This is a genomic window from Streptomyces sp. Tek67B01, assembly GCF_055231995.1.
Genome location: NZ_JBUYUY010000001.1, coordinates 6,194,424 through 7,091,339 on the forward strand (window position 1 = coordinate 6,194,424; position 896,916 = coordinate 7,091,339).

Below are 896,916 nucleotides of genomic sequence, written 5' to 3' on the forward strand. Positions count from 1 at the left end.
AGGCAGGGACGGCGGTCCTCGTCGACGACAGGGGCGTACCGCGGGTGCGCTGCGCCTGCGGGAACCCGCTGGCGCCCCCGGTGGCCCTGCGGGGCGGCGAGCCGAAGCGGACCGGGCAGCCGTGGCCCTCGTACCGGCCCTCCCAGGTGGTGGTCATCGCGCCGTCGGTGACCGTCGTGCACAAGTTCGTGATCTACGACCACCACCACGGGCGCTGGGTCGAGCGCGACCGGAACGACCACGAGGGCAAGCACGACAAGACCGTGCCGCCGCCGGTGGTCGAGAAGCCGCCGCCCTCGTCGCGGCCGCCCACCATCTCCCCGCCGCAATCCCCGCCGGCGTCGCCGCCACGGTCCCCGGCGCTTCCCCCCGAGTCGCCTCTCTCGCCCCCCGAATCCCCGCCCTCCTCGCCCCCCGAATCCCCGCCCTCCTCGCCCCCCGAATCCCCGCCCTCCTCCCCTCCGGAATCCCCCGACACCTCTTCCGCGTCCCCGCCCGAACCGGATCACCCCGGGTCGCACACCTCTCACCCGGCCCTCGTCGGGCCGCACACCTCGCCCCCCAAGCCGAGCACCGAGTCCACCGGCACGGCCACGACGGGCACCGGGTCCCCGAGCGCGGCCACGTCGAGCACGGCCTCCCCCAGCCACGCGGCCCCGGCGGAGCCCGCCAACCCGGGCCCGTCCGTCTCGTCCGCCGACTACGAGCCGACCGGTCCCGGCACGCTCTCGCCCGCCGCCTACCACCCGCCCACCGGCGACGTCCGGTAACCCATGAGAGGCTGACTGTATGGACCAGCGGGGAGAGACGGCCCCCGAAGTCGGCTGGCCCGCGCGGCCGGACACCAGCCTCGCGCTGAACCGCATGGGCACTTTCGACTGGGACCTCGACAGCGGACTGATGCACCTCGACCCGACCGCCCTCGAGGTGCTCGACCTGCGCCCCGACGAGTTCAGCGGTACCCCCGACGGACTGCGCGCCCGCCTGGTGTCCGGCGAGGAAGCGCGCATCGACGCGCGCGTCGCGCAGGCCCTCAAGGAGGGCCGCAGCCACTACGGCGCCTACTTCCGCAGCCGACGACGCGACGGCAGCGCGGGCTGGACCCACATCCAGGGGCACATCCTGCGCGACCCGCAGGGCCGCCCGTACCGGATCATCGGCATCCTGCGGGACGCCGCCCACGACCCCGGCGAGCCCGGGGCGGACGGCGCGCACGACGAAGGCCGGCGCCGGATGACCGGCGTCGTCGAACGGACCACCGCGATCCTCGCGCACGCCCGCACCGTCAACGACGTCACGGACGTCCTCAAGGACCCGGAGGCGCTCGGGCACCTCGGGGCGGTCAGCGTGATGCTCGGCGTCGTCGACGGCGGCCGTATCCACCTGGTCGCGGAGGGCCGGCTGGGCTCGTACGTCCCCGAGATCGAGTACACCCGCATCGACGCGCGGTTCCCGATGAGCGAGGCCGTACGGAACCTCAGCCCGGTCTTCATCGCCTCGCGGAGCGACTTCCGGGAGCGCTACCCGTTGCTGTGGCCCTACATCGAGCCGCTCGACGTGTCCAGCGGCGTCTACCTGCCCCTCATCGCCCAGGGCCGTGCCATCGGCGCACTCGGCCTGCTCTACACCCGAGCGGGGGACTTCACCGCCGAGGAACGCAACGTGCTGATGGCGTTGGGCAGCGGCATCGCCCAGAGCCTCCAACGGGCCATGCTCTTCGAACAGGAGCACGATCTCGCCGAAGGCCTCCAGCGGGCCATGCTCCCGCGCCGCATACCGGAGGTCGCCGGCGTCCGGATCGCCGTCCGCTACCGGTCCGCCAGGGTCGGCCGGGACATCGGCGGCGACTGGTACGACGTCATCCCGCTCGGCGACGGCCGGGTCGGTGTGATGATCGGCGACGTGGAGGGGCACGACACCGGCGCGGCGGCCGTCATGGGTCAGCTGCGCATCGCCCTGCGCGCCTACGTCGCCGAGGGGCACACGCCCGGCACCGCGATGGCGCGGGCCTCGACCTTCCTGCGGGAGCTGGAGACGGAACGCTTCGCCACCTGCACCTACGCCGAGGTGGACCTGAACACCGGGACGTTGCGCATGGTCCGCGCAGGCCACCTCGACCCGGTCCTGCGGCGCGGCGACGGCAGCGCCCACCGCGTCCAGGCGGCGGGCGGCCTCCCGCTCGGGCTGCGCCCGCCCGGCGGCGCCGACACGCCGCCCGGGTCCGGCACCGGCTATCCCGTCACCGCCTTGGACCTGCACCCCGGCGACACCTTGGTGCTGTGCACGGACGGCCTGATCGAGCGCCCCGGGGGCGACTCCGAGACGGGCATGCGCGAGCTGATGGACGCGGTCCGCGACGGCCCCACGGATGTCGAGGAGCTCGCCGACGTGCTGTGCGACCTCATCGGTGACGCGGGCGGCGGCGACGATATGGCGCTGCTCCTGCTGCGCCGCAGGGGCACGCCCGCCCCGCGTGGCGGCGGCCCGTTGCACCACCGGCTGGACCCGGATGACCCGGCGTCCCCGGGGCACGCCCGGCACCTGATTCGCGCGGCGTCGCAGGCGTGGGGGGCCCGCGACCGCTCGGACGAGATCGTGCTCGCCGCCGACGAGCTGATGACCAACGCCCTGGTCCACACCGATGGCGGTGGTCGAGTCAACATGCGCCAGACCGCGCAGGGGCGGGTGAGGATCGAGGTGGAGGACTCCAGCAGCGCCCTGCCGCACCGCCGTGAGGCGGGGGAGTGGGCGATGTCGGGACGCGGTCTGCTGCTGGTGGACGAGCTGGCGGACGCCTGGGGAGTGGAACCCAGGGGCGGCGGGAAGTGTGTGTGGTGCGAGTTCGACGTGTCCCCGCCGCCGGGCTGAACGGTCCGGCCCGGGGCTGGCCGCACGACTGAACCCGAATGGCTGAACCGGCGGGCGCGGCACGGCGAACACGCTCTCGTCGCGCGGCTTTCCGTTCGATGCTGCCCGGGTGTCGAACCGACGTCCCCTGCCGCCCGCTTCCCGTCCCCTCCCCGGTTCCCGTACCGCCCCGCTCGTCCCCCTGCTCGCCGCGCTGGTCTGCGCCGCCCTCGTCGTGGCGCCCCCGGCGCGGGCCGCCGACGACGAGGGCATCGAGACCGCCCGCACCTCCCGGCAGATCGCCCCCGGGGTGCGCCTGGAGTCCTACGACCGCCTCCAGGCCGACCGGTGGCTGCGGATCGACGAACTCGTCGCCGACCTCGGCGGACCCGACGGCGTACGGGCCGAGTACCTCGGCGGCCCCGGACCGGACCCGGCGCACCCCGCCACCCTCGCCGAAGCCGCCGCCCGGCACCCGGCCGGTCCCGGGCGACGCGTCGTCGGCGCCGTCAACGGGGACTTCTTCGACATCCGGGCCACCCGGGCCCCCCTCGGTCCCGGGCTGCGCGCCGGGCGGCTCCTGCACTCCCCCTCCCCGGGCCCCGGCGCGGGCATGGCGGTCGGCTTCGGCCCCGACGGCGCCGGTCGCCTCCTTCGGTTGGGCCTCTCGGGGACGGTGACGCTGCCGGGCGGCGCCGTCCGGCCCCTGGCCGGCTACAACGCCGCCCGGCCGCCCGACGGCTTCACGCTCTACACCGACGACTGGCCCGGCATCCGCATGCCCGCCGCCGCGACACGGGCCGTGGAACTGCGCGACGGCCGGGTGACCGGCCCCGCCCGACAGCCGGTCGGCCGCCCCGCCGCAGGCGCCACCCTGCTCGCAGCCACCGGGGCCGCCGCGACCGAACTCGCCGCCCTGCGTCCCGGAGACCCGGTCGCGGTGACGGCCCGCCCGGTCGCCGCCTCCGGAGGACCGGCCCCCGAGACGGCTCTCGGCGGGCGCGAGCCGCTGGTCCTGGCCGGAACCGCGCAGAACCACGACCGTGAACCCAACAACGCCGCCGCCCCGCGCACCGCGGTCGGCCTCTCGAAGGACGGGCGACGGCTGCGCCTGATCACCGTCGACGGCCGCCAACACGACAGCGGCGGCCTCACCCTGACCGGACTCGGCCGGATGATGCGCCGGCTCGGCGCCTTCGACGCCCTCAACCTGGACGGCGGCGGTTCCTCGACCCTGCTCGCCGGCCGCAGCGGGGCCCCCGCCCTGACCGTGGAGAACTCCCCGTCGGACGGCTCGCTCCGCCCGGTCCCCAACGGACTCGTCCTCACCGTCCCCGCCGGCGCCGGCCGGCTCACCGGGTACCGCGTCGAGCCCGTGGCCGGTCCGGCCCGCGCCTTCCCCGGCCTGACCCGCACGCTCGACGCCACCGGCCACGACTCCGCGCTCGGCCCCGCCCCCGGCGCCCCGCGCTGGTCCGCCGCGGGCGGCGGCCGGATCGACCCGGACGGGGTCTTCCACGCGCTGCGGCCGGGCCCCGCGACCGTAACGGCCCGACGCGGCCCGGCCACCGGCTCGCTGCGCGTGGACGTCCTCGGCCCGCTGACCCGGCTCCGGCCCACCAACGACCGGATCGGCCTCCCCGGGCCCGCCGCGCACGCCGGGTTCGCGCTGACCGGCTACGACGCCCAAGGCGCCGCCGCGCCGGTCGAACCCCGGGACGTGACGCTCCGGTTCGACCGCTCCCGCTGGCGCGTCGCCGACGACGGCAAGGGCGCCTTCACCGTGACCGCCCGGGTCCCGCACGCCACCGGACGGCTCGGCGTCACCGTCCGGGCCACCGGCGCCACCGCCGAGCTCGCGCTCGGCGTCGGCCTGGACGAGCTGCCCCTCGCCGGCCCCGAGGACCCCGCCCGTTGGACCGGCCCGGGCGCCTCCCCGGCCGCCGGCGCGCTGGCCCTGGCCCCGGCCCTTACCAGGACGGCGTACGCCACACCGCCGGGCCCGGTCCCGGTGCCGGAGCTCGCCCGTTCGGTGTCCCTGTGGGTGACGGGGGACGGGTCCGGAGCCCGCCCCACGGTGCACCTGACCGACGCTGACGGGGCCGCCGTCGCCCTGCGCGGACCGACCGTGACCTGGTCCGGGCGGCGCCGGATCACCCTGCCGCTGCCTGGCGGGGCGCAGCCGCCGCTGACCGTGACCCGGCTCTCGGCGGCGCCCGGGACCCGGCCCGGCCGGCTGCTGCTGGACACCCTGACCGCCGCGACCCCGCCGACCGGGCCGGCTCCCGCCGTGCGCGCGGCCACCGACCCCGTGGTGGGCACCACCGCCGCCTTGGCGGCGCGGCCTTGGCGGTTCGCGGTGCTCCCGGCCGGCCAAGCGCCGCCGCCGGGTGTCGACTTCGTCCTCGGCGGCGGCCGGCCCGGCCCCGCGTCCGTACACCGCGGCGTACGGTTCGTGACGCTCGACAGCGGCCGGCGGACGCTGGACGGGGGCGCCGGGCTGGACCGGATGCGGGCGGTGCGCGATGCGTTGGCGGCCGCGACCCGGGAACCGGGTACGGGCGCGGTGGCTGTCGTGGAACGCCACGCCCCGCGGAGCGTCGACCGCAAAGAGGCCGCCCTGATGGAAGGACTGCTCGCCGACTTCCGCCGCACCACCGGGAAACGCGCCGCCTTGCTCACCCTGGAGGCGCCCCGCTTCGCGGCCGGCCGCTCCGAAGGCGTCCTTGCCGTCTCGGCGGCCCGCGCGGAACGCACCCTGATCGGTGTCGACGCCTTCGCCGCCGGGGACTGGCTCTCCGTACGGCCCGGCGCCTGACACCCGGTCAGAGCCGTACGAGGGTCACCTCGGTGGCCTTGACGCTGGTCCACACCTCGACGCCGTCGACGATCCCCAGCTCGGCCGCCGCCTCGGGGGTGATCTCCGCGACGAGGTCCGGGGCCTCGGTGGACCCGACCAGCACGCGCAGCCGGCTTCCCACCGAGGTGACCTCCCGTACGGTGCCGGGCCACACGTTGCGGGGACTGCCGACCGGCCGCACCCGGTGCACGGACACCGCCTCCGGGGCGATGATCGCCAGCGCCGGGCATCCGTCGTCCAGCGCCTCGGGTACCACCAAACGGCCTCCTCCGGCCAGCTTGAGCCCCTCCGCGGTGGCGGTGCCCGGCCAGGCGTTGCGGCCCAGCATCCGGGCCACCCAGGGGGAGCGCGGATGCCGGGTGACCTCGGCGGGTGGTGCGTCCTGGAGGGTCCGCCCGTCGGCGAGCACGAGGACCCGGTCGGCCAAGGACACCGCCTCGACGGGATCGTGCGTGACGATCAGGCAGACGCCGCCGAAGCCGGCCAGGTGGGTGCGCAGGGTGTGCCGCACGCGCGCCCGCGTCGTCTGGTCGAGGGCGGCGAGCGGCTCGTCGAGGAGCAGCAGCCGGGGCCGCGCCGCGAGCGCCCGGGCCAACGCGACGCGCTGGGCCTGGCCGCCGGACAGCTGCGCGGGCTTGCGCCCCGCCAGGTGACCGACGCCGAGCCGGTCCAGCCACGCCTGTGCCTCCGCGCGGGCCGTCGCGCGTGGCACCCGGCGGGCGCGCAGCCCGTACGCGGTGTTGGCGAGCGCGCTGAGGTGCGGGAACAGCGCGCCGTCCTGCGGGACCCAGGCCACCTGGCGCCGGTGCGGGGGAAGGGCGGTGACGTCGGTGTCGCCGAGCCGCAAGGTGGCGTGGGCGCGCGGGGTCAGGCCGAGCAGGGCCCGCAACAGGGTGGTCTTTCCGGCGCCGTTCTCGCCGACGACGGCGATCGTGGTGCCGGGCCCGGCGTCCAGGGTCAGCCGGTTGAAGCCGGTGACCTCGGCGTGCAGCGGCCACCGGCCCTCGTCCCGGCGTGCGACGGCCGGTTCGACCGGGGCGAGGGGCTCGGGGGCTTCCCCGGCCACGGCGGTGGCCGCCTTGGCGGAGGTGCTCGCGCCCGGGGTGCCGGTCCAACGACCGCGCAGCGCGATCAGCACGCCCATCGCGATCGCGAGCAGCAGCAGCGATACGGAGGTCGCCGCCTCCGGGCTGTCCTGGAGCAGCAGGTACACCTGGAGCGGCAACGTCTGGGTGGTGCCGGGCAGGTTGCCGGCGAAGGTGATGGTGGCCCCGAACTCGCCGAGCGCGCGGGCCCAGGTGAGTGCCGCCCCCGCGATCAGGCCGGGCGCCACCATGGGCAGGGTCACGGTGAAGAAGACCCGCACCGGCGAGGCCCCGAGGGAGGCGGCGGTCTCCTCGTAACTGCGCTTCAGGCCGCCGAGCGCGCCCTCCAGGCTGATGACGAGGAACGGCATCGCGACGAAGGTGGCGGCGACGACCGCGCCCGAGGTGTGGAACGGCAAAGTGATGCCGAAGGTCCCCTCCAACCACGGCCCGAGCAGCCCCCGACGGCCGAAGCCGAGCAGCAGGGCCACACCGCCGACGGTGGGCGGCAGCACCATCGGGAGCAGCACCAGGGACCGTACGAACGCCTTGCCCTTGAAGTCGATGCGGGCCAGCAGCCAGGCGAGCGGCACACCGAGGAGGAGCGAGAGCCCCAGCGCCCAGAGGGAGACGAGGAGCGACAGCTTGAGCGCCGCTTCCACACCGGGGCTGCCCAGGTGGGTGCCGAGCTCGCTCCACTGGGTGCGGGTCAGGATGCCGAGGAGCGGCAGCAGCAGGAACGCCACGGCGAGGAGCGCGGGCAGCGCCAGGGCCGCGGGCGGCCGGACGCGGGTACGGAGTCTGCTCATGAGGCGGTTCCTGGCTGGGGTTCCCGGCGGGGCCGGGTCGCGGGTTTGCCGGGCGGCGTTCCGGAAGGGAACAGTAGGTCTCGCGCGGGCGCCGCGCGAGGGAACCGCTGCCGGCCCCGCAGGGCGGGCGGGTCAACGGGCGGGAGGGACTGCCTGTCCCCCCGGATCAGGCAGTCCCTCCGCGTGTTCGGGCCGTGAGCGCCGTTACGGCTTCTGGAAGCCCGCGTCCTGAAGGATCTTCTGCGCCTCCGGGGTGCTCAGCCAAGCCACGAAGGCGGCGGCGGCTTCGCCGTTCTTGGACTGCTTGAGCGTGGCGGCGGGGTAGGAGGCGACCGCGTTCTGGTCGTCCGGGATGTCCACGGTGACGACCTTGTCACCCGACTTGGCGGAGTCCGTCTTGTAGACCAGACCCGCGTCGGCCTCGCCCAGTTCGACCTTGCTCAGCACGGCGCGGACGTTGGCCTCCTGGGAGACCGGCTTGACCTCGATCTTCTGCGCGTCGAGGATCTGCTTGCTGTAGCGGCCGACCGGTACCTCGGGCGCGGCGAGCACGACCTTGATCTTGGAGTCCGCGAGGTCCTTCAGCTCGTCGATCTTGAACGGGTTGTCCTTGCCGGCGGCGATGACCAGGCGGTTCTTCGCGATGACCGTCGCGTCGTTGGTCTCGGCCTTGAGGCCGTCCATCGTCTTGGTGTCGGCGGTCACCAGCGCGTCGGCCGGGGCCCCCTGCTTGACCTGGGCGGCGAGCTCCTGCGAACCGGCGAAGGAGAAGGTCACCTTCGCACCCGGGTGGGCCTTCTCGTACGCGGCGCCCGCCGTCTTGAAGACGTCGGTGAGGGAGGACGCGGCGAGGACGGTGAGGTTCGCAGCCTTGGGCGCGGCGGAGCCGGAGGAGGAGGCGCTCGGCGAGGCCGCCGCGTCGCTCTTCTTGTCGGCGCCGCACGCGGCGAGGGCCGGCACGAGGAGGGCGGCGGTCAGGGCGGCGGCCGCGGCGCGGCGGCGGTTCAGGGTCGGGGACATGAGCGGTGCTCCTCGGTCGGGTCGGCGGTCGGCTCGGATGCCGGGACCGCGCGGTGGTGACCCGCGCCGGGGACGGGCGGAGCGGGTGGGGACGTTCGGTGGGTCGAGCGGTGGTGCCGGGCGGTGGCCGCGACCGCGGTCAGGTGCGGTCCACGTGCACGCTGGTGGACTTCACGCGGGCGGTGGCCTGCATGCCGACCTCCAGACCGAGCTCTTCGACGGCCTCACGGGTGAGCAGCGACACCAGGCGGTGGGGTCCGGCCTGGATCTCGACCTGGGCGGCCACGTCGCCGAGCGTGACGGCCGTGACGATGCCCGGGAAGGCGTTGCGCGCCGAGGTGTACGGCTCCTCCTCGTCGCTGTGGGCGCCTTGACCCACCTCGACGGAGAAGGCGGCCAGGGCGCGGCCGTCGATCAGCCGGCGCCCGCCCTCGTCGCGATGGGTGGCGACCCGGCCGGCGTCGGCCCAGCGGCGCGCCGTGTCCGGGCTGACGCCCAGCAGACGCGCGGCCTGTCCGATGGTGTAGGACTGCATGTGCGACAAGGTAGGTGCACCCTTGGCGCATTTGCAATTCCCTCGGGTGGTTGTACATGGCAGTTGCCAGGGGTGTTGTGGTATCCGCCGAAAGTGTTCCGCTTCGGGCCGCCGGTCTCGGTAAGGTCGGAACATGGCTGATGAGGTATCGGGAACGGTCCGGGTGGACGCGTGGATCTGGTCGGTGCGCCTGACCAAGACCCGCTCGACCGCGGCGACGGCCTGCCGCGCGGGTCACGTGAAGGTCAACGGCGAACGCGCCAAGCCGGCCCAGGCCGTGCGCGAGGGCGACGAGATCCGGCTCTTCCACGCGGGCCGCGAGCGGATCGTGGTGGTCCGCAGGCCGGTGGCCAAGCGGGTCGGCGCGCCGGTGGCCGTCGAGTGCTACATCGACAAGAGCCCGCCGCCGCCCACCCCCGTCGAGGCGGCCGTGGTCGGCATCCGCGACCGCGGCGCGGGCCGCCCGACGAAGCGCGAACGCCGCGAGATCGAAACCCTGCGCGGCCGGTAGCCCCTGACGCGAGCGGGCCCGCCCCGCCGGTCGGCTCTCGCGGTACGGGCCCGCCCCGCCCGGTTGTCTCTCGCGGTACGGGGCGCCCCGCCGGTCGGCTCTCGCGGTCCGCGTACGTGTCCGCCCGGTCAGTTCTTGCGGTACGCGTACGCCTCGCCGGCCGCGGCCTCCACCGCGTCCAGCGGGGCGCCGGCGGAGGCGGACACCACCGCCGCCACCGCTCCCTCCAGGAACGGGGCGTCGACCAGCCGGCAGCCGTCCGGCAGCTCGCCGTCCACCAGCAGCGACTTGACCGTGAGCACCGAACTGCCCAGGTCCGCCAGGATCGCGACGCCCGCTCCCTGGTCCACCTCCCGCACGCCGGCCAGGACCAACTCCGAGCTGGTGCCGAGCCCACCGTCCCCGGTGCCGCCCGCTACGGCGACGCGGACGGTCGGCGCGCCCCCGGCCAGGCCCCGGGCGAGGTCGGCCACCGAGCGCGCGACCTCGGCGCTGTGCGAGACCAGCACGATGCCGACACCGGGCCGCGGCGCGCTCACGCCCGGTCCTCCGCGACCTCGGCAAGGGCGTTCAGGAGCAGGGCCGACGAGGTCGCGCCCGGGTCCTGGTGCCCGATGCTGCGCTCGCCCAGGTAGCTGGCCCGACCCTTGCGCGCCTGCAGCGGCACCGTCGCCCGGGCACCCTCCTCCGCCGCGTCGGCGGCCGCCCGGTACGAGGTGCCGAGCGCGGCCACCCCCGGCACCAGCGCGTCCAGCATCGTCTTGTCGCCCGGCGCGGCCCCGCCGAGCTGCGCGACGGCGCCCACCCCGGCGTACAGGGCCTGGCGCAGCGCGTCGTCGGAGACTTCGGCGGCGTCGCCGAGTTCCTTGCCCGCACGGCGCAGCAGCGTCCCGTACAGCGGTCCCGACGCCCCTCCCACGGTGGAGATCAGGGTGCGGCCTGCGAGCTGGAGCACCTCGCCCGGGGAGGCCACGGCCGGTTCGCCGGAGGCGAGGGCCGCCCGTACGGCCATGAAGCCGCGCAGCAGGTTGCTGCCGTGGTCGGCGTCCCCGATGGGGGAGTCGAGTTCCGTCAGCCGGTCCGCCTCGCGTTCGACCGCCGCCGTGGCGGCGTCCATCCAGCGCCGGAAGAAGTCTGTGTCACGCACCGGATCTCCTCGCCTCACGTCCGCCCGACCGGGCCGGCACCGCCACCATACGATCCGCGGGCGCGCGGACGGGGCTTTGACGAGGAGTCCTTCGCGTGCCCCTCGCCGGGGAGCGGGGACCCGCCGACCCGACGGCCGCTCACCGCCCCCACCGCAGGGCGGCGGTCTGGACCGGGGCGTCCCACAGGCGCAGCAGTTCCTCGTCGGCCCGGCACAGGGACACCGAACACCCCGCCATGTCCAGGGAGGTGACGTAGTTCCCGACCAGGGTCCGGGCGACCGGCACCCCGCGCTCGGACAGCACCCGGGCCACCTCCGCGTGGAACCCGTACAGCTCCAGCAGCGGGGTCCCGCCCATCCCGTTGACCAGCGCGATCACCGGCCCGTCGGCGGGACCCACCTGCGCCAGGTCGTCCAGTACGGCGCCCACCGCCACGTCCGCGATCTCCCGCGCCGTCATCATCGCCCGCCGCTCCCGGCCGGGCTCGCCGTGGATCCCGATGCCCAGTTCGAGCTCGCCGACGGGAAGGTCGAAGGTGGGACTGCCCTTCGCCGGCGTGGTGACGGCGCTCAGCGCGACGCCGAAGCTCCGCGAGGACTCGTTGACCCGACGGGCGAGCGCCGCGACCTGTTCCAGGGGCGCGCCCTCCTCGGCGGCCGCACCGGCGATCTTCTCCACGAACAGCGTCGCACCGGTGCCGCGGCGCCCGGCGGTGTAGAGGCTGTCGGTGACGGCGACGTCGTCGTTGACCAGCACCTGCTCGATCCGTACGCCGTCCTCGCCCGCCAAGTCGGCGGCCATCTCGAAGTTCAGCACGTCGCCGGTGTAGTTCTTGACGACGAACAGCACGCCCTGCCCGGAGTCGACCGCCGTGGCGGCCCGCACCATCTGGTCGGGCACCGGCGACGTGAAGACCTCGCCGGGGCACGCGGCCGACAACATGCCCGGGCCCACGAAACCGGCGTGCAGCGGCTCGTGGCCCGAACCGCCCCCGGAGACCAGTCCGACCCGTCCGCCCGTCTTCGCGTCCCGCCGAACGACGACCCGGCGCTCGACGTCTACGTCCAGGTCGGGGTGCGCGGCGGCCAGCCCGCGCAGCGCGTCGGCGACGACGGTCTCGGCACTGTTGATCAGCATCTTCACGAGAATCTCCCGGTGCGGCTGGTGTGGTGCGCTGTCTGTCCATGCTGACGGTAGGCGGCCCCAAGCCGGCGACGACACCCCACAGGGCGGCGTCGGACCGGACGGCGAGCCTGGCTCCCGGGGCGGGGACAGCCACTTCCAGCGTCCCACCTCGGCGTGCGGGACGCCCCGCGGGCGGACGTGGGACGGGCCTCGGTCGCCCTCCGGGGTGAAGGGGCAATCCGAGCGCCCGACGGCGCCGAAGACCCGTCGTGAGGATCGACCGAGCCACCGTCGCCCGCCGCGCCCCCGCGGCGCTGAACGGCCTGCTGCCCGGCCTCCTCGCCCCGCGCCCCCCGACGCTCGGGTTCCACGCCGACGGCGGAGCCGACGCAGGCCCGCACCGACCGGGCCACGCACCTCTACCGGACCCGGCGGGCGACCGGCCGGCATTCGGCCGTCGTCAGCGTCGGTCGACCACCACACCCCCATCCGGACGGCCGCCACACGGGCCGTCACCAGCAAGGAGAGCGACCCTCATGAACAGCCTTCGATTCCGCCGTACGGCTCTCGTCCTCGCCGCCGCGACCGCCCTCCCCTTCGCCCTCGCCGCCTGTTCCTCCGAATCCGGCCAGGCGTCCGGCGCGGGCAGCGCCGCCTCCGCGCCGGCCGATCCCGCGGCCGGCGCCGCCTCGCCCGCCGCGGCGGTGGACGCGCCGTTCGGTCCGGCCTGCGCCGGGGTGCCCGAGCAGGGCGCCGGCAGTTTCGTCGGAATGGCCAAGGACCCGGTGGCCACCGCCGCCTCGAACAACCCCGCGCTGTCCACCCTCGTCGCGGCCGTGAAGAAGGCCGGGCTCGTGGACACGCTCAACAACGCCAAGGACATCACCGTCTTCGCACCGACCAACGACGCCTTCGCGAAGATCCCGAAGGCCGACCTGGACAAGGTGCTCGCCGACAAGGCCACCCTGACGAAGATCCTCACGTACCACGTGGTCGGCAGGACGCTGACGCCGCGGCAGCTGGAGTCCGGCTCCTTCGAGACCCTGGAGAAGGGCACGCTCACCACGTCCGGCTCCGGGGAGTCCTACAAGGTCAACGGGAGCGCCGACGTGGTCTGCGGGAACGTCACGACGGCCAATGCCAAGGTGTACATCGTCGACACCGTCCTGATGCCCAAGTAGCGACGCCGGCCGGGGCGCCGGTGCCCCGCCCGGCGGCGGCGTCTCAGGCGCCCTGTTCCCTGAGCCGGCGGCCGACCTCTCCGAGGCCGGCCGCCAGGGCGTCGAGCTGTTCGGGGGTCAGGACGTCGACGAGGATCTCGCGGACGGTCGCCACGTGCCCCGGCGCCGCCTCCTCCAGACGGGCGAGCCCGGCCTCCGTGAGGACGGCGAAGACGCCGCGCACGTCCGAGGGGCAGCTGCGGCGGCGGACCAGGCCGGCCTTCTCCATCTGGGTGATCTGGTAGGTCAGCCCGCTCTTGGAGTTGATCAGCCCGTTGGCCAGCTCGGTCATCCGCAGTTCGCGGTCGGGCGCGGCGGCGAGCCGGACGAGGATCTCGTACTGGGGGTGCGAGAGCCCGGCGTCCTCCTTGAGCTGCTGGTCGAGGCGGCGGTTGACCAGGGCGGAGGCGGCGAGGAAGCCGTTCCAGGCGCGCATCTCGCGATCGTTCAACCATCTCGTCCCAGCCATGGCGTCAGCCTACACGTGTTGTTCCAATTTGAATCAATGGCTTAGGGTCGTGAACCGACGGTTCGAATTTGAACAACCACGCGAACCGCCGCCGACCGGAAGGATTCCCCCCATGACCAGCGCCTCCGCCACCGCGACGAAGGCTCCGGCCGCCGCACCGGCCGCTCCCGCCCCCGCGTCCACCGGCTCCGTCCACGACGCCGGCCTGCTGCTCCTGCGCCTGGTCCTCGGCCTCACCATGGCCGCCCACGGCACCCAGAAGCTGTTCGGCTGGTTCGACGGAGGCGGCATCAGCGGCACCGGCCGCTTCTTCACCGCGAGCGGCTACCCGGCCGGCGACGCCATGGCCGCACTCGCCGGTCTCACCGAGACCCTCGGCGGTCTCGGCCTCGCCGCCGGGCTGCTCACCCCGCTCGCCGGTGCCGCCGTCGTCGGCACCATGATCAACGCGATCGCCGTGCACGGCGCCGGATCGTTCTTCGCACCCAAGGGCATCGAGTACGAACTGCTGCTGACCGTCGGCGCCGCCGTCCTCGCCCTCACCGGCCCCGGCCGGTACGCCGCCGACCGGCTGCTCCCCGTCCCGGCGCTGCGGACGCCCCGCCCCGCCCACGCCGTCCTCGCCGTCGCCCTCGGCGTGGTCATCGGGGCCGCACTGCTCCTCGTACGGAACTGACGCCGCGGTCCCGCGCCCCACGAGCCACGAAGGACGCGAGCGGGGCACGGACCTGATTGGCCCCCCGGGTTCGGGGGAAGGTCGCACAAATGACACAACCCATCGAGGACTACGCACTCATCGGCGACCTGATGACCAGTGCGCTGGTCGGCCGGGACGGGTCCATCGACTGGCTGTGCCTGCCGCGCTTCGATTCGGCCGCGTGCTTCGCCTCCCTCCTGGGTGACGAGGAGAACGGTCACTGGCGCATCGCCCCGGCGGGCGCCGCCGACGGCGAAGGGTGCACCCGCCGCGCCTACGTCGACGACTCGCTCATCCTGGAGTCGGTCTGGGAGACCGAGGAAGGCACGGTCAAAGTCACCGACTTCATGCCGCAACGCGACGTCATGCCCGACGTCATGCGGATCGTCGAAGGGGTGTCCGGCGAGGTCACCGTACGCAGCACCCTGCGCCTGCGGTTCGACTACGGCGGCATCATCCCCTGGGTCCGGCGACGCGACGGCGACCGCGTCGCCATCGCCGGACCCGATTCCGCCTGGTTCCGCAGCCTGCCGCCCGTACGCACCTGGGGCGAGCACAACAGCACCCGCTCCGAGTTCACCGTCGGCCCCGGCGAACAGGTCGCCTTCGTGCTGACCTGGCACCCCTCGCACGAGCCGCGACCCACGCCCCTCGACCCCTACGAGGCCCTCGAACAGAGCCGCGCCGACTGGCACGACTGGGCTTCCCGATGCGCTTACGTGGGCCCGTACCGGGAAGCCGTCGTCCGCTCCCTGATCACCCTCAAGGCCCTGACCTACGCGCCGACCGGCGGCATCGTCGCCGCCGCGACCACCTCCCTCCCCGAGGAGATCGGGGGCGTGCGCAACTGGGACTACCGCTACTGCTGGCTCCGCGACGCCACCCTCACCCTGGGCTCCCTGCTCGCCACCGGCTTCCACGACGAGGCCCGGGACTGGCGGGCCTGGCTGCTGCGCGCCGTGGCCGGTGACCCCGCCGACCTGCAGATCATGTACGGGATCGCGGGTGAACGCAGGATTCCGGAGAGCGACCTCACCTGGCTGCGCGGCTACGCCGGCTCCACCCCGGTCCGCCTGGGCAACGCGGCCGTGAACCAGCTCCAGCTGGACGTGTACGGGGAAGTCCTGGACGCCCTCTACCTGGCGCGGGTCGGCGGGCTCCCCACCGAACGGCACGCCTGGAGCATCCAGCTCGCGCTCCTCGACTTCCTGGAGCGCCACTGGCGCATGCCCGACGAAGGAATCTGGGAGGTCCGCGGTCCGCGCCGCCACTTCACCCACTCCAAGGTGATGGCCTGGGTCGCCGCCGACCGCGCCGTCAGGACCCTGGAGCACGACCCCTCGATGCCGGGCGACGTGGAGCGCTGGCGGGCCATGAGGGACGAGGTCCACGCCGACGTCTGCGCGAACGCGTACGACAGCGAGCGCAACACCTTCACCCAGTACTACGGCTCGCGCGAACTGGACGCCGCGACCCTGCTCATCCCCAGGGTCGGGTTCCTGCCCCCCGACGACCCGCGCGTGATCGGCACCGTCGACGCGGTGCGCGACGAACTCGGCGCGAGCGGGTTCGTCCGCCGCTACAGCACCGAGGGGCCCTCCGTCGACGGACTGCCCGGCGACGAAGGCGTCTTCCTCGCCTGCTCCTTCTGGCTGGCCGACGCCCTGCACCTGACGGACCGGAGCAAGGAGGCGCGCGAGCTGTTCGAGCGGCTGCTGGACGTCTGTAACGACGTGGGCCTGCTCGCCGAGGAGTACGACCCCGTCGCCGGTCGCCAGCTCGGCAACTTCCCACAGGCGTTCAGCCACATCGGGCTGGTGAGCACCGCGCTCCTGCTCGGCTGGGGGCCGCCCCGGAACTGATACGAAGGCGCCGGTGCCGGGAAACCCCGGCACCGGCACCGTCGATCGGTCACTGCGCCACGGCCCGCACCCCGCGGGCCGGGCAGCCCCGCCGCGAGCGGACGCTACGCGGCCGTCACCGCGGCCTCCGCCTCGTCCTCGGCGTCCTCCGGGATACTCACCAGCCAGCGGCTGTCCTGGCGCGGCCGCAGGTACAGGGCCCAGTACAGGGTCGCCACGGCGGTGATCCCGCCCGTCCACAGCAGGTAGCGCGTCTCCTGCTGCGTGAGGATGTACGCGAACACCGCGATCAGCACCACCGGCACGGCCGGCCACAGCGGCATCCGCCAGGCGGCCTTCTCGCGGTGCGCCCCACGGCGGCAGAACAGCGCGGCCACGGCTACCAGCAGGTACATGCCGGTCACCGAGACGCCGGTGACCCCGTACAGCGTGTCCAGGTTGACGAAGCACATCGCGGCGCCCGGGAGGCCGACCAGCAGCGTCGCCACCCACGGCGAGCCGAAGCGACCGAGCTTGGCCAGGGCGTTGTTGACCGGCTCCGGCCAGGCCTTGTCACGGGCCGAGGCGAACAGCACGCGGGAGTTCTGGATGACCATGACGATGCCCGCGTTGATGATGGCGAGGGCGACGCACAGGCTCACGAAGGTGCCGACGGCCGAGTTCGACCAGGCCGTGACCATCCCGCCGAGGTCCCCGGCGCTCAGCGCGTCCAGGTCCGGGGCGCCCACGGTGATGGCGATGACCGGGACCAGGATCACGGCGGTGGAGATGGCGAGGGTGGCGAGCACCGTCCGAGGAACGTTGCGGCGCGGCTTCTCCAGCTCCTCCGACAGGTAGACGGCCGTCGAGAACCCCTGGGTGACGAACAGGGCGATCGCGAGACCGGAGACGACCATCATCGCCGTCACGGTCGACGTGCCGCCGCCCTCGGCGGCCACCGAGCCGTGCACCAGCGCGTCGGCGCCCCGCTCGCTGTGGGCGAAGCCGAGTACGGCGACCAGCGCGGCGGCCACGACCTCCAGCACCAGGAAGATGCCGGTGATCCAGGCGTTGGCCCTCAGGTCCAGCAGGCCGGCGAGGGTGGCGAGCAGCATCACGGCGCCACCGGCGACCGGGGCGGGTATGTGGACGACCGGGGCCAGGTAGTCGGCCGTGCCCATGGCGATCACGGGTGGCACGATCATCACGACCAGCAACGAGAGCACGAAGACCAGCCAGCCCGCGAGCTTGCCCGCCATGGTCGACACCATCGCGTACTCACCACCGGCGCTGGGGATGAGCGTGCCCAGCTCCGAGTAGCAGAACGCCACGCCGATACAGAGCAGCGAGCCGATGGCGATGGTGAGGGCGGTCCAGGTACCGAGGCCGGCGAACAGGTCGGGAACGACCACGAAGAGCGTCGAGGCCGGCGTCACGCACGAGAGCGTGAGCAGGGTTCCGCCGACCACGCCGATGGAACGCTTCAGTTTTTGGGGGACGGGCGCGGTCGCCGGAGCGAGGGCTTGCGGGGCGCTGATCGTGTCAGTCATCGGTGCGGGGTTCCGATCGGCAGGTGCGGGGGAGTGAGCACGGGAGCGGTATCGCCTCCGGGGCGGTGGTGAGCAAGGTGTTTCAGTGGCTCCCGGGCCGTCATGCAATCTCCGCGAGATCCGCAGGTCAAGAGCTGTTCATGTGCGGATTCCCTTGTCCGCGGACCGCCGGTAACCCGTTTTCGGCGTCAAGGTGGCGTAAATACTGCCCGCGCGGGGGTACGGGAACCGCACCTAGATCAGCGCGAATTTTCCTCCGCTTTGCCGAGCGGGCCCCCTATCGTGACCACCGCGGGCCCCTCAGTCGGTCGGTCCGGTGCGCCACGCCAGCAGCAGGGCGATGTCGTCGGGCCGGTCACCGGTGGTTCCGGCCCCGCCCGCCAGCCGGTCGGCCGTCTCGGTCAGCGGGACGGGGCGGGCGGCGGCCAGCGCGGTCCGCAGCCGTTCCACCCCGGCGTCGATGTCGGTACCCGGCTCCTCCACCAGTCCGTCCGTGTACAGGGCCAGCAGCGCGCCCGGCTCCAGGACGAACTCGGTCACCGGGTACGAGGCGGTCGCGTCGACCCCGAGCACCACCCCGCCCCGAAGGTTCAGCACCTCCGTCCGGCCGCCGGGATGGCGCATCAGCGGCTGGGGGTGGCCCGCGCGGACGGCACGCGCGCGTCCCGAGGTGCGGTCGAGTTCGACGTAGCAGCAACTGGCGAACTGGCCGGGGTCCAGGTCGATCAGCAGCCGATTGGTGCCGCGCACCACCTGCTCCGGCGCGTTGCCGCCCAGCGCGAAGGCCCGTACCGCGCTGCGCAGCTGCCCCATCGTGGCCGCCGCGGCCACCCCGTGGCCCTGGACGTCGCCGATGACCAGGGCCAGGGTGTCCGGGCCGGTCTCCGTGACGTCGTACCAGTCGCCGCCGACGTCCATGCCGACCGTCCCGGGCAGGTACCGGCCCACGGTGACCACGTGGTCGCGCACCGGCAGCCGGTGCGGCAGCAGCGCCGACTGGAGCCCGCGGGCCAGCGCCGCCTCGCTGTCGTAGCGCCGGGCCCGCTCCAGGGCCTGCGCGATCAATCCGGCGAGCGCGGTGAGGACCGTGCGCTCCTCGGCGCCGAATCCGCGCGGCGTGTCGAAGCCGAGGATGCAGGAGCCCACCGGTCGGCCCGAGGCGATCAGCGGCAGGAAGGCGCGGGCCCCCACATGGGTGTCGAGCGGAATCCCCGGGTAGGCCGCGGCCAGGTGCTCCATCGACTCGAAGAACAGCGGACGGCCCGACGTCAGTGTCTCCACGCCGGGCAGCCGCACGTCCAGGCCCACTCCGTCGAAGCGGTCGAGGAATCCCCGGGGGAACCCGGTCTCCCACGCCAGGTGCAGATGGCGCTCGTCCAGGAGGTAGATCGCCAGCTGGCGACCGCCGAAGGCCGGCAGCAGTTCCTCGGTCACCACCGCCGACACCTGGCGGGCGGTCACCGCCTCGGTCAGCGCGATCGCCAGCGCCACCGGCCGGTACAGGGCCGAGGCGGACCCCTCGGCGGGGGAGCCGGAGCCCTCCGCCCCCGAGGCGTACCGGTCCGACCCGGTGGAGCCCATCGTCACCGTGACCCCGTCCGGCCCCGGGTGCAGCCCCACCGACAGCCACGTCCCGGACGGAGGGTGGTCCCGCCGCGCCACGAAGTGCACCGGCTCGGGGGCCATGAAGGCGGCGCGGAAGTGGTCCTCGTACGCCGGATTGCCGAGCCAGGGCAGGGCCTCCCACAGCACCTCCCCGAGCAGCGGCCGCCCCTCGGCGGCGCAGAGGGCCGCGGCGGCGGTGTTCGCGTAGCGGATCCTGCCCTGCCGGTCCATCGACAGCACGGCCTGCGCGAGGCGGTCCACGGCCGTCTCCGCGCCGCCCCGGGGGACGGGTGGCGGGGGAGAGAACGGATCGCCGTCCCACAGCACCGGCTCGCCGCCCGCGGTGAGCGCCGCCAGCTCGGCCGCCAGCCGCGCCGCGAGGTTGCGCATCCGTTCCCGGTCCTCGGGTCCGACCGGGACGCCGGGCGTCGCCGGTCGCAGCACCATCAGCACCCCGAACCGCTCGTCCCCGGCAGTGACGGGCTCGTACAGCGAGCCGAACGTGAACGGCAGTCCGGCCGTCAGCTGGGGGAAGCGCCGCATCGCCGACTCGGCGTCGGGCAGGTGCACCGCCTGCCCCGAGCGGTACGCCTCCGCGACGGGATACGGACGGTTCGCGTGCATCCGCCACCAGGGCCGGAACAGCCGGCCCGGGAGTCCCTCCAGCGCGGCCAACCGCAACAGCCCGTCCGTGCGCGTGCGCAGGTAGACCCCGCCCGCGTAGCCGCCGACGGCCTCCACGGTGGCCATGGCGGCCCGTGCGAGCACCCGGAGCAAGGCGTCGGTGGCCGGGCTGCCGCTGTCGGGTCTCGCCGTCACACAGACAGGATGCGCCCGGCACGACGGACCCGCACCGCCGCACGGCCCCCGTACGCCGCACCGACTGACCCGAACGCCTCCCCCGTGCGGGGGACGGTGCGCCCCGGGCGGCTGTCCGCCGGGCCGAGGCCGGGGAGGCTCTCCGACATGCGACAGCAGTACGACACGTCGAAGCCCCCGCCCGCCTTCTCGGAAGCCGACGCCCTCACCCTGCGCACCGCGCTGGACGCGCTCGGCGGGGTCCGCGGGCTCGACGCCCTCGACCTCCCCTGCGGGCACGGCGCCACAGCGCGGCTGCTGGCGAGCGGCGGCGCCCGGCGGACCGTGGGCGTGGACGACTGCCCCGACCGCATCAGCCGGGCCCGCGAGGCCCACCAAGGCGAACGGATCGAGTACGTCGTCGCCGACGCGGCCGGGATGCCGCAGTTGGGCCCCTTCGACCTGGCCACCGCCGTCTACCTCTTCAACCAGGCCCCCGACCGGGAGGCGCTGTACGCCCTGTTCCGGTCCGTACGGGCCAACCTGCGGCCCGGGGGCCGCCTGCTGGCCATCGTGCCGAACCCGGGGGCGTTCCCGTGCCCGGACTGGTCCCCGTACGGTGTCCGCGTCCTGGACCGCGAACCGCACGACGAGGCCCCGCTGGTGCGGGCGCAGTTCGTCGCCCACCCCGACGCCCACTTCGAGTTCCGGGCCTGGACACACGCCGACTTCTGCGAGGCGGCGGTCGAAGCCGGTTTCGCCACGGCCGGCTGGCAGCCCGTACGCACCCCGCCGCCCGACGCGGAACGCGACGAGGCCTTCTGGGCGGCCTACCGGGCCCGGCCCGTCAGCTCGCTGATGACCTGCCTGGCCTGAGCGTGGGGCCGGTGACGCGGCGCCGCCCGTACGGGCCGCCGCGCCGTCCCCGGGTCACACCGGTGGCATCGCGTCGCCGCTCACAGCTCCGCGGCGGCCCTGACCAGGTCCACGATCCGGTCACGGGCCGCCCGCCCCTCCGGGACGGGCAGCAACGGGTAGCCGTGCGGCAACCCCGCCGCCTCGTGGAACTCCACGTCCACCCCGCCCTCCCGCGCCCGTCGCACCAGCTCCCGGCTGTCCGTGGTCAGCACGTCCCGGGTCCCCGTGAACACCGTCAGCGGCGCCAGCCCCGTGAAGGACCCGTGCAGCGGGCTCACCCGGGGGTCGTCGGCCGCGAGGGTGCCCGCGTACAACCGCCCCGCCTCAACCAGCCCCGACCGGGCCAGCAACGGGTCGGCCCGCTCGATGTCCGCCTGCGCGGGATGGCTCATCGTCACGTCCAGCCACGGCGAGATCAGCACGATCCGGGACGGCTGCGCCCCCGTGCGGTCCCGCAACCGCTGGGCGGCGGCCAACGCCAGACCGGCCCCGGCCGAGTCCCCGATCAGGACCGTCCCGCCCGCGCCACCGCCCTCGATGAGACCGCTCAGCAGGTCCGCGGCGACCGGGACGTTGCGGTCGGCGGTGCCGCGCGGCGCCAGGATGTAGGCGGGCACGACGACGCGGGCACGGGCGCGTTCGATCAGGGTGCGGATCATCGACCAGTGCGGCCGGACCAACTCGTTGATGTACGCGCCGCCGTGCACGTACAGCACCTGCGCCACCGCCTCGACGCCGCGCGGCGAGATGTCGTACACCGGCCACGCCCCGACGAAGGCCCGGGAGACCTCGGCGATCCGGCCCAGCGAGCGGGGCGGCAGATGCGACGCCGGTCGTCGGGCGGTCTGCGCCACCCTGGCGCGCACCGCCTCGGCGCTCGCGAACCGTCTTCGCCGCCCCGTCGCGATCAGCGCGACCGACAGCGCCCTGCTGCGCAGACTCGGCACGCCCCCCACCTCCCCGTTCCCCTGCTCCCGGCCCGATCCCGGCCGGCCCTGCCCCGTCACCTGAGGAGCATAGGCGTGAAGCTGCGCTGTCGACCCGCTTAAGAAAGTCTCGATGGACCGATCACCGGGCCGCTCGGCAGATTGGTCCCGTCACACACCGAACACCGCGCGGGCCCGCACGCTCGCGACGGCACCCCTCGCATGCCTGGAGCCACCCCATGAAGGCACTCGTCAAGCACAAGGCCGAACCCGGGCTGTGGCTCATGGACGTCCCCGAGCCCGAGTACGGTCCCGGCGACGTGCTGATCAAGGTGCTGCGGACCGGTATCTGCGGGACCGACCTGCACATCCGGGCCTGGGACGGCTGGGCGCAGGGCGCCGTCAAGACGCCCCTCGTCCTGGGCCACGAGTTCGTGGGCGAGGTCGCCGCACTCGGCGCGGACGTCCGGGACATCGAGATCGGCGCACTGGTCAGCGGCGAGGGCCACCTGGTCTGCGGCAAGTGCCGCAACTGCCTCGCCGGGCGCCGGCACCTGTGCCGCAGCACCGTCGGCCTCGGCGTCGGCCGGGACGGCGCGTTCGCCGAGTACGTGGTGCTGCCCGCGCAAAACGTCTGGGTGCACCGGGCCGCCGTGGACCTGGACGTGGCGGCCATCTTCGACCCGTTCGGCAACGCCGTGCACACCGCGCTGTCCTTCCCGCTGGTGGGTGAGGACGTCCTGATCACCGGCGCCGGCCCGATCGGCATCATGGCGGCCGCCGTGGCCCGGCACGCCGGCGCGCGCAACGTCGTCATCACCGACGTCAGTCCCGAGCGCCTCGACATCGCCCGCAAGGCGGGCGCGACGCTCGCCCTGGACGTGCGGGAGGCGACGATCGCCGACGCGCAGGCCCAGCTGGGGCTGCGCGAGGGATTCGACGTCGGCCTGGAGATGTCCGGCCGCCCCGAGGCGATGCGCGACATGATCGACAACATGACGCACGGCGGCCGCATCGCCATGCTGGGCCTGCCCGCGCAGGAGTTCCCCGTCGACTGGGCCAAGGTCGTCACCTCGATGATCACCATCAAGGGCATCTACGGCCGCGAGATGTTCGAGACCTGGTACGCGATGACCGTGCTGCTGGAGGGCGGCCTGGACCTCAGCCCCGTCATCACCGGCCGCTACTCCCACACCGACTTCCAGGCCGCCTTCGACGAGGCGTCGACCGCGCGCAGCGGCAAGATCATCCTGGACTGGACGGCCTGACCGCCGCCGGGGGACTCGGCGCGGCCCCACCACCGCCCGATCCCCCCGGGAACCCCGCCCGGCGCCGTACCCCGTGCGTCCCCTTCCCGCCGGGCCCCGCACCCGCCCCTCCCGGCGGGGCCCGGCCCCCTCCCTCCGCCGACCAGGAGAAAGAGAGCACCGCCCCATGTTCGAGACCGTCCGCGCCGACCTGCGCACCACCCTCGACGAGATCCGGTCCGCCGGCCTGCACAAGCCCGAGCGCGTCATCGGCACCCCGCAGAGCGCGTCCGTCGCGGTCACCTCCGGCGGCTTGGCCGGAGAGGTCCTGAACTTCTGCGCCAACAACTACCTCGGACTCGCCGACCACCCCGAGGTGGTCGCCGCCGCCAAGGACGCGCTGGACCGCTGGGGCTACGGCATGGCCTCCGTCCGCTTCATCTGCGGCACCCAGGAGGTGCACAAGGAGCTGGAGGCCCGCCTGTCGGCGTTCCTCGGCCAGGAGGACACGATCCTCTACTCCTCCTGCTTCGACGCCAACGGCGGCGTCTTCGAGACCCTGCTCGGCGCCGAGGACGCGGTGATCTCCGACGCCCTCAACCACGCCTCGATCATCGACGGCATCCGCCTCTCCAAGGCCCGCCGCCACCGCTACGCGAACCGCGACCTCGCGGAGCTGGAGACCCGGCTCAAGGACACCCAGGACGCCCGCCGCCGCCTGATCGTCACCGACGGCGTGTTCTCGATGGACGGCTACGTCGCCCCCCTCGCCGAGATCTGCGACCTCGCCGAGCGCTACGACGCCATGGTCATGGTGGACGACTCGCACGCCGTCGGCTTCGTCGGCCCCGGTGGCCGCGGCACCCCCGAGCTGCACGGGGTCATGGACCGCGTCGACATCATCACCGGCACCCTCGGCAAGGCCCTCGGCGGTGCCTCCGGCGGCTACGTCGCGGCCCGGGCCGAGATCGTCGAGCTGCTGCGCCAGCGCTCGCGCCCGTACCTCTTCTCCAACTCCCTCGCCCCGGTCATCGCGGCCGCCTCCCTCAAGGTCCTGGACCTGCTGGAATCCGCGGGCGACCTGCGCGACCGGCTCGCCGCCAACACCGAGCTGTTCCGTACGAAGATGAGCGCGGCCGGATTCGAGATCCTGCCCGGGGACCACGCCATCGCCCCCGTGATGATCGGTGACGCGTCGGAGGCGGCCCGCATGGCGGAACTCCTCCTGGAGCGCGGCGTGTACGTGATCGGCTTCTCCTACCCGGTGGTGCCGATGGGCGCGGCCCGAATCCGCGTCCAGTTGTCGGCCGCCCACTCCACGGCCGACGTCGAGCGCGCGGTGGCGGCCTTCGTCGACGCCCGCGCGGCCCTCGCGACGGCCGGGGTCTGAGCCGGCCGGGTCCCGAGGCGCCCGGACCCGGGCCCGCCGGGGCTCGTACCGCCGGGGCTCGGGACCGGCGGGGTCCGGCACCGCCGGGGCTCGCGACCGCCCGGGCCTGCGACAATGGCGGGGTGATCGACCCCCGCCGGCTGCGTGTCCTACGGGCCGTGGCGGACCACCGTACGGTGACCGCCGCGGCCGCGGCCCTGTACCTGACCCCCTCCGCGGTCTCGCAGCAGCTCGCGGCGCTGGAGCAGGAGACCGGGCACGCCCTGCTGACCCGCAGCGGCCGGGGCGTGCGCCTCACCGCCGCCGGGGAGATCCTGCTCGGGCACACCCACCAGGTGCTGGCCCAGCTGGAGCGCGCGGAAGCCGAACTCGCCGCCTACGCGGGCGGTTCGGCGGGCGAGGTCACCGTGGCCGCCTTCGCCACCGGGATCGCCGAGGTCCTCGCGCCGGCGATCGTCCGGCTGGCCGTGGACCACCCGGGCATCCGACTGCGGGTGCGCGACGCGGAGGGCGACCAGAGCCTGCCGCTCTTGTTGGACGGCGAGGCTGACCTGGCACTGGCCGTGGAGTACCGCGGCGCCCCCGGCGCGGACGACGGCCGGCTGTCCGTCCTGCCGCTGTACGCGGAACCCTTCGACGCGGTCCTGCCGGTGGGGCACCCACTCGCCGGCCTGCCCTCGGTCTCGCTCGCGGAACTGTCCGACTCTGACTGGGTGGGCCAGTACCCGGGAAACCCCTGCCACGACGTGACGCTGCTCGCCTGCGAACTGGCCGGGTTCCAGCCCCGCCTCGCGCACTGCTCCGACGACTTCCGTGCCGTGACGGCCCTGGTGGGCGCCGGCGCCGGCGTCGCCCTGGTCCCGCGCTCCGCGCTGCGCGGCATGGACCTCAAGGAGGTGCGGGTCCGCCCCGTCTCCGGACCGGCCGCCACCCGCCGCGTCTTCGCGGCGACCCGCCGGGGCGCGGAAACCCACCCGCTGATCGCCCCGGTCCTGGCCGCCTTGGCCCGAGAGGCGGAACGCGTACCGGCGCACTGAGCGTCCGTGGACCAGACCCGGCGCCGGCGTCTCACACCCTGCGCACCTCGACCCCCGCAGCCGCGAAGGACCGCGCGACCGCCTCCGGCAGCCCCGTGTCCGTCACCAGGACGTCCACGGCCTCGGTCGCGCAGATGCGGGCGAAGGCGCGCACGCCCAACTTGCTGGAATCGGCCGCGACCACCACCCGGCGGGCGCGCTCGCACAGCAGGCGGTTCATCGCGGCCTCGTCCTCGTGCCGGGTCGCCGCGCCGTCCGCCGGGTCGAAGGCGTCGACCCCGACGACGGCGGTGTCCATGCTGAGCTGACCCAGGACCTGCTGCGCCAAAGGGCCGGTCAGTTCGTACGACTGGGGCCGGGCCACTCCGCCGGTGAGCACGATCTTGAACTGGGGACGGATCACCAGCTCGCCCGCGATGTTGAGGGCATTGGTGACCACGGTCAGGGCGGGCGAGCCGGTCGCGAGGTCCGGGCGGGCGGCCAGGGCCCGGGCGACCTCGGTGGTCGTCGTCCCGCCGGTCAGGCCGATCACCTCGCCGGGGGCGATCAGGGCCGCCACCGCCTCGCTGATCCTGCCCTTCTCGGCGGCGCGGCGTGAGGTGCGGTAGCGCAAGGGGAGTTCGTAGGAGACGCCGTGCGGGACGGCGCCACCGCGCGTACGGACCAGCATCTGCTGCTCGGCCAGCTGGTCGAGGTCGCGCCGGATGGTCGCGGCGGAGACGCCGAGGAGCTCGGCGGCCGGCTCCACCTCCAGCCCGCCCCGCTCGACCAGCAGATCCAGCAGTCTCTGCCAGCGTTCCTTGCGGGTCATGACCCCACTCACTCTCCCGGCCCGCCCGTCGGCCCTCTGCTTGAGATTAACCCAGACGATCAGGCGATGGATGCTTGAAGTTGCGCGAAACAGCCCGATACCGTGCAGGAAAACGCACCAGTCGCCCCACTGCTCCAGGGAGCCCGTATGAGTCACGTCGCGCACGAGCTGGCCACGCAACCCGCATGCTGGGAGCGGGCCGCCGAATTGGCCCCGGCGCGACGGGCGGTGCTGCCGCAGCCGGGGGAGCGGACCGCGATCGTCGGATGCGGGACCTCCTACTACATGGCGCAGGCGGCCGCCGCCCTGCGCGAGGAAGCCGGACAGGGCGAGACCGACGCCTTCCCCGCCTCGGAGTTCCCCCGCCACCGGCGCTACGACCGGGTGGTGGCGCTGACCCGGTCCGGGACGACCACCGAGGTGCTCGACCTGCTGGCCGGGCTGCGGGACGCCGGGGTGGCGACGACCGCGGTCATCGGCGACCCGGCCACCCCGGTGATGGCCCTCGCGGACGAACTCGTCGTACTGGACTTCGCCGATGAACGATCGGTCGTCCAGACCCGCTTCGCCACCACGGCCCTGACGCTGCTGCGCGCGCACCTCGGCGCGCACGGCCCCGCCGTCGTGGAAGACGCCCTCGCCGCCCTCGCCGCACCACTGCCCGAAGGGCTCGAGACCGTGGGGCAGTTCACCTTCCTCGGGCGCGGTTGGACCGTCGGCCTGGCGAACGAGGCCGCGCTCAAGATGCGCGAGGCCTCGCTCTCCTGGGCCGAGTCCTACCCGGCGATGGAATACCGGCACGGACCGATCAGCGTCAGTGGACCCGGAACCGTCACGTGGTCCCTGGGCGAGACGCCCGAGGGGCTCGCCGAACAGGTCCTGGCGACCGGCGCCGCCTGGGTGGCCGGACGCCTCGACCCGCTCGCCGAACTGGTCCGGGTCCACCGGCTGGCCCTCGCCGTCGCCGCCCACCGCGATCTCGACCCGGACGCGCCAAGGCACTTGACCCGCTCCGTGATCCTGACGGCGGGCGAGGAGGCGGTCCGATGAGCCTCGTACCGGCGGGCGCGCTCGTGACGGAAGCGGCGGCCGCCGGACGCGCCGTCGCCGCCTTCAACATCATCACGCTGGAGCACGCCGAGGCGGTCATCGAGGGCGCCGAGCGGGTCGGCCTGCCGGTCATCTTGCAACTGAGCGAGAATGCCGTGAAGTTCAGGTCCGGCCGGCTGCTGCCCATCGCCCGGGCGGCCTCCGCGTGTGCCGAGGCCGCGGGGGTGCCTGTGGGACTGCACCTCGACCACGTGAAGAGCTCCGAGCTGTTGCGTCAGGCCGTCGACGCGGGCTTCGGGTCGGTCATGTACGACGCCGCGCACCTGCCGTACGCCGAGAACCTGGAGGCCACCCGCTCCGCCGCCGACTGGGCCCACGCCAACGGGCTGTGGATCGAGGCGGAGCTCGGGGAGGTCGGCGGCAAGGACGGCGCGGCGCCGCCGGACCCGCACGCGCCGGGAGCCCGTACCGACCCGGACGAGGCGAGGCGGTTCGTCGCCGACTCGGGGGTGGACGCGCTGGCCGTCGCCATCGGCAGCAGCCACGCCATGACCAGCCGGACGGCCTCCCTGGATCACGGGCTCCTGGCCCGCCTGGCCAAGACGGTGGAGGTCCCGCTCGTCCTCCACGGCTCCTCGGGGCTCCCCGACGCCGAACTCGCGGCGGCCGTCGCGGGAGGCATCCGCAAGGTCAACATCGGCACCGCGTTGAACGTGGCCATGACCGGAGCGATCCGCGCCCACCTCACCCCGGCCGACCCCCGCCCGTACCTGACGGCCGCCCGCACCGCGATGGCCGCGACGGCCGCGGCCATGATCGCCGCGCTCGACTGAAGGCCCCGGGCCACTGCCCGTGGGGCGCGGTCACCGCTCCGGGACGGTGACCGCGGCCGACAGGGCGCGGGCGAACCGGGTGAGCTCCAGGGGATCGGCCGGGTCGAGGTGGCCGAGGAAGAGGTGGGCGCCGCCGAAGCGGTTGGAGTACAACGGCTCGCCCGTGGCGGATGTGCCCACCCGGTCCCGAGCGGGATCGAAGCAGGCTTCGACGCACAGGTAGAGCTCGGGCCCGTACCCGACGGTGGCCACGACCTCCGTGTACCCGTCGTCCCAGAGGTGGAAGTCCGGCTCCCCGCCGCCTTGCGCGAGCACGTCCAGGATTCCCCGCGCGAAGGCCCGTACGTCCGCTTCGCGAGCCACGCCGACAAGCGGCTCGGGCGCGGCGGCGGTGCCCGCCTCGAACAGCAGGGCCCCGTCCGCCCGCCGCCTCAGCCCGAGCCGTACCGGCGTCTGTCGGTAGTAGTCCTTCAACCCGTGGCATTCGGCCACGATCTCGCCGGTCGCGGCGGGGGCCGGCTTTCGCGTCTCCATGGCGAAAGCCTAGTCGGCCGCCCTTCCGGATTCTTGTAACAGGTTCTACTCTGCCCCCGCCGACGGACGGACCGCGAGAGACCCGGAGGGGCCGTGCACCTCGAATACACGCCTGAGCAGGAGCGGTTGCGCAGCGAGCTGCGTGCCTACTTCGCCGAGTTGGTCCCGCAGGACGTCCACGCCCGCTACGAGGACCCCGCCGCGCAGAAGCGCTTCTACCGCCGGACCATCCGACGCCTGGGGGCCGACGGCTGGCTCGGGGTCGGGTGGCCCGAGGAGTACGGCGGGCGCGGGATGTCGCCCATGGACCAGTTCATCTTCTTCGACGAGGCGGCGCAGGCCGTCGTGCCGTTGCCGCTGATGGCGCTGAACACCGTCGGGCCGACCCTCATGCGGTTCGGCACGGACGAACAGAAGGCGTACTTCCTGCCCCGCATCCTCTCCGGCGAGATCGACTTCGCCATCGGCTACAGCGAGCCCGACGCCGGCACCGACCTCGCCGCGCTCAAGTGCAAGGCGGTACGGGAGGGCGACGAGGAGACCGGCACCTACGTCGTCAACGGCCAGAAGATCTGGACCACCAACGGCGACACGGCCGACTGGGTCTGGCTCGCGGTCCGCACCGACCCCGACGCCCCCGCCCACAAGGGCATCAGCATGCTCCTGGTGCCGACCTCCGACCCCGGGTACTCCTACACCCTCATCAACACCCTCGCCTCGCACGACACCACGGCCAGTTACTACGAGAACGTCCGGGTGCCCGCGAGCCGACGCGTCGGCCGGGAGAACGGGGGCTGGCGCCTGATCACCAACCAGCTCAACCACGAGCGCGTCACCCTCGCCGCCCACGGCACCATGGCCATCCGCGCCCTGCACGACGTCCAGCGCTGGGCGGCGGAAACCGAACTCGCCGACGGCCGCAGGGTCATCGACCTCTCCTGGGTGCGGGGTCGTCTCGCCCGCACCCATGCTCGGCTCGACGCGATGAAGCTCCTCAACTGGCAGATGGTCGGCGCCGTCCAGTCCGGCACCCTCACCCCCCAGGACGCCTCCGCCGTCAAGGTCTACGGCTCGGAGGCCCGCCGGGACGCCTACGCCTGGCTGATGGAGGTGGTGGGCGCGGCGGGCTCCCTCAAGGACGGTTCCGCGGGCGCGGTCCTGCACGGCGAACTCGAACGGGGCTACCGCAGCGCCGTGATATTCACCTTCGGCGGCGGCAACAACGAGATCCAGCGCGAGATCATCTCCTGGATCGGCCTCGGCATGCCCCGCGTCCGCCGCTAGGACCCGCGAGACCGGCTGTACCCCCCTGGTTGCTCTCGGCCGCAGCCCCGCGGTGCGTACGCACGTCGACGAGCAGCCGTTCTTCGACGACAAGCCCTCGCTCACCGCCGACCCGATCCGCGAGGGCACCGCCTACCAGGTCTGGAACCGCCTCGACAACGACCCGCCCGGCCCGGCTCCCTCGACGGTCCGGGCTACATCTCCCTCACCCGCGACGGCGGCCGTACCTGGAGCCGGGCCCGACGGTTCGTCGACACCGCCGCCGTGCCCAACACCCAGACCCTCGGCCATCTGATCGTCGTCGACCGGCACACCGGCACCCTGCACGACTTCTTCGACCGGATCACCTCCTCCGACGACCTGAGCACCGTCGTCCGAGCCCGCTATGAGACGGTCACCTCGACCGACGCCGGAGAGACATGGAGCGCCCCGGTCACCGTGGCCAAGGACACCTCCGTACCGGAGGTCGACCCGAACGACCCCGCCAAGCCGCTGCGCGCCGCGTCCACCTTGCCCAGCCCGGCCGTCGACCCGAAGACGGGCACGCTCTACATGGCTTACGAGGGGTCACTCCGGGGCACCACGCAACCGTACGGACATTTACACCAACGGTTTCCGCACCCGCTGACCGACGCGGACGCCGCCGGGCGGCCCGACCGCCGGGAGCGCCATGGCCGGGCGCCGGACCCGTTCCGTCGCCGGGACCGGCGACGTGCGTGGGTGCCGGGGCCCGGCGGGGGCGGTCAGGTGACGCGGAGCAGGGGGGTGTGCGTGTCCAGGGCGTCCCGGAGGGCCGGGATGTCCCGCCAGGTGAGGCCCAGGGTGCGGGCGGCATGGCGGAAGGTGACGTGGTCGGCTCCGTCGGCCGCCTCGCGCACGAGCTTCATGGCCTCGTCGTAACGGGGCATGGCGGGCCTGCCGATGGGCGGTTGCCGCCGGGGGGCCCGGGTGCTTTCGGGTGCCAGCCCGTGGATGCCGGTGATCCGGTGGGAGAGGTCGGCTGCCGCGTCCAGGGTTGCCGGACGTTCGTCGAGGAGGGCTCGTGCGACCGGGTTGTGGCCGATGGCCCGTTCGAGGGGCAGGTGGTAGAGCCGGGGGGAGACCTCGGTGAGGTCGATGGTGTGGCTGACGGCGCGGACGGCGCCGCGGGCGCCTTGGACGGCGGCGGCCCACAGGGCGGAGGCCTCCGAGGGGTGCCAGGCCAGCGCGGGGGCGGCCGCCGAGGCCGCGTCCCGGCCGGGGGTGAGGGGGTGAGTCCCGGCGAGGCGTTCGAGGAGGATCCCTTCCTCGATCTCCCCGTCGATACCGGGGCCCGCGACGTACACGGTGGTGGGGATGCCCGTCAGCCGGCAGGCGGCGAGGGTGAGGGCGTCCCCGAACGGGCTGCGCAGGGTGGGTTCGTCGCCGTGGGTGAGGATGTCACCGCCGATGTCGACCACGCGGACGCCGCCGCCCGCGGCTTCGGCCATGGACGCGATCTGTCGGGCCAGGGAGTTGAGCCCCTGGGCGGGGTCGAGCAGGAGCAGCCGGGCGGGCAGATCCCCGGCGAGGCCGGGCATCGTCGATCCGGCCGGAAGGCGGGCGCGCGTGGCGGGCGTGAACGCCACGCCGCCCGCTTCGTGGGCGAGCCCGGCGAAGTCCCGTTCCGTCAGGGGCCGGTGGGTGGGGTCGACCTCGGGGCGTTCCCACGCGTAGGTGGCGATCAGCGGAGGGTCGGGGTCGACGGTGATGGTGCGGGCGGCGATGAGCGTGCCTATGGGGTCTCCTCCTCCGCCCGCCGCGACGTACAGGTCGGTCATGCGGCTCCGCCGCGCAGGTCGACGCCGGTGATGCGCACGGGGGTCGCCCCCATGTTCCGCCGGGCGCGCTCGTTCGCCGCGTGCAGGTTCTCGTAGTACTCGCGGTCGAGGCGCTTGACGGGCTCGGAGTAGAACATCCAGGACAGGACGTCGCGGTACTTGAAGCCCTTGGGGGTGAGCTGGACACGGCGGCCGATGCGGTGGAGGAGCCCGTTGGACTCGGCCGCGTCGAGGACGGCCTCGCACTCGGCGGCGTGCTTCTGGTATCCGAAGCGGTCGAGTTCCGTGAGGTCGAGGTCGAAGGAGTCGAGGACGAGGCGCTTGCGGACGATTTCCTCGCCGGTCAGTTCGATGCCGGTGACGGGCACGATCTCGTGGTTCTTGGCCTTCCTGATGTAATCGGCGACCTCGGCCGTCGAGGGCTTCACGCTGCCGGTCATGTAGTCCAGCACGCTGGTGTAGGAGCGGGCGCCGACGCCGAGGCCGAGCAGGGGCACACCGTGGAAGGTGAGCACCTTCTGGGCGTAGCCGCCGCGACCGGGCTTCTTGTAGCGGACGGAGCCCTCTTGGACGTAGCCGTGGTCGAGGAAGACGCTTCGGGCGTAGTCGTAGCGGTCGTACAGCTCGGCCTGCCACATGTACTGGTAGGCGCCGGTCTTGGAGAACCAGGCGTCCGGCCGCACGGTGAGGAAGTAGGTGCTGATGGTGGTGGGCCGGAGCTTGGCCAGCTCGTTCACGCTGTGGCGCCAGGTTTCGGGGGTCTGCCCCGCGAATCCCATGATCAGGTCGGTGGACAGGTCGGGCAGGCCGAGTTCGTGCGCGGTGTGGATGGCGCGGCGGATGACGCCCTCGTCCTCGCCGCCGCGGCCGGCTTCGCGGATCTCGCGGGGGACGAGGGACTGGATGCCGACGTTGGCGCGGGTGAGGCCCATGTCGATGAGGGCCTTGAACTCGTCGGGTGCGTCGGCGATGGAGGACGGGGTGGCCTCGACCGCGACCTCCTCGACGGTGGAGCGCCAGTTGGGGTAGATGCCGCCGATGGTGGCGAAGATCTGCTCGAAGTGGCGGGGCTTGAGCAGGGCCGGGGTGCCGCCGCCGATGTAGATGGTGCGCAGCCGCCGGGCCTGGATGATCTCGGCGTGATCCCGGATCTGGGTACACAAGGCGTCGGTGTAGGCGTCGAAGACGTCCTCGTCCGTACTGATGATGGTGTAGAGGTTGCAGAAGCCGCATTTGCGGTCGCAGAAGGGGACGTGCAGGTAGAGGTTGAGTTCGGGGACCTGGTAGTTGGCCCGGTCCATGGCCCACACCTCGGGGATGGTCCACTTGCCCTCCGGGAGGGGGCGGTAGGTGGAGCGGGGCGGGTAGGAGTACTGGTAGGGCGGGATGACGCCTTGGTCGATGTGGTCGGCGAGCTGCCGGCTGAGGCTGGTCACGGTGCTCGGTCCCCGTTCGGTCGCGGGTGAGGTGTACCTGGCGTGACGATCCGACCACGGGACGCTTGTGCGATTCCATGGGGTGTGCGCACCAAATGTCGTGGGCCTACTGACCAGTTGATTGGCGTTTGCTCCAAATCCCGCCGCTCTGAGGCGAGTTGTTTTCGTCTGTCAGGCCCATAGCCGCTACCCTCACCCCCCGGCTTTGCTGGGCCAATGACAATCGGAGTGGGCCCGCGCGGGCCCGGAGTGCTGGTGATCGAGCCGATGGGGAACGCGGGACGGTTCCTCGTCGAGGCCGCCGACCGGCTGGGCTTGCGCCTGTACGCGGCCACGCACAAGGACATCCACGACGGCTATCCGGACCGGCTGCGCTCCGCCCTCGCCGGGGTGTGCGCGACGGATCTCGCGGACGCCCCGAGGGCCCTGGCGGACATGGACGCCTTCTGCCGGCGGCACGCCATCGCGGGTGTCGCCGCCTGCTTCGAGCTGTTCACCCCGCTCGCGGCGCTGCTCGCCCGACGGGTGGGCCTGCCCGGCAACGATCCCCTGCTCGCACGGGCGGCCAGGAACAAGATCCTCATGGGTGAGGCGTTCGCCGCGGCCGGGATTCCCGCCCCCCGCTGGAGGGTCGTCAGCGAACCGGCCGAGGCGCAACGGGTGGGGCGGTCGGGCGAGTTGGGTTGGCCGCTGGTGGTGAAGCCCGCGGAGCAGGGCGGCTCGTGGGGCGTGTCCGTGGTGGACGGCCCGGCTCGGCTCGCCTCCGCGGTGGCCGCGGCCCGGCAGTACACGCACGCCCACCCGCACGGCCTCGAACTCGACTCGCGCGCTCTGCTTCAGGAGTACATCCCCGGGGCGGAGTACTCCTGCGAAACGGTGGTCGCGGACGGCGTGGCCTACCCCCTGCCGGTCGTCGCGAAGGACACCACCGAGGGCCGGTACCGGATCGAGACCGGACACACCTGCCCCTCCGGTCTGTCGGCGCCGCTCGCCAGGAAGGTGCAGCACGTCGCGGCGCGGGCGGCCCTCGCCGTCGGTGTGCGCAACGGGATCGCGCACACCGAGCTGAAGATCCCCCCGGGCACGGACACGCCGTACGTGCTCGAGACCGGTGCCCGGCTGCCGGGGGACAACCTGTGCGAGATCGTGGAGGCCGCGACGGGCGTGAGCGAAGCCGTCGCCTACCTCCAGGCCGTGCTCGGCCGGGTCCCCGACACCGTCCCCTCCGCCACCGACGCGGCGACGATCCGTTTCCTGCTGCCCGAGCACGGTGGCGTGCTGCGGCAGGTGTTCATCCCGGACGTGCCCGGAACCCACAGCGAGTCACATCTGCGGCCCGGGGACACCGTGCCGGAACCGGCGGACTCGGCCTGCCGGATCGGGCACGTGGTGGCCCGCGCGCGAACGGTGGGGCAGGTACGCGATCTGGCAGATCGGGTGATCGCCCGATCCCGAGTGGAAGTGGGCTGAGACAGGTGCGGAAGATGGCGTTCTTGCGGTCCGTCTGCATCCGGCGCGCCGACCCGTACGTCCAGCGGGCCGTACGCGCCCTGGCCGCCGACGGGATCGAGGCCGGACTGTTCCACACCAGTGGCAGCGCCGATGACGACGATTTCCCCGGGTACCGGCAGCGGCTCGATCGGGGGGTGACGCCGCGGGAGCTCGCGGACGCGGTCCTCGCCTGGGGGGCGGACGCCGCGGTATCGATCTCGCTGCCGTGCGAGAACGCGCTGCGTGACGCCGCGGCCAAGGCGTTCCTCGACGCCGCGGGCATCCCGACGGTCATGACACCGCTCGCGGCGACGACGCTGCTGGTGGACAAGTGGGAGACCAAGCAGCTGTGTCGGCAGGCCGGGCTGAAGGTACCGGACGGGTTCCGTGCCGACTCGGACCTGCTGGCGGGCCGGGGCCTGTCGGTGCCCGGCTACCCGGACGCGCTGCGCGTGCGAGCCGCGGAGATCGGCTATCCGCTGATGGCGAAGCCCGTATGGGACTCGACCAGCATGGGCATCCGCCCCTTGCGCTCACCCGCCGATCTGGACGCCTACCTCGCCACACCGCCGGAGGTGTCGACGGTGGTCGAAGAGGTCGTCGAAGGCGAGCTGTGCAGCGTGGACATCGTGGGACGGCCCGGCTCCTACCGGGTCCTGCCCTTGTGTTGGACCGGGCGCGCCGGGGCGGAGCCGGTGTTCACCTTCGCCGACCTGCGCTGGTGCGGGCCCCGTGCGGAGGCGGACGCCGCGTTCGCCGACGTGGCCCGCACCCTGGTCACCCTGTGCGGCCGACTGGGGGTCAGCGGGTCGGTCAACGTCGACATGGTCCACACCGGCGGCCGGTTCGTGATCCTGGAGATCAACCCGCGCATCGGCGGCGCCACCACCCTCTCCTGCGCCGCGTCGGGCACGAACACCTTCACGACCCTCGCCCGCATGGCCCGAGGCCTGCCCGTCACCGGCAGCGCGGTGCCACGGGCCGGGTGGGCGATCGAATTCCTCGCCGCGGGCCGCATCCCACCGGTGGTGTTGGCCGGGCTCCGCGAACGCGTCACGGTGGTCACCGCGCACGAACTGCTCATCGACGGTGCCTCCCACGGCGACATCGTCGTGCTCACCCTCGCGGAGGGCGAGAAGGACAAGACCGTGAAGGCCCTGACCGAACTGCACGAGGCGACCGGCTTCCCCACGGCCGATGTCATGCGCAAGATCAGTTCTCTGCTGACCCCGTGAGCGCCACCACGGACGCGCGCCGTCGGCCCGGCACCGCCCACCGCCTCGGCGTGCCCGGGCTGCGGGGGCGCGGCCTGTTCATCACCGGCAACGTGATCGATTCCGTCGGCAACGGCATGCTCCTGCCGCTGGGCCTGCTGTACTTCACCGACGTGCGAGGTCTGCCACCGGCTCAGGTGGGCGTGGCGATGACGGCGGGACAGGCCGTCGCGCTGCCGGTGACCTTCCTCGCCGGACGCCTGTTGGACCGTCTGGGCCCGAAACCGGTCGTGGTGTGGGCCAACGTCCTCTCCGCCGCCGGGTTCGCCCTGTTCCTGATCGCGGGCGGTCTGTGGCAGGTCGCCGGCGTGTACGTGCTGGTGCAGGCCGGGATCAACATGTACTTCACCGCGCAGCGCACCCTGATCACGCACGTCACCGAACCCGAGGAGCGCCGGTCCTGGTTCGCGTTCACCGGCTCGTTGCGCAACGTCGGCCTCGCCGTGGGGGCCGCCGCCGCGGCGGGCGCCCTGACGGTGTTCGGGAAGGACTCGCTGGGGTGGATGATCGCGGTGGACGCCGTGACCTATCTGCTGGCCGCCGCCTGCTTCGCCGCCCTCACCACCACCCCCGCGTCCACGCAGGACGCGCCGCCGAGCGCGCTGGTGACCCGGGCGGACAACGCGCGCCGCTACCTGCTGCTCGTAGCCGTGAACATCCCCTACGTCCTCGCCCAGGCCATGCTGGCCGTGCTCGTCGCCCTCTACACCACCCACGCCCTGAAACTCCCCGCGTCGGCGGCGAGTGCGCTGTTCCTCGTCAACACCGCCATCGTCTCGGGGTGTTCGACGATCGTGACCGCTCACCTGGCGCCCAAGGAGGCCCGCCGCGCCGTGACGGCGGGATACCTGATCATGGCTGTGGGGATGGGGGCGTTCGCGCTGCCCGCGCTGCCCTCCCTCGCCTTCACCGCCTGGAGCGCCCTCGTGGTCGCGATCGCGTTGTTCAGCGTGGCGGAGATCCTCCTCGGCCCGGCGTTGAGCGAACTGTCCGTGAGCCTCACCCCCGAGGCGGCCGGAGGCTTCACGCAGGGCCTGTACCAGTTCTCCTGGGCCATCGGCATGGTCGTCGCTCCCGCGCTGTTCACCATGCTGCTGGAAGCCGGACCGCTCCTGCCGTGGGGTGTCGAAGCCGCCGCCTGCCTGATGGCCATGTGCGCCGCGCCCGCCCTCAAGGCCCCCAACCGCCACCGCCGAAGGAAACCCCGTTGATCACGAGCGTCGTCGAATCCATTTACGCCGTCCCCGCCGCCGAGTGGGAACACCTCGCGCGACCGGCCGGCCTCTACCTCTCCCACCAGTGGCTCGCCGGCCAGGAGGAAGACCCCACCGCCACCCGCGCTTACGCGCTCGTACGGGACCGCGGAGGCGATCTGCTCGCCGCGGCGCCGCTCCACCTGGTGCGCGACGAACCGAACGACTCCTACCGGCCCGCCACCGTACTGCCCCCGCACCTGCGGCCCCGGGTGATCGCCGGCGCACGCCGCGGCTACCACAACACCCCGCTCACCGCCCCCGCCCTCGACGCCGCGGACCGGGACGCCTGCCTCGTCCTCCTACGGGACGCCGCCCGCGACTTCGCCACCAGGCACCACACCACCCACTGGTGGCCCTACCTCACCAGCGCTGCCGCGACCGGGCTCGCCCCCCTCTACCACGACCGCCCCCTCCACCTGGAGGACGACGCCCTCATCCCGCTCCCCGGCGCCGGGATCGAGGACTACATCGCCTCCTTGCCCTCGCAACGCCGCGTCGGCGTACGCCGCGAACGCCGTGCCTTCGCCGCCGCCGGTCTCGATGTGCGCCACCAGGTGCTCGCGGACTGCTCCGAGGAGGCCGGGGTCTTGCTCGCCGGACACCAGCAGGACCACGGGCACGACCGGGACGGCATCGAAGCGATGACCGCGCTGTTGAAGGGGCAGGCGGCGGCGATGGGCACCGAAGCGCGGGTGGTGGCCGCCTACGACGGTCGGCGGATGATCGGGTTCTGCCTGTACTACCACTACGGTGCCACCACTTGGATACGTGCGGTCGCCGTCGACCGCCAACACCCCGCGCCCCACCTGTACTTCAACCTCATGTACTACCTGCCCGTCGAGGACGCCTACGCCCACGGCATGACCGCTCTGCACGCGGGCATGACCACGATCGAGGCCAAGCGGCGGCGCGGCGCCGTGGTGTGCGGCCTGTACGCGCTGGTCGACCGGGAGCTCAGGGGCAGGACCGTTTGACGTCCGATTCGGTGGTGAGGCGCGCGGCGGACGCGAGGTCGGCCAAGCGACCGGCGAGCGCCTCCATCACGTCGGGGCGCAGGCGGTAGTAGGTGAACCGTCCGCACGGCTCCGTCTCCACGACCCCGGCCTCGCGCAACACCTTCAGGTGGTTGGAGAGGTTCGTCTGGCGGGCGCCGGTCTCCTCGACCAAGTGCGTGGTGCAGAGCGTTTCCCCGGCGAGCAGGGTGACGATCCGAAGCCTGAGCGGGTCGGCCAGGACCCGGAGCAGATCAGTGTCGGCTGACGTCATCATGGGCTGATATTGTCACATCATCCACGGCTGGTGTCCTCATGAAGGAAGACTCGATGTCCTCCACCCCGCTCGCGTCCGTGCTGTTCGTCTGCGTCCACAACGCGGGCCGCTCCCAGATGGCCGCCGGCTTCCTGCGCCACCTCGCGGGCGACCGGATCGAGGTCCGCTCCGCCGGCTCCGCGCCCGGGGAGCGCGTCAACCCCTCCGCCGTCGCCGCGATGGCCGAGCTGGGCATCGACATCCGCGACCAGAAGCCGAAGGCCCTCACCCCCGAGGCCGCGCAGGCGTCCGACTACATCATCACCATGGGCTGCGGCGACGCCTGTCCGTACTTCCCCGGCAAGACCTACCTCGACTGGCGGACGGCGGACCCCGCCGGCTTGGGCGTGGAGGCCGTCCGCCCCATCCGCGACGAGATCAAGGGGCTCGTCGAGGGCCTGGTCGCCGAGATCGACGCCACGAAGCAGGGCTGAGCCCGTGGCGCGGGTGACCGACGGGCCCCCGGCCGCCCGCGTGGCGATCACCGATGGGTGACGGGAGAATGGGTCTGCCGGGAAGCGCGCGCCCGGCCGACCGACTGATTCCCGTCTCCCCGCCGCCGTCCCGCGGTGCCGCGGGGAGGGACACAGGTGATCGCCCATGTGTAGATGGCTCGCGTACTCGGGAACGCCGGTGTTGCTCGACACCGTGCTGTACAAACCGGCACACTCGCTGATCGACCAGAGCCTGCACTCACGCCTGGGCGTGGAGACGACGAACGGTGACGGGTTCGGAGTCGGTTGGTACACGGGGGAGGACACCACTCCCGCAGTGCTCCGGGACATCGGTCCCGCATGGAACAACCGCACCCTGCGGGAGATCGCGGACCACGTCCGTTCCCCGCTGTTCTTCGCCCACATCCGCGCGTCGACCGGCACCGCGGTGCAACAGTCCAACTGCCACCCCTTCCGGCACGGTCGCTGGATGTGGATGCACAACGGCGCCATCGCCGATTTCCACCTGCTGCGTCGGGACCTGTGCCTCCTGGTTGACCCGGCCCTGTTCACCGACATCGAGGGCACCACCGACTCCGAGGTCATGTTCTACCTCGCGGTCACCCTCGGCCTGGACCAGGATCCGCCCGGCGCCGTGGCCCGGATGGTGGGGGTCGTGGAACGCAGCGGCCACCAACACGGCGTGGAGTTCCCGATGCAGATGACGGTCGCCGTGACCGACGGGGAAAGCGTGTGGGCCTTCCGGTACTCCAGCCAGGGAGCCTCCCGGTCGCTCTTCTACAGCAGCCGGGTGGAAACGCTGCGCAAGCTGCACCCGGACGCGGCCTTCCTGCGGGACGTGTCGGACGAGACCCGCCTCATCGTCTCCGAGCCCCTGTCCGACCTGCCCGGCGCCTGGCAGGAGGTCCCGGAGAGCAGTTACGGCGTCGTGCGGCCAGGGGCGGACGAGTTGTGTCGCTTCACCCCGGAACCGGCCTAGAGCCGGCCGCATGACGCGCCCGTACCCGCCGATCGCCGAACACGGCCTGATCGGTGACCTGCAAACCTGCGCCCTCGTGTCCTGCGAGGGGGTACTGGACTGGTTCCGCTCCCCCCGCTTCGACTCTCCCAGCGTCTTCGCCGCGCTCCTCGACCACGACCGCGGCGGGTACTTCTCCATCACCGCCCAGGCCCAGGCCCAGGCCCAGGCCCAGACCCAAGCACAGGCCCAAGCCCCGGCCCAGGACCGGCCCCGGGCGGCGCGGGCGGCGCGCGGCGCGAGCACGTCGGAAACCGATGCGGGCGTCGTCACCCGCCAGCTGTACCTCGCCGACACCGCCGTCCTGATCCCCCGCTTCCTGACCCCCGAAGGAGTCGGTGAGGTGGTCGACTTCATGCCCGTCCGCGAGGAGCGGACCCCCACCGACCGGCACCGGGTGGTGCGGGTCATGCGGGTGGTCCGCGGATCGATGCGCTTCGCCCTGGAGTGCCGTCCGCGCTTCGATTACGGCCGCGCCCGGCACACACTGGCCCTGCACGACGGCGCGGCGCGCTTCGACGGGCCGGGCATCACCGCCCACCTCCAGACGGCCGGTCCCGTGCCGCTCGAAGCCGACGGCGACGACGTACGCGCGACGGTCGCGCTGTCGTCCGGCGAGCGCGCCGCCGTCGTCCTGACGGTGTGTGACGTCGGCCGGGCGGGCCCACCGACGCCGGACGCCGAGGACATGGCACGGGAGTTCACCGACCTGAGCCGCTTCTGGCACCGCTGGATCGGGCGTTGCCGCTACCGCGGCCGCTGGCAGCAGATCGTCAATCGCTCCGCCATCACCCTCAAACTGCTGACGTACGCGCCCACGGGTGCGCCGATCGCCGCCGCGACCACGGGCCTGCCCGAACAGGAGGGCGGGGAGCGCAACTGGGACTACCGCTACACCTGGGTCCGGGACGCCTCCCTCGCCGTCCGGGTCATGCGCGACCCGGGGTTCACCGAGGAGGCGAACGCCTTCCGCGGCTGGCTCGCCGACCGGTTCCGGGACGGGGGAGCGCCCGGCGGAGAGCCGCTCCAGATCATGTACCGCGTCGACGGGGACCCGCACCTGCCCGAAGAGGTCCTCGGCCATCTGTCGGGGTGGCGGGGCTCCGCCCCCGTACGGGCGGGCAACGACGCCGCCGGCCAACTGCAGCTCGACATCTACGGCGAGGCGGTCTACGCACTCGCCCAGGCGGGCCAGACCCCCGACGTGGTCGGCTACGAGGACTGGCGGCGCTCGGCGGCCCTGCCGGACTGGCTCTGCGATCACTGGGACCGCCCCGACGACGGCATCTGGGAAACCCGCGGCGGCAGCAAGGACTTCACCTACAGCCGCCTCATGTGCTGGGTCGCCTTCGACCGGGGCATCCGTCAGGCCGTGGCCACCGCCCGCCCGGCGGACCTGACGCGCTGGACGGCCGTACGTGACGAGCTGCTGGACCAGATCATGATCCGGGGGTGGAGCCGGGAGCGCCAGGCGTTCGTCCAGCAGTACGACAGCTCCGTGCTGGACGCCTCGCTGCCGATGATGCCGCTGGTCGGCTTCGTCCCGCCGAAGGACCCGCGCCGGCTGTCCACCCTGGACGCCATGGACCGCGAACTCGTCTCCGACAGTCTCGTCTACCGCTACGACCCCAAGGCCTCCCCGGACGGTCTCAGGGGCTCCGAGGGGACGTTCTCCCTGTGTTCCTTCCTCTACGTGTACGCCCTCGCCAGGGCCGGACGGGTCGAACAGGCCCGCTACGCCTTCGACAAGATGCTCACCTACGCCAATCACGTCGGCCTGTTCGCCGAGGAGATCGGACCCACCGGCGAGCAACTGGGCAACTTTCGCAGGCCTTCACCCACCTCGCGCTGGTCACCGCGGCCCTCGCGCTCGACGCCGAACTGGACGAGGAACCATGACGGAACCGACGGAACCGACGGAACCCACGGAACCCACGCGGCCGGCGGGGCCGGTCCCACCGGGGGCACCCGACGGGCCGGGGCAACCCGAGCCCCGGCCGGACGCCGCCGCCGGCGGCGCCCCGCCCGGCGAGCCGGACCTCCTGCGCTCCATCCTGCGTGCCCCCGGCTACCTCCGGGCCTTGGCCTTCTCGGCCTTCGTCGGCATTCCCGTGTCCCTGGTCGCCTTCTGGTTCCTCGCCGGACTGCAGGCGCTGGAACGGGCCGTCTGGGTGTCGCTCCCGCACGCCATGGGCCGGGACGCGCCCCCGTGGTGGTGGCCCCTGCCCCTGCTGCTCGTCGCCGGGGTCGTCGTCGGTCTGGTCGTCAGACACCTCCCCGGCGCCGGCGGGCACATCCCGGCGGGCGGGCTCGCCACCGGCGGCACCAGTCCGATCGCACTGCCGGGCGTATTGATCGCGGCGGCGGCGAGCCTGCCGCTGGGCGCGGTCCTGGGACCGGAAGCACCCCTGATCGCACTGGGCGGTGGCTTGGCCCTGCTCCTGCAAGACCTCACGAGGGCCCCGACGACACCCATGTCCACCGCGTTGCTGGGCGCGGCCGGAGCGGGGGCCGCCATCGCGGCGATCTTCGGCAACCCGCTCGTCGCCGCCGTACTGCTGATCGAGGTGGCGGGCGTGGGCGGACCGCGACTGTTCGCGGTCATGCTCCCCGCCCTGCTCTCCAGCGGCATCGGCTCCCTGGTCTTCACCGGCTTCGGGCGGTGGACCGGTCTGGGCACGGGCAATCTCGGCCTCAAAGTGTCCGGCCCAGGGCCGCGCCTGGACGCGCCGGACGTGCTCTGGGCGGTGGTCATCGCCCTCGGCTGCGCCCTGTTCATGCGGCCGGTGCAGCTCGTGGGGCGCCGGCTCGCGGTGTTCGTCTCGGGTGGCGTCCGGCGGCGTACGGTCCTGTGCGCGCTGGGCGCCGGCGCCTGCGCCGCCCTCTACGCCCTGATCACCGGCCGCTCCCCGGCGGAGGTCGCCCTGTCCGGTCAGTCCACGATGGCGCAATTGGCCGCCGATCCGCACGCCTGGGGAATCGGCGCGCTGATCGCGGTCCTGCTGTTCAAGGCCATCGCGTTCTCGCTGTGCCTGGGCAGCCTGCGCGGCGGCCCCATCTTCCCCACGCTCTTCCTGGGGGCGGCGGCCGGCGTCCTCCTGTCGCCCCTGCCGGGCCTGGGCGTCGTACCGGCGATGGCGGCAGGCATGGCCGCCACCACCGTTGCCGCCCTGCGGCTGCCGGTCAGCAGCGTGGTGCTCGTGGTCCTGCTGCTGGGCAGTCCCGTCATGATGCCGGTGGCGATCCTCGCGGCCGTGATCTCGTTCGTCACCACGGGCCTGCTGCCCGCGCTGCCCGCCCTGCCACCGGCCGGCCCCGAGCCGCCGGCCCGGCCGGGCGCGACCGTGGGCGCGAAAGCGGCCGGGACGCCTTGACGGTGGTCGCCCCGCCCGTCCAGCCCGCGCCCGCCCCTCGTTCATGGCCGAAATCCGCTGTGGCGCCCGCTCGTCGCCCTCGCGTACCGTTCCCACCCCGACCGGGCGCACCGGCCGTACGGCCGGCCCGCACCCGCCCCACCGACAACCACCCGCCGCCCGCGCCCCACCGGACGCCTGCTGCGCACCATCCCCGCAGGTCTGCGCCGGCGGCCGCCGCCAGGTCACATCTTGAAAGCGATGCGCCGTATGGGCCCCGCCAGTCGCCCCTCGGCGTACACACCGCGTACATCAGCGGCCATACTGGACCGTCCGGGGAGGGCGTAGCACAAGACACGGGGGCGGCTTCAAGACATGGCGGAGTCCAGACTGATCCAGGGCCGGTACCGGTCGCTCGATCTGATCGGGCGCGGCGGCATGGGCGAGGTATGGCGGGCCCGGGACGAGTCGCTGGGCCGCCAGGTCGCCGTGAAGTGCCTCAAGCCCCTCGGGCCCGAGCAGGACAACCACTTCACCCAGGTGCTGCGCGAACGCTTCCGCCGCGAGGCGCGCGTGGCCGCCGCGCTCCAGCACCGCGGCGTCACCGTGGTCCACGACTTCGGCGACGACAGCGCGGCCGGCGGCCCCCTCTACCTCGTCATGGAACTCCTGGACGGCCGCAACCTCAGCCAGCTCCTGGAGGACAACGAGTCGCGTCCGCTCCCGGTGGACGTCGTCGTCGACATCGCCGAGCAGATGGCCGCTGCGCTCGGCTACACCCACGACCAGGGCGTCGTGCACCGCGACCTCAAGCCCGCCAACATCATGCGGCTCACCGACGGCACCGTGAAGATCTGTGACTTCGGCATCGCCCGTCTCGCCCACGACATCGGATTCACCGCGAAGCTCACCGGCGGCGGCATGGCCATGGGCACCCCGCACTACATGTCGCCGGAACAGATCGCGGGCGGCGAGGTCGACCACCGCAGCGACCTCTACTCCCTCGGCTGCGTCCTGTACGAGATCGCCACCGGGGCCCCGCCCTTCGACCTCGGCGACTCCTGGTCCGTGCTGGTCGGCCACCGCGACACCGCGCCCGTACCGCCCCGCGAGCACCGCCCCGAACTGCCGGAGTACTTCGACGCTCTGGTCCTCGAACTGCTCGCCAAGCGGCCCGAGGACCGCCCAGGCGACGCCCGCCACCTGCACCGGCGGCTCGTCGAGTACCGGCTCGGCGCCGGCGGGCCGCCCGGCGCCGAGGCCCTGCTGCCCGAGTGGGCCCGGGGGATGAGCGCCGGACGCAAGGCCGGGATCGACGCCCGCCCCGCCAGTGGGGAATGGGCCGTGCTCACCGGTTCCTGGACCACCGCCCGGCCCGGCGTGACCCGGCCGATCGAACGGCCCGACGCCGACGCCGACCCCCGGCTCACGCTCGCCGTCGGGATCGCCCGTCCCGCCGCCCCGGGCGACCCGGCCCACCCCGACACGCTCGCAGCCGCGCACGCCCGCGCGTACGCCCTCAGCCGCGCCGGTCGGCCCGAGGAGGCGCTGGCCGCGTACGCAGCCGTGGCCCGGGGGCGGGCCGGGGTGTTGGGGCCCGACCATCCCGACACCCTCGCGGCCCGTCAGGAGGAGGCGTACGAACTGGGTCGTCTCGGACGGCACCGCGAGGCCTGCGAGATCTACGGCGCGGTGGTCGCCGCCCGTACCCGCACCGCGGGTCCGCGCCACCCCGACACACTGAGCTGCCGCCACAACCTCGCCTGCGCGCTGGGCGCCCTCGGCCGCCACGAGGAAGCCCACCGCGCCGCCGCCGAGGTCGCGGCGGACCGCGCCGCCGTGCTCGGCGCCGAACACGCGGACACGCTGCTGACCCGGTACGAGGTCGCGTACGCGCTCGGCCGCCTCGGCCGCTGGGACGAGGCGCTGGCCGGCTTCCGGCAGGTCGCCGCCGTCCGCGAACGGATCCTGGGCCGCGACCACCCGGACGCCCTCGCCGCCCGCTACGAGACCGGGATCGCGCTGGGACGCACCGGGCGCGCCGCCGAAGCCCTCGACCTGTTCCGCGCCCTGGTGCGCGACCGCACCCGCGCCTACGGGGCCACCGACCCCGAGACCCTGCGCGCCCGCCACGTCCTGGGCGTGAACCTGGGCCGGCTGGACCGCTGGGAGGAGGCGGTCGCCGAGGCCCGCCAGGTGGAGCGGGCGCGCGCCGAAGTGCTGGGCGCGGAGCACCCGGACACGCTGGTCAGCCGCCGCGAACTCGCCGTCGGGCTCGGCAGGCTGGGCCGCTGGCACGAAGCGCTGCCGCTGTACCGGGAACTCTCCGGCATCCGCGAACGATCCCTCGGCGAAGGGCATCCCGACACGGTGCTCGCCCACGCCGACGAGGCCTACTGTCTGGAGCGGCTCGGCCAGGTGTGCTACCAAGAGCCATGACGACGACCTCGGCGCCCTTCCGGCAGGCGGCCTACGACGCGGTGATCGTGGGCGGCGGGCACAACGGCCTGGTGGCCGCCGCCTACCTGGCCCGGGCGGGCAAGTCCGTACTGGTCCTCGAACGGCTCGGCCACACCGGCGGCGCCGCCGTCTCCACCCGGCCCTTCGCGGGCGTGGACGCCAGACTCTCGCGCTACTCCTACCTCGTCTCCCTCCTCCCCGCCAAGATCGTGCGCGATCTCGGCCTGCAGTTCGCGGTACGCGGGCGCACGGTGTCCTCGTACACCCCCGTCGAGCGCGACGGCCGCGCGGGCGGGCTGCTCATCGGCGGTTCCGAGGCCCGCACGCGGGAGTCCTTCGCCCGGCTGACCGGCTCCGGCCGCGAGTACGAGAGTTGGCGAGCCTTCTACGCGACGACGGGCCGGCTCGCCCGCAAGGTGTTCCCGACCCTCACCGAGCCGCTGCCGAGCCGCGCGGAACTGCGGGCCCGCGTCGACGACGAGGCCGCCTGGCGGATGCTGTTCGAGGAGCCGCTCGGCCGGGCCGTGGAGCGGCACTTCGCCGACGACCTGGTGCGGGGCGTGGTGCTGACGGACGGTCTGATCGGTACCTTCGCCGACGCCCACGACCCGTCCCTCGCGCAGAACCGATGCTTCCTCTACCACGTCATCGGCGGCGGCACGGGCGACTGGAACGTTCCCGTCGGAGGCATGGGGGCGCTGACCGACGCCCTCGCGCGGGCCGCGCGGGCGGCCGGAGCCGAGATCCTCACCGGGCACGAGGCCCTGCGCATCGACACGGACGGTACGGGCGCGCCCGCGGAGGTGACGTTCCGCACGGCGACCGGGGAGGGCGCCGTCGCGGGCCGCACGGTTCTGGTGAACGCCTCGCCGCGGGCGCTGGCGGAGCTGCTGGGCGAAGCCCCGGCCGCCCCGGCGGAGGGCGCCCAGCTCAAGGTCAACATGCTGCTGCGGCGGCTGCCCCGGCTGCGGGACACCTCGGTGGACCCGCGCGAGGCGTTCGGCGGCACCTTCCACATCGCCGAGGGCTACGAGCAACTGGCGCGGGCCCACGCCGAGGCGGCGACCGGGGAACTGCCTTCCGTGCCGCCGTCGGAGATCTACTGCCACTCGCTGACGGACCCGTCGATCCTCGGGCCCGAACTGGTCGCGCGGGGTTACCAGACCCTGACCCTCTTCGGCCTGCACACCCCGGCCCGGCTGTTCGAGAAGGACAACCGGGGAGTGCGGGAAGTGCTGTTGGCCGGCACCCTCGCCCAGCTCGACGCGCACCTGGCCGAACCGCTCACCGAATGCCTGGCCCTCGACGCGGACGGCCGGCCCTGCATCGAGGCCAAGACCCCGCTGGACCTGGACCGCGAACTGCGCCTGCCCGGAGGGCACATCTTCCACCGCGACCTGTCGTGGCCGTACGCGGACGGCCGGGACACGGGCCGGTGGGGCGTCGAGACCCGGCATCCGAACGTGCTGCTGTGCGGGGCGGGAGCGGTGCGCGGCGGCGGTGTGAGCGGGGTTCCCGGTCACAACGCCGCCATGGCGGTCCTGGGACGCTGAACCCTCAACCGACCTGGTCGGTGGGCTCGATGACCACGACCGGGATCTCGCGGTCCGTCTTGGCCTGGTACTCGTCGTAGGCGGGCCAGTGTCCGACCATCAGGGGCCAGTACGCGGCGCGCTCCTCGGGGGTCGCGGTGCGCGCGGTGCCCTGGAGGACCTTCGGGCCGACCTGGACGCGCACCTCGGGGTGCTCGATCAGGTTCCTGTACCAGAGCGGGTCCTCGGGGTGGCCGCCCTTGGACGCGACGACGAAGTACCGGCCGTCGGCCTCCCCGTAGATGAGGGGGGTGCGCACGGGCTTGCCGGAGACCCGGCCGAGAGTGGTGAGGAGCAGGGTCTGGGTCCCGTTCCAGAACTGGCCCTCGGCTCCGTTCGAGCCGACGTACAGCTTGACGTGGTCCAGCGTCCAGCCGGGCTTGGGGTCGATGGGGTGGTCCCAGTCGATGTCGTTCATGTTCCGCCTGCCTTCGCGTGTCGTTCGCGTGTTGAAAGGTCAACGAACCTCGGCATTGAACCGCAACGCGGGCGGGGATACGGGCATTCCGCACGCGGGCGCCGCTCAGTCGGCCGAGCGGGTCCAGCCCGTGGCCTCCAGGCGGGCGGCGTCGGCCGGGCGGTCCTCGGCGAAGAGGAGCCGGGCCGGCTCGGCGACGCGGATGACGTCGACGTAGACGCCGCGCCCCACATAGCGGCCGGTGGCGGTGTGGCGCAGGCGCAGCCGGACCTCGCGGCCCGCCCAGGGTGCGAGGGGGGCTTCGAGCCGGTGCCAGATGCGGCCCGACCAGCCGTCGGCTCGGCCTTGGGGCCAGGCTTCGGGCGCGCCGCCGGTGGAGCGCACGGTGGTGAAGGGCAAGGGCTCCCAGGTCCGCCCGTCGGCGGAGGCCTCCAGGTGGAAGGCGCCTTCGCCCGGCACGGTGTCCCACCACAGGGCGCAGCGCAGCCGGGCGGAGGCGGTGGCGGGGGTGAGCGCGGGGAGGGTGAGGGTGCCCGAGCCGCCCGGGGTGATGCCGGAGAACCAGGCGGGGCCGCCGTGCCCGGTGCGGACGGGGACGGCGCGGGCGAACCGGTTGCCGGTGGCGACCCGGGGCGCGCTGCCCGCCCGCCAGGCCCGCACGGGGTGGACGGAGTTGCCGAGCAGGATCAGGAAGGAGTCGGTGGAGGGGTCCAGGACCAGGGAGGTGCCGGTGAAGCCGGTGTGGCCCGCGGAGTGCGGGGTGGCCATGGCGCCCATGTACCAGTGCTGGTAGAGCTCGAAGCCCAGGCCGTGGTCGTCGCCGGGGAAGGCGGTGTTGAAGTCGGTGAAGAGCAACTCGACGGAGGCGGGGCGCAGGATGCGCTTGCCGGCGTAGACCCCGCCGTCGAGCAGGGCGCGGGCGAGGACGGCCAGGTCCCAGGCGGTGCCGAAGACGCCCGCGTGGCCGGCGACGCCGCCGAGGGCGTACGCGTTCTCGTCGTGGACCTCGCCCCACACCAGACCGCGGTCCAGGCCGGACCAGGGCGGACGTTGCACCTCGGTGGCGGCGATGCTCCGGCGCCAGGAGAGCGGTGGTCGGTAACGAGTGCGGTGCATGCCGAGCGGAGCGGTGATCTCTTCGCGGAGCAGGGTGTCCAGAGTGCGAGCGGTGATCCGTTCCAGGAGCAGTTGGAGCGCGATGAGGTTCAGGTCGGAATAGCGGTAGACGGTCCCGGGAGTGTCCTGCGGTCGCACCGACCAGAGCAGTTCCAGTTGCCCCTCGCGCGTGGACTGCTGGTAGAAGGGCGCCCACGAACGCAACCCCGAGGTGTGGGTGAGCAGGTGCCGCACCGTGACCAGTTCCTTGCCGCCGCCCGTGAACTCGGGCAGGTACCGGTCCACCGGAGCCTCCAGCTCCAGCCGCCCCCGCTCCATCTGCTGCACGGCCAGCAGCGAGGTGAACAGCTTCGAGAGCGAGGCCAGGTCGAAGACGGTGTCCTCGGCCATCGCGATGCGTTCCGCGGCGGGGAACTCCCGGACCCGGTCGGTGCGCCCGTCGTAGTCCGCGTACCGCACCGCGTCGCCCATGGCCCGGTGGAGGGCCACCGTACGTCCGCGCCCGGCGAGGACGACCGCCCCGGCGTAGTACGGGTGTTCGGGGGAGGGGCCGAGGAAGCGCCGGGCCTCTTCCGCCACTCCTTCGAGGTGTCTCTCCAGCAGGCCGGCCTGCCGTGCGGAGCCGTAGCGCAGCTTCAGCCCCTGGAGGGCGCGCCGCTCGGCCGGGTTCCCGCGGGCGCCCGCCGCCCCCGGGAGGGCGGCTTGGAGGACGAGCACACCCCCGAGGGCGAGCAGCCGCGCGCCCAGCCGCCTGCGGCTCAGCCCGTCGGACGCGGTCCCGGTTGTGTCACCGATTGGGTCACCGGTTGCCGCCCGCTGCCGACCTCCCGCGTCCGCCGCTTCGCCCGCCCGCGTCGCCCGGGCGGCCACCGGCCGTGCCGGCTCCACCCCGCCGGTCTCGGCGGGCGGGCCGGCCGGGCCGGGGCCCGCCTCGCCCACCCGGGCCCCGGCGCCCCGGTCCGCACCCGACGCGCGCGACCCATCCGCCGCATCCGCCGCATCCGCGTGCACCGTTCTCCCGTCGTCGCCCCCGACCGCCCCCGTGAACTCGTGCATGACCGGTCCTCCCGTCCGCCGTCGCGCCCTCTCGCAGTATCTGCCCGCGCGGCCCCCGGCTCCCGCACCGACCGACCGGCAAAGAATCTGACGCTGCATCAGAAAAACCCTTCCCTCGACCGGCGCGCTGCGGCATCCTCACGCCCATGGAGACGGAGCTGAGCAAGAAACTGGGAGTCGAGCACGCCATCTTCGGCTTCACGCCCTTCCCGGCGGTCGCCGCCGCCATCACCCGCGCGGGCGGATTCGGCGTGTTGGGAGCCGTCCGCTACACCGCGCCCGACGACCTCAAACGCGACCTCGACTGGATGCAGGGGCACACCGACGGCAAGCCCTACGGCCTCGATGTCGTCATGCCCGCCAAGAAGGCCGTCGACGGCGTCAGCGAAGCCGACATCGAGGCGATGATCCCCGCGGGACACCGCGCCTTCGTCCGCGACACCCTCGCCAAGCACCACGTACCCGAACTCGCGGAGGGCGAGGCATCCGGTTGGCGGATCACCGGCTGGATGGAACAGGTCGCCCGCGACCAGCTCGACGTCGCCTTCGACTACCCGATCAAACTCCTCGCGAACGCCCTCGGTTCCCCGCCCGCCGACGTCATCCGTCGCGCCCACGACCACGGCGTCCTGGTCGCCGCCCTCGCGGGCAGCGCCAAACACGCCCGCCGGCACGCCGAGGCCGGTATCGACGTCGTCGTCGCCCAGGGCTACGAGGCCGGCGGCCACACCGGCGACATCGCCACGATGGTGCTGGTCCCCGAGATCACCGAGGCCGTCGCCCCCCTCCCCGTCCTCGCAGCCGGCGGCATCGGGAGCGGCGAACAGATCGCCGCGGGCCTCGCCCTCGGAGCCCAGGGCGTCTGGCTCGGCTCCCTCTGGCTCACCACCACCGAAGCCGACCTGCACTCCCGCGCCCTCACCGCCAAGCTCCTCGCAGCCGGCTCCGGCGACACCGTCCGCTCCCGCGCCCTCACCGGCAAGCCCGCACGCCAACTGCGCACCGAGTGGACCGACGCCTGGGACGACCCGGACGGCCCCGGAGCCCTCCCCATGCCGCTCCAAGGGCTGCTCGTGGCCGAGGCCGTGTCACGCATCCAGAAGTACGAGGTCCAAGCGCTGCTCGGGACCCCCGTCGGCCAGATCGTCGGCCGGATGAACAGCGAACGCAGCGTCCAAGCCGTCTTCGACGAACTGACCGGCGACTTCGAGAAAGCCATCGACCGCGTGAACCGCATGGCCGGCCGCCGGACCCGAGAGGTGTGAGCGGCGTGACCGACACCAACGGCTTCTGGGCCCAGGCCATCGCCGACCCCGACCGCACCGTACTGACCACCCCCGAAGGCGAACAGTGGAGCGCGGGTCGGCTGCACGCCGACGTCAACCGGCTCGTCCACGGGCTGCGCCGCGCCGGGATGCGCAAGGGCGACTCCTTCGCCGTCGTCCTGCCCAACGGCGTCGCGTTCCTCACCGCCTACCTCGCCGCCTCGCAGGCCGGTTTCTACCTCGTCCCGGTCAACCACCACCTCGTCGGCCCCGAGATCGCATGGATCGTCGCCGACTCCGGGGCCAAGGTGCTCATCGCGCACGAGCGCTTCGCCGAGGCCGCCACCGCGGCGGCCGACGAGGCCGGCCTGCCCGCGAGCCACCGCTACGCCGTCGGAACGCCGGCCGGATTCCGCCCGTACGAGGACCTCCTCGCCGGACACCCCACGACGCCCCCCGCCGACCGCACCCTCGGCTGGGTGATGAACTACACCTCCGGCACCACCGGCCGGCCGCGCGGCATCCGCCGCCCGCTGCCCGGCAAGCCGCCCGAGGAGACGTACCTCGGCGGGTTCCTCGGGATCTTCGGCATCAGGCCCTTCGACGGCAACGTCCACCTCGTCTGCTCGCCGCTCTACCACACCGCCGTCCTCCAGTTCGCGGGCGCCGCCCTGCACATCGGGCACCCGCTGGTCCTCATGGACGGGTGGACCCCCACGGAGATGCTGCGCCTGATCGACCGGCACGCCTGCACCCACACCCACATGGTGCCGACCCAGTTCCACCGCCTCCTCGCGCTCCCTCAGGAGACCAAGGACGCCTATGACGTCGGCTCCATGCGGCACGCCATCCACGGCGCCGCGCCCTGCCCCGACCACGTCAAGCGGGCGATGATCGACTGGTGGGGCCGCTGCGTGGAGGAGTACTACGCCGCCAGCGAGGGCGGCGGTGCCTTCGCCACCGCCGAGGACTGGCTGAAGAAGCCGGGAACGGTCGGCAAGGCCTGGCCGATCAGCGAACTGGCCATCTTCGACGACGACGGCAACCGGCTGCCGCCGGGCGAACTCGGCACCGTGTACATCAAGATGAACACCGGCGGTTTCAGTTACCACAAGGACGAGGGCAAGACCCGCAAGAACCGCATCGGCGACTTCTTCACCGTCGGCGACCTGGGTCTGATGGACGACGAGGGCTACCTCTTCCTCCGCGACCGCAAGATCGACATGATCATCTCCGGCGGGGTCAACATCTACCCGGCCGAGGTCGAGTCCGCCCTCCTCACCCACCCGGCGGTGGCGGACGCCGCAGCCTTCGGCATCCCGCACGACGACTGGGGCGAGGAGGTCAAGGCCGTCATCGAGCCCGCCGAGGGCTTCGTGGCGGGCGCCGCGCTCGCCGCCGAGATCCTGCACCACTGCGAGCGCCGGCTGGCCGCCTACAAGCGCCCGAAGACGGTCGACTTCATCGAGACGATGCCGCGCGACCCCAACGGCAAGCTGTACAAGCGACGGCTGCGCGACCCGTACTGGGAGGGGCGTGAGCGCGCCGTGTGACGCTCGGGGGTGACGGTTCTGGCAAGTTGGCCGACATGAGTACGGCAACGCACAGAACGTCCCTGTTCGACTGGACCGTCGTGGTCCCCGTGGTGGCCCTCGTCGCGCTGGTCCTGAGCTGGGGACGCGAACTGCCGGCCTTCGCGGTGGCGCTGGTCTCCCTCTGCCTGGCGGGCGCGGTCCTGGCGGCCGTCCACCACGCGGAGGTGGTGGCCCTCCGGGTCGGCGAACCCTTCGGCTCCCTCGTCCTGGCCGTCGCCGTCACCATCATCGAGGTGGCCCTGATCGTCACCCTGATGGTCGGCGGCGGCGACAAGACGTCCTCGCTGGCCCGGGACACCGTCTTCGCCGCCGTCATGATCACCTGCAACGGCGTCGTCGGCGTATCCCTCCTGGTCGGCGCCCTGCGCAACCGGGTCGCCGTCTTCAACGCCGAGGGCTCTGGCGCGGCGCTGGCCACCGTCGCGACGCTCGCCGTACTGAGCCTGGTGCTGCCGACGTTCACCACCAGCAAGCCCGGGCCCGAGTTCTCCAGCGCCCAGCTGACCTTCGCCGCATGCGCCTCCCTGGCGCTCTACGGTCTGTTCGTCGCCGTACAGACGGTCCGTCACCGCGACTACTTCCTGCCGGTGGACACTCGGGGGAGCGGGGCGCGGGAGACCGGGGACGCGGCGGGGGAGGACGCCCACGCCGTGGCGCCGAGCTTCCGCGCCGCCCTGGTCAGCCTCGGTCTGCTGCTGGTCGCGCTCGTCGCGGTGGTCGGCGACGCCAAGGCCGTCTCACCGACCATCGAGCGGGGCGTCGCCGACGCCGGACTGCCGCACGCCGTCGTCGGTGTGATCATCGCGCTGCTGGTGCTGGCCCCCGAGACCCTGGCCGCCGTCCGCGCCGCCCGCCGCGACCGGATGCAGACCAGCCTGAACCTGGCCTACGGCTCCGCCATCGCCAGCATCGGCCTGACCATCCCGTCGATCGCGCTGGCCTCGGTGTGGCTCTCGGGACCGCTGCTGCTCGGTCTCGGCCCGGTCCACATGGTGCTCCTGGCGTTGACCGTCGTGGTCAGCGCACTGACGATCGTGCCGGGGCGGGCGACGTTGCTCCAAGGCGGCGTGCACCTCGTGCTCATGGCCGCGTACCTGTTCCTTGCCGTGAGCCCGTGAGCCCGTGAGCCCGTGAGCCCGTGAGGCGGCTCGTACGCCCCCGGTGGCACGGGCCGGGGGCGTACGTTCTCGCGCCGGGCGGGGTCAGGCGTTGTCGAAGTCCGTGCCCCGGCTGACGGGCTCCCAGGCCTCGGCCTCGGCGCGGACCGCGTCCTCGCGGGCGCGGATGAAGTCGACGGCGTCATTGCCCAGCACGAGCCGCAACGGGGTCCGCGGGGCGTCCAGGGCTGAGAGGATCGCGGCGACCGCCTTGACCGGGTCCCCGGGTTGGTGGCCGTCGCTCGCCGGGAGGCCGGCCCGGACGGGGCCGACGATGTCCTCGTAGGCCGGCAGAGGGGTAGTGGACCGCAGCGCGCCACCGCCCGCGAAGCCCGTACGGAACGAGCCGGGTTCCACGATCAGCACTTTGATCCCGAAGGGGGCCACCTCGGCCGCGAGCGCCTCGGTCAGTCCCTCCAGGGCGAACTTCGTGGCGCAGTAGGCCCCGACGCCGGGAAAGGCCAGCCGTCCGCCCATGCTGCTCATCTGCACGATGGCGCCGGACTTCCGCGACCGCATGTGGGGGAGCGCGGCGCGCTGGAGCGCCGCCGGGCCGAAGAAGTGCAGGTCCATCAGTTCGCGGAGTTCGGCGTCGCTCGCCTCCTCCACGGCGCCGACCAGGCCTCGGCCGGCGTTGTTGACCAGGACGTCGATACGGCCGAAGCGTTCCACGACCCCGCCCACGGCCTCCTCCGCGCGGGCCGTGTCCGTCACGTCCAGGACCAGCGGGACGAGCCGGCCCGGGTGCTCGGCCGCCAGGGCGTCGAGGGTGCCGGTGCGGCGGGCGGCCGCCACGACCGTGTCACCGGCGGCGAGCGCCGCCTCGGCCAGGATCAGGCCGAACCCGGAGGACGCCCCGGTGATCAGCCAGACCCGGCCTCCGGGTGCGTCCGTCGGATCTTGCGTAGTCATGAATCCCCCTGTGAGCGACCGGTATCGGTGATCACCGCTGATCCTCGCACCGGCGGGCGCCGACGTCAGTCGGTTTGCGAACCATGGTCGTCAAGCCCCTCGTCGGGGACCGCTCCCGATTTGCGCAGCCGGCGCAGGGTGAGGCGTTCGTGGACCAGGCGGCCGACGAGGGAGCCGCCGTAGACGACGAAGCCGACACCGACCAGCCAGGACTGGACGACGAGGAGCGTGCCGAACGGACCGTAGGTGACGGCGCTGGACGCGATCAGCGGCGAGAACACCAGTTGGGAGAAGAGGCGAAGGCCGAGCAGGCCGAGGCTGGTGGCGACCGCCCCGGGGAGCAGGGCCCGCCAGCGGACGCGGCCGCCCAGGAGGAGGCGTTGGGAGGTCCAGAAGAAGAGGACAGTGCCGGCGAGGTCGCTCACGGTGCCGACGGCGCTGCCGAACACGTTCTGTGAGGGGGCGGGGATCTCGACGAGGATGGCGAGGTAGCAGACGAGCAGGGCGAGCCACACGACGTGCCGCCACATGGTGTGCCAGCGGGCGGTCTGGAGGTCCCAGACCTTCTCGTAGCCGGTCTGGACCGCCGAGCCGAAGGTCAGGCCGAAGACGGCGAGGGCGGCCAGACCGAAGGCGGTGGTGCGCTCCAGCGCCAGGTCGGCGGCGCTGAACAGCATCTCGACGCGGGCCCGCGAGGACTGCGTCACCCCGAGGGCCTGCCCCAGCCAGCGGCCGAAGCCGGAGCCGCTGCCGGGTGCGGCGGCCGCGACGACCACGAGCAGCGGCACGAGGGTCAGGAACCCGAGGGCAGCGAAACCCATCGCCCGGTGCATCAGCTCCATCTGGCGCCCCCGGCTCCAGGCCAGCCCGACGAGGGAGGCCCGGAGCCGGTCGTGCGGCGGCCGGGGCTTCGAGGTCACACCCTTGACCTACCCGGCCGCACCTCGATTGCCTCGGAGGCGCCGGTGAAAACGGCCCGAAGGGGTGGTTTTCCGGCCTCCGCGCGGCTGACCCCTGATCTTGGCGGCGACCCCGCCGGATCAGGTGCGGCCTCGGCCGTCAGGCCGTCGGATACCTCAGGGGCGTCTCGACGTCTCCTCCCGCAGGTCTCGAATGCGCTTGATCTTGCCCACCGAGCGTTCCAGCGTCTCCGGGTCCACCACCTCGACCCGCACGGACACCCCGACGCCCTCCTTCACGGCCCTGACCACAGCGGCAGCCGCCGCCTCCCGCTGTGCGGGGTCCGCCTCGCGCCGGGCCTCGACCCGGACGGTCAGCGCGTCCATCCGACCCTCCCGGGTCAGTCGGAGCTGGAAGTGCGGGGCGAGGGCCGGGACGCGGAGCAGGATCTCCTCGATCTGCGTGGGGTAGAGGTTCACCCCCCGCAGGATGATCATGTCGTCACTGCGGCCCGTGATCTTCTCCATCCGGCGGAAGGCCGGCCGGGCGGTGCCGGGCAGCAGCCGCGTCAGGTCCCTGGTGCGGTACCGGACGACGGGCATGGCCTCCTTGGTGAGCGAGGTGAACACCAGCTCCCCGGGCTCGCCGTCCGGCAACACCGCCCCGGTGATCGGGTCGACCACCTCGGGATAGAAGTGGTCCTCCCAGATGTGGAGGCCGTCCTTCGTCGAGGCGCATTCCTGCGCCACCCCGGGCCCCATCACCTCGGACAGCCCGTAGATGTCCACGGCGTCGATGCCGAGCCGGTCCTCGATCTCCCGGCGCATCCCCTCCGTCCAGGGCTCCGCGCCGAATATGCCCGTACGCAGCGAGGTCGAGCGGGGGTCGATCCCCTGGCGCTCCATCTCGTCCAGCAGGGTCAGCATGTAGGAGGGGGTCACCATGATGACCTCCGGTCTGAAGTCCTGGATCAGTCGGACCTGGCGGTCCGTCATGCCGCCTGAAGCGGGCACGACCGTACATCCGAGCCGTTCGGCGCCGTAGTGCGCGCCGAGGCCGCCCGTGAACAGGCCGTACCCGTAGGCGATGTGTACGATCTGCCCCGGCCGGCCGCCCGCCGCGCGGATGGACCGGGCGACGACGTCCGCCCAGGTGGACAGGTCCCCGTCGGTGTACCCCACCACCGTCGGCCGGCCGGTGGTGCCGCTGGAGGCGTGGATGCGGCGGACGTCCGAACGGGGGACGGCGAACATTCCGAAGGGGTACTGGTCGCGCAGGTCGGCCTTGGTGGTGAAGGGGAAGAGGGAGAGGTCGGCGAGGGAACGGCAGTCGTCGGGGTGCACGCCGGCCTTCTCGAATGCCTGCCGGTAGAAGGGCACCCGTTCGTACACCCGGTGCAAGGTGGCGCGCAACCGGCTCAGCTGGAGGGCCGCCAGCTCGTCACCGCTCAGCGATTCGCCCGCATCCGGTCCGGGGCCATGGCCCGGCAGCCCGCCCCGATCCCGCTCCTCGCCTGCGAAGTCCGTCATGTCCTCACCCCATCGTGAACGCACCGACCGATCATTCGGTAGCCTGCCGGACACGGCAGACTAAAGCAATGACTCGAACGAGTGATCGGTGATCTCGGCGTCGTCCGGGCCCGCCGGGCGCGGGCCCCCCACCGTCGGTCGCCCCTGTGGTCCGGCGGTGGTTGACTTGCCGCATGCCGCTCGCCGACTACGGGGTGCTGTGCGGAACACTGCACCGCCACTTCCGCGACGAACCCGACAGCCAGGGCCGCTGGTTCCACGTCAACCTGGAGGTCGACGCACCCGACGGCCGCTACCGGTGCGCCGTCGACGTCGACAGCGAGCACTCCACCGTCGGCGTCCAGTGGAAGGTCCTCACCCTCGCCGCCTCGGTGCTCGAACCCGCCTCCACCCTCGCGCCGGGCTTCCACGACCTCGCCCGCACCTCGGGATCGGGCGCCCTCGACTTCCAACGCCACCCCGCGCTCGCCAACCGGTCAGGCCGGGTGGTCGCCTGGCTGCGCGCGCTCCTCGACCGACCCTGCCCGTCGCACCCCTGGATCTCGGGCACCTGCCTCGAAGCCTCCCGGGCACTGGAGCCCATCCTCGTACCGGGTCGCCCCGTCATGGTCTTCGGAGAGCCCTTCGACCGCGGCGGTCCCGGTGTGCACGACATCCACCAGAACCAGGGCGACCCGTACGACAGCCGGTGGTGGGCGGAGAACGGGATCTGGCAGGACGGTGCGGCGATGACCAGGAGGGACGACGGCTGGTACGACGTGTTCCTCTCCAAGTTCTCCACCCAGGCCGACCGGACCGGTCCGGACGGCCGACCCTTGTGAGCCCGCGCCCACACCGCTTCCTCAGCGGGCGGCGTCCGCCTCCGTGGCCACCGCCTTCGCCCAGCGGTAGTCCGCCTTCCCGCTCGGGGAGCGCTGGATCGCCGGCGCGACGACGAGCTGGCGCGGGATCTTGTACCCCGCGAGCCTCGTCCGACAATGGGCCTGGATCTCCTCCAGCGTCGGCTCCGGCGCCCCGGCGCGCACCTGGACCACCGCGGCGACATGGCTGCCCCAGCTCGGGTCCGCCACCCCCGCGACCAGGGCGTCGTACACGTCCGGGTGCGACTTCAACGCCTGCTCGACCTCCTCCGGGTAGACCTTCTCGCCCCCCGTGTTGATGCACTGCGAGCCGCGCCCCAACACGGTGACGATCCCGCACTCGTCCACCGTCGCCATGTCGCCGAGCAGCACCCAACGCTCCTCGCCCTTGCGGAAGAAGGTCTCGGCCGTCTTCGCGGGGTCGTTGTAGTAGCCCAGCGGCACGTGGCCGCGCTGGGCGAGGCGCCCCGGCCGGCCCACCGGCACCGGCTCGTGCGTCACCGGGTCCACCACCTGGGTGCGCTCGTTGACCTCCAGCCGAAAACCCTTCTCGGGCCCCGAGTCGTTCGCCGCCTTGCCGTTGGACCCGGACTCCGAGGAGCCGAAGTTGTTGAGCAGCATCACGTGCGGCACCAATCGCTGGAACTCGGCCCGGACCGTCTCCGACATGATCGCCCCGGACGAGGAGACGCTGAACAGCGAGGACAGGTCCGTCCTCCCCAGCGGGCCGTTCAGCGCGTCGATGAGCGGCCTCAACATCGCGTCGCCCACCAGGGACACACTGGAGACCTTCTCCTTCTCGATCGTGCGCAGCACTTCCTCGGGCGCGTACTTGCGGTGGATGACCACCCGCTGGCCGTAGTTGAAGGCGATGAACGAGGTCAGGGTCGACGTGCCGTGCATGAGCGGCGGCGCGGGGAAGAACGTGAGCCCCGCGCCGCGCGCGGCCACCCGTTCGGCCAGTTCCTCCGGCCGCTTCACCGGCTCGCCCGACGGTTCGCCGCCGAACAGCCCCGCGAAGAAGAGGTCTTCGGCCCGCCACATGACGCCCTTGGGCATCCCGGTGGTGCCACCGGTGTAGATGATGAACAGGTCGTCGGGGGAGCGGGGCGGGAAGCCGCGCTCCGGGGAGCCCGCCGCCTCCGCGTCCGCGTACGCGATGGGCGCGACCGCGGGCTCCGGGGCGTCCTCGGGGGTTTCGCCGACCCGGATCAGGTGTCGCAACCGGGTGGTCCGCGGGAGCGCCGCGGCCACCCGCTCCGTGAACTCGCCCTCGAAGACGAGGGCGGCGAGATCGGCGTCGTTGTAGAGGTAGACCAGTTCCTCTTCGACGTAACGGTAGTTGACGTTCACCGGAACCAGGCGGGCCTTGAGGCAGGCCAGCACCGTCTGGAGGTACTCGACCCCGTTGTAGAGGTGCAGCCCCAGGTGCTCGCCGGCCGTCAGTCCGCTGTCGAGGAGGTGGTGCGCGAGGCGGTTCGCCGCCGCGTCGAGCTCCGCGTACGTCAGGCGGCGTTCGGCGCCGGTGCCCGGGTGGTCCACGTAGACGAGGGCCTCCCGGTCGGGAACCACGTCGACGACCGACTCGAACAGGTCGGCAAGGTTGTACTCCACCGTTCCTCCTGACCCGAAAGTGTCATGGCTGACCCCACGGCCTGCCCGGCTCGGCGGTCATTAGAGCGCCGGGACGGTCAACTGGGAAGGCGACCGGACAAGAAAACTGACTGTGTGTCAGAAAGCTATTGAACTGCCTCCTCCCCTCCTGCAACCTGTTCTAGGTCTTCAGACGGGAGGACGGCAATGGGTGGGACGGAACACCTGACCGTGGAACGCCACGGCGCCACGCTGGTGCTCACCATGAACAGGCCGGAGGCGAAGAACGCGCTCTCGCTGCCACTGCTGGTGGGGCTGTACGACGGCTGGCTGGAAGCCGACGCGGACGACGCCGTCCGCTCGGTGATCCTGACGGGCGCCGGCGGGGACTTCTGCGCCGGAATGGACCTCAAGGCGCTCGCCGGGCGGGGAATGGCGGGCGACCAGTACCGCGACCGACTCAAGGCCGACCCCGACCTGCACTGGAAGGCGATGCTCCGCCACCACCGGCCCCGCAAACCGGTGATCGCGGCGGTGGAGGGGTACTGCGTGGCGGGCGGCACCGAGATCCTCCAGGGGACCGACATCCGGGTCGCCGGCGAAGGGGCCACCTTCGGGCTGTTCGAGGTCAAACGGGGCCTGTTCCCGATCGGCGGCTCGACGGTACGACTGCCACGGCAGATCCCGCGCACGCACGCGCTGGAGATGCTGCTCACCGGTCGGCCGTACACGGCGGCGGAAGCGGCGGGGATCGGCCTGATCGGGCGGGTGGTGCCGGACGGCACCGCGCTGGAGCGGGCCCTGGAGATCGCCGAGCAGGTCAACGCGTGCGGGCCGCTGGCGGTGGAGGCGGTGAAGGCCTCGGTGTACGAGGGCGCGGAGTCGACCGAGGCGGAGGGGCTCGCCGCCGAGCTGAGGCGGGGGTGGCCGATCTTCGAGACGGCGGACGCCAAGGAGGGAGCCCGCGCGTTCGCGGAGAAACGCCCGCCGCGCTACCGCCGGGCCTGAGCGCCGGCCACGGTGAGGGTGTGGGCGCCGGGCCCCGGATACCGGGGTGCCGGTATCCGGAACCCCCGTAACCCCGGTGTCGGGCCGGATGCTCCGGCAAGCCCGATCGTCGGCGCCGCGGTGCGCTGTCGACCACCGCCGATCAGCGGTGGAGGTCCCGGTCAGAGGTCTGGCCCCGCCGGTGGACCGGTCGATCCCGGCAGCCGGCGGCGCGGACCGGCGTGCACCGGGAGTGACCCCCGGCCGACCGATCGCCTCCGACACCGGCCGGCGCGTCCGACCCGGCGGGCCCGGCCGACCGAAAGGCCGGACGGACCCGGCGCCCCGGCCACCCGGCCCCGGCCCACTCGGGTGGACGGACCCACGGCGGACCGCCCGAGCCGGCCGATCCGAATGCCGACCGAGGACGGTGGTCGGACGGACCCGACGGCTGAGCAGCACGAGCCGGCCGACCCGGCCCGGCCGACTCGGCGGTCGGACCGGGTCGGCGCCGGCCGAGTCGTTCGGCCCCACGGATGCCGGTCGGACGTCCGCCCGGCCTCCCGTCCAGACCCGACCGCCCCCAGACCCACCACCCCAGACCCGGCCGGCCCGGGTCGGGGCCGGGCCCGGGGCACAACCCGTCGTGCCTTCAGACAGGAGCCCAGCCCATGACCGCAGCCCCAGAAGCCGCCGCGCCGCCGCCCGAGGTGTTGCGTGCGCCCCTCGTCGTCGAGTTCCCGTTCACCCGGTCCCTCGGGCCCGTGCAGAGCGCCTTCCTCACCGGCCTGCGCGAGCGCGTCGTACTCGGCGTCCGCACCACCGCCGGACAGGTGATGGTGCCGCCCGCCGAGTACGACCCCGTCACCGCCGAGGAGATCCGCGAGCTCGTCCAGGTCGCCACCACCGGCACCGTCACCACCTGGGCCTGGAACGGGCAGCCGCGCCCGAACCAGCCCCTGGACCGGCCCTTCGCCTGGGTCCTCGTCACGCTGGACGGCGCCGACACCGCCCTTCTCCACGCCCTCGACGCACCCGACCCCGAAGCCGTACACACCGGCCTGCGGGTGCGCGTCCGCTGGGCCCGAGAACGAATCGGCGCGATCACCGACATCGCCTGTTTCGAGCCGTACGAGGACGCCGCCGAGGGCGCGGAAGCGGCCGAACCCTCCCCGCACGACGGCACGTTCGCCGACCCCGTCACCGGCATCGTCGCCCAGGCGCGCCTCGACTACACCTACAGCCCCGGCCGCGCGCAGACCGCGTACATCAACGCCCTCTCCGGACGGCGGACGGTCGGCGAGCGCTGCCCCTCCTGCCACAAGGTGTACGTGCCCCCGCGCGGCGCCTGCCCCACCTGCGGCGTCGCCACCACCGACCGGGTCGAGGTCGGCCCGGCCGGCACCGTCACCACGTACTGCGTCGTGAACATCAAGGCCCGCAACCTCGACATCGAAGTCCCGTACGTCTACGCCCACATCGCCCTCGACGGCGCCGACCTCGCCCTCCACGGCCGGATCGGCGGCATCCCCTACGACCAGGTCCGCATGGGCCTGCGCGTCGAACCGGTGTGGACCGAAGGCGGTCGGCACCCCGACCACTACCGCCCCACCGGCGAGCCGGACGCGGACTACGACGCGTACAAGGAGCTCATCTGATGGTCACGACGAACAGGTACGCCCGAGAGGTCGCGGTCGTCGCCTTCGCGCAGAGCGACCACCGGCGCCGCACCGACGAACTCAGCGAAGTCGAGATGGTCATGCCGGTCCTCCACCAGGTGCTGGCCCGCACTGGCCTCAAGACCGGCGAGATCGGCTTCACCTGCTCCGGCTCCAGCGACTACCTGGCGGGCAGGGCCTTCTCCTTCACCCTGACCCTCGACGGCGTCGGCGCCTGGCCGCCCATCTCCGAGTCCCACGTCGAGATGGACGGCGCCTGGGCCCTCTACGAGGCCTGGGTCAAGATCCAGACCGGGGAGGCCGACACCGCGCTCGTCTACGCGTACGGCAAGTCCTCCCCCGGGCCGGTACGAGATGTCCTCACCCGCCAGCTCGACCCCTATTACCTCGCCCCCCTGTGGCCCGACTCCGTCGCCCTGGCCGCCCTCCAGGCCCAGGCACTGATCGACGCGGGCGAGACCGACGAGGCCGCCCTGGCGGCCATCGGCGCCCGCAGCCGGGCATCCGCCGAGGCCGGAAACCCGCACGCCCAGCTCACCGGCGCCGTCCCACAGGGCGACTACCAGGTGCGGCCACTGCGCACCGGCGACTGCCCGCCCATCGGCGACGGCGCGGCAGCCGTCATCCTGGCCGCGGGTGACACCGCCCGCCGGCTGTGCGAGCGGCCCGCCTGGATCACCGGTATCGACCACCGGATCGAGGCGCACGGCCTGGGACTGCGCGAGCTCACCGACTCGGTCTCCACCCGCCTCGCCGCCGAACGCGCGGGTCTCTTCGAAGCCCCCGTGGACACGGCGGAACTCCACGCGCCGTTCTCCTCCCAAGAGGTGGTGCTCCGCAAGGCGCTCGGGCTCGACGAGGGCGTGAGCGTCAACCCGTCCGGCGGGGCCCTCGCCGCCAACCCGATCATGGCCGCGGGACTGATCCGCATAGGCGAGGCCGCCGCCCGCATCCACCGCGGCGCGTCCTACCGCGCCGTCGCGCACGCCACCTCCGGCCCCTGCCTCCAGCAGAACCTGGTCGCCGTCATGGAAGGGGACCGAGCATGAGCAAGGCAGCCACATCGAAGGAGCCCGTGGCCGTCGTCGGCATCGGCCAGACCAGGCACGTCGCCGCCCGGCACGACGTCTCCATCGCCGGGTTGGTCCGCGAAGCCGCCGTGCGCGCCCTCGCGGACGCCGAGTTGACCTGGGCGGACATCGACGCCGTCGTGATCGGCAAGGCTCCCGACTTCTTCGAGGGGGTGATGATGCCGGAGCTGTACCTGGCGGACGCCCTGGGCGCGGTCGGCAAGCCGATGCTCCGGGTCCACACCGCCGGTTCCGTCGGGGGCTCCACCGCGCTCGTTGCCGCCAACCTGGTGGCGGCCCGCGTCCACCGCACCGTCTTGACCCTGGCCTTCGAGAAGCAGTCCGAATCCAACGCCATGTGGGGCCTCTCGCTGCCCGTGCCCTTCCAGCAGCCCCTGCTGGCGGGCGCGGGGGGGTTCTTCGCACCGCACGTGCGCGCGTACATGCGGCGCACCGGCGCGCCCGACACCGTCGGCTCGCTCGTCGCGTACAAGGACCGGCGCAACGCGCTGAAGAACCCGTACGCGCACCTGCACGAGCACGACATCACCCTGGAGAAGGTCCAGGCCTCACCGATGCTGTGGGACCCGATCCGGTACTCGGAGACCTGCCCGTCCTCCGACGGGGCGTGCGCGATGGTCCTCACCGACCGGGCGGGCGCCGCCCGTTCGCCCCGGCCCCCGGCCTGGGTGCACGGCGGGGCGATGCGCAGCGAGCCGACGCTCTTCGCCGGCAAGGACTTCGTGTCCCCGCAGGCGGGCAAGGACTGCGCGGCCGACGTGTACCGGCAGGCGGGGATCACCGACCCGCGCCGCGAGATCGACGCGGTGGAGATGTACGTACCGTTCTCCTGGTACGAGCCGATGTGGCTGGAGAACCTCGGCTTCGCCGAGGAGGGCGAGGGCTGGAAGCTCACCGAGGCCGGCGTCACCGAACTCGACGGCGACCTGCCCGTCAACCCGTCGGGCGGTGTGCTGTCGACCAACCCCATCGGGGCCTCCGGGATGATCCGCTTCGCCGAGGCGGCCCTGCAAGTGCGCGGCCTGGCGGGGGAACACCAGATCGCGGGTGCCCGCCGGGCACTCGGGCACGCGTACGGCGGCGGGGCGCAGTTCTTCGCGATGTGGCTGGTGGGAGCCGAACCGCCCGCGTCCTGAGGGGCCTTGGGACAGGAGGCTCGGACGCCATTCGAACGGGCCGGCCGGGGCGGCGGGGCCTGTGCGGCGCCCGCCCGCGTGGTTAACCTGGCCCTCGGACGACGTACCGGGAGGAGCACGCACGTGGCCGAGAGCATGACTTCGCAGGCCCCCGCCGGCTGGGGCAAGCCGGAACTGGATCTCAGTGGGGCCGACTGGAGGTCGAGCAGCCGGGGATCGGGGGATGTCCAGATCGCCTTCGTGGAAGGGTTCATCGCGATGCGCAACAGCGAGCGGCCCGACAGCCCCTCGCTGATCTTCGCGCCCGACGAGTGGCGCAAGTTCGTCCTGGACGCGCGGGGCGGGGAGTTCGACCTGACCTGACGAGGCGCGGTCCGCCGCCGGCGCCGGGCCTGGAGCCGCTGCCCGGTGCCCGGCGGGGTCGACCAGTCCTGCCGACCCGTTGTGCCATCATGGCCGCCATGACGATCGACCGCCGAAAGGGCGATGCCGCGTAAGCGCCCCGGCGCGCTGCGCGCCCGACCAGGGCCGTTCGACGGCCGCCGACCGCCCGCATGGACGCGTGAACTACCGCCCCTGGACCGGCTGTCACCCGCCGCGAGCGCGCTGATCCACCACGTGCTGGGCGGTCGCGCCCCCGACCTCGCCGTCCGGCTCGCGCTGTACCGCGCCTTTCTGGACCGTCCCGGCGGCCGGCTGCTCCTCCTGCCCTCGACCTGCCCCGCTTGCCCCGGCTGCGCGCTCGACGACATCGCCGCGGTCCGCGACGAACTGGCCGACCTGTACCGAGGGCTGCCGTCCGACGAACGGTCCGCCCTGGGACGCGTACTGCGCACCCTCGACGCCGAGTTCCGCCGGCGCACCCTCCCCGATCCCGCACCCGTACCCGTGGGACGCGACCGGTTCGGACGCCCGCTCCCGTGGTGGCGCCGGCGACTGTACGAGGGCACCTGAAGGCGCCCGCCGGGAGCACCGGAGGCACCCCGCCCGCAGCCGTTCGTCCCACGCCGCTGCCGTTCGCCCGCAGCCGAAGACGTTCGCCCGGAGCCCAACGGGGCCTGATCGGCCACCGACGGGGGCACAGTGGCCGCATGGACGAGATCACCCGGCTCAATCTGTTCCGCTCGCAGGCGCATGCCTTCGAGAAGGCGGCCCGGCGGGCGCTCGACGCCGGCGGACGGCCACCCCTGGTCCCGTCCTGTCCGGGCTGGTCGGTGTCCGACCTGGTCGGCCACCTGGGCTCGGTGCACCGTTTCCTCGCCCACATCCTGCGGGAGCGGCTCACCGAGGCCCCCGACCCCACCGACCTCTCCCTCTACGGCCTCCCTGCGGACCCGGCGGCGCGGGCCGCGTGGCCCCGACCGGACCGGACGCCCACCCTGGGCCCGGCCCCCGCGGCGCTGATCGACTGGTTCGCCGAGGGCGCCGGAGCGCTGGAGGACCTGCTGCGCGCCCTCGGGCCGGACGTGCCGGTGTGGACCTGGTCGTCGACGAGGACCAGCGGCTTCTGGCAGCGGATGCAGCTGATCGAGCTCGCCCTGCACCGCTGGGACGCGGAGGCCGCGACGGGAACTCCGAAGCCCGTCGACCCCCGGATCGCGGCGGACGCCGTCCCCCACACCTTCGAGGTGATGGCCCCGGCCCGGCGCGGCTGGAAGCCCGCGCCGCCGGGGACCGGGGAGCGGTACCGCTTCCGGCGGACCGACGCCGCCGGCTCCTGGACGGTCACCTTCACCGGTGAGGAGGTGCTCCTGGAACCGGGGGACACCCGCCCGGTGGACGTCGAAGCCGCCGGGACGGCCGAGGAGCTGATGCTGTTCCTCTGGCGGCGGCTCCCCGCCTCCGCGCTGACGGTCACCGGCGACGCCGGCCGCCTCGACCACTACTTCACGCTGGTCCCGCCCGTATAGAGGGGACAACAGCCGGCCGGCGCCCCGCCGAGAGCCCCGCCCGGGCCGCGCCCCGGCCCCGGCGCGACCCCGGGCGGAAGCGAGGCCCGGGACCGGAAAACCCGCCCGGCCACGTACCATGGCGGCATGTCCTTCCTCCGCCGCCACCGCGCCGCCACCCCCGCCGGCCCGGACTTCGACGTCCTCGCCATGGACCCGGGGGACTGGCCGGGCAACCTCGGGGCCGGGCTGCTCCCCGCCCCCGACGGCAGCTGCCAGGGTGTCTTCCTCCGCTACGACCTCTTCGGCGGCCGCGGCCCTGCGATGATCATCGGCAACCTCCCCGAGGGCTCGCCGGCCCGGGAGCTCGCCGACAAGCAGGTCCCCTTCGAGGTGGCACAGCTCCTCGACGCCCTGGAGAACGACGAGGAGGTCGAGGTCACCGCGGTCGAGGACTGCCCCGTCATGCAGGGCGACAACCTCCTCATCGTGCGCAAGGTCAAGCTCTCGGAGTCCCGCATCTCCTGCGTCCAGTTCGACCGCAGCGACAACGTGTTGGTCACCATCGCCAGCTGGGACCGTCCGATCACCGACGACCTCTACGCCCTCCTCAAGCCCCTTCCCGCCGAGCTCTTCCAGCAGGGATAGGGCCTCGCGGAACAGCGCCGTGCGACGCTACGCGTCCGCGATGTCGTTCGCGGCCACGTAGCCGAAGGTCATCGCGGGGCCGATCGTCGATCCGGCCCCCGCGTAGCTGTGGCCCATCACCGCCGCACTGGCGTTGCCGGCCGCCCACAAGCCCCGGATCACCGATCCGTCCGCGCGCAGCGCCCGAGCCCGCGCGTCCGTCACGATGCCCCCCTTGGTCCCCAGGTCTCCCGGCACGATCTTGAAGGCGTGGAACGGCGGCGCCCAGATCGGCGCCAGGCACGAGTTCGGCTGGACGTTCGGGTCGGCGTAGTAGTGGTCGTACGCCGTGTCCCCGCGGTGGAAGTCGGGGTCCGACCCGCTCCACGCCTGCGCGTTGAAGCGGTTCAGGGTCGCCCGCAGCGCCGCGGCCGGTACCCCGATCTGCCCGGCGAGCGCGTCCCACGTCCACGCCTTCCGCGCGGCTCCCGCCTCGTACCACGCGTCCGGGAAGGGCAGCGTCGGGAGGATGTCCTTGAAGAGGTACCTGTTGCGGTAGTTCTGGTCCACGATCAGCCAGGCCGGAATGTGGGAGCCGGTCGTGCCCCGGTCCTTCTCGTACATCACGTGCACCACGTCGCTGTACGGGGCCGCCTCGTTGACGAACCGGGTGCCGTTCGCGTTCACCATCAGACCGCCCGGAAGGGTCCGCTCCGCGAGGCAGAAGTAGGGTTCGCCGGGCAGCGGGATCGACGGCCCCCACCAGGCGTCCTCCATCAGCGCCAGCGCCGCCCCCGCCCGCTGCCCGGCACGGATGCCGTCGCCCGTGTTCTCTTTCGCCCCGACGGACCACTCGGTGCCGATGGGCTGCTGCTGGTACTGCGCCCGCATCGCCGCGTTGTGCTCGAAGCCGCCGGAGCCCATGATCACGCCCTTGCGGGCCCGTACGACGCCCCGGACGCCCTCCTTCTCCACCACCACCCCGGTGACCGCCCCGCCCTCCTGCACCAGATCGACCAGCGGGCTGTTCAGCCACACCGGCACCCCCGCCCGCATCAGACCCGCGCGGAGCCCCGCGGCCAGCGCCTGGCCCATGGTCAGCGGCTTCTCGCCGCGCAGCGCCGCCTTCGCGCCCCGCGCCAGGCACTCGGTGGACACCGCGAGCCCCCTCGCGGTGACCGCCGCGAGATTGAGCCACTTGTAGTCCTGGCTGAACACCACCATCCCGGCGGGCACCGCCATGTACGCCGGATTGAGCCGCGCCAGCTCGGCCCCGAGCACGTTCCCGTCGATCTGGTCGGGCTCGACGGAGCGCCCGTTCGACAGGCCGCCGGGCAGGTTCGGGTAGTAGTCGCTGTAGCCGTCCATGAAGCGGAACCTCAACGGACTGTTCGCCATGACGAAGTCCAGCATGCGGGGCCCGTTGGCGAGGAACGCCCGCTGTCGGTCGGCGGGTACATCGGGACCCACCACGGCAGCGAGGTACGCCGAGGCCTTCTCCGGGGTGTCCGGCACACCGGCTCCGAGGAGCACCGAGTTGTTCGGCAGCCAGATCCCGGCGCCGGAGCGGGCCGCCGAGCCGCCGAAGGTGGGGGCCTTCTCGACCACCAGCACGCTCAGCCCGCGCCCGGCGGCGGTGAGCGCGGCAGTCATCCCCGACGCCCCCGACCCGACCACGACGACGTCGTACTCACCGAGCGGAACCCCGTCGAGGGCCGGGTCGGCCGAGGCCCGCGCGGCGGCGGCCGGCAACACGGTGGCGGCGAGGACCCCGGCGCCCGTACCGGCGAGGACCGTCCGGCGGGCGGGGAACGGAGCGCGTGCGTGATCGGACCGTGCGGACATGGGCGGGCTCCGGGGGAGGAGGAGGGGAGGTGGCTCCAGCATGTCTGATGCTGAGTCAGAAACCTGTTCGGAGGATCATGGGATGTCAAGGCATCCGACTCCGCCACCCCGCCACCCCGAGCCCGCACCCCGCCACCCGGTCCGCACAAGGGCGAGGCCCCGCGGCGGTGGGAGCCGCGGGGCCTCGCGTACGGGGGCGGTGCGTCAGCGGGTGCCGACCACCGCGCGGACCGCCCTGCGGGCCATCCCGCAGTCGTCGTGCAACCGGCGCAGCAGCAGCCGCTGCTCCTCGCCCGAGGACAAGGCGCCCGCGGGCGGCGACTGCACCGGGGCGGTCGCCTGCATCGAGCGCTGCACCGCCGTCTCGGACATCCGGATCTCCCGGGTCAGGATCAGCATCAGGTTCACCAGGAACGCGTCCCGGACCGCCGGTCCCTGCTGCTGCGCGAGCCGGCTGATCTGGCCGCGCGCCGCCGGCGCGTCGCCCAGGACCGTCCACAGCGTGGCCAGGTCGTAGCCGGGCAGGTACCAGCCGGCGTGCTCCCAGTCGAGCATCACGGGTCCGGCCGGGGAGAGCAGCAGGTTCGACAGCAGGGCGTCACCGTGGTTGAACTGCCACGGGGTTCCGGACAGCTTGAGGCCGTGCAGCAGCTTCTGGAGGTCACCGAAATCGCGGTCGGTCAGCAGACCCAGCTGGTGGTCACGCGCGATCCGGCGCGTGTAGTCCAGTGGGTGCCCGAAGAGTTCGGCCGGCGGGCGCCACTGGTTCACCCGGCACACCGCCCCCAGCGCGGCCCGTACGTCGGCCCGCGGCGGAGCCTCCACCGGGTGCCGTTGCAGGGCCGCGACCCGGCCCGCCATGCGCTCGACGACCAGGACGCAGTTCTCCGGGTCGGCGGCGATCAGCCGCGGTACCCGGACCGGCGGACGGTGCCGGACGAACGCCCGGTACGCAGCTATTTCGTGTCGGTACCGCTCGCGCCACTCCGGCGAGTGGTCCAGTAAGACCTTCGCGACGGCGGTCATCCGCCCGGTCGTCCCCACCAGGAGGACCGACCGGCCGCTGCGCCGCAGCACCTGGACGGGCGCGAACTCGGGACAGATCCGCTGCACCGAGGCGAGCGCCGTGCGCAGTTGGGCGCCCTGCGGCCCCGAGAGGTCGATTCTTCCGCTGAGCGGCTGGGCCCCGGTCCCCGGGACCCGCGGGGCCCGTACGGCGGCCTGCGCCTGGGCGGCCGGCCGGCCGGGTTCGAGGTAAGGGCCGCCGCCCGCCTGGAGCGTGCGGTGCGGCCGGACCGGGGCGGACACGGAGGACGTTGCTGCGTACATGGCGTTTACGGTTCCCTTCGTGCGCCGACGAGTTGCGTACGCCGCCCCGCCGGAACCCGTGCTTCACCCTGGGGAGTTCCACCGGGGGCCGGGGCGGGGAGGCGCATTCCTACATGACACCCCGCCGTGGGTGGCACACCATCTGGCGGACCCTGGCGAACCCTGGCGAATAGTCGCTCGGCACCTGACGGCGGGCTACTGTCAACTCAGCCGAGAACCTGGGGGCTTGACGTGAGCAAAGGTCCAAACACCCGTCTGAACGACCTGTTCGGCCTGGCCGGCTGGTCCAAGGGCGAACTGGCGAGGATGGTCAACCGGCAGGCGGCCGCCATGGGCCACCACCAGCTGGCCACCGACACCTCGCGGGTGCGGCGCTGGATCGACATGGGGGAGACCCCGCGCGAACCGGTGCCCACGGTACTGGCAGCACTGTTCACCGAGCGGCTCGGTCGTGTCGTGACCATCGAGGACCTCGGGTTCGTACGGCAGCGGCGCACCGCGAAGCGGCAACCGGACGGGGCGCAGGACAACCCCGACGGAGTGCCCTGGGCGCCCGAACGCACAGCCGCGGTCCTCACCGAATTCACGGGAATGGACCTCATGCTCAACCGTCGCGGTCTGATGGGCGCCGGAGTCGCGCTCACCGCCGGCTCAGCCCTCAGCAACGCCATGTACGACTGGCTGCACACCGACCCCGCCACCGCCAAGGAAGCCGACCGCTTCGGCGGGGGCGTCCACCAGGCCGACCCCGTCGGCTACGACCGCTACGAGGCGGCCCCGATCGGCTCGCAGGAGATCGATGCCCTGGAGCGCTCCGTCGAGGTCTTCCGCGCCTGGGACGCCTCCAGGGGCGGCGGACTCCAGCGCAAGGCCGTCGTGGGCCAACTCAACGAGGTGGGAGGGATGCTGGCCTACCACCACCCCGACCACCTCCAGCGCCGACTGTGGGGAGTGGCCGCCAACCTGGCGGTCCTCGCCGGCTGGATGTCCCACGACGTCGGCCTCGAACCCACCGCGCAGAAGTACTTCGTGATCGCGGCGCACGCGGCCCGCGAGGGCGGGGACCGGCCGAGGGCCGGCGAGGCCCTGTCCCGCGCGGCCCGCCAGATGGTGCACCTGGGCAAGCCCAACGAGGCCTTGGACCTGATGAAGCTGGCGAAGTCCGGCTCCGGCGAGGAGACCCTGCCGCGCACCCGCGCCATGCTCCAGACCATCGAGGCCTGGGCGCAGGCCGCCATGGGCAAGGGCCAGGCCATGCGCCGCACCCTGGGAGAGGCCGAGGACCTGTTCGTCTCCGACAAGGGCGACGTTCCGCCGCCCTCCTGGATGCAGCACTTCGACGAGGCGGACCTGCACGGAATGCAGGCCCTGGCCTTCCGGACGCTGGCAGACCACGACCCCACGGCCGCGCCGATCGCCCAGCGCCACGCGAAGGAGGCGCTGCGGCTGCGGGCCCAAGGCCACCAGCGTTCGCAGATCTTCGACTACATCTCCATGGCCTCGGCCTGCTTCATCGCCGACGACCCGGAGCAGGCCGACCGGTACGCCCGGCTCGCCCTGGTGTCGATGAACGAGACCTCCTCGCACCGGACATGGGACCGGCTGCGCGAGATGTACCGGCTCACCGGCCAGTACTCCGGCTACGGGCGCATCGAGGACCTGCGCGAGGAGATCGAGCTGGCCCTCCCGGACACTCCGGCGGTGGCGAGCACCGTCTGAGAGCCCACGGCCCCATGCGCCTCCCACGGAACCCGCACGCGACCTCGTACGCCGCCACGGGATACGACACGGCGTATGACACGGCGTATGACACGAGAAAGGCCGCGCCCGGCGGCGCGGCCCTGAAGTCCGGTTCTCGCTCCTTGGTGGTGCTCGGTGGTCGGTGCTCGGTGGTCAGAGGCCGATCCGGGCCACGAGCACGCAGGCGTCGTCCTCGCGCTCGTTGTCGCCGAACTCCTCCAGCACGATCCGTACGCAGTCCTGCGCCGACCGCGCCGCCGAGAACCGCGGCGCGAGCGCCAGCAGCCGCCCGGTCCCGTCCGCCCGGCTGAACTCGATGCCGCGCGGGGTCAGTCCGTCCGTGTGGAGGACCACCACGTCACCCGCTTCCAGCCGTTCCTCGGCCTGGCCGTACACCGCCCCGGAGGTCGCCCCCAGCAGTACGCCCTCCGGCGGCTGGAGCGAACGGCCCTGGCCGCCGCGGAACAGCAACGGCGCGGGGTGGCCGGCCTGCGCCCAGGACAGCACGCGGAGGTCGGGATCGTAACGACAGCAGACCGCCGAGCCGAGCGCCGGCTGGACGGAGGTCTCCAGCAGTTGGTTGAGCCAGCCCATCAACGGGCCGGGCTCGATGCCGGCCATGGCCATCCCGCGCAGGGCGCCGAGCATCATCGCCATCCCGGACGTGGCGGTCACCCCGTGGCCGGTGAGGTCACCGACCGTCAGCAGCGAGCGCCCGTCGTTCAGTTCGAGCGCGTCGTACCAGTCGCCGCCGATCAGGGCGCTGCTGGCGGAGGGCATGTAGTGCGCCGCCACGTCCAAGGCGCCGGTGCTGTCATGCGGGAACCGCAGGGAGCCGCGCCACGGGGGGAGCACGGCTTCCTGCAGTTCGACCGCCAGCCGGTGCTCGGTCTGCGCGATCTCCCGGCGGCGTTGCAGCGAGTCACGGGACTCGCGCACCGCGCGCTGGCTGCGGCGCAGTTCGCTCACGTCGCGCAGCACGGCCCACATGGACGCCGTGCAGCCGTCGGAGTCGAGCACCGGCTCGCCCCTCATGTGCAGCGTCCGGACCCGCCCGTCGGCCCGGACGATGCGGAACTCGCCGTCTATGGGCTTGCCGTCGACCAGACAGTCGGTGACCATCGCCGTGAGCAGCGGCTGGTCCTCGGAGAACAGGGTGGACCCCAGCTCGTCCAAGGGCAGCGCTCCCGCCTCCGGGGACCGGCCGAAGATCTGGAAGAGTTCCTCGGACCAGGTCACCTCGTCCGTCAACAGGTTCCACTCGGCGCTGCCGACCCGGGTCTGCCGGTCCTCGACCGTGGTCTCGGGCGCGGCCCGCGGCGGCTCGACGGACTGCTCGGGCGCGGGCGGCAGGCCCTCCTTGAGCTGGCCGAGGTGCTGCCCCAAGTCGTCGAGGTGGTGGACGGCCAGGTCGCACAGCGCGCGCTGCCAGCGGCCCTGGGCGTCGTCGTCGTCCACGACGGTGTCGCGGCGCACGGCGTCCACTTCGCCCCGCAGGCGTCGGGTCTGCGAGATCAGTGCGTCCACCGACCCGGGCTCGGGCGGCTGCGCGTGACGGTCCGCGAACAGATGGGACGGCATGAGAACTCCGATACAGGCGCGGCACGGCCATGAAGGAAGGACCGGTAACGACTGTTGCACAGGCCGGGACGGCCTGTAAGGCGTTTGGCAACATCCGCCACGTGGTTGCTCAAGGCATATGCCGTAGGCCTTCGGGGCCTCCTTCGTGTGTGCGAATGTTTCAGGTCACGACCCCGCGCGGGGCCTACACCTCCAGCGGCACCGGGTGTACCTCGTGCGCCGGGTGCCCGCTCCGCTCGTGGATGCGCTTGACCGCCTCGGCGTTCGGCGCCTCGGACAGGCAATACACCGTGCCCGACTCGGGGTCCGCCCAGGCCTGCTTGAAGTGCACGCCTTCCTGCGCCTCGATCGCCAGGTCCGCCCGGTGCGCCTCCGCCAGTTGCTCGGCGGTGATGCCCTTCATACCGGTGTGGACGTCCATGAACATGGCCATCGCTCCACACCTCCTCGCTGTCGCGGTCGAGTCCGGTTCCTGCATCTCCCATCGTCCACCCACGGCCGGAAAAACGCTGTCCGGCCGGGCGGAATCGAGCGCACGCGCGAGGGCCGTGAGCCCTGCGGGCGCTCCGAGTGCTCCCGGGCGCCGGTCGTCACCCCGCTGCGGGACCCCTCGAACGGAGGACCCCGTCCCGCGGGGTCGCGTTCACCCGTCCGGTGAGGCGGCGCTACGCACCGGTAACGGATCGGCGGCGCGGAGGTCGGACAGGCCCGGCGAATGAAGCGGGCGGTCCGGTCCCGGGGCCGGGACGAAGAAGACGCGAGCGGACCGGCCCCGGCACCTCCCCCGTGGTATCCCGTCGGCGCCGGAGCCCGTCCGCTCCGGAACAACGTAGGCGCCGCGCGGCGGGACCGCAGGATCCGCCCCGCACAGTGAGCGGCCGAGACGGGTATCACAGCGCACAGTGTGCGGTGCCTGGTTGAATGCGGCGGCGCGACGACCGCGCCGAAGGGAACCCCCATGCCGTCAGATTCCGCCACGCCGGCCCCCCTCGGCCCTTCCAGGTCCGACGACATCCGCACGCTGCACCGGCTCGCCCATGTCGGCGGCTCGACCACGCTGTTGCGATGGCTGACGACGCGACTGGGCGGCTGGACCGGGGTGGTGGACATCGCTGGAGGGGGTGGCGCGCGGGATTCCGATGTGCCGGAAGTCGCCGTTCGGGCAGCCGCCGAGATGGCCGCCCGGAGCGCCGGCTCCGCCGTGCTGCACGAAGAAGGCTCGGCCGCGCTGCTGTTCGCGCTGGACGAGCGGCGCGCGCTGGCCGCCGTACTCGACCTGCCGCACCACCCGGGCGCACCGGCCCTGCTCGCGGACGCCGCGATCCCGTTGGCCCTGGTCCTGGCGGCCGAGGAGGCCCGGGTGCGCGAGGAGCGTGCACGGCTCGCCGAGTCGCGGGCCCGTGAGGCCGTGCTGCACCTCCTGATGAACGGCCGGATCTCCACCGCCCGCCAGGTCGCGGCGACCTTGAGTCCCGACCTGCCCGAGCCGGTGCGGATCTACGTCGTCGAGTGCCGGCCCGGGGAGCGGCCCGCCGCGGCCTCGGTGTGCGAGCGGCTCACCGGCGGCCGGGCCTGGACCGTCCACTGTCCGGTGTACGTACGGCACCTCATCGTGCTCGTCCCCGCGGACCTCGCCGCCGATCCGGGCGCGAGCGACCACCTGGCCGGGACGCTGGTGGAACTGGCGCGGGACTGCGTGGTCGGGGTGAGCGCGCAGGCGCACCTCCGGCAGCTGCCCGCCGCCTACGGGCAGGCCTTCCACGCCTTGGCCGTAGCCCGGGGGCGCGCCGCCCGCCACGCCCGCTTCGGCCCCGGCCCCGAACTGGAACTGGCCGCCCACGACGCGGCGGCCGCCTGGGCCGAAGCCCTGCTCGCGCCCCTGCACGGCCACGCGCCCCGACGCCCCCAGGACCCCGGGCCGCAGGAACTGCGGGCCACCGCCCACGCCTGGCTCGACTTCGCCTCGTACGCCACCCGGCTACTGAAGATCCACCGGAACACCCTGGCCACCCGGATCCGGCTCGTGGAGTCCGTGCTCGGCATGGACCTCGCCCGCCTGGCCGACCAGGCGGCCCTCTCGCTGGCCCTGCGCCTGATCCCGGCCGGCGGGCGTCGGCCCGGCCTTCCCGCCGTCGAGGGCCCCACCGACCTGGACGGCGTCCTGCGCCACCCGGACCTGGTGGCCTGGTCCCGCGCCCATCTCGGGCCGCTGACCGGGCACGGCGCTCCGGCCGGCGCGCGGGAGACCGTCCGTACCTGGTTGCGGCACGACGCGCGGCTGGCCCCGGCGGCCGAGGCCCTCGGACTCTCGCTGCCCGGTACCCGCAAACGCCTGACCCGGGTCGAGGAGCTGATGGGGCGCTCGCTGCTGCGCTCGCCGAGCGCCCGCTACGACCTGTGGCTGGCCCACCGGGCCGAGGAACTGGACCGCGAGTCCGACCGGGGACACAGCGCCGATGGGAGAAGGAATGCGCGGAATATGGATGATCATGCCTGAATGAGGCGTATCAATGCGAAACGCGTGCTGGTCGGTGAGCCGCTCGACACCGCGCGACTGGGCGAGACGCTGCTGCCGAAGCGGCTCGCCCTGCCGATCTTCTGCAGCGACCCGCTCTCCTCGGTGGCCTACGCCACCGAGGAGATCCTGCTGACCCTCGCCCTCGGCGGCGTCGCCCTCCTCCACCTCGCGTGGTACGCGGCCGCCGCCATCGTCTTCCTGCTGGTCGTGGTCGTCGCCTCCTACCGCCAGACCTGCCACGCCTACCCCGGCGGCGGAGGCGCGTACGTCGTCAGCTCGCAGAACCTCGGCCAGACCGCGGCCCTGACCGCGGCCAGCGCGCTGCTGGTCGACTACGTGCTGACCGTCGCCGTCTCCGTCGTCTCCGGCGTCGCCGCCATCACCTCGGCGATCCCCTCGCTCGCCGACCACCAAGTCGCCCTCTCGGTCGCCTTCGTGGTGCTGCTCACCTTGATGAACCTGCGCGGCCTACGGGAGTCCGGGCGAGTCTTCGCCGTCCCGACGTACGGCTTCGTCCTCGTCATCTACCTCATGTTCGCGGTCGCCGCGTTCCGGATGGGGACCGGCGACACCATCCGGGCCGAGTCCGCCAACCTCCCGATCTCGGCCGAAGGGACGTACACCGGGCTCGCCCTGGTATTCCTCGCGATGCGTGCGTTCGCCTCCGGCTGTACGGCACTGACCGGGGTCGAGGCCATCAGCAACGGCGTGCCCGCCTTCCGCGAACCCAAGAGCCGCAACGCCGCCACCACGCTGGCCGCGATGGGAGTGCTGGCGGTGACCATGTTCATGGGCATCACCGTCCTCGCGATGGTCTACGAGGTGCACGTCGCCGCCGACCCCACCGAGCTCGGCCTGCCCCCGGGAACACCCACGTCCACCGCCCTCGCCCAGATCGGCCGCGCCACCTTCGGTGACTGGCACGTCCTCTTCTACCTGCTCCAGGCGGTCACCGCCGGCGTACTCGTCCTCGCCGCCAACACGGCCTTCAACGGGTTCCCGATGCTCGCCTCCATCCTCGCCCGGGACCGGTACGCGCCGCGCCAGCTGTACAACCGGGGTGACCGGCTCGTCTACTCGAACGGCATCGTGCTGCTCGCGGTCGCCGCGATCGCCCTGATCGTCGCCTTCGACGCCCAACTGACCCGCCTCATCCAGCTGTACATCATCGGCGTCTTCGTCTCCTTCACCCTTTCCCAGGCCGGAATGGTCCGGCACTGGAGGCGCGATCTGGCCTCGTCGGCCACCGTGAGCGGGGAACGCGTCCACATCCACCGCCGGCTCGCCATCAACGCGATCGGCGCCACCCTGACCGCACTGGTCCTGGTCATCGTCCTCGTCACCAAGTTCACCCACGGCGCCTGGCTCGTCTGCATCGCCATGCCCGTGCTGTTCCTCGGCATGAAGGGGGTCCGCCGGCACTACGACGCCGTGACGGCGCAAGTCGCCGTCCGGGCCGGGGCCCACCCCCGCATGCCCGCCCGTCATCACGTCCTGGTGCTGGTGTCCTCCGTACACGCCCCGACGCTCAAGGCGCTCGGCTACGCGCAGGCCCTGCGTCCCGACACCCTGACGGCGGTCTCCGTGGCCGCGGACGAGGACGACATGAGGCGGCTGCGGGAGTCCTGGGCGGACCACGCCCCCGGGATCGGCCTCAAGGTGCTGCACTCGCCGTACCGCGAGGTGGTGGGTCCCGTGATGTCCCACATCCAGGAGTTGGCGGCCTCCGAGGGCTCGGACGTGCTGTCGGTCGTCATCCCGGAGTACGTGGTGGGCCGCTGGTGGGAGCAGCCCCTGCACAACCAGAACGCGCTGCGGCTCAAGGCGAGGCTGCTGTTCACCCCGGGCGTCGCGGTGATCGACGTGCCGTACCTGCTGGAGTCGGCCAAGCCGCAGCGCGCCGACGGGGCGGGGCCGGAACGGACCGACGGCGCCGGGACGGGGCGGTAGCTCAGCCGGTGGCGTGCTGGAGCACCGCCGCGTGCGCCAGCGCCAGTTCCACCACCTGCGCCGGATCGGAGAGCGACCGACCGGTGAGCCGCTCCAGCCGGCGCAGCCGGTTCGAGACGGTGTTGCGGTGGCAGTACAGGCGCTGCGCGGCGTAGGTGGTCGACCCCTGGCAGGCCAGCCAGGTCCCCAGGGTCGCCAGCAGCACCCGGCGGTCCTCCGGCGCCAGCGCCAGCACGGGGCCCAACACCACATGGCGCAGCCGGCCCGCGAGTTCCGCGTCCCCGGCGACCAAGGCCGCCGGGAGCCGTTCGTCCAGCAGGGCGGCGCCGGCAGCCGCGCCGGCGGCCGGGAGGGTGCTCAGGGCCAGCTCCGCCAACCTGAGGGCGCCGGCCAGTTCGCCGGGGGACCCCACCACCGGGCTGACCCCGGCCCGCGCGCCGGGCGGCGCGAGCAGGTCCCGTACGGACTCCAGCGGATGGTGGCCCAACTCCACCAGACCCCTCTCGCCATCGGCCCGCACCCGCCACCACGCGCGCGGCCCGTCGCCCGGGGCCCGCGCGGGGGCGGCCGGAGCCCCGCCGGGCCCGAACGCGATCACGGCGAACCGGCCCCGCTCCGGGAGACCCAGCCGGGCGGCGGCGTCCGCGGCCCCCGAGGCCGTCCCCGTACCGTCGAGCAGCGCGTCGAGCAGGGCCGCCCCGCGCTCCCGGTCGCGGTCGCCGCGCGCGGCTTCGACCCGCCGGTAAGCCTCGGAGGCCGCGTCCGACATCCGGTCCACCGCCTCCCACAACGCGGTCGCCCCCGGCAGGAGTCGCGGCAGCGAAGCCCGGTCGTGCGCGGCCACCGCTTCGGTCAGCACCTGCCACAGCAGCCGCCCGGCCTGCCGGTACCCGTGCAACAGCGAGTCCAGCGGAAGGCCCCGCTCCGCCGCGGCCGCCCCCTCGGCCCCGGCCGCGCTGACGTCGTCCGGGTCCGATGGCAGACCCCGCGACACCCGCAGAAAGGACGCGACCGTCCGCTCCAGCACACGGTGGTGCCGCTCGCGCAGCTCCGCCCGCCCGAACAGCGCGGCGTACTCGGAATCCTCGGCCGGCGTCCGATCGGTGAGCCGGTCGGCCGCCACGGCGATCCGGCGGCCCAAGTCCTCGCGTATCTCCTCGATGATCCGCTCCATGACGGGCAGCGTGACACGGGCGAGGGGGCGCTGGGGAGGCCCGGGAGCCGCCCGCCTGCGTCGAAGTGCCCGGCCCCCCGGCGCGACAGTGTGCGGGTTCGGGGCCGCCCCGCCCCACACCCGGCGGCATCCGTCCCGAAGTAAAGGATGTGCAATTTACCTTTTGGGCGGATAATTCACCTACGGGCCCGGCCCCGGTCGAGGCCGAAGTGCTCCCTCAGGACCGCGCTGCACAGTGGCATGGAAGGTCATGGAAGGTGACGAGGATGGCGGCAGGCAAGAAGGTCAAGAACGTGGGCAAGAAGACCAAGGGCAAGATGAAGGAGGCCACCGGTCGGGCCGTCGGAAACGAGAGCCTGGAGGCCAAGGGGTCTCGCGAGCAGATGGCGGGCGACGCGAAGCAGACCGCCCAGAAGGCCAAGGACACCTTGAAGCACTGACGGGCAGCGCCCGGGCCCGCGACGGGCCACCCGGAAGGGCCGGCGTTCGCCGGCCCTTCCGTCATGCCGCCGGGCTAACGACGCGCATGGCGGCGCGGACGGCGCACCGGCTCGTCCTCCTCCTCGGGCTCCTCTTCTTCGGGCTCCTCGCCCTCCGCCTCCTCTTCCTCGGGCTCCTCGTCCTCCTCGTACTCGTCCTCCCCGTCCTCCTCGTACTCGTCGGCGGCCTCGCCGCCGTCGTCCTCCTCCTCTTCGTTCTCCTCTTCCTCGCCCTCGTCGGGCTCGTCGTCCTCCCCGCCTGCCTCGTATCCGTCTTCCTCCTCGCCTTCCTCGCCCTCCTCCTCGCCTTCCTGTTCCTCTTCCTCCAGTGCCTCTTCGTGGGTGCGGACCACTTCGCCGTCGCGGATCTCGCCCCGCCAGCCCTCCGGCTCGTCCGTGGTGAGCGAGACGTGACGCAGGAAGTGCTTGAGGTCCAACCGCAGGCGGCGGCCTTGGGCGCGCCAGATGTTGCCGGTCTTCTCGAAAAGTCCCGAGGGGTAGTACTCGACCACCACGACGATCCGGGTCAGCGACGGCGCGAGTTCGTGGAAGCTCACACAGCCGCGGGTGGTTCCCTTGGCGCCTTCGGAGGTCCACACGATCCGCTCGTCGGGCACCTGTTCCTGGACGGTCGCCTTGTAGGCACGGGTGGAGGGGCCGACCTTCACCTTCCAGTCGCTGGTGGTGTCGTCGTTGCGGGAGACGTCGCGTACACCCTTGGCGAAGCCGCTGAAGTCCTCGTACTGCGTCCAGTGGTCGTACACGGTGCGCAGGGGCAGGCCCACGTCGAGGAACTCGACGATGTTGATGACTTTGCCGCCGCCCTTGCGGCCCTTCTTGCCCTTGCCGCCGAAGAGCCCGGTCACCTTGTCCTTGAGGTCTCCCAGGCCCTGCCCCGCCATGGCCTTCAGGGGCGAGTCCCCCTGGAGCATCCGTCCCCCGATGCCGGCGACGTCGGACAACTTCCCACTGCCGTCGGCCACGTCCTGGAGCTGGTCGGTCACGTCCCCCAACTTGTCGGACGCCTTGTCCGCCAGCTGCTGGGCCTGCGCGCCCAGAAACGAGGGCAGCGCCTCCAAGAGCTGGTCCATTCCTGATTTCGGTTCCTGCGTGTCGGCGCGGTCTGACTGTGCCATGGCCTACCTCCGCGTGGACGGCTTGCGCCCTGCCGACTTCTTGGCCGCGGTCTTCTTCGCGGCAGTCTTGCGGGCCGGTGTGCGCGCTGCCGTCTTCTTCGCGGCAGTCTTGCGGGCCGGTGCGGGCGCCGCGGCCTTCTTGGCCGCGGCCTTGCGGGCGGGCGGACGCGCCGAGCTCTTCTTGGCCGGTGCCGTCTTGGCCGTCTTGGCCGTCTTGGCCGTCTTCTTGGCGGCGGTCTTGGAGGGAGCGCTCTTCTTGGCGGTCGAGGGACGAGCCGCGCTCTTCTTGGCGGCGGTCTTCTTCGCCGGAGTCGCCGGCTGCGGACCACGCGCCGACTGCGAAGCACGTCGGGAGGTCTTTCGGGCGGGGGCTTCGGGAGTGCTCGCGGTGCGGGTCCGTGTCGGAGGGCGGCCGCGCCTACGGGGCGGAGGTGCCTCCTCGGGTTCTTCCTCCTCCTCTTCCTCCTCCTCGTCCTCCTCTTCGGGCTCGTAGCCCTCCTCTGCCTCGTCCTCGGCCCCCTTCGGCTCCTCCTCGTCCTGTTCCTCCTCCTCGTCCTCCTCGCCTTCCTCGTCCTCTTCCTCGCCCTCCTCGTCTTCGTCTTCCGGCTCCGCGTAGCCCTCCTCGTCGTCCTCGTACTCGTCCTCGTAGGGCTCCTCTTCCTCCTCGTCCTCCTGCGCCTTGTTGAGTTCGAGGGTGCGCTGTTGCAGCGAATCGGCCAGGTCGGCGAGCTTGCGGTTGGCCGCGGCTCCCAGGGCCTTCTTGCCCGCTTCCAGGGCCTCCCCGCGCAGCTGGTCGCCGAGCTCGGCGAACTGCGGCATCTCCTTGAGCTTCGTGAGGCCCTGGGTCATGAGCTGGCCCGGTTCGAGACCGAAGCGGCGGCCGGCGAGATAGGTCGCCGCCGTGAACGCGAGGCGGCCCTTTTTGGCGCGTCCCAGTACATAGCCCCCGGCCACGGCGGCCGCGAGGGCGATTTTGGTCGTGTCCTCCATGAGCTGCTGTCCCTTCACCAGGGCGCTCGGCGGTCGTCATGCCGCTCGGGAAACGGTCCGAACCGCGGAGGCGCGGCTTTCGTGCGCGGTGCCGGCCGATGGGCCACTCCGCACGGACTGCCTCCGTGCCGCCTCTACCCCAAATAGGGTGATCTGTGCCTATATGATGACATTGTAGTTTCGGCAAGCACGGTTCCCCCACCGGAGTGACCTATGGCCGCCGCAGAACCGGCACGTCCGCGTCGAGTCCGGCCCCGCCCCGTCGAGGACGGCGAGGAGGAGCAGGAACGACCGCCGCCGCGCCGCCGTCCTCCCGCGGGGCGCCGGCCCGGCGTTCCGGACGCGGCGACGGCGATGCGGTCGGCAGCCGGGCAACTGGCCCAACTGATCGGCAGGACACCGGACTCCGTCTCCTCCCTCAAACCGACCGAAGACGGCTGGCAGGCACAGGTCGAGGTGATGGAACTGGAGCGCGTCCCCGACACGACCAGCGTGATGGCCAGCTACGCGGTCGCCCTGGACAGCGACGGCCGGCTGGTCTCCTACGAACGGACCCGCCGTTACACCCGAGGCATGATCGACCGGCCGACCTGAGGGCAGGCCGCCCGGGAAAGGAGGCGCCATGACCATGGTGCCGCAGAGCGGTGGCAGCGTGAACAGGGGCGGAGGCGGCTCTGGCAACCTCTACGACGTCCTGGAGCTGATCCTCGACCGAGGCCTGGTCATCGATGTCTTCATCCGCGTCTCGTTGGTGGGCATCGAACTCATCAAGATCGACGCGCGGATCGTGGTAGCCAGCGTCGACACGTACCTGCGCTTCGCCGAGGCCTGCAACCGGCTCGACCTCGAAGCGGGCCGCAAGGCACCCGCCCAGCTGCCCGAGGTCGTGGGGACCATGATGGAAGGCGGTGCCCGCGGCAAGTCCAAGGGCGCGCTGAGCGGGGCCGTCGAAGCCGTCACCGACTCCCTGGGCGGCCGCTCCGGCAAGGCGGAGGAACCGGAGGAGGAAGCCGAGGAAGAAGAGGCCGTGCCCAGGCGACGGCGTCCCGCCCGGCGGCCGGTGCGCCGGGAGAAGGAGTGACCGATGACGCTCTACGTGTACGCGATCACCGGCGAGGACCACCCGCACCGGCTCGACGGGCTGACCGGCGTCGGCTCCCACCCCGCACCCGTGCGCACCCTGACCACCGGGCCCCTGTCCGCGGTGGTCAGCGACGTCTCCGAAGACATCAGACCCAAACGCAGGGACCTGCGTACCCACCAGGAGGTCCAGGAGCGGCTCATGGCCGACGCGGTGGTCCTGCCCTTGCAATTCGGTTACGTCGCCCCCGACGACCAGGCCGTCCGACAGGCCCTCGAAGAGAATGCCGACGCGTACCTGGCCGCTCTCGGGCGACTAGACGGCTGCGCCGAATACCACGTGAGGGCGACCCGGCAGGACGAGGACGGGCTGCTGCGCCGGATCCTGCACGACTCGCCCGAAGCGAGGACGCTGAACGAGCGGATGCGCGCGGGCGAGAACGACCCACAGCTGCCCCTCGCACTGGGCGAACTGGTCGCCCGGGAGGTGCGGGAACGCGAAGAGGCACTGGCCGCGGAACTGGCCGGGGAACTGCTTCCGCACGCCCGTGAGCGCGTCACCCGTCCACCGTCCAGCCCCGACTTCCTCAACCTTTCGGTGCTGGTCGACGACGAGCACCGGGACGACTTCCTGGCGGCCCACGCCGGGCTCGTCCGAAAACTCGAAGAGGGAGTCGAACTCCGCCTCAACGGCCCCCTGCCCCCCTACAGCTTCGTGGGATGACCGGGCGGCCCGAGGAAACCCTCCGGAGGGAGGCTGCGAGACATGGGACTGCTGACCTACCTGTTCACCCTCCCCACCGCGCCGGTGCGCGCCGTCGTCTGGGCCGCTCAGCGCGTCCTGGACGAGGCGGAGGAGGAGTACTACGACCCGGCCCCGGTGTGGCGGGAGCTCGCCGACCTCGAGCGGCGCCTGCTGAGCGGTGAGATCGACCAGGACGCCTTCGACCGCCGGGAGGACGAACTGCTCGACCGGCTCGACGAGATCGCGGAATTCCGGGCGCGACCGTGATGGGGAAGCGAGGCCGTCATCGTGTCTGAGCCACTACCCGGCCGACTCGGCTCCGTCCCGTCCCGCGCCGCCCCCATGCCGTACGGGCAGAGCACTTCCAGCCTCGCCGACATCCTGGAGAGAGTGCTCGACAAGGGCATCGTCATCGCCGGCGACATCCGCATCAACCTCCTGGACATCGAGCTGCTGACCATCAAGCTCAGGATTCTGGTGGCTTCCGTGGACAAGGCCAAGGAGATGGGCATCGACTGGTGGGAACACGACCCCTCCCTCTCCTCCCGGCACACCGGCAGCCCACTGGAGCAGGAGAACCGCCGCCTGCGCGCCGAAATCGAAGCCTTGCGGCGCGAACGGCCCGACGGCCGTCGGATTCCACCCCGCACCACCGGTGAGGAACCCGGAAGCGACGAGGGCGGCGCCACCACGCGGGGGCGGCGGTGATGAACACGGGCGAGGAAACCCTGACCTACGTCTACGCCGTGGCGCCCGTCACGGAACACCTCGAAGAGGCTCTGGCCGGCCTGAGGGGCATCTACGGCTCACCCGTCCGCTTCCTCACCGCGCCGCCCCCCGCCGGCCCCGGCGACCCACCGTCGCCCCTGGCGTTCGCCTCCGGCCACGTCCCACGACGAGATTTCGACGAAAGCGCGTTGAAGAACCATTTCGAGGACCTGGAGTGGCTGGAGGGCGTCGCCCGCGCGCACCACGACGTCGTGCAGGCATTGTCCGCCCACACCACCGTCCTGCCCCTGCGGATGGCCACCGTCTACCAGGACGACGAGCGCGCCCGCCAAGCCCTGTCCGAGCAGTACCGGACGTTCACCGAACGGCTGGAGCGGCTCACCGGCCACACCGAATTCGGGGTGAAGCTCTACCTCGCCCCCGCCCCGGACGCGGCCGGTGCCGAAGCCGAGGCCGAGCCCGAGGCCGGTGCCGCCACCAGCCCGGGCAAGGCCTATCTACGGCGCCGCAGGGCCCAGCACAACGCGGTGGAGGTCATGTACGGACAGGCCCAGACGGCCGCCGCCCTGGTCGAAGCCGCGGCCTTCGACTACGCCTCGCAGCGCGTTCGTCACCCGACCCAGAGCGGAGAGCTGGCCGGGTCGGCGCAGAACGTCCTGAACGACGCCTACCTCGTCCCCGACGCGTACGCGGGGCAGTTCAAGACCGCCGTCGAGGACGCCGCCGGCACCTTCGGCGGTGTCCGCGTCGAAGTGACCGGGCCGTGGGCGCCCTATTCCTTCGCCATGCCACCCGTCGAGCGACAGGACCCGCCTCCCGCCGAGGGCGACGAGGGCGAGGGCGACGACGCCGACGGCGAGCGCGAGGGTGATGCCGAGGGCGGGGAGCACGGTCGATGAGCCTCGCGCAACACGACGAAGCCCTGCCCGGGCGCCAGGTGGCACTGGTGGACCTCCTCGACCGGCTGCTCAGCGGCGGGGTGGTCATCACCGGCGACATCGTCCTGTCCATCGCCGACATCGACCTCGTCCGCATCTCCCTGCGCGCCCTCATCGTGTCCGTCAGCTCGGAGACGACGCCTGCTCTCGGTCAGGCCCGGGAGAGCCGCCGCGATGAGTGAGGAACGCCCCGGACGGCGCCCGGACCGTTCCCGGCCACCCGAGCCCTCGCGGTCACCCGAGCCCGATCTACAGGACGTCGGTGACACGATGTCTCACGCGTTCCGGCTCCTCCAGGCACCCCCCGCACCCCAGGAGGGGCCCCCGAGGGCCGCCCACCGCGTGTACACCGACCGCGACAGCGTCGAGGAGGACCTCCTCAAGCTCGTCCTCACCCTGGTGGAACTCCTGCGGCAGCTCATCGAACGCCAGGCGTTGCGCCGTGTGGACGCGGGAGACCTCACGGACGAGCAGGAGGAGGAACTGGGGGCCACGCTCCTCGCCCTCCACGACCGCCTCTCCGACCTGTGCGCCCAGCACGGCTACGCCCTCGAAGACCTCAACCTCGACCTCGGCCCGCTCGGCCCCCTCCTCCCACCCCGCACCTGAACGGAGGTCGGGAGCGAGCCGATCGACCTGGTCCGGCCCGGCGGCGGGCGGTGGTTGATCTTATGCTCAGGTTTACGCGGGTCGGCTGGTTTTGCGGCCGGTGAGGCACTTTGATGGGTTTGCCAGACTCGTAACCGAGCAGGGGGACTCAGTATGGGCACCGACCACATCCACAAGGACAGCGCACCCACTCTGATCGGTTCGGTGCAGCGGGCGCTGCGCCTCGTGGAGGCGATGCACGCGGAGGGCGGCGCGACGGCCAAGCGGCTCTCGCGGATCACCGGGATCCCGCTGCCGACCGTCTACCACCTGCTGCGCACCCTCAGCCACGAGGGCTATGTCCGGCGCGAGGGCGGGGCGTTCCGGCTCGCGGAGCACTTGCCGCTGGCTTCTTGACGAGAGCGACTCGACGGGATCGACTCGACAAGAGCGTCTCGATCGGCCGCTGTTGATCAGGTCGCGTTCGACAAGACTGCGTTCGACCTGATTGTGGCCGACCGGATTGTGTCTGACCGGATTGTGTCTGACCGGACTGTGGCCGATCAGACTGTGTCCGATCAGGCTGGGTTTGATCAGAAGCAGACGCGATCCGGCCAAGCCGGCACGTCGGACCGTGCATGTTCCAGCGGAAAATGCCAGAACGCCTTTTCGCTCTGTGGAAGTTGAGTAAGTTCCCTCCTGTCGCGCCGAACGACCGTGCACCCAGCACGTCCAGCCGGGAGGGGAGCCCGCGTGCCCGGGATCGACGAATGTCTGCTCGAAGCCATGGCCCTGCCCGGTGCGCGGGGCGCCGCGCTGGTGGACTGGAGCAGCGGACTGGCCCTCGGCACCGCGGGGGACTCACCGGTCGGCGACCACGAGACCACCGCCGCCGAGACGGCCGAACTGGCCCGCGCGGCCGCCGAATACGAGTCCTTCGCCCCGGCGGAACCGGCAGCGGGGGCACAAGCGGGACCAGGGGCCGCCGCCGGACCGCCCGTGGAGGATCTGATCGTCACCACCCGCACCGGGTACCACGTCCTGCGCTTCGTCGAGACCAGCTTCGACAGCAGCGTCTTCCTCCATCTCTGGCTCGATCGCGCCGACGGCAACCTGGCCCTCGCCCGACACAGGCTCCGCGCCCTCGCCGAGGGGCTGGTGCTCAGATGAACGCCACGACCGCCGCGCCGGCGACCGCGGGGACCGCCGTCTCCCCCCTGCTCACCCGCCTCGCCGCCGAGCGCGCCACCGGCGCCCTCCTGCGCGACCGGGGCACCCTCTTCCTGGAGCACGGCCGGATCGTGCACGCCGAGAGCCCTTCGACGCCCGGTCTCGGCGTCCTCCTCACCACCGGCGGCGGCCTCGCCCCCGAACGCTGGAACGAGGCCGTCAACCAGGCCGGCGCCCGCCGTCAGGTCGCGCGGTTCCTTGTGGACAGCGGTGGCATGGCGGGCGGAGAACTGGAGATCTGCCACCTCGCCGCCATCTTCGACGCCGCCTTCTTCGCCCTCTCGCCGGGCAGCGGGCCTTCCCGGTTCCGGCGCGGGGCCACCCACTGGATCGGCTCGGTCCGGTCGGTCCCCGCGGCCGCCGTCGAGCGGGAGACCTGCCGGCGCCGGGAACTGCTGGACGCGGTGTGGCCCTACCCCCGACTGGACACCGCCCCCGTCGTGCCCCGCCCGGCCGCCCCCGGCCAGACGGTCACCGCCCGCCAGCGCCTCCTGCTCCGGCAGGCGGACGGCGTGCGCACCCCCGCCGACCTCGCTTGGGTGCTGGGCCGCCCGGCCTTCCACACGCTGCTCGACGTCCGCAGGCTGGCGGCCGCCGGACTGGTCGAGACCCCGCACGAGCCCGCCCCGGCACCGGTCGCCGAGGCACCCCTGCCCGACTGGATGACCCAGACCCAATCCCCGGACGTGGCGCTGCTCCGCCGGTTACGCGACGCACTGGAGGCAAGCCTGTGAGGCTCCCGCTGCGACCGGTCCTGCGCGCCGACCGCTCCGAGCGCAGGCAGCCCGAAAGGAGGCCGGCCGACATGAACACGGTCATGGTGACCGCCGAGACCGAAGCCGAGATACGCGCGGAGCTCCGGCGGCTGCGCGCCCGCGTTCCCCAGCTCACCGGAGCGCTCGCCGCGAGCGCGGACGGTCTGGTGCTCGCCCACGACAGCGCCGCCGCCGAAGCGGAATCCGTCGCCGCCCTGACCGCGGCGGCTCTCGGTGTGGCCCAGCGGCTCAGCGACTGCACCGGCCAGGGCGCCTTCCGGGAACTGCTGGTCCGCGGCGAGCACGGCTACGTCGCCACCTACGCGGCGGGGGAGACGGCCGTCCTCACCCTGATCGCCGAGCCGCGGGTCAACGTGGGCCGGCTCCATCTGGAGGCCCGCCGCTCAACCCTGCGCATCACCGAACTCGTCGAGTACGCCCTGGGTCGGCGCGGAGGCCCGGTGGCCCCGCCCATGCCGACCGAGGCGCCCTCGTCCTGAGTTCCGTACGACCACCCCGAATCGACGTCCCGGCACAGCCACCCAGTCACCCCCACAGGGAAAGCAGAAAGAGGAACCATTCATGGCCAACGTGGAGACAGCCCTCAAGGAAGCCACCACCACGATCGACGGCGCGCTCGGCGCCGCGCTGGTCGACTACGGCAGCGGCATGGCGCTCGGTACCGTGGGCGGGGGCAAGGACCTCGACCTCGCGATCGCCGCGGCCGGCAACACGGACGTGGTGCGGGCCAAGGTGCGGACGATGGAGATGCTCGGCCTCAACGACGAGATCGAGGACATCCTGATCACCCTGGGCAGCCAGTATCACCTGATCCGGCTGATGAAGGCGCGGAGCGGCGGCGGTTTCTTCCTCTACCTCGCACTCGACCGGGGACGGGCCAACCTCGCGATGGCGCGGCACCAGCTCAAGAAGATCGAGAACGAGCTGGAGATCTGAGGAGGACCCGCGAGGGTCGCGACGGCGCGGTGGCGGGCGGTTGAATTCTTTGCCGTCCGCCCGGCGACCAGGGATGATATGTCCGAGATGGGCGGAATTTATCATCCCGTTACCGAGTAAGATGCTCTAATCGGTTGATCATCAACAAAGCAAAAAGCTGGAGAACCTGCCACCCATGCCCCCGCGCCTGAGCATCGTCGTACCGGTCTACAACGTCGAGCTCTACCTCGACGAGTGCCTGGAGTCCATCGCCGCCCAGACCTTCGATGACTTCGAGGTCGTCCTCGTGGACGACGGTTCCACCGACGCCAGCGCCGCGATAGGCGAGGCCTTCGCCGCGCGGGACGGCAGGTTCCGGCTGGTCCGGCAGAAGAACGCCGGACTGGGCGCCGCCCGGAACGCCGGCGCCCGTCACATATCCGAGGGCAGCGAGTACCTCGCCTTCGTCGACAGTGACGACACCATGCCGACGAACGCCTACCAGCTGCTGATCGACGCCCTCGACGAGACGGGCTCCGACTTCGCCGGCGGCAACGTCAAGCGCTTCCGCTCCGTCGGCATGCAGCAGTCCTGGGGACACCGCGCCCCCTTCGCCACGACGCGGCTGAAGACCCACATCTCCAAGTTCGCGCCGCTGGTCACCGACCGCACCGCGTGGAACAAGGTCTACCGGCGCACCTTCTGGGACGAGCACGGCTTCCAGTACCCGGAAGGCATCCTCTACGAGGACGCGCCCGTCAGCATCCCGGCCCACTACTTCGCCACCAGCGTCGACGTGATCAGCGACTGCGTCTACCACTGGCGGGTGCGCGAGACCGGCGAGCGTTCCATCACCCAGCGCTCCACCGACCCGGTCTCGGTGATCGACCGCGTCACCTCCATCCGTCTGGTGCGCGACGCGCTCAAGGCCAAGCAGGGCGAGAAGTACGCCCGCTACCTGCGCGAGTACGACCACAACGTGCTCAGCGAAGAGCTGCCGCTCATCTACAAGTACGTCGGGGAGGGCGGCGCCGACTTCCGGGCGGCCTTCGTCAAGGAGGTCGGCGGCCTCGTCCGGGAGATCGGCCCCGGGCCCTGGTCCGACCTCACCGTCGCCGACCGGCTCAAGGCGTACCTCGCCCGGGAAGGTCGCGTCGAGGAGTTCATCGCCCTCAACAAGCACCAGAGCGACTACTCCTACAGCGTGCCGGTCAAGGGTCTCGCCCGCCCGCAGGCCGACTACCCCTTCCTCACCGCCCCCGTTCCCCCCAAGCTGCTCACCCTCGGCACGCGCGAACGCCGCGTGGTCAGCCGGCTGGAACAGGCCGCCTGGAGCGACGGCAAGCTGCTCCTGCGCGGTTACGCGCTGCCCGGCCACCTGGGCGCCGAGAGCCGGCTGGGCTCCCGCAAGATGCTGGTCTTCCGCGAGCAGGGCAAGCGCCGCCGCAGCGTCGTCACGGCCCGTACCGTCGCCTCGCCGATGGCCACCGTCCACGAGCCGCACCTCGCGCTGAGGCACGCGGACTGGGCCGGGTTCACCGCCGTCGTCGACCCCACGGTCTTCCAGACCGGCGGTACGTGGAGCGACGGTACGTGGACCACCTCCATCGCCGTCACCGGCGCCGGCGGCCTGCACCGCGCCCGCCTCAGGGGCGGCGACCACGACAGCGGCCACAACCCGCCGTCCTACTGGGCGACCCCCGACGTCCGGATCGTCCCGACCGTCGCCGGCTCCCTGACGATCAAGGTCGAGGTCGTTCGCGCCCGGGCCCTGGACGTAGTCCCCGCCGCGGACGGCGCCGTCGAGGTGTCCGGTGAGCTGTCCGCCGAGATCGGCCGGGGCGCCTCGCTGCGGGCGACGCACGTCGGCAGCGACAACACCCTGACCGTCCCGCTGGACACGGCCGAAGCCGCCGTGAACGGCCGCGTTCCGTTCACCGCCGTCCTGCGCCTGGCCGAGCTGGCGGACGTACCGCTGCCCGGACCCGGCGAGTGGGGCCCCCAGGCCTGGAACCTGGCCGTCGTCCGCGCCGACGGCACCGAGCACCCCCTGGTCCTCGACGAGCGGGGCGGTTTCACGGGACTGGTCGTGCCGGTGCCCGACGACGCCACCGGCCGCGCCGTCTTCGCCAAGCGCGGGACGTCGGGCCACCTGGTCCTGTCGGTCCAGGCCTCGCCGCCCCTCGTGGACACCGTCACGTCCAAGAACGGCACCCTCACCCTCGCCGGCAGCTTCCACGCCCCCGGGGACGCCGCCGACGAGCCGTACGAGCTGGTCCTGCACAACCACCACGGCACGGAGTTCAGCTACCCCGTCACCCGTGACGGTGATCGCTTCGAGGCCTCCTTCGAACCGGTCCTGCCCGAGGCGTACGCGGGGCGCGCCACCCTCCCGCACGGCCGTTGGTGGCCCACCCTGCGCCCGGTGAGCCAGGGCGGCACCACCGCGAGCCTGCTCGGCGTGGACCGCGGCGCACCGCTCCAGCTCCTGCCGCCGGTCCTGTTCTCCGGACCCCACCACGTCACCACCGACGGCCGCCGCATGCGCGTCGAGGCCCGTCTGTACGACCGGCTGGTGCTCGTCAGCGACCCGCTGATCAGCCCGCACGACCGCTCGCGGTACGCCCAGCGCGTGGCCCGCGACATCACGTACCCGGCCCAGTCGGCCCTGCCCGTCAAGGACATGGTCGTGTACGAGACCTTCCAGGGGAACGGCGCCGGCGACTCGCCGCGCGCCATCCACGAGGAACTGGTGCGGCGCGGCGAGAAGCTGGACCACGTCTGGCTGGTCCGCGACGGTCGCGCGGAGGTCCCCTCGACCGCCCGCGCCGTCCAGTACGACAGCCTGGAGGCCTGGGACGTCCTGGCCCGGGCCCGGTACTACGTCGTCAACGACAGCGTCCCGAACCACTTCCGCCGCCGCCCGGGCCAGACCGTCGTCCAGACGTGGCACGGAACGCCGTTGAAGCAGATCGGCCACGACTACCTGCACGACTACTACACGAGCCCCGAGGCGCTCGACGCGCTGCGGCACGACGCCGCCCAGTGGTCGTTGCTCGCCTCCCCGAGCTCGTACGCCACCTCGGTCCTCAAGCGCGCCCTCGGCTACGACGGCGAGATCGTCGAGTCCGGCAGCCCGCGCACCGACGCACTCGTCCGCCCGGACGAGCAGCGCGTCGCCGAGGTCCGCAGGCGGCTCGGCCTGCCCGAGGGCAAGAAGGTCGTCCTCTACATGCCGACCTGGCGTGAGAACCGCGAGGGCTGGTCGAACGGCTACAAGCTGGACCTGCAGATCGACCTCGACGCTGCCCGCAGCGCGCTCGGCGAGGACCACGTCCTGCTGATCCGGGGCCACCACAAGGTGAACGAGCAGGTCCGCGAGGGAGCCCGGGACGGCTTCGTGGTCGACGTTTCGCGCTGGCCCGACACCACGGACCTGCTGCTCGTCGCCGACGTCCTGATCTCGGACTACTCGTCCGCGATCTTCGACTTCGCCCTGACCGACCGGCCGATCCTGCTCTTCACGTACGACCTGGAGCACTACCGCGACACCCTGCGTGGCTTCACCTTCGACCTGGAGAAGAAGGCCCCCGGGCCGCTCATCGCCGACTCCGCGAGCCTGATCGAGGCCGTGCGGAACGCGGACGCGATCGCCGCCGAGCACGCCGGGGCGCGAGCGGCGTTCCGCGCCGAGTTCTGCGACCTGGACGACGGCCACGCGGCCGAGCGCGTCGTCGAGCGGATGCTCGCCATGTAGCGCGGACGAGTGAAACGAACAGGGGACACAGACCGGTCCCCGGCCCACCGATGAATTGTGGGCCGGGGACCGGTCTGTATGTGTAGGACGGCATCCGGACCTCGGGTCCGTCCCGCGCACCCACTCTGGAGGCAGCGATGAGCAGCAGCACCGGCTTCACCACGTGTCTGTGGTTCGACGGCGACGCGGAGGCCGCCGCCGACTACTACCTGTCCGTCTTCAAGGACGGCAAGCGCGGACGCACCGCCTACTACAACGAGGCGGGCCCCGGCCCGGTCGGTGAGGTGCTGATCGCCGAGTTCGAGATCAACGGGCAGAAGTTCGTCGGCCTCAACGGCGGCCCGCAGTTCCCCTTCACCGAGGCCGTCTCCTTCCAGATCCACTGCGCCGACGAGGCGGAGGCGGACTACTACTACGACGCCCTGACGAAGGACGGCGGTGAGGAATCGGCCTGCGGCTGGGTCAAGGACAAGTTCGGGGTGTCCTGGCAGGTGGTCCCGCCGGGCGCCATCGACCTCATCGCCGACCCGGACCCGGGACGGGCCGCCCGCGCGACCGCCGCCATGATGACGATGAAGAAGCTGGACGTGGCTCGGATGCGCCGGGCCGCCGACGCCGCCGACACCACGGGCTGACCGGGGCCCCGGGGCCGGCCGGGAGACGTCGGGAGCCGTCCGTAGCCCTCGGGAGCCACTCGGACACGCGTCGGGCGCCGGGCCGGTCCCCGCCTCAGGCGCCGATCCGGGCCAGCAGCGCGGGCAGCGCCGTCCCGATCGGCTCGCGGATCACCTCGTCCGCCAGGGGATCGTACGGGGTCTCCTCGGCGTTCACGATGACGAGACGGGCCCCCGCCTCGGCCGCCATGCCGGCGAGCGAGGCGGCGGGCTGCACCTGCAAGGTCGACCCGACGGCGACGAACACCTGACACCCCTTGGCCACCGCCATGGCCCGCCCCAGCACCTCGGGGTCCAGCCGCTCGCCGAACATCACCGTCGCCGCCTTGAGGATCCCGCCGCAGGTGAGGCACGCCGGGTCCGGCTCCCCGGCGGCGACCCGGGCCAGCGCCTCGTCCATCCCCGACCGGGCGTGGCACGCGGTGCACACCACCGACCGGGCCGAGCCGTGCAGCTCGAACACCTTGCGCGCGGGCATTCCGGCGAGCTGCTGCAGACCGTCCACGTTCTGCGTGATCACCCGCACCGGGGTCCCGCCGCGCTCCAGTTCCGCCACCGCGAGGTGGGCGGCGTTGGGCCGGGCCCCGAGGGCGCCGATCTCGGCCCGCATCAGCCAGGAGCGGCGCCGGATCTCCGGATCGGCCATGTAGGAGGAGTAGGTGACGAGCTTCTCGGCATCGGGCTCGCGCCGCCACAACCCCTGCGGCCCCCGATAGTCCGGAATCCCGGAATCGGTGGACATCCCGGCCCCACTGAACACTGCGACGAGCGGTTTCCCCATGGGCCGACCCTACGCAGACGGCCCCGAGGACCGCGAGCGTGTTTCGCACGGGCCCGCGTCCGGCGCACCCCGGCCGGGCAGGGTGCGGACCCGGGGCCCACAGTGGTGAATCCCGCCCCCACTGGGGTGAGGCCCCCGCCGCGTCCCGCCCGGCCGGGCCGCGCGGACGGCTACAAACCGCACATGAAGCTCACCCCTCAACTGCCCGGCGCCCTGCTGCTCGCCCTGACCGCCCTGCTGCTCCCCGCGGCGACGGCGGCCCCGGCCCTGGCCGACGCGCCTCCGTTCGGCGAGCTCGCCGCCCGCGCCCACCGGCACACCGCCGCCCAGATCAGCGGTTTCCTGATCGGTTTCTACGGGCACCACGGTCCCTCCGCGCACGACCGCCGTCACCGGGTCTCTTCCCAGCTCAAGGAGAAGCAGAAGAACTACCCGGACACCGACGTACTGCTCTGCGCCCGGAGCGAGCCCAACCGGATCACTGTCGGGCCGGCCACCGTCGCCCAGAACGCGGGCGTCGGCTGGGCCACCGTCACCACCCACTGGGACGGCGGGGCCACCGACACCTTCACCGCGTACGTACGGCTCGACAGCAGGCCGATCCGGTTGGACGACGTGATCTGCGCCGGCTGAGACCGCTCGACGCCGTGCCGAGACGTGCCGCACACCGGCCGGGTAGAGCTCCGTGCCGGCCCGGAAGACCTCCATGCGGGCCGGCGCCGGGGAGAGCCGGGAGGGCCGGGGAGGGCCGGGGAGGGCCGGGGGGCCAGCGGGTGAGGCCGGGGAGGGCCGGGGGACCAGCGGGTCAGGCCGGGGAAAACCGGTGCGCCGGGCGGGGAGGCGGTCCGTAGGGTGGGCGGTATGCCGACGACCGCCGTCCTCTACTGCTCCGACCCGCTGGACGGGCGCCGGGCCGACACCCACTTCGCGGGGGAGGCCCGGCAACTGCGCGTCGCCGGCGGGAAAGTGTTGCTCCTCGACCACGACGCCCTCCTCGCCGGGGACGCCGGGAGGGCGGTGTCCCGCGTTCCCATCGGCGCCGGAGCCGTCTGGTACCGGGGCTGGATGATCCCGGCCGCGCGGTACGCCGCGCTCGACGCCGCCCTGCGCGAGCGCGGGGCGCACCTCGCCGTCGATCCGGAGCGCTACCGGCGCGCGCACGAACTGCCCGGCTGGTACGCGACCTTCGCCGACCTCACCCCGTACAGCGCCTGGCTGCCGACGGCGCCGGGGGAGGTACCCGCCCCGTCCGCGCTCTCGGCGCTCGCCGCCCGGCTCCCGTCCCGCGCCGCAGTCGTCAAGGACTACGTCAAGTCCCGCAAGCACGAGTGGGCGCAGGCCTGCCACGTCCCCGACACCCGGCGACCGGAAGCACTGCACCGGGTGGTGAGCCGCTTCGTGGAACTCCAGGGCGACGATCTGGCCGGCGGTGTGGTGCTACGGGCATTCGAGGACTTCGTGGCGCCCGACGGGGGGCCCGCGGAGATCCGGGTCTGGTGGCTGGACGGGACGCCCCGGCTGGTCACCGCCCATCCGGACTGCGTGTCCGGCGAGGTCGAGGCGCCCGACCTGGGCCCGGTACGGCCGGCCGTGGAGGCGCTGGACTGTCGCTTCGTGACCACCGACCTCGCACTGCGCGCGGATGGCGTCCTGCGGGTCGTGGAGGTGGGGGACGGGCAGGTCAGCGACATCCATCGGGACGCCGACCCGGCCGACCTCGTCGGCCTCCTGACGGGGGGCCGGGCCGAGGCGGCGGGGCTGCGCGGCCGCGGCGGCGTCTGGTAGAACACCGGCATGACCGGCTTCGAGATCACCGGCGCGAGCGCCCGCGACATGGAACTCATCCGCTCCTGGGCCGAGGAGGAGGGCTGGAACCCGGGCGTCGGCGATCGTTTCGCCTTCGCCGTCGCCGACCCCGGCGGGTTCCTCGTCGGGCGGCTCGACGGGGAGCCGGTGGCCTGCATCTCGGCGGTCCGCTACGGCGCCGGCTTCGGGTTCGTCGGCTTCTACATCGCCCGGCCCGCCGTGCGCGGCCAGGGCTACGGAATACGGCTGTGGAACGCCGGGATGGCGCGGCTCGACGGGCGCCTCATCGGCTTGGACGGGGTGGTGGAGCAGCAGGACAACTACCGTGCGTCCGGGTTCCGGCATACCTGGAACAACGCCCGCTACGAGGGGGTTCCGGAGGCCGGGGACGACAGCGGGGTGTCGGTGGTGGACGCCGCCTCCCTGCCCTTCGCGGAACTCGCCGCCTACGACCGGCAGTTCTTCCCGGAGCCCCGGGACTCGTTCCTCGCCGCGTGGACCGGGCTGCCCGGGCGGACGGCCCTCGCCGCCGTCCGGGACGGACGGGTCGAGGGCCTCGGCGTGGTCCGCCCGGGCAGCGGTGCCGCCCGGATCGGCCCGCTGTACGCGGCCGGCCCGGAGGTCGCGGGTGCCCTGTTGCGCGGCCTGTCGCGGCACGCTCCCGGCGGTCGGGTCGCCGTGGACGTGCCCGACGCCAACCCGACCGCCACCGCTCTACTGGCCGGGCTGGGGCTGGTGCCCACCTTCGAGACCGCCCGCATGTACACCGGCCCGGCGCCGGCGCTCGACCTGTCCGGCCTGTACGGGGTCACGAGCCTCGAACTGGGGTGACGCGGGCCGGACGGCGGTCGCACGGCGCCGCCCGGCGGGAACCTGTCGCCCCGGACGCCCTAGACGTGGAACAGGACGCCCTCGCTGGTGCGCAGCTCGCACGGGTTGGCGAAGGTGTGCGCGTAGTTCATCCGGACGCCCTGCCACACTCCGTCGACCGTCACCGTCACCGGGTTCCACTCCCTCGTACACCGCACGTTCGCGCGCGGGGCGGTCAGCGCGTCCGGCGAGCCGCCGTTCACGCGCAACTCGGCGCACGCGGCGGCCGGGTCCGGGTGCGTCCCCGCCGGCCGCGGAGCGCACACCAGCGTGGCCGCGCGCATCACCGTGGCCTGGGCGGGGTCCTCTCCGGAGGCGACGGCGACCACGAGCGCCGACGGGGCGTAGAGGGTTTCCGCTCCGGTCGGCGCCGCGTCGGCGGCGCCGGACCCGGCCAGTGCGGTGAGAGCGGTGAGCGCCATGGCTCCGGAAGCCAGTCCCAGACTCCTGCTGATGGACCGCATTTCGAACACTCCTCGGGGTTGTCGTGCCGGATAACGGACGCGAGTCTCGCCCATGCGGCGCCCAAACGCTCGTTCGGGCCGCGAAATCGCGTCACCGTTCGTGAGCGAATGAGTGCACTCCGCAGCGGTGTCGGGCCGTTGACCTGTGCGGACGGGGGCCGGTGAAACGGCCGAAGACACCCGCTTCAGGGGCCGCCGGGGCGGCGGGGGCTGGGTCCTGGGCTGCGGGAATCAGCGGGTCGCGGCGATCCGCGGGGCGTACAGGTCGAGCAGCCGGGTGCGCGTCTGCTGGAGCCGCGTCGCCAGCACGCGGCCGACCCAGTGCCCGATCGCGGAGCCGAAGGTGGGGTCGGCGTCCATCAGCATCCGTACCGTGGGCGCGTCGAACTGGTACGCCCGGACCAGGGTCATCGCCTCGGCGCTGAGCTGCCAGGTGTACGGCGGGAAGAGCCAGGACCAGCCGACCAGTTCGCCCGGGCCGAGGCTCTCGATGGGGGTGGCGCGGCGGCCGGGGACGGGGAGCTGTAGCGTGACGGTTCCGGAGCGCACGATCCAGAAGGACTCGGCCCGGCTGCCCTCGTCGAAGATCCGGGTACCCTCGCGGAAATTGACCTCGAGGGCCAGGGCCATGAGCCGCTCGCGGTGCTCGGCGGACAGCACGGCGGCGAGCTTGATGGGTGAAGGTGTGCTCACGACGGCCTCCGATCACGACCCCCCACGACGGTGCTGCTCACCTCAGTGTCGCCGAATCCGGCGCGAGGGGTCGTGCGAGGCCGCGATCCGGCCCGCGTGCCGTGCCGCCACGGGCCGTGACGGCCGGTTCAGTCCTCGGCGCCGGCCTCCAGACAGGCCAGCTCCATGGCGTCGAGGACCGCCTCGTGGCTGCGCCGGCTCAGTTCGGCGACGTTCTCGATCTGGGCCGTCGCCCAGGCGGCGAGGGTCATCACCAGGACCCGGAGGCCGTCGGTGCCGTGTTCGGCGAGGATCGCGTCGGCCACGATCATGGCCTCCTCGGGGACCTGCTCCGGCGGTTCCATCCCGGCCAGACCGCGCAGCATCGCGAGGGTCCGGCGGGAGATCTCCGGCGTCATCCGCGCCAGCCGCATGTCTTCTTCGTCGTCCATCCGCCCACCTCCGGTGCCGGGCCGAACGCGCCCTCAGGGCACGGTAGAGCGGCCTGCCCCTCCCCGGGGCGGTTTTCGCCCGGCTCCCCCCACCGGAACGACCCGGCCGCCCCGGGCCCAGGGCCGCCCCCGGCGGTGTCCGCATGACGCGGGCGGTCCCCTCGGACGCCGGGCGGTCGGGCTTTCCGGCACCGACCGGCCCGCGCCGCCGCTCCCACCGGAGCGGACCGTACCCGGCCCGCCCGCCGCCGGTCGTGGGGTGCCCACGTGGCGCGGGCAGGGCGGACACTGGGTCGGCCAGAGGGCGCTTGTGCCTGGCAGCAGCGGGCTGGACGACCCGGTGCCCTGGCGGTGGTGCGGCCCCGGCTGGGTCGCCCTGGGCCGGGGCCCGACTGAGGGCGTGGTCGGGCCGGCTGACGCCCGTATGACGCGCGGGTGGGTAACCGACTCGGCCGAGGCGACTGGGTCTCCCGGCGCCGCCGCGGCCGTGGCGTGGCCCCGCCGGGGCGGCGGCCCACTGCGCGGCTGCCGCAGTCGGCGCACCCCGGCCCGCCGGAACGCGTCTGCGGCAGGAACGGTTCTGGCCGGAGCTGACCGCCCCAGGCGTGGGCGTTCGGCGGGGCCGCCCGGCCGTAGCCCGTCGTCCGCGCCGGACTCGGCGGACTTGCTCGTCGTAGCGGAACGGCCGGCGCGGGAGTCGCCCCCGCCGCCCACGGTGTCGGCGTGACGCGGCCCGGCTGTAGCCGGCCGTCTTGGCGGCGGTGGCATGACCGCATGCGGAGTCCCCCGGCGGCCCGTGCCCGTCGGGAGTCGGGCCCCTGCGGGCTTCGGTCCGGCGGCGTCCGCGCCCGTGTCCTCAGCCGCGCCGCCGCCCCCACCGCCAGCGCGGACGCGTCGGCCACCACCCGGGAGGCCATCCGTCGCCCCGGGCCCGGTTCGGCATCCGATAGGTCAAGTCCCGCGCCCGGCAGGGCGATCCGCCCTAGGGTGCGCCCGTACGCACGACCGTCGGCCCGGTTCCCGGGCCGGTTGGTCGTGCGGCCCTGTCCGCGCGGCGCACGCGCGGTGGAACGCACACCGAACTGGGGGGTTCATGCGTAGATCCAGAGGGCTTGCCACCGCTCTCGCACTCTCCGTGGCGGGTACCGGCACCGTCATCGGCCTCGGACTCGTCCCGCAGGCGGCGGCCGTCACCCCGCCCGTGGCCTTCACCGCCGACGCGTTGCCCACCTGGCAGGCCAACGGCGTCGTCTGGGCCCTCGCCGAGACCGGCGGCACGGTCTTCGTCGGCGGCACCTTCTCGGCCGTCCGCCCCCCGACGGGCGCCGGCGGCAGCGAGCGGTCCGCGGTGAACTTCGCGGCGCTCGACGCCGCGACCGGCGCCCCGACCTCCTGCTCCCTGTCCTTCACCGTCGGCGGGGGCACCGCCACCGTCCGCGCGCTCACGCTCTCACCCGACAAGAAGACCCTCTACGCAGGCGGCTACTTCGGGGCCGTCAACGGCACGCCCGTCTCCAGCGTCGCCGCCATCGACGTGGCGAGCTGCACCGTGAAGACCTCCTTCCGGCCGGCCTTCGCGGCCACCGTGCGGGCCCTCGCCGTCACCGACGACACCGTCTACGCGGGCGGCGACTTCCAGACCGTCTCCGGCCAACCCCGCAGGCGTTTCGCGGCGGTCGACGCGAGCGACGGCGCCCTCAAGCCCTTCACCGCCGACGCCGACGAGCCGGGCCGCGCCGTCGAGGTCACACCCGACGGCGCCAACGTCGTACTCGGCGGCGACTTCTTCACCGTCAACGGTACGAACACCCACGCCCTGGCCGTCGTCGACGCGACGAGCGGCGCGCTCACCAAGGCCTACCCCGGCTTCATCGAGACCAACTCCGTGGTCAAGGACATCGCCACCGACGCGACCGGCTTCTACACCGGCAACGAGGGCACGGGCGGCGGGGTCTTCGACGGCCGCATCGCCCTCGACCTCAGCGACTTCAACCAGCGTTGGCGCGACACCTGCCTCGGCGCCACCCAGGCCGTGCTGCCCTACCAGAACGTGCTGTACAGCGCCTCGCACGCGCACGACTGCTCCAGCGTCGGCGAGTACCCGGACGGTCAGCGCCACCACCTCCTGGCCGAGCCGACCACCTCCGTCGGCAAGTTGGGCTGGGCGCCCGACACCAACGACGGCATCGGCGAGGGCATCGGCCCGCGCGTGATGACGGTGGGGTCCAAGGCCGGGGTCCAGTACCTGTGGGTCGGCGGCGAATTCACCACCGTCAACGGGGCCGGGCAACAGAGCCTGACCCGCTTCGCCTCGACGGGCGACACCGGTGCGCCCACCGTCCCCGTCGCGAGCGCCGTCAGCTTCGCACCGGGCGAAGTCCAGGTGCGCTGGCGCACCAGCCTCGACCTCGACGACAGCGCCCTCACCTATCGGATCTACCGCAACGGCTCGGTGACCCCGATCGGCACGGTCACGGCCGACTCGCTGTTCTTCAGGCGACCGCAGGCCTCCTGGACGGACACCACCGCCGCGGCGGGGCAGTCCTACACCTACCGGGTGACGGCGACCGACGCGGCCGGCAACACCAGCGCGCTGTCCGCGACCGCGTCCGTCACCGTCCCGACCTCCGTCGCCGCGTACCCCCACGCGGTCCGGGACGACGGCGCCCAGCAGTACTGGCGCTACGACGAGTCGGCCCTGCCGTTCGTCGCCGACTCCTCGGCCGCGGGCAACCAGAGCGGCGTCCACCTGAACGGACCGGCGCTGCGCCAGTCACCCGGAGCGCTCACCGACCAGAGCACGGCGATCGGCTTCAACGGCGCCAACACCCAGGTGTACGGAGACAAACGGCAGACCGTCGGCAGCAACTACTCCATCGAGACCTGGTTCAAGACGAACACCACCCGGGGCGGCAAGCTCGTCGGCTTCGGCAACAACCAGGACCGGAACAGCAGCCAGTACGACAAGCACATCTACATGACCAATGACGGCCGGCTGGTCTACGGCGTCTACACCGGAGCCACGCGCACCATCACCACCGGGGGCACCGACCGGTACAACGACGACAAGTGGCACCACGTCGTCGCCACCCAGGGCCCCGGCGGAATGACCCTGTACGTGGACGGCGCCCAGAAGGGCACCCTCAACGTCACCACGCACGAGAACTTCGCCGGCTACTGGCACGCGGGCGGCGACAACCTGAACGCCTGGCCCGACCGCCCGACGAGCGACTACTGGGCCGGTCTGCTCGACGAGACGGCCGTGTACCCGAGCGTGCTGAGCGCGGCGCAGGTGCACAACCACTACGCCCTGGCCTCCGCGCCCGCCGACTCGGTCGTGCAGCTCACGGCGACCGAGGACACCTACGCCAACGCGGGCGCGCCCGACACCAACTACGGGACCTCGGGCTCCCTCGCCGTCCGCGGGACCTCGCTGTACACGAGCTACCTGCGCTTCGACCTGCCCGCCGCACCGGCGGGCACGGTCTTGAAGTCCGCGACGCTCAGCGTGAAGACCAGCACCATGAGCGGCGCGGGCACGACGGACACCGTCTCCGTCGTCCCGGTCACCGGCGCGTGGACCGAGGGCGCGACGACGTACGACAACCGTCCTGGCCTGGGCGCCCCGGCCCTCGGCGCCTTCCCGGGCGTCCCGGACGGCTCGGCCGTCCACACCGCCGGACTGGACACGGCCACCGTCGCGTCCGCCCTGGGCGCCCCCTACGGTCTGGCGCTGACCAGTACCGGAACGGACGCCCTGTGGCTGTGGTCCTCGGAAGCCGCGGCCGGCGAAGGCACCCCCCGCCTGACGCTGACCTTCGGCGCGCCGTGATCCGCCCCTGAGGTCGAGGCGGTACGGGCTCCTCCCGGGCCCGTACCGCCTGACCCGGGACGAACGAGCGGGGCTCACCGGGGCGGTTCGACCTCCAGGAAGCGACGGCGGCGGGGGCCTCGGTACAGCAGGCATTCCCATCCGTGCCGCTCCAGCACCCGCCCGCAGTCCGTCAGCCGCTCCTGCTCCTCCTCCGCCGCGCCCCCGCCCGGCGGGCCGAGCCAGGACACCCGCACCCTGCCGGGCTCCGGCGCGGCCGCCACCCGGTATCCGGTGCGCGTGCGCCGCCCGTCGGGGTCCACCTCGGACGGCGCGATGCCCGCCGCCTCCAGTACGAGGGCCACGGCGCGCGGCGCCTGACGCAACTCCCACGGCGCGGGAACCGCCGCGCCCGGTGGACCGTTCACCAGACGGCGGATCTGCATCAGCCCTTCGTACGCCGTCCGGACCTCGGCCGCCCTCCCGGGGCCCGCCGGTGGCGCCGGGCCGTCCCCGGTAGCCGCCTCGAAGCCCTGCCCGCCCGGTCCGTCCGTCACGCACACCACCCATCCCGTCTGAGTACCTCACGTCCAACGGCCTGAGTACGCGCACCGATTCCCCGCCCCCCTCGCGCTGATCGAATGGGGCCATGACGTACGAAGCCGCGCGCCCCACGCAGCGCCCGCACCGCCCGCACCTGCGGCAGCTGACCATCGCCGGTTCGGCGCTGGCCGTGGCGTTGGCCCCGTTGGTGGTCGGGGTCCTGATCGCCAAGGGGATGGCAGCCGACCCGCACGCCCCGGTCAACGCCCTGATCACCGGCGGCGGACAACGCGCGGGGCTGCCCCGCGCCGAGTGGCGGCGACGCGGACACACCGCCATGCGCCGCCTGCGGACCGCCCGCGAAGGCACGGCCCGCTCGGCCCGCCGGTGCGCCACCGCCTGCGCGCGTCGCGCGTAGGCCCCCTGCGCGGGACCACAAGACGAGGCGACCGTACTCGTGGCGGCCGTCAACGAGTGGTCCCGCGGCGGTTTCGTGGCTAGTCGGCGCGGCCGCTGACGGCGACGGCAGCGCCCAACCCGATCATGGCCAGTCCTCCGCTGCCGCCCATCAGTGACATCCGCTTGGGCGACCGGCCGAACCAGGTGCGCGCGGCGGAGGCCGTCAACCCCCACAAGCCGTCGGAAACCAGAGCCAACAGCGCGCCGGCCAACCCGAGGAGCAGCATCTGGACGCTGACGTGGCCGGCCTCCCGGTCGACGAACTGCGGCAGCACCGCCGAGAGGAAGACGACGCTCTTCGGATTCGTCACCCCGACCGTGAAACCGGCCCGTACCGAGCCCCTACCAGGGGACGGCGCCGACGCGAAACTCACCGCCTCCGTCCGGCTCTTCCAATTCGCCCGTAGCGCCTTGACACCGAGGAAGACCAGGTAAGCGGCTCCGGCCAGCTTGATCGCGTTGAACACCACGACCGACCTCTCGACCACCGAGCCGACTCCCAGGGCAACGGCGATGACCAAGGCGTAGCCGCCGAGTGCGTTGCCCAACACCGAAGCCGGCGCCGTCCTTCGCCCGTGGGCGAGGGCCCTCCCGACGACGAACAACACGCTCGGGCCCGGGACGGCGGACAAGAGCAAGGACATGGTGCAAAAGGCGATGAGCCGCTGGGGATCGACCATGCGCGTGATCTTCTCTCGCGCATGCCCATGGGCACCAGAGCGACTTTGGACCTACGCCGCGACCTAGGTCCGCTCACGCCGTCAGGGTCCACTTCCGGAAGCCGTTCAGGGCGTCGCGACCAAAGGCTCCTGGAGTTCGGTGACCCACTGGTCGCGGTCCTGCGGGCACGAGAGGTTCAGCTCGCGTGCGAACCCCGTCGAGCGATGGCCGTGGGCGTCGATCCACCGGGCCAACGCCTGGGCGGTCGGCAGCACGTCGTCCATCGACCCGCGGTGCACCACCGTCGCAGCCCGCTCGACCGCGGGCAGCTCCACGATCCTCACCCCACCCCCGAGCTCCTCGGCCCGGACGGCCGCCGCTACGGGGAGCCCGGCATGCACCAGGACGTGTCCGGGCTCGGCGTCCGGAGCGTCCTCGTAGTAGGCCAGACCCGGACCCGTCGGAACGACTCCCGCGGCCTCGACACGGCTGCACAGTTCCTCGTACAAAGGGCCGATGACCGGCCCGATCTCCTGCGGCGCGTATCCGGCGGCGACGCCGGTCAGCTCCGCCAGACGGACGGCCGGCAAGCTCTTCACGACGATCTCGTCGGTGGGCATGGTGCCCTCCCTCTCGATGGTCCGGAGCCTCGTCTCGACCTCCGCCAGCCGCGCCGCGGCGGCGGCCACGGCGCTCTCCAGGTCCGCCCTCCGAAGCCGCAGCATGCCGCGCAGCTCCGTCACGTCCGGCCGCTCGTTCAGGATCGCCCCCACTTCCCCGAGGCTGAAACCGAGTTCTTTGAGCGCGATGACACGGTTGAGACGGGAGAGCTGTTCGGCCTCGTAGAAGCGGTAGCCGCTGGCGGGGTCGACACGGGCCGGGCGCAGCAGTCCGAGGGCGTCGTAGTGACGCAGCATGCGGACCGACACCCGGCCGTGCTTGGCGAAGTCTCCGATGGTGAACATGACGCCTTCCAGTGCAGGCCCTGACACGGTGTGAGGGTCAAGCCCCGCGGGCCCGGACCGTCATTCTCGCCGGTCAGCGGCCTTCAATGGCCGTACTGGCGCACGCACAGGTCGACGACGGACGGCGGTACGACGCCCTCCGCCACCGCGCACGGCTCCTCTCCGGGCGGTCTGCGCGGACCCGCCCCGCGCGGTGCGGCGGGCGGGCGGACCCGCCGGGGGGCGGCGGGCTTCGTGGCGCGTTCGCCGCCCCGGCGGGGCGGGCGCGCGCCCGGCGCCCCCCTCGGCGCCCGGTCCGTTCCCGGACCGGCGTCGGCGTCGGACACCGGCGCGGGGCCGGTGTCGGGAAGATCGCCCAGCGGCAGGGACGGGGGCAGCGGCAGGGGCCGGTGCGGGGGTGCGGCGGGGAGGGCGTCCGGCGCGCCCACCGGTGGCCGGGAACCCCGCGCGGGGCCCGCGGCAGGCTGCCCCGGGCCGACCGACGCACAACCCGCGCCCGCCAAGAGCGCGAGGAGGGAAAGGGGCAGGGCGGCGCGGCGTAACTGCATACCGCCACCATGCCGTACCCCCGGACGGTCCGGCCGCGCCCCTCACGCGTCCGGGTGACGCCGATTCAGGTCGGATCCCGACCGGAGGGAACGGGCGGATCGGACACCGGGCTTGACCGGAGCCGTCCCGGAAGGCAAGAGTGCGCCCGATCGAGAACCACGGCGCGACCCGCACTTCGAAAGACGCATCCATGCCCCTGCCCGCCCGCGCGGCGGTTCCCCGTGTCACCTGCCGGAAGCGGGCCCATGCCTGACGACGGCCTGTTGGTGCGCCCCTACGTCGCCGCCGGAGACCAGCCGTCCCCGGCGACGGCTGCTCCGACCTGGCCCGGGGCCGGGGCGCCTCCGGTCCGGGGCCTGCTCCCGGTGCCCGCGTCCCCTTCCCACCCCGGGCCGGTGCCCCGCGCGCCCGGCGTGCGCCGACGCGGCAGGCGACGGAAGCCACCCGTCCTCGCTCTCCTCGCCGTCCTCGCGCTCGCGGGCGCCGGCGGGCTGGTGTCCCTGCTGAGCGGCCCCGACCCGGAACGCACCCGGGCCACCGCGCCGTCCGGCCTGACCGTGCCCGTGCTCCCGGCGCGCGGCCCCGACTCCGAACCGGTCCCGTCGTCCGCCGCGCCGACCCGGCCCAAGGCCTCCGCCCAGACCCCGGGTACCGCTTCGGCGTCGGCGTCGGCGTCGGCGCCGACGGCGAGCCCGAGCACCCGTCCCGGGAGCGCCGGGCCGTCCGCCGCCCCGCCGGCCCCGGCGGGGGAGTCCGACACCCTGCGCCAGGGAGACAAGGGGCCCGAGGTGCGCGAGCTTCAGCAGCGTCTTCGCGGGCAGGGGTTCACGTACGTCGCCGTCACAGGCGTCTACGACGGGCGCACCCGGCGCGGTGTCGCGCAGCTCCAGAGCGACCGCGACATCAAGGGCGACCCGCCCGGCGTCTACGGCCCGGCCACGCGAGCCGCCTTCGGTTGAGACGACCGGCGGCGGCGCGGCTTGCCGGAGCCGCTCCGGGCGCCCGTGATGGGATGGCGACACGCAGGCGATCGCACCGACACACGGAGAGGCCGGTACATGTCCGAGGAAACGATGCGGGCCATGGCATACGAGACGTACGGCGGTACGGAGGTACTCGCCGAGACCAGGCTGCCCGTCCCCAAGGTCGCCCCTGGCGAGGTGCTCGTCCGCGTCAAGTACGCCGGGGTCAACCCCGTCGACTGGAAGATCATGGCAGGCGGACTCGACGCGCTGATGGACGTCGTGTACCCGGTGGTACCGGGCTGGGACGTCGCCGGCACCGTCGAGCGGGTCGGCATCGACGTCCCCGAGTACGCGGTCGGGGACGAGGTCATCGCGTACGCCAGGAAGGACTACGTGCACGGCGGCACCTTCGCGGAGTTCGTCAGCGTGCCCGTACGGGCGCTGGCGGCCAAGCCCGCGTCGCTCGACTGGAAGCAGGCGGCCGGGTTGCCGCTGGCAGGCCTCACCGCGTACCAGCTCCTCACCCGCCTCGGCACCGGCAAGGACGACACCGTCCTCGTGCACGGCGCGTCGGGCGGGGTGGGCTCCCTCGGCGTGCAGATCGCCCGCGCGCTCGGTGCCCGCGTCATCGGCACCGCCTCGCCCCGCAACCACGACCGGTTGCGCGAGCTGGGCTGTGAGCCCGTGGCGTACGGGGACGGCCTCGCCGACCGGGTCCGCGAGCTGGCGCCCGAAGGGGTGGACGTCGTCGCGGACTTCGTCGGAGGGGTGCTGGACGTGACCCGGGCGGTCCTCGCGCCCGGCGGGCGGCACGCCTCGATCGCCGACCACACGGTGCTCGGCGCGGGCGGTCAGTGGATGTGGGTCAGGCCGGTCGCGAGCGACCTCACCGAACTGGGTCGACTCGCCGACAGCGGGCTGCTGACAGTGCCCGTGGCCGAGACCTTCCCGCTGGCCGAGCTGGCGGCCGCCTTCGAGCTGAGTCAGACCGGGCACACGGCCGGCAAGATCGTCATCGAGGTCTGAGCGCCGCCCGGCCCCGTAGGTCAGGCGAGCGAGGGGACCGCCCCGCACTCCGCCCAGGTGACGTCGACGCCCGGCAGCCCCCGGGACCAGGGGGCGGCGACGCGAGCGAGCCGGGCCGCGTCCGGCGGGCGGGTTCCGAGGCCGATCGCGTACCGGGCCAGGGCGTCGCCGCGTTCGAAGGGGCGGGGCCAGGCATGGGCGTCGGGCAGACCGGCGTCCGCGAGGTCGCCGAGCAGGGCGCGCAGACGACCCCGCGTCCGGCCCAGGTTCTCCTCGAACTCCGTCGGCCCCGCGCCCCGTACGGTCACGACCGCCCACGCCGCGTGCCGCCGGTGCGGCGGGGCGGGCGGGGCGGGCGCGAGGCGGCAGGGGTCGTCCTCCAGACACTCCCAGGTGGCGTACAGCTCCCGCACCAGCAGGTCCCGCAGGCCGGGGCCCACCTGGGCCGTGCAACGGCGGACGGGGTGGGAGGGCGTGAGCACGCTGACGGCCGCGTCGGCATCCTCACCGATCTCCTCTCGCTGCGGGCGGGTGCCGGCGCCGGTGCCGGCGCCGGCCCGCGGGTGTGGGGCCGCGGCCACGTCCACGGCCGCGTCCGCGCCGCTCGGCGCGCTCAGGGCGACCGGGACGCGCCAGTCCCATGCCGCCCAGGTGGCGAAGAACTCCCGCAGCAGGGCGGCGGGGGCCAGGTCGCCGGCGTCCGCCACGGTGCGCGCCGCCAGGACCGCCCAGGCGAGCCCCGGCAGGCCGCCGAACGGCGCGGAGTCCAGACCGCGGGCCCGGGCCCAGGACTTCACCTCGCGCGCCAGCCACGCGAACGCCTCGGACCGCGGACCCACGAAGTCCCGTACCGCGTCGGCGTCACTCACCGCGCCGAGCGCCATCGCCGCCGCCTCGCCCAGCCCGGCCCGCCGGGGCACCGCCTCCGCCGGGGCCGTTCCCCCCGTGAACACGGCCACCAGGTCCACGTCGAGCCGGTCCACCCGGAACCGCAGGCCCGGCACCCGCGCTCCGGTGACCGACCGGACGCGGGCCTCCGGCAGCGCGGCGGCGATCCTCTCCCGCAACCGCTCTGCGGACTCCTCGCCCGGCAGGGCCGCCACCAGGTCCAGGTCCGCCCCCGGCAGCTCGCAACCCATGCGCCGCGAACCGGCCAGGTGCACCGTGCCCCCGGGAAGCGCCGCCGCGATCCGTGCGGCGACCGCCTCGGCGGTGTCAGGCCCGGCGGCGGGCGTTACCGCGGTGTCAGGCCCGGCGGAGGGCGTCCCGGCGGAGGGCGTCCCGGCGGCGACCGGACCGGCGGTGTTCGGTCCGGAGGTGTTCGGCCCGGCGGTCGCCGCGTACCGAGGTGACGGCGCCTCCTCGGGAAGCCACCGCACCGACCCCGTCCCCAGATCCACGGTCGCCCGTACCCGCATCGGCTCGTCCCCGCGCCGCGACAGCACCGCCAGCGATCCGACCCGCGCCGCCGAACCCCCGTCCGTCAGCCGGGCCTCGAACTCGCGGACCGCCCGCTGTGGATCGCGGCTGCGCCCCAGCGTCAGGTGCGGGGTGAAGCCCCGTACGTCCGTCTCCCGCCCGCGACACCCGGGGAAGCGCTCCACCAGCGCCCGCCGCAACTCCTGCCAGGCCGCGTCACCGTCGGCCGCCGGGTCCAGCCACAAGGTGGCGTCCTCGCGGTGCCCGAAGCTGTGCACCCCGGCGAGCCGGGCGGTGAACGGGACGGTCCGCGCGGCCACTTCGGCAACCAGTGGCAGCGCCTCCTCGAAGGAGGACTCCGGCACGAAGCCGAACAGCAGGTTCACGTGCGGCGGCCACCGGTCGGCGCCCGGGTCGTGCTCCCGCCGCAGCGCGTCCACGAGGGGATCGGGCGGTGGCAACCAGGCCACCGCCGTCCGCGCGGTCGCCGGTACGTCGAGGGAGCCGCCCGAGCCGTCCGCCCCGAACTCGACCGTGGCCTCCACCCCGTAGTGGTCGGAGACGAACAGTCCCTCGGCGGTGGGGGAGTCGCCCCGCAGCGCGGCCTCACGCACCCGCGCGCCCGCCGACCGCAGCAGGACGCGGTCCAGCCGGGCCGCCCGCCCCGACAGTGAACCCACCGCCGCCAGCGGATTGGCCACCGGATCGAAGGTCGGGGTGTCGTCCGCCGGGCCGTGTACGTCGCTCCACGCGTCCCGCAGGCCGAGCGCGACGGCCGGTCCCTCCGCCCCGGACCGGCCGTCGTTGAAGTCGCCGAGCAGAGCCAAGGAGGCCTCGACACCGCCCAGCCCCTCGGCCAGCCGCGCGAGTTCGGCCGCGCGCCGCTCCGCGCCGCGCTCGGTGTGGTCGCTGGTCAGGTGGGTCGCGGCCACCACCAGGGGGCCGGCCGCCGTGTCGACGGTGACGGCGGTGACCGCCTTGTGCGGGCCCAGCGCGTGCAGCGCCGCCTCGCGCACCGGCAGCCGGCTCAGCAGCAGCAACCCGCTGTCGGCGACATCGGCGCACCCCGGGTCGGTGCCCAGGGTGTAGCGGTCCCGCACCCACGGCTGCGCCAACAGCAGTCCGAGCAGGGCGGGTTCGACCTCCTGGAGCGCGATCACGTCCGCGTCCGCGGCGGCCAGGTCGGCCAGCAACAGGGGCCTGCGCCGGGCGGTCGCGATGCGCGGGGCGTCGTAGCGGTCCCACAGCGTGTTCCAGGTGAGCAGCCGCACCCGCGCCGGGCCGGCCGATCTCCCGGCGCCGGGCCCGTCCGACGGCCGCCAGGCCCCGCCGTCCGCCGGGTCCCAGGCGTACGGGGTGCGGGCGGTGAAGAACGGCGCCCGCAGCAACCGGGGATCGCGCACCCGCCCGGCCCGCGACACGTCGATCCGGTCCACACCGGTGGCCCGGTCCCACACCAGCTCGCCATCCGCCTCCACGAACAGCACCCGGTGCCAGGGGATGTCGCCGCCCGGCACGAAGGACGGCAGCGGAACCCGCTTGGGGGCGGCACCGCGCTGGAGCAGCCCCAGCGTGAACCGCGCCGGGTCGAAGCGGGGGTCCCAGCGGACCTGGTGGTAGAGCTCCTCGCTGGTACGCATCAGCCGACCCCGTCCGCTACGGCGGCGTCCGCCGCGGTTCGTCCCGTCTCCGCCGGGGCGGTCCCGGCATCCGTCGGGCCGATGGACCCGGCCGTGTCGCCGACCGTCCCGTCGGCTCCGACGTACCACGTCAGGTGCGCCTCGCCCGGGTACGGCGGCGTGAACCGGCGCAGCTGCGACGCCAGCACGCCCTCCGGTACGCGATGCGCCCGCGACGCGTTGCGCCGCAACAACTCCTCCTCCTCGACCCACACCACGGCGTGCGTGACCAGCGCGTCCCGGCGGCGCGCGACCGCCCCGGCCAGGCCCCGCTGCTGCCGGGTGAGGGAAGTGGCGTCCCACACCACCGTTCCGCCGGTGTGCGCGGCGGCCGCCAGAGCGGTGTCCAGCCGGCCCAGGCCCTCGCGCAGGACGTCGGCGTTGGCCCGTTGGTCGGAGCGCGAACCCCGGGCGGTGCGCAGATCGTCGAGACTGACGTACGCCTCCACACCGGCCAGGCTCCCGGCGAAGGTGCTCTTCCCGCTGCCCGAGGGCCCGCACAACTGCACGAGGTGCGGGAAGGCGCCGTCGCGCCGGCGCCAGGTCGCGGCGACCGCCTCCTCGGCGGTGCTCAGCCGGCCCTGCCCGAACGCCTCCCGCGCCTGCGCCCAGCAGCGGTCGGCGGCGCGCTGCCCGAGCCCGACGAGGGCCTCCCGAAGCCCCCGGCGCAACGGCCCCAGCGGGTCGGGCCCCAGCAGCCCGGCGTCCTCCGCGTACAGCGCCGACCACTCCACGCACTCCCGCCCCGCGGTGTCCCCGGACTGCCCCAGCGCCCCGGCGAGCGCGTGCAGCACGCCCAGGTCGGCGGCCTCGGCCAACCGGACCAGCCCGGCCCGCCGCTCGGTGTCCGGGAACGGCCGGCGCAGCACCGGGTACAGGCCCACCAGGTCGGCCACCCGCCGGGCCGTCGGCATCCCGAGCGGTCCGGCGGCCAGTCTCGGACCCAGCCGGGCCCGTGGCAGGCCGTGCAGCGCGGCGGCGAGCACCCCGGTCAGCCGGCTCTCCCCGGTGCGCCCCAGCCCGTCCAACCGGACGGCCACCTCGGCCACGGCCTCGGTCACGGCCTCGGTCACCATCTCCGTGACGGAGGCCGACCCGCAGGACGCGGCTTCCGGCGCCGGCCCGGACTCCACCCCGAGCGCGCCGATCAGGGCCGCCGTATCCGGCTCGGACCCGGACCGGACCGCCCAGAGCGCGGCGGTCGGCCCGAGCCCGTTGGGCACGACCGGCGCGTACATCCAGTGCGTGTCGGTCCGCACGTGCCCGCCGCGCACCCACTTGGCCACGCGGCGCCCGAAGTCGGCGCGCGTGAAGCCGTCGACGGTCCGTACGACGTACCCCTCCTGGCGTGTGGTGTCGATCCGCAGCCGGCGCAGCGCCCGTTCGTCGTAGACGCCCCGCCACAGCACGCGCGGGGTCGGGACGCCCAGTCGCCGAAGGAAGCCCACGGTCCGGTCCCAGTCCAGGCAGTGGTCGCCGTCCCACACCGAGAACCCGTAGAACCAGCTCTCCAGATCCTCGTACGGGAGGGAGTGCCGGGCGTACAGGTTCTCCCCGCACACCCGCCGGCCCGCCGGTATCCCCGGGCCGATGCGGCCCTGGAGGCCCTTGACCCAGGCGCGGGAGGGGTGGTGCCCCGAATCGAGGGAGCGGGCGTGCAGTCCGTCCCGGTAGAGGGTGGTGTTCTCCCCGTCGAGCTTCTCGGTGACGACGACCTCCCGCCCGGCCAGTGCGACCGGACCGGACACCCGCACGTCATCCGGGGTGGCCCCGGGGGACCAGGGCAGGTGCGCCGTACGTGGGTAATGCGTGCGCATGGTCCGCTCCTGCCCGACGACGTCCTCCACCGTCACTCTAGGTAGGGGGCGCCGGCGGATCCACCCGATATCGCGGCCGACCGGACTTTGCCGACAGGACCTACGGTCGCCGCCCGGCCCACGCCACCAGCCGGTCGATCGCGGGAGCGTCCTCGGGCACCGGGACGACCTCCCCGAAGGGTACCGGCCCACCCCGCGTGCCGGCCGGCAGGGAGCGGCGTACGACCTCCAGCACCCGCTCCGCCAGAGCGGGGTCCCATGCGGGGTGCTGCCCGGTCGCCCGCGCCAGGTCCCAGGTGTGCACGGTGAGTTCGTTGGTGTAGATCAGCGCGCCCACAGCCCCGGGCTTCGGCCCGACCGGCAGCCGCAGCTCCCGGCCGAGAATGCCCTCGTCCGCCCACACGGCCTCCGCCTCCGCGGCGGCCGGTCCCCAGGCCTGCGCCCAAGCGCCGTCGGGCAGTTCGTCCGCGAAGGACGGCACGCTGAACGGGTCCTCGCCCCGCCCGATCACGGCGATGCGTCGCAGGACGGCCACGAGGTGGCTCGACAGCCGCCGTACGTCGAAGTCGTCGCAGGGGGTGGGGGAGTCGTACTGGTCGGGGCGGACGGAGGCGAGGGTGCGCCCGGCGAGCGCGATGGCCGCCGAGAGGTCCCGGCGGGGGTCGAAGGCAAGGGCGGACGGGGTCAGCGGGGCAGCGAGCTGCGCGGTGTTCTCGTTCATGCGCTCATCCTGACGGCTAAAGTGGCCACCTTCCGGCCAGTTTTACGGGCCGTTCTCGCGGGGTGACTTCGGCCGGAGGCAGTGAACTGTGAACGAGGGCGCATGAGGGCCGACCGCCTGGTGGCGACCTTGCTGTTCCTCCAGGAGCGCGGCCGGGTCACGGTGGCGGAGGTCGCCGCCGAGCTGGAGGTGTCCGAGCGCACCGCCCGCCGCGACCTGGAGGCCTTGGCCGCTTCGGGCATCCCCGTCTACTCCCGACGCGGCCGGGGCGGCGGCTGGTCCCTGGTCGGCGGGGCGCGCACCAACCTGACCGGCCTGACCGCCACCGAGATCCGGGCGCTGTTCCTGCTCACCGGTCCGCTCGCCGCGACCCCGGAACTACGCACCACCTTGCGCAAGTTGGTACGCGCCCTGCCACCGCGACTGCGCTCGGACGCCGAGGCCGCCGCCCGCGCCGGCATCACCGACGACACGGACTGGTCCCGCAATGCCGCCACGGCGCAGGGGGACCACCGCGCGCTGCTCCAGAGCGCCGTGGTGGAGGGGGAGCGGGTCCGGCTCGGGTACACGGGGGTGGACAAGCCGCCGGGGGTGCGGTTGGTCGATCCCCTCGGGCTCGTCACCAAGGCGGGGGTCGACTACCTCGTCGCGGGCACGGAGGCGGGTCTGCGAACCTTCCGGCTCAGCCGGGTCACCTCGGTGGAACCCACCGGCGAACCGGTGGTGCGCCCGCCGGACTTCGACCTGGCATCGGTGTGGCGCGAGCGGGCGGAAGTCATCGAGAGCGGCATGTTCGCGGTCACGGCACGGGCCCGGGTCGCCCCCGGGGCGCTGGCCCGCCTGGAGCGCCTTCTGAGAGGCCGGGTCACGGTCGGGGAAACGCCGGCCGACGGCTGGACGGAGGTCCGCATCGACGGACCGGCCCACCGCGCACTGGCCGCCCAACTCGCCGGGTTCGGCGCGTGGGTCGAGGTCCTGGAACCGCCCGAACTGCGTCGGACACTGGCCGCGATAGGAGCCGAACTGTCCGCGCTGTACGCGCCCGACCCCCCGCCCTGACGACCGGCGGCCCGCCAGGGCCTCGCCGCCCCCCCGCTGCCGGCGGCTGGCGCTCGGCCACACCGACCGCCGGGTCAACTTCGGCCGGCCGTGAACCGTTCGACAGCTCCGAGCACATGGTCGCGGGTCGTCGTACCGCCCAGGTGGCCCGCGTCCTCGACGACGACCAGCTCCGCGTCGGGCCAGACGCGGGAGAGCTCCCATGCGGTGTTCAGGGGTCCGGCCATGTCGAGTCGGCCGTGGACGAGGACGCCGGGGATGCCGGCCAGGCGGCCCGCGTCGCGAAGCAGCGCCCCTTCCTCCAGCCAGGCCCCGTGGGAGAAGTAGTGGGCGCAGATACGCGCCAGCGCCAGCCGGGCGGCCGGGGGCCGATCGCCGTACGGGCGGTAAGCGCCCTTCGTCTCGCCCGACAGCACCGCGTCCTCCCAGGCGCACCAGTCGGCTGTCGCCCTGTTCCGGACGGCCTCGTCGGGGTGCTCCATCAAGCGGGCATAGGCCCCGACGATGTCACCGTCGGGAGGTGTGCCCGGCACGCCGGCGAGGAACCGCTCCCACTGCTCGGGGAAGAACCGGCCGACGCCCCGGTAGAGCCAGTCGATCTCCGAGCGTCGGGTTGTGGTGACGCTTGAGACGACGATCTCCGTCACCCGCCCCGGGTGTTGTTCGGCGTAGGCCAGGAGGAGCGTCGATCCCCACGAGCCGCCGTACAACAGCCAGCGGTCGATGCCCAGGTGTCGCCGGAGCCGCTCCATGTCGGCGATCAGGTGCCCCGTGGTGTTGTGCCGCATCTCCGTCGTGGGGTCGCTCGCGTGGGGCGTACTGCGGCCGCAGTTCCGTTGGTCGAACAGCACCACGCGGTACCTCCGCGGATCGAAGTACCGGCGCGCGTCCGGGCCGCATCCCGATCCCGGGCCGCCGTGCACGACGAGCGCCGGCTTCCCCGCCGGGTTGCCGCAGGTCTCCCAGTACACGAGGTTGCCGTCACCGACGTCGAGCATCCCCTGGTCGTAGGGCTCGATCGGCGGATGGAGCTCAGTCAAGGCCGAACTCCCTCCAGGTCGGCGACCGATGACGCTTAGCGGAGGCGGCCCGCGCCGTCCGCCGACGGCCGTCCCGCCGTCGGCGTGTACCTGCACCGGCTGCGCCCCCAGCGGCCGGTCACGTGGTCGGACGGGCGGTTTTCAGGCCGCCTGTCCGCATCAGGGAAGCTAGCAAGATCGACATAATCAGGCAATAAGGAGGTATCGGAGCGGCAAAGTGGTGCAGTGGGTTCCGCATCAGGGTGGACGGGTGGGCGCCGTAACCGGAGGGCGGCGCGCGCTGTTGCACAACCGGCGGGTCCCCCCACGGCGAAACGGAGTCCCCATGCCCGAGCTGACCGATGACACCGGGCACGTCACCGGGCACGCCGCCGGGCACGGTGCCGAGGGCGCCGCCGGGCAGGCCGGCACCTGGATGACCCCGGCCGCGTACGGGGCCTCGCGCGCCGCGCTCTGGACGGGAGCGGTCGTCCTCGTCACCGACCCCGACGGCCGGGTGCTCGTCCAGACGGTCGACTACCGCCCTGACCGTCTGTTGCCCGGCGGCGCCGTGGACGCGGGCGAGTCGCCGTCCGCCGCTGCCGCCCGCGAGATGCGCGAAGAGCTCGGGATCGACGGCCACTACCCGCGCGGGCTCGCCGTCGACTGGATCCCCGCCGACACCCCCGGGTTCCCGCCCGAGATGGGCTTCCCCGGGGAGATCCTGTACGTCTACGACGGCGGCACCTGGACCCCCGACCGGATCGGGGCGGTCCGCCTCCCGACCCAGGAGATCACCGGCATCGGCTTCGTCGAGCCCGCCGACCTGCCGGCCCTGATGGACGCGGGCGACGCCCGACGGGCCCTGGCCGCCCTGCGCGCCCGGATCGCCGGCGCCGGCGCCGTGCTGCTGGAGGACGGCCGGCCGATCACCCCCCACGCCCTCGACCGGCTCGGCGTGCTGCGGACCCGACGCACCCCCGGGCGCGGCGCCTGGCACCCCGGCCCCGTACCCGCCGGGCTGCCCGTACGGGACCGCTCCGGGTGGCTGTTCGCCCCCGACGGCCGGGTCCTGCTGCTGATCGCCCGCGCGACCGGCGCCGCCCACCTGCCGCCCCCGTACGCCGAGCCCACGACCGGGGCCGCCCCACTCGGCTACCGGTACGCCGACCAGGGCGCCCACGCCCGCACCGTCGCCCGCCTCACGGCGGTGTCCGCGCACCGCGACCCCGCGTACGCACGGCTGCTGGCCACCCCCGAACAGGTCCGCGAGCTCAGCGACTGGGGCGCCGCCGGCCGTGCCGAACTGGCGGCCGTCCACGCGGCCCGCGCACAACTCTCGCTCCCCGCCCCACCCCGTGTCCCGCCCACCGAGCTGCCCCGCGAGGGCGCGCGCTGGTGACGGCCCCGGGTGGCGGCGCGTTCCCAATCCTGGTGCCGCGGGCCGCGGTCCCGCAGCATGGAGGCCATGAGCGACAGCGCGATCAACTACACCTTGTACGTCCAGGCCGACCCCGCCCGCGTGTGGCAGGCGCTGACGGAGCCCGCCCTCACGCGCCGCTACTGGGGCATGAGCTTCGAGACCGACTGGGCGGTGGGCTCGCGCATGGACTGGATCGAACGCGGAGCGCGCACCGGTGACCCGGCCCAGGTGGTGCTCGAATGCGTCCCGAACCGCAGGCTCTCCTACACCTGGCACACCTTCACCCCGCAGTGGGCCGCCGCGGTGGGCGTCGGCGAGGAGCTGCGGGCCGAGCTGGCCCGCGAGCGGCGCACGAAGGTCACGTACGAGATCGAGCCGGTCGGTGACACCCTCGCCCGACTGACCATCGTGCACGAGGGGTTCGAGCCCGGAGGCACCCTCATCGGCATGTGCGCGCGGGCCTGGCCGCTCCTGGCCTCCAGCCTCAAGACCCTGCTGGAAACCGGCGCCCCGCTGCCCGAACCCGGCCACGAGGGCGAGCAGGGCCACGGTGGCCACGAGGCCTACGAGCGCTGACCCGACCGTTTCCCGTCGGCGCGCGCGGCGTTCCCGGGCCCGGAACGCCCCCCGCCTCCCGCGTGCCCCCTGGGCGACGCCCGTTCCCGGCGGTCGTGTGGAATGGGGTGCATGGGGAGCAGCAGACACGAGACGCGCCGGGCGGGGAGCGGGCCTGAGGAGCCACCGGAGCGGTGGCGCTACGCCACGCACCTCGCGGCGCTCGCGGCCGCCTCCGGCGAGGCGGCCGAGGCGGAGGCGGTCGCAGTGGTCCTGCGCGACCCGGACCCGGTGATGGCCGAGAGCGCCGTCGTCACGCACCTGGACCGGCGGGCGGTACGCCTGCTCGCGGACGCGCGGTTCACCGGCTGGGCCAAGGCCATGGAGACGGCGCTCCACGGCCGCCGCTTCCCGTCCCGGCGGCTGCGCGAGTGGACCCTGCTCAAAACCATCGGCGCGGGCGAGTCCTGGTCCGCGCAGGACCTCACCGCCGCCTCCGACTGGTGCCAGCGCACGGCCGCCCAGACGGTGACCTCGTACGAGGCGCTGGGGGTGCTGGCCGCCTCGGCCCGCACGCACCGGGTGCGCGACGCCGCCGCCCGGCGGCTGCGCAGACGTGGAACCGTCTGACCGGGGGTGTCCGGGCAGCGGTGGAGCGAACCCGGCAGATCGTTATAAAGGCGGCTTATCGACCCGCCCGGAGCACGGATTGCGGACGCTCTCTCACCGAAGCCTCGTCACACGCGCGTTCGGGGGCATATGGTCGGCTCACCTGGCCGGGTATCAGCGTTGGACCATGCCATTCCGCTGGAGGATGACTCTCCGTGTCGCACCTTTCACAGGCTCCCGTCAGCACCCCGGAGGCCGAGCCCACTCCCCCCACCCCCCGCGCCTTCAGCGAGGTCAAGGGGTGGTTCTCAGCCTACGATCAGGTGCTCTTCGACTGGTTCCTGACCCGGCAGAACAGTGACGCCGCCTCCTCGGGCGATCTCCTGGAACTCGGCGCGTTCATGGGGAAGAGTGCGATCTTCCTGGCCGGATATCTGCGGGACGGTGAGGAGTTCACCGTCTGCGACCTCTTCGACTCGCCCCCGCCGGACGACGAGAACCTCAGCGAGGTGCGCGACTCGTACCCCACCCTCACCCGGCGCGGCTTCGAGACGAACTACCTGGCTTTCCACGAGAAGCTGCCCACTCTCATCCAGGCCCCGACCTCCGTGGTCGCCGACCGGGTGCGCGCCAAGAGCTGCCGCTTCATCCACATCGACGCCTCCCACCTCTACGAGCACGTCGTGCAGGACGTCGCGTCCTCCCGGCTGGTGGCCGCCCCGGACGCGGTGGTCGTCTTCGACGACTACCGCTCCGCCCACTGCCCCGGCGTCGCCGCGGCGGTGTGGGCCGCCGTCGTCACGGAGGGCCTGCGGGTGATCGCCGTCTCGGCGTCGAAGCTCTACGCCACCTGGGGCGACCCGGAGCCCCACCAGGCGGCGCTGCTGAGCTGGCTGGAGGGCCGCTCCGACCTGTGGCACGGCGTCGACATCGTCGCCGGCCGGCCGCTCGTGCGGATCGGCGACGAAGGGGTGATCCCGCTCGCACCGCCGAAGCCCTTGCACCCGGCCGAGGAGCCGCCCGCCTCGCCGCCCGCCACCACCGCCCCCGCCGCTGTCCGCAGGCCGCCGGCCCGCTGGCGCAAGCTGGCCAAGGACCTGCTCCCGCCGCTGGTCACCCGGGCGATCGTGGCCGCGCGCAGCCGCCGCCGCTGAACCCGGGCGCCGCGCGCGGCGGCGTCAGACGCCCTTGCGCACCCGCGCCGCGCGGCGCGCCTCGGCGGCCTGCCTGGCCTCGATGGTCTTACGGGACTCCTTGCCCTTGCCGGGCCGGCCGGGGCGGGTCCCGATGCCCCGGAAGCCGAGGTCCGAGCCGCTCGGCCGGCCCTTGGCGTCCGTCGGCGCCGAACCCGACAGGGGGACGCCGGACGGGGCCTTGGCGCCGGTGATCCGGCTGAGCGCCGCCTCGCCGGAGCGGACCTGCGTGATGGTCGGCCGGATCTTGGCGTCGGCCATCAGCCGGACGATGTCGCGGCGCTGGTTCGGGGTGATGAGCGTGACGACCTTGCCGGACTCGCCGGCCCGGGCCGTGCGGCCGCCGCGGTGCAGGTAGTCCTTGCTGTCGGCCGGCGGGTCCACGTTGACGACGAGGTCGAGGTCGTCGATGTGGATGCCGCGGGCCGCGACGTTCGTCGCGACCAGGACGTTGACCAGCCCGTCCTTGAACTGGCCGAGGGTCCGGGTGCGCTGGGGCTGCGACTTCCCGCTGTGCAGGCCCTCCGCGCGCACGCCCATCGCCCGCAGGTGCTTCACGAACTGGTCGACGCCGTGCTTGGTGTCCAGGAACATCAGCACCCGGCCCTCGCGCGCGGCGATCTCCGTCGCGGCGGAGATCTTGTCCGCCGCGTGGATGTGCAGGACGTGGTGGTCCATCGTCCCCACCGAGGCGGACTGCGGGTCGACCGAGTGCGAGACCGGGTCCTTCAGGTAGCGCCGCACCAACTGGTCCACATTGCGGTCCAGGGTCGCGGAGAACAGCATCCGCTGACCGGCGTGGTGCACCTGGTCCAAGATCTCCGTGACCTGAGGCATGAACCCCATGTCGCACATCTGGTCCGCCTCGTCGAGGACCGTGATCCGTACCCGCTCCAAGTGGACGTCACGCCGCCCGACGAGGTCGCTGAGGCGCCCCGGGGTGGCCACGACGACCTCCACGCCCGTGCGCAGCGCGCCGGACTGCCGGCCGATCGACAGACCGCCGACGACGGTCGCCATCCGCAGCTTCAGGGCCCTCGCGTAGGGGTCCAGCGCCTCCGTCACCTGCTGCGCCAGTTCCCGGGTCGGTACGAGGACCAGGGCGAGCGGCCGCTTCGGGTCCGCCTGCTGTCCCGCCGTCCGGGCCAGCAGGGCCAGCCCGAAGGCGAGGGTCTTGCCGGAGCCGGTGCGGCCTCGGCCCAGGATGTCCCGGCCGGCGAGGGAGTTGGGCAGCGTGGCGGCCTGGATCGGGAAGGGCTCGCGCACCCCCTGGTCGTCCATCGTCTTCACCAGCTCGACGGGCAGACCGAGCTCCGCGAACGACGCCACCGGCGCCAGCGCGGGCGAGACGGTCTTGGGCATGGCGAACTCGCCCTGCGGTCCCAGGGTCCGAGGGGCCTTGCCGGAGCCCTTGGCGCCCGGCTTGCCGCCTGCCTTGGCTCCTGCCTTGACGCCGAAACGCCCGTGAGCTGACGGGTTCTTCATGCAGAACCTTCCGTGAGGAGAGCGAGCGCGGCGCGGCGGCGCCCTGGGACGGCAACGAGCCGGGGCCCGTACCCCTCGGTACGGGCCCCGGCTCGTCGTACACGTCCGCACCGGGCGAGAGCGGCCCGCGCATCAAGTTTCCCGCCCATTTTACCAGTCGTGGGGCCCGGGCCCCGGCCGATGGGGGCCGCGCGGAGAACCGGTGGCCCGCCGCCGGGGAAGGGGGCCCTCACTCCTTTCACGGACAAGGCGGCCAGAAGTTCGAACGACCCCGGTTGGCCGCGCCTGGGGTGTGGCGCGCGGGGCGGTTGGGCACTATCGAGACGGCCGCGTATGTGGCCCGAGAGGCACGTTGAGAAGGATCAGTACCCATGGCAACTGGCACCGTGAAGTGGTTCAACTCGGAGAAGGGGTTCGGGTTCATCCAGCAGGACGACGGCGGTCCTGACGTGTTCGTGCACTTCTCCGCGATCCAGACCACCGGCTTCAAGGAGCTGGCGGAGGGCGCGAAGGTCGAGTACGACGTGACCCAGGGCCCCAAGGGTCCGCAGGCGGAGCAGGTGGTCCCCCTCCACTGACTCCGCTTCACGAGCCGAGCTGTTCGTGAGCCCCGCCGGAAGCGTTTCCGGCGGGGCTCACGCCGCTCACGGCCGGCCCGCCGCGTGCAGGGCGAGCAGCAGCCGCCAGAGCCGGTCCGCCAGCTCCGCGGCGGTGGCCGGGACGCGGGCGTGCAGCCAGTCCGCGAGGACGCCGGTGAAGGCGGCGGCCACGGCGGAGGCGACCAGGTCGGGGTGCGGCGCCCCGACGGCCACGCGCTCGGCGCGGGCGCGGGCGCGCAGCTCCCGGGACAAGCGCTCGCCCAGGGGACCGTGGCCGCCGGGCAGGAGCAGCCCCCGGTACAGCGGCCCCCGCTCCGCCGCGTCGGAGAGGAATCCGGCCAGCGCGGCCGGCGGGGCCGCCGGGGGGAGCGCCGCCTGATCCGTCTGCCAGGCGTGCAGGGCGTCCACCGCCGCGTGCACGACATCCGCGCACGCGTCCACGGCGAGCGCGGTGAGGTCCTCGTAGTGCAGGTAGAAGGTGGCACGGCCGACCCCGGCGCGGCGCACCACGGCCGAGACGCTCACCTCTGGCAGCGACCGGTCCGCGCACTCGACGAGCAGTGCCTCGCGCAGTCTGGCCTTCGTGCGCGCCGTGCGCGGGTCCTCGCCGCTCACGACGCGAGCAGCGCCGCGCCCAGGGCGAGGGCTCCGGGCAGGGCTTGGGCGATCAGGATGCGACGGTTGGCGGTCGCCGCCCCGTACACCCCCGCGACGATCACGCAGACCAGGAAGAACACCTGGGTGGCGAGCGAGTCGATGACCAGCCCCCAGACCAGCCCGGCGGCGAGGAAGCCGTTGTAGAGCCCCTGGTTCGCGGCCAAGGGCGCGGTCAGCCTCGCGGTGGCCGCGTCGAAGCCGGACAACGCGCGCCCGGGGGCCCGCTCCCACAGGAACATCTCCAGCACCAGGAAGTACGCGTGCAGCGCGGCGACGACGCCGATCAGGATGTGAGCGACGGTGTGCACGGCTACCTCCGAGGCAGGACGGGAAATTTCCTGGACAACTGTACAGGAAGTCGGCTGATCGGGGTCCGGCGCGCGACTACGCTGAGCGCATGACTGTGCTCTTGTACGAAGAATTCGGGACCGGACGCCACCGCGAGAGCTCCCTGATCCGCCACGCGCTGGGAAACTCCCACGACGAGGCGCTGGTCGCGGGGCTCGCGGGCGGTATCGGCTTCATGTACTTCGTGTTCGAGTACCCGGGCCGCCCGCCGGTCGCCACGATCGTCGCCCAGGCGCACCCCGAGCCGTGGGTTCAGGTCGCCCTCGGCCGGCTGCACGTCCCCTACGACGCCACCCGCAGCACCAACCCCCGGTGGGGCCGGGTCCGCGCCGCGCTCGACGGGGGGCAGCCCGTGTTCTGCGTCGTCGACCGCGCCTCACTGCCCTGGCACGAGGCGGTCGCCCCGACGCCGGGCGCCGACGCGTACACCGTGGTCATCGCCGGGTACGAGGGCGACGACCTCTTCGTCGAGGACGGCGCCGCGGCGCCGTACCGGATCGACCGGGAGGAGTTCGGCGCGGCCTGGACCGCTCATCCCACGGGCCGCCACCAACTGGTCGTGCCCACCGGACCGCCCGAGGGGGAACCGGACCTCGACGGGGCCGTCGCCGCCACCGTCGGCCGCCTGAACGGGCCGGTGCTGGGCAACCGGTTCGACGTGAACTTCGGCTTCTCCGGCATGGACAGGCTCTCCGCGGACCTGCGCGACACCGCCACGGCCGCGGGCTGGGAGCAGCGGTTCGGCGGCTCGCCGGAGGCCTTCCGCGCCGCCACCCGGCGACTGCACGCCTGCCTGGAGGAGGAGTGGACCGCGCCCGGCGCAACCCGGCCGCTCTACGCCGACTTCCTCGACCTCGCCGGCCGGCCCGAGGCGGCGGGACTCTTCCGGGAGTCGGGTCTGCACTGGTCGCGACTGGCCGGCCTCGCCCGGGCGGCCGCGCCCGAAGCCGACGCGGAGGAGCGCCGCGCCCTGTTCGGCGCGTGCGCCGCTCTGGTCGACCGTTGCTCCGAGCTCGAACGCGAGGCCGTCGCGACGCTCGCCGGGTAGGACCGCCACACGGGGGACCGCGCGAGGCCGCGCCCGGGCGCCGTCCGGGCACGGTCTCGCGCGGGCGCCGTCAGGTTCAGGTCTCCTCCACGGAGATGGCCGCGACGGGGCAGGCCCGGGCGGCCTCGCGCACCAGCGGGCTGCCGTGGCCGTCCTCGCGGCCCGGCAGCAGCTCGCTGAAGCCGTCGTCGTCCTGGGTGAACACCTCTGGCGCGGTCAGCGCGCACTGTCCGGCGCCGATGCATACGCCTTGGTCGATGGAGATCCGCATGTCGCTCACCATGCCACGGGAAGTTCGAGCATGCCCTGAATGGTGTCGCCCGGCTTGAACGGGATCCGTTCCGGTTCGGCCGCCAGCCGCAGGTCGGGCAGCCGGGTGAAGAGCGAGCCGAGCGCGATCTCCATCTCGGCGCGGGCCAGGTTCTGGCCCAGGCACTGGTGGATGCCGAAACCGAACGCCAAGTGGTGGCGGGTCGGACGGTGCCAGTCCAGGGAATCGGGATCCTCGAAGACCGATTCGTCGCGGTTGATGACGGAAGTGGAGAAGACGACGCCGTCGTCGGCGCCGATCGTGACGCCGCCGATCTCGATGTCCTCGGTCGCCACCCTCAGCATGCCGTCGGCGATCGACAGGAACCGCATCAGCTCCTCCACGGCCTCCGACATCAGCGACGGGTCCGCGCGCAGCTCGGCCAGTTGCCCCGGGTGGCTCAGCAGGGTGAAGGTGCCGAGCGAGATCATGTTCGCCGTGGTCTCGTGCCCCGCGATGAGCAGGATCACGGCCAGGGCGACCAGTTCCTCGACATCGGTCCGGCCGGTCTCCAGGTGCTGCGCGATCAGGTCGTCCAGCAGCCCGTCGCCGGGTTCGGTGCGCTTGCGGGCGATCAGCTCCGCCAAGTAGGCGTCGAGGTTGTGACGGGCCTCCTCCACGTCCGAGAGCTCCGGCCCGCGCAACAGCCGCCTCGACTGCGCCTCGAAGAACTCGTGGTCCTCGTACGGGACCCCCAGCAGGGCGCAGATCACCATGGACGGCACGGGCAGGGCGAAGGCGCCGACCAGCTCCGCCGGTGACCCGTTGGCGATCATCTCGTCGAGCAGCCGGTCCACGGTCCGCTGGATCCGCGGCCGCAGGGCGGCGGTCCGCTTGAGGGAGAAACTCGGGATCAACATCCGGCGCTGCGCGTTGTGTTCGGGATCGTCGACCCCCAGCAGGGCCGTCCGGCGGGCCGTCAACCCCTTGAAGCGCTTGGTCGTGGCGGGGAAGGCGGCGTTCTGGCGGTCGGAGGAGAGCCGCCCGTCGGAGAGCAGGGCGCGCGCCTGCGCGTGCCCGGTGACCACCCACACCGAGCGGCCGTCGAAGAGGGTGACGCGGGAGAGCGGCCTGGTTTCCCGCAGGGGCGCGTAGGCCGCCGGAGGGTGGTAGGGACAGGTTCGGTCCTGGGGAAAGGCAACGGTTTCTGTCATGCAGCACCTCGCGAGCGATGGTCCGTCTTGCCGGCTCCATTACATGCCCTAGGCACCTATCTCACCATGGGAGTTTCGGCCAGACCCGGCGCAAGTCGCCCGAAGGGCCCAGCGGCCCGTCGGCCGGGTCAGAGGTGGGCTTCGAGGAACGCCCGGAACTCCTCGCGGGTCATCGGACCGTCCTGGGTCGCGACGGCCCCGCCGTCCCGGACGAGGACCACCGTGGGTGCGCCCGTCACGCCATAGCGCCTGGTCGTGCCGGGGCAGCGGGTGATGTCGGTCCGTACGGCGGTCAGTCGAGTCCCGTACTCCTGCGCCACCTCGCCGACGAGCACGTCCATGGCCCGGCAGGCCTCCACGGCCTTGGGCCAAGTGCCGGTGAAGTAGGCGAGAACCGGCCCCGGGGACATTCCCAGGATGAAATCGAACTCCTGGTCCTCCAGTGGCTGGTGTACCCGACGTGCCATGGGTGCTGCTCCTCGTGCGTCTCGGCGGGGCCCCGGCGTGATCGGTCCGGCCGGGCACCCCATCATCCCCGTGACGGCGGGGGTCCGTTGTCAGTGGTGGCCGGCAGCCTGGACGCATGGACGACAGGATGCTGCGGCGCCGGGTCTACGGCGCCGACCACGACGACCCCGACCCGGGACCGCGCCCCGGCCATGTCTACGGCGAGCTCGTGGGCGGGCCGCTCGACGGCCTCCTGCTCGACGTCACCGGCTGGAGCGGACCCCGGCTGGCCGAAGAGGCCCGCCTCCCCACCGAGATAGGCCGCTACGGGGCGGGCGGCCGCGCCCACTACCGCCGCCGCGCCACGGACCCGCGACGCTGGGATTGGTCGGGGGACAGCCCCTGAGCGAGGCGGGAGGGGGCCGGAGCGGGGGCGTTGGCCGCGCGGCGAGCCCCCGGTCCACCGACGCCTGACCGGGGGCTCTGCGTTCACTTCCGTCGGGGCCGGCATCGGATGCGCCGGATGTCAGGCGGCCGTGGCGCTCCGGCCCACCTTGCGCGCCCAGAGCACCAGCGGTACCTGGAGCGGCAGCCGGACCAGGGTCGCGGCCTGCCGGGCGGGGGCGCCGCGTCGGGCGTCGACCGCCATCTTCACGTTGGCCGGGAAGACGCCGACGAAGAACGCCGCCGTGGCGAGCGCCGCCACCCGACGGGTGCGCGGATGGGCGATCCCGGCCGCGAGGGCGAGTTCCGCCGCGCCGCTCGCGTACGTCCACTGGCGGGGGGTGCCGGGCAAGGAGCGCGGGACGATCGCGTCGAACTGCTTGGGCGCGACCGCGTGCGCCACCGCCGCGGTCGCCAGCAGGCCGGCGAGCAGCAGGGGTGAGGAGGGGGTGCGCGGCATGGGGTTCCTCTCGGAGGCGGGACGGACGGGCCGGGGACGGACGGGCCGGGACGGAGAGGCCGGCGGCCACGGCGAGGACGGCCCCGCGATCCTACTCGCCGGTAGTAAAAGGCCGCCATGGCGAAGCGGTCGGCGGTCCGGAAAAGAATCCGTAGAACTTCCCGAAGAACTTTCCGGGAGCTGTCGATCCCGGCGTCTCCCGTTCGACACAGGAGTGAAAGGCGGGAACAGTCCCGCCCCACCGACCGAGGAGTCACCATGCCGCGCTTCCTTTCCCTGATCCGCATCGACGAGCAGAGTCTTCCCACGGACACCCCCTTCCCGCCCGACTTCGAACAGCGGATGGGAGCCCTGCTGGAGGAGATCACCAAGGCCGGGGTGATGCTGGACACCGCCGGACTGCTCCCCACCTCCGAAGGAACCCGCGTGACGTGGTCCGGGGGCAAGCTCAGCTACACGGACGGCCCCTTCACCGAGACCAAGGAGGTCGTCGGCGGCTACGCCATCCTCCAGGCCAAGGACAAGGCCGAGGCACTGGAGTGGACCAAGCGATTCCTGGAGGTCCACCCCGAGCACTGGACGGTGGGCGCCGAACTCCGGCAGATCGCGGAGGGCTGAGCCCCGCCGCGGGCGAGCCCCGTTTGCCCCGCATCGTCACGGCTGCTCTGATGGGTGGCCGTGACGGCAGTGACCCCGGCCCAAGCGGTCGAAACGGTGTTCAGGATCGAGTCCCCGCGGATCATCGCCGGCGTCGCGCGGATCGTGCGCGACGTCGGCATCGCCGAGGAGATCGCCCAGGACGCCCTGGTCGCAGCACTCGAACAGTGGCCGCGGGACGGTGTCCCCGACAAGCCGGGTGCCTGGCTCATGGCCACCGCCCGGCACCGCGCGGTCGACCTCGTCCGCCGCAAGGAGACCTACGCGCGCAAGCTCGCGGAGGTCGGCCGCACCCTGGAAGACGTACCGCCCCCGCCCGAACCGGCCGCCCAGGACGACATCGACGACGACCTGCTCCGACTGGTCTTCACCGCCTGCCACCCCGTCCTGACCGCGGAAGGCCGGATCGCACTCACCCTGCGCCTGGTCGGCGGCCTGACCACGCAGGAGATCGCCCGCGCCTTCCTCACCTCCGAACCCACCGTCGCCCAGCGCATCGTCCGGGCCAAACGCGCGCTGGCCAAGGCCCGCGTCCCCTTCGAGGTCCCGTACGGAGCCGACCGGGAACAGCGGCTCGCCTCCGTCCTGGAAGTGATCTACCTCGTCTTCAACGAGGGCTACTCGGCCACCGCCGGGGACGACCTGGTCCGCCCCGCCCTCTGCGAGGACGCCCTGCGGCTCGCCCGCGTGCTGGCCGCGTTGATGCCCGGGGAACCAGAAGTCCACGGCCTGGCGGCGTTGCTGGAGTTCCAGGCCTCCCGGATCGCGACCCGCACCGATCCCGACGGCGGGCCGGTCCTGCTCGCCGACCAGAACCGGGCCAAGTGGAACCGCATGCTCATCCGGCGTGGTTTCGAGGCCGTGAGCCGCGCCGGCTTCGGCCCCTACTCCCTCCAGGCGGCCATCGCCGGCTGCCACGCCCGGGCCGTCCGCTACGAGGACACCGACTGGAAGACGATCGCCGCCCTCTACGGACGCCTGGTCCGGCTGATCCCCTCACCGGTGGTCGAGCTGAACCGGGCGGTCGCCGTCTCCATGGCCGAGGGCCCCGAGGCGGCCCTGCCGCTGGTCGACGCCCTCGCGGAGGAACCCGCGCTGCGCGGCTACCACCTGCTGCCGAGCGTACGGGGCGACCTGCTGGAGCGGCTCGGCCGTCGGGCGGAAGCCCGCGCGGAGTTCGAACGGGCCGCCTCCCTCACGCGCAACGCGCGCGAGCGGGACCTGTTGCTGGGGCGGGCACGCACCGGCGGCGCACCGTGACCGGGCCGCGCGACCGGCGCCCCAGCCGGTCGCGTTCCGGACCGTACGCGTGATCAGACCCGCACGGGCGCGTCCGACGGGCGCCGGGGCGCCGTCAGCGCGATGGGACGCCGGAAACCGCCGGAGCGGGCGATGTCCCGTACCGTCTCGCGCAGCGCCTCCTGGAAGGCGCCCATGGTGTGGCGGGCGGCCGGGGTGTCGACGTAGATCGAGTTCATGTGCAGCCCGTCCGCGTCGCGTTGGTACCAGGAACAGGCCCCGTTGGCGCGCGCCGACCACACGTGCGACGCGGGCCGCCAGTCCTCGTGCCGCTCGGCCCCCCGGCACTTGCGCATGTCGATGTACGAGAAGAAGTTCACCGGGTAGGGCCAGGAACGGGCCGCGAACTCCTCGGGCGCCAGCAACTCCCACGCCCTCACGAACGGTACGTCGATGTGGCGGAGCAACTCCCCGAACCCCGAGCGGATTCCGGCCATCACCTCTGCGAAGTCCCGCCCGGGCGAGGCGTCGAACTCGATGGGCATGGTGTTCACGAACCAGCCGACCGAATCGGACCAGCCCTCGCGGCCGCGCTCGCTGACCGGCATGAACCCCCGGTAGACGCCGGGGCCGCCGGCCTCCCGCAGCGACAGCGCGACGGCGGCCAGCACCCCCATGAACGGCTTGCCGTCCACGGCCACACAGGACTTGTCGAACACCTCCGCCTCACCGGCGTCCAGCAGCGGCGAGGCCTCGTTGACGATGGGGTACATCCGGTCCGGTTCCACGCCGAGGTCCAGCGGGAACCTGGGGAAGAACTCGCCGTTGCGCGCGATGAAGGACTTCCAGTACCCGAGCCGTTCGTCGCCCGCGTCGATGGAGAGGTAGCGCCGTCGCTGCTCCTCGGCGAAGTCGAGGTAACTGGGAGCGGTGGCCGGCAGGGCGGACCGCTCGCCCCGGCACAGGGCCTCGTAGGCGGTCAGCACCTCGTTCACCACGATGGGCATCGACATCCCGTCGCAAACGATGTGGTCGAAGGCGAGGTAGACGGTGGCGCAGTCCTCGCGCAGCACGGCGCCCATCGTGAACAGCGGCCACGACAGCGTGTCGATGCTCCGCCGGAACCGTTCCACGAGGAAGGCGCGCAGTAGTTCGGTGGTCGCGAAGTCACCCACCGGCACGGTGTCCAGCGCGAGTTCGTCCGCGGCGAGCGGCTCACACGCCAACTCCCCGGCCAGGCGCCGGAACTCGCACCGCAGCACCTCGTGGCGCCTGACGAAGGCCAGCAGGGCCTCGGCGAGGGCCTGTTCGTCGAGCGGCCCGCGCACCTCGAACGTCACGGCGAGCCAGGACGCCACAGGGTCGTCGGCCCCACGGCTCTCCTCGGCCACCGTGAAGTGCTTGTCCTGGTTGAAGGACGCCCTCCTGCCCGCCGGGCCGCCCGGACCGGAGGCCTGGGCGGCCGTGGACCGCACCCGCCACTCGACCACCCGCCCGGGCGCCAAGGTGTGCATCTCCAGAGGAAACTGCCGCATTCCGTCATCCCTTCGCCCCCCGAGTCAACCCCGTGCCCCTAACGACACCCGGCCCGTGGAGGTGACGCCCGCACGCGGCGCGCGGGGGGGCGGGGTCCGTCGTACCCGGGCGGTGATGACCGACAGTGGTCGGCGTGGAAGCTTTTGACGAGGTCGAGCAGGTCATCGACGCCCTGTACGTGTCGCCGCCCGCCGGGTTCACCGCGGCGCGGGACGCGGCCGCGGCCCGACTGAAGGCGGCGGGGGACAAGGCCGCCGCGAAAAGGGTGGCGGCGCTCCGGCGGCCGACGCTGGCCGCCTGGGCGTCGAACACGCTGGTGCGGGCCAAGCCGGAGGAGGCGGAGCAGTTCCTGCAACTCGGCCGGGCGCTGCGGGAGGCGCACCGGGCCCTGGACGGTGAGCAGCTACGGAACCTCTCGCACGAGCAGCACGTGGTGATCGGGGCGCTCGCGCGGGAGGCGGTACGGCTGGCCGAGGAGGCGGGGACACCGGTGTCGGAGGCGGTGGAGCGGGAGGTGGAGCAGATCCTGCGCGCCGTCCTCGCCGACCCGGGGGCGGCCGAGGGCTGGGCGTCGGGGCGGCTGGCGAAGGTGCCGGCGGCGGTGACGGAGTTCCCGGTGGCGGCCCCGGACGCCGTGGCGCGGGCCGCGAGGACGCGCCCCGAGGCCGGCCCCGAAGCCGAGCCGGCGCCGGACCGGGACTCCGATCGCCGCGAGGCGGAACGGGCCGCCGCCCGGGAGGAGGAGCTGCGCGCGGCCGAGGAGGCCCGGGAGCGGGCGCTGGAGCGGGTCGCCGCGGCGGACACGGAGGTGGAGCGGCTGGAACGGGACGCCGCCCACGCCCGTGCGACGAGGGACCATGCCCACGCGGACCTCGCCGCAGCCGAAAAACGCCGCCGCGCCGCCCAGCGCCACTGAGCGCCCCGCGCCCGGCCCCCGGGGCCCGCGGGCCTCGACGCCGCCCCCCGCAACCCGCAACCCGGCCGGGGTAGGCGGCCGTGCGCCGGCTGCCAGGTCGCTTTGACCGGCGTACCCGTCGTCCTGCGGGCCGGGCCGGTGGCACGCCCGGTCCGGGTGCGTGGCCCTGAGCCTTCGCCGCGCCGGCTCCGGGGGGCCGCGCCCATCGAAGTGCGGGCCGGGAGAGGGCCCACCGCGCAACCCGGCCCGGTTAGGCAGCTCCGCGCCGGCTTGCCCGGCGTCGTGCGGGGCGCGCACCGGCCGCCGGCGAGCGCGCGATGCGGCGGGGGCCGGTCTTCGCCGCCGGCCGTACATCGGGGGTGCCGGTTCGGGGCAGGGTGCGGGGCCTGGGCGGCGGTGGGTTGCCCCGCCGTCCCGCACCCGGCGTCCGTCGCGGGGCCGCCGGGGCTGACGGGGGTTCAGCCCTCGCCCGTGCGGCGGGCCAAGGGGGTCGTTACCGCCGAGTTGCTCACGCTGAAGGTGACGCTGCCCGCCCGGTAGCGGTCGTCGGACCACTCGATGGGCCGGCCGGTCCGGGTGGCCGAGACGTGCCGCTGGCGCAGCAGCGGGCTGCCCCGCCGCAACTCCAGCAGCCGCGCGTCCTCGCTTCCCGCCGGGAGCGCGTCGATGAGGTGCTCGCCGTAGTGGGCGACCACCCCGGAGGCACGGGCCAGGCCGTCCATCACCGAGCGGCAGTCCTCGGGCATCGCCTCGACCGCCGCAGCCACCCAGTCGGCGTAGGCGGTCCGTTCCACCATCACCGGCTCCCCGTCGAGCCGGCGCAGCCGCAGCACGGCGAGGACCTCCGTACCGGGGGCCACGGCCAGCCGGTCCGCCTCCTCGGCCGTGGCCGGCCGCCGCACCCGGGACAGGAAGCGGCTCGACACCTCGTGGCCGATGCCCTCCGCCCACTGCGCGAAGCTGTTCAGCTCACCGAAGCTGTGCTTGCGCTCCTGACGCAGCACGATCCGGCGCGCGCCCTGCCGGGAGCCGATCACCCCCTCCGCCGCCAGCGTGGCCACCGCCTGACGGACCGTCCCCCGCGACGCCGACCAGCGGGCGGCCAGGTCGCTCTCCGACGGCAGCCGGGCCCCGACCGGGTACTCGCCGCCCAGGATGGCCGCGCGCAGAGCCTCCGCGATCTCCACGTATCTGATGCCGCCCACGCGACTGCCACGCTCCCTCGTCGAACCGACCGGTATGCCACTCGTGATCATTGAACCCCGCGCTGTCACGCCTTCTTCCGGCCAATCTCCGGTCTTCCTCAAGCCGTGCTCCGCAGGACGGGTCCCGTTCACCGTCCGTACAGCGGGCCCGGGCGAACTGGAGCCGACTTGTTCAGACAAGTAAACCCCTGTCAGGTTCTTCTCTGGGAGAGACCGTGCTCAGTTCCTCCGCCCGTCGCGGCGCGGCCGTCCTGCTCGGCGCCGCCGTCCTCACCACGCTCAGCGCGTGTGGTGCCGCCCCCGACCAGCAGCCCGCCGGGGCCACCGGCGACGCCAAGGGCACGGCCCGGCCGGGCACGGCCGTCTCGGTCGCCGACTTCGGCGGCATGGAGGGCCTCGTCGCCGCCGCCGAGAAGGAGGGCCGGCTCAATGTGATCGCGCTGCCCGCCGACTGGGCGAACTACGGCGAGATGCTCAAGGCCTTCCAGGCCAAGTACCCCAAGATCAAGGTCGGCAGCGAGAACCCCGACGCCTCCAGCGCCGACGAGATCGCCGCCGTCAAGTCCCGCAAGGGTCAAAAGCGCGCCCCCGACGTGCTGGACCTCGGCATCGCCTTCGCCCGTAGCGGCGCGGCCGAGAACCTCTTCGCCCCGTACAAGGTCACCGCCTGGGACAAGATCCCCGCGTCCCAGAAGGACGCCGACGGCCGCTGGTACAACGACTACGGCGGCTACGTCTCGATCGGCTGCGACGCCGCCAAGATCCCCACCTGCCCGCAGACCTTCGCCGACCTGCTCAAGCCCGAGTACAAGGGCAAGGTCGCACTCAACGGCAACCCGACCAAGTCCGGTTCGGCCTTCGGCGGCGTCTACGCGGCCGCCCTCGCCGACAAGGGTTCCTTCGCCGACATCCAGCCCGGCATCGACTTCTTCGGGCAGCTCCGCAAGAGCGGGAACTTCATCCCGGTCGAGTCCACCCCGGCCACCGTCGAAAAGGGCGAGACGCCCATCTCCATCGACTGGGACTACCTGAACGCCGGCTACGCCGAGCAGTTCAAGGGCAAGGGCGTCGACTGGAAGGTCGCCGTACCCACCGACGGCGTCTACGCCCAGTACTACTCCCAGGCCGTCAACAAGGACGCCCCGAACCCGGCGGCCGCCCGCCTGTGGATGGAGTTCCTCTACAGCGCCCAGGGCCAGAACCTGTGGCTCAAGGGGCACGCCCGCCCCGTGCTGCTGCCGGCCATGACCCAGGACGGCACCGTCGACAAGGACGCCGTCGCCAAGCTGCCGCAGGTCCAGGGAACCCCGACCTTCCCCGAGTCCACCGAACTCGACAAGGCGAAGGCCACCCTCGCCGAGAAGTGGGACAAGGCCCTCTCCTGATGTCCGCCCCCACCTCCACCCGATCGACCGGGACCGCCGGCGGCGACCGCCGCCGGCGGCGCGGCCCGCGCACCTGGCTCGCCGCCCTCCCGCTCCTCGCCTTCACCGGGCTCTGCTTCGGCATCCCGCTGGGCGCCATCGCCTTCGGCGCGGTCACCCGAACCGACGCCACGACCGGCGCCACCCGGCTGACCGGCGAGCACCTCGCCCGCTCCCTCCAGGGCCCCTACCTCGCCTCGCTGGTCGGCAGTGTCCAGCTCTCCTCCCTCACCGCGGTGACCGGCGGCGTGCTCGGCGTCCTGATCGCCCAGGCCGTGGTCACCTCCCGGTCCGCCGCCCTGCGCGGTGCCGTGCTGACGGCCTCGGGAGTGCTCGCCAACTTCGGTGGCGTCCCGCTCGCGTTCGCGTTCATCGCCACCGTCGGCATCTCCGGGGTCGTCACCCGGCTCGCCGACCTCACGGACCTCGGCTGGGACCTGTACTCCTTCACCGGCCTGACCGTGGTCTACCTGTACTTCCTGATCCCGCTGATGGTGCTCGTCATCGCCCCGGCGCTGGACGGATTGCGCCCGCAGTGGCGCGAAGCCGCCCAGAACAACGGCGCAACCGGGTGGCAGTTCTGGCGCCACGTCGGCCTGCCGGTGCTCACGCCCTCGCTGCTGGGCGGGTTCGTCCTGCTCTTCGGCACCGCCTTCGCCGCGCACGCCACGGCCGCCGCGCTCGTCGGCGGCTCCGTACCGCTGGTCACCTTGAAGATCGCCGTTGCCCTGTCGGGCAACGTCCTCACCGGCCAGGAGAACGTGGCGCTCGCCCTCGGCCTCGACATGATCCTGATCGCCGGTCTGGTCATGGCGGTCTACCTGCCCCTCCAGCGACGGAGCGCCCGATGGCTGCGATGACCCCGACCCTGCCCGAGACGGACATGCCGGAAGCGCTCCCGGCGCCCCGGGAAGCATCCCGCGCCGCCCGCCGCCGGCGCCCCCGCGTCGGGCGCGCGGCCGTCCTCGCGCTGGCGGGCGCGTACTTCCTCGTCCCCCTCGTCGCCTCCTTCGTCTTCACCGTGTACGTGCCCGGCCGGGGCATCGACTTCGAGGCGTACACCGAGCTGCTCGGCGCCGACGGGTTCACCGAGAGCCTGCTGCTCTCCCTGAGCCTGGCCGCCGCCACCATCGCGCTTTCGCTGCTCCTCGCGGTGCCCGCCCTGGTCGCCGTACGGATCGGCTCGCCGAAGCTGCGCCCGGTGGTGGAGGTGACGTGCATGCTGCCGCTGGTCGTGCCGCCCATCGCCCTGGTCACCGGCATCACCACCGTGCTGCGCTGGGGGCCCGACCACCTCTCGCGCACCCCGCTCTACCAGACCTTCATCGCCGTCCAGGACGAGCGGTTCCCCGTCGTCCTGGTCCTGGCGTACACGGTGCTGGCGCTGCCCTTCGTCTACCGCTCCCTCGACGCGGGTCTGCGCGCGATCGACGTGCCCACCCTCGTGGAGGCCGCCCGCAGTTGCGGCGCGAGCTGGCCGTACGTCGTCCTGCGCGTCCTGCTGCCGAACCTGCGGGGCTCGCTCGCCGGGGCCGCGTTCCTCACCCTGGCGCTCGTGCTGGGCGAGTTCACCATCGCCTCGTTGCTGGGCTTTCGCCCCTTCGCGGTGTGGATCGTCTCCATCTCCGGAGCTCAGGCCCGCATGTCGGTGGCCGTCTCCATCCTGAGCCTGCTGATCACCTGGCTGCTGCTGCTCGTCCTCTCGCGCGCCGGGACCGGCCCCGCCACGGCGGCGTCCGCACCCGCCACCACCTCCCGCAAGGAGTCCTGACCCTCATGTCCACCACCCTTCCCGCGGCCCGGAAGCCGGCGGGCACGACGGCCGCGGCCGCCCCGGCGGGCGCGCGCCTCGAATTCCGCGGCCTGCGCCGCACGTTCGGCTCCACCACCGCCCTCGACGGGCTGGACCTGACGATCGAACCCGGCGAACTCATCGCCCTGCTCGGCCCCTCCGGCTGCGGCAAGACCACCGCGCTGCGCGTCGTCGCCGGCTTCGAGCAGCCCGACGCGGGCGAGGTCCTGGTCGACGGCCAGGACATCACCTCGGTACCGGCCAACCGCCGGGACGCCGGGATGGTCTTCCAGTCGTACAGCCTCTTCCCCAACCTCAGCGCGCGCGACAACGTCGCCTTCGGCCTGCGCGTGCGCAAGGTGGACGCGGCCCGGCGTCGCGAGCGTGCCGCCGAACTCCTCGCCCTCGTCGGCCTCCCCGATCACGGGGACCGCTACCCGCACCAGATGTCGGGAGGCCAGCAACAACGCGTCGCGCTCGCCCGCGCCCTGGCCCTGCGACCGCGCGTACTGCTCCTGGACGAGCCGCTGTCCGCCCTGGACGCCAAGGTACGGACGAACCTGCGCGAGGAGATCCGCCGCCTCCAGCTGTCGCTCGGCCTCACCACCGTGTTCGTCACCCACGACCAGGAGGAGGCCCTGTCGATGGCCGACCGCGTCGCCGTGCTGAACGCCGGGAAACTGGAGCAGTGCGCCGCCCCCGCCGAGCTCTACGAGCGGCCCGCGACCGCCTTCGTCGCCGAGTTCGTCGGCACCATGAACCGGCTGCCGGGCCGGCTCACCGGCTCCGGGACGGTGGAAGTGCTGGGCGTCCGGCTGCCCGTGGACGGCCCCGTACCGGCCGGACCGGAGGTGGAGGTGCTCGTACGGCCCGAGAACGTCACCGCGACCGCCGATGCGGACGGCGCGGCCACGGTCGTCTCCGCCTCCTTCTTCGGCGCCGTCACCCGCTTCCGCCTCGACCTGCCCGGGACCGGGTCGGTCCAAGTGGACGTGCCCTCGCGCGCGGCGGGGGGCCTGGCGCCCGGGGCCCGTGCGACCGTCACCCCGGCCGAGCGGCCCGTCCTCGTGGTGGAGAGCGCCGGATGAGCGGGCTCGGCGCGGTCCTGTTCGACATGGACGGCACCCTCGTCGACACCGAGGTGCTGTGGTGGGAGACCACCGAGGAGGTCGCCGGCGGCCTCGGTCACCGGCTCGGCGACGCCGACGCGCCCGAGGTCGTCGGCCGGGCGGTCCAGGACACCGCCTCGCACCTCGTACGGGTCTCGGGCGCGGGCGACCACGCGGAGGTGGGCGCCGCGCTCACCGAGGCGTTCCTGCGCCGGGTGCGGGCCGGAGCGCCGCTTCGCCCCGGCGCGCGGCGGCTGCTGGCCGCCCTGGAGGCCGGCGGAGTCCCCTTCGCGCTGGTCAGCGCCTCGCCCCGGCTGGTCATGGACGCGGTGCTGGACGGCCCGCTGGCCGGCGTGCCCTTCGCCCTCACCGTCTCGGCCGACGACACCGCACGGACGAAGCCGCACCCGGAGCCGTACCGGGCGGCCGCCGAGCGGCTCGGCCTGGCCCCGGGCGACTGCGTCGCCGTGGAGGACTCCCCGGACGGCGCGGCCTCGGGGGACGCGGCCGGGTGCGCGGTCCTGGTGGTGCCGTCACTGCTGCCGGTGCCGAAGTCCCCCGCGCGCACCTTCGCGGACACCCTGGAGGGCGTCACCGTCGACGTCCTACGGCAGTGCCTGGTCCGGCGGCCTACGACGGGGGTCGGTGCGGGCGCGTAGGCGCGGGGGAACACCGCGGGGGTGATCGCGCGCCCGGACCGGGCGCGCCGGGCCCGACGAGCGCTACGGACGGGGCGGCACCGGTGAGCCGCACTCACGGCGCCAAGGAGCCGACCCGGGCTTTCGAAGGGGCGGCTGCTCGGCGCAGGAGGCCAAGGGGTCACCGTACGGGCGGTCTGAGCGCGCTACGCGCAGAGGTCGAGGATCTCCACCACGCCCTTCGCGTACGCGCCCGTCACCGAGCCGGGTCCCGCCGCGGCCTCCCGGCGCAGGGCGGGGAGCGCCGTACGGACGAAAGCGGCGCACTGTCCATACAGGCCGGCCTCGTGGGATCCCCCGTCGTCCTCCGTTCCCAGCAGGGCGAGCAGCGTCCAGAGCAGGGCTTCGCGGGTGGTCTCCCGGGGCGGGCCCGCCGCCCAGACGGCCATCAGCACCCCGCACGCGGCGGGCGCGGGCGGCTGGAGCCTGGTCTCGGTGAAGACGTGACCCGCCAGGGCGTGGAACGCGGCCGGATGTCCCTCCGCCGCGTCCCACAGCATCTCCTCCAGATGACCGGCCGAGCGCCCGCATCCGCACAGCATCGATTCCCAGTCGTGCCGCCCGATCGCGGCTTCCACCGCCTCCGGTACCAGGGGGCTGCGCAGCGGCTTGTCCGTCCGTCTCATGGCGCAATTATGAGATCCCGGCGCGGGGCCGTACCAGAGGGCGAGGAACCGCATCCGGTGGCCGTTCGTCCCAGAGGCCGTGTGGAAAGCAACGATAAGACGAAGAGTCCTGACCTTGGTGTTCGCCCTGCTCGCGACGCAGCTGGGGTCCCTCGTCGGCCCGGCGTACGCCTGCGGCTGCGGAGCGATGATCCCCGACGGCTTCTCCCGGATCGGGGTCGCGCGGGAGACCTCGGTCCTGCGCTGGGACGGCCGGATCGAGCAGATCGTGATGCGGTTCAGGGTCGAAGGGGACGCCAAGAAGGCCGCCTGGATCATGCCGGTGCCCAGCCGTGCCACGGTCGAGCTGGGCAAGGCGGAGCTGTTCACCGACCTCGGCCGGCTCACCGTGCCCGAGCGCAAGACGCGCGGCTACTTCTGGCCGCGCGAGGACGACTGGCCGTTCTCCTCGGGTTCCCGCGACGGGGTGGGCGCCGCGATGCCCGGCGCGGGCGCCCCGCCCGTCGGAGTCGTCGGGCGCGAACAGCTCGGCGACTTCGACGTCGCGCGACTGACGGCCACCGACCCCGACGCCCTACGGCGGTGGCTGGAGACCAACGGCTTCAAGATGCCGGACCGCCTGTCCACCGAACTGAAACCGTACGTCGACCAGAAGTGGGAGTACGTCGCCGTCCGCCTCGCCCCCCGGGACCGGACCAAGGCCCTGGGCGGAGACCTCGACCCGCTGCGCATCCGCTTCGACAGCGACCGGCTCGTCTACCCGATGCGGCTCTCCCGCATGGCCAAGACCCCTCAGTCGCTCGGGCTCTACGTCCTCGCGGAGCACCGGATGGAGCCCGTCTCCCCGATCGGCGGGGCCCCGCCGAAGGTGGCCTTCGCGGGGACCGTCACCCCGCGGGACTCCGTGGCGGAACTGACCGGCGGTACCGGGCCGGTGTTCCTCACGGCGATCGAGCAGGAGTTCCCGGAACCGGCCCGCATCGACGGGGACCACGAACTGCGGGCCACCGCCAAGGACACTCCGTACCGGCGGGCCGTCTACCACGACGAACTCATGACCGTCGGCGGTGTCCCCGCCTGGCTCCTCACCGTGGCGGGAGCGACGGTCGCGACCATCGCCCTGGCCCTCGGGCTCCTCGGGGCCAAGCGCCGGAAGGCGAGGACCGGCCGACGTCTGTCCGGGGCGTAGCGGAGCCCCGGAAGCCCCCGGCGGTGGCCCGGGAGGCCCGATGTTCGGCGGGATGCCCTATGTCCGGCCGGACATCAGGTGTCCGCGCGGTGGCCTGGGCGTCACCCGGCCCGGCGTAGGGCCAGGGCCGCCAGGGCCTCCTGGGCGCCGGGCCGGCCGCGCATGCCCGGGAACGCGTTGACGTCCACGATCAACGGGGTGCCGTCGCCCGTGTCGATGATGTCCACCCCGTAGACGTCCAGGGCGAAGACCTCTCCCACCCGGAGCGTCAACTCCGCCCACTGCGCGGGAGGAGCGGTCCGGGAGCAGGTCGCCTCCGAGCCCTCCGGGGCCATCTCCGAGCGCCGCAGGCCCGCGAAGACCCGGTCGCCGATCGCGTACAGCTTGTGGTCCCAGCCGTCGTTGGGGGCGAATCCCTGTACCACCACCGGCTCCTCGCCCCACCCGGCCGTCAGCTCCCGCAGTCGCGCCGCGTCGTCGACCCGGGCCACCAGGTCGCCCTTGCGGCTGCGCCGGCTCTTGACCACCACGGGCCACCGCAGCCCCGACGGCCCAGGCGGTCCCGGCAGTCCCGACCCGTCACCGGCCTGCCGGGCCAGGCGGTCCAGGGACGGGAAGGCCGTGGTCGCCGCGAAGGGCAGTCCGGCCCGCCGGGCCAGGTCCGCCATATCGGTACGGTCCTGACAGCGCTCCGTGGCCGCCGCGGTGTTCACCACCGGCGCGCCCCGCCGTTCCAGCGCCCGCGCCAGCTCCAGTGCCCGGGGATCGCGGGCCTTGAGGAGGTACACGTCGGCCCGTGCGCCGGCCGCCACCGCCTCCGCGTCCGAGCCCCGCGGGTCCAGCACCACCACCTCGTGCTCCGGGCCGAGCGCGGCGGCCGCCCCCGCCAGCAGGGGATGCCCGGCGTCCACGGTGATCAGACCGACCCTCACGCTCCGTCACCCGCCCGGGCCGGGACCTGCGCCGGGATCGACACGTGGAACGCGGTGGGGCGCGACGGCGGACACGGCCCGACGCCACCGCCGCGGGCCAGGTCGAGCACGGCCCGGGCCACGCGGGCGGCCGCCTCGGGCACCTGACGGAAGCTCGGGAAGTCGTTCACGTCCACCACCACGGGCCCCTCGGGGCCCAGCAGCACGTCCAGGCCGTACAGGTCCAGCCCGTACACCACGCCCACCTGCGCGGCGATCGCCGCCACCTCGGCGGGGAGCGGCACCCGGCGCTCGCGCACGGAGCGGTCCGGGTGCAGGGGGGAGCGGCGTTCGGTGGCGAACAGTTCCCCGCCGACGCAGTACACCTTGATGTCGGTGCCCGAATTGGGCACGTACGGCTGGGCGATGAGCATGCCCTCCCCGGCCAGCCGCGGCAGCAGCGCCGCCAGCCGGTCGGGGGAGGCCACCAGGTGCACCGCCCGGCCGGAGCTGCCGTCCGAGGGCTTGACCACGAGGGGGTACTCGGACGCCGGGATCTCCGCGAGCAGTTCGGGCCGTGCCACGGCGTACGTCGGCGGCAGCGGGAGGCCCCGGGCGCGCCCGAGGGCGGCGGCCAGTGCCTTGTCCCGTACGCCGCGGATCGACCGGGCGTCGTTGACGGTGGTCATGCCGGTCGCCGCGGCCGCTTCGAGCAGCGTCAGCCCGGGGCCGCCGGACACCGTCTTGAGCACCCAGGCGTCGTGCGCCCCGGTCCGAACCAGGTCCGTCATGCGCAGCAGCGAGCCGCCCGGCCGCAGCACGTCCACTTGGTGGCCCCACGCCGTCAGCTGCCGGATCACCTCGTTCGGCATGCCGTCGTGGCGGTAGTGCTCCTCCACCAGGAAGCAGAGCCTCATGGACCTTCCCCATATTTTCCGGACGTCCGCCGATCCCGCCCGGCGAGTTGTGACGTCACAGGATGCCATGGCCGCAATGTGATGATCGTCCGGTGGCGGCCGGGGATTCCGCAGAAAGCGCATGAGAACTGCCTTAAGTGGCCATTACTCAGCGTCACAGTTACCAAGAACTTTCCAAACTGATCAACAATTCTCTTATAGTGAGGGCTTGTTGCCACAGGAACCCTCTCTTCCATTTACGCCCCGGTTTGAGGCTTTGATTGATGACGGCGTCGCCCTCCCCCCTTCGCCCTTCCGCGCTCGCCCTGCTCGTCACGGCGGTGGCGGCCGGAGTGCTCTGCACGGCGGCGGTGGCCGCGGCCCCGTCGGCCGTCCGCGTCCCCCTCGGCTGGTTCTCCGTCTTCGGGGTCCTGCTGCTCTCGGTCGCCGCCTTCGCCGTCACCTGGCTGACGCGCACCAGCCGCCTGCTGCGCCGCCGGATCGCCGGGCTGAGCGCCGACATCGCCACACGTGACGGCCACCTCGCCCGGCTCACCGCCGACGCCGCCCGTGACGCGGCCGCGCGCACCGCCGAGAGCGCGCGCCTCACCCGAGAGCACGCCGCGGAGATCAAACGCCTGAAGGACGCCCACGCCGTCGAACTCGACCTCGTGACCACCGCCGGGCTCGCCGACCGCGAGCGGCTCGGCGAGGAGCTGCGGCGCGCAGAGTCCGGACGGGCCGCAGCCATGGCCGCCGCCGCCAACGCGGCCGGACGGATGCAGGCACTCGCCACCGGGATGCTGGCCGACCTGCGCGAGATGGAACACCGTCACGCCGACGAGGACGTGCTCGGCGACCTGCTCCACCTCGACCACCGCACCGCCCAGGCGGGCCGCCTCGCGGACTCCATCGCCATCCTCACCGGAGCCCGCTCGGGCCGCCGCTGGGCGAAGCCGATCGTCATGGAATCGATCCTGCGCGGCGCCATGGGCCGGATCGGCGGCTACCAGCGGGTCCGGCTGCATTCCACCAGCGACGCCGCCGTGGCGGGGCACGCCGCCGAGGGCGTCATGCACGCCCTCGCCGAACTCCTCGACAACGCGGCCAACTTCTCCCCGCCGAACGCCGAGGTCCACGTGTACGTGGAGGAGGTGCCGGCCGGGGTCTGCGTCACCGTCGAGGACAGCGGCCTGGTCATGAGCGAGGTCCAGCTGCGCCGCGCCGAACAGGCCGTGGCGGGCGGGTCCCTGGACCTGGCCGGGCTCTCCGGAACCCGCCTCGGGCTCGCGGTCGTCGGCCGTCTCGCCCGCAAGCACGGGCTGACCGTGTCGTTCCGGCCCTCCGCGCGGGGTGGGACCGGCGCGCTGTTGATGCTGCCGCAGGAACTGATCAGCCGTGCCCCGGCCGAAGCCGGGCCGACGCCCGCCCTCGTGGCCGCGCCGGCCGTAGCCGCCGGGGAGCGGACCGGGGAACCGCCGGCGCACCGCGGCTCCCGCCCGCACGGTGACGGCGCCGACGCCGGTGGCGCCGGGCGCGCGAAGGACCGTACCCGCTCCGCGGACGGGGACGACCCCGACGCCGCGCCCACGGCCCCCGCCGTAGGCCCGGCCACCGCCGACGCGGAGCCCCGGCCCGGTGACACGGCACTGCCCCGGCGACGGCGCGGCCGCACCCTGGCCGCCGCCCACCCCGAAGGACCCGAAGCCGCCGCCCGCGCGGCCGTTACCCAGGCCGCCCCGACCGGCGCCTCCCAGTCCGCCGCCCGCTTCGGCAGCTTCCGGCAGGCCGTGCGCGGCGCGTCGGCGCAGCAGCCCCCGAACACCCCGCACCCGGAAGGCAACACGCGATGACCGGCTCCACGACCGACGAGACGCTCAACTGGCTCCTGGAAGGACTCCTGGAACGCACCCCCGGCGCCCGCCACGCGCTCGTGCTCTCCCGGGACGGCCTCAAGCTGTGCCGCACCCCCGAGCTCTCCGTCGACCAGGCCGACCAGCTCGCCGCGATCGCCGCCGGCATCCAGAGCCTCTCCCACGGCGCGTCCATCGAGTTCGGTGACGGCACCGGGGGAGTCCGCTCGGCGATGGCCGAGTTCTACGGCGGCATCCTGTTCATCGTGGAGGCCGGGGAGGGCGCGCACCTGGCGCTCGTCGCCGCCGAGGACGCCGACGCGGGCCTGGTCGGCCACAACATGTCCGAACTGGTGGAGCAGCTGAGCGAGCATTTGATCGCGAGGCCCCGGGGTTGAGCCGGACCAGGCCGGGCCGGGACGATTCCCCGGACCGGCTCTACACCCTCACCGGCGGCCGCAGCAGCTCCGGTTCGGACGCCTTCGACCTCGTCACGCTGATCGTCGCGGAGTGCGATCCGGTACCGGGCATGCAGTCGGAACACGCGGCGATCCTGCGGATGTGCCACTACCCGACGGCGGTCGTCGAGATCGCCGCCGAGCTGGGCCTGCCCGTGTCGATCGTACGGATCCTCCTGGCCGACCTGCTCGGCACCGGCCGGATCAGCGCCCGGCACCCGCGCGCGGCGTACCGCCTTCCCGACCCCGACATCCTGGAGCAGGTGCTCGTTGGACTCCGCAACCTCTGACCGGCGTGAAACCCGGCAGGCCCTCAGCAGCACCGCCGACAACGGCTTGAAGATCGTCATAGTGGGCGGTTTCGGCGTGGGCAAGACCACCATGGTCCGCTCGGTCAGCGAGATCCGGCCGCTGAACACCGAAGAGACCATGACCAAGGCGGGCGAGGGGGTTGACGACACCGACGGCGTCGCCGGGAAGAGCGCCACCACGGTCGCCTTCGACTTCGGCCGGATCACCCTCGACGCGCACAATGTGCTCTACCTCTTCGGCGCCCCCGGGCAGGAACGTTTCTGGTTCCTGTGGGACCGGCTGTTCTCCGGCACCCTCGGCGCGGTCGTCCTCGTCGACACGCGCCGCCTCGCCGACTCCTGGTACGCCATCGACCGCCTCGAACACCACGGCACGCCCTTCGTGGTGGCATGCAACGACTTCGGCGGCCCCGGCCACACCGCCGAACAGATCCGCGAGGCGCTCGACCTGCCGACCGAGGTGCCGCTCGTCTTCTGCGACGCCCGCTCGCGCGAGTCCAGCAAGGACGTCCTGATCTCCCTCGTCCACCACCTCCAGACGGCCGCCCTGTCCCACACCCCGGAGCCCACCCCGTGACCACCCCCGCCGACCGCGAACCGCAGCCCGTCTACCTCGGCGGCCCGCGGTTCCAGACCGACCCCCTCGCGCTGTACCGGGAGATGCGGCGCGACCACGGCGCCGTCGCCCCGGTCGTGCTCGACGGCGACGTCCCGGCCTGGCTGGTCCTCGGCTACCGCGAACTGCACCAGGTCACCAGCGACCCGCAGCTCTTCTCCCGGGACTCCGACCTGTGGAACCAGTGGGACCGCATTCCCGCCGACTGGCCGCTCCTGCCGATGATCGGCCGCAAGCAGCCGTCCATCCTCTACACCGTCGGCGAACGCCACCGCGAGCGCGCGGCGGTCATCACCGGAGCGCTGGAGGCCGTCGACCCGTTCGAACTGAAGGGGCACGCCGAACGGTTCGCGGACGAGCTGATCGACCGGCTGTGCGGCAAGGGCGAGTGCGACATCGTCGGCCAGTACGCGATGCTGCTGCCGCTGCGCGTCCTCGCCCGGATCTACGGCTTCTCCGACGAACAGGGCCCCGGCCTCGTCACCGCCATGAACGACATGATCAACGGACGGGAGGGCGCCCTCGACGGCCAGCGCCACCTCGCCGAATCCATGTTCGCGCTGATCGCGGACAAGATGGTGCGCCCCGACCACGATGTCGTCTCCCGGATGCTCGCCCGGCGGGGCGACTTCACCGTCGAGGAGATCGCGCAGGACCTGATGGTGATGCTGGCCGCCGGCCACCAACCCACCGCCGACTGGATCGGCAACACGCTGCGGCTCATGCTCACCGACGACCGCTTCGCCGCCTCCCTCGCCGGCGGCCGGCACAGCGTCGGCGAGGCGATGAACGAGGTCCTGTGGGAGGACACGCCCACCCAGAACGTGGCCGGCCGCTGGACCTCCCGCGACACCCGCCTCGGCGGACAGCGCATCAACCGCGGCGACCTCGTGCTGCTCGGTCTGGCCGCCGCCAACGCCGACCCGCACGTGCGCACGGACGCGGGGGCCCTGACCGGCGGCAACAACGCCTTCTTCTCCTTCGGGCACGGCGAACACCGCTGCCCCTTCCCCGCCCAGGAGATCGCCGAGGCCATCGCCCGGACCGGCATCGAGGTCCTCCTCGACCGACTCCCGGACGTCGACCTCGCCGTGCCCGCCGCCGACCTCGCACGGCGGCCCTCGCCTTGGCTGCGCGGCCTGACCGCGCTGCCCGTGACCTTCACCCCGACCCCCGCCCTTGGAGCCTCCGGATGACGTGCCCGATCGACCACACGGGACCCGCCGCCATCACCCTGGACCCCTTCGTCGCCGACCTCGACGCCGAGAGCGCCGCGCTGCGCGCCGCCGGACCGCTCGCCCGGGTCGTCCTGCCCGGCGGCGTCGGCGTCTACGCCGTCACGCGCCACGCCGAGGCCCGGGCGCTGCTCACCGACCCCCGCCTCGTGAAGGACATCAACGCCTGGGGCGCCTGGCAGCGCGGCGAGATACCGCTGGACTGGCCGCTGATCGGCCTCGCCAACCCCGGCCGCTCCATGCTCACCGTCGACGGCGACGAGCACCGGCGCCTGCGGACCCTCGTCGCGCAGGCCCTGACCGTCCGCCGGGTGGAGAAGCTGCGCGCGGGCATCGAGGCCCTGACGAACGGGATGCTCGACCGGCTGGCCGAACTGCCGGCCGGCGCGACCGTGGACCTCAAGGCGGAGTTCGCCTACCCGCTGCCGATGAACGTCATCAGCGAGCTCATGGGTGTCGACACCGCGGAACACCCCCGTCTGAAGGCGCTGTTCGAGAAGTTCTTCTCGACGCAAACGCCGCCGCAGGAGGTGCCGCAGATGATGGCCGACCTGGCCGCGCTGTTCTCCCGCATCGTGGAGTCCAAGAGCGAGAACCCGGGCGACGACCTGACCAGCGCCCTGCTCGCGGCCTCGGAGAACGGCGACCACCTCACCACCGAGGAGATCACCAATACCCTCCAGCTGATGGTCGCGGCCGGCCACGAGACCACCATCAGCCTGATCGTCAACGCCGTGGTCGCGCTCGAGACCCACCCCGAGCAGCGCGCACGCGTCCTGAAGGGCGAGGTGCCGTGGGAGAACGTCATCGAGGAGACCCTGCGCTGGTCCACCCCGACCTCACACGTCCTCATCCGCTTCGCCGCGCAGGACATCGAGGTGGGTGACCGCGTCCTGCCGAAGGGCGAGGGCCTGATCGTCTCCTTCGGAGCCATCGGCCGGGACGAGACCCAGCACGGCGAGGACGCGGGCGAGTTCGACGTCACCCGCACCCCCAACCGGCACATCTCCTTCGGACACGGCCCGCACGTCTGCCCCGGCGCGGCGCTCTCCCGCCTGGAGGCGCTCGTCGCGCTCCCCGCGCTCTACGCCCGCTTCCCCGACCTCGCGCTCGCCGTCCCGCGCGAGGAGTTGCGCAACAAGCCGATCCTGACCCAGAACGACCTGTTCGACCTTCCGGTCCGCCTGCGCTGAGCGTCGTGCGCCGACCGACGGCGAGCGGGATCGAACGGCGAAAAAATACGAACGCCCGTACGAGGAGCCCTGCTAGGTTGATCACGTGCCGAAGCTGAATCAGATCATCGCCGTCGAAAAGGGCGTCAAGTCCAAGTCGCTCCAAGAGCTGACCCAGGCCCACCAGGACGTCCAGAAGCCCGCCCTGCTCGCGGGCATCTCCCGGACGTACCAGCCCAAGGACGAGGAGGGCGAACAACTGCCGCCCGAGTCCACCCGGGTGCAGATCAAGGCCGAGGACGTGCTGCGCGCCACCGCCGGGACCCTCACCCGGCTCTTCGACGTGACGGCCACGAAGGACTGGGCCAACCGCACCGCCGCCGCCGACGTGGTCGTCGACGGACAGGTGCTGCTGGCCCAAGTCCCCGTCCCGTACCTGCTCTTCCTGGAGAAGCAGCTCACCGACCTGCACACCTTCGTACGGAAGCTACCGGTGCTGGACGCCTCGGAGTCCTGGAACCTGGACCCCTCGACGGACTCGTGGAAGACCGACCCGGTCCGCACGATCCGGACGAAGAAGGTCCCGCGCAACCACGTGAAGGCCGAGGCGACCGACAAGCACCCGGCTCAGGTCGAGGTGTACTACGAGGACGTACCGGTCGGCTACTGGACGACGGTGAAGTTCTCCGGGGCGCTGCCCGCGCGCCGGGTGAACGAACTCCTCGACCGGGTCGAGAAGATCCAGCAGGCCGTGAAGTTCGCCCGCGAAGAGGCCAACAACGTCGACGTCACCGACCAGAGGATCGGCGACGCCGTGTTCGGCTACCTGTTCAGGTAGCCCCGAGATCGCCCCCCGTGCGAGCGGGGGGTGGCGCGAAGAGCGCAAGCTGAAACTGATGTTGAAGCTGACACGGGGCGTCAGTCGGGGGTTCGAATCCCTCCCCCCGCACCACACGCGGGGGTGGCCCAAGCCTGGCAGAGGCGGCCCCTGAATCTCAGATTCTCGCTCCAGTCTCAGTATTCGCCGCCGAACACCGGATCGACCGAGCGCGGACGATCATCGATGGATAGGGGTTCAAGTCCCTTCTGTGCCTCTCTCACGGCGCGGTAGTTCAAAGGTAGAACACGTCGATTTAAGACTGATCCGCGGCTCTTAAACGCCGCCGGTGTGCGCAATTGGGTGGCACAACAGGAGCCCGGGAGCTGGATACGCTCCCGGGCTCCGTCACGCCCGGCTATGCCCGTACCGGCACCGACACGAAGGTCTTCCCCGCCTCGTTCTCGACCAGGACCTCCTTGATGTCGGCCGCCGCGACCGCCGCCGAACCGTCCAGCGAGGCACCGTTGCCCTCGCCGCGCTCAGTCGTGCCCACGACCCAACCGCCCGCCGTGCTGCGCGTCCCGTCCCGGGAGACCACCACCAGCCGGCAGCGCTCGCCCGGGGGCACACCGGTCACCGCCGCGTGCACCCGCACCCACGCCGCAGCCGGCACCACCTGCACCGTCATCCGCGCACCGCTGCCGGCGTCCGTCGCGGACGCCACCCGGGTCCCGGGCACCGCCGAAGGCGCGGGCGACGCGGTCGGGGACGGCGGCGGGGGCTGCGCGACGTTCTCGGTGCCGCCCGTGCCCAGTTGCGTACCGGCCCAGAACACCGCGGCCAGCGCGGCGGCCGCCGCCAGTCCCGCCAGACCGTAGCGTCGGCGCTCCCGCGCCGCCCGCTCACCGCGGACCTGCCGCAGCGTGCGTCGGAGCAGCAGGTCACCCCCCTGCGGGGGGCCGTCGAGGAACGCCTCCGGGGGTACCTCGCCCAAGGCCGTCTCCATCTCGCGCAACGCGGCCACCTCCTCCAGGCACTGCACGCACTCGCCGACGTGCTCCTCGACGCGCCGTACGTCCGCCTCGTCGAGGACTCCGAGCACGTACGGGCCGAGCAGTTCCTCCTCGTGCCGCTGCCGGCTCATGCCACCACCTCCCGCAGTCCACCGGGCTGCTGGGGCGGCCTGCCCGATCGTTTGCTGCTGTTGCCTTCCCTGGCGCCCTCCGTGAAGACCTCGCGCAGGGCCTTGAGCGCGTAGTGCGCGCGCGATTTGACCGTGCCCGCCGGGATGCCGAGCCGATCGGCGGTCTCGGCGACGCTGCGCTCGCGGTAGTACAACTCGGTCAGCACGTCCCGGTGTTCCGGGGTCAACCGGTCCAGCGCGCCGAGCACCGCCATGGTGTCGACGACGGAGTCCGCGTGGTCCGACTCCACCGGGGGAGCGGCCGCCGCGCCCGAGACCTCCGGCGGCCGGGCAGCCTTGGCCCGGTACCGGTCGGTGATGATGTTGCGGGCCACCGTGAGCAGCCAGCCGCGCACCGAGCCCTTCCCGTTGACCAGGACCTCGCAGTGGCGCCAGGCCCGCAGGAGCGTCTCCTGGACCACGTCCTCGGCGGCGGCCCGGTCCCCGGTGAGCCGGGTGGCGTACGCGAGCAGGGCGTGGCCGTGCTCCTCGTACACCGACGTGATCAGTGCCTCATCGGTCGAGCCCCGCCGAGTGCGGGGCCACAGTGGTCCGGCCATCTCACCCTCTCCGTCTTCCTCGCTTGCGTGGTGCGGTCCGAACACGGGCCCCGGCCGGGCCGGGTTCATGTGACCCGCGTCACGCGTCTGGCGCCGGGGCTCAGATCCGGCAGGCGCGGCCCTCGTTGAGGCAGTCGACGACGGCCCGCATCCGCTCGTCGGTCATCACGTTCACGAACATCGCGTGGTCCGTCTTGGGGCTGTGCAGCTGCTCGGGGAAGGAGTCCAGGGCGAAGGGCGCACCCGACGGCACGTCATACGCGAGAAAGACGCGCAGTCGCGGGACCGGGAAGGTGTCCCGGGGGCAGACGCCGCTCGCGGTGGGGAACAGCAGGTGCGAGCGGTGGGTGGGGCTGTCGGTGTCCAGCCCGTTCCAGCAGCTCGGGAAGACCAGCGTCCGGGTGACGCGCTGCCCGGCGGGACAGCGCGGATAGAGCGGGGAGGCGAGCCCCGGGGAGCCGGAACAGCCCCAGCGGGCGCGGACATCCGCGTCACCGCCCGCCGTGTACGCGACCGCGTCCCCGGTCATCGCGCGCAGGAACCGGGGCATCGGCACCACCTTGCCGACCGGGCTGCCGCGGAACTCCACCGTCACCGCAACCTCGGGCAGGATCTCGCCCGCGTTGCCGTGCCCCGCCGCGTTCTCGTGCGGGTCCCGGCCCGCGCGGTCCGTGCGGCGCAGGACCGGCCAGTAGTACGTCGACCGGTCGCCGCCCGTACAACTGGTGGGGGCGCCCGCGAGGGAGGCGTCCGTGGACAGGGCGTCGGTGGAGAGATTCCCCACGTAGGAGTGGGTGTGATGGGCGCCCGCCCGCAGCCCGGGCGAGACCACCAGGTTGTCCTGGTTGTAGTGGCCTTCGCCGTTGCGACCGCAATCCACGGTCACCGTGCCGGTCGAGGCGTCGGGCCCTGCGGGGAGCAGTCCGGGCTCGGGGCGCATCTCGCGCGGGTCGGCGAACTCGGCCGCGACGGGGCCCGCGAGCGGCCCGGCGGCCCGTGACGCCCCGAGCACTGCGGCCGTCAGCCCGCCGCCCAGGACCAGGCAGACCAGCAGCGCGAGCAGTCGGTGTTCGTTCCCCATGGCGGTCACGGTCGCCGGTGGCCGCACCCGAGTCAACCGGGCATCCGCGGAGCGGACGTGCCGCGCCCTCGCGCGCCTCGACGCCCCGGGCGCTGCCTTGCCGTTCGCCGCGCGAGACCGGCCCGCCGGGGCCGCCCGTCGGGGTGGCCCGCGCCGGTCCGGTGGGGTCGCCCGTGCCGGCCCGCCGGCGTCGCCCGTCGGGGTGGCCCGCGCAGGTTGCCGCAGCCGGCCGCCCCGAGGGCCGCCGTGTCGTCGCAAACGCGCCGCCCCGGAGGCCGGTTGGCCGTCGCGCTCCTTGCCCGGGCGGCCGGCGACCGCGCAGAGTACCCGGTATGACTCCCGCGGAACGTTTCCAGGCCTTCGCCCGCACCCGCGCCTCGCTCGACGGCGCCGAGGTGACCTTCTGGTGGACCGGCGACGTCCACTCCTGGGCGCCCGGCGAGCCCTACCGGCACCTCTTCGGCTTCGAGGGCCTCAACGTGGCCCGCCTGGTCGCCGGCGAGGGCGAGGAGGAGGGGACGTACCGGCTGCTCACCAGGGAAGCCGCCTTCTACCTCGACCCGGGGACCCGCGAAATCCTGGAGACCTGGGAGGACAAACCGGTCGTCCACGTCTGGAACGACCCGGCGAACCAACGGTGGCGCCCCTTCCCCGTGCCCGTGACGGAACTCGGCGACCAGGTGTGTTTCAGCCTGGAGATCCCCCTCGCCTACCCCTCGCCGCTGCCCGTCGCCCAGTACCCGCTGAACTCGGCGGACGACACCTACCGGGCCCTGGAGCTGTTCCAGTTCTTCGCCCCCGCCACCGCTTTCACCACCGACGCGCCCAGCGTCCCCGCCACCATGTCCTGGACCCGCATGTCCCCCTGGCTGCCCTGGATGGAGCAGGGAGCGCGCCCAGGCGGTCTCACGTTCCACTGTCGCGGTCGCAAACTCGCCTCCTACGAAGACGCGCCCGAGCGCACCCGCGCGTACATCGCCGCGCACCACCCGCAGTTCGCGCACGCCCCCGACAAGTGGACCGAGCCCAACGAGACCAGCTGGACGTATTTCCGCGCGCTCCACCCGCCCCGGTAGCCTCTCCTCCCAGGTGAGGGGCCGGACAAGGGTTTTCCCCGTATCGAGTTCATCCTGGTGTTGCCTACTGTCTGCCCACCGGCGGTCTTCCCCCGCCACGAACTGCCCCCGCACCAACCCCACATGGTGTGAAGCCTTGCGAGGCCGGGCGGGATCGCCGGTACCGCCGTTGCCCTGCCCCGCCGTCGCGGTCGGGCGACGCGGCGCGCGGTGGTGTCCGGAGCGGGTCTGACCAGCCCGCTCCCGGCCCGCCCGGCCGCCGGTTCACCTCCCACACAGCTCGAACCGGCCGCTCCGGCCTGCCCGGAACCGGCCCGCGAAAGGGAACACGTGCACGCATCCAGACGCCGGCTCATATCCGTGGTGGCCATGTCCGTCACCCTGCTGGCAGGCTCCGCCACCGCCGCCGTGGCCGTCGCCGCATCGGACCCCGCCACCACCCTTCCGGCCGCGGCGGCCCCCACCGCCCCCGGGGTCGCGCCCGTGCAGAACCTGATCGTCGGCTACAAGTCCTCGGCCGCCGAGGCCGGCTCCAACACCGCGGCCGCCGCCGACGCCGCGGCCAAGGGCAAGAAGGCCGGCAAGAAGGCGAAGTTCGACCGCCGTCTGGGCACCGGCGCCGCACTCGTCAACCTGGGTGGTGCGACCGCCCCCGCCGACGCGGCCGACGTGATGGCCCAGTTCCGCGCCGACCCCGACGTCGCCTACGTCGAGCCGGACGCCCGCGCCTACGCCATGGCCACCCCGAACGACACCGAGTACGCCAAGCAGTGGGACCTCTTCGAGCCCACCGCCGGCATGGACGTGCCCGCCGCCTGGGACAAGACGACCGGCTCCGGCGTCACCGTCGCCGTGATCGACACCGGCTACGTGGCCCACTCGGACGTCGCCCCCAACATCGTCGCCGGCTACGACTTCATCAGCGACTCCACCGCCGCCCGCGACGGCAACGGCCGCGACAACAACCCCGCCGACCAGGGCGACTGGAGCGCGGCCGGCGAGTGCGGCACCGGCTCCCCGGCAAGCGGCTCCTCCTGGCACGGCACCCACGTCGCCGGCACCATCGCCGCGGCCACCAACAACGCCAAGGGCGTCGCCGGCATCGCGTACAACGCGAAGATCCAGCCGGTCCGCGTCCTCGGCAAGTGCGGCGGCGCGACCTCGGACATCGTCGACGCCATCACCTGGGCGTCCGGCGGCTCCGTCCCCGGCGTCCCGGCGAACCCCACCCCCGCCAAGGTCATCAACATGAGCCTCGGCGGCTCGGGCGCCTGCGGCACCAGCTACCAGAACGCGATCAACGCGGCCACCGCCCGGGGCACCACCGTCGTGGTCGCCGCCGGCAACAGCAACGCCGACGCGTCGGGCTTCTCGCCCGCGAGCTGCAGCAACGTGATCACCGTGGCCGCCTCCAACCGCACCGGCGACCGCTCGTTCTACTCCAACTTCGGTACCCGCGTCGACATCACCGCCCCCGGCGGCGAGACCCGTCGCGCCACCGACACCCCCGGCACCGTCACCACCCCCGAGAACGGCATCCTCTCCTCGCTGAACGCGGGCGCCACCACCCCCGGCGCGGAGATCTACAAGCCGTACCAGGGCACCAGCATGGCCTCCCCGCACGTCGCGGGTCTCGCCGCGCTCCTGCTGGCCGCCAAGCCGTCCCTCACCCCGGCGCAGGTCAAGGCGGCCATCAAGGCCAACGCCCGCCCGCTCGCCGGCACCTGCACCGGCGGCTGCGGCGCCGGCCTCGCCGACGCGGCGGCCACCGTCAACGCCGTGGTCTCCGCCCCGGTCACCCCGGTGTTCACCAACAACACGGACGTCGCGATCCCGGACAACGGCGGCGCCGTCTCCTCCTCGATCACCGTCTCGGGCATCACCGGCAACGCCCCGGCCGCCCTCAAGGTCGACGTCGACATCAAGCACACCTACCGCGGTGACCTCGTCATCGACCTGGTCGCGCCCAACGGCACCGTCAAGCGCCTCCAGAACTCCTCCGGCGACAGCGCGGACAACATCTCGACCACCTACACGGTGGACGCCTCCGCCCTGCCCGCCAACGGCACCTGGCAGCTGCGGGTCCAGGACACCGCAGCCGCCGACACCGGTTACCTCGACTCCTGGGGCCTGGGCTTCTGAGCGCGGCCCCCACCCCGGTCCGTCAGGCCGCCGGAGCCCCCCAACCCCGGCCCTGACGGATCCGCTGGTACGGACCAACACCAGCCCCCGGACCTGCCGGTACCTCCCGTACCGGCAGGTCCTTCGGGCATTCCGGCCGGCCGACTGATTTCTGCGTCACAAAGAGGGTCCGCTCCCCGGCCGACCTCGTATTGTCGCGTCTCACAGGAAAGGCACAGGGCAGGGGCGGAAAGGCTGGTGGCTGTGCGTGGCGGCGACGGGGAACGCTGACGCGGGCGTCGGACACGGTGAACTCATCGCGGCGGTGGACCGCGCGCTGACCGGCCACGGCCGGGCGATCCTCACCGGACCGGCCGGCGCCGGCAAGACCGAGGTGGTGCGCGCCGTTGCTGCCGCCGCCGAAGCCCGCCGCGAGACCGTTCTCCACCTCGCCCCGGAAGCCGCCGACCAGTGGATACCCGAGGCCTCGGCCGCCGCCCTGCTCTCCTCCGTCCCCTACTCCGCCCTGGAACGGCTCGCCGGACCCCAGCGCACCGCGATCGCCCTGCTGCGCCGCGAGACCGACACCCCGGGCGCCGGCCGCGACCACGTCGCGCTGCGCCTCGCCGTCGTCGAGGTACTGCGCACCCTCGCCGCCCGCGATCCCGTCCTGCTCGTCATCGACAACGCCCAGTGGCTCGACGCCGAAAGCACCGGCCTCCTGCGCTTCGCCCTGCGCCTCACCCCGCCCCGCGTCCGGGTCCTCGTAGCCGAACGCGTCCAAGGCGGTACCCCCGTCGCCGGACCGCTCTGCGGGCCCGCCACCCCCTCCGTGCGGGTGCCCCCGCTGGGCGCGGAGGAAGTCGCCGAACTGCTCGTGCGCCACGGGCTGCCCGCCCGTCTCGCCGGCCGCATCCACCAGGCCAGCGGCGGGAACCCGCGCCTGGCGCTCGCCCTCGGCCACTCCCTCACCGAAGCCGCAGGGTCCCGCGACGGCGGCGCAGGCGCCCACCACGCCGACACCCTGCCCGTCTCCGGGCAGGCACGCGAGGTCGCCCGACGGCTGCTCTCCGAAGCCCCCGCACGGGCCCGGCGCACCCTGCTCCTCGCCGCCCTCGCCTCCCGCCCGACGACCGCCCTGCTGCGCAGGGCCGGCAGCCCCGACGCCGAAGCGGAACTGGCCGAGGCGGAACGGGCCGCACTGGTCACCGTGGGGGAGGACGGCGCCGTCCGCTTCACCGCCGGCGCGCTGCCCACGGCTCTGGCCGCCGACGCGGGCTGGCCCGAGCGGGCCGCCGGGCACGCGGCGCTCGCCGCCGCCGTCGACGACCCCGTCCAGGCGGTACGGCACCGGGCGCTGGCCGTGGACACCCCCGACGCCGGGCTCGCAGCCGAGATCACCGAGGCCGCCGCGGCCTGCCGGCGCCGGGGCCGGCGGGCGCTGGCCGCCGAACTCGGGCTGCTCGCCGCCGAACGCACCCCCTGCGACCGGCCGGAGGAGGAACTGGCCCGGCTCGTCACGGCCGCCGAGGACGCCGGCTGGGCCGGACGCGCCGACCTCGCCCGCCGCGCCACCCGCGCCGTCCTCGCCCGCGACGCCTCGCCCGCCGACCGGGTGCGCGCCCGCCTCGCCGTGATCGACGCCGCCGGGCAGGCGCTGGCCGACCTCGACGAGACCTTCGCCCACGCGATCGACGACGCGGCCGGGGACCCGGCCCTGCTCGCCGCCGTCCGGCTGCGGGTCGCCTGGAAGCACAACCTCAGCGACGGCGACCCCGTGCGCTCGCGCGACGCCGCCGCCGAGGCCGGAGCCCTGGCCGCGCTCGGCGGCGACCAGGCCGCCGAGGCCATGGCCCTGACCGTACGGGCCCGTATGGGCCGCATCCTCGGCGATCCGGGGGCCGAGGCCATCCTCGCGGAGGCATTGGCCCTGCCCGTCCCCGAAGTGCCGCTCGGCATGCGCAACGCACCCCAGTACCTCGCCGTCCGCCACGCCCTCTTCGACGACCGCCTGGAGGACGCCCACCGGCAATTGCTCGTCCTGCTGCCCGTCGTACGGCGCACCGGCTCGTCCGAGGACGTCTTCGAGGTGTTGCGCAGCCTCACCGAGGTCGAACTGCGGCGCGGCAGGTGCGCGGCGGGGGCCGCGCACGCCCGAAGCGCCCTGGAACTGACCATCGAGGCGGGCCTCTCGCCCGGCCCCGCCTGGTACGTCGCCGCGATGGCCGAGTCCACCGGCGGAAGCTTCGCCCGCGCCGCCGGCTACGCCCGCCGCGGCATCCAGGCCTCCGAGGAGGAGCACGACCAGGTTTTTCTCTCCCGCGCCCTGTACGCCCTGGGCCTGGTCGAACTGGCCACGGGAGAGGCCGCGAAGGCGGTGGCCACGCTGCGCCGGGTCGCCCGCCTGGAAGAGGCCCAGAAGGTGGTCGACCCCTCGATCCTGCGCTGGCACGGTGAGCTCGCCGAGGCCCTGGTCGCGGCCGACGCACCCGGCGAAGCCGCCGAACTGCTGGGCTCCGTTCGTACGGTGGCCCGTGCGCTGGGGCGCTCCAGTGTGCTGGCGGCCCTCGACCGGGCCCAGGGTCTGTGCCTGTCCGCGCAGGGTGAGGCGGAGGCGGCGGTGGCTCTCCTGGAGACCACGGCCCGACGCTTCCAGGTACTCGGCCTGCCCCTCGAACGCGGCCGTACGCTCTTGGCCCTGGCCCGCGTCGAACGCCGCCGCCGGCGCCGCGCCCCCGCCCGTACCGCCCTGCGGGAGGCGGCCGAGGTGTTCGACGGGGCCGGCGCGAAACCCTGGCTGGACCTGGCCCGCGAGGGCGCCCCCGAGACCGCCGCCCTGCATCCGGGGGTGGCGGCCCTGACCGAGGCGGAGACCCGCCTCGCGCTGCTCGTCAGCCAGGGCGCCAGCAACCAGGAGGCCGCCGCGAAGCTGTTCCTCAGCGTGAAGACGGTGGAGTCCCGGCTGACCCGCATCTACCAGAAGCTCGACGTCCGTTCCCGGGCGCAGTTGGCGACGGCGCTGCGCACGCGTTGAGACTCGGTCGCGCACGGGCCGCGTACCGGATGCTTCCGGGCGGCCTCAGCAGGTGAGGTGGTCGCCCGGGGTGACGCCCAGCACCTGGGTGAAGTTCTGGTAGGCGTTCACCCGGCTCTGCACCTGCGCCGGGTTGCCGCCGTTGCACTCCAGGGAGCCGTTGATGGAGCGGATGGTCTCGCCGAAGCCGGCGCCGTTCACCATCGCCGCGTGGGCGGTCATGGTGCCCGGGCCGTTCTGGGTGTTCCAGTACCAGAGCGCCGTCTTCATCGCCACGGCCGGGTCCTGCTCGACGAGGTAGGGGTTGGCGAGGAGGTTGATGCCGAGCGCGTCCCCCGCCGCCTTGTAGTTGAAGTTCCAGCTCAGCTGGATGGGGCCGCGCCCGTAGTAGGCGGCCTGGCCCGCGGGGCAGCCGTAGGGCTGGGACGCGTCGCAGTAGTGCGGGTAGTTGGCGGTGTTCTGTTCGACTATGTAGACCAGCCCGCCGGTCTCGTGGGAGACGTTGGCGAGGAAGGCGGCGGCCTCGCGCCGTTTGACGGTGTCGTCCCCGGTGTGCGCGAAGGCGGGGTACGCGGAGAGCGCCGCCACCAGCCCGTTGTAGGTGTAGAACGGGTTCCGGTTCGGGAACATCCGGTTGAACTGGGCCTCGCTGACGACGAAACCGGAGGGGTCGCCGGTGCCCGGGTCCTGGCCACCGCCACCGCAGGCGCCTTGGTCCGACCAGACCCCCCACTGTCCGGTACTGCCCGGGGTCTCGCCCTGGGTCCACCACTTGGCCTGCCAGTTGTGCCCGGCGTACGAGGCGCTCATGCCGTTCGTGTAGACGGCGGAGGCGGCCCAGGAGCCTGCGCAGGCTGGGGCCGCGGCAGCGGGGGAGGCGGGCAGGGTGACGGCGAGGCCGAGGGTCACGGCGGCGGCCGCGGCCATGGAAAGGGCGCGGCGACGTAGCGCACGGATCACGGAAGTGCTCCTTCAGTGGGGGGAGTTGTCGTGGGGGCGACTACGGCCACTGAAGCGAAAATGGTCTGAACCTGTCAAGGTCTAGACCAAAGCTGTTGCTTTTGGTGTGTTCGGCTTGCGCAAACGCCGGACCGGAGTGACGACGGATGTCGTCACTCCGGTCCGGGGGTGAGAACTGATCAGCTGCCGGCGGAAAGGTTCCCGGACAGGACCGGGATGTTGTCCACGATGTGCGAGAGGGACTCGTCACCCTTCGCCTGGGTGGAGTTCTCGGTGCACTGCTGGTTCTGCGGGTTGGACAGGACGTTGATGTCCTGGACGCCGATGTTCAGCGCGGCGATGAGCGACTGGGCGTTGACCTTGGCGGGCAGGCCGACGCAGAGCTTGTTCAGCGAACCCTGGACCAGGCTCAGCTGCGGGCTCATGGCGCCCTCGGTCTTCTGGTTGCCGTAGATCTGCGCGGCGCCGTTGCCGTTGACGGTGTTCACGCCGTTGTCGTTGCCGATCGCCATGGCCGGGGAGGCGGCGATGGCACCTGCGCCGACTACGGAAGCGGTGACCGCGGCGGTGGCCATGAACTTCTTGAGCATGGTGAGGAATCCTTCTGTCGCATGAGCTGTCCCCGGCGGGTACGTCCAGATCAACTACCGACCTGCCCCGGGGTTATCGCCCGTCACCCATGCGGCCCAACGATCCGGGAACCGCGCGACGGCGCCCGCTGGGCGGCGCACCACCGCGCGGGGGCCCGGACCGCCGGGCGGGACGCGTCAGCCGGTCTTGCGGCGCACCTTCTTGTTCTTGCCGCCGGGGCCGCTGCTGGCGCCCTGCACCTTCGCCCGGCTCTGGTGGGCCTGCTGCGAATGCGCGTTCGCCGCGTTGCGCTCCAGGGCCTCGCGGAACTTGCGCTTGGCCTCCTCGGCGGGGGATTCGTCCTGCGGGGTACCGGTCTCGTCGGCCATGGGTCCTCCTGGGAGTGATGGAGCAACCCCAGTCTGTCAGCCGGCAGCCACGCTGACCAGCGCGTTCCCCCGGCGTGCGGCGGACCGGTCAGGTCCCGGGGTGCGGCGCCCCGGCGCCGCCGCCCGCGCGGACGGCCCGCAGGGCCGCCAAGTGGAGGGCGTGCGCGTCGCCGTGGGCCACGGGGCTGCCCGTGAGGGTGTACCACTCGTCGGCGTCGAGGTACTGGATCTCGAATCGGACCTTGCCGTCCGGTCCCGCGACGGTACGCAACGTGAGGTCGCCGGTGATCACGCCGACCTCGTCGGTCATGGCGCCGCCGGGTCCGGCCAGGACGTGGTCCTGCCACTGCCGGGGCGCGGTCATGAGGCGCAGGTGTCGATCATCGTGGTGAGCATGGTCTTCTCCGGGGGCGTGACGGTCAGCTTGTAGTAGGACTTGACGGTGATCCAGGCGCGCCCGTACTGGCACCAGCTCGACTTGTCCGGCGGCTGCCACAGGTCGGGACTCTGGTCGCCCTTCGATCGGTTGGAGGCCGCCGAGACGGCCAGCAGTTGGGGGCGCGTCAGGTCGTTGGCGAAGGCCTTGCGCTTGGTGGCGTCCCAGCCGGCCGCACCGGAGCGCCAACCCTCGGCGAGCGGGACCATGTGATCGATGTCCAGCTTCGCCGGGTCGCTGACGTCGGCGCCGTCGTACAGGCTCTTCCAGGTGCCGGACACGGCCCGGCACTGCGCGTCCTGGGTGACGTTCCTGCCGTCGCGCTTGAGGACGACCTCACGGGTGTCGCACTTGTCGCCCTGCTCGGCCCAGTGTGTGAACTTGTCACGGCTGTACCCGGCCATCGTGCCCGGCTTGCCGACCACCAAGGCCGCCAGTCGGGTCCGGGCCTCGGCCGCGCCGACCAGGCCGGGCAGTACGTCGCCGCGCGCGGGTTTCGCGGCGCCGCCGGCCGGGGGCTTGCCACCCGACCCGTCCTGCTTGCCGTCCGAGCCCCCGCTCCCGCCGGTCCGGCCGCACCCGGCCAGTCCGAGCAGCAGCGCCACGGCCACCGCCACGCCCCGCAGCCCCGCCTGACGACTCATGAACCCACCCCGCCCCGAACTCCGCGCGCTGTCCCGGGGAAGCCTACCCAGCGGAGCCCGTCCCATCGCGGCCGCCACGGTGTTGCCGACGGGCCCTGGGAGGCCGGCCCGCTCGGGAACCGGGACGCGAACCGCCCCCGGGCCTGGGCCCTGTCGTCAAAGTCCCGCCTGGCCCGGGGTGTCCGGTACCGCACCTCGCCGCGTTGTCGGAGCGCCCGAGTACGTCCAGTACACGGGCGCCCCTCCGCCTTGCGATGCACGGCACCGGACACCCCGAGCCTCAACGGCGCTACTTTGACGACAGGGCCTAGAGGACCGGGGGCGGTTCGGGTTCGCGCGGGGGATCAGACGGCGGCGGCCGTCTCCGCCACCTTCGGGGCCGGGGCCTCGCCGGAGGCGACGGGCTCCGTCACGCGGGGGCCGTTGCCCTTGCGCAGTCCGATCCAGCTGATCAGGGCGACCAGGGCGAAGGCCGCCGCGCCGATGCCGAACGTCAGGGTGAAACCGGACTCGGCGGGCAGGGCGGGAACGCCCGGCGGGAGGTGCCCGATCGTCTTGGAGGCCAGGATCGTGGTGACGATCGCGCTGCCGATCGCGCTGCCGGTCGAGCGGGAGATCGAGTTGATGCCGTTCGCGATGCCGCTCTGGTGGTGCGGGACGCTCGCCATGATGACGGCGGGCATGGCCGCGTAGCCGAAGCTGACGGCCGCGCCGACGACGACGCCGGCGCCGATCACCGAGAAGGTGTGGCCGTGGTCGAGGGCCAGCCAGCCGAAGCCGACGGCGCCGAGCCCGGCGGCCAGGGCGAGCGCGACGCGCGGGCCGCGGTGGCGGACCAACTGGCCGCCGATGGGCGACGCGAGGAGCGAGACGATCGCACCGGGCAGCAGGAACTGGACGGAGGCGCGCAGGATCGAGGCGTCGAAGCCGTACCCGGTCAGGGCCTTCGGCATCTGGACGAGGTAGGAGACGCCCAGGAAGTTCGCGAACATGCCGAAGCCGACGAGAATGCCGGCGAGGTTGGCCATCAGCACCGGGCGGTGGACGAACATCCGCATGTCGACCAGAGGCTCGCGCACCTTGCGCTCGACCATGACCCACACGGCCGCCATCACGGCGGCGCCGGCGAAGCTGCCGAGCGTGCGGCCGGAGGTCCAGCCCCAGTCGTGGCCCTGCGAGATCGGCAGCAGGAGCAGCAACAGGGCGATGCCCAGGGTCAGCGCGCCCAGGAAGTCGGTACGGCCGCCGGTCTTGTGGCGAGTGGCCGGGACCAGGAAGACGACCGCCAGGAGGGCGAGCGCGGCGAAGCCGGTCGCCATCCAGAAGGCGTTGCGGTAGTCGGCGCCGTCACCGGAGGTCAGCAGGCCGGTGGCGACCAGCGCCAAGCCACTGCCGAACGCGAGCGTGCCGCTGACCAGCGCCATGGCGCCCGGCAACTTCTGCGGTCGGACCTCTTCGCGCAGGACGGAGAGGGCCAGCGGGAAGATCGCGGTGGCCGCGCCCTGGAGCACCCGGCCCAGGATCAGCAGCGGCAGCGAGCTCGCGAGAGCGGCGACGACGGAACCCGCCACCATGACGGCGAGTACGGCCACCAGGGTCGGCTTCTTGCCGTGCTGGTCGCCGAAGCGGCCCAGCAACGGGGTGAAGACGGCGGCGGAGAGCAGGGTGGCGGTGGTCACCCAGCTGACGCCGGCGGTCGTGGTGTCGAGATCGTTGCGGATCAGACCCAGGATCGGGACGGGCAGGGTCTGCATCATCGACACGACCATGGCGGCGAGGCTGAGGGCGAAGACGATGACCGTCTCGTTCCCGGGCCTGGCGGCGGAGGGGGCGGATGCGGCGGTGCTCATGATTGGCAGGACCTTCTTAACGCTTCAGACGCAGATGTTTTATCTCATGAAGTACTTGGATGAAGGTAGACGGCAATAGTTAAGGAGGTCAAGTAAACAATTGATAATGCCAACCTTCTTGCGTACGCTCGGCGGCATGAGTGCCACCACCGGACCGGCCGTCCCCCACCGCCCCACCAAGCTCGAACTCCTGGAGCTGCTCGCCGCCATCGGTACCGCCCAGTGGCGCGATTTCGCGGCCGCCGCCGCCCGGTACGGCCTCACGTCCACCCAGGCCAGGGTTCTCGCCCAGCTGGAGGGGCCGGTGCCGATGCGGGGTCTCGCCACCCTGCTGGTGTGTGACGCGTCCAACGTCACGGGCATCGTGGACCGGCTGGAGGCGCGCGAGCTGGTGCGGCGCCAGCCGTCCCCGGTCGACCGCCGCGTGAAGCACGTCATCGCCACGGACGAGGGTCGCGACGTCATCCGTCGGGTGCGCGAGGAGATGCAGGCGACGCACGGCGCGCTCGACACCCTCGGCGAGGCTGAGAGCGCGACGCTCTACGCCCTGCTGGAGCGGCTGCGACCCGCGATGGAGAAGGACGCCTGACCGGCGGATCGACCGCCTGGTCGGCCGCCCGGCCTGCCGGCTAGAGCTCCTCGTCCAGTGCGGCGGCGTCGAGCGCTGCCGTGAGGCGGTTCAGGCGGCCCTGGAGGTCGCGGATCTCCTCCAACTCGAAGCCCGTCGCCATCGCGATGCGGCGGGGGACCTCGACGGCGCGGGCCCGCAGCGCCGCGCCCGCCTCGGTCGGTACGGCGTGGACCGAGCGCTCGTCCTCCGCACTGCGCTCGCGCCGGACCAGGCCGGCCCCTTCCAGCCGCTTGAGCAGCGGTGACAGCGTGCCCGAGTCGAGCCGCAGGTGCTGCCCGAGCTCCTTGACGGGCGTCGATCCGTGCTCCCACAACACCAGCATCACCAGGTATTGGGGGTAGGTGAGGCCGAGATCTTTCAGGACGACCCGGTAGAGGCCGCCGAAGGCGCGGCTCGCGGCGTTGAGCGCGAAGCAGATCTGCCCGTCCAGGCGGAGGAAGTCCTGGTCGCGCAGGGGGGCGGCGGGCTGCTGGGTCATGTGGGCCAGTGTACCGGTGGTGACTTGCGAGCCATTGAGTTGTGCACAACTGAATTGTGTGCTCTATTGGTGGAGGCGATCGGTCCACCGGTCGCCGAGGTTCACCCCGGACCGTCTTGCACCTCCCGAGAGGAACTCCGATGGACGCGCTGTACACCGCTGTCGCCACCGCCAACGGCCGTGAGGGCCGCGCAGTCAGCTCCGACGGCCAGATCGACCTCGCGCTGGCCATGCCGCCGGCGCTCGGCGGCAACGGTCAGGGCACCAACCCCGAGCAGCTCTTCGCGGCCGGCTACGCCGCCTGCTTCGCCAGCGCGCTCGGCCTGGTCGGCCGACAGGCCAAGGTCGACACCGGTGACATCTCCGTCACCGCCGAGACCTCCATCGGCCAGGACGGCTCCGGCTTCGGGCTGGCCGTCACCCTGCGCATCGAGCTCCCCGAGTCCCTCGCGGGCGAGACCGGCGCCCTGCTGGTCAAGCAGGCGCACGAGGTCTGCCCGTACTCCAAGGCGACCCGCGGCAACATCCCCGTCGAGCTCGTCATCGAGTAGTCCACCCCGGGCCCACGTGGCCCGGCGGCGCCGCACCCGCCGCGACCACACCTTTGGCGCCCCCGTACACGGGGGCGCCGGAGGTGTGTGCGACACCGGTCAACTCCGGTTGTACGCACACCCGTTGGGGGATGCCGGAAGTACGACGGATCGGCTGCAGACGGCAGTGTGCCACCACTACCGTGACGGCATGAGCGCCGATGAACTCGACCCCCGGGACGTGTGGCCGCTGCCGCCGGCCTGGATGTTCGACTGCACCGACTGTTTCCGCCTCTACCGGTCCATGAAGCGCATCGAGCGGGTCACGGAGGAGATGTGGCTGACGGGACGGCGGGGGATCGACTGGGATCCCGTGGACAACGGGCCCGGCTCGCGCATCCGGCTCGCCCGTCACCTGGCCACCAGACATGAGAGCCTCCTGCCCGACTGGGCGCCCGAATGCCGGCGCTGCGGCGACCACGAACGCAGACTCGCGCGGTCCGAGGACCCGGAGTTCGGCCTCGCGGCCGCCATGGTGGCCGCCGAACACCGGGCCGCGCACCTCTTCGTCCCCCCGCGCGGACTGGGCCTCGTCTGACGGGTGGCCTCGTCTGACCGGTGGGCCACGATGGCCCGGGTCGGGGCGGGCATGACGGCCGGGCCGGACCGGCGTCAGGCCGAGGCCCGCCGCACCAGCACCGTCGGCGTGATCACCGCCCGGGGCGTCCGGGGAGAGCCCAGCGTGCCGAGCAGCAGCCGGGCCATCATGCGACCCATTCCCTCCACGTCCTGGCGGACCGTCGTCAACGGCGGCTCCGCCGCCTCGGCCACCCGTTCGGTGTCGTCGAAGCCGACCACCGCCACGTCCCCGGGCACGTCGAGGCCCCGCTCGCGGAGCACGGCGAGCGCGCCCGTCGCCATCAGGTCGTTCGCGGCGAACACCGCGTCGAGGTCCGGCCGTCGCTCCAACAGCTCCCGCATCGCGCGGGCCCCGCCGGTCGGGGTGAAGTCCCCCACCGCGACCAGCGCGGGATCGCCCCCGACCAAGACGTCCCGGTAACCGTCGAGCCGGTCCGTCGCCGACGTCTGGTCGAGCGGACCTGCGATGTGCGCCACGCTCCGCCGGCCCCGGGCGAGCAGATGGCGTACCGCCTCCCGCGCGCCGCCCCGGTTGTCGGCGTCGACGTAGGCGGTGCCCGGATCGTCCGGGCCGGTCGTCCAGCCCGGACGGCCGCCGTAGACGGTGGGCATGCCGATCCGGTGGGTGATCTCGGGGAGCGGATCGTCGGTGTGCAGGGAGAAGGCGAGCGCCCCGTCGACATGGCCGCCCGCCAGGTAGCGCTCGATCCGTTCGTAGTCCTCCCGGTCCTCCACCATGAGCAGCACCAACTGGGTGTCCTGCTCGGTGAGTTCCCGGCTGATGCCGCGTATCTGGCACGAGAAGAACGGGTCGGAGAAGATCCGTATCTCCGGTTCGGGGATGATCACGGCCACCGCCCCGGTGCGGCGGGTGACCAGGGTGCGGGCCGCGTGGTTCGGTACGTAGCCGAGCTCGCGCACCGCCTCGCGCACCTTGTCCACCAGGTGCGCGCGGACCCCGTCACCGCCGTTGACGACGCGCGAGACCGTGGCCCGGGACACCCCGGCCAGTGCCGCCACGGCCTCCAAGGTGGGGCGGTCCCCGGGATCACGAAGCTGTTCGGGCACGGGCGCTCCTCATGCGTGGCCGTCGGCGGTTGCCTGCCGCGCAGCAGATTAACCCGTACCGCCGGGCGCGCCCGGCGGTACGGCCCCGTCAATGGCCGAAGTCGAACCAGTTCAGGTTCACGAAGTCGGCCGGCTGGCCGCTGGTGAAGGTCAGGTAGACGTCGTGGGTGCCGGTGACGGCGCTGATGTTGGCCGGGACGGTACGCCAGCTTTGTCCGCCACCGGTCCCGGCGACGGAGAAGCTGCCGACCGGCGGGCTCGTCCGGCTGTCGAGGCGGACTTCCACGAGGCCGCTGACCCCGCCCGTCGCACCGCTCGCGACCCGCCCGTAGAACTGCCGGGCCGCGCTCGCACCGAAGTCGACGCCCTTGTACACGGCCCAGTCGCCGTTGGCCAGCGAGGTGAGGTCCTGGCCGCCGCCGGTGTCCGACGTGGTCTCCGTGACCGTGCCCGCCTGGCCGTCGTACGACTCCGCCTGGATGGCGGCGTAGGCGTTCCGTCCCCCCGTGGGCGGGGTGGTGGGCGGCGCCGTCGGCGTGGTGGTGGCGCCCCCGGTCTTCTCCAGGACGGACACGTAGTCGACCACCATGGGGTGGCCGGGCTCGGTGCCGGCGTCCGGACCGCCGCCGTAGGCGTCGGGGAAGCCGCCGCCCATGGCCACGTTCAGGATGATGAAGTAGCCGTGATCGGTGGCGTTCGCCCAGGTGGTGGCGTCGACCTGGTTCGCCTTCACCGTGTGGAAGTTGACGCCGTCCAGGTAGAAGCGCATCTCCTCCACGGCGGTGGACCGGTCCCATTCCACCGCGTAGGTGTGGAAGCCGCCCTGGCAGGTGGTGCCGGCGCAGGCGCGTTGGCCGCCGATCCCGGAGGTCTCGTTGCACGGGCCGCCCGGGCTGGTGCCGCAGTGCATGGTGGCCCACTCGTTGTTGAGGCCTTGGACGTTCTCCATGATGTCCAACTCGCCGATGCCCGGCCAGTTCCACCAGTTGCCCCGGTACGGGGCCCCGAGCATCCAGAACGCCGGCCAGTATCCCTTCGCCGCCGCGCCGGTCACGTTCGGCATCTGGATGCGGGCCTCGGTGCGCAGGGTTCCGCCGGCGGGGGGGCGGAAGTCGGAACGCCGGCTCTCCACCCGGGCCGAGGTCCAGTTGCCGGCCGCGTCCCGGCGGGGGGTGATCCGCAGGTTGCCGGCGCCGTCGAGCGAGACGTTGGCCGGGTCGGCGGTCATCGTCTCGATCTCGCCGGTCCCGAAGCCGGTGGGGCCGCCGGGGTAGCCCCGCCCGGTCGTGTACTGCCAGTCGGCGGTGTTCACGCCGGAGCCGGCGGAGCCGTTGAAGTCGTCCAGGAAGACTTGGGACCAGCCGGTCGGGGCCGGGGGAGCGGCGGCGTCGGCGGGCGGGGTGACGGCCACGGCGGTGGCGGCCGCCACCGCCATCGCCATCGTGCTCAAGGCGGCCACGACGGAACGCCGGATGGGTGGACGCCGCCTTCTGCCGGATGTCTCGCGCATGGGTGGGGGCCCTCTCTGCGTGCGCCTCGGGGGCGCGGTGGGGGGAGGTGCGGACTGCGGCCCCACTTTGAGAGCGCTCTCAGAGCGAAGCCGCCCGCCACTGTGCTCCCCGGCGCGAGGGCCGTCAAGAGATGCAACCGGCAAAGCCGTTCGACAGTTGGGGAGTTCATTGGTCGAAGGGAGCGGCGTGGGGGGTGCGCGGCCCCGGGTCGGGTCAGTCGGCCGTCCGGCGCAGGATCAGGGTGACGAAGCCCCAGGTGTCCCGGTAGACGCGCAGCCACTCGGAGCGCCGGGCGTTCGCCGTTTCGAGGGCTTGGGGGGCTTCGGGATCGGCGGGACGGTCAAGGGCCCATGAGGCCAACGACCCCCAGCAGGACCACTCGTAGTCGTCCAGTTCACGGCGGGTGCTGACGTGTCCGTCGACGGGTGTCCATCCGTCCGCCACGACGCGGTCCACGGTCGTTGCCAGGTCGACGAAGTCCCCGAGCATCTCGACGGCCTCAGGGGAGGGTTCGCGCTCCCAGAACCCGTCTCCGATCAGGACGCGGCCGCCGGGGGCCAGGTGCTCGCGTGCCGCGGCGAGGGTGGGGAGCAGGCCGCCGAAGGCGTGTGCGGCCCCGACGCTGAGCACGAGGTCGAACGGCTGCGCCGAGGTGAAGTCCGCGGCCGACTGTTGGTGGAGGACGAGGCGTTCGCGGACGCCGAGGCGGCTCGCGGCCCGGTCTGCCTGCGCCAGCGACTGCTCGCAGATGTCGACGCCTTCGGCGCGCAGGCGCGGGTGCGTCTCCAAGGCGCGCAGCAGCCATTCGGCGGTGCCGCAGCCCAGGTCGAGCGCCCGGCTGTCGTCACGGGGTATGCCGCGCTCCAGGAGCCGGCGCACGGACCCGTCGTCGAGGGGGGCCTTGATGGGATGGTCGGTATGGGCGATGCGGGAGATCAGTTCACGGTCCACCGGCGCAGCCTGCCGGCGGGCGCGGCCCGAGCGCACCTCGTTTTCCGGCGAGCCGGCGCGCCGGCGCGTGCCCTGTCAGGTGGTGTGTTCGCGCGCCGCGGCCCGGCGTTGGCGCTTGCTCAGCGGTGCGAGCGACATGTCCTGCGCCTGGACCTCGAGGCGCTTGTAGCCGTATCCGTGCTCCGTGAGCCAACTCTCCGCCGTCAGTTCGGCCCGCGCGCCGGCGTCCACGATGTCCGCCTCGGTCTACGTTCCGCGTGACCATCCGAGGGGCCTTCGACCGGCTCACCGCCGCCCAGCGCGCCGAGTAGGAGGCCGCAGCGCCCGAGCACGACCTGATGCGCGCGAGCTTCACCGCCGAACGCGACCTGAGCTACGACCTGACGCGTGACAGCTTCACCTTCCGGTTCCTCGACTCCGGCGCTGCGGCGGCCGTCGGCACCGATCCAGCCTGGCGGCATGAGTCCCCGTCCGGGTTTTCCGGCGGGGGAGTACGCGCCGCGCCGACCACCGCGACCGCCCTGCCCGACACCCTCGTCCGGCATCCGCGACGCCCCGCGTCCACGGGCTGAGACGTCGCACGGGATCGAGCCGAGTCCCGGACGCGATCGCGCCAATCGCCCGGCGCGGGCGGTCGTACGCCGGCCTGCCGGGATACCTTCCGGCGATGGATTCGAACACATTAGCGCCGTCTGAGCGTACGTCCGTGCCCGTGACGCGTGCACCCGGTCGCCGGACCATCCTGCGCACCGCCGTCGCGGGAACGGCTGCCGCCGGCTCGGTGCTCGGCCTCGGTGCGGCCTTCCCGGCCTCCGCCGCGCCCGCCGGACCCCCGGCGGGACAGCGCCCGAGCACCCCCGACCAGGTGCTGCGCGAGCTCGCGGCGGGCAACCGGCGCTGGCGGACGTACCGGCAGGAACACCCGCACGAGTCCCCGTCCGTGCGCGCGCAGCTCTCGCGGGCCCAGCACCCGTTCGCGATCGTGCTGGGTTGCGTCGACTCCCGTGTCCCCCCGGAGCTCGTCTTCGACCAGGGGCTCGGAGACCTGCTCATCGTACGGTCGGCCGGCGAGGTCCTGGACGAGGCCGTGCGCGGCAGCATCGCCTACGGCGTCCTGGAACTGGCCATCCCCCTCGTGCTGGTCCTGGGCCACCAGTCCTGCGGGGCCGTGGGGGCAGCCGTCCACGCCGAGGAGACCGGCGAGCCGCTGCCGGCGCACATCCAGTACCTGGCCGACCAGATACGCCCCTCGATCGACCACACACAGCACGGTGACGCCCGTGTCGACGTCACCATCGACGCCCACGCCCGTCGCACCCGTGACCTGCTCACCGCCGACCCCGACATCGCCAGGCGAGTGGCGACCGGCAAGCTCGCGGTCGTCGCCGCCCGCTACCAACTCACCGACCAGCGGGTGAACACCCTGCGCTAACGCGCGATCCGGAAGCCGGGCCGGTCACGCCGTCCCCTGTGCCCGGTCGCGGTAGCGGCCCGGGGTGGTGCCGAACTCCCTGTTGAAGGCGTGGGAGAAGGCGTACGGGGTGCCGTACCCGACCCGGCGGGCGATCGCGGCCAGCGGGTCCGGGGTGTCTCGCAGCAGCGTCGCCGCGAAGGTCAGTCGCCACCAGGTCAGGTACGCCATCGGCGGCCGACCCACCAGGGCGGTGAACCGACGGGCCAACGTGGGGCGCGAGACGCCCGCTTCGGCGGCCAGACGGTCGTTGGTCCAGGGGGCGGCCGGATCGGAGTGCAGTGCCCGCAGAGCGGCGGCGGCCACGGCGTCGCCCAGGACGGCGGGCCAGGCCCCCGTCGCGGCGTCCGCCATCCAGGAGCGGACCATGTAGACCAGCAGGAGGTCGAGCAGGCCGGGGACGGCGATGCACGCCCCGGGCCGCTGCTCGCTCAGCTCGCGCCCCAACAGGTCGATCGCGGAGCGGAGTTCCGGGTGCGCGCCCACCCGGTTCGGCAGGTGGACGACGGTCGGCAGTTCCCCCATGAGCGGGTGCATCCGGCTGCGGTCCAGCCGGTACTTCCCGCACAGCAGCTCCACCGCGCTGTCGCCGCCGGGGTCGACGGCTGCCCGTGTCGGGTACTTCCCGGCGGCCCATCCCTCGAACGGTACCGCCCGCGCCCGATCCGTCTCGTCGGCGCGGGCGTCGGCGAGGACGTGCCCCGCCCCGTGCGGCAGCAACACCGCGTCACCCGCGCCGAGGAGCACGGGTGCGCCGTCGTCGGGCAGCAGTCGGCAGCTGCCCTCCAGGACGACATGGAAGCCGGCGCCGTCGTATCGCGCGAGGCGCGTGCACCAACGACCGCTCACCCGGACCCGGTTGGAGGAAGGTCGTCCGATGCGCACGGTCGCTATCGCGTCACTCACCACGTCCATGGCACAAGGGTAGCCCCCCTATCACGAGCGAGAGCCTCGCGTATCGCCATGAGTCACGGGCGTATTGAGAGACTCAGGAGTCGTTCCTAGAGTCGGACGCATGGACAACGAGAACGAGCAGACCATCGTGTTGGGCGACGTCGAGATCACCCGCGTCATAGAGCGGCAGGGGCCCATGGTCCCCGCCTCCGAGATCGTCCCGGGCGCCGGCGCCGAGGTGTGGCGGGACAACGCGGACTGGTTGGCCCCGGACCACTGGGACCCGCGGGACGACCGCGCGGTGGTGGCGGTGCAGACCTGGGTGCTGCGCAGCGCCGGACGGACCGTACTCGTCGACACCGGGGTCGGCGACATGCGCGAGCGTCCCGGCTCCCCGAGGTTCCACCACTGGCAGGGCGACCTGCTCGGCCGGCTGGCACGGGCCGGGGTGCGTCCCGAGGAGGTGGACGTCGTCGTCAACACCCATGTGCACGGCGACCACGTCGGCGGGAACACCGTCGGCGCGGCGGGCGAGTGGACACCGGCCTTCCCGAACGCGCGCTACCTGATCCCGGCGGCCGACGACTTCCACTACGGACCCGGCAACGCGTACGCGCGGGGCGCGAGGGTGGACGACCGGCTCATGTACGAGGACAGCATCGCGCCCGTGCACCGTGCCGGGCAGGCGGTTCTCTGGGACGGCAGCCACCGCATCGACGAGCACCTCGTGCTGGAGTCCGCCCCCGGTCACACTCCCGGCTCCGCCGTGCTGCGGCTCGACTCCGGCGGGGAGCGGGCGGTGTTCGTCGGCGATCTGCTGCACAGTCCGGTGCAGATCCTGGGGCCCGAGCACAACAGTTGCTTCTGCCTGGACCCGGTACGGGCCGCGGCCACCCGCCGTAGTGTCCTCGAACGGGCTGCGGACCGCCGCGAGTTGGTCGTACCGGCACACTTCGGTGGAGCCGGCGCCGTGGAAGTCCGCCGCCGGGGCGACGGCTTCGCCCTCGGGCCGTGGGCCGCCTTCGGGACCTGTGCGCGATCTCGGCGGTGAGTAGACCGTGGTGCCTGGCCGGAAACAGCGCGTTCAGACAGGCCCCACCCCCGTAGTGTGGAGAAATGCCTGCAGTAGACATCGGTTCCGGTGCCGAGAACTTCAACGCCGATCCCTACACCTTTTACGCCACATTGCGCGACAGCGGCCCGGTCCACCAAGTCGTGATGAACGACCGGCTGGCGGAGCCCACCTGGTTGGTCGTCGGACACGTCGAGGCACGCAAGGCCCTCAACCACCCCGCCCTGCTCAAGGACTGGCGCGACACCGACCTGTTCCCCGATGTCGCCGTGACGGCGGCCAACGCGAACATGCTGGAATCCGATCCGCCGCACCACACCCGGCTGCGCCGGCTGGTCGCGCGCGAGTTCACCGCCCGCCGCATGGAATCGATGCGGCCCCGGGTCCAAGCGATCACCGACGAACTGCTGGACGCCATGGCGGCCCGGCCGGAGCGCGGCGCCGATCTGATCAAGACACTCGCGTTCCCGCTGCCCATGACCGTGATCTGCGAGCTGCTGGGCGTGCCCGACCTGGATCGCGAGCGCTTCCGGCACTGGTCCAACGAGGTGGTGGCCCCGACCGAGGGCAGTCCGCCCGGCGCCGCGCACGAGCAGCTCAGCGCCTATCTCGCCGAGCTCGTCGAGGCCAAGGCCAAGTCCCCCGGAGAGGACCTGCTCAGCGCGCTGATCCGCACCCGTGACGAGGACGGCGACTCCCTCTCCGCGGAGGAGCTGATCGGAATGGCCTTCCTGCTCCTCGTCGCCGGACACGAGACGACGGTCAACCTCATCTCCAACGGAGTCCGGGCCCTGCTCGCCCACCCCGAGCAACTGTCCGAACTGCGGGCCGACTTCGACGGGCTCCTGCCCGGCGCGATCGAGGAGATGCTCCGCTACGACGGCCCCGTGCAGAACGCCACCTACCGCTACGCGGGCGAGGACGTGGAGATCGGCGGCGTCGTCATCCCGGCGGGGGCCACCGTCCTCGTCTCGCTGGCCGGCGCCGACCGCGACCCCGCCCGGTTCGAGGAACCCGACACCTTCGACATCCACCGCGCCCCCCAGGGGCACCTCGCCTTCGGCCACGGGCTGCACTTCTGCCTGGGTGCCCCACTGGCGCGGATGGAGGGCCGCATCGCGATCCGGAGCCTGCTGGAGCGCTTCCCGGAGCTGGCCGAGGACCCGGCCGGCGGGCCCCCGGCCTGGCTGGCGGGCAGTCTGATGAGGGGCGTCACCCGGCTGCCCGTGCGCTGGTAGCGCCAGGTGGCGCCGTAGGACCGGGTCGCCGTCCGAAGCCGGCGGCCCGGCTCGTCGGCCCCGAACCACCCCGCCCCGCGGGCCGGTGCGCCGCCGCCTGGCATAGGGTTTTGCCATGACCATGACCCTGCCCCGAGTCGCCCTGGCCACCTCCGGTCGTGGGATGGCCTACGACCCGGACCTGCCGCTGATGCTCCGGGCGCTCGACGCGCGGGGGATCGACGCCGTGGCGGTGGCCTGGGACGACAGCGGATTCGACTGGGGCCGGTGCGCGGCCGTGGTGATCAGGTCGACCTGGGACTACGTCGAGCGGTGGCCGCGGTTCCTGGAGTGGGTCGACGCGGTCGCCGCCGTCACCCGGATCGACAACCCGGCCGGCGCGGTGCGCTGGAACACCGACAAGCGCTATCTGGGCGACCTCGCCGCGCAGGGTGTCGCGGTGGTCCCGACGCGGTTCGTCGCCCCGGGTGAGGAAGCCTCCCTGCCCGAGGGCGGCCACTTCGTCGTCAAGCCGGCCGTATCGGCCGGGGCCCGGGACAGCGCCCGCTACACCCCCGCCCAGCACGAGCTGGCGGCGCGGCACATCGCCGCGCTGCACCGCGCCGGTTCGACCGCGATGGTGCAGCCGTACCTGACCCGGATCGACGAAGGGGAGAGGGCGCTGGTCTTCCTCGGCGGAGTCTTCAGCCACGCGCTGCGCAAGGGGCCGGTCCTGGGCGAGGCCGGGGTCATCGACAACGCGCGCGAGGCGCACCCCGACCTGGCGCCCCATCAGCCGTCGGCCGCCGAGCTCGCCCTCGCGCGTGCCGCGCTCGCCGCCGTCCCCGGGCGGGACCCCCTCCTCTACGCGCGGGTGGACATGGCGCCGGGCGACGACGGGACGCCGGTGGTGATGGAGCTGGAGCTGGTGGAGCCCAACCTCTTCACGGCGCACAGCCGGTCCGGGCTGGAGCGCTTCGCCGACGTCGTCCGCGACCGGGCCACCGCGGGCTGACCGGGCGCCGCGCTGACCGGGACAGGGTGGGCTGACGGGAACAGGTCGGGCGGCCCGGGCGGCGGATCGGACACGCGGTCGCACCGTCCGGGCCCCTTCGTCGGAGGCCGTTCGGGGAACAGTGCCGGTCCCCGGCCGGGTCGCACCCGGACATATGCCCGGATTCTCCTACCATGGGCGCTTTGTCGGTGGCCGCTGCGAGGAGTCCCATGTCCCAAGCCCCCGTATCCGCCGATCGGTCCACCCCGAGCGGGCGGCCCGTTCCGTACCTGCGTCTGCTCGCGACGGCCCTGCTGGCCACCGGCGTCCTCGCCACCGCCGCGCCCGCCCTCGCCTCGCCCCCCGCCCACGACGACACCCGTCACGAGGCCGGCGCCGGGCCCCGGCCGGGCGGGACAGCCGTAGGGGAGAGCGCCGTACCGGGCGAGCCCTCACCCCTCGGTGGGCCCAACCCCCTCGGTGGGCCCGCCCTGCTCGGCGCCCCGGCCCCACAGGGGGAGGCCGCCGTCCTCGGCGAGGACCACGCCCGCGCCCACGCCGGCCGCAGACGGGCCGCCGACGCCGTGCGCGAGTACCCGCAGTCGAGGCGCACCGCCGGCCTCGAATCGCTGCGCGCCTCGCAGCAGCGGCTCAACACCCGCTTCGCCGCGCCGATCTTCGGCCGCTTCACCGAGTACTTCCCCTCGCCCGACTTCGGTGTGCACGTCGCCCAGCTGCCCACCGGGAAAGTGCTGCTCTTCTCCTTCGAACGGGTAGAGGTCAACCCCACCAAGGAGACGGGCCCCACCGACCGGATCGGCCGCACCAACGCCGGCCGGGCCTACCTCTGGGACCCCGCCAAGGGCACCGGCGGATCGGCGTTCAAGAACGTGCCGCCGCCGACCGTGCTGATGCCCGACGGTACGTTCGCCCCGCGCCCCGCCCCCTTCTTCTGTGCCGGTCACTCCTACCTGCCCAACGGCATGGTCGGCGTCTTCGGCGGCAACGGCGGCGGGAAGGGCGGTACGGGGGCCAGGCTCTCCTTCGTCTTCGACCCGTGGACCGAGACCTGGTTCCGCAACCGCGACATGGCCGTGGGCCGCTGGTACCCCTCCGTGGTCACCGGCGCAGACGGCCGGCAGCTGATCATGTCCGGGCAGGACGAGCGCGGCACCGGGCACCCCACCCCGGTGGTGGAGCGTTTCCCGGCGCGCGGACACCGGGTGCCCTGGCGCCCGTACGACATCCCGGTGGGCGTCCCCGCGGAGCGGTTCGCCGCGGACGCCCCGTTCCGCAACGACTACCCGCACCTGTTCTCGCTGCGGGACGGCATGATCTACGGTCTCGGCCGCGACGCCGACCAGCAGTGGGTGTTCGACCCGGTGAAGGAGACCCGTAGGGACCTGCCCCGGCGGCCGGCCGACTTCCGCGGCTACGGCTCGGCCGTGCCCCTGCCCGCGGGCCTGCGCGGCCCGGACTCCGTACTGGTACTGGGCGGCGACCCGCACGACCCCTCCACCTACCGGCTGTCCGGCGGAGCCTGGAGCACCGACACCCCGCGGGCGTTCGGCCGCACCCAGGACGACACCCTGATCCTGCCGGACGGCACCCTCATGACGGTCAACGGGGCGCTCGACACCAGGAACTACGGATTCGGGCCGTTCAACCCGAAGGCCGACCTCAAATACCGGCAGGTCGAGCTGCGCGACGCGCGCGGCCACTGGAGCCTGGGACCGGCCCAGCGGCTGCCCCGGGGCTACCACTCCAACGCCCTCGTCATGCCCGACGGACGGGTGATGATCACCGGGGACGAGCTCCAGCAGATCGCCAACGACCCCGACATCACGGACGGGATGGACGGCAGCGTCGAGCTCTACGAGCCGTCCTACCTGCACCGCGGCCCTCGCCCCGCCCTCGACCGGGCGCCGCGCGGCGAACTCGCCTACGACGCGGAGTTCCGCGTCCACACCTCCACCCCCGCGGACGTGACGCGCGCCGTCCTGCTGGCTCCCACGACCGTCACCCACGCCGTGAACACCAGTCAGCGCCACCTGGAGCTGCGGCTGACCGGGACCCGCGGCGACACCCTCACCCTGCGCACCCCGCCCACCGCCGCCGACGCCCCGCCCGGGTACTACATGCTGTTCGTGCTCAATGCCAAAGGCGTCCCGAGCACGGCCCAGTGGATCAAGCTGGGCCCCAAGCCGGGGCGCCACTGAGGGGGCCCCTCCGGGCGGGTCCGCGCGGAGCGGGCCGCCCGGACCCGCCCGCGCGCGGTGGGTTACTCGAAGCGGGCCGTGTCGCCGGCGCCGTAGCGGACGATCTCCGCCTCGCCGCCCGAGAAGTCGATGACGGTGGTCGGCTTCGTCCCGCAGTCGCCCGAGTCGACGACGATGTCCACGACGTGGTCGAGCCGTTCCTTGATCTCCCAGCCCTGCGTCAGCGGCTCGGGCTCGTCGGGCAGGAGCAGGCTGCTGGACAGCAGCGGTTCGCCGATCTCCGCGAGCAGGGCCTGCACGAGGGTGTGGTCCGGGATGCGGACGCCGACCGTCTTCTTCTTCGGGTGCAGCAGCTGGCGCGGCACTTCCTTGGTGGCGGGGAGGATGAAGGTGTAGCTGCCCGGCGTGGCCGCCTTGATCGCGCGGAACACGTCGTTGTCGATCTGCACGAACTGCCCCAGCTGCGCGAAGTTCTGGCAGACGAGGGTGAAGTGGTGCCGGTCGTCGAGGTGGCGGATGGAGCGGATCCGGTCGAGACCGTCACGGTTGCCGAGCTGGCAGCCCAGCGCGTACAGGGAATCGGTCGGATACGCGACGAGCGCGCCGGAGCGGATGCTGTCGGCCACGTTGCCGATCGTGCGCGCTTGCGGGTTCTCGGGGTGCACATCGAAGTACTTGGCCATCCGCCGAGCCTACGGGATCGCCCCGCCCCGCCGATCCACGCGTCCGCGCGCCTCCTCCGTCGGGGCCCCGCCGACCGGCCGCGCTGGTCCGTCCGGACGGCATCGTGGCGTGGCGCACGGGGGAGGGGACCGGGCCGGGGGCACCGCTCGCCCACTGTCGAAGCAGACACCCGCCCGCCAGTACGAGTGGAATCCACGGAGTGCCACCATGTCCACAGAACCCACCGGTCCAGGGACCGGCACCACCGCCGACGCGCCGGGCGCCGAACCGCGGCCCGAACCACGCCGCTGGTTGATCCTCGCGGTGGTCGGCCTCGCCCAGCTCATGGTCGTCCTGGACGCCACCATCGTGAACATCGCCCTGCCCTCCGCCCAGGCCGACATCGGGTTCTCCGACAGCCGCCGGCAGTGGGTGGTGACCGCGTACGCCATGGCCTTCGGCAGTCTGCTGCTGCTCGGCGGAAGACTCGCCGACCTGTTCGGGCGCCGGCGCGCCTTCCTCATCGGCCAGACCGGCTTCGCGGTGTCCTCCGCCGTGGGCGGTTCCGCGGCCTCCTTCGGTCTGCTGGTGGGCGCCCGCGCCTGCCAGGGCGTGTTCGCGGCCCTGCTGGCGCCCGCGGCGCTCTCCCTGCTCACCACGACCTTCACCACCCCCGCGGAACGCGGCAAGGCCTTCGGCGTGTTCGGGGCCCTGGCCGCCTCCGGCGGGGCGGTGGGCCTGCTGCTGGGCGGCGTACTCACCGAACACCTCAGCTGGCGCTCCACCCTGTACGTGAACGTGCTCTTCGCGGTCGTCGCCGTGATCGGAGCCCTCCTGCTGCTCCCGCCGCAGCCGCCCGGCCCCCGGACCCGGCTGGACCTGCCCGGTACGGCCCTGGCCTCCACGGGACTGATCTGCGTCGTCTACGGGCTCGCCGGGGCCGGGTCCCACGGCTGGCTCGCCCCGCGCGCCGGCGGCTTCATCTGCGCCGGCGTCCTGCTGCTCGCCGCGTTCGGCGTGTGGCAGGGCCGCTCGCCGTATCCGCTGCTGCCCCTGCGGATCGTGCTCGACCGGGTCCGGGGGGCGGCCCTGCTGGCCGTGTTCATCACCGGCGTGGGGACCTTCGGGGTGTTCCTGTTCCTGACGTTCTACCTCCAGCACACCCGCGGCTACGGCCCGGCCATGACCGGTCTGGCCTTCCTGCCGATGTCCGGCTCCATCATGATCAGCGCGATGGGCAGCGGGAGCCGCCTGCTGCGCCGGGTCGGCGGGCGGGGGCGCGTCGCCGGCGGCATGCTGCTCGCCGCGGGCGGGATGGCCTGGCTGACCCGCCTCTCCGCGGACGGGTCCTACGCCGTCCAGGTGATGCCGGCCCAGATCGCCACCGGCCTCGGCGCGGGACTGGTGACGGCGGCGGCCATGAACCTCGCCACGGCGGGCATCGCGCCCGGGGAGGCGGGTGTCGGCTCCGCCGCCGTCAACTCGATGCGTCAGATCGGCGGCTCGGTCGGCACGGCCCTGATGAGCACCCTCGCGGCCGCCGCGACCGCCGGTTACCTGGCGACGCACCGGCGGCCCGGGCCGTACTTCTCGGCCCGGGCCGCCGTGGAGGGCTGTCACGCAGCCTTCACGGCTTCGGCGGCGGTCTTCGCCGCCGGAGCCGTCCTGACGTGGTTCATGCTGCCCGAGGGACTCTCCGTGGAACGGGGCCACGGCCGCCCCGGACAGCGCCGGGGATCAGGCGCAGTTCGCGATTGAGCTGCGGATCCGGTCGCCGGTCGAGAAGTGCTTCACCTTGCAGTGGTTGGTGCCGAGGCCGCCGTCGACCTGGCCGTAGCCGGGGCCGATGGTCAGGACGGCGTCGTTCTGGCCGCGGACCTGGTCGTCGCCGGGGCCGCCCAGGATGACGCCGGCGGATTCCGCGCCCACCGACTTGGGCTCGATGATGTCGTCGTTGGCGCCGCCGAGGACCCGACCGCCGAGGTCCACGTTGCCCACGCGGATCACGTCGTTGCCGTCGTTGCCGAAGACCTGGCCGCCGCCGCGCTCGTACTCGCCGGGCGCGCCCATCACACTGCCGGTGGTGATCTTGTCGTCGCCGTGGTCGCCGTAGACGCTGGCTCCGTGGGCCGCCGTGCCGACGACGAGGGCGGTGATGATCGTGTCGTTGCCCAGGCCGCCGCGCACCGTCGAATTGCCGTTGCGCGGGAAGAGGTTGTTGACCTGGAGCGTGTCGTCGCCCTCGCCGCCGAGCACCTGGGAGTCGATGAGCATGCCCTTGACCCGGATGTTGTCGTTGCCGCCCTTGCCGTCGATGATCGCGTTCTCGACGTCGTTCTCGCACACGATCGTGTCGGGGCCGTTCGTGCCCTCCACGATCGGTCCGGGCCGGGCCTCCTTGCCGTTGACGTAGCACCAGTGGGACGGCAGGGGTTCGGCGGCCGTGGCCGGCCCCGCGGCGAGCGAGGCGGTGGTGGCCACCGTGGCGGCCAGTGCATACGTCGCGGTGCGAAGCGTGTGGCGAGTGCGCAGCATGGAGTCTCCCGAGCGTGGTGATGGGGTTGGAGAGGGTGAGACGGTGTCCGGGCCGTGGCCGGTCGGCCGGTCGGTTCCCGGGCCCGTAGGCCCGCCGGTGGTCGGTCGGCCGGTCGGTCAGGACAGGCTGTGGCGCAGCGGTGTCAGCTGCTCGATGTCGTAGCGCGCCCGCAGGTCCCGGATCGCCGAGGCGTCCGGTGAGGCGTTGCCGTCGAGCAGTTCGAGGAGTTCCTCGAAGTACCGTTCGTGGTCGGGCGGGGGCGAGGCCTGGAAGAACATCCGGGCCGGTTCCCCCGTGGGGTTGGCGAAGGCGTGCGGACAGCCGGGCGGTACGACGATGACCGTCCCCGGGGTCGCCCGGACGACCTGGCGGCCGTCGAGCGACTCCCAGCGTCGCCAGTCGTCGCCGGAACGGACGCGAGGCTCGAACGCCATCACGTCGAGTTCACCCTCCAGGACGTAGAACAGTTCTTCGCTGCGGGTGTGGAGGTGTGCCCCGACGTCGAATCCGGGCGGTACGACGACCTCGAAACTGGAGGCGACCCGCGAGTCCTCGCCGGTCACCTTGAAGGTGACCTGCTGGGCGGCGGTGTGCAGGGTGCGCCCGTGTCCGGGCGGCACCAGCAGTCCGTCCCGGGCCAGGTGCGCGGTCATGACCAGGTCACCGGCAGCGCCTCGGGTCCGCGGATGAGCGCCCCCGGCCGCCATCCCAGCTCCTCCACCGGCACCGCGAACCGAGGGTCGGGGAAACGGTCCAGCAGCGCGTTCACGAGCAGCTCGGACTCCAGGCGGGCCAGCATGTTGCCGGGGCAGAAGTGCGGCCCGTAGCCGAAGGAGACGTGCGCGTTCGGCGTGCGGTCCGGCCGGATCTCGTCCGGCTCGGGGAAGACCTCCGGGTCCCGGTTCGCGGCGAGGTAGGAGACGTACACCGCCTCGCCGGCGCGGATGACCTGGCCGGCGACCTCGACGTCCTCCAGGGCGATCCGGGAGAGCCCGACCGAGTTGCGGTGGGGGATGTAGCGCAGGAGCTCGTTGAGCGCCGAGGGCCGCAGGTCCGGCGCGCCGCGCAGCTCGTCCATCAGCTCGGGCCGGGTGAGCAGGATGTACACCATGTTGCCGACGTTGTTGGTGACGGCCTCGCCGCCGATCTGCACGAGCAGGGCCACACCGACGGCCTCCTCCTCGGTGACCTCCCCGGCCTCCACCGCCCGGGCGAGCAGGCCGATGACATCACCGACCTCGTCGTCGCCGTCACCTTCCCCCGTGGCGCCGCGGCCGGCCCGCAGTCGCTCGCCCAGGTACGCGCACATCCGCGTCTTCGCCTGCTCGCTGCGCTCGGCGCCCTGCGCGGAGGACAGGATCATGGTGGTCCATTCGTGGACCTCGGGGCGGTCCGCGGCCGGAATCCCCATCAGTTCGCAGACGACCGCGAGCGGGAACGGCGCCAGCAGACGTTCCGTGAGGTCCGCCGGCGGGCCGTCGCGCAGGATCGCGTCGACGAGTTCGTCGAGCATCCGCTGCGCCTTGGTCCGCAGGCGCTCCACTCCGGCGGTGGTGAAGGCGGCGGCGATGGTGCGGCGCAGCCGCGTGTGGTCGGGCGGGTCCTCGAAACTGACCGCGCCCGGAGCCGGGATGAAGTGGGGGGCCAGGCGGGTGACGTCGTGTTCCATGACGAGCTTGCGGCTGAACCGGGGGTCGTTGGCGACCATCCGCACGTCGTCGTACCGGCACACGAGCCAGGCCCACCCACTTCCGTTGGGGAGTTTGATGCGGGTGATCGGCCCCGCCCGCATCAGCTCGGCGAGTACGGGGTCGAAGTCGACCCCGTCCAGGTCCAAGGCGGGCCAGTGCGTGACGGGTGGCCTTGAGGTGGCGGGGCCGTCCTTCAGCATCGTTCGGATTCCTCCCTCACGGGGACGCCGGCTCCGAAACCCAGCTCCCGAGTGAGATCTCGGCGGTGATGCCGGGTCCGAACCCCGCGAGCATGCCCTTCGCGGTATCGACGGTGCCGTTCTCGTCGAAGAGTCGGCGCAGGGCGTCCAGGACCACGGCGCTTGCGATGTTGCCGTATTCCGTCAGTGTGGCCCGACTGAAGCGGAATGCCTCGGCAGGCACACCGAGGTACTTGCTGAGGTCGTCCAGGATGCGTGGGCCACCTGCGTGGATGATGTAGAAATCCAGTGCGGCGGCGTCCCACCCGTGCGCCTTGGCGAGGCGTTTGAGTGACGGGGCGAGCGGCTCCATCGTGCCCGGGACGCGCCGGTCGAGCTTGAAGTGGAACCCGGTGGCCTTGACGTCGTACATGATCCAGTCCTCCGTGTCCGGGATGATGTACGACCCGTTGCGGTGGAGGTCCATGCCCGTTCCGCCCCGGCCCCGGACCACGGCGGCGCCGACGCCGTCGCCGAAGAGACCGTTGGAGAGCAGGTTGCCGACCTCCAGGTCGCTCGGCTGGTAGCACAGCGAGCAGAACTCGCAGGAGACGATCAGCGCGTTCGCCTCCGGGTACGCGGTGCAGAAGTCGTGCGCCCGGTTCACCGCCGCGCCGCCCGCCGCACAGCCCAACTGGGCGATGGGGAGCTGTCTCGTATCGGTGCGGAAGCCCATCGAATTGATCATCCACGCGGTCAGCGACGGCATCAGGAAGCCGGTGCACGACACGAAGATGATCAGATCGATGTCCTGCGGACGCAGCTGGGCGTCTTCGAGGGCCGCCCGCACCACCGCCGGTACCCGTGCCTTGGCCTCGGCCTCGTACACGGCGTTGCGCTGTTCGAGGCCGGGGTGCTTCAGGGTCTCCTCGATGGGACGCACGATGTGCCGCTTCGCGACGCCGGTGTTCCGGATCAGTCGCAGGGCCAGGTCGAGCTGCGGGTGATCGGCGTGAACGGACCGGGCCAGATCCAGGGTCTGCTCCATGGTGATCACGTGCTCGGGCACGCTCACCGTTGGCCTACACAGAGTCGCCACAGTCGGCTCTCCTTTCATTTCCCGACAAAGCCTCATGGACCCGAGCCGGTTCCGCGCGTCGGACTGAGCCGCTGGTGACGTGGGCCAATCCGGTGACAGTAGTGGGCGCAGGCAGCGGAGTCGGCCGGCTCCGGGAAGGGATCGTCAGCCGGATTCCCGGCGTATTCGCCTACCGGGAGTGACATCAAGGCTGGGAGAGAACCATGACGACGGACCCCGACACGGCCCTCGGGTCGCGTACGGAGCCGGCTGCGGACGAGCCGGTGCACTGCTGGAACCTGGACGACCTCGAAGCCCTGGAATTCGACCCGTTCCTCCACGCGCGGCTCCAAGAGGGCAGGGCCACCCGGGTGCAATTGCCGTTCGGTGAGGGCAGCGCCTGGCTGATGGCGCGCTACGCCGACGTCAAGGCGGCCACGACCGACCCGCGCTTCAGCAGGCAGGAACTGGTCGGGCGTACCATCACCAGCTCCTCGCCGCACGCGATCGCCTCGCAGAAGGCGTCCTTGAACTACGCCGATCCGCCACGCCTGAACGACATGCGCCGTGTGGTGGCGCGCGCCTTCACCGGCAAGAGCATGCAGCGGCTGCGGCCCTCCGCGCAGGCCACCGCCGACCGCCTCCTGGACGAGATGGAACGCCAGGGCTCGCCCGCCGACCTCGTCGAGCACCTGCACGGCCCCTTCCCGCTCGCGGCCGTCGCGGACCTCCTCGGGATGCCGCAGGACATGCGCGAGGGGATGACCTCCTGGGCCAACGTGATCATGACGCCCGGTCCGGCACCGGAGCGCAGCGCCGACGCGATGAAGACCGTCCGCGAGAGCGTCGTCGCCCTCCTCGCACTGCGCCGCGCGGAGCCGACCGACGAGCCGGGCGAGGACCTCGCGGCCGTCTTGGCCGCGGCCGCCGACGCCGGGGAGATCACCGAGGCGGAGGCCGTCTCGCTGGCCACCGCGATCCTGGTGAGCGGCGCCCACGCGGTGCGCAACAACAGCGCCAACATGATCTACGCCCTGCTCACCCATCCGGAGCACCTCGCCCGCCTGCGCGCCGAGCCGGATATGGTCCCGCAGGCCGTCGACGAACTGCTGCGCTACATCCCGCACCGCAGCGGTGTCGGCATCCCCAGGGTCGCCACCAGGGACGTCGAGATCGGCGGGGTCCTGATCCGCCAGGGCGAGGTCGTCTACTCCTCGTACCTCGCGGCCAACCGGGACCCGGCCGCGTTCCCGGACCCCGACGTCCTGGACTTCGACCGCGGCCCCATCGCGCACATGGCCTTCGGCAACGGACCGCACCACTGCGTCGGCTCGATGCTGGCCCGGATGGAGTCCGAGATCATCGTCGCCACCCTGCTCGACCGCTTCCCCAAGCTCGCGCTGGCGGTGCCGCCGGAGCAGATCGAATGGCAGTCGGGCGCCCTCATCCGCGGGCCCAAGACCTTGCCGGTGACCTGGTGATACGCCGGATCAAGGTGGTCCGCGGCCGCCCGGACCACATAGAACTGGCGGCCCTCACGGCCGCCCTGGTCATCCTGGCGCGCAGCGCCCCCGCGGGCCCCGAACACCACCACGGTCACCGCCACCACCGCCACCGCGCCCACTGGGACCGCCACTGGCCCCTCGTCCACCCCGCGCACTCCTGGCGCGCCCGGCCCTCGCTGCACCGGGCCGGGCGGGACACGACGTGACGATGCGTGTCTGGCGCGTGTCTCGGGGGCGGGGGCACGGGGAGGGCTCGGGGTCGTCTCGGGGTCGGGCCGGGGCCGTCCCCGAGGCGGGGCCGGGCACCGCCCCAAGATGATCAGTACATGACCGACATCAAGTGGCCGGGGGCCGCATTCGCCGTAGGACCGCTCTGCATGACCGGCTACGGCCTCATCCGACTCATCGACGACGTACACGGTCCCGGCCTCGTCTGGTCCGCGAGCCACCTCGCACTCCTCGTGGGCGTCCTCGCCTTCGTCCCCGTCTTCCTGGAACTGCGCCGGACGGTCGCCCGCGGGCGCGGCGCGGCCGGCCGCCGGGTCGCCGGCGCCGGGGCGGCGCTCGGGCTGCTCGGCGTCGCGGCGGTGACGGCGCAGGCGGTGATCGACCTCGTCGTCGGGTTCCTGTGCGAGGACCGGGGCGCCATGAACGACCTCTTCGACAGCGTGCGGAGCCACCCGGGGGTCACGCCCGCCGTGTACAGCGTGTGCCCGCTGTTCTTCTACGTCGCCCTCGTGCTGCTGGTGACCTGGCTGGCGGCGTCGCGGCGGACCGACGTCTGGCGCCCGGTGGTGATCGTGGCGGGCATCGCGGTCATGGCCGTCAGCCTGGACCTGCTGCCGCTGGGCGGCCTGCTCTTCCTGCTCGCGCTGGCTCCCCTGGGCGGGTCCTCCCGCACCGCGCCGGCCGGCTGACGCCCGTACGGCGCGCGGGCGCGTGGACTCAGGCGGCCGGCGGGTGCACGACCAGGGAGTGCGGGGCTCGCGCCGGGGTCGCGGGCAGGCACAGGGTGCGGCGGCCCGGGGTGATGGAACCCAGGACGCGCGGGCCGGCGGCCCCCGTGCAAGCGGGCGCGTTGGCCGCCAGCCCGTGCACCGTGAGGTATCCCAGCACCGCGAACGCGTACGCCTCCTTGGCGGCGGCGGGCAGGCCGAGCTCCTCCGAGGTGCGCAACGCGGTGGCACCCAACTCGGCGCGCAGCATCGCCGTCAGGGTTCGGTTGCGTACGCCCCCGCCCGAGGCGAACACCTCCGTGGCCCCCAGTGGGCGCAGCGCGGCGGCGACGGTGGTGGCGGTGAGGCGCGTCAGGGTGGCGATGAGGTCCTCGGGCGCGAGCCCGGCGGCGACCGTGTGGCCCCGCAGGTAGCCGGGGTGGAACAGCTCCTTGCCGGTCGTCTTCGGCCAGGGCGTCCGGTAGTACGGCTCCTTCAACAGCAGCTCCAACAAGGGCTGGTGCACGCGCCCGGCCGCGCCGAGGGCTCCGTCCTCGTCGTACGCCAGCCGGCCGCCGGTCGCCTCGCGCACCGCCGCGTCGATCAGCGCGTTGCCCGGGCCGGTGTCGAAGGCCACGGGTTGGCCGCCCGGCCGGACGACGGTCACGTTGGCGATCCCCCCGATGTTCAACGCGGCCGGGACGCCGGACCGCCCGCGCAGCAGCATCAGGTCGACCAGGCTCACCAGGGGCGCGCCCTGGCCGCCCGCGGCCACGTCACGCGTGCGGAAACCGGAGACGACGGGGCAGCCGCTGCTCTCCGCGATCCAGGCGGGCTCGCCGAGCTGGAGGGTGCCGAGGACGCGGCCGTCCCGCGCCCAGTGGTACACGGTCTGGCCGTGCGAGGCGATCAAGTCGGCCCGGTTCCCGCACAGTTCGCGGTCGGCCCGGACGGCGAGCCGGGCGAAGGCCTGCCCGATGCGGGTGTCCAGCCGGCACACGTCGGCCATCGTGGTCGCCGCGGGCGGCAGCGCGGCCGCCAAGGCCGCCCGCAGCTCATCGGCGTACGGTTCGCCGACCATGCCCAGCGGCGTCAGGTGCAGCGTCCCGCGCCCGTCGCCGTCCCCTTCCGCGTCCTCGTCCCCCGCGCGCAGGTCGGCGGCCGCCGCGTCGACGGCGTCGTACGAGGTTCCCGACATCAGGCCGATCACCCTCATCGCAGCGGCTCCTCGTGGGCGTTGTCTCGGAGGGTGGCCAGGGCGGGCGCGCTGATGACGCATGCCCCGGCGGCGTACCAGGCCGGTACCGAGGCGTCCCCCGTCGCCGCGATCAGCGCGGTGACGACGAGGCCGGCGCAGCCCGAGAACACCGCGTTGGCGAGGGAGTAGGCCACCCCCAGCCCGGTGCACCGCACGCCGCGCGGGAACATCTCCGCGAGCATGGCCGGTCCGGGTCCCGCCATGAGTGCGACGAGTCCGCCCGCCACCAGGAGGGAGCCGGCGCGCACGCCGGGGGAGAGGGAGGGGTCCCGCAGCAGGCGCAGGAGCGGGAAGGCCAGCAGTACGACGCCCAGGGCGCCGGCGAGCATGACCGGTCGCCGGCCGATCCGGTCGCTGAGCAGCCCGGCGGGCAGCACGCAGGCCGCGAAGCCGACGTTGGCGAGAGCGGTGGCGGTCAGGGCCTCACTCAGGGAGGAGCCCGGGGCGGACCGGAGGTAGGAGGGCAGGACCACGAGGAACGTGTACCCGGCCGCCGACCAGCCCATGACCCGGGCGACGGCGAGGGCCACGGCGCGCGCCGGCCGCTCCGGGCGCGGAACCGCCCCGGTCCCGATGGTCCGGGTCCCGGCCGGCGCGTGCGCCGGTGGCTCCTCCAGGGCCGTACGCAGCCACAGTGCGACCCCGCCGAGCGGCAACGCCAACAGGAACGGAATCCGCCACCCCCACGCGTCCAGGGCGGCGCCGGGAAGGACGCGGGCCACCGTGGCGGCCGTCGCCGCGCCGGCGAGCAGGCCGAGGGCGACGGTGAAGGACTGCCACGCCCCGTAGAGCCCACGCCGGCCCGGCGGGGCGGATTCCGTCAGCAGCGACACCGCGCCGCCGAACTCCCCGCCCGCGGAAAGCCCTTGCAGGACGCGCAGCAGGGTGAGGAGCCAGGGGGCGGCGGGACCGATGGCGGCCCGGGTGGGCAGCAGCCCGATCAAAGCGGTGGCCAGCGTCATGAGGCCCACCACCAGGACCAGGACGGGCCGCCGGCCCAGACGGTCACCGAGCCGCCCGAACAGCACCGCTCCCACAGGGCGGAAGAAGAACGCGAGGGCGAAGGAGGCGTAGGTCGCGACCAGCGCCGAGGCTCCGCCCGCCGATCCCGCCCGCGGGGTGAAGAACTGGGACGCGATCACCGTCGCGAAGCAGCCGTACACGCCGAACTCGTACCACTCGACGAGGTTGCCCGCCGAGCCGGCGAGCAGCGCGCGGCGGGCCGACGTGCGGTGCGGGGGCGCCGGTCGCAGGGCGAGAGGGGTCACGCGTGCTGCGTGCCCGCCGGGTGGGGCCGTGACGCCGCGCAACGGGCCGGTTCAGCAGAAAGCAGCACCCGGCTCAAAGTGATCCTTATGAATTAAGTCTTGTTACTCTGCTTGCCTTATGTATCCCGCGGTGAGGTCCGGAGTGCGCTGATGAAGACGATCGGATTGCTCGGCGGCATGAGCTGGGAGTCCACCGCCGAGTACTACAGGCTCCTGAACGAGCTCACCCGCGACCGGCTCGGCGGCCTCCACTCGGCGCGCTGCGTCGTGTACTCCGTGGACTTCGCGGAGGTCGAGGAGCTCCAGGCACAGGCCCGCTGGGCCGAGGCGGGCGAACTCCTCGCGGACGCCGCCCGGTCCCTGGAGGCGGCCGGCGCGGACCTGGTGCTCCTGTGCACGAACACCATGCACAAGGTCGCCGACCGGATACAGCAGGCGCTCACGGTGCCCCTGCTCCACCTGGCGGACGCCACCGCGGACGCCGTTCGGGCGAAGGGACCGCGCAGCGTCGGGCTGCTGGGCACCGCCTTCACCATGGAGCAGGACTTCTACCGCGGCCGGCTCGAAGCGGGCGGGCTCCGGGTCCTCGTCCCCGACGCGCCGGCGCGTGACCTGGTCCACCGGGTCATCTACGAGGAGCTGTGCCGGGGAGTCGTGCGCGAGGAGTCACGCACGGCGTACCGGAACGTGATCGCGGAGCTCGTGGCCGCCGGCGCCGACGGGATCGTGCTGGGCTGTACCGAGATCGAGCTGCTCATCGGGGAACGGGACAGCCCCGTTCCTGTCTTCCCGACCGCGCGCATCCACGTCGAGGCGGCGGTGCGCGCGGCACTGGCCTGACCGCCGTGAGCCGGGTCGCCGGCACGGTGAGACGGTGGGAGGGTTTGGAGGAACGAGGCCGGTGGTCTGGGCCGGCACAGGGTGCGCCAGGAAGTGAGCGGAAAGGGTTCGGGCCATGAGCACGTCCGACGCGTTCCGGGCCGAGATCCACAGTACGGAGGCGGATCCGGCGGCAACCGGCGGCCTGCTCGACGTGCTGAGCCTGGCCGCGGTGGTGCTGGACGAACGCGGACGCATCGTGTTCTGGAGCCCCCAGGCCGAGGACCTCTTCGGCTACTCCGCGCGGGAGGCGCTCGGGACCCCCGCGGCGGCGCTGCTGGTGTCGGCGCAGGACCGCGCCCTGGTGGTCGAACTGTTCAGCCGGGTGATGAAGAGCGGCCGGCGCTGGGCCGGAAGCTTTCCCATCCGGCACAAGGACGGCACCACCCGGCTGGTGGAGTTCCGCAACATGCGCCTCCAGGACGACCTGGGGGACTTCTACGCCCTGGGCATCGCCACCGACCATCCCACCCTTCGGCGTGTCGAACGCGACCTCGCGCTGTCCCTGCGGCTGGTCTCCCAGTCCCCGATCGGCCTCGGCGTCACCGACGCCGAGCTGCGCTACGTGCTGGTCAACCCGGCGCTGGAGCAGATCAACGGCCTGCCCGCCTCCGAACACCTCGGCCGGACGATCCGCGAGGCGCTGCCGTTCCTGGACGTGGAGACCATCGAATCCTCCATGCGGGAGGTGCTCGCCACGGGCGTGCCGCTGCTGGACCAGTTCGTGGTCGGTCGCACCCCGGCGGACCCCGAGGACCGGGCGTGGTCGGTGTCCTACTACCGGCTCGACGATCCGGCCGGGCACGTCCTCGGCGTGGCCGTCTCCGTGGTCGACGTGACCGACCAGCACCGGGCCGCCGCCGACGCCGCACGTGCCCGCCGGCGCCTCGCGGTGGTGGCGGACGCCTCCGTGCGCATCGGGACCACCCTCGACCTGGAGCAGACCGCCCGGGAACTGGCCGAGGTGTGCGTGCCGCAGTTGGCCGACGTCACCACGGTGGACGTCCTCGACAGCGTCCTGCACGACCGCCGCACCACCGGCGAACCGGTCGGACCGGCCCGGTTCCGGGCCCTGGCGGTCGTCGCCGCCTATCCCACGGGAGCGGCGGAGGCCACCGACCAGGCCGGCGAACTCGCCCAGTACGACACCGACCGCGTCGTCACCCACTGCGTGAACACCGGTCGCCCCGTCCTGGTTGCCACCGTGACCGGCCAGGACCTGCGCCGGATCGCCCGGGACGACAACGCCGCCGCCCTGCTGGCCGCGGCCGGGGTGCACTCCTACCTGGCGGTCCCGTTGGTGGCACGAGGCGAGGTCATCGGCGCCGTCGGCCTGATGCGCGCCCGCACGCCCGCGCCGTTCGACGAGGACGACGTCACCCTCGCGGTCGAACTGGCCGCGCGCGCGGCCGTCTGCGTGGACAACGCCCGGCTGTTCCAGAACCAGCGGCACGCCGCCCTCACCCTCCAGCGCAACCTGCTGCCACACCAGCCGGCCCACCGGTTGGGCCTGGAGATCGCCCACCGCTACCAGCCGTCCGGGGCCACCAGCGAGATCGGCGGCGACTGGTTCGACGTCATCCCGCTGGCCGACGACAAGACCGCCCTCGTCATCGGCGACGTCATGGGCAGCGGCATCGCGGCCGCCGCCACGATGGGACAGCTGCGCACCGCCACCAGGACCCTGACCCAGCTCGATCTGGACCCCTCGCAGGTCCTGCAGTACCTCGACCAGGCCGCCGCCGGCATGGAACACACGATCACCACCTGTGCTTACGCCGTCTACGACCCGTGGCGCGCCGAGTGCCACATCTCCCTGGCCGGCCACCTGCCACCGGTCCTGATGCGTCCCGGACGCCTGCCTGAACTGCTCGACCTGCCCACCGGCGCCCCGCTCGGGGTCGGCGGCGTCCCCTTCCACACCACCCGGATCGCCCTCGCCCCCGGCGACCGGCTCGCCCTGTACACCGACGGCCTCGTGGAGACCCGCGACCAGTCCCTCGACGAGCGCCTCGACCTGCTGCTCAGCCTCCTCGCGGGCCCCCACCGCCCCCTGGAGGACACCTGCGACCTGCTGCTGCGGGCCCTGCGCCGTCCCGGGGACCACGACGACGTGGCCCTGCTGATGGCCCGGATGCTCCCGGTGGAGCCGGACCCGGGCCGGGCGGCTACGGGGCGGTCGTGAGCGGCAGTTCCCTGAGGGCGTGGAAGCGGAACGTGGTGGTCCAGGGAAGTTCGTCGGCGGGGCGGGCCGTGCGGACACCCGGGAACCGGTCGAACAGGGTGCGCAGGGCGAGGGTGATCTACAAGCCGGGCGAGCGGTGCGCCGAGGCAGTAGTGCATGCCCTGCCCGAGAGCGAGGTGGGCCGTGTCCGCGCGGTGGATGTCGAAGCGGTCGGGATCCGGGGTGAAGCCGTGGGACACGAGGCGGCGCAGGCGCCGGTGATCGTCAGGATCGATGTTCAGCAGGTTGCGGTCGAGCGCCGAGGGCAGTGAGAACCCGCTGTAACCGGTGGTGGAATGACGTTTGTTGACGGACAGTCGCGGATCGGCGAGGGCTTCGCGTACGTCCGCCTCGTGCGTGACCAGCCACACCGGGGAGCCGTCGGGCAGCGAGACGCGGTGGACCGATCCCTTCTCGCGCAGCCGCCGGTGCACGGCGTGGGGGTCCCGCGCGAAGGCCTGGTCGAAGGGCCGGGGCAGGGGCGCACCGTCCGTCGGCGGGCCGTCGTGAGTGTGCCGCGTCATGCGTACTCCTCGGGTGCCCCCCGCGTGGCGGGATCGGGTCCTCGTACCGTCGATCTTGGCAGCCCGTACCGCGAACTCCCCGCCGGGGCCGGTTCTTCGGCTGGTATCCGCCCTACTGCGACGGGGACCGGCTCCCTACTATTCCGATGCGATCCGGAACCCGCTCCGCCGCGCGACCGGACGCCCCCCACATCAGGCAAGGCCACCGACAACCGATCGGAGCATCATGCCCGGTGTCTTACTCGTGAGCGGTGCGACCGCCGCGCTCCTCGCCGGCTCAGCGCTGGTCCCGGCCGCTCCCACCCCCTTCACCCCGCCGCCCGACAAGATCGTCATCGATGTCGCGTCCGTCAACGGCTCCGGATGTCCGCTCGGCACCGCCGCGGTCGCCCTCGCCCCCGACCACACCGCCTTCACCGTCACCTACAGCCAGTACCTGGCGCAGGTGGGCCTCGGCTCGCAGCCCACCGACTTCCGCAAGAACTGCCAGATCAACCTGATCGTCCACGTCCCGCAGGGCTACTCCTACGCCGTCGCGAGCGCCGACTACCGCGGCTACGCACACCTGGAGCGCGGCGCGCGGGCGACGCAGAAGGCCTCCTACTACTTCCAGGGATCGCCGGACACGGCGAGCAGGACACACACGTTCAACGGCGCGTTGGACAACGACTGGCAGGTCACGGACTCCACCGACTGGGACCAGCTGGTGTGGGCGCCGTGCGGTGTACAGCGCAACTTCAACATCAACACCGAACTGCGCGTCAGCGCGGGCACCTCGGACCCGGCGAAGACCAACAGCTTCGTGGCCATGGACTCGGCGGACGGTGACATCAGGACCGTCTACCACTTCGCTTGGAAGACCTGCCCGGCGCGCTGATCCTCGCCGACCGCGCGCGGAGGCCGGGTACGACCGGGTGACGACCCGGGCGTACCCGGCAGCACCGGCACCTGTCCTCTTCGGCCCCCACCCCGCCCCCGTCCTCGTCCCACAGCGCGTGGCCGAATCCGACATAGGGGATTTCGAACGCTCCCTACGCGGTGGTAACTTCCGCGGGTCGACCGTGCCGTCAGCCGTCGTAGCGGTGACGGCGGTCCCTCGTTCACGGCTCTTGCCCAAGGAACCCCATTGCCCCGCACTTCACTTCGCCGTCCTTCCGCCCTGCTCACCCGGGCCGCCGCCGCGGCCGTGCTGCTCGCCCTGCTGCCCGCCGGCGCGGCAGTGGCCGACGCCGTACCACCGACGCCGCACCTCGACGCGGTCGAGGGGACGCTCCGCCAGGTGTCCCCGGGACTCGAACACCAGGTCTGGGAACGTACCTCCGGCAACACCCTCGACGCCTCCTCCTCAGGCGACGACGACTGGTTGCTGCAGACGCCCGGTTGCTGGGGCGACGACACCTGCGCCGACCGGCCCGGCACCCGGCGCGTCCTGGCCAAGATCACCGAGAACGTCTCCCGGGCCACGGGCACGGTGGACGTCTCCACCCTCGCGCCGTTCCCCGACGGAGCGTTCCAGGACGCCCTCGTGGCCGGTCTCAAGGCATCGGCGGCGCGCGGCAACAAGCTCAAGGTGCGCGTCCTGGTGGGGGCCGCGCCGCTCTACCACCTGAACGTGCTGCCGTCGAAGTACCGTGACGAGCTCGTCACCAGGCTCGGCGCCGACGCCCCCTCCGTCGACCTCGACATCGCGTCGATGACGACCTCGAAGACCGCGTTCTCCTGGAACCACTCCAAGATCCTCGTGGTCGACGGCCGGTCGGTGATCAGCGGCGGCGTCAACAGTTGGAAGGGCGACTATCTGGAGACCGCCCACCCGGTGGCAGACGTGGACATCGCCCTCCAAGGGCCCGCGGCCGCGTCCGCGAGCCGGTACCTGGACGAGCTGTGGTCCTGGACCTGCCGGAACAAGGGCAGTCTCGGTAGCGTCTGGTTCGCCTCCTCCAACGGAGCCGCCTGTACGTCCTCACTGGCGGCGGACTCGCCGCCGCCGTCCCCGCCGGTGACCGCGGGCACCGTACCGGTCATCGCCGTCGGCGGACTGGGCGTGGGGATCAAGCGCGACGACCCCGCCTCCGCCTTCCGGCCGGCGCTGCCCACGGCCGCCGACACCAAGTGCGCGGTCGGCCTCCACGACAACACCAACGCAGACCGGGACTACGACACCGTCAACCCGGAGGAGAGCGGCCTGCGGACCCTGATCTCCAGTGCCGACCGGCACATCGAGATATCGCAGCAGGACCTGAACGCGACCTGCCCGCCGCTGCCCCGCTACGACATCCGCGTCTACGACGCCCTCGCCGCCAAGATGGCCGCCGGGGTCAAGGTCCGCATCGTGGTGAGCGATCCGGCCAACCGGGGGGCCGTGGGCTCCGGAGGGTACTCGCAGATCAAGTCCCTCTCCGAGATCAGCGACGTACTGCGCGACCGGCTCGCGCTCCTCACCGGGGACCGGCACACCGCGAGGAGCACGATGTGCTCGACGCTGCAACTGGCCACCTTCCGCGCCGCGCAGAGCCCGACCTGGGCGGACGGTCACCCCTACGCCCAACACCACAAGCTGGTCTCGGTGGACGGTTCCGCCTTCTACATCGGGTCGAAGAACCTCTACCCGGCCTGGCTACAGGATTTCGGCTACCTCGTGGAGAGCCCCACCGCGGCCCGGCAGCTCGACGTGCGGCTGTTGGCCCCGCAGTGGCAGTACTCCAAGACGACCGCCACCTTCGACTACGAACGCGGGGTGTGCCAGGGCTGATCCCGCCCAAGGCAGGTTAACGCCTCCGGCGACGCCGCAGCCAAAGACCGACGGCGGTCCCGGCGAGGGCGGTCACCGCCACGCCGGCCGTCGTCCACCACCAGCCGGTCCCCTCGCCCGAGGCGTCGGCCGCGGTCGCGGTCGCGGTCGACGCGGCGGTCGGGGCGGAGACAGGGCCGGCGTGTGACGGGGTAGGGGACTGCTCCCCGGAGGGCGCGGTGCCGGCGGGCGACGGCCGAGGGTCGACCACGGGTACGGCGACCTCCCGCTCGCCGTGCCCCAGGGCCGGGAAGCCCACGTCGACGGAGACCTTCCAGGTCCCGGGCGGCAGGATCTCGGCGGTGCTCCATCCCGCGCCACCGCCGGAATCGCGGACCAGCCGCCAGGGCCCCGCCGTACGGGAGCCGTCGATGCTCGTCGCGTTGACCGTGGCGGCGACCGCCTCGTCCACGGCGTCCCCGTCGTTCTCCCAGGTGACATCGGTGGTGAGGTGGCCGTCCCGCTGGCCCGTGATCACGACCTTGACGGTGTCGCCGTGGGCCTGGGCGGCGGTGGGGGCCGCGAGCGCGGAAGCCAGGGCCAGGACAAGGAAACCGGCGGTGGTCAGGGCCCGGGAGGAGTGTGGTCTGCGTCGCATCGTCGTGGTGCTCCCATTGCGGTGGGGTGGAGAAGAGGGGTGGGAAGGGGGGAGGGGGAGCGGGGACGTCGGCCGTCCCCGCTCCCCCGTCCGGGGCGTGCGGCGGTCAGCCGGCCTTCTGGACCGTCCACACCTGCGTGGCGCGTCCGTCCGCACGCTGGAGGTCGAGCAGCCAGTCACCGTAGTAGGGCCGGTTGCTCACGGTCAGGGCGTAACCCCCGGACGGGTCGGCGACGGTCACCGCGCCCGCCCGCGTCGAAACCCGCCAGTTCTGCGCGGAGTTGTTGCCGCACGGCTGCTGCGCGACCCACACGCCGGCGGCCGGGGCGCTGCCGGCCTGGAGGCACTTGCCGGAGGCCGCCGAGCGGATGCGTACGAGCCCGCCGCCCGCGTCGTCGAAGTACCACTGCTGCGGCGCGTAGCCGTTGGCACGCGCCCCGACGAGTACCGTGCCGTCGGCGGTACGGCCACCCCACAGCTCGGCGGCCATGCCGGTGCTGCCGTTGCCGAGCGTGAATCGGCTGCCGGGGGTGGTGATGCCGCCGCCGGCGCCCACCGTACGGAAGGACGTGGTGCGGCCGGGGCCGCTGTCACGGCCGGAGCCGTCGCGGACGGAGACCGCGACCTTGTACTCCGTGCCGGGCTGGAGGTTGTAGATGCGCAGGACCTGGGACTGCGTCCAGGTCAGGTGCTTGCCGTTCAGCAGCACCTGGTACCAGAGCGCGCCGTCCACCTTGGGCCAGCTGACGACGACCGAGTCGGCCTTGAGCTGACCCGCCGTGACCGTGGGCCCGCCGGTCGGGTTCTTGGTCGGCTTGGGGGTGGGCGTGGGTGTCGGCTTCGGGTTCGGGTCGGTGCCGTCCCCGCCGCCCGAGCGCATCAGGAACTGGTTGTTCGCGATGTTCCAGTGCGTGGCGAGGTAGCTGCCCGGCTTGGGGTTGGTGTGGAAGTAGTCGTCGTGGTTGCAGTCCAGGATGTTCTCGGCCGCCTGGTTGGAGCACACGTAGCGCATCTGCGGGTAGTACGGGGTGTCCGAGTAGCACATGACGTCGTACTCGTCCGTGCAGTGCGCGCCCCGGCTGGTGTTCGGGGCGCTGTTGTTGACCGCGCCCAGGTTGTGGCCCAGTTCGTGCGCGGCGGTGTGACCGCCCCAGCACCCGGAGTCCGTACGGCCGTAGGACGGGCCGAAGTTGCTGAGGTTGTCCTGCCCGGCGCGCTCGTCACCGTTGAAGGTGCCGATGCCGCAGTAGACCTGGGTGTCCGCGAAGATCATGTACTTGCGGTCGCGGCGGTCGAGGCCCTTGCCGGCCAGCGCGTTGTTGGTCGCGCTGAACTCCGAGAGGGCGGACGCCGGGAGCTCGATGTTCAGCACCGTCGGGGTGCAGTCGGCGGCCGTCACGTAACGGATGTGCCGGATGCCGCCGGTCTCCTGGGCGCTCGTCGAGTAGATCAGGTCGGCGTCGGCCGCCCACTTGCGGAACGAGGCCACGTACTCGGAGTACCGGTCGCGGTCGGGGCCGTGTACGTAGACCACCTGGACGCGGTTGCCGGTGCTGCCGTCACCGTCGCACTGGACGGTCTGGCCCGCGGGACCGGCGGCGACGGCCTGGCCCCCGGACGAGGTGGCGGGCGCCGGTGCGGCGGCGGCCTTGGCGGTGCGCGCGTCGGCGGCGGGCGCGTCCTGAGGACGCCCGTCGCCTTCGGTGCTCGCGGGGGAGGCCGCCTCGGGGTGGGCCGGATCGGCCGCGGCCGCCTTCGTCTTGACGGCCGGCGGTATCTCGGCCTTGATGTCGACGCCCTTGGGGGGCGCGTCGGGGCCGTGGGTGCACAGTCCCGCGTCCGTGCGGTAGACGCCGACGCAACGGTCGCCCTTGGCCGCGGCCTTGAGGCCGTCGTAGATCATGCCGCGCGTGTCCTCGTTGGCCGGCGCGCCCGAGAGGGGCGCGGGCTCCTGATCCCTGGCCGGTGCGGCGGCCGGTGCGGGCGTCTGGGAGCCGAGTGCCTCGGCCTGTATGGGCTGCGCCGCCTGGGCGCCGTCGCCGAGCCCGGAGTAAGCGAGTCCCCCCGAGATCGCCGCCGCCGCGGCAGCGGCAGCGGCGATGAGTATGAACCGCCGGGGTTTGCGCCGGTGTTCACGTCTTCTATGTCTGGTCATGCGCACCTCAACTCGTGGTCGGAAGAGTGGGTGCGCGGAAGCCTGCCAGACAGGATGCTCGGAAAATTCGGACAAACGGGAAAGGGGTCCGGGATATCTGACCGTTACCTACCCAGACGTATTTGATGAACCATCACATCCCTTGATTTACAAGGGATTTACGCGCGTCAACCGGCATTGGTCCAGGCCTTTTATGAGTATCTCGTTATTCAATCGAGATATAAGGCGGAACCTTGTTGACGGTAATTCAGTCAGTCATTCATCTATTTACTACCAGCCGAATTCCCACCGTCACGAACGGTGAGTCCGCCGGCCCGTCAGGCGAAGGGCCGCAGGCGCGAGGCGGCGTGGATCGACGCCGCGGGTTCCGAAGGCGCCTGGCGGGCCGCCAGCGCGCTGCCGGCCCGCCAGGCCCGCCAGTCCAGGTTCCAGTCGCCGAAGCCGTTGCCGAACGGCGCCATCTTCTCGCCGCCGCTGTTCACCACCTCCACGACGTCACCCTCCCGCACCGTCGCGAAGAACCAGGCGGCGTCCGCGGTGCTCATGCCGGTACAGCCGTGGCTGACGTTCTCCTCGCCCTGCGCCTCGACCGACCACGGCGCCGCGTGCACGTACTCGCCGCTCCACGTCACCCGCGTCGCGTAGCGCACCGGCATGTCGTAGAACTCGCTCGTACCGCGCTTGATGCCGACGGAGTCGCCCCGCATGCGGACCTCCAACTCCTTGCCCAACACCACCTTGACACCGGTGCGGGTGCGGAACCCGGCCTTGCCGGTCGTGACGGGGATCGTCCGGATGACCCGCCCGTTGCGGCGTACGGTCATCTCGTGCGCGGCGGAGTCGGTGACCGCCTGGATGCGGTCCCCGATGGTGAGGTCCAGGCCGTCCGAGGAACCGCCGTACGCGTGATCACCGAGCTCGACCCCGTCCAAGCCGCTGCGGACGCGCACCACGGCGTGGGCCGGCCACAAGACGCGCGGCCGGTAGTGCAGCGTCGAGTCGTCGACCCAGTGCCAGGCGCCCTCCACCGCCGGCTCCGAGGTCACCTGGAGCGCCTGCTCCACCCGGGCCCGGGACAGGCGGTCGTCCGCCGGGACGGGACGGCTGAGCGCGGCCGTCACGATCTGACCCGCGCCGTACGTCCCGTCCTTCGGCCCGAACTCCACCGTGAGCCGGCCGTCGTCCTTGGGCGGCGCCGTGCGGAACGCCATCGTCACACCCACCGGTGTCCCCGCCGCGTCCTGGGCGCCGACGCGCACGGTGTACTCCTCACCGGCCCGCAGCGGTTCGGTGTTGGTCCAGCGGCGGCCGAGAGGGTCGGACCCGCCGCCCACGTAGCGCCCGTGACGGTCGTGGACGGTGACGTCGGTGAGTCGCCCCGGGTCGGCGAGCGCGATCTCCAAGGGCCCGTCGGCGTCCGTGGGCAACGCGACCGTGGGCGCCGACCCGCCCAGGACCGACCCGGCGCCCCAGGCCGTCGCCAACACCCGCTGCTGCCGCCAGCCGTCGCAGAGCCCGGCCTGGAAGGCCTCCTCCACCGCGCACCGTACGGCGGCGCCGTCCCGACCCTCGTCCAAGGCCCTGTTGACCAGCAGCGTGACGGCCGCCTCCGCGCCCTCGGACGCGAGCCGCGAGGCGTCGGAGCCCACCGGCCGGCCCGGCGCCGCGGCCACCACGAGGGCGGCTCCGGCAACCGCGGCGAGCGCTCCCCACAACCTGCTTCGTCCTGCCCCGTGTGCCGACGTCATCGCCACGCCGCCTTCCCGGATCGCCAACGGCCCGATGACACCAGCAAAACGATGGAACGCCTTGATGATGATCATCCGCTCGGGCGGTACCGCCGAACGAGCACACAAGACAACCCGCACGGACCAAGACGGCCCGGAGCGGTGGTAGCTTCCGGCCATGGAACAGCGCATCAGCCTGATCACCCTGGGCGTCGCGGACCTGGCCCGCTCCCGGACCTTCTACGAAAGCCTCGGCTGGCGGGGACAGGAGACCGAGGAGACCGTCTTCTTCCAGGCGGGCGGCCTGGCCCTGGTCCTGTGGAGCCGCGCCAAGTTGGCGCTCGACTCCGGGATCGAGGACACCGGCCCGGCGGGTTTCGGCGGGATCGTCCTCGCGCACAACGTGCGCGACCGCGAGGAGGTCGACGCGCTGGTGGCGGCGGCGCGAAACGCCGGAGCCACCGTCACCGGCCCGCCGGCGACGACGTTCTACGGCGGCTACGCGGGCACCTTCACCGACCCCGACGGCCACCCCTGGGAGATCGCCCACAACCCCGGATTCACCCTCGCCGCCGACGGCACCCTCACCCTCCCCGACTTCGGCGCGGCGTAGGAGCGCCGGTCGGCGGTCGGCGGTCGCCGTCCGGTGGTCGAGTCGGTCCTCAGCACCTCAGCAGGTTCCCGGCGGTCCTCAGCGGTCTTCGGCGGCGGCCGGGTGCCAGGGAGTGGTCCAGTCGTCCAGTCCGTCGTCCTCGGGGACGATCGGGCCGGCACAGGCGCCGGTGAGACCGGCGGCCTCGGTCAGGCGGTCCCAGGTGCCGTCGGCGCACCAGATGCGAAAGCGCTCCGCCACCGTGTGCCAAGGTCCGTAGTGCGCCGGCAGGTCCGTCCAGGACGCCTGGGTCGACACCTTCCACAGCATCGCCTCGACGAGGCGTCGCGGCGCGTGTCCGAAGCGGACGGAAGGGGGGAGCAGCACCTCGACCGCCGCCCACGCCTCCTCCGTCAGGCGCTGCCGCCGGCGCGCCACCGTCGCGCCGCCGGTGCGCATGCGTCCGGCGGCGATGAGCACCTCACCCGCCCGCAGGGCCTCGTGCGGGGTCCGGTGGTCCATGAGCAGGCACAAGGCGTCGGCCGTTTCCTCCAACTGGCCGCGCAGCACGGGGTCCGCGGGCGCCTCCAGCGTGCGGCGGCGCAAGGCGCGCAGCCGGGCGAGGTGTTCCCGGACGAGACGTGGATCGGGTCGCGGCGCGATCGGGCGGCCCCGCGCCGGCGGGGCGGTCGTGGTGCGGGCGCCGCGGATGGCGGTGCGCAGGGCCTGTCGGAGGCCGGCCGGCAGATCCCGTCCGCTGATCAGCGCGACGACGGCCTCGGCCGTCTGCCGGGGGTCGCTGCCCGTGGCCCGGCCGGTATCGGCCAGGAGCAGGCCGGCCGTCCGGGAGTCGCAGGGGACGAGGGCCATGAGCACGCCGGTCGCGCGGTCGACCAGGGTCTTCACCGCGAGCGCCTCGGAGGCCGCGCCCGGCACGTTCCGGGAGCCCGCCGTCGATTCGTTCATCCGCCCCGTTCCTCCGGCCCGACCGCCACGCCCGGTGGCATGGTCTGCCTGTCTAGCACCGGCGGACCGTGCCACCGGGCGTGGCACGCCGAGGCGGCCGCGGCGCCCGGCCGATTCCCGCCCCCGGGGGCCCCAGGCCGTGGGACGTTCGCCTTCGAGCGGGAAGGCGTCACTGGATTCCGTGACCGCGGGAGCGACCCGGTGCGAGGGCCCGATCGAGGCCGTGGGAGGGCCGGTCAGTCTCGGGGCCTGGCCACGGCCGTGAGCCCGTAGTCCAGTTCGGCGCCGTCGACGAGCAGGGCCTCCACGGTGCCGCTGGCGGGATCGATGTCCGCCTCCATGCCGTCGCCCGCGTACCGCGGATAGCCCGAGGCGCCCGTCTCGCCCGTCGGTTCGACGACGGCGGAGCGCACCGGCTCACCGGCCGGGGAGGCTTCCCCGGGGTTCTCGGCGTGGGTGGGGATCAGCTGGATCTCGAAGGGCTGTGGCGACGTGTTCATGGGACGACGTTATCCATGCCGGACGGCTCAGCGGGGGAGCACCGCCGCCGCGAGGCCGGACGTGTGGAGGGCGCGGCGCATCGCAGGGAGGTCCCGGGCGGGGTCGGCGGCGACGAGGGCGTCCAGGGCCTCGGGAGGCAGGCGGTAGGCCTCCGCGGCGGCGAGGAGGTCCGACGCCGTGACGCCGTCCACCGGCAGGTCGGCGTCGGCCAGTAGGTCGAGGACCTCCCCACGGTCCACGAAACGGCTCATGCCGCAGTCCAGGCCGTCGTCGGAGAGGCCCTTCGGGTACGGCGCGCGGGCCCAGGTGCCGCTCTCGTACCAGTAGACGCAACCGAGTTCCCGGCCTTCGAGCAGGTCGCGCAGCTTCTCGTACGGGAGCCAGTCCGGGGCTCCCGCGAGCATGTCCACGGCGGGCTCGTGCCACTTGACGTCGCTCGACTCGTCCTCGCCGTAGAGCACGTAGCGGCCCTCGCCCCGGCGGGACAGGGTCCACCACGTGCAGCCGGCGTCGTCGAGGTGCAGAGCGGTGCCGCTGACCCAGTGGCCCGTGCGGTGCACCCCCCGGCCCTCCGCCTCGGAGGCCGCCTCCAGGACGGCGACCAACCCCCAACGCGCCCACAGCAGTTCCGGCGGGGGCAGGTCACCGGGCTGTCCCGGTCGGTGGACCGTCATGATGTCCCTGGATCTCCTCTGACGTGGACGTGCGGGTGTACACGCCGGATCGTATCTCCCGGCGCGGACACGCCCGCCGCCCCTCAAGTCGCCTTCGGCGCCGCCGCGTGCTCCAGGACCGCCCGGACCTCGGAGGTGATCGCCCGCTCGTTGCGTTCGAACTCCGGCCCGGTCACCTGCTGCGGATCGTCCGGCAGGCCGGTCAGGACCGGGGTGTGCAGGTGGCCGCCGGGCAGCGCCGGGGCGAGCTCCCCGCGCAGCCTGTTGGAACGGTAGGCCACCTCGTTGGAAAGGTAGCCGCCCCCGCCGCCCGCCACCGCGCGGGAGCCGGGGGTGGGGCCGTCGGCCCGGTCCACCGGCGCGGTGCCGCCCGCCGGGATCTCGGTGACCTCCGTGTTGAGGAAGACGGGATAGGGGGCCTGGACGGCGCCGGTCACCGCGTCGGCGGGCAGCGTGGTGGCGATGAACTCGGCGCCAGGCCCGAGGCCGGGGGCCGTCACCGGGTGTTCCCGGGTGCCGCCCGAGAGGGCGCCGGTGTTGTCGGGGTACGGGTCCGCCGACCGGGCCCGGCCGGCCCACGCCTCAAGGGTGAAGATGCCGGGGTAGCCCTGGCTGACGGTGGTGATGACGTCCGCCGCGGCGGGGCCCGGGGTCAACCTCGGGGCGAAGGCCCGCTCCACCATGCCGGCGTCGAAGTCCCCGTAACGCACGGGCAGGACGACGGCGCGGACCTCGGCGGGACTCCCGTCGGCGAGGGTGACGCGCCGGCCGTTCAACTGGAGGGCGGCCGAGCCGGAGGGGTTCGCCCGGCGCGGCTCGGTGTCGAGCCCGAAGGGGTCGAAGCCGCTGATGAACACGCGCCGTACGCCGTGGCCGGCCCGGAACGCGTTGTCCGTCAGGCCGCGCGAGGCGTCCTCGAAGCGGCTGCGCAGCGCGGCGCGGTCGACGGTGAACGCCGGATTCCACCGGGCCAGTTGCCCGGTCATCGCCAACCGGGTCCAGTACAGCGGCCGGTCGTCCCCGGCCGGCAGCCCCCCGGTGGGCCGCTGCCCTTGGGCGCTGCGCACGGCGGACTGCCAGAGCGCCTCGCCCCAGCCGTCGACCAGCCGGTCGGCTTCGGCCGGCCCGCGCACACCGCACAGCGCGGCGGGGAAGCGCCGGACGAAGTCCCCGAGGCCGCCGAGCTCGACGAGCACAGTGGTGCGGGCGTCCGCGAGCCGGGCCTGCTCGGGGTCGGGAGCGGCGGGGAGGGGGGTACCGCAGGGGGCGGCGTCGACCGCCCGCGCGGGAGCGGCGACGGCGATCGGGAGGAGGGCGCAGAGAAGGGACGCGGCAGCCGCCGCGCGGCGTAAGAGCATCATGCGATGTGACATTACACAGCACGGGTCGGAGCCGACCAGAGTGTCACCGGACAGCCTCACGGGCGCCGCGTGAACGCCGCCGCGACCCGCCGGCGCAGCGCCTCGCGCGCGTACGGCAGGTACGCGATCGCGTCACCGGCCGGAAACGGGCCGACCAGCCACGGCGCGAGATGAGCGCCGTATGACACCACGCCGCCGGGCCGTCCGCCCGTCAGCGCACCGTCGTCCGGCCGCCCTCCCGCTGGTGCGGGAGCAGGGGACCCGCCGGGGCGGGGGAGTCGGGCGCGTCCTCCCGCTGGAGCGCGACCGTACGCGTCGGCGCGGGGATCGAGATGCCCTCCTCCCGGAACCGCTGGTGCAGGCGCTTGATGAACTCGTGCTTGATCCGGTATTGGTCGCTGAACTCGCCGACGCCGAGGATCGCCGTGAAATTGATCCGGGAGTCCGCGAACGTGTGGAAGCGGACGGCGCCCTCGTGGTCGGGGACGGCGCCGTTGATGTCGGCCATCACCGTGTCGACCACTTCGAGGGTCACACGCTCCACGTGCTCCAGGTCGCTCTCGTACCCGACGCCCACCTGCACCAGCAGCGACAACTGCTGCTCGGGCTGCGTGTAGTTGGTCATGTTCGTCCGGGCGAGTCGCCCGTTGGGGATGATGACCAGGTTGTTCGACAGGTTGCGGACCACGGTGTTGCGCCAGTTGATGTCGACGACGTACCCCTCCTCACCACTGCTGAGGCGGATGTAGTCACCGGGCTGCACCGTCTTCGAAGCCAGGATGTGGACGCCCGCGAAGAGGTTGGCCAGCGTGTCCTGGAGGGCGAGGGCCACCGCCAGACCGCCCACCCCGAGCGCGGTGAGCAGCGGGGCGATGGAGACGCCCATGGTTTCGAGCGCGACGAGCACACCCATGGTGAGCACCACGATGCGCGTGATGTTCACGAAAATGGTCGCCGAGCCGGCCACCCCTGTCCGTGACTGCGCCACGGACTGGACCAGGCCCGCGATGACACGGGCCGCGCTGAACGTGGCGAAGAGGATCAACAGGGCGGTCAGGGACTGGTTCACGAATCCGGCGATCCGGGCCGTGAGGGGCAGTGTCCCGGCGGCCACCGCGGCGCCGGCGATGACGGCCGCTCCCGGCGCGAGCGTGCGCAGGGCGTCGACGATGATGTCGTCCCCGCTCCACCGGGTCCGCAGGGCGTGCTTGGCAAGCCAGCGCAGCAGCCCGCGCAGCAGCAGCGCGGCCATGCCTCCGGCGGCCAGCGCGATACCGGCCACCAGCCAGTCGTGCAGGACCAGACCCCGGTTCAACGCGGTCCCTCCGCCCCGAGCCGGACCGGGGGAGCGGCGACGGCCGCCGCGGGCCGTCGTATGGGGTGTGTCGTCACCTTGTCACCTGTCAGTTCGTCGTGCGGAGGCCCCCGTTCGGGCGGAGGGGCGCCTCGGGAACGGGAGTTCCATCCTGCCCCATGGAGCCGGGTGGCCCGGCGGCCGGGGCGGGTACCTCCCTCCGGGCGAAAGGAGTGGGACCGCCGCTTGGGGGGTCCGTCCTCGGGTAGGCGCCGGTGGAGCACCGAAGATCGGCGGAGGTGGGCCATGGAAGCCTCGGTGGACCGGATCGCCGCCCCCTGGGGCGGCCGTACGCCCTACGCGCGAGGAGCGGCCTGGCCCGTACGGACCGACACGCACCTCGCCGCCGGGACCGACGTGGACGAGGTCGACCACTGGGTCCGGGCGGCGTCGCTCCTGCACTCCGACGGGGACGCCATGGACATCGCGGTCCGCGACGGGCGGATCGTGGGCGTCCGCGGGCGCGCCGCGGACCGGGTCAACCGGGGTCGGCTCGGCCCGAAGGACCTGTTCGGCTGGCAGGCCAACGCCTCCGCGGACCGGCTGACCACCCCCCTCGTGCGCGACGGCGGCCGACTGGTGGCATGTGACTGGGACACCGCGATGGGGCGGATCGTGGCCCGATCGAAGGAACTCCTGGACCGGCGCGGTCCGGGGTCCATCGGCTTCTACACCAGCGGCCAGCTGTACCTGGAGGAGTACTACACCTTCGCGGTCCTGGCCCGCGCCGGCATCGGGACCAACCACCTCGACGGCAACACCCGCCTGTGCACCGCCACCGCGGCGGAGGCCCTGAAGGAATCCTTCGGCTGTGACGGCCAGCCCGGCTCGTACACGGACGTGGACCACGCGGACACCCTCGCGCTCTTCGGCCACAACATGGCCGAGACCCAGCCCGTCCTGTGGATGCGCGTACTGGACCGCCTCGACGGAGCCGATCCGCCCCGCCTGATCTGCGTGGACCCCCGCCCCACCCCCGTCGCACGCAGGGCCGACGTGCACCTCGCGCCGCGCCCCGGGACGAACGTCGCCCTGCTCAACGCCCTGCTGCACGAGATCATCCGCACCGACCGCGTCGACCAGGAGTACGTCGAGGCGCACACCGTCGGTTTCGAGGAACTCCGGGAGCGAGTCTCCTCCTGCACCCCGCGATGGGCCTCCGCCATCTGCGACGTACCCGCCACGGCCGTCACCGAGGCCGCCGAGCTCCTCGGCGAAGCCGAGCGGCTGCTGTCCACCGTCCTCCAGGGCGTCTACCAGTCCCACCAGGCCACGGCCGCCGCCGTACAGGTCAACAACCTGCACCTCGTCCGGGGCATGCTCGGCCGGCCCGGCGCGGGAGTCCTCCAGATGAACGGGCAGCCGACGGCGCAGAACACCCGTGAATGCGGGGCCAACGGCGACCTGCCAGGGTTCCGGAACTGGCAGAACGACCAGCACGTCACGGACCTTGCCCGGGTGTGGAACGTCGAACCGTCGGCCATCCCGCACTACGCGCCCCCCACTCACGCCATGCAGATGTTCCGCTACGCCGAACAGGGATCGATCCGCATGCTGTGGATCAGCGGCACCAACCCGGCGGTATCGCTGCCCGAACTCGGCCGGATCCGCTCCGTCCTCGCCCAGGAGCGGTTGTTCACCGTGGTGCAGGACCTGTACCTCACCGAGACCGCGCAACTCGCGGACGTCGTATTGCCCGCCGCGACCTGGGGGGAGAAGACCGGCACCTTCACCAACGCGGACCGCACGGTCCACCTCAGCGAGAAGGCCGTGGAGCCCCCCGGTCAGGCCCGCCCCGACCTCGCGATCTTCCTGGACTACGCCCGCCGCATGGACTTCCGCGACAAGGACGGCGACCCGCTGGTGTCCTGGGACGGGCCGGAGGAGGCGTTCGAGGCGTGGAAGCGGTGCAGCGCCGGACGGCCCTGCGACTACACCGGCCTCACCTACGACAAGCTGCGCGGCGCGAGCGGCATCCAGTGGCCGTGCGACGAGGACCACCCCGAGGGGACCGAGCGCCTCTACACGGACGGCGTCACCTGGGCGCACCCCGACGTCTGCGAGAGCTACGGCAAGGACCTCGTCACCGGGGCGTCCGTGGAAGTGGTGGAGTACCGCTCCCTCAACCCGGACGGCAAGGCCGTCATCAAGGCGGCCGAGTACCAGCCCGCCCACGAGGAACCCTCGCGGGAGTACCCGTTCCGGCTCACCACGGGGCGGACCCTCTACCACTTCCACACCCGCACCAAGACGGGTCGTGTCCCGCAGCTGAACGCGGCGGCGCCCGAGGTGTGGGTGGAACTGTCCGCCGCGGACGCGGCCGTCCGGGGGCTCGCGGAAGGAGACCTCGTGGACGTCACGACGCCCCGCGGCTCCCTGCGCGGCACGCTGCGGATCACCGCGATCCGAGAGGGCCTGCTCTTCGTCCCGTTCCACTACGGCTACTGGGACACCGCCGAGGGCTACGGGCCCTCGGGGGAGGGGCCGGGCAGAGCGGCGAACGAGACCACCGTCACCGACTGGGACCCCGTGTCCAAGCAGCCGCTCTTCAAGACCGCCGCGGCCCGCCTCACCCTGGTCCGGCGGGGCGACGGGGTTCCGGCGCCCGCTCCCACCACCACCGCGTCCGCCCCGGCCGACCCGCACGGGATCAGCCCCACCCGGGGCGGCCCCGAGGCCCACGCCACCCAGAGCACGCAGGGCCCCCCATCCGATGTCACACCGAGCGAGGCGGCCCGACCATGAACGGCGTCACCCTGACCCTGCGCACGCTGCACCACGGTGAACGGCACCTGGAGAAGGAGCTGCTGGCGGCGGCCGAACGCCACCGCACCGAGCACGAGGTCCACCACGTCGCCCTCGACCTCGCCCGGTGGTCCCACGAGCACGCGGGCCGCCTGGCGGAGACGGGCCGGCACTACTCCCTGGACCTCGACGGGCCGCCCGACCACCCGGACGGCGCCGGCCCGCTCGCCACGCTGCGGGAGAAGGCGGCGGAAGCCCTGGGCAGGCGCCCCGAACCCGGCCTGCTCCTGCTGCACGACCTCAAGGACCTGTACCTGGCCGCGGCCGAGAACTCGCTGCACTGGGAGATGCTGGCGCAGACGGCCCAGGCGACCCGGGACTCCCGCCTCCTGGAGCTCACGTCCGCCTGCCATCCCCGCACGCTCCGACAAGTCCGGTGGGCCAATACGATGATCAAAACCCTGTCGCCGCAGATCCTCACCGGCCTGTGACGGCCGTTGGGGCGGCCTGATCTGTTCCCCCGGCCGCGAGCAGCGCCCCACCCGCTTCGGGCCGGGGCGCGGGCCCGTGGGCTCATTCGCCCTCGTTCGCCCGGCGTACCCGCTCGTCATCGGCCTTCGGCTGCGAACCCGTCCCCGTCCTCGACGGAGCGCCCGGCGCGCGACCGTGATCGTCCACCGTGCCGCCCTCGTGCTGGAGCGGAGGCCGGTGCGGGGCCAGTTCGGCGGGCCCTTGGTCCGCCTGTCCCACGTCGGCGTCCGGCGGGTCGGCGGGACGCAGGGAGCGCAGCGTCCGGGCCGTCTTCTCCGCGTCGGGAACGGTGACCGCGAGGCGGCGGAAGGCCACGTCACCGGAGAGGTCCAAGCTGAGTACGGAGCCGTCGGCCCGTACGGACACGAAGTCCTCGCCCTCCGGGGAACGCCTGATCCCCACACAGCGCCCGGGGCGCCACAGCCCCCTGCCCGGCACGCCCCGCAGCACGCGCCACCAGCTGGACTCCACCGCCACCTCGCGCACCGCCGCCAGCGGGACGCGGATGTCCCGCCGCCGACGCACGGCCAGCCGCTCGCGCAAGGACAGGCGGACGACGACTTCCGTGCCTTCCACCGACAGCCGGGCCATGACGTGCCTCCTTCGGCCTCGCGCGCGACTCCCCGACGGTGCGCCTACCCGGGAGAGCCGTCCGCATGGCCCGGCCGGCCGGCCTTCCCGCCCGCGTGGCCCGTTTCCGGGGCCGGGCCCGGGCCCGGAAACGGCGAACTCCGGCCGGTGGTCAGCCACCGGCCGGAGTCCTGTGCGTGAGACCGTGGGGTCAGCGGCCCTCGCGGGGCATCTCCATGTCGTCCTCGCCGCGCATGTCGTCATCGATCGCGCGGTCGTGCGACACCTCACCCGGCTTGCGCTGGCGGCCACCCGGCCGCATCGACCCGGGGTCCTGACCGGGACGCTGCCGGCGCTCCTGCTCCTGCTCCTCGCGGCCCTTGCCCGGCTGCTGGTTCTTGTCCCGCATACCGCCCATGACGGTTCACGCTCCTTGATCTCGTCGGGAGGACCTCTTTGGCCTCCGCTCACACGACGCTGCCACGGTCCGCTACGGATCGCACCTTTTCGGTGACCGAGAGTGTGGTTTGGGGGAGGCCTCACGGCCCTCTCGAAGGAGGCATGCGGCCCGGTAGAGACCGCCGGGGCCGGGCACGTGCGCCCGTATGGAAACGACACAGAACGCCGGCACCGTCCCCGCCACGACCCCGCTGCGCGCCGTTGCGCTGGTCTGCAGCCTGACTCCCTCGCCGGAGCGCTCGAGCTCGCACTTGTTGGCCGAGCAGACGATGGAAGCCCTCGGCGGCCACGGAGTGACCGGGGAAGTGATCCGCGTCGTCGACCACGACGTCAAGCCGGGCGTGCGCACCGACATGGGGGACGGGGACGCCTGGCCCGAGATCCGCCGGACGATCCTCGACAGCGACGTCCTCGTCATCTCCACGCCGATCTGGATGGGCCACCCCGCCAGCGTCACCCAGCGCGTCCTGGAGCGCCTGAACGCCGAACTGTCCGAGGCGGACGACGAGGGTCGCCCGCTGACCTACGGCAAGGTCGCGGCCGTGTGCGTCGTCGGCAACGAGGACGGCGCCCACAAGGTCAGTGCCGACCTCTTCCAGGGCCTGAACGACGTCGGGTTCAGCCTGGCTCCCGGCGCCGTCACCTACTGGGTCGGCGAAGCGATGCAGGACACCGACTACCAGGACTTCGACAAGACGCCCGAGGCGACGGCCGGCGCCACCGCGACCCTCGCCGCGAACACGGCGCACCTGGCCCGCTGCCTCAAGGCGGCCGCGTACCCGCCGAGCTGACCCGGCCGGGGCGCGCGCCCACGGGTGACACGAGTGGGGCCCACTCCCGATCGGGAGCGGGCCCCACCGCGCTGACCGGATCAGGCGCGGCTCAGCACTGGCGCAGTCCGTAAGCCGGGTCCTGGCCCGTGTTGACGTCGACGGCGGGGACGTTGCCCCAGGCGCCGTTGTCGAGCTGCGTCCAGTACCAGATGTCGTTCTGCCCCTGGTGCGGGTCGCCGTGGCCCCAACACACGAACCAGTTGTACCCGGTGGTGAGCGTGCCGCGGGTCGCGGAGCGGTACGAGCGGTCGGCGTACCCCTTGGCCCCGACCTTGTTGCCGCAGTAGAGCCGGCCGTCCGAGTGGACGCCGCAGTCGGCGGCGGGCTTGGCGGGGGCGGCGCTCGCCGCGGGCATGGTGGTGGCGGTCAGGGCGGCCGTCAGGGCGGCCGCGCCGGTCAGCAGGGCGAGCTTCTTGCGTGCGTTCACGGTGTGCTCCTCGGATCTACTCGACGTGTCGGTGTGTCGGTGTCTGATGGCGCGTGATGGTGAGTCAGGGGCAGGCGGGGACGCCGTCCAGCCAGGCGGGGCCCCGGATGTAGATGTTGGTGATCCAGGCCTGGTAGTCCGGCAGGTAGGACCAGGCGTCGTTGTGGTAGCCCTCGGCGTCCACCGGCTGGGCGTGCTTCTGGCAGCCGATCCGCACCTGTGTCGGGCCATCGAACTTGTGTACTCGCGAGCTGGTCGTGGAGGGTTCGGAGTGCGTCCACACGTCCGTGCCCCAGGTGGAGAAGGTGCCGCCCTGCCCGGGGTCGGCGCCGATGCGCACGGCCCCGTTGTAGTCCCCGCCGAGCCGGACGTCGCTGACCATCACGTGGGTGCCGGACTGCCGGGCCTCGACCATCTTTCCGGCACCCAGGTATACGGCGATGTGATGGATGCTGTTGTCCCCGCCCCAGGCCAGCAGGTCGCCCGGCAGCAGTGGCCCGGTGCCCTGTGACGCGCCGAAGCGCGCCGTGACCCGGGACGAGTGGTACTGGGCGTTCGCGGTTCCGGCCAGGACGTCCTGACCCGTGGCCTGGGCGTAGGCGTACCGGACGAGGCCCGAGCAGTCGAACCCGCGTCGCTCCGGGTCGTGCTGACTGGCCGGATCGGACGGGTCGACCTGCCCGTAAGTGGCGCCCGGCTGAGGCCCGTGCCCGCCTCCCCACGTGTACCAGACGCCGATCTGCGAGCAGGCGGCCCGCACCGCCGCCTGCGCGGCGGCGGACCCGCCCGGCGCGAGGACGTCACAACTCCCCTCCGCGGCGGCCGCGCCCACCGCCGGGCCGGCCCGCTCGGCCCGCGATGTCGGAGCGGCGCCCGCGAGTTGAGCCGTCGCCCCCACGGCGCAGAGCGCCAGCAGACCGACCGCCGCGACGGACCGCCTCGTTCTGTCAAGGATGGTGCGCATGCCTGGTTCCCCCGTTCCCCATGGTGGTTCCCGCTAGGTCGTCCGGCGGCGTGGGTTGGTCGAACACGGCCACCGGCTGCGGTGGTTCGAGACTCGTACGCGCCGGGCACCGCTGTCGAGAGGCCACGCGTCGCCCGTACCGTCGGGAAACGGGAAACCCCCCGGGAAACAGGCGGTTTCCCCAGCTCAGTCGGCAGCCGCCGGACACACGCGCCGGTAGGGCAGACCGGGCAGCAGTTCGGTCCAGCGGGCGGGGCCGGTGTCCCCCAAGAGGCGGCACAACGCGGCGGTGCGCTCCGACACGTCCGTGTTCCACAGCCGCACGGTCCCGTCGTTGCTGCTGCTGGCCAGGGTGCCCGGCCGCGTCGGGTCGAAGGTGACGCCCCACACGGCTCCGGTGTGGCCGCCCAGCGTGGCGATCTGCTCGCCGCGCCGCGGGTCCCACAGCTTCACGCTCTGGTCGCTGCCGCTGCTGGCCAGCACCCTGCCGTCGGGGCTGAACGCCACCGCCCGCACCGACCCGCTGTGTCCGGCGAGGGTACCGGCCAAGGCCGGTCGGGCGGTGTCCCACAACCGGACCGTTCCGTCGTTTCCGCCGCTGGCGAGGGTCCGCCCGTCAGGAGAGAACGCCACGCCGCGGACCGAGCCGGTGTGGGCGCGCAGTACGGCCCGCGGCGCCCGTCCGGCGGTCCGTACGTCCGTCACGTCCCACAGCCGTACGGTCAGGTCATCGCTTCCCGAGGCGAGCGTCCGGCCGTCGGGGCTGAACGCCACGGCGTTGACGAAGTCCTGGTGGGCGTCGAGGGTGGCCTCCCGCCGGCCGGTGCCCACGTCCCACAGCACCACGGTGCGGTCCGCGCCGGCCGAGGCGAGCGTCCTGCCGTCCGGGGAGAACGCCACCGCGAAGACCGAGCCGCCGTGACCGGTGAGCACCGCCGCGGGTCTGCCGTCCGCCGCCTGCCAGGTCCGGACCGTACGGTCGGCACCCGCGGCGGCGATCAGACGCCCGTCCGGGGAGAACGCGACGGCGAACACCGAACCCCCCGAACCGGTCAGGGTGGTGACCAGTCGGCGCCGGCCGGGCTCCCACACCCGCACGGTGTGATCCGCCTGCGCCGACGCCAGCAGACGCCCGTCCGGGGAGAACGCCGACTGCCACGCCTCGCTGAACGGCCGGGTGGCCAGAGCGGCCCGGCCGGTGTCCCACAGCACCACGGACTGGTCGAACCCGCCGGTGGCGAGCTGCTCCCCGGGCCCGGCGGCGACGGCGAGGACGTAGTCGGTATGCCCCGACAGGGTGCTGATCAGCTTGCGGGTGTCCGGGTCCCACGACTTGACCGTGCCGTCTCCGCCGGCACTGAACACGGTGTCGCCCGTACGGCTGAACGCGACCGCGTTCACGTCGTCACCGTGTCCGGTGAGCACCGCCCGCGCCGTGCCGTCCGGCAGGTCCCACAGCCGCACCGTCCGGTCGGCGCCGCCCGAGGCCAGCGTCCTGCCGTCCGGCGCGAAGGCGACCCCGAGCACCTGGTCGGTGTGACCGGACAGCACCAGCGGCCGTTCCGGGTCCGCCGTTTCCCACAGCCGCACGCTCCGGTCCACACCGCCTGAGGCCACACGGGAGCCGTCCGGGCTGAACGCGACCGCCATCACCGCGTCGTCGTGCCCGCGCAGGACCGCCCGCGCCGTGCCGTCCGGCAGGTCCCACAGCCGCACGGTGTGATCGATGCCGCCGGAGGCCAGGGCGCGGCCGTCCGGGCTGAACGCCACGGCACGGACCGGTCCCCGATGCCCCGTCAGGGTGGCGGTGAGCCGTCGCGCGCCCACGTCCCACAGGCGCACCGTCCCGTCCGCCCCCGCCGTCGCCAGCCGGCTGCCGTCGGGCGCGAACGCCACCGACGCCACAGCCCCCGTGTGCCCGGTGAACGTGCCGACCGGCCGGTGCCCGTCCGCGTCCCACAGGCGGATCGAGGAATCCGAACTCGCCGAGGCCAGCAGTTTCCCGTCCGGGCTGTACGCCACGGAGTTGACCGCCCCCGTGTGCCCGCGCAACCGCCCGGCGAAGTACTGGGCCTGGCTGCTCAGGAGCGCCCCCCGGGCCTCGGCGGTGGGAGCGGTCCGATAGGCGGCGGCCGCGAGCAGCGCGGAAGCCTCCGGCTGCCCCGCCGCCAGGGACCCCGACCGTACCGCCATGGCCTGCGATTGCGCCGTACGCCGCTGGTCCAAGGCCTGCGCACGCTGCTGGAAGGCCAGCACCCCGGCCGCCAGCGCCACCACGAGCAGCCCCGCCAAGGTGATCACCAGGGCCCGGCGGATCCGGCTCTGGCGCCGCACCGCCCTGCCGCGCCGCTCCTCCTCGGCCTCGCACGCGGCGATGAACTCCTTCTCCTCGGGGCCGAGCTGGGCGGGGTCCTGCCGCTCGACCCATTCCCGGACCCCGGCGAGCCGCGTGCCGCGGAACAGCAGGCTCGCGTCCCGACCGCCCCGCACCCACTCGGCGCCCGCGTCGGAAACCCGTTGGCGCACCACGAGCGCCGCCCGGTCGGACTCGATCCACTCGCGCAGCCGCGGCCACGCGTGCAGCAGCGCCTCGTGGGTGATCTCCACCGACCCCCCGTCGGCGGTCACGAGCCGGGACTCGATGAACGCGTCCAGCACCCGTCCGCCCGCCCCGGCGTCCGCCACCTGCCGCAGCAGCCGGTCGCGCTCGACGGGCCTGCGGGTCTGGGCACCCGCGCCGTCCGCGATGTGCACGAGCCGGATCAGCAGTTGGCGCGCGATGCGCCGCTCGGCGGCCTCCAGCCGGGCGAACACGGACTCGGCGGTGCGCGCGACCGCCCCGCGAATCCCACCCGTCATCTCGTAGCCGGCCACCGTGAGCGTTCTGCCGGTGCGTTGCTGCCAGGTGCCGAGCAGCGCGTGGGCGAGGAGCGGGAGGGAGCCCGCGTGCGCCGCCGAGCGGTCCCCGAGATCGCGCAACAGCAGCTCGACCAGGCCGACCTCCAGGGAAAGCCCCGCCCGCCCCGCGGGCTCGCAGATGGCTTGGCGCAACTGCGCGGCGGACATCGGACCCAGGGCGAACAGGCCGTGCGTGAAGACCTCCACCAGCTCCGGGTGGTCGAGGCAGTGTCCGCAGAAGTCGGCCCGCATCCCGATGACGACGGCGATGGTGGCGGAGGCCGCCAGCGAGTGCAGCACGCGGACGAAGGCCCCGCGCTCCCGGTCGTCCTCGCAGAGCGTGAAGACCTCCTCGAACTGGTCGACGACGAGGACCAGTCCGGGACGGCCGACAGCGCCCGCCACCGCTTCCGGCAGCCGGTCCGGGCGGTCCACCAGTTCCTCGGGCGTGATCCCCGCCGCCGGGGCCCCCAGCACGTCCGCCGCACAGCGCAGCAGCTCTTTGAGGGGGTGCGCCCCCGGCGCGCACACCACCACCGGCCAGTCCCGTGACCCCGCGACGGGCAGCGCCCCGCGGCGCAGCGCCGGCAGCAGCCCGGCGCGCAGCAGCGAGGACTTCCCGGCGCCGGACGGGGCCACCACCGCCACCGCGCCGCGCCCGATCCGCTCGGCGAGCCGCCCGGTCAGCTCGGCGGTGGCGCTCTCGCGGCCGAAGAACCACTCGGCGTCCTGCGGCCCGTAGGCGGCCAGCCCCCGGTAGGGGCAGGGCGCGCCGGAGCCCTCGGGGGCGGCCCGATCCTCCCCGGTGCGGGCCGGGGGCACGGACGTCACCGGGGGGACGGGCGCCACCAGGGGGACCAGGCGCACCAGTTCACCGCCCGCGCCGAGGGCCTCGTCACATCTGCGGGCGACATCGGGGGTGGGCGGCTTCCGCCCGTTCTCGATCTTGCTGAGATAGCCCTTGCTGTAGTGGATCGAGCGGGCCAGGTCCGAGAGCGACACATTGCGCCGCCGGCGCAGGCGTCGTAGCTCGGCCGCGAATCCATCGATGGTCTCGTCGTCCGTCGGCACGGGGCGTACCTTCCCTCGCGGACGGAACGTACGCCTGATGGGGAACGGGTTCGTCCGCTCCGGTGGCCGATCCGGCCGGCCGTCCGTCAGCCGGGCGCCGGGCGGGCCCCGTCAGCGCGAGGGGGCGTGGGCGCGCGGGTCGCGAGGGCGCCCGCCGATGGCATACGCCGCGCCCCCGGCCCGGACGCCACCATGCGGGAAAGGGCCCGTTTTTGCGTAGGCTTCGCCCATCGCTTCGTCCCCCCGCACCGAGTTGAGGAACCACGTGTCCCTGACCGTAAACCGTCGCCTGGCCGTCAGCGCGGTCGTGATCGCGGTGGTGACCGGGCTCGCGCCCGCCACCGCGTACGCCGCCCCGTCCGCGCCGACGCTTCCGAACACGACGGCAGCGCCCGACATGGAAGCCCTGTCGCAGGCCTTGCGGAACACCACCGCCGCCGGCGCCCCCGGCGCCATGGTCCGCCTCACCGGCCCCTCGGGCGTGCGCACCCGGGCCGTCGGTGTCCAGGACCGGAGCACCGGTGCCCCCATGGACGTCAACGCCCGCTTCCGGATCGGCAGCGTCACCAAGACGTTCTCGACCGTGGTTCTGCTCCAGATGGTGAACGAAGGCAAGATCGGTCTGGACGTCCCCGTCAATCACTACCTGCCGGGCCTGCTGCCCGACGACCGGATCACGGTCCGTCACCTGCTCACCCACCGCAGCGGACTCGCCGACTACACGAACGCGATGTTCGACCGGACCGTCCCCGGCTTCGAAGCGGTCCGCAACAAGGTGTTCGGCTACCGCGAACTGGTGGGCCTCTCACTGCGCGAGCCGCGCACCGCCGAACCGGGCGCGGCCTACCAGTACTCCAACACGAACTTCGTCGTCATCGGCATGCTCATCGAGAAGGCCGGCGGCAACCCGGTCGCCGTGGAGTACGAGCGGCGCATCATCAAGCCACTGAAGCTCAAGAACACCTCCTACGTGCATCCCCGGACCGAGATCAAGGGCCCGCACGCGCACGGCTACCTGCACCCCGACGAGGCGGGGGCGCCGCTGGTCGACTCCACCGAACAGACCGTCTCCTGGGCCCAGTCCGCCGGCGCGATGATCTCCAACGCCGCCGACCTCAACGCTTTCGTCGCCGCGCTGCTGAGCGGCAGGCTGCTGCCGGCCCGCACGCTGGACGACATGCTCACGATGACGCCCACCGACGCGACGAACACCCGCTTCTACGGTCTGGGCCTGCGCCGCTACGACCTGTCCTGCGGCACGTCGGTGTACGGCCACACGGGAACGGTCCAGGGCTTCTACACCTACGCCTTCGCCACCCGCGACGGCGGACGCACCCTCGCCGCCGTGGCGAACACCTCCAACCGGGGTCAGGCCAACACGGCGCTCGGCGGCACCCTCGAAGCGGCGTTCTGCGGCAAACCGTCCGCCACCGCCAAGGGCGCCCCCCGCCGCGGTTTCGCCGCCCTCCCCGCCGACGCGGACCTGCCCGAACACGGCCAGGGGAACTGATCGAGCCCGGCCCGGGTGCCCTGCGGCGCGTCCTCACGGCTCCGGTGCCGCCGGGACGGTACCTCTTGTGGGGGGCAGCCGCCACGGCGCCCCGGCATCGGGCGAGGGACGGAGCGCGGCTGTGCGGGATTCGACGGGTGATGCCCTGGGCGCGCCGTGCTGGGTGAGTCTGGCGACGCGGGACCTGGAGGCGGCCCAGCGCTTCTACGGGGCGGTGCTCGGCTGGTCGTTCCGGCCGGGCGGGCTCGGCGAGGGACTGGCCGTCGCCGAGGTCGAGGGCGCGCCGGTCGCGGGGATCGGGGCCCTGGCCGGGGAGCTGGAGGTGCCCGCCGCCTGGACGGCCTACTTCGCGGTCCAAAGCGCCGATGAGACGGTGTCCCGCATCCGCGAGCGCGGCGGGACGGTGGGTGTCGGGCCCGTCTCCTTCGAGACCGGCGGACGCGGCGCCCTGTGCACCGACCGCGACGGCGCCGTCTTCGGGATCTGGGAGGGCATCGTCTTCTCCGGCTGGCGCGTGGGCTCCGGCCACGCCCCCGCCTGGCTGGAACTGCTCACCCTGAACGCCTTCGACGCGGCCCTCTTCTACGGCGAGGTCCTCCGATGGACCGACGGGCCCTGCGAGATCTCCTACGAGGACGACCAGGTCGTCCTGCGCCACCTCGGCGAGCCCGTCGCCCGGCTCAACAGCGGCCCGGTGGAGACGGCCGCGCTCCAGCCGCAGGTCCGGCCCCGCTGGAGGGTGCACTTCCGGGTTCCCGCGCTGGAACCCGCCATGGAGGCGGCCGCCGCGCTGGGCGGACGCGTCATGTCGGACATCGAGCAGAACGCGTCCGAACGCTGGGCCGCCCTCCGCGACCCCGACGGCGCGCTGTTCACGGTCACGGCGTCCCTTTCGGACACCGCCTAGGGTCCTGTCGTCGAGCCGGCGCCGGGCCGGGCCGCGCCCACCCCGGCGCCCGCGACCGTTGCCCACGGCGCGGGGACGTCACTCCGCGCGGCGCTTGTCCTCTTCGCTCCACTCGCGGGTGTCGCGCGGTTCGACGTACGGCTCCCGGTCCGGCGGGAACCCGCCCGCGATCGCCCGCGCCCGGCTCATCTCCGCGTCGAACTCCAGACCGAGGAGGATGGCCAGGTTGGTGATCCACAGCCAGATCAGGAAGACGATGACACCGGCGAGGGTGCCGTACGTCTTGTTGTACGAGCCGAAGTTCGCGACGTACAGCGCGAAGCCGGCGGACGCGACTATCCAGATCAGCAGCGCCAGGAAGCTGCCGGGGGTGACCCAGCGGAACCCGCGGCCCTTCGCGTTGGGCGCGGCCCAGTACAGCAGCGCGATCATGATCGTGACGAGGATGATCAGTACGGGCCATTTCGCGATCGACCACACCGTGACGGCGGTCTGCCCCAGACCCAGCGCGTCCCCCGCCCGCCGGGCGAGGCTCCCCGTGAACACCACGATCAGCCCGCTCGCGCACGCCATGACCAGCAGCCCCACCGTCAGGGCGAACCGCAACGGCAGCACCTTCCACACCGGCCGCCCCTCGGGCACGTCGTAGACGGCGTTGGACGCGCGGATGAACCCGGCGACGTACCCTGACGCCGACCACAACGCCGCGATCAGGCCGACGACGGCGATGACCGATCCCAGCCCCGCGCCGCCCTGGAGCTGACGGACCGCGTTGGAGATGATGTCCCGCGCGGAGCCGGGCGTCAGCTTCTGGAGGTTGTCCAGCACCGATTGGGTGGCCGACTTCCCGGCCACGCCCAGTAGCGACACCAGCACCAACAGCGCCGGGAACAGGGACAGGACCGCGTAGTAGGTCAGGGCCGCGGCCCGGTCGGTGAGCTCGTCCTTCTGAAACTCCCGGACGGTCCGTTTCAGTACGGTCACCCACGACTTGCCGGGCAGATCCGTCGGCTCGTCCGGCGCCCTGCGCTCCACCTCGGGGCCGGGGCCGGGGCCGTCACCACGGCCGCGGCCGTGACCGTCGTCGGGACCGCGGCCGGGGGCGGGCTCCGCGGGCCGGACCCGGCCGTCGCGGTCGCCGCTGTCGCGCGGAGCTGGAGTGTCGTTCATGCCAGGCGGATGTCCACTGGCGGGCGGGCGAAACCTCATGTGTGTCCGGGCCGGCCGGCCGCGTCGTCCCCTCGTTCGCGGGCATACGCGGATACACGGCGACGGCAGAACGCCGAGCCCGGCGGAAGGCGGCGCAGATGTGGACGACGACGGCCGGTGAGCACGTTCCGGCAGGACCGGTGTGGCTCCACCTGGCGCTGATGGCCGTGGCGATGCTCATCCTGGTCTACAACCTCAGGCGGAGCAGCCGCTGACCCGGGGGGCGGGCGGGTGCCCGCTCCCCGCACACAGGACCCGTACAAGACCCATCAGCACCCATCAGGACCCACAGGAGACAGACATGGAATCGACTGTTCCCGTCCCGTCGCCACTCCTCGAGGAAGCCAGGACCGCGCTGCGCGACGTCGCCGACCCGGCGGCCCGCGCCCTGGTCCTCGCCGTACTCGCCGCGGCGCGGGAACTACAGGACCTGGCCGGGAGCGCCGAGCGCCTCGACGCCCGCCTGGAGTCCCTCAACCAGTACCTCGGGGCCATCGCCAACAAGCCGTAGCCCCGCACCCGGACCCCGTGGGCCACGCATGGGAGCCACGACGCGGGGCAGCCGCCCACCATCGGTACGAAGCGAGGAACGGAAGTGGTGCGGGTGCGTCTGCGCAGCGTCGGGGTGGAGGAGGAACTCCTCCTGGTCGGATCGGAGAGCGGCGAGCCGCTCTCCGTGTCCGGCGCGGTTCTGGCCGAGGCGGAACGGCATGGTGTGGGTGAGCGGGAAGGCACCTTCGAGACGGAGCTGATGCGCGAGCAGCTGGAGTTCTCCACCAAGCCGGTGACGGAGATGGGGGAGCTGGCCGAGGAGATCGTCAGATGGCGTTCCGAGGCCGCCCGGCACGCGGCGAAGGCCGGCGCCGAGGTGGCCGCCCTCGCCACCTCACCACTGCCCGTACTGCCCTCGACCAGCCCGGGGGAACGCTACCGGTGGGTCGCGGAGCGGTTCGGCCTCACGGCGCAGGAACAGCTGACATCCGGCTGTCACGTGCACGTCGGCGTCGACTCCGACGAGGAGGGGGTGGCCGTGATCGACCGCATCAGGCCGTGGCTGCCCGTCCTCACCGCCATCAGCGGAAACTCCCCCTTCTGGCAGGGCCAGGACAGCGGGTACGGCAGCTACCGCAGCCGGGTGTGGAACCGGTGGCCCTCCGCCGGGCCGACCGAGATCTTCGGCAGCGCCGACCGGTACCACGAACAGGTGTCCGCCATGGTCGCCACCGGGGTGCTCCGCGACAAGGGCATGATCTACTTCGACGCCCGGCTCGCGGTGAACTACCCCACCGTGGAGATCCGCGTCGCCGACGTCTGTCTGGAGCCCTCCACCACGGTCCTGCTGGCGAGCCTCGTCCGGGGACTCGTCGAGACGGCGGCGCGTTCCTGGGAGGCCGGGGAGCCCCCGGCGCGCATCGGGGTGGGCCTGCTGCGGCTGGCGTCGTGGCGGGCGGCCCGTTCGGGCATCGACGGGCCCCTGGTCCATCCGGCGACGATGCTGGAGGAGCCGGCCCGCGAGGTGGTGGACGCGCTCTTCGAGCACGTCCGCGAAGCCCTGGAGGACCACGGGGACGCCACGGCGGTCCGGCGGGGCATCGAGGAACTCTTCGCCCGCGGCAACGGAGCACGCGTCCAGCGTGAACTCCTGCGCGCCACCGGGGATCTGGGCGCCGTGGTACGGGAATGCGCCCGTATCACCACGTCCTGCGCCCCCACCACCGCGTAGCACCGCCTCCACGACCCGCGAACCGGCGCCCTGCCCCTCTCGTCGAGGGGCAGGGCGCCGGTTCGCGGGGGAGTCGGACGTCAACCGGCCAGGACCGAGTCGTCGAGGGTGCGGGCGCCGGGGAGTCGGTAACGGGCGGCCGTCAGCGCCGCGTCCACACTGGAGGTGCCCGTCGCGACGCACAGGGCGTGCACGACGTCGTCCATACGGCCGCGGATCTCAGGGGTGTCGTCGTGGGCACACAGGACCGCCAGCGCCCAGTAGCGCTCGACGAGACCGGAAAGCACGGCCGGGTGGGCCATCAGCATGGGCGGAGTCCTTTCGGGAAACCGGACGATCTTGGCCCTCGGGTGCCCCCGTTGTCCGGCGCTACACCTGCCCCGAGCACCCGAACCCCGACGCCGGTCACCGGGGATGCCCCGGTTCGCGCGGGGTACCCGCGTCGGCAGGAGACGACACCCCGACGAACGAAAGGACACGGTGAGGATGATGGCGATGAGGGCAGTGGGGTGGGCCCGCTCCTTTCCGGTGTCGAACGGCGTCCGGGCGGCCAGGCAGTGGACCGCGGAGCACCTCTCGTCGCTGGACTGGGCCGCCCACGCCCCGGACACCGTCCACTCGATCCTGCTCAGCGTGTCCGAACTGGTCGCGAACGCCCATGTGCACGCCGCCGAGACCGCGCACCTCGTCCTGACGTGGGACGGTCAGTGCCTGCACGTGAGCGTGGCCGACGGCGATCCGCGGCTGCCCAGGCCCCGGGAGGCGGACGCGACCGCCACTTCGGGCCGGGGGCTGGGCATCGTCGACGCCCTCGCCGACACGCTGGACGTCCACGCCTTCCACGGCGGCAAGGCCATCAGCGCCTGCTTCCACCCGCCGGAAGTCCCCGACCCCCATGGCGAGCCCGTCCGCGAGTGAACACGAGCCGGCCGGCCGGCCCGTCGCCCCGGGGCCGGACCGGCCGGCCCGGTTCGCGGGGAGCGGTCCTCAGCGCGGTGGTCCTCAGCGCACCTGGATGCCGATGAGGCAGGTGTCGTCGTCGGTGTCCGACCGGCTGTGCGTCAGCAGCCGGTCGAGCCGCTTGTCCAGGGTGTCCGCCTCCGGCCCCGCGAGGGAGAGGAGCTGGGACAGGGAGTCCGTCACGGAGACGTCCCGGCGCTCGACGAGCCCGTCGGTGTACATCAGCAACGTGTCCTCGGGCTCCAACCGCACCTCCTCCTCCTCGAAAACGGCCTCCGGCAGCGCGCCGAGCAGTATGCCCTGGGCCATCGGGAAGGCCTGCGCGTCCGTGCCCCGCACGAGGACCGGCGGCAGGTGCCCGGCGCGCGCCCAGCGCAGGACCCGCGTCCGCGGATCGTAGACGCCGCACACGGCGGTGGCGGTCAAATTGCCGGTCAGGTGGTGGGCGACGGTGTTGAGCCAGGACAGGAGCTGTGCGGGACCGGCCCCGGTCACCGCCAGGCCCCGCAGCGCGTTGCGCAGGATCACCATGCCGGTGGCCGCCTCGATGCCGTGCCCGGCGACGTCCCCCACGGACAGCAGCACCTTGTCGTTGGGCAGGACGACCGAGTCGTACCAGTCGCCACCCACCATCGCCTCCGACTCGGCGGGCCGGTAACGCACCGCGATACGGATGCCGGGAACCTCCAGGGGGGCGGGCGCGGGAGGCATGATGGCGTGCTGGAGCTGGAGCGCGAGCCGGCTGCGTTCGGCCGCCTCCGCCTCGGTGTAGGCGAGTTGGTCCCGGGTGGCGGCGAGGGCCACCTCGGTCCAGTGCTGGGCGGAGATGTCCTGGTAGGCGCCGCGCACCGCGTGGAGGCTGCCCCGGTCGTCGAGGACGGGTTCCGCGACGAGACGGATGTGCCGGGTGATGCCGTCGGGGCGCTGGAGCCGGAAGTCCACCGAGGATTCGCGCTGGTGGTGCAGGAGCGTGCGCAGGAAGCGGTTGATGGAGACCGCGTCGTCGGGGTGGGCGTGGCCGCGCAGCTCCTCCAGGGGTACGGGGGAGGAGGTCAGGGGCCGCCCGTAGAGAGTGAACAGTTGCCCGTTCCAGGTGATCTCACCCGTCGTGATGTTCTCCTCGAAGCCTCCGACGCGGCCGAGGCGCTGGGCGTGCTGGAGGAGGCTGGCCAGCCGCGCCGTCTCGTCCTCTATCCGCCAGATGAGCAGCAGGGCCGCGCCGTGGCGGCTGATGCTGGCGTCCGCGATCGCCGTGAGGGGTACGTCGTCCACGAACGCGGTGAGCGCCATCCGCTGGGTCCGGCAGGGCTCGCCCGTCGCGTAGACCCGTTCCAGCTTGTCGAAGAGCCCGTGGTCCTCGGCGGCCGCGGGGTAGGCCTCCAGGAACGACGAGCCGCACACGGAGGTGCGGGGCCGTCCGGCGGGGTCGATGAAGCGGTCGTTGGCGTGGTGAACGCGGAAGTCCACCAGCCGGCCGCCCAGGTCCAGACAGGGCGTCAGTACCAGTGCGGGGTCGTACAGGTTGTCGGCGAGGTTGACCATCTCGGCCACCCCGGCGCAGCCGTGCTCCGGCTCCTCGGGCTCGGCGGACGGGGTCACGTCCTGGTCGCCCAAGGTGTGCGCGCACAGCTCGGCCAACGCCTCCAACTGACGCAGGACGTGCGGGGACTGCGGTTCGAGGGGCTCGGGCCAGCACACCTCCAGCACGCCGTGGATACGGCCGCCGGTGCCGGCGGGCACGACGATGCGGCCGCCCCCCGGGTGCTGGCGCCGGCCGATGGAGGGGATACCGGAGTCGCTCAGCCGCGGTACGACGGTCAACTCGCGGTTGTCCAGAGCCAAATGGGCGCAGGTCGCGACCTCCGGCGGGACGTAGCGCCACCGGCTCGCCTCCTCCTCCGGAAAGCCCGCGTGTCCCACGAGCGTCAGGGAGGAATCCGAGCCCGCCACCCAGATCGCGACACCGTGCGCCCCGAGCGCGGTCAGGGCGTTCTCCAGCAGGGCCGCGGCCACGGCCTGGGAGTCGGCGGCGGCCAGCAGCCCGCTCTCGGCGGCGCGAAGCCGCACGGCCGGTGTGCTCGCGCCGGCGACGGGGGCCGGCTGGGCGGTGTTCTCCAGGAACTCCCGCGCGACCTCGCTCACGTGGTCGCGCGCGGCCTGGTTGACCACGTCGACGGCCAGCGCGAGCAGGGTCGTCCCCGACTGCTCGGCCAGCTTGGCCAGTTGTCGCGCCGCCTCGGCCGGACCGCACCCGAGGCGGCCGACGAGCACGCCCTTGGCCATCTCGACCAGCGCCCGGCCGTCCGCGGCGGCCTGGGCCTCCCGCACCTCCTGGCGCAGCCGCTCGACGGTGGCGGCCAGCCGACCGGCGTCGGTCAGCGCCGGGGACGCGTCGGTCCGGACCGGCGGGAAGCCGGGACCGGGGCCGTCGCCGCCCTGGCGCGGGCGGAGCTCGGGCACGGGCCGGACGTCACCGGGTTCGTCTCCTGCATACGTGGGGCTGTTCACCGTGGACCGGCTTTCTCGGCGGGGGAGGGGAGTCGTACGTCAGGCACCGGCGACACTCTCGGCCCCTTGGGTGGACTCCTGCGGGAGCAGCCAGCGGCGGACCCGGGACATCAGGTCGTTCGCGTCGACCGGCTTGGTCACGTAGTCGTTGGCGCCGGACGCGAAGCTCTTCTCCCGGTCGCCGGGCATCGCCTTCGCGGTGACCGCGATGATCGGCAGCTCCGCGTAGGCGGGCATCCGCCGGATCTCGGCGGTCGCCGCGTACCCGTCCATCTCCGGCATCATCACGTCCATCAGGATCAGGTCGATCCCCGGGTTCGCGGCCAGGGCCTCGATGCCCTTGCGGCCGTTCTCGGCGTGCAGGACCTCGATCCCGTGGAGTTCCAGGATGCCGCTGATCGCGTACAGGTTGCGTGCGTCGTCGTCGACCACCAGGACCGACCGGCCCGCCAGACGGTCGTCGACCTGCGCCGCGGGGCCGGAGGCCGGCGAGGGCGCGCCGGTCCGCACCAGCGGGGGTACTGCTCCGGGCCACTCCGCGGAGAGGTGGAGCGCTATCCGTTCGCGCAACTCGTCCAGGCTGGAGAGGATTTCCAGCGGCTGGTGGGAGGCGTGCCGGGCCAGTTCCGTCCGCTGCGCCGTCGTCAGCCGGCGGCCGTCGTGGGCGAGCACCGGCAGGGACGCCAGGGCCGAGTCGCCCGCCATGGCGTCCAGGAAGCGCAGGGCCTCCCCGTCGCTGCCCAGGTCGAGGACGACACAGTGGAAGGAGGCCTGCGCGAGGACGGTGGCCGCCTCCACGGCGGTGACCGCGGTCGCCACCTCCACCTGCTCCTCGGTACCCGATGCGGCCCGTCCCGTGGCAAGGTCACGCGCCGCGCTCTCCGCGACGAGACTGAGCAGGCCGTTGCTGCGCTCCTCGATCACCAGGAGCCGCCGGGGATGGCGCGCGTCCTCTCCGGCGGCGGGGAGCGCGGCCACCGCACCGGAGGGGCCCTCGATCGCCTCGGCGTCGCCCTCCGGGGCCGCCTCCAGGGCCTGCCCCTCCAGGACGAGGTCGTGGAAGTCGTCGTAGGAGACGGGCAGGTACAGCGTGAAGATCGAGCCCTCGCCGGGCACGCTGCGCGCCGTGACCACACCGCCGAGGAGGCGTGCGATCTCCCTCGTGATCGACAGTCCGAGCCCGGTGCCCCCGTATCTGCGGCTCGTGGTCCCGTCGGCCTGCTGGAACGCGGCGAAGATCGACTCCAGGTGCTGTTCGGCGATTCCGATGCCCGTGTCGACGACCCGGAAGGCCACCACCGATCCCGCCCGGTCCAGGTGGCCGGGCAGTTCCTCGGAGACCGCCGGTTCGATCCGCAGCTCCACCCGGCCGTGCTCGGTGAACTTGACCGCGTTGGACAGCAGGTTGCGCAGGATCTGACGCAGCCGCGAGTCGTCGGTCAGCAGGTCGACCGGCACCCCCGGCGAGGTCACGATCTCGAATTCGAGGCTCTTTTGCGTGGTCAGCGGCCGGAAGGTGGCTTCCACATAGCCCAGGAGCTGCTTGAGGGAGACCCGTTCGGGGTTGATGTCCATCTTCCCCGCCTCGACCTTGGACAGGTCGAGGATGTCGTTGATCAGCTGGAGCAGGTCGGAGCCCGCGGAGTGGATGATCCCGGCGTACTCGACCTGCTTGGCCGTGAGGTTGCGGGTGGGGTTCTGCGCCAGGAGCTGGGCGAGGATGAGCAGGCTGTTGAGCGGCGTGCGCAGCTCGTGGCTCATGTTCGCCAGGAACTCGGACTTGTACTTCGACGCCAGCGACAACTGCTGTGCGCGGTCCTCCAGTTCCTGCCGGGCCTGCTCGATCTCCAGGTTCTTCGTCTCGATGTCCCGGTTCTGGGTGGCGAGGAGCGCGGCCTTCTCCTCCAGCTCCGCGTTGGAGCGCTGGAGTTCGTCCTGCTGGACCTGGAGCTGCTCCGAACGCGCCTGCAACTCCACCGTCAACCGCTGCGACTCGCCCAGGAGTTCGTCGGTGCGGGCGTTGGCGACGATCGTGCTGACATTGACGCCGACGGTCTCCATCAGCCGGCCCAGGAAGTCCCGGTGCACCGGGGTGAAGGTCTTGAAGGTGGCCAGCTCGATGACGCCGAGCACCTGCTCCTCCACCACGATGGGCAACACGATCAGCCCCGCCGGGGCCGAGCGGCCCAGCCCGGAGGAGACCACGTAGCCCGGCGGAACCTCGTCGGCCACGATGATCCGTCGGCTGCGTGCGGCCTGGCCCACGAGGGTCTCGCCGCGCCGAAGGCGCACGGAGGCGGGGCTCCCGGCGGGCCGGCCGTAGGAACCGATGAGGGTCAACCAGGTCTCGCCGTCGGACTCCTCGGCGAGGTAGAAGGCGCCGTAGCTGGCGTCGACGAGCGGCGTCAGCTCGTCCATGACGAGTTCCGCGACGGCGGACAGGTCACGGTGGCCCTGCATCAGTCCGGAGATGCGCGCGAGGTTCGACTTGAGCCAGTCCTGCTCCTGGTTGGCGCGGGTGGTCTCGCGCAGGGAGCCGACCATCGAGTTGATGTTGTCCTTGAGTTCGGCGACCTCGCCGGAGGCGTCGACGGTGATGGAGCGCGTCAGGTCGCCCTCGGCCACCGCGCTCGCGACCTCGGCGATGGCGCGCACCTGGCGGGTGAGGTTCCCGGCCAGCTCGTTCACGTTCTCCGTGAGCCGCTTCCAGGTGCCCTCGACGCCTTCGACCTCGGCCTGTCCGCCGAGCCGGCCCTCGCTGCCCACCTCGCGCGCCACGCGCGTCACCTCGGCCGCGAAGGAGGACAACTGGTCCACCATCGTGTTGATCGTGGTCTTGAGCTCCAGGATCTCGCCCCGGGCGTCGACGTCGATCTTCTTCGACAGGTCGCCGTTGGCGACGGCGGTGGTGACCAGCGCGATGTTGCGGACCTGGCCGGTGAGATTGTTCGCCATGGAGTTGACGTTGTCGGTGAGGTCCTTCCAGGTGCCCGCCACGTTGGGGACGCGGGCCTGGCCGCCGAGCCGGCCCTCGGTGCCCACCTCGCGGGCGACGCGGGTGACCTCGTCGGCGAAGGCGGACAACGTGTCGACCATCGTGTTGATGACCCCGGCGAGCGCGGCCACCTCGCCCTTCGCCTCGACCGTGATCTTCTGCGAGAGGTCGCCCTTGGCGACGGCCGTCGCGACCTGGGCGATGGAGCGCACCTGCCCGGTCAGGTTCGACGCCATGACGTTGACGTTGTCGGTGAGGTCCTTCCAGGTGCCCGACACGCCGCGCACCGTGGCCTGACCACCCAGGTTGCCCTCCGTGCCGACCTCGCGGGCGACTCGGGTGACCTCGTCGGCGAAGGCGGAGAGCTGGTCGACCATCGTGTTGATGGTGTCCTTCAGCTCCAGGATCTCGCCCCGGGCGTCGACCCGGATCTTCTGCGAGAGGTCGCCCTTGGCGACGGCCGTCGCGACCTGGGCGATGGAGCGCACCTGGGCGGTGAGATTTCCGGCCATGAAGTTGACCGAATCGGTGAGGTCGCGCCAGGTGCCGGAGACGCCCTTGACATCGGCCTGACCGCCGAGGATGCCGTCCGTGCCCACTTCCCGCGCCATGCGGGTGACCTCGTCGGCGAAGGCGGAGAGCTGGTCGACCATCGTGTTGACGGTGTCCTTCAGCTCCAGGATCTCCCCGCGGGCGTCCACCGCGATCTTCTGTGACAGGTCGCCCCGTGCGACCGCCGTGGCGACCTGCGCGATGTCGCGGACCTGCGTGGTGAGGTTGCCCGCCATCGCGTTCACGGAGTCCGTCAGGTCCGCCCAGCTGCCGGAGACGCCCGGGACCTCGGCCTGACCACCGAGGGTGCCCTCGGTGCCGACCTCGCGAGCCACGCGGGTGACTTCCGAGGTGAACAGGGACAACTGGTCGATCATCCCGTTGAAGACGGTGGCGATCTCCCCGAGGAGGCCGTCGGCCCCGTCGGGCAGCCGGGTGCCGAAGTCGCCGTCACGCACCGCCGTCAGACCGGCGAGCAGTTGCCGCAGCTCCGGCTCGCCCACCGCGCCCGGCGCGTCCGGGTCCGGACCATGCGTGACCGTAGCGTTCGTCATGTTCTTCCCCACCATCTCCCGAGACCTCGTCACGGACGGGACACGGTCTTTCCGTCTCGCGCCGGGACGTAGTCCACCACATCCCGGGCGACCGGAGGTCCCCCGTGGGCCCGTGAGCACCGTCTCCGAAAAAAATCGCATCAACCCCGTGTGGAGTCGAATTCTCGGGGCAAGCGCGCCACGTCAGCCGTCCGTCTTCGGGAGGAAGGTCCCCCATGCCCCGCTCCGCCGCAGTTGTTGAACCTGTCCACGAGACAGATGCGAAGGCCGCACCGGCCGCCGGCCGTACGACCGAAGAGGCGGAGAGCCGACTTCCCAGGATCGCCGATGCCCGGGAGGTGGCCCCCGCCGACGCCCGGCAGCTTTCGCGGATCTTCCTGCTGCGGCTGCGATCCCTTGAGGAAGGCACCCGCGAGTACCAGTACGCGCGCAACACGCTGATCGAGATGAACATCTCATTGGTGCACTTCGCCGCCCGCCGTTTCCGCGCCCGGTCCGCCGGCGGCGGCGTGGACATGGACGACATCCTCCAGGTCGGCACGATCGGCCTGATCAAGGCGATCGACCGCTTCGACCCCGAGCGGGAAGTGGAGTTCGCCACACTGGCGCTCCCCTTCATCACCGGAGAGATCAAGCGGTACTTCCGGGACACCACCTGGGCGGTCCACGTCCCGCGCCGCCTCCAGGAGCTGCGCACGGAACTCGCCAAGAGCCGGGAAGCGCTCACCGACCTCCTGGGCCGGGCCCCGACCGTCAGGGAGCTCGCCCAGGACCTCGAACTCAGCGAGGACGAGGTCGTGGAGGGACTGGTCGCCGCCAACGGCTACACCAGCGACTCCCTCGACGCCTCCTCCGGTTCGGAGGAGGACGCCGCGTCGGGCCGCAGGACGCGGTCGCTGGCCGACACCCTCGGCGAAGCCGACTACGGGATGGAACTCTTCGAGGAGTTCCACACCCTCGCGCCGCTGCTGGCCGAACTCGACGAGCGCGACCGCCGCATCCTGCAGATGCGCTTCGGCGACGAGAAGACCCAGGCGGAGATCGGCGCCGAGCTGGGCATCTCCCAGATGCAGGTGTCCCGCCTCCTGTCCCGTACCCTGGCGCGTCTGCGCACCGGGATGCTCGCTTCCTGAAGCACACACTCCCGCCGAGGCGGCGGGCGGGCCGGTGCCGGCCGTGGACCGGCGGTAGCCTTGTCAGTCCACCGGCCAACCGCCCGCCCCCCCCGGAGGGAAGAACGTGACTTCGCCGCCTCAGCACCGTCGGCCTCCGGCCGCCCGTGGTGAGCACTCCTTCTTCGCCTACGACGACGACCTGGCGTGGGCGGACACCGTGGTCCGCTTCGTGAGCAACGGCCTGGAGCGCGGACAGCGCGTGTGGTACAGCGCCGACAGCACCGAGCCGGGCGTCGTCATCGACGTACTGCGCCGCGGTGCCATCGACGTCGACACGGCCCGCCGGGACGCCCGGCTGAGCGTCACCGGGACGGACCTGTCCTACCTGCGTCGCGTCCCCTTCGACCCTGACTACGTCATCTCCATGTTCCGCGAGGCCTGCACCGAGGCCCTCGCGGACGGCTGTACGGGGCTGAGCGTCCTCGGGGAGATGTCGTGGTCCGCGCGTGGGGTGGCGGACGTCGACCGCGTCCTGGAATCGGAACTGCGCCTGGACCGCGAGGTCTACGCGGACCTCCCGCTGACCGGGCTCTGCCTGTTCGACCGCCGGCTGATCCCCGCGTCGACCGCCGACCTGCTGACCCGCGCCCACACCACCTGCGCCGAACTGCCCCACCCGGCCTCCGCCGGGGCGGGGCCGCTGCCCGCCGCCCTGGCCGCGGTCCCGATGCGGGACCGCTCCGGCATCCGGCTGAGCGGCAGCGGCGACATCGACACCCGCCACATCCTGCGCTCGGCGCTCGCCGCCCTCGCGCGGATGCCGGGCCCCATCGTCCACCTCGACCTGTCGGCGGTGACCTACCTCGACCCGGGCGCGGTCGCCGTGCTCGTGGACGTCTCGAACTCACTGACCGGGAAGGGCCGGAGCCTCCTTCTCCACAAGCCCCCGTACTCGCTGCGCAAAGTGGCCGAGTTGTTTCCGGAGGAATGTGCCGCGCTGGAGGTCGCAGCATGATGGTCACACCTGTTCCGGCGAACGCGGAGCCCGCGGAATTCGTCCACCCCGCCCTCTTCTACCGGGACCTGGAGGAGTACACGGCCGGCATCGGCGACTTCGTGCGCGGGGCCCTGGAGGCGCGGGAGCCGGTCCTCCTGGCCGTCCCCGGGCCACAGCTGGACGCCCTGCGCCAGAGCCTGGGCAGCGACGCCGACGGAATCGACTGCGTCGACATGCGGGAGCTGGGTCGCAACCCCGGCCGTATCCTGGCCGCCCTCCAGGGTTTCGCGGACCGCGAGCCCGGCCGGGCCGCCCGCATCGTGGGCGAGCCGATCTGGGCGGGCCGCTCCGAAGGCGAGATCCTGGAGGCCACCCGCCACGAGGCGCTCATCAACACCGCCTTTGCCGGACGGCCCGCCACGATCCTCTGTCCGTACGACCTCTCCGCCCTGCCGGCGAACGTGGTGGCCGACGCCCGGCGCACCCACCCCACCGTGATCGAGGACGGTCTGGACGGCGTCAGCCCCTTCTACACCGACGCCGCCGTGGTCTGCGCCGACTGTGATCTTCCCCTCCCCGAGCCCGCCCGGGACCTCGTCCTGGTGGAATACGCCCGCGGCGAACTCGCCCAGGTGCGCGAACAGGCCGAGAACTGGGTCCGCGGGACGGGCCTCGACACGGCCCGGAGGGGCGACTTCGTGCTCGCCGTCAGCGAGGCGGCCGCCAACTCCGTCGCGCACGGCGGCGGCAAGGGCACCCTGCGGCTGTGGAACACGCCCGGAGGGGGCGTCGTGGCGGAGATCCAGGACAGCGGGCGCCTCTCCAACGCCCTCGCGGGCCGTCGGCGCCCCTCCCTGACGTCGGGTAACGGCGGCCGCGGCCTGTGGATGATCCACCAGCTCTGCGACCTCGTCGAGGTGCGCGCCCTGGACACCGGCCTCACGCTGCGCCTCCACGTCAGCGGCTCCTGACCGCGCCGACGGCGCCGCCCCCGGGGGCCTCCCCCCGGCGCCATCCGCGCCTGTAATGTTGCGGCAGCACGGAACACGGGCGATGGAGAGGCTGACGTGGGAACTGGCAACCCGGGAGACGGCGAAGTGACCCCGCAGGGGGGCACGGCCACAGACGGACCGCAGGGCACGGGACCCCGTGGCAGCGGGACGGAGGCCGTGGTGTGCGCGATCACCGGAGACCTGGACCTGGACGGCCTCGGCGCCGTCCGTCCGCTGCTGGAGCGGGCGCTCCGGTCGGGCGCGAACCGGCTGGTGATCGACCTGACCGGATTGGGCTTCTGCGACTCCTCGGGCCTGAACCTGCTGCTCGGGGTGCGTCTGGACGCGGAGAAGGCCGGTCTCACGGTGCGGCTGGCCGCCCCCACACAGCAGCTCCTGCGCCTTTTGGAGATCACCGGCGCGGACAGTGTCTTCACCATCGACGCCACCGTCGACGCCGCGCTCAGCGCGCCCTGAGCCCGCTCGTGCCCGCCACACGCCCTGTCCGCATACGCCGGGGGCAGGGGGAATGCGCCGATCGGGGTATCCACGTGTCCGGGTGGTCAGACCGGGCATACGCAAAATCTGAGGCCCCGAGGGCGACGACGCCCGGTGGCCCGCGTACTCCGGCAGCTCGCGATACACGACGAACAGCGTCAACGACGGGGGTGAGACCACAGTGAAGACCATCGGATCGGACACCAGCGATCCACTGCCCACAGGACCGCCGGTCATGGGTCAGCGCCGTCGGCTCACCCTCGGCGGTACCCGGGGCCAGGTGGCCAAGTGCCGCGAATTCGCGCACCGGGTCCTGAGCGACTGGGGCTGGGACGGGAGTGAGACCGCCGATGACGCCCTCCTCATCGTCTCGGAGCTGGTGACCAACGCCAACGTCCACGCGGGCGGCTGTGACCAGCTGCTGCTGGTCGCGGGCGAATGCTTGCGGATCGAGGTGTTCGACGGGGACCCCGAGCCTCCCCGTCCCGCCCCCAAACACCAGCGCGGGGCCCCCGGGAGTCAGGGCCTGTACATCGTGCAGCGTCTCTCCGACCGCTGGGGTTGGGTCCGCCACGAGAACGGCAAGTCCGTCTGGGTGGAGATCGAAGCGGACCGGCTGGTGACGGGCCGGCCCGCCCCCAAGCCCGCGTCGCCGGAGCCTTCCCTCAACTGAGGACGCCCGAGCACCGGTTGACGCCGGACGACAACCTCGGATCACAGGACGACCCCGGATCACCCCGCTCGACCGGGAACGGCCCGGCCGCAGCGCGGCCGGGCCGTCGCACATACCGCCATCCCGCAGCGCGGCCGGCCCGTCACGATCCGCCGCCCTCGTACACACGCCGCCCTCCTGCATACGCCGCCGGGGCCGCCCGCTCCTCTCGGGAACGGGCGGCCCCGGCGTGTACCCCCTGGGTCGGGGAGCGGAAGCGCGGTCAGGCAGTGCGGCGCGCGTCCCGGAGGGCCTGGTCGGCGGCCTCGTCCAGGGTGTGGGCGCCGGCGGTGCTCAGACGCCCTCCGCTGCTCTCCAGGTGTGCGCGGACGAACCACTGGAAGAGCTCCAGCTGCGCGAGCTGGCCGATGAGCATGTCCTGGGTCACCGGGTCGAGCTCATCGGTGATCTTCATGGCGGCCCGGTGGTCCTCGATGATCCCCGCGTAGACCAGGTCCAGCGCCCCGAGGTGGGCGACCGCGTCGGCCCGACCGACGTCGTAGTCGTCCCAGGTCCGCTCGGCGACCAGTGCGCCGGGGGTGCCGGCGGGAACGCCGCCGAGGGTGGAGATCCGTTCCGCGGTGGTGTCGATCATCTCCCGCACCGCTTCCACCTGGGGGTCCAGCATCTCGTGGACGGCGATGAAGTGGGGTCCCACCACGTTCCAGTGGACGTGCTTGAGCGTCAGCGCCAGGTCGTTGAGCGAGTGCAGCCGCATGCGCAGTACCTCGACGACGCGGCCGGCGTCCTCCTTCGACATCCCCGGCACGGTGTAGTGCGGCGCGGTGGTGTGCTCAGCCATGACGAAACTCCGAATCTGTACTGATGGGCGATATTCACCGTCTGCCTCGTTCATCCCTGTTCATGCATGGGGTCATTCACGCATGGGGTTCCGGGCCCGTGAAGGCGCCGCGCGGCGGCGGCCACGGTGAAGACGCGACCGGCGTACTCGCCGGGCGCTACGCGGCGGGACGCATCTCCTGCCGGGTCGTCGGCAGTTCGCGTTCGGCCATGATCGTGGCCGCGGCCAGGGCGTCCTCGATCGTGGTCGTCGCGGTCGTGACGCAGAGGGTGTACGAGACCTGCTCCAGCTCCTGCCGTGCGGCGGCGCAGTCCTGACCGGCCAGGGACGCGTACCGGGTGAGGAGGGAGCGGACGACGATCGGGGACGGCATCAACATGGAAGGTCCTTTCGGGCCGGTTCACGGGACTGATCAGCGAACTGCCCTCGAAAGCCGAAAAGATGCACGCCTTCCGCGCGCACCGTGCGGTACTCCATTCCGGTCCCTTCCCGGCCGACCGGCATGTCGGCCCGGTAACCGGGCAGGCGGGCAGACAGGTGCCCCGCGGCGCGCGGGGCCGGTCGTGACGAACCCGGGGAGGCGGGGTACGTATGACGACTCGATCCACCGACCGAGGTGGCGAAGAGATGGTCGGGACCCGCCGCCGGGCCGACATCGAACGGGAATACGGGAGACTGGAGCGGACCACCCCCTTCTCCCGGGGCGCCGCGAGCGGGTACCAGTGGGCCCTCGGCCAAGAGGGCGAAGGGCCCGTCACCGGGGTCCACGCCGAAGGGCCGCCCGGCATGGACCTGCTGGTCGCGGAAGTGGACGCCGCCGTCGTACGGCTTGAGGAGCAGCCGCCGCGCTCGGTGCCGCACGACCACATCCAGGGGGTGCACGACGCCCTCGCCTGGGTGTGCGGGCAGAGCGAGGACCGCCCGTCCTGAGGACGGAAGGTCGCCAACGCCGCTCCGGTGAGGGCGAGTTCAACGCCGCCGCCGGGGTACAAGGGCCCGCATGACAACGAGGCCCATGTGGTGGCGTACGAGGAAGCACGACGAGCCGACCGCCCGGGACGCACCGCGAGCCCGCACCGGGGCCGTGCCGCGCGGCCGGCCCCGGCCCCCGACCTCGCCCGTGGTCCGGGCGGTGGCCATGGTGGGAGCCTTCGCGGCGACCGTGGGGTTCAGCGTGGTGCTGGCCCGCCTGACTCTGGAGCCCTCCGCCGCGTCCGTGGCGCTCGTCCACAGCAACGTGCATCCCGGCCGCTCCATCAACGCCTACCTGCACGGGCCGTCGGTGCGCGAGGCCGCGCGTCAGCTCGGCGGCAACGTCCTGCTCGGCGTGCCGCTCGGTGTGCTGCTGCCGGTGCTCGTCCCGCCGGCCCGCGGCCTGCTGCGGGTGGCCGTCGTGACGGCGGCCCTGATGACACTGGTGGAGCTGATCCAGGGTGCCCTGGTGAGCGGACGAGCCTTCGACGTCGACGACGTCATCTTGAACACGACCGGCGCGCTCCTGGGGTACTTGCTGATCGGACGGCGCCTCGGGCGCGCCGTCCATCCCCGCCGCAGGCACTGGTGGCACCGCTGGTCCCGCCCGGCCGAAGCCGGTATGGCGGGGGAGTGAAGCCGGCCGAGGGGCGCACCGGCACCCTCACCCGAGCGGGCGGGCCTCCAAGGCCGTGACCGGGTCCTGGTGGCCGCCCGACGGGAGCATGCGTACCTCCCCGCGGTCGCTGATCTCCGCCCGTACGATGCCGGTCGGGTCCTCGTACACGGGGTGGCCGCCCGGCCCCGACTGCTGGGTCCGGGACACGACCACGATGTCGGGGCCCGCACCGGGCTCGCCGGGAAGCACCAGTTCGTAGCGCTCGGCGCTCACCTGGGGCCTCCTTCCGTCGGGCCCGTCCAGGGCTCTCCTCCTTCCATCATGGGTGAAGGGGGCGGGCGATGCGCGAGGACGGCGCCGCCCCGTGCGGGACGGGCCCGTTCAGCCCTCTCGGCCGTACCGGACGTCGGAGGTCCAGATCCGTTCGAGACGTACCCGGCCGCCCGGACGCGGGGCGTGCCAGATCTTGTCGCCCCCGGCGTAGATGCCGACGTGTTGCATGGTGGCGCCCCGGGGGAAGAAGACGAGGTCGCCGGGGGCGCGCCGGCCGGGCGGGATGTGGCGGGTGTGTCGCCACTGCTGTTCCGCGGTGCGTGGCAATCGGCCTCCGGCCTTGCGGAACGCGTAGAAGGTCAGCCCCGAGCAGTCGAATCGTTTGGGCCCCGCGGCGCCGTAGGCGTACGGGGCCCCCCGTTTGGAGGCGGCCACCGCGACGGCTCTTGCGCCATGCGATACGGCGGCGTGGGCCGATGTGGCGCTGCCGGTCACCGTCGAAGCGGCGAGGAACAGGCCGAGGAAGGACAGGGCGAGGACGCGGGGCGAGGGGGCCGAGGGTCTTGGTTCTCCGGGTGAATGCGCGTATTCCGTTCCGTAGGGGGCCATCGTGATACCTCCGCATTGGGTTGCAGGAACAGCCCCGATCGCGGGGCTGGTCTTGATTGACATGCGCTTGGCTTTCGACGGCCGACCAGTCTTCCTCCCGGTCGGGAGGATTCCGGTGATTGGGCGCCCCATGCGGTGTATCGGTTACGTAAAGAGACGGATCGATTGCATACTGTTACGAGAGGTTCGGGGTTTCTTCCCCCGGCGCGGCCGGCCGGGGGCGCCGTCCCTCAGGTCTCCCGGCGCTGCGTGTCGCTGTCTCGGCGAAGCCGGTGCGTGTGGCGGGTCATCTCGTCGATGCGCTCGGCGAGCTCGGAGTGCTCGGGGCGCAGGTGGCGCCGGGTGTCGGTGAGCGGGCCGACGAGATGGGCCGCGTCGTCGAGGGCGAGGGCCTGGTTCAGCTCCCCGAGCTGCCCGTCCGCGCTGGCGGGGAGGTCGGTCAGGGCGGTGACCTGCCCGGCCAGTCGGCGCAGGCCCGCCGCGTTGTCCCGGGCCCACGCGGTGACGGTGCGGTCCGCGGCCCGCCGGTCGCGCACCGCCTGCACCCGCTGCTCTCCGGTGACCCCCGCCTCGCCGGGACGCTGACGCAGGTAGCGCCGCTCGGCGGCCTGGCGGCTGGCGACGCCGAGGGGCCCGGCAAGGTCCGCCCAACTGGCGCCGGCCTCGCGGGCGGTCTCGATCAGCCCGGCCTCCCAGCCGGCGAGCTGCTCGCGGACGTGGCGCAGCAGCAGGAGGCTGGCCAGGGCCGGATGCGGGCCTTCCGCGGCGGGGGCTTCGCCGCGGTGCGCGACGTCCGTGTCGTCGTCGGTCTGGGCCTCCCGGACGGCCCGGTCGATGGTCTCCAGGGCGGCCGCCGCGGCGAGGAAGGAGGCGGGGCCGGTGTCCGCGGGGGGAGCGGGCTGCGCGGGTGGGGTCATGGGGTCTCTCCGTCGATCGAACTCGTCATCCTGATCCGGTCAACCTGATCTGGTCATCCTCTCGATGACGCCTCACTTGTCATCGTCTGGATGACATGTTACAACGGAAGCACGTTGAAGCGCATTGGCAGTTCCTGCCGTGACCGACTGGAGGTGTTTCGCGATGTTGATGCGCACCGACCCGTTCCGCGAGCTCGACCGGCTCACCCAGCAGCTGATGGGGACCACCGGTACCTGGTCGAAGCCATCCGTGATGCCGATGGACGCCTATCGGGAAGGCGACGACTATGTGATCGCCTTCGACCTCCCGGGTGTCTCCGCGGACGCGATCGACATCGACGTCGAACGGAACATGCTGACCGTCAAGGCCGAGCGCCGGCCGACGGCCAAGGGCGAGGACGTGCAGATGGAACTCTCCGAGCGTCCCCTCGGCGTGTTCTCCCGGCAGGTCATGCTCGCCGACACCCTGGACACCGAGCACATCAAGGCCGACTACGACGCGGGTGTCCTGACCCTGCGCATCCCGATCGCCGAACGCGCGAAGCCGCGCAAGGTCACCATCAGCGCCACCGGCAGTGGCCGCAAGGAGATCTCCGGCTGACCGGCCCCCGGCCGCTCGCCCTGTCCGGGCCCTGACCGACCGCGGGCCCGCAGCCCGATACGGCAGTCACCCGGACAGGGCCCGAGGCGCGGAGGACGGGGTGCTCACTCCCCCCGGCAGTCCCGTCCCCCGGCACGAGTGCACGGTCCGCGGGTCCCCCGGCCCCCGGGTCCGTGCCGGCGAGCACACGCACCGAGGAGGACAGGCCCATGGCCTTGCGTTGGGAGGCGTTCCTCGACCAGGTCCGGGAACGCGGTGAATACGACACCCCTGAGGAAGCCGATCGGGCCGCCCGCGTCGTCCTGGCCCTGCTCGGCGCCCACATCGTCGGCACCGAGCGCGCCGAACTGGCGGCCCGCCTGCCCGAGACGTACGCCCTGATCCTCCTCAACCCCTTGCAGGCGGTGGAGCCGCTGTCGCCGGAGCGCTTCGTTCGCGCCACCGCGGCCTGGATCGAGGGCGCCTCGCAGGCGACGGCGGCCTGGGACGTCGGCGCCGTGCTCAGCGTCGTCGCCGACGCGGCCGGCGAGGACCTCACCCGCCGGCTCCTGCTCCAGCTGCCACCCGGCTACGACCTCCTCTTCGGGAGCCCGCAGCCGACCTGAAACCTCTTCCGCCACCCCCGACCCGTCGACGAGAAAGGCGCACAGCCTCCATGTTCCCCCGGCCCGAACAGCGCCGGCAGGCGCCGGACATGACCTACGACCAGATGGTGGAGAAGGTGCGGTACGAAGGCGCGTACCCCACCCGGGAGCGGGCCGAGGGCGCGGTCCGCCACGTCATGTCCGCCCTCGGCCGCCAGATCACGGGCGACGAGCGGGTGGGCCTGGCCGCCCGCCTGCCCGTGGAAGCCGCCCTCGCCTTCACCGGCCAGGTCCCCGACCCCAAAGCGCTGACCGGCTGGGCCTTCGTCAAGGACCTCGCGGCGCGGACCGGCGGTACGCCCGCCACTGCCCGTTGGGAAGCCGGCGCGGTCCTCACCGTCGTCGCGGCCCTCGCCGGGCCCGATCTCCTCGCCCGTATCCTCTCCGGCCTGCCGGAGGGTTGGGCCCTCCTGTTCGGCCGGCCCCAACTCCTCACCCCGCAGCCCGCCCGCAGCGCCGCCTGACCACTCCGGCTGACGCGCGGGACCGGGGCGGCCGCCGCCCCCGGGGGCACTGCGCGATGATCAGGGGTATGTCCGTCGAGTTCGTCTCCGTGATCGCCCTGGTCGTCGTCCTGGTGTGCGCGGTCGTCCGCCCCTTCGGCCGGTCGGAGGCGGTCTTCGCGGTACCGGCCGCAGGGGTGGTCGTCGCCGTCGGCGGGATCACACTGGGCCACGTACGCGAGGAGGCGGAGCGGCTCGGGCCGGTGATCGGCTTCCTCGCCGCGGTCCTCGTCCTCGCGAAACTCTGCGACGACGACGGGCTCTTCCACGCCTGTGGGAGCTGGATGGGGCGCTGGGCGGCAGGGCGCCCCCGCAGGCTGCTCGGCGCCGTCTTCGCCCTCGCCTCGCTGATCACCGCGGCGCTCAGCCTGGACGCCACCGTGGTCCTGCTGACCCCGGTGGTGTTCGCGACGGCCGCCCGCATGGGCGCACGACCCGCGCCCCACGTCTACGCGGCCGCCCACCTGTCCAATTCGGCCTCGCTGCTCCTGCCGGTGTCGAACCTGACCAACCTGCTGGCCTACACCGCCAGCGGTCTGACCTTCACCCGCTTCGCGCTGCTGATGACGCTGCCGTGGTTGGTCGCGATCGGCGTCGAGTACCTGGTCTTCCGCCGCTTCTTCGCCACGGACCTGAACGCCCCAGCGCAGCGGGCCGAGGCCGCGGAACAGCCCGAAACGCCACTGTTCGCGCTCGTGACCGTCGCCGCCACCCTCGTCGGGTTCGCGGTCGCCTCCGCCCTCGGTGTCGACCCCGCATGGGCCGCGGCCGCCGGGGCGCTGGTGATGCTCGTACGGGCGTTCGCGCGCCGCCGCACCACGGTGGGCACGGTCCTGCGCTCCGCCGCCCCTTCCTTCCTCGCCTTCGTGCTCGCGCTCGGCATCGTGGTCCGGGCGGTCGTCGACCACGGCCTCGGCGACGCCCTGGGCCATGTCCTGCCCGGCGGTACGGGGCTGGTCGCCCTGCTCGGCACCGCGGCGCTCGCCGCGCTGCTGGCCAACCTGATCAACAACCTGCCCGCCGTTTTGGCCCTGGTCCCGGCGGCCGCGGTCGCCGGCCCCGGAGCCGTGTTGGCCGTACTCATCGGGGTCAACATCGGTCCCAACCTCACCTATGCCGGGTCATTGGCCACCCTGCTGTGGCGGCGCATCGCCCACGGGCACGACCACCCGGTCAGCCTGGGGAAGTTCACCCGGCTCGGCCTCCTCACCGTCCCCGCCGCGCTCGCCGCCTCCACGCTCGCCCTGTGGGTTTCGCTGCGGATCCTCGGCACCTGACGCGCTGGTGCCGACCCGCGGCCGTCGCAACTCCCGCACGCGAATGGCGTTGTGGACGCGGTCGCCGGCGTCGCCGACGGGCAGGCTCATCTCACGCGTTGTGTTTACCGCCAGGATTTTCGGTTACAGGATGTAGTGAAAGACAGTCAGAACCGTCAGTACCCGACGGAAGGCAGGAACATGAACCTCGTTGCCGGGCTCATCCTCGTCGCGGTCCTCGCCGTCATCGCCCTGTTGGTCGTGGCCCCTTCGGCCCCCACGCGGGGCAACCCCTCTCCCGGCCGCCGACGTTCCGGCGCGCACCGGCTGAAGACCGTTCCCCAGCAGCGCGGTGCGGGCCGCTTCCACACGCCGCAGTGACCCGCACCCGGGCACCCTACTCCCCCGACCCCCTCGTGGGGGAGGGGGATTTTTTGTGAACCGGACGATGCCGACCCGTCTCGCCCAGACATCTTGACGCGGTCGAGGAGCCCTCACATACTGGCGGCCAAATCGATTTGGCTTTGTCGCCGCGACCCCCGTCCCGGGCCGTGGGGCAGACATATCCGGAACGAGCCGAACGGAGCTCGAACGTGCCCAGTTTCCGTACCGTGAACCGCCGCACCACAGCGTCGCAGTCCCCCTCGGAGGACCGGCCAGACCCCGACTGCCCCGGAGACCGGCCCCACCCCGGGGACGAGCCCCACCCCGTCGACCAGACGCGCCCGCTGGGGCGGATCCTTCTCTTCGGCATCCAGCACGTCCTGGTGATGGCCGCGACCCCCATCTCGGCGATCTTCCTGATGAGCGCCACCCTGGGGCTCGACTCCCGGCTCACGGTCAAACTCCTTTCCGCCGCCTTCGTCCTGTCCGGGATCGGCTCGCTGATCCAGTCCCTCGGACCCTGGAAGATCGGTCCCCGGCTCCCGTTCGTCATGCTCCCCGGGGGCGCACCGCTCATCCTGTTCCTCGCGATCGCGCAGCAGCACGGCCTGCGCACCGCCACCGGCGCCGTGCTCCTGACGGCCGCCTTCTACTTCGTGGTCCTGCCGGTCTTCTCCCGGCTCCTGGCCTTCTTCCCCGCGCTCGTCATCGGCACGATGATCGTCATCGTCGGCGTGAACCTCGTGAAGGTCGGCGCGGTCCTGGTCACCGGCCGACCCGGCGAGCCCGGCTTCGCCGATCCCACCCACCTCGTGCTGGGCCTGGCCACCATCGGGTTCACCGTCGCCTTCTACCGGCTGTTCACCGGCGTCCTGCGCCAGCTCGCCGTCATGCTCGGCCTGATCGCCGGTACCCTCCTCGCCTTCGCCCTCGGCGCCGTCCACTTCGCGGGGGCCCTCCACGGCCCGCTGCTCGGTGCGCCCGAACTCCTGCCCTTCGGCTCACCCCAGTTCAACCTGGTCGCCGCGCTCCCGCTGATGCTCTACAGCCTCGCCTCCATGGCGGAGGCCACCGGCCAGACCGTCATCAACGCGGAGGCGGTCGGCAAGCCCATCGACCGGCGAGTCGACGTACCCAAGACCATCCGCGGCGACGCGGTCGTCTCCTTCCTCGGCGGATTCTTCGGACTGCCGCTGATGGTGACCAGCGGCGAGAACATCGGCATCGTCCGCGTCACCGGCGTCCGGAGCCGTTTCGTCACCGCCGCGGCCGGCGTCGTACTCATCTGCGTCGGGTTCCTCGCCCCCGTGACGCGCGCGATCAGCTTCGTGCCCGCGGCGGTCGTCGGTGGCACCGCCATGGTGGTCTTCGCCGTGATCACGGTGCTCGGCATCCAGATGCTGGGACGCGCCGAACTCGACCGGCACACCAACACCTTCATCTGCGCCGTGTCCCTCGCCCTCGGACTGCTGCCGATCCTGATCCCGGGCGTCTACGGGAGCCTGCCGTCCGGGCCGCGCATCCTCCTCGAAAGCGGCGTCGCGGTCGGGGCGTTCACCGCCGCCCTCCTCAACGTCCTCTTCCACCACCCCAGGCTGCGCCGCGCCCACCCGGCCGAAGCGCCCGGGGCCGCGCCGCACCCCGAGCCGGAGGCGCAACCCCTCCACGAGGCCGCACCGCGCGCCTGAACTCCCTTCACCGGAAAGAGAACCATGAACGACGTGTCCCCCGACCACCTCGCCGGCACCGGCCCCCGGCTGCTCGTGCCCGACGTGGTGATCACCCCCGACGGTCCGCTCGACGCGCACGCGGTCGTCGTGGCCGACGGCTCCTTCGGCGCAGTCGGCCCCGCCGCCGAACTGGAGCGCCTGCACCCCCGGTTGACTCCCGTACGGCTGCCCGGGCACGCGCTGATGCCCGGCTTCGTCGACACCCACCACCACCTCACACAGAGCTTCGGCGCAGCCCTCGCGTTCGGTGAGCCCTCCGAGATCTTCCGCCGCGTATGGGCGCCCCTGGAAGGCGCACTGGACGAGGAGTCCGCCTACGTGGCGGCGAAGCTGGCCGCGCTGGAGTCCCTGCGCGGCGGGTTCACCACCGTCGCCGAGGCGGGCACCCGGGCCGCCGTCGAGGCCGACGTCGTCGCGGCGGCCGCGCGGGACGCCGGGATCCGCTGCGTACTGGGGCTCCTGTGCAACGACGCCCCGGGCGCCGACTCCCCGGACGTCATGGCCCAGGCGCACAAACACCTGGTCCGCTACGACACCGACGACCTGATCCACCCGTCCCTCGCCGTATCCATCCCCGAGGCGGCGACCGCCCGCACCCTGCGGGAGACCGCCCGCCTGGCGGCCGAGGCGGGAGCCGTCGTACAGATCCACGTCAACGAGCACCTCGTCGCCGTCGAACGCTCCCTGGTCCGCCACGGTCTGCGCCCCCTGGAACACCTGCACCACGTGGGCGCCCTCGGACCGCAGTTGGTGGCCGCCCACGCCACCCTCCTCACCCCCGCGGAACTCACCCTGCTCGCCGACAGCGGAGCCGCCGTCAGCTACAACCCGGTGGCCAGCGCCTGGAAGGGGAACGCCGTCGCCCCCGCGGCCCTGATGGCGGAGCGCGGCATCCGTTTCGGACTCGGTACCGACGGCACCCGGGGCGACGCCTTCCGGCTCGCCGACGCCGCGGAGTCCGCCCAGCGCCTCGCCTACGGACTCGCCTCCGGCGACTCATCCTGCGGAGCGGGTTGGACCTGGCTGGAGCACGGCACGCGCGGCGGCGCCGACGCGCTGGGCCTCGGCTCCTTCACCGGAACCGTCACCGAGGGGGCCGCCGCCGACTTCCTGCTCATCGACATATCGACTCCCGAGATGCGGCTCTCCTGGGACCTGCCCTGGGAGCTGGTGCGGCGCGGCAACCGCGACCAGATCAGCGCTGTCTTCGTCGGCGGCCGGCTACGGCTGTGGCACGGCTGGCCCACCGACTGGGACGGCCCGGCGCTGGTGCGGCAGGCGGTCGAACTCTCCCGCTCCGTGCTGAGGCGCGCAGCCGTCACCCGGACCCACCCCACCTCCATGGCCGCCCGCGCCGACCGCCACCACGAGCGGAGCGTGGCACGGTGAGTACGCAGACCCTGGCCCTGCTGGCGGCGACGGTGGCGCTCGCCGCGTTCGTGCAGGGAACCAGCGGGCTCGGGTTCGCTCTGATCGTCGCCCCGGTGGTCGGCCTGCTGGACCCGTCGCTGTTGCCCGTGTTCGTGCTCGCGTCGATGATCCCCCTCAACGCGTACGTCGCCTGGCGCGAGCGGGACAGCGTGGACCTGCGCGGGGCCGGCTGGATCACCGGGGCGCGGCTGGCGGCGACCCCGCTCGGCCTGGTACTCCTGTGGGCCATTCCCGACGGCCGGCTCGGGCTCTTCGTCGGGGCGGCGACGGTCCTGGCGGCGCTGGTCAGCCTGGCCGCGCCCGCCTTCACCCCCGGCCGGGGCGCGTACCTGGGCGCCGGCCTGGTCACCGGGCTCACGGAAACCGCGACGGGGGTGGGCGGTCCGCCGCTCGCGCTGGTCTACCAGCACCGGCCGCCGGCCGAGCTGAGGGCCACGATCGCCGTCTGCTTCCTGGTCGGTGAGGTGGCCTCGCTCGCCCTGCTGTTCGCGACCGGCCAGGGCCATCCGGGACAGCTCGGCCGGGCGTTGTCGCTGCTGCCCGCCCTGGCCGCGGGGGCCTGGCTGAGCCGCCTGGTGCACCACCGCCTGGACGCCCGCCGGATGCGGCTGTTCGTGCTCGGCTTCGCCCTGGTCTCCGGGGTGGTGCTGATGCTCGGCTAACCGGTCTTCGACGGACCCGCGCGCAGCGAGGACACGCGCAGCGAGGACGCGCGGGCGATCAGGCGGGGTTCGGGCGCCGTGGCCACGGCCGGGGCGTCCTCCCCCCGCAACCGGCCGAGCAACAGCTCCACCGCTTCGAACGCGGCGTGGTCCAGGTGCAGGTCCACCGCCGTCAGCGGCGGTTCGCAGGTGCGCGCCCGCAGCCCGTCGTAGCGGGTGACGACCATGACGTCCTGCGGAATCCGCCGGCCGGCGTCCTTCAGGGCCCGGACCGCGCCGACGGCGAAGGTGTCCACCAGGGCGCAGACGGCGTCGATGTCGGGGTGGGCGGCGAGCAGCGCCGCGCAGGCGTCGTACCCCGCCTGTTCCCCGCCCTCCTCGGGAGCGGTCGCCACCAGCGGCTGCCCGCCGTGCCGTGCCGCGGCCCGCTCGAACACCACCCGGGCGTCGACGCCGGAGTGCCGCGCGCCGTCCCCGACGATCAACGCGGGCCGCCGTGCCCCTTGCTCCCGCAGGTGCCCGAGCAACAGTTCCGCGACCGGGGTGCCGCGCAGGTCGACGTAGGGGGCGGCGTCGGCGGGGGAGACCGGCCGGCCCAGCGCCACGTACGGCAGCCCCCGCTCGCGCAACTGCGCCACCGCGACGTCGTCCGTGTCGGGCTCCACGACGATGGCCCCGTCGATGTCCACCGAGTACAGCGGGGAACCGCCGCGGACCGGCGGGACGAGGACGAGCGCGTAACCGTGGACGAGCGCCCGCTCCGCGGCCGCCGCGGCGACCTCCATGTAGAAGCCGAGCCGCGACGGGCCGCCCGCCACGGCGAACGGCATCGACGACGCCAGCGCGATGGCCTTCGCCTCGCCGCGGCGCAGGCGCTGCGCGCGCAGATTCGGCCGGTACCCGAGCTCGGCGGCGATCGCCTTGATGCGTTCGCGGGTCCGGGGATCGACCTTGCCGATCCCGTTCAGGGCATGCGAGACGGTCGTCCGCGACACCGAGGCGGCCCGGGCCACATCGGCGATCGTCGGCGGCCGGGCACCGGTACCGGAAGGCGACATCTGGGGTAACGCTCCTCGCGCTGAGCAGGGGTGACCTCCGCATCTTCGCCGACCGGGGCCCCCGCCGGAAGACGCGGCCCCGCGCGGTTCAGGTCCGCGCGAGGACCGCGACCGCGTTGTGGCCGCCGAAGCCGAAGGAGTTGCTCACCGCGACCTCGAAGGCGTGCGCGCGGGCCGCGCCCGCGACGACGTCGATCTCCGCCGAGGCGTCGGGCTCGCCGAGCCCGGCCGTGGGCGGGACCACGCCCTCGGTCAGGGCGAGCACGGTCAGCGCCGCCTCGATGGCTCCCGCGGCGCCCAGCGTGTGTCCCAGGGCCCCTTTGGACGAGGTGACCGGCGGCCGGTGGGGGAACACGCGCCGCACCACGCCCGCCTCGATCTCGTCGTTCTGCCGCGTCGCGGTGCCGTGGGCATTGACGTGGCCGACGTCCGCGGGCGCCGCGCCGGCGTCGGCGAGGGCGGCGCGGACGGCCTGCTCGGCGCCCCGTCCCGCCGGGTGCGGGGCCACCAGGTGGTGGGCGTCCGTGGAGGCCGCGTACCCGATGAGCCGCGCCAGTGGCCGCGCCGTCCGCGCCGCCGCGTGCTCGGAGCGCTCCAGCACCAGGGCGCCCGCGCCCTCGGCGATGACGAAGCCGTCCCGGGTGGCGTCGAACGGCCGCGAGCCCGTCCCAGACAGGGCGCCGATCTGGGTGAAGCCCGCCACCATCAGCCGGGTGATGGCCGCTTCGGCGCCGCAGACGAGCGCGATGTCGCACCGCCCCGTCGAGATCAGGTCCCGGGCCAGACCGAGCGCGGTGGTGCCCGAGGCGCAGGCCGTGGAGGTGGAGAGGGTGGGACCGGTCGCCCCGAAGCGCAGGGCGATGTTGGCGCAAGCCATGTTGATGAGATAGCCGGTGAGGAAGTAGGGCGAGACGAATTCCGGCCCCCGTTCGGCCAACCGGGCGAGCGCCGTCTCCTGCGTCAGCAGGCCCCCCATGCCGCCGCCGGTGACGACGGCGACCCGGCTGCCGTCCCACTGCGCGGGGTCGAGCGCGGCCTGGTCGAGCGCCTGGGCGACCGCCGCCAGGGCGAAGCGGTCGACCCTGTCGAGACGGCCCGATCCGCGGTGGCGCAGCACGGGATGGTCCAGTTCCGGAACGCGACAGCTGAGGGAGACCGGCAGACCGTCCAGCGCGGGGTCGGGGGCGCAGGTGGGGCGGCCGGCGAGCACCGCCGACCAGGTGGTGTCCCGGTCGCAGCCGGCGGCGGTGACCAGGCCGACTCCCGTGACGACGGCCGCGGGGCGTCGGCTCAACGGCCCGTGCGTCGTGCGCGGACGGCCTCGGCGAACTCCGCGAGCGTCGAGGCGCGCAGTTCCTCCTCCTCGACCTTGACGCCCAACGTCTCGTGTACGGCGATGGCCATCTCGACCACCATGAGCGAGTCGGTCAGCAGCTCGCGCATCGGCGCGTCCGCCCGCACCTCGTCGGCGGGGACCTCGAACTTCTCGATGAGCAGTTCGCTGATCGCCTGGAGGACGGATTCCTGCGCGGAAATGGTCACGGCATCTCTCATTTGCGGTTTCGCGGCCTCGTGCAGCATGGTGACGCAGGGCCGGCGGTCGAAGGTGAACGGAAAAGCGATTTTCCCGGGCCGTGGAGCGGGGCTCGTGCCCACATAAGTACCACGGCCGCCTAATTACTCAAAACGCGTCCGCGACCGGCCTTTTGATGACGCCTGCTGGGAGAGTGAGGATCATTCATGTCGGAAATCCTGACCGATTCGACCGTCGATCCGGTCGACCCGATCGTCGATCCGGTCGCCGTGGCCGATGTGCTCGACGTGGCCGGCGTGGAGCTCCGCAACCTCGGGCGCCTGTTGGGCGAGGCCGGGGAGACCGCCTGGGAACGGCTCCTCGCGTGGCTCGTCGACGAGTACTTCCGGCTGGAGGTGACGGGGTGGGAGAACATCCCGGCCGAAGGGCCCGCGGTCCTCGTCGCCAACCATTCGGGTGCCTGGGGGCTCGACGCATTCGTCCTCCAGAACGTGCTCGACCGCGGACTCGACCGTCCGCTGCACGTACCCGCCGCCCCCGTGGTTTTCCGATTGCCGGTCGTCGGTTCGTACGCGCGCAGGAAGGGCGCTATTCCGCTCGATCCGACCCTGGGATGGGAACACCTGAACGCCGGGAAACTCGTGGGAGTGTTTCCCGAGGGAATGGCCGGACTGGAAAAGCCATTCGACGAGCGTTACCGGCTGCGTCCGTTCAGCCCCGGATTCGCCGTCACCGCCGTCCGGGCCGGCGCGCCCGTCGTCCCCGTCTCCGTCATCGGGGCCGAGGAGGCGTGCCCCAGGCTCGGCGACGTGCCGGCCCTGGCCCGCCTCCTCGACGTGCCCTTCTTCCCGATCACACCGCTCTTCCCGCTGCCGTCCAAGTGGTTGATCACCATCGGCGAGCCGATTCCCGCGCCCCCGCGGGCCGACTCCCTCGCCGGGCGCTCGGCCGCCGCCCGCCGGCTCTGCGCCGAGGCACAGGCCGCCGTCCAGGAACTCGTGGACCGCGAGCGCGGCCGGCGGGAGACGCCCTTCTGGTGACCCGGTCCGGCGGCCGGGGGACGGCTCACCCGTCGTCGGTCACCGCCCGCACGTCGGGCCAGACCAGGGTCGTCGACCCCCAGGCCAGCCCCGCGCCGTAGGCCGTCAACGCCACTCGCATCCCCGACCGGAGCGTTCCCGCGGCGGCCGCCTGGGCCAGCAGGACGGGCACCGAGGCCGCCGCCGTGTTGCCGTACCCCTCGATGTGCGACAGCATCCGCCCCGGCGCCAGGCCCAGTTCGGCGGCGAGGCCGTCCAGGATGCGCTGGTTGGCCTGGTGGGCCGCGACCGCGTCCAGGTCGCCGAGCACCCACCCGGCGCGGTGCGTGGCCTTCGTCACCGAATCGCACATGCCGACGATCGCCTGCTTGCGCACCACCGGACCGTCCATCCGGAAGTACGCGGAGACCGGCTCCTCCGCCGTCCCCGCACCGCGCTTGCGCGCCCGCGCCCCGCCCCCGGGAATCTCCAGCAGGTCGGCGCCCGCGCCGTCGCTGCCCAGGTCGAAGGGCCCCAGCGCCCCCGGCTCGTCGACCGTGCCCGCGCGCAGGACCACGGCGCCCGCGCCGTCGCCGAAGATGGCCGCCATCAGCCAGTCGTCCGGATCGACGAACGCGCTGAACACGTCCGAGGCCACCAGCAGAGCGCTGTCGAACGCCCCCGAGACGATCATCGACGCGGCGACGCCAAGGCCGTACAGGAACCCGCTGCACCCCGACGCCAGATCGAACGCCGGAACCGTCCCGCACCCCAGCCGCGCGGCCACCTCCGGAGCTCCGGCCGGCAGGAGCCGGTCCGGCGAGATGGTGGCCAGGACCACCGCGTCGGCCCGCGCGAGCCCCGCCGCCTCCAGCGCGCCGCGTCCCGCGCGTACGGCGAGGTCGACCGTGGCCTCCCCGTCGGCGACGCGACGGCTCCCCACGCCGATGCGGGCGCGGATCCACTCGTCGCCGACGGGCCGGTTCCCGCACAACTCGGCGTTGGTGACGACGCGCGGCGGTACGTAGGAACCCAGTCCCGCGACCACCGCGCCGCGGCGGCCGTCCGGTACCCGAGCCGCCATCAGCCGGCCAGCCGCTTCGCTGCCCGCCGCACGTCGTCGGCGGCCCGGGCACACCGCTCGGCGTGGCCGAGGAGGGTCATGCGGAACCCCTCTCCCGCCTCGTCGACGTCCCAACCGCCGTTCCCGGCGCATGCCGCGAGGCTCTCCGCGTGGCACTCCAGCCGGTCCGCGCTCGTGTGGGCGAGGGCGCCGTACGCCGCCGGCGCGAACCCGTGCGCCGAGAGCGGCACCGCCGCCGGCAGGCCGACCGTCACGCGCCCGTCCCCGGGCAGCCCCTCGTCCTCGCGGAACGCCACGAGCAGCGTGCGCGGGTCCAACGCCTCCGGCAGCCGGTCCGCGCCGAACCGGGGCGAGATGACCACCGGGTGCACCGCCTCCGTGACCCGGCCCACGACCTCCCGGGCGACGTGCTCCGCGAAGCGCGCCGTCGCGCACCCGGACGGGGCCCCGCACAGCGGCGACGGCCCGGCGCCCGAGCGGTCCTCGTCGCGCGCCCAGCCGGGCGCCCACAGGATCTCCGTCCCGGGCTCGACCGCAAGGTCCTCCCACACGAACGCGCCGCTCACCGGGTACACGGCGGCGGGGACGGCCGGGTAGCGGCGCAGGGCCTCGCCCACCGCCTCGCCCGCTCCGGCCACCGCCCCGACGGCGAGCAGGGCCAACGCCTGGAACGTGGCCCCGGCGGCGGCGACACCGACCACCGCGAGCGCGTGCGCGAGCGCAGGGGCCGCGGTCTCGGGCCCGGCTCCGTCCGCCACCAGCCACCCGGCCAGGGAGTCGGGGTCGGCATCGGCCAGGTACGGGGCCAGCCGCCGCCCCAGAGCCTCGGTCCGGGCCCCGTGGGAGCGGCGCCCGGACTCCGCCGAGGCCCGCGCGACGATCTCGCTCAGCAGCGTGTCCTCGGCCGCGGCCGTGCCCACCACGACCCGCCGGGCGACCCGCGCCATGCCGCGCCGCCATTCCTCCCAGTCGAGCGTGCCGTCACCGCGTCGGGCCGCGATCAGCCCGTCGACGTCCTCGGCCGCCGGCGCGGCCCATTGTCCCCGCGCCACCGGGACCTCCCGTCCCAACGGCACGTGTGGCGAGAGCCCGTACCGGAGGCCGCCCGGGGTCAGGCCGCACGGCGTGCCGAGCACGCCCGCTTCCTCGGCCCGGGCGAGGAGCCCCGCCGCGTCGACACGGGACGGCGGTACGAGGAAGGTCCCGAAGGCGGTGCGCAGCCGTACCGGCCGCCCGGACCGGGTACGCCGCAGGTGCGCCAGCAGCCCGCTCGTCACCCCCCCGCGGGTGAGCGCGTCCAGCCCCAGCGCGCGGGCCGGGGCGTCCGTCCACGGCAGCCGGTGCGCGAGCATGGCCGCGCCGAACACGGCGTTCTCCAGGGCCCGGGCGGTGGCCGGCCCGCGGGCCGTGGTTGCCGGGCTCTCGGCAATGGTCATCGGTCGCTCTCCCTCGTGGTCGCCGTGGTCACTTGTCACGGAGCATGTACGGCTGGTTGCCCACGACTTCGCCGTCGTAGGTCGTGATCAGCTTGTTGACCTGGTCCCGGTACGGGGACAACTCCCCGCGCAGGGTGTCCGAGTACGCCTGCGGGGCGTGCGACAGCGGGTAGTCGTACGACTCGTCGAGCCACGCCAGCTCGACCCAGCTGTCGGGGATGTCGTTCGGCGAGGCCGGCCCGCGCCCGTCCAACATGGGGATCACGTCGTGCTTGTTCACGAGGCTGATCACCTGAGTGGTGTGGTCGGCGGGCCTCTTGCCGTCGATCGGGGAGCCCACCGTGATCACATGGGTGATGCGGTACGTCGACGCCAGGTCCACGTCCATCGCGAGGTTCATCGCGGTCAGCCCGCCCAGACTGTGCCCGACGATCATGAGGTCCGATCCGGCGGGCAGTCCGGAACGCAGGAGCAACCGCTTCACGGCGCGCGTGTACGTCGTGTCGGTGCGCAGCAACCCGTCGAACGCGCCGACGAGGTCCTGTGGGGTGCTGTTGCTCAGCAGGCCGAAGCTGGTCCCCGGCAGCAGGAGGACGTGCCGCTGCTCCCCGTCGGCGCACGCCACGCGGCGCAGCAGGACCAGCCCGTGGTTGCCCAGCGCCCCGATGTCGTTGACGTAGCTGACGATGTCGTTGTGGGACGTGTCCAGCACGCGCGCCAGGATCGGGTCCGGATCGGCCCGCTCCGCCCGTCCGGGCCCGGGGTTGAGGCGGCCCAACAGGGAACTGGGCAGTCCCAGGAAGGGATCGGTGGTGGGGACGCCGCCGGCGAGGGTCACCCACGAGAAGTCGTCGTTGACGGGGTTCTCGTCGAGCAGCCCCGACAAGGCCAGCAGTTCCATGATGACGGGGGAGACCGTGGTCAGGGCGCGGGTCACACCGAACCGCTCGACCAGCGCGTACATCGCCCGCAGCGCCTCGATCCGGTCCCCGCGGACCATCGCGTCCGTCAGGCGCCTGGCCAGGGGCGAGTCCAGGTTCGGGTGCTCGACCGCGACGGCGCGGATGCGCATCGCGAACGCGTCCACCGCCATGGCCACCTTCGCGGGGCGGCGGTACGTCACGCTCCCCGCCATCCGCGCCAGTTCGCCGAGGAGGCCGCCGTTCGCCCCGAAGCCGAGCCCCGCCGGGCTGGTGAGCGCCTTCACGCAGGAGACCGCCGTGCCCAGCGCCCAGCCGGGGCGGCGCAGCGCCTCCAGTACGAACCGGGGGCTGGAGAGCGCTCCGGTCAGCTCCGCGCCCGCCTGCTTCGCGGTGAGCGCGGCGTCCGCCAGCAGGATCGACGCCGCGATGAGCAGTTCCGCGTCGGTCCGGTCCGGGGCGCTCCTCCCGACGTCCTGCGGCCCCTGCTGCGCGGGGACATGCCGAGTCGTTCCGTCGACCACCTGACTCACGGGTGTGCTCCCTCTCGTCCCTGTGCGACGGCCGCGCCGCCGTATCCGCTGTTCGCGCAGGCATGGTGGCACCGAATGTGATCGCCGGGACGCGGCCCGAGAGCCGGTCGGGCGAGCCCGGTCCCGGGCGCGCCCCGCGCACCCCGGCCCCAGGCGGGCGCGGAGCCCGCTCCGGGCGAGGGAACCGGCCGAGCCCGCGGGGATGAACGGGGCGCCGTCGTGTTGACAGTCGACCACCGGGCGACGACCACCCGGCGACAGCGGGGCCGGGGACGAGGACGACCGGGGCCGTCCACACCGGAAACCGGGCCCCGTCGGCACCGGGCCCCGTCGCCACCGGACACCGGCCCCGACCGGCCCGACTCCGGCCCGGTCGACATCCCGTAGGGCCGGAGAGAGGATGGGAAGGGCGGAGCCCGCCGGACGGCGGGGCGCCGCCGGTGAGGTGCGGTGGCCCGGTTGCCCGGGGTTCCCCGACGCGCCGACGACGCTGTGCGCGCGTGACCGCTCCCTCCGTTCCCGCATCGTCTCTTCCCGAAAGGGGAGCACCACCATGCACCGACACACACGACGCACCCTGATCACCGGACTGCTCGCGTCCTCCTTCGCCCTGTCCGGCGTGGTGGCCCTGGCCCCCTCGGCCGGCGCCGCCGTACCCACCGCGAGCTGTACGGTCACCCCGAACGCGAGCGGCACCTCGGTCACCATCAAGGGCGAGGGATTCACGGCACCGCGCAAGCTCAACGACGGCGAGAGCACCGAGCCGCTGAACGTCGACGCGAACGGCAACTTCCAGCTCACGCGCTTCCAGAAGAACGTCAGCTACACCGTCCTCGCAGTCAACGAGGACCAGAACTTCACCTTCGTCAACTGCAAGGTCGTCAAGTCGAACGACTCGACCGGCACCAACAACCCGACCAACAACCCGACCAACAACCCGAGCAACAACATGAAGGACAAGGGACGCGGTTACGGCGACGGCTACCGCGCCGGACGCTCCGCGGCGCAGAAGAGCTGCGACAACCGACCCGCCCCGAACAAGAACCAGCAGCACTCCGATGCCTACTGGAAGGCCTGGCAGCAGGGCGCGGACTCGGCCTTCAACAAGGCGTGCGGCTCCGGGAAGTCCGGCTGACGGTCGGCTGACGGCCCTACGGCAGGAGTCACCCGTTCCTCGACCCCGTCTCCGGCGCGCCCCGAGTCGCCGCTGCGATCGTCAAGGCATCAGCGAGCAACGGAGGGCGCCCGATGAAGACACAGTCGACGCCGGGGGCCGGTCAGGCCGCCGACGGGTCCCTCGCCCTGGTCACCGGGGCGACCAGCGGTATCGGCCTGGCCATCGCGCGTGACCTGGGCGCCCGCGGGCACCGGGTGTTCATCTGCGCCCGCACGGAGACGGACGTCAAACAGACGGTGGAAGACCTGCGCGCCGAAGGGCTGGAGGTCGAGGGAACGGCCGCCGACGTCCGCAACCGGGCCGAGGTGAAGGGACTCGTCGCGGCAGCCGTGGCCACCTTCGACAGACCCGTGAGGATCCTGGTCAACAACGCGGGGCGCAGCGGCGGCGGCCCCACCGCCGACCTCACCGACGAACTGTGGGACGAGGTCATCGACACCAACCTGAACAGTGTCTTCCTGGTCACCCGGGAGGCGCTCACCAACGGCGGCCTCGCGTCCGCGGGCCGCGGCCGGATCGTCAACATCGCCTCCACGGCGGGCAAACAGGGGGTGTTGCTCGGCGCCCCCTATTCGGCGTCCAAGCATGCGGTGGTCGGCCTGACCAAGGCCCTCGGCAAGGAACTCGCGCCCTTGGGCATCACCGTCAACGCGGTGTGCCCCGGGTACGTGGAGACCCCGATGGCTGCCCGGGTACGGGCCGGTTACGCGCGCGTGTGGGACACGACCGAGCAGTACGTGCAGCAGCAGTTCGAAGCCCAGATACCCTTGGGCCGCTTCTCCACCGCCGAGGAAGTCGCGGGCCTCGTAGGCTACTTGACCACCGACACGGCGGCATCCATCACCGCTCAGGCCCTGAACGTCTGCGGAGGCCTCGGCCGCTTCTGACACCCGGCCGCGCCGCCGACACGGCGGCGCGGGCGCCATGACCGCATCACGCGACCCCAGCACCCGACACGACCGCGCGTAGACGCACGCATATGGAACTGAGCTTCGCGGCCATGTCCCGTCTCGCGTCCAGGGACTTGACTGTACTCATGACTCGGACCACGCAGAACATCCAGACCACACTCGTCATCGGCGGCACCGGCAAGACCGGCCGACGCGTCGCCGAGAAGCTCTCCGCCCGGGGCCTCCCGGTCCGGGTCGGCTCCCGCTCGGGAGAACCCGCCTTCGACTGGAACGAGCCCGACAGTTGGGCGCCGGCGCTGGAGGGCGTCGACCGGGTTTACGTCACCTACTACCCCGACCTCGCCTTCCCGGGCGCCGCCGAGCAGGTCGGCGCGTTCGCCAAGGTGGCCGTCGACAGCGGGGCCCGCCGCCTGGTCCTGCTGTCGGGCCGCGGCGAGGAGGCCGCCCGGATCAGCGAGGACAACCTCAAGGCCTCCGGCGCCGACTGGACGATCGTCCGTTCCAGCTGGTTCAACCAGAACTTCAACGAGAGCTTCTTCCTGGAGCCGGTCCTGGCCGGGGAGATCGCCCTGCCGACCGCCGACGCCGTGGAGGCCTTCGTCGACGCCGACGACATCGCCGACGTGGTCGTGGCCGCCCTCACCGACGACAAGCACATCGGCAAGACCTACGAACTGTCCGGTCCGCGCCTGCTCAGCTACAGCGACGTGGCCGCCGAACTGTCGAAGGCGACCGGCCGGCAGATCACGTACGTGTCCGTCACCAACGAGGAGTACCGCGCGGTCCTGCGCGAGAACGACCTCCCCGAGGAGTTCGCCGACTTGTTCACCATGATCCTGGACGGCCGCAACGCGCACCTCGTGCACGGAGTCGAAGAGGCCCTGGGACGCAAGCCCAAGGACTTCGCCGACTTCGCCCGCGAGGCCGCGGCGAGCGGGGTCTGGGACGTCTGACCGCGCGGGGGCACGCGTCGGCGCGGTGCGGCCGCCTTCCCGGGCGGCCGCCCCGCCGACGCCGCGCCCCGACGCGGAGCACGTACGCACGTCGCACCGACCGGCAGGAGGCACCGATGCCCACGCACCAGCCGCCCCACTCCAGCGAACACGGACTGGACGCGCTCGCACCGCACTTCCACGGGTTCGCCCTGATGCACCGGGCGATGCGCCGCGACGCCGCCCGCCTGCGCGAGGCCGCGCCGACCTGGCGCGGCGGCGGCGCCGAGTGGTGGCAGCGTCTGCGCGAGGTCATCGAGTGGCACCACACCAGCGAGGACGACGTGCTGTGGCCCGGGCTGCGCCGCCACGACGCGGAGTTCGACGCCCAGGCCCGCGAACTGCACGACGACCACCAGGAACTGGACACGGCGATGGCCGCGGTCACCACCGCCGTCGCCCGCAGCGGCGAGGGGCTGACGCGGGCCGCGCGGGACTTCCAGGACATCCTGCACGACCACCTGCGCGACGAGGAACGCGTCGTGTTCCCCGTCTTCGAGCGGATGGGGGAGCGGACCTACCTGGCGGAGGAACGCAAGCTGGTGGCCGGCGCGCCGCCCCGCGTGCTGCTGTACCTCCAGCCCTGGATGTTCGACGGCGCGAGCCCCGCGTCCGTCGCGCACGTGTCCGCCACCATCCCGCCGCCGGTCCGCCTTCTCGGCGCGACCCTGCTCCGCAAGCGGTACCAGAACACCTTGAAGGGACTGAGGAAGTGACGCGAGCGACCACGGCGACGACGGCCCCGACGGGCACGAAGGCCCAGTCGGTGACCTTGGTGGCGGCGACGGTGGGCACCGGGCTGATGGCCGGTCTCTACTTCGCCTTCGACATCTCGGTGATCCCGGGCCTGGGACGGGGTGACGACGAGACCTACGTGACGGCCATGCGGAACATCAACGACGCCATCGACAACGGCCTGTTCGGGCTGCTCTTCGTCGGCGCGTTCCTCGCCACCGGGGTGGCCGCCGCACAGCAGCAGCGCGGCGGACGCCCGCACACGGCGCGCTGGGCCTGGACCGCCTTCGCGCTCTACACCCTCTCGCTGGTCGTGACGGCCCTGGTCAACCTGCCGCTCAACGCCCAACTCGCTCGCGCCGGGGCCGACTTCACCGCGGCCCGCGCCGGGTTCGGGCCCCGTTGGCGGGCCGGCAACGTCGTCCGCACCTTGGCCTGCGCGACCGCCCTGGCCGCCCTGGGCCGGGCCCTCACCCTGCACGGCCGCCCGCCGGCCGCGTAGCGCTCCGGACCGTCCGGCGCCTTGGGCGCCCCCGTGAACGGCGCCCGCCCTCCCCACCGTCCCCCGCGGGAGAGCGGGCGCCTCGCGCGTACCCGCCCGGCGGGAAACGAGAGAGGATATCCGCATGGACACGCTGACCGGTCTGCTGGAAGGACCGAAGGCGCGCGGCGCCTTCCTCCTCAAGTCCGTCTTCAACCCGCCCTGGTCGCTCCGCGTCGAGGACCGCGCGCCGCTGTCGGTCATCACCATGGTCCACGGCGACGCCTGGCTGGTGCCGGACCACGGCACCGCCGTCCGGATCAGGCCCGGCGACGTCGCCGTCGTGCACGGACCCGAGCCGTACACGGTCGCCGACTCCCCGGACACGCCGGTCCAGATCACCGTCGGACCGGAGCAGCGGTGCAGTACCGAGAGCGGCGAGGACGTCACCGAGACCATGGCCCTGGGCGTGCGCACCTGGGGCGACCCGCTCCAGGACGCCGGCTCGGCGGTGATGCTCAGCGGCACCTACCAGGCGCCCAGCGAGATCGGCCGGCGGCTGCTGAGCGTGCTGCCGACGATCCTGGTACGGCCGGCGGAGTCCGCGGACCACGCGCTGATCACCTTGCTGGCGGCGGAGATCTCCCGGGACGAGCCGGGCCAGGAGATCGTCTTGGACCGGCTCCTGGACCTCCTCCTGATCGGGGTCCTGCGCGCCTGGCTCGCGGCCCCGGGCAGCGGCGCGCCCACCTGGTACCGGGCCCAGAGCGACCCCGTGGTCGGCCCGGCGCTGCGCCTGCTGCACGAGAACCCGGCCCACGGCTGGACCGTCGAGGAACTCGCGCGCAAGGTCGGTGTCTCCCGCGCGGCCCTGGCCCGCCGTTTCACGGACATCGTCGGGGAGCCCCCGGTCGCCTACCTCACCGGTTGGCGCATCGCCCTGGCCGCCGACTACCTGCGAGAACCGGACGCCACGGTGGCGACGGTGGCCCGCCGGGTCGGCTACAGCGGGGCGTTCGCGCTGTCGGCGGCCTTCAAGCGGGTCCGCGGCGTCAGCCCGAAGGAGTTCCGCGCGGGCGTGAGCGCGCCCAGGCCCGGCGAGGGCCCCCGCTCGCCCCGTACGGTCGTGTTGGACGGGGCGGGCGCGCGCTGATCCTCAGCCCCGCCGCGCCACCACCGCCAGGACCAGGTCCGGGCCGGCCGACCAGCGGCCGTGGTAGACCGGGTCGACGAGCGCGGTGAGCGCGGCCGGCACGTCGAGCGCGCAGGAGAAGGTGCCCCCGGGGGAGAGGGCCGCGGTGGCGTCGCGGAAGCCGCGCCACACGCCGGTCGCCGGGTACCACGCCTTGTACACCGCCTCCTTGGCGCAGAACAAGAGGCGGTCCCACGGGATGTCGGGGTGGGCCGCGGCGAGTTCGCGCAGGTGGGCGCGCTCGGCCGGGGAGGTGATGAGCCCCAGTACGCCCGCGGGGAGCGGGCCCGAGGGCTCCGCGTCGATGCCGAGGGCCGACGTGCGGTCGGACAGGTCCGCCACCGCCGCGCGGTAGCCGTCGCAGTGGGTGATGCTGCCGACCACGCCCGCCGGCCACGCGGGAGCGCCCCCCGGTCCGGGCAGCAGGGGCGCGGGGGAGTGGCCGAGGGCGGCCAGGCAGCGACGGGCGCAGGCGCGGGCCGTCGCGAACTGGCGGCGGCGGCGGGCGAGGCGGCCCTCCATGAGGGCCGCCTCGGCGGGGAAGAGCGGCGCGGGCGCCTCGTCGTCGAAGGCTTCCGACGACGTGACGCCCGGCGGCAGGAGTGCCTCGATCATCGTCCGGCGGTCACCGGGACGCGAGTGCGGTCACGGCGGAGACGATCGGCAGCGGCCGCTCCAGCGGCAGCATGTGGCCCGCGCCCGGCACCGTTTCGAACCGGGCCGCCGGCAGGGTGTCGGCGAGGGTCCGCGCGAGGGCGGGGTCGATGACCTTGTCCGCGTCACCGTGCAGGACCACCGCCGGCACGGTGACGGCGGCGAGCTCCGCGCGCAGGTCCCAGCCGCGCGTGCAGCGGAAGAAATCCGCCCGGACCCGGGGGTCCGCCGCCGCGAACAGTTGTCGGTTCACGTCCAGCAGGGCCGGATCGACGCCCTTGGCCATGGTGGACGACAGCAGTTTGCGGCCGAGCGGAGGCCGGCGCAGCGCCCACGAGAAGAGGGCGCTCCCCATCATCTTGACCTCCCCGTCGGGCGTGTCCTGGCCGTGTGCCGCCGTGCCCGCCAGCACCAGACCGCGCAACCGCCCCGCCTCCGCCCCGCGCGCCGCGTAGGACAGGGCCGCGAACCCGCCGCCCGAGTGCCCCACGACGACGGCCGAGCGCGCGTCCGTCGCGTCCAGCACCGCCGCGAGATCGGAGCCGAGTCGCCCCACCGAGACGGGGGTGCGGCCGAGGGTGGAGGCGCCGTGGCCCCGCTGGTCGTACAGCACCACGCGGTGACCGGCCCGGATGAGCCGGTCGGCGATCGCACCCCAGGCGCGGCGCGAGTGCGCCCAGCCGTGCACCAGGACGACGTCCGCCCCGGGGCGGGTGCCGGTCAGGGGAGCCAGTACGGTGCCGGCCAACTCCGCGCCGTCGTCGGTCCGTACGGTCAGCTCCCGGGTGAGGTCCGCCGCCGTCGTCATCGCCCGGCCCCCACCGGTGAGGACGACAGCAGGCGGCCCAGGGACTCGAAGGCCGCCAAGGTGGCCTTCGAGTGCTCCGCGCCCAGGTCGACGGCCTTGGCCAGGACACCGAGCCAACCGTGCGGCCGGCCCGCGAAGCGCATCGACAGCCGGGTGCGGCCGTCCGGCAGGGGTTCGAGGCGGAAGGCCGCCGGCCCGCGGAACGCCCCGTCCACGTACTCCACGTCGAGCCGGCGGCCGGGCTCCACGGCGACCGTGCGCGCCGTGAAGCGGAGCTTGAGACCGCCGTTGCCGACGCCCTTGGTGTGGACGGTGACCCCGACCTCGCCGCCGACCCGGTCGGGAGAGCCGGAGACCGGGGCGAAGGTGTTGGCCGGGACCCACCATTGGGCGGCGCCGCGGAACTCCGAGAGGAGCGCGTCCCACACGGCGGTCGCCGGGGCGTCGATCACCGCCTCGTCGATCAGGTCGTAGGTTGTCATGTCGAGCCTCCTCAGGTGCACGGTCGCGCGGGGTGGCGCGGTCGGGACGGGGGACAGGGGACGGGGGGGGCAAGGAGCGATGTACGGGGGAGGGGTGCGCGGTCAGGCGAAGAAGCCCTGGCCGGGCGTGAGGACGTTGGCCGGATCGAACTTCTTCTTGGCGTTGACGAACCCGCTCCAGCGGTTGCCGAAGTGGGCTTGCCAGTCGGCCCGCGTCATGTTCGGGACGGCGCCCACCAGGTACCGCTTGGCCCCCATCGACACCGCCAGGTCGTACAGGCGCCGGTTCTGGTCCAGCATCGCCTGGATATCGGGGTCGCCCGGGTTGGGGAAGCGCAGCAGGTCGAAGAGGTACGCCACGGACTCGCCCGGCATCACTGCCAGCGGCCGCTTGACCTGCGAGGTGAGGAACGGGGAGAAGAGCAGGAACCCGCCCCCGAGGGAGTCGGCGGTCAGCTCCTGTTCGACCCGCTTCATGAACGTCTTGGTCTTGGAGGCCGGGAGGAACATGCTCAGCCACGGCTTGGGCGCGTACCAGTGACCGGACTCCTTGAGGTAGGCCTCGTAGGCGTCGAGCCGGAACATGTACTCCCGGTACGTCACGTCCTCGATCACGGCGTCGGCCCGCACGTCCTGCAAGCCGCTCAACAGCTTCGCCCGGTCCGGCGGCGTCGTGTCGTAGGTGGCCCCGGCCTCCATCTTGTAGCGCCAGCCCGAGCCGTCCGGCTTCTGGAGCATCTCGCCGGCCTGGACCTGGAACCGGCCGTCGGCCAGCACCTTCTCGGCGTCCTGGAGGTACGTCTCCACGTCCGCGTAGTACAGGGTGAAGATGACCGATCGCTTCGGCGCCGGGACCAGGGCGACTTCGGCCCGGACGATGATGCCGACCTGGCCGCCGCCCGAGAGCGCCGCGTTGAACAGGTCCGGGCGGATCGTGGCCGTCGCGGTGACCAGCTTGCCCTCACCGGTGACGATGTCGATGGAACGCACGGTGTCGCACAGCAGCCCGTACTTCGCGACGGTGCCGCCGATCCCGCCGATGCTGATGGTGCCGCCGACCGACAGGTAGAGGTAGTCGGGCAGCGCGGGCGGGGTCTTGCCCACCTTCAGGCACGCGTCGGTCAGCTGGGCCCAGGTGACGCCCGCCTCGACCACCGCGCAGTTCGCACCGATGGAGACGATCTTCGACATGCTGCGGGCGTCGATGGATATCCCGCCGGGGACCCGGGCCTGCCCGTACACCGAATGCGATTCGATGTCCGTACCGGAGCCGCCCTGTCCGTTGACCGCGACCTTGATGCCGTTGGCCCGGGCATAGTTCACGATCTTGACGATGTCGTCGGCGTTGCCCGGCCTCAGCACGGCCCACGGCTTGTTGCCCGCGCCGTCCCACAGGTGACCGAAGTCCTTGCCGAACGCCTCGACCGCGGAGGGCGCCGTCTCCAGCGTCCCGGTCAGCGCCGGCACGGGAACCACGGCCTGAGCGGGGGCCTCGGCGGCCGTCGCCCAGCTCTGGTCGACGGTGTTCCAGCCCACGACGGCCACGGCGGTCGCCGCCATCCCGCCGAGGACCCTGCGCCGCGACGGTGCGGCGGCCGTGCCCGCGGTCGCTCTCGGGGTACTGCTCATCTGCGTACGTCTCCCGTTTCTCATGACCTGCCGGAGTCTTACTGGTGCGTCGCCGGGGCGGTGGTGCGCACCCGCGAGGCGAGCTGGTACTCGCCGAGGTCGAAGCGCTTGGTCTGGCGGCGGAAGCGCCAGGTGTACGTCGGCCAGATCGACGGGTTGCGTCCGTTCTCGTCGAGGTACCAGCTCTTGCAGTTGCCCGCGTTCCACACCGAGCCGTCGAGCTTCGCGTCGAGCGCCCGGTTGTAGGCCCGCTGGGCCTCCTCGCGGACCTCGACGCTGGACAGCCCGCGCTTCTCGGCCTGTTCGAGCGCGTCCACCACGTAATTGATCTGCGCCTCGATCATCACCACCTGGGAGGAGTGCCCCAGCGTCGTGTTCGGACCGAGCAGCATGAACAGGTTCGGGAATCCGGCGATGGTGGTGCCGCGGTGGGCCGACATGCCGTCCCGCTGCCACGCGTCGCGGAGCCGCACACCGTCCCGCCCGAAGATCCGGCGCGCGACCGGGCGGTCGGTGGCCTGGAACCCGGTGCCCAAGATGATGGTGTCGACCTCGCGCTCCACCCCGTCCCGGCCCACGATCGACTTGGCGCGGACCTCGGCGATCCCCTCGGTGACCAGGTCCACGTTGGGCTGCTGGATCGCCGGGTACCAGGTGTTGGAGAACAGCAGCCGCTTGCAGGCCATCACGTAGTCGGGCGTCAGCTTGGCGCGCAGCGCCTCGTCGGGGACCGACTTCCTCAGATGGTCGCTCGCCATCTTCTGCATCTTCCCGGCGACCTTCGGGCGGGCCATGACGAAGGCCAGGATCTCGCGGCCCCACATGTTGAAGTTCCGCCGGAAGTTCTGGTAACCGGGCACCGAGCGCAGCAGCTTGGCCTGGAGCGCCGTGGTCGCCTTGTCGTTCTTCGGGCCGACCCACGGGGGCGTGCGCTGGTAGAGGTCGAGGCGCTCCACGTCGGGCTGGATCCGCGGCACGAACTGGATCGCCGAGGCACCCGTACCGATGACGGCGACGCGCCGGCCGGTGAGGTCGTGGTCGTGGTCCCACCGCGAGGAGTGGAAGACCTTGCCCTCGAAGTCCGCGAGGCCCTTGATGTCGGGGACGGCCGGCTCGCTCAGGTAGCCGGTTCCGGTGACCAGGAACTGGGCGGTGTAGTCGCCCTGCGAGGTCTCGATCCGCCAGTGCCGCTCGCCCTCGTCCCAACGGGCGGAGAGCAGTTCGTGGGAGAAGCGGATGTGGGGGCGGACCCCGAAGCGGTCGGCCGTGTCGCGCAGGTACGCGTACAGCTCGTCCCGCTTGCCGAAGGTGGACTTCCAGTTCGGGTTCTGGGCGAACGAGAAGGAGTAGAGGTGCGACATGACGTCACACGCACAGCCCGGATAGCTGTTGTCGCGCCACGTGCCGCCGACCTCGTCGGCCCGCTCGAACACGAGGAAGTCGTCGATTCCGGACCGCAGCAACCGGATGGCGGTGCCCAGGCCCGAGAACCCGGTACCGATGACCGCGACCCTAAGGTGCCGGGTCGGTCCGCGGCCCCCGGCGCGGGCCTGGGCCGTCGGATGGGCCCCGCCGTCCTTGGCCGGTTCGAGAATGCTCGTCACGTCGGCCTCCTAGCGGCGCGTGAGGGTCACGCGGAAGTTGTTGAAGAACTTGTCCTCGAGCGTGTACGCGAAGATGTCGAGGTAGCGCTCGAACCGGGCGACGACCTCTTCGCCCTCCATCGCCACGGCCTCGTCCCGGCGCTCGGCGAGCAGCACCAGCCAGGCCCGGCAGGCCATCGCGAACGACTCGCGCTCGTTGACGACCTCGTCGACCTCGAAGAGGCCCTCGGCGCCGGCCGTCAGCTCGTGCAGGTGCGGGATGTGGCACCCGGCGAACTCGGAGCGCTGGAGGAACTTCAGGTCGTCGAGGAGCGCGCGGTTCATCGGCAGCGCCTCGGCGGTCATGGTGTGCAGGACGAACTTCGCACCGGAGTCGAGGGTGTTCGCGACCTGCTGGAAGAAGTAGCGGTAGCGCTTGGTGCGCTCCTTGGGCGGCAGGTTCGAGGAGACGAAGTGCTCCAGCGCGTTGATGCAGAACGCCGCGCCGTACTTCTCGCTGTCGTCGGCGACCGCGTAGTCCGCCCAGCTCTTGACCAGCGTGGTGATCCGCGGGTTGCCCAGCCCGTCGATGAAGGCTTCCTGGGTGCGCGACAGGGTCAGGCCGACCGCTTCCTCCGCGCCGTGCACGGTGGTGAGGCGGTTGAGCATGGTGCCCCAGCCGCAGCCGATGTCCAGTACGCGCTTGACGCCGCCGGCGCGGACGTTCGCGAGGTCCGCGAACGTGTCGAGCTTGCGCTCCTGGGCCTGGTCGAGGGCGGCGACGAGGTCCTCACCCTCGTTCCAGTAGCCGCCGGAGTACATCATCGTCGGGCCGAGCAGCAGCCGGTAGAAGTCGTTGCTCACCTCGTAGTGGTGCCTGATCGCATCGACCTCTGGGTCCACCGTCCTGGGGGCGACCGTTGTCATTTCGATCCTCATTCCTGCGGGCGGGAAGGGCGGCCGTGGCCGTCCGTGCCGAATTACGTCAGAGGAAAACCGATCCCCCGCAAGGCGTACGCAACACGGGTCCGGTCCGTACCAAAAGAGACGTGAAAGGGAGGGAAAAGGCCGGGAAAAGGGAGCGGTCGGCCGACGCCCCGGACATCTTGCGTCTTCCTTGCGGCCGCGGGGCTTTCATCGCTCTCGAAAAGAACGACGCGGCCCCCGGGTCGCACCGTCGAGAGAGGACCGACCCCATGTCGCTGCCCACCATCGAAGAGCTCGCGAGCCAGCTGGAGGCCGTTTCCGGCGCCGCGGAGGTCAGCCCCGACGCCCCGCTCCAGCACATCGCGGACGTCGACTCCCTGGACCTCATGGAGTGGCTGTACGGCTTCCAGACCAATTACCCCCACATCCCGGCCGACGAGACGCTCTTCGCGGACCTCGACGACACGACGACGCTGCGCGACGTCTACGCGAAGATCGTCGACCTCGTCCCGGCCCAGGCATAGCGAGGAATCACGTGACCGGCTTCGACATCACCGGGTGGGGCATGTCCGTACCCGAGCGCATCGTCACCAGCGCGGAACTCGCCGAGCGCTTCGGCGTGGACGAGCACTGGGTCGTCAGCCGCTGCGGCATCCGTGAGCGGCGGGCCGTTGACCCGGGGCAGACCACCGTCTCCCTGGCCGTCGAGGCCGGCCGGCGCGCTCTGGACAAGGCGGGCCTGACCGGCGCCGACATCGCCCACCTGATCGTCGCCACGGCGACCCCCGAGCAGCCGTCGCCGGCGACGTCCGCGTTCGTCCACCACGAACTCGGCATCGCCGGCAGCGCCCACGACGTGAACTCCGAGTGCGCGGGCTTCGTCTACGGGCTCGTCTCCGCCATGGCGCTCATCGCGATCGACCCCCGGCCGATCCTGCTGATCGGCTCCGACACGCACACCCTGACCGCGAACCCCGCCGACCGGGACCTGTCCATCCTCGTCGGCGACGGCGCGGGGGCCGTCGTCCTCCAGCCCGGTCCCGAGAACCGGGTCAAGGCCTGGAACCTGGGCGCCGACGGCTCCTGCACCGGCTCCCTGAAGGTGCTCGCGGGCGGCAGCCGCATGCCCGCCACGGCGGAGACCGTGGCGGCGGGCCTGCACTACGCGCAGATCAACGGGAACGAGATCTATCTGAACGCCGTGCGCTACACCGTCCGCACGGTGCGCGAGACGTTGGAGAGCGCGAAGGTCGACGCGGCCGACGTGGACCACGTCGTACCGCACCAGGCCAACATCCGCATCATCAACTCCATCATGTCCCACACCGGGCTCAGGCCCGAAGCGCTGATCACCAACCTGGAGAAGTACGGCAACACGGCGTCGGGTTCGATCCCGATCGCGCTGACCGAGGCCTTGGACGCCGGACGCGTCAAGGCCGGGGACAAGGTCCTGCTGGCCGGGTTCGGCGCCGGCATGACATGGGGCTCGATCCTGATGGAATGGGGCGGAACCGCGGCATGAGCAACAAGAGCACGGGCGTACGGCCCGAGGCACCGGTCGCGCTCGTCACCGGCGCCTCGGGCGGCCTCGGCCAGGCCCTGGCCCTGGAACTGGACGCCCTGGGCTGTCGGGTCGCCGTCCACTACAACAGTTCGCGGGACGCGGCGCTGGCGGTGCAGGAGAAACTGACCAACCCGTCCGTCCTGGTCACCGGCGACGTCGGTTCGTGGGAGACGGTGCAGGGCATCTACGCCGACATCACCGCGGCGCTGGGACCGGTGGACGTCCTCGTCAACAACGGGGCCATCCGCAAGGACAGCCTGATGGCGATGCAGAACCCCGCGGACTGGGCGCAGGTCATCCAGACCAACCTGATCGGGTCCTTCCACACGGCCCGGGCCGCGGTCCCGGCCATGCTGCGCGGGCGTTGGGGCCGGGTCGTCAACATCGTCTCGCCGTCGGGCATCATCGCCACCGCCGGCCAGACGGCGTACTCGGCGTCCAAGGCGGGACTGATCGGGCTCACCCGCACCCTCGCGGCCGAGTGCGGGCGCCGGGGCGTGACCGTCAACGCGCTGTCCCCGGGTTTCATGATCACCGGCATGACGAAGGACCTGCCCGAGCGGGTCGTCGAGGGAATGGAGGGCAAGGCGCCCATCCCGCGCTTCGTCACCGTCGAGGAGGTCGCCCGCAGCATCGGCCTCTTCCTGGACCAGGACTGCATGACCGGCCAGGTCGTCAGCATCGACAGCGGAGTCTCGATCACCTGACGGGATGTCCGGCGGCCGCCCGGGGCGTCCCCGACACCTGAACCGGGGCGTCCGCGACCACCCCGCCGAGACCGGGCCCGCGCCCGGCACCGCCACCAGCCCCGGCCCCCGCCCTCAGGGAGCCGGGGCCGCTCGGGTTGCCCGTACCGTCCGCGGGCGTGCCGCGACGCCGTACCGCCGCCGGGGGCGGCCGTACGGCGTCGCGGTCGGGCCGGCTACGCGGCGGGGGAGGCGGCCGAAGGGGCCGCCGATGACTGGGCCGCGCCGTGGGCGCGGTGCGTGGCGCAGTTGCGCCCGAGGGTGCACGGCCGGGGTGCCGAAGCGGTCCGCCCGACCTCGAACACCCCCATCAGGAACGGGTCCAGGGTGGCGGCCAGGCGCTGCGGCGTGCGCGGTTGCGGCGTGCGCAGGATCTCCAGGTACGCGGCCTCCGTCTCCGGGGCGGGGTCCGTGCCCAGTTCCTCCGCCAGCACCCGGCGCAGCTGATGGTAACTGCGCAGCGCCTCGGCCCGGTTTCCCGCGCGCTCGTGGGCCGTCATCCGGCAGCGGTACGCGCTCTCCCGGAACGGCGCCCGGCGCACCGCCTCCTCCGCGTAGCGCAGTGCGTGGTGCTCGTCGCCGAGCGCCGAGGAGGAAAGGCTAGCGATCTCCAGCGCCGTCAGGCGCAGTTCCTCCAACTGCTCGCGCATCGCGTTGACCCACTCGCCCTCGTGCGAGGGCAGGAACGAACCGCGCAGGTTCGACACCGCGCCGGACGCCAACTGTTGCGCCACCGCGAACGCGCCGTCCGCGAAGGCGCCCGTCGCCTCCGTCACCGCCAGGTCGGCGCACTCCACGTCCACCGCGGCGTCCTTCGGCACCCGCAACACGTACCGTCCGCCCTGGGCCACCAACGCGGCCTCGCCGGGCGCCGCCTGAGGTGTGGTCACGAACGTCCGCACCCGGCTGACGACACTGCGCAGCGCGGAGGCCCACGTGTCGGGCAACCCCTCCGGCCATACCGTTTCCGCCAGCTGGTCCCGCTCCGTACCACCGTCCCGCTCGACGACCAACCGAGCGAACGCCACCTGTGCCTGTGCGCCGGAGAGGTGCCGCACGGGCGCCCCGGACGGCTCGATCGTGACAAGTCCGACAAGTCTGATCAGCACTGTGTACCCTCCGAAACTGCCGGGATACCGGCCGTGTCCCCCTGGTCTTGTGCGCAGCGAACATACACGCGCCTCTTCTCCGCATGTCAACAACAATCGGGGAATGCCCGGCTCGGGATTCGCTTTCGCCCTTTTCGCGTCCCGCTGTTGCGTCGCTCTTGCGCCCCGCGGTCCTTAATCGAATTCCACTAGAGCTCGTCCGGAACGACGGCAGGGCGCCGATGGAGTTCCGTGTCCGCCGGGCGATCACGACGAGGAGATGAACGTGAACGCAACCGAAGCCTGGGCCCGTCTTGAGCCGAAGCTGGCCTACTTCCGCGACCGCGTCCGGTCCTTGGAGTACGAACCCGTCCGCAAGAACAGCTTCGTGGCCTACACCGTCGAGCGCGATTCCGCGTACGCCGACCAGGACGGCCAGCGCCTGCTGATGATGTCCGGCTACAGCTACCTGGGCCTCGCCGGGGACGAACGCGTCGTAGCGGCCGCCAAGGCCGCCCTCGACCTCTACGGCACCGGCAACCACGGAGTGCGCGCCCTGGCCGGGTCCACCCCGCTGCACGAGGACCTGGAAGCGGAGGTCGCCCGGTTCGCGGGCCGCGAGCGGGCCCTGGTCTTCGGCTCGGGCTACGCGGCGAACGTGGGCACGGTCGGCGCCCTCGTGGGACCGGGGGACACCGTCTTCATCGACAAGTACGACCACGCCAGCATCGTCGACGGCTGCAAGCTCTCCGGTGCCACGGTCACCCGCTTCCGGCACAATGACCCCGGCCATCTGGAGCGCCGCCTCGCCGCCGCCCCCGACACCGGGGTGCGCCTGGTCATCGTCGACAGCGTCTACTCCATGGACGGCGACATCGCCCCCCTCGTCGACCTGCGCAAGGTCTGCGACGCCCACAACGCGCTGCTGATGGTCGACGAGGCCCACGCCCTCGGTGTCATCGGCGCCACCGGCAAGGGCATCGAGGAGCACTTCGACTACGAGGTGAAGGTCGACGTCAAACTCGGCACCCTCTCCAAGGCCATCCCCTCCATGGGCGGCTGGGTCGCCGGCTCCGCCGACCTGATCCACCACCTGAAGTACGCGGCCCGGCCCTTCCTCTTCTCCGCGGCCCTCGGCCCCGCCCAGGCCGCCGCCGCCCTGGAGGCCCTGCGCATCCTCCAACGCGAGCCGGAGCGCGTGGAGTTCGTGCAGCGCGAGGCCGAACGCTTCCGCGGCCTCCTCAACGCGGCGGGCATGAGCACGGTCGACAGCGAGACCGCCGTCGTCCCGATCATCGCCGGCTCAGACACCGCCGCGTACGACTACGCCACCGCCTGCCGCAAGAACGGTGTCATCGGCCTGCCCGTCGTCACGCCGGCCGTCCCCAACGACCTGGCCCGGCTGCGGATCGCCATCACCGCCGCCCACACCACGGCCGACATCGACTTCGCCGCCGACGCGTTCATCACCTCCGCCCGCGAGTGCCGGATCATCTGAGCCCGCCTCCCGCGCCACCTCGACCACCCACCACACTCCAGGGGGAGCACAGATGCCCGGAACGTCCAAGGGCAGTTCGGCACGACCGCAGGTCGCCATCACCGGCATGGGCGTGGTCACCCCCGGCGGATGCGCCCCGGACGACCTGTGGGCCACGCTGCGGGCGGGCCGTTCGACCGCGACCGAGCTGACGCACCTCGACCTCGGCCGGCACCGCGTACGGATCGGCTGCCGCGTCCGGGGCCTCGACGACCTCGCGGACCTGGTCCCGGCGAAGGACGCCCGTCGGATGGACCCCTTCGCCCACTACGGCACCCTCGCGGCGCTCGCCGCCCACCGCGACGCCGGAGCGCCCACCGCCGAGGCCGGTCGGACCGCCATCGTCGTCGGCAACGCCGTCGGCGGACGCGCCACCAGCGACCTGGAGTCCGCGCACTACGAGGCGAGCGGCCCCGCCGGGGTCAACCCGCTGATGCCGCTGATGACGATGCCCAACGCCGCCGCCGCGCAGATCGCCATGCGGCTCGGCTGGACGGGCCCCGCCCTCACCCTGGCCACCACCTGCGCCAGCGGCGCCGACGCCGTCGGCCACGCCTTGCTGCTGCTCCAGACCGGCCGCGCCGACCTCGTGATCGCCGGCGGCTGCGAACACACCCTCACCCCGGTCACCCTCGCCGGCTTCGGCAACCTCAACGCCGTCTCGCTGCGCAACGACCGGCCCGAGTTGGCTTGTCGCCCCTTCGACAAGGACCGCGACGGGTTCGTGATGGGGGAGGGCGCCGGCTTCGTCGTGATGGAGCGGCTCGACGACGCCGAGGCGCGCGGCGCGAAGACGTACGCGATCGTCGCCGGGTACGCGGCGACCGCCGACGCCCACCACCTCGCGATGCCGCTACCCGACGGGGCGGGCGCCGCGGCGGCCATGGCCTCGGCGATCGCCGACGCGGACCTCGACCCCGGGGACATCGTGCACGTCAACGCGCACGGCACCTCCACGCCCCACAACGACCGCTCCGAGGCCGCCGCCCTCACCAAGGTGTTCGGAACCGCCCAACCGCCGGTCACCGCCCCCAAATCCGTCATCGGCCACCTCATCGGCGCCGCCGGGGCCGTCGAACTGATCGCCACCGTACAAGCCATGCGGCGCTGCGAGGTGCCGCCCACCGCCAACCACGAGGAGCTGGAGCCGGGCATGAACATCGATGTGGTCCACGGCGCACCGCGCGCGGTGCGGTCGGGACCCGCCCTCAGCAACTCCTTCGGGTTCGGCGGCCACAACTCCTCGGTCGTGGTGATGCCGGTATGACCACCACACCCCTGTCCGTGACCCCGCCCGCGCCCGTTGGCACCCTGACGGTCGGCGAGGCCGAGATCACCGCGTACCGCGGCGTCGTCCGGCGGGGCCTCGCGGCGGCGCGCCCCGGCCAGGCCTCGCCCGTCCACGCCTTCGTGCTCGCCCACACCCTCGCGGAGCAGACCGTCGCCGCCCTGACGGCCGGCGAAGCGGGCCCGGTCCGGGTCGTCCACCTCGGCCAGGACATCCGTACGCTGCGGCCGGTCCGCCCCGGCGAACAGGTCACCGTACGGCTCGACGTGCTCGGCGTACGCAAGGAGCCGCGCGGCGCCCGCGTCGCGCTGCGTGCCCGCCTGTACGGGCAGGACGGCCCCGAGCCCTTCGCGGAACTGGTCGTCTCCGCGCTGCTGGTCGGCGCCGCCGCCCTCGAACCCTTCGGCGAGATCACGGGCGGGGCCGCCGTGCCCACCTCGCGCGGCGCGGGCGAGCCGCAGACCGCGACCCATGAGCCGACCGCGGAGTGGATCGCCGCGTACGCCCACGCGTCAGGCGACCTCAACCCCATCCACCTGGACGCCGGGGCGGCCCGCGAAGCCGGCTTCGAGACCGTCATCGCCCACGGCATGAGCGTCGTCGCGCTCGCCGTCGAGGAAGCCGTCGACCGCTTCGCCGACGGTGAGCCGGCGCGGGTCCGAGGCCTCGGCTGCCGATTCTCGGCGCCCGTGGCCCCCGGCGTCCCCCTCGATGTCGTCCTCCAGCCCGACGCGCGTGCCCACGTCGTCCGCTTCACCTGCAAGACGCCGGCGGGCGTCGCCGTCAAGGGCGGCTGGATCGAGTTCGCCGAAGGGAGCCCCGATGCCTGACACCGGACCCACCGACACCGATGCCCTACACACGGACGTCCTCACCCACGCCGGGCGCGCCGACGTCCACACCGGCGCCGAAGTCCACACCGGCACCGACACCCACATCGGCACCGACACCGGCACCGCCCCGGGGCTGGTCGAGGGCTTCCTCACGCAGGTGCGCGAGCGACCCGACGCCACCGCCCTGATCTTCAACGGCGAGGCGACCGGCTACCGCGAGTTGTACGAACGCGCCCGACGCGAACAGGAGCGGCTGGCCGGGCTGCGCCTGGTGCCGGGGGAGCCGGTCGGCGTCCTCGCCGACAAGTCCCCCGCGGCGGTGGCCCTCGTACTGGCCTGCCTGCTGAGCCGCAGGCCCGTACTGCTGCCCTCCCCGGCGCTCGCCGACAGCCTGCTCGCGGACCTCTTCGCCCAGGCCGGCTGCGCCCACGTACTCGCCCCGGACGGGCAGCCGGCCCGCGTCGCACCCGACCCGCGCACCGAGGCCAGACCCCTGCCCCCCGAGGAGGCGGCGGAGGTGGCGCTGATGCTCACCACCTCCGGCTCCACCAGCCTGCCCAAGATCGTGCCGCTCGACCGGGAGGCGCTGGACCGCTTCGGCGCCTGGGCCGGCCCCGCCTTCGGCATCGGCCCCGGCCGGACCGTCCTCAACTACGCGCCCCTCAACTTCGACCTGTGCCTGCTGGACGTGTGGACCACACTCGCCCGCGGCGGCCGGGTCGTCCTCGTGGACCCCGCCCGGGCCACCCACGGCGGGCACCTGCTCGACCTGATCGTCCGCCACGACGTACGGGTGGTCCAGGCCGTCCCGATGGCCCTCGGCCTGTTCCAGGACGCGGCCGCCAAGCAGGGTGCCACCTTTCCCGGCGTCGACCACGTGATGTTCACCGGCGACGCCCTGCCCGACCGCACCTACACCGCCCTGCCCGCCCTCTTCCCCCGGGCACGCGTGTACAACGTCTACGGCTGCACGGAGACCAACGACAGCTTCGTCCACGAGGTAGACCCGGCCGCGCCGCCCCCGGCGCCGATCGGCCGCCCGCTGCCCGGTGTACACGCCCTCCTCGTCGACCCGGACACGAACACCGTCGTCGAAGGACCGGGCACCGGGGAACTGTACGTCCACACGCCCTTCCAGACGCGGGGCTACCTCGACCGCTCCCGGCACGCCGACAAGTTCACCGGTCACCCGCTGGGCCTGGACGGGCGCCGCTGGTTCCGCAGCGGCGACCTCGTACGTCGCGACGCCCACGGCACCCTCCACCTGACCGGGCGCACCGACTTCCAGGTCAAGGTGCGCGGCGTCGCCGTCAACACCGCCGAGGTCGAACGGGTGCTCCAAGAGCACCCCGGCGTCCTGGAGGCGGCCGTCGAGGCCCGCCCCGACCCCATCGCGGGCAGGAAACTCGTCGCCGCCGCCCGACGGGCCCCCGGCTCCACGCTGACCGTCCTGGAACTGCGCGGGCACTGCGCCCGCAACCTCCCCAGGGGCGCCGTACCCACCCAGCTCACGCTCACCGACGAGCCGCTGCCCAAGACGGCCACCGGAAAGGTCGACCGCAAGGCGCTGGACCGGATCACCCCGATCACCCCGATCACCGCCCTCACCACCACGCCTCTTGCCGAAGGAACCAGATCATGAGCAACGTCGACACCATCAAGAACTTCCTCATCAGCGAATTCCTCCCCGGCACCGCCCCCGCCGAACTCGCCGTCGACCACGACCTGCTCAACGACGGGGTCATCGACAGCCTGGGCGTCCTCAAGCTCATCGCCTGGGTCGAGGACCGCTTCGAACTCGCCGTCGGGGACGCCGACCTCGACCCCGAGAACTTCCGCAGCGTCGAGGCCATCGACCACTTCATCACCCACGCCCGCGCCGCGGCCTGACCCGCGCACCGCCACCAACGGCACCCCTCACGCGCAAGGAAGGAGGAACCGTGCACGAGGCACTCGTCGGCCTCCTCGAACGCAAGGCCCCGATCGGCCGCGAGACCTGGCGGTCCTGGTGGGACGAGCTGGGCGCGGGCGGTCTCGACCGGGCCCAGGCCGTCGGCCTGCTGTCCTCACTGACCAGCCGGCTCCCCGACCACGACACCCTGCGGCACCTGCTCGACTCCCTCGCGGAGCGCCGGCCGCCGGCCACGGCGGGCGGTGACCCCTGGCAGGGCACGGTGAACGTGGTCGGCACCGGTGGCGGTCCCCCTACCTTCAACGTCTCCACCGCCGCCGCGTTCGTCGCCGCGGCGGCCGGGGTGAAGGTGGTCAAGACCGGCTCCCGCGCCTACACCAGCGCCCTCGGCTCCGTCGACCTGCTGGAGCGGCTCGGGGTCCGGCCGACCTCCTCCTACGCCCAGACGGAGGACGTGCTCGCCACCTACGGGATCGCCTTCGCGGGTCCCTTCGTCTACCCGGCGCAACTGACCCGACTGGCACGGACCGTGGCGCCGCTCGGCATGAAGCCCTTCGGCGGTTTCCTGAACGCGCTCGGGCCGTTCCTCGCCGACCTGCCCGTGACGGCCCAGGTCACCGGCGTCAGCGCGGCCGCCCCCCTCACCACCCTGCGCGAACTCGCGGCCACGACCACCACGCGACGGATCTGGCTCACCGCCAACGACACCGGCGCCGACGAGCTGCTCCCCTTCGCCGTCAACACCGTCCACGGGGACCAACGCGCCACCCGCGTCATCCGACCCGGCGAACTCACCCCGGGGGAGGGCTCCTTCGCGGACCTGCGCCCCGTCACCGACCCGGCCGGGGCCGTCCCGCACTTCCTGTCCGTACTCGACGGCGCCGCCGGCCCGGTGGCCCGCCATACGGTCGCCCTCGGCGCGGCCGCCCTGATCGTGGCGGCGGGCCCCGGCGGCGACTGGCCCTCGGCGGTGGCCCTCGCCGACGAGGCGATCGGCTCCGGCGCCGCCGCCGACCTGGCGCGGCGCCTCGCGGCCGCACGCCCGCGACCGGCGGTGGCCCGTGTCTGACGCCCCGACGCCCACCGCGGCGCCCTTCTTCCCCGGCCGGCGCGCTCCGGGCAGCGCTCCGGGACTCGCCCTGTTCCTGAACGCGGGAGACCCCCCGCTACCCGTCCTGCGCGACCTCGTCCTGATGCTGGACGAGGAGGGCGTGGACTGTCTCGAACTGGCCGTGCCCTTCCCGGACTCGGTCACCGACGGCCCCGTCATCCGGCGCTCCGCCCGCCGGGCACTGGAGCGGGGCGGGGCCGCGTTGGACGACGTCCTCGCCTTCGTCGCCGACGTACGCCCCCACCTGAGGCACACGCGGATCGCCCTGCTCACCGACTGGAGGTACTCCCTGGGGCACCGTGACCTGAAGGCCGCCACCCGTGACATCGCCGCGTCGGGGGCGGACGCCCTGCTCATCCACGCACTGCCGCCCAGGCTCCGCGCGACCCACCTGGAATCGGCCGCGGCGGCCGCACTCCCGGTCGTCACCACCTGCTACGCCTCCAGCCCGGACGCGACCCGCGCCCGAGCCGCCGCCGACGCCACCGCGTACCTCTACCTCGTCGCCCACTACGGGCGCAGTGGTACCGCGCCCGCCGCCGGCCACGGCGCGCTCGCGCGGACGGTGGCCGACCTGCGGGGGCACACCGCGGCCCCGATCGCCGTCGGGTTCGGGGTCAGCACCCGCCGGGACGTCGAGGCCGTCGGGGCCGGCGGCGCGGACGCCGCCATCATCGGCTCGGCCGCCGTGGCCGCCGTGGAGCGGGCACAGCAGAGCGGACGGGACCTGCCCGAGGCGTTCCGGGAGTTCGTCCGCTCGGTCCGACCCGCGTAGGGCCGCCCACAGACCCTGCTCTCCGGCCGCGGCCCCGGTCCGGGCCACCGCCGGAGCCGCAGAGCCCCACCCCTCATCCGGTTCCTCCGCACACCATTCACAGATCAGGAGACAGCCATGATCGTCCGCGACATCGAGTCCGTGAAGACCGTCGAGTGGGGCAACGGCCTGAGCCGCCGCTTCCTCCTCGCCGACGACGGCCTCGGCTACACGCTCACCGACACCGTCGTACTGGCCGGCACCAAGTCCCGCCTGGAATACGTCAATCACCTGGAGGCGTGCTACTGCATCGCCGGCTCCGGCGAGGTCATCGAGCTGGACGGCACCACGCACGAGATAGTCCCGGGCCGGATGTACGCACTCGACCGGCACGACGCCCACTATCTCGTCGCCGGCCCCCACGAGGACCTGCGCCTGGTCTGCGTCTTCTCGCCGGCCCTGCGCGGCGACGAGGTCCACCAACTCGACGCGCACAACTCCTCCGCCTACTGAGGCACCCGCCACCACGACGTCCGAGCCGTCCACCGACTCAGAGAGGGGTCCGCCGTGATCCGCTGGAACACCGATCAGACCGATCTGCGCGAGGGCCTGGAGCGGTGGGGAGAGGCGCTCGGCGCCGACCACATCGCACTCGACGAGCAGGGCCGCTTCCCGCACGACAAGTGGAAACTCGTCCGGGAGACCGGAATCCTGTCGCTGCCCTTCGAGGAGGAGTACGGCGGCCTCGGACAGTCACTGCTCACCACCATGTACGCGCTGGAGGGGCTCGGCGAGTACAACCGGGATTCCGGCTTGAGCTTCTCGGCCACCACGTCGATCTGCTCGACCGGAATCCCGGTACAACACTTCGGCACCGACGACCAGAAGCGGCGCTACCTGCCGCTGATCGCCTCGGGCGAGGCGATCGGCGCCCACGCCATCACCGAGGCCGAGGGCGGCTCCGACGCGATGGCGATGACCACCCGGGCGGTGCGCGACGGCGACACGTTCGTGCTGAACGGCGCCAAGGCGTTCGTCAGCAACGGCCCGATCGCGGACGTGATCGTGGTCTACGCCCGCACGCACCCGCGCGGCGGCCCCCTCGGCACCACCGCGTTCCTCGTGGACCGGGACACCCCGGGCCTCACCACGGGCAAGCCGAGCAAGAAGATGGGACTGCGCACCTCGCCCTTGTGCGAGCTGTACCTGGACGACGTACGCGTTCCCAGGAGCGCGGTGCTCGGCCGCGTCGGCGGCGGCCTCATGGTCCTGGACCACGTGATGAAGCGGGAGATCCTCTTCTCCTTCGTCGTCAACGCGGGCGAGATGCGCCACCGCCTCGACCGGTGCGTCGCCTACGCCAAGACGCGACAGTCCTTCGGCCGCGCGATCGGCTCGTACCAGTCGATCGCCAACAAGATCGTGGACATGAAGATCCACCTGGAGAGCGCCCGCAAATGGCTCTACGACACGGGCGAGAAACTGGAGGCCGGCGAGGACGTCACCGTGGACCTCGCGATCGCCAAGCTCGTCACCAGCCAGAGCAACCTCGCCACGAGCCTCGCGGCGGTACAGATCTTCGGCGGCCACGGCTACATGTCGGAGTACGGGCTGGAGCAGGACGTGCGCAACGCCGTGGGCGGCACGGTCTACTCCGGAACCAACGAGATCCAGTACAACCGCATCGCCTCGATGCTCGGCCTCGGGTCCGGCCGATGAGCGGCCCCCCGCCCCGTCCGCTGTTCAAGGTCTGCGGGGCCACGGACCGGGCTGACATCGAAGCCGCGGCCACCGCCGGGGCGGACTGCGTCGGGCTCTGGCACGGCGTCCCCGGCGGCCCCCGGGAACTGGACCCCGGAACACTCAACGACCTCACATCGGCGGCCCGTTCGGCGGGCCTGCTGCCGGTCCTGGTCACCTTCCTCTCCGACGCACGCGCACTGACGGAGCTCGCCCGCCGCACGGGGGTCGGCTGGATCCAGCTCCACGCGTACCAGTCACCCGCCGCCGTACGGGCCCTGCGCGAGGCCCTCCCGCCTGACGTCCGGGTCGTCAAGGTCCTGCACGTGGCGCCGGGCGGCGGGGGATGCGTCGAGCGTCCCCTCATCGGTGCCTACGAGCGCGCCGGCGCCGACCTCTTCCTCATCGACGTCGCCACCGGCGACGGCCGGGTCGGCAGCACCGGACACGCCCTCGACCCGGCCGACGTACTCGCGCTCCTGCCCCGTATGACCCGCCCGTTCCTGCTGGCCGGAGGCCTGGAGCCGGCGAACCGGCCCCGATACGAGGACATCGTGGCCGCCCCTGGTTTCCACGGGATCGACGTCGACACCGCGGCCCGCTCCCCACTGACCGGCGGCTTCGGCGTCCCCGAGATCACCGCCCTCACCCGCGCCTGGGGCGGAGCACCCTCCGCCGGCCCCGCCCCGCGCCGTCCGCCCGCCGACCTGGAGCCGTCGCGATGACCACGCACGACCGGACCGAATTCCCCTTCCTGCGCGCCCTCCTGGCGTCCCCCACACCTGTCGTGACGGAGGTGAAACGGCGCGATGCCCACGGCCACGACCTGCTCGGCGGCCGCACCACCGCCGAGGTCGTCGGCGCCTACGAGAGCGCGGGCGCGCCCTGCGTCTCCGTGGTGACGGGCCGCTGGTTCGGAGGTTCGAACACACTGCTGCGCGAAGTGGCCGCGCTCACCGAACTGCCGCTGCTCCAAAAGGACTTCATCACCCGGACGGAACAGATAAGCACCGCACGGGACATGGGCGCTTCCGCGGTGCTCCTGACGGCCGCCCTGCTTCCGGCGTCGAGCCTGGCGAAGCTGGTGGCCCAAGCCTTGAGGACCGGTCTCACCCCATTCGTCGAGATCACCACGGAAGCCGAACTGGAGGTGGTACCGCACGCCTCGGAGTGCGTGATCGCCGTGAACAACAAGGACATCACGACGCGCGAGCGCGATACGGGAGACCTGGGCCGCAGCGTCGAGCTCCTGCCGGCCGTCCGCGCCACCGGCACCCCCTGCCCGGTCAGCGCGAGCGGCATAGACGGCCCCGAGACGGCCGCCCGTCTGCTGGACGCGGGCTTCGGCGGCCTCCTGGTCGGCACCTCCCTGCTCCGCACCGAATCGCCGACGCGGTGGCTGGACGCCGTGAGCGGCGCACGCAGAGGACTGGCGGTCCGTTGAACACACCCGTGTACACGGCCGGCGCCCCCCGCCCCTGCACGATCGACGCGGCGGGCATCGCCGTCTCCGGACTGCTCGCCCTGCCCGAGGGCGGAGCTCCCCGTTCCACGATCCTGGCGATCCACGGCCGCGGCATGCGCGCCCGGTACTGGGATTCCTTCGTCCGGCCGGCCACCGCCCTCGGCCACGCCGTCCTCGCCGTGGACCGTCCCGGCTACGGCGCCTCCGCGGCCTCGCTGCCCGAGGGCCAGTCCCTGCCCGACCAGGCGAGGACACTGCTCCGGGCCCTGGCGCAGTACGCCCGCGGCCGGCAACTCGGCGCGGGCGTCTTCCTCCTCGGCCACTCCGACGGCGGCAAGGTCGCCCTGCACGCGGCGGCCCTCGCCCCGACCGTCCCCCTGCTCGGCCTGGACGCCTCCGGCGTGGGTTACGCGTACCACCCCGACGCCCTGCACTTCCCCTCGACCCTCGGCGCCGGTGCCATCCGGCTCAACTGGGGCCCCCTGAACCTCTATCCGCCGGGCACCTTCCAGGCCGGCCGCGCCCTGCTCTCGCCCGTCCCGCCCCGCGAATCGGCGGACACCCCCTGGTGGCCCCGGCAGTACGAGGCCCTGGCCCCCGGCGTCCGCGTCCCGGTCCGCCTGACCTTCGCGGAACACGAGGGGTGGTGGCGGCTCGACCCCGACACCCTGAAGGCGATGACCGACCGTCTCACGGCGTCCCCGTCGGTGGTCGTCGAGCACATGCCCGACTCGGGCCACAACCTCAGCCTCGGCCACACCGCGACGGCCTACCACCTGCGCGTACTGGCCTTCCTGGAGGAGTGCCTCCTCGCGGCCCGCCGGTCCGCCGGCCCGGACGGCGCGGCGCCGACCGACCAGCATGCGTCACCGACCCTCAAGGAACGCTCGAGAGACGGTCGGAACCCGATGGCCGAGGGCCCCGGGGGATGCCACGATGCGATGTCCGTGCCGATGCGAGCAGCAACCCAAGCACACAGAAGAGGACGCAGCCAATGACCACACATCCGGCCGGTAACCCCCAGGCCTACCCGCCCCAACCCGGCGTCCCCAACCCGTACGCCCAGCAAGCCCAGCAGCCCCCACACCGGCACCAGCCCCTGCCCCCGCAGTCGGCGCCGGTCTCGTCCGCGGCGGAACGCGGCAAGGGCGCGACGGTCCTGCTCCTCGTCTCGACCGTGCTGCTCGGTCTGATGGCCGGTCTCTTCTTCGCCTTCGACGTCTCGGTGATGCCGGGCCTCGCCAAGGCGGACGAGCGGACCTACGTCACCGCGATGCAGAACTTCAACGCGGCCATCGACGGCAATCCCCTCTTCGGCATGGCCTTCATGGTCGCGCTGATCCTCCCGGTCGTGTCGTCGATCCTCGAATACCGCAAGGGCCGCCGCAACGTGGCCGTGTGGGTCACGGTGGCCGCCGTCCTCTATTTCATCGTCCTCATGATCACCTTCACCGTGAACATCCCGCTGAACAACGAACTCGCGGACGCGGGCAACGCGGCGAAGATGACCGACTTCGCGATCGTGGACAAGTTCAAGTCCACCTGGGTCACCACCAACATCCTGCGCACGCTCCTGTGCACCGTGGCCCTCACCGCCCTGTCCCGCGCCCTGGTGCTGTACGGCCGGGCCACGCGCTGACCTGCCCCGCCGGGGAGCGGGCGGCGTGGGAACGTGCCACGCTGGAAGATGGGGGAAAGGGGACGTTCCGGACACACCATGGGAGAACGGCCATGAAATGTGCAGGACGAAGGAGCGCGACCGTCACCGCCTGCTGCTCGCTCGTGCTGGGCGCCGTCCTGTCCGGTGCGGCGCTGACCGGCGCCCAGTCGGCAGCGGCGGCCCCGGCGCCCGCCTGCAAGGGCAGTCAGCTCTCCGCGAGCGCTGCGGGTTCCACCCAGGTCACGGTCACCGTGACCAACAAGGGCCCGAAACCCTGCGTACTCAAGGGCTACCCCACCGTCGCCCTCGCCGGCCAGGGCTCCCCGGACAAGAACAGGCCCCTGACCGTCCAACGGCAGGGCAGTGAGCGGACGGTTCGACTCGCCGTCGGCGGACGGGCCTTGAGCCGTCTGACGTTCACTCCGGTGCTCGGGGAGGCGGACGGATACTGCGCCTCCGGCGCGCACCCGATCGTCGCCCCATCGCTCGTGGTCGGCTTCGCGGGGATCAAGGAGCAGCTGGGTTCCTCCGACGCCAACGGGTTCGCCCTGTGCGGCAACACGGTCCGGGCCACGGCCTTCCGACCCGCCGGGACTTGAGCCCGGCGGGCGTGTCGCCCCCTTCCGCCATCCGTCGCCCGCAGGTCACTCCTCGCGGATGGCCCCCCGCCACACGGTGACGTCGACGGTGATGTACTGGCTGGGGTCGGACGGGGCGGAAGCGCCCCCGTACACGACGAGGGCGATGTTGCCGGCCTTGGTGCGCACGCAGAGTTCGGTGCCCTTCGACAGCGACGCGACGTCGACGCGGCCGGTGTAGCGGGTCGCGGCCCGGCACGTGGCCAACGATCCCTTCTCGCTGCTGTCGAGGACGACCAGCTTGGACCCGTAGGCGCCGAGGGCGCAGTCTCTCGACGACGATCCGCACGAGAAGTAGAGGTCGTCGTAGTTCGAGTCCCGGGGCTGCAAGGGGTCGTCCCCGAACTCCAGGTGGTAGCCGGCGGGGAACTGGAAGCCCTTGTACACCGCCGGTTTGGGGTCGGTCCGAGGCTGCTGCGTCCCGCCGGACCGTGACGGGCCGGGGGTCGCTGCGCTGCCGCCGCTCCCGCGGGCCGTGTCTCCCTTGCCGCCGTCGCCCAGCATGTTGACGACGGCCCCACAGCCGGCCAGCAGGAGCAGCGCCCCGAAGATGGAGGCGACGATGATGCCCGCGCGGCGACCGGCGGAGGACGCGGTCGGCTGTGGGTGCGGCTGCGGCTGCGGATGGGGCTGCGGGTACCCGTAGGGGCCGCCGTACGGCCCTGCGTAGGGACCGGCGGGTGCCGCGGTCATCGGGCCCGTCGCCGGACCCGTCACCGGGCCCGGACTCGGAGCGGGCCGGTACGCGGGCTGCGTGGGCGGCGCGGCCGGGTGGGCGGCGACCGTCGGCTGGTAGGCGGGCGGCGCGACCGGATGGGCGGGAGCGGTCACCGGGTGCGTGCCGGCGGCGGCCTCCGCGACCGGCGCGGGGACCGCGGGCCGCTGCGCCAGCCCCGCCGCGACGTTCTGCGGCAGCCAGTCCTCCGGGCGGCGCAGCTGGGTCTGGTCAGCGGCGCTGCGGCACAGCCCGAGGATCTCCGTCAACGAGGCCCGCTGCGCCGGGTCCTTGGCGAGGCAGCGCGTGACGAGCGGCCGCAACTCTTCGGACAACCCGGCGAGTTCCGGCTCCTCGTGGACGATGCGGTAGAGGACCGCGTGCGAGGGCCCGTCGCCGTAGACGGAGGTGCCGAGTGCCGCGAAGGCGGCGATCAACCCGAGCGCGAAGATGTCGGTCGCCGTGCCGACGTCCCGGCCGGAGGCCTGTTCGGGGGACATGAACGACGGAGTGCCGACGGAGACGCCGCTCGCGGTGAGGGAGGTGGTGTCGGCGGCCCGCGCGATGCCGAAGTCGATGACCCGGGGCCCGTCGGAAGCGAGCAGTACGTTCGAGGGTTTCAGGTCCCGGTGCACGATGCCCGCGCCGTGGATCACCTGGAGGGCCTCCGCGATGCCCGCGATCAGCATGAGCACGGTGCGCGGGGGCAGGGCCCCGTTCTCGGCGACGGCCGCGGCGAGGGTGGGGCCCGGCACATAAGCGGTGGCCAACCAGGGCGTCGGACCGTCGGTGTCGCTGTCGATGACGGGGGCGGTGTAGAGGCCCTGGACGCGCTGGGCGGAGTGGACCTCCTGCCGGAAGCGCCTGCGGAACTCCGGGTCCTCGGCGAACTCGGGTCGGATGACCTTGATCGCCACGGGCCGCCCGCCGGGTGTGTGCGACAAGTACACCTTGCCCATGCCCCCGGCCCCGAGCCGGGCCGCGAGGCGGTAACCGGCGACCGTGGCGGGGTCTTCGGGGCCAAGTTGCTGGAACACCGGGCCGGTTGCGGGCTCGCTCATTGTCTTGTTGTCCCCCGTCGGTACGCGATTCGCGTGGTCACCTTACCGGGAGGCGAGCGGTCGCGGGACGGTGCGGCCCGCCCGGCCGGTCAGCTGTGGCTCGGCGCGGGCGAGACGGACGCGCCGGCCGCCGGGGCGGCCTGCGCGGCGGGCGTGGCCGAGGCGGACGGGGACGCCGGCGGGGAGGCCGAGGCGGACGGCGTCGGGGTCGGCGAGGGGTCCGGGAGGCACGTGACCTCGTCGCGCGGGGTGTAGTGGGTGCGGAACGTCTCACGTCCCATCTCCCGGCCACCCTTGACGAAGATCCGGTCGACGGAGACGTCGAACCCCTCCAGCGGGGTCTGCTCCTCGCAGGTGTCACCGGTGGCCGTGCGCTTTGCAGGCGGGGTGACGTGGGTCCGGGCGCTCTTGATGGCGCGTATCGCGTCGTACTTCCTCGTGCCGAGGAGGGTGATGGTCACCGACGTGTCGGAGGAGGCGGCCCGGATGCGGACGGGGTGGCCCGAGTCGTTCTTCCACCGGAGGTCGAGGGTGCCCCAGGCGACCGTGGCCTCGCGGCCCTCGGGGTAGCGCTCGATGTAGAAGGAGTGGGCGCCGTGTTCCACGGGCTTGAGGCCGGCGAAGAACATGGCGTTGTACATCGTCGTCGCGACCGCGGAGATGCCGCCGCCGGGAGCCTTCACGTACCGACCGTCGTTGATCATGATGCCGTCGACGAAGCCGTTCTCCGGCGTGCGCTCTCCGACCGTCTTGTTGAAGCTCCAGGTCGCGCCGGGGCGGACCACGGAGCCGTTGATCAGCTCCACGGCGCGCGCGATGTTGTGGGTGCGGTAGGGAGCGGAGGGGAACCCGACCGTGAACGTGGACATCTGCTGCTCGGCCGGAGCGGCCGGAGCGGCCGGAGCGGCTGCGGCCCGGGGCGCCGGGGCGCCGCCGGGCCGGTCCCCGGCGGCCGTCGCGGAGCCCGCGGCGAGGACGCCCAAGCCCAGTGCGACGGCCGTGACGGCCGAGGTCAGGGCCGCTCGCCTGGTGTCGTTCCGACGGTGTGTGGATCGCATGTCACTCCCGGTAGCGGATGTCGCGGTAGTGGCCGGCGCCCACGCGGAACGAGGCGGAGGCCACAGGTAATCCTCAGCCAAATCGGACGAAACGGGGTAAAAATGTGCCCGGTCTCACGCCCCGGCACCCGGGTGCCTCCCGGGTGCGATGGTCCGGCGGGGGAATTCGGTGGGGCATGATCGGGGGATGTCTGAACGCATCATTGCCGCCTGCGACGGGGCGGCGAAGGGGAATCCCGGGCCTGCCGGATGGGCGTGGGTCATCGGCGACGCGCAAGGTCGTCCCGAGCGCTGGGAAGCCGGCGCGCTGGGTCGGGCCACGAACAACGTGGGCGAGCTCACGGCGCTGGAGAAGCTGCTGGAGGCCGTCGCCCCGGGCACGGCCGTCGAGGTGCGGATGGACTCCCAGTACGCCATGAAGGCGGTGACGCAGTGGCTGCCGGGGTGGAAGCGCAACGGCTGGAAGACCGCGGCCGGCAAGCCGGTCGCCAACCGTGAACTCGTCGAACGCATCGACGCGCTGCTCGCCGAGCGGGACGTCGAGTTCCGCTACGTCCCCGCCCACCGCGAGGACGGTGACCATCTGAACGCGATCGCCGACCAGGCCGCCAGTGACGCCGCGACCACGCAGCAGCCCGCGGGCACCGCGTTGGGCGACCACACCATCCCCGTACCGGCCCCCGCCCGCACGGCCCCCGCCCGCCGCAAGCCGGCCGCCGCCGCGGAGCGCGCGACCGGCTCGGGCGCATCGGGCCGCGGCGTGCGCACCATCACGGCGAAGTTCAAGGGAACGTGTCCCTGCGGAACGGCCTACGCGGCCGGAGCCAAGATCGCCAAGCACGGCTCCGGCTGGGGCCACCCCGACTGCGCCGCCACCGCGTAGGACACCGGCCCGGGCGGCCGACGGCGGGGGAGGGGCCCGGGAGCGGTTCACCCGATCGGCCTCCAGCGGGGGCGCACGGCGGTGGGGGCGGCCACAGTGTGGGGTGCGTGCTGCTGCGTCGCGCAGCGGACGTCACGTTCCAGATGCGCGGAGGGTCCGGCGGGGCACGTCTCGCCCGCCACGGCCGAAGGAGGAGCTGAACATGGTGCGCAACACGATCCGGAACGACTCCACCCGGGCGACCGATCAGCCCGAGGAGCGTGCGAGACCGCGCCGCCAGGCGGCGGAGAGCGTCCGCGGGAGTTCCGAGCCGATCCGGGAAACGGGCACCACCGAGGACCACATCATCCTCGGCGAGGACTGAACCACCGCTGCGGACCCAGGTCCCCGGGAGCGTGAGCCGCTCCCGGGGACCTCGTCGTGCCACCGCGCGCGCGGCCGGTCAACAGCCGCCGCAGTTGTAGTAGGTGACGTCCCAGTGGCTGCCCTCGTCCGCGTAGACGTTTCCGGAGCCGGACTTCCACTGGAGCGCTCCGTCGCCGCGTGGACCGATGTAGGCGAACGTGTTCTTGATGTAGGCGCCCAGGCACGTGTACTTGGCGAAGTCGAGCTTGTAGCCGTTCCAGTGTGAGTACGTCCCGGCGGCGTGGCCGCTCTCGGTGCCGCCGGTGATGTCGAGCGCGCAGCCACTGGCGCTCTTGAGCGTCTGGGCGCCCTGGGCGGTGGCCAGGTTGAGCTGCTCGAAGGACGTGCAGGTCGGGTTGTTGCGGTCCGAGCAGCCACCTGAAGAGGACCAGGTGATCCCGGAGGCGCGGAACATCGAGGTGGCGGTGGCGTGGCTGATCTTGGTGGCCGCGTAGGCCTCGGTGGCACCGGTCAACACCCCGACACCGGGCGCGGCCAGTGTGGCGAGGGTGAGGGTGAGGGCGGCGAGGATCGGGCGGAGCCTCATCGGCGTGTGCCTCCTGCGGGTGGCCGTGCACGGTGGGTTGGCGGTGCAGGTGGAGCCGGACCGTCTCGTTCGGAAGACCGGCGAGCGGCAAGGAGATGGTGCCCGAGAGCCGCGCAGGTCCGCCAGGGGGCGTAGGGGGTGCGGGGGCGGGTGAGGGGGCCGGTTCGGGAACGGGGACGGTTTTACTCGCGCCTGATGGCATGCTCCCGACAAATCTGCCAGGCTTCCGCCTGTCGTCGCCCTGACCCCAGGACGCCGCAAGGAATCTCACCCCAGCGATCGCGCAAGCGATGCGCGCAGCCCGCGGCCGCCGTCCGGCACACCCAGCCGGGCGAGCTGTCACCGAGCAGGCCGGAATCCCGGCCGCCGCAAAGGAGTTCCGTGTGAGATCGACCCCCCACAAGGCCTTCGCCACGACCGTGCTCACGGTCGCCGCGCTGGCCGCCGCCTCGCTCGGCACCACCCCGGCAGCGGCACAGCCGTCCGCGGCCCCCCGCGCCGCGGCCTGTACCCCGGCCCAGGTCGTCGCCAACGGCGGTTTCGAAAGCGGCACCTCGCCCTGGAGCCAGTCGTCCACCAGCGTGATCACCGGCCGCGCGGGCCAGAGCGCCCACGCGGGCACGACCTTCGCGTGGCTGAACGGCGTCGGAAGCACGCACACCGACACGCTCTCCCAGAGCGTCACCGTCCCGGCCGGATGCAGCTCCGCCACCCTCACCTTCTGGTTGCACATCGACACCGCCGAGACGACCACCTCCACCAAGTACGACAAGCTGACGGCGAAGATCGGCAGTACGACGCTCGCGACCTACTCGAACCTCGACAAGAACACCGGGTACGTCCAGAAGTCCTTCGACGTGTCGGCGTTCGCCGGACAGACGGTGAGCCTCGCCTTCACCGGCACGGAGGACTCCAGCCTCCAGACGAGCTTCGTCATCGACGACGTCGCCCTCGACACCTCCGGCGGCACGACCCCGCCCGGCGACCCCACCCGTACACCGGCCGCACCCTCCTACACCGTCAGCCTCAGCAGCGACACGAGCGGTGCCGTTTGGAACGGCCACGAGAGCGCGACCTTCACCAACGCCTCGGCCACGGCGCTGAACGAGGTGTACCTGAGGCTCTGGGACAACTACCACGGCACCTGCTCCGCCATGCCCATCACCGTCACCAACGTCACCGGTGGCACCGCCGGCGCGCTCTCGGTCGGCTGCACGGCCCTCCAGATCACCCTCCCCACACCGCTCGCGCAGGGCCAGAGCGCCACGATCGGCTTCGACCTGGGCATCACCGTCCCCAGCGGCGCCGACCGCTTCGGCCATGACGGGGCGTTCAACTTCATCGGCAACGCCCTTCCCGTGCTCGCGGTCAAGGACGCGGCCGGCTGGCACCTGGACCCCTACACCAACAACGGCGAGTCGTTCTACTCCCTCGCCTCCGACTTCCGCGTGACCCTCGACCACCCGACTGCCCTGCTGGTCCCGGCCACCGGCACCTCGGTGGACACCGCCGGCTCCGGCGGCCGTACGGTCACCACCGCCACCGCCTCCAAGGTCCGCGACTTCGCCTGGGCCGCAGGCCCCTTCGCCAAGATCTCCGGCACCTCGCCCGGCGGCACCCCGATCAACGTCTACTCCGTGTCGGGCATCAGCTCCGCCGACTCGCAGTCGATGCTCACCACCGCCAAGTCCGCCGTGGACACCCATGCCGCCAGGTTCGGCGCCTACCCGTACGGCGAGCTGGACGCGGTGATCGACAACAACTACTGGTTCGGCGGAATGGAATACCCCGGCTTCGTCCTCGACCTGGTGAGCACCACGGCGCTCACCCACGAGATCGGCCACCAGTGGTTCTACGGCATCGTCGGCGACGACGAGTACACCAGCCCCTGGCTCGACGAGGCCTTCACCGACTACGCCACCGACCTGGCGCTCGGCAAGACGGGCACCAACTGCTGGAGCAGCGTCTCCTGGGCGTCGACCGCGGAGAAGATCACCAATCCCATGGCCTACTGGGACGCCCACTCGTCCCGGTACTCCACCGTCGTCTACGGCTACGGCAAGTGCGCCCTGCACGACCTGCGGCGCGTCCTCGGTGACAGCGTCATGGCCAAGCTGCTCAAGGACTACGCCACCTCGCACTGGTACGGCGTCTCCACCACCGCGGAGTTCAAGGCGGCCGCCCAGGCCGCCACGACCACGGACCTGACCTCCTTCTGGACCCAGCACCGCATCGAGGGCTGACCGCGCGGAACCTTCCGCCGCGCCGGGTCACACGCCGAACCGGCGTGCGACCCGGAGGCGGTGGCACAGTGGGCGCCGTCCGGCGCCCACTGTGCCACGAGGGCGTTCGACCGGAACGGGCCCCCGAGGAAGGAAGTCCCATGCGGACCGTCACCCTGAACAACGGCGTCGAGATGCCGATCCTCGGCTTCGGCGTCTACCAGATCCCGCCGGAGCGGACCGAACGAGCCGTGACCGATGCGCTCGCCGTCGGGTACCGACTGCTCGACACCGCGGCCGCGTACCAGAACGAGGAGGCCGTCGGCCGGGCGATCGCGAGCAGTGGAATCCCGCGCGAAGAGCTGTTCGTCACCACCAAGCTCTGGGTCCAGGACGCCGGCGAGGAGAACGCCCGCCGCGCCTTCGACACCTCGCTGCGCAAGCTCGGCCTCGACCACCTCGACCTGTACCTGATCCATCAGCCCTTCGGCGACGTGTACGGCTCCTGGCGCGCCATGCAGCGGCTGTACCGCGAGGGCCGGGTCAAGGCGATCGGGGTCTCCAACTTCCACGCGGACCGGCTCGTCGACCTCATCGAACACAACGAAGTGACTCCCGCGGTGAACCAGGTGGAGACCCACCCCTTCTTCCAGCGCACGGCCGACCAGGAACTCATGCGCGAGCGCGGAGTGCGGATCGAGTCGTGGGGTCCCTTCGCGGAGGGTCGCAACAACCTCTTCTCCGACCCCGTCCTCGGTGACATCGCGGAGGGCCACGGCAAGTCCGTGCCGCAGGTGGTGCTCCGCTGGCTCGTCCAGCGGGAGGTCGTCGTGATCCCGAAATCCGTCCGCGCCGACCGGATGGCCGAGAACTTCGACGTGTTCGACTTCGCCCTCACCGAGGGGGAGATGGCGCGCATCGCCGCCATGGACACCGGAAGCTCCCTCTTCTTCGACCACCGCGACCCCGCCATGGTCAGCCGGATCGGCACCGCCCGCGTGCACGACTGACCCGCACGGCGGGGCGGGGGCCGCCGCCCCGCGCGCCGGCCAGGGCCTCAGCCCAGGAACGAGAGCCGCACGGTCCGCCGCGGGTTGTCGCGGTTGGTGTCCACGAGGACCACCGATTGCCAGGTGCCGAGCGCCAGCTCGCCGCCCACCACGGGCAGCGTGGCGTGCGGCGGCACGAGGGCGGGCAGCACGTGGTCACGGCCGTGACCGGGCGAGCCGTGCCGGTGCCGCCAGCGGTCGTCGGCGGGCAGCAGCGTACGCAGCGCCTCCAAGAGGTCGTCGTCGCTGCCGGCGCCCGTCTCGATCACGGCCAGGCCGGCGGTGGCGTGCGGGGTGAACACGTTGAGCAGCCCGTCCCGGCCCCGTGCGGTCTCCCGCAGGAACCGAGCGCAGGCGTCGGTCAGGTCGTGGACCGTCTCGGTGGAACCGGTCGTGAGGTCCAGGGTGTGCGTGGTGAAGGTGTCTGCCATGAGGACCATCCTCGCGCGCGGGCGCCGGACCGCGCCGCCCCGGGCCGGAGCGCTCGGCCACGGCCCGGGCCGCACCGGAGGATGATTAACTCATACAGGTGAACCGTAAAATCTACGCTGGCTGCGATAGACATCGGGGCGCGGGGCGGTTAACGTTTCATTCGTAGACGAAGGTCAAGCATTGCTCGACCGGGTGGGCGACAGCCCCCCGGCCGCCGCTGGAGACCCGAGGGGAAGGTGGTTCCCGGTAACGCATCCGAGATTCCGCAGCCCGGCCTTCCCGGGAGTCTGCGGACATGAGGAGCCGGCAGCGGTAGAGCCCGGCTGATGGTGTTGAATTTCCTTCGGGGCCCTGGTGCCGTACGGCACCAGGGCCCCTCGACGCATTCCCGTATGCATGAGGTGAAAGTGACAGCAGAGAACTCACTCGGGCGTCTCGACGACGACGACTACCCCGCCTACACCATGGGCAGGGCCGCCGAGATGCTCGGTACCACCCCCGGCTTCCTCCGGGCGATCGGCGAGGCCCGCCTGATCACCCCGTTGCGTTCGCAGGGTGGCCACCGCCGCTACTCCCGTTACCAGCTGCGGATCGCCGCCCGCGCCCGTGAACTCGTGGACGCGGGCACCCCGATCGAGGCCGCCTGCCGGATCGTCATCCTCGAGGACCAGCTCGCCGAGGCCCAACGCATCAACGCCGAGTTCCGTCGTACGGAAGCCGGAGGCACCACGGGCGCCGAACAGGCCGCGCCGACGCACCGGCCGGCGTGACACCGCCCCTTGCTCAACCCTCCGCCGCGTGTCGGGCGCGACGCGGGCGCCGGCCGGGTGTGCCCCCGGCCGCATGCGATCCGGCGGCCGGGGCAGGCGGGCAGCCGACGGACCGTTCGACGAGCAAGGAGCAGTGGTCACATGTGGGCTTTCCGTGAGACGGCCGGACACCTGGAGGAAACGGACCTGACGGGCTTCAAGGTCGAGGCGACCGAAGGCACCATCGGCAAGGTCGACAAGCATTCGTACGAGGTCGGCTCCGCCTACCTGGTCGTCGACACCGGTGTGTGGATCTTCGGCAAGGAAGTGCTGATCCCGGCGGGCGCCGTCACGCGCATCGACCCGGACGAGAAGCGCGTCCTGGTGGACCTCACCAAGGAGCAGATCAAGAACGCGCCGGAGTTCCACCGGGACCGACACCTGGACGACGCGGGGTACCACGCGGAACTCGGCACGTACTACGGCACCGGGGCCCCCTTCGGCGGCCGGCCTGCCTGACCCGTCCCGTGAGGGGGCCTGCCCGGCCGGTCGGCGGCGGCCCGAACGGGTCGCGGCGTGGGTCCCCCGTGTGACATCCGGTGCGGCGGCACGTGATGTCGCCGCCGCCGGCCGGACACCAGGCCGTCGGCAGGGATACTTGTCCCGACGCGGGCGGACGCGGGACAACCGCGCCCGGGTGAACCCGTTGCCGGGGGCGTCTGCCCGGGGCACCGCACCCGCTCAAGGGAAGTGACCGCCACGATGGACCGCGCCGGACCGTCCGAAGTGCCTCCGGACGACGCGTCCCGTGAGGTCGCCGAAATCGCCGAGGCGCTGGTGGAACGCTGGAGCCGAGCGGGCCGCGACATCCCGCCCGGCCTCTCGGCCCTGCAAGTGCGGGCGCTGATCGCCGTGCGGCGCTGCCCGGGCGTCAATCTGTCGCGGCTCGCCGAGCACGTGGGGGCCTCCGTTCCCGCCGCGAGCAGGCTGTGTGACCGGCTGGAGGCCGCCGGCCTGCTGCGCCGGTTCCGCGCCTTCGCCGACCGCCGCGAGGTCGGACTGAGCCTCACGGCCCGCGGCGACGAGGCGCTCACGTCCCTGTCGGATCGGCGCGCCGCGGACCTGCGCGAGATCCTGTCGTGGATGGCGGCCGAAGACCGCCGGAGCCTGGTGACCGGCCTGCTGGCCTTCACCCGGGCCGTGGAAGCCGGGCCGCCCGGCCGCTGCCGCCCCGGCGGCGTCGACTGAGCCGGCGCACCCGATCCCTCCGACCATCCGGCGATCCCCCGACCATCCGGCCGACCTGGTCAACGGCCGGTCAGGCGATGTCGCTGACGTGCACCTCACCGGATTCGCGGGTCGAGCGGCCCGCGCGGTCGGGGCGCGTATCGCCGGCGGCTTCGCGGAAGGCGGCCAGACCGTCGAACAGCGCCCGTCGCTCGTCACCGCTGAGGCGCGTCAGTACCGTTTCGAGTTCCTTGGCCCGGGCCGCGCGAACGGACGCCAGGACGCCGAGGCCGCTGCGGCTCAGCCGCACCTCCACTTCCCGGCGGTTCGCCGTGGCCCGGGAGCGCCGGACGAGACCGGCCGCTTCCAGCCGGTCGCAGAGCCGGCTCACCGAGGGCGGCGTGGAGCCGAGCGCTTCGCCCAGGTCCCGGAGGTTGACGCGTTCCCGCTCGTCGATCACGGTCAGGGCGCGCAGCTGGGACGGGGGTACGGGGGCGGGGACGGCTTCCTGCCCGCGACCCCAGAGGACGTCCAGCAGCTCCAGGAGAGCGGATGCCTCGGTAGCCACCTGCCCGGGGTGCCGGGATGGCAAGGGGAAGCTGTGCGGCATCGCACCACTCTCTCATCCGATTGACCGTTTGTCAGCCCGCCTGGTTTGCGGCGGCAGGCGGCGAACGCCCCTCGTCCGGGCTGCGGTCACCGGGACCCGCGCGGTGATCCGCATGGCGAGGGCGAGCGTGTCGTCGGCGTGCAGGACGACGGTGTGCATCTCGCCGGCCACGGCGTCGGGGATCTCCGCTATTGCGCGGTGGGCGTGCTGCTCGACGGCCTTCACGAGCCGGGATTCCCCCTCGATCAGGTCCCTGCGGCTCTCGGTGAGGCCGTCGGTGTACAGCAGGAGCAGGTCACCCGGCTCCATGCGGTCGCGCAGGACCGCGTCGCTGCCGGGGGAGGGGAAGCCGATGCCCCGGCCGGTCGCTTCAAGGAACTCCGGTGCCCTGCCCTCCCGTGCGAGCAGTGGGGGAGGGTGACTGCCGCTGGCCACTTGGAGCTCCCCGGTGGCGGGGTCGAGCCGGACCAGGAGCACCGTGGCCATCAGGTCCGCGTTGAAGGGCATGAGGAGGTGGTGGGTGCGGGCGAGGAGGGAGTGCAGGGGGTGCCCCTCCAGGGCCAGGGTGCGGACCGCGTGGGTGACGGTGACCGCGCCGCGGGTGCTTCGTACGCCGTGGCCCAGCGCGTCGACCACGGTGACGTGCACCGTCCCGTCCGGGAGGGTGAACCAGTCGTAGAGGTCCCCGCCGGTCGGGGCGGCCGGGTCGGCGGGTGCGTAGTGCACGGCCAGCTCCAGGCCGTCGACCTTCGGCGGCGGGGGACGTAGTGCGTCCTCCAGCTCCCGCAGCACCCGGCCGTGCGCCTTCCGCAACTGCTCGTCGCGCTCGTCCAGTTGCACGTAGAGGGCGAGGACGCCCGCGTTGGTCTCCGCCAGTTCGTGTTTGAGCAGGCGGTGGTCGGCGGTGAGGGAGTCCGCCCGGGCGAGGGCGGCGCGGAGTTCCTCGTCGGCCTCGCGCACCCGGAGCGGCAGGGACGCCGACGACCGCGCCGGCGCGAGGGCCTCCTCGCGCCGTCCGGTGTCCCGGTCGGTCAGGGCGATGTGCCAGGTGACCGAGTTCGCCGACGTGACGTGCGCGGTCAGCGGGATGTCGGCGCCGCGCAGCGGCCCGGCCGCGCGCGGAGCGGTCAGCGTGACGTTCAGCTGGGGTGCCCCTTGCGTGCCGTCGCACACGGTGGTCAGCGTGACGGGGTGCCCGGCCTCCAACTCGGGGGAGGCCAGGTCCGTCACGGACAGCACCAGCCGGCCCCGCACGTCCGCGGGCAGCCCGTAACGGTGGGCGAGGTCGCGCACCTCCTCGCGGAGCACCATCAGGTCGCGAAAGAGCCGGCTCATGACGGACGGTCGGGAGCTCTGGCCACCAGCACGGTGGCGTCGTCGCGGGTGAGGTGGTAGCCGTGCGCGACCGTCGCGGCGAGCAGCGGGGCGGGCAGACGCAGCAGGTGATCGGGCGGGGTGTGCGCCCATCGCAGATCGATGCCGTCGGTGTGCAGCGCGGTGGTGGTCGCCCCGGTCAGGGGGACGCGGTGCGCGCGCGGGGCCGGCATCCGCCAGCCGACCACGCCCGGCTGACCGGTGAGCCGATGGTGCGCCCCGTCGGGGGAGAGGGCCACCAGGCGGACGTTGCCGATCCCGCAGTACTCGGCCTCCCCGGCGCGCAGCCGAAGGAGCGCCACCGCGGCTCCGCGAGTGTGCCGCAGCGCCCGGTGCAGGACCGTCATGACCTCCGGGAGGGCGCCCTCGGCGGCGCCGCGGAAGGAACGCACGGCTGCCTGGGCGGCCTCCGCCGCCTCCTGGCCGTGCCCGAGACCGTCGACGACGAGCGCGGTGCGCACGTCGTCGACGTCGTGCACGGCGGCGGCGTCCCCGCATTCCTCCTGGTTGGCGGCCGGCAGACAGACCAGCCCCACCGGCTGCCGGGCCGCCTCGCGCTGCCGGGGCAGGGCCAGTCGGGCACAGACCACCGTGCCGGTGTCGGCCCGCGAACTGATGGCGAGCTCCGTCGCGATGCGTCCGACCGCGCCCAGCCCGGCGCCGAGCGTCCCCGTGGTGGTGTAGCCGTCGGCCAGGCAGCGCGCGACCTCCGCCATGCCCGGGCCCCGGTCCGCGGCCAGGACTTCCACTCCGCCGCCCAGCGGCAACGGCTGGATGTAGAGCACTCCGTCGCGGGCGTGCTTGTCGATGTTGCCTGCCAGCTCCGACGCGACCACGGCCGCCTGGTCGGGCAGCGCGCCGGGCAGCGCGCACTCCTTCGCCACCGCGCGCGCGGTCTCGGCCGCGAGGTGCACCGCGCTGTAGTGGTCGATCCGGACCTGACGCGTCGGCGCCACGGGGGCCGGGAGCATCAGCGCCGCCAACGGGTGGTGATGACCGTCGTGCCCTCGCCCGGTGTGCTGCGGACCTCGAAGTCGTCCATCAGCCGGCGCGCGCCGCCCAGGCCGTGGCCGAGGCCGACGCCGGTGCTGTAGCCGTCGGCCAGCGCGGCTTCCACGTCGGGGATGCCCGGTCCGCGGTCACGGATGGTCAGGCGGAGCCCCGTACGGCCCTCCGCTTGGGCGGTATCGACCAGGAGGTCTCCGCCGCCGCCGTGGATGTAGGCGTTGCGCGCCAGTTCGCTGGCCGCGGTGATCACCCGCGTCTGGTCGATGATGGAGAAGCCGGCGGCCACGGCGGCGAACCGTACGGCGTGGCGGACCGCCAGCAGGTCGTCTTCCGTGGCCAGGGAGAGCCGGACGGGTTCGTTGTCGCGGACGGCCACCCGCGCCGTGTCGGGATCACCCACCGTACGGTTGCCGTCAGCCAGCGGCGTCATGCGGCGCCCCTTCCGGCTGAGGGGCCCGGACCCAGCCCAGCGCTGCCATGCCCTGCTCGGCGTGCAGCGCGGTTTCGACGCCGGTCAGCTCCAGCCCCAGCTCCACGAGGGTGATGGCCACCGGAGGACGCATGCCGGCCACGATGACGCGGGCGCCCAACAACCGGGCCATCCCGGTGAGTTCCATCAGGTTGCGGGCAACGAACGAGTCGATGATCTCCAGGCGGGAGATGTCGATGAGGACACCGCGCGCCCGGTCGGCGGAGATCCGCTCGGTGAGTTCCCGCGCGAAGGCCACGGCCGACTTGTCGTCCAGCTCGTTGAGCAGCCCGGTGACCAGTACGTCCCCCAGGCGCAGGATCGGGACGGCGGAGGAGGGGGCGCTCATCGGGCGACCGGGGCGCGGGGCGCCGGCGCGGAACCGCCGGTGATCTTCATCGCCTCGGACAGGGCCTCGGCGAGGGTCGCCCGGGTCAGGATGTCGGACAAGTCGATGCCCAGTTGCGCGATGGTCTGCGCGATCGTCGGGCGGATACCGCTGATGACGCAGTCCGCGCCCATCAACCGCACCGCCCGTACCGTCTGCATGAGGTGCTGGGCGACCGCGGTGTCCACCGTCGGCACACCGGTGATGTCTATGATCGCCACCTGCGCGTCCTCGTCCTGGATGGCCTGGAGCAGGTTCTCCATCACCACCTGGGTGCGCGCGGTGTCCAGGGTGCCGATCAAAGGTACGGCCACCACCTGCCGCCACAGGCGCACGACGGGCGTGGAGACCTCCAGCAACTGACGGCTCTGTCGCCGGATGATGTCCTCCCGCCCCTCGACGTACGTTGCGAAGGACAACGCGCCGGCCGCGTCGAGCAGCCGGTCGATCAGCACGGCCGCCGCGAAGAGCCGGCCGACGTCGTCCACGGTCTCCCGGAGCATCTCCAGCAGGACGTCCTTCAGGGCCAGCACCGACATCGCGGTGGCGGTCGGAGCCGCCCCGGCCCGCGCCCTGCGCATGGACAATTCCCGTACGGCCTCCCGTAGTTCGCGGTGCTGGTTGACCAGCTGGTCGAGCGGCAGAGTGGTGTCGAGACCGGTCAGCAGCGCGGAGGACAGCGTGTCGGCCTCGTAGCGCAGCTCGCGCTCGCTGTTGGCCGGTTCCATCGGGGCGCGCTGCATCTGGAGCAGAACCCAGCGATCAGCTATGTCGTCCGCCCGTCCCTTCAGCGACTCCACCACGAGTTGGCGGACATCGGCGGCACCGGCCGAACTGCTGATCACGCGGGTCTCCCTTCACTGTGCCCGACGCCGAGACTTAACGCATGGCAATGGTTGTCCGATGACAAATATACGCACCGGGGCGGCGCCGCGTCCCGCCGCGCCGCACGACGGGCCGGTCAGCGGGGGTGGGGCGGGCGGGAGGCGTGGCCGCACACGGCGGAGACGGTGCTCACCACGCCTATCCACGCGGTCACCGCCGCCCACGCCATGGCGGTCGAACCGCTGACGGCGCCCGCCACCAGAAGCACCAGGCACGCGCCCAGGAGCACGGCGGCCAGGGCGCGGTTCAGCGGCGGCCGGCCGGGTGCTGCGGCCGGCCGATCCGTGTGCGGCCGCGGTTCGGGTCGGGCGCGCCACGCCCCGAACTCGTGCGTGGACAGTTTCCCCCGTGCTGACATGAGCGCCTCCAGATGGCGGGTGTCGCCCCAGAGGGGCGTAGGTGCGGTGGTCCGGGTGCCCGGCCTTCGGGTGGGTGCCTCAGAGGCGGCCGCCGGTCAGGCGGGAGAGCGGGCCTCGGCGCCGCAGTCCCGCCCGGCGACCGGCCGCGTAGCAGGCGGCGGCGAGGACCGCCGTGCCGCCGGCGGCGCCGGCCGTGACGCCCTTGCGGGCGCGCAGGGTCGTCCGGAGCCATCCGGTGTGCCCGACGGTGCCCCGCAGCGCGCGCGCCGCCGCGCGCGTCTTCTCCGCGAGGGGCGCGGGCAGCAGGGTCGGCGCGTCCGTCCCCGCGCTCGAGCCCGAATCCGTACCCGCGCCGGCGGCCCGCTGCTTGGCCGGGGCCGTCCCGTTGACGTGGGAACCGCGCGATGCGGTCTTGGGATCGGGGGTTTCCTCGTGTGCGCTCATGCACCGCGTGTGACCCCATCCGCGCGACTTAAGCCGACGGATTTCGGCCGACTGCCGCGTCATGGCCGACTTCGCGTCGAGGGCGCACCGGCCGCCACTGCGCGCCGGTCGCCGAGCGCCGGCGCTCGCCTCCATGCGGCGCGCGGGCCCCGTGCCGGTGATCGCCCCGGGTGGCCGGCGCCGGGTGGCGACAAGGGTGAAGACGTATCCATCATGACAGGTCAGAGGGCGTTTTCGTAGGACCGAGCGCACATCCGATTGCCCTTGTTCGACCACCTGTGCGGCATTCAGAATCGCCGTCATGAGCGAATCGGTGAACATCAATCACGACGCGGTACTGCGAGCACGAGTGGCCCTCCTCGGGTCGAAAAAGCCTTCCGTCGCACAGCGGGTCGCCGCCTACCGAGTGCTCGTCCGAGTGAGCCCCTTGGCCTATCTGCCCCTTCTGGCGGTCGCGTTGGGGAAGTACGGCCGCCGCGACTTCACCGACCGGCCGGACACCGCCCTGGCCCTTCTGGCGGAATCCGTATCGGCGGCCCGCCGCATGTACGAGCTGGAACCCGCCCGATCCGACCTGCTCGTCGACGCGTTGCTCGGCTACCGCCGACAACTGGCGTTCATGGGGCGCCAGTCGGAGTTGCCGGCGGTGGACGAGCAGATCGACCTCGTCCGTCGGGGGGCGGGCGGCGCCGGGTGACCGGCGCGGGCCGGACGGCGCCGCGGCCCTACGGGGTACGGGAGCGGCGCCGATCGACAGGAGGGCCCTACGGAGTCGTCGTCCCCGCCTCGGCGGTGTCCGCGTCCTCGTGCGGCAGGACGATGTCCAGCGGGTCCATCACGGGGTGGCCGACGGGTTCCGGCGGGGGAGCCGGCGCCGTTTCCTCGGACCGGTAGAGCAGCGCCATGCCCGCGAGGGCGGCGCCGAAGCCCGCCAGGAGGACCGCGAAGCCCGTGGGCCACGGCAGCAGGCCGCCGACGGCGCCGCTCAGGGGGGACAGTCCCGTCATGGCCGCCAGGGCGTGCACCGCCAGGATCGCCAGGCCGGTCAGGGTCGCGGCGGCCCACACCCTGGTGCGGTCCCGCACCACCAGGCAGACGGCGAGTGCCGCGCACACCGCCGCGACGCCCAGCAGCAGCCAGGTTCCCGCGCCGCCGTCGGACAGCAGGCGCGACGGATGCCGGGGCAGGTACAGGAGCGCGGATGCGACCAGAACTGCCACGGTGGGCCACCGCAGTCCCCGGCCCGGCGCCCCGGGAGGCCGCGGGGAACGGCGTCGTACGGCCTTCCTGGGGCGGTCCGCACGTGTCCCGCGCCGCTGCGTCGGCTCGTCCCGCACTATTCGTTCGGGCTGCGGCGCGGACTCCTCCTCGTTGCTCAGGAGGAGCGCGAGGGAGACGACGTCCTCGACGGGGCGGCTGACGGCGGCGGCGCGCAGCGCCTCGTTGGCGGCGTCGGGGACCTGGCCGGACTGCCGCAGCAGCGTCACCAGGTCCGCGACCTCTTCCAGGGGGCGGCAGGCGACCGCCGTCTGCAACAGCATGCGCAGGCCGTCGTCGCCGGTGGCGGTGGCGGTGACCGGAGTGTCACCGGGGCCGGCGCCCGCTTCCGCCGACGGCTCCTCGTCCCCGGCCTGGGGTGGGGGGTAGTCACTCATAGAACGCTCCGTCCGGGTTGACCGTCGCGTGACGACCGCGCACGGCTGGGGACCGTGCGGCCCCCACGACGTGAGGAGATGTCCACTCGCCGTCACGATGCAGCACATCGGCAGACCCCACCATGCGGAGCAAGCAAACGAGTGCAGCCGCCGGCCCGGCTTGCGCCGCGCGACGTTCCGTGAGACCGGCCGGGGCGGGCGCGGTGGCTAGCGGGCGGACTTGCCGCCGGTGAGCGGCCACTCGCGGTTGAGGGTGCCGAGCGGGATGCGGCGTTCGAGGACCGGGGTGCCGAACAGGGACAGCTGGAGGTGCAGCTGTCCACTGAGGTCGAAGCCGCCGTAGAGCGCCCAGGCACCGCTCACGGCGGTCTTGCCGTCCGTGGACGCGGACGCCTTGCCGTCCGCCTCGCCGCGCAGGTAGGGGGCGAAGTCCGCCGAGACGCCCACGGCCCCGTACAGGCCGACGGCAGCCTCGGCACCGAGGGCCCCCTTGACCCGACCCGCGGCGTTGACCTCCGCCTTCACGGGGGAACTGTGGACGTTCGACGTGCTGACCGGGGTCCAGCCCTTGCCCGTCGCGTAGCTGCCGCCGACCCGGAAGTCACCCTTGACGTCCTGGCGCACGTCGAGGGAGACGTGTCCGTCGGCCTCCACCTGTACGTAGCAGGTCAGGTCGAGGTTGACGACGACCGGTACGGGGCCCACCTGGATGACCGGGGCGCTGTGCAGCTTGGCGAACGGGACGCGCTTGGGGCTGCCGGTGTTGGCTGCGGCGTGGCCCTTGAGGCTCCACTGCGAGGACCAGTCGCCGCTCATGCCGAGGAAGGCCGAACGGGGTCCGGAGCCGCCCGATCCGTCGTACGCGAACTCGACCGTGGGGGCGAGCTGGACGAAGCCGGAGACCGAGGCGCCGGCCGAGACGGGGGCGTCGGGCGCGGTGTCGATCGGGGCGTCGAGGTCGAGGCGTAGATTGCCCAGGGGCAGCTTCGCGCCCTCGGGTCCGAACCGGGCCCCCTGGCTCTTCGCCCAGGAGAGGGTCACGCCCTTCATCAGGGGCTCCACCGTGACGGCGGCCGGGTCGACGGGGACCTTCCCGTCCGCCTTGTCGTCGCCCAGTGCGGAGGACAGGGGGGTGGCGGCCGTTGTGACCTCGGTGCCGCGATCGGTCGTCCTGCCGACTTCGGTGACCTTGGCGAGGAGGCCGTTGGGGGCGCCCGGCGCCGGTGCGCCGGCGATGACGTCGCCTACGGCGACCGGCTTGTCGGGAGCGGGGGAGGGGACCGGGGAGTGGTCCGGGGAGCGACCGGGCGAACGATCGCGGGAGGGAGCCGGTATGGGAATGTCGCCCTTCGGGGGCGGGGCGATGACGGCCCGTCGCGTCGCCGGGTCGTAGGAGGCGATCTTGAGCGACGATCTCACCGGCGCCCCCTTGCCGGCGCCTTCGGCGCGCGTGACCGCGGTGGTCGTGACGGCGTCCTGCGGGGCCGGCGTGACGTCGAGGCGTTGGGCACCGTCGGCAACGGGACTTACCGGGACGGGACTTGCGGCGTCCACCGATGCGGTGTGTCCGGTCGAGGAGCAGCCGGTGGCGGTGAGCGCCAAGGTGGCGAGGCCGGGGAGCAGGACGCGTATGGCGAGCTTGCGCACGTACGTGAGGACCTTCTGGTAGGACGAGTCGCGTTACTGGCAAGTAACGTGAGCCCAATCATGCCAGGGCCGCCCACTCCACCGGCGACAACCAGCCACTCCTGCACGCCGGTTGGGCTCGCACCGCCGAGCGGCGCGGACACGCGTCAGGGCCGGCCCCCGAAGGGCCGGCCCTGACGTCGGATCAGACGAGGTCGAACCGGTCCAGGTTCATGACCTTGCCCCACGCGGCGACGAAGTCCTTGACGAACTTCTCCTTCGCGTCATCGCTCGCGTAGACCTCGGCGAGCGCCCGCAGCTCCGAGTTGGAACCGAAGACGAGGTCGGCGCGGCTGCCCGTCCACTTGACCTCGCCCGTGGCGGCGTCGCGACCCTCGAAGGTGGTCGCGTCCTGGGACGTGGCCGTCCAAGTGGTGCCCAGGTCGAGCAGGTTGACGAAGAAGTCGTTCGTCAGGTTGCCGGGTGTCGTGGTGAGCACGCCGAGCGACGACTGCCGGTGGTTGGCTCCCAGCACGCGCAGACCGCCGACCAGGGCGGTCATCTCGGGAGCGCTCAGGTTCAGCAGGTTCGCCCTGTCGAGGAGCAGGTACTCGGCCGGAAGCCGGTTGCCCTTGCCGAGGTAGTTGCGGAACCCGTCGGCGGCGGGCTCCAGCGCGGCGAACGACTCGACGTCGGTCTGCTCCTGCGTGGCGTCCACCCGACCGGGGGTGAAGGGCACCCGGACGTCGAAGCCGGCGTCCCGGGCGGCCTTCTCGACGCCCGCGGCCCCCGCGAGGACGATCAGGTCGGCGAGCGAGATCCGCTTGCCGCCGGCCTGCGCGGCGTTGAAGGACTCCTGGATGCCCGTCAGCGTGCGCAGTACCGTCGCCAGCTGGTCGGGCTCGTTGACCTCCCAACCGCTCTGCGGCTGGAGGCGGATGCGCGCGCCGTTGGCGCCGCCGCGCTTGTCGCTGCCGCGGAAGGACGAGGCCGACGCCCACGCGGTGGAGACGAGCTCGGACACGGACAGCTCCGAGGCGAGGACCTGCTCCTTGAGGGACGCGATGTCCGCCGCGTCGACGAGCTCGTGCGTCAGCTCGGGCAGCGGGTCCTGCCAGAGCAGCGTCTCCGACGGGACCTCCGGGCCGAGGTAGCGCACCTTGGGGCCCATGTCACGGTGGGTCAGCTTGAACCAGGCGCGGGCGAACGCGTCGGCGAACTGGTCCGGGTTCTCCAGGAAACGGCGGGAGATCTGCTCGTAGGCCGGGTCGAAGCGGAGCGAGAGGTCGGTCGTCAGCATCGTCGGCGCGTGGCTCTTCGACGCGTCGTGGGCGTCGGGCACGGTACCGGCCCCGGCACCCTCCTTCGGCCGCCACTGGTGCGCCCCGGCGGGGCTCTTGAAGAGCTCCCACTCGTAGCCGAACAGGATCTCGAAGAAGCTGTTGTCCCAGGTGGTCGGGGTGTCGGTCCAGATGCCCTCGAGGCCGCTGGTGATGGCGTCGCCGCCCTTGCCGGTGCCGAGGCTGTTGCTCCAGCCCAGGCCCTGCGCCTCCAGCGGGGCGGCCTCCGGGTCGGCGCCGACGTGGTCGGCCGGCCCGGCGCCGTGGGTCTTGCCGAACGTGTGGCCACCCGCGATCAGGGCGACGGTCTCCTCGTCGTTCATTGCCATCCGGCGGAACGTCTCACGGATGTCGCGGGCCGCGGCGAGCGGGTCCGGGTTTCCGTTGGGGCCCTCGGGGTTGACGTAGATCAGGCCCATCTGGACCGCGCCGAGCGGGCTCTCCAGGTCCCGGTCGCCCGTGTAGCGCTCGTCGCCGAGCCAGGTGGTCTCCGGACCCCAGTACACGTCCTCGTCGGGCTCCCAGACGTCCGCGCGACCACCGGCGAAGCCGAAGGTCTCGAAGCCCATCGACTCAAGGGCGACGTTGCCGGTGAGGATCAGGAGGTCGGCCCAGGAAATGCTCTGGCCGTACTTCTTCTTGACGGGCCACAGCAGGCGACGGGCCTTGTCGAGGTTGCCGTTGTCCGGCCAGCTGTTGAGCGGGGCGAAGCGCTGCTGCCCTGCTCCGGCGCCGCCGCGGCCGTCGCTGATGCGGTAGGTGCCCGCGCTGTGCCAGGCCATGCGGACCATCAGGGGGCCGTAGTGTCCGAAGTCGGCGGGCCACCAGTCCTGCGAGGTCGTCAACACCTCGGCGATGTCACGCTTCACGGCGGGGAGGTCGAGGGACGCGAAGGCCTCGGCGTAATCGAAGTCCTCGCCGAGGGGGTTGGCGACGGCGGGGTTCTTGGCAAGGATCTTCAGGTTGAGCCGTTCCGGCCACCACTGGCGGTTTCCGCCGCCCTGGGTGGGGTGCGGGGCGCGCTCGTGAGCGACGGGACAGCCGCCTTGGCCCTCCGTCTTGGCGTCTACGACGATTGCATCATGGTTCTCAGACATGGGAATCCTTCCGGACCAGGCGGATCATGGTGCTCGGTTCTGCATGCGGTCGATCAAACGGGGCACAGGCCCCCAGTAGATGCCCTCGGCCTCGTGGGTCGCATCGACGCCGAGGTGGTCACCGTCCCGGACGGTCTCCGGCAGCGGGACGCGGGGCCGCCGCCGCGCGCACGTCGGCGCCGCGCGGTACCCCGGCGGTGGCCGCTCACGTCTTCGTCTCCTGCCGCTGTGGAATCCTTCGTGTCCCTTGGCTGCCAACGCAACCGATCCTACGATGGACGGAATCCAAGTCAAGAAGCACACCAAGCCCGTATCCAATCGGATTCCGCGCGTGCGCGAGTGGATTTCGAGCGGTCCCGCCGGACCGGAAGACCGGACCAGAAGGGCGAGCCGATATGAGTGACCTGCTGGAGCGGCTGCGAGGGCGTGGCTGGCGAATGACCGCCCAGCGGCGGGTGGTTGCGGAGGTAATGGACGGCGACCACGTCCACCTCACGGCCGACGAGGTGCACGCCCGCGCGGTACGGCTGCTGCCGGAGATCTCACGGGCCACCGTCTACAACGCCCTGGGCGAACTCGTCTCGCTCGGCGAGGTCGTGGAGGTCTCCACCGACGGCCGCGCGAAGCGCTACGACCCCAACGCCCGCCACCCGCACCACCACTTGGTCTGTTCCGGCTGCGGCCTCATCCGAGACGTCCATCCGGCCGGCGACCCGCTCCACGACCTCCCGGCCGACGAGCGGTTCGGTTTCACGGTCTCGGGGGTCGACGTCACCTACCGCGGACTCTGCCCCTCCTGTACCTAGCCGCTGTCCGGAACCCCCCCGCGCCACCGCTCGCCCCTCGTGACCGGCGGCGCCAGGGGCGGCGTACCGCAGGGCGGTCAGTCGCGCGCGGTGCCGACATGGGACGCCCCCCGGCCGAGCGGCGCGCGGTGGAGGCGACGCCGTTCCGCCTGGTGGTCGACGGCGCGTCGGAGGCCTCCCGCCAGCCGAACTCGGCCGGCCGCACGACACCGGCCGCCATCCCGTGGGGCAAGGCAGGGCGCGCCGGATGGCCGAGCGGACGGCCAGGGCGGCCCTTCGACACCGATCCGTGGGTGCACGAGCCGTTCCCCGACGCGGTGAACGCGCGCCGGCGGTCCGCCGACCCGAAGAACGCGCCTTTTGGCCGGCGGGCCGCCCGCGCCCGGCGTGGAGAGCGTCGGCGCCACTGGCCTCGCCCCGGTCGTGATGTCCGCCCACGGTGCCACGTTTGAATTCGCCGGCAGCGAGCACCACCGAAGGTGACCAACCGGAGGCAGGCGGCCGCGCCCGTCGGACGGCAGGGAGCCGGGCGCCCCCTCCGTTCGGGCGGGACGGCGCGAAGCGAGCAGGAGTGGACCATGGCTGTGGAACAGGACGTCGTCGCGGTGATCCTTGAGGACCACCGGCGCATGGAGGACCTCTTCCGTCGGATGCGGAGCGTGGAAGCGGACCGGGCGGCGGCCCTGCGCGAGTTCGCCGCGCTGCTCATCGCACACGGCGAGGCCGAGGAAGCCGAGGTCTACGGCGCTCTCAAGCGGTTCAAGGGGGTCGACGACGAGGAGGTGGAGCACGGCAGCGAAGAGCACGCCGAGGGGAACGAAGCGCTGCTGGCGCTGCTGGAAGTGTCCGAAGTCGGTTCGGACGAGTGGGACGCGCGCCTGGAGGAACTGGCGAAGGCGGTGTCCCACCACATCGACGAGGAGGAGCGGACGATCCTCAACGGAGCCAGGGAGAGCGTGCCCGACGACCGACGCGCCGAGCTGGCCGTCGCGTTCCTGCGCGAACGCGAGCGCCAGTTGGCCGCCGACTGCGGCAGTGTCGAGAACGTACGGGCCGTGGTACGCGGATGACCGCGGAGGGGGGCACGCGGACGAAGGGGCCCGGGCGCCCGGAGGGGAGGGCCGGCGGGCAGGACGGCGAGACCCGGCTCACCGTGTGGGTGGCGCTCGCGGCCAACCTCGCCATCTGCGTGGCCAAAGCCATCGGCGGCGTCATCGCCGGCTCGCCCGCCCTGCTCTCGGAGGCGGCGCACTCCGTGGCCGACTCCATCAACGAGGTCTTCCTGCTGGCGTCGGTCAAGCGCAGCAGGCGTCCCGCCGACACCCGGCACCCGTTCGGCTACGGCAAGGAGCGCTTCTTCTGGTCGCTGCTCGCCGCCGTCGGCATCTTCGTCACCGGCGGCTGCTTCTCCGTCTTCCAGGGCGTGGAGGCGTTTCGCTCCGGCGGCGGCGAATCCCACAGCGGGTACGTGATCGGCCTGATCGTGCTCTTCGTGGCGCTCCTCGCCGAGAGCGTCTCGCTGCTGCGGGCCGTGCTCCAAGTACGCCGCGCGGCACGGGCGTCCGGACGCGGCGTGGCCGCGGAGGTACGCGCCGGACGCGATCCCGCCCTGCGCACGGTCCTGGCGGAGGACAGCACGGCCTGCTTGGGCGTCATCCTCGCCATGGCGGGCATGGCGCTGCACATGGCGACGGGTGAGGTGGCCTACGAGGCGGGTGCCTCCGTCCTCATCGGCTTCCTGCTCGTGTACGTCGCCTACGTGCTCGGCAAGCAGGCCCGGACCCAGCTGATCGGCGAGGCGGTCGACGCCGGCCTCCAGGGCGAGATCCGCGCGCTGCTCGAAGGCCAGGCGGAGGTCGACACGGTGACCTCCCTGCTGACGATGCGTCTCGGGCCCGACTCGGCGCTCCTGGCCGCCGGCATAGACCTGACGGCCGGCTACGACAGCGAGACCGTCGAGGACGCCATGGTCCGCATTCGGACCGACCTCCAGGAACGGTGGCCCGAACTGGACCAGGTGTTCCTCGACGTCACGGACGCGGCGGCCCATCGCACGGGGGCACGCCTGCCCCACCCGCAAGGCTGACGCGCCCCTGACGAGCCCGGGCCGCCCCGGGAAGCCGGGGCACCCGGGGCACCGTGGTCAGTAGACCAGCTTGAGCGTCACGTCCTTGGAGGCCGGGGCCGGCGCGGCGTGCGTGTAGAGGAGCCGGATGGTGGTGAAGCGCCGCACACCGGGGCGATCGGGCCACGGTTCCGGCTTGCTGAGGGTCACGGTCACGGGGTACGCGTGGAAACGGCCGGCCGCGCAGTAGGGGCGGCAGTCGTTGACCATGTCGGTCCCGGTGGCCGTCGCGACCCGCGGCCCCCAGGTCTCCCAGTGGAGCCGGACGAGGTTGTTGTTGCCGTCACCGCAGGCCAGCAGGTATTCGTCCGGGCGTACCTGGGCCTTGGAGAAGCAGTCGACGACAACCACCGGCTCGGCCGGCGGATCGCTCGTCGCCGTGGGGGCCGTCCGTGCGGAGGCGGGAACGGTGGTCGCCGCGAGGGCCGCCGCCACACACAGCAGACCGGCCGTCCGTACTCCGGTCCGGGGCGCGCGCGCCCGCCGGCTGTCTCCTGAACCGTCCACGAGGCCTCCTCGCCCGTCCGTCTTCGTCGCCGGTCGCCGCCCTGCCAGCTTCCCCCATATGGCCGGAGGCCGCATCCGGGTGGCGGCCCGGTCGGTACCCGGACCGGACCCCGCCCCACGGATCTGGGGTCAGGTGACCAGGGGGTCACGGGATCGCCACGAGCTCGACCTCGAAGCCGTCCTCGTTCTCCAGGTAGGCCGCGTAATGCCCCGTACCGCCGGCGTGCGGGTGTCGGTCGCCGAACATCAGACGCCAGCCGTGCCGCTCGGCCTCGGTCGCCAGCGCCTCCACCGCGGCGGCGTCCTCGACGTGGAACGCCAGGTGGTTCAGCCCGGGGCGGCGACGGTCGTGGTGGACGGAAGTGAGCGCCGGTGACTCCTCGAAGACGAGGTAGACCGCCCCGAGCCGCCAGCTCCGTCCGTTGCTCCAGCTCTGGAACCGTGTGTACCCCAGTGCCTCCAGCAGCCAGCCGAAGGCGCCCACCGCGCGGTCGAGGTCGGGCACCCAGATCTCGACGTGGTGCAGCGCGCCGTGCGTCGGGTGGCTCACCCGGCCCCGCCCGCCCCCGGACCACCCGTCCCCTTGCCGGGGACGGCCCGTTCGATGTCGCTACCAAGCGCGGTCGTCATGGCCCCGATCCTGCCGGCCGGCACCGACGGTCGGGTCATTAACCGGCCCCGATCTCTTCCTTAAGGCCGCCTCAAGGTCTGCGAGCGGGGGAGGGAACCGCACGTTTGTCCGTTTCTCGGTCGCTAGCGTGCTGCTCGATCCCTCATCCCCCAGGCAGAAGCAGGTCCCCCATGGCTGGCAATTCCCATCGCCGCACCACGAGCACCAAGGCGAAGGCGGCAGCGGCCCTGACCGTCGCGGCGGCCGTCGGCGTCACCGCCGTCGTCCTGACCAGTACCGCCCAAGCGGCTTCGGTGGGGGCGACGTTCACCAAGTCCGGCAGCTGGACCACCGGCTACACCGGGCAGTACGTCATCACCAACCGGACGGGGGCCGCGCTGAGGGACTGGACCCTCGAATTCGACCTTCCGGCCGGCACGACCCTGGCCTCCCTCTGGAACGGCGAACAGACCGTCAACGACCGGCACGTCACGGTCAAGCCGCCCCGCTGGGACACCGCCGGACTCGCCCCGGGCGCCTCCCTGACCGTCGGGTTCGTCACCTCCGCGACCGGCAGCGCAGGCAACCCCACGGGCTGCCTCATCAACAAGGAGAAGTGCTCCACCAGCACCGGCCCCGCACCCACCCCCAGCGGCCGGCCGACCACGCGCCCCACCGCCGCGCCGACACCGGCCCCGTCCACCGAACCCACGGCCCACCCGACGGTCGACCCCACGACGAAACCCACCGCGCCGACCCCCTCCAAGCCGGCCCCCACCGGCGGCACGAGCGGCGGGAGCGCCGGCTCCGCCGGATTCGCGCCGTACGTGGACACCTCCCTCTACCCGTCCTACGACCTCCTCGACACCGCCGCGCAGACCGGCGTCAAGGAGTTCAACCTCGCCTTCGTCACCTCCGGCGGCGGCTGTACCCCGCTGTGGGGCGGGACCACCGCGCTCGGCGCCGACCGCGTCGCCTCCCAGCTCCCGGCCCTGCGCGCCAAGGGCGGCGACGTACGCGTGTCGTTCGGCGGCGCAGCCGGCTCCGAGTTGGCCCTGGCCTGCGACTCCGCCACCGGCCTCGCCGCCGCCTACGGCAAGGTCGTCGACGCGTACGGGCTGACGAAGGTCGACTTCGACATCGAGGGCGCCGCCCTGCCCGACACCGCCGCGAACACCCGCAGGGCGCAGGCCGTCGCACAGCTCCAGAAGAGCCACCCCGGACTCGACGTCTCCTTCACCCTCCCGGTGATGCCCGAGGGGCTGACGCAGCCGGGCCTCGACCTGCTCGCCAACGCCCGGAACAACGGGGTGGCGATCTCCTCGGTCAACATCATGGCCATGGACTACGGTCCCGCGTACGCCGCGGACATGGGCGGACACGCGATCCAGGCGGCGACCGCCACCCAGGCGCAGATCAAGGCGGTCCTCGGCCTTTCGGACGGCGCGGCGTGGAAGGCGGTGGCCGTGACGCCGATGATCGGTGTCAACGATGTCGCCACCGAGGTCTTCACGGTCGAGGACGCCACTCGGTTGGCGGCCTTCGCCCGCTCCAAGGGCATCGGCCGGCTCGCGATGTGGTCCGGCGCCCGCGACCGGCAGTGCGCCGGCGGTGCCAAGAACTACGCCGACCCGACCTGCTCCTCTATCGTCCAGGCGCCGCTCGCCTTCACGAAGGCGTTCGCCGCGCACGGCTGATCCCAGGACCGGGCGAGCCGTTCCACCGGGTCGCCCGGGCCCGGCGCGGTGGCGGGCCCCTTTCGACCCGCTTGGTACGCACGCGACCGGGTAGGCGGGGTTACGCCCACCGACGCGTTCGCCGGCCGGTGGAGAGGAAAGGATGCGACCATGACCGATCGTGAACGGAACGAGCCGTCTCGCACCACGCCGTCCCACGCACCGGGTGAGGCCGGTGACGAGGAAGCACGACGGGAAGCCGAGCGCGCCGAGCGCGGCTCCCGGGAAGAGGTCGCGGACGGCGGGCCGGGGGAGGGAGCCGACGCCCCGAACCACGACGCACAGCGCCGCTCCGGCGACCGGGCGCGGGGCGGGGACGCCGACCGGGACTGACGACCGGCCCCGGAGCGTGCCGCACCACCGGGCCCCTCCTCTTCCCGCCAGGGGAGCCGGCCTCAGAGGTAGCGGCGGATGGGGACCACCGCGGCCTCCCGAGCGCGCTGCGCGAGTGAGCGGTTCTTCCACCTGGCGGGGCGGACCGGGTCGCTGACCTTGAGGTCGGTGTCGTAGTGCGCGTCGAGGACCGCGGTGAACTCCCTGGCCATGACGGCGAGCATGACCTCCTCGTCGTGGTCGAGGGAGCGCCTGTTGAAGTTGGTCGAGCCGATCAACGACACCACGCCGTCCATGGTGATGACCTTCGCGTGCATCATGGTCGGCTGGTACTCGAAGATCTCCACCCCGGCCGCGGTCAGCGCCTCGTAGTGGCGCTGACCCGCCAGTCGGCACACCCGCTTGTCGGTGTGGGGACCGGGCAGCAGGATCTGGACCTCCACCCCGCGGCGCGCCGTCGCGCACAGCAGGTCGACGAAGTACGTGTCAGGAGCGAAGTACGCGGTCGCCAGCCGCACCCGCTCCTCGGCCGACTCCAGGATCACCCGGATCAGGGTCTGCATGTCCTGCCAGCCGAAGCTGGCCGATCCCCGTACGACCTGCACGATCGCGTCGCCCGCCGGCTCGTGGCCGACGAAGCGGTCCCGCTCGTCGAAGAGCTCCTTATGGCACTCCGCCCAGTTCTGGGCGAACGCGGCGGCGATGCCGTCGACCGCCGGGCCCCGCACCTCGACGTGCGTGTCACGCCACTCCCGTTCGTTGCGCGCGTCGCCGCACCACTCCTCCGCGATGCCCACACCGCCGGTGAAGGCGGTCCGCTCGTCCACCACCAGCACCTTGCGGTGGCAGCGGTGGTTCTGCTTGAGCGGGGAGAGGTAGAGCGGTTTGCGGAACCAGGCGACCTGGACTCCGGCGGCGCCCATCTCCTCCAGGAGCTCGGGTTCTATGAGGCGGCTGCCGAACCCGTCCAGCAGCAGCCGCACCCGCAGGCCGGCGCGTGCGCGGTCGGCCAGCGCCCCGGCGAACCGGCGGGCGATGTCCCCGCGCCAGTAGACGAACGTCATCATGTCGACGGTGTGGCGGGCCTCCTCGATCGAGGAGAGCATCGCCGCGAATATCTCGTCGCCGTTGCGCAGCGGAAGCACGCTGTTGCCCTCGGTCGCGGCGATGCCGATGAGCCGCTCCAGACGCCGACGTATACGGGAGATCCGCTCGTCCCCGTCGGGGGCCGCGACAGGCTTGGCCGTAGCGCAGGGGGCCGAAGGCGTTCCGCTGGTCATACAAGCACTCCTCGATCGGTCCCATGCGACCCCGGACCCTATCGAACCGTGCGACGCGGGTGAGCCACCGGCCCCGACCAGGGGCGCCCGGCTCGTCGGCCGGCCGCCCACCCCTCTCCGCCCCCGCGATCTCCCCGCGAGGGTCAGTCGATCACGATCTCCGACTCGAAACGCGCGCCCAACGCCCGCAGCCGCTTCTCGCACTCCTCCCGCGTCGCCGCCGAGAGGACCGCCGCGGCAAGGAAGTCCGAGGACAGGGCCGCCTCGGCGAGGACCTCGCCCGGCTCCGCGAAGACGCCGTAGAACTCCACCCACGGCTCCTCGGGTGTGGTCGGGATGCCGCGCACCGTGCCCGGTCGCTTCATCATCAGGACCTGACCCGCCATCCTGACCGGCTCCAACCGCCCGACCGCCCCGTCCGGGCGTCCCTCCGCGAGCCGCTCCAGGGCCGGCAGCCGCAGACCCGTGTGCGCCCGCGACGCCAGCTCCACCGGGTGCACGCCGAAGACGGCCGTCAGCACCTCGCGGATGCGCGCGCCCGCCGGCCGGGCCGCGACCTCGCAGACCACCAACCGGTCGTCGGGCGTGTGGAACACCTCCGCGTGGAAGGCGAAGTCGGCCGGTCCGCCGAGCGCCGCGAGCGCCTGTTCCGCCAGCTCCAGCAGCCTCGGTGTCAGCGGGTCGGAGGGGTCCAGGGTGAGGTCCACCCGGGCACCGCTGTCGGCCTGGAAGGACGACAGCTCGTACTGGTACTGGGAGGGCCAGGCCATCACCGTGCGGCCGCCCGCGACCACCCCGTCCACATGGCACATCCGGCCCGGGACGTACGCCTCCAACAGCAGGTCCTCGCGGGGCCCCGCGTCGGGCGCGAAGACCTCGGCCAGGTGCCGCTCCAGTTCCTCGCCGGTCCGTACGATCCGCAGACCGATCGAGCCGAAGCCGTCGCGCGCCTTGAAGACGAGCGGCAGGCCGTGCGCCTCGGCGAAGGCCCGCGCCTCGTCCGCCGTCCCCGGCAGGGCGTGCGGGGCGACGGCGATGCCCGCCGCCGCGAGCTCGCGCTTCATCAGGACCTTGTCCCGGAAGGGCATGACGTCCGCGGGCAGTTGGCCGGGCAGAGCGAACTTCTCGCGCAGGGCCGCGGCCCGGATGAGGTCCGCCTCGTGGTGCGCGATGACGTGCGTGACCCCGTACTCCTGGACCAGGTCCCCGGCGAGCCGGTCGACCAGGTCCTCGTCGTCGAACGAGTCGATGATCTCCAGGTGGCGGTAGCCGCCGGGCCCGTCCGGGACCTGCTCGCGGCCCCCGAGGATCTTGTCCCGGGCGGCGATCATCACCACGCCGCCGTCGAGCTCCGCCAGCCACCGGTCGTACGGGAAGGGCTCCAGCGGGAACCGGTGCAGGACGAGCGCCGTCACGCCGCCACCTCCATTTCCCGTGTGGCGAACGCGGTCGCCGGGGCCACGTCGATGCGGATCTGCGAGGTCAGCCGTTCGCACAGGGCGATCGCGGCGTCGGTGTCGGCCGCCGTCACAGCGGCGAAGCCGAGCCGATCCCAGTTGTCCCGCAGCGGGCGGACTTCGTCGCCGGGACGTACGGAGACCTCCACGGCCAGCACGTCCGGCCGGGCCGCTACCTCCTCCACACCGGACACCGCCGTGACCGTTCCGGGATCGCGCAGGACGAAGCGCGTGCAGGCGCCGGCGCGGGCCATCGGGGGTTCGGGCAACTCCTCCACCAGGCCCAGCGGCCAGGCGACCCCGTACCAGAGCAGGTCGATCCCGAAGGCGGCCTCGACCAGTTCGTTGATGTGGCCGCCGCCCACCCGGTTGTGGGACTCGATGACGACGGGCCCGCGCGAGGTCAGGCGCAACTCCGTGTGGCTCGGCCCGTCGGTGATGCCCATCGTGTCGAGGAAGTCCGCGACCGCGGTGGTGACCTGGTCGTACGCCTGTGGCGTGAGCCGGGCGGGCAGGGCGTGCCCCAGCTCCGCGAAGTGCGTGTCGTCGACGAGCTTCTCGGTCACCGCGACCACCACGTGACGACCGTCGAAGCTGAAGCCCTCCACACTGAACTCGGGGCCGTCGAGGTAGGACTCCATCAGGAACTCGCGGACCGTGAACAGGGTCGAGCCGCGGTCGGTGCGCCGGCCGCGCAGTTCCTCGATCCGCTCCCAAGCCGCGTCCAGGTCGGCGGCGCCGCCGACCCGGATCAGGCCGAAGCTCGCGGTCGCGTCCGTCGGCTTGACGATGAACGGGAAGCCCGCCTTGAGGGCGAAGGCCTCCAGTGACGCACGGTCGGTGACCCGGTCCCAGTGGATGGAGAGCCGGCCGTGCTCCGCGAGGTGCCGGCGCATCAGGTACTTGTCGCGCATCCGGCGGCTCACCTCGGGCCGGGTGCCCGGGAAGCCGAAGTGGTCGTTCAGCCGGGCCGCCATGTCGAGACCGCCCTCGGTGAGCGAGACGATCACGTCGAACCCCCAGACCTCGCGGGCCGCCTCGGCCAGCGGCCGGACGGTGTCCCAGTCGGTGTAGTCGACCATCAGCAGCACGTCGGCCAGCCCGGTCTGGAAGGGGTTGATCTTGTCGGGGTGCTGGAGCATCACCACGCGGACGCCCAGGGCCTTCGCGCGTTCGAGGTGCTGGTCGGTTCCGCCGACCAACAGCATGGTCCGCTCGGCTGCGGGGCTCGCGGGTGGGGCGGCTGCGGTCGTCGCGGTCCTCGCGCTCATGACTGGGTTTCCTTCGTGCCGGAGGTACTGGGTGTGCCGGAGGTGCCGGAGGTGTTGGGGGGTGTGCTGGTGGTGTCGGCGGTGATCGTGGTGCGCAGCGTGGCGAAGGCCGCGTCGATCCGCTCGGCCGCCTCGACGGGGCTCGGGGCGTCGACGACGGCGTAGCCGTGCCGGGTACCGGAGTCGGTGGTGCGCGGCAGGACGTCGCCCGGCCCGTAGGGGAAGTGCACGGCGTGCACGTGCTCCGGGGCGCCCAGCTCCGCCAACCCCTCGACCGACTCCAGGCGCCCGGCGGGCAGCCGGAAGAAGCCGATGGAGGCGTAGCGCCGGGGGGCGGGCGTCCTGATGTCCTCGCCGGCCAGGGCCCGGAAGATCGCCGCTTCCAGGTCGAGTCCGGTGGCCACCTCCACGAGCAGCGGGATCTTGTCGCCGCCGAGGCGGGCCTGCGACTCCACGACGCGCGGCCCGGCCGGGGTGAGGATCACCTCGGTGTGCGCGGGCCCGAACGTGTAGCCGGCCAGGTCGAGCAGGGCGGTGACGGTGGAACGGATCGCCGCGGCGTCGACGGCGGGGAGCGGGGCCGGGTGGACGTGCCCGGTCTCGACGAACCCTGGCGGCCCACTGGTCTGCTTGGCCGTGATCCCGACGATCTCGTGCCTGCCGTCGACGGTCAGGGTCTCGACACTGAACTCGGGTCCCTTCAGGAAGTCCTCGACGATGTACGGGCCTTCGATGCCGGCCGACTTGACCCGGTCGGTCCACTCCGCGAGGTCCGATGCGTCGCGGACGAGCGCGATCCCGCGGCTGCCCGCCGAGTTGGCGGGCTTGACCACGGCCGGAAGCCCGAATTCAGCGAGCAGTGGCTCCACTTCGCCGAGCGTCGCGGCTTCCCGGGCGCGGACCACGGAGACGCCGTTGCGGTTGAGCAGTCGGCGCATCGCGTTCTTGTCGTTGAGCAGCCGGACGGACTCGGCGCTGTTCGGCGACAGGCCCAGGGCCTCGGCCTCGGCGACCACCGGGGCCATGCTGGATTCGCTGCCCAGGTGCAGGACGTGCCGGATGCCGTTCTCCTTCGCCATCCGCGCCACCAGCGCACGCAGGGCGGCCTCGTCCTCGAAGTCGACGAGGGCCAGCTCCTCGGAGTGGGCCGCGACCTCCTCCAGGTAGGCGGCCGACCGGAGCGCCGGGTCCCAGATGGACCAGACCCGGAATCCGGCCTCGACGGCCTTGCGGACGAGCTGCTCGTACGGCATCACCATCAGGAGGCGGCCGGGGGTCGGGGGGTGGGTCATGACGTGGCTCCGTTCCGGGCCGAGGAGACGACCGGTCGGACCGGCTGCGGGTCCGCGTCCCGCTCCGCGGCTGACGTGCTGTTCTCGGGGGTCGTGGCGCTGTGCTCGGGGGTGGCGGCGCCCTGCTCCGCCGCGGCCTGCCGCGCCTCGCGCAGCGGGAGCAGCGAGCGGTAGACGAGGATGGCGCCCAGGCCGAAGGCCGCGTACAGCAGGCTCATGCCGACCGGGGACAGGAAGGCGCCGATGGTCACGCAGAGCGAGCCGATGAGCAGGCCGACGCGGGCGTTGAGACCGTAGGCGGCCAGGTACTTGGTGCGGGCGGCCGGGTCGACCAGGTCGGCGAGCAGCGCCTGCTTGACCGGTACGTTCGCGATCTCGCCCACCGTCAGCAGGACGGCGGCGGCGATCAGCACCCAGCCGCTGTTGCTGACGGCGAGGACCATGTAGCCGGCGGTGAAGACCGCCAGGCCCGCGTAGAGCCGGACCCGGTCGGGCATCCGGCGGAACATGCTGCCGGCGAAGAGCGCGAACACGACGATCAGGGCGGTGTTGACGGCCCGGAGGATGCCGAGCATCGCGACGCCGTTCACCGCGGGGAACCAGCGGTCCAGGCCGGCCAGCGCCTGCTCGGGGAAGTCGTCCGCGAGCCGGACGGCGATGTAGTAGCCGATCTGTACCTCGATGGCCCTGCTGAACGTCGCCGCCGCCAGCAGCCGCAGGAACACCCGGTCCCGGGAGACCGCGAGGTAACCGCGGAGCATGGCCGGGATACCGGCCGCCTGGTCCTTGGCGGACTCCGGGGCGCTCTCCGCGATCCACCACCAGGTGACCAGGGCGGTCGCGGCGGAGAGTACGGCCGCCGCGGTCAGCAGCAGGGTGAAGTGCTCGCCGTAGAAGAAACCGCCGATGAGGGCGCCCGCGGTGAAGGCCAGGTTGATCGACCAGTAGTTGACCGTGTAGACGAAGTTGCGGTTCTCGGGGGTGGAGACGTCGATCATCATCGCCTCGGCGGCCGGGGTGGCGGCGCTCGCGAGGCAGGTGTTGAGCAGGAAGAGGACGAAGGTCACCGCTCCCGACTGCCACCACGGCGAGTTGGCCACGGCCAGCAGTCCGAACGTGAGGGCCGCGCCGATCTCGCCGGCCACCATCAGGGGCCTGCGCCCGTAGACGTCGGCGAGATGGCCGCCGAGGAAGTTGCTGGCGATGCCGGCGGCGGCGACCACCAGGGTGAGCACGCCGGCCGCGGCGGCGCCGTACAAGGCGGCCAGGTGGATGACCATCAGCGGCATCAACATGATGCCGAGGAGCCGTTGGACGAATCCGACGCCCAGCCTCAGTTTGATGTTCGGGTGCAGCTCGCGGAAGTTCATGCTCCGTCTCCCTCACGCGCGGGTCCGCCGAGCGAATCGTCGGCGAGCGGGGTCCCGCCCGGTGCGGTCGCGCTCAGGGCGGTCTGGGTCGTTGTGCGGACGGACTCGGCGCTCGGGGCACGGTCGTTGCCCCGCCACCAGTCGACGGTGGTCACCGGCATGTCGGGTTCCTTTGCGGAGTGGGGGATTCGGGCGTCGGACGGGGCGACGGTGCGGCGGGGCTCGGCGTGGCTCAGCCGGCCGGCTCGGGGGCCGGTTCAGGGCACGGCGGTCAGGGCTTGATGATCAGGGCGGCTGCCTGCTCGGCGGCCCGGGTGGCGCTCGGCTCGGCGGGCCGGGTAACGGGCTGTTCGACACTGCGGGCGGCCGACGCGTCGTTCTCGTTCCACAGGCTGAGGTACCGCTCGCCCGTGTCGGGGAGGACCGTGACGATCGTGGCGCCGATGTAGTCGGGGTGCGCGGCCAGCCGGGCGCAGGCATGGGCGACGGCGCCGGAGGAGACCCCGGCGAAGACGCCCTGGCGACGGGCGAGGGCACGGGCGGCGATCATGGCGTCCTCGTCGGAGACCGTCACGACGCTGTCGATCACGTCGACATCGGTGGTGGGGGCGACGAAGCCGCCGTTGAGACCGGGAATCCGGTGCAGGCCGCCGACGCCCTGGGACAGTACGGGGGACTTCTCCGGTTCGACCGCGACGACGCGTATCCCGGGATTCTGCTCCTTCAGGTACCGCGCGATGCCGCTGAGGGTGCCGCCCGTGCCCACGCCGCACACCAGGACGTCGATGCGTCCGGCGGTGTCGGTCCAGATCTCCGGGCCGGTGGTCTCGTAGTGGGCCCGCACGTTGTCGGCGTTGTCGTGCTGGCGGGGGAACCAGGAGCCCGGCGTCGCCGCGTGCAGTTCCTCGGCCTTGGCGATCGCACCGGAGTAGCCGCTGTCGCGCGGGGTCTGCACCACCTCCGCGCCCAGCGCCTTGAGCAGGGAGACCCGCTCGGCGGTGGCGCTGTCGGGCAGCACGATCACGCAGCGGTAGCCGCGCGCGGCGCAGAGCGCGGCCAGGGAGATGCCCGTGTTGCCGGACGTCGCCTCGATGACGGTGCCACTGCCGGGGCTGAGGTCGCCCCGCAGTTCCGCGGCGCGCAGCATGAACAGGGCGGCCCGGTCCTTGCTGCTGGACATCGGGTTGGCGGATTCCAGCTTCGCCAGTACCTCGGTGCCCGGGGCGGCGTCGTCGAAGCGCAGACGGATCAGTGGGGTCGAGCCGACCAAGTCCTCGATGCTGTCGGCTATGTTGCGCTTCTGGCGGCTTTCCACGTCTGTTCCTCACAAGTCGTTCGGTGGGGCGGTGTGTGTCGGTCGGTCCTACGGCGCTTCGTGCGCCGGTACACGCCTCGCGGGGGGAACCCGCCGGGGAGCGGGACACGCGGGGAGCGGGGCACGCGGGACGGGAAGGGCGCGGGTTACCAGGAACCGGCCGAGGCGGTGACCGCGTACAGGTCCTCCATGGGCTCCGGGGCCTTGCCCACCGCCTTGATCACGGCGGTGGCGGCGAGCACCCGGGCTCCCGGCGGCACGTCCTTGTTCACCAGGGCCTGCGCCCCGATGACGGCGTGCTCGCCGATGGTCACGGGGCCCAGCACGGTCGCGTTCGTACCGAGCACGACGTCGTGGCCCACCACGGGGTGTCGGCGTTCACCCGCGGGTCGGTCGTTGTCGCTCCACCAGCCCACCGCTCCCAGCGTCACCTGGTGGTAGATGGTCACGTCGTCCCCGACCACCGCGGTCTCGCCGATCACGACGGCCGCGCCGTGGTCGATGAACACCCGCCGGCCGAGCACCGCGCCGGGGTGGATCTCGACGGCCGTGCCGCGGCGGGCGTACCAGGCGATGGCCCGGGCGAGGAACCGCAGACCGCGCAGGTGCAGCAGGTGCGCGATCCGGTGCGCCCACAGGGCGGGCAGCGCCGCGTGGAGCAGCGCCTCCCGGCGGTTGCGCATGGACGGGTCGCGGGCCACCACCACGTCCAGGTCTTCCTTCATGATCTGCCAGAGGCCGGGGTGGTCGGACTTCGCCATCAGACGAGCACCTCGGCACGTTCGGCCGGTTCGGCGAGGTGGCTGACTTCGGCGAGCAACGCGCGGGTCAGGCTCTCCAGGGGGGCCAGGACCTCCGGGTCCGTGTATCGCCCGTCCGCGCCGGCCTGCGCGGCAGCGCCGCCGATGGCGACCGGCTCGTGGGCGACGACCAGCGCGCCGCAGCGACCGAGTACGCCGACCAGGCCCGGCTGGGCGTCGAGCCCGCCGCGCGCGCCGGGGGAGGCGCTGGCCACTGCCGTCACCTTGCCGGTCAGCGGGCTCCGGCCACCGGGCCGGGACAGCCAGTCCAAGGCGTTCTTGAGCGCTCCGGGCATCTCGCCGTTGTAGGAGGGGGTGCTGATGAACAACGCGTCCGCGTCGGCGACCAGTTCCTTGGCCGCGCGTACCTCGGCAGAGCTGTCGGCGCGCTCCAGTTCGGCCTCGTAGAACGGCAGGCCGGCCACGGGAAGCAGCACGGCTTCGTGGTCGCCGGGCAGCTCCGCCAGGATGTGGCGCACGGTCGTAAGCACAGCGGTGTTCAACGAATCCCGGCGGGTGCTGCCGGATATCAGAACGATCTTCGCCACATCAAACCCCTCTCCTCGGTCCGGACGGTCCCGCCCGTGGTTTCCGGACCCCTCTTGTCGTGGCCTCGACGGTCAGGCCGAACGCGCGGACGGGAGAGCGCCGTCGGCAGCGGCACCGAAGTGCCCCGGCCCGGGGGTGGCTCCGGCCCGCGTCGTCTTCGACACGGTCCCAGCCCCGACTGTTGGCAGGCTCGATCGCGACTCGCGCCGCGGCGGAGGACCTCAGGAGCGTCCCTGCACTCCCGCTCCTGCCGCGGGGGCCGTGGCGCGGGCAGGCGTCGTCGACCGATCGATCGGGACTGACCCGCGAGGGGTTTCGATCGTTGCAGGGGCATGACCGATTCCATGGTGACGATTCCCGCCGACTGGCTCGCCCGCGTGTTCCTTTCCCTGCGACGCAGCGGCTCGGACGAGGCGCAAGCGGCCGCGGTGGAACTACAGCCGTTCACGGAGAAGCCGGGGCAGCGGGTTCCCGTACCGCGGACGACGTTGCTGCGTACGGAACTCGCGTTGCGCCTGGCGCTGGGCGCCGAGCCGCAGGAAGGCCGGCGCACGAGGCTGTCGGAGGAGGCCGCGTACCTGATCAGCGCCCGCCCGGACGACCACTGACCGGCACCTCCCACGACGAGAGGCGGATACCGGGGGTATCCGCCTCACGCCTTCATGTGTTTTACGTCTTCACGTTTTTCACGCCTTGAGGTCCTCGCGTGTCGACCGCCGTCGCCCACGTCCACCGTCAGTCGAGCACGTCCGGGATCGGGTCCGTGTTGCCGCGCTGGAGGGCGGTCCTGGAGCCGGCGGCCGGGCCCAGGGCCCAGTCGGAGAGCGCCATCGAGTCGGCGTACCGCTCCTCGTCGTTCAGCAGTACGCCGATGATCGTCTTGCCGTTCCGGGTCACGGAGAAGACGAGGCACTTGCCGGCCGCCGTGCCGGTGCCGGTCTTGACGCCGATCGCACCCGGGTACCCGTACCCGGTCGGCCGGGGCCGGATGAGCAGGTTGCTGTTCGACCACGTCGCGTCGGTGGAGGTGGCGCCGGTGCTGATCGACGTGGTCTTCACCAGTGTCCGGAAAACGCCGCGGCCCATCGCGTACTTGGTGAGCTTCGCGAGGTCGCGCGGGGTGGTGAGGTTGTTCCCCGTCGGCGAGATGCCGTCGAAGGAGTCGTACACGGTGTTGCCCAGGCCCAGTGACTTGGCCTTGGCGTTCATCTTCGCGATGAAGTTCGCCGTGCGGGCCTTCGTCGTCGTGCCCGTGCCGAAGGTGTCGGCGAGCGCGTACGCCGCGTCGCAACCCGAGGGAAGCATCAGCGCGTAGAGCAACTGACGGACCGTCGGACGGGCACCCGCCTTGAGGTGGGCCGAACTCGCGCCTTCCCGGACCACGTAGTCCAGGTACTCCTGCTTGACCGTGACCCTCTTGTCGAGGTCGAGGTTGGCCGCGGTGGCGACCACCACCGCCGTCATGATCTTCGTGGTGCTCGCCATCTGGCGCCTGGTGTCGGCCGCCTTGGAGGTGAGCGTCGCCCCGGTGGTGCCGTCCATCAGGAACGCGCCGGCGGCCGTCACGGGCGGCGCCGCGGCCGCCTGGGCCGGCGCGGAGACGGTGAGCAGGGCGCCGGTGGCGACGGTGACCGCGAGCGCGCCGCGCGCACGGCGCATCAGAGTCGATATCAAGTCAAACCCCCGCTGGGAACGGTCAATCGCGACGCGCGGAACCACCGAGGTGTCTGCGCCCGTGCGGATCCTACTCGCGGGGAGACGGATGCGGCGTGCCGCGGGAGGAATCCCGTGGCACGCCGCACCGGAAGGTGGTCACGTCACGGTCGGCGAGGGACGTGACGTGCGGGTGGGTCAGCTGTGGTGACCGCGGCCCTGGCGGCCGCCCCAGGACTCGGTGTCGATGACGCGGCCGCGGTCGTCGCGCAGGGTCGCGGTGTCGCGCGCGTCCCAGATCTGCTGACGGCGGTTCTGGTAGACGTCGCTGTGCGTGTTGCGGCCCTGGCCGGTGTGCACCTTGACGCTGTGGCCGCCCTCCAGACGCAGGCCCGCGAAGCGGTAGCGGTTGCCCTGCTGGTCGGTCAGGGTGTAGCCGCGCAGGTCGACCCCGTGGCGGCCGGTGTTCTTCACCTCGACCCATTCCCGGTTCAGCGCGTGGTTGGAACGGTCGTTGTGACCGCGGCTCTCGTGCTGGACGGAGCCGATGACGACCGAGGAGTGCGCGTGGCGGCCGTTCCCGTGGTCGCCGGCGGCGTTGGCCGGCAGGGCGGCGGCGCCGACCAGGGCGCCGGCGGCCAGGAACGCGGCGACGAGACGGCGGGGAGTGAGAGAAGCAGACAAGGCAATGGCCCCTTCCAACGTTGGCCCGCCCCGGGGTTCGTACGAGCCGGGCGGGCTCCGAGCGGTTCTCGGCATATGGCCGAGAAGCCATACTTTGGCCCACGGATGCCGCCAGACATCAGCAAATCGCCCCGTGTTGCACAATGCAGACATGTCGGTAACTGTCCCTTTGCCAAAGGGAAGCCGAAAACGGCCGGGTCGCGGCCGGGAAGCAGCCTGATCCACTCACTCTTCGTACGCGTGTGCGTACGCCGGTTCGGGTGCGCGCGAGGGTGGGACCACGGCTCAGGAGACCCCGTACCACTGACTGCCCCAGCCGGTGTTGATGACGCCGGTGGACTGTTCGCCGAGGTTCACGGTCGCGGGCAATGCCGTCTGGCCGGTCAGGACGGTGCTGTAGCGGAGCTGCGGCGGAGCCAGACCGGCGTTGACCGAGATGCCGGCTCCCGTGGACTTCAGCGTGAGGGCGTTGGTGGCCCAGTTGCCGTTGAGCAGGAGGGCTATGAAATAGGTCCCGGGGGCGGCGGTGAACGGCTTGCCGAGGGCCAGCGGCTTGGCGATCGCCTCGCCCGTCAGCTGCGGCGAGATGTCCGCGGTGGCCGCGCGCAGGGTGCCGGCGCCGTCGTACACACCGAGGTAGCAGTTGGTGAGCTGGGCGTTCGGGTCGACCCCGGCGAGGCCCAGCCAGATGTTCGACCAGGTGATGGGCTCGCGCAGGACTATTCGTACGAGGGTGATCCGCCCGCCGACGCCGGCGGCCGACTGGGCGGTGACGTGCCCCGCGTCATTGGGGTCGCCGGTCCAGGCCAGCAGGTTCTGATCCTGCGGTCGGGGCCCCTGGTACCCCTCGTTCGTGGGGCCGCCGCTCTGCGCGGGCGCGGGTGTGGCAGGGCCGGCGCCCCCGTGCTGCCGCTCGCCCGGTGCGGTGCAAGCGGCCAGGAGGAGCAGGGCCGCGAGCGCCGCGACGAGGCCCTTCGTGGTGGCGGTGGCGGTGGTGGTCCGGGTGCGCATGGTCCCCCCATGAGGCGCGGGTGTGTCGACGGGCCATGATCACACGGCCGGGTGAAGAGGGGCCGTTCCGCCCGTGCCCACGGTCACCGGTTGACCTCAACCAAACATGAGGTTCTACGTTCCTTCCCAGGCCCGCGGGGACCGTCCCGCGGCCCGAGAAGGAGGTCCACCATGACCGAGCGCACCGAAGCCGGCGACGCCACGGCCCACGCCCTGATCCCCGACCGCTACCGCCACGCGGTGATCCCGCACATCATGGTCGACGACGCCGCGGCGGCGATCGACTTCTACCGACGGGCGTTCGGGGCGCGCGAGGACTTCAGGATCGACGCTCCGGGCGGCGGCGTCCTGCACGCCGAGATCACCATAGGAGGGTCCGCCCTGATGCTGGGCGACGCGAGCGTTGACGAGGCGGAAGCCGCCTCCTTCGCGTCGCCGGCGGCCCTCGGCGGAGGGACGTCCGTCACGCTGCACGTCTTCGTCCCGGACGTCGACGGCCTCGCGGAGCGCGCGCGGGCGGCCGGAGCCGAGATCCTCCAACCGCCGACGGACATGTTCCACGGGGACCGCACCGTCATCCTCAAAGACCCCTCGGGTCACATCTGGGTGTTCCTGACCCACCTGGAGGACGTGTCGGGCGAGGAACTCCAGCGCCGTCTGGCCGCCGAGGTGTGACGACCCGGCAGGCGGGTGACCGGTGGCCGCCGACGGTACGCCGACCGGTCGCCGCGGGTGCGGCGACCGGTCCGGGCCACGGGCAGCCACCGGCTCACGGGTGGTCGGCTACAGGTAGGGGCGAGTGATCAATTCGATGGCGTGGCCCGAGGGGTCCTTGAAGTACACGCCCCGACCCCCGTGCTCGGTGTTGGTCTCGCGCGGGCGGAGCATCCGGGGATCGGCCCAGTGCTCGATGTCGCGGTCACAGAGCCACCGGTACGCCCGGTCGAACAACTCGTCGTCGATCAGGAAGGCGTAGTGCTGCATCTGGATCTCCACCGGCGGCTCCGCGAACTGGAGCAGCACGCCGTCGGGGAGCAGGATGTTGGTGAAGGGGCCCCAGGACGGCGCTTCCGGCAGTTCCAGCAGCTCGCGGAAGAAGCGGGCCGACTCGTTGCGGTCCTCGGCGGCGATGATGGTGTGGTTGAACGTGACTGTCATGCGGATGGCCTCGGTGTGTTCGGCACGGAAAACGGACGCGCGGTGCACGAGCAGTGGGAGGTCCGCGTGCCGAACCGAGGGGGTGCCTTCTGCGCACCCGCGGAGGGATCAGCCCTCCACCGGGTAGCCCGTCCGTGTGTGGCGCAGTGCCGGTCCGGTGTTCACATCGGGGACCCTACGGGAACCAACCGGGCCCCGACAAGCGGGATTTCGGTGCGCCCACCGCCGCGTGCGGCGCTGTTGCCGCCCCGTTGCCACTCGGTGTGCCGCCCCCCGGCTCCTGCCCCGGGCCGACCGGGCACCACGTACCTCATGCGGCGGCGTCCGTCCCCCGGACGCGCATCCGGACGGCCGTACGGTCGACGCCCAGCCGTTCCAGCAACTCGGCTGCGGGATCGGGACGTTCGCGGGCGAGGAGCGCGAGCAGCAGGTGCTCCGCCCCTAGACGTCGGCCGCCGGTCTGCTTCACCTCGACGAGGGCGCGCGGCAGGACCGAGCGGGCCCCGGAGGTGAAGGGGGTGCGCTTGCGCGAGGCGGGGACGGGTGGCCGCTCGACGCCCCGGACGTCGATCCCGATGGCGGCCAGCGCGGACCGGTCCAGGTCCGCCAGGGCGGTCCGCGCGTCGTCGAGGCCGACCCCCAGACATCGGACCGCCGCCGAGTCGGGCTCGTGGAGGATGCCCAGGAGGAGGTGCTCGGTCCCGATCCGGCGATCGCCGCGCAGCCGGGCTTCTTCCAGTGCCCCGGTGACGGCCGAGCGGGCACCCGCTGTGAACTTCTCGAACACCGTCGTCTCACTTCCCGTGTTTGGCGTGTGCGGACTGCCTCGACACTCCGAGGGCGTCCCCGATCTGCTCCCAGGACCAGCCCTGCTGCCTGGCGCGCGCCACGGCTGCGGCTTCGACCTGCTCGGCCAGCCGGTGCAGGGCCCCCACCGCCCGTAGCCCCACGGCGGGGTCGTGCGACCTGAGGCGCTCTGTCAGCTCTCCGGTTTCCATACGTGTCAGCCTGGCCTGACAATCGTACGGTGTCAACCCAGGCTGACAGTCGTTTCCGGTGTCTTCGCTCAGGGGTGCATGCGCGCGCCCTTGAGAACCTTGTCCACGCCGTTGCGGGGCCCGTACACGGCCATCCCCACCAGGTCGAGCCGGTGCGTGCCGACTGCCCGTACGGCCGCCCGGTTGTCGCGGTCGTTGCCGGTTCCGAAGAGGTCCGACGTGAACACGGCCGTCGGCAGCGCACGCCGCAGGGCGCGACCGTGCGCGGCGCTCAGGTGCTCCTTCGTCGCCTCGAAGACCAGTACGGGCTGGCGGAACATCGGCAGGTAGTCGGCGCCGTCGGCGTCCGCGTACGGCTCGCCGATCACCTCGGGCGAAGCCGCGCCGAGCCCGCTGACCAGGAACGCGGTGACGTTCAGCCGCTGCCAGGTCTCCAGGTCGTCCCGCAGGACCACGGCGATCTTGGTGTCGAAGCGGACGGGCGCGTCCCCACCGCCGGCGCCGATCCCGGCGTCGGCCTCTGTCCCGGCCTCTGTCCCGGCCTCTGTCCCGGCCTCTGTCCCGCGCTTGGTTCCGGGGCCGGTCTCGTTCATGATTCTCATGCTTCGAGACTGCGCGGTGAATGCCGTCCGCGTCTTGTACGTTCCTTGCATGACGCCCCGGCAGGAGACCTCGGCCTGGCGCCCCTCGGTGGCCGGCGTGGTGGAGGTGTTCCACGCCCGTTTCACCGAACACTCCTACCCCATGCACGTCCACGACGCCTGGACCCTGCTGATCGTGGACGACGGGGCGGTCCGCTACGACCTCGACCGCCACGAGCGCGCCACCCCGGCCGACACCGTCAGCCTCCTCCCGCCGCAGGTCGCGCACAACGGCTCACCCGCCACCACGGACGGCTTCCGCAAGCGCGTGCTCTACCTCGACATGACCCACCTCGACGCCGGCCTCATCGGACCCGCGGTGGACGCCCCCGACCTCGCCGACCCCCTCCTGCGCAGCCGTGTCGCGCGACTGCACACGGCCCTGGAGCACCCGGGCGACGCGTTCGAGGCGGAGAGCCGCCTGGCCCTCATCGGCGAACGGCTGCGCGCGCACCTGCGCCCCGCGCTCCGGCGCGCCACGCGGCCGGACCCCGGTGTCGCCGGGACACTGCGCGAACTCCTCGACGAACGGCTGCTCGAACCGCTCACCCTGATCGAGGCCGCGAGCCTCCTGCACGCCCACCCCACCCACCTCGTACGCGCCTTCAGCGGCGCTTTCGGCATCGCCCCGCACCAGTACGTCACGTCCCGCCGCGTGGACCTGGCGCGCCGGCTGCTGCTCGATGGGCAACCGCCGGGCGAAGCGGCGACCGCCGCCGGCTTCTACGACCAGTCACACCTCACCCGACACTTCAAACGCGTCGTGGGCACCACACCCGGCCGCTACGCCCGCCTCGAAGTACCGCCGCCGCGCTGAGCCGGCCCAAGACCGGGCGGACCGTCGCCGCGTCCGGCCCCGGCTCTGCGAGGCCGGAGTGCGGGTGCGCGGCCGGGCATGGGGCCGCCGGCCGCCAGGGCGCTCCGGCGTCGGGAGGCAGGTGTCCCAACCCTGCGGCGTGGACCGCGACAGGCGTCAGGCGGTGGGCGCGTACGCGGTCCGGGTGTCCCGTCAACCGGCCGTAGGCGTCGTGCGTCACCACGGTCTCCGGGCGGACCTCGCGGATGTGGTGACGAGGACTCGACGACCTCGTCGAGCGGGGCGTCACACAGGCGCGGTCGTCCGGGAGCCGAGCCGGGGACGTACGCGTCGGCGAAACCGGGCGCCCTCACGGCGGCGGGTCGGCGCAATTCGCTTGCGGGTTCCGGCAGACGGCGTGATCCGGGAACGACTCGGGCCGCCGGCCGCCCGCATGGTGCGAGCGGCCGGCGGCCCTGGAAACAACGACCGTGGGCGGCCGGGACATCTGCGGCGCCACGCCGGAGGGGCGTGTCGACGGCGTCGCCGCGTCGCCCACCGGGGACGCCGGGCCTGATGTCAGGACTGCGGCAGCGACTCGCCCCGCACGGCCTGGATGTCCAGCTCCACCTTCAGCGTCGCGCCGATGGCGGCGATCCCCGCCTGGACGACCTGGTTGTAGTTCATCGCGAAGTCCTCGCGGTGGAGTTCGGCGGTGGCCCGGAACGCGGCGCGCGTGCCGCCCCAGGGGTCGGCGCCGGTACCCGAGTAGGCCAGGGCCAGGTCGACGGGGCGTACGACGCCGCGCAGGGTCAGATCGCCGTGGACCGTCCAGCGGTCGGAGCCGGCCGGGGTCAGCCCCGTCGAGCGGTACGTGATCTCCGGGTACGCCTCCACGTCCAGGAAGTCCGGCGACTTGAGGTGCCCGTCCCGCATGCCGTTGCCCGTGTCGATGGAGGCGGCCTTGATCACCGCCTCCACGCGGGACGCGGTCACCTCCCGCGGATCGATCACGATCCGACCGGCGAAGTCGCTGAAGCGGCCGCGCACGCTGGAGATCCCCAGGTGCTGTGCGACGGCCGCCACCGACGAGTGTGCCGGGTCGATGGTCCACGGCCCGGGCGGCGGCAGCTCGGAGCCCCCCTGCCGGGCGAGGACCACACTGCCGACCTCGGCGCGCCCGCTCGCCGTGACGATCGTGCTCGACGCGGTGGGCGCGTATCCGACCGCCGTGACTATGACCGTGTACGCGCCCGGCGCGAGCGCGGTCGTGTCGCGCACGGCGCCCTCGGCGTCGGCTTCCGCGCGAACGACCTGTGTGCCCGTCATGTCCGTCACCGTGACGACCGCGTGCGACACGGCCCATCCGTCCCGCGTGCGGACACGTGCGGTGAGTCCCATCCCGTTTTCTCCCTGCGAAAGCATGTCGATCCAGCCGAAAAGAGAACCGGCCCGCGGGGCGCCCCTTCACGGGACGCGCCCCACGGACCGGTGCCCGTCTACTCGCCGGGGTGGGCGAGCTCGATGTCGTGGTCGTCGACGCCGCGACCACTCACGGTCAGCGCCGTTGCCACCGGCGGATATCCCGTCGCGATGACGGTGTAATCGCCGCCGTCCAGGTCGGTGAAGGCGTACGCGCCGTCCGCGCCGGTCCGCGCGGTGGCGACGACGTTGCCCGCGGCGTCGACCAGCGTGACCCGCGCGTCGCCGAGGGGTCCGCCCGGCGCCCGGACGACGCCCTGCACCTGGGCGCCCGAGCTCAGCTCGACCTCCACCCGGGTGACGCCCGCCCCGCCGACCTCGACGTGCAGGGCCTTCGGTCGGCGCCCGGGGGCGTTCACGGCGATGGTCACGGAGCCCGGCACCAGGTCGGCGAAGGTGAACGCGCCCTGCCCGTCCGTGCCTCCGGCGGCCAGTACGTCCCCGCGCACATCGGTCACGATGACCATGGCGCCCTCGACCGGGGTCCCGGTCTCGGCGGTCCGTACGACGCCGCTCAGACCGCTCGTCCCGCTCAGCAGGATGTCGTAGGCGACGGGCTCGCCGTTGACGACGATCGTCGAGGCCTGCGGCTGGAAGCCGTCGGCGGCCGCGATCAGCACGTACGAGCCGCTGCCCGGCGCGCTGACGGCGTACGCGCCGTCGGCCTGCGCGACCGACCGGCCCAGCTGGCGTCCCGCGAGCGAGATCAGCGTCACCGCGGCCTGCGGCACGGGGGCGTTCTCGGCCCCGCGCACGTGGCCGCGCACCGGGACGCCGTCGGGCAGGGGCCCCGCCCCCGCGTCGGCAGTCGTGGCGGCGGCCCGTCCGGGGGCGTCCGCGAGGGTCGCGACCTCGGCCTCGGCGTCGCCTTCCACCTCGGCTCGGGGAGCCGGGACCTCGCGGGAGGCCTGGGCCTCCTGCGCGGCCTGGGAAGCCTGCGCCATTCCACCCGACGTCCGCAGCGGGACCTCCTTGATGAACAGCGTCACGAAGAAGGCGATCAGCGCGAGCGGCGCGGCGATCAGGAACACGTCCGCGATGCCGTGGCCGTACGCGCTCTCCATCACGGTGCGCAGCGGGCCGGGCAGGCTGTTCATGTCCGGGATGCTGCCGCCGGAGCTCTGCTGCCCCGCGGCGGCCGCGTACTTCGGGTCGAGGGTGGCGAGCCCGTCCTTGGCGTAGTGGGTGATCCGGTTGGCCATGATCGCGCCGAGCGCGGAGACACCGATCGCACCGCCGAGGGAGCGGAAGAACGTCACCGTGGAACTGGCGGAGCCGAGGTCGGACGGCGCCACCTGGTTCTGCGTGCACAGAACCAGGTTCTGCATCATCATGCCGATGCCGAGGCCCAGCAGCGCCATGAAGATGGCGATGTGCCAGTACGTCGTGTCGTAGCGGATCGTGCCGAGCAGTCCGAGGCCCGCCGTCACCAGCACGCCACCGCACAGCAGCCACGCCTTCCAGCGGCCGGTCTTGGTGATGACCTGCCCGGAGACGGTGGAGGAGACGAAGAGTCCGGCGATCATCGGGATCGTCATCACGCCCGACATGGTCGGGGACTTGTCACGCGCGAGCTGGAAGTACTGGCTGAAGAAGACGGTGCCGGTGAACATCGCGACACCGACGAACAGGGACGCGATCGACGACAGCGCGATGGTCCGGTTGCGGAACAGCCGCAGCGGGATGATCGGCTCGCTCGCCTTGGCCTCGACGAGCACGAACAGCGCGCCGAGCGCGAGCGAGCCTCCGACCATCGCGTAGGTCTGCCACGACAGCCAGTCGTACTTGTCGCCGGCGAAGGTGACCCACAGCAGGAGCAGCGAAACGGCGGCTGAGATGAAGAACGCGCCGCCCCAGTCGACCTTGACCTCGCGCTTGACGACGGGGAGGTGGAGGGTCTTCTGGAGCACGATCAGGGCGATGATCGCGAAGGGGACGCCGACGTAGAAGCACCAGCGCCAACCCAGCCAGTCGGTGTCGGTGATGACACCGCCGAGCAGCGGGCCGCCGACGGTGGCGACTGCAAAGGTGGCACCGAGGTAGCCGCTGTAGCGGCCGCGCTCGCGCGGGGAGATCATCGCCGCCATCACGATCTGGGCGAGGGCGGACAGCCCGCCGACCCCGATGCCCTGGACCACGCGGCAGGCGATCAGCATGCCGGCGTTCTGGGACATGCCGGCGACGGCCGATCCCAGCACGTAGATGACCAGCGCTATCTGGACCAGCGCCTTCTTGCTGTACAGGTCGGAGAGCTTGCCCCACAGGGGGGTGGCGGCCGTCATGGACAGCAGGGCGGCCGTGACGACCCAGGTGTAGGCGGACTGGCCGCCGCCGAGGTCGCCGATGATGTGGGGGAGGGCGTTGGAGACGATCGTCGACGACAGGATCGCCACGAACATGCCGAGCAGCAGCCCGGAGAGCGCCTCCATGATCTGCCGGTGCGTCATCGGGGCGTGCTCGTGGACGCCGCCGCCTCCGTGCTTGGCGTGAGAGGCCCGCACACCGGCTGGTGTGGTCGTTGCCATGGGCTTCCTAACGTTCTATGCGGGTGTACGGGTGGTCGGTTCGTTCGCGTGGGGGAGCCGCCCGGTCGAGCGGCAGTCGCCGAAGCTCGTGCGCAGCCGGGTCATGAGCCGGATCAGGCCGCCGACCTCGTCGTCGGACCAGTCGCTCAGCCGTTCGGCGAGGAGCCGCGACGTGCGCCGGGAGAGCTCGTCGAGCCGCTCCTGCCCCGACGGGGTGAGGCGCAAAATGCGTGAGCGCCGGTCGCCCGGGTCCGGGGACCTTTCGATCCAGCCGCGCTCGGCGACGTGCGTGACGTGGCGGCTGGTGACGGACGTGTCGACGGAGAGCAGCTCGGAGAGTCTGCTCATCCGCATGTCGCCGTGCCGGTCGAGCAGGGTCAGGACGGCGGCGGAACCGGCGGGACAGTCGTGCGGCAGTATCCGCGCCATGTCCCTCTTGACGGCGCCGATGGCGCTGAGCTCGCGAGCCAGTTCCTCGTACTGCGTCCGCTGCGCCATCACGCCTCCCGTTTCGTTGCTCTAGGCAACCGTAGAAGTAGTTGGTTGCTCCACGCAAACTGAATGGGACCCAGCCTCCTAAAACCTTCGCAAAGGCAAGCACCGGGGACCGTAAACCCGCAGATGAGGGCATGCGTGGACCGGAACCGGTGGCCGGAAGGGACGCCCGAAAGGCGAAGCTCCGTACGAACACGCCCGCCACCCGGGTGGCGCGAGGCGCGCGCAAAGCCCGCCGCAGGTCACCCCGCGGCGGGCTCGCTCTGGTCCGGGGAGGTCACCCCGGTCACGCATGAGAGTGGTTCGGCCGCCTTCCTCTTGTCCCGCCGGCTGGGGCGTGGCACCGTCGCAACGCACTTGACCCACGAGCACGAGAGGCCGCGCGATGCCCGACGACTTGGCCGCGGACACCATCCGGAAACTGGAAGAGATCGTGGCGTCCCGCTCCCTGCCGGAACACACCAAGGAACTGCTCGGTGTGTCCCTGAGCCAGGCCCGGGCGGCGAAGGCCGCGGGTCACGACCAAGAGGCGATCACGATCGCCGCCCAAGCCCTGCACACGGCGGAGAACCCTTCGACGGACCAGTAGCGTCAGCAGTGTCCGACGCTGGACTGGCCGGCCACCAGTGACGAGTGGACGTAGCCGGTCCCCACGGGGCTGGAGACGCGGAACCAGCGGTTGGAGGCGTAGTTGGAGCTCGGCGGGTACACCCACTGGCTGTCCAGCCAGCACAGCATCGTGACGCCCGTCCCGTTGGACAGGTACCCGAGCGAACCGCACCCGGTGTTGGCGCAGGTGCGCTCGTTCGCCCCGCCGCTGTTCGAAGAGATGTAGCTGCCGGCCGCGTCGGCGCCGCCGGCGCCGGCGAGCAGACCGGTCAGCGCCACGGCTGCCGCGGCGGCGGCCAGTCCGGCCCGGGACCGCAGGGTGGTGGTCGTCATGCGCATCGTCGTTCTCCCTCGGAAGACTCACGGTGGTGGTGCGGCGCCCCGGTGGACCCGGCGGCGCTCCACCAGAGAGCCATCCCAAGGCGGCCGGGGGAAGGACGGAACCGCAGGTCGACCAGGCCCGTACGGGGCTCCGTACAACTCCGTACACCCCGAACCCATCCCGAACCCGGCATCGCCGGCTCACCGGCACGGCGGGGCGTACGGCAGACCGGGGACGAGTTTGGCCCACTCCTGGGCGGTGACGACCGTCCCGGCCCGCGCGCACACGTGCCGGGCGATCTCCTCCTCGTCCCGCGTCCACAACAAGGCCACCGGGCCCGCGCCGCCCGCCGCGAGGGAGCGTCCGTCCGGGCTGTACGCGACCGCGTACGCCTTGCCGCCGAGCCCGCTCAGCACCGCGCCGAGTCGCGGACGCCCGGGGTCGGCGGCGTCGGCGGGGTGAGCGGTGTCCCACAACCACACCGTGCCGTCCGTACTGGCCGCGGCGAGCGTCTTGCCCTCCGGGCTGAACGACAGGGCGTACACGTAGCTGCTCGGCCCCGTCAGCGTCGGCCCGGCGGAACGCGGCTCGTCCCCGCTCACGTCCCACAACCACACGTCCCGGTCCGCCGTACCGGCGGCCAGGGTCCGGCTGTCGGGGCTGAACACGACGGACATGACGTAGCTGCCCGGCCCGCGCAGGGTGGACTCCAGCACCGGTCGGCCGCCGGCCGGCGGCAGCCGCCACAGCAGCACCTGCTTGTCGACCGTGCCGGCGGCGAGCCGCCGCCCGTCCGGGCTGAAGGCCACCGAGTAGACGTAGTTCGTCGGCTCCGGCAACTCGGCGGAGAGCCGGGGTCGCGCCGGGTCCGCCGTGTCCCAGACGCGCACGGTCCGCCCCTCGCTGCCCACGGCAAGCGTCCGGCCGGTCCGGTCGAAGGCCGCGGACTGAATGGTTCCGGCGCCGCCCGCCAGCGGTTCACCGTAGGGCACGGCGCGGTCCGGGCGGGACACGTCCCAGAGCCACAGCTTGCCCTCCCGGCCGCCGACGGCGAGGGTGCGGCCGTCCGGGGTGAAGGAGACCGTCGCGGAGTATCCCGTGGGGTTCGTCAGGGGCGGTCCGACAGGGCGCGGGGTCCAGGGATCGGAGACGTCCCACAGTTGTACGTCGCGCCCCGCGACGGCGAGCAGCTTCCCGTCCGGCGCGAACCCGGTGGCGTTGACCGTGCCCTGGAAGCCGCGCAGCGGGCGGGGAGGCAGTTGCCACAGGCGTACGGTCCCGTCGGCGGCGCCCGTCACCAATTGCCGGCCGCCGGGATGGAACGCGAGCGAGGTGACCGGTCCCGGGTGCGGGAACACCGCGGCGAGGGCGCGTGTCCGTGCGTCGTAGAGGCGCACCTGGTTGTCCGCGCTGCCCGTCGCCAGCCACTGTCCGTCCGGGCTGTAGGCGACGGCGTTGACATAACTGGCCGGGCCGTCGGGGGCGGCCGGAGCCCCACCGATCTCCGCGGGCGACGCCGGGTCGGAGCCGGGTGCGGGTACGGTCCACTCCCGCGTGGACCGGTCCTGGCTCCCGGCGACCAGCCGTGTGCCGTCGGCCGTGAAGGCCAGCGCGAACACCGGGCCGGCCGCCCCGGTCAGCGGTTGCGCGTAGGGAAACGGTCGGCCCGGATCGGCGAGGTCCCACAGTCGTACGGAGCCGTCCGCGCCCCCCGCGGCGAGCAGTGCCGTGCCGGGGCCCGGCCGGAACGCGACGGTGTGCGCCGCCCCGGTGAAGCCGGTGAGCCGCTGGACGGCGGTGGTGCCGGTAGGGCCGGTGGTACCGGTGGTACCGGTGGTACCGGTGGTACCGGTGGTAGCGGTAGCGCCGGTGGCGGTGGACGCCGGGCCGGAGCCTCCTTCGGCACCGGGAACCGCCGAGTCCGGCCACACGTAGACGCCGCCGTCGGCGCCCGCGGCGGCCAGCGCCTTGCCGTCCGGGGCGAAGGCCACCCCGTACACGGCGGAGTCCGACCCCTTGAGCACCCGTGCCGGGGTCGCCGCCGGGGCCGGGGCCGACGGCTCCCACACCCGCACGGTGCCGTCCCCGGACCCGGCGGCGAGTCGCCTGCCGTCCGGGCTGAAGGCCAGCGCGTACACGGTGTCGGCAAACGGGACCGGCGCCGCCCCCAGCGGTTTCGGACGCTCCGGATCGCGCAGGTCCCACAGCGCGACCTGGTGGTCCAGACCGCCGGCGGCGAGGGTGTGCCCGTCCGGGCTGAGGGCAACCGCCTGCACGACACCCCGGAACGCGAGCATCCGGGTCACGGCCGGCAGCGCGGAGGCGTCCATCAGTGCCGCCCGTGCCTCGGCCGTGGGCGCCGTGCGGTACGCCACCAGAGCGAGTTGCGCGGCGAGGGCGAGGTCGCCGCCCCGCAGCCGTTCGGCGCGCGCCGCCACCAGCCGGGACAGGGCGACGGCCCGCTGTCTCTCCGCGTCACGGCGCTGGACCACGGCGACGGCGGTGAGCGCGCCCGAAAGGACGACCAGCACCGACAGCAGCACCAGCAGCCGGCGCATCCGCCGGGCCCCGCGCCGCTCGCGTCGGACGCGAACGTCCTCCGCCTCGCGGCTCGCGTCGAGGAACCCGCTCTCCCGCGCGTCCAGTTCTGCGGCCCGTCCGCCGTCCCGCGCCCACCCCGACGCCACGGCCAGCCGCGTACCCCGGTAGAGCAGCGAGGGATCGCGGTCGTGCGCGAGCCAACGGTCCGCGTCACGCGTCAGGTCCTGCCATACGATCTGCCCCGCCCGGTCGGTGTCGATCCAGTCGCGCAACCGCGGCCAGGCGGTGAGCAACGCCTCGTGGGTGATCCTGGCTCCGTCGCCGTCGAGCGTGACCAACCGCCGGTCGACGAAGCGCTCCAGTACTCCGTACACCTGCCCGGCCTGATCGGGCCGGCCGGTGGGCGGTGGCAGCGGCAGCAGCCTGCGCGTGTCGGGCACCGCGTCCCCCACGGTGACCATCCGCAGGAACAACTGCCGCGCCAGCGCGCACTCGGACCGGGACAGCCCCGAGTACACCTCTTCCGCGGTCCCGGAGACGGCGGCCGACATCCCGCCTCCCGCCCGGTAGTCGGCGATGGTCAAGGTGGCGCCGCGCCCGCGTTCCCAGGTCGACAGCAAAGCGTGCGACAGCAGCGGCAGCGCGCCGGGACCGGAGTCCCGCAGGTCGGCGAGGAGTACGTCGACGAATCCTTCGTCCAGGATCAGACCGGCCTTCGCCGCGGGTCCGCCGACGACGGCGCGGATCTCGTCCTCGCTGAGCGCTCCCACCACGGTCTGGCCGTCCTGCAGGGCTGCCGCGAGGGGGAGTTGGGCCAGGGCCTGGCCGTAGAAGTCGGCGCGCAGGCATCCCACGACGCGTACGTCGGGGGAGGGGAGGGCGGCCAGGCACCGCAGGAACCGGTCCCGTTCGCCCGGGTCGGGGCAGGTGGTGAACACCTCCTCCAGTTGGTCGACCGCCACCACGACGCGTACCGCCTCCCGCGCGGCCGACGCCCTCAACAGCGCGGCCAGTTCGAGCGGATCGCGTGCCGCGTCCGCCCACTTCGTCCCCTCGCGCGCCTCCCCCCGCGCGGACAGGGCGGACGCCAAGGCGCCCATCGGATCGCGGCCGGGCACCAGCAGGAGGGGAGTGAAGCCGTGCTCGCCTCGGAGGGCGGGCAGCACCCCGGCCCGTAGGAGGGAGGACTTGCCGGACCCGGACGCGCCGACGAGCAGTCGGGGCCCACCGGCACCCTCGCAGAGGATCCGGTCCACGACGGCCGCGCGCAGGCGCTCGCGGCCGAAGAACCAGTCGGCGTGCCGCTCCTCGAAACCCGCGAGTCCCCGATAGGGGGACGAGCCTCCCGCGACGCGCAGAACTCTTGAACGACGCAGATCCGCGAGCCGCTCCAACCAGCGTTCGATCTCGGCCGGATCGATGACCCCGCAGACGTGCAGGACCCGCCGGAACAGGGGGAGGGAGCCGATCGACGGCAGGTTCTGCCCGGCGAACCAACCGCCGATGGTGCTGTGGGCGCCCGGTGCGTCGACGCGCGCGGCGACGGCGCGGACGGTGAGGTCGGCCTTCTCGCGCAGACGAGTCAGCTCGGACGCGAACACCTCGCGTGACGTGGGTGGTTGGGGAGAGGGCGGTGCGTGGTTCATGGGGCCTCCGTGGTCCGGTTCGGCCTGGGGCGGCGATGCGGTGGACCACCCTTCCTCCGCCCGGCCGGGCCCGGGACAGGAACACCCCGATCCGGTCTCTTTCTACGCCGCCCCACCGCCGCTTTCCGGCCAGTCCCCACCGTCTCCGAACCCTCATCCACCCCGCCCCCCGCCTCCCTCACCCGGGTGCGCACGGCGGGCCGCCGCACGCCGCGCCGTGTGCCGCGCCCTGTGCCACGCTGGAAGGGCCGACCGGCCGGCTTGCCCGAACGACCCCGGCAGACTTTGGAAACCGCCATGTCTCCTCGTCCGTTCCGTATTTCGCGCAGCGTGCCATCGGCGCTCGCCGGTGTGTCCCTCGCCGTCCTGTTGGCTGCTCCCGGCGGACTCGTGTCCCGCCCACCCGGCTGGGATGCGGCGCCTTCCGCGGCCGTCACCGACATCCGGGAAGCCACGTTGTCGATACCGGCCATCGGCCTCTCCGGGCTTCCGATCGTCCCCTATGAGGGAAGCCCCGATGACGCCTCCGGTACCCGTATCCAGGACCAGGGGGTGGCCGCGAGCCCCTACGGCCCCGGCGGTGGAGTCGGCCCCGGCGACGTGGGCAACTACATCGTCACCGGTCACCGAAGCGTCGCGGGCGGTCCGTTGGGCGCCCTGCCGTCGCTCTCCGAGGGCGCCTCCGTCTACGTCACCGCGGGCGGCGTGACGTACCGGTACGTCATCACCTCCACCCGGACGACGTCCTTCCGGTCATCGTCCTCCATGGAGGAGCAACGCGCCGCGGTTCCCGGCTCCAGCGGGACGTCCCCGTCCGGCGCCATGATCACCGTGTCCACCTGCCTCACGCCGGAGGACGACGCGGCGGGCAACCACTGGCGGGACGCGCAGAACAATCCCGAGCACCGAGTCGACAAGGTGGGCGTCCTCGCCGAGACCCGGTCCTGAACGGAACTCCCGGTCGGGTGCCGGGCGCCGTCCTGTCGCGCCCCGGCCCCAGCCCCGGCCCCCGCCCCGGGATCTGATGCTCACGGCAAGGTGAGGATGCGGGGGCCGTCCTCGGTGAGGGCGACCGTGTGCTCGATGTGCGCGGCCCGGCTGCGGTCGACGGTGCGCAGCGTCCAACCGTCGGGGTCGGTGCGGTAGTCGTCGCGCCCCCCGGCCATCAGCATGGGTTCGATGGCGAGCGCGAGCCCGTGGCGCAGGCGGGGGCCGCGGGCGGGGCGCCCGTGATTCGGGATGTGCGGCTCCTCGTGCATGCTGCGACCGATGCCGTGGCCGCCGAAGTCGGCCGGCATGCCGCAGCGGGCCTCGCGCGCGACCGTGCTGATGGCATGGGAGATGTCCCCGACGCGGTGACCGACGCGGGCCGCGGCGATGCCCGCGTCGAGCGCGCGCCGGGTGGCGGCGATGAGTTCCAGGTCGGCGGGGCGGGGGGTGCCGACGGTGAAGCTGATGGCGGCGTCGCCGGTCCAGCCGTCGAGTTCGGCTCCGCAGTCGATGCTCACCAGGTCACCGTCGCGCAGCCGGTAGTCGTCGGGTACGCCGTGGGCGATTGCGTCGTTGACCGAGGCGCAGATGACGGCGGGGAAGGGTACGGGGGCGAAGGAGGGCTGGTAGCCCAGGAACGGCGAGGTGGCCCCGGCCTCGGTCAAGACGGTGCGGGCCGCTTCGTCGAGTTCGCGCAGGCGGACGCCCACGGATGCCGCCGCCTGCACGGCCGCGAGCGCGTTGGCCACGACGCGTCCGGCTTCCCGCATCGCCTCCAGTGCCGTGTCGGTCTTGATCTCCATCATGTGTCGTGACTCCTGCGGTGCGGTGCTACCCAATACTTATACCGGTATTAGTATCACGGGCATGGTGAGAGTTCCTTTGAGTCCGCAGGAGCGGCAACGCGGAGAGCGCTTCGGCGCCCTCCTCCGTCTGGCCCGTGGTGACCGGAGCATGGTGGACGTGGCGGCGGCGGCCGGGGTGTCCGCCGAAACGCTCCGCAAGATCGAGACCGGTCGGGCCCCGACCCCGGCCTTCTTCACCGTGGCGGCCTTGGCCCACGCGCTGGACCTGTCGCTGGACGCCTTGGTCGCGGCCTGTGCGCAGGACGCCGAGGACGGCGGGGAGGCCATGTCGGCCTGAGCGTCGCGACGAGGTTCTTTCCGTCCGGCCGTCACATCCTCCCGTCGTGGTCCGTCAGGGGAGTGACGAAGCGGCGCGACCCCGGCCCGGGGTGGCGAACTCGCCACCCCGGCGCGGAGGTTGCCCGCACGACCGACCGACCGTGGGCCGATGTAGGCCGGAGAGCAGCGCGGTGTAGGGGCGGGTGCTCCCGTCCCGCTCGGTACCGAGGGTCACCCAGACCGGTTCGGCCAGGTTGAAGACCACCGAGGCGCAGCCGTCCGGCACCTCCAGCCTCCGACGGCCGTGTCCCAGGTCCACGCGGTAGCCCCGGTACCCCCGCACCCCCGGCCGGAGCGCGGGATGGGGCAGGGCCCGCAGGACCTCCCACGCACCGTTCGGACAGGAGTCCCGGAGAACGGATCGGGGTGCGGCGGGCGGGTGGGGCGGCATGGCACGCTTCCTTCCGGGCTCGCACCCGGCGCTCGACCCGCTCGACCGGGAGGGGGAAGGTGCGCTGCGCGCTGCCGCAACGCTGTCACCCTCCCTCGGCTCCCGGCGAGGCGACCTCCGGCCATCCGCATCGCGTGGCGTCGTGGTCGTCGGCGCGGGACAGGGCCCGGGGACACCGGAGCCCCGGCCACCGCGCTCGGCGCGGGACCGGGGATCGGGGCCGCTCGGGACGTCAACCGGCCGTCCGGTCGTCACGGGCGGCTGCCGGGATCACTTCGGGGTGACCCAGACCTGACGCTTGTTCGTGTTCGCCGCGTAGAGCTGGACGGCGGTGCCGTTGGCGGTGGAGCCACCCGTCACGTCGAGGACCTTGCCCGACGCCACGTGGACGATCTGGCCCTTGCCGTTGACGGACCAGCGCTGCGCCGGGGTGCCGTTGCAGTCGTAGAGGCTGATCTTGTTGCCGTTGGTGCTCGCGTTGTGCGCGTCGTCCAGGCACTTGCCCAGCGCGCGCAGCGTCCCGTCCTTGCCCAGGATCCACGACTGCGCCACGGAACCGTTGCAGGTGTAGAGCTGGATCTGCGTGCCGTTGGCCGCCTTGCCGCCCTTGACGTCAAGGCACTTGGAGCCGATGCCCGTCACCTTGCCCTGGGGCGACAGCACGGCGCCGGCGCCGGAGGCGAGGAGGCGCAGGCCCTGGACGTCGAACTGCTGGACGTAGGTGCCGGCGCGCTTGTCCTGGTACGCGTAGGCCGGCGAGCACATCACCGGGAACTCGCCGGAGTCGCTCCCCTTGACGCAGTCGCTCTTGTCCGTGCTGCGGTTGGCGTGAGCCAGACCCAGCGTGTGCCCGAGTTCGTGGCTGATGTGGTTGCGCATGTACGTCTCACCCATGGCGGCGCTGGGCTTGCCGGCCGGGGTGAAGAACTCGTCGTCGATGTAGGCGTGGCCGCTGGTGGCCGTGTCTGGCAGGGAGGAACTGGTGAAGCCGCAGCTGAGGTTCGCCATGCCGGAGCCGTCACGGACCACCTTCCAGCCCGTGCCCCCCATCGTGTCGCCGTCCGGGGGCAGGCACGGGCGGTGGGCGACCCCCATGATCACTTCGCCCCGGGGCCGGGCGTAGTCCCAGCCGACCGGCTTGGTGTCGACGGTCACGGGCAGGTTGGTGATGCGGCGCAGGTCCGCGGCGGAGGCCTGCACGTACGGCGCCAGCCAGTCCGCGGACTTCTGGTCGTAGAACTTGATGGTGTAGCCGGTCTGCAGCCACTTGGTCACGCCGCCCAGCTTCCACCCCTCGCCCTGGAGCGGTGCGGGCGCGGCGGCCACGCCCGACTTCGGTGCGGAGCGGGGCGCCGGTGCGCCCAGCGACATGACGCGGCCCCTGAAGGCCGTGGCGTCGCTGCCGTAGACGGCGGAGTCCTCCGCGTGGGAGTCGACGTCCTCCACCGCCGGCAGGGCCGCCGGGGAGCTCGCGGCCTGCGGCGCGGGCTCCTCGTCGGTCTCGGTTCCGAACGCGCTGGAGGTGAGCTGCATGCTTCCCGCGATCGCGGCGGTGGCCGCCACCGCCGCGAGGATGGATATCCGGTGCTTGCCTGTCAATCGCAAGTGTTCGATGCCTCTCGTCAAGAGTCGCCACCCGCCCCTCTGTGACGGCACGGGTGGCGAGAATCGAACAGATGATAGGACAAGCCGACGTGATCCCATGCCCCGGGGCACCTCGTCCCGGGCCGTCAAAACAGGCCGTACGCATGTCAGTTGGCACAGCCGCCGCCGGCGCCTGCCGTCAGCCGGCCCGCACCACGACCGGTCCGCCCGCGCGGTCGACCCGGGCCGTCCACGCCGGCGGCACGCGCAGCGACCGCGACGGTGACACCCGGCCCGGGAACCGGCGGTGCCACAGCAGCCGGCCGTCCTGGTCGACCGTCACCACCGGGGAGGTCAGCGGCTCCCCGGAGCGCAGCAGCAGCGGCCGCTCCGCGAGGCCCGTGACCCGGTTCGGCGTCACCCACACCAGCGGCGCCCGCACCACCAGCGGCGGGCCGGGCTCCGGCCACGGGACGCCCGACAGGTGGGCCAGCACCCCCGCGGCCGCGGCGACCCCCTCCGCGGCGGCGGTGGCGGCGCTCTCGACGCCTCGCAGGACGTTGCCCACAGCGAAGACGCCGGGCACCGACGTACGGAACGACGCGTCCACGCACGGGCCCCGGGTGCCGGGGTCCAGGCCGACGCCGCCGCGCCGGGCCAATTCGTGGTCGGGAATCCAATCGCCGGTGAAGACCACCGTGTCGCAGGCGAGAACGCCCGACCGACCGTCCTCACGGCGCACGGACACGCCCGACAGACGGCCCCTGCCGTGCAGTTCGGTCACCGACGTCGACGTGAGCAGTACGACGCCCGGCAGGGCGGCGCCACGCGCGTGCCCGGTGACCATCGCCACGACCTCCGCGCCCGCCCGGCGCAGCGTACGCACCGCGTGCCTGGCCACCGGTTCGGCGCCCACCACCACGGCCCGCCGACCGACCGGCTGCCCGTACAGGTGGACCGACTGTTGCAGCTCCCCGGTGGTCATCACCCCCGCCGGACGGGAGCCCGGCACCAGCCGGGCGCTGCGGGGGCGCTCCCGGGCACCCGTGGCGAGGACGACGGCCCGGGCCGTGATCCGCTCCAACCCCGCCGGGCTCGTGGCCTCCAGGGACAGCGGGCCGGCCCAACCGGTGGCGGTGACGCCGGTACGGACCGAGGCCCCCGCCCCGACCGCGTCCCGCACCGCCTGCCGCGCGTACCGCGGCCCGCGCAGCCAGGGGCGGGGCGGCCACCCGAATCCGCCGTGGTCACAGTGGCGCGGCATGCCTCCCGCGTCCTGCTCGCGTTCCAGGACCTCCACCCGCCCGGCGCCCGCGCCCGCGAGCCGGGCGGCGAGGGCCAGGCCGGCGGGCCCGGCGCCGACGAGCAGGACATCGACCGTACGGTTCACCGGCGGCCCTCCTCGAACAGCGCGCGGACGGCGGCGCCGCAGTGGAAGCCCTGACAGCGACCGCCCCGTGCCCGCGTGCGGCGCCGCAGGCCGTCCGGTGAGGCCGGTGGGACGGTGGAGGCGAGCGCGTCGCGGATCTCGCCCCGCGTCACCCGCTCGCAGTGGCAGACGATCCTGCCGTACTCCGGGTCCGTCGCGATCAACTCCGCGTCCCGGTAGGGCCGGAGGAACGCCTCGCCCAGGTTGGGCATCCGCACCGGCTCCAACTCCCGCGCGCCCGTCACCGGCAGGCCGCCGTCGGCGAGCAGCGCGACCACATGGGCGGCGATGGCCATGGAGGCGGTCAGACCCGTCGAGCGGATGCCGCCCACGGTGACGTACCGCTGCTCCGGGTGGGCCCGGACGGCGTAGTCCTCGGACGCGGTGGCGGCCCGCAATCCGGCGTACACGGCCGTGATCTCCTCTTCGAGGAGCGCCGGCAGGATGCGCCGGCCCTTCTCCCGCAACAGCGCGAGCCCCTCGGCGGACGAGCCCGTCGCCGTCTTGTCGTCCAGGTCCTCGGCGGTCGGCCCGAGCAGCACGTTGCCGTACACCGTCGGCGTCACCAGCACCCCCTTGCCGAGTGCGCCGGGCACCGGCAGGAGGATGTGGCGCACCAGGGGGCGGGCGAGTTCGTCGAAGACGATCAGCTGGCCCCGCCGGGGGGTCACCGTGAAGTCCGCGTGGCCGAGGAGCCGGTCGACCGCGTCGGCGTACAGGCCCGCGGCGTTGACCAGGTGACGGGTGCGCAGGGGGCCCCGGCCGGTGAGCAGGAGGTGCGGATCGCCCGGGACGACGGAGTCGACCCGGCAGCCGAGGTGGAGGTCGGTGCCGGCGCGGACGGCCTGTGTGGCGTAGGCGAGCGTGGTCGTCCAGGGGCAGATGACGGATTCCCCGGGCACGTCGAGTGCCCCCAGCACCCCGGCGCCGAGCTCCGGCTCGCGGGCCCGTACCTCTTCGGCCGGGATGACGCGGGCCGAGCGGTAACCGTTGCGTACGGCCTTGTCGGCGAGGCCCGGCAGCGCCGCCAGCTGTTCCTCGTCCCAGGCCACGAGGAGCGCCCCGAGCGGTTCCACCGGGATTCCGCTGTCGGCGGCGTACGCGGCGAGCCGCCGCTGTCCCTCGCGGACGAGCCGGGACTCCAGCGAGCCGGGAACCGCGTCGAAACCGGTGTGGAGGATGGCGGTGTTGGCCTTGGAGGTGCCGTCGCCGACATCGTCGGAGGCCTCGACCAAGGCGATCCGCAGCGGGAGCCGGGACAGTTCGCGGGCGATGGCCGAGCCCACCACCCCGGCGCCGATGACCGTCACGTCGTACACCCCGCCGGGCAACGAGCCGCCGGTGGTGACGCTCATACGGGGCCGCCGGACAGGACGCCGCGGTCGTCGTCGGTCACGCGGGGACGCCGGCGGTCGTCGACGGTCCTGCGGGGCCGTCGAGCAGCGCCGATACCGCCGCACGGAACCGGGCGCGGCGCTCCGTGGCCTGCCCGGAGCCGATCTTCGGCTCGTAGACGGCGGACGGCTTCCACTCCGGGACGGCCTCCTCGACGGTGAGCGCCGGGTCGAGCCCCAAGCGGGCGACCGCGCCGACGCCGAGCGCGGTGGCGTCCGGCAGCGCCGACACCTCGACGGGGATCTGGAGCAGGTCCGCCTGGGTCTGCATGAGCAGCGCGGACCGGGTCAGGCCTCCGTCGACGCGCAGGGTGGTGAGCGGCGCCCCCAGATCGCCGGCCACCGCGTCCGAGAGCTCCGCCACTTGGGCGGCGATACCGTCGCACAGGGCGCGCACCAGGTGGCCGGCCGTGGTGTCGAGTCCCAGACCGGTGACCGAGCCGCGTAGATCGCCCCGCCACCAGGGGGCGGCGAGTCCGGCGAGCGCGGGGACGAAGGTGACACCGCCCGCGTCGCGCACGCCGCCGCCCACGGTGTCGATGTCCTCGGCCCCGGAGATCACGCCTAGATCGGTCAGCCAGCGGACGGCGGAGGCGGCCGTGTACACCTGTCCGTCCAGGCAGTAGCTGGTGCGTCCGGCGAGCCGCCAGGCCACGCAACCGACCAGGCCGCGGGCGCTGCGGCGGGGCAGCGGGCCGGTCTGCGCCAGCAGGAACGCGCCGGTGCCGTAAGTGCACTTGGCGGTACCGGACTCGGTGGCGCGCTGGGCGAGCAGCGCCGCCTGCTGGTCGACGAGCAGCCCGGTCAGCGGCAGCGCGGGTCCGAAGGCGGTGGTGGTGCCGACGCGGGTGTCCGAGTCGACGATCTCGGGCAGTCGCTCCCCGCCGAGGCCGAAGGCGTCGAGCGCCGCCGGCGACCATCGCACGGTGTCGAGGTCGAGCAACTGGGTGCGGCCCGCCGTCGCGGCGTCGGTGACGAACGCACCGGTGAGGCGGTGTACCAGCCACGCGTCGCTGGTCGTGACGACGCCGTCCCGGGTCAGGTGGCGGCGTATCCAGGCCATCTTGGGCGCGGCGAAATAGGGATCGAGCGGCAGGCCGGTCGTCTCCCGCAACAACGGTTCGTGCGGTGCGAGTTCGGTACACAGCTGCGCGGCGCGCCGGTCCTGCCAGACGATCGCGTCGGTGAGCGGCTCACCGCTCGCCGGGTCCCAGGCGAGAACGGTCTCGCCCTGGTTGGCCAGGCCCACTGCGACGACTGGCTCACCGGCCGCGGCCAGCGCCGCCCGCCCGGCGGCGAGGACCGAGTCCAGCAGCTCGCGGGGATCGACCTCGACCCGCCCGCCCGGCAGGTACCGGGGCCGTACGTGCGCGGAGGCCGATCCGATGACGCCGCGAACGGGACATACGACGAGGGCCTTGGTTCCCGAGGTGCCCTGGTCGACAGCGAGCACCGGGCCCGTCATCACCACTCCGTCCCGCTGTGCGTCCTGATCGTTCGCGTCTTGATCGTTCCGACCGGTCGTCGGATCGTCGGATCGTCGCTCGGAAGCCTCCATCAGCGGACGTCGCTCGTCAAGATCCACCCGGCTTCGGTAGGGGTGCTGACGCGAAGTCATATGGTGCTCCTGGCCGGTTACTTACGTTCGAACAAGAATCTGGATGTGTAACCGTCCCGTCGCCCTATAGTGATCGCCGATCAACGGGAAGGACGCCGACTGCGGGTCGACGTCGAGGACGCAGAGCGCGCTTCGCGCGCGGCTCTCGTGATTCCCGGCACGGCACGGTACGGCCGCAGCGCTGCGGCCCGGCGCCGGACGGACCCATCTCCCTACCCGATCCGAGGACCGATGACCACGACCACCGCAGGACGCACCCGTCCGGGCCGCCCGTCGACCGGGACGAGGTGATGGCGGGCGGCGACTTCCGGCCCGTCTACCACCCCGCCGGCCACGACAAGGAGCTGCGCGTCGCCGTGCAGGACCTGCGCACCGGCCGCTGGGTGTCGATGGCGCGCTTGCTGGAACGGACGGACGGCTGGGGGCTGTGGACCCAGCGCACCCAGGTCCTCGCCGCGGTCGCCGCCGGCTCCGACGTGGTCCAGGCGTGGCTCACCGAGGAACCGCACAGTGTCGCCGCGACCGTGATGCACACGCGCGTCGCCGTCGAACGGGCCGTCCGCGCCCACCGCGCCGGACACCCCCGCACCCACGAGCTGTGGCAGGAAGCCTGGAGCGGCTGCCGGGACACCGCCGGTCTGTCCCCCGCCGACCCCGTGCCATGGGTCTGCCTGCTCGCCCTCGCGCCCCTCGACGAACACCGCCGGATGGACGAGCACCGGCTCGCGCCGCCCGGCCCGATGCTGCCCCCCGGCCCCTGGGGCATCCTCGCCGAGGCCGACAAGCGCGACCCGCACAACCGCGAGGCGTACCACCGCATGCTCCAGTTCGTGTACGCGGGCAACCCCGGACCGCTCTCCGAGGCCGCCAACTTCGTGTACTGGGCCGCCGGTTCCGCGCCCTCCGGATCCGCCGTACACGTCCTGCCGCTCTACGTACGGGTCGAGCGCTACCGCCGCGAACGCGGCCAGGAAAGGGCCCTCGACCTGCACTGGGTCGCAGAGGACGCCGCCCGCGACGCCGGCCACGCCCTGGACCGCTGGTACCACCACGCCGACCCGCGGCACGCCTCCCCGCTCGACCTCAACCACCTCGCCCACGCCCTGTGGGGAGCCCTCCGGTTCGACGAGGCGGCCCGCGTCTTCGACGCGATCGGCCCGTACTGGACCCCCTCGCCGTGGGCCTACCGGACCCGCTCGCCGGCCGACCAGGCACAGGCCGAGGAGGTGTTCCTGCAGGCCAGGTCACGCAGCCTGGCCGGCCGGGACTGACCGCTCCGTCCCCCCGGATTCACCCAGGCTCCGCCCCCGCTCACCGTCCCCGTGCCCCACCACCCACCCACCCGGAGGTACCACCATGTCCCGAACCGCATGGGCAGCCCACCAGGGCCGCACCGCCCCACACCCACAGGACGAGGAGGAGCGGCTCAGAGAACTCGGCTACCAGCCCGTCCTCGCCCGTCGTATGGGGGGGTTCGGCAACTTCGCCATCAGCTTCTCCGTCATATCCGTCCTCTCCGGGTGCATGACCCTCTACGGCTTCGGGCTCGGCACCGGCGGTCCGGCCGTGATGATGTGGGGCTGGGCCGGCGTCGGCCTCTTCGTGCTCTGCGTCGGTCTCGCCCTGGCCGAGGTGACCAGCGCCTACCCCACATCGGGGGCGCTCTACTACATGGCCGACCGGCTCGGGGGACGCCGCTGGGGCTGGTACACGGGCTGGCTGAACCTCCTCGGCCTGCTCGGCGCGATCGCCGGGATCGACTACGGCGCCGCCCTGTTCACCGGCGCCTTCCTCAACCTCCAGTTCGGCTTCGTACCCACCTCCGGGTCGACCTTCCTGATCTTCCTGTGCATCCTGCTGCTGCACGCCGCGCTCAACCTGTTCGGCGTCCGCCTCGTCAGCCTGCTCAACTCCGTCAGCGTCTGGTGGCACCTGGGCGGCGTCGCCCTGATCGTCGGCGCCCTGGCCATCGTCCCCGACCACCACAGGTCGCCCTCGTTCGTCTTCACCGAGTTCGTCAACGACACCGGTTGGACCAACCCGCTCTACGTGGCCGCGATCGGTCTGCTGCTCGCCCAGTACACCTTCTCCGGCTACGACGCCTCCGCGCACCTCTCGGAGGAGACCTCGAACGCCTCCGTCTCCGCCGCCCGGGGCATCGTCCGGTCCATCTGGGTCTCCTGGATCGCCGGATTCGCCCTCCTCGCCGGGCTCACCTTCGCCATCCAGGACTACGCGGCCGTCCAGGACAGCGCCACGGGAGTCCCGCCCGCCCAGATCTTCCTCGACGCGCTCGGCTCCGGCGGCGCCAGTGCCCTGCTCCTCGTCGTCATCGTCGCGCAGATCTTCTGCGGCAACGCCGAAGTGGCCGCCGCGAGCCGGATGGTCTTCGCGTTCAGCCGTGACAACGCGCTCCCCGGCTCCTCCCTGTGGCGCAAGGTCAGCGGCCGTACGCAGACGCCGGTCCCCGCCGTCTGGCTGTCCGTCGTCGTCGCGGGCGTGCTCGCCCTGCCGTCGCTGTGGTCCGCCACCGCCTACGGGGCCGTGACCGCCATCAACGTCATCGGCATCACGCCCGCCTACGCCATCCCGATCTACCTGCGGCTGCGCGCCGGCAAGCGCTTCCAGCCCGGCCCGTGGAACCTGGGCCGCTGGAGCAGGCCGATCGGCTGGATCGCCGTCGTCTGGGTGGCGGTGGTCACCGTACTGTTCTGCCTGCCGCAGAAGTCGCCGGTGACCGTCGACTCCATGAACTACGCGGTGTACGCCCTGGCGGTGGTACTCGTACTCGCCAGCGTGTGGTGGTTCGTCGCCCGACGCTCCTACGGGACCCCGGCGGCCTACGGGAACGCCCGCGAGCAGGCGGAGATCGCCGAGGGCATCGTCTGATCCGCGCCGCCTCCAGCCCCCCGCCACCGACCGCCCGGCCCGCCGGGCGGGCACACGTGGTGCCCCGGACTGCTGACACGCGCCGACGCGGCGTGGACAATCGGGGAAACGACGTCGGGGGGCGCTGATGGGCCGGGCATTGCGGTGGGGCACAGGGATATTTCTGGCGGGTCTCGCGCTCTGGTACGGCTCGTACTACACCACGATCGTGGTCTGGGAGCTTCGCAAGATGCTCGCCTGGCTGGCCGCGCCGCTCCTGGCGTCCGTCACCGCCGGGGTGCTTTGGCTCGGCGTGAGGACGCTCCGCCGGAAGTCGTCCGGAGGGCAGCGGCGCGGCGCGGCCGGGGGAGCCGCGGCGGTTGCCCTCGCCTGGCTCGGCGGCGTCCTCGGCCTGGGCCTCGCTATCTGGTGGCTGGTGTACGGCGCGTACCTCCAGGACCGGGAGTACATGCATGACGTCCGGGTCGTGTCCGAGCCGGTGCCCGAACTGACGCCCCGCGCCCCCTACCTCGTCGGCAAGGCGCAGGCCGCCCCCCACCTGGGCGATGTGACCGGTGAGATCTCGGACGTCACCTACCTGCCCGACTCGGACCGGTTCGCGACCCTGGTCGAGCGGCGCGGCTGGCTGGCCGGATACGAGGTCGGCCTGGTGCAGGAGATTCCCCTCGGCGGGAACAGCCGCAACCAGGAACGCTGTGCGTTCGACGTGGATCGGGCCGACGCCCGGATCGGCGGCTGGTTCACCCACAACCTCGGCCGGAAGATCTCGGACCAGAAGCGCTGGGTGCGCTTCGAGGCGTCCGACGCCTACGTGACCTGCTCGGGCGGTACCCCGATCGTGGTCGTCCCCCTCAAGCGCCAGACCGGCATCCTCGTGGTGACCGAACGCCCGGCCGGGGTGGCGCTCTACGACGGACGGACCGGAAAGGTCACGATCACCACCGACACGGCCGCGGTGCCCGGCCCGTCCTATCCACTGAGCCTCGCCTCCCGGCAGCGCGAGGCAGCGACCGCGGTCGGCGGCTTCAGCGACTGGTGGTTCGAGCGCAGCGGCTGGGACGCCTCCGAGGACGGTGCCAACGAGGGCAACGACTCGGAGTTCACGCTCCGGTACCGCGACGCGACCGGAGACAGCGCCTACGTCACCCCCCTCACCCCGCAGGGGGAGGCCAGCTCGGTCGTGGCCGTGTCGACGGTCCCGACCCGCCAACAGGGCGGTGGCCTGGCACCGATGACCGTGCACCGGCTCGACCCGACGTGGTCGTCGCCGAAGGCACTCGTCGAGCTGGTCAAGGCCGAGTACCGGGACGTCTGCTGCTACAACGAGGACCGGGTGTTCGAGGTCGTCCCGACCGGCGGCAGCACGTGGACCGCCACCATCGGCAGCGAACAGAACATCCGCTACCGGGTGGAGGGCCGAGGTCAGGTGGCCGGTCGGGAGGCGACCTGCCTCAAGGCCGCCGACGGGACACTCATCAGGTGCGCGTACGCGGCACCCGGATCGCCGGAGGAAGCCGAACTCAAACGCCGCGAGCAGGAGAAGCAGAAACCGAAGGAGGAGGGCACGGCGCCACCGGGCGAAGTCGACCTCAACGGCTACACCCCCGAGCAACTCGCGGACCTGCAAAAGCGCTTGTCCGACGAGTTCGTGCGCCGCCTCAAGAACGGCGGCACCTGACACCGGCGGGCACACCCCGTCCGGCGGTACCGGTTCGGGCGGTACGGGGTTCGGGCGGCACCGGTTCAGCGAACTGGGTCGATCCGACCAGACGTTCGTCGTGGACGTCCTGGTCCGCGCGGGCGGTGTCGAGCGCCGCGCCACGGCCCGGGGCCGGGACATCTACGCGGTCACCGCGCCGCCGGCGGTGGAGGCCGTGCGGCGCGTCCTCGCCGGACGGACCCGTACGACGGGGCTGGCCTCGGCCGGGGCGATGTTCGACGCGGCGGACTTCCTCCGGGCCCTGGAGCCGCACCTGTCCGTCGAACTCTCGCATTTCCGGCGGGAGGTGCCCGCGTAGCGAGCGGCCGCCGTGATCGTGGCTTTACTCTGGTGCCGCCAGAGGGCTTTTGACGAGCGGGTTGCGAAACGGAGTGTGCGGTGCCGACGGGGGAGATGAACGATGAGCTGGTCGGCAAGACACTGGGGGGCCGCTACCGGGTGACGGCGATGATCGGCCGCGGCGGAATGGGAGTGGTGGCCCGGGCCCAGGACACGCTGCTGGGCCGCGAGGTCGCCGTGAAGGTCCTGCGCGCATACACCGACGCGGGAGGTCCCGAACTCGCCGATCTGCGCACCCGGATGCAACGCGAGGCGCAAGCCGCGGCCCGCATCCGGCACGACGGCGTGGTCACCGTGCACGACGTGACCTCGGAACAAGGCCTGCCCGTCATCGTGATGGAGCTGGTCGAGGGGCCCTCCCTCGACGACGTCCTGACCGAGCGCGGCCCCCTGGACCCGTACGAGGCGGCTGCGATCGGCGCCAAGCTGATGGACGCCCTTGACGCCGCGCACCGCGCGGGGGTCCTGCACCGGGACGTGAAGCCGGGCAACGTGCTGCTGGAGCACGGCGGCCGGGTCGTGCTCACCGACTTCGGCATCGCCACCATGGACGGCCCGGGCGACGAGTCCCTCGCCAAGCTGACGCGCAGCGGCGAACTCGTCGGATCCCTGGACTACCTGCCGCCCGAGCGCGCACAGGGGCAGGAGCCCGGCCCGGCCTCCGACATCTGGTCGCTCGGCATGACGCTGTACGCGGCCGTGGAAGGCACCTCGCCGTTCCGCCGCACCTCCGTGTGGTCCACCCTGTCGGCGATCGTCGCGGACCCGTTGCCCGAGCCCCGCCGGGCGGGACCGCTCGGCCCGGTGCTGCGAGCACTCATGGCGAAGGATCCCGCTCACCGTCCCACGGCCGACCAAGCGCGCGCGATGCTGGCGGAGACGGCCGAGAACCGTGCGCCCGGTGGGACCCCGTCGCCGGCCACGGCCGCCGTGGCGACGCCGACGCACCCGTTCCTCGCGGCGCCGGCTCCCGGCTTCGGCCCGCCTCCCGCCTTCGGTCCCGCCCCCACGGCCGGCGTCGTTCCCGGATCCCTCCACCAGCCTTACCCGGAGCCGGGGCGCCCCCGTCACGTCCCGGTCTCCGGGCCCCCCGCGCCCCCGCCGCGGGGGGCTTCGGCAGCCGGCTCCGCGCGGGGCCGCGGCCGTACCGTCGTCGCGGTGACCGCCGCCGTCGCCGTACTCGCGGCGGGCGGGGTCGCGTACGCCCTCACCGGCGGGCACGGCGGTGGAAAGGGCGGCCGGGCGCCGGCGGCACTGCCCGCGACCACACCCTCGACGGGCGGCGGACGCCCGGCGAAGACGGCTCCGGGCGCCCCTCCCTCGCGGGCCGGCGCGACGCGGTCGGCCCAGCCGTCCCCGTCGGGCCCGGCCGGCGCCCACGGGGCGACTCCGAGCGCGTCGGCGGGCCGGCCCAGTCCCGTACCGACGGCCTGCGGCGGGTGGAGCCACAAGGACCCGAGCCCGGGCAGCTACGCCTACATGGTCGGCGACTACCACCTGGAGACCGGCCCCTACCAGACGTGCCCCGCCGTCACCCTGGCGAAGTCCGGCACCAAGGTCTGGTACCACTGCTACGTCGTCAACGCGCACGGCAACAAATGGACGTACGTCCGGATCGACGGGACGAACACCGCCGGCTGGATGTCCAACGACAACCTCACCCGTCAGAAGGGCCCCTCGACCCCGTGCTGAGCGTCGAGGCCCGCGAGGCGCCCTCGGTCCGGGTCCCGCCGCCCAACGCCTGCTGATACAGCTCCGCCAGCGCGTCGTCGATGGGATGGCGCCGCGGCTTCCCCGAGGAGTCCCGCTCGTTCCACCTCGCGAGGTTGACGGCCACGGACATCTGCCGCTTCCCGTCGGCGCGGGTCAAGGACACCGTCCCCGCTCCCCAGGCCGAGCCGTCGTGACCCCAGAAAGTGCCACCGCCCTCGACCACGACCTTGTGCAGGCCGAGGCCGTACTCGATCGTCGTCCCGTCCAGGGCGCGGACCGGGACCGTGCGCCGCATCTCGGCCAGCGACGACCGGTCGACGATCCTGCCGGCGAGCAGCCTGCCGTAGAACCGGTTGAGATCCTCCATCATCGACACCAGAGCCGCTGCCGGCCCGACCCAGGACATGTCGTAGACGCTGTAGTCGCGCGGCGGGTCGATCAAGCCGTACAGCGCCTCGTACATGCGCGGGTGCGGTCCCTCGATCCGTGGGCCGGACGGAAACCCGGTGTGCCGCAACCCGGCACGTTCGATGACCTCGCGAGTGATGTACTCCTCGGCCGTGGTGCCGGTCACCTGCTGCAACAGCTGCGCGAGCAAAAGGTAGTTGGTGTTGGAGTAGACCCCCGTAGGGTCCCCGGGCTCGCCGGTGGCCGGCGCCGCGACCCCCATCTCGATCAGCTCGGTCGGGTGGAACCGCCTGAACCGGTTGTCGTCCACGCTCTCCGGAGAGATGTCCGACAGGGAAGGGAACCCGCGGAAGGACGGGAAGGCGTATGACAGGTAGTCCCTGAGGCCGCTGGTGTGGTTGAGCAGCATCCGCACCGTGATCCTTTTGCCGCGCTCTCCCGGTACGAAACGCGGCAGGAGCTCGCCGATCGGCGCGTCGAGGCCGATCAGGCCCTGCTCGACCTGGTGCATGATCGCGACGGCGGTGAAGGTCTTGGTGATGCTGCCGACGCGGTGGCGCATGTCGGGCGTGACCGGACGACCGGTCCCCACGTCGGCGACCCCGCAGGCGCCGCTCCATGTCCGACCGCCGTCGCGCACCTCGGCGAACACCCCCGGCATTCCCGCGCGGTGGACGGCCTCCAAGGCCGACTCCAACTCCTCGTGCGTCTCCGGCCTTTCGTGCATGCTCAACTGCTCGTGCGTCTCCGGCTCCTCGCGCGTTTCCGGCTTCCCCGGCATCCTCGACTCCTCGTTTCCGTCGATGTCCACGGCTCACCCGGCCAGACCGCGGCGCAGCGCCGCACCGAGTTCGGCGTTCTGTCGTTGCGAGACCTCGGCCGAGACGATCGCCTGTGAGCCGTGGAACGTGCCGGGCCACTGGTGGATCTCGACCGACACGCCCGCCTGTAGCAGGCGCATCGGGTAGGTGAGGTCCTCGTCGCGGTTCGGGCATAGCTCCGCGGTGGCGATGTAGGCCGGTGGTAGCCCCGCCAGATCGGCGGCCCGCGCGGGGGCGGCGTACGGCGTGGCGGCCGTCGGGCCCAGATAGTGCCGCCACGACGCGGTGACCTTGTCGCGATCCATCCACGGCGACTCGGTGAAGTGCCGCGCGGACCACGTCTCCTGCCGGTCGTCCAGCCCCGCGGCCGCGCTGGCGCTGCGGGCGCGCGGCCTGGCCGAATGCGTCGCCGGGATACGGCTCCACGGCACCGGGCACACGACCCGCGTCTCGCCCCACGGCACCCCGGCGTCCACCCCGCCGGCGCCCGCCTCCACCACGGTGGCGATCACCCTCGACGAGGAGGAGATCGGCACCGTATGGCTGGAACGCCCCGGGCCCCCCAACCCGCTCGACGACGTTTTGCTGGACCGGCTGGCGATCGCCGCCGCGGCCGTCGCGGAGCGGTACGGCCCGGCCCGTACCACCATGGCCGATCCCGCCCTCGTCGAACTCGTGATCAGCCCCGACGCCGACGAGGCGGCCGGAGCCCGGGCACTACGGCTGCTCGGTTTCGCCGCCGACCAGTCGGTCCACGTCGTGGCCGTACGGTCGCAGCTCCCACTCGACCGGATCAGTGGCCTGATCTGCCCCGGCCGCCCGGTGAAGGCGGCACCACTCGCCGACGTGGGCGTCATCCTGGCCGGCGCCGTCGACCCGGCCCGGTTCCCGGCAGGGGCGCGGGCATAGGCGCCGCCGGCAGCCCCCACCGGTCCTGGCGACAGGCCCGAACCGCCCTCCGCTTCACCACCCCGCGCGAACCCGTCATCCGCCACACGGACCTCGGCGCGCTGGCGCTCCTCGCCGAGACACCTCCGGACGCGCTGCGCGAGAACCCGGACGTCGCCGCCCTCGTCCGACTCGGCGACAGCCCGGAGGACCTGGAGACCCTCGACGCCTACTGCGCCACCGGGTCCCTGCGCCGGGCCGCCGGCCTCCTTCACCTGCACCACAGCAGCGTCGCCCGACGACTGGAACAGATCGGCAAGGCCGTCGGCATCGACCTGACCGAGCCCACCGGACTCACCCGCGCCAGACTCGCCCTCACCGCACGGCGGTTGCTCGACGACTGAAACGGGGTAGACGGCCTCCGCCACGGGTATGCGCGGCCTCGTCCACGAAATGCGCGGCTTGCGCCACGACATGAGCGCTCGGGTCAGTCACGGCCGATGCGGTTGCTGATCCACTCCAACGCCGGCGGGATCTCCCGCCGCCAGGTGGCGAAGTTGTGACCGCCGTGGTCGAGGGTGATCGACGAGACGCGGGCGGGGCCCTTCACCTTCTCGATGAACTTCTGCGTGGGCTTGAAGTTCGCCTCGCCCTGCGTCGAGGTCGTCACGAGGAAGGACGTCTTGCCTTGCGGCAGGTGGTCCAGGCCCCAGAGCAGGTCCGAGCGACGCTCCTCGGCGCCGTTGCCGTGGAACAGGTCACCGGAGTAGGCGTCGACCTCAGGCTTGTAGTCCGCCGAGAGGCCCACCCCGGCCGAGTAGCTCTCCGGGTGCTGCAGCGCGAGCTTCAGCGCGCAGTAGCCTCCGGTGGAATCGCCCATGACGGCCCAGCCGCGGGCGGCGCCGCCGGCGTGCTGGGGGGCGGTGCGGTAGGTGGCCGACACCGCCTTCGGGAGGTCGGTGCCGAAGAAGGTCTCGCTCTGCGGGCCGCCCGGGACGTCGATGCACTGGGTGTTGCGTGCCGATTCGGTGGTGGGCCGCAGCATCACGAGGATCATCGGCCGGGTCTTCTTCTCCTTGACCAGGGACCACGCCTTCTTCGGATAGTCCAGGCCCTTGATCAGGTTCTCCGCCATGCCCGGGAATCCGGTGAGGACGACGGTGGTCGGGAACTTCTTGTCCTCGTTCCCCTTCTGGAAGTACTCGGGGGGCAGGTACACGTACGCGGGAACGTCGACCGCCGAGCGTGCGCCGTGCACCATGACCTTCTCGATCGCGCCGGCCACCTGCGGCGGCCCGCCGCCGGGCGTGCCGGTCGCCTGCCGGCCGAGCACCCGTACGGGCTTGTCGGCGGCGGCCCGGCCGGGCGGGGGCGCCGGCTGGGAGTGGCCCGCCAATTCGGCCCAGGACCCGTACAGCAGGAAGGTGCGGTTCGCGACGAGCCCGACGGTGGCCAGGAGCAGCACCTGTATCAGGCACAGCAGCCCCACTCGTCCCGCCACCCGTCTCCAGCCCCGCCCCGCGAGCCGGGGCCACCACCGGACCACCGCGGCGAAGGTGAGGACGAGGACGAGTAGGGCGATGAGCAGGGGGGTGGCACTTGTCAGACTCACGGTTCGGTAAAGCCTCTGCGTCGTATCGGAACGGACCGCCGCCGGCGGCTCGGCCGCACCCTGTCGCGGTGCGCGTCAGGGTAGACAGGCGTAAGCGGTGATCCGTTCCACCGCGCGCCACTTCGATCGATCGGGTGGGGCTCCCCACCCACTGGTTCAAGGGCAGTGGCATGGTCCACGGCATCCGCCCGCGCGACGGCCGCGCCAAGTGCCATTGATTCCGCCGGCCCCGCCCGGCCCCGCCCGGCCGGGGGCTTCGTCAGGGCGTCTCCGTCAGGAGCGTTCCGAGGCCCGCGCACAGGAGCCGCACGCTGCGCACGTACTTCTCGTCCTCCCCGAGGGCCGAAGCGACGGAGACGGTCAGCGGGAACCGCTCCCGCAGGGCGACGCCCTCCTCGACGCCGATGGCCACGGAGGGAGATTCGCTCTGCTCCTGGAGGACGAACCCGGTGACGTGGCTGAGCAGGGCGTCCGCCCCGACGCCCGCGTGTTCGGCGGGAACGCCGGCATCGCGCAGGCATTCCAGCAGTCGCTCCATGAGGCCCAGCGCCCCGTCGCTGAGTACCTTGGGGCTGTCCGCGAACATCACCGCCCCGCCGGGGTGGCGCCGGAGGGTGCCCCGCAACGCGACCAGTTGGGCCTCGACGCGTTCCTGCCAGCGTGCGCCGGGGCCCAGTACGGCCAGGGCGGCGGTCCCCGCCTCGTAGGCCTGCCGGGCGACGCGGTCCGCCATCAGCCGGACCAGGGCGCTCTTGCTGGGCACGTGGTAGTAGAGACTCCCGGCGTGGACGTCGAGCCGCTGGGCCACCCTGCGCATGGACAGGCCGTGGTAGCCCGTTTCCGCGAAGACCGCCATGCCCGCGTCGATGATCCGCTCCGCTGTCAGCTTCATGGAGCCAGCCTACCCCGCTTTTCAAACACTGTTTGAATTCGTCCGTTCGGGCGGCTACTGTCGTCCTCGACCAAGCGACGGGGATTGAAGGGGGGTGGTGACGATGGACGCACTGGTGTTCAACGTGACCACGGCGGCACTGATGGTTTTGATGTTCAAGGGCGGACTGGCGCTGTTGGGCGAGGGCACTTTGAGAGGGCGTCGTACGCCTTGGGCCGCGGTGGGGCTCACCGTCCTCGTCGTCGCCGGGCTGGTGACGCAGCTCTGCTGGTCGGGCGCGATGGACGCCCTCGACGGCGACCCGGCCAAGTCCGGATGGTGGCGCGTCATCACCTCGGTCTTCATGCAGAACGGCGGCCTGTTCGGGGACGCGTGGAACCTCGCGACGATCGCCGTCATCGCCGCGCTCGCCGAATGGTTCTGGGGCGGCCCCCTCATGCTGGGCCTCTTCGCCGCCGGGATCCTCCTGCCGACCTACATCGACAAGCTGTTCGGAGAGACTGCCCACAGCACCGACCCCCGCAACTTCGCGGGCAGTTCCGGCGCCACCTACTTCCTCGCCGCGACGCTCGCCGCACCCCTCCTGCTGCGCGCCCTGCGCTCCGGCCGGGACGGGGTGAACGTGAAGGAAGCCCTGCTCGCCCTCGGCGCGCCCGTGCTGGGTCTGATCATGTGGTTCGCCCAGTCCAACGGTCACGGCCTGGTGGCCGTGTACGGCTTCCTCCTCGGCGCCGTGGCCTGCGTCCTGCCCCGCCCCTGGACCCGGCGTCCCGCTCAGACCGTTCGAGACGAAGGCGAGCCGTCGTCGGCCCGATGACCCGGCGGTGAACCTGCCGACCCGTGGCGATGCCCCTTGCCGTCCGGCAAGGGGCATCGCGGGTCGCCACCGTCAGTTGTTGGAGCCGACCGTGTTGTCGTGGCCCGCGTTGAACACGTCGTCGGCCGCGAACTGGAGCCAGTTGCCGAAGGTGAACGTGTAAGCGGGCTCGGGCTGGTAGTTGACGTTCACATCGGCGGCGGCGGCGGACGCGCCCCCGAGGATGACGACACCGGCGGCGACGAGGGTGACAAGAGCACGTACGGATCGCATGAATCCACCTTTTTCGAGCGGGAAAGGAACACCCCAGAAGGTAGGGAGGGCCCGCCCCGATGTCTCGCCGCCGCCTCGTGCTGGGGCAACTGCAAGCCGAATGGCCGAGCCGGTGGCCCGTTGGGCGGCTCTCGCACCGGCGGGCTGAAGCGGCTACGGCCACCCGTGTCGCTACGCGCCGAGGCTCGGCGGCGACAGGGCGCCGAACCACACGTGGGTGACGGCGCTGATGTAGCGCGCCCCGCACCGGTCCGAGGGCACCACCAGTTGGCAGCCCGCGTCGTCCAGGTCCTCCCCGTCGAGGCGGGTGGCCAGCAGGACCGGGCTCCCGCCGAAGTCGGTGTCCAGTTCGGCCCAGGACAGGACGGTGTGGTGCCCGTCCCCGCCGCTGACCGCGAGCAGGAAACGGCTTCGGTCCTTCCTCCGCCGGGCGTCGAAGGCCGGCCCCGCGTCCGCGACCACGTGACGGAGCAAGGGACCTTCGAACACATGGTGTTGGGGGCCGTTCGTCGCGCAGTCGAAGGTGACCGCCGCGCGGTGCTGTGCCCAGTCCCGCAGGTCGGCGACGCTCAGGGTCGCCGGGTGGTCCAGGTCGCCGTGCAGCATGAGTTTGGCCATGCCTACGTCATGCCCGACGCCACGAGTGTCGGAACCTCATTTGCCGGCTTGATAGCCTAATGGGACTCGCAAGTGTCAGCCATTCATGCGTTACTCCCTCGCATTTTCTGATCACTGGCGTCCGTGCCCGCGACCACCAGCTTCCGCGCCGTGACCGAGGCGGTGTACCTGCGCCAATGGGGAGACCTCAGCCGCCGCCCGATCCGCAACCGGGTCTTCACCCTGCCCGAGGACGTGCGCGGCGAACTGAGCCGGCTCCTCGCGCGCGGGGCCGGCCCCGCCGAACTGCCGGACCGGGCCTGCGCCCATCTGGGCCCGGTGCCCTGCTACCTGCTCACCGCCAGCGGCCGCACCGTGGCCCGCACCCCGGCCGCGCCCCGGATGGCGGCCCGACAGGCGGTGTCCGCACCCGCGCGGGGCGGGGTCCTCCTGCGCGTCGAAGCCGAGAGCTCCCCGTACGACGCCTGGCACTTGCACCTCCCCGACCCGGACGCGGCCCCGCCCCGGGTACTCCACGAGATCGCCGAGGTCCTCGCCCAGTACCGCGACGAACAGATGCGCCGCCGGGCCGCCGCCGAACGGTTGCCGGCCCGGGAGCTGTTCGCACTGCTGGAAGGCGAGGGGCCGGTGGCCGCTGCTCCAGGCGTGCGCGTGCCCGAAGACGGACCTGCGCCTGGGCGTCGGCGCGCCGGCCGCCGCGACGGAGGAACTGCGCGCTTCGCTGAGGCAGGCCCGGTTCGCCCTCGCCGCCACGGATGAGGAGGTGCCGGTGCGGGGAGTCGAGCAGTTGAACACCCTCGAAGAACTACTGGCGGGCGTGCTGCACGAGGTGCGGACCGTATTCGGGGCCCGGACGCTGGGGCCCCTGGGGGACGGGATGCTGCGCGAGACCCTGGAGGTCTTCCTGGCCAACAACTGCTCCTGGACGCGCACGGCGGAGGCCCTGCACCTGCACACGGTGCACTACCGGATCGAGAGGGTGCAGGCCCTCACCGGCCGCGACCTCACCCGCCTCGACCACAAGGTCGACCTGTACGCGGCGCTGCGCTGCGGCTGACGAGCCGTCGGGCACGCGTTCCTCAGCCGCCGGGTCGATTCCGCGAGGGCACGTCGATGTGGACGTCGGTGGACTTCACCCGGGCTGTGACGGTGACGCCGACCGCGATCCCGAACTCCTCGACCGGCTCCCGGGTCGGCACGGAGACGACGCGGTGCGGGCCGGGCTGGATCTCGACCCGGGCCGCCACGTCGTCGAGCCGTACGGCGGTGACGATTCCGGCGAAGGAGTTCCGCAGGGACGTGACGGCAGCGCCGGGCGGCAGGGGATGCAGCCCGGCGGCGCGCTCCCGCGCGAGCGAGGCGAGGACCGCGCCGTCGACGGACCGGGCACCTTCCGGCGTGCGGTGGGAGGACAGTCCGCGCGAGTCGACCCACCGACGGACTGTCTCGGGGCTCACGCGCAGCAGATCGGCGGCCTGCCCGATGGAATACGACGGCACGCGCGCAGCCTAGTGGGTGCCCGACCTGCTTCCGCCGCCGGTGCCGCGATCGGTGGGGTGGGCCGAACAGGACGGATAATGGCTACCCCTGGGTCACCCCTGGGCTGCCGCTGCCGCTGCCGCTGCCGCCGTCGGTTGGCGGCCGGCACGTAGCGCATCGAGAGAGTGAAGAGTCATGACGTTGAAGGAAGGCCGGCGGGTGAAGCTGGCGGTGGACATCGGGCTGACCGACGCGGTCGCCATGGTGGAGGGTTCCCCGACGGGGTCCGTCGCCGGGTTCCTGATCCTTGCGGCGGGGACCGAGGGCACCGTGGACCGGGTGGTGGGGGAGCGGGACCCGGGCGCGGAGGTCCGCGAGTACGAGCGGCTCACCTCGCTCCTCGATTCCTTCGGCCACGACATGCCGCCGGAGAGCAAGAGGCAGTTGGAGGAGAAGGTCGCCTCCCTGGAGCCGTCGTGGGCCGCGCATCAGGAGCACGGCGCGGGCGTCACGGTTCGCGTCCGCTTCGACAACGGCTTCGTTCTCGACGGCGCACGGGACGACGTCTTCACCTCCGTCTGACGTCGGCGCCGTCCGGCGCCGGCTCCGCCGCCGCTGAACGCCACTGAACGTTGCTGGGGCGCACGCGCCGGATGAGGCCGGTGTGGAGGGGAAAGACAGCTATACGGCTGATTCCTCGCCGAACCAGTGGGGATGTCCCCGTTCTCGCACATCTCCCGCCTGAGGCGAGGACGATGGGAGAACCGGCTCGGCGAGGAGGAACCAATGAGGACACGTCACTTATGGGCACGCCACCCGCGCACCTGGGTGGTCTTCGGGGCGGTGGTACTGACCACACTCGCCACCACGACGCCCGCCCAGGCACTACCGGCATGCCCTGCCAACGCGATCTGTTTGTGGAGGTTCCAGGACGGGACCGGGGACCTCTACGTGTGGCGCGGCGGATACGTGGACCTGCCCGCCAAGTTCGTCGACCACGTCTATTCCTTCCGGGCCAACAGGACGGGGGCGTTCATCGACTGGGTGAAGGGCAAGGAGTGCCACGCGGTCCGCAAGGGGGACTACGGCAGCAACTACGGGCAGCGCTTCGGGTCCAAGATGGATGCGGTCGGCGACAACTGCTGAGCGTTTACGGTCTGTTGCTGTGAATGTTTCGCCCGGCCGGGTGCGGTGCGGGCGGAGGTCGGCACCGCACGACGCGTTCGGAACCGCCTGATGGGTCGCCCTGATCGGAAATGGATCACCGAGACGCGCAGTTGTACGGGACGTGTCTCACGATCCCCATCGGACCGACCGTGTCCACTCCCTTCTGGCCGACCGTTTCAGCCCCTACGCCTTCGACCCGTCCGGCCGCGTCGACGACCGCACCCTCCACCTGCTCCTCGAAGCCGCCCGGTGGGCACCTTCCGCCGGGAATTCACAACCGTGGGGCTTCCTGGCCGCCAGGCCCGGCGAGCCGGATTACGCCCGGGTCCTTCCTCACCTTGCGCCCAGCTCCCTCCGGTGGGCGAAGGACGCGGGCCTGCTCGTCGTCGCGTTGACGCGCCGCTACGTCGACGACTCCCCGCTCCTGTACTCGGAGTTCGCCGACTACGACCTCGGGCAGGCCGTCGCCCACCTGAGCGTCCAGGCCCAGGCGATGGGACTGGCCACCCACCAGTTCCGGGCGTTCGACCTCGAAGCCCTCACCAAGGAGCTGCGACCCAACCCCGGCTGGGAGATCGTTTCCATGATCGCGATAGGGGAGGCGGCCGACGCACCCTCACCCGTGCGTCAGCGCCGCAGCGCCGGCGACCTCCGCACCGCGCCTTGGACGACGCCGACGACGTGACCCGTACCTGCTCCCTGCCGGCGAATGGTGACGGACCCGACCCGTCCCGAACCAGTCCCGAACCGGCCGCGAACCAGTCCCGAACCGGCGGGCCGCCTCGCTTCAGCGGGCCTGCGGGTCCGGCCTTCGGGTGCCGGTGGAGTCCGCCAGCCCGCCCGCTCCGAGCAAACCCGTCGCCTGGAGGGTGGTTCTCCGCTGGAGCCGCGGGAGTGACCGCTTCGAGAGGAAAGTGACCACCGGCGGCATCGCGGCGCGGACGGGTTGGGTGACACGGAGCCACGCCGGGGCGTACACGGCCGCACTGCGCCGCTCGACGGCCCGCACCATACGGTCGGCCACCGTCTCGACCGGGTAGACCTTCCTCGCCGGGCGTGGCATGTGCGCCCTCAGTTCGCGCAGCACGGGATGATCGTCCGCGCCGCGGATCATGTCGGTGTCGGTCCAGTTCAGATACGCGATGCCCACGTCGACGCCCTCGTGCGCGACCTCCGCCCGCAGCGAGTGGGCGAACGACTCCACGCCGGCCTTCGAGGCGCAGTACGCGCTCATCATGGGCGCCGCCCCGATCGAGGCCAGCGAGGCGATCTGCAGGTAGTAGCCACGGCAGGCCCGCAGGTCGGGGAGGAACACCCGGGCGGTGCCGGCGCTCCCGATGAGGTTCACCTCGATCACCCGGCGCCAGAGTGCGGGGTCGGACTCCGCGAAGGGGCCGCCCTCCGCCACTCCGGCGTTCGCGACCACGATGGAGGCGGGGCCCATGCGCTCCCGTACGTCTGCCGCCACCCGTCGCATCGTGTCGTCGTCGGTGACGTCGACTTCCCAACACCGGGCCGGTCCGGGGATCGAATCCCTGACCGTGGCGAGGGTCGACTCCTCACGGCCGAGGAGTGCGACCGCGGCGCCCCGCCGGGCGAGTTCACGGGCGACCGCCGCACCCAGCCCGCGGGCGGCGCCGGTCACGACAGCAGTGCGGCCTTGCAGGGAACGTGCTGAGCCCGTCACGTGGTTCCTCCTCGGGGGGAAGGTGCCACCGGCGCGGCGGTTCGCACCGCGTGGGCCGGCGAGCCGTTCTCCCACCATAGGCACCGGGGCCGGGCCCTGCCGGTCCACGGATCGGCCGGCCGGCCGGGACGATCATCATGCGTGTACAGATCCGGCAGAAGGCGCATCCACTGGACGCCGTCGCGGAGAAGGAACCGATAGGCGTGCGGTTGCGGCCCTGCCCGGCCGCGAAGAACATGATCGGGACCGGTGACGACGAGCGGAGGAGGAGGCCGCCATGGCCAAGGACGACAAGCTCGGATCGGGCGACAAGGTCGCGTGGAGCAGCCACGGTACGACCGTGTCCGGTGAGGTGAAGAAGAAGATCACGACACGCACGAAGGCGGCGGGCCGCACCGCCGACGCCTCCAAGGACGAGCCGCAGTACGAGGTGGAGAGCGACAAGTCAGGCCGTCGGGCCGTCCACAAGCCCCGGTCGCTGCGCAAGCGCGGCAAGAGGTCGTGACAAGGGCCCGCTTCACGCCCTCGGCGCGGAGCGTCCGTCCCGTGTCATGAAGGCGATCAGGGCGGAGACGGCGAAGGTCGCCACGAGGGTCGACGACATGACGAGGCCCACGCCGATCACGAACAGGCCGCTGGCGTCGTCGGACCAGTCGTACCAAGCGGCGGCGGTCAGACCGGCCGTGGTGCCGATCACGGCGCTCGGTACGTGCCGCCGGGACGCCGCCCAGTACACCGGGCCCAACAACGTCAGTACGAGCCCGATCACCTGCCAGGCTTCGTACGGGCCGGTTTGCGACCCGTCGGGGTGTACGTCGCGGTGTTGGTCCCAGCCCAGCCAGGCGGCCCATGTCGCGAGCGGCGCGAGGAGCAGGAGGACGAAGGGAGCGAGGCTCCGTGGGGTCGGGCGCATGCCCCAAGCGTCCCTGCACGCTCCGGCCCCGGGGAAGGGCTCACGTACTCAGCCGGCCTTGAGTAGCCAGACTCCCGGGGCCCGGACCTCCGAGGGGCTCATGCCGATCCCGGACCACGCTGATGACGGCCGTGATCCGTATCGGACACCGCGAAGCCGCCGTCCACGTAGCGCACCACCAGCTCCCGCTCCCCTCCCGAAGCGGCCTCGGCGGCGCGCCGCAGCTCCACCCGGCGCACCCCGCTGTAGCCGCCCCGCCGCCAGAACGGGTGGGCGCTGATCCGGCACGACAACCGGATGAGCTCCCGCCGAAGCTCCGCTCCGCCCCGATCGGGCCGGAGAGCGAGCAGGTTGTACGTACGCGTCCACCGTTGCTGAAGCTGGATGAGGTCATCGGGGAAGGGGAGGGACTCCATCCGCTTATTCAATCAGGTGTTCGAATTTCTCCGCGAGCCGCCGCGCTTCCGCGCCTGATCGGTCACGTTCGGTGAGTCGATGCGCGCGAACCGGCCGGGCGCGCGGCGGGTGCCCTCGGCTGGGCTGGGCTTGCACAGGCGTGTTCGTTCAATGCCCCATGACCTCGACGGGACGAGCGGTCGGCGTAGGGCCGGAACGCAACAGCCATGCCATGACCAGCCCCACCGCGACGAGCAGGGCCCCATCGACGGCCAGGCCTGCGACCGCGCTGACGGAGGCGATGAGGACGCCGCCGAGCAAGGTTCCGAGCGGGCCGAACGTACTGGTGAGAGCGGCATAGTAGGCGCCGGCCTCCTTGAGGCGGTGCTCCGGGAGGTGCTGCTGCATCACGGTGCTGATGATCGCCGGGAACGGGGCGTAGACCAGGCCGCCGATCAGCATGGCCACCCAGGCCACGGCCAAGTGCGCCGGGACCGCCACGACGACGGTGACGGCTCCCCAGGCCGCCGCGATCAACGCCGCGTACTGACCGCGCGCCGGCGAGCGGCGGGCGCCGACGAGCAGGCTCCCGAGGACGGCGCCGACACCGAACGCCGCCCAGAGGCCGCCGAGTACGGATTGCGCGCTCCCACCGCCCGCGCGTTCCTGTGCGATCAGCGGCAGGCCGACGACGAACGGCCCGTAGAGGAGGAGGAACAGCGCCGCCAGCACGAACAGGCCGAGTACCGCCGGATGTCCGCGCAGACCGGCGGCGCCGCGCCGCCCCAGTTCCGCCCCGTCCCGCGCCTGCTGTGGCTGTTGCCCGGAGGGAGCGCCGGGCACTGTCAGGAGCAGGGCGGCGAAGAGGAGGAAGCTGAGGGCGTCGATGCCGAGGACGAGTCCGGCGTCGGTGAGGGACATCAGTATCCCCGCGAGCGCCGGCCCCACCATCGCGGCACCCTGTACGGCGTTCGCGAGGAGGGTGTTCGCCGCGAACAGCACGTCGGGCTCGACCAGTTCCCGGGTCATCGCCCGGGAACCGGCTCCGGCCAACGGGCGGGTGAGGGAAGCCAGCCCGAGCAGCACCAGGTAGCCCGTCAAGTCCAGCCCGTCGAACAGCGCGAGCAGGGCCGACGCGCCCAGGACACCACCGCGCCAGGCGCTGTCGATCAGCAGAAGAGTGCGGGAGCGCACCCTCGCGATGCGGCGCGCGGCCAATACGCCGGTCGCGATGCCCGGGACCAGGTACGCCGCGCTCGCGAGGGCGATCGCGAGCGGTTCGGTGTCCCCGTGCGCCAGTCGCATGGCGAACACCACGACGGTGACCTCGCTCATGGCGTCCCCGAAGCCGGACATGCTCTCACCGATGAAGTACCGGCGGAACAGCCCACCCGAGAGGAGCCGTTTGTAGGCGGTGAGTGTGCTCATACGGGCCTCCTCGCCGGATCAAGTACCTGATCCTGCCGTAAGGCGACCCAACGCCCCTCGCTGGGGCGGCCGTTGAGCCGGAATGACGCCTGCGGCCTCGGCCGGGTACCCGGGGCCGCCGGCGGACGGGCGCCGTCATCACCTGCCGAAGAGGAAGAAGCGGGCCGGGACGAACACCTCGTGACCGGTCCGGAAGCGGACACGTACTCCCGACTCCGTCCACGTGGTCGACTCGATCCCCTCCGCTCCCAAGACGGTGTCGATGTCGACCCAATGCCCGTAGGACAGGCCGGGATCCCTGCCGATCACCATCCGGTAGGAGTGCCGCCCCGACAGCGTGTGTTGGTGCACCAATCCGAGGAAGTGCGGTGACCGGTCGTCATAGACCGGTGTCGCGGGAGCGTCGGCGCGGTACGTCACCTCGGTCCGCGGCCACCACACAACGGTCAGGAACGCGGCGGTCAAGACGACGCCCGCGACGCCGCCCAGCAACACCCTGCCGATTGCGGTCGTCCGGCGGGGCCGTGCGGTCGGAGCGGATCGGTCGGGGGTGGGCGTACCGATGATGTCCCTCCAGGGTCTGGCGTCGCTCCGCACCGGCGGGCGGGAGGCGGCTCTGGGTAAGGACGCGCGAGCGGCCCGATCGGTTGTGGCGAATGCGGGCCGGCGAGGTGGGCGGTTCCTCGCGGGGCGTTGTCCCGGCGGCGCGGGGCGCACACATCCGGTGCCTTCCGTGAGCATCGGCGCAGCGCTCAGCCGGCGGCCAGGGCGGCGTCGAGCATGCGGCGGGCGACCGCCGTGAGTTCCGCCGGATCGGGCGCCGGCCGGGTACGGGCCATCGCGCAGGCGAGCCGGTCGAACAGCAGGCCGTCGGTCCAGGCGACCAGTAGCTCGGCGGCCTCCCCGGGGCGATCGGCGCCCAGCGCCGCGAGGACCGCCGCCGCACGGGCGCGGGCCGCCAAGCCCGCCCGGTGGAGCGCGGACTCCAACTCCGGCGTGCGCGCGGCCTCCAGGCTGAGCTCGTAACGGGCGAGTTGACGTTCGCGGCCCGTGGTCAGCCAGCGGTGGAGCATGATCCCGAGCCCGGCCGCTGCCTCGTCCCGCGAACCCGGTCGCGTCGGCTGGATGTCGTCCAGGTCCAGTTCCTCGATGCGCGCGTAACAGGCGCCGATCAGCGCCGTACGCGTGCGGAAGTAGTACGACGTACTCCCGGCAGGCAGTCCGGCCGTGGTGTCGATCGCGCGGTGCGTGAGCCCTCGTAGTCCGGCCGCGGCCACGGTGGCGATCGCCGTGTCCGCGATGAGGGTGCGTCGGTCAGGAGTGGACATGCCCTCACTCTACAGCTGTAGAGTGAGGGCATCCTCTACATCCGTAGAGTGGGATGTCCGTGTCGATCGGAAGAGGTGTCCCATGACGAACCGTCACGCGGTGGTGGTCGGGGCCGGTATCGGCGGCCTCACGGCCGCCATCGCACTGCACCGCCGCGGCTGGCACGTCACCGTCTGCGAACGCGCCCCGGAAGCCCCCGTCACCGGCGCCGGCATCGGCCTCGCCCCCAACGCCCTGCGCGCACTCGACGCCATCGGCGTCGACGCCGCATACGCCGCCGGCAGCGCCCTACCCACGACCATGGGCGTGCGCCGCTCCGACGGCCGGTGGCTCACCCGGACCGACACCACCGACATGGCCGCCCGCTACGGCACGGCCCCGATCGCCGTCCCGCGCCCGGCCCTCATCGCGGCCCTGACCGCCGCCCTGCCGTCGCAGGCCCTCCGCTACGGCACGTCGGTGACCGCCGTCGACGACGACGCCGACCGCTCGACGGTCCGTACGGCAAGCGGCCCCGACCTTCCGGCCGACCTGGTCGTCGCCGCCGACGGTATCCACAGCCCTTTGCGTCGCGCGTACTTCCCCACCCACCCCGGTCTGCACTACATCGGCGAGACCGCCTGGCGGGCCATCGTCGACGCCCCGGACCTGCGGACAACGGCGATGAGCGAGACATGGGGGCGAGGCGAACGTTTCGGCGTGACCCCTCTGTCCGACGGCCGGTTCTACCTCTACGCCACCGCGCTCGTCCCGGCCGGCGCCCGGTCGACCGACCCGCGCGGCGAGCTCCGCCGACGCTTCGGCTCGTGGCACGACCCGATTCCGGCCCTGCTGGACCGCGTGGACCGCCTCGATCCCGCCGACGTGCTTCGCAACGACCTCTACGACCTGGCCGGCCCGCTCCCGCGCCTGCACCACGGTCGGATCGCCTGGCTCGGTGACGCCGCCCACGCCATGGCACCCAACCTCGGCCAGGGCGGATGTCAGGCCATGGAGGACGCCGTGGTCCTCGCCCACCTGCTGCCCGCCGGAGACGGCGGGCGCGGCTCGCGCTCCGTCCCGGCCGCCCTCGCCGCCTACACCACCGCCCGCCTCGGTCGCACCGACGCCGTGCGCGTCCGCGCCCGCCGGGTCGGCCGCCTGGGCGCTCTCCGTAGCCCACTCGCGGTGGCCGCCCGTGACCTCGCGGTCCGCGCCACCCCGGCCCGCCTCGCGCTGCGCGGCATGGACGACCTGTTCAACGGCTTCCACCTCCCCGGGCTGTAAGGGGACGGAGGCAAGGGCGGACGGGAGGCGGATCGGGTTGTTGGAAACCCACAAGGCGCAGGCGGTGAATCGGTCGAACTCATTCTGATTCTGCCGGGATTTCCACTGAGATGATCACCATGAGATCAGCTCGCAGGCTGTGAGATCCCTACTATGTGGAGGAGAACGAGAATGGCTCGAAACGATCAGGTCGTGGTCACGGGCATGGGCGCCATCACCCCGGTGGGTGCCGATGCGCCGTCGTCCTGGGCGGCTCTGCTGGCCGGGAAGTCCGGGGTTCGTCTCCTGACCGAGGAGTGGGCGGCGGAGCTGCCCGTGCACGTCGCGGCAAGCCTCACGTGTGACCCGGCCACGATGCTGCCCCGGGTGGAGGCGAGGAAGCTGGACCGCGGTGAACAACTCGCCATCCTCAGCGCCCGCGAAGCATGGCAGGACGCCGGCGCGCCCGAGGTCGAGTCCGAGCGGCTGGCGGTCGTCATCGGCACGGGGACTGGCGGGGTGCTGACGACCCTCGGCCAGGACGATGTCTTCGAACGGTCGGGTGCCCGCCGTCTGTCCCCCTTCGCGGTCCCGATGCTCATGCCCAACGGCCCGGCCGCTTGGGTCAGCATGGACCTCGGTGCGAAGGGGGGCGCGCGGACGCCGGTGAGCGCTTGCGCGTCCGGAGCCGAAGCCCTCGCCATGGGCCAGGACCTGATCCGCGCCGGTCGGGCCGACGTGGTGATCGCCGGCGGTGTCGAGGCGTGCCTGCACCCCTTCACCCTCGCCGCCTTCGCCCAGATGAAGGCCCTGTCCACCGCATCCGAGAATCCGGAGACGGTGTCCCGCCCGTTCGACGTGGCGCGATCCGGCTTCGTCATGGGCGAGGGGGCGGGAATCATGGTGCTCGAACGCGCCGAGTTCGCCCGGGCCCGCAATGTGCGCACATACGCTTCGCTGGCCGGTAGCGCGGTGTCCTCCAGCGCGCACCACATCACCGCGTCCGACGCCGACGGTCAGGTCTTCGCGATGGAGTCCGCCCTGCGTGACGGCGGCGTCGATCCGCAGGACATCGGCGTCGTCCACGCGCACGCGACCTCCACCGAGTCCGGTGACGCGGCCGAGGCGGAGGCGATCCGCCGAGCCGTCGGCAGGCAGGCCGCGGTGACGGCGACCAAGTCGATGACCGGTCACATGCTCGGTGCGTCAGGGGCGGTGGGCGCGATGGTCGCGCTGCTCTCCCTCAAGGAGGGCAACGTCCCGGCCACGCTCAATCTGGACCGGCTGGACCCGGCGGTCGACCTGGATGTGGTGCGGGGAGAGAACCGCACCGGTCGCTGGTCGGCCGCCCTGGCCAACTCCTTCGGCTTCGGCGGCCACAACGTCAGCCTGGTCTTCACGAAGTAGCCCCATGACCCCAAGGGCCCGAAGGGCGGGAGGGGGCGGTAACAAGGGGCGGCGCCGGCCCAGCGCCAAATGTGCAGCGTTTCTTGCGCAGTTCTTATTGCGCAAGAAATCCTGTGCATCTAGGGTCGGAGCCATGCCCACCCCGGAGACCGTCACAACGCCGACCTCTGCCGCGGCCCTGCGCGCCCTGGCCCATCCCCTGCGTCTGCGGATCTACTACGCCCTGGCCGCGCACCAAGTGGCCACCGCGACACTGTTGGCCGAAGAGCTCGATCAGAAGGTGTCGCTGGTCAGCTACCACCTCGGCCAACTCCACCGCTACGGGTTGGTCGAGGAGGGGCCCAACCTCCGTGGTGACGGGCGTGAACGCTGGTGGCGGGTCCGCAAGGGAGGAGTGCGGTTCTCGGACAAGGAACTCGCCGCCGAGCCCGGCGGTGAGGTAGCCGGAAAAGCACTCGGCCAAGCCGTCCTCGCCCGTCACATCGAGATGCTCGAAGAGCACATGCAGGCCCAGGCCCAGGCAGCCCCCGGCTCCGCACCCGAGGGTCATTCCTTCAACAGCGACATGGCCCTTCGCCTGACCGGCGAGCAACTCGAAGCTCTGCAAGCGGAGTTCACGGCACTGCTGGACCGTTACCGCGCGCAGCAGGCCCCCTCCGGGGAAGGGCGACAGTTCATCGTGCTCGTCCATGGCATCCCCCACAAGCCATGACAGAGGTTGACCAGGCAGAACGTGCGTGCGCCACCGGCTTGAAGGACCGACGGCTCATGACATGGCTCTCGGGCGAGGCTCTTTCACAGTTCGGCGACCAGTTCTTCATCGTGGCTCTCGCCGTCAGTGCCGTGCAGTCCGGAGGCGCCGTCGGAGCGGGCCTCGTCCTCGCCGTGAGTGCTTTGCCCAAAGTCGGCCTGCTCCTCTTCGGCGGCAGCCTGGTCGACCGCTTCGGCCCGCGCCGCCTGATGCTCGGCAGCGACATCGCCCGCCTGATCCTGATGGCCGCCCTCTCTCTGTACGCGACGGCCACCACCCCCACCACCTGGGTCCTCGCCCTCGTGGCCTGCACCTTCGGGGCTCTGGACGCGGTTTTCGAACCAGCGGCCAACACCCTCCCGGTCCACGTGGTGGCGGAGGGAGAGCTTGTCCGGGTACAGGGCCTGCGCGCCGCTCTCGGCAGAGGAGCGACGATCGCCGGTGGCGCCGTCGGCGGCTTGACCGCCGGTTTCGCGGGCGTTTCCTTCTCCTTCGCCGTCGACGCGGCCACCTTCGGCATCTCGGCCGCCGCGCTGTGGTGGCTGCGCGCCCCCGACCCCGCACCGAACGACGAGCAGTCCCGCCACCTGTGGAGCGAGACCGCCGCCGGTCTGAACTACGCCCTGACCCATCCATTGCTGCGCAGCGCACTCCTGTTGGTCGCCGTCCTGGAGTTCTCCCTCACCGGCGCGGTCAACGTCGGGGTTCCCCTGATCGCCGAGCAACGCGAATGGGGTCCCTCCGGAATCGGACTGATCAACAGCGCTTCGGCGCCGGGGCGATATTGGGGCCCCTCTCCATGGTGGTGTTGAAGCAGCGGCTACGGAGAGTGGGCCCACTCGTCTTGGGCGCGGCCGCCCTGGGAACGGCCTGCTTCGGCATCATCGGCACCACCGGCCGGCTCCTCGTGGCGGCCGCCGTCGCCGCAGGGCTCGGCCTGACGATCGGCTTCCTCGCGGCGATCGTCATCCCGCTGATCCAGCGCGCCAGCGCCCCGGCCTATCTCGGCCGTGTCATGAGTCTGCTGGCCCTTGCCGTCTCCGGCCTCACCCCCCTGTCGATGGCGCTGACCGGCCTTGCCATCGGATACCTCGGCGCCCCGGTCACCATGGCCCTATGCGCCGCCCTAGCAGGGCTGGTGAGCTTGACCGCTCTGACCGCCAGAGCGTTGCGGCAAGCAACCTTGTGAGAGCGGGCCGCCACCGTCCCCGGACCGTCCCTGGACGACGTGCCCGAGCCGAGCCCCGGCACCTGAGACCGACACGCGGTGGGCCCGAGGGAAGGCCTCCGCCATTGCTCGCGCCCCCTGCCGACGTGGCCTACCGGTCAGCGGTCGTCGTCCGCCACAATCGGAACGCAAGGTCACCTCCCGGGTGGCGCGGCCGACGCGAAAGCCTGGACCTCCCGTGGAGATGCCGAAGTGACAGAACGAGAGCGGGAGTTGTCGATCGCCTGGACTGAGGGCGAAACCACGGTCCGTTGGACCGACGTATCTTCCGGCACCACGGTACGGAAGCGGTACGAAGCGCCCCCACAGAACGTCATGGCCTGGCAGCAACAGGGCAAGACGCTGGTGCTGGTGGTGGAGGCACTGAACACCCGACCGTTCACCCCGACCGACAACGCCGTGGTCTACCAGGCCGACGGCTCCGAGGAATTCCGCCTCCGGCCGCCACCCGGCGCATCGACCGAGCCGAACCCGGTCCTCGGCTTCTACACCGCCTACCCGGGCTCCGACGGGCTGCCGGTCCTGGTCATCGCCACGCGATCAGGGGATCTGCAAGCCCGGCTGGACCCGCAGTCCGGTGAAGTGGTGGACGTGCGTACGTGGCGTTGATGCGCAAGCCGGTCCTCACCGACTTGCCGGGCACCGGGTACCGGGCAGCCGGATCGGGCGCGCCTCACCGTCGGTGCCCCGCCCCCCTGACGGTCCCTTATTCGTTGACCAAAGGGCTCACGTAGTGTCGAAGTCCTTCAGACCTCGTACCGGACGGCCCATCACCTGTGAGCACACACCCGAGCACCGAGCCCCACGCGGAACAGCGACCGGACCGCCGGTCGTCCGCGGACGGGCTCGGCGATCCATCCCCGAGCGGTGACATATCCCCGCGGGGAATGGTCGACCTACGAGGTCCGGCCGGTCGGGACGTCTGGCTCTCGTACCCGTTCGACGCGGCGGTCGTGGTCGCCGGGCTTCCCGGCAGTGGGAAGAGCACGCTGCTCCGCGCGTGGTCCGATGCCGCCACCGTGGTCGACCCCCGCGTCACCCGCACCGCCTGCGAAGCGCGCATGCCCACCTGGCTTCCGTACGCGGTGTACCGGCCCTGGGCGCGACTGAAGCACATGCAGTGGACGCGCCGCGAACTGCGCAGCCACCGGCCCCTGCTCATCCACGACTGCGGCAGCCGGGGTTGGATGCGAAGGTGGTTGACCCATACGGCTCGTCGGGCCGGGCGCCCCTTGCACATGGTCGTGTTGGACGTCGGTTCCGAGGAGGCCCTGTCGGGCCAGCACGCCCGTCGGCGGCTGGCGTCGCGCCGGGTCTTCAACATCCACCGGCGAGGGCTGAGGAGATTCCTGTCACGAGTACAAGGCGAAGGACTGACCAGGACCCCTGGCATCACTTCCCTCGTGCTGCTCGACCGAGGTCAGCGGGACCGCGTCACAGCGGTGCGGTTCGAGCTCCCTCCCACGTGAGCTCCCTCCCACGTGAGCTCCCTCCCGCGTGAGCGGGCCGCTGGGTGACGAGGGCGGACCGATACGCGAGGTCACGCGACGCGGCCTGGTTCATATGCTCGCGGCGGCGGGCACGGGCTTCCTGGTGGTCATGAGGGCGCGGATCGCGATGTGCTGGGAGTAGGCGAGCACCCCGATCGTGATCGCGCCCATGACTACGGCGAAGAGCGCGTGACCGAGCGTGGAAGTGATGGTCAGGCCCAGCGCCTTCAGGAGGAAATGGCTGCCGATGCGCAGGGCCACCAACGCGATGGCGATCCTGCGGGTCTCCTTACCGCGCCACAGTGCCTTGGCCAGCCCGAGGCGCTTGCGCATCAACGTCAGGGAGACGGTGATGTTCACGGCCAGGGCGACCAGCAGTACGGGCCACGCGGAGGGGAACGCCTGGAGTATGTCGAACGCGGCTGCGAGCACGCCTTCGAAGCCGAAGAACCAGAGTGGAAGCCGGTAGTCGGCGGGTGCCAGGTTGCCGGCGTCGATCGGTTCGGCCGGTGCGGTCTTCTTGCTGAGGATGTTCATGGTTGCCCCCGAGGTCGTGTGGTGATCGTCAGTCTGCCGGCGGGCGATCGTCGGGTGGCAGGGTCCCGGGTCACCTGTGCCGTATGACAGGTGTCATGTGTCATGTGTTTGCCTGGCTTGCGTGCCCGGTGCGCCTGCCTGGTGCCTGCCTGCCGGGTGTGCCCGCCGGCCGGAGCCGGCGCGGAAGGGCGCCGGCACCCCACCGTCCCGCCCACCGCTCGCCCGCCTCCCGGCATCGGATGCCTTCCCCAGGGGGTCGCGAGGCCGCTCCTCTATCTCAAACCCGCGTTGTTCTTAGAATGACCGTGTGGAAGACATCGACGCGATCGCGGCGCTGCAAGACCCGGTGCGCCGCCGCCTGTACGAGTACGTCGTGGCCCAGGGCCGCGAGGTCGGCCGCAACGAGGCCGCAGAGGGGGCCGGGGTGGCCCGTACGCTCGCGGCGCACCACCTGGACAGGCTGGTGGAGGCGGGGCTGCTGGAGAGTGGTAGTCGCCGGCTGACGGGCCGCTCGGGGCCTGGGGCGGGCCGTCCCGCCAAGGTGTACACCCGGACGCGGACCGAGCGGGCGGTGTCGCTGCCCGCCCGCGACTACCGCACCGCCGCCGAGTTGCTAGCCGAGGCCGCGGAGCAGGCCGGGATCGACGCCACTCTCTGCGCCGCCGCGCGCCGCCGGGGTGAGGTCCTGCGGGGCTCGGCGGCGCCCTGCGCCGGCCTCGACGAGGCCGTGGAGATGCTGGCCGCCCGGGGCTACGAACCCCACTTCGAAGCTGACGAGCAGTCAGTCGAGGCTGCCGGACGCGTCGTCCGCATGCGCAACTGTCCCTTCCATGCCGTCGCGGAACGCTTCCCGCCGCTCGTCTGCGCCATGAACTTGGCCCTCCTGGACGGGCTGTTCGGTACGGACGGCCCCGTGCGCGCCCGCATGGACGCCCGACCGGGGGAGTGTTGTGTGGTGGTCACTTCTAAAAACAATTCTCATTGACATAGAAAAGCGGGCCGTGCTGGGATGTGACCATGACCGCACCCGTCGCGCACGCCGCGCACCTCGCCCAGCTCAACGTCGCCACGCTCCGACACCCCCTCGACGACCCGCGCATGGCGCCGTTCGTCGAGATGCTCGAACCGGTCAACGCCGCCGCCGATGACGCGCCCGGCTTCGTCTGGCGGCTCGTGGAGGAGGGGGCGGCCGACGCCACCGAACTGCGCCCGGCAGGTGAGGACGTCATCGTCAACCTGACGGTGTGGGAGACCCCGGAGGCTCTGTGGGACTTCACCTACCGCAGCGGCCACTTGGAGGTGATGCGGCGACGGCGTGAATGGTTCGAGCGGCACGTCCAGGCGCACCTGGTGCTCTGGTGGGTCCCCGCCGGCCACATCCCGAGCGTCGGCGAGGCCCTGGAGCGGCTGGCGGCCCTGCGGGCGCACGGGCCGTCCCCGTACGCGTTCACCTTCGCCTCCTCCTACACCACCGCCGAGGCCGCCCACCACCTCCGACCCACGCCACCGGCGCAGCGCGAGCAGCCCGCCCGAAGCGCGCGGCCGACGTCGGCCGCGGACACGGCGGCCGTGTAGCGGAAGGGAACGAACCGCAGTGACCGAACGGCTGCCGCTCCGATTCCGCGAACCCGCCCGGACGCCCCTACGCACCGGCGGCGACCGGATACGAGGCCGGGCTCCGGGGCAGGTCACTCGTTGGTGGAATGTCCGCGAGCCACCGAGGCCCCGCTGCCACGGGTCGGACACAGTGGGCGGATGCGCTGCCGGGTCCTGCCTCTTGTACTTGCCTCTCTGCTGGTCGTCTCCGGCTGCGTGTCGGTCAACGGCACGGACGACAAGTCGGGCAAGCGGGACATGGCACCGAGTGCCCCTGCCCTGCGGGCCGGCACGGATGTCGGGTACGGAGCTTGGCCTCTCACACAGTTGCCGCCGGACCCCACCCCATCACCCACCAGCGCTCACGCCGCGAACGGCGAGCCGACGGGGCCGCCGCCTTCCGAGCCGCGCCCGGACGGCCCCGAAACCGACTCGGGCAGCGAGCCGGCAGGTCGGCGCCGCCACCCCGCCCCGGACACGTACCACCCCCGCGCGCAGCCCCCACCCTCGAAACCCGAGCACCGGGAGCGGCCCCGGACCCGGCCGACTCCCGACCAGGGCGGGCGCCCCGGCTCCACATCCGCCAGGCGCAGCGAGATGGCCGAGCTGTGCAGGGCGTCCCACGGGGTCACGAGCTCCTCGGTCACCGGTCTCTGCAGCGGTACGTACGGGAGCGGTACCTCCGGGCCCTGACCGGTACTCGCCGCCCTCACTTCGCCCGTCGAGCCGGCGATCGGCCCCGCGAGAAATCGGTCGGCTACTGCCCGAGCACGGCCCGCCGCAGGCGGGATACGCCCCGCTCGTGTCCGGCCGTCCCCTCCCGGACGGCCTGTGCCCGGTCCATCTGTCCCCACCCCGCGCCGCCCTCGGCGTTCACCTCGTCCCGTACGTCCTTGAGGCCGTAGTGGACGAACAACTCCTGCTCGTCGGCGACGGTCAGGACGCTTCCACAGTCCAGCGCCGCGCACGGGGCCTGCTCGATAACGGACACGGCATACGGGACTACCAGCTGCTCCTCCTGGAGCGAAGCGTGGCGCAGCGGGACGAACACGCCGCCGAGCCCCGATGAGCGGTCGACGACCCGAGCCCATTCCGGCCTGCCGGTGGTGTCGTCCACCAGTACGTACTCCACCGCGCCGACTCGCTGGCCATGCTCCGTCCGGGCCGTGCAGGTGGCCAGTGCCGACAACTGCTCCTGAGTGATCACCGCTGCTCCTCGCTCCGTCTGCCGCGCCCCTGTCCCTCACCGCCTACCCACGCCTCGTCGGCTGAAAATGGCGGTTAGGGCGTTGCGGCCACCGAAACCGGATCGGTTTTGGGCCGGCCCCGGGCTCCCCACCGGGCGCGACGCCCGTGCCGGCCGCTGTCGGCCCTGGAGGCTGTCGGCCGAGGGGCCGGTGATTGCCTCGAACGGATCGGTTTAGCCGCTGGTGGTGGGGTTACCCGCCTCTATATCGGGGGTGGCGCGACCGCCGCCCCGGATCACGACGGGAGGTGAAGGTGATGGCACTGCCGATCCGACGCCACAGAAGCAGTCCGGGTGGGGTGCTGAGGGGACTACATTCGTTCGGGGACTTCGAGCGCATGTGGGACCAGCTGGGCCGGTTCCTGGAACAGGCCGCCGCGCCCACCGAGGGCAGCTCGACCTGGCTGCCGATGGCCGAGGAGATGGAGAACGACCGCTCCTACACCGTCAAGCTGGAGCTTCCGGGTTATCCCGCCGAGACCATCGACATAGAGGTCGAGGGCGACCAGCTCGTCGTCAGCGGCGCGCTGTCCGAGGAACAGCACGGAAAGGTACTCACCCGTCGGCAGGACGGTTTCACGTACCGCACCGGCCTGCCCCCCGGCGCCGACGCCGAGCATTGCGTGGCCACCCTCGACAACGGTGTCCTCACCCTGACCATCCCGAAGGCGACGCGGCGGCAGCGCCCCCGCAAGATCGAGATCGGGCATGGGCGGCACCACGTGGAAGGAGAGAGCCCGGTCGGAGAGAGCCCGGTCGAACGAGAGACCTTGGTAGAGCTCGCAGGGGGAAGACGGATGACTCCTGCCGAAGAGCACAACTCCTTCATGACCGGAGGCGCCACCGATGCCACCGGAGGCCGGCCTGCCGGCGGGTCTTCCGACGGCACCGCTGCCCGCGGAATCCGCCCCGAGCCGGGCGCCTGACACCCTGCGCGAAGTCCGGCGCCCCGCCCCGGCCGTCCCGCCCGGAGCTTCCCGGTCGCTCGGGCGGATTCGTCGTGCCCGGTTCGCTCATGCTCGGTTCGGTCTTGCTGGTTCGGACGGGCACGTCGTGGCAAGGTGCCGGCTATGAGCCCCGAGGCCCCGTACATGCAACCGGTTCGCCACCACGACGCCGGCACGTGGCTCGTCCGGTTCCGAGGAGCGTCTTCGCCAGGCTGCCCGTCTGGATGAAGTCCGCAGGACGTCGTGACGAGGTGCCGGCCGGCCTGGCGGCCCTCCGCGGCCTCGCTCGGATATCGACCCCCGCCGATCGCTCCGACGCCGCCCACGAACGCGACGACCGCCCGCGCCACCACGGCAGCATGCTCTTCCGCGGCGGCCCGTACCAGAGCGCTTCACCCGGGCTACCGGTGGGGTAAGCCCAGAAGGGCAGCATCAGCCGGTGAGGCCGGCCGCACCGGCCGGCCCGAGTCTGGCTCCAGCCGCTGCCGGACAACGACGACTTCGGGAGCCAGCCTGTGCGTCACGACGACGAGCCGGTGTTCAAACGCAGCCGGTGGGGAACCAACCGCTACTACTACAACCCGCGCAACCCCGTCGGCCTCGCATTGATCGTCCTGAGCCTGTTCTTCGCCGGGACGATGATGATCCTCATGGCGAATCGGGCCGGCCCGTTCAAGCCGCCCGCCCCGACGCCGGTTCCGTCCTACGACTACTCCTGGCCGCCGACATCGAGCGAAGCGCCCGCAGCCCGGCCTCCGTTGCCTTCCCCCGTCAGCACCCCGGCTCCCTGACGCCCATACCGGCCGCCATGCCTCCCGCCGCGATCAGCCGCCAGGAGGCGGGTTGCGGAGTCCAGGCGCGCAACCCCCGTCGCTGACAGAGCACTTCACATCCTCCGGCGATCCCTTTGAGGCATCTCGCGGCGGCGATTGTCACGTTCTGCCGGTCGAGACGGGTCTGAGTCATGACCCGCACGAGACCCGGGAGGGACCCCACCATGGAAGCCATGAAGATCGTCATCGTCTGCACCTCCGTGTCGCACGGCAACACACGTCGTGTCGCCGACGCGATGGCCGACGTACTGGGCGCGAAGGTCGTCACCCCCGAGGCGGCCGACCCGGCAGAGCTGGCCGGCGCCGACCTCGTCGGCTTCGGCTCGGGCGTCTTCTACGGCAATCTCCACCACCGCCTGACCGATTTCGTCGAGGCCCTGCCCCCGAGCCGGGGCCGGGCGTTCGTGTTCGCCACCAGCGGGCTCCCCGAAATCCCGCCGGCGCGCTTCACCCGCCCCCTCGCCCGGCTCCTCGAAGGCAAGGGCTACGAGGTGGACGGGGCCTTCTCGTGCCGGGCGTTCGACACCTGGGCGCCGTTCAAGCTCGTGGGCGGCATCAACAAGCACCGCCCGGCCCCCGAGGACCTGACCGCCGCGCGGAACTTCGCCGAGCGCGTCATGAAGGCCGCCGCGACCGCGCTGGGGCGCTGACAGACCTCCCGCCGGGCCCTTGAGGGGGTAGGGACCGGCGGGACCCTCCTTGAGCACACCCCGCCGAATCCGCGTTGGCCCGCGAGGTCGACACCGCCAACCTCGGAGGAACGCGCCTCACTCCGGCGGGCAGGGCGGACCTGGCTGATCGCTTCACTCGCGGAGTGGCCGCCCCGGAGGGCGGGCGAGACTGCGTAGCCCGTTGTGCGTGGGGTAAGCGCGGCGTATTGCCGGCGAGAAGAGGAGGTCCCGCATGTCGGCGCGCCCGAGTTCGGCCCACGCAGTGCAGATCCCGCTCGGCTCCCTGCTCGGCGGCCGATACCGGCTGCGAGCCCTCATAGGTTCCGGGGGGACGGCGGACGTATTCCGAGGTGTAGACCAAGTCCTGGAACGCGAGGTAGCGGTCAAAATCTTCCGCCCCGGCGCGGACACCGTCACCGCCGACCGCTTCTGCGACGAGGCGCAGACCTTGGCCCGGCTCTCGCACCGCGCCCTCGTCACCGTGTACGACATCGGCCGTCACGGACACGGGGCGTACATGGTGACGGAGTTGATACCCGGCATCACCCTGCGCACCCGCATCGATGCCGGCCCCTTGAGCCCCGTACACGTCATCCGGCTCGGCGCCGAGATCGCGTCGGCCCTCGACCACGTCCACGCGCACGGCATCATCCATCACGACATCAAGCCGTCCAACGTCCTGCTCAGCGACGACGGCTCACCATTCCTGGCCGATTTCGGTCTCGCCCGGGCCGTCGACGACCATTCCCGCAGCGAACCGGACACGCTCGTCGGAACCCTGGCCTACATGGCCCCCGAGCAGCTCCGCGGCCAGGGCGCGGGCATGGCGAGCGACGTCTACGCCCTGGGTCTGACGCTGCTCGAAGCGCTCACCGGTGTCCGCGAGTACGTGGGCACACCCGCCGAGATCGGCGTCGCCCCGCTGTTGCGTCCGCCTCAGGTGCCCGAGCTGCTACCTGTCGATCTGGGGCGGTTGCTGACGGCGATGACCGACCCGGACCCGCAGGCGCGACCCGACGCCGCCCGAATCCACTTGACCCTGCAGAGCCTCGGCGCGGCGCGAAACGGCGCGGTGCGAAACCCGCATCCGCAGGTGGCATTGACGGCGGTTCCCACCGCCGTTCCGGCGGAGCCGGTGTCGGACACGCACCGCGCACCCGCTCCGCTCGATGGCGCCCCGAGCGTTCCCGGTCCCGAGAAGCGCCCGCCCCGGCCCTCGCGCCGCACGGCGGGCGTCGCCCTGATGGCCGCGAGCGTGGTCGGCGCGTCCGTGCTCCTGGTAGGGGCGACCGATTCTTCCCACGCGCCCTCCGACAGCCGACCGTCGACTTCGGAGGCGGCCGCGCGCCCGTCGTCGCCCACACCCACGAAACCAGCGACACCCGCTCCCTCCGCGATACCCGCCACATCCGTGAGCACGAGCTCGCACGCCACCACCGCGGATTCCACGACCCCGGCGGCCGGGGCCCCGAACCGGCCGTCCGCTCCCGCCACTGCGGCCTCGCCCCCGGAAGACACCCGCCCGACGGGCCACGATCCAGCAGGCAAGGTCAAAGAGCAGCAAGCCGAAAGCGACAGGAAGCCGGAGAAGACGAGGAAGAAGGAGCAGGGGAAGCAGCAGGAACAGAAGCAGGAACAGGGGAGTGGGAAGGGGAAGGAGAAGGAGGAGCCGTCGGGGTGAGGTCCGTCAGGCGGTGGAACGGGCGAGCTGTTCGCGCACCCAATCGGGATCGGGGTTGACCTGAGGCCGGCCGGCCACGACGACGGTCGGCACGGTCTCGTTGCCGTCATTGGCCGCCCTCACCACTGCCGCTCCGGCCGGGTCACGCCAGATGTCGACCCAGTGCACCTGGCGAGCGCTGCGCCCCAACCGGACGCGCAGTCGGAGGCAGTACTTACAACCCGACCGCCAATAGACGACCGGCCGCCCGTCGACGGCGCTGCGGCGTTGCGCCTCCACCGCATCGATCGACCGGGGGAAGACCAGAGGCGAGTGCACGCTTGCCGGCAACACAAACCCCAGCAGCAGCGCCGCGGCTGTGCCCGGGCTCCCGGCGACAATCAGTCCGGTCGCGACGACTGAGCCGCAGAGCAGAAGCAGCGTGGGCAGGATCCAGGTGCGCGTCATGATGACCCAGGTTATCGACGGGTCGAAACGCCCACCAAGGCCTTCGGGTCACGGACGGCGTCCCCACGCGGAGATCATCGGGGCGGTGGCCAGGTCGAGGCAACCGGCGGCGACGTTCGCCAAGTGGCGGTCGATCTCCTCGTCGGTGGCGAGCCCTTCCGCCACCAGCCGGCGGCGGATCTGCCGTACGGTCGCGGCCTCCAGTACGGCGCACGCGGGCGAGGTGACGGGGAAGTACGCGTCGGCCCGGACGTCGACCAGACCGGCCTCGCGCAGCAGCCTGGGCAGGGTTCGCCCGTAGGCGAGGTCCGCGCCGCGGGCTGCCATCAACGCGCGAAAGCCGGATCGCAGCCGGTTGGCGAGCTGCTGGTCGGGACCCGACTCGTCCGGGCACAACAGCGGCTGGAGCCCGGGGTCGGCGTCCTCCAGGAGCAGCCGCCCGCCGGGTCGCAGCGCCCGGACCATCCGGTGCAGGGCTTCGGCACGGTCGGCGACGTGGACCAGGACCAGTCGGGCGTGGACGAGGTCGAAGCTTCCGGGCGGCGGTGGATCGGCCGCGACGTCGTGGCGCAGCACCTCGATCACGCCGTCAGCGACGTCCCGGGTCCAGGACACCTCGATGTCGGTGGCGATCACACTGCCCGTGGGGCCGACCCGCTCGGCCAATCCGAGGGGTACGGACGGGCCACCGGCACCGACCTCCCAGCACCGCATGCCGGCGGCGATACCGAGCTCGTCGACATGCCGGAACGTCACCGGATCGAACAGCTCGCTGAGCGCGTCGAACCGGATGCCCGCCTCCGATTGCCGGTTGTCCAGCAGGTAACCGCGGTCCGTGTCGTCGTCGGCCATGTGGCGATTCTGGCAGAGGCGCGATCGTGTATCGGACGACGGCGACCCAGACCGTCCCCTCGCGCCGGAGGGCAAGACCGCGCGCCGCCGGTCCCTCATCCGGCCGCAGCGGGCTCGGTCCCGTCGCCGGACGTGAGGAACTCTGTGATCAGGCGGTTCGTTGACGTGGGGGACGCGGTGGGCAGGGCGTAGTGGGTCAGGTTCGGCAGGGTTTCGATCCGGGCGTGCGGTACGGCTTCGCGGGCGCGGACCGCGACCTTCTGCGGGTCGTGGGCGCTGCTCCGGCCGGCCAGGAGGACCATCAGCGGGGCGCGCAGCGCCCTGGGATCGGGGCGGCGGCCGACGATCAGCTTGCGGTGCGGGACATCGGAGACGGCCAGGGCGAACAGCCGCTTCCAGTCCGAGGCGGTGTCCGTGCCCGCGGTCTCGCGGTCGAGGTAGCCGAGTGCGCGGGCCGCCGTCGGCCGCACCAGCACGGGCAGTGAACGCAGCAGGAAGCCGGGGCGGTAGCCGGCGAAGCACTGGGTCGGGTCGAGGAGCACCAGCCGGCCGACCCGTTGTGGCGCGTGCAGGGCGTACGTCAGCGCGATCCAGGCGCCGTACGAGTGCCCGAGCATATGCGCACGTGAGATGCCGAGGCCGTCGAGGAGGGCGTCCAGCCAGGCCATCAAGTCCGCGGTGGTACGCAGGGGGCGACCCTCGCGGACGCTGCGGCCCGCGTCGCCGATGATGTCGACGGCGAACACCCGGTGGTGCGCGCCGAGCGCCGCGGCGTTGGCGAACCAGACGGCGCCGGTGGCGCCGCCGCCGTGCAGGAGGAGGAGCGGAGCGCTCTCGGCCGCCCCGTGCGCGTGGACGCGGGTCGTGCCGTACGGGGTCGGGACGTCGATCTCGGTGGTGCCGGCCGGCCAGCGGGCCAGTAGCGCGTCGTAGGCGGCGAAGAAGTCATGGGATGCGGACACGGCGGGCCCCTGGGGTTCGTCTCGTTGGCCGATTGTCTCGCTCGGGCGAGATTCCAGTCGAGTGAGCGATGATGACACCCCGGCCGTGCGGCCGGTCCACCTCTTGCGCGCGGGCACGGTCGAAATTGGCCTGAGCGGGGCCGAGTTCGCCGGACGCAACGGCCTGCACCCGTTCCACCCACGCGCCCTGATTCGGCTGCTCGGCGCGGACCGGGCGGGCGACACCGTCACCCCGGGGCTGCTAGGCGAGGCCCTGAAGCTCACGGTACTTGGCCGCGGCCCTGCGCTCGGCGGCCCCGACCGGCGCGCCTTGGGCGTGACCCCGAGGGGGTGCGCCTGGGTACATCCCCCTTCGGTATCCACGCGCAAGGGCGACCCGGGCCCGTACCGACAGAGCCGAAGGCGGGGCGTGACGGACACGCCGCGATCGATTTACGGGGAGGGGCCGGGCAGGCGGGGGTGTTCCTCGCGTCGCCTTCGTGGCGTCGGGCGTGTGTGGCGCCCTGCAACCCGCGACCGGTATCCCGCCCGAGGTGGTGCAACTGACCCAGTTCGGGCCCGCCGTCGCCGTCGCGGACGTGGCACTGCTGTGGCCCGGCCGGATCAGGAACCGGCTCGCCGGAACCCTGCCCGCCTCCGGGCGTGCCCCCGCCCCCGGGCCGCGGCCCCCGCCGTCGCCCCCGGCCGCGGATCGGCGGGCCGCGAGGGGCGCAGCCCTGCCCTCGGCACGGCTACGCTCCTGCTCACCCCCGCCCTGATCACCCCCGCCCTGATCACCGCCCTGTGTGCGGTCGGCGGCCTTCCGACGACCGGCTCGCTCCCCGCCGCCGCCCCCGGGGCCCTGGTGGCACACCCCCTCGCCCTGGTCGTCCTCGCACAGTTCGTCGGTGCGTGCCAGGAGGAGATCGGATGGCGCCGCTGTCTCCAGCGCGGCCGCGCACCCGCTTCGGCCCGGTCGCCGCCTCCGTCCTGACCCGCAGGTCATCGCACTGCTCCTCGCCCGCAGCGACGCCCGCGGCACCACCGCAGGAGCTGACCCCGCGCGAGATGGACGTACTGCGGCTCATGGCCGAAGGCCGCTCCAACGCGGCCGTGGCGCAGACCCGGTTCATCAGCGAGAGCGCGGTCGAGCGCGGTGGAGGAGCGGTGCCCATCGCACGGTCCTCACCGCAGGGTGCTCACTGCTCCCCCAACGCCATCCACTTCTCCGGCGTTTCCAGCGGTGCGAAACCGACCTTGGCGTAGACCCCGTGGGCGTCCGCGGTGGCCAGCATGATGCGGCGCAGTCCGTACGGCGCGAGGTGGTCCCGGACGGCGGTGGCCAGGGCGGTGCCCAGGCTCTTGCCGCGTACGGCGGGGTCGATGTACACATCGCAGAGCCAGGCGAAGGTGGCGTTGTCGGTGACCACACGGGCGTAGCCGTGTTGCGCCCCGGAAACACTGTCGTAGAGACCGAAGTTGAGGGACTCGGCGATGGCCAGGTCCTGCTTCTCCCGTGGGCGGCCAAGGGCCCAGTAGGCGTCCTGTGAGAGCCAGCGGTGGACCAGCTCGCGATCGAGACGCTCGGGGTCGGTGGAGACTTCGTATCCGTCCGGAAGTGCACTGTTCATGGCCGTATCCAAACAGTCGGACCGCACGCGGGCCAGAGGATTTCGACGGAGCCGGACCGAACCGATCGGCGGGTGCGGGCGCTCTCTATTGCCCGTCTGTGGGAATAAGAAACACATAAGAATCGACCGCATGGGTGGGGAGCGGTCGGGCAGAAGGTGCTTCGGAGGTTGATAACTATGGTTCCCCTGCTTCTCGTTCTTCTGCTCGCCCTGATCCTCTTCGGTGCCGGTTTCGCGGTGAAGATCCTCTGGTGGGTCGCCATCGCCGTCCTGGTGCTCTGGCTGGTCGGTTTCGTCGCCCGTCCGAGGGGTGGCACCGGCCGCTGGTACCGCTGGTAGGCGTACGGCAACAGCGCACCGCTGACCGTTGGGCGGTGGCCTGTCGCCCCTCTTCCACAAGAGGGGCGACAGGCCACCGCCCTCTCCTACGTGTCGAGCCGGGGCAGACGGGCGTTAGCGGAGACCGGGCGATGCCGGCCCGATGGGTCGGGCCGGCATCGTGGCGGGCGGTCTAGCGGCGGCGCCGACTGCGACGCAGCAGCAGGAGCACCACCAGGGCGGCGCCGGCCGCCAGCACCGGTGTGCGGTTCGCCCGAGCGACGCGGGCGGCCTGACGGCCCGTGTCGAGGAGCGGCTCGGGAGCCTTGTCCTTCGCCAGGCGTGCAGCCTGCTCCGCCTTCGAGCGGATCTGCGCGGAGACCAAGGCGGCCTTCTCGGCCGCCTGCTCCTTCATCGCGGCCGTCTTCTCCTTCGCTTGTGCCTTGACATCGGCCTTGGCCGCCAACGCCTCGACCGTCTGCCCGAGATCGTCGCGAGTGTGCTCGATCTGCTCGCGCAGCTCCTCGGGCGTGGGCGTGCCAATGTGGGTACGGGGGTCGTCGGTCATCGCTTCGCCTTCTCCTTGATCTCGGCCAGGTCGGCCTTGACACTGTCGATGGTCTGCTCGGGCGCCGGCGCGCCGGCCTTCGCGATCTCCTTCTTCCCCGACATCGCCATCCATGCGGCGATTGCTCCCAGCGCCACCGTGACGACGAGGGCCGCGGCCCACACCGGCAGCACCAGGGCGAGAGCCGCGATACACGTCGCCACGAACGCCTGGGCGGCCAGGACGCCGATCAGCCCCGCCGCCCCGAAGAGGCCGCCACCCTTACCGAAGCGTTTCCCCTTCTGTGTCATCTCCGCCCGCGCGAGCTGCATCTCCTCGCGGACCAGCTCCGATATCTGCTGGGAGGCGCGCGAGACCAGTACGTTCACCGAGTCATCGGTGGCGTTGGCCTGCCGCTCTGCCGTGGTCATTACGAGGTCACCGTGCCTTCCTTCGTGTGCTCTCGACGGAGCGTCAGTCGTCGGCCGTGCGCCGTGGTCGCCGGTCTTCCGCCGTTGCCATGGACGCGGCTACCCCCCGACAGCTCGATCACCCGCCCCGCGGCGGGGTTTGCGGCCTTACGGGGCCGGCCGCCCCGGCCGACAAGGAGCGTTCGGTCGAAGGGCCGGGTTGCCGCGTACGCCACCCCTGGTCGCACCCCGCACCCCGCACCTCGCACCCGCGGGGCGGCGGGCTCATTCCGGTCGGCGCATTCCGGCGTGCCCCGGCGCACCCCGGCCCGCCCCGGCGAACAGTGGCGGACGGGCGGACGGGCCGCCGGGTGGCGTGGTAGACAACATCACGGGAGCCGGGTCGCACCGCAATCGCGCATTCACCACTAGAAGCCTCACCACTCCCTCCTTTTGTATGATCAACCAACGATTTGGGCGGCCACTGGTCGGTTTGTCGCAGATCCCCGTCCGGTGTTAACGGTCTCTGCCCCTCCGCTTGACCGATGGGCCCGCACGACGTAATTTCGAGCGAAACGACTCGTGAGCTGTTGAAAGAAGGAGGCGAAGTCGGATGTCGACCATCTCCGACCTGCATCGCCTCGCTCAGACGGCCGCCTGGGTTCCGGGTCGTGTCGCACACGGCTGCTGAGTAGCCGCCCTCCCGGCGTGCCCGATCGTGGGCCCCGGCATCTCCTGATCTCTCCCACCGCCTTCGGCACGGCGTTCGCGTGCTCATGTGCGCTTGGGTTTTCGAGCTGCGCCACCGAAATAGAAAGCTCCTGCAAATGGCGACTAGGATATTCACTTTGACCGCGCACCGAAATGAGGTTGCGCCGTGGTAGCAGCGAGGATCACGGTCAACGGGAAAGAAACTCCCATTGCACCGGACGCGCCCCACACCTCCGTGCTGGATTTCCTGCGCGAGCGCGGCCTCACCGGCACCAAGGAGGGTTGTGCCGAGGGTGAATGCGGTGCCTGTTCGGTCCTGGTGGCCCGTCCCGGCGTGAACAAGCCCACCGACTGGGTGGCGGTCAACGCCTGCCTCGTCCCGGCCGCGGCGCTCGACGGCCAGGAGATCATCACCTCGGAGGGCCTCGCCACTGCCGGCGAGCCCGGCCTGCCCCCCACCCTGCACCCCGTGCAGGAGGAGATGGCGGTCCGTGGCGGCTCCCAGTGCGGCTACTGCACGCCGGGATTCATTTGCAGCATGGCGTCCGAGTACTACCGGCCCGACCGCTGCGCGCACGCGGACTCGGGTTCGGAGGCGGATTCGGCCGATAACACCGACGCCGAGCACGGTCCGAACGGTTTCGACCTGCATTCGCTCAGCGGAAACCTGTGCCGTTGCACCGGATACCGTCCGATTCGCGATGCCGCGTTCGCCGTCGGTGCGCCCACCGAGGACGACCCGCTGGCGCGGCGTCGCGAGCAGGTCGCGCCCGAGCCGGCTGCCACCGAGTACACCCAGGACGGCAGCACGTTCCTGCGGCCGCGCACCCTGGCCGAGGCGACGCAGCTGCTGCGCGAGCGCCCCGAGGCCGTGGTCGTCGCCGGAAGCACCGACTGGGGCGTCGAGGTCAACATCCGTTCCCGCCGGGCGGAGTGCGTGATAGCCATCGACCGGCTGCCCGAGCTGCGTGAGCTGCGGGTCGAATCCGACCACATCGAGATCGGTGCGGCGGTGACGCTCACCGAGATCGAGCGCCGCCTCGACGGGAGCGTCCCGCTGCTGGCGGAGCTGTTCCCGCAGTTCGCGTCGCGGCTCATCCGCAACAGCGGAACCCTGGGCGGCAACCTGGGTACCGGCTCCCCCATCGGCGACAGCCCGCCGGTGCTGCTCGCGCTGGAGGCGTCGTTGGTGCTCGCCGACGCCGACGGTGAGCGCGAAGTCCCGCTGGCCGAGTACTTCACCGGCTACCGGCAGAGCGTGCGTCGTCCCGACGAGCTGATCCGCGCGGTGCGCATCCCGCTGCCGCTGGCGCCGGTCGCGGCCTTCCACAAGATCGCCAAGCGGCGCTTCGACGACATCTCCAGCGTGGCCGTCGCCTTCGCGCTGGACATCGAGGACGGAATCGTCCGCAAGGCGCGCATCGGCCTGGGTGGCGTGGCCGCCACCCCGATCCGCGCGCTCGCCACCGAGGCGGCCCTGGAGGGCAAGCCCTGGGACGCGGAGACCGTCGAGGCCGCGGCCCAAGTGCTGCGGGCCCAAGGCACGCCGATGAGCGACCACCGCGCAAGTTCCGAGTACCGGGCCGCGATGCTCGGCAAGAGCCTGCTGAAGCTGCACGCAGAGACCACCGAGGCGGTGTCGTCATGAGCCATTTGTCCGAACGCCCCGAAAAGCCCGTAGTCGGCGTTTCCATGCCGCACGAGAGCGCCAACCTGCACGTCACGGGCACCGCGCTCTACACCGACGACCTGGTGCACCGCACCAAGGACGTACTGCACGCGTACCCGGTCCAGGTCATGAAGGCCCACGGCCGGATCACCGCACTGCGCACCGAGCCCGCGCTCGCCGTGCCCGGCGTGGTCCGCGTGCTGACCGGCGCCGACGTGCCCGGCGTGAACGACGCCGGTATCAAGCACGACGAACCGCTGTTCCCCGACGAGGTCATGTTCTACGGCCACGCGGTGGCCTGGGTGCTCGGCGAGACCCTGGAGGCGGCCCGGCTCGGTGCGGAGGCCGTCGAGGTGGAACTCGACGAACTGCCGTCCGTGATCACGCTGAAGGAGGCGATCGCGGCCGAGAGCTTCCACGGCGCCCGGCCCGTGATGCTGGCCGGCGACGTCGACGCGGGCTTCGCCGACTCCGCGCACGTGTTCACCGGCGAGTTCCAGTTCTCCGACCAGGAGCACTTCTACCTCGAGACGCACTGTGCGCTGGCCCACATCGACGAGTCCGAGCAGGTGTTCGTCCAGAGCAGCACCCAGCACCCCTCGGAGACGCAGGAGATCGTCGCGCACGTCCTCGGCCTGCACAGTCACGAGGTGACCGTGCAGTGCCTGCGGATGGGCGGCGGCTTCGGCGGCAAGGAGATGCAGCCGCACGGGTTCGCGGCCATCGCCGCGCTCGGCGCCAAGCTGACCGGCCGGCCGGTCCGGCTGCGGCTCAACCGGACGCAGGACCTGACCATGTCCGGCAAGCGGCACGGGTTCCACGCCACGTGGAAGATCGGCTTCGACGACGAGGGCCGCATCCAGGCCCTCGACGCCACCCTGACCGCCGACGGCGGCTGGAGCCTGGACCTGTCCGAGCCGGTGACGGCCCGTGCCCTGTGCCACATCGACAACACGTACTGGATACCCAACGCGCGCATCGCGGGCCGCATCGCCAAGACCAACAAGACCTCCAACACCGCCTTCCGCGGCTTCGGCGGCCCCCAGGGCATGCTGGTGATCGAGGACATCCTCGGCCGTGTCGCGCCGCTGCTCGGCCTGGACCCGATGGAGCTGCGGGAGCGCAACTTCTACCAGCGCGACCAGCACACCCCGTACGGGCAGCCGGTCACCCAGCCGGAGCGCATCGCGATGGTCTGGAACCAGGTCAAGGAGAACGGCGGCATCGCCGACCGCAAGCGCGAGATCGCGGCGTTCAACGCCGCGCACCCGCACACCAAGCGGGCGCTCGCGATCACCGGCATCAAGTTCGGCATCTCGTTCAACCTCACCGCCTTCAACCAGGGCGGCGCGCTGGTGCTGATCTACCGGGACGGCTCCGTCCTGATCAACCACGGCGGCACCGAGATGGGCCAGGGCCTGCACACCAAGATGATGCAGGTGGCCGCGACCACGCTGGGCATCCCGCTGCACAAGGTGCGGCTGGCCCCCACGCGTACCGACAAGGTGCCCAACACCTCTGCCACCGCCGCCAGTTCGGGCGCGGACCTCAACGGTGGGGCGATCAAGAACGCCTGCGAGCAGCTGCGTGCGCGGCTGGTACAGGTGGCCGCCTCCCAGCTGGGTGCCAACGGCTCGGACGTGCGCATCGTCGAGGGCGTCGCGCGCGTCCTCGGCAGCGACAAGGAGCTGGCCTGGGACGACCTGGTCCGCACCGCCTACTTCCAGCGGGTCCAACTGTCGGCGGCCGGTTACTACCGGACCGAGGGGCTGCACTGGGACGCGAAGTCGTTCCGGGGCTCGCCGTTCAAGTACTTCGCCCACGGCGCCGCCGCCGCCGAGGTGGAGGTGGACGGCTTCACCGGCAAGTACCGCATCCGTCGGGTCGACATCGTCCACGACGTCGGCGACAGCCTGTCCCCGATGATCGACATCGGTCAGGTCGAGGGCGGTTTCGTGCAGGGCGCGGGCTGGCTGACGCTTGAGGACATGCGCTGGGACACCGGTGACGGACCCAACCGCGGTCGGCTGCTGACCCAGGCGGCGAGCACCTACAAGCTGCCGAGCTTCTCGGAGATGCCCGAGGAGTTCAACGTCACGCTGATGGAGAACGCCACCGAAGAGGGCGCCGTCTACGGCTCCAAGGCCGTGGGCGAGCCTCCGCTGATGCTGGCGTTCTCGGTGCGAGAGGCGTTGCGGCAGGCCGCGGCGGCCTTCGGACCGGCCGGGGCCAGTGTGGAACTCGCTGCTCCCGCCACTCCGGAGGCGGTGTACTGGGCGATCGAAGCAGCGCGCGGGGCCAAGGAGCAGCGCGACAGCGAGTTCTCGACCGCCGCAAGCGCTTTGAGCAATGCCTGACATGACCTGGGTGGCCGCGGTCGCGCGGTTGCGAGCACGCCGGGAACCCGGTGCGCTCGTGACCGTCGCGACCGTGCGCGGCCACGCGCCCCGCCGAGCCGGCGCCAAGCTCGTCGTGGGACGGACCGAGACCTGGGGTTCCATCGGCGGCGGCAACATCGAGGCCGTCGCCATCGACCGGGGCCGCGAGCTGCTGGGCACGCCCGATCCGGAACCCGAGCTGATGGAGTTCGCGCTCAACGACAAGGTCACCAACCGGCACGGTGTGCAGTGCTGCGGCGGAGCCGTCACCGTACTGCTCGAACCGCTGCCGGTGGTCCCGACTGTGGCGATCTTCGGCGTCGGGCACGTCGGGTTGGAACTCGCACGGATCCTCGCCCGGCACAACATCGATCTGCACCTGACCGATACCCGTTCCGACATGCTCACCAACGAACGGCTCGGCGTGCTCGAGGACGCGGTCGCCCAGGTCCACGTGCACCACGTACCGCTGCTTCCGGAGGAGGTACTGGCGGAACTGGCTCCGGGCACGCACGTCCTGATCATGACTCATGACCATGCCGAGGACGCCGCGCTGTGCGACGCCGCCCTGCGCACGGAAGACCTCGGCTCGATCGGTCTGATCGGTTCGGCCGCCAAATGGGTGCGGTTCCGCCACCGTCTGGCGATCGAGGGCGGCCACGACGCCGCCACCATCGACCGGATCAAGACCCCGATCGGAATGGCCGACATCACGGGCAAGGAGCCCGCCACGATCGCGGTGAGCGTGGCGGCGGACCTGCTCCGGACGATCGAACAGGACCGCCACTGAGCGGTGCCGTGCGCGGTGGCGGTCATCCGCGCGCGGGTCGGTGATGGAGCGCTTCCTGGCCGCCGGACAACGGGGGGAGGTCAGGAAGGCCGCCGACGCGATCGGTGAATCGCGTAGGGGCTTCATGCCGCGCCGCCATCCGAGCCCCGTCGGTCGGAGTCCGGGCGTCGGTCGCGCGTGCGCCCCAGGTAGGCGCAGGCGAGCAGGGAGAGCCAGGCGGTGGCGAAGAGCCAGCCCCCGAGGACATCGGTGAACCAGTGCATCCCGAGGTAGACGCGGGTGAGGCCGACCGCCGCGGCCCAGAGCACGACCAGTACGACGGGGGTCCGGGGTACCCGGGGGCCGCGTAGGAACAGCGCCGCCAGCAACAGTCCGGCTGTCATCGCGGCCGTGGTGGCGTGACCGGAGGGGAAGGACCAGCCCGAGGCGGGCGTGGCCCAGTCGCCGACCGCCGGACGCGGGCGGGCGATCAGGATCATGGCCGCGTAGCGCAGGGCCTGACCCGCGCCGAGGCACAGCAGCAGGGCGGCAGCCGTCCAGGCGCGCTGCCGGGTGGTGCGGCCCGCGTACAGGCCCGCCGCCGCGAGAAGGGCGTACGGGATGACCCCCGTGCCGGTGTCGGTGAGGGCCCGGGCCGACGCGGAGGCGAGGGCCGGGCGGTGCTCCACGGACCAGCGGTGCAAGGCCGCGTCGGTTGGCAGCAGGTGCTCCGGGGCCCGCACGACCCACACCGCCATCAGGGCGAAGAGAGCCGCGGCGGCCAGGGCCACCCACCCCGCCCGGCGGCCGAGCCCGGCGCGGGTCACGCGCCGGCCGGCACGGGGCGTAGGCGGCCCCGCTCCGGCCCTCCCGAGCCGGCCGGGACGGGCGGGGCGTCGAGCTGATGCGCGGAAGCGGCCAATGCGAGCGGGCCTCTCGGAGGACTCGGGCGGAGGGCGGCCGGGCGCCGAGGGCGGAGCAGCCGGGCAACCACAGTCCCGCGGACGGTCTACCGCACTGTAGACGATCTTCGGGCGAGGGTGGGTCAACGACCCGGTCCACCGACCGACCGGAACCCGTCGGTGGACCGGAAGCATGCGTATCGACAACGCTGTGCGCCGGGAAGGGCGGTAGCCGGCGGGGTTCGGAGCCGAGCCCGCGCGAGGAGCGTCAGGCGGTCAGGACGCCGGTGCCGAGCAGGCCGAAGAGCAGGACCCCGACGGCGATCCGGTAGAGGACGAAGGCGTTGAACGAGTGCTTGGCGACGAACTTCAGGAGCCAGGCGATCGAGGCGTAGGCGACCACGAAGGACACCGCGGTGCCGACGACCAGGGGGACGGTGTCCACGCCGGCGCCGACGGCGTCCTTGAGCTCGTACAGGCCCGCGCCGGTCAGGGCGGGGATGCCCAGGAAGAACGAGAGACGGGTGGCGGCGACGCGTTCGAGGTCGAGGATGAGGCCGGTGGACATGGTGGCGCCGGAGCGGGAGAAGCCGGGGAAGAGCAGGGCGAGGATCTGCGAACAGCCCACCAGCATGGCGTCCTTGAGGCCGGTGTCGTCCTCGCCGCGCTTGTGGCGGCCCATCTGGTCCGCCGCCCACATCAGGCCGCTGCCGACGATCAGGGAACCGGCGACCACCCACAGGGAGGCCAGCGTGCCCTCGATCAGGGGCTTGGCGGCCAGTCCCACGACCACGATGGGGATGGTGGCGTAGATGACCCACCAGGCGAACTTGTAGTCGTGGTGGTAGCGCTCCTCGCGGTTGACCAGACCGCGTCCCCAGGCGCTCATGATGCGCACGATGTCCTTGAAGAAGTACACGAGGACCGCGGCGATGGCTCCGACCTGGATCACCGCGGTGAACGCGACGACGGCCTTGTCCTCCACCGGAATGCCCATCAGGCCCTCGGTGATCTTCAGGTGGCCGGTGGAGGAGACCGGCAGGAATTCGGTGACCCCTTCGACGATGCCGAGAACGGCTGCTTGACCGATGTCGATGGTGCTCAATGGGTCCGTCCCTGGGGCTGGTTCGATGTGAGGCTGGCCGAGCGTGCGCTGGACCACCGCGTGGGCTGGGGGTGCGGCGGGCGCGGTCGGTGGAGGAACCCGGCCTCGCTCCGCGTGTGGGTGCGCTGTGCTTTCGCGGCGGACCGCGAAGGCGCGTGCGGCAGCGCGGTCAGGCTCGGAAACCCCTTCCTCCGGGGCAGTTGGACATAGCCGGTGCCCGCCGGTGCCGACTATAGCGTCTACAGATATGTAGACGGCTGTTGGGTCCGCCCCATTCCGACGCGTGCGCCCCCGTGGAGAAGGCTATCCCCGGGTTGTCGGCGCCGACTGACGGTATCCCCCGATCCGGGCAGCGCCCGCTTCCCCCTGCGGGTCCTCGCCCACGGCGCGGGACGGTCCGTGCTGATCACCGGTTGTAGAGTAACCCGGTCGTATTGTCATGTACGTAACATCGGGGGAAACGTGCGCGAACCTGAACAAAAAGCTCTCACGTCGCGAGAACATCCCCCCTCGGCGAAACGGCTGGCGGCTCTGGACGGTGTGCGCCTGTCGGCCTTACTCTTTGTCGTTTCCTATCATTACCTCGTCTTGGAAAGCGCGTGGGGAAGAGCGACCGCAGAGATATTTCCGCACGGGCGGAAGATAGCCGCCTACGGCTGGCTCGGGGTCGAGATATTCTTCCTGGTCAGCGGGTTCGTGATCTGCATGAGCGCATGGGGGAGAACCCTTGGGCAGTTCGTGGTTTCCCGCATATCCCGAATCTTCCCGGCCTACTGGGCCGGCGTGGCGTTCACGGCTCTCGTTCTGTCCAACTGGCCCGAGGTGCGGAGGATCGGCAAGGTCAGCGACGTCGTCGTGAACCTCACCATGCTGCAAGGAGGCTTGCGTGTGCCTCACATCGACGACGCGTACTGGACGCTGTTCGTCGAGCTGAAGTTCTACGTACTCTTCGCATGCGTCATCCGGATGGGTGTGACGTATCGAAATTGTGTGGCCTTCTGCGGACTGTGGACATTGGCCGGTATCGTCGCGCCTACGACCGGTGACGGCGTACTCGCCTTCTTCGCGATCCCCACCTGTTCCCCGTACTTCATAGCGGGTATCGCCTTCTACCTGATGCGCCGCTTCAAGCCGAACATGTTGCTGTGGGGGATGGTCGTTTTGCAGTTCCTCCTCGCGCAAACCCATGTCCAGGCACGGATGACCTCCAACCTGGGCAAGGAGGCCGGGGAAAGGTTGCCTGCCTGGCCGGCCCACCTCGTCATCGCACTCGGCTTCGTCCTCATGGCGGCCGTCGCGTTGGGATACCTCGACCGCATCCAGTGGCGATGGCTGCCGCACGCGGGAGCACTCACCTACCCGCTCTACCTGGTGCACATGATGGCCGGACTGACGATCATCCACCACTTCCACAACGAGGTGGCACCGGTCCCGCTCACCGTCGCCGTCACCGGCTTCATGCTCGTGTTGGCATGGTTGATCCACCGTCTGATCGAGCGGCCGGTGAGCCGGCTGTTGCGCACAGGGCTCACGAAGGCCATCGAGGACATGCGCGCGGAATCCCCCGACGGCCAGCCGCGCACGCACGCGCCGTTGCCTTCACAGCGCTCATCGGCTGCCGAGCGGGAGCGCGTCCCTCTCGGCCGATAGCCCTATGGGGCGGTCGGTCCTGCGCGACGGCGCCCCCACGTGTGAGCGGCGCCGTACGGGGGCAGGCGGGCGGAAGGCAGTGCCGGCCCTCGGCCGTGTGCACGGGGGTCGGCCGTCCGCTATCGCAGGAGAGGATCTGCCCGTGAACGTGAACGTGAACGTGTGGGGATATCGCGAGGGGTCGGGCCGGATTGAGGCCCTCGACCTGACGGGGTACAAGGTGGAGGCGGCCGACGGATCGATCGGGAAGGTCAGCAAGCACTCGGACGAGGTCGACTCGTCATACATCGTCGTGGACACCGGCCCCTGGATCTTCGGCCGGGAAGTCCTTCTCCCGGCGGGCACGGTCAGCCGCGTCGACGCGCAGGAGAAGACGATCCACGTCGACCGGACGAAGGACCAGATCAAGGCCGCCCCCGAGTTCATCGGTGACAAGCACATCGAGGACCCCGCCTACTACAGCCGCATCGGCGGGTACTACGGCAACCTCCTGGGCTGACGGATCACGCCGAACCCGGGGAGCGGCCGGTGACACCGCCGGGGCGGACTCGATAAATCTGACAAATGGTGAGCAGGAAGAAGTTTCAAGGGTGGCCGTCTTCGGTGGCCGTCTTCGCAGGTGATTGACAGCCGCGTGGCCGGATGTCCCCAGGTGCTCGGCCCGAACGGTCAGCGGCCGACGGTGTTCATCAGGATGATCGCCACGAGATCGGCGAGGATGACGGTGACTACGCAGACGATCGTGGCCCAGGCTCTGCGCGACTCGTCAAGGTTCATGCGTCGCCTCCGGCTGCGGATGCGCGTGCTCTCGGGACGGCCGCCCGCGCGTGGGCGCCCGATCTCCCGCCATGATGACGCCGCACCGCGTGGCGCACATCTCGGGAGACATGGCCCTCCCTGTGCCTCCGCCGCGAGATCTGACCACTGCGACGGCATAGACGCGGCGGCCGACAGCGCCGGCCCGGGGCAGGGGCCCGGGCCGGCGCTGTCGGCCGTCAGTGAGGTGGTGGCCCGGTCGTCTCAGGCCGTGGTGGGAGCCGCGGTCTCGGCGGGCTCCGCGGACGCGGGGGCTCCCGCGGTGGCGGGGGTGGTGGCGCCGGGCTCCGTGCCGGGCAGGGGGATGCGGTGCAGTCCCCTGCGGTCGTAGAGGCGGGTGACGGCGAAGCCGAAGACCAGCGCGGCCACGAGCGCGATGCCCATCGCGGCCCACGCCCGGCTCAGGCCCGCGTCGGCCTGGGCTCCGTAGTAGAGCAGCGAGCGCAGCCCCTCGGTGATCTGGCGCAGCGGCTCGAACTCGGACAGGGCGCGGAAGAAGCCGGGCAGTGCCTGGACGGGCACGGTGGCGCCGGAGGAGGGGACGGCCATCGCGACGAAGACGATGGTTGCCAGCAGCATGCCGGGGGTGCCGAACGCGGCGAACAGGGTCAGGCTGCCGATGCCGACGACCCCGATGGTGGCGACCGAGTAGAGCCACAGCAGGCCGAGGTGGGAGGCGTCCATGTCGAGGATGCCGACCGTGGCGACCTCGACCAGGGTGCCCATGACCACTGACAGTCCGAGCATGAGTGTCATGCCGATGGCCAGGGTGCGGACGCGACTGGTGTGCAGGACGGGTTCGCGCTTGCGGAAGGGCCCGAAGTCGGTGTGCAGGTAGCCGAGGGCGGTGTCGACCTGGGAGTTGACGACGTTGGCGCCGAGCATGCCGCATACGACCAGGACCAGCGCGTAGTAGAAGGCGCTCAAGCCCATGGCGCTGCGGGACCCCACGGGGTGGCCGTCGGCGACGTTCACGGTCACCGGGTCGGCCAGCTTGAGCTGGGCGGCCGTCGGGAGCGGGGTCTTCTGGGCCGCGGCCTGCTTCAGGAGTTCCCGGCCGAGCTGGGCGGAGGCGGCGTGGGCGGCCTTCTGGGAGGCCTGGGAGGACAGGGAGGAGCCGATGCTGCCGGCCGCCTGGTTGGTCAGCACTGTCAGGACCGGCGGGGCCGGGTTGCCCTGGGGCGCGGGTTGCGCGGCGGTGAGCGCGGTCACCGTGGCGGAGAAGTCCTTCGGTATGACGAGGGCGCCGAAGACCTTGCCCCGGCCCAGCCGCTTGTCCGCCTCCTCGCGACTGACGACCTGCCAGTCGATGCCCTTCTCGCCCTTGGCGGCCTGCTGGATCCCCGCGACGACCTGCTCGCCCACATTGACGCGACGGCCGCCGGCGTCGGCGCCGCCGTCGCTGTTGACCAGGGCCACCGGCAGATCGCGCAGGTTGCCCCTGGGGTCGACGTTGCCACCCACGTAGAGCAGGGCGAACACCATCGAGACCACTGCGGCGATGAGTCCCGTCCCGATCCACAACTGGGGTCGGCGGAGCACGGAGGGGGGCGTGGGATGAGGCATCGATTCTCCGGGGCGGCTGCGTTCGTGAGCTGGATACTTAAGGTATCCAGCAACTGGATAGTGGCAGTATCTTGTTGTGGTGTCCAATCGCCGATGACGTAGCCGCTACGGATCCGGACCGCGTGACAACAGGGAAGCCGTATGAAGATCTCGGAGCTCAGCCGGCGGACCGGTGTGCCGGTCGCCAGCATCAAGTACTTCCTGCGGCAGAGCCTCCTGCCCGCAGGACGGGCGACTGCCGCGACCTTGGCCGAGTACGGGGAGGAGCACGTACAGCGGCTGCGGCTGATCAAGGCGCTGACCACGCTCGGCGGCCTTTCCATCGCCGCCACCCGCGAGGTGCTCGCGGCCGTCGACCAGGCCGAGACCTCCGAGGGCGCCCTCGGAGCGATCAGCTACGCGCTTCCGGTGCCGGTGGCGGCCCAGCGCCCCGCGGCGGGCCACGAGGAGGAGGTCGAGGCCGACGCGACCGCCGGAGGAGAGGTGGCGGAGCTGCTCGCGGCCATGGACTGGCAGGCGCCCGGTACGTCACCGCACGTGCAGGGGCTGACGGCGGCGCTGAAGGAGCTGAGGCGGCTGGACGCGCAGTACGACCCGGGCGAGCTCGCCGCCTATGCGAAGCTCGCCGAGTCGGTGGCCACGCTGGACCTGGAGCGCGCCGCGGGCCTCGACGACCCGGTGGAGCTGGCCGAGCGGGCGGTCATCGTCTTCGCGATCTGTGCCCCGGTGTTCGAGCTGCTGCGGCGTCTCGCCCAGGAGGATCAGGTCCGACGCCGAGCCGCGTCGGACGGCGCCGAGTCCGCGACGCCCCGGTAGCGCGCGTGGGCGGCGCCCTGGGGCCGGGCGCACGGCTGAACGCGTCCGGCAGGTCGGAGTCCCGGGCGTGCGACGTGACCGCCGACCGGATCGCACCCCACCGGACGCCGTCGGCCACCCGCAGTGCGCTGCCGTCGGCGGTGACGACGGGAGGTGACGTCAGAGGCCGTCGTGGGTCCAGGTGTGTCGCGGTCGATGTCGCGGTCACGCCGCGCTGCGGCAGCCTGCGCGGCACTCCGCCGGTGAACAGGGGCGTTCCGGCACCCGGTGCGACGGGCGAGAGGTGCAGCGTCGGCACATCGCCCAGCCCGGAGTCCAAGGCCGAGCCGATCGTGGCGCCGCCGCCATGGCCGGTCGTGCAGCCCCGACCATAGCGGCCCCGGCGGGATGATGTCTACAAACTTGTAGACGTAGCGGCGCTGTGCCATTGTGCGGCTCATGACGACAGCTCAACTGCGACAGGACGGCCCGGCCGTGCCCGTCCGGCAGACGATGAACAAGGTCCCGCAGGTCACCGTAGTGTTCTGGGTCATCAAGGTGCTGACCACCGGAATGGGCGAGACGGCCTCGGACTTCCTCGCCCACGTGATGGACCCGATGATCGCTGTCGCACTCGGCGCGGTGGGCCTGGTGATATCCCTCGCCGTGCAGTTCCGGCTCGACCGGTACGTGGCCTGGGTCTACTGGACGACCGTCGTCATGGTCAGCGTCTTCGGCACGATGGCGGCCGACGTGTTGCACGTCGGCCTCGGCGTCCCGTACACGGAGGCCACCCCCGTCTTCGTACTCGTCCTCGCGGTGATCTTCGGGGCCTGGTACGCGACGGAGCGCACGCTCTCGGTGCACAGCATCAACACCCGGCGCCGCGAAGGGTTCTACTGGGCGACGGTGCTCGCGACCTTCGCGCTCGGCACCGCCGCCGGGGATCTGACCGCCACCAACCTCGGCCTCGGCTACCTCGCCTCCGGCCTCGTCTTCGCGGCGCTGATCGCCCTCCCGGCGCTCGCGCACGCTCGGCTGGGCCTGGGCGCGGTGGCGGCCTTCTGGTCGGCGTACGTGCTCACCCGCCCGCTGGGTGCCTCCTTCGCCGACTGGATGGCGGTCTCGCACGCCCGCGGCGGTCTCGACCTCGGTCTCGGCCCTGTCACCCTCGGCTGGACCCTGGTCATCCTCGCCCTGGTCGCCTATCTCACCAGCACCAGCACCAGCACCAGCACCAGCACCACCATCACCGCCACGGCCACCCGCCGCGACACCGAGGCCTGACCACAGCACTGCACCCCGCCGCTGCGCCGCCGACGCCACCCGCTCTGCCGGCCGAACGAGCTCGCGGTCACCTACGGGTCAATGCGGACAAGCGATGGTCGCGATCACGGCTTTGGTGGCCCGAGCGATGAGTTCGTTGTCATAGGTGGCGTTCGGGGAGACGTGCGTGGAGAGGATCGCGAGGACGATCGGGGCGGCTTTGGGGGGACGGACGACGGCGATGTCATTGCGCGTGCCGTAGTCGGCGCTGCCGGTCTTGTCGCCGACCCACCAGTCGGCGGGGACGCCGGCGCGGATGAGTTCATCGCCGGTGGTGTTCCGCCCCAACCAGTCGGTCAGCAGCGCCTTCTTCTCGGCGTTCAAGGCGTTGCCGAGGGCGTATGCGCGCAGGTCGGTGGCCAGGGTGCGGGGCGTACTGGTGTCGCGCGGATCGCCGGGGGTGGCTTCGTTCAGCGCGGTTTCGTAGCGGTCGACCCGGGTCGTTCCATCGCCGAGGGCGACCAGCGCGGCCTGGAAGCCCTTCGGGCCGCCGAGTGCGTCGAGCAGAAGATTGCCGGCGGTGTTGTCGCTGTAGCGGATGGCGGCGTCGCACAGTGCGCGCAGCGTCATGCCGGTATCCACGTGCTGTTCGGTGATGGGTGAGTAGGTGACCAGGTCGCCGTGGGTGTAGTGGACGACCCTCTCCAGTCCCTCGAGGGTGTTCTTCCGCAAGACCGCGCCCGCGGCGAGGGCCTTGTAGGTGGAGGCGTAGGGGAACCGCTCGTCCGCACGATGGACGACGGTCCTCCCGTTGCCGGTGTCCACCGCGTAGACCCCGAGTCGGGCGTCATGCTCCCGCTCCAGGGCGGCGAAGGCATCCGTCGGCGACGCGGACGTGGACGCCGCCGCTGACGCGGAGGCGTCCGCCGATACCGACGCCGACGCCGACGCCGACGCCGACGCCGACGCCGACGCCGACGCACCGCGTGGCGCGGCGCCGGCCGGAGGCGTGGCAAGCCCGAGGAGCTGGCCGGCCGCGAGTCCGGTCAGTGCGGTGAGTGAAGCACGGCGAGTCAGAGCCATCAGGACTCCAGTTCCTGCGAGTTCGAACGCTGTACGGCGACCTGCGGTCGGTTGGCCCGCAGAGGTCCGGACGCTCGCGCTGTCACCCCGAACGGTCACCCGGCCCGGTCAGCGACCTCGTCCGCCCGGACGTGCCGCGCACCAGATCAATACGCCCAAGCAATCGTGTATCACGCGAAAGTGCCCGGCGCGTCGACCACTCCGGCCTGATCTGGCCCGGACTTGTCCGGATGTCGTGGTTCTTTCTCATCGAGCAACCCCGACGAGAGACAAGGCCGGCCCGGGGTGGGGGCAAACCCACCCCGGGCCGGGGTCAAGCATTCAGCCGATCAGGCAGTGGGCCGGATCAGTGCTGAACCAGTGCTCGGTCGGCACTGTCCTACTGCTGGTTGTCGCCGGTCTTGAAGTCGATGAGGACCTCGCCGGTGGACTTGTGGAGCACCAGGGTGGAGTCGGTGGCCCCGAAGGAGAGGTAGGCGCCGTTCTGGCCCCACGTCTTGGTGTCCCAGATCGCGCCGCCCTTGCCCTCGCCTCCGTCCTTCTTGTACGTGACGAGGTTGCCGTCGTTCTGCATCCGGGTGTAGGCGCCGGGGCTGTAGTTCCAGAAGCCCCGGCCGTAGTCCTTGCCGCGGTAGAAGACCGCGAAGTAGCCGCGGTTGTCCTGGGCGAGGATGGAGTTGGTGGCCGACATCCAGGTGCCGCGCTCCAGGTTCTGGCCACCGGAGAGGGTGTTGTTGCCCACCTTCCAGGTCTTGGTCGACCAGCTGGCGGAGTTGTCGGCGCGGTAGACGACGAGGTTGGCGTCGTCCTGGAAGTCCAGGTGGCCGTTCGGGTTGCCCCAGGTGCCGGAGCTCCACACGGCCCCGCCCTTGCCCGGGCCGCCGTCCTTCTTGTAGATGACGAAGTTGCCGTCGGCCTGGAAGACCGCGTACGCGCCCGTGTTGCCGTACGAGCCGGAGGCCCACAGCTCGGCGCCGGCCTTGTGGTCCAGGACGAGGTTGCCGTCCGGCTGCATGAACAGGTAGCCGTTCTCGGTCTCGATGTACTCGTTCGAGGCGAGCACCTCGCCCGGGCGCAGCGAGACGGTTCCGGCGGTCGCGCCGAGGGCCGTCGCGCGCTGCTGGTTCTTGGCAGCCGACTTGGCCGGGACGCCGCCCTGCGGCTTCTTGACCGGGACCTTGACCGCGGTCGTGGTGTTGGTCGTACCGCCGGCGGCCTGGGCCACCGGGGAGACGAGCACGCCGGCCGAGACGGCGGCGGCGATGAGCGCGCCGGTCCAGGCGGCACGCTTACGGTTGAGGTTCAATCCCTTACCCCCCATGAGGAACACGTTCAGTTGAACGCGTTCGATTCAACGGCGATCAGTTTGTACGGGCCCTGTCCGAAAGGCAAGCCGATTACGGCTCAGTCGGCGGTGCCGCTCTGCCACAGGACGGCGCCGGAGTCCTTGGCCAGGAGAACGAGGTTCCCGTCGAGCTGGAACACCAGGTGGGCGCCAGGGTTGTTCCAGGTCCCGGTGGACCACAGGGCGCCGCCCTTGCCCTCCCCGCCGCCCTTCTTGTAGACGACGAAGTTGCCGTCAGACTGCATCCGCGCATAGGCGCCCGGCGCCCAGGTGTTGGTGGACCAGCGCTCCTCGTGGTTGTTGCGGTCCCGGATGCTGAGCTTCCCGGTCTGCTCCATGGCGAGGATCGCGTTGGCGCTCCAGGTCCAGTTTCCGGAGCCGATCTGCCAGGTGGCGTTCACGGTCGTGTCGACCATCCACGTGGCGGTGCTCCAAGCGGCCGAGCCGTCCTGCCGGTAGACGACCAGGTTGCCGTCGGACTGCAGGTCCAGGCGGGCGCCCGGGTTGCCGTACGAACCGGCGGCCCACAGCGCCTTGCCGGCGGCCGAGTACACGACGAGGTTGCCGTCCTGCTGGAACGCCACGGTCGCGCCCGGGTTGCCGTACGTGCCGGTCGCCCACAGGACACCGCCGGACACGTGCTCCAGCACCAGGTTGCCGTCGGTCTGAAGCTTCAGTACGGCGTTCTTGCTGCGCGCGATCTCACCGGCGCCGTGCGAGGTGCCGGGCTCGAAGCCCTGAGCCGTCGCCCGGGCCACCGGGGCGTTCGGAGCCGCCGGAGCCGGCGGCGCCGCCTGAGCAGCGGCCGGGGCACCGAGCCCCGCTGCCGTCAGGGCGGCGGCGACGAGGCCGGTGCGTAGCGCCGTGCGCTTGCGTGTAACTGCCATTGGTTCCCCCCACATCAGCGGTGTTTCTGTCCATCGGCCGTTGGGCCGACAGACCACTGAGAGTGCCATGGCCCTCTGACAGTGGTATGCGGAGGGGTCCCGATCTGGTCGAACGGGCGAGGGTCGAGAGCCCGCCCGGATCGGTAGGACCCATGCCGGTCGGGCCCGCCGTCGTTCGTGGCGGAGGCACCGGCCGACTTCCCGCGCGTCTGCCACACTTGTGCCGTGCGGCGCGCGGGCGCTGCCGGGGGAAGGGGCGGGATCTCCGGATGTCCCGATGGATCGTGCCGGCGATACCCGTCGACGGTGTCAGCGAGACGGATCGTGATGCACGGACCATCGCGGAGTTCGAGGGCAGCGCGGAGGAAGCGGAGAGAGCCCTCCGGCAGACGGCAAGTGCCTACGAGCACAAGCTTTGGAAGGTGCGCAGGCGAGAGATCTTCCAGTGCTCCGGCCGGTCCTACTTCATCCGCATCCACGGGCGCATGACGACATACGGCCTCCTGATCCGGCTGGCTGAGCTGGTCCACGACACCGAGCCGCCAACGAGCCGGCCTTCAATCTGAGAACGCTCCGACCATTGCGTGTCCAGTGCTTGCGTGGAACGGACGCGACGGCTGGGGTCTTCCCGATGCGGGATCAGTCAGTACGCCTCGAACGACCAGAAAACTCCCACCTCGTCGTCGTTCACCGCGATCAGACCCAGATCGGCACCGAGGTCGAGACCGTGTATGTATTCGGCGGTGAGGAAGCGGTGGGAGCTGGTGCCTTGGAGGCCGGCCGCGATGAAGTCCGGTGCCGGATTCGAGGCGGCGGCGGTTGCATTGGTCCAGTAGCGCGCGGTGGAGCCGTACCGGTCGAGAAGGGTCCGGGCGTCCGCGAGGACGGTGTGGCGGTCAGGGCGGGAGCGCACGGGGGCCGGTTCCGACTGCCACTCCTCGGTCATGATGGCGAGCGCGGCGATGGCGGCCTCGGGGTCCAGTGGGTATAGGCGAGCAGGGAACTGCGATGCGGCAGGCGGCTCGAAGGGGTATGCGGGCACCGACTGGCGTGCGGTGTTCACGCGGTCCTGGTCGAGCCGGGCCCAGCCGCGGGGGTCGGTGACCGTCCGGTGCATGATCGCGAGGATGTCGTTCGCCCAGTCCTCATGCCGGCGGGGTCCGGTGGCCACGAAGGTGTAGACGTCGTCGAACAGTCGCAGCGCCGCCGCGTTCCAGGGGGAGCGGCGGCGACGGAACTCCGCCGGCAGTGTGCCGACTTCCCGACGAGAGACGTTCTCCGGGCCAAGCGGAAGACATCGCAACCGGTCAAGAGCCAAGGGGAGGAGGTCGCGCGGCTCGTCTGCGGAAGGCCCGTCTCGGCTCTCCAGAGGCAGGTTCGATCCCTGCCACCGAGCCACCGGGTGGGCGTCGAGCTGGTCCGAGGCGTTCCGGTCGGCGGGAAGAGGCATCTCGCCAATCTATCTTCCGTTGGACGCTTCCCCGCCGGAGCGTCGAGGACGATCGCGAGGCCGTCGCGCTCGTTCCCCCGCACGCCGACGCGCGTGAAACGGAAGCCTGCGAGGGTGGCCGGGGAATGGTCATTGTCGGATCTGAATGTGGCCCGCACGGTTCTGACACGGGGCTCTGCCGCAGCCCTGACAAGCAGCGCCGCCAGTATGGCGCGCGGGCGTAGCCTCGGCGACGGTACTCGGGCCGGCCTCGGCGCTGCCGCCGGCGAGGTCACCGTCGGCGGGCGCCCGCGGCGCCTTTGCGTTGAGCTCGACGAAGCGGACACGTTTGGGGGTTGGGGCAAAGGTTCGTTGTTCATCGGACTCGGCCACCGCGCAGGCTGGGCAGGAATCGGGTCCATTACGGGTACCCATCGGTAGGGGGTTGGCAGTTCGCTACCCGCTCCCGGTCGGGCTCGACTGCGCTTGCCAGCCGCTACGGGCGGTCGGAGACTGGTGATATCAGCGTGGGGCCGCCTCTGGAAAAGGGGTGCCGTCACCAACGCTTCTCGCGCTGCTGCCAAATCCGGCAAGCACCTTCACTTCGTCCGCGAGATCCTCTCGGAGGCCTGCGGCGACGCCGAGTTCCGGTCACATCGAGCGCCGTGAACCTTCCCGCGCGTGGATGAATGTTTAACCGTCGGTCCTCTCTTCCAGGAGGTGTCCTATGAGCAGGACATCCCGACTCAATTGCATCATTCCCCCGTACATTCTCAAGAAGCTTTTGGAGAGCGAAGACAGCGAGGTGCGCCAGGCCGCCTTGGACACCATGTTGACCACGGCTCGTCTGCGGGGTGAACGAGCGGTCCGTGCGTCCTTCACCGGTGCCGCCGCTCCCGGTGGCGGTCGGCGTACCGTCTTCGACTGCGAGCAGGGAAGATTCCTCGCCTCCGCCGTCTTGGTCAGGACGGAAGACGGACCGCAGTCCGCGGATGATCCCGTCAACCGGGCATTCGACGGACTCGGCCTGACGCGCGATTTCTACAGGGAAGTGTTCCAGCGAAATTCGATCGACGGCCGGGGAATGCGCCTGGACGGGTTCGTTCACTTCGGTGTGCGGTTCAACAACGCGTTCTGGGACGGAAGGCAAATGGTCTTCGGTGACGGGGACGGAAAGAAGTTCGGCAACCTCACCGGGTCTCTCGACGTGATCGCCCACGAGTTGACGCACGGAGTCACCGATCACACGGCCCGATTCGAGTACCACAACCAGTCCGGGGCCCTGAACGAGTCGATGTCGGACGTCTTCGGGTCGCTCGTCAAGCAGTGGTCGGTGAAGCAGTCGGCCGAGGAAGCGGACTGGCTGATCGGGGTCGACATATGGACCCCGGGAATCGACGGCGACGCCTTGCGATCGATGAAGGCCCCCGGGCATGCGTACGACAATGCCCAGTTCGGACGGGACCCCCAACCTGACCGTATGAGCAAATTCATGCACCTGCCCGACACGGAGGAAGGGGATTCGGGCGGGGTGCACATCAACTCCGGCATTCCGAACAAGGCGTTCTTCCTGACGGCCGTGGGCATCGGCGGATTCGCGTGGGAGGCGGCCGGGCCGATCTGGTACGAATCGCTCAAGGCGAGCAGTGCCGAGGACCGGTTCGAGGACTTCGCGGACACCACCTTCCAGAAGGCCGGAGAACTGTTCGGCGACGGCAGCGCCGAGCAATCGGCGGTGCTGGCGGCGTGGCAGGAGGTGGAAGTCCCCGTCAGAGGCGTTCCGCCCGGTCTCGCACGGGCACGGAACCTGGCGCTCAACGGGAACGGCGGCGTGGGCCGGCAAGACGGCCTGGCGGCCCTGACCCGGCAGGTCGGGGAACTGAGCGCCAAGGTGACGGGGCTGGCCAAGGAGGTGGCCGCCCTGAAGGGGACCGGGTGACCACCACCGAAATGGCTGCGGGGCGATCCCGCCGACCGGTTCCGTGCCCATCGTGATGAGGTTGCGCGCAATGAAGGTGACTCTGACGACACACGGCGGCCTGGCGGCGGCGACGAATCTCCGCACCCCGCCCAAGGCGTTGGACACGGAAACCCTGCCCGAGCCTGCCGCCGCCGAGCTGGCCCAACTGGTGGCGGCGGCTGCCAACCCGACGCCCGAGGTGGGCCGACCCGGCGCCGCCAGGGACGCGATGACCTACACGATCACGGTGGAGGACGGCGGCCGTTCGACTATGCTCAAGCAGTCGGACGCCGGTATGACCCCCGAGTTCGCGGCTCTGCTCGCGTGCCTTCAGGAACGCTTGGAGCAGCAGTGACGCCTGTGTCGGGCGCCGCGTCACCGTAATCACGTGGCCATGGCCCCGGACGCTGGGTCAGGACACCACGGGAGCGGCGTCCACTTCGGTCAGCTTGACCGTGCACAGCCCGCCGCGCTCGCTTCTCACGTCCGTCACCTTGAGCTGAGTGCCCGGCGTGAGGATGTATTCCTCCTCCCCGGTGAAGGCGGAGAAGCTCTTGATCCCGACCGCCCGGGCGGGTGTCACCTCGAAGAGCGTCCGCTTGCCGCGGCTGCCCAGGAAGGAGCGGGCCACCGCCGGCTTGGAAGTGCACGAAGAGACGCCCCACCAGGTCACCGTCCGACCCACTGGGTACTGCGCCCGCAGGTCCAAGGACACACCGCGCCACAGCGACTGAGTATGGGAGGGCAGCCCCGAGACCGCCGAGAACAGCAGCCGCAGGTAGGGCAGATACGGTGTGACCCGGCTGCGGTCAGGGGAGCGGAGGGCGGCGTTGATCTCGCGGTAGAAGGCGGACTCACAGGTGTAGAGGTAGAGCGCGGCGATCGCGTCGGCGGACAGGCTGCCGCTGGTTTCGTACGCCCGCCGCTTGCCGAAGTCGTGTGACCGGTCGATGTGTCCGACGAGCCCGGACAGCTCCTCGGCGACGGGTGCGACGGCATCCCGGAAGTCCATCAGCGGGGTATCGAACACGCCGGTGATCGCGGGCAGGACCAGGCCCTCGTCCTTGACGCTGGTGAGCCGCTCCAGGTACATCTGGTGCAGGTTCATAGTCGACTCGATGAAGGCGCCCATGCGTGCCGAGACACCCCCCGCCGTACCGGCCTCCCCCTCGTTCCACCCCTTGCTCGGCAGCCAGTCGATCACATCGGCACCCAGCGACGCGAGAGCCTCGTTCACCAGGGTGAAGTGGTCGCCCTCGCAGAAGATGTCGCCCTGCGCCGCCGGGTTCGCGTGGTCGATGTGCCGCACCTCGACGTCCGGGTACTTCTCCTGGAGCCGCAGGACGACCGCCTTCAGGTTGCGGGCGTGCGCCCCCCACCAGGCGAACACGATCCCTCGGTCTTCCTCGTCGGCGTCCTGCTTGGCCTTGAGGATCTCCTCGATGATCCGCTCGGCGACGGGCCGCCAGAATGCCGTGTGTCGGTCGGTAGCCATCGCTGCGTCGCCGCTCGCGGTGAGCGAGGCGTTCAGCAACAGCACGCCCTGTGTGAGCATCGCCTGGAACCACTCGGGCGGCTGGACCGTGTCCCGCTCCTTCAAGAGCGCGCGAATGTCTGCGATGGGCGTCTTCTTGGCGATGCCGTACTTCCACATCGCCGCCGCCTTGATGATGCAGCGGATGCTGACGACCCTGCCGAACTGGCTGTCCTTCCAGTCGTTGAAGGTGTTGTCGAACATGGCTATGCCGGTCGCGCTCTCCGCCCGCGGGTACGGGTTCTGGCCGAAGGCGACGACCTTCCACTTGTGGGGTGGGTGGGGCTTGAGAGCCTGGAAGGTCAGCTCACGGACCGGTACGACCTCGGGGCTGCGGCCCTTCCCGATGAACCGGGCCGCGTCCGGCAGCGCCTCGATGACGGGCTTCAGGAGCGGAAGCCAGGGCTCACCTCCGCCGTTGAAGAGTTCGGTGAGAGCCAGGGGGTCGTCGGCGTCGGGCGCGGTGTGCGCCGGGGTCGGGGTGGCGGTCGGGGTCGGGTCGGTCTGGTGAGTTGCGTCGGCCACGGGGGAGGGGCTTTCGATCGTCGTGGTCGAGGGGTGGACCTGGCCTGCGGGGTGTGCGGCAGGGTCGGGCACAACGGCCTTGGGCGGCACGATGCGTACACGCTGCTCGACGGGGGCGTTCTCTATGCCGTTGAGCTGGGTGATGATCGTGGCGCGCAGCTCGTCGTCATCCTCGAACCAGTGGTCGTGGAAGAGCGTGTAACCGGTCCACATCAGGTTGGCGCAGACCCTGGCCGGGACCCGCCCGGTCTGCGCACCCATCCCGACCAGCGCGACGGAGCGGATGCTGCCCGGCGCCTGCCGGTTCTGCCGGTGGACGGCCTGGAACGCGGCGGCGCATGCCAGCGCGACGTTCAAGGTGGCACTCACGTTCTGCGAGGACCGCACCATCGTGGGCGTCGATATCAGGTACCGGGGGACGGTCGCCCCCGACGGGACGCAGACCGCGCTGCCCACCGGGAGGGCTCCGGCGAACCGATCTCGGATCGCACGCTGCACACGCAGCTGGATGCCGGAGCCGAGGAACCGCTTGATGACGGCGTCGACTCCACCGTCCATCCGGCCCCGGGAGTTCGTCGGGGTGATCCACGCGTCGACTGCCTCGTCCAGGATCGAGCCCCTGCGGATCTCGATGCCGGGAGTGTCCGCGAACGCCGCCCGCCACGCCTCCACCACGCGCTCGTTCACGTCTGTCAGCACCACCCTCAGCGGGGGCTGAACACTGCTCTCGGTCATCGTCCACTCCTGTCGGAAACCGTCCCTGGCAACACCCCCAACGTAATCGCCACCACTGACAACGCAGCCGCCGGCGACACAGCATGATCGGTCGTCATACCTGCGGAAACGTCCCGTCGCCCCCAGCCTCTGCCGGCTGCCGGACCCACGGGCACGGCGCGGCCGAGGAGCCGGCGCCGGGCCTCGGCGTTGGCCGTCCGCTCCCGCTCCTACGGTTTGTCGAAGGTGTAGAACCTGCGGTGGTCCCACATGTCGGCCGGCGTCACGTTGTTCCACGGCCCCAACGTGTGGTGCAGGTCGACGACGTTGGGCGTCGGCGCGGTGGGCTGGTAGCCGGACTTCGGGTTGCGGGTCTGCCACTCGGCCCACAACTTGTCGATGAAGGCGTGGTGGAGCCAGAACACCGGGTCGTTGGGGGAAGCCGCAGTGGTCATGTGGCCACCGACCCACACGTGGACCCTGTTGTGCAGGTTGACCCCGCGCCACCCTTCCAGGTGGTTGCGGAACCCGCTCGAGGCGCTGTTCCAGGGAGCGGCGTCGTACACCGGCATGGCCAGCACGGAGTCCACGTCCGCTCTGGTCGGCAGCTGCGGCACCCCTGCACCCAGCCCGCGCCGCAGATAGGTCCGCCGGTCCACCCCGACCGTCACGGCCCACTTTCCCCCCGCGTAGGCGAACGGCCCGTCGAGCACCTGCCCGTCCGGGCCCAGTTTGGTGCCGCCCATGAAGTCGGTCGCCCAGAGGGAGGATCTGGACTCACGGTCGACGGTCCAGTCCCAGTACGGCAGAGAGACGTTCCTGTCCACCCGTTGCAGCGCCGCCTCGAAGTCCAGCAGGAACCGGCGGTGCCAGGGCAGGAAGGACGGCGCCCGGTGGCCGAGCCGGTCACCGAAGTCGGAGTCGGTCATGAGGTAGTAGTTGTGGGCGTTGACGTACCGGTCGTAGACGCCCGTCCGCTTCAGCTCGAGCACGGCGTTGACGAAGGCGCGCTTCTCGTCGGCGGTCAGCGCGGCCTGGTTCTTGCGAACGGTCACAGCTGCACCTCCTTCGCGACGAACGGGGCGAGCTCGGCGCCCTGGAGGCCTCGGATGGCGGCGCGGGCGGCCGAGATCGGGTCCGGGAAGGTCTCGTAGTGGTTGACGACGGTGACCCAGCTGCCGTCCGCGTTGCCCATCAGGTGCAGTTCATTGCCGTCGATCTTGACGGTGGGAGCCCCGACACCGTGGTGCCCGCCCGGCCCGAAGGCGATCTGGATACGACGGCCCTCGTACACCTCGTCGATGCCGCCGGTGGGTATGGAAACGGGCGCATTGGACGCTCCCGACGCTTCGGCGGCGGGAGCGGAAGCCGACGAGGACGAGCAGGCGGTCAGCCCCAGGGCGGTGACCGCCCCGGCACCGATCCCCAGGGCCTGTCGGCGAGTGATTCTCTTCATGGCCTGAAGAAGTATCAGAAGGCCGAAACCCGAAGATCATTGGCCCCTGCATCCACGGCGTCGAGAAGCGACGTCGGCCTCGGCCCGGCCATCGTGCACAGCGTCGTCCGCGCTCACGGCGGGACCCGCGTCCTCGCCGCCGCCCCGCCGCGGTCTCCGTGTGGCTAGGCGGACCTGCGGCGCAGGGCCCGGCGGACCACGTACAGGACCACGAGCAGCGCGATGACGACGACCACGACGATCAGAAGTTTCTTGAAGAGCCCGCTCTTCTTCTTGCTCTTCTTCTTACTCTTCTTGGTCCCGGTGGTGGCTGTCACCTTGGAGGACATCGGCGCGTGGAGGCCTGTCGCCACGTTGGCGCCGGCAGGGAGACCGCGCTGCGGGAGCGCCGCCGCTGCGGAAGCCTGCCGGGCGCCCGGCGCGGCCGCCGTGGCTGTCGCAGCAGGCCCGAGCAGCAGCCCGGTCAGTACGAAGAGAGGTATGAGCGCCGCCACCACGGGGTGCTTCCTCGGATTGCTGTTTTTTGCCACTGTCTCCCCTGTTCTCCGACGCCCTGACCGTACCCAGTGGAATCCGGACGGTTGGGCCTTGGAGCATCGTGGACGAGTTCGACCGCCCCGGCAAGCAGATGAGCTGCGTAACGTCTTCGAGCGGGTGCTCGACTGCCTTGAGCTGCTTCTACGAACAACCGCTGCCCCGCCGCGGCGTGAAGGAGTCAGGTCCGCGCGGTGATTCCTGCGATTCCTGTGATTCCGGTGAGGATCAGGTCGATGCCCGCGAGGAACTCCGCTCGGTCGTCGTGGTGGCGCAGTTGGTCGGCCACGGCTCGCGTGAACGCGTATTGGTCGGGGTCGAGCTCTCCCCATGCGGTCGCCGCGGCGTCGAGGATCGCGGCCCGGTCCGCGCCCGGCTGCTGAGCCCGCGCGTTGGCGGCGTTCTGGCCCGCCACTCCGAGGATGTAGTTCAGCAGCGCTGACGCCGCGGTGAACTGAGCGGCTTCGGGTACGCGGAGCGCCTGGATCTGGCGTCCGATGCGTTCGAAGACGTGGACCATCGGCGACTGTCCCGGTGTGCGGGCGACCTGCGTGCCGACCCATGGGTGGGCGTCGATCGCGTCGAACAAGCCGAGCGCGAGGGTACGGATCGCTTCCTGCGGTGTGGCCTCGCCGTCGTCGCCGTGGATGCCGGCGGAGACCACGGCGTCGGTGGCCGCGGCGAGGAGTTCGCTCTTGCCCGTGACGTGCCAGTAGATCGCCCCCGGACCGGTCGCCAGGTGCTCGGCGAGCGCGCGGAAGGTGAGGCCGCGCTCGCCCACCGTGTCGAGGAGCTCCACGGCGGCGCTCACGATGCGCTCCCGGGAGAGCGGTTCCTGCCGTCGTTCCGAACGACGCGCTCTGGTTGCCATGTCCCCATCCTAAACACCCTGGAATCGCGTTCCATCTTGACAGGGGTGGAACACCGTTCCACTTTAGGAGGCGACTGGAACGGTGTTCCAGCTGAGACATGTCGGTGCCGGCTCCGGCCGTCCGCGATCAGAAAGGCAGCACCATGACCACTCCCACGATCATCGGCGCGGGGCTCGGAGGGCTGACGCTGGCCCGCGTCCTGCACGTCCACGGAATCCAGGCCGCGGTCTACGAGGCGGAGGCCTCCCCGACGGCGCGCACGCAGGGCGGGATGCTCGACATCCACGACTACAACGGCCAACCGGCTCTCCAGGCGGCGGGCCTGATGGACGAGTTCCGCGCCCTCATCCTGGAAGGCCGGGAGGCGACGCGGATTCTCGACCGGGACGGAACCGTTCTGTTCGACGAACCCGACGACGGAGCGCGTCGACGCCCCGAGGTGCTGCGCGGCGAGCTGCGTCAGATGCTCCTCGACTCGCTCCCGGCCGGCACCGTGCGGTGGGGCCACAAGGTCAGCGGCGTGCGATCCCTCGGAGGAGGTCGCCACGAGGTTGCCTTCGCCGAGGGTGCCGGCGTCGTCACGACCATGCTGATCGGCGCCGACGGCGCGTGGTCACGGGTCCGCCCGCTGCTCTCCGACGCCATACCCGAATACCTCGGCACGTCGTTCGTCGAGACCTACCTCCTCGACAGTGACAACCGGCACCCTGCCAGCGCGAAGGCGGTCGGGGGAGGGGCGCTGTTCGCGCTCGCGCCGGGGCAGGGGATCACCGCCCACCGGGAAAGCGGCGGGACCCTCCACGCCTACACCACGCTCAACAAGCCGAAGGAGTGGTTCGACGGCGTCGATTTCACCGATCCGGCCGCGGCCACCGCCCGCATCGCCAGTGAGTACGCCGGCTGGGCACCGGAGCTCACCGCCCTGATCACCGACTCCGACACCGCACCGGTCCCGCGTCCCATCCACTCCCTGCCCGAAGGGCACCGGTGGGACCGCGTACCCGGCGTGACCCTGCTCGGCGATGCCGCCCACCTCATGCCCCCGTCCGGCGAAGGCGCCAACCTGGCCATGTACGACGGCGCCGAACTCGGCAGGGCCATCGCCGCGCACCCCGATGACACCGAGGCCGCGCTCACCGCATACGAGAAGGCGATGTTTCCTCGCAGCGCCGCGGCCTTCAAGGAAGCCGTCGACGTCTTCCGGCTCTGCTGCCTCGACGGCCATGCCCCCCAGGGCCTGCTCGACATGTTCACCGGACACGGGCAGAGCTGACGCCCGCGTCGCGTCGCGGTGGTCGGAGCCTAGAAGGCCGAGTGGGTGAACCAGTGGGCGAGCAGCTCCCGGTCACCGAGCAGGCGGAAGGTGTCGCTGCGGTGGTCCAGGCGGCCGTAGAGGAGCAGCAGCAGGTCCGCGGCCGTTCCCCGGACGGTGGCGTCCGCCGCACTGGGCTCGGCGCGATCGGCCACCAGCGCGAAGCCGTCTGGGCGCAGGGCTACCAGCCAGTCGCCGTCGCCATTGCCGTCGCCATTGCCGTCCGTACTGGTGAAGCGAATGGTCCGGTCCGGGGCGCGCAGTTGGGCGGTCAGCGGCGCGAAGGGAAAGGCGAACGGCAGGTTGGTGAGGAACTCGTCGACGCCGTCGACCGCCAGTGCGCGGTCGATGTGCGGTGAGAGCCCGAGCGCGAGTTGGGCGTCGACCCGGTGGACCAGCGTCTCGAACAGCATGCGCCGCACCCAGAACCGGGCGTGCTGGTCGACTCCCCAGGCCCACATCGGAGCGTCCAGGTCGGTGGAGGCGAATACTTCGTCGGCCTCGCTCGCGCTCGCGGCCAGCCACTCGGGGAGGCCGTCAGGCCGCTCGGGCAAGCGGAGGTCCACCTCACGGCTCGTCGGCGCCTGCTGTACGCGCCGGCGAAGCAGCTCGGTGAACCAGCGGTGCACGCTGCCCACGTGCCGCGTGAGGTCCCCGAGAGTCCAGCCGGGACAGGACGGTACCGGGGTGGAGAGGTCGGCCGCGGCGACCGTGGCCACGAACTCGGCGGTCTCGGCTGCGACGGCCGCTCCGTGCTGGGCGGGGTTCATGTCCGTGCCCTTCCTCCGGTCGTGCAGCCCCAGGGGGCCGAATGCTTAAGGTGGTGGATAGTTTAAGCCATTAACTAATGCGGACGGTAGTTCGAGCCGGCCGGGGATGTCAATTCCCGTCCCGGGCCGGCAACCCGTACGCGCCTGACCCTCACTCTCATCGCCCTCCCGGCCGCCGGGCCGCGCGGCCGAGTGTCGGTGGACAGGCGACACGCAGCAGACGGACGCACCCCGACGAGGGCGGTTTGCCCTCCCCTCAGGAACAGGCGCAGTGGCCCGTCCTGCACGGCTTCGGTACGACGCTGGTGCCCCGCCCCTCCGACTGGCGCTCCGGGCTGGACGGCGTGGGCAATCGGTGACCCCATCACGACGGGCCGAACGGCTGCCTACGGAACTGGAGTATTTCCTGCACCCCCCGGCCCCCCGCCCGTCCTCATCGGCTTCGGGGCCATGGCGTCCGGCGACGGTGAGCGGCTGCGCGGGATGGCTGTGCGGGCGCCGCGCCGGGCTGCGCGGAATCCTCAAGGCCGGGGGACGCGCCCCGCGCGTGAGCGAGCCCTAGTGACGCCGTCGGGCAAGGACACAGAACTCGTTGCCTTCGGGGTCTGCCAATACGACCCACGGTTGATCACCCTGGCCGATGTCAACACGCTGCGCGCCATGAGCCAACAGGCGGGCCACCTCCGCGTCCTGGTCATCGGGCCTGAAGTCGAGGTGCAGTCGGCTCTTGCCCTTCTTGCCCTCATCAAGGCGGACGAACTCCAACCCCGGCAGGCGATCGGGCTCCGGGCGGATCTCGAACTCGTCATCAGAGGCATGGACCACCACCCAGCCGAGAGCCGTGGCCCACCACTGCCCCAAGGCCATCGGGTCTACCGAGTGGACGACTACCTGTTCCCATTCCAAGGTCATCCGCCGATCCTAGAGTTGCCGGGGCTTGCAGGAAACGGGATGCACCGCGACCCCGCCGAGTGGCGTGTCCGGGGGGCCGGGTCTCCGAGCGGGGAGCGGGAAAACGACGGCGTGTTCCCCTTGAGAGGGGGTATGAGGGCAGCGATCGTCTGCAGCTACGGTGTGCCAGGAGAGTGACCCACGATGACGGATGACGCCTACCTGTTTCTCGCGACCACCGCTTCAGGTTGGCAGGGAACGCCGCTCGCCCTCGTCGGAGAGCTGGAGTGCCTGGGCACGCCCGCAGTGCGAGCGTGGTTCGCCGCCCAGGGTGTGAATCCGGCGTCCCCGAGCGTCCGGGTCGTACCGCCGGAGCAGAGCCACCTCATTCCCGAGGGGGCCGAGAGGCTCCCGGTCCCCCTGACCACGGAGGAACTCGAAGAGGTCCGCCGCGCCGCTGCCACGGATCCCGTGGCGAGCGCCGAGGCAGACCTGCTCGCATTCCGCGAGAGCGAGGACAACCGAGACGCCGTGCTGCGTCGGGCCCTCGCCGCCGGTGTGCCGGCCCATCGGGTCATCGAACTCTCCGGTGTCGACCCCACCACGCTTTCCTCCGCCTCCCAGAGCTGACCGCCGGACCCGCCCGGTGCCATCGGCCGGTCGCGGGAGGTCTGCGCCGAGTCCTCGCTAGGCCTTCGTGACCTGCTCCTCGGGGTGGCCGGTCCAGCGGATCGGGTGGCCGGCCGGGTCGTGGGTGAGCCAGGTGCCGTCACCGAGCAGGCGGAGTCCGTACGGATTCTCAGTCTCGACGGTGAGTTCGCCCTGGACGGTTCCGGTGCGCAGGTCCACGAGGTGGTGGCGGAACCACTCCTGTTCGTCGTCCCCCTCGCCCCCCAGGGTGACGACGGCGGTGTGGGGGTTCAGGTAGCCGCCGCTCCACTCGACGAAGACCTCGTCCGGGTCGTATCCGAAAGATTCGACGGGGAGCGCGAGCGTCACTTCGCCGCCGGGGTGGCTATGGAAGGCGACGTCCGTCTGCTCGTGGTGGACCGTCATGAAGTGCTCTCCCCCCGGCGACAGGGCGATCAGACAGCGGTCGTCCCACGGGTAGGTGACGAACTCGGGCTCGCCGCCGTCGGGCGGGAGCACGCCCCGGACGATGATCGAGCCGTCCTGCCCCTCGCCGACGTCGAGGTACATGCTGCCGTCGGTCGGGTGGGCGAGCTGAATACCGCCGTGGCCGACCGTGTCCAGCTCTGTGGCGGCGATGACCGCACCGGTCTCGGCGTCGTACGCGATCCACTGGTCCGCCTGTTCGCGTCCCGCCATGGCGTCCGGCCGGTAGACCCAGACGGTGTGGCCGTCGGGGGAGAACGCGCAACCGGGCCGGTGGCCGTGAGGCTGGTCGGAGTGCGGTTCCAGCGGCGCAATCCACGCCGTGTCCCCGGCGCGCGTGAGGCAGACCACCGCGTTCAGGGTGGTGTACACCACCCGTCGCAGATCGGGGGAGAGGGCCGACTCCTCGACCTGGTGGCCGTCGAGCGGTCGAAACACCGTGACCGGCGCCAGGGGGCCGAGCTCTCCGGAGGTGAGGTCGTACGCACGGATCTCTCCGTCGACGTTCCGCGTGACGACGTGTGGGGTGGGATGAACAACCATGCGGCGAGGCTAACGCCAGGGGTGGTCCGGATCGGAAGCGGGCCGGCTCGCGGCTCTGGCCGTACTACCGCTGCTCGTCATGCGGCCGGTCCCGGAGGGTGCTGTGCCGGGGTGAACTGGACGTCGTACACGTCGCGATCATCGGCTTGGCTCCGCGTCAGGTGGTCAACCGTGGGGCTGCCGGACCGACCCCGGATCGACCCCGGACCGACGCCAGGACCGGTTGTCAGACCTCCGCCCTAGCATGGCGATCATGAGCCACTCGCAGAACAGCACGACGGCCGCCGAGGTGTTGCGCGGTCTCCTCACGCCGCCCCGCGCCGAAGCGGGCGCGGGCGCTGCCGCGATCCCGGCCGGCGGCGCGCTCCGGGTGGTCGAGGAAGCACGTCCCGCGCGCACGGTCGGGGCAGCCGTCACCGCCGTCGGTGGGGCGAACGGGGAAGTCGCGCTCTGGCTGGCAGAGCTGATACGCAGTCACCTGACGGGCCGTCCCGACCGCTGGCTCGGCGTCCATGACGCACTGGCCACGCACCGGGGCACCCTCCCCGACCTGCTGGCCGACGTACCTCCACCCGCACCGGCGGCCGACCCCGACCAGGTTCGCCCGCCCGCGCCCCGGAGCGTCTACGCCACCCTGGCTCTGCTGCTGGAGCACACCCGGTCCGAGGACGCGGCCGCCGCGCTGGCGGCCATGCCCGACCGGACGGTCGAGACGCTGCTGTCCACCGGTTCGCTCCCCGGCCCCGGCCTCGTGACCGCGGTCACCGAGCGCGGGGACTCCCGTACCCGTACCGCGCTCGCGCGTCACACCAGACTCGACTCGCGGGCGCTGGCCCGGCTGCTCGCCGTGGGTGACAGCCGGGTCGGCGCCGCCGTGTACCGCAACCCGCGCTGTACCCCGTCCCTGCGCCGCGCCCTGGCGCACCGCATCGACCGGGTCCCGATGGAGGAGGGCCTGCGGGCCGAACTGACCGACCCCGCCGGAAACCCGCCGAGCACCTGGCTCATACCTTTGCTCGGCTCCGGCGACCCGCAGCTGACCGCTCGCGCCCTGCTCCACACCGGGAGGGGCGCCGCGGAGCGGTACGCGCTGGTCCGTGTGTGGGAATGCGCCGGACCGGCGGCGGTTCGCGCCCTCCTCGAAGACGAGACCATCGCCTGGCGCCTGAGCCGGCCCGTCGTCGTGGCCGTCGGCAAGGCGCTCGACGAGGAAGCCGGTTCGAGCGACGGCGCCGCGCCGGGACGGCTGCGCGAGCAGTGCGAGCCCTACGACGACCCCGCGCGGCTTCCGGCGCTGCTGGCCACCACCCGCGGCACGAGCAGCCTGCGCGACCTGCTCTGCGAGCCGTACGCGCACGATCTGCCGGCCCTGGCCAACGCCCACGCTGCCACCCCGTTCATGCCCAAGGCCTGCGAGGAGCTGGCCCGCCACGAGGACGCGAGCGACGAGCAGCGCCTCGCGTTCCGGCTGAGCGTGCTCAACGAGCCGTGGCGCGCGGGGGGCCGCCGGTCCGGGAACACGCAGCCGCCGGAGCTGCGGCTCGCCCGGGAACCCTTGGACGACTCCGCCGCCCGCTGGGCGGAGGGAATGGTTTCCGCCGGGCTGCTCGACCCGGCCGAACTGGTCCGCACCGCACGCCCCGCCGCGCAGGCGCTCGCCGCGCTGACCCGGCTGGCCGACCGGGGTCTGCTCGGCGACACCGCCCCGGCCGCTCTCCGCGCGTTGGTCGAAGCCAACCTTGGGGAGCGCGCCGAAGCGTGGGACGCCGTGAACACCCTCCTACCGGAACACCAGGGCACCCTCCACACCCTGCTCAGCGAGGCGGGCGCCACAGCACCGCCCGTCGGCCGCGCGACGACCGCCACGGGTAGGGGGCGCCCCACGACCGAAAAGGGCGAGCCCGCGACCGGCGAGTCCGTGAGCGACGAGGCCAAGACCGTCCGGTCCGAGGGTCGGGGCGTCGATCTGCCCCGTGTCCCGGGGCGCCCGGAGGAGCGGGGAGCACTGGCGGCACTCGATCTGCTGCGCTCCCTCGCGGCCGTCCCCGACGAGGTCCCGGTGCCCACCGAACCCGGTGTGCTCCGCTTTCTCGCGCACCACTGGCGGAGCGACGCCCCAGGTCTCGCCACCCCCCAGTGGCTCGTCCGTGCCTGCGCCGCCCACGGCGTCGAGCCGCCCCACGAGGGTTCCTGGCACACCGCCCCGACCCTCGCCGAGGTCCGCGCGGAGCGCCCCCAAAGCTGGGGCTCCAGTGCCGTACTCACCGAAGAGGCCTACACCCAGGGCATCCTCCCCGCCGAGGAACTTCCCGCACTCTTGCCGGCCGCCCGCCTGCTCCGCCTCCCGCACGACTGGCGCCGCTTCGCCTTCACCCACGCCTGGCGGGCCGCAGTCGCAGGTCTGTTGCGCTCGGAACTCGGCACCGACCCTGACAGCTGGCTGCGCCTGGCCGAGACGGCCTCGGCCGCCGCCGGGCTCGTCGAGCGCCGGTCCGCCGACGGTCCGACCTGGGTCGAGCTGCTGGAGCTGTCCTCCCGGCCCCGCGGCGCCTTCGAGGGAAAGGTGACGTGCCGGCCGCTGGACGAGTCGGCGCAAGGGTTCTTCACGCCCCGCCCCACCACCCCGGACGAGGCGATCGGCCTCCTGAAGAGGGGCAACCACTCCTGGAGCTGGCCGATCGGCACACTGCTCTGTCTGGCCGACGCCGACACCGTCGACGCGGTTCTGCCCCGCCTCGGCCCCGACGGCCCATGGTTGCTAGCCGCGTACCTGCTGCGCAACGACCGGACCCCCCGTACCGTCTTCGGCCGGTTGCTGGCAGGGCGCGATCCGCGCGCCCTGCACGTCCTCGCCGCCCAGTCACGTTGGCTGGAGGACGGCGCCGAGGTACGGCTCGCCCACCTCGACGACCCGGAGGTGGATCTCACCCTCCTACGGAACGGCACCACATCGCGGACGGCCCAGCGGATCGTGACCCGTTCCCGTTCCCGTTCCAGTTCTCGTTCCGGCGCGCGCCCCGGTGCGGAAGCCGTGACGGTCGGCGCGCTCGCGCTGGCGGAGGTGAGGTGGGACCAGTCCGCGCCGCCGGTCGGAGGCTCCCGCTGGCTGTACTCGGCCGAACCGGACCTGATCGAGGAGGTCTTCGCCCGCCAAGGTGGCGACCTGAGCCTCCTCCAGCAGATCCTCGGCTGCCTGAACCTTCTCGAGCACGGCGGCGCCGACCGTCTCACGGCCCTCGTCCGACGCGATCTGCTCGGCTCAGCGGCGACCACCCTGTGCGTGAAGGCGCTGGCCTCCCCGGACCCGGCGGCCGTGCTGCGGGCCCGGGCCGCCCGGGAGCTGGACCCGACCAAATTCATCGCCCGGCTGCGACGCGATCGTCCGGCCTGGCGGCCCCCGGGCGGCGCGGCGACAGTACCCGGTGGCATCGACTGGGAGGCCGTGGAGGCCGCTCACGCGCAGGAGCCGCTGCCGCACTGGGGCAAGCTCGTCAACAATGGCGACGCCCCGGCCGACCTCCGCCTGCGCCACGCCGCTTTCGTACGCGAGCCCGGTCCGGACGGTCTGCCCGACGGCGAGGACCTCACGAGGGCCCGCGCCCGCTACGGGTTGGGCGGGCTGTCCCACTGCCCGCCGGCGACGCAGCTCGACGGGCTGCTCGCCTCCGGCATGCTCACCGCCACCGATCTGCTGCACGGTGCGGCCCCGGCCGCGCTGATGTTGGCCTACCTGAGCGGCGCGGCCCGCCGCACCGACGCCCCGGAGCAGGCCCGCGCCGCCCTAGCGGCCCTCGCCGGCCTCGTGGCCACTCGTCTCGGCGCCGATCCGGAGGCCTGGCGACGCGTGACCGATCGGCTCACGGGCCGCGATCCGGCATGGGAACCCCTGTCACCGGTCGCAGCCCTTTTGACCTGACTTGAACTGATTCCGTTCCCACCAGGCTCAGTTCTTCGGCCGCGCCCTGTCACGGCCGAAGCCGGCCCGGCTCCGGACACCGTTGTGGGACAGGAACTCGCGGAACACCTGTGCCGAGCGCGGGTTCTTGCTGCACTGCCACACACCGTGCGGGCAGTAGTCGGTGATGCTGTGGTAGAGCGGCTTGTGCTCGTCGATCCATGCCAGCATGTCGCGCATGTACTCGGGATTGTCGCCGTTGCGGAACAACCCCCATTCGGGGTACGAGATCGGCTTGCCGTGCGCCTCGGCGAAGTCGACCTGCTGCTTGAGTCCGTAGGGCTGGTTGACCTGCTCGTCGAATGAATCGCCGGGCGGCTGGTCGTAGGTGTCCATGCCGATGACGTCGACCACGTCGTCCCCGGGGTAGCACTTGGTCCAAGGGACCGCGTCAACGCCTCGGTTGGGGGCGAAGTCGAAGCGGAACTGTTGGCCTTCCACCGAGCGCATCGCCTCCACGATGCGCCGCCAGTACTTCTTCCAGTTCGCGGGGTCGGGCCGGCATCGGTGTGTGTAGTTGAAGCCGTTCATCTCCCAGCCGAGCACGATCACGGTGTCCGGTACCCCGAGGCCGACCAAGCGCTCGGCGAGCCGCCGGAAATGGTGGTCGTACTTACCCTGCGCACCGGAGCGGAGCAGCGCGGCGACCTGACCGTCGGGGACGCCGGCCTCGTTGCGCTCCAGCATGGGCACGTTCAGGACGAACAGCCGATCGGGTCTCGCATTGCGCCACCGTGCCCAGCTGTCCAAGGAGTCGGGTGCTCCCTCGATGTTCATCCAGGTGTCACCGGGCAGGTAGGTGTGCCCGGCGCGCAGCTCGGCGCCCCCCAGCCAGCGGGAGAGTTCCCGCATCCTGTCGACACCGGCCGAGTCGTAGTGGAGGTAGGCACCCACCGCTACTTCGCCCTCGGCGTCTCCACCGGGACCGTCTTGCGGAGGCGTGGCGAGGGCGCCCCCTGTCACGAGCATGGCGACGGCGACCGTACTCGCGCAGGCGCCCGCCAGCCAACGGCCTCGATGGGACATGACGCCTCCTCAAGCCTCGCTGATGGATGTGTCTGGCAGTGACGTTAGTCATGGCATCCGAGTAGTGGGCTGTCCGAGGCGTGGATGCTGGGCCGTTCGGGGTGGTCAGCGGCCTTTACGTGGCCCGAACGGGTGAAAGTCGTCCGCTCGTCCGCGTGTCGGTGGCCGGCGCCGCGTCACTCGGGGATGGCCAGGAAGCGTGTGGGAGGGGTCCCGGAATGTCGTGGGTGCGCGGGCAGCTCCCTTCCGTTTCGCCATGTCGATAGCGGGCGACGGCCGACGTGCCGTAGTAATGCCGAGAGATGTGAGAGAGACGTAGAGAGACGTAGAGACCCCTTTGTCGTGACTTGGAGTCGTCCATGGCCGTTCGTCGTGTCGTACCCAACATCCGGTCCGAGGCCGCGCAGGAGAGCCGGGAGTTCTACGGCTTGCTGGGCTTCGAGGAGGTCATGAACCACGGCTGGATCATGACTCTCGCCTCCCCGTCCAGCCCGGCGGCGCAGATCAGCGTCATGAGCAGTGACAAGACCGCGCCCGTCGCCCCCGATATGAGCATCGAGGTGGACGACGTGGACGCGGCCTACGCGGTCATGACGGAGAGCGGTGCGGAGATCATTCACCCCTTGCAGGACGAGGAGTGGGGCGTACGGCGATTCTTCGTCCGCGACCCGAGCGGACGCGTGGTGAACGTGCTCGGCCATCGCTGACGGCTTCTCCCCGCCCCTGAACTCGCCGTGCGCGCGGCCCCTCTGGACGGTCAGCCGCCGTGCATGGGACCCACGTCCCCGTCCAACAGCGCGGCGGCTTGCCGACGGGCCTCTTCGAGCCACCCCCTGCGCGTTTCGTCGTCCGCGTCGCTGACCGTACGGAAAACGACCCGACGTACGTCGGCCATTCCCACGTACGGCAACACGCAGGCCGACCAGATGCTCTGCAACGGGTCGCCGAACTCGTTCTCCTCCCGCTCCGCAGGAGTGTCGGAGGTGTTCAGGACGAGGGCCTTGCCTGCCTTCAGCAGTGCCACGGGCTCGCCCTCGGCAGTACCGAGTTTGTACGCGACGCCGGGCGCGAGCACGCGTTGCACCCAACCGACGAGGACAGCGGGCGGCATGCCCCACCAGTTCGGGTGTACGAACACCATGGCATCGAGCGTCGCCACCTCCTCCTGGTGCAGTGCCACCTGCGAGTCAGGGGTTCCGGACGCCGAGTCGACCGTCCCCGTCTCCGCGGCTGAGAGTTGCGGTGCGAATCCCTCGGCATACAGGTCGTGCGCCGCCACTTGGCATCCACGCCCGCGCAGTTCGTCCACCACCGCCTCGAACACGGCGTGGTTGAAACTCCCCGGCCGCGGGTGTGCGAGATATACCCCTACGCGCATGGTCCGTCCCCCATCGACATGAGCCGTGTTCGGCTGATCCGCCGCCGGCTGCCCGTCAATTGTCGGCGACCGGGAACGCGTCGGGGCGACGGGGGAGGGGCACGGGTGGTCCGGGTCGGGCCGGGACGACCGTCGACAGTATGACGGCGCTCGGCCACGATCACGGCGGCAGGCCCGCGCCGTCCGGCGGTGGGACCCCGCAGTGCACCAGCGAAGCGTCGCCCCTGCGGCGGTCTTCTCGGCCGGGGCCTGGGGCCCCGCCGTGGGCAAGATCATGGCGGTGCCGGAGCCGACGTGATCATGCACGCTCGGCGCGGTGCCATCGCCGACGCGTACGAACCTCGGCGCCTGGGCCCCGCACATCGGACGCGACACCGTGATCGTGTCGCTGATGAAGGGCATCGAGATCGGCAGCGGCCTGCGGGCGGGCCAGGTCATCACCGAGGTGACCGGCGTCGGCGCCGGGCGCGTCGCGGTGCTCTCGGGCCCGAACCTGGCCCGCGAGATCATGGACGGCCGGCCTGCCGCCGCGACGATCGCCTGCCCCGACGTGGCCGCCGCCCACCGCGTGCAGCGGGCGTGCCACACCGCCTACTTCCGGCCCTACACCAGCGCCGACGTGACCGGCTGCGAACTGGGCGGGGCGACGAAGAACGTCATCGCCCTGGCCGTCGGTGTCGCCTCCGGAATGGGCTTGGGTCACAACGCGCAGGCCATGCTCATCACTCGCGGGCTGCGGGAGGCCACCCGGCCGGCCGTGGCCATGGGCGCTCATCCAGCCACCCTCGCGTGGCTTGCCGGCCTGGGTGACCTCGAGGCGACCTGCTCCTCACCGCTTTCCCGCAACCGGACCTTCGGCACTCACCTCGGTCAGGGCATGACCGTCGAGCAGGCCACCGTCGCCACCCGTCAGACCACCGAGGGCGTCAAGAGCGCTGAGGCGATCCTGGCCCTGGCCCGGGCACAGGACGTCGAGATGCCGATCACCGAGGCCGTGTCCGCCCTGCTGCACGAGAAGGTCACCCTCGACCAGGCCGCCGGCGCGCTGTCGCCGCGGCCACCAAAGCCCGAGCACTGAGCCCCCCGAGCCGGAGCACTGAACCCTTAGCAGGGCGCCGGGTCGACGCCCTTCTTCGCGTCCTCCATAGGCGTCACCCCTACCCGAACCGACTGCCGATCGCCAACTCGGCCTCCTCCCCGGGCGATCTACCGTACGGTCGTGCCGTGCTGCCTGCCGTGTCCGCATGAGGAGGTTCCCGTGTCATCGTCGTATGACCCCCAGTACGCCCCCGCCGGTGATGTCGGAGCGGCGCTCATGGTGATCGACTCCCGCCTCAAAGCCGTCTACGACGGCAAGTCGGGGACCGATCCCGAACAGCGGCGTCTGATGGACCAGTTCGCCGCTTCCCTTGACCGCGAAGGCGTCCGTGACCTGGTGGACGGGGCGTGCACGCTCATCTACATGTTCACTACGTGGCTGCGGAAGGCGTACGAGGCCCACGACAAGGACGCCATCGAGTACGTGGTGCCCCACCTGGTGGCCACGATGCGCACGATGCCCAGGAGCGTGCGCCCCGAGGCCATCCCCACCATGGCCGGCATGGTCATCGCGGCAGCCACGGACCTGAGCCCCAGCCTGTGGCGCAAGCAGTACGGGGACTGGACCAAGGACGAGATGAACCCCCTGGAGGCCACTGCCCTCCTCCTCGCGGAGCACATCAACCGGCTGACGGGCGACCGCGACTACGCCACCCGCCTGATCACCAACGCCCTGTCCGGCGCGGACCGGGACTGACCCACGAGCACCACCGCGAGCACCACCGGGAGGCCCTGGGCGCACGCCGTCGCGCTCGCGTGCGCCCTCGCCGACCTCGGCTGGGCGGGTGGCCACGCGTGGCGGCTCCCCGCTCCAGCGGCTCCGTAACTGCGCCGTATCGGTACTGATTCGCATGTACCGGGAGCTTCGGGGCAGCGGGGGAGGCGGGTGAGTGGGAGGAGGTCGGCAGTGGGGCAGGAGGCCCAGTACGACGAAGGCCGGGCCGCCGCGCGGCTGAGGGTGCCGAAGGTGGCGTTACGGTGGGCGGTCCACATCGGGGCGGTGCCGGCAGCGGATGTGGGGCCGATGATGTGGTCGCGGGCCGCGGTGGAGTCCATGGATGCCGAAGCGATCGCCGGCCGTCTGCCGTACGCGTTGTCCGGGGCGGAGGCCGCCGACCGGCTGGCGCAGGCCCTGGGAACACCGAACCCGCCCGGTGGACCGGCCAGGGTGAGTGTGGCGACCGTGCGGGAGATGGCGGCAGCCGGGTACCTGACCGATCTCTCCGACGATCCGAACCGGCCGCTGCTGCACCCCGATCAGGTGATGGACCTGGCCCGGCGCGCGGACCTGGACCGCCTGATCGCCGAAGCCACCCCACTTGGCCCGGACCAGTGCGCCGCCCGCCTGCGGATCCGCCGAACGGACTTCGACCATCTGGTACGGCTCGGCTGGATCACCTGCGCGCAGGAGGCGAGGGTGAAGTTCGGCGCGGCCCGAGGCGGCACCGTACGGATTCGGCTCTACCGGAGGGCGGACGTCGACCGGATTCCGGCCGAACACCCGGAGGTGGACTGGGCCGCCTTACGGGCCCTGGGCAAGGGCCGGCGTTCCCCGCTCGCCAACCCGGCCCCCGCCAGGTCGCCCGGATGACCGTCGCCGCCGTGCCCGTGGGCCTTCCACGCGGACACGGCGTGGCCCCCGGCGGTCCTTCCGGTGAGAATCGCCTCGTCGGTTCGTGGACGCCGCGGCCGAGCGGGAACGGCCTTGTCAGGTCGTGGTACGGCTCCGGAGGCGGCCATGGGCCGCCCGGCCGGACAGGCGCCGCTGCTCCCGCTCCGCCCAGCGGCGGACGCGCTCGGGGTCGAGCGGGACGCCGTGGCCGACGTGGAGTTTCGTGGGGTTCAGGGCGAGCATGGCGCGCAGGCTCACCAGGTTGTCCAGGGGGTCGTCGTGGAACGGCGGGTTGGCGGGTTTGCCGGGGATGAGGCCCATGAAGGAGTTGGCCACGAGGTCGCCCGCGACGAGGTCCCCCTCGTCGGTGAGGACGGAGACGGAACCCGCTGTGTGACCGGGGGTGGGCATGATGCGCGCCGCGAGCCCGAAGTCGGCCAGGTCCGTGTCACCGCTGATCAGGATCTCGGGCTCGAACGGATCGGCGGAGACGTGCAGCTTCCTGTTCCGGTTCATCAGACGGCCCATGGGACCGGTGGGCAGGTAGGGCATGCGCGGTTTGCCGGTACGGAAGGGTTCGAGATCGGCGACGTGGCCGGCGACCGGCGCGCCGGTGAGGCGACGCAGCTCTGCCGCCGAGCCGAAGTGGTCGATGTGTCCGTGGGTGATGACGATCAGGGCCAAGTCGGAGGGGTCCACGCCGTGGGCGGCGATCCGGTCGTGTATCAAACGCCCGCTGCCTGGTGTTCCGGCGTCGATGAGTACGGGGCGCCGGCCGAGCAGCAGATAGGCGTTGACGGCGTGCTTTCCGAGCACCGGTATCGGAATGATCTTCGTGTGGGACACGGGGGCCTTTCGTGTACAGAAGCGGGACGTGGGCGTGCCTGGGTGTCCCCACCCGGTCGGTGGGGAGCAGGAAAGAAGAGGAGGGAGGAGCGAGGTAGGGGCGAGGGAGGGGCGAGAGAGGGAGAGGAAGGCGGGTCGCCTCAGCGGAAGCGGCGGCGGTATGCCGCCGGAGTGGTTCCCATGTGGCGCTGGAAGACCCGGTGGAGGGTGTGCGGGGAGCCGAGCCCGCTCGCGGCGGCGATCTGAGGCAGAGCGGCGTCGCTCTCTTCGAGGAGCCGGCGGGCAGTCTCCAGCCGGGCGGACTCGACGTAGGCGCCGGGCGTGGTACCGGTGCGCTGCGCGAAGAGCCGGGAGAAGTGGCGTGTGCTGAGACCGGCACGCCGGGCGAGCGCCTCTGCGGAGAGGTCCGCGTCCGGGTGCTCGGTGATCCATCGGCGCAACTCGCCGATCCGGTCGCAGGTGGCGCCGGGGGCGGACTCCTGGACGGAGAGCGGAACGCTGAACTGGCTCTGTCCGCCCGATCGATTGACGTACATCACCATCATGCGGGCGGTGGCGAGCGCGAGGGCGCGGCCGTGGTCCTCGGCGACCATGGCCAGCGCCATGTCCATCCCCGAGGTGATGCCGGCGCTGGTCCACAGCGAACCGGATCGGACGAAGATCGAATCGGGTTCCACTTCGATCTCGGGGTGGGCGGCGGCCAGTTGTGCGGTCGTGAGCCAGTGCGTCGTGGCGGATCGACCGTCCAGCAAGCCGGCCGCGGCCAGGAGATGGGCGCCTGCGCACACCGATCCGGTGCGGCCCGCCCGGGGCACCGCCGTGCGCAGCCAGTCCGTGATGACGGGATCGATGACGGCCCGGGTTCCACCATCCTTCGCGTGGGTGACCGCACCGGACACCAGCAGGGTGTCCACCCGGCCCGTGATCTCGTCCAGCCGCAGGTCGGCGAGGAGCCGGACACCGCTGGAAGTGGCCACGGAGCCGCCGTCCGCCGTCGCGATCTCGACGGTGTAGCGGGGGTGTTCGTCATCGGCGACCCGGGAGGCGACCGAGAAGACCTCGGCGGGTCCTGTGACGTCCAGGAGTTCCACGCCGGGGAAGGCGACGATGACGACGCGCTGGGGGGCGGGCATGCGTCGATCCTCGCCCCGCGTCGCCGTGTCCGCAATGACGAGCTTGTCGCAGATCCAGCCATCGAGCGGGTATGGCGCGGGCTCCCCGTGAGCGTCGGGTCGACCGGGCGGTGAACCCGGAGTCACTCCGATGGAGCCGCTGACCTGCCGGGTCGCGCCGGCGCCGTTGTCCGGTGGGTCCGCGATCGCGCCCGTTGACAGTGCGGGCGCAGGTGTGCGGCTCGGCCGGTCCCAGAGGGTGCAGCGGACTTGCGCTCGGCCGGAGCAGCGCTGATGGCCGTCCCGGCGGCCCCCCGTTACGCGTCGGGCCGGGTTCCCCGTGGTGGCATTCCGCCCGCCGGGCGGGGGCGAGACTCGGCTCGCGGGGGGCCCGATGACCGCACCGCGCCACCGGTGGAAGGTTGCCGTTGTCTGCTCCGTTCGTACCAGACCGGTGGCGGTCCACCGGCCGGTGACCGACGGTGGCCAGGGCGCCGGTCGTTCGCCGGTGCTTCTTCCGCCTGGGCAAGGGAGCCGGTCATGTCCGATCGTCACACGATGTTGCGTAGCCTCCACGATGCGGGTCTGGCCGCATGGTTCGGGGGATCCCTGATGGGCGCGGTCGGCCTGAACGGTGCCGCCCGCGATGAGGGCGGCACATGGGCCGGTTCGGCGAGGATCGCGAGTGCCGGCTGGGCGAAGTGGACGCCGGTCAACGCCGCCGCGATCGCCGCGCACCTGTTCGGTTCGGGCGGTCTGCTCGCCGCGAACGCGCCGCGCGTCGCCGCCCAGCAGGGGGTCGCCGCCTCCACGCTCGCCAAGACCGTCCTGACCGGCGCGGCCCTCGCGGCGACCGCCTACAGCCGCGTCCTGGGCAAAAAGATCGAACTGGCCGGGTCCGCCAACCCGCAGGACGCCGAAAAGGCGGCCAAGCACCCCATCGACACGGACAAGGCGCAGCGGCACCTGGCATGCCTGCAGTGGGCGGTACCCGCCCTGACCGGCGGCCTGGTGATCCTCAACGCCTTGCACGGCGAACAGCAGCGCCCCGCCGAGCAGCTCCAGGGCATGTGGCAGCGCGCCCGTACCCTCGCGCCGCACATGCCCAGCGTCCCCGACTGGCACCTCTCACACTGACCTCCGGTCTGCGACGGCCTCAGCCCCGGCCCCGGCCCCGGCCCCGGACTCGGCCCCGGTCCCGGCCCCGGTCCCGGTCCCGGTGTCGGTGTCGGTGTCGGTGTTGCTCTCGGTGTTGGTCTCGGTCTTGGCAGGGGCACGGTGGCGGACATTGCCGCCTACGTCGGCTCCTTCGGCCCCGTCTCACGGACCGGCCCGCTCCGGAGACGGCATAGTGATGGCGTGACCGCTGAACGTGATGACGCGCCCGACGACCGCCCCCACGCGGGCAGCAGCTCTGCCGTGCCGGACGGCGCAGGTGATGAAGAGGCGCAAGTCATCGTGGTGGGCGCCGGACCGGCCGGTTCGGCCGCCGCCGTCCACTTGGCGCGCGCGGGGGTGGACGTGCTTCTGCTGGAGAAGAGCGGCTTCCCCAGGGAGAAGGTGTGCGGCGACGGACTGACGCCGAGAGGTGTGGCCCAGCTGGTGCGGATGGGAGTCGACATCGACGCACCGGGCTGGATGCGCAACCGCGGAATGCGGTGGGTCTGTGAGGGCCATCAGGTGGACCTGGACTGGCCGCGTCTGGGCAGCCTTCCCGACTTCGGGCTCACACGGAGCCGACACGACTTCGACGACCTGCTCGCCGCGCACGCCGGCGCCGCCGGAGCGCGCCTGCGCACGCACGTGAAGGTCACGGCCCCCCTGACCGACCGGGCGGGGTACATCACAGGAGTGACCGCGTCTCGCGGCCCGGGCCGGGAGCCGGTGCGCTACCGGGCGCCGCTCGTCGTGGCGGCCGACGGCGCCTCCGCGCGGACCGCGCTGGCCCTTGGACTCGCACGTGACACGAGCCGACCGGTCGCGGCAGCGGCCCGCCGCTACTACCGCAGCCCTTCCCGCACCAACGACCCGTACCTGGAACTGTGGGCCGACCTGCGTTGTCCGCGCACCGGGCTGGACCTGCCCGGATACGGCTGGGTGTTCCCCCTCGGGGACGGGCGCGTCAACGTCGGCCTCGGCGCCCTGCCGCAGCGGCGGCGGCGTCCGGTGGAGTTGCGGGCGGCCCTGGAACACTGGCTGACCCGCCTGCCCGAGGAATGGGGGGTGCGGGAGGAAAACGCCGACTCGCCCCTGCGCAGCGCCCCCTTGCCGATGGGACTGAACCGGCGCCCCCAATACCACCGGGGGCTGCTCTTGGTCGGGGACAGTGCGGGCATGGTCAGCCCGTGGAGCGGCGAGGGCATCGCCCAAGCGATGGAAGCCGCGGAAGTGGCCGCCGAAACCATCGCCCTGGCCCTGGCCAGACCGGCGGGCCCGCGGCGCGAGCACGCGCTGCGGCAGTACCCGGCCGAAATCCACCGTCGCTGGGGGCGCTACTACAGGCTGGGCAACCTCGCCGGCGATCTCCTCTTCGCCCGGTACGGCTACCGACCGCTTCTGCACCCGCGCGTCATGGCCTCGCCCCCGCTGTTGCGCTACTTGGCCCGTCTCCTCACCCACGTCACCGACGAACCGGCCCACGACAGCGTTGACGCCGTCCTCCACACACTGTTGCGCCTCGTGCCATCCGTACGACGATGAGACCGCCGAGGCGGGCCGCACTGTGAGGGTCCCGGTACCTGGCGTCAGCGGTGCGACACTGGCTGGGTGACGGACAGCGAACGGCACATGGACCGACGCTTGGAGAGCGTCATCCTGGAGCTGCTGGCTCGGCGTGCGCCGACCGCGACGATCTGTCCCTCCGATGCCGCGCGAGCGGTGTACGGAGGGGACGATGACGGCTGGCGCGCACTCATGGAACCGGCCCGACGTGCGGCCCGGCGGCTGGTGGAATCCGGCGAGGTCGAGATCACCCAGGGTGGCCGCCCCGTGGAGCCGACGAAGGCCCGCGGCCCGATCCGCATCCGGATTCGCCGCGCCCGCTGACACGCCGGTAGGCGCCCCGGCCCCTATGTGAGCGGCTCCGCCCCTCCGGCCCGGCGCGACCCGCTTCCGCTCCCCGGGCCGGCCCGGCCGTGTGCGCGGGCCGAGGATTAGCCACGCCCGGGTGTGGGCAGCCGCCGGCCGTGACTGCGAAAGCGAGGCCGACCACCACCCCCGACGGGCACCACGTCGTCATCGACGGCCGCCGGTGGCGAGCCGGCGACCCCGAGATCCCGGCTGAGGCCGCCGCACGGCTGCGCGTCCATCTCATGGCGGCCCGGCGCGCCATCGCCGCCGCCCATCGCGCCGACGACCCCCGGGCGGAGCGCGACGCCCGGGCGCGGGTGCAGGCGGCGAAGGTGGCCCTCGGCGAGCGCGGCACCCCGTGGTGGGAGCAGAGCTCCGCGGAACGGCGCTCCCGCTGGGAGGCGGGGCTGGCCGCGCTCGACGCCTGATCTTCCCCGGCCGATCCGACTTCTTACGGACCCGCCGTCGAACCTGCCGTCAGACCCGCCGTCGGACCTGCGACGGCTCGGTCCGGCCACCGGCTCAATCAGCCCACCCGGTTCGGTCAGCCCACCTGGTTGGGTCAGTCCACGAGTACGCCCGGGTTGAGAATGCCCCGCGGGTCGAGGGCCCGCTTGGCGGCCCGCAGGGCGAGGGCGAAGGGTTCCGGGCGCTGGCGGTCGTAGCCGGGGCGGTGGTCCCGGCCGACGGCGTGGTGGTGGGTGATGGTGGCCCGGTGGCGGTGCAGGACCTCGCCCGCGACGGCCTTGAGATCGTCCCAGAGGGCGACCTCGTCACCGGGCCGGCCGGCGGCGAGGACGGTGAAGTAGGGCGCCGCGCCATCCGGATACACGTGTGTCAGGCGGCAGTTGACGATCGCCGGGTGTCCGGTCGCCTTGCGCGCCGCCTCGCCGACCTCGGTGCGTACGGCGTCTATCAGGCCGGGGACGCGGTCCCATGTGGCCGCCGTCTCGAAGGTCTCCGCCACGGCGCCCATCCTGGCCAGACCGTCGCGGAGGTAGGGCATCCGCAGGAAGGCCGAGCGCCAGGCGCCCACAGCCGCGTCACCGCCGCGCCCCTCGGCCGTGGTGGCCGTACCGTCATGGCGGCCGCCGTACGAGCGGGCCAAGTCGACGGCCCGCGTGAGCCGGGAGGTCACCGGCTCGTCGGCCGACTCGAACCCCAGGACCAGCACGGCGCAGCCGTCGTGCGCCGCGCCGGCGAGCGCGGCCTCACCGGCGTCCAGCAGGCGGCAGTTGGCGGGGGAGAGGTCGGACTGCGCCAAGGCGCGCACCGCCCGGAGCGCTGCGTCGAAGTCGGCGAAGGCCACCGCCGCGGACGCCTTGTGGCGCGGGCGTTCCTGGAGCCGCACCCAGGCTTCGGTGATGACGCCGAGGGCCCCTTCGGAGCCCAGGAAGAGGCGGTCGGGTGAGGGGCCCGCGCCCGAGGCGGGCAGTCGCCAGGAGTCGCTCGTGCCGGCCGGGGTGACCACGCGCAGCGATTGCACGAAGTCGTCGATGTGCGTGCGGCCGGTGGCGTAGTGGCCGCCGGCGCGGGTGGCCAACCAGCCGCCCAGCGTGGAGAATTCGAAGCTCTGCGGGAAATGCCTGAGGGTGAGGCCGTGGGGTCGCAGCTGGTCCTCCAGGCTCGGTCCGAGGGTGCCGGCCTGGATGCGTGCGGCCCGGCCCTCGGTGTCGACCTCCAGGACGCCGCCCATGGCGGTCAGGTCGAGGGACATCACCGCCCGGTGCGCGTCGCCGCGGTACTCCACGCCCCCGCTGACCGACGAACCCCCGCCGTACGGCACGACGGCGACCTGCCGTTCGCCGGCCCACTCCAACAGGTCGGCCACGCCCCGCTCGTCCGTCGGGCGGGCGACGAGATCGGGGACGCGGCCGGGCCGCCCCCGCAGGGCGCGGACGACGTCGCGGTAGGCCTTTCCCATGGCGTGGGCGGCGCGGTCCGTGGGGTCGGCGCAGACCAGGTGGGCGAGGCTCCTCGGGGGCACGGCCGCGGGGCTGCCGATGCCCAGGTCGGCGACTCGGGGCACGGGGAGCGGGCGGGCGAGGGTGCCGGGCAACAGGGCGCCCATCGCGGTGCACTCCGCGTCGTCGGGTTGTTCCTCCGTCCAGCCCCAGCCCCACCAGGAGCGGGTGCGGAACATCGGCTGTGAGGTGGTGCCGGCCATGGGCGCTCCAGCGGTCAGAGTAATTTACCTACCGGTAAATTACCTACTGATAATATCCCTCCATGGCAACCCCTCCTTCCAAAGCCGGCACCAAGGGAGTCCCGCGGCACCACCGCCGGCAGCAGATGCTGGACGCGGCCACGCGGGAGTTCGGCACCCGCGGCTACGCCGCCGCGTCGCTCCCCGCGATCGCCGCGCACGTGGGCGTCACCAAGACGCTGCTGCACCAGTACATGGGGACCAAGGAGGACTTGTACGTCGCCTGCCTGGTCCCCGTCGGCAACCGGCTCCTGGACGCGATCCGTACGGCGATGGGCCCGGACGGGACCGCGCCGCACACGCCGCTGCGCGTACTGGACGCCATCTTCACCGCCCTGGAGGGGCAGCGGGAGGCGTGGTTCGTGCTCTACGACACCTCGCTGCCGCCCGGCGGGGAGGCCGCGCGCAGGGCCGCCGAGTACTGGTCGGCCATCGATCGGCTCGCAGCCGGCGGTACCGCCGAACTGCTGCGCGCGGCCGGATCCACCGATCCGCTGGACGCCGACGCCCTCAAGTACGTCTGGCGGGACCTGGTCGCCACCCTCGTCCGCTGGTGGGTCAAGCACCCGGAACAGACCCCGGCCGCCATGACGCGACGCTGCGCCCGCCTCTCCGCGGCGGCGGCCACGCTGACTTCCGACGGCGACCTTTCAAGGCCTTGAGGGCGGTCAGGCCGCTCCCCGCCGTCCCGCACGACCCCCCGCGGGCGGCTGAGCGCCCTACGGAACGTTCGTCGTGGTCTCGCACCGGACGGCGACGTCGATTCCCGCCGTGCCGTCGCAGGTGTCCGGCGTGTCGTCACCGCCGTCGAGGACGTCGTCGCCGCCATCCGCCTCGGGCGCCGGCGCGGTCTGCTGACGAGAGGTCATCGAACCGGGGGTGGGTGTGGAGGGGGCGGGGCGGGCGGGGCGTTCCTTGTGGGTGCCGTCTCCCTTGCCGTGCGCGACGTGCCCGGAGTTGCTGTCCCCGATGAGGCTGTCGATGCCCGGGCCGCCCAGGAGGACGTCCCTGCCGTGGCCGGTGGCCGTGCCCTCGGCGGAGGAATCACCGGTGATGCTGTCGTTCCCGGGCCCCCCGTCGAGGACGTCCGCGCCGCCGCCCGAGGCGTCGATGCCGCCGCGGCTGTCGCCGATCATGGCGTCGTTGCCCTCCTCGCCGAAGAGGATGTCGTTCCCGCCCCCCGACGCGCTGCCGCCGAAGGCCATGCTGTCGCCGCCCATGCGGTCGTCACCCGGGCCGCCGAAGAGGATGTCGTCGCCTCCGCCGTCGGCGGGAGTCCCTGTGGTGATCAGGTCGCCGCGGATGAGGTCTCCGCCTTCGCCGCCTTCGATCTGGTCGTCACCCAACCCGCCCGCGAGTGTGTCGGTCCCCGCGAGTCCGCAGATCAGGTCGTTCCCGCCCCGCCCGTTGATGATGTCGGCGCCGGCAGAGCCGACGATGACGTCGTCGCCCTCGGTCCCGTTGATCGTGCCTGCTCCGGTGATGGTCGCCACGCGGCCGAAGCAGGTGGTCGCGGGGGTGTCGGCGGCAGCTGTGGGGAGGCCGAGGGAGAGCAGCGCGGCTGCCGCCAGCAAAGTGAGTTTTCGGCCAGGCATGGAGGACCTCCGGTCGTAAGGCAAGCGGCAGCCTTGGATTCCGTGGGAACATAGGGCGCGAATCCCCCATGTGCAATGACCGGCCAGGATGTGGGTATGCCTTGCCCACCTATGGCCCAACAGGACTTGCGGGGAAGCGAGCCGTACCTCCCCGGACTCAGGTGAGCCAGGGGGTGTTCCAGTCGTCGACCGTCTCCCCGGACGTAGGGGTGTTCTCGGCTTCGTGGGGGGTCGGGCGGGCGGCGGCGAGAGTGGTGAGGATGTTCTGCCATGTGCCGTCGAGATTCCACAGGCGCAGCCGTTCGGCGCATCGGTGCCAGGGCCCGTAGCGGGTGGGCAGGTCGTGCCAGCGGCGGCCGGTGGCCTGCTGCCACAGCATGCCGTTGATCACGATCCGGTAGTTCGGCCCGGAGGGTCCGCACCGCGGGAGCAGGCCGCGGACGGCTTCCCATTCGCTGTCGTCGAGGTCCGTGGTTTCTTTCACACAGGTGCAACGACGCTTCCATCATCCGGGTACGTTCCCGGGGCCGTCGATGACGCTGGGTCCGAACGGGATCAGGTCCGGGCTGGGTGACACCCCGAGTGGCGCGGGCGTCAGCCGGCAGACGCCGTCCACGGCGCGTCGCGGACGCGTACCGGCCCGGCGCAGCCGTCGGCGGCGACGGCCGTTGAGTTCCGCCACCGCCACCGCCACGGCCACCGCCACCGTCCGTCCGGGCCGCGCTGATCTGGTGTTGAAGTCCGCAGGTGGGGCCCGGTATGGCTGCCAGTAGGGTCAGCGGGTATGACTGTCGCTCGTTCCGTCGCCCTGTTCCTAGTCGCCGCGTTGTTCGAGATCGGCGGCGCCTGGTTGGTCTGGCAGGGCGTCCGCGAACACAAGGGTTGGGCGTGGGTCGGCGCCGGCGTCATCGCGCTGGGCCTGTACGGGGTGGTGGCCACCTTCCAGTCCGACGCGAACTTCGGCCGCATCCTCGCCGCGTACGGTGGCGTATTCGTCGCCGGGTCCATCGCCTGGGGCGTGATCGCCGACGGCTACCGCCCCGACCGCTACGACATCATCGGCGCCCTGGTCTGTCTCGTGGGCATGGCCGTGATCATGTACGCGCCCAGAGGGAACTGACCTCGCCCGGCCGCCCCGCCCCCGGCGGCCCGGACGGCGCCTGCGGTGGCCCTACGGGGTGCTGCGGGTCGGGAACGCGAAGGTGTAGCCCCGCGCGGCGAGCCACGGCAGGTACTCCTTCAGCGCCGCGACGGTCTCGCTGCGGTCGCCGCCCCCGTCGTGGAAGAGGACGGTCGGCTGCTGCGGCAGTTTGCCCTCCACGGCGGCGACGATGGCCGGCAGGCCCGGACGGCTCCAGTCCTTGGGGTCCACGCTCCAGCCGAGGGGACGCATCCCGCTCGCGGCGGCGATCGCCCGGCTGTCGGGGGTGAAGGCACCGCCCGGCGCCCGGTAGTAGTTGACGGCGACGCCCGGCGCGGCGTTCTCGATCATGGCCTTGCCGTCGAGTATCTGCTGCTGCTGGTAGGCCACGGGCTTGTGGTCCATCGTCACGTCGTGGTCGACGGAGTGGTCGCACAGCTGGTGCCCGTCCGCGGCGACCGCGCGCACCAGCTCCGGGTACTTCTGTGCCCGGGTCCCGATCATGCAGAAGGTGGCCTTGACGTGGTTCTCCCGCAGCACCTGGAGCACCTGCGGGGTCCAGCGGGGGTCGGGGCCGTCGTCGATGGTGATGGCGACCGCGTGGCCGGGGCCCTGGGCCAGTCGGGAGATCCCCAACGGAACCCGGGTGGGGGCGGTACGGGCCGATTCCGCGTGATGCGTGGCCGGGTGTCGGCCGGCGGAGCCGTCCGTGGCGGCGACGGCCGGTGCGACGGCCGCCGTCAGGAGGCCGAGGACGGTCGCCGCCACGGCGGAACCCGCCCGCCGACGACGTGCGGAACTGCTGGTGGTGCCCATGGACGCCTTTCTTCGGGCTCGGCCCCCGGTCTCGCGTGGCTTTCGATCCAGGCTAGGTCATCCCTTTCCGCCGATTTCTCCTCCTTCGGCCCGAGGAACGGCCGGTTCGACGGCCCGGCACCGCCCCCCGCACGGGCGGGGAGCCCGCCGGTTCCCGGCGGAGGGCCACGGCAGGCGGTCGCGGGTGAGATGCGTCACGGCCGGCGGCGCGCGCCCACCGCGGTGTGGATTCCCCAGCCCGCGGCGGCGCCGACCGCGTACCAGAACAGGTCGGGCGCGTTGAAGGTTGAGCCGAGGACCAGGCGGGCGACCGTGCTACGCGCCGCGAGCGCCGACGGCACCGGACCGAGCTGGAGGAATTCGACGGTCCAGCTGACCGCCAGCGCGGTCCCGGCGGCCCGCAGGGGCGTCACCCGGGGCGCGATCAAGACGACGATGGCCAGGAGCAGGGCGGTGTACAGCGCGTCGCCGCCGTACTTGGCCACGCTGCCCGCAGTCGCGGCCCGCAGCCCCAGACCCGAGCCGACGGTCGCCGCCGCGGCGGCCGCTGCCGCCAGGCGGATTCGTAGGAGGTCGGCTCGGACGGCTGGGACACGGGTTCCGGGGTCAAGGTGCACGTCCCGATCCTGCCGGAGCGTCACAGGGGGAACGGCGGGGAGACCGCGTACGACCGGAGCTGGTCCGTCCACTTCCCGGCGGTCGTCTCCGGTGACCGCCGCCTTCCGCGCGACCCGAACGTAAGGCCGACTGCCCGGAGGGCGGTTCAGCCCCACCGAGGACGGCGGGCGGCTCCACCCGTGGGCGGGCGGGGGTTCTTGACGGTTCGTCGCCCTGTCCGGCGCCTGTCAGGCGGGGGCGTGGCCGATACGATGCGTGGGTTTCGGCAGGGCGGCACAGCGGGGGTGCGCGGTATGAGCGGTTACGGCGGGGGCGGGTACGGGGGCCCGGTCGATGGCGCGGGTGGCGGGCCTCCAGGGGGATACGCAGGCCACGGCTCCCCGGTCCCGCCGCCGGGGTACCCGTACGCGCGGCCGGTCCCTGCGCAGGGGAATCCGTACGGGCCGCCGGTTCCTCCGTCGGGCTACCCGTACGGGCCGCCGGTTCCCCCGCAGGGGTATCCGTACGGGGCGCCCTACCCGCCGGTTCCCCCGCCGCCGGTCGAGCCCTCACGGGGTCGGAAGATCGTGCGCGGCATCCTCAATCCGTTGTACGCCGCCCAGCGGGCGTTTCGGCCCTCGCGGCCCGGGATCGTGGAGGATGCGGAGGTCCGCAAGCTCCAACTGTGGCGGACCGCGTTGGGGCTCCTCGCCTGGGTGGGTCTGATGGTCACCTACAGGGCCGTCGTCAGCGCCCACGACGTCAAGGCGGTGGCGGACGAACGCCTCGACCAGAGTTGGTCCGGCGTCCTGGCGCTGGTGTGTACCTTCCCCGTGGTCGTCGGAGGTTTCATCGCCGCCGCGCGGGTCGGGTTGCGGCGCGTCTACCTGCGACGGGCCGCGCGCCCGTTCGGTGCGGTGGTGGCCATCATGGCGTCCATGGGGACCTCCGCACTGGCGATGGCACCGGAGTCGGCGGGACTGCGGGACGCCGTCGGTCTGCCGGGGAAGATCGCCATCTGGGTGCTGTTCCTGTGGTCGATCTGCTTCGCCCTGTACGGCATCGGCCTGTCGCTCGTGCACGTCTTCCGCACCGCGGACATCCACGAGGTGGTGCCCCCGGTCCTCGCCGGTGTGCTGGTGTGGGAAATGGCGCTGCTGGACGTGATCACGGGGGCTTACCCCCAGGTCCCGCCGGTGGCCCGGGCGGTCTTCATCCTGGGCGCCCCCGTCACGGTCACGGCGCTGTCCTGGTGGGAGTTGCGCCGCCTGCGCCGTCATCACGGGCTGTCGATCCGTAACGCGTTGGGGCGTTGACGCGCTCCTCCACCCTCCCGGGCCCGCGCGCGAACCGCCCCGCGGCACGCGTCAGTAGGGCCGGGCCAGCTTGGCGAAGGCCGGCGACAGCTCGTTGCGCGAGGCGCTCGGGAAGGCGACGGTGTTCGGGTCTCCGTCGGATACGTAGCGGTTCTTCCCGGCGGCGAGCTTGTCCAGCCAGCGCGACGAACCGAACTCGGCGTCCTCGTCCTTGGCTCCCGCCGAGCGGATCCTGGGGATAGCGCCGGGTGCGAACGCCTTGGCGAAGGGCGAGACCGAGGGGTTGGCGCCCACCAGGTACACCCCGTCGTAGCGGTACCCCGTCCCCCGCGTGGCGAGCTCCGCGGGTTGGGGCATGGCGCCGAAGGGCAGGGCGAGCGACGTGACCGGCGTTCCGGGCAGGGCCTTCTCGATCGCCTGCTGCCCGGCGGAAATCGCCCGTGTGGCGCCCGCCTGATCCAGGGAGCGCAGGTTCTCGTGACGATCGGTGTGGTTGGCGACCTCGTGCCCGTGCGCCTTCAGCCAGGACAGGGCCTTGGCGGAACCCGTGGCCGAGAATGCGTCCGCGTTGACGAAGAAGGTCGCCACGGGCTTGAACGCCGGATACTTCTTCGCCGTCTCCGCCAAGATGGCGACGGCGGTGTCCGGTGCCGGGGTTCCGTCCGGGTTCAGGCGCACCTGACTGTTGGTCGAGTCGTCGAACGTGAGGACCACCGGGTGCATGCCGGCCGGGATGTCGATGCGGCCCGTCTGGAAGTCCCGGGCCGTCACCGGTACGTAGTTCTCCCGGGCGAGACGCTCCAGCTCGGCCCGGAAATCGGCCGGAGTGCGGTCGTAGACGCTCGCCGGCTTCTCGGTGAGCTGGTGGTACATCAGCACCGGCACCTGGCCGAGTTCATTGGCGCCGACCTCCGCCGGAGCCTTGGCGACGACGGGGGAGACGGCCGCGCGCGGGGCGGCGGCATGGCGTTCCCCGGAGGCCGGTGAGGACCCCGTGGAACAGCCGGAGGCGAGCAGGACGGCGCCGGCCAGGGCGCCCAGCGGAACGATCGGGTGGCGCATGAGAAGCCCCTCCACGGCGATTGTGTGCAGCCATACCTACCTGCGACGGGGGGCCGCATACCGCACTGTCCCCTGCATGGCGTAGCCGCCACGCCGGGACCGAATGCCGCCTTTCGTGTGAAATACGGTCATAACGAGACGACCGGCGCGTCGCGCGGCAATGAATGGAGGCAGCATCCGGCCCACTCCGGCCCCCGGCACGAAGGACGTCATGATGTCCCGCAAAGGCATATCGAACTCAGTCCCATCCCTGCGTCTCCGCCGCCCGGCCCGCAAGGGCGCCCTGATAGCCACGACCGGGGCGCTCGCACTGGCCGGAGCCGGCGTCGGAGCCTGGACCTTCCTCGCCCCGGGCCCGGCCATCCAGGGCCTGGGCGACGGCGCCGTCCTCGACGGGCGCAAAGCCGCCCAGGTCAGTGCCTTCCTCGCCGCCGACGAGGCCGGCGGCAGGGGCCGGCTGCGCGCCACCCTGGACGGCGCCGCGCTCCCCGTCACGGCTGAGGGCGCCCGCCTCAAACTGGCCTTCCCGCACCTCAAGGAAGGCCGCCACACGCTGGTGGTGACGGGCGACAGCAGCCTCCCCTTCGCCTCGTACCGCAAGGTCGTCGGCTTCAGCGTGGACGCCACCGCCCCCGAGCTGAAGGTGGCCGACCCCCAGATCAAGAACGTCGCCGCCCCCGTCACCATCACCGGCAACGCCTCCACCGACGCCGAGGTGAGCGTCAACGGCAAGAAGGTCCTCGTCGACAAGGCCGGGGCGTTCAAGGTCACGGTGCCCAAGGGCACACCCCTCGTCACGGTCACCGCGACCGACCACGCCGGGAACACCACCACCAAGAGCGTGTCGGCCCGCGGCCGTCGCCCGATGATCCGTGCCGCGCACATCACCGCCATCGGCTGGGGCGACGACACGCTGCGCGGCAACATCCTCGCGTTGGTCCGCAGCGGCAAGCTCAACGCGGTCGAGCTGGACGTCAAGGACGAGGACGGCGAAGTCGGATACGCGTCCCAGGTGCCGCTGGCCCGCCAGATCGGCGCGGCCAAGGGCTACTACGACGCCCACAAGGCGATCGCCGAGATCCACGCCGCCGGAGCCCAGGTGATCGGCCGGATCGTGGCCTTCCGCGACCCCAAGCTCGCCGCGGCCTCCTGGAAGTCCGGCAAGTCCGACCAGCTCGTGCTGACGCCGGGCGGACAGCCCTACGAGGGCGGCCACTACGGCGCCCTGTCGTTCACCAACTTCGCCAACCCCGTCGTCCGCAAGTACAACCAGGACCTGGCCGTCGAAGCGGCGCGGCTCGGCTTCGACGACATCCTCTACGACTACGTGCGCCGCCCGGATGGTCCGCTGACGCACATGCGGTTCCCGGGCATCGGTACCGCCACGCCCGAGCAGTCCATCACCTCGTTCGTCGCGGACACCCGCATCGCCCTGCGTCCCCAGGCCAAGTACCTCGGAGTCTCGGTCTTCGGCATCGCCGCCACCCGGCCCACCGAGATCGCCCAGGACATCGGGGCCCTGGTCAAGGTCACCGACTACATCGCACCGATGGTCTACCCGTCCCACTGGGGACCGGGTGAGTACGGCGTCGCGCAGCCCGACACCGCCCCGTACGCGATCGTGCAGCGCTCGCTCGCCGACTTCGCCCGCCAGGCGAAGGGCACGCAGACCGAAATCGTCCCGTGGCTCCAGGACTTCTCGCTGGGCAGCACCTACGGGCCGGCCGAGGTGGCCGAACAGATCAAGGCCGCGGCGGACAACAAGATGAACTCCTTCATCCTGTGGAACGCCGGTGCCCGCTACCAGGGCGCCGCGCTCCAGCAGATCGCCTCGCACTGACGGGGCGGCCCGTACGCGTCTGAGCGGCAGTCGGCCAGGTGGGAGGCGGGGCGTCCGGCCCCGCCTCCCACAGCACTGTGATTCCTACCGGCGGGCGCAACTCCAAGCCCCCATGCCCTGCATGGAAGCGAGCCTCTCGGCCGTCATGATCTGCTCTTTCTTCGTGGCCAGGTCGGCGCGGGTGGCGAACCGGTGGCCACCCGCGGCCTTCCAGCTGGATCGGGTGAACTGCAGACCGCCGTAGTGCCCGTTGCCCGTGTTGGCCCGCCAGTTGCCACCCGATTCACACCGGGCGATCGCGTCCCAGTCGACACCGGGTTTGGAGATGTGGGCGGCCGTGCGGGTGTTCGCATGGGCCGGTGAGGCCCAGAACGCGAGCACGGCGCAGAGCAGGGCCAAGAAGGTGCTTCCGGTTCGCCGGCCGGCTTGGAAATGAGACATCAGTCCTCCTGCACGTCGGGTGGACCAGCCCCACGAACCCGGCCGGCCCCGCTTACGGCCGTCAGGCCTTGGCGGCAGCACAACACGCCCGCGCGTCGATTCCGGCTCGTCTCAGGCGGGCGAACGGGGGACGCCACCCGGACGGCGCCGCCACCGGCCGGGAGGGAAGGCCTCTGGTTCGAGGCCGAGGGGAACGGTGAGGTGGTCTCCGGCGCGGCTTCGAGCGGCACGCGGCGCTCGCGGAGGGGGAACTTTTACGCCGTCTGCCGGCCCTCTTACCGCGCCGGCTTCCTGTTTCCGCGTACCCGAAGTTTCGCGAGCCGGAACGGGACCGGTCTTTGTCCCTATTGGGGCCCGCGCAGGGAGAACTCGTTGCCGTCGGGGTCGAGCATCAGCAGCCGGGCGCCGTCGCCCTGGTGCATGTCGGTGCGGGTCGCACCCAGCGCGATCAAGCGGTCGACCTCCGCCTCCCGGTCGACGTCGGCGGCGACCGTCAGCTCGAAGTGCAGCCTGTTCGCGCCCGCCTTGGGCGCCACCGGCGGACCACCCCAAGTGATCTTCGTGCCACCGCTCGGTGCTTGGACCGCCGTCTCCTGGTCCTGGTCCCAGACCAACGGCCACCGCAGCGTCTCGCTCCAGAAGTAACCGACCTCCTGCGTACCATCACAGGCCAGCGCTCCGATGAAGCCCGTGTCGGCGAGGAACTCGTTGCCCGCCGCGATCACGCAGAACTCGTTGCCGTCCGGATCGGCGAGCACCACGTGTCCCTCTTCCGGCAGTTGGCCCACGTCGATGTGTTTCCCACCGAGCTCCAACGCCCTGGCCACGGTCTGCCGTTGGCCCTCCGGCGAGGTGCTCGTCAGGTCGAAGTGCGCCCGGTTCTGCCCGTTCTTCGGCTCATGGCTCGGCAGGAAGCGGATGCGGAACCCGGTGGAAACCGGGGGCAGGATGGCAACGTCCTCGTCCGGACCGTCGACCGACTCCCAACCGAGGAGCCCTGACCAGAACCGCGCCAGGTCCGACGGCCGGGTGGCGTTGAAGCAGATCGCGAACAGTTGACTGGTCATACTCCGGGCATCTCCGATCCACTGACGGGCTACGCGGGAGCCTCGCTCTCCCCGCTGCGGGCGCAGCCTAGGGGCGGCGGCAGGGCACCCGCATCCGACTTTCCGGCGCGGGGCGTGCCGTCCCAGCGCCACGTGGTCAGGCGGGGGAGTCCGTCCAGTTCGGCGCGTCCGGTGGCCCACAGCAGCGTGAGCCACGGCTCCGTGCCGGCCGGGGCGTTCGGAAACAGCCGGGCGAGCACCCGTGAGCACAGATCGGCGGGCGGGTTCCAGGTGAGACCGAGTCCTTGGGTCAGGTCGTGGGTGTGCACCAGGGTCTCAACGATCCCCATCGCGGCGAAGCCCTCGGCGTCGGAGATGCCGAAGGCGTGGTAGGCGCGAACCTGAGGGGGTGTGGTGCGCGCCATGGCCACCAGCAGCGCGCCGCCGGCCTCCAGCACCTGCAACAGGCCGACTGACCCCGCCTTTCGGTCCGCGTGAATGGCGTTCGCGGGGCCGCCGGGCCGCCGGCTCTCCCACACGAAGGGCACCTCGCCGTCCAAGGGCGGTGATTTGGGCCCCAGTTGCGCGGCGTACGCGAAAAGGTCGTCGCTCAGGTGCTCGACGGTCTCCCAGCAGTCCCATTCCAGCGAACCCGCCTTCGCGGCCCACGCGGCCGGGGGTGCCTCGCGGAGGACCGCCAGGGTCAACTGAACGGCAAGGTCGAGATCCTCCGCGGTGACGGGGGACGAGGAGGAGCCGGTCTCATCTGATTGGGACATGGCAGGACGGTACCCCGACCGGAAGGAGCCTCACCGCCTGGTAACAGCGTTGGGTGACCCGGCAGTCGGCAACCTTCCTCGCGCCCGGCATCGTCGTGACCGAGGCCGGCCCGGCGTGGCTTACAGGCCGGGGAACGCCGCCCGGGCGCGGTCGAGGTTCTCGCGCCGGAAGGGGCGGGGCTCTTGTGGAGTCAGCCCGATGACCAGAGGACGGACCCCCGCCTGCTCGTACGCGGCGAGCTTGTGGTGACCGTCGAGGAGGTACCCCACCCGGCTCTCGGCGGTGGGGAACAGCGCGACCAGGGCCGGCTGGCCGTCGCCGGCGCGGATGCGGTCGCGGTAGCGGCGTACGGCCCTGTGGTCGCGGGGCGGCCACGCGTCGGTGGTCACGAGTGTGAGGTCCTCGTCGGCGTACCAGCGCTCGACCTGGAGAGGGCGCGGGTGGACCACCCGCACATGGTGCGGAGCGACAGCGGCCGTCATGACGTACCGCCGGGGGGCCAGCAGGGACAGCAGCGGCCGCAGACAGGCCGGATCCGGTGGCTCGACCCGACCGGTACGCGGATCGGGCACCAGGTCGGGGGCACTGAGCCACTCGGTGAGGTACTTGACCTCTGAAAGCCCGGGCCCGCCACCGCCCGCGCGGGCCGCCAACCAGCCCACGCTGCCACGACCGTCGTTGGCCTCCATGAACCCCGGCTCGCCCACCAGCAGGAGCAGGCTGGCGTCCTCGTCCCCGGTCACCTCGATGACGCCGTGTCCGTCGGGCACGTCGAAGCACACGGAGCGGGGAGCCACAGGGGTCCGTCTGATCATCTGTCGATCCTATGGCGACCGGCGACCGGCGACCGGCGACCGGCGACCGGCGGCCTTCGCCGGAGACGGCGGGGAGGCGAGACGGTCCGGACACGGCAGATCCCCCGACCGGGGGAAGAGGTCGGGGGATCTAGCGGGGGCCTGGGCGTCCTAGTGACGGAAGGCGTCCTTGGTCTTTTCCTTGGCCTGGCGGGCATCGCCCTTGGCGTGATCGGCGCGTCCCTCGGCGGTCATGCGCTCGTTGCCGGTCATGCGGCCGAGGGCCTCCTTGGCCTTACCGGTGGCCTGCTCGGCAAGGGCCTTGCTCTTCTGTTCGCCCGACATGCGGACCTCCTCGTGTAGTACCGGGTTGGTCGTGACCGTCCTCCTGCTCGCCCCCGAGAGATCTAAACGCCCTGAGTACCCGACCGCTGCGGGGACGGGCACGACGGCGACCACCAACGGGCCCTCACAGGATTTCGATGTACCCATCGGTTCCGTGCAGACGGATGCGCTGCCCGTCACGGATCAGCCGGGTAGCCTGCTCCACACCCACAACCGCAGGCAAGCCGTACTCCCTGGCGATCACCGCGCCATGGGTCATCAGGCCGCCCACCTCCGTCACCAAGCCCGCGATCCCGACGAACAGTGGCGACCAGCTGGGGTCCGTGTGGGCCGTGACCAGGATGTCGCCCGCCTCCAGTTCGGCCTCCGCCATGTCGAGGATGACGCGGGCCCGCCCCTCCACGGTCCCCGTGGAGACCGGCAGGCCGACCAGCGCGCCGGCCGGCACGTCCTCGCGGCGGTACGCCCCGGTGACGCACTCGCCGTCCGATGTCAGCACCCTCGGAGGTGTGAGCGCGCGGTAGGACCGGAAATCCTCCTTGCGCTGCCGGATGAGCCGGTCGTCCACCCGGTTCGAGCGCGCGACGTCGTGGAACTCCTGGAAGGTGAGGTAGAAGACGTCCTCCTTCTCGGCCAGGACACCGGCCCGCACGAGGCGCTCGGCCTCCCTCGACAAGGCCTGCTTGTAAAGGAAGTAGCGGCTGACGATGTCGTACTTCGGGTACTCCCGGTACCCGATGAAGGTCCGGACCCGGTCGATCATCCGCTTGGCCTCGTCGGCCTTCTGTTCCCCGTCCGGTAGGGCGCACAGTCGTGACAGCACGTCCTGTTCCTTCCTCCGCGCCTTCTGGCGCCCTTGCTCGAAGCGCCGCCGGGCGGCCCCCGGCTCGAAGTTCCTGACGTTGTCGAGGATCACGGGTACGAGCGTGGTGGGGCGCTCACGCCAACGCGGCCTGGTGATGTCGATCTCGCCGACGCAACGCATGCCGTAGAGGTCGAGATAGCCCTCGATGGCGTCGCGCGCCTCGGCCCCACCCGTGACTTTCGCCAGCTCGTCCAGGAAGCCCTCGTCGTCGGCGCCCCGCAGGAAGTCGATGACCTGCGGGTGCGGCCGGATCACGTCCGCGACGTCGAGCAGCGCCAGTCCCATCTCCGAGGTGATGTTCCCGGGAGCGGACAACGTGAGCGTGTCAGCTGCGTTCTTCTCACCCAGCCACTCGTGCAGCTTGTCGTTGAGCCACCACGTGGCCTCCATCCCCGCCATGATCACCTGAAGGTTCAGCGGATCACCGAGGACTCGCTTGTGCTCCTCGAAGGCCTCCAGCAGGAAGTCGAACAGGTCCGGCCCGGTCTTCGTCCGGATGTCGCGCCTCAGGACGTCGACGGACGCCCGGCTGCGCTCGATCAGTCGGGTGACGATGGCCGGATCGGTCTCGATCGGGGCGCGGACGCCACGGGCCGGTGGCCCGCCGGGACCCGCGTCGGGCAGTGACACGACGAAATCGCCGCGGTCCAGGATGGTTTCCAGCGCGTCTTTGGTCAGAGGGTCGGACCTCCCCACCATCTCCAGCATGCCGGCGCGGCTCGTGGGGGAGGCCAAGTGCGGCGTGATGTCGACGAACAGTCTCCCGCCGGCGACGTGCATAGCCACCATGGCCGTCAGCCGCCACATGGAGAGCCCGAGCGGCTTCATGGCGTCGGTCATCATCTGCTGATGACCGACGGACACGTAGACGTGGTTCTCCTCGTCCTCCGTCTCGGGGACGGGGAACAGCGTCGTGATCGGTCGGCTCTGAACGATCTGGAACTCATCGCCGACCAGGCACCATTCGATGTCCTGCGGGCGGCCGAAGTGCGCCTCGATCCGTCGCCCGAGCCGCACGAGCCGTACGACCTGCGCGTTCGTCAGCGCCGGCCGGTCCTGCCGCTGCGGATCGATGGCCACTTCCCGCGTACCGCCACCCGGCAGGGCCTGAACGGCGAGCCGCTTCGCGGCGATCGACTCGGCGACGACTTCGCCGTCCCGCACCTTGAAGACGTCGGGGTTCACCAAGCCGGAGACCAGCGCCTCACCGAGGCCGAAACCGGCGTCCACCGTGGCGATCGTCCGGTTGCCCGTCATCGGGTCGGCCGTGAACAGGATGCCGGAAGCACGGGCGAAGACCATCTGCTGCACGACCACCCCCATGTGGACCGCACGGTGGTCGATGCCGTTCCGCCGGCGGTAGGTGACGGCCCGTTCGGTGAACAGCGAGGCCCAGCACCGACTGACGTGCCGAAGGATCGCCGTCGCCCCCACGACGTTGAGGTACGTGTCCTGCTGGCCCGCGAAGGAGGCCGTGGGCAGGTCCTCTGCCGTCGCGCTGGATCGGACGGCGTAGGCGGCGCACTCGCCGTTCCGGACGAGTGCGCGCGTGATCTCCGCCGCGAGATCGTCCGGGATGGCGATTTCCTCGATGGTGCGGCGGATCTCCGAGCTGAGCGCCCGGATGCCCTCCCTGTCGTCCGCGCTCAGGCGTGACAGCTGATCGAGCCGATCGTCGATCGACGGTGCCTGCGCCATGACCCGCCGGAAGGCGTCCGTGCTCACGCAGAAGCCGGCCGGCACGCGGAGGCCCGCGATACGGGCCAGCCGGCCCAGGTTCGCCCCCTTGCCGCCGACAGTCGCGACCTGGCCGTCGTCGACCTCATGAAGATCCAACACGTACTGCTCGGTCATTGCCATACCTCCGGAACAGCCGTGCTCCGTCGCACCGCGCTGGTCGATCGATTCACCGGCAGCTCCACTCCGTGGACAAGTCGACTGCGAACACACGCGTGGACGCGCGTTTTCGCTGGTTGTGGGCTCGGTCGCCGATTCTGCGGCAAGACCCGGGTCTTGCCGCAAGCCCCCCGGTGCGCTATACGTTAGGAGAGGCAGGGAGAGAGATCTCCCTGCCTTTTGTGTTGCCGGGGCTCCGGATGCGCTTCAGGAGGGGTGATCATGCCGACTCCGGGTATGCGCAGTGCGGAAGAGGAGTACTGGGCTGGGGGAGCACTCCTGAACTGAACCTGACCCCGCGAAACGGGAGGACACCATGATCGTCCTCGGCGTCATTCTTCTCATCGTCGGCTTCCTGACGAGCATCAGCATTCTGTGGACGATCGGCATCGTCCTCGTCGTCATCGGACTCGTCCTTTGGATCCTGGGCGCTGTCGGGCACGCCGTCGGCGGCCGCAAGCACTACTACTGATGTGCGCGTGAGCGCGAACCTGCCGCCATCAGTGCCACCGCGTCCCCAGCCTCGCCGAGGGCACTAGAGGTATCCGCAGGACAGAGTTATCCGCAGGACAGCCGGGACGGCCGCCGTGACGCAGCAGGGACCTGCTCACCTCCAATGATCGACGGCCGTCCCGGCCCGGCGTCCACCTCAAGGCCCGGCGTCCACCTGAAGGGGCCTCTCGTGGGGCGTGCCGGGAAGAGGTCCGATACGGGCGGTGAGCAGGGCGATGTCGTCATCGGCGGATGCCGGCACCAGGCGCGTGATCAGCGAGTCGCACAGGTGGTCCAGCGACTGCTGCGGCTCGGTGAGCAGGCGGGCGAGATCGTCGAGGCGTTGGTCGAGGTCACTGCCGCGTGCCTCGACCAGTCCGTCGGTGTAGAGGACGAGCACGCTGCCCCGGGGCAGGGTGAGGTGGGTGGTGGTGAAGTCGACTCCGCCGACGCCCAGCGGCACGCCGGGCGGGGTGTCGACCAGGTAGGCGGTGCCGTCGGGTTCGACCACCGCCGGAGGCGGATGGCCCGCGCGGGTGACGTCGCAGTGGCCGGTCGCCGGATCGCACAGGACGTAGAGGAAGGTGGCCAGCATCGGCTCGGCGAGATCGGCCAGTGTCGCTTCCAGCTGGTGCAGGATTTCGATGGGGGCCATGTCGAGGCGGCCGAGGGTACGAACGCTGGCCGACAGGCGTCCCATGACGGCGGCCGCGTCGATTCCGTGGCCCATGACGTCCCCGATGAGCAGGGCCGCCTTGCCGCCGGGCAGGGAGAGGACGTCGTACCAGTCCCCGCCGACCTCGTTCACGTCGCTGGCGGGCAGATACCGGTGCGCTATCTCGATTCCCGCCGGAGGGGTGATGTGCTGCGGCAGCATACTGCGTTGCAGGACGACCGCCGTCTCGTGTTCGTGCTGGTAGAGACGGGCGTTGTCGATGCCGACTGCGGCCCGGGTGGCGAGCTCGACGGCGAGGGCGGCGTCCTCCGATTCGAACGGGTTTCCAGGTCGGGTACGGCAGAGCGTGGCGACACCGAGAACCAGGTCGCGGGCGATGAGGGGGACCATGAGGAACGAGTGCACGCCGGCGGCGAGCAGCCGGGCGGGCACGGTGGAGTAGCGGGCCGCCGGGGCGATGGACCCCTCGTCGAGGTGGGCGATCATGAATGGCCGGCGTGCCGCGAGGGCCTGGGTGTAGGGGGCGGCGGCGGGGAAGCAGAGGGTTCTGCCGAGGGGCGCGAGGATGCGGGTCACGGCGGATCCGGTCAGCGGCGCCTTGCCGAGGCGCCGTAGTTCAACGCCCGCGGCCAGGCCCGGGCCCGGTTCGTCACCCCGGGCGAGGGCTTCGAGTATGTCGACGGTGACGGCGTCGGCCAGGTACGGGACGGCGAGGTCGGCGAGCGCCTGGGCGGTGCGCTCCAGGTCGAGGCTCGCCCCGATGCGGGCGCTCGCCTCGTTCAGCAGGGCCAGTCGGCGCCGGCCGGCCTCGGCTTCGAGGTGGTCCCGTCGCTGGACGGTGATGTCGACGAGCGTGGCGATCACGCCGATCGGTCGGCCGCCGGGGTCCTGCACGTGCGTGTAGGAGCACGACCACATCCGGTCGTGTCCCGGATCTGCGGGCGTGCGACCGATCCGGTACCGGTCCAGCACCGGCTCACCGGTACGCAACACCTGCCGCATCGCCGTCTCCATCTCCTCGGCGTTCACCTCGGGGAGCACCTCGGCCAGGCGCCGGCCCAGATGGGAGGACTCCGGCAGGCCGTTCATGGCTTCGAGCGCCGCGTTGACCTGGAGGAACCGCAGCTGCGTGTCGAAGACGGCAATACCGACGGGGGAGCGGGAAAACAGCCCGTCCCACACTGCCGACGAGCCGCGGATGCGGCGTGTGGCGTGGGCGTCCGCGGCGAAGACCAGCACCGCGGAGGCACCCTGGTGGCGGTCGGGGACCGGAGAAGCCCAGATCTCCAGTTCGAGGGGATGCCCGTCGCGGTGCCAGGCCGTGACCGTACCCATCACCCCGTGGCCGGTGGCGGCCGTCTCCCACAGCGCCCGGCCCAGAACGCGGTCCGCGCCGGGATGCAGCAGTTCGGCGATGTGGCGACCCACCACCTCCGGCGGTGTGTAACCGAGCAGCTCCTGTGCGGAGTGGCTCCACCGCACGACCGCGCCGTCCGAGCCGGTTGCCATCTGTGCCACCGGCAGCGCGCCCACCCAGCCCCCGGCGTCCTGGGCGGCGCCGCTGACCAGTTCCTCGATCGGCGTCTGCTCACGCATCCGACGCCTCCCACGGGTGACGAGCCACCTCACGTCGACGTGGCCGGGGTCGCAGCCCGCGAAGTCCGTGGGTCGCACCGTCCGCCGGAGGGCGGGCCGGCTGTGCGACGGCGTACGGCGTCACCGGTGAACGGCTTGGACGCCGCACACGGCTTCCCGCGCCCGTGACGGCGGTCCGCAAGCACACTTCGTCCACCTGTCCATCGTCTCCCGGCTCGCTCCGCAGCGCGCCTTGACGGGCCAGGACACCACGGCGTTCGGGCGAGCGCCGACGACGGTGGCCGGGCCGAAGGTGCGGCGCCGCTGTTCCCGGCTCGTACCCGGCGCGTGGGAGGCGGCGCGAAATAATGGCGATTATGGCCGCCATGGCCGGAAGTCCTTGGCCGATTTGGTGACAAGGGCACTGATGTTTCATCATCGTGACTGCACGTCAGTTCTCGGCGTGCGTCGAGGAGACGGGGCGCCGGGGGCCCCCGTTCGCACCGGTTGATCACGCAGGTGAGCCTTCGCTCCCTCGTCGCGACCCTGCGGTGCCTCCTTCACTCCCATTCCCGTCACAAGGCAAAGGCCCATGCCCGCCCAGCAAATTTCGGACCTCATACGTTTCGCCCGCCACAACTCGTCGTTCTACCGGGGGCTTTACGCCTCCCTGCCGCCGCACGTCGACCGCCTCACCGACCTGCCGGTGGTCGACCAACGGGAGTTCTGGGAAGCCAACACGCTTCCCGACAGCCGAGTGCTGACCGGACCGCTCAGCGAGGCCACGGTCTACAAGACCGGCGGTACCACCGGATCGCCGAAGTTCTCCGTCTACACCCGCGACGAGTGGCGCACGTTCGTCACGTCCTTCGGCCAAGGACTCGTGGACGCGGGCCTGCGCCCGGGGCACCGCGTCGCCGACCTCTTCTACGCGGGGGAGCTGTACGCCAGCTTCCTCTTCGTCCTCGACTCGCTCGCCCACGCGCCCGTGGACAACGTCCGCCTGCCCATCGGCGGCGGCGCGCCCCTGGAGTCGACGCTCCCCACGCTGCGCGACCTCGCCGCCCAGGTGCTGGCCGGCACATCCACCACCCTGTGCCGGATCGCCGAACAGGCCATCTCCTCGGGTGCCCGACTGGAGGCGGTGGAGTTGCTGCTCTTCGGCGGCGAGGCCCTCTTCGACGATCAGCGGCGCCTGCTGGCCACCGCGTTCCCGCGCGCCGAGGTCCGTTCCGTCGGATACGCGAGCGTCGACGCCGGTCTCCTCGGCCGCCCCGTACCCGGCTCCGACACCCGGGTGCACCGGGCCTTCACCCCGTACTCGGTCGTCGAGATCCTCGACGACTCCACCGACGAGCCCATCACCGAACCGGGGCGGCCCGGCCGGGTCGTCGTCACCAGCCTGTTCCGCCGCCTCATGCCGATCATCCGCTATCCCGCCGGCGATCGGGCCGAGTGGACCGGCACCGGGCCCGGACACTTCCGCATCCTCGGTCGCGCCGAGGAAGGCGTACGGGTGGGCCCCGTGTCCCTCTACACCCAGGACGCCCAGGACGCCGTGGCCACGGCCGACACCGCGGGGCAGGTGGTCGGCATGCAGCTCGTCGTCCGCCGCTGGGACGGCCGTGACGGCCTCGTCCTGCGACTGGCGACGGCCCCCGGTGACGCGGCAGCCGGTGAGACCGCCCCCGGTGGCGCCGCCGACGTCGCCGCTCGACGGGAGGCGTTGGCCGAGGCCGTCGTCGCCGAGCTGGAGACCGTACGGCCGCTGTACCCGGACAGCGTGCGCGCCGGGTTCGTGCACCCGATGTCGGTCGAATGGGCGTGCCACCGCGACCTCGCCGTCAACCCGCGCTCGGGCAAGCTCGTCCGCGTCCTCGACGAGAGGCCGACCGCATGACCACCACATCCGTGACCGCGAGTGAGACCCAAGACGACGGCGCGGCCGGCGCGGCGGGTCGGCGCGTTCCGCTGATCCTGCGCAATCGCGCCTTCGGCGCCGTGTGGCTGGGCCAGGTCCTCACCCAGGCCGCCGTGCGCATGTTCCAGGTCGGCGTGTCGTGGTGGCTCGTCGCCTACGCCGTGCGGGACGCCCGGGGTCTGGCCTCCGGGATGTTCATGGCGGCCTGCACGCTGCCCGCCGTAGCGCTGGCTCCCGTAGTGGCCGCGACCGTCGGCCGCTTCGCGCACCGTTCGGTCCTGCGGACCGCCGCCGCCCTGGCCGGCGCCGTGGCGGGCGCTTTGGCCCTGTGTGCACAGGGCGAGCACCTGCCGCTGGTCGCCGTGTACGCCGCAGCTCTCGCCCTGGCCACCTGCCAGGCGTTCTTCGACCCCTGTCTGACCACCTCCGTGCCCGAACTCGTCGACGACGGCGACATCGAGACCGCCACCGGCTTCGAGCTGTCCACCCAGTCCCTGGCCGGCCTCGGCGGAGCCCTGCTCGGCGCCCTGATCGTCGACCGTGCCGGGGTGGCCGCCCTGGCCGCCGGTTGTGCGGCCGCCTACCTCGGCGCTGCCGTCCTCGTCGCGAGTGCCCGCTTTCGCGCGGCCGCTGCCGCCGGGACCAGCACGACCACGGAGACCGCCGGGACCGCCGAGATGGCCGAGTTCGCCGGGACCGCCGAGTTCGCCGAGGAGGTCGCGCCCCAGCGGCGCTCGCTCCGCCGCATTCTCGGCGAACTGCCCTACGTACGGGGAATCCTGTTCTGCTTCACCGCGGCGAACCTCTTCACCACCGCCGTGTTCGTCGTCATCCCCCTCTACACCCGCTCGGTCCTGGCGGGCGGTGGCGCCACCGTGGCACTGCTGGAGGCCTCCCTCGGCACCGGCGCGCTGATCGGCGCCTTCACCGGCACCCGAGTGCCGGGGCGTCCCACGGTCGCCGGCGCCTACTGCCTGGGCCTGATGGCCCTCGCCCTGGCGCTGCCCGGGCTGGTCGCCGGCCGCCTGGTCATCGCGGGCTGCCTGGGGGTGACCGGTTGGTGTGCGGGGGCCGTCAGCGTTCGCTTCGTGGCCCTCTTCCAGCGGCTGGTACCGACGGCGGACAAGCCCGGGTTCTTCGCCGTGATGCAGGCCGTGTTGGGTGCCTCCTTGCCGGTCGCGTCCCTGGTGTTCGGCTTCGCGGGCGATTTCCTCTCGCCCCGGACGCTGTGCTTGGCGCAGGGCGTGGGCCTGCTTCCCGCCGCCTGCGCGCTGGCCCTGCTCGGCGGCCCCCGTACATCGGCGGGCAAGCGGTGAAGCCCCTCATCACCGCGGCCGCCTGTGCGGACATCGCGGAACTGCGCCAGCTCTACTACGCCGTCTACGGGCCGCACTACCCCGTGGCCCTCGGAACCGACCCGGCCGAGATGGCCCGGCTCATCGAGGACCCGCACTCCCTGTGGCTCGTCGGTCGCTGCCGCGACAGCGGGGCGCTGACGGCGTCCGCCGCCATCCACGGTGAGGCGGGCAGTCGCATCGGCCGTCTGGAGGGCATCGCGGTACACCCCGCGCACCGCTCGGCGGGCCTGGCAGCCGCCCTCACCGAGGCACTGTGCGCCGGAATGCTGGACACGGGCCGATTGGACTCGGTGTACGCGACCGTACGCACCGTCGGCACCGGCCCGCAGCGGGTCGTCGCGCGCAACGGCTTCCGCCCCCTCGGCATCCTGCCCAACGCCGTCGATCTCCGCAGCCGCGAAAGCCTCGCGCTCTACGCGCGTCACTCCGTCGGCGTGCTCGATCGCCGCGTCCCCGTCGCCGAAGTCCCCTCCCCGATGCTGCCGTTGCTGCGCACCGTCGAGGCCGCGCTCGGCATCGGCTACCCCGGCGTACGGGCCGCCGGCCCGCTCCCGGCAGCGGCCGCGCCGCCCGAGGCCGTCGAGGGGCTGGAGATGATCGAGGCGCCGTCCTTCGTCCGCCGCCGCTTCCGCGAGCGGTTCCCCGACACCCAGGGCTGGTTCTACCCGCTGCACACCCCGAACGTGCTGCTCACCCCCGAAGACGGCCGGTTCGAGGTCTACGCCTACCTCAACCGCGCCGGTGGTTACTGCTCGCTGCTGACCGCCCACCCGGACCCGGCCGCCGCGGCCGCGTACCTCGAACCGGTCACCCGGGCCCTCGCCCGCGCCGGCGCCGGTTACGTCGAGGCCCTGGTTCCGCTCGCCCACCACGAGGCCCTCTCGACGTTCCTGGCCCAGGGCTTCGTCGCCGGGGCCCTCTACCCGGCGATGCGCGCGGACGGTGACGGCTTCCACGACTACGCCGTCCTGTCCCGTTCCAGCGAGCGGATCGACTTCCGCGGCGTCGTCGTCGAACCGTCCCTGCAGCCCTACCTGGACTGCTACGCGTCGGCCTGGGCGTCGACCCACCTGCCCACATCACCCGAGGTTGCCTCATGAACCCACATCTCGCGCCGATCTCCGTACCCGATCCGGCCCTCCTGCCACACGTACAACAACTGTGCGACCTGACCGACCCGTACGCCTGTGGCCCTGCGGAGGACGAACTGTTCGCCGTGGCCATGGCGGAGATCAACGCCTGGCACACCGAGCGCTCCTCGTTCTTCCGTTCCGTCCACCAGGCCACTTCGCCCGCCGAGCCGTACCGCGCGCCGCTCGTCCACGCGAACTTCTTCAAGCGGCACGAGGTGCTCTCCGTCGCGCGCGAGGAGGTGGAGCTGCACCTGACGTCCTCCGGTACCACCGGTCAGAAGTCGCAGATGTTCTTCGACAACTGGACGATCCGCTCCGCCCAACGCATGGTCGCAAGGATCTTCGAGCGCAACGGCTGGCTCACGCCCGACCAGGAAGTCAACTACCTGCTGTACAGCTACGAGCCGTCCCCCTCGCTGAACCTCGGGACCGCCTTCACCGACAACTACCTGTGCGACTTCGCCCCGGCGCGCAGCGTCGAGTACGCGCTGCGCCACACCGGCGGCGACCACGAGTTCGACCCCTTCGGATGCGTCGCCGCGCTGCGCCGCTTCGAACGGGAGGAAGCCCCGGTCCGCATCCTCGGCTTCCCGGCCTTCCTCTTCTTCACCTTGGAACGGATGCGGGCCATGGGGCTGCCCCCGCTGCGCCTGCCCGCGGGTTCCCTCGTCGTCCTCGGCGGCGGCTGGAAGGGGCATGCCGACCGGCGCATCGGCAAGGAGGAGCTGTACGCCCGCGTCACCGAGCAGCTCGGCATCCCGGGGGAGCGGATCCGGGACACCTTCGGGTCGGTGGAGCACTGCATCCCGTACGTCGAGTGCGATCACCACCGGCTGCACGCGCCCGTCTGGTCCCGGGTGACGATCCGCTCCACCCGCACGCTCGAACCTCTGCCCTACGGGGAGCCGGGCTACCTGCACCTGGCCTCCCCCTACATCACCTCGGTACCGGCGCAGAGCGTGGTCATGGGTGACCTCGCTTCACTCCGGCCGGGCGAGGCCTGCGGGTGCGATGTGGGGACCCCGTGGTTCACCGTCCACGGCCGTGCCGGAGTGAGCCGCAACCGCAGCTGCGCGGTGGCCGCGGCAGAACTGATGAAGGGAATGGCGTGACCGAGAACGTGATCGAGACGGAGGCCGAAACGGTGTCCGAGATCGTGATGACCGAGACCGAGACCGAGACCGAAACCGAGACGGTGACCGAGACCGACACCGAGACGGAAAGCCGGCCCGGGGTCGTGGCCCCTTACGACGGGCGCGGCGGCCGGCTCGCGCACCACTACTGGCAGGGCGCCTTCATCGGAGACGAGGAGGCGGGGCGCCGGCTCGCCGACCTGCCGGCCACCGTCGAGACCGCGCTGGCCACGGCGCTGGAGACCGAGACCGTGCTGGCCGCCTGCGACGCTCTCGCCACGGCCTTGCGCGATCCCGTGCACCCCGTACGCGCCCGGCTCGCCGCGCACCTGCCCGACGGGGAGGACCCGGCCGTCCTGGACGAGCTCGGCCGCCTCCTCGGCCGGCGGGAGCTGACCCGCAAACTGCGCCGGGAACTCGGCAGCGCGACTCCCGGCCGGCTGAACCGGCCCGATCCGCGCGAGACGGTCTACGAGGCATGGGCGCCCGTGGGCCTGGTCGCCCACATCGCCCCGGGCAACGCCCCTTTGGTCGCGCCGCTCAGCCTCGTCGAGGGACTGCTCGCCGGAAACGTCAACATCCTCAAGACCAGCAGCGGCGACACCCTCCTGAGCCGGCACGTGATGGCCGAACTCGCCGCCCTGGACCCCAGCGGTGCGCTGGCCGCGCGGATCATCGTCCTGCGCTTCCCGTCCTCCCGGCAGGAATGGCTGCGGCTGATGTGCGCACCCGCGGACGCCGTCGCCGTATGGGGCGGGGAAGGCGCCGTCGAGGGTGTCAGGGCCCACGTTCCGGCCGGCTGCCGGCTGGTGGAATGGGGCCACCGGATCTCCTTCGCCTACCTGACCGGCGACGCCTGGTCGGACGCGGGCACGCTCGACGCACTCGCGCACGACGTCTGCCTCCACGAGCAGCAGGCGTGTTCCAGCCCTCAGGTGGTGTACCTCGACACCGAGGACGAGGGCGAGGTCTTCGCCTTCGCCGAACGTTTCGCCGCCGTCCTCGCGGGCCGGCCGCCGGCCGCCCTCCCCGCTTCCACGAACGGGCCCGATCCCGCGGAGGAGGCCGAACTGACCACCACCGAGCTGGTGGCCCGGCTGGAGGAACACCTGGGCCTGACGCGGGTGTTCGCCGCGCCCGACGGTTCGTGGCGCGTCATGGCGGACACCCGGTCCCCGCTCACCGCCTCGCCGCTGCACCGCAGTGTGTGGGTCAAGCCCCTGGCCCGAAGGTCGCTGATCACCACCCTGCGCCCGATGCGCCGCTACCTGCAGACGGCGGGCTTGGCCGGAAGCCGGACCGAGATCGCCGAGCTCTCCCGTACCCTCCTGGCCGCCGGTGCGACCCGTGTCACGCCGGTCGGCGCCATGCTGGACAGCTACGCGGGCGAGCCGCACGACGGCGTCTACGCGCTCCAGCGCTACAGCCGTCGCGTCGCCGTCCAGGCCGACCGGGCCCGTTTCGCCACCACCGCCTGCCTGGACGACCTGGCCGGGCCCGTGGACCTGCCGCGGCCCTCAGGCCCGCTGCTGGGCAAGGAGGAGGTGCAGGAACGAAACCGGCAGGTCACGCGGGACGATGCCGAGCTGTACTTCCGCAGCGGCGGCAGCACCGGCGCACCGGCGCTGTCGATCTTCAGCTACGACGACTACGACACGCAGATGCACGCCGCCGCCCGCGGCCTGCTCGCCGCGGGCTACGACCCGGTCGGGGACCGCACGGCCAACCTCTTCTACTGCGGCTCGATGTACGGCAGCTTCATCAGCTTCTTCTCAGTGCTGGAGCGGCTCGGCGGCGTACAGCTGCCGCTGTCCGCGGGGCCGGACCACCGGGCGACGGCCCGGGCCCTCATCGACCACGGGGCCGACACCCTCTTCGGAATGCCCTCCTACCTCTGGCAACTGCTCCACGCCGAGGCCGACGCGCTGCGCGCGTACGGAGGCCTCCGCAAGATCTTCTACGGCGGGGAGCACTTCACGCAGGAGCAACAACGCACCCTGAAGGCCACGTTCGGCATCGAGGTCGTGCGCTCGATCACCTACGGCAGCACCGACCTCGGGCCGCTGGGCTACCAGTGCGCCGAGAGCTCCGGCGGCGTCCACCACCTCCACGCCGACCTCCACACGATGGAGATCCTGGACCTGACCGAGGACCGGCCGGTGGCCCCGGGCGAGACGGGTCGGCTGGTCTTCACCACGCACGCACGACGAGGCCAGCACCTGGGCCGGTACGTGATCGGTGACCTCGGCCGTCAGGTCGCCGGCCGCTGCGCCTGCGGCCGGCACGCGCCGCGCTTCGAGCTGAGGGGGCGCACCGGTGACGTGATGCGGGTGGCGACGTACTTCCTCAATCACCGCCGTTTCCTGGATCTGGCCGAGGACGGGGGTCACCGCGGCGAGCTGCAGATACGGCTCGACGCCACGGAGACGCGCGAGCGGCTGACCGTAAGGGTGGAGCGCGGCGGAGCGACGGACCCGGAGCGGCTGCGGGGGACGTTCCTGGCCGGCTACCCGGAGCTCCGCTCGGCGGTGACGGAGGGGCTGCTGGACCTGGCGGTCGAGGCGGTCGACGGTGCCTCGCTGGACCGCAGCCCGACCAGCGGCAAGCTCCTCGCGGTGGTGGACAGGCGCCGCTAGGCCGCCGTCTGCCATTCGGGCGCTTTTAGAGGGTGCCGGGGGGCCTGTCAAGTCCCGACTTTCCGGAACGTGACCGGGGTGTGCCGGTCGACGCTTACTTGTGGTGCGGGCCTCACCGAGAAGGAAACGAGGCAAGACCGAAGAAAAGAAATACCTCGCAGAGGATTTCCTTCTCCACCAAAGTCACCGCATTCGTTCCGGAAACCCGGGGCGGTCAATCCCTTCAGGACAAGTAGGAGAAAGTCATGAACCGCAAGATTCGCACCAACAACGTCGCCCGTCCCAACCGTCGCGGTTTCCGCCTCGCGACACTGGTCGCCTCGGCCGCCGTGATCACAGGAGGGATCGCCCTCCCGGCGTCCGCCGCGGTCGCCGCTCCGGTGCCCGCCCACGTGGTGACGGCCTTCCACACGGGTGGCGGCGCCGGCGGGGACGGTGGTGACGGCGGGGGCGGCCTCATCGGCGGCGGTGGCGGCTCCGGCGGCTCCGGGGGCGGCAGCGTCCTGGGCACCGGTGGTAACGGCGGCAACGGTGGCAAGGGCGGGACCGGTGTCCTCTCCGGTGGAGGCGGTGGCGGCGGCGGTGGCGGCGGCGACGGCGTGATCGGCGGCAACGGCGGCAAGGGCGGGGACGGCGGCGGCGGCCTGTTCGGCGGCAACGCCGGTGGCGGCGGTGGCGGCGGCGACGGCGTCCTGGTCGGCGGCAACGGCGGCAAGGGCGGCAAGGGCGGCGACGGCGTCTTCCAGGGCGGCAGCGGCGGCAAGGGCGGCAAGGGTGGCCACGGCGGCATCTTCGGTGGCCTCGGCGGCGGCGGTGGCGCCGGAGGACGCAGCATCTTCTGAGCCGGTCCGTTCCCAGTGGGGTGGAGGCCCCAGAGGCCTCCCCCCCCCCGACACCCTCCTCTCATCCCTCCCCATCCCTGATCGGTCCCGACCGCCAGTCCGGCGACACCCGGGACGCAGCGCCCGCAAGCGAGTACCCGTGCGGACGGAAACGGAGAACCCCATGTTCAGAAGTACCTGGCAGCGTCCGCTCATCCTGGCGGCGGCCTCGCTGGCTCTCTTCACCGGCACGGCGTGCGCCGCGCAAGCGTCCGAGCCCCACATGCGGGCCGGCATCAGCTCCAAGGCCGTCGCCGACCACCCGAAGCCCTGTGCCGCTTTCGGCAAGGGCGGGGCGGGCGGGGAAGGCGGTGAGGGCGGAAAGGGTGGCGAGGGCGGTCAGCCCGGTCAGCCCGGTCAGCCCGGCAAGCCCGGTCGTTCCGGTTGCCTCCGGTTCGACGACCTGCCCGACAAGCCGAAGTCGAAGCTGACGGTGGTGGACAAGGTGTACATCGTGATGGTGCTCGTCGCCGACGACTCGGACGCGACGAAGGACAAGATCGCCAAGAAGTACGACATCTCGCACGACCAGCTCGACACCTGGAAGCAGGACTACCTCGACGGCGACTGGTTCGCCCTGATGGGAGGAGATTTCCCCTCCTGAACCCGCACGGGACGAAGGTGCTGAACCAGGGGAGGGAAGTCTCGGGGAAGAAACGAGGCCGGCGGATTCAACCGTCGGCCTCGTCTTGTAAGAAGGCGCGGGCAGCGAGCGAGCGGAATCGCGTCACGGAAAAGCGATGTCTACGACAAGGGTGAATGTCATGCGTGTGCGTTCTTGGAAGTTCCGTCTCGGTCTCGTCATCTCCTCGACCCTGGTAGGTGCCGGTGCGATGGCGCCGGCGGCCACGGCCGCGCCGACGTACCAGCCGGTCTCGGCGTCCGTGGGCCACTCCCTCGGCTCGCCGTTCGGCAACGGTGCAAGTCGCCCGGGCGCGGGCCGGTTGGGGGCCGGCGGCTCGGTGCTCGGCAACGTCAAACTGGGCAACGGCAACGTCAAGGTGGGAAACGGCAGTGTCCGCGTCGGTGATCGGATATGCGCGGGCAACTGCACGGGATCGGTCAACGGCACCAAGGGCGGCAGCGGCGGTATCTGCGCCGGGCTGTGCAACGGCAGCGCCAACGGCGGCGACGGCACCGAGGGCGGTCCGGGCGGCAACGGCACGAACGGCGGCAAGGGCGGTATCTGCGCCGGGGTCTGCAACGGCAGCGGCAACGGCGGCAACGGCGGCAACGGCGGGGCCGCGCCCCCCGGTGGTGACGGCGGCGACGGCGGCCGGGGCGGCAACGGCGGTATCTGCGTCGGAACCGGTTGCGAGACCAGCGGACAGGGCGGCCGCGGCGGCAACGGCGGCGCCGGCTGACGACCGTGGGGGCCCGGGGCTGTCTGTGGGACGACGACCCGAGGCCCCTGTCGCCCGGCACACGTGTGGATCACTGGATAGACTTCGGGTAGGCAGCGTCGTCCGCGGCGGGCGACGCTCGTGTCCGGCGGCGCGATGCGGAGTACGCGTGCGAAGACCGGTCACGGACCATCGAGGACGGGGTCGGCATGATCGACACCTTCACCCACGGGCACCGCGGCGGCGCCGGGCCTCGCCGGGGCTCGCCGGTCCGGTCGGGGGACGGGGGCGCCCGATGAGTTCGAGATCCGACCTGAGCGTGTACACGGATCGAGCATCCGGTCTGATCGGCAAGCAGATCGCGGGCTACCGCGTCGACAGCATGATCGGCCGCGGTGGCATGGCCGTCGTCTACTGCGCGAAGGACCTGCGCCTGGACCGGACGGTCGCGCTCAAGCTGATCGCCCCGGAACGCGCCCGTGACGACACGTTCCGGCGCCGCTTCACCCACGAATCGAGGGTGGCGGCGCAGATCGACCACCCCCACATCGTCCCGATCTACGAGGCCGGTGAAACCGACGGCGTCCTCTACATCGCCATGCGCTACGTGGCCGGCCTGGACCTGAGGGCCCTGCTGGACCGGGACGGCCCGCTCCCCGTCGCGACCGCCCTGCGCATCGGCACCCAGGTGGCATCCGCCCTCGACGCGGCCCACGAGCACGACCTGGTGCACCGCGACGTCAAGCCCGGAAACATCCTGGTCACCACGGGCACCGACAGCGACCATCCCGAGCACGTCTACCTCACGGATTTCGGGCTGACGAAGAGGTCACTGGCCCTCACGGGGTTCACCACCGCGGGCGAGTTCGTCGGCACCGTCGACTACATGGCGCCGGAACAGATCTCCGGCCGGCCGGTGGAAGGCAGGTGCGATCTCTACAGCCTCGCCTGCGTCGTCTACGAATCCCTCGCCGGCGGCCCGCCCTTCGAGCGTGACGACGACGTACTGGCGCTGCTCTGGGCACACCAGTACGACGCGCCCCCCGCCCTGACCGAAAGGCGGCCGGGGATCGGGCCCGCCGCCGATGACGTCATGGCGAAGGCCCTGGCGAAGATCCCCGAGGACCGTTACGGCACTTGCCTGGAATTCATGGCGGCCCTGCGTGCCGCGACGGTGGTCGGCGCCGGCAAGGGTGCCGAGGTGTCGTCCCCGACGGAGGCCCGCCCTCCCGCGACGGCGGTGAACACGCCGCCGCCGCAGCCACCCCGCTGGGCGCGGCCGGTCTTCCGCTGCCTTCCGGGCATGGCGTAGTTCCGCGCCCGCAGGGAAGTCCCCGCCCACCCGGATACGGGTGGGCGGGGACTTCCCTGCGGGCGCGGCGTCGCCGGCCGGCGATCGTTACTCGGGAGGCCGGGGGGTCACAGACCCAGGGAGATGGCCAGTCGGGTCATTTCCGCCGTGCTGGTGATGCCCAGCTTGGCTCGGATGCGGCGGAGGTACGCGTCGACCGTGTGCTTGGAGAGCCCCATGTGGCGGGCCGTCTGGAGGTAGGTGCGCCCGGCGGCGATGTGCCGCAGCGCTTCCTGCTCCCGGGGGGCCAGCGTAGGTACAGCGGTGTGGGTCTGCGGAGTGGCGAGTGTGAGGCTCATGGGATTTCCTCCGACGGATCGGGTCGGTCATCGCTGCTCGCGCCCTCGGAAGCAGGGGACATATAGGTGAATGTCACTGTTTGTCCCTACTGAAAAGCTTGTTCGCGCGACGTCATCACCGTGTCCGTCGACTGTCACAGGCGTGTCACAGGGGACACCTGTGCGGTGTGTCCTCAGCTGTCCTCAGAACCCGACGAGGGACTGCTCGGCCCAGATGGTCTTGCCGATGGGGGCGTGCCGGGTGCCCCAGCGCTGGGCGAGCTGGGCGACCAGGAGCAGGCCCCGCCCTCCCTCGTCGAAGATCCGGGCCCGCCGCATGTGGGGCGCAGTGCTGCTCGCGTCGGAGACTTCGCAGATCAGAGTGCTGTTCTCGCTCTCGTGGATCAGCCGCAGCTGGATCGGCGGCTCGCCGTAGCGGATGGCGTTGGTGACGAGTTCACTGACCACGAGCTCGGTGACGAAGCCGGCCTCCTCCAGCCCCCAAGCCGTCAACTGTTCGTTTGCGTACCGGCGGGCCTGGGCGACGACAGAGGGGTCGGAGGCCAGGTCCCAGACGACGACCTGGTCGGCATGGAGGGCTCGGGTGCGGGCGACGAGCAGGGCCACGTCATCCTCGGGCGGATGGGTCAACATGGCCGTCAGGACGCGGTCGCAGACCGTTTCCAGCGTGGAGGCGGGTCGGATGAGGGCCTCGAACATGTTGTCCAGGGCGTCGTCGATGTCGTGGTCGCGGGCCCGAAGCAGTCCGTCGGTGTACAGGGTGAGGACGCTGCCTTCCGCAAGCTCGACCTCTGCGGCCTCGAAGGGCAGGCCCCCCAGGCCCAGCGGCGGGCCGGCGGGCACGTCGAGGAGGTAGACGGAGCCTTCCGGCGAGACCACGACGGGCGGGGGATGGCCGGCCCGGGCGACGGTGCAACGGCGGGTGACCGGGTCGTAGACCACGTACAGGCAGGTGGTGCCGATACCCCCGGAGGCCTCCGCCGAGGCGTCCTGGTCGGCCTCGTCGGCGGAAAGGTGGATGATGAGGTCGTCAAGGTAAGTGAGCAGCTCGTCGGGGGGCAGGTCGACATCGGCCAGGGTCCGTACCGCGGTGCGCAACCGGCCCATCGTGGCGGTGGCACGGATGCCGTGGCCGACGACGTCGCCGACGACCAAGGCCACCCGCGCGCCGGACAGCGGGATCACGTCGAACCAGTCGCCGCCCACGCCCGCCCCGGTGCCGGCGGGCAGATAGCGCGAGGCGATCTCGAGTGCGGCCTGCGTCGGCATCGTGTGCGGGAGCAGGCTGCGCTGCAGCGTCATCGTGGTGGTGTGCTCCCGGGTGTACCTGCGTGCCCTGTGGATGCCGGCGGCCGCTCTGGTCGTCAGTTCCTCGGCCAGCCACAGGTCTTCCGGCTGGAACGGCTCCCGGTGTTGGTGACGGCTGAAGAAGGCCAAGCCGAACGTGATGCCGTCGGCATGCAGCGGCAGGACCATCATCGAGTGGGTGCCGTCTCCGCTGATCCGGGCGGCTCCCACGTCCTGGGCCACCCACCGGGCGATGCCCGGGTCGGCCCTCCCGTAGACGGCGCCTCGGCCCGCGGCCAGACACTCAACGGGAGGTGACAGCGGGGGATAGACGGTCGTCTCCCCGACCCCCACCTCGACTTCCGTGTTTCCCGCGAGGATCGAGCGCGCGGCGGTACGGCGCGCGGCGACGGGCCCTGCCGCCGGGCGGGAAGACGGGTCGTCCCCACGAGGGGGCGGCTCCAGCAGGTCGACGACCGCGAAGTCGGCGAGCCGGGGAACGGCGATGTCCGCCAGTTCCTGCGCGGTGCGGGCGCTGTCGAGGGTGGTGCCGATGACGGGCTCCGCGTGTTCGGGCAGGAGCATTTCCTGACGATCGGCCTCGATGGCGATCCGGTCGTGCGCGGCCAGGTACACGGCGACGATCCGGCCGTCCGAATCCCGCAACGGGGCCAGGGAGGTGGCCCAGCCGCGCTTCTCCGTGCCCGCGCCCGGGGATCGCACGAAGGCGTGCACGTACTGCGGTTCACCCGTCTCCAACGTCAGTCGCATACTGCGCTCGGTGTCGTCGCTCACCGGATCCGGCGCGATCTCGGGCAGGCGCAGCCCGCGCATCTCGGCCTCCGTGAGGGAAAGCGCGCGCTCCATGCCGGCGTTCGCCCGTACCAGCCGCAGTTCCGCATCGAAGATCGCCAGGAGGCAGGGGGACTGGGTGAAAGCCCATTCGTTCAACGCATCGTCCGTCGGCGTGCGGGATGTCGTCGCCACGGCGGACACCACGGACCACTTGGTGGTCCCGCCGGTCGATGTCCAGCGGTGGGCGAGCACTGCCCGTTCCAGGCGTAGGCCGTTACGGTGCCGCAGCGCCACGGTGCCGCTCCAGCGTTCCTGCCCGGGCGGGATCCGCCACGACGTATCGGCGGCGCCGCCGGCGAGCAGGCGGGCGGCGGGCAGGCCCACGACCTCGGAGGGGGCGTAACCGAGCAGGCGACTGGCGCCTTCGCTCCACTCGGTGACCGTGCCCTGGTCGTTGATGCTGGCCGTCGCCGAGTATGTCGGCTCGGGGGAGGCGTCCGCCTTCTCCGGGTGCTCTCCGGGAGAGGTGGGAAGTCGCTCCATCGTCGCTCATCTCGCCGTCGCTAGTCCTGCCCGCCGTCACGCGGGAACCTGCACGGGCTCCACTGACAAGCATCATCCGGCGGGGCGACGAGCACCAACGCAGCGCGGTGACGAGGGTGGCCGGGGTCGGAACGTACGGTCACGAGGGGTGCCGGGGTCGGCATGGCGGCCGGTGAACCGGGCTGCCGGCTGATCCCGCGCGTGCGGGTCGGGCTCCCTCCCGGGCGAGCCCGACCCGCAGGTCTGTATGGCGGTATCGCCCACGGCGCCCGCTCCGGGTGGAGCGGGCGCCGTGCCGTCACCTGTCGCGCTTGTCAGTGGTGGTTGTGGTCGTGGTCGTGGTCGTAGTGGTGGTGGTGGTGGTCGTAGTCGTGGTCGTGGTCGCAGTAGTAGTAGTCGTGGTGGTTGTAGTGGTGATGGTCGTAATAGCAGTCGTAGTAGTAGTCGTGGTCGTGGTGGTGCCTGTCGTGGTGGTCGTGATTCCAGTCGTGGCTCTGGACGACGCTCGCCACCGGTGTGGCGGGCAAGGCGGAGACCGTCGCCGCCGAGGCCGGGAGGATGGCGGCACCGGACAACAGGGCGCCCGAGACCAGAATCATCGCGAGGCGCGAGCCCCGACGGTTGGGACGGGTCGTGTCATTGGTGTGAGCGTTGCTGGTCATGATTTCTCCTACGATGAGTGTGCCGATATCTGAGTGAACCGGTGGACCGTCTCAAGGGCGCCGATTCGATGAGAAGGAACGTTCTCGGAAAGGAATTCCGTCTTACCGTTCCGCCCTTTCGCCTTTCCGGCGAGGTCCGTGCTTCAAGTAAGCCCGCGCCGCCGGGCAGGGTCATGTTCCGAGGACTCGGGACTTGACGCGGTCAGGAGACGCAGGTAAAAGCGGCGTGAAGCGCGGCGGACGGGCGGCCGAACCCTTGAGCGGCGGACCGGCATGGATATCCGTTCGGACCATGCCGACCACAGGCCGGTCGGAAGCGGGCGCCGTGGGCCGGTACTGGGGCACGGCGTCGGAGCGCGCCGGGCCGGCCCAGGGCGGCGCCGGGGACGTCGCGGCCTCCCCACCCTCTCTTCCCCGTCCCGCTTCGTCCTCGTCCCCTTCCGTCCCTGCCGCTTCCGGCCGGGGCTGGACGCGCCTGTACTTGCCCAGGCCCCCTTTCCTCGGGTGGCCGCCGGCCCCTGTCAAGTCCCGAAAAGTCGCGCCATGACGCGACCCGAGGCCAAGGGCTTACTCAAGACGTGGGCCACCGCAGCGAGTGGCCCATCCGCGTCAGCTCGTGATGGGACGGGGCCGCCCGGCTCCGTCTTCACGTTTTTTTGCGAGAGCGGCACTTTCATGATTCACGTCTCCGGGACGTGGAGCGATAATGGCCAGAGGAGTAGGCAATGCGGATAACCATCGTTTCCCCGATGTCCCACGACGAGGGGAGAGTGTCGTGACCTCCCTACCTCCTCCGTCCGAGCGCCCCACCGGCCCCCCGTCCGGTCCGTTGTCCGCTCGGCCGACGGATGAGCAGTCGTCCCCGCCCGGCCTTCCGCCACCAGCCGGGCCACCGCCGCCGTCAGGGCCCCCCGCCTCGCGGGCCGGCGGGGGCGAGCCGGACGACCCGGGCCGGCGCAGCGGAGGGGCGGCTCACGGGTGGCGGTCGCGCAGAACGGTGCTGGGCGCCGGCGCGGCAGTGGGCATCGCGACGGCGGTGGTCCTCGGCTTCACCGTCATGGGCGGGAACAAGGCAAGCGGCGGCGAGGTCTTCCTCCAGGCCACTTCGGCGGCCGGTCTCGATCCGTTCACTCCCTCGACTGCCACGGCGTCCGAGCAAACCGCAGTCACGCCCGCCATGGCCAACGCGTCGAAGACGGGCCCGAGTGGTGCGCGCACCCTTGAGGTCGATGGCGCGCAGCCGGGACTGTACGGAGGTACGCGGAACGTCGCGAGCTGCGATGTCGAGAAGCAGATTCAGTTCCTCACAAAACACACGGACAAGCGGAAGGCCTTCGCCGAACCCCTGCACGTCCAGGAGTCGGGGGTCCCCTCCTACCTGCGGTCACTGACGCCCGTTCGGCTCAGTTGGGACACCCGGGTCACCAATCACGGGTACAGGAACGGCGCGACCACCAGTTACCAGGCGGTCCTTCAGGCGGGCACGCCCGTCCTGGTCGACAACCACGGCGTACCTCGCGTCCGCTGCGCCTGCGGCAACCCCCTGGCTCCGCCCATCGCCGTCAAAGGCGCGCAGACGTACAGCGGCAAACAGTGGTCGTCCTTCAGGTCATCCGATCTCGTTGCGGTCAAGCCTGCCGAGAAGCCGGTGAAGGCCGTCACGATGTTCGATCAGAATCACAAGGGTTGGTACGAGCGCCCGAGCGGCGACGTGCGGGGCAGGCATGACCACGAGATTCCTGCCCCCAGCGGCCAAAAGCCCGACTCGCCGTATCCGGTCCTTCCCGCGCCTCAGCAGGAACCAGGGGTGAAGCCCCCGGACACGCACCAGGACAAGAGCCCGAGCAAGGAGCCGAACAAGGACCAGGGGAATACGCCGGACAAGAACCAGCAGCCCGGCAAGGATCAGAACAAGGTCCCTGACAAGAGCCAGAATCCGGGTCAGGATCAGGGGAACACGCCGGACAAGAACCAGCAGCCCGGCAAGGATCAGAACAAGGTCCCTGACAAGAGCCAGAATCCGGGTCAGGATCAGGGGAACACGCCGGACAAGAACCAGCAGCCCGGCAAGGATCAGAACAAGGTCCCTGACAAGAGCCAGAATCCGGGTCAGGACCAGGGGAACACGCCGGACAAGAACCAGCAGCCCGGCAAGGATCAGAACAAGGTCCCTGACAAGAATCAGAATCCGGGTCAGGACCAGGGGAACACGCCGGACAAGAACCAGCAGCCCGGCAAGGATCAGAACAAGGTCCCTGACAAGAATCAGAATCCGGGTCAGGACCAGGGGAACACGCCGGACAAGAACCAGCAGCCCGGCAAGGATCAGAACAAGGTCCCTGACAAGAGCCAGAATCCGGGTCAGGACCAGGGGAACACGCCGGACAAGAACCAGCAGCCCGGCAAGGATCAGAACAAGGTCCCTGACAAGAGCCAGAATCCGGGTCAGGACCAGGGGAACACGCCGGACAAGAACCAGCAGCCCGGCAAGGATCAGAACAAGGTCCCTGACAAGAGCCAGAATCCGGGTCAGGACCAGGGGAACACGCCGGACAAGAACCAGCAGCCCGGCAAGGATCAGAACAAGGTCCCTGACAAGAGCCAGAATCCGGGTCAGGACCAGGGGAACACGCCGGACAAGAACCAGCAGCCCGGCAAGGACCAGAACAAAGTTCCTGACAAGAACCAGAACCCGGGTCAAGGTCAGGGCGATCAGCCGGATCAGGGCCCAGGGCAGAAGACCGGCGGCCAGCCCGGCCAAGAGCAGCCGTCCGGCTGATCCTGAGATTCCCGATGCCCGGGGATGGAGACGCCCGACTGGGGAGATCCCCGGTCGGGCCCGATGGCGGAGGAAGGGCTGGGGCCGATGGCAGCGACGGACGGTGCTCGTTCGGGCAGATCGCTCTCCGGCTTTCTCGGGAGCCCGCTCATCGGGATGTCTCCCTGGATCGCGTTCTCGATCCTGGTGGGTCCGGGACGTTTCGAGTGGGCGGTAGGGGCGGCGCTCCTCATCTCGCTGGCCCTCGTGATCGGTGGTCGGCTCGCCGCACCCGGGAGCCCGGTGAAGATCCTGGAAGTCTCCGACCTCGTATTCTTCGCGATCATGGCGGTCGTCGGCGCCGTCGCGAGCCCGGGCACGCACCGTTGGCTGGAGACGTACGCGGGCGAGATCTCCAACCTCGCGCTGGTAGCCATCGCCTTCGGCTCGATGGCGCTCCGGATGCCGTTCACCATCCAGTACGCCCGTGAGCAGGTTCCGCCGGCCTATTGGACGACGCCCACCTTCCTGCGGACGAACTACCTGATCACAGCCGCTTGGGGGGTGGCTTTCCTGGTCGCGGCCATCGCCGGCGGCTACGGCGACCTGGTCCTGCACAACCCGAACAACATCTGGACGGGATGGATCATCCAAATCCTGGCCATCGTCGCGGCGCTGCGCTTCACCGTCTGGTACCCCGCGGTCGTCCGCGCCCGGGCCCGCGGTGACCGGCCGGTTCCGCCGGCGGCGGACCTGCTGCTCCCGCTGGCGGGGATGCTCGTACCGGTGGGGATCGCCGTGCTCGTCTTCGACGGACACCTGTGGTGGCTCGGCGTCGGCCTCATCGTGATCGGCGGCTGGTTGACCAGGCGGTTGAAACATCGCGTCGACGGCGAGGCAACCGCCGTTCGCTGAGCAGGGACAGCCGGTGGGCCGGGCTGCCGGCGGCCCCGCTGAGGGCTCGACCCAGTGGGACTTGGGCGCTCCTACATGACATATGTACCCGCCAAGATGTGATTCGCGGCCCTACTGGAGTGGCTCCCGCTCTCCCTAGACTTCACATCATGTCGAAAACATACGAAGTGGGACGTGACGACTCTTGGGAAGGCGTCGTCACCAATTTGTCCCGAAACATGCTCGACGGTTCGAACGTGTATCACTTTGCCGAGATCCGCCTTGCCGACGGCGGGTCCGTCAAGGTCCGGATCGGCCGCCAACTGTGGAAGTCGATCGCGGTCGGCGATCGGATCGTCAAGCGGCCGGGGGTCGACCCGGTCAAGGAGTAGCCATCGGTTTTGCTGTGGGCCCACGGCGAGACCGAGCGATCAGGGCCTGTCCTGGTAGGGCGTGTGGCGGTGGGGTGGCTCCCGCACATCCCCGGTCCTGCGGGGGGCCTCGGGCAAGCAGCCGCCCCTGACGGGCAGCATGATGGAGGGAGCGGCGTGGGCCGCCCGGCGCGAGCCCGCGTCAGCCCTTTGCGCGTGAGCAGAAGGAGCGCACCTGCGATGACGGATCACCGTGGCGGCCCGGCGGCCCAAGACCTTGAAGAAAGCGTGCTGCTCAAGGAGCTGGAGGCCATCCACCGCACGCGCCACGAGACACTGCTTCACGGGTCCGACGACGCGCTGGTCACCCACACGAAGCGGATGAACGAGCTGGAATTCGAGTACCTACGGCGTCACCCGCAGCGCGCCCAGATCCCCGCCCGCACCCGCTCGGGCGCCCGTGCCCGCACCGCCGAGGGGGAGTGAGGCCACGGGACGGCGCAGCGGGTTCGCCGTGCCGAGGGCCCGACTGGCAGGAGCAGTGTCAGGACCCCGAGCGGGCGCTGCCGGCGGTACCGGCGGGCCGGTCGGGGCCGGACGGTACGGGGTCGACCGGCGCCGATGGGACGGCGGAGCGCGGCCGGTAGCGGGAGACGGCGACCCCGGCCAGACAGAGCACTCCGCCGAGCATGGTCAGCCACCCGGGCACTTCGCCCAAGAAGGCCCAGCTCAGCAGGACCACGATCGCGGGGACGGCGTAGGTCGTAGCGCCCAGCTTGCCGGCGGGCGTGCGCGCCAAAGCGTAGGTCCAGGTGATGAAGGCAAGGGCGGTCGGTACCACGCCCAGGTAGACCATGTTCAGCGTCGCGGAGAGCGGCGCCCTCGGCAGTTCCGTGACCAATTGCCCTGCGAAGGGCAGGCAGGCCACCGCGCCCGTCATGCAGCTGTAGGCGGTGATCTGCAGGGGCGTTCCGAAGGACAGCGCGGGCTTCTGCGCGACGACGCCGGTCGCGTAGGCCACGGCTGCGAGCAGGCACAGGACGACGCCGAGCACCGAGGTCGACGTGCTGCCGCCGGAGGACATGGACGCACCCACGACGACCGCTCCGACGAACGAGACGGCCATGCCGGACAACAGGCGCGGTGGCAGCGCCTCGCCCAACAGACGCGCGGCGAGCAGGGCCATCAGGATCGGCCCGGTGTTCACGAGCAGGGAGGCCGTACCCGCGTCGACCAGTCGTTCCCCCCAGTTCAAGGCGACCGTGTAGCCGCAGAACCACACCACCCCGGAGATCAGGATGCCCCGCCAAGCCCTACGGGGTGGCAAACCCTGGCGGCGGACCAACAACAGGGCGGCGAGCACCACGGAACCGGCCAGCAGACGACCGAGGGCCAAGGCCCCGGGGGAGTAGGCGGCGCCCGCGCTGCGGATGGAGACGAAGGCGGACGCCCAGGCGAACACCGTGAAGGTCACGGCGCCGGCCGTGAGGACGCGGGGCGATATGCGACTCGGACGGAGGGGGGTCATGCGTTCACCGTATCCTAAAACGCTTCGGCGTTCACCGAAATGACTATGCCGTCCCGTGTGTGTCCACCCCACTGTGCGCGCGTTCAGCTCCAGTCGGCAGGGGTGATTCCCAGCAGTTCCCTGAAGGCGCGCTCCCCGGCCCCGGTCACCTCCAACGCCCGCCCGCCGCCCACCGGGCGCACCACCCACCCACCGTCCAGTGCCCGTGCGCACAGTCGCGCCCCGACGAGTCCCCCCAGGTGGCGGCGGCGCTCCGTCCAGTCCAGGCAGGAACTCGCCGGTCGCCTCCGGCCCTCGGGTGCGAGGCTGACACCCGCCTCGGCGCACCATCGCCGACCGGCCTCCGTCAACTCGAAGACGCCCTCCGTGCGCAGCAGCTCACGCCGCTCCATGGCGTCCGTCACCGCCATGCCCAGACGCCCCGCGAAGTGGTCGTAGCAGGTACGGGCGCGGGCCAGCGGGTCGGGCGCCGCCACCACGGGCACCGCGTGCGCCGCGTCCCGGTCCGGAATCGCGTACGAGGCGAACTCGTCGAGGAGGCGGGCGGTGGCGGCGTCGGCGATCCGCACATGGCTGTGGCGACCCTGCCGCTCGGTCACGCAGAGGCCCGCCTCCGTCAGTCGGGCCAGATGGCCGCTCACGGTGGACGGCGCGACCGCGGTGATCCGGGCCAGCTCGCCGGCCGTCCAGGCGCGCCCCTCCAGCAGCGTCATGCAGATGGCGGCCCGTGTCTCGTCGGCCAGGGCCGCGGCCAAGGCCGCGAGGCGTGCGGCGGGGGCGACGCCTTCCGTCGCCCTTCCGTCGCCCGAAACCCCGTTGACCGAAGCCCCATCGCCCGGTGCTGCGTCGCCCGGTGCTGCGGCATGCGATTCGTTCATGTCTCCTAGGATGCCTCATTGTTTCGGTAAGCGGCGAAGTGTTGCTCTCCGGGATCTTGCGGCATCCCCGAGCTCGGAGCCCGTGACGTACGCCACCCCGGTCCCGCCCGAAGTAAATAGGTGTTCCGCATGCGCATTTGTTAGCGTCCTGAGCGTGCGGTTGACGAAATTCACTGACCTGGCGCTGCGCGCCGTGATGCGCCTGGCGGTTGCCGGGGAGGGCGCGCCGACGACCACCCGCGCGGTGGCGGAGGCCATGGGCGTGCCGGCCACCCACATGGCGAAGGCGATCACCAGGCTCCAGCACCTTGGCGTACTGGAGGCTCGGCGGGGGCGCGGTGGCGGCCTGGGGCTGACCTCCCTCGGCCGGCGGGCTTCGGTCGGCTGGCTCGTGCGGGAACTGGAGGGGGAGGGTGAGGTCGTCGCCTGCGAAGGCGAATCACCCTGCCCCTTGCGCGGCGCCTGTCGCTTGCGCCGGGCACTGCGCGACGCGCAGGAGGCCTTCTATGCCGCGCTCGATCCGCTGACCGTGGCGGATCTGGTCTCCTCTCCCACCGGGCCCGTGCTGGTGGGCCTCGTCGGTCGTCACCCCGGCTGATCCTCGCGCTGCCCGTTCCTGGGCGGGCCCACGCCCGAAAACACGAACCTGCATTACCGGTTTTAGGAGTCGCTGTGCTCTCTGAGCAGTCCACCCCCGTCATCCGCGCCACCCTGCCCGTCGTGGGTGCGGCCATCGGTGAAATCACCGAGCTGTTCTACGCCAAGCTCTTCGAGGACCGGCCCGAGCTACTGCGTCACTTGTTCAACCGGGGCAACCAGGCCAACGGAGAGCAGCAGAAGGCGTTGGCGGGCTCCATCGCGGCCTTCGCGGGCATGCTGCTCGATCATCCCGAAACCCGACCGGACTCCGTGCTCGGCCGCATCTCCCACAAGCACGCCTCGCTCGGCATCACCTCCGACCAGTACAAACTCGTCCACCAGCACCTCTTCGCCGCCATCGGTGACGTCCTCGGCAATGCCGTCACCGAGGAAGTGGCCGAGGCCTGGGACGAGGTCTACTGGCTCATGGCCAACGCACTGATCGCCGCCGAGGCCCGGCTCTACCAGGACGCCGGCGTCGCCGAGGGTGAGGTTTGGCGGCGGATGGAAATCGTCGAGAGGCACGAAGAGACCCCCGACGCGGCCTCCTTCGTACTGCGCCGCACCGATGGCGCCCCCGCGGGTGCCTTCCGCCCGGGCCAGTACGTGAGCGTGCGGGTGGAACTGCCCGACGGCGCCGTCCAGATACGCCAGTACAGCCTCTCCTGCGCCCCCACCGGCGACCGGTGGCGCATCACCGTCAAGCGCGTGCGCGGTGGCGCGGGACCGGAGGGCGAGGTGTCCGCCCGGCTCCACGAACAGGCCCGTGTCGGCGACGTACTCACCGTGTCCGCGCCGTTCGGGGACCTCGTCCTGCCGGAGGGCGACCGTCCACTGCTGCTGGCGTCCGCCGGTATCGGCGTCACGCCCATGCTGTCCATGCTCCACCACCTGGTCGGTCAGGAGACGACGCGTCGCGTGATCGTGGTCCACGCCGACCGCACCCCGGTCGACCACGCCCACGGGGGCGAGCAGCGCCGACTCGTCCGGGAGCTCCCCGACGCGCGGTTGCACCTGTGGTACGACGAGCCGGGCGCCGGCGTGCCGGAGGCTTCGCCCGGCCGGGTCGACGTATCCGAACTCGAACTGCCGGAAGGGCTGACCGCGTACCTCTGCGGCCCGCTGCCCTTCATGCGAGCGGTCCGCGGCGAGCTGTTGCGTCGCGGCCTTCCCGCACGGGCGATCCACTACGAGGTCTTCGGCCCGGACCTCTGGCTCGGCGGCGAGTAGACCGGGCGGCAGGGTGAGGAGCTCACGCACATGAACACCACGTCCGCCGCCGTGGCCGCCGCGGTCACCTTCCTGTGGCTCGGGATGGTCCTGGCGATTTCCTTCCTGGAGACACCGCTGAAGTTCCGGGCACCCGGCGTGACCGTACCCATCGGGCTCGGGATCGGGCGCATCGTCTTCCGGGCGCTCAACCGTGTGGAGATGGTGGCGGCCGTCGCGATCATCGTGACGGTGGCCACCGGAGGGCCGCCCGCGTCCGTGGCCGTACCGGCCGTCGTCGCGGTGCTCGTGCCGGCCGTCCAAATGGTTCTGATCCGGCCGGCCCTCAACCGTCGCTCCGACCGGGTGCTCGCGGGCGAGGCCCTTCCGCGCTCCCGCGCCCACCTGTTCTACGTGGCCGCCGAGTCGGTGAAGGCCTTGGCCCTACTCGTCCTGGGCATCGCGCTCCTCAGGGTCTGACGGCGCGGGGCGGCGGCGTAGTCGATGAGGCCCAGGGAGCGGCGATCTGTCGGGTCACGCCGTAGACGAGCACCAACCTCAGCACGGTCTCGCCGGGTGGCAGGACGCACATCAGACCCAGCGACGCCCCGGTCTGCCGCACCACGTCCGCGAGAACCGCGTCCAACGGTTCCTGGTCGGAGCCGGCGACGGCGCTCCGACCGGCGGGCACGTCCTTCACGCGCCCCGGGCGGCGCCGGAGCTTCGCCGCGGGCGGCTGAAGCGGCCCCGGGCGGCCTCCGCGCTGACGCCCAGGCCCTCCCCGATCGGTTCCCGGCTCGCCCCGGCGCGCCGGTCCACCGACACGGCGGGCCGCACCAGTTGCCCGGCCAGGTCCGGTACCCGTGCCACGGCGGCGCTGTACCACCGCGAAGCGGGCTCGGGGGAAGCGACTGCGAGGCATGCCGCTCGGCCGCCCGGACGTGGAGCAGCAGCACCTTACCCGCGGCGGCCATCCCCTCCCGGGCCCGCGCCCGGGTGCGGGCGCGGGCGCGGAACGAGTAGGCGGAGCCGTGCCGGGGGCCTGGCCGGGGTGCGTCCCGGGACCGCTGCGGGCGGCACGGTGAGCGGCGCCGGGGGAGTTGCGCCGAACGGCCGAGCGTCGCGCCGTGCCCGCAGGGTAAGCGCGGACCGCACGGTCGGCAGGTGACCGAGCTCGGGGATGAGCACGCCGTGCCCCCTTGAAGGAGGGGACGTCACCGTCCCTACCGCTGCGGTCGGGACGGTGACGCTAAAACGGATGCCGGATGCCGGATGCTTGCACGCCGGCGCGGGGGCGGCGGCGGTGCGAACAGTTCGTCAGCGTCCGAGCCCCTCCCGCACGTCCGGGTGGTTGTCCCCGGGTTCGGCCCTTTTCGGCATCCCTCGGGGGCGCCGCCCGCCAGAGTTGGCTCGTGATCATTCAGACGCCCCCCACAGCCGACGGCTCCGACAGCTCCGACGAACCCGCACGGCCGCGTGCGCGCCGGCCGTCCCGACGTACCGTCATCGCCGGAGCGGCCGCCGTCACGGCGGTCGGCGCACTGTCCGTGCCCACCGCGTCCGCCGTGACCACGCGGACTCCGGCGAGCGCCGCGAACACCGACTGGGAGACCTGCCTCGCCATCGCCCGGGCCATCCTGGTACGGGACGATGACGATCAGCCCCTGGTGCCGCGCTACGCGGACATCCTCCTGAGGGACGGCCTGCCCCGGGCGCGTCGCACCGGCAGGAAGGTGCTGGTCGTCGGTGCCGGACCCGCCGGCCTCACCGCGGCCCACCTGCTGCGGGAGGCCGGGCACCAGGTCACCGTCATCGAGGCCAACGGCAACCGGGTGGGCGGCCGGATCAAGACCTTCCGTACCGGCGGCCACGAGAAGTCCCCGGCGCCCTTCGCAGACCCGAAGCAGTACGCCGAAGCCGGCGCCATGCGCATCCCCGACAGCCACCCCCTGGTGACCGGACTGATCGACGGCCTCGGCCTCAAGCGCAGGCGGTTCCACCTCGTCGACGTCGACGGGGCCGGCCGCCCGGCGAACCGTACGTGGATCTTCGTCAACGGAATCCGCGTACGCCGGGCCGACTACGCGCGCGGCCCGCAGGCCGTCAACCGTTCCTTCGGGGTCCCGGCCGCCTACGAGTCGGTCCCGGCCGCGCAGATCGTGCGCAACGCCTTCGCGCCCGTACGCAAGGAGATCGAGGGGAAGAAGGACAAGGCGCTCGTCGAAGGCTGGGCGCGCGTCATCCAGCGCTACGGCCACATGTCGATGTACCGGTACCTGACGGAGGAGGCGGAGCTCGACGAGCGGACCATCGACCTGATCGGAACCGTCGAGAACCTCACCTCCCGGCTGCACCTCGCCTTCGTGCACAGCTTCATCGGGGCGTCGCTCATCAGTCCCGACACCGCCTTCTTCGAACTGCCCGGCGGCACGGCAACCCTGGCCGACGCGCTCTACGCGCGCGTCAAGGACCTGGTGCGGCTCGATCGCCGAGCCACCCGGATCGCGCACGGCGAGGGCAAGGTCACCATCGATACCGTCTCCGAGGGCCGAGGCGGCAGCGCGGTACGACGGGAGACGTTCACCGCCGACGCCGCGATCATCACGGTTCCCTTCTCGGGGTTGCGCCACATCCCGGTCACGCCCGCCCTTTCCTACGGCAAGCGGCGCGCGATCACCGAGCTGCACTACGACGCCGCGACCAAGGTCCTGCTGGAGTTCAGCCGCCGCTGGTGGGAGTTCGAGGAAGCCGACTGGAAGCGCGAACTGGAAGCCGTACGGCCCGGCTTGTACCGGAAGTACCAGCTGGGGCAGACCCCCGTGGACGGCACACTGCTGGGCGCCCACGCCTCCGTACCCAAGGGGCACATCTCCGCCGCCCAACGCTCCCATTACGCCGCTTGTCGCCTCGTCACGCGTGATCAGCCCGAGGCGGTCGGCGTCATCGGCGGAGGCTCGGCGACGGACAACCCCAACCGCTTCATGTTCCAGCCGTCCTACCCCGTCGAAGGCAGCAAGGGCGGGGTGCTCCTCGCGTCCTACAGCTGGTCGGACGACGCCCTCAAGTGGGATTCGTTCGACGACGCGGAGCGCTACCCGCGCGCCCTCGCCGGCGTCCAGGACGTGTACGGCCAGCGGATCGAGGTGTTCTACACGGGCGTCGGCCGGACCCAGTCCTGGATGCGCGACGCCTACGCCTACGGGGAGGCGTCGGTGCTGCTCCCCGGCCAGCACACCGAGCTCTTCCCGCACGTCCGCAGGCCCGAAGGCAACCTGCACTTCGGGGGGTGCCACACCTCCATCAAGCCCGCGTGGATCGAAGGAGCCCTGGAATCCGCGGTGCGGACCGCCCTGGAGGTTCACCTGGCCCCGTGAGTCCGACCGGTCGGCCGGGCCCGTTCGAGGAGGAACGCGGGCTCGCTCGTCACGCTCCGGCGTAGGAGCGGCCCAGGTGGGTAACCGCGTTTGCGTACGACGCACGCACTACCGCGGAGGTACTCATGAGCAAGCTGGGAGACATGGCCAACAAGGCCAAGGAGCTGGCGAAGGGCCACCCGGACCAGGCCGACAAGGGCGTCGAGAGCGTCGAACGGCTGGTCGATGAGCGTACGGGCGACAAGTACGACGCTCAGACCGACAAGGCCGCCGACGCGGTGCGCCGTTCGTACGGCGGCAACGGTACGACGCGGCGCTGACCTGCTTCCAGGCAACGGTGGCCCCGGCGCGCAAGGCGCCGGGGCCACTCGTGTCCTGCCGGTAGTTGCCAAGTCGCTCCAGAGGAGGTTTCCCGCAAGGGCGTTGACATCCAACGCCGGCCCTCGGGATCATCCAGGAAGCCCGGGCCCCCGCCCGACGGAGCCCAGGCCTGACGCAGCCCACCGTCCCGTCCGCTTCCCGGGCGGCCCCGGCCCGGCCGCCGCCGGCTGAGGCGCGGAGGCCCGTACACAGGAGGTCGGGCCGGAGTCGCGGCGGGGTCAGGCAGCGCCGGGGTCAGGTAGCGCCGGGGGTCGCCGCGCCGCGGACGCGCAGGGCCGTGCGCCAGGCCGGGGGTTCGGCATCGGGCCGGGGCGTCGCACGGCGGCCACCCGTGGCGAAGAACGCGGACAGCGGCAGCGTCGCCGCGCCGACCGTCACCGCGTCCGGCCCCAGTGAGCCCATGCCCACGGTGACCCGGCCTGCGGGATGGCGCAGGGAGTACCGGGTCGCGTGCTCGCGTACCGCCGCAAGGATGTGGGGACCCAGCATCAGGCCCGCCCAGCCGCCGATCAGGATGCGCTCCGGCTGGAAGAGGTTGATGAGGTCGGACAGGCCCGCCCCCAGGTACTCCGCCGTCTCCTCGAGGACCTCCCGCGCGACCGGGTCCTCCTTGACGGCCGCCGCCAGCAGGGCCGAAAGCGCCTCCTCCTCGTCCACGGAGTCCGCCGGGCCGCCGCCCCGCTCCGCCCACCGGGCCAGCAGGGACTCCGCCCCCGTGTACGCCTCCAGGCAGCCGAGCGCCCCGCACCGGCAGCGCCGGCCGCGCACCGAGACCGTGAGGTGCCCCCACTCCAGCGCGGTGCCCTCCGTCGTGCCGCCGTCCGGAGAGCCGTCGGTGATCAGGCTCGCGCCGACGCCCGAGCCGAACAGCACGACCAACGCCTCCCGGGCCCCGCGCCCCGCCCCGAACCACATCTCCGCCTGGCCGAGGGTCCGCGCACCGTTGTCGATGATGTACGGGACCTCCGGCGGCAGGGCGCCGGTGCGGCGCAGCAACTCCTCCAGCGGTACCGCGTCCCATCCGATGGTCTGGCCGTGCACCACCGTCCCGCCGGGCGTGGTCCGGTCGACGATGCCCGGCACCCCGATGCCCACGCCGAGCAGCCTTTCCGTACCGACCCCGGCCTCGGCGAGTACAGCGGCGATCCCGTCCTTGACGTGGTCGACGATGGGCCCTACGTCGTAACAGCCGCGTGGGCGCAACGGCATCTCGGCGCGGGCCAGTTCGGTCAGCGTCAGGTCGAACAGCTCGACACGGACGCGGGTCTCGCCGACATCGACTCCGATCATGTGGGCACTGCCGGGCGCCACGCGCAGCAGGGTACGGGGCCGGCCGCCGTCGGAGTCGACGACCCCGGCCTCCTCCAGGAGTCCGTCCGCGACGAGTTCCCCGACGACGTTGCTGACCGACCCGGAGCTCAGCCCCGTGGCGGGCCCCAGCTCCTGGCGGCTCATGGGCCCGCCGAAGTAGAGCTGTTGGAGGACGGCGCTCCGATTGCCCCGCCGCAGGTCCCGCACCGTTCGCCCGCTACGCCCCGTGGTCATCCGGCCCCTTCCGCAGTTGCATCGCTCGCAACATACCCTTGCGCGACCCCTTGACGCGACCCTTTCACGAGGCTTAACTCACGTCCTAAATTAAGGCCTGGACGGAGTACGCCCACGTCGGCCTTCCCCCAGCCCCGCCGAAAGGGACCTCGCCGCCATGCGCAGAACCCGAGCCGCTGCCGCCGCCGTCACAGTCTCCCTCCTCGCCACCGCCGCCACCGCCTGCGGCGGCGGATCGGCGGACAGCGCGGGCGGCTCCAACACCGCCCCGAAAGAGCTCACCTACTGGGCCTCCAACCAGGGCCCCGACATCACGGCGGACCAGGCCACCCTCGCTCCCGAACTGAAGAAGTTCGAGCAGCGGACCGGCGTCAAGGTCAAGCTCGAAGTCGTCCCCTGGTCGGACCTGCTCAACCGCGTCCTCGCCGCCACCGCCTCCGGCCAGGGACCGGACGTCCTCAACATCGGCAACACCTGGTCCTCGTCCCTCCAGGCAACCGGAGCGCTGCTCCCCTGGGACGCCAAGAACTTCCAGGCGATCGGCGGCCGGGACCGCTTCGTCGAATCCGCCCTCGGCTCGGCCGGCGCGGCCGGCAAGGACCCGGCCGCCGTCCCGCTCTACTCGATGTCCTACGCGCTCTACTACAACAAGAAGATGTTCCAGGAGGCGGGCATCGAGAAGCCCCCGGCCACCTGGGACGAGATGGTCACCGTCGGCCGGCGGCTGTCCAAGGACGGCAAGTGGGCGCTGGGCGCGGAGGGTTCGAACCTCTCCAACAACATCCACCAGGCCTTCGTGCTCTCCAAGCAGCACGGCGCCGCCTTCTTCGACGCCGCCGGCAAGCCCACCTTCGACACCCCCGCCAACGTCGAGGCCGTCAAGCAGTACGTCGACCTGATGGCCAAGGACAAGATAATCGCGCCCGGCAACGCCGAATACGACAAGAACCAGTCCCTCCAGGACTTCGCCAACGGCAAGACCGCCATGGTCCTGTGGCAGAACGCGGCAAGCAGCTTCAAGGCGCACGGCATGAAGGAGGGCGACTGGGGCGTGGCCCCCGTCCCGGTCCCCGCCGGTGGCGCCGCCCCCGGCACCGGCAAGTACACCAACTCCATGGTCGCCGGCATCAACATGGCCGTCTTCAAGAACACCGACAACATCGACGGCGCCCTGAAGTTCGTGAAGTTCATGACGAGCGACGAGGAGCAGACGCTCCTCAACAAGACCTACGGCTCAGTCCCGCCGGTGAAGACCGCCCAGACCGACCCGGCCTTCGCCGCCGAGGACCTCACCGTGCTCCGCGACACCCTCGCCACCAGCGCCGCACCGCTCCCGCAGGTCCCCGAGGAGTCGCAGTTCGAGACCGCCGTCGGCACCGCAGTCAAGGAGCTCTTCGCCGACGCCGCGGCCGGCCGGCCGGTGACCACCGACTCGGTCAAGGCGAAGCTCACCAAGGCCCAGCAGCAGATGTCCGACTGACCCGCGACGATGACCGCCGCGCCCACCACCCACGCCCCCGACGCCAAGCCGCGCGGGGAACGCCCCACACCGCCCCGAGAGCGCCGGCCGGGAGGCACCTCACGCCCCGGACGGCTGCGCCGAACCGCCCTGCCCTACCTCCTGCTCCTGCCCGCGCTCCTGCTCGAACTGCTCATCCACCTGGTGCCGATGGCGATGGGCATCGTGGCCAGCTTCCGCGAACTCACCCAGTTCTACATCCGGGACTGGACCGGCGCCCCCTGGAGGGGCTTCGACAACTACGACCTCGTCGTCGACGTCAACCGGCCCGTCGGCGAGGCCCTGCTCGGGTCCTTCCTCACCACCTGCCTGTTCACCCTGCTCTCCGTCGCCCTGTGCTGGCTGATCGGCACCGCCGCCGCCGTGTTCACGCAGGAGACCTTCCGCGGCCGGGGCCTGTTGCGGGCGCTCTTCCTCGTCCCCTACGCCCTGCCCGTCTACGCGGCCGTCATCACCTGGTCGTTCATGTTCCAACGGGACAACGGCCTGGTGAACCACGTCATCCACGACCAGCTGGGCATCGGCGGCGCCGAACACACCTTCTGGCTGCTGGGAGACAACAGCTTCTGGGCCCTGCTGATCGTGTCCGTGTGGAAGGGTTGGCCGTTCGCGTTCCTGATCGTGACGGCCGCCCTGCAGAACGTCCCCAAGGAGCTCTACGAGGCCGCCGCGCTGGACGGCGCCGGCGTCTGGCAGCAGATCCGCCGGATCACGCTGCCGTCGGTCGGCCCCGTCAACCAGGTGCTCGTCCTGGTGCTGTTCCTGTGGACCTTCAACGACTTCAACACGCCGTTCGTGCTCTTCGGCAAATCAGCGCCGCAGGCGGCCGACCTCATCTCCATCCACATCTACCAGTCCAGTTTCGTCACGTGGAACTTCGGCACCGGCTCGGCCATGTCCGTCCTGCTGCTGCTGTTCCTGCTGCTGGTCACCGCCGGGTACCTGCTCGTCACCAACCGCGGACGGAGGAACGACCATGCCCGCTAGACCCCGCAGCCCCCTCGACCCGCCGGCTTCCTTCCGGGCGGTCAGGGCCGTGTTCCTGACCGCGCTCGCCGCCTTCGTCCTGCTGCCCGTCTACGTGATGGTCACCAGCTCGCTCAAACCGCTGGAGGACGTCGCCGGCCGGTTCCGCTGGATTCCCAGCGGGCTCACCATCCGCCCCTACATCGACATCTGGCACACCATCCCGCTGGCCGAGTACTTCCTCAACTCGCTGATCGTGGCGGGCACGGCCACCGTCTGCTCCGTGGCCATCGCCGTCTTCGCGGCCTACGCCGTGAGCCGCTACAGCTTCCGCGGCAAGCGCCTGTTCACCGTGACCGTGCTGTCCACCCAGATGTTCCCGGGCATCCTCTTCCTCCTGCCGCTGTTCCTGATCTTCGTCAACATCGGCAACAGCACGGGCATCGCCCTCTACGGCTCCCGCGGTGGGCTCATCCTCACCTACCTCACCTTCTCCCTCCCCTTCTCCATCTGGATGCTCATCGGGTACTTCGACTCGGTGCCCCGCGACCTCGACGAAGCGGCCACGGTCGACGGCTGCGGCCCACTCGGCGCACTGCTGCGGATCGTGATTCCGGCCGCCGTGCCCGGCATCGTCGCAGTCGCCGTCTACGCCTTCATGACCGCCTGGGGCGAGGTCCTCTTCGCCTCCGTCATGACGAACGACGCCACCCGCACCCTCGCCGTCGGATTGCAGGGCTACTCCACGCAGAACGACGTCTACTGGAACCAGATCATGGCCGCCTCGCTCGTCGTCAGCATCCCCGTCGTCGCCGGATTCCTGCTGTTGCAGAAGTACCTGGTGGCCGGACTCACGGCAGGAGCCGTCAAATGACCCTCTCCGAAAGTGTCCCCCTGACCGCCAGGCGAACCATCGACCTCGCCGCGCTCCCGGCCGACTTCGCCTGGGGCACCGCCACCTCCGCCTATCAGATCGAGGGCGCTGTGAACGAGGACGGCCGCGCCCCCTCCATCTGGGACACCTTCACCCGCGTGCCCGGAGCCATCGACAACGGCCACACCGGCGACACCGCCTGCGACCACTACCACCGCTGGCGCGAGGACATCGCCCTGATGCGCGAGCTCGGCACCAACGCCTACCGACTCTCCGTCGCCTGGCCGCGGATACTCCCCGGCGGTGACGGACCCGTCAACACCAAGGGCCTCGACCACTACGACCGACTGATCGACGCCCTGCTCGCCGCCGGCGTCGAACCCAACGTCACCCTCTACCACTGGGACCTCCCGCAAGCCCTCCAAGACCGGGGCGGCTGGCCCGAGCGCGCCACCGCCGAGCACTTCGCCGTGTACACAGGCCTCGTCGCCGACCGCCTCGGCGACCGCGTCACCGAGTGGGCCACGCTCAACGAGCCGCTGTGCTCGGCCTGGATCGGCCATCTGGAGGGCCGGATGGCCCCCGGCTGGACGGACCTGACCGCGGCCGTCCGCGCCTCCTACCACCTGCTGCTCGGTCACGGCCTCGCCACCCAGGCCGTCCGCGCCGCGGCCCCGGGCGCCCGGATCGGCATCGTCAACAACCTCTCCACCATCGCGCCCGCCACCGCCGACCAAGCCGACCGTGCCGCCGCCCACCGCATGGACGGCCACGTCAACCGCTGGTGGCTCGACCCGGTCCACGGCCGCGGCTTCCCCGCCGACATGCGCGAGGTCTACGGCGTCGACCTCCCCGAACGACCCGGTGACCTCACCGCCATCGCCGCACCCCTCGACTGGATCGGGCTCAACTACTACTTCCCGCAAGTCGTCACCGCCGACCCGGCCGGCCCCGTACCGTACGCCCGCCAAGTCGACCGGCCCGGCGTCCCGCGCACCGGCATGGGCTGGGAGGTCGACGCCGACGGACTGGAAACGCTGATCACGCGCCTGCACGAGGAGTACGGGGCCCGGCGCATCCAGATCACCGAGAACGGATGCGCCTACCCGGACGCGGTCGCCCCCGACGGCAGCGTCCACGACCCCGAGCGCGCCGCCTACCTGACCTCCCACCTGGCCGCCTGCGCCCGTGCGGCCCGCCGCGGCGCACCGGTGGCCGGCTACTACGCCTGGTCGCTGCTGGACAACTTCGAATGGGCCTACGGCTTCGACAAGCGCTTCGGCCTGGTCCACGTCGACTACGAGACCCAGGTACGCACGGTCAAGTCCAGTGGCCGCGCCTACGCCGGCATCATCGCCGCCCACCGCTCCCGCTGAGCCCGCGCCCCCGCCCCGCGCACCGCGCCCGCCCCGTTTCCCCGGGGCGGGCGCCTTCAGCGGGACGGGTGGTCAGGCATAGACCCCGAAGCGGAACAGCGAGTAGCCGTAGCCGGTACCTCGCTGCGTCAGCTCCAGCCGGACGTAACGGCCCGACGCGCTGATACAGGTCGGTCGGGCACACGTTGTCGTTGCTGCCCGGCTTCACGACCGGATAGGCCATGCGCCTTGTGGTCGGGCGTGTCCAGGTATCGGCCGTCCCAGCAACTGGGCACCTGCATGCGGATGTTGAGCTGGTCCCGGCGGGGCAGTTCGCGGGGAACTCGACGTTCTTGTAGCTGTCGCCGCACTCCCAGCCCTCGACCCAGCCGCGGTGGCCGCGGAACTCGGCCGCGGTTTGCGTGGGGCTGCCGACCACGAAGCGCAGTCCCTTGGGGAAGGGCGCACGCTCTTGTAGTCGGTGACGCCGCTCTTGTAGTAGATCACTTGCGGTCCGGTGGGCAGGACGGCCTGGTTGCCGTTGTAGAGCGTCGGCATCCAGTAGCCGGACAGGTCGCCCGGGGCGTTGCAGCGCGTGCCGCCGGGGCCGAGCGAGGCCGTGGTGGAGTAGGCGTCGGTCGGTGTTGCCCATGAAGGTGTGGTTGTGCGAGGCGCCGGGCCGGCCCGCGAAGACGATGGGGTCGTCGGGGGCGGTCCTGGTGACCGCGCAGTTGGCCTGGAACTCGTGGAAGTAGCGGTCGGGCGGGTTCGCCCAGGAGGGGGTGACGCCGGTGACGGGCGGCACGGCCGGGATGTAGCCGTCCCCGTCCGGGTCGTCACCGGTGGCCAGGGGCGCGACGGCGGTGTGGTCCATGCGGACGGTCGTGCCGTCGTCGACGGAGGCCCGGGCGGTCAGGGCGAGACCGCCCAGACCCGCGGCGGCGGTCAGGGCGAAGGCGACGGGAACCAGTAAGGCGGCCGGCCTTCGAGGTCGGAGATTCACTTCTGCTCCTTGGTTCGGGGGGACGCTCCCCGCAGTGGGAGAGCGCTCTCTCGGGCGGCCTGGAAAACGCGGGGCGGCCGGCTGCCGCCCCGCGTCTTCTCGGGGGGTTCAGGGACGGGTCAGGGGAAGGAGACGACGGTCGAGGGGGTGGTCGAGGTGCCCGAGGTCGGGGCTCCCGTGGCGTTGATGACGTGCTCGTACTGGCCGTTGCCGCCGAGTGAGACGACGAGCAGGTCGTGGAACTTGACGCCCGGTTTCACCGGCACCTCGAAGCCGTGGTCCTGCCGGATGGTCGGGTCCACGTTGTAGTAGCAGTAGCTGCCCAGCCCCCACCCCTCATGGGTGTTCACCGAGTCGGCCACCTTGTAGGCCGCGAAGCCCTTGGTGGAGCCGTTCTGGACGGCCGCCTGGTTGGGCGCGTCGTACGCCTTCTCGTTCTGGAAGAAGATCGTGCGGCCCCGCTCGCCGTTCCACTGCACGTCGTACTTGTTGAAGTGCTCGACGAACAGACCGGTGGCCAGGACATCGTCGCCGTTCACCCGGAACCCGTAGTCGGAGCGGTTTGTCTCCCAGCCGACCCCGTCACCGTGGTCGGCGCGCCAGATCCACGTGTGGTCGACGATCGTGTCGTGGTTGTTGATCACCATGCCGACCGTGGCCTTGCCGGCGCCCGCGCCACCGACCCGTACGAAGACGTCCTGCACGGTGGTGGGGTTCGCCGCGTGGTCCGTGGTGGTGCCGGTCGGACCGACCTCCAGGAGGCTGGGCGAGTTGACCGGGCCCGCGTCGATCAGGAGGCCGGCGAGCTTGACGCCGTCGACGTCGGCGACCCTCATCGCGGTCACTCCGTTGTCCGGGACGATCGTGGCCAGGCCGAGGCCCAGTACGACCGTGTCCGGGCGGTTGACCTGGATGGTCCGGTCCACGTGGTAGACACCGGGCGTGAACAGCAGGTGCAGGCCCTGGGCCAGCGCCGCGTTGATCGTCGCGGCGCTCGCGCCCGGCTTGACCACGTAGAACTGGCTCAGCGGGATCGAGGACCCCCGCGGCGCGCCGTTGCCCCAGGAGGTGCCGCGGGCGTCGGTGCGCTTGGCCGGTACGAAGACCTTGTACTGGGTGCCGTCGAGGTAGAGGAAGGGCTTCTCGCGGGAGACGGGCGTGCTGTCGAGCGTGGTGTAGGGGGCGTTCGGGAAGCTTTGGGCCGGTGCGCCCTGGACGCCCGAGAACACCTGGTTCCACACGGCGTTGGACCAACCGCCGATCGAGCTGTCACGGGTGTACCACTGCTGCTGCGAGTAGTTGCCGACCTGCCCGTCGATCTTGGAGTCGGCGATGTAGCCGCCCGATGCCCAGCCGTAGCCGTCGGGCGCCAGGTTCAGGCCGCCCTTGACGTGCATCCGGCGGAACGGCGCGGCCTGGGAGACGGCCCAGCGGTCCGTACCACTGACCGGGTTGAGGGCGAGGTTCTCGGCGGAACGCCAGAAGTTCTGGGTGGCGTTGCCGCCGAACCAGCCGGCGTCGACGGTCACGTCGCCGTTGATGGTGGTGTCGTCGGGGTTGAGGCCGAGGCCGGAGATCGAGGTGTAGAAGCCGATCTGGGCGTTGAGGCCGTTGTACGTGCCCGGCTTGAAGAGGAACTGGTAACGCCCGGCGCCGAATTGGGCCGACTCCTGCTGGGCGAAGACCTGGTCCAGCTTGGCCTGGATGTCCGGCATCGAAGGGTCGAAGACGATCACGTTCGGTCCGAGGTCGCCGCCGCCGGGGATCACCGGGCCGGTGCCCGTGGTGCCGTAGACCTGGAACTCCCAGAGCGAGTAGCCGTAGGTGGTGGCCCGTTGGGTGCCGTAGACGCGGACGTAGCGCGCGGTGCCCGTGATGTCGTGGGTCTGGACCCCGCCGCCGGCGGCGGTCGTCGAGTAGGCGGTGGACCAGGTGGTGCCGTCGGTGGACAACTCGACCCGGTAGGACTTCGCGTACGCCGCCTCCCAGCGCAGGACCACCTGGTTCAACTGGGCGGGGGCGCCGAGGTCGACCTGTATCCACTGCGGGTCGGCGAACTGGCTCGACCAGCGGGTCCCGTTGTCGCCGTCGACGGCCGCGCCGGCCGGGGTCCCGGCGCCCTCCACGCTGGAGGCGGTGGCGGGCTTGCCCTGGGAGAGCAGGACGGGTGCGGCCTGGGCCGGGGTGCCGGGCAGCAGTACCAGGAGGGCCGCGACCAAGGCGGCGGCGAGCGCCGCGACGGTCGGCCGCGGCGGGCGATCGGAGAGGAGTGGCATGCGGGGGGCTCCTGACGTCTTGGATCCGGGGGGATCGAAGCGTGAGTGAACTGCCCCTCAGGTGGGGCGTCAAGGGTTTCGGCGTTCAGGAACTGAAGGCCTGGTTCCAGCTCAACTGGGCCACGAGCCCGTGAACTTGAAGTTTCTTCAATCCTTGTGAAAAGTATTGACGAAAAAACACCACAGGGCTCTACTCAGTTCCTGACCGCTCCGTCCCACCGCGCCCGCTCAGCGGGGCGGAGCGTCGGTGGCCTTCGGGAAGTGACCGTGCCCCGGGCCGGTTCGCGGCCGTGTGTTCGTTACTCGTCGGCAGTGTTGTTCCACTGTCGTACTCGCGAAACTCGTCCCGGCCGCGGGGTGACCGGGCGCCCTCGCGGCGTCCGCGACACGCGTTCACCCAGCGGTCGCCAGAAATTACCTACCGACCAGTAGAAATCGCCGGGGTTCTGACTGATTCTTTTCGCGTACATGCCATCCGCGACCAGGAGTGAGTGACCCTGTGACCCCCACACGCAGAGCCCGCACCGTCATGGGCACCGCCGCCGCTGCGGCCGTACTGGCCCTGTCCCCGGCCACCGCCGCGCACGCGGCGACGGGCGCGCCCGCGCAGGCTCCTGCCTCCGTCACCACCTGGGCGCCCGGCGGGAACGCCGCGATCCTCGGCATCGACTACGCCACCTGGCGACGCGACGTCGACGCCGTCATGGGCGCCGCCCGGCCGTACGTCGAGCGGCGCCTCGATTCCTCCCCTGCCGGCGAGAAGCCCGCCATAGTCCTCGACATCGACAACTCCTCGCTGGAGACGGACTTCCACTGGTTCTGGACCAGCCCCACCCCCGCGATCGCCCCCGTCCTCGACCTGACCCGGTACGCGAACGCGCGCGGTGTCGCCGTCTTCTTCGTCACCGCACGCCCCGGCATCCTCTACTCGCTCACCGAACACAACCTGACCTCGGTCGGCTACCCGGTGTCGGGACTCTACGTACGCGACCTGCCCAACCTGTTCAGCGAGGTCAGCGCGTACAAGACGGCCAAGCGCACCGAGATCGAGAACCGCGGCTACACGATCATCGCCAACATCGGCAACAACGAGAGCGACCTCGTCGGAGGTCACGCGGAACGCACCTTCAAGCTTCCGGACTACGGCGGCAAACTCTCCTGACGAGAACCCGGCGCCCGTGCCCCGAAGGCTCGGGCGCCCCGGCAACGCGGTTGGCCGGCGCCGACGGTGGTGCCGGACCTTCGCCGTTCCCCCTGCGTCGGTGATCACTTGCAAGGGTCGAGCCCATGGCCAAGCGGTAAGGTCTGGGTCACCAGAGCTTGATCAACAGGGGGAGAACGTCGTGGTGGACGACAACGAGAAAGTGATCCGGAACTTCTTCGAGGCGGTGAGCGAACGCCGGCTCGCGGACCTACCGCAGTTCATGGCGCACGACGTCGTAGACCACAACAAGATCATCCACGGCGAGGCCGACGAACCGGGTGCGGCCTTCGAAGGCCTGCGCGGGCAACTCGCCGCCTTCGATCCGCTCACCATCCACGTCGAGGAAGTGATCGCCGCCGGCGACAAGGTCGTCGCCCGCCTCACGCAGCGCGGCGTCAACGGCGGCGCCCACCCCCGCATGCCCGATCCGACCGGCCGTTCCTTCGAGAACGAGGCGATCTGGATCCTCACCGTGCGGGACGGCAAGATCTCCGAGATCCGCGCGGTGAGCGACCGCCTCGGCCTCTTCTTCCAGCTCGGCTGGGACTGGCCGCAGGTCGACTGACCTTCCGCGCTCAACGGCGCCAAGCCGCCACGATGGCCAGGAGGACGAGTGCGACCGTCGCCAGGAGATACCCGACCGGCGCCGGGCCGCGCCTTCGGGTCTCGATCTGGCCGCCCGGGGGAGTGCCGGGGTGTTTGCGGGCGTAGTGCTCGACCTGTCGGCGCAGACCCTCGGCCCTGCCGAGCCAGGGCGTCTTGAAGCCGCACTCCCCGCACCAGTAGCGGTTGGCCACGTCGGCTCCTTGCCTTCCGTCGGTGCGCTCCGGGCGCCGACTTCCACCGTGACCTCGGCCATGTCGGTCGTACAGGCCAGACGACCGGCCATTGGTGACCGGAGGCCGCGGGTAGGCTCACCGCCGTTCGCACCGGTAGGTAGGGAGACGCTCGATGACAGAGGACGACCTCGGCACGCTGCTACGCACGTTACGCGTCCGGGCGAACCTGACGCAGGAGCAGGTGGCCGAACGGTCCGGGGTCAGCGTGCGCACCATTCGCCGGTTGGAGAGCGGCACAGCCACCAACCACCGGATGGGGACGCTCAATCTGCTCGCGGACGCGCTCGACCTCGCGGACGAGGACCGGCTGAGCCTGGCCGCCACCGTCGCCGCATCGCCCGGCGGCCCCGCCGCCCGGGCGGGAACCGAAACGGAGCCCCGGCGCGAACCCGTACCGGAACACCGCCCCGTGCCCGACGGGTCGACCGCGCAGGCACCCCGGGACGGCGGTGCCCATTGCCCCGACCTTGGGCTGCCGGCGTCCGAGCCCACCCGGTTTCCCGTGCACGACGCCCTCGCCGACGCCGCGCGAGAGCTGGCGACCGAGGTGCGGCGCCGCTGGCGCCGCGAGGAGGCGCAACGTCACGTCCACGATCCGTTCCCCCTGCCCGTCCGGTGGAAGCCGGCGCCCGTCGCCCTGACCGACCGCCCGGAGAACATCCAGCGTCTGGGGCCGGGTGAGACACCGCGCGAGGTGGATCTGGACGGCGATCTGCGGAGCGTGGCCGAGGTCTACCTCAGGATCCCCTCCGGACGGCTGGTGATCCTCGGCCGCGCGGGCTCGGGGAAATCCATCCTCACGATCAGGCTCACCCTGGACCTCCTGGAAGCCCCCGTCCCGCACCGCCGTGTCCCGGTCATCTTCAGCATCGGTTCCTGGGACCCCTCGACCACCGCACTGCGGGACTGGCTGATCGACCGACTGCTGCGCGACCACCCGCATCTGGCCCGCCGCAGCTCGCGCGGGGCCACCCTGGCCGCGGCGCTGGTCGACGCCGACCTCATCCTCCCGATCCTGGACGGGTTCGACGAGATGGCCGAAGGTCTGCGGCGGGAGGCCCTGGATGCGCTCAACGCGACGGCCGCGCCGCTCGTCCTCACCAGTCGGCGCGACGAGTACGCCGAAGCGGTCAGGGCAGCGCACGCGCCGCTGGTCTGGGCGGGGGGCATCGAGCTCACCGACCTCACCCTCGACGACCTCGGCGACTACCTGCCCCGCACCACCCGCATGGTCGCATCCCACGAGAGCGCACCGGGCAGCACCGGCGTACCCCGCTCGGCGTGGGACGCGGTCCTCACGCGACTGCGCACGCGCCAAGACACCGCGGGCGCGAACCTCGCCACGGTGCTGAGCACCCCGCTGATGGTCATCCTCGCCCGCACCCTGTACAGCGAGACACCCGGCAAGGATCCCGCCGAACTCCTGGACGCCGACCGGTTCCCCTCGGTGAAAAGCCTGGAGGAACACCTGCTGGCGGGTTTCGTGCCCGCCGTCTACCGTCGGCGCGCCGCGGAGCGGGACGCCACCGGCCCGCGGCCGAAGGCCTCGTACGCCGACTCCACGCGGGCCGAACGCTGGCTCGGCCACCTCGCCCATCACCTGGCCCGTCTCGACACAGAGCGCCAAGACCTCGCGTGGTGGCAGCTCGGTGACTTCCTGTCCCGCTCGGCGCGGATCCTGGTCGTCGTCCTGGCCACCACCGTGTGCGTCACGTTGGCCGACTGGCTGGTCGGCCTGCTGCTCACCCCACTCGCCCTCGGCGAACTCCTCCTACAGGGAGGTCTCATGGGGCCCGCGGCGGGTCTCGCCTTCGGCGCCGTCTACGCCATGGTGGACAGATCCGGTGGCGGAGCGGCTTTCGAGCCGGCCCGTGTCCGGCTGACACTGCGGGCCGGGCACCAGAGCCTGGGCCGTCGCCCCCTGCGCACCTTCGCCGTCAGGTCGCTGCAAGGTCTGATCGGCGGCACCGTCATGGGCATCGGATGCGCCTGCGCGCTCACCCTCGGACGGGCGCTGGCAGCGGGGACGTCCGTCACCGACCCGCGCATCGTCCAAGGGACCCTGATCAACGTGCTGGTCCTCGGGCTGATCTTCGGCTCGGCCGCCGGCCTCGTCCTCGGGCTCATGGCCGCACTCGAAGTGCCCGTGGACGTCACCGCGGCGGCCACCCCTATCAGCTTGCTGTCCTCGAACCGTACGACGGCCGGCCGACAATTCCTCATCTTGGCGCCGGCGTTCACCGCGGCCATCGCCTTCGGTGGCCACCTGATCGTCCGTCTGCTCCGGGACGTGGTGGGCCCGCTCAACTGGGAGGTCGCGGACAGCCTGTTCATCGGAGCGGTCGGCGGCCTGGGCGGCTCGGCCTCCTACGTCCTCGCCTTCACGGCTTGGGGGCAATGGATCGTGCTGGCACGTGTCTGGCTGCCCTTGGCCGGGCGACTCCCCTGGGACCCCGCCGCCTTCCTGGACGACGCCTACCACCGGGGGGTGCTGCGCCAGACCGGAGCCGTCTACCAGTTCCGCCACGTCCGGCTGCAACACCACCTCGGACGCACGTTCCGCAGTCGGCACCGGAATTTCGCACCGGCCGCCTTCACACCCCCTTCGACCGGCATCATCCCGTGACCGCGGGAGCGTGACGGCGGGGCGTTGCCCCAGGGGCTGTCCGCCCGCCAACGTGCGCATCTCAGGCGGGAGATGAGCAACAGCTCCGCCCTGTTATGGTGCGCCGATGTCATCGATCAAGAAGTTCCAAGTCACCTTCGACTGCGCTGAACCCGCACGCCTCGCCGGCTTTTGGTGCGAGGTGCTGGGGTACGTCGTACCGCCGGTGCCGGAGGGGTTCGGCACTTGGGAGGACTACCACCGCTCGCTGCCGCCGGAGGACCAGGTCATCTACTTCGCGTGCAGTGATCCCTCCGGTGCGGGCCCGCGCCTGCTCTTCCAGCGCGTTCCCGAAGGGAAGATCGTCAAGAATCGGGTGCATCTCGACGTGCGGGCCGGCACCGGACTCGTGGGTGAAGAACGCCTCGCCACGCTGGAGGCCGAATGCGCACGACTGGTCGCCCTCGGCGCGGTACACGTGCGAACGCTGCTCGCCGATGACGACAACGAGTCGTGCATCCACATGCAGGACATCGAGGGCAACGAGTTCTGTCTCGACTGAGCATCCTCCCCGACGGCGGGATGAGGGGAGGCCGTCTCCCTCGGGCCTCTCCTCAAAGGTCGCGCCGCACGGCAATGACCGGCTTGCCGAAACGACGCAGGTCATGAATGGCCGGTCGCCAATGGCCGGTGACTTGGCCTGTTGGCCGGGCGGTTCGGCCGGCCAACATCGGGATGTCCAGCTCGCGGCAGCTCACCGCGTCGCGAGCCACCTCGACAAAGGGTTCCCGATGACTTCCCTGCGCCTCACCCCACTCGGCGTGGCACTCGCGCCGTATTGCCCTGGACGTCGCACATGAGCCGCGACCAGCCCGGACCGTACGGTCAGCCCAACCCGTACGGCGGGCAGCCCTCCTACGGCGCTGCCCCGTACGGCTTCGGCCCCCCGAAACCGGCTCCGACGAAGAAGACGGGCCTGCTCATCACCGCGGTGGTCGTCGCCCTCGCGGTGATCGCGGGCGGTGCTTACTTCGCGCTCCGGGGTGGGGGCGACGGTGACGGCGTGGGCAATGACGAAGTCTTCGCCAGTACCCGGGGCTACACGCTCGTCGCCCCGGAGTCGGTCGACGCCTACACGAAGTCGAGTCCGGGGAGCGCGCCCGGCGAGCTGAACGCGGAGCAGAAGAAAGAGGCCGAGGGCATCGGGGTGAAGAACGCCCGGGCGGTGTCCGGCATCTACAACGAGCTCAACACCGACCCTGCGAAGATTGGCGGCAGACGGCTCATCTTCGACGGCCTCTACGGCGAGATCGCCGACCCCGCCACGGCACTCGACAACTACTTCGCCAACGTCGCCAACAAGGGCCCCAAGGGCGACGGGAAGAGGCCAGGGGTCGAGATGCGGCGCGTCGGAAGTGCCAGGGTCGTCAAGCCCGACGGTTTCGAGGGCGCGCTGATGAAATGCCAGGATGTGAAGGTCGTCCACGCCAAGCGTGACGGCGCGTCGAAGAGCGTCGACGCGGACTACGAGATCCCGGTCTGCGCCTGGTCCGACTACTCCACCGTCGGCGGCGCCAACGTGTTCCAGTTGACGCAGACGAAGGCCGGCAGTCCGCGCGCCTCGCAGGACGAGGCCGCCGCGCTGACTGCCACGCTCTACCACACGGCCCGCCGCAAGGGCTGACACGCGCAAGGCCTGACACACGCCGGAAGGAAGGCGAGCCCGGCCGGAGCGATCGGCCGGGCTCGCCTTGCCCCTCACACGCGTCCGTGGTGGGCGTTCGGACGGCGGTGCGGGGGCTGTTCGGGAGCCGGACCCGGCTTCAGCGGGGGGACGGGGCGGAACGCGGGGGTGTCGGGGCGCAGGACGACCGGTTCGCTGTGGTGGTGGATCGTCAGGGCCGGGCCCTCCAGCAGTGTGTAGGTGGCGCTCTGCCGGCCGATCTCCACCTGGATGCGGCGACCGCGGAACTGCAGCGTGAAGGTGAGGCGGCTGAACCTCTCCGGCAGCCGGGGGGTGAACCGCAGCTCTCCTCGCATTCGGCGGGTGCCGCCGAACCCCGCGACGAGCGCCATCCACGTGCCGGCCAGCGAGGCGATGTGCAGCCCGTCGCGCGTGTTGTGCTCCAGGTCCTCCAAGTCCATCAACGCCGCCTCGGACGCGTAATCGTAGGCGAGGCGCATGTGTCCCGTCTGCGCGGCGATCACGGCCTGGACGCAGGCCGACAGCGAGGAGTCCCGTACGGTCAGGGGCTCGTAGTAGGCGAAGTTGCGGGCGACGTGCTCCTCGTCGAACCAGTCGCCGCAGGTGTACATCGCGAGCACGAGGTCGGCCTGCTTGACGACCTGCTTGCGGTACAGGTCGAAGTAGGGGAAGTTCAGCAGCAGCGGGTACTGGTCCGGTCGGGTGCCGGCGAAGTTCCACCGCTGGTTGCGGGTGAAGCCCGAGTGCTGTTCGTGGACACCGATCTCGTCGTTGTAGGGGATGTTCATGGCGTGGGCGGCGTCTCGCCACGCGGCGCTCTCCTCCTCACCGGCGCCCAGTCGTTCGGCCTCCTTCGGATGCCTTTCCACGAGTTCGGCGGCGGCCAGCAGGTTCGCCCGGGCCATCAGGTTGGTGTAGGTGTTGTCGTCGGCGACCGCGCTGTACTCGTCGGGCCCGGTGACCCCGTCGATGTGGAAGGCGCCGTGGTGGTCGTGGTGGCCCAGCGAATGCCACAGACGGGCGGTCTCCACCAGCAGTTCCACCCCGGTGTCCCGCTCGAACTCCTCGTCGCCGCTCGCCGCCACGTACCGCGTCACGGCGTGCGCGATGTCGGCGTTGACATGGAACGCGGCCGTGCCGGCGGGCCAGTACGCCGACCCTTCCTGCCCCTCGATGGTCCGCCACGGGAAGGCCGCGCCGCAGAGCCCGAGCTGCGCGGCGCGCTCGCGCGCGGCGGGCAGGGTCGACTGCCGCCAGCGCAGGGCCTCGGCGACCGCTTGCGGCGCGGTGTAGGTGAGTACGGGCAGTACGAACATCTCGGTGTCCCAGAAGGCGTGCCCGTCGTAGCCGGAGCCGGTCAGTCCCTTGGCGGGGATGCCCCGCTGCTCGGCGCGGGCGCCGGCCTGCAAGACGTGGAAGAGGGCGAACCGTACGGCCTGCTGGATCTCCTCGTCGCCTTCGACCTTCACATCGGCGCCGGCCCAGAAGCCGTCCAGGTAGCGCCGCTGTTCGTCCACCAGTCCCGACCAGCCGCCGCGCGCGGCGGCCGCGAGCGCCGCGTCGACCTGGTCGCTCATCGCGGGCAGTGAGCGGACACCCGACCAGCCGTGGGCGACCAGCTTCTCCACCCGCAGCCGCTGCCCGGGCTCCAGGACGGAGGTGACGGTCAGTCGGGCCAGATCGGGATGGCTCTCACTCGCGGTCGTGGTCGCCTCGGGGCCCTCCACGACGTGGTCGGCGGCCACGGCCACGCGCAGCGCGCTGCGCCGTGTGCGGTGGACGAGGCGCAGCCGGCTGCCGGAGGCGAAGTTCTCCTCCGGTTCCAGCGCCGCCTCCAGCGCCATCGCGGCACGCGGGTCCCCGTCGGACTCAGGGAGTTGCTCGTTGGAGACCAGCTCGGACTGGATCACCACGCGCGCCCGGCGGTCGACGGCCTCGACCTCGTAGGCCACAGCGGCGATCGCCCGCTGTGTGAGGGAGACCAACCGGGTGGCGCGGACCCTGATGCGGGAGCCGGCGGGGGAGAGCCACTCGCAGATCCGCGTGAGCGTTCCCGTGCGCAGGTCCAGGACGCGTTCGTGCGAGACGAGCCGGCCGTAGCGCAGGTCGAACGGCTCGTCGTCGACGAGCAGTCGCACGATCTTGCCGTTGGTGACGTTGATGACCGTCTGACCGGACTCGGGGTAGCCGTAGCCGGCCTCGGCGTACGGCAGCGGATGCACCTCGTACACGCCGTTGAGGTAGGAGCCGGGCAGGCCGTGCGGTTCGCCCTCGTCGAGGTTGCCGCGCCAGCCGACATGTCCGTTGGACAGCGCGAACACCGATTCGCTCTGTGCCAGGACTTCGAGCTCGAGTTCGGTCTCCCGCACGGCCCAGGGTTCGACGGTATAAGAGCGGTGGGTGATCACGCGGCGCCTCCCCGCCGGCGGAGAAGCTCCGAGAGGTCCTTGACGACCACGTCGGCGCCGTGCGCGTACAGCGCGTCGCTCTGACCGACGCGGTCGACGCCGACGACGAATCCGAAACCGCCGGAGCGGCCCGCGTCCATGCCGGCCAGCGCGTCCTCGTAGACGGCGGCGTGCTTGGCGTCGACGCCGAGGTCTTGGGCGGCCGACAGGAACGTGTCGGGGTGCGGCTTGCCCGGCAGTTCGCGTTCGGCGGCGACCACCCCGTCGACGCGTACGTCGAAGAGGTGCTCCGCGCCGATCGAGTGCAGCACGTCCCGGGCGTTCGCGCTGGAGGAGACGATCGCCGTCTTCAGACCGCCGGCCCGGGCCGCCTCGATGTAGCGCAACGTGCCGTCGTACGCTTCCACGCCCTCGTCGTGGATCTTCTTCAGGACCAGCTGGTTCTTGCGGTTGCCCACGCCGTTGACCGTCAGGGCGTCCGGCGGGTCGTCCGGGCCGCCCTCGGGCAGTCGGATGCCGCGCGATTCGAGGAAGGTACGCACCCCGTCCGCGCGGGGACGTCCGTCGACGTACTCGTCGTAGTCGGCGACCGGGTCGAAGGGCCGGAAGCCCTCCCCCTCGCGCTCGCGCAGGAACGCGTCGAACGTCTCCTTCCAGGCGGCCGCGTGCACCACGGCCGTCTTGGTGACGACCCCGTCGAGGTCGAAGAGGCACGCCTGGATCTCTTCTGGCAAACCGAGCTCTGTTGTCATACAGCCAACCTTTCCCCGTGTCGCCGGGCTGAGACGGTAGTGATCGCCGTGGCGCCGTTCCGGGCGCGGTGGTCGAACCGTCCCGTCACCGGATGCCCGACGCGTACCCACGGCCGTGGGGCCGGGCAGGCAGGACAACACGGCCTTCCCGCCGGCCCCGGCTCCTGACGGCGGGCGAACGGGCGACACCACCCGGACGGCGCCGCACACGAGCGACGCGCGGGGGCACCACGGCCGACCGCCACGGCCGGCGAGCGCCGTGACGGCTCGGAGGGGGCTGAGGTGCGGCGGCTGTCCTGGCTTTCTGCCGTTCGACAGGGCCCGGCGGAGCAGAGTCCGGCGCGGCCCGGGCGCTCACCGAGCCGCGCGAGCCGGTCCATCCGGCCGTACTCGCGGGCGGCGGCGGACGCCGCGCGTACGCGGGTGCGGCGCGGGAGGACGATCCGAACGAGTCGGCTCAACGCCAGGAGGCGGCGACGAGCGATCGGCGGGCCGCGGTCAGGTGGACGGCTGCCGCCAGCCACGCCCACGCGTAGTGGTCCGGCGACGGGTCGGTCAGGCGGCCGAACGCATCGCGGTCGCGGCGGTCCGCCTCGGTGGCGAGGGCCGCTGCCAGCTCCGCCGCCGTGGTGAAACCGGCGCGGCGGAGCGGGCCGTTCGCGGCGAGTGGCTCGGCTCCGCGGGCCGCTTCGGCGACGGCCCGCCGACCGCCCGCGACCCCGGTTTCGAGCAGGCGGCGCACCCGCCACAGCGGGGAGTCCGCCAGTGGGTCCGGACCGCCGGTGACAGGGGGCGGCGGACCGGGAGCGGCCGATGGGGGTGGGAAGTTCCCGCCCTGGAGCCGGTCGTAGCCGAGGTCGGCGCGGCCGAGCCATTCATCGGGAAGCAGCAAGGTGTACTCCGCGCCGGGCACGGGGCCGACCGCCAACGGACGCAGGGTCGCCGCCCGGTCCAGGTCGGGGCGGCCCAGCACGCGGACCTTCAGCCCGGGGCGGGCGGCCAGCCGGCGCAGGTTGTCCGTGTACGGCAGCTCCGGGTGGGGGTGGGCGGCGCGCAGCCGGAGCAGCGGGGCCTCCGGCCGCGTCTCGCGCACCAGGAGGTCCTCGCCGCAGGGGCCGACGACCTCCACGTCACAGCCGAGCAGCGCGCCGCCGACCTCCGGGCCCCGGTCGGGGTCGGGGTCCGCACCAGGGTCGGCGAGTTGCGCGGCCACCGCCTCCGCGGCCGGCCGGGCGAAGAGGGCTGCGGCCGGTTCCTCGGTCCACGGCACACCGCGCAGCGGTGTCGCCCGTACTCCGCGACCGGCGCCGAGCCGGCCCTCGGGGGACACGGTGGCCCCGGCGATCCGCAGGCCCCCGCGGGCGAGACCCGCGTGGTCGAGGGCGGCGCCCCCGAGGGCCACGGAGGCCGAGCCGGCGCCGCGGGCGCGGGCCAGGCCGCCGGGACGGACGTCGCAGACCGAGTACGCGGCTCCGTCGGGGGCCACGAGGTGGGTGACCACTCCGCCGTACCCGGTGGCGGAGAGCACGGGCTCGCGACACAGGCCGTACACGCGCAGGCTGCCGCCGGGGCGGTAGGCGCGCCGGGAGGTGCCGGTGAGTTCGGGACCGGCCGCGCCGGAGGCGAGCATCCCCGCGGTGTACAGCAGTTCGCGGAAGGCGCCGGTGAGGTCGGCGAGCCGATGGCTGCCGCTGCGTTCGCCGGCGGCGCGCAGCCCCCGTACCACCCGCAGTGCGGCGGCCTCGGCGCGCGGCAGCCCGGCCAGGCGGGCGGTGTGGCCGGCCCGCAGCAACTCGGCCTGCACCACCGCGCCCCCGGCGGTGGCCCCTGCGGCAAGGGCCTCGGCAGCCGCCCGCCACAGCCCGTGTGCGGCCCGGACCTGCGCCTGTCCGGGAGGGGACCCCGCGCCCGAGGGCCCGTACTCCTGTGGCGCCGCGTCGGGTCCGGCCTGCGGTTCGCGAGGCGGCGCCGACCCGTGGCCGCGCGCCGGATCGTCGCCCGAACCCGGCGACGGCGCCGCAGGCGCACCCGCGTCCACACCCGGAAGCCGTGACGCGGTCGGGATCGCGGCCGGGGTCGGCTGGGGCTGCTCCTGTCGGGGGGTGGCCAGGGGGGAGGCCCCGAGGGCCGCCGTGCGGTGGAGGCAGCGGGGGGCCAGCAGGCAACTGCACACCGCCTGGTCGGCGGTGGCGATCGTGCCGTCCGGGCCGGGCCGGAGGGTGACGAGGGCGTCCTCGCCGAAGCGTACGGTGACGCTGCCGTCGGGCTCGGCGACGGCGCCGTCGGCGCAACCCGCGATGGCCGCGTCGAGTTTCTTGCGCAGCCGGGCCGTGAGGCCCTCCACGGCTTCGGCGAGGGCCTCGGGGGCGACGGGCGGCAACTGGTCGGGGCTCAACGGGCTTCTCCACGGAGGCGTTCGCCCACCCAGCGGGCGAGGGCAAGGGGGCTGAGGGCGGCCACCGGCATCCCGGCGGCGACGAGTTGGCGCGCGGTGGGGACCGAGTAGCGAGGCGTACCGGAGTCGTCGAGCGCGGCGCAGCCCAGCAGATGGGCTCCGGAGGCGGCGAGGGCGCGTACTTCCGCGAGGAGGCCGCCGATCGGGCCGCCCTCCTCGAAGTCGCTGACCACGACGACGAGTGTGCGGCTCGGGACGGTGATCAGCGAGCGCGCGTGGGACAGGCCCGCCGCGATGTGCGTACCGCCGCCGACGCGCACCCCCAGCAAGAGCGAAAGCGGGTCGTCGATCCGGTCGGTCAGGTCCATGACCTCCGTGGAGAAGGCGAGGAAGTGGGTGGACAGCGTCGGCACACCACCCAGTACGGCCGCCGTGAGGGCCGACCAGACGACGGAGGCCTCCATCGAACCGGACACGTCGACGATGAGGATCAGCCGCCAGTCGGCCTCACGGCTCACGCGGGTGCTGAAGACGGGCCGTTCGGGCACGACGACCGTCCTGCCGTCGGGGAGGCGACGCGTGTGGGCCAGGTTCGCCCGCAGTGTCCTCGCCAGGTCGAGCGTGCCGCCGGGACGGCGGGTGGGGCGCGCGGTGGTGAGGCCGGAGAGCGCCGGACGCAGTCGTGTGGCCAACTCCTTCGCGAGTTCGTCGACGAGTCGGCGCACCAGGGGCCGCAGCCGGGCAAGCCGGGCCTCGGGCAGGCCCCCGACGAGGGACAGCACCGAACTCAGCAGCTCCACGGACGGCCGTACGGACCGGGGGTCGAGCTGGGTCAGTACGTCGGCGCGGCCGGCGTCGGCCGCTTCGGCGAGCACCTCCTCGCGTACGTCGGCGCCGAAGAGTGCCTCCAGCTCCCGCGCCCACTCGCGGGCCGTGGGGAAGGAGGCCTCCCGGCCGCCCCCGGGGCCGGCGCCCGCGCCGGTGCCCGCGTCGAGGTCGGTGGAGCCCTCGCCCCGACCGGTGCCGTACAGCTCGTCCAGCGCGTGGGCGTAGCGCCGTCCGCCCTGCGGCAGTCGGTCATGGTGGCGGCCGAGCAGCAACCGCCAGCGGTCGGCGGGGGCGAGCGCACGGCCTTCGGGTACGGCGGCGGGGCCGTGCGGGGCGGTGCCCGCCGGCTCGGGGCCACGCGCGGTGGACGGCGTACGGCGCTGCGGCAGCGGAAGGGCCTTGAGGGCGGCGGAACCCGCGGCGTCCGCGGCGGCCCAGAGGGCGAGCAGGCTCGGGGAGGCGTCGAGGGAGACGTCGACGCGGTCGCCGAGCCGTTCGGTGACGGTGTGGAGCAGCCGGTCGCGGGCGGCGGGCGCGAGGGTGTCGAAGCCGCCGCGCAGAGCCGGGAGCCGGTTCAGGAATTCCTCGTCGGCGAGGCTGTCGACCCGGTCGAGGACCGGAGCGAGGGCGGCATCGGAGGACGTCAGCAGCGGTCCCGCTGCGGTCAGTACGCCACTGAGGCGGCGGGTGAGGGCGCGGCGGGAGGCGGGGGTGCGGGCGCCGTCGATCCATCCGGCGGCGCGGTCGCCGAGCCCGGCGGCCGGGTCGAGGTCGAGCAGGACCCGTACCGCCAGTGCGGCGCCCTGCATCAAGGGCGAGGCGGTGGAGGCCAGTTCCGCCAGGGCCGCGTCCATGCGCAGGCCCAGCCGGCGGGTCGCGGCGCGATCGGCCAGGGCCACCAGGGAGCGGGCGTCGGCGGGGTCCGTACTGCCGGCGAGGCCGGGCAGGGACCGCACGGCGGCTTCGAGCAGCTCACCGGCGAGCGAGGCCGCGGCGACACGGGACGCACCGTCCGTACCGGGCAGGTGGCCGCGGACCAGTGTCTCCAACAGCTCCAGTGCCGCAAGCAGTTCGGGCAGCCCGGCCGACTCGGGGAGGACGGCCGCGGCCTCCTCCAGGCGGTCGCCGACCAACTCGGGCAGGTCGCAATGGGCGGCGGCGGCCAGGCCGGTGAGGATCTGGGCCGGGGCCGGACCGCCGTCGGCGGCGGCCCGGCGGGCGGTGTCCCGGAGGGTCCCGGCGGCGGCCTGGGCGGCGGTGACGCCGCGCACCCCGGCGAGGTCGAGCCGGGCGGGGACGGACGGCGTCCAGGCGAGCCGCCACTTGGTGCCGAGAGCGGTGCCGTCGCCCGTGGCGGCCACGGCGACGGGTTCCCCGTACGAGGAACCGCAGACGAGCAGACGCCGGAGGAGGACCTCGCGGCGGCCGTCGAGCTCGGAGCGCAGCGGGTAGAGGCGGACCTCGCGGGGCGCGGGGTCCTCGGGGCCGGGCAGTCGCAGCTCGGCGAGCTCGGCCTCGACGGAGGGACCGAGGCCGGAGCGGGGCGCGCGGGGGGTGATCCGGCCGCGGCCGGTGCCGATGAGGACCGCCTCGAGAGCGCGGGCCAATGCCCTGCCCCGGCCGAGCGGTTCGCCCTGGCCGAGCACGGTGGACACGGCTTCGAGGAGCTCTCCCCGGCCGGGTGCGGGCAGCCCCCGCAGGACGGCCAGGTCGCAGGCGAGCCTCAGCGTCTCGGCGGCTTCGCCGGTCCCGGCGGTGTGCCCGGCGCGCCGCAGTTCCCGGCAGATCCCGACGACGGCGGCGGACGCGGCGTCGCGAAGCCGCCCGGGGTCCCCGGCGGCTTCGAGGACGGCCTGTTGCCAAAGGGGGTCCCGGATGCCGGCGGGGTAACCGGAACGGGAGTCGAGCAGATCGAAGGAGTACGGAACGAACGAGGCGACCGCCCCGACGGGCTCCCCCTCCGCCGTACGGGACCTGGGTCCCGCGCCCCGAGCCCCACCAGGGGCGGTTGTGTCGACACCGGGCGCGATCGCGCCGGCCGAGGCCGCAACGGCGCTCTGGCTCGGGAGCCCGGCCGTGTCGACGGACGCCCCTGCGCCGCCGCCGTCGTCGGGCACCTCGGCAACGGCGGTCGTTCCTGCGCCGGATGCCGCACCGGCGGGAGCGGGCGGGGCGGTGACGGGCGCGGGCCGGGTCGGGACGGGCGCGGGTGCGGGTGCGCAGTCGGCCAGGGCCGGGGCGTGGAAGGCACCGATCACCGCCGCGACCCGGCGTCCGCCGGTGGCAGCCGCGGCGATGACCTCACGCATGTGGGCCTCGCGGGCCAGGTCGCCGGCGGGTACCTCTGCGTCCTCGCGCAGTGCCCAGCCGACACCGAGGGCCGCACGGCGGACCGCTTCCGGCGCACAGCCGGGAGCGAGGACCTCGACCGCCCGGTCCCACAGGTCGTCGCCGTCACGCCCCGTACCGGAGGCCGCGAGAGCGTCGGCGAAGGGGCGCCGCTCCCGAGTGGAATCGGCCGAATCGGCAGAGTCGGCCGAACCGGCGGGGTGGAGGGGCTCCGGGCGGCCCGGCGGCAGGGGGTGGGACGGGGCCGTCCAGGCCGGGGCCGACAGGGGGAGGTCGCAGCAGTGGACCTCGACGCCGCGGGCCCGCGCCCAGCGGATCGCCGCCAGCTCGGGGGAGAAGTCCGCGAACGGGTAGAACGCCAGACGGTCGTCCGCGCCCGTTCCGGCCAGGGCGACGGGGGCCACCGTCTCCGGGTCCCCCAGGTGCTCCAGCCAGGGCTGGAAGTCGACGGGCAACTCGACGCACACCACCTCCGCCTCCGAGGCGTCCAGCAGCGCCGGCACCATCGCGGCCAGGGCGGGGCTGTGGTGACGCACGCCCAGCAGGTACGGCGCCCGCGACGCGGCGAGCGCGTCAACCGCGTCCCGGGGGTCGACGCCCCCCGGGACGGCCGCCGGGACCGGGCGGACGGCGGTCATCGCAGGCTCCCGCGCAGGTCCCACAGACGGCGCCACATCGCCGAGCCGTCCTCGGCGCGGCGGCGGACGGGGCCGTCCCAGTAGCCCAGCAGACGGCCGTGGTCGGCCGGGTCGTCCTTGCGGACCACGCCCAGCAGGTGCCCCGGCAGCAGGTCCAGGGCGTCACCACCGGGCAGGTACGCCGCGGCGACCCCCAGGGAGGCCGCCACCTGGACGGCTTCGGCGGTGGACATGACCGTACCGGGGCGTTCCACGTCCCAGCCCTCCGCCGAGCGCCCCGAGCGCAGGTCCCGGAAGACGGTGACGAGGGCGTCGAGCACGGCGTCGTCGACCCCGAACGCGGCTCCGGCGCGTTGTACTGCGGCCACGGCCTGGCGGCGGATCAGCGTCGCCTCCGCGTCCGCGTCCGCGATCGGCGCGACCGTCTCGAAGTTGAAGCGTCGCTTGAGAGCCGCGGACATCTCCGAGACACCGCGGTCGCGCAGGTTCGCGGTGGCGATGACGGTGAAGCCGGGGGTCGCGCTGATCACCGCGTCCTCGGTGGCGGTCAGTTCGGGGACGGTGATCCGCCGGTCGGACAGGATCGACACCAAAGCGTCCTGCACCTCCGGCAGGCAGCGGGTGATCTCCTCGACGCGCACGACCCGCCCGGTCCGCATGGCGCTGAGCACCGGGGAGTCGACGAGCGCCTGCCGACTGGGACCCTGCGCGAGGAGCAGGGCGTAGTTCCAGCCGTACCGGAAGGCGTCCTCCGTGGTACCGGCGGTGCCCTGCACGGTGAGGGAGCTGGTGCCGCAGACGGCGGCGGCCAGCAGTTCGGACAGCATCGACTTGGCGGTGCCCGGCTCGCCGGTGAGGAGCAGGCCGCGCTCGCCGGCAAGGGTGACGACGCAGCGCTCGACGAGGGCCCGTTCGCCGACGAACTTGGGGGCGATGACCAGCTTCGCGGGGAGTCCGGTCCGACGCTTCGGCAGGGCGAGTTCCGTGCCGTCGCTGCCGCAGACGAAGGTGACGACGGCGCGTGGGGTGAGCGCCCAGCCGGGCGGGCGGGGACCGGTGTCCTGGGCGGCGAGGAAGGCGAGTTCGGCGGCGTGCCGCTCCTCGGCGGGCAATACCTGCCGGGCCGGCGCGGCCGCTGCCGCGACGGTCGCCGGCTGGGCGTCCTGGTCGGTGAGGGTCATGGGAGAAGTCCTCTCGGGTTCGAGCGAAGAAGGAAGGAGGGGGCGCCCGGGGCAAGCGGGCGCCCCGGGTGCCCTGAGCGGGGCGGCCCGGCGCCGGCCGACGCCGGCGCGGGCCCGGGGCGGTCGGCGCCGGCCGGCGCACGCTCCTTTCAGCGGCCACCCGCACGGGGCCGGGTGCGCTTCACCTTCAGTTGCTCGAAGCGCGGTACGTCGCCCTCGCGGACCCGACGCCAGACCCTCCGGTAGAGCTCCGCGGCCGGCTCGCCCGGCACGAGGACGCCCAACACCGGGGAGCCGCCCGGGGCGAGGGAGTCGAACATCGGCAGCTTCCAGGACTCCAGCGGCACGATCGGGGAGGCCGTCTCGGTCCAACCGCCGGGCAGGAACAGGGAACGCCCCGCCCTGACCCGGCTCGCGGACACCACCATTTCGGTGGCGGCGAGTTCGGTGCGGGCGGCCTTCAGCCGGGCCGGCTTCCAGCCGGTCCAGCGCGCCACGTTGCGGTCGGTGGGGTCGGGCATGGCCAGCAGCGTCAGATAGACGGTGGCGGCGTCCTCGCCGAGTCCGTGGGCCCGGGACACCTCGGCGACCAGGTCCGGTACGGAGCGGGCCGGATTCTGCGGCCACCAGGTGCCGTCCTCGTCCACCGCGCCGGCCGCCGGGGCGCCGGGGTCGGCGAGCAGTGCGGCGAAGCGCGGGTCGTGGGCGACGCGCAGGGCGGTTTCGACCGCGGAGGGCCGCTGGTCGGGCCCGCGCAGGGCCGCCAGGTACGGGTCGGAGCCGGTGGAGTCGAGCAGGGCCGGACACAGCGCGGGCTTCGGCCGGTCGTCGTGGGTGGGCATGACCACCGCGCCGTAGCGCTCGAAGCCCTCGCCCGTCGCGGTCGGGGTGCCCGCGGCGGTGCGGAAGTCGGGCAGGCTGGTGTAGTGCCCGATGCCGAGCAGCAGGCCCCGTGCGGAGAGCCGCTGGCGCACGGCGGTGAGCGCGGGCGGCAGCGCGGCGCGTACGGGGTCGCCCGCGGGCAACCGGTGGGCCAACCAGGCCGTGAGGGTCAGCGCCCCGGTCAGGACGGACGAGGTGAAGGGGGCGGTGACGGGTTCGCGGGGCTCGACGTGATCACCCGTCACCCCCCAGGCGACATCGACGCCGAGGGTCGTCGACTCCGCCGGGTCGAGGATCGCGGCCAGGGCCCGGTGGGTGGGCCACCCCGTGCGCGCGCCGCGCGCCGCTTCGGTGAGCAGCCACTCGGGCACGGGCTTGCGCCGGCCCACGCGCCGGTTCCATACGGCCGCGGCGGCGGACACGTCCGGACCGCGCGTCCACAGGAGCGCGGGGTCGGCGGGCAGCAGGGCCGCCACCAGCTCCCGCCGTACGGCCGGGGCCAGGGCCCTGAGTTCGGTGCGGGCGTTCTTCGCTTCGGCCACCTTGACACCCAGAGCGGTGCGCAGTTCGGTCGACAGGAAGTCGTGCCGGTACTGGTCGATGCCCGGCAGACCCGCCAGCAGCAGCCGCGCCACCGCGCCGGAGGCGCCGGTGAGGCGGGTGAACTCCTCGGCGGCCTCGGGGAAGAACGGCGCCGGACCGCGGTCCGCCACCTCGGTCAGGAAGGCCGTCAGCCAGCCCGCGCCGCGCTCCCGGTCGCCGAGCGTGGCCTCGCCCCGAACGGTGTAGGGGCCCGGCACCGCGAAGCGGCCGGCGGGGTCGTACAGCAGCGCCCCGAACTCGTGGCCGTCGGGGACGGACGAGGAGTGCTCGGTGAAACCGAGGACGGCCCCGCCGCCCAGCGGGAGCAGGCTGCGGTGCGAGGTGCTCCGCTCGCCGCCGCCGGGGGTGCCCAGATGGCGCTGGTCGAGGTGGAGCAGGACGCGCCGCCAGCGGTCGGAGGAGCCCTCGGCCGAAGCCAGGCCGAGCGCGTCCACCTGACCGAGCACGGTGCGCAGGGCGGCCCGCTGCTCGTCGGTGGTGCCCACGGCGACGGCCCGGTACGCGACGGCGGCAGGCTGGTCCAGCAGCGGTGTGAAGGGCAGCCCCGAAGGAGGCAGGGCGGGCCTGTCGAAGTGGAGGCGGCCGGGGACGGCTTCGGCGCCGGTGTCGACGGCGGCCTCGGCCAGCCCGCGCAGATAGCGGTGGGCGGTGTCGTGCTCGGCGCCCCAGCGGTAGTAGCCGGAGTCCATGAGCCCGAGCAGCGCATCGGAGAGCAGGCGGTCGGTCGGGCCCGCCGGCGGCTCGTCGACCACCGCACCGGAGCCGGGGTCCAGCCGGGCGGCCACGTCGTGCAGCGCCTCCTGTTGGGTGAGGGCGAAGCGGAGGACCTCCACGATGCCCCCGACCAGCTGCGGGGCGGAGACCTGCGGCAGGACGGCGCGCACCACGCCGGGCAGGTCGGTGACCGTCTCGGCCTCCGCGGCCGCCTTCAGCAGGGTGGCCACCGTGGCTCCGTCGGCCGCCCGCAGGGCGGCCGAGCCTTCGGGATCGCGCGGGCGCAGTGCGTACCAGAAGGGCAGCGGCGGAAGGTCCACGCTCGCCGTGGCGAAGGCCACGGTGCGGTGGTGGCGGTCGTCGCGGGACTGGGTGGTGACCACACCGTCGGGGTCGATGATCTGCAGTTTGCGCCAGCTCTGCGTCAGGACGCGGGGACGCTCGTCGCCGGGGAAGGCGAGCACCGCGACGGGCGCGGTGGTGCCGTCGGGCACGCTGACGGTGCGGCCGGTCAGGTCGGTGACGTGCCAGCCCTGGCCGGCCCGGCCCACGATGTGCTGCCCGAGGAGCCCGTCCACGGGCGTGCCGAGGACCGATCCCTCGACGGTGGGCGCCGGCCGGAGCCAGCAGGACCGGGTGGGTGCCGAGGCGCTCCCCGGCCCCGCGCCCAGTGCGTCGCTGAGCACGCCGGGGTGCGAGAACCGTCCCAGGGCGCCGTCGGAGGGGTCGTACTCTCGCCAGCCCCCGTCGTTGCCGCCTTGGTCGCGGTGCTGCCACACCCAGTACGACGTACCGTCGTGCAGCAGGGGCCGTTCGGCCGGAAGCCGGGTGTCGCCCGCGTGCAGGACGCCGCCGCCGGTGGTGCGACCGCCTGCGGGCAGGGGCAGGCTGATCTCCTCGGAGCGCGGGTTCCACCGGTTGCCGGCGAAGTCCAGGGAGACGACGGTGTCGGGCGCGGTGTGCCAGTAGCCCTCGACGCCGTCGCTGCCCCAGGGGCGGGACCAGAAGACGAGCAGGGCGCCGTCGACGTAGTGGAATCCGTACCGGCGCGAGTCGTTGCCCGGCGCCCGCAGGTCGTGGATGAGCACGGTGGAGTCGGCGTCTATGACGCGGACCTGGGTGGAGTTCGCGACGATCAGGTAGGGCCAGGCCTCGACGACGGTCAGCCCCTGGCCGCCCTGGGCGGGCGTCAGCTCGGCGAGGGCGGCTTCCCATGCGGGCCAGGCGAGTTCCTCGAAGAGGCCGGAGCGCAGGGTGCGGGCGAGGGTATCGCCGAGGTCGGCGGCGACCGCGGAGGTCACCTCCTCGCGGGCGAGTTCGAGGGCTTCGGCGGGCAGCCAGGTCAGCCGCTCGATGGCGTCGGGCAGTCCGGGCAGCCCGGCCGCGGTGGACGCGTCGGCCACCTCGCGCATCCATTCGGTGAGCATGGGCCGGCCGCCGGGTGACGCGGCGAGCGTACGCACGACCTGCACCGCGGAGCTGTCGCCGCGCAGGCCGTACGCGGCGCGCCGGAAGGCGGGCCGAAAGCGCGGGTCGGCGGCGACGGCGAGGAGGTCGCGGCGCGGGTCGGTCCCCGCCCAGCCCGCGAGGTTGAGGTGGTCGCGGCGCCTGTGGGAGGTGGGGTCGGGGTCGGCGACCGGGATGCCCGAAGAGAGCAACAGGTCCAGCAGGTTCGCGTCCTCGACGCCGATGTTCAGTCCCGCTTCGCGGCCCGGCTCCGCGAGTTCGGCGCGCAGCCGGTCCGCGGCCCGGGTGACGAGGTCGAGCAGGGCGGGCGGTGTGGGACGCGTGCCCCAGCCCCTGTGCCGGGCGGCGTGGAGGCGTTCCAGCCAGCCGACCACCCCGTCGGAGCAGCTCTGTTCGGCGGGCAGCCCGTCCGAGACCAGCCCGGCGGTGGCGCCGGATTCGGTCATGATGTCGAGCCAGAGGGCGGACAGTTCACCGTCACCGCCGGGCGGCGTCAGACCCAGCAGGGTGCCCCGTACGGCAGGAACCCGGCGGCCCAGTGCGATCAGGGTCGTGCGGTGCGCCTTCCACCAGCCGGCCCCGGCCCGCAGGGTGGCGGGCAGCGGGAGGAGCTCGGCGAGGTACTCCTGCTCGCCTTCGGTACCGGACAACCCGGCGTTGCGGGCGAGACGGCGCAGTTCGGTGGTGGCCTGCGCGGAGGGCGGCAGGCCGCCGGCCGTTCGGCGCACGCACAGCCGCCGGAAGCGCTCGTAGGCCTCGGCGGGATCGACCCGCGTGGACAGGTCCTTGCCGTAGCCGGTGAGTACCTTGACGGGGAGGGCGCCGGCCAGGGCGAATTCGAGGAACACGGCGTCGAGGCGGTCCTCGTCGACGCTCAGGCCGTGCCGGCTCTCGCTGGTGCGGGCGCGGCCGAAGAGCTGGGCCGCGTACGTGGTGTTCTCGACGGCGAGGAAGACACGGGCCGCCTGCTCGTAGAAGACGGGCAGGAAGTGCGGGACGGCGGCGGCGAGCCGCCCGGCCAGTTCGTGGCAGGCGTCCAGGGCCGCCTTCGGCTTCGTCTTGGCCTGTCGGGCCGCCCGGTCGAGCTCGGGGACGATGGCGAGGGCGTGGTGGCCGTCCTCGGGGTAGTGGACGAGCAGCCATTCGGGGAAGCCGAGCGCCTGGCGCCGGCCGAGGCCGACGACGGGCGGTTCGCCCTCGTCGAGGACGAGCCCGAGGAACCCGGCGGCGAGGTCCTCGGCCTGACCCAGTTCGGCGGCGACCAGCCGGACGACGGCGCGGTCCTCGCCGAGGGCCGGGTGGCGGTAGCTGCGGGCGGTGAGGTCCACGGCGGAGGGCCCGGCGCCGGCAGTGCCCACGGGCAGTACGGCGCCCGCCTTGAGGAGCAGTTCGGCTTCGCCCGCCCGCTCGGTGCTCGCGTCAGGGGTCGCGTCCGCCGCGGCGGCCGTCGTGTCGGTGGTGTCGGTGGTGCTCATCGTGCTTCCCCGCCCTCTTCGATCGTGCGCCCGGCGTACAACGCCGCGGCCATGCGCATGCCTTCGGACCAGGCCACTGGCCCCACCTCCGCCAGGCGCAGCGCCCGGCCGTCCTCGTCGTGCCAGCTCAGGGCGCCGGTCGTCGAGTCGTCGTCGTAGTAGGGCTCGCCGATCCACACCGCGGCCTCCGCGCCGCGGCCGTTGTCACGGACCTTGCAGGTGGCGTAGGCCCCGGACACCCGGTAGCCCAGACCGGTGGCCCGGGCGGCCAGGCCGAAACGGGACGGGAACTTCCCGCCCGCGTAGTCGCGGACCTCCGTGGCGCCGACCGCGAGCCCCTCCGGCTTGTGCCAGGTGGACCGGTGGATCTGCTCGACCCGCTGCTCGATGCCGAGTTCGGCCGCGAAGTCCCGTACGTCCTCCAGGTCGGGCAGCAGCACCGGATGCGGCAAGGTAACCGTGCGCGGGGAGAGCCGTACGGTCTCCCCGTCGAGGTTCACCACCTTCAGCTCACCGGAATCGGTGGCGTCCCTGAGGAAGCCCACCTCGTCCGGGTCGTCGCCGACCACGGCGATGTCGCGCAGCGCGCTCTGCCACGCCTCGTCGGGCCACACCCGCGCGAGCAGGGCGGTCGGCACCGGCAATGAGGACACCATCCACACGTCCACCTGTGCCGCGCAGGCCTGTTCGTGACGGTCCAGCCAGGCCGCGAGCTCGCGCAGCCGGTCCACCTCGGGGTGGTCGCGCAATGCCTTGGGCAGGGTCTTCAACTGCCGCCCCGCCGACCGGCCGGTGGCGGACCGCGCCGCCACCTTTCCCTCCACCAGGGCGATCTCGTACCCCTCGCCCGCCGCCAGCCATGCCATCAGTACGTGCCCCTCCGCCTGCCCGATCCGGTTGCGCGCAGCGTCGACCTGGGGGAAGGCCCCCTGAGCTGCGGTATGTCGGGAGACTAGCGAGGGCCACTGACAACGCTGGCCCGGGGGTGGGTGCGCGCCCGGGTCCGGTACGGGAGCGTCGTCGGCCGGAGCCCCACCGGTCCCGTGCCACGGCTGACCACCGGCTTTCGCGGCCGTGATCACGGGCCGCCCCGCGCACTAGTCTGTCGGTCATGCGTATGAAGATCGTTGGAACTCTGGCGTCGGTCGGGGTGGTCCTGTTGACGGCAGGGTGTGGGGGCTCCGACGCGAAGAGCGCCAAACCGGAGCCGTCCGTCAGCCGGTTGCCGAACAAGCTGGATCGGCCGGGCCCCCGCCCGGAAGGCGAATTGCAGCCGTCGCCGGCGGCCGACGCCCCGTTCGCGGCGAACCTGGAGTACGAGCTCCGCAAGAAGACCCTCTCGATGGCCAACGCCACAGGGGACGTCACCGCCAAGTGCCCCAAAGACGTGGGCTCGCAGAAGGGCACCACTGTCGTCTGCACGTCCGACTACAAGGGCGCGCAGGTGGAGTGGGACGTCGCCATCGGCGACAAGTCGGGCTGGTCGCCGAACTACGTGACCTTCACCGCGACTCCCCGCAAGGGCATCATCGCGAGGGAGGGCGTCCAGCGGATCATCTTCGGCAACGGCGGTGACTCCGTGGACCACATCCTGTGCAACGACATTCCCGAGGCCGTCGCGGTGCCCATGGGTCCGACCCGGTACACGTGCCAGGAGGTCATGAAGGACGGGAAGCTGTATTACCCGCAGCCGATGCGTGCCACCGAGGACGGTCCGCGGGCGTACTGAAGGCACTGGGCGGTTTCCCGTGGATCGCCGCCTGAGGTGGCGGTAGTGGCCGTATGAGCACTTCGTCTGCGGGCCTCCCCGGTCTCGGCCTGCCGCGCCCCCCCGTACCGGGCCCGGGCCGCGGCCACCGCCCCACGCAACCGCTTCGGGTGGAACGCGATGTCGTATTGGTGCCGGCGGGTGTGGTCCGGCCCAAGAGAGAGTCGGTGACGGCTCGCGATCCTGATCGTGAGCCCTCTCCCCGATACTCTGCGAAAGGCTCAGCACATGCACGTCGTCCCCGGGTTGAAGGTGTTGTACTTCGGAACTCCGGTGGTTCTGATCAGCTCACTCAACGAAGACGGCACGGCGAACCTCGCACCGATGTCCTCGGCCTGGTGGCTGGGGCAGTCCTGCATGCTCGGCCTCGGCAACGGCGCCCAGACGACCGCGAACCTGCTGCGTGAGGGCGAGTGCGTGCTCAACCTGCCCTCGTCGGCGATGGTCGATTCCGTCGACCGCCTCGCGCTCACCACCGGGAAACCAGCAGTCTCGGACCACAAGGCGAAGCAGGGTTACCGGTACGAGCCGGACAAGTTCTCCGTCGGGCGACTGACCGAGCAGGCATCGGACCTGGTGCGAGCCCCCAGGGTCGCGGAATGCCCCGTCCAACTGGAGTGCAGGGTCGTCTCCGCCCACCCCTTCGGCAGCCCCGTTCCGAGCGCCACGGCCTTTCAGGTCGAGGTCGTTCGTGCCCATGTGGAGGAGGGGTTGGTCATTCCGGGAACTCATTACGTGGATCCGCTCGGCTGGGACCCGCTGATCATGAAGTTCTGCGAGTTCTTCGGCGGCGGCGACAACATTCACCCGTCGAGACTCGCCGAAGGCTGGAACATGCCTCACCGGCACCGGTCGACAGCCGGCTGAGCACGCGACGCCCTGCTCGCCGCACCCGCGGTGGTGGCGGCCCCTGCACGGGCCCGGCTCCGATGCCGTACCGGCTCTGCGCACGGACCACGGGCGCCAGGCCCGCGCCTGGTGCGAGCGGGCTGGACGGTGGACAGGAGCCGGGGCGCGGTCGCCGAGCCGGCGGCGCGACCGTGCTGGCGGGAGGCGAGAACCTGGCCCGCCTCAAGGGCAACGGGCTGTTCGAGCGCGACCGTCACCGCACCCTGGTGAAGCGGATGCAGCACCTCCGTTCCCTGGGCCCACGTCACAACGCCCAACACCGCGGCGGTACGGACGTGGAACTGCAAACGCTCACCAGTGCGCACTTCCGCGGCCCCGTCTTCCTCGGACAGCAGCGTGATGCGCGCGGCGAAGCCGGCGTGTACGTGGATCGAGCCGGGTGCCGCGAGCACCTGCCCCCGCTCGATCCCATCCGCCGCCACACCGCGCAGCAGCAGTCCTACGTTCATGCCCACACAGGCCTCGTCGGGGGCGCATAGGATGCCCGGCATGGCGCTGCGACCTGTTCAGGTGAACATTAAAGCCCTCGACCCCGCGGCGGTCGGCCGGTTCTGGGCGCAGGCGCTCGACTGGCAGGTTTACAGCCCCGGCGTGACCACCTACGTCGGACCCGCCGGAGGCCTCGTCTGGCCGCACCCGGTGGTCGTCGGAATCGATGTCGTTCCCGTCCCGGAAGCCAAGACGGCGACGAAGAACCGGGTGCACCTCGATCTGGCCACCACCTCCGCGGCCCATCAGGCGGAGTTGATCGCGCGCCTCCGGGCTCTCGGCGCGATGCCTGTCGACGTGGGTCAGGGCAATGTGCCATGGACGGTCCTCGCCGACCCCGAGGGCAACGAGTTCTGTGTGCTGGAGCCTCGGGAGGTCTACCGGGACACCGGACCGATCGCCGCGATGGTGGTCGACTGCGCGGACCCGCGGGCCATGGCCCGGTTCTGGGGCGGGGCGCTGGACTGGACCGTGCGCGAAGTGACGGACGACCAAGCGGTGTTGCGCTCCGCCAAGGGTGTGGGCCCGTTTCTGGAATTCCTCCGCGCACCCGGCGAGAAGACCGTGCCGGACCGTGTCCATCTCGACCTGCTGCCCTGCCCCGGCGACGACAAAGCAGCGGAGGTGGCCCGGCTGCGGGCCCTCGGCGCCACCGACCTCGACCTCGGTCAGGGCGACGTTCCGTGGACGTGCCTGGCCGACCCGGAGGGCCACGAGTTCTGCGTCCTCGCCCCGTCCTGACGCGAAGCCCCAACGCCTCACACGTCAACACCGGCGCGGGGCCCGGCGGCGCGGACGCCTCGCGGCCTCGCGGGCGCCGCCGGTGGGTGCCCCAAGCGTCGGTGAACGGGTGCCGCTGGGAACGGACGGGTCGTCAGCCGCCGTCGCTCGTGAGGGTTTCCTTGACCTTGGCGATGGCGAAGCCCCAGCCCTGGCTTACGGTGGGCTTGCCCGGCACGGCGATCTCGCGGGGATTGGTCAGCACGTCCAGGAGGACAGGGCCGGGAGTGTCGAACGCCTGGCGTACGGCGTCGTCCAATGCCGTCGGGTCCGTGACGCGGATGCCGGTCAGGCCCAGGGCGGTGGCGACGGCCGCGAAATCGGGGTTGTCGAGTTCCGTGCCGAATTCGGGCAGACCGGCCTGCTCCTGTTCGAGTTTGACCATGCCCAGGCGCCGGTTGTCGAAGACCACGAGCTTGACCGGCAACCGGTACGTCTTGATGGTCATCAGGTCACCGAGGAGCATGCTCAGGCCTCCGTCGCCGCAGAACGCGACGACCTGGCGTTCGGGCGACCACAGCTGGGCGCCGAGGGCCTGCGGCATGGCGTTGGCCATCGAGCCGAGGTTGTAGGACCCGAGCAGCCGCCGCGTTCCGCGCATGGTGACGAACCGGGAGAGCCAGACGGTGGCCATGCCCGTGTCGGAGGTGAAGACCGCGTCGTCGGCGGCGTGCCGGTCCACGGACGCGGCCAGAGCCTCGGGGCGGATGTCGTGGTCCCGGTTGTCCACCAGGGCGCGCAGCTTGCCCGTCCAGCGGTGGTCGTGGCGGGGGTCGGCGAGCTTGTGCTGGTCCTCGGTCCAGGAGTCGAAGCGGGAGCGGGAGTCGTCGAGGTGGGAGCGGTCGGACACCGCGTCGAGTCGCGGGAGCAGGGCGCGCAGGGTGGCGCCGACGTCCCCGGCCAGCCCCACGTCCACCGGGACCCGTCGGCCCAGGTGTTCGCCCCGGGTGTCGATCTGGACGACCTTGCAGTCCGTGGGATACCAGTCGCGGTACGGGAAGTCGGTGCCCAGCATGACCAGGGTGTCGCAATGGTCGAGTGCGTGGGAGGCGGCGGGGTTGCCGATCAGACCGGTCTGGCCCACCTGGTACGGGTTCTCGTGCTCGAAGCCCTCCTTGGCCTTCAGGGTGAGCACCATGGGTGCCTTGAGCAGCTCCGCCAAGCGCGACACCTCCTCCCGCGCCTCCCGCGCGCCCCGGCCGACCAGCAGCGTGGTCTTGGACCCGGCGTTGACGAGCTCGGCGGCTTCGGCGAGGGCCGGATCGTCGGGCCGGGTCACCGGGCGGTCCAGGGCGAAGCGCACGGGACGGTCATCCTCGATGTCCTGGTCGCCGAGGTCGCCCGGGACGGTCAGGACGGCCACGCCGCCCTGGCTGATCGCCGCACGAACGGCGGATTCCAGCATCCGGGGCATCTGCTGAGGAGAGGTGACCGTCGCCCGGTAGACGGCGACGTCGCGGAAGAGCTGCTCGTTGTCGACTTCCTGGAAGTAGTCGGTGCCCATCTCCGCGAGCGGGACCTGCCCGCAGATGGCCAGGACGGGGGCGTGGCTCTTGGCGGCGTCGTACAGCCCGTTGAGGAGGTGGACCGAGCCGGGGCCCACGGTGCCCATGCACACGCCGAGTCGGCCCGACAGCTGCGCCTGAGCGCCGGCCGCGAAGGCTGCCGCCTCCTCGTGGCGGCAGCCGACCCAGTCCACGCCGTCGGTGGTGCGGATGGCGTCGGTGAGCGGGTTGAGGGCGTCGCCGACGACGCCGAAGACGTGGCGGACGTCCAGTTCCTTCAGTGCGTCGACGATCGCGCGGGCAACGGTGCGTGTCATGAGGCAGTCCTGTGGGGTCGTGGGCGGGCCGGTGCTCGTACGGCTCTGCTCGCAGTCCGGAGGGGAAGCGGTGGGAAGGGGAAGTCGGTCAGGGGGAAGTCGGTGGGAGGGAAGTCGGTCGGGGGAAAGCGGGTCAGCCGGCGAAACGGGCGGGGTCGGCGGCGGCCCAGTCCTCGGCCCAGGAGCTCGGTGCGTCGTCCAGGAGCTGCCCCGGCGTGAGCCACTCGTAGAGTTGCGCACCGGAGCGCACGGTGTGCGGATCGACGCGGTGCATCAGCAGGCCGGGATGCAGTTGCCCCGGGTGGTCGACTCCCATCGCCGCCATGATCTGCAGGGCGCTCTTGACGGTGGCTTCCTGGTAGCGCTGGACGCGCTGCGACTTGTCGGGCACGTCGAGTGCCGCCGCGCGGTGCGGGTCCTGCGTGGCTACGCCGACGGGGCAGGTGTTGGTGTGGCACCGCTGGGCCTGGATGCAGCCCAGGGCGAACATCATCGGCCGGGCGGCGTTGGCGTAGTCCGCGCCCTGCGCCAGCCGCTTGACCAGGTCGCCCCCCGTGGCGACCTTGCCGCTGGCGCCGATCTTGATCCGGTCGCGCAGGCCGGTGCCGACCAGGGCGTTGTGCACGGTGATCAAACCGTCGGTGAGGGGCAGTCCGACGCTGTCGGCGAATTCCAGGGGCGCGGCGCCGGTGCCCCCTTCGGCGCCGTCGACGATGATGAAGTCCGGAGTGATGTCCTCGCTCAGCATGGCCTTGCACACGGCGAGGAACTCGCGGCGCGAGCCCACGCACAGTTTGAAGCCGACCGGCTTGCCGTCCGCCAGCTCACGCATCCGCGCGAGGAACAGAACCAGTCCCCGGGGGGTGGAAAACGCGGTGTGGTAGGGCGGTGAGACGACGGTGACCCCCTCGGGCACCCCGCGCACCGAAGCGATCTCGGAGTTGACCTTCGCGCCCGGGAGCACCCCGCCGATGCCGGGCTTGGCGCCCTGGCTCAGCTTCAGCGAAATGCATTTCACCTGTTCCTTGGCGGCCTTCTCGGCGAACTGCCGCTCGTCGAAATGGCCGTCGTCGCTGCGGCAGCCGAAGTAGCCGGTGCCTATCTCCCAGACCAGGTCACCGCCCGGCCCCAGGTGGTACTCGGACAGACCGCCCTCACCCGTGTCGTGGGCGAAGCCGCCCTGCCGAGCACCGGTGTTGAGCGCCGTGACGGCCTGGGCCGACAAGGAGCCGAAGCTCATGGCCGAGACGTTGAGCAGGGCCATCTCGTAGGGGCGGGTGCAGTAGGGGCCGCCGATCCTGACCCGCGGGGGGTCCTCCTGGACCGGCCGCGGGGCCATGGAGGGGACGAGGTACTCGCTACCCGGCTGGTAGAGGTCACGCTCCGTGCCGAACGGTTCCTCGGCGTCGGTGCCCTTGGCGCGCTCGTAGACGATGCTGCGGGTGTCGCGGTCGAAGGGACGACCGTCGAAGTTCCGCTCGATGAAGTATTGCTGCAGTTCCGGTCGCAGCGTCTCCAGTACGAACCGGAAGTGGCCGAGGACGGGGTAGTTGCGCAGGACCGAGTGCCGCCGCTGGCATACGTCCCACACCGCCAGCGCCACCAGAACGGCCATCGGCACGGCCAGGGCCCACCACCACGCGGAGAGCGCCACGGCCGCAACGGTCGCGGCGCCTGTCAGGACGCCCGGAACCGCGAACACCATCACCTTGAGCTTCGTCATCACACCGCGCTCATGCCCTGACCTCCTCCGCGCATTCGAAGATGATCACACCCGCCGTGCAGAGGACGCAGTGCAGAGGAGGGGGCCGATGGTGCGAGCCCGCGAGCCCGTACCCGCCCGGCACGGGTTCGGCCGTCCGGGTGCGCACGGCCGGCGTTCGGTGTGCCGCAGGTGCGGTCGGACGGGGTCAGGGCCGCGGGGGGCCCGCGGTAAGCAGGGCGGCGAAGGGGATCACCGTGGCCCCGTTGAGTAGGTTGGACACGCCGAACCGCTCCAGGGACTCCTGCTTCTTGGACAGCTTTCCCTCGGCGTTGTAGGAACTCACGGAAAGATCGGACATGCCGCCGTTCTCGTCCAGCATCCGCACCGAACTGATGTAGCGCGGCCTTCGCGTCACATTGATGAGGTTGTTGCTGTAGCGGAGCCGTCCGTGGTGCATGACGTAATCCGGGCAAGGGCTGGGGGAGCAGTCGTAGAATCGGGTGTCCTTTCGGGTCCACGAAAACATGGGGACAATGAATTCGGAGTCGATCTTCGCGCGATCGGCCCTTAGCAGGGCGATTCCCGACGTGGCCATGATCGCGTCATATTTCGCGTCCTTGGGAATCTGGACCACGGCTTGCGATCTTTGTGTGTCGCCGGGGTAAAGCATCAGGCCAGGAGCGATGAACAATCCGGTATTCAGTGACTGGTAGCCGGTGGGCTCGACGTGCAGCTCGGTGTCGATGTTCCACTCCGCGGCCTGCCGCCACTCCTTCCGGTCGAACTTTTCTCTGTCCTTCTCGAATGTGGAGGTACGTCCGGCAACGCGGTACCCCGCCGCGAGGACATAGGCGGGAACCGTACCGGTGTTCTTGATCCTGATCTCCACCGGAAGATGGATCGAGGGGAGAACGGGGTCCGGCACCGGCTTGCCGAATGCGACATTCAGGGAAAAGGTGAGGTCGGCCGCAGCGGGCTGGTAAACGGCCGAGTAGGCGAAATTGGCGGTAGCCAGGACGGCGGTGACGGTCAGTCCCGCCGTGAAGCTCTTCGGGTGCGGGGTCCCCTTCCAGGGCTGTTGCCGCCGCAGCGCCCAGAGAGCCCACAGGGCCCAGAGGGAGATCAGGAGGAACGCCGGTACGTAGGGCGTGTACTCGCGTTCCTCGAACCACAGGAAGAGGAAGACGCCCTCGGTGGCGAGGGCGATGAGCACGCCCACCAGGACCAGCGCCCCCGAGTACGGCAGCGCTCGCTTGCCCCAGAAATCGAAGACGGCTGCTGCCGCGAGCCCCTGCGCCGCGCCCGCGAAGACGAAGAGGAACCCGGTGACACGGCCGGCGAAGGTGAGCGCGCCGAAGGCGTCCACCCGGCCGACGTCAATGAGCAGGAGCATGGACGACAGCAGGCCGGCGACCATCAGGGCGATGACCGCGCGGCGGTGCCACGGGCGGTCCGGCCAGGTGTCGATGCCGCCGTCGCGCCAGGTGACGCACGCGCGGTCGGCCAGGTCGGTGTCCTTCGGGAGCCCGGCCCGCCTCAACTGTTTGCGGAGGTCGCGTACGGACCAGGCACTGCCGGCCGATACCCCGTTGACGGTCACCGCCCGCAGCCCCCGGACGTCCGGCGGATGGACCACCACACTGGGCTTCCTCATGCACCCAGGCTCACGGCTGGGCCGTCCGTGCGCATCCGGGGATACTCCAGAACTCGCCGATCGCCTGCGAACCGACCCCGCCCGCGGAGCCGGCCACCGACCTCACCGGAGACGCACCACCCGCTAGGCGGGAGCGGGGCCCCGATCGCCGAAGGCGTCGACGCCCCACTCCCACCCCCACTCCTGCTCCGCGGGCGCCCCGCTGCGCCGGGTCCGGACGCGCCGGCGGGCTCGCGCCCCGCCGCCGCTACGAGCCGAGGTCGGCCCGGGCGTCGCAATGAGCGGTGGGACGGCTCATGTGCGCGTCCCGGGCTTCGCGCCGTCTGATTCAGACGTGACCTGGTAGGACAGCAACTGCCCGAACAGACCGGGCTGTTGGGCGAGCTGCTGGTAGGTGCCCTCTTGGACGATCTTCCCCTCGTCGAGGACGACGATCCGGTCGGCCACGGCGACGTTGGTGATGCGGTGGGTCACCAACAGGACCACCCGCTCCCGAGCCAGCTCCCGCAGCCGCTGGAAGATCCGGTACTCGGCCCGGGGATCGAGGTTCGCGGTCGGCTCGTCGAGGACCAGCAACCCGGCTTCGCGGAAGAACGCCCTCGCGAGAGCGACGCGTTGCCATTGCCCGCCGCTCAGTTCCTCGCCGTTGAGCCACTCGCGGGCGAGGAGCGTGTCCAGCCCGGCTCCGAGCCTGTCGACGACCTCGTCGGCGCCGGCGGCCGCGCACGCCTCACGCACCGCCGCGTCGCCGCGCGCCGTGGGCTGCCCCAGGGTCACGTTCTCGCGCACGGTCAGGGGCCAGTGGGCGTAGTCCTGCGGGACCAGGGCCACTTGCTCCCACAGCTTCTGCGGGTCGATGTCGCCGGTGGGGACGCCGTCCCACAGCACCTGCCCGCCTGTGGGCAGATACAGGCCGCTGACCAGCTTCGACAGTGTCGACTTGCCCGAGCCGTTGAAGCCGACCAAGGCCGTGACCTCGCCCCGGCGCAAGGTGAGCGAGACGTCGGACAGCGCGTCGCTGTCCTTGCCCGCGTACCGGTGCGTCACCGACCGGATCTCGATCGTCTTCGGTGGCGCCGGCCGGCGCGGGCCCCGCCGCATGCGGAAGCCCCCCGCCTTGTCCAGGAAGCCGCTCCAGTCGTCCATGTAAAGACCCGTACGCACGGCCCGCGCCCCCACCGCCACCAGCCCACGCACCGACTGCCCGACCGTCTGCAGGGCGAAGACCGCCGTCCCGGCGTTCCCGACGCTGATGCGGCCGGTGGCCAGTAGCCATACCACCGCCGCCCACACCACCGCGGAGCCCAGACCGCCGCACAGCGCGCCGACCAGGGACACTCGGGCGCCCTTGTCGGCCGCGGCCCGGTCCTCGCGGTTGATCCGGGCGACCGTCTGGCGGTACCGGCCGGACAAGAAGCCGCTCATGGTGCCGGCGCGGATCTGGTCGGCGGCGTCCTTCGTGTAGATGTGCCAGCGCAGCACCGACAGCATCCGCTGGTCGCCGTTGCTGCGCAGGTTCGCGAGGTAGCGCACCCGCGCGGCACTGACCTGGGCCAGGGCTTGCGGGAGGCTGGCCGCGACGAGGAGCGGCAGGAGGACCCAGTGCACCCCGGCCAGCACGAGCGCCCCGGCGAGGAAGGAGGCCGACGAGGCGATCAGGTCCTGGCCCTCGTCGATCAGGTCACCGGTCACCTGCGCCCCACGGTCGGCCGCCTCGCGGTCCCTGTTGAAGTCCGGTTCGTCGTAGGCGCACAGTTCCACCTCGGCGCAACCGGTCAGCAGCATCTGCTCGGCCTCGCGCGACATCAGCGGGCCCAGCCGGGAGGACAGCCAACTGACGGTGATTCCCAGGAGCGCGCGTACACCTGAAGCTCCGGCCAGCAGGGCCACGGACGGCCACGCCTCCAGCAGCCGGTGGTAGACGTCTCCGCTGCTCAGCAGGGCGGTCAGGGTACCGGCGATGGCGATCAGGCCCAGGGCCTGCATCACGCCGGCGACGACCTGGCAGAGCAAGAGGCCGACGGTCGCCCGCCGGTCGACCCGCCAGGCCAGAGCCAGCGAGCGGCGTACCAGCCGCGGCAGGCGCCGGCCCATGTCACGCATCCGAATGGAGCGGCCGGCCGCTTCACGGCTGCCGGTCAGATCGACGTACCGCATCTGCGGCTCGGGAGCGGCCGTCCGGGAGGCCTCGCCCTGCGCGGACGGCCCCGACGGCGTCGGCAGGGATGGTGTCGGCGGGGCGGTACGCGGCCCCGGGACGCGGTCGGTCGCTGCATCGCTGGGGTCGCTCATGCCGCCCACCCCGCATCCGTACGCGCCGGGCCGAGGTCACCCGCAACGCCGTGCCGGATCACTCCGGGCCGCCGTTCGATTTCGGGAGGACGATGCGTGGGGGTGGGGGCGCTGTTCATGGTGTCCTCCAACTGGGCGGCGGGATGGCACTGGTGCTCCAAAAACGCCAAGGAACTGAGGCCGTAACGGCCCCGGAAGAGGGAAGTGGTCGAACGCGATTACGAACCGAGTGTGCGAGGCAGTGCCTCCGGGGTTCGGCGCGTTTGAACTCACACGTTCGAGTGGAGAGGGGATGCGCGGCACCCGATCAGGGCCTTGCGCAGCCCTTGTCCGGCCCCCGCCGCAGGCCGGCGGGAGCCGCCCCGTGCCGGCAGTCAGGCAGCCGGCGCCCCCGCCCCCGACCACATCCCGCCGCCGTAGCCGGAGGCTTGGGGCGACGGACAGCCGGGGAGGGTAACGGCCGGGGGTGGTTCGCGTGTGGTTGACAGGTGGGGTGCCGGCCGGCGTGGCGTGGTGTCTGGTGCTGCTGGCCTGGGTGCTGCTGCTCGGCGGCGGGCGCGCACGGCCGCTCGGCAGGACGATGTCGCCGGTCGACGTGGGGCTGTTGCGCGGGGGCGTGCGGGGGGCGGCGCAGACAGGGCTGGTCGAGCTGTACCTGGCCGGCGCGGTGGAGGCGGGGTTCCGGCAGACGGTCCGGGGTGTCGAAACCCGGCTGCCGCCGCGAGGCTGCTCCGCGGTGGCCCGTGCGCAGTACGGCGCGCTCTACCGGCGCACGCACCCTCGACGGCTGCAGAACGACGAGCGGGTGCGGCGTGCGATCGGCCAGACGGCCCGGGAGTTGGAGCGTGCGGGGCTGTTGGTGTCCACGAAGCGGCGGTGGGCCGTACGGACACTGCTGCTCCCGGTGTTCGCGGCGGCGCCCGTCGAAGCCGCCGTGGATGGACCGGCGCCGGTGTGGCTGTGGCTCGCCCTCCTCGCCGATGTGGCCGCGGTGGCGTTGTGGTCGAGGTCCCGCCGCACCCCGCGCGGAGCGGTGCTGCTCACCCGGCTGCGCCAGGACCACGCCGGAGCCCGCCGGGCCACGGAGACGGAGCGGCAAGCCCCGGGCACCCTGCTGTTGAGCGTGGCACTGTTCGGCGCCCAGGCGCTGCGGGCCCGGCTCCCGCGATTCACCGAGGACAGCGGGCTGCTGACCCGCGCCCCGAGGGAGCCCATGGAGCGGAGCGGGCGCGGCGGCTGGCACGAGACGTCAGGGGGGTGCGGGGGCTGCGGAGGCTGACGGGCACCGCCCCGTGCCCCGGTGACGAGCAGCCCGCTACCGGTCCCCGCGCCGGTCCCGCCGGCCGCAGCCGCCACCCCGTGATCCCGGGAGTCACGTGCTGTTTCGGCGCGTCGGCGGGTCCCCGGGCGAGCGGGTCGGGAACCTGCCGACGCGCCCGCGTCAGAATCAGGCCGCGTCAGGCCCCTCAGGCCGTGGCGGGGTGGACGGGTCGGGTGTTCAGGCGTCCGGAGCGGGCGAGTGCGGTGACCGCTGCCGCGCATCCGGCTCCGGTCGTCGCCAGTACGGCCCACACCAGCCAGGGGGCGGTGGCGTGCGTGGCGTCCCACAGTGCTCCCAGGACCAGGTTGCCCAAGGTGATGCCGAGGCCGGAGACGGTGTTGTAGAGGCCGTAGTGGGTGGCGACCAACTGGTTGCCGGCCAGGGCCACGACGGTGTCCATCTCGAAGGGGTAGACCAACGCCCCGGCCGCGGCGAGGACGGCGACCGAGAGGGCGAGGGCTGCCGACGTTCCGACCGCGGAACGGGCGGGGGAGACGGCCAGGGGAAGGAACGCCGCGCCCATCGCCGCGAGCCCGGCCGCCAGTGCCTGGTGGGGCGTCCAACGCCGTTTGGCCCAGCCGGTCAGCCGCAGTTGTCCGGTCACCGCCACCGCGGCGGAGATGACGAACAGTCCGCTCGTCGCCTTGGTGCCGTCCGAGCCGAGGGCGGCACCGGCGGCCAGCGGCAGTACGAGGTAGACCTGGAAGGTCAGCACGTAGGAGCCGATCATCGCGGCGGAGAACAGGAGGAACGGCCGGTTGGAGACGACCTGCCGCCACTGCCCCCACACCGACGGCGCCTTCACGTCCGCGTCCTGGCCTTCTGCCCGGGTGGAGGCGCCGGCGTGGCGCGCGGGCAGGGCGCGGACCTGGAGTGCGCTCAGGGCGGCGAAGATCACGGCGGCCGTGGTGCACACGACACGGAAGTCGGCGGCCAGCAGCGCGATCCCGACCAGCGGACCGAGCAGCATCCCGGCCTGGTAGTAGACGTTGAACAGGGCGAACGCGTCCACGCGCCGTTCTCCTGCCTCGGCGGCGAGGTAGGCGCGCACCGCCGGGTTGAACAGGGCGCCTGCGAATCCTGTCGCCGCTGATGCGGCGATCAGCGCGGGGAGGGTGTCGACCCAGCCCAGCAGGGCGAATCCGCAGGTGCGCAGCAGGCAGCCCGTCAGGATCGGGGCCTTGTACCCGAAGCGGTCGGCGATGGTACCGCCGATGAGGAACATGCCCTGCTGGGAGAGGTTGCGCACGCCGAGGACCAGGCCGACCGTCCACGCGGCCAGACCGAGGTCACCCGCCAGGTGGGCGGCGAGGTACGGCATGAGCATGTAGAAGGCCAAATTGATGGCGAACTGGTTCACCATCAGCAACCGGGCGGCGGGTGAGAACGAACGCGTCTGGCCGAGGACGTTCTTCACCGGGCCGCTCCGGCCAGGTCGAGGTCGAAGCTGCCGGCGACCGTGGCGGTGGGTCGGGGACCGGTGACGGTCGGGCAGCGGGTCCAGCGTGTGACCACGGCCTGGTCGCAGTGGGTGATCTCGTCGGGGTCGTCGGCCGGTGGGTGGCCCAGCAACTGGTTGGCCCGGCAGTAGTCGTCGTCGAAGACGGTGGAGAGATATCGGTGGGGGCCGTCGGGGAAGACGGCCGCGATGCGGTGGTCGGCCGGGGAAGTGCGGGCGATGAAGCGGGCGACGAGGGCGACGGCGCCCACGCTCCACCCGCCGGTGGCGTAGCGGGTGCGCGCCAAGGCGCGGGCGGCCCACACCGCTTCGGGAGCGGCGACCCAGTGGACCTCGTCGAACATGTCGTAGGCGACGTTGCGGGGGTAGATCGACGAGCCGAGGCCGCGCATCAAACGGGTGCCGGCGGGCTGCCCGAAGATGGTCGAGGCGCAGCTGTCCACGCCGACCACCCGCAGGGCGGGGAAGAACGCGCGGAGTACGCGCCCGATCCCAGCGGAGTGGCCGCCGGTCCCGACCGAGACGACGAGGGTGTCGATCCGGCCGAGCTGAGCGACCAGCTCGTGCGCGAGCGGCCCGTAGGCGAGCACGTTGTCGGGGTTGTGGTACTGGTCCGGGCACCACGCGTCCGGATCGGTGTCCAGCAGCTCGGCCACCTTCTCCCGGCGGGCCTGCTGCCAACCTCCCCGCGCGTGCGGGGCGGTGACGGTGTGGACCTCGGCGCCGTAGGCGCGCAGGAGCCCCGCGACATTGGCCTCCAGTCCCGGGTCGGTGACCACCGATACGGGATGACCGAAGGTGATGCCGGCCAAGGCCAGGCCAAGGCCCAGGGTGCCCGAGGTCGACTCCACGATCCGGGCGCCGGGTCGAAGTTCCCCGCGCTCGTGGGCGGCGGCCACCATGTACAAAGCGGTGCGGTCCTTGATACCGCCGGGGTTGTGGCCTTCGAGCTTGGCCCAGAACCCGCGCCCGGCCGCGGTGAACGGCTCGCCCACCCACAGCACGGGCGTGTCGCCGACCAGCGCGGCCGGTGTGCCGGCCACCCGGGCGGGGGCAGCCGGCGACAGTGCGGGAGACGAGGGGAAGGAGGCACGGGCGGAGGCGGGGACGGGACCAGGGGCGGAGGCGGGGACGGAGGCAGGGACGGATGACAAGGGGGTGTGGTTCATCGTGACGGCTCTCCCACCGCCGGGTCGCACGGCAGCAGCCGGGACAGCGGTGTGCAAGGTCGAGGGGATCGAACTCGGCTCGTCCTGCCGCACGGGCACGCCGGCAGCGGCGCGCGGTGCGACCGGGCCTGTCAGATCCGCCAGACCTGTAGCATCGCCCGCCCGCCACCGGGCATGGGCACCGCCTGCTGTACCGGTGGTCCCCGTACGGCAAGGGCACCCGGTTGCGCGGCGGCGGCCGGCGTCGTCGCCGGCTGGTGCGGGCCGGCCTTGGCCCCGTCCCGCCCCAGCGCCGGCTCGTAGACATCACTGCACTGGTGCGGCCCGTGATGATGGCTGTCGCACTCGATCGAGCGGGCAGTGGCCTGCCCTGGCGCAGCCTCTCGCGGCGCGGCGGGCGAAGCGGTGGCCGCCGCCGTGAGGGTGTCGACCCGCCAGGAGCCGCCGGCCGGCGGACCGTGGGCACAGCCCAGGGCGTGCAGGACGATGACGAGCACCAGAGCCGGCCACAACGCCCGCGCCACAGCCCGCCGCGCCCTGTCCGCCGCCCCGATCATCACGAGCAGAGGGTAATGGATCGACTACCCAAAGTCCCGCCAGGGTCCTGCTTTGATGTTCACCCCGGGCCTGAGTGCGCACCCGGACCAGCCGTTCTGACATCGTGGTCGGGGACTCCGTCCCCGTGCGCCGGGCTTCGGCCGCCCGGGCGGAGAGATACTGGTCGTGACAGTCGCCTCGTCGGCGAACCGGCTCCCGATACGGGCCGGTCCGGTGGTGGCGCACGTTTGTCGATGTCTCCGAGGGGAGCCGTTCATGACCACGGCGAAAGACCTGTTCATCATTGCCATGGACGCGAGGCCGGAGCACGCCGTGGGACAGGGTGACCTGTCGCTCGCGCTGGCGGCAGCCGAACTGGTCGATCTCATCGGTGCCGGAGCCGCCGTCGTGGACGGCGACCGCATCGTGCCCGGCGGGCCGCCGATGCCGGGCGACCGGCTCTTGGACGAGGCTGCGGCCCTGCTTACCCGACAACCGCCGTACGAGCCGATCGAGGACTGGCTGTGGCGCCGGGGTCGGGACCTCTCGGCCGCGTACCAGGCCGCACTGGAGGAAGACGGCGAACTGACGCGGAAGCGAAGCAGCCGGCTGTCCTTCGGCTCGGAACGCGTGGAACCGGTCGACACGCTTGGCCGCCGCAGGGCAGCCGACCGCTGGGCGGAGAAGGAACCCGTCCTGACCGCCCTCGCCTCGGTCGTCGGCATCGGCGGCGGACGATCCGATGACGAGCGCGGCCACGACGACGAGGCGGTGACGACCGTGTTGGCCGCCGTCCACGACGCGGTGATGGAACTGGAGGCCGTACGCCAGAGGCGGACCATCGAGAACGCGGCCTTCGCCAACCTCTGGCGCGGGCCGTGAGTCTTGTGATGGGCGGTCGGGAGTAGGCCCCGCCCCTGGCGGGGCGCTTGCTCGTCCCGCCCAGCCATGTCCCGGCCTGACCCGCTTGACCTTGACACAGTGACAACGTCTTCACTGCGGTCAAGGAGGTGGGCCCGATGACCATGCCGAAAGAGCATTCGAACGCGAACCGGACCACGGACACGGAAACGGACACCGATAGGGACACCGATACCGGCACCGATACGGAGCGAGCTCTCCAGGGGCTGGGGAACGACAGCTCGTCGGTCCGGCTGCGGACGGCACTCGCACTCGGCACGACCCCGGACCCGGAGTTCGTCGACAAGCTCATAGAGCGGTGCGCGGTCGAACCCGAGTTCTACGTCCGGGAGATGCTGACGTGGGCACTCACCCGCCACGCGCCATCCGTGACGGTCCCGGTGCTCGTCGACGAAGTCCGCTCGGAGCGGGCGCAGGCACGGAGTCAGGCATTGCACACGCTGTCCAAGATCGGGGACCGGGAGGCGTGGCCGGCGATCACACCGGCGCTGCTGTCCGACCCCGATGACGAAGTGGCCCGAAGTGCCTGGCGGGCGGCGGTCGTACTCGTGCCCGAAGGGCAGGAGGGCGCACTGGCCGTACTGTTGGCGGCACAGCTCGGGCGCGGCGAACGCGAGACGCAAGTGAGCCTCAGTCGGGCGCTGGTCGCACTCGGGGAGGTGATGTTGCCGGCGCTGGCCGAGGCGACGACGAAACGCGACCCCAGCGGGCGCGCACACGCGATCGCCACGGAACGGCTGTGGCGCGACCCGGACACCGGCTTCGAGTTCGCGATCGAGGAGGCGAAGCGCGTCGTGGCCCTCGGCGGGTAGGTCCGGAAGGGACGGTAGGCAGTGTTGATCGGCGATGTCGCGCGACGGTCCGGGGTCAGCGCCCGCATGCTCCGGCACTACGAAGAGCTCGGCCTGGTCCGGCCTACGGGCCGTACCGGCTCCGGCTATCGCGAGTACTCCAACGAGGACATCCGCCGAATCTTCCACATCGAGAGCCTGCGGTCATTGGGGCTGTCGCTGCGCGACGTCGGGCGCGCACTGGACGACCCCGGCTTCGCGCCCACGGAGCTCGTCGACGACCTCATCCGCCAGACGCGGGACCGCATCACCGCGGAGACGGAGCTGCTCACCAGGCTGCGCCGCATCGGTGCCGCGGAACCAGCCGGCTGGGAGGCCGTCCTACAAATCGTCCCGCTCCTACAGGCGTTGGGGTCGAAGTGCGCCGGGGCGCGGCAGCGCGCGGCCCTGTCCGCGGTCGAGGAAGTGCCCGTGCCGGCGGAAGCACTGGTCGAGGCCGTCCTGAGCGAGTCGGACCCGAGCGTCGCCGGAGCCCTTCGTTGGGCCCTGGAGCGATCGGGCGGGGCCGGAGGGGGACTCGCGTTGTTGGCGGAGGGCCTCGGCTCAAGCGAGGCCGAAGTGCGCAAACGTGCCGTCCAGTCCATCGGCGAGATTCCCGACGATGCGGCCACCACGCTGTTGCGGGGCGCTCTCACGCACTCCGACGCCGTGGTTCGCAGGTACGCGGCTCTCGCGCTCGGGGCACGCGCGGTGTCCGAGGCGGTTCCCACCCTCATCGACATGATCGTCGAGGACAGGAACGACGCCGACGCGGCCGACGCACTGAGCGCGCTGGCGAGCGATCCCGAGCTGGCGGAGCAGATCGCCACCGGGCTCGTCGACTGCCTCGACCACGACACTGTTGGGCCGTCCGCCCGCCGCCGGGTGACACAGGCACTCGCGGACATCCCCGGCAGCACGGCGTCAACTGCCCTCGTAGCACTGTCACATGACGAAGACCGTGCCGTGGCCCTGACCGCGACGTACGTTCTGAGGCTACGCGACGCACGCTCGTGAGCCGCCGGGCGAAGCGTGTACGCGGCATGTCCGAGCTGCCGTGCTGTCGTGCTGCCGGTGTCCCGGTGCGAGGAGCACGGGCTGGGACCGGCCCACGAACCGCCGGCTACGGCCGTAGCGGTCGCGGCCGGGACCGCACGCGGCACACGGCGTATGGCACGTGGCGCACGGCGCACGGTCAGAGGCGTAGGGCCTGGTCAGGTGGCGGCCAGTGATCGGTTCCCGTGTGGGCGGAGGCGGCCGGTGAGGAAGGCGAGGATCTCGTCGCGGGCCCGGACCGTGGGGTGGCCTACCTCGTCGACGAGATGGGCGGTGACGACGCTGTGCGGAGTGCCGACCAGGTCGGCGAAGAAGGGCGGCGGGGACGGGTTGGCGGCGCTGTCCGGCAGGACGCGCCCGTCAAAGGCGTCGCCGAGCAGGGCGCGGTAGGCGGCGAAGCGTTGCCCCGTGCACCAGCGGTCGCCCTCGAAGCGGTAGGCGAGGACGGTGAGTCCGTCGCGGTGGAGCCGGTCACGCACCTCGCGTGCGTCCGTCGCGTCGAGTTCGAGTCCGCCGGGGTCGTCGAGGGGCAGTGACGGGTGGTTGACCACCGGGGCGATCACCGCCGGTTCCAGGGCCATGGTGAGCGCGAAGTTGCCGGTGAAACACAGGCCGATCGCGCCCACCCCGGGCCCACCGCACTCCGTGTGGGCCTGGCGCGCCAGGCCGCGCAGCCAGAGCGTCACGGGGCTGGTGCCACCCCCGGCGAAGGCACGGAACTCCGCGCTGACACAGGCGCGACGGACGACCTCCCTGCCGCCCTCGGCGGTGGGGAAGGCGCCGTCCGTCCCGAACAGGGAGGGCACATGGACGGTGAAGCCCGCGTCCCGCACCCAGCGCGCGAGCCGCAGGACATCGGGGCTGACGCCCGGCATCTCGGGCAGCACCACGACCGCGGGCCCGGCCCCGGCCACGTACACCGTCTTCTCCACCCCCTCCACGGCCACGCTCCGGCGGGTGAAATCGTTGATCGGGTCGTCATCGCTCATGGGGCCAGCCTGGCCTCGGGACCGGTCGTCGGGTGAGGGGCGGGATCGCCAAGGCCAGGGGCAATCTCGCCACGGCCACGGACACACACGGGCTGTTTCGCGTCCGAAGTGTTCGGCGGTCCCGACCTGTTGACGATGGCCGGGCACATCGCCGGAGCGGACGCGCCCGGCTACCGGGTCACGGTCGTCTCGCCCCGCGGCCGGGTCGCCGCCTCGGGAGGCACGAGTCTGGACGTGCGGTCCTTGCGCGAGGCCGACGTCCTCGTGGTCCCCGGCTTCGCACTTCACCCGGAGGCGGACCTCGACGCGCGGCTCGCCCGGCTGGTCCCCGAGATCGCGGCGAACCGTGCGCAAGGCGCCGCCGGTACCACCGTCGACTCCCTCTGCGTCGGCGCGTTCCTATCGCCGAGGCGGGGCTCCTCGACCGGCGCCGGGCCATCACCTCGTGGCTGTACGCCGGCGAACTGGCCCGGCGCTGCCCCGGTGCCGACGTGCGCGACCGACGGCACGGTACGTCTCCGCAGCACCGGCCGGCTCCTGACGGCGACCCACATCGGCTGACCTTCGGCGCCGGCGCGCACGCACGTGCGCCCGTAGACGGGCCCGTTGACGGCCGGCCGGAAGGCTGCCGCTCTCGATTGCAGATGCCGCACGAGTGATCGTCGTGTCTCGCCCTTTGGCGGCGCCGACGACGGAGAATCGGAGCCGAACCCAAGGAGCCTCATGATCTTCATCACCGCAAAGTTCCAGGTCCGGCCCGAGTACGCGGACCGCTGGCCGCAGATCGCAGCCGATTTCACCGCCGCGACCCGCGCTGAACCCGGCTGTCTTTCCTTCGATTGGTCGCGAAGCATCGACGATCCGACCGAGTACGTCCTGGTCGAAGCGTTCCGCGACGACGAGGCCGGGGCGGCTCACGTCCAGTCCGACCACTTCAAGGAGGCGCGGCAGACCCTGCCGCGCCATCTGGCCGCGACACCCCGCATCGTGAACATGAAGGTGCCGCAGGACGACTGGTCTCTGCTGGGTGAGATGGCTGTCGACGGCCAGTCCTGACGGGCAGGAGCAGATGCGCAACGGGGGACAGTGCCCGGCCGGCGGTTGGAGAACGGGTCAGCGCTTGAACGCGTCCTTACCCCGCTCTTTGACCTGCCGGGCCTTCCCCCGGGCCTCCAGGGCGGCTCCCTTGGCCTCGGTGGTCCTGTTGCCCAAGGCGTGCGCCGCTTTTCTGACCGACTTGCCGATCACCTGCTCGGCCCGGGCCTTGATCTTTTCGCCGGTGCTCATCACCGACCCCTCTCTCACAGCGGCAAAAACGGAAAGCGACTACGGCTACACCGTCAGCCGGAGCCCACGGGGCAGCACGGAGCGGAACGCGAACCGCAGCGCGCGCCGTAGAGCCAGGCCCGCACCCCATGCCAGCAGTCGCACGCCCCACACCGTGAGCCGTAGGAAGATCCAACGCCTGAGCGCCCACAGGGGCCAACGAGCGACCGAGCGGCGGCCACTCCGCTTGAGTCCGTGTCCACCCGAGGCGACCTTCACGAATGTCTCCGACCGACGACGAGCCGGTAGACCGTCAGCAGGATGAGGGAACCGACAATGGCGGCGATCCAGGTGGAGAGCTCGAAGAAGCCGTCAATGGAGTCGACCCCGAAAATCACCTTGCCGAGCCATCCGCCCAGCAAAGCGCCGGCGATGCCGATAAGGATGGTGAGGATGATGCCGCCAGGGTCGCGGCCCGGCATCAGCACCTTCGCGATGATTCCGGCGAGAAGGCCAAGAAGAATCCAGCCGATGACGCCCATGATTTCCTCTTAACGACATGTAAACCCTTTTAAAGGCATATGCACCGCCTGTCCGATTCCAAACATCGGCGACGGCAGGGCTTGGGTACGTGAAGTCGGGTCCGGATGCTGATGATCAGCGTCGCGACCATCACGACGCGGGGTGTGGCGGCGGCTGGACGCCTTCAGTCAGCCCGCCGTGCCGGCGGGGCGTTCCGGCCCGCCGGTGCCTCGGGCGTCGTCGGCAGGCTCTCGCGCAGCCTGTCCAGCAGCGCCCGGGCTGCCGGACTCGCAGGGCCGGGGGATCTCCAGGCAAGGGCGATGCGGGCACGGATCTGAGGGCGGACGATGGTCAGGGTCCGCAGGGGCGCGCCGGAACGCGAGCCGCCCTCCTCCTCAACCTCCTCCTCGCCGCTCGGCAGCACCGCGACGCCCAGCCCCCGGGCGGCGAGCCGGACGAGTACATCCGGCGCCGCCGCCTCGAAGGCGACGCGGGGCCGGAACCCGGCCCGGCCGCAGGCACGTTCGAGCGCCGCGCGCACACCGGTGCCACGCGGGAGGCAGATCAGAGCCCGGTCGCGCAGTCCGGCCAGCGGGATGCCCGTACGGTCCGCACCCTCGAAGACCGGGTCGCCGGCTTCGGCGACGACGGCCAACGGAACGTCGATCACCGTCTGGAGCGACAAGCCGGGCGGCGGTGCCTCATCGGTCGGCCCCAGAAGGGCGACGTCGAGCTCCCCGGCCAACAGCGCCGCCTGCATCCGCTCCGACGTGTCCTCGGTGAGCGCGATCTCCAAGGCGGGGTGGGCCTCGTGGAAGTCCGCGAGGAACGCGGCGATGTCGAAGGTGTGGCCGGTGGCCCCGGAGACCATGCCCAGCGAGGCCCGACCGCGCAACAGCCCCGTGTACGCGTCGACCGTCTCGCGCACCGCGTCCGCGGCGGCCAGCGCCGCCCGCGCGTACGGCAGGACCGCCTGTCCCGTCTCGGTCGGCGTCACCGACCGGTGCGAGCGATAGAGCAACGGTTGACCCAACTCATGTTCCAACTGCCGGACTTGAGCGCTCAGGCCCGGCTGCGCCAAGTGCAGGCGGGCCGCCGCCCGCGTGAAGCTGCCCTCTTCGACGACAGTGACGAAGTAGCGCAGCTGGCGAAGTTCCATAACTGCGCATGCTAGATGGCAGCAGAACTATCTATTGGCCATATGGAAGAGCCGCCCGCACGCTTGATCGCATGGAAAGAGTGACGACAATCAAGGACAAGCGGGCCGTTATCAAGGCCGCCATCGCCGCGGAACGCCGTCAGCTGGCCGACCTCTTCGACGGCCTGCGGGCCGACGAGTGGAATGCGCCCAGCCTCTGTGAAGGGTGGAAGGTCCGCGAGGTCGTCGCGCACATGTCGATGGGCTTTCGGCTGTCCCTGCCCGCCACACTGGGCGAACTGGTCAAGGCCGGAGGAAACCTCCACCGCATGACCGACCGCGTCGCCCGCCGCGACGCGGCCGCCCACTCCGGAGCGGAACTCGGAGCCTTCCTGCGTGACAACGCCGACCACCCGTGGACGCCGCCGGTCGGCGGGCTTCCCGCCGCCTTGGGCCACGACGTGGTCCACGGGTTGGACGTCACGACCGCCCTCGGGCTCGACCGGCGCGTCCCCGATGACCGGCTCCGCATCCTGCTCGATGACATCAAACCCCGCGGCCTGAAGTTCTTCGGTGTCGACCTCACCGGAATCCGGCTGTGTGCAGAGGATATTGACTGGTCCTACGGAGCGGGGGACCCGGTATACGGAGCCGCCCAGGATCTCCTCCTGCTGACCTTCGGCCGCCGTCTGCCGCCCGGCCGCCTCAGGGGTCGCGTGAGCAACCGCTTCACCCGCCGGTGACGGCCGTGCCCACTCGGCCCGGCGCGGTTAAGGGTTCCGACCGACCCGTGGATGGGTGTTGCGGTGGGTTCGTACACCTTGGGTTGCCGGCCGACCTTGCGTCGACGAGCTTCGGCGGGCGCGGCGGATGAAGGCGAACATCTGCCGCTTGGTGCCCTCGCCGAGCACGCTCATCGAGTCGATCGCGGCGTCCTCGGAGGAGATCTCGACCTTGTCCACGCGGCGGTCAAGTGCAGCGGCCTCAAGCGCACGCGATTCCCCCTCGCCCACGCATGTTGGCGTTACCGCGAAGGAGTGACCTCAGACACGACTCCGTTTATTGACGAAACCCACCGGTCAGCGGCCGACGGCCCGACCGTGTGCGCGGCCCGGCGGCCCGTGACTCGTTCTCCGCCCGCTCAGTCCAGGTCGTATCCGAAGGTGTAGGGGACGGACGGTTCGCCGTGCCGGGCGAGGAAGCTGCCGGTGCCGCGCAGGCCGGTCAGTTCGCCCGTGCCGGAGCCGGGCACGACTTCGAAGGAACAGTGGGTCGAGCCGTCCTGTCGGAACGTGCCGCGCTCCTCGAGGGCGAAGGTGCCCGTCCGGCCGTCGAGGGTCCCGGTGAGCACCTCCAAGCCGGTGTAGGAGCCGGTCGCCGCAGTCAGGTAGGCGATCGTGTACGCGCAGACGGTGCCGGCGGCCTCGATGCCGCCGGAGAAGGTGTTCGCGACCGAGGCCTGTGCCAGCCGAGGCAGCGTGTCGGCGGGGCCGGCGGGGCGCTCCTCCCAGTCGGCGGAGGTGAAGTGGCCGGTGGCGGTGCGCGTGGGCATGGGGGTCCTTTCGACGGGTCGCGCGGATCTTCGTCCCGCGCTGTGACCAGCCTGGGTGGCGTACCTGACACCTCCTGTCAGGTACCGCGTCCACAATGGGCACATGCGCGCCGACCGCCTTCTCTCCCTGCTCCTGCTGCTCCAGAACCGCGGCCGGATGACCGCCCCGGAGCTGGCTGCGGAGCTGGAGGTGTCCGTCCGTACGGTGTACCGGGACATCGAGGCGCTCGGCGCGTCCGGTGTCCCCGTGTGCGGCGACCGTGGGCCCGCGGGCGGGTACCGGCTGATGGACGGCTACCGCACACGGCTGACCGGTCTCACCGACGCCGAGGCGACCTCGCTGTTCCTGGCCGGGGCGCCGGGGCCGGCGCGGGAGCTGGGGCTGGGAGCGGTTCTGGCCACGGCCCAGCTGAAACTCCAGGCCGCGCTGCCGGCCGGACTGGCGGACCGCGCCCGGCTCGTGCAGGACCGCTTCCACCTGGACGCCCCGGCCTGGTTCCGGGACGCCGACCCCGTACCGCATCTGGCGGCGGTGGCGCAGGCGGTGTGGGAGCAGCGGGTGGTGCGGGTGGAGTACCGGCGCTGGTCTGGGGAGTTGGGGCGGCAGGAGCTGAACCCGCTGGGCATCGTCCTCAAGGGTGGCATCTGGTACTTGGTGGCGGCGCCCGCGGAGGGGCGCGTACGGACCTACCGTGTGTCGCGGCTGCTGGCCTTGGAGGAGACGGGGGAGCGCTTCGAGCGGCCGGCCGGGTTCCGGCTCGCGGCCCACTGGGAGGAGTCCTCCCGGCGTCTGGAGACCGCGCTTCTGCAAGGGGTGGCGCGGCTGCGGCTCTCGCCGCGTGCGCAGCGGCTGCTGCCCATGCAGTTCGGGGCCCCGGGTGTGCGGGCCCTGGAAGGCGCGGGGCCACCCGACGCGGACGGTTGGGTGGAGGTGGAGCTGCCCGTCGAGTCACCGGCCGTCGCGGTGGGGGACCTGCTCCGGCTGGGCGCGGAGGCGGAGGTCCTCGGTCCGCCGCAACTGCGGGCAGCGGTGGCCCGGGCCGTGGCCGCGCTGGCGGGAAGGTATTCGAGTGCCGTCGACGAGGCGGCGAACGCAGGCTGAGCGAGGCCGCTGTCGTCCGGCCGACACCTGCACGGGCGTCCTCGCAGCCGAGCGACCGCACAGCGGAGCAACCACACAGTGGGGGCAGAGACGACCGGGACTGTACGGCTGGCTTGCGCCCCGCTGTTTTCGGTTGAGCGGGAGGCCGAGCGCCCGGGTTACCGATCGCGCGGACCGCTGATCGTGCGCCAACCGGCATGTCGGACATGTGTTCCCGCTTGTCACTCGATGCGGTAATGCGCCCAGCGCGGACAAGTCGCGCGGTCATGCTGGGATCGGCGCATGGCTGCGACCTGTGTGTGCCGTACGTGTCCGAGAGCGAAAGGGGGCGCCACGACATGACATCCGCGCACGGCAACCGGGGCTTGGACGAGCAGGCGGTACTGCTCGTCGCCGGGCTGGCGGACCTGGCCGTCACGACGATCAGCTCGGCGGTGGGAACGCTGCAGGAGTTGGTTCGCCGCGCGGACGGGCCCGACATCGCACGTGACGCCCAGCAGGACCTGATGGCCCGCGGTCGCATCGCCCTCGACCGGTACGCCGCCGCACCCGCCGCCCACCTCGAGGTGCTGGCCCAGCACGCACTGGCCAGGCAGGCACAGGCCCTGCACAAGGTGGCCCAGGACGTACAAACCCAGGACGTACAAGCCCAGGACGTACAAGCCCAGGACGGACAGGCCCAGCACACGACGGCCCCGCGAACGGCATCCGGTGGCGATGTCTGAGCGTTGGGCCCCTGCCGAGTTCAAGGACCGCGTCGACACCGTCCTGACCGAGTTCCTTGCGGAGGAAGCCGAGCAACTCCTCGCGATCGACGACGCACTGGGGCCGGTGGCCGAGCAGTTGCAGGCGGCGGCCGGGCACGGCAAGCGGCTGCGCGCGTCGTTCTGCTACTGGGGATGGCGTGCGACCGGCCAGCCGGACAGCGACGCCCTGCTGCGCGCGGCGGCCTCCATGGAACTGGTCCACGCCGCCGCGATGGTGCACGACGACCTCATCGACGACAGCCCACTGCGCCACAGCCGGCCCACTGCCCACGTCGCGTTGCGGGCAGCCGTCGCCGGCGGCCCCCGGGCCCGCGCCGGCGCCCGCTCTCTCGCCATGCTGGTGGGGGACCATCTGATGGCCCTGGCGGGGCAACTGTTCGCCACCAGCGGCCTGCCCGCCGCCTTCCTCGCCCGAGCGCGACCGATGTGGGCGGACCTGGCGCGGGACCTGATCGCAGGCGAGTGCCTGGAGATCCTCAGCACCGGCGCACAGCCGGACCCGGAGATGTCGCTGAAGGTGGTGCGCTACAAGACCGCGAAGTACACCGTCGAGCAGCCCCTGCTCATCGGCGGCCTGCTCGCCGGCGCCACCCCTCGGCTGCGGAACGGCCTGTCGGCGTACGGGATACCGCTCGGCGAGGCGTTCCAGCTCCGCGACGACCTGCTGGGCCTGTTCGGCGAGCCCGGCCGTACGGGGAAGGCGAGCCTGGACGACATCCGCGGACAGCGGCCCACCGCCCTGTTGGCCACGGCCTGGCAGGCCGCGCTGCCCGCACAGCGCGAGCACCTCGCCGGTTTGCTGGGCCGCCAAGACCTCACCGAGGAGCACCTGCACGACGTGCGCGCACTGATGGTGGCGCTCAAGGCTCCCGAACAGGTGGAGAACATGATCACCTCCCGCGTGCGGGAGGCCATCGGCTGCCTGGACGCGCTCGCCCTGCCGCACCCGGCCCGCAGAGCGCTGACCGATCTCGCCGGCTTGGCCACCGACCGCCACCACTGACCCACTTCCCGACGGCTCACCGTCGAAGCCGTGCGGCTCACCGAGAAGGACCGCTGCCATGACCTACACAGATGCCTCCATGGACGCCCTTCGCCAGACAGGGGACGAACTGGCGGACGCCGTCGTCTCCACGCTGTTCGAGCGTGGCGAGGTGGGTACCTTCAACACCTTGATGCGTCACGTCTCCACCGCCGGCGCCCCCCTGCCGGACGGCTTGCCCGACGTCGCCCGCGAATACCTTCGGTCCACCAGTGTGCCGCCGGCCTGGGTCGACTGGGCGGAGATGGAGAAGGCCCGGCTGTTCTTCATCGACAACAACGTGCACATCTCCACCGCCCTGTCCTTCGCCTCCATGCCCGCCTGCTACGTCGTCCCCCATGTGGCAAAGCTGCTGTCGGCCACGCACGGGCTGGACTATCCGTCCAAACGGATGGCCGAGACCGGCCAGTTCACCGTCTACCTCATGCAGCCGGATGCCTTCGAGACGGGCAGTCGATTCATCCCGGCCGCGCAGAAGGTGCGCTTGCTGCACGCTTCCATCCGGCACCACCTCCAACGCGAGGGCCGCTGGGACGCCGAGGCGCTGGGCGTGCCGATCTGCCAGGAGGACATGATCGGCGGGCAGATGTTCTTCTCGCTGGTCGTCCTGGACAGCCTGCACCGCCTGGGCATCCACATGAGTGTCGAAGGGGCGGAGGCGTACTTCTACGCCTGGCGCGTGGTCGGCGCGATGCTGGGCGTCGACCAAGACGCCGTCCCGAAATCCCTGGAGGGGGCGCGGCAGTTCCTCGACCTCTACATGATCCGCCACATGGGACCGTCCGCGGAAGGCGCCGACCTGACCCGGCAGTTGATCGACCTCTACGAGGAGGTCGTCCCCGGCACCTTCTTCGATCCCATCGTCTCCGCGCTGATCCGCTACCTGATCGGCGACACGTGTGCCGACTGGCTCCAGGTCCCGCGCACCGCCTGGGACACCGTGGTCAAGGTCGTCCCCAGCTTGCTCGGCGTCCTGGAAACCATCGAGGACCGTTCACCCCTGGGCGCCTGGGCGCTGGACCGCCTCGGCCACCTCACCACCATCTTCGAACTGTCCTCCCTCACCCGTGGTCGCGTCATGCACTACGCCATCCCCGAGCAGCTGAAGAAGGACTTCGGCGTCGCGGGCACCGTGCCGCACAATCGCCGCTGGGCGCCCCCGGCGCCTACGGTCGCAACGGCCCCCGCCTCTGCCTGAGCTCTGCCGATCTTTGCGTCATACGATGTGCGGGTGACCCTGACCTACGCATCTGCGGTCCACGGGCCGGCGTTGGTGATCGGTGGCACGGGGATGTTGGCCGGTGCCGTGGGCGGTCTGCTTCGGGACGGGCTGACCACCGTGGTCGTCTCCCGCAGGCCGCCCGGCCCGAACGCGTTCGGAGCCCTGGGGCAGGACGGCGGCCTTCTGATACCCGTGAGCGCCGACTACGCCGACGCCCGCCGGTTCGCGGAGACGCTGCGTCGTGTCGTCGCCCGTACCGGGCCGTTCCACTTGGCGGTGCTGTGGGTACACACGGAGAGCCGCCGTAACGCCTACACCGCTGTCGCCGGAGCCCTCGCGCAGGGCGCGCTGGTCGTCGAGGTCCTGGGCAGTGCCGCCGCGGCCCCCACCGCGCGCCCTCCACGGCCGCCACGGCCTCTGCGTCACGTACGCCACCGCGGTGTCGTACTCGGATTCACCGGCGAAGGAGCACGCACCCGCTGGCTCGACCACCGGCAGATCAGCGACGGGGTTCTGGCCGCGCTCCGGGCGCCCGAGGGCGAGCACCTCCACATCGTCGGACGCGTCCGCCCCTGGGAGCACCGACCGTAGGCATGACCGTCGTCATCACGGTGGGGGCCGAAAGGCCGGACAGCACTGTTGCCCCGCGAGGGCCGACGAGAACCGTAAAAGTCGAACGCATGGGCGGCGGATCGGTGGGCAGTCGGTCGTTCGGAGGTTGATGACAATGGTTCCCTTGCTTCTGGTTCTTCTGCTCGCACTGCTCCTTTTCGGCGCGGGGTTCGCGATCAAGATCCTTTGGTGGGTCGCGATCGCCGTCCTCGTGCTCTGGCTGATCGGGTTCGTCGCCCGGCCCGCGGGTGGCGGTGGGCGCTGGTACCGCTGGTAGCCCGTTCCGGCCCGGCCTTCCGTAAGCCGTGTGGGGTCCTGCCTTCCCGAAGGCAGGACCCCACACGGCTGTCCTGACCTTGGCCTCGGTGTCCGGCCGACCGGTGTACAGCCGGGTGACAGACACAGCCGGCGGTGACTGGGGAACCGGTCCCCGACGACACGGGCGCCTCGGGCGGATGCCGTCCGGTCTCGTAGGGCCCCGGGACGGGAAGCGTGCGTCGTCGTGTCAACCACGGTGCGCGGGCGGAAAAGACGGCCGGTGGGACGGTCTTAGGTTCGAGGAGTGCCGAGCCGCGCGGGACGCGGCAGGCGGTGCTCGTTTCCGACCGTTCCGAGAGGACACCCCCCTCATGTTCGACACCAGCACGGTGCAGGCTGCCCCGAGCGAGGACCTGCTCACGCCCGACAACGCCGTGATGCTGTTCGTGGACCACCAGCCGCAGATGTTCTTCGGCACCGGGAGCGGCGACCGCGCCGCGATCATCAACAGCACGGTCGGCCTCGCCAAGGCGGCCCGCGCGTTCGACGTGCCGGCGGTGCTCACCACGGTCGCCGCGGAGTCCTTCTCCGGCCCTCTGCTGCCGCAGCTCGCAGACGTGTTCCCGAAGCACGAGGTGCTGGACCGTACGACGATGAACGCCTGGGAGGACGAGGCGGTCGTGGAGGCGGTCAGGGCGACCGGCCGCAAGAAGATCATCCTGTCGGGCCTGTGGACCGAAGTCTGCCTGGTGCTCCCCGCGTTGTCCGCCTTGGGGCAGGGCTACGAGGTCTACGTCGTCTCCGACGCCTCCGGCGGCGTCAGCCCCGCCGCGCACGAGCACGCCCTCCAGCGCATGCTGGCCGCCGGCGCCGTACCGGTCACCTGGGTCCAGGTGTTGCTCGAACTCCAGCGCGACTGGGCGCGCCAGGAGACGTACGGCGACGTGATGGAGATCGTCAAGGCCCACGCCGGCGCCTACGGCCTGGGCGTCGTGTACGCACAAGCCGTCATCGGCGCGCACGCGGCAGGCTGACCTCCTTGGACGCCGGCATCCTCGTCCTGCGCCTGCTGGTGGGCCTGCTCATCGCAGGCCACGGCGTGCAGAAGATCAGCTCGCACCTCGGCGGCCGGGGACTCGGCGGTGGCGCTGCCGAGTTCCGCGCCGACGGCTTCCGCGGCGGCACCTTCACCGCCCTCGCGGCCGGCGCCGGCCAGATCGGATCGGGATTGCTGCTCGCCGCGGGGCTGCTCACTCCGCTCGCCGCGACCGGCGCCATCGGGGTCATGACCGTCGCCCTCACCGTGAAGTGGCACAACGGCCTCTGGGTACAGAACGACGGCTACGAGTACCCCCTGGTCCTGATCGTCAGCGCCGCCGCCCTCGCCGCCACCGGTCCCGGCGCCTGGTCCCTCGACGCGGAGCTCGGCCTGGCGCCGTACCCGCTGTGGTGGACGGCGCTCGTCCTCACGGCAGGCGTCGGCAGCGGGCTGCTCACCCGCCTCGTCCTGCACCGTCCGGCACGGACCAGCTGAGCGCAGTACCCCCGAACCGGGTCCGGCCGTCCGCGTACACCCCCTTCGCCCGTACGGCCGGGCCCACCCATACCCCACTTCAGGAGTCTCCGATGGAATCCGCACCCACCACCGCGCCCACGCGCGGAGGCGGTCAGCCCCTGCTGCACCAGACGGGGAAGGAGATCCAGTCGTTCGGCACGCTCAAGCAGCTCCCCCTCGGCCTCGGCCACGACACCCGCATGTACGCCTGCCAGCGGATCCTTTACTCCCTCTACAAGAAGCACCACTGGCTCGTACGCGGTGCGACCTTCTACTCCCTCCACCTGATGCTGGACAAGCACGCGCAAGAGCAACTGGCCCTGGTGGACGCCCTGGCCGAGCGCGTGCAGGGCCTCGGCGGTGTCGCCGTAGCAGACCCGCGCCACGTCGCGGAGCTGACCTCGGTGCCCCGCCCGCCGAACGGGGTCGAGGAGGTCCCCGTGATGCTGTCGCGGCTCCTGGACGCGCACGAGCGCATCCTGATCGACGCGCGGGACGCCGCTGCACGGCTCTCCGCAGAGGGCGACGAGGGCAGCAACGACCTGCTCATCTCCCAGATCGTCCGCACCGGCGAGGCGCAGGTGTGGTTCCTGGCCGAACACCTCGTCGACACCCCCCTGGTGCGCGCCTGACGGCAGGGCGCCGGCGCCGACCGCCGGCCTCACCCTTCACACCCGCCCACCCTTCACACCCACCACCGAAGGAGCACCCCGCCATGCCGTTCATCAAGGTCGCCGAGGGCAACTCCGCGCCCATCGAGCTCTACTACGAGGACCACGGCACCGGACAACCCGTCGTCCTCATCCACGGGTGGCCGCTGAACGGCGCCTCCTGGGAGAAGCAGACCGCCGCCCTCCTCGCCGCCGGTCACCGCGTCATCACCTACGACCGGCGCGGCTTCGGCCGCTCCGACCAGCCCGCCGACGGCTACGACTACGACACCTTCGCCTCGGACCTGAACGAGGTGCTCACCGCCCTCGACCTGCGAGACACGGTCCTCGTCGGGTTCTCCATGGGCACCGGCGAGGTGACCCGCTACCTCGGCACGTACGGCAGCGAGCGCGTCACCAAGGCGGTCATGATCGGTGTGGTCCCGCCCTTCCTGCTCAAGACGGACGACAACCCCGGCGGCGTGGACGCGAGCGTCTTCAAGGGCATCGAAGACGCCATCACGGCAGACCGGTTCGCGTTCATGAGCGCCTTCCTCACCGACTTCTACAACGTCGACGTCCTCGGCGGCGAGCGCATCAGCGAACAGGCAGTCCGGGCCTCCTGGAACGTCGCCGTCGGCGCCTCCGCCAAGGGCACCCTCGACTGCGTCCAGGCTTGGCTCACCGACTTCCGCGCGGACCTGCCGCGCATCGACGTCCCCACCCTGATCATCCACGGCGACGCCGACCGCACGCTGCCCATCGGGGCGACCGCGATCCCGCTGGCGAAGAGCATCACCGGCGCCGAACTCGTCACCGTGCCCGGTGGCCCGCACGGCCTCATCCTGACCCACGCCGCCGAGGTCAACGCCGCCCTGCTCGCCTTCCTCGCCTGAGCGGCACGTACCGAGAACGGGATACGACCCGCGCCTCCCGTACGGCACACCCCCGCGCCGGCCATCCTGGGCCCTGCCGCACCCGCCCAGCAGCCGAACCCGTACCCCGAGAGCGGCGACCGACCCGGCCGACGCCGTACCCGTTCCCCCGGCCCCCAGCAGTCACCGCAGTGATCCTCGACGCCGTCCACGGACCCGCTGAACCACACCCGACCCCCCTCGTGAAGGAGAGCCGAGCCATGCCCGACCAGAACCCGCCCCCGAACCCGCCCGTACTCGACCCCGCGGCCCAGGCATTCGCCGATGCCACCGCCCAGCCGCCGTACCTGTACCAGATCCCCGTCGCCGACGGCCGCAAGGCCGTGGACGACGTCCAGAACGGCGAGGGCGTCGCCCTGCTCCCCGTCGACGAGGAGTGGATCACCGTCCAGGGTGGCCCCACCGGGGAGGTTCGCGCGCGGATCGTCCGCCCGCGCGGCCTCACCGGCCCCCTTCCGGTCGTCCTCTACCTCCACGGCGCGGGCTGGGTCTTCGGCAACGCCCACACCCACGACCGTCTGGTGCGCGAACTCGCCGTAGGCGCAGGGGCGGCGGTGGTCTTCCCCGAGTACGACCTGTCGCCCGAGGCCCGCTACCCCGTCGCGATCGAGCAGAACTACACCGTCGCCCAGTGGATCGCCCGCGAGGGCCGCCACAAGGACCTCGACGGCACCCGCGTCGCGGTCGCGGGCGACTCGGTCGGCGGCAACATGAGCGCCGCCCTCACCCTCATGGCCAAGCAGCGCGGCGACGTGACCTTCGCCCACCAGGTCCTCTTCTACCCGGTCACCGACGCGGCCTTCGACACCGACTCCTACCACCGCTTCGCCACCGGCTACTTCCTGCGCCGCGAAGCCATGCGGTGGTTCTGGGACCAGTACACGACCGACGAGGCAGAGCGCGCCCAGATCACCGCCTCCCCGCTGCGGGCCTCCCTCGACCAGCTCACCGGCCTGCCCCCCGCCCTCGTCATCACCGCCGAGGCCGATGTCCTGCGCGACGAGGGCGAGGCGTACGCCGCCAAGCTCCGCGCCGCCGGCGTCCCCGTCGCCGCGTTGCGCCTGCAGGGCACCATCCACGACTTCGTCATGCTGAACGCGCTGCGCGACACGCAGGCCGCCTCGCTGGCCATCGGCCTGGCCGCCGACACCCTCCGCAAGGCCCTGGCGTGAGCCGTACCACGAGCCCGACCGGTACGAAGCACCCGATCGGTACGAACCACCTGCCCGGTACGACGAGCATGCCCGTGGCGGGCGTACTGCCCGCCACGGACCCGGGGCACCCCGCGGCCGACCTCCTCGTCCGCAACGCCAAGGTGTACACCGGCGACCCGGCCCGCCCCACCGCCCGCGCCGTCGCCATCCGTGACGGCCGGGTCGTGGCCCTCGGGGACGACCACGACCTCGCCGGCCTCGTCGGTCCCGCGACCAGGATCGTGGACGCGCTCGGCCGCCGCGTGGTCCCCGGACTCAACGACTCCCACCTGCACGTCATCCGGGGCGGCCTGAACTACGTACTGGAGCTGCGCTGGGACGGCGTACGGAGCCTGCGGCAAGCGCTGGCCATGCTGCGCGAGCAGGCCGGCCGCACGCCCAAGGGGCAGTGGATCCGTGTCGTCGGCGGCTGGACCGCGGAGCAGTTCGCCGAACGCCGCATGCCGACGGTGGCCGAACTGAACGCGGCCGCGCCCGACACCCCGGTGTTCGTCCTGCACCTCTACCAGTCGGCGCTGATGAACCGGGCCGCCGTATGGGCCGCCCCCGAGGACTGGGGTACGGCCGGCGACGGTCGGACGGCCGCACTCGCCGTCCGCGTCGAACGGGCGGCCACCGAGCTGGCGCGGCTCGTGGCCGGCGCTCCGCCGCAGGGCCGGCAGGAGGAAGAAGTAGTGCCTTTCGAGCAGCAGTTGGCGGCCCTGCGCACCGGCAGGGACTGAACCCGCCACCCCGCCGCCCCCGTCCGGGGGCATCGCCCGGGACCGACCACCGCATGACACCACACAGGAGGAACCATGGAACCACGGGTCGTGGACCGGCCGGACAAGAGCCGGTACGAGGTGCTCGCCGGGGAGGACGGAACGGAGACGGCGGGCTTCGCCGAGTACTTCCTCTCCGAGGGCGAGATCGCCTTCATCCACACCGAGATCGACGCCCGCTTCGCCGGCCGCGGACTGGGCGGCCTCCTCGCCCGCGGCGCCCTGGACGACGTACGGACGCGCGAACTCGACGTGCTCCCGTACTGCCCCTTCATCCGGGACTGGATGGGCAAGCATCCGCAGTACGCGGACCTGGTGCCCGAGAGCCGCCGCGCCCGGTTCGGCCTCTGAGCAGCACCGATAACGGCGACGCCCGTCGTCCGCGCCTCACGGCGCGGCGGCGGGCCGCGTCGTTTCCCGGCCCGGCGGCGTAAGGGCGGCGGCGCGGGCCGGGCGCGCAGAGGCCAGAAGCGGAGCACCGACGGGCAAGGCGCCCCGGCCGGGCGCCCGTAGCGTCCTTGTCGTGGCCGGGTCCCAGCGTCCCGCTGCCACTCCGCTCGCCCCGTCCATCGAGGAGTACACCCCATGTCCCCTGCTTCCCGGCCGACCGTCGTCCTGGTCCACGGCGCGTTCGCCGACGCCTCCACCTACGCGCGGGTCGTTCCCCTGCTGACCGCGCAGGGCCTGAACGTGCTGGCCCCCGCGGTGCCCAACCGCAGCCTCCTCGGCGACGCCGCGTACATCGCCTCCGTGGTGCGCCGGATCCCCGGCCCGGTGGTGCTGGTGGGCCACTCCTACGGTGGCGCCGTCATCACCGTCGCCGGCGCGGAGGACAACGTCCGGGCGCTGGTCTATCTGGCCGGTTACGCGTTGGAGGAGGGCGAGAGCCTCGGTGAACTGCAAGGGCGCTTCCCCGCCTCCGGCCTCGCCGACGCGCTCGTATACGCGCCCTTCCCCGTCGAGGGGTCGACCGAGCCCGGGACCGACGTCTCGGTGGACGCCGAGCAGTTCCCGGCCCTCTTCGCCGCGGACATCGCCCCCGAACTCACCGCCGTCCTCGCCGTCTCCCAACGACCTCTGGCTGCACGGGCGTTCGCGGAGAACGCGCCGGTCGCCGCCTGGCGGACCAAGCCGTCCTGGGGCTTGGTCGCGACCGCCGACCGCACCATCAACCCCGAGGTGGAGCGCTTCGGCTATCAGCGCGCCGGCATGACCACCGTCGAGGTCGCGTCCTCCCACTTGGTCATGCTGTCCCGGCCCGAGCGCGTCGCCGAGCTGATCCAGGACGCCGTGCGGTCCACCGCCCGCTGATCCCTTCCCCCACCGTCACGCCGCGTGTCGTGCGGGCGGCCCGTCCCCGGAGCGCCCGCACGACCCCCGTCCGTGTGGGCACCACCGCTTTCCCCGCCCCTGTAAGGAGCTGTCGATGTACGAGGTGACGCCGGCGGCCGGCTCCGACCCGGGCTCCGACCCCGACCTCGACTCCGGGCCGGGCCCCGAGCCGGTGCTCGAACCCGCGGCCCGTGTCCTGGCCGAGGCGGCCTCCCGGCCGCCCTACCGGCACCTGCGCGGCCCGGCGGACGGCCGCGAGGCGCTGGAGGAACTCCAAGCGGAACTCCAAGCGGCCGGGACGGCCCCGCCCGCCGTCGACGAGGAGTGGTTCGCGGTGCCGGGCGGCCCGACCGGCGGGGTTTGGGTCCGCACCGTGCGGCCCGCGGGCGCCGAAGGGGCACTGCCCGTGATCCTCTTCATCCACGGCGCGGGGTGGGTGCTCGGCAGTGCCTCCACCCACGACCGGCTGGTCCGCGAACTGGCCGTCGGAGCGGGCGCCGCCGTGGTCTTCCCCGAGTACGACCTCTCGCCCGAAGCCGGCTACCCGGTCGCCCTGGAACAGAACTACGCCGTCGCGCGGTGGATCGTCGCCGAGGGAGCCGCCAAGGATCTGGACGGCACCCGTCTGGCAGTTGTGGGGGACTCGGCCGGCGGGAACCTGGGCGCCGCACTAACCCTGCTGGCCAAGGACCGGGGCGACGTCCCGCTGCTCCAGCAGGTTCTGATCTGCCCGGTGACCGACGCCGCCTTCGACACCGGGTCCTACCACCGGTTCGCGACCGGTTACGTCCTGCGCCGCGACACCATGCAGTGGTTCTGGGACCAGTACACGACCAGCCGGGTCGAGCGCGCCCAGAGCACCGCGTCACCACTACGGGCCACCACCGACCAACTCGCCGGTCTGCCGCCGGCCCTGGTCATCACCGCGGAGGCCGACGTCCTGTGCGACGAAGGGGAGGCCTACGCCGCCAGGCTGCGGGCGGCCGGCGTCGCAGTCGCCGCCGTACGCGTCCAAGGCGCCCTCCACGACTTCGTCGCGGTCAACGCCCTGCGCACCACCTACGGGGCACAGGCCGCCCTGATGCTCGCCACGCGCGTACTCCGCGGGGCGCTGCACGAAGGGCTACCGCACGCCCGGTGACCACAACCCAGTGATCGCTCTCACCCTCAGACCTGGTCCTGCCCTCGGACCTGGTCCTGCCCTCAGGCCTGCCGGGCGCTCGACTGCCACTCCCGGGGCGACATGCCGTACGCGGCGCGGAAGGCCCGGCTGAAGTGGGAGGGGTTCACGAAACCCCAACGCTGCGCGACCGCGGACACGTTCGGCGGCGCCCCCGACGGCCGTGCGAGGTCACGGCGGCACCGATCGAGGCGTTCGCGGTGGATCCAGCGCCCGACCGTCGCCTCTTCCGTCTGGAAGAGCTTGTGGAGGTACCGCACCGACATGTGGTGCGCCGCCGCGATCGTCTCAGGGCAGAGGTCGGGGTCCGCCAGGTGCCGCAAGACGTACTCCTTGACGCGGGCCAGCATCCCGCGGGCCGCCTCCGACGCGTGGGGGTTCAGCCGGCCCTGCCGTTCCCGTACGAGGACGGTCAGCAGGTCCGCGGCGGTCATCGCGAGCTGTCGTCCGGTGTACGGGTCGAAGTCCGAGGCCCGTTCGGCCAGCCGGGTCAGGTACCCGGCCACCAGGCCGCCCGTCCCGCGGTCGCCGCCGAAGACGGTCCCCGTGACCGCCCCCAGGTCCACGTCCGACACCCCGAGCCCCTGCTTGGGCACCCGGAAGGCCGTGAAGCGGAAGTTGTCCGGCTGCTCCCTCTTGTAGGGTCGCCCGGCATCGGAACAGGTGAAGGTGCCGGGTTTGACCAGGGCCTGGCGTCCGTCCTGGGTCAGCCTGGCGGTACCCCGGTGCTGGAAGGTGACGGTGACGAACTCCGCGCCGCCCCGGGAGATCAGGCGTCTGTCACGCGTCACGGTCTGCGGGCCCGCTTCGACGACGGAGATCTGGAGGGGGCCGAGCCGATCGCTGGCGATGGTGCCCACCGAGGGTTCGGCTTCGTGCAGCGAGACGTCGAGCGGTATGAACGTGTCGGACACCACGCTGTGCCAGTAGTCGGCCCGCTCGGTGGCCGACAGGGGGAGGGTGGACAGCACGACGGACATTGCGACTCCTTGGCGCGTTCGTGCGGGCACCGTGCGTGACCGCGCTGAAGCGGAGGGGTATACGCGGTCCGTGATGCCGTGGATCGGTGAGGGTGTGTCGCGCCGGTACGGGGCGCCGGTGAGGGGCGTCGGGACCCGCGCGAACGGGTAGCCCGACGGTGACTCAGGCGTCGCCCGAGCCCGCGCGGCTCACGGCCGGCCGGCTACTGCCGCGCATGCGCATGCGCGGGCGCGGGCGCGGGCGCGCCGGCCGCCCCGGAGCGGCCGACTCCGGCCGAAACGACCGGCTGGGCGTATGGGGAACGAGGATCACGGGACCTCCGGGGGACTGGCTGACTCCTGCGTCCAGTCTCGCTTCACCCGTCGTCGGTGCCATCCGTCATGTGACTTACGCTCTGCCTGCGGCGGGGCCGCCGCGCGATGTCCGCTCAAGGACCACCGCGGGCACCGCGCCGTCGTGCCGTCACCGCTCCCTCAGTCAGTGGCGTCCTGATCGACCACGTCGCGCAGTTGGCTGCGAGAGGTCACGCCCAGGACCGGGAACGCCTGGTAGAGGTGCGTCCCCACCGTCCGCGGCGACAGGAAGAGACGCTCGCCGATCTCGCGGTTGGTCAGCCCTTGCGCGGCCAACCGTACGATCCGCAGGCGCTGCGGGGTCAGGGTGTTCAGACCGCTGCGGGGCGCCGACTCGACATCGACCCCGGCAGCACGCAGTTCGGCCTGCGCACGCCGGCTCCAGGGCACCGCGCCCAGACCCTCGAACAGGTCGCGCGCCTTGGACAGGGCGTCCCGGGCCTCGGCGATCCGACGCCGGCGGCGCAGCCACTCGCCGTACTCCAGCCACACTTGGGCCCGCTCGAAAGGCCACCGCCGGCCGGCCGGATCCGCCAGCGCGGCCTCGAACCGGGAACCGGCCTCGTTCGGCTCGGAGAGCAGCGCTCCGGCGCGGTCCAGGATTTGGCGCAGGCGCACCGACGCGCCGTCGGCGACCTCGGCGGACACGCGGTTCAGGGCCGTCGCCGCGTCCTCGGCGCGGCCGGTGAGCACGGCCGCGGCAGCGTAGTCCGCCACGGCGTAACACGACAGGTGGTAGTGGACGGGAGCGCCCGACCGGTCGAACAGGCTCCGCAGGTGGTGGAAGGCGGTGGTGGGGTCACCGAGCGCCATCGCCGCCAGTCCCGCCGCCCGCCGGGCCCGGACGACGGTGCCCAGCACACCGGCCGGCTCGGTCACGGCCAACACCGCCGTAGCGTGACGCAGGGCCAGGTCGGGCTCTCCCGTCAGTGCACAGAGCGTGGCCAGCACGGCGAGCGCGCGCGCCGCCCCGTGGCTCTGCTCACCCGCGAGGAACCGCCCGGCCAACCGCTCGACACCCAGGCGCGCGTCGGCCCAGCGACCGCTGTCCAGATTGGCCCACGCCAGCTCGGCGGCGGTCATCCCGGCGTGGAAGGCGTCCGCGTCCTCCCACTGGGGGTTGGCCACCTCGCGGAGCAGATTGACCGCCGTCTCGGTCTCGTCCAAGACCATGCTGAGGACCCCGAGGGTGTGGGTCTCCGTAGGGGCCCGTCCCGGCGCGGACGCGGCGGCCGACAGGTGTCCGCGCACGGCGTTCCCGCTGCCGAAGGGGTCCGTGACGCCGGTGTCCCACAGGGGGAAGGCGTGCGCGGGCTCCGTGAGCCGACGCGTGGCGAGAATCCTGCGGATTCGCTCCCTCTGCGCGGGGTTGCCGGAGTGGTAGACGATCCCCGTCGCGATGGTCGAGGTGCTCGCGTCCAGCTGCGCCGCGTCGCGCACCGTTTCCGGCACGACCAGCGCGAACGCGCAGTCCATGCGCATCATCAGCATGGCTATCAGACCGGTGAGCGCGTGTATGTACGGCACCGCCGCCGGGTCGGTGTTGCGCTCCGTGGCGCGGGCACCCAGCGCCTGCGCCTGCGTGATGTCACCGACCAGGATCGCCCCGTAGGCGGCCGTCGCCAGCAGCCGCGTCTGCTCGGCGGGGGAGGGGTTGAGCTGCACGGCCCGTTCCAGACCCGCGACGGCCTCCGCCATGGCCCCCCGGGCGAAGGCACGCATCGCCGTCGCCTCCAGTGCCCCGGACACGGAGGCGTCAGGGGCCACCGTCGCCGCGGACAACTGCCAGGCCCGGCGATCGGGGTCGTCCTCCAGGGCGGCGGCCAGGGCGAGGTGCGCGCGGCGGCGTACGGTGAACGGGGCGGCGCTGTAGATCGCCGAACGGATCAGGGGGTGACGGAAGTCCAGGCGGTCCGCGTGCAGGTGGATCAGCCCCGCTCGTTCCGCGGGCAGCCACACGTCCATGTCGGTGCCGGACGACAGCGCCCCCGACACGGCTGCGAGGCCCGCGCCTTCGGCCGCCGCCGCCACCAGCAGCGCGTCGCGCGTCGCCTCGGGCAGTGCGTCGACCTGCGCGGCGAAGGTCCGCTCCAGCAGATCGGTGACCGGGACCCGGCCACCCGTCGGGAGCGCCCCGTCCCGGACCGCGGAACGCGAAAGCTCCACCAGCGCGAGGGGATTGCCGGCGGCGGTGGCCAGCACCCGGCGCCGGGCGGAGCCGGTGGGCGGGTCCGGCTGGGTGCTCAGCAGTTCCTCCGCCTCCGCGGAAGACAGCGCCGGTACCACCAGCTCGGGGACGGACCGGTCCAGCCAGTCGGGCCGGTGGGTGCCGCGCGCCGCGACGAGCAGCCCGATCGGCTCTCCCGCGAGGCGGCGCGCGAGGAAGCCCAGCACCTGGCAGCTGCCGGGGTCGACCCACTGGGCATCGTCCACGGCGAGCAGCAGGCGCTGGGTCGACGCCACCTGTGAGGTGAGGGTGAGCACGGCCAGGCTCATCATCATGAGGTCGGGGGGCGTCGGGTCGTCGCCGAGCCCGAAGGCCCCGAGCAGCGCCGCGCCCTGTCGGGCCGGCAGCCCGTCGACCCGGTCCAGGACGGGCAGCAGCAGCTGGTGCAGACCGGCGAAGGCGAGCTCCGTCTCCGCCGCGTTGCCCCGGACCCGGAGCACCCTGGTCCCGGCCGAAACGGCCTCGGCCACCGCCGTGTCGAGGAGCGCGGTCTTGCCGACCCCCGGTTCACCGAGGAGCAACAGCGAAGCCGTCTCCGCTTCCGGTGACAGTGCCGCGGCCATGGCCGCCCGCTCGTCCTGACGCCCGATCAACACGGTATTTCCCAAACCTTCTCACACGATGGCGGCATCCGCCGTTCGTACGCGAGGCGGTGACAACTGTCGGAGCATAGTCGGAGCGCACGAATGGGCGAATTCGGTGCGTACGGCCGGTGTCTCGCGTTCGGCCGCCCCGTGAGCGGCCTCCGGGCCGGCCTCCGGGTCACCACCTCGCCGCCCGCCGCCTGTCGGCGGGCACGGCGATCCGCCGCCGACCAGGGTCACCGCCATGTAGGCGGCTGCCCGCAGGCGTGCCCCGGTCACACCTCGGCACTCTCGCGCGCGGCGGGTACCGGTTGGCGCCGGGCCATGTTCTGGGCCAGCAACCTCGTGGACTCGCCGACGCCGATCTCGCCGGCCCCTTCGTCGGCTGGCAGTCGTCCGTCGGCGAGTCGCAGTTCGGCGAGGGCGGTGTCCATGGCGCGGTGCGCCGCGAAGAGGCACGGGGTGCTGTAGACGGCCACGTCGATGCCCAGATCGGTCAGCTCACCGAGCGAGAGCCGCGGTGACTTGCCTCCGGCGATCTGGTTGAACAGCAAGGGCTTCGAGCCGACGACCGCCCGGATCCGTCGGATGCCCTCCACGCTGCGGACCCCGTCGACCAGGACGGCGTCGGCATCCGTGGCGGCCAGGGCCTCGGCCCGGTGGAGGATGTCCGCCTCCTCGGTGGCGTCCGTACGGGCGACGACGACCAGGTCCCTGCGGACCGCCAGCACCGCTTCCAGCTTCTCCAGGTACTGGGCGAGCGGCAGGACCTGCTTGCCGTCGGCATGCCCGCACCTGCGCGGGCGCTTCTGGTCCTCGAGGATGACCCCGGAGGCTCCGAGCCGCTCCAGCCCCTCGACGACGTGACAGGCCACCTCCACGTCGACGTAGCCGTCATCGATGTCTACGAGCAGGTGGTGCCGCGGGAAAGCGCCACGCAGCCGTTGGACGAAGGAGAGCATGTCCGGCCAGGCGATGAATCCGATGTCGGGCAGTCCGTAGTGCGACGCGGCGAACCCGAAGCCGGAGACGAACATCCCGTCGTAGTGCCCGGCGGCGACCGAGGCCGAGTACATGTCGTACACGCCGATCAGGGGCGTGGTCCCCGGCTCGGCGATCCGGGCCCGCAGTTGCTTCCCGTAAGTCATCGTCAGCTCTCTCCAAATGCGACGCGCATGACGGCAGGGCAGTGGCTGCGACACGACAGCGCTTCACGCGAACCCGATGATTTCGAGAGCCACCCCGTATTCGCCCCCTACCAGCGCTTCGCTCACCCCATCAGCCCATCGCGTTCACCACAGAAACGTCACTGAGCGCCGGCCGCCGAGGCGACCGGCCCGCATAAAGCACGCGCCGGGGACGCCCTCATGGCGCCCGGCGTCACGCTGCCGAGATCGCGGAGGAGCTCTCGATCAGCGTGGCGACCGCCGAGATCGGCTTGGTCGCGTCCCCACCGTGAGGTCCCCCTGACAAAGGTGCGGGCTTGGCTGCTCGGCTGCCGATACCGCCGTTGTCCACTCGGGGAACTGTCGGCCGACCTCACGTCCGATTGGCCGGGGACTCAAGGGCTTCGGCTCCCAGGGCCCGGATGTCGGCCAGCAACCGGGCGTTGGTGACGCCCTTGACGAGGTATCCCGAGACGCCGGCGGCGGCCATCGCGGTGCGCGCGCCGTGGTCACCGTAGGCGGAGAACACCAGGATGCGCACGCCGGGGACGGCGAGGAGGATCTGCTGCGCGGTGTACGGGCCGCCGCCGGGGAAGCGTACGTCGAGCACCACGACGTGCGGCCGATGGGTGCTGGCGAGCCGGATCGCCTCTCGGGCGTCGGCCGCGCTGCCGACCAGGGCGAGATCGGGCTGAACCCGGATGACCTCCCCCAGCGCCGCACGCAACATGCGGTTGTCGTCGCAGATCAACACCCGCAGGGAGCCGTTGGGCGCGCTCGACCCGGTCACGACGGCCCCAGAAGGGAAGCCGAGGAGTCGACGCTGCCGAGCGGTGGGCCCGGCAGCGGTTCGTCCAGCACACCGGACGGAAGGTCGGGCACCCAGAACTCCACGGTGGTGCCGGTGCCGGGCTCGCTGCGCAGCGTCCACCAACCGCCCGCCGTCTCGGCCCGCTCGCGCATCTCCATCAGCCCGAAGTGCTCGTGTTGCAACTTGTGGGCGACGGCCGGGTGCCCGGTGCCGTCGTCGGCCACCCGGACCAGCAGCCCCTCGTTCTCCAACGTGACGCTGACCCTTACGGTGCGCGCTCGGGCGTGCTTGCGCACGTTCAGCAGCGCCTCCTGCACGATGCGGAAGATGGTGATCGCGGTCGCGGGGGCCGGCTCCTTCACGAGGTTGTGTTCCAAGGACTGCGCGAGGCCCCAGTCCCCGGCCACCACCTCCTTGAGGTGCTGGGACAGCGACTCGACCAAGCCGTGCTGGTGCATGCCGGGTGGCTGGAGCCGGAAGGTGAGGTTGCGCAGGCGGCCCACCGCTTCGCGCACCGACGCGTCGAGCTGCGAGAGCTCACCCGCGTAGGGCTCGCCGACCCGGTCCGCGAGGAGCTGTAGCCGCATGCCGACGGCGACCATGGCCTGGATGGAGTCGTCGTGTACGTCCCAGGCGATGCGTCGGCGTTCCAGCTCCTGCGCCTCCACCAGGTGGGTGAACAGGCGGCGGCGTTCGGTGAGCGCCTGCTCCGCGGCACGGCGCTCGGTCATGTCCCGGGTGACCTTGCCGAAGCCGCGCAGTTCGCCGGTCTCGTCGAAGAGGGGAGTGATCACCACGTTGGCCCAGAAGCGGGAGCCGTCCTTGCGGATGCGCCAGCCCTCGTCTTCCAAGCGGCCGTCGGCAATGGCCGCTTCCAGCTCCAGGTGGGGTTTGCGGGCAGCGATGTCTTCGGGCGGGTAGAAGACGGAGAAGTGCTGCCCGATGATGTCCGCGGCACGGTAGCCCTTGATCCGTTCGGCGCCGGCGTTCCAGGTGGACACGTGGCCCTGGGGGTCGAGCATGAAGATGCCGTAGTCGACGACGCTCGTGACCAGCAGGGTGAACGCCGTCTCGGTCGGGCCGAGGGCTGCACCTCGTTCGGCGCCACCTCGTTCGGCGGGACCTCGTTCGGTGGGACCGTTCCCGGTCACGGGAGCAGGCCCTCGCGACGGGCCACGGCGACCGCTTCCAGTTGGGAGCGGGCACCGAGCTTTTCCAGGACACGCTGGACGTGGTTCCTGGCGGTGTTGAGAGCGACACCGAGCCGCCGACTGATCTCGGCGGCGCCCAGGCCGTCCCCGAGCAGGCCGAGGGTCTCGCGTTCGCGCGGGGTGAGGGTGGTGCCCCGGTCGACGGTCCGGCCGGTCAGCCGGTCCAGCGCTCCACCGAGGAGGCCCTTGCTGAAGGCCACGTCGCCCGCCGCCACCTGCCGTACACCGTCCTTGAGTTCGGCCAGGTTGCCTACCTTGAGGATGAGGCCCGAACCACCGGCCTCGGCGACGTGGGCGGCCATCGCCGGGGTCCCGTCACCGGTCAGTACCAGGACCCGGGTACCGGGGGCGGCGGCCATGAGCGGGGCGATGGCGGAGATCCCGTCACCGTCGGGCAGCCGCCGGTCGAGCACCACCACGGCGGGGCGCAGCCTGGCGGCGTCGGCCAGCGCGTCCTTCACGCTGGGGCTGCGGCCGACCACCGCCAGGTCGTCGGTGTGGTCCAGGGCGATCCGGATGGCCTCGGCCACCATGTCGTGGTCCTCGACGAGCAGGATGGTGATGCGTCCACAGTCGGTGCGCGGCACGGCATCCGGTGTGGCCTGCGGTGTCGAAGGCATCAGAGGGTCCTCGGAGATAGACGCGGCATGGGGTCGGCGAACAGTTCGCCGACGCCGGTGAGGGCGAACAGTCGGGCCACCTGCGCCTCGGCGCCCTCCACGCACAGCTCGCTGCCGATCCTATCCGCTGTGGCCTTGGCCTCCACCAGCACGTTGAGCCCCGCGCAGTCGCAAAAGCGTAGATCCCACAGGTCGAGCACGATACGGTCGGAGCACCGCGCGAAACACTCGGCGAAGGCGGCACGCAACTGCGCGGTACCGTCCAGATCCAGCGCGCCGACGAGCCCGAGAACAATCACGTCCGCGTCGAGCCGCATGCAGACCTGGAACGACGAGCCGGTCATGTCGAGTCTTCTCTCATGCGGCAACCCTCAGCATGGGCAATGGGCACCAGGTAAGAGTAGTGAATCTGCACTAGAAGAGAACCCCCTCCTCCCGAACGGATCACCACGCGTGCGGGCAGACCGGCGCAAAAGCCCACGAGGGCAAGGCACGCGATCCCGGAAAGGTGTCGGAGGGGCTGGGTACCCTGCTGCATGGGGGCGAGCCAAGCGACAGGGCCCCCGGCAGCGCGGTGGTGTCACAGGCAGCGGTGAGGCGCCCAAGCGGTGAGGCACTCAGTGGAAAGAGAGTGGGAATGGAACTCCCGCCGGCCACTCCGCACGACACCCGGCCCGCGAAGGTGTGCGTGGACTTCGACGGTGCGCGAGGTTGCACAGCCAAGGCCCGGGACGTCGCCGTCGCGCTCCTCCGCCACCACGCCCCACACGTCGGCGACACCTTTCACGACGACGTCCTGCTGGTCGTCTCCGAACTGGTGACCAATGCCGTCCGCCACGCCCCCGGCCCCCTCACCCTGGAGCTCGCCCTGCTTCCCGACGGGATCGACATCACCGTGAGCGACTCCAGCCCCAGCCTTCCGTACTTCCGGACTCCCGACCGGACCGGCGGACGCGGGTGGCCCATCATCCGGAGCCTCGCCCGCCGGGTGCGTGTCGTCCCCCGCCACGACGGCAAGGCAGTCCACGCGGAGCTGGCCTGGCAGTCCGACGCCGTGTGACGGATCGGAACGCTCGGGCAGGCCGGTACCGGCCCCGTGCGTAGGACCGCCCGTGGCCAAGGTGAGCGCTCACGGTCCGGTACGTCGGCGGCGGTGGGCCTCGCCTCTTGCTCCCCGAGCTACGACGCGCCGCCCCGACGACTCGGCTGTCATTTCCGTGGCAGTGCTCGTCAGGCGCCGATCCAGACCGGGGCGTCCGTGCCCCACAGACCTGGCGGGCGGGCCCAGTTCGCCGGGCCGCCCTCGTAGGACAGCGGCGGCAGCGCGTGTCGCAGACGGCCCATGGGGCTGTCGGTCTCGGTCAGCCGGCGCGCGGCGTCGAAGCCGTCTTCCTCACCCGGAGCTGAGGCCAGGCCGTGGACCAGCCAGTGTGCGGTCTGCGTCAGGGCCAAGCGGACCAGCCGGGTGCCGCCCGTGCGCTGCTGCTCGGTGAGTGCGCGCAGCACCGCGGCCGCCAGCAGATAGCCGGTGCCGTGGTCGAGCGCCTGAGCGGGCAGCGCGCCGGGCGCATCCGCCGAACCCTCCAGCTCGGCGATGCCCGTGGCCACCTGGACCAGGCTGTCGAAGCCCCGCCGCTCGTGCCAGGGACCGTAACGGCCCCAGGCGGAGAGCTGGGCGATCACAAGGCCCGGACGACGTTCGGCGAGCGCATCGGGCGTGAGCCCGAACCGGTCCAGTGCGCCCGGCCGATATCCGGTGACCACCACGTCCGCCTCACCGAGCAACTCTTCGAAGATCCGGCGGTCGGTGGCGTCACCCAGATCGAGGGTGGTCGAGCGTTTGCCCATGCCCGTGTCGTTGTGGGCCTCCTGGCTTTCCGGCAGCTGTGGGGCGTCGATCCGCAGCACGTCCGCGCCGAGCAGCGCCAGCGTCCGGGTGGCGACCGGTCCGGCGAGCACCCGGGTCAGATCCAGCACGCGCAACCCCGCACACGGCAGCGCGGCGTCACCGAGTACCCGGCCCGGGGCGTCGTCGATCCGTGCCGCGGTCAGCAGCGGCTGCCCCGCGACCAGGACCCCCTGCTCGCTTTCGGCCCACTCCTGAGGGCCGCGTGCCGCGACGGCCAGGCCGCCCGCCGCATAGACGGTCTCCTGCACCTCCCGCGCCGTACGCTCCGAGATCGCCCCTGCCACCGAGTCCACCGCATCCTCGACGGCGTCCTCCGACACCCCGAGCGCGGAGAGCAATCGGACACGGTGGTGAGGGTAGTTGGCGTGGGTACGGACCCATCCATCGCTCGCCCGCCAGAACCGGGACAGCGGCGCGAAGGTCGACCACGCTTGCCCGTCGACCCGCACCAGCCGGTCGCTGAGGAACGCCGTCGCGACCGACTCGTCATCGACCCGCACCCGGGGCACGGGCCGCCCCGTGCGTACGGAGGTGAGTTCGGCGGCCGCGAGCGAGCACACCGCGACGGTGGCCCGCGCCAACTCCATGACAGGCAGCCGCGCCGGCAGTCCTCCGGACGGTCCGCCGTAGGACACCCGGTCGAGCAGAGAGACATCGGCACCCAGCGCCGCCCAGGCCTGCGACGTGCCGGTGAAGGTCGGAGATCTCACGTCCGCACTATGACACGGAGTCGCCGCGGGAAGATGGGGCAGGAGCTTCCTGGCGGACCCCCAAGGGGAATTGCGAACTGGTGAGATGGCTCCACAGGGGAAGGAGGTCGGGCATGAGCACATCTGGCGATCGTGAGATTGATCAACCCCACTTCCTCCTGCCCCTTTTGACGTCCTCCGCCGAACGCCTACTCGGCACGGCCCGGGCCCTGACCAGCGAACAGATGCGGGAGCCTTCGCGACTGCCGGGGTGGACGCGCGCCCATGTCCTCGTTCACCTGGCTCGCGGTGCCGATTCGCGGGTGCGTCTGCTCACGGCCGCGCGGACCGACCTGGATCTGCCGCAGTACCCGGACGAGGAAACCCGGGCCCGTGAGATCCGGCAGGGGGCACTTCGCGAAGCGGACGAGATTCGCGGGGATCTGGAGGAGTCCGTACGAGAGGTCCTCCGGGCCATTGCGGAACATCCCGGAAGCGCGTGGGACGTGCCGGTGCGCTGGCTGGGGGGAGGCATGCGCCCGGTCCGAGGCGTTCTGTGGAGCCTGCTGCGAGAGCAGGAGGTGCACCACGTAGACCTGGCAGCCGCCTACACGCAGCACCACTGGCCGGACGCCTTCACAACCCGTGAGTTGCACGAGACATTGGCATGGCTGCGGAAAGACCCCGCGATGCCCGCGATGCCCGCGATGCCCGCGATGCGGCTCAGGGCAGATGATGACGGCTCGATCCACAGCGTCGGCGAAGGCGCGGGCCCACTGGTGGCAGGTTCGAGAGCGGAGCTCCTCGCCTGGCTGACCGGTCGCAGCGACGGCTACACCCTCACGACCTTCCCGGCCGGCCCTCTGCCTGTCCTCCCGCCCTGGAGGCGGTGACGGAACGGCAACGGGGACGCCGGAGCGGCACCCGGGCCTGCGGGTGCCGCTCAAAAATGCGACGCTGAGCTCAAGGCGCCTATCGCACACCAGCGCCGATCGGACGCGCCGCTCGTCCCACGCAGGCTCGCTCAGCCGAACGGAACGGCGTCCTGCTGGGACGTGTGCCAGTTGGTGACGATCGGCTTGTCGACGGTGATGGTGCCGACCGGCAGGGACACGGGGTTGGGGTCGTCGTTTCCGACGGCGACGATGATGCTGTCGAGTTCCTTGCCGCCGTTCGCGCCGGTGCTCTTCGGGTTCACTCCGGCGTAGGCGGTGGTGTTTCCGCTCAACATGATCTGCTTGCCGGCGGTCTGCTCTGCGGGCCCTGCCTGGGTGCCGTCGGACCCGAACGCCACGGTGGGAAGCGCCGCGGGCAGAGCACAGGTGATTCCGGGCTTCGCCTTCGCGATGATCAGAATGTATCCGCCGGCCTGGGTCTCGGACCGGGTGCTCCAAGAGATGTCGTTGGCGCCGCAGCTCTGCCCGACCGGCTTCCGCTCGCCGTTGCCGGTGTCGGCACCGTTGCCGGCTCCGTCCTTGGTTCCCTTGCCCGCGGTGCCGGCCGCCTTGGGGGCGCTTGCGCTCGGTGACCCGGAAGGGGCGGCCGGATCGCCGGCGACCGGTGCGGTGGACGGAGAACGCTGCGCGGTTCCGGCGCCCTGGGTCGCGTTCGTGTCCTGACATGCCGTCATCAGCATGGCGCCGCCCACGAGGGTCGCGGTGACGAGGTAGGCCTTGTGGCGGTTGCCGGACATCAAGTGGATCCCCTTTGGTGGCCAGCGGCCAATGGTCAGCGGTCAGTGGTCGAAGCGGCACCGGCTTCTCGGTGCCTGCTTGATCACTGTGAGGGAACCGGGGAGATGGGGATACCGGTGTCTTCGTTCCCGTACAGGGCTGTCGCGTATCGGTTACATGATCACAACGACCCGTGCCGGGGTGGGGCCTCCACTTCTGGGACCCCTGCGAGGGTGGCGGCGACAGACGGGGCGCAGTGGGCGAACACCGTCGGACGGCGCCCGGCCTGCGGGCAACGCGTCGCCGACCGGATCGGGCCGCGCCCGCGAGGCCGTGCGGAGCGCCTAACCGCGCCGCCTCGGCGGCTGCGCCATCATGAACGCCCGTCAGCACCCGAGGAGAGGACGGCACATGTCGAGGCTGCGGATGGGAGAAGGCGTACTGCGCCGCAAGCCGATCGAGCACATCGAGGAGACCGAGGGCGCTCCCAGCGAGCAACTCACGCGCACCCTGGGCCTCTGGCAGCTCACCGCCATCGGCGTCGGCGGCATCATCGGCGCCGGCATCTTCACGCTCGCCGGCACGGTCGCCAACGGCATCGCCGGGCCAGCCGTACTGGTCTCCTTCCTCATCGCCGGTGTGGCCAGCGCCGCGGCCGCCTTCTCGTACGCGGAATTCGCCGGTCTGATCCCGAAAGCAGGCTCCGCCTACACCTACGGCTACGCGGTCCTCGGCGAGCTGGCCGGCTGGTTCATCGGCTGGGACCTGCTGCTGGAATACACGGCCATCGTCGCCGTCGTCGCCATCGGCATCTCCGGCTACTTCAACTTCCTCCTGACGGACACCGGCGCGGGCCTGCCCACCTGGATGCTCGGCGCGCCCGGGACGGGAGAGGGCCACCGCGTCGACCTCATCGCCGCAGTTCTCTGCCTGTTCACCGCCTACCTGCTCAACCTCGGCATCAAGAACGCCGCACGCTTCGAGACGGTCGTCGTCGTGCTCAAGGTGCTCGTCGTCCTGCTGGTCATCATCGTCGGCTTCTTCCACATCGACACCGGCAACTACACCCCCTTCTTCCCGTTCGGAGTGGGAGGCGCCTTCACCGGGGCGGCCACCGTCTTCTTCGCCGTCTTCGGATACGACGCGATGAGCACGGCGGCGGAGGAGTCCAAGGACGCGCAACGCCACATGCCCAGGGCGATCATCTACTCGCTCGCCATCGCCATGGTGCTGTACGTCCTCGCCTGCCTGGTCCTGACGGGCATGCAGAACTACACGGAGATCGACCCGGAGAGCGGGTTCTCCAGCGCCTTCAAGTCGGTGGGGCTCGGCGCGTTCGCCGACGTGATCGCGGTCGGGGCGATCATCGGCATCCTCACGGTGATGTTCACCTTCATGCTCGGAGTCACGCGCGTGTGGTTCTCCATGAGCCGCGACGGACTGCTGCCCCACTGGTTCGCCAAGACGCACCCGACCCGGCACGTCCCGACCCGCGTCACCTGGATCGTCGGCGTGGCATCGGCCGCCATCGCGGGCTTCGTGCCGATCGGCGCGGCCGCGGAGCTGACCAACATCGGCATCCTGCTCGCTTTCGTGGTCGTGTGCACCGCCGTCATCGTTCTCCGGTACCGGCGCCCCGACCTGCCGCGGCAGTTCCGTACACCCTTCATGCCCGTCACCCCCGCCATCGGCGTGGTCGCCTCGATCTGGCTCATCACCTACCTCCAGGTGGAGACGTGGATCCGGTTCGTGGTCTGGTTCCTGATCGGGCTCGTCATCTACTTCGGCTACTCCTACCGGCACTCGGGACTCGCCGCGGCAGCCGGGAGCGGTTCCTCCGACAAGCAGGACGACGCCCTCTGAACCAGTGTGGACGGCGTACGACCGCACAGCCCGCGCGGGCGTCCCGGGCACCGGAGCCGCGCGGGACCGGCCGAGGAAGAGGTGTCGTGGAGACGTGCGCACGGCACCACCCGGAGGAACCGGGCGGCGCCGTGCGTGACCGTCGTGCGCGGCCCGGTGATCAGTGGTGGCGGCGGCTCTCCCACGCAATCGCCGGGACGAAGCGCGTCGCGTCGATGGTGCCGAGACCGGTCGCCATGTCGTAGCCGTTGACGGCGGTGTAGCCGGTCACGCCCGCGTAGCTGTTGTTCGTACCGTCGTTGACGTCCACGAGGCCGCTCGACGGCTTGTAGCCCTCGTCCTTGTACAGCGAGTACAAAGCCTCGTTGAGGTTGCCGATCCGGTGGCCTGCCGCCTGGTCGGCGAGGGCGACGATGCCGGAGAACAGCGGCGCGGCCTCGCTGGTGCCGCCGGACACGTCCCAGCCGACCGCGGTCGGGTCGTAGCTGGAATACACCCATGCCCCGCCGTTGACGGCGGCGGCCATCGAGATGTCCGGGGTGCCGCGCCGATTGCCGACGATCCCGCGGACGCCGTTTTGGAACGAGGGCCGCTCGAAGACGTGTGACTGGCCGCCACCCCCCGCCCCGTTGTCGTTGTAGACGCTCTCGGGGCTGAGGCGGTTGCCCTTGTCGTCGAGGTGCAGCTGAGTGCCACCGATCGAGGTGACCAGCGGGTCGGAGGAGGGCCAGGAGTTGACCCGCTCCTTGTAGTAACCGCTGCCGTCCGCCGTGCTGTCCGTGGCGCCACCGTCACCGGAGGAGGCGAGGACCGTCACGTCGTGGGCCGCCGCCGCCTTGAAGGCGTACCGCAGATCCTTCAGGCTGGAGAAGTCGCCCTTGTCGAAGCCCGGGAAGGTGTTCTCGGTCGCGCCGAAGCTCTGCGTGATGACGTCACCGATGCCCCGGTCGATCAGGGACTTCTCGGCCGACATCATCTCGGGGAAGCCGGTGACGCCCTCGGTCTCCGCGACCGCCGTCTCCACCAGCACGATCTTGGCGTCGGGCGCCATGGCGTGGGCCATTTCGACATCGAGCGTGGACTCACCGGCCCAGCCGGTCATGTCGGCGTTCTTCGGGTCCCAGGCCGGGACGTTACCCCACTTGACCACCTGGACCTTGCTGCTGGGAATGCCGAACTGCTTGCTGTACACGTCGAGGTCGTGCTGGATCGTCGGGGAGCCGAACGAGTCCACGATCACGATGGTCCGGCCCTTGCCGGTGATGCCGGCCTTGTAGAGCGGGTCCAGGTGGTACGCCTGGCGGTACTGCAGCGGTCCGTAGCAGGCGATCTTCCACTTCGCCTGGCACTGCTCCGTGGACAGCGGGCTGCCGACGGCGCGGACCAACTGGTGTCCGGCCACGGCCGGAACGGGCTTGACCTGCCGACCGGCGGCGGGGGCGGCCGAGGCGGCCCCGCTCATTGGCGTGGCGACCAGGGCGGCCGAGGCGAGGGCGGTGGCCCCTGCCGTGGCGACCGCGGCGCGGAGCCGGGGGCGAGGTATGCGCATGAGTGCTCCTTGTGTGGGGTGGAGCCGCACGTAACGGCTCCCGTGATCCCATCTGGAGGTCATGCACAGGACAAGGAGCTTTGTCGCTTGATGTCGAACGCTTTGCTTGACTCGAAATCCTTTGACGCTTCCTGACCGAATCATGGGCGGTATCCCACGGCGGATCTGCGACGGGAGCGTCTGCTTCAACACGCGGTTCGTGAATCCCGAGCGGGCGGAAGCGGAACTCGTCGCGCCCAGGCGGCGCGCCCGACGGCCGGCCGTGGCCGAACCGCTCAAGCGGGGGACGGTTCAGCCGTGGCTCCGGCCCGGGCGCAGCTCGATGTGGTCCGGGGCCAGGTCGACCGCCCCGCGGTGATGTGCCCTCGCCCGGATGTCGCCGCCTCGACGAGCACGGCCGCGGCGACGTGGGCGACCAGACCCAGGGCATGGGCGTGGCTCCGCTCGCATTTTGGATCTGTCCGCCGGGGGAACGCCCCACGGGCCGGTGGCCCGATCGCGTGAACCCCGGACCCGCCTCCCGCAGGGGGCCACCCGGTGAAAAGTACGTTGGACGCGAACCTGCTCCGGCGGGACCGGGCGATCCCTGAGGAGCGAGCATGGCGACCGACTCGAATCAACCGACCGTCCCGCAAGTGACGATGACGCTGTCCGCGATCGCGGCCACCGCCGCCACCCCGCGTCCCTCGGGCGAGACCCTCGCGGAACAGAGCACCCGGATCATGCTCGGCGTCAACCAGCAACTGGCCGACACCTCGCTCGCGACCCAGGGGACCTGGGTCCTCTCCTGGCTCGGGGTGAGCCCCGGCAACGCCAACATGGCCTACGTCGCCAGGAACACGGACGGCTCCAACTCCTTCGCCGTGGTGATCCGCGGCACTGTCGGCAGCGTTACCGACCTGCTGGAGGACCTCGACGTCGGCACGGTGGTCCCGTTCAACCTCGTCGGGATGCCCTCCCCGGTCTCGGTCTCCAAGGGGGCCATGAAGGCGTTCGCCGAGGTCGTCACCATGAGCACGGCGGGTGTCACCCTGGAGCAGGCGCTCCGCACCGTCCTGGGGCGGGCGCAGCCGAACCCGACGGTCTACGTGACCGGTCACAGCCTCGGCGGTTGCATCGCGACCATGGTCGCCCCCTGCCTCCAGACGCTCACCTGGCCCGGCGGGAAGCCGAACTTCGAGCTGCACACCTTCGCCGCCCCCACCGCCGGGGGAGTGGATTTCGCCGCCTACGTCGACTCCCTTGACTGGCAGGCCAACGAGCGGCACTACAACATCAACGACGTGGTGCCGCGGGCCTGGAACAACCTCGACGCAATCGAAGCCGAGCAGTGGTACCCCGATCCTCCCGGCCCGGCGCAGGTCGACGCCGTCAAGGCCGTCATGTCGACGCTGGCCGCCCTCCCCGGTCCCAACGTCTACGCCCAGCCGGGCAAGGACGACGCGCTGAACGGCAGCTACGATCCCGTCGACCCGAGCGTGGTGAAGAAGTCGCTCCAGGACTTCATGGGGCAGGTGGAGTTCCAGCATGCCAACTCCACCTACTTGCAGCTTCTCGGCGCGCCTGACGTGCAGTCGGGTCCGGTGGTGAGCGTCGTGACCCCCGTCGGCTCGGTCGGCGCCCCGGTCGAGATCGTCGGCAGTGGGTTGGGCCAGGGAGTCATGGTCGACTTCGGCACGGTGCCGATCTCCAAGGAGTACGTACTCCGCGACGACGTGATCATGGCTTGGGCACCTGCCGGTGTGGGCGTGGTCGACATCCGGGTCACCAACAACCTGGGAACCTCCCCGGCCGTCCCGCGCGGCCAGTTCGCCTACGGCGGCCCCGCCGCCGTGGTGGTCGCCGGCATCAGCCCGTGCAGCGGCAGGCTCGGTGACCAAGTGCGGATCAGCGGAGTCGCCTTCGCCTCGGACGTCCAGGTCTACTTCGGTGACAAGCTCGCCACGCTCGTCGATTACGCCCCCGAGCAGCTTGTCGTCAAGGCGCCCGCCGCAACCATCAAGCTCGGCAAGCCCGCGACCGTCAACGTGACCGTCCTCTCGAACGGCTACTCGTCCCCGGCGAGCCCGGCGGACGAGTTCGCGTACCTGGAGTGACGCCGGCGCCGGCGTCGTCAACGCCTTCGCCCGAACACTGTGGTACGTGATCGGCGCCCTGCTGATCATGTGGGCCCTGATGTTCTTCCTCCCACGCCCCGCCAGTCGCCGTACCAGCGGCTGACCGGCCGACCAACCGGGGGCCGGGGGGAAGCTGGAGCCGGCGAGGTCGCGTTCCGCCGCGAACCGCAGCATCAATTCGGCAGCGCCGCCTCCAGTTCTGCCAGTTCCGCCGCTTCAAGCTCGACCTCGGTGGCCTTGGCCGAGTCCTGGATCGAAGCCGGACGGCTGGCTCCCGGTACCGGGACGACCAACGGGGCGCGGGCCAGTAGCCAGGCCAGGGCGATCTGTTGCGGGCTGACGCCGTGTTCGGCCGCGATGCGGTGGAAGGCGGTGCCCGCGGAGGTCGGGCCGGACGGGCCGTCCAGGGAACTGCGGGAGATGCCGCCCAGCGGGCTCCAGGGGAGGAAGGCCAGGCCGAGCCGGGTGCACAGCTCCAGTTCGGGCTCGCTGTCGCGAACGGCGGGGGAGTACTGGTTCTGCACGGAGACGAGCGCGTCGCCGAGAATGGCGTGTGCCTCAGCGATCTGGTCGGTGGTCACGTTGGAGATCCCCGCGGCACGGATGGTGCCCGCGTCGAGGAGTTCACGCAGAGCGCCGACCGACTCCGCCCAGGGCACGCCGGGGTCGGGCTTGTGCAGCTGGTACAGGCCGATCGCTTCCACTCCCAGGCGCTTGAGGGAGGCTTCGGCGGCGCGCTTGAGATGGGCGGGGGTGCCCGTGACGGTCCAACTACCGTCGCCGGGGCGGCCCCGGCCCCCTTTGGTGGCGACGAGTACGTCGGAGGTGTCGCCACCGAAGCGGGCGAGGGCGCGGGCGACGAGGAGTTCGTTGTGGCCGCGTTCGTCGGCGTGCCAGTGGTAGCTGTCGGCCGTGTCGATGAGCGTGATGCCGGCGTCGAGGGCAGCGTGGATGGTCGCGACGGCTCGCTGTTCGTCCGGGCGGTTCTCGATGGAAAGGGGCATGGCGCCCAAGGCGATCGCGCTGACCGAGATGGCCCCCAACGGCCGGTACTTCATGTGCGTCCATTCTCCGGTGTCGAGGTTGCTCAGAAGGCGGCCGGGGCGGCGAAGGTGTGCCCTTCGGCCACGGCAGCGGGCTTTGATGTCCTCATCCTGGACACATACGGTCGCCGGTAGAAGTGCCGAAACAGTGGATGCGTATTAAGGAAATCTGTTGATCGATGGGCCACGGCTCCGGAGGCCCGGCTGTTGTTGCGGGCGCCGCAGCCCGACCCTTTCCTGGCCTTCGTTGCTTCCCTTCGGCGCCTTCTCCAACCTTGGAGACGGAGTCGTCGGGCTGGCCCCCTTCCATAAGGTCGATGGCCGGCCTGCGGCTGATCGGGCAGAAGCCGTCGAGACCGGTGAGGAGATCGCCGTCGACGTCACGGCCGGCGAGTTGCCGCGACGACGGGTGTTCCTCTCCAGGGCATGAGGCGCCCGGCAGGCACGTGCGCGCCGGGCATGTGGCTCCTCCGCCCCTGTCAAGCCTCGTGCGGCGGCGAGAGCCGGTCTGGATTCGGAGCGACGAACACCGCGAGGCAGTGGAACTCGCCTCCTGATCCCTCCAGCAGTGCGTAAGGGCGCCAGGCGAGCGAGTAGGCCCCGCGCGGCACTCGGGTGTTGCCGGGAAAGGAGCCACCGGCCCACAGCAACGTGCCGCTCAGCTCGCGGCCGTGGTGGATGCGGAACTCCTCGTCCCTGGAGGGCATCCTGCGCTGTCTGGGGCGCCACAGGGAGGCCTCGTTCGTGATGAGCAGGGCCAGCCCGTTCTGGTCCTCGCGGTCACAGAAGCGTTCGAGCCTCCCCACGTCTCGCACGAAGTCTCTGCGTGCGACGTCCGGTGCGTTGTGCGCGCGCAGGGCGTACTCCTCGGGCGGCGTCCCTGCTGTGCCCGACCACTCACGGGTCACGTATTTGAACTCGATGGCCGTACGGCGTGCCGGCCCCAGGCACAGCAGGTCCAGATACTCTGACGCGATGCTCCCGCGAACCGGGACCTCCAAGCGGCACCTGACGTCCGGCGCGACTTCGCCCACGGCGAGGGCGAAGCTGTGCTGTAGATCGGCCTCGGAGTGGAACACCGGCCGCCGCGTGTGCATACTCGCCAGGACTTCGTCCAGTGCGGCGCTACCCGCGATCGTCTCCAGGACGGCCGGCGAAGTCGGAGGTATTGGCGTGGTCATGGCCTCATTGAAGCCTGCGCGGCCTGTCCGCGTCAGCTGATGGCCGATCACCGTCTACAGGAGGCCGGTCGGTCTCCCCCCGCACTGGTCGGAACACTCATGATCCGCCGGATGCGCCTTGACGGTCCCCACCCGTACGCGGACCGAAACGGGCAGGTTCCGAGAATCCCCGCGGCGGTTGCGCTCAGTGCGGAGTTGCCCGCGCCCTCGGTCACTCTGCGGCGGTCGACCGTTGCGGTAGGCCGGAGAACAGGATCCTGTTCGTGAAGTTCGCCAACTGTGCCCTCATTCCTTCCCGCGGTACGCGTTCATTCCCGGCCAGGTGCTCAATGAGGTCGGCTCGCGTGGCGGCGAGCAGGGCGTGGGCGGTGAAGTCGCTGTCGTTCAGGCCGGGGATCTCCCCCAGTACGGTTCGCAGCAAGCCGTGCCACCGTCCGTAATGCTCCGCCTGGTAGGGGCTGCTGCTCGCCTCTTCCTCCAGGGCCAGCGCGAGGCGTCGGTTGTCGAGCTTGAAGCACAGGACCGCGTCGAGCAGGGCGGCCACGCGCTCCTGAGGTGGAGCGCCGGGCCCCAGGGGCGGCGGGCCGGTTTCGATGGCCTGCCTGACCGGTTCGAGGCGGGTTTCGTACAGTGCGCGGAGCAGCCCGGCGCGATCGCCGAAGGCCCGGAAGAGCGTCCCCTTGCCGACGCCGGCCGCTGCGGCGACATCGGCCATGGTGACGTCCTCGGGACTTTCGCAGCGGGCGAAGAGGGCGTCGGCGGCTTCGAGGACGGCCTCCCGGTTACGGGCGGCGTCCTTGCGAGACCTGCGCTCGGGCATGCTGCTCCTCCAGTTGCAAAGCGGACCCGTGGTCCGTATCGTCTAAGTGGACCGATGGTCCGTATTCTACGAGCTGGAGGACATCCATGTCCGCACCGACATCGCCCGCGGACCTGTACCGCCACAGCCTGCGACTGCTGCTCGACAAGAACATCCCCGCATGGGTCGCCCTCTGGGCCGAGGACGGCCTCATGGAGTTCCCCTTCGCCCCCGCCGGCCGGCCCCAACGGCTGGAAGGCAGAGAGGCCGTCGCCGCCTACATGCGCCACTACCCCGACCACATCGACCTGCACGACTTCCCCGCCCTGCGGATCCACCAGACCACCGATCCGCAGACCATCGTGGTCGAGATGCGCGGCGTCGGCCGTCTGGTGGCGACTGGCGCTCCCTTCGACATGACCTACATCGCCGTCGTGACCGTGCAAGACGGGCGCATCACCTCCTACCGCGACTACTGGAACCCCCTCGCCGTCCTCGAACACGACACCGTCTTCACCGGGAGCAGCCGATGACCACCACCGACACCACTTTGGTCATCGGCGCCACCGGCGCCACCGGCAGCCGCACCACCGCGCAACTGACGGCCGCCGGCCACCGCGTCAAGGCGGCCAGCCGTCAGGCCCGCCCGGTCCCCGGCGCACAGGCGGTCCGTTTCGACTGGTACGACCCCACCACCCACACCGCCGCCCTCGACGGAGTCGACCGCGTCTACCTCATACCGCCACTGGGCGACGCCGACCCCGCGGCGGTGATGCTGCCGTTCCTCGATCGGGCCCGCGCCGCCGGCGTGCACCGCGCGGTGTTGCTGAGCTCCTCGGCCATCCCTGAGGGCGGTCCGGCGGTGGGCATGGTGCACCGGGCCCTGCCCGATCTGTTCGAACACTGGGCGGTACTGCGGCCCTCGTGGTTCATGCAGAACTTCACTGGTGCGCACGCGCACGCCCGCGGCATCCGCGACCACGGCATCATCCGGACCGCCGCCGAAAGCGGCCGGGTCGGCTTCGTCGACGCCGAGGACATCGCGGCGGTCGCCGTCTGCGCCCTGACCGACGAGCAAGCCCCCAACACCGATCTCGTCCTCACCGGACCCGAGACACTCAGCCACGACGACATCGCCGCGATCATCACCGACGTCACCGGTCGGCCCGTGACCCACCGCCGTCTGTCCCATGAGCAGATGCGTGATCGCCTCGCGGCACAGATCCCGGTGGAATTCGCCGCGATACTGGCCGACATGGACCGTGCCATCGCCGCCGGGGCGGAGGACCGCGTCACCGACAGCGTCCAGCGTCTCACCGGTCGACCCCCGCGCACTTTCCGGACCCACCTTGAAGGAGAGTTGCGCCTTTGAAGGCACAGCCCGTGAGACCGGTCGACGCCTGCGTACGCACCTCACCGAGCAGGTCGAGCGCTGCGAATCGCGGGAGCTGGGGGACCAGGGAAGTGGCCCGCTCGCTTCGCCGTTCTCCGAGGACGGCGCCGCGGGCCCGCACCTCGATCCGTCCGCCTCCGGACACGAAAGCGGAACCGACTGAGGATTGTGTTGTTCGGCAGAACGTCGGCCCCGTCAGTCCCGTCGGTCCCGCCGCGGGAGGACGATGGAAGGGCCGACAGACCCGGGTGCACGGCCGATCACCCGCCCACCCCGACCGGGGGCCGCGACGGATTCTGGAACGAGGACGGGGCGGCGGGTAGCCCGGTTTCTGCCCGGTCACGGACGCGCCGATGAGTTTTCCCGGCCCGGCGAGTCCTACCACCGTTGTCGACAGCACAGGAGGAGACAAGTGACTCAGCTACTGCGGGTCCAGAACTTCAACGTCTCAAGTGACGGGATCGGTGCCGGTGAGGAGCAGACCCTCGAGAGGCCGTTCGGTCATGTCGATCCCGAGAGGCTGTTTGCCTGGGCCGGTGCCACGGCGAGCTGGCCCATGCGCACCGCCCCTGGAGGGAGCCGGGGCCTGGACGACTACCTGACGCGGGATTATGCCCACAACATCGGCGCCGAGATCATGGGCCGCAACAAGTTCGGGCCCCAGCGCGGGCCCTGGCAGGACCTTGAGTGGCAGGGCTGGTGGGGTGACGAGCCGCCGTTCCACACTCCGGTGTTCGTCCTGACCCACCACAAGCGTCCTTCGTTCACGCTGTCCGACACCACGTTCCACTTCGTCGACGGTGACCCTGCCACCGTCTTGGAGCAGGCCCGGGCGGCGGCGCAGGGCAAGGACGTCCGGCTCGGCGGCGGCGTGACCACCGTCAGGGAGTTCCTCGACGCCGACCTCGTCGACACCATGCATGTGGTTGTCTCGCCGATGAAGCTGGGGTCCGGACTACGACTGTGGGAGTCGCCGGACGAGCTGCTCGACCGGTTCCACTTGGAGGTCGTCCCCAGCCCGAGCGGGGTGGCACACCACCTGTTCTGGAGAAAGTAACCGGCCCGCAACGCCGAAACCGAAACCGAAGCCGACGCCGGGAGTAGCCGAAGCCGAAGCCGGGAGTGCCCTCCGCGCGGGTCAGCCCCCGTACCGTGCGGCCAAGGTCCGTACGGTCGCGGCGATGCGGTCTCGGAGTTCGGCCGGCGCCACGACCTCGATGCCCGTGCCCAGGCGCAGGAACTCCCCGTAGGCGTGGTCGATCGACTCGATCGGCACCCTGGCCTCCGTCCACCCGTCGCTCGTGGGCGTCACCCCGAGACGGCGGGCGCCCTCCGGGGTGAGCCGCACCAGGGCCTCCCCGGTGTGCAGCCGGGCCCGGAAGTCGGCCAAATAGTCGTCCCAGTAAGCGGCCAGGTCGAAGCCGTCCGGAACGGCGAACTCCTCCAACGGTCGGAGGCCGAGGATCTGGTCGACCCGGTAGGTGCGGATCCCGGACGGGCCGCCCGCGACCAGGTACCAGCGGCCCGCCTTCAGCACAAGCCCGTACGGCTCCACCCGCCGCTCGATCTCCTCCGGCGCCCGCCAGCGCCGGTACCGCAACATGGTCGCCCGCCGTTCCCAGACCGCGGCGGCGACCGGCGCCAGGTAGGGCGTGCGGTCGGCGTCGCTGTACCAGCCGGGGGCGTCGAGAAGGAAGCGTTTTTGGATCCGTCCGGCGTGCTCGCGCAGTTCCGTCGGAAGGGCGGCGTGCAGCTTGAGTTGGGCGGTGGCGAGCGCCTCGCCGAGGCCCAGGTCGGCGGCGGCACCGGGGAGCGCGGCGAGGAACGCGGCCTGCGCCTCGTCCGCGTTCAGTCCGGTGAGCCGGGTCCGGTAGCCGTCGACCAACCGGTAGCCGCCCGCGTGCCCGGCGGCGCCGTACAGCGGGATGCCGGCGGCGCCGAGCGCCTCGACGTCCCGGTAGACCGTACGGACGGAGACCTCCAGCTCCTCGGCCAGTTGCGAGGCCGTCATCCGGCCCCGGTTCTGGAGCAGTAGGAGCAGAGTGACGAGCCGGCTCGCGCGCATGCTGCCCAGTATCCACATCCACTGACAGCAGATGTCAGGGGACCGTCCCTATCCTGCGAGGCATGAACGACTTCGACTTCCTGCACGGCTCCTGGGACGTGGCCAACCGCCGTCTCACCGCACCGCTCGAACCGGGCTCCGGAACCTGGGTGGAGTTCCCAGGTCATGCCGTGGTCCGGCCCCTGTTCGGGGGCGCCGGCAACATCGACGAGATCACCTTCCCCACCCTCGGTCGCCAAGGAGTGACCCTGCGGCTGCTCGACCGCGAGACGGGCCGCTGGTCGATCCACTGGTCCGACAGTCGGACGGGCCGGCTGGACCCGCCCGTGGTCGGTGGCTTCACCGGCGACCGCGGGGACTTCTACGGTGACGACGCCTACGACGGGCGCCCGATCCGGGTGCACTTCACCTGGTACCGCCTCGGTCCGGACCGCGCCCGCTGGGAGCAGGAGTTCTCCGCCGACGACGGCCGCACCTGGGAGCACAACTGGACCATGAACTTCACCCGCACCGGGCGGGCCGGCGCGTGAGCATCGTAGAACTCCGGCAGTACACCTTGCGTCCCGGAGCTCGGGAAACGCTCGTCGAGCTGTTCGAGCGCGAGTTCGTGACCGGTCAGCAGGCGGTCGGCATCACCGTCGGCGGTCGCTTCCGCGACCTGGACGACCCGAACCGTTTCGTCTGGCTGCGCGCGTTCCCAGACATGGCGCGCCGTCGGCGCTCGCTGGAGTCCTTCTACACCGGCCCGGTCTGGCGGGAGCACCGCGAGGCGGCCAACGCCACCATGAGCGACAGCGACGACGTCCTGCTGCTTCGCGGACCTGGCTTCATGGCTGCGCCCGGCTCCCGTGAGGTGCTCGCGACCGTCTGCCGTCCGTCCGGGCCGACCGCCTTCGACGCGTACGCCGCACGGCACCTGAACCCGGGCCACGCGCTGCACCGCACCGAGCACGCCGAGAACGACTACCCCCGCCTGCCGGTCCGCACCGGGGAGGACGTCAGGGTCTGGTTCGGCTCGGCGGAACCACCGCCCTGGCCGAGCCGTAGGCTGCGACTCGAACCCGTGACGACCTGAGTCCTGCCCGGCGGACCACGGGTGGAGGCACGGGCGGATCGCCGCTGTCCGGGTTGGCCACTCTGCGGTTCGGTTGGCCGCTTCGACGCTCGGCCGGAGGCGACTGCCGGCGTTGGCGGTGCCGTGGTTGCTCACAGGGGGAAGGAGAGCAGGCGCACCGCCCCGGCCGGCCAGTCCGCCTCGTCGTGCAGCGACGTCCACATGGTTCGAAGCGGCATGAGCACGGGCCCTTCGTGTTGTTCGACGTGAACATCCTGGTCCAGTACTCGCCAGCCGAGTCGCCGGTATAGGGGGACGAGCGGGGGCCGGCAGAAAAGGAGTCCGTGACGTGGGCCCATCGTGCGTGCGTGGTCCAAGGCCGCGGTCATGACGAGGCGGGCGAGTCCTCGTCCACGCACGTCCGGAGCGACGGCCACGCCGCCGACCCCCACCACCTCGGTCTCGATGTCCCCGATGGATATGGGCGTTCTGAGCAGGCCGGTGTGCGCCACGAGCCGGTCTTCCAGCCTGATGCCGAAATGCTCCTTCTTGGGCAGCCACGTCAAGCCGGTGTCGGCGACACCGAAGGGATCGGCACTCTCGCCGAGGACTTCCGTCTGCTCGGTCTTCGTGTATCGCGCGAGACGCACCGCTGTCGGTGACGCGTGTGAGTGATCCATCCCGGCATGGTCCTGCTTCGTGCCGCCTCCTGGCCAGCAGGATGCCGGACGGGCTGTTCACGTCATCGTTTTCACGGCCCGTTCTGAACAGGAGCATGGCGGACGCTGCCGGGGCAGCCGGCGGGCGGTGGCGCCACGCCCGGCTTGACCGCCGGCACCGGTCCCCGGTGGCGACCGCCCCCTCAGCGCCCGCGGATCGAGTGCGGCGCCGCCGTGTGACGGAGCACCACGAACGGTGGGAAGCCGGCGGCGGCTACCGGGCGCTCGCCGCCGGGCGGACTACGAGTTCGTTGACGTCGACCTGCCGGGGCTGGGCGACGGCGTACGCGATGGCGTCCGCTACGGCGGAGGCGGGCAGTGCGACCGCGCGGTACGCCCTCATGGCCTCCCTTGCGGTGGGGTCGGAGATGCCTTCGGCGAGTTCGGACTCGGTCACGCCGGGGGAGACGACGGTGACCCGGATGTCTCCGGCGGACTCCTGGCGCAGCCCTTCCGAGATCGCGCGGACAGCGAACTTGGTGGCGCAGTAGACGGCAGCGGTGGGGGAGACCTCGTACGCGCCGACGGACGCGACGTTCACGAAGTGCCCGCCGCCCTGGGCCCGCATCACGGGCAGCGCGGCGGCGATGGCGTGCAGGACTCCCCGCACGTTCACGTCGATCATGCGGTCCCACTCGTCCGTCCTCAGTGCCTCCAACGGCGAGAGAGGCATCACCCCGGCGTTGTTGACCACCACGTCCACCCTGCCGTAGTGGTCACGTGCGGCGGTCACGAAGGCCCGGACGTCGGCGGCGTCCGTGACGTCCAGCCGCCGGAACGCCGCCGTGCCGCCTGCGGCGGTGAGCTCCCCGGCGAGCGCGTGGAGACGATCCGTGCGCCGTGCCCCTAGGTACAACCGGTGGCCGTCGGCGGCGAGCCGGCGGGCGGTGGCTTCACCGATCCCGCTGCTCGCTCCGGTGACCAGCACTACCTTTGCCGTCGGCGTCATGCCCGCTTCTCCTCTCGGTGGAGCACGAGGTGTTCGTGGTGGAGGGCCCCGTCTCGGATGTCGCCCGTGGCGGTGAACCCGGAGTCGTCGACGTAGTCGATATGACTGCCGGTCACCGTGTAGCGGCCCGTGTACGCGCTGCGGCGGTGGCCGCGGGCCTCGTCGTAGCGGCCGTCCGCCCGTAGGTCCTGGCGGATGTGTCCGTCCGCCGTCACCCACATGCCGACCACGTCGGCCCGGCCCTGCTCTGTGCTGCCCGTCAAGGACGGACTCCGTTCGTCGATGGATGCGGAACCGTTCCGCCCGACCGAGTCTGGGCGGGAGAGGAGCGAGCGGCCAGGCCGTGTCCTGCCTGGGTGCGGTGCACCCAGGCAGGACACGGCCCGCGCGGCCTAGGGTGGGGGCGTGACCGACAACGATCTGGGAGAGTTCCTGCGCGCACGCCGGGCGGCCCTGCGCCCGCAGGACGCCGGAGTGGCGAGCCACGGGGTGCGCAGGGTCGCCGGACTGCGCCGGGAGGAGGTCGCCGTCCTGGCCGGGGTGAACGCGGACTACTACACCCGGCTGGAACAGGGGCGGGAACGCCACCCGTCGGCCCAGGTGCTCGACGCGCTCGGCCGTGCCCTACGGCTCGACCCGAACGAGCTCGCGCACCTGCATCAGTTGACGGGGACGGTGCCCACCGGCCGGTTCGCCCACACCACGGACCGGGTCGGCCCCGCCCTGCGTCAGCTGTTGGACGGCTACCCGGCCGCGCCGGCGTTCGTCATCAACCGGACCCTGGACGTCTTGGCGGCCAACGCCCTGGCGCAGGCGCTGCACTCCCCCTTCGAGCAGATGGACAACCTCGCCCGGATGACCTTCCTCGACCCGGCGGGCCGGCAGTTCTACCAACGATGGGGCCACACGGCCCAGGCCGTTGTGGGCCACCTGCGGCAGGCCGCCGGGTTCGACCCGGACAGCCCCAGGCTGCGGGAACTCGTTCGCGGCCTCACCGGGCACGGCACGGACTTCACCCGTCTGTGGAACGCCCATGTCGTGCGCGGCAAGACCCAGGAGGCCAAACACCTCCTGCATCCGGACGTCGGCTCACTGACCATCACCTACCAGGCCTTCGACGTACGTGACGCTCCCGGCCAGCAGCTGGTCGTCTACCAGGCGGAACCCGACAGTTCCAGCGCACAGGCCCTCAGTCTCCTCGGGTCCCTCCACGCCACCTCACACCGGGCCGCCCGGTAGCGGGTAGCCGGCGACGAGCTCTCGAAGAGCGGGCCCGAGAGGTAGGCGCCGGACCGGGTGTCGTGCGCAAGCAGGTCAGGTGATGGTGGGGCTGCGGCGTTCGACGAGGACGACGTCGCGCCACGTTCCGTGGTGGCGGCCGATGCGTTCGCGGGTGCCGATGACGCGGAACCCGGCCCGCAGGTGAAGGGCGAGGCTGGCGGTGTTCTCCGGGAAGATGCCGGCCTGCACCGTCCAGACGCCGGCGGCGTCGGTGGAGGCGAGCAGGGCGGTCAGCAGGGCCAGGCCGACGCCGCGGCCGCGGGCTTCGGGGTGGACGTAGACGGAGTGCTCGACGACGCCCGCGTATGCGCACCGGTCCGACACCGGCACGACGGCGGCCCAACCCAGGACCTGGCCGCCCTCGTCCAGTGCGACCAGGCGGTGCTCGGTCGACTTCGCGGTGTCGAATGCCTCCCAGGTCGGGGCGGTGGTCTCGAAGGTGGCATTGCCCTCGTCGATGCCCAACTGGTAGATCGCCAAAGTCTGTTCAGCGTGCTCCGGCAGCATCGGCGCGATGCGCAAGCCGTTCGTAGTGGCCCTCACGCCGCTGCCCGGAAGTCGACTTCGGCGAGCGGGCCGCAAGTGCGCCGCTCGATCTGGTAGGCGTCGCCACGGCCCATCGTGACCACCACGTCCGACCGGCCGGCGTTGTGCGTACAGATGAACGGAGCGGACGGGCTGGCGGAGGTGCTCATGAGGCCAGGGCGCCTTCTTCGGCGGAACGGCCGGGAGCGGCGAACTGCTGCCCGCCATGCGGAACGACGACTTCGTCCACGTCCTCGCCCTCGTCCTCGCCCTCGGCGGCCGGACGGCCGAAACACACGGCGGTCAAGCCCAGGCCGGCGGCGGCGCCGATCATTTGGGCGGCGAGGAACGGCAGCACGGACGCGGGGGCGATCCCGGCGAAGGTGTCGGTGAATGCCCGGCCGATCGTCACGGCCGGGTTGGCGAAGCTGGTGGAGGAGGTGAACCAGTACGCCGCTCCGATGTAGGAGGCGACCAGTAGCGGCGCGAGGTGCGCGCGGCGGGCACGGGCCAGGCCGAAGATCAGCCAGACCAGCCCGGCGGTGGCCACGACCTCCGCCAGCCACAAGTGTCCGGCGGACCGGTCGTGGGCGGAGAGGTGAACCAGCGGCTTTCCGAACATGGCGTCGGCCAACACCGCGCCCGCGATCGCCCCCGCGACCTGGGCAGGCACGTACGCCGCGACGTCGCGCAGGGTGGGGGCGTCGCCGGTGCGGCGGCCGGTGAACCAGGCGGCCAGGGTGACCGCCGGGTTGAAGTGCGCCCCCGACACCGAACCGAGCAGGGCGATCAGCACACCGAGTCCGAAGACGGTGGCGAGGGAATTGGCCAGCAACTGCACCCCGATGTCGCGGGTCAACTCGGTGGCCTGGATTCCGGAGCCGACCACCACCGCGACCAGCGCGGCCGTGCCGAGCCCCTCGACCATCGCTCGCCGCATCAGCGGCGCCTGCGCGCTCACGCCGTGGCCTTCGAGGACCCGGCGGGAATCTGGAGCAGGGCGGACAGTTTCGCCAGGGCCTCGGGGAGTACCCAGTAGTACACCCAGGTTCCGCGCCGCTCGGAGCCGACCAGCCCGGCTTCCCTGAGCACCTTCAGGTGGTGGGAGATGGTCGGCTGGGAGACGTCGAACGGGCCGATGAGGTCGCACACGCACGCCTCGCCGCCCTCATGGGAGGCGATCAGCGACAGCAGCCGCAGCCGGACCGGGTCCGACAGCGCCTTGAACATCCGCGACAGTTCGGCCGCGGCCTCCTCGCCCAGCGGCTCGCGGACCATCGGCGCGCAACACGCCGCGTCGTCCTGCGCGAGCATCGGCAGACCGTTTTGTTTCGACATGCCTCAATATTGACAGCTGTCGATACCGGTGGCAAGGTCGACTGTATCGACAGATGTCGAAACAAGCCGTTTCCAAAAGGAGACCGCCATGTCCCGTCTTCAGCTCGCCCTGCGCGTTGCCGACCTCGACGCCTCGATCGGCTTCTACTCCAAGCTCTTCGGCACCGAGCCCGCCAAGAGGCGTGACGGCTACGCCAACTTCGTGATCACCGAGCCCCCGCTCAAGCTCGTCCTCATCGAGGGCGAGCCCGGCGAGGACACCCGCCTGGACCACCTCGGCGTCGAGGTGACCTCCACCGGCGAGGTCACCGCTGCCACCGCGCGGTTCAAGGACGCGGGCCTGACGACCTTCGAGGAGAACGACACCTCCTGCTGCTACGCGCTGCAGGACAAGGTGTGGGTCACCGGCCCCGGCAAGGAGCCGTGGGAGGTCTACGTCGTCAAGGCCGACGCGGGCACCCTTCAGAAGTCCACCACCACCCCGGGCGCGTGCTGCACCCCCGACGAGCAGGTCGTCGACGCGGCCCGGACACCGGACGTGAATGCTGCCGAGAGGTGCAGGTGCGGCAGTTGACCCGCTGGGGCCGGCGGGCACCCGGGGGGCGTGGCGATGACCGCACAGACGCGGCCCTCGGTGCCGCCGCGCCCGGGGCGTCCCACGGTGGGCTTCGGACGCGGACCGACCTTGATCCGCTTTGATGAAGTCCGCCCCGACGGGGCCTAGTTCCGGCTGATGGTGAGGGTGGCGCTGACGGTTTTTCCACCGCGGTGGGAGTGGATGTCGGTGGTGTCCGCCAGGCGGTTGACCATCCGCCATCCGAAGCCTCCCGGCTGCGCCGGAGCCCAAGGCCGTATGCGGGGCCGGCGCGGTGAGCGGTCGGACACCTCGATGGTGACAGTGCCGAGACGGGCGGTGATCCGCAGTGCGGTGACGCCGCCGCCGTGGCGGTGGGCGTTGGAGACCAGCTCCGACACCACGGTGAGCACGTCCTCTACCTGCTGCGGCGGTGCCCCCGTCTCGGCCAGGACGCCATGGGCCAGCTCCCTCGCCTCCACGCACAGTAATCCGGGCGGGCCCGGCCTGATCTGGTAACAGTTGGTCCTTTCCATGCAGGCCGCATTCCCCTGCTCCTGCCTGGTAAGCGGCGGGACGACCCTGTTCGGCGCCGATCATGTGTGTGCACGTCGTCGGTAGGCCTCGCCGGCCTTGCCGGTGGACGGCCTCAGCCGCCAGGCAGCGGTATCGATGGGGACGTGTACGCCCCGGGCCACGGACTCAAGGCCGGCCTGATGAGGCGCCGCATTCGGTACAGACGACGGCGACGTTGGCTGTCTTCGCCGTGACCGGAGCCCCTTGCGGGTGGGGTTTCGACGCCTCCGACTTCCCTGACAGGACGTGCTTGAAGCGTTGCTGGCGACGAAGTTCGCGGACGTCCAAAGGGTGCATTCGCCCGATTCCGGACGAGGTCCAAGCGGCACATCCCGTGCCCAGGACGGCGCAAATCAAAGCGATTCTCAAGAGGGTGTCTGGCACAGCGGTTCCTCTCCGGTGGCTGTCGACAAGGGCGGCGCGTGTCGTGCAGCCCTTCGTCCCCGACATAACGCACCGGCATATGCGGAGATGCGCCCTGTCAGCCGATTGCAGCCAGGCGGGCGACCAAGCGACACCTCCTCTGGCTCGAACGGCATAGGGGCGCGCGGCCACCAGTGAGCGCCCCGATACGGCGGAGTGCGCGCCGAAAACCGGTGCGCGCAGGGCCGTCGCGCTGCCCGGTCGACACCATCCGATCGCCACCGTGCCCTTTCCGTGAGCTGGCACGACCGCTTCGGAGGAGGGGGGTATCTGCCATCACCACGCATGCTCCGTGAGCACAGAAATGATTAAAGACACTGGTCAAGACTTGTTTACAACGCATGGCATCACCTGAACGGACCACACCCTCCCCGCTGCGGGAAGCGTTGATGGACTATGACAAATGCAAACCACGCGGAGATTTTTCTGCAGAGCGCGGGCCGCTACGGATACAACGTCGGCACCGAAGGCGCACGGGTGGGCGAATGGACGTACACGGGCTGGACCCCGAGCAAGGGTGCGACGCTGCGCAACGAAGGGTGTGAAGTGGATCTTCACTATTCGTCCTCGATCTTCGAGGACTTCCTGGAGGAGGTGAACCGGATCCAGAACGAGTTCCGTCGACGCTCGCCGAACACGGAACCGCCGGCAACCCCCATCGGCGAGTGCTCCGGGGAGACCCCCGGTGTTTGAGCAGTACGAGCGGCATGACGGTGGCGGATTCCATCCCTCCCACCCGGAAGTTTCCGCGTCCTGGCCCCCGTCCGGTTTCGAGCAACAGGCCACCCACCAGCAACCGCTCATGGTGCCGGGCGAGATGCATGCCCCTTGGGATCCGGCTGAGGAACTTGCCCACCTCCTACAAGAGGCCAGGCAGCCGAGGCACGCGGAGACGACGTTCGACCAGTTCGGCTTCGATGAGACCGCCGCCGATACGGACACTCTCGCCGGTATGGTCACCGAGCCGATGCAGGGAACCGGTGAGAGGCCGCGGCCACCGACCCGCCACGGACACCGTCGGACCCCGCCCAGATCATCGGTGGTGACCCTGCTCAGGACGGGCAGTCTCTTCACCGCCGTGCTGGTCGCCGCCATCGCCGCCGTGGTCAGCGTCTTCAGCGGTCTGGCCATTTGCGAAGCCCTGCGCCACAGCGCCGGCCCCCGCACCGCGGACGACGTCGTCAGCTGGTGGCCGCTGCTGATCTACGGGCCGTGGGTGGTCGCTTCCCTGTCCATCCTCCGAGCTGCCCTACATCAACGTCGAGCCGTGCACTCATGGTCCATCGTCCTGCTGTTCTCCACCCTCGCCACGCTCCTGTGCGTGGCGCAGGCGCCCGGCACGTTCGCGGCCCGGGCGGCGGCCACGCTCCCACCCATTGCCGCGCTGGCCTGTTTCCAGCAACTCGTCCGCCAGATCACCCTCACCCGACCGCCCCGCCAACCCGTGCCACGACACCGCGGCCGCTCGCTCTTCCTGCTGCGACAACCGGCCGTCGTGAGCAGCCCGGACAACGCACTCCCCGACTATCCGGCGATGGATCAAAGAGCCCCCGCCCGTGCTCCCGCCCCTGCCAGATTCCGCTACGGATCATGACAGCCGTACCGCCTCGCCCGTCGTCAGCGATGACGCGGCCTCGCGGTGCAGACGGCACGGCGCAGCCGGGTGTCGGCGGCTCATCCCTCACTTCAGCCCGTCCCCCCGCTCCGGGAGCGTGATCACTTGCAATACGAGAACGAAGATCAAAACGCATTAGTCACGGGTCGCCGACGGTCTCAGCCCTACGGGTCTGCGCAATGAGCGGCCGCCCTCCACGCATCGCGCACCGCACCAGGGTCGCCGCACCTTGGGTGGCGCCTGCCCAAACCTCCCCGCACGCTTCCCGATGTCTCCCGCAAGGACAACACCATGCCCCACGAGCTCACCCACGCCGAACGACTCCGGTACAAGCGGAGCCAGGACGCCGCCTACCAGGCGGGCGAGGAAGCCGTCACGAACCTTCAGGCCGCATTGGCGCTCGCCGGCTTGACCCTGCCCTCACTCTGCAACGACGGACCGGTCGGCTGCCGTGGTCTTGTCCGGCTCGGCGGGTGCAGCACAGCGGTCGCCAACCAGCTCGCCGAAGTCATCGCCGCAGGCGCCCACGCCCTGCAAGGTCAGCGCCTGTGAACAACATGGCCGATCCGCCGGCGTTCGGCTCACAACCCGACCGCACGGGCGCCGTCCCGGCACCGAGGCTGCCGCGAGGGGTACTCGACCCCTACCGGTTTCCAGGCATGCGCGCCGTGGCCGAGGACGAGGAGACGAGCGCTCAAGACTCCCAGTCGAACCTCCATGATCTGGTCTCTCCTTCCGGCCCCCCGCCCGACCTTGTGAGCGCACGAGACCGGCGACGCCTTGACCTCCAGCTGTGCCTGACGGCCGCGGGAATCACACTGCTCGCCGGCGACCCACACGCGATCGAAGTGCTTGCCGGAGTCGACGAGACGACGTACGCGGCCGTTAGACGCTGGATAGGCCAAACCCACTGACCACACGCCCCCCGTGCCCGGTCCTGCGACGTGTTCACCCTCCCGTGACGCACTCCGCTCGGGTCACCGCCGACGGCCAGGACCGCCGGGCAGCGTTAGGCCGAACTGATGACGCCGGCCGTGCGGAGGTCGCACGTGCCGGATCGCCTATGCACAATGCGTGTGCCGATGTCGGCCGTGGGGTGAGGTGACCACTGCGTGAAGTCTTGAGCTGGAGGTACACCGCCCATGGCGGCCAACGAAAATCCCACCGTCAGAAGACGGCGGCTGGGCGCGGAGCTCCGGCAGCTCCGCAAGGCCACGGGCATGACGTCATCACAGGCGGCGAAGTGTCTGATGGTGTCCCAGCCCAAGATCAGTCTCATCGAGACCGGACGCCGCCCGATCAACCCGCGCGATGTACGGGACTTGTGCCGGATCTACGGAATCACCGACCAGGCGGTCGTCGAGTCGTTGATGCGCATGGCGAAGGAATCGGGCCGCCAAGGCTGGTGGGTCTCCTGCGGCGACGTCCCCTACGGCGTCTACATCGGGCTGGAGACGGCGGCAGCTTCGATCCACTCCTACGACGCCCTGCTGGTACCCGGCCTCCTACAGACTCCCCGGTACGCGGCCGCGGTGATCGCACAGTCCCTTCCGCGCCCCACGGACGAACAGGCCGCCGTGAGCCTGGAGGTGCGCCTGCGGCGCCAACACCGTGCGCACCACCCCGCGCGCCCGTTGCGCTTATGGACCATCCTGGACGAATCGGCCTTGCACCGTATGGTCGGGAACCACGACATCATGCGTGAGCAGCTCGAACACCTGAACTCCCTGGGCACGCAACCGCACATCACCGTGCAGGTCCTGCCCCACAGTGCCGGGGCCCATCCCGGAGTGTTAGGGCAGTTCTCCATCCTCACGTACCCCGAATCCGACGCGGGAGTCGTCTACCTGGAACGCTTCACCAGTGATCTCTACCTGGAGAAATTCGCGGAGCGGTACCCGTATCAGGTCATGTTCGACCACCTCCAGGCCCAAGCCCTCAACCCCGACGATTCCCGGCACTTGATCGAGGGCATGGTCAAGGCGTACTGCGAGGCCGGCTGACGCCGCCCCCGAACCTTGGGGCTCGGTGGCACCGTCATCGATACCGGCAGTCACTCCCGCCGCCTCGCCGGCATCCTGACGCGACCCGAAGCTGCGGCCAAGGCCGGTCGATCGGTGATCTTGCGGTCAACTGGTGCTCATGCCCCCGGACTCGCGCTGTTGCCGCGGCCGGGCCGTTTGCCGTGCCGTCGCAGGGGCTCGCCCAGCGGCATGCGTCCTCCAGACGGCCGGCTCGCCGCCGGGCCACTGGCTCAACCACACTGCCACCGGGCGGACTTCGTTCGGCCCCGGGGCGCGCGGGCGCAAGAACACCATGGGATCGGCGGCCCCAGGGTCGCGGCCGAGGCTCTCGCCGTCGCGGCCGACGCGGCATGGCTGTCACCACGTTCGAACAAAGGGAACTTCCACAAAATGTTGACACGCCTCTACCGGAAGGCTTCGACAGGGCGGACCATCCAGGTATCCGCCGGACACCTGACGCACCGTCTGCCGGGTGGATATGACCTGCCTGTCCTGCGCCCATCGGGAGGTATCACGACATGGATCCGCACAGCGACCGTCCTGCCACCCCGACGATTCAGCCCCCGACCCCCGCGCTCCCCGAGACATCGAGTCGCCGCGGCGTTCTCGCCGGCCTGGGCATGGCCGCGGCCGCTCCCTTCGTCCTCGGCGCTCGGCAGGCTCAGCCGAGGGACCGGGCGTCCGACGAGGGCGGCCCAGTGCCCCGGCCGACCTTGCTCCACAACGCCTCCCTGACGCTCACCATGGACACCACGCTAGGCAACGGGCCGCTGGGTCTGGTCGAGCACGCGGACGTCCTCCTCAGCGACGGCGTCATCGCGGCCGTCGGTACGAACCTCCCCACACCGCCCGGCACGAAGGTGATCGACGCCTCCGGCAAGCTGCTCATGCCGGGGTTCGTGGACATCCACACCCACCTGTGGCAGTCCTCGATGCGCGGCGGCTGCGCGAACCGCGACCTGTTCGGATGGCTGGCCGAGTGCAACCGGGGGACATTCCCCCGGATCACGCCGGCCGACATGTATCGGTTCGTGCGCCTGGCGGCCCTCGACACCGTTCAATCCGGTGTGACGACGGTCGTGGACTGGGTGGACGCCATCCCGTACGACACCACCGTGCAATACGTGCGGGCCCTGACCGACACCGGAGTGCGCTTCGCCTACGCCATGTTCCAGGCCGAGCCGCAGGCCACCCTCCTGACGCGGGTCAAGAAGGAACTGATCGACCCGTCCCCGCTGGCCTCGGCGCAGATCGCCACGCACGCCGCGCGGGCCCTCGAAGGACTCAACCGATTCCACTGGGAGATCGCGCAAGACCTGGGTGTCATGCTCAACAGCCACGTACTCGAACGCGTCGAACAACGCGCGGACGACCCGATCGGCGTGTTGACCGACATCGGCGCGCTGGGCCCGCGACTGCTGATGAACCACGCGATCCACCTGAGCGACGACGAGATCGCCGCCGTCGCCTCGCACGACGTACGGGCCGCGCACTGTCCCTTGAGCAACATGCGGCTCGCCTCGGGAGTCATGAGGCTGCCGGACCTCGGCCGGCAGGGCGTGAAGGTCGGTCTCGGCCAGGACGGCGGTACCAATGACACCTCGGACTTCTTCGCCCTGATGAAGGCCGCCATAGGCCTCCAACGGGCTCGTTCACTGCACGCCGATGTCTTCCCACAGGTTGAGGATGTGCTGTGGTCCGCAACGCTCGGCGGCGCCGGAGCGATCGGCATGGCCGACAGGATCGGCTCGCTGACCCCGGGCAAGAGAGCTGACCTCATCGTGATCGATCCCGCCACACTGAACTTCGCACCGCGCTTCGACTGGGTCAGCCAGATCGTCTTCAACGGCCGCCCCCAGAACGTACACACCGTCTTCGTCGACGGCCGCCCGCTCAAACTCGACGGCCGCCTGGTCGGAGTGGACACCGAGCGCATCGTACGAGAAGCGGAATCTGCCGCCGCCCGCCTACGGGATGCCGCGTGACGTAGGACAATCCGCTCGTTGCCCTGATCAGCTCCCGAGCGAAGCCATCGCTGAGGGGCAGGGTGATTGGTGTGGCGTGAGGTGTACTCGGCTCGCTCCGGCGAAGCGGAGGCGCGCGGCACGGTCGGAAGGCCGGGGGTTCCCGCGCCGGCCCAAGTCGCGGGCCGGCCACCATCCTGACGCGTTCGTTCCGGCAGACAGAGCGGGGGTGAAGAACCGAAAGCAGGGCAAGCGCCCCTTCGAAACGTCCAACGCCATGCACCAGGAGGAGCCGTGAGTGACTTCCAAAATGTGAGCCGACCGGACGAGACCAAGGCGGCGGCGACAGCACGCACGGTTCAGGAGAAGGCCGGTGAAGGGGCGTCGTTGGTCGGTGGCAAAGCCACCGAGGTGGGCGGTACGGCCAAGGAACAGGCAGCCAACGTGGTCGGTGAGGCCACCGCGCAGGCCAGGGACCTCGTCGGGGAGCTTCGTACCCAGCTGACCGGTCAGGCCGAAACGCAGACGCAGCGGCTGGCGGACAACGTACGCCGACTCTCGCTGGAGCTACGGGAGTTGAGTGAGAACGGAAAACCCGACTCCACCATGGCGGAAGTGGCCCGTCAGATAGCCGACGGCGGGCACCAGGTGGCCGCCCACGTGGAGAAGCGGGGCCCCGACGGGCTGATCGGCGACCTGCGGAATTTTGCCCGCCGCCGCCCGGGAGTCTTCCTGGCGGGTGCGGCTCTCGCCGGGTTCGTCGTCGCGCGGGCCGGCAAGAGCGTCAGCGCGGCTGCCTCGCCGGACGGCTCCGGCAGTACTTCGCACGAGCGCGTCGGCGCCGGTACCCCCACCACGATCGGGGGGCCGCCCACGGGGCTGGGTGACTCACTTTCAGTGGCCGTCCCCAGCGCTGACCGGAGCGGCATTCCCGCAGGTTACGAGGACCCCCTCGGACCCTATGGACAGTCGCAGCCGCCGCACGTCACCCCGGCGCCGCCGTCTTACCCGCCCGCGAGCCCGCGGCCTTACGGCGCTCCCCAGCAGCCCGGGGGAGGGATCTGAGCATGGCTCTCTCGTCCGATGATCGACCGATGGCGTCTGCCCCACCCCCAACCCCACCCCCAACCCCACCCCCAACCCCACCCCCAACCGCGCCCCCACTCCCGCCGCCGTCAACGGGCGCCGAGCCGTCTCTCGGTGATCTGATCAGTGAGATCGGCCAGGACCTGTCCCAGCTGGTCCGCGATGAGATCGAACTGGCCAAGGCGGAGGTGAAGGAGGAGTCCGGTAAAGCCGGCAAAGCGTTCGGCATGCTGGGCGGCGCCGGATACGCGGGACACGTGGCGCTCCTGTTCGGCAGTCTGACCGTCGTCTTCGCCCTCGCCAACGTCATGAACCCGGCGGGGGCGGCCCTGATCGTGACCGCCCTGTGGGCCGTGGTGGGCGGTGTCCTGTACATGAAGGGCCGAGAGCGGCTGAGGGCCGTCAACCTCAAGCCGGAACGCACCCTGGAAACCTTGAAGGAGGACGCCCGATGGGCCCGACACCCGATGAGCTGAGGAACGACGTGGAGTACCGGCGCGCGCACCTGGCGCGCAACGTCGACCTTCTCGCGGACAGGATGACCCCGAGCAAGGTGGCCCGACGCAAGGCCGCCTCGATGCGCGACCACGTGAGCGGAGTGAAGGAGCGTGTGATGGGCACGGCACACGACGTTGCGCACGGAACCACCGGGAGCCTGCATCAGGCTGCGGACAGCGCGGCGGGGACGGCCAGGGAGGCGGGCGGCAACGTTCAGGAGACCGTCCAGCAGGCCCCGGCGCGCATCAAACGGCAGACCCAGGGCAGCCCGCTGGCCGCCGGCTTGATGGCCTTCGGGGCCGGGATGCTCGCGGCAGCCCTGCTGCCTACCACTGAGGTCGAGGAGCAAGCGGGACAGCGGCTGCGCGAGCACTCGGACGAGCTGCTGGAACCCGTCAAGCAGACCGCTCTGCATGCCGCTCAGGAAGTCGGGGAAGAACTGAAGGAACCGGTTGCCGAGGCGGTTGAGTCGGTGAAGGGTACAGCTCAAGACGCCGTTTCCACGACGACCGAGCACGCGCGGAACGCAAGTGGCCAGACCGCCGATGAACTGCGCCGGATGGGAAGGGACACCGTTGCCGAGGTGTCCGATGACCCCGGAGCGCAGCGCCCTCCCCGGTAGAGCCGACGAGGAGTGGGCGGCTCGCCGGCTGGTGAGCTCCGTTCTGCCCGTACCCTCATGGACCCGAACCGGTGCCCCGGTTCGGGTCCATGAGGGTACATAGGGGGGTACGGGTCGTTCGGGAGGGGTTCGCGGCGGCGTGGGGGAGTTGCGTCGTTCCAGCGAAGTGGCGGTCTGTTTTCAGCCGGGCTGGTGGCCGGCCATGTCGCCGCCCGGGTCGTCGGCCAGTACCACGGCTGCCTTGATCCGTTTGCCCATCGGCTCGCGACGAACTTCGAAGCTTCGACAAAGGGCCATGACGATTTCCAGGCCGTGCTGGCCCACCCGCTCCGGGTCCGGCGCCCTGACGATAGGCATTCCCGGGTCACCGTCCCACACGGTGACCTCGACGGCCCCGTCCTCGACGTCCAGTGTCAGCAAACACAGACCCGGGGCGTGTTTGCGGGCGTTGGTCACCAGCTCGCTGACCACCAGCGCGACGATGTCCATCGCACGCTCGGACACGGGAAGCCCATGCACCGCCTGCACGTCGACCAGGAAGGCCCGGGCCAGGTCGCGCGCCTCGGCGATCTTCCTATCGCTCTCGAAGACGGCGGACACCGCCGTCAGGCCACCGGCCTGAGACTGCTGCCCCTGATCCGCTTCCGCCTGGTCCATGTGGCCCCCGCCTTAAACCCGAGTATCTTCACTCCGACTAAGGTCGCTTGCCCCTCCAGTCCAACCATATGCATCACCCGTGGACGATCTATATGTTGATCGGGAGTGAACCTCTTGCCGGCGGACGGCTCGGTCGTCGGCCGGGCCGCAGTGCCCGGTACGGGCGAGGCCGGCCCGGCTTACTTCATGGCGTCGGACGTGTTGCAACAGGAGGGTGTGGGGCGGCCCCGGCTGCCGTGTTGGCGGTTCAGCACCACTTGTCGGCGAGGTGGGGGACGACTTTCCGGCAGTAGTGGCAGGTGGTCTCGGCGTCCGTGTCCTCGGTCGCGCCGGAGCAGGTGGGGCAGTTTCCGCGTTCGAGGACCGGGCCGCGCTCGGCTGCGCAGGCGGGGCAGAGGTGTGCGATGACGTCGGGCGCGGGCGGGTGGCCCGGCAGGACCACGGATGCCGGCCGCAGGACCCAGCCTGCTTCCGTGATCAGGTCCTCGAACTGGGCATTGTCCTTGCCCTCGGGCTCCACGTACAGGGCGAGACAGCTCTCACGGTCGCAGGTCACGGCGTTGCGGATCATCGACTCTCCTTGGTTGTCGGCGTGGTTGACCTGGTCCGTGCGGGTGCCCGGGCGTCTGTGTTCCATGCGTTCGGGGAGCCATGAGTGCTGGGCGTCGCGCATTCCTCGGCGGTCGGCGGTCGGCGGTCGGCGGTCGGCGGTCGGCGAGGAGAGCGTTCGCCGGCTTGTTGGGCCCGCGGATCGTTCAGGTCGTGCCATTCGCCGACCGTCAGTGGCTGCGCAGACTCGTCCTGACCGGTCCGGGCTCAGACCAGCCGATGTGTGTCATGCGGGTCAGGGCAGCTCGACCAGTACCCCATGGCCGACGATCGCGACGGAGCCGCCGACCTCCACGGTGTGCACGGCCTCCCCGCGGCCGTGTGCGCTGACGGTCATTTCGCTGGGCCGGCCGGTGAAGCGGCCCTGCCGTAGCCGGGCGGGCTCTCCGTCGCCGATGCGGCCGTGGTGGCGCAGGTACGCGGCGGCGCAGGCCGCGCCGCTACCGGTGGCGGTGTCCTCGAGGAGGCCGTCGTTGGTCCAGTGCCGCCCTTCCATGGCGGTGACGTCGAGGAGGTACGCGAACCCGGCTCCGAGTCGGGCCAGCGGAGCGTCGAGCGGGATGGTGACGCGGGCGCGCGCCAGTGCGTCCCCCCGTACGGGCAGCACCAGGTAGCGCAGGCCGGTCGACACCGTCTCCGGGGGCAGGTCCGGGTCCAGGTCGCGGAGTTCGAGGGAGAACCAGGAGGCGATCTCGGCGGCGGTCGCGGGGTCCGTGCCATACGGCCGGCCGGCGAACTCGGCGGGTCCCAGGCGCAAGGTGCTCTCGTACTGCCGTGGTCCGCTGCGGTGGGTGGCGACCTCCACCGTACGGTCCCTCAGTCGCACGGTCCAAGTGGTCTCGTCGCCGGTGACGCGGGGGGCGCCCTCCAGGGCGTGCAGCACGCTCGCTGCGCCGATGAGGGGGTGACCCGCGAAGTCGAGTTCCCCGGCGAGGTCGAAGACCCGCGCCCGGTGGGTGCGCGGCCGTGAGTGGTCCCGGGTCAGGAACACCGATTCGAAGTGCCGCAGCTCCCAGGTGATGGCCAACATCTGGGCGGCGGTGAGGCCTTGGGCTTCGGGGAAGACGGCGAGACTGTTCCCGCTGTAGGGGCGGTCGGTGAAGACATCGACGTGGGTGTAGCGCACAGGGTGCTCCTTGGGTGGGACAGGGTTGGTGGGATAGAGCCGGTGGGCCAGTGAGCCGGTGGCTCGGTGAGCCGGTGGGACCGGGGGTTCAGGACCGGGCTGCCGCAGGGGCGTGGCGCAGCTCCTGCGCGCCCGGCAGTTCGCGCGCCGTCCGCACCGGCGAGAGGAGGACGGGGACGACGGCGAGGAGTTCACCCAGCGCCCCGGTCCACAGGGCGGCCCGGGCCCCGAACCGCTCTCCCAACAACCCTCCGACGAGCGCCCCCACCGGCATCGCCCCCCACACCAGGAAGCGGAAGGTCGCGGTCATCCGGCCCAGCAGCGGCTCGGGGCACAGCCCCTGGCGGTAGGAGACCGAGGAGACCTTGAAGGTCATGAAGGCGGTCCAGCCGAGCCCCTGGAGGGCGACAGCGACCGCGAACCGCCAGTCCGCCCGGTAGAAGGGCAGCGCGAGCAGCCACAGCAGGGCGCTGACGACCAGCGACGCGCACATGGCACGCCCCTGGCCGAACCCGGCGGCGATCCGCCGGGTGAGCAGGCTGCCGATCAGCCCGCCGACGGCTTCCGCGGTGAACACCGCGCCGCACAGCAGCGGGGACAGCCCGAGGTCACCGGCGAGCAGCACCAGGAGCATGGACGCGCCGATGGTCCCGCACAGGTTGGAGATGGCGGCGGCGAGGGAGAGGGCCCGCAGCGCACGGTTGCGGAAGACGAAGCGCAACCCTTCGCTGATCTCGGCGCGCAACGTCGTCCCCGGCCGCGGCCCGGGCCGCCTCCCGAGGGGGCCGACGCGCGACAGGAGGAGCGCCGAGACGGCAAAGCTGAGGGAGTCGGCGGCGAGGGCCACGGGCGCGGTCAGCGCGCCGACCATTGCTCCGGCCAGGCCGGGGCCGCCGACCTGGGTGATGTTGCGGGTGGCCTCCAGCCTGACGTTGGCCCGCACCAGCCCTTGCCCGCCCACCAGCCGCGGCAGTGCGCTCTGTGCTGCCACATCGAAGAAGACCGTGCACACCGACATCCCAAGCGCTACGGCGTAGAGCTGAAGGAGGGTCAGCGCCCCGAGCCAGGCCGTGACGGGGATCGACAGGAGCAGGGCGGCGCGGCCGAGGTCCCCCGCGACCAGCAGGGGACACAGGGGAAGCCGGTCCACCCAGGCACCGGCCGGCAGGCCGATGAGCAGGAAGGCCAAGTACTCGCAGACGACGAGCAGGCCCGTCTCGAAGGGGGTGGCGTCGAGGGTACCGATCGCCACCAGGGGAAGACCGAACAGGGTGATGGCGGAACCGGACTGGCTCACGGTGTCAGCGATCCACAGCGGGCGGAAGCCGGAACCGATGACCGGACGGCCACGCAGAGGACGGCCGGTGGCGCGGGGGCGGGGGTGCGTCATGGGTACGAAGATCGCCGGCCGTACCCGGGGCGGCCATTGTTTTAGTCTTGGCCGAAAGGTGGCAGACCGACGGGCGGGCTCGCGGGCGGCCGGAGGGGGCGGGGGATGGGTGTGGGTGAGGTTCGGTTCGGGGTGCGGGACGTCGCGGGCGTCAGGTTCGCGATATCGCCGCTCTGGGAGACCGTCACCAGTTTCTCCGCCGCCTCGGATCCGGGGAGACACGCCGTCCATCTGCCGTGGCTCAGATCGGTACGGGCGCTGCGGGAGGACCGGGCCTTGGCAGCGCGGACCGCGCCCTTGCGGGCTCTGGCCGTCCCCGATCCCCTACGAGCGGACTTCCCCAGCTTCCTGACGCCCCCTCCACGCTGCCCGCTGGCCGAATTCGAAGAGGAACTCGCGATCCTGCTGGCCAGCCCGGCCGAGGAGCCGGGCGTGGCTTTGCCGGAGCTGGCGGACGCCCTGAGCGCCTGGTGGGAAGCGGCGGTCCGGCCGTTCTGGCCCCGGATCCGAGCGGTCCTGGAGGCGGACATCGCTTATCGCACCCGGCAACTGGCCGAGGACGGCATCCAGGCGGTGCTCGGCCGCCTTCATCCCACGCTGCGCTGGACGGACGACCGCCTGCTCTTCCCCGACCTGCCCTCGGAGTTCCTCGACCTGGACGGTACGGGGATCACTCTCGCCCCCAGCGTCTTCGCGGTCCGCTGCCGGCTGCTGACCGGACCCGGGCCGACGCCGCCGGCCGCCGTCTACCCGTCGAGGGCGGTCGGCACCCTGTGGGAGCGCCGTGGCACGTCCGGCGAGGGGCTGGCCCGGCTGCTGGGCCGCAGCCGGGCCAGGCTGCTGGCGTTCACGAGCTCGCCTACCACCACGACCCAGCTGGCGGCCCGTACGGGGCTCAGCCTGGGCGCGGTCTCCCAGCACCTCACGGTGCTGCGCGAGGCCGGTCTCGTCACGAGCCACCGCTACCGGCGCGAGGTGCACTACGCCACGAGCGAGCTGGGCGACGCGCTGCTGGAACGAGCGTAGGCCTCCCGCCAGGGCCGGTGAACGACGGGTTCCGGAGTCACCGCCGCACCCCCAAACGTATTCCGGCGTCAGTGACTTCCCGTGACTTCCCGGGCACCACGACCGGAGCCGCGGACGGACGGCCTCGACAGTGACGTGTCTGGCCCGCTTCCTACACCCTCCACGGCATCGCGGCCGCGGTCCGCGGAAGTGCCGAGGCCGGAACGACGACCTTGCGCCACCGGCCCCCCCTACCGACCTGCCCGACGGCCGTCCGGGACTGCCCGTTACTGCGACCGCCCCGCCGTGGCGACGACCGGCCGCCGTTCACTACTGTCACAGCAGGAAAGGGAGTGGACATGGCACTGGTGCGAAAGGGATCGCGGCTGATCACTGTCGACGGCACCACCTACCGATGGCGCTTGCGTGGGCGACCCACCTACGGCCAGGGTTTGGTCCAGTCACCTCTCACCTACGCGGCAGAGCACGCCGACTCTCCCGGAACCACATTGGTGATCACCACTGACCAGCCCCATCCCAGCAACTGGCTGGGAGCCCGAGGAAGCCCGGTCCTGCCGGCCCAGGTCGCCGACAGCATCCGCACCGCTCTCACCAACGGCTGGACGCCACGAGCCGCAGGCCTACCCTTCCACCTCGACCGGTCGGACGGATTCGTCTCGTCTCACTGACCCACCCCCCACCCAAAAACTCACCGGCCCGGCCACCGGCGCCGGCCAACGAAAGCCCGAGCGGTCAACCGCGGGCGCCATTCGATGCGGCCTGGTCGATCCCACCCGTGCCGGACTGTCGAATCAGTGGGCCCAGGGCAGTCGTACGGCTTCGATCTCCGAGTCGTCGAGGAGGGCTTCGACGAGTGGGGTCGGGCCGGCGAGCTTGGTGGCCCACAGGTCGTAGTCCGTGCACAGGACCCAGGACCGGTCGTGCGCCCAGAAGTTGGACGGCGTCCACCACTCTTCGTCGGGGTGGTCGTACAACGCCTTGGCGTCCGCGAGCCGTCCGGCCCGGACGTGCAGGTTGTCGAAGTCCTCGGCCCCTTGGCCCAGTGGGGTGTAGTACGCGAGGCAGCGGGTGTCCGCGCCCTGAGGGCTGTGCTCGGTGAGGATCTCGATCAGCCGGTTCCAGTCGGCACGGTTCAGGCTGCCCTCGGACGGGCCGGTGATGCCGACCGGCCCGCCGCCCGGCTCGCGGAGCGAAGGGAAGGACGTGTGGCAGGGTAGGCGGCCCTCGGCGGCCACGGGTCCTCCGGTCCGCCGGGCGAGCTCTGCCCAGCGCAGCCGGCGCCAGCGTGGCCCAGGGTACTCGCCTCTGGACGGGGCGAATGTGTCCGAGGGATCGACGAATACCTCTGCGGGGTCGAGGTCCGGGAGGATCTCGTAGCCGGCGCTCTTGCTGTTCAGGAAGGCCCGCTGGTACTCGACGTACGTCATGTCGAACGGCCCGAGTTCGTGCTCGTACATGGAGTGGAGCACCCAGGCCGCGTCGGGCAGCGCCGGCGGCATGAACCCGGTGAGCCCGTCGTCGTCGGCCAGTTCCCGCAGCCCGTCGGTCTCCGCAGATGCGGCGAGCGGCCAGCGGGCGGTTGCCAGAGCCGCTGAGGTCTCGTACATCAGCTCAGGATATGTGTACGGGGTCCAGCGCTGCCGAGTCGCGACGCAGGGCGCCGGCACTCCGGATCGTTCGTCGCGGTGAGACGTCCCCACCCCAGCCGCCGGCGGGGGCACGTCCGAAAGCGGGCACGGCCGGCTCGCCCTCCGGAGAGGGCATCGGTTGCCCGGACCGGGGGCGCCGGCCGGTCTTCGCGCAGGTGCGGTCCGTCCAAACGGCGGATTCGGGGCGATGCCTGGATGCGGCAGTACGCCATCACCGGCGCGCGCTGGCAGGTCCGTCCGAGGCGGCCGGGGATCGGGGGTCCCGAGTAAGTGGCGCTCCGACCTGTCAGGTTGGGCAGGGGCGGGCGGCCCGGCACTGGCCCGATGTGTCCGCTCAGCGAACCTTGAACGCCGAATTCAGGACTGGATTCGGCCAATTCATGACGCGCTCCTGACAAAGATCGAGATGGCTGGCAATCTCTGTCCATCCCCAGCACGGAACAGCTCCGCACGCTCTGCCCGGCCGGCCTCATTCCAGCCGCCCGGTAACCCCCCACACGCAGAAGGAGTCCGCGTGAAATCCACGTCTCGTCGTCATGCCACCGCCACCGCCAGCCTGCTCGCCGCAGCCGCCATGCTCACCGTAGGTGTCCAGGCGGGCAGCGCCAGCGCGCAGCCCGACGGAACCGCGAACGCCGCTGCCCCCAAGGGCCAGCCGGTACGCAACCCGGGCGCACTGCCCGCTCAGCTCTCCCCGTCCCAGCGCGCCGAGCTCATAGCCAAGGCCCAGAGCACCACGGCCGCCACGGCCAAGGAGCTCGGCCTCGGCGCCCAGGAGAAGCTGCTCGTCCACGATGTGGTCAAGGACCAGGACGGTACCACCCACACCCGGTACGAGCGCACGTACGAGGGACTCCCGGTCCTCGGCGGCGACTTGGTCGTCAGCCGTACGGCGGCCAACACGACCCGGAGCGTGTCCAAGGCGTCCTCCGCCCAGCTCCAGGGCATCTCCACCACCGCCCCGGCCGACGCTCCGGCGGCCGCCTCCACGCAGGCTCTCGACGCCGCGAAGGCCGTGGGCTCCAAGGCCGCGAAGACCGACGTCGCGCCCCGCAAGGTCGTGTGGATGGCGAACGGCGTGCCGACCCTCGCGTACGAGACCGTCGTCGGCGGGCTCCAGGACGATGGCACCCCGAACCAGCTCCACGTCATCACCGATGCCAAGACGGGCGCGAAGCTCCACCAGTGGCAGGGCATCGAGACCGGTGTCGGCAACACCCACTACAGCGGCCAGGTCACCCTCGGCACCTCGCAGTCCGGTTCGAGCTTCACGCTGAACGACGCGGCCCGCGGCGGCCACAAGACGTACAACCTGAACCACGGGACGTCCGGCACGGGTTCGCTCTTCACCCAGTCCACCGACACCTGGGGCAACGGCGCCAACTCCAACGCCGCCACCGCCGGCGCCGACGCCGCCTACGGCGCCGGGGTCACCTGGGACTTCTACAAGAACGTCCTCGGCCGCTCGGGCATCCGCGGCGACGGCGTCGCCGCCTACTCCCGCGTCCACTACGGAAACGCGTACGTCAACGCGTTCTGGGACGACGGCTGCTTCTGCATGACGTACGGTGACGGAACGGCCAACAACGACCCGCTCACCTCGCTGGACGTCGCCGGTCACGAGATGACGCACGGCGTCACCGCCGCCACCGCCGGCCTCAACTACAGCGACGAGTCGGGCGGCCTGAACGAGGCGACCTCCGACATCATGGGCACCTCGGTCGAGTTCTACGCCAACAACCCCAGCGCGCCGGGCAACTACCTCATCGGCGAGCAGATCAACATCAACGGCAACGGCACTCCTCTGCGGTACATGGACAAGCCGAGCAAGGACGGCGGTTCCGCGGACAGCTGGTACTCCGGCGTCGGCAGCCTCGACGTCCACTACTCCTCGGGCCCGGCGAACCACTGGTTCTACCTGGCCTCCGAGGGCTCCGGCGCCAAGACGGTCAACGGCTTCAGCTACAACTCGCCGACCTCCGACGGCCTGCCCGTCACCGGCATCGGCCGGGACAAGGCCCAGCTCATCTGGTACAAGGCGCTCACCACCAAGTTCAACTCCAGCACCGATTACAAGGGCGCCCGCGACGGCACGATCGCCGCGGCCACCGAGCTGTACGGGGCGGGCAGCGCCGAGGTCACCAACGTCACCAACGCCTGGGCCGCCGTCAACGTGGGTGCCCGCTCGAACGGCGGCACCCCCACCCCGGGGAAGGTCTTCGAGAGCACCACCCGCGTGGCCATCCCGGACTCCCCGGGCCCGGCGGTCACCTCGTCGGTGAACGTCACCGGAATCACCGGCAACGCGCCGAGCACCCTCGCGGTCGGCGTGAAGATCACCCACACCTACATCGGTGACCTCCAGATCGACCTCGTGGCTCCCAACGGGACCTCGTACCGCCTGCAGAACTCCTCCTCGGACTCCACGGCGAACCTGGACAAGACGTACACCGTCAACGCCTCGGCCGTGGCCGCCAACGGCACCTGGAAGCTGAAGGTCCAGGACAAGGGCGCCGCGGACGTCGGCACCATCACGGACTTCAAGCTCACCTTCTGAACAGCCGACTACTCATGACCTGAAGGTGCCCGGAGCCTCCACGGCTCCGGGCACCTTCTTTTCACAGCCCCACCCGTGCCCGGGCGAATGCCGGGAGTCGGGGGGATGCGGGGCGTTTTCAGTGCCGACCGGGCAGCTGCTCCACGAATGCCCGGAAGTCGGCGGTGTCGGGGCCGATGAGCGGGTCGCCGTGGGCGAAGCCGATGGCGGCGATGTCGTCCGGTAGGGCGGCGAGGCTGCCGACGCGCAGATCGGGCTCGGCGGCCAGGGCCGGGAGGCCGAGGGCGAGCTGGCAGCGGTTGAAGACCGCGTCGCCGAGCAGGACGGTGCGGCTGGGCTCGTGGAGCCACCGGCGAACTGGAGCGCGCCCAGGCGATACTGGACGAGCACGAGGGCGTCATCGCGGCCTTCGAAGGCGGGGACACGAACCGGGCGTTGAGCCTGCCGGCGGCCCACCGCCAGGGCGGACGGGCGGACTTCCACCGGCTCCTCGCAGCTCACCCCGCGCCGTAGGCACATCCGGTCCGGGCTGCGGCGGGCTGCGGACCGGGGCTGGGGGCCGTAGCGCCACATCGATCGCTGTTTTGTCCCGAAGGAACCGCCGACCGTCACCGGCATGCCGGTCCCATCGTGACGTCAGTCAGCGCCCCGTCCGCCGGGAGCGGGGGCGGGGCCGGTGTCGTCGTCGCCACCGGGGAGGGGTTGTTCGGCCCAGATGGTTTTGCCGCGGGAGTGGTAGCGGGTGCCCCATAGTTGGGCCAGCTGCGCGACCATGAACAGTCCCCGTCCTCCCTCGTCGGTGACCAGGGCACGCCGGATGTGAGGGGAAGTGCTGCTGGCGTCGGTCACCTCGCAGATCAGAGTCCGGTCACGGATCATCCGCAGCCGGATCGGTGGGGCGCCGTACCGGACGGCGTTGGTGACGAGTTCGCTGACCAAGAGTTCCGTGGTGAAGTCGAGGTCTTGCAGTCCCCACTCCGCCAGTTTCGCGGTCGTGAGGGCGCGAGCCCGCCCGACGATCTCGGGTACGGAATCGAGGTCCCAGGTGACGTGGTGGTCCGTGGCCAAGGCGCGGACGCGCACGGCGAGGAATGCCACATCCTCATCCGGGCGGGACGCGATGATCCGGTTGGTCATCCGGTCACAGATGTCGTAGAGCGCGCGATCGGGGCGGGACGGCTCGGAGGTCGCGGGCTGTGCTGCTTCCGCCAATGCCTGCCGGGCCGGCTGCGCGACCGGACCGGTGCCCGAGCCGATGTTCTGGTCCGACGGTTTCACCAGGTCTTCGGTGCACAGCACGAGAAGATCTCCGTCATCCAGAATCAGCTCACCGCTCTCGAACGGAGCCCCGCCCATGCCCAGAGGCGGACCGCCCGGCAGATCGATGAGATCGCGGCTCCCGTTGCGCGAGATCAGTGCCGGCGCCGGATGGCCCGCACGCGCCACCACGCAGGACCTTGAGATCGGATCGAACACGGCGTACACACAGGTCGTACCAGCCGCCCTGCCGGTGAACTCCGCGTCGTGCTCGTCGACTTGGAACCGATTGACCTGGTCGTCCAGGTGGGTGAGCAACTCCTCGGGGGACAGGCCCAGGTCCGCGAGGGTACGTACCGCGGTGCGAAGCCGCCCCATGGTCACCGCCGAGTGCAGGCCCTGCCCCGGGACATCGCCCACCACCAGCGCGACCTGCGCCCCGGAAAGCGGAATCACGTCGAACCAGGCACCACCCAGCTGCGTGTGCCCGTTCGCGGGAATGTACCGGGACACCGCCTCCACCGCTGCGAGAGCGGGCAGCTCCTGCGGCAGGAGGGTGCGCTGAAGTGCCAGAGCCGTCTTGCGTTCCTGCGTGTAGCGGCGGGCGTTGTCGATGCAGACGGCGGCACGCGCCACGATCTCCTGCGCCAGCAGGACGTCGTCCTGCTCGAACGGGCGGCTCGGCCGGTAACGGATGAATTCCACCGCACCCAAGACAGCGCCCCTCGCGGACATCGGGACCAGCAGCCACGAGCAGATGGCCTCCTCCAACACCTCGGCGGCCGCCTGAGGATCACCCGGTTCGAGTTCCGCGGCGAACTCCTCACCCGTCAGCAGCAGAGGCCGCCCCTCGGTCATGACCCTCTCGTACAGCTGCGCGGCGCCCGAGATGAACGGGTCCACCTCGCCCGTCGCGGCCGCCGTGGCCGCCGGGCTGCCGGGAACGGTGGCCAGGGCCGTACGCCGCAGGGGCATGGCCTCCACCACCGGACCGGTCACCGGCTCCTGGCCGCCGAACACGGGACTCAGCAGGTTCACGTAAGCGTGATCGGCGAAGCGCGGGACGGTCACGTCACACAGCTCTTGGGCGGTCGGCACCACATCCAGTGTGGTGCCGATCCGCGTGCTGGCAGAATTCACCAGCGCCAGGCGCTCGTGGGCCCGGGCCCGCTCGGTCACGTCGGTCACCGTACGGGCCAGCGCGATCACCTGCCCGTTGGAATCGCGCAGCGGAAGGATCGTCTCCGACCAGATGTACTCATGGCCGGGGTCATCGGGGGAGCGACCGCGCAGCTCCGTCCGGATCAGGGCCTCACCGGAGTCCAGGACCTGCCTCTGCCGCGCCTCGAACGCATCGGTGTCCAGCAAACCCGGTGGCGCGACCTCGGCCATCGTGTGGCCGGTGAAGTCCTTGCCCCCGAACCATCCCGTACGACGCCACCCGGCGTTCTGCGCCAGGAAGCGCAGCTCGGTGTCGAAGACGTCGATGTCGAACGGCGACTCCGTGAACAGGCCCCGCACCAGTGCGGCGCCGAGTTCCCGGCGCCGGGCTTCGTCCGCGTCCGCCGCCCGCACCAACCATCGGCACTCACCTCCGGTCCACACCAGGCGGCGGCCCTCAAGCACGACCTCCACGGGGCGGCCGCTACGGTGCCTCAGCACGACCGCACCGAGCCGCACCGCCTCCGCCCCTCCGTTTCGCAACCGGACCGCGAGGCCGGCGACGTCCGACTCGTCGACCAGCAGATCGGCGCCCCGCAGCCCCAGCACCTCCTGCCCCGCATAGCCCAGCAGACGCTCCGCAGCCGGCGTCCAAGCGGTCAGCACGCCCCGGCCGTCCACGATGACGTATGCGTCATCGCCCGGCTCCCTCAGCGGGCCGTCACGGCCATCAACCAGGGGGTCTCTCATCGCTCCGCCCCATTCGGTGCCCTGCTGGTTCGGGTAGGGCCTCATTCTCCCGCTTCGTTCCCATCATCCGCCTCGGCACCGGGCCCGCACCGTCGCCACCACGCGTGTCGGGCAGGGCCGGCGCTGTGCGGCGCGGTGCTCCCTGGCACGGGCGCGTTGTGGAGGAACCGGAAGCGGACGAAGCGGTTACTCCGCGGTAGGGCCTGCCGGCCGGCCTCTATACGGCGACCGCCGGCCACACCATCCACTTCCATCAGCTCCAGCGCGGCACCTCCGACCGCATCCGCAATCGGGGCGTGAACGAACGCACCGGCAAGGAACTCGAACTCGACGAGATCGCCCCGGGCCGCTCCCAGGCGCTGGAGATCTCCGGCTTCGTAGACCTGGACGAGATCGAGTCGATCTTCTTCGACAAGACCTACTACCTGGGCCTGCGAGGCAAGGGCTTCGAAAAGGTCTACGGCCTCCTGGAGCAGGCCCTCGCGAAGTCAGGCGAGGCCGGGATCGCGACCTTCGTGATGCGCCAGCACGAGTCAAGATGGCCGAGCAACTCATCCGGGCGCTGTTGATGGCATGGGACCCGGAGCGATTCCCCGTCAGCTTCCAGGAGAAGGTCACCGCCCTGATCCAGGCCAAGCAGGCAGGCGGCACCGTTGAGAAGGCCGAGCCCGTGGCCACGCCCACCGGCGCCGTCGACCTCATGGAAGCCCTGCGCGCCGGCGTCGAACGGGCCCGCAGCCCCAAGCCGGCCGCGGGGGAGAAGACCGCCGCCTCGACACGCGGCCGTACGAGCGGTTCCGGCGCGGGCAGCGCGAAGAAACCGGCGGGCAAGAGGCGGGATCCGCTCCTCACCGAAGACCGAGGACCTCGGCGGGCTGACTAGGGCCGACCTCTACAAGAAGGCCGCCGCGGACATCCCCGGTCGCTCCCGCATGACCCGCGACGACTTGGTCGAAGCAATCAAGAGGGCCTCCTGAGGGCTGTCCCGTAAACGCGGGTCCATTGCGATGACCTGGGAGTCCTCGGCCGTGGGGCCGGCCATGTCTGCGCCGGGGGCGCCTGCCAATAACACCGCTGCCTGATGCGATTGCCTACCGGTTCGGCGCCGGATCGCCGCGGACGGCTCCTCTGTTTCCGGCGCGATCACGCCGACGTCTCCACAGCGGCCCGCCATACCGGGCTGTCGACGTAGTGGTTGTCGAAGCGCTCCGCGTTTTCGGCGATCTCCTTGGCGTCTGCCTCGCCCCGCATCACCCGGCTCAACAGACGCAGGTAGTCGAACCGGTCCATGCCCGAGGTGAATACGAACAGGACGTCTGCCGTGGCCCCCGGCGCGGCGGCGAAGGCGTGCGGGGTGTGCGGCGGCACCGCGAGGAAGTCCCCCTCGTTCAGGATGGCGATCTCCTCTCCCACCAGTACCTGCAGGGATCCGCTGATCACGAAGAACAGCTCCGTCGCCTTGGTGTGGAAGTGGGCCGGTGCGCCCACCGCGCCTTGGGCGAAGGTGGACCGGTAGCTGGTGAAGCCCACGTCGGCGGTGTCGCCCGGCTCACCCAGCAGTCGCATGACGCTGCTCGGGTCGGCGCAGGTCTCCGCCTCCGCGTGGCGGGTCAGCAGGGCCTGGGAGGGGGTGGGGGTCGTGCTCTTCTGCTTGTTCATGATCATGACGATGCCGCCCAACTGGTCTGCTCAGCAGTCCAATCAACCGCCGTGAACATGGGCCAATTACTGGAGCGTCCTTCGGATGCGGACGGTCGCGCCGGCACTCCGGGAGTTGTGCGGGCCGGCGGGACCGGCGTCACGGCTGAGGGGGAGTGGACCGTCCAGAACGCCTCTCCGAGACGTTCGAGGCCGATGATCGTGAAACTGCTACGCGGGGTCTTCCTCCGGCCTCTCGCCTGGTGCTTCCATCGCGACGCTCGCTTCGGGCTCACCCTTGCGCCAGGTAGCGGTCACCTTGAGGGTGGCGCTGCCCCCCGCTTCGGTCACCACGCTCACCAACTGACCGCTTTTGACCGCGATTTCGATGCCGAATTCGAGAGTCACTTCGTCCGGGGCGGCGCGCCGCAGTCCCGATCTGACGCTGTGTGTGATGGTGTCCAACGTCTGGGGAAGATCGCCGAGCTGCCGTGACAGGCGGTCTCCGAAGCCGGTGTCCCGGGGACCCTCGTCGTCGTCGTTGACGCGTACCCATATTGAGGTTCCGTCTGGCATGACTGCCTGGACCGCATCGGACACGTGTCTCCTCCGGTTCAACTCACCGACTACAGAAGATGTTTGGTTCTCGGCGACGCCTGGCGTCCGGGCACTTACAATCATCACACGGTCACGAAGGGGAGTGGTCATGATTGGCCAAAATGCCCGATTATCGCCGGAGAGGGTCTATCTCTCCGATGTCGAGATCCACTTACAGTCCCCGATTGCGAACGCCGAGGACCTGCGGGCACGCGTGCTCTTCCACGCAGTGCTGTCCGACACCCTGCTCATCGGTGATTCGCAGGCGCTCAACACTCCTCTCTTCCGTGCCCTCGTGTCCTCTCACGAAGCCGACGGCCTGGGCGTTCGATCGGATCTCGCGCCGCTCCTGAGCGGCGGCCGCATCCGGGTCGCGTGCAGGGACGACAAGACGCTGACGGCCGTGCGCGGGGATCAGAAGAGACGCCAAGTCAAAAACATGCCCAGTGCCGCATACGCGGAACTGATGGACCGCATGACGCGCGCGCATGTCGTCAGCTATCGCCTGGACGCCGTAGCGGCCGCCTTCAAGGGCGGAGTGGCCCGGCTGCTGGAGGAGCGCAGGCGCAACGCCGAGGGGCAGACCCGCGCAACGTTCGACGCGGCCCTGAATTTCGTGAAGGAACAGGAGCCGCTGTACTTCACCGCGGTCAAGGACTGGGAGGAGTCGTATCGGGCCGAGGCGCCGGGGAGCACAGAGGTCGTGCTCGCTCTGGCCGTCGTGGACCGAGCCGCGGGTGAGTCCTACCGCGAGGCACTCCCTCACGTGCTGGCGGCCGGGACCGCGGCGCCGCGCGGTGTCGACCTGCCCACCACCGCTGCGACTCGAACGGCCTTGGAGTACACCACGCTGCCCGGCAGCATTCTCGATGGGTTCTTGCTCGGCAGATTGCCGGTCGAGGTGTATTTGGAAGCCACTGAGCAGCCGTCCCGAAGTGCCCTCGTACACGAACTGGGCCTGTTGCGCCGCGGCGGCCAACCGGATCTGTCCCGTCTGATGGAAGCCATGACCGAGTTCAGCACGTGGATGCAGGAGGCATTCGTCCGCGCCTTTCATGACACCGACGAACGCGCACGGGCGGTCCTGAACGGCAACCGCAACCTGATGCGTTTCGGAATCTCCCAGGACTCACTGACCGGGGCCCTCGGAGCCGGCCTCGATGTTCCGACGGCCAACGCGGAGGAGGACTACCTCGACCTGCGTGTTGTCGACCGGAGTGTGTCAGCCGTCGACGGCGCGGCCGACATCGGAGAACTCGATGCGCGGCAGATGCGGCAGCGCGTGATCACGGGTGCATATGCCGGCTGAGCGAGAACCACTCACATCGCAGGCCCGGAGCCGGTGCCGGAGCGGTCGGCGAGTGCGAGTGCCAGGGCGGCCAGCGTCACGCCGCAGGTGACGGTGCCGCTCTGCAGCCACTCCACCACCTTCGTGCGCGAGGCCCAGATCGGCTCGGCAACCGACTCCATGGCCTCCGGTTCTGCGACGGGCCGGATGTCTGCCGAACCCGGCGGCCGGACTTCGGCTGTGAAGACGTGCACGTCCGATTCGATCAGACCCGTATCGGCGTGGATCAAGCCCAGTCGGCGTAACGCGCTCGGAGCGCAGTCGAATCCGGTCTCTTCCCGCAGTTCCCGTGCGGCAGCCACGATCGGGTCCTCGTCCGCTTCGCAACCGCCTCGCGGGAACTCCAGGGAGACTCCGCCGATCGAGTAGCGGTATGTGGGGACGAAAGCGAAACCGTCCTGCCCCGTGGGGACGATCACCACACCGCTCTGGGACCACTGCCAGCGCAAGTAGCGCCCCTGCTCGCCCGACGGCGAGAGCACTTCATCGTTGAACAGGGCCCCGAAACGGTTGCGGAAGACCTCCACGGCCCGTTGCCGCCGGATGGGTGGGGGTTCGGCGTGGACAGACGCTTCGTTCTTCATCGGCACCAGGCTCCTCTCAGTTCGCGCGACCGTCCAGCACGTTCTTCATCTGTAGCCATGATGAACGATCATGTCCGAAGTCGTCGAGTTCGTCACTGAGCTGGATGAGTACGTGGAGCACCAGCGCCTGCTCCTCGCGCAGTCGAGGCGTGGTCCGTAAAGGCAGCGCCGCGCGCTCCATCGCCGCCCGGCTCAGCACCGGATAAGCCTCGCGATACCTCTCGGCCCGCAGCAGTCCGAAGCCGTGGCGCTGCAGGGTCTCTGGCAGCCGGGCAAGATAGCGACTGGGCCGGAGTCTCACCAGGTCCTCCAGGCGCTCGACCGCCTGAAGGCTGCACGCGAGCGCCTCCTCGGGCAGGCCCGTGCGGTGGCGGCACTCGGCCAGGGTTTCCAGACAGGCGAGGTACACGTCGTCGTCACGAGCTCCTTCCGGCACCTGTTCGCACCGCATGACTCCTTCGGCAGCATCACGGGCCGCGCCGTTGACCTGTGCATCTCCGAGCCGCAGCAAGGCCAGCAGGCTGAGAGCGCCCGCCATGTCCATGAGAGTGTGGTGCCGCATGCCCGGCTCGGCGCCTACGAGTTGTCGGTACAGGGCCACAGCTTCGACACTGAGTCCCAACGCCGACTGCGTCTCCCCCGACCGCTGCCGCAGCAGGCTCAGGTTGTGCAACGCTGCGGCGTAGTCGGACCTGTACTGCGCGGACTTGCGGACGAGATCGCGGCTGAGCAGGACCGCCTCGTCCGCTGCCCGGACGGCGTCGTCCCGGTTCCCGCTCTCCTCGAGGCGCAGACTGCACCTGCGCAGCCGCTGCATACGCACGTGCGCACTGCTGTCGTCGTTCCCTGTGCCGGCCGATCGGAGCAGCCGCTGGAGGACGAGCGCCGACAAGGCGGAGAGGCCGGAAGGATAGCGGGGAAGCCGTGGTTCGACGAGGCAGAGGAGGTCGCTCTCGCAAGTCTCCAGCACCGGTTGGATCAGGGCCGCCAAGAGCTCCGCGTGCGGCAGGCGGGCGCCGACGGTCACCAGGGCCGGTACCAGGACTCGAGGATTGTCGCGAACGAGCCGCGCAAGCGCCCGGTCCAGGACGGCGTGGGCAGGATGGTCCGCTACACGGCCCACGGTCGTGCAGCCACGGGCCCGAGCCAGGACGTCGAGCGTATCCAACACGGCGCCGGGCCGTGCCCGCTCATCTCGGAGCATGGACACGTCCAGAGCCTTTCGCAGATAGCCGACCTCGTCTCCCGAGCTCTCGGGCTCCGCCAGCACACGCCGCACCAGGATTTCACCCAGGCGATCAGGTTCGAGGGGCGCGACATGGTCACCCTCCGCCGACGGATACAACGCCCGTAGGCAGCCCTGTACCGCGCCGGCGTTGACGGGCAGCTGTCCGGGGAAAGCCGCCCCGCGCACGGCAGTCAACAACGCGGTCAGCTCACCCCTGTCCCGCCCCTGGGCCAGGGTGGGCACGAGCAGTAGGCCCTCGGCCATCAGTCGTCCGGTACGTCCGGCGAAGGCGCCGCCCGTCCCCAGACGGTCCTCCAGCAACTTGTGCCATCCCCTGATTTCATGCCGACAGATCCGTGCCAGCGGGTCGTCGCTTTCCTTCCACTCCTCGCCCTGACGCAACGTGAGTACGGCGTCGAGAGCGGCAGCGAGCATGCCCAGAACCGAGTCCTGTCGAGCGGCTCCGCGCGCGAGGGACAGCGGCATCCGCACCCACGGGCATTTCAGCAAGCGCACGAACTCCCTGAACGCCTCGCTGACGAGGGCCCCGGGGTCCTTGGTGCTCAGCGTGCTGGGCAGCCTCAGCGAGCTCGCACCCCGCAGCGCCCAGTCCTCGATGTACTGCGCTTCGAACTCCTCCTTCAGCGCCTGCCACAACGGCTCCTCGGAACGAGCCAACAACAGGACGCGCAGGGTGATGCCGTCAGGCCGGTACCGGTGGACGTGCGCCATAAGAGAACTGATGTCGCCGAGCCGTGCTTGGGCGTAGTCGAACACCACCAGGCAGGGGAACTCCGCTCCGAGAGCGGCGGTGAGGTCTTCGAGCCACTGGTGTCGGCGGACAGGGTTGCCGAGCGACTCCCTGTCCGCGAATCCGGCGATCCAGCCCATGTTCCGTAGCTGATGGCAGAGTTCGGCGGTCAGACGGGTCTTACCCGAACCGCCCGGCGCGTACAGCAGACGCAGCAACTGGTCGTCGGCTACGTAGCACCAGTTCCTGAGATCGTCGAGCTCCGGCCGGTCCACGAACGGCATCGCCCCACGTGCCAGCATCTGCGCCGGCGTGTTCCCCGAAACGGGTGCGGGCTCGGGGCCGAACAGGGCTGCTTGCCGTCCCTCGCGGTTGCGGGCGAGGTCGAACCAGACCGTCCCCGCCCGGTGCGCGGCATGATTGCGGCCCATCAGCCCCGGCGAGAGTTCCTCCACGGCATCGACGGGTATCAGCCATCCTCCCGACATTCCCTTCTCGTGCCGTGACGCCTTGAGCACTCCGCACACACGCCCCGTTCTCGTGTCGAGCACCGGACCGCCGCTGAAGCCCTGAACCACCTGGTCCCATTGCAGCCGCACGAAGCGCCCGCTCCGCCCGGCCACCGTGAGATGCAGCGTGTCGGGCTGGACACCTGGTTCCAACGTGTGGCCGCTGAATCCGTGGACGGACACGGAGGAGGCCTGTGTCGGCGCCGCGTTGCCGAGCCACACGCCCTGCAGGTTGTGGGCGGGCTCCATCAGGCGCAGTTCAGCCAGATCCGGAAAGCCGTACGTGCTTTCCGGGCCCTTCGTCGCCGGCATCAGGCACCTGACCTCGATCGGCACTTGGCACCCCTCGACAGTGGCAGTCAGGCTGCTCCCCTCGCGCCCGGCCACCACGTGCGCGCACGTGAGAGCGGTGTCGGATGTCACCAGGAAACCGGTCCCGCAGAACGTACCGTTCGCCCAGATCCCCACGACGTTCCGCTCGGTCAGGACCCGCAGCCGCTCCAGTGGCTCACCGTGCGGGCTATGCGTCATCAATCTCTCCCGAGTAAACCAACGAGGCAACGCTGTCAGGTGACTTGTCGACAGTATTCCGCCTTCGGGGGTTTCACCCCGGATGTTGCGTTCGCCAGCGGCTGCCCGGCCATATGACCCCTGTCAACGTCGTGTTGCCACCGGGCCTGTCGGCCACCGCCACCGAGGGAGGTCGGTGACCTCTCCTCGATGAGCGGCATCCCGGCCGACAGCTCCTATCGTCTGCTGCCGGCCGGGCGGCCCGGCCTCACTTCAGGTGCCGGGCGAAGAATCGGGCCGCGTCGTCCGCCTCGAACCACGGGGTACCGGTGTGCCCGCCCATATTGGCGTGCAGCGTCTTCTCCTTGGCGCCGAAGGCGTCGAACAGGTCCAGGACCGGCTGCCGTTCCATCCCTTCATCGTCCCACTGCATGAGGAACCGCAGGGGAATGGTGACCTGCCGGGCCTCCTCGCGCAGGGTGTCGGGCACGAGAGTCTGGCCGAACAAGGCGGCGGCCGAAATGCGCGGCTCGACCATCGCCAGCCGAATGCCGATGGCGATCATCCCGTCGTATCCGATCGGGCCGTTGATCTCGGGCAGCGAAAGGAGGGCGTCCAAGGTGGTCCGCCACTCGGGGACCGCCTTTTCAACCAGCGGGACGACGAAGGCTTCGACGATCCCGTGGACCGGCTCGCCGGCCGCCATCGCCCGGCGGAGGTCGGCGCGGAACTGCTCGTCGACGGCGGAGCGAGGCCGGTCACCACACCCGGGGGCGTCGATGGCGGCCACTGCGAAGCCGTACCGCGCCGCGTAGTGACGGGCCCGGGCGACCAGCCGGGGGAGTCGCTTGTGCAAGCCGCCGGGGTGGCCGATCAGGATCAGGGGGGCCGGCGTCGATCCGGGCGTCCACAGGACACCGGGGATCTCGCCGAGGGTGAAGTCGCGTTCCAGAACGCCGTTTTCGAGGCGCTGTTCAGAAGTGAAGCGCATGGTCGTGCCTTTCGGGAGTGCTCTTGGACGGCGCTCCCGGACGATCTATCGTCCGACCGTGACCCCGGAGGGGAGCACCCGTGTCGATACTGCGTTCACGGGTACCACCTCCTCGTTCTCTCGCACGGCCTCCGGAAAAGTAGCAGGGGCCGCGGTGGTCCGCCAACGGGTTTTGCGCAGGCTCCGTGGCCGGATGCGGCGCAGCCGTACGGTCCCTCCTGGTCCCGGCACTGGTGATCGACTTCAGCCCCCGCGACTGGTGGCCCAAGGCCCTGCCCCGAGGGCGGCGCACATTCTCGGCCGCCACCGAACGGCCTGACGCGCCGCAGCAGTTCGCGAGTGTGGGCCGGCCCGTAAGGACCGACCCGACCTCGGAGAGCCGCACTGCCCGGAATCCTGCTCTCCCGGCGACCGATGTGGGACCAGGGCAACCTGTGCTCGGCGCCTTGCTCCTTGTAGAGGAATCCGTCCGTGGTGAGGCGCAGGTCGGTTCGGGGGTTGGCGCCGGTTCCCATGAGCAGTCCGTAGACCGAGATGTGGGGCGCGACAGGCGGAGGCCGGTCGGGTCGGCGAGCGCCTGGTACATCTTTGGCTTGGCCGCCTGCACGGCGATGGCCGTGATGTGCGCGGCGAACTCGGGGTGGCCGGTGAGGCCTTTGATCGTCAGCGGCTCGATGTTGCCCTCTGCGGCGATCCGGATGGAGGGGGCGGCGTAGCCTCCGGGACATCGCCCCGGATCACTTCGGTGATCCGGTCCCATCTCACCCACTGTTCGGTCTGGCCCGCGCCGGGGTCGGGCGCGTAGCACAGGACGTGGGCGTAGAGATCGACCTTGCCGCCGTGTTTCAAGGCGGCGCAGCGATCTTCCAACTGTCCGGGATCCTGTGGTCGCAGCCAAGTGTCCCTGGCGACGCGGGCGCGTCGCTCGGCGGCGGACCTGCGTCGTCGAGCGGCGTCCTGAGCGTCCCGGACCGCGGTGTGCCCCGCGAACCCGATGGGTGTAGGAAAGCCCTCGACCACAGTCGGGCTTACGCGCCACACTCCCCTCATGGCAGTTGGCATGTCGGCACGCCCGTGCGGAGGTTGCGGGCACACGCGTGGGGTGCACGTACCTTCCCTGCGGCGCTGCCTCGGGGCCCCCGACCGAGGGCCGGCTTGCGACTGCACCCTGTTCTCGCGTGAGGACGAGCCGGTCGACGACCGCCCCGGGCCACTGCCCTGCGAGGAGTGCGGGGCGTCCCGGACCGCACTGTGCCGGTGCCTGACCGGGAGGTCTGCCTGGGAAACCGGCGAGTGGCTGGTGTGAGCGGCGCCGGGCCGTTACTTGTGTTCGCCGTCTTCCTCTGGTGCCTGTACCCGGACGCCTGCCGCACCTGTCACCACTTGCCCGAGGAGCACGACGCGGGTACCGGCCCCTGCCACAGTGACCTGCTCGATATCGAGGCGACCGAACCCGCGGGAAGCAGTGCGACTGTCGGACGTACAGGGGCCGCCGCACTCAGGGCTGAAGGCCGTTGCTGTCAGCGTGCTTGAGGCGTGAACGGCCTAGGGAGAGCGGAAATGACAGGCCGGGAGCGGTACTCGTCGAGCGGCCCGCAGAGCCCCTGGCGGATCTTCTAGGCGGCATCCGGCCGCGTCGCCGCCTTTTCGGCGATGCGGTGTTCGGCCTCGGCCCAGGTGACGGGGAGGCCACCCACCTCGACGTTCCAGAAGACGAACGTGGACGTCTTCATCGTCGGGCGCATCGTCGTCACGATGCCGCGGTGCGGATCGGTCGAGTTGTAGGTCATCAGCGACTCGCGGCTGTCCCACGCCGACAGCGTCATGAACGGGCGCGCGACGAGCGACGCGCCGAGGCAGCCAGGGGCGCTCTTGACCTGGCGCCACGCGGACAACGACTTGACGAAGAAACGCGGTACGTCCTTTAGGCTCCGCACCTCGAAGCGCGACGCCATGACCAGGGCGGACGTGGTGCCCCCGGGTTCACTGGGAACGGTCCACGGAAGGGTGGGCACGGCATGGCCTCCAAGATCGGTGATGTCGCGGGAGCCGGGACAATACCCGTACGGCTGGGCTTGGTCGACCCCATCGCCCTGGCCGTGCTGCCAAGCCGGCCGACAAGGCCGGCACCCGACGGTCGAACGGTCATACCGCACCCCGACCGTCGAAACGGGCTGGGCCGCGCCGGGCAGGTGGATTGCCGGTGGTCAACACCATGGCGGGGCGGCCTGGGGAGGGTGGTCGGCCCGGGGCTGGTGCAGGCGGGGGACGTCGGTACGGGGGAGGGGCGAGGGTTCGCGGTCAGTGTACGGCGGGGCGGGTCGCGGGCTGCAAGCGGAAGGACAGGGCCTCCATGAGGGGCTTGCGCTGGGTCTTTTGGGCGGCGGCGATGCGCCAGTGTCCGTCTGCGTCACGGATGATCGTGTAGGTGGCGATCTTGCGGAGCTTGACGGGTTTTCCGGCTCTGCCTTTCTCCCCGGGGCCTGGGCGGACGTCGCCGCGGGTGACTACCACGACGGCATCGCTGCCGTAGAAGCGGAGTTCGACGGGGTCGAGGATGAGCCGGGTGTTCTTGAGGAAGCCGTCGAACAGGGCCTGGTGGGCGCGACCGATCTCCCGGCCGCCGTGGTAGACGGTGCCGACGTAGGTGACGTCGGTGGCGTCGTCGGTGAAGCAGGCGCCGTACGCGGCTCCGTCACCGTTCGCCCATGCGGCGGCGCTGCGCCGCAGCAGAGCGTGGATGGCGGAGGTGTCTTCGGCGCGGTGGACGGGGGTGCTCTGGTTCGTGTTCACGGGTGGCTCTCCTGGTTCGGTACGAGGAGGTGATGTGCGGGTGCTGGTGCCGTTGGTTGTGTGGCCCGCCGGTCGTGGACGGCAGCCGGGCGGGTGCAGTTCGCAGGTGGCCACACCTGGGGCGTGACCTGGTGACCTTGGAGGTGTGGCACCTGCAAGAGGATGCCGAGAAAGCGGAGGCAGGGAACGGCCGGCCGTAGGGAACGCCCTGGGCCCCATCCGCAGTAGGGGTCGGCCGGCTCGGTGGCGGTGTGCGTGGCCCCCCTTCTCCATGATAACTTCAACAAAGAAGAAGTTGGTTAACGGATCTCTTCTCCTGTGAAGAGATTAAGGAGTGGAGGAGTACGTGTCAACGCATGACGTAGCGCCCGACGCGGGCGGGCTCTACCGCCGATACCTGAGCGCCGTGATGCTGCACGGCCACGCCGCCGCCAAGGCATGCGACCTCGGCGCCACCGACCTCTACGCGCTCAACATCCTCCAGTTGGAGGGCTCCCTCACTCCCGGAGAGCTCGGCGCGCGGACGGGGCTCACCACCGGCCCGACCACCCGGCTCATCGACCGCCTCGAGGCAGCCGGCTACGTCCGCCGCGTTCCCTCGCCGGACGACCGCCGCAAAGTGATCGTCGACCCCATCGGCACACCCGCCGGCCTCGACCAAGCGATGGCCCCCGCGCGAGAGCGGATCGGTGAACTGCTCGCCACCTACTCGCCCGACCAACTCAAGCTGTTGTTCGACTACTTCGCCCGTGCTGCCGACGCCTATCAGGCATCCGTCGAGCATCTGCGTACCGCTTCCGCCCCCTGACCGCGAGGGTCCGCACGGCATTGGCTGTCCGCTCGACGGCAAGGGAAGGCGGCCGGTGTCCGGTCGTCCACTTTTCACGGGCCTGAGGGACGGCCGCCGTACCACGGTGCGGCCCACACGCGGCGTTCGGCTGAACGGCTCGAGATGGTGATCAAGCCGCGCCTTGCCCCGCCGCTTCTCGCCCGCCGCTTCTCGCCCGGCGCGTCTTCATGGGCGTGACCGATTCCTGGCGGCTCCGGGACGAACGGGCATCGCGAGGCCACGACCGACGACGGTATCCCTCGTCGCGCAGCGGTACGTGTCAATCGCAGGGCAGAGGGCCGCATGACAGTCGGCCATCAACGACCGGACCCGGCACCACCCGATGCCGGGTCGCCCACCCCCTTCCGGTGAGGTCACACCGCTGGTGGACCGCAGGGGTCTCGGGCGGCGCCTTGGACCCGTGCGATCGCTTCCCTGCGACACACTCATTCCTTGAGCCGGCACAACTCCTGACACAGCTGGAGCAAGAGCTCGAAATTGGGGATCTGGTACACGTGTGCCGCGTCTGGTCCCTTGCGGTTCGGGTCGGCGCGCCACCCGCGTTCCGGATTGAAGAACAGCATCCCGTCGTAAACTTTCAGCTTGTGGATCTCCGACCAGGAGGTTGTGAGACGACGCTTGCGGTCCTCACCCGTGATCCCTTGCCGGCACGCCTCGTACGGTCCGAAGTTCACCGTCTCGCCCCGCTCGAGCCGGGCGAGTACGTCGGGCAGCTGGGTCTGGGCTATGGCCCGCTGGATGTGGGGGCCCCAGTCGAGCGGGTAGGGAAACGGAGCGCCACCTATCACCTCGGTGATTCCCGCCGCCTCTTTGTCTTTGCGTAGGAGGGGGAAGATACCGAAGCCGATGACCAGGGCGGCGCCGCCCGGGTCGATGAGCATGTACTTGGCGTCGCGGTGTCCGCCGTTGACTTTCGTCAGGTTCTGCATGACTCGCGCGGTTTTCCAGTCGTACGCGGCTTGTAGGCCCATGGGAGACGTCACGATCACGCCGCCCGTGTATATGTACAGCCTCCAGTCCCGCCACTTCCGCCACCTCCACCCCTGGTCGGTGGCGAAGGTCTGCGTCCACTCGCCGAGCCCCCGCTGACCCGCCAGTGTGGCGGCGGCGGCAGGCGGCGGCACCGTGAGGTGCTGGTCCACGCTCATTTGGTCTCTCCTTGATGCGACAGTGCTCGCAAGTGGTTGTCCCTTGCCCGGCTCCGATGGGGCCGACTGGCCCGCATCGGCTCCCTGCTTTCCATCGGTGTGGGGGACATCGACCCCGATGGTGATCTCGGCCAGGTTGCCTGCACAGGCCAGACGCCCGGCCATATGTGACCGGCGGCCACGAATCAGGCCCACCCCGCTTGTACCGGTGGGTCAGGGCAGGCACGCCCTTGCGGGCCGGCCGCGGCCTCCTCGTCGACGGTCAGGCAATCAACGGTCAGGCCGCTATAGGGGCGGAACTTCAGATTCAGGCTGATCCGTATCCCGTCCGGGACCCGAGTCCCCTTTTGGGACATTTCATCCGGCCAAGCGGTGACCTGGACGTTCAGGGCTTTTCATGCCGGGTGGCAAGCCGGGTTTCGTCGTGGCGATGAGTTTGCGGGACCCCGCAGGTCTATCTCTTGACGGAGACAACCGACTCATCGGGAGTAAGCCATGGGCCTCATCCACATCGAGATGTTCACGACGCTCGACCTCGTCGGGCAGGCGCCCGGCGGCCCTGACGAGGACCCGGTGGGGTTCCCGTTCGGCGGCTGGCAGGCGCCCCTGCTGGACGAGGTCGCCGGGGCGCAGATCGATGCCGCGTACGAAGGCACGGACGCCCTCCTGCTCGGCCGGCGGACGTACGACATCTTCGCCGCCTACTGGCCTCACCAGGAGGGCGGGGAGGACAACGAGTTCACCACGCTCTTCAACAGGGTTCCGAAGTACGTGGCCTCTCGCGGCCGGCCTGACCTCTCGTGGGCCGGGTCCACGCAGCTCGGCCCGGATTTGGCCGACGCGGTACGCGAGATCCGTGACCGCCACGAGCACGTGAAGGTCGTCGGAAGCCTGAACCTCGTACAGACCCTCCTGCGCGAAAAGCTCTTCGACCGTCTCGACCTCTGGCTGCACCCCATCGTGCTCGGCGTCGGCAAGAAGGTGTTCGACGGTGGAGCGGTGCCCACCAACGTCAGGCTACTCGCACCCCCGGCAGCCGGCCCGAAGGGCACCGTGTACCTGCGGTACGGCCTCGCCGACGGCACACCTGCCACGGGAGACATGAGCGCACCCGATCGCGGTGTCGCAAGCGACGAATGAAGCCACCCCGCGCCTGCCGTCCGGCCGCGGGCAGCGGGAGAACGGCGGCGACGTGCTCCGGACCTCTTTGGGGACCTTTGCAGCCTTCGGCTCAGTGCTTCGGCAGGATGTCCGTTACCCGCGAGAGCGGTACGGACCTACTGCCTAGTGCCGTCGGCGCTCCCGAGGGTGCGCCGACCTCAGCCTCGTCCGGCCCGGAAATCACGGCGCGCGTTCCGGGCCTTCCGCCTTCCTTGTCCGCCGACCGGACGGTAACTTGTCGCCGCAGCCACCCGGGAACGGGGTGGCCACAGCCGGCGGGAGCCGACATGAAGAGCCTCGTAAGGGTGATGCTGAGCGTACTGCTCCTGGCGGCCGGCGCCCTGCCGGCCACTACGGCCGCCGCCTCCGGGGCCCCGTCGTCCCCGGCGCCGGCCGTCACCCCGCTGGACGCGCCCTGGACACCCCCGCTCTCCACCCGGGGCCGTTACATCGTCGACGCCCAAGGCAATCGCTTCCGCCTGCGCTCCGGCAACTGGGACGGCGCCCAGGGCTCCTGGAACGGCTCCGGCGACCAAGGCGACCCCGTCAACCACCACGCGGGCCAGGATTCCCACGGCATACCCCTCGGCCTGGACCGGACGGCCCTGCCCGCCGACTTCCGCGCCCTCGGGCTCAACAGCGTCCGGCTGCCCTTCTCCAACGAGATGCTCCACACGACCACCCCCGTCCCGGACGCCGCCGTCACCGCCAACCCGGACCTGCGCGGCAGCACGCCGCTCCAGGTCTACGACGCCGTCGTACGCGCCCTCACCGATGCCGGGTTCGCCGTCATCCTGAACAACCACACCGGCACCACCCGCTGGTGCTGCGGCCTTGACGGCAACGAACGCTGGAACAGCGGCCGTTCCACCAGCCAGTGGTCTGACGACTGGGTCTTCCTCGCCCGCCGCTACCGCGGCAACCCGCGCGTGGTCGGCGCCGACCTCTACAACGAGGTCCGCCGCGACACCTGGGACGACCCCAACTGGGGCCTGGGCGACGCCCACGACTGGCAAGCCGCCGCACAGGAGGCCGCCGACCGAATCCTCGCCGAGGCCAACCCCAACCTGCTCATCGTCATCGAGGGCATCAACTGGACCGGCATCCCCCTCGATGGCCTCCCTCACGGCCGGCCCGCCCTCACGCCCGTCCGCGCCCTGTCCCACACCCTCGTCGTCTCGAACAAGCTGGTGTACTCGGCCCACTTCTACGGGTACACCGGCCCCCACCACAGCGGCGCGACCGGCCTCGGCGAGACCCATGACGCCCGCTACCAGGACATGACCCCCGCCGAGCTCCGGCAGACCCTCTACGACCAGGCCTTCTTCGTCTCCGCCGAAACCGGGACGCACTTCACCGCCCCCGTCTGGATCAGCGAGTTCGGCATCGGCGCCGACGAAAACGGGGCCGCACCGCGCGCCTGGTTCCAGAACCTCACCGGCGATCTCGCCGCCTCCGACGCCGACTTCGCCTACTGGCCGCTCGTCGGCTGGAGCACCACCGCGCAGGGCGCGCCGGGCGGAGACAGCTGGGCCCTGCTCCGCTACGACGCCAGCGGCCGCCGCAGCGGCGTCCTCGACCCAGCCGACTGGCGCACCGGCCCCTTGACGACCCTCACCACCACTCCCGGCCGCACCGGATTCGTCCCCGCAACCGTCGCCTGGTACCAGCTGAGCACCGACCACCAGGACCACAACGCCTCGCTGCGCACCCGTGCCGCCGGGGACTGGGACACCGGCGCCCGCAAAGCCGTCTGCCCCGATGGGGCCCGCCTGGCCGGCCTCAGCCACACCGGCGGCCGGGGCCTGTGCTCCACCTCCGATCTGCGGGCTGCGGTCGCCGGCCAGACGGTGGTCCGCGACGAGACGTACGTCCCGTCGGGCGGCGACTGGGCCGGCGGCTACACCAAACTCCAATGCCCGGCGAGTGAGTTCCTCATCGGGTACAGCGTCCGCAGCGAGCGGGTCTCGGCGGCCCTGTGCGCCCCGGCGCGCTCCGCGCTGCCCGCGGGCGGAGTCCGCACGGTCTGGTTCGACCGGGGCGACAACCGCCCGGCGGGCGCCGGGGGCGGCGATTTCGCCTCCGGCCACTACAAGGGCCAGTGCCTGCCGGCCGAGTACGCGGCGGGCATCGCCTTCACCACCCGCGTCGCCGCCCGTCCGACCCCGGCGGCGCTCCTGTGCCGGCCCCTGCCGGCCGGCTGAGCCCCGTCGGCGGGCGCCGTCACCGTGACCGCCGGCAGGCTCCACCAACGCCGGCGGCAGCGCCTCCGTCACCTGGACCGTGATCCCGGTGGGCGGCGGCACCGCCGCCCAGCTCCTCGGCAGCCAGGGCTTCGAGACCGGCACCGCGGGCCCCTGGACCGCCTCGGCGGCCGTGGTCGACAACGGCAGCGGCGAAGCCGCCCACTCCGGTTCCTGAAGGCCCGGCTCAACGGCTGCGGCTCCGCCCAGAGGCCGCCGCGGCCGAGACCGGATGGGCCCGGCTTGGCCCCGGGGGCGACAGGAGTGATTCGGGCGACCTACGGCTCATCCCACCCACCTACCTCGGTGGACATTCCACCCAATCTTCCATTCTCCCCATGCCGCTGCGCACGCTCGGTAGCGTGAGTCTCACAAGGGGTCCGGTACCGAGGGGAATCGAGTGCCGGGCGTAGACCGTAGAAGCAAGGGAGTGGACGCCGATGGCGAACGTGGAAGTCTCCTTGAAGGAGACCATGACCTCGATCGAGGGCGCGGTGGGAGTCGCGCTGGTGGACTACACCAGCGGCATGGCGCTGGGGACCCTGGGCGGTGGGAAGGATCTCGACCTGACGGTCGCCGCCGCGGGTAACACCGATGTGATCCGCGCGAAGGTCCGCACCATGGAGATGCTGGGCCTGAACGACGAGATCGAGGACGTACTGATCACGCTCGGCGGCCAGTACCACCTGATCCGACTACTCAAGGGCCGTGGAAGCAACGGCCTGTTCCTGTACGTCGTACTGGACAAGGCCAGGTCCAACCTGGCCATGGCCCGGCACCAGCTCAAGCGCATCGAGTCCGCTCTGGAGCTCTAGCCCCGGCATTTCGGCGCCCACGCATGCCCACGAGTTGAAGAGTTCTTCAATCCGGCACATCTGAAACAGATAAAACACGGGCATGTGTGGGCCGGCCCGCACGAATCTATGGGAGGCCGACTCGCTGGGAGCATCGCGGCCCCAAGTCTCGAAGCAACAGGCAGGAGCACCCCCATGGGAATGCAGGTACCCCTCTATCAGGCGAAGGCCGAGTTCTTCCGCATGCTCGGGCACCCCGTTCGCATCCGCGTCTTGGAGCTCCTGCAGGAAGGTCCGGTGCCCGTACGCGACCTCCTCGCCGCGATCGACATCGAGGCGTCCAACCTCTCTCAGCAACTGGCGGTCCTGCGCCGCTCGGGCATCGTCATCTCCATCCGTGACGGCGCGACCGTCAGTTACGCGCTTGCCGGCGGTGACGTCGCCGACCTCCTGCGCGCGGCCCGCCGCATCCTGACCGAACTCCTGGCCGGTCAAAGCGAACTCCTGGCGGAACTGCGGCAGGTGGAACCAGGGACAGCCACGGCAACCGGCCATCGAGGGTGACCTGAGGCGTCGAGGTCCGGCTTCCCGCGACGCGACCCATTTCCACAACCACCCGAATCGGCGGCCCGGTACTGGACTCGGGCCGCGGCCGGCCCGTTGTCGGCCCTGTTCGGCGCTGTCCCCTGCACGAGCCTTCAGTGGAGCGCTCGCATGCGCATCCGGGCGCTCCCGCGGTGCCGGGGTCAGCCCCACCTCTCTCGGGAGTGAGCACCATCGCCGCCGCCGTCGGCTGCGCAGCCGCCGAAGCTGGAAGCCAACTCACCCACCTTGGGAAGGGCTTCCCGTGATCGACGTTGCCACCCGATCCATGCGTCTGCGGCGCTTGGCGCTCGCCCTTGCGGCCACCACGCTCGCGGCCGGTGGACTCACCGCCTGTGGTGCGGAGGCCGCGACCCGATACGCCCTGCCGCCACCTCGACTCCCGCCGAGACGGCCGAGCCCCAGCCGTCGCTTCACATGATCACCGTAAACGGGCACGAGCTGGCGTTCTACTTGACACCCAGCCACCTCCTCGATCGTTTTGGACTCCGGGGGAGGGCTCGACGCGTCGTACTGGAAGAAGATCGCTCCGGTCATTGCCGAGCGGACGGCCGCGCAGGTCGTCACCTACGACCCCTCCGGGCAGGGCGCAAGCCCTTACTTACCCGGGCCGTGTCCTCCAAGACTCCCTTCCCCACGCCCGACGAGGCGCAGCTGTGGCGACAGGCTCAGCAGGAGTTCGCGAGCGCGGCGCCCAACCGCCGCCTGGTCGTGGCGGACCTCTCCCACGACATCCCGATCGACCAGCCTGATCTCGTCATCAAGGCGATCGAGGACATGGCCCACCACGTCCGCGGGGCGGGCGAACCGGCGGTCAGGGCACCGGTGCCGTGCCCGCGGCAGCCGGCTACAGCGCGGCCGACGAAGCGATGTGCGCCGATGCCCTCAGGCCGGCTGCGGTCGCCGTAGTCCTTGGAGGAGCAGTTCGATCAGTCTGCGGGGGTCGTAGCGGGGGTCGTTGTCGCGCCCGATGCAGAGGTTGCCGATGCCGCGCAGCAGTTCGTAGGGCTGCGTATCGGTGCTGATCTCGCCGGCGTCGGCCGCGGCTTCGAGGAGCTGCGCGCAGACGGGCATCAAACGGTCGACGAAGTAGGTGTGCAGCGCCTCGAAGCCGCTGTTGTCCGACTGGAGAGCGTTGGCGAGTCCGTGCTTGGTGACCAGGAAGTCGACGAAGAGGTCGATCCACTGGCGAAGCGCTGCGAAGGGCGAGCCGGCGTCGGCCAGCAGGCTGGGGCCGGCTTCCGCGCATGCCTCGACCTGGTGGCGGTAGACGGCGACGACGAGATCCGCCCGCGTGGGGAAGTGACGGTAGATCGTCGCCACTCCGACGCCCGCTCGGGTTGCGATCTCACGGATCGGCGCGTCGACGCCGGAGGTGACGAACACCTCGGTGGCCGCCGCAAGCAGCGTCTGCTGGTTGCGCACCGCGTCGGCCCTCTTGCCTCGGGCCGGCATCTTTCCGGACTGGCCTGCAGAGGTCACCACGTTCTCCTTTCGACGAGCCGGCGACCCGACGACCGCCATTGACTATACGGAACAGTGTTCCGTATATTAAGTGGAACAGCGATCCGCTTCTGAGTCTAGTTGAAGCCGGACGCTCCCGTACGCCTCCCACGGCTGCGTCATGGCCGGCAGTCGAGGCCCTTCGAGAGGACACACGCGCTCATGAGTGCATCAACCTCCGCCAGCTCCACGCCCTCCACAACTTCCGCATTCTCCACAACCGACACCTTCGGCTCACCCGCTCCCGTCCTTTCTCTCAGCCCGGTGGTGCTGACCGTCCCCGGACGCCTCGTGGACCTTCAGGTGCGCGTCTCCGCACCCGCGACCGGAAGCGACCTCCCCGTCATCCTCCTCTCCCACGGGCACGGCCCCTCGAACAACCTCTCCTCACTCAACGGCTACGCACCGCTCGCGAACTTCTGGGCCGCACACGGCTTCGTCGTCATCCAGCCCACCCACCTGAGCTCCCGGACGCTGAGCCACCTGCACACCGCCACCCCCGGATCAGCCCTGTCTTGGCGCTCGCGCGCCGAGGACATGACGAACATCCTCGACCAACTCGACGTCGTAGAGCGCGCCGTGCCGCAGCTCGCCGGACGCATCGACCACGCCAAGGTCGCCGTCGCCGGACACTCCTTCGGCGGGCACACCGCCGGCCTCCTGCTCGGCGCCCGCCTCACCGACCCGGAGAACGGAAAGGAAGTGAACCTCATCGAGCCGCGGATCAAGGCAGGTGTGCTGCTGGCCGCACCCGGCCGGGGCGATGTCCTGAACGAGTCGTCGGCCGCGAGCATGCCGTTCTTCCTGACCACGGACTTCTCCACCATGACCACACCCGCCCTCGTTGTCATCGGTGACAAAGACGACCCCCGGCACTTCACCGACATGGGCCCCACGTGGCACGCCGACCCCTACACCCTCGCCCCTGCCCCCAAGACGCTGCTCACCCTGTTCGGGGCGGAGCACGGACTCGGCGGGGTCTCCGGATATGACGCCGCCGAAACCACGGACGAAGACCCCGACCGGGTGGCCGCCCTTCAGCGGCTCACCTGGGCCTACCTCCGCACCGAGCTCTACCCCGGGGAATCCGCTTGGCAGGCGGCCCGTGACGCGCTGACGGCCGACCCCAACCCGCCCGGACGAGTCGACGCCAAGTAGAACGACCAGCACCGCGTCGCAGCAGCCAGACAGCAGACAGAGAGCAGACCGGACCGACAGCGGACCGCCGCCTGTTGGCGTCCTTCGCGGCGGGCAGCCCGGCGTCGGGGGAGCGATCAGGGTCCGCGGTGCGGTCGCCGTCCTGTCATCGCCGGTGCCACCAGGCTGCCGAGTCGCGCCGACTGCCCGATTCGTCTTCGGTAGGCTTCCGACGACCAGTCAGACTCGCTACACGTGGCCGAGCCGGTGACGAGATGCCCGCACTGCAGCAGAAGGTCCAAAGCGTTCTCGACGAGCTCGTGGACAACGGAGCCGAGACCGGCTTGCAGGTTGCCGTTTACCACCACGGTGCTCTTGTTGTCGATGCGGTCGCCGGCGTCGCTGACAGCAGGACCGGGCGCAGGACGGCCCCGGAGACCCCGTTCTTCGGTTTCTCCGCCGGCAAGGTCATGACGTCCCTGATCGCTCACCTGCTCGTCAGGACCGGTGCTGTCGGCTACGACACCCCAGTGGTCGACCTGTGGCCCGAGTTCGGTAGCAACGGCAAGGCGACGGCGACTCTTCGCCACGTACTCACCCACTCGGTCGGAGTGCCGGCGATGCCCCGCGCCATCGGCCCTGAGGACCTGACCGACTGGTCGCGGGTCTGCACGGCGATCGCCGCCGCCGAGCCGCGGTGGCGGCCCGGGACCGAGACGGGATACCACTCGTTCACTTTCGGCTTCCTCGTCGGCGAGATCGCGCGCCGGGCCACAGGCAAACGGATGCGGCAACTCTTACAGGAGTGGGTCACCGTGCCCCTGGGCATCGGCGGCGACCTGTACTTCGGTGTGCCCCGAGCCGACCTGCCAAGGCTCGCACGACTCGAAGACGCCGCACCGCGCCGGGTCGCCCAAGTCGACGGCGACGCCATTCTCGCGCCCTGGGAACTGCGACCGACCGCGGCCATGGGGAACAACCGAGAAATCCTGCAAGCGGACGTCCCGTCCGTCGGCACCTTCACCGCGCGGGGGATCGCCGCCATGAACGCCGCGTTCCTCGACGGTCGACTCATCGACGCACGCCGGCTTCAGGAGTTGACGGCGGTGGCCTTCGAGGGCACCGATCAGGTCTTCGGCAACCATGTGCGGCTGGCCCTGGGCTATCCGCTCGGCCGCCTCGGGGCTCGGCCGGACGAAGCACCCACCACGTTCGGTTGGGTCGGCGGTGGCGGCAGCTACGTCTATGCCGACACCGCCACCGGCACCTCCTTCGCCCTGACCAAGACCCGTCTCACCCCCCATTTCGACACCGCACAACGACTCGCGGACCTGGTCACAGCCGAGGTCACCGCACAGGCTTGACAGCCACGATCACCTGCCTCGCCTGGTTCGCATGTGGGGCGTCGAGCTCTTCAGGGGGTTTCGCCCTGGCGACTTCGATGACGTCATGCAGGTCGTCGGCCGCCTTGAGGGACGCACCGGCGGACAGGGCCAAACAGGCCAGAGGGAGACGGCCGCGGCCTGTCAGGCCAGGGGTCGGGTCGTCCCCGCCTCGGTGCCGTCTCTGAGGAGGGCGGCAACCTGCCGGGGAACCGGTCCGGCGGTGATCGTACGGTGGTCGCCCGCACCACCGCCCGCGCGGCGCTCGCCACATCCGCTCGCCACACCCGGCGCCCGCCGCCGAACGTCCGCAGGCGCGACGTACCCGCGCTGCCCGCCCCCTCCGCGTGCGGCTATGGCCGGTCAGGCGACGGGCTCGACGCGTCGATCGCCGCCCACCGCGAGTGCCGGGCCGGGCGCGAGGACGAAGAGCGCGAGGTACGACACCAGGTGCCGCCCGTGCCGTAGCCGGCTTTCCGCCCTGTTGCCGTGGCCGGTTCGCAGCGCCGTCTAGCGCCGGGCCCGTAGTACCCCGGTACCACCTGCCTGCCCCTGTTCGGGCCCCGGGTACCACCGGATTCGGCGGGTCGCGGACCTAGCGTGACGCAGGAGGCGTCGGGCGTGTGGGGCGCCGGAGTCCGAGAGAGAGAACGTGAATGATCGAGGCACAGCAGCTCACCAAGCGGTACGGGGAGAAGACAGCCGTCGACGGTCTGGACTTCACCGTGAAGCCGGGTACGGTGACCGGCTTCCTGGGACCCAACGGTGCGGGCAAATCCACGACGATGCGCATGATCGTCGGGCTGGACGCGCCGACCCGCGGCTCCGTCACGGTGAACGGACAGCGCTACGCCCGCCACCAGGCGCCGCTCCAGGAGGTCGGGGCGCTGCTGGAGGCGAAGTCGATCCACCCGGGCCGTTCGGCCTACAACCACCTCCGGGCCCTCGCGCTCACCCACGGCATCCCGCGCCGCCGGGTTGACGAGGTCGTCGAACTCGCCGGTCTCGGCAGCGTCGCGAAGAAGCGGGCCGGTGCCTTCTCCCTCGGTATGGGACAGCGGCTGGGCATCGCCGCCGCCCTGCTCGGCGACCCGCAGACGGTGATGCTGGACGAGCCCGTCAACGGGCTGGACCCCGAGGGTGTCCTCTGGATCCGAAACCTGCTCACCTCCCTCGCCGGCCAAGGGCGCACTGTCTTCGTCTCCTCGCATCTGATGAGCGAGGTGTCACTGGTGGCCGATCATCTGATCATCGTCGGTCGGGGGCGGCTACTGGCCGACACGACCGTGCAGGACCTGGTCCGCCAGGCCGGTGGCGACGCCGTGCGCGTCGCGACGGACGACCCCGCGCGGCTGCGGGACGTGCTGGCCGGGCCGGGCGTGGAGATCACCGGCCGAGTCGGCTCCGAGGAACTGCAGGTGAGCGGTCTGTCCGCCCGGGAGATCGGGCTGACGGCGGCCGAGCACGGCATCCCCCTGTTCGAGCTGACCACAAAGGCGGTGTCGCTGGAGGAGGCGTTCATGGAACTGACCCGGGACGCCGTGGAATACCACGGCACCACCGGCACCGAGACCCCCGGGAGCGCGGCATGAGTACCCTCACGGCAACCGCCGAGACCGCCCGGACCGATTCCGCCCGACCCGTCTACCGGGTGACCGGACGGCGTGTGGTGTCCTCGGAGTGGGCCAAGCTCTGGTCCCTGCGCTCCACCTGGATCACGCTCGGCCTGGGCCTGCTGTTCCTCGTCGCCTTCGGCGTCATCGCCGCGAGCCACTACAAGTCCAGCCTCGGCTCCGGCCGGCACATGGACCGTGACTTCGCCACCGCCACGGCCGCGAGCCTGTCCCTGTTCGGCACGAATTTCGCCCAGCTCGCCCTCGGTGTGCTCGGTGTGCTGATCACGGCAGGCGAGTACTCCACCGGCATGATCCGCTCCACCCTGGCGGCGGTACCGCGCCGACTGCCGGTGCTGTGGTCCAAGGCGGCGGTGTACGGGCTGGTCGCACTCGTGATCGCGACAGTCGGCGCGTTCGTCGCCTTCCTCGTCGGCAGCCAGATCGTGTCCGGCACGCCCGCCGCCATGGGCCTCGGCCACGCCGGTGTCGTCCGCAGCCTGCTCGGCGCCGGGCTCTACCTCGGCCTGGTCGGCGTGATCGGTACCGCCCTCGGCGCGCTGCTGCGGTCCGTGGCCGGCGGCATCTCGGTCCTGGTCGCAGCCCTCATGCTCGTCCCCGGGCTGGTCTCCCTGCTGCCCAGCTCCTGGCAGGGCGACATCGACCCCTACCTGCCCAGCCACGCGGGCGAGTCCATCTTCGCCCTGACCCACGACGCCACCAGCCTGCCACCGGGCGCCGGGCTCCTGGTCTTCCTCGGCTGGACGGCGCTGGCGCTGGCCGGAGCGGCGTACCGGCTGCTGCGCAGCGACGTCTGAGCGCAGCCACCCGCATCATGGTCCGGTGACCACCATGACCACCATGACCACCATGACCGCCAGCACCCCCATGAACACCGAAGATTTCAGCGGGATGGGACCGCTGGTCGCCCGGCTCGGCCGGGCCGGCCAGCGGCTCCGGCATGCCGACCGGGCCCGGCCGTGGGTGCTGGACACCGCGGTGGTACTCCTGATCTTCCTGCTGTTCTGCCTGCCGGACCTGCTGCACGCGGTCGGCGCGATCGGCGGGGACGGCGACGGCGACGGTCGGCGCCGCTTCCGCCTGGCGTTCACCGAGCTGCCCGTGGCGGGCATGCTGGCACTGCAGGCCGGGCTGCTGCTGCCGCTGTTGTGGCGACGCCGCGCGCCCGCCGCCGCCTTCGGCGCCGTCACCGGCGTGTTCGTCCTCCAGTGGTCCCTCGGCGCCGCGCTCCGTGCGGACGTCGCCCTCTTCGTCGCCCTCTACAGCCTGACCCTGCACGGACGGCTGCGGCAGCTCCCCTGGGCCTCTGCGGGCGCAGCGGGGGCGCTGGGCTTGGTAGCGGTGCGGGTGTCGGTGGCGATGCCGGTCTGGGACGCACTGTTCTTCCTGCTCAGCACGGCTACCGCGGCGCTGGCGCTCGGCCTGGTGATCCGTACCCGGCGGGCCCAACTGGCCGGGCTGCGCGACCGCGCGGCGCGGCTGGAAATCGAGCGCGACCAGCGCGGCCGACTCGCCGTCGCGGCCGAACGGGCGCGAGTGGCCCGCGAGATGCACGACATCGTCGGCCACAATTTGTCCGTCATCATCACCCTCGCCGACGCGGGAGCCTATGCGAGCGCCACCGCTCCGGAACGGGGCAAGGAGGCGCTGCACCTCATCGGTGACACCGGCCGTCAGGCCCTGGGCGAACTGCGCCGGGTGCTCGGCGTACTGCGCGAGGCGGACGGAACAGCGGCAGCCCCCGAGCTGAGCCCCCAACCCGCTCTGGGCGACATCGGCGCGCTCTGCGAGGCAGTGCGCGCCGCGGGTCTGGAGGTCGTCTACCGTACGGCCGGAGACATCGACGCCCTCGACAGCGGGGTACAACTGACGGTCTACCGCATCGTGCAGGAAGCCCTGACGAACAGCCTGAAACACGCCGGGGCCGGCGCGCGGGCCAATCTGGCCATCGTCTTGGAGGACACGCGGATGACCATTACCGTGCAGGACTCCGGCCCGCCCGCCGCGGCCGGCCGTCCCCGTACGGTGAACGAGGAAGGGCACGGCCTGGTGGGCATGCGAGAACGAGCGGCGCTCTACGGAGGGCAGGTCAGCGCGAGCCCCACGGGCGCCGGCTGGACGGTACGGGCCGACCTCGACCTCACCCCGCAGGACGGTGCCCGGTGACCACCGTGCTCATCGTCGACGACCAGCCGCTCCAGCGATACGGCTTCCGCATGCTCCTGGACTCCGTGCCCGAGACCGAGGTGGTCGGCGAGGCCGCACACGGCGCCGAAGCCGTCCGCATGGCCGCCGAAACGCGCCCCGACGTCGTCCTCATGGACGTGCGCATGCCCGGCATGGACGGCATCGAGGCCACCCGCCGGATCGTCGCCGCCGGCGACCGCTCCCGCGTCCTCGTCCTGACCACCTTCGACATCGACGAGTACGTGTACGCCGCACTGCGCGCCGGAGCCAGCGGCTTCCTCCTCAAGGACGCCAGGCCCGAAGAACTCCTGGCGGGCATCCGCGCCGTGGCCGCCGGGGACGCCGTGATCGCCCCCACCCTCACCCGCCGCCTTCTCCAGGAGTTCGCCCGCCTCGTCCCACCCGCCGGCGACGGCTCCGCCCAGGACTCGCGCCTGGCCTCCCTCACCGACCGCGAGCGCGAGATCCTCGTCGCCATAGGCAAGGGCTGGAGCAACACCGAGATCGCCGGTCATTTCGTCCTCGCGGAGTCCACGGTGAAGACCCACGTCGGCCGCGTCCTGTCCAAGATCGACGCCCGCGACCGCATCCAAGCGGTGATCTTCGCCTACGACCATGGCTTGGCCCGACCCCAGGCGGGCTGAGCATTCCGATCAACGGAATCGCCACTCCCACGGACTCGCCATAAGAGACTGACCCGACCGCCCAGGCCCTACTGGCCGCCTACCGTGGCCTGCGCCTGTTCGGCGAGCTTCAGGTGGGTTTGGAGGACGGGCAGGTCCTTGCGCGCCTCGTCTACGACCTGGCTGTTGCTGCCGGTCGCTATCTGCTTCTTGGCGTCGGAGATGTCCATCTTGTGGTCGTCGATCTCGGTCTTCACGTACTGCTTGTCGAAGGCGGCCCCGTGCAGCTGGGACAGTTGGGCCAGCTCTGCCTGCTGCTTGCTGTCGGGACTGGTGGGGAGCGTGACATTCAGCTGTTCGGCGAGCTTCTTCACATCAGCCGAGGACTTGGTGTGGTCGGATGCCAGCCGTGCGCCCAGCTGCTTGACGACGGCGCTTTGGCCGTGGGTCTGGGCCATCTGGCCGCCCTGAATCTCGAACAGGTCCCCGGCGGCGGATGCCTTCATCCAGGTGAGGTCTTGCTGCGACGGGCTGGTCGCCGCGAGGGCGGTGAACGGCGCCATCGCCACAACGGCTATGACGCCTGCCGTGACAGCGATTGCTCTGGGACGGGGCATGGTGACTCTCCTAGCGCAGAGGTGGGAGGCACTGGCCATACGCCGGCTGAAGCTCCGAGCCGAAAATCCGAGCTGCGGATCCGATCGGCCGCCGCCGCGTGAGGCCAGGCTGCTGCTTCTCTCACCTAGTTTCCATGGCTTCGTCGGTCATGCAACAGAACAAACAGTGGGCAAAATCGCCCGGATTGGCCCATTTTCAAGTTGCCATGTGTTTAGCGGCGACGGCGGGGGAGAGGCGGGCCGGCCGGGGCACGCGGAAGCCGCTGGGGGCGGGGCGAAGCCGCGCGAGTCGGACAGCCTCCTGCACCTGTTCGACGGGCGCAAGAAGGCGATATCGCGCTGCGGGGCGGCGGGAGCGGGCGGCGGGAGCCACACCGATGGACAACTGCTGTCGGTCCTGGGCTCCCTCCTCGGGGAGAGCCGGGCGGAGAACGTCCTGACCTTGGATCCCGGCCTCCTGGGATCCCGGCCTCGTGTGGTTCGCGAAGGGCACGGACGGCCGCGTGGATCACAGTGACCACGGCACTACGACATGCGAGCCGAACGACCCCCGCGAGTGCGGTGTCACAGCATTTGGAAGTCCTCGAAATCGAAGCCGGGAGCGACCACGCACGTCACCAGGACCGGTTCGTCGCCCACCGGCTGCGCGGTCTGCCAGACATTGCCGGGCACGAGAAATTGCGGCTGCTGGCCGCCCTCGACGTCAGGGCCGATCACCGCGGTGGGTCCGTCGCCGGGCGCGGTTCCGCGGCCACCGAGCCGCAAGGTGAGAGGTCCACCCCGGTGCCACAGCCACAGCTCATCCGAACGCACCCGGTGCCAGCGGGAAGACTCACCGGGGTGGAGGAGGAAGTAGATACCGGTCGCGAAGGGACGGGGCCCCGGGTAGTCCTGCACAACCGCTTCCGGACCGGTGCGCCACGTCTGCCGGAACCAGCCGCCCTCCACATGCTGCTGTAAGCCGAGAAGCTCGACCAGCGGCGACATATCACCCATGCCCACATCCTGACGCATGACGCTCAGAGAGCTGTGCAGCGACGTGCGGAACGGGCGAATCGGAGGCTTCCACAGGCGGGGTTGGGGTGGGCATCCTCCGGCGCTGCGGGGCCGACCGCGACGCGGTCGGCCGCCCCGCCCGAGCCGGCCTGTCGGTCCCGCTCGGCGGAGTCAAGGAATTTCGCGATTGTCCATCGGACCAGATGGCCGCCCTCGGCCACAACCGGTATCACCCAGCTCGACCGGCACGCTCATTCGAACCGGACCGGGCCGCAGTACACCTCGGCCCGGGGAGGGTCAACCCCGCATCTTCGAGGGGTCGATGACCTCGTCGGCAGGCGGCGGTGTGACCGTGATCGGCGTGTTGAAGGCGGAGAACTCCGCGGACTTGGGTTCCTTGCCGCCTTCGCTGGTGAACTTGAGGAGGTACGGTTCGCCCTCCTTGGCCACGTAGAACGTGAGGGTTTCGGGGCCTTGCTTCTTGGTCAGCACGGCGGTCTGCTTGCCTTCGAGCATGGTGTCGGCACTTCTGGCAAGACCGGTCCTGGAGCTGTCGGCAGGCTCCAGGAGGGCATCCGCGTCACACATGGCTCCCATGTTTTCCTCCTTCGCCGCCTCGGCGGGGAACTTGACCCAACGGCCCTTGAGCAGCTCGGCCGTGGCAGCCGTCTCCTTGGCGGAGGACTTCTCCTCCTTTCCTATCTGTAGCCAGAACTTCTCATCGCCCTTCATGTACATGGTCTTGCTCACCTTGCGCAGGGCCGCGGTGGAGCCTTCAGAGGTGAGGTTGCCGTCGCAGTCCCCCTGCTTGGCAATGGCGAGTTCGAAGGTCACCGGCTTCTTGTCGGAAGCGTCAGTGCCTTTGGCCTTCAGTGAATCGGCCGCTTTCGTCGTGTCCAGTGCCTTGTCGGCGATCTGGTCGGCAGAGAGACCGGCGAACGGGTCCACCGGGGGCTTCGGCGAGGGGGAGGTGCTCGTCGGCGGCGTCTTGGCGTTCGGCTTGTTGGTTCCCCCGCCACAACCGGTCACGCTGACAGCGCCTGTCACACACAGCACTGCCATGACCGCGAACTTTTGTTTGAACACTGTTTTTCTCTCTTCTTATTCAGAACTTGTGGATGCCCGCCATGCGTCGTTCGTGGCGACGGGATTCGGTGTGGCGGTGGCGGCCGGGATGGGCGTGGTGTCGGCGTCCCGGGCAGGGACTCGATTGCCTCGCTGTCGGCTGCATGAGCTGCACATCGCAGTGAGACGAGCCGAGCACGGTGTCCCACGTGGAACCGCAGCTGCGGGCACTGGGCAGGCAATCCCACAGCAAGACGTCAGGCATCGAGTACCCGGGCGGACCAGGGCCGGACCTGTCTGGTCCGGCCCTGGGCTGCTGGGCCGTGGCTGATGCCGCGACAAACGGCGTTGACGGCCCCGTTGAAACCTTGGCTCGTGCTCACGCGGCGCGCCAGGGAAGCTCGTCGCTTTGAACAGGCATCTCGAACGCGGCATACGGCGGCTGGCTGACGCCGACCCCCGGTTGCTGCCGCACGGGTGGGAGAACGCGAACGGGTTGTCGGTTACGCGGTGGTGCGGCGGCGACGGCCGGTACCGGCGACGAGGGCCGCGCCCATGGCGAGTGCCACGCCGCCGGCGCCGAGGGCCCAGCTGGTGGCCGCGTCGGTGCCTGTCTCGGCGAGTTGACCGGCCGTGTTGTCGGTGCCCGTGTTGGTGTTCCCGCCGGTGCCGGCACCGGTGCCCGTACCGGCGCCGTTGTGGTGGTCGACGATCGGCGTGGTGCCCCCGTTGGGCTTCGGCTGGTTGCCGCCGGTGCCGGTGGCCGAGCCCTTCGTGATCTGCGACTGGGCCCAGACGGTGTCCGACCAGACGTTATCGTCGATGTTGCTGCCGCCGACGGCCGCGATGAAGATCTCGCCGGCAGGGGCGCCCGCGTTGAACTTGATGCGGACCTGGAGGTCGAGTTTGCCCTTGGGGATGTTGAGGTCGTCGGTCAGCAGGCCGACTACCGCGCCCTCGTCGGCGATGATCTGGACATCGTGCCAGGTGCCTGCGAAGCGGACCTGGAGTGTGACGTGGCGGGACTTGAGCTTGGCGTGCTCGTCGCCAACGGCCAGGATCAGGGCGTAGCTTTCCTGGGCCTTGCCGTCGGAGTTGTCGACAGTAACGGTGAAGTTCGTCCAGGCACCCCCGGCGCTGAAGGAGGTCGGAATTCCGTTCAGGCCGAGCTTCGGGCCGGTGGCGTGGAAGTCGCCCTCGTCGAAGTCCCCTTCCCCGTTCCCGGCGGGCTTGTCCCCGACCGGGGACGTCACCGGGACATCCGGAACCGGCGGCGGCGTGGGAGTCTCGGCGGCGGGCTTGCCGGCCGGCTTCTCGGCAGCCGGCAAGCCGGCGGCCGGGGCCTGGGAAGTCGGGGTTTCGGCCGCCGAGTTCCCTGGGGCGGCGTCATCCTTCGGCGCCGAGTCCGGGACCGTGACGGCAGTGTTCTGGCTTTCGTCCGCCATCGCGGGCGAGGCCATGAGGACCGTCGGACCCACCACCGCGGCAGCGGCGACGACGGCCATACGCTTCAAATTCACTCTGTTTCTGTTCCCCTCAGTGCGCACCGGGCACACGGCCCGGTCCACCCCCAACACCAACATCACGTTCGAACGCGTTCAGCGTAATCCGCCGGTAAGGGCAGGACGGGCCGATCAACATTACGAATTGGCACACGCCGTCGAACAGACCGGCTCAACCAGGACTTAAGCTCCTCGGGCCCTGGACATTGTTGGGCACCGGGTACGACACACCGGCGCAGCCCCCGTGCTCGGCGACCGGACCATGCCGATTGTCGGCCGGCTCCGCTCCGTCCGAGTCATGCGGTACGTCTCATCGCGGACGCGGGCGCGGTGGTTCGCGCACCGGCCACCGGCCACCCGCATCGATCACCGGGCACCGTCGACATCGGCCGGCGCGCATCGGGCACTGCGGTGCTGGTGGCGAAGGCCGGATCGGCAGACCTTCAAAAAACGCATGGCCTCTTGACCGCTACCTTGACTGATCCCCGAATGTGTTGGATCTTCGGAGCTTTCGGTGAAACGCCGAAGAGTCAGCGTCACGGGCCGTTGAACCTCCTCAAATGCGTTGCGTAGTAACCCTCTTGCTGTCTGCCCCGAGGACCAGAACGTTCCTGGCGATACCGTTCCGGCCATGGTCACCGTCCCACCACTCGGCGCAACTGTGGGCAAGCAATTCAGATTCAGACTTTCCGGACCCCGCCGGGTAGTCCGTGCTCAACTCAACGTCGTAGTCGTGTTCGGTCAGTTGTACTGTGACCAGCATGCGGATGTGGTCGGCTTGCTGCGCATCACCCTTGGCGCGAGCCCAGGCACGGAATCCATCCAGCAGCTTCACATCCGTGGTCCGCTTGGTCACGGGGCCGGTGGGCAACTGCTCGGGGGCGTTGGCGACGCCGTGGAGACAGCCCCGCACCCAGGAGCCACGATCCTTTTCGGCGGCGTTGCCGGCACTCAGGGCCCGGCGCGTACAGCCGCCCCATATGGTTTCTTGCACGGCCGCCCCCTTGCCCGAAGAGTCGTAGACGGCCCTGCCCGCGGTGTATCCGGCACGGTAGGCGCCGACATGCGCGGGTAGAGCAGTGGAGCGGGACTCCGCCGCAGGGCCGTGGGACGGCGTACCGCTGCCGCAACCGACCATGCCGACTAACGCGGCGACAGTCAGACCGATTACACCGCCTGAACGATGATGCATTGCTACTCCTCCTGGGTTCGGTCCGCTCACCAGTGAGAAGGCGTCGCACGCTCATTGGCTTCACCAGTCTTTTGACCTGCGACTTCAAGGTGAAGGTGAACCCCACCCGTACCCGGCACCGGCCACTGCTCCAGTGCTGGAGCGAACGGGGCGGCGCGGGACGGGGCGCGAGTGCCGGCGGGCGCGGCCGAGGCAGGGTGCCCGTGCGGCCGCCGCCTTACTCCCTCAGTGCCGTCGACTGACCCTCACCGCTTGCCCGGCCGCCCCGCCTACACGCACTACGCGCGAGTGATTCGTATGGGCGCGCGTCACCGTGCCTGTCGTGCGTGCGCGGCCGGATGGCTGCACGACGCCGCCCTGGACCGGTGGACGCGCCGCGGTGTGCTGCCGCCTGGCCCTGTTGTGTTCGAGTGCGTCTACCTCGCTTTCGAACAGGCAGAAATCTGTGCCAGCCGGAGTAGACATTGGATGCCTCGGTGGTTATGGTTTCTCTCGTAGCCGAGATCAGAAGGGCCCGGCAGAGATGAACTGCCGGGCAGCGGTACCGCAGTACAGGCAGTTGCAGTTCGCAGGACGGTGCGGTGGTGGAGTGTCGAAGCCAGAGCAGTCGTATGACGGCGACGGGACTGACGACCGGACCGGGTGGCCCGCGGTGATCAGGGGGCGCCATGAGCAGTACCAGCAGTGAAGTATGTGAGTGGTACCTCGGTGAAGGCGTCGGGCTGCGGGCGCGCGCACCGGGAGGTTCGGCAGTGGGGTTCTAAGCCAGAGCGGACGCAGGATGGGCGACGGGGCTGGCTGCCGAGGAGGTGGCGCTGTGTGAGGCCACCGGCAGTACGCAACACCAGCAGTACAAGCAGTTCGCAGTGCAGCAGTAAGAGCAGTACGCAGTTCCCGTTTGGTAAGTGATTGATTCAGAGGGAAAGAACGGAGGAGCCAGGCGCCATCAGGATCGCCCGGACGGAAGCATTGAGTTCGGGTACCGCAGGACATCGATAGTGAGGTGGTCTCCGGTCACGCATCCGCGATCCCCGCATCCTCGGCAGCGTTCAGGCCGGCCGTGCGGAAACAGAGGGCCGGCGCAGTATGAGGGCCGGCAGATGGTGTGAGTAGTTCCTTCGGGGCCCGGGTGCCGGTACGGCACCCGGGCCCCTCAGCGTGTGCGACTCCGGCGCGTTCAACCGACAGAGAGGTTCGATGACAGCAGACGACACGTTCGGCCGTCTCGATGACGACGACTACCCCGCCTACACCATGGGCCGGGCCGCCGACATGCTCGGCACCACCCAGGGCTTCCTCCGCGCCATCGGCGAACACCGTCTCATCACCCCCTTGCGCTCCCCGGGCGGCCACCGCCGCTACTCCCGCTACCAGCTCCGCATCGCCGCCCGAGCCCGCGAACTCGTAGACCAGGGCACCCCCATCGAGGCGGCCTGCCGCATCGTCATCCTCGAAGACCAGCTCGAAGAAGCCCAACGCATCAACGCCGAACATCGGCGCACCACCGGATCCCCGACCCCACCGGCCGCAGCCTGACGACATGGGCAGCAGCCGGTCCAGCCGACGATCAACCCAACACCGCTCCCCGACGCCATGCGCCCGGCCCGCGTCGGCTGGTCGTGGTCGCGCCAATACGTCTCGACCTTGGCCGCGGCCCACCGCCACGCGATCACCACCGATGACTTGGACGTGGCCCCGTGAGTCGGCTGTGTGGGTGGGAGGCCGGCGCGCTCGGGGGAGGGCGCACCGGCCTCCACGCGGGCTGCCGAAACGGGGGTGGATCGACAGCCCGGTACTTTGGCCCGGGCCGCGACCGGCAGTCGGGACCGGCCACCCGGGCGGGGCAACGGTTGAACTCTAAAGCATCTCGCGGGAGGTGCATACTCAGAGTGGCGGGCGCGCGGCGTTGACCACGCGGCTCTGTTGCGTGCCGGGGTGAGCGGCAAGACGGTCCGTCGGGTCGCCGTGCGAAGGGCGCTCGGGCAGACTCCGCTCCCCACGCTTCCCTGACACACCGGCCGAGACGATGTTGCACCCGGCCGACGTCTGCGCCGAACGGGCCTACTTGACCGGCCGTGAGGCGTCGGTCAGCGGCGGATATGAACGGGAAAGTACGGCCCGGTGCGCGCCTGGGTGATCCGCTCCCGGGGAACGACGGGAACCCCCGAGGCGAAGTACCCCACCGAGATCGAGCAGAACTACGCAGTCGGGAAGTGGATCGTCCAGAACGCCGAGGAACAGAACCTCGATGCCTCCCGGATCGCGGTCTGCGGAGATTCGGTGGGCGGCAACATGTCAGCCGTCTTCGTGCTGATGGCCAAGGCACGGGGCTGACATCCGCCTGGCGGCCCAGGCCCAGGACCGGACCGATTCGCTCGTGGTCAATACACCTAGGCCTTCGGATCGGTGCCCCGCAGGGGCTTCTACAAGGCGCTGATCGTCCGCAGCACGGGCGCCAGTTGGGAGCGGATGGTGCCCGCGTGGGGCTGGAGGGAGCCTACGAAGGCTGCGGAGCCGATCGTGAAGGCGTCGGCTCCGGCTGCCGCGATGGCCCGGATCTGGTCTTCGCCGGCGATGGAACCGGCGACGACCAGGCGGCCGGTGGTTGCGGCGCGGGCGGCGTGGACCAAGTCGAGGGGGTCGGCTTCGGTGGCGCGGTAGGCCAGCAGGTCGACTCCCGCGCAGCCTTCGGCTTCGGCCTGCCGGCAGTCCGCGGTGATGCGCCGCGGGTCGCCGGCCAGGCGGGTGGGGTGGCCGATCGGCCGGCCGGCGAAGGGCAGGTAGCCGATGTGGGTGCCGTTCAGGAGGCTGAGGGTCTCCTTCACCCAGGTGCCGCCCATGAGCCAGTCGACACCGAGGTCGACCGCGGTGCGCACTGATTCGAGGGCCTGCTCGCGGGCGGTGCTGACGACTTCGAGGTAGGTGGTGGCGCCCGAGTCCTTCAGTCGGGTGTGGAGCCGGCTGAGGGTTTCGCCGTCGACGCCGACGTCCTTGAAGCCGATGTGGGTGATGCCCAGGCCCTCGATGGTGTCGAGGACATCGAGGCAGTCGGTGACGGTGCGGTCGTCGCGGGTGAGCATGAAGATGAAGTCCACGGTCCTGCGGCTTCCTTCGGGTGTGGGCGAGTGGGGTGGGTCGGGTCAGAGGAGGCCGGGCGCCGACAGGTGGTCGGCCTGGCGCAGCGCGCTGAGCAGGCTGGAGTGGTCGGCCTTGCCGAGGCCGGCGAGGTCGAAGGCGGTGCCGTGGTCGACGCTGGTGCGGACGAACGGCAAGCCGATGGTGATGTTGACGCCGTGTTCGATGCCGAGGTACTTGACGGGGATCAAGCCCTGATCGTGGTACTGGGCGACGACGGCGTCGAAATGTCCGGCGCGCGCCTTCATGAAGACGGTGTCGGCGGGCCAGGGGCCGCTGGCCCGGATGCCCTCGCGCTGGGCCAGCTCGATGGCGGGAGCGATGACGTCGAGGTCCTCGCGGCCGAAGAGGCCGTTCTCGCCGGCGTGCGGGTTGAGGCCGGCGACCGCGATGCGCGGGGCGGCCAGTCCGCCGCGCCTGAGTGTGCGGTCGGTGAGGCGGATGACGGAGAGTTCGCGGTCGGTGGTGATCGCGTCGAGTGCGGTACGCAGGGACTGGTGGACGGTGACCAGCACGGTGCGCAGTTCGTCGTTGGCCATCATCATGGCGTACTCGGTGGTGCCGGACAGGTCGGCGAGGATCTCGGTGTGGCCGGGGTAGGGGACGCCGGCGAGGTGGAGGGCTTCCTTGTTGATGGGGGCGGTCACCACGGCCCGTACGTCGTTGTCGAGGGCGAGTTGGACGGCGCGGCGCACATATGCGTAGGAGGCGGCGCCGGCGCGGGCGTCCAGGGCGCCCAGGGGCAGGTCGTCGGGGAGATCGCTCTCGGCCAGGACGTCCACCGTGCCAGGGGTGTGGGTGGCCTGGTCGAGGGAGCTGACGGTACGGATCGTCAGCCGGGTGCCGGCGGCGCGGTCGGCGCGGGCGAGGACGCGGGGGTCGCCGATGACGACGACCGGCACTTCAAGGAGGGGGTCGGCGCAGGCCTTGAGGGTGATCTCCGGGCCGATGCCGCAGGGGTCGCCCATGGTGATTGCGATCGGGGTCATGTGCTCCGTCCTTCGTCGAGCGGGTGCGTGAGGGGGCCTGTGGCGAGCCGGCACAGACGCAGGAGTGTGGCGTCGTCGCCGAAGCCTCCGGCTTTGACCACTACGGGCAGCGGGTGGCGACCGAGTAGCGTGCCGCGCGCGCTACCGGGTTCGGGTTCGTCGATCAGGCTGATGCCGGCGCCGCCGAGGGCGTGGAGCACCGTCGCGGCGGTCTCACCACCGGCGATCACGAGGGCGTCGACGGCACTCTCGTCGGCCAGCTCGTGCACAGTGGCGGCCAGCGACGCGGCGAGAGCCCTTGCGGTGGCGGCGTCGTGGCGTTCGTCGGGGGTACGCAAGGTGAGCACCTCGCAGGTCAGGCGGCGCGCCGCAGTGAGGGCCTCTTCCGGATTCAGGGTGACGCAGGTCCCGTTGGCATCCGCGCGGGAGTGCAGCGCGGCCAGCTGCCGGCGGCTGGCAGGGTTGGCGCTGCCGACGACCACCAGAGGACGCCGGGCCGGTTCCAGGACCGGCGTGGGGTCGGCGACCTGGCGCGCGCCGCGTCGGGCGAGGGCCGCCGCGAGCCCTGGCGAGCCGACCCACAGCACCTGGTCGAGACGGGCCACGGCCCGCACGAGCCGGTCGAGGTCCCTGTCCTGCGAGGCCGAGCACACGATCAGGCCGCCGTCCGCGATCAGGCGGGGCAGCTCGCCGATCCGGTGTGGCTCGAGCAGTACCGCCTCCGGGAGCAGCGCCGTCAGGTCCGCGCAGGTGACCGGGTGTGCCGGGTCGCGCGCGAAGTCGCTCTCGTCCACCGGCACGCCGTGCACGTACTGGATGCCGCCGGCCGTCACCCGGCCCTGCGCCGGGAAGGCCGGCGCAATGACCGCCGCTCGGTCTCCGGATCCGGCCCGCGCCGCCCGGATCTCGGCCGCCACGTGGCCCCGAAGAGTGGAGTCCACCGTCTTCAGCAGCACGTCACAGTCCTTGAACACCGACGCCGCGTGCCGCATCCGGTCTACGGCTTCGGCTTCTTCCAGCAGCCGGGTCCCGAGGTCGACGGCGGTCACGCCCGGGGTCTGCCGGTCGGCGGTGGCCGATTCGCCGAACAGGATGCGGGCCGGGTGGCCGGTTCGGCGAAATGGTGCCGCACCGTCCCCGGCGCTGGTGAGATCGTCCGCCAGGACGGCGATGCTCGATATGGGGCTGCTGAACGGGGCCATGACGCCTCTCCGTTGGCTTCGGGTGATGGAAGAGATACTGGCCTCACCGAAACCGCTGGACAAACGATTCGTTCTCACGGCTGGTGTGAGTAGATTTCACACATGCGCTGGCCCGATCTGCCCCCGCCCAACACCCTGCTCCCCTTCGAAGCCACCGTCCGCCACGCGAGCATGACCGCCGCCGCTCACGAGCTCCACGTCACCCACGGCGCGGTCAGCCGTCAGATCCAGAACCTCGAACGAGCCCTCGGCCTACGTCTCTTCGAGCGTGGGGCCCGCGCCCTGCGCCCCACGGCCGAGGCGCGGCAGCTCGCGGCCGCGGTCCGGGAGGCCCTCGACCAGATCGACACCGCCGCCCGGTTGATCTCCCGGCGCCCGATCACCGGGCCGCTCACCCTTTCCTGCGAGCCGACCCTCCTGATGCGCTGGCTCATCCCGCGCCTGCCCGACCTCACCGAACACGCCCCGGACCTCGACCTCCACCTGTCCGCGGGCGGCGGCCCGCTCCACCTCGAACGCGACGACATCGACCTGGCCATCCGCCGTGACGACTTCCCGTTCCCACCGGAGCTCAGCCGTACCTTCCTGTTCCCGGAGCGGATCGGGCCGGTCTGCCGCCCCGACCTCGCGACCGGCGTCACGACGTCCGACGGCATCGCAGCGGACGTCCTCCTCCACACCGCCACCAGGCGCCGGGCATGGGACGACTGGCGACGTGTCACCGCGATGACGGCCCTGTCCGACTCGGAGCAGATCTTCGAACACTTCTACCTGACCCTGAAGGCCGCCGCAGCCGGCGTCGGCACCGCCATCGGCCCCTACGCCCTCGTCCACGATGATCTGGAACAAGGCCAACTCGCCGCACCCCACGGCTTCGTCGCCGACGGCACCGGGTACTACCTCCTTGGCCGCAGGCCGCCCGAGGACGACACACGGATTGCCCTGTTGCTCTCATGGCTGCGGACCCAGGCGGCACGACTCGATGACGGAATGGCGTGAGCTCGTCGGGAGCCCGGGCGACGCGGGACAAGACGGTCGCAAGGACCGTCAACAGCGGAACAGTGCAACGGGCTTGCCGAGGTGGCGTTCGACCTCCCCCACACGCTGATGGCCCCGGTCAATCAGGTGCTCCAGGCGCTCCCGGGTTTCGGGCAGGGGCATCAGGCCCTGAAGCGTGGCGGCATCGGAGCGGATGTGTGCGGGCTCCACCAGCGTGAGGTCGTTGATCGCGCGCTTGGCGGCCTGGACCCCTTTGGGCGGGAAGCCGGCCATGCGCTTGGCCAGGCGCTCGACGAAGCCGTCCAGCTCGGCGTCGGACAGGGCACGGTTGATCCAGCCGTAGCGTTCGGCGAGGTCGGCGGCGAAGGCACCGGGCCGACACCGGTCGCGGAATCCCTCATGTCCCTGGGCGCCGCCAAGGCCGTACTGGCCGCGGCCGGAAGCTCCGACGCAATCGCGGCAACGGTCGACGGCATAACGCACCGAGGCGAACTCGTCGTCATCGGAGTGAGCCCCGAACCGCTGGGTGTAAGGCCGCTCCAACTGATTCTCGGCGGCAAGACCGTACGTGGGCATCCGTCTGGCAGCGCGCAGGCGGTTTGGCCGATGAGTTCACCGCCGTCGAACGGTCTATCCAGCGACCCGACCGTTCTCGACAGGAGTGCCATGTCCACCATCCAGCCAGTGATCATCACTTCCGACCACGACGTTCTGCTGGGCTTCTATACGCAATTGTTCCGAGCTGAGGAGATCTTCCGGGTGCCGGCGGAAGGCCCGGCCTTCTACATCGGCTTGCGTATCGGCGACACCGACCTCGGGCTGGTGGCCAAGGCGGACCAAGGGAACGGGGCGGCGTCGCGGATCCTGCTCAGCATCGGTGTCGAGGACGTCGACGAGACGCTCGGCCGGGTGGAGGCGCTGGGCGGTTCGGTCGGCGGCGGCCCCAACGACATGCCGTGGGGACAGCGCGTCGCCCACATCCGGGACCCCGACGGCAACCCGGTGAACCTCACTCAGTCGATTCCGGTCCGGTGACGCTGTTCCGCAGTGCTCGCGCCGGTCGTGGGCGGCCTGTGGCAGGGACCCCTTCTCGACGGATGCGAGCCTGCGGGCGCGGGGGAGCGCCGGCTACGGGGGCCGAGAACGGCGCACATGACGGCGGGTGCGTGCCCTGCCCGCCGGGTCTATTCGGCCCAGGTGCGCTCCAGCAGGGTGCGGAAGGTGGCGGGCTCTCGACCGATCAATTCGGCCAGGGTCGGGTCGACGGCGCTGAACTCACCATTCCGCGCCGCCGCGAAGATGCTCAGCATCAGGTCGGCGATCGGGGCGGGAGCGCCGTGCGCCAGGGCCTGCTCGCGGAAGACGTCGCCGGGGACGACGGTGCGGGTGAAGGGCCGCCCCGTGGCCTGTGCCGCCATCTCGGCGACGGCCTCGAAGTCGAGCGCCGCCGGGCCGGTGAGCGGCGGGGTGGCCCCCTCGAAGCAGCCCGCGCCGGTGAGGATCGCCGCGGCGGCCTCGGCGAGATCGTCGTGACCGGTCCAGGCGACGGGGCCGTCGGCGGGAAGGGCGATGTCCCCGGTGTGGCGGGCGGACTCCAGGAACCGCAGGGCGCTGGCGGCATAGAAGCCGTTGCGAAGCGCGGTCCAGGGCAGGCCGGTGGCGCGCAGTAGGTCCTCGGTCCGGGCGTGGTCACGGCATGCCTGGAAGCGGGAGTCGTGGGCGGCACCCATCTGGCTGGTGTACAGGATGCGGCCGACTCCGGCCTCCACGGCGGCGTCGATCGCGGCGCCGTGGCCGGTGACGCACTCCTCGCCCGTGCGGTCGAGGGAGACGAGCAGCAGCTGCTCGGCGCCCTCGAAGGCGTGGACGAGTGACGCGGGGTCGTCGAAGCTGCCGTGCCGGACGCGGACGCCGCGGTCGGCGAGGTCCTGGGCCTTGCGAGGGTCGCGGACGCTGACGCCGACGCCGTCGGCCGGGAGGCGCTCCAAGAGGCGCTCGACGATGCCGCGGCCGAGGTTTCCCGTCGCTCCGGTAACGATGATCATGGGGCTCTCCTAGTGATGTTTCCAGTGGAATCATTTCAACGATAACACCGAAACTAACGATGGAAGCAAATTGTCGATATCATCGATAAATGCCGATCCGCGACACCACCGACAGCCCCCGCCGGCGCATCATCGAGGCGGCCATCGACCTCCTGGAGAGCGGTGGTCCCGACGCGGTGAGCACGCGCGCGGTCGCCGCCGCGGCCGGGATGCAACCGCCGGCCATCTACCGCCACTTCGGCGACAAGGACGGGCTGCTGGAGGCGGTCGCCGAGCACGGCTACGCGCAGTTCCTGGAGAGCAAGCGCGCGCAGCTCGACCCCGCCCCGGAGGACCCGGTGGAGGAGCTGCGCCGCGCCTGGGACATGGTGGTGGAGTTCGGGGTCTCGCGCCCCGAACTGTTCGCCGTGATGAACCGGGCCACCGGCTCGGGGTCGGACGCGGCGCACCGCGCGGGCCTGGAGATCCTCCGTGGCCGGGTGCGCCGGCTGGCGGCCGCGGGATGGCTACGGGTCGACGAGGAACTGGCCGCCCAGATCATCCAGGCCACCGGCCAAGGCGGGGTCGCCACCTGGCACTCCACCCCCGCGGAACGCCGCAATTCGGCGCTGCTGACCGTCCTTCGCGAGTCCATGATCGCCGCCGTCACCCGCGCCGAACCGACGGTCCCCGCCGCGGAGTCCGGCCCCGCCGCGGCGGCCCGCGCGCTGCGCGCCGCCCTCCCCGACGACGCCGACGTCCTGAGCGACGCCGAGCAACGCCTGTTGCGCGAGTGGCTCACCCGCCTTGCGGGGGACGGCGGCATGCCACAGGCCTGATCCTCCGTCCTCGCTGGGAGCGTGAGCTCGCGGGGCCCCCATGTGAACGTCACTTCGGGACGGACCTTCATCCCCCATGAGCAACACCTGGATCACACGCCCCGAGAGCCGTGTCGACATCCCCGCCATCCGTGAGATCAACTTGGGCGCCTTCGGCACTCAGTACGAGGCCGACCTCGTCGACGCGCTGCGCGCCGATGTGCAGGCGTGGATCGATGGCCTCTCCCTGGTCTCCGCCGATGAGGACGGCCGTCCCGTCGGTCACGCCCTGCTGACCCGCTGTCACATCGGCGATGTCCCGGCCCTGTGCCTGGGCCCGTGTGCCGTCCGACCCGAGCGACAAAACAGCGGCGCCGGCTCCGCGGTGATCCGTGCCGCCCTGGCGGTGGCCAAGGGCATGGGCGAGCGCTACGTCGTCGTCTTGGGGCATCCGACCTACTACCCTCGGTTCGGCTTCACCCGCGCCTCCACCCACGGCATCGGCCTCAGCATCGACGTCCCGGACGATGCCCTGATGGCCCTCACCCTTGACGCCGATCACCCGCTGCCCGGCGGAACCGTCCGCTACGCCGCACCGTTCGGCATCTGACCCACCACCCAGCGGTGTGGGGCGCCTCACGTGCCCCGCACCGCGGCGTTGGCCACCGCCCGGCCTACCCGGCCCGGCGGCGCGTCAAGCGATCAAGGAAGAGCGGCTACTGCGAGATGGGGGAGCTCGCCTCGTGGTGGGACGCCTTCCCGCGTGCCCCGCCGACGACGATGTCGCCGCACTCGCCGCCCGGATCCGCCACCGCCGCCCTGACCCCGAGGAACACGGCAACAACTCTCGACTCGGCCCCCTGCGACCGGCGGTCGGCTGGATCGAGACGACGAATGCTAGACAAACGTCACATATCGCGAAGGTGGGTGATACGGACATATCGCCATTCGTGGCGTGCTGCCCTCCGACGGCCCCTGTTATCGTCGCCGTGCTTCCCTGGGCCGGGAAGTTAATCAGGCTGTTGCAGGTGAACGCGTCCGATGCCCCTGCGCCGCCCGCTCAGCCGGGCCGGCCTTCGCCGGGCAGCGGGGCATCGGCCCCAGAAGTGCGCCGGCGGCCACAGTCGTCCACATCCACGGGGCGTCGGACTCATGGCCGATCGCGTCGGGCCCGGCCGTGGCGACAGGAAACAGGACAGGACGGAACCCTCATGCTCGGAACGCGCATACCGCGCTGCGCACCGCGTCGTCTGGCTGTGATCACGGCGGCCGCGGCGTCTCTCGCAGCACTCGCCGCGCCGTCCGCCGCCGCCGCCGACTCCGCCGGTGCCCCGGTCGGCGGCTCACAGGTCACGTGCACCTCGCGGCAGCCGAGACTGGCGGCCCGACTCTCGCAGGACATCGCCGACGCACTCCGCCGACGCCAGGGGTCCTCGGCTCTCGCGGTCTACGACCGCCCCACACAGACCTCGTGCACATTCCGCGGCGACGCGACCTTCGACTCGGCAAGCGTGGTGAAGGTCACGGTGCTCGGAGCTCTGCTGCGCAAGGCCACCGCTCAGCACCGGGTCCTCACCCCGACCGAGGTGGACCTGACCACGGCCATGATCACTAAGTCGGACAATGACGCGACGTCCGCTCTGTGGCGAGAGGTCGGACACAAGGACATCCAGCGCTTCCTTTCCTTGGTGGGAATGGGGCACACCGTTCCGGGGCCAGACGGAATGTGGGGACACACCCAGATCACCGCCGACGACCAACTGCAGTTGCTGCGGATGCTCACCTCGGACAACTCCGTCCTCGACCGGAACGCACGCTCCTACGTCCTCGGCCTGATGAGCCGGGTAATTCCCGATCAGCGGTGGGGGGTGCCGGCCGGGGCATCCGGCACGGCGACGGTCCATGTGAAGAACGGGTGGCTGCCGCGCGCGACCAACGGTTGGCGGGTCCACAGCATCGGCGCGTTCACGGGCGGCGGCCACGACTACGGAATCGTCGTGCTCTCCCACGACAACCGCTCGATGGAAGAAGGCATCGCCACCATTGAAGGCGCTGCCGGCGTCATCAACCGGGACCTGTCCTCACCGACCGCCTAGCGTTCCGCGCCGGCACTCCGCGCCGGAAATGTTCGTGGCCGTGGCCGTGGCCGTGGCCGTAGCCGGATCCCAGGCCGGCGCCTGAACCTGCCGGTGGGGCGCAGCACCTGGGAAGGCGGCCTCAGCCGCCGAAGCTTCCCGGTGGCGGAATCACGGTGCGGCGGCGGGGCCCGGGCCCGGATAGGGGGAAGCGAAGCAGGAGCGGACCTCCTGCTCGGTCGCCGGGCGGCCCGCGAAGTTGAATCGGGACTCCTCCTCCTTGGGAGCCGCCTTGGGGGTGGAGTCGAAATAGACCGACCACCAGTAGACGCCCACCATCTTCCGCTGCTGGACTACCTGGCAGACGGCCTTGTACCAGTTGGCCTGCACCCGGGGGTTGACCGGATGCCTGGCGTAGAAGTCGCCGGGGGCCAGGTAGGCGCCGTCCATGGCGCTGATGCCGGCCTCGGACAGCACGACGCGCGGCAGGGTGTCCTTGGTCTTCTTGTCGAGCCAGGTGTTCCAGCCGGCCACGAGCTGCTCGACTGACGCGTCGTCGGCGACCTTCACAGGGAAGTAGGCGTCGACGCCCAGCCGATTGACGGGAACATCGATGCGGCTGCCCACGTAGTTGTCCCAGTTGGCGTCGTAGGAGACCTCGCCCTTGAAGCGTTTCTCGGCGGCCGCGATCAGTTCCTTCCAAGCCAGCTGCCCTTCCATGGAGTTGAGCTCGGTGCCGATCACGAAGGTCGCCGCTTGCTGCCGCTGGGCCGATTCCAGGTACGGGGCGAGGAATGCCTCGTAAGACGCGAACCAGGCCTCCTTGTCGGCCGGTTTGATGTTTCCGCGCCACCCTTCGGGCGGTGTCAGCGCCGCCTCGTCGAGGATCGGGCGGACGGTGGTGCGCAGGCCGGCGTCGTGGAAGACACGCAGGACGGTGTCTAGGTGCTCGGGGGTCGGGGTGCTCCGGCCGGCCGCGAGCTTCGTCGAGGTGCGGCCCTCGGTGTAGAAGGGGAAGGAGACGGCGACCGCGTTGGCGTTCAGTCCGACCAGGTAGTCGGCTTGCTCGCGGGCCTTCTTCTCGATGTACTCCTCGCTGTGCTCCTTCTTGTCCTCCCAGAAGATCTGCACCCCCCACTCCGGCATTCCGGGCTTCCAGGGCTTGGCCACCCGCCGGGCGGGCGGGGAGACATCGCCGCCGTCGGACGCGCCCCCGCCTTCGGCGAGGGCGGTGCCGTGCGCCGAACCGTTCCGCGCCGGGGTCGAGCCGTCCGTGACGAGGACCGGCTTGATGGAGCCCGCCTTCCACCGCAGCGGATGGTCGCCGACCACGAACGGCAGGCCGAGGACGAGGGAGGTCACGGTCACCGGGAGGACCGCGAGCAGGGGGACCTTCGAACGCTTCTTCATGACGATGGGCTTCCGGTTCTTCACGCGGGCTTGGCGATGACGACGAACTTGTTCTCTTCGCGCTTGATGAACTTGATCAGACCGCGCAGGCCGCCGAGCCCTTCCAGCACGGAGAACAGCGGAATGAGGCCGAGGACGGCGAACATCTCCCACCAGCGGCGTTTGCCGTCGACGGAGACCAGGGAGTTCAACCGCAGCCCCTCCCAGTACGTCCAGATGACGTACGCGAAGCTCAGCGACCACAGAATCACGACGGACTGGGTCACGGGCGAGGTGTTGAAGTCTCCGATGAACCAGGCCACGAGGAGGACGGTCGCGACGTGCTGGAGCGGTCCGAGGACCCAGCTGATCATGCACAGCATGAGGAACCAGCGATACCTGAACGGGACGGTCCTGTTGAAGCAGAGGGCGACCAGGCCCCAGGCCCAGCGTTCGCGCTGCTTGATGAAGTCCCTGGTGGTGGCCGGTGAGGCGCCGTAGCAGCGGCCGTTGAACCAGTCGCTGCGGCCGGGGTACTTGCGGCAGAACGTGAGGGCGAGCTGGGCGTCCTCCACGATGGCCTTGGGGCCGAAGTCCCAGCCGATGGTCGCCTCGATGGAGGCGCGCAGGAGCAGCAGTTCGCCGTGCACGCCGGCGACCGGGGTCCCGAGACCGGTGAAGGCGCGGAACCGGGCGATGTCGTCGGCGGGGCGGACGGCGTCCGCCAGCCAGGTGAAGCGGTTCACCGCGTTCTCGCGCGGATAGGCGAGGATGCCCTGTGCCATGTGCTTGGCCTGGTCCCCGGCCCGGCGCTGCCGGTTGATGAACTGGGCCATGGCGGCGGCGGTGTCGGGACCGACACCCGTGTCGTCGTCCATGTGCAGCACCCACACGTCGTCGAGCGCCTCGCCCTCCTCGATCCGCAGCTCGTGGGCGTAGTGGTTGGCCCGGGCCTTGAAGCGCGTCCCGTTCGCCGTCTCGTACACCTTGGGTACGGCGACCACGCGGATCAGCGGGTGCGTAGCGGCCAAGTCGTCGATCCGCTCCGACGCCTCGCAGCCCTCCTCCGTGAGGACGTCGACCCTCATGCGGGGGAAGTACGGGGGCAGGTGCTCCACGTAGCTGAGGACCGAGCGTTCCAGCGCCGGATACGTGTCGTGCCGGCCGATGGTCGGGACCAGCACGACGAGCAGGTCCTCCTCGACCGGTGCCGCGGGGGTCATCTCGTGCGACTTGCGTATGCGTCGGCGGATCAGAAGGACGCCCTGGAAGCCGACCATGACGCCGATGGCGGGAAGCGACCAGATGACCGAGAGGACCCAGCCGAGCGGAGTCGGGTTCGGCTCGAAGACCCAGAGGCCGAAGCCGACGAGTAAGAGGAAGGGCAACAGGAAGGCGAGCACGCTCGGCTTCCAGTCGGCGTGCCGCTGGACGATCTTCGCGTCGCGGCGGGAGGTGGTGGTGAGCTCTCGTACGAGGACGGGGGGCATGGGAGTGGTCCTTCTGGGATCGCCGGATCAGCTCGCGCTGCGGCGGGGTCTGCCCGGTGCTGTGGCTGGGAAGGTTTGCCGGGTCACGTCTCTTCCGGCTACGGCTGGGAGGCACTGCCGGGTGCGGTGCATCGCAAGGCGGAGGGCTCCGGCTCGTGGCGGACGTACGCGCGGGGCCCGATCACTGGGGGCACTCGGGCACCTTCCGGCGTTAGCTGGGGGAGAGGTGCCGGGCCGCGCGACCCGGTGGATCTTCCCGGTCACAGCACTAGGGCTGGGGAGGCTGGGGAGGCTGCGGGGGCAGGGGCTGCGCTGGTTGCTGTTGCCACGTGGGCGCGCCCCCGTAGGGGCCGGGGCCGTATCCGGGCTGCGGCCCGCCGTAGCCGGTCTGGGGCTGCTGGGCCTGCTGGGGCTGCCCGTAGCCCGTCTGCGGCTGGTAGGTCGACGGCGGCCCGTACGGCTGCGGGGCTTGTTGCGCGGCCGCGCGCTGGGCCTGCTCATGGGCCTGGCGGGCCTCGTGCGCCTGCTGGCTCCACGGGTTCAGCGGCGGCTGCCAGGGCTCGTAGGACGCGAAGTCCCGCAGTAGCAGAACGATGAGAGCCGTCGTCACGACGAAGCCGACGCCGAACGTCGCCAGCTTGAGCCCGCCCTGGAGGGTGGAGGTGAAGTAGTCGGTCTGCTTCGCGTCGAACATCGCGCCGGTCAGGCTGCGCAGCCGGTTGTACCCCTCGATGGCCGCGCCGCCGATGACGATGCCCCGGCCGAGGGTATTGCCGCGCAGGACCAAGAGCCCGCCCGTCACATAGACGAGGCCCCAGTTGAGGTTGAACGTCTCGGCGGCGCCGGAGCCGTCGGTCGTGCCGTAGTAGACGATGCCGCGCATGAAATCAACGAAGCCCACCTGCCAGAAGCAGTTGTACACGGCCCAGATGAGCAGGACGCCTGCCCAGCCCATCGCCACGAAGGCGGCTACGCGGTGGGCGCGCGGCGTTGAGGCGGTCAACTTCACTCCTAGAAGGTAAGGACTGCGATATCGGGAGCCGTATCGGGAGCCGGAGGGCGTTCATGGCTTTCACCGCGGCGCTCCCCGGTGTAGTGAGGACCACGAGACACCGGCCGGGCCGGTGTCTCGGCCACCGGTGATCACCTTGGGGTCGGCGTACGTCCGCTGCACGTCCGACGCGGAGTTCTTCGCGGTCAGGCCGTCACCCCAGACGGACCACAACACCCACGGGGCCTGGTCGAGCGTCGCGCGCTGCGCCGCGTTCACCGGGACGTGGAAGGACTCCGCGAGGATGCGCGGCTTGCCGTAGTCCGCGAGCTCCCGGTGCCACTTCGCCGTCCAGGCGTCCTCGCCGAACGGCTGCTGCGGTGAACCGCTGTAGTCGTCGACCCCGACCACGTCGACGTAGTCGGCGCCCGGGTAGAAGTCCCAGGGCTCGCTGCCGTGGACACCGTCCCAAGCCGAAGGGGCCCAGACGAAGATGAGGTTGTGCAGACCGCGCGAGCCCACCAGATAGTGGTACATCAACCCCCAGAGAGCGACGTACTGTTCGGGCTTCAATCCGGACCACCAGAAGCCGTGCTCGTCCCCCAGCGAGTTCATCTCGTGATAGGGACGCAACAGCACCGGCACGTCGTACTCGGCCAGATAGCCGAGGTGGTCGGCGAGAAACGACAGGTCGAGCAGCAGTAATGCGTGCTCCGCGGAGCCCGGTGTGAGCAGCCGGCCGATCCAACCCGGGTCTTTCGCCGCGGGCGAGTTGCGGCGCATGGTCTGTTCGTAGCTCTTGACCGGGCTGCCCGGCCACGGCTGGTGGAAGGACATCCCGACCAGGCCGGCCGGCGCGCCGCCGTTGGTGGGCAGTGCGGTCTTCGTGCCGTTCCAGAGCTGTTCGCCGCCGGTCGGGTTGTAGGAGCCGTCCGCCGCGCGCGGGAGTCCTCGCCAGACCCCCATGGCGAGGTCGACGACGTCGTTCGTGTAGGTCCATAAGTCTCGGTGGGCGGGCCAGGTGGCGCGCGAGTAGCTCCGCGCCTCGCCCACGCCCCAGCGGTCCTGCTGGTAGCCCGGGCCCAGGTCCAGTTCCAGGAAGGCGGGCAGCTTGCCCGTGATGTCCTGGGGCTTGCGGTAGTAATAGCCCGGCGGTTTCGGGCCGTTGTGGTCCCCGTACTCCGGGTTGTACCGCTCGTTGTGCACTTCGGCGTGCTGACCGATGACGGTGCCCCGGGGGCGGCCGGCTCTCGCGTCGCCCTCCAGCCCGGCCAGCAGGCGGTACACCGCCCGGGCCGCTTCGGACGCCTTGGGGTCCCGCGACCCCAGGTCCTTCTGGAGTCCTGGGGCCGGCGCGCGCGAGGTGCCCGCCATCACTCCGGCGAGGGTGCCTCCCATGGCCGCGGTCGCCGCCGCGCCAAACAGGACGTCGCGCCGCTTCACGTAAGGACCTACCACTCCTGGACCCACCCCCCGTCTCCCCATGACGCCGGGGGCCGCCCCGGCTCCCGTACCTCCCAGCCTCGCATTCAGACTGACCCGGCGGGCAAATGGTTGCGTGGAATCTTTGCGGTCTACGTCACCATGCCGCTGGGCGCGCCTAGTTGGCGGGCCTGACGACGCTGCGACCGCTCAGGATGCCGGCGGCCTCGCCCAGGGATATGCCGGAGTGTATCCGTGAGTCCCGTAGCTCCCGCAGCTCGGTGGCAAGCCGGTTTGCCTCACGCCCCGGTGCGCGGGGGTGGAGCGCATCGAGGTGGAAGTGGAGCCGTTCCCGAATGAACGAGAGGCGGGACTCGGCTTCGAGGTCGTCTCCGGCATGAGCGAGAGCGGCGTGTAGCCGATCGATCTGATGGCGGAGCAGCCCGTCGCCGAAGATCGGAGCGTCCACCGCACGGCCGGCCAAACGCTGCGGGAGTACGGTCTCGTCGAGGTAGATGTTGCGCTTGCGAAAGCCTGACGCCGTGACGGTCCGACCGTCATGGGGGGCGCCGGGAGGCAACAGGAGGACGCTGGCGGTACCGGTCGCTCCGTGGCGGCGCCGGTCGAGTGCGAAGTCGACAGCGCCGTCGTCGAGGATCATCAGATCCCAGGTGTCGTGGGTGTGGGCCGGGTACGCGTGGTCGGTGAAGTGCGCGTGGAAGACCTCGGCGATCCCCGGTACCGACGGTCTCCAGGCGCTGATGGACGTGCGGGGTCGGCCTTCGGTCATGTCAGGAACGTACAAGACCGGCGGAGTCCGGGCGCGGCAGGCTCGTGACGCCGGCCGGAGGGACTGAGGGGTTCCTCCCGATTGTCCGGCCTTGAGGAAGGGTGTCGTATGTCCGAGTCTGTTGTTCCTGTCAACCTCGCCGACAGGCTGTCGCAGTTCAGCGAACTGTGGGCGCAGAAGAAAGTGGCTGTGCTCAACGACTACGAGGTCAAGCTGGCCAAACTGAAGGGGGAATTCGTCTGGCACACCCACGAGGACACCGATGAACTGTTCCTGGTCATCAGCGGGCGGCTCACCATCCAGCTCAGGAATGCCGATGTGGTGCTGGAACCCGGGGAGTTGTTCGTGGTTCCCCGCGGGGTCGAGCACTGCACCGTGGCCGACGAGGAGACCGCGATCCTGTTGCTCGAACCGGCGGGAACGATCAACACCGGTGACACAGTAGGGCCGATGACCAAGGCGGCCGAGAGCCTCGGCTGACACGCAGGGCGGGCGTCAGGCTGCGGCCTTGGGGGGCGTCCGCCCCATCGTCGGATGCCCTTCTCACTGCGGACCCTGGCCCGTTCCCGGCGTCCGGTGGCCGGGACGTCTCGCTGGCGGCCGTTGGCGTTGCGCCGGCGCAGTAGGCGGGGAGGACCCGGGTCTGCACGGTGTGGTTGGGGCGGTGCTCCAGGACCCCGCGATCCGGTCCGGCTTCGCCTCGCACCCAGTGGCCGGGGACTCCTTCCAGTCTCGGTGCGCCGGCCGATCCCGTTGAACCGGTGGATCACATCGCGCACCGTGTCCTCGTCGGCCTGCACCAACTGGGCGATCACGGCGATCACCGGAACGCGGTTCCCGACCGCCGAGGCCGGCAGCGTCATCACCCGGCGTTATCGCACGGAATTTGTGCTGCACCGGCGCACCAGGGGCGCCCCGGGCAGGGCGGGAAGGCCCACGGAACTCGGCCCGTTTACGGGTGTCGAGAATGCGCCAACGGCTCCGTCCTGGGTATACCGGTGGCCTCGAAGGGCCGCGCAACGCAGAGGGAGAACACCGTCATGACGCTTCAGCGGATGGACAACGTCGGCATCGTTGTCGAAGACCTGGACGCCGCCGTCGCCTTCTTCACCGAACTGGGCATGGAGGTGGAAGGCACAGCTCAGATCGAGGGCCTCTTCGCGGATCAGGCCGTCGGACTCGACGGCGTCCGCAGCGACATCGCGATGATGCGTACCCCGGACGGCCACGGCAAGCTGGAGCTCGCGCGGTACCACGCCCCTGCGGCGATCGGCGCCGGATCGCACAACCCGCCGCCCAACACACTGGGCCTGCACCGGGTCATGTTCGCCGTCGACGACATCGACGACACCATCGCCCGCCTGCGCCTCCACGGCGCCGAACTGATCGGCGAGGTGGCGCAGTACAAGGACGTCTACCGCCTCTGCTACCTCCGCGGCCCCTCGGACATCGTCCTCGCCCTGGCCGAACAGATCAGCTAGCGGCCCCTTGCAGGCCCGACCTGCGACCCTTCGGAAGAATTCTTCAAAGCGAGCCGGCGACCCGTACCGCCGTCTCTCACGAGACACGGCGAAGTCTGGAGAACGACTGGTACAGAGGGCTGCCGTCCACCCACGGCCGGGCCGGCGGGGGAGTGCCGGCGCAGGGCCGCCGTGGGTCGCTGGTCCAGGACCGGTTCCTCGACCCGGTGGCGGCCGCGGAGCGGCAGTTGCCGCACCGCCGAATCCTCGATGGGGGACTGGTTGTGCGGGACGCGGAGGCGGGTCGGCTCTCGTTCGAGGTGTCGCAGCAGAGCCCCGACACGACAGCGGGGCCCGGACCGCGCGTCGCGGTCCGGGCCCCGCTGTCGTGTCGCACTTCGGCGGCGGTGCGTCAGCTCTGTGCGGTGTCGTCGCCCGTCTGCCCGGCGCCCTCGGCTGCGGCCGCCTTCTCGCGGATCTTGCGCACCAGCTCCGCCTTCTGGTCGGCGGCGCCCTGGCGGTCGAGGTTGCGGTGCGGACCGTTGTTCTGCCGTTCGGTACGGGACAGCTTCTTGCGCTGGCCGCCGCCCATGCCCACGGGGTTGTTGATGTTCTTGCTCACGGTCACGGGTTCTCCCGGTAATGATGTGAAGTGATCTGCGGATTCATCGGTGGGGGACGGGCGCGGCGACGTCGAAGGATGTCAGCGGGGGGCCCGTCACACTCTCACTCGTGAATCGGCGTCTGGAAGAACATGACAAAGACGTTACCTTGTTCCGTCGGCCCCGCACACCAAGATCTTCGCCGACCCGGGCGTCGGCCGACAGCTCAAAGGTGAAGACTGCCGGTGCCCTCGGGTCAGCTCGCCAGCGGAGCGCCACGACCCCGCCGGGGCGTTGCCGCACCCGACCACCGCGAGAAGTACGAGATCCCGCGCCACGATCGAGGACTGCCCGCACCGTGATCACCGCGCGCCGCGTCCGGCCGTGTTGGCCTGCCACGTGCGTCCGATGGTGCGCATCAGCGCGGGATACACCCCGATGTAGCGGAAGGGTTTGATGGCGAGCATGTAGAGGTTGCCGAGCGGGCCGTTCGGCTTGACCAGGACGGCCATCTGCCCGCGGTATCCCCCCGAGCCGTCGGCGACCCAGCCGAGGTGCAGCACCGCGTGCACGGTCTTGTTGGCCATCTCGGCGGCCCACTCGTCGCCCGTCTCGTAGAGCGAGGTGAACGTGGACGGGCCCAGGTCGGGGCCTCGTGGTCCTTCGCGCAGGTCAGCGGGCAACCGCTCGCGCAGGGAAGCCGTACGGGTGCCGATGCCGGTCGTGGGGTCGTCCCAGCCGAGCAGCGCTCCGAGCTTCCAACGGGCGGTGAAGAGCAGGCGGGTGAGTGGCGTATCTCCGTTCACGCCACCCCGGATCCCCTCGGCGACCTGCCGCACCAGCTCGGGCAGATCATCGGGGCCACCGGGCGTGGGCAGCGCCCACACGTCCTCGACCGTGAAGTCGCCGACCATTTCGTGGATCCGCCAGGGGCGGCGGGCGTGGGCGGTTCGTGGAAGTCGCATGGGCTGGACCCCTGTCTATACGATGCCGTATAGATCGAGCGTAGACCTATCTATACGCCCCCGTATGCTCGACCGGGGTGTGAGGAGGCACACACCATGGGCGCAACCCGCACCCCACGTGGCAAGTGGATCGAGGAGGGCCTGCGTGCCCTGACGGCGGGCGGCCCGGACGCCGTCAGGATTGAGGCGCTGGCGCAAGCACTCGGTGTCAGCAAGGGCGGCTTCTACGGGTACTTCCGCAACCGCGAGGCCCTGCTCACCGAAATGCTCGACACCTGGGAGTACGAGGTGGCCGAAGGCGTGATCGAGCAGGTGGAGAGCGCGGGCGGCGATGCCCGGACACGGCTGGACCGCCTGTTCACGCTGGTGGCCGCCACCACCGAGGGGCCGGTGCGCGGCACCACCGCCGACATGGCCGTCCGCGACTGGGCTCGTCGTGACACGGACGTGGCCGAGCGCCTGCGCCGCGTCGACAACCGTCGTATGGACTACCTGCGTTCACTGTTCTCCGACTTCTGCCCCGACGAGGACGAGGTCGAAGTCCGCTGCCTGATCGCCGTCTCCGTGCGCATTGGAAACCACCTCGACGCCGCCGACAACGGCAAACGCAGCCGAGCCGAAGTAATGGAAATGATCAGGCAACGTCTGCTCGCTACTGAGGTTTTCGGGTTGTCGTCGGGTGGTGACGGTTGATGACGCCTGCGGCATGCACTGCGGTATGCCGGTGGGGGCGTTCTCCGGAGGGTGGGGGGCCTGACCGCTGAGCGTCGGGCGTTTCGTGGGGGGATCCGGTTTCGGTCTGGCGGTCGCGCCGTGCCTGGCGCGAGGGTTGCATGGAGGCCTCGGCATGGCCGGCAGCCGGTGGCTGCCGGGGCCGCACCCGCTCGGCGGGTGCGGCCCCGGGAGGAACGAACCTCTGGGGTCAGGCCTCCTGGTGGGCCGACGCGGTGATCACCGAGAAGGAGCCGCCCTGCGGGTCGGCCAGGACGGCCATCCTCCCGGCCGCCATGTCGAAGGCAGGGGCAAGGACACTGCCGCCGGCGCGGACGGCAGCGGCTTGGACGTCGTCGACGTCGTCCGCGTGGAAGTACGGCTGCCAGTGCGGGGGGACGCCGGGCGGGAGCTTGGACAGGTCCATGATCCCTCCGACCGCGCGGTCGTCGACCTTGAACTCGACGTACCCCTCGGCGCCCGGCATCTCGGAGCGGGCCGTGGTGACGGGCAGCACGGAGGAGTAGAACGCGGCGGCGGCCGGGAGGTCGGCGGTGGTCAGCTCGTTCCAGATCAGCGCGCCGTGCTCGTTGACGATGCCCGCGCCGTCGAAGGTGCCGGCCTGCCAGAGGCCGACGACGGCGCCCGTCGGGTCGGCGATGACGGCCATCCGGCCGAGGTCCATGACGTCCATCGGGCCCATCATGACCGTGCCGCCGGCGTCGGTGACGGCCTTGAGGGTGCCGTCGATGTTGTCGGTGGCCAGGTAGGTGGTCCACACCGTGGGCGGCAGCGGGTCGGGGACGCTGCCGTCGGGGTTCATCGCCTTCATGATCCCGGCGACCGGCTTGCCCTTGAGCGTGCAGACGGCGTACCCGCCTTGCTCGGCGGGTCCGATCTCGCCCTGCCAGCCGAAGAGGTCGCTGTAGAAGTCGATGGCCGCCTGCTGGTCGGGGACCATCAGGTCGATCCAGCAGGGGGTACCGGGCTTGTAGGGGTCGGTCATGTCGGGCACAGATGCCTCCAGGATGCTGCTCGGGGGAAGGAGCGGCCGGTTCCTGCCCGAGTTCCGGGCGCTGGAAACGGCCCGCATAGGTGAACGCGCACCCGCTCCGCGGCCGGCCGGGCGCAACGTTCGTGCCAGGGGCCTGTCGCCGGCCGCACGGAGCCCAGGCGATGTGCCCGGATGCGACTTTGGTCGCACAGCGGACATGCCTCGGATTGCGACTTCGGTTGCACGCGATGGCGACCCGCGGTCGATGTGGCAGCGCGTACCCCGCCCAGAGGATGGCCGGGTGACCGAAATCATCACGGGACTGCAAATGTCCCTTCTGGAAATCGTTGGCTCGCTGGGTGCCGTCGCGCTGGTGGTGGCGCGCTGGCTTCCCCCCGCCGCCCGCAGGGCCGTCACGCTCGCGGCGGGATCGGGTTTTGCGGTGTCCACGATCGTGCTGAGCGTGGTGGGGATCCGCTGGCAGATGCTGCCGGTACTGGCAGGCGCCGCCTTCGCGTTGCCGTTCGCCGTCTCTCCTGTGCTGCGGCGCCGTCCCGGCCGGCCGGCGTGGCGGGCCCGTTGGTGGCTGGCGTTGCCGGGATCGGTGGTCTGCGTCGGCCTGATCGCCACGGGCCCGGTGGCCGCCTGGGCGTGTCCCGTACCCGTGTTCCCCGAGCCGACAGGCCACTTCGCCGTCGGCACCAGCGTGATGCAGTGGACCGACCCGAACCGCCCGGAGACCGCCACTCCCGAACCCGGCGACCGGCGCACGGTCGTGGTCCAGCTCTGGTACCCCGCAGGCAAGAGTCCGGCAGGAGTTCAGCGGGCCCGGTACCTCGGCCGCACGCAGCAAGAGGCGCGCACCGTCTCCGACGCCCTCGCGCGCTATGCCGGCCTCCCCGGCTTCTTGGTCGACGGAGTCCCGCGTGCCCACACCCATTCGGTTTTCGACGCCCCGGTGGCCGACACGGGCGAACGGTTCCCGGTGGTGCTGTTCTCTCCCGGGTTGGGCGGAGTGCGCACACAGAACACCGCCTGGGCGGAGGAACTGGCCGGCAACGGCTATGTGGTCGCCGCCCTCGACCACCCGTATGACTCCGCCGCCGTCATCCTCGCAGACGGTCGAACGATCAATACCAAGATCGCTTCCACCGGCGACGACGACGAAGACAACAAACGGGCCGCCGAAACAACGGGAATCCGGGCCGCGGACCTCAGCTTCGTCCTCACCGAGCTGGGACGTCTGGACCGAGGTGAGATCGCGGGCCCGCTGACCGGACGTCTGGACACCGACCGGGCCGCGGTGACCGGCCACTCCCTGGGTGGCGGCGCCGCCCTGCAAGCAGCCCGCCAGGACCGCCGGTTCGCCGCCGTCGTCAACATGGACGGCTACCCCCGCGACCCCGATCCGCGCCCCTTCCACCAGCCGGCGCTCGCGCTCACCCAAGCCATCGGCGCGGAAACCGACCCGCGCTACATACCCCGCCTCACCGAGGCTCTCAAGCTCAGCACCGCGACGAGCTACCGGCTCACCATCCCCGGCGCCGCGCACCTCACGTTCACGGACGGCCCCCTGTACCTGCCGCCGGTACCCTCGATAGTCGGCTCCCTGGGCCGCACCGAGAGCCCGCGCGTCGTCGCCGCAACCACCCTCGCCTTCCTCGACACCACGCTGCGGCACAAACCCGGCGACCTGACCGACGTCTTGTCGACCTACGGCGACCTCAGCGTCTACCGCCCAGGCAACAGCCGCTGAGCAAGCTGTGGCGCTCGGCAGCCGACGGCACGGCGGTTGCGCTGTCGCGGACGACGGGCAGCGGCTGTGTTTCGACCCCATGTTCCCGGAGGACAAATGGGGCTGCGCACCTGACGAACTCCTCGACGTCACCAAGACGTCATCAAGCGGATTGGCTTCCACCTCGACGAGGAGGATCCGGAGACGGATGACGGCGTTGCCATCACGTCGGCGCTGCTACAGGATTCCGCGTTCACCTGCGCCACGGTCCGGATTCGGTGAGGCCTCTCCGACACGTCCTGGCCTTGGCCCTACGAATGTGGCGTGAACGATGGTGCTGTGACGACATCAGTGCCGACGAGGTGATGCCGCGTACTCAGCGGCGTTTGGCGCATGACGGGCATGGCGCCGACTGGTTCGAACCGGATGTCGGGGTCGCTGCTGTGGACCAGGCACAAGAAGCGGCGCTGAAGCACCGCCGCGCGGCGGGCCTGGTCGGCGACGATGTCCAGAACCGCCTGGGCGGCTCCCGGGCAGGCGGTGACGAAGCGGTCGTAGTCGGTGATGGAAAGGACGAGCCCAGTGCCTGCCGGTGAGTCGTCGTACGGGCCGGAGCAGGCCACGTCGCCGAGACAGTCGTTCAGCGCGTCCAGGTCGTGGCCGTAGTAGTCGGGGAACTGCGGCGTGCGTTGCCCTCTTCGTCGCTTCGTGGCCGGCTCGATCGCCTGGGGTATGGTCGCTGACGGCTAACGCCCCGACCGTTACGACGTCATCGGGGCACTGATCCGCCCCGCCGGCACGGCCGTGATCATGTATACGCCCCGTTCGCGCTGCCAGGATTGCGCTTCGGTGACGCATGAGTCCCGCAACATCGAACAGCCCACTGCGCCAACCTCGGCACGGTGCGCCCCCGGCTTCCGGGGCCGGTGTAGCCGAAGACGGCGAGGTCGGCCCATGCCCTCCCGCGTATGACGGAGACCCGCTCAGCGGCTCGCCCCCGTCCTCGCCGATGCCAAGGGCGGCGCATTCACCGTCCCGCCGACGACGAACACGCGCCTTCGGCATCTTGGACGGCATAGCCAATAACGTCACGCACGGCCAAGACGACGACCAGCCCAGAAGTGGGGTCGAGCAGTCCTCGACCGCCTACTGAGCGATCCGGCCGTCTACCCCACCACCGCTTGGCTCGTGGACTTGAAGTAGGCACCCGAGAAAGACCGCTGGGATCGGCTGCGCACTCAGGGACTCGACGTGGCCCACACCTGAACGTAGGAATGCCCGGTCGGAGACCTTCAGGGTCTGTCGCGGATCAGGCGCCCCGCCCGGTAGGACCGTCCCGGGCTTCTGGTCCTCGGCCGTCACGACGCGGCCGGCCGGCTGCGTCGTGACGGCCCAGGGACACCATGCGGACGGGCCGCGGAGCCTCGCCGGAGCGGCGGGGTAGTCCTTCAACCGGCGCCTACCTGCGGGACAGTGCCCAAGGAGTCGTCTTAGTTGCCGATTCCGGCGCTGCCGATTCCGGCGTTGCCGATTCCGGCACTACCGATCCCGGAGTTGGCGATGCCGGCGTTGCCCAGCCCCCCGTTCGCCGCGCCGGCGTCGCCCACACCCCAGTTGCGGATACCGGCATTGCCTACGCCGGAGTTGCCGATGCCCGAACTGCCGACACTCCCGTCGGCGCTTGCCGCAGCGGCGCCGCCGAGGGTCATGAGTGCGGCGGTACCGACAACCGCCGCCATGCGGAGAAGATGAGCACGCATCGCTATATACCTCCTGTTTTCTGACGATCTCTGCACATCTTTAACATGCTGATCACTCGAAGGCCCGACACAACGAACCGCACGCACCCAAGTGGCTCAGGCAGGCGTCCCTGCGAGTCGGGGAGCCGACTACCGGGCGTGGGCGCCTGCAGTGCGCCGGAAAGCGCATCAACTAGGCATCGTGTCAGCGCGGCGTGGATACGTGTTCGGCCCGGGCGCAGGCGTGGCAGGTGGTCAAATGCGGCCAAGCGCACCTGCCACGCCTGAAGGCCAGGAAATCGTGGCTCCGAACAGCTGAGGTCCCGGGTAGTGGCCCTCCGGCCCTGCCGGGGACCACCCCGCGACACCGATCTTCGTCGTTCCAGTGGGCCGCCCCGGTCAGCGGGCGAGGCCAGTATCCGGCGGGCGGCCTCGAAGGCGCCGAACCGGCCGGCTCGCCGCACACCACGACGACACCGAGGCCGCGCCCGCCCCGTAGAAGGAGGCCATGTTCCTCCGCGGCGCCAGGACTGCTTTCTTCGGTGGGATCGAGGCGCACGGAACCGACACCACCTCCGGCTCGGATCGCCGCGATCGGCCGACACGATCAGGCCGGCCAGGGGGTACCCGCCCGGGCGGTTCATCCTCGTGCGGGTCCCCTGCCGGCCGGGGTGTGGCCGGGAGGCCGGGGAAGCCCGCGGTGGCGTGGTCAGGTCGTGGCGGTGTGGTCAGGTCGTGGCGGTGCCGAACCATGCGGGGAGGTGGTCCAGGAGGTCCTGCTGGTCCTCGCCGACCCAGGCGACGTGGCCGTCCGGGCGCAGCAGTACCGCGGGCACGTCGAGTTCCTCGCTGACGTCGACGACGTGGTCGACGCGGTCCGCCCAGCCCGTCACCGAGAGGCGGCCGGTCTGGTCGAGGAGCAGGCCGCGGCCCTCGTGAGTCAGGTCGTACAGGCGGCCCCGCTTCAGCTGGACGTCCCGCAGCCGGCGGCCGAGGAGGTCGTGGCCCGTGCCGAAGTCGTAGCGGATCGCGATCGCGGTGATCTTCTCGATGAGGTACCGGTTCACCTCTTCGAACTCCACCAGTTCCGCCATCAGCCGGCGCACCGCCTGAGCGCCCGGCTCGGACGACATCAGCTGGATCTGCGCGCGGGTGTTGTCCAGTACGTCGGCCGCCACGGGGTGCCGTTCGGCGTGGTAGCTGTCGAGCAGGCCTTGCGGTGCCCAGCCGCAGACGTCCGCGGCCAGCTTCCAGCCCAGGTTGAACGCGTCCTGGATGCCGAGGTTGAGGCCTTGGCCGCCGGTCGGCGGGTGGATGTGCGCCGCGTCACCGGCCAACAGCACCCGGCCGACCCGGTACCGCTCGGCCTGCCGGGTCGCGTCGCCGAAGCGGGAGAGCCAGCGCGGTGAGTGCGCGCCGAAGTCGGTGCCGCCGTACGCCCGCAGCTGTTGCTTGAACTCCTCCAGGGTCGGCGCGGCGGCACGGTCCTCCGCCACCCCCTCGGCGGGCACGACGACCCGGTACTCCCCGTCCTCCATGGGCATGGCACCGAACCGCAGCTGCGTCTTGCGTACTTCGGCCATCACGGCGGCCAGCGTCTGCGGCTCCACGTCCAGTTTCATCACGCCCAGCAGCGTCTCGACCCGGGAGGGCTCGCCGGGGAAGGCGACACCGAGCAGCTTGCGCACCGTACTGCGGCCGCCGTCGCAGCCGACGACGTAGCGCGAGCGCAGCCACGTACCGTCGGCCAGCTCGACGCTCACCCCGTGGTCGTCCTGGTCCAGCCCGCTCACCTCGCAGCCGCGCCGGATCTCGGCGCCGGCCTCGACGGCGTGCTCCGTCAGCAGGCGCTCGGTGGTGGTCTGCGGGATGTGGAGGACGTACGAATGCGCCGTGTCCATCCGCTCCGGCCAGGACTTGGCGAGCCCGGCGAAGAAGCCGCCGACCATGTACTGCTTGCCGAGCGCGAGGAACCGGTCCAGCAGACCACGCTGTGCCATGACCTCGATGCTGCGCGCATGCAGCCCCTGGGCGCGGGACTGCCGGGTCGGCTCGGCTTCCTTCTCCAGTACGAGCACTCGCACGCCGTGCAGGCGCAGCTCGCAGGCCAGCATCAGGCCGGTCGGGCCTCCACCGGCCACGATCACGTCCGCGTCCACGTCCGCGTGCAGGTCTGCGTCCAGGCCTGAGTGCAGGTCTGTGTCCAAGGCCATGTCTGTTTTCATCGTGCAAAACCCCCATTGAGCGTGTTGCCAACGCCCGGCTGCTGAGTGCCCGCCGACCACCCGTACGCCGTCGAATGCGCACGTACTTCGTGAATCCCCGATTTCCGGCGGTTTCCGGGTCGGTTGGAGATTCTGCAGCATGACCGGGGCCTTGCCGCAAGGCCCCCTGTGCGCTATATCTTGATAGTGGCAAGGAGTGGTTATCGACCTCCTTGCCTTTCTCATGTGTGCCGCAGTGTGCGGCGGTGGACCCCGCCGCTACCCCGCCGCTGGCTGTACTGCAAACGGCGTTTGACGTGACTGATAGCCAGGACCGCCCAGGGCCGTGATGACGGCGGGCGCGGACAAGCTCTTACAGGCCCCCACACCACCCGGCCAACTACTGCCGCCGGTATGCGAGCTTTCGTTCCGGCGGCCGGGGCGCGCCGTCCGGGGTCGGCTCCAGCGGCGCTGCGGTGTTGTTCGGTCAGGCGGGAGCGGCCGACTTCGAGGACGGTGATCACGGGGCGTGGGGGCGGGTGAGCGGGCGAAGTGTGGGCTGCGTGGGTGCCGGCCTATTCGATGCGGTCGAGGAAGCCGAGCACCCGATGGATGGCCTGCGTTGCGGCGTGCTCGTCCTGCGACGACATGCTGCTGTCGGTGAACAGGTGCCTGTCGCCTTGGTGCGGGCCGTGGTTCACCGATTCATCGACCGAAGATGCGCCGGCCTTGGGTGGTCGCCCGGTCGCCGCGCAGGGCGGAGCCGGGAGGGACACGGGCCTGTGCCGCTCCCGCCCGGCAGCCGTCCTGATCTTCGCTCGCCCGGGCCGGGCGAGGCGGTGTGGTCAGGCGGCGTGGCCGCCGTCGACGGAGAACTCGGAGCCGGTGACGTATGCGGCCCCGTCTCCGGCGAGGTAGACGACCGTGGCCGCGACCTCCTCCGGACGGCCGAACCGGCCGAGGGCCGTCATCGCCGCCTGGGAGGCCGCGTGAGGTCCGTCGGCCGGGTTCATGTCCGTGTCCACGGGCCCGGGATGGACGATGTTGGCGGTGATGCCTCGCCCTCCGAGCTCGCGGGCGAGGGCTTTGGTGAGCCCGGTCAGGGCGGACTTGCTCATGGCGTAGAGAGTTCCTCCGGGTCCCGGTACCCGCTGGGTCATGCATGTGCCGATGGTGATGATCCGGCCTCCTTGGCCCATGTGTCGCGCTGCCGCCTGCGAGGCGAGGAAGGCACCCCGGACGTTGACCGCGAGCACGCGGTCGACGTCGGCCGGGGTGAGCCCGTCCAGCGGGCCGAGGACGCCGACACCCGCGTTGTTGACCAGTACGTCGAGCCGGCCGAGTGACCGCGCCGCCCAGTCGACGGCGTCCGCCGCGTCATCGACATCGCCCGCGTCCGCTCTGGCGGCGAAGGCTCGACGTCCGAAGGCTTCGATCTTGTGCACGACCTCCGCGGCCGCCGCTTCGTTGGCCGTGTAGGTGATGGCCACATCGGCTCCCGCTCCGGCCATTGCCAACGCGATCGCCGCGCCGATGCCCCGGCTGCCACCCGTCACCAGTACCACCTTGCCGTTCATCTGCCCCTCCTCAATATTGGTTGCTTGTTCAATGAAACGGGTGGCTGGCAACAGGGGCCGGCGGGAATCCGACCTCGCGTTCACCCGCCCGGCGACCACGGGCGCCGCCTGTGGTGCCACCGCAACCGGCCCGCGGCGGGGGACGGGGTGATCGGCCCCACGAGTGCCGACGGCGCCTTGCCATTCGAAGCCCACGTCAACATGGGCGCGGTATTCCGGGTGTGCACCCACCGTCGCGCGCGCAGGTCCAGCAGCGCCCCACCCGTAGGTTCGCCACCGGCCGGTGTGCCGGCTTCCAGGCCTGCAGCGTGGCCAGACCCAAGGCCGTGCAGCCGGCGTCCTCCGGCGCCGCTGTCTCTGTGGCGGGCGGCCAATGGCCGCACCGTGCCTGGTCCAAGAGGCCAAGGGCGTCAGACCTCATGGCCTGAAATACCGCGGCCTTCCCTCCGGCACCGGCACAGGCCGGATCTACTCGGCGGATACCCGCGACGAGCTCGCATGCGGCCGTAATGCGCGGGCAGACGGATGCCACCTTCTGGAAGGAGCAGTGATGCTTGCTATCGCGGCCGCGGTCTTGTTCTTCATCAGCTTCCTGATCAACGCGGCGGAGATTTCGACGAACCACGTTTTCTCGTCCGGCAATTTCATGATTCTCGGCCTGATGCTGCTGGCTCTCCACGTGGCCGGCATCGGCAGCGCCTGGACCACCCGTAGGCGACGCCGCTGAGCATCGGAAGAGCCGTCGGAGTCGACTCCGGGGCCGGTAAGGTGCTGCCCTCACCGGACGGAGGTAGGACCATGGAGGAGCCCTTGGAACGATGGGCGGCCCGCCGTGAGAAGCGGTTGCGGCCGGTTGAGGAGAAGAAGGCCGTCACTCTCGGCGCCGGCCGGGAGCGAGCAGCGCACGTCGACCCGGACGTCCCACGGCTCATCCTCGAATGGGACGGCTACGCCTGGCAGCCGGTGACCACCGTTGAGAACTACGCCGCCGCTCTGCGGCTGCTCAACCCGCTCCCTCCGGCCCCCGCATCGCAACCGGTACGGCCGGACAGGCCTATGGCCCCGGGCGCCGGCCGACACCGCAGAGCCTGAACAGCACTGCCCCCGCGTCCATGACCTTCGGAGACGGGGGCAGCGTTATGCGTGTGACCTCGTCGAACCATCACGGCACCCAAGTGCCTGCGGCCTCCGACAGCCCCCCGGAGAGGACAAGGTCGCTCGCCGACCGGGATGAGGCAGATTTCGTGGCCGCGGAGGAGACGCTCGGCATCCGGCTGCCGCCGGCGCTTCGAGGTACGCAGGCGGTTACGGGGCCGTCCGCACCTCGTGCTAACGAGTCCTGTCGGCAGGCGGAAGATCGCGTGACTACATGCTGATCCATCAGCGCTGAGTGCTGAAAACTCCCGAAGTAGACCAACCACGGGCCACTTCCCCCATTTGCGTCCCGTCGATACGGCCTCTTTGCTCGCGTCCTTCCAGTCCAGATCCAGGACCAGGCGGTCCCGCACGGAACCCGGCTGCCGCCCTCGAACACCATCCTCATGCTCGAAATGGCGCTGCCGCTGCCGCTCTATCCGTCGGGCCTCTTCGACTGGCTCCGGTCCCTGGCAGCCAACATACGTGCATACCCTGCCGGGTCTGGCGCTTACGGCCCGTAGGGGCAGGAAACCGTCGTCGACGGTGCCACCGCGGTGCCCAGGTCGACGCCGAGGGCGGCGTGGACCGAGGCACCAGCACCGGGTGTGCATCGCCTTCTTGGTGGAGGAGCGGCCGGTGCGTTCAGTTGTGGACGAGCCTTTAGAAGGGTTCGGCGGTCCGCAGGAGACCCTGCGGCAGGTAGGGGGACTCCACGCGGATGGCCCAGCCGCGGCGGCGGGCGTGGCAGGCAAGGGCGAGGATGTCGAGGTCAACGGAAACATTCGGGCCATCGGCCCTGTCGGCGACCTGGTAGTAGGCGCGGTGGGCTTCGAGCGCGTCGGCCAGGGCGAGGTTGAAGCTTTCCTCGTCACCCTCCACGAGCTGCGACAGCAGTACGGTCGGCGGCATCGCAAATCCCCAGTCCCTGGCCTTCTCGGCCTCCTGCAGCGCCCGCTGTGTTGCCGTTTCGGGGTCGGCGCCCTTCAGGTAGGAGTGGAGGGCTTCGCGGTACGCGGTGAACGCGGAGCCGTCCGGGCGTGCGACGGTGGGACCGGTGAGGACCAGCGGGGCGAGGTCTTCGCGCACGCCGGTGATCAAGGCGAATGCAACGGCCGTCTGCCAGTTCCCGGCACCGGCTTCTTTGCCCCGCTCGGCCGCGTAACGCAGTGTGCGGCCGCCGATGGTCACCTCGACCTCGGTGCCCGGCTCCGCCAGCGCGATGCGGAACAGGGCCGCCCCCACCTGGGAGGCCAGCCGAAGAGTGGCGAGCTGACCGTCCGTGATGTCGCCGGGGTTCCCCGCCCGCCACTTGAACAAGCGCTCCTGATCGCCCATGACGCTACTGAGACGCCAGACGGCAAGGGGCTTTCCGTCGACGGGAGTGAACGCCTCCCGAAGGCGTTCCTCGTACATGGCCTCGATCACCTGGATCCCATCGCGCTCGCAGGCCGGCCGTTCCACCACCAGCGGGCCCGCGGCAAGCGCGGCGAGAGCGTCCGGCCGCCGGTTTCGACCGAACCCCTTGACCCGCGGGCCCCGCGTCTCGAAACCGGTGATCAAGGCGTGGGGGAGGTAGTCCGTGTGGATGGCCGGTGTCCAGCCCGATGTCCGGTACGCGAGGGCCGCGAGAGCAATGGGAACAAGGGGGAGAAGAGTGCTCGCGGAGGCTGCGGGGCCGTGTAGGGCAGCGTGCCTGGTCAGGAGGTCGGCGAGCGCGGCGTCGAAGGCCTCCCGGTCCTCGGCGACCAAGGCGCGCAGCGCGAGGAGCGCCGCGCTGTCCGGTCGGTCCAGGAGGGGCTCGCCGGTCTCTGCGGCGCGGGCACGGATGCGGTCCAGCGCCGCCTCGATGGCGGTGAGCTTGGCCCGCGCGCTCGGAGGGTACTCCTCGTCGTCGCCGGTGTCGTCCAGGACCACGGCCATCAATCCGGTGGCGAGCTCGCCGGCGGGGGCGCCCTTCGCGTGCGCGGCGAACTTTTCGCGGGCGAAGTGGAAGGCTTCACCGTGCCACTTGGCCTTGTCCGTGAGGACGGTCAGGCAGAGGGCGTTGGTCCACTCCCCGGGCGTGACGCTCTCCTCGGGGGAGTCGTCACCCGGGTCGTAGCTCGTACCGAAGTTCACGTACTCCAGGAAGACCTGGAAGCTGCAGTGCGGGTGGTAGGCGGCGTAGGCGACTGCGCCGGCCGCGGCTTCGGAGGCGTCCTTGAGGGCGGCCTTGGCCTCCGGAGTGTGGAGGTCGGGTGTCTCGACGGAGAGGGCGCCCAGGTAGGCGAGGAACTCGTCGGCGATGGACTGCCATTCGTAGGTGGTGATCCGGCCGGCCCTCGACATGGAGTGCACCTGGCCCCCGATGCGGTTCGTGAAGTCATCGCGCGCTGCCGACACGGCGGACCCGCCCACCTGGTGACGCTCTATTCGCACTGCCCTGCTCCTTGATCGGTTTCTGCAACAGCCTAGGTGTGGGATCTGACAAACCAGCGACTGCCTGCTGTGACCGGGGCCCTGGCCGGGCCGCCCCGCGCTCGCCCTGGGAGCCCCGCGCGAGCCCAGTAGTGGCCCAGACACGCCGCCGCCGTTCGTCAGCCGAAGTGGGCGCCGCCGAGCTCCCGCAACCCGAGTGCCGCGCTGCTGGTGAATCAAGGTCTGCGCGGCGCACGGGCGGGCAGGGTGCGAAAGGCGTAGGAGTGGAACGGCACCTCTCACCGTCGGTCGAGCCGATGCCGGCCCCCCTTGCCGAACTGACGGACCGGACGACAGGACCCACGCGTTCGTTGTCCACTCCGCTGAACCAAGCACCGCCTCTGGAACCGTTTGCCGAGCTGGTGCGGGTAGCGCATGCCGAACCGCCTGCTTCGTCAGATCGAGTCCGCAAGCGACTGCATCCTTTGGCCTACTGTGCTTTCGGCCTTGGGGAGGACGCTCTCGCGGCGCCGCCGCGAGAGGGTTGATCCGTGCGAACAACCATCGGATACACCGCCGAGAGCATCGGCTACGTCATAGGAGCCCAGGGGCTCGTCAGCTTCGCTTCGCAGACCTTCTTCGGCACGGAGTGGGGCTGGATGCACAAGCTCGTCGACCTTCCGTCCACCGCCTACCTCGGTGTCGTCGCCGTGGGGCTGGCCCTCATCGTCGTTGGGGTGAAGACGAGGAGGGCCGGCCGCCTTGACTTGCCTGGGGCCGACCTCAGCGGCGACGGGGCCTGACCCGCGCGCTTGCGAGGGCCAGGGCGCCGCGGCATCCACCTGACCGGAGCCGGGTGCACGGTGGATGCGTCGCCGGGCGGGTGCGCCCCTGGGCGACAGTTTTGAATCCCGGCAGCGCGCGGGGTGCCGCCCTCGGCCCCGGCGGCGGCCTGCAACTGCCCGGACCGATCGGCGCGTTCCAGAGCTGTGACCAGTTCATTCAGTGCCGCGCGAAGGGTTTCGGCGGTGGGGTAGCGGTGTCCGCTCCACACGACGGGCAACGCCGAGTTCCATGAGCCTGTCGGCGTTCACGAACTGTTCGGCTCGCTGCGGTCCGACGATCACGGGAAGGCTGGCGAGGAGCCCTTCGCCACAGCCGCCCATGCCGGAGTGGGTGATGAAGGCGTCGGCCTGTTCCAGGCTCCACGTCCGTGGTGGTCGCGCCGCGGTCGGCGAGCCACCGCGCAAACTGCTCCCGGTACCGCGATCCCATCGCCGCGTCACTCGTTTCCGGTGCGGACGCGTGCGGGACGCGTGCGGGCGGTGCGGCGAGGACGCGGTGTCAGGGCCGGTCCGCCTGCGCGGCAAAATCGATCGCGTCGCCGTCACGTCCCGCCGCGCCCGGCGGGGACGGCCGGGCCGGGCGTGACTCGGGGCAGCAGTCGCTCCACCGGGGTGTCCAGGTGCAGTTGCAGCAGGCGGTGCGGGAAGAAGAACCCGCTGTCGGCACGGAAGAGCAGCACGCGCTCCTCGGCGGTGTGCAGGAACCGACGGTACCGGTAGGGGGTGTGCCCCCGGTAGGCCAGGATCGCCCGGATCGTCCAGTGCCGCAGGACCGCCAGGCCTCCGAACCGGAAGCCCCGCACCACGGCGAACAGGAGGCCCAGCAGGGCGGCCACGAAACCGGCCCGCCGCAGGTCGTGACCGGGCACCACCAGTCCGATCAGCACGATCAGGCCGAACGCCCCCACCACCAGCCCGGCGAACCCGTGGACCAGGGAGAAGCGCACCGTACGGCGCACCCCCTCGTTGGGACGCGCGCGGCGGTCTTGGAGCGAGGGCTCGAACTGGTTGCCGACGATGTAGACCAGGCCCATCAGCCCGGCCGCAGCCACGCCGACCCACGAGGGCTCCGGGCAGAGCAGGTGGACGACGTAGCCGAGGAGGAACTCGATGGCGACCCACATGAACAGGGACAACGCACCGCGCACGATCTGGAACTTGGCCTTCGGATAGATCATCCGCTCACTTCGTCGCCAGGTCCACCGCATCTGCTCCACCGGATCGAAGACATCCGTGAGGGAGGCCTCCATCTGGGTCGTGGCGACCCACAAGTAGGCGAGGGCGACCACGACCGCTCCCGGTGCCAGCAGGTCGACGTGCGCCACGTATACCAGCCAGTACACCATGAGGACCATTACGGGCCCGGTGGCCGTGACGGGACCTACGATGGCCCCGCGCTGCCGCTTGCCCCCGTCCTGCTCGTCGTCCTCGGCGTCGCCCGCGCCCCTCTCCACGGCCCGCTTTTCCGACTTGTACGCCGTCACGGCGCAGGTGACCGTCAGGGTGGCGGCGAGGGCAGCAGCGCCGGAGACACTGGTGTGCACCACCCCGGCGCGTACGGCCGCCGCCACCCAGAGGACGGGCAGCCCGAGCGCGCAGACCGACATGGCCAGGTTCGGGACGATCCGCGGGAGCATCTGTTCCGTCCGTGACAGCCAGCCGAGGTCGAGCCTGTCCAGGTACAGCACGTGCTCGCCGCGCTTGGTCAGGGTCCGGGCGAGCCAGGTCAGCCAGGCCAGGGTCCGCTCGGGGCCCTCGTCCACACGCGGGCGCTCGCGCCGCAGGCATTCGCGTACGTAGGCGTCGAAGATACGGCTGCGGCGTTCGGTGATGGTGCCGGGCTCGTGGAAGTCGGTCGCGGGCCTGTTGCGGTACGTGACACGGATGAAGCCGAGCATCATCGGCGACTGGAACAGCGGCCAGAGGTCCGCGTCCGCCTCCAGCGCGGCGTGCACGTCCGCGAGGGCCTGCCGGTCGGCGGCGAGGTAGGCCTGGACGTCCTGTCGGCGCGGGGGCTGGATCTCGACGTAGCGCCTGGAGCGGAGGGCGAAGGCGAGACGGCGCAAGTCGGCCTCGTCCGTCCGGCAGCCAACGGCCATCCCCGGGCAGACGCGGCGCAGACGCCGCAGCTCCGCGACGCACTTGGACCGGTCGCCTTCCGGCACCTCGTCCAGGCCGTCCAGCACCGGGAGCAGCCGGTGCTCGCTCAGCCAGGTCCGTACCAGCACGCGGGAGACATCGCTGTACTGACGGACGATCGCATCGGCCAGCCACTCCTCGACGGGTTCGCCCCGGTAGGTGTCCATGCGCAGGTAGACCGGGACCCGCAGGGGCTCCCCGTCGTCGGTGCCGTTCAGTGCCTCCACGGCCAGGCGGTGTGCGAGCCGGGCGAGTTGGGTGGTCTTGCCCATGCCCGGCTTGCCGAGCACGACCAGGTCGTCGGTCTCCTCGTAGAGCGCGCGGATGTTCGTCACGCGGGTCGGTACCGGTACCGGTTCGCTCCTGCGGACCGCCCTGCCCCGTCGGCCGCGCCCGGCGTACTCCTCCCGGCGCGCGGTGAGGACCACGAACCGCGGCTGGAGGTAGTAGTGGGCCTCGGCCCGCGCGAGTTCGTCGGCCGTCCTGTTCCTGACCTGCTTTACCAGCTTGCGGCGCAGGCGTCCCGCCTGCCTGTCCCGGCGGCCGCGCACCGGCCAGGTGAATGCCATGACCACCCACGCCACGGCGGTCCGCAGGATCCGGTGGACGGGGTAGCGGCGTACATCCGGGGAGGGACCGGGAGCGGACGGCGGGGTGTCCGCGTCGGGTTCCGGGGTCCCGTCCGCGTCGGCGTCCTCGGCGGCCTCGGCATCCTCGAGCCCGGGCAGCGGCGGAACGGGCTGTTCCTCGGCGACGGCCGACCCGGGGGCCGACCCAGGGGCCGACCTCACGGCCGACGCCCGCTCGGCGACGGCCCGGTACCACCGCGGTTCCCACTCGGCGGAGTCCCCGCGCAGCGCGGTCACGATGGACAGGAAGACGGCCGGCGAGGGGGTTCTCTTGCCCGAGAAGGACTCCGAGACGTAGGACCGGCTGCAATGGGCGGCTTCGGCGAGTGCTGTGACGGTGGGGCGCTCGGCCGGGTCCAGTCCTTCGTACAGCTCGTCGTAGACCCGGCGCATGAGCGTCACCCAGGGCCGTATCTCCGGTGAGGCCGCCGCCGGATCGGGGCGCTTGGGTCCTCGTGGCCGAAAGCCGGCAGATGCTGCCATCAGCTCTCCTCATTCACGAGCCGTTCATTTGCGTTCACTCGTTCACAGCTGCGGGATGTCCCTGGTCAGCGGGGATACGGCGGGCATAGAACGGTGGTCGGGGGACGCGTCGGCCAAGGCCTCCGCAACCTGCTCCGGGGCGTCAAGTCCGCCCTGGACCACTCATATTGGCCATCGGAGTGTCGTTTGTACGGCCAACCGTCCGGTTCGACGGACTTTTGAGAATCCGTTGAACGCGCGGCGCGTGCCCAGCCCCCATTTGTCGACCATTCGTTCGAGGAGCGCGCACATGACCGTTCCCCGTCTTCTGGCCCTCGTCGGCGGCGTGTTGGCGGCCGGCCCGGCGGTACTGGCCCAGGCCCCTTGGTGGGCGGCCGCGACGACGGCGTTCGTCTGCCTTCTGGTCCTGCGGGCGGAGGCCTTGGTCAACGCCCGTAACGAGGCCCGCCGGGGGTTCCACGAGCACCGGCTCTTGGGCGAGGTGCCTCGCCGACATGCCCTGGCGTACCTGCGAGAGGTCAGGCGGGACCGGTGCGGCCCGGCCGCCGACCAACCCGAGCCGCCGTCCGACGAGACCCGAGACGATACGAATACGGGTGCGCCCGCCTAGTGACCTGAGTCAGAGATTCGGTGGCAGTACGCGGCGACTTTGTCGAGGATCTCGTCGGCGGTCTTTGTCCAGACGAAGGGCCTGGGCTGCTCGTTCCAGTCGGCCACCCATGCCCGGATGTCGCGTTCGAGGGCCCGGACGGAGCGGTGGACGCCGCGCTTGAGCTTCTTCTGAGTCAGCTCGGCGAACCACCGCTCGACCAGGTTCAACCACGACGCGCTCGTCGGCGTGAAGTGCAGGTGGAAACGTGAGTGGGCCAGCAGCCAACGTTTGATGTCGGGTGTCTTGTGGGTGGCATAGTTGTCCAGGATCAGATGAACCTGCAGGTCAGCCGGAATTTCCTTGTCGAGCTTGTTGAGGAACTTCTTGAACTCCGCTGCCCGGTGGCGCCGGTGAAGGGATCCGATGACCTTGCCGGTAGCGACCTCGAGGGCGGCGAAAAGGGTCGTGGTCCCGGCCCGGCACCATCGGCAGGACCGGCTGGGACCGGTCCAGGGCCTGGATCTGCGACTTCTCGTCCACGCAGAGAACCAGAGCCTTCTCCGGCGGGTCGAGATACAGGCCGACGACATCGCGGACCTTGTCGATGAACAGCGGGTCGGTGGACAGCTTGAATGTCTGCGACCGGTGTGGCGCCAGCGCGAACGCCCGCCAGATCCGCGAGACCGTCGACTGCGACATGCCCGTGGCCGCGGCCATCGATCTCGTCGACCAGTGGGTCGCGTTCTTCGGCGTCTCCTCAAGCGTCTTGACGATGACCCGCTCGACGTCAGCATCTGTGATCTTCCGTGGGACACCGGGCCGCGGTTCGTCGCACAAGCCGTCCAGTCCCCGCTCGATGAAGCGGCGCCGCCAGGTGCGGACCGTGTCCGGCGCGATCCGCAGCCGGCGGGACACCTCCATGATCGAGTGGCCTTCGGCGCACTCCAGCACGATCCGCGACCGCTGAGCCAAAGCCTGAGCCGTCGTACGGCGACGTAACCAGCCCTCCAACACCGCCCGCTGGGCACCAGTGACCGACAACGGCGGAATCTTCGGACCCGGACGACTCATGCTCGACTAACGACGAATCTCTGACTCAGGTCACTAGGACGCTTCCTTCGGATCACCTTGCCGACCGGATGAAGATGGCGGCGAGGTGGAGGCCGGTGAGGTGGCTGATCGCGATCACCGGGGCCTCCCCACTCGTCTCCACCACCGAGGGCGCCCCCTTCCCACCGCCCCACCCGACCTGGGCCGCTTGCCCCACCACTGGCGGGGTGGGTGTGTGCAGGGGCGGCGGAAGGGTTCTCCACAGTGCAGCGCCCGTTATGGGCGTCGCTGATTCCCCACCGGTCGGCGACGAGAGCGCTCACCCGCTCGTGTTTCCTGACGGGGCGGCAGAGCGTTCCTCGAACAACTCGTCGTCGAGCGCCGGGTGGTCATCCGGTTGAAGGTGGACCGGCTGTACGGAACAGCCCTTGACATCGCAGGCTAATGCCTGTCCGGCGGATCTTGCCGGGCGGCCCACCGGCGCTGAACGGCTTTAGCGACCACCGGACAAGGAGGGTGGGGCAGGTTGGGCCCGCCGTTAAATGCCTCGACATCGGGCGCGGTGATCGGGGACGCTTCGCGCGATGACAAGAATCGACGACACACCGTCCGCGTGGGACGAGCGCACCCAGCTCACCACGTTTCTCGACTACACGCGCGACACCGCCCGCGCCAAGTGCGATGGCGTCTCGGCGGAGAACGCCCGCAAGGCGCTCCTGCCGGGCTCACCGCTGATGACCATGAGCGGAGTGATCAACCACCTCCGCTGGGTCGAGTACTACTGGTTCCAAGTGGTCTTCCTCGGCGAGGAAGACCAGGCTCCCATGACGGATGAGGACCCCGACCGCGAGATGCGGATCGCCGTCGAGTTCCCGCTCACGCAGTTGCTCGACGAATACTCCGAGCAGAGTGCCCGCTACCGTGAACTGGTCGCCGGGAACGACCTGGACAAACAGGCCCGGGGAACGATCCGCAACGGTCTCCACGTCGACCTGCGCTGGATCCTCCTCCATCTCACCGAGGAGACCGCCCGCCACAACGGCCATCTGGACATCCTGCGCGAGATGCTCGACGGCACGACCGGCGACTAGATCCGGCAGTGATCACGGGCGAAGCCAGAGTCGGATCGAGGCGACGGTGACGGTGCCTTGGAAGACGTAGCCGCGCTTGTCGAATCTCGTCGCCACGGCCCAGAAGTTCTTCAACGCGTTGATCGCCCGCTCGACTTCGTTCCTGCGCTTGTAGATCGTCTTGTCGAAGCCTGCGGGCCGACCGCCCTTGCTGCCCCCTTCGTTGGCGGTGGGCCCGCTGGTTCTTCGGTTCGGGAATGGTGTGCTTGATCTGGCGTCGTCGCAGGTAGCGGCGGTTGCGACGGGAGGAGCACGCCTTGTCGCGGCCGAGGTGGTCGGGCCGGGTGCGCGGGTGTCCGCCGCCGAGGCGGGCGACACGGATGCGGTCCATGACCGGGATGGCCATGCAGGTCGCGGCGAGCGGCACGCTGCTGCGCACGGCTGCCGAGCAGGGGGTCAGCGCCGAGTTGATCGAGCCCTACCTGGACCTGATGAAGGAGCGGCTGGACGCCGCCCCGGCCGCCCACGCCGGCAAGGACACCGTCGGGACGATCACTCTGCTGCGGCGCCGGCCCCGGGGCTGAAGCGGTGGCCGCTGGAGGGGAACGCCGGCCGAGCGTCGAGCCATCTGGCGATCTCGGTGCGTCACCGGCCTCTACGACCGGTTCAAGGGCCACGTTTTCAGCCCTCCCGAGGTCTCCCGGGGTAAGCCGGCCCCCGACCTGTTTCTGCATGCGGCACGGCATAGGGGCATCGATCCTGCGGCTTGCGCCGTGGTCGAGGACAGCTACCCTGGCGTCCAGGCCGCCCGCGCCGCCGGGATGCACGCCTTCGGCTACGCGGGCGGGCTCACCCCGGCCGAACGACTCGAAGGCCCCGGCACCATCGTTTTCCACGACGTGCGCAAACTCCCCAACCTCATCAACGAGCAGTAGGCCCGCCGTCCCCTGCCTCTTGTAGCCGAGCATTCACAGGAATTGGCGATTTCGCGCGGGAGTGGCCGGAGATGTCCAAGACGCTTCGGACGGTGCGCCAAGTGACTTGCTGTCGGGAGCTGTAAACCCGCTCCTACCAGCCCTTGCAGCCGGCGCGGTCGGCCCCGGCCCTCGTGCACCGGACCTCGATGTGTCTGGTTGGTGAGGGGCTGTTGAGAGGCCGTCGGTGGTGCGAGTAGTGCCTGGACGGTTTCGGTGGCCAGGTCTCGCAGCCAGGTGTGGGCGCGCTCGTCGTCGTAGCCTTGGTGCCACAGCAGATACGGGGGGACCTCGGGCAGCGGGAGTGGCGGCGGCACTACGGCGAGGCCTGGGGCTTGCCCGACGCCTGTCGGGCGGTGTCCTCGCGCGCGGCGTCGTGATCTACGGTCTCCTACTGAACCGGTATCGATCAGCCAGCAACGGGGAAGTACGCACATGCGCAAGACAGCAACCCTCACCATCAGCCTGCTCGCGGCGGTCGCGCTGCTGACCGGGTGCGGCAGTGAGAAGGAGGGCGCCGGCCCGGCCAAGGCGGCCGAGGTCTCACCGAGCGCCGCGGCGAGCGGCGGTTCGAAGGGCTCGTCCTCGGGGAAGAAGGGCGTTGTCCATCAGGTGGATTTCGAGGTGGGCGGCTCAGGCGCGGCTCAGGTCCTGTGGATCGGGAACACCAACCACTTCGAGCAGGTGACCCTGCCCTGGGCGAAGACGGAGTCCATGCAGCTGGAGGGCGCCGAGCTGAAGGTCGGTGTCACCGTCTCCGTGGTGCCCGGCTCGGTCAAGGGCTCGGACGGGATGCTCAGGCCCGCCCCGTGCACCATCAAGGTCGACGGCAAGCAGGTCGCTGACAATCAGGGCGGCAAGACGGCCGAGCCCTGCAAATACAAGATCATGAACTGACGGTTGCCACCTCGCGGCTTCGACCAGCTGCTGCGCCGTCTCGCCGTTGGGGCGTCCGGGTCTTCGGATGGGCGGCGGCGGTGGCGGCCATCCGGTACCAACGCACGGCCGCGCTGCCGTCGGAGCCGGGATGGTCCGTCATCTCGCCCTCCAGAGCGGACTCCAGCAGCCGCTTCGTCAATTGCTGGAGCAGACCACTCTCACCCGTCAGCTGCAGGTCCTCGGCCCGGGCCCCGGCCACGAGCTCGTTCAGGAACCGGTCATCGACAGCCGTCGACGAGGCCTCAACCTCAGAGGCCAGGGCTATGTTCTCGCTGGTCACAGGTGCAATCCTCGGTCATCGCAGCTGCACCGTTGCTTTTACGTCCCTCGAGCTAGGACAGGACTCGCCGGGCCCGTTCGTACTCGTTCTGCAGGCGGGGTTTCTCGGTCCTTCGCGTCGCGCCCTGACCGCCGAGCGGGACTTTGGCGTGGTCGGCGTGTCGGCCCGGACGAGCCGGTGACAACGGTGGTGGGCGGAGTCGCACATCTCGATGGGCGGGCGGTCGGCGTTGGGAGTGGGGGCGGCCCTCAAGCGCAGGCCCCGGGAGGGGTGAGCAAGCAGTGCGCCTTCGTCAGGCGTGCGATCCGCCACCGCATCGCCCGCGATGGCGTTGGCGGCTGTCCGTATGCCGATACCGCATTTCGTGGTCGACTGTGTTCTGTCAGAGTCCGTGATCATCATGACCGAGGGGGAATCTGTGGGATACGAGATCGTCGCGCAAGATGTGGCCATCGAGGTCGGCGGTGCGGGGCCGATGAGTGCCTATCTGGCTCGTCCGGCCGGGGGCGGCAGTCATCCGGCCGTGCTGGTCTGCGCCGAGTTGTGGGGGGTGACCGAGGAGGTTCGAGGCGTGGTGCGGCGCGTCGCGGAACTCGGCTATGTGGCGATCGCCCCGAACCTGTATCACCGTTCCGGCCCGGAGACCGCCGTCGGCCTGGAGGAGAGCGACGCCAACAGGAAGCGCGGCTTCGAGCTCCTCGGACGGCTGACCCGGGACGAGGTCGAAACCGATCTGCGTGCCTGTACCGACTACGTTCGCGACCACGCGGGCGCCAATGGCAAGTGCGGCATCCTCGGGTTCAGTCTCGGCGGCCACATCGCCTACTTCGCCGCGAGCCGCCTCGATCTCGCGGCAGCAGCGATCTTCTACCCCGGGTGGCTGCCGGTCGCGGGGACCGCGCTGAGCCGCCCGGAGCCGCTGCTGGAGGCGACCGGAGCCATCGCCGACCGCGATGTGCGGATGCTGCTGTTCTTCGCGGAACTCGACCACGTCATCGACGCGGACCAGCGCGGCCGGATCGGTGATGCCCTGGCAGCGGCGGGGGTGCGCCACGACACGGTCGTCTACCCCGAAGTGCAGCACGCGTTCTTCTTCCCCGGGCGCGGTGTTTACGACAAGGCCGCGGCGGAGGATTCCTGGGCCCGGGTGTGCGCGCTTTTCGCCACCCAACTCACCCAGTAACCGCCTCAGGAGGATTTCCCTATCGTTCCGGGCGAACGGTGCGCGGCGATCCACCGGTAGCCGGTCCCCGCGACGAGGGCCGTTGCCCGATGCAGCAGTGCGGGCCGCCACCCTCGCCGGGTGGCGGCCCGGACACTGAAGGAGTCTCGGCGCTACCTATCCCGACTGCGTTACCGCCTCGGACATAGGCCTCCGCGAAGGCGACCTCCGGCAGTGGCTGCTGCTGCTCGCCGACTACGTCAAGCGGAGCATCGAGGAGGGCCGCGTCATGACGCTACGCGAGGTCCTGGCCGCACGCGATGGTGGAGCGTCGCGCGAGGTGGAGGAGTGCCGTAGCGCCGGGTCAGCCGCGGCATGGTGTCGACCTGTGGTGTGTTTCGGAGCCGACTAGGAAAGCTTCGTTATTTGTCCTCTGCCCTCCACCAGCAGGGATGCAATCCAAAAAACGAATACGCCTAGAGGGGTGAAGGTGGTGGCCTCGGGGGTAGACGGCGGACATGGCCGAGACCCTTCCACGTCCCACCGCACCCCCGCTCACCGGAGCGGGGATCACTTGTGCCTCGGCACGATGCTTGGCGCGCACGGTGCTCGCCGAGGCGGACGCTTCCCCAGAACGTGTCGCCGACGTCCTGATGGTTGTCTCCGAATTGGTCACCAACGCCCACCGTCACACGGGGGGTCTTACGGGTTTCAGCATCAGTGCCCACCTTGGGGCCATCGTCGTGGAAGTGTCCGACTCCTCACCGCGTCTACCCGAGGAACAGCCATGGGCACCCGATCAGCCCGGCGGTTTCGGTTGGATGATCAGCAAGCGGCTCACCGACAGCGTCTCAATCGATGTCACCCCTGCCGGCAAGACCATCACCGCCCTTTTCGCGCCCGAGCCTCCTGAGGCGACGGCTGTGACACCCCGTGGGGCAGGCAGCAGGCGGAAGGCTTGAGACCTCCCATCGGATGATCTTTCGAAGGGGCTGGCTCATCGTGGCTGGATCATCCGGCGACTTGATCCGGGTTCGGCGTGGGTCGGACGAAGCCTTGGGACGTCGGTATGGAGCGGTGCGCGGTGTTCGGGCGGCCGCTACAGGGGCGAGTGGCGGACCCGTCGTCTTGGACGCAAGCGGTATCCGGATCGACTGGTCGACCAGGGCGTCGGTTTCGTCTCGGACGCTGGGGTCGCCTGGGAAGCTCTGCTGCGGGAAAGGGGCTTCAGCGTGGGCATGGCATTCCGGCGACGCTTGGCGGAGAGGGCCAGGGACGGGTGTGGCCTCGGCTTTACGCGCGCCACTTGGGCGGGCGACCTGCACGTCGTTCGAGCGACAGTCGCCGGCTGCCGCAAGGTGTGTTGAGGGGGAGCCGAGACGGGACGAAGTCTGTTGGGGCGGGGCCGGTAGTCAGCGCCCTCTGATCACAGGTGTCACTGACATCCTGCGCGCCGTCACCCGGCCGGGACGATCGCAACATCGTCCCCCGGCCCGCCTGTTGCAGACCGTACCGCTTGTACGGGTCGAGGTGGGGCGGTCGGTACAGACCTTCGAGTTGATGGCTGTGAGCGCTGGGGCGTTCAGGTGCGCAGGGTGTGGGAGGGGCTGGTGTTGTATGCCTTGCGGTAGTCGGCGGCGAAGCGTCCCTGGTGGGCAAAACCCCAGCGCTGGGCGATGTCCTGCACAGTGGCGGATTCCGGGTTCGCGGCCTTGAGGTCGGTGTGTGCGCGGGCGAGGCGGACGCGGCGAAGGTAGGCCAGCGGTGTTGTCCCGGAGTGGCGGGCGAAGGCGTACTGGACGGCCCGCGGGGTCACCGGGATCGAGTCGGCGATCTCGGTGAGTCCGATGTCCCGGTGGGCGTTGTCCTCGATGAACGCGACGGCACGGGCGAGGGTGTCACTGCCCCCGTCTCGGGAGTCGATCGCATCCGGTACTCCGGACATGGTGTTGGGCAGCGCCGTGAGGGTCGCGGCGGCCAGGTAGCGGGCGGCTGTGGCCACCAGCAGCGGCGATGCCGCCGCCACCGGGTCGGCCAGCACGGTGTCTCGTACGAACGCGACCGTCGTGCCGAGGACCCGGTCAGCGGCCGGGCTCACGGCCCGGTGCCCCGTCAACCGCACCGGCTGGGGCGACGACGGCACCACTTGTCCGAGCAAGGCCGGATCGAACATGGTGATCGTGTAGCTCGCGGAACGAACGGCACCGGTATAGGGCCGGTCGGGCTGGGCGATCAGGAATGTCTCCCCGGGCCCGTAGACCTCCTCGCGCCCGCCCGTGGTGTCTACGAGCGTCCCGGTATGCATCGTGATCAGACAGATACGGTTGAGACAGCCCGCGTCGTAGGTCATCTCGTACCCGAACCGGAGCCGGTCGACGATCACATCGTCGGTGGCGTTGCGTTCGATCCTCGCCCGCGTATCGTCCGGCCGGCCCCCGATCCTCATCGGCGTATACGCGGCCGACAAGAACTCCTCCGTCGCACCGAGGTCACCACTGCTGAAACGCACGGTCTGCATCAACCCTGCACCTCCCCTCGCGGGGAAGATCCCCGAGCCCTACACCACTGCCCATGACGCTACACACTCCTCGGACCGAAGAAAGACCCCGCCCCGACCGGCGTCACCGGCCCGGAACAAGAACAAGAGGTTTGCCCCCTCCGGACTCCCGCCGTGCACCCGGCTCCCAGAGGTCGGCGCACGGCCCCGCTGTCCGAGGGCGCGGGCCCGAACCCCGGTCCACGGCCGCCCGGGAGTAGGCCTTCGGGCAGGAGCCCCGCGCGACTCGCACTCCCGGCCTTGGACCTGCCTGTCGTTCTTGCCGGCCCCTTCCACACGACCATGGGACCGTCGCTGACCATCTCCACGCAGCGAGACCAGCACGTCATCCGGCCTCGACCTCGCGCGCCCCACCGGGCCAGTGGGCGACTGTGGTGGTGATCGCGGCGCAGGCTGCCGCATGCGCGACGAACCATCGTGTGTTCGGCGGCGAAGTAGATCGCCGAAGCGGTACCGGCGGCCACCATCAGCGGCCTCGGCACCCACCGGTGGCCAATCCAGTTGTTGTGACGCTGTGCGGCAAGGAGGGCCAGCCACACGCGGCCTGGGCATCAGCACGGATGCCCAGGCCGTTCTTGCCCGGCCACCGGCCGACGGCATGAGTGCGGATACTCAGATGCCGGCCGGCCGGCCGCCCCGGGCCGGTGTCGCGCGCCGCCACGACCCACCGCTCCCCGACGTCCGCCTACCGGCAACAGCGGCGCTCCCCTCCAACTTGCCGTCCTCGCCGGCGGTCAGCAGCCGCACTGGCGAGCCCTCGCCCGTCACCTCGGCCGCCGCTAGGACATGAGTGACACCGCCCAAGCCACCGCCGGCCTGCTTTCGCAGAAGCAGACCGCAGACCTGAACGGGACCAACGAACTGAAGCAGCCCAGCTGAGCTACGACGTCTCAACGGCCGACCACGCACGAGCTCGTCAGGGCTGTCCCACAAGTTGCAAGTCCGCCAGGCGTCTGGTTCGACGTGTGACACTGTCGGCATGCGGTGGGGTGCTTTCGGGCGGCGTGGGAGGAGGGTGCCGCTTGTGGTTGCGGCGGTGTCCCTTGGGGTGGCATTGGTGGGAGGCCATTCGCTGGCCGGCGAGATCTCGGACGCACGGCGGATCGATGCCTCGCCCCTGCGGGTCCATGGTGTCGTCGAACGTGTGGTGCGGGTCAAGGGCGGGGCCCAGGTTCGGGTGTCCTACGAGGTTGGCGGTCAGCGGTTCGCCACCGAAGGCCTGCCGGTGGGACAGAGGGCCGGGTCGACCGATCCCGCGGTCGGCTCCGGGTTGTGCCTTGAAGTGTCGGCGGAGCACCCCGAGACGGTGCGGCTGTGCGGCCAGAGGTATCCGGGCGGCGACAACATGATTCCCACAGAAGGCCTGGTGGTGTTGGCGGGTGCAGCAGGCGCCCTGATGGCCGCCGGTTGGATCGTGGCGGCCGCCAGGCAGGAAAGGCGTGAAAGAGAGAGGTCCTTGCGGGCCACCCTTTAGGCGTGGCAGGCAGATCATTGCCACGTTTTCGATCTTGTTTTCCTCGCCGCGGCCTGCGCCTGGACCCGGGTGTCCTGCGGGCCCGCGAACTCAACGCCGGGAAAGCAGAAACGGGTCCTTGATCCTCCCGCAGCAACGACTACAAACGTCGCGGCCATAGGCCCCAAGAAGCCGACGAGCCATCACAGCAAGTGGCAGTACCAGGGGCCGTCCGGTTGCCGTGGGCCGCAGCAGTCACGCGAAGGACGGCCACCGGTCGGCGGCCCACTCCCGCCAGCCCACCCAGCCGGGCGGCGGGCCTGCGACCCTGCGGCCCTCCAGCTCCGCCGCGTCGGGCTCTTCGAAATGCGCCCGTCCGCACAGGATGTCGGCCTCCGACATCGGCAACGTCTCCTCGGGAGCGGTCGCCCAGCGATGGGCGATACGGGCGCGTTGGGTCTCGTCGTCCACCGGCAGGTAGACCATGCGGAAGCACGCCTCCTCGGCCTCCACCAGCCAGCGGATCGCAGAGCGTTCGTCCCGTGACCAGCAGCCGTAGTCCACGACGACGTTGGTGCCCAGTTTGACCGCCTCCAAGGCGAGCCAGAGCATGCGCCCCTCCAGCACGTCGCGCTTCCCGTCCGTCTCCGCCGCGCCGAACAGGGGAATCATCCAGTCGTCGGGTGTCAGGCGCAGCGCGCCATGTTCCGCGGCGAGCTGCCGAGCCCGCGTGGTCTTTCCGGCCCCTGGCAGGCCGACCATCAGGAACAACGTGGTCACACGCAGATCGTGGCAGGGAAGCCAGTCAGACCACCACCGTTTTATCTGCCTGATCACGGGCTAATACTGCAACACTCCGGTAGGCCCCCCAGAACCTCCCCGTCCAACGACACCTGCTGGTGCTGTTTACCGGCGACCTCTACTCCTGGGTCCTGGCCATGGCCCTCGATATCCTCACTGGCCACATAACCGTCGCCAAGGCGCGCGAGGGCGCAGCGCCGCAGACACTTCGGGCCGGCCGCTACGGCTGGCCGCACGTTCAATCCGGCGTGGGCACGGCCGCGCATGCCAGGGCCGGCCGGTGGAAGACTTGAGGGGAGAGCACTGCTGCTTGCGATCAGCTCGACGTGTGTCGTGTGCGGGCGATGAAAGAAGAGGCCATGAACGACCATTCCGGTGTCTGGCTGGGGGCTGCGGAGAGGGCGTTGCGGGCGGCGCCCCCGACCGCGCTCCTGTCTGCGGCGGGGGAACTGCTCACCCGCTACATGGGAGCGAAAGCCGTCACTTTGCTGCTGGCCGATTACAGCCTCACCGCGTTGCAGCCCGTCACCCGGCTGCCTCACACCGGAGAAGCAGTCCTGGTGCGTGATGGCGCGCCGGCGGGCCGGGCCTTCGCAGCCGGCGCTCCTGTCGTGGAGGTCGTCGACGAGCCGGGCATGGTCGTCGTCCACCTGCCCGTGACCGTACGCGGTGACCGCATGGGGGTGCTGTCGGTGCGGCTGCCGGAGCCCGGCCAGGCAACGTCGGCGGTATTGGAGATGGCCGACTTCGCCACCGCCCTGGCACACGAGCTGGTGGTGGCCGACCGCAACACCGACCTCTATCTCCAGGGACGACGTCGCAGGCGGCTGACGCTGGCGGCGGAGATGCAGTGGCAGCTCCTGCCGGGGCGGGGCTTCGCCGTAGCCGAATACACCCTGGGCGGTCACCTGGAGCCCGCCTACGCGATCGGTGGTGACAACTTCGACTGGAGCGCCACCGACGACACACTGGCCATCACGGTCACCGACGGTCAAGGCCACGGCATCGACGCGGCCCTGCTGACCAACCTCACCATCAACGCGCTGCGCAACGCGCGACGCGCGAACATCCCCCTGGAAGATCAGGCGTGCCTGGCCGACCAGGCGATCTACGCCGAATACGGGGGCAAGCGGTACGCCCCGTCCCTGCTCTTGCACTTCGATCTGGAAACAGGCCAGGGGTGCGCAATCGATGCCGGGTCGCCGCAGCTGTTCCGGTTGCGCGACGAGATCGTCGAACGGATCGGGTTCGAGGCGCAAGCACCTCTGGGCATGTTCCAGGAGACCGATTACCACCAGGAGCCGTTCCAGGTGCTGCCCGGCGACCGGCTGGTCATCGTCAGCAGCGGCGTCCACGGCTCGTCCTCCCGGCAGTCCGATCACGCCTTCGGCGAGCACGCCCTGCGCGAGACCATCGCCGCCACCCGCACCGCCACCCCCCATGAGGCCGCGCGAGCGGTCGTCGACGGCCTCGTACAGCACCGCCACGGCGCAGAACTGTCCCAGGACGCCGCCGTGGTGTGCCTGGACTGGCGAGGCCGCCCGCAGCCGCTGCCCTGACACCCCTCTTTGAACAGAGAACCGGGAGGCGGGTGTGGTGGGGCGTCTGATCTCGCGCATGGTTCAGCGCGGCTGTCCCGGCCCGGGCGCTTCGCCGTCCGGGGGGTGTGCGGCACGGCGGAAAGCACGCAGGCCGGTCAGGAGGGCGTCTCGTTCGTCACCCGACATGCGCTCCAGGACATCGCGTAGGTCCTCGGCTCGCTGTTGCGACAGGAACCGCAGAGCGTCCCGGCCATCGCGAGTGAGGAAAAGGCCGATCTCGCGACGATCGGTGGCGGCGCGCTCGCGGCGAAGGAATCCCGCGGCTTCGAGGCGGTCACACAGCCTGCTCGCCGTCGGGACCGAGTTCCCGACCATCTCAGCCAGTAGCGACAGCTTGACCCCCGGACAATGCCGTACGGCCAGCAGGGCGCGCACCTGCAAGGCCGAAAGGCGGGGCGGAGCGTTCTGACCTGCGCGGGTCCAGCAGTCCACCAGCGCCTCGGCGGCGTCGGCGACCTCACGGGATGCCTCGTGCAGAGGATCGTCGGACGATCCCGCGCGGTCCATCGTGGCGGTCACTCTCCATGAGCAGGTGCAATGCCCCCGAAGGTGCCGGCAAGGCCAGCTCCTGTGCGCGGGATATTCCGCGTCTGCCCTCTCTGACGAGAATATCCCTGCCGGTGGTTGCTCTTCGCTCCGTCGCCACGGTCCATCCAGCCGGACGGACCAGTCAGGTCAGCGCAGAGCGGCCGAACCAGTCCATGCACATCACCAGGGCGTCGTCGTCCGTGTCCGCGTCGCGGTACGCCGCCAGCTCCTGCAGGATCCCGCCGGGGACCGCCGCCGCCGGCAAAAGGCTCGTAGCGTGGATGGCCCGCGCGAGCGCCCGCTCGCTGTAGGCCTCGCCCGCCGCGGAAGCCGCCGCGTACACCCCGTCACTGACGAAGATCAGCCGGTCGCCCGGAAGGGCGTGGAAATCCTGGGCGACGTAGGGCGTCTCCTCGAACATTCCCAGAGGGAACTGCGCCTCGAACTCGACGCGCTCCACCGTCCGGTCCCGGTAACGCCACAGCTGGGGCGAGCCCGCGTCGACCACATGTCCCTGTCCGGTCGCCACATCGAGCGAGATCAGGAGAGTCGAGACGTACTCGGCCCCGCGATAGCGTCCGTAGATCGCCTGATCCGCGAGCGCCGCCTGGTCCGCGATCCCGATCCCCGCCCGCCGCGCGTTGCGCAGGGCATTGATCGCCAGATTCGTCAGGAGCGAGGCCTCGATGCCCTCACCCATGCCATTGGTGACGGTAAGAGTGAGGGTCTCCGCCGTGGAGGACCAGTCGAAGTTGTCGCCGTGGATGTCGTAGGCCGGCTCCAGCTGCGCGCCGATCGCGAACTCCGGGCGGGCACAGGATCGGGCCGGCAGCAACTGCCACTGCATCTCCGCCGCCAGGGTCAGGCGGCTGGCGCGTCGGGCCTGAAGGTAAAGATCCGTATCACGCTCGGCGACGACGATCTCGTGGCCGAGCAACTCCGCGAGTTCCCGCAGCTGTGCCACGGTCTTCGGCGTGCAACCTGCCTCCGGAAGACGCACGCTCAAGATTCCGAGGCGGTCACCCCTCACCGTGACGGGCAGGTGCAGATCCACAGCCCCGTCCTGCGCGGCGTACTGCCCGTACGGCTCCTGGCTGCCGAAGGCCCGTCCCTCGGGCGTGGTACGCACGGACAACGGCTCCCCGGTGTGCGGGAGGGATGTCACCGGCTGTAGGACCGTCAGGCCGTAGTCGGCCATCAACAGCTCGACCTCCAGCGCGCCGAAATGCTCCACGAGCGCGGCCCGAAGTCTGTGCAAGAGGTCATGGGGTGCCGCGGTACGCAGTGCGCGCTCCACAACCAGCAGATTCGTCATGACAAGACATCCCTCAATGAAAAGCAGACCGATCGGACAGGGCCGCAGTGACGCCTCAAGAGCAGCGTCGCATCGGGGGCCTGGCTTCCGGAGCGACATCGCCGCCCCGAGAGCCGGCTCACGGCAGCCGGTACTCAGCCTAAAAAGTTGTCATGCGACAACTATCCACTCTACCTCCCCGATGGCGAGCGCAGGCAGCCGGCAGGCTGCTCAGGCGCGGCGATGGAGATCGCCAAAAAGACCGACGCGTCGAGACGGTCTGTGCGCAGTGCGACTGGGCGAGCCATGGGCCCGACGGAAGGTGTCGTTCTCCCCAGAGGCGCAGGTGCGATCGCTGCCCCGTTACGCCGAGCTGCGGCGCGGGATTAAGGGCCGGCCTCGGCCGAGGAATCAAGAGGCCCGATGACCCGGCGGGGGCCCCGCGCGCGTTCCAGGGACGAGTACGGGGGCGGTCACCGACGCGCTCGGGCACCGCCGGCTCCCTCCCGCCCCGGGTCGGCGCGACCCACCGGCGGATGCGAGCGGTCGTAAGGTCCCACGGCGCCCGGAGGAGTCACTGGTCAGCGAGAACTTGACCCGACACCGGACACCCGTGGGCCGGAGGTGCTGCCTTCGGTGGGGCCTACCTGTCGGGACGACGGTGGGTCCGGGTCGCGGCCCGCAGGGCGCCGGGGAGGAGGTGGCCGCTGCGGGCCCGCCAAGCGGCCAGGTCGCTCGGTCAGCCGCCTCATCTACACCGTGCGGCGAGTGCAAGGACGCTGCTGGTGGCTCCAGCGGGTGGAATCGAGGCCCGGGCGGTTCGGCATCTGCTCCGCACCGGGGCTGTGGTGCCGGCCCCTGGTACGCGGCGGGCCGGGGCGGCAACCGTGTGGTTGCCGCCCCGGCCCGTGCGATCCTGTGCTGCCGGTCAGAGGCGGTGCGGTCCGTCGTAGTAGCCGCCGACCTGCCGGTGGTAGTCCTCGTTGCCGAGGTGCTTCTCCTTGTCGAACTCGGGAGCGTTCTTGATCTGCTCCTTGGTCCGGTCCACTCGGATCGTCTGCTCGTCCGCGTCGACACGGCTGATGGTGCCCGCGGGGAGGAGGACTTCCTTGCCGAAGATCCACGGGCCGGTGTCGACGACGATGTACGCGGAGCCGACGTCCTCGGAGTGCTTGTCGACCTTGCCGATGGAACCGTCGACGGCCTCGACCTTGTAGCCCGTCAGGTCGGCACCGGCCAGGTAGCCGGCAGTCTCGCGATAGCCCCACACGTTCGCAGTCATATCAGCAATCCCTTCATCGATTTCCGCATTTGCTCTTTCCCGACTGCCCGTGAACAGCTCGAGAAATTGCAGCACCGTCGAACCCCCGATTGCCCTCCAACTTGCATGCCACACGCTTCAGGAGCGACTTTTTTGGATCCGACGACAGGCGAGGCCGCTGCCGATCTTTCGGAAACAACCTGTTCCCGACTGCGCCACGACGGCCGCCCCGCTTGTCGCCCTCACCCGCACTTACCGGCAAAACCGGGATCCACCGGAAAAAGGGGTACGGACGCGACTGTGGGGCGCACCCTGGAAGGTGTGCGCCCCACAGTCGACGGTGAAGACGGCCGGTCTACCAGCGGTACCAGCGGCCGCTGCCCCCCTTCGGGCGGGCGACGAAACCGATCAGCCACAGCACGAGGACGGCGATGGCGACCCACCAGAGGATCTTCACCGCGAATCCGGCACCGAAGAGGATCAGGGCGAGCAGAAGAACGAGAAGCAGGGGAACCATAGTTATTACCTCCGAGGCGTCTTCTGTCCCAGGTTGATCGGTTCATGCGCACAGTTTTGCGGGTTTCTTATCGGCGCGGATGGGGCAGTCGTAAGCGCCCACCCTGCGCCGGCCTTTCGGGCAAGGTTCTTTCGCGTCGATGTTTCGCCGCCCGAAGACGGGCCAGATGAGTCCGTGAGCAAAGCAATTTCCTATGTATGGGGAGTGATTATTGTGTCGGCTGACGAGAAGACCCAGGCCAAGGGCGAGCAGGCCAAGGGCAAGGCCAAGGAGGCCGCGGGCCGCGTCGTCGGCAACGAGCGCCTCACCGCCGAGGGGCGCGCCGACCAGGCGAAGGGCGACGCCCGTCAGGCCAAGGAAAAGGTGAAGGACGTCTTCAAGCACTGACCGGATCCCTCACCTGTGGGGTCCTCGACCGCAAGTCGGTCGAGGACCCCACCCGTTTCAACCGCGGCAGTCCACCGCTCGTGCGGGTACGGCCGCGGGAAGGGCCGGACGGAGGCAGCCACGAGGTCGGCCGGTTCGTGTGGCGCGGCGACGTCTCGCAGCCACAGGCGGCCCTCCTCCCGGAGCGCCGGGCGCGAGACCTTACTCGCGCACGTCAGATCGACACGGCCCAGATCGCGTCACGTTAGGTCAGGTGAGGTCGGGAATCGAACGAGGCCGTGTCAACGGCAGGAGCCGATCATTGGAGTGATCTGCATGGACATGCGCAGGATCGTCGCTGTACTGACCGAGGAAGCCGAACAACAGATCGAAGACCAGGTATGGCAAGTGGTCCCGGGAGAGCGCGCACTCGCTCTTGAGGCCGAGGCCGGCTTGCGTGACGCCGTCGGCGCGTCGGACGTCCAGGAAGCGTTGCCACAGATCGAGCGGCTCGCACACTTGCGGGAAACCCTCGCCGTCCTGGCCATCTCCCTCGCGCGTACCCACGGCCGCCTGGCCTGGTTCCTCTCCGGTGCTCTGAACGCACTCGAACCTGTCCTGCGCTGGCGCGCCCTGCCGGCCGACCGTGGCGGCACCTTCGGCACAGTCCTGCCGAGCCCTGAGGAATACACGGAGGCGGAGGATGCCGTCCGCCGACTCCAGGACGCCTTGGCGCGGATCGGCCGTGTCAGTCCTTAGGGTCGGCCGCAGGACGCGACAACGCGATGGACCCCCTTGCCCGCTTGTCCGAGTAGGACAGGCGGAAAGAGACCAAATAGCAGGTCACAAGCTGGCCGGTGAGCCGAACAGTAAACGTCGCCGAAGTGAACCTCGGCTTCCATACCGAGCTGATGCGTCTGCGGCACGAACGCCTCGACCGGCCCTCCCCCGACTCCACGAGCAAAACTCACCTAATCCGTTGTTAGCGGCATTCTGCGGGACCACGGGTCTCTCGGGATGTTCGAGTACCAGACCGTGACATCCAAGTGCAGCCGGGCCATCGAGGCCTCAACGTAGATCGGTGCGCGGTCTGGTGCGAGTGGTGGCGGTCACGTGGGTGCCGGGCGGACGCCTTGGTGTTGCCTGGCCTTCGAGGCCTGGCAATAGAGCGAGCGGCGTCCGGCGCCTCCGTGGCCGCCGCCACGAGTGGTGTTGGCGCCCGTCGGCGCTGGACGGATGCCCAAAACTCACCCGGCATCGATGCCTATTAAGAGAGCGGCACTGTCCAGGGCCGTCGCGGGTCAACACCTCTCGACTTGATCATTCGTTTCGTTGGTGGTGCGAGCCCATCGCATGGTGACCTCTTGAGCCGCCCGAGCCGTCTGAGCTCCCGCATAGACCGAGGCCCGTGGGATGCGCTGGTGCCACGAACGGCTAGTGAGGTGGCGGCCCGGCCGTAGTGCGGTCGAGGCCTGGGATTAGGCCGCTGCGTGGCCCGCATGCGCTCGTGACCAGCGCAAAAGCCGAACTCTGGGGAGGGAATCTTGATCTACTGCGGAATCGACTGGGCGGAACGAACCCACGACGTCGCCCTGGTCGATGACACCGGCCAGCTGCTGGCCAAGCGTCACATCACCGACGATGTGGCCGGCTACACGATCCTGCTGGAGTTACTCGCCGAGTACGGCGACACCGAGGAGAACCCGATCCCGGTCGCGATCGAGAGTTCCCGGGGCTTACTGGTGGCCGTACTGCGGACCGGCAAGCGCAAGGTGTTCGCGATCAACCCGATGGCCGCCGCCCGCTATCGCGACCGGCACAGCGTCTCGCGAAAGAAGTCAGACCCCGGCGATGCCCTGGTCCTGGCCAACATCCTCCGCACCGACATGCACGCCCACCGGACCTTGCCAGACGACTCGGAGCTCGGGCGCGCGATCACCGTCCTGGCACGAGCTCAGCAGGACTCCCTGTGGAACCGGCAGCAGCTCGCCAACCAGCTCCGGTCCCTGCTGCGCGAGTACTACCCCGCAGCCCTGGCCGCCTTCGCGGCCTGGACCAACGGCCTGTGCCGCCCCGAAGCCCGCGAGCTCCTCAAGACCGCACCGACCCCGACCAGAGCCGCACGTCTGACCCGCACCCAGATCCAGGCGGCCCTCAAGCGCGCCGGCCGCCAGCGGGGCATCGAAGCCGAAGCCGAGCGCCTCCGCGAGGTCTTCCGGGACGAATGGGCGCACCAGCCGCCGTTGGTTGAGAATGCGCTCGGCAAGCAGATGCTCGCCCTCCTCATCCAGCTGGATGCGGCCTGCACCGCCGCAGACCAGCTCGCCAAAGCGGTGGAAGAAGCCTTCCCCCAGCACCCGGACGCCGAGGTCCTGCTGAGCTTCCCCGGCCTCGGAATCCAGCTCGCCGCCCGAGTCCTTGCAGAGATCGGAGACGACCGCGGTCGCTTCGTCGACGCCCGCGGCCTCAAGGCCTACGCCGGCTCCTCACCCATCACCCGAGCCTCGGGCAAGAAGTCCGCCGTCACCAGACGGTGGGTGAAGAACGACCGGCTCAACCACGCCGGCTACCTCTGGGCCTTCGCTTCTCTGCGAGCATCGACCGGAGCCAACGCGCACTACCGGCGCCGACGCGAACAAGGCGACTGGCACGCGGCCGCCCAGCGCAACCTGTTCAACCGCATGATCGGCCAGCTCTATCACTGCCTTCAGCACCACAAGCTGTTCGACGAGCAGTCCGCGTTCCCAGCACCGTCGTCGGCAGAAGCACAAGCGGCGTGACCTGCGAAGAAACCTTGCCCACGCTGCTGACGGCGGCCGATCATTCGAGCATGAGACCCGAAGTGCAGGCGTTCGTTGCTGACGGCCCGCTCCCCGACTGGGACGCGAGCGAAGAAGAGATCGACCAGCGTGACCAACAGCTCCGAGCGATCACCAAGCCAGTCATCGGGGAAGAGGCGCAGGCTCTCGTCTCATGCTTCGGTCCGGACGACTGCTACGGCGTGGCCTGGACCCTGCTGCATCTCATAGAGACCGGCCCGAATCCCGTGCTGATCAGCAAGCCCGCTTCTGGCGCAAACGAGTGGCATCAGCGCCTCTACGACCGCGCCGTGTTCGGAGGCCTCATCCCATGAACTTGACCGCATAGCAACGTGAGGTGTCTCTTGACGCGAAGCGCGGGAGCACACACGAGCTCGGCCTCGCCACAGGCCGCCGGCTCCAAAGCGTGGAGGGTGCCGTTGATCGCAGGCGGAAGCAGCGCAGGCTCACGGTATCGAGCACAGATCATCCGATGGGGGCGCCGGCTGACTGTGCTTGCGGCGGCGGCCGCTGCCCGTCCGTCCCGGATGATTCCCGCTGCGGGAAGGGGCTCGTGGCGGTATCTGCGATGGGACAGAAGCCGCCGGTGGTCACCCGCGCGATTTCATCTCGCGCAGACGTGCGGCCGTCGCGCCGTTATACAGTTGCGCAATGTGGCAATGGAGTGGCGACGTCGCCGATGGCGGCTACCGTTCCTCAAGGACGAGAAGGGATGGGCGGCATGCTCCGTAACGGACTGGAGCCCTGGCACCTGCTGATCGTGGCGCTCGTGATCATCGTGCTGTTCGGGTCCAAGAAGCTGCCCGACACCGCCCGCGCGCTGGGCAAATCCATGCGCATTCTGAAGAGTGAAGCAAAGGCCATGAAGGACGACGGCGGTACCGGACCATCCACCACCGCGACTCTCCGCGACGCGACCCCGCAGTAGACGCCCCGGGGCGCCCGGGGGCGATCGTCAAGCCAGTGAGACATTGCGCCTTCGCTGAACGCGATTCCGGATCACGGTGACTGGCCCGCATGCCCTTTCCCTGCTCGCGTACGGCCCTGAGGGCTACGGCGGGAGCTGGTCCCACGCTTCACAACCGCCCGCCGGGCCGCGGCAGGGAGCTCCTTCCCGTCCGACCCGGACCGGCGGCCTGTGCCCGCGCCGGGGACTCGGCGCGGGGAGGCCGGATGTCGGAGGGGCGAGCGACGTGTGGCCGGCAATGGGCGGCAAGCCGTCGGTGAGCCCGAGATTCCTGCCGCGCCCTCGGTGAACCTGGTGTGCGTCCCGACCATGGCCCCGCAGGTCTCTTTGTCCGCCCCGTTATGGCGGGGTGGCGATGATGGCATGTGCGCGGACACGCTCGTCGAACGAGCCGCCTTCCGGTTGCGGAAGCGGTTGTTCCAGTCCTTGTGAGGGATCGTGGTCATGCGCGGTGGACCAGGTCCTCGCCGTCTACTACCGGCCGGAAGCCGTTCCAGGGACCGAGACGCCGAGGTACTTCACGGCCGTCGGCAAGCCATTGCCGCTCCAGGGCTTCGTAGATCGGCACGTCGGATCGCTGCCGCAACTCCATGGCGAGCCGGCCGAAGGCCCACTCAGGAGGCGAAACGGTTTTCTCCATGTCCAAGCAACGACCCTGGCCCGCGGACGTGGCGGCGCGTGACTGTTCCGTCATCTCCCCACCACCCGGAACGTGACAGCCATGACGGAGACGAGGACCCCGCCGCGCGTGAACACGACCCCTCAGAGGGCTGCCCACTGCGGCGGCCGCCTTGGCTCCCCCCCACGTGAAGGGTTCATGGCCGAACTACTGCTTCGAGTTCCTGGGCTCGGAACCACTGGTTCTCGCACCCGGCGGTCGAGTAGACCCGCTCCGCGCCCTCGGCAGTGACATCGCCGGGACCGGGACCGGCGACGAAAAGCGCGAAGGACCGATTCGTACGGGCTGTCGAGTCGAGGCGTAGAGGGGGCGAACGCAGCGGAAAGCCCCCGGGAGGGGGCGTCTTACCGAGCGGGGACAGGGACCTGTCGAACGGCTACCCGAAGCGCTCGCCGGCCGGTGCGGTCAGGCGGGGTTCGAACGGTCGTAACGGCTGCCCGGGGCACCTGCGCCATGCTCTCGGAGGGAATCCGGCCTTTCTGTCCGGCCCGGAAGGTAAGGGTTTGCGCAGGGCCTGCAACACGAATATCCAGCGTCGCTGGCGGTGTTGATGACGGGCCGGACCGATCTGCAGGTGATCGCCGTTCCGGCCGCGGGCGGCGGGATGGGCTGGGCGGTCGTCGAGTTCGGCGGCGGTGGGCACTGGGGCGAGTTCGTCGGTGAGGGCTTGGACGGCGGTGGCTGCTGCGCGGCGCGGGGGAGAGGTGGCCGGTGGCGGCGTACGCGCGGACCGTGCCCGCGCTGACGACGGGACGGAGCCGGCCTCCGCGTCCGTCAAGAGGGCGTCGGGGTGCTCGCCGGGTTCGGGCAGGGACGGCAGGGGCGGCCGTCGAGGTGGGCGAGAGTCTGCGCGCGGTCGTAGAGGCGTAGGCGGTCGGCGGGATGGGTCTGGCTGTGGCGGCCGGGTCAGGTGGTCGGGGCGCAGATCGCCTGGAGTGCGGCGTGTACCTCTTCCCGGTCCGGTGGGCGGGTGCCTGCCAGTCCGTGCAGGATCATCCCGGTGAGTGCCGTGGCGGCGGCGTAGGCCCGGTCCGGTGGGAGGTGTCGCTCCAGCCGGGTACGGCCCAGTGCGATGTCGCGGTCGGCGACGGGCCGCAGCGCGGGTCTGCGCAGGGCGGCGATGAACAGTTCGTACTCCACGGATGCCTCGGCACGGCCATCGGTGCAGGCATGGATCACCGCCTCCGTCAGGCGGCCTACGAGCGCATGGACGCTGGTGACGGGACGGGTTTCGTCAAGGTCTTCCAGGTAGGCCTCGAAGCGGTCGACCGATCGTTCGAAGGCGAGGCGGATCATGTCCTCGCGGGTGGCGAAGTGATACGTCGTGGAAGCCACAGGCAGGCCGGCTTCCGCGGCCACCGCCCGGTGGGTCAGTCTCTCCAGCCCCTGTTGGGCGATGACCCGCTCGCCGGCCTCGACGATCTCCCGCCTGCGGGCCTCGGGATCCCGCGGACGGCGTCGACGCCGCGCAGCTCCACGATCGCCGCCTGCATCCATCACTACTCCTCCGGCCGCGGAGCCGCGCGGCGGCCCTGACCTCAGGCGGCCCCGCAAGCCCGCCCGGCCGGCCTCTCGCGCCCCGTGATCCCGGCGCGTACATCCCCGCGCGGCCCTGCCGCGCCCCATGACAGGAGATACCTCCGTGAAGATCGCCATGCTGGGTACCGGAGCCGGTGCCCGCTGCCACGTCGCCAAGCTCACCCGGCTCGGCCACCACGTCGTCGTCGGCACCCGCGATCCTGCGGCCACCCTGGCCCGCACCGACCCAGACAGATGGGCACCCCGCCCTTCATTACGTTCCACGCCGAACACCCCGAGCTGGAACTGCTCCCCTTCGCCGACGCCGCAGCCGTCGGCGAGGTGGTCATCAACGGCATCGACGGCGCCAACGCGCTTCAGGCCCTCGCTGCCATCCCGGCCCGGCACCTGGCCGGGAAGGTCCTCATCGACTACGCGGTCCCCTACATCTACCAAGGCGAACACGACCAGGTGGAACACCCCTGGCCCACCCCGTGGGGACTGATGCCGCGCTTTGGCGTATGCGACACCGACAGCCTCGCCGAACAGATTCAGCGGGCTCTGCCCGACACGAGACTCGTCAAGACCTTCGTCACCCAGGAACAGGAAACCGTGGTCAACCCGGCGGAGTTCGGCGACGGCGACCACACCATGTTCATGGCCGGCGACCACGACGACGCGAAGAGCACCGCCCGCGAAATCCTCACCGCCTACGGCTGGCGAGACATCCTCGACCTCGGCCCCCTGCCCAACGCCCGCGCCTTGGAGGCCTACGCCCACTTCCACACGACCGTAGGTCTCGCACTCGGCGGCAACCGCTTCGGTGTCAAGATCATCCGCTGACGCTCGCGGAGATCAGCGCAGGCCTCGCCGTGGGCAGAGGCGGCGTCTTCCGCCACCGCGTGCCCGTGGAACGGCTGCGCTTGGACGTGGGCGTGAACGACATGCCCCGGTTCGGGGCGGGGGCCTGCCGCGGCATTCGCCTGGGGCGGCGGGGCTCCTCGGCCGAGATGACTACAGCGGAGCCGGCGGCCGGCCCTGCATCCGGCGCGGCGGGCAGGGTGTCATTCGGTGCGACGGGCTTTGTGCGGGGCGACTCGGAGCTGGGTCATGGCCGGCAGGCGGCTGTGGCCGCTTGTCTGGCGAGCGCGTTCCAAAGGACCCTCACACAACGCTTGGAGGACGGCGCCGGGCTCGCTGTCGGGGGAGAGCGTGAGGCTGAGGTGAGCTTCCGGACGGCGGGGGGAGCCGTACATCCGGGCCTTGGCGTTTTGGACACCATGCTGATGCTTGGCGTCGGTGGCAAGGGCGTCGCTGAGTGCACGCTCGCGCAGTTCCACTCCCTCCACCGCGGGTGGCCCCTGGACGGGGATGTGACCGGGGTGAGTGCGGCGTAGTTGAGTCAGCAGCCACCACAGCGCGAGCAGAGTGATGACGGTCAAGGCTGCGATGACCGCGGGCCACCACCATCCTGCGGTCGTCCAACGGGTGCGGTCGGCCTCGGTGAGCAGGACATCGTGGTGCGCGGTCAAAGGCCAGCCGTCGGGTGGTGTCAGGCGCCAGCGCCGGTACAGGTCGAAGCCATTCGCCAGCATCAGAATTCCTGCGCCGAGCAGGAATACGCCTGTCGAGGCCAACAGGACTCGATTGACTGCGGATTTCCTCTTCATGGGATCCGTTTCCTGTCTCTTGTCGCAGTGAGCTTCCGTGAACGGGTCATGTGCGGCGTGTGCGGACCCGAACGGAGAGGGAAGGCGTGTGCGCAAAGGCCAAGCGGTCGAGTTCTTCCCGTAGCGCGGTCACGACGCCGGCCTTGACGTCGGCCGGCGCACGGAAGCGCACGTCCGCGCGGGCCCGGACTCGGCGCCGCGCGATACGGATTCGGGCACCGCTGACGCCCGGAACGCGCATGGCGGCGTCGCGCAAGACGAACACGGCCGCGTCGCGATCGAGTACCGCCCTCACCCGGGGGTCGGGGGAGCGCAGGGGCAACTGGTGGCGCAGGCCCGGGGTGGTTGCCAAGACGAGCAACCAGAGGCCGAGAACGGCGACGACGGCGGCGCCGATCTGCATCCAGAGGTCATCCAGGGGCCGGGTCGCCAGTTCGTCGGCGAGCCGTCGACGCCACGCGGCGGCCGGATGACCGGCGCGCACTCTTGCGACATCGAAAAGGAGGACCCCGGCCGCAGCCCCGATCGCCAGTGCTGTCAGCGCGGCAGGTATCCGTCGCTCGGACCAAGGGCGATGTGAGCGGTGGGTGTCGGTGGGCTGTGGGCCGGCCGGATCTTGCTTGGTCATCTGCTCCACGGTGGGGGAGGCGACTTCTCCGGTTCCCGGGGGCGCTCCGACCGGTGCATATCGGTCCTGTTCCATTCCGGTTCTCCTTCCCCGATGGTGCTGCCGTCCAGCTCACCGCACCCGTGGGTGTTCCAGCCCGCCGGGGGACACCAGGTGCGCAACGGTGAGTGTGACCTCGGTGATGCGGATCCCGGTCAGTCGGGTCACCCGGTCGCTGACGTAGTGCTGCACCTCGCTGGAGCAGGTGGCGAGGTCGACCGGGTAGGGCAGGTCCATCGTCAGGCCAAGTCGTGCCGTGCCCCCTGCGACTTTGACGGTGGCGTGCGGGGCGGGCAGTTTGACGTGAGCGGGTGGGTTGGAGGTTTGTTCGGACAAAGCCTCCTGTGCGGCACGGACCGCGATGCGTGCCACCACCTTCTCCGGTACCACGGTGGCGCCGCGTTCGGCTGCCGGGACACGCGGTAGCGCGGGGTGCGCCGCGCCTGCGGGAGGAGCGGCGGCAGGTTGCGAGGTCACCGCCGGTCCCGGGAACGCGTGAAGTCGGACATCTCCAGGTCACCCTGGAGCATGCGGCCGATCACCAAGCCGAGCAGGCCCAGGAAGGCCACGAGCAGGAACGCCCAGAAGCCGCCGAAGAAGGCGGCGAAGCCCACAGCCAAGCCGGCGAACAGTCCTGCGGTTGCTGCGTTCATTTCTCTCACCTGTTTTTCACGTCGGTCGTTTTCCCCGTCGGTCGCACGGCGCCGGGGGCTGCACGGTCACCGCACGCGGCCCTCGCCCTGCTCCTCGTCCTCTTCGTCGTCGGGCAGGTGGACGTCGTCCACGCTGATGTTCACTTCGACAACCTCAAGTCCGGTCATCCGTTCCACGGCCGTGATGACGCTCGTACGGACATCGGCGGCGATGTCCCCGATGGCCACGCCGTACTCCGCGACCACGTCGAGATCGATGGCGGTCTGCCGTTCTCCCACCTCGACCTTCACACCGCGGGACGCGCTGGGACGTCCGCCGGAGACCTTGTCCGTCACGGCTCCGAGCGTGCGGGCCATGCCCGCGCCCAGGCTGTGAATTCCGGGGACCTCCCGGGTGGCCATTCCAGCGATCTTCTCGACCACGCTGTCGGAAATGGTCGTCCGGCCCCGCGTCTCGGGCGCGGCGCCGGCGCCCGTGGCGCCCTTGAGAGCCCTTCCCCCCGGGCCGGACTCGGCGCGGACGTCTCTCTCGGCGGTGCTGCTCTCAGGACGTTGCTCGCTCCCGCCCGCGATGGGACTGAATGTGTCCGACATGAGGACCTCCCCAGGGGTGTCCGGCCGGGCACCGGTGTGGTGCCCTCAATGTCTTGGACACGTCGCAGGGGCATTCCTCACCCCTCTGGGCCCTTTTGTCCCGACACGCACCACCTATCATCGAAGAGTGCGGCCGCGCGCCGCGACGATCCGCTTCCGCAGAAGGCGAGCGGCCTATGCCCAACCGGACCAGACCCCCGGCACACGGCCCGGACAGCCCGCCCGAGCCCGCTGCTCAGCGGCTCGCCGCTGCAGGATACGAAGGGGCCGCCCAGGACCTGGACGACACGGTGCTGGCCGTGCGGGCCGCGGAAGGCGACGAAGACGCCTTCGCCGTCCTGGTACGCCGGCACAGCAGCCGCCTGCTCGCCCTCGGCTACCACCTGCTCGGGAACCAGGCCGACGCCGAGGACGCCGTTCAAGACGCCTTCATCAGCGCCTGGCGGCAACTGCCGGAATTCCGCCACGGCGCCTCGTTCGGCACGTGGATGTACCGCATCGTGACGAACCGCTGCCTCAACACTTTGCGCCGCCGACCCCACTCCCTACCTCTGAACACCGTCCCGGAACCCGCTGCCGCCGATGCGGGCAGCTCACCACCCCGAGTGGCCGAGACGGACGCAGCGGCAACCGCCTTGACCCAAGCGCTCTTGGAACTCACCCCCGATCTGCGCGTGTGCTGGGTCCTGAGAGAACTGCACGGCCTGCGCTACGACGAGATCGCCCACGTGGTGGGCAGCGGCGAACCAACCGTGCGCGGCAGAATCTTCCGCGCGCGACGCGCTCTGATGGAGGCGATGCGCTCATGGCGATAGACGACCGGCACCTCACCTCCGGCGACGAGCCCGAGCGCGCGGCCGACAACAGGGCCGAAGCACACGAGAGCCCCGACGCCCAGACCCTTGCCGGCACAGAGCTACTGCCCTGTGGACGCCCCCTCGGCCGGGCCTGGGAACAGGCACGCGACCCGGCCGGCACGGCGGATCCCCACACCCTCCACTGCCCGTACTGCCGAGACGCGATCGAAGGGCTGGCAGCCCTGGACCGGGTGACCCGTGCTCTGCGCGCCGAGGAACAGCCCGACGGCCGCAGGCTGGCCGACCGGGTCATCAACGCCGTGCGGGCTGAGGTGCGACTCGGTGCCATCCTGCTGCTGGACGACGCCGAACACGACCTGCGCATCGCCGAGAGCGCCGCCGCGAAAGTGCTGCGCAATGCAGCGGACACCGTCCCCGGCGCCCGGGCTGCCAGCTGCCGGGTGACCCCGGCCGTGGACGGCATCGCCGCCCATACCGTCACCCTCACCGTCGCGGCCGCCCTCGACCGCCCGCTGCCAGAGCGGGCCGAAGAAGTACGCCGAGCCGTCCTCCACGCGGCCGAGCACATCCTCGGCCTCGCCGTCACATCCATCGATCTCGTCGTCAACGCCGTGCTGGAACTCCCTCACGCGGCGATCGACCAGCCCTCGGGAGTGAGCGACCGATGAACTCCGCCCACCGCCAGGAGATCCACCGGGCCGCAGCCGGCGCAGCCGTGGAGGTTCCCGGCGTAGCGGCCCTCCAGCCCGCTCTCGCCGACCGACTGGCCCTGGCGGCCTCCTTCGCGAAACAAGCGGTGACCACCGCGGGCACCGTCTCACCGCCCGAGGCAGCCGGCATCCGCGCCGACCACACGTCCGAAGGCGGTTGGAACGTGGAAGTGCGATGCGTCCTGCACCGTGACCATCGCGTCGTCGAGGTCGCCCGGCAGGTACGCGAACAAGTGCTGAGCGCAGTCACCGCCCAGCTCGCCCGGCACGGCACACCACCTCCAGTCACCGTCCTGGTAACGGTCACGCGCATCGTCTAAGACCGTCTACGCGGTGAGGCGTCGTTGCGGCGGCGTTGAGGGCGTGTACTCCAGCTAGGCTCAGAAGATCACCGGTTACGGACCGTTATGAAGGAGCTATGGCCGTCACCTACTTGATGCTCGCGCGGCTTCCCGAAGGGGCCTTGGGCGCCTTCGACGCTTATGAGAGCACGGTCCTGCCCCTCCTTGCCGAGTATGGAGGGCGCCTTGAGCGCCGACTGCGTACTCTGGACGATCAGGTCGAAGCCCACCTCCTAACCTTTCCCAACAGCGAGGATCTCGCTGCCTACCGGGCGGATCCCCGGCGTTCTGCCGCTGCACCACTGCTGGAGTCCTCTGGGGCATCGGTCGAACTGCTCGCGGTGCGTGACGTCTAGAGGTGCGCGGATACGAGTGCGGTCATGGTCGGCGGTCCGGGCGTTCGTCTCAGCGGCGAGTCGTCCATGCCCGCCGGATCAGACTGGTCACGGTGATGACCGCGTCGGCGAGGTCGAAGAAGGCGTCGACGACGGTGGCGCGCCGCTCGTACCAGTGGGCGAGCCGGTGGAAGGCGTTCTGCCAGCCGTGGGCGCGTTCCACGTGCCCACGCTGACTGGCCTGGACGGGTGCCTTCTCGCCTTTGTGCGCGATGCGGCCGTCAGGTTGGTTTGAACGCAGCGAGTCGAGGACGGCGTCCCTGGTCTCCCATGGTCGGCGCAGATCCCGTGCGAGTGGGCGGGCCAGGCGAAGTTGGGCGTGTGCGGCCAGGACGAGCCAGGTCCAGCGGTCAGCCGCGCCAGAGTCCGGAGCTTGGGGCGGGTCCACCCGAGAGTCTGCTTGAGGAAGCGGAAGGTGTGCTCCACGTCGAACCGTCGAAGGAACGCCTGCCGGCACCGATCCACGTCCTCGGGGCGGCCACCGGTACGGGACCATCACACCCACACGGGCTTATTCACCCCACCGCCGGGCAGTTTCGCGACTGCCAACCGGATCACCGTGCCTTCGATGATCGGCAAGGGCCCTCGTGGTCGAGTCACGTCGTCCGCCGGGTCAAACGGGGAGTCGGTCACCACCGTCACCTCGTCCCAGGTCTCGGGCCGCCCGACCTTGGACGTCAGGTCCGAGACCTGTGCCGCGTCCGTCCGCGACGCCCCCCGTGTGCGGACCGTGACGGAGCCGCCGCGCGCGGGCCTTGGGCCGAGGCCGGCCGGACTGATGACGTCGTGCGGCAGAACGTCCCGAGCGCGGCCACCTTCCCGAGGCTCCGGGCGTCACGTGATCACCCACGGGGCGGCTCAGGGGCGGTCATGGCATGTCCGCCGATGTCCGCCGCGTCCGCGAGTTGGTTCCGCCACCACGTCTGCGCCGTACGGGCGTCCATCACGGCCCAGGCGGGCGTCTGCTCCACTTGGGCCCGGCCGAGCCTGCGGGCGAGGGCAACGAGTTCCCGGCCGGCGGACCCCCTCGCAGCCCGGTAGGCGTCCAGCAGGTCGTCCCATGAGTCCGACCGGTGCCAGGCGCTCTCGAAAGCGCTGGCGTCCTGGAGGGCCTTCGCCGCCCCGCTGGTGGTGTGCGGGCGCGCCACGACGGCCGCGTCACCCGCCAGGAGGAGGCGGCCCGCGGTGGTGTGCGCGCTTTCCAGGTCGTAGATGGGCTGGACGAAGGTGTGCTCCGCGTCCGTCAGCGAGATGACACGGGCCCAGTACGGCGGAAAGCAGCGCTCCAGTAGCTCCGTCAGTGCCGCAGCGAGCTCTGCCGTGACCTGACCAGGCGGGAAGCTGGTGGGGTTGTCCAGCCGCAACCGCCCGCTCTGCGGGGGCATGGCGTACAGAACCCAGTTCACCCGGTGGCCGGCCGGCCCCGGGATGCGGTAGACGACACAACTGCCGCCCTCGAAGCACACGGTGGTCACGGTGTCGCGCGGCCAGTCCGCCTCGCCGGTCTCCTCCAGCCGCCGGGCGTCGAAGTTCCCGCGCCAGCAGACGTACCCGGCGTACTCGGGGCGCGAGGTATCGCAGGCCGTCTCCCGTACCACCGAGCGGTAACCGTCGGCGCCGACGGCCAAGTCGTATCGCTCGGTGGCCCCGTCCGCGAGCCGTACCTCGGCCCGGTCTGCGGTGACGGCCACCCCGGTCACGGTCACGCCCTGGCGGTATACCACCGATGCAGGCGTCGCTTCCCGTAGCCCGCGCCACAGCAGTCCCCAGTGGTAAGAGTGGAAGGGGAACGGCTGCTCCCAGAACAGGCGCCCGGCCGGTCCGGCGGCGGTGTCCCGGACCACCCACCGGCGTCGGGTCAGTCGGTGGGCGGCGATGCCCGGGGGCAGGGCGCCGGTCGCCGCGAGTTCGGCGGCCCGCTCGTCGTGGACGCACAGCCCGAGCCCCCTGTCGGCGAGCCGCCCGCGGGTGCGCTCCAGCACCACCACCTCGTCCGCCCCGGCGCGTGCCGCCGCTGACGCGAACGCACATCCGGCGATGCTTCCGCCAACCACCGCGACCGTACCGCCCTGCATGGTTGCTCCCTCGACTGGCCGATCCGCACCCGGTCCCTTGCCGCGACCGGCGGGGCCGGTCCTACGGGGACTCTCCGGCACGGACGGCGCATCCGGCAAGGGAGCACACCAGCCGAGTCGAGACTCCGTCACTCCGTCTCCTCTGGGATGCGGACGACCTGCGCCCGGACCGTGCTTTACAACGAGGGACGCGGCCACCTGCGGGAGCAGCAGGAGACGGGGTGCCTCGCATCGCTTCTGGCGGTGCTCGTCGAGATGGCGGAGACGGAGCACTTCGGCCACCTCTATGAAGTGCTGAAGCCAACGGAACATCGCGTCGCGACGACCGACGGTAGGCCAGCCGTCCGGTCGGCGCCGTCGTCGCCTTGAAGGCCGGCGCCGCGAACGGTCCGGCCGGATCGGGGCGCGCTCCTCGTCCGGGCCGCCGGGCTCACCGCCACACCGACTCGCTCTGCGGCTCGACCCCGGCGACGTCGTCGAACACCGCGACGGCACCGTCGAGGACACGCAGGGACCGCTCGACCTAGTCGGCGAAGTCGACGTGGCCCGGGGTGTCGATCAGGTTGACGCGGTGGCCGCCCCAGCCGCACATCACCGCTGCGGCGAAGATGGTGATGCCGCGGTAGCGTTCCCGGGCGTCGAAGTCGGGACGGTCGTTCGGTCGTGTACCTCGCCACGTTTGTGGATGGCGCCGGTCGCGAACAGGATGAGCTCGGTGACGGTGGTCTTGCCCGCGTTGACGTGGGCAAAGGATGCCCGGATTTTGGACGGCGGCGGGGGAACGGCGGCGATGGGTCGCCGGTTGCTGCGCATGACCCGGGGCCTTTCGGATGATGCGGGAACAGGCAGCGCGATTCCCGGAACTGCACACGGAACACGGCCCCGCCTCGCCCGGGCCGGCCGGCGTGAGCCGGCAGCGGGTGAGGGGGGAGGAGGGAGGGGTGGGGACTAGGACAGCGTCAGGGGCATACGGTGGCGGCCGCGCAGCCGGCACCGGGCATCGCGAGACACCGGGATCACGTCGTACCGAGCCGGGGGAACGAAGGCGGTGGTGCGTCGCACGCACATGGCCCGGTTCCCCTTCTCTTCAGTCGGCGTCGGGACACGCGGTGCCCTGTCGGCAGCGCGTTGGGCGAGCGTAGTGAACGCGATCGCGAGCGGGCGCGGCATTTCCCGGCCTGCGCAGAGGTGGCGAGGGACGGCAGTGGTCCGCAGGCGCCGGCAAGGGCCAACGACCGGCGACCGTACGCCGTTCGGGCCTCACCGAGTCGGACCACCGGCATGACCGGTTCGTCGCCAGGCGCGGCCGCGCGGCGTCTCCGGCGAGCCGCGGCGCCGCGGCCACCGGCCTTCCCTGCCCACCGGGACAGACCGCCGTGTGGGCAGAAGGCACGCAGAATTGGGGCACGTCCAGGCTCCCGGTACGGGCGGTTTACGGGTCGCGAGGCAGAGCATCAGCGCCCTGATGTGCTGCGCGCAGGGGTAATCCTCGGTCTGGTGGTGCGGATTTCTTGGTCGTTGCGCGTTTCTGCTGGTCGTCGGGTGTGGCCAAGGTTTGGCTACCGGCCCCCGGGTCTGGTCGCGGCCAGGGGGGACTGGCGGGCGGGATTCACTGCGCGTCCTGGGTGCCGAGCGGCGCAGTGAACCGCGGCCGCCAGCCCTCCTCGGTCAGCACCACCAGGTGGACAGCGGCCGCTCGGGTGCGCAGCGGCAGCAGGCTGCCGACCGCAGCGCGGACACGGGCGGCGGTTGTCGGGTCGTCTGCACCCATGGCGACCGTGACATGGGCGGCGGGCCGCGCCCCGAAGCGGCCCCCGTACGGACGCGATCCGGGCCAATGGGCGAGGAACGCGTCGACGAGGGGTTGTAGTTGCGGAACGGAGACGCCGATGAAACCGGACGCTGTCACGACTTCCTCCAAGAGCAGGTCGACTGCCGGGAAACTCGCCGCCAGGGAACGCACATCCTTCTCGTCCTGTCCTGACAGCGCCGATTCCGGCACGAACGGGTAGAGGAGCGAGACGTGGGCCGGCACCCCACGACGCACCAGAGCCGGATCGACACGCCACGCCGTATCAAGGAGCGGGGCGGCATCGGGCAAGACAACGACGACGGCACTGGTCCCGGGCTCTGGCACTCCACCATCATCGCAGGCCCCACACGCGATCCGACGCCGCAGGGCTGAGTTTGCGGGGTGATCGAGGGCTTGGCCCAGGTCAAGCGGAGTGGTCACGGAGCGTCAGGCCAGAAGGAAAGGGCGCCCGTCCGGCGAGCCTGCGCGCCGAACTGGTAGACGACCTTGCGTGCCCTGACTGCCCCCGGTCGGCCAGTAGTGGCCGATCACGGCCGTCGGTGACGCACCGTCTTCACCGGCCCGCAGTGCAGGATCGAGGGTCATTCCGCCAGGTTCACAAGAAGATCGAGGTTCCCAGGGGGCGCCGGCGGCCTCGCTGCTGGCGGCCCCCGGAGGGGCCGGTGGGCCGCGGTTCCGGCTCGATGACCTGTGCCTGCGTACCGGATCGCAGCCTTCACCGTTCCCGAGGAACTGCTCTCGAGCGTCGGCGCAGCGACCCCGACGGGCAAGGACTACACCTGCCTCTCCGTGCCCGGGATGTCGGGGGCATGGGGCTGGTGGCCGTGCATATATGGCCGCACTCCGGTGACTTCTGTTTGCCGAACCGGAGTTCTTAGGGGGTGCCGTGCGTGGGGTAGGTGATCACGGGGCCGGCGCCCATGGACCAGCGGTGGCGCTACGGTGACCGAGCCGGCCGAGGCGGATGCCGACGTCTGCCCGGTCCGCTGGTCCGGGTTCGACGGCGTCCTGGCTGATCGTGGGGAGGCGCGGTCCATACGGGTAGCGAGTAGCGATGGCGTTGCGGCCAAGCCCCTCGGCGGGCAGTGCGCGGAGGTGTCGCGGTCCTCGTCGGTGAACCGGCGGGAGTGTTGGTTTCCTCCCATCCCGCTCACCGCCTCGGGTATGGGTCAGGGGCAGGCCTCTTCGGTCTTGGCCACGGTGAAGCCGACGGGCTGCCCGGACAGCGCGGTCCCGGCGGACGGAGCCTGCGTGCACACCTTCCAGTTCGACTCCTGGAGCACCATGCGGCCCTGCAAGGCGTCCTTCACGGTGATGGAGGCGTTCGACGGGAGCGCCCCGCGGACGGCCTTCATGCCCTGCCCGACGAAGTTCGGCATCGTGCTGCCGGCCGGCTTGGGCGCAGCGACGTCGCCCGCGGGACAGGTCTCTTCGAGCTTGACGGCGCCGAGATCGATGGTGGTGCTGGTCTCAATGGCCGCGCCACCGGCCGGGGATTGGCTGCACACCTTCCAGTCGCGGTCGAGGACCTGCATTCGGTCCCGGCCGAGACTGTCGTGGGATTTGAGGGCGTAGAACCCACTGGCCTGCGCCTCGTCTTGTGCGGTCTGGAGGCCCTTGCCGACGAGGTTGGGGAGGGTGGCGGTCCTGCCCTTCGCCGGAGGCGCGGCCACCGGTGCCGATGCCGCCGGTGCGGTCGCTGTGGGCGCCGCCGAGGTGGGGGCAATGCTCGGAAGATCGCCTTGGCATGCGGTGAGGGCGAGGGCTGCTGCCGCGGTGAGCAGGGTGATGGCGTGGTGGGTGCGCATCAGGTCATGCTCGCGGGGCGCCGGCGGCTGTGAGGTGACTGTGACCGGTCTGTGACGTGCGAAATCTTGGAAGAGCCGTTCCTTTCAGTGTCGGACAACGCACAGATCGTCGTCGTCTACCCCTTGCCGCCGGTGGTGCGGCCGGTGGACAAGGCCTCGGGGTTCCAGTGGCTGCCCGTACTGTCGACTGCGAGCGGCGCGGTGCCCGGCCGGCCACACCCGAGGAGCGGACGCGTGCGGGGAGGGTGCCGGCGGACGTGCCACCCACCGAACTTCGCGTGTGGGACCGGGTTCTCACGGGTGGCCGTCTGGCCCGCGATTACCGATCTGCGTTACCGCTACGGCGCCACCCGCACGATGATCCTCGACAATCGCCACGTGGCCGTCGCGGAACGTGCGGTGCGTGTCTACCGCCCCCGTCATCGACTGACACGGGGCCTACCGGTCTTCGCCTGCCTGATCACGTCCACTGGGCGGCCGACGGCGCGACGGCCGTCACCGTCGATGGCGGCGTTTCCCGCCTTCGGACGAGGCGCCAGACCCTGCCCGGGCGTGCGTCGCGGGAGGTGGTCCGGTCTTGGAGGGTGCGCAGCAGGTCGAAGGCTGGGGCGTCGACGGGGCGCTGGGTGTTGCTCAGGACGATCGCGGCCGTGCCGGTCTCGGGATCGAAGCCGACGAAGGACGCGAAGCCTCCGGTTCCTCCGTTGTGCCAGATCTGCATGTGGGCGCCCTGGCGGGGGTGCAGGCGGTGGGCCCGCCAGCCGAGGTGCATCCAGGAGAAGCGGTTGACGCGGTGCTCGACCTGTCGGGTGAGGCGGACCGCTTCCGCTAGCTCGGCGGGGCTGCCGCGGTCCAACTGGGCCCGTACGTAGGACACGAGGTCGCTCGCGGACGAGCGCAGGCCTCCCGCCCCGGCCAGATCGGCCAGGCTCCACGGCGGGGTGGGGCGGCGCCTGCTGTCGTGGCCCTGGGCGAGTCGGCCGGGCCGGGTGGCATCAGCCGCCACCCCGGTCGCGGACATGCCGAGTGGGGCGCACACCTGGGTGGTGATCAGTTGCTCGTAGGTGGTGCCCGCGCGGCGGGCCAGGGCCAGTCGGAGGAGGCCGGTACCGAGGTTGGAGTAGCGCACCCGCCGGCCCGGGGTGTAGCCGAGGCGGGTGCGGGCCAGTCCGGACAGCAGCACGTCCGCGGTGCAACCTGCGTACGGATCGGGGGTGCGGGGGCGCAGCAGGGCCCGCAGCATCATGCCCTTGGGCAGCCGGGGCAGACCGGAGGTGTGGGTGGCCAGGTGCCGCAGGGTGATCTCCTGTCCGCCCCCCGAGGGTACGGCCGTGCCCTCGGGCAGGAGCCGGGCCAGCGGCTCGTCGAGTTCCACTGTGCCGGCGACCGCCATCCGTGCCAGGGCCAGCGCGGTGAAGGTCTTCGTCACCGAGCCGATCTCGAAGAGCGTGTCGGCGCTCGGTGTCCCGGCATCGGCCCTTCCGGCGGTTCCCGCCGCCGCGTATGCGGCCTGTCCGTCGGCTACGACGGCGACGGCAACGCCGACGTGCCGTCGGGCGAGCCGCTCCGCGGTCGCCAGGGCGAGCGTGTCGAGGTCTTGAGCTTTGTCCATGTCCGGATCATGCGGGCGTGAGTACACCCGCCGACAGCACCCGGAGACTGATTCCCGAACCGTGGCGATGGGCCCTGAGGAGGAGGACGACCGAGACGAAAGAGACTCGGTATGGCGGGCCGCGGATGTGGTGCCTGGGTCGGTGTTGTGACCTGGGTGCATGCAGGTTGGTTGGCTGGTGTGCGGGCTGCCGGGTGTCTGTTGTGGTGGTCGGGACTGCCTGATGGGTGGTGTGGGTGGCTGCCGGGCGGTGGTGGTGACCTGCGCGCGGTCAGGTCGATCCGGGCGGATTCCGTACCTTCGACGACGTCCCCAACCAGCAGTTCGCCGGGGTCAGCCGGCTTTCCGCACCGACTGGAAGGACGACGTCTCGCTCTTGCAGGGCCACCGTATCTCGGGTGGTGATCCCATCCTCCAGGAGAGCATCGTCGGACCCCAGATGGACCCGAAGCTGGGGCGCCTGCCCGGTGGTGCGACCCAAATCGAAATCATGGAGCGAACGGACCGAGCCCGACTGATAACAGTCGGCCCACCCACGGAGATTCCCAGGTGACAAAAAAGACTCCGACGTCGTAATCGCCTGGACCCGGGGTGATACCACCGTCCGGTGGAGCGGCCCCGCCGGAAACGTCGAGAAGCAATACGAGCTCAACCGCTTGCCAATCCGGCGTAGAACCACGATGAGGCGCCCGACAAGCTTCCGGACGGCCTGATGTCGGGCCTTCCGGGCTCAGCGCAGGACGAGGTCGACACCCAGGCCGGCGCTGACCGAAGAGACCGGAGTCATGCCTCGCGGCGGGGTGGGCCGGGGGCGGCGGATTGCGCGCCGGACCCGTGTGACACCCGCCTGACCGTCCACCAACCGGTTGTGAAAGGCTGACCGGCCGGCCATCGAAGCAAGCGGACATGGCCCTCACCCAACGGGAGTAGGGAAGTTCCTGGCCGCCCGCAAACGATCAGTTGCAGGTCGAGGACGCCAGCACGGACTTCAACCTGTCCTTCCAGCGCACCGCCGAACGAAGTCGGCCGACCGGTGATCGCGGGGTTGTCGACCTGACACCTCGTGAACCCGCCCCGGCAGAATCGCAGTTCGTCCTCAAGGCCAGCTCGGAGGAGGGGGTGTCGGACCGACATCAGGCTGAACGGCAGGTTCTGGTCGGCGGCCATGCCGCGCTTGACGACCTCCGCGGGCGTGATCTGCCAGGTGCGGTGACGTACGTCGAGCGTCGCGGTGAGGTCGGCCTGCCGCGGGAACGAGACGTCCAGCCGCCACGGGTTCGGCAGGGCAGCCAGTTTGATGTCGACCTGATCCTCGGTGACGTTGCCCAAGGCTCCGATCCAGTGAGGTGCGGCGGCGATCAGCTGCTCAGGTAGCCAGGGCCCGGGCTCGGGAACGTGTGAGGAAGTCTCCGCGGGGTCGGCGAGGGCGGAGCCGGCCAGCAGGGCCAGCAGCCGCGCCAGGACCGCGGCCGGCAGGGTCGGGTCGCGCGTCTCCAGCGACACGTAGCAGTCATCGTGGCCGGAGAACCAGAGCCGGGAGTCTCCCAGGCCGCTCAAGAGCGGCTCCTCAATGCCGATCGTGCCGGGAACGAGGGCGAGCTCGTCGAGCTGCTCCGCGGTCACGTCGGCGGGTACGTCGATCAGAGCCGGCATGTAGGGCGACCAGGTGCCGTCGAGGAGACGGGGCAGGAGGTGGCGGTCGAACACCAGGAATTCTTCCGCGAGTCCGTTTGTACCGGACGCCCAGGAGCCTAGGGAGTGGACCGTGCACGGCACGCCGAGCTCGGCCGCGATCTGCGAGGGCCGCAGAGGACGCCAGACCTCATCCAGACAGGAGTTGGTCTCCAGCGACACCACCTCCACCGCGTCATTGGCCACGGCCACGAGCAGGTCGACCAGCTCGCCCGCTTGCGCGGCGTCAGCGCGCACCTTCCACAGCCCCGCGGCCTCGCGGACGCTGAAGCTCAACGGGAATGGCCGGCACTCCATACCAATACCGTTCACGCCGAACGCGCCGTGCTGCCCGACCTCGATCACTGCCCTACCCCGAGAACCCGCCGGCCGCCGTGCCCAGCCCCCACACATCCATCATCGCCGGTCAGCAGGGCGGCCCTGCCACGGCCGACCATCCCTCGACGTGGGCGCGGTCCAGGCCCCACGGCCGCCGGGATCTGAGCGCTGTAGATGGCCCTCCAGCGTTTACGTCCTGGCCGGCCGTCGGCGTGGGTGGGCCGGCATGCCCCATGGCTCACGTATACCGCCCTCGCAACTTGTTCCAGGCCGCCCTCGCATCCCCGGTGCGGGGGAGTGTTTCGGGCGGCACTCGCTGGTGTGAACGTGCGGCGTGAGTGGACGCCGCCCCGCTGTGGAGACCATCGCCCGCCAAGGCCGCGTCGATCTTTTGTGCATCGACGAGCTCGGCTACATGCAATTCGATTGCCGCGGCGTCGAACGTGGCCTGACGTCCCCGTGGACGCTGTGTCCGATGACGACGGATGTGGCCGAGGCCCAGGAGTGGCTTCAGTTGTGGATGGGCGTGTTCGAGGGTCCGGCACACGTGCTATTTTTGTGAGCGATCGTTCAACTAAGGGGGTTCCGGTGGGACGCAAGCAGCTTTGGGACAGGGCGGAAGTACTGGCCTCTGCCATGCGACTGTTCCGCCGCCGCGGCTACTTCGGGGCCTCGGTGCGGGACATCGAGGAGGCGACCGGGCTGCACCCCGGCAGCCTGTATCGGGTCTTCGAAAGCAAGGACGGCCTGTTCCGCGCCGCCCTGGACGCCTACAACGACCAGGTCGTCCAGGGCCGGGTCCGGGTCCATCTCCTGGAGTCGACCGACCCCGTGGCGGGTATCCGGTCGTTCTTCACCTCGGCGTTCGAGACCGGCCCCGGTCCAGATCCGGGCTGTCTGCTCACCAACACCGCCGTGGAGTCCTTCACCGTTCCGCAGGCTGCCGACGCGGTTTGCCGAGGGCTGGAGACGATCGAGTCGGGCTTCGCCCAAGCCCTGACGCGGGCCCGTGCCTTGGGCCTGCTGTCCCCGGATCTGGACGTGGCGATGTCGGCAGCCCACCTGCTGGCGCTCTACCAGGGCCTGCTGGTGCTCGTCCGGGCCGGCAGCCCCCTCACCAAACTGCACACGATCACCGACGGCGCGATGGCGTCGATCGGCCCCGAGAAAGAGGGACAACGATGAGTGACTCACAGCAGCTCTGGGAGAACTACGCGGCGTGCTGGTCTGCCGAACCCGGCGAGCGCCTCGCCGCACTCGGCGCGGTCGCGGTCGATGACGTCGCCTACCGGGACCCGGGCACGGAGGTCGGTGGACTGACCGAGCTGGCCGCGTACATGACCGGATTCGCCGGAGCCTTCCCAGGCCACCGGTTCCGTATCGATGAGGTAGTCGGCCACCACGACCGGTCGCTTGCACGGTGGACCCAGCTCGGAGAGCAGGACGAACCCGCCATGCAGGGAGTGAGCACCGCGCTCCACCGCGAAGGCCGCCTCGCCGACATCACCGGGTTCTTCCTGCCCGCGTAAACGGATTCCAGCCTCGCCGAGCACGTCGCCGATCAGTCGACGCCGCTCGGCGAGGTCACCGACCATGGCCACTGCGGCGACCGGGCGCTGCGCGGCCACGTCAATCCCGCAATGGTGATGGACACCCGCCACCTTCGCGTCGACGGCGCCGCTCGCCCCTCATCAGCCGCGGAACCCATCTCGACACCCGACCCACCGCTAGTGGCCGAGGCCGCCGCGCAGATGGTGCACACCCTGGCGAAGGGGGTGATGGGCCGCCCGGACATCGATGTCCCGCTCGATGGCCTTGAGCCAGGCCGGACCGTGGCACCGTTCGGGTGCTGGGCCGTGCCTGGTCCTGAGGGGGCGGGTGCGGCTCCGTAGGAGGAGACCGCGCGTCGAGATCGCCTCGGGACCCGTGATCGTTTGCCATCGAAGGCTGGTGATCAGTAGGTTCGTGCCATTGGAGCGGCACGATGGCGGCGTGCGGCATGAGCCGTCAGGCGCGGAGCCGTCTGCGGTGCCGGCGGTGCGGCGCCAAGGAACGTAAAGGGCCCGTAGAAGGGGGCAGGGCATGACAGACACGGATGGCGAAATACAGCCTCTGGAGCCGCGTAGCGGCACAGAGCGGCTGGTAGTCGCCGTGGGCCTGCTCGCGCTGGCCGGATGGGTCTGGGCGTTCTGGCTCGCCATTTTCCCGATGCAGCTTGGTGGCGACGGAGGACAGGAGTCGCAGAAACTGTCCTGCGGACCGCCGGTACTCTTCCGGGAATCCTCTTTCGCCCATTCCATCAGCGACACGTGGAACGACGAGACTGCGCGCAACATCGCTGCCGAGTGCGCGGACAAGAATGATGCCCACCTGCGCCATGCCCTCGGCGTGATCATGCTGGCGGCCCCTGTGTCCCTGCTGTGGGTGTGGGGCGATTTGGTGCTGCGCGGCAGGGCGAAAGAGCAACAGTCAGTCGCAGCAGCCGAGTAACGAGCGCACCTTCATCACAGGTGATCCCGCTGCCCCGTTGTCCGCGTTGACACCAAGTGCGCCGCCGCCTCTATGCGCGGGGCCGGTCTCCAGCCCCCTGGAGCACCACTACACCACGGCCATGACGCCCTGGCGGTGCCGCTGCTGTCCCGTGACGCGCCCTCCGCTCGAAGCGGCGCGGCCCGGCGACCTCAGGGGCGTGCCGGGCCGGCGGTGTGGCTCAACCGCGGAGGGCCTGCGCCGCCAGGTTCGGTGTCCCTCGGCCGCGCCCGCGCGTTTCGCCCACCGACTCGGCTTCGCCCGGAGTGGGTCCCGGGCCCGCGCGCCCGGCGATACCGCGGCCAGACACGTCCGTTCGGCCCATGGAGTCCTCGATGAGCGAACAGCCGACACCCGCCGACACCACCGCCCGGCACCTGCTGGATCCCTCGGCCGCCGACGCGGTGCGCGCGTACGCGGCCAAGACCCGCGGCCAGGCGGACCAGTTCGCCGCCGTCCTCGAGGACATCGCCTCCCACGGCCTGCCCAACCCGGAGCAGTGCACGCCCTGGGAGGACCTGCGGAAGGCCCACCTCGCCCGCCTCGCCGCTCAGCGCCCGGCCCTCGCTGATGTCCGCACAGCTCGGCCGCCGCCGCGCCCGGATCGCCTTCTCCGACTCCGCCGCCAAGCAGCTGGAGAACATCACCACCGAGGCCGAGCTCCACGCGCTGGACCGCGCCCTGGTGGTCATCTCCGTCGATCCCGACGTCGGTGAGCCGATCCCCCGTGACACCACCGGCCCCCAGCTGCGCCAGTACACCGACGAAGTAGAAACCGTCCGCGTTCTGTACTTCGTCACCGCCCTGCGCGCCGTCGTGGTCGTGGCGTACATCGAGGTCTGACCGCGACGGAGCTCCCGGGTGCCATCTCTCCACCACCTCGTCGCCAACCGCCCCCTCACCGCGCTCCGCACCGTGGTGCGTTGCCCTGTCCAGGCGACCGCGCTCCGGCAGGGACGTCTGGAGCCCGGGATGCGGCCGATCCCTACACGCGAGTGGTTCCGTCGAGCAGGGACGTCAGCCGGAGGGCGAGGACCTCGGGGTCGGCCGCGCCCGCCTCCTGCCGTTAACCATTCCGCGGACCCGACCCACGCCCTAGACTGCGAGCGCTCCAGGACCTGGCGATCAGCGGGAGGACGTGCGAGATGAAACGAGCATTGACCAGCGCATTCGCGGCCGTGGCGTTAGTCGTGTCCGGGGGGAGTGTCGCCGCTGCTTCCGACGACGCTCCGCCGCGCACCACGCACGGCCCTTGCCAGTACACACAGACCCCGGACGAGCCGCCGGCGCGCTCTGTTCCGCTGCCGCCGGACCCGCGGCGTACCCCCAGTCGTGGCACGGTTGATATGGCTGTTCCGACCAGCCAGGGCCCGCTCCCGCTGCACTTGGACCGGGCCAAGGCGCCGTGCACGGTCCAGAGTTTCCTGCACCTGGCACGGCATGGGTTCTACGACCGTACGGTGTGCCACCGTCTGACGGCGTATCCGACGCTGAAGGTCCTGCAGTGTGGGGACCCGACCGGCACCGGTGAGGGCGGCCCCGGGTACAAGTACAAGGACGAGCTGCCGGTGGACCTGCCGCCGGCACCGACCGATCCGACCGGCGCGCGCCGTCTCTATGGGCGCGGCCTGTTGGCGATGGCCAACGCCGGCCCGGACACGAATGGTTCACAGTTCTTCGTCGTCTACGGCGACTCCGCGCTGCGACCGAACTACACGGTGTTCGGCACGGTCGGCCCCGACGGCCTGACAACACTCGACAAGGTCGCCGCCGGAGGTATCGAGCCGACCGGGGAGGATCCGGCGCCGGTCGACGGCACACCCGTACTGCGGACCGAGCTGCTCCGCGTCCGGCCGTCCTGACGGCATCGACGGCGGCGTGGCCGAGTCCTCGATGAGCGTGCCTTCCGCCTGTGGCCGCCCCAGGCGAGACTACGCCGGCCGGGTGAAGCGTCTGGGTGCGGAAACGGAGGGATCCGGACATGGTGAGCTACGAGCACATGCAGCACGTCACTACGCCATCAGTTCTCCCTGGCCCGCCCCGAGCTGGCGGTCGAGATCAGCGCCGACCGCGCCGTCGTCGACCGGGGTGGCGTATGGCGCCATCCACCGAGGTTCCGGCGGCTGCGCCGGGATGTGGCTGTGGGTGGGGGGGGGACTCACTGTGGCCGGGGGGTGGCCGCGGCGGCCGGGTGATGGCACCTGCGGTGAGACAGACGGTCTCTATCGTCATCGGGTTGGTCGGGGGACGGAACCCGGATGACTCGGGAGCCCGCGCGGAGGCTGGGTACACAGCTCACTTAGATTTCACTTGCTGAGGTGGTGGTGGCAAATGAGGGCTACGGCTTTGCCGAAAAAGGCGAGGCAGGCGAGGAAATGTTCTGCCGTGCGTTCGTAGCGGCGGTGCAACCCGTGGCAGCCGCCGAGCCAGGACACGGTCCTTTGGACAACCCCCGGTGGCGTCCCAACCGTTGTGTGGGCTCGATGGCACGGCGGGCGATGTGGTGCCGGGTGCGGCGCGTGCGGAGCCAGCAGCGCAGGTGGTCGTAGTCGTAGGCCTTGTCGGCGTGAAGCTTGCCGGTCCGCCGTCGACGAAGTCCTCGCCTCGATTCCTGTCAAAGTCACCCTTTGCGACCCAGAGGCTGACGGAGTCGATCGTGCACCGCGACCAGTCAAGCTCACCCCGAGCACCGAGTTCATCGAGGATCACACAGTGGAGCCGGGCCCAGACCCGGGCCCGGCTCCACTGGGCGAAGCGGCGGTAGACCGTCTGCCAGCTCGGCCCGAACACTGCGGAAGCTGCCGCCACGTGCAGCCGGAGGTCGCCACGAAGACAATCGCAGCCAAGGCCTCGCGGTCACCCGCCCGACGCCGGCCTCCACCTTGCGGACCCCCGTAGTGGCGCTCCCGCCACGCCCCTACGCCCGGGGCATCCGGCCTTTATGCTGCTCGGCCCGACGCTGGTCCCGGGACCGGTGAACGTGGGTCGTCGATGTGGACCGACATCTCGAGCCCCGAGGTCGATGTGAAGGTGGCGACGGTTCGCGACAGCCGGATCCGGTCGAACGGATTGGATTCCGCGAAGAACATCGCCCACATCAGGACCCGGTCCGCAGTCAGACGTGCGATGAACCCCTCCGATCCGTACGAGCCCTTGCCGCCCCAGAGCAGCCCTTTCTCTCCTAGGTCCACAGCGGCGAGTCCATCGACGGAAGGACTCTGCCAGAGCCGATGGGGGACGGCCCGATGCCTGAGCGCGCTTAGCCCGATCGGCCGGACGTCTGAGCATCGTCGCCGCCCCGGCGCGTACCCCGGGATGGCCTGCCTCCACATGCCGACCCTCCGGTCGTGCCCGTAATGTCCGACTCGGACCAGTGGGCCGACACGATGAGGTGCCGCAGCGGCCTGAAGTTGCTGAAGGAGCGACTGGACGCCGACCGGCCGCCGAACGTCCGGCACAGGACCAGGGTCCTTTTGAGCGAGTCCAGCACCGCCGACGCCTCCGCAACGGCGTAGCCGGACAGAGCTATCGCGTTGAACGGGTGAGGTCGCGGTGCCCGGAGACACCGCGGCTCGGCGCGATGTCGGCCCAGCCCCTCCCGGTCGGTCGGTGCACGATCCGGTCCATCTCGAAATCGACCGACGACCGGCACGCCGGGGACCGCCCGGGGCGAGCTCCGTGCCTGACGGGGGCACGGGCGTGAGGGAATCCGGCGGGGGGGCTTGACGACGTAGCCGGGGAAGGCGCCCCCGGACGACAGTGCGGACCGCAACTCCGCTTGGCTCGGACCTGGAAGTTGGTTCCGGACGTCGCGGTCCGGAACGTGTATCCATATCAATGATCTTGGAGCGGTGGTCTTGACGGATCGGGCGCAGGTCGCGGTCGTGGCCGGCAGGCTGATGCCTACGGTCGATCCGGGAGCAGGGCGCGGAAGTGGGCCGCCGCCCGCTCGGCCACGGCTTCGACGTAGGGCACGTACACGTCCGGGTCCGCGTGGTCGGTCATGGAATAGGCCTGGTGACCGTCGTGACCGGGGGACCGGAAGGCGATGATCTCATTGCGGATCAGCTCCTCCGCGAACTGTTCGATGGTCCGTTGGAACCATGAATACGTAGTGCCGTAGCCCCCCGAGGGGATCTTCGACCCGTATTCCCTGGCGAAACCGAACCCGCCGGACCGGTCCACGGTGAAGACCTGGTCGGAGGGCAGGTACAGCTGGTAGTGCCAGTGCTTGTCCTCCACGCGCCCGGCGGGCACGTTCGGAGGTGTCCGGAGCCGGGTGGTGTCGGGCAGGCCCGACCAGTCGAAGTGGATCCACCACCCGCGCAGCACCTCCGGAGGGCGGCCCCTGATGGCGCTGATTCCCGGCCGGCCGACCTCCTCCAGTGCTGTCGCCGTTCCGGTGATCGCCTCGACGACTCTCCGGACGGCTCGTGCGCTCGCCCACCTGTTGCGTTGCGACGCGCACACACCCGCCCACCACACGGACGTGTCACCCACCGCCGACCGCACCTCCGGCGGCCAGTCGACGGGATCTTCTCCGTTCGCCGCCATCTGGCGGGGGCTGAGACCGCCGGACAGCGGCTGGTCGGCCACCTCCTGCCGGCGCTCCCACTCCCTGAACCGGGCTGCCTCCTCCCGCCACTGACGCTCCCTCTGCTGGTACGCACGCCTCCGCACTTCGCGCGCATGTGCCTCTCGCTCCGCCAGGCGCGCTTCGATGATGTCCCGGACCGGCTGGTAGACGGCCGCCGCCGACCGCACGGCCTCCAGGAACGCTGCCCGGAGGCCGTCGTATCGCAGCCGTGTCCGTCGACGCGTCGTCAAGACGTCCCAACGCCCGATGTGGCGCTCCGCTTTGCCGAGTTTCCGATCCTCCGCGGCGATCCGCTGCACGAACGAGGCCGCGGCGTCGTTCCAGGAGGCGACCTCCTCCGGCGTACCGCTCACGTCCACCTCCCTGGGCATCGACGCCCGCCACGCGCCCAGGGTGTCCGAGATGTGGTTCGCGGGCCGGTCGGGTTCCCGGGGGAACCAGTAGACGGTGATGTCGAGGTCCTCACCGAGCCGACCGCCCTGTACGAGATCTGTAAGGCCATGCGCCAACATTGGCAGTCCGCAGAGCCCCGGAACACGGGGAACGAACAGATCCACACATCCCGCACGACCTGGGTGTGCTCGCCCGTCAAGGTGCGTTCCCTGATCTCGTCGCGGCCGCCGAGCAGCTGTCGGCTATTTTCTGGCGTTCGACGCGTTGCAGATCGACGGCCGGGAGCTGCTCGACCTGCCCTGCGTCGAGCGCCGCGCCCGCTTGGAGAGCCCTTGTTCGCCGACCACGCCATGACGGCCGCCGGACCTTGTGCCCGGTGATCACGTACCCGGCCAACGCCCGGGAGGGATTGGAGTCGTGGACGGACGTGTCCTGCGTCGAGGGATCGAGTCAAGCCCCTGAACAGCCGCTACATGCCGGGTCACAGGGGCGTGGATCTCGAACGCCGGGACACCGCGGAGGCGGTCATCGGCGCTGTCACCGGCGCGCCGACCCGCCCGCAGATCTTCGTCCTGGCCGTTACGACCACGCAGGCCGGCTGCGCGCGGTCGGCCCGCGGTGCCGCTGCGCCCGGAGGTGTCCCGCCTGGTCGGCGAGTACCTGACGGCCGCCGGCCCCGGCCATCCCTGGGAGGGCGTCACGTTCACCGCGACGTGGGGAGCCTTGACGTCCCGGACGTGTGCCTGGTCCGCCCCGATCCGGTGGCCGAGATCAGCGTCGACCGCGTCGTCGACCGATGGGGCAGGACCAGGCTCGCCGACGTCCCGTGGCCGCCGGACACCAATGGCCGGGGGCGCGACCTGTACAGCCGCCCTGGCCGAGACCATCCTCGTGGTCGGCACCCCACACCTACGGAAAGGGGAGCCTGTGTGGCAGGTCGCCACTGGTGTGGGGAGTGCGGATTCAAGACGCCGTGGCTCGAACGGCCCCAAGGGCTCAGCCGCCATATCGAGCACCACACCCGCAAGCACCCCGGCACTCCGCCAGGGCCCCGGTCGAGACCCGACGGCGGCTCGACGCCATTGCAGGCCTGCGGGCCCTGGCGAGGAACCTCCGGGCGAATCCGCGCCCCCCACACAGACCACAACCCAACTGCATGAAAAGGAGTGCGGCCCATGAGTGACTTCTCCACGCAACGGAGGCGGCCGGGATCGGCCACCGCCGCGGGTGCCCTGGGCATCACCTTCGGCGTCGTCGCCGCCGGCAGCGCGGTGTTCCTGCTGTTGCTCATCACGGACGGGAACGGCTTCGGACTGTTCGGGCTGCCCGTTCTCGCCTTCGGCGTGGGTCTCCTGCGCAACGGATACAAGGTCCTTTCCGGGGTGGCCTACTCAGGCGACCGCCTGGGCCGGTTGGCAGGGATACCCGCCGTGCTCGCCTTCCTCGGCATCGGCGGCATGGTGGCGGGGGCCGACTGGAGCCGCGACGAGTCCGTCCCCTCACTGGCCGGATTCGTCATCGCGCTCCTCCTGGCCGTACTCCTCATCGTCCTGTGTGACCGCCCGGCGACCAAGACGTACCTCCAGGAGGACTGACCCCCTCCGCAACGCCGCGCGACCGCTGGCGGAGGGGGGCAGTCCCCGGTTCACGCTCGGACATAGGGTGTGCGACCGCGACCGGCAGGCGCACGGCCAGATCGTCGGCGTCTACCCCTCCCCGGTCTACGCCTCCCCGCTGGTGGTGCGCCTGGTGGACAAGGCCTCCGGGTTCCAGTGGGTCGCCCGCACCGTCGACTGCGAGCAGCTCGACGTCCGGCCGGCCCCGAGGTGCGGACGCGTGCGGGTCGGGCGCCGGTGGACGTGCCACCCACCGAACTACGCGTGGGGGACCGGCCTCACGGGTGGCCCGCTGGTCGCGATCACCGAACCGCGTTACCGCTACGGCGCCACTCGCACGATGCTCTTGGACAACGGCCGTGTCGCCGTCGCGCAGATCGCGGTGCGTGTCTGTCGTCCCCGCACCTGATCCGGGCCGGACTCGCGTACGGGCCGGCCGACCGCGCCCGGGCGTCATCTGTCCCGGTCGGTTCGTGTGGCGCGGCAATGTTCCATAGACGCAGCACCGGGTTCGGGATCAGCGTTCCCGGGCAGGTCTTGCGGATGTCCCGCAAGAGCGGCTGGGCCGGGTCGGTGAACACCAGATGCAGGTCAGCCGGGCCGATGTCGGTCAGGGCGGCGACGAGGGCCGGGTAGATGTCCGCGGTGCCGCTGCCGCTGCCACTGCCGAATGACATCGGCATGGGTCGAGGTCGTCTTCCGCTGGCGTCTGCCGCCGCCCGGCGGTCGCTCGCCCGAGGGGCGTAGCCCGATTGCATGGCGTAGTCGGTCGCCGTCATGTCATCTTGAATGCCTGATCTGGGCGAGCAGTCACGGGGGTTTGGATGGACTTAACAGGGGTGCCGGTGAGCGGACGCCGCGTGCGGGACATCGTCTGCGACGTGGTGGCGCAGGTGGCGCCGAACGAGATCGTGCTGGTGGACGGGCTGTTGGCGCTCGATGACGCCTCGGTGGTCCGGCGTCTGTCGGGCAGGGGCCGGCGGGATCCGCTGGGGTTCGGCGTGACCGAGGTGGCCGCGTTGGTCACACCGGTGGTGTGGCTGGTGCTCGACCAAGTGGCCGCGAGCATCGTCGGCGCGGTCGTCGAGCGGGCCGGCCGACGCTCGGACGGTTGGTTGCGGCGGCTCTTTCGCCGGCCCCTGCCGCCGGTCGTTCTGCCGCCGTTGGACCGGGCCCAATTGGCGGAGGTCCACAAGCGTGTTGTCGAGGCAGCCACCCGGCGGGGGTTGACCGCCGAGCGCGCAGCAGAGCTCGCCGATGCCGTGGTCGCGGCGTCGGTACTGGCGGAACCGGCCTCCGGACCTCCGGAAGGCCAGGAGGAGGCGGGCGAACCGGCCGGTGGCGACCCGCGGTGAACGCCGCTTCCACCCGGCCGTGCATCGACGAGCGGGCCTTGGGTGCGGGTACGACCATACGCTTCATCATGCTGGTCGTTGTGATGTTGGCTGCCAGCGGTGCGATGATCCTGCCGGTCGTGCGCACCCTGCACGCCGCCGACGGCGCCGACTGCCTGCTCGCCGCCGGGCTCGATCCGAACCGGGCCGGAGACGCATCCGCAATGACCCGCGTGGCTGCCCAGTGGATTCCGTTCTGGGCCTGTATGGACCTGTCCGCGCCCGTGCCGCCCTGGTGGCAGATCGCCGTCCTGCCGGTGTTGCTCATGGTCGCGGCCGCGCTGCTCTTCCTCCTGCTGCCCGCCTGGAAGATCCCTCGAAGGCGCCTCGTTGCCCTGCGCACCCTCGACACAGACGGTGCCGTCCTGCGACTGGTCGAGGAGGCGGCCGAGGCCGCAGGGCTGGCCAGGGTCCCCCGGGTAGTCATCGACCGGGCCGCTCCCACGGCGGGCGCGGTGGTCTTCGGCCGCAACCGCCGGCCGATCATCAGCCTGCACGGCGGCCTGCTCGCCTGCCGCGGCACCGACCCCGGGCATGTGCGGACCGTCCTGCTGCACGAACTCGCCCACATCGCCAACCGGGACGTCACCGTCACCTACGGCACGGTCGCACTGTGGCGGACCTTTTGCACGCTGGTCCTGCTGCCCTACCTGCTCTGGTCGGCCTTTCAGTTCAGCACCTTCAACCCTCATACCTGGGTGGCCACTGCTCCGTACCAGATCCGGACGCTCCTGCTTCCCCTCCTCTTGGTCGCCCTCGTCCACCTTGCACGGGCCGACGTGCTGCGCGCACGGGAGATCCACGCGGACCTCGCGGCGTCCCGCTGGGGCGCGGACCTGCACCGCTCAATGACCGCGGCGCCCTCCCCTCTGGGACTGCGCTCCGTCGCCGACTCACTGAGGGAGCTGTGGAGCACGCACCCGCAGGCACAGTTGCGCCGAGACGCGCTGGCCGACCCCTCCCCGCTCTTCGGGCTCCGGCCGCTGCCCATCCTTCTGACCGGTATGAGCGCGGTGCTGATCCACAGCCACCTCTTGACCTACCTCGGCACGTACCGGCGGTTGAGCGCCTGGATATCCCAGGGGGCGGCGTTCGTTCCCGCCCTCCTCGTGTGCGGCGTGATCGGAACTGCACTCTGGCGGTCGGTGGCCTACGCGGTGGTGACGGGCCGCGCGGCGCCCACCGGGGTGCGCACCGGTCTGTGGCTGGGTGCCGGCCTCGGTTCGGGCACGCTGTTCATCGGGCTCGGCGCCGGTGTGTCGCAGTGGTGGATCGGTGGCCTGACGGGGCTGCTGTTGATCGTGGCCGCCTCCACCGCCTTCACCGTCTGGGTCACCCGGTGCGCCCGCCTGTGGGCTGGTATCTGGCGCGGCAGGTCCCTACGCCCGGCCCTTGTGCTGTGCCTGGCCGCCGGCTTCATCGTCGCATCGGTCTGGTTCACCTGGCAGACGACCCAGGGAATCTACGGGTTGTTCTGGCAAACGGCAGGCACTTCCGGCTCGCGCCAGGCGGTCCTGCGGATGTTTCCCGGCGCCACGGACACCGGGCACCCCGCCGTCGCGGCCACCGCCGTGGTCGTTCCCCTGCTCCTGACCTCGGTGAACTCACCTCTGTTCACCGCCGCCGCCGCGGCAACTTGGCTCCTTCCGGCTCTGGCCCTGGCCTTGGGGCCGACCGTCGACCGCCCTCGCTGGTTGGCCCGCGCCCGGCCCGACGGAGAACCCCCCACCGCCGGGTGGGAGACGCCGCCACCGCTACGCCGGGCACTGGGGCCGGGGCTGATCGGTGGAACGGCATGCTGGCTCGTGGTCGCAGGGGTCCTGGCGTACCTGCACATCGGACAGGCCGGGCCGGCACCGGGCAACGGGATCGAGGGGCTTCGATACCTGGCCTTCACCTTCCTGGCTCTCGCCGGAACACTGACCGTCACCGCTGTGTGGGCCAGCCGCAGCCGACACCTACTCGTCACATTGATCGCAACCCAAACGGCAGCGACGCTCGGCCTCGTGGGCACGGTGGTGCTGATGTCCATCGACGGGTGCGCGGCACCACTGAGCGTATGGAACACCGACTGCGGCTGGCGCCCGGCATGGCAGGCGCTTCCGGATGGAAACCTGGTCGCCTTCGTCAACATCACCCTCCTGCTCGCCGCCCTGGTCACAGTCCTGGCAACCCCCCTGCCGGCCGTGGTGTCGGCCGTCCTGCGGCGGCGGGGGCAGCCCAAACCAGCAGAACACCGACGCCCGTCCGAGAAGCCGCCCATTGCCCGGTGGTCCGCAGTGGGCCTGCCGACAGCGCTGATGCTCACGCTCGCCGTCGCGGAGCCGCTCTCCATGGCGAAATACCAGACCTCCCTTCCGAACTACGCCGCAGGGCAACGGAACTTCCAGCAGCTGCTCGGCGAGGCACCGCCCCCCACGTCACCGCAGACGCGGGCCCGGCAGGTCCGCGCCTGGTACGGACATGGCGGGCAATACCTGCTGGGCAACGCCATCGCGGCCGGCAACCAGCTGAGAACTGTCGAGGTCGAATTCGACGCGGAGCAGGCGGCGTCTGCCCCGGCGCTCACCCGGATCCGCTCGCTGTGCGTACAACTCGGGGCGCTCGCCGCGTGGGAAGACGGGTACTACTTCCGCGTCCCGGACGCCGGGGCCCAGGCCGACTGGCACGAGTTCGGCCGATTCGCCCGCGACGGCAGTCGCAAGTGCCTGTCAGCCGTAGACCGGCAACCCTTTGACGCCAACGCCTTCATCGGCCTCGCGTCCGCCAGGTTCGACCTGGATGTGGCCGGTTCCCACGCCACCAGCGTGACCAACCGCATCACCGACATCCTGACGAAGGCGGGTTACCAGGCCTCCTGATTCAGTCGCCCTAGTGGCGGCGACCAGCCGCGGGCCTCGGCGATTCTGGGGCCTGCCCGGCGTACGGCGAGGTGTGGGCGCAGTGGGCATGCCACGCCACCATCCGCGCCTGAGCGGCACTTCGCGGTCCGGCGCGGCGCCCCCGTACGGGAGTTCGGCTGCATCCCGGGCGCACGTCCACGTACGTCCGACAGGGTCGGGGCCGACGCCGCGCCACTCGATCAGACGCGCGTCGTCCAGGCGGATCTCGTCGGGGTCCAAGCCGGCCCGCCGCAGGAGCTCCGGAAGATCAGCCGGCCGAGGGCGCGGCCGAGGCGGCGCCTCCACAGCGGACCCGGCGGCCGCCCTGTGCATCGGGCGGCGCCCCCCGACCGTCGTGCGCATCCGCTTTACGGCAAGCCCGGTGTGTTGCGCGGCTGGATCTGTGACCCGATCGCCCGGGGCAGGACCGGGTGTTCCCGGCGGAGTGGCGTGCTGACGTCGTCGGCACCCGACTTCCCCGAGCCGATGGCCGGCGCGGACGTGCACCTGCGGTTCGACCGCCGCCACGTGGTGGCCTGGCTCCTCGCCTACGACAAGATCGAGACTCCGACGGGGTCGACGATCGCCTCACTGATGTCCCCCTCGTGGGGGCTTCAGCGGCACGCTTTGCTTGGGGCGGCAGCCCGGCCCGTGGGCTGTCATGGTCCGGGCCAGGTAGTGGGCCGCCCGCGCCGGTATGGGTGCGTGGGCGGGGCCGGTGCCTGAGGCTGAGGCGTGTCGGCGCATGCGGGATCGGTCGCGGTCTGGGCGAGGTTGTGTTCCAGGCGTTCCAGGGTGTGCAGGGCTTCGGTGCGCTGGTCGGTGCTCAGGCCCGCGGCCACGAGGTCTTCGAGTTGACTCCAGGCGTCCTCGACCTTGCGGCGCAGGGCGTGGCTGGCGGCGGTGGGCTCGATGAGGGAGGCGCGCTTGTCGGTGGGTGAGGGGCGGCGGCGGACGAAGCCGGCTTGTTCCAGGCGTCGGACGGTGCGGGTCATGGTGGCGGCGTCGGAGTCCAGCAGTCGTACCAGGTCGGTCTGTCGCTGCGCGCCGAGTTCCCAGAGGTGCATCATGACCAGCTCCTGACCGGGGTGCAGGCCGATGCGGCGCAGGAGCTGTCCGGCGTACATGCGGTGAAGGCGAGCGAGGCGGAAGATCGCGTGACTGATGGGTCCGCCGCCGGCCGCGGCGGGCACGGGAACGCTGGCCTCCTGCCCGGCTGCGACGGCACCGTTGCCGGGTGTCCGCGTGGACTGTTTCATCTCTCCCTCGCTTCCCTGATCGATCAGTTAACGCTACCGCGCCGACGGATTCCCAAGAGCCTCATTTGCGTCCCATGCGCAATCCCCTGGCCGGATGGCGTGATGTGCGTCACCTGGCGCCCGTGGAATGCTTCGCCCCCATTTACCTGTTCGGACAGGCAATGTGTACGTTGGATGCGTCGGGGCCTCCGGCACTCCTCACGAGGGAAGAGATCATGACCACTGCTTTCGATCCGATCGTCCTGGGCGGCAAGCCCCTGGCCAGCCGCATCGCGATGGCACCGATGACCCGCAGTCGCGCGTACGGCCCCGGCGCCGCGCCGACCGCGCTGACGGCCACCTACTACGCGCAGCGCGCCGGCGCGGGGCTGATCGTCACCGAGGGCATCCAGCCCTCGCCGGTCGGCCAGGGCTACCCCGACACCCCAGGCCTGCACACGGCAGGGCAGGTGACGGCGTGGCGGGCGGTGACCGACGCGGTGCACCACGAGGGCGGGGTGATCTTCGCGCAACTGATGCACACCGGCCGTATCGGCCATCCGAGCCTGCTCCCCGAAAATCTGGTGCCGGTCGCGCCGTCGCCGGTGGCCGCCAAGGGGCAGGTGTTCACCCACGAGGGGCCGAAGAACTTCGTCACACCGGCGGAGCTGAGCGAGGCGGACATCCGGCAGACAGTCACCGACTTCGCCGACGCGGCCCGCAACGCCATCCGGGCCGGCTTCGACGGGGTGGAGATCCACGGCGCCAACGGCTACCTGATCCACCAGTTCCTCGCACCCAACACCAACCTGCGCACCGACCGCTGGGGCGGCGATACCGAGGGTCGGATCCGCTTCGCCGTCGAGGTCACCAAGGCCGTGGCCGAGGCGATCGGCAGCGACCGGGTCGGCCTGCGGCTCTCGCCCGGTAACCCGTACAACGACATCGTCGAGGACCAGCCGACCGAGGTGTACGAGGCGCTGCTGGAGCGGCTCGCCGAGCTGGACCTGGCCTACCTGCACCTCACGGAAGGCCCGGACCGCGACCTGACCACGCGACTGCGCACGGCCTGGCCGGGGACGTTCGTCCTCAACCCGTTCACCCACCCGGAGGTCACCGGCACCGATGCGCTGGCTCTGGTCGAGGACGGAACGGCGGACATGATCGCCTACGGGGCGCTGTTCCTGGCCAACCCCGACCTGCCGGCCCGCCTGGCCGCCGGCGGCCCGTTCAACACACCGGATGTGACCACCTTCTACGGCGGCGACCACCGCGGCTACACCGATTACCCCGCCCTGGGCGCCTGAGCGGCGAGCCCGCCGGCGTGGCCGCACAGTGAGCCAGAGGACCTACTTCCCGCGCCCACCCCCACCTGGGAGTCTTTGATGTCCACTGCGATCACTTTCTCCGAGTACGGGCCGCCCCAAGTGCTGCGGCCGACCGAGGTCGCCCGTCCTGAGCCTGGCCCGGGGCAGGTCCGGATCAAGGTCAAGGCCACCTCCGTGAACCCGCTCGACATGAAGATCCGCTTGGGCCTGATGGCCGAGATCCCCCCGCCCGCTTTCCCGTGACCCCGGGCCTGGACGCGGCCGGTGTCATCGACGCCATCGGCCAGGGAGCCGAGGCGGCGGTGGGGGAGGAGGTCCTCGGCGCCACCATCGGCGGCAGCTATGCCGAGTACGCCCTGATGGAACGGCCGGTGGCCAAGCCCGAGGGGTTGTCATGGGAGACAGCCGCGTCACTGTCACGGTCGGCCGGACCGCGCACAGGGTCCTTGGCCAGCTGGGTGTGCGGACGGGCCGGACGTTGCTCGTCCACGGCGCCACCGGCAGTGTCGGCTTCATCGCCATGCAGCCGGCGGTCGCCGGCGGCATCACCGTCATCGGCACAGTCGGCAAGAAGGACATCGAGCGTGTCACCGCGCTCGACGCCACCGCTGTCCGCTACGGACGGCGGAGCGCGCGGCGCCCGGCGAGTGCCGGCGTAGCGTGACCGCAGCCGCGCGCTTCATCCGGGTCGGTTCGTAACCCCAGGAATTTGCTCACTCCTGGGTCGTGAGGTCCTCCAAACCGGCCGCGACCAGCAGCGGGGTGAACTCCACAACGCTGTGCGTGGCGATGCCGTTGAGGACGTACGGATCGGTGGTGAGGAGGCGGTCAAGTTCTTCGGCGGGCATCCGAGGGGCGAGGTAGACACCACCGACCAGAGGCGCCTGGCGCCCGGCAACCAGAAGCAATCTTTGGGATATGAGCTGGTTCAGCCAGTCGCCGTGGGCCGGCCTCCATGGGTCCTCTTCTTCCGGCGGTGCCGTGTAGGTCACTGTGACAACGAACATGCCCGGACAGCACCGTAGCCGGTGTCCGCGACCAGACAGCGGGCCGCCTCGGCCGTGACGTCCAGGGCCGGCGCACCTTCGACACGGCGGGGTCGAATGAGCAGTCCAGTCGCCGCAGGTCGGTCTCGTCGGCGCGGATGCCGGGTAGCAGGCCCCGTTCCTCCAGAGCACGCCGGAAGGCGGCGTTACCTTGCGGTCCACGCGGCCGGCGCGATCGTCCTCCGGAACGAGGAAGCGGCCGGAACCGTCCTCGACCGCTGGGCCGTCGACGCGGGACTTCTGGCTCCGCCGTTCCGCTCTCCTCACCCTTGGTGACGCCTTCAGGCCCGACGGGTCCCGTCACGCGTGTCGTTCCTCCTGGGCGAAGCGCAGCAGGAGCAGGGCGATGTCATCGGTGCGGGCAGCTCCGCCGGAGGCTAGGCCGATGAGGTCGTCCGCCAGCATGTGCGCCGGGTGGCGTTCGTGGGTCGCGGTGATGCGGGCGGCGACGGCCGCGATGCCGTTCTCCAGATCCTCGCCGGGAACCTCGACCAGCCCGTCGGTGTACAGCGTGAGCAGGGTTCCCGGCTCGAACGGGATCTCGACGGCCGTGTACGAGGCGTCCGGGTCGATGCCGAGGAGCAGCCCGGGCGGCAGGTTCAGCATCTTCGCCGGGCCGCCGGCGTGGCGCAGCAGCGGGGGCGGATGGCCGGCGGAGGCCAGGCGGACGGTGTGGCCGGCGAGGTCGATGTGGGCGTACACGCAGCTGGTGAACAGCCCGGGTTCGAGGTCGGTCAGGAGGCGGTTGGTACGGGCGAGGACCTCTTCCGGGGGTGCGCCGGCGCCCGCGTGGACGGCTGTGCGGACCTGGCCCATGAGGGCGGCGGCAGTTACGTTGTGGCCCTGGACGTCGCCGATGGCGGCGGCGACGGTGGTGTCGTCGATCCGGATGAGGTCGTAGAAGTCGCCACCGATGTCGAGCCCGTGCGCCGCCGGCAGGTAGCGGGCGGCCACTTCGAGGTGCGGGATGACGGGCAGGGCGCGCGGCAGCAGGCCGGTCTGCAGGCTGTGGGCGAGTTGCTGCGTGGAGTCGTAGAGGCGGGCGCGGTCCAGAGCCTGCGCGATGAGTCCGGCGAGGGAGGTCAGGATCGCCCGTTCACCGGGGACGAACGTATGGGGACGCGCGTAGGCCAGGATGAGGGTGCCGATGGGCCGGCCGGACGCGATCAGGGGCAGGAAGGTCCACGCCGCCATGCCGTCCCCGATCACGACGGCCGGGAAGGCGGCCGCGAGCTCCTCGGTGTTCGCGAAGAACAGCGGCCGGCCCGTGCGCAGGCCATGGGTGCTGGCCGTGTGGACGCCGAGCGGGATGCCGTCGTAGCGGGCCATGAGCTCGGCTGTGTAGCCACGGAAGCCGACGATGCGCAGACGTTGCTCCTCGGCCACCAAAAGGGCCAGGGCCTGTGCGCCGAGCGCGGGGACGAGCATGTCCGCGGCCTGGTCGACGACGTCGCGGGCGTGGACGGCCTCCGTGAGTGCGGCCGCCAGGTGCATGAGTTGGTAGAGGGCGGTGGCCCGGCTGGGCGAGGGCTCCGCCGGAAGGGCCGTCGGCTCGACCGTCGGGACGGACTCGTCGGCGGTGACCGGGGTGATGCGGACGCTGATCCCGGTGTCGTCCGGGTAGAGGTCGAAGCGCAGGGAGCGGCCGGTCGGGGGAGCGGCGGTGAAGCCGCGCGGCGTCCGGCTGATCACTGCGGCCCGGTAGTGGTCCTCGATGGCCGGGGTGTCCATCCAGGGCAGTGCTTCCCAGGGCAGGGCTCCGCGGAGCCGGGAGACAGGTTCGCCCAGCATCTGCGCCGCCTCGGCGGTGATGAAGGTGATCGTGCCGTTCAGGTCGAGTGCGCAGTTGCCTCCGGGCAGCCGCTGGATGAAGGCCATGGCGGCGGCCGCCTCGGCCGGTCCGGGCGTGGGAGGGGGCAGAGGTCGCAGCATGACCGGGTGCGCCGGCGCTCGGACGGGGTTTCCGGCGTCGGCGGCCCGGCGCAGGTGGTTCGCGAGACGGCCGCAGGCCGAGTCCACGGCTTCGCGTTCGGGGTCGGTCAGATAGGTGGCGTGGGAGCCGGGCCACAGGAGTACGAGACCGGCTCCGGTGGGCTCCGCCGCGGACAGCGGTTCGGGGACGAGCGGGGCGGCGGCGAGGGCGAAGTCGTACGGCAGGACGAGGCCGAGGCGCGGGTAGCGCCGGGCCGTCTCCTCCTGGCCGCCCAGCCAGACGAACCGCCCGTCGCGAACGGCGTCGGCCACCGGGATGGAATCGTCCACGACGACCCGGGACCAGGGCAGTGCCAGCTCACGGGCCAGGCCGAGGGTCATCGCCAGATGCAGGACGCGCCCGGTGGGGTCGGGCAGGTAGAGCATGGCGATGGACGCCCCCGCGGCCGCACAGACCCCGATCAGGGTCTCGCCGAGGGCCCGCTGAGCGGGTCCCTCGACGCCCTCGGCGGGCTCGGGCGGCTCGGCCCCCTGGTCACGCCCTGGAACGTTTCGCACCAGTCCATGGTCGCCCCAAACCCCGCCCGTACTTCGGCACCGGCCCACTCCGGCGAGCCCCCGCGTGGGGGCCGAGCGGGATTCGGGAGCCAGGTCGTCAACCGAACGGAGGCGTGAGGCGTCTGTGACGGAGTCGCCCGACTCCCTGAACCCCTGACGAAGCTGCTGACCGTACCCGTCGGCCGGCTGACCGGCCTGTCCGGACAGGAGCCGCTGGTTGTCCTGAAGGCCTTGGCCGGCCTGCGGCACATCACCGGCGAAGCCGGCCAGGTCGCGGCCGCTGCCTCCTCGCCGAACGGGTATCTGTCTGCGACGGAGTCCGGTGGCTCCACCGGAACGGTGAGAAGCGACTCCGCCAAGCGTTCGACTGGCGGGTCGGCGGGTGGCCCGCGCTCAAGCTCAACCTGTGGGAAGGGACCGTCCACGGCTCAGGCGAGCCTTCGACGGCCCGTTCGATGGGTAGGGCCACAACCCGCCGTTCCCAAAGGCGAGCCCCGTCCAAGACAGGTGCCCATGGAAACGGTCGCGGCTGCGCTCGGTGCGAGAAGGCGGCAGCCTGCCGATTGTCGTCATCTCCACCCCTCACCCTGCCCGGTTCCCCGAGCGGAAGAACGGCTGGACGCTCGCCGAGGAAGCAGGGCATGCGGCTCCCGACCGGATGCACCGGCTGCTGAACCGGTGCGACCGGGACACTGGTGAAGTCCTCGACGACGTCCGCGACTACGTCATGGAGCATCTCGGTGACCCCTCGGTGACCCCTCGGTGACCAGGAGGCGGTGCTGATCGTGGACGACACCGCATTCCTGAAGAAGGGCATCCGATCGGCCGGGGTCCAGCGCCGATCTTCGGGATCGGCAAGCCGCACGGAGAATTGCCAGGCCGGTGTCTTCCTCGTCTATGCCGGTGGCCGCGGCCGCACGTTTATCGACCCCGCCTCTACCTGCCCGCCGCATGGACGGACGCCCGGCGTGCATCGCTCCGCAGTTGTTCGATCAAGCAGCCGTCGGCGCCGTCGTTGAGCAGCGAGGTGCCCTGGCGGTGGGCCTCGTAGTCGAGGGTCCGCGGACCATGGCGAGCGTGAGTCTGCCCGCGTCGGGGCGGAACCAGTCCACCGGCACGCTCGTCACCCGGCACTGCATGTCTTTGAAGTCGGTGTCGGCGCAGACGTTCCAGGCGATGCCGCTTGTGGAGGGCCGGTCGGTGCCCTCTTGTGGCTGGGCGAATGCCGTGGTGGCGGCGGTGGCCAACAAGGCGGTGCCGGCCTCGACAGCCCTCCTCGCTCTTCTCCTCACGCGCCGCACCGGCACACGGACCACCATCGAGGCGTCCCGGCCCACCATCCCAGGCACCGCCCTTCAACGATGTCCAGCCCCGGCGTTGAACGACCACCCAACCACCGAGCACCCTCCCCAACGGAACAGCGGCATGACAAGAACGCGCGTCGGCTCGGGTGATGAACCACCGGTGGACCAGGTTTCGTTTGCGGGAGTCTCGCGCAGGCGCGCAGTCGATCATGATCAAGGTGGGGCGTGTCGAACCAAGCCGGACATTCACTCGAACGTGCTACGAAGTTGTGAAGCCGCGAAATTCAGCGGAACTGCGCTGAAGCTTCGCCAGGCGAGCCGCCCGCATCTGGCCTGGATCTGAGGAACCGGCCTAGTTCAGAGAAGGCCACTTCTCATCGGCTCGGCGGTTGCGGATCCGGTCGGCGGTGCCGCGCTGGAGCTGGTGGGAAGCGGATCGTGTGGCTGTCGGTCGCGGGTGTGCGATCGGTCTGCTCATCCAGATCTCGGCGGATACGACCAGGTCAGACGGACGCGGCTGACTGAGGGACATGTGAGGAACGCCGCGTGCGAGGTGCCGGCCGCAGCAGCGGCCGCACGCCGGTCCGCGTCCGTCGCCGCCTGGTCGTCGTCGGTGACGGCCGTGGGGCTACCGCCCCGGCCGTCGCGCCGCACGCACGCAACAACCACCCTGACATCCGGTCAGGACACCGGCCCACCTTTGACGCTCGATGAACCGGCAATCGCGAACGGTGTCCGCCGATAGCCGGACCTGGCCACAACGGCCGACCGAAAGCGTTCCGGAGCGTCCCGGCGTGCCTCAGCCGGTGCCGTCCTGCATCGGATGGTTGATGATGGCCGCACCGTCGGTGGCGTAGTTGGCGACATGGGCGCCCACCCGCCGGCCTTGCGGCGACGCCCGCGTCGCGGCCATGGCGGCGGCGTCAGCGAAGTCGGCTTCGAAGACCGCGCAATACGGGGCTTCTCCCTTGGTCGCCGCCAGGGCGAAGCCGTAGCGCCACGCAAGCAGGCCGGGCAGATTCATGACCAGGGGAAGATGGTTGGTCGCGTAGTAGTCGCGGCAGTGGTCAGGGTCGGCGGGCTTGGAGTACAGGACCACCAACTTATGCATGGCGACCTCCGTCCAGAGACGAGACCATAAGGGTCCCCGGGGCCGGGAAGCGGGCGCCCCAGGGTTCCTCGTCCAGCTGGAGCCCGTTGGCCAGGTAGCTGATGGTGCGGTACCAGCCGGCCAGAACGAGGAGTTCGAGCAGCTGGCCGTCTTCGTAATGCACGCGCAGGGCGTCCCAGGCACCCTGAGAGAGCTGCGCTGTGTCGTGCAGTTCGTCGACCGCGCCGAGCAGTGCCGCGTGGTGGGGCGGCCATGAGACGTTCGCCGCGGGATCGGCGTCGGTCGTCGCCTGAAGCTGTTCGGGCCCGAGCCCGGCCTGCCGGGCGAGGCTTGCGGCGTGTACGCCCCACTCGTAGGCACAGCCGGTGCGCGCGGTGACGCGGGCTATGACGAGCTCTCGGTCGACGGCGGGGAGGCTGCCGTGTCCCAGGAGCCCGGCGCCCAAGGCGAACATGCGCGAGGCCAGTTCCGGGTTGCGGTGCAGGACGCGGAACAGTGCGAGCGGCTCGTGCGGCACGTCGGGGGGCATCCACCGGCGGAGTGCCTGGGCGACAGGGGCCGAGTACGGCGGGGTGAGCGGTTCGATGCGCGGCATGCGATACCCCTTGCTTCGATTTTCGAATCAGTATCATGCTTCGAGAAGCGAAGCGCAAGGAGTTGGGAATGGAAGCCAGAGCGCCACGGCCGGGTGTGCCGGTACGGGGATCCGAGTCGGGCCGTCCGGTCATGGCCGCGCTCGATCTGCTCGGGCGACGCTGGACGATGCGCATCCTGTGGGAACTGAGTCAGGCACCGGCAGGCTTCCGCGAACTGCAGCGCCGATGCGAGCGCATGTCCTCCAGTGTGCTCAGCACCCGCCTCGACGAACTGACCGGCGCCCGCCTGCTCACCCTGCACAGCGACGGCTACCACCTCACGCCACTCGGTCAGGACCTTGTCGAGGCGCTGAGTCCGTTGGACGCCTGGAGCCGACGATGGGCAAGCGAGACCGACACCGCCACGGCCGAGGGTTGACACGGCCACGGCGCGGCTGGTGCGACCGCGGCATCGAAAGCGTGAGGGGTGCCATTTCCAGGGGGGGCGGCTCGATGACCGCGCCGAGGACGCAGACGATGACGGTCACCAGAGCTGGGGTGTCGCGCCGGCGGTAGGGGGGTCTGCGGCCTCGCGACCCGGTATGACAAGACCGCCGCCTCCTATTGTTCAGATCACCCTGACTCGAAGGCCTTTGCGCTGATGTCGACGAGCTGTGCAGCCTCCGAGATCGTGTAGCCAAAGCCATCAGGGCAACGCCCTTCTCAACGTGGGTCGGTAGGGTTCCGATGAGCCGGACCACCTCATCTCGGGCCTCCCCATTTGCATAAACTGTGAATATAAAAATGCTATGCTTCGAGCATGAGTCGTCGTCAAGACACCGCTCCTGGCGCGTCCGCCGCCATCGGGGCAGCCCTCTACGGCCTGGCCACCAGGGCCGCGAGACGCCTGCCCCGGGACATGAGCCTGACGTCCGCCGCCACCCTGGCCACCCTGGACCGGACCGGCCCGCGGCGCATCACCGATCTGGCCGCGGTCGAGGGCGTCACCCAGCCCGCGATGACCGCACTGGTTCGGGTGATGGAGGAGTCCGGCCTGGTCGAGCGGCGGGGCGACGCGTCCGACAAGCGGGTCACGCTGGTGTGCCTGACCGACGCCGGAGCCTCCTATGTCCGGACGCGGCGTCAGGCGGGCGTCCACGCGTTCGAGGGGCTGATCGGCGAGCTCACCCGCGACGAGGTCGAGGCGCTGGTGGCGGCCCTTCCGGCGCTGAAGCATCTGGCGGAGCTGGAAAGCCAGGACCGCGAAGGGCCGAAGCAGTGACCGGGCAGCCGGTCGGCGGGGTCGCGGTGAAGGCGTTCCCGGTGGCGCGTTCCGAGGCGCGGCTGCTGGTCCCCGCCCTGGTGTTCATCGCTCTGGTCGTGGCGGCGGTCGCCAGCCTCGGGACGCCGCTCATCACCAGCGTGGCGACCTCGTTCCACGTCTCGCTCGGCAACGCGCAGTGGACGCTGACCGTCGCGCTGCTCAGCGGCGCCGTCGCCACACCGGTCCTGGGCCGGCTCGGAGCCGGCCCGCACCGGCGGGCCACGATCCTCGCCACGCTGGCGGTCGTCGTCGCCGGCAGCGCGCTCACCGTGCTGCCGCTGCCGTTCGAGTGGCTGCTGGCCGGCAGGGCGGCCCAGGGCGTCGGGCTCGGACTGACGGCGCTGATGATGGGCGTGGCCCGCGACCACCTCCCCGAGGAGCGCGGCGCGGCCGTGATCGCCCTGATCTCGGTGGTCTCGATCATCGGGGCCGGCGTCGGCTACCCGCTGGCAGCACTGCTCGCCGAGCTCGGCGGGGTACGGGCCGCCTACGGACTCGGCCTGGTCGTCACCGCCGCCGCCCTCCTGACCGCGTGGCGCTCCATGCCCGAAGCCCCCGAAGGCCGCTCCGCCCACGTGGACGTGGCAGGCGCGGTCGTCCTGGCCGCTGCGCTGCTCCTGGTGCTGTTCCTCGCCGGCGAACGGAATCTGTGGAGCCGGCACCTCGCCGTGGCGGCGGGCCTCGCCGTCGTCGCGGTAGTGCTGCTCTGCGTCTGGGCCGTCATCGAGCTGCGCGGCACGACGCCCCTGGTCGATGTGCGGGCGGTGCGGCACCCGGCGGTCGCCGGGGCGAACCTCGCCATGTTCGTCGGTGGGATCGGCATGTACCTCCTGCTCACGCTCATCACCCGGTACGCGCAGACGCCGCGCGGCGCCGGCTATGGCTTCGGATTGACGACCTTCGTCGCCGGGCTGGTCCTCATCCCGTTCTCGGTGCTGGGGTTCGTCGCCGGCAAGCTCACGCCGCGGGTCCGGACGCGGATCGCCGACCCCCTGCTCCTGGCCGGCAGCGCCGTCGTGGTCGGCGGCGGGTTCGCACTGTTCGCCGCGGCCCGCTCTGACCTGGCCGAACTGTTCGCGGCGATGGGCCTGCTCGGCTTCGGCGTCGGAGGTTTCACGGCCGCGATGCCCGGCGTCATCCTGGCCGTCACCCCCAAGAGCGAGACGTCGAGCGCCATGAGCTTCAACTACGTCGTCCGCAGCGTCGGGTACTCCCTGGGCAGCGCCATCGGCGGCCTGATCCTCGCCGCGGGCACCGGCCCCGGCCACCTCTTCCCCGACGACAGCGCCTACACCACCACGGCGCTGGTCGGCATCGGCGCCATGGCGATCACGACGCTGACAAGCCTCGCTCTCGCCCGCCGACGCTCGTCCGAGACCAACCCGTAAGTCAGATGCACTCATCCCAACACTGGAGGTTCCATGCCCAAGGGCTACTGGGTCAGCGTCTACCGCACCATTTCAGACCCTGAGAAGCTGGCTGCCTACAACAAGCTGGCCGGTCCGGCCGTCAAGGCCGGGGGCGGTCGGGTCCTCGCCCGTGACGGTCGGGTCGTGGCGCATGACGCCGGAATCGCCGAGCGCACCATCCTGATCGAGTTCGACAGCTTCGAGCAGGCCGTCGCGGCACGCGAGAGTGCGGCCTACCAGGAGGCGCTGGTCGCCCTCTCCGACGGCGTCGAGCGCGACTTCCGCATCGTCGAGGGCATCGACTGACCGAGGTCCAGTCGGATTTTCCCTGAAGGGCTCTGTCCGGAATCTTGAGGACCGTCGAGGTCGGCCCACTCTCTCGGCGCCGGATGGTCACTCATAGCGGGAGCGCACCGGTTACCGGTATCCCAACTCGTCCCGACGCGCGGCCGATCGCCGCCGTTCTCACCAAGGGCTCCGGACCCTGACGCCGAGGGCCCGGACGCGGTCCTGGGCCTGCGGGTCGAGCTTCAGCAGCAGGTCCTCGCCGACGACTCCGTCGCGCCGCCAGATGGTGGCCAGGGTCTCCAGACTCGCTTCGGCGACCTCCGGCTCCGCGTCGGCCGAGGTCTGCACGAGGGCTTCGACGACCGGCCTGCCCTGCAGTCCCGCGAACGCCCGTGCCATCCGGGCCCGCTGCTCCGCGGGGACGGCCGGGTCGGCGAGCGAGCGCAGCACGTCCGCTGTGTCGCGGGCGTCCTGGCAGGGCAGCACCCACACCAGGTACACGAGCTGCGCGCCGAGCACGATCAGGTACTGCAGTGGCACGAACAGGGCCACGGGCAGCAGCAGGATCAAGGGCAGCACGATCAGCCGGCCGCCCCGGATCCGCGAGGGACCGCCGGTCGGCGGCTCGAGCCGCCGACCGGCCAGCAGGACGAGTACGAACATGGTCACGACCGTCAGGAGCGGCATCACGATCAGCCCCGCTCCCAGCCCCGCGCCGAACGATGCCCAGAAGGGATCGTCACCCAGAACGGGCATAACCAGGGCCGCGGCCACCCAGCCGAGAGCGGCGGTCATGACGTAGCGCTGTAGGCAGACCCACAGCCATCTTCCCTGCCGGGTCCGGTCACCGCCGGCAGCACGGCCATCGCTGCGAGGAGCACGGCAGCCGCCGCTTCGGCCACACCCAGAAAAGTAAGCGTGCATCGGCTTGTGCCGGTCATGCGCCAACATGTCCGGCTGTGTCCCTGGTGTGCTTCGGTTGGAGCCAGTAGCGGTCAGGGTGCCTATGCGAGGGGCATGCTCGAAGTGAGGCATCAAGAGCGGCTTGTGAACGGCATCGCGTCGACCCATTCCCAAAAGGCATGGCCGGCGTTGACCACCGCCTCCATGACAGCGAACAGTCCGGAGGGCTCAACGTCGGGCGGGACATCGACGGCGACGAAGTGTTTGCCGTTCCACCCACTCGGCAGCCCGGCCGCGCTGATCTCGGCCTTGATCTCGTCAGTAGCCTGTTGCAGGTCGCCGGCGGGCAGATCAGGAGTGAACAGGAGTCGCAGCGTCCGATGCCGACATGCCCCGACCACCTCGCTGACGTAGTCGTCGTTGAGGAGCACGGTGTCGCCCAGAGCGATCCCGTAGGTCGAGAACGGAATGCAGGAGACCTCGTAGCTCCCGTCGTTGCGCGGTATGAGCCAGAGCTGTTCGGCCTGCCCCTCCAGCCCGAAGGGGGCCAAGTCGGCCCGCGCGATGTAGTTGGTCGCGGCGCGTCCGACCGGGTGCTCGTGGACGATGAACTTCATGACGGCTCCCCCCAGGACCAGCTCTGTTGGCCTGCCAGGATGCCGTGACCGATCGCTCCTGCTGTCGGCGGGGTGCGGGCAGCCCGAGTGGGACTGGTCCGGTCCGCTCGATGCGTCGGACCTGCTCGCGCTTGCTCCTCAGGAAGGTGAGGGTGAGGTCGGGTTCGTCGATCTCACCCCGCCAGCCCTCCGCGACGGCGCGTTCGCGGCGGCCGAGGAGGTCTTCCTCCAGCTCGTCGAGATAGGGCAGCATCTTCGGGTTGATGCTCGGCATCGGGCATCGGATGCCGGCTTCTCTGAACTAGCGGTTGCTCTGGTTTGCAGGAGTCGCCTCGGACCGCTGCTTCGTGTTCGGCTCTTGCTGCCGTGGGTGAGGCGCTTGACCCTCACGTGGCGTCAGGCTGCATAGTCGGTGCCGTGGAGGATCACTGGACCGTGGGACGCGTGGCCGAGCTGGCCGGCGTGAGCGTCCGCACGCTGCATCACTATGACGAGATCAGGCTCGTTCGGCCGTCGGCGCGGACCGCGGCCGGGTACCGGGCTTATTCGGCGGGCGACGTGGAGCGGCTGCGTGAGGTGCTGGCCTATCGGCGGTTGGGCTTCGGGCTGCGGGAGGTTGCGGAACTGGTCGGTGACCCGTCCACGGACGCGGTCGCGCACCTGCGCCGACTGCGCGGCCTGCTGCTGGCGCGGCGTGATCGCGCTGACGCCATGGTGGCGGCCATCGACAGGGAACTTAAGGCACGGGCGAAGGGACTGAAGGTGACACCAGAGGAGCAACTGGGAATGCTCGGTGCACGGCTGTACGACGCGATCGGCGGCGCTTACACCGCGACACGGCGTACCGAGCCGCGGATAGCCGCGCAGATCTGGGACGCGCTCGGGGACGCGCAGACGGTGCTGAACGTCGGGGCCGGCACCGGCTCCTACGAGCCTGCTGATCGCGACGTGACCGCGGTGGAGCCATCGGCGGTCATGCGGGGGCAGCGGCCTGCCGGCTCGGCGCCATGCGTGGCCGCCGCCGCGGAGAGCCTGCCGTTCGAGGACCGGTCCTTCGACGTCGCGATGGCCGTCTCCACCGTTCACCACTGGGGGGACCCGATAGCGGGGCTGCGCGAGATGCGGCGCGTGGCCCGCCGCGTGGTGGTGCTCACGTTCGACACCGACGAGCCCGGATGGCAGGACCGGTTCTGGCTCACCCGCGACTACCTGCCCGAGTTCGCCGCCGTCCTCGCAGAATTTCCCTCGCTTGCCGGGATGGCCGACGCGATCGGCGCCCGCGCTGAGTCTGTGCCCATCCCGTGGGACTGCGCTGACGGCCTGTTCGAGGCGTACTGGCGCCGACCAGGGGCGTATCTGGAGGATCACGTGCGCCGTGCGATGTCGGTGTGGACGAGGGTCGGGCCGGAGGCCGAGCAGCGGGCGGTGCGAAGCCTCAGCGACGACCTCGACTCCGGCCGGTGGGCCGAGCGCAACAGCGACCTCGCCGGCCTCGACGCGGCAGATCTCGGCCTCCGCCTGCTCATAGCTTGAACCGCGTCGCAGCGTCAGCGCCATGGCGGCTCCTGGACGGCCCGCCGGTCATGTGCGGCGCTGAGCGGGCATGGCGCTGTGGACGGGACCGGCGGCGCAACTCGGCATGCCCAGGTCGATCGCCCGCGAGCTCCGCTGGACGATCCGCGCAGGCTTGTCCTTCGCGCCGGCGAGGCTGATACGCAGACCTTCGATCTCGCCGAGCCAGCCTTCGCGTTGGGCTTCGGCGATACGGGCGATCAGGTTGTCGTGGATCTCCTCCAGTCGCTGTCGCTGTGCCGGGTCCGGCCGTAGAAGTGAGCATCTGACGCAAGCTTCTCTGAACTTGCTAGTGCTGTGACCGGGAAGGTTCACCGGGTTACTCCCCACGCTGGTTGGAAATGACTTCTCCAACCAGTGTGGGGAGGCGGGATGACGCAACCGGTCCGGGTTCGCGGGCTGACCGAGCAGGAGGGGCAGAAACTCCAGCACATCGTCCGGCGGGGCAGTACGAGTTCGGTGCGGTTTCGGCGGGCGATGATGTTACTGGCCTCGGCTGGTGGCAGCACGGTCCCGGTCATAGCCCGCCTGGTCCAGGCGGACGAGGACACCGTCCGCGATGTGATCCACAAGTTCAACGAGATCGGGCTCGCATGCCTGAACCCTCGCTGGGCGGGAGGCCGTCCCCGCCTTCTCGATCGTGACGACGAGGACTTCGTCGTCCAGACGGCCACCACCCGCCCGACCGTGCTGGGCAAGCCCTTCACCCGCTGGTCGATCCGCAAGCTCGCCGATCACCTGCGACGCAACCGTGCACGCCCCGTCCTCATCGGCCGGGAGGCCCTGCGGTGCTTACTCGCCCGCCGCGGGATCTCCTTCCAGCGCACGAAGACCTGGAAAGAGTCCCCGGACCCCAACTTCGACGCCAAACTCGACCGGATCGAGTACGCGATCAACCAGCGACCCGACCGCACCTTCGCGTTCGACGAGTTCGGACCCTTGGGAATCCGCCCCACCGCCGGCTCCTGTTGGGCCGAGAAGACAAGCCCGGACCGTCTGCCGGCCACCTACCGGCGCACCCACGGCATCACCTACTTCCACGGCTGCTACTCCATCGGCGACGATCAGATGTGGGGGATCAACCGGCGCCGCAAGGGCATAGACCACACCTGGGCCGCCTTGAGAACGATCCGGGCGGCCCGCCCGGACGGCGCCCCGATCTACGTGATCCTGGACAACCTCTCCGCCCACTTGAACTGGAGAATCCGCAGGTGGGCGGCCCGGAACAAGGTCGAGTTGTGCTTCACCCCGCCCTACGCCTCCTGGGCCAACCCCATCGAGGCCCACTTCGGACCGCTACGGCAGTTCACCCTGGCCAACTCGAACCATCCCAACCACACCGTCCAGACCCGAGCCCTGCACGCATACCTGCGCTGGCGCAACAAGAACGCCCGCCACCCCGACGTCCTCGCAGCACAACGACGCGAACGCGCCCGTATCCGCAGCGAGAAAGGCATCCGCTGGGGCGGCAGACCACTACCCATCGCGGCCTGACCGCTCAACCCGGTGAACCTTCCCGGTCACAGCACTAGTTGCGGCCCCTCGATCCCCTCCAGGGCCTCGATAGAGTCGGGGTGATGACTGGGAACCGAGGCCATTGGCCGAAGATCGATGAAGAACGCGGCGTCGAGGACGTGACTCTCCTGATCCTGGAGTGGCTGGGCGAGCAGGGTGTGAACGCCATGATCAGGATGGACGCCGAGAGGCTGGCTGACAACGCGCCAGCGTGGACGTTCGCCGCCAGCGGCGGCCCGTTGGCGCATGGGATGCGAGCTGACGGGAGGACTGTCCAGCAGTGCATGTCCGTCGCTCTTGCCCGGCTGCGCGACGCTGGCCTGTCGGTTCCGTTTTGATCTCCGGCTGCCGTTTAGCTTCGATCACGATGCCGTCTTCGTTGTTTCGACCATTCCTGTGGACTGGTTGAACTCGTCTTCTCTTAACTCCGCTTTGAAGCAAGTCAGTTGAGGTCAAGGCAGGTGCTGTCGGGTCGCGGTCCAGGCGACGATTCGCTCACGGACCGGGCCAGGTTTCAGGTGACCGACCAGGTTGTCCAGATGGGCAGTCAGGTTCTTGTGCCACCGCAGCTCGCGGATCTGCTCGATGGGAAGGTCGCGCCAGCCCTCGGCGAGACCAGCGGCCTGTGTGAGCGTGAGGGTCAGCGCCTCGAGCGTGTCGGACGCCAGCGCTTCTGGACTCCAGTCGGGGTCGGTGTCGTCAGGGCCTAGCCGGTCGATCACCCACATCCGGAGCATGAAGTCCTGCGGAGCCAACCGCGCAGAGGGCTCCTCGGCGTTGTCGAGCATGCGCCGGTTCGCGAGCAGCGACAGCTTCGCCCACTGGCGACGGGCTTCCTGGGAGTGGCTGGAGTTGTAGGCCTGTCCCTGCGCGGCGACGCGTGCTGTCTCAAGTTGCTGGCCGCGGGCGTCATGGATGAACGTCTGCAGCTGGTCGACTGTCCACGTGCTCAAATCGCGGCCTGGTTCTTCTCGATATGTGTCGCTACTCAAGGTCCCCCCTCCTGGTCGTAGGCATGCCGAGGCTGATCGCGGCCTTCTGGGACCGCCTGTCGATCTGGGCGAGCTTATCCTCGGCGCCGGCAAGGCTGACTTTCAGTCCTTCGACCTCGCCGAGTCAGCGCTCGCGCCCGGCCTCGTCAATTCGGGCGATGAGATTGTCGCGAATCTCCTCCAACCGGCCGCGCTGGGCCGGGTCCGGCCGGAGGAGCGAGCAACGAACGCAAGCGTGTTCATGGACACAAGGGCTTGAAAAGGCACGAGCGCAGGTGCCGATGGAGACCTTGCGCTTCTCGAAGTGTGCGAGGAAGGCGTCTCACTCCTCCTCGGTCGGTGTCCGATACTCGTCGCTGGGTCGGGTGGCCCTGCGGCGGGCGATGAAGGCGCGATGGGCCTCGATGGTCTCGGCCGGGTAGATCGCCTTGTAGCCCATCGTCGTATCGAGACTCTTATGCCCGCAGATCACCTGGGCGATGTGCGGTGGCAGGCCGTTCATGATGGCGTCGGTCACGAAGATCCTGCGGAAGTCGTGCGGGGAGAAGACGAGCGGTTCGCCGGCGGTATCGGTCAGGCCCGTGGCGGCCAGCGCGTTGATCAGGAGCTTGCGGAGCGCGGTCGGGGTGAAAGCGCGGTGTTCGGTGCCGATATCGCGCTGGAACAGTAGCGGCATCGGCGGGTTCCAGACGCGCTCGTGGACGTCGTAGGAGGTGACCAGTGGGATCGCGCGGCTGCCTCCTCGCAGACGGCGGACCATGGTGGAGAGGATGTCCGCCAGTTCCGGGCTGACGAGTAGGAGCCGTTCGCTGTCGGTTTTGGACGGGGCGACCTGGAGCAGGGGTACGACTTCGCCGGTGCTGGGGAGCCGGTATTCGGTGATGCTGTGGTGGGTCAGCTCCAGGAGTTCCTCGTTGCGGATGCCGGTCAGGCGCAGGACCTCGATCGCGGCGAAGGCCCAGAAGGCTTCGTTCTCCTCGTGGGTGAGGTTCCGGCGCCGCCCGGTCGAGGTCTCCTCGGCCCAGGTAAGGTGCCCGGCGGCCTTGGGCGCGACGGCTCTGCGCAAGGTTCCGACGGTGTCGGGGATCAGGTCCCCGGGCCGGGTGTACTCAGCGGCAGCCAGTAGTTCGGCTGCGGCGCGTCGCCTGCGGTCGACGGTGTCGGCCAGCAATGGCAGGACGGGCAGTCGTTCGCGGGTGCGCTGGTCCATCCGGGCCTTGCGGTGTTTGCGGTCCTTGGCCTTGCTGATCTCCTCATCGCCGATCGGGCAGGGCACCACCCACGGCGCCCAGCGGGCCGGCTCTTCCGCAGCCCAGTGGGCGATGTCCAGATAGAAGGCGCGGACCCGGATGAGCTCGTCCTTGGCGTTCAGCCTGGGGCTGGCGACCTCGACGGCGGTGCCGTCCGGTCCGATCGTGGTGCGTCTCTTGGTGGCGATGTATGTCTTCCAGGCCCGGGCCAGCGCCGGTGGCAGCCGCAGGGAGTCGATGCCCGGCGAGAGCGCTTCGATCCGGGTCCAGAACAGCCCGGCCAGCGTCCGCGACAGCGCGTCCAGGCTGGTGTAATCCAAGGACGGCTGCCGTTCGCGCAGGTAGTCCACGATCAGGTCGCGGACTGGGCGGCACCGGATCGGATAGCGATCCACGAGTTCTTCGATGCTCAGCCGGCCGGCAGCAAGCCCGAACGCCCGGATCCGTGGCCGGGGCGTCCTCAGGGAAGACACCCAAGGCTCGCAGCCGAAGGTAGAAGTCGACTTTGCGCTGACCCCCGCGGACATGGACCCGACGCAAGGTGTCGACGAGCTCCACACAGTCACCGACGGTGATGCTCGCGATCGACCCGCCCTTGCAGGCCAGAAGCATCGCGATCCGGGTCGCCGCGATGGTGGCCTCGCTCCGGGCGCTGGCCGGCCCGGACTCGGCCAGCCGTGCCAGGCTTGCGAACCCCTCGGGGTCGCGGACCTCGGCCATGACCGGAGCCAGGTGCTTGTGGGTGCGGGTGAGCATCCAGGCCAGGTCAGGACGGATGACATCGCCGCAGACCAGCATCAGTAGCCCGGAGGTCAGGTCAACGCGCTCATACGACGGCGACGGTCCACTCTGACGCAAGAAGCGCAGCGGGAGATCTGTCCAGTCCGCGCCGGGGATCTCCTCGGCGCGGCTGGCCTTCCACCGCTGCTGCCAGGTATCCCCTGGAAGGCTGGACAACCAGCCCAGAAGCTTGGCGACCCCGCGCCGTCGCCCGGCCCTGGTGGCGTTGGCCGCCGGCAAGAACGGTGGCGCCGTCAGCCGACGCAGCACCTCATCCGCCGACTGCACCGTCGCTGGCCACCACGCCGCCGCGGAGCGGGGCGGGAACCGTTCCCGCAGTACGTGGTTCCGCGCCCGGACCTGTTCGACTGTTGCATTCGCGGTCTGCAGTTGTCGGCGCGTCGAGTGCTTTGTGGTGATGGTCATGAAGACCGCCCGAACAGCACGTTCAAGGCTTCCGGGTCCTAGTCTTCTGAGTCAGGAATTCTGTTCAGATGTGTAGGCTTGCGGTATGGCGCGGATGGGGCGGCCGAAGGCCGAGTTGAGGTTGTCGGATGAGGAGCGGGCCGCACTCGAGGGGTGGGTGCGGCGCCGTTCCACGCCGCAGGCGTGGGCACTTCGTTGCCGGATCATCCTGGCCTGCGCGGAAGGCGCTTCGAACAAGGATGTAGCGGCCCGGCTCGGCTCGACCGCGCATGCGGTGGGCCGCTGGCGGGCGCGTTTCGTCGAGCACCGGATCGCCGGCCTGGGCGACATGCCGCGATCCGGCGGTCCGCGGTCGGTCACGGACGAGCAGGTCGCCGCTCTGGTCGCCAGGACACTGGAGTCGACACCGAAGAACGCGACGCACTGGTCGACGCGGTCGATGGCGAAGGAAACGGGCCTGTCGCAGTCGACCGTGTCGCGGATCTGGCGGGCGTTCGGCCTGCAGCCGCACCGCTCTGAGACCTTCAAGCTGTCGACCGACCCGTACTTCGTCGACAAGGTCCACGACGTCGTCGGCCTCTACCTCGATCCGCCGGAACGGGCCCTGGTCTTCTGCGTGGACGAGAAGTCCCAGATCCAGGCACTGGACCGCTCGCAGCCCGTCCTGCCGATGATGCCCGGCGTCCCGCAAAGGGTCACGCACGACTACGTCCGGGCCGGCACCACCACCCTCTTCGCCGCCCTGGAGGTCGCCACCGGCAAGGTGATCGGCTCACTCCACCGCCGCCACCGCGCCGAGGAGTTCAAGAAGTTCCTCATCAAGCTCGACAAAGAAGTCCCGGCCGGCCTGGACGTCCACCTGGTGCTGGACAACTACGCCACCCACAAGACCCCGGCCATCAAGACCTGGCTGGTGGCCCACCCCCGGTTCCACCTGCACTTCACACCCACCGGGTCGTCCTGGCTCAACCTCGTGGAGCGGTGGTTCGCCGAGCTGACGAACAAGCAGATACGACGAGGCGTCCACAAGACCGTCCAGGCCCTGGAGCAGGACATCCGGGCCTGGATCGCCGCATGGAACAGTGACCCGAAGCCCTACGTCTGGACCAAGACCGCAGATGAGATCCTCGAACGCCTCGCCAGCTATCTGAACAGAATTCCTGACTCAGGAGACTAGGGCCTGTGTGATGTCGTGATCAGTTTCTGGGTTCTGTCCTCGTCGCGAGGTGGAATCCGGTACGACTGTGGTTGTGACACGCAGGCAACTCACCAATGCCCAGTGGAAGTTCATCGAGCCGTATCTGCCGATCGGTAGGTACGGCCCGTATCCGGAGCGGTTGCGGGAGCAGTTCGAGGGTGTGATCTGGCGGTTCCGCTCCAGTGCTCAGTGGCGGGAGATGCCTGCCGAGTTCGGCCCGTGGGCCACGGTCTACGGACGCTTCCGCGTCTGGCGGGACGCCGGTGTCTTCACCGCCCTCTTGGAAGGCCTGATCGCCGAGGCAGCCCGCGTGGGAAGAACGGACTTGTCGCTGGTCAGCGTGGATTCCACAACGGTCCGTGCCCACCACGACGCCGCGGGGATGCGTGTCAGCAAGCACCTCATGGAGGCCCTGGAAGAAGCCGCACAGGAACAGGAAGCGGCCCGGCAAAAGGGGGCGGACCGGAGGAACAGAACGGACAGGCCGAGCGTCGCCGCATCCGCCGCAGACGCAAGCTCCGCCTGAAGGAAGCCCTCCTCGGCAGGTCCCGGGGCGGCCTGACCAGCAAGATTCACCTCGCTGCGGACCGCAGGTGCCGTCCGCTTTCAATGGTGCTGACCGCCGGGCAGGCCGGGGACAGCCCGCAGTTCATCCCCGTGCTCGCGAGGGTGAGAGTCCGCCTGCCCGTCGGCCGTCCCCGCACCAAGCCCGGCGCGGTCGCCGCAGACAAGGCCTACTCATCCCGCGGCAACCGCGCCTACCTGCGCAAACGCGGAATCAAGGCCGTCATCCCGGAGAAGAAGGACCAGGCCGCCAACCGGAAGAAGAAGGGCGCACGAGGCGGCAGACCCGTCAGCCACGACACCGACCTCTACAAGGAACGCAACACCGTCGAGCGCCTGATCAACAAGCTGAAGGCCTGGCGAGGGATCGCCACCCGCTACGACAAGTCACCCGAAAGCTACCTCGCCGGCCTCCACCTCCGCGCCGCAATGATCTGGATCGACGACCTGGTGAAGACCACCGAATGATCGCGACATCACACAGGCCCTAGCCGGGTGCCGGAGGCGGCGGCGCCGGCTCGGCGTGCCGGTCCGCCCGCCGGGCGTGGTGGGCCAGCACCTCGGCCACGACCTCGTCCTGGCGCGGCGCGAGGTAGATCTCGGTCGTGGTCAGATGCGCGTGCCCGAGGACCCACTGCACGTCGGTCAGCGTCAGCGCCGGGTCGCGCACCATGCGGGCGGCGGCGCTGTGACGAAGGTCGTGAAGGGTCCAGTCCGCGCCGAAGGTGGCGTTTACCCGCTCGAACATGCGGTGGGCGCCGTGATAGGTCAGCGGCCGATGGGGGCGTCGCACCGTCCACCAGACCGGCCTGATCCTCCCGCGGGGCATCAGCCCGTGAAGATCGTGCTGATACAACCGCAGCCACACGAACGCGTCTGCGGACGCCGGCACCTGCTGCACGGCGCGGGCCCCCTTCCGCACCACGCTGATCAGCTGCTGTCCGGGGTCGACGTCGCACTGGCAGCAGACCCAACAGCTCCGATGCCCGAACCCCGGTGGAGATCCAGAACGCCACCATGGCCCGGTCGCGGGTTCGACGGCAGAGCCGCGAAGAGCTCGTTGAACCACGCGTCCGGGATCGAGCGCGGGATCCGCTTGGGCAGGCTCGGCCGGTACCGCCCCACCCGCTCGGGCTTCCATGTCTCCATCGGGTTGTGGTGAGCGTGGGCGCGACCTGACTTGCGCGACGGGTCCGAGGGGAAGGGATTGAGTAGCGGCCCGGTGCCGGCGTCGCGGTGGAAGTCGTAGAAGCGGCGCAGCACCGTCTCACCGTGGGCGACAGTGGCCGGGGCATACCCCTGCCCGTCGCCGGCTTCCCGGTCACGGCGTTCGGTGCCCCCGCCATTCCAACTGGACGGCTGACCACCGACTTTGGCCTGCGCGGCTTGGCAGTCAACTGAATCCAGCAGCGGTAGTCCCGAGCCTCAAGCCGCTTCGCACGAACCCAGCTGACGTCCACCGCGTGGAGGAACCGCCACCAGCGCAGCAGATCCATCCCATAGGAGCGGACCGTGGAAGCGGCCCTCCCGGCAGCGAGCAGATCCTGAAAGTAGACGGCGACCGCCTCCACCTCCGCACCATCGGAATCGACAAGCCGGTACGGCTCGTACCGATTGCCGGTCTCCACCAGCCGACCCGCCCGCGGGACCACCAGGGCTGCCAGATCTCGATTGGTCACACGCTCGTCCATCACGACCTGAGACCGTAGCGTCCAACTCCAGCACTTGCCCTCTGAACTGCGGAAACTCCGTCCATCGTTCAGTCAACGGGGCAGGGGGTGCGCCGCACGCGGTAAGGACGCGGCTCGTCCTGTTGGGTAGGGCCCGTTGTCAGAGAGTGTTGGCAAGATCATCGCTATGAATGGCACACGTACCACCCCGCCGCGGCCGGTCGACGTCGCCGCAGTCTTCCCCGCGCTGGCCCGGCTGGCCCGCCCGGCGGTCCGGTTGCACCCGCGTCCCGGCTCTCCCACGGTGCACGACAGCTCGATCGGAGGGCCCCTGCTGTGGCCCGCACAGGAACCCTGGCCGTACTGCCGTATCGAGCATGATGGCCTCCACCCCCTGGTGCCCGTGGCCCAGTTGTACGCGCGGGACGTACCCTTGCTGCGGCCGCCGGGGCGGACCGACCTGCTGCAGGTCCTGTGGTGCCCTTCGGAGCACGCGCCGGACTCAAGCATTCCGATCGAGTTGTTTTGGCGGACCGCCGCGGATGTCACCGACGTGCTGGCCGCGCCGCCCGAGCCGTTCGACGCGGACGAGGACCTCTACGTGCCTGAGCCGTGCGTGCTCGCACCGGAGCAGGTCACCGAGTACCCCGATTCCCTGGAACTCCCCGAGGAGTTGAAGCAGCAGATCACGGACCCCGCGCCCTGGCGGGCGGCGGGCATCGTGGTCGACGATGCCGACCCGACGGAGCTCTACGACAATGCGCTGTCCCACGCCCCCGGCTGGAAGATCGGTGGCTGGGCCCCCTGGGGACTCACCGACCCCGTGCCGCGGTTCTGTGCGCCCTGCGGTACAGCGATGACGCCGCTGCTGACCATCGCCTCGTCCGAATGGCACCGGAACAGCACGAGTTGGATCCCGTACGAGGACCGGGTCCCCGGGGCAACCGACGACGGTCGGTCCAATCCGGCCGAGATCACGGTGTTGGACGCCAATCACCTCCAGCTGTACGCCTGCCCGACGAGCGGAGGTCATCCGCACAGCGACCTGATCCAGTGAGGGGCTGCAAAAAACCCGGAACCGGGTAACGGAAGTCCGCACTCCGCAACCTGGAGTTGTGCCGGTGTCGCCGCATTCCTGACGCGGCGAGGTCGTGGTCACGGAAACCGAAATTGTTCGATATCCGTTCTTGCCAACCAGCCTGCTCCGTCACAACCCTGCGGGTAAGGGTCCTTACCGGACCCCCCTTGACCAGCGCCCCGCTCGACGCCGGCTCCGCCCGCTGCCCCCTTGACCAGGTCGACGGCACGGCCGCGAAGGCCGCATCGTTGTGGAAGGCTTCTGCTCTTCCTCAGGCCGAGTCTGGTGCGCTCGCGCCGCCGAGGAGTCTGTCCACGAGGAGTTGCGGGTATCCGGTGGCGGGCAGGTCGATTCCGAAGATCGCCCGGATGTAGAAGGGCGCGATCAGCTGGTCGAGGATCTGCTCGAGCGGTGGCGGGTTCTCGCCCCGGGTCGTGGCCCGCTCGCGGATCTGCTCGATGGAGCGCATGCGGCGCCGGAAGTGTTGGGCGCGCTCGGTCTGTGCCTGGGTGCTGCCGGGCATGGAAAGGATGACGGCGCGCACGAGGGCGCGCCCCTCGGGTGTGCGCATGCTCGCGACGCCGGCTTCGGCCCAGGCGATGAGGTCACCTCGCAGGGTGCCGGTGTCGTTCAGCGGCGAGTCGCGCTCGAGGCGGGTGGTGACGGTGTCGGCCAGCAGGGCGTCGAGGCTGCCCCAGCGCCGGTAGACGCTGGTGTGGTTGACGCCGGCGCGTTGCGCGATCGCGGGGATGTTGAGGTCCTCGTCCTCCGGGGCCGAGAGAAGGTCGATGACCGCTTGGTGGACGGCGGCGCGGACCTGTTCGGGGCTCCTGCGGATGCGGGCGGCCGGTTTGTTCTGAGTCACACCCCCATCTTAAGCACAGATATTTGCTTCCGAGCGTTCGAGGCCCTACAGTCGGCAACGCAAGCACAAATCTGTGCTTGTGTTGCCGTCGAAGGAGACCGCCGTGAAGCAGCTGCTGTTCCCGGACAACACCCAGTTCTGGTACGAGACCCTGCGCTCGATGAGCCACATTGCCTACGGCGGCGCCGACTTCGGCGAGGTCGTCTCCACCGCCGCGCGGATCACCGAGGGCGACTACGACAGCTGGTACACCGAGTGGTTCGCCACCGCCGGACGGGTGTCGTCGGAGGCCGAGAAGGCTCTGGCGGCAGGTCACCGGGTCAGCGCCCGCGACGGGTTCCTGCGCGCCTCGAACTACTACCGGTCGGCGGAGTTCTTCCTGCACGGCAAGGACTGCGACCCGCGCCACGACCACGCCTACGACCGCTCCGTTGAGTGCTTCAAGGCAGCTGCCGCCCTCTACACCACCCCGAGCATCGAGCCGGTCCGGATTCCCTACGAGAACACCACGCTGCCCGGCTACCTCTACCGGGCCGACGATTCGGGCACCCCCCGGCCGACGCTGATCATGCACAACGGCTTCGACGGCACCGCGGAGGAGATGCACTTCTTCGGTGCGCTGGCCGCCGTCGAGCGGGGCTACACCGTGCTCGTGTTCGACGGCCCCGGAATGCCCGGGCCGCGTCACCACCAGGGCCTCGTCTTCCGTCCCGACTGGGAGAACGTCATTACCCCGGTGATCGACTTCGCCGAGACGATCCCGGAGGTCGACAACAGGCGCATCGCACTGCTCGGTCTCAGCATGGGCGGAGTGCTCGCCCCCCGGGCAGCCGCGTTCGAGCACCGGCTGGCCGCGCTGATAGCGGTCGACGGCCTGTACGACCTCGGCCAGACGTCCGTCCGCAACATCCCCGGCGACCGCAAGGAGGCCGAACGCCTCCTGCGGGCGGAGGCCGCCCCGGAACTCGACGCCGCCCTCGAGCAGATCATGGCCAAGGACCCGATCGCCCGCTGGGCACTCAACCACGGCATGTACGTCATGGGGGTCGACACCCCCCGCGCCTTCAACGCCTCCTACCTCGACTACACCCTCGCCGACGGGATCGCCGAGAAGATCCAGTGCCCCACCCTCGTCTGCGACGCCGCGGAGGACGAGTTCTTCAAGGGCCAGCCCGAACAACTCTACGAACACCTCACCTGCCCCAAGACCCTCATGCTCTTCACCGCCGAGGAGGGCGCCGGCGCCCACTGCCACCCCGGCGCCGCGCGCCACGCCAACGCCCGCATCTACGACTGGCTCGACGACACCCTCACCAATACCCAGCCCTGACTCCCACCCCACCAGGGACCGCCAGGAACCCTGCTGTCCGAACCCTCTCGAAGGACCCCACATGACCCGCACCGGCATCAAGGCCGCCCTCACCGACCTGCTCCTCAACGAGGACATCACCCTGACCGAGGCCGCCGACCGGCACTTCACCCCCGACTACCGCCAACGCACCGACGGCGAGTGGGTCGACCGCTCCCAGTTCCTCGACCACATCGCCCACCTGCGCACGCTCGTCGCCGCAGGAGAGGTCGAGGTCCACGAAGAGCTCTACGACGGCGACAGGTACGCCGACCGGCACACCTGCCACATCACCAAGAAGGACGGTACGACCGTGAGCATGGAGGTCTACCTGTTCGCCGACCTGGCCCCCGACGGCCGCTTCCAGCGCATCGAGGAGACCACCTTGATGGTCAACGGCTCGGACGCCGACCGCCACCTCGGCAGGGCCCGCTGACCGCCCCCGCCCCGCGAACACAGTCCGGCCCCCCCTGGCCCGCACCCGGGCAGAAGAGGGCGGACAGCGGCCCGTTCCCGGCCGTCGAGGCCCTCGGCTTCGTTCATACCGCTTCAACGATCACGCCTCCATGCCGGGCACGCGCCGCCGGCCGCCGCGGCACGTTGTGGCTGGAGCGGCGGTGCCGAGCGACGGATCCCGCTCCGGCTCGTCGGGCAGACCGTGACGCCCACCCCCCTCCCCGGATGCCTTCCGGGGCGTGGCCTCGGTCTGCGTGACTCGCGCATCAGGGCCGGTGTCCTGGGCAACTGTGGGGCATGAGCCAACTCTTCGGGTCGGGTCGGTCCTATTGGATGCAGACGGCCGCCATTTCGTCCTTCGCTCCCTTGGCTGCGTCGGTGGAGGTGGACGCGGCGGTTATCGGCGGGGGCATCGCCGGCCTCAGCTCAGCCTGGGAACTCACCCGCGCGGGGCTGAGCGTCGCCGTGCTGGAGGCGGACCGGCTCGCGGAAGGGGTGACAGGCCACACCACCGGAAAGCTCACCGCCCTGCACACCGCCGTCTACGACACGCTGCGCACCAAGCACGGCGAGGACGCCGCCCGCCTGTACGCGACGTCCCAGAGCGCCGCGCTGCGCCACGTCATCGAGGTGGCCGAGGACCTCGGCATCGACTGTGACCTCGAACGCCGCCCCGCTTTCACCTACTGCGAAGAACAGGACGGCGTCGAGGCCTTGCGGGCCGAGGCGGAGGCGGCGCGGGCGGCGGGCCTCAACGCCTCCTTCGTCACCGAGACGGGGTTGCCGTATCCGGTGGCGGGCGCCGTCATGGTCGAGGACCAGGCCCAGTTCCACCCCCTGGCCTACCTGCGCGGCCTCGTCGACGACCTCCTGGCGCACGGGGCCCGACTGTTTGAGAACACCCGTGTCACCGGCCTGGACGGCGGTGATCCGTGCCGGGTGACGACTGCCTCCGGCGTCACCGTCACCGCCCACCACGTCGTCGTGGCAACCCACCACCCGGTCTTCGACCACGCCCTGCTCACCACTCGCCTCACCCAGCACCGCGACCTGGTGATCGCGGGACGCCTACGCCCCGACCGGGATCCGGACGGCATGTACATCACCCAGGAAGGCGGCAAGCGATCCGTGCGCACCGCGCCGCTCCCGGACGGCAGCCGGCTCCTGATCGTTACGGGAGAGGCATTCACCCCCGGCACAGGCGAGGACACGGAAGCCGGCTACGCGCGCCTGCACGCCTGGACCGAGGAGCGCTTCCCTGGTGTGCAGCTCTCACACCGGTGGGCGGCGCAGGACAACAGCGCCACCGATTCACTGCCTCTCATCGGCCGAATGCCGGTCGAAGGCGGAAACGTCCACGTGGCCACGGGCTTCGCGGGGTGGGGCATGACGGGCGGAGTCCTGGCCGGCCGGCTCATCACCTCCCTCATCACCGGCACCGATGAGCCCTGGGCCGGGCTGTACGACCCCGGGCGCACCGGTGCTGCCCTCCGGGAGGCGCCCGCGTTCCTGAAGGCTCAGTGGGACACCGGTAAGCACTTCGTCAAAGACCGCCTCGCCACCATGGGCGACGGCACGAACGGCCCCGTCAGCGCCCTGAAGCCCGGTCAGGGAACCGTCGTACGGGCGGGTGGCAAACCATGTGCCGTCCACCGTGACGATCAGGGCGAACTACACGCCGTCTCCGCGGTCTGCACCCACATGGGCTGCCTGGTCGCCTTCAACAACGCCGAACGAACCTGGGAGTGCCCCTGCCACGGCTCCCGCTTCGGCATCCACGGAGAGATCCTCCAAGGCCCGGCGCTGCGCCCGCTGGAACAACGAGATCCCGGAGACCTTTGACCCCCTGCTGCGGCGAGTGCTTGAGCCAAGGCGCATTCATGTCGTTGCAGGGTGCGCACGCAGGCGGTGAGGGTGGGGCTCTCGGTGGTCATGCGGGCGACATCGGGCCCGAGAACCCGGAAACCGGGTCCGCTGCCGTGGTGACATCGTTGAACGCGGCGCCGCGCCGGACGTCGTGGAGTATTCGCGACGAGCAGGTCTGGAGCTGTCGGAGTACGAGGCGGCACGGTCTGCCTGATCGAGTGGAGAGGCGGCGGTCCCTACCTGTGGGTTCGCCCACCCGTGTGAGCGCCCCGCCCGTCCAGAACCACAAGGGAAGGACGATGAGCGGTGGCCGTTACGGCATGTGACAGGTGCCGCCGCGGACCATGTCGAGGTGCATGGCGACGACGGGCCGTGCCTTCTTGGCCGCATCTATGACGGCTGTGTCGCTGCCGGAGCGGATCTGCGTGTCGATCAGGGCCAGGGTCTTGGTGTGGGCGGCTTCCTGAGTGCTGAGCCACGCTGGGTCGTATCCGGCCGTTCCGGCCTTGGCCTGGACACCTTGCAGGGCGTGCTGCTGCTCCGGGGTGGGGGCGTTGGGCAGTGTCATGGCGCTCTTGACAGCGAGGGCCTTGAGTCTTGGTGGAGCTTTTGGTGATCGGCGACGAGCTTCGCGCCGACCTCCTTGACGCAGGAGGTCATTGCGTTCTTCTGAGCGTCTGCCGGCGGATATTTCCGCCAGGTTGCCCTCGTGGGCGGACCTGACGAAGTTGGTGTCCTGATTGCTGGCGGCCGCGGCGGCGAATGCCGCCGGTGCACACAGTCCGCCCCGCAACTATCGCGGCGGCGGACGCTGCGAGAAGTCGCTTGCGCATGGCGTTCATCTCCTCCTCGCGGCCCGGGTCCGGAGGACCCGCGTGGAGGCCGCGTCGTGTGGCCCCTACCCGACGGATCCCGGCCAAACGTCCCCCGGCCCTGCATTCCCCTCACGGGGCGCCGGTCCTGCTCTCGTTCCTGATCGCGGTGCCGACCGTGATCGTGCCGTGCAACAGGCAACGCACGCGCCGATAGCGCCCTGCGGCGTGAGCAGGCTCGCCACGACGTTTCGCCCACCAGCACCTGCTCCTCAAGCGGCAGATACTGGGCGCCGTCGTGGCCCGGTCCGAAGAACTCAAAGCCGAATACGGCCGGCGCTACGCGCTCCTGCGCCGCCGCTTGGTCGGCCTCACCGCCGCAGCCCTCGCATTCTTGACGGCCGTGGCGCACCGTGGCGTGAGACCGCTGCACGCCGTGTCGCAGCGGTGTGTGCAAACGGACGGGACGGGTGCCGACGCTCGTCGATCAGCCGCTTCCGGTGGCGGGGCGCGGCGGGCCGAAACGGACCGGACAGACGCCGGGCGAGGTGTGCGTGAGCGGTTCGGTGTCCGGGGGAGTCAGTCCCGCCGAGCGGGTGAGGGTCTCGTCGAGGTCGACGAGGGTCCCGCGTTCCAACGGCCACGCTCCGTGTTGAACGGGCGTTTTCCACATGATCCCCGTACGGCGGGAGTAGGCGCGGGAGCGGTCGGCGAGCCAGGTGTCCAGAGCCGAGGCTGTGACGGCGGGGCCCCTGCGGACGGTCAGCCGATACGACGGACCGTTGCCGCGGCGAAGCCCGGCGTAGCGGTACTCGGGCCCGTCCATGTGCAGGGAGAGGTCGGCCAGGTGGTAGGGGATGCCGATGCTTCGCGCCGCCAGCATGAGCGGGTTGGCCACCTCCAGGGACAGGAACCAGATGCCTTGGGGACCGTCCTGATCCCCCAACCGGACGTAGGTACGCAGGTTCGTCTCCGGGAACGTGGCGCCTGGGAAAGGTAGGCCCAGTACGCGCATCGACGCCATGACGAACGGTGTCAGGCTCACCCATGCCTTGCCGCGGAAGGTGTCGACGAGGAGCCCGTGGGGGAGCAGGGACTGTATTTCCTGCGGTGCGTAGGGCCAGTGCACGAACGCCTGATGTGTCCAACACGCGCGCAACACCGGAAGCCCCACGGGGCGCTCGACCATCGGGCCACTCGCGTCCGGGGCACTCACGTCTTCACCGGCTTCCACCTGCTTTCACCGCCGGGCGGCTCGTCCCCCGCATGCGCCTGCCCCGTTCCATGCGGGATACCTGTCTGCGGGCGGGCGCCTGGCCGGGTACGCGGTCGCGGGCTGCCGGCTTTCGGGCGGGGCCTCCTCGTCAGGTGGCCTCGACGCGGGCCGGGCTGTGGTCGGTCAGCCGCAGGAGTTGCTGGACGGCGACGGTAGTGGTGATGGCGGGGCTGTTGTATGGGCAGTCGACGGCTTGGCGGAAGGTGGCTGTCGATCCGGTGAGGGCGAAGGCAGCTCCGGACACGCCGTGTACCTGGGCATCGCGGACGCGGCGAATGGCGTGTGAAGCTTCGTCGCCGTCGCCGTCGCCGTCGCCGTCGCCGCCCTGGCCGGGATCAGTAGCGGTCCTGCCTCCGCCGCCCCCAGCCCCGATCAGATCATCGTCAACCAGCCAGCCTGTCGATATCGACCATGTGCAACATGGTGCGGAGTTGGCCCCCACCGGTTGGAAGTTCTACATCGGGAACACGGTGCAGGGGTCCCACCCTTCATTCGACTCGAGTTACGACACCGGGCAAGCCGCCTACCAGTCTCTTCGATCATGGCCAACACTTCAGGGCGCGGGATGGGGGATAGCGGAGGTGGCGAGGTAGAGATCCACCGCGCGCTCACCCACCCCGGTAGCCCGCGATCCGGGCCACCGAGGCGCGCCGTTGGGGCGTCTGGAGCTTAGTTGGAGCTGAAGCCCACACTGCGCGCGGGCAGTGTCGGCGGCCCTGAGGCCTCCCAGGTCGCTCCGACGCCCACAATCGAGAGAAGTTGTTGGCAGCTGCTGTCGGCGTAGACGAAGGCGGTGGCATTCGTGTCGTTGGCCGCGGAGACCGCTCCGCCGGGCAGCGGCAGGCAGCGGTCGCTGGGCGGGCTGAAGAGCGCGTCCTGGCTCCCGGTGTCGTACCTGATGTAGGTGAACTGTCCGTCTGCGGCGGAGGCAGTTCCGGTCATCATCGTGAGCAGGGCAACGGCGCCGCTGACGGCCACCGCCGTTCGGATGGCACGGAAGGGTCATGATCAGCTAACGACTCAGGCGCCCGATGGCGGCCCTGCCCGTCGCCACGGCCAAACCGATGGGCGAATGCACCGCCGTCTCCCACGACGGCAAGCCGTACGTGATCCACCGCCGCTGAGCCGCCCGGCTCCGGTGTTGTCGTCGGCGTCCTCGGCGGCTGGTGTCGTCCTGGTGGAAGCTGGCTGGCGTGCTGGCGCCGGCACGATGTGGGATGGCGCGGCGTTGCCGTGCCGGAGACGTCGCGGGCTTTTGATGTGTGGGGGCTCGGCGGCCTGTGACTGATTCGCGGCTGGCGGCTGCGGATGTCGTTGCGGGCAGAGAGGCCGAAGGCGTGAGGCCTGGTGCTCATGGGGTCGGCTCCGTCAGCGCTCAGGCGTCGCGCTTGATGGTCTTCTCGATCCAGTCCGAGTAGGCGGGAATGCTGCTGTAGAGCCCCGGCCCGGACGAACATGGGACGCCCGGGGCGCCGGGCCCCGATGTGACACCGAGCAGCTCCCACCGCCCGTGCCTGCCCTTTTGCAGCTGGGGCCCGCCGGAGTCGCCGAAGCAGGCCATGGCCTGGGGCACGCGGCTGATCGTGCACAGCCGGGTGCGGTCGGCGTAACCGGGGGCGCACTCAGCCGTGGCGCCCCTGCGGGTGTCGAGCTCCTGCAGCCGGTCCGCGAACTGCAACTGCGTGTCGGATGTGGTGCCGAAGCCCAGGATCCTTGTCGCGGTCCCCGGCCACCCTGCCCGCTTCGCGAGAGGGACGGGGATCTCGGCTACGGGCCGGTCGAGACGAACCAGCGCCATGTCGTCTTTGTTGGCACCGCTCTTGTAGTTGCTCACGTAGCCGGGATGGACCACGATCCGGTCGATGGCCCGGACGGTGCCCCCGGACTTGCGGTGGTCGCTGCCGACGCGGACGATGCCGTCGAGCACGAGGCCCTCACCCTGCACACAGTGAGCCGCCGTCACCACCCACTGTGGACCGATCAGCGAGGCCCCGCAGCTCCCATCGAACAGCCCCATCGACGGAGCCGACTCCGGCATCGTCGCCATGAACGAGTAACGCTCGTGGGCATCGTCCCCATTGACGATCGCTCCGGCGCTCCCGGTCATCACGGTGGCGCACATCGCGGCCGTGAGAGCACCGATGGCCGTGACACGCGCTGCGGCTACGCACGACTTTTTGTTGAACACGGAGAGTTCCATTTCTTCGACGTGCGGAAGGTCCAGCCTCTGTCTCCAAGATCCGCCAAACCATCGGGGCAGCAGGCCATCATGCAGACCGGGTAGCTGCTGCGGCACGGTAGAGGAGTCCCCACCGCGGCAGGTGGCGAGCTCGGTGCGGAGGGAGCGCGGGGCCGGTCAAGCCTCCCCCCACGTCCGGCGAATCCCCATGCGAGCGAATCCGTTCGAGAAGCCATTCGAGACCGTGGCACCATGTACCGCATGACGACGAACCGAAAGGTCCATGCCGCGTAGACGGCCAGGACAGATCCGTGCTGACGCCCCGGGCAGCCACCTGACAACGGGCGCAGGGCCAGTCATCGACGGTCTGTCTTCGCGTGCACTGTCCGAGATCACCCGTCTCGAACACACCCGCAATTATCTGCAGCCAGGCGATGTCAGCAGGGCTGTGGGCCTGTGGAAGAACTACGTCCACCAGCCGGAGCGGGATCTGTGGCACAACTACGAGTGGGGCAACGTGCACTGGTACTGCTGCGGCAACCCCCTCGAAGCGCGAGCCCTCCTCGACATCGTGATGCAGGCCATATCACCGCGAAGTGCCCGTGAACTTCGCAAGGTTGTCAGCCGGTCGGACGCCGTGTGGAACCGTCCATCCCCGCCCTATGACGCGGACGGTAGATAAAGAACAAGTTAGGGTCCTGCCTCCCAACCCTTTGTGGGGCACGGAGGTATGAAGCTTCGCCGATGCTCGTAGACTCGCGACGTGGCATTCATGAGCACCCCGCACCACTGCTTCCTGTGATCGGAAGGCGCTGAGGGCGACACCGGACGGCGTCGCCCTCCTTGGCGTGCCTGCTGCGTGGATCACATACCCGACGCTGCCCGCTCCTTCCTGAGGCGGCGAGGTTCTAAGCGCGCATGCAGGCACGGGTCTCTTCCCTTCACTCCAGGAGTGCTTCGTGCCCGTATCGCTTCCCCCTGCCCTCGACTTGTCCCTCGACCTGCTGCGCTGCCCGACGTGCCGCACGCGCCGCCTCAGCCCCGGCCTCGGCGCGCTGCGCTGCCCGGCGGGCCATACCTTCGACATCGCCCGCCATGGCTATGCCGGCCTGCTCACGGGCACCCGCGCCACCAGCGGCGACGGCGCAGCCATGGTCCAGGCCCGGGACCGGTTCTTGTCCGCCGGCGCCTACGATCCCATCCGGGAAGTCGGGGCCCGCCTGGCGGCCGACACGGTGTCTGAGCGGGCCACGATTGTGGACGCGGGATGCGGCACGGGGTACTACCTGGCCGGAGTACTCGACCAGCTGCCCGACGCCCGGGGTCTGGGACTGGACACATCGGTGCGCGCGCTGCGCTTGGCAGCCCGTGCCCACGACCGAGCGGCAGCGGTCGCCTGGGACGTATTCCGCCCCTTCCCGCTGGCCGACGGGGTGGCCGATGTCGTGCTGGACGTGTTCGCGCCGCGCAACCCGGCCGAGTTCCACCGCGTGCTTCGTCCGACCGGCCGGCTGGTCGTGGTCCGTCCCACCGGGCGGCACCTGGCCGAGCTGCGCGGCCAACTGCCTTCGATGGTCACGATCGATCCGGTCAAGGAACAGCGTCTGCACCGGGCGCTGAACCCCTTCTTCGAGGTGGTCGTCACTGAGCAGGTGCAGTACTCCGTGCCTCTGACCAGGCTGGATGTCCTGGACTTGGTGGCGATGACGCCGAGCGCACACCACGTGAACCGTGCAGACCTGGACGATGACGGCCTCCTGCCCGATGAGGTCACCGTCTCCGTGCTGGCCACCGCCTACCGGCCTCGGTGACCACAAGCGGGTACGCCTGGCACCCTGCCTTCCTCGCAGCGCGGGGAAGGCAGGGTGTCCGTCACGACAGGCCCTTGCTCGACCGCGACCGCGACCGCCAGGCCCACGGCGTCATCGTCGGCGTCTACCCTCCCCGCTCGTGGTGGCGCCTGGCGGACGCCTCGGTGGCTGCGTAGGTGACAACGAGGAACGATTGTTGAGGAGTTTCCGTTCGCTGCTCGCCCTCTCGCCCCGCGCTGCGCGCGGAGCGCTCCCAGGTGGGTCCACCGCCCGGCACCGGCAGGGCCCGCCGTCGTGGCCGGGCAGGGCGAGCAAAATCAGTGGCGTGGCCGGTGCCGGTGGGGGCTGAGCGAATCCCGAAGGGCCGGACCTCAAGCGCGGCTCTCGTATGGGCGCGCCTTCTGGGGTCGAGGTCGCAGGAACAAGACCGGTGGGGGCCAAGGCCGTGTCTTGGGGTGCGGGGGCTTCGAAGGTGGCGCAGCCGGCCCTCCACGCTGGTGGTGGGGCAGGCCGGTCACGCCCAGGCGACGACGCACGCGTTGTAGAGGCCGTATGCGGCGATGGCCGGGATGACGGAGCGCTGCCAGAGGGCGACGAGAGTGGTGATCACGGCGCAGATGGCCGCGTGTGCGACGTTGGAACTGCCACCCATCGCGTGGTATGTAGTGGACGGAATAAACCTGGCCTTGTCCCCAGCGGACGTGAGGCTGGAACGACGGATCCGTGCCGCCTCGCGCGGCAGGGCCCTGACCCCGCAGGAACGAGAGACCCTTGAGCGAATCCGCCCCCCGCGGGAGTATCCGGTCAAGCTGGCCGTCGCCCCACATGAGGGCTCCATAGCGATGCTCCCAGTCGCGCAACTGTACGCGCGGGACGTGCCCGATCTGCAGACGCCTGAAGGAGCAGACCTACTCCAGGTGCTGTGGTGCCCCTTCGACCACCCGATCATGCCCAAGACCGCGCTGTTCTGGCGGGCGGCCGCCACAGTCACCGACATCCTCGCCACGCCCCCAGAACCACCCGCGATGCAGTTCGACAACTACCTTCCCGAGCCGTGCTTGCTCAACCCGGAGCAGGTCACCGAATACCCCGACCACCTGGAACTGACCAAGGAACTCCAGGAACAGCTCGGAAACTGGAGTGTGTGGCAAGCGGCCGACACGGGGGTGGACAGCGCCTACGCTTCATACCCGCAGGAGTTCTACGACGACGAGTTGGCCGGCGCACCTGGCTGGAAGGTCGGCGGCTGGCCTCGCTGGGGCGCCACCGATCCCACCCCACGGCTCTGCCCTATCTGCGACAGCGACATGGATGCCCTACTGACCATCGCCACGTTCGAAGCCGACAACGACAGCACTTGGCTCCCGCACGAGGAACCGGCCGACGAACCATCCATCGGCTTCAACCACACCGCGGTCCAGATAGGCAGCGGCTACGACCAGCAGCTCTACGTCTGCCCGATGGCACCGAAGCACCCCCACGCCGAGCTGATGCACTAGCCGGCCACGCGACACCTAGCGGCACGGTTTGTCCGTTGCCAGCGGGTGATAACGAGTGATCATCGCTTCTGGGCGGGTCGTGGCTCTGTGCGGGGTGGTGGCAGCGGTTGGGTGTCAGCGGGTGGCTGTGCTGGGGAGGGGCTGGGTGAGGCTTCCGATGCCGTCGATCTGGTCGGGTGTGAGTGTCGGTGAGAGTGGCCAGTCGAACTGGCGGGGATTTGGCCAGAGTTTCGTTGCTGTACCCGTGGGATCGAGCTGAGTGACGAGGCTGGTGTGAAGCTGCTCTGAGTCTGCTTCGGCGATGAAGAGTGCGAGGTGATTGATCACAAGGGTCGTCACGTGCCCCAGACTTTGCTTGGGTTCGACGCCGATGACCCAGGTATCCCCGTCTTCGTCGGTTTCCGTGATGGGGGTTCTGGCATTTCGATCGCCATTTTGCAGTGTCTGGTTCTGGCGCTGGGGTGAGGTTCACATGCTGCGGCCCAGACAGTGAGGTTTGCCGGCGGGGTGTTGGTGGTCATGATGTGGGTGCGGTGGTCTTCGGGGATCGTGTAGGGGTCGCCGTTACGCGTGCTCTGACCATGGCCGTCTTGGCCACCCACGTTGCGAGGTCCTCGGCGTCGGCTTTGCCGACGTGGGTGTGCTCACCGCGGAGGAGGGGAACCAGTTTCTTCTCCGCCCTGTTTTCGAGGTCATTCATCCAGCCTGCGTTGCAGTCGCGGCATACATCGTTCAGTTTCTGATCCAGGATCGACTGTGGTATCCCTCGGGACCTCACTACGGGTATGCCGGTTTCTTCATCGGCTTGGACGAGGACTTCGGTCCGCTGCTTGGCTGGTTCCCAGAGGACTTGGTTGTTGAGTTCGCGGCGGAGGACGTGCTCGCCGGACATTTTGACGTCGGGTGCTGACCGGCCACAGAACAGGCACTTCTTCATCTGAGCATGGTGCCTCGCCGACCAGCGGGCTGTCCGGAGGTTTTCCCGTGCAGTCTGCACACCGTCTGGTGATCTTGGCTGCCACGGGGTGACCAGGCTGCCGCCATGGGGCGCATAGCAGCAGGGTGGTTGGCTGTCATGGGGTTGCCCATTCCTGTGGGCGGCCGGCTGGGGTCGGGGTGTGCTGGTGGGTATGGGTGAGGACGGCCGGTTGGCGCGGGGTGTGGTGGTGCGTCGGTTGTTGGCGGTGGATCAGGGTGCGGGGTCGGTGTCGTCGCTGCATGTGCGGGAATACGTTGCGGCCGGGCTCCGCCCGTAGAAGCCGCCGTTGTTCGAGGAGGCGGGGAGCCGGCCCACGGCCGCGAGGTCGGCGCCTGTGGCGTATGGATCGGCTGCGGCTGCGGCAGCTTCACCGCGAACGCCGCGGCTTCTTCGGCCCGCTGGCGGAAGGTTCTGACGGTTTTGAGGTTGAGCCGGGCCGCATGCGCGAGGAGTGCGGTCTGCAGGAGGGGCAGGCGCCGGCCCCGTTGTGCGTCTTCGGGCTCGCCGAGGATGGGGGAGGGGCCGCGGCGTGGCTTCTGGCTCCCGACCCGGATCCCAATGCGGTGTGTGGTGCCCTGCGGGAAACCCACGGACGGCCCGGCCGGCGGCCTGCCCGCTGGGTTCGACACCGGCGCGCCGGCGCGCCGGCGGCCCCGGCGGATCGCTGTATCTGGTGACCTGCCCGACCGGGAACGGGGACGTCCGCGGCGGCATCCGCTGGTCCCTGACAGGCCCGGCCGGGGGCGGCATCGACGTCCAGGCGCTCGCGCACCAGGCGGTCGAGCAGCTGCGCCTGGAGGGCCCGGACATCGGGATCGTGCCGTTCCCGACCGGCGCGGGGTCGTCGGCATGCCGGTGTGGATGTGGAACCGCCCGGGGGCGCCCCGGACTGGGCCGAGGTCGGCGTCCGCGTCGGCCGGTGGTCACCGTCACCGCGACCGCGAAGGTGCGCAAGGTGGTGTGGTCGATGGGCGACGGCGCCGTGATCACCTGCACCTGCACCGGCCCCGAACCCCCTATGGACCCCGGTTCGGCAGGCAGAAGTTGCGATGTGCCGGTTTGGGGTTTGGTGGGGTTTGGTGGTGACAGGCCGTCAGGTAGCGGTGAGTGCTGGTCGTGTGACCGGGGGCGTGTCCGTTGCTGACGCGGAAGTGGTGCTCGGGGTGGTTGTCGCTGTCGTGGGGTGGTACACCACCGCGGTTTCCACTGCCATGGAAGCGGTGCTACTTATCCATGGCGGGTGTGTCGGCCGGGACTGGGGCTTGTGTAGGTCTTCCCGGTCGTGGGGTGTGGGGTGGTGGGGGAGCGGAGTGTGCTGCCGGAGTCCGCGCGGGTGGAGATGCGCGGCGCGGCGGTGGGCCGACTGCTGGCGTTGCGGGCGGCGGTCGGCTGACCGTAGGCCATGTACAGGCGGCCGCAGGGGCGCTGGGAATTCCGGGGCGGACGGTGTGGCGCTGGCTCGCTGCGCCCCCGGTCCCGGTCCCTGGTGGTCCCGGGTGCTCGGCCGGCGCGGGCGGACCGGTTCGTCGTGACGGACGAGGTACGTGCGTTGCTGGCCCTGTGGAAGCGCGGTGTTGCTGCGGTGCAGCGGGCGCCGGCCGAGCGCGCTGCCCGGCAGTCGCCTCCGGGTACTGCCCCGTCGTTGACGACCCCGGCCGCTTTCCCTGAGGGCCCCGGACCGCGCGCTACCGCACCGGAACCGACTTTCGCCTCACCTTCGGCTCAATGATCGCCTTCGCCGATGTGGCCGACTTCATGCTCACGCAGCTCAGCGCAGACGAGTACGTGCACGGCAGTCGCGATCGGCCCCGCGTGAGGGTGACGACACCAAGTGTGCGCCCGTTGACGGCTGTGAGACATAGGCATCCATACAACTGTATTGAACAAGCGTCATATACGTCTGTATAGTCGATCTCGGTGAAAGGACCGCCACCGAACCCGAACCGAGGGAGTACTACCGCCATGACCGTCCAGCCCCCCCGAGCCACCCTGACCGTCGACGGCCGCACCCTGTCCTACCTCGACTTCGGCGGCACCGGCCGGCCCCTCGTGGCCCTGCACGGCCACCTCTCCGAGGGCGCGTCCTTCACCGCCCTCGCCTCAGCCCTCGGCCCCGAGTGGCGGGTGATCGCCCCCGACCAGCGAGGTCACGGCGACTCGGACCGCGCCCCCGAATACACCCGCGCCGGCTACGTCGCCGACCTCCTTACCCTCCTCGACCACCTCGGCGTCGCCCGGGCGGTCTTCCTCGGCCACTCCCTCGGCGCGTTCAACGCCTTCCACCTGGCCGCCGAACGCCCCGAACTGGTCGAGGCCCTGATCAGCGTTGACACCGCCGTCGACCTCCCCGACCACGGCACGAGCCCCCTCGCCTTCGTACTCAACTTCCCCTACACCGCCGCGACCCGCGAGGAACTGGCCGCCGCCTGCGGACCCCTCGCCACCGCCCTCGGCCCCGTGCTGCGCCCGCTTCCGGGCGGCGCCGGCTGGCGACTGCCGTTCCACCCGCAGGACACCGTCGACTCCGAAAACCTCGTCCATGGCGACCACTGGAAGCAATGGCTGGCCACCGACTGCCCCGCGCTCCTGATCCACGGGCTGCGCAGCCAGGTCCTGCCCGCCGAGCAGGCCCAGGCCATGTGCTCCGAGCGCCCCCGTACGATCTACCGCTCCCTGGACACCGACCATTTCGTCCAGCAGGCCGATCCCGAAGGCTTCGCCACCGCTGTCCGCGATTTCCTCGCGAACATCTGAACCACCACCCGGCCGGTGCACAACCTCACACCGCACGGGCCAAGCGTCTGGTCGGGATCGCCGACCAGCTGACCGCCACGCCGCCAGAGTGCTGGAGCAGATCACCGTCCGGGTCGGCCGTGCGGCCGCCGGGATGCTGGACGACGGTATGTCCGCCGGGACGGAGGCCACCGGGCTGGGTACCACCGGCTCCAGGGCTCTGGTCGTGCCCCTGCCCGCCCATGACAGGTAGCGACACGTCGCCCAGTCGATGCCGGTGCGGCGCGTGAGGGCGAGTGTGGCGAGCCGCGCCTGGCCTGACGGTTCCGGCTCACCACAGCGCTGACAGACTGGTGTCAGGGCTAGGCCCACCGACGCGACACCGCCACCGGCCCCCTACGCGGAACCGTGGTCACCGACATGCGATGGCCGGAGACCGAGACCTGAATATCTACCCCTCGCCGCTGGTAGTGCGCCTGGTGGACGGGGCCGGGGTGGCGGTGGATCGCCCGGACGGTCGACTGCGAACAGCTCGGCGCCCGACCGGCGGCGAGGAGCGGATGCGGATGTGGCCGGGAGGGTGGCGGTGGATGTGCCGCCCACCGAACTGCGGGTCGGGGGCCAGGGCTCTGACCGTTGGCCGTTTGGCCGCGATCACGGATCTGCGCTACCGCTACGGCGCCGCCCGCACCATGATCCTGGACAACGGCCGCATCGCCGTCGCGCAGCGCGCGGTGCGCGTCTACCGCCCCCGCACCTGATCCCGGGCCGGCCGGCCACCCTCCGAGGGTCACCGTCCGGGGGCGGGGGTCGCATCACCGTCCGCGGACCGACCGGACGGTGGGAGGCTGGGCGGGTGGATGCTGCGTGGGGGGCGTGTGTACGGGGCGGAGCCGAACGAGCCGGCCCGGGGCGGAAGCCGGGGTACGTCTACGTCGAGCTGATGGGCGGCCCCCTGGGCGGCATGCTGCTCGACGTCACCGGCTGGGACCCTCAAGAGGTCGTCGACGGGGCCATCCTGATGTCGGAGCACGGCGCGTTCGGGCCAGGCGGCCGGTCCGACTACGAACCGGCCGAAGCGGACACCGGCGCCGGCGACGTCGGCCGGTTCCTGTGGCGCGGCGACGTCCCCTCGGCAACTGCCGAATTCCCCTGTCAAGGGGCCGGGGGAGCCCGGCCCGCGTGAGTGCGTCGCCCGCTTTTTGTACTGCTCCAGTCAGTTCAAAAAGACAAGCAGGGATGACCAGTGCACCGGGTCCTTCGTTAACGAATCATGACCGCACGTAGGACGGACACAGCACTCGCGCTGGCAGCAGCAGGCGCGGGAGCGGGGATCACCGCCGCAGCCCCTGCCTCGGCCGGCGGCATCGGCGTGATCTCGTCGCCCGCATTCGACAACAGCCGCGCCATCGCATCCAGCGGATCCCAGGCCCGCCAGACCTCCACCCGCCACACCGGCATCCTCGCTGGAAATCTCGCGCAAATCCCCACCCGCCTGCCACGCAACCATTGCGGTGGAGCGGATGAGGCGACAGCCATCCTTTCGGCGACGGAGGCAGAACTCGTCTGGGAGACCTATGGAGACCAGTGAGGGCGCCGGGGGCGTGGCTGTGCGGCCATCGTCGACCGCCTCACTTTCAACGGCACGATCATCGAGACCGGCACCGACTCCTATCGCCTCGCCACCACCCGAGCACGAGCCGAAGAGCAGGCAAAGGCCAACTGGCAGCCTCTGCCCACTTGCTCTGCGGTCCGCCATCCCTGCGGCGGATGTGTCCGGGGCTGCGCGGCGTGCTATCGGCTCCCCTGCGAGCGCAGAGCGGTGATGAACCAACTGAAGACCGGCGCGAGAGTAGGCGGTACTGGCCAGCCGTTGATGGTCGACAGAAGCTGCCAGTAGCGCTCCGCCCTGGGGTCCGCACCGGTCTCCAATCGAGTGACGAGCCATCGCCGCAGGTCGGCATCGTTGGCGCGTCCGAACGTCTCGGCATAGAGACCGGCGAGGGAATCGACGATGGGCGCCGCCTGGTCGGACTCCGGCTGGATTCCTGCCGCGAGAGCTTCGCCGACCTGCTCGCGCACCGCAGTGGTCAGATCATGATGCAGGCCGGTCGTGTCGCCCTGCGCCCGCTCCGCCGCCTGGTGTTCGGCCATCCTTCGGACGGCGGCCCGGAAGTCGGTGTCCTGGCAGAGTTCTCCGAGTTCGACCCATGCCTCGACCTGTTCGGGTGCCGGATCGTCGGGGATTTGAGGCGTGGCCGACCGCATCATGGCTACGAACTCCGGGTTGGCGTCAAGGCCGCCGAAGGTGTCATCGAGGAAGTCGGTCACCAGCCGCTGCCGTTCGCTGTCGGAAAGCTTGGCGAGTTTGTGCATGAGATCCAGCTCCTCAGGTGTAGGGCCACGCTTGGCTACCGCTCTCAGTACGGATCGACGCAGACGGAGCGTACGAATCTGCTAGTCCAGGGCATCGGCGTGCGCTGAAGCCACTTCGGGGACGGAGACTTCCCGGTCGAGGACCTTCCGGATGACGGAAAGGTCCAGCCCGAGGTCGCGCAGGGTGCGCACGAGATCGAGGCGTGTGAGGGCGTCGATGTCGTAGAGCCGGTAGCCAGCCGGGCTTCGGTCAGTCGGCGGCACGATTCCTGCGTCGGAGTAGAACCGGATGGTCTTCACCGTCAGCCCGGTTCGCCGGGCAAGGTCACCAATCGCGTAGAGCTCGTCGCCGTTCATGTGCTCCACCCTGCTGTCTCCCCCTACTGGAGACACAAGCGGTTAAGCCCTCCGGTTGAACGAACCGGGCCTTCAGTGTCCCGACAGGGATCGCACTAGATCTCCCGAAGTGTCGTTATTTCCGCGGGCTCTGCCCAATTTCCGTGATCGCGTAGTCGTGAGTAACACCGGCTGGGCATGCAGCGAGGATCGATTCGAGTACGCGTGCTGCCCGCATGCCGACCGAGCTGCCGCCGAAGGAGTCTCAGTCGACAAGGTCTCTCGCTTCGTAGCTGGCCAGCCCCCTGGCGAGCAGGGGCGGTACCAGTGCGTTCGGATACCACACCATGTCAGTCAGTGCTGGTGCTCCGGAGAGCCCTCGCCGGTCTATCGTCGGGATGAAGGAACAGTGCGATCGGCCAACGTGAAAAGGTAGCTGGCCGCCGGTTCGCGCAGTTGAGTGATAGATGCAGACGTCGACGTGGTAGTTGATGTTGCCCGGTGGATTCACCACGGTCAGGACCTCAGCTGCCTGCTCGGTGGAAGCCGACTGCCAGTCGAACAGGTCGTCGCTGTTGACCATGTAGGAGATACCAAGCGGTTCCTGCAGCGACTACCTCTCAGCGGCCGACACAAGATCGATGTCGGCGGTCCTGGACATTCGCGGCTCCTGCGGTGGGGCTGATCGATGTCGGAAGCGTTTCACGTGTTGGCATCGGTCATGGAGCGAGGACCCCTCCTCACAAACGCCTGATCAGGTGGGCGGTGGAAGGCACCTGGGAACGCGTCCTCGCCGCAGTTCTGGCAGTGGCCGACGCTGATGCCGCATCGGCGGGACCGTGTCGATGGACTCCACCGTCTGCCGAGCCCACCAGCACGCCGCCGGAGCTAGCCGGGGGCGTCCCGCTGTACTCCGTCCTCAAGGCAACCCTGCTGGAGCGGGGGACACCCGCTGCGGGACGCCGCGCTGGCGCGCCCTTGCGGTGGCCGACGACGCGCAGGGCGATGCGGCGACGCGCGTCCGTCTCGTCGTAGGAGGCGTAGTCGCCGGTGAATACGTCGGCGGCCGGGAGAGCCTCGTCGTCCAATTCACTCGGAGATCCGGCACGGTGGCCCGCAGCGGAGCTCCCCGCCGTGCGGCTGGTGCCGTGCCGGACGACGGGCCGAACGGCTCCCGATACCCACCGTCTACCCATCGCCGGCGACCGGCTGCGGTTGTCGGCTGCGTTTCGCCCCGGCCGCCGTCCCCGCCCGACGACGTGATCGCCAGCCGGCGCTCGGTGCCCGAGAAAATTTTCGCGGTCCGGGGCAACCTTTCCGGGGGCGGTGACAACTGGGTGGTGTCCGGACATGCGGTCTGGTCAGAGGCAACGGCTGAAAGAGAGCATCGACATGTTCCCTCGCCCATCCACGTCGTCGGAGGCGTCGCCCGGCGGCCGCGCCCGCCGTGGTCGAGCGTCGTTCCGCTCGGCCGCTCCGGGGCGGCGGCCGACGCATCGTGGTCGTCGGTTGTACCAGCGTCGGAGTTTCTGGGCGGCCGTCAGCCTGGCGGTCGTGGGCGGCTCCGTGGTCGTGGTCAACACGGCCTCGGCGGGAACCGTGGACACGAGCGCCTGGTACATGCTGGTCAACCGCGACACCGGCAAGGCACTGGACGACCTCGGCTACGCCACGAACGACGGCGCGGCGGTGGTGCAGTGGAGCCGCACCGGCGCGGCGAACCAGCAGTGGAAGTTCATCGACGCGGGTGACGGGAACTACCGGTTGCAGAACCGGAACTCCGGCAAGGTGCTGGACGACTACAACTGGTCGAAGACCGAGGGCTCCGAGCTGGTGCAGTGGAGCGACCTGAACGGCGCCAACCAGCAGTTCCACGTGGAGAAGTCGTCGGACGGCTACGCGCGTCTGATCAACCGCTTCAGTGGCAAGGCCGTTGAGGTCCCGGGCGGAGCCAAGGCCGACGGGGCTCACATCGCCCAGTACCACGACTGGAACGGCCCCCAGCAGCAGTGGCAGCTCGTCCCGGCCGGTAGCGCCAGCGGCACCGGGAACGCGGGGAGCTCCGGCAGCAGCGCCACGACCACCACCCCTGCCACGCCCGGCGGCAGCGGGCCGGCGAGCCAGGCTCCGAGCGGTACCCACCCGGCGTCGGCGCCGCCGGCGCCTGCCGCCGGCGGCAGCGGCACCTCGACGAAGAGTTTCATGGGCAGCAACACGGTGCTCATCGGCGGCTCGATGAACGACGCCTCGGCGAGCGCCGCGCCGTTCGACGTGCAGTACGCCTACGTGCACAGCCAGCCCGCGCCCTCGTCGGACTACTACACTGCGGCCCGTTGCCAGGACGCGTGGACGGGCTGGTGGGGCTGCTGGAACGGCAGCACCACGGCACCCGGCACCTACGTGACCTGGCGGGACGCCAAGGCGGCCCAGGTGACCTATCAGGGCAAGCCGCGCCCGCAGAAGTTCCTCTGGACCTGGTACTCGCTGCGCGACCTTGGTGACGCTGCGGGTCAGGGCGACGGTCCGGGCGAGGTTCAAGCCATCAACAGGGCCGACCTGCTCACTCGATACATGAACGACTACCGCTTCTTCCTCCAGAAGATCGGCACCTCGCACGACATGATCGACATCGAGCCCGACTTCTGGGGCTACGTCCGGTCGCTCGGCAACCCGCACCAGGTCACCGCGCAGGTCAAGGCCGCGAATCCGACGGACTGCGGATCGCAGCAGAACAGCGCTGCCGGCCTGGCCCAGTGCCTGATATCGATGGCGCACAAGTACGCGCCGAACGCGGGCGCCGGGTTCCACCTCACCTGCTGGGACTGGCAGAACAACACGCAGGCTTGCGTCAAGGACTACGCGGACCTCGGGGCGAAGAACGCCGACTTCCTGGCCACCGACGTGGTGGACCGCGACGCGGGCTGGTATGCGCTGCCGGCGAACGGTGGCCGTGACACCTTCTGGAAGGACCAGAAGGCCGCCGCCCAACTGGCGTTCTACAAGACGATGGCCGAGTCGGTGGGCAAGCCGGTGGTCCTGTGGCAGATCCCCCTGGGCAACATGGCGCAGAACAACACCCGCAACCACTACAAGGACGACAAGGTCGACTGGCTCCTGTCGCACATGGACCAGGTGGCGAACGCGCACATCGCCGGTCTGCTGTTCGGTGCCGGACAGCAGGAGCAGACCGCGGTCGAGTCCGACGGCGGAAACCTGATCAACAAGACGATCGCGTACCGCAACTCGGGCGGCACGCCGCTCAAGTAGCCACAGGCAGCCGGTCGGCCCACCCTTCGACGGGGCCGCGTTCATCCCCCCGTCGCCCCGCCGAGCACTTCTCGGCCGGTGCCGACCGGCTGCCGCCGGCCGTAGCGCGCCGGCCAGGGCGCCGGCAATCTCAGTTCATGGCGCGAAAGCGGGAATCGGGCGCATAAGAAGCAAGCCCCAGTCCTCTGGCCTCGTCCGCTACCGGATCGCCCGCCTGACCCATCTCGACCGTGCGACCGGCCGCGTCGTGCGCCGCTACGAACGTGAGCGTCCCGGCGAACTGGTGCACGTGGACATCAAGAAGCTCGGGAACATCCCCGACAGCGGTGGCCACAGGATGCTCGGCCGCCAGGCCAGCCGCCAAAACCGCACGCACGCCGGCTACCAGTAACATCCATACCGCCGTCGGCGACCACTCCCGTCTCGCCATCCCGGAGATCCTGGCCGACGAGAAGAAGGAGACCGCCACAGCCTTCTGAGACCGGGCCCACGCCTACTTCACCAGCGTCGGGATCACCGTCGAACGCATGCTGACCGAGAACGGCGCCTGCTACAAGTCCCACGCCTGGCGCGACCTGCTGGCAGCGGCCGGGATCACCCACAAGCGAACCGGGCCCTACCGCCCGCAAACCAACGGCAAGGTCGAACGCCTCAACCGCACCCTCCTGGACGAGTGGGCCTACGCGAAGCCCTACCCCTCAGAACAGGAACGGCGTGACGAGTTCAACGGTGCCGTCTGGCCCTGCCTGGGCTCCGCCGTCTGGGCCCTGCGCACCACCACCAGCTTCGAAGGCGCGATACGCCCGGCGATCGACCTCGGCGGCGACACGGACACCGTCGCCGCGGTGACCGGAGGCCTCGCGGGGGCGCACTACGGGCTGGACGCAATCCCCGCCCACTGGACCCAGCCGCTCCATGTACCCGTCCCAGGATCGGACGAATGTTGCACCTGGCAGACCTGCTCCACCTTGCACACCGCCTCGCGAACTGCCCGCGCCGACTGAGACCAGCACCCCGAAACCATGGCTGGTGGAACTGGCCGCCTTCGCGGGGGCGCCTTGTCAGTGCCTGCTCCTACGGTGTGGGGCATGAGCATGACCGGGCAGTACCTCCGCCTCACCCCCGCCGAACTCGCGCGCGCCTGCCACGACCCGGACTGGGCCGCCGAGCACGTGCTCGCGCTGTACGAAAGCGACGACGCGGCCGCCGCCGCGCGGGTGCATGAGACCGACAAGGCCTGGCACGCCCTCGACTACCTGTTGCACCGGCGGGGCTTCCCGGTGGACGTGGTCTTCGGAGAGGCGGACCTGCCCTGGCCGGAGGGCGTGGACTGGGGTTACGGCCGGCCCCGGCTTCTCACCGCGGACCGGGTGCGCGCAGCAGCGGATGCCCTGGAGGCTCACGCTCCCGACACTTTGACCGACGGTGTCGCCCCGGCGGATCTGGCCGCCGCGAACGTCTACCCGCAGATCGTCTGGGAGCGCGGCGAGGAAGCGGACTGGGTCGCGGCCCATTGGGCGGAGCTCACGAAGTACCTACGCGCGGCAGCCCGGGAGGGCGACGCGATGCTCCTCTGGATCTCCTGAACCGGGCTGATCAGACCCTTCCCGCGTGGAACAGGTGATACCGGTTAGGGGTGGTCATGGTTCGGGGCGCTGGGGCGTCAGTCCCGTGAACCCGTCTTGCTCGTGCCCACAGCCGGCGTCTGTCCGTCCCGTGTGGCCGGCGCGCTTCGGTTCTCCCCGTGCCCGTGCCCCCGCAGGCGCACGTCTCGCCCCAGGGTGGGGCGACGTCGTGCAGACCGGGTTCCCCCTGCGCCGTGACTGCCGGCGCTCGACTTCTCGGACTGGAGCCGGCTGCGGCGGTAGCGCGGCGCCTCCTCAGGCAGCCCGCTGGTCCTCCTGTCTTGCGGCGAGCGCGACGGCTGCGCTGACCTGCCGGTGGCCGTCCTCTCCGCGGGACCAGATCCACGCCTGACGTTCACGCGGGAACTCCGTGCTCACGTAACCGAACTCCATGACGGCGACGGCATCGGACATCCGCCAGCTCAGCATCGGGCCCGATGCTTCGAGAACCTCACCGAGGTCCTCCAGGTGCCGGGCGACAGCGAGGCCGCGGCCGTCGATCGGCCACGGATCCCAAGCCGAGACCTCGTCCATCACGGCGTGGGACTCGATTCGGTGGATCATGGACGTCTCCGTCTCTTGGAAGACACCGTCGCCGGCGGTGTTCTCGGCTCCCACGCGGCCGTCGGTGTGGAGGAGGTAGCGGATCGGGTGCGCGGCCTGTGGTCCGTGCCAGTCGAAGAACCAACCCCGAACGGGATGGGCCCAGGCGTTCGATCCCAGCTCGTGGCTCCAGTCGAGACTGCTCTCTGAGCGCCCGTGAATCGCGTCCGCGAGACTTCTTCGCACGGTGTAGCGCAGTCCGCCGAACTTCTGAGCGAAGCCCTCGCGCCGGATCACCAGTTCCAGCGGTGCGGCGATCAACCGGCCCTTGTTGTCGCGGACCCGCAGCAGGTCCGTGGGAAGTCTGGGCTCCGTCGGCTCCTGCCGATGTCCGGTGCGGTCGAGCAGGGCGAGGGCGCGCGGCGACAGACCTGAACGGTCGTCCGGGATGTGCATGTTCTTCTTCGACTTGAAGGATGCGTCAGCGAACGCACCCTACCCGGCTGGGCACAGCACTGTGCAGCCGAGTCGGAGTGCGCAGGGGGCATGTGTGGTGGGTTGTGGGGAAACAGGGTGGCATGAACACCATCATGTCGTCCGGGGCGCTGTAGCTGGCCGGTGACGGCCGGCCCGACCTGCCGGGATGGGGCCGGGTCGTCCTCCTCATCGTGTGGGCCAGGGGGCTCGTAGTGGTCCTCCTGAAGTTGCGGGCGAAGCACCGGTGACGTTGATCCCCTCGGCAAGCCGCGCCTGGAGTCCGTGATCAAGCCGAGCGGTGCCGCTGAGTCGAGGCCGCGTCTGTCGGTGGGCGCCAGGTGCCTGGAGCATTGACTGGTCGCTGGTAGATGACACGGGCGAGACTCCGTGAGCATGGACGGCACGATTGCCCAGCGCGTTGGCGAGCTCGATGCGGATTCGAGCGAAGCGGCAGAAGACGCCCAGCATGTGCTGATCGCCATGGGGCCGCAGGTGCTGGCCGAGTTGATCGCGGCAGCGCCTCGCCTGAGGGCGTTCGGGCAGCTCTGTGCCATCGAGGTCTTCACTGCGCTGAAGGATCCGCAGAGGGGAGGCGTGCTGATCGGACTGCTGGACAGCGAGAACGACACCGTGCGCCAATGGGCGGCGGAAGCCTTGGCGGACCAGGATATCCAGCGCGCGGTGCTGGCTCTCCAGCGAACCTATGAGGCCTTCCGGCAGCGAGGCGAGGCTCCCGATAACAGCGAAGGAGAGGCACTTCGCTGGGCGCTGACGCAACTCGAGGCCCGCGAGGTGGTGATCCCGCCGCGGGCTGCCGCACTGCGGGTCTCGCCGCGGTGCTTGGGTCCGGCACGGCCGACGGCTCACCTTGCTGCGGTCATCGAGGATCTTGCCGCTCACGATCAGGCGGTGCTCTATTTCCGGGTGTGGCAGATCAAGCCCAACAATTTCTGGCGTCAGGGTCCGGGCCTCGACTGGGGCATCGACCGCCGGGTGAGTTCGCCGCATCGTGCGACGGGGTCAGTCGTGGTCGGGGGTAGTGCCGGGGCCGAGGGTCCGTCGGCCGGGCATGTCCTGGTGGTGCTCCTCGACGTCGGCCGGGGCGGGCGGGGGCGTGTGGGTGCCTTCGGCGGCGAGTCGGGTCCGGCGCGCGCCGTGGGGTTCGGTGGCGGGTGTGGTGGGGCGGGGGCTGGTGCCCTGTGGGCGGCGCTCGATCATGCGGCCGGTCTTCCCAGCGCCCGGCCCGTGCCGGTCAACTGGGAGGAACCGCGGAGGGGAGAAACCTGAGGGGAAGCCTTGGGGGAACGTAGAGGGGGAGGCCTCGGGGGAACGTAGAGGAGGAAGCCCAGGGGGAAGGTGCAATTCCGAGGGTCTCGCATTTTGGCTGGTCAGACCGTGGTTTCCGACTGGTGACTAGCCGGACTTATATCTGTGGAGGGGGTAGAGGGTGCTGCACCGGCCGGTGTGGGGCGGAGTGCCCGGAGGGGTCTGCTGTGCGCGTCGTTACGGTGGCGTGATCTTCGGCAGGTCGGGAGGCTCGGGTGCGGGTTCGGACGGGGTTACGGGCGATCGGTGCGGCGGCGGGTTTGGTCCTGGTGTTGGCGGGCTGCGGGAGTCCTGTGACAGACGCGAAAGCGGCTGTGGGGCCGTCTGCGGCCTCCGCGTCGTCGCCTGCGTCTGCTCTCCAGGTGGGGGAACGCGCGGCTGTCCTGGAGGCGTACAGGGCGATGACGGCGGCCGAGGAACGCTCGTACGTGGTGGCGAAGCCGGACCCCGAACTGACCCGGTACGCCACGGACAAGGCGTTGGCGGACATCCAGGCCACGGTGTTCTGGCACCAACAGGACGGCACGACGATGCGCGGCACCGTCAAGCACGCCCCGGTGGTCGCATCCCTCGACACCGCCTCGGACCCGCTGCGGGCGACTGTGACGGACTGGGCCGACACCGGCGACTACAACGAGATCAAGACCGGTGACGGCTCCCTGGTGCCGTAGTCGGGCTCGCCGCGGCATGTGGTGACCTCGACCGCCCAGCGCACCCGTATGGGCCCCTGGTTGGTCTACCAACTTCGCCGACGACATCCTCGCCGCATGTGGAGTTCGGCCTGGACGCCGCTACGGGCCGGACGGTTCTGGGCTGCCCCCCGACTGTCCCAACCCCGAGCGCAACAGGTACCTGATCTATGTGGCCCGCCGCCACGGCGTGGCCGCCGCCGGTCGGCGCCCGAGACCGATCGGGTGACGTCCGAAGGCACGGGCATGTCGGCCGTGCGCTCCCCGCACCTGCGGTCGAGGCTGGAGGCCCATGAACACCTCACCCATGCCCGACACCCGGTTGGACGAGCGCTACAGCGACGAGGAGGCGGCCGCCGTACGGTGGCCGACGGCCGTGGCGGAGCTGACCGCGGCCGAGCTGTACTGGCTCACGACCGTACGTCCCGACGCGCGCCCGAACGTCACGCCGCTCATCGGCGTCTGGGCGGACGGCGCGCTTCACTTCTGCACGGGTCCGCACGAGCGCAAGGCCGAGAACCTCCGCGGCAATCCGAACGTCGCGCTCACCACCGGAAGCAACTCCCTCCACGCCGGTCTCGACCTGGTCGTCGAGGGCGAGGCGGTGCGGGTGACCGACGCCGGACGGTTGCGTGCGCTCGCCGCGGCGTCGGAGGCGAAGTACGGCGCGGAATGGCACTTCGACGTCGGCGACGGCGTCTTCGTCAACCCCGGTGCCGGGGAGGCAGTGGTCTTCGCGGTCACCCCGCGCACGGTCTTCGGCTTCGGCAAGGCCCCGTACAGCCAGACCCGCTGGCGCTTCGCCTGAGGTTCGGCGCCGGGCGGGTCCAGGTCACGCGTGACACAGCGCTAGAGGCTGAGAGCGTCCTCGGCGTTGTCCATCCAGGCCGTCACGGAGTTCTTGTCGGGCGAGACGTACAGACCGGGAGTCGACGCCTTCAGCGGGGTCTGCTCCAGGTCCGACTCCGTGTTCAGGGTCAGCCCGATCGAGTTGACGGTCTTGCCCTTGCCGTCGTTGGCGCCGCCCATCAGCCCGGCGTACGCCGACTCCCCCGGGTCGAGCCTGATCGCGTCCTCGATTCCGGGAGCCGTGCCGCGCTCGGTGGCCCGGCCGGCCAGGTCCCCGAAGGTCACGATCGGATGCCCCAGTGCCCTGCACGCCTTGGTGCCCTTGTTGGTGATCTTCAGCAGGTAGCTGCTCGTCGTGGGCTCCGCCAGGGTCGCGGTGAACTTCATGTCGAAGGTGCTGCACGGGAAGACGTCGAAGCCGGGATCGGTGGCGGGCTTCGGCAGCTTCGTCGGCTTCGACGTCGTCGACGGCTTGGCCGACGCGGTCGGCTTGGTCGGCGTCGGCGGTGCGGCCGGCGTCGCGGACTTCGCCGGGCTCGCGGTCGACCCGCCGGCCCCGCCCCCCGCGGTGTCCTCGGAGGGCCCACAGGCAGTCAGGGCGGCCAGTGCGGATACGGCGGCGAGGACGGCAGCGGCTCTGTGTACGGTGCTCATGGTGTGGTTCCCCCCGATGAGAAGCGCGAAGTGCGCCAGCTGGACTGGGCCTGAGGAGTCGAGCTGAGCACCAGCGTCCCGCAGAACCTTCACAGGTTGATGACGGTGTCTTGTCGAGTCCACCACGATCGCCTCGGCGCGCCGCGCCTGCGGCGCGAGCCAGTGCCGCCTCAGGCAACGTTCGCCCCCTCCGCGTGTGCTGTTCTCCTCGTGTGCTGTTCGTGAGGGGCCGGTGCTCAGGTCCGGGGAGCGATCTCTTCGAGGTCGTCGACGGGCCGGACATGATGTCCCGGATGGGTGCAGTGAGGTGCTCTGCGGGCCAGTCCCACCAGGCGAGGTCGAGGAGACGGGCGATGTCGTCGTCGTTGTGGCGGGTCCGGATGAGTCCGGCCGGGTTGCCACCGACGATGCACCACCCTGGCCGACACGGTCGCCGCCGCCCTCACGCTCGTCACGAGCAGCTGCTGATCCCCACCGCACCACAGCCAGCCACCGAGGAGGAATCATGATGGAACGCGTGTACCTCAACAACCGCAGCGGCGAGCGCCGCATCCACGTCGAGATCGACGAAGCGGAGATCGCCGAACTGCGCGCCGAGCTCGGCGACCCGGCCACCGGCTCCTTACGGCAGCTGGTCGAGATCCTGGACGCCGCGCAGCAGCGCTTCGGCCACGGCCGACACGAGCGCGGCACCGTGCAGACGCCGAACGGCACCTGAGGGACCGTCGACCAGATCCGGCCCGAAAACAAGAGCCCCGGACCTCGCGTCTGGGGCTCTGCTGTGGCCAGCTGTTCGCGGCCTTCGGGGAGTCAGTCTGTCTCGACGTAGGCGACCAGGACCAGGGTGCCGAGGGCGGTCGGCACGTACAGGATCCGGACGCCGCTCTCGCGGTGCTCACGGATCGCGCCGTGCTTCGACAGTACGCCGATCTCGGGATTCCTGGAGATGGCCACCAGTACGGGGTCGAGGCGGAGGCGTTCGGCCTCCGTCATCTTCTCGATCTGCTCCTGCGCCACGTCGTAGAAGACGGTGCGGACGCGCTTAGGTGCGTGCCGACCCATCAGGCGACGTGCGAGGTGGGAGCGGAGTCGTCGAGCGGGGGCTGCCCGAGGTTCTCGCGCAGGTCCTCCCAGGAGGTGACCCGGTCCAGATCGACGCCCTCGCCGGCCAGGCGCTCCAGGACGTAGGCGATCCGCGGGGTCGCTGTCAGCCATTTCCCGCGCGTCGGCCCGCAGGGCCTCCTGCTCGGCCGGGTCGAAGACGATCCGTGCCGGGGCCGAGGGTCCGCCCGCCGGGCACGTCATGGTGGTGCTCCTCGACGTCGGCCTGGGCGGGGGCCGGTGCCCAGCGGGCGGCGCTCGATCATGCGGTCAGTCAGTCTCCCAGCGCCCTGGACTCGCTCGGTCAGCTGGGGGGAACCGTGGAGGAGGAAACCTAGGGGGGAAGCCTAGGGGGAACGTAGGCGTGGATCCCTCCGGCGTGGTCCGTTCAATTTCAGATGCCCAGGTGAGGGAGCTGGAGACCCCGCGGTGATTCCGCAGCGAGCAGGTGAAGTCGCCTTCGGGCCAGAGGTCGAAGGGTTCGTCGATGGAGTGGATACCCAGCGCGACGCGGTAGCCGGTGAGTATGGACTGCAGGTGCTGGAGCGAACCGTCGGGCAGCCACATGCCGGGACGGACGCGGATCTGGTCGAGGAAATCGTAGACACAGTCCCTGTTTCGCGGTGCAGCCACAAGGCACCGGAGCATGTCCGGAACCGGCGCCCTCCGAGTCGATGCGGCTGTTCAAGCCATCGACTTCTCGAGTTGTGTGCCCGTAGGACAGGCTCGGATCGGCGTCTCGGAGGTGTCGGTGGCACCCGAGACCGGTTGTTGGTCATGGTTGGATTGCCGTGCATATGATCACACGGGGGTGGCTCTGGTTCCCCGGGTCGAGAGTGAAGCTGAGCGCTACGTGGGGGGACTGCGGTGCTGACCTATACCAAAATCATGACCACCGATCTAGGTCTACTGACGACTGCCGCCTTCAAATGGGAGGAGATGGCAGGTGAGTTCGCGAAGGTCGAGACCAGGTATGGGGACAGCGTCCAGAAGATCACCACAGGCGGGAGCTGGTCCGGCGTCAGTTCCGGGGTGGCCCACACGAACTTCGCGGCGACCCGCTATGAGTACTCCGCCGCACAAGTCCAGGCCAAGGCGATAGCCAGCCTTCTGCGGGAGGCCCACGAAAAATTCACCGACCTCAAGCAGAAGCTCGAAAGCGCCCGATCCGATGCCATGGGCGCCGGCATGACCGTCTCTGAGCAAGGAAGCGTCGCCTTCGACTACACCAAACTCACCGCCGCCGAGCGCAGTGCCTACCACCATGACCCGGACGGCGAGGCGTCCATCCGGACGGCCGTCAGCCAATGGCAACAGCACATCGACGATCGCGTGAAGGCCCTCTGCGAGCTCGACGCGGGTGTCAAGGTCGCCCTGGAGCGTGCGAGCGTCGACAGTAACAAGGACGCTTTCGGCAAAGGCGCAGACGAGTCCTACAGCGGGTTCAACGCGGGCGCCGAAGGCGACTTGACGAAGGCCATGAAGCCCGACGAAGCCAACGCCGGGACTAAACCGGACAGCAAGACCGGGGTCACCTCCAGCGGGCCCAAGTACGGCAAGGAAGGTTCGGTCAAGGCGTACGCGGACCTCTTCCACGAAACCGCAAAGGGGTCAGTGACGGAAGGGGACCTGAAACTTTCCGGGATCGCCGACATCTACGGCGGGGGCAGAGCAACCGCCAACTACGGATTCACCGACCAGGGTGCTTCCGCCAAAGCCGAGGCGTCAGCAGGAGTACGGGGACTGGCCGAGGGGCGGGCCGAGTACGGCTATGTCGGGCAATACGCAAGGGCGGAGGGATTCGCCGGCGCCGAGGTGGGTGTCAGCGCCAAGGCGACGAAGGATGAGGTCTCCGTCGGAGCCAAGGGGTTCGCCGGGGCCAAGGGGACCGTCGCTGGAGGCGCTGAGGCGTTCGGGATCGGCGTCGGTGTGAACGCCGAGGGCTGGGCCGGCCCGGGCGCGGAGGCTTGGTGGGGCTACAAGAAAGACAAGGAGACCGGGGTCTACAAGATCGGCGGCGACGCGGGTTTTTCCCCCATCCTTGGCGGCAAGGTGGGACTCGAAATCACCGTGGACCCGCACAAGGTGTCGAACGCCGTCGGCGACGCAGCCGACGCATTGGGCGATGCGGCCCACGCGGTCGGCGGCTGGTTCGACTGATGCACGACCCTATGGAAGGAAGGCTCTAGATGCCCGCGACACTGCCCGTGCCGATCGAATTCCGCCTACCCGAGGGCTGGCTCCCGGCCAAGCCGAACGCTCTCGCCGCAGACGACGTGGCCTTCGCCGCAGTGCATCCGCACCCGGATGCCGGATTCACCGCCAACATCACCATCGACGGCAGCATCCCAACGGAGGCCGAGACACTGGCCGACCTCGCCGACGAATCAGTGGAGCGACTGCGGCACGCCGCCGACTCGGTGGAGGTGACCCAGCGCCGAGAGGTCGGACCGGCAGACGCACCGGCCCTGACCCAGCACGTGGCCTTCACGGTCGGCGCCGGCGACGCGCGCCGCGACCTCATCCAGTCCCAGGTCTATCTCTCCCTGCAGGACAGCACGGACCCGCGTAAGCGTGCGGTGATCCGGCTCGCCTTGACCACCACTGCAAACCAGCACGACTCCGTCCTGCCGGCATTCCAGGAATTCGTGCGCACCGTGCGCCCAGACAGCAGGGCAGGGGAATAGCGATGAGTCGCTTCACGGACAGGTGGACCGGCACCAAATATCCACGCAACGGCATCCCCCTGCGGTCGGCCCCGGAAGTCAAGGCTGCACTCCTCGCGGTCAACGGCCCAAACGTCAGGTTCATCGTGCGGGAGGGAACCCCCAAGGAAGGCGCCGACCTGGTGGCGGAGTTCGAACATCCGCCTCTGGACGTAACCCTCAAGACTCGGATGCGTCTGATGCCCACAACGCACGAGGTCCGTGTCCTTGAGGAGCGGTGGGAGCCGACGGCCGACGCAGCCCGTAGACAGTACGGACGCGGACCGGCGCACAAGGTGTACCGGCAGTGGGAGAAGCAGCAGGAGGCGGACGGCCGCCCACACAAAGTCGAAACGTTCCGGTTCGCCACCCAAGACATGAGGATCCCCCTACAGCAAGTGGTCCTCGGCGCGGGCTGGACATGGCGCGGCGTGCTGTTCAAACTTTAAGCTTCTTCCTGGGTCTGATTTGATCACAGCCGGTGGCGGTCTCGGGCAGTCTGACCCTTCGCCACTTTGTAGCGAGCCACGGCTTACTGGTGTGACCGAGTGATTCACGGAACCACTCAAGGGGCCCGCTCGCAGCCCTCTGGCCGCCCCAGCCCAAATGCACGGGCAGTACACGACCAACGCTGCGGCCGACCGCTTCGGCCTGGGGACTGCGGTCACCGAAGGCGCTCTACGCCGGCTGGTAGCGGTGGCCGCCAGGGGCTTTAGAGCTGCCTGACGATCACGAAAGCGGCGAAGGTCACAACGGCAATGGCAATGGTTCCGACCAGTCCGACTACGGTCGGAGTCAGCCGGTCTCGGAACTGCTTGGATGGCCGGACCCGTGCGGTCTGGTCCGTGCTCAGCTCCCACCAGTTGACGACCCGTTGGAAATGCTCGTCGAAGTCGGGGGAGGGGTGCATGTCGCTGCGGTAGAGCCCGGGCAACGAACGACGCTGGCCGCTCGACAGGAACATCCGGACCGCGTGCGACGACGAACCATGGCCCTTGATCTCGCGCACGTCAATCCACTGGATCTCGTGCCAGGGGTACGTGCGGCCGTGCCCCAGACCCCAACAGATGGTTATTCCGTCGGCCCCTACCCTGCTCCAACTCCGGCACGACAGGAGGACAAGCGGGGCGAGGAGGGCGATGGTCCCGCCCACCATCCAGTAGAACTTGACCGCGCCGAGCCGGACGAACGCTGCGACCCCCTCGACGACCAGGAGGACAAGTGCCAGCGCCACGGACGACTTCCGGACGCCTCCGGCCCCCTGACGGGAAGTTCAGTTCGATCACACTCGGCACACTACGCCTCGGGCCTCGGCCGCCGAAACGTGCGCTGACCTCGGCTGGCGGCCAGGTGCACCGTGAATGCACGGCAAAGCTTCGACGCCGAGGTCGACCGGGTCGTCCTTCGTCTGGGCGACGATTCGTCGCCGGGAAGCCATGAGCGGGGGCTAAGGTCGATGGAGTACCTCCCTGTGGGTACCGACCGCCACGGACGGGCTTGGTGGTCCCGGCGGGACATCGAAGCCCGCCGGGACGTACCGGACCAGCGGCAGTACAACCCCGGCGCACAACCTGGTGATCCGCGTAACCGTGCCCCGCGGCTGCGGAACGACTCCCGCGTCACGGAGGTGGCCGCCCTCCTCCTTCTCGGGCCGGTGGCCACGGGCGACGTCGCCCAGCGCTACCAGGTGGGAGAGCGCACGGCGCAGAGGATCCTCGCCGCAGCCCGAACCCAGCCCGAGGAGTAGGACCCGCCGAAGGGGCCGCAGGGGGCAGTGTCCGCAAGGGACGACCACCTGGGACCAGGCCGACCCAGGTGGGCCTCGGGGTGCGCGCCCGGGGCCGACCTCGCGAGGTGCGGAGACGCCGGACGTACACCGGAACCCGTAGACGTATTCAACGTCGTGCAGACCTCGGCCTGTGCCACCCTACGATGGGCCGGTGACTGAGACGCTGCCCCAGGTGGACCTCTTCAACGCTGACCGGCTCGTACTCGAAGAGCAGCCGGAGCCACCGCTCTCAGCTGCGGACGCGTCGGCCAGAGACCGTGTGTGGGTGAAGGCGGTGCAGGCGAACCCGACCCTTTTCGACGGGCCCGCGGTTGCCTGTAGTGGTCTGGAGCTGAAGGATCCGTCGACCCTGTGCCTCTCCTGGGTACGGGTGACCTACCGGCACTACGCCCTTCGCCGGGTACCCGGCGCCACCGCGCTGCCCTCGCTGTTTGTGAACGTGGTTCAGCCAGCCGATGACGGCCGGATGGTCGTAGCCAGGATGTCGTCGTCCACGGCGGCGTCGGGCCGCTGGCAGCTGCCGGGGGGTTCCGTCGAGCCACCCCGAGTTGGCGAAGGGCTTGATCAGCCGGGCCTGGCCAGTCAAGCCACGCGGGAACTGTCCGAGGAGCTGGGGATCAACCCGCCCGCCGGGACACTGAAGCTGTGGGTCGCAACCCGCGGCGAGAACGGCAGCATCGGCCTGACCTACCTAGCCCCGGCCCTTTCCGAAGGTGAGGTGCGCGCGGCCTTCGCGGACACCGCGGCCGCCGAGCAGGCCCGGGGGCGGGAGCCCGAACTCGACGACATCGCGTTCATTTCCTCTCCGGAGGAACTCCTCGGGCTGGACGGACCGCATGCGGACTACCTGGCGCCGATCGTCCGCCGCTACGCCGCCGGCCGGTGACGCTTGGCGGCACCGCTCAGGCGGCTGCGAGAAATTCGCGTCCGCGTTCGTCGAGTTCCGATACGCAACGCAGCCCACGGGCCCGGAAGCGCGCCAGGTCACCCCGCATGCGGGAGACAGCCTTTCGGGTTCGTACGGAGCGGACGCCGTCCATGTGGTCGATCGCCCGGTGCCAGGTGGCACAGGCCTGCTCGATGCTGCCGCGCTTGAGGTGCATCTCGGCACCCGCGACGAGGTCCAGGGCGACGATCCGGGCGTAGGTGTCGGCGGGCCGGGCTGTTGCGGCCAGTGCGTACTGCTCGGCTGCGGCGCGGTGGTCCCCGATTGTCTCGTGGACCTTGGCGGTGCGGGAGTACACGGAGGCGGCGGGCTGCCCCCATGCCAAGGCCCAGAACGGCTCGTCGTCGCCGGGTGCACTGGTCAGGAGGGTGCGTGCCTGGGCGGCGGCCAGGGCGGCACGGTGTTTTCCGCTCTTGGCCAGGGTGTGGGCGTGGACGACGCGGAAGAGGGCTTCGGTCTGGGCGTCGACGTGACCCTTGGCCCGGTTCAGCCCGGTCTCGGCCAGCCCCAGGCAGTGCTCGGGGCGGTGGAGCTTGATGCCCTGCATGGCCACGGTCCGCATCACGAACCCGTCGTAGCCGCGCAGGCCGGATTCGGTGGCCAGGGCGTAGGACTGGAGGTAGTAGCGCTGGGCGAGGCCTTGCTGGCCAGCGTCGTAGCTCTTCCACCCGAGGAGGTGCACGCCGCGGCTGGCGGCGGACAGCATTTGCTGGCGGACTTCGTCGGTGCGGAAGGTGGCCCGGCACAGCGGGGCCACGTCGTCGCGGAGGTAGGTGACCAGGGCGCTGCGGCCGTGTTGTCCACCGTGGCGTTCGTCCATTTCGGAGAACGCATTGATCATGTCGCGGACGGCGGCGACCTCGGCCATGCCGACGGTGTGGCCGGTGCGGGCGGCGGCGGTGCGGGCCGCGATGTCCTGGACGTGGTGGAGGGGGTAGGGCGGCGGCGGCAACGGAGTAGGCGGAGACCGTCAAGAAGCGGCGGCGGTCCAATTCGTACCTCCACATGGGCAGCAGGGCATCCAGCGGGTCGGCCCCGAGGGACAGTCCGATGGTGTCACTTTCGGCTTCGGCTGTGGAGGGCAGTCCGAGGTCGGCTGGGGTCAGGAGGCGGCCCAGGCGCCGGGAGAGGGCGACCGCGAGGAAGCGGGGGGTGTCCCCGCGCGGTGAGGAGCCGCCGATCCAGTGCTCGACGTTTGACTTGTTCGTGTGTAACCGTCCGCCGCATTGCGCCGCCACGGTGCAGACGGCCTTGGCCAGCGCCTCGTAGGTGAGGCCGGTTTCGGCGACAAGGGCTTTGAGCTGGATGTTCGGTGTGCGCGCGGTCATGAGCACCTGCCCCGTATATACCTATATACCGCTTGGCCTGCCCGCCACCGTACCGCTGCGCACCGCCCCGAGGTTGACTTTTCATCAGGCCCGAGCCCGGCGGCCGGCCACACCAGCGCCGCCCCCGATCCGCTCCGGTTCCCACGTCCGAGAATCAGATGACTGGATACCCCATGCCCTGGGAGGACCCTCCATGGATGAGCGCGAGGACCGCTGGGTCGCCGCCACCGCGCAGGTGCTGCTGGCGGCGGAGCACGAAGGGGTGCCGATCGAGGCGCTGACCAGGGCCCGGCCTGGCCTGCCGGTGGAGAACGCCTACCGCGTCCAGGCCGCCACAGTGCGGCGGCGGATCGCGGGCGGGGCCCGCGTCGTCGGGCACAAGGCCGGCGCGACCTCCCAGGCCATCCAGGAACAGATGGGCGTCGACGAGCCGGACTCCGGCGTCCTCCTGGACGAGATGCTGCTCACCACCGGCAGCACCCTCGCCCGGTCCGCGCTGATGCAGCCGCGAGTAGAGGGGGAAATCGCCTTCCGGCTCGGCCGAGACCTGACGGGGCCGGACCTCGGCCTGGAGGAGGCACGGGCTGCGGTGACAGAGGTGTTCCTCGCCCTGGAGGTGATCGGCACCCGGTACAACGGCTGGCAGATCACCATCGCGGACAGCATCGCCGACAACGCCTCCTGCGCACGGGCGGTCACCGGCCCCATGGTCCCTCTGGACCCGAACCTGGACCTCGCCGCAGAACCGCTCGTCATCAGCGTCAACGGGACCGCCGTCGCCACGGGGGAGGGCCGCGCCGTCCTCGGTGACCCCCTGCGCGCCGTTGTCTGGCTCGCCGAGCGGCTGCACCGCTTCGGCGACCACCTGCGGGCCGGGCAGCTGGTCCTGGCCGGGGCCGTGCACGCGAGCCTCCCGCTGGAGGCCAAGACCACGATCCGGGCCCACGCGCCGCACCTGCCGCCGGTCGAGCTGCACGTCCGCTAGCCCGGACCCGCAACCCGCCGCAGCATCCTCCCCTTTGACCGAAGGAGCGGCCGATGGCTGCTGAACAACGAAGGCGCGTCGCCGTACTGGGCGCGGGCCTGATCGGGATCGACCTCACTGACAAGATCACCCGTTCCTCGAAGCTGGAGCTGGCTCTGGTGGCAGGCCGGGACCGCGACAGCCTGGGTCTGCGCCGAGCAGCTCAGATGGGACATCGGATCACCGCCGGGGGAGTGGGCGCAGTGGTGGAGGCCGGCCCCTTCGACGTGGTCTTCGATGCCACCAACGCCGACAGCCACGTCGATCACTGGGCGGCACTGCGGCCGACCGGCACCACCCTGATCGACCTGACGCCCACCCGGCTCGGGACGGTCATCGTGGCCGCCGATCCCGGCGCGCGCCGTCGTCATTACCGCACTGACTGGACTGCCGGTGCACGGCCGGGAGCGGTCTGGTCCCGCCGGCGGATGCCGGCCCGGGGTTGTGGTCGCGGGTGGTGGTGGAGGGCGCCGATCCGGAGGTGGTGCGTGCGGCGCTGCGCGGCCCGATCGGTGCCGCCATGGCGGCGGACCGGCTGACCGAGGCCTTGGGAGTGCCGCTGCCGATTCTCCGGCCGAGGGTGACCGCCTCGGCGATCGGCCGCCTCGTCAAAGCGGGCCTGCTGGTCTACCTCGGCGGGGACGTCGAGTTCCCCGACGTCCACCCCGACCAGGTGGCCGCCCTGGCACGCCGCCGCGACCTCCCCGCCTTGCTCGACCGGCATGTGCCGCTCGGTCCGGACCAGGCTGCGGTACGCCTCGGGGTGCGCCGAGCGGACTTTGATCACGTGGTGCGCTTGGGTTGGGTGTCCCCGGTCGGTTCGGTGGATGTCGACTACAAGCACCACGGCGGGGTGACCACGATCCCCCTGTACGACGCCCGCGATATCGCGCTGTTGGAGGTGGTGCGGCCCTCGGTGGATTGGCGGGCGGTGCGCACCGTGGCGGCGGGCCGGCGTTCCCCGCTTGCCGCCCTTGAGCCGGTCTCCCCGGCCGGTGATCGGGTGTTGTTGGCGGGGGTGGCGCGGATCGCCGGGGTGGGCCGGGCGGCGGTGGTGAACTGGCGCCGCCGCCACCCCGACTTCCCCGAACCCGTGGCCGGCACGGACGTGCACCCACAGTTCGACTGCCACGCGGTGGTCGCCTGGCTGCTGGCCCACGACAAGATCGGAATCCCCACGGGGCCCACGGTCGCCTCACTGGTGCTGGCCGGCCCCAACGGCGCCACGCACCGGTTCCGGCTCGATGACCCACACCTGACCCTGGCCGACAACGCCAAGGGGGAGGACGTGTTGTCCGGCTGGTCCACCGACGACGACGCCGACGCTCTGGCCGAACTGGCGGCCGGGGCGTTCGGGGCATCCGTGCACAGGCTGACCGCGCGCCCGGTACCGGCCCGTTGGCGGTGCCGGGGGAGGTGCGGGTGATCGACCGGTTCCGGTCGGGTTCGGGTGGTCTGCGGGTGACGCTGGCGTGGCCGGCCGGTCTGCGGGGCGCCGCCATGGTGGGCTCGGGCGGTGTGGAACGCCACGGGGTGGCGTACGCGGGCCCCCGGGGGAGGCGTGCGCGTGTACGCGGCACGACTGCGGCGGCGTCGTCCCGGTCAACTGGTGCCAAGAGCAAGGGACGCAGGCCTCGCCCGTGATGGAGTGGCACCCCGGCGGCGGCATCCGCTGCACATTCCTGGCCGGGCGGCGGATGGCGACGACGGGCTGTTGGTGCGTGTTTCTAATCTGCGCAGGCGGCGGCATCACAGCATGCCCAGGAAGTCGGAGGCGCCGCTGTCCGGGTGTCTCATACCATCGGCCCGCACCGACCCGTCGAGTACACCAAGGACTTTGTGAATCACTCTGATCTCCGCGCCAAGGCTCTATCGCTCGCAGCCGGCATGGCCGCCGCCGATCACAGCCCGGACATCCAGCTGTCCCAGACTCGCCACCGCGCCACGCTCGTGGCTAGCTGGCACATCGCGCCAGGCTCTACTGTCCTCGAGCTGGGCTGCGGCCAGGGCGACATGACCGCGGTTCTCGCTGAGGCGGTTGGCCCCAAAGGGCGCGTGGTGGCCGTCGATGTGGCCGAACCCTCCTACGGGTCGCCGGCCACGCTCGGAGAATCGACAGCTCGACTCACGGCGGGCCCTCTCGGGCCGCGCATCGATTTCCGCTTGGGCACCGACGTCCTGGACCCATCAGTCGACTTCCCCGAAAGTACCTTTGACCACGTGGTGCTTGCACATTGCTCCTGGTACTTCACATCGCTCGGACAACTGCGAGACACACTGGCCCGGGTACGGCCGTGGGCGCGGCGACTGTGGTTCACCGAGTGGGACTTGACGCCTGCATCCGGCGACCAGCTGGCGCACCTCCTCGCCGTGCTGATCCAGGGGCAGACCGAGGCCGCAGGATCACATGGCCAGGGCAACGTCCGCACGCCTTTCTCCCGTGAGAGGCTGCTGCGGCTCCTGCCTGAGGCCGGCTGGACGGCCCACGGCAGCAGGTCGGTCGATACGGAAGAGCTTCAGGACGGCGACTGGGAAATCGCTGCTTGCCTCGACCTGACCAGAACGGAGGAGCGTATGGCCGCGCTGCCCGAGCCGGTGCGACAGCTCGTCCTGAGCCAGGCCGACGTTCTCCGGACCATCGCCAAGCCGCGCGGTAACCGGGCACGCGGCGTGCCACGCGCCGCATCTCGCGCAGCCCCGCTATCGGGTCCCCCCAGTGGTGAACGGTGGAGACAGCCATCGCGACGTCGAAGGACTGGTCCTCGAACGGCAGGCTCTCCGCGGCGGCGGCCACGCATGGCGCCGAGCCGGCAGGCCGCTGCCCCCGCATGACCGCCGATGGCTCCACCGCGGTCACGTCGCGATCAGCAGGCTCGTAGGAGCCGGTGCCGGCCCCGACGTTCAGCACCGTCTGCGCGTCCCCGAGCGCGTCCCAGATCTGCGCGGCGATCCGCGGCTCGGTACGCCGTGTCGCGGTGTAAGCGCCGCCGATCGCGTCGTACAGCCGTGCACCGAGCATTCCCAGTTGCTCCTCTGGTGTCACTCTCAGTCCCTTCGCCCGTGTCTCAATTTCCCTGTCGATGGCCGCCACCATGGCGTCAGCGCGATCACGCCGCGCCAGCAGCAGGCCGCGCAGTCGGCGCAGGTGCGCGACCGCGTCCGTGGACGGGTCACCGACCAGTTCCGCAACCTCCCGCAGCCCGAAGCCCAACCGCCGATAGGCCAGCACTTCACGCAGCCGCTCCACGTCGCCCGCCGAATAAGCCCGGTACCCGGCCGCGGTCCGCGCCGACGGCCGAACGAGCCTGATCTCGTCATAGTGATGCAGCTCCCAGCTCATACCCCTCACCCTCCCCGAACTCCGACGCCTGATCAGCCGACTCACCCGACCTCGTCCGAGCACTGACCACGTCCTGCACTGGTCATACTGGCGGCGCAAACGACAACACCAAGCCCGCACCAGCCACTACAAACGACGCGGCCACACACCACCAGAAGCCAACAAACCATCAAAAAAAGACCGTTGCAGTACTAGGGCCTGTGTGATGTCGTGATCAGTTTCTGGGTTCTGTCCTCGTCGCGAGGTGGAATCCGGTACGACTGTGGTTGTGACACGCAGGCAACTCACCAATGCCCAGTGGAAGTTCATCGAGCCGTATCTGCCGATCGGTAGGTACGGCCCGTATCCGGAGCGGTTGCGGGAGCAGTTCGAGGGTGTGATCTGGCGGTTCCGCTCCAGTGCTCAGTGGCGGGAGATGCCTGCCGAGTTCGGCCCGTGGGCCACGGTCTACGGACGCTTCCGCGTCTGGCGGGACGCCGGTGTCTTCACCGCCCTCTTGGAAGGCCTGATCGCCGAGGCAGCCCGCGTGGGAAGAACGGACTTGTCGCTGGTCAGCGTGGATTCCACAACGGTCCGTGCCCACCACGACGCCGCGGGGATGCGTGTCAGCAAGCACCTCATGGAGGCCCTGGAAGAAGCCGCACAGGAACAGGAAGCGGCCCGGCAAAAGGGGGCGGACCGGAGGAACAGAACGGACAGGCCGAGCGTCGCCGCATCCGCCGCAGACGCAAGCTCCGCCTGAAGGAAGCCCTCCTCGGCAGGTCCCGGGGCGGCCTGACCAGCAAGATTCACCTCGCTGCGGACCGCAGGTGCCGTCCGCTTTCAATGGTGCTGACCGCCGGGCAGGCCGGGGACAGCCCGCAGTTCATCCCCGTGCTCGCGAGGGTGAGAGTCCGCCTGCCCGTCGGCCGTCCCCGCACCAAGCCCGGCGCGGTCGCCGCAGACAAGGCCTACTCATCCCGCGGCAACCGCGCCTACCTGCGCAAACGCGGAATCAAGGCCGTCATCCCGGAGAAGAAGGACCAGGCCGCCAACCGGAAGAAGAAGGGCGCACGAGGCGGCAGACCCGTCAGCCACGACACCGACCTCTACAAGGAACGCAACACCGTCGAGCGCCTGATCAACAAGCTGAAGGCCTGGCGAGGGATCGCCACCCGCTACGACAAGTCACCCGAAAGCTACCTCGCCGGCCTCCACCTCCGCGCCGCAATGATCTGGATCGACGACCTGGTGAAGACCACCGAATGATCGCGACATCACACAGGCCCTAGCTCGACGTGAACGTGCCCCGGCTTCGGTCCGAGGACTGGCTCATTCGTCTCCGACCCGTGCAGACACCGATCCATCGACGAGGCCATCCGCCCGCCCATCCCCCCTGCGCGCGGGCTGTGATGCTGCCGGGTCGGTTCCGCTGTGCACCAGAGCTGGCGCTCGACCGCAGCCTGAAGGTGATCACCCAAGGTCACCGAACACTGACGTGATGTCAGTGCCAAGTGCTTTCATTGGGCTGCTGCGCGGGGGGCGCAGCCTGACTGGGAGGGGATACCTGAATGCCGTCTGTTCGGGAGCACTTACGCAACGGTTCGATCGTCCGGGCGCACTGGCGGAACCCGGCCGGTTCAAGCAAGCAGGTCGGTCTGCTCGTCATGTTCGGGCTGGTGATCTTCATCTTCGGTAGCAAGCCGATGGGCGGTGCCGCGCCGGTGGAGCAGGTGCCGGGGCCGCAGTCGACGGTGTATCCGATCAAGTGGCCCGGCTGGGACAAGCCGGTCGTCGTTCCGACGCCGACGGTCTCCTACCCGATCGTCTTCCCCAGCTCCGGCAGCGGCCAGTGAGCCGGCGCCCGCACGGCGTTCTGGCCGCGGCCGGAGCCCCCGCCGGCGCAAAAACTCGGACCTGGAGAAACTCGGGCTGAGCATTCTGGTGGGTGCGGTGGCGCTGAGCTTTGTGGTGGGGGTGCTGCGCTGGCTCGCCGAACATCCGGGGATGATGATGCTCACGATCCTGACAACCGCGGTCGCCGGCGCGGCGTGGGCGTGGCGGCGGAAGGAAGCCGCCCATTGGGATCGGGTCCGCTCCCAAGGCCTGCGCTACGCGGTCGAGCAGCTCGACCATCTCCACCACCGGCAGTTCGAGTTCGCCATGCGGGACCTGATGCACCGCGACGGCTGCACCGACGCCCAGCAAGTCGGAGGGGGCGGTGACAATGGAGCCGACGTCAAAGCGACCGACCCCTACGGTCGGCGCTGGGTCATCCAGTGCAAGCACCGCAAGGCCGGCTGGTCCGGGAAGCCCGTCGGCACCCCCGACCTCCACGTCCTCAACGGCACCGGCCGACAGGTCCACGGCGGCGACGTCCTGGTCATGCTCACCAATCACCGCCAACGCCGCCGACTTCGCCAAGTCCCAACGCCTGCACTTGGTCGACCGCCACCTCCTGGCCCAATGGGCCGCCGGCTCCCGCCCTCTATGGGAACTCCTACGAGCCGTACCCCCACCCCGTAAACCCACCTCACTGTCCTGAGCTCGTTTTACGCGTCGACGATCGTGGACCGGGTCACGTTCAACGCGCACATCATCGAGACCGGCACTGACAGCTTCCGGCTGGCCAAGACGCAGGAGAAGCGGCGCCGCAGGACCTGATCAGCGAAGGGCAAGCGAAGATCAGCCAGGGCGGCCAGCAAGTGAGCAAAGGGTCCGGCCGCCCTTGGCCGCTCAGAGTCGGCTCCTGGGCGATGAGAAACCGTGCCAGTCGGCGGAGGGGTGATCCCGCAGCCGGTCAGCGTCAAGCCGAGGCGGCGGCAACGCAGAACTCATTGCCCTCCGGGCCGGCCCACCCTCGCGGCCGCCCTCACCTACTGGAAGAAGCTCGCTCAAATCATCACTCGGGGGCCATCGGCATTTCGTAGTCCAGGTCGGCAACGCCGCGGACTCCGCGGATGACGACGTTGATTCCGACTCGGCGGCAGTAGTCGACCAGCAGGCCGCCGGTGTGGGAGTCGACCGTGACGTTGCTCAGGTCAGTTGCTGCCGCGCGGAGCCGGTCCAGCCGTTCCGTGATGGGGAGGCGGCCGGTCTTGGTCGAATTGAACATCACGCACACGACCACCTCGTCGAACAGGAGGGCAGCGCGCCGGAGTACGTCCTTGTGCCCTTGAGTGACTGGGTCGAAGGATCCTGGGAAGAGGGCTCGCATGATTGGAGAGAGTAACAAGCGGCCGTGTCCCGGCACCCGGACGTCGATATGAAGTCGGTTCTTCGCGGTCTTCGGCTCGGGGACCTTGAGGATGCAGAGCCGGGGGCCGGCGTCGTCGGGATCGCAATGCCACGCGCCGTCGTCCGCGGAATCGTCGTCCGGAAGGTCGAACCCGCGAGCCACTCCTCGTCGGGAGGAGCTTCGCGTCTGCGCAATCGAGGGTCAGATCGATTCTGGCTGCCATGGCAGGACCGTATTGCGCACCTCTGACGGTCGCCGCTGTTCCGAGGAGGGACGGCTGCTGATACGCCGTGACTGGTCGGACACTGCCAGACGCGCTGTGGCCGACAGCTCTACGAGAGCTGTCGGCCACAACTTTGCTCAGCCCGGACGTTCTCCGCCGTCCGAGCCAATACCCGCATCCGTCGTCCACCGCGGATCGGAGAATCCGACGGTACCGGATCGAACGCGGGTTGAGATCCTGCGGTCTGTCGAGCCTGTCGGGGCCCTCCGTCCGGTCCGGATCCGATGCGTTTCACGCTACCGTCCTGGCCCCCCTCCACGGCCAGAGAACCCCCCGAACGGGGCGGAGCCAAAACAACTTGCCGGAGCCAGGTTGACGCCCCTCACCCGGGCCCCGTCACACCCCAAGTGGAGCCACTTCCAGTGTCGGAGTGGAGCCACAACCTGTCACAAACACGCGAGCCCGAGTACGGCACCAGGGACCCGTCAGCCTCGCCGGTGTCGGCGCAGTCCGTCACGGTCGCCCGCAGCGGGTCCGAGGCGGTGTCCAGCGTCGAGACCACCGGCGCGTGCTTGACCGTTCCGCGCATCTTGAACCGGCACCCGCCAGGTCAACGTGACGCGTTCCTTTTGCCGGGCCGGGATGCTCCCAGGCCACCTGCGGTCCACCGCTTCGGGCGCGGAGCTGCCAAGATTCTGACAGCAACACCGGTTTCCTGGCCCGTTCCGACTCGGACCCCGTGATCTAGGGTCTGTTGCGAAAGTGGATCTTGGTCGGTGATGATCATGGTGTGGTGCGTGGAGATCTGACAGATGCACAGTGGGCGAGACTGGAGCCGCTGTTGCCGGTCGGCGGCAAGCCGGGGCGGCCGCGGGTATGGAGCCGGCGGCAGTTGATAGACGGCATACGGTGGCGAACCCGGGCCGGCACTCCGTGGCGGGACGTCCCGGAACGGTACGGGCCGTGGGACCGGGTCTACGACCTGTTCCGCCGGTGGCAGCGCGACGGCACATGGCAGCGGATATTCGAGCGGCTCCAGACCGATGCCGACGCGAAAGGTCTGATCACCTGGGACCTCAGCGTCGACTCCACCGTCTGCCGCGCGCATCAGCACGCGGCAGGCGCCCGCAAAAAGGGGATCTCCAGAGGGAGCCTCCCGGCGGCCTCGTCACCGAGCCCGACGACCACGGTCTCGGACGCTCCCGCGGCGGTCTGACCACGAAAATCCACCTTGCCACCGAGCAGGGACAAAAGCCCATGTCCCTGCTGGTCACGGCCGGCCACCGGCACGACAGCCCGTACTTCCAGCCCGTCCTGGAGAAGGTCCGGGTCGCCCGGCCCGGCCCTGGCAGGCCTCGCACCAGACCCGCCCGAGTCCGTGCAGACAAAGCATACGGATCCCGGGCCAACCGCTCCTACCTGCGTAAACGCCGGATCGGGTGCACGATCCCCGAGAAGGCCGACCAGATCCGCAACCGCAAGAAACTCGGCTCCCGCGGCGGCCGGCCCCCGGCATTCGACAAAGACGACTACAAACAACGCCACGCCGTCGAGTGCGGCATCAACCGCCTCAAGCGCCACCGGGCCGTCGCCACCAGGTACGACAAACTCGCCGTCCGCTACGAAGCCACCGTGCTGATCGCAGCCATCAACGAATGGCTCTGACCAGCACTTTCGCAACAGACCCTAGCACCTCCGCTGCTGCTCGCGCCGTTGCCCGGGACGCCTCAGCGTTCTGGGCAACGGCGTCTTCCCCCGGGCTCCGGCTGGCCCTGGTGCCTGGTATCACGCCGGGGCTGCAGCAGCCTCGTCATGAGGGGTGCGCGGGGCGGCCACCGTCGGCCGGATGGACAGATCCAGATGACGTCGTCACGGAGTGCGTGACAAGTGTCATCGCAGGCGAGTGCGTCCAGCGGGGGCGGGTGGTCACCCCTGCCGGCCGGCCGGTGCCCGCAGGCCCGTGGCCAGGACGGCTGCCCACAGCGCGCCCGCACAACCGAGGCCGGGCAGAGCCTGCCAGATCCACGGCGTCGTGTCCGGGGCTGCCAGGGCCACGACGGTGGTCGCGGCAACCACCGCGACCATCACCGCGCCCAGCACGCGCAGAAGGGGGGCGCCCAGCACGCGGGCCAGTGGGAAGAAGTGACCGCCGACGACGAGGGCCGCCCAGCAGAAGGCCAGTTGGGGCTTGTCGAGCCGACTGTTTATCAGCCCGGCCCCCACGCCGAGCACTACGGCCTGGATCACGATCAGCCGGACGAACGCGCGCCCGCGCGGCTGCGGGGCACCAACCGCAGGGGGGACGGGCCTGCGGCGGGCGCGCAGTACGGCGAAGGTCACGGCGACGGCGAGCACGGCCCCCGTCGCGGCCGCGGCTCTGCGGGGGCCGCCGTGCAGCCCGCCGAGGCCTATGAGGAACCACACCCCTCCGAAGACCGCCCCGATCAGCGGGCCGCGGCCCGCTCCGGCGTTCCGCCGGGCCGGTGCACCAGTCACGCCGCGGGGAGCGCCTCCGGTGCGGGAATTCAGGTCCATGGGGGGTCTCCTGTTCACGGGTCTGCGCGTCACTCTACTGATCTTTTCGTAAGTTCGGTGGGTGTGGTGGCCGTGTGGGTGGGAGGCTGTCGGCGTGGCTTATCAACCTTCTTCTTCGGTTGCCGGCTCCTCCCTTCCTCCTTTGTCGCGGCCTCAGTTGGCGGAGGCGCGTCGTGTTCAGGCAGTCGAGTTGTTCGAGGACGGCGCCTCGAATGCGGAGATCGCGAGGGCGGTGGGGGTGTGTGCCGAGAGTGTGCGGCGTTGGCGGCGGGTGTGGGAGCAAGGCGGTGCTTCGGCCTTGCGGCGAGGGCAGCCACCGGACGTCCACCGAAGCTGGACGACACCCAGGTCGAGATGGTCCGGGCGGCGTTGGAGCGGGGTGCCCAGGCTCATGGTTTCGAAGCCGACCTGTGGACCCTGGAATGAGTCGGCGCGGTCGTCACCCGGACAACGGGGGTGGTGTTGTCGAGGGCGTCGGTTTGGCGGCTGCTGACCGGCCGGCTCGGATGGAGCCTGCAACGGCCCGAGCGGCGGGCGGTCGAGCGGGACGAATCGGAGACCGCCCGATGGATCGCGCATGAGTGGCCGCGCATCAAAAAGAGGCCGTGAACACACATGCCCGGACCGTCTTCCTCAACGAATCAGCTGTCTCCCCGCTCCCTCGGACTCGCCGTACCTACTCGCCCCGAGGACGGACTCCGCTCCTGCGGCACCGCCTGAACTGGAAGCGTGCCTCGAAGGCCGCGGCCTTGGGCTACCACTCCACCGACCCCGATCGCGGGGCCCGCCTGTGCTCCCACCTCAAGCCCGGCAGCTACGACACCGCCGGACTCATCGAGGTCCTGGAGCAAATCAAGGTGTTCTACCGCGGCGAGCGAGTGGTCCTGGTCTGGGACGGCCTGTCCGCCCACTGGAGCCGGGCGATGCGGGCCTGGGTCGCCGAACAGGACTGGCTCATCCCGGAACAATTACCCGCCTACGCTCCCGAGCTGAACCCGGTGGAACTGTCGTGGTCCTCGCTCAAGAAGCGTGAACTCGCCAACCTCGCCGGCGACCACCTCGCCGACGCCACCGAGCAAGGCATCCACCACATCAACACCAACCCCCGACTGCCATGGTCATTCCTCGCCCACACCGGCCTGACCATCCGGCCACCACACCCACCGAACTTACGAAAAGATCAGTAAGAGGTCGTTTTATCCCGCTGTTTTATCTCGGGATCGGCTATTTAGTCTGGTGTGTCGTGTCGCGCCAGGAGATGGTGTTCTCGCCGGTGAGGCGGCGAGCCATGAGGTCGGTCATGGCGATGTGGATGACGGCTTCGGAGCGGGTGGGAAGGGTTTCGTAGTCACGGGCCAGGCGGCGGTGGAGCATGAGCCAGCCGTAGGTTCGCTCGACCGCCCAACGTTTAGGGATCGGGGTGAATCCTCTGCTCCCGGGCTTGCGGGCGGTGATCTCCATGTCGATTCCGAGGGTGGCGGCGTGTTCGACGAGGTGCTGGCGGTAGCCTCCGTCCACCCAGACCTTGCGGATGCCGGGGTGGTCGGCGGCGACCTGGTCGATGAGCCGGGTGCCGGCGACGGAGTCCTGCACGCTCGCCGCGGTGACCAGCACCGCGAGGAGAAGGCCGAGCGTGTCGGTGACGATGCTCCGTTTGCGGCCCACGATCTTCTTGCCCGCGTCGATGCCCTGGCCGGAGGCGTGGACGCTGGTGGAGGTCTTGACGCTCTGGGCGTCGATCACACACGCCGAGGGCTCCGCGTCCCGTCCTTCCTTCTCACGGAGAAGCTGCCGGAGAAGTCCGTTGAGCTGGGCGAACACGCCCTCGTCCGCCCATCTGGCGAAGTAGCCGTAGACGCTCTGGTGCGGCGGGAAGTCATGCGGGAGGTAGGCCCACTGACAGCCGGTGCGGTCCACATAGAGGATCGCGTTCATGATCTCGCGCAGGTCGTGCCGCGGAGGCCTGCCGAAGTCCAGGGCCCGACCACGACGCTCGAAGCGCCACGCGGACAGCACCGGCTCGATCAACTTCCAGCGGGCGTCGGAGAGATCACTCGGATACGGGCGTCGCGTCGTCATGATTCCGGCGTACCGCCGCGGACCGAGTGCGCCCAGGCGCGCGGCCGCGGCACCGGAAGCACGCGGGCCGCCAAGGGCCGGACACCCTGGGATGAGACAAGAACAAGAGCCATCCCGCCCCACCCGCCACCCCACCCGGCCCACAGGCACCGACTCCACCCATGGTCACGACCGCACCGCGATCGGCCACCTTGAGGATCACATCAATTTCGGGCAATCCAGATGGAAACGACCTCTAAGAGGTCGTCTCATTTGGGCTATTCGATAGTCTGGCCTTGTGGGGATCGTTGAACGTCTGGGGCCAGATGAGTTGTGGGATCTGTTCGAACGGGTGGTGCCGCCTGCTCCGTCTCGGCCGCAGGGCGGTGGGCGTCGACGGTATGGAGACCGTGAGGTTCTGGCGGCGATCATCTTCGTGGCTACGTCGGGCTGCACCTGGCGGCAGCTGCCGCCAACGTTCGGACCTTCGGGGCCGACAGCCCACCGGCGGTTCACCGAGTGGACCAAGGCTCGGGTTTGGGCCAAGCTCCACCGTCTGGTCCTGGACGAGCTGGGCAGGCGCGGTGACCTGGACTGGAGCCGGTGCGCGATCGACTCGGTGAACATGCGGGCCCTGAAAGGGGGGACCTGACAGGTCCGAATCCTGTAGACCGGGGCAAGAAGGGCTCAAAGATCCACTTGATCACCGAGCGGACCGGTCTGCCCCTCTCCGTCGGCATCTCCGGCGCCAACCTCCACGACAGCCAGGCCCTCGAACCCCTCGTCCGCGGCATCCCGCCGATCCGCTCCCGACGCGGGCCCCGCCGACGGCGCCCCGCCAAACTGCATGCGGACAAGGGCTACGACTACGACCACCTGCGCCGATGGTTACGCCAGCGAGGCATCACCCATCGCATCGCGCGCAAGGGCATCGAGTCATCCAAGCGACTGGGCCGACATCGCTGGACCATCGAACGCACCATGGCCTGGCTCGCCGGCTGCCGCCGCTTACACCGCCGCTACGAACGCAAAGCCGACCACTTCCTCGCCTTCACCAGCATCGCCTGCACCCTCATCTGCTACCGAAGGCTCACCAAATGAGACGACGTCGGGCGGGAAGCAACACGTTGATGATCTGCAAGCCCTTAGCTGGTGAGCGCGGCCGTAACCACTTCCACGAGGCGGGCGCGCTGCTTCCCGGGGGTGGCCTGGGAATTGGGCCGCAGGGCGTATACCGTCCGGCGATGCTGTTCGGTGCTCGCGAAGATTCCGCTGGTCCAGCCGCCGCTGGATCCGGTCTTGCCCCATACCTTGGTTCCGTTCAGCTCGATACCCATCAGGCCGCCGGCGCTGAAGCAGGCTGTCGGCAGGGGGCAGCTGGTGTTCTCGGGGCCGCTGGGTACTGCGGGTACTTCGAAGAGGTGCCGCTGCTGGGTCGGAGGGAGGAGCCGCCCGTCAAGTAGGGCGCGCAGGAACGCATCGAGGTCCGCCGCTGTGGACGTCAGTCCGCCCTCGGACCAGGTCCAGGCGATCTGCGGGTCCGAGGAGAGGGCGGTGTGGCGCAGGGCCAGCGGGTGCAGGATCCGCCGGTCGAGTTCACGGGCGAAGGGGCGGCCCGTGACCTGTTCCACGAGCAGCCCGGCGACGAAGCTGTTCAGTCCGTTGTACTGCTGAACGGTTCCCGGGGCCGGGATGCGGCCGGGTTGCGCTGCGGTGTCCGCTTCGAAGGAGGCGGCGACCACGCCGTGCGGGTCGAGCGGAACCTTCGCTGGACGGGGAAGGTCGCTGGTGTGGTCCAGGAGCTGGCGTACCGTCACGCCGGCGTAAGCGGCGGGGATCACATCGGGCAGGTGGGGGCGGACCGGCTCGTCGATGCCGATCCGGTGCTCGGCGACCAGCTGTAGCACCATGGCATCGGTGAAAATCTTGGTCACGCTACCGACCGGGAAGCCGGCGTCCGCCTCCACGGGTCCCGCTGTCCCGGTGTACTGGGTGCGCATGCCCCGGCCGGCCACTCGTATCAGGGCCGCATCCGTCACAGGGTCGGGCAGAGTGGCCAGGAGCTTTCTCACAGCGGCGGAGCCACGGTCGTCAGTGGAATTGTGGGTGGCGAGCCCGGAGGAAGCGGCGGAGGCCGCCGGGGCAGCGGCCAGGCCGGTGGCGAAGACGGCCAGTGCCACTCCGGCGACGGTGAGACGGCGGGCGACGGGGGATCGAGTGGACATCGGTGACTCCCGGGAAGGACGCTGGTGGCTTGGGTCGGCACGGTGCTCGCGCTGGACCAACCCTCGCTCCTGTAATGACTGTTGATCATCGGGAATCACCCTGAACCGTCCCGGAGACCACCCTTGTCCCCCTCAGGGTGAGAGAAGGGATTGGCGCCCTGGCCCTCGGCCTGATCCGGAAGCCACGGTCTGGACACAGCGAAGGCCACGCACCAGGCGTTGTTACACAGCGAACGTCACGAGCACCCCACTTCTTCGATACTTGGCATCACGGTCCCGGTCTCCTATCTCTGACCCACAGGGCACAGTGGCCGCCGCTCCCCTCTGCCCTCCCGTTGCTTCGTGTCTGACCGCTTCGTCAGGCCGAACGAGTAGTCGACGGACGGGTAGCGCTCATGCGCCGGGAGTGGTCGCCCCAGGACGTCGTGGCGTGCTGGACGCCTGTGGGCAGTGACTCGGACCTGGTCGCGATAAGGCCGGTCCGACCCGTCTCGGTTTCGTGCTGATGCTGAAGTTCTTCGAGCTGGAGGGCCGGTTCCCGGAGGCAGCGGTCGACTACGTGGGCGACGTGGTGAAGGTGCCGGCGGAGGATGTGGTGAAGTACGACCTGTCGTCCCGTTCGGCAAAGGGGCACCGTACGCAGATCCGCGAGGAACTCGGCTTCCGACCGGCGACCCGCGCGGACGAGGAGCGGCTGACGGCCTGGCTCGCCGAGGAGGTTTGTCCGGTCGAGTTGGTGGAGGACCGGCTGCGCGAGGCCCTGTTTGTGCAGCGTCCCGCCCGCTGGCCTGAGCCGCAGGGCCCAGTAGTTCGTCGAGAGGGAGGGCATCCGCGTCCACCGGCTCGACATCCTGCGACACCGCGGCGCTTGGATCAGTCACGGGATCCCTGCTGCGGAGATCGATCGGGCCATCGTCTTTCAGGACCGCTGGGGCGGCCTTGCCCTGCCGCCGGCCCCGTTCTACGAAGGTGGTCCGCGCATCCTGGACGCCGACTGTCCCGAGCGGGTGCCCGCACAAGGCTGGTCGTTCCCGGCAGGAGACTGCCGGGTGTCCATGGCCTACGGATTCATGGTCGGCCCCGATGGGGCGTTCGGGATCGACGCCTACCGCTGGACACCTCTGCATGCCAGCACGGACGGATGGGCGGAATCCCTGGCCCTGGCGGCTCATGTCCGTCGGTGGGCCAAGACCCTCACGAGGATCAAGGGGAAGGCTGTGGAGGAACTGGACCTCGGCGGTTTAGAGCCGGTGCCCGAGGTGCAGCGGGTGACCGACTCCTGGTGGCGGGGCGAGGATTTGCTCATCGCCGTATACCGGGGCGATGCCGTGGGCCTTGAAGCTCCGCAGTGCCTCGAAGCGCACGTCTACGGCGGGCTCGACGAGTGGGGCTTTCATGGCACTGACTCGTGGTGCCGAATCCGAGCATCTGCTTGGCCGGATGGGCCAACTGTCGCGCTCAGTCACACCATCCATGACGCAAGCCGGCGATCGGATCACGCGGACAGGGGCACATCCTCCCGCTCGGAGGGCTTCAGACGGCGCCTCATCTCTGGCCCAGTTCCAGCAGGATGTCGATGGAGCGGCAATCGCCACGCCCTCCCAAGGGGAAATGCGGAACCCCGAAGCAGTTTCGTTCAACATTCGAACAGAAGCAGTCTGTCCCCCCCGACGGGGCAGTCCCCCCCGACGGGGCAGTCCCCCCCCGACGGGGCAGTCCACCCCCCTATGGGGCAGCACACCAGCCGGAGAGCAACCGCACATGTCGTACTCACCCGACAAGCAGTATCAGCCGCCGTACCGGCCGGAAGGACAGTATCCGCAGCAGCCGCAGCCGCCCTACGGTGGACAGCAGCAGGGCCAGCCGCAGTACGGACAGCAGCCCCAGGGCCAGCAGCACGGCCGCCCGCAGGACCAGACGCAGCCGGTACGGCCAGCAGCAGGCCGGCCGCCCGCCGTACGGGCAGCAGGCCCAGCAGGGCCGCCCGCAGTACGACCAGCCGCGCTACGACCAGCAGGCGTACGACGACCAGCCCACCCTGCGCCACCAGCCCGTGTACCAGCGGCGCTCCCACGAGCAGCCCGCGTACGACAGGGCCGAGCCGCAGTACGAGCCTCCGTACGAGCACGAGTACGACCAGGAGCCCCCGCGGCGGAAGTCCAAGACCAAGCGCTGGGTGATCGTCGGTGCCACCGTGGCGGCACTCCTGGGCATCACGTCGCTCGTGATGTACCACTTCGAAATACCTCCTTTCACCGACAAGGGCTCGTCGGTGACCTTCGGCACGCCTCAGGCCGGCGGGAACGGGTGCGAAGCAGGCGGCGAACTCGAAGATGCTGATGCCCACGGGCCCGGCAGCCGAATTCAAGAACACGAAGACCCTGGACGACGGCACGCATGTCGCCGTCACCACCGTGACCGGCAAGAAGTCCGGCTTCACCGGCAAGGTCTGGGTCTGGGCGCTCAAGGAGTACAACGACCCGAAGTTCGCCAAGAGCGGCTTCCCCGTCATGATCGCCCTGCCCGGCGGCCCTGGCTATCCCAACAACTACTGGATGGACCCCGGAATGGGCCTCCAACCGAGCATCAGCAAGTGGTACAGCGAGGGCAAGAGCAAGCCCTTCATCCTGGCCATGCCCGTGCTGAACCCGGGGCCGGACGACAAGGGCATCTACTGGGACGCGTCCGACATCCCGGGCCAGCCCAAGATGGACACCTGGCTGACCGAGGACGTCCCGGACCTGATGAAGGAGAACTTCCGCACGATCAAATCGCGTGACGGCTGGGCCTTCATGGGCTCCTCCACCGGCGGCTTCGCCAGCCTGAAGGCCGTGCTGAAGTACCCGGACAAGTTCAAGGCCGCACTCGCCTCCGGCCCGGACATCGTCCCGGACTCCCCGCTGTGGAAGGGCCACGACAAGGAGAAGAACGAGAACAACCCCAACCTGCTTTCCAAGGCACTCATCGACAAGAAGGGCGCGCTGGACGTCTACATCGCCTTCCAGGTCGGCGACAACGAGAACAACAAGGACACCCTGCCGAACGTGCAGAAATACGTCGCCACCTACGGCAACAAGGGGCCGATCCACACCACCCTGAGAATCATCCCGGGCGGCCAGCACAACGCCAAGACCTACGTGCCGAACATGGGCCTGGGCCCGATCGAGTTCATCAGCCAGGTCATGGAAGGCCCGGTCGAATAACCGAACCTTGATCTTTGACCTCGCCGGTCACCCGGCTTGCTTCACCGTCGTCACCGACATGCAGGTCCTCATGAAGCGCTGCGCGCGGACCGAACACCGGTGAGGGGCCGCCCCCGGTTCACGCTCGGGCAGCAGGTGTTCGACCTAACCGCCAGGCGCATGGCCAGATCGCCGGCGTCTACCCCTCGCCGCTGATGGTGCGCCTGGTGGACGCGGCCGGGTTCCAGTGGATCGCCCGCACCGTCGACTGCGAGCAGCTCGACGTCCGGCCGACCGCCCCCAGGGAGTGGACGCGGACGCGGACGTGGGCGGGGCGGCATCTACCGCGTCACCGAGCCTCGTGCCCGGCAACGACCCCGCTGCCTCGTCGTCGCCGTCAACCAGCGGCGGCCGGCTGATGGAATGAGGGCGGAGGCGCCCTGCCGGGACGTCGCGCCTCACGGGGTTCACCCTGGAATTCTGCGATCCGCTCCCGCAGGGTGGCCGGGAGGTCCGGGTCACCGTCGCGTTTCGTCGCCCCGCTGACGGAAACCTTCCAGGAAGTCGCCCGCCCGGCTGACGCGGGCCTCGCGGGCCAGCAGCCGCTCGATGGCCTGGTCAAGGGTCGCTTCGGCTGCTGGAGGCACGCTCGTCGGACGGACTCCTCGTTCACGCATGCGCCACAGGGGCCGGATCTGCTGGTGGAGTGCCTGCTGGTGGAGTGCGTCTTCTGGGGTTCGGTGGGCGTTGGATGGTTCCTTTGCGGGCCCGTTTCCTGGCCCGCCCCTGACCACCGCGGCCCGGCCTCTGGCGGGCCCAGTGGATGCCGAGGTCGGTGAGGCGTTGGCGTTGGTCGGTGGTGAGCTGGTCGCGACGGGTGCGGGCGTTGGACAGCCATACCCCGAGCCGTACCGGGGTCCCGTCGGGGAGTGTAAGTTCCTGGGGTCCACCAGGGTTGAACCGGTTGCGAAGAGCCGGGAGAAATCGTTCAGTGTTTCTCCCGGCATGCCCGGGGGGTGACTTGGTGCGTGTCGCTGGGGGTCAGCGGTAGGCAGCGATGAAGGCCCGGACGCCGGCGTCCGCATGGCGGTCGAGTTCGCTCTGCGTGTGCTGGGGGCTGCCGTGGAACATGGCCTTGTTCACGGGGATCCACAGAAGAAGCCCGGTGAAGTGGTTAGCGGCCAGATTCGCGTCGGTAACGCGGAGGAGACCGTGGTCGGCGAGGCGTTGGAAGGTGGCTGCCAGGGTGGCGAGGACGCGTTCGAAGCCCTGCTTGTACCAAGTGGCGCCGAGCTCGGGGAAGGTGTCGGCGTTGGCGATGATCAGGCGCCGCAGCTGGAGTACCTGGGGCTGGGTGAGTGCGGCCAGGAACTGGCGGGCCAGGCGGGCCAGGTTCTCCTCCAGTTCCTCGGCGTCGGCCGGGATGTCGGCCACCAGATCGACCATGGAGTCGACCCGGTCCGTCGTGGCCAGGACGATCTCGGCGAACAGCTTCTCCTTGTCCGAGAAGTGCTTGTAGACGGTCTGCTTGGAGACTGCGGCCTGCTTCGCGATGTCGTCCATGCTGGTCCCGGAGTACCCCTTGGCCATGAACGCCTGGGTTGCGGCGTCCAGGATCGCCTTGTGCTTGCGTGCAGACCGGCCTTGCTCGCTCGCTTCCATCGCCCACCCTTCAGTACTGGACAGTCCAGTTCGTATGTGACTAATCTAGCGCCCAGTTCCGACGAGTACCACACCGTCTAGTTCTTTCCACGGGGGAATCGCATGACCCAGACCATTGGCGTCCCGGTCACGGCCCGCCCGGCGTCGGCGCGGCCGACGACGCGGGTTCTGCTGGCAGGCGGCGTCACGGCAGGTCCACTGTTCCTGGGCCTCGGCGCAGTCCAGGGGCTCACCCGCGACGGCTTCGACTTCACCCGCAACGCGATCAGCCAGCTCAGCCTGGGCGATCTCGGCTGGATCCAGGTGACCAGCTTCCTACTGACCGGCATGCTGGCCGCCGCAGGTGCGGCCGGGATCCGCCGCGCACTGGACGGCGCACCCGCCGGCACCTGGGCACCGCGCCTGATCCGTGTGTTCGGCGTCTCGTTTGCCTTGGCCGCGGCGTTCACCGCGGACCCGGGGGCGGGCTTCCCCGCCGGTGCCCCCCAAGCTCCCGCCGCCTCCCTGAGCTGGCACGGCGCCGCCCACATGCTCAGCGCCATGGTGGGCTTCCTCGCGCTGTCCGCAGCGTTCCTCGTCCTGGCCCGGCACTTCGCCACGCACCGGCAACGGGGATGGGCCGTGAGCTCACGCCTGGTACCGCTGGGGATCCTCGCCGGATTCGCCGGTTCCTCCGCCACCGTGCTGGCCTTCACCGCCGGAGCCGGACTCGGCCTTCTGTGGCTCACGGCCGTCACCGCCCGGCTGATGACGCCCCTCCCCGCAGCACAGAAGTAACAGCAGCCGTCCACTCATCGCAGACGCAACCAAGACAACCATCAAGATCACTAACAAGTGAGACAGGACACCGCAATGACCGCACCGGTAAAAGGCCCCGCCAGCTACTTCCCGTCGATCGAGAAGAAGTACGGCCGCCCGATCAAGGACTGGAAGGACCTCATCCGCTCCTCGCCCCTGACCAAGCACATGGAACTCGTCACCTGGCTCAAGGCCGAGCATGGACTCGGTCACGGCCACGCCAACGCGCTTGTCGCACACACCCTCGCCGAAGGCAGCGGCAAGTAACCCGGGCATCCGCACCGCCGGACCTGTTCAAGCCCGCACTACGGTCGCGACTGCGGGTGCTGCGGCAAGGGGTGGCCGGTGAGATCCACTTCTGTTGATCGGCCTGCCCGCCTTGCCTGTTGCCTCCGCCTGCCCGATATCGTTGACAGCCTCGCAGAGGCAGCGGCTGAAGAAGATGGCCTACGGCCACAAGACTCCCCACCAGGCCCGGATGCGCGCGGACCTTGTGCTGCGTGCGGCACGCGGACGCTCCAACTTGCGGATCGCCGGTGAGACGGGCCAGCACGTGGACACGGTGCGCACGTGGCGGGGCCGGTTCGCCTCTGGCGGTCTTCCGGCCCTTGAAGACCGTAAGCGTTCCGGGGGGCCGCCGCGTTTCACCCCGTTGCAGACCGCCGAAGTTAAGGCACTGGCCTGCCAGTTACCTGCCGAGACAGGCGTACCGCTGTCCCGCTGGCCCTGCCCGGAACTGGCACGTGAGGCTGTCGACCGGGGCATTGTGAGGCGGTCTCGGCCTCCACCGTGCGCCGCTGGCTCAAGCGGGACGCGCTCAAGCCCTGGCAATACCACTCATGGATCCTCATTCGCGACCCCGACTTCCGTACCAAAGCCGCCCGCATCATGGACCTCTACGTCGGCCTGTGGCAGGGCGAACCCCTGGGCGAGAACGAGTACGTCATCTCCGCGGACGAGAAAACCTCCATCCAGGCCCGCTGCCGCTGCCATCCCACCCTGCCCCCGGGACGAGCCCGGGCGTTGCGCGTCAACCACGAGTACGAACGCGGCGGTGCGCTCATCTACATGGCCGCCTATGACGTCCACCAGGCCCGAGTCATGGGCCGCTGCGAACCCACCGCGGGCATCGTGCCGTTCATGGCGCTGGTCGAGCAGGTCATGACCAGCGAGCCATACGCCGGCGCCAGACGCGTCTTTTGGATCGTCGACAACGGATCCTCCCATCGCGGCAACAGAACCATCGACCGTCTCACCAGCAGGTTTCCGAACGCGGTCATGGTCCACACACCCGTTCACGCTTCATGGGTGAACCAGATCGAGGTGTTCTTCTCCATCGTTCAGCGCAAGGTCGTCTCGCCTGACGACTTCACCGACCTCGACGAGGTCCGGGACCGGCTCCGTGCATTCGAAGACCGCTACAACGCCACAGCACAGCCGTTCCAGTGGAAGTTCACTACCTCAGACCTGGACGATCTGCTGGCCAGACTCGACCGGCACACAACCGATCACCAGGGAAAATCCTCCACCCATCCGCCAACGTGATCAACCCTCGAAGGACTTCGAGGGCGTGTGGCGGGTTCGCCCGGCCGTGGTGGGCTGGGTGGTCGGGCGTCCGTAGCCGGTATGGCGGAGCGTCCTGAGGGTAGACGCCAGGTTCATCGGCGCTATCGGACGGCGTTCCCGGTGAGTCGGTTGGGAGGGCGGTATGAGCGGTGAGCCCTCTGTCGAGGTGAGTACGGCAGGCCCGTGTCTGGTCATACGGCTCGGCGGGGACATGGAGCATGCGACCGCCGGGTTCCTCCGGAGCCGTCTTCAAGACGGGATCGGTCCGGGACTGCGGTGTGTCGTGCTGGACCTGTCCGGGTGTCGTTCTGCGACTCGGCCGGCCTGAACGTGCTGCTGGGCGCCCGACGGCAGACAGAGGAGGCCGGGGTTTCGCTCGCGTTGGCCGGCGTGCCGCCGACGCTGCAACGGATGCTGCGCCTGACCGGGGTCGACAGGGTTTTGCGCGTGTATGGAACTGCCGCCGAGGCTGAGACGGCGATGGACGGCGGCGCGGGCCGAGAGCGGTAGCCGGGATGAGGTCCGGGTGACCGGTCACCTCAGCGACAAGCCCCATCTCGTCGGAGGTTCTCGGCCCGGACCCCCTGAAGGTCCTCGGTGACGTCGAAGACGACCGTCTCGCCCGCCACCAGCCCCCGGGCACGGCAACACCCCAGAACAGCTGAGGACTCCACGACGGCGTCCGGCTCACCAGCGTCCCGCGCGATGACGCCATGGCCTTCCCCCTGATCGAACCACTTCACAACACCCCTGGGCACGCTGCTCACCTCTCTCACGAGCTGGTGATCCCAGGACTGCTGTCCAGGGCCTCGCGGTTCGTGCAACCGGCGCCATCCCCCGATGTGAGCGAATGCCACCCCAACCGGGAACCGCCGGCGACATCGACGCAGCGTCACCGAACGTGGCAGGGCTCCGCCTTAGGCGGAGCCCTGCCACCCGGACCTTCAAAAACGAGTGTGCCCTGTCCCAAGGTGGGCGGCCCCCTCCAGTCGCTGTCCAGTGACTGACCCTGCGTAGCTCTGGTTTGCTTGCCGCTTCTTGCCGCTTCTTGCCGGTGATGCTGTGGCCGGCTACCTGGCCCGGCCCGATGCCGGAGCCGGCGGCCACCCCGAGGCCCGTCGGATCGGGCCCTTCCAGGCACACCCCTCGCCCGCCCATGTCACCGTGCTTGTCCGCGTGCACCACCGGACGGCTGCCTGCACCGACCGGTGTGGTGGGCGCGCCGCAGTAGCAGCCGCCGTGTTCCCTGTCATGTTCGAGTGCGTCTACCTCGCTTTCGAACAGGCAGAAATCTGTCACGGCCGAAGTAGACATTGGATGCTTCGGTGGTTATGGTTTCTCTCGTAGCCGAGACCAGAAGGGCCCGGCAGAGATGAACTGCCGGGCAGCAGTACACGCGGTACCAGTAGTTGCAGTTCGCAGGACGGTGCGGCGGTGGAGTTCCGAAGCCAGAGCAGTCGTATGACGGCGACGGGACTGACGACCGGACCGGGTGGCCCGCGGTGATCAGGGGCCGCCACGAGCAGTACCAGCAGTAACGCAGTTGGCGGTACCAGCAGTGAAGTATGTGAGTGGTACCTCGGTGAAGGCGTCGGGCTGCGGGCGCGCGCACCGGGAGGTTCGGCAGTGGGGTTCTAAGCCAGAGCAGACGCAGGATGGGCGACGGGGCTGGCTGCCGAGGAGGTGGCGCTGTGTGAGGCCACCGGCAGTACGCAACACCAGCAGTACAAGCAGTTCGCAGTGCAGCAGTAAGAGCAGTACGCAGTTCCCGTTTGGTAACTGATTGATTCAGAGGGAAAGAACGGAGGGACTAGGCGCCATCAGGATCGCCCGGACGGAAGCATTGAGTTCGGGTACCGCAGGACATCGATAGTGAGGTGGTCTCCGGTCACGCATCCGCGATCCCCGCATCCCCGGCAGCGTTCAGGCCGGCCGTGCGGAAACAGAGGGCCGGCGCAGTATCAGGGCCGGCAGATGGTGTGAGTAGTTCCTTCGGGGCCCGGGTGCCGGTACGGCACCCGGGCCCCTCAGCGTGTGCGACTCCGGCGCGTTCAACCGACAGAGAGGTTCGATGACAGCAGACGACACGTTCGGCCGTCTCGATGACGACGACTACCCCGCCTACACCATGGGCCGCGCCGCCGACATGCTCGGCACCACCCAGGGCTTCCTCCGCGCCATCGGCGAACACCGTCTCATCACCCCCTTGCGCTCCCCGGGCGGCCACCGCCGCTACTCCCGCTACCAGCTCCGCATCGCCGCCCGAGCCCGCGAACTCGTAGACCAGGGCACCCCCATCGAAGCCGCCTGCCGCATCGTCATCCTCGAAGACCAACTCGAAGAAGCCCAACGCATCAACGCCGAATACCGGCGCACCACCGGATCCCCGACCCCACCGGCCGCAGCCTGACGACATGGGCAGCAGCCGGTCCAGCCGACGATCAACCCAACACCGCTCCCCGGTGCGCCGGCCGTGTTGCGGAACCGGTTCTGCTCCGGCTCGTTGAGAATTGGATCACCGCCCCGGATGTCCCGAGCTTCCGGGGCGGCCCCAGACCAATCCCAGGGTGGTGTCAGGCCCTGGACGGCCCACTGTTGCCGGGAGTACTCCAGCGCCTGGCGCCCCCTCTCTGCGGTCCCCGGGTGTTCGAGCATCTCCCGCACCACGGGCGTCCACGCCCGGCCCTGCACTTTTGCCGTGGCTGCCTCGGGGCTGTGTCCCGGCATCGGCAGGCCGGCGAATTTCCACGGGACCCTCGCTCATGCCTGAGGAACGCGGTGCGGCCGGGCCCGATCACCTCCGGGGAGCGCCTCCCCTTGATCGACCGGGTGGGCAAGCCGGGCTGGCCCGGCTTCCCTTCCCTGTTCGCCGTGCTGTGGATTCCCTTGTGTTATCCCCTGTGGTGACTGATCACCATCGGTGTTGTTTCCCCTGGTCAAGCCCCAGTTCCAGGCTGCTTGTGGGTGACCGGGCCTCCTCGGCTAGGCTCCGTGAGCAGACCGGGCCGCACCAGAGCCGTGGCCCGCGAGATAACGATGAGAGGGGCGGGAGTATGGCGCAGCAGGCCGCGGCGTCCGGGGAGCCCCAGCGGGCGCTACGGACACCGATACCGCGCAGCGAGGAAGAGCGGCGCATCGCGGCGGTGCGCCGCTACGACATCCTCGACACCCCGCCCGACGGGGCGTTCGACCGGGTGGCGGCGATGGCCGCCCGTCTGCTTGGCACACCGGTAGCGTCGGTAACGATCGTGGACAGCGACCGGATCTGGTTCAAGGCCGCCCACGGCCTGGAGGGCGTCAGCGAGATCGGCCGCGACCCGGGCCTGTGCGCCTCGGCCATCCTTTCCGAAGACACCCTGGTCATACCCGACGCCCTAGCCGACCCGGTGGCGTGCTCCAACCCGCTGGTCGCCGGCGAGATGGGCGTGCGGTTCTACGCGGCCGCCCCGATCACCACCGCCGACGGGCACCGGCTGGGCACGGTCAACGTCCTCGACACCCGCCCCCGGCTGATCACCGAAGCGGACACTGCCACGTTGGCGGACCTGGCCGCGATCGTGATGGACGAGATGGAGCTGCGGCTGTCGGCGCTGCGCACCGTCCGGGCCGAGCAGGCCCAGCGCGAGGCCGAACACGTTGCCCGCGAGCAGGCCGAGGCCGACAAGGCCGCCATCGCCGCTTTCGCCGCCACTTTGCAGCGCACCCTGCTGCCGCCGGCGCTGCCGACCGTGCCCGGCCTGGAGCTGGCCTCGCACTACTACACCGCCTCCGTGCGCGATGTCGGCGGCGACTTCTACGACGTCTTCCCACTCGGTGCCGGCGGACGGTGGGCGTTCTTCCTGGGCGATGTGTGCGGCAAGGGCGCCGAGGCCGCCGCGGTGACGTCGCTGACCCGCTACACCTTGCGGGCCGCCGCCCACGTCGATCCCGATCCCGAAGCGGTCCTTGCCACCTTGAACACTGCCCTGCTGATGGACCCCACCATCGGCAGCCGGTTTTGCACCGCGATGTTCGGCGTCCTCGAACCCGACCCCCAGGGCACGGGCTTCACGCTCACCGTGGCCACCGGCGGGCATCCCCCCGCCTACCACCTGCGCCCCGGCGAACCCTCCGGCACCACGTCGGTGGATGAGGTCCATCCCAAGGGCGGCATGCTCATCGGCGCCCTCGCGCAGGCGCGATTCGCTTCCACCATCGTGCACCTGGGCCCCGGCGACGCCCTGCTCCTGTACACCGACGGGCTGAGCGAAGCGCGCACCACAGACGGTCAGATGCTCGGTGAGGCCGGGCTGGCCGCCTTCCTGGCCCAGCGCCCCTCGCCGCTGTCCGCGGCCGCGCTCATCGAGGACACCGCCGCGCTGCTGGAGGCCTTTCCCGACGGCCCCGGTGACGATGTCGCCCTCCTCGCCCTGAGCGTGCCCACCCGCCCGGCCGCCGCTCCCGGTGGCGCCAGCGCCACTGCCCACACCACCGCAGCACCCACCACCGGGGCCACCGAGCCAGCCGGCAGGAGCAGTGACCTCACATGACCGACACCCTCCGCCTGGCCGTCCAGCACCACCCCGGCGCCACCGTGATCGCCGCCGCAGGCGATATCGACTTCCACAGCGCCAACGACCTGCGCACCACCGGCCGCGACCAGATCGACCACGGCCACCCGCACCTGATCCTGGACCTGACCCAAGTCACGTTCTGCGATTCCTCCGGCCTGAGCGTCTTCATCAACCTGTGGCACCTCACCCAGGCAGCCGGCGGCTCCCTGACACTGACCGCACCGTCAGACTCCCTTCAACGGCTGATGCGCATGACCGGCGTCGATACCCTGCTGCTCACCCACCCGAGCACTTTGGAAGCCCTCGCTGCCCGGTCGGCAGGGCCTGGTGCCGGCTTGCTCTGACCTGCGAACCCGTCAGCGACACCATGCCTCAGAACGCGAAATGAGCGGCTTCCGCACTCGGGCGGACGTACCGCTGCTTGCAGGAATCAGGCGGAGTCCGCCCCACCCGGGTTCGCCCTCAGTAGGTCACCCTCACCCTGCCCGGACCGTCTCACACCCCGGTCAGCTCCGGAAGGCGTCCTCACGCAGATACAGCTGCGGTCTCGGCAGACAAGGCTCCTTCCCGGTCAGCGTCGTCATACGGCGTACCGGGTGGGCCGAGGGCCTTGCGCACCCGCCGCTGGCGATCTTCTGCCGCTGCCGAGCAGCAGCTCCCTGGCTGCCTCGTCCGCTGACGCAGGGTGAGCACGGGACGCGGCTGGCGCGGCGATGGCTGGGAACGCCGGGCGCAGCGACAGGAGGCTCTCCTGTTGGGGTTAAAGCAGCCCCAGCGTGTCGGCGAGCCAGGGTCCGGTGGTCAGCCTGGTCGGCGAGCCGGCCGCCGCTCCCGGGCACCCGGGGGAGGGCGTCACTTTCGCCGCGACCCGGGGGGTCCCGTGACTGGCTTCGTAACTGACGTGCGACACCGTCTATCACCGAGTCCGGGCAGCACTTGATGATCACAGGGCCGGAAAATGTCGATGAGCACTGACACCGGTCAGGTGCTTACGTCCTCGGTGGGGAACCGGGAGGAGGCGCTCTACCGGCGGACCGCCGAGATCAGTCCGCCGGGCCGCTCCTCGCGCTGCGGCGGGGTGCTGATCGGGCGGCCGTAGGCGGCAGCGCGCTCGCGCAGGGTGTGGCTGTCGGCCTCCCAGCCGTGCCCGGCCAGCCAGCCCACAGGGTCGTCGGGCATCTCCGAGACCCACATGGACGCCGCAGATCCCGGCACGGCGTCCGCGCCGAAGCGCTCGATCACGCCGCGCGAGCCCAACGTCAGTCCCATCCGACTGCCTGCCGCCGATTGCGCGCTGATCCGGGCCAGCAGCAGTTCCACCGCGTCCTCGGGCAGATAGATCAGCAGTCCTTCGGCGATCCACGCGGTCGGTACCGCCGGGTCGTGCCCTGCGGCGGCCAGCGCGGCTGGCCAGTCCTCACGCAGATCCACCGCGACGGTGATCCGCTCGCAGCGTGCGGCGGCCCGCTCCCGGCGCAGCACTGAAGCCTTGAAGTCCAGTGGCGCGGCGGTGTCGACCTCGAACAGCCGGGTGCCCTCGGGCCAGCCCATCCGGAAGGCCCGGCTGTCCATGCCGGCGCCGAGCAGCACGACCTGCCGGACCCCGGACACGGAGGCCTGCTGCAACAGGTCGTCGAGGAACTTCGTCCTGATGACGATGGAGAACGACACGGCCAGTCGGCGGCGGCGCGCGGCCTCGTCATCGGGCAGCGGCGGAGAGGAGGGCCATAGGCCGCCGGCGGAGGCGAAGGCCTGTGCCAGTGGGTCGCGGAACAGCGCGTTCTCCCGCTCGGTCTCCAGCGCCCGCACCCGGGCCACCCCCACCGCCGTGGCCCACACTCCCGACGGCTGCACCCGCTCCTGCTCATCAGTCACCGCGTCAGCCTAGATGATCGATTCCAAAGAGAGCTGATGAGTGGAGCCAGGTTCATGCGCGGCCAGCCGGTGAACAGGCGCCTTCCCCTTGACGGCCTCCTGAGCCGACAAATGCGGCTCCCGCTGATGAAGGACTTGGTGGTGCGACGTCAGGCGGAGGCGTCGTGTGCGGCGGCCCGGGCCTGGGTAAGGGCCAGGCGGTAAGAGTTGGTGCCTGTCTGGATCAGATTGCCGCCGAAGGTGAGCCGGTCGACGATGGGCGCGCAAAGTCGGGCGGTGAAGGTTTTGGTCCAGCCGCTGAAACTCTCGTTCGAGGCGATGGCGACGCTGTTCTTCTCCTCGCGTTCCGTCAGCACCTGGAACAGCAGCTCAGCGCTCCTGCGGTCCAGTTCCATATAGCCCAGCTCGTCGATGCAGAGAAGAACGACTCGGCCGTGGCGGGCGATGGTTTTGGTCAGTACCTTCTCGTCGGCGGCCTCGACCAGCTCGTTGACGAGTTTGGTGGCGAGTGTGTAGCGGACCCGGTAGCCGGCCATCGCGGCTTCGGTGCCCAGCGCGATCAGCAGGCGCGATTTGCCGGTGCCGGAGTCGCCGATCAGGCAGAGCGGCAAGCCCTTCTTGACCCACTCGCAGGTCGCCAGGGTGTGGATGACCGCCGGGTCCACACTGGGGTTCGCCTCGAATTCGAAGGCCCGCAGCGATTTCTCGCGGGGGAACTGGGTGGCCTTGATCCGTCGCTCCGAACGGCGGCGGGCCCGGTCGTAGCATTCGGCCATCAGTAGTTCGTGACCAGCAAGCTCGGCACCTACCTGCGGCCGGCTGTCCTCGTGGTCGACGAGGTGGGCTACCAGCCCCTCGAACGCGCCGAAGCCAACCTGGTCTTCCAGGTGATCTCAAAGCGCTACGAAAAAGGCTCGATCATCCTGACCTCGAACAAGACCTTCAGCGAGTGGGGACAGGTGTTCGGCGATGAGGTCCTGGCCACCGCCATCCTCGACCGACTCCTGCACCACTGTGACGTGATCTCCATCAACGGCCCCAGCTACCGGCTGAGGAACCGACTCGCGGTCACCGAACGAGACCGGGACAACGCAGCCTGAGACAGGTCGCCTGGTGACAGCAAACCCTGGGCCTGTTTACCGAAGTTGGATGATCGGCGCCTCGGCCCAGGGACGCCCGGCTCTGCCTCGCGACTCCCCGGCTGAGGCCAGCACCATAGGTGAGACGATCTCGAAGTGAACCCTCTCGACGGCTTGTCCTCCCCAGAGAGCGCATTCATGCTCAATGCGTTCGAAATCGACATACTCCCAGGTGTCCGCGGCGACCTTGATGAACCGCTCGTATCGGCACCTGCCGCGGAGTTGGCCCCCGTCCTTCTCTCTCTTGTCGACAGAGGTTGGATAGAGGTCTGTCGCGTCATTCCCTTGACTGCCCCCGATGGGAGCGTCGGCGCCCAGCCCGGCATGCCCATAACGCGAGATGACCTGCCAACGCTGCTGGCTGATGCTGGCAACTGGGACTACCCCGACAGCGGCGAGTGGATCGGCTGTCTGACGCTCACACTCACGGAAAAGGGCCGACAGATTCCCTGGTGAGCCGACAGTCCAACTCGGATGGCAATCGACCAGGAGTGGCTTCACGGGACACTGGTGCACGTATCTCGGTACTTTGCGGAGCGCTCAGAGGAGTACGCCGACACCGATGCTGGCGCAGGCCGCCGAGGTGATCCCGCCGGTTCGTCCGCTCGCCTCGAAGGTGGCGTATGAGCAGAAGTTCGACGGGTATCGGGCGCTGGTGTTCACCCCGGCCGCCCCGGGTGGGCGGGTGCTGCTCCAGACCCGCCGCGGCGCCCTCATTCAGGGCGCGTTCCCCGATCTCGTCGCGGCTGCCGAGGCGCAGCTCCCCGCCGGCATGGGTCCTGGACGGCGAACTCCGCGTCTGGGACGCCGAGGCGGGCCGGTTCGGGCCACCGGATTGCTCGCCGGCCGCTGATCGTGGTCAAGCCCCTGACCAGCCGCTACCAGCCGGGCCACAGGGGAGCATGGACCAAGATCCGCCGCCGGGACACCACCGAAGCGATCATCGGCGCCATCACCGCCACGACCACACGGGCCGGTTCCGCGCGGTCGGCCGCACCGTCCCGCTGCGCACGGAGGCGGCCCGCCTGGTCGCCGAGCATTTGGCCGCCGCCGACCCGGGGCACCCCTGGGAGGGCGTCACGTTCGCCGCGACCTGGGGGAGCCGCGACGTCCTGGACGTGCGCCTGGTCCGCCCCGACCTGGTGGCCGAGATCAGCGCCGACCGCCCCGTCGACCGGGGCGGCGTCTGGCGCCACCCGCTCCGCTTCAAACGGCTGCGCCTGGACGTGGCCGTGGGGGACGTTCCCCGGTTCGGCGGGGGGCTGGCGACGGCTGCCGGCTGACCGGATTTTCGGCGCGGTCCGCAGGGGGTTGCGGGGCTAAGGAGGCGGTGGTGTACCACGCGCGTGAGCGCACCTCAATACTGCTCTGACCTGCTCGTTTGCTGAGACTTGCGGGGCTGACCCCTGTCTCCCGCACTGTGCGGATCACACGCCCGCCGGTGGTGTGATCCGCGTATTCGTGTGAGGAGTCATATGTCATGTTCATGCCTGAAATGGATGAGGAGTCGGCCGGTGGGGAGTCTGGCCGGGAGCCTGCCGGACACCCCGACCCGGCCCCGTCTGCGGAGCCGACCCAGACGCGACGCCGGTTCGCCCCGGCGCTCAGGGCGGCCGTCCTCGCCCCCGTGCTGGTGCAGGCGTTGGTGGCCCACTGGGCGCCCGAGTGGTCAGAGGTGGCGGACGGTCTGCTGCATGCCGTCAAGGCGCTCGTGACGCCCCGCCGGGGCCGAGGAGACCGGTCAGCCGCCGGAGTGATTCCGGCCCTCGCGTACGCGCGTAGGCGGCTTGTGCGGTGCACTCCCAACTAGCTCTGAGAGTCGGGTATTTGCCAATTTTCCTGGCATACCGCCATCTTTCGAGCATGGCTCAACGGTCGGGTCGACGATGTGCGATTGGGGTGCGTTTCACGGTCCGTTCGGTGCGTGAGGTCTACGACGAATACGCGGCTGGCGAGCCGGCTGCGGGTGCCGGTGGCGGCGTGGCGGTGGGCTACCGGCTCGGGCCTGGTCCCTGCGGCGGACGCCGCCCGGGGTTGTGTCGCGGGCGGTGGTGGAGGCCGCCGACGCGGAGGCGGCTCTACCTCGGCGTGGACGTCGAGTTCCCCGACGTCCACCCGGATCAGGTGGCCGCACTCGGCCGCCGCCGCGACCTGCCCACCCTCCTCGGCCGTCACGTGCCCTCGGCCCCGACCAGGCCGCTGCGCTCGGTGAGCATTTGACCGAAGGCGCGGACGTGGCCGGTGAGGGCGTCCGGTTCAGGGCAGTGGGCGAGAACGGCCTTGAGCCGTACGTGTTCCGTCTCCAGGGCGAACGGCTGCCTCAGTGGCTCGATGCCGTCCGGCGAGCCACGCGAGCAGGGCGTCGACGAATGCTTTGAACACGAGCGGGTCAATCTGGCACTCGTCAGTCTGCATGGGTCCGATGCCGGACGGCAGACCCAGTTCGGCTTGGTAGACGCTCACCTTGGCTCATGAAAAGCCGGGAGGCCCCGTTGGAGGGGTTCCACAGGTTCTGGTCACCCATGTCGTAGTACTGGGTCAATGCAACCCCTCCCTGTTGACCATACCGGCCAGCGTGGCGAGCACATGACATTACGGTCGGTCAGCCCTCCACGGAAAGTGAGCCAGAACCCGAGAAATGACGGCGCTGTTGCTCCGAGGCGGTGATGTTCCCGTGCGCGGCGTCTGGCCGGGCCTCGCTCTGCGGGGATGGGTGACGCCACCGCCCCGCTGCCGTCACGCCTGCACAGGACCGAGTGAGTCACTGGGATATTGCCCGATGCCCGGCTGCTAATGGTCAACTGCGATGCCTTCCGATGCCCCGGTGTCTGCACGCGGCTCGGGCCGCACAGCCGTGGTTCGCATGCGGGGTGGTCCGCAGGGCGGAGGGACGAGCCACACCAGCGGGGGAGCGGGTTACGCCTGGGGGCTGATGCCGAGGCGGTGCGGGCGCCGGAGGATAGGGATCTCCAGCGGAGGGAGACATGATGGAGCGTTGGGACCGGATCGGGCGTGCGGCGGCGTACGGGGCTGCGGCGGCTCTCGTGCCGTATCTGCTGATCAAGGTGTCGTGGGTGGTCGGTTCGTTATTCGGGCTGCTGCCGGTCGGGCGGGGGTTCAGCCTGGGCGGGTGGCTGGTGCTCAACACCGGCACGATCGGGATGGCTGTGGCCGGGATCACGCTGGGGCTGGCGCTGGTGCGGCCGTGGGGGATGCGGATCCCCGGCTGGCTGGTGGGATTCTTCGCCTGGGTCGGGTCGGGGTTCTTGGTGTCGATCCTGCCGTTCGTGGTCGCCAGTGCGCTTGTGAACTCCGAAACGGGCAGTTCGGGAGCCTCAGGGAGCTCGGGGGGTGACGCGGCGATGCCGGCCTGGGAAGCAATGCTGCTCCAGTGCAGCTTCGTGGGAACCGGGATCGCGCTGGCCATCGCACTTCCCGCCTATTTGTGGCGGCGTTGGCCCCACGCCCTGCGCCGCCGGCCGGAGCGAACCCGCACGCGCACCTCCTCAGGGCCGGTGTGGCCCGCCGTGACCGGCGCCGTGACCGGCCTGGCCTGGCTCTACTGGGCGGCCGGTGGCTCCCTGGGCATTGCGCACCGCGACGAGCGGCCAGCCAGTTGGCATGTGCTGGTCGGGGTCAGCGCGTGCTGGGCTCTCGTCGCGTCCGGCGCCGTACTGGCTCCCGTCCGGCGCCGGTCGATCAAGCTGCCGTATCCGCTCCTGCTCGCGTTGGCATGGCTGGGATCGGGCTCGATGTTCGCCTGGAGCGGCTGGAGGCTACCGGCCACGGTGTACGTGGCGCTGGCGAACCCGAGCGACGTCAGCTACCCGGAGAACGTCGCGGTCGCGGTGGCGCTGCACGTCACGGCCGTGCTGACGGGGGTGGGCATCATGCGGACGCTGGTACGCGGTGAACGTGGCGGGGTGAGCGTGCCCGACAGTGCCCAGCAGTCCGCCTAGCGGGTGGGCCGTCGCCCGTGAACCCGTCTGCTCGGGAAAGCCTTTCGCCGGGAGCACCTCGATGCTCCCGTGGCAAGGCCCGCAGTGGCTTCAACACTTGTGAACATCACTTGACCGTGGATTTGGGTGCCTCCCAAAGCCGTGAACAACTGACGGCACGAGTCGTGATTACTGAGGTTTTCAGGGTGGGGTCGGTGGGTTGATCGCCAGGTCTGTGGCGGTGAGGCAGCCGTCGATCAGTGGGGGTCGGAGCTGGATCCTGCGTAACTCGCGGCGGAGTGTGCGGTCGAGGTCGTCGGGTGTGTCGAAGGCGGTGTTGGCCATCGCTCTGCGGACGAGTGACCAGGGGGCCTCGACGGGATTCGGGTCGGGCGCGTACGGAGGAAGTCGGACGGTGGTGAGCCAGTCGTGCTCGGTCTCGTAATGCTTCAGTCCGGCGGCCAGGTGGGTGTTGAGGTTGTCCCAGACCACGATGATCGGGCCGTCGAGCTGGATGTGCGCGCGGACCAGGAGGTCGCGGTAGTCCTTCCAGGAGAAGCTCTTGCGGGCGCCCTTGAGGAGGAGGTGGGTGCGGGGGCGGTGGATGAGACGGCTCTTCTCGCCGAATTTGTAGCAGCACAGGGCGGCGACCGAGGTCCGGCGGCGGGAGCGGCCACGGACGCGGATGACGGGGGTGTGTCCGCGCCGGCCCCAGGTCCGGGCACGGGGCGGCGTCATCGAGAACCCGGCTTCGTCCTCCAAGACGATCCAGGCCCCGGACTCCGCCGCGAGGCTTTTGCCCGCGGCCACACCTCCTTCTTCCAGAGTTCCACCGCGTGCTCGTCACGTTCGAGGGCTCTGCGGGCGGCTGCCTGCCAGGACCAGCCGTGCCGTTTCAGCAGCCTCCACACCGTCGCCACCGAAAGGCTCACCCGCAGACGTCGGCGGATCACCGTCTGGACCCGGGCCAATGTCCAGCGTTCGTCCTCGAAGCCATGCGCTGACGGGCCCTTGCCGAGTTCTTCCTCGAGCACGGCGAACTGGGCGTCGGTGACGGTCGGGGAGTTCGCCGGACCCGCCGAGCGCAAGGCCTCCATCCCACCCTCGCGCCAGGCACGGCGCCACCGTTCCACCGACCGCACACTCACCCGCAGATTCTTCGCGATCACCGCGGTCTTCTCACCCGCCGCGAACCGCCTGCCGGCCTGAAGCCGGATCCCCTCACGAAACGCCCGACGCTCAGCGGTCAGGCCCCCACCCTCCGGATAACGCACACCACCGGCATACCGCAAGGATCATGAACCATCACTACCCGACGACAACCCGAAAACCTCAGTAACAAAGCACGACTAGGGCCTGTCCAGGCGATCATGAACGGTCAGGTCGGGATGGCGTCTTCTCGGCGTTCCACGATCACGAGTGTGCCCCGGCTTCCGGGGCAAACCGCGTGGGTTGCCCCGGCCGGAATCACGTAGAGCTCGCCTGTACTCACCGACACGGGCCGGGAGGTGGAGGTGTCGGTGCGGTGGTCGTACTCGCGCGCCAGGCGGCGGTGCAACAGCAGGGTGCCGTTGACCTGCTCCACGATCCAGCGCTTGGGCTGCGGGACGAAGCCCTTGCCCTGGTCGTCGGGATTGCGGCGGACGACCTCGACATCGATGTCCAACAGGGCCCCCTGGATGAGGACCGCGTCCTTGAAGCCCTGGTCCACCAGGACCTTCTCCAGACGCATCCCGCACCGCTCGGCGGCCTGGTCGAGCAGGGCGGTGCCAGCGGCATTGTCGTGGGCGGAGGCGGCCAGCACCACGACGCCGATGATCAATCCCAGGACATCGACGGCCAGTCCCCGCTTGCGGCCCGACACCTTCTTGTTGACGTCCAGTCCCGTCGTGGTCTTCGGGACACCCGCGGCCGCCCGCACGGACTGGGTATCGATGATCACGAGGGACGGGTCCTCTAATCGCCGGGCTCTCTCCCGCACCTGGCAGCGCAGAAGTTCCTGGATCCGCTGGTCAAGCCCGTCCTGGCGCCACAGGCCGAAGTAGTAGAACACCGCCGACCAGGCCAGCAGATCATGTGGGAGGTAGCGCCACTGGCAGCCCGTCCGGTTCTGATAGAAGGGGGCCTCCCCTGGGTGGTGGACACGCTGATACTGGATCTGCTTGATCCGGAGGAAGCGAGAAGACCGGCGATGGCACTTAAGGACTATTCGGACGAGTTCAAGTCCGACGCTGTGGCCCTGTACGAGTCGACACCCGGGGCGACGTACAAGAGCATCGCCGCGGACCTGGGCATCAACCGGGCGACCCTGCGGGAGTGGGTGCTGCGGGACCGCGAACGCCGTGGCGTCACCGCCGCGGCTCGGAGGCCGTCCGCCCAGCCGCGGGGGGTGGTGCCGTCCGCTGATCCGGACGAGCGGGTCCGGCGGCTGGAGGCCCGGGTGGCGGAACTCGAGGCCAGTGAGCGCAAGCTCGCCACCGAGCGGGACATTCTCCGCAAGGCTGCCAAGTATTTCGCCGGAGAGACGAACTGGTGACCAGCCGCTTCCAGTTCGTTGACGACCACCGGGCCACCTACGAGGTGAAGCGGCTGTGCCAGGTCCTGGACGTGAACCGCTCGGGCTACTACGAGTGGCTCGCCGGCGCCGAGGCCCGGGCCGCCCGGCAGCGGGAGGACCTGGTCCTGGCCGAACAGATCCGCCAGGTCCACGGTGAGTCCGGCGGCGCCTATGGATCCCCGCGGGTGACCGCCAAGCTCCGCGAGAAGGGACACCGGGTCAACGAGAAGCGGGTCGCACGGATCATACGGATGTCCTCCATCACCGGTATCGGCCTGCGTAAACGCGTCCGCACGACCGTCCCCGACCCGGCATCCGTGCAGGTCGCGGACCTGTTCGGGCGAGACTTCACCGCCACCGAGCCCGGACGCAAACTCATGGGCGACATCACGTATCTCCCGCTCCAGGGCGGGAAGTTCCTCTATCTCGCGACAGTGCTGGACTGCTTCAGTCGCAAGGTCGTCGGCTGGTCCATCGTCGACCACATGCGCACGGACCTGGTCTCCGACGCTCTGCGGATGGCCGCCGCGACCCGCGGCTCGCTGGACGGGGCAGTGTTCCACTCCGATCACGGAGCCCAGTACGGATCCCGCGCCTACGCCGGCCTCTGCGACCAGCTCGGGGTCACCCGGTCGATGGGCGTTGTCGGCACCAGCGCCGACAACGCCGCCTGCGAAAGCTTCCACGCCTCCCTGAAACGCGAGACCCTCCAGGGCGCCCACGACTACGGCGACGCCACCACCTGCAGAAGAACGGTCTTCGCCTGGCTGGCCCGCTACAACACCCGCCGCCGGCACTCCACCAACGGCCACCTCAGCCCCGACGCCTACGAACACCGACACCACGCCGCTAAACTCACACTCGCCGCGTGACCAATAACCGCGTGCCCACCTTCATGGGGGAAGGCCCACCTCCACCTGGCCGCAGCAATCGTCACTCTCCGCATGCTGATCCGCCACGCCACCATTCACTACCGCTGGGATCAGCGTCCCACCACACGCCGCCTCAAGTGATCCATTTGCCGGTCGGTCTTATTACGGCCGCATCGAGCAGCAGCGTGGTCCGGCGCCCTCGGAGCGGATGCTCGTCGCGCTGGCCCGGGCGTTGCGGCTCAGCCTGAGTGAGCGTGACCATCTCTTTGCCCTCGGCGGGATCCCGGCGCCCCGGCGGATCGTACGTGATGACCATGTTGGTCCTACGATGATGCGGATCGTCGCCGGCCTCTCGGACGTGCCCGCCATCGTGCAGTCACGGTTCGGTGAGGCGTTGCTGCAGACGCGTCCGGCGGTTGCGCTGCTCGGTGACTTCACCCGGTATTCGGGTCTGTCCCGGTACCTGATCTACCGCTCGTCGGTGATGGCGGTCGGGCGGCCGGTCGTGGCGGTCGGACGTTCGGTTGCGGGTCCCGTCTCAGACGATCTGGACTGTGGGCAGAGCCTTGACCTGCGGCGACCAGATCGCTTGAGACGCCGGGTCGCCGAGAATCTCCGTTGGTCTGGTCCCGTGCGCTTGGATGCCGGTTGCTGTCTCAAGTGATGTGGTCCCACCCCGCCGTGGAGAAGTGACACGCCTCGGTAGGATCCCTCATCATGGACGTGGACGTGGACGTGGACGTGGTCGCGGGAAACGAGATGGTCGCCATCCCGCCGGGACAGGTGACGCTGTCGGACCGGCGGACGCAGCGCAGCTGGTCGGTCAAGCTCGCGCCCTACCAGCTCGCGGCCTTCCCGGTCACCCAGGCGCTTTATGCACAGGTCACCGCCCAGCGGCCGAGCGCCGCCCACGGGGACCAGTTGCCCGTTGAGTGCGTTTCCTGGTGGGACGCAGCACGGTTCTGCAACGACCTGTCCCGGCGCGAGGGGTTCAGGCCCGCCTATCACCTGCCTGCCAGCAGTGACGACATCGAGTGGGACGAGTCCGCCGACGGGTACCGGCTGCCGACCGAAGCCGAATGGGAGCACGCGTGCCGTGCCAGTACGACCGGGCCGCAGTACGGGCAGCTCGACGAGATCGCCTGGTACCGCGGCAATTCGCACGAGCGCATCCACGCCGTGGGCGGCAAACACCCCAACCCGTGGGGTCTTTACGACATGCTTGGCAACGTCTGGGACTGGTGCTGGGACGTCTACGACGCCGAGGTCTACGGCACCTACCGGGTGCTCCGTGGCGGTGGTTGGTTCGATGAGCACTGGAGTTGCCGGGCCTCTGCGCGGCGCCGCAGCCACCCGACATTCCAGGTCGACGACGTAGGGTTCCGCATCGCGCGCTCCCTCGTGTGACGACCGGTTCGCGCACGTCGTCGAGCCCGATCACCTGACATCAAGCGAATCGGACCCGTGCCCTTGAGACGGGGACCGGATCGACAGAGACGGGACAGGCGCCATACCGACCCGTTCCAGCGCCGTTGTGTTGGCAATCGGTCCGGGTTCGGTGGCACAGGAAAGGCGGGGCGCGCTTTCGTCAGAGATCGCAGGCGGTACGGTACGGGCTTCACTGAAAGGACGGGGACCTGACAGGCTGCCGACATGACCATTCATAGTGTGGTGCTCTACGGGTGCGCCGTGGCTGTCATCGTGTCGGGCACACAGCTCCTGGCGGCGCTCGCCCTGCGGGGAGACAGCGAGGTTCCACCCCCACTGGCCATGCTTCGCGCGTGGCGGCAGCCGGTCCCGGTAGCGGCCGCCCTGCTGGTGGCCGCCATGATGATGCTCGGTGCGGCACAGATCGTCTTCCCCGCCATGATCGATGCCTTCGAGCGGCATCCCGGAGGTGCATGGTGGCGGGCGGTGACGGCCTTGACGGTGCAGTCCTCGGGGTGGTTCCAGCTCCTGTTCAACTTGGCCACGCTGGCCGTTGTGGCTCCCATTGCCGAGCGGCAGTTGGGTCCGTGGCGGGTGCTGCTGGTGTTTACGGTGAGCGGTGTGTCGGCGCAGACGGTGAGCATGGCCGGCTGGAGCCCCCACGGAGGCGGCGACTCCGTGGCGATATGCGGCCTGGTGGGCGCGCTCGCCACCTGGTACGCACTGCGTGGCAACGTCGTCTCCCTGCGCCGGGTCGTGCTCATCATCCCTGCTGCTGGTCTCATCCTCTGCCTGCTCGCCAACAACCACGGCGTGGGCCTCCTCGTCGGCTGCGCACTGGGAGCGGCGGTCGCTCCCAAGCCGGCAGAGCGCCGGGCCAACACTTCGGCGAAGACCCCTGCAGCGCGCTGACCTGCGGCGGTCCAACTTCACTGTCACAAGCCACGCAGTGGTCCGGGTTCAGAGACGATCGGTCCAGGTTTGCTGTCCAAGCGAGCAGGTGCCCGGGGTGCTGGAGCGTTAGAGGTCGTTCTCACCCGGGCTGTCCGTGTATCAGGCAATATCCGGGGTGCGGATTGTGGTGCTGATGAGGTTGCAGAGGTGGTGGGTGCCTGCGCGTCGGGTGGGGTGGCGGGTGGGACGGGATGGGACGTGTGTCTGTCTCATCCCAGGAAGTCCGGCCTTCGCGGTCGTGTGCCCTTCCGTCGCCTGGAGTTTCGAGCGCCGCAGCAGGGCCCGTGACTTCGGCCGGCCACCCGAGCACGACCTCCGCGACATCATGGACGCGATCTTGTACGCGGACCGGACCGGGGTCCAGTGGCGGCGGGGCCGACAGCCTGGAGGGGACCACTGCTGCCACGAATCCCGTCTTCGTCCGCAGGCCAGGGCGTGACGGGGGCCGAGGCCGTACCCGGCGAGGACCGACCGGAGCCGAGCAGTCTGCGGGAGGCCTCGGCCCCGGCCGGCGGGGGCGGTTCAGTGCGCGGCGGTCACCTGCGCGGGAGTGCGCGGGGCGGGAAGCTGCTGGGTGATGCAGTGGATCCCGGCGTCGCCCGTTGCCAGTGCGCGCGCGTCGACGCCGACGACCCGGTGGTCGGGGAAGGCTGCGGCGGCCGCCGCCAGCGCCTCGTCGTCCGTGCTCGTTCCGGCCAGCGGCATGATCACTCCGCCGTTGGCGACGTAGAAGTTCATGTAGTTCACGACCGCGTCCTGACCGTGGACGCGGACCCGCTGCTGCGGAGGGAGTTCGAGGATCTCCAGACTCCGGCCGACTGCGTCGGTGGAGGCCTCGAGTACGGCGCGGTTGGCCTTCAACCGGGCGTGGTCCGGGCGGGCGGCGTCGCCGCACGCCTCCACCAACACCCGGCCCGGTGCAATGAACTGGCATACGTGGTCGACGTGTCCGTCGGTGTCGCCTGCGAGGTGGCCATAGGGCAGCCAGACCACCTTGGTGGCGCCGAGCAGGGCCTCGAACTCGGCCTCGATGTCGGCGCGGCCGAGCCGTGGGTTGCGATTGGCGTTCAGTACGCACTGCTCGGTGGCGATCAGCGTGCCCTGGCCGTCCACGCTGATCGCTCCGCCTTCGAGGACCGTCATGGTGGCCCGGCGCTCGATGCCCAGCACGGGCAAGAGTCGCTCGGTGATCCTGTCATCCAGCGCGTACGGGTGGAACCGCTCACCGAAGGAGTTGTACCGGAAGTCCACGCCGACCCGCCCCTGCGGGCCGTGCACGACGATCGGCCCGGTCGCGCGGAGCCAGGCGTCGTCCATCGGGATCTCCACCGTGGTGACGTCGACCTCGCACAGTGCCCGTACCCGCTGGGCCTGGCCGGGCAGGACCAGTACGGTGACCGGTTCGAAGGCGGCGATGGCCCGGACGATCGCCGCGTACTCCCGCTCGACGGACGCGAAGCACTCGCCCCACAGCGACTCGTGCGGCGGCCAGGCGAGCATGCAGGACTCATGGGGCTCCCACTCGGCCGGCATCAAGAGCCCTGTCAAGAGGTCCCCTTCGTCCCGGGGAAGGACCTGACCGCTTCCTCGGCGGCGCCCCAGTCGGCGTCGAAGCGGCCGGCGAGGACGTGCAGCCACCGCTCGATACCGAAGGCCACGCAGGAGGTGTGGGCTTCTTCGCCCGCGTGCGTGATGTCGGCGCGTTCGCCGAAGAAGTTGCGGTGGTAGTTGACCGAGGCGATCGCGAGGCCTCCGTCGGCGACGAACTCCTCCTTGGTGGGGAAGAGCCGCTGCATAACGGCCCGTGACCCGTTCGCGTCGAAGAACGGGTCCGTCGCGACCTCGGTCGTCAGGCTCAGGCCCAGGTGCGCGGCGAATTCGAGGATCAGTGCCTTGTGGGTGGTGAGGTGGCCCTTCACCGTTTCGGCGTCGCCGACGGCGATGATCTCCCGCATCGTGAAGCCGTGCAGCCGGCGCAGCCCTTCGTACTCCGTCTCGCGCCGGAAGCACTGCGCGATGGTGGTGAACCTGGCCGGCTCGTCCAGCTCGGTGCCCGACAGAGACAGGTAGGCGTTGTAGCAGGCGGCCGAGGGCAGGACGAAGCCGGCCTCGTCCAGCTGGTGGCCGCCGAGACCCGTGCCGGGCGCCGCCGGGTGCGTGGGCAGGTCGGCGACCGCGTCCGTGTTTACGGGCGCCGCAGCCAGCACGAGTTGCGGGAAGTTGGTGAAGTAGTCGAAGCGCGCCAGATCGGCGACCCGGATCAACGGCGGGTAGAGGACCTCCGCCGCCTCGGCCGCAGCCGCCCAGCCGGTGAACACCGCGTCCAGCGCGGCCCGGAGGCGGACCGCCTCGGGGCCGAGGGTGACCAGGCCGTCGGCCACGCCGACGGGTGTGCGGAGACCCGGACTAGGCGTGCGCATGGCCGGCCCCTTTCGTGATCAGCGCGTTGATGCGGCTCAGGGTGCGGAAGTTGTCCACGTCCGTCTTGGAGAGGTCGATCGGCTCGCCGGTCAGTTCCTCCATGAGCAGGAGGAACTCCACGAAGGCCAGCGAATCGAGGATCCGGGCCTCGATGAGGTCCCGGTCCCATTCGATGGTGTCCACGGAGGCGTTGAGCTTCCGGAGGAACTCGAGGACCGTTTCCATCGATTCATTCGATCTGTTTGCTGCGTTCTCAAGCGCTGACATGCTCGGTCCCCCAAGAGGTACGGAAGATTTCACTGGCGACGAAGAAACGGTCGACGCGAGCCATCAGCTTGACGTGGAACGCCTCGCGCACCGGATGCGACAGCGCCTTGCGGCGGACCTCCAGGGGCTTCTCCACGCCACAGTCACGGAAGATCTGCGGGTTGTAGAGGCTGCGCACGGAGTACGTCATGTAGTCCTTGATGTACTTCTCGATCTCGTCCCGGCGGCTCGGATCGGCGGCCGCGGCGCGGTCGTACAGGCGCTTGACGAGCTGCTTGCCGAAGGCGACGTGCCGGCTTTCGTCGTGGTGGTGTGCCGAGTGGATCTCCCGGAGGATGTCCGGGATCAGCGGGTCCTTGCCCATGCGGCTGTTGTAGTAGTCGAAGATCTCCTCGAAGATGAGGATCCGGGAGAAGACGATCACATCGTCCCAGAAATCTCCGAACCCCTCGCGGCGGAGCGGGGAAGCCGCCTCCGGGTAGATCCCGCCGGTGTACCGGTGGCAGAACTCGGCGAAGAACCACATGTGGGCGTTCTCTTCGCCGATGAAGTGGTGGAGGTACTCGTTGTACTCGGTGAAGTCGGGCGTGTGGATGCGCTTAGCGACCTCGATCATCAGCTCGCGGATTCCGTGCACGTGCAGGCTGAAGAAGTTGACCGTCTCGTACCGTGCGAGGGCCTTCAGCGCCTTCTCGTCCTCGATCAGATCGGTGCCGGCGACGGTGAGGTATTCGGGGTTCATCCACCACTGCTCCTCGGACACGGAGTCCGGCCAGGAGAATTTGGTGTAGGGGTTGTAGTAGTCCTCGCGCGACTTCTCGGAGAGCCGCGTGAGCATGGTGCTGAAGCCGGAATCGTCCATAATGATGCGTTCTTTCGGTTGGTCTCGTGCTTGTTCTTGTCTGCTGGCGCGCCGCCGGGGCGGCGGCGGGGTCATGCTCCAGAGTCGGCCAACGTGACGAGAGAGCACTCCAGTTCACGCAGGAAGGACTCCATGCCGGCCTCGGTGACGTGCCGGATGTCGCAGGTCAGGGAGAACTCGAGGTGGGCAGCGTCGCCGTCGCCGTCGTCGCCGTCGTCGACGATGAGGTAGAAGGATTCCTCCTCGGTGACCGGAGGCCACCTCAGCACGGTGTCGGGCAGCATGCCCGCGGCGGGTACGTCCCGCGGCACCGCTGCGTCCGCCGGCATGGTGCGCCTGTCGTTGATGCAGTAGGAGATCTCCAACGGTGCATCCTCGCCGCCGCCCAGCTCTGTGAGCAGCCGGTTCATGCTGTCGGCGTCACATCCGGAGTTCTGGAAGGCGGTGATGGCGGACAGCCAGGAGCGTTTGATCGCCTGCGGCAGATCGGCGTGTGCCAGGTCCACCGAGAAGTACGTCTCCTGCATCAGGGTCGCCACCAGGGTGCGGCTCTCCAGGCCGAACCGCTGCGAACTCGTCAGATGGAGATCGACCAGGTCGCTGCCGGTCAGGTCCCGCAGCAGCAGGGCCGTCGCGCCGACGATGACGGCCGCAGCGCTCATGCCGGTGCTGTCCGCGATGCGGGCGACCGCGTGACGGGCGGCGCGCGAGCGGAGGGCGGCCTGCCGGTACGCCGCCCCTTCGGGCACGTCCGCCATGGCGGGAGGCATTGCGAGCGGCGTCCGGTCGCGGAAGAGCGATGTCACGTGAGCCAGGGTGCGGTCGCGCTTGCGGATGCCCGCCGGCGACGCCTGCCATGCCGCCAGGTCGGCCGACGTCATCGTGTCCGGCGGCAGCGGCGCCAGCATCCGGCCGTTGCGGAAATACTCCTTCACCTCATCGGCCAGGTGCTGCAGGCCGTACCAGTCGATCGCCATGTGCGAGAACACGTACACACCGCCCCACACCCGGCCCTCGGCGACCAGGAGGACCAGGCGCAGGGGCAGCTCGTCGGCGAACGAGAACCGCCTGGTGCCGAAGAAGGCCTTGAGTGCCGCCATCTCCTCGCCCGCTGGCGTCGGCGTCTCGACGAACTCGACGGGCAACTGCCCTTCGGGCAGCACGCGCTGCACGACCCGGTCGCCCTGCTCCCGCGGGAACACCGAGCGCAGTGCCTCGTGGCGCGAGAGGAAGAACGAGAGCGCCTCGAGGCACTCGTCCTCGGTGGGGCGGACGCCGGACGGCACGCGGAACTCCTCGACGACGTTGTAGACGTGGTCGTGCGGTCCCGCCTTCTCGATCAGCGCCCAGATCTCCTGCTGGCTCCAGGTCAGCCCGGCTTCGATGGCGCGCCCGCCCGTGAAGGGGGCGCGGCGCACCCGGGAGGGAAGGGGCTGTCCGCTGTGGTCCTGGTCGGCGTTCACTGCGTCACCGTTTCTGAGATGTTCCGGTTCGCTGTGAGTTCCTCGGCGATGGCAGTCGCGAAGGCGTCGACATCGGCCGGGGTGGTGTCGAAGGAGCACATCCAGCGGACCTCACCCGTCCGCTCGTCCCGAAGGTAGAAGGGGAAGCGTTTCTGCAGGCGGGCGGTCACGTCCGCGGGCAGGACTGCGAAGACCGCGTTGGTCTGCACCGGTTGGACGATGTGTACGTCCGCCAGGCCGCCGACCGCCTCCGCCAGGCGCCGTGCCATGGCGTTGGCGTGACGTGCGTTGGCCAGCCAGAGCCCGGACTCCATCAGGGCGATGAACTGTGCGGAGACGAACCGCATCTTGGAGGCGAGCTGGGTCGCGGCCTTGCGCAGGAAGGCCGTCCCGCGTACGGCGTCCGGATTGAGTACCACCAGGGCCTCGCCCAGCAGCAGGCCGTTCTTGGTGCCGCCGAAGGAGAGAACGTCCACGCCGGCATCGGTGGTGAGAGCACGCAGGGACACGTCCAGTGCCGCTGCCGCATGGGCCAGACGCGCCCCGTCGAGGTACACACGGATGTCGCGCTCATGGGCGTAGGCGCAGATGTCGGTGATCTCCTGCGGCGTGTACAGGGTGCCGAGTTCGGTGGGCTGAGTGATCGCGACGACGGTCGGCTGGGCACGGTGCACGTCGCCCCGCCCCCATGCCTGCTGTCCGATCAGTGCGGGCGTCAGCTTGCCGTCCGGAGTCGGCACGGTGAGCAGTTTGACGTGGGCGACCCGCTCGGGGGCTCCGCATTCGTCGGTGTTGACATGAGCGCTCTCGGCGCAGATGACGGCGCCCCAGGGCTCGCTCATCGCCTGAAGGCCCACCACGTTGGCGCCCGTTCCGTTGAGAACGGGGTAGACGCTCGCGTGCTCGCCGAAGTGCTGACGGAAGACCTGCTGGAGCCGATCGGTGTAGACGTCGTCCCCGTACGCCGCCTGGTGGCCCTCGTTGGCGGTGGCGAGGGCGGCCAGGATGTCCGGGTGGATTCCTGCGTAGTTGTCGCTCGCGAAGCCCCGCGACGCGGGGTCGTGCAGTCGGGTGATCAATCCTTCGTCCTTCACTCGCGCGGCGCCTCGTTCGAGATGCCGCGGTGTCGGCTGGATCATGGGGATGCGGAGGGATCGGGCGTACAAGGAGGTGGTCGCGGCTGCTGGTGGCAGCCGTATCCGTCTCAACTCCCCTTGCTCGTCCAGCATGAAGATCCTACGAGATGATCTAGTAATGAGCGCAAGCCTTCCGGCACACTTCTGATCAAGAAGGAACGCCTGCCGTGTCGGCCTGAAGCGCCTGGCAGGAGTCGTAGGCGCAATCAGGAAGACGGACCATGCAGAGTTCCCCGGTAAGCGCCCTTCGGCGTGCTCGTAGAGGAGTCGTCGCCACCTTCGCCCTCGTCGGTGTGGTGAACGGCATCCTGGCGGCCAGGCTGCCGGGGCTGGCCGCCAAACTGGGCCTGGACACCGGCGACGTGGGGCTGGTCATCCTCTCCTGGGGCGTCGCGGCCACGGTGACCATGCAGTGCATGCGCTGGATCGTCGCTGCCCTGGGAAACCGGCTGCTGCTGCGCGTCGGCACTCCGCTGGTCACCGTCTCCGTCGGGCTCATCGCCCTCAGCTCCTCGTTTCCGCTGCTGCTCGCCGCAGCCGCCGGCTTCGGGGTCACCTCCGGCATGGCCGAGGCCATGATGAACGCCCAGGGCAGCCTGGTCGAACGCCGCACCGGACGGCCCCTGATGAACGGCTTCCACGCCGGATGGAGCGCCGGTGCGGTGGCCGGCGGACTCCTTGCGGTCCTACTGGCCGCCCTGGACGTCTCCTACACCGCCTCGGTGCTGGGCGTCGCGGCCGTCGCCTTTCCGCTCGCCCTCGCGGTGGGCTGGACCTACCTCGACGAGCCGGCCGAAGAGGAGGAGACAGCACACCGCCGCAACCTTCCCGGCATCGTCTATCTGATCGGTGCCGTGGCTTTCCTGGCGCTCCTCATCGAAGGGCTCGTGGCTGATTGGAGCGGCCTGCTCCTCGCACGCGACCTGCACACGACGGAGGCCGTCGCCGCCATCGCCTACCCGGTGTACGAAGTCGCCACGTTCTCCGGGCGGCTCTTCGGCGACCGGCTGCGACTGCGCTTCGGCAGCCGATCGCTCCTCGCGACCGCCGGCACCGCGACCGCGCTGGGCGTGCTCCTGGTGATCATGGCCCCCTCCGCCGTCTGGGCCATAGCCGGATTCGGCCTGACGGGGCTGGCCGTCTGCGTCGTGGTGCCCCTCTGCATGTCCCTGGCCGGCGCCCTTGCCCCCGGCCGCTCGGACGCCGCCGTCGCCCAGGTGTCGGCAATAGGCTACGCGGGGCTACTCGTCGGCCCCGTGCTCATCGGCTTCGTCGCCGAAGCCACCTCGCTCCGTACCGGGATCGCCACGGCCATCGGCGTCGCCCTGCTCATCACCGCCGCGTCGAGCCGGATGCCCCACGGGCTGCCCGCCGCAGAGTCCGGTACGGACACGGCCGGAACCGCGGCCGCAGTACCGTCGCTGCGCAACAGCGCCGAGCCCTGATCCGCCTGGCACCCGGCTGGACGGCGGCCCTCTGCGGTCGCGAGGGAGAAGGGACTCTTCGCCGGCCGCGCGCGACTGCATCGGCAGGACCCTGGAGGGGTGGCGTCCCGCCCGGTCAACTCCGCCTGGCCTCCCCCTACGACGCGGACGCGCGCGGTGGGAAAAGCTGTTCGGCAGAGCACGGACATTCGACGGCGCGGCCAAGACGTCGCGAAGCCCCTCGATCTCCATCCTCTGGGCGGCGATCTGCGACAGAGCCCGCTCCCTGAAGCCAGTGAGCCCATCGATCTGCGCGTCCCACGCTGCGAGGCGTTCCTTCGGCCCGGCGGCCTGTTCCTTGAAGGCATCCAAGGCCGGCGCCCTCGGACCCCGGGTGATGGTCACGGGTGTCGACTTCGTCTTTCGGCCGCAGACGACGATCTACCTGTTGTTGGCGCTGGGGGATGAGGAGACCCGGCGGGTGATCGAGGCCGCGCACGGGCGGGCGATCGAGCGGGTGCTGGAGTGGATCGAGGACGAGGTGGCGGTGATCCGGTACGGCAAGGACGGCGTCTATCGGGTGCGACCGCCCGGCGGTCTGGTCGCCGCCCGCTTCCGCCACTACGAGGCGCGCTCCGGGATGCCCTTGCTCCATGACCATCTGCTGCTGTCGGTGAAGGGGCAGCGCCTGGACGGGAAGTGGGGTTCGGTCCACACCCTGGCCCTGCACGAGAACACCGTGGCCGCCTCCGCGCTCTACAACGAGATCGTGGCCGCTGAGGTCTGTGAGGCGCTGGGGCTGGCGACCGAGCCGCGCACCGTCACGCCGGGGCGCCGGCCGGTGATGGAGATTGCCGGGGTGCCGCACGAGCTGATCCGCTGGACCTCCCGGCTCAGCGACCAGATCGCCGCCTGCCTGGCCGAGCTGGAGCACGAGTACGTCACCGCCGTCGACGACGACGGCGAGCTGAAGTACTTGCCCGTGGTCTCTGAGCGGGCCCGCGCCAAGCTGAACCAGATCGCCGCCCGCAAGACCCGCCCGCCCAAGCAGGAGACCCGGCCGCTCGCGCAGCTGCGCGTGTGGTGGAAGGCGAGCGTGATCCTCACCTCCGGGGTGGCTGCTGACGTCATCACCTTCCTCCTCGAGTACGCCCGCGCCGCAGCCGCGGAGATCCGGGCCCGGGTCGCCGCCGTGGTCGACGTCGCCCTGGCGGCCGTCGACGTCGCCGCGACGGTGTTCGTGATGAACGACGGCGGCCGCTTCCACCGCCGACACCTGCTCGCCGAAGCCCGCCGCCACCTCGCCCTCGTCCTGCGCGGCCGCAGCCGCGAGCGGGGCCTGGACGAGAAGATCGTGGCCACCGCCATCTCCACCTACTGCCTGGACATCAGCGAGCCGGAGACCATGATCGGCCTGCTGTCGGACTACCGCCTCTACACCGCCCGGTGGGCCCTGTCCGACCTCCCCGACCGCCGCCGCCCACCCAGCCCCGCACTAGACCCGGATCGACAGCCCCCGGCAGATCCCGGCGAGCCAGCTGCGCCTCGGGCTTCGGACCAAGACGCGGGGGAGTGGGAGATCCCCCGCATCCCGCTCCAGTACGAGCGCGCTGTCCTCGCCGGTGCGGTGGTGCGGGAGAAGCTGCGCACCACCACGACCGTCGCCGTGCGGGGCCGGGCGTACGACGTCGTCGCCCACCAGCAGGCGGCGATGCCCGAGCAGCTGCTCGCGCCCCTGGCCGCCGAAGCCGAGCACGACGACCAGAAGCCGGAGCCCGGCCGCCAGGAGGCGATCGACATGAAGGCCCGCGGGCCCTGCGGGAGTCCCGCACGGACGTGGAAGCCCTCGATCTCACGGCCGAACGACTGCGCCGCCTCCAGGAGACGGCCACCAAGATGGCCGACGACTCCCGCGCCCGCGCGGACCGCCACACCGCACAGGCCGACGCCGACGTAGTGCACCCGGTGCGCCAGGACGACCAGCAGGCGCACCGCCCGCAGCAGCCCGGACCGCACCGCGGCCGCGAGGCCGGCCACTGAGTGGACCCGATGGTGCGCACCAGGTACGGTGCACCCCACTCCACCGAGTGGAGCCCACCGCACCGGAGTGGAGACCACCGTGCGCGGCATCCGCTCCACTGAGTGGAGCCCACCCGGTGGAGCGGACGACATCGGGCGGGAGTGGACGACATCGCCGGGGACGATGCCGTGCATCCACCCGGTGCGCGCCTGCCGCATTTCCCCTTGACCTCGGCCCGTGTCAAGGAGAAACGCGCCGCCCCCAGCTGCTCCACTCCACCGCACCGACCCCCCCGATGCGCACCACTCCCGCGCGCCGACCGCACCGGTGCGCACCGCCCACCGAGTGGATGCGCACCGGATGGACGGTGGTGCGCACCGGATGGACCCGAGCGCACCACCGCACCGCACCGGTGCACCGCACCGGTGCGCACCCACCTGGTGCGGTGGTGCGGTGGTGCGGTTACCGGTGCGCACCGGGTGCGGAGTGCGCCTCGTGAGCTATCGCCAGGCGCGCGTCGCGCAGCGCCTCCAAGGTGTCGGCGGTGTCCTCGTGGTCGGGGTCCGGGATGACGTTCACCATGAACCGGATGGTGCTGAGGGCTCGGCGCGCACGCTGCCGAGACCGCGCCCGCTCCCGTGCCCGTAGCGGCGCCGGAGGTTCTGCCGATCGGGGTGGCGGTCTCCGCGCTTCCGCTCGCTGTGGAGGACCGCACCGGCTATCAGCGCTCCAGCTTCAAGCACTGGAACGCGGGCGCGGACCTGTCCGATGGCTGTAACACGCGCCAGGAGGTGTTGATCGCGGAGGCTGTCGAAGCGCCGGAGGTAGGGCCGGACTGCACCCTGACGGGCGGCGTGTGGTGGTCCTACTACGACGATCGGGAAGTGACCCCGGCGGGTGCGCTGGACATCGACCACATGGTCCCGCTCGCCGAGGCCTGGGACAGCGGCGCCAGTTCGTGGACCGCGCAGCGCCGGGAGGCGTACGCGAACGATCTGGGGCAGGACGCGTCCCTGGTGGCGGTGACCGCCCGCTCGAACCGGCAGAAGGCCGACCAGGACCCGGCGCAGTGGCTGCCCTCCTCACCGGAGGCGCTGTGCCGTTACACCGTGGAGTGGACGGCGACGAAGCTGCGCTGGGGCTTGGCGGTCGACGAGGTGGAGAAGGACCGTCTGCTGGAGATCGCGGCCGGCTGCGGCGGGAACACCGTTACCTACACCCCCGCTCCCTGACCGGCGGGGAACGAGGCACCGATACGGCGGCGGCGCAGCGCGTTCGGCTGACCGCGGTGCTGCCGACATCCGGGGTGGGCTGCCTGGGGCGAAGTGCAGCCCACCGCCGTCACCTGGCTGCGACTTCGTCCTGGCGGATCCAACAACGAGCTGTGTTCGGTTGCTGATCCGCGGATTGAGCCTGCGTTCCGGTCGGGCTGCGGCATTGTCGTAAGCCGGGCGCCCGATCCGGGCGCAGGTGCCGGTTGTGGGAGGGGCGTCATGCGCGAGCGGGAAACGTGGACGACGGAGGAGTTCGGGACGTCGCACCAGGGCGCAATCGAGGTGCTCCAGGCGGATGGCACGGTGCCCAAGCCGGTGTACTTCGACTCCAGCTCCGGAAGCGACGGGCACCGGGTGTCGCAGTGGAGCGTCTACGACGGCCGCACCCCACACATCCCGCGAGCGGCCGCACTGCGCGCCGTGTGCTCCTGCGGCTGGACAGGCTCCGTACAGCACCTGGACTGGGAGGCGATCGGTGGCCAGGACTTCACCGAGGCCGGCGACGAGCAGGCCAGCGCGTGCGAGCGGGACTGGGACACGCACACCGCTGCCGTCGAAGCGTCCACGATCCCCCTGGCCGACACCGTCACCGTGCTGCTGGAGCGGCTGGAAGAGGAGATTGACGAACTGGCGAAGACCTCGCCCGTCGCCGCGGTGCGCGCCGCTCGCCGCACGGAAGTCATCGCGGAGCGCGTCGGCTACTGGGCCGCCCGCAGCACCCTGCACGACCTCACCCCCGCTCAGGCCGCCGCCGCTCTCGGCCTCACCGAGAACGCTGTACGCAGGGAACTGGCACGCCTGGGCCGCTACAGCCCATACAGCGACTGACCGGTGGCCGCGGGCTGCAAAGGCCGTGACCGCCTTCGCTTCCACAGGCGTGCGCGGCCGGCCGGCCCGCTGCGGGCGGCCGGCAGGGCGGCGAGGCGGCGGACGTTCGGGCGCGCCTTCGCTTTGCGCCTGGGTCGTGCTGGGGCAGCGCGCGGCCGCCACGCGAGTAGGGTGTTTGTCCCGCGATGTGGGAGGGGATGTGCAACCATCGTGCTCTGTAGAGTCGTTACGCGCGGAGAAGGTGTTCCGGGCCCGGCTCGCTGAGGTCGGCGCCCAGCTGTTGGAAGGCAGCTGGCTGGGAAACTCGACCGCTCATGCAGTGCGATGCGCGGCAGGGCATCTGGTGACTCCCCGGCCGGCCAACCTTCAGCAAGGTCAGGGAATCTGCCGGGTCTGTGCCCGACGTTGCCCCAAAGCAGCCGAAGCCGCCTTTCGCGAGCGGCTCGCGGCCGTTGGCGCCGTCCTCCTGGCCCCGGAGTGGGGCGGGGTGCACGTTCCGCATCACATCCGGTGCGCCGCAGGTCACGAATCTCTGCGCCGGCCGTCCGCAGTCCGACGGTCGGGCTGGGTATGCAGAGCCTGCCCCCGGCCTCGAGCTCTGTAGGGAGGGCGGCGTGTGCTGCTGACCGTTTTTCCTCTGCCCGTTACGGGCCCAGCTCTGCTCCTGATGGGGGCCGGACAGCGCCTGCAGTCCGGACGGGCAGGAGAGTGCGGCCAGCTGTACGGAGTTGCTCGGATCCGTCGAAGAGGGTGACGGCGCCGTCCGGCGCCCGGTGCCGTTCAGCACGAACGACGGCAGCACCTCGATGCCTGGATACGCGACCGACTGCGCTTCGACGGCTGCGGCCGGTCCGGCGCGGCCGGCTCAGGCCAGCTGGCCGGGTTGTCTCTCCGGAGCCGTACGGGTAACTCATGACCCGGGCGGACACGCCTGCCCGCCTGCGCGGATAAGAAACCCGTAAATGTCGGGCGCATGCGCAGGTGTGGGCCGGGCATGCGGTGCTTCGGAGGTTGATAACTATGGTTCCCCTGCTTCTCGTTCTTCTGCTCGCCCTGATCCTTTTCGGTGCCGGTTTTGCGGTGAAGATCCTCTGGTGGGTCGCCATCGCGGTTCTGGTCCTGTGGCTGATCGGTTTCGTCGCCCGCCCCAAGGGTGGCAGCGGTCGCTGGTACCGCTGGTAGCCGCACACGACGCCAGACGGCAGGAATGGGCTTTGGTCCGCCCCCACGTGGGGGCGGACCAAAGCCCATTCCCGTTTCCGGCCGCAGTCGCCGAAGCTGCCGCTCCCCGTGCCGGCGCTGTCCAGTAGTTGGAACAATTCGGATGAAGGGGCATGCCGGGGGTACGAGGGATGTCAGCCGGGCCGGTCGTCGTGACGCAGCAGGGGAACTGCTCACGTCCAACGATCGGCGGCCGACCCGGTCCTACACAGCACCGACAGGTATCGGAACCGGGTGATGCCCGGCTGGCCGACGCGGCCACCGCCGTGCTCGCCATCTCCGCCACGGTGCCACGCACGACGTGCTGGCCTGCTGGTTCGGCGTTGACCGCTCCACGATCACCCGGGCGATCGGCGAGGTGCGGCCCCTGCTCGCAACACGCGGCTGCACCATCGCGGCCGGCATCCGGCTCAGCACCCTCGCCGAGGTCATCGACCACCACGGAACCAGCGGACAGACCTGGATCATCGACGGCACCGAGATCCGGGTCCGCGTGCCCGCCGCCGGCCGCAAGGACCGGGAGAAGCTCCCGGCACAAACAAGCAGAACGCTGTCAAGGCCATGGTCCTCACCGACACCAGCGGCAGGCTCCTGTTCTGCAGTGCCGCCCAGCCGGCAAGGTGTGCCGACATCACCCACGCCCGACAGTTAGGCCTGGTCAAGCACCTGACTGGCAGTCCGGCCGTGGAGACCGCCGGTGGGAGTACTCACCGAGGCCCTCCCGCGACCGGGGAAGGCACGAGAGGCCTCGGGGCCGGGAGGCCGGTCGGCGGGGGAATCGACCGGGCGCCCTGTTGTGACAACGGAACGGATCGCGGGGGCTGCCGGCGATGGAGTTCGGAGTACAGGTGGGGTGGGTACCTCGCACGAGATCGGCACGATCGGCGCTCGAAGGTCGTGGGAAACTGGGCCGGTGCTCGCTCCGAACTCCCAGGAACTACGACGTGAGGCGCCGACCGGAGCGGTCGGCGTCCTGACAACCCTGCGGGCGCACGTGATGGTGCCGCTGCGCGGCGCGGCGCTCGCGGCCTTGGGTCTGCTGGGGCTGCTGGCCCTGCTGCCGGCCGCGGTTGCGGTGGGGGTCGGCGCGGTGGGCCCGCTGGACCTGTTCCGGCGTCTGCCCCGGTTGCGGCGCGAGCTGGCCGGCCGGTGGTCGGAGGTGCCCGTCGACGACCCCTACCTGCCCGAGCCGCCGGAACCCCGGCAGCGTGACAGCGGGCTGTACCGCGAAGGCAGGCAGCTGTACGCCTCGTACGGCTCGGCGGTGCGCCGCAGGCGGGTGCGGCAGGTGCGGCGGGATCCGGCGACGAGACGGGACCTGGCCTTGCTGCTGTTCGACCCGTTCGTCGGGGCTCCGGTGGCCTCGCTGCCCGTGGTGTTGGTGGCCGGTGGCCTGTACGCGGTGGTCGCGGCCCTGTGCCGGGCGACCGACGGGGTCAGCCTGCCGGGGACGGCGTGCGCCGGTGCGGTGGTGGTGGCCGGGGTCGGGCTGGTGTCGCTCGCGACGGGGCTGACGGTGGGGCCGCTGGTGCTGTGGGTGCACGGGTGTTGGACGCGGCTGCTGCTGGCCCGCCGGGTCGCGCCGACGGCGGTGTCCGACGGGGGCGCGCTGGGCCGGCGTCTGCGGATGCTGGGCGCCGGGGCCTTCCTGTCACTTCTCTCGCCAGCCGGCGCGGTGCTGGCCGTCGTCCAGGTGGTGGCGCTGGTGGTCGGGGTGTGCACCGGGCTGGTGCTGCTCTTCCCGAAGGCCGTGGGGTTCGGCCGCCACTTCGTCGTGCTGAGCCGGCGGCTGGCCGGGAACTGGCTGGGCGTGGAGATCCAAGCGCCCTACCTGCCCGCTCCGGAGCCGGTGCGGCGCGGGGCGGACGGCTACTACCAGTACGGGCGGCGGCTGTACCGGACCCCCTATCTGGTGCGGCAGTTGCAGCTGATGCGTCACACCTCGGGTGATCCGGCGGTGTGGCGGGACCTGCTGTGGTCGGCGGTCAATCCGTTCGTTACCGCCGTGCTGTTGGCGGTGCCGCTGGTCGTCGTCGGGTTCTCGGCCTTCGGGCTCGTCGTGCCCGGAGTGCTGGACCTGGTGACGGACGGGAGGGGCCCGTACAGCTTCTGGGACACGGCGCTGCGTCGGCTGCCCGTGGGCGAGGCCCTCGCGGGCGTCCCGTGGTCGGCGGTCACGGTGGGCGCGGTGCTGGTGACGGCGGTGTCGTGGGTGGCGCCTTATGCGCTGCGGGCGCACGCCCGCTTCGCGCTGCTGCTGCTGCGGCCGACCCGGCACGCACAGCTCGCCCGGCGCGTGGAGCGGCTGACGGAGACCCGGGCGGACGCCACCGGGGTACAGGCCGCCGAACTCCGCCGCATCGAACGGGACCTGCACGACGGGGCCCAGGTGACGCTGGTGGCGATCGGGATGACGTTGCGGGTGGTGGAGCGGCGGCTGGGGGAGGAGGCTCCGGAGCTGCGTGAGCTGGTGGCCGAGGCCCGCCGGCAGTCGTCGACGGCCCTGGCCCAGCTACGGGACCTGGTGCGGGGCATCCACCCCCCGGTCCTCGCGGAACGGGGCGTGGGCGACGCGGTCCGCGCGGTGGCGCTGGACTACCCGCTGGACGTCGAGGTGACGGTGGACGTCCCCGGCCGCCTCGAGGCGCCGGTGGAGGCGTGTGCGTACTTCGCGGTGTGCGAGGTGCTCGCGAACGCCGCCAAGCATTCCGGGGCCTCACAGGTACGCATCGATCTACGGCACTCCGACGGGGTGCTGCGGATGACGGTGGGCGACGACGGCCGGGGAGGGGCCGATACGGCCAAGGGCACGGGCCTCGCGGGCGTGCGCCGCCGGCTGGGTACATTCGACGGAGACCTGTTCGTGAGCAGCCCGGTGGGCGGCCCGACCCTCGTGACCCTGGAGCTGCCATGCGTGTTGTCCTCGCCGAGGATCAGTTCCTCCTGAGGGAGGGAATGGTGCGGCTGCTGGAGTCGTACGAATTCGAGGTCGTCGCGGCGGTCGACAACGGACCGGAGCTGTCCCGGGCGTTGTCGCGGCACCAGCCGGACATCGCCGTGGTCGACGTGCGGCTGCCGCCCACGTTCACCGACGAGGGGTTGCAGGCGGCGCTGGCGGCCCGCCGGGAGATTCCGGGGCTGCCCGTGTTGGTGCTGTCCCAGCACGTGGAGCAGCTGTACGCGCGCGAACTGCTCGCCGACGGGCGGGGAGGGATCGGGTACCTGCTCAAGGACCGCGTCTTCAGCGACGAGGAGTTCGTCGACGCGCTGCGCCGTGTGGCGGGCGGCGGGACGGCGATGGACCCCGAGGTGATCTCCAAGCTGGTGGCGCGGGGCGAGCACCGTGGGCCGTTGAGCTCGTTGACCGCGCGTGAGCTCCAAGTGCTGGAGTTGATGGCGGAGGGGAGGTCCAACGCGGGGATCGCGCAGGAGCTGCACCTGAGCGACAGCGCCGTCAGCAAGCATTCGGCGAGCATCTTCATCAAGCTGGAGCTGACGCAGGACAACAGCGACAACCGGCGGGTGCTGGCGGTGCTCGCGTACCTGAACGCCCCGCGGAACTGAGGGGCGATCGCCCCGGGGGTGGAGTTTTCTGTACTGCAGATGTGCTCACAGCTCCATTCCGGCGCCCTGGGTCCGGCCCGTAGTTTCGTGTTCGGAAGGCGGACCGCACGGTCCGGGCCAGGACCAGGGCGCGGGTGGGGGAGTCAGACGGTGATGACGGTGGACCAGGAGCAGACCGAACAACAGCGGCAGACCGAGACGAAGGCCATGGGGAAGGACCCGAAGGCGGATCTGATCCGGACCGCGTTCATGGAAGTCGGTGTCCCCCTGGGCCTCTACTATGGGCTGCGCGGGGCCGGTCTGGGGCAGTGGTTGTCCCTCCTCATCAGCGGTGCTCTGCCCCTGGCCCAGCTGGTCTACAAGACGGTTACCGAACGTCGCGTCTCGACCGTCACCCTCTTCACCCTGAGCGTGATGGCCGCCGGCACCGCCATCACGCTGGTCACCGGTGACACCCGCCTCCTGCTCGCCCGCGAAAGCTACCTCACCGGCCTTCTCGGCCTGTGGATGATCGCGACCCTGTTCGCCAAGCGGCCCTTCATGTTCACCACCATGGTCAAGATGCTGCCCGAAGAGTCCGCCCGGACCTGGCACTCCAACTGGGACAACCACGCCCGCTTCCGCAACGTCATGCGCTGGATGTCCCTCGCCTGGGGAGCCGCCTTCCTCATCGACTCCGCCGCCCGCATCCTCATGGCCTACACCCTCCCCGTCGACCTCGTCCCCGTCCTCTCCGTCATCCTCCTCATCGGCATGCTCATGACCGTCGTCAAAATCAGCAAGTTCTACGGACGCCGCATGATGGCCGAACTCGACTAAGACCGTGTCCTATGTGGTGAGGCGTCGTTGACGTCGGTATGGGGCGGGGTAGGTGGAGTTGGATTGTTCCGGACGGGTTGTGGGAGATCGCGGAGCCGCTGATCCCGCCGTCGAAGGTGCGGCCGCAGGGCGGCGGAACGCAGGACACGCCTGATGAGACGCTGTTCGCCGCGATCATCTACGTGCTGGTCAGCGGATGTGCCTGGCGAGCCCTGCCGCCCTGCTTTGGGATATCGAAGTCGACAGCCCACCGCCGGTTCCTGATCTGGTCGAGAGCCGGGGTCTGGGGCCGGCTGCACGAGAAGATCCTCCACCAGCTTGACGATGCGGGACTGCTCGATCTGTCCCGAGCCGTTCTCGACTCCGCCCACGTGCGGGCCAAAGAGGGGGCGAACTCACAGGTCCGAGCCCCGTGGACCGCGGAAAGCCGGGCTCCAAGATGCACGTCCTGTCGGACGCGGCGGGGCTGCCCCTCCTCGTCGGCCTCACGGCAGCCAACACCCATGACAGCCAGGCCCTGAAGCCCATGGTGCTCGGTCACCAAACGAGACACGACCCCCACCGCGGCCGCCACTTCAAACCCCTGAAACTGCACGCTGACAAGGCCTATGACATCCCTGAACTGCGGAAATGGCTACGTGGCAAACGCATCGGCGTCCGCATCGCACGCAAGGGCATCGAGTCGAGCGAGCGATTAGGGCGTCGGCGGTGGGTGATCGAACGGACCATGTCCTGGCTGACCGGCTACCGCCGACTCAACCACCGATACGAACGCAACCCCCGCAACTACCTGGCGTTCCTTGGCCTCGCCGCCGCCCTCTGCTGCTACAAACGACTCATCCGCCTCACCACATAGGACACGGTCTTAGTGTGGCGAAGGCGCCGCCGCGCGGGCATGCGCCGAGCCGCATCCTGGTGCGCCGCGTTCGAAGCCGCGTCCAAACCGGTTCGCAAGCGTCCGCTCCTGCCCTCCTGCCCGCCGTCCATCGATCGGAGGACGCCGGTACTCCTCCGACAGCACGCTGTGCCGCACACACCCCCTGACTAGGTTGATTGACGTGTTGACCGAACGAGTGATCCACGCACGCAACGTGCGGAAGAACTATGGCGAGCGCCGCGTCCTCGACCTGGCCGAACTGGACGTGTACAAGGGCGAGATCTTCGCCCTGCTCGGCCCCAACGGCGCCGGGAAGACCACCTTCACCGAGATCCTGGAGGGCCTGCGCGACCGCGACAGCGGTGACGTCACCGTGCTCGGCGCGGACCCCGCCACCGCCGGCGCCGCCTGGCGCACGGGCGTCGGCGTGGTCCTCCAGGACTCCCAGGACTACGCCCAGCTGACCGTCCGGGAGATCCTCACCCACTTCGCCTCCCTCTACGCGGACGCCCGCGACGTCGACGAACTCCTGCACGCGGTGGGCCTGCACGAGCAGCAGGGCCGGCGCGCCCGCCACCTCTCCGGCGGCCAGCGCCGCCGCCTGGACGTGGCGCTCGGCCTCGTCGGCCGCCCCGAGCTGCTTTTCCTGGACGAGCCCACCACCGGCTTCGACCCCGAGGTGCGCCGCCAGTTCTGGGATCTGATCGCGGACCTGCGCGCCCAGGGCACCACCATCCTGCTCACCACCCACTACCTCGACGAGGCCGAACACCTCGCCGACCGCGTGGCGGTCCTCGCGGGCGGCCGCATCGTCGACCTCGACACCCCCGCCCGCCTCGGCGGACGCCACCTGGCCAAGGCCGTGGTCGGCTGGAGCGACGACGAAGGCGCCCACCGCCTCGAGACGGACGACCCCACCGCCGCGGTGCTCGACCTCGCCGGCCGCTACGGCGGCAGCGTCCCCGGACTCACCGTGGTGCGGCCCAGCCTCGAAGACATCTACCTGCACATGATCGGAGAAAACGCGTGAGCGCGCTCCCGGCCCTCGAAAGCGCCCCCGTCACGCGGCCCGCCGCGCCCCTGTGGAAGGTCGCGGCCGCACGCAGCGTCCTGGAGACGAAACAGTTCTTCCGCGAGAAGGGGCAGGTGATCTTCACCTTCGCGATGCCCCTGCTCATGCTCACGCTGCTCGCCTCGATCTTCAAACAGCGCATCGGCGACAGCGGCGTCGACGCCCAGCAGATCTACGTCACCGGCATGCTCGGCGTCGGCGTCATGTCCACCAGCTTCCAGAGCATGGTCCTCCAGGTCGTCGGTGAACGCGCCAACGGCACCCTCAAGCGCCTGCGCATGACGCCCCTCCCCAAGAGCGCCTACTTCACCGGCAAGATCGCCGTGGTGCTGGTGTCGAGCCTCGGGCAGGCCGCCGTCCTCCTGGGCCTGGGCACCGCCTTCTTCGGCCTGCACCTGCCCACCGACCCGGCCCGCTGGGCCACCTTCGCCTGGGTGTACCTCCTGGGCATCGTCAGCTGCACCCTGCTGGGCCTCGCCTACAGCAGCGTCGTGTCCCCGCAGAGCGCGGGGGCCATGGTCTTCCTGCCCGTCATCGTGCTGCAGTTCATCTCCGGCGTGTTCGTACCCTTCAACGACCTGCCCGGCCCGCTGCGGATGGTCTCGTCGTTCTTCCCGATGAAGTGGATCTGCCAGGGAATGCGGTCGGTGTTCCTGCCCGACACGTTCCAGCCGTACGAACCGGGCCACTCCTGGGGCCACGGACAGACCGCATTGGCGCTGGGCGCCTTCGCTGTAGTGGGATTGATCGTATGTCTGAAGACCTTCCGCTGGAAAACCCGCAACGACGGTTGAGCGGCCCCGCCACCGCCACCGCCCCCGAGGACGAGAGCGAGGACAAAGGCCAAGGCTGGCTGCTGCGCATCCTCCTCGGTTGGCACGCCTCCTTCACCATGATGGGCCTGGTCCTGGAGGTGCTGCTGTGGGCCGCCGCCGCGCCCTGGTACGCCCACCTCGTCCTCTACGGCCTCGCCGCCGCCTACGTCACCCTCGGCGGCCCCGCCCTGGCCGGCGCCAAACCGCCCCGCGCCGGACACCTGTTCCTCGCGTGCGCCTACGTCGGCACGCTCCTGCTCACCGCCGTCGACGACCGCACCCCCGTCGCCCTCTACCTGCTCCTGCCGATCACCTTCGCCCTGCTCGCCCCGATCGGCCTGGCCGTCGGCGCCTGCGCCGCGGTGACCCTGCTGACCGACGCGCTGTATCTGCACCACCACGCCTTCAGCGCGCGGGCCATCGGCGAGACCGCGCTCCAGAACGCCACCACCTGGCTGTTCGCCCTGCTGGTGGGTTACTTCGTCACCCAGCTGCTCGACGAGAACCGCCGCCGCGGCGAACTGATCCGCCAACTGGAGGAGAGCCGCGCGCTGCTCCACTCCGCCTACCACGAAGCCGGCGTCACGGCCGAACGCCACCGCCTCGCCCAAGAGATCCACGACACCATCGGCCAGGGCCTCACCAGCACCCTCATGCTCATCAGGGCCGCCGATGCCGCCGCCCACCACGACCCCGACCGGGTACGCGAGCGCCTCGCCCTCGCCGAGAAGACCGTCAGCGAGAACCTCGCCGAAGCCCGCGCCGTCGTCACCGCCACCGGCCCCCTCCACTTGCGCAGCGCCCCCCTCGACACCGCCATAGAGAACCTCACCGCCCGCCTCGGCGACGAACTCGGCATCAGCGCCGAGGCCCACATCACCGGACGTCCCCTCCCCTTGGACGCCACCTTGCAGGTCGTCCTGCTGCGCTGCGCTCAGGAAGCGCTCGCCAACGTCCGCAAGCACGCCCGGGCGCGCCGGGTGCGCGTACAGCTGAGCTACCATCCCCAAAGGGCGTTGCTGGAGATCACCGACGACGGCACCGGCTTCGACGCCGAGCAGGTACAGGGCTTCGGCCTGCGCGGGATGCGCTCCCGTGCCGAACAGGTCAACGGAGCGGTGAGCGTAGTCAGCCGCCCCGGAGAAGGAACCCGCGTCACCGTCGAGGTGGCATGGGATCGTTGAGACACCACAGCCCGAGGACGAACGTAAGGGGCACCAGGCCGTGAGCATCCGACTGCTGATCGCCGACGACCACCCGGTGGTACGGGCCGGACTCGTCGGACTGCTGGCCTGTGAGAGGGGCTTGGAGGTCGTCGGCGAGGCCGACAGCGGAACCGCCGCCGTGCGCCTCGCCGCCGAACTGCGCCCCGACGTCGTCCTGATGGACCTGCGCATGCCGGGCCTCGACGGCGTCGACGCCACCGCCCGGATCGCCGCCGAGTGCCCCGGCGTGCGGGTGCTGATCCTGACGACCTACGACACGGACTCCAACATCGTGCGCGCGGTCGAGGCCGGAGCCGCCGGCTACCTCCTCAAGGACGCCACCCCCGCCGCTCTCGCCGCGGCCATCCGCGCCGCCGCCGACGGAGAAACGGTTCTGCCGCCGCTCATCGCCGCGAAACTCGTCCACCACATGCGCAACCCCGCGCCCGAGAAGCCCACCGCACGTGAACTCGACGTCCTCGCACTGGTGGCACAGGGCCTCACCAACGCCGCCATCGGCCGCCGGCTGCACATCAGCGAGACCACCGTCAAAACCCACCTCGTGCGGGTCTTCGCCAAACTCGACGTCGACGACCGCACCGCCGCCGTCACCGTGGCCATGCGCCGGCGCCTGCTCACCGACGTCTTCGGCACCTGAGGCCCGGGCCGGGGGGGCGAGGCAGGGGCCGGGGCCGCCCCCGGACGGTGGATCCGTTCCCCGTCGCACTTCGAACCGCACCCCACAGGCTGAGCCTCCCAACACGATGTTGAGAGGTGCAGCAACAGTGAGCTTCTTCGAGTTGGCCACCGATCGGGTGATGGGCCGTGACGCGCAACGAGCGAGGCCCCCGAGCTGTTGATCGAGATGTCTGACGTCTCAATCACGTTGCTCGGGGGCCTCGTTGGTCATCCATCCTGCCGCACTCGACCTACCGCATGCGCTCGTGGAGTGGGTCACCATGCTGATCGTCACCCGTGAGGGCGACCGGCGGTGCAAGCTCCGTCCGTCCCAGCGCGCGATGGTGGCACTGGTGTACCTGCGCGAACACACCACTCTGGCGAAGATCGCTGCCGGTTTCGGGATCAGCGAGTCCACCGCCCACGCCTACACCAACGCGGTCGTCGACCTGCTCGCCGCACGTGCGCCGGGGCTGCTCAAGACGCTGCGCGAGCGTGATCCCGACTTCGTCCTTCTCGACGGGACCCTCGCCGAGTGCGACCGGGTCGGCGACGGCCGGGCCGACTACTCCCACAAACACCGGCGCCACGGCGTGAACGTGCAGGTCGTCACCGACCCCGGAGGCCGGCTGCTGTGGCTCTCGCCCGCCCTGCCGGGCCGCACCCACGACCTGACCGCCGCCCGCACTCACCGGATCATCCGGATCTGTGAGCGCCAGGGCGTTCCCATCGTGGCTGATCTCGCCTACCAGGGCGGCGGTCCCTGGCTGACCACCGGCATCAAACGCAGGCCCCGGCAAGACCTCACCCCCACCGAGAAGACCCGCAACCGTGCCTTGGCCGCGGCACGGGCACCCGTCGAACGCGGCGTCGCCCGCCTGAAGTCCTGGCGGATCTTCCGCAGATCCCGGTGCAGCCCCAACCGCATGACGTCAATCGCCAAGGCCGTCCTCACTCTAGAGCGGCAACGCTGAAGAAGCTCAGTGGTTCTCTCTCCCGCGGTGCACGAACCGCCCGGCCCCCCACGCACCGCAGTGCGCTGCCTGGAGTCGGCCCGCACCCTGTCCACCCCGACCACGGGCGGCCTGCCACAGGTGCACGCGTGGCTGCGGGACCGGGCCCGCGCCAACGCATTCACCACCACCCCCGTCCCCTTGGCCGACCTCGACGGCTGGAGCTTCGCGCCGGACACCGGCGACCTGGTCCACCGAAGCGGCGGATTCTTCCGCATCCGCGGCATGCGGGTCACCGGCGCCGCCGGCCCGGTACCGCAGTGGTCCCAGCCGGTCATCGACCAGCCCGAGGTCGGCGTCCTCGGCATGCTCGCCAAGCGGATCGACGGCGTGCTGTGCCTGCTCGTCCTGTACGACACCCTCCTGTCGGAGGAGGGCGGCCGCTTCTACCAGGCCGAGAACCGCTACCTCCTCGTGGAGGTCGACGACGAGGTCCGCGAGGCCGCACCCCCGCCCGGATTCCGCTGGACGGCCCTGCACCAGCTGCACACCCTCGTCCGCCACAGCGGCTACCTCAATGTGGAGGCCCGCAGCCTGCTGGCGCATGACCTGCTCCCCGGGCCGAAGCGCCACGGTCGGGGTGAAGGGCGGGGCAGGGCTGGAGGGGGTTCGTGCGGGGCGGCCCGGCAGCTCTCTCGGGTCGGCCAGCGCACGCACGAGCCGGTTGAACGTGGATACCGGCGGCGGCAGCACCACGGCGGTCTCGGGGCCATGGGTCTCGGCGAGGACCTGCCGGGTGAGCTCGCGCAGCCCGGCGAGCGCGCCCTTCAGCACCCGGCACGTCACCGTGACGGGCACCCCGTCCACAGCCAGCTCTTTCACGAGCGGGTAGATCCTTTTCCCGGCAGATGCGCCTGCGACAGATAGGCCGCGGCCCGGCGCAGGACCTCGTTCTCCTGCTCCAGCAGCTTGATCCGCCGACGCGCTTCCCGCAGTTCCGCGCTCTCCTGGCTGGTCACCCCGGGACTGGACCCGTCATCGATGTCCGCCCGGCGCATCCATTTCCACAACGTCATCGGATGGACTTCGAAGTCGGTGGCCACCTGCTCGACCGTCACACCTGGGCCACGGTTCCTCGCGACTCGTACGACGTCCTGGCGGAACTCTTCCGGATAGGGCTTGGGCACAGGGCATTGTCGTATGGACGACAGAGGAGTTCGGGACGTCGCACGAGGGCGCGGTCGAGGTGCTCCTGGCTGATGGCACTGTGCCCGAGCCGGTGTACTTCGACTCCAGCTCCGGGAGCGAGGGGCACCGGGTGTCGCAGTGGAGCGTCTACGACGGCCGCACCCCACGCATCCCACGAGCGGCCGCGCTGCGCGCCGCGTGCTCCTGCGGCTGGACAGGCTCCGTACAGCAGCTGGACTGGGAGGCGATCGACGGCCAGGACCTCACGGAGGCCGGCGACGGGCAGGCCGACGCGTGCGAGCGGGACTGGGACACGCACACCGCCGCTGTCGAAGCCTCCACGATCCCCCTGCCCGACACCGTCACCGTGCTGCTGGAGCGGCTCGAAGAGGAGATCGACAAGCTGGCGAAGACCTCGCCCGTCGCTGCAGTGCGCGCCGCTCGCCGTACGGAGGTCACCGCCGAGCGCGTCGGCTACTGGGCCGCCCGCAGCACCCTGCACGACCTCACCCCAGCTCAGGCGGCTGTCGCCCTCGGCCTCACCGAGAACGCGGTACGCAGGGAACTGGCACGCCTGGGCCGCTACAGCCCCGAGTAATGCGATCGGCTCCATCTGGCTCTCGCTCAATGACACGCTGACGCAGAACGATGTCATGGAGCTCTTCATTCATGAGCTGACGCATCACCTCCTGTTCATCGACGAGTACAGCCATAGCCACTTCGTGTACGAAGAGATCAGCAAGAAGGAAAACTACGCGCTGTCTGCGATCCGCGGCACGCACCGGCCGCTCGACAAGGTCATCCACAGCATTGTGGTGGCTACTGAGCTGGTGACCGCACGCGAGCGCTACCTCGGGCACGGCGGTGGCGAGCTCGAAGTGCATCCGGAGAGCCACAAGATCCTGGAGGACACGCTGGCCTCCTGCGCCAGCGTTCTTGCCTTGGAAAACCTTGACGAGCTCGTGTCGGACCGCGCGATCGACTTCGTGAAGTCCTGCGCGAGTCGGTGTGAGTCACTTCAAGCCGCGTGAGAAGGGCCGATCGATGAATGAGGCGTATGAAAGTCTCGTCGCTGTAGCCGACCGCATCGGTGCCGAATGGGAGAATACCGGCAACGATTGCGCCGTTTTCCCGGAGATCGCCTGGCGGGAGACCGAGGGACTGGATCTGTCCCACTTTGGAGAGCTCTCCAACCTCTCTGCGATGCTGCACCACCCGGAAGTCTCACGGCTGCAGCGCCACTCGACCTTCTCCGACCTGTATTTCATGCTCTACGACAACGGGCACTTCTGGGTCGAGGTCCTGAACTGGTGGGGGAGTGATATCAATATTCATGATCACGACTTCTCCGGTGTACAGATGCAGCTGGCCGGCCAGTCGCTCAACGTCAAGTACGACTATGTCGGTGAGGACTCGGTCGACGGTCTGCTCGGTGACGGCAGGATCACCGTCAAGTCCGCCGAGATCTGGGAGCCGGGCGACCGTTCGTTCGTCCGGCCTGGCGACGTGGAGCCGCACACCGTCAACCACCTGAGCATCCCGACGGTGAGCCTGCTCTTCCGGACGCACCCGGTTCCTCGGTATGGCCCGCAGAACAACTACTGAGGTTGAACTCGTGGAGTCGCTGGGTTGCTCAGGTGGATCTGATGGTCAGGCCGGTCTCGGCGAGGCAGCCGTCTATGAGATGACTGCGGTACTGGATGTGTCGTAAGCCGCGTCGGGTGGTCTGGACGAGGTGTTCAGGGGTGCTGAAGGCGACGTTGGAGAGCCAGCCGCGTCGCAGGAGGGACCAGATCCCTTCGACGGGGTTGAGGTCGGGTGCGTAGGGCGGCAGGTAGTAGATGGTCAGCCAGTCCCGGGATGCGGCGAACTCCCGCAGGCCGGCGGCTTTGTGGACGTTCAGGTTGTCCCAGACGAGCACGATCGGGCCGCCGAGCTGCTGGTGGGCGGCGATCAGCAGGTCCCGGTAGTCGCGCCAGGAGAAACTCTTCCGCCCGTCACGCCGGCCGTCGTCCCGGCGCGGCCGGTAGAGCAGTCTCGACCGGTGGCCGGGCTTGTAGCAGGTCAGCGCGGCGATGGAGATCCGTCTGCGGGATCGGCCACGGACCCGCACCACCGGGGTCCGGCCGCGCTGAGACCAGGTCTTTGCGTGCGGCGGCGTCATGGAGAAGCCGGCCTCGTCCTCGAAGACGAGCCAGGCTCCATTCACCGCCGCGAGTCTTCCGCGCAGGGCCACACCTCCTTGACCCACCCGGCCACCGCCTCGTCGTCCCGCTCCATCGCCCGCCGGGCCGGGACCTGGCAGGACCAGCCATTACGGACCAGGAGTTTGCGTACGCCCTGGATCGTGTAGGTCAGGTGGAAGCGCCGACCGATCACCGTCTTCACCCGGCTCAAGGTCCAGCGCTGGTCTTCCCAGCCGTGCGCGGCCGGCCCCTTGGCCAGCTCCGCCTCAAGTTGGGTGAACTGCTTTTCGCTCAGCCTCGGCAGTGACGCCGGCCCCTGCGACCGCAGAGCCCGCGGACCGCCCGCGTCCCACATCTGCCGCCACCGCTGCACTGAACGAACGCTGACCCGTAGGTCTTTGGCGATCACCGAGCTCGCCTCGCCCCGAGCGAACCTCTCAGCCGCCTGGAGTCGTAACTCCTCGCGAAACTGCTGCCGTTCGGCGGTCAGCCCGCCCCCTTGTGGATACCGCATGCCCCGGTGATACCGCACGAGCGACGAGTCGTCAGCCCCTACGACACCACGAGTTCAACCTCAGTAACGGTGGAAACTCCTCAGGTCACCCAAGTGGCGTGACTGAATGACGATGTCAGTGCGCCGGCCTCGACGTCTCCGGCCCCTGATCTGGGACCCGGAAAGCACCGACCCGGCGACAGGACTGGTGCCGGGCCGATGAACTGGTGGACGCCTCAGAAGCCGGGTTTCAGATGGTGCGGGGTCACGGTGCGTTCAGGAGGGCGGGCGCAGGGCGTCAGGGTTGAGGCGCGTGATCAGGCGATGCAGGAGCCGGTGGACGGTGGCCTGTTCCGGGGGTGTCAGGACGGCGAGCGCCTCGGCGTTGACGTTCTCGACCACCGCCTGGGCGCGGGCGGCGAGCAGGGCGCCGGCCTCGGTGGGGTGCAGACCGAGCATGCGCCGGTTGGTGGGGTGTGGGCGGCGTTCCAGGAGTCCCCGCTCAGTCAGGTCGGCGACCGCGCTGCCCATGGACTGCGCGGTCACGCCCGTGCGCCGGGCGGATTCGGCGCTGGTGACGCCGGGGCGATGGACGGCGTGCTGAAGGGCATTGTGCTGGGCGAGCGTGAGGCCCAGGTCGCGCAGGGCCCGTTCGAGCCGGGCGCCCAGGGCGTGCCCGAGCTGCCAGACGAGGTAGCCGGTGGACGGCTCGAACGCCGCTGCGCCGGCTCCGGCGGAAGATGAGGGGGAGGACGTATCGGGTGTGTTCATGGATCCCACTTGTCAGTCAGCTTATAAAGCTCTAGCTTATAAACCACCTTACAAGTTTGGTGGTTCTTCCGGTGCCCTCTCCCGTGATCTCCCGCCGTCAGGGCCCGCCCGTCCTGCTGCTCGGTCTGCTGTGCGCCATGGCCCCCATGGCGATCGATCTGTATGTTCCGGCTCTGCCAGTCATCGCATCCTCGCTGGAGACGAGTCCGGGGGCGGTGGGGGTCACCCTGTCCGCGAACGTCGCCGGGCTGGCAGCGGGGCAATTGTTGTTTGGCTCGCTCTCCGACGTCCTGGGACGCCGACGGCCCCTGCTCGCGGGCCTGTTCGTCTTCGCACTGGCCTCCCTGGGCTGTGCGCTGGCGCCCTCGCTGGCTGTGCTGACCGCTCTGCGGTTCGTGCAGGGCCTCGCAGGTGCGGCCGGACCAGTGCTGGGGCGGGCCATCGCCCGCGACCTGCACTCCGGCAGCAGACTCGCCCAGCTCTTCGGGACACTCTCCCTGGTCATGGGTATCGCCCCGGTCTGTGCCCCCGTTCTGGGCGGCGGGCTGCTGCATGTCTCCTCCTGGCACGGCCTGTTCGTCGCTCTCGCCATTGTCGGCGCCGTACTGGCCTTGTGGTCGGTGCGCTCGATGCCGGAGACCCTGCCACCCGGACAGCGGGCCAGCACCGGCCCCTCCGACGTCTTCCGCGTCTACGCCCGGCTGCTGGGCAACCGCCCCTTCCGGGCGTACGCGCTGACCCTCGGCGCACTCTTCGCCGTTCTCTTCGCCTACATCGCCGGTGCGAGCTTCGTACTCCAGAGCGGCTATGGCCTCACACCCGCCGCCGCCGGCGCCGTCTTCGCCCTGGTCGCGGCGTGCATGGTGGCGGGCGGTGCGGCTACCGGCCGCCTGGCCCGCCGCACCACCCCCCAGCGCATCCTCGCCAGAGCGACCGCCGTCCTCGTCCTGGCCGGCACGGGGGTGCTGGCAGCGGTCTGGGCCGGGGCGCCGCTCCCGGTGTTCCTGATACCCCTGGCGGTGCAGATCGCCGCCTTCGGCCTCGCGGCGCCCTGCTGCACCACGCTGGCCATGTCCGGCCAGTCCGGTGCCAGCGGCTCGGCATCGGCACTGCTGGGTGCCACGCAGTTCGCCACCGGCGCCCTGGTGACCCCGCTGGTCGGCCTCGGGGACGCCGACCAGGCCCTGACGATGGCCTGTGTCATGACCGGCGCTGCTGTTGTCACCGCGATCGGCGCCCGCATCGCCCAGCGTGTGGCGGCGCCGTAGCCCCCGGGGGCCCCAGCCAGGCCCGCTGAACGACCTTCCCCCCAACCGCTTTTCCCTGTCTTTGACACCGAGGAGTCCGTCATGGCCATTGTGACCGAAACCTTCCGCCTGCTCGGCCACGAGCAGCCCCTGAGCACGATCCGGCGCGACGAAGCGCTGCTGCTCACCGAACCGTCCCCCGGGCCGATGAAGTTGTGGGCCGATCAGCCCCTGCTGGAAACGGTGCACTTTCCGCAGCGGTATGCGTCCCAGCCGTTCGCACCGCCGCGGGGCCTCTACGAGAACGACCAACTGCGCGTCGAGTGGCAGACCATGGACAACCGACAGCCCTTCTACCACCGCAACTGCGATGTGGACGAGATGTCGTACCAGATCGCGGGCGAGCGCACCCTCATGACGGAGCTGGGCACCGTCGAGCTTCAGCCCGGCGACTTCTCCCGCATCCCCCGTGGCGTCGCCCACGACAATTACGGCCGTAAGGAGAGCCATCTGCTCTTCTACACCCCCGCGCCCGTCACCGAAGAACACACCGCCCACCACGTCTCCCACCCGCTCTTCCCGCCCTTCGACGGATGGGAGGCCAGAACCGTCACCGAAGTCACCACCCAGTGCCTGGGCGCCCCCGGCCACGACGTGGCCGCCCACCGCAGCGATGAACGCCTCTTGCTGGAACAAGCCCACGATGAGCCCGGTCGGCTGACCGTGCTGCGCCCGGACTCCGCCCCCGCTACCACCGTGTGGCTCTACCGGGCCGACGGCTTCTGGCTCGGCATCGCCCACTCGTCCGGCACGCCCGGCCAGCGGGCCTACACCCGCACCTTGGACGCCGACGAGATCCAATACCAGATCAGCGGGCGGCGCATCCTGCTCACCCAGCGCGGCGCCCTCGAACTCGCCCCGGGAGACTCCGTCCGCATCCCTCTGGGGGTCGCCCACACCAGCATCACCGAGGAACCAGCCCGCCACCTCACCCTACTCTCCCACCGCCCGGCTCCCCGCGTCGCACCCGCCGCCCGCACCGCCGAACCCCTTACCTCTCGCCTGGTGCGCCAACTCATCGCGCACTGACCCACGACCACAGCCACCCGAGGAACAGCGGACGCTCCCTCACGCGCGCGCCGCCCCCGCCACCCCTTCGACGCCGCGCCATCGCACCGACCATCGAGAAACCTGGAGACAGACCCCGTGCCCACCATGCAAGCCGTCACCGCCCACGCCGGTTCCGCCGAGATCCATCTGGACACCCTTCCCATCCCCGAACTCGGAGGGCAAGACGTGCTGGTCCGCGTCGCCGCCGCCGGACTCGCCCCGGGCATGCTGACCCTCCTGTCCCGTGGGGCCTTCCGCCACCTGCCCACCGTCCTGGGCCACGAGGCCGCCGGTACCATCACCGCCGTCGGTCCCGAGGCACAGGCCCACGGTTGGACACCAGGACAGCGGATCCGCGTCCATCCCCAGCTCAACTGCCGTACCTGCGCGGCCTGCACCACCGACCGCGACATGCTGTGCGCCCAGCAGGCCATGATCGGCCACGCCGCCTTCGGCCCCGCCCCCATGCCTCTGTACGCGCGCTACCATGACGGCGGCCTGGCCGAATACATCCGCGTGCCCTACTGGTTGCTCGACCCGCTGCCGGACCATGTCTCCTTCGACCTCGGCGCTAAGGTCCACGACCTGGCCAACGCCCTGCGCGCACTGAAGCTGGCCGCACTGCGCCCCGGCTCTGCCCTGGTCGTCACTGCCGCCACCGGCACCATGGGTACCGCCACCATCAAGCTCGCCCCCTACTTCGGCATAGCCCGGCTGATCCTCGTCGCCCGCTCTCGCGCACGCCTGGACGCTGTAAGCCGGCTCGCCGGCACCCTGCCCACCGACACCGTCGCCCTGGAAGAGCTGGACCCCGACTGGACCACCAACTCCGGCCTCACCGCCCGGCTACGCCACCTGCTGCCGCAGGGCGCCGACGCCGTTCTCGACTACACACCTGACGGCCCCACCACCTGGCAAGCCACCGCCGCTCTCGCCACCGGCGCGACCATGGTCCACATGGGCGGTAACCCCACCCCCTGCCCGTTCCCCGCCCTCACCTTGATGACCAACTGCTGGCGCCTCATCGGCACGCGCTCCTGCACCCGCTCCGACGCCCACGAGATCCTGCGCCTGCTGGAGACCGGCCTCCTCCAGGCGGAAGACCTGATCACCCACCGTTACCCGCTCGCCGAAGTCCGGACCGCGTTGCACATGCTGCAGACACGTACCGAGCCCATGTGGATGGCTGTCGTCAATCCTTTCGAACCACCCCACCAGAGGTCATGACCTTGACGCCTGGTGCTCGGGGCCGGATTCGGCGCGGTCGGGCGGACCGATCGCCCACATGGCACTCTCCAAGGTCCCACGCGAGAGCGCCGGTCGGCCTCGGGGCTGTTCAACACCTCGATCCACCTGGGCATCGCCGTCGGTGCCGCGCTGACCGCCCTGCTGTTCTTCTCCGCCACCGGAGGCTCGAACGACGCTGCGGTCAACCGGGACGCGTTCGCCGGCGTGCTGTGCTGGGTCGGTGGTGCCTTCGTGGTGATGGGGGCGCTGATGTTCTGCCTGACCGGGCGCCCGAACAGCCAGGCCGGACCACTTCCTCAATCGAGGTACGCCAGACCCCGGACGCGCAGCGCCCCCTTCCGTGGAACGGGTGAATGAGAGCGGGCCGAGCAGCTCCGAGCGCGCCGGAGCGTAGCGTGGCAGACTGGCAGGTGTGGCGGCCTGAATTCTCCGTCCCGGCGAAGGCCCGGACCGCGTCTGCGCCCGTCCCCGACGACTGCGGGTTCCCACCTGACGAGAAGACTGCGGGTTTCTACCTGACGACACGGGTGGGAACCCGCAGTCCTTGTCAGCCCGCCCCCGGTCGGCCGTGCCTTTCAGGGGCTCAGCGGCTCAGCGGTGTGTCCGTCACCCGCGCCCGTATCCATGTCGGCCGCGCCGCCGTAGCGAGTACGTTTCCCGCCCCCGGCGTCGTCCGGCTGTCCGGGGAGCACACTTCCTGCGGCGCCGATCACCGTCACGGCCGACGCGGTGCCCACGCCGCCCACGGTGTCCATGCCCCAGGGCCCCGTTTGAACACGTTTTCCGCGGCCAGTAGCCCTATGCGACCCGTACCGCTCGGGCACGTCCTGCCGGGCGATCCCAGTGCGGAACTTCCACACGATTACGTTGAGTGGGCGTTAAGACGTCATCTCATTTGGCCAGTCTGCGGTAGCAGATGAGAGTGCAGGCGATGCTGGTGAAGGCGAGGAAGTGCTCGGCCTTGCGTTCGTAGCGCCGGTGTAGTCGGCGGCAGCCGGCCGGCCAGGACATGGTCCGTTCGACGACCCAGCGGTGGCGGCCGAGCCGGTTCGGCGACTCGACGCCCCTCCGGGCGATCCGGTGCTTGATGCCGCGTTCGCGTAACCATTTACGCAGGTGGGGGTAGTCATAGCCTTTGTCCGCATGAAGCTTGGCGGGTTTGCGCCGTCGGCGGCCGAGGCGTGAGCGGATGGGCGGTATCCCGCGGACGAGCGGCTCCAGAGCCTGGCTGTCGTGCAGATTGGCACCCGAGATCCCCACCGAAAGGGGCAGACCGGTCCGCTCCGTGATCAAGTGGATCTTCGACCCGAACTTGCCCCGATCGACAGGATTCGGACCCGTCAGATCCCCTTTTTCAGGGCCCTCATGTTCACCTTGTCGATCGCGCACCGAGACCAGTCCAGCTCGCCCCGGGCGCCGAGTTCATCAAGGACCAGGCGGTGGAGCTTGGCCCACACCCGGGCCTTGCTCCACTCGGAGAACCGCCGGTGGGCGGTTGCCCCCGAAGGCCCGAATGAGGCGGACGGCAGCTGCTGCCACGTACAACCCGATGTCGCCACGAACACGATCGCGGCGAGCACCTCCCGATCGCCGTGCCGACGCCGCCCGCCACCCTGAGGCCGCGACGGAGCCTCAGGCACCACCCGCTGGAACAGCCCCCATAACTCATCCGGCACCAGCCGCTCAACAATCCCCACCATGACCGACAGCCTACCCGGCCACCCAAATGAGATGACGTCTAATACTCCAGCAGCGGATCGTGTCCTGAGCTGGTTCTTGTCGTTGTCAGGGCATGGTGGGGATGGTTGAGGCCCAGGGGTGGGCTGCGGAGTTGGATATGGTGTTCGCGCGGGTGGCCGGCCGGTTCGTCCGGGCGGATCTGCGGTGGCGGATGCGGGACTATCTGCGAGGGCTGCTGGCTCCGGTGGCTCGGAAGAATGGCTGGCAGCTGGCCGAATACGCAGGTCACCGCACTCCGGACGGTTTCCAGAGGCTTCTGAACTCGAGCGTGTGGGACGCGGACGCCCTACGCGATGACGTCCGCGACTACGTTGCCGACAGGCTCGGCTCTGCTGGTGTCCTGATCATCGACGACACCGGGTTCATCAAGAAGGGCAGCACGTCGGCCGGGGTGGGCCGGCAGTACACCGGCACCTCGGGAAAGATCGACAACTGTCAGATCGGGGTGTTCGCCGCCTATGCCACCAGTCGTGGACGGGCCCTGGTGGAGCGGGAGTTGTATCTGCCGAAGTCCTGGACCGGTGACCGGGAACGGTGCAGGGCCGCGAAGATCCCTGACGAGCGGGAGTTCGCGACCAAGGGCGAGCTCGCGAAGGCCATCGTGACCCGATGCCTGGCCGCGGGTTTGCCGGCCTCGTGGGTGACGGCGGACGAGGCCTACGGTCAGGAGTGGAAGTTCCGGCGCCTGCTCGAGGAGCTCGGGGTGGGTTATGTGGTGGCGGTTCCGAAGTCGCAGCAGGTCAAGAGCCTGGCCGGGTTCTGGCGGATCGACGAGTTGATCGCCGGGGCTCCGGAGGACGCCTGGCAGCGGCTGTCCTGCGGAGACGGGGCGAAAGGTCCGCGGGTCTACGACTGGGCGAGTGCACGGCTGCCTTCGATCGGCTTCTTCGACGGTGACGAGCCCACCCATCACCGCTGGGTACTGGCCCGTCGCAGCCTCAACCGGCCGCAGGAGATCGCCTACTACTTCGCCTACGCGCCCGTGACCTGCACGATCGCGGATCTCGCGCGGGTTGCCGGCATGCGCTGGGCGATCGAGGAATGTTTCCAGGCCGCGAAGAACGAGTGTGGCCTGGACGAGTACGAGGTCCGTCGGTATGTCGGCTGGTATCGGCACATCACCCTGGCCATGCTTGCCCATGCGTTCCTGGCCGGCCTCGCCGCCGACGAGACCGCAAAGGGGGCTGCAGAAACGACCCCAACTGCAGCATCGTCACTCTCACCGTGGCAGAGATCCGACGGCTCCTGGAACATCTCCTGCCCCACCACCGAACCCGCCGACCACCTCCACGAGATCACGCACTGAACTGGTCCCACTGGCGCCGGCAACGACAAGCCACCGCCCAACGCAGCCACTACCGGAGAAGAACCAGCTCGGGACACGATCCGCTGCTGGAGTACTAGGGCCTGTGTGATGTCGCGATCATTCGGTGCTCTTCACCAGGTCGTCGATCCAGATCATTGCGGCGCGGAGGTGGAGGCCGGCGAGGTAGCTTTCGGGTGACTTGTCGTAGCGGGTGGCGATCCCTCGCCAGGCCTTCAGCTTGTTGATCAGGCGCTCGACGGTGTTGCGTTCCTTGTAGAGGTCGGTGTCGTGGCTGACGGGTCGGCCGCCTCGTGCGCCCTTCTTCTTCCGGTTGGCGGCCTGGTCCTTCTTCTCCGGGATGACGGCCTTGATTCCGCGTTTGCGCAGGTAGGCGCGGTTGCCGCGGGATGAGTAGGCCTTGTCTGCGGCGACCGCGCCGGGCTTGGTGCGGGGACGGCCGACGGGCAGGCGGACTCTCACCCTCGCGAGCACGGGGATGAACTGCGGGCTGTCCCCGGCCTGCCCGGCGGTCAGCACCATTGAAAGCGGACGGCACCTGCGGTCCGCAGCGAGGTGAATCTTGCTGGTCAGGCCGCCCCGGGACCTGCCGAGGAGGGCTTCCTTCAGGCGGAGCTTGCGTCTGCGGCGGATGCGGCGACGCTCGGCCTGTCCGTTCTGTTCCTCCGGTCCGCCCCCTTTTGCCGGGCTGCTTCCTGTTCCTGTGCGGCTTCTTCCAGGGCCTCCATGAGGTGCTTGCTGACACGCATCCCCGCGGCGTCGTGGTGGGCACGGACCGTTGTGGAATCCACGCTGACCAGCGACAAGTCCGTTCTTCCCACGCGGGCTGCCTCGGCGATCAGGCCTTCCAAGAGGGCGGTGAAGACACCGGCGTCCCGCCAGACGCGGAAGCGTCCGTAGACCGTGGCCCACGGGCCGAACTCGGCAGGCATCTCCCGCCACTGAGCACTGGAGCGGAACCGCCAGATCACACCCTCGAACTGCTCCCGCAACCGCTCCGGATACGGGCCGTACCTACCGATCGGCAGATACGGCTCGATGAACTTCCACTGGGCATTGGTGAGTTGCCTGCGTGTCACAACCACAGTCGTACCGGATTCCACCTCGCGACGAGGACAGAACCCAGAAACTGATCACGACATCACACAGGCCCTAATAGAAGTGCTCAGGGGCGCGCCATCTCATTAGCCGTTCGTGTGGCCAGCGACCGGCAGGGACCTCGGTCTGCTGGAGAGCTCTGGGCTCGCGAACTACTGAGAGGTCGGCCCCTGCCGGCGGGCTGAGGACATGAAACCCGACTTGATGCCGCCGGGCGGGGCACGGTCTTCGTGGAGGGATCACGTCCCCGGATCCACCTCAGGCCTCCGCCCGGCGGCGTTCGTGAGAAAGCCGGTCTGAACATCCGTGCTTGGGCTCACTGCTGACCTATTAGATCCATCTCGCAGCCGATGGCCGCTGCCGGCCTCTGGCGTTCGTTCTCACCGCAGGCCAGGCCGGCGACGCACCAGCTTTCACCGACGTCATGGCCCGCTTACGTGTTCCTCGTCGGCGAGGACGGCCCCGCACCAGGCCGACAAGGCGTACTCCTCCCGCGCGATCCGCGAGCACCTGCGCAAGCGCGGCATCCGGGCAGTGATCCCCGTCCCGGCGGACCAGCGGAGCCACCGGCTGCGTCGCGGCAGGCCGCCGGCCTTCGACCGCGAGACCTACAAACAGCGCAACACCGTCGAGCGGTGCATCAACCGCCTCAAACAGTGGCGGGGCATCGCCACCCGCTACGAGAAGACCGCAACCATCTACCTGGCCGCACTCCACATCGCAGGCATCTTCCTCTGGTCCGCTCGGTGACTCGATATCCACTGAGCAGGACCTTTTGGCCGGTGCCGTGTCCGATGAGGCGACGGCCGGGCGGGGGCGGGAGTCGTGTCAGCGGACGACGTCGAACACGTTTTTCTGCAGGCCGTTGGCGTATGCCTCGTGCTCAACCAGCTTCAGCTTCTGGGTGTCCTTGTCCGTGGCGCTGAACAGGCGCTTGCCCGCGCCGAGCAGGAGCGGGAAGACGAGCAGGTGGTAGCGGTCGATCAGGCCGGCGTCCGAGATGCTCTGGTTCAGGGCGGCGCTGCCGTGGACGATGATCGGGCCGCCCTCGGTCTCCTTCAGGGCGGTGACATCGTCGAGTGAGCGCAGGATCGTCGTCTCTCCCCAATTCGTCACCAGGTCGTCCTCGGTGAGGGTGGTGGAGAGAACGTACTTCGGCATCGCCTTGTAGTCGGCGAAGTCCGCCATGTCCGGCCACACCGGGCTGAACGCCTCGTAGCTGGTCCGGCCCATCAGCATCGCCGTGGCTTCCTTCTGCTCGCGGCCCTTGATGTCGAACGCCTCGGGGAGGAACTCGATGTCCTTGAAGGTCCAGCCGGAGTTCCGGTAGCCGGGCTCGCCGCCCGGGGCCTCCACGACGCCGTCGAGCGAGATGAAGGCAGTGCTGATCAAGGTGCGCATCTATGGTTCCTCGGTGTCTCGTATCTGGTTCTCAGCGGGTCAGATCGGTGGACGCTTCGGCCACACTTGCGGCTGCGGCGCATCAACCATGATCTATGACTGCTGATCATGAAGGAACTCATCGGTTCGCGCCCGGTCTTTCCGGAGGTAGGGCCGTAGGCGCCCCTGGCCGCGGCACCTACCAGCAGCGCAACAGCGACTTACGGTGAAGGCCCCCAACCGGTGATGCGGGATCCACTCGATCTCACTCGCCCAACCCGTCAGGACCTGGAAGAGGAGTTCGGCGCCGCGGCGGTCGAGTTCCATGTAGCCGAGTTGACTACAAGTGGCAGGGCGGCGGCACGCATGCCGGCTTCCTCGGTGTCCCTACGGTGATTTCCTTCACGGCGCCACCCAAGAGGTCGCCGAGGCCATCGACCGACGGGACCGCACACGGCGAGCCTCTGCACCCGGTTCTGCTGCATGACACATAAGACGAACGCTCCCTCGCCGTGGAAAGACTGCGTCGCCTGATCAAGCGCTGCCACACGAGGCCCCTCGCCCACGTCGCAGCCGCGATGGGCATCTCCGACATGCCGCACATGGTGTAATGAGCCGCTCCAGCGGCTTGACCGGGCACATTGTGCGCAGACAGCGACCAGAGGCGGGTGGCACGAAAGCGGTGGCGAACCGGGTCATGGGCGGAGAGAGCGTGGACCGGTCCGAAAGTTTCGGTGAGCGGCTGCTCGGGGGGCTGCTGGATCGGGCACGGCGGTTGCCGCCGCAGCTGGTCGCCCCGCTGATCGCGGAAGAGGTGGCCAGGATCGGCGGCCGTGACGTGTCCATCCTGCTCCAGGATTACGCGCAGGAGCTGCTGGTGCCGCTTCCGGGCAAGAAGCTGCACGTGGGCCAGCCCGAGTCGGTGGCCGGCTCCCCGGCCGGGCGGGCCTTCCAAAGCGCGGACGTCGTCGAGGTGGTACAGGCCGGCGGCGGCGTGCGGATGTATCTGCCACTGTTGGACGGAAGCGATCAGGTGGGCGTGCTGGCCCTGACCTTGGAGACCGTCGACGAGGACGATCGGCGCCTGCTGCGCCGGCTCTCTGGCCTGGTCGCCGACATGCTGGTCACCAAGAACGCCTACACCGACCAGTTCTTCATGGCCCGGCGCCGGGAGCCGATGAGCGTGTCCGCGGAGATCCAGTGGGGACTGCTGCCGCCGCTGACGATGACCGTGCCGCAGGTCGAGGTGGCAGGCATCCTCGAGCCCGCCTACCGCGTCGCCGGTGACAGCTTCGACTACGCCCTCAACGACAACATCCTGCACATGGCCGTGATCGACGCGATGGGCCACGACCTGGACGCCGCCGCGATGGCGGCCATCGCCATCGGCGCCTACCGTCATGCCCGACGCGTGTTCGTCAGCTTGGCCGAGAAGTACGCGTTCATGGACCAGGCCATCTCCAGGCAGTTCGGGGACGACCACTTCGTCACCGCGCAACTGATGCACCTGAACATCGCCACCGGTGAGCTGGAACTGGTCAACGCGGGCCACCCCGCACCGCTGCTGATCCGCGAGGGTAAGGTCCTGCGGCAGTTGGAGAGCGCGACGACGCTGCCCGTCGGCATCGGAGGTGAGACGCCCCGCGTCCGAGAGCACACACTCCAGCGGGGCGATCGGGTCCTCTGCTACACCGACGGCATCATCGAGGAACGTGTCGTCGGTGGGCAGCCGTTCGGTGAGGAACGCCTCATCCGCTGCGTCAACCGCCTGGGCCAGGAGCCATCGGGCGGGATGCGGGCGGATCTGCGCCTGCTCTCCCACACGTTGAAGAAGGAACGGGACGGGCGCACCAGCGACGACGCCACCCTCTTCATGATCGAGTGGCGCGGAGGCGCCGCCGACCACGTCGCGGCCCTCGACTGAACACAACCTCGGACGCGGAAGCCCAGGAAATCAGAAACAGCCTCTCAGCTTGTTCTTCATCTGCTGGCCTCTTCGCAGGGCGGGGTCGGAAGGTTCCAGACGGCATCTGACCGATTGACGATCTTTCGAAGTTCGCGGGCGTTTCGTGGTGGTAGGGCCTGCATCACGGTCATTCCGCCATCCGCGCGGCAGCGCACCCCTCCGGTGCGGTGCCGTGAAGGCGCCACGGCCAGTGGCGAAACACCCTTGGGACCGGGGCGACACCATTGACGCGCAGCCATTTGGCGCGCAGCCATTGGCATGCAGGCAGGCGCGCCCGGTGGCGTATGCACGGTGCTCTTGCTGAACGAGCGGTGGCGGGGAAGCCTGCGCGTCACCGACCCGCCCGCGGCCAGGCGGGCACGGCAAGCCGCCTCCTCGCTCGTGAAGCCGTCACGTCGCCCATGGGTGGGGAGGCGGCCGCATCGCGGGGCGATGCACGTCCCCGGCATCGGTAGTTCTCCGGGGGCGGAGATGTCCGGCGACCCCATCGGGGTCCATATCAGCGCGCGCGGGCCGGGCGTTCGGGGGCCAGCGTGCCTGGATTGATGCTTCGGGCCAGGAGCCGCAGAGTCGGGCCACGGCGTCGTTCGGAATCCCGGGCGGGCCTGACCTCGGGGAGCGGTTGTGCCGATGGTCGTCGACCTGCTGGTGATCGGCACAGCCATCGCCTTGCGGCCGCTGCACAACAGGCTGGCTACGCGCGCGAGCTGTACGGGTTCCTGCGCGAACCGACCAGCGTGGGCCCCTCGACCGCCTCGAAGGACTCGTCCGCAACAGGCTCAAACGCCTGCAATACCGGCCACACACCCTCGACGGCTTCATAGCCGGCACCGGCCTCACCCTCGACGACCCAACGTCACCTTGAAACGCAGAAGTCAGTAGTGGGGGTGTGGTGCTCCTTGAGCATCCCTCCCTCTTGCTCAGGAGGCCCCCAGACCTGCTTGCTCAGTTCCCCGCCGCCTTGATGAGCGGATCAACGGATGCAAAAGTGGAGGGGTGTTGAAAAATAGGGGGAGCGCAGTGAGTCTGGGAACAGTGGCGGTAACAGGAGCGGCGGGCGCCATCGGTTCAGTGGTGCGTGAGACGCTGCGACGTGAGGCGGCACGCCTGGTCCTGCTCGACCGCGTACCGCTCCGTTCGGAGGCCGAGAACGAAGACGTGCACACGGTGGACCTGCGGGACGCCGCCGCAGTGGAATCTGCTCTCGCGGGAGCCGACCGCGTGCTCCACTTGGGCGGCGTGGCCGATGAGGCCCCTCTCCCGAACCTGCTCGAAGCCAATGTGTTGGGCACGCACCATGTCTTGGAGGCGGCGCGGCGCTTGAGCATCGAGCGGGTGGTGCTGGCAAGCAGCAACCGTGTGACCGGCTTCTACCCCGCCGGACATCTCACCGGCCCCCAGGAGCCGGCACGCCCTGACGGCCTCTATGGGGTGAGCAAGGTGGCCGTCGAGGCCCTTGGTCAGTTGTACGCCGACAAGTTCGGTCTGTCGGTGATCTGCCTGCGCATTGGCAGCTTTGAGCCCAGGCCCACCGAGCCCAGGCACCTGGCGACCTGGCTGAGCCCGCGCGATGCCGTCGGATACATCCGGGCTGCTCTGACTGCACCGTCCTCCACTCGCTTCGTCACGGCGTACGCCGTGTCCGCCAACAGCCGCCGCTTCTGGAAGCTCCCTGACGTGACGGAACTGGCCTATGTCCCCGTCGACGACGCCGGAGCCCACGCTGCGGAGATTCCCGGGGATCTTTCAGCCGATCCGACCGGAGTCCAGGCTGGCCTCTATGCCGAGCCCGAGTTCACGCTCAAGCACCTTTGGCCTTGACGCATATGGCCGTCGCATGCGAGATCGACGGGATCGGGCCGCCTCAGGAACTGAGATGATCTCCGGGTGGCTGTGATCACGGCGTCGGAGTCGTCCTTGATAGGCCCGTTCACCGGGCTGAGCCCTCGGCAGTTCGGCGGCCTGATCACCGCCCTGCGGCGGGAAGGCGCGGACCCGGTCCGCAAGGGCCAGCCAAGGGACTTGGCCTTGGAGGACCGGGTGCTGCTGGTCGCCGCGTACTGGCGCACCAACCTGACTCTGCGACAGCTCGCGCCGCTTTTCGGAGTGTCGAAGTCCGCTGCAGATCGCATCATCAACCACCTTGGACCGGTACTAGCCCTCCGGCCGCGCAAGCGGTTTCCAAGGTCGCTATCTCAGGCGACGTTCACGGGCACCGGCAGCCACAAATGCTCGCCGGAGCACATAGCACCCACACGGGAGCCGCGCAGCTGCGCATGCTGGCGCCCTACCTCCTCGTCAACGCGTTGAAGAACGTATTCAGCCCAGCCTCCCGCCAGCACACGCTCAACCGGCATCTGGGCGCGCACCGGGCCTCCATGGACAGCTACCGCAGCGAGTTCGCCTTCGCCGCGCTGCTGAATACCCAGGCACTGTTGCGACTGATGGACCGCTACCTCTACGCCTCGGAGTCCGCCGGGACGCCCTCGAATGTCGGCGACGCTTGAAATGTGAGCCGATTCCGGCGCTTGGGTTCTAAGGTGGATTCGTATGATCGTCGCAACGTTGCAGGCTCAGAGTGCCAGAGCCGTGGCGAATGCCTGAGCCGGGGTCTGCCAACCCAATGTCTTGCGGGGCCGGGTGTTCAGTCTCTGTTCGATAGCTCTGAGGTCGTCAGCGGTGTGCAGGGAGAGGTTCGTGCGCTTGGGCAGGTACTGCCGTATCAAGCCGTTGGTGTTCTCATTCGTTCCTCGCTCCCAGGGACTGCCAGGACGTGCGAAGAAGATTCCGTCGGTGAAGTAGGGCGCGAGTTCATGATGGCGTGACATCTCGGAGCCCTGGTCCCAGGTGAGACTGCGACGTGCCTGCTCTGGCAGTTTGCAAAGGGCGGCGATGAGGGCATCGCGCAGCTGACTGGCCGAGTGTCCCTCCGGCAGCGGGACCAGACGGAGGTAGCGGGTGCGTCGGTCGACGAGCGTGGCGACGGCGGACTGGCTGCGTGCGCCGACGACGAGGTCGCCCTCCCAGTCGCCGAGGCGCTCGCGCAGCTCGATGATCGACGGCCGACGGTCTATGAGGACGGCCGGTGCAATGAATCGGGGCATGCGCTGGTCGGAGCGACGACGCTTCTTCCTCAACGGCCGGCCGGTGCGAAGTTTCCTGGTCAGCGTCCTGCTCAAGCCGCCCTTGGCCCCTTGGTAGAGAGCTCGGTAGATGGTCTCGTGGCACAGGTGTCGCTCGGGACGGTCGGGCCAGCGGGTGCGGAGATGGGCGGCGATCTGCTCGGGGCTCCACTCCAGGTCGAGCTTGGACTGCACCTCGGCTTTGAGCTCGAGGTCCGTGGACAGCTTGGAACGTCTGGGACGTACTGCCCGCTCGCGACCTCGATAGTGGGCCAGGTCGGCGTCGTATCGGCCGTAGTCGTGTGGACGGCTGTTGCGCCGTAACTCCCGGCTGACTGTCGATGGTGCCCGTCCGAGCAGGCCGGCGATCTCCCGGACCCCGAGGCCGCGGCCACGCAACGAGGCGATTCTCCGGCGCTCCACCAGCGACAAGTACCGGCCTGAGCGCGAGGCTTCCGGGAGATAGTCCGGTTGCAGGCCACCGTTCTCAGCCCGCCACCGGTAGCCCGTCTTGCGCCCGATCCCCAGTTGCCTGCACGCCTCGACGCTGCCCACTCCGGCGGCCAGAAGCCGCCAGTACTCGGCCTCGAGCTCCAGTCTGCGCTTGCGTCCCCGCCTCGCCATCAACACCCCACAATGATCAAGGAATGTTGCGACAAGCGTTAGAACCCAAGCGTCGCCACTGGTCAACTTTTCAGCCGTCGCCGACAGGGATCGTCATTGCATGCTGTGGAGGCGCCGAGCCAAACACGGCGGATGGCGATGGTCTAGGGGTTGGTCCGGGCCCGACCGGTTGTCCTGTCCCAGATATCTGTTGGCATGTGGAGGCTCTGACCTGCTGTGCTTACGGTTGAGTGGAACGAACGCGCTCTCTTCGTCCCGCTCAACGGTAGGCAGCCGCTTCTATGGCGTGGTCGGAAGTCCACTGATCGGCTCGGAGGTCTCATGCCCCTGCAGATGGAACTGGTCGCGATAACACTCGATTGCCCTGATCCGCTGGCTCTGGCTGCGTTCTATCAGCAGGCCACCGGCTTAGAACCACACCCGAAGTCGGACGCCGAGTTCGCCGGTCTCAACCGTGAGGACGGACTCTTCATCGGCTTCCAGCGGGTCGAGGACTACCGGGCTCCGAGTTGTCCTGGCCAGATCGTTCCCCAGCAGCTTCACATCTGCTTCAAGGTCGCGGAGAGCCTGGACAAGGCCGAGGCCCGGCTGCTGGAGCTGGGTGCGGGAAAGCCGGATCACCAGCCGCATGGGGACAAGGCGCGGGTCCTCACCGACCCTGCTGGGCATCCCTTCTGCATCGTTACGCGCTGATTGGCGTTCTCCAGCGGCGGGGCGGGCGGTCCGGCGCCAGCGGATCCAGCCCCCGGCCGCGACCGCGATGAGCACGGTGAGGCCGCCCAGGGTCTCCCCGGTCCAGCCCGTCAGTACGTCCCCGATCCGTGCCGGAACTCGACCTCGACGTCGTCGGTCGTACGGGCGAGCGTGGCCACTCGAATGTCCGTCAAAAGCGGCTCAGAGCTGGCCCGATCACCGTTTACAAGAGCGTGTGTTCCTCGCCGGATCCCGTGGTGGGCCCGAAGAGCTCGAGAATACGGGCCACTGCTTCCAACGAGCTGGGCGATTCGGTGCTCCCGATGAAGTGGGCGAGCCACGTGGCACCAACCTGCTGATGCCCATCAAGACCAGCCAGCGTCCATGCGGTCATTGCGCGGGTGCAATCAGACTCCGTGGTGTCTTCCACGATGCTGGTCAGCAGCGCTGCGTAGGCGTCTTTGTCCACTTCCTCCAGCCGTGGACCGGCCTTTCCGCGCATGGTGGTGTCTTTGCCAAAGCGCGTCAGCCACGCGATGCCGGTCTCTCGGTGTCCATCCAACTGAGCCAACCCCCAAGCGGCCCAGGTGCGGTCCTCTCCGTTGAAAGCGGCCTGTTCCACGAAGCGGGTCAGCAGTGTTGCCCCGGCCTCCTCGTATTCATCCATTTTGGCCAGCTCCCAGGCCGCCCACACACGGCCGGAGCCATCGACCGTGGCGTCCTCGGCGAAGCGGGCAAGCCATGCCGCTCCGGTCTCCCTCTCTCCAGGTATCGCCGCCAGCCCTTGAGCAGCCTGCATGCGATCATGCAGGTCGAGGGTGGTGTCCTCGATGAATCTGGCAAGCAATGTCACACCGGTCTCCCGGTGCCCCTCCACATGAGCCAACGCCTTGGCGGCCAGCACGCGCTCGTCCACTTCGAGGAAGGACCATTGAGCCCAGCGGGCCAACCAGGCGGCAGCGCCCTCTCGATATCCCTCCAGCTGACCCAGGTAGCCGACTGCCGTCACGCGGTCGCAGACCCTGTTGTTGTCGTTTTGGGCGAAGCGGGTCAGCAGGTCGGCTCCGGCCTCCAGGTACCCGTCGAGCCGGGAAAGCCACCAGGCCGCAGACACCGGGGCGTCGAACGGGTCGTAGGCGCTGGGCTGCTGGGCCAGGCGGAGCAGACGGCGGACGAGTGGCTTCAGTGGGAGATTCGTCTTGAAGTTCACGGCCTGCACCATGAGAAACGGGATCGTGCTCAGCTCCCCGTGTTTCGCGAGGGTCTCCAGGCGCCGAGCGGTCTCGGTCGCGATGCCGTCCTGAGCCCCGAGGAGCCTGTCGAGAAGGAATCCGAGGTAGGACGCCGGGAGGCGGGGAGGCTGCGGGGGGCTTTCGACGGAGGGCGCCTGGGGAGGAAAGAGATCGTCGAGCAGCTGGGCGCGAGCAACTTCGTCGCGCGTGGCGTGGCGGGCGGCGTGGTACTCGAGGAAGGTCCGGTGAGGGAAGCCGAGGCCGTCCGCGCGGTGGACCAGCAGTCCGGTGTGCCGGAGCAGGTCCTCCAAGAACGCCTCCCAGCGCTCAGGGCGGACCTTGCCGGGGCGGCGGACGGCCTCGTGCGAGGCCAGTGCCTCGGTCACGGGGGCTTCGTGGCCCGAAAGCCACCGGTGGGCCAGGTGGTCGATCAGCTCGGGCAGCCGTTCGTGGACCTGCCGCGCGGCGGTGTCGGCATCCTTGCGCGCCCGCGGACTCTGGAGGCTTTCCACGAGGCGCTTGATCGACTCTTCGTGGCTGTCCGCAACGCGCTTTCCCTGGTTGTTCTCGTAGACCAAGTCGGTGAACGCCTCGTACACCGCAGTCCGGGTGTCGGGTAACTGGCTTTCAGGCTTGGCGAGGTGGAGCTGGCACAGCATGAGAGCCATCAGCGGGGTACGGGCCAGCTCGTCCAAGCAGGCATTGCGGAGCGTGTCGGCGAAACGGCGGCCGCGGTGGGTGGCCTCTTGCTGCGGCCACCGGGTGCTGAAGTGCTTTTCGATGTAGGTGTGCAGATCGTCGGTGGTGAAAGGCTGCAGTGCATAGTGGGGCACCTGTTTGCCGAGGACGTGATCGAGGACGTTGAGTTCATTCTCGGTCAGTGGGCGAGTTGCTACCACGCACCGGTACAACGGCGGGTCCGCCGCGACGGCGTTGGCCAGCTTCTCCAACACGGCGCGGCGCTCGTCCGCGGTAGGAAGCTCGTCGAGGTCGTCGACGAGCACCTGCCAGTGCGCCCCGGACCACGGCCGCTGAAGGAAGCGAGCTCGGGCCAGTTCCGGGTGGCGCCCGTACCGGCTGAACTTTCTGGTGGCGGCGGCGAGCACGTCGGGTATCTGCACCTCCTCCTCGACGAGGGCACGCGCGCTCACCCACACCGGGACGGCCGGACCGGACGTCCCGGCATTCGGCGCGTCGGCGGGCCATCTACCGGCCGCGTCACGCAACCACCTGCGCAGCAGCGTGGTCTTGCCAGTGCCGGGGCCGGCGATGAGCACGCACAGCCGGTCGCCCTTCCGGAAGACCGCTTCGGCAGGCTCGGCACGAACGGCAAGGCCGGTTCCGCTTCCCCCGGCGGCAGAGCCGTCGGGGGAAGCGGCGTGCCCGTCCCGAGCCACAGGATGGCTGCGCTGGCGCACGTAGACCCCCGTCAGACAGGGAGGGCCCGTCTCGCCCGGGATGCCCTCATAAGGATGCTTTTCTGTCGCTTTCCTGGCCGCTTCAAGGTAGCCGCGCACCTCCTCGTCCGCGCCGTTTCTGCGCTGGGCCTCCTCGTGGAGCTTCTTTCAGTGCGGCGCCTGCCTGTCCGCGGACTGCCTGTCGGGGAGAGTCCATTCGAGCATCACGACGACGACGGACCACAGATCCGCGAAGTCCGGCGGCACGCTGAGCCTCTTCGAGCCCTTCGGCTTGGGGAACCAGTCGTTGACCGTTGTGGAGGCCAGGTCCGTTCCCCCTTCCTCGCGCGGCCAGGCCTTATCTTCCGGGCGACCTACGGCGACCCGACGGCGCCTGTTGGCGACCTCGACAGCCTCCTTCTGAGTCTTCCCCCGCGGGCGATCGGCGTAGAGCCGCCCGAGCGCCTCCGCCAAAGCCTGGCGTCCCATGTGCTCCTCCGTCGCGCTCACTTCTGACCCTTTCGCTCGGGTACTGATCCGATCCGGCATGATCCGGCGACCCGCCCGTCTGACCTGCTGGCTGCCGCCGGAAAATCCGGCGATCCGGTATCCATGGCCGACCCCCGGGGAGCCTGGCCAAGCTACTCGTGGCCGCCTCATCCGGGGCGGCCGAGACAAGTTGGGAAGGACTGACACATGGACATCCAGTGGGCAGGGGTAATCCTGGCCGGGCTGGCGATCCTCGCGATCACCGCGGTGACCATCACCGGCCTGGCGCTGAAGAACACCGACTCGCAGGACCGCGCCAGCATACTGAGCGCCGTCGCGGAACTCGTGCGGGAACTTCGCGGACGCCAATGACGACCCGGCCCCAAGCGACCCACCGCCTCACACTCACCGGCGCGCCCCGCTGGGCCGATGGAGAGGCGGGAACCGAGGACGAGACAGACCTCCGCGACCTCACACTGCCCGGCATCGCCCTCACCGAGGCCGGGGTCCGACTCCCCCTCCTGGCCGTCCTGTTCCGCCGTCACTCGTGGCCTGGCGTGATCGATTCCACCGCGCCCGTCTCCGCGCGCGCCTGAGGTTCCGCCCGGGACGAGCTCCAGCTCGTCATCGAGCACCGCCCAGTGCTCGACCGACTCGTGCATGCCGACCGGCTGCCGCCCCATGGTCCCCATCATGGCGGGCAGGCCCAGATGAGAACGACCGATCGGTCAAAAAGCACCCGCACTTGGGGCAGGTGACTCGTTCGCCGGACGGCACCCCTAGTGACCTGAGTCAGAGATTCGTTGGCAGTACGCGGCGACTTTGTCGAGGATCTCGTCGGCGGTCTTTGTCCAGACGAAGGGCCTGGGCTGCTCGTTCCAGTCGGCCACCCATGCCCGGATGTCGCGTTCGAGGGCCCGGACGGAGCGGTGGACGCCGCGCTTGAGCTTCTTCTGAGTCAGCTCGGCGAACCACCGCTCGACCAGGTTCAACCACGACGCGCTCGTCGGCGTGAAGTGCAGGTGGAAACGTGAGTGGGCCAGCAGCCAACGTTTGATGTCGGGTGTCTTGTGGGTGGCATAGTTGTCCAGGATCAGATGAACCTGCAGGTCAGCCGGAATTTCCTTGTCGAGCTTGTTGAGGAACTTCTTGAACTCCGCTGCCCGGTGGCGCCGGTGAAGGGATCCGATGACCTTGCCGGTAGCGACCTCGAGGGCGGCGAAAAGGGTCGTGGTCCCGGCCCGGACGTAGTCGTGGCTGCGGCGTTCGGGAACACCGGGCACCATCGGCAGGACCGGCTGGGACCGGTCCAGGGCCTGGATCTGCGACTTCTCGTCCACGCAGAGAACCAGAGCCTTCTCCGGCGGGTCGAGATACAGGCCGACGACATCGCGGACCTTGTCGATGAACAGCGGGTCGGTGGACAGCTTGAATGTCTGCGACCGGTGTGGCGCCAGCGCGAACGCCCGCCAGATCCGCGAGACCGTCGACTGCGACATGCCCGTGGCCGCGGCCATCGATCTCGTCGACCAGTGGGTCGCGTTCTTCGGCGTCTCCTCAAGCGTCTTGACGATGACCCGCTCGACGTCAGCATCTGTGATCTTCCGTGGGACACCGGGCCGCGGTTCGTCGCACAAGCCGTCCAGTCCCCGCTCGATGAAGCGGCGCCGCCAGGTGCGGACCGTGTCCGGCACGATCCGCAGCCGGCGGGACACCTCCATGATCGAGTGGCCTTCGGCGCACTCCAGCACGATCCGCGACCGCTGAGCCAAAGCCTGAGCCGTCGTACGGCGACGTAACCAGCCCTCCAACACCGCCCGCTGGGCACCAGTGACCGACAACGGCGGAATCTTCGGACCCGGACGACTCATGCTCGACTAACGACGAATCTCTGACTCAGGTCACTAGGCCGTTTCCTTCAGATCATCTGATCGTTGGTTGATGCGTGTCGTTGGCTGATGCCCAGTGGGCACGCATTGAGCCGTTGCTGCCGGACCGGACATCTCGGCGGGGTGGGCGGTGGCGTGATCAGCGGCAGGTGATCGACGCGATCGCGTTCAAATACCGCACTGGCACTCCGTGGATGGATCTGCCCGAGCACTTTGGGTCGTGGAAGGGCGCCCACAACCGGCTGCGGATGTGGGCGGCCGACGGCACGTGGGAACGTGTCTTCACCGCTCTCCTCGCCCAGGCTGATGCCGAGGGCGACCTGGACTGGGTCGTCGCGGTTGATTCCACGATCGTCCGGGCTCATCAGCACGCTGCCGGGGCCCACTAGGGCCTGTGTGATGTCGTGATCAGTTTCTGGGTTCTGTCCTCGTCGCGAGGTGGAATCCGGTACGACTGTGGTTGTGACACGCAGGCAACTCACCAATGCCCAGTGGAAGTTCATCGAGCCGTATCTGCCGATCGGTAGGTACGGCCCGTATCCGGAGCGGTTGCGGGAGCAGTTCGAGGGTGTGATCTGGCGGTTCCGCTCCAGTGCTCAGTGGCGGGAGATGCCTGCCGAGTTCGGCCCGTGGGCCACGGTCTACGGACGCTTCCGCGTCTGGCGGGACGCCGGTGTCTTCACCGCCCTCTTGGAAGGCCTGATCGCCGAGGCAGCCCGCGTGGGAAGAACGGACTTGTCGCTGGTCAGCGTGGATTCCACAACGGTCCGTGCCCACCACGACGCCGCGGGGATGCGTGTCAGCAAGCACCTCATGGAGGCCCTGGAAGAAGCCGCACAGGAACAGGAAGCGGCCCGGCAAAAGGGGGCGGACCGGAGGAACAGAACGGACAGGCCGAGCGTCGCCGCATCCGCCGCAGACGCAAGCTCCGCCTGAAGGAAGCCCTCCTCGGCAGGTCCCGGGGCGGCCTGACCAGCAAGATTCACCTCGCTGCGGACCGCAGGTGCCGTCCGCTTTCAATGGTGCTGACCGCCGGGCAGGCCGGGGACAGCCCGCAGTTCATCCCCGTGCTCGCGAGGGTGAGAGTCCGCCTGCCCGTCGGCCGTCCCCGCACCAAGCCCGGCGCGGTCGCCGCAGACAAGGCCTACTCATCCCGCGGCAACCGCGCCTACCTGCGCAAACGCGGAATCAAGGCCGTCATCCCGGAGAAGAAGGACCAGGCCGCCAACCGGAAGAAGAAGGGCGCACGAGGCGGCAGACCCGTCAGCCACGACACCGACCTCTACAAGGAACGCAACACCGTCGAGCGCCTGATCAACAAGCTGAAGGCCTGGCGAGGGATCGCCACCCGCTACGACAAGTCACCCGAAAGCTACCTCGCCGGCCTCCACCTCCGCGCCGCAATGATCTGGATCGACGACCTGGTGAAGACCACCGAATGATCGCGACATCACACAGGCCCTAGTCGATCACCTCGGCCGGCTTGGCCGGCTTGGCCGACGCGAGGTTATCGAGGAAGGTGAGCGTGTCGTCGGTGTTGTCGGTGTTGTTGGAGATCCACGTCGGCTGCCACCCGCTGGTCCTGGACATGACGTGGAAGTATGGCCCCTGGGACCATGGCTCACCCAGGTCTGGAGTGGACTCCTCGATGTCCTTGAAGGTCTCTTGCGGCCCTCCGTACACGAGGATGCTGGTCGGCCGGTACTGGAAGATCCGAACGGAGCGGGACGTCTTCTCCTCGCTCCCCTCGGACACGGGGACGGGGTCGGGCAGCTTGATGGAACCCACGCTGGGGAGGCCGAGGGCCTTGAGCGAGTACACCCGGTACGGGTTGTCGTAGTGGTACTCCAGTTGCTTTGAGTGCCCGGTGTAGCCGGGGCTGCTGTAGAAGGTCACCTTGAGGTCGGTCATGAGCATCCCTTCGCATCGTCCGTCCGCGCGGAGACCGGACGGTCTGGTCCTCGCGCTAGCCTCCCGGACACCTGCTTCGGATATGTGCAAAACGCCGATGCGGGTGCTCGCGGATTGCATCGTGACCACCTGACCGGCGGCATGGGGCAGGTAGAGGGTGCGGTCGGGGGGTGAGGACGGCGGTGGCGTCGGTCAGGCCGTTCCAGGTGTGGCCGCGGCCGTTGTAGCGGGGGGTGAGGTAGGACCATTCGAGGTTTCCGGCGATCATCGCTTCCAGCCCGTCCAGGTAGGTGAACAGGCCACTGTCCTGTTCTCCCGCGCCTGCGCGCAGTTGGGTGGTGAGGTGGTCGAATTCGGTTTCGACGCGGTGGGTGGTTTCGGCGATGCGGTCGACGGCTGTTTGGAGGTCGCCGCCGTTCTCGGCGAGCGCGAGGTGGATCTCGTTCATGGTGTCGCCGCTGTAGAGCTCTTTGCGGTAGGAGAAGACGTCGTTGACGCCGATCCAGTGCCGTGCGACCAGCATGTTGAGGCGCCGTAGTTCGGGCAGCTTCGTCAGATGGTCGCTCAGGTCGATGCCGAGGCCGATTTCGAGGAGGGGGAAGCAGCACGCCCCGATCGAGCTGTTGCGGTACTTCTCGTAGGTGGGCAGGTCGAGCGTCGCGCGGTCCTGGACGAGGTCGCGTTCGGCGTGGCAGGCGTTCAAGAACTCATGCAGGGTGCGCGCGTAGCGGTGCCAGACCCGTTCGGGTGCGAGGGGCAGGGTCTGGTCGCGCAGCTGCCGGAAGGCCCGGGTGAAGGCGGTGTCCGCGGCAGGCGTTCTCCCCTCGATGACGGCCGGCAGCTTATGGATGCCCAGTTGCCGGATACGGGGCGGGGGTGCCTGGGCGAAGACGTCGTCGATGCTGAAGAGGACGTCGATCCAGGCGCAGACCAGTTCGATGCGGTCCTCGCGGGCACCGGCGTAGGTGAGCAGGTTCCACAGACTGGTGCGGTGCTCCAAGAACGCCTCCAGCTCCTCCTCGCTCTCGAAGGCGTCGTGCAGGAGTGCGGCGAGCCAGGCCGCGCAGCGCTGTTCCAGAGCCTCAAGGCCCCGGCGGCGCCGGGCGGGCGTGAACCGGGGGAAGGCCGGCATCCGGAAGCAGGGTCGTCCCTCGGGCGGCCTCGATATGCCTTCACCGGGGGACGCATGGCCCAACCACGGCACACCACCCGCGACGGGCTGAACCTGCTGAGCGCCCACCGCCACCCCCCGATCCCTGCCTGACAGCACGCCGAACGACCCTCACGGACCTCGTTCACCTTGTCCGCAGACCCCAGCCGTGCCGCGTTTCTGTAACGAGGTACCCACCGGTCAGCCGCCCCATCCCAAGCCCCAGGGGCGCGAGAGAGGGCCGTGCCATGCCAACGGTGGTCAACCGGTGCTGTTGATGCCCAGTCGCAGGCCCTGCGTTCCCAGCCCTGTCGGCCCGTGGGGGATACGGCGGTTCACGGGCTGAGTGCGTCCCAGCCCTTCGGCTTCTGCGTCGCTCCGGTCGGTGTGGTACCTGGGGGAGAACTCTTCCCAGGTTTTCGTGGCGTCCGCGCAGATCTTGAAGTCCTCATAGGCTTCTACGCACGTCTGGTCTTCTTCGGCTGCCAGCAGTTCTCCAAGGGCCGTGATCAGGCGGGTGTAGTTGTCGTCGATCATGGCGGTCAGCTCTTCGTGGCTGAGCTCGTGGGTTGCAAGCGCGTTCCACTCGCGGGAGTCCGACTCCTTGCCGAGTGAATACCGGTCGTTTACCAATACTGTGTCAATTTCCAGCCAGTGCATGTAGTTGTGGAGTTTCAAGGCGCCGAATTTTTCGGACGGGAGCCCGTACAGGCACCATCGGAGGTAGTGCACAGGAACGATGCCCATCGTCACGCTTTTCACCCTGCTGTACAGAAGCTCGCTTCGTTTGATCTTGCCTTGCAGCAGACTTCCGGTAAGAAACTCCCTGAACACGTCCGTGAATCCCTCGTGAGCGTCGGGGATCTCGCTCCTGATGTATTCCATGAACGCGTGGACCACCGGGTCTGCCCTGCTGTCGTCGAGCAGCCGCACCAGATCCAGCAGGTGACGGTGGTCGTCGACGTAGAACGTCACCAGCATGGCGTGGTTCAGCGTGGCCAGCGTGCTGAAATCCCGCACCTTCGGGAAGGACATGACGGTCAGGTGCGTCTGGTCCTTCAGATCCTTCAGGTCGAGATGTCGCGTGACCGGGAAATTGCGGCAGTACCAGTCGAAGAAACCCTCAAGGAATTCACGGTCCTCTTCCGCGATATAGCGCAGTGCGTCAGTGCCGGCCGGATGAAGCGCCTTCCCGGCCGCCCTGCTGGCATGCCAGAACGCCATCGTCCACTGTCGGTGGGATTTCAGGTCGTGGCCGGGTGTTCCCAAACCGGGCGCCTGGCCCGCGGCCTCGTTCAACCGGGGGTCGGCGAGGTTCTGGAGGTCCTTCATCATGTCTCCGTTCTCGATCGGTCGGCGACGTCCGCCGGGATCCGGGCATGGGGCACGCCGGCAGACGTGCCCAGGTCGAGGCGCTTGATCATGTCCGGGCGGAAGGTGCCGTACGGGTTGACGTTGGACCAGAACAGCGCGGTCAGTCCCCGCCGGTCCAGCTCGAAGAACTTCAGCAACAGGCTGAAGCCGAGCCGGGTCGCCCCACTCTTGTTCGCCACCAGGTCCCAGTCGCCATCTACCAGCGTCCGTTCGCCAACAGCTCCTCTGGCGACCGCTCTTGCCGCACGCCCGCCCCTTTTGGCCTTGATTGCTCGATCAGACCAACGACGGCGCCCAAGGCAGGGAAACGGGACTCGTCCGGCTACCCACGACCTGCTTTGCGGCTGGTGTCTGAGCTAGGACGCCGGGCCCGCTGAAGGGTGTCGCCCGTTGTCCGCGCTGCGCACCCTTGCGGCCAGGCCCGCCCCGATCGAGCGAATGCACTGGCTTTTTGGCTTGCACAACAGCGCTCAGTGGGAAACCCAAGGCCGGCGGCCAGTCCGAGATCAAGGGACCGGCTGCCAGCCGATACGAGTAAGGGGAAAACAGATGCGGGTCAGCGTTGGTGACAGGCTTCTTGTTCAGAGCCGTACCGTCGGGCTGCAAGATCGGCAAGCAGAGGTCGTCGAGGTTCGTGGCCCAGACGGTACCCCGCCCTATCTAGTCCGTTTCGAGGACGGGGGCGAGACCCTCATCCATCCCCCCACGGACGCGGTCGTGCGCCATCTTGCGGAAGATGCATAGTCCGCCTCTGCAGTCCGTGGCGCTCGCCCGTGGCGGGGAGGCAGGGGCGAGCCCCGCCGCTCCGGAAGACCACGATGACCGCCGCGACAACCACGTGAAGCGCGCCGCCCGAGAGGGCACGGCTCCTGGGCGGCTGTGACCAGTGGGCTCGCCTGGGGCTGGTGTCAGTGCGGCCCCAGGAGTAGCGCCCCCACGTCGGCGGTGTAGCCGGCCGGAAACCCGTGGACGCCTGTGGCCGACCGCGGCTCCGCCAGTCTTCGATGACAACGCTCAAGCTCAACCTTCGCCGGCACGCGACACCCGGGCGGTCACCCGTCACGGACCTGCCCGGCTTGCCTCAATATTCGAACATCTGCGCTAATGAAATATGCGCCACCAGCACTTCCCCCATGATCTGCTCCGGATCCAGCTCGCATGGAACCGCACGTATGAGGACCTAGCCCGCCTCACGCCCACACAGACCTCTACCGCGCTGCGCCGTGAGCTCCTGGGGCTCTCCCGGGCCCTGGCCGCCCACCCGTACTGGGCCGTCCCTGGCCGTTCCCCGGCCGGCCGGGTGGAGCTGCTGCGCCAGGCCCGAGTGCGCTGCTGGGTGTGGGCTGCGTGATCCGGCTGACCGCGCGCCGGCTGCGGATCCTCGAGACGATCGCCGCGCATGTCGCTGCCCACGGGGTGGGTCTGTCGGTCCGTGAGCTCGGCCTGGCGGTGGGGCTGGCCAGCTCGAGCAGCGTCGCGTTCCAGCTGGCGCAGCTGGAACGCGGCGGGCTGCTGGTCCGCTCCGGCCGGGCATGGTCCACGGCCGAACTGACGGGCACCGCGGTGCGCCGACTCGCTGCCGCGCGGTAAGCCCTGCTTGGCTCGGTACAGGTCGGGGAGCAGCGAGATCTATCGGTCAGGAGTTTGCCCCGCAGAGCCTCTGACGGCCCCGCTGCGCCCCGCCCCTCGGATGGATGACCCGACAGCCGTTCTGCAGGGCCGTCTCCGGCTGGTCTGGCGGACCCTGGAAGAGGGGCGGCCAAGCGAGGGAGGCCTCTGTGGCGTTGAGACCGCCGGTTGAGCCGATGCTGGCGCAGGCCGCGGAAGCCGTGCCGGGCCCGGCCGGTGTGGCGTATGAGCAGAAGCTGGACGGTTCTCCAGACACCCGGAGATGTCTCATTCGGGGGGTCAGTAGAGTGGCGGCGAACAAGAGAAGAGATCCTCCAATGGACTCCCGTATTTCGCGCATACGCTCCAAGCTGGCGAAGGTCCCGTATCAGGCGCAGCGCAGCCACTCGATGGGCGCAGAGCGTCACGTTTTTCGCGTTGGCCCGCGCATCAGTTCCGCGCAGGCGGACATCTTCGAGGGCGAACACCACATCGAATTGCCGTCGGCCTACCGAACGTTCCTGGTCGCACTTGGGGGCAGCGGTGCCGGCCCCTTCTACGGTCTGCTTCCGCTGGAGGACTGCAGGCTGTTCACCATGGACAGGCAGCCGCCGACCGGCACCCCGCGGGGTTTCCATCACGTGAACCACCCGGACGCTCTGCACGGAGATCTGTTCCTCCACATCATCGAGATGGGCTGCAGCGACCTGTGCCTCATCGGCGTGACTGGCCCTCTCACAGGCCGCATTCTCACCGGCAACGCAGACGGCTTCTGGCCCCCGAACGTCTCCTCGGCCCGGGATTTCCTCTCCTGGTACGAACGCTGGCTGGACCACATGCGGGAAGGCAAGGACAACAAGGCTCTGGGACTCACCTCCCCGGCAACCGTCGCAAGCGCCCCCTGGGGCGCCCGGGCCAGAGCTCGGGGTCGCAGGCCGCGGAGGGTTGAGGTGACGGGACCCGCAACCGAGCCCCTCACAGCGCCCTTGTCCCATGAGACATAGCGCAGTCTGGAGAACGACGGTCACCGGGCGCTGCTGTTCACCGCGGCCGGCCCGGGCGGCACCGTGCTGGTGCAGAGCCGCCGCGGGGTGCTGGTCCAGGACCGGTGGCCGGACCTGGTGGCGGCCGCCGAGGCGCAGTTGCCGCACGGCCTGGTCCTCGATGGCGAGCTGGTCGTCTGGGACACCGAGGCGGGCCGGCTGTCGTGTTCGGGACGGCGCTGCATGCCGCGGACCGTCTGCGGGCGGGGAAGCCGGCGACCGATCTGGAGCAGGCGGCGCTGGGTGTGCTGCGGGCGGCACTGACGGATGCGGAGATCAAGCAGTGGGGTGAGGTCTACCGGGAGGCGGTGACCAAGCTCGGCCGTCTGGCGGTGGTGCCCGAGGTGATCACCAGTCGCCCGGTGAACACCGGCTACACGTTGGCGAACTTGAAGGCGGGCTTCGCTCCGGTGTTGGCCGAGCACGCGGCGCGGGGCGAACAGCCAGGTCGTCGATCGGGAGGTGCTGGCGGCCGGCGGGGATTTCGACAGTCCAGCGTTCTTGGCGGGTACGCGCGCGGCGGGGTTCGGGCTGACGGTCTTCAGCGCTGGCACGTCGGCTTCCGGCGCAGGCCGGCCCGCGGCAATCCTGGACGCCGAGGACTTCAGGGGCCACGCCATTTGTGTGGGCCATGGCGCGGTTCGTTGGTGGGTGCCGGGCGCGCTCACAGGCGCTGGACTGTCCCGGTGGTGTGGGAGGGCTGGTAGGTGGGGGCGGCGCCGGCGTACCGGGCGGTGAAGCCGTGCTGCAGCCTGCTGGGGTTGTGCATGCTGGTGGTGCAGGTGGCGACGCCGGCCGTGTCGGCGTGGGCGCCGCACAAGGTGATGCCGTCGGCGGTGAACTCGACGACGGCGTCCTGCATCGGGGTGCCGTCGGCGGTGGTGGCGGTGGCTCGCACGGTGACCTGGTTCCCGTTGCCGAGGGTCAGCGTCCCGGAAGCGTCGGAGAGCGTCGTGGTGAGGGGGTCGATCTGGTCGGCGTACAGGCAGGAGTCGCTCGGGTAGTAGTAGTAGGTGGCTGTGCCCGCATGGTGGTGGCAGTCGCGGACGTAGAGGTGCGTCTGGGCGACACAGGAGTAGTACTTCGAAGCGTCGTTGTAGTCGGGGTAGTTCCCGTCCGGGCGGCCGGCGCAGCTAAAGCCACCTCCCGCGTGGGCTTGGGCCGGAGCGGCGGCGGCCAGCGTCCCGGTCAGGGCGGCACCGACCGTCATGAGCAGGGCGGGCAGTACGGCGGACTTCTTCACCCAGAACTCCTTGATAACGCGACGAAGGGGCAGCCAACCCTCACGAAAGCAAGCACGGGCGCCCCCTTTCCAGCGGTTCGACAGCTCCTGCTGTCACCGCAGCGGCCTACCCGAGCGCAGCGCACGGTCAAACCCAGCCCCTACGGCCCGACGATCCTATGGCTCCGCAAGAAGGCGGGGCCTTATTCAGGGCATCGTGTACAACGACAGGTCTACCGATCGCGCCGTGGGCTTTCGGCTCTCACAGCGGGGTGATCCGTCGGCTCGTCGCGTTCGCGTCTACGTTGCCTGACCTCTTCGTCGCGTGGGCCGCCTCGGGCGAGGGGTGCTCATGCGCTGGTTTGAGGGCGCTGCCCTCGCCGCGGGGCCTTGGTCCGCGGCGACGCGGACGCACGGGGGCGGGCGGGGCCTGGGGTGCCGACACGGGCCTGTCTGGCCAGCAGGTCCGTGTCGGCTGGTCGTCTGCGGTCAGACGGTGTCTGTTCGGCTGGGGGCCTGTTCCTTTGCGGCGATGAGTGCTTCCGTTTCGGCCGCGTCGGTTCCAGCCGCGCGGAAGCCGTAGCCGCGGTGGACGACCAGGAGCTGATTTTCGGCGCCGTTGGTGTCGCGGTAGTTGATCACGGCAGGTCCAGCACCGCTGGTGTGGCCGGGGAACTTCTGGTCGGTGCTCCAGGTGCTGCCGTTGTAGGCGGACCACCACAGGTGCTGGTCACCGCTGCCGTAGCCGCGGTGGATGCAGTACAGCTTGTTGTCCATGACTGTGAGCCCGGGGCCTTCCAGGCTGTGGTGTGCGGGGAGCGCGGTGTCCGCGCTCCAGGTGCTGCCGTTGAAGGTGGTGTGCCACAGCCGGGTGTCGGTGCCGCTGCCGCGGTGCACGCAGTGCAGCTTCCCTCCGAAGACCGTGAGTGCGGGGTTGGAGGAGGTGGAATGTGCGGGCATGCGGGTGTCGGCGCTCCAGCCGCCGGCAGTGGTGTACGACGCGAACCACATTTGGTTGTCCCCGGCCGCCTCATGGACCAGGTACAGCTTGCCGTTAAAGACGGCGAGCGCCGGGCCGGTAGAGGTGCGGTGTGTGGGCAGCGGGGTGTCCGTGCTCCAGCTGGTGCCGTTGAAGGTGGTGTGCCACAGCCGGGTGTCGTTGCCGGTGCCCAGGTGCACGCAGTGCAGTTTTCCGTCGAACACCGCCAGCGCGGGGCCGGCGCCGCTGGCATGGGCGGGGAAGCGGACATCTTCGCTCCAGCCCTTGTCCGGCTCGTAGACCGTCCACCACAACTGCTGGTCCGCACTGCCCGCGCCGCGGTGCACGCAGTAGAGCTTGCCGTTGAACTCGGCCAGCGCCGGGTTCGAGCCGCTCTGGTGTGCGGTGAACTTCTGGTCCTCGTTCCAGCCCTGCCCGGGCGTGAAGACCGTCCACCACAGATTGGTGTCCTCCGTCGGCTTCTTACCGATCGGGATCAGCATCCCGGGCGCGATCCACGGAGAGACGAGCTTGCAGCCGTAGTTCTGGCCGACTTCCTTGATCCACAGCGCCTTTAACCTGCAGTACGCCTCGATGATCTTGCCGTACGGGGACGGGAGGGCATCCGCCGCGATGTCACCGATCCACTCGGCAATCTGCGAGGCCGTCGACGATGCCTGCGCATCGAGATGGACCTCGAAGCCCCACCATTTCTTCGCGACCCACACCTCCCCGATCCCCTGCGCGGCAAGCTCCTTACGGGCCTGCGCCGCGCGCGCCGTCACCTCCGCCGACGGGCTGAACCGGACGCTCTCCGGGAGATCAGCGCTCTCCACTGCCTTCGCTGCAGACTCTTCACTCGCCACTGTGTGGCCCCCTGCATCCTCAGGCGGGAGCAGCCCTTCACGGTCCTACGCCCGCGCGACGCTCCCGCTCCCCATCGAGTCCTGACGCACCCTCCGGAGCCCCAGGAACCCTCTAATATGGGCAACCTAATCCCAGCTATGCCGCGAAAAGCCGATTGTGGCGACCTTGTCCGAATCCCACTTATTCGACGGGAAGGAACGATCGGGAGCGCCCGATGATCGGCGGATCCGATGATCAAGGAGCCCGGACCTTGGCAGGCCCGGGGTCCGGTCGGCAGCGGGGAACGGTCAGTAGTCGTCGCGTTCGGAGGGCGGCCCGTACTGCTCGATGAGGTCGCGGGTGCAGTTGCCGCCCTCGTACAGCGCCTTGTCGCACTCATCGTGGTGCTCCCGCTGCGCCGGGGCGGCGGGCACGGCGGCGGGCTGCGCTGGAGCGGGCTGGACGACCGGCGCCGGTCCCGCCCAGTCGACGCCCAGCGCGGCGAGCTGGTCGGTGGTGAGCTTGTCCCGTCTCGGTCAGGCATTCGCCAATGACCTCACCCGTCCGCAGCTTGTCGCGGTGACCGGCAACGTCCACCGAGCCGAGGGCGACCAGGACCCCGCCACCTGGCAACCCTCCCTTGCCCGCTGGCCGGTGCACCCACGCCCGCGCCCCGGTGCAGGTCGAGCACCGCTACGACCTCGGCATCGACATGGCGAAGATCGAAGGGACGCAGCCGAGGGAGGTCGCCGACTGCACGAAGGCGTTCGCCAGCCTCGCGGAGACGGCCGTGTGGCTCACGTCCTCGTCCGATCCACGATCGACGCTTGCCGTCCTGACCTGCACGGGTGCGAGCGTGCAACCACAGGTTCAGGAACAGCGCCGCAGGGCCGGCCGGGTCGGTGGCCGCCGGGCACCCGCGAATCGGCCAGGTACGCCACCCGTAGGGGTCAACATCCTCGTCGGCAGGGCGATGGCAGGGCTGGCGGCTGACAGATTGATGTGGGCGCCGATCCGCCTTCTCCCACGCGAGGCAGCGGCGTTCCCTCAGGCCGGACGAACAAGGAGAACACCACGATGACCACCGTTTCCGAGCTTCAGCCCGACCCCGACAATTCCGTCAGGATCACCAGCTACCACCAGAGCAGCAATGGCGTGTACCACGACGGGATCGTCCGTAAGGTCTCACTGGTCAACCCTGAGGAGAACCTCTACGAGGTGGTGCTGTACGTCGCCGTCTACGGCAAGGAGAAGACGGTTTACGTGAAGGGCACCGACCGGGTCGGGGTACCGAACCGGAATGTGGGCGCCTCCATGGTCGAGAGGACCGCGGCGCAGATCCGGGACGAGCGGGAGCGCGATGCGAGGTCCAGGCAGGGATGACCACCGCCCTCCCCCGAGCCCGGTGCCAGGAAACGCACCGGACCTGAGGACCGCTCCTTGATGCTGGGAACGCAGCACGGGCCGTGGGCAGGACCCAAGCCGATCCGACGGCTTGCCCGCCGCCCCGGGCGAACTTGCCCGTGCCTACCTACCGGTCACCAGCGCCGGCATCCCGGCCCGAACCACCCTCGCCATCCCCCCGGCCGGGGGGATGGCGCTGCTCACCGGGAACGGCCGCCGCCCGCCGTCCGTCGGAATCAGTGCTCTGTGCCGGCAGCCTTCGAGGCATGTGCCGTCGAAGGCTGAACGGCTGACCCGCATGTGTGTACGGCGTTGTCACACCCGTGCTGGGGTGGGCGGTCCGCTCCGGCCCGCCCTGGAGACACCGCTCACGGGAAGCTGCGGATCACTCGGCACGGACTTGCGCCGCCTGCATGTTATTTTTCGGGCCGGGTTCGGCGACGAAACTCACGGCCTGACCTTCCTTCAGAGACTTGAATCCATCCGACTCGATGGACTTGAAATGCACGAAGAGGTCATCGCCTCCGGCCTGCGGAGTGATGAATCCGAACCCCTTCTCATCGTTGAACCACTTCACCGTGCCGGTCTGTCGATTGCTCACGTCGCCACCCATCTCGTTGCGAGGGCCGGTAGACCCACCGCGGCGCTCACTTCCCGATTCGGCCGTCGCTCAATCTTCGACGGCAGATGCTCGAAGTCCGCCGGCACGGGACGACCGGTGTTCTGCCGCACGGAAGAGACCCGGGCCTTGGCAGGATGCTGTTGGCGCATCAGCCCGGAACGGGGGTGATGCGCGCGCGGGGACGAGGTGCCCTCCGACGTATCCCGAGTGCGGCCGACTCGTTGGGCGTGGCATGAAACGACTTGCTCTCGCTGCAACCGCTCTGGCCGCTCTCGGCGGCTTCGTCTTCTCCGCCCCTGCGCAAGCGGACGGAAGGGACAACGTCCCAGGATGCGACGGCCACACCCATGGCACTCTCTACGCCGATCCCCTCGACCCGGAGTACTTCTACCACTGCGAGCACGATCCCAGCGGCGGTGTCACGGCTCGGCACAAGGCGTGCCCGTTGGCCTTTGGCGGTGGCCGCCTCTGGTTCAACGATGACCTCAAGGTGTGTGACTGGCCCGAGGATGGCCGGTAGTACGGCAGGCCCAACTTAGCCACACCTGACAGCGGCGATGGGGCAGTGACGGCCGTTCCCCGGCAGTGACCCGGTTCTCCCCTTGCAGCAACGTCGGTCTCCAAGACAACAACTGGGTCTTGGAGACCGACGTCACGCGGACCCTCAATTAGCCAACAGCATCCATGGCGGGCCCGGGGGTCCGGTCGGAAGCGGAGAGCGGTCAGTAGTCGTCGCGTTCGGAGGGCAGCCCGTACTGGGCGATGAGGTCGCAGGTACACGTACCGCCCTCGTACAGCGACCGGTCGCACTCATCGTGGTGGTCCCGCCGCGCCGGTGCGGCCTGCACGGCGGCGGGGGCCGTGCCGGAGCGGCCTAGACGACCGGCACCGGCCCCGCCCAGTCGACGCCCATCGCGGCGAGGGCGGAGAGCTGATCGGCGGTGAGCTTGTCGCGCCTCGATTTGGTGTTCGAGACCCATACTCCGAGTTTCACGGTCACCGGCTCCGTTTCGCCGTCGACGGTGATCTCCTCGGTGTGGCCGCGGGGTACGGGTCGGCCCGAGCCTTCTCGCTCGACCCATTGGGCAACGGCCGGCAGGCCGCGCTGGAACGCTTGCTGCGCCTTGCCGGCCCCCTTCGCCTCGTCTGCGCTTGCCGGGGCCGCCGCGGGCCGCTGGGCGGGTGTGATGCCCAGTGCGGTAAGCCGTTCCTGCTGTTCAACGGACAGCTGCGCCCAGTCGCGCTGCTGTCGCTGGACCCAGCCGCAGTCCATCCCCCGCCACCCCCGCGCTGGCTGTCTTCCAGGGCAAGCTGTTCTGCGTCTCCCGCGGCGTGCGCGATGCCGACCTGTGGTGGACCACCACCACCAACGGCACCTCCTGGACCACCCCGCAGAAGTTTCCCGCCCACGGCAGCCTCGAAGGACCGAGCCTGGCGGTCTTCCAGAACAAGCTGTACTGCGTTCACCGCGGCGCTCACGACCAGGACGTGTGGTGGACCGCCTTCGACGGCACTCGCTGGAGCACCGACACCCGCCTGGGCGACGGCCGCCCCAGCGCCGGCGGCCCCGCCATCGCCGTCTACCGCGACAAACGCGGCACCAACGGCCATGACCAGCTCATCTGCACCCACCGAGGCCGCGGCAAGAGGAACGCCGCCTTCAACACCGACGACACCGAACTGCTCCGCGAAGACACAGCCGCAGCAGCGGAGGAAGCAGACACCGCCTTACGCCCAGTAACCCGGTGCTCTCACCACCGCTTCCGCCAGCGGCTGGCCGCTTCCGATCATGCGGCGAACTGAGCCCCGTGCGCGGCCATGCAGGCCGCGTACGGGGCAACTCAGCGGACCAGAAGGGGGCTGGACGAACTCCCCCGATGCCTGACCCCAGACGTCCTCGTCGCCGACCCCGCCCTGCCCGACGGTTACGCCGCGCTCTACGGTTATCGGGGGCGCCCAGGAGATATAAGCCACATAAGGCAACGGGCCCAATTCGGTACGTGCCTCACAGATATCTGGGGGTTCGTCTGGCACGTTCGGCACGTGGGTCTCAGGCGTCGCTGCGCGCCTCTTCGATCCAGGACGCCTGGATCGCTTCGAGGACCTTCTCACCGCCCCTCTTGGGATCGTCATCGAAACCGTCGAGCTGAAGGACCCGGTTGGTGAGGTCCGTGAACTGGATCGTTGTGGGGTCCGTTTCCGGGAACTTGTCGTAGAGCGCTTCAGCGATCTGCAGGGTGTTGATCCATTTCATGGCCGGGAGTCTGCCGTAAGCAGGCCGTCACCCGCAGGAATTGGCGGATGTCCGTTTCGAGCTGTGCGGGGGGTCGGGATGGCTGACACCACCCCAAGGCAGCCGTCGGGCTCACTCACCGGCGTCCCGTCCGGGATCACCCGCCGGTCCCAGGCCGCCCGGGTGACGTCCCTTACGTGGCTTACTACTCTCCGAGGCCCTGACCAGCGAGAACGGGCCGCACCACTAGCCCGCGCCGCCGTACTGTCGCATCAGTGGTCGCGGAAGGTGACCAGGTTGGCGATGGCGGTGAGCTCCTTCATCGACGCGGGTGGCGATATCGCCGCGGCGAGGTGTTCCAGGGCTATGGCGCGGCGGCGCTCGGCTTCAGCCGTTGCCCAGGTTCGGCCCCCGGCGGCTTCGACGAGCTTGGCCGCCTGGTGGAGGTCCGCATCGTCGAGCGGGCCTTCACGCAGGTAGAGGTCGGCCAGCCTGCGAGAGGCGGTTCCGCCATTGGTCAGGGCTGCCGTGACGGGCAGGGTTTTCTTGCGGGCGCGAAGGTCCGACAGGTGCGGTTTGCCGGTCTTCAGCTCGGTGCCCCAGATGCCTAGCAGGTCGTCGACGAGTTGCAGTGCCCGGCCGAGGTTCTCACCGAACCGGTGGAGGTGTTCCACAAGGGTGGAGTTCGCGCCGCCGGCTATCGCGCCGAGCGCGCAGGACGCCGCCAGCAGCGCGCCGGTCTTCGCGGTGGCCATCGCAACGCAGTCGTCCAAGGCGACGTCATACCGCTTCTCGAACAGAGTGTCGGTGTATTCGCCGTCGATCAATTGCTGGACGGCGGCGCTGAGATGGACCATGCCGCGGTCGGCGAGCGGGCTGGGCGCCTGGGCGAGGACCTGGGTGGCGAGGAAGAACAACGCGTCGCCGGCGAGGATCGCGGCAGGTATCCCGAACGCGGACCAGGTGGCGGGCCGGTGGCGTCGCATGGTGTCGTGGTCTATGACGTCGTCGTGCAGCAGTGAGGCGTTGTGCACCAGGTCGACTGCCACCGCCGCCGGGAGTGCCGACGAGCGGTGGCCACCGACCGCCTCGCTCGCCAAGAGCACCAGGGCGGGGCGAAGTCCCTTGCCCGCCGTGCCGGTGGCAAGCGGTGTGCCGTGGACATCCCACCATCCGTAGTGGTGGCCGACCAGGTGGCGGATTGACGTCGGCAGCCCGTCCACCGCCTTCCGCAGGGCGGGAAGCACCAGCTCGCGGGCCTCGGCGAGAAGTCGGTATGCCGTATCCGTGTCAGCACCGCCCGACTGCGTACCCATGCATCCCCCCAGGTGATAGGTGGTCTGTTATGCGGCAGACGCGACCCCGTGCCCGACGCTCCTGCGCATCGTGATGATCGGGCCACCGGGTCCGTGAAGCGCGACGGCCAACCGGCCGCATCAAGCTCTGTGAGACAGATTGGCTCGTCCACCGCGATAGGTGAGCTGTGCGGCCTCGTCCGGGGCCGGGGCTTGGGCGTCGTCACCCGGCAGGGTTCACCAGGTTCTCCACCGGGACGCGGGGACCGGTGGACGCGCGGGTCGCGACGTATCGGGGAGTCGTCTGTTCCCATTCGTGATAGCCGCGAAGCCACGTCCCCAATGCCTGGACATAGAGTTCCACGGCAGCAGCTTCCCGGGCGTCCAGGCCGAGGTAGGTGGTCATCGACGGCAGATCCTGGCTGAGGCGCTCGAAGAGCAGCACTTCCTCCTTGACCATGCTCACCACCTCGTCCACGGCTTCCTTCCGGGAGCAACCACGGGCGTTCTCGAGCACGAGGACGATGTTCTCGACGTCGCCGTCGGCCTCCTCCTTCTCCACGGAGTAGACGTCGTTGCACCAGAGCGTCGCCAGGGCCATCGCGTCACGCATCAACCGCACCTGCGGGGAATGGAACGCCATCGGAGGGACCTCAAAGCCCCCGATCGCCTCCAGCGTGGCGAAGGTGGCATCGACTCCCCCGATGCCCCTGCGCACGTGGGTGTAGTGGCGCAGGTCGGGCACTGGGCGGGTGCGGTCGCGCGCCTGCTGGGGGAAGCTGGCGGCCATCCACTCCCAGTCCTGAGCGACGCGAGCCCGCCAGCTGGGGGACATCCCCGCGGACACCTCCTGCCACAGTTCGGCCCACAGCCGCACGCCCGTGGAGACCTCCGGACCGGTGAACCGCTCAGGCGGCAGGTAGAAAATCGACATGACCTCTTTGCTGTGCGCCACGGCCCGGGCCGGATCCCGCCGACACAGGCTCTCGTGCTGGTCATCCCAGACGAACGACAGCCCGAAGATGTTCATCGCCAGATCGAGCCGGTCGCCCGTGGCCGTCGGCAACGTGTATCCGATCAGCTGGGGGAAGTCCCACGCGTCGTACAGGGCGTAGAACTCCGGGCCGGGCAGCAGCCCGCTCGACCTCACCCACGTCTCGTGCCGCTTACGCGCCTGCGCCGTCTCCGGGTTCACCCGAAGCTCGAAAGGGATGTAGAAGTCAACGTGCCTGGGCACCGTCGGCAACTCCTTCTGCTGCAGAACCTCGCGGCGCGCCCCTCACACGAGGGGCACCTTCGAACAAGCGAGCCCCAATGTGACCACGTGCTCGGAGCCCTCGGTCAGGGCGCACACCCGCGCACGGGATCGGAACCCAGCGCACGCCGATAAACACCAACGCCCCATCAACTGCTAGCCTCGATCTTTCGTGACGGTCCGTCGGTTTCTTCGGCGGGCCGTTTCGGTTGTTCGGGCTGGTGGTGGTCAGGCTGATGGCCCGGCTGTCGCGTCGGGTGGGCGCCGGGTTCCACGGCTCCGGCGGGAGGATGCTGCTCGCAGGGACGGGAACGCGCTGGTCAGCCGGGGTTCGGGAGAGCTTCGAGTCGTGCCAGGGCGTCGGTGATCACGTCGGTCCAGGGCCAGTGGCGTGCGAATCTCAGGTGTCGGCGGCGGGCGGTCGTGACGATCTGGGCGGCGGCGGAGAACAGGCGGAGTCGCAGACGGCGGGGCTCCCACCTGCGAGTTTTGCCGTTCAGGGCGAGCATGGGCATCCAGGCCAGCAGGTCGAGGGCGAGCTGGACGATCTCCAGCCAGATCCGGTTCTGGGCGGTGTCGTGCAGGGGAAGGTTGCGCAGGCCGGTGGCGCGGGCGGCCCGGATGCGGTCCTCGGCCCTCGCGCGCTGGCGGTGCCGCAGTTCGAGTGCGGCGATGGGGGCGCCGGTGGTGTTGGTGGCGAACGCGGTCAGCCGCAGGCCGTCAGCGTCGGTGATCCGCAACTGGGCGCCGGGGTGCGGGCGTTCCTTGCGGACGATCAGCCGCGTTCCCTTTGGCCAGCCCTTGAGGCAGTCGCCGTCGAGTTCGGCGACCCAGGCTCCGTCGCGGATCTCGCCGCCCGGCTCGATCGCTGCCGTCCACGCGGCCGGCGGGACTTTGAGGGCGGCCTGGTGGATGGCGTCGGTGATGGTCATGCCGACCGAGTACGACAGCCACCGGCCGCGCTGGGCGAGCCAGGCGACGAACTCGTGGGTGCCGCCTGCGGAGTCGGTACGGATCAGCGTCCGGCGTCCGCGCCGGTAGGTCTTCGGCAGCTGGGCCAGAGCGAGCCCAGTCGTGGTGATGTGGTCGGCGGCGGTGTTGCTGCCTGCGTTGCCCGGCCTGAGCAGGCCGGCCACCGGCTCTCCACTCCCGCCGCTTCCGTGGTCGACGAAGGCCATCAGGGGATGGTGTCCGAAGGTCTTCTTCCAGGTCGCGGTGGCGTCCTGTTTCTCGGAGTGGGCCAGCACGAGCACCCCGTCCAGGTCCACGATCACGTGTCCTGCGGCGTCCGGGGCCGCGTTCTTGGCCACGTTCCAGACGTGCTCGCGGGCTTCGGCCCGCGCGGCCCCTATCGCGGAGAGGGCCTTCGGCCCGGCCGCGGCGAGGGTGTCGATGAGTCGGGAGACGGTCGGGTCGGAGGCCACCGGGCCGAACACGGCCGGCTCGGCCCGCAGCATCCCGACATCCGCGAGGCAGTCGCCGCCCAGAGCGACCGCCAGGGCGACGTCCAGCAGGATCTTGCCCGGATCGTGCACCGCCCGCGGACGTCGCCACGGCGTCAGCGCCGTCGATATCGCCTGGTCCAGCCCGGCCTTGCGGACCGTCTCGACCAGCAGTACAGCCCCGGCCTGGGACACCACCGCATGACCGCCGCCCTCAATGCGGACGCGGGGATAGGACCCGATACGCTTCTTCACCTGGGAAGTGCCTCCGACGGTGGCAGGAACAAGGACCTCGACAATCCTCATTCTTGCTGGTCAGAGGCACTTTTCGCTTATCTGACCACCCGTCGGACAGCCCGCTTCATGAAAGCGCGAGGCTAGGAGCAGCGCTGCCGCCTGCCGCAGGAGAACACCGGAACCTTCCAATGCAGCAAGTGCACGCCCGATCTCATGCCAACCCACGCCGGCCTTCAGAGCCGCGTCGATTGCCGACGACGACACGGAGTGGTGCATCCCCAGCACGAGTCGCTCCACAGTCTCCAGAGCCTGCTGGGGATCTGCCATCACCTGCCGTTGGAACTGTGCTTGCAATAGGCCCTCAGCCAGCGCGAGTGCTGATGGCCCTGTGTTCTCCTCGTTCATGCGTAGGCAACGAGCTGAGCTGCCCCAAGGCCACGTGTTGTCGGCGTACTCCTCTGAGTGCTCCACCAAGTACAGAGGTATGTGCACCAGTCTCAGGCCGCGTTGTCCCGGTCCCGCTCGATGGCAGCGAGCCGGTTCTTGAGCCGGTAGCTGGGGCCGTTGCGCACGCGTCTCCGCGATCGAGCATCAGCCCGGATGCGGTTCCTGTGCGGACTTGAGGGGAGGGGACGGTCAGTGTCCGACGCCGACCGGGCCCGGCGCCAGCATGCTTACCTGGGTCGTGCCCCCAGGTCCTCCGTCACGGGCAGGCACTCGGCGAGCAGGTTGATGACGTCGTGCCAGGCTCGCTGCGCGTGCTGTGGGTGGTAGCCGACGCCGGGGACTGTGGGGTGGTCGACCGGCGGGTGGTGGAAGGCGTGCAAGGCGCCGCCGTAGACCGTGAGGCGCCAGTCGACGCCCGCGGCCTGCATCTCAGTGGTGAACGCGTTCCGTTGCACGGGCGGCATGATCGGGTCTTCCCACCCGACCCCGGCCCACACCGGGCAGCGGATGCGCGCCGCCTCGCCCGGCCGGCCCGTGGTCAGTGCGTTGACGGTCCCGATCGCGCGCAGATTGACGCCGCCGCGCCCGAGTTCCAGCGCGACGGGGCACCCGGACCGGGACGCCCAGTTCCGCTACCTCAACGAGCAGGCCCGCGAGCACCGGGACTTGATCTCGCCGACGAGTTCCTTCTTCTTGGTGTCCACGCTGATCACCGGCTGCCCGGTGCGTCTGCGGGGTCCTGGTGGCCGGGATTACGGGGATGGCTGGGGATGCAGGGCATAGTTCCAGTCGCCGTGGAAGGCGTGCCGGGTCAGCGGCAGGGCGGCCATCGCAGCAGGCCGACGCTAACGTCGCCGACGCGGCGTGACGGGAGGGCGCAAGTTTGAGCGGCTCGGTGCCGGCCCCGGGCACCGTGGGAGGTGTCAGGTTCGCCGCGATGTGGGGGTCCCTGAGGCCGGGCACCCAGACCTCGTCGATCGCGCTCAGCTGGGCTGCGCGCTCCGCAGCCCGGTCCGGGTCCTTGCCCAGGCCGTTCTTTGCGCCCTTGCGGCGCAGGTTGGCAGGCCGCGATACCTTGAGGTGCCCTCACGGCATGTCCGACGCCATGAGAGCCTCTTGATACGGCCTGTGCGCCATGGTTCCGATGATCTCCTGCACCATCTCCAGAGTGGTGTGCGGGTGCAGGAAGGCGAATCGGGCGACGGTCTCGCCCTCCCAGCCGGTCGGGGCGACGAAAGCGGTCTGGCCGGCGAGAAGGCGGGCGGACCAGTCCGCGTAGTCGGCGTCGGTCCAGCCGGTGCGGCGGAACAGGACGGCGGAGAGCTCTGGTTCGCGGACGAGTTCGAGGTGCGGGGTGTTCCGGATGAGTGCGGCGGTTTCGCGGGCCAGCGTGAGGGCCTTCTCGATGGCCTCGCCGTAGGCGCGGGTCCCGTGGACGGCGAGGGAGAACCACAGAGGGAGCCCGCGCGCTCGGCGGCTGAGGTGGTGGGCGTAGTCGCTGGGGTTCCACTGGGCGGCATCGTCGGTGTGCAGGGCGTCGAGGTAGGAGGCGTCCTGGGTGTGGGCCGCTCGGGCCGGACGGGGGTCGCGGTAGAGGAGGGTGGCGCAGTCGAAGGGGGCGAACAGCCACTTGTGCGGGTCGATGACGAGGGAGTCGGCGTGTTCTATGCCCCGGTAGCGGTTCCGGACGCTCGGGGCGAGGAGCCCGGCGCCGCCGTACGCGCCGTCGACGTGGAACCAGAGGTCGAAGTCCCTGGCCACGCCGGCCGTGCCGGCCAGGTCGTCGATGATGCCGGCGTTGGTCGTGCCGGCGGTGGCCGCCACGCCGATGACGTCGGAGGGGTCCGGGTCGGCGAGAAGGGCGGCGCGTAGGGCGGGGGCGGTCAGGCGGTGGTCCGCTGTCGGTACGACGAGGGGCTCGGCGCCGATGATGCGCAGGGTGTTGCCGATGGAGGAGTGGGCCTGGTCGGATACGGCGAACCGGACGCGGTCGTACGGGCCGATGCCTCGGCGGTGCCGGACCGTGTCGCGCGCGGTGACCAGTGCGGAGAGGTTCGCGGCGGAGCCGCCCGAGACGAAGCACCCGCCGGCTTCGGCCGGCAGTCCGGCGAGGTCCGCGAGCAGGCGCAGGACCTGGTTTTCGGCGGTGATGGGGCCGGAGGCGAGGAGCCATGAGACTCCCTGGATCGACGAGCACGAGACGAGCATGTCGAAGAGAGCGGCGGCCTGCGTGGGAGCGGCGGGCACGAAGGACAGGAAGCGGGGGCTGTCCACAGCGATCACGGTGGGTGCCAGTTGCTCGGTCCACAGCCGCAGGACCTCCGCCGGATCATTGCCTTCCGGTCCGATCAGTCCCGCCAGGGCCTTGTCGAGCTTGTCAGGGACACCGGGGTGGTTGAGCGGGGGCGTGTTCAGAAGGCGGTCGCGCAGGGCGGCGACGACAAGGTCGGTGAGGGCGGGGTCGTACGTGTGCATGGTGGACCTTCGCGTTGACGATCATCAGGCCCGACAGGGCCGGTGGCCAGTGAAACCGGCGCCTGACTCGCGGAGTTCGGTCCCCTTCACAGCTCCAGGGCCTCCGATTCGTCCGCCTGACCGAACCCGTCCACCCGCGCAGCGCCACGGTGTCGCTGCACCAATCTCCGCAAAGGTTTTTGGAGCGGGCGACCAACATCGCGTGCTCCGTGCGGGACCACGATCACGGGAGGCCCCGCGGACGACGGCGGGAAGAATCGGAAGGCTGCCCCCTATGCGTCACGTCACCCGTCCAGTCCTGGGCATCCTCGGCGGAATGGGGCCCCTCGCCACGGCCGACTTCTACCGTCGGCTCGTCGAGCACACTCCGGCCGGCTCCGATCAGGCGCACCTGCCCGTCGTCATGTGGGCCGATCCCGCTGTTCCGGACCGGACCGCGGCGCTGCTCGAAGAGGGGCCGTCTCCTGTCCCCGCCCTGGTGGAGGGTGCCCGTTGGCTGCAGCGCGCGGGAGCGAGCTGTATCGCCGTACCGTGCAACACCGCGCACGCCTATGCCGAGCAGCTGTCCAGGGCCACGGGTGTCGAGGTCCTCGACATGATCAGGGCCGCGCTCGAGGCGGCGGCGCGCCGGACGCCAGGGCTTGAACGGGTGGGCCTCCTCGCGACCCGGGGAACGCGGCTGACCGGGCTGTACGAGAGGGCCGGTGCCCGGCTCGGACTCGACGTGGTCCAGGTGCCCGACCCCGTCCAGAAGGAGTACGTGGACGCCGCGATCCGGGCGGTGAAGGGCGGCGCCGACCCCACCGGGCCCGAACGCTGGATCGCCATGGCGACCGAGAGGCTCAGGGAACAAGGCGCGCAGGCGGTCGTCGCCGCCTGCACCGAGCTACCGCTGATCAGCTCGTCCGCCTCCCGCGTCCTGCCGTTGGTCGACTCGACCGACGCCCTCGCCGAAGCTGCCGTTTCCCGCCTGTGGCGCCTGGTGTCCGGCCCCACCGCGGTTCGTACCGGCGAACGAACCGGCTGACTTATCCTCGTCCGCGGACACCATCGCGCAGGCCCCCGCGCGTCCTACCCTGCGGAGATGATCAGGCACATGTCGACGCACCCCGCCCGGAGCCTCAGCCGGGTGCTCGAGGACTTCGGCCACACCCTCCTGGACCTGCTGTACGGCGACCCCGAGGCGGCCGGCGAGATCGGCGGCGTCGGCATCCACGATCCGTACGACGAACAGCACTATCCGGAGCACGCCATTGTGCTCGGAGTCGGCGTGCACGGGTCGGAGGAGACAGGCCGGCTGCTGCGGCAGCTCGCCGCGCTCGGTGCTACCGCCCTAGTCGTCCGCGGTCCCGTCGACGACGCCGACGAACTGGAGCCGATCGTCGAGGGGACGGGCGTCGCACTGCTCGCCCTGACACCCGGTGCTTCGTGGGCCCAGCTGGCGGCGATGCTCCGCACCCAGCTTGCCGAGGGCGACGTGGGGGAGGGGGAGGAACAGACCCTGGGAGGGGTGCCCTCCGGGGACCTGTTCGCCCTGGCCAACGCCATCGCCACCCTGCTCGACGCGCCCGTGACCATCGAGGACCGCCGCTCCCGCATCCTCGCCTTCTCGGGCCGGCAGGACGAGGCGGACGCTCCCCGGGTGGAGAGCATCCTGGCCCGTCAGGTCCCCGAGCGGTATCTGCGCCACCACGAGGAACACGGCGTCTTCAAGGAGCTGTACCGCAGCCAGGGCCTGGTCCACGTACCTGCGCCGACCCTCGGGGACGAGGTGGCGCTGCCGCGGGTGGCGGTGGCGGTCCGGGCCGGCGACGAGTTCCTCGGATCCGTGTGGGCGGCGCTGCGCAAACCCCTCACCCGGGAGCGGGAGCAGGCATTCCTGGAGGCGGCCAAACTCGTGGCCCTGCACATGCTCCGCTTCCGGGCGGGTGCCGACGCCGAGAACCGGCTGCGCGCCGACCTCGTCACGACGGCGCTGGACGGCGGTGCCGGGGCGGTGGAGGCGCTCGGCCGGCTCGGGCTCGTCGACGAACCCACGCTCGTGATGGCCATGGGTCTGGCACCCGAGCGGGACGAGGACCACGCCCACGTGACGGCCGAGCGCCAGCGTCTGGCCTCCGCCCTGGCCGTCCACCTCACCGCCGTACAGCCGCGCTCCGCCGTGGCCCTGCTCGGCGATGTGGCGTACGCGCTCTTCCCCGTGCCGGGCGACACCTCCCACGCCCGCGAGCGGGCTCTGCAGGTGGCCTCGAACTTCCTGGCCCGCACGGGCGAACGGGCCGGCGCCGTCATCGGGATCGGCTCGGTCGCCGAGGAGCCCGCCGCGCTGCCGCGCTCACGGGCCAATGCCGACCGGGCGCTGCGGGTGCTCTTCACCGGCCGGACCGGCAAGCGCGCCGCCTCGATCGCGGACGTGTACGTCGACGCCCTGCTGATCGAGATGCGGGACCTGGCCGTCGCCAACCGGGACGAGCTGTCGGGACCGCTCGCCCGCCTCGTGGCGTACGACGCCAAGCACAACGCCCACCTGGTCGAGACCCTGCGGGCGTGGCTGGACGCCTTCGGCGACGTGATCGCCGCCTCCGCGAGCGTGTTCGTCCACCCCAACACCTTCCGCTACCGCATCCGACGGGTGTCCGAGGTGGGGGAGATCGACCTCCAGGACCCGGCCGCCAGGTTCGCCGCGATGCTGCAGCTGCGCCTGCTGGGCACGGGACAGACGCAGACCGGCGGTGGGGCCCAGGCACAGAGCCCCGGTCCCACCGCCGGTCTCGACTGACGTGCGCCTTGCTCAGAGGCGGACGCCGGGCGGGACCGTCAGGTCCGCGTGGGTGTCGTGGAAGGCGTCCGCGGCCTGGATGGTGCGCAGCCAGTCGTAGAACAGCTCCTTGGTGGAGAGCGTTTCGATGCCCCGGTCGGCCAGGCGGCGCAGGCCCCGGTCGTGGGCCGGGCCGGGGGAGTAGGCGGCGTCGTCCACGACCACCACGCGCTTGCCGGCGTGGTGCAGCTGGATCGCCGAGTGGGCCACGCAGATGTCGGTCTCGATGCCGACCAGGACCATGGTCGTACGGCCGGTGGCCTCGATCGCCGCGGCGATGCCGGGGTTGTCCCACACGGCGAAGGCGTTCTTCGGCAGGGTGACCGCCTTAGCCGGCAGCGCCTCGCGGATCTCCGGCACGGTGCGGCCGCTGACGTCGGGGTCCTCCTCGGTCACCACGACAGGTATGCCGAGGCGGTCGGCCACCGACGTGATCCAGGCGATGCGCCGCACCATGTCGTGGAACCGCTGCCGGTCCACGTCCAGCCGCTTGGGCGGGTAGAAATCGGTCTGCACATCGATGATCACCAGGGCGCAGTCGTCGCGGTCGATCAGCGGCATCGTCGTCTCGTCTCCTCGTACGTTCGGTGCACGTCACCCTAGGGCCTGTGTGATGTCGTGATCAGTTTCTGGGTTCTGTCCTCGTCGCGAGGTGGAATCCGGTACGACTGTGGTTGTGACACGCAGGCAACTCACCAATGCCCAGTGGAAGTTCATCGAGCCGTATCTGCCGATCGGTAGGTACGGCCCGTATCCGGAGCGGTTGCGGGAGCAGTTCGAGGGTGTGATCTGGCGGTTCCGCTCCAGTGCTCAGTGGCGGGAGATGCCTGCCGAGTTCGGCCCGTGGGCCACGGTCTACGGACGCTTCCGCGTCTGGCGGGACGCCGGTGTCTTCACCGCCCTCTTGGAAGGCCTGATCGCCGAGGCAGCCCGCGTGGGAAGAACGGACTTGTCGCTGGTCAGCGTGGATTCCACAACGGTCCGTGCCCACCACGACGCCGCGGGGATGCGTGTCAGCAAGCACCTCATGGAGGCCCTGGAAGAAGCCGCACAGGAACAGGAAGCGGCCCGGCAAAAGGGGGCGGACCGGAGGAACAGAACGGACAGGCCGAGCGTCGCCGCATCCGCCGCAGACGCAAGCTCCGCCTGAAGGAAGCCCTCCTCGGCAGGTCCCGGGGCGGCCTGACCAGCAAGATTCACCTCGCTGCGGACCGCAGGTGCCGTCCGCTTTCAATGGTGCTGACCGCCGGGCAGGCCGGGGACAGCCCGCAGTTCATCCCCGTGCTCGCGAGGGTGAGAGTCCGCCTGCCCGTCGGCCGTCCCCGCACCAAGCCCGGCGCGGTCGCCGCAGACAAGGCCTACTCATCCCGCGGCAACCGCGCCTACCTGCGCAAACGCGGAATCAAGGCCGTCATCCCGGAGAAGAAGGACCAGGCCGCCAACCGGAAGAAGAAGGGCGCACGAGGCGGCAGACCCGTCAGCCACGACACCGACCTCTACAAGGAACGCAACACCGTCGAGCGCCTGATCAACAAGCTGAAGGCCTGGCGAGGGATCGCCACCCGCTACGACAAGTCACCCGAAAGCTACCTCGCCGGCCTCCACCTCCGCGCCGCAATGATCTGGATCGACGACCTGGTGAAGACCACCGAATGATCGCGACATCACACAGGCCCTAGGAAGGCCGACCGCCCCCGGAGTCGTCCGCCGGGCCAAGCCGGGACCTGCATCTTCGTGCCCGGGTACGAACCGCCGGGATGCCTCCGTGCGTACGCTTCCGGCCAAGTTCAAGGAGCCGCATCGAGCCACCCGGAGGACGCGAGTGAAGGCCGACATCGAGTACTGGGCCGGCCGCCTGGCGGCCCTGGCCGCCGACTCCGAGGTGCCGGGGGCGAGCCTGGCGTTCTGGTACGACGGCGAGCTGCACGAGTGCGCCACCGGGGTCCTCAACACCGACACGGGGGCGCCCGTGCTCACCGACTCGCTGTTCCAGATAGGTTCGGTCACCAAGGTGTGGACCGCAACGCAGCTGATGCTCCTGGCAGAGCAGGGCCGCGTCACGCTGGACACCCCCGTCGCGGAGATCCTGCCGGAGTTCCGGGTGAGCGACCCCCACGCCACAGAGGCGATCACCCTGCGCCACCTGCTCACCCACACCTCGGGCATCGACGGCGACCTGTTCCTGGACACCGGCCGCGGTGACGACTGTCTGCGGCGCTACGTCGAGGCGTGCGCCAGCCTGGAGCAGACCTTCCGCGTCGGGGACTCCCACTCGTACTGCAATTCCGGATTCGTCATCGCCGGCCGGGTGATCGAAGAGGTCACCGGCAAGATCTGGGACCAGGCGCTGCACGAGCAGATCTGCGACCCGCTGGGGCTGACCCACACCTGGACGCTGCCGGAGGACGTCCTGCGCTTCGGCGCGGCCGTCGGCCACGACGAGGACGGCGCCGTGGCGGCGACGTGGGGCCTGCCACGGTCAGTCGGTCCGGCCGGGCTGATCTGCGCCCGCGCCGCCGACGTGGTCACCTTTGGCCGTGCCCACCTCACTCCGGGCGCGCTCCTCGCCGACCCTGCCGCCCTGCGCGGGGCGCAGGTCGACCTGCCCAATCCGCACACCGGCGGCCAGCAGTGGGGCATCGGCTGGAGCCTGGACGAGTGGGACGGCCATCAGGTCCTCTCGCACACCGGCGACACCATCGGCCAGCACGCCGTGCTGTGGGTCCTGCCCGGACTCGGGACGGTCATCGCCGCGCTGATCAACGGGGGCCGGAGCGTCGAATTCCAGCACCGTCTCGCCACCGAGCTGCTGCGCGAGCTGCACGCGGTCGACGTACCCGCCCCCCTCACCCCGCCCGGGCAACCCGTCGACGTCGACGTCGAACCCTTCACCGGCGTCTACGAGCGCGCCGGCAGCAGGATTCACGTGACGGCGCACAGCGGCGGGCTGCGCCTGCGCACCGAACCCACGGGCATCCTCGTGGGCCTCGCCCGCTCCCGCACCCTCGACCTCGTCGCCGTCGACGCCACGACTTTCGTAGGCCGCGATGAGGGCGATTCCGTCTGGGACGCAGTGGTGTTCGAGCAGCGACCCGAAGGCCCCTCGTACCTCCACTACAGCGGCCGCGCCACCCCGAAGACCAGCTGACCCTGCACGATTGGAAACCCCCATGCCACCACCCTCCGCGGCCGGTGCACCCGTCGACGAGGTGACCACCGCCCTTCAGGCGATCTTCGACGAGGCCGGAGTCGAAGGCTTCGTCCACGCATGCGACATCGACGCCGACGGCGAGGCAGCCGCCCGCGAGGTCGCCTTCCGCGCCGACGCCCACGTCATCGTCGCCTCCCTTCGCAAGATCGCCGTCGCGGTCGCCTACGCCCGCCAGGCGGCTGCCGGAGCCCTCGACCGGGCCGCACGGCACACCATCACCGCCGTCAACCGCGAGGGCGGGGGCATCGGCACCGACAGCTGTCGGCACGACGTCACCCTGAGCACCCGCGACCTCGCCTTCTTCATGCTCTCCATGAGCGACAACGCGGCCACCGACAAGCTCATGGAGATCCTCGGAACGGACCAGGTCCGCACTGTCGCCACCGAACTGGGCTGCCCCCGCCTGCCGGTCGGCCGCTACCGCGAGCTGTGGGACCCGGTTTGGGCGGAACTCGCGCTGGACCCGGACGGCGACATCGACGCCCAGCTGGACCAGGTGAGCGAGGAGCGGATCAGGGGCCTGGCCATGCTCGACCCCACCCGTTCCGCCTCCAGCAAGCCCCGGGAGATCACCTCCCTGCTCACGGCGATCTGGCGCGACCAGGCGGGCCCTCCTGAAGCCTGCGCGGAAGTGCGTCAACTCATGAGCCACCAGTTGTCCGCGCACCGCCTCATCGCCGGGTTCGACAACGAGGTCAAGGTCGCGGCCAAGAACGGCTCCCTGTGGGGCGTCCTCAACGAAGCCGCCGTCGTCGAGTACCCCGACGGGAGCCGTTACGCCGTCGCGGTCTTCCTGCGCACCCCCGCTCTCGGCGGACGCAATCCGGCTGCCGACGCCGCGATCGGCCGTGCCGCACGGACCGCCGTCGACCACCTGCGCCGCCCACCGGCCGCCACCGCACCTCAGGAGACGCCATGACCACCGCCGCGCGGACCGGTACCGCCGAACAGGCCCACACCGTGCTCACCTATACCTTCGCCCAGGTCGGTGTCGATGGTTTCGTCCACGCCAGGGACCTTGAGACGGGAGCGGAGTTCGGCTATGGCGCTGACACCCAGGTGGTGCTCGCCTCCGTCTTCAAGATCCCCATCGCCCTGGAGTACGCCCGCCAGGCGGCGGCCGGGGAGCTCGACCCGGCCGGACGGCACACCGTCACCGCCGCCTATCGGGCAGGCGGCAGCGGTACGGACGGCTGCGCGTACGACGTGGAGATGAGTGCTCGGGACCTCGCCTTCATGATGATGACGATCAGTGACAACGCGGCCACCGACCTGCTCCTGGACGTAGTCGGCCCCGACCGGGTCCGCTCCACGCTCGACGCCCTGGGCTTCCCCGGCTTCGGCTTCTCCTCCAGCGCCGCCCTGGACGAAGACATCCGCCGGGAACTCGGACTCGCACCGGACCGCTCCCTCGACGACCAGCTGGCCGGCATCCCAGACGAAAGGCTCCTCGCCCTGCGAGCCACCGCTCCCGGCACCAGCCCGTCGAGCACGCCCCGCGAGGTGACCGGGCTCCTGGCTGCGATCTGGCGGGATGAAGCGGGCCCGGCATCCGCCTGCGCCGAGGTCCGGGACATCATGGGCCAGCAGGTGTGGCAGCACCGCCTGGTCTCCGGCTTCCCGGAAGCGGGTGTCCGGATCGCCGGAAAGACCGGCACCGATTTCGCCGTGCGCAACGAGGCCGGCGTGGTCCAGTTCCCTGACGGCAGGCGGTACGCCGTGGGCGTCTTCCTGCGTACCTCGACCGCAGCCGCACGTCAGCCCCTCGCGGACCGTGCGATCGGCCGCGCCGCCCGGGTGGCCACCGACCACCTGCGCGCCGCATCGTAGGCCGAGCCCCCTGTTCCCCTCTGACCACGCCACCCCGAGCCCCGGGCCGCATGCCAGCGGTCCGGGGCTCACGTGTCTTCCCCAGCCCCGCGCAGATTGGGTTCCCGCACCCAATCGGCCCGACCACTTTCGTCGGCCCGGCTGAATCATTTCCGGCCACGAGCCGCGACTGTGGGGCAACTCTCCCGCCCCAAGGAGCCCCTATGAAGCCCCCGATGAACAGAGCCAAGGCGATGGCCGCCTGTCTCGCGGCGTCACTGCTGGCGGCCGGCTGCGGCAGCGGCCAGGCCGGGTCGGCCGGTGGTGACGCCTTCAGCTTCGCGATCAAGAGCGATCCGGGCCTGCTCGATCCCGCCCAGTTCCACAACAGCGCCACGTACACCGCGCTCTCGCTCGCCTACGACACGCTGGTGAACATCGACGCCGACGGCCGTGTCGTGTCGGGCCTGGCCCAGAAGTGGGACGTCAAGCCGTCGTCGGTCACCTTCACCCTGCGCCGCGGCGTCACCTGCGCGGACGGCAGCCCGGTGACACCGAGCACGATCGCCGCGAACGTCGACCACATCACCGATCCGGCCACCAAGTCGCCCGCCATCGGCGTCGTGGTTCCCGAGGGCCTGACCGCGAAGGCCGATGACACGGCCGGCACCGTGACGCTTGCCACGCCCGAGCCGTTCGCGCTCATCCTGCAGAGCACCCGATACCTGTTCATGGTCTGTGGGCAGGGACTGAAGGACCGGTCGCTGCTCAAGAGCGGCACCTCCGGATCGGGCCCCTTCCAGCTCGCACGCGCCCTGCCGAACCGGAGTTACACCTTCATCCGGCGCACGGACTACGCCTGGGGACCCGGTGGAGCCACGGCATCCGACCCCGCCATGCCCGATTCGGTCGTCCTCAAGGTCGTCGGCAGCGAGTCGACCGCGGCGAACCTGCTGCTCTCCCACCAGCTGAACGGCGCACAATTCGCCGGCCCCGACCGTGCCCGGGTGACCAACGTTCCCGGGGTGAGCACCACCGTTCAGGCCAACGGCACGCAGGAGTTCTTCTTCCACCAGGGCAACGGGCACCCCGGCCACGACCCGGCGGTCCGCAAGGCCCTCCTCCAAGCCGTCGACCTGCGCGCTCTCGGCGCGATCTCCACGGGTGGCACCGGCCAACGGCCCACCGGCCTGGTGCTGCAACCGAACCCCTGCCCGGGTGACACGGTCACCGGCCACCTGCCCGACTTCGACCCCCTTGCGGCCGGCTCGGCACTCTATGCGGCCGGCTGGCGCCAAGGACCCGACGGCATCCGGGTCAAGGAAGGAAAGAGGCTCACGATCCGCATGATCTACGGGACCTCCGGCGGTGAGGGCATGGCCGCCGCGGCCGAGTACCTGGCCGACGCGTGGAAGAAGATCGGCGTCGATGTGCGTCTGCGGGCCCTGTCGGACGTCGCCTACGACGAGGTGGAAGCGGTCACCCAGGACTGGGACGTGGACTGGGTGTCGCTCGGGGTCACCCTGCCCACGCAGTTGATCGGTTCGCTGTCCGGCCCCTTCACCCCCGACGGCGGCAACTTCGCCCACCTCGCCAATGCCACGTACGAGGAACTCACCGCCGCTGCGAGCAAGCTCCCGGGTGCGTCGGGCTGCGCGCTGTGGGCGCGGTCGGAGGGTGCGCTGTTCGACAGTGCCGATCTCGTCCCCGTCGTCGACAAGACCCTGACCACTGCCGCCCACGACGCCACCTTCCGCATCACGGCGGGGCTCTTCGACCCCACGTCGATCCGTATGACGGGAGGACGGAAGTGACCACCTCATCCGATGTGCTCGTCCCGCACGAAGCGCCTGCCGCCGCCCAGCCACGCCGTCCCCGCCGGCTCACGCCGGGCTTCTTCGCCCGTCACCTGCTGCGCCTGGCCGGCTCCCTCGCCGTGCTTGTCGTCGCCTCGTTCGCGATGATCCACCTGATTCCGGGCGACCCACTGCGCCGGATGCTCGGCCCCACCGCCCCGAAGGAACTCGTAGCGCAGCGCCGGGGCGAACTCGGTCTCGACGATCCGCTGTTCACCCAGTTCACGCACTACGTCCGCGACCTCGTCTCGGGCGACCTGGGAACTTCGTTCTTCTCCTCCCAGCCGGTGACCGACATCATCGGCCAGGGTCTGCCCAGCACCCTGGCCCTGGCGGTCCTGGCCACCCTCGTCGCGCTCGCCGTGGCCGTACCGCTGGGCCTGTGGGCCGCCGTCCGCACCCACAACGGACGGCGGCCGGGTACGGAGACCGCGTTCACCACGCTCACCGGTGCCGCCGTCGCCATCCCCGAGTACCTCTACGGGCTCGCGCTGCTGCTCGTCCTCTCCCTGGGCCTCGGCCTGTTTCCGCCGGCCGGGCTGACCGGCCCCGCCTCCTTCGTGCTGCCCGTCACGGCGCTGGCCATCGCCCCGGCGGCGATGATTGCCCGCCTGGCGCGCGTGGAGACCCTGCGCGAACTCGACACCGACTACATGCGCCTGGGCCACGCCAAGCGCCTGCCCGCCTGGCGGCTGTACGCCGTGCACCTGCTGCCCAACACCCTGACCGCGACCCTGACCATGGGCGGCCTGCTGCTCAGCGGGCTGATCACCGGCAGCGTCCTGGTCGAGAACGTCTTCGCCTGGCCGGGTCTCGGCCTGCGCACCGTCGAGGCCATCACCCAGAAGGACTACCCCGTGGCGCAGGGCATGATCCTCGTCTACGGCGCCCTCGTGCTGGTCGTCAACTTCCTCGTCGACGTCCTGCTGGGGATCCTCGACCCCAAGTCCGCCCTGTCCGCCTCCACCTCCAGGGAGGGCTGATGCGCAGCCGTCTGCTGAGAAACCCCGTCGGCCTGCTGGGCGCCGTGCTCGTCGCCCTCATGGTCCTCCTCGCGATCGTCGCCCCGCCGGTCTGGGAGGACGCCGCGACCCGGATGAACCCGAAGGCGATCAGCCAGGGGGCTTCCGCAGCGCACCTGCTCGGCACCGACGCCGTGGGCCGCGACCTGCTCGCCCGCACCCTCGTGGCCACGCGGCTGACCCTGGGCCTCGCCTTCCTGGCCACCCTGATCGGCACTGCTGCCGGCGTCCTGCTCGGCGCCCTGCCCCAGGTCCTGCCCCGGCGCGCGGGCCGCGTGGTGATCGGCGTCGTCGATCTGCTGGTGGCCTTCCCGGCCCTGCTGCTCGCTATGTTCACCGCCGTCGTCGCCGGCCTCGGTGCACAGGGCGCCGTCCTGGGCATCGGTGTCGCCCTCGCCCCGACGTTCGCCCGGCTCACCCACACCATGACGGCGTCCGTCGCCGGCTCCGATTACATCGCGGCGGCGCGCATGCTGCGCGTGCCGCGCCATCGCATCCTCGTCCGGCACGTCCTGCCCAACATCGCCGAGCCGCTCATCCTCAACACGGCCCAGGCGATGGGCGGCGCCCTGCTCGGCCTGTCCGCGATGTCCTTCCTCGGCATGGGTGTCCAAGCGCCCTCCTACGACTGGGGACGCCTCCTCAACGAAGCGTTCGGCCACGTCTACGTCACCCCGTCCGTGGTCGTCGCCCCCGCCCTCGCGGTCAGCCTTTCCGGCCTGGGCTTCATGCTGCTCGGCGACACCTTCGCCAAGGCCGCCTCCCACACCCGCGAGCCGGCCGGCAAGCCCGCCGCCCCCCAGGTGCCACCCGCCCGGGACGAGCCCGTACCGGATGCCGTTCTGGAGGTGCGGGATCTCACCGTGGCCTTCCCGGGTGGCATCACCCCCGTACGGCAGATGTCGCTGACGGTGCGCGCGGGAGAGATCGTCGGTCTGGTCGGCGAGTCGGGCAGCGGCAAGAGCATGACGGCCGCCGCCATCGGACGGATCGTGCCCTACCCCGGCCTCGCCGGCAGTGCGCGCATGCGGCTGGGCGGGGTGGACCTCGACGGCCTCACCGACTCGGAGCGCCGCAAGCTGCTCGGCTCCTCGCTGGCGATGGTCTTCCAGGACCCCACCAGCTCCCTCAACCCCGCGCTGCGCATCGGCGGCCAACTCGCCGAAGTGGCCACCCTGCACGACGGCGCCACCCGCACCGAGGCACGGGCCCGCGCCGTCGAGCGCCTCGGCCGGGTCCGGATCAAGAACCCCGCCGACGTCGTCAGGCGCTACCCGCACGAGCTGTCCGGGGGCATGCGCCAGCGCGCCGTCATCGCCATGGGCCTGATGAACACGCCCCGTCTGATCATCGCGGACGAACCCACCACTGCCCTCGACGTCACCGTCCAGCGCGAGGTCCTCCGCGTCCTGCGCGAAGCCGTCGACGATACGCAGGCCGGCGCCCTGTTCATCTCTCACGACATCGCCGTCGTCAGCGAACTGTGCGACCGGATCGCCGTCATGTACGCGGGCCGCATCGTCGAGGAGCTCCCCGCCGACGCCCTCCACTACGCCCGCCACCCCTACACCCGCGCCCTCGTCGGCTCGCTGCCCGACATGGACACCGACCGGTCGGGCCCCCTCACCACCATCCCCGGCCGCCAGCCGGCGCCCGCCGACGTCGGCGACGGCTGCGCCTTCGCCGACCGCTGCGCCTTCACCACGGCTCGTTGCGCCATCCGCCCCAAGCTCCTCGCCCGTACGGAGGACCACTCCGTGGCCTGCTGGGAGGTCCAGTGAACATCGACAACCTGAGCGTCCGCTTCGGCTCCTTCACCGCCGTCGACGGCGTCAGCTTGAACGTCCCCGCCGGCTCCGTCACCGGGCTCGTGGGTGAATCCGGCTCCGGCAAGTCCACCCTCGCCCGCGCAGTGGCCGGCCTGACCCCCTACAGGGGCACCGTCACCGGAGTTGCGCCCGGCCGCGTGCAGATGGTCTTCCAGGACCCGTACTCCTCTCTCAACCCACGGATGAGCATCGGCGACGCCATCGCCGAGGGCACCCGGGTCCCGCGCGCCCGGCGGACGGCAGAAGTCGAGCGGCTCCTCGAACTCGTCTCCCTGCCGCCCACCTACGCGCCCAGGTACCCGCGCGAACTCTCCGGCGGGCAACGCCAGCGCGTCGCCATCGCCCGCGCCCTCGCGGCCGGACCGGAGCTGCTCATCGCCGACGAGATCACCTCCGCCCTCGACGTCTCCGTCCAGGGCGCCGTCCTCAACCTCCTGCGCGAACTGCGCGGCGAACTCGGCCTGACGATGCTGTTCATCTCGCACAACCTCGCCGTCGTGCGGTACGTCTGCGACGACGTCGCCGTCATGCACCACGGCCGCCTCGTGGAGTGCGGCCCCGTCGAGGACGTGATCGGCTCCCCGCAGCACGCCTACACCCGCACCCTCCTCGACGCGGTGCCACGCCTTGCCCGCGCCTGAGCCACCCGGCTGTGCCGTCCGGCAGACCTCCCCGTCCTCCGAAAGGAACGTCGTGTCCCACGACCTCCACCACCGTGCCGTCGTCGCCGACGCGCACAACGACCTCCTCATGGCGGTCGCCGCGCGCCCGCCCAAGCGCTGGGGCTCCTTCTTCCGCGAACGCTGGCTGCCCCAGCTGCGCGAAGGCGGCATCGACATCCAGGTGCTGCCGGTCTTCATCGACGACCAGTACCGCCCCGAGGGGGCACTCCGGCAGACCCTCCGCATGATCGAATGCGCCCACGTCCTCGCCGAGGCCAACGCCGACCAGGTCGCGCTGTGCCTGACGGGCGCCGACATCGACGCGGCCCTGGCCGAGGACCGGATCGCACTCGTCCTCGCCCTGGAAAGCGCCCCCGGCATCGACGCCTCCGTCGAACTCTTCCCCACCCTCTTCCGGCTCGGCGTACGGATCGCCTCGATCGCCCACTGGGGACGTACCCCGCTCGCGGACGGCAGCCGTGAGGACGCCACTGGCAGCCGGCTGACCGCACCCGGCGTCGAGGCGCTGTGGGAGATGGAACGCCTGGGCATGCTCTTCGACATCTCCCATCTGGGAGCGAGCGGCGTCGCACACGTGCTGGAGCTGGCCACCCGACCGCTCATCGCCACCCACTCCTGCGCCCGGGCCCTGCGAGAGCACCACCGCAACCTCACCGACGACCAGATCCGGGGCGTCGCCGCCACCGGCGGCGTGGTGTGCGTGAACTTCGTCCCGGACTTCCTCACCAACGACCAGGCGAAGGTCAGCACCGACCGGATCGTCGACCACATCGAGCACATCGTCTCCGTCGCCGGGATCGACCACGTCGGCCTCGGCTCGGACTTCGTACGCGAAGTCATGCACGACGTCACCCCGCCCTGCTGCGAGAACCCCGACGACGAGGACCCGATGTTCGACTTCCCCGGCCTAGAAGGCCCCGTCGGCATGCCCCTGGTGACCGAGGCGCTCGTCCGCCGAGGTCTGCCCGATGCGGACATCCTGAAGATCCTCGGCGGGAACCTGCGGCAGCTCATGACCAAGCACATGGGCTGAGCCGGCCCCGGCAACGGTGGCCGCCCGGTCGGACGACCCGGCGGGCACCGCTGGTCCCGGCGGCCTTGGGATCCCGGCACGAACCGGACGCCCACGTTGTCACCACCGCACCAACCGGGCCGCGACCGAGCTCCCTAGCGTGGCGGCCATCCCCACCTGGAGGAAACACCGTGCCGGTTGACCAAGAACCCCGCCCACCACGGCTGGACGTCCTGTCCGCCCCCGCACCCGAACTCGACGGCATGCTCGCCGACCTCGAAGAACTCGTCACCTGCGAGTCGTACTCCGCCGACCACGCAGCCGTCGCCCGCAGCGCCCGCGTGGTCGCCGACCAGGGCACCCGACTGCTCGGCGCCCGCCCCCAGACGCTGGTCGCCGACGGCGTCACCCACGTCCAGTGGACCTTCGGAACCCCGCGCGTCCTGCTCCTGGGCCACCACGACACCGTCTGGCCGATCGGCTCCCTCACGACCCACCCCTGGAAGGTGGAGCAGGGCATCGCCCGCGGCCCCGGCGTCTTCGACATGAAGGCCGGTCTGGTCCAGATGTTCCACTCCCTGTCCCGCCTGCCCTCCCTCGACGGCGTGTGCGTCCTGGTCACGGGCGACGAGGAGGTCGGATCCGGCACCTCCCGCCACCTCATCGAGGACCTCGCACGCCGGTGCACGGCCACCCTCGTCCTGGAGCCCTCCGCACCCGGAGGCGCCCTCAAGACCAGCCGCAAGGGCGTTTCCCTCTACGACATCACCGTCCACGGCCGCGCCGCCCACTCCGGACTCGAACCCGAGAAGGGCGTCAACGCGGCGACCGAACTCGCCCACCAGCTCCTCACCCTGAGCCGGATCGCCGACACCGTGACGGCCCGCACCGGACCCGGGACGACGGTGACCCCCACGCTCATGTCGGCCGGCACCGCGAACAACACCGTGCCCGCCCGCGCCGACCTCAGCGTCGACGTACGCGTCCCCGGCGCGGCGGCCCAGGAAGCGGTCGACCGGCTGATCAGGGACCTGCGCCCGCACGATCCGGCCGCCGGCCTGCGGATCGACGGCGGCCCCAACCGCCCGGCCCTGGACCCGGACGCCTCCCGCGAGCTGTTCGCGCTGGCCGCGGACATCGCCCCGCGACTCGGCCTCGACCCCCTGCGACAGGCAGCCGTCGGCGGCGCCTCCGACGGCAACTACACCGCCGGAGCCGGCTGCCCCACCCTCGACGGCCTCGGCGCCGTCGGCGACGGCGCCCACGCCGACCACGAACACGTCGTCACCGCCACCATGCCGGAACGAGCCCGGCTCCTGGCCCACCTCGTCGGAGCACTCCAGTGAACGCACTCGACCTCAGGGAACTCCACACCATGGAGGACCTCGACGCCGTCAGCCGGCTCTACGCCGGCATATGGGGCACCGACGCCGACAGCCCGCCCGTCTCCGCCGAAGTGATGCGCGCCCTGTCCCACGCGGGCAACTACGTGGCCGGCGCGTACGAGGACGGCCGCCTGGTCGGGGCCTCCGTCGCCTTCTACGGCGACCCCATCGGCACCACCCTGCACTCTCACATCACCGGCACCGTCATGGGACGCGGCATCGGCCTCGCCCTCAAACTGCACCAGTGCCAGTGGGCCCTCGACCGCGGGATCAAGCGCATCACCTGGACCTATGACCCACTGATCCGCCGCAACGCCCACTTCAACCTCGTCAAACTCGGCGCCCGCCCCGAGGAGTACCTCCCGTCGTTCTACGGCGCCATGGACGACGCCATCAACGGCGGCGACGAGTCCGACCGCGTCCTGACCGCCTGGGACCTGACCGCCCCCGCCGGCCCGTACACCTTCGAGCCGCCCGCCGGCACCACCCACGGCGTCCGCAACCAGGGCGGCCACCCCGTCATCGGCCCGACCGACGCCGACACCGTCCTCATCGACCTCCCCGACGACATCGAATCGCTGCGCCGCACCGACCCGGGCGCCGCCCGCGCATGGCGCCTCGCCGTACGGCACACCCTCGGCGGTCTTCTCGCCGAGGGCGCCCGCGTCACCGGCTTCCACGACCGCCGCAGCTACATCGTCCGCCGTACCGCCGCCTGAACAACCTGCCAGGAGCCACCCGCACATGAAGACCAAGCTCTCCGGCGTCGAACTGCGCCGCATCGCGATGCCGCTCGTCGCCCCGTTCCGCACCTCCTTCGGCGTCGAGACCAGCCGCGACGTCCTCCTCGTCCGCGCCGTCACCTCCGACGGGACGGAAGGCTGGGCGGAGTGCGCTGCGATGTCCGAGCCCCGCTACTGCTCCGAGTACGTCGACGGCACCCAGGACGTCCTGCGCCGCTTCCTCGTCCCGGCCCTGCCGAAGGACGGCGTGGACGCGGCCGCGGTCGGCCGCGCCCTGGAACCCTTCACCGGCCACCACATGGCCAAGTCGGTCCTGGAGACGGCGGTCCTCGACGCCCAGCTCCGCAGCTCGGGCGAGTCCTTCGGCTCGTACCTGGGCGCGTCCCGTGAGCGGGTGCCCTGCGGGGTCTCGGTCGGCATCATGGACTCGCTACCGGAACTCCTGGACGCGGTGGACGGCTACGTCGCCGAGGGCTACGTCCGCATCAAGCTGAAGATCGAGCCCGGCTGGGACGTCGAGCCGGTCCGCGCCGTCCGCGAGCGCTTCGGCGACGACATCCTCCTCCAGGTCGACGCCAACGCCGCGTACACGCTGGTCGACGCCCAGCAGCTCGCGAAGCTCGACGACTTCGGTCTCCTGCTGATCGAACAGCCCCTCGCCAACGACGACATGGTCCAGCACGCCCAGCTCGCCAAACTGCTGCGCACCCCGATCTGCCTGGACGAGTCCATCGAGTCCGCCGCCGACGCCGCCGCGGCGATCTCCCTCGGTGCCTGCTCGATCATCAACATCAAGCCGGCCCGCGTCGGCGGCTACCTCGAAGCCCGCCGCATCCACGACATCGCCCGCGCCCACGGCGTCCCCGTCTGGTGCGGCGGCATGCTGGAGACCGGCATCGGCCGCGCGGCCAACGTCGCCCTGGCGGCCCTCCCGGGCTTCACTCTCCCCGGCGACACGTCCGGCTCCCACCGCTACTTCGCCACGGACATCACCGAGCCGTTCGTCCTCGCAGACGGCCACCTCGACGTCCCCACGGGCCCGGGCCTCGGCGTCCAGCCGCTGCGCGACCTCCTGAACGAGGTCACCACGTCCACGGAGTGGATCTCGCTCTGACCGTCGGTACTCGAAGCCGTCCCCTGAAGCTCCCTGGCGCCACCACGCCCAGGGAGCCTCGGCGTCTGTCCCCGCACTCGTCGTGCACGACGGAACGACCCCGACGAATTCAGCTGCGCGCACGAACGAGCAGGGCCGCCGCCCGGGCACAGTGGTACCACCGCACTGCGTGACGGCCGGACCCTCCACCCACCGAGCATCCGCGACGCCACGCAAGCCCGCCCGCCAGTCGACCGGGTCACCTCCCAGCGCGAC

General features: G+C 71.0%; 854 protein-coding genes and 51 pseudogenes (1 of these 905 cut by a window edge). 499 read left to right on the forward strand and 406 right to left on the reverse strand.

Going from position 1 to position 896,916, the window contains the following annotated elements:
* From ACV7NM_RS27975 to ACV7NM_RS27985, 3 genes and pseudogenes are all read left to right on the forward strand, one after another.
* Window positions 1-512, forward strand: a pseudogene (locus tag ACV7NM_RS27975) (DUF6777 domain-containing protein) (its annotated part extends 832 nt beyond the left edge of the window); the annotation flags it as partial.
* 277 nt (window positions 513-789) lie between these two features.
* Entirely contained in the window at window positions 790-2,868 is a 2,079-nt protein-coding gene (locus ACV7NM_RS27980) for a SpoIIE family protein phosphatase (protein WP_463412868.1), read from the forward strand.
* Between the two features lie 109 nt (window positions 2,869-2,977).
* A complete protein-coding gene (locus ACV7NM_RS27985) occupies window positions 2,978-5,665 on the forward strand; it encodes a phosphodiester glycosidase family protein (RefSeq protein WP_463412869.1) in 2,688 nt (895 codons plus the stop codon).
* 7 nt (window positions 5,666-5,672) lie between these two features.
* Here ACV7NM_RS27985 and ACV7NM_RS27990 read toward each other — a convergent pair whose 3' ends face one another.
* From ACV7NM_RS27990 to ACV7NM_RS28000, 3 genes are all read right to left on the reverse strand, one after another.
* On the reverse strand, window positions 5,673-7,601 hold the full coding sequence (locus ACV7NM_RS27990; protein ID WP_463412870.1) for an ABC transporter permease: 1,929 nt from the start codon (window positions 7,599-7,601) through the stop codon (window positions 5,673-5,675).
* 204 nt (window positions 7,602-7,805) lie between these two features.
* Window positions 7,806-8,621 (reverse strand): molybdate ABC transporter substrate-binding protein, encoded by an 816-nt coding sequence (modA, locus tag ACV7NM_RS27995; RefSeq protein WP_463412871.1) that lies wholly within the window; start codon window positions 8,619-8,621, stop codon window positions 7,806-7,808.
* Between the two features lie 139 nt (window positions 8,622-8,760).
* Window positions 8,761-9,156, reverse strand: a complete 396-nt coding sequence (locus ACV7NM_RS28000) for a TOBE domain-containing protein (RefSeq protein WP_463412872.1) — start codon at window positions 9,154-9,156, stop codon at window positions 8,761-8,763.
* Window positions 9,157-9,289: 133 nt separating this feature from the next.
* Between ACV7NM_RS28000 and ACV7NM_RS28005 the strand changes: the two genes are divergently transcribed.
* On the forward strand, window positions 9,290-9,667 hold the full coding sequence (locus ACV7NM_RS28005; protein ID WP_463412873.1) for an RNA-binding S4 domain-containing protein: 378 nt from the start codon (window positions 9,290-9,292) through the stop codon (window positions 9,665-9,667).
* A gap of 128 nt (window positions 9,668-9,795) precedes the next feature.
* Here the strand turns inward: ACV7NM_RS28005 and ACV7NM_RS28010 are convergent, their stop codons facing one another.
* From ACV7NM_RS28010 to dhaK, 3 genes are all read right to left on the reverse strand, one after another.
* Window positions 9,796-10,206, reverse strand: a complete 411-nt coding sequence (locus tag ACV7NM_RS28010; RefSeq protein WP_463412874.1) for a PTS-dependent dihydroxyacetone kinase phosphotransferase subunit DhaM — start codon at window positions 10,204-10,206, stop codon at window positions 9,796-9,798.
* Window positions 10,203-10,814 carry a dihydroxyacetone kinase subunit DhaL gene (gene dhaL, locus ACV7NM_RS28015; protein ID WP_463412875.1) on the reverse strand — a complete coding sequence of 204 codons (612 nt, stop codon included), beginning with the start codon at window positions 10,812-10,814 and terminating at the stop codon, window positions 10,203-10,205. The genes ACV7NM_RS28010 and dhaL overlap by 4 nt, the downstream gene beginning before the upstream one ends.
* Before the next feature lie 139 nt (window positions 10,815-10,953).
* Entirely contained in the window at window positions 10,954-11,958 is a 1,005-nt protein-coding gene (gene dhaK, locus ACV7NM_RS28020; RefSeq protein WP_463412876.1) for a dihydroxyacetone kinase subunit DhaK, read from the reverse strand.
* 518 nt (window positions 11,959-12,476) lie between these two features.
* Here dhaK and ACV7NM_RS28025 point away from each other — a divergent pair.
* Window positions 12,477-13,121, forward strand: a complete 645-nt coding sequence (locus ACV7NM_RS28025) for a fasciclin domain-containing protein (RefSeq protein WP_463412877.1) — start codon at window positions 12,477-12,479, stop codon at window positions 13,119-13,121.
* A gap of 43 nt (window positions 13,122-13,164) precedes the next feature.
* Here ACV7NM_RS28025 and ACV7NM_RS28030 read toward each other — a convergent pair whose 3' ends face one another.
* Window positions 13,165-13,629, reverse strand: coding sequence for a MarR family winged helix-turn-helix transcriptional regulator (locus tag ACV7NM_RS28030; protein ID WP_463412878.1), 465 nt, complete (start codon window positions 13,627-13,629; stop codon window positions 13,165-13,167).
* Window positions 13,630-13,741: 112 nt separating this feature from the next.
* Between ACV7NM_RS28030 and ACV7NM_RS28035 the strand changes: the two genes are divergently transcribed.
* Together ACV7NM_RS28035 and ACV7NM_RS28040 are read left to right on the forward strand one after the other, a co-directional pair.
* A complete protein-coding gene (locus tag ACV7NM_RS28035) occupies window positions 13,742-14,305 on the forward strand; it encodes a DoxX family protein (RefSeq protein WP_463412879.1) in 564 nt (187 codons plus the stop codon).
* A gap of 89 nt (window positions 14,306-14,394) precedes the next feature.
* Entirely contained in the window at window positions 14,395-16,188 is a 1,794-nt protein-coding gene (locus ACV7NM_RS28040; protein ID WP_463412880.1) for a glycoside hydrolase family 15 protein, read from the forward strand.
* Window positions 16,189-16,292: 104 nt separating this feature from the next.
* Here ACV7NM_RS28040 and ACV7NM_RS28045 read toward each other — a convergent pair whose 3' ends face one another.
* Window positions 16,293-17,717, reverse strand: coding sequence for an APC family permease (locus tag ACV7NM_RS28045; RefSeq protein ID WP_463412881.1), 1,425 nt, complete (start codon window positions 17,715-17,717; stop codon window positions 16,293-16,295).
* A 300-nt stretch (window positions 17,718-18,017) separates the two neighbouring features.
* The gene (locus ACV7NM_RS28050; RefSeq protein WP_463414096.1) at window positions 18,018-20,072 is read right to left on the reverse strand and encodes a SpoIIE family protein phosphatase; all 2,055 of its coding nucleotides are present in this window, start codon (window positions 20,070-20,072) and stop codon (window positions 18,018-18,020) included.
* Window positions 20,073-20,288: 216 nt separating this feature from the next.
* Between ACV7NM_RS28050 and ACV7NM_RS28055 the strand changes: the two genes are divergently transcribed.
* Entirely contained in the window at window positions 20,289-20,996 is a 708-nt protein-coding gene (locus tag ACV7NM_RS28055) for a class I SAM-dependent methyltransferase (protein ID WP_463412882.1), read from the forward strand.
* 80 nt (window positions 20,997-21,076) lie between these two features.
* On the opposite strand, the gene ACV7NM_RS28060 is transcribed toward ACV7NM_RS28055, so the two are convergent.
* A complete protein-coding gene (locus tag ACV7NM_RS28060) occupies window positions 21,077-21,985 on the reverse strand; it encodes an alpha/beta hydrolase fold domain-containing protein (protein ID WP_463412883.1) in 909 nt (302 codons plus the stop codon).
* Between the two features lie 218 nt (window positions 21,986-22,203).
* Here ACV7NM_RS28060 and tdh point away from each other — a divergent pair, with 218 nt between their 5' ends.
* The 3 genes from tdh (at window position 22,204) to ACV7NM_RS28075 (ending at window position 25,638) form a co-directional block, all read left to right on the forward strand.
* Window positions 22,204-23,232 (forward strand): L-threonine 3-dehydrogenase, encoded by a 1,029-nt coding sequence (gene tdh, locus ACV7NM_RS28065; RefSeq protein ID WP_463412884.1) that lies wholly within the window; start codon window positions 22,204-22,206, stop codon window positions 23,230-23,232.
* A 166-nt stretch (window positions 23,233-23,398) separates the two neighbouring features.
* Window positions 23,399-24,601 carry a glycine C-acetyltransferase gene (locus tag ACV7NM_RS28070; protein WP_463412885.1) on the forward strand — a complete coding sequence of 401 codons (1,203 nt, stop codon included), beginning with the start codon at window positions 23,399-23,401 and terminating at the stop codon, window positions 24,599-24,601.
* A 122-nt stretch (window positions 24,602-24,723) separates the two neighbouring features.
* Window positions 24,724-25,638, forward strand: coding sequence for a LysR family transcriptional regulator (locus ACV7NM_RS28075; RefSeq protein WP_463412886.1), 915 nt, complete (start codon window positions 24,724-24,726; stop codon window positions 25,636-25,638).
* A 31-nt stretch (window positions 25,639-25,669) separates the two neighbouring features.
* Here ACV7NM_RS28075 and ACV7NM_RS28080 read toward each other — a convergent pair whose 3' ends face one another.
* Window positions 25,670-26,449, reverse strand: a complete 780-nt coding sequence (locus ACV7NM_RS28080) for a DeoR/GlpR family DNA-binding transcription regulator (protein WP_463412887.1) — start codon at window positions 26,447-26,449, stop codon at window positions 25,670-25,672.
* A 147-nt stretch (window positions 26,450-26,596) separates the two neighbouring features.
* On the opposite strand from ACV7NM_RS28080, the gene ACV7NM_RS28085 reads away from it, so the two are divergent.
* Both ACV7NM_RS28085 and ACV7NM_RS28090 read left to right on the forward strand, forming a co-directional pair.
* Window positions 26,597-27,499, forward strand: coding sequence for an SIS domain-containing protein (locus ACV7NM_RS28085; RefSeq protein ID WP_463412888.1), 903 nt, complete (start codon window positions 26,597-26,599; stop codon window positions 27,497-27,499).
* A complete protein-coding gene (locus tag ACV7NM_RS28090; RefSeq protein ID WP_463412889.1) occupies window positions 27,496-28,332 on the forward strand; it encodes a class II fructose-bisphosphate aldolase in 837 nt (278 codons plus the stop codon). Before ACV7NM_RS28085 ends, ACV7NM_RS28090 begins: the two co-directional genes overlap by 4 nt.
* Before the next feature lie 30 nt (window positions 28,333-28,362).
* Here the strand turns inward: ACV7NM_RS28090 and ACV7NM_RS28095 are convergent, their stop codons facing one another.
* A complete protein-coding gene (locus tag ACV7NM_RS28095) occupies window positions 28,363-28,866 on the reverse strand; it encodes a hypothetical protein (RefSeq protein WP_463412890.1) in 504 nt (167 codons plus the stop codon).
* A 93-nt stretch (window positions 28,867-28,959) separates the two neighbouring features.
* On the opposite strand from ACV7NM_RS28095, the gene ACV7NM_RS28100 reads away from it, so the two are divergent.
* Both ACV7NM_RS28100 and ACV7NM_RS28105 read left to right on the forward strand, forming a co-directional pair.
* On the forward strand, window positions 28,960-30,150 hold the full coding sequence (locus ACV7NM_RS28100; protein WP_463412891.1) for an acyl-CoA dehydrogenase family protein: 1,191 nt from the start codon (window positions 28,960-28,962) through the stop codon (window positions 30,148-30,150).
* A 52-nt stretch (window positions 30,151-30,202) separates the two neighbouring features.
* The gene (locus ACV7NM_RS28105; protein WP_463412892.1) at window positions 30,203-30,445 is read left to right on the forward strand and encodes a hypothetical protein; all 243 of its coding nucleotides are present in this window, start codon (window positions 30,203-30,205) and stop codon (window positions 30,443-30,445) included.
* 448 nt (window positions 30,446-30,893) lie between these two features.
* Here ACV7NM_RS28105 and ACV7NM_RS28110 read toward each other — a convergent pair whose 3' ends face one another.
* Complete coding sequence (locus ACV7NM_RS28110) at window positions 30,894-31,949, reverse strand: DUF1152 domain-containing protein (RefSeq protein WP_463412893.1); 1,056 nt, start codon at window positions 31,947-31,949, stop codon at window positions 30,894-30,896.
* A complete protein-coding gene (locus tag ACV7NM_RS28115; protein WP_463412894.1) occupies window positions 31,946-33,385 on the reverse strand; it encodes a coproporphyrinogen-III oxidase family protein in 1,440 nt (479 codons plus the stop codon). The genes ACV7NM_RS28110 and ACV7NM_RS28115 overlap by 4 nt, the downstream gene beginning before the upstream one ends.
* Before the next feature lie 216 nt (window positions 33,386-33,601).
* On the opposite strand from ACV7NM_RS28115, the gene ACV7NM_RS28120 reads away from it, so the two are divergent.
* From ACV7NM_RS28120 to ACV7NM_RS28135, 4 genes are read left to right on the forward strand one after another with little or no spacing between them, the layout of a single operon-like run.
* Window positions 33,602-34,855, forward strand: coding sequence for an ATP-grasp domain-containing protein (locus ACV7NM_RS28120; protein ID WP_463412895.1), 1,254 nt, complete (start codon window positions 33,602-33,604; stop codon window positions 34,853-34,855).
* A 14-nt stretch (window positions 34,856-34,869) separates the two neighbouring features.
* On the forward strand, window positions 34,870-36,111 hold the full coding sequence (locus ACV7NM_RS28125) for an ATP-grasp domain-containing protein (RefSeq protein WP_463412896.1): 1,242 nt from the start codon (window positions 34,870-34,872) through the stop codon (window positions 36,109-36,111).
* On the forward strand, window positions 36,108-37,361 hold the full coding sequence (locus ACV7NM_RS28130; protein ID WP_463412897.1) for an MFS transporter: 1,254 nt from the start codon (window positions 36,108-36,110) through the stop codon (window positions 37,359-37,361). Before ACV7NM_RS28125 ends, ACV7NM_RS28130 begins: the two co-directional genes overlap by 4 nt.
* Window positions 37,358-38,380 (forward strand): peptidogalycan biosysnthesis protein, encoded by a 1,023-nt coding sequence (locus tag ACV7NM_RS28135; RefSeq protein ID WP_463412898.1) that lies wholly within the window; start codon window positions 37,358-37,360, stop codon window positions 38,378-38,380. The genes ACV7NM_RS28130 and ACV7NM_RS28135 overlap by 4 nt, the downstream gene beginning before the upstream one ends.
* Here ACV7NM_RS28135 and ACV7NM_RS28140 read toward each other — a convergent pair.
* A complete protein-coding gene (locus ACV7NM_RS28140; protein WP_463412899.1) occupies window positions 38,361-38,675 on the reverse strand; it encodes an ArsR/SmtB family transcription factor in 315 nt (104 codons plus the stop codon). The genes ACV7NM_RS28135 and ACV7NM_RS28140 overlap by 20 nt on opposite strands.
* Window positions 38,676-38,728: 53 nt before the next feature.
* On the opposite strand from ACV7NM_RS28140, the gene ACV7NM_RS28145 reads away from it, so the two are divergent.
* The 6 genes and pseudogenes from ACV7NM_RS28145 to ACV7NM_RS28170 all read left to right on the forward strand — a co-directional run bounded on the left by ACV7NM_RS28145 (window position 38,729) and on the right by ACV7NM_RS28170 (window position 47,553).
* Window positions 38,729-39,148 carry an arsenate reductase ArsC gene (locus ACV7NM_RS28145; RefSeq protein ID WP_463412900.1) on the forward strand — a complete coding sequence of 140 codons (420 nt, stop codon included), beginning with the start codon at window positions 38,729-38,731 and terminating at the stop codon, window positions 39,146-39,148.
* Window positions 39,149-39,314: 166 nt separating this feature from the next.
* The gene (locus tag ACV7NM_RS28150) at window positions 39,315-40,148 is read left to right on the forward strand and encodes a class II glutamine amidotransferase (RefSeq protein WP_463412901.1); all 834 of its coding nucleotides are present in this window, start codon (window positions 39,315-39,317) and stop codon (window positions 40,146-40,148) included.
* Between the two features lie 10 nt (window positions 40,149-40,158).
* Window positions 40,159-42,086 (forward strand): annotated as a pseudogene (locus tag ACV7NM_RS28155) (glycoside hydrolase family 15 protein).
* Window positions 42,083-43,561: a chloride channel protein gene (locus ACV7NM_RS28160; protein ID WP_463412902.1), complete on the forward strand. Its 1,479-nt coding sequence runs from the start codon at window positions 42,083-42,085 to the stop codon at window positions 43,559-43,561. Before ACV7NM_RS28155 ends, ACV7NM_RS28160 begins: the two are co-directional and overlap by 4 nt.
* Window positions 43,562-43,915: 354 nt before the next feature.
* Complete coding sequence (locus ACV7NM_RS28165; RefSeq protein WP_463412903.1) at window positions 43,916-45,979, forward strand: serine/threonine-protein kinase; 2,064 nt, start codon at window positions 43,916-43,918, stop codon at window positions 45,977-45,979.
* Entirely contained in the window at window positions 45,976-47,553 is a 1,578-nt protein-coding gene (locus ACV7NM_RS28170; RefSeq protein ID WP_463412904.1) for a phytoene desaturase family protein, read from the forward strand. The genes ACV7NM_RS28165 and ACV7NM_RS28170 overlap by 4 nt, the downstream gene beginning before the upstream one ends.
* Window positions 47,554-47,557: 4 nt before the next feature.
* Here ACV7NM_RS28170 and ACV7NM_RS28175 read toward each other — a convergent pair whose 3' ends face one another.
* On the reverse strand, window positions 47,558-48,010 hold the full coding sequence (locus tag ACV7NM_RS28175; RefSeq protein ID WP_463412905.1) for a nitroreductase family deazaflavin-dependent oxidoreductase: 453 nt from the start codon (window positions 48,008-48,010) through the stop codon (window positions 47,558-47,560).
* Between the two features lie 105 nt (window positions 48,011-48,115).
* Window positions 48,116-50,182: a serine hydrolase domain-containing protein gene (locus ACV7NM_RS28180; protein ID WP_463412906.1), complete on the reverse strand. Its 2,067-nt coding sequence runs from the start codon at window positions 50,180-50,182 to the stop codon at window positions 48,116-48,118.
* A 146-nt stretch (window positions 50,183-50,328) separates the two neighbouring features.
* Between ACV7NM_RS28180 and ACV7NM_RS28185 the strand changes: the two genes are divergently transcribed.
* From ACV7NM_RS28185 to ACV7NM_RS28195, 3 genes are read left to right on the forward strand one after another with little or no spacing between them, the layout of a single operon-like run.
* A complete protein-coding gene (locus ACV7NM_RS28185) occupies window positions 50,329-51,447 on the forward strand; it encodes a nitronate monooxygenase (protein WP_463412907.1) in 1,119 nt (372 codons plus the stop codon).
* 5 nt (window positions 51,448-51,452) lie between these two features.
* Window positions 51,453-53,000, forward strand: a complete 1,548-nt coding sequence (locus tag ACV7NM_RS28190) for an acyl-CoA synthetase (RefSeq protein ID WP_463412908.1) — start codon at window positions 51,453-51,455, stop codon at window positions 52,998-53,000.
* 35 nt (window positions 53,001-53,035) lie between these two features.
* Window positions 53,036-54,160, forward strand: coding sequence for a calcium:cation antiporter (locus tag ACV7NM_RS28195; protein WP_463412909.1), 1,125 nt, complete (start codon window positions 53,036-53,038; stop codon window positions 54,158-54,160).
* Window positions 54,161-54,244: 84 nt separating this feature from the next.
* Here ACV7NM_RS28195 and ACV7NM_RS28200 read toward each other — a convergent pair whose 3' ends face one another.
* The 3 genes from ACV7NM_RS28200 to paaK form a co-directional block, all read right to left on the reverse strand.
* Window positions 54,245-55,111: an oxidoreductase gene (locus tag ACV7NM_RS28200; RefSeq protein ID WP_463412910.1), complete on the reverse strand. Its 867-nt coding sequence runs from the start codon at window positions 55,109-55,111 to the stop codon at window positions 54,245-54,247.
* A gap of 65 nt (window positions 55,112-55,176) precedes the next feature.
* Complete coding sequence (locus tag ACV7NM_RS28205) at window positions 55,177-56,031, reverse strand: YhjD/YihY/BrkB family envelope integrity protein (protein ID WP_463412911.1); 855 nt, start codon at window positions 56,029-56,031, stop codon at window positions 55,177-55,179.
* A gap of 156 nt (window positions 56,032-56,187) precedes the next feature.
* A complete protein-coding gene (gene paaK / locus ACV7NM_RS28210) occupies window positions 56,188-57,540 on the reverse strand; it encodes a phenylacetate--CoA ligase PaaK (protein ID WP_463412912.1) in 1,353 nt (450 codons plus the stop codon).
* A gap of 173 nt (window positions 57,541-57,713) precedes the next feature.
* Between paaK and ACV7NM_RS28215 the strand changes: the two genes are divergently transcribed.
* Window positions 57,714-58,361: a DUF2278 family protein gene (locus ACV7NM_RS28215; protein WP_463412913.1), complete on the forward strand. Its 648-nt coding sequence runs from the start codon at window positions 57,714-57,716 to the stop codon at window positions 58,359-58,361.
* A gap of 21 nt (window positions 58,362-58,382) precedes the next feature.
* Here ACV7NM_RS28215 and ACV7NM_RS28220 read toward each other — a convergent pair whose 3' ends face one another.
* Window positions 58,383-60,014 carry an acyl-CoA synthetase gene (locus tag ACV7NM_RS28220; protein WP_463412914.1) on the reverse strand — a complete coding sequence of 544 codons (1,632 nt, stop codon included), beginning with the start codon at window positions 60,012-60,014 and terminating at the stop codon, window positions 58,383-58,385.
* Window positions 60,015-60,200: 186 nt separating this feature from the next.
* On the opposite strand from ACV7NM_RS28220, the gene ACV7NM_RS28225 reads away from it, so the two are divergent.
* The 8 genes from ACV7NM_RS28225 to ACV7NM_RS28260 all read left to right on the forward strand — a co-directional run bounded on the left by ACV7NM_RS28225 (window position 60,201) and on the right by ACV7NM_RS28260 (window position 67,423).
* The gene (locus tag ACV7NM_RS28225; RefSeq protein ID WP_463412915.1) at window positions 60,201-61,001 is read left to right on the forward strand and encodes a crotonase/enoyl-CoA hydratase family protein; all 801 of its coding nucleotides are present in this window, start codon (window positions 60,201-60,203) and stop codon (window positions 60,999-61,001) included.
* 650 nt (window positions 61,002-61,651) lie between these two features.
* Entirely contained in the window at window positions 61,652-62,638 is a 987-nt protein-coding gene (locus tag ACV7NM_RS28230) for a Zn-ribbon domain-containing OB-fold protein (RefSeq protein WP_463412916.1), read from the forward strand.
* Window positions 62,638-63,708 carry a thiolase domain-containing protein gene (locus ACV7NM_RS28235; RefSeq protein WP_463412917.1) on the forward strand — a complete coding sequence of 357 codons (1,071 nt, stop codon included), beginning with the start codon at window positions 62,638-62,640 and terminating at the stop codon, window positions 63,706-63,708. Before ACV7NM_RS28230 ends, ACV7NM_RS28235 begins: the two co-directional genes overlap by 1 nt.
* A complete protein-coding gene (locus ACV7NM_RS28240; protein WP_463412918.1) occupies window positions 63,705-64,886 on the forward strand; it encodes a thiolase domain-containing protein in 1,182 nt (393 codons plus the stop codon). Before ACV7NM_RS28235 ends, ACV7NM_RS28240 begins: the two co-directional genes overlap by 4 nt.
* 135 nt (window positions 64,887-65,021) lie before the next feature.
* Window positions 65,022-65,249 (forward strand): DUF397 domain-containing protein, encoded by a 228-nt coding sequence (locus ACV7NM_RS28245; RefSeq protein ID WP_463414097.1) that lies wholly within the window; start codon window positions 65,022-65,024, stop codon window positions 65,247-65,249.
* 123 nt (window positions 65,250-65,372) lie between these two features.
* Complete coding sequence (locus ACV7NM_RS28250) at window positions 65,373-65,840, forward strand: hypothetical protein (protein WP_463412919.1); 468 nt, start codon at window positions 65,373-65,375, stop codon at window positions 65,838-65,840.
* Between the two features lie 137 nt (window positions 65,841-65,977).
* Window positions 65,978-66,796 carry a maleylpyruvate isomerase family mycothiol-dependent enzyme gene (locus ACV7NM_RS28255; RefSeq protein WP_463412920.1) on the forward strand — a complete coding sequence of 273 codons (819 nt, stop codon included), beginning with the start codon at window positions 65,978-65,980 and terminating at the stop codon, window positions 66,794-66,796.
* A gap of 126 nt (window positions 66,797-66,922) precedes the next feature.
* Entirely contained in the window at window positions 66,923-67,423 is a 501-nt protein-coding gene (locus ACV7NM_RS28260; RefSeq protein WP_136211232.1) for a hypothetical protein, read from the forward strand.
* 27 nt (window positions 67,424-67,450) lie between these two features.
* Here ACV7NM_RS28260 and kstD read toward each other — a convergent pair whose 3' ends face one another.
* Together kstD and ACV7NM_RS28270 are read right to left on the reverse strand one after the other, a co-directional pair.
* Complete coding sequence (gene kstD, locus ACV7NM_RS28265) at window positions 67,451-69,247, reverse strand: 3-oxosteroid 1-dehydrogenase (protein ID WP_463412921.1); 1,797 nt, start codon at window positions 69,245-69,247, stop codon at window positions 67,451-67,453.
* Window positions 69,248-69,451: 204 nt separating this feature from the next.
* Complete coding sequence (locus tag ACV7NM_RS28270; RefSeq protein ID WP_463412922.1) at window positions 69,452-70,576, reverse strand: aminoglycoside phosphotransferase family protein; 1,125 nt, start codon at window positions 70,574-70,576, stop codon at window positions 69,452-69,454.
* Window positions 70,577-70,807: 231 nt separating this feature from the next.
* On the opposite strand from ACV7NM_RS28270, the gene ACV7NM_RS28275 reads away from it, so the two are divergent.
* On the forward strand, window positions 70,808-72,295 hold the full coding sequence (locus tag ACV7NM_RS28275; RefSeq protein ID WP_463412923.1) for a DNA-binding protein NsdB: 1,488 nt from the start codon (window positions 70,808-70,810) through the stop codon (window positions 72,293-72,295).
* Window positions 72,296-72,469: 174 nt separating this feature from the next.
* On the opposite strand, the gene ACV7NM_RS28280 is transcribed toward ACV7NM_RS28275, so the two are convergent.
* Both ACV7NM_RS28280 and ACV7NM_RS28285 read right to left on the reverse strand, forming a co-directional pair.
* The gene (locus ACV7NM_RS28280; RefSeq protein ID WP_463412924.1) at window positions 72,470-73,897 is read right to left on the reverse strand and encodes a PP2C family protein-serine/threonine phosphatase; all 1,428 of its coding nucleotides are present in this window, start codon (window positions 73,895-73,897) and stop codon (window positions 72,470-72,472) included.
* A 184-nt stretch (window positions 73,898-74,081) separates the two neighbouring features.
* Complete coding sequence (locus ACV7NM_RS28285) at window positions 74,082-74,330, reverse strand: SCO4226 family nickel-binding protein (protein WP_463412925.1); 249 nt, start codon at window positions 74,328-74,330, stop codon at window positions 74,082-74,084.
* 525 nt (window positions 74,331-74,855) lie between these two features.
* Between ACV7NM_RS28285 and ACV7NM_RS28290 the strand changes: the two genes are divergently transcribed.
* Window positions 74,856-76,394 carry a helix-turn-helix domain-containing protein gene (locus ACV7NM_RS28290; protein ID WP_463412926.1) on the forward strand — a complete coding sequence of 513 codons (1,539 nt, stop codon included), beginning with the start codon at window positions 74,856-74,858 and terminating at the stop codon, window positions 76,392-76,394.
* On the forward strand, window positions 76,395-78,365 hold the full coding sequence (locus tag ACV7NM_RS28295) for an APC family permease (RefSeq protein WP_463412927.1): 1,971 nt from the start codon (window positions 76,395-76,397) through the stop codon (window positions 78,363-78,365).
* A gap of 1 nt (window position 78,366) precedes the next feature.
* On the opposite strand, the gene ACV7NM_RS28300 is transcribed toward ACV7NM_RS28295, so the two are convergent.
* The gene (locus tag ACV7NM_RS28300; RefSeq protein ID WP_463412928.1) at window positions 78,367-79,539 is read right to left on the reverse strand and encodes a PucR family transcriptional regulator; all 1,173 of its coding nucleotides are present in this window, start codon (window positions 79,537-79,539) and stop codon (window positions 78,367-78,369) included.
* A gap of 266 nt (window positions 79,540-79,805) precedes the next feature.
* Here ACV7NM_RS28300 and ACV7NM_RS28305 point away from each other — a divergent pair, with 266 nt between their 5' ends.
* On the forward strand, window positions 79,806-79,979 hold the full coding sequence (locus ACV7NM_RS28305; RefSeq protein ID WP_463412929.1) for a CsbD family protein: 174 nt from the start codon (window positions 79,806-79,808) through the stop codon (window positions 79,977-79,979).
* Between the two features lie 74 nt (window positions 79,980-80,053).
* Here the strand turns inward: ACV7NM_RS28305 and ACV7NM_RS28310 are convergent, their stop codons facing one another.
* Together ACV7NM_RS28310 and ACV7NM_RS28315 are read right to left on the reverse strand one after the other, a co-directional pair.
* On the reverse strand, window positions 80,054-81,154 hold the full coding sequence (locus tag ACV7NM_RS28310) for an SRPBCC family protein (protein ID WP_463412930.1): 1,101 nt from the start codon (window positions 81,152-81,154) through the stop codon (window positions 80,054-80,056).
* Between the two features lie 3 nt (window positions 81,155-81,157).
* Entirely contained in the window at window positions 81,158-82,144 is a 987-nt protein-coding gene (locus tag ACV7NM_RS28315) for a histone protein (protein WP_463412931.1), read from the reverse strand.
* Window positions 82,145-82,357: 213 nt separating this feature from the next.
* Between ACV7NM_RS28315 and ACV7NM_RS28320 the strand changes: the two genes are divergently transcribed.
* From ACV7NM_RS28320 to ACV7NM_RS28390, 15 genes are all read left to right on the forward strand, one after another.
* Window positions 82,358-82,738, forward strand: a complete 381-nt coding sequence (locus ACV7NM_RS28320; RefSeq protein ID WP_463412932.1) for a gas vesicle protein GvpO — start codon at window positions 82,358-82,360, stop codon at window positions 82,736-82,738.
* Window positions 82,739-82,766: 28 nt separating this feature from the next.
* Complete coding sequence (locus tag ACV7NM_RS28325) at window positions 82,767-83,225, forward strand: gas vesicle structural protein GvpA (protein ID WP_463412933.1); 459 nt, start codon at window positions 82,767-82,769, stop codon at window positions 83,223-83,225.
* Between the two features lie 3 nt (window positions 83,226-83,228).
* Window positions 83,229-83,948 (forward strand): GvpL/GvpF family gas vesicle protein, encoded by a 720-nt coding sequence (locus tag ACV7NM_RS28330; RefSeq protein ID WP_463412934.1) that lies wholly within the window; start codon window positions 83,229-83,231, stop codon window positions 83,946-83,948.
* Between the two features lie 42 nt (window positions 83,949-83,990).
* A complete protein-coding gene (locus ACV7NM_RS28335) occupies window positions 83,991-84,236 on the forward strand; it encodes a gas vesicle protein GvpG (protein WP_136211207.1) in 246 nt (81 codons plus the stop codon).
* A gap of 75 nt (window positions 84,237-84,311) precedes the next feature.
* Window positions 84,312-84,677, forward strand: coding sequence for a gas vesicle protein (locus tag ACV7NM_RS28340; RefSeq protein ID WP_463414098.1), 366 nt, complete (start codon window positions 84,312-84,314; stop codon window positions 84,675-84,677).
* Complete coding sequence (locus tag ACV7NM_RS28345; protein WP_463412935.1) at window positions 84,677-85,597, forward strand: GvpL/GvpF family gas vesicle protein; 921 nt, start codon at window positions 84,677-84,679, stop codon at window positions 85,595-85,597. The genes ACV7NM_RS28340 and ACV7NM_RS28345 overlap by 1 nt, the downstream gene beginning before the upstream one ends.
* Window positions 85,594-85,818, forward strand: a complete 225-nt coding sequence (locus ACV7NM_RS28350) for a gas vesicle protein (RefSeq protein WP_463412936.1) — start codon at window positions 85,594-85,596, stop codon at window positions 85,816-85,818. The genes ACV7NM_RS28345 and ACV7NM_RS28350 overlap by 4 nt, the downstream gene beginning before the upstream one ends.
* The gene (locus tag ACV7NM_RS28355; protein ID WP_463412937.1) at window positions 85,811-86,245 is read left to right on the forward strand and encodes a gas vesicle protein K; all 435 of its coding nucleotides are present in this window, start codon (window positions 85,811-85,813) and stop codon (window positions 86,243-86,245) included. Before ACV7NM_RS28350 ends, ACV7NM_RS28355 begins: the two co-directional genes overlap by 8 nt.
* Before the next feature lie 153 nt (window positions 86,246-86,398).
* Window positions 86,399-86,641 (forward strand): helix-turn-helix domain-containing protein, encoded by a 243-nt coding sequence (locus ACV7NM_RS28360; RefSeq protein WP_401527456.1) that lies wholly within the window; start codon window positions 86,399-86,401, stop codon window positions 86,639-86,641.
* A gap of 336 nt (window positions 86,642-86,977) precedes the next feature.
* Complete coding sequence (locus tag ACV7NM_RS28365; protein WP_463412938.1) at window positions 86,978-87,394, forward strand: hypothetical protein; 417 nt, start codon at window positions 86,978-86,980, stop codon at window positions 87,392-87,394.
* On the forward strand, window positions 87,391-88,188 hold the full coding sequence (locus ACV7NM_RS28370; protein WP_463412939.1) for a transcriptional regulator: 798 nt from the start codon (window positions 87,391-87,393) through the stop codon (window positions 88,186-88,188). Before ACV7NM_RS28365 ends, ACV7NM_RS28370 begins: the two co-directional genes overlap by 4 nt.
* A gap of 71 nt (window positions 88,189-88,259) precedes the next feature.
* The gene (locus tag ACV7NM_RS28375) at window positions 88,260-88,709 is read left to right on the forward strand and encodes a roadblock/LC7 domain-containing protein (protein ID WP_463412940.1); all 450 of its coding nucleotides are present in this window, start codon (window positions 88,260-88,262) and stop codon (window positions 88,707-88,709) included.
* Window positions 88,710-88,791: 82 nt separating this feature from the next.
* Window positions 88,792-89,166, forward strand: coding sequence for a hypothetical protein (locus ACV7NM_RS28380; RefSeq protein ID WP_463412941.1), 375 nt, complete (start codon window positions 88,792-88,794; stop codon window positions 89,164-89,166).
* A gap of 175 nt (window positions 89,167-89,341) precedes the next feature.
* On the forward strand, window positions 89,342-92,902 hold the full coding sequence (locus ACV7NM_RS28385; protein ID WP_463412942.1) for a bifunctional glycosyltransferase/CDP-glycerol:glycerophosphate glycerophosphotransferase: 3,561 nt from the start codon (window positions 89,342-89,344) through the stop codon (window positions 92,900-92,902).
* A gap of 137 nt (window positions 92,903-93,039) precedes the next feature.
* Window positions 93,040-93,537 (forward strand): VOC family protein, encoded by a 498-nt coding sequence (locus tag ACV7NM_RS28390; RefSeq protein ID WP_463412943.1) that lies wholly within the window; start codon window positions 93,040-93,042, stop codon window positions 93,535-93,537.
* 94 nt (window positions 93,538-93,631) lie between these two features.
* On the opposite strand, the gene ACV7NM_RS28395 is transcribed toward ACV7NM_RS28390, so the two are convergent.
* On the reverse strand, window positions 93,632-94,357 hold the full coding sequence (locus ACV7NM_RS28395) for an SIR2 family NAD-dependent protein deacylase (protein ID WP_463412944.1): 726 nt from the start codon (window positions 94,355-94,357) through the stop codon (window positions 93,632-93,634).
* Between the two features lie 183 nt (window positions 94,358-94,540).
* On the opposite strand from ACV7NM_RS28395, the gene ACV7NM_RS28400 reads away from it, so the two are divergent.
* The 3 genes from ACV7NM_RS28400 (at window position 94,541) to ACV7NM_RS28410 (ending at window position 96,994) form a co-directional block, all read left to right on the forward strand.
* Window positions 94,541-94,990: a hypothetical protein gene (locus tag ACV7NM_RS28400; protein ID WP_463412945.1), complete on the forward strand. Its 450-nt coding sequence runs from the start codon at window positions 94,541-94,543 to the stop codon at window positions 94,988-94,990.
* Between the two features lie 228 nt (window positions 94,991-95,218).
* Window positions 95,219-96,142: an ATP-grasp domain-containing protein gene (locus ACV7NM_RS28405; protein WP_463412946.1), complete on the forward strand. Its 924-nt coding sequence runs from the start codon at window positions 95,219-95,221 to the stop codon at window positions 96,140-96,142.
* A gap of 9 nt (window positions 96,143-96,151) precedes the next feature.
* On the forward strand, window positions 96,152-96,994 hold the full coding sequence (locus ACV7NM_RS28410) for a GNAT family N-acetyltransferase (RefSeq protein WP_463412947.1): 843 nt from the start codon (window positions 96,152-96,154) through the stop codon (window positions 96,992-96,994).
* Between the two features lie 59 nt (window positions 96,995-97,053).
* On the opposite strand, the gene ACV7NM_RS28415 is transcribed toward ACV7NM_RS28410, so the two are convergent.
* The 3 genes from ACV7NM_RS28415 to ACV7NM_RS28425 form a co-directional block, all read right to left on the reverse strand.
* The gene (locus ACV7NM_RS28415; RefSeq protein WP_168714306.1) at window positions 97,054-97,497 is read right to left on the reverse strand and encodes an SSI family serine proteinase inhibitor; all 444 of its coding nucleotides are present in this window, start codon (window positions 97,495-97,497) and stop codon (window positions 97,054-97,056) included.
* A gap of 231 nt (window positions 97,498-97,728) precedes the next feature.
* Window positions 97,729-98,190 (reverse strand): Crp/Fnr family transcriptional regulator, encoded by a 462-nt coding sequence (locus ACV7NM_RS28420; RefSeq protein ID WP_463412948.1) that lies wholly within the window; start codon window positions 98,188-98,190, stop codon window positions 97,729-97,731.
* Between the two features lie 128 nt (window positions 98,191-98,318).
* Window positions 98,319-98,621, reverse strand: coding sequence for a hypothetical protein (locus ACV7NM_RS28425; RefSeq protein ID WP_463412949.1), 303 nt, complete (start codon window positions 98,619-98,621; stop codon window positions 98,319-98,321).
* Between the two features lie 1,093 nt (window positions 98,622-99,714).
* Between ACV7NM_RS28425 and ACV7NM_RS28430 the strand changes: the two genes are divergently transcribed.
* Window positions 99,715-102,453, forward strand: coding sequence for a DNRLRE domain-containing protein (locus tag ACV7NM_RS28430; RefSeq protein ID WP_463412950.1), 2,739 nt, complete (start codon window positions 99,715-99,717; stop codon window positions 102,451-102,453).
* 74 nt (window positions 102,454-102,527) lie between these two features.
* Here the strand turns inward: ACV7NM_RS28430 and ACV7NM_RS28435 are convergent, their stop codons facing one another.
* The gene (locus ACV7NM_RS28435) at window positions 102,528-102,989 is read right to left on the reverse strand and encodes a hypothetical protein (protein ID WP_463412951.1); all 462 of its coding nucleotides are present in this window, start codon (window positions 102,987-102,989) and stop codon (window positions 102,528-102,530) included.
* A 92-nt stretch (window positions 102,990-103,081) separates the two neighbouring features.
* Between ACV7NM_RS28435 and ACV7NM_RS28440 the strand changes: the two genes are divergently transcribed.
* Entirely contained in the window at window positions 103,082-103,393 is a 312-nt protein-coding gene (locus tag ACV7NM_RS28440) for a hypothetical protein (RefSeq protein WP_463412952.1), read from the forward strand.
* Between the two features lie 79 nt (window positions 103,394-103,472).
* Here the strand turns inward: ACV7NM_RS28440 and ACV7NM_RS28445 are convergent, their stop codons facing one another.
* The 3 genes from ACV7NM_RS28445 to ACV7NM_RS28455 form a co-directional block, all read right to left on the reverse strand.
* A complete protein-coding gene (locus ACV7NM_RS28445) occupies window positions 103,473-104,114 on the reverse strand; it encodes a LysE family translocator (RefSeq protein ID WP_463412953.1) in 642 nt (213 codons plus the stop codon).
* Window positions 104,115-104,219: 105 nt separating this feature from the next.
* Window positions 104,220-105,059: a MerR family transcriptional regulator gene (locus ACV7NM_RS28450; RefSeq protein WP_463414099.1), complete on the reverse strand. Its 840-nt coding sequence runs from the start codon at window positions 105,057-105,059 to the stop codon at window positions 104,220-104,222.
* 83 nt (window positions 105,060-105,142) lie between these two features.
* The gene (locus tag ACV7NM_RS28455; RefSeq protein WP_463412954.1) at window positions 105,143-105,607 is read right to left on the reverse strand and encodes a hypothetical protein; all 465 of its coding nucleotides are present in this window, start codon (window positions 105,605-105,607) and stop codon (window positions 105,143-105,145) included.
* Window positions 105,608-105,853: 246 nt separating this feature from the next.
* Here ACV7NM_RS28455 and ACV7NM_RS28460 point away from each other — a divergent pair, with 246 nt between their 5' ends.
* Window positions 105,854-106,567: a peptidoglycan-binding domain-containing protein gene (locus ACV7NM_RS28460; RefSeq protein ID WP_463412955.1), complete on the forward strand. Its 714-nt coding sequence runs from the start codon at window positions 105,854-105,856 to the stop codon at window positions 106,565-106,567.
* A 114-nt stretch (window positions 106,568-106,681) separates the two neighbouring features.
* Entirely contained in the window at window positions 106,682-107,599 is a 918-nt protein-coding gene (locus tag ACV7NM_RS28465; protein ID WP_463414100.1) for an NADP-dependent oxidoreductase, read from the forward strand.
* A gap of 20 nt (window positions 107,600-107,619) precedes the next feature.
* On the opposite strand, the gene ACV7NM_RS28470 is transcribed toward ACV7NM_RS28465, so the two are convergent.
* From ACV7NM_RS28470 to ACV7NM_RS28480, 3 genes are all read right to left on the reverse strand, one after another.
* The gene (locus ACV7NM_RS28470; RefSeq protein WP_463412956.1) at window positions 107,620-110,658 is read right to left on the reverse strand and encodes a poly(A) polymerase; all 3,039 of its coding nucleotides are present in this window, start codon (window positions 110,656-110,658) and stop codon (window positions 107,620-107,622) included.
* The gene (locus ACV7NM_RS28475) at window positions 110,658-112,514 is read right to left on the reverse strand and encodes an RNA ligase family protein (RefSeq protein ID WP_463412957.1); all 1,857 of its coding nucleotides are present in this window, start codon (window positions 112,512-112,514) and stop codon (window positions 110,658-110,660) included. The genes ACV7NM_RS28470 and ACV7NM_RS28475 overlap by 1 nt, the downstream gene beginning before the upstream one ends.
* A 100-nt stretch (window positions 112,515-112,614) precedes the next feature.
* The gene (locus tag ACV7NM_RS28480; protein ID WP_463412958.1) at window positions 112,615-113,235 is read right to left on the reverse strand and encodes a TIGR03086 family metal-binding protein; all 621 of its coding nucleotides are present in this window, start codon (window positions 113,233-113,235) and stop codon (window positions 112,615-112,617) included.
* Between the two features lie 102 nt (window positions 113,236-113,337).
* Between ACV7NM_RS28480 and ACV7NM_RS28485 the strand changes: the two genes are divergently transcribed.
* Entirely contained in the window at window positions 113,338-114,294 is a 957-nt protein-coding gene (locus ACV7NM_RS28485) for a helix-turn-helix transcriptional regulator (protein WP_463412959.1), read from the forward strand.
* Between the two features lie 74 nt (window positions 114,295-114,368).
* On the opposite strand, the gene pip is transcribed toward ACV7NM_RS28485, so the two are convergent.
* On the reverse strand, window positions 114,369-115,334 hold the full coding sequence (gene pip, locus ACV7NM_RS28490) for a prolyl aminopeptidase (RefSeq protein WP_463412960.1): 966 nt from the start codon (window positions 115,332-115,334) through the stop codon (window positions 114,369-114,371).
* A 325-nt stretch (window positions 115,335-115,659) separates the two neighbouring features.
* Between pip and ACV7NM_RS28495 the strand changes: the two genes are divergently transcribed.
* The 4 genes from ACV7NM_RS28495 (at window position 115,660) to ACV7NM_RS28510 (ending at window position 119,054) form a co-directional block, all read left to right on the forward strand.
* The gene (locus ACV7NM_RS28495) at window positions 115,660-116,715 is read left to right on the forward strand and encodes an NUDIX domain-containing protein (protein WP_463412961.1); all 1,056 of its coding nucleotides are present in this window, start codon (window positions 115,660-115,662) and stop codon (window positions 116,713-116,715) included.
* Window positions 116,716-116,781: 66 nt separating this feature from the next.
* Window positions 116,782-117,312, forward strand: coding sequence for an SRPBCC domain-containing protein (locus ACV7NM_RS28500; protein WP_463412962.1), 531 nt, complete (start codon window positions 116,782-116,784; stop codon window positions 117,310-117,312).
* Between the two features lie 111 nt (window positions 117,313-117,423).
* Window positions 117,424-117,921: a hypothetical protein gene (locus ACV7NM_RS28505; RefSeq protein WP_463412963.1), complete on the forward strand. Its 498-nt coding sequence runs from the start codon at window positions 117,424-117,426 to the stop codon at window positions 117,919-117,921.
* A gap of 194 nt (window positions 117,922-118,115) precedes the next feature.
* Entirely contained in the window at window positions 118,116-119,054 is a 939-nt protein-coding gene (locus ACV7NM_RS28510) for a class I SAM-dependent methyltransferase (protein WP_463412964.1), read from the forward strand.
* A gap of 24 nt (window positions 119,055-119,078) precedes the next feature.
* Here ACV7NM_RS28510 and ACV7NM_RS28515 read toward each other — a convergent pair whose 3' ends face one another.
* Window positions 119,079-120,578 carry a DEAD/DEAH box helicase gene (locus ACV7NM_RS28515; RefSeq protein ID WP_463412965.1) on the reverse strand — a complete coding sequence of 500 codons (1,500 nt, stop codon included), beginning with the start codon at window positions 120,576-120,578 and terminating at the stop codon, window positions 119,079-119,081.
* A gap of 371 nt (window positions 120,579-120,949) precedes the next feature.
* Here ACV7NM_RS28515 and ACV7NM_RS28520 point away from each other — a divergent pair, with 371 nt between their 5' ends.
* A complete protein-coding gene (locus ACV7NM_RS28520) occupies window positions 120,950-121,156 on the forward strand; it encodes a cold-shock protein (RefSeq protein ID WP_463412966.1) in 207 nt (68 codons plus the stop codon).
* 66 nt (window positions 121,157-121,222) lie between these two features.
* Here the strand turns inward: ACV7NM_RS28520 and ACV7NM_RS28525 are convergent, their stop codons facing one another.
* Both ACV7NM_RS28525 and ACV7NM_RS28530 read right to left on the reverse strand, forming a co-directional pair.
* Complete coding sequence (locus tag ACV7NM_RS28525; RefSeq protein WP_463412967.1) at window positions 121,223-121,792, reverse strand: TetR/AcrR family transcriptional regulator; 570 nt, start codon at window positions 121,790-121,792, stop codon at window positions 121,223-121,225.
* A complete protein-coding gene (locus tag ACV7NM_RS28530) occupies window positions 121,789-122,142 on the reverse strand; it encodes a DUF1304 domain-containing protein (RefSeq protein ID WP_463412968.1) in 354 nt (117 codons plus the stop codon). Before ACV7NM_RS28530 ends, ACV7NM_RS28525 begins: the two co-directional genes overlap by 4 nt.
* A gap of 89 nt (window positions 122,143-122,231) precedes the next feature.
* On the opposite strand from ACV7NM_RS28530, the gene ACV7NM_RS28535 reads away from it, so the two are divergent.
* Entirely contained in the window at window positions 122,232-123,230 is a 999-nt protein-coding gene (locus tag ACV7NM_RS28535) for a BtrH N-terminal domain-containing protein (RefSeq protein ID WP_463412969.1), read from the forward strand.
* 76 nt (window positions 123,231-123,306) lie between these two features.
* Here the strand turns inward: ACV7NM_RS28535 and ACV7NM_RS28540 are convergent, their stop codons facing one another.
* The 3 genes from ACV7NM_RS28540 to ACV7NM_RS28550 all read right to left on the reverse strand — a co-directional run bounded on the left by ACV7NM_RS28540 (window position 123,307) and on the right by ACV7NM_RS28550 (window position 125,161).
* Window positions 123,307-123,501: a ferredoxin gene (locus tag ACV7NM_RS28540; protein ID WP_463412970.1), complete on the reverse strand. Its 195-nt coding sequence runs from the start codon at window positions 123,499-123,501 to the stop codon at window positions 123,307-123,309.
* Between the two features lie 5 nt (window positions 123,502-123,506).
* Window positions 123,507-124,694 (reverse strand): cytochrome P450, encoded by a 1,188-nt coding sequence (locus tag ACV7NM_RS28545; RefSeq protein WP_463412971.1) that lies wholly within the window; start codon window positions 124,692-124,694, stop codon window positions 123,507-123,509.
* A 128-nt stretch (window positions 124,695-124,822) separates the two neighbouring features.
* A complete protein-coding gene (locus ACV7NM_RS28550; RefSeq protein ID WP_463412972.1) occupies window positions 124,823-125,161 on the reverse strand; it encodes a thioredoxin family protein in 339 nt (112 codons plus the stop codon).
* 116 nt (window positions 125,162-125,277) lie between these two features.
* On the opposite strand from ACV7NM_RS28550, the gene ACV7NM_RS28555 reads away from it, so the two are divergent.
* Window positions 125,278-125,547: a hypothetical protein gene (locus ACV7NM_RS28555; protein WP_463412973.1), complete on the forward strand. Its 270-nt coding sequence runs from the start codon at window positions 125,278-125,280 to the stop codon at window positions 125,545-125,547.
* A gap of 120 nt (window positions 125,548-125,667) precedes the next feature.
* On the opposite strand, the gene ACV7NM_RS28560 is transcribed toward ACV7NM_RS28555, so the two are convergent.
* On the reverse strand, window positions 125,668-126,045 hold the full coding sequence (locus ACV7NM_RS28560; RefSeq protein ID WP_463412974.1) for a DoxX family protein: 378 nt from the start codon (window positions 126,043-126,045) through the stop codon (window positions 125,668-125,670).
* A 258-nt stretch (window positions 126,046-126,303) separates the two neighbouring features.
* Between ACV7NM_RS28560 and ACV7NM_RS28565 the strand changes: the two genes are divergently transcribed.
* Window positions 126,304-126,663 (forward strand): YciI family protein, encoded by a 360-nt coding sequence (locus ACV7NM_RS28565; protein WP_463412975.1) that lies wholly within the window; start codon window positions 126,304-126,306, stop codon window positions 126,661-126,663.
* 69 nt (window positions 126,664-126,732) lie between these two features.
* Window positions 126,733-127,962, forward strand: coding sequence for an RNA polymerase sigma factor (locus tag ACV7NM_RS28570; protein ID WP_463414101.1), 1,230 nt, complete (start codon window positions 126,733-126,735; stop codon window positions 127,960-127,962).
* Window positions 127,963-128,015: 53 nt separating this feature from the next.
* Here ACV7NM_RS28570 and ACV7NM_RS28575 read toward each other — a convergent pair whose 3' ends face one another.
* Window positions 128,016-129,476, reverse strand: coding sequence for a condensation domain-containing protein (locus tag ACV7NM_RS28575; protein ID WP_463412976.1), 1,461 nt, complete (start codon window positions 129,474-129,476; stop codon window positions 128,016-128,018).
* A 134-nt stretch (window positions 129,477-129,610) separates the two neighbouring features.
* Here ACV7NM_RS28575 and ACV7NM_RS28580 point away from each other — a divergent pair, with 134 nt between their 5' ends.
* Entirely contained in the window at window positions 129,611-130,393 is a 783-nt protein-coding gene (locus tag ACV7NM_RS28580; protein ID WP_463412977.1) for a hypothetical protein, read from the forward strand.
* A 458-nt stretch (window positions 130,394-130,851) separates the two neighbouring features.
* On the opposite strand, the gene ACV7NM_RS28585 is transcribed toward ACV7NM_RS28580, so the two are convergent.
* Window positions 130,852-131,598, reverse strand: coding sequence for a GntR family transcriptional regulator (locus ACV7NM_RS28585; protein WP_463412978.1), 747 nt, complete (start codon window positions 131,596-131,598; stop codon window positions 130,852-130,854).
* A gap of 215 nt (window positions 131,599-131,813) precedes the next feature.
* Between ACV7NM_RS28585 and ACV7NM_RS28590 the strand changes: the two genes are divergently transcribed.
* The 5 genes from ACV7NM_RS28590 to ACV7NM_RS28610 are packed head-to-tail and all read left to right on the forward strand — an operon-like array spanning window position 131,814 to window position 136,582.
* The gene (locus tag ACV7NM_RS28590) at window positions 131,814-132,983 is read left to right on the forward strand and encodes an ABC transporter substrate-binding protein (protein WP_463412979.1); all 1,170 of its coding nucleotides are present in this window, start codon (window positions 131,814-131,816) and stop codon (window positions 132,981-132,983) included.
* Window positions 132,983-133,882, forward strand: a complete 900-nt coding sequence (locus ACV7NM_RS28595) for an ABC transporter permease (RefSeq protein WP_463412980.1) — start codon at window positions 132,983-132,985, stop codon at window positions 133,880-133,882. The genes ACV7NM_RS28590 and ACV7NM_RS28595 overlap by 1 nt, the downstream gene beginning before the upstream one ends.
* Window positions 133,870-134,793, forward strand: coding sequence for an ABC transporter permease (locus ACV7NM_RS28600; protein ID WP_463412981.1), 924 nt, complete (start codon window positions 133,870-133,872; stop codon window positions 134,791-134,793). Before ACV7NM_RS28595 ends, ACV7NM_RS28600 begins: the two co-directional genes overlap by 13 nt.
* Before the next feature lie 5 nt (window positions 134,794-134,798).
* On the forward strand, window positions 134,799-135,902 hold the full coding sequence (locus tag ACV7NM_RS28605; RefSeq protein ID WP_463412982.1) for an ABC transporter ATP-binding protein: 1,104 nt from the start codon (window positions 134,799-134,801) through the stop codon (window positions 135,900-135,902).
* Window positions 135,899-136,582, forward strand: coding sequence for an HAD family hydrolase (locus tag ACV7NM_RS28610; protein ID WP_463412983.1), 684 nt, complete (start codon window positions 135,899-135,901; stop codon window positions 136,580-136,582). Before ACV7NM_RS28605 ends, ACV7NM_RS28610 begins: the two co-directional genes overlap by 4 nt.
* Before the next feature lie 185 nt (window positions 136,583-136,767).
* On the opposite strand, the gene ACV7NM_RS28615 is transcribed toward ACV7NM_RS28610, so the two are convergent.
* Window positions 136,768-137,247: a hypothetical protein gene (locus ACV7NM_RS28615; RefSeq protein ID WP_463412984.1), complete on the reverse strand. Its 480-nt coding sequence runs from the start codon at window positions 137,245-137,247 to the stop codon at window positions 136,768-136,770.
* Window positions 137,248-137,365: 118 nt separating this feature from the next.
* On the opposite strand from ACV7NM_RS28615, the gene ACV7NM_RS28620 reads away from it, so the two are divergent.
* Window positions 137,366-138,436 carry a DUF2330 domain-containing protein gene (locus ACV7NM_RS28620; RefSeq protein ID WP_463414102.1) on the forward strand — a complete coding sequence of 357 codons (1,071 nt, stop codon included), beginning with the start codon at window positions 137,366-137,368 and terminating at the stop codon, window positions 138,434-138,436.
* A 101-nt stretch (window positions 138,437-138,537) separates the two neighbouring features.
* Here the strand turns inward: ACV7NM_RS28620 and ACV7NM_RS28625 are convergent, their stop codons facing one another.
* Together ACV7NM_RS28625 and ACV7NM_RS28630 are read right to left on the reverse strand one after the other, a co-directional pair.
* Entirely contained in the window at window positions 138,538-139,368 is an 831-nt protein-coding gene (locus ACV7NM_RS28625; protein ID WP_463412985.1) for an ATP-grasp domain-containing protein, read from the reverse strand.
* Window positions 139,365-140,264: an ATP-grasp domain-containing protein gene (locus ACV7NM_RS28630; protein WP_463412986.1), complete on the reverse strand. Its 900-nt coding sequence runs from the start codon at window positions 140,262-140,264 to the stop codon at window positions 139,365-139,367. Before ACV7NM_RS28630 ends, ACV7NM_RS28625 begins: the two co-directional genes overlap by 4 nt.
* A gap of 263 nt (window positions 140,265-140,527) precedes the next feature.
* Between ACV7NM_RS28630 and ACV7NM_RS28635 the strand changes: the two genes are divergently transcribed.
* The 7 genes from ACV7NM_RS28635 (at window position 140,528) to ACV7NM_RS28665 (ending at window position 146,726) form a co-directional block, all read left to right on the forward strand.
* Window positions 140,528-142,096 carry a sensor histidine kinase gene (locus ACV7NM_RS28635; RefSeq protein WP_463412987.1) on the forward strand — a complete coding sequence of 523 codons (1,569 nt, stop codon included), beginning with the start codon at window positions 140,528-140,530 and terminating at the stop codon, window positions 142,094-142,096.
* On the forward strand, window positions 142,093-142,494 hold the full coding sequence (locus tag ACV7NM_RS28640; protein ID WP_463412988.1) for a roadblock/LC7 domain-containing protein: 402 nt from the start codon (window positions 142,093-142,095) through the stop codon (window positions 142,492-142,494). The genes ACV7NM_RS28635 and ACV7NM_RS28640 overlap by 4 nt, the downstream gene beginning before the upstream one ends.
* A complete protein-coding gene (locus tag ACV7NM_RS28645; RefSeq protein WP_361311944.1) occupies window positions 142,491-142,844 on the forward strand; it encodes a DUF742 domain-containing protein in 354 nt (117 codons plus the stop codon). The genes ACV7NM_RS28640 and ACV7NM_RS28645 overlap by 4 nt, the downstream gene beginning before the upstream one ends.
* Window positions 142,825-143,442, forward strand: coding sequence for a GTP-binding protein (locus tag ACV7NM_RS28650; protein ID WP_463412989.1), 618 nt, complete (start codon window positions 142,825-142,827; stop codon window positions 143,440-143,442). Before ACV7NM_RS28645 ends, ACV7NM_RS28650 begins: the two co-directional genes overlap by 20 nt.
* Window positions 143,439-144,677, forward strand: a complete 1,239-nt coding sequence (locus tag ACV7NM_RS28655; RefSeq protein ID WP_463412990.1) for a cytochrome P450 — start codon at window positions 143,439-143,441, stop codon at window positions 144,675-144,677. The genes ACV7NM_RS28650 and ACV7NM_RS28655 overlap by 4 nt, the downstream gene beginning before the upstream one ends.
* Window positions 144,674-145,909 (forward strand): cytochrome P450 family protein, encoded by a 1,236-nt coding sequence (locus ACV7NM_RS28660; protein WP_463412991.1) that lies wholly within the window; start codon window positions 144,674-144,676, stop codon window positions 145,907-145,909. Before ACV7NM_RS28655 ends, ACV7NM_RS28660 begins: the two co-directional genes overlap by 4 nt.
* 85 nt (window positions 145,910-145,994) lie before the next feature.
* Window positions 145,995-146,726: a DUF7873 family protein gene (locus ACV7NM_RS28665; RefSeq protein WP_463412992.1), complete on the forward strand. Its 732-nt coding sequence runs from the start codon at window positions 145,995-145,997 to the stop codon at window positions 146,724-146,726.
* Between the two features lie 397 nt (window positions 146,727-147,123).
* On the opposite strand, the gene ACV7NM_RS28670 is transcribed toward ACV7NM_RS28665, so the two are convergent.
* The 3 genes from ACV7NM_RS28670 to ACV7NM_RS28680 form a co-directional block, all read right to left on the reverse strand.
* Window positions 147,124-147,852 carry an anti-sigma factor family protein gene (locus ACV7NM_RS28670; RefSeq protein ID WP_463412993.1) on the reverse strand — a complete coding sequence of 243 codons (729 nt, stop codon included), beginning with the start codon at window positions 147,850-147,852 and terminating at the stop codon, window positions 147,124-147,126.
* Window positions 147,849-148,451 carry a sigma-70 family RNA polymerase sigma factor gene (locus ACV7NM_RS28675; RefSeq protein ID WP_463412994.1) on the reverse strand — a complete coding sequence of 201 codons (603 nt, stop codon included), beginning with the start codon at window positions 148,449-148,451 and terminating at the stop codon, window positions 147,849-147,851. The genes ACV7NM_RS28670 and ACV7NM_RS28675 overlap by 4 nt, the downstream gene beginning before the upstream one ends.
* A gap of 100 nt (window positions 148,452-148,551) precedes the next feature.
* On the reverse strand, window positions 148,552-149,532 hold the full coding sequence (locus tag ACV7NM_RS28680; RefSeq protein ID WP_463412995.1) for a DUF1996 domain-containing protein: 981 nt from the start codon (window positions 149,530-149,532) through the stop codon (window positions 148,552-148,554).
* 332 nt (window positions 149,533-149,864) lie between these two features.
* On the opposite strand from ACV7NM_RS28680, the gene ACV7NM_RS28685 reads away from it, so the two are divergent.
* The 3 genes from ACV7NM_RS28685 to ACV7NM_RS28695 all read left to right on the forward strand — a co-directional run bounded on the left by ACV7NM_RS28685 (window position 149,865) and on the right by ACV7NM_RS28695 (window position 155,763).
* The gene (locus ACV7NM_RS28685; protein WP_463412996.1) at window positions 149,865-150,608 is read left to right on the forward strand and encodes a DUF1838 family protein; all 744 of its coding nucleotides are present in this window, start codon (window positions 149,865-149,867) and stop codon (window positions 150,606-150,608) included.
* A 369-nt stretch (window positions 150,609-150,977) separates the two neighbouring features.
* On the forward strand, window positions 150,978-152,750 hold the full coding sequence (locus ACV7NM_RS28690; RefSeq protein WP_463414103.1) for a S8 family peptidase: 1,773 nt from the start codon (window positions 150,978-150,980) through the stop codon (window positions 152,748-152,750).
* 247 nt (window positions 152,751-152,997) lie between these two features.
* Window positions 152,998-155,763 (forward strand): helix-turn-helix transcriptional regulator, encoded by a 2,766-nt coding sequence (locus tag ACV7NM_RS28695; protein ID WP_463412997.1) that lies wholly within the window; start codon window positions 152,998-153,000, stop codon window positions 155,761-155,763.
* 45 nt (window positions 155,764-155,808) lie between these two features.
* Here ACV7NM_RS28695 and ACV7NM_RS28700 read toward each other — a convergent pair whose 3' ends face one another.
* The 6 genes from ACV7NM_RS28700 to ACV7NM_RS28725 form a co-directional block, all read right to left on the reverse strand.
* Entirely contained in the window at window positions 155,809-156,690 is an 882-nt protein-coding gene (locus ACV7NM_RS28700) for a glycoside hydrolase family 19 protein (protein WP_463414104.1), read from the reverse strand.
* Window positions 156,691-156,902: 212 nt separating this feature from the next.
* A complete protein-coding gene (locus ACV7NM_RS28705; protein WP_463412998.1) occupies window positions 156,903-157,313 on the reverse strand; it encodes a rodlin in 411 nt (136 codons plus the stop codon).
* Between the two features lie 177 nt (window positions 157,314-157,490).
* On the reverse strand, window positions 157,491-157,682 hold the full coding sequence (locus ACV7NM_RS28710) for a DUF5302 domain-containing protein (protein ID WP_136214843.1): 192 nt from the start codon (window positions 157,680-157,682) through the stop codon (window positions 157,491-157,493).
* Between the two features lie 88 nt (window positions 157,683-157,770).
* Entirely contained in the window at window positions 157,771-158,046 is a 276-nt protein-coding gene (locus ACV7NM_RS28715; protein WP_463412999.1) for a hypothetical protein, read from the reverse strand.
* Window positions 158,043-158,762 (reverse strand): GmrSD restriction endonuclease domain-containing protein, encoded by a 720-nt coding sequence (locus ACV7NM_RS28720; protein WP_463413000.1) that lies wholly within the window; start codon window positions 158,760-158,762, stop codon window positions 158,043-158,045. The genes ACV7NM_RS28715 and ACV7NM_RS28720 overlap by 4 nt, the downstream gene beginning before the upstream one ends.
* 344 nt (window positions 158,763-159,106) lie before the next feature.
* Window positions 159,107-160,612, reverse strand: a complete 1,506-nt coding sequence (locus ACV7NM_RS28725; RefSeq protein ID WP_463413001.1) for an MFS transporter — start codon at window positions 160,610-160,612, stop codon at window positions 159,107-159,109.
* A 136-nt stretch (window positions 160,613-160,748) separates the two neighbouring features.
* Between ACV7NM_RS28725 and ACV7NM_RS28730 the strand changes: the two genes are divergently transcribed.
* A complete protein-coding gene (locus ACV7NM_RS28730; protein WP_463413002.1) occupies window positions 160,749-161,201 on the forward strand; it encodes a MarR family winged helix-turn-helix transcriptional regulator in 453 nt (150 codons plus the stop codon).
* Between the two features lie 40 nt (window positions 161,202-161,241).
* Here ACV7NM_RS28730 and ACV7NM_RS28735 read toward each other — a convergent pair whose 3' ends face one another.
* Window positions 161,242-161,721 carry a MarR family winged helix-turn-helix transcriptional regulator gene (locus ACV7NM_RS28735; RefSeq protein WP_463413003.1) on the reverse strand — a complete coding sequence of 160 codons (480 nt, stop codon included), beginning with the start codon at window positions 161,719-161,721 and terminating at the stop codon, window positions 161,242-161,244.
* A 140-nt stretch (window positions 161,722-161,861) separates the two neighbouring features.
* On the opposite strand from ACV7NM_RS28735, the gene ACV7NM_RS28740 reads away from it, so the two are divergent.
* Window positions 161,862-162,272 (forward strand): organic hydroperoxide resistance protein, encoded by a 411-nt coding sequence (locus ACV7NM_RS28740; protein ID WP_361311921.1) that lies wholly within the window; start codon window positions 161,862-161,864, stop codon window positions 162,270-162,272.
* A gap of 190 nt (window positions 162,273-162,462) precedes the next feature.
* Window positions 162,463-162,849, forward strand: a complete 387-nt coding sequence (locus ACV7NM_RS28745; protein ID WP_463413004.1) for a hypothetical protein — start codon at window positions 162,463-162,465, stop codon at window positions 162,847-162,849.
* A 74-nt stretch (window positions 162,850-162,923) separates the two neighbouring features.
* On the opposite strand, the gene ACV7NM_RS28750 is transcribed toward ACV7NM_RS28745, so the two are convergent.
* The 4 genes from ACV7NM_RS28750 to ACV7NM_RS28765 form a co-directional block, all read right to left on the reverse strand.
* On the reverse strand, window positions 162,924-163,958 hold the full coding sequence (locus ACV7NM_RS28750) for a LacI family DNA-binding transcriptional regulator (protein WP_463413005.1): 1,035 nt from the start codon (window positions 163,956-163,958) through the stop codon (window positions 162,924-162,926).
* Between the two features lie 88 nt (window positions 163,959-164,046).
* Window positions 164,047-165,468 (reverse strand): glycoside hydrolase family 16 protein, encoded by a 1,422-nt coding sequence (locus ACV7NM_RS28755; protein WP_463413006.1) that lies wholly within the window; start codon window positions 165,466-165,468, stop codon window positions 164,047-164,049.
* Window positions 165,469-165,682: 214 nt separating this feature from the next.
* Window positions 165,683-166,420: an SAM-dependent methyltransferase gene (locus ACV7NM_RS28760; RefSeq protein ID WP_463413007.1), complete on the reverse strand. Its 738-nt coding sequence runs from the start codon at window positions 166,418-166,420 to the stop codon at window positions 165,683-165,685.
* 75 nt (window positions 166,421-166,495) lie between these two features.
* A complete protein-coding gene (locus ACV7NM_RS28765; protein ID WP_463413008.1) occupies window positions 166,496-166,651 on the reverse strand; it encodes a DUF6204 family protein in 156 nt (51 codons plus the stop codon).
* Between the two features lie 95 nt (window positions 166,652-166,746).
* On the opposite strand from ACV7NM_RS28765, the pseudogene ACV7NM_RS28770 reads away from it, so the two are divergent.
* Window positions 166,747-166,992: pseudogene (locus ACV7NM_RS28770) on the forward strand (DUF6204 family protein); the annotation flags it as partial.
* A gap of 95 nt (window positions 166,993-167,087) precedes the next feature.
* Window positions 167,088-167,852, forward strand: coding sequence for a carbonic anhydrase (locus tag ACV7NM_RS28775; protein WP_463413009.1), 765 nt, complete (start codon window positions 167,088-167,090; stop codon window positions 167,850-167,852).
* A gap of 24 nt (window positions 167,853-167,876) precedes the next feature.
* Here the strand turns inward: ACV7NM_RS28775 and ACV7NM_RS28780 are convergent, their stop codons facing one another.
* Complete coding sequence (locus ACV7NM_RS28780; RefSeq protein ID WP_463413010.1) at window positions 167,877-168,806, reverse strand: AraC family transcriptional regulator; 930 nt, start codon at window positions 168,804-168,806, stop codon at window positions 167,877-167,879.
* A 100-nt stretch (window positions 168,807-168,906) separates the two neighbouring features.
* Here ACV7NM_RS28780 and ACV7NM_RS28785 point away from each other — a divergent pair, with 100 nt between their 5' ends.
* From ACV7NM_RS28785 to ACV7NM_RS28800, 4 genes are all read left to right on the forward strand, one after another.
* Window positions 168,907-169,836: an MBL fold metallo-hydrolase gene (locus ACV7NM_RS28785; RefSeq protein ID WP_463413011.1), complete on the forward strand. Its 930-nt coding sequence runs from the start codon at window positions 168,907-168,909 to the stop codon at window positions 169,834-169,836.
* Window positions 169,837-169,901: 65 nt separating this feature from the next.
* Window positions 169,902-171,095 carry a cytochrome P450 family protein gene (locus ACV7NM_RS28790; RefSeq protein WP_463413012.1) on the forward strand — a complete coding sequence of 398 codons (1,194 nt, stop codon included), beginning with the start codon at window positions 169,902-169,904 and terminating at the stop codon, window positions 171,093-171,095.
* Window positions 171,096-171,210: 115 nt separating this feature from the next.
* Window positions 171,211-172,089, forward strand: coding sequence for an ATP-grasp domain-containing protein (locus ACV7NM_RS28795; RefSeq protein ID WP_463413013.1), 879 nt, complete (start codon window positions 171,211-171,213; stop codon window positions 172,087-172,089).
* A 209-nt stretch (window positions 172,090-172,298) separates the two neighbouring features.
* Window positions 172,299-174,287 carry a galactose oxidase-like domain-containing protein gene (locus ACV7NM_RS28800; RefSeq protein WP_463413014.1) on the forward strand — a complete coding sequence of 663 codons (1,989 nt, stop codon included), beginning with the start codon at window positions 172,299-172,301 and terminating at the stop codon, window positions 174,285-174,287.
* A 62-nt stretch (window positions 174,288-174,349) separates the two neighbouring features.
* On the opposite strand, the gene ACV7NM_RS28805 is transcribed toward ACV7NM_RS28800, so the two are convergent.
* A complete protein-coding gene (locus ACV7NM_RS28805) occupies window positions 174,350-174,970 on the reverse strand; it encodes an L-threonylcarbamoyladenylate synthase (RefSeq protein WP_463413015.1) in 621 nt (206 codons plus the stop codon).
* Window positions 174,971-175,178: 208 nt separating this feature from the next.
* On the opposite strand from ACV7NM_RS28805, the gene ACV7NM_RS28810 reads away from it, so the two are divergent.
* Complete coding sequence (locus tag ACV7NM_RS28810; RefSeq protein ID WP_463413016.1) at window positions 175,179-176,708, forward strand: MFS transporter; 1,530 nt, start codon at window positions 175,179-175,181, stop codon at window positions 176,706-176,708.
* Here the strand turns inward: ACV7NM_RS28810 and ACV7NM_RS28815 are convergent.
* The 4 genes from ACV7NM_RS28815 to ACV7NM_RS28830 all read right to left on the reverse strand — a co-directional run bounded on the left by ACV7NM_RS28815 (window position 176,688) and on the right by ACV7NM_RS28830 (window position 180,455).
* The gene (locus ACV7NM_RS28815) at window positions 176,688-177,485 is read right to left on the reverse strand and encodes a hypothetical protein (RefSeq protein WP_463413017.1); all 798 of its coding nucleotides are present in this window, start codon (window positions 177,483-177,485) and stop codon (window positions 176,688-176,690) included. The two genes, ACV7NM_RS28810 and ACV7NM_RS28815, sit on opposite strands and share 21 nt — an antisense overlap.
* Window positions 177,486-177,602: 117 nt before the next feature.
* A complete protein-coding gene (locus ACV7NM_RS28820) occupies window positions 177,603-178,139 on the reverse strand; it encodes a cupin domain-containing protein (RefSeq protein ID WP_463413018.1) in 537 nt (178 codons plus the stop codon).
* Window positions 178,136-179,377, reverse strand: a complete 1,242-nt coding sequence (locus tag ACV7NM_RS28825) for a cytochrome P450 (protein ID WP_463413019.1) — start codon at window positions 179,375-179,377, stop codon at window positions 178,136-178,138. Before ACV7NM_RS28825 ends, ACV7NM_RS28820 begins: the two co-directional genes overlap by 4 nt.
* Window positions 179,378-179,393: 16 nt before the next feature.
* Window positions 179,394-180,455 carry a type III polyketide synthase gene (locus ACV7NM_RS28830; RefSeq protein WP_463413020.1) on the reverse strand — a complete coding sequence of 354 codons (1,062 nt, stop codon included), beginning with the start codon at window positions 180,453-180,455 and terminating at the stop codon, window positions 179,394-179,396.
* A gap of 203 nt (window positions 180,456-180,658) precedes the next feature.
* Between ACV7NM_RS28830 and ACV7NM_RS28835 the strand changes: the two genes are divergently transcribed.
* The 3 genes from ACV7NM_RS28835 (at window position 180,659) to ACV7NM_RS28845 (ending at window position 182,856) form a co-directional block, all read left to right on the forward strand.
* Window positions 180,659-181,915 carry a cytochrome P450 gene (locus ACV7NM_RS28835; protein WP_463413021.1) on the forward strand — a complete coding sequence of 419 codons (1,257 nt, stop codon included), beginning with the start codon at window positions 180,659-180,661 and terminating at the stop codon, window positions 181,913-181,915.
* Complete coding sequence (locus ACV7NM_RS28840; protein ID WP_463413022.1) at window positions 181,912-182,145, forward strand: acyl-CoA carboxylase epsilon subunit; 234 nt, start codon at window positions 181,912-181,914, stop codon at window positions 182,143-182,145. The genes ACV7NM_RS28835 and ACV7NM_RS28840 overlap by 4 nt, the downstream gene beginning before the upstream one ends.
* A 120-nt stretch (window positions 182,146-182,265) precedes the next feature.
* Window positions 182,266-182,856 carry a hypothetical protein gene (locus ACV7NM_RS28845; RefSeq protein ID WP_463413023.1) on the forward strand — a complete coding sequence of 197 codons (591 nt, stop codon included), beginning with the start codon at window positions 182,266-182,268 and terminating at the stop codon, window positions 182,854-182,856.
* A 28-nt stretch (window positions 182,857-182,884) separates the two neighbouring features.
* On the opposite strand, the gene ACV7NM_RS28850 is transcribed toward ACV7NM_RS28845, so the two are convergent.
* Both ACV7NM_RS28850 and ACV7NM_RS28855 read right to left on the reverse strand, forming a co-directional pair.
* Window positions 182,885-184,090, reverse strand: coding sequence for an anhydro-N-acetylmuramic acid kinase (locus tag ACV7NM_RS28850; RefSeq protein WP_463413024.1), 1,206 nt, complete (start codon window positions 184,088-184,090; stop codon window positions 182,885-182,887).
* Window positions 184,087-185,400 (reverse strand): MFS transporter, encoded by a 1,314-nt coding sequence (locus ACV7NM_RS28855; RefSeq protein WP_463413025.1) that lies wholly within the window; start codon window positions 185,398-185,400, stop codon window positions 184,087-184,089. Before ACV7NM_RS28855 ends, ACV7NM_RS28850 begins: the two co-directional genes overlap by 4 nt.
* A gap of 150 nt (window positions 185,401-185,550) precedes the next feature.
* Here ACV7NM_RS28855 and ACV7NM_RS28860 point away from each other — a divergent pair, with 150 nt between their 5' ends.
* The 5 genes from ACV7NM_RS28860 to ACV7NM_RS28880 all read left to right on the forward strand — a co-directional run bounded on the left by ACV7NM_RS28860 (window position 185,551) and on the right by ACV7NM_RS28880 (window position 191,779).
* Window positions 185,551-186,240, forward strand: coding sequence for an aspartate/glutamate racemase family protein (locus ACV7NM_RS28860; RefSeq protein WP_463413026.1), 690 nt, complete (start codon window positions 185,551-185,553; stop codon window positions 186,238-186,240).
* Window positions 186,241-186,355: 115 nt separating this feature from the next.
* On the forward strand, window positions 186,356-188,464 hold the full coding sequence (locus tag ACV7NM_RS28865; RefSeq protein ID WP_463413027.1) for a SpoIIE family protein phosphatase: 2,109 nt from the start codon (window positions 186,356-186,358) through the stop codon (window positions 188,462-188,464).
* A 113-nt stretch (window positions 188,465-188,577) separates the two neighbouring features.
* Window positions 188,578-188,775 (forward strand): hypothetical protein, encoded by a 198-nt coding sequence (locus ACV7NM_RS28870; RefSeq protein WP_463413028.1) that lies wholly within the window; start codon window positions 188,578-188,580, stop codon window positions 188,773-188,775.
* 478 nt (window positions 188,776-189,253) lie between these two features.
* The gene (locus ACV7NM_RS28875) at window positions 189,254-189,904 is read left to right on the forward strand and encodes a DUF4360 domain-containing protein (protein WP_463413029.1); all 651 of its coding nucleotides are present in this window, start codon (window positions 189,254-189,256) and stop codon (window positions 189,902-189,904) included.
* Between the two features lie 816 nt (window positions 189,905-190,720).
* Window positions 190,721-191,779 (forward strand): phospholipase D-like domain-containing protein, encoded by a 1,059-nt coding sequence (locus ACV7NM_RS28880; RefSeq protein ID WP_463414105.1) that lies wholly within the window; start codon window positions 190,721-190,723, stop codon window positions 191,777-191,779.
* Window positions 191,780-191,795: 16 nt separating this feature from the next.
* Here ACV7NM_RS28880 and ACV7NM_RS28885 read toward each other — a convergent pair whose 3' ends face one another.
* From ACV7NM_RS28885 to ACV7NM_RS28895, 3 genes are all read right to left on the reverse strand, one after another.
* Window positions 191,796-192,416 carry a hypothetical protein gene (locus ACV7NM_RS28885; RefSeq protein WP_463413030.1) on the reverse strand — a complete coding sequence of 207 codons (621 nt, stop codon included), beginning with the start codon at window positions 192,414-192,416 and terminating at the stop codon, window positions 191,796-191,798.
* A gap of 106 nt (window positions 192,417-192,522) precedes the next feature.
* Window positions 192,523-194,571, reverse strand: a complete 2,049-nt coding sequence (locus ACV7NM_RS28890) for an RICIN domain-containing protein (protein WP_463413031.1) — start codon at window positions 194,569-194,571, stop codon at window positions 192,523-192,525.
* Between the two features lie 317 nt (window positions 194,572-194,888).
* Window positions 194,889-196,394 (reverse strand): L,D-transpeptidase, encoded by a 1,506-nt coding sequence (locus ACV7NM_RS28895; RefSeq protein WP_463413032.1) that lies wholly within the window; start codon window positions 196,392-196,394, stop codon window positions 194,889-194,891.
* 82 nt (window positions 196,395-196,476) lie between these two features.
* On the opposite strand from ACV7NM_RS28895, the gene ACV7NM_RS28900 reads away from it, so the two are divergent.
* A complete protein-coding gene (locus tag ACV7NM_RS28900) occupies window positions 196,477-196,911 on the forward strand; it encodes a VOC family protein (RefSeq protein WP_463413033.1) in 435 nt (144 codons plus the stop codon).
* A gap of 78 nt (window positions 196,912-196,989) precedes the next feature.
* Here ACV7NM_RS28900 and ACV7NM_RS28905 read toward each other — a convergent pair whose 3' ends face one another.
* The 5 genes from ACV7NM_RS28905 to ACV7NM_RS28925 all read right to left on the reverse strand — a co-directional run bounded on the left by ACV7NM_RS28905 (window position 196,990) and on the right by ACV7NM_RS28925 (window position 201,707).
* Window positions 196,990-197,856 (reverse strand): transposase, encoded by an 867-nt coding sequence (locus ACV7NM_RS28905; protein ID WP_463413034.1) that lies wholly within the window; start codon window positions 197,854-197,856, stop codon window positions 196,990-196,992.
* Between the two features lie 236 nt (window positions 197,857-198,092).
* Entirely contained in the window at window positions 198,093-198,356 is a 264-nt protein-coding gene (locus ACV7NM_RS28910) for a hypothetical protein (RefSeq protein WP_463413035.1), read from the reverse strand.
* A 27-nt stretch (window positions 198,357-198,383) separates the two neighbouring features.
* Window positions 198,384-199,031 (reverse strand): hypothetical protein, encoded by a 648-nt coding sequence (locus ACV7NM_RS28915; RefSeq protein ID WP_463413036.1) that lies wholly within the window; start codon window positions 199,029-199,031, stop codon window positions 198,384-198,386.
* An 83-nt stretch (window positions 199,032-199,114) separates the two neighbouring features.
* Window positions 199,115-200,392: a pyroglutamyl peptidase gene (locus ACV7NM_RS28920; RefSeq protein WP_463413037.1), complete on the reverse strand. Its 1,278-nt coding sequence runs from the start codon at window positions 200,390-200,392 to the stop codon at window positions 199,115-199,117.
* 211 nt (window positions 200,393-200,603) lie between these two features.
* Complete coding sequence (locus tag ACV7NM_RS28925) at window positions 200,604-201,707, reverse strand: mechanosensitive ion channel family protein (protein ID WP_463413038.1); 1,104 nt, start codon at window positions 201,705-201,707, stop codon at window positions 200,604-200,606.
* Window positions 201,708-201,992: 285 nt separating this feature from the next.
* Here ACV7NM_RS28925 and ACV7NM_RS28930 point away from each other — a divergent pair, with 285 nt between their 5' ends.
* The gene (locus tag ACV7NM_RS28930) at window positions 201,993-204,491 is read left to right on the forward strand and encodes a molybdopterin oxidoreductase family protein (RefSeq protein WP_463413039.1); all 2,499 of its coding nucleotides are present in this window, start codon (window positions 201,993-201,995) and stop codon (window positions 204,489-204,491) included.
* Entirely contained in the window at window positions 204,488-204,982 is a 495-nt protein-coding gene (locus ACV7NM_RS28935; RefSeq protein ID WP_463413040.1) for a hypothetical protein, read from the forward strand. The genes ACV7NM_RS28930 and ACV7NM_RS28935 overlap by 4 nt, the downstream gene beginning before the upstream one ends.
* An 82-nt stretch (window positions 204,983-205,064) precedes the next feature.
* On the opposite strand, the gene ACV7NM_RS28940 is transcribed toward ACV7NM_RS28935, so the two are convergent.
* Window positions 205,065-205,613, reverse strand: a complete 549-nt coding sequence (locus tag ACV7NM_RS28940) for a hypothetical protein (RefSeq protein WP_463413041.1) — start codon at window positions 205,611-205,613, stop codon at window positions 205,065-205,067.
* 190 nt (window positions 205,614-205,803) lie between these two features.
* Entirely contained in the window at window positions 205,804-206,010 is a 207-nt protein-coding gene (locus tag ACV7NM_RS28945) for a hypothetical protein (protein WP_463413042.1), read from the reverse strand.
* 187 nt (window positions 206,011-206,197) lie between these two features.
* On the opposite strand from ACV7NM_RS28945, the gene ACV7NM_RS28950 reads away from it, so the two are divergent.
* The gene (locus ACV7NM_RS28950; RefSeq protein WP_463413043.1) at window positions 206,198-206,842 is read left to right on the forward strand and encodes a flavodoxin family protein; all 645 of its coding nucleotides are present in this window, start codon (window positions 206,198-206,200) and stop codon (window positions 206,840-206,842) included.
* Window positions 206,843-206,933: 91 nt separating this feature from the next.
* Here ACV7NM_RS28950 and ACV7NM_RS28955 read toward each other — a convergent pair whose 3' ends face one another.
* The 3 genes from ACV7NM_RS28955 to ACV7NM_RS28965 form a co-directional block, all read right to left on the reverse strand.
* The gene (locus ACV7NM_RS28955; RefSeq protein WP_463413044.1) at window positions 206,934-207,311 is read right to left on the reverse strand and encodes a hypothetical protein; all 378 of its coding nucleotides are present in this window, start codon (window positions 207,309-207,311) and stop codon (window positions 206,934-206,936) included.
* Window positions 207,312-207,375: 64 nt separating this feature from the next.
* Window positions 207,376-208,275, reverse strand: coding sequence for a C40 family peptidase (locus tag ACV7NM_RS28960; RefSeq protein ID WP_463413045.1), 900 nt, complete (start codon window positions 208,273-208,275; stop codon window positions 207,376-207,378).
* A 186-nt stretch (window positions 208,276-208,461) separates the two neighbouring features.
* Window positions 208,462-212,244 (reverse strand): nSTAND1 domain-containing NTPase, encoded by a 3,783-nt coding sequence (locus ACV7NM_RS28965; RefSeq protein WP_463413046.1) that lies wholly within the window; start codon window positions 212,242-212,244, stop codon window positions 208,462-208,464.
* A 265-nt stretch (window positions 212,245-212,509) separates the two neighbouring features.
* Here ACV7NM_RS28965 and ACV7NM_RS28970 point away from each other — a divergent pair, with 265 nt between their 5' ends.
* Window positions 212,510-213,754 carry a serine hydrolase domain-containing protein gene (locus tag ACV7NM_RS28970; protein WP_463413047.1) on the forward strand — a complete coding sequence of 415 codons (1,245 nt, stop codon included), beginning with the start codon at window positions 212,510-212,512 and terminating at the stop codon, window positions 213,752-213,754.
* A 121-nt stretch (window positions 213,755-213,875) separates the two neighbouring features.
* Window positions 213,876-214,661 carry a VOC family protein gene (locus ACV7NM_RS28975; RefSeq protein WP_463413048.1) on the forward strand — a complete coding sequence of 262 codons (786 nt, stop codon included), beginning with the start codon at window positions 213,876-213,878 and terminating at the stop codon, window positions 214,659-214,661.
* A gap of 78 nt (window positions 214,662-214,739) precedes the next feature.
* On the opposite strand, the gene ACV7NM_RS28980 is transcribed toward ACV7NM_RS28975, so the two are convergent.
* Entirely contained in the window at window positions 214,740-215,831 is a 1,092-nt protein-coding gene (locus tag ACV7NM_RS28980) for a YihY/virulence factor BrkB family protein (RefSeq protein WP_463413049.1), read from the reverse strand.
* Window positions 215,832-216,171: 340 nt separating this feature from the next.
* Here ACV7NM_RS28980 and ACV7NM_RS28985 point away from each other — a divergent pair, with 340 nt between their 5' ends.
* A complete protein-coding gene (locus tag ACV7NM_RS28985; RefSeq protein WP_463413050.1) occupies window positions 216,172-216,381 on the forward strand; it encodes a hypothetical protein in 210 nt (69 codons plus the stop codon).
* Window positions 216,382-216,480: 99 nt separating this feature from the next.
* The gene (locus ACV7NM_RS28990) at window positions 216,481-217,593 is read left to right on the forward strand and encodes a glutamate--cysteine ligase (RefSeq protein ID WP_463414106.1); all 1,113 of its coding nucleotides are present in this window, start codon (window positions 216,481-216,483) and stop codon (window positions 217,591-217,593) included.
* Window positions 217,594-217,673: 80 nt separating this feature from the next.
* On the opposite strand, the gene ACV7NM_RS28995 is transcribed toward ACV7NM_RS28990, so the two are convergent.
* The gene (locus ACV7NM_RS28995) at window positions 217,674-217,901 is read right to left on the reverse strand and encodes a DUF5133 domain-containing protein (RefSeq protein WP_463413051.1); all 228 of its coding nucleotides are present in this window, start codon (window positions 217,899-217,901) and stop codon (window positions 217,674-217,676) included.
* A gap of 187 nt (window positions 217,902-218,088) precedes the next feature.
* Here ACV7NM_RS28995 and ACV7NM_RS29000 point away from each other — a divergent pair, with 187 nt between their 5' ends.
* Complete coding sequence (locus tag ACV7NM_RS29000; protein ID WP_463413052.1) at window positions 218,089-218,511, forward strand: ATP-binding protein; 423 nt, start codon at window positions 218,089-218,091, stop codon at window positions 218,509-218,511.
* Window positions 218,512-218,595: 84 nt separating this feature from the next.
* Here the strand turns inward: ACV7NM_RS29000 and ACV7NM_RS29005 are convergent, their stop codons facing one another.
* The gene (locus ACV7NM_RS29005) at window positions 218,596-221,013 is read right to left on the reverse strand and encodes a SpoIIE family protein phosphatase (protein ID WP_463413053.1); all 2,418 of its coding nucleotides are present in this window, start codon (window positions 221,011-221,013) and stop codon (window positions 218,596-218,598) included.
* Between the two features lie 87 nt (window positions 221,014-221,100).
* Window positions 221,101-225,162 carry a HAMP domain-containing protein gene (locus ACV7NM_RS29010; protein ID WP_463413054.1) on the reverse strand — a complete coding sequence of 1,354 codons (4,062 nt, stop codon included), beginning with the start codon at window positions 225,160-225,162 and terminating at the stop codon, window positions 221,101-221,103.
* Between the two features lie 215 nt (window positions 225,163-225,377).
* Between ACV7NM_RS29010 and ACV7NM_RS29015 the strand changes: the two genes are divergently transcribed.
* From ACV7NM_RS29015 to ACV7NM_RS29035, 5 genes are all read left to right on the forward strand, one after another.
* A complete protein-coding gene (locus ACV7NM_RS29015; RefSeq protein WP_463413055.1) occupies window positions 225,378-226,295 on the forward strand; it encodes a SigB/SigF/SigG family RNA polymerase sigma factor in 918 nt (305 codons plus the stop codon).
* Between the two features lie 106 nt (window positions 226,296-226,401).
* On the forward strand, window positions 226,402-227,292 hold the full coding sequence (locus tag ACV7NM_RS29020) for an MEDS domain-containing protein (protein WP_463413056.1): 891 nt from the start codon (window positions 226,402-226,404) through the stop codon (window positions 227,290-227,292).
* Window positions 227,289-228,245 (forward strand): anti-sigma factor RsbA family regulatory protein, encoded by a 957-nt coding sequence (locus ACV7NM_RS29025; RefSeq protein WP_463413057.1) that lies wholly within the window; start codon window positions 227,289-227,291, stop codon window positions 228,243-228,245. Before ACV7NM_RS29020 ends, ACV7NM_RS29025 begins: the two co-directional genes overlap by 4 nt.
* Before the next feature lie 201 nt (window positions 228,246-228,446).
* Window positions 228,447-228,743 (forward strand): STAS domain-containing protein, encoded by a 297-nt coding sequence (locus ACV7NM_RS29030; protein WP_463413058.1) that lies wholly within the window; start codon window positions 228,447-228,449, stop codon window positions 228,741-228,743.
* A 256-nt stretch (window positions 228,744-228,999) separates the two neighbouring features.
* Entirely contained in the window at window positions 229,000-229,437 is a 438-nt protein-coding gene (locus ACV7NM_RS29035) for an ATP-binding protein (RefSeq protein WP_463413059.1), read from the forward strand.
* A gap of 262 nt (window positions 229,438-229,699) precedes the next feature.
* On the opposite strand, the gene ACV7NM_RS29040 is transcribed toward ACV7NM_RS29035, so the two are convergent.
* Both ACV7NM_RS29040 and ACV7NM_RS29045 read right to left on the reverse strand, forming a co-directional pair.
* Entirely contained in the window at window positions 229,700-230,278 is a 579-nt protein-coding gene (locus ACV7NM_RS29040; protein ID WP_463413060.1) for a Dps family protein, read from the reverse strand.
* 157 nt (window positions 230,279-230,435) lie between these two features.
* A complete protein-coding gene (locus ACV7NM_RS29045) occupies window positions 230,436-230,657 on the reverse strand; it encodes a DUF5133 domain-containing protein (protein ID WP_463413061.1) in 222 nt (73 codons plus the stop codon).
* A 212-nt stretch (window positions 230,658-230,869) separates the two neighbouring features.
* Here ACV7NM_RS29045 and ACV7NM_RS29050 point away from each other — a divergent pair, with 212 nt between their 5' ends.
* Both ACV7NM_RS29050 and ACV7NM_RS29055 read left to right on the forward strand, forming a co-directional pair.
* Window positions 230,870-231,208, forward strand: coding sequence for a hypothetical protein (locus tag ACV7NM_RS29050; protein ID WP_463413062.1), 339 nt, complete (start codon window positions 230,870-230,872; stop codon window positions 231,206-231,208).
* A 70-nt stretch (window positions 231,209-231,278) separates the two neighbouring features.
* Window positions 231,279-231,887 carry a VanZ family protein gene (locus tag ACV7NM_RS29055; protein WP_463413063.1) on the forward strand — a complete coding sequence of 203 codons (609 nt, stop codon included), beginning with the start codon at window positions 231,279-231,281 and terminating at the stop codon, window positions 231,885-231,887.
* Between the two features lie 27 nt (window positions 231,888-231,914).
* Here the strand turns inward: ACV7NM_RS29055 and ACV7NM_RS29060 are convergent, their stop codons facing one another.
* From ACV7NM_RS29060 to ACV7NM_RS29070, 3 genes are all read right to left on the reverse strand, one after another.
* Window positions 231,915-232,142, reverse strand: coding sequence for a DUF6296 family protein (locus tag ACV7NM_RS29060; protein ID WP_463413064.1), 228 nt, complete (start codon window positions 232,140-232,142; stop codon window positions 231,915-231,917).
* Window positions 232,143-232,250: 108 nt separating this feature from the next.
* A complete protein-coding gene (locus tag ACV7NM_RS29065; RefSeq protein WP_463413065.1) occupies window positions 232,251-232,751 on the reverse strand; it encodes a C40 family peptidase in 501 nt (166 codons plus the stop codon).
* Between the two features lie 230 nt (window positions 232,752-232,981).
* On the reverse strand, window positions 232,982-233,668 hold the full coding sequence (locus tag ACV7NM_RS29070) for an HSP18 transcriptional regulator (RefSeq protein ID WP_463413066.1): 687 nt from the start codon (window positions 233,666-233,668) through the stop codon (window positions 232,982-232,984).
* A 163-nt stretch (window positions 233,669-233,831) separates the two neighbouring features.
* On the opposite strand from ACV7NM_RS29070, the gene ACV7NM_RS29075 reads away from it, so the two are divergent.
* The 8 genes from ACV7NM_RS29075 to ACV7NM_RS29110 all read left to right on the forward strand — a co-directional run bounded on the left by ACV7NM_RS29075 (window position 233,832) and on the right by ACV7NM_RS29110 (window position 240,879).
* On the forward strand, window positions 233,832-234,269 hold the full coding sequence (locus ACV7NM_RS29075; protein WP_463413067.1) for an Hsp20/alpha crystallin family protein: 438 nt from the start codon (window positions 233,832-233,834) through the stop codon (window positions 234,267-234,269).
* Between the two features lie 209 nt (window positions 234,270-234,478).
* A complete protein-coding gene (locus tag ACV7NM_RS29080; protein WP_463413068.1) occupies window positions 234,479-234,874 on the forward strand; it encodes a DUF2267 domain-containing protein in 396 nt (131 codons plus the stop codon).
* 50 nt (window positions 234,875-234,924) lie between these two features.
* The gene (locus ACV7NM_RS29085; RefSeq protein ID WP_463413069.1) at window positions 234,925-235,377 is read left to right on the forward strand and encodes a DUF2267 domain-containing protein; all 453 of its coding nucleotides are present in this window, start codon (window positions 234,925-234,927) and stop codon (window positions 235,375-235,377) included.
* A 68-nt stretch (window positions 235,378-235,445) separates the two neighbouring features.
* The gene (locus ACV7NM_RS29090) at window positions 235,446-236,693 is read left to right on the forward strand and encodes an SLC13 family permease (protein ID WP_463413070.1); all 1,248 of its coding nucleotides are present in this window, start codon (window positions 235,446-235,448) and stop codon (window positions 236,691-236,693) included.
* Between the two features lie 180 nt (window positions 236,694-236,873).
* The gene (locus tag ACV7NM_RS29095; RefSeq protein WP_463413071.1) at window positions 236,874-237,053 is read left to right on the forward strand and encodes a hypothetical protein; all 180 of its coding nucleotides are present in this window, start codon (window positions 236,874-236,876) and stop codon (window positions 237,051-237,053) included.
* 356 nt (window positions 237,054-237,409) lie between these two features.
* A complete protein-coding gene (locus tag ACV7NM_RS29100; protein WP_463414107.1) occupies window positions 237,410-238,744 on the forward strand; it encodes a uracil-xanthine permease family protein in 1,335 nt (444 codons plus the stop codon).
* A 24-nt stretch (window positions 238,745-238,768) separates the two neighbouring features.
* Window positions 238,769-240,175 carry an amidohydrolase family protein gene (locus ACV7NM_RS29105; protein WP_463413072.1) on the forward strand — a complete coding sequence of 469 codons (1,407 nt, stop codon included), beginning with the start codon at window positions 238,769-238,771 and terminating at the stop codon, window positions 240,173-240,175.
* Window positions 240,172-240,879: a sulfite exporter TauE/SafE family protein gene (locus ACV7NM_RS29110; protein ID WP_463413073.1), complete on the forward strand. Its 708-nt coding sequence runs from the start codon at window positions 240,172-240,174 to the stop codon at window positions 240,877-240,879. The genes ACV7NM_RS29105 and ACV7NM_RS29110 overlap by 4 nt, the downstream gene beginning before the upstream one ends.
* Here the strand turns inward: ACV7NM_RS29110 and ACV7NM_RS29115 are convergent.
* The 3 genes from ACV7NM_RS29115 to ACV7NM_RS29125 form a co-directional block, all read right to left on the reverse strand.
* The gene (locus ACV7NM_RS29115; RefSeq protein WP_463413074.1) at window positions 240,876-241,937 is read right to left on the reverse strand and encodes a LacI family DNA-binding transcriptional regulator; all 1,062 of its coding nucleotides are present in this window, start codon (window positions 241,935-241,937) and stop codon (window positions 240,876-240,878) included. The two genes, ACV7NM_RS29110 and ACV7NM_RS29115, sit on opposite strands and share 4 nt — an antisense overlap.
* A gap of 88 nt (window positions 241,938-242,025) precedes the next feature.
* Window positions 242,026-243,231: a beta-ketoacyl-[acyl-carrier-protein] synthase family protein gene (locus tag ACV7NM_RS29120; RefSeq protein WP_463413075.1), complete on the reverse strand. Its 1,206-nt coding sequence runs from the start codon at window positions 243,229-243,231 to the stop codon at window positions 242,026-242,028.
* A complete protein-coding gene (locus tag ACV7NM_RS29125; RefSeq protein WP_463413076.1) occupies window positions 243,228-243,479 on the reverse strand; it encodes an acyl carrier protein in 252 nt (83 codons plus the stop codon). The genes ACV7NM_RS29120 and ACV7NM_RS29125 overlap by 4 nt, the downstream gene beginning before the upstream one ends.
* A gap of 198 nt (window positions 243,480-243,677) precedes the next feature.
* Here ACV7NM_RS29125 and ACV7NM_RS29130 point away from each other — a divergent pair, with 198 nt between their 5' ends.
* Complete coding sequence (locus ACV7NM_RS29130; RefSeq protein ID WP_463413077.1) at window positions 243,678-244,511, forward strand: lysophospholipid acyltransferase family protein; 834 nt, start codon at window positions 243,678-243,680, stop codon at window positions 244,509-244,511.
* A gap of 25 nt (window positions 244,512-244,536) precedes the next feature.
* Here ACV7NM_RS29130 and ACV7NM_RS29135 read toward each other — a convergent pair whose 3' ends face one another.
* The 3 genes from ACV7NM_RS29135 to ACV7NM_RS29145 are packed head-to-tail and all read right to left on the reverse strand — an operon-like array spanning window position 244,537 to window position 248,463.
* Window positions 244,537-245,574 (reverse strand): beta-ketoacyl-ACP synthase 3, encoded by a 1,038-nt coding sequence (locus ACV7NM_RS29135; RefSeq protein ID WP_463413078.1) that lies wholly within the window; start codon window positions 245,572-245,574, stop codon window positions 244,537-244,539.
* Window positions 245,574-247,010, reverse strand: coding sequence for a cytochrome P450 family protein (locus ACV7NM_RS29140; protein ID WP_463413079.1), 1,437 nt, complete (start codon window positions 247,008-247,010; stop codon window positions 245,574-245,576). The genes ACV7NM_RS29135 and ACV7NM_RS29140 overlap by 1 nt, the downstream gene beginning before the upstream one ends.
* Window positions 247,011-247,038: 28 nt before the next feature.
* Window positions 247,039-248,463: a lipase family protein gene (locus tag ACV7NM_RS29145; RefSeq protein ID WP_463413080.1), complete on the reverse strand. Its 1,425-nt coding sequence runs from the start codon at window positions 248,461-248,463 to the stop codon at window positions 247,039-247,041.
* 553 nt (window positions 248,464-249,016) lie between these two features.
* Between ACV7NM_RS29145 and ACV7NM_RS29150 the strand changes: the two genes are divergently transcribed.
* From ACV7NM_RS29150 to ACV7NM_RS29175, 6 genes are all read left to right on the forward strand, one after another.
* Window positions 249,017-249,598, forward strand: a complete 582-nt coding sequence (locus ACV7NM_RS29150) for a hypothetical protein (RefSeq protein ID WP_463413081.1) — start codon at window positions 249,017-249,019, stop codon at window positions 249,596-249,598.
* Window positions 249,599-249,711: 113 nt separating this feature from the next.
* Complete coding sequence (locus tag ACV7NM_RS29155; protein ID WP_463413082.1) at window positions 249,712-250,527, forward strand: SDR family NAD(P)-dependent oxidoreductase; 816 nt, start codon at window positions 249,712-249,714, stop codon at window positions 250,525-250,527.
* A gap of 149 nt (window positions 250,528-250,676) precedes the next feature.
* Window positions 250,677-251,504 (forward strand): NAD(P)H-binding protein, encoded by an 828-nt coding sequence (locus ACV7NM_RS29160; protein WP_463413083.1) that lies wholly within the window; start codon window positions 250,677-250,679, stop codon window positions 251,502-251,504.
* 116 nt (window positions 251,505-251,620) lie between these two features.
* On the forward strand, window positions 251,621-252,259 hold the full coding sequence (locus tag ACV7NM_RS29165; RefSeq protein WP_463413084.1) for a hemerythrin domain-containing protein: 639 nt from the start codon (window positions 251,621-251,623) through the stop codon (window positions 252,257-252,259).
* The gene (locus ACV7NM_RS29170; RefSeq protein WP_463413085.1) at window positions 252,256-252,780 is read left to right on the forward strand and encodes an anthrone oxygenase family protein; all 525 of its coding nucleotides are present in this window, start codon (window positions 252,256-252,258) and stop codon (window positions 252,778-252,780) included. Before ACV7NM_RS29165 ends, ACV7NM_RS29170 begins: the two co-directional genes overlap by 4 nt.
* 124 nt (window positions 252,781-252,904) lie before the next feature.
* The gene (locus ACV7NM_RS29175; RefSeq protein ID WP_463413086.1) at window positions 252,905-253,912 is read left to right on the forward strand and encodes an AraC family transcriptional regulator; all 1,008 of its coding nucleotides are present in this window, start codon (window positions 252,905-252,907) and stop codon (window positions 253,910-253,912) included.
* Between the two features lie 3 nt (window positions 253,913-253,915).
* Here the strand turns inward: ACV7NM_RS29175 and ACV7NM_RS29180 are convergent, their stop codons facing one another.
* The 6 genes from ACV7NM_RS29180 to ACV7NM_RS29205 all read right to left on the reverse strand — a co-directional run bounded on the left by ACV7NM_RS29180 (window position 253,916) and on the right by ACV7NM_RS29205 (window position 260,034).
* On the reverse strand, window positions 253,916-254,566 hold the full coding sequence (locus ACV7NM_RS29180; protein WP_463413087.1) for a 4'-phosphopantetheinyl transferase family protein: 651 nt from the start codon (window positions 254,564-254,566) through the stop codon (window positions 253,916-253,918).
* A 10-nt stretch (window positions 254,567-254,576) separates the two neighbouring features.
* A complete protein-coding gene (locus ACV7NM_RS29185; RefSeq protein WP_463413088.1) occupies window positions 254,577-255,413 on the reverse strand; it encodes an alpha/beta fold hydrolase in 837 nt (278 codons plus the stop codon).
* Window positions 255,410-255,895, reverse strand: a complete 486-nt coding sequence (locus ACV7NM_RS29190) for an SRPBCC family protein (protein WP_463413089.1) — start codon at window positions 255,893-255,895, stop codon at window positions 255,410-255,412. The genes ACV7NM_RS29185 and ACV7NM_RS29190 overlap by 4 nt, the downstream gene beginning before the upstream one ends.
* A 102-nt stretch (window positions 255,896-255,997) precedes the next feature.
* Window positions 255,998-257,524 carry an FAD-binding protein gene (locus ACV7NM_RS29195; protein ID WP_463413090.1) on the reverse strand — a complete coding sequence of 509 codons (1,527 nt, stop codon included), beginning with the start codon at window positions 257,522-257,524 and terminating at the stop codon, window positions 255,998-256,000.
* Window positions 257,525-257,562: 38 nt separating this feature from the next.
* A complete protein-coding gene (locus tag ACV7NM_RS29200) occupies window positions 257,563-259,128 on the reverse strand; it encodes a flavin-containing monooxygenase (RefSeq protein ID WP_463413091.1) in 1,566 nt (521 codons plus the stop codon).
* Between the two features lie 9 nt (window positions 259,129-259,137).
* Entirely contained in the window at window positions 259,138-260,034 is an 897-nt protein-coding gene (locus ACV7NM_RS29205) for a class I SAM-dependent methyltransferase (protein ID WP_463413092.1), read from the reverse strand.
* Window positions 260,035-260,303: 269 nt separating this feature from the next.
* Between ACV7NM_RS29205 and ACV7NM_RS29210 the strand changes: the two genes are divergently transcribed.
* Genes ACV7NM_RS29210 through ACV7NM_RS29220 form a run of 3 tightly spaced genes read left to right on the forward strand, consistent with a single transcriptional unit; the run spans window position 260,304 to window position 262,305 of the window.
* Window positions 260,304-260,558: a hypothetical protein gene (locus ACV7NM_RS29210; RefSeq protein ID WP_463413093.1), complete on the forward strand. Its 255-nt coding sequence runs from the start codon at window positions 260,304-260,306 to the stop codon at window positions 260,556-260,558.
* Between the two features lie 11 nt (window positions 260,559-260,569).
* On the forward strand, window positions 260,570-261,556 hold the full coding sequence (locus tag ACV7NM_RS29215; RefSeq protein ID WP_463413094.1) for a 3-oxoacyl-ACP synthase III family protein: 987 nt from the start codon (window positions 260,570-260,572) through the stop codon (window positions 261,554-261,556).
* A complete protein-coding gene (locus tag ACV7NM_RS29220; protein ID WP_463413095.1) occupies window positions 261,553-262,305 on the forward strand; it encodes an SDR family NAD(P)-dependent oxidoreductase in 753 nt (250 codons plus the stop codon). The genes ACV7NM_RS29215 and ACV7NM_RS29220 overlap by 4 nt, the downstream gene beginning before the upstream one ends.
* Before the next feature lie 215 nt (window positions 262,306-262,520).
* Here ACV7NM_RS29220 and ACV7NM_RS29225 read toward each other — a convergent pair whose 3' ends face one another.
* Complete coding sequence (locus ACV7NM_RS29225) at window positions 262,521-263,453, reverse strand: AfsR/SARP family transcriptional regulator (RefSeq protein ID WP_463413096.1); 933 nt, start codon at window positions 263,451-263,453, stop codon at window positions 262,521-262,523.
* 265 nt (window positions 263,454-263,718) lie between these two features.
* Here ACV7NM_RS29225 and ACV7NM_RS29230 point away from each other — a divergent pair, with 265 nt between their 5' ends.
* The 14 genes from ACV7NM_RS29230 to ACV7NM_RS29295 all read left to right on the forward strand — a co-directional run bounded on the left by ACV7NM_RS29230 (window position 263,719) and on the right by ACV7NM_RS29295 (window position 276,331).
* Window positions 263,719-264,930: an aminotransferase class I/II-fold pyridoxal phosphate-dependent enzyme gene (locus tag ACV7NM_RS29230; RefSeq protein WP_463413097.1), complete on the forward strand. Its 1,212-nt coding sequence runs from the start codon at window positions 263,719-263,721 to the stop codon at window positions 264,928-264,930.
* Between the two features lie 52 nt (window positions 264,931-264,982).
* Window positions 264,983-266,236: a beta-ketoacyl-[acyl-carrier-protein] synthase family protein gene (locus ACV7NM_RS29235; RefSeq protein ID WP_463413098.1), complete on the forward strand. Its 1,254-nt coding sequence runs from the start codon at window positions 264,983-264,985 to the stop codon at window positions 266,234-266,236.
* On the forward strand, window positions 266,233-267,087 hold the full coding sequence (locus ACV7NM_RS29240; RefSeq protein ID WP_463413099.1) for a MaoC/PaaZ C-terminal domain-containing protein: 855 nt from the start codon (window positions 266,233-266,235) through the stop codon (window positions 267,085-267,087). The genes ACV7NM_RS29235 and ACV7NM_RS29240 overlap by 4 nt, the downstream gene beginning before the upstream one ends.
* Window positions 267,080-268,732, forward strand: a complete 1,653-nt coding sequence (locus tag ACV7NM_RS29245) for an AMP-binding protein (RefSeq protein WP_463413100.1) — start codon at window positions 267,080-267,082, stop codon at window positions 268,730-268,732. Before ACV7NM_RS29240 ends, ACV7NM_RS29245 begins: the two co-directional genes overlap by 8 nt.
* A complete protein-coding gene (locus ACV7NM_RS29250; RefSeq protein WP_463413101.1) occupies window positions 268,729-268,980 on the forward strand; it encodes a phosphopantetheine-binding protein in 252 nt (83 codons plus the stop codon). The genes ACV7NM_RS29245 and ACV7NM_RS29250 overlap by 4 nt, the downstream gene beginning before the upstream one ends.
* 50 nt (window positions 268,981-269,030) lie before the next feature.
* Window positions 269,031-270,071 (forward strand): hypothetical protein, encoded by a 1,041-nt coding sequence (locus tag ACV7NM_RS29255; protein WP_463413102.1) that lies wholly within the window; start codon window positions 269,031-269,033, stop codon window positions 270,069-270,071.
* Window positions 270,064-270,888: a tryptophan synthase subunit alpha gene (gene trpA, locus ACV7NM_RS29260; protein ID WP_463413103.1), complete on the forward strand. Its 825-nt coding sequence runs from the start codon at window positions 270,064-270,066 to the stop codon at window positions 270,886-270,888. The genes ACV7NM_RS29255 and trpA overlap by 8 nt, the downstream gene beginning before the upstream one ends.
* A 117-nt stretch (window positions 270,889-271,005) precedes the next feature.
* Window positions 271,006-271,380 carry an ectoine synthase gene (locus tag ACV7NM_RS29265; RefSeq protein ID WP_463413104.1) on the forward strand — a complete coding sequence of 125 codons (375 nt, stop codon included), beginning with the start codon at window positions 271,006-271,008 and terminating at the stop codon, window positions 271,378-271,380.
* Between the two features lie 54 nt (window positions 271,381-271,434).
* The gene (locus ACV7NM_RS29270) at window positions 271,435-272,586 is read left to right on the forward strand and encodes an acyl-CoA dehydrogenase family protein (protein WP_463413105.1); all 1,152 of its coding nucleotides are present in this window, start codon (window positions 271,435-271,437) and stop codon (window positions 272,584-272,586) included.
* Window positions 272,583-273,332 (forward strand): phosphoribosylanthranilate isomerase, encoded by a 750-nt coding sequence (locus ACV7NM_RS29275; protein ID WP_463413106.1) that lies wholly within the window; start codon window positions 272,583-272,585, stop codon window positions 273,330-273,332. Before ACV7NM_RS29270 ends, ACV7NM_RS29275 begins: the two co-directional genes overlap by 4 nt.
* On the forward strand, window positions 273,329-274,051 hold the full coding sequence (locus tag ACV7NM_RS29280; RefSeq protein WP_463413107.1) for a beta/alpha barrel domain-containing protein: 723 nt from the start codon (window positions 273,329-273,331) through the stop codon (window positions 274,049-274,051). Before ACV7NM_RS29275 ends, ACV7NM_RS29280 begins: the two co-directional genes overlap by 4 nt.
* Window positions 274,048-275,070, forward strand: a complete 1,023-nt coding sequence (locus ACV7NM_RS29285; protein WP_463413108.1) for an alpha/beta hydrolase — start codon at window positions 274,048-274,050, stop codon at window positions 275,068-275,070. Before ACV7NM_RS29280 ends, ACV7NM_RS29285 begins: the two co-directional genes overlap by 4 nt.
* Window positions 275,067-275,711, forward strand: coding sequence for an anthrone oxygenase family protein (locus ACV7NM_RS29290; protein ID WP_463413109.1), 645 nt, complete (start codon window positions 275,067-275,069; stop codon window positions 275,709-275,711). The genes ACV7NM_RS29285 and ACV7NM_RS29290 overlap by 4 nt, the downstream gene beginning before the upstream one ends.
* Before the next feature lie 92 nt (window positions 275,712-275,803).
* Window positions 275,804-276,331, forward strand: coding sequence for a DUF4232 domain-containing protein (locus ACV7NM_RS29295; RefSeq protein WP_463413110.1), 528 nt, complete (start codon window positions 275,804-275,806; stop codon window positions 276,329-276,331).
* Window positions 276,332-276,376: 45 nt separating this feature from the next.
* Here the strand turns inward: ACV7NM_RS29295 and ACV7NM_RS29300 are convergent, their stop codons facing one another.
* Together ACV7NM_RS29300 and ACV7NM_RS29305 are read right to left on the reverse strand one after the other, a co-directional pair.
* A complete protein-coding gene (locus ACV7NM_RS29300; protein WP_463413111.1) occupies window positions 276,377-278,146 on the reverse strand; it encodes a serine/threonine-protein kinase in 1,770 nt (589 codons plus the stop codon).
* Window positions 278,147-278,235: 89 nt separating this feature from the next.
* A pseudogene (locus ACV7NM_RS29305) lies at window positions 278,236-279,021 on the reverse strand (VanW family protein); the annotation flags it as partial.
* A gap of 370 nt (window positions 279,022-279,391) precedes the next feature.
* On the opposite strand from ACV7NM_RS29305, the gene ACV7NM_RS29310 reads away from it, so the two are divergent.
* Window positions 279,392-280,087, forward strand: coding sequence for a ribonuclease H family protein (locus ACV7NM_RS29310; protein WP_463413112.1), 696 nt, complete (start codon window positions 279,392-279,394; stop codon window positions 280,085-280,087).
* Between the two features lie 202 nt (window positions 280,088-280,289).
* Entirely contained in the window at window positions 280,290-280,451 is a 162-nt protein-coding gene (locus ACV7NM_RS29315) for a hypothetical protein (protein WP_463413113.1), read from the forward strand.
* A gap of 78 nt (window positions 280,452-280,529) precedes the next feature.
* Here the strand turns inward: ACV7NM_RS29315 and ACV7NM_RS29320 are convergent, their stop codons facing one another.
* A complete protein-coding gene (locus ACV7NM_RS29320) occupies window positions 280,530-281,039 on the reverse strand; it encodes a hypothetical protein (RefSeq protein ID WP_463413114.1) in 510 nt (169 codons plus the stop codon).
* Window positions 281,040-281,422: 383 nt separating this feature from the next.
* On the opposite strand from ACV7NM_RS29320, the gene ACV7NM_RS29325 reads away from it, so the two are divergent.
* Both ACV7NM_RS29325 and ACV7NM_RS29330 read left to right on the forward strand, forming a co-directional pair.
* Complete coding sequence (locus tag ACV7NM_RS29325) at window positions 281,423-283,282, forward strand: M1 family metallopeptidase (RefSeq protein ID WP_463413115.1); 1,860 nt, start codon at window positions 281,423-281,425, stop codon at window positions 283,280-283,282.
* 140 nt (window positions 283,283-283,422) lie between these two features.
* Complete coding sequence (locus tag ACV7NM_RS29330; protein WP_463413116.1) at window positions 283,423-284,271, forward strand: aldo/keto reductase; 849 nt, start codon at window positions 283,423-283,425, stop codon at window positions 284,269-284,271.
* Window positions 284,272-284,318: 47 nt separating this feature from the next.
* On the opposite strand, the gene ACV7NM_RS29335 is transcribed toward ACV7NM_RS29330, so the two are convergent.
* Window positions 284,319-284,741 carry a secondary thiamine-phosphate synthase enzyme YjbQ gene (locus tag ACV7NM_RS29335; protein ID WP_463413117.1) on the reverse strand — a complete coding sequence of 141 codons (423 nt, stop codon included), beginning with the start codon at window positions 284,739-284,741 and terminating at the stop codon, window positions 284,319-284,321.
* Window positions 284,742-285,149: 408 nt separating this feature from the next.
* Between ACV7NM_RS29335 and ACV7NM_RS29340 the strand changes: the two genes are divergently transcribed.
* The 3 genes from ACV7NM_RS29340 to ACV7NM_RS29350 all read left to right on the forward strand — a co-directional run bounded on the left by ACV7NM_RS29340 (window position 285,150) and on the right by ACV7NM_RS29350 (window position 286,739).
* On the forward strand, window positions 285,150-285,512 hold the full coding sequence (locus ACV7NM_RS29340; RefSeq protein WP_463413118.1) for a MerR family transcriptional regulator: 363 nt from the start codon (window positions 285,150-285,152) through the stop codon (window positions 285,510-285,512).
* A gap of 141 nt (window positions 285,513-285,653) precedes the next feature.
* Complete coding sequence (locus ACV7NM_RS29345; protein WP_463413119.1) at window positions 285,654-286,010, forward strand: PRC-barrel domain-containing protein; 357 nt, start codon at window positions 285,654-285,656, stop codon at window positions 286,008-286,010.
* A gap of 231 nt (window positions 286,011-286,241) precedes the next feature.
* On the forward strand, window positions 286,242-286,739 hold the full coding sequence (locus ACV7NM_RS29350) for a MarR family winged helix-turn-helix transcriptional regulator (RefSeq protein ID WP_463413120.1): 498 nt from the start codon (window positions 286,242-286,244) through the stop codon (window positions 286,737-286,739).
* Window positions 286,740-286,809: 70 nt separating this feature from the next.
* Here ACV7NM_RS29350 and ACV7NM_RS29355 read toward each other — a convergent pair whose 3' ends face one another.
* The 8 genes from ACV7NM_RS29355 to ACV7NM_RS29390 all read right to left on the reverse strand — a co-directional run bounded on the left by ACV7NM_RS29355 (window position 286,810) and on the right by ACV7NM_RS29390 (window position 292,255).
* Window positions 286,810-287,286: a MarR family winged helix-turn-helix transcriptional regulator gene (locus ACV7NM_RS29355; RefSeq protein WP_463413121.1), complete on the reverse strand. Its 477-nt coding sequence runs from the start codon at window positions 287,284-287,286 to the stop codon at window positions 286,810-286,812.
* Between the two features lie 54 nt (window positions 287,287-287,340).
* Window positions 287,341-288,663, reverse strand: a complete 1,323-nt coding sequence (locus ACV7NM_RS29360; protein ID WP_463413122.1) for a PP2C family protein-serine/threonine phosphatase — start codon at window positions 288,661-288,663, stop codon at window positions 287,341-287,343.
* On the reverse strand, window positions 288,660-289,658 hold the full coding sequence (locus ACV7NM_RS29365; protein ID WP_463413123.1) for a SpoIIE family protein phosphatase: 999 nt from the start codon (window positions 289,656-289,658) through the stop codon (window positions 288,660-288,662). Before ACV7NM_RS29365 ends, ACV7NM_RS29360 begins: the two co-directional genes overlap by 4 nt.
* A 14-nt stretch (window positions 289,659-289,672) precedes the next feature.
* A complete protein-coding gene (locus ACV7NM_RS29370) occupies window positions 289,673-290,140 on the reverse strand; it encodes an ATP-binding protein (RefSeq protein ID WP_463413124.1) in 468 nt (155 codons plus the stop codon).
* Window positions 290,124-290,528, reverse strand: a complete 405-nt coding sequence (locus tag ACV7NM_RS29375) for an STAS domain-containing protein (RefSeq protein ID WP_463413125.1) — start codon at window positions 290,526-290,528, stop codon at window positions 290,124-290,126. Before ACV7NM_RS29375 ends, ACV7NM_RS29370 begins: the two co-directional genes overlap by 17 nt.
* A complete protein-coding gene (locus ACV7NM_RS29380) occupies window positions 290,525-291,412 on the reverse strand; it encodes an STAS domain-containing protein (RefSeq protein ID WP_463413126.1) in 888 nt (295 codons plus the stop codon). The genes ACV7NM_RS29375 and ACV7NM_RS29380 overlap by 4 nt, the downstream gene beginning before the upstream one ends.
* Window positions 291,413-291,528: 116 nt before the next feature.
* The gene (locus tag ACV7NM_RS29385) at window positions 291,529-291,810 is read right to left on the reverse strand and encodes a hypothetical protein (RefSeq protein ID WP_463413127.1); all 282 of its coding nucleotides are present in this window, start codon (window positions 291,808-291,810) and stop codon (window positions 291,529-291,531) included.
* A gap of 79 nt (window positions 291,811-291,889) precedes the next feature.
* On the reverse strand, window positions 291,890-292,255 hold the full coding sequence (locus ACV7NM_RS29390) for a hypothetical protein (protein ID WP_463413128.1): 366 nt from the start codon (window positions 292,253-292,255) through the stop codon (window positions 291,890-291,892).
* Between the two features lie 301 nt (window positions 292,256-292,556).
* Between ACV7NM_RS29390 and ACV7NM_RS29395 the strand changes: the two genes are divergently transcribed.
* Window positions 292,557-292,952 (forward strand): hypothetical protein, encoded by a 396-nt coding sequence (locus tag ACV7NM_RS29395; RefSeq protein WP_463413129.1) that lies wholly within the window; start codon window positions 292,557-292,559, stop codon window positions 292,950-292,952.
* A gap of 67 nt (window positions 292,953-293,019) precedes the next feature.
* Here ACV7NM_RS29395 and ACV7NM_RS29400 read toward each other — a convergent pair whose 3' ends face one another.
* The 3 genes from ACV7NM_RS29400 to katG all read right to left on the reverse strand — a co-directional run bounded on the left by ACV7NM_RS29400 (window position 293,020) and on the right by katG (window position 297,973).
* Complete coding sequence (locus ACV7NM_RS29400; RefSeq protein WP_463413130.1) at window positions 293,020-293,910, reverse strand: hypothetical protein; 891 nt, start codon at window positions 293,908-293,910, stop codon at window positions 293,020-293,022.
* Between the two features lie 207 nt (window positions 293,911-294,117).
* Window positions 294,118-295,557: a hypothetical protein gene (locus ACV7NM_RS29405; protein ID WP_463413131.1), complete on the reverse strand. Its 1,440-nt coding sequence runs from the start codon at window positions 295,555-295,557 to the stop codon at window positions 294,118-294,120.
* Between the two features lie 184 nt (window positions 295,558-295,741).
* Window positions 295,742-297,973, reverse strand: a complete 2,232-nt coding sequence (gene katG, locus ACV7NM_RS29410; protein ID WP_463413132.1) for a catalase/peroxidase HPI — start codon at window positions 297,971-297,973, stop codon at window positions 295,742-295,744.
* A gap of 395 nt (window positions 297,974-298,368) precedes the next feature.
* Here katG and ACV7NM_RS29415 point away from each other — a divergent pair, with 395 nt between their 5' ends.
* From ACV7NM_RS29415 to ACV7NM_RS29425, 3 genes are all read left to right on the forward strand, one after another.
* Entirely contained in the window at window positions 298,369-298,779 is a 411-nt protein-coding gene (locus tag ACV7NM_RS29415; RefSeq protein WP_463413133.1) for a Fur family transcriptional regulator, read from the forward strand.
* A 578-nt stretch (window positions 298,780-299,357) separates the two neighbouring features.
* Window positions 299,358-299,849, forward strand: coding sequence for a hemerythrin domain-containing protein (locus ACV7NM_RS29420; RefSeq protein WP_463413134.1), 492 nt, complete (start codon window positions 299,358-299,360; stop codon window positions 299,847-299,849).
* Window positions 299,846-300,865 carry a cation diffusion facilitator family transporter gene (locus tag ACV7NM_RS29425; protein WP_463413135.1) on the forward strand — a complete coding sequence of 340 codons (1,020 nt, stop codon included), beginning with the start codon at window positions 299,846-299,848 and terminating at the stop codon, window positions 300,863-300,865. The genes ACV7NM_RS29420 and ACV7NM_RS29425 overlap by 4 nt, the downstream gene beginning before the upstream one ends.
* Before the next feature lie 57 nt (window positions 300,866-300,922).
* On the opposite strand, the gene ACV7NM_RS29430 is transcribed toward ACV7NM_RS29425, so the two are convergent.
* Both ACV7NM_RS29430 and ACV7NM_RS29435 read right to left on the reverse strand, forming a co-directional pair.
* Entirely contained in the window at window positions 300,923-301,411 is a 489-nt protein-coding gene (locus ACV7NM_RS29430; RefSeq protein WP_463413136.1) for a hypothetical protein, read from the reverse strand.
* Window positions 301,412-301,556: 145 nt separating this feature from the next.
* Window positions 301,557-301,961, reverse strand: coding sequence for a VOC family protein (locus tag ACV7NM_RS29435; protein WP_463413137.1), 405 nt, complete (start codon window positions 301,959-301,961; stop codon window positions 301,557-301,559).
* Window positions 301,962-302,212: 251 nt separating this feature from the next.
* Between ACV7NM_RS29435 and ACV7NM_RS29440 the strand changes: the two genes are divergently transcribed.
* Together ACV7NM_RS29440 and ACV7NM_RS29445 are read left to right on the forward strand one after the other, a co-directional pair.
* The gene (locus ACV7NM_RS29440; protein ID WP_463413138.1) at window positions 302,213-303,718 is read left to right on the forward strand and encodes a cellulose binding domain-containing protein; all 1,506 of its coding nucleotides are present in this window, start codon (window positions 302,213-302,215) and stop codon (window positions 303,716-303,718) included.
* A gap of 150 nt (window positions 303,719-303,868) precedes the next feature.
* Window positions 303,869-304,090, forward strand: coding sequence for a hypothetical protein (locus tag ACV7NM_RS29445; protein WP_463413139.1), 222 nt, complete (start codon window positions 303,869-303,871; stop codon window positions 304,088-304,090).
* Between the two features lie 62 nt (window positions 304,091-304,152).
* On the opposite strand, the gene ACV7NM_RS29450 is transcribed toward ACV7NM_RS29445, so the two are convergent.
* The 9 genes from ACV7NM_RS29450 to ACV7NM_RS29490 all read right to left on the reverse strand — a co-directional run bounded on the left by ACV7NM_RS29450 (window position 304,153) and on the right by ACV7NM_RS29490 (window position 313,423).
* A complete protein-coding gene (locus tag ACV7NM_RS29450) occupies window positions 304,153-305,370 on the reverse strand; it encodes a phospholipase D-like domain-containing protein (protein ID WP_463413140.1) in 1,218 nt (405 codons plus the stop codon).
* A 143-nt stretch (window positions 305,371-305,513) separates the two neighbouring features.
* On the reverse strand, window positions 305,514-306,785 hold the full coding sequence (locus tag ACV7NM_RS29455; protein ID WP_463413141.1) for an ATP-grasp domain-containing protein: 1,272 nt from the start codon (window positions 306,783-306,785) through the stop codon (window positions 305,514-305,516).
* A complete protein-coding gene (locus tag ACV7NM_RS29460) occupies window positions 306,782-308,098 on the reverse strand; it encodes an ATP-grasp domain-containing protein (protein ID WP_463413142.1) in 1,317 nt (438 codons plus the stop codon). Before ACV7NM_RS29460 ends, ACV7NM_RS29455 begins: the two co-directional genes overlap by 4 nt.
* On the reverse strand, window positions 308,095-309,390 hold the full coding sequence (locus ACV7NM_RS29465) for an ATP-grasp domain-containing protein (RefSeq protein WP_463413143.1): 1,296 nt from the start codon (window positions 309,388-309,390) through the stop codon (window positions 308,095-308,097). Before ACV7NM_RS29465 ends, ACV7NM_RS29460 begins: the two co-directional genes overlap by 4 nt.
* On the reverse strand, window positions 309,387-310,760 hold the full coding sequence (locus tag ACV7NM_RS29470) for an MFS transporter (protein WP_463413144.1): 1,374 nt from the start codon (window positions 310,758-310,760) through the stop codon (window positions 309,387-309,389). The genes ACV7NM_RS29465 and ACV7NM_RS29470 overlap by 4 nt, the downstream gene beginning before the upstream one ends.
* Entirely contained in the window at window positions 310,757-310,921 is a 165-nt protein-coding gene (locus ACV7NM_RS29475) for a hypothetical protein (protein WP_463413145.1), read from the reverse strand. The genes ACV7NM_RS29470 and ACV7NM_RS29475 overlap by 4 nt, the downstream gene beginning before the upstream one ends.
* 110 nt (window positions 310,922-311,031) lie before the next feature.
* Window positions 311,032-312,075: a PLP-dependent cysteine synthase family protein gene (locus ACV7NM_RS29480; RefSeq protein ID WP_463413146.1), complete on the reverse strand. Its 1,044-nt coding sequence runs from the start codon at window positions 312,073-312,075 to the stop codon at window positions 311,032-311,034.
* Window positions 312,076-312,221: 146 nt separating this feature from the next.
* A complete protein-coding gene (epsC, locus tag ACV7NM_RS29485; RefSeq protein ID WP_463413147.1) occupies window positions 312,222-312,836 on the reverse strand; it encodes a serine O-acetyltransferase EpsC in 615 nt (204 codons plus the stop codon).
* Window positions 312,836-313,423: an NADPH-dependent FMN reductase gene (locus ACV7NM_RS29490; protein WP_463413148.1), complete on the reverse strand. Its 588-nt coding sequence runs from the start codon at window positions 313,421-313,423 to the stop codon at window positions 312,836-312,838. Before ACV7NM_RS29490 ends, epsC begins: the two co-directional genes overlap by 1 nt.
* A 333-nt stretch (window positions 313,424-313,756) precedes the next feature.
* Between ACV7NM_RS29490 and ACV7NM_RS29495 the strand changes: the two genes are divergently transcribed.
* Complete coding sequence (locus tag ACV7NM_RS29495) at window positions 313,757-314,032, forward strand: hypothetical protein (RefSeq protein WP_463413149.1); 276 nt, start codon at window positions 313,757-313,759, stop codon at window positions 314,030-314,032.
* Window positions 314,033-314,159: 127 nt separating this feature from the next.
* Here ACV7NM_RS29495 and ACV7NM_RS29500 read toward each other — a convergent pair whose 3' ends face one another.
* The 3 genes from ACV7NM_RS29500 to ACV7NM_RS29510 form a co-directional block, all read right to left on the reverse strand.
* Complete coding sequence (locus tag ACV7NM_RS29500; protein ID WP_463413150.1) at window positions 314,160-315,083, reverse strand: D-alanyl-D-alanine carboxypeptidase family protein; 924 nt, start codon at window positions 315,081-315,083, stop codon at window positions 314,160-314,162.
* Between the two features lie 192 nt (window positions 315,084-315,275).
* The gene (locus tag ACV7NM_RS29505) at window positions 315,276-315,761 is read right to left on the reverse strand and encodes a lamin tail domain-containing protein (protein ID WP_463413151.1); all 486 of its coding nucleotides are present in this window, start codon (window positions 315,759-315,761) and stop codon (window positions 315,276-315,278) included.
* 285 nt (window positions 315,762-316,046) lie between these two features.
* A complete protein-coding gene (locus tag ACV7NM_RS29510) occupies window positions 316,047-316,772 on the reverse strand; it encodes a hypothetical protein (RefSeq protein WP_463413152.1) in 726 nt (241 codons plus the stop codon).
* A gap of 171 nt (window positions 316,773-316,943) precedes the next feature.
* Here ACV7NM_RS29510 and ACV7NM_RS29515 point away from each other — a divergent pair, with 171 nt between their 5' ends.
* Entirely contained in the window at window positions 316,944-317,447 is a 504-nt protein-coding gene (locus ACV7NM_RS29515; protein WP_463413153.1) for a VOC family protein, read from the forward strand.
* 108 nt (window positions 317,448-317,555) lie between these two features.
* On the opposite strand, the gene ACV7NM_RS29520 is transcribed toward ACV7NM_RS29515, so the two are convergent.
* From ACV7NM_RS29520 to ACV7NM_RS29535, 4 genes are all read right to left on the reverse strand, one after another.
* Window positions 317,556-317,930: a VOC family protein gene (locus tag ACV7NM_RS29520; protein ID WP_463413154.1), complete on the reverse strand. Its 375-nt coding sequence runs from the start codon at window positions 317,928-317,930 to the stop codon at window positions 317,556-317,558.
* Between the two features lie 310 nt (window positions 317,931-318,240).
* Window positions 318,241-318,717 carry a Clp protease N-terminal domain-containing protein gene (locus ACV7NM_RS29525; protein ID WP_463413155.1) on the reverse strand — a complete coding sequence of 159 codons (477 nt, stop codon included), beginning with the start codon at window positions 318,715-318,717 and terminating at the stop codon, window positions 318,241-318,243.
* A 7-nt stretch (window positions 318,718-318,724) separates the two neighbouring features.
* Window positions 318,725-318,928 carry a helix-turn-helix domain-containing protein gene (locus ACV7NM_RS29530; protein WP_136216111.1) on the reverse strand — a complete coding sequence of 68 codons (204 nt, stop codon included), beginning with the start codon at window positions 318,926-318,928 and terminating at the stop codon, window positions 318,725-318,727.
* A 68-nt stretch (window positions 318,929-318,996) separates the two neighbouring features.
* Window positions 318,997-319,530, reverse strand: coding sequence for a DUF2000 family protein (locus ACV7NM_RS29535; RefSeq protein ID WP_463413156.1), 534 nt, complete (start codon window positions 319,528-319,530; stop codon window positions 318,997-318,999).
* A gap of 49 nt (window positions 319,531-319,579) precedes the next feature.
* On the opposite strand from ACV7NM_RS29535, the gene ACV7NM_RS29540 reads away from it, so the two are divergent.
* Window positions 319,580-320,386, forward strand: a complete 807-nt coding sequence (locus ACV7NM_RS29540) for a helix-turn-helix domain-containing protein (protein ID WP_463413157.1) — start codon at window positions 319,580-319,582, stop codon at window positions 320,384-320,386.
* Window positions 320,387-320,944: 558 nt separating this feature from the next.
* Here ACV7NM_RS29540 and ACV7NM_RS29545 read toward each other — a convergent pair.
* From ACV7NM_RS29545 to ACV7NM_RS29555, 3 genes are all read right to left on the reverse strand, one after another.
* A complete protein-coding gene (locus tag ACV7NM_RS29545; RefSeq protein ID WP_463413158.1) occupies window positions 320,945-321,766 on the reverse strand; it encodes a YceI family protein in 822 nt (273 codons plus the stop codon).
* Between the two features lie 98 nt (window positions 321,767-321,864).
* On the reverse strand, window positions 321,865-324,294 hold the full coding sequence (locus ACV7NM_RS29550) for an MFS transporter (RefSeq protein WP_463414108.1): 2,430 nt from the start codon (window positions 324,292-324,294) through the stop codon (window positions 321,865-321,867).
* 93 nt (window positions 324,295-324,387) lie between these two features.
* Window positions 324,388-324,870 (reverse strand): MarR family winged helix-turn-helix transcriptional regulator, encoded by a 483-nt coding sequence (locus tag ACV7NM_RS29555; protein WP_463413159.1) that lies wholly within the window; start codon window positions 324,868-324,870, stop codon window positions 324,388-324,390.
* Window positions 324,871-325,252: 382 nt separating this feature from the next.
* Here ACV7NM_RS29555 and ACV7NM_RS29560 point away from each other — a divergent pair, with 382 nt between their 5' ends.
* Entirely contained in the window at window positions 325,253-325,456 is a 204-nt protein-coding gene (locus ACV7NM_RS29560; protein WP_463413160.1) for a hypothetical protein, read from the forward strand.
* 2 nt (window positions 325,457-325,458) lie between these two features.
* Here the strand turns inward: ACV7NM_RS29560 and ACV7NM_RS29565 are convergent, their stop codons facing one another.
* Together ACV7NM_RS29565 and ACV7NM_RS29570 are read right to left on the reverse strand one after the other, a co-directional pair.
* Window positions 325,459-325,809: a hypothetical protein gene (locus ACV7NM_RS29565; RefSeq protein WP_463413161.1), complete on the reverse strand. Its 351-nt coding sequence runs from the start codon at window positions 325,807-325,809 to the stop codon at window positions 325,459-325,461.
* 189 nt (window positions 325,810-325,998) lie between these two features.
* Window positions 325,999-329,985 (reverse strand): nSTAND1 domain-containing NTPase, encoded by a 3,987-nt coding sequence (locus ACV7NM_RS29570; protein ID WP_463413162.1) that lies wholly within the window; start codon window positions 329,983-329,985, stop codon window positions 325,999-326,001.
* A 297-nt stretch (window positions 329,986-330,282) separates the two neighbouring features.
* On the opposite strand from ACV7NM_RS29570, the gene ACV7NM_RS29575 reads away from it, so the two are divergent.
* Window positions 330,283-330,933 (forward strand): sortase domain-containing protein, encoded by a 651-nt coding sequence (locus tag ACV7NM_RS29575; RefSeq protein WP_463413163.1) that lies wholly within the window; start codon window positions 330,283-330,285, stop codon window positions 330,931-330,933.
* Window positions 330,934-331,013: 80 nt separating this feature from the next.
* On the opposite strand, the gene map is transcribed toward ACV7NM_RS29575, so the two are convergent.
* Window positions 331,014-331,781, reverse strand: a complete 768-nt coding sequence (gene map / locus ACV7NM_RS29580; RefSeq protein ID WP_463413164.1) for a type I methionyl aminopeptidase — start codon at window positions 331,779-331,781, stop codon at window positions 331,014-331,016.
* A 61-nt stretch (window positions 331,782-331,842) separates the two neighbouring features.
* Between map and ACV7NM_RS29585 the strand changes: the two genes are divergently transcribed.
* Entirely contained in the window at window positions 331,843-332,118 is a 276-nt protein-coding gene (locus tag ACV7NM_RS29585; protein ID WP_463413165.1) for a helix-turn-helix domain-containing protein, read from the forward strand.
* A 54-nt stretch (window positions 332,119-332,172) separates the two neighbouring features.
* On the opposite strand, the gene ACV7NM_RS29590 is transcribed toward ACV7NM_RS29585, so the two are convergent.
* From ACV7NM_RS29590 to ACV7NM_RS29610, 5 genes are all read right to left on the reverse strand, one after another.
* Window positions 332,173-332,550, reverse strand: a complete 378-nt coding sequence (locus tag ACV7NM_RS29590; protein WP_463413166.1) for a hypothetical protein — start codon at window positions 332,548-332,550, stop codon at window positions 332,173-332,175.
* A 270-nt stretch (window positions 332,551-332,820) separates the two neighbouring features.
* Window positions 332,821-334,149 carry an RICIN domain-containing protein gene (locus ACV7NM_RS29595; protein WP_463413167.1) on the reverse strand — a complete coding sequence of 443 codons (1,329 nt, stop codon included), beginning with the start codon at window positions 334,147-334,149 and terminating at the stop codon, window positions 332,821-332,823.
* Between the two features lie 184 nt (window positions 334,150-334,333).
* On the reverse strand, window positions 334,334-335,524 hold the full coding sequence (locus tag ACV7NM_RS29600) for an NAD(P)/FAD-dependent oxidoreductase (RefSeq protein WP_463413168.1): 1,191 nt from the start codon (window positions 335,522-335,524) through the stop codon (window positions 334,334-334,336).
* A complete protein-coding gene (locus tag ACV7NM_RS29605) occupies window positions 335,521-336,918 on the reverse strand; it encodes an FAD-dependent oxidoreductase (RefSeq protein WP_463413169.1) in 1,398 nt (465 codons plus the stop codon). Before ACV7NM_RS29605 ends, ACV7NM_RS29600 begins: the two co-directional genes overlap by 4 nt.
* A gap of 37 nt (window positions 336,919-336,955) precedes the next feature.
* Window positions 336,956-338,422: an FGGY family carbohydrate kinase gene (locus ACV7NM_RS29610; RefSeq protein WP_463413170.1), complete on the reverse strand. Its 1,467-nt coding sequence runs from the start codon at window positions 338,420-338,422 to the stop codon at window positions 336,956-336,958.
* Window positions 338,423-338,865: 443 nt separating this feature from the next.
* Here ACV7NM_RS29610 and ACV7NM_RS29615 point away from each other — a divergent pair, with 443 nt between their 5' ends.
* From ACV7NM_RS29615 to ACV7NM_RS29635, 5 genes and pseudogenes are all read left to right on the forward strand, one after another.
* The gene (locus ACV7NM_RS29615) at window positions 338,866-339,846 is read left to right on the forward strand and encodes a hypothetical protein (protein ID WP_463413171.1); all 981 of its coding nucleotides are present in this window, start codon (window positions 338,866-338,868) and stop codon (window positions 339,844-339,846) included.
* A gap of 85 nt (window positions 339,847-339,931) precedes the next feature.
* Window positions 339,932-341,464: an amino acid permease gene (locus tag ACV7NM_RS29620; protein WP_463413172.1), complete on the forward strand. Its 1,533-nt coding sequence runs from the start codon at window positions 339,932-339,934 to the stop codon at window positions 341,462-341,464.
* 127 nt (window positions 341,465-341,591) lie between these two features.
* A complete protein-coding gene (locus ACV7NM_RS29625; protein WP_463413173.1) occupies window positions 341,592-343,142 on the forward strand; it encodes a hypothetical protein in 1,551 nt (516 codons plus the stop codon).
* A pseudogene (locus ACV7NM_RS29630) lies at window positions 343,117-343,482 on the forward strand (hypothetical protein); the annotation flags it as partial. The gene ACV7NM_RS29625 and the pseudogene ACV7NM_RS29630, both read left to right, overlap by 26 nt.
* Before the next feature lie 95 nt (window positions 343,483-343,577).
* Window positions 343,578-345,215, forward strand: a complete 1,638-nt coding sequence (locus ACV7NM_RS29635; RefSeq protein ID WP_463413174.1) for a serine/threonine-protein kinase — start codon at window positions 343,578-343,580, stop codon at window positions 345,213-345,215.
* Here ACV7NM_RS29635 and ACV7NM_RS29640 read toward each other — a convergent pair.
* Together ACV7NM_RS29640 and ACV7NM_RS29645 are read right to left on the reverse strand one after the other, a co-directional pair.
* A complete protein-coding gene (locus tag ACV7NM_RS29640) occupies window positions 345,181-346,371 on the reverse strand; it encodes a serine hydrolase domain-containing protein (protein ID WP_463414109.1) in 1,191 nt (396 codons plus the stop codon). The genes ACV7NM_RS29635 and ACV7NM_RS29640 overlap by 35 nt on opposite strands.
* 87 nt (window positions 346,372-346,458) lie before the next feature.
* The gene (locus ACV7NM_RS29645; RefSeq protein ID WP_463414110.1) at window positions 346,459-346,770 is read right to left on the reverse strand and encodes an alpha/beta hydrolase; all 312 of its coding nucleotides are present in this window, start codon (window positions 346,768-346,770) and stop codon (window positions 346,459-346,461) included.
* Between ACV7NM_RS29645 and ACV7NM_RS29650 the strand changes: the two genes are divergently transcribed.
* A complete protein-coding gene (locus ACV7NM_RS29650) occupies window positions 346,757-347,374 on the forward strand; it encodes a hypothetical protein (protein ID WP_463414161.1) in 618 nt (205 codons plus the stop codon). The genes ACV7NM_RS29645 and ACV7NM_RS29650 overlap by 14 nt on opposite strands.
* Before the next feature lie 227 nt (window positions 347,375-347,601).
* Window positions 347,602-347,757, forward strand: a complete 156-nt coding sequence (locus tag ACV7NM_RS29655; RefSeq protein ID WP_463414111.1) for a helix-turn-helix domain-containing protein — start codon at window positions 347,602-347,604, stop codon at window positions 347,755-347,757.
* An 83-nt stretch (window positions 347,758-347,840) separates the two neighbouring features.
* On the opposite strand, the gene ACV7NM_RS29660 is transcribed toward ACV7NM_RS29655, so the two are convergent.
* The gene (locus ACV7NM_RS29660; RefSeq protein ID WP_463413175.1) at window positions 347,841-348,965 is read right to left on the reverse strand and encodes an alpha/beta hydrolase; all 1,125 of its coding nucleotides are present in this window, start codon (window positions 348,963-348,965) and stop codon (window positions 347,841-347,843) included.
* Between the two features lie 259 nt (window positions 348,966-349,224).
* A complete protein-coding gene (locus tag ACV7NM_RS29665; protein ID WP_463413176.1) occupies window positions 349,225-349,857 on the reverse strand; it encodes a TetR/AcrR family transcriptional regulator in 633 nt (210 codons plus the stop codon).
* A gap of 103 nt (window positions 349,858-349,960) precedes the next feature.
* On the opposite strand from ACV7NM_RS29665, the gene ACV7NM_RS29670 reads away from it, so the two are divergent.
* A complete protein-coding gene (locus ACV7NM_RS29670; RefSeq protein ID WP_463413177.1) occupies window positions 349,961-350,674 on the forward strand; it encodes a hypothetical protein in 714 nt (237 codons plus the stop codon).
* Between the two features lie 72 nt (window positions 350,675-350,746).
* Here the strand turns inward: ACV7NM_RS29670 and ACV7NM_RS29675 are convergent, their stop codons facing one another.
* Window positions 350,747-350,947, reverse strand: a complete 201-nt coding sequence (locus ACV7NM_RS29675; protein ID WP_463413178.1) for a hypothetical protein — start codon at window positions 350,945-350,947, stop codon at window positions 350,747-350,749.
* Between the two features lie 171 nt (window positions 350,948-351,118).
* Entirely contained in the window at window positions 351,119-351,565 is a 447-nt protein-coding gene (locus tag ACV7NM_RS29680) for a molybdopterin-dependent oxidoreductase (RefSeq protein WP_463413179.1), read from the reverse strand.
* 123 nt (window positions 351,566-351,688) lie between these two features.
* Between ACV7NM_RS29680 and ACV7NM_RS29685 the strand changes: the two genes are divergently transcribed.
* Together ACV7NM_RS29685 and ACV7NM_RS29690 are read left to right on the forward strand one after the other, a co-directional pair.
* Window positions 351,689-352,324 (forward strand): hypothetical protein, encoded by a 636-nt coding sequence (locus ACV7NM_RS29685; RefSeq protein WP_463413180.1) that lies wholly within the window; start codon window positions 351,689-351,691, stop codon window positions 352,322-352,324.
* Between the two features lie 10 nt (window positions 352,325-352,334).
* Complete coding sequence (locus ACV7NM_RS29690; protein WP_463413181.1) at window positions 352,335-352,622, forward strand: PucR family transcriptional regulator; 288 nt, start codon at window positions 352,335-352,337, stop codon at window positions 352,620-352,622.
* Window positions 352,623-352,644: 22 nt separating this feature from the next.
* Here ACV7NM_RS29690 and ACV7NM_RS29695 read toward each other — a convergent pair whose 3' ends face one another.
* Window positions 352,645-353,064, reverse strand: a complete 420-nt coding sequence (locus ACV7NM_RS29695) for a TOBE domain-containing protein (RefSeq protein WP_463413182.1) — start codon at window positions 353,062-353,064, stop codon at window positions 352,645-352,647.
* Between the two features lie 175 nt (window positions 353,065-353,239).
* On the opposite strand from ACV7NM_RS29695, the gene ACV7NM_RS29700 reads away from it, so the two are divergent.
* From ACV7NM_RS29700 to ACV7NM_RS29710, 3 genes are all read left to right on the forward strand, one after another.
* A complete protein-coding gene (locus ACV7NM_RS29700) occupies window positions 353,240-353,626 on the forward strand; it encodes a hypothetical protein (RefSeq protein WP_463413183.1) in 387 nt (128 codons plus the stop codon).
* Window positions 353,627-353,830: 204 nt separating this feature from the next.
* The gene (locus ACV7NM_RS29705; protein ID WP_463413184.1) at window positions 353,831-354,190 is read left to right on the forward strand and encodes a peptidase inhibitor family I36 protein; all 360 of its coding nucleotides are present in this window, start codon (window positions 353,831-353,833) and stop codon (window positions 354,188-354,190) included.
* Window positions 354,191-354,332: 142 nt separating this feature from the next.
* Window positions 354,333-354,896, forward strand: coding sequence for a nitroreductase family protein (locus tag ACV7NM_RS29710; protein ID WP_463413185.1), 564 nt, complete (start codon window positions 354,333-354,335; stop codon window positions 354,894-354,896).
* A 102-nt stretch (window positions 354,897-354,998) separates the two neighbouring features.
* On the opposite strand, the gene ACV7NM_RS29715 is transcribed toward ACV7NM_RS29710, so the two are convergent.
* Complete coding sequence (locus tag ACV7NM_RS29715; protein ID WP_463413186.1) at window positions 354,999-355,898, reverse strand: SDR family oxidoreductase; 900 nt, start codon at window positions 355,896-355,898, stop codon at window positions 354,999-355,001.
* Window positions 355,899-356,175: 277 nt separating this feature from the next.
* On the opposite strand from ACV7NM_RS29715, the gene ACV7NM_RS29720 reads away from it, so the two are divergent.
* The gene (locus ACV7NM_RS29720; RefSeq protein WP_463413187.1) at window positions 356,176-356,403 is read left to right on the forward strand and encodes a hypervirulence associated TUDOR domain-containing protein; all 228 of its coding nucleotides are present in this window, start codon (window positions 356,176-356,178) and stop codon (window positions 356,401-356,403) included.
* A gap of 12 nt (window positions 356,404-356,415) precedes the next feature.
* On the opposite strand, the gene ACV7NM_RS29725 is transcribed toward ACV7NM_RS29720, so the two are convergent.
* The 5 genes from ACV7NM_RS29725 to ACV7NM_RS29745 form a co-directional block, all read right to left on the reverse strand.
* The gene (locus ACV7NM_RS29725; RefSeq protein WP_463413188.1) at window positions 356,416-356,811 is read right to left on the reverse strand and encodes a hypothetical protein; all 396 of its coding nucleotides are present in this window, start codon (window positions 356,809-356,811) and stop codon (window positions 356,416-356,418) included.
* Between the two features lie 98 nt (window positions 356,812-356,909).
* Window positions 356,910-357,227, reverse strand: coding sequence for a hypothetical protein (locus ACV7NM_RS29730; protein ID WP_463413189.1), 318 nt, complete (start codon window positions 357,225-357,227; stop codon window positions 356,910-356,912).
* A 148-nt stretch (window positions 357,228-357,375) separates the two neighbouring features.
* Window positions 357,376-358,635, reverse strand: coding sequence for an MFS transporter (locus ACV7NM_RS29735; RefSeq protein ID WP_463413190.1), 1,260 nt, complete (start codon window positions 358,633-358,635; stop codon window positions 357,376-357,378).
* 138 nt (window positions 358,636-358,773) lie between these two features.
* Complete coding sequence (locus ACV7NM_RS29740; RefSeq protein ID WP_463413191.1) at window positions 358,774-359,130, reverse strand: hypothetical protein; 357 nt, start codon at window positions 359,128-359,130, stop codon at window positions 358,774-358,776.
* A gap of 257 nt (window positions 359,131-359,387) precedes the next feature.
* The gene (locus ACV7NM_RS29745; RefSeq protein ID WP_463413192.1) at window positions 359,388-359,963 is read right to left on the reverse strand and encodes a TetR/AcrR family transcriptional regulator; all 576 of its coding nucleotides are present in this window, start codon (window positions 359,961-359,963) and stop codon (window positions 359,388-359,390) included.
* Between the two features lie 82 nt (window positions 359,964-360,045).
* On the opposite strand from ACV7NM_RS29745, the gene ACV7NM_RS29750 reads away from it, so the two are divergent.
* From ACV7NM_RS29750 to ACV7NM_RS29780, 7 genes are all read left to right on the forward strand, one after another.
* The gene (locus ACV7NM_RS29750; RefSeq protein ID WP_463413193.1) at window positions 360,046-361,230 is read left to right on the forward strand and encodes an FAD-dependent monooxygenase; all 1,185 of its coding nucleotides are present in this window, start codon (window positions 360,046-360,048) and stop codon (window positions 361,228-361,230) included.
* A 171-nt stretch (window positions 361,231-361,401) separates the two neighbouring features.
* Window positions 361,402-362,616, forward strand: coding sequence for a beta-ketoacyl-[acyl-carrier-protein] synthase family protein (locus ACV7NM_RS29755; protein WP_463413194.1), 1,215 nt, complete (start codon window positions 361,402-361,404; stop codon window positions 362,614-362,616).
* Between the two features lie 133 nt (window positions 362,617-362,749).
* On the forward strand, window positions 362,750-363,328 hold the full coding sequence (locus ACV7NM_RS29760) for an ArsR/SmtB family transcription factor (RefSeq protein ID WP_463413195.1): 579 nt from the start codon (window positions 362,750-362,752) through the stop codon (window positions 363,326-363,328).
* 56 nt (window positions 363,329-363,384) lie between these two features.
* The gene (locus ACV7NM_RS29765) at window positions 363,385-364,179 is read left to right on the forward strand and encodes an MFS transporter (protein WP_463413196.1); all 795 of its coding nucleotides are present in this window, start codon (window positions 363,385-363,387) and stop codon (window positions 364,177-364,179) included.
* Between the two features lie 32 nt (window positions 364,180-364,211).
* Window positions 364,212-364,556 (forward strand): hypothetical protein, encoded by a 345-nt coding sequence (locus tag ACV7NM_RS29770; protein ID WP_463413197.1) that lies wholly within the window; start codon window positions 364,212-364,214, stop codon window positions 364,554-364,556.
* A 231-nt stretch (window positions 364,557-364,787) separates the two neighbouring features.
* Entirely contained in the window at window positions 364,788-365,204 is a 417-nt protein-coding gene (locus ACV7NM_RS29775) for a hypothetical protein (RefSeq protein WP_463413198.1), read from the forward strand.
* Between the two features lie 278 nt (window positions 365,205-365,482).
* Window positions 365,483-366,064: a P-loop nucleotide/nucleoside kinase family protein gene (locus ACV7NM_RS29780; RefSeq protein WP_463413199.1), complete on the forward strand. Its 582-nt coding sequence runs from the start codon at window positions 365,483-365,485 to the stop codon at window positions 366,062-366,064.
* A gap of 90 nt (window positions 366,065-366,154) precedes the next feature.
* Here the strand turns inward: ACV7NM_RS29780 and ACV7NM_RS29785 are convergent, their stop codons facing one another.
* The gene (locus ACV7NM_RS29785) at window positions 366,155-366,622 is read right to left on the reverse strand and encodes a hypothetical protein (RefSeq protein WP_463413200.1); all 468 of its coding nucleotides are present in this window, start codon (window positions 366,620-366,622) and stop codon (window positions 366,155-366,157) included.
* A gap of 307 nt (window positions 366,623-366,929) precedes the next feature.
* On the opposite strand from ACV7NM_RS29785, the gene ACV7NM_RS29790 reads away from it, so the two are divergent.
* A complete protein-coding gene (locus ACV7NM_RS29790) occupies window positions 366,930-367,607 on the forward strand; it encodes a helix-turn-helix transcriptional regulator (RefSeq protein ID WP_463413201.1) in 678 nt (225 codons plus the stop codon).
* Between the two features lie 32 nt (window positions 367,608-367,639).
* Window positions 367,640-368,197, forward strand: a complete 558-nt coding sequence (locus ACV7NM_RS29795; RefSeq protein ID WP_463413202.1) for a DUF3291 domain-containing protein — start codon at window positions 367,640-367,642, stop codon at window positions 368,195-368,197.
* Between the two features lie 778 nt (window positions 368,198-368,975).
* On the opposite strand, the gene ACV7NM_RS29800 is transcribed toward ACV7NM_RS29795, so the two are convergent.
* Window positions 368,976-369,425, reverse strand: coding sequence for a hypothetical protein (locus ACV7NM_RS29800; RefSeq protein ID WP_463413203.1), 450 nt, complete (start codon window positions 369,423-369,425; stop codon window positions 368,976-368,978).
* Between the two features lie 377 nt (window positions 369,426-369,802).
* On the opposite strand from ACV7NM_RS29800, the gene ACV7NM_RS29805 reads away from it, so the two are divergent.
* The 4 genes from ACV7NM_RS29805 to ACV7NM_RS29820 all read left to right on the forward strand — a co-directional run bounded on the left by ACV7NM_RS29805 (window position 369,803) and on the right by ACV7NM_RS29820 (window position 373,596).
* Window positions 369,803-370,390, forward strand: a complete 588-nt coding sequence (locus ACV7NM_RS29805; protein ID WP_463413204.1) for an Hsp20/alpha crystallin family protein — start codon at window positions 369,803-369,805, stop codon at window positions 370,388-370,390.
* 536 nt (window positions 370,391-370,926) lie between these two features.
* Window positions 370,927-371,202 carry a hypothetical protein gene (locus ACV7NM_RS29810; RefSeq protein ID WP_463413205.1) on the forward strand — a complete coding sequence of 92 codons (276 nt, stop codon included), beginning with the start codon at window positions 370,927-370,929 and terminating at the stop codon, window positions 371,200-371,202.
* 206 nt (window positions 371,203-371,408) lie between these two features.
* Entirely contained in the window at window positions 371,409-371,894 is a 486-nt protein-coding gene (locus tag ACV7NM_RS29815; RefSeq protein ID WP_463413206.1) for a flavodoxin family protein, read from the forward strand.
* Window positions 371,895-372,147: 253 nt separating this feature from the next.
* Window positions 372,148-373,596 (forward strand): serine/threonine-protein kinase, encoded by a 1,449-nt coding sequence (locus ACV7NM_RS29820; RefSeq protein ID WP_463413207.1) that lies wholly within the window; start codon window positions 372,148-372,150, stop codon window positions 373,594-373,596.
* 6 nt (window positions 373,597-373,602) lie between these two features.
* On the opposite strand, the gene ACV7NM_RS29825 is transcribed toward ACV7NM_RS29820, so the two are convergent.
* The 3 genes from ACV7NM_RS29825 to ACV7NM_RS29835 all read right to left on the reverse strand — a co-directional run bounded on the left by ACV7NM_RS29825 (window position 373,603) and on the right by ACV7NM_RS29835 (window position 375,857).
* Complete coding sequence (locus ACV7NM_RS29825; protein ID WP_463413208.1) at window positions 373,603-374,043, reverse strand: glutaredoxin domain-containing protein; 441 nt, start codon at window positions 374,041-374,043, stop codon at window positions 373,603-373,605.
* 48 nt (window positions 374,044-374,091) lie between these two features.
* Window positions 374,092-374,895, reverse strand: a complete 804-nt coding sequence (locus tag ACV7NM_RS29830) for a methyltransferase domain-containing protein (protein WP_463413209.1) — start codon at window positions 374,893-374,895, stop codon at window positions 374,092-374,094.
* Between the two features lie 95 nt (window positions 374,896-374,990).
* The gene (locus tag ACV7NM_RS29835) at window positions 374,991-375,857 is read right to left on the reverse strand and encodes an alpha/beta fold hydrolase (RefSeq protein ID WP_463413210.1); all 867 of its coding nucleotides are present in this window, start codon (window positions 375,855-375,857) and stop codon (window positions 374,991-374,993) included.
* Between the two features lie 909 nt (window positions 375,858-376,766).
* Here ACV7NM_RS29835 and ACV7NM_RS29840 point away from each other — a divergent pair.
* Window positions 376,767-377,102, forward strand: a complete 336-nt coding sequence (locus ACV7NM_RS29840; RefSeq protein ID WP_463413211.1) for a response regulator transcription factor — start codon at window positions 376,767-376,769, stop codon at window positions 377,100-377,102.
* Here ACV7NM_RS29840 and ACV7NM_RS29845 read toward each other — a convergent pair.
* Window positions 377,036-377,467 carry a GNAT family N-acetyltransferase gene (locus tag ACV7NM_RS29845; protein ID WP_463413212.1) on the reverse strand — a complete coding sequence of 144 codons (432 nt, stop codon included), beginning with the start codon at window positions 377,465-377,467 and terminating at the stop codon, window positions 377,036-377,038. The two genes, ACV7NM_RS29840 and ACV7NM_RS29845, sit on opposite strands and share 67 nt — an antisense overlap.
* Before the next feature lie 177 nt (window positions 377,468-377,644).
* Between ACV7NM_RS29845 and ACV7NM_RS29850 the strand changes: the two genes are divergently transcribed.
* Window positions 377,645-377,806 (forward strand): hydrophobic protein, encoded by a 162-nt coding sequence (locus ACV7NM_RS29850; RefSeq protein ID WP_463413213.1) that lies wholly within the window; start codon window positions 377,645-377,647, stop codon window positions 377,804-377,806.
* Between the two features lie 172 nt (window positions 377,807-377,978).
* Here the strand turns inward: ACV7NM_RS29850 and ACV7NM_RS29855 are convergent, their stop codons facing one another.
* A complete protein-coding gene (locus ACV7NM_RS29855) occupies window positions 377,979-378,353 on the reverse strand; it encodes a DUF3618 domain-containing protein (protein ID WP_463413214.1) in 375 nt (124 codons plus the stop codon).
* On the reverse strand, window positions 378,350-378,763 hold the full coding sequence (locus ACV7NM_RS29860; protein ID WP_463413215.1) for a phage holin family protein: 414 nt from the start codon (window positions 378,761-378,763) through the stop codon (window positions 378,350-378,352). Before ACV7NM_RS29860 ends, ACV7NM_RS29855 begins: the two co-directional genes overlap by 4 nt.
* Window positions 378,764-379,619: 856 nt before the next feature.
* Here ACV7NM_RS29860 and ACV7NM_RS29865 point away from each other — a divergent pair.
* Genes ACV7NM_RS29865 through xdhC form a run of 3 tightly spaced genes read left to right on the forward strand, consistent with a single transcriptional unit; the run spans window position 379,620 to window position 384,290 of the window.
* The gene (locus ACV7NM_RS29865; protein ID WP_463413216.1) at window positions 379,620-381,101 is read left to right on the forward strand and encodes a xanthine dehydrogenase small subunit; all 1,482 of its coding nucleotides are present in this window, start codon (window positions 379,620-379,622) and stop codon (window positions 381,099-381,101) included.
* Complete coding sequence (xdhB, locus tag ACV7NM_RS29870; protein ID WP_463413217.1) at window positions 381,098-383,479, forward strand: xanthine dehydrogenase molybdopterin binding subunit; 2,382 nt, start codon at window positions 381,098-381,100, stop codon at window positions 383,477-383,479. The genes ACV7NM_RS29865 and xdhB overlap by 4 nt, the downstream gene beginning before the upstream one ends.
* A gap of 1 nt (window position 383,480) precedes the next feature.
* Window positions 383,481-384,290, forward strand: a complete 810-nt coding sequence (xdhC, locus tag ACV7NM_RS29875; protein ID WP_463414112.1) for a xanthine dehydrogenase accessory protein XdhC — start codon at window positions 383,481-383,483, stop codon at window positions 384,288-384,290.
* Window positions 384,291-384,412: 122 nt separating this feature from the next.
* Here the strand turns inward: xdhC and ACV7NM_RS29880 are convergent, their stop codons facing one another.
* Both ACV7NM_RS29880 and ACV7NM_RS29885 read right to left on the reverse strand, forming a co-directional pair.
* Window positions 384,413-385,096, reverse strand: coding sequence for a phosphatase PAP2 family protein (locus ACV7NM_RS29880; protein ID WP_463413218.1), 684 nt, complete (start codon window positions 385,094-385,096; stop codon window positions 384,413-384,415).
* A gap of 343 nt (window positions 385,097-385,439) precedes the next feature.
* Complete coding sequence (locus ACV7NM_RS29885) at window positions 385,440-386,276, reverse strand: undecaprenyl-diphosphate phosphatase (protein ID WP_463413219.1); 837 nt, start codon at window positions 386,274-386,276, stop codon at window positions 385,440-385,442.
* A gap of 462 nt (window positions 386,277-386,738) precedes the next feature.
* Between ACV7NM_RS29885 and ACV7NM_RS29890 the strand changes: the two genes are divergently transcribed.
* Window positions 386,739-387,926: an acyltransferase family protein gene (locus ACV7NM_RS29890; protein ID WP_463413220.1), complete on the forward strand. Its 1,188-nt coding sequence runs from the start codon at window positions 386,739-386,741 to the stop codon at window positions 387,924-387,926.
* A gap of 148 nt (window positions 387,927-388,074) precedes the next feature.
* The gene (locus ACV7NM_RS29895) at window positions 388,075-388,425 is read left to right on the forward strand and encodes a PRC-barrel domain-containing protein (protein WP_463414114.1); all 351 of its coding nucleotides are present in this window, start codon (window positions 388,075-388,077) and stop codon (window positions 388,423-388,425) included.
* A gap of 521 nt (window positions 388,426-388,946) precedes the next feature.
* On the opposite strand, the gene ACV7NM_RS29900 is transcribed toward ACV7NM_RS29895, so the two are convergent.
* Complete coding sequence (locus ACV7NM_RS29900) at window positions 388,947-390,308, reverse strand: YhgE/Pip domain-containing protein (protein WP_463413221.1); 1,362 nt, start codon at window positions 390,306-390,308, stop codon at window positions 388,947-388,949.
* A 141-nt stretch (window positions 390,309-390,449) separates the two neighbouring features.
* Between ACV7NM_RS29900 and ACV7NM_RS29905 the strand changes: the two genes are divergently transcribed.
* Window positions 390,450-391,124, forward strand: a complete 675-nt coding sequence (locus ACV7NM_RS29905) for a MerR family transcriptional regulator (RefSeq protein WP_463413222.1) — start codon at window positions 390,450-390,452, stop codon at window positions 391,122-391,124.
* A gap of 178 nt (window positions 391,125-391,302) precedes the next feature.
* Here ACV7NM_RS29905 and ACV7NM_RS29910 read toward each other — a convergent pair.
* A pseudogene (locus ACV7NM_RS29910) lies at window positions 391,303-391,470 on the reverse strand (dihydrofolate reductase family protein); the annotation flags it as partial.
* Window positions 391,471-391,562: 92 nt separating this feature from the next.
* On the opposite strand from ACV7NM_RS29910, the gene ACV7NM_RS29915 reads away from it, so the two are divergent.
* The gene (locus ACV7NM_RS29915; RefSeq protein WP_463413223.1) at window positions 391,563-392,390 is read left to right on the forward strand and encodes a COG4705 family protein; all 828 of its coding nucleotides are present in this window, start codon (window positions 391,563-391,565) and stop codon (window positions 392,388-392,390) included.
* 78 nt (window positions 392,391-392,468) lie between these two features.
* Here ACV7NM_RS29915 and bla read toward each other — a convergent pair whose 3' ends face one another.
* From bla to ACV7NM_RS29930, 3 genes are all read right to left on the reverse strand, one after another.
* The gene (gene bla / locus ACV7NM_RS29920; protein WP_463413224.1) at window positions 392,469-393,452 is read right to left on the reverse strand and encodes a class A beta-lactamase; all 984 of its coding nucleotides are present in this window, start codon (window positions 393,450-393,452) and stop codon (window positions 392,469-392,471) included.
* Between the two features lie 379 nt (window positions 393,453-393,831).
* Window positions 393,832-394,773: a hypothetical protein gene (locus ACV7NM_RS29925; protein ID WP_463413225.1), complete on the reverse strand. Its 942-nt coding sequence runs from the start codon at window positions 394,771-394,773 to the stop codon at window positions 393,832-393,834.
* Between the two features lie 83 nt (window positions 394,774-394,856).
* A complete protein-coding gene (locus ACV7NM_RS29930) occupies window positions 394,857-395,684 on the reverse strand; it encodes a hypothetical protein (protein WP_463413226.1) in 828 nt (275 codons plus the stop codon).
* A 269-nt stretch (window positions 395,685-395,953) separates the two neighbouring features.
* On the opposite strand from ACV7NM_RS29930, the gene ACV7NM_RS29935 reads away from it, so the two are divergent.
* Window positions 395,954-396,250 (forward strand): hypothetical protein, encoded by a 297-nt coding sequence (locus ACV7NM_RS29935; RefSeq protein WP_463413227.1) that lies wholly within the window; start codon window positions 395,954-395,956, stop codon window positions 396,248-396,250.
* 77 nt (window positions 396,251-396,327) lie between these two features.
* Here the strand turns inward: ACV7NM_RS29935 and ACV7NM_RS29940 are convergent, their stop codons facing one another.
* Complete coding sequence (locus ACV7NM_RS29940) at window positions 396,328-397,134, reverse strand: hypothetical protein (protein WP_463413228.1); 807 nt, start codon at window positions 397,132-397,134, stop codon at window positions 396,328-396,330.
* Between the two features lie 706 nt (window positions 397,135-397,840).
* On the opposite strand from ACV7NM_RS29940, the gene ACV7NM_RS29945 reads away from it, so the two are divergent.
* Both ACV7NM_RS29945 and ACV7NM_RS29950 read left to right on the forward strand, forming a co-directional pair.
* Window positions 397,841-399,052 carry a M4 family metallopeptidase gene (locus ACV7NM_RS29945; RefSeq protein WP_463413229.1) on the forward strand — a complete coding sequence of 404 codons (1,212 nt, stop codon included), beginning with the start codon at window positions 397,841-397,843 and terminating at the stop codon, window positions 399,050-399,052.
* Window positions 399,053-399,122: 70 nt separating this feature from the next.
* Window positions 399,123-399,428, forward strand: a complete 306-nt coding sequence (locus ACV7NM_RS29950; RefSeq protein ID WP_463413230.1) for a protealysin inhibitor emfourin — start codon at window positions 399,123-399,125, stop codon at window positions 399,426-399,428.
* Between the two features lie 57 nt (window positions 399,429-399,485).
* Here the strand turns inward: ACV7NM_RS29950 and ACV7NM_RS29955 are convergent, their stop codons facing one another.
* The 5 genes from ACV7NM_RS29955 to ACV7NM_RS29975 all read right to left on the reverse strand — a co-directional run bounded on the left by ACV7NM_RS29955 (window position 399,486) and on the right by ACV7NM_RS29975 (window position 404,707).
* The gene (locus ACV7NM_RS29955) at window positions 399,486-401,867 is read right to left on the reverse strand and encodes an ADP-ribosyltransferase domain-containing protein (protein WP_463413231.1); all 2,382 of its coding nucleotides are present in this window, start codon (window positions 401,865-401,867) and stop codon (window positions 399,486-399,488) included.
* Between the two features lie 209 nt (window positions 401,868-402,076).
* Window positions 402,077-402,901, reverse strand: a complete 825-nt coding sequence (melC2, locus tag ACV7NM_RS29960) for a tyrosinase MelC2 (RefSeq protein ID WP_463413232.1) — start codon at window positions 402,899-402,901, stop codon at window positions 402,077-402,079.
* Entirely contained in the window at window positions 402,898-403,302 is a 405-nt protein-coding gene (gene melC1 / locus ACV7NM_RS29965) for an apotyrosinase chaperone MelC1 (RefSeq protein ID WP_463413233.1), read from the reverse strand. The genes melC2 and melC1 overlap by 4 nt, the downstream gene beginning before the upstream one ends.
* Before the next feature lie 164 nt (window positions 403,303-403,466).
* The gene (locus ACV7NM_RS29970; protein ID WP_463413234.1) at window positions 403,467-403,799 is read right to left on the reverse strand and encodes a hypothetical protein; all 333 of its coding nucleotides are present in this window, start codon (window positions 403,797-403,799) and stop codon (window positions 403,467-403,469) included.
* 218 nt (window positions 403,800-404,017) lie between these two features.
* Window positions 404,018-404,707: a TetR/AcrR family transcriptional regulator gene (locus ACV7NM_RS29975; protein WP_463413235.1), complete on the reverse strand. Its 690-nt coding sequence runs from the start codon at window positions 404,705-404,707 to the stop codon at window positions 404,018-404,020.
* A gap of 143 nt (window positions 404,708-404,850) precedes the next feature.
* Between ACV7NM_RS29975 and ACV7NM_RS29980 the strand changes: the two genes are divergently transcribed.
* Window positions 404,851-405,981 (forward strand): FAD-dependent oxidoreductase, encoded by a 1,131-nt coding sequence (locus ACV7NM_RS29980; protein ID WP_463413236.1) that lies wholly within the window; start codon window positions 404,851-404,853, stop codon window positions 405,979-405,981.
* Window positions 405,982-406,010: 29 nt separating this feature from the next.
* On the opposite strand, the gene ACV7NM_RS29985 is transcribed toward ACV7NM_RS29980, so the two are convergent.
* Both ACV7NM_RS29985 and ACV7NM_RS29990 read right to left on the reverse strand, forming a co-directional pair.
* The gene (locus tag ACV7NM_RS29985) at window positions 406,011-406,790 is read right to left on the reverse strand and encodes a maleylpyruvate isomerase family mycothiol-dependent enzyme (RefSeq protein ID WP_463413237.1); all 780 of its coding nucleotides are present in this window, start codon (window positions 406,788-406,790) and stop codon (window positions 406,011-406,013) included.
* A 558-nt stretch (window positions 406,791-407,348) separates the two neighbouring features.
* Window positions 407,349-407,702: a VOC family protein gene (locus ACV7NM_RS29990; RefSeq protein WP_463413238.1), complete on the reverse strand. Its 354-nt coding sequence runs from the start codon at window positions 407,700-407,702 to the stop codon at window positions 407,349-407,351.
* Window positions 407,703-407,885: 183 nt separating this feature from the next.
* Between ACV7NM_RS29990 and ACV7NM_RS29995 the strand changes: the two genes are divergently transcribed.
* Window positions 407,886-408,311: a DUF6003 family protein gene (locus tag ACV7NM_RS29995; RefSeq protein WP_463413239.1), complete on the forward strand. Its 426-nt coding sequence runs from the start codon at window positions 407,886-407,888 to the stop codon at window positions 408,309-408,311.
* Window positions 408,312-408,368: 57 nt separating this feature from the next.
* Here the strand turns inward: ACV7NM_RS29995 and ACV7NM_RS30000 are convergent, their stop codons facing one another.
* Window positions 408,369-409,340 carry a hypothetical protein gene (locus ACV7NM_RS30000; RefSeq protein ID WP_463413240.1) on the reverse strand — a complete coding sequence of 324 codons (972 nt, stop codon included), beginning with the start codon at window positions 409,338-409,340 and terminating at the stop codon, window positions 408,369-408,371.
* Between the two features lie 253 nt (window positions 409,341-409,593).
* On the opposite strand from ACV7NM_RS30000, the gene ACV7NM_RS30005 reads away from it, so the two are divergent.
* Window positions 409,594-413,256: a hypothetical protein gene (locus tag ACV7NM_RS30005; protein ID WP_463413241.1), complete on the forward strand. Its 3,663-nt coding sequence runs from the start codon at window positions 409,594-409,596 to the stop codon at window positions 413,254-413,256.
* A 27-nt stretch (window positions 413,257-413,283) separates the two neighbouring features.
* On the opposite strand, the gene ACV7NM_RS30010 is transcribed toward ACV7NM_RS30005, so the two are convergent.
* A complete protein-coding gene (locus tag ACV7NM_RS30010; RefSeq protein ID WP_463413242.1) occupies window positions 413,284-414,321 on the reverse strand; it encodes a glycoside hydrolase family 26 protein in 1,038 nt (345 codons plus the stop codon).
* Window positions 414,322-414,680: 359 nt separating this feature from the next.
* Here ACV7NM_RS30010 and ACV7NM_RS30015 point away from each other — a divergent pair, with 359 nt between their 5' ends.
* Entirely contained in the window at window positions 414,681-415,028 is a 348-nt protein-coding gene (locus ACV7NM_RS30015) for a VOC family protein (protein WP_463413243.1), read from the forward strand.
* A gap of 50 nt (window positions 415,029-415,078) precedes the next feature.
* On the opposite strand, the gene ACV7NM_RS30020 is transcribed toward ACV7NM_RS30015, so the two are convergent.
* A complete protein-coding gene (locus tag ACV7NM_RS30020) occupies window positions 415,079-415,699 on the reverse strand; it encodes an NAD(P)H-dependent oxidoreductase (protein ID WP_463413244.1) in 621 nt (206 codons plus the stop codon).
* A 316-nt stretch (window positions 415,700-416,015) separates the two neighbouring features.
* Here ACV7NM_RS30020 and ACV7NM_RS30025 point away from each other — a divergent pair, with 316 nt between their 5' ends.
* The 3 genes from ACV7NM_RS30025 (at window position 416,016) to ACV7NM_RS30035 (ending at window position 418,388) form a co-directional block, all read left to right on the forward strand.
* Window positions 416,016-416,777, forward strand: a complete 762-nt coding sequence (locus tag ACV7NM_RS30025; protein ID WP_463413245.1) for an NAD(P)H-dependent glycerol-3-phosphate dehydrogenase — start codon at window positions 416,016-416,018, stop codon at window positions 416,775-416,777.
* A 180-nt stretch (window positions 416,778-416,957) separates the two neighbouring features.
* Complete coding sequence (locus ACV7NM_RS30030; protein WP_463413246.1) at window positions 416,958-417,494, forward strand: hypothetical protein; 537 nt, start codon at window positions 416,958-416,960, stop codon at window positions 417,492-417,494.
* Between the two features lie 210 nt (window positions 417,495-417,704).
* A complete protein-coding gene (locus ACV7NM_RS30035) occupies window positions 417,705-418,388 on the forward strand; it encodes a hypothetical protein (protein WP_463413247.1) in 684 nt (227 codons plus the stop codon).
* Between the two features lie 117 nt (window positions 418,389-418,505).
* On the opposite strand, the gene ACV7NM_RS30040 is transcribed toward ACV7NM_RS30035, so the two are convergent.
* Window positions 418,506-419,225, reverse strand: coding sequence for an MBL fold metallo-hydrolase (locus ACV7NM_RS30040; RefSeq protein WP_463413248.1), 720 nt, complete (start codon window positions 419,223-419,225; stop codon window positions 418,506-418,508).
* 170 nt (window positions 419,226-419,395) lie between these two features.
* Window positions 419,396-420,388, reverse strand: coding sequence for a GlxA family transcriptional regulator (locus tag ACV7NM_RS30045; protein ID WP_463413249.1), 993 nt, complete (start codon window positions 420,386-420,388; stop codon window positions 419,396-419,398).
* A 519-nt stretch (window positions 420,389-420,907) separates the two neighbouring features.
* On the opposite strand from ACV7NM_RS30045, the gene ACV7NM_RS30050 reads away from it, so the two are divergent.
* From ACV7NM_RS30050 to ACV7NM_RS30065, 4 genes are all read left to right on the forward strand, one after another.
* A complete protein-coding gene (locus tag ACV7NM_RS30050) occupies window positions 420,908-421,504 on the forward strand; it encodes a hypothetical protein (RefSeq protein ID WP_463413250.1) in 597 nt (198 codons plus the stop codon).
* A 282-nt stretch (window positions 421,505-421,786) separates the two neighbouring features.
* A complete protein-coding gene (locus tag ACV7NM_RS30055; protein ID WP_463414115.1) occupies window positions 421,787-423,067 on the forward strand; it encodes a geranylgeranyl reductase family protein in 1,281 nt (426 codons plus the stop codon).
* A gap of 87 nt (window positions 423,068-423,154) precedes the next feature.
* Complete coding sequence (locus ACV7NM_RS30060) at window positions 423,155-423,412, forward strand: DUF3253 domain-containing protein (protein WP_463414116.1); 258 nt, start codon at window positions 423,155-423,157, stop codon at window positions 423,410-423,412.
* A 140-nt stretch (window positions 423,413-423,552) separates the two neighbouring features.
* A complete protein-coding gene (locus ACV7NM_RS30065; protein ID WP_463413251.1) occupies window positions 423,553-423,864 on the forward strand; it encodes a hypothetical protein in 312 nt (103 codons plus the stop codon).
* A gap of 134 nt (window positions 423,865-423,998) precedes the next feature.
* On the opposite strand, the gene ACV7NM_RS30070 is transcribed toward ACV7NM_RS30065, so the two are convergent.
* Complete coding sequence (locus tag ACV7NM_RS30070; RefSeq protein WP_463413252.1) at window positions 423,999-425,603, reverse strand: FAD-binding oxidoreductase; 1,605 nt, start codon at window positions 425,601-425,603, stop codon at window positions 423,999-424,001.
* Between the two features lie 62 nt (window positions 425,604-425,665).
* On the opposite strand from ACV7NM_RS30070, the gene ACV7NM_RS30075 reads away from it, so the two are divergent.
* Window positions 425,666-426,304, forward strand: a complete 639-nt coding sequence (locus ACV7NM_RS30075; RefSeq protein ID WP_463413253.1) for a TetR/AcrR family transcriptional regulator — start codon at window positions 425,666-425,668, stop codon at window positions 426,302-426,304.
* A gap of 57 nt (window positions 426,305-426,361) precedes the next feature.
* Here the strand turns inward: ACV7NM_RS30075 and ACV7NM_RS30080 are convergent, their stop codons facing one another.
* Both ACV7NM_RS30080 and ACV7NM_RS30085 read right to left on the reverse strand, forming a co-directional pair.
* Entirely contained in the window at window positions 426,362-427,237 is an 876-nt protein-coding gene (locus ACV7NM_RS30080) for a calcium-binding protein (RefSeq protein ID WP_463413254.1), read from the reverse strand.
* A gap of 157 nt (window positions 427,238-427,394) precedes the next feature.
* The gene (locus tag ACV7NM_RS30085; protein WP_463413255.1) at window positions 427,395-427,721 is read right to left on the reverse strand and encodes a transposase; all 327 of its coding nucleotides are present in this window, start codon (window positions 427,719-427,721) and stop codon (window positions 427,395-427,397) included.
* Between the two features lie 300 nt (window positions 427,722-428,021).
* Between ACV7NM_RS30085 and ACV7NM_RS30090 the strand changes: the two genes are divergently transcribed.
* Window positions 428,022-428,357 carry a YnfA family protein gene (locus ACV7NM_RS30090; RefSeq protein ID WP_463413256.1) on the forward strand — a complete coding sequence of 112 codons (336 nt, stop codon included), beginning with the start codon at window positions 428,022-428,024 and terminating at the stop codon, window positions 428,355-428,357.
* Window positions 428,358-428,408: 51 nt separating this feature from the next.
* Here the strand turns inward: ACV7NM_RS30090 and ACV7NM_RS30095 are convergent, their stop codons facing one another.
* Both ACV7NM_RS30095 and ACV7NM_RS30100 read right to left on the reverse strand, forming a co-directional pair.
* Window positions 428,409-429,194, reverse strand: coding sequence for a polysaccharide deacetylase family protein (locus ACV7NM_RS30095; RefSeq protein ID WP_463413257.1), 786 nt, complete (start codon window positions 429,192-429,194; stop codon window positions 428,409-428,411).
* 194 nt (window positions 429,195-429,388) lie between these two features.
* The gene (locus ACV7NM_RS30100; RefSeq protein WP_463413258.1) at window positions 429,389-429,811 is read right to left on the reverse strand and encodes a ribosomal maturation YjgA family protein; all 423 of its coding nucleotides are present in this window, start codon (window positions 429,809-429,811) and stop codon (window positions 429,389-429,391) included.
* Window positions 429,812-430,378: 567 nt separating this feature from the next.
* Here ACV7NM_RS30100 and ACV7NM_RS30105 point away from each other — a divergent pair.
* The gene (locus ACV7NM_RS30105; RefSeq protein ID WP_463413259.1) at window positions 430,379-431,107 is read left to right on the forward strand and encodes a hypothetical protein; all 729 of its coding nucleotides are present in this window, start codon (window positions 430,379-430,381) and stop codon (window positions 431,105-431,107) included.
* A gap of 51 nt (window positions 431,108-431,158) precedes the next feature.
* On the opposite strand, the gene ACV7NM_RS30110 is transcribed toward ACV7NM_RS30105, so the two are convergent.
* Window positions 431,159-432,169 carry a polysaccharide deacetylase family protein gene (locus tag ACV7NM_RS30110; RefSeq protein ID WP_463413260.1) on the reverse strand — a complete coding sequence of 337 codons (1,011 nt, stop codon included), beginning with the start codon at window positions 432,167-432,169 and terminating at the stop codon, window positions 431,159-431,161.
* A gap of 211 nt (window positions 432,170-432,380) precedes the next feature.
* Here ACV7NM_RS30110 and ACV7NM_RS30115 point away from each other — a divergent pair, with 211 nt between their 5' ends.
* Window positions 432,381-434,009 (forward strand): putative glycoside hydrolase, encoded by a 1,629-nt coding sequence (locus ACV7NM_RS30115; RefSeq protein ID WP_463413261.1) that lies wholly within the window; start codon window positions 432,381-432,383, stop codon window positions 434,007-434,009.
* A gap of 84 nt (window positions 434,010-434,093) precedes the next feature.
* Here the strand turns inward: ACV7NM_RS30115 and ACV7NM_RS30120 are convergent, their stop codons facing one another.
* The 6 genes from ACV7NM_RS30120 to rph form a co-directional block, all read right to left on the reverse strand.
* Window positions 434,094-434,450: a transglycosylase family protein gene (locus tag ACV7NM_RS30120; protein ID WP_463413262.1), complete on the reverse strand. Its 357-nt coding sequence runs from the start codon at window positions 434,448-434,450 to the stop codon at window positions 434,094-434,096.
* 344 nt (window positions 434,451-434,794) lie between these two features.
* Entirely contained in the window at window positions 434,795-435,517 is a 723-nt protein-coding gene (locus tag ACV7NM_RS30125; RefSeq protein ID WP_463413263.1) for a VOC family protein, read from the reverse strand.
* A gap of 29 nt (window positions 435,518-435,546) precedes the next feature.
* A complete protein-coding gene (locus ACV7NM_RS30130) occupies window positions 435,547-436,275 on the reverse strand; it encodes a hypothetical protein (protein ID WP_463413264.1) in 729 nt (242 codons plus the stop codon).
* Between the two features lie 120 nt (window positions 436,276-436,395).
* Window positions 436,396-437,091: a hypothetical protein gene (locus ACV7NM_RS30135; RefSeq protein ID WP_463413265.1), complete on the reverse strand. Its 696-nt coding sequence runs from the start codon at window positions 437,089-437,091 to the stop codon at window positions 436,396-436,398.
* Window positions 437,092-437,241: 150 nt separating this feature from the next.
* Complete coding sequence (locus tag ACV7NM_RS30140; RefSeq protein ID WP_463413266.1) at window positions 437,242-437,415, reverse strand: CsbD family protein; 174 nt, start codon at window positions 437,413-437,415, stop codon at window positions 437,242-437,244.
* A 124-nt stretch (window positions 437,416-437,539) separates the two neighbouring features.
* On the reverse strand, window positions 437,540-440,134 hold the full coding sequence (gene rph / locus ACV7NM_RS30145; RefSeq protein ID WP_463413267.1) for a rifamycin-inactivating phosphotransferase: 2,595 nt from the start codon (window positions 440,132-440,134) through the stop codon (window positions 437,540-437,542).
* A 358-nt stretch (window positions 440,135-440,492) separates the two neighbouring features.
* On the opposite strand from rph, the gene ACV7NM_RS30150 reads away from it, so the two are divergent.
* Window positions 440,493-440,648, forward strand: coding sequence for a DUF6131 family protein (locus ACV7NM_RS30150; RefSeq protein WP_168713964.1), 156 nt, complete (start codon window positions 440,493-440,495; stop codon window positions 440,646-440,648).
* Window positions 440,649-440,825: 177 nt separating this feature from the next.
* Here the strand turns inward: ACV7NM_RS30150 and ACV7NM_RS30155 are convergent, their stop codons facing one another.
* The gene (locus ACV7NM_RS30155) at window positions 440,826-442,940 is read right to left on the reverse strand and encodes a SpoIIE family protein phosphatase (RefSeq protein WP_463413268.1); all 2,115 of its coding nucleotides are present in this window, start codon (window positions 442,938-442,940) and stop codon (window positions 440,826-440,828) included.
* Between the two features lie 571 nt (window positions 442,941-443,511).
* On the opposite strand from ACV7NM_RS30155, the gene ACV7NM_RS30160 reads away from it, so the two are divergent.
* The 9 genes from ACV7NM_RS30160 to ACV7NM_RS30200 all read left to right on the forward strand — a co-directional run bounded on the left by ACV7NM_RS30160 (window position 443,512) and on the right by ACV7NM_RS30200 (window position 454,636).
* Window positions 443,512-444,819, forward strand: coding sequence for a phenylacetate--CoA ligase family protein (locus tag ACV7NM_RS30160; RefSeq protein WP_463413269.1), 1,308 nt, complete (start codon window positions 443,512-443,514; stop codon window positions 444,817-444,819).
* Entirely contained in the window at window positions 444,816-446,156 is a 1,341-nt protein-coding gene (locus tag ACV7NM_RS30165; RefSeq protein ID WP_463413270.1) for an MFS transporter, read from the forward strand. Before ACV7NM_RS30160 ends, ACV7NM_RS30165 begins: the two co-directional genes overlap by 4 nt.
* Window positions 446,153-447,298: a GNAT family N-acetyltransferase gene (locus ACV7NM_RS30170; RefSeq protein ID WP_463413271.1), complete on the forward strand. Its 1,146-nt coding sequence runs from the start codon at window positions 446,153-446,155 to the stop codon at window positions 447,296-447,298. The genes ACV7NM_RS30165 and ACV7NM_RS30170 overlap by 4 nt, the downstream gene beginning before the upstream one ends.
* Window positions 447,295-448,443, forward strand: a complete 1,149-nt coding sequence (locus tag ACV7NM_RS30175) for a LuxE/PaaK family acyltransferase (protein WP_463413272.1) — start codon at window positions 447,295-447,297, stop codon at window positions 448,441-448,443. Before ACV7NM_RS30170 ends, ACV7NM_RS30175 begins: the two co-directional genes overlap by 4 nt.
* Entirely contained in the window at window positions 448,440-451,100 is a 2,661-nt protein-coding gene (locus tag ACV7NM_RS30180) for an acyl-CoA reductase (protein WP_463413273.1), read from the forward strand. The genes ACV7NM_RS30175 and ACV7NM_RS30180 overlap by 4 nt, the downstream gene beginning before the upstream one ends.
* A gap of 245 nt (window positions 451,101-451,345) precedes the next feature.
* Entirely contained in the window at window positions 451,346-451,942 is a 597-nt protein-coding gene (locus tag ACV7NM_RS30185; protein WP_463413274.1) for a hypothetical protein, read from the forward strand.
* 163 nt (window positions 451,943-452,105) lie between these two features.
* Window positions 452,106-452,585, forward strand: a complete 480-nt coding sequence (locus tag ACV7NM_RS30190; protein ID WP_463413275.1) for a hypothetical protein — start codon at window positions 452,106-452,108, stop codon at window positions 452,583-452,585.
* A 160-nt stretch (window positions 452,586-452,745) separates the two neighbouring features.
* Window positions 452,746-453,345, forward strand: a complete 600-nt coding sequence (locus ACV7NM_RS30195; RefSeq protein WP_463413276.1) for a hypothetical protein — start codon at window positions 452,746-452,748, stop codon at window positions 453,343-453,345.
* 274 nt (window positions 453,346-453,619) lie between these two features.
* The gene (locus ACV7NM_RS30200; RefSeq protein WP_463413277.1) at window positions 453,620-454,636 is read left to right on the forward strand and encodes a serine/threonine-protein kinase; all 1,017 of its coding nucleotides are present in this window, start codon (window positions 453,620-453,622) and stop codon (window positions 454,634-454,636) included.
* Window positions 454,637-454,743: 107 nt separating this feature from the next.
* Here ACV7NM_RS30200 and ACV7NM_RS30205 read toward each other — a convergent pair whose 3' ends face one another.
* The 3 genes from ACV7NM_RS30205 to ACV7NM_RS30215 all read right to left on the reverse strand — a co-directional run bounded on the left by ACV7NM_RS30205 (window position 454,744) and on the right by ACV7NM_RS30215 (window position 458,261).
* Window positions 454,744-454,974, reverse strand: a complete 231-nt coding sequence (locus ACV7NM_RS30205; RefSeq protein WP_463413278.1) for a response regulator transcription factor — start codon at window positions 454,972-454,974, stop codon at window positions 454,744-454,746.
* Between the two features lie 183 nt (window positions 454,975-455,157).
* Window positions 455,158-457,599 (reverse strand): SpoIIE family protein phosphatase, encoded by a 2,442-nt coding sequence (locus ACV7NM_RS30210; protein ID WP_463413279.1) that lies wholly within the window; start codon window positions 457,597-457,599, stop codon window positions 455,158-455,160.
* A gap of 314 nt (window positions 457,600-457,913) precedes the next feature.
* Window positions 457,914-458,261 (reverse strand): hypothetical protein, encoded by a 348-nt coding sequence (locus ACV7NM_RS30215; RefSeq protein ID WP_463413280.1) that lies wholly within the window; start codon window positions 458,259-458,261, stop codon window positions 457,914-457,916.
* A 1,018-nt stretch (window positions 458,262-459,279) separates the two neighbouring features.
* Between ACV7NM_RS30215 and ACV7NM_RS30220 the strand changes: the two genes are divergently transcribed.
* The 4 genes from ACV7NM_RS30220 to ACV7NM_RS30235 all read left to right on the forward strand — a co-directional run bounded on the left by ACV7NM_RS30220 (window position 459,280) and on the right by ACV7NM_RS30235 (window position 462,770).
* On the forward strand, window positions 459,280-461,040 hold the full coding sequence (locus tag ACV7NM_RS30220) for a DUF6777 domain-containing protein (protein WP_463413281.1): 1,761 nt from the start codon (window positions 459,280-459,282) through the stop codon (window positions 461,038-461,040).
* 156 nt (window positions 461,041-461,196) lie between these two features.
* Entirely contained in the window at window positions 461,197-461,934 is a 738-nt protein-coding gene (locus ACV7NM_RS30225) for a hypothetical protein (protein ID WP_463413282.1), read from the forward strand.
* Window positions 461,935-462,083: 149 nt separating this feature from the next.
* Window positions 462,084-462,305 carry a DUF7489 domain-containing protein gene (locus ACV7NM_RS30230; protein ID WP_463413283.1) on the forward strand — a complete coding sequence of 74 codons (222 nt, stop codon included), beginning with the start codon at window positions 462,084-462,086 and terminating at the stop codon, window positions 462,303-462,305.
* A 219-nt stretch (window positions 462,306-462,524) separates the two neighbouring features.
* A complete protein-coding gene (locus ACV7NM_RS30235; RefSeq protein WP_463413284.1) occupies window positions 462,525-462,770 on the forward strand; it encodes a DUF6158 family protein in 246 nt (81 codons plus the stop codon).
* A gap of 58 nt (window positions 462,771-462,828) precedes the next feature.
* On the opposite strand, the gene ACV7NM_RS30240 is transcribed toward ACV7NM_RS30235, so the two are convergent.
* Both ACV7NM_RS30240 and ACV7NM_RS30245 read right to left on the reverse strand, forming a co-directional pair.
* Window positions 462,829-463,812 carry a DMT family transporter gene (locus ACV7NM_RS30240; RefSeq protein ID WP_463413285.1) on the reverse strand — a complete coding sequence of 328 codons (984 nt, stop codon included), beginning with the start codon at window positions 463,810-463,812 and terminating at the stop codon, window positions 462,829-462,831.
* Window positions 463,813-463,895: 83 nt separating this feature from the next.
* Window positions 463,896-464,690, reverse strand: a complete 795-nt coding sequence (locus ACV7NM_RS30245; RefSeq protein ID WP_463413286.1) for an ArsR/SmtB family transcription factor — start codon at window positions 464,688-464,690, stop codon at window positions 463,896-463,898.
* 154 nt (window positions 464,691-464,844) lie between these two features.
* Here ACV7NM_RS30245 and ACV7NM_RS30250 point away from each other — a divergent pair, with 154 nt between their 5' ends.
* From ACV7NM_RS30250 to ACV7NM_RS30260, 3 genes are all read left to right on the forward strand, one after another.
* Window positions 464,845-465,288 carry an RrF2 family transcriptional regulator gene (locus ACV7NM_RS30250; RefSeq protein WP_463413287.1) on the forward strand — a complete coding sequence of 148 codons (444 nt, stop codon included), beginning with the start codon at window positions 464,845-464,847 and terminating at the stop codon, window positions 465,286-465,288.
* Window positions 465,289-465,362: 74 nt separating this feature from the next.
* Window positions 465,363-466,559 carry a globin domain-containing protein gene (locus ACV7NM_RS30255; protein ID WP_463413288.1) on the forward strand — a complete coding sequence of 399 codons (1,197 nt, stop codon included), beginning with the start codon at window positions 465,363-465,365 and terminating at the stop codon, window positions 466,557-466,559.
* Window positions 466,560-466,589: 30 nt separating this feature from the next.
* Complete coding sequence (locus tag ACV7NM_RS30260) at window positions 466,590-467,018, forward strand: hypothetical protein (protein WP_463413289.1); 429 nt, start codon at window positions 466,590-466,592, stop codon at window positions 467,016-467,018.
* Here the strand turns inward: ACV7NM_RS30260 and ACV7NM_RS30265 are convergent.
* Together ACV7NM_RS30265 and ACV7NM_RS30270 are read right to left on the reverse strand one after the other, a co-directional pair.
* Window positions 467,008-467,238 carry a hypothetical protein gene (locus ACV7NM_RS30265; protein WP_463413290.1) on the reverse strand — a complete coding sequence of 77 codons (231 nt, stop codon included), beginning with the start codon at window positions 467,236-467,238 and terminating at the stop codon, window positions 467,008-467,010. The two genes, ACV7NM_RS30260 and ACV7NM_RS30265, sit on opposite strands and share 11 nt — an antisense overlap.
* Window positions 467,235-467,408 carry a hypothetical protein gene (locus ACV7NM_RS30270; protein ID WP_463413291.1) on the reverse strand — a complete coding sequence of 58 codons (174 nt, stop codon included), beginning with the start codon at window positions 467,406-467,408 and terminating at the stop codon, window positions 467,235-467,237. The genes ACV7NM_RS30265 and ACV7NM_RS30270 overlap by 4 nt, the downstream gene beginning before the upstream one ends.
* A gap of 548 nt (window positions 467,409-467,956) precedes the next feature.
* On the opposite strand from ACV7NM_RS30270, the gene ACV7NM_RS30275 reads away from it, so the two are divergent.
* The gene (locus ACV7NM_RS30275) at window positions 467,957-469,912 is read left to right on the forward strand and encodes a flavin monoamine oxidase family protein (protein WP_463414117.1); all 1,956 of its coding nucleotides are present in this window, start codon (window positions 467,957-467,959) and stop codon (window positions 469,910-469,912) included.
* A 125-nt stretch (window positions 469,913-470,037) separates the two neighbouring features.
* Window positions 470,038-470,232: an antitoxin gene (locus ACV7NM_RS30280; protein ID WP_463413292.1), complete on the forward strand. Its 195-nt coding sequence runs from the start codon at window positions 470,038-470,040 to the stop codon at window positions 470,230-470,232.
* 295 nt (window positions 470,233-470,527) lie between these two features.
* Here ACV7NM_RS30280 and ACV7NM_RS30285 read toward each other — a convergent pair whose 3' ends face one another.
* A complete protein-coding gene (locus tag ACV7NM_RS30285) occupies window positions 470,528-471,838 on the reverse strand; it encodes an ROK family transcriptional regulator (RefSeq protein WP_463413293.1) in 1,311 nt (436 codons plus the stop codon).
* 157 nt (window positions 471,839-471,995) lie between these two features.
* Here ACV7NM_RS30285 and ACV7NM_RS30290 point away from each other — a divergent pair, with 157 nt between their 5' ends.
* From ACV7NM_RS30290 to ACV7NM_RS30305, 4 genes are read left to right on the forward strand one after another with little or no spacing between them, the layout of a single operon-like run.
* Window positions 471,996-473,318 carry an ABC transporter substrate-binding protein gene (locus ACV7NM_RS30290; protein ID WP_463413294.1) on the forward strand — a complete coding sequence of 441 codons (1,323 nt, stop codon included), beginning with the start codon at window positions 471,996-471,998 and terminating at the stop codon, window positions 473,316-473,318.
* A 9-nt stretch (window positions 473,319-473,327) separates the two neighbouring features.
* Complete coding sequence (locus ACV7NM_RS30295) at window positions 473,328-474,344, forward strand: carbohydrate ABC transporter permease (protein ID WP_463413295.1); 1,017 nt, start codon at window positions 473,328-473,330, stop codon at window positions 474,342-474,344.
* Window positions 474,334-475,197 (forward strand): carbohydrate ABC transporter permease, encoded by an 864-nt coding sequence (locus tag ACV7NM_RS30300; RefSeq protein WP_463413296.1) that lies wholly within the window; start codon window positions 474,334-474,336, stop codon window positions 475,195-475,197. Before ACV7NM_RS30295 ends, ACV7NM_RS30300 begins: the two co-directional genes overlap by 11 nt.
* Window positions 475,194-476,573 carry a GH1 family beta-glucosidase gene (locus ACV7NM_RS30305; protein WP_463413297.1) on the forward strand — a complete coding sequence of 460 codons (1,380 nt, stop codon included), beginning with the start codon at window positions 475,194-475,196 and terminating at the stop codon, window positions 476,571-476,573. The genes ACV7NM_RS30300 and ACV7NM_RS30305 overlap by 4 nt, the downstream gene beginning before the upstream one ends.
* Before the next feature lie 172 nt (window positions 476,574-476,745).
* Here ACV7NM_RS30305 and ACV7NM_RS30310 read toward each other — a convergent pair.
* Both ACV7NM_RS30310 and ACV7NM_RS30315 read right to left on the reverse strand, forming a co-directional pair.
* Window positions 476,746-477,555, reverse strand: a pseudogene (locus ACV7NM_RS30310) (DUF1996 domain-containing protein); the annotation flags it as partial.
* 119 nt (window positions 477,556-477,674) lie between these two features.
* Window positions 477,675-479,831, reverse strand: coding sequence for a discoidin domain-containing protein (locus ACV7NM_RS30315; protein ID WP_463413298.1), 2,157 nt, complete (start codon window positions 479,829-479,831; stop codon window positions 477,675-477,677).
* Between the two features lie 529 nt (window positions 479,832-480,360).
* On the opposite strand from ACV7NM_RS30315, the gene ACV7NM_RS30320 reads away from it, so the two are divergent.
* Window positions 480,361-480,993 (forward strand): HAD family acid phosphatase, encoded by a 633-nt coding sequence (locus ACV7NM_RS30320; protein WP_463414118.1) that lies wholly within the window; start codon window positions 480,361-480,363, stop codon window positions 480,991-480,993.
* 181 nt (window positions 480,994-481,174) lie between these two features.
* A complete protein-coding gene (locus tag ACV7NM_RS30325) occupies window positions 481,175-481,600 on the forward strand; it encodes an ester cyclase (RefSeq protein WP_463413299.1) in 426 nt (141 codons plus the stop codon).
* 10 nt (window positions 481,601-481,610) lie between these two features.
* Here the strand turns inward: ACV7NM_RS30325 and ACV7NM_RS30330 are convergent, their stop codons facing one another.
* Window positions 481,611-481,832, reverse strand: a complete 222-nt coding sequence (locus tag ACV7NM_RS30330) for a hypothetical protein (RefSeq protein ID WP_463413300.1) — start codon at window positions 481,830-481,832, stop codon at window positions 481,611-481,613.
* Window positions 481,833-481,986: 154 nt separating this feature from the next.
* Here ACV7NM_RS30330 and ACV7NM_RS30335 point away from each other — a divergent pair, with 154 nt between their 5' ends.
* The 3 genes from ACV7NM_RS30335 to ACV7NM_RS30345 all read left to right on the forward strand — a co-directional run bounded on the left by ACV7NM_RS30335 (window position 481,987) and on the right by ACV7NM_RS30345 (window position 486,163).
* Window positions 481,987-484,500, forward strand: coding sequence for a helix-turn-helix transcriptional regulator (locus ACV7NM_RS30335; RefSeq protein ID WP_463413301.1), 2,514 nt, complete (start codon window positions 481,987-481,989; stop codon window positions 484,498-484,500).
* Between the two features lie 106 nt (window positions 484,501-484,606).
* Complete coding sequence (locus ACV7NM_RS30340; RefSeq protein WP_463413302.1) at window positions 484,607-485,041, forward strand: VOC family protein; 435 nt, start codon at window positions 484,607-484,609, stop codon at window positions 485,039-485,041.
* Window positions 485,042-485,335: 294 nt separating this feature from the next.
* The gene (locus ACV7NM_RS30345; protein WP_463413303.1) at window positions 485,336-486,163 is read left to right on the forward strand and encodes a hypothetical protein; all 828 of its coding nucleotides are present in this window, start codon (window positions 485,336-485,338) and stop codon (window positions 486,161-486,163) included.
* Between the two features lie 74 nt (window positions 486,164-486,237).
* On the opposite strand, the gene ACV7NM_RS30350 is transcribed toward ACV7NM_RS30345, so the two are convergent.
* The 7 genes from ACV7NM_RS30350 to ACV7NM_RS30380 form a co-directional block, all read right to left on the reverse strand.
* Window positions 486,238-488,592, reverse strand: coding sequence for a glycoside hydrolase family 65 protein (locus tag ACV7NM_RS30350; RefSeq protein WP_463413304.1), 2,355 nt, complete (start codon window positions 488,590-488,592; stop codon window positions 486,238-486,240).
* Entirely contained in the window at window positions 488,589-489,344 is a 756-nt protein-coding gene (locus ACV7NM_RS30355; RefSeq protein ID WP_463413305.1) for an HAD family hydrolase, read from the reverse strand. The genes ACV7NM_RS30350 and ACV7NM_RS30355 overlap by 4 nt, the downstream gene beginning before the upstream one ends.
* Before the next feature lie 457 nt (window positions 489,345-489,801).
* Entirely contained in the window at window positions 489,802-491,739 is a 1,938-nt protein-coding gene (locus ACV7NM_RS30360; protein ID WP_463413306.1) for a hypothetical protein, read from the reverse strand.
* On the reverse strand, window positions 491,736-495,554 hold the full coding sequence (locus tag ACV7NM_RS30365; RefSeq protein WP_463413307.1) for a DUF5682 family protein: 3,819 nt from the start codon (window positions 495,552-495,554) through the stop codon (window positions 491,736-491,738). The genes ACV7NM_RS30360 and ACV7NM_RS30365 overlap by 4 nt, the downstream gene beginning before the upstream one ends.
* Complete coding sequence (locus tag ACV7NM_RS30370; protein ID WP_463413308.1) at window positions 495,551-496,735, reverse strand: ATP-binding protein; 1,185 nt, start codon at window positions 496,733-496,735, stop codon at window positions 495,551-495,553. The genes ACV7NM_RS30365 and ACV7NM_RS30370 overlap by 4 nt, the downstream gene beginning before the upstream one ends.
* Window positions 496,736-496,884: 149 nt before the next feature.
* Window positions 496,885-501,876: a DNA-binding protein gene (locus ACV7NM_RS30375; protein ID WP_463413309.1), complete on the reverse strand. Its 4,992-nt coding sequence runs from the start codon at window positions 501,874-501,876 to the stop codon at window positions 496,885-496,887.
* Window positions 501,873-502,742: a DUF4132 domain-containing protein gene (locus ACV7NM_RS30380; protein ID WP_463413310.1), complete on the reverse strand. Its 870-nt coding sequence runs from the start codon at window positions 502,740-502,742 to the stop codon at window positions 501,873-501,875. The genes ACV7NM_RS30375 and ACV7NM_RS30380 overlap by 4 nt, the downstream gene beginning before the upstream one ends.
* A gap of 245 nt (window positions 502,743-502,987) precedes the next feature.
* On the opposite strand from ACV7NM_RS30380, the gene ACV7NM_RS30385 reads away from it, so the two are divergent.
* The 4 genes from ACV7NM_RS30385 (at window position 502,988) to ACV7NM_RS30400 (ending at window position 505,783) form a co-directional block, all read left to right on the forward strand.
* Window positions 502,988-503,605 (forward strand): hypothetical protein, encoded by a 618-nt coding sequence (locus ACV7NM_RS30385; RefSeq protein WP_463413311.1) that lies wholly within the window; start codon window positions 502,988-502,990, stop codon window positions 503,603-503,605.
* Between the two features lie 267 nt (window positions 503,606-503,872).
* Window positions 503,873-504,511 (forward strand): flavin reductase family protein, encoded by a 639-nt coding sequence (locus ACV7NM_RS30390; protein WP_463413312.1) that lies wholly within the window; start codon window positions 503,873-503,875, stop codon window positions 504,509-504,511.
* A 173-nt stretch (window positions 504,512-504,684) separates the two neighbouring features.
* Complete coding sequence (locus ACV7NM_RS30395; protein WP_463413313.1) at window positions 504,685-505,032, forward strand: hypothetical protein; 348 nt, start codon at window positions 504,685-504,687, stop codon at window positions 505,030-505,032.
* 10 nt (window positions 505,033-505,042) lie between these two features.
* Window positions 505,043-505,783 (forward strand): VOC family protein, encoded by a 741-nt coding sequence (locus ACV7NM_RS30400; protein WP_463413314.1) that lies wholly within the window; start codon window positions 505,043-505,045, stop codon window positions 505,781-505,783.
* Between the two features lie 133 nt (window positions 505,784-505,916).
* Here ACV7NM_RS30400 and ACV7NM_RS30405 read toward each other — a convergent pair whose 3' ends face one another.
* The 4 genes from ACV7NM_RS30405 to ACV7NM_RS30420 all read right to left on the reverse strand — a co-directional run bounded on the left by ACV7NM_RS30405 (window position 505,917) and on the right by ACV7NM_RS30420 (window position 513,160).
* Entirely contained in the window at window positions 505,917-507,644 is a 1,728-nt protein-coding gene (locus tag ACV7NM_RS30405; protein ID WP_463413315.1) for a thiamine pyrophosphate-dependent enzyme, read from the reverse strand.
* A gap of 133 nt (window positions 507,645-507,777) precedes the next feature.
* Window positions 507,778-509,349: an FMN-binding glutamate synthase family protein gene (locus tag ACV7NM_RS30410; protein WP_463414119.1), complete on the reverse strand. Its 1,572-nt coding sequence runs from the start codon at window positions 509,347-509,349 to the stop codon at window positions 507,778-507,780.
* Window positions 509,350-509,554: 205 nt separating this feature from the next.
* Window positions 509,555-510,949 carry a hypothetical protein gene (locus ACV7NM_RS30415; protein ID WP_463413316.1) on the reverse strand — a complete coding sequence of 465 codons (1,395 nt, stop codon included), beginning with the start codon at window positions 510,947-510,949 and terminating at the stop codon, window positions 509,555-509,557.
* A 348-nt stretch (window positions 510,950-511,297) separates the two neighbouring features.
* Complete coding sequence (locus ACV7NM_RS30420; protein WP_463414120.1) at window positions 511,298-513,160, reverse strand: ABC transporter ATP-binding protein; 1,863 nt, start codon at window positions 513,158-513,160, stop codon at window positions 511,298-511,300.
* 610 nt (window positions 513,161-513,770) lie between these two features.
* Between ACV7NM_RS30420 and ACV7NM_RS30425 the strand changes: the two genes are divergently transcribed.
* Window positions 513,771-514,574, forward strand: a complete 804-nt coding sequence (locus tag ACV7NM_RS30425) for a TIGR04222 domain-containing membrane protein (RefSeq protein WP_463413317.1) — start codon at window positions 513,771-513,773, stop codon at window positions 514,572-514,574.
* A gap of 187 nt (window positions 514,575-514,761) precedes the next feature.
* On the opposite strand, the gene ACV7NM_RS30430 is transcribed toward ACV7NM_RS30425, so the two are convergent.
* From ACV7NM_RS30430 to ACV7NM_RS30440, 3 genes are all read right to left on the reverse strand, one after another.
* Window positions 514,762-516,033 carry an MFS transporter gene (locus tag ACV7NM_RS30430; RefSeq protein WP_463413318.1) on the reverse strand — a complete coding sequence of 424 codons (1,272 nt, stop codon included), beginning with the start codon at window positions 516,031-516,033 and terminating at the stop codon, window positions 514,762-514,764.
* Window positions 516,030-517,118, reverse strand: a complete 1,089-nt coding sequence (locus ACV7NM_RS30435; RefSeq protein ID WP_463413319.1) for a PLP-dependent cysteine synthase family protein — start codon at window positions 517,116-517,118, stop codon at window positions 516,030-516,032. Before ACV7NM_RS30435 ends, ACV7NM_RS30430 begins: the two co-directional genes overlap by 4 nt.
* 257 nt (window positions 517,119-517,375) lie before the next feature.
* Window positions 517,376-517,804, reverse strand: a complete 429-nt coding sequence (locus tag ACV7NM_RS30440; RefSeq protein WP_463413320.1) for a hypothetical protein — start codon at window positions 517,802-517,804, stop codon at window positions 517,376-517,378.
* Window positions 517,805-518,057: 253 nt separating this feature from the next.
* Here ACV7NM_RS30440 and ACV7NM_RS30445 point away from each other — a divergent pair, with 253 nt between their 5' ends.
* From ACV7NM_RS30445 to ACV7NM_RS30455, 3 genes are all read left to right on the forward strand, one after another.
* On the forward strand, window positions 518,058-518,663 hold the full coding sequence (locus tag ACV7NM_RS30445; RefSeq protein ID WP_463413321.1) for a GOLPH3/VPS74 family protein: 606 nt from the start codon (window positions 518,058-518,060) through the stop codon (window positions 518,661-518,663).
* Between the two features lie 137 nt (window positions 518,664-518,800).
* Window positions 518,801-519,514, forward strand: a complete 714-nt coding sequence (locus tag ACV7NM_RS30450) for a HEAT repeat domain-containing protein (protein ID WP_463413322.1) — start codon at window positions 518,801-518,803, stop codon at window positions 519,512-519,514.
* Between the two features lie 21 nt (window positions 519,515-519,535).
* The gene (locus ACV7NM_RS30455) at window positions 519,536-520,549 is read left to right on the forward strand and encodes a HEAT repeat domain-containing protein (RefSeq protein WP_463413323.1); all 1,014 of its coding nucleotides are present in this window, start codon (window positions 519,536-519,538) and stop codon (window positions 520,547-520,549) included.
* Window positions 520,550-520,746: 197 nt separating this feature from the next.
* Here ACV7NM_RS30455 and ACV7NM_RS30460 read toward each other — a convergent pair whose 3' ends face one another.
* The gene (locus ACV7NM_RS30460) at window positions 520,747-521,577 is read right to left on the reverse strand and encodes a dienelactone hydrolase family protein (protein ID WP_463413324.1); all 831 of its coding nucleotides are present in this window, start codon (window positions 521,575-521,577) and stop codon (window positions 520,747-520,749) included.
* Window positions 521,578-521,685: 108 nt separating this feature from the next.
* Here ACV7NM_RS30460 and ACV7NM_RS30465 point away from each other — a divergent pair, with 108 nt between their 5' ends.
* On the forward strand, window positions 521,686-522,138 hold the full coding sequence (locus ACV7NM_RS30465; RefSeq protein WP_463413325.1) for a hypothetical protein: 453 nt from the start codon (window positions 521,686-521,688) through the stop codon (window positions 522,136-522,138).
* Between the two features lie 162 nt (window positions 522,139-522,300).
* Window positions 522,301-522,633 (forward strand): putative quinol monooxygenase, encoded by a 333-nt coding sequence (locus ACV7NM_RS30470; protein ID WP_463413326.1) that lies wholly within the window; start codon window positions 522,301-522,303, stop codon window positions 522,631-522,633.
* Window positions 522,634-522,690: 57 nt separating this feature from the next.
* On the opposite strand, the gene ACV7NM_RS30475 is transcribed toward ACV7NM_RS30470, so the two are convergent.
* The 3 genes from ACV7NM_RS30475 to ACV7NM_RS30485 form a co-directional block, all read right to left on the reverse strand.
* A complete protein-coding gene (locus tag ACV7NM_RS30475) occupies window positions 522,691-522,864 on the reverse strand; it encodes a CsbD family protein (RefSeq protein WP_463413327.1) in 174 nt (57 codons plus the stop codon).
* 254 nt (window positions 522,865-523,118) lie between these two features.
* Window positions 523,119-523,385: a GlsB/YeaQ/YmgE family stress response membrane protein gene (locus ACV7NM_RS30480; protein ID WP_463413328.1), complete on the reverse strand. Its 267-nt coding sequence runs from the start codon at window positions 523,383-523,385 to the stop codon at window positions 523,119-523,121.
* Between the two features lie 164 nt (window positions 523,386-523,549).
* Entirely contained in the window at window positions 523,550-524,524 is a 975-nt protein-coding gene (locus ACV7NM_RS30485) for a LysR family transcriptional regulator (protein WP_463413329.1), read from the reverse strand.
* Window positions 524,525-524,613: 89 nt separating this feature from the next.
* Here ACV7NM_RS30485 and ACV7NM_RS30490 point away from each other — a divergent pair, with 89 nt between their 5' ends.
* Window positions 524,614-525,246: a maleylpyruvate isomerase family mycothiol-dependent enzyme gene (locus ACV7NM_RS30490; protein WP_463414121.1), complete on the forward strand. Its 633-nt coding sequence runs from the start codon at window positions 524,614-524,616 to the stop codon at window positions 525,244-525,246.
* A gap of 27 nt (window positions 525,247-525,273) precedes the next feature.
* Here the strand turns inward: ACV7NM_RS30490 and ACV7NM_RS30495 are convergent, their stop codons facing one another.
* Window positions 525,274-525,465 (reverse strand): hypothetical protein, encoded by a 192-nt coding sequence (locus tag ACV7NM_RS30495; RefSeq protein WP_463413330.1) that lies wholly within the window; start codon window positions 525,463-525,465, stop codon window positions 525,274-525,276.
* Window positions 525,466-525,644: 179 nt separating this feature from the next.
* Complete coding sequence (locus ACV7NM_RS30500) at window positions 525,645-526,055, reverse strand: DUF3224 domain-containing protein (protein ID WP_463413331.1); 411 nt, start codon at window positions 526,053-526,055, stop codon at window positions 525,645-525,647.
* A gap of 103 nt (window positions 526,056-526,158) precedes the next feature.
* On the opposite strand from ACV7NM_RS30500, the gene ACV7NM_RS30505 reads away from it, so the two are divergent.
* The 15 genes from ACV7NM_RS30505 (at window position 526,159) to ACV7NM_RS30575 (ending at window position 538,646) form a co-directional block, all read left to right on the forward strand.
* Window positions 526,159-527,157: a helix-turn-helix transcriptional regulator gene (locus ACV7NM_RS30505; protein WP_463413332.1), complete on the forward strand. Its 999-nt coding sequence runs from the start codon at window positions 526,159-526,161 to the stop codon at window positions 527,155-527,157.
* A gap of 338 nt (window positions 527,158-527,495) precedes the next feature.
* On the forward strand, window positions 527,496-527,882 hold the full coding sequence (locus ACV7NM_RS30510; RefSeq protein WP_463413333.1) for a hypothetical protein: 387 nt from the start codon (window positions 527,496-527,498) through the stop codon (window positions 527,880-527,882).
* Window positions 527,875-528,927, forward strand: a complete 1,053-nt coding sequence (locus tag ACV7NM_RS30515) for a polyprenyl synthetase family protein (RefSeq protein WP_463413334.1) — start codon at window positions 527,875-527,877, stop codon at window positions 528,925-528,927. Before ACV7NM_RS30510 ends, ACV7NM_RS30515 begins: the two co-directional genes overlap by 8 nt.
* Window positions 528,928-528,985: 58 nt before the next feature.
* Window positions 528,986-530,164 (forward strand): oxygenase MpaB family protein, encoded by a 1,179-nt coding sequence (locus tag ACV7NM_RS30520; RefSeq protein WP_463413335.1) that lies wholly within the window; start codon window positions 528,986-528,988, stop codon window positions 530,162-530,164.
* Window positions 530,165-530,197: 33 nt separating this feature from the next.
* The gene (locus ACV7NM_RS30525; RefSeq protein ID WP_463413336.1) at window positions 530,198-530,779 is read left to right on the forward strand and encodes a Rossmann-fold NAD(P)-binding domain-containing protein; all 582 of its coding nucleotides are present in this window, start codon (window positions 530,198-530,200) and stop codon (window positions 530,777-530,779) included.
* Between the two features lie 136 nt (window positions 530,780-530,915).
* The gene (locus ACV7NM_RS30530) at window positions 530,916-531,077 is read left to right on the forward strand and encodes a hydrophobic protein (RefSeq protein ID WP_136211884.1); all 162 of its coding nucleotides are present in this window, start codon (window positions 530,916-530,918) and stop codon (window positions 531,075-531,077) included.
* 352 nt (window positions 531,078-531,429) lie between these two features.
* The gene (locus ACV7NM_RS30535) at window positions 531,430-532,092 is read left to right on the forward strand and encodes a hydrolase (RefSeq protein WP_463413337.1); all 663 of its coding nucleotides are present in this window, start codon (window positions 531,430-531,432) and stop codon (window positions 532,090-532,092) included.
* 5 nt (window positions 532,093-532,097) lie between these two features.
* Window positions 532,098-532,592, forward strand: coding sequence for a DoxX family protein (locus tag ACV7NM_RS30540; RefSeq protein WP_463413338.1), 495 nt, complete (start codon window positions 532,098-532,100; stop codon window positions 532,590-532,592).
* A gap of 92 nt (window positions 532,593-532,684) precedes the next feature.
* Window positions 532,685-533,245, forward strand: a complete 561-nt coding sequence (locus ACV7NM_RS30545) for a Dps family protein (RefSeq protein ID WP_463413339.1) — start codon at window positions 532,685-532,687, stop codon at window positions 533,243-533,245.
* Between the two features lie 83 nt (window positions 533,246-533,328).
* Complete coding sequence (locus ACV7NM_RS30550; RefSeq protein WP_463413340.1) at window positions 533,329-534,159, forward strand: alpha/beta fold hydrolase; 831 nt, start codon at window positions 533,329-533,331, stop codon at window positions 534,157-534,159.
* 239 nt (window positions 534,160-534,398) lie between these two features.
* On the forward strand, window positions 534,399-535,370 hold the full coding sequence (locus ACV7NM_RS30555; RefSeq protein WP_463413341.1) for an alpha/beta hydrolase: 972 nt from the start codon (window positions 534,399-534,401) through the stop codon (window positions 535,368-535,370).
* Between the two features lie 68 nt (window positions 535,371-535,438).
* Window positions 535,439-536,134, forward strand: coding sequence for an amidohydrolase family protein (locus ACV7NM_RS30560; RefSeq protein WP_463414122.1), 696 nt, complete (start codon window positions 535,439-535,441; stop codon window positions 536,132-536,134).
* A 75-nt stretch (window positions 536,135-536,209) separates the two neighbouring features.
* A complete protein-coding gene (locus ACV7NM_RS30565) occupies window positions 536,210-536,524 on the forward strand; it encodes a GNAT family N-acetyltransferase (protein ID WP_463413342.1) in 315 nt (104 codons plus the stop codon).
* A gap of 234 nt (window positions 536,525-536,758) precedes the next feature.
* Window positions 536,759-537,484, forward strand: a complete 726-nt coding sequence (locus tag ACV7NM_RS30570; RefSeq protein ID WP_463413343.1) for an alpha/beta fold hydrolase — start codon at window positions 536,759-536,761, stop codon at window positions 537,482-537,484.
* A gap of 115 nt (window positions 537,485-537,599) precedes the next feature.
* Complete coding sequence (locus ACV7NM_RS30575) at window positions 537,600-538,646, forward strand: alpha/beta hydrolase (RefSeq protein ID WP_463413344.1); 1,047 nt, start codon at window positions 537,600-537,602, stop codon at window positions 538,644-538,646.
* 62 nt (window positions 538,647-538,708) lie between these two features.
* Here ACV7NM_RS30575 and ACV7NM_RS30580 read toward each other — a convergent pair whose 3' ends face one another.
* The 7 genes from ACV7NM_RS30580 to ACV7NM_RS30610 all read right to left on the reverse strand — a co-directional run bounded on the left by ACV7NM_RS30580 (window position 538,709) and on the right by ACV7NM_RS30610 (window position 546,982).
* Window positions 538,709-539,665, reverse strand: a complete 957-nt coding sequence (locus ACV7NM_RS30580) for an AraC-like ligand-binding domain-containing protein (protein ID WP_463413345.1) — start codon at window positions 539,663-539,665, stop codon at window positions 538,709-538,711.
* Window positions 539,666-540,139: 474 nt separating this feature from the next.
* Window positions 540,140-542,842, reverse strand: coding sequence for a helix-turn-helix transcriptional regulator (locus ACV7NM_RS30585; protein ID WP_463413346.1), 2,703 nt, complete (start codon window positions 542,840-542,842; stop codon window positions 540,140-540,142).
* Window positions 542,843-543,105: 263 nt separating this feature from the next.
* On the reverse strand, window positions 543,106-543,978 hold the full coding sequence (locus tag ACV7NM_RS30590) for an isocitrate lyase/PEP mutase family protein (protein WP_463413347.1): 873 nt from the start codon (window positions 543,976-543,978) through the stop codon (window positions 543,106-543,108).
* A 391-nt stretch (window positions 543,979-544,369) separates the two neighbouring features.
* Window positions 544,370-544,786 carry a response regulator gene (locus ACV7NM_RS30595; protein WP_463413348.1) on the reverse strand — a complete coding sequence of 139 codons (417 nt, stop codon included), beginning with the start codon at window positions 544,784-544,786 and terminating at the stop codon, window positions 544,370-544,372.
* Window positions 544,783-545,958, reverse strand: coding sequence for a PAS domain-containing sensor histidine kinase (locus tag ACV7NM_RS30600; protein ID WP_463413349.1), 1,176 nt, complete (start codon window positions 545,956-545,958; stop codon window positions 544,783-544,785). Before ACV7NM_RS30600 ends, ACV7NM_RS30595 begins: the two co-directional genes overlap by 4 nt.
* Complete coding sequence (locus ACV7NM_RS30605; RefSeq protein ID WP_463413350.1) at window positions 545,955-546,638, reverse strand: response regulator; 684 nt, start codon at window positions 546,636-546,638, stop codon at window positions 545,955-545,957. Before ACV7NM_RS30605 ends, ACV7NM_RS30600 begins: the two co-directional genes overlap by 4 nt.
* Window positions 546,638-546,982, reverse strand: a complete 345-nt coding sequence (locus ACV7NM_RS30610) for an STAS domain-containing protein (RefSeq protein WP_463413351.1) — start codon at window positions 546,980-546,982, stop codon at window positions 546,638-546,640. The genes ACV7NM_RS30605 and ACV7NM_RS30610 overlap by 1 nt, the downstream gene beginning before the upstream one ends.
* Window positions 546,983-547,275: 293 nt before the next feature.
* Here ACV7NM_RS30610 and ACV7NM_RS30615 point away from each other — a divergent pair, with 293 nt between their 5' ends.
* A complete protein-coding gene (locus ACV7NM_RS30615) occupies window positions 547,276-547,698 on the forward strand; it encodes an ATP-binding protein (RefSeq protein WP_463413352.1) in 423 nt (140 codons plus the stop codon).
* Window positions 547,699-547,868: 170 nt separating this feature from the next.
* Here the strand turns inward: ACV7NM_RS30615 and ACV7NM_RS30620 are convergent, their stop codons facing one another.
* Window positions 547,869-549,257 (reverse strand): CoA transferase, encoded by a 1,389-nt coding sequence (locus ACV7NM_RS30620; protein ID WP_463413353.1) that lies wholly within the window; start codon window positions 549,255-549,257, stop codon window positions 547,869-547,871.
* Between the two features lie 113 nt (window positions 549,258-549,370).
* On the opposite strand from ACV7NM_RS30620, the gene ACV7NM_RS30625 reads away from it, so the two are divergent.
* Window positions 549,371-550,129, forward strand: a complete 759-nt coding sequence (locus ACV7NM_RS30625) for a maleylpyruvate isomerase family mycothiol-dependent enzyme (RefSeq protein WP_463413354.1) — start codon at window positions 549,371-549,373, stop codon at window positions 550,127-550,129.
* Window positions 550,130-550,260: 131 nt separating this feature from the next.
* On the opposite strand, the gene ACV7NM_RS30630 is transcribed toward ACV7NM_RS30625, so the two are convergent.
* Window positions 550,261-550,929, reverse strand: coding sequence for a DUF4232 domain-containing protein (locus tag ACV7NM_RS30630; RefSeq protein ID WP_463413355.1), 669 nt, complete (start codon window positions 550,927-550,929; stop codon window positions 550,261-550,263).
* Window positions 550,930-551,320: 391 nt separating this feature from the next.
* Here ACV7NM_RS30630 and ACV7NM_RS30635 point away from each other — a divergent pair, with 391 nt between their 5' ends.
* Entirely contained in the window at window positions 551,321-552,772 is a 1,452-nt protein-coding gene (locus tag ACV7NM_RS30635; protein ID WP_463413356.1) for an amino acid permease, read from the forward strand.
* Between the two features lie 160 nt (window positions 552,773-552,932).
* On the opposite strand, the gene ACV7NM_RS30640 is transcribed toward ACV7NM_RS30635, so the two are convergent.
* The gene (locus ACV7NM_RS30640; RefSeq protein WP_463413357.1) at window positions 552,933-554,321 is read right to left on the reverse strand and encodes a S53 family peptidase; all 1,389 of its coding nucleotides are present in this window, start codon (window positions 554,319-554,321) and stop codon (window positions 552,933-552,935) included.
* Window positions 554,322-554,920: 599 nt separating this feature from the next.
* Here ACV7NM_RS30640 and ACV7NM_RS30645 point away from each other — a divergent pair.
* Window positions 554,921-556,417, forward strand: a complete 1,497-nt coding sequence (locus ACV7NM_RS30645) for a lipase family protein (protein ID WP_463413358.1) — start codon at window positions 554,921-554,923, stop codon at window positions 556,415-556,417.
* 194 nt (window positions 556,418-556,611) lie between these two features.
* Here the strand turns inward: ACV7NM_RS30645 and ACV7NM_RS30650 are convergent, their stop codons facing one another.
* From ACV7NM_RS30650 to ACV7NM_RS30660, 3 genes are all read right to left on the reverse strand, one after another.
* Window positions 556,612-557,496 carry an aldo/keto reductase gene (locus ACV7NM_RS30650; RefSeq protein WP_463413359.1) on the reverse strand — a complete coding sequence of 295 codons (885 nt, stop codon included), beginning with the start codon at window positions 557,494-557,496 and terminating at the stop codon, window positions 556,612-556,614.
* Window positions 557,497-557,960: 464 nt separating this feature from the next.
* On the reverse strand, window positions 557,961-558,662 hold the full coding sequence (locus ACV7NM_RS30655; RefSeq protein WP_463413360.1) for a hypothetical protein: 702 nt from the start codon (window positions 558,660-558,662) through the stop codon (window positions 557,961-557,963).
* 211 nt (window positions 558,663-558,873) lie between these two features.
* On the reverse strand, window positions 558,874-559,482 hold the full coding sequence (locus tag ACV7NM_RS30660; RefSeq protein ID WP_463413361.1) for a TetR/AcrR family transcriptional regulator: 609 nt from the start codon (window positions 559,480-559,482) through the stop codon (window positions 558,874-558,876).
* 86 nt (window positions 559,483-559,568) lie between these two features.
* On the opposite strand from ACV7NM_RS30660, the gene ACV7NM_RS30665 reads away from it, so the two are divergent.
* The 3 genes from ACV7NM_RS30665 to ACV7NM_RS30675 all read left to right on the forward strand — a co-directional run bounded on the left by ACV7NM_RS30665 (window position 559,569) and on the right by ACV7NM_RS30675 (window position 561,911).
* Entirely contained in the window at window positions 559,569-559,994 is a 426-nt protein-coding gene (locus ACV7NM_RS30665; RefSeq protein WP_463413362.1) for a nuclear transport factor 2 family protein, read from the forward strand.
* Window positions 559,991-560,833: an NmrA family NAD(P)-binding protein gene (locus tag ACV7NM_RS30670; protein ID WP_463413363.1), complete on the forward strand. Its 843-nt coding sequence runs from the start codon at window positions 559,991-559,993 to the stop codon at window positions 560,831-560,833. The genes ACV7NM_RS30665 and ACV7NM_RS30670 overlap by 4 nt, the downstream gene beginning before the upstream one ends.
* Window positions 560,834-561,266: 433 nt before the next feature.
* Complete coding sequence (locus tag ACV7NM_RS30675) at window positions 561,267-561,911, forward strand: dihydrofolate reductase family protein (RefSeq protein WP_463413364.1); 645 nt, start codon at window positions 561,267-561,269, stop codon at window positions 561,909-561,911.
* A gap of 81 nt (window positions 561,912-561,992) precedes the next feature.
* Here ACV7NM_RS30675 and ACV7NM_RS30680 read toward each other — a convergent pair whose 3' ends face one another.
* A complete protein-coding gene (locus tag ACV7NM_RS30680) occupies window positions 561,993-562,919 on the reverse strand; it encodes a helix-turn-helix transcriptional regulator (RefSeq protein WP_463413365.1) in 927 nt (308 codons plus the stop codon).
* Window positions 562,920-562,981: 62 nt separating this feature from the next.
* On the opposite strand from ACV7NM_RS30680, the gene ACV7NM_RS30685 reads away from it, so the two are divergent.
* Both ACV7NM_RS30685 and ACV7NM_RS30690 read left to right on the forward strand, forming a co-directional pair.
* Entirely contained in the window at window positions 562,982-563,449 is a 468-nt protein-coding gene (locus ACV7NM_RS30685; protein ID WP_463413366.1) for a hypothetical protein, read from the forward strand.
* The gene (locus tag ACV7NM_RS30690; RefSeq protein ID WP_463413367.1) at window positions 563,446-563,994 is read left to right on the forward strand and encodes an NIPSNAP family protein; all 549 of its coding nucleotides are present in this window, start codon (window positions 563,446-563,448) and stop codon (window positions 563,992-563,994) included. The genes ACV7NM_RS30685 and ACV7NM_RS30690 overlap by 4 nt, the downstream gene beginning before the upstream one ends.
* 131 nt (window positions 563,995-564,125) lie before the next feature.
* Here the strand turns inward: ACV7NM_RS30690 and ACV7NM_RS30695 are convergent, their stop codons facing one another.
* The 3 genes from ACV7NM_RS30695 to ACV7NM_RS30705 all read right to left on the reverse strand — a co-directional run bounded on the left by ACV7NM_RS30695 (window position 564,126) and on the right by ACV7NM_RS30705 (window position 565,862).
* Complete coding sequence (locus ACV7NM_RS30695) at window positions 564,126-564,653, reverse strand: GNAT family N-acetyltransferase (protein WP_463413368.1); 528 nt, start codon at window positions 564,651-564,653, stop codon at window positions 564,126-564,128.
* Window positions 564,654-564,906: 253 nt separating this feature from the next.
* A complete protein-coding gene (locus ACV7NM_RS30700; protein WP_463413369.1) occupies window positions 564,907-565,641 on the reverse strand; it encodes an SDR family oxidoreductase in 735 nt (244 codons plus the stop codon).
* Complete coding sequence (locus tag ACV7NM_RS30705; RefSeq protein WP_463414123.1) at window positions 565,638-565,862, reverse strand: Atu4866 domain-containing protein; 225 nt, start codon at window positions 565,860-565,862, stop codon at window positions 565,638-565,640. The genes ACV7NM_RS30700 and ACV7NM_RS30705 overlap by 4 nt, the downstream gene beginning before the upstream one ends.
* Before the next feature lie 184 nt (window positions 565,863-566,046).
* Here ACV7NM_RS30705 and ACV7NM_RS30710 point away from each other — a divergent pair, with 184 nt between their 5' ends.
* Window positions 566,047-566,880 carry a helix-turn-helix transcriptional regulator gene (locus ACV7NM_RS30710; protein WP_463413370.1) on the forward strand — a complete coding sequence of 278 codons (834 nt, stop codon included), beginning with the start codon at window positions 566,047-566,049 and terminating at the stop codon, window positions 566,878-566,880.
* Window positions 566,881-566,955: 75 nt separating this feature from the next.
* On the opposite strand, the gene ACV7NM_RS30715 is transcribed toward ACV7NM_RS30710, so the two are convergent.
* Genes ACV7NM_RS30715 through ACV7NM_RS30730 form a run of 4 tightly spaced genes read right to left on the reverse strand, consistent with a single transcriptional unit; the run spans window position 566,956 to window position 568,785 of the window.
* A complete protein-coding gene (locus ACV7NM_RS30715) occupies window positions 566,956-567,429 on the reverse strand; it encodes an N-acetyltransferase family protein (RefSeq protein ID WP_463414124.1) in 474 nt (157 codons plus the stop codon).
* A 32-nt stretch (window positions 567,430-567,461) separates the two neighbouring features.
* The gene (locus ACV7NM_RS30720) at window positions 567,462-567,617 is read right to left on the reverse strand and encodes a hypothetical protein (protein WP_463413371.1); all 156 of its coding nucleotides are present in this window, start codon (window positions 567,615-567,617) and stop codon (window positions 567,462-567,464) included.
* Window positions 567,614-568,408, reverse strand: coding sequence for an aquaporin (locus ACV7NM_RS30725; RefSeq protein WP_463413372.1), 795 nt, complete (start codon window positions 568,406-568,408; stop codon window positions 567,614-567,616). Before ACV7NM_RS30725 ends, ACV7NM_RS30720 begins: the two co-directional genes overlap by 4 nt.
* Entirely contained in the window at window positions 568,405-568,785 is a 381-nt protein-coding gene (locus ACV7NM_RS30730; RefSeq protein ID WP_463413373.1) for an ArsR/SmtB family transcription factor, read from the reverse strand. The genes ACV7NM_RS30725 and ACV7NM_RS30730 overlap by 4 nt, the downstream gene beginning before the upstream one ends.
* Before the next feature lie 88 nt (window positions 568,786-568,873).
* On the opposite strand from ACV7NM_RS30730, the gene ACV7NM_RS30735 reads away from it, so the two are divergent.
* On the forward strand, window positions 568,874-569,359 hold the full coding sequence (locus ACV7NM_RS30735; protein ID WP_463413374.1) for an ArsI/CadI family heavy metal resistance metalloenzyme: 486 nt from the start codon (window positions 568,874-568,876) through the stop codon (window positions 569,357-569,359).
* Between the two features lie 146 nt (window positions 569,360-569,505).
* Here the strand turns inward: ACV7NM_RS30735 and ACV7NM_RS30740 are convergent, their stop codons facing one another.
* On the reverse strand, window positions 569,506-569,841 hold the full coding sequence (locus ACV7NM_RS30740) for an ATP-binding protein (protein WP_463413375.1): 336 nt from the start codon (window positions 569,839-569,841) through the stop codon (window positions 569,506-569,508).
* 913 nt (window positions 569,842-570,754) lie between these two features.
* Here ACV7NM_RS30740 and ACV7NM_RS30745 point away from each other — a divergent pair.
* The 9 genes from ACV7NM_RS30745 (at window position 570,755) to ACV7NM_RS30785 (ending at window position 578,167) form a co-directional block, all read left to right on the forward strand.
* Window positions 570,755-571,051: a hypothetical protein gene (locus ACV7NM_RS30745; RefSeq protein ID WP_463413376.1), complete on the forward strand. Its 297-nt coding sequence runs from the start codon at window positions 570,755-570,757 to the stop codon at window positions 571,049-571,051.
* A 349-nt stretch (window positions 571,052-571,400) separates the two neighbouring features.
* Window positions 571,401-571,952, forward strand: a complete 552-nt coding sequence (locus ACV7NM_RS30750) for a hypothetical protein (RefSeq protein ID WP_463413377.1) — start codon at window positions 571,401-571,403, stop codon at window positions 571,950-571,952.
* Between the two features lie 312 nt (window positions 571,953-572,264).
* The gene (locus ACV7NM_RS30755; protein WP_463413378.1) at window positions 572,265-572,525 is read left to right on the forward strand and encodes a hypothetical protein; all 261 of its coding nucleotides are present in this window, start codon (window positions 572,265-572,267) and stop codon (window positions 572,523-572,525) included.
* Entirely contained in the window at window positions 572,522-572,887 is a 366-nt protein-coding gene (locus ACV7NM_RS30760) for a hypothetical protein (protein ID WP_463413379.1), read from the forward strand. Before ACV7NM_RS30755 ends, ACV7NM_RS30760 begins: the two co-directional genes overlap by 4 nt.
* Window positions 572,888-573,115: 228 nt before the next feature.
* The gene (locus ACV7NM_RS30765; protein ID WP_463413380.1) at window positions 573,116-573,976 is read left to right on the forward strand and encodes a helix-turn-helix domain-containing protein; all 861 of its coding nucleotides are present in this window, start codon (window positions 573,116-573,118) and stop codon (window positions 573,974-573,976) included.
* Window positions 573,977-574,515: 539 nt separating this feature from the next.
* The gene (locus ACV7NM_RS30770; protein WP_463413381.1) at window positions 574,516-575,982 is read left to right on the forward strand and encodes an amidohydrolase family protein; all 1,467 of its coding nucleotides are present in this window, start codon (window positions 574,516-574,518) and stop codon (window positions 575,980-575,982) included.
* A 273-nt stretch (window positions 575,983-576,255) separates the two neighbouring features.
* Window positions 576,256-577,026 carry a hypothetical protein gene (locus tag ACV7NM_RS30775; protein WP_463413382.1) on the forward strand — a complete coding sequence of 257 codons (771 nt, stop codon included), beginning with the start codon at window positions 576,256-576,258 and terminating at the stop codon, window positions 577,024-577,026.
* Window positions 577,027-577,055: 29 nt separating this feature from the next.
* Window positions 577,056-577,523, forward strand: coding sequence for a phage holin family protein (locus ACV7NM_RS30780; RefSeq protein WP_463413383.1), 468 nt, complete (start codon window positions 577,056-577,058; stop codon window positions 577,521-577,523).
* Complete coding sequence (locus ACV7NM_RS30785) at window positions 577,499-578,167, forward strand: DUF3618 domain-containing protein (protein WP_463413384.1); 669 nt, start codon at window positions 577,499-577,501, stop codon at window positions 578,165-578,167. Before ACV7NM_RS30780 ends, ACV7NM_RS30785 begins: the two co-directional genes overlap by 25 nt.
* Window positions 578,168-578,347: 180 nt before the next feature.
* On the opposite strand, the gene ACV7NM_RS30790 is transcribed toward ACV7NM_RS30785, so the two are convergent.
* From ACV7NM_RS30790 to ACV7NM_RS30805, 4 genes are all read right to left on the reverse strand, one after another.
* Window positions 578,348-578,824, reverse strand: coding sequence for an ATP-binding protein (locus ACV7NM_RS30790; protein WP_463413385.1), 477 nt, complete (start codon window positions 578,822-578,824; stop codon window positions 578,348-578,350).
* A 247-nt stretch (window positions 578,825-579,071) separates the two neighbouring features.
* Window positions 579,072-579,461: a hypothetical protein gene (locus ACV7NM_RS30795; protein WP_463413386.1), complete on the reverse strand. Its 390-nt coding sequence runs from the start codon at window positions 579,459-579,461 to the stop codon at window positions 579,072-579,074.
* Window positions 579,462-579,668: 207 nt separating this feature from the next.
* Window positions 579,669-580,559: a PhzF family phenazine biosynthesis protein gene (locus ACV7NM_RS30800; protein ID WP_463413387.1), complete on the reverse strand. Its 891-nt coding sequence runs from the start codon at window positions 580,557-580,559 to the stop codon at window positions 579,669-579,671.
* An 88-nt stretch (window positions 580,560-580,647) separates the two neighbouring features.
* Entirely contained in the window at window positions 580,648-581,949 is a 1,302-nt protein-coding gene (locus ACV7NM_RS30805; protein ID WP_463413388.1) for an MFS transporter, read from the reverse strand.
* 105 nt (window positions 581,950-582,054) lie between these two features.
* On the opposite strand from ACV7NM_RS30805, the gene ACV7NM_RS30810 reads away from it, so the two are divergent.
* The gene (locus ACV7NM_RS30810) at window positions 582,055-582,975 is read left to right on the forward strand and encodes an ArsR family transcriptional regulator (RefSeq protein ID WP_463413389.1); all 921 of its coding nucleotides are present in this window, start codon (window positions 582,055-582,057) and stop codon (window positions 582,973-582,975) included.
* 338 nt (window positions 582,976-583,313) lie between these two features.
* Entirely contained in the window at window positions 583,314-583,643 is a 330-nt protein-coding gene (locus ACV7NM_RS30815; RefSeq protein ID WP_463413390.1) for a hypothetical protein, read from the forward strand.
* Window positions 583,644-583,766: 123 nt separating this feature from the next.
* Here ACV7NM_RS30815 and ACV7NM_RS30820 read toward each other — a convergent pair whose 3' ends face one another.
* The gene (locus ACV7NM_RS30820) at window positions 583,767-584,582 is read right to left on the reverse strand and encodes a hypothetical protein (RefSeq protein WP_463413391.1); all 816 of its coding nucleotides are present in this window, start codon (window positions 584,580-584,582) and stop codon (window positions 583,767-583,769) included.
* 556 nt (window positions 584,583-585,138) lie between these two features.
* Between ACV7NM_RS30820 and ACV7NM_RS30825 the strand changes: the two genes are divergently transcribed.
* Window positions 585,139-587,181 (forward strand): M4 family metallopeptidase, encoded by a 2,043-nt coding sequence (locus tag ACV7NM_RS30825; protein WP_463413392.1) that lies wholly within the window; start codon window positions 585,139-585,141, stop codon window positions 587,179-587,181.
* A gap of 636 nt (window positions 587,182-587,817) precedes the next feature.
* Here the strand turns inward: ACV7NM_RS30825 and ACV7NM_RS30830 are convergent.
* A complete protein-coding gene (locus ACV7NM_RS30830; RefSeq protein ID WP_463413393.1) occupies window positions 587,818-590,394 on the reverse strand; it encodes a SpoIIE family protein phosphatase in 2,577 nt (858 codons plus the stop codon).
* Window positions 590,395-590,645: 251 nt separating this feature from the next.
* On the opposite strand from ACV7NM_RS30830, the gene ACV7NM_RS30835 reads away from it, so the two are divergent.
* Window positions 590,646-590,918 (forward strand): Ku protein, encoded by a 273-nt coding sequence (locus ACV7NM_RS30835; protein WP_463413394.1) that lies wholly within the window; start codon window positions 590,646-590,648, stop codon window positions 590,916-590,918.
* The gene (locus ACV7NM_RS30840; protein ID WP_463413395.1) at window positions 590,888-591,232 is read left to right on the forward strand and encodes a hypothetical protein; all 345 of its coding nucleotides are present in this window, start codon (window positions 590,888-590,890) and stop codon (window positions 591,230-591,232) included. The genes ACV7NM_RS30835 and ACV7NM_RS30840 overlap by 31 nt, the downstream gene beginning before the upstream one ends.
* Window positions 591,233-591,492: 260 nt before the next feature.
* On the opposite strand, the gene ACV7NM_RS30845 is transcribed toward ACV7NM_RS30840, so the two are convergent.
* Both ACV7NM_RS30845 and ACV7NM_RS30850 read right to left on the reverse strand, forming a co-directional pair.
* Complete coding sequence (locus ACV7NM_RS30845; protein WP_463413396.1) at window positions 591,493-592,008, reverse strand: cupin domain-containing protein; 516 nt, start codon at window positions 592,006-592,008, stop codon at window positions 591,493-591,495.
* Window positions 592,009-592,218: 210 nt separating this feature from the next.
* Window positions 592,219-592,587, reverse strand: a complete 369-nt coding sequence (locus ACV7NM_RS30850; protein WP_463413397.1) for a CU044_2847 family protein — start codon at window positions 592,585-592,587, stop codon at window positions 592,219-592,221.
* A gap of 106 nt (window positions 592,588-592,693) precedes the next feature.
* Between ACV7NM_RS30850 and ACV7NM_RS30855 the strand changes: the two genes are divergently transcribed.
* A complete protein-coding gene (locus ACV7NM_RS30855) occupies window positions 592,694-593,893 on the forward strand; it encodes a hypothetical protein (protein WP_463413398.1) in 1,200 nt (399 codons plus the stop codon).
* Between the two features lie 11 nt (window positions 593,894-593,904).
* Here ACV7NM_RS30855 and ACV7NM_RS30860 read toward each other — a convergent pair whose 3' ends face one another.
* The 5 genes from ACV7NM_RS30860 to ACV7NM_RS30880 all read right to left on the reverse strand — a co-directional run bounded on the left by ACV7NM_RS30860 (window position 593,905) and on the right by ACV7NM_RS30880 (window position 601,298).
* A complete protein-coding gene (locus ACV7NM_RS30860; protein WP_463413399.1) occupies window positions 593,905-594,516 on the reverse strand; it encodes an NUDIX hydrolase in 612 nt (203 codons plus the stop codon).
* A gap of 16 nt (window positions 594,517-594,532) precedes the next feature.
* Complete coding sequence (locus ACV7NM_RS30865) at window positions 594,533-597,535, reverse strand: trypsin-like peptidase domain-containing protein (protein ID WP_463413400.1); 3,003 nt, start codon at window positions 597,533-597,535, stop codon at window positions 594,533-594,535.
* A 247-nt stretch (window positions 597,536-597,782) separates the two neighbouring features.
* Entirely contained in the window at window positions 597,783-598,505 is a 723-nt protein-coding gene (locus ACV7NM_RS30870) for a dienelactone hydrolase family protein (protein WP_463413401.1), read from the reverse strand.
* A 1,616-nt stretch (window positions 598,506-600,121) separates the two neighbouring features.
* Complete coding sequence (locus ACV7NM_RS30875; RefSeq protein WP_463413402.1) at window positions 600,122-600,520, reverse strand: DUF3291 domain-containing protein; 399 nt, start codon at window positions 600,518-600,520, stop codon at window positions 600,122-600,124.
* Window positions 600,521-600,806: 286 nt separating this feature from the next.
* Window positions 600,807-601,298 (reverse strand): SgcJ/EcaC family oxidoreductase, encoded by a 492-nt coding sequence (locus ACV7NM_RS30880; protein ID WP_463413403.1) that lies wholly within the window; start codon window positions 601,296-601,298, stop codon window positions 600,807-600,809.
* A 346-nt stretch (window positions 601,299-601,644) separates the two neighbouring features.
* Between ACV7NM_RS30880 and ACV7NM_RS30885 the strand changes: the two genes are divergently transcribed.
* A complete protein-coding gene (locus ACV7NM_RS30885) occupies window positions 601,645-602,106 on the forward strand; it encodes a MarR family winged helix-turn-helix transcriptional regulator (protein ID WP_463413404.1) in 462 nt (153 codons plus the stop codon).
* Window positions 602,107-602,573: 467 nt separating this feature from the next.
* Here the strand turns inward: ACV7NM_RS30885 and ACV7NM_RS30890 are convergent, their stop codons facing one another.
* Window positions 602,574-603,296 carry a DUF6585 family protein gene (locus tag ACV7NM_RS30890; RefSeq protein ID WP_463413405.1) on the reverse strand — a complete coding sequence of 241 codons (723 nt, stop codon included), beginning with the start codon at window positions 603,294-603,296 and terminating at the stop codon, window positions 602,574-602,576.
* A gap of 495 nt (window positions 603,297-603,791) precedes the next feature.
* On the opposite strand from ACV7NM_RS30890, the gene ACV7NM_RS30895 reads away from it, so the two are divergent.
* The 6 genes from ACV7NM_RS30895 to ACV7NM_RS30920 all read left to right on the forward strand — a co-directional run bounded on the left by ACV7NM_RS30895 (window position 603,792) and on the right by ACV7NM_RS30920 (window position 609,006).
* Window positions 603,792-604,436, forward strand: a complete 645-nt coding sequence (locus tag ACV7NM_RS30895) for a dihydrofolate reductase family protein (protein WP_463413406.1) — start codon at window positions 603,792-603,794, stop codon at window positions 604,434-604,436.
* Window positions 604,437-604,744: 308 nt separating this feature from the next.
* Window positions 604,745-606,661 (forward strand): glycoside hydrolase family 5 protein, encoded by a 1,917-nt coding sequence (locus ACV7NM_RS30900; RefSeq protein ID WP_463413407.1) that lies wholly within the window; start codon window positions 604,745-604,747, stop codon window positions 606,659-606,661.
* 88 nt (window positions 606,662-606,749) lie between these two features.
* Complete coding sequence (locus tag ACV7NM_RS30905) at window positions 606,750-606,878, forward strand: hypothetical protein (protein ID WP_463413408.1); 129 nt, start codon at window positions 606,750-606,752, stop codon at window positions 606,876-606,878.
* A 262-nt stretch (window positions 606,879-607,140) separates the two neighbouring features.
* Entirely contained in the window at window positions 607,141-607,515 is a 375-nt protein-coding gene (locus tag ACV7NM_RS30910) for a hypothetical protein (RefSeq protein ID WP_463413409.1), read from the forward strand.
* A gap of 180 nt (window positions 607,516-607,695) precedes the next feature.
* On the forward strand, window positions 607,696-608,058 hold the full coding sequence (locus ACV7NM_RS30915) for an ArsR/SmtB family transcription factor (RefSeq protein WP_463414125.1): 363 nt from the start codon (window positions 607,696-607,698) through the stop codon (window positions 608,056-608,058).
* Window positions 608,059-608,709: 651 nt separating this feature from the next.
* The gene (locus ACV7NM_RS30920; RefSeq protein ID WP_463413410.1) at window positions 608,710-609,006 is read left to right on the forward strand and encodes a hypothetical protein; all 297 of its coding nucleotides are present in this window, start codon (window positions 608,710-608,712) and stop codon (window positions 609,004-609,006) included.
* Here ACV7NM_RS30920 and ACV7NM_RS30925 read toward each other — a convergent pair.
* A complete protein-coding gene (locus tag ACV7NM_RS30925; RefSeq protein WP_463414127.1) occupies window positions 608,983-609,552 on the reverse strand; it encodes a TetR/AcrR family transcriptional regulator in 570 nt (189 codons plus the stop codon). The genes ACV7NM_RS30920 and ACV7NM_RS30925 overlap by 24 nt on opposite strands.
* A gap of 210 nt (window positions 609,553-609,762) precedes the next feature.
* On the opposite strand from ACV7NM_RS30925, the gene ACV7NM_RS30930 reads away from it, so the two are divergent.
* The 7 genes from ACV7NM_RS30930 to ACV7NM_RS30960 all read left to right on the forward strand — a co-directional run bounded on the left by ACV7NM_RS30930 (window position 609,763) and on the right by ACV7NM_RS30960 (window position 616,584).
* Complete coding sequence (locus ACV7NM_RS30930; RefSeq protein ID WP_463413411.1) at window positions 609,763-610,758, forward strand: alpha/beta hydrolase family protein; 996 nt, start codon at window positions 609,763-609,765, stop codon at window positions 610,756-610,758.
* A 254-nt stretch (window positions 610,759-611,012) separates the two neighbouring features.
* Entirely contained in the window at window positions 611,013-612,101 is a 1,089-nt protein-coding gene (locus ACV7NM_RS30935; protein ID WP_463413412.1) for a serine hydrolase domain-containing protein, read from the forward strand.
* Window positions 612,102-612,353: 252 nt separating this feature from the next.
* Complete coding sequence (locus tag ACV7NM_RS30940) at window positions 612,354-612,587, forward strand: hypothetical protein (RefSeq protein WP_463413413.1); 234 nt, start codon at window positions 612,354-612,356, stop codon at window positions 612,585-612,587.
* 188 nt (window positions 612,588-612,775) lie between these two features.
* Complete coding sequence (locus ACV7NM_RS30945; protein WP_463413414.1) at window positions 612,776-613,711, forward strand: ABC transporter ATP-binding protein; 936 nt, start codon at window positions 612,776-612,778, stop codon at window positions 613,709-613,711.
* A complete protein-coding gene (locus ACV7NM_RS30950) occupies window positions 613,708-614,550 on the forward strand; it encodes an ABC transporter permease (RefSeq protein ID WP_463413415.1) in 843 nt (280 codons plus the stop codon). Before ACV7NM_RS30945 ends, ACV7NM_RS30950 begins: the two co-directional genes overlap by 4 nt.
* A gap of 70 nt (window positions 614,551-614,620) precedes the next feature.
* Entirely contained in the window at window positions 614,621-615,919 is a 1,299-nt protein-coding gene (locus tag ACV7NM_RS30955) for a sensor histidine kinase (protein ID WP_463414128.1), read from the forward strand.
* On the forward strand, window positions 615,916-616,584 hold the full coding sequence (locus ACV7NM_RS30960) for a response regulator (protein WP_463413416.1): 669 nt from the start codon (window positions 615,916-615,918) through the stop codon (window positions 616,582-616,584). The genes ACV7NM_RS30955 and ACV7NM_RS30960 overlap by 4 nt, the downstream gene beginning before the upstream one ends.
* 68 nt (window positions 616,585-616,652) lie before the next feature.
* Here ACV7NM_RS30960 and ACV7NM_RS30965 read toward each other — a convergent pair whose 3' ends face one another.
* From ACV7NM_RS30965 to ACV7NM_RS30985, 5 genes are all read right to left on the reverse strand, one after another.
* The gene (locus ACV7NM_RS30965) at window positions 616,653-617,180 is read right to left on the reverse strand and encodes a DUF4142 domain-containing protein (RefSeq protein ID WP_463413417.1); all 528 of its coding nucleotides are present in this window, start codon (window positions 617,178-617,180) and stop codon (window positions 616,653-616,655) included.
* 564 nt (window positions 617,181-617,744) lie between these two features.
* Window positions 617,745-618,194 (reverse strand): cupin domain-containing protein, encoded by a 450-nt coding sequence (locus ACV7NM_RS30970; RefSeq protein ID WP_463413418.1) that lies wholly within the window; start codon window positions 618,192-618,194, stop codon window positions 617,745-617,747.
* 279 nt (window positions 618,195-618,473) lie between these two features.
* A complete protein-coding gene (locus ACV7NM_RS30975) occupies window positions 618,474-619,262 on the reverse strand; it encodes a hypothetical protein (RefSeq protein WP_463413419.1) in 789 nt (262 codons plus the stop codon).
* 482 nt (window positions 619,263-619,744) lie between these two features.
* Entirely contained in the window at window positions 619,745-620,761 is a 1,017-nt protein-coding gene (locus ACV7NM_RS30980) for a hypothetical protein (RefSeq protein ID WP_463413420.1), read from the reverse strand.
* 538 nt (window positions 620,762-621,299) lie between these two features.
* A complete protein-coding gene (locus tag ACV7NM_RS30985; protein ID WP_463413421.1) occupies window positions 621,300-621,737 on the reverse strand; it encodes a hypothetical protein in 438 nt (145 codons plus the stop codon).
* A gap of 1,395 nt (window positions 621,738-623,132) precedes the next feature.
* On the opposite strand from ACV7NM_RS30985, the gene ACV7NM_RS30990 reads away from it, so the two are divergent.
* Window positions 623,133-623,471 carry a helix-turn-helix domain-containing protein gene (locus ACV7NM_RS30990; RefSeq protein WP_463408339.1) on the forward strand — a complete coding sequence of 113 codons (339 nt, stop codon included), beginning with the start codon at window positions 623,133-623,135 and terminating at the stop codon, window positions 623,469-623,471.
* Window positions 623,472-624,098: 627 nt separating this feature from the next.
* A pseudogene (locus ACV7NM_RS30995) lies at window positions 624,099-624,266 on the forward strand (alpha/beta hydrolase fold domain-containing protein); the annotation flags it as partial.
* Between the two features lie 92 nt (window positions 624,267-624,358).
* Here the strand turns inward: ACV7NM_RS30995 and ACV7NM_RS31000 are convergent.
* From ACV7NM_RS31000 to ACV7NM_RS31010, 3 genes are read right to left on the reverse strand one after another with little or no spacing between them, the layout of a single operon-like run.
* Window positions 624,359-625,030: a HisA/HisF-related TIM barrel protein gene (locus ACV7NM_RS31000; RefSeq protein ID WP_463413422.1), complete on the reverse strand. Its 672-nt coding sequence runs from the start codon at window positions 625,028-625,030 to the stop codon at window positions 624,359-624,361.
* Window positions 625,031-625,075: 45 nt separating this feature from the next.
* Complete coding sequence (gene pdxA, locus ACV7NM_RS31005; protein ID WP_463413423.1) at window positions 625,076-626,059, reverse strand: 4-hydroxythreonine-4-phosphate dehydrogenase PdxA; 984 nt, start codon at window positions 626,057-626,059, stop codon at window positions 625,076-625,078.
* Entirely contained in the window at window positions 626,056-627,261 is a 1,206-nt protein-coding gene (locus ACV7NM_RS31010; protein WP_463413424.1) for a four-carbon acid sugar kinase family protein, read from the reverse strand. The genes pdxA and ACV7NM_RS31010 overlap by 4 nt, the downstream gene beginning before the upstream one ends.
* 102 nt (window positions 627,262-627,363) lie before the next feature.
* Here ACV7NM_RS31010 and ACV7NM_RS31015 point away from each other — a divergent pair, with 102 nt between their 5' ends.
* Complete coding sequence (locus ACV7NM_RS31015) at window positions 627,364-628,260, forward strand: LysR substrate-binding domain-containing protein (RefSeq protein ID WP_463413425.1); 897 nt, start codon at window positions 627,364-627,366, stop codon at window positions 628,258-628,260.
* 48 nt (window positions 628,261-628,308) lie between these two features.
* On the opposite strand, the gene ACV7NM_RS31020 is transcribed toward ACV7NM_RS31015, so the two are convergent.
* On the reverse strand, window positions 628,309-628,836 hold the full coding sequence (locus ACV7NM_RS31020; RefSeq protein ID WP_463413426.1) for an enoyl-CoA hydratase/isomerase family protein: 528 nt from the start codon (window positions 628,834-628,836) through the stop codon (window positions 628,309-628,311).
* A gap of 90 nt (window positions 628,837-628,926) precedes the next feature.
* Here ACV7NM_RS31020 and ACV7NM_RS31025 point away from each other — a divergent pair, with 90 nt between their 5' ends.
* Window positions 628,927-629,295: a VOC family protein gene (locus ACV7NM_RS31025; protein WP_463413427.1), complete on the forward strand. Its 369-nt coding sequence runs from the start codon at window positions 628,927-628,929 to the stop codon at window positions 629,293-629,295.
* Window positions 629,296-629,444: 149 nt separating this feature from the next.
* Here ACV7NM_RS31025 and ACV7NM_RS31030 read toward each other — a convergent pair whose 3' ends face one another.
* A complete protein-coding gene (locus tag ACV7NM_RS31030; RefSeq protein ID WP_463413428.1) occupies window positions 629,445-630,305 on the reverse strand; it encodes an SDR family oxidoreductase in 861 nt (286 codons plus the stop codon).
* 89 nt (window positions 630,306-630,394) lie between these two features.
* Here ACV7NM_RS31030 and ACV7NM_RS31035 point away from each other — a divergent pair, with 89 nt between their 5' ends.
* The 3 genes from ACV7NM_RS31035 (at window position 630,395) to ACV7NM_RS31045 (ending at window position 633,198) form a co-directional block, all read left to right on the forward strand.
* Window positions 630,395-631,123: a TetR/AcrR family transcriptional regulator gene (locus ACV7NM_RS31035; RefSeq protein WP_463413429.1), complete on the forward strand. Its 729-nt coding sequence runs from the start codon at window positions 630,395-630,397 to the stop codon at window positions 631,121-631,123.
* A gap of 76 nt (window positions 631,124-631,199) precedes the next feature.
* Window positions 631,200-631,712: a GNAT family N-acetyltransferase gene (locus tag ACV7NM_RS31040; RefSeq protein WP_463413430.1), complete on the forward strand. Its 513-nt coding sequence runs from the start codon at window positions 631,200-631,202 to the stop codon at window positions 631,710-631,712.
* 601 nt (window positions 631,713-632,313) lie between these two features.
* Complete coding sequence (locus ACV7NM_RS31045; protein WP_463413431.1) at window positions 632,314-633,198, forward strand: serine hydrolase; 885 nt, start codon at window positions 632,314-632,316, stop codon at window positions 633,196-633,198.
* Between the two features lie 150 nt (window positions 633,199-633,348).
* Here the strand turns inward: ACV7NM_RS31045 and ACV7NM_RS31050 are convergent, their stop codons facing one another.
* The 5 genes from ACV7NM_RS31050 to ACV7NM_RS31070 all read right to left on the reverse strand — a co-directional run bounded on the left by ACV7NM_RS31050 (window position 633,349) and on the right by ACV7NM_RS31070 (window position 639,259).
* On the reverse strand, window positions 633,349-634,587 hold the full coding sequence (locus ACV7NM_RS31050) for a glycoside hydrolase family 113 (RefSeq protein WP_463413432.1): 1,239 nt from the start codon (window positions 634,585-634,587) through the stop codon (window positions 633,349-633,351).
* 20 nt (window positions 634,588-634,607) lie between these two features.
* Window positions 634,608-636,056 carry a glycosyltransferase family 2 protein gene (locus tag ACV7NM_RS31055; RefSeq protein ID WP_463413433.1) on the reverse strand — a complete coding sequence of 483 codons (1,449 nt, stop codon included), beginning with the start codon at window positions 636,054-636,056 and terminating at the stop codon, window positions 634,608-634,610.
* 268 nt (window positions 636,057-636,324) lie between these two features.
* On the reverse strand, window positions 636,325-637,059 hold the full coding sequence (locus tag ACV7NM_RS31060; protein ID WP_463413434.1) for a hypothetical protein: 735 nt from the start codon (window positions 637,057-637,059) through the stop codon (window positions 636,325-636,327).
* Window positions 637,060-637,128: 69 nt separating this feature from the next.
* Window positions 637,129-638,490 carry a glycosyl hydrolase gene (locus ACV7NM_RS31065; RefSeq protein ID WP_463413435.1) on the reverse strand — a complete coding sequence of 454 codons (1,362 nt, stop codon included), beginning with the start codon at window positions 638,488-638,490 and terminating at the stop codon, window positions 637,129-637,131.
* A gap of 157 nt (window positions 638,491-638,647) precedes the next feature.
* Window positions 638,648-639,259, reverse strand: a complete 612-nt coding sequence (locus ACV7NM_RS31070) for an AraC family ligand binding domain-containing protein (protein WP_463413436.1) — start codon at window positions 639,257-639,259, stop codon at window positions 638,648-638,650.
* A 108-nt stretch (window positions 639,260-639,367) separates the two neighbouring features.
* On the opposite strand from ACV7NM_RS31070, the gene ACV7NM_RS31075 reads away from it, so the two are divergent.
* On the forward strand, window positions 639,368-639,739 hold the full coding sequence (locus ACV7NM_RS31075) for a cupin domain-containing protein (protein WP_463413437.1): 372 nt from the start codon (window positions 639,368-639,370) through the stop codon (window positions 639,737-639,739).
* Between the two features lie 32 nt (window positions 639,740-639,771).
* Here ACV7NM_RS31075 and ACV7NM_RS31080 read toward each other — a convergent pair.
* Window positions 639,772-639,920: pseudogene (locus ACV7NM_RS31080) on the reverse strand (IS630 family transposase); the annotation flags it as partial.
* A gap of 379 nt (window positions 639,921-640,299) precedes the next feature.
* On the opposite strand from ACV7NM_RS31080, the gene ACV7NM_RS31085 reads away from it, so the two are divergent.
* On the forward strand, window positions 640,300-640,740 hold the full coding sequence (locus ACV7NM_RS31085) for a VOC family protein (RefSeq protein WP_463413438.1): 441 nt from the start codon (window positions 640,300-640,302) through the stop codon (window positions 640,738-640,740).
* 391 nt (window positions 640,741-641,131) lie between these two features.
* Here ACV7NM_RS31085 and ACV7NM_RS31090 read toward each other — a convergent pair whose 3' ends face one another.
* Window positions 641,132-641,347 carry a DUF6243 family protein gene (locus ACV7NM_RS31090; RefSeq protein WP_463413439.1) on the reverse strand — a complete coding sequence of 72 codons (216 nt, stop codon included), beginning with the start codon at window positions 641,345-641,347 and terminating at the stop codon, window positions 641,132-641,134.
* Between the two features lie 336 nt (window positions 641,348-641,683).
* Window positions 641,684-642,286 (reverse strand): DUF2867 domain-containing protein, encoded by a 603-nt coding sequence (locus tag ACV7NM_RS31095; protein WP_463413440.1) that lies wholly within the window; start codon window positions 642,284-642,286, stop codon window positions 641,684-641,686.
* A gap of 96 nt (window positions 642,287-642,382) precedes the next feature.
* On the opposite strand from ACV7NM_RS31095, the gene ACV7NM_RS31100 reads away from it, so the two are divergent.
* Window positions 642,383-642,979, forward strand: a complete 597-nt coding sequence (locus ACV7NM_RS31100) for a TetR/AcrR family transcriptional regulator (RefSeq protein WP_463413441.1) — start codon at window positions 642,383-642,385, stop codon at window positions 642,977-642,979.
* 229 nt (window positions 642,980-643,208) lie between these two features.
* Here ACV7NM_RS31100 and ACV7NM_RS31105 read toward each other — a convergent pair whose 3' ends face one another.
* On the reverse strand, window positions 643,209-644,003 hold the full coding sequence (locus tag ACV7NM_RS31105; protein ID WP_463414129.1) for a VOC family protein: 795 nt from the start codon (window positions 644,001-644,003) through the stop codon (window positions 643,209-643,211).
* A 253-nt stretch (window positions 644,004-644,256) separates the two neighbouring features.
* Here ACV7NM_RS31105 and ACV7NM_RS31110 point away from each other — a divergent pair, with 253 nt between their 5' ends.
* Window positions 644,257-645,747, forward strand: a complete 1,491-nt coding sequence (locus ACV7NM_RS31110; RefSeq protein WP_463413442.1) for an alpha/beta hydrolase — start codon at window positions 644,257-644,259, stop codon at window positions 645,745-645,747.
* Window positions 645,748-646,037: 290 nt separating this feature from the next.
* Here ACV7NM_RS31110 and ACV7NM_RS31115 read toward each other — a convergent pair whose 3' ends face one another.
* On the reverse strand, window positions 646,038-646,460 hold the full coding sequence (locus tag ACV7NM_RS31115) for a barstar family protein (protein ID WP_463414130.1): 423 nt from the start codon (window positions 646,458-646,460) through the stop codon (window positions 646,038-646,040).
* Here ACV7NM_RS31115 and ACV7NM_RS31120 point away from each other — a divergent pair.
* A pseudogene (locus ACV7NM_RS31120) lies at window positions 646,432-646,557 on the forward strand (YnfA family protein); the annotation flags it as partial. The gene ACV7NM_RS31115 and the pseudogene ACV7NM_RS31120 overlap by 29 nt on opposite strands.
* Before the next feature lie 659 nt (window positions 646,558-647,216).
* Here the strand turns inward: ACV7NM_RS31120 and ACV7NM_RS31125 are convergent.
* The 4 genes from ACV7NM_RS31125 to ACV7NM_RS31140 form a co-directional block, all read right to left on the reverse strand.
* Window positions 647,217-647,465, reverse strand: a complete 249-nt coding sequence (locus ACV7NM_RS31125) for a hypothetical protein (protein ID WP_463413443.1) — start codon at window positions 647,463-647,465, stop codon at window positions 647,217-647,219.
* 728 nt (window positions 647,466-648,193) lie between these two features.
* Entirely contained in the window at window positions 648,194-649,678 is a 1,485-nt protein-coding gene (rox, locus tag ACV7NM_RS31130; protein WP_463413444.1) for a rifampin monooxygenase, read from the reverse strand.
* A gap of 566 nt (window positions 649,679-650,244) precedes the next feature.
* Entirely contained in the window at window positions 650,245-650,370 is a 126-nt protein-coding gene (locus ACV7NM_RS31135; protein WP_463413445.1) for a hypothetical protein, read from the reverse strand.
* A gap of 144 nt (window positions 650,371-650,514) precedes the next feature.
* Complete coding sequence (locus tag ACV7NM_RS31140; RefSeq protein WP_463413446.1) at window positions 650,515-651,246, reverse strand: SDR family oxidoreductase; 732 nt, start codon at window positions 651,244-651,246, stop codon at window positions 650,515-650,517.
* A 550-nt stretch (window positions 651,247-651,796) separates the two neighbouring features.
* Between ACV7NM_RS31140 and ACV7NM_RS31145 the strand changes: the two genes are divergently transcribed.
* Window positions 651,797-651,973, forward strand: coding sequence for a hypothetical protein (locus tag ACV7NM_RS31145; protein WP_463413447.1), 177 nt, complete (start codon window positions 651,797-651,799; stop codon window positions 651,971-651,973).
* A gap of 71 nt (window positions 651,974-652,044) precedes the next feature.
* On the forward strand, window positions 652,045-652,338 hold the full coding sequence (locus ACV7NM_RS31150; RefSeq protein ID WP_463413448.1) for a DUF6087 family protein: 294 nt from the start codon (window positions 652,045-652,047) through the stop codon (window positions 652,336-652,338).
* Between the two features lie 705 nt (window positions 652,339-653,043).
* Here the strand turns inward: ACV7NM_RS31150 and ACV7NM_RS31155 are convergent.
* Window positions 653,044-654,780: an immunity 49 family protein gene (locus ACV7NM_RS31155; RefSeq protein WP_463414131.1), complete on the reverse strand. Its 1,737-nt coding sequence runs from the start codon at window positions 654,778-654,780 to the stop codon at window positions 653,044-653,046.
* Window positions 654,781-655,331: 551 nt separating this feature from the next.
* Between ACV7NM_RS31155 and ACV7NM_RS31160 the strand changes: the two genes are divergently transcribed.
* On the forward strand, window positions 655,332-655,583 hold the full coding sequence (locus ACV7NM_RS31160) for a hypothetical protein (protein WP_463414162.1): 252 nt from the start codon (window positions 655,332-655,334) through the stop codon (window positions 655,581-655,583).
* Window positions 655,584-655,687: 104 nt separating this feature from the next.
* On the opposite strand, the pseudogene ACV7NM_RS31165 reads toward ACV7NM_RS31160, so the two are convergent.
* Together ACV7NM_RS31165 and ACV7NM_RS31170 are read right to left on the reverse strand one after the other, a co-directional pair.
* Window positions 655,688-655,997 (reverse strand): annotated as a pseudogene (locus ACV7NM_RS31165) (glycosyltransferase); the annotation flags it as partial.
* A 170-nt stretch (window positions 655,998-656,167) separates the two neighbouring features.
* The gene (locus ACV7NM_RS31170) at window positions 656,168-658,876 is read right to left on the reverse strand and encodes an NACHT domain-containing protein (RefSeq protein WP_463413449.1); all 2,709 of its coding nucleotides are present in this window, start codon (window positions 658,874-658,876) and stop codon (window positions 656,168-656,170) included.
* A 289-nt stretch (window positions 658,877-659,165) separates the two neighbouring features.
* Here ACV7NM_RS31170 and ACV7NM_RS31175 point away from each other — a divergent pair, with 289 nt between their 5' ends.
* Window positions 659,166-659,486, forward strand: coding sequence for a hypothetical protein (locus tag ACV7NM_RS31175; protein WP_463413450.1), 321 nt, complete (start codon window positions 659,166-659,168; stop codon window positions 659,484-659,486).
* On the opposite strand, the pseudogene ACV7NM_RS31180 reads toward ACV7NM_RS31175, so the two are convergent.
* A pseudogene (locus tag ACV7NM_RS31180) lies at window positions 659,483-660,389 on the reverse strand (IS630 family transposase). The gene ACV7NM_RS31175 and the pseudogene ACV7NM_RS31180 sit on opposite strands and share 4 nt — an antisense overlap.
* A gap of 481 nt (window positions 660,390-660,870) precedes the next feature.
* On the opposite strand from ACV7NM_RS31180, the pseudogene ACV7NM_RS31185 reads away from it, so the two are divergent.
* Both ACV7NM_RS31185 and ACV7NM_RS31190 read left to right on the forward strand, forming a co-directional pair.
* Window positions 660,871-660,963, forward strand: a pseudogene (locus ACV7NM_RS31185) (PPOX class F420-dependent oxidoreductase); the annotation flags it as partial.
* Between the two features lie 139 nt (window positions 660,964-661,102).
* Complete coding sequence (locus ACV7NM_RS31190) at window positions 661,103-661,609, forward strand: DinB family protein (RefSeq protein WP_463413451.1); 507 nt, start codon at window positions 661,103-661,105, stop codon at window positions 661,607-661,609.
* A gap of 12 nt (window positions 661,610-661,621) precedes the next feature.
* Here the strand turns inward: ACV7NM_RS31190 and ACV7NM_RS31195 are convergent.
* Window positions 661,622-661,988 (reverse strand): annotated as a pseudogene (locus ACV7NM_RS31195) (transposase family protein); the annotation flags it as partial.
* On the opposite strand from ACV7NM_RS31195, the gene ACV7NM_RS31200 reads away from it, so the two are divergent.
* From ACV7NM_RS31200 to ACV7NM_RS31210, 3 genes and pseudogenes are all read left to right on the forward strand, one after another.
* Window positions 661,978-662,172, forward strand: a complete 195-nt coding sequence (locus ACV7NM_RS31200; protein ID WP_463413452.1) for a hypothetical protein — start codon at window positions 661,978-661,980, stop codon at window positions 662,170-662,172. The pseudogene ACV7NM_RS31195 and the gene ACV7NM_RS31200 overlap by 11 nt on opposite strands.
* A gap of 63 nt (window positions 662,173-662,235) precedes the next feature.
* Window positions 662,236-662,523, forward strand: a pseudogene (locus ACV7NM_RS31205) (HAD family hydrolase); the annotation flags it as partial.
* Between the two features lie 474 nt (window positions 662,524-662,997).
* Complete coding sequence (locus ACV7NM_RS31210) at window positions 662,998-663,459, forward strand: hypothetical protein (RefSeq protein WP_463413453.1); 462 nt, start codon at window positions 662,998-663,000, stop codon at window positions 663,457-663,459.
* 118 nt (window positions 663,460-663,577) lie between these two features.
* Here ACV7NM_RS31210 and ACV7NM_RS31215 read toward each other — a convergent pair.
* Window positions 663,578-663,760 (reverse strand): annotated as a pseudogene (locus tag ACV7NM_RS31215) (IS256 family transposase); the annotation flags it as partial.
* Between the two features lie 319 nt (window positions 663,761-664,079).
* Here ACV7NM_RS31215 and ACV7NM_RS31220 point away from each other — a divergent pair.
* Together ACV7NM_RS31220 and ACV7NM_RS31225 are read left to right on the forward strand one after the other, a co-directional pair.
* Window positions 664,080-664,964, forward strand: a complete 885-nt coding sequence (locus ACV7NM_RS31220; RefSeq protein ID WP_463413454.1) for a dienelactone hydrolase family protein — start codon at window positions 664,080-664,082, stop codon at window positions 664,962-664,964.
* 497 nt (window positions 664,965-665,461) lie between these two features.
* A complete protein-coding gene (locus tag ACV7NM_RS31225; protein ID WP_463413455.1) occupies window positions 665,462-665,905 on the forward strand; it encodes an ATP-binding protein in 444 nt (147 codons plus the stop codon).
* Window positions 665,906-666,525: 620 nt separating this feature from the next.
* Here ACV7NM_RS31225 and ACV7NM_RS31230 read toward each other — a convergent pair.
* Window positions 666,526-667,461 carry an AraC family transcriptional regulator gene (locus ACV7NM_RS31230; protein ID WP_463413456.1) on the reverse strand — a complete coding sequence of 312 codons (936 nt, stop codon included), beginning with the start codon at window positions 667,459-667,461 and terminating at the stop codon, window positions 666,526-666,528.
* A 1,063-nt stretch (window positions 667,462-668,524) separates the two neighbouring features.
* On the opposite strand from ACV7NM_RS31230, the gene ACV7NM_RS31235 reads away from it, so the two are divergent.
* Entirely contained in the window at window positions 668,525-668,974 is a 450-nt protein-coding gene (locus tag ACV7NM_RS31235; RefSeq protein ID WP_463413457.1) for a hypothetical protein, read from the forward strand.
* A gap of 234 nt (window positions 668,975-669,208) precedes the next feature.
* Here the strand turns inward: ACV7NM_RS31235 and ACV7NM_RS31240 are convergent, their stop codons facing one another.
* Complete coding sequence (locus ACV7NM_RS31240; protein WP_463413458.1) at window positions 669,209-669,733, reverse strand: P-loop nucleotide/nucleoside kinase family protein; 525 nt, start codon at window positions 669,731-669,733, stop codon at window positions 669,209-669,211.
* Window positions 669,734-670,113: 380 nt separating this feature from the next.
* On the opposite strand from ACV7NM_RS31240, the gene ACV7NM_RS31245 reads away from it, so the two are divergent.
* The gene (locus ACV7NM_RS31245; RefSeq protein ID WP_463413459.1) at window positions 670,114-671,313 is read left to right on the forward strand and encodes a PP2C family protein-serine/threonine phosphatase; all 1,200 of its coding nucleotides are present in this window, start codon (window positions 670,114-670,116) and stop codon (window positions 671,311-671,313) included.
* Window positions 671,314-671,376: 63 nt separating this feature from the next.
* Here the strand turns inward: ACV7NM_RS31245 and ACV7NM_RS31250 are convergent, their stop codons facing one another.
* The 4 genes from ACV7NM_RS31250 to ACV7NM_RS31265 form a co-directional block, all read right to left on the reverse strand.
* Window positions 671,377-671,874: a MarR family winged helix-turn-helix transcriptional regulator gene (locus ACV7NM_RS31250; RefSeq protein WP_463413460.1), complete on the reverse strand. Its 498-nt coding sequence runs from the start codon at window positions 671,872-671,874 to the stop codon at window positions 671,377-671,379.
* A gap of 151 nt (window positions 671,875-672,025) precedes the next feature.
* Window positions 672,026-673,198: a PP2C family protein-serine/threonine phosphatase gene (locus ACV7NM_RS31255; protein WP_463413461.1), complete on the reverse strand. Its 1,173-nt coding sequence runs from the start codon at window positions 673,196-673,198 to the stop codon at window positions 672,026-672,028.
* A gap of 907 nt (window positions 673,199-674,105) precedes the next feature.
* Window positions 674,106-674,459 (reverse strand): PRC-barrel domain-containing protein, encoded by a 354-nt coding sequence (locus tag ACV7NM_RS31260; protein ID WP_463413462.1) that lies wholly within the window; start codon window positions 674,457-674,459, stop codon window positions 674,106-674,108.
* Between the two features lie 334 nt (window positions 674,460-674,793).
* A complete protein-coding gene (locus tag ACV7NM_RS31265) occupies window positions 674,794-674,955 on the reverse strand; it encodes a hypothetical protein (RefSeq protein WP_037792689.1) in 162 nt (53 codons plus the stop codon).
* 213 nt (window positions 674,956-675,168) lie between these two features.
* Between ACV7NM_RS31265 and ACV7NM_RS31270 the strand changes: the two genes are divergently transcribed.
* The 5 genes from ACV7NM_RS31270 (at window position 675,169) to tatA (ending at window position 679,068) form a co-directional block, all read left to right on the forward strand.
* Window positions 675,169-675,342 (forward strand): CsbD family protein, encoded by a 174-nt coding sequence (locus tag ACV7NM_RS31270; protein ID WP_463413463.1) that lies wholly within the window; start codon window positions 675,169-675,171, stop codon window positions 675,340-675,342.
* A 315-nt stretch (window positions 675,343-675,657) separates the two neighbouring features.
* Window positions 675,658-676,080: a hypothetical protein gene (locus ACV7NM_RS31275; RefSeq protein WP_463413464.1), complete on the forward strand. Its 423-nt coding sequence runs from the start codon at window positions 675,658-675,660 to the stop codon at window positions 676,078-676,080.
* 785 nt (window positions 676,081-676,865) lie between these two features.
* Complete coding sequence (locus tag ACV7NM_RS31280; RefSeq protein ID WP_463411165.1) at window positions 676,866-678,101, forward strand: IS110 family RNA-guided transposase; 1,236 nt, start codon at window positions 676,866-676,868, stop codon at window positions 678,099-678,101.
* Window positions 678,098-678,454, forward strand: a complete 357-nt coding sequence (locus ACV7NM_RS31285) for a hypothetical protein (RefSeq protein ID WP_463413465.1) — start codon at window positions 678,098-678,100, stop codon at window positions 678,452-678,454. Before ACV7NM_RS31280 ends, ACV7NM_RS31285 begins: the two co-directional genes overlap by 4 nt.
* A 398-nt stretch (window positions 678,455-678,852) precedes the next feature.
* A complete protein-coding gene (gene tatA / locus ACV7NM_RS31290) occupies window positions 678,853-679,068 on the forward strand; it encodes a Sec-independent protein translocase subunit TatA (RefSeq protein ID WP_463413466.1) in 216 nt (71 codons plus the stop codon).
* A gap of 481 nt (window positions 679,069-679,549) precedes the next feature.
* Here the strand turns inward: tatA and ACV7NM_RS31295 are convergent, their stop codons facing one another.
* Window positions 679,550-679,753, reverse strand: a complete 204-nt coding sequence (locus tag ACV7NM_RS31295; RefSeq protein ID WP_463413467.1) for a hypothetical protein — start codon at window positions 679,751-679,753, stop codon at window positions 679,550-679,552.
* Window positions 679,754-680,692: 939 nt separating this feature from the next.
* Window positions 680,693-681,283 (reverse strand): TetR/AcrR family transcriptional regulator, encoded by a 591-nt coding sequence (locus ACV7NM_RS31300; RefSeq protein ID WP_463413468.1) that lies wholly within the window; start codon window positions 681,281-681,283, stop codon window positions 680,693-680,695.
* Between the two features lie 276 nt (window positions 681,284-681,559).
* Between ACV7NM_RS31300 and ACV7NM_RS31305 the strand changes: the two genes are divergently transcribed.
* A complete protein-coding gene (locus ACV7NM_RS31305) occupies window positions 681,560-682,147 on the forward strand; it encodes an NADPH-dependent F420 reductase (RefSeq protein WP_463413469.1) in 588 nt (195 codons plus the stop codon).
* Window positions 682,148-682,368: 221 nt separating this feature from the next.
* On the opposite strand, the gene ACV7NM_RS31310 is transcribed toward ACV7NM_RS31305, so the two are convergent.
* The 5 genes from ACV7NM_RS31310 to ACV7NM_RS31330 all read right to left on the reverse strand — a co-directional run bounded on the left by ACV7NM_RS31310 (window position 682,369) and on the right by ACV7NM_RS31330 (window position 684,888).
* Entirely contained in the window at window positions 682,369-682,974 is a 606-nt protein-coding gene (locus ACV7NM_RS31310) for a nucleotide exchange factor GrpE (RefSeq protein WP_463413470.1), read from the reverse strand.
* 46 nt (window positions 682,975-683,020) lie between these two features.
* Complete coding sequence (locus tag ACV7NM_RS31315; protein ID WP_463414132.1) at window positions 683,021-683,602, reverse strand: DUF6286 domain-containing protein; 582 nt, start codon at window positions 683,600-683,602, stop codon at window positions 683,021-683,023.
* Window positions 683,603-683,713: 111 nt separating this feature from the next.
* The gene (locus tag ACV7NM_RS31320; protein ID WP_463413471.1) at window positions 683,714-683,977 is read right to left on the reverse strand and encodes a hypothetical protein; all 264 of its coding nucleotides are present in this window, start codon (window positions 683,975-683,977) and stop codon (window positions 683,714-683,716) included.
* 137 nt (window positions 683,978-684,114) lie between these two features.
* Window positions 684,115-684,294 (reverse strand): hypothetical protein, encoded by a 180-nt coding sequence (locus tag ACV7NM_RS31325; protein ID WP_463413472.1) that lies wholly within the window; start codon window positions 684,292-684,294, stop codon window positions 684,115-684,117.
* A 66-nt stretch (window positions 684,295-684,360) separates the two neighbouring features.
* Window positions 684,361-684,888 carry an Asp23/Gls24 family envelope stress response protein gene (locus ACV7NM_RS31330; protein WP_463413473.1) on the reverse strand — a complete coding sequence of 176 codons (528 nt, stop codon included), beginning with the start codon at window positions 684,886-684,888 and terminating at the stop codon, window positions 684,361-684,363.
* Between the two features lie 176 nt (window positions 684,889-685,064).
* On the opposite strand from ACV7NM_RS31330, the gene ACV7NM_RS31335 reads away from it, so the two are divergent.
* The 4 genes from ACV7NM_RS31335 to ACV7NM_RS31350 all read left to right on the forward strand — a co-directional run bounded on the left by ACV7NM_RS31335 (window position 685,065) and on the right by ACV7NM_RS31350 (window position 687,113).
* Window positions 685,065-685,703, forward strand: coding sequence for an RNA polymerase sigma factor (locus ACV7NM_RS31335; protein WP_463413474.1), 639 nt, complete (start codon window positions 685,065-685,067; stop codon window positions 685,701-685,703).
* Window positions 685,694-686,374, forward strand: coding sequence for an Asp23/Gls24 family envelope stress response protein (locus ACV7NM_RS31340; protein ID WP_463413475.1), 681 nt, complete (start codon window positions 685,694-685,696; stop codon window positions 686,372-686,374). Before ACV7NM_RS31335 ends, ACV7NM_RS31340 begins: the two co-directional genes overlap by 10 nt.
* Window positions 686,371-686,736 (forward strand): hypothetical protein, encoded by a 366-nt coding sequence (locus ACV7NM_RS31345; RefSeq protein ID WP_463413476.1) that lies wholly within the window; start codon window positions 686,371-686,373, stop codon window positions 686,734-686,736. The genes ACV7NM_RS31340 and ACV7NM_RS31345 overlap by 4 nt, the downstream gene beginning before the upstream one ends.
* Window positions 686,737-686,834: 98 nt before the next feature.
* Entirely contained in the window at window positions 686,835-687,113 is a 279-nt protein-coding gene (locus tag ACV7NM_RS31350; RefSeq protein WP_463413477.1) for a hypothetical protein, read from the forward strand.
* A gap of 49 nt (window positions 687,114-687,162) precedes the next feature.
* Here the strand turns inward: ACV7NM_RS31350 and ACV7NM_RS31355 are convergent.
* The 3 genes and pseudogenes from ACV7NM_RS31355 to ACV7NM_RS31365 form a co-directional block, all read right to left on the reverse strand.
* Window positions 687,163-687,372 (reverse strand): annotated as a pseudogene (locus tag ACV7NM_RS31355) (IS5/IS1182 family transposase); the annotation flags it as partial.
* Between the two features lie 45 nt (window positions 687,373-687,417).
* Window positions 687,418-687,737, reverse strand: a pseudogene (locus tag ACV7NM_RS31360) (NF041680 family putative transposase); the annotation flags it as partial.
* A gap of 257 nt (window positions 687,738-687,994) precedes the next feature.
* Window positions 687,995-689,227 carry an FAD binding domain-containing protein gene (locus ACV7NM_RS31365; RefSeq protein WP_463413478.1) on the reverse strand — a complete coding sequence of 411 codons (1,233 nt, stop codon included), beginning with the start codon at window positions 689,225-689,227 and terminating at the stop codon, window positions 687,995-687,997.
* A gap of 171 nt (window positions 689,228-689,398) precedes the next feature.
* Between ACV7NM_RS31365 and ACV7NM_RS31370 the strand changes: the two genes are divergently transcribed.
* Window positions 689,399-689,596, forward strand: a complete 198-nt coding sequence (locus tag ACV7NM_RS31370; RefSeq protein WP_463413479.1) for a hypothetical protein — start codon at window positions 689,399-689,401, stop codon at window positions 689,594-689,596.
* 64 nt (window positions 689,597-689,660) lie between these two features.
* On the opposite strand, the pseudogene ACV7NM_RS31375 reads toward ACV7NM_RS31370, so the two are convergent.
* The 5 genes and pseudogenes from ACV7NM_RS31375 to ACV7NM_RS31395 form a co-directional block, all read right to left on the reverse strand.
* Window positions 689,661-689,981: pseudogene (locus tag ACV7NM_RS31375) on the reverse strand (GTP-binding protein); the annotation flags it as partial.
* 855 nt (window positions 689,982-690,836) lie between these two features.
* Window positions 690,837-691,364: a 2'-5' RNA ligase family protein gene (locus tag ACV7NM_RS31380; RefSeq protein ID WP_463413480.1), complete on the reverse strand. Its 528-nt coding sequence runs from the start codon at window positions 691,362-691,364 to the stop codon at window positions 690,837-690,839.
* An 845-nt stretch (window positions 691,365-692,209) separates the two neighbouring features.
* A complete protein-coding gene (locus ACV7NM_RS31385) occupies window positions 692,210-692,848 on the reverse strand; it encodes a hypothetical protein (RefSeq protein ID WP_463413481.1) in 639 nt (212 codons plus the stop codon).
* 460 nt (window positions 692,849-693,308) lie between these two features.
* On the reverse strand, window positions 693,309-694,460 hold the full coding sequence (locus tag ACV7NM_RS31390; protein ID WP_463413482.1) for a serine hydrolase domain-containing protein: 1,152 nt from the start codon (window positions 694,458-694,460) through the stop codon (window positions 693,309-693,311).
* Between the two features lie 783 nt (window positions 694,461-695,243).
* Window positions 695,244-696,497 (reverse strand): hypothetical protein, encoded by a 1,254-nt coding sequence (locus ACV7NM_RS31395; RefSeq protein ID WP_463413483.1) that lies wholly within the window; start codon window positions 696,495-696,497, stop codon window positions 695,244-695,246.
* A gap of 331 nt (window positions 696,498-696,828) precedes the next feature.
* Here ACV7NM_RS31395 and ACV7NM_RS31400 point away from each other — a divergent pair.
* The 7 genes and pseudogenes from ACV7NM_RS31400 to ACV7NM_RS31430 all read left to right on the forward strand — a co-directional run.
* Window positions 696,829-696,912 (forward strand): annotated as a pseudogene (locus tag ACV7NM_RS31400) (IS21-like element helper ATPase IstB); the annotation flags it as partial.
* Window positions 696,913-697,058: 146 nt separating this feature from the next.
* On the forward strand, window positions 697,059-697,655 hold the full coding sequence (locus ACV7NM_RS31405) for a TetR/AcrR family transcriptional regulator (protein WP_463413484.1): 597 nt from the start codon (window positions 697,059-697,061) through the stop codon (window positions 697,653-697,655).
* Complete coding sequence (locus tag ACV7NM_RS31410; protein WP_463413485.1) at window positions 697,652-697,999, forward strand: nuclear transport factor 2 family protein; 348 nt, start codon at window positions 697,652-697,654, stop codon at window positions 697,997-697,999. Before ACV7NM_RS31405 ends, ACV7NM_RS31410 begins: the two co-directional genes overlap by 4 nt.
* Before the next feature lie 553 nt (window positions 698,000-698,552).
* Entirely contained in the window at window positions 698,553-698,960 is a 408-nt protein-coding gene (locus tag ACV7NM_RS31415; RefSeq protein ID WP_463413486.1) for a hypothetical protein, read from the forward strand.
* Window positions 698,961-699,334: 374 nt separating this feature from the next.
* A pseudogene (locus tag ACV7NM_RS31420) lies at window positions 699,335-699,568 on the forward strand (hypothetical protein); the annotation flags it as partial.
* A 1-nt stretch (window position 699,569) separates the two neighbouring features.
* Window positions 699,570-699,842 carry a hypothetical protein gene (locus tag ACV7NM_RS31425; protein ID WP_463413487.1) on the forward strand — a complete coding sequence of 91 codons (273 nt, stop codon included), beginning with the start codon at window positions 699,570-699,572 and terminating at the stop codon, window positions 699,840-699,842.
* A gap of 503 nt (window positions 699,843-700,345) precedes the next feature.
* Entirely contained in the window at window positions 700,346-700,861 is a 516-nt protein-coding gene (locus ACV7NM_RS31430) for a peptidylprolyl isomerase (protein ID WP_463413488.1), read from the forward strand.
* A gap of 444 nt (window positions 700,862-701,305) precedes the next feature.
* Here the strand turns inward: ACV7NM_RS31430 and ACV7NM_RS31435 are convergent.
* Both ACV7NM_RS31435 and ACV7NM_RS31440 read right to left on the reverse strand, forming a co-directional pair.
* A pseudogene (locus ACV7NM_RS31435) lies at window positions 701,306-701,887 on the reverse strand (transposase); the annotation flags it as partial.
* A 1,015-nt stretch (window positions 701,888-702,902) separates the two neighbouring features.
* A complete protein-coding gene (locus tag ACV7NM_RS31440; RefSeq protein ID WP_463413489.1) occupies window positions 702,903-704,108 on the reverse strand; it encodes a hypothetical protein in 1,206 nt (401 codons plus the stop codon).
* Between the two features lie 1,056 nt (window positions 704,109-705,164).
* Between ACV7NM_RS31440 and ACV7NM_RS31445 the strand changes: the two genes are divergently transcribed.
* The 4 genes from ACV7NM_RS31445 to ACV7NM_RS31460 all read left to right on the forward strand — a co-directional run bounded on the left by ACV7NM_RS31445 (window position 705,165) and on the right by ACV7NM_RS31460 (window position 709,860).
* Window positions 705,165-705,584 carry a hypothetical protein gene (locus ACV7NM_RS31445; protein ID WP_463413490.1) on the forward strand — a complete coding sequence of 140 codons (420 nt, stop codon included), beginning with the start codon at window positions 705,165-705,167 and terminating at the stop codon, window positions 705,582-705,584.
* Window positions 705,585-705,651: 67 nt separating this feature from the next.
* Complete coding sequence (locus ACV7NM_RS31450; protein ID WP_463413491.1) at window positions 705,652-706,014, forward strand: hypothetical protein; 363 nt, start codon at window positions 705,652-705,654, stop codon at window positions 706,012-706,014.
* A 436-nt stretch (window positions 706,015-706,450) separates the two neighbouring features.
* A complete protein-coding gene (locus ACV7NM_RS31455; RefSeq protein WP_463413492.1) occupies window positions 706,451-706,960 on the forward strand; it encodes a hypothetical protein in 510 nt (169 codons plus the stop codon).
* 68 nt (window positions 706,961-707,028) lie between these two features.
* Complete coding sequence (locus ACV7NM_RS31460) at window positions 707,029-709,860, forward strand: M48 family metalloprotease (protein WP_463413493.1); 2,832 nt, start codon at window positions 707,029-707,031, stop codon at window positions 709,858-709,860.
* 680 nt (window positions 709,861-710,540) lie between these two features.
* Here the strand turns inward: ACV7NM_RS31460 and ACV7NM_RS31465 are convergent.
* Window positions 710,541-711,140: a MarR family winged helix-turn-helix transcriptional regulator gene (locus ACV7NM_RS31465; protein WP_463413494.1), complete on the reverse strand. Its 600-nt coding sequence runs from the start codon at window positions 711,138-711,140 to the stop codon at window positions 710,541-710,543.
* A gap of 215 nt (window positions 711,141-711,355) precedes the next feature.
* Here ACV7NM_RS31465 and ACV7NM_RS31470 point away from each other — a divergent pair, with 215 nt between their 5' ends.
* The 3 genes from ACV7NM_RS31470 (at window position 711,356) to ACV7NM_RS31480 (ending at window position 713,111) form a co-directional block, all read left to right on the forward strand.
* Window positions 711,356-712,426 carry an alkene reductase gene (locus tag ACV7NM_RS31470; RefSeq protein ID WP_463413495.1) on the forward strand — a complete coding sequence of 357 codons (1,071 nt, stop codon included), beginning with the start codon at window positions 711,356-711,358 and terminating at the stop codon, window positions 712,424-712,426.
* Window positions 712,427-712,504: 78 nt separating this feature from the next.
* The gene (locus ACV7NM_RS31475) at window positions 712,505-712,690 is read left to right on the forward strand and encodes a hypothetical protein (protein WP_463413496.1); all 186 of its coding nucleotides are present in this window, start codon (window positions 712,505-712,507) and stop codon (window positions 712,688-712,690) included.
* A gap of 151 nt (window positions 712,691-712,841) precedes the next feature.
* Window positions 712,842-713,111, forward strand: coding sequence for a hypothetical protein (locus ACV7NM_RS31480; protein ID WP_463413497.1), 270 nt, complete (start codon window positions 712,842-712,844; stop codon window positions 713,109-713,111).
* Window positions 713,112-713,160: 49 nt separating this feature from the next.
* On the opposite strand, the gene ACV7NM_RS31485 is transcribed toward ACV7NM_RS31480, so the two are convergent.
* Complete coding sequence (locus ACV7NM_RS31485; protein WP_463413498.1) at window positions 713,161-713,454, reverse strand: YciI family protein; 294 nt, start codon at window positions 713,452-713,454, stop codon at window positions 713,161-713,163.
* Between the two features lie 339 nt (window positions 713,455-713,793).
* Entirely contained in the window at window positions 713,794-715,983 is a 2,190-nt protein-coding gene (locus tag ACV7NM_RS31490; protein WP_463413499.1) for a SpoIIE family protein phosphatase, read from the reverse strand.
* Between the two features lie 601 nt (window positions 715,984-716,584).
* Between ACV7NM_RS31490 and ACV7NM_RS31495 the strand changes: the two are divergent.
* A pseudogene (locus ACV7NM_RS31495) lies at window positions 716,585-716,968 on the forward strand (transposase); the annotation flags it as partial.
* A gap of 92 nt (window positions 716,969-717,060) precedes the next feature.
* Complete coding sequence (locus ACV7NM_RS31500) at window positions 717,061-717,630, forward strand: hypothetical protein (protein ID WP_463413500.1); 570 nt, start codon at window positions 717,061-717,063, stop codon at window positions 717,628-717,630.
* Between the two features lie 456 nt (window positions 717,631-718,086).
* Here ACV7NM_RS31500 and ACV7NM_RS31505 read toward each other — a convergent pair whose 3' ends face one another.
* The gene (locus ACV7NM_RS31505; protein ID WP_463413501.1) at window positions 718,087-718,398 is read right to left on the reverse strand and encodes an EthD family reductase; all 312 of its coding nucleotides are present in this window, start codon (window positions 718,396-718,398) and stop codon (window positions 718,087-718,089) included.
* Window positions 718,391-718,993 carry a carboxymuconolactone decarboxylase family protein gene (locus ACV7NM_RS31510; protein WP_463413502.1) on the reverse strand — a complete coding sequence of 201 codons (603 nt, stop codon included), beginning with the start codon at window positions 718,991-718,993 and terminating at the stop codon, window positions 718,391-718,393. Before ACV7NM_RS31510 ends, ACV7NM_RS31505 begins: the two co-directional genes overlap by 8 nt.
* Window positions 718,994-719,061: 68 nt before the next feature.
* On the opposite strand from ACV7NM_RS31510, the gene ACV7NM_RS31515 reads away from it, so the two are divergent.
* The 4 genes from ACV7NM_RS31515 to ACV7NM_RS31530 all read left to right on the forward strand — a co-directional run bounded on the left by ACV7NM_RS31515 (window position 719,062) and on the right by ACV7NM_RS31530 (window position 722,012).
* Window positions 719,062-719,412 (forward strand): winged helix-turn-helix transcriptional regulator, encoded by a 351-nt coding sequence (locus ACV7NM_RS31515; RefSeq protein ID WP_463413503.1) that lies wholly within the window; start codon window positions 719,062-719,064, stop codon window positions 719,410-719,412.
* Between the two features lie 480 nt (window positions 719,413-719,892).
* Entirely contained in the window at window positions 719,893-720,255 is a 363-nt protein-coding gene (locus ACV7NM_RS31520; RefSeq protein ID WP_463414133.1) for a MarR family winged helix-turn-helix transcriptional regulator, read from the forward strand.
* Window positions 720,252-721,685, forward strand: a complete 1,434-nt coding sequence (locus ACV7NM_RS31525; protein ID WP_463413505.1) for an MFS transporter — start codon at window positions 720,252-720,254, stop codon at window positions 721,683-721,685. Before ACV7NM_RS31520 ends, ACV7NM_RS31525 begins: the two co-directional genes overlap by 4 nt.
* A gap of 33 nt (window positions 721,686-721,718) precedes the next feature.
* Window positions 721,719-722,012, forward strand: coding sequence for a DUF1330 domain-containing protein (locus ACV7NM_RS31530; RefSeq protein ID WP_463413506.1), 294 nt, complete (start codon window positions 721,719-721,721; stop codon window positions 722,010-722,012).
* A gap of 159 nt (window positions 722,013-722,171) precedes the next feature.
* Here the strand turns inward: ACV7NM_RS31530 and ACV7NM_RS31535 are convergent, their stop codons facing one another.
* Both ACV7NM_RS31535 and ACV7NM_RS31540 read right to left on the reverse strand, forming a co-directional pair.
* Window positions 722,172-722,789: a hypothetical protein gene (locus ACV7NM_RS31535; RefSeq protein WP_463413508.1), complete on the reverse strand. Its 618-nt coding sequence runs from the start codon at window positions 722,787-722,789 to the stop codon at window positions 722,172-722,174.
* A 239-nt stretch (window positions 722,790-723,028) separates the two neighbouring features.
* The gene (locus ACV7NM_RS31540) at window positions 723,029-723,514 is read right to left on the reverse strand and encodes a DUF4265 domain-containing protein (RefSeq protein WP_463413509.1); all 486 of its coding nucleotides are present in this window, start codon (window positions 723,512-723,514) and stop codon (window positions 723,029-723,031) included.
* Window positions 723,515-723,949: 435 nt separating this feature from the next.
* On the opposite strand from ACV7NM_RS31540, the gene ACV7NM_RS31545 reads away from it, so the two are divergent.
* Complete coding sequence (locus ACV7NM_RS31545; protein ID WP_463414134.1) at window positions 723,950-725,047, forward strand: MerR family transcriptional regulator; 1,098 nt, start codon at window positions 723,950-723,952, stop codon at window positions 725,045-725,047.
* 48 nt (window positions 725,048-725,095) lie between these two features.
* On the opposite strand, the gene ACV7NM_RS31550 is transcribed toward ACV7NM_RS31545, so the two are convergent.
* Complete coding sequence (locus tag ACV7NM_RS31550) at window positions 725,096-725,401, reverse strand: hypothetical protein (protein ID WP_463413510.1); 306 nt, start codon at window positions 725,399-725,401, stop codon at window positions 725,096-725,098.
* A 57-nt stretch (window positions 725,402-725,458) separates the two neighbouring features.
* Between ACV7NM_RS31550 and ACV7NM_RS31555 the strand changes: the two genes are divergently transcribed.
* Together ACV7NM_RS31555 and ACV7NM_RS31560 are read left to right on the forward strand one after the other, a co-directional pair.
* Entirely contained in the window at window positions 725,459-726,580 is a 1,122-nt protein-coding gene (locus ACV7NM_RS31555) for an IS630 family transposase (RefSeq protein WP_463413511.1), read from the forward strand.
* Window positions 726,581-726,663: 83 nt separating this feature from the next.
* Window positions 726,664-726,939 carry a hypothetical protein gene (locus tag ACV7NM_RS31560; RefSeq protein ID WP_463413512.1) on the forward strand — a complete coding sequence of 92 codons (276 nt, stop codon included), beginning with the start codon at window positions 726,664-726,666 and terminating at the stop codon, window positions 726,937-726,939.
* Between the two features lie 114 nt (window positions 726,940-727,053).
* Here the strand turns inward: ACV7NM_RS31560 and ACV7NM_RS31565 are convergent, their stop codons facing one another.
* Both ACV7NM_RS31565 and ACV7NM_RS31570 read right to left on the reverse strand, forming a co-directional pair.
* Window positions 727,054-727,593, reverse strand: coding sequence for a hypothetical protein (locus tag ACV7NM_RS31565; RefSeq protein ID WP_463413513.1), 540 nt, complete (start codon window positions 727,591-727,593; stop codon window positions 727,054-727,056).
* 322 nt (window positions 727,594-727,915) lie between these two features.
* Window positions 727,916-729,238, reverse strand: coding sequence for a tyrosine-type recombinase/integrase (locus ACV7NM_RS31570; RefSeq protein WP_463413514.1), 1,323 nt, complete (start codon window positions 729,236-729,238; stop codon window positions 727,916-727,918).
* A gap of 905 nt (window positions 729,239-730,143) precedes the next feature.
* Here ACV7NM_RS31570 and ACV7NM_RS31575 point away from each other — a divergent pair.
* The gene (locus tag ACV7NM_RS31575; RefSeq protein WP_463413795.1) at window positions 730,144-731,226 is read left to right on the forward strand and encodes an IS630 family transposase; all 1,083 of its coding nucleotides are present in this window, start codon (window positions 730,144-730,146) and stop codon (window positions 731,224-731,226) included.
* A gap of 73 nt (window positions 731,227-731,299) precedes the next feature.
* A pseudogene (locus ACV7NM_RS31580) lies at window positions 731,300-732,279 on the forward strand (IS5 family transposase).
* A 19-nt stretch (window positions 732,280-732,298) separates the two neighbouring features.
* On the opposite strand, the gene ACV7NM_RS31585 reads toward ACV7NM_RS31580, so the two are convergent.
* On the reverse strand, window positions 732,299-732,559 hold the full coding sequence (locus ACV7NM_RS31585; RefSeq protein ID WP_463413515.1) for a tyrosine-type recombinase/integrase: 261 nt from the start codon (window positions 732,557-732,559) through the stop codon (window positions 732,299-732,301).
* A 182-nt stretch (window positions 732,560-732,741) separates the two neighbouring features.
* The gene (locus ACV7NM_RS31590; RefSeq protein ID WP_463413516.1) at window positions 732,742-733,074 is read right to left on the reverse strand and encodes a hypothetical protein; all 333 of its coding nucleotides are present in this window, start codon (window positions 733,072-733,074) and stop codon (window positions 732,742-732,744) included.
* A 594-nt stretch (window positions 733,075-733,668) separates the two neighbouring features.
* On the opposite strand from ACV7NM_RS31590, the gene ACV7NM_RS31595 reads away from it, so the two are divergent.
* Complete coding sequence (locus tag ACV7NM_RS31595; protein ID WP_463413517.1) at window positions 733,669-734,538, forward strand: YwqG family protein; 870 nt, start codon at window positions 733,669-733,671, stop codon at window positions 734,536-734,538.
* A gap of 292 nt (window positions 734,539-734,830) precedes the next feature.
* Here the strand turns inward: ACV7NM_RS31595 and ACV7NM_RS31600 are convergent, their stop codons facing one another.
* Window positions 734,831-735,424, reverse strand: a complete 594-nt coding sequence (locus ACV7NM_RS31600; protein WP_463413518.1) for a TetR/AcrR family transcriptional regulator — start codon at window positions 735,422-735,424, stop codon at window positions 734,831-734,833.
* Window positions 735,425-735,527: 103 nt separating this feature from the next.
* Here ACV7NM_RS31600 and ACV7NM_RS31605 point away from each other — a divergent pair, with 103 nt between their 5' ends.
* The 3 genes from ACV7NM_RS31605 to ACV7NM_RS31615 all read left to right on the forward strand — a co-directional run bounded on the left by ACV7NM_RS31605 (window position 735,528) and on the right by ACV7NM_RS31615 (window position 739,070).
* Window positions 735,528-736,754, forward strand: coding sequence for an alpha/beta hydrolase family protein (locus tag ACV7NM_RS31605; protein ID WP_463413519.1), 1,227 nt, complete (start codon window positions 735,528-735,530; stop codon window positions 736,752-736,754).
* A gap of 61 nt (window positions 736,755-736,815) precedes the next feature.
* On the forward strand, window positions 736,816-737,208 hold the full coding sequence (locus ACV7NM_RS31610; protein ID WP_463413520.1) for a nuclear transport factor 2 family protein: 393 nt from the start codon (window positions 736,816-736,818) through the stop codon (window positions 737,206-737,208).
* A 317-nt stretch (window positions 737,209-737,525) separates the two neighbouring features.
* A complete protein-coding gene (locus ACV7NM_RS31615; RefSeq protein ID WP_463413521.1) occupies window positions 737,526-739,070 on the forward strand; it encodes an FAD-dependent oxidoreductase in 1,545 nt (514 codons plus the stop codon).
* 337 nt (window positions 739,071-739,407) lie between these two features.
* Here the strand turns inward: ACV7NM_RS31615 and ACV7NM_RS31620 are convergent, their stop codons facing one another.
* The 5 genes from ACV7NM_RS31620 to ACV7NM_RS31640 all read right to left on the reverse strand — a co-directional run bounded on the left by ACV7NM_RS31620 (window position 739,408) and on the right by ACV7NM_RS31640 (window position 743,382).
* On the reverse strand, window positions 739,408-739,887 hold the full coding sequence (locus tag ACV7NM_RS31620; RefSeq protein ID WP_463413522.1) for a DUF4142 domain-containing protein: 480 nt from the start codon (window positions 739,885-739,887) through the stop codon (window positions 739,408-739,410).
* A gap of 506 nt (window positions 739,888-740,393) precedes the next feature.
* On the reverse strand, window positions 740,394-741,095 hold the full coding sequence (locus ACV7NM_RS31625; RefSeq protein ID WP_463413523.1) for a YqjF family protein: 702 nt from the start codon (window positions 741,093-741,095) through the stop codon (window positions 740,394-740,396).
* Window positions 741,096-741,270: 175 nt separating this feature from the next.
* Window positions 741,271-741,426, reverse strand: coding sequence for a hypothetical protein (locus tag ACV7NM_RS31630; protein WP_463413524.1), 156 nt, complete (start codon window positions 741,424-741,426; stop codon window positions 741,271-741,273).
* 425 nt (window positions 741,427-741,851) lie between these two features.
* A complete protein-coding gene (locus tag ACV7NM_RS31635) occupies window positions 741,852-742,127 on the reverse strand; it encodes a hypothetical protein (RefSeq protein WP_463413525.1) in 276 nt (91 codons plus the stop codon).
* Window positions 742,128-742,557: 430 nt separating this feature from the next.
* Entirely contained in the window at window positions 742,558-743,382 is an 825-nt protein-coding gene (locus ACV7NM_RS31640) for a S1 family peptidase (protein WP_463414135.1), read from the reverse strand.
* 938 nt (window positions 743,383-744,320) lie between these two features.
* Here ACV7NM_RS31640 and ACV7NM_RS31645 point away from each other — a divergent pair.
* On the forward strand, window positions 744,321-745,172 hold the full coding sequence (locus tag ACV7NM_RS31645) for a methyltransferase domain-containing protein (RefSeq protein WP_463413526.1): 852 nt from the start codon (window positions 744,321-744,323) through the stop codon (window positions 745,170-745,172).
* 514 nt (window positions 745,173-745,686) lie between these two features.
* Here the strand turns inward: ACV7NM_RS31645 and ACV7NM_RS31650 are convergent.
* Window positions 745,687-745,824 carry a hypothetical protein gene (locus ACV7NM_RS31650; protein WP_463413527.1) on the reverse strand — a complete coding sequence of 46 codons (138 nt, stop codon included), beginning with the start codon at window positions 745,822-745,824 and terminating at the stop codon, window positions 745,687-745,689.
* 223 nt (window positions 745,825-746,047) lie between these two features.
* On the opposite strand from ACV7NM_RS31650, the gene ACV7NM_RS31655 reads away from it, so the two are divergent.
* Window positions 746,048-746,671, forward strand: coding sequence for a hypothetical protein (locus ACV7NM_RS31655; protein ID WP_463413528.1), 624 nt, complete (start codon window positions 746,048-746,050; stop codon window positions 746,669-746,671).
* A 114-nt stretch (window positions 746,672-746,785) separates the two neighbouring features.
* On the opposite strand, the gene ACV7NM_RS31660 is transcribed toward ACV7NM_RS31655, so the two are convergent.
* Together ACV7NM_RS31660 and ACV7NM_RS31665 are read right to left on the reverse strand one after the other, a co-directional pair.
* Entirely contained in the window at window positions 746,786-747,010 is a 225-nt protein-coding gene (locus ACV7NM_RS31660; RefSeq protein ID WP_463413529.1) for a hypothetical protein, read from the reverse strand.
* A gap of 178 nt (window positions 747,011-747,188) precedes the next feature.
* Window positions 747,189-747,608 carry a hypothetical protein gene (locus ACV7NM_RS31665; protein WP_463413530.1) on the reverse strand — a complete coding sequence of 140 codons (420 nt, stop codon included), beginning with the start codon at window positions 747,606-747,608 and terminating at the stop codon, window positions 747,189-747,191.
* Between the two features lie 2,004 nt (window positions 747,609-749,612).
* Between ACV7NM_RS31665 and ACV7NM_RS31670 the strand changes: the two genes are divergently transcribed.
* The 5 genes and pseudogenes from ACV7NM_RS31670 to ACV7NM_RS31690 all read left to right on the forward strand — a co-directional run.
* Window positions 749,613-750,404, forward strand: a complete 792-nt coding sequence (locus tag ACV7NM_RS31670) for an alpha/beta fold hydrolase (RefSeq protein WP_463413531.1) — start codon at window positions 749,613-749,615, stop codon at window positions 750,402-750,404.
* Window positions 750,405-750,492: 88 nt separating this feature from the next.
* Window positions 750,493-750,636, forward strand: a complete 144-nt coding sequence (locus ACV7NM_RS31675) for a hypothetical protein (RefSeq protein WP_463413532.1) — start codon at window positions 750,493-750,495, stop codon at window positions 750,634-750,636.
* A gap of 603 nt (window positions 750,637-751,239) precedes the next feature.
* Window positions 751,240-751,569, forward strand: a complete 330-nt coding sequence (locus ACV7NM_RS31680) for a hypothetical protein (RefSeq protein WP_463413533.1) — start codon at window positions 751,240-751,242, stop codon at window positions 751,567-751,569.
* An 87-nt stretch (window positions 751,570-751,656) separates the two neighbouring features.
* The gene (locus ACV7NM_RS31685; protein WP_463413534.1) at window positions 751,657-751,974 is read left to right on the forward strand and encodes a chaplin family protein; all 318 of its coding nucleotides are present in this window, start codon (window positions 751,657-751,659) and stop codon (window positions 751,972-751,974) included.
* A 12-nt stretch (window positions 751,975-751,986) separates the two neighbouring features.
* Window positions 751,987-752,073, forward strand: a pseudogene (locus tag ACV7NM_RS31690) (IS21-like element helper ATPase IstB); the annotation flags it as partial.
* 104 nt (window positions 752,074-752,177) lie between these two features.
* On the opposite strand, the pseudogene ACV7NM_RS31695 reads toward ACV7NM_RS31690, so the two are convergent.
* A pseudogene (locus tag ACV7NM_RS31695) lies at window positions 752,178-753,116 on the reverse strand (MerR family transcriptional regulator).
* Between the two features lie 244 nt (window positions 753,117-753,360).
* A complete protein-coding gene (locus ACV7NM_RS31700; RefSeq protein WP_463413536.1) occupies window positions 753,361-753,678 on the reverse strand; it encodes a hypothetical protein in 318 nt (105 codons plus the stop codon).
* Between the two features lie 971 nt (window positions 753,679-754,649).
* On the opposite strand from ACV7NM_RS31700, the gene ACV7NM_RS31705 reads away from it, so the two are divergent.
* The 3 genes and pseudogenes from ACV7NM_RS31705 (at window position 754,650) to ACV7NM_RS31715 (ending at window position 757,948) form a co-directional block, all read left to right on the forward strand.
* Entirely contained in the window at window positions 754,650-756,362 is a 1,713-nt protein-coding gene (locus ACV7NM_RS31705) for an RICIN domain-containing protein (protein ID WP_463413537.1), read from the forward strand.
* Window positions 756,363-756,552: 190 nt separating this feature from the next.
* Window positions 756,553-757,300 (forward strand): annotated as a pseudogene (locus tag ACV7NM_RS31710) (ADP-ribosylglycohydrolase family protein); the annotation flags it as partial.
* A 150-nt stretch (window positions 757,301-757,450) separates the two neighbouring features.
* The gene (locus tag ACV7NM_RS31715) at window positions 757,451-757,948 is read left to right on the forward strand and encodes a YfbM family protein (RefSeq protein ID WP_463413538.1); all 498 of its coding nucleotides are present in this window, start codon (window positions 757,451-757,453) and stop codon (window positions 757,946-757,948) included.
* 294 nt (window positions 757,949-758,242) lie between these two features.
* Here the strand turns inward: ACV7NM_RS31715 and ACV7NM_RS31720 are convergent, their stop codons facing one another.
* Window positions 758,243-758,986: a hypothetical protein gene (locus ACV7NM_RS31720; RefSeq protein ID WP_463413539.1), complete on the reverse strand. Its 744-nt coding sequence runs from the start codon at window positions 758,984-758,986 to the stop codon at window positions 758,243-758,245.
* 414 nt (window positions 758,987-759,400) lie between these two features.
* On the opposite strand from ACV7NM_RS31720, the gene ACV7NM_RS31725 reads away from it, so the two are divergent.
* From ACV7NM_RS31725 to ACV7NM_RS31735, 3 genes are all read left to right on the forward strand, one after another.
* Window positions 759,401-760,294 (forward strand): HEAT repeat domain-containing protein, encoded by an 894-nt coding sequence (locus ACV7NM_RS31725; protein WP_463413540.1) that lies wholly within the window; start codon window positions 759,401-759,403, stop codon window positions 760,292-760,294.
* Between the two features lie 401 nt (window positions 760,295-760,695).
* Window positions 760,696-761,004 (forward strand): hypothetical protein, encoded by a 309-nt coding sequence (locus tag ACV7NM_RS31730; RefSeq protein ID WP_463408253.1) that lies wholly within the window; start codon window positions 760,696-760,698, stop codon window positions 761,002-761,004.
* A 310-nt stretch (window positions 761,005-761,314) separates the two neighbouring features.
* Window positions 761,315-761,830, forward strand: coding sequence for a pyridoxamine 5'-phosphate oxidase family protein (locus tag ACV7NM_RS31735; RefSeq protein WP_463413541.1), 516 nt, complete (start codon window positions 761,315-761,317; stop codon window positions 761,828-761,830).
* Window positions 761,831-761,871: 41 nt separating this feature from the next.
* On the opposite strand, the gene ACV7NM_RS31740 is transcribed toward ACV7NM_RS31735, so the two are convergent.
* On the reverse strand, window positions 761,872-762,525 hold the full coding sequence (locus tag ACV7NM_RS31740) for a DUF4232 domain-containing protein (protein WP_463413542.1): 654 nt from the start codon (window positions 762,523-762,525) through the stop codon (window positions 761,872-761,874).
* A 505-nt stretch (window positions 762,526-763,030) separates the two neighbouring features.
* Between ACV7NM_RS31740 and ACV7NM_RS31745 the strand changes: the two genes are divergently transcribed.
* Window positions 763,031-763,243 carry a hypothetical protein gene (locus tag ACV7NM_RS31745; protein ID WP_463413543.1) on the forward strand — a complete coding sequence of 71 codons (213 nt, stop codon included), beginning with the start codon at window positions 763,031-763,033 and terminating at the stop codon, window positions 763,241-763,243.
* 92 nt (window positions 763,244-763,335) lie between these two features.
* On the opposite strand, the gene ACV7NM_RS31750 is transcribed toward ACV7NM_RS31745, so the two are convergent.
* On the reverse strand, window positions 763,336-763,587 hold the full coding sequence (locus tag ACV7NM_RS31750) for a hypothetical protein (protein WP_463413544.1): 252 nt from the start codon (window positions 763,585-763,587) through the stop codon (window positions 763,336-763,338).
* 927 nt (window positions 763,588-764,514) lie between these two features.
* On the opposite strand from ACV7NM_RS31750, the gene ACV7NM_RS31755 reads away from it, so the two are divergent.
* From ACV7NM_RS31755 to ACV7NM_RS31765, 3 genes are read left to right on the forward strand one after another with little or no spacing between them, the layout of a single operon-like run.
* On the forward strand, window positions 764,515-765,786 hold the full coding sequence (locus tag ACV7NM_RS31755) for a hypothetical protein (RefSeq protein WP_463413545.1): 1,272 nt from the start codon (window positions 764,515-764,517) through the stop codon (window positions 765,784-765,786).
* Window positions 765,787-765,815: 29 nt separating this feature from the next.
* The gene (locus tag ACV7NM_RS31760) at window positions 765,816-766,313 is read left to right on the forward strand and encodes a hypothetical protein (protein ID WP_463413546.1); all 498 of its coding nucleotides are present in this window, start codon (window positions 765,816-765,818) and stop codon (window positions 766,311-766,313) included.
* A 2-nt stretch (window positions 766,314-766,315) separates the two neighbouring features.
* Window positions 766,316-766,780, forward strand: coding sequence for a hypothetical protein (locus tag ACV7NM_RS31765; RefSeq protein ID WP_463413547.1), 465 nt, complete (start codon window positions 766,316-766,318; stop codon window positions 766,778-766,780).
* A 263-nt stretch (window positions 766,781-767,043) separates the two neighbouring features.
* Here ACV7NM_RS31765 and ACV7NM_RS31770 read toward each other — a convergent pair whose 3' ends face one another.
* Window positions 767,044-767,565, reverse strand: coding sequence for a hypothetical protein (locus tag ACV7NM_RS31770; RefSeq protein WP_463413548.1), 522 nt, complete (start codon window positions 767,563-767,565; stop codon window positions 767,044-767,046).
* Window positions 767,566-767,802: 237 nt separating this feature from the next.
* On the opposite strand from ACV7NM_RS31770, the gene ACV7NM_RS31775 reads away from it, so the two are divergent.
* Window positions 767,803-768,078: a hypothetical protein gene (locus ACV7NM_RS31775; protein WP_463413549.1), complete on the forward strand. Its 276-nt coding sequence runs from the start codon at window positions 767,803-767,805 to the stop codon at window positions 768,076-768,078.
* 193 nt (window positions 768,079-768,271) lie between these two features.
* Complete coding sequence (locus ACV7NM_RS31780; protein WP_463413550.1) at window positions 768,272-769,006, forward strand: NUDIX domain-containing protein; 735 nt, start codon at window positions 768,272-768,274, stop codon at window positions 769,004-769,006.
* A gap of 16 nt (window positions 769,007-769,022) precedes the next feature.
* On the opposite strand, the gene ACV7NM_RS31785 is transcribed toward ACV7NM_RS31780, so the two are convergent.
* Window positions 769,023-770,018 (reverse strand): hypothetical protein, encoded by a 996-nt coding sequence (locus tag ACV7NM_RS31785; protein ID WP_463413551.1) that lies wholly within the window; start codon window positions 770,016-770,018, stop codon window positions 769,023-769,025.
* Window positions 770,019-770,587: 569 nt separating this feature from the next.
* Between ACV7NM_RS31785 and ACV7NM_RS31790 the strand changes: the two genes are divergently transcribed.
* The 4 genes and pseudogenes from ACV7NM_RS31790 to ACV7NM_RS31805 form a co-directional block, all read left to right on the forward strand.
* Complete coding sequence (locus tag ACV7NM_RS31790; protein ID WP_463413552.1) at window positions 770,588-771,379, forward strand: 2-keto-4-pentenoate hydratase; 792 nt, start codon at window positions 770,588-770,590, stop codon at window positions 771,377-771,379.
* A gap of 53 nt (window positions 771,380-771,432) precedes the next feature.
* Window positions 771,433-771,957 (forward strand): hypothetical protein, encoded by a 525-nt coding sequence (locus ACV7NM_RS31795; RefSeq protein ID WP_463413553.1) that lies wholly within the window; start codon window positions 771,433-771,435, stop codon window positions 771,955-771,957.
* On the forward strand, window positions 771,873-772,844 hold the full coding sequence (locus ACV7NM_RS31800) for a hypothetical protein (protein ID WP_463413554.1): 972 nt from the start codon (window positions 771,873-771,875) through the stop codon (window positions 772,842-772,844). The genes ACV7NM_RS31795 and ACV7NM_RS31800 overlap by 85 nt, the downstream gene beginning before the upstream one ends.
* A 413-nt stretch (window positions 772,845-773,257) precedes the next feature.
* Window positions 773,258-774,079 (forward strand): annotated as a pseudogene (locus tag ACV7NM_RS31805) (class I SAM-dependent methyltransferase); the annotation flags it as partial.
* 1 nt (window position 774,080) lies between these two features.
* Here the strand turns inward: ACV7NM_RS31805 and ACV7NM_RS31810 are convergent.
* A pseudogene (locus ACV7NM_RS31810) lies at window positions 774,081-774,758 on the reverse strand (MerR family transcriptional regulator); the annotation flags it as partial.
* 268 nt (window positions 774,759-775,026) lie between these two features.
* On the opposite strand from ACV7NM_RS31810, the pseudogene ACV7NM_RS31815 reads away from it, so the two are divergent.
* From ACV7NM_RS31815 to ACV7NM_RS31830, 4 genes and pseudogenes are all read left to right on the forward strand, one after another.
* Window positions 775,027-776,006: pseudogene (locus ACV7NM_RS31815) on the forward strand (IS5 family transposase).
* Between the two features lie 302 nt (window positions 776,007-776,308).
* Window positions 776,309-776,593, forward strand: coding sequence for a hypothetical protein (locus ACV7NM_RS31820; RefSeq protein WP_463413555.1), 285 nt, complete (start codon window positions 776,309-776,311; stop codon window positions 776,591-776,593).
* A 61-nt stretch (window positions 776,594-776,654) separates the two neighbouring features.
* A pseudogene (locus ACV7NM_RS31825) lies at window positions 776,655-777,282 on the forward strand (restriction endonuclease).
* Between the two features lie 23 nt (window positions 777,283-777,305).
* On the forward strand, window positions 777,306-777,401 hold the full coding sequence (locus ACV7NM_RS31830) for an ATPase (protein ID WP_463413556.1): 96 nt from the start codon (window positions 777,306-777,308) through the stop codon (window positions 777,399-777,401).
* A 238-nt stretch (window positions 777,402-777,639) separates the two neighbouring features.
* Here the strand turns inward: ACV7NM_RS31830 and coaD are convergent, their stop codons facing one another.
* On the reverse strand, window positions 777,640-777,954 hold the full coding sequence (gene coaD / locus ACV7NM_RS31835) for a pantetheine-phosphate adenylyltransferase (RefSeq protein WP_463413557.1): 315 nt from the start codon (window positions 777,952-777,954) through the stop codon (window positions 777,640-777,642).
* 1,034 nt (window positions 777,955-778,988) lie between these two features.
* On the opposite strand from coaD, the gene ACV7NM_RS31840 reads away from it, so the two are divergent.
* Window positions 778,989-779,863, forward strand: a protein-coding gene (locus tag ACV7NM_RS31840) for an IS5 family transposase (protein WP_463413558.1) whose coding sequence is annotated in 2 segments (ribosomal slippage) — window positions 778,989-779,333 and window positions 779,336-779,863 — 873 coding nt in all. Because the reading frame shifts where the segments join, the coding sequence is not laid out codon by codon here.
* Window positions 779,864-780,124: 261 nt separating this feature from the next.
* Here ACV7NM_RS31840 and ACV7NM_RS31845 read toward each other — a convergent pair.
* Window positions 780,125-780,733 (reverse strand): hypothetical protein, encoded by a 609-nt coding sequence (locus ACV7NM_RS31845; protein WP_463413559.1) that lies wholly within the window; start codon window positions 780,731-780,733, stop codon window positions 780,125-780,127.
* Window positions 780,734-780,827: 94 nt separating this feature from the next.
* Here ACV7NM_RS31845 and ACV7NM_RS31850 point away from each other — a divergent pair, with 94 nt between their 5' ends.
* From ACV7NM_RS31850 to ACV7NM_RS31860, 3 genes and pseudogenes are all read left to right on the forward strand, one after another.
* Complete coding sequence (locus ACV7NM_RS31850; protein ID WP_463413560.1) at window positions 780,828-781,226, forward strand: helix-turn-helix domain-containing protein; 399 nt, start codon at window positions 780,828-780,830, stop codon at window positions 781,224-781,226.
* Window positions 781,178-781,342: pseudogene (locus ACV7NM_RS31855) on the forward strand (winged helix-turn-helix domain-containing protein); the annotation flags it as partial. The gene ACV7NM_RS31850 and the pseudogene ACV7NM_RS31855, both read left to right, overlap by 49 nt.
* Window positions 781,339-781,920: a transposase gene (locus ACV7NM_RS31860; RefSeq protein ID WP_463413561.1), complete on the forward strand. Its 582-nt coding sequence runs from the start codon at window positions 781,339-781,341 to the stop codon at window positions 781,918-781,920. The pseudogene ACV7NM_RS31855 and the gene ACV7NM_RS31860, both read left to right, overlap by 4 nt.
* Window positions 781,921-781,957: 37 nt before the next feature.
* On the opposite strand, the gene ACV7NM_RS31865 is transcribed toward ACV7NM_RS31860, so the two are convergent.
* Window positions 781,958-782,812 (reverse strand): IS5 family transposase, encoded by an 855-nt coding sequence (locus ACV7NM_RS31865; RefSeq protein WP_463413562.1) that lies wholly within the window; start codon window positions 782,810-782,812, stop codon window positions 781,958-781,960.
* A gap of 283 nt (window positions 782,813-783,095) precedes the next feature.
* Here ACV7NM_RS31865 and ACV7NM_RS31870 point away from each other — a divergent pair.
* Window positions 783,096-783,892, forward strand: a protein-coding gene (locus ACV7NM_RS31870) for an IS5 family transposase (RefSeq protein ID WP_463414136.1) whose coding sequence is annotated in 2 segments (ribosomal slippage) — window positions 783,096-783,431 and window positions 783,434-783,892 — 795 coding nt in all. Because the reading frame shifts where the segments join, the coding sequence is not laid out codon by codon here.
* Between the two features lie 44 nt (window positions 783,893-783,936).
* Here ACV7NM_RS31870 and ACV7NM_RS31875 read toward each other — a convergent pair.
* Entirely contained in the window at window positions 783,937-785,016 is a 1,080-nt protein-coding gene (locus ACV7NM_RS31875) for a serine hydrolase domain-containing protein (protein ID WP_463413563.1), read from the reverse strand.
* Window positions 785,017-785,521: 505 nt separating this feature from the next.
* Between ACV7NM_RS31875 and ACV7NM_RS31880 the strand changes: the two are divergent.
* Together ACV7NM_RS31880 and ACV7NM_RS31885 are read left to right on the forward strand one after the other, a co-directional pair.
* A pseudogene (locus ACV7NM_RS31880) lies at window positions 785,522-785,677 on the forward strand (hypothetical protein); the annotation flags it as partial.
* Between the two features lie 166 nt (window positions 785,678-785,843).
* Window positions 785,844-786,416 (forward strand): annotated as a pseudogene (locus ACV7NM_RS31885) (hypothetical protein); the annotation flags it as partial.
* A gap of 370 nt (window positions 786,417-786,786) precedes the next feature.
* Here the strand turns inward: ACV7NM_RS31885 and ACV7NM_RS31890 are convergent.
* On the reverse strand, window positions 786,787-786,915 hold the full coding sequence (locus ACV7NM_RS31890) for a hypothetical protein (protein ID WP_463413564.1): 129 nt from the start codon (window positions 786,913-786,915) through the stop codon (window positions 786,787-786,789).
* A 105-nt stretch (window positions 786,916-787,020) separates the two neighbouring features.
* Window positions 787,021-787,209 carry a hypothetical protein gene (locus ACV7NM_RS31895; protein WP_463413565.1) on the reverse strand — a complete coding sequence of 63 codons (189 nt, stop codon included), beginning with the start codon at window positions 787,207-787,209 and terminating at the stop codon, window positions 787,021-787,023.
* A gap of 140 nt (window positions 787,210-787,349) precedes the next feature.
* Between ACV7NM_RS31895 and ACV7NM_RS31900 the strand changes: the two genes are divergently transcribed.
* Complete coding sequence (locus ACV7NM_RS31900) at window positions 787,350-788,219, forward strand: alpha/beta hydrolase (protein WP_463413566.1); 870 nt, start codon at window positions 787,350-787,352, stop codon at window positions 788,217-788,219.
* Window positions 788,220-788,716: 497 nt separating this feature from the next.
* Here ACV7NM_RS31900 and ACV7NM_RS31905 read toward each other — a convergent pair whose 3' ends face one another.
* Together ACV7NM_RS31905 and ACV7NM_RS31910 are read right to left on the reverse strand one after the other, a co-directional pair.
* On the reverse strand, window positions 788,717-788,845 hold the full coding sequence (locus tag ACV7NM_RS31905) for a hypothetical protein (protein ID WP_463413567.1): 129 nt from the start codon (window positions 788,843-788,845) through the stop codon (window positions 788,717-788,719).
* Window positions 788,846-789,239: 394 nt separating this feature from the next.
* Complete coding sequence (locus tag ACV7NM_RS31910; protein WP_463413568.1) at window positions 789,240-789,860, reverse strand: TetR/AcrR family transcriptional regulator; 621 nt, start codon at window positions 789,858-789,860, stop codon at window positions 789,240-789,242.
* Between the two features lie 102 nt (window positions 789,861-789,962).
* On the opposite strand from ACV7NM_RS31910, the gene ACV7NM_RS31915 reads away from it, so the two are divergent.
* The 5 genes and pseudogenes from ACV7NM_RS31915 (at window position 789,963) to ACV7NM_RS31935 (ending at window position 792,734) form a co-directional block, all read left to right on the forward strand.
* A complete protein-coding gene (locus ACV7NM_RS31915; protein WP_463413569.1) occupies window positions 789,963-790,637 on the forward strand; it encodes a DUF998 domain-containing protein in 675 nt (224 codons plus the stop codon).
* A 75-nt stretch (window positions 790,638-790,712) separates the two neighbouring features.
* Window positions 790,713-790,925, forward strand: a complete 213-nt coding sequence (locus tag ACV7NM_RS31920; RefSeq protein ID WP_463413570.1) for a DUF4287 domain-containing protein — start codon at window positions 790,713-790,715, stop codon at window positions 790,923-790,925.
* A 211-nt stretch (window positions 790,926-791,136) separates the two neighbouring features.
* A pseudogene (locus tag ACV7NM_RS31925) lies at window positions 791,137-791,415 on the forward strand (helix-turn-helix domain-containing protein); the annotation flags it as partial.
* A gap of 29 nt (window positions 791,416-791,444) precedes the next feature.
* A pseudogene (locus ACV7NM_RS31930) lies at window positions 791,445-792,203 on the forward strand (IS630 family transposase); the annotation flags it as partial.
* A 232-nt stretch (window positions 792,204-792,435) separates the two neighbouring features.
* Window positions 792,436-792,734: pseudogene (locus ACV7NM_RS31935) on the forward strand (STAS domain-containing protein).
* Between the two features lie 29 nt (window positions 792,735-792,763).
* On the opposite strand, the gene ACV7NM_RS31940 reads toward ACV7NM_RS31935, so the two are convergent.
* The gene (locus ACV7NM_RS31940; RefSeq protein WP_463413571.1) at window positions 792,764-793,120 is read right to left on the reverse strand and encodes a cold-shock protein; all 357 of its coding nucleotides are present in this window, start codon (window positions 793,118-793,120) and stop codon (window positions 792,764-792,766) included.
* Between the two features lie 1,175 nt (window positions 793,121-794,295).
* Between ACV7NM_RS31940 and ACV7NM_RS31945 the strand changes: the two genes are divergently transcribed.
* The 3 genes from ACV7NM_RS31945 (at window position 794,296) to ACV7NM_RS31955 (ending at window position 797,121) form a co-directional block, all read left to right on the forward strand.
* Window positions 794,296-794,634: a MerR family transcriptional regulator gene (locus ACV7NM_RS31945; protein ID WP_463413572.1), complete on the forward strand. Its 339-nt coding sequence runs from the start codon at window positions 794,296-794,298 to the stop codon at window positions 794,632-794,634.
* A 643-nt stretch (window positions 794,635-795,277) separates the two neighbouring features.
* On the forward strand, window positions 795,278-796,753 hold the full coding sequence (locus ACV7NM_RS31950) for a PP2C family protein-serine/threonine phosphatase (protein WP_463413573.1): 1,476 nt from the start codon (window positions 795,278-795,280) through the stop codon (window positions 796,751-796,753).
* Window positions 796,750-797,121, forward strand: a complete 372-nt coding sequence (locus ACV7NM_RS31955) for an STAS domain-containing protein (RefSeq protein WP_463413574.1) — start codon at window positions 796,750-796,752, stop codon at window positions 797,119-797,121. Before ACV7NM_RS31950 ends, ACV7NM_RS31955 begins: the two co-directional genes overlap by 4 nt.
* Before the next feature lie 679 nt (window positions 797,122-797,800).
* Here ACV7NM_RS31955 and ACV7NM_RS31960 read toward each other — a convergent pair.
* Both ACV7NM_RS31960 and ACV7NM_RS31965 read right to left on the reverse strand, forming a co-directional pair.
* Window positions 797,801-798,652 carry a class I SAM-dependent methyltransferase gene (locus tag ACV7NM_RS31960; RefSeq protein ID WP_463413575.1) on the reverse strand — a complete coding sequence of 284 codons (852 nt, stop codon included), beginning with the start codon at window positions 798,650-798,652 and terminating at the stop codon, window positions 797,801-797,803.
* A gap of 149 nt (window positions 798,653-798,801) precedes the next feature.
* A pseudogene (locus tag ACV7NM_RS31965) lies at window positions 798,802-799,437 on the reverse strand (ATP-binding protein); the annotation flags it as partial.
* A 6-nt stretch (window positions 799,438-799,443) separates the two neighbouring features.
* On the opposite strand from ACV7NM_RS31965, the pseudogene ACV7NM_RS31970 reads away from it, so the two are divergent.
* The 5 genes and pseudogenes from ACV7NM_RS31970 to ACV7NM_RS31990 all read left to right on the forward strand — a co-directional run.
* A pseudogene (locus ACV7NM_RS31970) lies at window positions 799,444-799,752 on the forward strand (ATP-binding protein); the annotation flags it as partial.
* 135 nt (window positions 799,753-799,887) lie between these two features.
* Window positions 799,888-800,247, forward strand: a complete 360-nt coding sequence (locus tag ACV7NM_RS31975; RefSeq protein ID WP_463413576.1) for a hypothetical protein — start codon at window positions 799,888-799,890, stop codon at window positions 800,245-800,247.
* Window positions 800,248-800,353: 106 nt separating this feature from the next.
* On the forward strand, window positions 800,354-800,644 hold the full coding sequence (locus tag ACV7NM_RS31980; protein ID WP_463413577.1) for a hypothetical protein: 291 nt from the start codon (window positions 800,354-800,356) through the stop codon (window positions 800,642-800,644).
* A 49-nt stretch (window positions 800,645-800,693) separates the two neighbouring features.
* The gene (locus ACV7NM_RS31985; protein WP_463413578.1) at window positions 800,694-801,074 is read left to right on the forward strand and encodes a hypothetical protein; all 381 of its coding nucleotides are present in this window, start codon (window positions 800,694-800,696) and stop codon (window positions 801,072-801,074) included.
* An 805-nt stretch (window positions 801,075-801,879) separates the two neighbouring features.
* Window positions 801,880-802,011, forward strand: a complete 132-nt coding sequence (locus ACV7NM_RS31990) for a hypothetical protein (RefSeq protein ID WP_463413579.1) — start codon at window positions 801,880-801,882, stop codon at window positions 802,009-802,011.
* On the opposite strand, the gene ACV7NM_RS31995 is transcribed toward ACV7NM_RS31990, so the two are convergent.
* Window positions 801,963-802,184, reverse strand: coding sequence for a hypothetical protein (locus ACV7NM_RS31995; RefSeq protein ID WP_463414163.1), 222 nt, complete (start codon window positions 802,182-802,184; stop codon window positions 801,963-801,965). The genes ACV7NM_RS31990 and ACV7NM_RS31995 overlap by 49 nt on opposite strands.
* Window positions 802,102-802,333: pseudogene (locus ACV7NM_RS32000) on the reverse strand (DUF6086 family protein); the annotation flags it as partial. The pseudogene ACV7NM_RS32000 and the gene ACV7NM_RS31995, both read right to left, overlap by 83 nt.
* 442 nt (window positions 802,334-802,775) lie before the next feature.
* On the opposite strand from ACV7NM_RS32000, the gene ACV7NM_RS32005 reads away from it, so the two are divergent.
* On the forward strand, window positions 802,776-803,750 hold the full coding sequence (locus ACV7NM_RS32005; RefSeq protein ID WP_463413580.1) for a hypothetical protein: 975 nt from the start codon (window positions 802,776-802,778) through the stop codon (window positions 803,748-803,750).
* A gap of 180 nt (window positions 803,751-803,930) precedes the next feature.
* Here the strand turns inward: ACV7NM_RS32005 and ACV7NM_RS32010 are convergent.
* Together ACV7NM_RS32010 and ACV7NM_RS32015 are read right to left on the reverse strand one after the other, a co-directional pair.
* A protein-coding gene (locus tag ACV7NM_RS32010) for an IS630 family transposase (RefSeq protein WP_463413581.1) occupies window positions 803,931-805,003 on the reverse strand; the annotation gives its coding sequence in 2 pieces (ribosomal slippage) (window positions 803,931-804,554 and window positions 804,557-805,003; 1,071 coding nt in all).
* A gap of 209 nt (window positions 805,004-805,212) precedes the next feature.
* Window positions 805,213-805,854, reverse strand: a pseudogene (locus tag ACV7NM_RS32015) (IS5 family transposase); the annotation flags it as partial.
* 66 nt (window positions 805,855-805,920) lie between these two features.
* Here ACV7NM_RS32015 and ACV7NM_RS32020 point away from each other — a divergent pair.
* From ACV7NM_RS32020 to ACV7NM_RS32045, 6 genes and pseudogenes are all read left to right on the forward strand, one after another.
* Window positions 805,921-807,158, forward strand: a protein-coding gene (locus ACV7NM_RS32020) for an IS3 family transposase (protein WP_463413582.1) whose coding sequence is annotated in 2 segments (ribosomal slippage) — window positions 805,921-806,251 and window positions 806,251-807,158 — 1,239 coding nt in all. Because the reading frame shifts where the segments join, the coding sequence is not laid out codon by codon here.
* Window positions 807,159-807,194: 36 nt separating this feature from the next.
* Window positions 807,195-807,299 (forward strand): annotated as a pseudogene (locus ACV7NM_RS32025) (IS5/IS1182 family transposase); the annotation flags it as partial.
* Window positions 807,268-807,822, forward strand: coding sequence for a helix-turn-helix domain-containing protein (locus tag ACV7NM_RS32030; RefSeq protein WP_463414137.1), 555 nt, complete (start codon window positions 807,268-807,270; stop codon window positions 807,820-807,822). The pseudogene ACV7NM_RS32025 and the gene ACV7NM_RS32030, both read left to right, overlap by 32 nt.
* Before the next feature lie 53 nt (window positions 807,823-807,875).
* On the forward strand, window positions 807,876-808,565 hold the full coding sequence (locus ACV7NM_RS32035) for a formylglycine-generating enzyme family protein (RefSeq protein WP_463413583.1): 690 nt from the start codon (window positions 807,876-807,878) through the stop codon (window positions 808,563-808,565).
* A 246-nt stretch (window positions 808,566-808,811) separates the two neighbouring features.
* On the forward strand, window positions 808,812-809,498 hold the full coding sequence (locus tag ACV7NM_RS32040; protein ID WP_463413584.1) for a rhomboid family intramembrane serine protease: 687 nt from the start codon (window positions 808,812-808,814) through the stop codon (window positions 809,496-809,498).
* Window positions 809,499-809,793: 295 nt separating this feature from the next.
* Window positions 809,794-809,910, forward strand: a pseudogene (locus tag ACV7NM_RS32045) (transposase); the annotation flags it as partial.
* A gap of 152 nt (window positions 809,911-810,062) precedes the next feature.
* Here the strand turns inward: ACV7NM_RS32045 and ACV7NM_RS32050 are convergent.
* The 6 genes from ACV7NM_RS32050 to ACV7NM_RS32075 form a co-directional block, all read right to left on the reverse strand.
* On the reverse strand, window positions 810,063-811,088 hold the full coding sequence (locus ACV7NM_RS32050) for an agmatine deiminase family protein (RefSeq protein WP_463413585.1): 1,026 nt from the start codon (window positions 811,086-811,088) through the stop codon (window positions 810,063-810,065).
* Window positions 811,085-811,960, reverse strand: a complete 876-nt coding sequence (locus tag ACV7NM_RS32055) for an aminoacyl--tRNA ligase-related protein (protein ID WP_463413586.1) — start codon at window positions 811,958-811,960, stop codon at window positions 811,085-811,087. The genes ACV7NM_RS32050 and ACV7NM_RS32055 overlap by 4 nt, the downstream gene beginning before the upstream one ends.
* Window positions 811,947-812,186, reverse strand: a complete 240-nt coding sequence (locus ACV7NM_RS32060) for a phosphopantetheine-binding protein (RefSeq protein WP_463413587.1) — start codon at window positions 812,184-812,186, stop codon at window positions 811,947-811,949. The genes ACV7NM_RS32055 and ACV7NM_RS32060 overlap by 14 nt, the downstream gene beginning before the upstream one ends.
* Before the next feature lie 28 nt (window positions 812,187-812,214).
* Window positions 812,215-813,090: a diiron oxygenase gene (locus ACV7NM_RS32065; RefSeq protein WP_463413588.1), complete on the reverse strand. Its 876-nt coding sequence runs from the start codon at window positions 813,088-813,090 to the stop codon at window positions 812,215-812,217.
* 71 nt (window positions 813,091-813,161) lie between these two features.
* A complete protein-coding gene (locus tag ACV7NM_RS32070) occupies window positions 813,162-814,553 on the reverse strand; it encodes a condensation domain-containing protein (RefSeq protein ID WP_463413589.1) in 1,392 nt (463 codons plus the stop codon).
* Window positions 814,550-815,782 carry a threonine aldolase family protein gene (locus ACV7NM_RS32075; protein ID WP_463413590.1) on the reverse strand — a complete coding sequence of 411 codons (1,233 nt, stop codon included), beginning with the start codon at window positions 815,780-815,782 and terminating at the stop codon, window positions 814,550-814,552. The genes ACV7NM_RS32070 and ACV7NM_RS32075 overlap by 4 nt, the downstream gene beginning before the upstream one ends.
* 128 nt (window positions 815,783-815,910) lie before the next feature.
* Here ACV7NM_RS32075 and ACV7NM_RS32080 point away from each other — a divergent pair, with 128 nt between their 5' ends.
* The 16 genes from ACV7NM_RS32080 (at window position 815,911) to ACV7NM_RS32155 (ending at window position 833,366) form a co-directional block, all read left to right on the forward strand.
* Window positions 815,911-817,134 carry an MFS transporter gene (locus ACV7NM_RS32080; protein ID WP_463413591.1) on the forward strand — a complete coding sequence of 408 codons (1,224 nt, stop codon included), beginning with the start codon at window positions 815,911-815,913 and terminating at the stop codon, window positions 817,132-817,134.
* Between the two features lie 337 nt (window positions 817,135-817,471).
* Window positions 817,472-819,070, forward strand: coding sequence for a MobF family relaxase (gene mobF / locus ACV7NM_RS32085; RefSeq protein WP_463413592.1), 1,599 nt, complete (start codon window positions 817,472-817,474; stop codon window positions 819,068-819,070).
* Window positions 819,071-819,771: 701 nt separating this feature from the next.
* Window positions 819,772-820,365, forward strand: coding sequence for an HNH endonuclease family protein (locus ACV7NM_RS32090; RefSeq protein ID WP_463413593.1), 594 nt, complete (start codon window positions 819,772-819,774; stop codon window positions 820,363-820,365).
* 261 nt (window positions 820,366-820,626) lie between these two features.
* Window positions 820,627-821,235, forward strand: a complete 609-nt coding sequence (locus ACV7NM_RS32095; protein WP_463413594.1) for a hypothetical protein — start codon at window positions 820,627-820,629, stop codon at window positions 821,233-821,235.
* Window positions 821,236-822,255: 1,020 nt separating this feature from the next.
* Complete coding sequence (locus ACV7NM_RS32100) at window positions 822,256-822,417, forward strand: hypothetical protein (RefSeq protein ID WP_037792689.1); 162 nt, start codon at window positions 822,256-822,258, stop codon at window positions 822,415-822,417.
* Between the two features lie 340 nt (window positions 822,418-822,757).
* Window positions 822,758-823,108, forward strand: a complete 351-nt coding sequence (locus ACV7NM_RS32105; RefSeq protein WP_463413595.1) for a transposase family protein — start codon at window positions 822,758-822,760, stop codon at window positions 823,106-823,108.
* Window positions 823,109-823,369: 261 nt separating this feature from the next.
* Window positions 823,370-825,403, forward strand: a complete 2,034-nt coding sequence (locus ACV7NM_RS32110) for a sensor histidine kinase (protein ID WP_463413596.1) — start codon at window positions 823,370-823,372, stop codon at window positions 825,401-825,403.
* On the forward strand, window positions 825,367-826,020 hold the full coding sequence (locus ACV7NM_RS32115; RefSeq protein WP_463413597.1) for a response regulator transcription factor: 654 nt from the start codon (window positions 825,367-825,369) through the stop codon (window positions 826,018-826,020). Before ACV7NM_RS32110 ends, ACV7NM_RS32115 begins: the two co-directional genes overlap by 37 nt.
* Window positions 826,021-826,173: 153 nt before the next feature.
* A complete protein-coding gene (locus ACV7NM_RS32120) occupies window positions 826,174-826,839 on the forward strand; it encodes a VC0807 family protein (protein WP_463413598.1) in 666 nt (221 codons plus the stop codon).
* A gap of 38 nt (window positions 826,840-826,877) precedes the next feature.
* Window positions 826,878-827,695 (forward strand): IS5 family transposase gene (locus tag ACV7NM_RS32125; protein WP_463413599.1). Its coding sequence is split into 2 segments (ribosomal slippage): window positions 826,878-827,223 and window positions 827,223-827,695, totalling 819 coding nucleotides; the frame shifts between segments, so codons are not numbered across the junction.
* A 202-nt stretch (window positions 827,696-827,897) separates the two neighbouring features.
* Window positions 827,898-828,746, forward strand: a complete 849-nt coding sequence (locus ACV7NM_RS32130; RefSeq protein WP_463413600.1) for an ABC transporter ATP-binding protein — start codon at window positions 827,898-827,900, stop codon at window positions 828,744-828,746.
* Window positions 828,743-829,582, forward strand: a complete 840-nt coding sequence (locus tag ACV7NM_RS32135; protein WP_463413601.1) for an ABC transporter permease — start codon at window positions 828,743-828,745, stop codon at window positions 829,580-829,582. The genes ACV7NM_RS32130 and ACV7NM_RS32135 overlap by 4 nt, the downstream gene beginning before the upstream one ends.
* Entirely contained in the window at window positions 829,540-830,787 is a 1,248-nt protein-coding gene (locus ACV7NM_RS32140; protein WP_463413602.1) for a sensor histidine kinase, read from the forward strand. Before ACV7NM_RS32135 ends, ACV7NM_RS32140 begins: the two co-directional genes overlap by 43 nt.
* 40 nt (window positions 830,788-830,827) lie before the next feature.
* Complete coding sequence (locus ACV7NM_RS32145) at window positions 830,828-831,466, forward strand: response regulator (protein ID WP_463413603.1); 639 nt, start codon at window positions 830,828-830,830, stop codon at window positions 831,464-831,466.
* Between the two features lie 244 nt (window positions 831,467-831,710).
* Window positions 831,711-832,460: a transposase gene (locus ACV7NM_RS32150; protein WP_463408482.1), complete on the forward strand. Its 750-nt coding sequence runs from the start codon at window positions 831,711-831,713 to the stop codon at window positions 832,458-832,460.
* Between the two features lie 9 nt (window positions 832,461-832,469).
* A complete protein-coding gene (locus tag ACV7NM_RS32155; protein ID WP_463413604.1) occupies window positions 832,470-833,366 on the forward strand; it encodes an NDP-hexose 2,3-dehydratase family protein in 897 nt (298 codons plus the stop codon).
* Here the strand turns inward: ACV7NM_RS32155 and ACV7NM_RS32160 are convergent.
* On the reverse strand, window positions 833,318-833,803 hold the full coding sequence (locus ACV7NM_RS32160) for a transposase (protein WP_463413605.1): 486 nt from the start codon (window positions 833,801-833,803) through the stop codon (window positions 833,318-833,320). The genes ACV7NM_RS32155 and ACV7NM_RS32160 overlap by 49 nt on opposite strands.
* On the opposite strand from ACV7NM_RS32160, the gene ACV7NM_RS32165 reads away from it, so the two are divergent.
* From ACV7NM_RS32165 to ACV7NM_RS32175, 3 genes are read left to right on the forward strand one after another with little or no spacing between them, the layout of a single operon-like run.
* Complete coding sequence (locus ACV7NM_RS32165; protein ID WP_463413606.1) at window positions 833,707-834,225, forward strand: hypothetical protein; 519 nt, start codon at window positions 833,707-833,709, stop codon at window positions 834,223-834,225. The genes ACV7NM_RS32160 and ACV7NM_RS32165 overlap by 97 nt on opposite strands.
* Window positions 834,226-834,280: 55 nt before the next feature.
* Window positions 834,281-834,658, forward strand: coding sequence for a hypothetical protein (locus tag ACV7NM_RS32170; protein WP_463413607.1), 378 nt, complete (start codon window positions 834,281-834,283; stop codon window positions 834,656-834,658).
* Between the two features lie 13 nt (window positions 834,659-834,671).
* Complete coding sequence (locus ACV7NM_RS32175; protein ID WP_463413608.1) at window positions 834,672-835,232, forward strand: hypothetical protein; 561 nt, start codon at window positions 834,672-834,674, stop codon at window positions 835,230-835,232.
* Between the two features lie 28 nt (window positions 835,233-835,260).
* Here ACV7NM_RS32175 and ACV7NM_RS32180 read toward each other — a convergent pair.
* Both ACV7NM_RS32180 and ACV7NM_RS32185 read right to left on the reverse strand, forming a co-directional pair.
* Window positions 835,261-836,327, reverse strand: a protein-coding gene (locus ACV7NM_RS32180) for an IS630 family transposase (RefSeq protein ID WP_463413609.1) whose coding sequence is annotated in 2 segments (ribosomal slippage) — window positions 835,261-835,881 and window positions 835,884-836,327 — 1,065 coding nt in all. Because the reading frame shifts where the segments join, the coding sequence is not laid out codon by codon here.
* A 255-nt stretch (window positions 836,328-836,582) separates the two neighbouring features.
* Complete coding sequence (locus ACV7NM_RS32185) at window positions 836,583-837,077, reverse strand: MarR family winged helix-turn-helix transcriptional regulator (RefSeq protein ID WP_463413610.1); 495 nt, start codon at window positions 837,075-837,077, stop codon at window positions 836,583-836,585.
* Between the two features lie 71 nt (window positions 837,078-837,148).
* Here ACV7NM_RS32185 and ACV7NM_RS32190 point away from each other — a divergent pair, with 71 nt between their 5' ends.
* From ACV7NM_RS32190 to ACV7NM_RS32205, 4 genes are all read left to right on the forward strand, one after another.
* Window positions 837,149-838,345 (forward strand): multidrug effflux MFS transporter, encoded by a 1,197-nt coding sequence (locus ACV7NM_RS32190; protein ID WP_463413611.1) that lies wholly within the window; start codon window positions 837,149-837,151, stop codon window positions 838,343-838,345.
* 81 nt (window positions 838,346-838,426) lie between these two features.
* Entirely contained in the window at window positions 838,427-839,413 is a 987-nt protein-coding gene (locus ACV7NM_RS32195) for a hypothetical protein (RefSeq protein WP_463413612.1), read from the forward strand.
* Between the two features lie 126 nt (window positions 839,414-839,539).
* Window positions 839,540-840,661 (forward strand): alcohol dehydrogenase catalytic domain-containing protein, encoded by a 1,122-nt coding sequence (locus tag ACV7NM_RS32200; RefSeq protein WP_463414138.1) that lies wholly within the window; start codon window positions 839,540-839,542, stop codon window positions 840,659-840,661.
* 12 nt (window positions 840,662-840,673) lie between these two features.
* A complete protein-coding gene (locus ACV7NM_RS32205) occupies window positions 840,674-841,039 on the forward strand; it encodes a hypothetical protein (RefSeq protein ID WP_463413613.1) in 366 nt (121 codons plus the stop codon).
* Window positions 841,040-841,573: 534 nt separating this feature from the next.
* Here the strand turns inward: ACV7NM_RS32205 and ACV7NM_RS32210 are convergent.
* A protein-coding gene (locus ACV7NM_RS32210; RefSeq protein WP_463413614.1) for an IS5 family transposase occupies window positions 841,574-842,382 on the reverse strand; the annotation gives its coding sequence in 2 pieces (ribosomal slippage) (window positions 841,574-842,034 and window positions 842,034-842,382; 810 coding nt in all).
* A gap of 101 nt (window positions 842,383-842,483) precedes the next feature.
* Between ACV7NM_RS32210 and ACV7NM_RS32215 the strand changes: the two genes are divergently transcribed.
* Window positions 842,484-843,728: an IS701 family transposase gene (locus ACV7NM_RS32215; RefSeq protein ID WP_463413615.1), complete on the forward strand. Its 1,245-nt coding sequence runs from the start codon at window positions 842,484-842,486 to the stop codon at window positions 843,726-843,728.
* Window positions 843,729-843,845: 117 nt separating this feature from the next.
* On the opposite strand, the pseudogene ACV7NM_RS32220 reads toward ACV7NM_RS32215, so the two are convergent.
* A pseudogene (locus tag ACV7NM_RS32220) lies at window positions 843,846-844,825 on the reverse strand (IS5 family transposase).
* A gap of 353 nt (window positions 844,826-845,178) precedes the next feature.
* Between ACV7NM_RS32220 and ACV7NM_RS32225 the strand changes: the two are divergent.
* Window positions 845,179-845,594: pseudogene (locus tag ACV7NM_RS32225) on the forward strand (IS5 family transposase); the annotation flags it as partial.
* 78 nt (window positions 845,595-845,672) lie between these two features.
* On the opposite strand, the gene ACV7NM_RS32230 reads toward ACV7NM_RS32225, so the two are convergent.
* Window positions 845,673-846,245, reverse strand: coding sequence for a dihydrofolate reductase family protein (locus ACV7NM_RS32230; RefSeq protein WP_463413616.1), 573 nt, complete (start codon window positions 846,243-846,245; stop codon window positions 845,673-845,675).
* 676 nt (window positions 846,246-846,921) lie between these two features.
* On the opposite strand from ACV7NM_RS32230, the gene ACV7NM_RS32235 reads away from it, so the two are divergent.
* The 5 genes and pseudogenes from ACV7NM_RS32235 (at window position 846,922) to ACV7NM_RS32255 (ending at window position 850,697) form a co-directional block, all read left to right on the forward strand.
* Window positions 846,922-848,148, forward strand: coding sequence for a PP2C family protein-serine/threonine phosphatase (locus tag ACV7NM_RS32235; protein ID WP_463413617.1), 1,227 nt, complete (start codon window positions 846,922-846,924; stop codon window positions 848,146-848,148).
* 787 nt (window positions 848,149-848,935) lie between these two features.
* Window positions 848,936-849,055, forward strand: a pseudogene (locus tag ACV7NM_RS32240) (IS630 family transposase); the annotation flags it as partial.
* A gap of 206 nt (window positions 849,056-849,261) precedes the next feature.
* On the forward strand, window positions 849,262-850,011 hold the full coding sequence (locus ACV7NM_RS32245; RefSeq protein WP_463413618.1) for an NAD-dependent epimerase/dehydratase family protein: 750 nt from the start codon (window positions 849,262-849,264) through the stop codon (window positions 850,009-850,011).
* A gap of 66 nt (window positions 850,012-850,077) precedes the next feature.
* A pseudogene (locus ACV7NM_RS32250) lies at window positions 850,078-850,377 on the forward strand (helix-turn-helix domain-containing protein); the annotation flags it as partial.
* 89 nt (window positions 850,378-850,466) lie between these two features.
* Entirely contained in the window at window positions 850,467-850,697 is a 231-nt protein-coding gene (locus tag ACV7NM_RS32255) for a hypothetical protein (protein WP_463414164.1), read from the forward strand.
* 66 nt (window positions 850,698-850,763) lie between these two features.
* Here ACV7NM_RS32255 and ACV7NM_RS32260 read toward each other — a convergent pair whose 3' ends face one another.
* Window positions 850,764-851,936: an IS30 family transposase gene (locus ACV7NM_RS32260; protein ID WP_463414139.1), complete on the reverse strand. Its 1,173-nt coding sequence runs from the start codon at window positions 851,934-851,936 to the stop codon at window positions 850,764-850,766.
* Window positions 851,937-852,257: 321 nt separating this feature from the next.
* On the opposite strand from ACV7NM_RS32260, the gene ACV7NM_RS32265 reads away from it, so the two are divergent.
* Window positions 852,258-852,629 (forward strand): VOC family protein, encoded by a 372-nt coding sequence (locus ACV7NM_RS32265; RefSeq protein WP_463413619.1) that lies wholly within the window; start codon window positions 852,258-852,260, stop codon window positions 852,627-852,629.
* A gap of 223 nt (window positions 852,630-852,852) precedes the next feature.
* Here ACV7NM_RS32265 and ACV7NM_RS32270 read toward each other — a convergent pair whose 3' ends face one another.
* Both ACV7NM_RS32270 and ACV7NM_RS32275 read right to left on the reverse strand, forming a co-directional pair.
* Window positions 852,853-855,378: an NACHT domain-containing protein gene (locus ACV7NM_RS32270; protein ID WP_463413620.1), complete on the reverse strand. Its 2,526-nt coding sequence runs from the start codon at window positions 855,376-855,378 to the stop codon at window positions 852,853-852,855.
* A 48-nt stretch (window positions 855,379-855,426) separates the two neighbouring features.
* Window positions 855,427-855,747: a hypothetical protein gene (locus ACV7NM_RS32275; protein ID WP_463413621.1), complete on the reverse strand. Its 321-nt coding sequence runs from the start codon at window positions 855,745-855,747 to the stop codon at window positions 855,427-855,429.
* A gap of 207 nt (window positions 855,748-855,954) precedes the next feature.
* On the opposite strand from ACV7NM_RS32275, the gene ACV7NM_RS32280 reads away from it, so the two are divergent.
* Window positions 855,955-856,119, forward strand: a complete 165-nt coding sequence (locus tag ACV7NM_RS32280) for a hypothetical protein (RefSeq protein WP_463413622.1) — start codon at window positions 855,955-855,957, stop codon at window positions 856,117-856,119.
* Window positions 856,116-856,343, forward strand: coding sequence for a hypothetical protein (locus tag ACV7NM_RS32285; RefSeq protein ID WP_463413623.1), 228 nt, complete (start codon window positions 856,116-856,118; stop codon window positions 856,341-856,343). Before ACV7NM_RS32280 ends, ACV7NM_RS32285 begins: the two co-directional genes overlap by 4 nt.
* A gap of 183 nt (window positions 856,344-856,526) precedes the next feature.
* On the opposite strand, the gene ACV7NM_RS32290 is transcribed toward ACV7NM_RS32285, so the two are convergent.
* The gene (locus ACV7NM_RS32290) at window positions 856,527-857,618 is read right to left on the reverse strand and encodes an IS630 family transposase (protein WP_463413624.1); all 1,092 of its coding nucleotides are present in this window, start codon (window positions 857,616-857,618) and stop codon (window positions 856,527-856,529) included.
* Between the two features lie 74 nt (window positions 857,619-857,692).
* On the opposite strand from ACV7NM_RS32290, the pseudogene ACV7NM_RS32295 reads away from it, so the two are divergent.
* A pseudogene (locus tag ACV7NM_RS32295) lies at window positions 857,693-858,019 on the forward strand (IS5 family transposase); the annotation flags it as partial.
* Between the two features lie 79 nt (window positions 858,020-858,098).
* Window positions 858,099-859,078: pseudogene (locus ACV7NM_RS32300) on the forward strand (IS5 family transposase).
* 19 nt (window positions 859,079-859,097) lie between these two features.
* Here ACV7NM_RS32300 and ACV7NM_RS32305 read toward each other — a convergent pair.
* The 4 genes from ACV7NM_RS32305 to ACV7NM_RS32320 all read right to left on the reverse strand — a co-directional run bounded on the left by ACV7NM_RS32305 (window position 859,098) and on the right by ACV7NM_RS32320 (window position 862,250).
* On the reverse strand, window positions 859,098-859,547 hold the full coding sequence (locus ACV7NM_RS32305) for a hypothetical protein (protein WP_463413625.1): 450 nt from the start codon (window positions 859,545-859,547) through the stop codon (window positions 859,098-859,100).
* A 55-nt stretch (window positions 859,548-859,602) separates the two neighbouring features.
* On the reverse strand, window positions 859,603-860,679 hold the full coding sequence (locus ACV7NM_RS32310; RefSeq protein ID WP_463413626.1) for a terpene synthase family protein: 1,077 nt from the start codon (window positions 860,677-860,679) through the stop codon (window positions 859,603-859,605).
* Window positions 860,680-860,958: 279 nt separating this feature from the next.
* Window positions 860,959-862,032 carry a hypothetical protein gene (locus ACV7NM_RS32315; RefSeq protein WP_463413627.1) on the reverse strand — a complete coding sequence of 358 codons (1,074 nt, stop codon included), beginning with the start codon at window positions 862,030-862,032 and terminating at the stop codon, window positions 860,959-860,961.
* On the reverse strand, window positions 862,029-862,250 hold the full coding sequence (locus tag ACV7NM_RS32320) for a hypothetical protein (protein ID WP_463413628.1): 222 nt from the start codon (window positions 862,248-862,250) through the stop codon (window positions 862,029-862,031). The genes ACV7NM_RS32315 and ACV7NM_RS32320 overlap by 4 nt, the downstream gene beginning before the upstream one ends.
* A gap of 370 nt (window positions 862,251-862,620) precedes the next feature.
* Here ACV7NM_RS32320 and ACV7NM_RS32325 point away from each other — a divergent pair, with 370 nt between their 5' ends.
* From ACV7NM_RS32325 to ACV7NM_RS32345, 5 genes are all read left to right on the forward strand, one after another.
* A complete protein-coding gene (locus ACV7NM_RS32325) occupies window positions 862,621-862,815 on the forward strand; it encodes a DUF1918 domain-containing protein (protein WP_463413629.1) in 195 nt (64 codons plus the stop codon).
* 367 nt (window positions 862,816-863,182) lie between these two features.
* Window positions 863,183-863,422 (forward strand): hypothetical protein, encoded by a 240-nt coding sequence (locus ACV7NM_RS32330; protein ID WP_463413630.1) that lies wholly within the window; start codon window positions 863,183-863,185, stop codon window positions 863,420-863,422.
* Entirely contained in the window at window positions 863,419-863,661 is a 243-nt protein-coding gene (locus ACV7NM_RS32335; protein WP_463413631.1) for a LexA family protein, read from the forward strand. Before ACV7NM_RS32330 ends, ACV7NM_RS32335 begins: the two co-directional genes overlap by 4 nt.
* Window positions 863,662-864,017: 356 nt before the next feature.
* Window positions 864,018-864,683 carry an SMI1/KNR4 family protein gene (locus ACV7NM_RS32340; protein ID WP_463413632.1) on the forward strand — a complete coding sequence of 222 codons (666 nt, stop codon included), beginning with the start codon at window positions 864,018-864,020 and terminating at the stop codon, window positions 864,681-864,683.
* A gap of 6 nt (window positions 864,684-864,689) precedes the next feature.
* Complete coding sequence (locus tag ACV7NM_RS32345; protein ID WP_463414140.1) at window positions 864,690-864,986, forward strand: ATP-dependent DNA ligase; 297 nt, start codon at window positions 864,690-864,692, stop codon at window positions 864,984-864,986.
* Window positions 864,987-865,386: 400 nt separating this feature from the next.
* Here the strand turns inward: ACV7NM_RS32345 and ACV7NM_RS32350 are convergent, their stop codons facing one another.
* The 3 genes from ACV7NM_RS32350 to ACV7NM_RS32360 all read right to left on the reverse strand — a co-directional run bounded on the left by ACV7NM_RS32350 (window position 865,387) and on the right by ACV7NM_RS32360 (window position 868,203).
* Window positions 865,387-865,965 carry a carbohydrate-binding module family 14 protein gene (locus ACV7NM_RS32350; RefSeq protein WP_463413633.1) on the reverse strand — a complete coding sequence of 193 codons (579 nt, stop codon included), beginning with the start codon at window positions 865,963-865,965 and terminating at the stop codon, window positions 865,387-865,389.
* A 468-nt stretch (window positions 865,966-866,433) separates the two neighbouring features.
* A complete protein-coding gene (locus tag ACV7NM_RS32355; RefSeq protein WP_463413634.1) occupies window positions 866,434-867,759 on the reverse strand; it encodes a PLL family lectin in 1,326 nt (441 codons plus the stop codon).
* A 318-nt stretch (window positions 867,760-868,077) separates the two neighbouring features.
* A complete protein-coding gene (locus tag ACV7NM_RS32360; RefSeq protein WP_463413635.1) occupies window positions 868,078-868,203 on the reverse strand; it encodes a hypothetical protein in 126 nt (41 codons plus the stop codon).
* A 643-nt stretch (window positions 868,204-868,846) separates the two neighbouring features.
* Between ACV7NM_RS32360 and ACV7NM_RS32365 the strand changes: the two genes are divergently transcribed.
* Entirely contained in the window at window positions 868,847-869,152 is a 306-nt protein-coding gene (locus ACV7NM_RS32365; protein ID WP_463413636.1) for a hypothetical protein, read from the forward strand.
* Window positions 869,153-869,558: 406 nt separating this feature from the next.
* Here ACV7NM_RS32365 and ACV7NM_RS32370 read toward each other — a convergent pair whose 3' ends face one another.
* The 3 genes from ACV7NM_RS32370 to ACV7NM_RS32380 form a co-directional block, all read right to left on the reverse strand.
* Window positions 869,559-869,774, reverse strand: coding sequence for a cold-shock protein (locus ACV7NM_RS32370; protein ID WP_463413637.1), 216 nt, complete (start codon window positions 869,772-869,774; stop codon window positions 869,559-869,561).
* Between the two features lie 743 nt (window positions 869,775-870,517).
* On the reverse strand, window positions 870,518-870,643 hold the full coding sequence (locus ACV7NM_RS32375; protein ID WP_463413638.1) for a hypothetical protein: 126 nt from the start codon (window positions 870,641-870,643) through the stop codon (window positions 870,518-870,520).
* Window positions 870,644-870,669: 26 nt separating this feature from the next.
* Window positions 870,670-871,068: a helicase associated domain-containing protein gene (locus ACV7NM_RS32380; protein ID WP_463413639.1), complete on the reverse strand. Its 399-nt coding sequence runs from the start codon at window positions 871,066-871,068 to the stop codon at window positions 870,670-870,672.
* 59 nt (window positions 871,069-871,127) lie between these two features.
* Between ACV7NM_RS32380 and ACV7NM_RS32385 the strand changes: the two genes are divergently transcribed.
* Complete coding sequence (locus ACV7NM_RS32385; protein ID WP_463413640.1) at window positions 871,128-871,598, forward strand: hypothetical protein; 471 nt, start codon at window positions 871,128-871,130, stop codon at window positions 871,596-871,598.
* A 247-nt stretch (window positions 871,599-871,845) separates the two neighbouring features.
* Here ACV7NM_RS32385 and iscX read toward each other — a convergent pair whose 3' ends face one another.
* From iscX to ACV7NM_RS32420, 7 genes and pseudogenes are all read right to left on the reverse strand, one after another.
* On the reverse strand, window positions 871,846-872,049 hold the full coding sequence (gene iscX, locus ACV7NM_RS32390) for a Fe-S cluster assembly protein IscX (RefSeq protein WP_463413641.1): 204 nt from the start codon (window positions 872,047-872,049) through the stop codon (window positions 871,846-871,848).
* 251 nt (window positions 872,050-872,300) lie between these two features.
* Window positions 872,301-873,344, reverse strand: coding sequence for a polyprenyl synthetase family protein (locus tag ACV7NM_RS32395; RefSeq protein WP_463413642.1), 1,044 nt, complete (start codon window positions 873,342-873,344; stop codon window positions 872,301-872,303).
* A 202-nt stretch (window positions 873,345-873,546) separates the two neighbouring features.
* A complete protein-coding gene (locus tag ACV7NM_RS32400; protein WP_463413643.1) occupies window positions 873,547-874,560 on the reverse strand; it encodes a terpene synthase family protein in 1,014 nt (337 codons plus the stop codon).
* A 338-nt stretch (window positions 874,561-874,898) separates the two neighbouring features.
* A complete protein-coding gene (locus ACV7NM_RS32405) occupies window positions 874,899-876,275 on the reverse strand; it encodes an IS1380 family transposase (RefSeq protein ID WP_463409728.1) in 1,377 nt (458 codons plus the stop codon).
* A 60-nt stretch (window positions 876,276-876,335) separates the two neighbouring features.
* A complete protein-coding gene (locus tag ACV7NM_RS32410; RefSeq protein WP_463413644.1) occupies window positions 876,336-876,662 on the reverse strand; it encodes a hypothetical protein in 327 nt (108 codons plus the stop codon).
* A gap of 269 nt (window positions 876,663-876,931) precedes the next feature.
* Window positions 876,932-877,318 (reverse strand): annotated as a pseudogene (locus tag ACV7NM_RS32415) (dienelactone hydrolase family protein); the annotation flags it as partial.
* Between the two features lie 472 nt (window positions 877,319-877,790).
* Entirely contained in the window at window positions 877,791-879,179 is a 1,389-nt protein-coding gene (locus ACV7NM_RS32420) for a pyridoxal phosphate-dependent decarboxylase family protein (RefSeq protein ID WP_463413645.1), read from the reverse strand.
* A gap of 274 nt (window positions 879,180-879,453) precedes the next feature.
* Between ACV7NM_RS32420 and cuyB the strand changes: the two genes are divergently transcribed.
* On the forward strand, window positions 879,454-880,206 hold the full coding sequence (cuyB, locus tag ACV7NM_RS32425) for a cysteate racemase (protein WP_463413646.1): 753 nt from the start codon (window positions 879,454-879,456) through the stop codon (window positions 880,204-880,206).
* Between the two features lie 69 nt (window positions 880,207-880,275).
* Window positions 880,276-881,958, forward strand: coding sequence for a PucR family transcriptional regulator (locus ACV7NM_RS32430; RefSeq protein WP_463413647.1), 1,683 nt, complete (start codon window positions 880,276-880,278; stop codon window positions 881,956-881,958).
* A 12-nt stretch (window positions 881,959-881,970) separates the two neighbouring features.
* On the opposite strand, the gene ACV7NM_RS32435 is transcribed toward ACV7NM_RS32430, so the two are convergent.
* Window positions 881,971-882,558 (reverse strand): isochorismatase family protein, encoded by a 588-nt coding sequence (locus ACV7NM_RS32435; protein WP_463413648.1) that lies wholly within the window; start codon window positions 882,556-882,558, stop codon window positions 881,971-881,973.
* A gap of 115 nt (window positions 882,559-882,673) precedes the next feature.
* On the opposite strand from ACV7NM_RS32435, the pseudogene ACV7NM_RS32440 reads away from it, so the two are divergent.
* The 12 genes and pseudogenes from ACV7NM_RS32440 (at window position 882,674) to menC (ending at window position 896,661) form a co-directional block, all read left to right on the forward strand.
* A pseudogene (locus ACV7NM_RS32440) lies at window positions 882,674-883,653 on the forward strand (IS5 family transposase).
* 166 nt (window positions 883,654-883,819) lie between these two features.
* Window positions 883,820-885,145, forward strand: a complete 1,326-nt coding sequence (locus ACV7NM_RS32445) for a serine hydrolase domain-containing protein (RefSeq protein WP_463413649.1) — start codon at window positions 883,820-883,822, stop codon at window positions 885,143-885,145.
* A 22-nt stretch (window positions 885,146-885,167) separates the two neighbouring features.
* Window positions 885,168-886,127 carry a serine hydrolase gene (locus ACV7NM_RS32450; protein ID WP_463413650.1) on the forward strand — a complete coding sequence of 320 codons (960 nt, stop codon included), beginning with the start codon at window positions 885,168-885,170 and terminating at the stop codon, window positions 886,125-886,127.
* Entirely contained in the window at window positions 886,124-887,038 is a 915-nt protein-coding gene (locus ACV7NM_RS32455) for a serine hydrolase (RefSeq protein WP_463413651.1), read from the forward strand. Before ACV7NM_RS32450 ends, ACV7NM_RS32455 begins: the two co-directional genes overlap by 4 nt.
* Before the next feature lie 215 nt (window positions 887,039-887,253).
* On the forward strand, window positions 887,254-888,831 hold the full coding sequence (locus tag ACV7NM_RS32460; protein ID WP_463413652.1) for an ABC transporter substrate-binding protein: 1,578 nt from the start codon (window positions 887,254-887,256) through the stop codon (window positions 888,829-888,831).
* A complete protein-coding gene (locus ACV7NM_RS32465; RefSeq protein WP_463413653.1) occupies window positions 888,828-889,856 on the forward strand; it encodes an ABC transporter permease in 1,029 nt (342 codons plus the stop codon). The genes ACV7NM_RS32460 and ACV7NM_RS32465 overlap by 4 nt, the downstream gene beginning before the upstream one ends.
* Window positions 889,856-891,676, forward strand: coding sequence for a dipeptide/oligopeptide/nickel ABC transporter permease/ATP-binding protein (locus ACV7NM_RS32470; protein ID WP_463413654.1), 1,821 nt, complete (start codon window positions 889,856-889,858; stop codon window positions 891,674-891,676). Before ACV7NM_RS32465 ends, ACV7NM_RS32470 begins: the two co-directional genes overlap by 1 nt.
* Complete coding sequence (locus ACV7NM_RS32475; RefSeq protein ID WP_463413655.1) at window positions 891,673-892,365, forward strand: ABC transporter ATP-binding protein; 693 nt, start codon at window positions 891,673-891,675, stop codon at window positions 892,363-892,365. Before ACV7NM_RS32470 ends, ACV7NM_RS32475 begins: the two co-directional genes overlap by 4 nt.
* Before the next feature lie 52 nt (window positions 892,366-892,417).
* The gene (locus ACV7NM_RS32480) at window positions 892,418-893,440 is read left to right on the forward strand and encodes a dipeptidase (protein WP_463413656.1); all 1,023 of its coding nucleotides are present in this window, start codon (window positions 892,418-892,420) and stop codon (window positions 893,438-893,440) included.
* 242 nt (window positions 893,441-893,682) lie between these two features.
* Window positions 893,683-894,765: a M20 family metallopeptidase gene (locus ACV7NM_RS32485; protein ID WP_463414142.1), complete on the forward strand. Its 1,083-nt coding sequence runs from the start codon at window positions 893,683-893,685 to the stop codon at window positions 894,763-894,765.
* A complete protein-coding gene (locus tag ACV7NM_RS32490) occupies window positions 894,762-895,523 on the forward strand; it encodes a GNAT family N-acetyltransferase (RefSeq protein ID WP_463413658.1) in 762 nt (253 codons plus the stop codon). The genes ACV7NM_RS32485 and ACV7NM_RS32490 overlap by 4 nt, the downstream gene beginning before the upstream one ends.
* 25 nt (window positions 895,524-895,548) lie before the next feature.
* On the forward strand, window positions 895,549-896,661 hold the full coding sequence (gene menC, locus ACV7NM_RS32495) for an o-succinylbenzoate synthase (protein ID WP_463413659.1): 1,113 nt from the start codon (window positions 895,549-895,551) through the stop codon (window positions 896,659-896,661).
* The last annotated feature ends 255 nt before the right edge of the window (window positions 896,662-896,916 follow it).

Coding starts and splice junctions, on each gene's coding strand:
- ACV7NM_RS30280 (WP_463413292.1), top strand. CDS start 470,038: ATGAGCAAGCTGGGAGACATGGCCAACAAGGCCAAGGAGCTGGCGAAG.
- ACV7NM_RS31225 (WP_463413455.1), top strand. CDS start 665,462: ATGGCCGAGACCCTTCCACGTCCCACCGCACCCCCGCTCACCGGAGCG.
- ACV7NM_RS29015 (WP_463413055.1), top strand. CDS start 225,378: ATGCCCCGCTCCGCCGCAGTTGTTGAACCTGTCCACGAGACAGATGCG.
- ACV7NM_RS28300 (WP_463412928.1), bottom strand. CDS start 79,539: ATGGAGCGGATCATCGAGGAGATACGCGAGGACTTGGGCCGCCGGATC.
- ACV7NM_RS28705 (WP_463412998.1), bottom strand. CDS start 157,313: ATGCTCAAGAAGTTCATGGCCACCGCCGCGGTCACCGCTTCCGTAGTC.
- ACV7NM_RS28475 (WP_463412957.1), bottom strand. CDS start 112,514: ATGCGCACGCATTACCCACGTACGGCGCACCTGCCCTGGTCCCCCGGG.
- cuyB (WP_463413646.1), top strand. CDS start 879,454: ATGCGTCACGTCACCCGTCCAGTCCTGGGCATCCTCGGCGGAATGGGG.
- ACV7NM_RS31665 (WP_463413530.1), bottom strand. CDS start 747,608: ATGAAGAAGTGCCTGTTCTGTGGCCGGTCAGCACCCGACGTCAAAATG.
- ACV7NM_RS31670 (WP_463413531.1), top strand. CDS start 749,613: ATGACCGTCCAGCCCCCCCGAGCCACCCTGACCGTCGACGGCCGCACC.
- ACV7NM_RS30900 (WP_463413407.1), top strand. CDS start 604,745: ATGAAGAGCCTCGTAAGGGTGATGCTGAGCGTACTGCTCCTGGCGGCC.
- ACV7NM_RS32100 (WP_037792689.1), top strand. CDS start 822,256: ATGGTTCCCCTGCTTCTCGTTCTTCTGCTCGCCCTGATCCTTTTCGGT.
- ACV7NM_RS29000 (WP_463413052.1), top strand. CDS start 218,089: ATGAGGGCAGTGGGGTGGGCCCGCTCCTTTCCGGTGTCGAACGGCGTC.
- ACV7NM_RS29445 (WP_463413139.1), top strand. CDS start 303,869: ATGACCGATCGTGAACGGAACGAGCCGTCTCGCACCACGCCGTCCCAC.
- ACV7NM_RS28520 (WP_463412966.1), top strand. CDS start 120,950: ATGGCAACTGGCACCGTGAAGTGGTTCAACTCGGAGAAGGGGTTCGGG.
- ACV7NM_RS28730 (WP_463413002.1), top strand. CDS start 160,749: ATGAGTGCCACCACCGGACCGGCCGTCCCCCACCGCCCCACCAAGCTC.
- ACV7NM_RS29585 (WP_463413165.1), top strand. CDS start 331,843: ATGGTGAGAGTTCCTTTGAGTCCGCAGGAGCGGCAACGCGGAGAGCGC.
- ACV7NM_RS30755 (WP_463413378.1), top strand. CDS start 572,265: ATGCCCCACGAGCTCACCCACGCCGAACGACTCCGGTACAAGCGGAGC.
- ACV7NM_RS29520 (WP_463413154.1), bottom strand. CDS start 317,930: ATGACAGTCACGTTCAACCACACCATCATCGCCGCCGAGGACCGCAAC.
- ACV7NM_RS30295 (WP_463413295.1), top strand. CDS start 473,328: ATGACCGCCGCGCCCACCACCCACGCCCCCGACGCCAAGCCGCGCGGG.
- ACV7NM_RS31175 (WP_463413450.1), top strand. CDS start 659,166: ATGACCGTTCCCCGTCTTCTGGCCCTCGTCGGCGGCGTGTTGGCGGCC.
- ACV7NM_RS29235 (WP_463413098.1), top strand. CDS start 264,983: ATGCCCGGAACGTCCAAGGGCAGTTCGGCACGACCGCAGGTCGCCATC.
- ACV7NM_RS30845 (WP_463413396.1), bottom strand. CDS start 592,008: ATGAACAAGCAGAAGAGCACGACCCCCACCCCCTCCCAGGCCCTGCTG.
- ACV7NM_RS30815 (WP_463413390.1), top strand. CDS start 583,314: ATGGCACTGGTGCGAAAGGGATCGCGGCTGATCACTGTCGACGGCACC.
- ACV7NM_RS31365 (WP_463413478.1), bottom strand. CDS start 689,227: ATGCAGGGCGGTACGGTCGCGGTGGTTGGCGGAAGCATCGCCGGATGT.
- ACV7NM_RS30785 (WP_463413384.1), top strand. CDS start 577,499: ATGGGCCCGACACCCGATGAGCTGAGGAACGACGTGGAGTACCGGCGC.
- ACV7NM_RS30185 (WP_463413274.1), top strand. CDS start 451,346: ATGAACCGCAAGATTCGCACCAACAACGTCGCCCGTCCCAACCGTCGC.
- ACV7NM_RS30660 (WP_463413361.1), bottom strand. CDS start 559,482: ATGCCCGAGCGCAGGTCTCGCAAGGACGCCGCCCGTAACCGGGAGGCC.
- ACV7NM_RS28845 (WP_463413023.1), top strand. CDS start 182,266: ATGACCGACATCAAGTGGCCGGGGGCCGCATTCGCCGTAGGACCGCTC.
- ACV7NM_RS29055 (WP_463413063.1), top strand. CDS start 231,279: ATGACAACGAGGCCCATGTGGTGGCGTACGAGGAAGCACGACGAGCCG.
- ACV7NM_RS28465 (WP_463414100.1), top strand. CDS start 106,682: ATGCGGGCCATGGCATACGAGACGTACGGCGGTACGGAGGTACTCGCC.
- ACV7NM_RS28515 (WP_463412965.1), bottom strand. CDS start 120,578: ATGAAGAACCCGTCAGCTCACGGGCGTTTCGGCGTCAAGGCAGGAGCC.
- ACV7NM_RS28470 (WP_463412956.1), bottom strand. CDS start 110,658: ATGCGTACCAGCGAGGAGCTCTACCACCAGGTCCGCTGGGACCCCCGC.
- ACV7NM_RS31755 (WP_463413545.1), top strand. CDS start 764,515: ATGACCACCGATCTAGGTCTACTGACGACTGCCGCCTTCAAATGGGAG.
- ACV7NM_RS30445 (WP_463413321.1), top strand. CDS start 518,058: ATGACCACGGCGAAAGACCTGTTCATCATTGCCATGGACGCGAGGCCG.
- ACV7NM_RS29040 (WP_463413060.1), bottom strand. CDS start 230,278: ATGGCTGAGCACACCACCGCGCCGCACTACACCGTGCCGGGGATGTCG.
- ACV7NM_RS28240 (WP_463412918.1), top strand. CDS start 63,705: ATGAGCAAGGCAGCCACATCGAAGGAGCCCGTGGCCGTCGTCGGCATC.
- ACV7NM_RS30955 (WP_463414128.1), top strand. CDS start 614,621: ATGAACACCGAAGATTTCAGCGGGATGGGACCGCTGGTCGCCCGGCTC.
- ACV7NM_RS30405 (WP_463413315.1), bottom strand. CDS start 507,644: ATGACACGCACCGTTGCCCGCGCGATCGTCGACGCACTGAAGGAACTG.
- ACV7NM_RS29620 (WP_463413172.1), top strand. CDS start 339,932: ATGTCCCGAACCGCATGGGCAGCCCACCAGGGCCGCACCGCCCCACAC.
- ACV7NM_RS31315 (WP_463414132.1), bottom strand. CDS start 683,602: ATGACCAAGCAAGATCCGGCCGGCCCACAGCCCACCGACACCCACCGC.
- ACV7NM_RS28120 (WP_463412895.1), top strand. CDS start 33,602: ATGACAATCGGAGTGGGCCCGCGCGGGCCCGGAGTGCTGGTGATCGAG.
- ACV7NM_RS29205 (WP_463413092.1), bottom strand. CDS start 260,034: ATGACAACGGTCGCCCCCAGGACGGTGGACCCAGAGGTCGATGCGATC.
- ACV7NM_RS30925 (WP_463414127.1), bottom strand. CDS start 609,552: ATGCCGGCCCGAGGCAAGAGGGCCGACGCGGTGCGCAACCAGCAGACG.
- ACV7NM_RS30700 (WP_463413369.1), bottom strand. CDS start 565,641: ATGACGCCGACGGCAAAGGTAGTGCTGGTCACCGGAGCGAGCAGCGGG.
- ACV7NM_RS28560 (WP_463412974.1), bottom strand. CDS start 126,045: ATGCCGCGCACCCCCTCCTCACCCCTGCTGCTCGCCGGCCTGCTGGCG.
- ACV7NM_RS29555 (WP_463413159.1), bottom strand. CDS start 324,870: ATGGCGCAGCGGACGCAGTACGAGGAACTGGCTCGCGAGCTCAGCGCC.
- ACV7NM_RS32140 (WP_463413602.1), top strand. CDS start 829,540: ATGTCTGAAGACCTTCCGCTGGAAAACCCGCAACGACGGTTGAGCGGC.
- ACV7NM_RS28950 (WP_463413043.1), top strand. CDS start 206,198: ATGGAAACGACACAGAACGCCGGCACCGTCCCCGCCACGACCCCGCTG.
- ACV7NM_RS29950 (WP_463413230.1), top strand. CDS start 399,123: ATGAAGGTGACTCTGACGACACACGGCGGCCTGGCGGCGGCGACGAAT.
- ACV7NM_RS28610 (WP_463412983.1), top strand. CDS start 135,899: ATGAGCGGGCTCGGCGCGGTCCTGTTCGACATGGACGGCACCCTCGTC.
- ACV7NM_RS29210 (WP_463413093.1), top strand. CDS start 260,304: ATGTCGCTGCCCACCATCGAAGAGCTCGCGAGCCAGCTGGAGGCCGTT.
- ACV7NM_RS29345 (WP_463413119.1), top strand. CDS start 285,654: ATGTGGGCTTTCCGTGAGACGGCCGGACACCTGGAGGAAACGGACCTG.
- ACV7NM_RS29130 (WP_463413077.1), top strand. CDS start 243,678: ATGTCGGAAATCCTGACCGATTCGACCGTCGATCCGGTCGACCCGATC.
- ACV7NM_RS28405 (WP_463412946.1), top strand. CDS start 95,219: ATGCCGACGACCGCCGTCCTCTACTGCTCCGACCCGCTGGACGGGCGC.
- ACV7NM_RS30745 (WP_463413376.1), top strand. CDS start 570,755: ATGACAAATGCAAACCACGCGGAGATTTTTCTGCAGAGCGCGGGCCGC.
- ACV7NM_RS31510 (WP_463413502.1), bottom strand. CDS start 718,993: ATGCCGCGCATCGAACCGCTCACCCCGCCGTACTCGGCCCCTGTCGCC.
- ACV7NM_RS30005 (WP_463413241.1), top strand. CDS start 409,594: ATGAGCCACTCGCAGAACAGCACGACGGCCGCCGAGGTGTTGCGCGGT.
- ACV7NM_RS29095 (WP_463413071.1), top strand. CDS start 236,874: ATGAACCTCGTTGCCGGGCTCATCCTCGTCGCGGTCCTCGCCGTCATC.
- ACV7NM_RS29360 (WP_463413122.1), bottom strand. CDS start 288,663: ATGAGCCGGCTCTTTCGCGACCTGATGGTGCTCCGCGAGGAGGTGCGC.
- ACV7NM_RS28230 (WP_463412916.1), top strand. CDS start 61,652: ATGACCGCAGCCCCAGAAGCCGCCGCGCCGCCGCCCGAGGTGTTGCGT.
- ACV7NM_RS31340 (WP_463413475.1), top strand. CDS start 685,694: ATGGCGATAGACGACCGGCACCTCACCTCCGGCGACGAGCCCGAGCGC.
- ACV7NM_RS30380 (WP_463413310.1), bottom strand. CDS start 502,742: ATGGCATGGCTGGCGGCGGGCGAGGGGTACGAGATCGCCCTGGTGGAG.
- ACV7NM_RS31095 (WP_463413440.1), bottom strand. CDS start 642,286: ATGCGACTTCCACGAACCGCCCACGCCCGCCGCCCCTGGCGGATCCAC.
- pdxA (WP_463413423.1), bottom strand. CDS start 626,059: ATGACCCCGATCGCAATCACCATGGGCGACCCCTGCGGCATCGGCCCG.
- ACV7NM_RS29295 (WP_463413110.1), top strand. CDS start 275,804: ATGAAATGTGCAGGACGAAGGAGCGCGACCGTCACCGCCTGCTGCTCG.
- ACV7NM_RS28555 (WP_463412973.1), top strand. CDS start 125,278: ATGGACGACAGGATGCTGCGGCGCCGGGTCTACGGCGCCGACCACGAC.
- ACV7NM_RS31540 (WP_463413509.1), bottom strand. CDS start 723,514: ATGAAGTTCATCGTCCACGAGCACCCGGTCGGACGCGCCGCGACCAAC.
- ACV7NM_RS31715 (WP_463413538.1), top strand. CDS start 757,451: ATGAGCATGACCGGGCAGTACCTCCGCCTCACCCCCGCCGAACTCGCG.
- ACV7NM_RS30390 (WP_463413312.1), top strand. CDS start 503,873: ATGCACGTCGTCCCCGGGTTGAAGGTGTTGTACTTCGGAACTCCGGTG.
- ACV7NM_RS29465 (WP_463413143.1), bottom strand. CDS start 309,390: ATGACCCACCCCCCGACCCCCGGCCGCCTCCTGATGGTGATGCCGTAC.
- ACV7NM_RS32185 (WP_463413610.1), bottom strand. CDS start 837,077: ATGAACACACCCGATACGTCCTCCCCCTCATCTTCCGCCGGAGCCGGC.
- ACV7NM_RS28375 (WP_463412940.1), top strand. CDS start 88,260: ATGAACACGGTCATGGTGACCGCCGAGACCGAAGCCGAGATACGCGCG.
- ACV7NM_RS31575 (WP_463413795.1), top strand. CDS start 730,144: ATGGGGCGGCCGAAGGCCGAGTTGAGGTTGTCGGATGAGGAGCGGGCC.
- ACV7NM_RS30485 (WP_463413329.1), bottom strand. CDS start 524,524: ATGGAACTTCGCCAGCTGCGCTACTTCGTCACTGTCGTCGAAGAGGGC.
- ACV7NM_RS29440 (WP_463413138.1), top strand. CDS start 302,213: ATGGCTGGCAATTCCCATCGCCGCACCACGAGCACCAAGGCGAAGGCG.
- katG (WP_463413132.1), bottom strand. CDS start 297,973: ATGTCTGAGAACCATGATGCAATCGTCGTAGACGCCAAGACGGAGGGC.
- ACV7NM_RS30070 (WP_463413252.1), bottom strand. CDS start 425,603: ATGGCCGGCACCACCTCACAGCCGATGTTCCGCACCCGCTCCTGGTGG.
- ACV7NM_RS28430 (WP_463412950.1), top strand. CDS start 99,715: ATGCGTAGATCCAGAGGGCTTGCCACCGCTCTCGCACTCTCCGTGGCG.
- ACV7NM_RS28250 (WP_463412919.1), top strand. CDS start 65,373: ATGCCGCGTAAGCGCCCCGGCGCGCTGCGCGCCCGACCAGGGCCGTTC.
- ACV7NM_RS32290 (WP_463413624.1), bottom strand. CDS start 857,618: ATGAGTCGTCCGGGTCCGAAGATTCCGCCGTTGTCGGTCACTGGTGCC.
- ACV7NM_RS30000 (WP_463413240.1), bottom strand. CDS start 409,340: ATGGTTGTTCATCCCACCCCACACGTCGTCACGCGGAACGTCGACGGA.
- ACV7NM_RS28050 (WP_463414096.1), bottom strand. CDS start 20,072: ATGGCCACCGTGGAGGCCGTCGGCGGCTACGCGGGCGGGGTCTACCTG.
- ACV7NM_RS28640 (WP_463412988.1), top strand. CDS start 142,093: ATGACCGGCTCCACGACCGACGAGACGCTCAACTGGCTCCTGGAAGGA.
- ACV7NM_RS28000 (WP_463412872.1), bottom strand. CDS start 9,156: ATGCAGTCCTACACCATCGGACAGGCCGCGCGTCTGCTGGGCGTCAGC.
- ACV7NM_RS32115 (WP_463413597.1), top strand. CDS start 825,367: ATGCGTGTTGTCCTCGCCGAGGATCAGTTCCTCCTGAGGGAGGGAATG.
- ACV7NM_RS28670 (WP_463412993.1), bottom strand. CDS start 147,852: ATGAGCCGGCAGCGGCACGAGGAGGAACTGCTCGGCCCGTACGTGCTC.
- ACV7NM_RS30935 (WP_463413412.1), top strand. CDS start 611,013: ATGCCCGCACTGCAGCAGAAGGTCCAAAGCGTTCTCGACGAGCTCGTG.
- ACV7NM_RS30795 (WP_463413386.1), bottom strand. CDS start 579,461: ATGGAACACAGACGCCCGGGCACCCGCACGGACCAGGTCAACCACGCC.
- ACV7NM_RS32095 (WP_463413594.1), top strand. CDS start 820,627: ATGCGCGAGCGGGAAACGTGGACGACGGAGGAGTTCGGGACGTCGCAC.
- ACV7NM_RS29755 (WP_463413194.1), top strand. CDS start 361,402: ATGGCTCGAAACGATCAGGTCGTGGTCACGGGCATGGGCGCCATCACC.
- ACV7NM_RS31015 (WP_463413425.1), top strand. CDS start 627,364: ATGCGCTGGCCCGATCTGCCCCCGCCCAACACCCTGCTCCCCTTCGAA.
- ACV7NM_RS30790 (WP_463413385.1), bottom strand. CDS start 578,824: ATGGACCAGGCGGAAGCGGATCAGGGGCAGCAGTCTCAGGCCGGTGGC.
- rph (WP_463413267.1), bottom strand. CDS start 440,134: ATGACCGAGCAGTACGTGTTGGATCTTCATGAGGTCGACGACGGCCAG.
- ACV7NM_RS29195 (WP_463413090.1), bottom strand. CDS start 257,524: ATGAGCAGTACCCCGAGAGCGACCGCGGGCACGGCCGCCGCACCGTCG.
- ACV7NM_RS30285 (WP_463413293.1), bottom strand. CDS start 471,838: ATGACCACGGGGCGTAGCGGGCGAACGGTGCGGGACCTGCGGCGGGGC.
- ACV7NM_RS29275 (WP_463413106.1), top strand. CDS start 272,583: ATGAGCGGCCCCCCGCCCCGTCCGCTGTTCAAGGTCTGCGGGGCCACG.
- ACV7NM_RS29385 (WP_463413127.1), bottom strand. CDS start 291,810: ATGTCAGCACGGGGGAAACTGTCCACGCACGAGTTCGGGGCGTGGCGC.
- ACV7NM_RS29560 (WP_463413160.1), top strand. CDS start 325,253: ATGCCCGACGACTTGGCCGCGGACACCATCCGGAAACTGGAAGAGATC.
- ACV7NM_RS29720 (WP_463413187.1), top strand. CDS start 356,176: ATGGCCAAGGACGACAAGCTCGGATCGGGCGACAAGGTCGCGTGGAGC.
- ACV7NM_RS29450 (WP_463413140.1), bottom strand. CDS start 305,370: ATGACCAGCGGAACGCCTTCGGCCCCCTGCGCTACGGCCAAGCCTGTC.
- ACV7NM_RS32430 (WP_463413647.1), top strand. CDS start 880,276: ATGTCGACGCACCCCGCCCGGAGCCTCAGCCGGGTGCTCGAGGACTTC.
- ACV7NM_RS30190 (WP_463413275.1), top strand. CDS start 452,106: ATGTTCAGAAGTACCTGGCAGCGTCCGCTCATCCTGGCGGCGGCCTCG.
- ACV7NM_RS28505 (WP_463412963.1), top strand. CDS start 117,424: ATGGGGAGCAGCAGACACGAGACGCGCCGGGCGGGGAGCGGGCCTGAG.
- ACV7NM_RS30370 (WP_463413308.1), bottom strand. CDS start 496,735: ATGACCCTCACCGACCAGGACGCCCAGCCGGCGACCGTCGCGGCAGCG.
- ACV7NM_RS28905 (WP_463413034.1), bottom strand. CDS start 197,856: ATGAACGAATCGACGGCGGGCTCCCGGAACGTGCCGGGCGCGGCCTCC.
- ACV7NM_RS31685 (WP_463413534.1), top strand. CDS start 751,657: ATGACCGCACGTAGGACGGACACAGCACTCGCGCTGGCAGCAGCAGGC.
- ACV7NM_RS29735 (WP_463413190.1), bottom strand. CDS start 358,635: ATGAGCACACTCACCGCCTACAAACGGCTCCTCTCGGGTGGGCTGTTC.
- ACV7NM_RS28090 (WP_463412889.1), top strand. CDS start 27,496: ATGAGCCTCGTACCGGCGGGCGCGCTCGTGACGGAAGCGGCGGCCGCC.
- ACV7NM_RS30615 (WP_463413352.1), top strand. CDS start 547,276: ATGGAACTCCCGCCGGCCACTCCGCACGACACCCGGCCCGCGAAGGTG.
- ACV7NM_RS30300 (WP_463413296.1), top strand. CDS start 474,334: ATGCCCGCTAGACCCCGCAGCCCCCTCGACCCGCCGGCTTCCTTCCGG.
- ACV7NM_RS31915 (WP_463413569.1), top strand. CDS start 789,963: ATGACCCAGACCATTGGCGTCCCGGTCACGGCCCGCCCGGCGTCGGCG.
- ACV7NM_RS30225 (WP_463413282.1), top strand. CDS start 461,197: ATGTCTCCCTGGATCGCGTTCTCGATCCTGGTGGGTCCGGGACGTTTC.
- ACV7NM_RS32485 (WP_463414142.1), top strand. CDS start 893,683: ATGCTCGCCGACCTCGAAGAACTCGTCACCTGCGAGTCGTACTCCGCC.
- ACV7NM_RS32305 (WP_463413625.1), bottom strand. CDS start 859,547: ATGACCGACCTCAAGGTGACCTTCTACAGCAGCCCCGGCTACACCGGG.
- ACV7NM_RS28285 (WP_463412925.1), bottom strand. CDS start 74,330: ATGGCCATGTTCATGGACGTCCACACCGGTATGAAGGGCATCACCGCC.
- ACV7NM_RS32470 (WP_463413654.1), top strand. CDS start 889,856: ATGCGCAGCCGTCTGCTGAGAAACCCCGTCGGCCTGCTGGGCGCCGTG.
- ACV7NM_RS30375 (WP_463413309.1), bottom strand. CDS start 501,876: ATGAGCACCACCGACACCACCGACACGACGGCCGCCGCGGCGGACGCG.
- ACV7NM_RS29925 (WP_463413225.1), bottom strand. CDS start 394,773: ATGGGGGGTAAGGGATTGAACCTCAACCGTAAGCGTGCCGCCTGGACC.
- ACV7NM_RS28800 (WP_463413014.1), top strand. CDS start 172,299: ATGTCCCAAGCCCCCGTATCCGCCGATCGGTCCACCCCGAGCGGGCGG.
- ACV7NM_RS29550 (WP_463414108.1), bottom strand. CDS start 324,294: ATGACGCACCGGCAGATCATGGAGGCGCTCTCCGGGCTGCTGCTCGGC.
- ACV7NM_RS28380 (WP_463412941.1), top strand. CDS start 88,792: ATGGCCAACGTGGAGACAGCCCTCAAGGAAGCCACCACCACGATCGAC.
- ACV7NM_RS30705 (WP_463414123.1), bottom strand. CDS start 565,862: ATGTGGGTGACGGCGGACGGACACATCCGCCAGGACCTACGGGCGGAC.
- ACV7NM_RS30305 (WP_463413297.1), top strand. CDS start 475,194: ATGACCCTCTCCGAAAGTGTCCCCCTGACCGCCAGGCGAACCATCGAC.
- ACV7NM_RS31305 (WP_463413469.1), top strand. CDS start 681,560: ATGGGCACCCCGCCCTTCATTACGTTCCACGCCGAACACCCCGAGCTG.
- ACV7NM_RS30140 (WP_463413266.1), bottom strand. CDS start 437,415: ATGTCGGGCGAACAGAAGAGCAAGGCCCTTGCCGAGCAGGCCACCGGT.
- ACV7NM_RS28255 (WP_463412920.1), top strand. CDS start 65,978: ATGGACGAGATCACCCGGCTCAATCTGTTCCGCTCGCAGGCGCATGCC.
- ACV7NM_RS29915 (WP_463413223.1), top strand. CDS start 391,563: ATGACGACAGCTCAACTGCGACAGGACGGCCCGGCCGTGCCCGTCCGG.
- ACV7NM_RS29240 (WP_463413099.1), top strand. CDS start 266,233: ATGACCACCACACCCCTGTCCGTGACCCCGCCCGCGCCCGTTGGCACC.
- ACV7NM_RS31900 (WP_463413566.1), top strand. CDS start 787,350: ATGCTGATGCCCACGGGCCCGGCAGCCGAATTCAAGAACACGAAGACC.
- ACV7NM_RS28140 (WP_463412899.1), bottom strand. CDS start 38,675: ATGATGACGTCAGCCGACACTGATCTGCTCCGGGTCCTGGCCGACCCG.
- ACV7NM_RS31255 (WP_463413461.1), bottom strand. CDS start 673,198: ATGACGAATCTGCTGGTTGTGGAGCGCGCACTGCGTACCGCGGCACCC.
- ACV7NM_RS31265 (WP_037792689.1), bottom strand. CDS start 674,955: ATGGTTCCCCTGCTTCTCGTTCTTCTGCTCGCCCTGATCCTCTTCGGT.
- ACV7NM_RS28600 (WP_463412981.1), top strand. CDS start 133,870: ATGGCTGCGATGACCCCGACCCTGCCCGAGACGGACATGCCGGAAGCG.
- epsC (WP_463413147.1), bottom strand. CDS start 312,836: ATGGCGAAGTCCGACCACCCCGGCCTCTGGCAGATCATGAAGGAAGAC.
- ACV7NM_RS29075 (WP_463413067.1), top strand. CDS start 233,832: ATGTTGATGCGCACCGACCCGTTCCGCGAGCTCGACCGGCTCACCCAG.
- ACV7NM_RS29150 (WP_463413081.1), top strand. CDS start 249,017: ATGCACCGACACACACGACGCACCCTGATCACCGGACTGCTCGCGTCC.
- ACV7NM_RS28335 (WP_136211207.1), top strand. CDS start 83,991: ATGGGACTGCTGACCTACCTGTTCACCCTCCCCACCGCGCCGGTGCGC.
- ACV7NM_RS32460 (WP_463413652.1), top strand. CDS start 887,254: ATGAACAGAGCCAAGGCGATGGCCGCCTGTCTCGCGGCGTCACTGCTG.
- ACV7NM_RS30515 (WP_463413334.1), top strand. CDS start 527,875: ATGTCTGAGCGTTGGGCCCCTGCCGAGTTCAAGGACCGCGTCGACACC.
- ACV7NM_RS28995 (WP_463413051.1), bottom strand. CDS start 217,901: ATGCTGATGGCCCACCCGGCCGTGCTTTCCGGTCTCGTCGAGCGCTAC.
- ACV7NM_RS28775 (WP_463413009.1), top strand. CDS start 167,088: ATGGATTCGAACACATTAGCGCCGTCTGAGCGTACGTCCGTGCCCGTG.
- ACV7NM_RS29175 (WP_463413086.1), top strand. CDS start 252,905: ATGGACACGCTGACCGGTCTGCTGGAAGGACCGAAGGCGCGCGGCGCC.
- ACV7NM_RS29940 (WP_463413228.1), bottom strand. CDS start 397,134: ATGCCTCTTCCCGCCGACCGGAACGCCTCGGACCAGCTCGACGCCCAC.
- ACV7NM_RS32080 (WP_463413591.1), top strand. CDS start 815,911: ATGCAGAGTTCCCCGGTAAGCGCCCTTCGGCGTGCTCGTAGAGGAGTC.
- ACV7NM_RS28715 (WP_463412999.1), bottom strand. CDS start 158,046: ATGACCGCGCCCCGGCAGTGGCAGGACCACGTCCTGGCCGGACCCGGC.
- ACV7NM_RS28035 (WP_463412879.1), top strand. CDS start 13,742: ATGACCAGCGCCTCCGCCACCGCGACGAAGGCTCCGGCCGCCGCACCG.
- ACV7NM_RS30655 (WP_463413360.1), bottom strand. CDS start 558,662: ATGACCACGCCAATACCTCCGACTTCGCCGGCCGTCCTGGAGACGATC.
- ACV7NM_RS30510 (WP_463413333.1), top strand. CDS start 527,496: ATGACATCCGCGCACGGCAACCGGGGCTTGGACGAGCAGGCGGTACTG.
- ACV7NM_RS30165 (WP_463413270.1), top strand. CDS start 444,816: ATGACCACCACATCCGTGACCGCGAGTGAGACCCAAGACGACGGCGCG.
- ACV7NM_RS31820 (WP_463413555.1), top strand. CDS start 776,309: ATGCCGTCTGTTCGGGAGCACTTACGCAACGGTTCGATCGTCCGGGCG.
- iscX (WP_463413641.1), bottom strand. CDS start 872,049: ATGAAATGGATCAACACCCTGCAGATCGCTGAAGCGCTCTACGACAAG.
- ACV7NM_RS29370 (WP_463413124.1), bottom strand. CDS start 290,140: ATGACGCCGCTGGCTGACGGCAACCGTACGGTGGGTGATCCCGACACG.
- ACV7NM_RS28055 (WP_463412882.1), top strand. CDS start 20,289: ATGCGACAGCAGTACGACACGTCGAAGCCCCCGCCCGCCTTCTCGGAA.
- ACV7NM_RS28460 (WP_463412955.1), top strand. CDS start 105,854: ATGCCTGACGACGGCCTGTTGGTGCGCCCCTACGTCGCCGCCGGAGAC.
- ACV7NM_RS30320 (WP_463414118.1), top strand. CDS start 480,361: ATGGGCACCGCCGCCGCTGCGGCCGTACTGGCCCTGTCCCCGGCCACC.
- ACV7NM_RS31440 (WP_463413489.1), bottom strand. CDS start 704,108: ATGTTGGCGCATGGCCTTACAGATCTCGTACAGGGCGGTCGGCTCGGT.
- ACV7NM_RS29220 (WP_463413095.1), top strand. CDS start 261,553: ATGAGCAACAAGAGCACGGGCGTACGGCCCGAGGCACCGGTCGCGCTC.
- melC1 (WP_463413233.1), bottom strand. CDS start 403,302: ATGAAGAGAATCACTCGCCGACAGGCCCTGGGGATCGGTGCCGGGGCG.
- ACV7NM_RS28690 (WP_463414103.1), top strand. CDS start 150,978: ATGTCCGTCACCCTGCTGGCAGGCTCCGCCACCGCCGCCGTGGCCGTC.
- ACV7NM_RS28390 (WP_463412943.1), top strand. CDS start 93,040: ATGAGCAGCAGCACCGGCTTCACCACGTGTCTGTGGTTCGACGGCGAC.
- ACV7NM_RS30555 (WP_463413341.1), top strand. CDS start 534,399: ATGCCCGACCAGAACCCGCCCCCGAACCCGCCCGTACTCGACCCCGCG.
- ACV7NM_RS28170 (WP_463412904.1), top strand. CDS start 45,976: ATGACGACGACCTCGGCGCCCTTCCGGCAGGCGGCCTACGACGCGGTG.
- ACV7NM_RS28540 (WP_463412970.1), bottom strand. CDS start 123,501: ATGCGGATCTCCATCGACCAAGGCGTATGCATCGGCGCCGGACAGTGC.
- ACV7NM_RS28125 (WP_463412896.1), top strand. CDS start 34,870: ATGGCGTTCTTGCGGTCCGTCTGCATCCGGCGCGCCGACCCGTACGTC.
- ACV7NM_RS28040 (WP_463412880.1), top strand. CDS start 14,395: ATGACACAACCCATCGAGGACTACGCACTCATCGGCGACCTGATGACC.
- ACV7NM_RS31230 (WP_463413456.1), bottom strand. CDS start 667,461: ATGCAGACCGTGCGTTTCAGCAGTGGTGACCTCGGTGCGACGGAGGAG.
- ACV7NM_RS29730 (WP_463413189.1), bottom strand. CDS start 357,227: ATGGAGTCCCTCCCCTTCCCCGATGACCTCATCCAGCTTCAGCAACGG.
- ACV7NM_RS30565 (WP_463413342.1), top strand. CDS start 536,210: ATGGAACCACGGGTCGTGGACCGGCCGGACAAGAGCCGGTACGAGGTG.
- ACV7NM_RS28745 (WP_463413004.1), top strand. CDS start 162,463: ATGAGCGCCGATGAACTCGACCCCCGGGACGTGTGGCCGCTGCCGCCG.
- ACV7NM_RS29085 (WP_463413069.1), top strand. CDS start 234,925: ATGTTCCCCCGGCCCGAACAGCGCCGGCAGGCGCCGGACATGACCTAC.
- ACV7NM_RS28180 (WP_463412906.1), bottom strand. CDS start 50,182: ATGCACGAGTTCACGGGGGCGGTCGGGGGCGACGACGGGAGAACGGTG.
- ACV7NM_RS29535 (WP_463413156.1), bottom strand. CDS start 319,530: ATGAGAATCATGAACGAGACCGGCCCCGGAACCAAGCGCGGGACAGAG.
- ACV7NM_RS30345 (WP_463413303.1), top strand. CDS start 485,336: ATGAGCCGCGACCAGCCCGGACCGTACGGTCAGCCCAACCCGTACGGC.
- ACV7NM_RS28635 (WP_463412987.1), top strand. CDS start 140,528: ATGACGGCGTCGCCCTCCCCCCTTCGCCCTTCCGCGCTCGCCCTGCTC.
- ACV7NM_RS28325 (WP_463412933.1), top strand. CDS start 82,767: ATGACCATGGTGCCGCAGAGCGGTGGCAGCGTGAACAGGGGCGGAGGC.
- ACV7NM_RS30470 (WP_463413326.1), top strand. CDS start 522,301: ATGATCTTCATCACCGCAAAGTTCCAGGTCCGGCCCGAGTACGCGGAC.
- ACV7NM_RS29090 (WP_463413070.1), top strand. CDS start 235,446: ATGTCCGTCGAGTTCGTCTCCGTGATCGCCCTGGTCGTCGTCCTGGTG.
- ACV7NM_RS28280 (WP_463412924.1), bottom strand. CDS start 73,897: ATGCCGTCCCATCTGTTCGCGGACCGTCACGCGCAGCCGCCCGAGCCC.
- ACV7NM_RS31640 (WP_463414135.1), bottom strand. CDS start 743,382: ATGGAACTCTCCGTGTTCAACAAAAAGTCGTGCGTAGCCGCAGCGCGT.
- ACV7NM_RS28630 (WP_463412986.1), bottom strand. CDS start 140,264: ATGAGGCTCTGCTTCCTGGTGGAGGAGCACTACCGCCACGACGGCATG.
- ACV7NM_RS31595 (WP_463413517.1), top strand. CDS start 733,669: ATGAATGGCACACGTACCACCCCGCCGCGGCCGGTCGACGTCGCCGCA.
- ACV7NM_RS28315 (WP_463412931.1), bottom strand. CDS start 82,144: ATGGAGGACACGACCAAAATCGCCCTCGCGGCCGCCGTGGCCGGGGGC.
- ACV7NM_RS30805 (WP_463413388.1), bottom strand. CDS start 581,949: ATGACGCACCCCCGCCCCCGCGCCACCGGCCGTCCTCTGCGTGGCCGT.
- ACV7NM_RS28535 (WP_463412969.1), top strand. CDS start 122,232: ATGACTGTGCTCTTGTACGAAGAATTCGGGACCGGACGCCACCGCGAG.
- ACV7NM_RS29750 (WP_463413193.1), top strand. CDS start 360,046: ATGACGAACCGTCACGCGGTGGTGGTCGGGGCCGGTATCGGCGGCCTC.
- ACV7NM_RS30200 (WP_463413277.1), top strand. CDS start 453,620: ATGAGTTCGAGATCCGACCTGAGCGTGTACACGGATCGAGCATCCGGT.
- ACV7NM_RS31750 (WP_463413544.1), bottom strand. CDS start 763,587: ATGGGTCGGCACGCACCTAAGCGCGTCCGCACCGTCTTCTACGACGTG.
- ACV7NM_RS31760 (WP_463413546.1), top strand. CDS start 765,816: ATGCCCGCGACACTGCCCGTGCCGATCGAATTCCGCCTACCCGAGGGC.
- ACV7NM_RS31200 (WP_463413452.1), top strand. CDS start 661,978: ATGACCGGGATGGCCATGCAGGTCGCGGCGAGCGGCACGCTGCTGCGC.
- ACV7NM_RS28385 (WP_463412942.1), top strand. CDS start 89,342: ATGCCCCCGCGCCTGAGCATCGTCGTACCGGTCTACAACGTCGAGCTC.
- ACV7NM_RS30475 (WP_463413327.1), bottom strand. CDS start 522,864: ATGAGCACCGGCGAAAAGATCAAGGCCCGGGCCGAGCAGGTGATCGGC.
- ACV7NM_RS30735 (WP_463413374.1), top strand. CDS start 568,874: ATGTCCCGTCTTCAGCTCGCCCTGCGCGTTGCCGACCTCGACGCCTCG.
- ACV7NM_RS29705 (WP_463413184.1), top strand. CDS start 353,831: ATGAGGACACGTCACTTATGGGCACGCCACCCGCGCACCTGGGTGGTC.
- ACV7NM_RS30160 (WP_463413269.1), top strand. CDS start 443,512: ATGCCCGCCCAGCAAATTTCGGACCTCATACGTTTCGCCCGCCACAAC.
- ACV7NM_RS30520 (WP_463413335.1), top strand. CDS start 528,986: ATGACCTACACAGATGCCTCCATGGACGCCCTTCGCCAGACAGGGGAC.
- ACV7NM_RS28700 (WP_463414104.1), bottom strand. CDS start 156,690: ATGGCCGCGGCCGCCGCCGTGACCCTCGGCCTCGCCGTCACCCTGCCC.
- ACV7NM_RS31955 (WP_463413574.1), top strand. CDS start 796,750: ATGACCGACACCCTCCGCCTGGCCGTCCAGCACCACCCCGGCGCCACC.
- ACV7NM_RS29400 (WP_463413130.1), bottom strand. CDS start 293,910: ATGAGTGACTACCCCCCACCCCAGGCCGGGGACGAGGAGCCGTCGGCG.
- ACV7NM_RS28895 (WP_463413032.1), bottom strand. CDS start 196,394: ATGATCATCATCAAGGCGTTCCATCGTTTTGCTGGTGTCATCGGGCCG.
- ACV7NM_RS31260 (WP_463413462.1), bottom strand. CDS start 674,459: ATGACTGCGAACGTGTGGGGCTATCGCGAGACTGCCGGCTACCTGGCC.
- ACV7NM_RS31335 (WP_463413474.1), top strand. CDS start 685,065: ATGCCCAACCGGACCAGACCCCCGGCACACGGCCCGGACAGCCCGCCC.
- ACV7NM_RS29115 (WP_463413074.1), bottom strand. CDS start 241,937: ATGTCGCCTTCCGGTACCGGTGCCCGGCCGCCGACGATCGCCGATGTG.
- ACV7NM_RS28735 (WP_463413003.1), bottom strand. CDS start 161,721: ATGACCCAGCAGCCCGCCGCCCCCCTGCGCGACCAGGACTTCCTCCGC.
- ACV7NM_RS31505 (WP_463413501.1), bottom strand. CDS start 718,398: ATGCATAAGTTGGTGGTCCTGTACTCCAAGCCCGCCGACCCTGACCAC.
- ACV7NM_RS29140 (WP_463413079.1), bottom strand. CDS start 247,010: ATGACCATTGCCGAGAGCCCGGCAACCACGGCCCGCGGGCCGGCCACC.
- ACV7NM_RS28320 (WP_463412932.1), top strand. CDS start 82,358: ATGGCCGCCGCAGAACCGGCACGTCCGCGTCGAGTCCGGCCCCGCCCC.
- paaK (WP_463412912.1), bottom strand. CDS start 57,540: ATGACGGACTTCGCAGGCGAGGAGCGGGATCGGGGCGGGCTGCCGGGC.
- ACV7NM_RS28005 (WP_463412873.1), top strand. CDS start 9,290: ATGGCTGATGAGGTATCGGGAACGGTCCGGGTGGACGCGTGGATCTGG.
- ACV7NM_RS30635 (WP_463413356.1), top strand. CDS start 551,321: ATGTCGAGGCTGCGGATGGGAGAAGGCGTACTGCGCCGCAAGCCGATC.
- ACV7NM_RS29665 (WP_463413176.1), bottom strand. CDS start 349,857: ATGAAGCTGACAGCGGAGCGGATCATCGACGCGGGCATGGCGGTCTTC.
- ACV7NM_RS27980 (WP_463412868.1), top strand. CDS start 790: ATGGACCAGCGGGGAGAGACGGCCCCCGAAGTCGGCTGGCCCGCGCGG.
- ACV7NM_RS32410 (WP_463413644.1), bottom strand. CDS start 876,662: ATGAACGAGGAGAACACAGGGCCATCAGCACTCGCGCTGGCTGAGGGC.
- ACV7NM_RS28310 (WP_463412930.1), bottom strand. CDS start 81,154: ATGGCACAGTCAGACCGCGCCGACACGCAGGAACCGAAATCAGGAATG.
- ACV7NM_RS28910 (WP_463413035.1), bottom strand. CDS start 198,356: ATGAACACGTCGCCACAGCCCTTCGAGATCCAGCTGATCCCCACCCAC.
- ACV7NM_RS29155 (WP_463413082.1), top strand. CDS start 249,712: ATGAAGACACAGTCGACGCCGGGGGCCGGTCAGGCCGCCGACGGGTCC.
- ACV7NM_RS30645 (WP_463413358.1), top strand. CDS start 554,921: ATGGCGACCGACTCGAATCAACCGACCGTCCCGCAAGTGACGATGACG.
- ACV7NM_RS30340 (WP_463413302.1), top strand. CDS start 484,607: ATGTCATCGATCAAGAAGTTCCAAGTCACCTTCGACTGCGCTGAACCC.
- ACV7NM_RS31125 (WP_463413443.1), bottom strand. CDS start 647,465: ATGGCGGCGGTTGTCGGTACCGCCGCACTCATGACCCTCGGCGGCGCC.
- ACV7NM_RS31035 (WP_463413429.1), top strand. CDS start 630,395: ATGCCGATCCGCGACACCACCGACAGCCCCCGCCGGCGCATCATCGAG.
- ACV7NM_RS29420 (WP_463413134.1), top strand. CDS start 299,358: ATGGCTGTGGAACAGGACGTCGTCGCGGTGATCCTTGAGGACCACCGG.
- ACV7NM_RS32265 (WP_463413619.1), top strand. CDS start 852,258: ATGCCCCTGCAGATGGAACTGGTCGCGATAACACTCGATTGCCCTGAT.
- ACV7NM_RS28850 (WP_463413024.1), bottom strand. CDS start 184,090: ATGAGGGTGATCGGCCTGATGTCGGGAACCTCGTACGACGCCGTCGAC.
- bla (WP_463413224.1), bottom strand. CDS start 393,452: ATGGCTCTGACTCGCCGTGCTTCACTCACCGCACTGACCGGACTCGCG.
- ACV7NM_RS30050 (WP_463413250.1), top strand. CDS start 420,908: ATGTCCGATCGTCACACGATGTTGCGTAGCCTCCACGATGCGGGTCTG.
- ACV7NM_RS31350 (WP_463413477.1), top strand. CDS start 686,835: ATGGCCGTCACCTACTTGATGCTCGCGCGGCTTCCCGAAGGGGCCTTG.
- ACV7NM_RS29180 (WP_463413087.1), bottom strand. CDS start 254,566: ATGATCGAGGCACTCCTGCCGCCGGGCGTCACGTCGTCGGAAGCCTTC.
- ACV7NM_RS28940 (WP_463413041.1), bottom strand. CDS start 205,613: ATGGCCCGGCTGTCGGTGGAAGGCACGGAAGTCGTCGTCCGCCTGTCC.
- ACV7NM_RS31445 (WP_463413490.1), top strand. CDS start 705,165: ATGAGTGACTTCTCCACGCAACGGAGGCGGCCGGGATCGGCCACCGCC.
- ACV7NM_RS28810 (WP_463413016.1), top strand. CDS start 175,179: ATGTCCACAGAACCCACCGGTCCAGGGACCGGCACCACCGCCGACGCG.
- ACV7NM_RS28930 (WP_463413039.1), top strand. CDS start 201,993: ATGGAAGCCTCGGTGGACCGGATCGCCGCCCCCTGGGGCGGCCGTACG.
- ACV7NM_RS29395 (WP_463413129.1), top strand. CDS start 292,557: ATGAGCGAATCGGTGAACATCAATCACGACGCGGTACTGCGAGCACGA.
- ACV7NM_RS28355 (WP_463412937.1), top strand. CDS start 85,811: ATGAGTGAGGAACGCCCCGGACGGCGCCCGGACCGTTCCCGGCCACCC.
- xdhB (WP_463413217.1), top strand. CDS start 381,098: ATGAGCCATTTGTCCGAACGCCCCGAAAAGCCCGTAGTCGGCGTTTCC.
- ACV7NM_RS28350 (WP_463412936.1), top strand. CDS start 85,594: ATGAGCCTCGCGCAACACGACGAAGCCCTGCCCGGGCGCCAGGTGGCA.
- ACV7NM_RS28615 (WP_463412984.1), bottom strand. CDS start 137,247: ATGAGACGGACGGACAAGCCGCTGCGCAGCCCCCTGGTACCGGAGGCG.
- ACV7NM_RS32175 (WP_463413608.1), top strand. CDS start 834,672: ATGAATGAGGCGTATGAAAGTCTCGTCGCTGTAGCCGACCGCATCGGT.
- ACV7NM_RS32040 (WP_463413584.1), top strand. CDS start 808,812: ATGACCATTCATAGTGTGGTGCTCTACGGGTGCGCCGTGGCTGTCATC.
- ACV7NM_RS32195 (WP_463413612.1), top strand. CDS start 838,427: ATGGCCATTGTGACCGAAACCTTCCGCCTGCTCGGCCACGAGCAGCCC.
- ACV7NM_RS29990 (WP_463413238.1), bottom strand. CDS start 407,702: ATGACCTTGGAATGGGAACAGGTAGTCGTCCACTCGGTAGACCCGATG.
- ACV7NM_RS31625 (WP_463413523.1), bottom strand. CDS start 741,095: ATGGTCGAGCGCCCCGTGGGGCTTCCGGTGTTGCGCGCGTGTTGGACA.
- ACV7NM_RS28070 (WP_463412885.1), top strand. CDS start 23,399: ATGTTCGAGACCGTCCGCGCCGACCTGCGCACCACCCTCGACGAGATC.
- ACV7NM_RS30460 (WP_463413324.1), bottom strand. CDS start 521,577: ATGAGCGATGACGACCCGATCAACGATTTCACCCGCCGGAGCGTGGCC.
- ACV7NM_RS29675 (WP_463413178.1), bottom strand. CDS start 350,947: ATGCGATCCGTACGTGCTCTTGTCACCCTCGTCGCCGCCGGTGTCGTC.
- menC (WP_463413659.1), top strand. CDS start 895,549: ATGAAGACCAAGCTCTCCGGCGTCGAACTGCGCCGCATCGCGATGCCG.
- ACV7NM_RS28225 (WP_463412915.1), top strand. CDS start 60,201: ATGGGTGGGACGGAACACCTGACCGTGGAACGCCACGGCGCCACGCTG.
- ACV7NM_RS28110 (WP_463412893.1), bottom strand. CDS start 31,949: ATGACCGACCTGTACGTCGCGGCGGGCGGAGGAGGAGACCCCATAGGC.
- ACV7NM_RS31795 (WP_463413553.1), top strand. CDS start 771,433: ATGGCTGCTGAACAACGAAGGCGCGTCGCCGTACTGGGCGCGGGCCTG.
- ACV7NM_RS31740 (WP_463413542.1), bottom strand. CDS start 762,525: ATGAGCACCGTACACAGAGCCGCTGCCGTCCTCGCCGCCGTATCCGCA.
- ACV7NM_RS29105 (WP_463413072.1), top strand. CDS start 238,769: ATGAACGACGTGTCCCCCGACCACCTCGCCGGCACCGGCCCCCGGCTG.
- ACV7NM_RS31170 (WP_463413449.1), bottom strand. CDS start 658,876: ATGGCAGCATCTGCCGGCTTTCGGCCACGAGGACCCAAGCGCCCCGAT.
- ACV7NM_RS31950 (WP_463413573.1), top strand. CDS start 795,278: ATGGCGCAGCAGGCCGCGGCGTCCGGGGAGCCCCAGCGGGCGCTACGG.
- ACV7NM_RS30195 (WP_463413276.1), top strand. CDS start 452,746: ATGCGTGTGCGTTCTTGGAAGTTCCGTCTCGGTCTCGTCATCTCCTCG.
- ACV7NM_RS32340 (WP_463413632.1), top strand. CDS start 864,018: ATGGACTCCCGTATTTCGCGCATACGCTCCAAGCTGGCGAAGGTCCCG.
- ACV7NM_RS28440 (WP_463412952.1), top strand. CDS start 103,082: ATGACGTACGAAGCCGCGCGCCCCACGCAGCGCCCGCACCGCCCGCAC.
- ACV7NM_RS32310 (WP_463413626.1), bottom strand. CDS start 860,679: ATGCCGGCCTTCCCCCGGTTCACGCCCGCCCGGCGCCGCCGGGGCCTT.
- ACV7NM_RS29390 (WP_463413128.1), bottom strand. CDS start 292,255: ATGAGCGCACACGAGGAAACCCCCGATCCCAAGACCGCATCGCGCGGT.
- ACV7NM_RS28025 (WP_463412877.1), top strand. CDS start 12,477: ATGAACAGCCTTCGATTCCGCCGTACGGCTCTCGTCCTCGCCGCCGCG.
- ACV7NM_RS29805 (WP_463413204.1), top strand. CDS start 369,803: ATGTGGGACCAGCTGGGCCGGTTCCTGGAACAGGCCGCCGCGCCCACC.
- ACV7NM_RS30090 (WP_463413256.1), top strand. CDS start 428,022: ATGACTGTCGCTCGTTCCGTCGCCCTGTTCCTAGTCGCCGCGTTGTTC.
- ACV7NM_RS30245 (WP_463413286.1), bottom strand. CDS start 464,690: ATGAACGAATCGCATGCCGCAGCACCGGGCGACGCAGCACCGGGCGAT.
- ACV7NM_RS31980 (WP_463413577.1), top strand. CDS start 800,354: ATGCTGGCGCAGGCCGCCGAGGTGATCCCGCCGGTTCGTCCGCTCGCC.
- ACV7NM_RS29900 (WP_463413221.1), bottom strand. CDS start 390,308: ATGCCTCATCCCACGCCCCCCTCCGTGCTCCGCCGACCCCAGTTGTGG.
- ACV7NM_RS28145 (WP_463412900.1), top strand. CDS start 38,729: ATGTCCTCCACCCCGCTCGCGTCCGTGCTGTTCGTCTGCGTCCACAAC.
- ACV7NM_RS30685 (WP_463413366.1), top strand. CDS start 562,982: ATGAACGACTTCGACTTCCTGCACGGCTCCTGGGACGTGGCCAACCGC.
- ACV7NM_RS28260 (WP_136211232.1), top strand. CDS start 66,923: ATGTCCTTCCTCCGCCGCCACCGCGCCGCCACCCCCGCCGGCCCGGAC.
- ACV7NM_RS30870 (WP_463413401.1), bottom strand. CDS start 598,505: ATGCGCTTCACTTCTGAACAGCGCCTCGAAAACGGCGTTCTGGAACGC.
- ACV7NM_RS30930 (WP_463413411.1), top strand. CDS start 609,763: ATGAGTGCATCAACCTCCGCCAGCTCCACGCCCTCCACAACTTCCGCA.
- ACV7NM_RS28450 (WP_463414099.1), bottom strand. CDS start 105,059: ATGTTCACCATCGGAGACTTCGCCAAGCACGGCCGGGTGTCGGTCCGC.
- ACV7NM_RS30385 (WP_463413311.1), top strand. CDS start 502,988: ATGCGTATGAAGATCGTTGGAACTCTGGCGTCGGTCGGGGTGGTCCTG.
- ACV7NM_RS28805 (WP_463413015.1), bottom strand. CDS start 174,970: ATGGCCAAGTACTTCGATGTGCACCCCGAGAACCCGCAAGCGCGCACG.
- coaD (WP_463413557.1), bottom strand. CDS start 777,954: ATGCGAGCCCTCTTCCCAGGATCCTTCGACCCAGTCACTCAAGGGCAC.
- ACV7NM_RS29320 (WP_463413114.1), bottom strand. CDS start 281,039: ATGAGGCTCCGCCCGATCCTCGCCGCCCTCACCCTCACCCTCGCCACA.
- ACV7NM_RS29330 (WP_463413116.1), top strand. CDS start 283,423: ATGCGGACCGTCACCCTGAACAACGGCGTCGAGATGCCGATCCTCGGC.
- ACV7NM_RS30150 (WP_168713964.1), top strand. CDS start 440,493: ATGATCGTCCTCGGCGTCATTCTTCTCATCGTCGGCTTCCTGACGAGC.
- ACV7NM_RS28395 (WP_463412944.1), bottom strand. CDS start 94,357: ATGGGGAAACCGCTCGTCGCAGTGTTCAGTGGGGCCGGGATGTCCACC.
- ACV7NM_RS30650 (WP_463413359.1), bottom strand. CDS start 557,496: ATGAAGTACCGGCCGTTGGGGGCCATCTCGGTCAGCGCGATCGCCTTG.
- ACV7NM_RS28215 (WP_463412913.1), top strand. CDS start 57,714: ATGCCGCTCGCCGACTACGGGGTGCTGTGCGGAACACTGCACCGCCAC.
- ACV7NM_RS31140 (WP_463413446.1), bottom strand. CDS start 651,246: ATGAACGGCAAGGTGGTACTGGTGACGGGTGGCAGCCGGGGCATCGGC.
- ACV7NM_RS28305 (WP_463412929.1), top strand. CDS start 79,806: ATGGCGGCAGGCAAGAAGGTCAAGAACGTGGGCAAGAAGACCAAGGGC.
- ACV7NM_RS29930 (WP_463413226.1), bottom strand. CDS start 395,684: ATGGCAGTTACACGCAAGCGCACGGCGCTACGCACCGGCCTCGTCGCC.
- modA (WP_463412871.1), bottom strand. CDS start 8,621: ATGTCCCCGACCCTGAACCGCCGCCGCGCCGCGGCCGCCGCCCTGACC.
- ACV7NM_RS32200 (WP_463414138.1), top strand. CDS start 839,540: ATGCAAGCCGTCACCGCCCACGCCGGTTCCGCCGAGATCCATCTGGAC.
- ACV7NM_RS28425 (WP_463412949.1), bottom strand. CDS start 98,621: ATGGACGACGAAGAAGACATGCGGCTGGCGCGGATGACGCCGGAGATC.
- ACV7NM_RS31635 (WP_463413525.1), bottom strand. CDS start 742,127: ATGATGACCGGAACTGCCTCCGCCGCAGACGGACAGTTCACCTACATC.
- ACV7NM_RS30420 (WP_463414120.1), bottom strand. CDS start 513,160: ATGCGGTACGTCGATCTGACCGGCAGCCGTGAAGCGGCCGGCCGCTCC.
- ACV7NM_RS31460 (WP_463413493.1), top strand. CDS start 707,029: ATGCTGGTCGTTGTGATGTTGGCTGCCAGCGGTGCGATGATCCTGCCG.
- ACV7NM_RS28340 (WP_463414098.1), top strand. CDS start 84,312: ATGCCGTACGGGCAGAGCACTTCCAGCCTCGCCGACATCCTGGAGAGA.
- ACV7NM_RS31100 (WP_463413441.1), top strand. CDS start 642,383: ATGGGCGCAACCCGCACCCCACGTGGCAAGTGGATCGAGGAGGGCCTG.
- ACV7NM_RS30045 (WP_463413249.1), bottom strand. CDS start 420,388: ATGCCCGCCCCCCAGCGCGTCGTCATCGTCGCCTTCCCCGGCGTGGAA.
- ACV7NM_RS29825 (WP_463413208.1), bottom strand. CDS start 374,043: ATGACGCGCACCTGGATCCTGCCCACGCTGCTTCTGCTCTGCGGCTCA.
- ACV7NM_RS30970 (WP_463413418.1), bottom strand. CDS start 618,194: ATGCGTCAGGATGTGGGCATGGGTGATATGTCGCCGCTGGTCGAGCTT.
- ACV7NM_RS29065 (WP_463413065.1), bottom strand. CDS start 232,751: ATGGCCCCCTACGGAACGGAATACGCGCATTCACCCGGAGAACCAAGA.
- ACV7NM_RS28565 (WP_463412975.1), top strand. CDS start 126,304: ATGCCGCGCTTCCTTTCCCTGATCCGCATCGACGAGCAGAGTCTTCCC.
- ACV7NM_RS28885 (WP_463413030.1), bottom strand. CDS start 192,416: ATGCGACGCAGACCACACTCCTCCCGGGCCCTGACCACCGCCGGTTTC.
- ACV7NM_RS30155 (WP_463413268.1), bottom strand. CDS start 442,940: ATGCGTGAGCAGACGCCGATCGAGGAACTGGTCAGCGGCGCCGCCCAG.
- ACV7NM_RS30545 (WP_463413339.1), top strand. CDS start 532,685: ATGGAATCCGCACCCACCACCGCGCCCACGCGCGGAGGCGGTCAGCCC.
- ACV7NM_RS29565 (WP_463413161.1), bottom strand. CDS start 325,809: ATGACGACCACCACCCTGCGGTCCCGGGCCGGACTGGCCGCCGCCGCG.
- ACV7NM_RS28165 (WP_463412903.1), top strand. CDS start 43,916: ATGGCGGAGTCCAGACTGATCCAGGGCCGGTACCGGTCGCTCGATCTG.
- ACV7NM_RS29080 (WP_463413068.1), top strand. CDS start 234,479: ATGGCCTTGCGTTGGGAGGCGTTCCTCGACCAGGTCCGGGAACGCGGT.
- ACV7NM_RS29625 (WP_463413173.1), top strand. CDS start 341,592: ATGGGCCGGGCATTGCGGTGGGGCACAGGGATATTTCTGGCGGGTCTC.
- ACV7NM_RS31385 (WP_463413481.1), bottom strand. CDS start 692,848: ATGCGCACCCACCACGCCATCACCCTGCTCACCGCGGCAGCAGCCCTC.
- ACV7NM_RS29070 (WP_463413066.1), bottom strand. CDS start 233,668: ATGACCCCACCCGCGCAGCCCGCTCCCCCCGCGGACACCGGCCCCGCC.
- ACV7NM_RS28080 (WP_463412887.1), bottom strand. CDS start 26,449: ATGACCCGCAAGGAACGCTGGCAGAGACTGCTGGATCTGCTGGTCGAG.
- ACV7NM_RS30120 (WP_463413262.1), bottom strand. CDS start 434,450: ATGTCTCATTTCCAAGCCGGCCGGCGAACCGGAAGCACCTTCTTGGCC.
- ACV7NM_RS31310 (WP_463413470.1), bottom strand. CDS start 682,974: ATGAAGAGGAAATCCGCAGTCAATCGAGTCCTGTTGGCCTCGACAGGC.
- ACV7NM_RS28455 (WP_463412954.1), bottom strand. CDS start 105,607: ATGCAGTTACGCCGCGCCGCCCTGCCCCTTTCCCTCCTCGCGCTCTTG.
- ACV7NM_RS28710 (WP_136214843.1), bottom strand. CDS start 157,682: ATGGCCGACGAGACCGGTACCCCGCAGGACGAATCCCCCGCCGAGGAG.
- ACV7NM_RS29265 (WP_463413104.1), top strand. CDS start 271,006: ATGATCGTCCGCGACATCGAGTCCGTGAAGACCGTCGAGTGGGGCAAC.
- ACV7NM_RS28245 (WP_463414097.1), top strand. CDS start 65,022: ATGACTTCGCAGGCCCCCGCCGGCTGGGGCAAGCCGGAACTGGATCTC.
- ACV7NM_RS31945 (WP_463413572.1), top strand. CDS start 794,296: ATGACAGCAGACGACACGTTCGGCCGTCTCGATGACGACGACTACCCC.
- ACV7NM_RS28045 (WP_463412881.1), bottom strand. CDS start 17,717: ATGACTGACACGATCAGCGCCCCGCAAGCCCTCGCTCCGGCGACCGCG.
- ACV7NM_RS32035 (WP_463413583.1), top strand. CDS start 807,876: ATGGACGTGGACGTGGACGTGGACGTGGTCGCGGGAAACGAGATGGTC.
- ACV7NM_RS31650 (WP_463413527.1), bottom strand. CDS start 745,824: ATGGGTGGCAGTTCCAACGTCGCACACGCGGCCATCTGCGCCGTGATC.
- ACV7NM_RS31745 (WP_463413543.1), top strand. CDS start 763,031: ATGATGGAACGCGTGTACCTCAACAACCGCAGCGGCGAGCGCCGCATC.
- ACV7NM_RS28400 (WP_463412945.1), top strand. CDS start 94,541: ATGAAGCTCACCCCTCAACTGCCCGGCGCCCTGCTGCTCGCCCTGACC.
- ACV7NM_RS28545 (WP_463412971.1), bottom strand. CDS start 124,694: ATGACAGAAACCGTTGCCTTTCCCCAGGACCGAACCTGTCCCTACCAC.
- ACV7NM_RS28675 (WP_463412994.1), bottom strand. CDS start 148,451: ATGGCCGGACCACTGTGGCCCCGCACTCGGCGGGGCTCGACCGATGAG.
- ACV7NM_RS30630 (WP_463413355.1), bottom strand. CDS start 550,929: ATGTCCGGCAACCGCCACAAGGCCTACCTCGTCACCGCGACCCTCGTG.
- ACV7NM_RS31085 (WP_463413438.1), top strand. CDS start 640,300: ATGACGCTTCAGCGGATGGACAACGTCGGCATCGTTGTCGAAGACCTG.
- ACV7NM_RS32280 (WP_463413622.1), top strand. CDS start 855,955: ATGGACATCCAGTGGGCAGGGGTAATCCTGGCCGGGCTGGCGATCCTC.
- ACV7NM_RS28795 (WP_463413013.1), top strand. CDS start 171,211: ATGACCATGACCCTGCCCCGAGTCGCCCTGGCCACCTCCGGTCGTGGG.
- ACV7NM_RS30610 (WP_463413351.1), bottom strand. CDS start 546,982: ATGACCGGCTCGTCGTTCCAGGTCTGCATGCGGCTCGACGCGGACGTG.
- ACV7NM_RS29280 (WP_463413107.1), top strand. CDS start 273,329: ATGACCACGCACGACCGGACCGAATTCCCCTTCCTGCGCGCCCTCCTG.
- ACV7NM_RS28150 (WP_463412901.1), top strand. CDS start 39,315: ATGTGTAGATGGCTCGCGTACTCGGGAACGCCGGTGTTGCTCGACACC.
- ACV7NM_RS30715 (WP_463414124.1), bottom strand. CDS start 567,429: ATGCTGCCGGAGCACGCTGAACAGACTTTGGCGATCTACCAGTTGGGC.
- ACV7NM_RS29310 (WP_463413112.1), top strand. CDS start 279,392: ATGTCTGAACGCATCATTGCCGCCTGCGACGGGGCGGCGAAGGGGAAT.
- ACV7NM_RS30895 (WP_463413406.1), top strand. CDS start 603,792: ATGGGCCTCATCCACATCGAGATGTTCACGACGCTCGACCTCGTCGGG.
- ACV7NM_RS29540 (WP_463413157.1), top strand. CDS start 319,580: ATGACGCCCCGGCAGGAGACCTCGGCCTGGCGCCCCTCGGTGGCCGGC.
- ACV7NM_RS28725 (WP_463413001.1), bottom strand. CDS start 160,612: ATGAGCACCGCCGCATCCGCCCCCTCCGCCGCCAGGCCCGGGAACGAG.
- ACV7NM_RS30840 (WP_463413395.1), top strand. CDS start 590,888: ATGGCCGAGCAACTCATCCGGGCGCTGTTGATGGCATGGGACCCGGAG.
- ACV7NM_RS29190 (WP_463413089.1), bottom strand. CDS start 255,895: ATGACAACCTACGACCTGATCGACGAGGCGGTGATCGACGCCCCGGCG.
- ACV7NM_RS31030 (WP_463413428.1), bottom strand. CDS start 630,305: ATGATCATCGTTACCGGAGCGACGGGAAACCTCGGCCGCGGCATCGTC.
- ACV7NM_RS29495 (WP_463413149.1), top strand. CDS start 313,757: ATGACCGATTCCATGGTGACGATTCCCGCCGACTGGCTCGCCCGCGTG.
- ACV7NM_RS28360 (WP_401527456.1), top strand. CDS start 86,399: ATGGGCACCGACCACATCCACAAGGACAGCGCACCCACTCTGATCGGT.
- ACV7NM_RS31425 (WP_463413487.1), top strand. CDS start 699,570: ATGTCCGCACAGCTCGGCCGCCGCCGCGCCCGGATCGCCTTCTCCGAC.
- ACV7NM_RS28415 (WP_168714306.1), bottom strand. CDS start 97,497: ATGCGGTCCATCAGCAGGAGTCTGGGACTGGCTTCCGGAGCCATGGCG.
- ACV7NM_RS31190 (WP_463413451.1), top strand. CDS start 661,103: ATGACAAGAATCGACGACACACCGTCCGCGTGGGACGAGCGCACCCAG.
- ACV7NM_RS31535 (WP_463413508.1), bottom strand. CDS start 722,789: ATGACCGCCGCTCTCGGCTGGGTGGCCGCGGCCCTGGTTATGCCCGTT.
- ACV7NM_RS31330 (WP_463413473.1), bottom strand. CDS start 684,888: ATGTCGGACACATTCAGTCCCATCGCGGGCGGGAGCGAGCAACGTCCT.
- ACV7NM_RS28825 (WP_463413019.1), bottom strand. CDS start 179,377: ATGCTGAAGGACGGCCCCGCCACCTCAAGGCCACCCGTCACGCACTGG.
- ACV7NM_RS29530 (WP_136216111.1), bottom strand. CDS start 318,928: ATGGAAACCGGAGAGCTGACAGAGCGCCTCAGGTCGCACGACCCCGCC.
- ACV7NM_RS29160 (WP_463413083.1), top strand. CDS start 250,677: ATGACTCGGACCACGCAGAACATCCAGACCACACTCGTCATCGGCGGC.
- ACV7NM_RS31105 (WP_463414129.1), bottom strand. CDS start 644,003: ATGACCGACCCCTACAAGCCCGGTACCCCCTGCTGGATCGACCTGATG.
- ACV7NM_RS28290 (WP_463412926.1), top strand. CDS start 74,856: ATGCCGTCAGATTCCGCCACGCCGGCCCCCCTCGGCCCTTCCAGGTCC.
- ACV7NM_RS31325 (WP_463413472.1), bottom strand. CDS start 684,294: ATGAACGCAGCAACCGCAGGACTGTTCGCCGGCTTGGCTGTGGGCTTC.
- ACV7NM_RS30570 (WP_463413343.1), top strand. CDS start 536,759: ATGTCCCCTGCTTCCCGGCCGACCGTCGTCCTGGTCCACGGCGCGTTC.
- ACV7NM_RS32230 (WP_463413616.1), bottom strand. CDS start 846,245: ATGCGCACCTTGATCAGCACTGCCTTCATCTCGCTCGACGGCGTCGTG.
- ACV7NM_RS28980 (WP_463413049.1), bottom strand. CDS start 215,831: ATGAACGACACTCCAGCTCCGCGCGACAGCGGCGACCGCGACGGCCGG.
- ACV7NM_RS31615 (WP_463413521.1), top strand. CDS start 737,526: ATGAGCCAACTCTTCGGGTCGGGTCGGTCCTATTGGATGCAGACGGCC.
- ACV7NM_RS29820 (WP_463413207.1), top strand. CDS start 372,148: ATGTCGGCGCGCCCGAGTTCGGCCCACGCAGTGCAGATCCCGCTCGGC.
- ACV7NM_RS29905 (WP_463413222.1), top strand. CDS start 390,450: ATGAAGATCTCGGAGCTCAGCCGGCGGACCGGTGTGCCGGTCGCCAGC.
- ACV7NM_RS30110 (WP_463413260.1), bottom strand. CDS start 432,169: ATGCGCCACCCGATCGTTCCGCTGGGCGCCCTGGCCGGCGCCGTCCTG.
- ACV7NM_RS32065 (WP_463413588.1), bottom strand. CDS start 813,090: ATGGACGATTCCGGCTTCAGCACCATGCTCACGCGGCTCTCCGAGAAG.
- ACV7NM_RS30990 (WP_463408339.1), top strand. CDS start 623,133: ATGACAGCAGACGACACGTTCGGCCGTCTCGATGACGACGACTACCCC.
- ACV7NM_RS28865 (WP_463413027.1), top strand. CDS start 186,356: ATGAGCACGTCCGACGCGTTCCGGGCCGAGATCCACAGTACGGAGGCG.
- ACV7NM_RS29785 (WP_463413200.1), bottom strand. CDS start 366,622: ATGAACATCCTCAGCAAGAAGACCGCACCGGCCGAACCGATCGACGCC.
- ACV7NM_RS28920 (WP_463413037.1), bottom strand. CDS start 200,392: ATGATGCTCTTACGCCGCGCGGCGGCTGCCGCGTCCCTTCTCTGCGCC.
- ACV7NM_RS28790 (WP_463413012.1), top strand. CDS start 169,902: ATGCCTGCAGTAGACATCGGTTCCGGTGCCGAGAACTTCAACGCCGAT.
- ACV7NM_RS32235 (WP_463413617.1), top strand. CDS start 846,922: ATGGGCGGAGAGAGCGTGGACCGGTCCGAAAGTTTCGGTGAGCGGCTG.
- ACV7NM_RS30730 (WP_463413373.1), bottom strand. CDS start 568,785: ATGTCGAAACAAAACGGTCTGCCGATGCTCGCGCAGGACGACGCGGCG.
- ACV7NM_RS29315 (WP_463413113.1), top strand. CDS start 280,290: ATGGTGCGCAACACGATCCGGAACGACTCCACCCGGGCGACCGATCAG.
- map (WP_463413164.1), bottom strand. CDS start 331,781: ATGATGGAGATCAAGACCGACACGGCACTGGAGGCGATGCGGGAAGCC.
- ACV7NM_RS29500 (WP_463413150.1), bottom strand. CDS start 315,083: ATGCGCCGTGCGCGCGGCGCGCTCGCGGTCACCGTCGCCACCGGCGCC.
- ACV7NM_RS29010 (WP_463413054.1), bottom strand. CDS start 225,162: ATGACGAACGCTACGGTCACGCATGGTCCGGACCCGGACGCGCCGGGC.
- ACV7NM_RS31480 (WP_463413497.1), top strand. CDS start 712,842: ATGGGAGACAGCCGCGTCACTGTCACGGTCGGCCGGACCGCGCACAGG.
- ACV7NM_RS31050 (WP_463413432.1), bottom strand. CDS start 634,587: ATGAAGAAGCGTTCGAAGGTCCCCCTGCTCGCGGTCCTCCCGGTGACC.
- tatA (WP_463413466.1), top strand. CDS start 678,853: ATGGGCGGCATGCTCCGTAACGGACTGGAGCCCTGGCACCTGCTGATC.
- ACV7NM_RS28085 (WP_463412888.1), top strand. CDS start 26,597: ATGAGTCACGTCGCGCACGAGCTGGCCACGCAACCCGCATGCTGGGAG.
- ACV7NM_RS30450 (WP_463413322.1), top strand. CDS start 518,801: ATGACCATGCCGAAAGAGCATTCGAACGCGAACCGGACCACGGACACG.
- ACV7NM_RS30060 (WP_463414116.1), top strand. CDS start 423,155: ATGGACCGACGCTTGGAGAGCGTCATCCTGGAGCTGCTGGCTCGGCGT.
- ACV7NM_RS29335 (WP_463413117.1), bottom strand. CDS start 284,741: ATGGCAGACACCTTCACCACGCACACCCTGGACCTCACGACCGGTTCC.
- ACV7NM_RS32170 (WP_463413607.1), top strand. CDS start 834,281: ATGGAGCTCTTCATTCATGAGCTGACGCATCACCTCCTGTTCATCGAC.
- ACV7NM_RS32120 (WP_463413598.1), top strand. CDS start 826,174: ATGACGGTGGACCAGGAGCAGACCGAACAACAGCGGCAGACCGAGACG.
- ACV7NM_RS28875 (WP_463413029.1), top strand. CDS start 189,254: ATGCCCGGTGTCTTACTCGTGAGCGGTGCGACCGCCGCGCTCCTCGCC.
- ACV7NM_RS30810 (WP_463413389.1), top strand. CDS start 582,055: ATGGGTGTGGGTGAGGTTCGGTTCGGGGTGCGGGACGTCGCGGGCGTC.
- ACV7NM_RS31020 (WP_463413426.1), bottom strand. CDS start 628,836: ATGCCCACGTACGGTCTTGCCGCCGAGAATCAGTTGGAGCGGCCTTAC.
- ACV7NM_RS31415 (WP_463413486.1), top strand. CDS start 698,553: ATGACAGACACGGATGGCGAAATACAGCCTCTGGAGCCGCGTAGCGGC.
- ACV7NM_RS30945 (WP_463413414.1), top strand. CDS start 612,776: ATGATCGAGGCACAGCAGCTCACCAAGCGGTACGGGGAGAAGACAGCC.
- ACV7NM_RS30205 (WP_463413278.1), bottom strand. CDS start 454,974: ATGAGCCTCACACTCGCCACTCCGCAGACCCACACCGCTGTACCTACG.
- ACV7NM_RS29795 (WP_463413202.1), top strand. CDS start 367,640: ATGACCGCACCCGTCGCGCACGCCGCGCACCTCGCCCAGCTCAACGTC.
- ACV7NM_RS30260 (WP_463413289.1), top strand. CDS start 466,590: ATGAACACCACGTCCGCCGCCGTGGCCGCCGCGGTCACCTTCCTGTGG.
- ACV7NM_RS29645 (WP_463414110.1), bottom strand. CDS start 346,770: ATGGATCGCGACAAGGTCACCGCGTCGTGGCGGCACTATCTGGGCCCG.
- ACV7NM_RS31520 (WP_463414133.1), top strand. CDS start 719,893: ATGAGCCTGACGTCCGCCGCCACCCTGGCCACCCTGGACCGGACCGGC.
- ACV7NM_RS32260 (WP_463414139.1), bottom strand. CDS start 851,936: ATGGCGAGGCGGGGACGCAAGCGCAGACTGGAGCTCGAGGCCGAGTAC.
- ACV7NM_RS31720 (WP_463413539.1), bottom strand. CDS start 758,986: ATGCACATCCCGGACGACCGTTCAGGTCTGTCGCCGCGCGCCCTCGCC.
- ACV7NM_RS29545 (WP_463413158.1), bottom strand. CDS start 321,766: ATGGGACTCACCGCACGTGTCCGCACGCGGGACGGATGGGCCGTGTCG.
- ACV7NM_RS29460 (WP_463413142.1), bottom strand. CDS start 308,098: ATGAGCGCGAGGACCGCGACGACCGCAGCCGCCCCACCCGCGAGCCCC.
- ACV7NM_RS28740 (WP_361311921.1), top strand. CDS start 161,862: ATGGACGCGCTGTACACCGCTGTCGCCACCGCCAACGGCCGTGAGGGC.
- ACV7NM_RS29250 (WP_463413101.1), top strand. CDS start 268,729: ATGAGCAACGTCGACACCATCAAGAACTTCCTCATCAGCGAATTCCTC.
- ACV7NM_RS30230 (WP_463413283.1), top strand. CDS start 462,084: ATGTCGAAAACATACGAAGTGGGACGTGACGACTCTTGGGAAGGCGTC.
- ACV7NM_RS29510 (WP_463413152.1), bottom strand. CDS start 316,772: ATGCGCACCCGGACCACCACCGCCACCGCCACCACGAAGGGCCTCGTC.
- ACV7NM_RS30020 (WP_463413244.1), bottom strand. CDS start 415,699: ATGCGCGTAGGGGTATATCTCGCACACCCGCGGCCGGGGAGTTTCAAC.
- ACV7NM_RS28480 (WP_463412958.1), bottom strand. CDS start 113,235: ATGAACGAGAACACCGCGCAGCTCGCTGCCCCGCTGACCCCGTCCGCC.
- ACV7NM_RS31010 (WP_463413424.1), bottom strand. CDS start 627,261: ATGGCCCCGTTCAGCAGCCCCATATCGAGCATCGCCGTCCTGGCGGAC.
- ACV7NM_RS29615 (WP_463413171.1), top strand. CDS start 338,866: ATGGCGGGCGGCGACTTCCGGCCCGTCTACCACCCCGCCGGCCACGAC.
- ACV7NM_RS30605 (WP_463413350.1), bottom strand. CDS start 546,638: ATGCCTTCGACACCGCAGGCCACACCGGATGCCGTGCCGCGCACCGAC.
- ACV7NM_RS30910 (WP_463413409.1), top strand. CDS start 607,141: ATGGCGAACGTGGAAGTCTCCTTGAAGGAGACCATGACCTCGATCGAG.
- ACV7NM_RS30830 (WP_463413393.1), bottom strand. CDS start 590,394: ATGAGGCCCTACCCGAACCAGCAGGGCACCGAATGGGGCGGAGCGATG.
- ACV7NM_RS28095 (WP_463412890.1), bottom strand. CDS start 28,866: ATGGAGACGCGAAAGCCGGCCCCCGCCGCGACCGGCGAGATCGTGGCC.
- ACV7NM_RS28780 (WP_463413010.1), bottom strand. CDS start 168,806: ATGGACGTGGTGAGTGACGCGATAGCGACCGTGCGCATCGGACGACCT.
- rox (WP_463413444.1), bottom strand. CDS start 649,678: ATGGCCTTGGACACAGACCTGCACTCAGGCCTGGACGCAGACCTGCAC.
- ACV7NM_RS29515 (WP_463413153.1), top strand. CDS start 316,944: ATGACCGAGCGCACCGAAGCCGGCGACGCCACGGCCCACGCCCTGATC.
- ACV7NM_RS28550 (WP_463412972.1), bottom strand. CDS start 125,161: ATGGCACGTCGGGTACACCAGCCACTGGAGGACCAGGAGTTCGATTTC.
- ACV7NM_RS32285 (WP_463413623.1), top strand. CDS start 856,116: ATGACGACCCGGCCCCAAGCGACCCACCGCCTCACACTCACCGGCGCG.
- ACV7NM_RS31465 (WP_463413494.1), bottom strand. CDS start 711,140: ATGAAACAGTCCACGCGGACACCCGGCAACGGTGCCGTCGCAGCCGGG.
- ACV7NM_RS31530 (WP_463413506.1), top strand. CDS start 721,719: ATGCCCAAGGGCTACTGGGTCAGCGTCTACCGCACCATTTCAGACCCT.
- ACV7NM_RS29025 (WP_463413057.1), top strand. CDS start 227,289: ATGATGGTCACACCTGTTCCGGCGAACGCGGAGCCCGCGGAATTCGTC.
- ACV7NM_RS28195 (WP_463412909.1), top strand. CDS start 53,036: ATGAGTACGGCAACGCACAGAACGTCCCTGTTCGACTGGACCGTCGTG.
- ACV7NM_RS28575 (WP_463412976.1), bottom strand. CDS start 129,476: ATGCGGCAGTTTCCTCTGGAGATGCACACCTTGGCGCCCGGGCGGGTG.
- ACV7NM_RS28900 (WP_463413033.1), top strand. CDS start 196,477: ATGGAACAGCGCATCAGCCTGATCACCCTGGGCGTCGCGGACCTGGCC.
- ACV7NM_RS31725 (WP_463413540.1), top strand. CDS start 759,401: ATGGACGGCACGATTGCCCAGCGCGTTGGCGAGCTCGATGCGGATTCG.
- ACV7NM_RS29840 (WP_463413211.1), top strand. CDS start 376,767: ATGGCGCCGCTGTCTCCAGCGCGGCCGCGCACCCGCTTCGGCCCGGTC.
- ACV7NM_RS28185 (WP_463412907.1), top strand. CDS start 50,329: ATGGAGACGGAGCTGAGCAAGAAACTGGGAGTCGAGCACGCCATCTTC.
- ACV7NM_RS29700 (WP_463413183.1), top strand. CDS start 353,240: ATGACGTTGAAGGAAGGCCGGCGGGTGAAGCTGGCGGTGGACATCGGG.
- ACV7NM_RS31210 (WP_463413453.1), top strand. CDS start 662,998: ATGCGCAAGACAGCAACCCTCACCATCAGCCTGCTCGCGGCGGTCGCG.
- ACV7NM_RS31075 (WP_463413437.1), top strand. CDS start 639,368: ATGTCCGAGTCTGTTGTTCCTGTCAACCTCGCCGACAGGCTGTCGCAG.
- ACV7NM_RS28835 (WP_463413021.1), top strand. CDS start 180,659: ATGACGACGGACCCCGACACGGCCCTCGGGTCGCGTACGGAGCCGGCT.
- xdhC (WP_463414112.1), top strand. CDS start 383,481: ATGACCTGGGTGGCCGCGGTCGCGCGGTTGCGAGCACGCCGGGAACCC.
- ACV7NM_RS29945 (WP_463413229.1), top strand. CDS start 397,841: ATGAGCAGGACATCCCGACTCAATTGCATCATTCCCCCGTACATTCTC.
- ACV7NM_RS29375 (WP_463413125.1), bottom strand. CDS start 290,528: ATGAGCGCCCCCTCCTCCGCCGTCCCGATCCTGCGCCTGGGGGACGTA.
- ACV7NM_RS31345 (WP_463413476.1), top strand. CDS start 686,371: ATGAACTCCGCCCACCGCCAGGAGATCCACCGGGCCGCAGCCGGCGCA.
- ACV7NM_RS28445 (WP_463412953.1), bottom strand. CDS start 104,114: ATGGTCGATCCCCAGCGGCTCATCGCCTTTTGCACCATGTCCTTGCTC.
- ACV7NM_RS28370 (WP_463412939.1), top strand. CDS start 87,391: ATGAACGCCACGACCGCCGCGCCGGCGACCGCGGGGACCGCCGTCTCC.
- ACV7NM_RS30550 (WP_463413340.1), top strand. CDS start 533,329: ATGCCGTTCATCAAGGTCGCCGAGGGCAACTCCGCGCCCATCGAGCTC.
- ACV7NM_RS28890 (WP_463413031.1), bottom strand. CDS start 194,571: ATGACCAGACATAGAAGACGTGAACACCGGCGCAAACCCCGGCGGTTC.
- ACV7NM_RS28345 (WP_463412935.1), top strand. CDS start 84,677: ATGAACACGGGCGAGGAAACCCTGACCTACGTCTACGCCGTGGCGCCC.
- ACV7NM_RS30580 (WP_463413345.1), bottom strand. CDS start 539,665: ATGTCCGTCGTGCTGTCCACCCTCCCCCTGTCGGCCACCGAGCGGGCC.
- ACV7NM_RS32365 (WP_463413636.1), top strand. CDS start 868,847: ATGACCACCGTTTCCGAGCTTCAGCCCGACCCCGACAATTCCGTCAGG.
- ACV7NM_RS32005 (WP_463413580.1), top strand. CDS start 802,776: ATGATGGAGCGTTGGGACCGGATCGGGCGTGCGGCGGCGTACGGGGCT.
- ACV7NM_RS28915 (WP_463413036.1), bottom strand. CDS start 199,031: ATGACGGTCCACCGACCGGGACAGCCCGGTGACCTGCCCCCGCCGGAA.
- ACV7NM_RS30865 (WP_463413400.1), bottom strand. CDS start 597,535: ATGACGCATAGCCCGCACGGTGAGCCACTGGAGCGGCTGCGGGTCCTG.
- ACV7NM_RS30210 (WP_463413279.1), bottom strand. CDS start 457,599: ATGGAGCGACTTCCCACCTCTCCCGGAGAGCACCCGGAGAAGGCGGAC.
- ACV7NM_RS29995 (WP_463413239.1), top strand. CDS start 407,886: ATGACGGATGACGCCTACCTGTTTCTCGCGACCACCGCTTCAGGTTGG.
- ACV7NM_RS30765 (WP_463413380.1), top strand. CDS start 573,116: ATGGCGGCCAACGAAAATCCCACCGTCAGAAGACGGCGGCTGGGCGCG.
- ACV7NM_RS29680 (WP_463413179.1), bottom strand. CDS start 351,565: ATGGCCAAACTCATGCTGCACGGCGACCTGGACCACCCGGCGACCCTG.
- ACV7NM_RS32330 (WP_463413630.1), top strand. CDS start 863,183: ATGCGCCACCAGCACTTCCCCCATGATCTGCTCCGGATCCAGCTCGCA.
- ACV7NM_RS30315 (WP_463413298.1), bottom strand. CDS start 479,831: ATGCCACTCCTCTCCGATCGCCCGCCGCGGCCGACCGTCGCGGCGCTC.
- ACV7NM_RS28330 (WP_463412934.1), top strand. CDS start 83,229: ATGACGCTCTACGTGTACGCGATCACCGGCGAGGACCACCCGCACCGG.
- ACV7NM_RS31475 (WP_463413496.1), top strand. CDS start 712,505: ATGTCCACTGCGATCACTTTCTCCGAGTACGGGCCGCCCCAAGTGCTG.
- ACV7NM_RS30575 (WP_463413344.1), top strand. CDS start 537,600: ATGTACGAGGTGACGCCGGCGGCCGGCTCCGACCCGGGCTCCGACCCC.
- ACV7NM_RS29985 (WP_463413237.1), bottom strand. CDS start 406,790: ATGAACCCCGCCCAGCACGGAGCGGCCGTCGCAGCCGAGACCGCCGAG.
- ACV7NM_RS30695 (WP_463413368.1), bottom strand. CDS start 564,653: ATGGATCACTCACACGCGTCACCGACAGCGGTGCGTCTCGCGCGATAC.
- ACV7NM_RS29760 (WP_463413195.1), top strand. CDS start 362,750: ATGCCCACCCCGGAGACCGTCACAACGCCGACCTCTGCCGCGGCCCTG.
- ACV7NM_RS30215 (WP_463413280.1), bottom strand. CDS start 458,261: ATGACCAGCAACGCTCACACCAATGACACGACCCGTCCCAACCGTCGG.
- ACV7NM_RS30530 (WP_136211884.1), top strand. CDS start 530,916: ATGGTTCCCTTGCTTCTGGTTCTTCTGCTCGCACTGCTCCTTTTCGGC.
- ACV7NM_RS32060 (WP_463413587.1), bottom strand. CDS start 812,186: ATGGAAACGGTCCTCGAGTTCCTCCGGAAGCTCAACGCCTCCGTGGAC.
- ACV7NM_RS30355 (WP_463413305.1), bottom strand. CDS start 489,344: ATGACAACAGAGCTCGGTTTGCCAGAAGAGATCCAGGCGTGCCTCTTC.
- ACV7NM_RS28485 (WP_463412959.1), top strand. CDS start 113,338: ATGAGGGCCGACCGCCTGGTGGCGACCTTGCTGTTCCTCCAGGAGCGC.
- ACV7NM_RS31985 (WP_463413578.1), top strand. CDS start 800,694: ATGGACCAAGATCCGCCGCCGGGACACCACCGAAGCGATCATCGGCGC.
- ACV7NM_RS29815 (WP_463413206.1), top strand. CDS start 371,409: ATGGAAGCCATGAAGATCGTCATCGTCTGCACCTCCGTGTCGCACGGC.
- ACV7NM_RS31610 (WP_463413520.1), top strand. CDS start 736,816: ATGACCCGCACCGGCATCAAGGCCGCCCTCACCGACCTGCTCCTCAAC.
- ACV7NM_RS28295 (WP_463412927.1), top strand. CDS start 76,395: ATGAGGCGTATCAATGCGAAACGCGTGCTGGTCGGTGAGCCGCTCGAC.
- ACV7NM_RS31555 (WP_463413511.1), top strand. CDS start 725,459: ATGACGCAACCGGTCCGGGTTCGCGGGCTGACCGAGCAGGAGGGGCAG.
- ACV7NM_RS28270 (WP_463412922.1), bottom strand. CDS start 70,576: ATGTACGCAGCAACGTCCTCCGTGTCCGCCCCGGTCCGGCCGCACCGC.
- ACV7NM_RS30365 (WP_463413307.1), bottom strand. CDS start 495,554: ATGACCGCCGTCCGCCCGGTCCCGGCGGCCGTCCCGGGGGGCGTCGAC.
- ACV7NM_RS30950 (WP_463413415.1), top strand. CDS start 613,708: ATGAGTACCCTCACGGCAACCGCCGAGACCGCCCGGACCGATTCCGCC.
- ACV7NM_RS28985 (WP_463413050.1), top strand. CDS start 216,172: ATGGAATCGACTGTTCCCGTCCCGTCGCCACTCCTCGAGGAAGCCAGG.
- ACV7NM_RS32215 (WP_463413615.1), top strand. CDS start 842,484: ATGGTTGAGGCCCAGGGGTGGGCTGCGGAGTTGGATATGGTGTTCGCG.
- tdh (WP_463412884.1), top strand. CDS start 22,204: ATGAAGGCACTCGTCAAGCACAAGGCCGAACCCGGGCTGTGGCTCATG.
- ACV7NM_RS29635 (WP_463413174.1), top strand. CDS start 343,578: ATGAACGATGAGCTGGTCGGCAAGACACTGGGGGGCCGCTACCGGGTG.
- ACV7NM_RS28860 (WP_463413026.1), top strand. CDS start 185,551: ATGAAGACGATCGGATTGCTCGGCGGCATGAGCTGGGAGTCCACCGCC.
- ACV7NM_RS32395 (WP_463413642.1), bottom strand. CDS start 873,344: ATGGGTACGCAGTCGGGCGGTGCTGACACGGATACGGCATACCGACTT.
- ACV7NM_RS29425 (WP_463413135.1), top strand. CDS start 299,846: ATGACCGCGGAGGGGGGCACGCGGACGAAGGGGCCCGGGCGCCCGGAG.
- ACV7NM_RS30410 (WP_463414119.1), bottom strand. CDS start 509,349: ATGGTGTTCGCGGTTCCGGGCGTCCTGACAGGCGCCGCGACCGTTGCG.
- ACV7NM_RS28410 (WP_463412947.1), top strand. CDS start 96,152: ATGACCGGCTTCGAGATCACCGGCGCGAGCGCCCGCGACATGGAACTC.
- ACV7NM_RS31910 (WP_463413568.1), bottom strand. CDS start 789,860: ATGGAAGCGAGCGAGCAAGGCCGGTCTGCACGCAAGCACAAGGCGATC.
- ACV7NM_RS30860 (WP_463413399.1), bottom strand. CDS start 594,516: ATGAAGAACGAAGCGTCTGTCCACGCCGAACCCCCACCCATCCGGCGG.
- ACV7NM_RS30500 (WP_463413331.1), bottom strand. CDS start 526,055: ATGCCCACGCGCACCGCCACCGGCCACTTCACCTCCGCCGACTGGGAG.
- ACV7NM_RS29935 (WP_463413227.1), top strand. CDS start 395,954: ATGTCCCGATGGATCGTGCCGGCGATACCCGTCGACGGTGTCAGCGAG.
- ACV7NM_RS29570 (WP_463413162.1), bottom strand. CDS start 329,985: ATGAACCACGCACCGCCCTCTCCCCAACCACCCACGTCACGCGAGGTG.
- ACV7NM_RS29850 (WP_463413213.1), top strand. CDS start 377,645: ATGGTTCCCCTGCTTCTCGTTCTTCTGCTCGCCCTGATCCTCTTCGGT.
- ACV7NM_RS30400 (WP_463413314.1), top strand. CDS start 505,043: ATGGCGCTGCGACCTGTTCAGGTGAACATTAAAGCCCTCGACCCCGCG.
- ACV7NM_RS32055 (WP_463413586.1), bottom strand. CDS start 811,960: ATGCGCACGCCTAGTCCGGGTCTCCGCACACCCGTCGGCGTGGCCGAC.
- ACV7NM_RS31110 (WP_463413442.1), top strand. CDS start 644,257: ATGTGGCAGCGCGTACCCCGCCCAGAGGATGGCCGGGTGACCGAAATC.
- ACV7NM_RS30770 (WP_463413381.1), top strand. CDS start 574,516: ATGGATCCGCACAGCGACCGTCCTGCCACCCCGACGATTCAGCCCCCG.
- ACV7NM_RS31920 (WP_463413570.1), top strand. CDS start 790,713: ATGACCGCACCGGTAAAAGGCCCCGCCAGCTACTTCCCGTCGATCGAG.
- ACV7NM_RS29640 (WP_463414109.1), bottom strand. CDS start 346,371: ATGCACGAAAGGCCGGAGACGCACGAGGAGTTGGAGTCGGCCTTGGAG.
- ACV7NM_RS28175 (WP_463412905.1), bottom strand. CDS start 48,010: ATGAACGACATCGACTGGGACCACCCCATCGACCCCAAGCCCGGCTGG.
- ACV7NM_RS30125 (WP_463413263.1), bottom strand. CDS start 435,517: ATGACCAGTCAACTGTTCGCGATCTGCTTCAACGCCACCCGGCCGTCG.
- ACV7NM_RS32325 (WP_463413629.1), top strand. CDS start 862,621: ATGCGGGTCAGCGTTGGTGACAGGCTTCTTGTTCAGAGCCGTACCGTC.
- ACV7NM_RS30535 (WP_463413337.1), top strand. CDS start 531,430: ATGTTCGACACCAGCACGGTGCAGGCTGCCCCGAGCGAGGACCTGCTC.
- ACV7NM_RS31470 (WP_463413495.1), top strand. CDS start 711,356: ATGACCACTGCTTTCGATCCGATCGTCCTGGGCGGCAAGCCCCTGGCC.
- ACV7NM_RS30915 (WP_463414125.1), top strand. CDS start 607,696: ATGCAGGTACCCCTCTATCAGGCGAAGGCCGAGTTCTTCCGCATGCTC.
- ACV7NM_RS28880 (WP_463414105.1), top strand. CDS start 190,721: ATGACGACCTCGAAGACCGCGTTCTCCTGGAACCACTCCAAGATCCTC.
- ACV7NM_RS28495 (WP_463412961.1), top strand. CDS start 115,660: ATGCCCGAGCTGACCGATGACACCGGGCACGTCACCGGGCACGCCGCC.
- ACV7NM_RS30335 (WP_463413301.1), top strand. CDS start 481,987: ATGACAGAGGACGACCTCGGCACGCTGCTACGCACGTTACGCGTCCGG.
- ACV7NM_RS29725 (WP_463413188.1), bottom strand. CDS start 356,811: ATGCGCCCGACCCCACGGAGCCTCGCTCCCTTCGTCCTCCTGCTCCTC.
- ACV7NM_RS28030 (WP_463412878.1), bottom strand. CDS start 13,629: ATGGCTGGGACGAGATGGTTGAACGATCGCGAGATGCGCGCCTGGAAC.
- ACV7NM_RS30235 (WP_463413284.1), top strand. CDS start 462,525: ATGACGGATCACCGTGGCGGCCCGGCGGCCCAAGACCTTGAAGAAAGC.
- ACV7NM_RS30965 (WP_463413417.1), bottom strand. CDS start 617,180: ATGCCCCGTCCCAGAGCAATCGCTGTCACGGCAGGCGTCATAGCCGTT.
- ACV7NM_RS31040 (WP_463413430.1), top strand. CDS start 631,200: ATGAGCAACACCTGGATCACACGCCCCGAGAGCCGTGTCGACATCCCC.
- ACV7NM_RS30175 (WP_463413272.1), top strand. CDS start 447,295: ATGAACCCACATCTCGCGCCGATCTCCGTACCCGATCCGGCCCTCCTG.
- ACV7NM_RS29165 (WP_463413084.1), top strand. CDS start 251,621: ATGCCCACGCACCAGCCGCCCCACTCCAGCGAACACGGACTGGACGCG.
- ACV7NM_RS31025 (WP_463413427.1), top strand. CDS start 628,927: ATGTCCACCATCCAGCCAGTGATCATCACTTCCGACCACGACGTTCTG.
- ACV7NM_RS29415 (WP_463413133.1), top strand. CDS start 298,369: ATGAGTGACCTGCTGGAGCGGCTGCGAGGGCGTGGCTGGCGAATGACC.
- ACV7NM_RS32380 (WP_463413639.1), bottom strand. CDS start 871,068: ATGGACTGCGGCTGGGTCCAGCGACAGCAGCGCGACTGGGCGCAGCTG.
- ACV7NM_RS31790 (WP_463413552.1), top strand. CDS start 770,588: ATGGATGAGCGCGAGGACCGCTGGGTCGCCGCCACCGCGCAGGTGCTG.
- ACV7NM_RS31300 (WP_463413468.1), bottom strand. CDS start 681,283: ATGGATGCAGGCGGCGATCGTGGAGCTGCGCGGCGTCGACGCCGTCCG.
- ACV7NM_RS31735 (WP_463413541.1), top strand. CDS start 761,315: ATGAACACCTCACCCATGCCCGACACCCGGTTGGACGAGCGCTACAGC.
- ACV7NM_RS31070 (WP_463413436.1), bottom strand. CDS start 639,259: ATGACCGAAGGCCGACCCCGCACGTCCATCAGCGCCTGGAGACCGTCG.
- ACV7NM_RS30240 (WP_463413285.1), bottom strand. CDS start 463,812: ATGACCCCCCTCCGTCCGAGTCGCATATCGCCCCGCGTCCTCACGGCC.
- ACV7NM_RS31845 (WP_463413559.1), bottom strand. CDS start 780,733: ATGGACCTGAATTCCCGCACCGGAGGCGCTCCCCGCGGCGTGACTGGT.
- ACV7NM_RS30680 (WP_463413365.1), bottom strand. CDS start 562,919: ATGCGCGCGAGCCGGCTCGTCACTCTGCTCCTACTGCTCCAGAACCGG.
- ACV7NM_RS31275 (WP_463413464.1), top strand. CDS start 675,658: ATGGACATGCGCAGGATCGTCGCTGTACTGACCGAGGAAGCCGAACAA.
- ACV7NM_RS30080 (WP_463413254.1), bottom strand. CDS start 427,237: ATGCCTGGCCGAAAACTCACTTTGCTGGCGGCAGCCGCGCTGCTCTCC.
- ACV7NM_RS27990 (WP_463412870.1), bottom strand. CDS start 7,601: ATGAGCAGACTCCGTACCCGCGTCCGGCCGCCCGCGGCCCTGGCGCTG.
- ACV7NM_RS29610 (WP_463413170.1), bottom strand. CDS start 338,422: ATGACGGGCCCGGTGCTCGCTGTCGACCAGGGCACCTCGGGAACCAAG.
- ACV7NM_RS29670 (WP_463413177.1), top strand. CDS start 349,961: ATGGACGCACTGGTGTTCAACGTGACCACGGCGGCACTGATGGTTTTG.
- ACV7NM_RS32455 (WP_463413651.1), top strand. CDS start 886,124: ATGACCACCGCCGCGCGGACCGGTACCGCCGAACAGGCCCACACCGTG.
- ACV7NM_RS29475 (WP_463413145.1), bottom strand. CDS start 310,921: ATGCCGGTGACCACCGTCGACTGGTGGCGGGGCAACGACCGTGCCCCG.
- ACV7NM_RS30010 (WP_463413242.1), bottom strand. CDS start 414,321: ATGTCCCATCGAGGCCGTTGGCTGGCGGGCGCCTGCGCGAGTACGGTC.
- ACV7NM_RS29245 (WP_463413100.1), top strand. CDS start 267,080: ATGCCTGACACCGGACCCACCGACACCGATGCCCTACACACGGACGTC.
- ACV7NM_RS28500 (WP_463412962.1), top strand. CDS start 116,782: ATGAGCGACAGCGCGATCAACTACACCTTGTACGTCCAGGCCGACCCC.
- ACV7NM_RS28820 (WP_463413018.1), bottom strand. CDS start 178,139: ATGACCGCGCACCTGGCCCGGGACGGACTGCTGGTGCCGCCCGGACAC.
- ACV7NM_RS29045 (WP_463413061.1), bottom strand. CDS start 230,657: ATGTTGATGCCGTCCCCGATCGTCGTCCGCTCCCTCCTCACCCGGTAC.
- ACV7NM_RS32255 (WP_463414164.1), top strand. CDS start 850,467: ATGCTGGCGCCCTACCTCCTCGTCAACGCGTTGAAGAACGTATTCAGC.
- ACV7NM_RS31045 (WP_463413431.1), top strand. CDS start 632,314: ATGCTCGGAACGCGCATACCGCGCTGCGCACCGCGTCGTCTGGCTGTG.
- ACV7NM_RS28945 (WP_463413042.1), bottom strand. CDS start 206,010: ATGGGCGGTATGCGGGACAAGAACCAGCAGCCGGGCAAGGGCCGCGAG.
- ACV7NM_RS29300 (WP_463413111.1), bottom strand. CDS start 278,146: ATGAGCGAGCCCGCAACCGGCCCGGTGTTCCAGCAACTTGGCCCCGAA.
- ACV7NM_RS31515 (WP_463413503.1), top strand. CDS start 719,062: ATGGAAGCCAGAGCGCCACGGCCGGGTGTGCCGGTACGGGGATCCGAG.
- ACV7NM_RS31700 (WP_463413536.1), bottom strand. CDS start 753,678: ATGGTCAACAGCGACGACCTGTTCGACTGGCAGTCGGCTTCCACCGAG.
- ACV7NM_RS29955 (WP_463413231.1), bottom strand. CDS start 401,867: ATGACCGAGAGCAGTGTTCAGCCCCCGCTGAGGGTGGTGCTGACAGAC.
- ACV7NM_RS30480 (WP_463413328.1), bottom strand. CDS start 523,385: ATGGGCGTCATCGGCTGGATTCTTCTTGGCCTTCTCGCCGGAATCATC.
- ACV7NM_RS29605 (WP_463413169.1), bottom strand. CDS start 336,918: ATGAGCGTCACCACCGGCGGCTCGTTGCCCGGCGGGGTGTACGACGTG.
- ACV7NM_RS29290 (WP_463413109.1), top strand. CDS start 275,067: ATGACCACACATCCGGCCGGTAACCCCCAGGCCTACCCGCCCCAACCC.
- ACV7NM_RS30855 (WP_463413398.1), top strand. CDS start 592,694: ATGATTGGCCAAAATGCCCGATTATCGCCGGAGAGGGTCTATCTCTCC.
- ACV7NM_RS31865 (WP_463413562.1), bottom strand. CDS start 782,812: ATGACGACGCGACGCCCGTATCCGAGTGATCTCTCCGACGCCCGCTGG.
- ACV7NM_RS29980 (WP_463413236.1), top strand. CDS start 404,851: ATGACCACTCCCACGATCATCGGCGCGGGGCTCGGAGGGCTGACGCTG.
- ACV7NM_RS30780 (WP_463413383.1), top strand. CDS start 577,056: ATGGCGTCTGCCCCACCCCCAACCCCACCCCCAACCCCACCCCCAACC.
- kstD (WP_463412921.1), bottom strand. CDS start 69,247: ATGTCCGCACGGTCCGATCACGCACGCGCTCCGTTCCCCGCCCGCCGG.
- ACV7NM_RS31585 (WP_463413515.1), bottom strand. CDS start 732,559: ATGTTCGAGCGGGTAAACGCCACCTTCGGCGCGGACTGGACCCTTCAC.
- ACV7NM_RS30640 (WP_463413357.1), bottom strand. CDS start 554,321: ATGCGCATACCTCGCCCCCGGCTCCGCGCCGCGGTCGCCACGGCAGGG.
- ACV7NM_RS31875 (WP_463413563.1), bottom strand. CDS start 785,016: ATGTCCACTCGATCCCCCGTCGCCCGCCGTCTCACCGTCGCCGGAGTG.
- ACV7NM_RS29590 (WP_463413166.1), bottom strand. CDS start 332,550: ATGCCGCCCCACCCGCCCGCCGCACCCCGATCCGTTCTCCGGGACTCC.
- ACV7NM_RS31765 (WP_463413547.1), top strand. CDS start 766,316: ATGAGTCGCTTCACGGACAGGTGGACCGGCACCAAATATCCACGCAAC.
- ACV7NM_RS30560 (WP_463414122.1), top strand. CDS start 535,439: ATGCCCGTGGCGGGCGTACTGCCCGCCACGGACCCGGGGCACCCCGCG.
- ACV7NM_RS31410 (WP_463413485.1), top strand. CDS start 697,652: ATGAGTGACTCACAGCAGCTCTGGGAGAACTACGCGGCGTGCTGGTCT.
- ACV7NM_RS31560 (WP_463413512.1), top strand. CDS start 726,664: ATGACTGGGAACCGAGGCCATTGGCCGAAGATCGATGAAGAACGCGGC.
- ACV7NM_RS30130 (WP_463413264.1), bottom strand. CDS start 436,275: ATGTCCCAATCAGATGAGACCGGCTCCTCCTCGTCCCCCGTCACCGCG.
- ACV7NM_RS31390 (WP_463413482.1), bottom strand. CDS start 694,460: ATGGACAAAGCTCAAGACCTCGACACGCTCGCCCTGGCGACCGCGGAG.
- ACV7NM_RS31145 (WP_463413447.1), top strand. CDS start 651,797: ATGCTTGCTATCGCGGCCGCGGTCTTGTTCTTCATCAGCTTCCTGATC.
- ACV7NM_RS30670 (WP_463413363.1), top strand. CDS start 559,991: ATGACCACCACCGACACCACTTTGGTCATCGGCGCCACCGGCGCCACC.
- ACV7NM_RS29975 (WP_463413235.1), bottom strand. CDS start 404,707: ATGGCAACCAGAGCGCGTCGTTCGGAACGACGGCAGGAACCGCTCTCC.
- ACV7NM_RS30590 (WP_463413347.1), bottom strand. CDS start 543,978: ATGACTTACGGGAAGCAACTGCGGGCCCGGATCGCCGAGCCGGGGACC.
- ACV7NM_RS28935 (WP_463413040.1), top strand. CDS start 204,488: ATGAACGGCGTCACCCTGACCCTGCGCACGCTGCACCACGGTGAACGG.
- ACV7NM_RS28160 (WP_463412902.1), top strand. CDS start 42,083: ATGACGGAACCGACGGAACCGACGGAACCCACGGAACCCACGCGGCCG.
- ACV7NM_RS29860 (WP_463413215.1), bottom strand. CDS start 378,763: ATGACCACGGCAGAGCGGCAGGCCAACGCCACCGATGACTCGGTGAAC.
- ACV7NM_RS29035 (WP_463413059.1), top strand. CDS start 229,000: ATGGGTCAGCGCCGTCGGCTCACCCTCGGCGGTACCCGGGGCCAGGTG.
- ACV7NM_RS28680 (WP_463412995.1), bottom strand. CDS start 149,532: ATGGGGAACGAACACCGACTGCTCGCGCTGCTGGTCTGCCTGGTCCTG.
- ACV7NM_RS28235 (WP_463412917.1), top strand. CDS start 62,638: ATGGTCACGACGAACAGGTACGCCCGAGAGGTCGCGGTCGTCGCCTTC.
- ACV7NM_RS29185 (WP_463413088.1), bottom strand. CDS start 255,413: ATGACGACGGCGGCGGACCTCACCCGGGAGCTGACCGTACGGACCGAC.
- ACV7NM_RS32315 (WP_463413627.1), bottom strand. CDS start 862,032: ATGATGAAGGACCTCCAGAACCTCGCCGACCCCCGGTTGAACGAGGCC.
- ACV7NM_RS31245 (WP_463413459.1), top strand. CDS start 670,114: ATGAACGACCATTCCGGTGTCTGGCTGGGGGCTGCGGAGAGGGCGTTG.
- ACV7NM_RS30890 (WP_463413405.1), bottom strand. CDS start 603,296: ATGAGCGTGGACCAGCACCTCACGGTGCCGCCGCCTGCCGCCGCCGCC.
- ACV7NM_RS31430 (WP_463413488.1), top strand. CDS start 700,346: ATGGCTGTTCCGACCAGCCAGGGCCCGCTCCCGCTGCACTTGGACCGG.
- ACV7NM_RS28785 (WP_463413011.1), top strand. CDS start 168,907: ATGGACAACGAGAACGAGCAGACCATCGTGTTGGGCGACGTCGAGATC.
- ACV7NM_RS28200 (WP_463412910.1), bottom strand. CDS start 55,111: ATGACTACGCAAGATCCGACGGACGCACCCGGAGGCCGGGTCTGGCTG.
- ACV7NM_RS29575 (WP_463413163.1), top strand. CDS start 330,283: ATGTCTCCTCGTCCGTTCCGTATTTCGCGCAGCGTGCCATCGGCGCTC.
- ACV7NM_RS29745 (WP_463413192.1), bottom strand. CDS start 359,963: ATGTCCACTCCTGACCGACGCACCCTCATCGCGGACACGGCGATCGCC.
- ACV7NM_RS28720 (WP_463413000.1), bottom strand. CDS start 158,762: ATGAGTCGTCAGGCGGGGCTGCGGGGCGTGGCGGTGGCCGTGGCGCTG.
- ACV7NM_RS30095 (WP_463413257.1), bottom strand. CDS start 429,194: ATGGGCACCACCAGCAGTTCCGCACGTCGTCGGCGGGCGGGTTCCGCC.
- ACV7NM_RS29830 (WP_463413209.1), bottom strand. CDS start 374,895: ATGGCCGACGACGACACGGACCGCGGTTACCTGCTGGACAACCGGCAA.
- ACV7NM_RS29470 (WP_463413144.1), bottom strand. CDS start 310,760: ATGAACTTCCGCGAGCTGCACCCGAACATCAAACTGAGGCTGGGCGTC.
- ACV7NM_RS28755 (WP_463413006.1), bottom strand. CDS start 165,468: ATGCGCGAGACATCCGGCAGAAGGCGGCGTCCACCCATCCGGCGTTCC.
- ACV7NM_RS30075 (WP_463413253.1), top strand. CDS start 425,666: ATGGCAACCCCTCCTTCCAAAGCCGGCACCAAGGGAGTCCCGCGGCAC.
- ACV7NM_RS29135 (WP_463413078.1), bottom strand. CDS start 245,574: ATGGCGGCTCGGGTACCGGACGGCCGCCGCGGCGCGGTGGTCGCGGGA.
- ACV7NM_RS30115 (WP_463413261.1), top strand. CDS start 432,381: ATGATGTCCCGCAAAGGCATATCGAACTCAGTCCCATCCCTGCGTCTC.
- ACV7NM_RS32435 (WP_463413648.1), bottom strand. CDS start 882,558: ATGCCGCTGATCGACCGCGACGACTGCGCCCTGGTGATCATCGATGTG.
- ACV7NM_RS30625 (WP_463413354.1), top strand. CDS start 549,371: ATGAGCACATCTGGCGATCGTGAGATTGATCAACCCCACTTCCTCCTG.
- ACV7NM_RS28605 (WP_463412982.1), top strand. CDS start 134,799: ATGTCCACCACCCTTCCCGCGGCCCGGAAGCCGGCGGGCACGACGGCC.
- ACV7NM_RS30665 (WP_463413362.1), top strand. CDS start 559,569: ATGTCCGCACCGACATCGCCCGCGGACCTGTACCGCCACAGCCTGCGA.
- ACV7NM_RS32075 (WP_463413590.1), bottom strand. CDS start 815,782: ATGCTGGACGAGCAAGGGGAGTTGAGACGGATACGGCTGCCACCAGCA.
- ACV7NM_RS28685 (WP_463412996.1), top strand. CDS start 149,865: ATGACTCCCGCGGAACGTTTCCAGGCCTTCGCCCGCACCCGCGCCTCG.
- ACV7NM_RS29765 (WP_463413196.1), top strand. CDS start 363,385: ATGACATGGCTCTCGGGCGAGGCTCTTTCACAGTTCGGCGACCAGTTC.
- ACV7NM_RS30015 (WP_463413243.1), top strand. CDS start 414,681: ATGGCCGTTCGTCGTGTCGTACCCAACATCCGGTCCGAGGCCGCGCAG.
- ACV7NM_RS31150 (WP_463413448.1), top strand. CDS start 652,045: ATGGAGGAGCCCTTGGAACGATGGGCGGCCCGCCGTGAGAAGCGGTTG.
- ACV7NM_RS28660 (WP_463412991.1), top strand. CDS start 144,674: ATGACGTGCCCGATCGACCACACGGGACCCGCCGCCATCACCCTGGAC.
- ACV7NM_RS29050 (WP_463413062.1), top strand. CDS start 230,870: ATGACGACTCGATCCACCGACCGAGGTGGCGAAGAGATGGTCGGGACC.
- ACV7NM_RS32450 (WP_463413650.1), top strand. CDS start 885,168: ATGCCACCACCCTCCGCGGCCGGTGCACCCGTCGACGAGGTGACCACC.
- ACV7NM_RS30820 (WP_463413391.1), bottom strand. CDS start 584,582: ATGTACGAGACCTCAGCGGCTCTGGCAACCGCCCGCTGGCCGCTCGCC.
- ACV7NM_RS29855 (WP_463413214.1), bottom strand. CDS start 378,353: ATGACCGACGACCCCCGTACCCACATTGGCACGCCCACGCCCGAGGAG.
- ACV7NM_RS28595 (WP_463412980.1), top strand. CDS start 132,983: ATGTCCGCCCCCACCTCCACCCGATCGACCGGGACCGCCGGCGGCGAC.
- ACV7NM_RS32275 (WP_463413621.1), bottom strand. CDS start 855,747: ATGGGACGCCAGGCTTTGGCGGAGGCGCTCGGGCGGCTCTACGCCGAT.
- ACV7NM_RS28960 (WP_463413045.1), bottom strand. CDS start 208,275: ATGCGCACCATCCTTGACAGAACGAGGCGGTCCGTCGCGGCGGTCGGT.
- ACV7NM_RS29780 (WP_463413199.1), top strand. CDS start 365,483: ATGGTCGACCTACGAGGTCCGGCCGGTCGGGACGTCTGGCTCTCGTAC.
- ACV7NM_RS29845 (WP_463413212.1), bottom strand. CDS start 377,467: ATGAACAGTGCACTTCCGGACGGATACGAAGTCTCCACCGACCCCGAG.
- ACV7NM_RS30720 (WP_463413371.1), bottom strand. CDS start 567,617: ATGAGCACCTCCGCCAGCCCGTCCGCTCCGTTCATCTGTACGCACAAC.
- ACV7NM_RS31055 (WP_463413433.1), bottom strand. CDS start 636,056: ATGCCCCCCGTCCTCGTACGAGAGCTCACCACCACCTCCCGCCGCGAC.
- ACV7NM_RS32420 (WP_463413645.1), bottom strand. CDS start 879,179: ATGCACACGTACGACCCCGCCCTCACCGACCTTGTCGTCGCCGCCCTG.
- ACV7NM_RS30135 (WP_463413265.1), bottom strand. CDS start 437,091: ATGATCAGACGGACCCCTGTGGCTCCCCGCTCCGTGTGCTTCGACGTG.
- ACV7NM_RS28815 (WP_463413017.1), bottom strand. CDS start 177,485: ATGCTGCGCACTCGCCACACGCTTCGCACCGCGACGTATGCACTGGCC.
- ACV7NM_RS30290 (WP_463413294.1), top strand. CDS start 471,996: ATGCGCAGAACCCGAGCCGCTGCCGCCGCCGTCACAGTCTCCCTCCTC.
- ACV7NM_RS30505 (WP_463413332.1), top strand. CDS start 526,159: ATGCGCGCCGACCGCCTTCTCTCCCTGCTCCTGCTGCTCCAGAACCGC.
- ACV7NM_RS31485 (WP_463413498.1), bottom strand. CDS start 713,454: ATGTTCGTTGTCACAGTGACCTACACGGCACCGCCGGAAGAAGAGGAC.